General features: G+C 62.3%; 869 protein-coding genes, 13 tRNA genes and 3 pseudogenes (2 of these 885 running past the window's edge). 547 read left to right on the forward strand and 338 right to left on the reverse strand.

The window, feature by feature from the left end:
* The 3 genes in view from CLV85_RS01635 to CLV85_RS01645 are tightly spaced (each overlapping or abutting the next) and all read right to left on the reverse strand, a layout consistent with a single transcriptional unit that may run on beyond the window.
* Window positions 1-765, reverse strand: partial view of a hypothetical protein gene (locus CLV85_RS01635; RefSeq protein WP_205030307.1) — the 5' portion only. 162 nt of this gene lie to the left of the window's left edge; the window shows 765 of its 927 coding nt (coding positions 1-765); its start codon is at window positions 763-765; its stop codon lies beyond the left edge, outside the window.
* On the reverse strand, window positions 762-1865 hold the full coding sequence (locus CLV85_RS01640) for a Gfo/Idh/MocA family protein (RefSeq protein ID WP_100387869.1): 1104 nt from the start codon (window positions 1863-1865) through the stop codon (window positions 762-764). The genes CLV85_RS01635 and CLV85_RS01640 overlap by 4 nt, the downstream gene beginning before the upstream one ends.
* Window positions 1862-3079 (reverse strand): DUF1972 domain-containing protein, encoded by a 1218-nt coding sequence (locus CLV85_RS01645; protein ID WP_100387870.1) that lies wholly within the window; start codon window positions 3077-3079, stop codon window positions 1862-1864. The genes CLV85_RS01640 and CLV85_RS01645 overlap by 4 nt, the downstream gene beginning before the upstream one ends.
* Before the next feature lie 172 nt (window positions 3080-3251).
* Here CLV85_RS01645 and CLV85_RS01650 point away from each other — a divergent pair, with 172 nt between their 5' ends.
* The 3 genes from CLV85_RS01650 (at window position 3252) to CLV85_RS01660 (ending at window position 10610) form a co-directional block, all read left to right on the forward strand.
* Window positions 3252-3926, forward strand: coding sequence for a hypothetical protein (locus CLV85_RS01650; RefSeq protein WP_100387871.1), 675 nt, complete (start codon window positions 3252-3254; stop codon window positions 3924-3926).
* Between the two features lie 136 nt (window positions 3927-4062).
* Window positions 4063-9393, forward strand: a complete 5331-nt coding sequence (locus tag CLV85_RS01655) for a PKD domain-containing protein (protein WP_100387872.1) — start codon at window positions 4063-4065, stop codon at window positions 9391-9393.
* Between the two features lie 11 nt (window positions 9394-9404).
* Window positions 9405-10610, forward strand: a complete 1206-nt coding sequence (locus tag CLV85_RS01660; protein WP_147433330.1) for an MATE family efflux transporter — start codon at window positions 9405-9407, stop codon at window positions 10608-10610.
* A 54-nt stretch (window positions 10611-10664) separates the two neighbouring features.
* Here the strand turns inward: CLV85_RS01660 and CLV85_RS01665 are convergent, their stop codons facing one another.
* Window positions 10665-12461, reverse strand: a complete 1797-nt coding sequence (locus tag CLV85_RS01665) for a right-handed parallel beta-helix repeat-containing protein (protein WP_100387874.1) — start codon at window positions 12459-12461, stop codon at window positions 10665-10667.
* 169 nt (window positions 12462-12630) lie between these two features.
* Between CLV85_RS01665 and CLV85_RS01670 the strand changes: the two genes are divergently transcribed.
* The 6 genes from CLV85_RS01670 (at window position 12631) to CLV85_RS01695 (ending at window position 18350) form a co-directional block, all read left to right on the forward strand.
* On the forward strand, window positions 12631-14187 hold the full coding sequence (locus tag CLV85_RS01670) for a Wzz/FepE/Etk N-terminal domain-containing protein (RefSeq protein ID WP_157847463.1): 1557 nt from the start codon (window positions 12631-12633) through the stop codon (window positions 14185-14187).
* Window positions 14187-15458, forward strand: coding sequence for an O-antigen ligase family protein (locus CLV85_RS01675; RefSeq protein WP_100387876.1), 1272 nt, complete (start codon window positions 14187-14189; stop codon window positions 15456-15458). The genes CLV85_RS01670 and CLV85_RS01675 overlap by 1 nt, the downstream gene beginning before the upstream one ends.
* Before the next feature lie 4 nt (window positions 15459-15462).
* The gene (locus CLV85_RS01680) at window positions 15463-15906 is read left to right on the forward strand and encodes an FAD synthase family protein (RefSeq protein WP_100387877.1); all 444 of its coding nucleotides are present in this window, start codon (window positions 15463-15465) and stop codon (window positions 15904-15906) included.
* Window positions 15907-15990: 84 nt separating this feature from the next.
* The gene (locus CLV85_RS01685) at window positions 15991-16635 is read left to right on the forward strand and encodes a peroxiredoxin-like family protein (RefSeq protein ID WP_100387878.1); all 645 of its coding nucleotides are present in this window, start codon (window positions 15991-15993) and stop codon (window positions 16633-16635) included.
* A 59-nt stretch (window positions 16636-16694) separates the two neighbouring features.
* Window positions 16695-17459: an SGNH/GDSL hydrolase family protein gene (locus CLV85_RS01690; protein ID WP_100387879.1), complete on the forward strand. Its 765-nt coding sequence runs from the start codon at window positions 16695-16697 to the stop codon at window positions 17457-17459.
* 330 nt (window positions 17460-17789) lie between these two features.
* Window positions 17790-18350, forward strand: coding sequence for a hypothetical protein (locus CLV85_RS01695; protein WP_157847464.1), 561 nt, complete (start codon window positions 17790-17792; stop codon window positions 18348-18350).
* 14 nt (window positions 18351-18364) lie between these two features.
* Here the strand turns inward: CLV85_RS01695 and CLV85_RS01700 are convergent, their stop codons facing one another.
* Window positions 18365-18982, reverse strand: coding sequence for a bifunctional 4-hydroxy-2-oxoglutarate aldolase/2-dehydro-3-deoxy-phosphogluconate aldolase (locus CLV85_RS01700; protein WP_100387881.1), 618 nt, complete (start codon window positions 18980-18982; stop codon window positions 18365-18367).
* A 58-nt stretch (window positions 18983-19040) separates the two neighbouring features.
* The gene (locus CLV85_RS01705) at window positions 19041-19949 is read right to left on the reverse strand and encodes a sugar kinase (RefSeq protein ID WP_100387882.1); all 909 of its coding nucleotides are present in this window, start codon (window positions 19947-19949) and stop codon (window positions 19041-19043) included.
* An 89-nt stretch (window positions 19950-20038) separates the two neighbouring features.
* Between CLV85_RS01705 and CLV85_RS01710 the strand changes: the two genes are divergently transcribed.
* From CLV85_RS01710 to CLV85_RS01725, 4 genes are all read left to right on the forward strand, one after another.
* Window positions 20039-20776: an IclR family transcriptional regulator gene (locus tag CLV85_RS01710; protein ID WP_158592986.1), complete on the forward strand. Its 738-nt coding sequence runs from the start codon at window positions 20039-20041 to the stop codon at window positions 20774-20776.
* 159 nt (window positions 20777-20935) lie between these two features.
* A complete protein-coding gene (locus CLV85_RS01715) occupies window positions 20936-21577 on the forward strand; it encodes a nucleotidyltransferase domain-containing protein (protein WP_100387884.1) in 642 nt (213 codons plus the stop codon).
* A 19-nt stretch (window positions 21578-21596) separates the two neighbouring features.
* Window positions 21597-22013: a hypothetical protein gene (locus CLV85_RS01720; RefSeq protein ID WP_147433332.1), complete on the forward strand. Its 417-nt coding sequence runs from the start codon at window positions 21597-21599 to the stop codon at window positions 22011-22013.
* Window positions 22014-22065: 52 nt separating this feature from the next.
* Window positions 22066-22257: a hypothetical protein gene (locus CLV85_RS01725; RefSeq protein ID WP_100387886.1), complete on the forward strand. Its 192-nt coding sequence runs from the start codon at window positions 22066-22068 to the stop codon at window positions 22255-22257.
* Here the strand turns inward: CLV85_RS01725 and CLV85_RS01730 are convergent.
* The 3 genes from CLV85_RS01730 to mgrA all read right to left on the reverse strand — a co-directional run bounded on the left by CLV85_RS01730 (window position 22254) and on the right by mgrA (window position 25274).
* Window positions 22254-23021 carry a DNA alkylation repair protein gene (locus tag CLV85_RS01730; protein WP_157847465.1) on the reverse strand — a complete coding sequence of 256 codons (768 nt, stop codon included), beginning with the start codon at window positions 23019-23021 and terminating at the stop codon, window positions 22254-22256. The genes CLV85_RS01725 and CLV85_RS01730 overlap by 4 nt on opposite strands.
* Before the next feature lie 70 nt (window positions 23022-23091).
* On the reverse strand, window positions 23092-24117 hold the full coding sequence (locus tag CLV85_RS01735; RefSeq protein ID WP_100387888.1) for a DUF3179 domain-containing protein: 1026 nt from the start codon (window positions 24115-24117) through the stop codon (window positions 23092-23094).
* 128 nt (window positions 24118-24245) lie between these two features.
* Window positions 24246-25274 (reverse strand): L-glyceraldehyde 3-phosphate reductase, encoded by a 1029-nt coding sequence (gene mgrA, locus CLV85_RS01740; RefSeq protein ID WP_100387889.1) that lies wholly within the window; start codon window positions 25272-25274, stop codon window positions 24246-24248.
* A gap of 173 nt (window positions 25275-25447) precedes the next feature.
* Here mgrA and CLV85_RS01745 point away from each other — a divergent pair, with 173 nt between their 5' ends.
* A complete protein-coding gene (locus CLV85_RS01745) occupies window positions 25448-25972 on the forward strand; it encodes a hypothetical protein (RefSeq protein ID WP_100387890.1) in 525 nt (174 codons plus the stop codon).
* Window positions 25973-25976: 4 nt separating this feature from the next.
* Here the strand turns inward: CLV85_RS01745 and CLV85_RS01750 are convergent, their stop codons facing one another.
* The 5 genes from CLV85_RS01750 to CLV85_RS01770 form a co-directional block, all read right to left on the reverse strand.
* Entirely contained in the window at window positions 25977-26762 is a 786-nt protein-coding gene (locus tag CLV85_RS01750) for a lysophospholipid acyltransferase family protein (protein WP_100387891.1), read from the reverse strand.
* An 85-nt stretch (window positions 26763-26847) separates the two neighbouring features.
* Entirely contained in the window at window positions 26848-28026 is a 1179-nt protein-coding gene (locus CLV85_RS01755; protein ID WP_100387892.1) for an ABC transporter ATP-binding protein, read from the reverse strand.
* The gene (locus tag CLV85_RS01760; RefSeq protein WP_229820513.1) at window positions 28023-28910 is read right to left on the reverse strand and encodes an ABC transporter permease; all 888 of its coding nucleotides are present in this window, start codon (window positions 28908-28910) and stop codon (window positions 28023-28025) included. The genes CLV85_RS01755 and CLV85_RS01760 overlap by 4 nt, the downstream gene beginning before the upstream one ends.
* Window positions 28907-29776 (reverse strand): ABC transporter permease, encoded by an 870-nt coding sequence (locus CLV85_RS01765; RefSeq protein ID WP_229820404.1) that lies wholly within the window; start codon window positions 29774-29776, stop codon window positions 28907-28909. Before CLV85_RS01765 ends, CLV85_RS01760 begins: the two co-directional genes overlap by 4 nt.
* Window positions 29773-31053, reverse strand: a complete 1281-nt coding sequence (locus CLV85_RS01770) for an ABC transporter substrate-binding protein (RefSeq protein ID WP_100387894.1) — start codon at window positions 31051-31053, stop codon at window positions 29773-29775. The genes CLV85_RS01765 and CLV85_RS01770 overlap by 4 nt, the downstream gene beginning before the upstream one ends.
* A 142-nt stretch (window positions 31054-31195) precedes the next feature.
* Here CLV85_RS01770 and CLV85_RS01775 point away from each other — a divergent pair, with 142 nt between their 5' ends.
* Both CLV85_RS01775 and CLV85_RS01780 read left to right on the forward strand, forming a co-directional pair.
* Window positions 31196-31909, forward strand: coding sequence for a TVP38/TMEM64 family protein (locus CLV85_RS01775; RefSeq protein ID WP_100387895.1), 714 nt, complete (start codon window positions 31196-31198; stop codon window positions 31907-31909).
* Window positions 31910-31911: 2 nt separating this feature from the next.
* Window positions 31912-32556, forward strand: coding sequence for a CDP-alcohol phosphatidyltransferase family protein (locus CLV85_RS01780; protein WP_100387896.1), 645 nt, complete (start codon window positions 31912-31914; stop codon window positions 32554-32556).
* Between the two features lie 51 nt (window positions 32557-32607).
* Here the strand turns inward: CLV85_RS01780 and CLV85_RS01785 are convergent, their stop codons facing one another.
* Window positions 32608-34047 carry a dihydrolipoyl dehydrogenase family protein gene (locus CLV85_RS01785; RefSeq protein ID WP_100387897.1) on the reverse strand — a complete coding sequence of 480 codons (1440 nt, stop codon included), beginning with the start codon at window positions 34045-34047 and terminating at the stop codon, window positions 32608-32610.
* A gap of 113 nt (window positions 34048-34160) precedes the next feature.
* On the opposite strand from CLV85_RS01785, the gene CLV85_RS01790 reads away from it, so the two are divergent.
* From CLV85_RS01790 to CLV85_RS01830, 9 genes are all read left to right on the forward strand, one after another.
* Complete coding sequence (locus CLV85_RS01790; RefSeq protein ID WP_100387898.1) at window positions 34161-34910, forward strand: flavodoxin family protein; 750 nt, start codon at window positions 34161-34163, stop codon at window positions 34908-34910.
* A 110-nt stretch (window positions 34911-35020) separates the two neighbouring features.
* Window positions 35021-35716, forward strand: a complete 696-nt coding sequence (locus CLV85_RS01795) for a Crp/Fnr family transcriptional regulator (RefSeq protein WP_100387899.1) — start codon at window positions 35021-35023, stop codon at window positions 35714-35716.
* A 110-nt stretch (window positions 35717-35826) separates the two neighbouring features.
* Window positions 35827-36468, forward strand: coding sequence for a hypothetical protein (locus CLV85_RS01800; protein ID WP_169925788.1), 642 nt, complete (start codon window positions 35827-35829; stop codon window positions 36466-36468).
* A 74-nt stretch (window positions 36469-36542) separates the two neighbouring features.
* Window positions 36543-37175, forward strand: coding sequence for a hypothetical protein (locus tag CLV85_RS01805; protein ID WP_147433333.1), 633 nt, complete (start codon window positions 36543-36545; stop codon window positions 37173-37175).
* Window positions 37176-37191: 16 nt separating this feature from the next.
* On the forward strand, window positions 37192-37833 hold the full coding sequence (locus tag CLV85_RS01810; RefSeq protein WP_100387902.1) for a hypothetical protein: 642 nt from the start codon (window positions 37192-37194) through the stop codon (window positions 37831-37833).
* A gap of 213 nt (window positions 37834-38046) precedes the next feature.
* Window positions 38047-39150 (forward strand): ABC transporter substrate-binding protein, encoded by a 1104-nt coding sequence (locus CLV85_RS01815; RefSeq protein WP_100387903.1) that lies wholly within the window; start codon window positions 38047-38049, stop codon window positions 39148-39150.
* 73 nt (window positions 39151-39223) lie between these two features.
* A complete protein-coding gene (locus CLV85_RS01820; RefSeq protein ID WP_100387904.1) occupies window positions 39224-40024 on the forward strand; it encodes an ABC transporter ATP-binding protein in 801 nt (266 codons plus the stop codon).
* 22 nt (window positions 40025-40046) lie between these two features.
* Complete coding sequence (locus CLV85_RS01825; RefSeq protein ID WP_100387905.1) at window positions 40047-40904, forward strand: ABC transporter permease; 858 nt, start codon at window positions 40047-40049, stop codon at window positions 40902-40904.
* A gap of 83 nt (window positions 40905-40987) precedes the next feature.
* Window positions 40988-42367: an NtaA/DmoA family FMN-dependent monooxygenase gene (locus tag CLV85_RS01830; protein ID WP_100387906.1), complete on the forward strand. Its 1380-nt coding sequence runs from the start codon at window positions 40988-40990 to the stop codon at window positions 42365-42367.
* On the opposite strand, the gene CLV85_RS01835 is transcribed toward CLV85_RS01830, so the two are convergent.
* Window positions 42364-42963: a PadR family transcriptional regulator gene (locus CLV85_RS01835; RefSeq protein WP_100387907.1), complete on the reverse strand. Its 600-nt coding sequence runs from the start codon at window positions 42961-42963 to the stop codon at window positions 42364-42366. The genes CLV85_RS01830 and CLV85_RS01835 overlap by 4 nt on opposite strands.
* 141 nt (window positions 42964-43104) lie before the next feature.
* On the opposite strand from CLV85_RS01835, the gene CLV85_RS01840 reads away from it, so the two are divergent.
* From CLV85_RS01840 to dcd, 3 genes are all read left to right on the forward strand, one after another.
* On the forward strand, window positions 43105-43599 hold the full coding sequence (locus tag CLV85_RS01840) for a flavin reductase family protein (protein ID WP_100387908.1): 495 nt from the start codon (window positions 43105-43107) through the stop codon (window positions 43597-43599).
* Window positions 43600-43627: 28 nt separating this feature from the next.
* A complete protein-coding gene (locus tag CLV85_RS01845; protein WP_100387909.1) occupies window positions 43628-44035 on the forward strand; it encodes a riboflavin kinase in 408 nt (135 codons plus the stop codon).
* Window positions 44036-44101: 66 nt separating this feature from the next.
* Window positions 44102-44707 (forward strand): dCTP deaminase, encoded by a 606-nt coding sequence (dcd, locus tag CLV85_RS01850; RefSeq protein ID WP_100387910.1) that lies wholly within the window; start codon window positions 44102-44104, stop codon window positions 44705-44707.
* Between the two features lie 32 nt (window positions 44708-44739).
* Here the strand turns inward: dcd and idi are convergent, their stop codons facing one another.
* Window positions 44740-45264 carry an isopentenyl-diphosphate Delta-isomerase gene (gene idi / locus CLV85_RS01855; RefSeq protein ID WP_100387911.1) on the reverse strand — a complete coding sequence of 175 codons (525 nt, stop codon included), beginning with the start codon at window positions 45262-45264 and terminating at the stop codon, window positions 44740-44742.
* A 106-nt stretch (window positions 45265-45370) separates the two neighbouring features.
* Here idi and CLV85_RS01860 point away from each other — a divergent pair, with 106 nt between their 5' ends.
* The 5 genes from CLV85_RS01860 to CLV85_RS01880 are packed head-to-tail and all read left to right on the forward strand — an operon-like array spanning window position 45371 to window position 49349.
* Window positions 45371-46237 carry a phytoene/squalene synthase family protein gene (locus tag CLV85_RS01860; RefSeq protein ID WP_100387912.1) on the forward strand — a complete coding sequence of 289 codons (867 nt, stop codon included), beginning with the start codon at window positions 45371-45373 and terminating at the stop codon, window positions 46235-46237.
* A complete protein-coding gene (gene crtI, locus CLV85_RS01865; protein ID WP_100387913.1) occupies window positions 46234-47817 on the forward strand; it encodes a phytoene desaturase family protein in 1584 nt (527 codons plus the stop codon). Before CLV85_RS01860 ends, crtI begins: the two co-directional genes overlap by 4 nt.
* Complete coding sequence (locus tag CLV85_RS01870) at window positions 47814-48146, forward strand: lycopene cyclase domain-containing protein (RefSeq protein WP_100387914.1); 333 nt, start codon at window positions 47814-47816, stop codon at window positions 48144-48146. The genes crtI and CLV85_RS01870 overlap by 4 nt, the downstream gene beginning before the upstream one ends.
* The gene (locus CLV85_RS01875) at window positions 48143-48499 is read left to right on the forward strand and encodes a lycopene cyclase domain-containing protein (protein ID WP_100387915.1); all 357 of its coding nucleotides are present in this window, start codon (window positions 48143-48145) and stop codon (window positions 48497-48499) included. Before CLV85_RS01870 ends, CLV85_RS01875 begins: the two co-directional genes overlap by 4 nt.
* Window positions 48492-49349 (forward strand): prenyltransferase, encoded by an 858-nt coding sequence (locus CLV85_RS01880; protein WP_100387916.1) that lies wholly within the window; start codon window positions 48492-48494, stop codon window positions 49347-49349. Before CLV85_RS01875 ends, CLV85_RS01880 begins: the two co-directional genes overlap by 8 nt.
* A gap of 21 nt (window positions 49350-49370) precedes the next feature.
* On the opposite strand, the gene CLV85_RS01885 is transcribed toward CLV85_RS01880, so the two are convergent.
* The 3 genes from CLV85_RS01885 to CLV85_RS01895 form a co-directional block, all read right to left on the reverse strand.
* Window positions 49371-49841 (reverse strand): MarR family winged helix-turn-helix transcriptional regulator, encoded by a 471-nt coding sequence (locus tag CLV85_RS01885; protein WP_100387917.1) that lies wholly within the window; start codon window positions 49839-49841, stop codon window positions 49371-49373.
* 21 nt (window positions 49842-49862) lie between these two features.
* On the reverse strand, window positions 49863-50666 hold the full coding sequence (locus CLV85_RS01890; protein ID WP_100387918.1) for an isocitrate lyase/PEP mutase family protein: 804 nt from the start codon (window positions 50664-50666) through the stop codon (window positions 49863-49865).
* Window positions 50667-50758: 92 nt separating this feature from the next.
* Window positions 50759-52216 carry an MFS transporter gene (locus CLV85_RS01895; RefSeq protein WP_100387919.1) on the reverse strand — a complete coding sequence of 486 codons (1458 nt, stop codon included), beginning with the start codon at window positions 52214-52216 and terminating at the stop codon, window positions 50759-50761.
* A gap of 363 nt (window positions 52217-52579) precedes the next feature.
* Here CLV85_RS01895 and CLV85_RS01900 point away from each other — a divergent pair, with 363 nt between their 5' ends.
* The 15 genes from CLV85_RS01900 to CLV85_RS01970 all read left to right on the forward strand — a co-directional run bounded on the left by CLV85_RS01900 (window position 52580) and on the right by CLV85_RS01970 (window position 74504).
* Window positions 52580-59833, forward strand: a complete 7254-nt coding sequence (locus CLV85_RS01900) for an SdrD B-like domain-containing protein (RefSeq protein ID WP_100387920.1) — start codon at window positions 52580-52582, stop codon at window positions 59831-59833.
* A gap of 259 nt (window positions 59834-60092) precedes the next feature.
* Window positions 60093-61961: a molecular chaperone DnaK gene (dnaK, locus tag CLV85_RS01905; RefSeq protein ID WP_100387921.1), complete on the forward strand. Its 1869-nt coding sequence runs from the start codon at window positions 60093-60095 to the stop codon at window positions 61959-61961.
* Window positions 61962-62618, forward strand: coding sequence for a nucleotide exchange factor GrpE (locus tag CLV85_RS01910; protein ID WP_229820402.1), 657 nt, complete (start codon window positions 61962-61964; stop codon window positions 62616-62618).
* Between the two features lie 17 nt (window positions 62619-62635).
* Window positions 62636-63622 carry a DnaJ C-terminal domain-containing protein gene (locus tag CLV85_RS01915; protein WP_100387922.1) on the forward strand — a complete coding sequence of 329 codons (987 nt, stop codon included), beginning with the start codon at window positions 62636-62638 and terminating at the stop codon, window positions 63620-63622.
* Between the two features lie 5 nt (window positions 63623-63627).
* Entirely contained in the window at window positions 63628-64062 is a 435-nt protein-coding gene (locus CLV85_RS01920; protein WP_100387923.1) for a heat shock protein transcriptional repressor HspR, read from the forward strand.
* A 49-nt stretch (window positions 64063-64111) separates the two neighbouring features.
* The gene (locus tag CLV85_RS01925; RefSeq protein WP_100387924.1) at window positions 64112-64894 is read left to right on the forward strand and encodes a YqjF family protein; all 783 of its coding nucleotides are present in this window, start codon (window positions 64112-64114) and stop codon (window positions 64892-64894) included.
* Window positions 64895-65135: 241 nt separating this feature from the next.
* Entirely contained in the window at window positions 65136-65981 is an 846-nt protein-coding gene (locus CLV85_RS01930; RefSeq protein WP_100387925.1) for a nitrilase-related carbon-nitrogen hydrolase, read from the forward strand.
* A gap of 72 nt (window positions 65982-66053) precedes the next feature.
* The gene (hydA, locus tag CLV85_RS01935; RefSeq protein WP_100387926.1) at window positions 66054-67517 is read left to right on the forward strand and encodes a dihydropyrimidinase; all 1464 of its coding nucleotides are present in this window, start codon (window positions 66054-66056) and stop codon (window positions 67515-67517) included.
* An 82-nt stretch (window positions 67518-67599) separates the two neighbouring features.
* Complete coding sequence (locus tag CLV85_RS01940) at window positions 67600-68616, forward strand: TIGR03842 family LLM class F420-dependent oxidoreductase (RefSeq protein WP_100387927.1); 1017 nt, start codon at window positions 67600-67602, stop codon at window positions 68614-68616.
* Between the two features lie 4 nt (window positions 68617-68620).
* Window positions 68621-69574 carry an ABC transporter permease gene (locus CLV85_RS01945; RefSeq protein ID WP_100387928.1) on the forward strand — a complete coding sequence of 318 codons (954 nt, stop codon included), beginning with the start codon at window positions 68621-68623 and terminating at the stop codon, window positions 69572-69574.
* Window positions 69571-70464 (forward strand): ABC transporter ATP-binding protein, encoded by an 894-nt coding sequence (locus CLV85_RS01950; RefSeq protein WP_100387929.1) that lies wholly within the window; start codon window positions 69571-69573, stop codon window positions 70462-70464. The genes CLV85_RS01945 and CLV85_RS01950 overlap by 4 nt, the downstream gene beginning before the upstream one ends.
* A complete protein-coding gene (locus CLV85_RS01955) occupies window positions 70461-71312 on the forward strand; it encodes an ABC transporter permease (RefSeq protein WP_100387930.1) in 852 nt (283 codons plus the stop codon). Before CLV85_RS01950 ends, CLV85_RS01955 begins: the two co-directional genes overlap by 4 nt.
* A gap of 97 nt (window positions 71313-71409) precedes the next feature.
* Complete coding sequence (locus CLV85_RS01960) at window positions 71410-72561, forward strand: ABC transporter substrate-binding protein (RefSeq protein ID WP_100387931.1); 1152 nt, start codon at window positions 71410-71412, stop codon at window positions 72559-72561.
* 100 nt (window positions 72562-72661) lie between these two features.
* Complete coding sequence (locus CLV85_RS01965; RefSeq protein WP_100387932.1) at window positions 72662-73984, forward strand: aspartate aminotransferase family protein; 1323 nt, start codon at window positions 72662-72664, stop codon at window positions 73982-73984.
* An 88-nt stretch (window positions 73985-74072) separates the two neighbouring features.
* Window positions 74073-74504, forward strand: a complete 432-nt coding sequence (locus tag CLV85_RS01970) for a hypothetical protein (protein WP_147433334.1) — start codon at window positions 74073-74075, stop codon at window positions 74502-74504.
* A 9-nt stretch (window positions 74505-74513) separates the two neighbouring features.
* Here CLV85_RS01970 and CLV85_RS01975 read toward each other — a convergent pair whose 3' ends face one another.
* From CLV85_RS01975 to CLV85_RS01990, 4 genes are all read right to left on the reverse strand, one after another.
* The gene (locus CLV85_RS01975; RefSeq protein ID WP_157847466.1) at window positions 74514-76514 is read right to left on the reverse strand and encodes a YcaO-like family protein; all 2001 of its coding nucleotides are present in this window, start codon (window positions 76512-76514) and stop codon (window positions 74514-74516) included.
* Window positions 76515-76546: 32 nt separating this feature from the next.
* Window positions 76547-78838, reverse strand: a complete 2292-nt coding sequence (locus tag CLV85_RS01980) for a YcaO-like family protein (protein WP_100387935.1) — start codon at window positions 78836-78838, stop codon at window positions 76547-76549.
* A 255-nt stretch (window positions 78839-79093) separates the two neighbouring features.
* On the reverse strand, window positions 79094-80989 hold the full coding sequence (locus CLV85_RS01985; RefSeq protein WP_100387936.1) for an ABC transporter ATP-binding protein: 1896 nt from the start codon (window positions 80987-80989) through the stop codon (window positions 79094-79096).
* Entirely contained in the window at window positions 80986-82788 is a 1803-nt protein-coding gene (locus CLV85_RS01990; protein ID WP_100387937.1) for an ABC transporter ATP-binding protein/permease, read from the reverse strand. The genes CLV85_RS01985 and CLV85_RS01990 overlap by 4 nt, the downstream gene beginning before the upstream one ends.
* 77 nt (window positions 82789-82865) lie before the next feature.
* Here CLV85_RS01990 and CLV85_RS01995 point away from each other — a divergent pair, with 77 nt between their 5' ends.
* From CLV85_RS01995 to CLV85_RS02020, 6 genes are all read left to right on the forward strand, one after another.
* On the forward strand, window positions 82866-84020 hold the full coding sequence (locus CLV85_RS01995) for a FecCD family ABC transporter permease (RefSeq protein ID WP_229820400.1): 1155 nt from the start codon (window positions 82866-82868) through the stop codon (window positions 84018-84020).
* Between the two features lie 76 nt (window positions 84021-84096).
* A complete protein-coding gene (locus CLV85_RS02000; RefSeq protein WP_157847467.1) occupies window positions 84097-85113 on the forward strand; it encodes an ABC transporter substrate-binding protein in 1017 nt (338 codons plus the stop codon).
* On the forward strand, window positions 85110-85865 hold the full coding sequence (locus CLV85_RS02005) for an ABC transporter ATP-binding protein (protein WP_100387939.1): 756 nt from the start codon (window positions 85110-85112) through the stop codon (window positions 85863-85865). The genes CLV85_RS02000 and CLV85_RS02005 overlap by 4 nt, the downstream gene beginning before the upstream one ends.
* 82 nt (window positions 85866-85947) lie before the next feature.
* Window positions 85948-86433, forward strand: coding sequence for a DUF6153 family protein (locus tag CLV85_RS02010; RefSeq protein ID WP_100387940.1), 486 nt, complete (start codon window positions 85948-85950; stop codon window positions 86431-86433).
* 87 nt (window positions 86434-86520) lie between these two features.
* The gene (locus CLV85_RS02015; protein WP_100387941.1) at window positions 86521-87147 is read left to right on the forward strand and encodes a DUF305 domain-containing protein; all 627 of its coding nucleotides are present in this window, start codon (window positions 86521-86523) and stop codon (window positions 87145-87147) included.
* A gap of 83 nt (window positions 87148-87230) precedes the next feature.
* On the forward strand, window positions 87231-88514 hold the full coding sequence (locus CLV85_RS02020; RefSeq protein ID WP_100387942.1) for an APC family permease: 1284 nt from the start codon (window positions 87231-87233) through the stop codon (window positions 88512-88514).
* Between the two features lie 39 nt (window positions 88515-88553).
* Here the strand turns inward: CLV85_RS02020 and CLV85_RS02025 are convergent, their stop codons facing one another.
* The 4 genes from CLV85_RS02025 to CLV85_RS02040 form a co-directional block, all read right to left on the reverse strand.
* The gene (locus CLV85_RS02025) at window positions 88554-89366 is read right to left on the reverse strand and encodes an ABC transporter permease (protein WP_100387943.1); all 813 of its coding nucleotides are present in this window, start codon (window positions 89364-89366) and stop codon (window positions 88554-88556) included.
* Between the two features lie 7 nt (window positions 89367-89373).
* Window positions 89374-90201 carry an ABC transporter permease gene (locus CLV85_RS02030; RefSeq protein WP_100387944.1) on the reverse strand — a complete coding sequence of 276 codons (828 nt, stop codon included), beginning with the start codon at window positions 90199-90201 and terminating at the stop codon, window positions 89374-89376.
* 103 nt (window positions 90202-90304) lie between these two features.
* Window positions 90305-91489, reverse strand: coding sequence for an extracellular solute-binding protein (locus tag CLV85_RS02035; RefSeq protein WP_100387945.1), 1185 nt, complete (start codon window positions 91487-91489; stop codon window positions 90305-90307).
* Between the two features lie 113 nt (window positions 91490-91602).
* A complete protein-coding gene (locus tag CLV85_RS02040; RefSeq protein ID WP_100387946.1) occupies window positions 91603-92661 on the reverse strand; it encodes an ABC transporter ATP-binding protein in 1059 nt (352 codons plus the stop codon).
* A gap of 131 nt (window positions 92662-92792) precedes the next feature.
* On the opposite strand from CLV85_RS02040, the gene CLV85_RS02045 reads away from it, so the two are divergent.
* Together CLV85_RS02045 and CLV85_RS02050 are read left to right on the forward strand one after the other, a co-directional pair.
* Window positions 92793-93596 (forward strand): FadR/GntR family transcriptional regulator, encoded by an 804-nt coding sequence (locus tag CLV85_RS02045; RefSeq protein ID WP_100387947.1) that lies wholly within the window; start codon window positions 92793-92795, stop codon window positions 93594-93596.
* A gap of 97 nt (window positions 93597-93693) precedes the next feature.
* Window positions 93694-94398, forward strand: a complete 705-nt coding sequence (locus CLV85_RS02050; RefSeq protein WP_100387948.1) for a cache domain-containing protein — start codon at window positions 93694-93696, stop codon at window positions 94396-94398.
* Between the two features lie 206 nt (window positions 94399-94604).
* Here CLV85_RS02050 and CLV85_RS02055 read toward each other — a convergent pair whose 3' ends face one another.
* Window positions 94605-95186 (reverse strand): NADPH-dependent FMN reductase, encoded by a 582-nt coding sequence (locus CLV85_RS02055; RefSeq protein WP_100387949.1) that lies wholly within the window; start codon window positions 95184-95186, stop codon window positions 94605-94607.
* Between the two features lie 105 nt (window positions 95187-95291).
* On the opposite strand from CLV85_RS02055, the gene CLV85_RS02060 reads away from it, so the two are divergent.
* Window positions 95292-95783, forward strand: a complete 492-nt coding sequence (locus CLV85_RS02060) for a MarR family winged helix-turn-helix transcriptional regulator (protein ID WP_100387950.1) — start codon at window positions 95292-95294, stop codon at window positions 95781-95783.
* A gap of 27 nt (window positions 95784-95810) precedes the next feature.
* Here CLV85_RS02060 and CLV85_RS02065 read toward each other — a convergent pair whose 3' ends face one another.
* Entirely contained in the window at window positions 95811-96338 is a 528-nt protein-coding gene (locus CLV85_RS02065; protein ID WP_100387951.1) for a GNAT family N-acetyltransferase, read from the reverse strand.
* A 108-nt stretch (window positions 96339-96446) separates the two neighbouring features.
* On the opposite strand from CLV85_RS02065, the gene CLV85_RS02070 reads away from it, so the two are divergent.
* The 3 genes from CLV85_RS02070 (at window position 96447) to CLV85_RS02080 (ending at window position 97830) form a co-directional block, all read left to right on the forward strand.
* Entirely contained in the window at window positions 96447-97259 is an 813-nt protein-coding gene (locus CLV85_RS02070) for a shikimate 5-dehydrogenase (RefSeq protein ID WP_100387952.1), read from the forward strand.
* A 71-nt stretch (window positions 97260-97330) separates the two neighbouring features.
* Entirely contained in the window at window positions 97331-97594 is a 264-nt protein-coding gene (locus tag CLV85_RS02075; protein ID WP_100387953.1) for a ribbon-helix-helix domain-containing protein, read from the forward strand.
* Complete coding sequence (locus CLV85_RS02080; protein ID WP_100387954.1) at window positions 97591-97830, forward strand: toxin; 240 nt, start codon at window positions 97591-97593, stop codon at window positions 97828-97830. Before CLV85_RS02075 ends, CLV85_RS02080 begins: the two co-directional genes overlap by 4 nt.
* Before the next feature lie 18 nt (window positions 97831-97848).
* On the opposite strand, the gene CLV85_RS02085 is transcribed toward CLV85_RS02080, so the two are convergent.
* From CLV85_RS02085 to gabT, 4 genes are all read right to left on the reverse strand, one after another.
* Window positions 97849-98985, reverse strand: coding sequence for a class I SAM-dependent methyltransferase (locus tag CLV85_RS02085; protein WP_100387955.1), 1137 nt, complete (start codon window positions 98983-98985; stop codon window positions 97849-97851).
* Entirely contained in the window at window positions 98978-99106 is a 129-nt protein-coding gene (locus CLV85_RS13560) for a hypothetical protein (RefSeq protein WP_275669060.1), read from the reverse strand. The genes CLV85_RS02085 and CLV85_RS13560 overlap by 8 nt, the downstream gene beginning before the upstream one ends.
* A gap of 89 nt (window positions 99107-99195) precedes the next feature.
* On the reverse strand, window positions 99196-100662 hold the full coding sequence (locus CLV85_RS02090) for an NAD-dependent succinate-semialdehyde dehydrogenase (protein WP_100387956.1): 1467 nt from the start codon (window positions 100660-100662) through the stop codon (window positions 99196-99198).
* Window positions 100663-100781: 119 nt separating this feature from the next.
* The gene (gene gabT / locus CLV85_RS02095; protein WP_100387957.1) at window positions 100782-102143 is read right to left on the reverse strand and encodes a 4-aminobutyrate--2-oxoglutarate transaminase; all 1362 of its coding nucleotides are present in this window, start codon (window positions 102141-102143) and stop codon (window positions 100782-100784) included.
* 162 nt (window positions 102144-102305) lie between these two features.
* On the opposite strand from gabT, the gene CLV85_RS02100 reads away from it, so the two are divergent.
* Both CLV85_RS02100 and CLV85_RS02105 read left to right on the forward strand, forming a co-directional pair.
* Window positions 102306-103865, forward strand: coding sequence for a PucR family transcriptional regulator (locus CLV85_RS02100; RefSeq protein ID WP_100387958.1), 1560 nt, complete (start codon window positions 102306-102308; stop codon window positions 103863-103865).
* Between the two features lie 141 nt (window positions 103866-104006).
* The gene (locus tag CLV85_RS02105; RefSeq protein ID WP_100387959.1) at window positions 104007-105371 is read left to right on the forward strand and encodes an NAD-dependent succinate-semialdehyde dehydrogenase; all 1365 of its coding nucleotides are present in this window, start codon (window positions 104007-104009) and stop codon (window positions 105369-105371) included.
* A 67-nt stretch (window positions 105372-105438) separates the two neighbouring features.
* On the opposite strand, the gene CLV85_RS02110 is transcribed toward CLV85_RS02105, so the two are convergent.
* From CLV85_RS02110 to CLV85_RS02120, 3 genes are all read right to left on the reverse strand, one after another.
* On the reverse strand, window positions 105439-107106 hold the full coding sequence (locus CLV85_RS02110) for a hypothetical protein (RefSeq protein ID WP_100387960.1): 1668 nt from the start codon (window positions 107104-107106) through the stop codon (window positions 105439-105441).
* A gap of 72 nt (window positions 107107-107178) precedes the next feature.
* Window positions 107179-109983, reverse strand: a complete 2805-nt coding sequence (locus CLV85_RS02115; RefSeq protein WP_100387961.1) for a hypothetical protein — start codon at window positions 109981-109983, stop codon at window positions 107179-107181.
* Window positions 109980-111839, reverse strand: coding sequence for an HSP90 family protein (locus tag CLV85_RS02120; RefSeq protein ID WP_100387962.1), 1860 nt, complete (start codon window positions 111837-111839; stop codon window positions 109980-109982). Before CLV85_RS02120 ends, CLV85_RS02115 begins: the two co-directional genes overlap by 4 nt.
* A gap of 118 nt (window positions 111840-111957) precedes the next feature.
* Between CLV85_RS02120 and CLV85_RS02125 the strand changes: the two genes are divergently transcribed.
* Window positions 111958-114123 carry an ATP-dependent Clp protease ATP-binding subunit gene (locus CLV85_RS02125; protein ID WP_100387963.1) on the forward strand — a complete coding sequence of 722 codons (2166 nt, stop codon included), beginning with the start codon at window positions 111958-111960 and terminating at the stop codon, window positions 114121-114123.
* 64 nt (window positions 114124-114187) lie between these two features.
* Here CLV85_RS02125 and CLV85_RS02130 read toward each other — a convergent pair whose 3' ends face one another.
* Window positions 114188-115024: an exodeoxyribonuclease III gene (locus tag CLV85_RS02130; RefSeq protein ID WP_100387964.1), complete on the reverse strand. Its 837-nt coding sequence runs from the start codon at window positions 115022-115024 to the stop codon at window positions 114188-114190.
* Between the two features lie 71 nt (window positions 115025-115095).
* Here CLV85_RS02130 and CLV85_RS13310 point away from each other — a divergent pair, with 71 nt between their 5' ends.
* Genes CLV85_RS13310 through CLV85_RS13505 form a run of 3 tightly spaced genes read left to right on the forward strand, consistent with a single transcriptional unit; the run spans window position 115096 to window position 117350 of the window.
* A complete protein-coding gene (locus CLV85_RS13310) occupies window positions 115096-115260 on the forward strand; it encodes a hypothetical protein (protein ID WP_157847468.1) in 165 nt (54 codons plus the stop codon).
* Between the two features lie 30 nt (window positions 115261-115290).
* Window positions 115291-115842: an orotate phosphoribosyltransferase gene (gene pyrE / locus CLV85_RS02135; RefSeq protein WP_100387965.1), complete on the forward strand. Its 552-nt coding sequence runs from the start codon at window positions 115291-115293 to the stop codon at window positions 115840-115842.
* Window positions 115839-117350 (forward strand): septum formation family protein, encoded by a 1512-nt coding sequence (locus tag CLV85_RS13505; RefSeq protein WP_229820397.1) that lies wholly within the window; start codon window positions 115839-115841, stop codon window positions 117348-117350. Before pyrE ends, CLV85_RS13505 begins: the two co-directional genes overlap by 4 nt.
* On the opposite strand, the gene CLV85_RS02145 is transcribed toward CLV85_RS13505, so the two are convergent.
* Complete coding sequence (locus CLV85_RS02145) at window positions 117347-118120, reverse strand: HAD-IIA family hydrolase (protein WP_100387966.1); 774 nt, start codon at window positions 118118-118120, stop codon at window positions 117347-117349. The two genes, CLV85_RS13505 and CLV85_RS02145, sit on opposite strands and share 4 nt — an antisense overlap.
* A complete protein-coding gene (locus CLV85_RS02150) occupies window positions 118117-118977 on the reverse strand; it encodes a DNA-methyltransferase (protein ID WP_100387967.1) in 861 nt (286 codons plus the stop codon). The genes CLV85_RS02145 and CLV85_RS02150 overlap by 4 nt, the downstream gene beginning before the upstream one ends.
* Before the next feature lie 310 nt (window positions 118978-119287).
* Here CLV85_RS02150 and CLV85_RS02155 point away from each other — a divergent pair, with 310 nt between their 5' ends.
* The 4 genes from CLV85_RS02155 to CLV85_RS02170 all read left to right on the forward strand — a co-directional run bounded on the left by CLV85_RS02155 (window position 119288) and on the right by CLV85_RS02170 (window position 139890).
* Window positions 119288-137458 (forward strand): DUF7507 domain-containing protein, encoded by an 18171-nt coding sequence (locus CLV85_RS02155; RefSeq protein ID WP_211283031.1) that lies wholly within the window; start codon window positions 119288-119290, stop codon window positions 137456-137458.
* Complete coding sequence (locus tag CLV85_RS02160) at window positions 137455-137907, forward strand: hypothetical protein (RefSeq protein ID WP_100387968.1); 453 nt, start codon at window positions 137455-137457, stop codon at window positions 137905-137907. Before CLV85_RS02155 ends, CLV85_RS02160 begins: the two co-directional genes overlap by 4 nt.
* A gap of 90 nt (window positions 137908-137997) precedes the next feature.
* Window positions 137998-138636 (forward strand): TrmH family RNA methyltransferase, encoded by a 639-nt coding sequence (locus CLV85_RS02165; RefSeq protein WP_100387969.1) that lies wholly within the window; start codon window positions 137998-138000, stop codon window positions 138634-138636.
* 6 nt (window positions 138637-138642) lie between these two features.
* Window positions 138643-139890 (forward strand): NAD(P)/FAD-dependent oxidoreductase, encoded by a 1248-nt coding sequence (locus CLV85_RS02170; protein WP_100387970.1) that lies wholly within the window; start codon window positions 138643-138645, stop codon window positions 139888-139890.
* On the opposite strand, the gene CLV85_RS13465 is transcribed toward CLV85_RS02170, so the two are convergent.
* Window positions 139887-140330, reverse strand: coding sequence for a protealysin inhibitor emfourin (locus tag CLV85_RS13465; protein WP_205030309.1), 444 nt, complete (start codon window positions 140328-140330; stop codon window positions 139887-139889). The genes CLV85_RS02170 and CLV85_RS13465 overlap by 4 nt on opposite strands.
* Before the next feature lie 109 nt (window positions 140331-140439).
* Window positions 140440-141546 (reverse strand): M4 family metallopeptidase, encoded by a 1107-nt coding sequence (locus tag CLV85_RS02180; protein WP_100387971.1) that lies wholly within the window; start codon window positions 141544-141546, stop codon window positions 140440-140442.
* Window positions 141547-141715: 169 nt separating this feature from the next.
* Here CLV85_RS02180 and CLV85_RS02185 point away from each other — a divergent pair, with 169 nt between their 5' ends.
* The 3 genes from CLV85_RS02185 to CLV85_RS02195 all read left to right on the forward strand — a co-directional run bounded on the left by CLV85_RS02185 (window position 141716) and on the right by CLV85_RS02195 (window position 144891).
* Window positions 141716-143002, forward strand: a complete 1287-nt coding sequence (locus CLV85_RS02185; protein WP_100387972.1) for an adenylosuccinate synthase — start codon at window positions 141716-141718, stop codon at window positions 143000-143002.
* Between the two features lie 228 nt (window positions 143003-143230).
* On the forward strand, window positions 143231-143935 hold the full coding sequence (locus CLV85_RS02190) for a GNAT family N-acetyltransferase (RefSeq protein ID WP_100387973.1): 705 nt from the start codon (window positions 143231-143233) through the stop codon (window positions 143933-143935).
* The gene (locus tag CLV85_RS02195) at window positions 143932-144891 is read left to right on the forward strand and encodes a DMT family transporter (protein ID WP_100387974.1); all 960 of its coding nucleotides are present in this window, start codon (window positions 143932-143934) and stop codon (window positions 144889-144891) included. Before CLV85_RS02190 ends, CLV85_RS02195 begins: the two co-directional genes overlap by 4 nt.
* Here the strand turns inward: CLV85_RS02195 and pgm are convergent.
* On the reverse strand, window positions 144881-146524 hold the full coding sequence (gene pgm / locus CLV85_RS02200; protein ID WP_100387975.1) for a phosphoglucomutase (alpha-D-glucose-1,6-bisphosphate-dependent): 1644 nt from the start codon (window positions 146522-146524) through the stop codon (window positions 144881-144883). The genes CLV85_RS02195 and pgm overlap by 11 nt on opposite strands.
* 82 nt (window positions 146525-146606) lie before the next feature.
* Here pgm and CLV85_RS02205 point away from each other — a divergent pair, with 82 nt between their 5' ends.
* Window positions 146607-146951 (forward strand): chorismate mutase, encoded by a 345-nt coding sequence (locus tag CLV85_RS02205; protein ID WP_189621849.1) that lies wholly within the window; start codon window positions 146607-146609, stop codon window positions 146949-146951.
* 34 nt (window positions 146952-146985) lie between these two features.
* Here CLV85_RS02205 and CLV85_RS02210 read toward each other — a convergent pair whose 3' ends face one another.
* The 7 genes from CLV85_RS02210 to CLV85_RS02240 form a co-directional block, all read right to left on the reverse strand.
* Window positions 146986-147822: a peroxiredoxin family protein gene (locus tag CLV85_RS02210; RefSeq protein WP_100387976.1), complete on the reverse strand. Its 837-nt coding sequence runs from the start codon at window positions 147820-147822 to the stop codon at window positions 146986-146988.
* A gap of 1 nt (window position 147823) precedes the next feature.
* On the reverse strand, window positions 147824-150133 hold the full coding sequence (gene purL, locus CLV85_RS02215) for a phosphoribosylformylglycinamidine synthase subunit PurL (RefSeq protein WP_100389231.1): 2310 nt from the start codon (window positions 150131-150133) through the stop codon (window positions 147824-147826).
* Between the two features lie 89 nt (window positions 150134-150222).
* Window positions 150223-150618: a hypothetical protein gene (locus CLV85_RS02220; protein WP_169925789.1), complete on the reverse strand. Its 396-nt coding sequence runs from the start codon at window positions 150616-150618 to the stop codon at window positions 150223-150225.
* Window positions 150619-150768: 150 nt separating this feature from the next.
* Window positions 150769-151170, reverse strand: coding sequence for a hypothetical protein (locus tag CLV85_RS02225; protein ID WP_100387977.1), 402 nt, complete (start codon window positions 151168-151170; stop codon window positions 150769-150771).
* 16 nt (window positions 151171-151186) lie between these two features.
* Entirely contained in the window at window positions 151187-151705 is a 519-nt protein-coding gene (locus CLV85_RS02230) for a ClbS/DfsB family four-helix bundle protein (protein WP_100387978.1), read from the reverse strand.
* 82 nt (window positions 151706-151787) lie between these two features.
* Window positions 151788-152654, reverse strand: a complete 867-nt coding sequence (locus tag CLV85_RS02235) for an ABC transporter ATP-binding protein (protein WP_229820394.1) — start codon at window positions 152652-152654, stop codon at window positions 151788-151790.
* Window positions 152651-153322 (reverse strand): FadR/GntR family transcriptional regulator, encoded by a 672-nt coding sequence (locus CLV85_RS02240; protein WP_100387979.1) that lies wholly within the window; start codon window positions 153320-153322, stop codon window positions 152651-152653. Before CLV85_RS02240 ends, CLV85_RS02235 begins: the two co-directional genes overlap by 4 nt.
* A gap of 144 nt (window positions 153323-153466) precedes the next feature.
* Between CLV85_RS02240 and CLV85_RS02245 the strand changes: the two genes are divergently transcribed.
* Window positions 153467-153865: an SdpI family protein gene (locus tag CLV85_RS02245; protein ID WP_100387980.1), complete on the forward strand. Its 399-nt coding sequence runs from the start codon at window positions 153467-153469 to the stop codon at window positions 153863-153865.
* 139 nt (window positions 153866-154004) lie between these two features.
* Here CLV85_RS02245 and CLV85_RS02250 read toward each other — a convergent pair whose 3' ends face one another.
* Both CLV85_RS02250 and CLV85_RS02255 read right to left on the reverse strand, forming a co-directional pair.
* Window positions 154005-154406, reverse strand: a complete 402-nt coding sequence (locus tag CLV85_RS02250; RefSeq protein ID WP_229820392.1) for a hypothetical protein — start codon at window positions 154404-154406, stop codon at window positions 154005-154007.
* 138 nt (window positions 154407-154544) lie between these two features.
* Window positions 154545-155405, reverse strand: a complete 861-nt coding sequence (locus CLV85_RS02255; RefSeq protein ID WP_100387982.1) for an SDR family oxidoreductase — start codon at window positions 155403-155405, stop codon at window positions 154545-154547.
* A 170-nt stretch (window positions 155406-155575) separates the two neighbouring features.
* On the opposite strand from CLV85_RS02255, the gene CLV85_RS02260 reads away from it, so the two are divergent.
* Together CLV85_RS02260 and CLV85_RS02265 are read left to right on the forward strand one after the other, a co-directional pair.
* Window positions 155576-156025, forward strand: a complete 450-nt coding sequence (locus CLV85_RS02260; RefSeq protein WP_100387983.1) for a Fur family transcriptional regulator — start codon at window positions 155576-155578, stop codon at window positions 156023-156025.
* Between the two features lie 77 nt (window positions 156026-156102).
* Window positions 156103-157602, forward strand: coding sequence for a catalase (locus CLV85_RS02265; RefSeq protein WP_100387984.1), 1500 nt, complete (start codon window positions 156103-156105; stop codon window positions 157600-157602).
* A gap of 121 nt (window positions 157603-157723) precedes the next feature.
* Here CLV85_RS02265 and CLV85_RS02270 read toward each other — a convergent pair whose 3' ends face one another.
* The 3 genes from CLV85_RS02270 to CLV85_RS13565 all read right to left on the reverse strand — a co-directional run bounded on the left by CLV85_RS02270 (window position 157724) and on the right by CLV85_RS13565 (window position 159999).
* Complete coding sequence (locus CLV85_RS02270; RefSeq protein ID WP_100387985.1) at window positions 157724-158464, reverse strand: sulfite exporter TauE/SafE family protein; 741 nt, start codon at window positions 158462-158464, stop codon at window positions 157724-157726.
* A gap of 104 nt (window positions 158465-158568) precedes the next feature.
* A complete protein-coding gene (locus tag CLV85_RS02275) occupies window positions 158569-159033 on the reverse strand; it encodes a GNAT family N-acetyltransferase (protein ID WP_100387986.1) in 465 nt (154 codons plus the stop codon).
* A gap of 54 nt (window positions 159034-159087) precedes the next feature.
* Window positions 159088-159999, reverse strand: coding sequence for a tail fiber protein (locus CLV85_RS13565; protein WP_268249127.1), 912 nt, complete (start codon window positions 159997-159999; stop codon window positions 159088-159090).
* A gap of 171 nt (window positions 160000-160170) precedes the next feature.
* On the opposite strand from CLV85_RS13565, the gene CLV85_RS02285 reads away from it, so the two are divergent.
* Entirely contained in the window at window positions 160171-162399 is a 2229-nt protein-coding gene (locus tag CLV85_RS02285; protein ID WP_229820390.1) for a beta-glucosidase family protein, read from the forward strand.
* Here the strand turns inward: CLV85_RS02285 and CLV85_RS02290 are convergent.
* Together CLV85_RS02290 and CLV85_RS02295 are read right to left on the reverse strand one after the other, a co-directional pair.
* Window positions 162386-163849 carry an MGDG synthase family glycosyltransferase gene (locus tag CLV85_RS02290; protein ID WP_100387988.1) on the reverse strand — a complete coding sequence of 488 codons (1464 nt, stop codon included), beginning with the start codon at window positions 163847-163849 and terminating at the stop codon, window positions 162386-162388. The genes CLV85_RS02285 and CLV85_RS02290 overlap by 14 nt on opposite strands.
* Before the next feature lie 67 nt (window positions 163850-163916).
* Entirely contained in the window at window positions 163917-165239 is a 1323-nt protein-coding gene (locus CLV85_RS02295; protein WP_229820388.1) for a DUF2254 domain-containing protein, read from the reverse strand.
* Between the two features lie 185 nt (window positions 165240-165424).
* On the opposite strand from CLV85_RS02295, the gene CLV85_RS02300 reads away from it, so the two are divergent.
* Both CLV85_RS02300 and CLV85_RS02305 read left to right on the forward strand, forming a co-directional pair.
* The gene (locus tag CLV85_RS02300; RefSeq protein WP_100387990.1) at window positions 165425-166666 is read left to right on the forward strand and encodes a mechanosensitive ion channel family protein; all 1242 of its coding nucleotides are present in this window, start codon (window positions 165425-165427) and stop codon (window positions 166664-166666) included.
* A 6-nt stretch (window positions 166667-166672) separates the two neighbouring features.
* Window positions 166673-167515, forward strand: coding sequence for a CPBP family glutamic-type intramembrane protease (locus tag CLV85_RS02305; RefSeq protein ID WP_100387991.1), 843 nt, complete (start codon window positions 166673-166675; stop codon window positions 167513-167515).
* Window positions 167516-167522: 7 nt separating this feature from the next.
* Here CLV85_RS02305 and CLV85_RS02310 read toward each other — a convergent pair whose 3' ends face one another.
* From CLV85_RS02310 to CLV85_RS02345, 8 genes are all read right to left on the reverse strand, one after another.
* Window positions 167523-167987 carry a DUF3817 domain-containing protein gene (locus CLV85_RS02310; RefSeq protein ID WP_100387992.1) on the reverse strand — a complete coding sequence of 155 codons (465 nt, stop codon included), beginning with the start codon at window positions 167985-167987 and terminating at the stop codon, window positions 167523-167525.
* 18 nt (window positions 167988-168005) lie between these two features.
* Window positions 168006-168704, reverse strand: a complete 699-nt coding sequence (gene purQ / locus CLV85_RS02315; protein ID WP_100387993.1) for a phosphoribosylformylglycinamidine synthase subunit PurQ — start codon at window positions 168702-168704, stop codon at window positions 168006-168008.
* Window positions 168704-168976 (reverse strand): phosphoribosylformylglycinamidine synthase subunit PurS, encoded by a 273-nt coding sequence (purS, locus tag CLV85_RS02320; RefSeq protein ID WP_100387994.1) that lies wholly within the window; start codon window positions 168974-168976, stop codon window positions 168704-168706. The genes purQ and purS overlap by 1 nt, the downstream gene beginning before the upstream one ends.
* A 129-nt stretch (window positions 168977-169105) precedes the next feature.
* The gene (locus tag CLV85_RS02325) at window positions 169106-169660 is read right to left on the reverse strand and encodes a VOC family protein (RefSeq protein ID WP_100387995.1); all 555 of its coding nucleotides are present in this window, start codon (window positions 169658-169660) and stop codon (window positions 169106-169108) included.
* 23 nt (window positions 169661-169683) lie between these two features.
* Complete coding sequence (locus tag CLV85_RS02330) at window positions 169684-171411, reverse strand: dihydroxyacetone kinase family protein (protein WP_100387996.1); 1728 nt, start codon at window positions 171409-171411, stop codon at window positions 169684-169686.
* A 32-nt stretch (window positions 171412-171443) separates the two neighbouring features.
* Entirely contained in the window at window positions 171444-172232 is a 789-nt protein-coding gene (locus tag CLV85_RS02335) for an HAD-IA family hydrolase (protein WP_100387997.1), read from the reverse strand.
* A 4-nt stretch (window positions 172233-172236) separates the two neighbouring features.
* Entirely contained in the window at window positions 172237-173097 is an 861-nt protein-coding gene (locus CLV85_RS02340; RefSeq protein ID WP_100387998.1) for a class II fructose-bisphosphate aldolase, read from the reverse strand.
* 118 nt (window positions 173098-173215) lie between these two features.
* A complete protein-coding gene (locus CLV85_RS02345) occupies window positions 173216-174985 on the reverse strand; it encodes a hybrid sensor histidine kinase/response regulator transcription factor (protein WP_158592987.1) in 1770 nt (589 codons plus the stop codon).
* Between the two features lie 304 nt (window positions 174986-175289).
* On the opposite strand from CLV85_RS02345, the gene CLV85_RS02350 reads away from it, so the two are divergent.
* The 10 genes from CLV85_RS02350 (at window position 175290) to CLV85_RS02395 (ending at window position 187504) form a co-directional block, all read left to right on the forward strand.
* Window positions 175290-177494 (forward strand): alpha-ketoacid dehydrogenase subunit alpha/beta, encoded by a 2205-nt coding sequence (locus CLV85_RS02350; protein WP_100388000.1) that lies wholly within the window; start codon window positions 175290-175292, stop codon window positions 177492-177494.
* A complete protein-coding gene (locus tag CLV85_RS02355) occupies window positions 177494-178822 on the forward strand; it encodes a dihydrolipoamide acetyltransferase family protein (protein WP_100388001.1) in 1329 nt (442 codons plus the stop codon). The genes CLV85_RS02350 and CLV85_RS02355 overlap by 1 nt, the downstream gene beginning before the upstream one ends.
* Before the next feature lie 196 nt (window positions 178823-179018).
* Entirely contained in the window at window positions 179019-180074 is a 1056-nt protein-coding gene (locus tag CLV85_RS02360) for a substrate-binding domain-containing protein (protein ID WP_100388002.1), read from the forward strand.
* 88 nt (window positions 180075-180162) lie between these two features.
* The gene (locus CLV85_RS02365) at window positions 180163-181749 is read left to right on the forward strand and encodes a sugar ABC transporter ATP-binding protein (RefSeq protein WP_100388003.1); all 1587 of its coding nucleotides are present in this window, start codon (window positions 180163-180165) and stop codon (window positions 181747-181749) included.
* Between the two features lie 37 nt (window positions 181750-181786).
* Window positions 181787-182767, forward strand: coding sequence for an ABC transporter permease (locus CLV85_RS02370; RefSeq protein ID WP_158592988.1), 981 nt, complete (start codon window positions 181787-181789; stop codon window positions 182765-182767).
* A gap of 12 nt (window positions 182768-182779) precedes the next feature.
* Entirely contained in the window at window positions 182780-183826 is a 1047-nt protein-coding gene (locus CLV85_RS02375) for an ABC transporter permease (RefSeq protein WP_100388005.1), read from the forward strand.
* A 14-nt stretch (window positions 183827-183840) separates the two neighbouring features.
* Window positions 183841-184320 (forward strand): ribose-5-phosphate isomerase, encoded by a 480-nt coding sequence (locus CLV85_RS02380; protein WP_100388006.1) that lies wholly within the window; start codon window positions 183841-183843, stop codon window positions 184318-184320.
* Window positions 184313-185089, forward strand: coding sequence for a triose-phosphate isomerase family protein (locus tag CLV85_RS02385; protein ID WP_100388007.1), 777 nt, complete (start codon window positions 184313-184315; stop codon window positions 185087-185089). Before CLV85_RS02380 ends, CLV85_RS02385 begins: the two co-directional genes overlap by 8 nt.
* A 32-nt stretch (window positions 185090-185121) precedes the next feature.
* On the forward strand, window positions 185122-186375 hold the full coding sequence (locus CLV85_RS02390; RefSeq protein WP_229820385.1) for an MFS transporter: 1254 nt from the start codon (window positions 185122-185124) through the stop codon (window positions 186373-186375).
* Between the two features lie 118 nt (window positions 186376-186493).
* Complete coding sequence (locus tag CLV85_RS02395; RefSeq protein ID WP_100388008.1) at window positions 186494-187504, forward strand: serine hydrolase domain-containing protein; 1011 nt, start codon at window positions 186494-186496, stop codon at window positions 187502-187504.
* Between the two features lie 60 nt (window positions 187505-187564).
* Here the strand turns inward: CLV85_RS02395 and CLV85_RS02400 are convergent, their stop codons facing one another.
* The 5 genes from CLV85_RS02400 to CLV85_RS02420 all read right to left on the reverse strand — a co-directional run bounded on the left by CLV85_RS02400 (window position 187565) and on the right by CLV85_RS02420 (window position 192895).
* Window positions 187565-188425 (reverse strand): VOC family protein, encoded by an 861-nt coding sequence (locus tag CLV85_RS02400; RefSeq protein WP_100388009.1) that lies wholly within the window; start codon window positions 188423-188425, stop codon window positions 187565-187567.
* Window positions 188426-188537: 112 nt separating this feature from the next.
* Window positions 188538-189740, reverse strand: a complete 1203-nt coding sequence (locus tag CLV85_RS02405) for a pyridoxal phosphate-dependent aminotransferase (RefSeq protein ID WP_100388010.1) — start codon at window positions 189738-189740, stop codon at window positions 188538-188540.
* A gap of 23 nt (window positions 189741-189763) precedes the next feature.
* Entirely contained in the window at window positions 189764-190303 is a 540-nt protein-coding gene (locus CLV85_RS02410) for an Lrp/AsnC family transcriptional regulator (protein WP_100388011.1), read from the reverse strand.
* On the reverse strand, window positions 190296-191645 hold the full coding sequence (locus tag CLV85_RS02415; protein ID WP_100388012.1) for a M20/M25/M40 family metallo-hydrolase: 1350 nt from the start codon (window positions 191643-191645) through the stop codon (window positions 190296-190298). Before CLV85_RS02415 ends, CLV85_RS02410 begins: the two co-directional genes overlap by 8 nt.
* Window positions 191646-191647: 2 nt before the next feature.
* Window positions 191648-192895 (reverse strand): M24 family metallopeptidase, encoded by a 1248-nt coding sequence (locus CLV85_RS02420; RefSeq protein WP_100388013.1) that lies wholly within the window; start codon window positions 192893-192895, stop codon window positions 191648-191650.
* A gap of 167 nt (window positions 192896-193062) precedes the next feature.
* Here CLV85_RS02420 and CLV85_RS02425 point away from each other — a divergent pair, with 167 nt between their 5' ends.
* Window positions 193063-194676 (forward strand): peptide ABC transporter substrate-binding protein, encoded by a 1614-nt coding sequence (locus CLV85_RS02425; protein WP_100388014.1) that lies wholly within the window; start codon window positions 193063-193065, stop codon window positions 194674-194676.
* A gap of 167 nt (window positions 194677-194843) precedes the next feature.
* On the forward strand, window positions 194844-195827 hold the full coding sequence (locus tag CLV85_RS02430) for an oxidoreductase (protein WP_100388015.1): 984 nt from the start codon (window positions 194844-194846) through the stop codon (window positions 195825-195827).
* Between the two features lie 34 nt (window positions 195828-195861).
* Here CLV85_RS02430 and CLV85_RS02435 read toward each other — a convergent pair whose 3' ends face one another.
* Together CLV85_RS02435 and CLV85_RS02440 are read right to left on the reverse strand one after the other, a co-directional pair.
* A complete protein-coding gene (locus tag CLV85_RS02435) occupies window positions 195862-196938 on the reverse strand; it encodes an alkene reductase (protein ID WP_100389236.1) in 1077 nt (358 codons plus the stop codon).
* Between the two features lie 51 nt (window positions 196939-196989).
* The gene (locus CLV85_RS02440) at window positions 196990-197505 is read right to left on the reverse strand and encodes a GNAT family N-acetyltransferase (RefSeq protein WP_100388016.1); all 516 of its coding nucleotides are present in this window, start codon (window positions 197503-197505) and stop codon (window positions 196990-196992) included.
* 263 nt (window positions 197506-197768) lie between these two features.
* Here CLV85_RS02440 and CLV85_RS02445 point away from each other — a divergent pair, with 263 nt between their 5' ends.
* On the forward strand, window positions 197769-198740 hold the full coding sequence (locus tag CLV85_RS02445; protein WP_100388017.1) for a GlxA family transcriptional regulator: 972 nt from the start codon (window positions 197769-197771) through the stop codon (window positions 198738-198740).
* A 20-nt stretch (window positions 198741-198760) separates the two neighbouring features.
* Here CLV85_RS02445 and CLV85_RS02450 read toward each other — a convergent pair whose 3' ends face one another.
* Genes CLV85_RS02450 through CLV85_RS02465 form a run of 4 tightly spaced genes read right to left on the reverse strand, consistent with a single transcriptional unit; the run spans window position 198761 to window position 201087 of the window.
* Window positions 198761-199336, reverse strand: coding sequence for a hypothetical protein (locus tag CLV85_RS02450; protein WP_100388018.1), 576 nt, complete (start codon window positions 199334-199336; stop codon window positions 198761-198763).
* Entirely contained in the window at window positions 199333-199749 is a 417-nt protein-coding gene (locus CLV85_RS02455; protein WP_100388019.1) for a hypothetical protein, read from the reverse strand. The genes CLV85_RS02450 and CLV85_RS02455 overlap by 4 nt, the downstream gene beginning before the upstream one ends.
* A 46-nt stretch (window positions 199750-199795) precedes the next feature.
* Window positions 199796-200161 (reverse strand): GntR family transcriptional regulator, encoded by a 366-nt coding sequence (locus tag CLV85_RS02460; protein WP_229820384.1) that lies wholly within the window; start codon window positions 200159-200161, stop codon window positions 199796-199798.
* A complete protein-coding gene (locus CLV85_RS02465) occupies window positions 200158-201087 on the reverse strand; it encodes a hypothetical protein (RefSeq protein WP_100388021.1) in 930 nt (309 codons plus the stop codon). Before CLV85_RS02465 ends, CLV85_RS02460 begins: the two co-directional genes overlap by 4 nt.
* 389 nt (window positions 201088-201476) lie before the next feature.
* On the opposite strand from CLV85_RS02465, the gene CLV85_RS02470 reads away from it, so the two are divergent.
* The 3 genes from CLV85_RS02470 (at window position 201477) to CLV85_RS02480 (ending at window position 204175) form a co-directional block, all read left to right on the forward strand.
* A complete protein-coding gene (locus tag CLV85_RS02470) occupies window positions 201477-203129 on the forward strand; it encodes a molybdopterin-dependent oxidoreductase (protein ID WP_100388022.1) in 1653 nt (550 codons plus the stop codon).
* A 38-nt stretch (window positions 203130-203167) separates the two neighbouring features.
* Window positions 203168-203782, forward strand: coding sequence for a DUF4166 domain-containing protein (locus tag CLV85_RS02475; RefSeq protein ID WP_240033557.1), 615 nt, complete (start codon window positions 203168-203170; stop codon window positions 203780-203782).
* A 66-nt stretch (window positions 203783-203848) separates the two neighbouring features.
* Entirely contained in the window at window positions 203849-204175 is a 327-nt protein-coding gene (locus tag CLV85_RS02480; protein ID WP_100388023.1) for a hypothetical protein, read from the forward strand.
* 308 nt (window positions 204176-204483) lie between these two features.
* On the opposite strand, the gene CLV85_RS02485 is transcribed toward CLV85_RS02480, so the two are convergent.
* From CLV85_RS02485 to CLV85_RS02495, 3 genes are all read right to left on the reverse strand, one after another.
* Window positions 204484-205098 carry an Abi family protein gene (locus CLV85_RS02485; RefSeq protein WP_147433336.1) on the reverse strand — a complete coding sequence of 205 codons (615 nt, stop codon included), beginning with the start codon at window positions 205096-205098 and terminating at the stop codon, window positions 204484-204486.
* A 179-nt stretch (window positions 205099-205277) separates the two neighbouring features.
* Window positions 205278-205922, reverse strand: a complete 645-nt coding sequence (locus tag CLV85_RS02490) for a response regulator transcription factor (protein WP_100388025.1) — start codon at window positions 205920-205922, stop codon at window positions 205278-205280.
* A 44-nt stretch (window positions 205923-205966) separates the two neighbouring features.
* Window positions 205967-207199 carry a sensor histidine kinase gene (locus CLV85_RS02495; protein ID WP_229820376.1) on the reverse strand — a complete coding sequence of 411 codons (1233 nt, stop codon included), beginning with the start codon at window positions 207197-207199 and terminating at the stop codon, window positions 205967-205969.
* Window positions 207200-207377: 178 nt separating this feature from the next.
* On the opposite strand from CLV85_RS02495, the gene CLV85_RS02500 reads away from it, so the two are divergent.
* Window positions 207378-207851 carry a small multi-drug export protein gene (locus CLV85_RS02500; RefSeq protein WP_100388026.1) on the forward strand — a complete coding sequence of 158 codons (474 nt, stop codon included), beginning with the start codon at window positions 207378-207380 and terminating at the stop codon, window positions 207849-207851.
* Between the two features lie 100 nt (window positions 207852-207951).
* On the opposite strand, the gene CLV85_RS02505 is transcribed toward CLV85_RS02500, so the two are convergent.
* Entirely contained in the window at window positions 207952-208446 is a 495-nt protein-coding gene (locus tag CLV85_RS02505) for a GNAT family N-acetyltransferase (protein WP_100388027.1), read from the reverse strand.
* A 64-nt stretch (window positions 208447-208510) separates the two neighbouring features.
* On the opposite strand from CLV85_RS02505, the gene CLV85_RS02510 reads away from it, so the two are divergent.
* The 3 genes from CLV85_RS02510 to CLV85_RS02520 are packed head-to-tail and all read left to right on the forward strand — an operon-like array spanning window position 208511 to window position 210279.
* Complete coding sequence (locus CLV85_RS02510; RefSeq protein WP_147433337.1) at window positions 208511-208897, forward strand: PadR family transcriptional regulator; 387 nt, start codon at window positions 208511-208513, stop codon at window positions 208895-208897.
* Window positions 208894-209736 (forward strand): HAAS signaling domain-containing protein, encoded by an 843-nt coding sequence (locus tag CLV85_RS02515; protein WP_100388029.1) that lies wholly within the window; start codon window positions 208894-208896, stop codon window positions 209734-209736. Before CLV85_RS02510 ends, CLV85_RS02515 begins: the two co-directional genes overlap by 4 nt.
* Window positions 209737-209793: 57 nt before the next feature.
* Entirely contained in the window at window positions 209794-210279 is a 486-nt protein-coding gene (locus CLV85_RS02520; RefSeq protein WP_100388030.1) for a GNAT family N-acetyltransferase, read from the forward strand.
* Here CLV85_RS02520 and CLV85_RS02525 read toward each other — a convergent pair.
* On the reverse strand, window positions 210269-211156 hold the full coding sequence (locus CLV85_RS02525) for a phosphoribosylaminoimidazolesuccinocarboxamide synthase (RefSeq protein ID WP_244899821.1): 888 nt from the start codon (window positions 211154-211156) through the stop codon (window positions 210269-210271). The genes CLV85_RS02520 and CLV85_RS02525 overlap by 11 nt on opposite strands.
* An 8-nt stretch (window positions 211157-211164) precedes the next feature.
* The gene (purD, locus tag CLV85_RS02530) at window positions 211165-212415 is read right to left on the reverse strand and encodes a phosphoribosylamine--glycine ligase (protein ID WP_100388031.1); all 1251 of its coding nucleotides are present in this window, start codon (window positions 212413-212415) and stop codon (window positions 211165-211167) included.
* Between the two features lie 67 nt (window positions 212416-212482).
* On the opposite strand from purD, the gene CLV85_RS02535 reads away from it, so the two are divergent.
* Both CLV85_RS02535 and CLV85_RS02540 read left to right on the forward strand, forming a co-directional pair.
* The gene (locus CLV85_RS02535) at window positions 212483-212854 is read left to right on the forward strand and encodes a sterol carrier family protein (protein ID WP_100388032.1); all 372 of its coding nucleotides are present in this window, start codon (window positions 212483-212485) and stop codon (window positions 212852-212854) included.
* Complete coding sequence (locus CLV85_RS02540) at window positions 212851-213213, forward strand: hypothetical protein (RefSeq protein WP_100388033.1); 363 nt, start codon at window positions 212851-212853, stop codon at window positions 213211-213213. The genes CLV85_RS02535 and CLV85_RS02540 overlap by 4 nt, the downstream gene beginning before the upstream one ends.
* A 74-nt stretch (window positions 213214-213287) precedes the next feature.
* Here CLV85_RS02540 and purF read toward each other — a convergent pair whose 3' ends face one another.
* Window positions 213288-214745 carry an amidophosphoribosyltransferase gene (gene purF, locus CLV85_RS02545; RefSeq protein WP_100388034.1) on the reverse strand — a complete coding sequence of 486 codons (1458 nt, stop codon included), beginning with the start codon at window positions 214743-214745 and terminating at the stop codon, window positions 213288-213290.
* A 116-nt stretch (window positions 214746-214861) separates the two neighbouring features.
* On the opposite strand from purF, the gene purM reads away from it, so the two are divergent.
* Together purM and CLV85_RS02555 are read left to right on the forward strand one after the other, a co-directional pair.
* On the forward strand, window positions 214862-215968 hold the full coding sequence (gene purM, locus CLV85_RS02550) for a phosphoribosylformylglycinamidine cyclo-ligase (RefSeq protein ID WP_100388035.1): 1107 nt from the start codon (window positions 214862-214864) through the stop codon (window positions 215966-215968).
* Window positions 215958-217319, forward strand: coding sequence for an aminotransferase class V-fold PLP-dependent enzyme (locus tag CLV85_RS02555; protein ID WP_157847470.1), 1362 nt, complete (start codon window positions 215958-215960; stop codon window positions 217317-217319). Before purM ends, CLV85_RS02555 begins: the two co-directional genes overlap by 11 nt.
* Before the next feature lie 208 nt (window positions 217320-217527).
* On the opposite strand, the gene CLV85_RS02560 is transcribed toward CLV85_RS02555, so the two are convergent.
* A complete protein-coding gene (locus CLV85_RS02560) occupies window positions 217528-217758 on the reverse strand; it encodes a DUF3073 domain-containing protein (protein WP_100388037.1) in 231 nt (76 codons plus the stop codon).
* Window positions 217759-217913: 155 nt separating this feature from the next.
* Here CLV85_RS02560 and CLV85_RS02565 point away from each other — a divergent pair, with 155 nt between their 5' ends.
* Together CLV85_RS02565 and CLV85_RS02570 are read left to right on the forward strand one after the other, a co-directional pair.
* Window positions 217914-219035, forward strand: coding sequence for an NAD(P)-binding domain-containing protein (locus tag CLV85_RS02565; RefSeq protein ID WP_100388038.1), 1122 nt, complete (start codon window positions 217914-217916; stop codon window positions 219033-219035).
* 110 nt (window positions 219036-219145) lie between these two features.
* Window positions 219146-220306 carry an AAA family ATPase gene (locus CLV85_RS02570; protein WP_100388039.1) on the forward strand — a complete coding sequence of 387 codons (1161 nt, stop codon included), beginning with the start codon at window positions 219146-219148 and terminating at the stop codon, window positions 220304-220306.
* A 25-nt stretch (window positions 220307-220331) separates the two neighbouring features.
* Here CLV85_RS02570 and CLV85_RS02575 read toward each other — a convergent pair whose 3' ends face one another.
* The gene (locus CLV85_RS02575) at window positions 220332-221225 is read right to left on the reverse strand and encodes a LysR family transcriptional regulator (RefSeq protein ID WP_100388040.1); all 894 of its coding nucleotides are present in this window, start codon (window positions 221223-221225) and stop codon (window positions 220332-220334) included.
* A gap of 127 nt (window positions 221226-221352) precedes the next feature.
* Between CLV85_RS02575 and CLV85_RS02580 the strand changes: the two genes are divergently transcribed.
* Genes CLV85_RS02580 through CLV85_RS02590 form a run of 3 tightly spaced genes read left to right on the forward strand, consistent with a single transcriptional unit; the run spans window position 221353 to window position 223776 of the window.
* Window positions 221353-222264, forward strand: coding sequence for a pseudouridine-5'-phosphate glycosidase (locus CLV85_RS02580; protein ID WP_100388041.1), 912 nt, complete (start codon window positions 221353-221355; stop codon window positions 222262-222264).
* Complete coding sequence (locus CLV85_RS02585; RefSeq protein WP_229820374.1) at window positions 222233-223162, forward strand: carbohydrate kinase family protein; 930 nt, start codon at window positions 222233-222235, stop codon at window positions 223160-223162. Before CLV85_RS02580 ends, CLV85_RS02585 begins: the two co-directional genes overlap by 32 nt.
* Window positions 223159-223776, forward strand: coding sequence for a phosphoribosylanthranilate isomerase (locus CLV85_RS02590; RefSeq protein ID WP_100388042.1), 618 nt, complete (start codon window positions 223159-223161; stop codon window positions 223774-223776). The genes CLV85_RS02585 and CLV85_RS02590 overlap by 4 nt, the downstream gene beginning before the upstream one ends.
* Before the next feature lie 62 nt (window positions 223777-223838).
* Here CLV85_RS02590 and CLV85_RS02595 read toward each other — a convergent pair whose 3' ends face one another.
* Both CLV85_RS02595 and CLV85_RS02600 read right to left on the reverse strand, forming a co-directional pair.
* A complete protein-coding gene (locus CLV85_RS02595) occupies window positions 223839-224216 on the reverse strand; it encodes a fluoride efflux transporter FluC (RefSeq protein WP_100388043.1) in 378 nt (125 codons plus the stop codon).
* A complete protein-coding gene (locus CLV85_RS02600) occupies window positions 224213-224608 on the reverse strand; it encodes a fluoride efflux transporter FluC (protein ID WP_100388044.1) in 396 nt (131 codons plus the stop codon). The genes CLV85_RS02595 and CLV85_RS02600 overlap by 4 nt, the downstream gene beginning before the upstream one ends.
* 125 nt (window positions 224609-224733) lie before the next feature.
* Between CLV85_RS02600 and CLV85_RS02605 the strand changes: the two genes are divergently transcribed.
* Together CLV85_RS02605 and CLV85_RS02610 are read left to right on the forward strand one after the other, a co-directional pair.
* Window positions 224734-225375, forward strand: a complete 642-nt coding sequence (locus CLV85_RS02605) for a hypothetical protein (RefSeq protein ID WP_100388045.1) — start codon at window positions 224734-224736, stop codon at window positions 225373-225375.
* Window positions 225376-225477: 102 nt separating this feature from the next.
* The gene (locus CLV85_RS02610) at window positions 225478-226263 is read left to right on the forward strand and encodes a MerR family transcriptional regulator (RefSeq protein ID WP_100388046.1); all 786 of its coding nucleotides are present in this window, start codon (window positions 225478-225480) and stop codon (window positions 226261-226263) included.
* Between the two features lie 112 nt (window positions 226264-226375).
* On the opposite strand, the gene yczE is transcribed toward CLV85_RS02610, so the two are convergent.
* Window positions 226376-227026, reverse strand: a complete 651-nt coding sequence (gene yczE / locus CLV85_RS02615) for a membrane protein YczE (protein WP_100388047.1) — start codon at window positions 227024-227026, stop codon at window positions 226376-226378.
* 61 nt (window positions 227027-227087) lie between these two features.
* Here yczE and yczR point away from each other — a divergent pair, with 61 nt between their 5' ends.
* The 4 genes from yczR (at window position 227088) to CLV85_RS02635 (ending at window position 235743) form a co-directional block, all read left to right on the forward strand.
* Complete coding sequence (yczR, locus tag CLV85_RS02620; protein WP_100388048.1) at window positions 227088-228509, forward strand: MocR-like transcription factor YczR; 1422 nt, start codon at window positions 227088-227090, stop codon at window positions 228507-228509.
* A 169-nt stretch (window positions 228510-228678) separates the two neighbouring features.
* Window positions 228679-231834 carry an efflux RND transporter permease subunit gene (locus CLV85_RS02625; protein WP_100388049.1) on the forward strand — a complete coding sequence of 1052 codons (3156 nt, stop codon included), beginning with the start codon at window positions 228679-228681 and terminating at the stop codon, window positions 231832-231834.
* Between the two features lie 229 nt (window positions 231835-232063).
* Entirely contained in the window at window positions 232064-233080 is a 1017-nt protein-coding gene (locus tag CLV85_RS02630; RefSeq protein WP_229820503.1) for a hypothetical protein, read from the forward strand.
* A gap of 323 nt (window positions 233081-233403) precedes the next feature.
* Window positions 233404-235743, forward strand: coding sequence for a DEAD/DEAH box helicase (locus CLV85_RS02635; protein ID WP_100388051.1), 2340 nt, complete (start codon window positions 233404-233406; stop codon window positions 235741-235743).
* A 95-nt stretch (window positions 235744-235838) separates the two neighbouring features.
* On the opposite strand, the gene CLV85_RS02640 is transcribed toward CLV85_RS02635, so the two are convergent.
* Window positions 235839-236438, reverse strand: a complete 600-nt coding sequence (locus CLV85_RS02640; protein WP_229820372.1) for an NUDIX hydrolase — start codon at window positions 236436-236438, stop codon at window positions 235839-235841.
* On the opposite strand from CLV85_RS02640, the gene kynA reads away from it, so the two are divergent.
* The 10 genes from kynA to CLV85_RS02690 all read left to right on the forward strand — a co-directional run bounded on the left by kynA (window position 236437) and on the right by CLV85_RS02690 (window position 250509).
* Complete coding sequence (gene kynA / locus CLV85_RS02645) at window positions 236437-237294, forward strand: tryptophan 2,3-dioxygenase (protein WP_100388053.1); 858 nt, start codon at window positions 236437-236439, stop codon at window positions 237292-237294. The genes CLV85_RS02640 and kynA overlap by 2 nt on opposite strands.
* Window positions 237291-238493 carry an amidohydrolase family protein gene (locus CLV85_RS02650; RefSeq protein ID WP_205030311.1) on the forward strand — a complete coding sequence of 401 codons (1203 nt, stop codon included), beginning with the start codon at window positions 237291-237293 and terminating at the stop codon, window positions 238491-238493. Before kynA ends, CLV85_RS02650 begins: the two co-directional genes overlap by 4 nt.
* Entirely contained in the window at window positions 238490-239725 is a 1236-nt protein-coding gene (locus tag CLV85_RS02655) for a kynureninase (RefSeq protein ID WP_100388054.1), read from the forward strand. The genes CLV85_RS02650 and CLV85_RS02655 overlap by 4 nt, the downstream gene beginning before the upstream one ends.
* A gap of 6 nt (window positions 239726-239731) precedes the next feature.
* Window positions 239732-240550, forward strand: coding sequence for a PaaX family transcriptional regulator (locus CLV85_RS02660; protein WP_100388055.1), 819 nt, complete (start codon window positions 239732-239734; stop codon window positions 240548-240550).
* 224 nt (window positions 240551-240774) lie between these two features.
* Window positions 240775-244965: an ExeM/NucH family extracellular endonuclease gene (locus tag CLV85_RS02665; RefSeq protein ID WP_240033559.1), complete on the forward strand. Its 4191-nt coding sequence runs from the start codon at window positions 240775-240777 to the stop codon at window positions 244963-244965.
* Between the two features lie 179 nt (window positions 244966-245144).
* Window positions 245145-246083 carry a cysteine synthase A gene (cysK, locus tag CLV85_RS02670; RefSeq protein ID WP_100388057.1) on the forward strand — a complete coding sequence of 313 codons (939 nt, stop codon included), beginning with the start codon at window positions 245145-245147 and terminating at the stop codon, window positions 246081-246083.
* A 70-nt stretch (window positions 246084-246153) separates the two neighbouring features.
* Window positions 246154-246723, forward strand: a complete 570-nt coding sequence (cysE, locus tag CLV85_RS02675) for a serine O-acetyltransferase (RefSeq protein WP_100388058.1) — start codon at window positions 246154-246156, stop codon at window positions 246721-246723.
* A gap of 208 nt (window positions 246724-246931) precedes the next feature.
* Entirely contained in the window at window positions 246932-248263 is a 1332-nt protein-coding gene (locus CLV85_RS02680; RefSeq protein ID WP_100388059.1) for an ABC transporter substrate-binding protein, read from the forward strand.
* 147 nt (window positions 248264-248410) lie between these two features.
* Complete coding sequence (locus CLV85_RS02685) at window positions 248411-249544, forward strand: carbohydrate ABC transporter permease (RefSeq protein ID WP_100388060.1); 1134 nt, start codon at window positions 248411-248413, stop codon at window positions 249542-249544.
* Window positions 249541-250509 carry a carbohydrate ABC transporter permease gene (locus CLV85_RS02690; RefSeq protein ID WP_100388061.1) on the forward strand — a complete coding sequence of 323 codons (969 nt, stop codon included), beginning with the start codon at window positions 249541-249543 and terminating at the stop codon, window positions 250507-250509. The genes CLV85_RS02685 and CLV85_RS02690 overlap by 4 nt, the downstream gene beginning before the upstream one ends.
* A gap of 40 nt (window positions 250510-250549) precedes the next feature.
* Here the strand turns inward: CLV85_RS02690 and CLV85_RS02695 are convergent, their stop codons facing one another.
* Entirely contained in the window at window positions 250550-251428 is an 879-nt protein-coding gene (locus tag CLV85_RS02695; RefSeq protein WP_100388062.1) for a DMT family transporter, read from the reverse strand.
* A gap of 26 nt (window positions 251429-251454) precedes the next feature.
* On the opposite strand from CLV85_RS02695, the gene recQ reads away from it, so the two are divergent.
* From recQ to CLV85_RS02730, 7 genes are all read left to right on the forward strand, one after another.
* Window positions 251455-253554, forward strand: coding sequence for a DNA helicase RecQ (gene recQ, locus CLV85_RS02700; protein ID WP_373296756.1), 2100 nt, complete (start codon window positions 251455-251457; stop codon window positions 253552-253554).
* A 38-nt stretch (window positions 253555-253592) separates the two neighbouring features.
* Window positions 253593-254546, forward strand: coding sequence for a siderophore-interacting protein (locus tag CLV85_RS02705; RefSeq protein WP_100388064.1), 954 nt, complete (start codon window positions 253593-253595; stop codon window positions 254544-254546).
* A 21-nt stretch (window positions 254547-254567) separates the two neighbouring features.
* Window positions 254568-255605 (forward strand): FecCD family ABC transporter permease, encoded by a 1038-nt coding sequence (locus tag CLV85_RS02710; RefSeq protein ID WP_100388065.1) that lies wholly within the window; start codon window positions 254568-254570, stop codon window positions 255603-255605.
* Window positions 255602-256594: a FecCD family ABC transporter permease gene (locus CLV85_RS02715; protein WP_100388066.1), complete on the forward strand. Its 993-nt coding sequence runs from the start codon at window positions 255602-255604 to the stop codon at window positions 256592-256594. The genes CLV85_RS02710 and CLV85_RS02715 overlap by 4 nt, the downstream gene beginning before the upstream one ends.
* Before the next feature lie 44 nt (window positions 256595-256638).
* On the forward strand, window positions 256639-257424 hold the full coding sequence (locus tag CLV85_RS02720; RefSeq protein ID WP_100389241.1) for an ABC transporter ATP-binding protein: 786 nt from the start codon (window positions 256639-256641) through the stop codon (window positions 257422-257424).
* Between the two features lie 109 nt (window positions 257425-257533).
* Window positions 257534-258544 carry an iron-siderophore ABC transporter substrate-binding protein gene (locus CLV85_RS02725; RefSeq protein WP_100388067.1) on the forward strand — a complete coding sequence of 337 codons (1011 nt, stop codon included), beginning with the start codon at window positions 257534-257536 and terminating at the stop codon, window positions 258542-258544.
* Window positions 258545-258823: 279 nt separating this feature from the next.
* Window positions 258824-259891, forward strand: coding sequence for an ABC transporter substrate-binding protein (locus CLV85_RS02730; RefSeq protein WP_157847471.1), 1068 nt, complete (start codon window positions 258824-258826; stop codon window positions 259889-259891).
* Window positions 259892-259971: 80 nt separating this feature from the next.
* On the opposite strand, the gene trxA is transcribed toward CLV85_RS02730, so the two are convergent.
* On the reverse strand, window positions 259972-260373 hold the full coding sequence (trxA, locus tag CLV85_RS02735; RefSeq protein WP_100388069.1) for a thioredoxin: 402 nt from the start codon (window positions 260371-260373) through the stop codon (window positions 259972-259974).
* Between the two features lie 198 nt (window positions 260374-260571).
* Between trxA and CLV85_RS02740 the strand changes: the two genes are divergently transcribed.
* A complete protein-coding gene (locus tag CLV85_RS02740; protein ID WP_100388070.1) occupies window positions 260572-262686 on the forward strand; it encodes an acyl-CoA dehydrogenase family protein in 2115 nt (704 codons plus the stop codon).
* Between the two features lie 84 nt (window positions 262687-262770).
* On the opposite strand, the gene CLV85_RS02745 is transcribed toward CLV85_RS02740, so the two are convergent.
* The 4 genes from CLV85_RS02745 to CLV85_RS02755 form a co-directional block, all read right to left on the reverse strand.
* Complete coding sequence (locus CLV85_RS02745; RefSeq protein WP_229820369.1) at window positions 262771-264393, reverse strand: DHA2 family efflux MFS transporter permease subunit; 1623 nt, start codon at window positions 264391-264393, stop codon at window positions 262771-262773.
* Window positions 264393-265187, reverse strand: a complete 795-nt coding sequence (locus CLV85_RS02750; protein ID WP_100388071.1) for a tryptophan-rich sensory protein — start codon at window positions 265185-265187, stop codon at window positions 264393-264395. Before CLV85_RS02750 ends, CLV85_RS02745 begins: the two co-directional genes overlap by 1 nt.
* 157 nt (window positions 265188-265344) lie before the next feature.
* A complete protein-coding gene (locus CLV85_RS13570) occupies window positions 265345-265479 on the reverse strand; it encodes a hypothetical protein (protein WP_268249126.1) in 135 nt (44 codons plus the stop codon).
* Between the two features lie 28 nt (window positions 265480-265507).
* Window positions 265508-266542: a formylglycine-generating enzyme family protein gene (locus CLV85_RS02755; protein ID WP_268249125.1), complete on the reverse strand. Its 1035-nt coding sequence runs from the start codon at window positions 266540-266542 to the stop codon at window positions 265508-265510.
* A 94-nt stretch (window positions 266543-266636) separates the two neighbouring features.
* Here CLV85_RS02755 and ypfJ point away from each other — a divergent pair, with 94 nt between their 5' ends.
* The gene (ypfJ, locus tag CLV85_RS02760; RefSeq protein ID WP_100388073.1) at window positions 266637-267503 is read left to right on the forward strand and encodes a KPN_02809 family neutral zinc metallopeptidase; all 867 of its coding nucleotides are present in this window, start codon (window positions 266637-266639) and stop codon (window positions 267501-267503) included.
* 81 nt (window positions 267504-267584) lie between these two features.
* Here ypfJ and CLV85_RS02765 read toward each other — a convergent pair whose 3' ends face one another.
* The 5 genes from CLV85_RS02765 to CLV85_RS02785 all read right to left on the reverse strand — a co-directional run bounded on the left by CLV85_RS02765 (window position 267585) and on the right by CLV85_RS02785 (window position 269220).
* A complete protein-coding gene (locus CLV85_RS02765) occupies window positions 267585-267977 on the reverse strand; it encodes a hypothetical protein (protein WP_100388074.1) in 393 nt (130 codons plus the stop codon).
* Between the two features lie 117 nt (window positions 267978-268094).
* Window positions 268095-268535: a hypothetical protein gene (locus CLV85_RS02770; RefSeq protein ID WP_100388075.1), complete on the reverse strand. Its 441-nt coding sequence runs from the start codon at window positions 268533-268535 to the stop codon at window positions 268095-268097.
* 359 nt (window positions 268536-268894) lie between these two features.
* A tRNA-Phe gene (locus CLV85_RS02775) sits at window positions 268895-268967 on the reverse strand.
* Window positions 268968-269046: 79 nt separating this feature from the next.
* Window positions 269047-269120 (reverse strand) — tRNA-Asp (locus CLV85_RS02780).
* 24 nt (window positions 269121-269144) lie between these two features.
* Window positions 269145-269220 (reverse strand) — tRNA-Glu (locus CLV85_RS02785).
* Window positions 269221-269409: 189 nt separating this feature from the next.
* Here CLV85_RS02785 and CLV85_RS02790 point away from each other — a divergent pair.
* The 3 genes from CLV85_RS02790 (at window position 269410) to CLV85_RS02800 (ending at window position 273140) form a co-directional block, all read left to right on the forward strand.
* A complete protein-coding gene (locus CLV85_RS02790) occupies window positions 269410-270684 on the forward strand; it encodes a M23 family metallopeptidase (protein WP_100388076.1) in 1275 nt (424 codons plus the stop codon).
* Window positions 270685-270950: 266 nt separating this feature from the next.
* Window positions 270951-272270, forward strand: a complete 1320-nt coding sequence (locus CLV85_RS02795; protein WP_229820367.1) for a peptidoglycan DD-metalloendopeptidase family protein — start codon at window positions 270951-270953, stop codon at window positions 272268-272270.
* 51 nt (window positions 272271-272321) lie between these two features.
* On the forward strand, window positions 272322-273140 hold the full coding sequence (locus CLV85_RS02800; RefSeq protein ID WP_100388078.1) for an SDR family NAD(P)-dependent oxidoreductase: 819 nt from the start codon (window positions 272322-272324) through the stop codon (window positions 273138-273140).
* A gap of 115 nt (window positions 273141-273255) precedes the next feature.
* Here the strand turns inward: CLV85_RS02800 and CLV85_RS02805 are convergent, their stop codons facing one another.
* Complete coding sequence (locus tag CLV85_RS02805; protein ID WP_100388079.1) at window positions 273256-273747, reverse strand: inorganic diphosphatase; 492 nt, start codon at window positions 273745-273747, stop codon at window positions 273256-273258.
* 48 nt (window positions 273748-273795) lie between these two features.
* Here CLV85_RS02805 and tilS point away from each other — a divergent pair, with 48 nt between their 5' ends.
* From tilS to CLV85_RS13400, 16 genes are all read left to right on the forward strand, one after another.
* Window positions 273796-274839 carry a tRNA lysidine(34) synthetase TilS gene (tilS, locus tag CLV85_RS02810; protein WP_100388080.1) on the forward strand — a complete coding sequence of 348 codons (1044 nt, stop codon included), beginning with the start codon at window positions 273796-273798 and terminating at the stop codon, window positions 274837-274839.
* Window positions 274829-275380 (forward strand): hypoxanthine phosphoribosyltransferase, encoded by a 552-nt coding sequence (hpt, locus tag CLV85_RS02815; protein WP_100388081.1) that lies wholly within the window; start codon window positions 274829-274831, stop codon window positions 275378-275380. The genes tilS and hpt overlap by 11 nt, the downstream gene beginning before the upstream one ends.
* 10 nt (window positions 275381-275390) lie before the next feature.
* A complete protein-coding gene (locus CLV85_RS02820; protein ID WP_100388082.1) occupies window positions 275391-276824 on the forward strand; it encodes a serine hydrolase domain-containing protein in 1434 nt (477 codons plus the stop codon).
* Between the two features lie 172 nt (window positions 276825-276996).
* Window positions 276997-279003 carry an ATP-dependent zinc metalloprotease FtsH gene (gene ftsH / locus CLV85_RS02825; protein ID WP_100388083.1) on the forward strand — a complete coding sequence of 669 codons (2007 nt, stop codon included), beginning with the start codon at window positions 276997-276999 and terminating at the stop codon, window positions 279001-279003.
* Window positions 279004-279010: 7 nt separating this feature from the next.
* On the forward strand, window positions 279011-279595 hold the full coding sequence (gene folE, locus CLV85_RS02830) for a GTP cyclohydrolase I FolE (RefSeq protein WP_100388084.1): 585 nt from the start codon (window positions 279011-279013) through the stop codon (window positions 279593-279595).
* 28 nt (window positions 279596-279623) lie between these two features.
* Window positions 279624-280415 (forward strand): dihydropteroate synthase, encoded by a 792-nt coding sequence (gene folP / locus CLV85_RS02835; RefSeq protein WP_100389243.1) that lies wholly within the window; start codon window positions 279624-279626, stop codon window positions 280413-280415.
* Window positions 280412-280831, forward strand: coding sequence for a dihydroneopterin aldolase (gene folB, locus CLV85_RS02840; RefSeq protein WP_100388085.1), 420 nt, complete (start codon window positions 280412-280414; stop codon window positions 280829-280831). The genes folP and folB overlap by 4 nt, the downstream gene beginning before the upstream one ends.
* On the forward strand, window positions 280828-281358 hold the full coding sequence (gene folK / locus CLV85_RS02845) for a 2-amino-4-hydroxy-6-hydroxymethyldihydropteridine diphosphokinase (RefSeq protein WP_100388086.1): 531 nt from the start codon (window positions 280828-280830) through the stop codon (window positions 281356-281358). Before folB ends, folK begins: the two co-directional genes overlap by 4 nt.
* 23 nt (window positions 281359-281381) lie before the next feature.
* Window positions 281382-281840, forward strand: coding sequence for a DUF3180 domain-containing protein (locus CLV85_RS02850; RefSeq protein WP_244899822.1), 459 nt, complete (start codon window positions 281382-281384; stop codon window positions 281838-281840).
* Window positions 281837-282322 carry a PH domain-containing protein gene (locus tag CLV85_RS02855; RefSeq protein ID WP_100388088.1) on the forward strand — a complete coding sequence of 162 codons (486 nt, stop codon included), beginning with the start codon at window positions 281837-281839 and terminating at the stop codon, window positions 282320-282322. Before CLV85_RS02850 ends, CLV85_RS02855 begins: the two co-directional genes overlap by 4 nt.
* Window positions 282319-284142, forward strand: coding sequence for a PH domain-containing protein (locus CLV85_RS02860; protein WP_100388089.1), 1824 nt, complete (start codon window positions 282319-282321; stop codon window positions 284140-284142). Before CLV85_RS02855 ends, CLV85_RS02860 begins: the two co-directional genes overlap by 4 nt.
* Window positions 284142-284891: a Rossmann-like and DUF2520 domain-containing protein gene (locus CLV85_RS02865; protein ID WP_100388090.1), complete on the forward strand. Its 750-nt coding sequence runs from the start codon at window positions 284142-284144 to the stop codon at window positions 284889-284891. The genes CLV85_RS02860 and CLV85_RS02865 overlap by 1 nt, the downstream gene beginning before the upstream one ends.
* Complete coding sequence (gene panC / locus CLV85_RS02870; RefSeq protein WP_100388091.1) at window positions 284888-285751, forward strand: pantoate--beta-alanine ligase; 864 nt, start codon at window positions 284888-284890, stop codon at window positions 285749-285751. The genes CLV85_RS02865 and panC overlap by 4 nt, the downstream gene beginning before the upstream one ends.
* Window positions 285752-285809: 58 nt before the next feature.
* Window positions 285810-287309 carry a lysine--tRNA ligase gene (gene lysS / locus CLV85_RS02875; protein ID WP_100388092.1) on the forward strand — a complete coding sequence of 500 codons (1500 nt, stop codon included), beginning with the start codon at window positions 285810-285812 and terminating at the stop codon, window positions 287307-287309.
* An 8-nt stretch (window positions 287310-287317) separates the two neighbouring features.
* On the forward strand, window positions 287318-287494 hold the full coding sequence (locus CLV85_RS13315) for a hypothetical protein (RefSeq protein ID WP_157847472.1): 177 nt from the start codon (window positions 287318-287320) through the stop codon (window positions 287492-287494).
* Between the two features lie 98 nt (window positions 287495-287592).
* On the forward strand, window positions 287593-287769 hold the full coding sequence (locus tag CLV85_RS13400) for a hypothetical protein (RefSeq protein WP_169925791.1): 177 nt from the start codon (window positions 287593-287595) through the stop codon (window positions 287767-287769).
* Here the strand turns inward: CLV85_RS13400 and CLV85_RS02880 are convergent.
* A complete protein-coding gene (locus CLV85_RS02880; RefSeq protein ID WP_100388093.1) occupies window positions 287766-288788 on the reverse strand; it encodes a LacI family DNA-binding transcriptional regulator in 1023 nt (340 codons plus the stop codon). The genes CLV85_RS13400 and CLV85_RS02880 overlap by 4 nt on opposite strands.
* 233 nt (window positions 288789-289021) lie before the next feature.
* On the opposite strand from CLV85_RS02880, the gene CLV85_RS02885 reads away from it, so the two are divergent.
* From CLV85_RS02885 to CLV85_RS02905, 5 genes are all read left to right on the forward strand, one after another.
* The gene (locus CLV85_RS02885; RefSeq protein WP_100388094.1) at window positions 289022-291061 is read left to right on the forward strand and encodes a beta-galactosidase; all 2040 of its coding nucleotides are present in this window, start codon (window positions 289022-289024) and stop codon (window positions 291059-291061) included.
* Window positions 291058-291990 (forward strand): carbohydrate ABC transporter permease, encoded by a 933-nt coding sequence (locus CLV85_RS02890; protein ID WP_100388095.1) that lies wholly within the window; start codon window positions 291058-291060, stop codon window positions 291988-291990. The genes CLV85_RS02885 and CLV85_RS02890 overlap by 4 nt, the downstream gene beginning before the upstream one ends.
* Entirely contained in the window at window positions 291990-292868 is an 879-nt protein-coding gene (locus CLV85_RS02895) for a carbohydrate ABC transporter permease (RefSeq protein ID WP_205030312.1), read from the forward strand. The genes CLV85_RS02890 and CLV85_RS02895 overlap by 1 nt, the downstream gene beginning before the upstream one ends.
* 72 nt (window positions 292869-292940) lie before the next feature.
* A complete protein-coding gene (locus CLV85_RS02900) occupies window positions 292941-294275 on the forward strand; it encodes an ABC transporter substrate-binding protein (protein WP_100388096.1) in 1335 nt (444 codons plus the stop codon).
* Window positions 294259-296469 carry an alpha-galactosidase gene (locus tag CLV85_RS02905; RefSeq protein ID WP_100388097.1) on the forward strand — a complete coding sequence of 737 codons (2211 nt, stop codon included), beginning with the start codon at window positions 294259-294261 and terminating at the stop codon, window positions 296467-296469. Before CLV85_RS02900 ends, CLV85_RS02905 begins: the two co-directional genes overlap by 17 nt.
* A gap of 18 nt (window positions 296470-296487) precedes the next feature.
* Here CLV85_RS02905 and CLV85_RS02910 read toward each other — a convergent pair whose 3' ends face one another.
* From CLV85_RS02910 to CLV85_RS02935, 6 genes are read right to left on the reverse strand one after another with little or no spacing between them, the layout of a single operon-like run.
* The gene (locus CLV85_RS02910; RefSeq protein ID WP_100388098.1) at window positions 296488-297444 is read right to left on the reverse strand and encodes a pirin family protein; all 957 of its coding nucleotides are present in this window, start codon (window positions 297442-297444) and stop codon (window positions 296488-296490) included.
* Between the two features lie 34 nt (window positions 297445-297478).
* A complete protein-coding gene (locus CLV85_RS02915; RefSeq protein ID WP_229820365.1) occupies window positions 297479-298639 on the reverse strand; it encodes a peptidase C39 family protein in 1161 nt (386 codons plus the stop codon).
* 41 nt (window positions 298640-298680) lie between these two features.
* Window positions 298681-300318, reverse strand: a complete 1638-nt coding sequence (locus tag CLV85_RS02920; protein ID WP_229820364.1) for an ATP-binding cassette domain-containing protein — start codon at window positions 300316-300318, stop codon at window positions 298681-298683.
* Window positions 300315-301172 carry an ABC transporter permease gene (locus CLV85_RS02925; protein WP_100388099.1) on the reverse strand — a complete coding sequence of 286 codons (858 nt, stop codon included), beginning with the start codon at window positions 301170-301172 and terminating at the stop codon, window positions 300315-300317. The genes CLV85_RS02920 and CLV85_RS02925 overlap by 4 nt, the downstream gene beginning before the upstream one ends.
* A complete protein-coding gene (locus tag CLV85_RS02930) occupies window positions 301169-302158 on the reverse strand; it encodes an ABC transporter permease (RefSeq protein WP_100388100.1) in 990 nt (329 codons plus the stop codon). Before CLV85_RS02930 ends, CLV85_RS02925 begins: the two co-directional genes overlap by 4 nt.
* A 3-nt stretch (window positions 302159-302161) precedes the next feature.
* The gene (locus tag CLV85_RS02935; protein ID WP_100388101.1) at window positions 302162-304834 is read right to left on the reverse strand and encodes an ABC transporter substrate-binding protein; all 2673 of its coding nucleotides are present in this window, start codon (window positions 304832-304834) and stop codon (window positions 302162-302164) included.
* A gap of 123 nt (window positions 304835-304957) precedes the next feature.
* On the opposite strand from CLV85_RS02935, the gene CLV85_RS02940 reads away from it, so the two are divergent.
* Both CLV85_RS02940 and CLV85_RS02945 read left to right on the forward strand, forming a co-directional pair.
* A complete protein-coding gene (locus tag CLV85_RS02940; RefSeq protein ID WP_100388102.1) occupies window positions 304958-306034 on the forward strand; it encodes a hypothetical protein in 1077 nt (358 codons plus the stop codon).
* Window positions 306035-306087: 53 nt separating this feature from the next.
* Window positions 306088-307251 (forward strand): hypothetical protein, encoded by a 1164-nt coding sequence (locus CLV85_RS02945; protein WP_147433338.1) that lies wholly within the window; start codon window positions 306088-306090, stop codon window positions 307249-307251.
* 18 nt (window positions 307252-307269) lie between these two features.
* Here CLV85_RS02945 and CLV85_RS02950 read toward each other — a convergent pair whose 3' ends face one another.
* Together CLV85_RS02950 and CLV85_RS02955 are read right to left on the reverse strand one after the other, a co-directional pair.
* Window positions 307270-307503 (reverse strand): helix-turn-helix domain-containing protein, encoded by a 234-nt coding sequence (locus CLV85_RS02950; protein WP_100388104.1) that lies wholly within the window; start codon window positions 307501-307503, stop codon window positions 307270-307272.
* Window positions 307503-308153, reverse strand: coding sequence for a hypothetical protein (locus tag CLV85_RS02955; protein WP_100388105.1), 651 nt, complete (start codon window positions 308151-308153; stop codon window positions 307503-307505). The genes CLV85_RS02950 and CLV85_RS02955 overlap by 1 nt, the downstream gene beginning before the upstream one ends.
* A gap of 144 nt (window positions 308154-308297) precedes the next feature.
* Here CLV85_RS02955 and CLV85_RS02960 point away from each other — a divergent pair, with 144 nt between their 5' ends.
* The 6 genes from CLV85_RS02960 to CLV85_RS02985 all read left to right on the forward strand — a co-directional run bounded on the left by CLV85_RS02960 (window position 308298) and on the right by CLV85_RS02985 (window position 315078).
* Window positions 308298-309413 (forward strand): hypothetical protein, encoded by a 1116-nt coding sequence (locus tag CLV85_RS02960; protein ID WP_147433339.1) that lies wholly within the window; start codon window positions 308298-308300, stop codon window positions 309411-309413.
* A gap of 167 nt (window positions 309414-309580) precedes the next feature.
* Window positions 309581-312058: an ATP-dependent Clp protease ATP-binding subunit gene (locus tag CLV85_RS02965; protein WP_100388107.1), complete on the forward strand. Its 2478-nt coding sequence runs from the start codon at window positions 309581-309583 to the stop codon at window positions 312056-312058.
* Window positions 312059-312170: 112 nt separating this feature from the next.
* Entirely contained in the window at window positions 312171-312674 is a 504-nt protein-coding gene (locus CLV85_RS02970) for an amino-acid N-acetyltransferase (protein ID WP_100388108.1), read from the forward strand.
* A gap of 26 nt (window positions 312675-312700) precedes the next feature.
* On the forward strand, window positions 312701-313318 hold the full coding sequence (locus CLV85_RS02975; protein WP_100388109.1) for a lipase chaperone: 618 nt from the start codon (window positions 312701-312703) through the stop codon (window positions 313316-313318).
* A gap of 93 nt (window positions 313319-313411) precedes the next feature.
* Window positions 313412-313756, forward strand: coding sequence for an SseB family protein (locus CLV85_RS02980; protein ID WP_244899823.1), 345 nt, complete (start codon window positions 313412-313414; stop codon window positions 313754-313756).
* Between the two features lie 206 nt (window positions 313757-313962).
* Window positions 313963-315078, forward strand: a complete 1116-nt coding sequence (locus CLV85_RS02985; protein ID WP_205030313.1) for a DUF2510 domain-containing protein — start codon at window positions 313963-313965, stop codon at window positions 315076-315078.
* A 93-nt stretch (window positions 315079-315171) separates the two neighbouring features.
* Here CLV85_RS02985 and radA read toward each other — a convergent pair whose 3' ends face one another.
* The 4 genes from radA to CLV85_RS03005 all read right to left on the reverse strand — a co-directional run bounded on the left by radA (window position 315172) and on the right by CLV85_RS03005 (window position 318921).
* On the reverse strand, window positions 315172-316527 hold the full coding sequence (radA, locus tag CLV85_RS02990; RefSeq protein ID WP_100388112.1) for a DNA repair protein RadA: 1356 nt from the start codon (window positions 316525-316527) through the stop codon (window positions 315172-315174).
* Between the two features lie 31 nt (window positions 316528-316558).
* Window positions 316559-316891: a metal-sensitive transcriptional regulator gene (locus tag CLV85_RS02995; protein ID WP_100388113.1), complete on the reverse strand. Its 333-nt coding sequence runs from the start codon at window positions 316889-316891 to the stop codon at window positions 316559-316561.
* A 2-nt stretch (window positions 316892-316893) separates the two neighbouring features.
* The gene (locus tag CLV85_RS03000; protein ID WP_100388114.1) at window positions 316894-317196 is read right to left on the reverse strand and encodes a rhodanese-like domain-containing protein; all 303 of its coding nucleotides are present in this window, start codon (window positions 317194-317196) and stop codon (window positions 316894-316896) included.
* 69 nt (window positions 317197-317265) lie between these two features.
* Window positions 317266-318921, reverse strand: a complete 1656-nt coding sequence (locus tag CLV85_RS03005) for an FAD-dependent oxidoreductase (RefSeq protein ID WP_100388115.1) — start codon at window positions 318919-318921, stop codon at window positions 317266-317268.
* Between the two features lie 139 nt (window positions 318922-319060).
* Between CLV85_RS03005 and CLV85_RS03010 the strand changes: the two genes are divergently transcribed.
* Window positions 319061-319660: a hypothetical protein gene (locus CLV85_RS03010; protein ID WP_100388116.1), complete on the forward strand. Its 600-nt coding sequence runs from the start codon at window positions 319061-319063 to the stop codon at window positions 319658-319660.
* 36 nt (window positions 319661-319696) lie between these two features.
* Window positions 319697-319786: transfer RNA gene (locus tag CLV85_RS03015), tRNA-Ser, on the forward strand.
* 63 nt (window positions 319787-319849) lie between these two features.
* Here CLV85_RS03015 and CLV85_RS03020 read toward each other — a convergent pair.
* Both CLV85_RS03020 and CLV85_RS03025 read right to left on the reverse strand, forming a co-directional pair.
* Window positions 319850-320092 (reverse strand): hypothetical protein, encoded by a 243-nt coding sequence (locus CLV85_RS03020; protein ID WP_100388117.1) that lies wholly within the window; start codon window positions 320090-320092, stop codon window positions 319850-319852.
* Between the two features lie 39 nt (window positions 320093-320131).
* The gene (locus CLV85_RS03025; RefSeq protein WP_100388118.1) at window positions 320132-320737 is read right to left on the reverse strand and encodes a TetR/AcrR family transcriptional regulator; all 606 of its coding nucleotides are present in this window, start codon (window positions 320735-320737) and stop codon (window positions 320132-320134) included.
* A 56-nt stretch (window positions 320738-320793) separates the two neighbouring features.
* On the opposite strand from CLV85_RS03025, the gene CLV85_RS03030 reads away from it, so the two are divergent.
* From CLV85_RS03030 to CLV85_RS03040, 3 genes are read left to right on the forward strand one after another with little or no spacing between them, the layout of a single operon-like run.
* Window positions 320794-322155, forward strand: coding sequence for a flavin monoamine oxidase family protein (locus CLV85_RS03030; protein ID WP_100389247.1), 1362 nt, complete (start codon window positions 320794-320796; stop codon window positions 322153-322155).
* A gap of 2 nt (window positions 322156-322157) precedes the next feature.
* A complete protein-coding gene (locus CLV85_RS03035; protein WP_100388119.1) occupies window positions 322158-323237 on the forward strand; it encodes an agmatine deiminase family protein in 1080 nt (359 codons plus the stop codon).
* Window positions 323234-324946 (forward strand): amidase, encoded by a 1713-nt coding sequence (locus tag CLV85_RS03040; protein ID WP_100388120.1) that lies wholly within the window; start codon window positions 323234-323236, stop codon window positions 324944-324946. Before CLV85_RS03035 ends, CLV85_RS03040 begins: the two co-directional genes overlap by 4 nt.
* A 24-nt stretch (window positions 324947-324970) precedes the next feature.
* Here the strand turns inward: CLV85_RS03040 and CLV85_RS03045 are convergent, their stop codons facing one another.
* Window positions 324971-325480 (reverse strand): GNAT family N-acetyltransferase, encoded by a 510-nt coding sequence (locus CLV85_RS03045; RefSeq protein ID WP_100388121.1) that lies wholly within the window; start codon window positions 325478-325480, stop codon window positions 324971-324973.
* A 53-nt stretch (window positions 325481-325533) separates the two neighbouring features.
* Here CLV85_RS03045 and CLV85_RS03050 point away from each other — a divergent pair, with 53 nt between their 5' ends.
* Window positions 325534-326016, forward strand: a complete 483-nt coding sequence (locus tag CLV85_RS03050; protein WP_100388122.1) for a MogA/MoaB family molybdenum cofactor biosynthesis protein — start codon at window positions 325534-325536, stop codon at window positions 326014-326016.
* Between the two features lie 39 nt (window positions 326017-326055).
* Here the strand turns inward: CLV85_RS03050 and moaC are convergent, their stop codons facing one another.
* Window positions 326056-326535 (reverse strand): cyclic pyranopterin monophosphate synthase MoaC, encoded by a 480-nt coding sequence (gene moaC / locus CLV85_RS03055; RefSeq protein ID WP_100388123.1) that lies wholly within the window; start codon window positions 326533-326535, stop codon window positions 326056-326058.
* The gene (locus tag CLV85_RS03060; protein ID WP_100388124.1) at window positions 326532-327788 is read right to left on the reverse strand and encodes a molybdopterin molybdotransferase MoeA; all 1257 of its coding nucleotides are present in this window, start codon (window positions 327786-327788) and stop codon (window positions 326532-326534) included. Before CLV85_RS03060 ends, moaC begins: the two co-directional genes overlap by 4 nt.
* Before the next feature lie 97 nt (window positions 327789-327885).
* On the opposite strand from CLV85_RS03060, the gene CLV85_RS03065 reads away from it, so the two are divergent.
* The 7 genes from CLV85_RS03065 (at window position 327886) to CLV85_RS03095 (ending at window position 333445) form a co-directional block, all read left to right on the forward strand.
* Complete coding sequence (locus CLV85_RS03065; protein WP_100388125.1) at window positions 327886-328299, forward strand: TOBE domain-containing protein; 414 nt, start codon at window positions 327886-327888, stop codon at window positions 328297-328299.
* A gap of 104 nt (window positions 328300-328403) precedes the next feature.
* On the forward strand, window positions 328404-329180 hold the full coding sequence (modA, locus tag CLV85_RS03070) for a molybdate ABC transporter substrate-binding protein (protein ID WP_229820361.1): 777 nt from the start codon (window positions 328404-328406) through the stop codon (window positions 329178-329180).
* A 101-nt stretch (window positions 329181-329281) separates the two neighbouring features.
* Window positions 329282-330064 (forward strand): ABC transporter permease, encoded by a 783-nt coding sequence (locus CLV85_RS03075; RefSeq protein ID WP_100389248.1) that lies wholly within the window; start codon window positions 329282-329284, stop codon window positions 330062-330064.
* Between the two features lie 21 nt (window positions 330065-330085).
* Window positions 330086-331219 (forward strand): ABC transporter ATP-binding protein, encoded by a 1134-nt coding sequence (locus CLV85_RS03080; protein ID WP_169925792.1) that lies wholly within the window; start codon window positions 330086-330088, stop codon window positions 331217-331219.
* A 77-nt stretch (window positions 331220-331296) separates the two neighbouring features.
* On the forward strand, window positions 331297-332124 hold the full coding sequence (locus CLV85_RS03085) for an MOSC domain-containing protein (RefSeq protein ID WP_100388128.1): 828 nt from the start codon (window positions 331297-331299) through the stop codon (window positions 332122-332124).
* A gap of 9 nt (window positions 332125-332133) precedes the next feature.
* Window positions 332134-333198, forward strand: coding sequence for a GTP 3',8-cyclase MoaA (gene moaA, locus CLV85_RS03090; protein ID WP_100388129.1), 1065 nt, complete (start codon window positions 332134-332136; stop codon window positions 333196-333198).
* 1 nt (window position 333199) lies between these two features.
* Complete coding sequence (locus tag CLV85_RS03095; RefSeq protein ID WP_229820357.1) at window positions 333200-333445, forward strand: MoaD/ThiS family protein; 246 nt, start codon at window positions 333200-333202, stop codon at window positions 333443-333445.
* 4 nt (window positions 333446-333449) lie between these two features.
* Here CLV85_RS03095 and CLV85_RS03100 read toward each other — a convergent pair whose 3' ends face one another.
* On the reverse strand, window positions 333450-333875 hold the full coding sequence (locus tag CLV85_RS03100; protein WP_229820356.1) for a molybdenum cofactor biosynthesis protein MoaE: 426 nt from the start codon (window positions 333873-333875) through the stop codon (window positions 333450-333452).
* Window positions 333876-333877: 2 nt separating this feature from the next.
* Window positions 333878-335125, reverse strand: coding sequence for a ThiF family adenylyltransferase (locus CLV85_RS03105; RefSeq protein WP_100388131.1), 1248 nt, complete (start codon window positions 335123-335125; stop codon window positions 333878-333880).
* A 176-nt stretch (window positions 335126-335301) separates the two neighbouring features.
* On the opposite strand from CLV85_RS03105, the gene CLV85_RS03110 reads away from it, so the two are divergent.
* The 4 genes from CLV85_RS03110 to CLV85_RS03125 all read left to right on the forward strand — a co-directional run bounded on the left by CLV85_RS03110 (window position 335302) and on the right by CLV85_RS03125 (window position 337911).
* A complete protein-coding gene (locus CLV85_RS03110; protein ID WP_100388132.1) occupies window positions 335302-335673 on the forward strand; it encodes a PH domain-containing protein in 372 nt (123 codons plus the stop codon).
* Between the two features lie 30 nt (window positions 335674-335703).
* Window positions 335704-336330, forward strand: coding sequence for a GyrI-like domain-containing protein (locus CLV85_RS03115; RefSeq protein WP_100388133.1), 627 nt, complete (start codon window positions 335704-335706; stop codon window positions 336328-336330).
* A gap of 80 nt (window positions 336331-336410) precedes the next feature.
* On the forward strand, window positions 336411-336911 hold the full coding sequence (locus CLV85_RS03120) for a DUF6328 family protein (protein ID WP_100388134.1): 501 nt from the start codon (window positions 336411-336413) through the stop codon (window positions 336909-336911).
* Complete coding sequence (locus tag CLV85_RS03125) at window positions 336904-337911, forward strand: YihY/virulence factor BrkB family protein (protein WP_100388135.1); 1008 nt, start codon at window positions 336904-336906, stop codon at window positions 337909-337911. The genes CLV85_RS03120 and CLV85_RS03125 overlap by 8 nt, the downstream gene beginning before the upstream one ends.
* A gap of 64 nt (window positions 337912-337975) precedes the next feature.
* Here CLV85_RS03125 and CLV85_RS03130 read toward each other — a convergent pair whose 3' ends face one another.
* From CLV85_RS03130 to CLV85_RS03165, 8 genes are all read right to left on the reverse strand, one after another.
* Window positions 337976-340255 carry a heavy metal translocating P-type ATPase gene (locus CLV85_RS03130; RefSeq protein WP_100388136.1) on the reverse strand — a complete coding sequence of 760 codons (2280 nt, stop codon included), beginning with the start codon at window positions 340253-340255 and terminating at the stop codon, window positions 337976-337978.
* Window positions 340255-340479 carry a heavy-metal-associated domain-containing protein gene (locus tag CLV85_RS03135; protein ID WP_100388137.1) on the reverse strand — a complete coding sequence of 75 codons (225 nt, stop codon included), beginning with the start codon at window positions 340477-340479 and terminating at the stop codon, window positions 340255-340257. Before CLV85_RS03135 ends, CLV85_RS03130 begins: the two co-directional genes overlap by 1 nt.
* Before the next feature lie 74 nt (window positions 340480-340553).
* The gene (locus CLV85_RS03140; protein WP_100388138.1) at window positions 340554-340835 is read right to left on the reverse strand and encodes a metal-sensitive transcriptional regulator; all 282 of its coding nucleotides are present in this window, start codon (window positions 340833-340835) and stop codon (window positions 340554-340556) included.
* A gap of 118 nt (window positions 340836-340953) precedes the next feature.
* Window positions 340954-341328, reverse strand: a complete 375-nt coding sequence (locus CLV85_RS03145) for a hypothetical protein (protein ID WP_100388139.1) — start codon at window positions 341326-341328, stop codon at window positions 340954-340956.
* Window positions 341329-341464: 136 nt separating this feature from the next.
* Window positions 341465-342160 (reverse strand): hypothetical protein, encoded by a 696-nt coding sequence (locus CLV85_RS03150; RefSeq protein ID WP_100388140.1) that lies wholly within the window; start codon window positions 342158-342160, stop codon window positions 341465-341467.
* Window positions 342161-342222: 62 nt separating this feature from the next.
* Complete coding sequence (locus CLV85_RS03155) at window positions 342223-342798, reverse strand: hypothetical protein (protein WP_100388141.1); 576 nt, start codon at window positions 342796-342798, stop codon at window positions 342223-342225.
* A 156-nt stretch (window positions 342799-342954) separates the two neighbouring features.
* Window positions 342955-343785 carry a hypothetical protein gene (locus CLV85_RS03160; RefSeq protein WP_229820354.1) on the reverse strand — a complete coding sequence of 277 codons (831 nt, stop codon included), beginning with the start codon at window positions 343783-343785 and terminating at the stop codon, window positions 342955-342957.
* 174 nt (window positions 343786-343959) lie between these two features.
* On the reverse strand, window positions 343960-346140 hold the full coding sequence (locus CLV85_RS03165; RefSeq protein WP_100388142.1) for a RecQ family ATP-dependent DNA helicase: 2181 nt from the start codon (window positions 346138-346140) through the stop codon (window positions 343960-343962).
* Between the two features lie 245 nt (window positions 346141-346385).
* On the opposite strand from CLV85_RS03165, the gene CLV85_RS03170 reads away from it, so the two are divergent.
* A complete protein-coding gene (locus CLV85_RS03170) occupies window positions 346386-347363 on the forward strand; it encodes a DNA cytosine methyltransferase (protein WP_240033561.1) in 978 nt (325 codons plus the stop codon).
* On the opposite strand, the gene CLV85_RS03175 is transcribed toward CLV85_RS03170, so the two are convergent.
* From CLV85_RS03175 to CLV85_RS03205, 7 genes are all read right to left on the reverse strand, one after another.
* Entirely contained in the window at window positions 347348-348541 is a 1194-nt protein-coding gene (locus tag CLV85_RS03175; RefSeq protein WP_229820351.1) for an HNH endonuclease, read from the reverse strand. The two genes, CLV85_RS03170 and CLV85_RS03175, sit on opposite strands and share 16 nt — an antisense overlap.
* Window positions 348542-348749: 208 nt before the next feature.
* The gene (locus CLV85_RS03180) at window positions 348750-349148 is read right to left on the reverse strand and encodes a (deoxy)nucleoside triphosphate pyrophosphohydrolase (RefSeq protein ID WP_100388144.1); all 399 of its coding nucleotides are present in this window, start codon (window positions 349146-349148) and stop codon (window positions 348750-348752) included.
* The gene (locus CLV85_RS03185; protein ID WP_100388145.1) at window positions 349145-349792 is read right to left on the reverse strand and encodes a hypothetical protein; all 648 of its coding nucleotides are present in this window, start codon (window positions 349790-349792) and stop codon (window positions 349145-349147) included. The genes CLV85_RS03180 and CLV85_RS03185 overlap by 4 nt, the downstream gene beginning before the upstream one ends.
* Window positions 349793-349925: 133 nt before the next feature.
* The gene (locus CLV85_RS03190; protein WP_100388146.1) at window positions 349926-350783 is read right to left on the reverse strand and encodes a DNA-formamidopyrimidine glycosylase family protein; all 858 of its coding nucleotides are present in this window, start codon (window positions 350781-350783) and stop codon (window positions 349926-349928) included.
* Window positions 350776-355566: an Lhr family ATP-dependent helicase gene (locus CLV85_RS03195; RefSeq protein ID WP_100388147.1), complete on the reverse strand. Its 4791-nt coding sequence runs from the start codon at window positions 355564-355566 to the stop codon at window positions 350776-350778. The genes CLV85_RS03190 and CLV85_RS03195 overlap by 8 nt, the downstream gene beginning before the upstream one ends.
* A gap of 131 nt (window positions 355567-355697) precedes the next feature.
* On the reverse strand, window positions 355698-356321 hold the full coding sequence (locus CLV85_RS03200; protein WP_100388148.1) for an alpha/beta hydrolase: 624 nt from the start codon (window positions 356319-356321) through the stop codon (window positions 355698-355700).
* Window positions 356322-356344: 23 nt separating this feature from the next.
* On the reverse strand, window positions 356345-357205 hold the full coding sequence (locus CLV85_RS03205; protein ID WP_100388149.1) for a hypothetical protein: 861 nt from the start codon (window positions 357203-357205) through the stop codon (window positions 356345-356347).
* 206 nt (window positions 357206-357411) lie between these two features.
* Here CLV85_RS03205 and CLV85_RS03210 point away from each other — a divergent pair, with 206 nt between their 5' ends.
* Window positions 357412-357951 carry an NUDIX hydrolase family protein gene (locus CLV85_RS03210; RefSeq protein ID WP_100388150.1) on the forward strand — a complete coding sequence of 180 codons (540 nt, stop codon included), beginning with the start codon at window positions 357412-357414 and terminating at the stop codon, window positions 357949-357951.
* A gap of 764 nt (window positions 357952-358715) precedes the next feature.
* Here CLV85_RS03210 and CLV85_RS03215 read toward each other — a convergent pair.
* From CLV85_RS03215 to CLV85_RS03230, 4 genes are all read right to left on the reverse strand, one after another.
* Window positions 358716-360407 carry a DEAD/DEAH box helicase gene (locus CLV85_RS03215; RefSeq protein WP_100388151.1) on the reverse strand — a complete coding sequence of 564 codons (1692 nt, stop codon included), beginning with the start codon at window positions 360405-360407 and terminating at the stop codon, window positions 358716-358718.
* Window positions 360408-360702: 295 nt separating this feature from the next.
* Window positions 360703-361305, reverse strand: a complete 603-nt coding sequence (locus CLV85_RS03220) for a DUF1684 domain-containing protein (RefSeq protein ID WP_100388152.1) — start codon at window positions 361303-361305, stop codon at window positions 360703-360705.
* Between the two features lie 121 nt (window positions 361306-361426).
* Entirely contained in the window at window positions 361427-362422 is a 996-nt protein-coding gene (locus CLV85_RS03225; RefSeq protein ID WP_100388153.1) for a DNA topoisomerase IB, read from the reverse strand.
* Window positions 362423-362484: 62 nt separating this feature from the next.
* The gene (locus CLV85_RS03230; protein WP_100388154.1) at window positions 362485-362985 is read right to left on the reverse strand and encodes a hypothetical protein; all 501 of its coding nucleotides are present in this window, start codon (window positions 362983-362985) and stop codon (window positions 362485-362487) included.
* 107 nt (window positions 362986-363092) lie between these two features.
* Between CLV85_RS03230 and CLV85_RS03235 the strand changes: the two genes are divergently transcribed.
* From CLV85_RS03235 to CLV85_RS03245, 3 genes are all read left to right on the forward strand, one after another.
* Complete coding sequence (locus tag CLV85_RS03235) at window positions 363093-364169, forward strand: NAD(P)-dependent alcohol dehydrogenase (RefSeq protein WP_100388155.1); 1077 nt, start codon at window positions 363093-363095, stop codon at window positions 364167-364169.
* A 133-nt stretch (window positions 364170-364302) separates the two neighbouring features.
* Window positions 364303-364845: a 2-phosphosulfolactate phosphatase gene (locus CLV85_RS03240; protein WP_100388156.1), complete on the forward strand. Its 543-nt coding sequence runs from the start codon at window positions 364303-364305 to the stop codon at window positions 364843-364845.
* 85 nt (window positions 364846-364930) lie between these two features.
* Entirely contained in the window at window positions 364931-365233 is a 303-nt protein-coding gene (locus tag CLV85_RS03245; RefSeq protein ID WP_100388157.1) for a DUF427 domain-containing protein, read from the forward strand.
* Between the two features lie 93 nt (window positions 365234-365326).
* Here the strand turns inward: CLV85_RS03245 and CLV85_RS03250 are convergent, their stop codons facing one another.
* The 8 genes from CLV85_RS03250 to CLV85_RS03285 form a co-directional block, all read right to left on the reverse strand.
* Entirely contained in the window at window positions 365327-366001 is a 675-nt protein-coding gene (locus tag CLV85_RS03250) for a CGNR zinc finger domain-containing protein (RefSeq protein WP_100388158.1), read from the reverse strand.
* Window positions 366002-366112: 111 nt separating this feature from the next.
* Window positions 366113-366580 carry a SprT-like domain-containing protein gene (locus CLV85_RS03255; RefSeq protein WP_100388159.1) on the reverse strand — a complete coding sequence of 156 codons (468 nt, stop codon included), beginning with the start codon at window positions 366578-366580 and terminating at the stop codon, window positions 366113-366115.
* Window positions 366581-366604: 24 nt separating this feature from the next.
* The gene (locus CLV85_RS03260) at window positions 366605-367297 is read right to left on the reverse strand and encodes a signal peptidase I (protein WP_100388160.1); all 693 of its coding nucleotides are present in this window, start codon (window positions 367295-367297) and stop codon (window positions 366605-366607) included.
* On the reverse strand, window positions 367290-368147 hold the full coding sequence (locus CLV85_RS03265) for a hypothetical protein (RefSeq protein ID WP_100388161.1): 858 nt from the start codon (window positions 368145-368147) through the stop codon (window positions 367290-367292). Before CLV85_RS03265 ends, CLV85_RS03260 begins: the two co-directional genes overlap by 8 nt.
* Window positions 368138-369091, reverse strand: coding sequence for a hypothetical protein (locus CLV85_RS03270; RefSeq protein ID WP_205030314.1), 954 nt, complete (start codon window positions 369089-369091; stop codon window positions 368138-368140). Before CLV85_RS03270 ends, CLV85_RS03265 begins: the two co-directional genes overlap by 10 nt.
* On the reverse strand, window positions 369088-369669 hold the full coding sequence (locus tag CLV85_RS03275; protein ID WP_100388162.1) for a TasA family protein: 582 nt from the start codon (window positions 369667-369669) through the stop codon (window positions 369088-369090). Before CLV85_RS03275 ends, CLV85_RS03270 begins: the two co-directional genes overlap by 4 nt.
* 95 nt (window positions 369670-369764) lie before the next feature.
* Window positions 369765-370316 (reverse strand): alternate-type signal peptide domain-containing protein, encoded by a 552-nt coding sequence (locus CLV85_RS03280; protein WP_100388163.1) that lies wholly within the window; start codon window positions 370314-370316, stop codon window positions 369765-369767.
* A 346-nt stretch (window positions 370317-370662) separates the two neighbouring features.
* The gene (locus CLV85_RS03285; protein ID WP_100388164.1) at window positions 370663-371529 is read right to left on the reverse strand and encodes a spermidine synthase; all 867 of its coding nucleotides are present in this window, start codon (window positions 371527-371529) and stop codon (window positions 370663-370665) included.
* A 79-nt stretch (window positions 371530-371608) separates the two neighbouring features.
* Between CLV85_RS03285 and speB the strand changes: the two genes are divergently transcribed.
* From speB to CLV85_RS03300, 3 genes are all read left to right on the forward strand, one after another.
* On the forward strand, window positions 371609-372622 hold the full coding sequence (speB, locus tag CLV85_RS03290; RefSeq protein ID WP_100388165.1) for an agmatinase: 1014 nt from the start codon (window positions 371609-371611) through the stop codon (window positions 372620-372622).
* A gap of 211 nt (window positions 372623-372833) precedes the next feature.
* Window positions 372834-376358: a DNA-directed RNA polymerase subunit beta gene (rpoB, locus tag CLV85_RS03295; protein ID WP_100388166.1), complete on the forward strand. Its 3525-nt coding sequence runs from the start codon at window positions 372834-372836 to the stop codon at window positions 376356-376358.
* Between the two features lie 44 nt (window positions 376359-376402).
* Window positions 376403-380284, forward strand: coding sequence for a DNA-directed RNA polymerase subunit beta' (locus CLV85_RS03300; protein WP_100388167.1), 3882 nt, complete (start codon window positions 376403-376405; stop codon window positions 380282-380284).
* A 162-nt stretch (window positions 380285-380446) separates the two neighbouring features.
* Here CLV85_RS03300 and CLV85_RS03305 read toward each other — a convergent pair whose 3' ends face one another.
* The 3 genes from CLV85_RS03305 to CLV85_RS03315 are packed head-to-tail and all read right to left on the reverse strand — an operon-like array spanning window position 380447 to window position 383273.
* On the reverse strand, window positions 380447-381445 hold the full coding sequence (locus CLV85_RS03305; RefSeq protein ID WP_100388168.1) for a phospholipase D-like domain-containing protein: 999 nt from the start codon (window positions 381443-381445) through the stop codon (window positions 380447-380449).
* Window positions 381442-382659 carry a sensor histidine kinase gene (locus tag CLV85_RS03310; RefSeq protein WP_100388169.1) on the reverse strand — a complete coding sequence of 406 codons (1218 nt, stop codon included), beginning with the start codon at window positions 382657-382659 and terminating at the stop codon, window positions 381442-381444. The genes CLV85_RS03305 and CLV85_RS03310 overlap by 4 nt, the downstream gene beginning before the upstream one ends.
* On the reverse strand, window positions 382656-383273 hold the full coding sequence (locus CLV85_RS03315; protein ID WP_229820348.1) for a response regulator: 618 nt from the start codon (window positions 383271-383273) through the stop codon (window positions 382656-382658). Before CLV85_RS03315 ends, CLV85_RS03310 begins: the two co-directional genes overlap by 4 nt.
* 229 nt (window positions 383274-383502) lie before the next feature.
* Between CLV85_RS03315 and CLV85_RS13320 the strand changes: the two genes are divergently transcribed.
* The 17 genes from CLV85_RS13320 to tuf all read left to right on the forward strand — a co-directional run bounded on the left by CLV85_RS13320 (window position 383503) and on the right by tuf (window position 402850).
* Window positions 383503-383949: a hypothetical protein gene (locus tag CLV85_RS13320; protein ID WP_147433341.1), complete on the forward strand. Its 447-nt coding sequence runs from the start codon at window positions 383503-383505 to the stop codon at window positions 383947-383949.
* A 92-nt stretch (window positions 383950-384041) separates the two neighbouring features.
* Complete coding sequence (locus tag CLV85_RS03325; RefSeq protein ID WP_100388171.1) at window positions 384042-385715, forward strand: GspE/PulE family protein; 1674 nt, start codon at window positions 384042-384044, stop codon at window positions 385713-385715.
* 21 nt (window positions 385716-385736) lie between these two features.
* Window positions 385737-387809 carry a type IV pilus twitching motility protein PilT gene (locus CLV85_RS13575; protein WP_275669061.1) on the forward strand — a complete coding sequence of 691 codons (2073 nt, stop codon included), beginning with the start codon at window positions 385737-385739 and terminating at the stop codon, window positions 387807-387809.
* The gene (locus CLV85_RS03340; protein WP_100388172.1) at window positions 387809-389050 is read left to right on the forward strand and encodes a type II secretion system F family protein; all 1242 of its coding nucleotides are present in this window, start codon (window positions 387809-387811) and stop codon (window positions 389048-389050) included. Before CLV85_RS13575 ends, CLV85_RS03340 begins: the two co-directional genes overlap by 1 nt.
* Window positions 389051-389407: 357 nt before the next feature.
* On the forward strand, window positions 389408-389836 hold the full coding sequence (locus CLV85_RS13580) for a prepilin-type N-terminal cleavage/methylation domain-containing protein (RefSeq protein ID WP_100388173.1): 429 nt from the start codon (window positions 389408-389410) through the stop codon (window positions 389834-389836).
* Between the two features lie 140 nt (window positions 389837-389976).
* Window positions 389977-391356, forward strand: coding sequence for a type IV pilus modification PilV family protein (locus tag CLV85_RS03350; protein WP_100388174.1), 1380 nt, complete (start codon window positions 389977-389979; stop codon window positions 391354-391356).
* Window positions 391356-392063: a PilW family protein gene (locus CLV85_RS03355; protein WP_100388175.1), complete on the forward strand. Its 708-nt coding sequence runs from the start codon at window positions 391356-391358 to the stop codon at window positions 392061-392063. Before CLV85_RS03350 ends, CLV85_RS03355 begins: the two co-directional genes overlap by 1 nt.
* On the forward strand, window positions 392060-393811 hold the full coding sequence (locus tag CLV85_RS03360; RefSeq protein ID WP_100388176.1) for a hypothetical protein: 1752 nt from the start codon (window positions 392060-392062) through the stop codon (window positions 393809-393811). The genes CLV85_RS03355 and CLV85_RS03360 overlap by 4 nt, the downstream gene beginning before the upstream one ends.
* Window positions 393808-394611, forward strand: a complete 804-nt coding sequence (locus CLV85_RS03365; RefSeq protein ID WP_100388177.1) for a prepilin peptidase — start codon at window positions 393808-393810, stop codon at window positions 394609-394611. Before CLV85_RS03360 ends, CLV85_RS03365 begins: the two co-directional genes overlap by 4 nt.
* A gap of 19 nt (window positions 394612-394630) precedes the next feature.
* Window positions 394631-395671, forward strand: coding sequence for a type IV pilus assembly protein PilM (pilM, locus tag CLV85_RS03370; protein WP_100388178.1), 1041 nt, complete (start codon window positions 394631-394633; stop codon window positions 395669-395671).
* A complete protein-coding gene (locus CLV85_RS03375; RefSeq protein WP_100388179.1) occupies window positions 395668-396459 on the forward strand; it encodes a fimbrial assembly protein in 792 nt (263 codons plus the stop codon). The genes pilM and CLV85_RS03375 overlap by 4 nt, the downstream gene beginning before the upstream one ends.
* Window positions 396456-397166 carry a hypothetical protein gene (locus CLV85_RS03380; protein WP_147433342.1) on the forward strand — a complete coding sequence of 237 codons (711 nt, stop codon included), beginning with the start codon at window positions 396456-396458 and terminating at the stop codon, window positions 397164-397166. Before CLV85_RS03375 ends, CLV85_RS03380 begins: the two co-directional genes overlap by 4 nt.
* A gap of 117 nt (window positions 397167-397283) precedes the next feature.
* Window positions 397284-398147 (forward strand): ribonuclease E domain-containing protein, encoded by an 864-nt coding sequence (locus tag CLV85_RS03385; protein ID WP_100388181.1) that lies wholly within the window; start codon window positions 397284-397286, stop codon window positions 398145-398147.
* 351 nt (window positions 398148-398498) lie between these two features.
* Window positions 398499-398873 (forward strand): 30S ribosomal protein S12, encoded by a 375-nt coding sequence (rpsL, locus tag CLV85_RS03390; protein ID WP_097060154.1) that lies wholly within the window; start codon window positions 398499-398501, stop codon window positions 398871-398873.
* On the forward strand, window positions 398873-399343 hold the full coding sequence (rpsG, locus tag CLV85_RS03395; protein WP_100388182.1) for a 30S ribosomal protein S7: 471 nt from the start codon (window positions 398873-398875) through the stop codon (window positions 399341-399343). Before rpsL ends, rpsG begins: the two co-directional genes overlap by 1 nt.
* A gap of 89 nt (window positions 399344-399432) precedes the next feature.
* Window positions 399433-401547: an elongation factor G gene (gene fusA, locus CLV85_RS03400; RefSeq protein ID WP_100388183.1), complete on the forward strand. Its 2115-nt coding sequence runs from the start codon at window positions 399433-399435 to the stop codon at window positions 401545-401547.
* Between the two features lie 109 nt (window positions 401548-401656).
* A complete protein-coding gene (gene tuf, locus CLV85_RS03405) occupies window positions 401657-402850 on the forward strand; it encodes an elongation factor Tu (protein ID WP_100388184.1) in 1194 nt (397 codons plus the stop codon).
* Between the two features lie 110 nt (window positions 402851-402960).
* On the opposite strand, the gene CLV85_RS03410 is transcribed toward tuf, so the two are convergent.
* Complete coding sequence (locus CLV85_RS03410) at window positions 402961-403728, reverse strand: IclR family transcriptional regulator (protein WP_100388185.1); 768 nt, start codon at window positions 403726-403728, stop codon at window positions 402961-402963.
* Between the two features lie 79 nt (window positions 403729-403807).
* Here CLV85_RS03410 and hutH point away from each other — a divergent pair, with 79 nt between their 5' ends.
* From hutH to CLV85_RS03540, 26 genes and pseudogenes are all read left to right on the forward strand, one after another.
* Window positions 403808-405352 carry a histidine ammonia-lyase gene (gene hutH, locus CLV85_RS03415; RefSeq protein ID WP_100388186.1) on the forward strand — a complete coding sequence of 515 codons (1545 nt, stop codon included), beginning with the start codon at window positions 403808-403810 and terminating at the stop codon, window positions 405350-405352.
* 8 nt (window positions 405353-405360) lie between these two features.
* A complete protein-coding gene (gene hutU / locus CLV85_RS03420) occupies window positions 405361-407025 on the forward strand; it encodes a urocanate hydratase (RefSeq protein ID WP_100388187.1) in 1665 nt (554 codons plus the stop codon).
* The gene (locus CLV85_RS03425) at window positions 407012-407869 is read left to right on the forward strand and encodes an arginase family protein (RefSeq protein ID WP_100388188.1); all 858 of its coding nucleotides are present in this window, start codon (window positions 407012-407014) and stop codon (window positions 407867-407869) included. The genes hutU and CLV85_RS03425 overlap by 14 nt, the downstream gene beginning before the upstream one ends.
* Entirely contained in the window at window positions 407866-409080 is a 1215-nt protein-coding gene (gene hutI, locus CLV85_RS03430; RefSeq protein ID WP_100388189.1) for an imidazolonepropionase, read from the forward strand. The genes CLV85_RS03425 and hutI overlap by 4 nt, the downstream gene beginning before the upstream one ends.
* Window positions 409081-409594: 514 nt before the next feature.
* Window positions 409595-409903: a 30S ribosomal protein S10 gene (gene rpsJ / locus CLV85_RS03435; RefSeq protein WP_100388190.1), complete on the forward strand. Its 309-nt coding sequence runs from the start codon at window positions 409595-409597 to the stop codon at window positions 409901-409903.
* A gap of 40 nt (window positions 409904-409943) precedes the next feature.
* Window positions 409944-410594, forward strand: a complete 651-nt coding sequence (rplC, locus tag CLV85_RS03440) for a 50S ribosomal protein L3 (RefSeq protein WP_100388191.1) — start codon at window positions 409944-409946, stop codon at window positions 410592-410594.
* A 5-nt stretch (window positions 410595-410599) separates the two neighbouring features.
* Window positions 410600-411259 (forward strand): 50S ribosomal protein L4, encoded by a 660-nt coding sequence (gene rplD / locus CLV85_RS03445; protein WP_100388192.1) that lies wholly within the window; start codon window positions 410600-410602, stop codon window positions 411257-411259.
* Window positions 411256-411555 (forward strand): 50S ribosomal protein L23, encoded by a 300-nt coding sequence (gene rplW / locus CLV85_RS03450; protein WP_010203832.1) that lies wholly within the window; start codon window positions 411256-411258, stop codon window positions 411553-411555. Before rplD ends, rplW begins: the two co-directional genes overlap by 4 nt.
* A 17-nt stretch (window positions 411556-411572) precedes the next feature.
* Window positions 411573-412412, forward strand: a complete 840-nt coding sequence (gene rplB / locus CLV85_RS03455; protein WP_100388193.1) for a 50S ribosomal protein L2 — start codon at window positions 411573-411575, stop codon at window positions 412410-412412.
* Between the two features lie 15 nt (window positions 412413-412427).
* A complete protein-coding gene (rpsS, locus tag CLV85_RS03460) occupies window positions 412428-412709 on the forward strand; it encodes a 30S ribosomal protein S19 (RefSeq protein ID WP_009773127.1) in 282 nt (93 codons plus the stop codon).
* Between the two features lie 24 nt (window positions 412710-412733).
* Window positions 412734-413126: a 50S ribosomal protein L22 gene (gene rplV / locus CLV85_RS03465; protein ID WP_100388194.1), complete on the forward strand. Its 393-nt coding sequence runs from the start codon at window positions 412734-412736 to the stop codon at window positions 413124-413126.
* On the forward strand, window positions 413126-413938 hold the full coding sequence (gene rpsC, locus CLV85_RS03470; RefSeq protein ID WP_100388195.1) for a 30S ribosomal protein S3: 813 nt from the start codon (window positions 413126-413128) through the stop codon (window positions 413936-413938). The genes rplV and rpsC overlap by 1 nt, the downstream gene beginning before the upstream one ends.
* Before the next feature lie 2 nt (window positions 413939-413940).
* Window positions 413941-414360: a 50S ribosomal protein L16 gene (rplP, locus tag CLV85_RS03475; RefSeq protein ID WP_009773124.1), complete on the forward strand. Its 420-nt coding sequence runs from the start codon at window positions 413941-413943 to the stop codon at window positions 414358-414360.
* Complete coding sequence (rpmC, locus tag CLV85_RS13585) at window positions 414360-414692, forward strand: 50S ribosomal protein L29 (RefSeq protein ID WP_100388196.1); 333 nt, start codon at window positions 414360-414362, stop codon at window positions 414690-414692. The genes rplP and rpmC overlap by 1 nt, the downstream gene beginning before the upstream one ends.
* Window positions 414693-414694: 2 nt before the next feature.
* Window positions 414695-414991 (forward strand): 30S ribosomal protein S17, encoded by a 297-nt coding sequence (gene rpsQ, locus CLV85_RS03485; protein WP_100388197.1) that lies wholly within the window; start codon window positions 414695-414697, stop codon window positions 414989-414991.
* Window positions 414991-415362, forward strand: a complete 372-nt coding sequence (gene rplN / locus CLV85_RS03490) for a 50S ribosomal protein L14 (protein ID WP_100388198.1) — start codon at window positions 414991-414993, stop codon at window positions 415360-415362. Before rpsQ ends, rplN begins: the two co-directional genes overlap by 1 nt.
* A 2-nt stretch (window positions 415363-415364) precedes the next feature.
* Window positions 415365-415700, forward strand: a pseudogene (gene rplX, locus CLV85_RS03495) (50S ribosomal protein L24); the annotation flags it as partial.
* 95 nt (window positions 415701-415795) lie between these two features.
* The gene (rplE, locus tag CLV85_RS03500) at window positions 415796-416386 is read left to right on the forward strand and encodes a 50S ribosomal protein L5 (protein WP_100388200.1); all 591 of its coding nucleotides are present in this window, start codon (window positions 415796-415798) and stop codon (window positions 416384-416386) included.
* A gap of 73 nt (window positions 416387-416459) precedes the next feature.
* Window positions 416460-416858 (forward strand): 30S ribosomal protein S8, encoded by a 399-nt coding sequence (gene rpsH / locus CLV85_RS03505; RefSeq protein WP_100388201.1) that lies wholly within the window; start codon window positions 416460-416462, stop codon window positions 416856-416858.
* Window positions 416859-416864: 6 nt separating this feature from the next.
* The gene (rplF, locus tag CLV85_RS03510; RefSeq protein ID WP_100388202.1) at window positions 416865-417401 is read left to right on the forward strand and encodes a 50S ribosomal protein L6; all 537 of its coding nucleotides are present in this window, start codon (window positions 416865-416867) and stop codon (window positions 417399-417401) included.
* Window positions 417402-417403: 2 nt separating this feature from the next.
* On the forward strand, window positions 417404-417775 hold the full coding sequence (rplR, locus tag CLV85_RS03515; RefSeq protein ID WP_100388203.1) for a 50S ribosomal protein L18: 372 nt from the start codon (window positions 417404-417406) through the stop codon (window positions 417773-417775).
* On the forward strand, window positions 417772-418497 hold the full coding sequence (gene rpsE, locus CLV85_RS03520) for a 30S ribosomal protein S5 (RefSeq protein WP_100388204.1): 726 nt from the start codon (window positions 417772-417774) through the stop codon (window positions 418495-418497). Before rplR ends, rpsE begins: the two co-directional genes overlap by 4 nt.
* Complete coding sequence (rpmD, locus tag CLV85_RS03525) at window positions 418497-418682, forward strand: 50S ribosomal protein L30 (protein ID WP_009773114.1); 186 nt, start codon at window positions 418497-418499, stop codon at window positions 418680-418682. Before rpsE ends, rpmD begins: the two co-directional genes overlap by 1 nt.
* Window positions 418682-419329 carry a 50S ribosomal protein L15 gene (rplO, locus tag CLV85_RS03530; protein WP_100388205.1) on the forward strand — a complete coding sequence of 216 codons (648 nt, stop codon included), beginning with the start codon at window positions 418682-418684 and terminating at the stop codon, window positions 419327-419329. The genes rpmD and rplO overlap by 1 nt, the downstream gene beginning before the upstream one ends.
* 124 nt (window positions 419330-419453) lie before the next feature.
* Entirely contained in the window at window positions 419454-420776 is a 1323-nt protein-coding gene (secY, locus tag CLV85_RS03535; protein WP_100388206.1) for a preprotein translocase subunit SecY, read from the forward strand.
* The gene (locus tag CLV85_RS03540) at window positions 420773-421372 is read left to right on the forward strand and encodes an adenylate kinase (RefSeq protein ID WP_100388207.1); all 600 of its coding nucleotides are present in this window, start codon (window positions 420773-420775) and stop codon (window positions 421370-421372) included. Before secY ends, CLV85_RS03540 begins: the two co-directional genes overlap by 4 nt.
* Before the next feature lie 162 nt (window positions 421373-421534).
* Here CLV85_RS03540 and CLV85_RS03550 read toward each other — a convergent pair whose 3' ends face one another.
* Complete coding sequence (locus CLV85_RS03550) at window positions 421535-423454, reverse strand: BglG family transcription antiterminator (protein WP_100388208.1); 1920 nt, start codon at window positions 423452-423454, stop codon at window positions 421535-421537.
* Between the two features lie 128 nt (window positions 423455-423582).
* On the opposite strand from CLV85_RS03550, the gene CLV85_RS03555 reads away from it, so the two are divergent.
* The 12 genes from CLV85_RS03555 (at window position 423583) to CLV85_RS03610 (ending at window position 431614) form a co-directional block, all read left to right on the forward strand.
* Window positions 423583-423915, forward strand: a complete 333-nt coding sequence (locus CLV85_RS03555; RefSeq protein WP_100388209.1) for a PTS sugar transporter subunit IIB — start codon at window positions 423583-423585, stop codon at window positions 423913-423915.
* On the forward strand, window positions 423908-424174 hold the full coding sequence (locus tag CLV85_RS03560; protein WP_100388210.1) for an HPr family phosphocarrier protein: 267 nt from the start codon (window positions 423908-423910) through the stop codon (window positions 424172-424174). Before CLV85_RS03555 ends, CLV85_RS03560 begins: the two co-directional genes overlap by 8 nt.
* Window positions 424175-424231: 57 nt before the next feature.
* Window positions 424232-425761 (forward strand): PTS mannitol transporter subunit IIBC, encoded by a 1530-nt coding sequence (locus CLV85_RS03565; protein ID WP_100388211.1) that lies wholly within the window; start codon window positions 424232-424234, stop codon window positions 425759-425761.
* 11 nt (window positions 425762-425772) lie between these two features.
* Window positions 425773-426210, forward strand: a complete 438-nt coding sequence (locus CLV85_RS03570; protein WP_100388212.1) for a PTS mannitol transporter subunit IIA — start codon at window positions 425773-425775, stop codon at window positions 426208-426210.
* Window positions 426207-427340 carry a mannitol-1-phosphate 5-dehydrogenase gene (locus tag CLV85_RS03575; RefSeq protein ID WP_100388213.1) on the forward strand — a complete coding sequence of 378 codons (1134 nt, stop codon included), beginning with the start codon at window positions 426207-426209 and terminating at the stop codon, window positions 427338-427340. The genes CLV85_RS03570 and CLV85_RS03575 overlap by 4 nt, the downstream gene beginning before the upstream one ends.
* Before the next feature lie 144 nt (window positions 427341-427484).
* Window positions 427485-427706 carry a translation initiation factor IF-1 gene (infA, locus tag CLV85_RS03580; RefSeq protein WP_010203795.1) on the forward strand — a complete coding sequence of 74 codons (222 nt, stop codon included), beginning with the start codon at window positions 427485-427487 and terminating at the stop codon, window positions 427704-427706.
* A 75-nt stretch (window positions 427707-427781) separates the two neighbouring features.
* On the forward strand, window positions 427782-427898 hold the full coding sequence (gene rpmJ / locus CLV85_RS03585; protein ID WP_100388214.1) for a 50S ribosomal protein L36: 117 nt from the start codon (window positions 427782-427784) through the stop codon (window positions 427896-427898).
* 193 nt (window positions 427899-428091) lie between these two features.
* On the forward strand, window positions 428092-428466 hold the full coding sequence (rpsM, locus tag CLV85_RS03590; protein ID WP_100388215.1) for a 30S ribosomal protein S13: 375 nt from the start codon (window positions 428092-428094) through the stop codon (window positions 428464-428466).
* A gap of 51 nt (window positions 428467-428517) precedes the next feature.
* Window positions 428518-428916 carry a 30S ribosomal protein S11 gene (gene rpsK, locus CLV85_RS03595; protein ID WP_100388216.1) on the forward strand — a complete coding sequence of 133 codons (399 nt, stop codon included), beginning with the start codon at window positions 428518-428520 and terminating at the stop codon, window positions 428914-428916.
* Window positions 428917-429082: 166 nt separating this feature from the next.
* Complete coding sequence (locus CLV85_RS03600) at window positions 429083-430078, forward strand: DNA-directed RNA polymerase subunit alpha (RefSeq protein ID WP_100388217.1); 996 nt, start codon at window positions 429083-429085, stop codon at window positions 430076-430078.
* A 38-nt stretch (window positions 430079-430116) separates the two neighbouring features.
* Window positions 430117-430617 carry a 50S ribosomal protein L17 gene (gene rplQ / locus CLV85_RS03605; RefSeq protein WP_100388218.1) on the forward strand — a complete coding sequence of 167 codons (501 nt, stop codon included), beginning with the start codon at window positions 430117-430119 and terminating at the stop codon, window positions 430615-430617.
* A 73-nt stretch (window positions 430618-430690) separates the two neighbouring features.
* Entirely contained in the window at window positions 430691-431614 is a 924-nt protein-coding gene (locus CLV85_RS03610; protein ID WP_100388219.1) for a tRNA pseudouridine synthase A, read from the forward strand.
* Between the two features lie 10 nt (window positions 431615-431624).
* Here CLV85_RS03610 and CLV85_RS03615 read toward each other — a convergent pair whose 3' ends face one another.
* Window positions 431625-432674: a LacI family DNA-binding transcriptional regulator gene (locus CLV85_RS03615; RefSeq protein WP_100388220.1), complete on the reverse strand. Its 1050-nt coding sequence runs from the start codon at window positions 432672-432674 to the stop codon at window positions 431625-431627.
* A gap of 284 nt (window positions 432675-432958) precedes the next feature.
* Here CLV85_RS03615 and CLV85_RS03620 point away from each other — a divergent pair, with 284 nt between their 5' ends.
* The 11 genes from CLV85_RS03620 (at window position 432959) to glmM (ending at window position 443823) form a co-directional block, all read left to right on the forward strand.
* Entirely contained in the window at window positions 432959-433990 is a 1032-nt protein-coding gene (locus tag CLV85_RS03620) for an autoinducer 2 ABC transporter substrate-binding protein (RefSeq protein WP_100388221.1), read from the forward strand.
* 90 nt (window positions 433991-434080) lie between these two features.
* On the forward strand, window positions 434081-435595 hold the full coding sequence (locus tag CLV85_RS03625) for a sugar ABC transporter ATP-binding protein (protein WP_100388222.1): 1515 nt from the start codon (window positions 434081-434083) through the stop codon (window positions 435593-435595).
* 1 nt (window position 435596) lies between these two features.
* Window positions 435597-436613: an ABC transporter permease gene (locus CLV85_RS03630; protein WP_100388223.1), complete on the forward strand. Its 1017-nt coding sequence runs from the start codon at window positions 435597-435599 to the stop codon at window positions 436611-436613.
* 8 nt (window positions 436614-436621) lie between these two features.
* The gene (locus tag CLV85_RS03635) at window positions 436622-437665 is read left to right on the forward strand and encodes an ABC transporter permease (RefSeq protein WP_100388224.1); all 1044 of its coding nucleotides are present in this window, start codon (window positions 436622-436624) and stop codon (window positions 437663-437665) included.
* Complete coding sequence (locus CLV85_RS03640) at window positions 437662-438225, forward strand: RpiB/LacA/LacB family sugar-phosphate isomerase (protein ID WP_100388225.1); 564 nt, start codon at window positions 437662-437664, stop codon at window positions 438223-438225. Before CLV85_RS03635 ends, CLV85_RS03640 begins: the two co-directional genes overlap by 4 nt.
* 26 nt (window positions 438226-438251) lie before the next feature.
* Window positions 438252-439001, forward strand: coding sequence for a glutamine amidotransferase (locus CLV85_RS03645; RefSeq protein WP_100388226.1), 750 nt, complete (start codon window positions 438252-438254; stop codon window positions 438999-439001).
* Between the two features lie 20 nt (window positions 439002-439021).
* The gene (locus CLV85_RS03650; RefSeq protein WP_100388227.1) at window positions 439022-440437 is read left to right on the forward strand and encodes a rhamnulokinase; all 1416 of its coding nucleotides are present in this window, start codon (window positions 439022-439024) and stop codon (window positions 440435-440437) included.
* A gap of 72 nt (window positions 440438-440509) precedes the next feature.
* Window positions 440510-441286, forward strand: a complete 777-nt coding sequence (locus tag CLV85_RS03655) for a class II aldolase/adducin family protein (protein WP_100388228.1) — start codon at window positions 440510-440512, stop codon at window positions 441284-441286.
* Between the two features lie 171 nt (window positions 441287-441457).
* Window positions 441458-441904, forward strand: coding sequence for a 50S ribosomal protein L13 (gene rplM, locus CLV85_RS03660; RefSeq protein WP_100388229.1), 447 nt, complete (start codon window positions 441458-441460; stop codon window positions 441902-441904).
* A gap of 42 nt (window positions 441905-441946) precedes the next feature.
* Complete coding sequence (gene rpsI, locus CLV85_RS03665) at window positions 441947-442435, forward strand: 30S ribosomal protein S9 (protein ID WP_100388230.1); 489 nt, start codon at window positions 441947-441949, stop codon at window positions 442433-442435.
* Window positions 442436-442461: 26 nt separating this feature from the next.
* A complete protein-coding gene (gene glmM / locus CLV85_RS03670) occupies window positions 442462-443823 on the forward strand; it encodes a phosphoglucosamine mutase (protein WP_100388231.1) in 1362 nt (453 codons plus the stop codon).
* Window positions 443824-443926: 103 nt separating this feature from the next.
* On the opposite strand, the gene coaA is transcribed toward glmM, so the two are convergent.
* A complete protein-coding gene (gene coaA / locus CLV85_RS03675) occupies window positions 443927-444874 on the reverse strand; it encodes a type I pantothenate kinase (RefSeq protein ID WP_100388232.1) in 948 nt (315 codons plus the stop codon).
* A 55-nt stretch (window positions 444875-444929) separates the two neighbouring features.
* On the opposite strand from coaA, the gene glmS reads away from it, so the two are divergent.
* The 9 genes from glmS to CLV85_RS13325 all read left to right on the forward strand — a co-directional run bounded on the left by glmS (window position 444930) and on the right by CLV85_RS13325 (window position 452511).
* Entirely contained in the window at window positions 444930-446780 is a 1851-nt protein-coding gene (gene glmS, locus CLV85_RS03680; RefSeq protein ID WP_100388233.1) for a glutamine--fructose-6-phosphate transaminase (isomerizing), read from the forward strand.
* 8 nt (window positions 446781-446788) lie between these two features.
* Window positions 446789-447160 (forward strand): holo-ACP synthase, encoded by a 372-nt coding sequence (locus CLV85_RS03685; RefSeq protein WP_100388234.1) that lies wholly within the window; start codon window positions 446789-446791, stop codon window positions 447158-447160.
* Window positions 447157-448257, forward strand: a complete 1101-nt coding sequence (gene alr, locus CLV85_RS03690; RefSeq protein WP_100388235.1) for an alanine racemase — start codon at window positions 447157-447159, stop codon at window positions 448255-448257. Before CLV85_RS03685 ends, alr begins: the two co-directional genes overlap by 4 nt.
* Window positions 448254-448811, forward strand: a complete 558-nt coding sequence (gene tsaE, locus CLV85_RS03695) for a tRNA (adenosine(37)-N6)-threonylcarbamoyltransferase complex ATPase subunit type 1 TsaE (protein WP_229820341.1) — start codon at window positions 448254-448256, stop codon at window positions 448809-448811. The genes alr and tsaE overlap by 4 nt, the downstream gene beginning before the upstream one ends.
* Window positions 448795-449415 (forward strand): tRNA (adenosine(37)-N6)-threonylcarbamoyltransferase complex dimerization subunit type 1 TsaB, encoded by a 621-nt coding sequence (gene tsaB / locus CLV85_RS03700; protein WP_100388236.1) that lies wholly within the window; start codon window positions 448795-448797, stop codon window positions 449413-449415. The genes tsaE and tsaB overlap by 17 nt, the downstream gene beginning before the upstream one ends.
* Complete coding sequence (rimI, locus tag CLV85_RS03705; protein ID WP_100388237.1) at window positions 449412-449903, forward strand: ribosomal protein S18-alanine N-acetyltransferase; 492 nt, start codon at window positions 449412-449414, stop codon at window positions 449901-449903. The genes tsaB and rimI overlap by 4 nt, the downstream gene beginning before the upstream one ends.
* Window positions 449904-449986: 83 nt before the next feature.
* Window positions 449987-451060: a tRNA (adenosine(37)-N6)-threonylcarbamoyltransferase complex transferase subunit TsaD gene (gene tsaD, locus CLV85_RS03710; protein WP_100389256.1), complete on the forward strand. Its 1074-nt coding sequence runs from the start codon at window positions 449987-449989 to the stop codon at window positions 451058-451060.
* 100 nt (window positions 451061-451160) lie between these two features.
* The gene (locus CLV85_RS03715; protein WP_100388238.1) at window positions 451161-451442 is read left to right on the forward strand and encodes a DUF4190 domain-containing protein; all 282 of its coding nucleotides are present in this window, start codon (window positions 451161-451163) and stop codon (window positions 451440-451442) included.
* 76 nt (window positions 451443-451518) lie between these two features.
* The gene (locus CLV85_RS13325; RefSeq protein ID WP_147433343.1) at window positions 451519-452511 is read left to right on the forward strand and encodes a DUF4190 domain-containing protein; all 993 of its coding nucleotides are present in this window, start codon (window positions 451519-451521) and stop codon (window positions 452509-452511) included.
* Here the strand turns inward: CLV85_RS13325 and CLV85_RS03730 are convergent.
* Window positions 452508-453713, reverse strand: a complete 1206-nt coding sequence (locus tag CLV85_RS03730; RefSeq protein ID WP_100388241.1) for a class I SAM-dependent methyltransferase — start codon at window positions 453711-453713, stop codon at window positions 452508-452510. The genes CLV85_RS13325 and CLV85_RS03730 overlap by 4 nt on opposite strands.
* 123 nt (window positions 453714-453836) lie before the next feature.
* On the opposite strand from CLV85_RS03730, the gene groES reads away from it, so the two are divergent.
* The 5 genes from groES (at window position 453837) to CLV85_RS03755 (ending at window position 459419) form a co-directional block, all read left to right on the forward strand.
* Window positions 453837-454133, forward strand: a complete 297-nt coding sequence (gene groES, locus CLV85_RS03735) for a co-chaperone GroES (RefSeq protein ID WP_100388242.1) — start codon at window positions 453837-453839, stop codon at window positions 454131-454133.
* 157 nt (window positions 454134-454290) lie between these two features.
* Window positions 454291-455235 (forward strand): EamA family transporter RarD, encoded by a 945-nt coding sequence (gene rarD, locus CLV85_RS03740; RefSeq protein WP_100388243.1) that lies wholly within the window; start codon window positions 454291-454293, stop codon window positions 455233-455235.
* Window positions 455236-455291: 56 nt separating this feature from the next.
* Window positions 455292-456590: an ABC transporter substrate-binding protein gene (locus CLV85_RS03745; protein ID WP_100388244.1), complete on the forward strand. Its 1299-nt coding sequence runs from the start codon at window positions 455292-455294 to the stop codon at window positions 456588-456590.
* Window positions 456591-456720: 130 nt separating this feature from the next.
* Window positions 456721-457977 carry an ABC transporter substrate-binding protein gene (locus CLV85_RS03750; RefSeq protein ID WP_100388245.1) on the forward strand — a complete coding sequence of 419 codons (1257 nt, stop codon included), beginning with the start codon at window positions 456721-456723 and terminating at the stop codon, window positions 457975-457977.
* A gap of 170 nt (window positions 457978-458147) precedes the next feature.
* Window positions 458148-459419: an ABC transporter substrate-binding protein gene (locus tag CLV85_RS03755; protein ID WP_100388246.1), complete on the forward strand. Its 1272-nt coding sequence runs from the start codon at window positions 458148-458150 to the stop codon at window positions 459417-459419.
* A gap of 405 nt (window positions 459420-459824) precedes the next feature.
* On the opposite strand, the gene CLV85_RS03760 is transcribed toward CLV85_RS03755, so the two are convergent.
* The 4 genes from CLV85_RS03760 to CLV85_RS03775 are packed head-to-tail and all read right to left on the reverse strand — an operon-like array spanning window position 459825 to window position 463793.
* Complete coding sequence (locus CLV85_RS03760; protein ID WP_100388247.1) at window positions 459825-460562, reverse strand: ABC transporter ATP-binding protein; 738 nt, start codon at window positions 460560-460562, stop codon at window positions 459825-459827.
* Entirely contained in the window at window positions 460559-461533 is a 975-nt protein-coding gene (locus tag CLV85_RS03765; protein WP_100388248.1) for an ABC transporter ATP-binding protein, read from the reverse strand. The genes CLV85_RS03760 and CLV85_RS03765 overlap by 4 nt, the downstream gene beginning before the upstream one ends.
* Window positions 461523-462503: a branched-chain amino acid ABC transporter permease gene (locus CLV85_RS03770; protein ID WP_100388249.1), complete on the reverse strand. Its 981-nt coding sequence runs from the start codon at window positions 462501-462503 to the stop codon at window positions 461523-461525. Before CLV85_RS03770 ends, CLV85_RS03765 begins: the two co-directional genes overlap by 11 nt.
* A 9-nt stretch (window positions 462504-462512) precedes the next feature.
* Window positions 462513-463793: a branched-chain amino acid ABC transporter permease gene (locus CLV85_RS03775; RefSeq protein ID WP_100388250.1), complete on the reverse strand. Its 1281-nt coding sequence runs from the start codon at window positions 463791-463793 to the stop codon at window positions 462513-462515.
* A gap of 279 nt (window positions 463794-464072) precedes the next feature.
* Between CLV85_RS03775 and guaB the strand changes: the two genes are divergently transcribed.
* Window positions 464073-465575: an IMP dehydrogenase gene (gene guaB / locus CLV85_RS03780; RefSeq protein WP_100388251.1), complete on the forward strand. Its 1503-nt coding sequence runs from the start codon at window positions 464073-464075 to the stop codon at window positions 465573-465575.
* Between the two features lie 118 nt (window positions 465576-465693).
* Here the strand turns inward: guaB and CLV85_RS03785 are convergent, their stop codons facing one another.
* The 3 genes from CLV85_RS03785 to CLV85_RS03795 are packed head-to-tail and all read right to left on the reverse strand — an operon-like array spanning window position 465694 to window position 468178.
* Window positions 465694-466509, reverse strand: coding sequence for an ABC transporter permease subunit (locus CLV85_RS03785; protein ID WP_100388252.1), 816 nt, complete (start codon window positions 466507-466509; stop codon window positions 465694-465696).
* Window positions 466506-467420 (reverse strand): ABC transporter ATP-binding protein, encoded by a 915-nt coding sequence (locus tag CLV85_RS03790; protein WP_100388253.1) that lies wholly within the window; start codon window positions 467418-467420, stop codon window positions 466506-466508. The genes CLV85_RS03785 and CLV85_RS03790 overlap by 4 nt, the downstream gene beginning before the upstream one ends.
* Window positions 467421-467470: 50 nt before the next feature.
* Window positions 467471-468178: a TetR/AcrR family transcriptional regulator gene (locus tag CLV85_RS03795; RefSeq protein WP_100388254.1), complete on the reverse strand. Its 708-nt coding sequence runs from the start codon at window positions 468176-468178 to the stop codon at window positions 467471-467473.
* A gap of 81 nt (window positions 468179-468259) precedes the next feature.
* Here CLV85_RS03795 and CLV85_RS03800 point away from each other — a divergent pair, with 81 nt between their 5' ends.
* From CLV85_RS03800 to guaA, 5 genes are read left to right on the forward strand one after another with little or no spacing between them, the layout of a single operon-like run.
* Window positions 468260-469381, forward strand: a complete 1122-nt coding sequence (locus CLV85_RS03800) for a GuaB3 family IMP dehydrogenase-related protein (RefSeq protein ID WP_100388255.1) — start codon at window positions 468260-468262, stop codon at window positions 469379-469381.
* A gap of 52 nt (window positions 469382-469433) precedes the next feature.
* On the forward strand, window positions 469434-471161 hold the full coding sequence (locus tag CLV85_RS03805) for a glycerol-3-phosphate dehydrogenase/oxidase (RefSeq protein WP_100388256.1): 1728 nt from the start codon (window positions 469434-469436) through the stop codon (window positions 471159-471161).
* Window positions 471158-471970, forward strand: coding sequence for an SURF1 family cytochrome oxidase biogenesis protein (locus CLV85_RS03810; RefSeq protein WP_229820331.1), 813 nt, complete (start codon window positions 471158-471160; stop codon window positions 471968-471970). The genes CLV85_RS03805 and CLV85_RS03810 overlap by 4 nt, the downstream gene beginning before the upstream one ends.
* Window positions 471971-471974: 4 nt before the next feature.
* The gene (locus CLV85_RS03815) at window positions 471975-472433 is read left to right on the forward strand and encodes a DUF3817 domain-containing protein (protein WP_100388258.1); all 459 of its coding nucleotides are present in this window, start codon (window positions 471975-471977) and stop codon (window positions 472431-472433) included.
* A complete protein-coding gene (guaA, locus tag CLV85_RS03820) occupies window positions 472430-474025 on the forward strand; it encodes a glutamine-hydrolyzing GMP synthase (protein ID WP_100388259.1) in 1596 nt (531 codons plus the stop codon). The genes CLV85_RS03815 and guaA overlap by 4 nt, the downstream gene beginning before the upstream one ends.
* A gap of 75 nt (window positions 474026-474100) precedes the next feature.
* Here guaA and CLV85_RS03825 read toward each other — a convergent pair whose 3' ends face one another.
* The 3 genes from CLV85_RS03825 to CLV85_RS03835 all read right to left on the reverse strand — a co-directional run bounded on the left by CLV85_RS03825 (window position 474101) and on the right by CLV85_RS03835 (window position 475803).
* Window positions 474101-474904, reverse strand: a complete 804-nt coding sequence (locus CLV85_RS03825) for a Bax inhibitor-1/YccA family protein (protein WP_100388260.1) — start codon at window positions 474902-474904, stop codon at window positions 474101-474103.
* Window positions 474905-474983: 79 nt separating this feature from the next.
* Window positions 474984-475493, reverse strand: coding sequence for a hypothetical protein (locus CLV85_RS03830; RefSeq protein WP_100388261.1), 510 nt, complete (start codon window positions 475491-475493; stop codon window positions 474984-474986).
* Window positions 475483-475803, reverse strand: a complete 321-nt coding sequence (locus CLV85_RS03835; RefSeq protein ID WP_100388262.1) for a DUF4190 domain-containing protein — start codon at window positions 475801-475803, stop codon at window positions 475483-475485. The genes CLV85_RS03830 and CLV85_RS03835 overlap by 11 nt, the downstream gene beginning before the upstream one ends.
* A 45-nt stretch (window positions 475804-475848) precedes the next feature.
* Between CLV85_RS03835 and CLV85_RS03840 the strand changes: the two genes are divergently transcribed.
* Genes CLV85_RS03840 through CLV85_RS03850 form a run of 3 tightly spaced genes read left to right on the forward strand, consistent with a single transcriptional unit; the run spans window position 475849 to window position 480733 of the window.
* The gene (locus tag CLV85_RS03840; protein ID WP_100389257.1) at window positions 475849-476850 is read left to right on the forward strand and encodes a glycerophosphodiester phosphodiesterase family protein; all 1002 of its coding nucleotides are present in this window, start codon (window positions 475849-475851) and stop codon (window positions 476848-476850) included.
* A 12-nt stretch (window positions 476851-476862) separates the two neighbouring features.
* Entirely contained in the window at window positions 476863-479268 is a 2406-nt protein-coding gene (locus CLV85_RS03845) for an ATP-dependent helicase (RefSeq protein ID WP_100388263.1), read from the forward strand.
* Window positions 479269-479317: 49 nt separating this feature from the next.
* A complete protein-coding gene (locus tag CLV85_RS03850; RefSeq protein WP_169925804.1) occupies window positions 479318-480733 on the forward strand; it encodes an RNB domain-containing ribonuclease in 1416 nt (471 codons plus the stop codon).
* Window positions 480734-480748: 15 nt separating this feature from the next.
* Here the strand turns inward: CLV85_RS03850 and CLV85_RS03855 are convergent, their stop codons facing one another.
* From CLV85_RS03855 to CLV85_RS03865, 3 genes are all read right to left on the reverse strand, one after another.
* Window positions 480749-481513 (reverse strand): nuclear transport factor 2 family protein, encoded by a 765-nt coding sequence (locus CLV85_RS03855; protein WP_100388265.1) that lies wholly within the window; start codon window positions 481511-481513, stop codon window positions 480749-480751.
* 92 nt (window positions 481514-481605) lie between these two features.
* Window positions 481606-482460: a helix-turn-helix domain-containing protein gene (locus CLV85_RS03860; protein ID WP_229820493.1), complete on the reverse strand. Its 855-nt coding sequence runs from the start codon at window positions 482458-482460 to the stop codon at window positions 481606-481608.
* 18 nt (window positions 482461-482478) lie between these two features.
* Window positions 482479-483243 (reverse strand): oxygenase MpaB family protein, encoded by a 765-nt coding sequence (locus tag CLV85_RS03865; protein WP_100388267.1) that lies wholly within the window; start codon window positions 483241-483243, stop codon window positions 482479-482481.
* A 189-nt stretch (window positions 483244-483432) separates the two neighbouring features.
* Between CLV85_RS03865 and sucC the strand changes: the two genes are divergently transcribed.
* Together sucC and sucD are read left to right on the forward strand one after the other, a co-directional pair.
* Window positions 483433-484602, forward strand: coding sequence for an ADP-forming succinate--CoA ligase subunit beta (sucC, locus tag CLV85_RS03870; protein WP_100388268.1), 1170 nt, complete (start codon window positions 483433-483435; stop codon window positions 484600-484602).
* Window positions 484603-484612: 10 nt separating this feature from the next.
* Entirely contained in the window at window positions 484613-485500 is an 888-nt protein-coding gene (gene sucD, locus CLV85_RS03875) for a succinate--CoA ligase subunit alpha (protein WP_100388269.1), read from the forward strand.
* A gap of 75 nt (window positions 485501-485575) precedes the next feature.
* Here the strand turns inward: sucD and CLV85_RS03880 are convergent, their stop codons facing one another.
* The 3 genes from CLV85_RS03880 to CLV85_RS03890 are packed head-to-tail and all read right to left on the reverse strand — an operon-like array spanning window position 485576 to window position 487352.
* Window positions 485576-485830 carry a hypothetical protein gene (locus CLV85_RS03880; RefSeq protein WP_100388270.1) on the reverse strand — a complete coding sequence of 85 codons (255 nt, stop codon included), beginning with the start codon at window positions 485828-485830 and terminating at the stop codon, window positions 485576-485578.
* Window positions 485831-485875: 45 nt separating this feature from the next.
* A complete protein-coding gene (locus CLV85_RS03885; protein WP_100388271.1) occupies window positions 485876-486754 on the reverse strand; it encodes an EamA family transporter in 879 nt (292 codons plus the stop codon).
* Window positions 486747-487352, reverse strand: coding sequence for a helix-turn-helix domain-containing protein (locus CLV85_RS03890; protein WP_100388272.1), 606 nt, complete (start codon window positions 487350-487352; stop codon window positions 486747-486749). The genes CLV85_RS03885 and CLV85_RS03890 overlap by 8 nt, the downstream gene beginning before the upstream one ends.
* Before the next feature lie 260 nt (window positions 487353-487612).
* Between CLV85_RS03890 and CLV85_RS03895 the strand changes: the two genes are divergently transcribed.
* Window positions 487613-491212 carry a S8 family serine peptidase gene (locus tag CLV85_RS03895; RefSeq protein ID WP_229820330.1) on the forward strand — a complete coding sequence of 1200 codons (3600 nt, stop codon included), beginning with the start codon at window positions 487613-487615 and terminating at the stop codon, window positions 491210-491212.
* A 97-nt stretch (window positions 491213-491309) separates the two neighbouring features.
* Here the strand turns inward: CLV85_RS03895 and CLV85_RS03900 are convergent, their stop codons facing one another.
* Window positions 491310-492083 (reverse strand): IclR family transcriptional regulator, encoded by a 774-nt coding sequence (locus CLV85_RS03900; protein ID WP_100388274.1) that lies wholly within the window; start codon window positions 492081-492083, stop codon window positions 491310-491312.
* Between the two features lie 182 nt (window positions 492084-492265).
* Between CLV85_RS03900 and CLV85_RS03905 the strand changes: the two genes are divergently transcribed.
* The 10 genes from CLV85_RS03905 (at window position 492266) to CLV85_RS03950 (ending at window position 504115) form a co-directional block, all read left to right on the forward strand.
* Window positions 492266-493024 carry an MIP/aquaporin family protein gene (locus tag CLV85_RS03905; protein ID WP_100388275.1) on the forward strand — a complete coding sequence of 253 codons (759 nt, stop codon included), beginning with the start codon at window positions 492266-492268 and terminating at the stop codon, window positions 493022-493024.
* Window positions 493024-494022: a dihydroxyacetone kinase subunit DhaK gene (gene dhaK, locus CLV85_RS03910; RefSeq protein WP_100388276.1), complete on the forward strand. Its 999-nt coding sequence runs from the start codon at window positions 493024-493026 to the stop codon at window positions 494020-494022. Before CLV85_RS03905 ends, dhaK begins: the two co-directional genes overlap by 1 nt.
* A gap of 5 nt (window positions 494023-494027) precedes the next feature.
* Window positions 494028-494669 (forward strand): dihydroxyacetone kinase subunit DhaL, encoded by a 642-nt coding sequence (gene dhaL, locus CLV85_RS03915; protein WP_100388277.1) that lies wholly within the window; start codon window positions 494028-494030, stop codon window positions 494667-494669.
* 2 nt (window positions 494670-494671) lie between these two features.
* Window positions 494672-495448 (forward strand): dihydroxyacetone kinase phosphoryl donor subunit DhaM, encoded by a 777-nt coding sequence (dhaM, locus tag CLV85_RS03920; protein ID WP_100388278.1) that lies wholly within the window; start codon window positions 494672-494674, stop codon window positions 495446-495448.
* A gap of 147 nt (window positions 495449-495595) precedes the next feature.
* Entirely contained in the window at window positions 495596-496810 is a 1215-nt protein-coding gene (locus CLV85_RS03925; RefSeq protein ID WP_100388279.1) for a cell division protein PerM, read from the forward strand.
* A 9-nt stretch (window positions 496811-496819) separates the two neighbouring features.
* Complete coding sequence (gene purN, locus CLV85_RS03930) at window positions 496820-497404, forward strand: phosphoribosylglycinamide formyltransferase (protein ID WP_100388280.1); 585 nt, start codon at window positions 496820-496822, stop codon at window positions 497402-497404.
* A 5-nt stretch (window positions 497405-497409) separates the two neighbouring features.
* Complete coding sequence (gene purH, locus CLV85_RS03935; protein ID WP_100388281.1) at window positions 497410-499011, forward strand: bifunctional phosphoribosylaminoimidazolecarboxamide formyltransferase/IMP cyclohydrolase; 1602 nt, start codon at window positions 497410-497412, stop codon at window positions 499009-499011.
* 123 nt (window positions 499012-499134) lie between these two features.
* Window positions 499135-500334, forward strand: a complete 1200-nt coding sequence (gene ddaH, locus CLV85_RS13590; RefSeq protein ID WP_100388282.1) for a dimethylargininase — start codon at window positions 499135-499137, stop codon at window positions 500332-500334.
* Window positions 500335-500606: 272 nt separating this feature from the next.
* On the forward strand, window positions 500607-502313 hold the full coding sequence (locus CLV85_RS03945; protein ID WP_229820492.1) for an ABC transporter ATP-binding protein: 1707 nt from the start codon (window positions 500607-500609) through the stop codon (window positions 502311-502313).
* Entirely contained in the window at window positions 502310-504115 is a 1806-nt protein-coding gene (locus tag CLV85_RS03950) for an ABC transporter ATP-binding protein (RefSeq protein WP_100388284.1), read from the forward strand. Before CLV85_RS03945 ends, CLV85_RS03950 begins: the two co-directional genes overlap by 4 nt.
* On the opposite strand, the gene CLV85_RS03955 is transcribed toward CLV85_RS03950, so the two are convergent.
* Window positions 504112-504423 carry an MGMT family protein gene (locus CLV85_RS03955; protein ID WP_100388285.1) on the reverse strand — a complete coding sequence of 104 codons (312 nt, stop codon included), beginning with the start codon at window positions 504421-504423 and terminating at the stop codon, window positions 504112-504114. The genes CLV85_RS03950 and CLV85_RS03955 overlap by 4 nt on opposite strands.
* A 73-nt stretch (window positions 504424-504496) precedes the next feature.
* Complete coding sequence (locus tag CLV85_RS03960) at window positions 504497-504949, reverse strand: GNAT family N-acetyltransferase (RefSeq protein WP_100388286.1); 453 nt, start codon at window positions 504947-504949, stop codon at window positions 504497-504499.
* 105 nt (window positions 504950-505054) lie between these two features.
* Here CLV85_RS03960 and CLV85_RS03965 point away from each other — a divergent pair, with 105 nt between their 5' ends.
* The 4 genes from CLV85_RS03965 (at window position 505055) to CLV85_RS03980 (ending at window position 508863) form a co-directional block, all read left to right on the forward strand.
* A complete protein-coding gene (locus tag CLV85_RS03965; protein ID WP_100388287.1) occupies window positions 505055-506269 on the forward strand; it encodes an NADP-dependent isocitrate dehydrogenase in 1215 nt (404 codons plus the stop codon).
* Window positions 506270-506475: 206 nt separating this feature from the next.
* Complete coding sequence (locus CLV85_RS03970) at window positions 506476-507327, forward strand: NAD-dependent epimerase/dehydratase family protein (RefSeq protein WP_100388288.1); 852 nt, start codon at window positions 506476-506478, stop codon at window positions 507325-507327.
* A gap of 127 nt (window positions 507328-507454) precedes the next feature.
* On the forward strand, window positions 507455-507949 hold the full coding sequence (locus CLV85_RS03975; RefSeq protein WP_100388289.1) for a pyridoxamine 5'-phosphate oxidase family protein: 495 nt from the start codon (window positions 507455-507457) through the stop codon (window positions 507947-507949).
* Window positions 507950-507984: 35 nt separating this feature from the next.
* Entirely contained in the window at window positions 507985-508863 is an 879-nt protein-coding gene (locus CLV85_RS03980) for a Rieske (2Fe-2S) protein (RefSeq protein WP_100388290.1), read from the forward strand.
* Here the strand turns inward: CLV85_RS03980 and CLV85_RS03985 are convergent.
* Both CLV85_RS03985 and CLV85_RS03990 read right to left on the reverse strand, forming a co-directional pair.
* Window positions 508860-509372 carry a DUF805 domain-containing protein gene (locus tag CLV85_RS03985; RefSeq protein ID WP_100388291.1) on the reverse strand — a complete coding sequence of 171 codons (513 nt, stop codon included), beginning with the start codon at window positions 509370-509372 and terminating at the stop codon, window positions 508860-508862. The genes CLV85_RS03980 and CLV85_RS03985 overlap by 4 nt on opposite strands.
* A gap of 9 nt (window positions 509373-509381) precedes the next feature.
* Window positions 509382-510185 carry a potassium channel family protein gene (locus CLV85_RS03990; protein WP_100388292.1) on the reverse strand — a complete coding sequence of 268 codons (804 nt, stop codon included), beginning with the start codon at window positions 510183-510185 and terminating at the stop codon, window positions 509382-509384.
* A gap of 103 nt (window positions 510186-510288) precedes the next feature.
* Between CLV85_RS03990 and CLV85_RS03995 the strand changes: the two genes are divergently transcribed.
* Window positions 510289-512184, forward strand: coding sequence for a heavy metal translocating P-type ATPase (locus tag CLV85_RS03995; RefSeq protein WP_100388293.1), 1896 nt, complete (start codon window positions 510289-510291; stop codon window positions 512182-512184).
* Here the strand turns inward: CLV85_RS03995 and CLV85_RS04000 are convergent.
* From CLV85_RS04000 to CLV85_RS04040, 9 genes are all read right to left on the reverse strand, one after another.
* The gene (locus tag CLV85_RS04000) at window positions 512181-513689 is read right to left on the reverse strand and encodes an FAD-dependent oxidoreductase (protein WP_100388294.1); all 1509 of its coding nucleotides are present in this window, start codon (window positions 513687-513689) and stop codon (window positions 512181-512183) included. The two genes, CLV85_RS03995 and CLV85_RS04000, sit on opposite strands and share 4 nt — an antisense overlap.
* Window positions 513686-514546, reverse strand: coding sequence for an FAD:protein FMN transferase (locus CLV85_RS04005; RefSeq protein WP_100388295.1), 861 nt, complete (start codon window positions 514544-514546; stop codon window positions 513686-513688). Before CLV85_RS04005 ends, CLV85_RS04000 begins: the two co-directional genes overlap by 4 nt.
* Window positions 514530-514970, reverse strand: a complete 441-nt coding sequence (locus CLV85_RS04010; RefSeq protein ID WP_100388296.1) for an FMN-binding protein — start codon at window positions 514968-514970, stop codon at window positions 514530-514532. Before CLV85_RS04010 ends, CLV85_RS04005 begins: the two co-directional genes overlap by 17 nt.
* 101 nt (window positions 514971-515071) lie before the next feature.
* Window positions 515072-515623, reverse strand: coding sequence for a monovalent cation/H(+) antiporter subunit G (mnhG, locus tag CLV85_RS04015; protein WP_100388297.1), 552 nt, complete (start codon window positions 515621-515623; stop codon window positions 515072-515074).
* Window positions 515620-515886 (reverse strand): MrpF/PhaF family protein, encoded by a 267-nt coding sequence (locus CLV85_RS04020; protein WP_100388298.1) that lies wholly within the window; start codon window positions 515884-515886, stop codon window positions 515620-515622. The genes mnhG and CLV85_RS04020 overlap by 4 nt, the downstream gene beginning before the upstream one ends.
* The gene (locus CLV85_RS04025; RefSeq protein WP_100388299.1) at window positions 515883-516518 is read right to left on the reverse strand and encodes a Na+/H+ antiporter subunit E; all 636 of its coding nucleotides are present in this window, start codon (window positions 516516-516518) and stop codon (window positions 515883-515885) included. Before CLV85_RS04025 ends, CLV85_RS04020 begins: the two co-directional genes overlap by 4 nt.
* Window positions 516515-518071, reverse strand: coding sequence for a Na+/H+ antiporter subunit D (locus tag CLV85_RS04030; RefSeq protein WP_100388300.1), 1557 nt, complete (start codon window positions 518069-518071; stop codon window positions 516515-516517). The genes CLV85_RS04025 and CLV85_RS04030 overlap by 4 nt, the downstream gene beginning before the upstream one ends.
* Window positions 518068-518592 carry a Na(+)/H(+) antiporter subunit C gene (locus CLV85_RS04035; RefSeq protein ID WP_100388301.1) on the reverse strand — a complete coding sequence of 175 codons (525 nt, stop codon included), beginning with the start codon at window positions 518590-518592 and terminating at the stop codon, window positions 518068-518070. The genes CLV85_RS04030 and CLV85_RS04035 overlap by 4 nt, the downstream gene beginning before the upstream one ends.
* Window positions 518589-521501, reverse strand: a complete 2913-nt coding sequence (locus CLV85_RS04040) for a Na+/H+ antiporter subunit A (RefSeq protein WP_100388302.1) — start codon at window positions 521499-521501, stop codon at window positions 518589-518591. The genes CLV85_RS04035 and CLV85_RS04040 overlap by 4 nt, the downstream gene beginning before the upstream one ends.
* Before the next feature lie 270 nt (window positions 521502-521771).
* Between CLV85_RS04040 and CLV85_RS04045 the strand changes: the two genes are divergently transcribed.
* Complete coding sequence (locus CLV85_RS04045; protein ID WP_100388303.1) at window positions 521772-522545, forward strand: glucosamine-6-phosphate deaminase; 774 nt, start codon at window positions 521772-521774, stop codon at window positions 522543-522545.
* Between the two features lie 59 nt (window positions 522546-522604).
* A complete protein-coding gene (locus CLV85_RS04050) occupies window positions 522605-523156 on the forward strand; it encodes a DUF1697 domain-containing protein (protein ID WP_100388304.1) in 552 nt (183 codons plus the stop codon).
* Here CLV85_RS04050 and purU read toward each other — a convergent pair.
* Window positions 523143-523985: a formyltetrahydrofolate deformylase gene (gene purU / locus CLV85_RS04055; protein WP_189621887.1), complete on the reverse strand. Its 843-nt coding sequence runs from the start codon at window positions 523983-523985 to the stop codon at window positions 523143-523145. The genes CLV85_RS04050 and purU overlap by 14 nt on opposite strands.
* A 52-nt stretch (window positions 523986-524037) precedes the next feature.
* On the opposite strand from purU, the gene CLV85_RS04060 reads away from it, so the two are divergent.
* Window positions 524038-525291 carry an MFS transporter gene (locus CLV85_RS04060; RefSeq protein ID WP_100388306.1) on the forward strand — a complete coding sequence of 418 codons (1254 nt, stop codon included), beginning with the start codon at window positions 524038-524040 and terminating at the stop codon, window positions 525289-525291.
* On the opposite strand, the gene nagA is transcribed toward CLV85_RS04060, so the two are convergent.
* Complete coding sequence (gene nagA, locus CLV85_RS04065; protein ID WP_100388307.1) at window positions 525227-526399, reverse strand: N-acetylglucosamine-6-phosphate deacetylase; 1173 nt, start codon at window positions 526397-526399, stop codon at window positions 525227-525229. The two genes, CLV85_RS04060 and nagA, sit on opposite strands and share 65 nt — an antisense overlap.
* A gap of 223 nt (window positions 526400-526622) precedes the next feature.
* Between nagA and glyA the strand changes: the two genes are divergently transcribed.
* The 3 genes from glyA to CLV85_RS04080 all read left to right on the forward strand — a co-directional run bounded on the left by glyA (window position 526623) and on the right by CLV85_RS04080 (window position 529107).
* Entirely contained in the window at window positions 526623-527906 is a 1284-nt protein-coding gene (gene glyA, locus CLV85_RS04070) for a serine hydroxymethyltransferase (RefSeq protein ID WP_100388308.1), read from the forward strand.
* A 143-nt stretch (window positions 527907-528049) separates the two neighbouring features.
* On the forward strand, window positions 528050-528925 hold the full coding sequence (locus CLV85_RS04075; protein ID WP_100388309.1) for a bifunctional methylenetetrahydrofolate dehydrogenase/methenyltetrahydrofolate cyclohydrolase: 876 nt from the start codon (window positions 528050-528052) through the stop codon (window positions 528923-528925).
* Window positions 528926-528927: 2 nt separating this feature from the next.
* Complete coding sequence (locus CLV85_RS04080; RefSeq protein ID WP_100388310.1) at window positions 528928-529107, forward strand: hypothetical protein; 180 nt, start codon at window positions 528928-528930, stop codon at window positions 529105-529107.
* A gap of 41 nt (window positions 529108-529148) precedes the next feature.
* On the opposite strand, the gene CLV85_RS04085 is transcribed toward CLV85_RS04080, so the two are convergent.
* A complete protein-coding gene (locus CLV85_RS04085) occupies window positions 529149-530165 on the reverse strand; it encodes a galactokinase (protein ID WP_100388311.1) in 1017 nt (338 codons plus the stop codon).
* Window positions 530166-530209: 44 nt separating this feature from the next.
* Between CLV85_RS04085 and CLV85_RS04090 the strand changes: the two genes are divergently transcribed.
* The 3 genes from CLV85_RS04090 to CLV85_RS04100 are packed head-to-tail and all read left to right on the forward strand — an operon-like array spanning window position 530210 to window position 532793.
* Window positions 530210-531130: an aldose 1-epimerase family protein gene (locus CLV85_RS04090; RefSeq protein ID WP_189621841.1), complete on the forward strand. Its 921-nt coding sequence runs from the start codon at window positions 530210-530212 to the stop codon at window positions 531128-531130.
* A gap of 10 nt (window positions 531131-531140) precedes the next feature.
* A complete protein-coding gene (locus CLV85_RS04095; protein WP_100388312.1) occupies window positions 531141-532199 on the forward strand; it encodes a VIT1/CCC1 transporter family protein in 1059 nt (352 codons plus the stop codon).
* Window positions 532200-532214: 15 nt separating this feature from the next.
* Complete coding sequence (locus CLV85_RS04100; protein WP_100388313.1) at window positions 532215-532793, forward strand: cysteine hydrolase family protein; 579 nt, start codon at window positions 532215-532217, stop codon at window positions 532791-532793.
* On the opposite strand, the gene CLV85_RS04105 is transcribed toward CLV85_RS04100, so the two are convergent.
* Complete coding sequence (locus CLV85_RS04105; protein ID WP_229820325.1) at window positions 532790-533050, reverse strand: PLD nuclease N-terminal domain-containing protein; 261 nt, start codon at window positions 533048-533050, stop codon at window positions 532790-532792. The genes CLV85_RS04100 and CLV85_RS04105 overlap by 4 nt on opposite strands.
* 100 nt (window positions 533051-533150) lie before the next feature.
* Between CLV85_RS04105 and CLV85_RS04110 the strand changes: the two genes are divergently transcribed.
* Together CLV85_RS04110 and CLV85_RS04115 are read left to right on the forward strand one after the other, a co-directional pair.
* A complete protein-coding gene (locus CLV85_RS04110; protein WP_100388314.1) occupies window positions 533151-533441 on the forward strand; it encodes a YciI family protein in 291 nt (96 codons plus the stop codon).
* Window positions 533442-533611: 170 nt separating this feature from the next.
* On the forward strand, window positions 533612-535174 hold the full coding sequence (locus tag CLV85_RS04115; RefSeq protein WP_100388315.1) for a stealth family protein: 1563 nt from the start codon (window positions 533612-533614) through the stop codon (window positions 535172-535174).
* 59 nt (window positions 535175-535233) lie between these two features.
* Here CLV85_RS04115 and CLV85_RS04120 read toward each other — a convergent pair whose 3' ends face one another.
* Window positions 535234-536151 carry a phosphodiesterase gene (locus CLV85_RS04120; protein WP_100388316.1) on the reverse strand — a complete coding sequence of 306 codons (918 nt, stop codon included), beginning with the start codon at window positions 536149-536151 and terminating at the stop codon, window positions 535234-535236.
* A gap of 266 nt (window positions 536152-536417) precedes the next feature.
* Here CLV85_RS04120 and CLV85_RS04125 point away from each other — a divergent pair, with 266 nt between their 5' ends.
* Window positions 536418-537248 carry a nuclease-related domain-containing protein gene (locus CLV85_RS04125; protein WP_100388317.1) on the forward strand — a complete coding sequence of 277 codons (831 nt, stop codon included), beginning with the start codon at window positions 536418-536420 and terminating at the stop codon, window positions 537246-537248.
* 109 nt (window positions 537249-537357) lie between these two features.
* On the opposite strand, the gene CLV85_RS04130 is transcribed toward CLV85_RS04125, so the two are convergent.
* The 3 genes from CLV85_RS04130 to CLV85_RS04140 form a co-directional block, all read right to left on the reverse strand.
* Window positions 537358-540924 (reverse strand): DUF4132 domain-containing protein, encoded by a 3567-nt coding sequence (locus CLV85_RS04130; protein ID WP_100388318.1) that lies wholly within the window; start codon window positions 540922-540924, stop codon window positions 537358-537360.
* Window positions 540925-541065: 141 nt separating this feature from the next.
* Entirely contained in the window at window positions 541066-541542 is a 477-nt protein-coding gene (locus tag CLV85_RS04135) for a WapI family immunity protein (RefSeq protein WP_147433344.1), read from the reverse strand.
* 78 nt (window positions 541543-541620) lie between these two features.
* Window positions 541621-541693 (reverse strand) — tRNA-Lys (locus CLV85_RS04140).
* Between the two features lie 25 nt (window positions 541694-541718).
* On the opposite strand from CLV85_RS04140, the gene CLV85_RS04145 reads away from it, so the two are divergent.
* On the forward strand, window positions 541719-542348 hold the full coding sequence (locus tag CLV85_RS04145; protein WP_100388320.1) for a DNA-directed RNA polymerase subunit beta: 630 nt from the start codon (window positions 541719-541721) through the stop codon (window positions 542346-542348).
* 36 nt (window positions 542349-542384) lie between these two features.
* Here CLV85_RS04145 and CLV85_RS04150 read toward each other — a convergent pair whose 3' ends face one another.
* Window positions 542385-543599 (reverse strand): ABC transporter substrate-binding protein, encoded by a 1215-nt coding sequence (locus CLV85_RS04150; protein ID WP_100388321.1) that lies wholly within the window; start codon window positions 543597-543599, stop codon window positions 542385-542387.
* 460 nt (window positions 543600-544059) lie between these two features.
* Between CLV85_RS04150 and CLV85_RS04155 the strand changes: the two genes are divergently transcribed.
* Complete coding sequence (locus tag CLV85_RS04155; RefSeq protein WP_100388322.1) at window positions 544060-544656, forward strand: sigma-70 family RNA polymerase sigma factor; 597 nt, start codon at window positions 544060-544062, stop codon at window positions 544654-544656.
* The gene (locus CLV85_RS04160; RefSeq protein WP_100388323.1) at window positions 544653-545555 is read left to right on the forward strand and encodes an anti-sigma factor; all 903 of its coding nucleotides are present in this window, start codon (window positions 544653-544655) and stop codon (window positions 545553-545555) included. Before CLV85_RS04155 ends, CLV85_RS04160 begins: the two co-directional genes overlap by 4 nt.
* Before the next feature lie 95 nt (window positions 545556-545650).
* On the opposite strand, the gene pstB is transcribed toward CLV85_RS04160, so the two are convergent.
* From pstB to CLV85_RS04200, 8 genes are all read right to left on the reverse strand, one after another.
* Window positions 545651-546430, reverse strand: a complete 780-nt coding sequence (pstB, locus tag CLV85_RS04165; protein WP_100388324.1) for a phosphate ABC transporter ATP-binding protein PstB — start codon at window positions 546428-546430, stop codon at window positions 545651-545653.
* Window positions 546431-546447: 17 nt separating this feature from the next.
* The gene (gene pstA, locus CLV85_RS04170; RefSeq protein ID WP_100388325.1) at window positions 546448-547530 is read right to left on the reverse strand and encodes a phosphate ABC transporter permease PstA; all 1083 of its coding nucleotides are present in this window, start codon (window positions 547528-547530) and stop codon (window positions 546448-546450) included.
* Window positions 547530-548474, reverse strand: coding sequence for a phosphate ABC transporter permease subunit PstC (pstC, locus tag CLV85_RS04175; RefSeq protein ID WP_100388326.1), 945 nt, complete (start codon window positions 548472-548474; stop codon window positions 547530-547532). The genes pstA and pstC overlap by 1 nt, the downstream gene beginning before the upstream one ends.
* A gap of 146 nt (window positions 548475-548620) precedes the next feature.
* Window positions 548621-549715 (reverse strand): phosphate ABC transporter substrate-binding protein PstS, encoded by a 1095-nt coding sequence (locus CLV85_RS04180; RefSeq protein ID WP_100388327.1) that lies wholly within the window; start codon window positions 549713-549715, stop codon window positions 548621-548623.
* A gap of 159 nt (window positions 549716-549874) precedes the next feature.
* Window positions 549875-550954 (reverse strand): phosphate ABC transporter substrate-binding protein PstS, encoded by a 1080-nt coding sequence (locus tag CLV85_RS04185; RefSeq protein ID WP_100388328.1) that lies wholly within the window; start codon window positions 550952-550954, stop codon window positions 549875-549877.
* A gap of 103 nt (window positions 550955-551057) precedes the next feature.
* Entirely contained in the window at window positions 551058-551996 is a 939-nt protein-coding gene (locus tag CLV85_RS04190; RefSeq protein WP_100388329.1) for an NUDIX hydrolase, read from the reverse strand.
* Window positions 551993-554173 (reverse strand): RNA degradosome polyphosphate kinase, encoded by a 2181-nt coding sequence (locus CLV85_RS04195; protein WP_100389260.1) that lies wholly within the window; start codon window positions 554171-554173, stop codon window positions 551993-551995. The genes CLV85_RS04190 and CLV85_RS04195 overlap by 4 nt, the downstream gene beginning before the upstream one ends.
* A 77-nt stretch (window positions 554174-554250) precedes the next feature.
* A complete protein-coding gene (locus CLV85_RS04200) occupies window positions 554251-555000 on the reverse strand; it encodes a winged helix-turn-helix transcriptional regulator (RefSeq protein ID WP_100388330.1) in 750 nt (249 codons plus the stop codon).
* Window positions 555001-555093: 93 nt separating this feature from the next.
* Between CLV85_RS04200 and CLV85_RS04205 the strand changes: the two genes are divergently transcribed.
* The 4 genes from CLV85_RS04205 (at window position 555094) to CLV85_RS04220 (ending at window position 557943) form a co-directional block, all read left to right on the forward strand.
* A complete protein-coding gene (locus CLV85_RS04205) occupies window positions 555094-555348 on the forward strand; it encodes a hypothetical protein (RefSeq protein ID WP_100388331.1) in 255 nt (84 codons plus the stop codon).
* 153 nt (window positions 555349-555501) lie between these two features.
* Window positions 555502-556101, forward strand: a complete 600-nt coding sequence (locus tag CLV85_RS04210) for a nitrobindin family protein (RefSeq protein WP_100388332.1) — start codon at window positions 555502-555504, stop codon at window positions 556099-556101.
* Window positions 556091-557164, forward strand: coding sequence for a CAF17-like 4Fe-4S cluster assembly/insertion protein YgfZ (ygfZ, locus tag CLV85_RS04215; RefSeq protein WP_205030315.1), 1074 nt, complete (start codon window positions 556091-556093; stop codon window positions 557162-557164). Before CLV85_RS04210 ends, ygfZ begins: the two co-directional genes overlap by 11 nt.
* 35 nt (window positions 557165-557199) lie before the next feature.
* Window positions 557200-557943, forward strand: coding sequence for a phosphoglyceromutase (locus CLV85_RS04220; RefSeq protein WP_100388334.1), 744 nt, complete (start codon window positions 557200-557202; stop codon window positions 557941-557943).
* A gap of 80 nt (window positions 557944-558023) precedes the next feature.
* On the opposite strand, the gene phoU is transcribed toward CLV85_RS04220, so the two are convergent.
* Complete coding sequence (gene phoU / locus CLV85_RS04225; RefSeq protein ID WP_100388335.1) at window positions 558024-558677, reverse strand: phosphate signaling complex protein PhoU; 654 nt, start codon at window positions 558675-558677, stop codon at window positions 558024-558026.
* A 167-nt stretch (window positions 558678-558844) separates the two neighbouring features.
* Here phoU and CLV85_RS04230 point away from each other — a divergent pair, with 167 nt between their 5' ends.
* Together CLV85_RS04230 and CLV85_RS04235 are read left to right on the forward strand one after the other, a co-directional pair.
* Window positions 558845-559999, forward strand: a complete 1155-nt coding sequence (locus CLV85_RS04230; protein ID WP_100388336.1) for a sensor histidine kinase — start codon at window positions 558845-558847, stop codon at window positions 559997-559999.
* Entirely contained in the window at window positions 559996-560676 is a 681-nt protein-coding gene (locus tag CLV85_RS04235; protein ID WP_100388337.1) for a response regulator transcription factor, read from the forward strand. The genes CLV85_RS04230 and CLV85_RS04235 overlap by 4 nt, the downstream gene beginning before the upstream one ends.
* A 66-nt stretch (window positions 560677-560742) precedes the next feature.
* Here CLV85_RS04235 and CLV85_RS04240 read toward each other — a convergent pair whose 3' ends face one another.
* Entirely contained in the window at window positions 560743-561252 is a 510-nt protein-coding gene (locus CLV85_RS04240) for a hypothetical protein (RefSeq protein WP_100388338.1), read from the reverse strand.
* A 102-nt stretch (window positions 561253-561354) separates the two neighbouring features.
* On the opposite strand from CLV85_RS04240, the gene CLV85_RS04245 reads away from it, so the two are divergent.
* The 11 genes from CLV85_RS04245 to CLV85_RS04295 all read left to right on the forward strand — a co-directional run bounded on the left by CLV85_RS04245 (window position 561355) and on the right by CLV85_RS04295 (window position 571178).
* On the forward strand, window positions 561355-561837 hold the full coding sequence (locus tag CLV85_RS04245; protein ID WP_100388339.1) for a CarD family transcriptional regulator: 483 nt from the start codon (window positions 561355-561357) through the stop codon (window positions 561835-561837).
* Window positions 561838-561948: 111 nt separating this feature from the next.
* Window positions 561949-563154 (forward strand): 2-C-methyl-D-erythritol 4-phosphate cytidylyltransferase, encoded by a 1206-nt coding sequence (gene ispD / locus CLV85_RS04250; RefSeq protein ID WP_100388340.1) that lies wholly within the window; start codon window positions 561949-561951, stop codon window positions 563152-563154.
* A gap of 320 nt (window positions 563155-563474) precedes the next feature.
* Window positions 563475-564182 (forward strand): PTS glucitol/sorbitol transporter subunit IIC, encoded by a 708-nt coding sequence (srlA, locus tag CLV85_RS04255; RefSeq protein WP_100388341.1) that lies wholly within the window; start codon window positions 563475-563477, stop codon window positions 564180-564182.
* Between the two features lie 2 nt (window positions 564183-564184).
* Complete coding sequence (gene srlE / locus CLV85_RS04260; protein ID WP_100389261.1) at window positions 564185-565240, forward strand: PTS glucitol/sorbitol transporter subunit IIB; 1056 nt, start codon at window positions 564185-564187, stop codon at window positions 565238-565240.
* Between the two features lie 54 nt (window positions 565241-565294).
* Entirely contained in the window at window positions 565295-565669 is a 375-nt protein-coding gene (locus CLV85_RS04265) for a PTS glucitol/sorbitol transporter subunit IIA (protein ID WP_100388342.1), read from the forward strand.
* 1 nt (window position 565670) lies between these two features.
* Window positions 565671-566072, forward strand: coding sequence for a transcriptional regulator GutM (locus CLV85_RS04270; protein WP_100388343.1), 402 nt, complete (start codon window positions 565671-565673; stop codon window positions 566070-566072).
* A 127-nt stretch (window positions 566073-566199) separates the two neighbouring features.
* The gene (locus tag CLV85_RS04275; RefSeq protein WP_100388344.1) at window positions 566200-567525 is read left to right on the forward strand and encodes an NAD(P)H-dependent oxidoreductase; all 1326 of its coding nucleotides are present in this window, start codon (window positions 566200-566202) and stop codon (window positions 567523-567525) included.
* Between the two features lie 14 nt (window positions 567526-567539).
* A complete protein-coding gene (locus CLV85_RS04280) occupies window positions 567540-568514 on the forward strand; it encodes a thiamine pyrophosphate-dependent dehydrogenase E1 component subunit alpha (RefSeq protein WP_100388345.1) in 975 nt (324 codons plus the stop codon).
* 5 nt (window positions 568515-568519) lie between these two features.
* Window positions 568520-569554: an alpha-ketoacid dehydrogenase subunit beta gene (locus CLV85_RS04285; RefSeq protein ID WP_100388346.1), complete on the forward strand. Its 1035-nt coding sequence runs from the start codon at window positions 568520-568522 to the stop codon at window positions 569552-569554.
* Between the two features lies 1 nt (window position 569555).
* Window positions 569556-570842 carry a dihydrolipoamide acetyltransferase family protein gene (locus CLV85_RS04290; RefSeq protein ID WP_100388347.1) on the forward strand — a complete coding sequence of 429 codons (1287 nt, stop codon included), beginning with the start codon at window positions 569556-569558 and terminating at the stop codon, window positions 570840-570842.
* Window positions 570843-570920: 78 nt separating this feature from the next.
* Window positions 570921-571178, forward strand: a complete 258-nt coding sequence (locus tag CLV85_RS04295; RefSeq protein ID WP_100388348.1) for an HPr family phosphocarrier protein — start codon at window positions 570921-570923, stop codon at window positions 571176-571178.
* A 356-nt stretch (window positions 571179-571534) separates the two neighbouring features.
* On the opposite strand, the gene CLV85_RS04300 is transcribed toward CLV85_RS04295, so the two are convergent.
* Together CLV85_RS04300 and CLV85_RS04305 are read right to left on the reverse strand one after the other, a co-directional pair.
* Window positions 571535-572971 carry a PTS galactitol transporter subunit IIC gene (locus tag CLV85_RS04300; RefSeq protein ID WP_100388349.1) on the reverse strand — a complete coding sequence of 479 codons (1437 nt, stop codon included), beginning with the start codon at window positions 572969-572971 and terminating at the stop codon, window positions 571535-571537.
* A gap of 129 nt (window positions 572972-573100) precedes the next feature.
* Window positions 573101-573382: a PTS sugar transporter subunit IIB gene (locus CLV85_RS04305; RefSeq protein WP_100388350.1), complete on the reverse strand. Its 282-nt coding sequence runs from the start codon at window positions 573380-573382 to the stop codon at window positions 573101-573103.
* Between the two features lie 122 nt (window positions 573383-573504).
* Between CLV85_RS04305 and CLV85_RS04310 the strand changes: the two genes are divergently transcribed.
* Complete coding sequence (locus CLV85_RS04310; protein WP_100388351.1) at window positions 573505-573993, forward strand: PTS sugar transporter subunit IIA; 489 nt, start codon at window positions 573505-573507, stop codon at window positions 573991-573993.
* Window positions 573994-574057: 64 nt separating this feature from the next.
* Here the strand turns inward: CLV85_RS04310 and CLV85_RS04315 are convergent, their stop codons facing one another.
* Window positions 574058-574978, reverse strand: a complete 921-nt coding sequence (locus CLV85_RS04315) for a sugar-binding transcriptional regulator (RefSeq protein WP_205030317.1) — start codon at window positions 574976-574978, stop codon at window positions 574058-574060.
* A gap of 224 nt (window positions 574979-575202) precedes the next feature.
* Here CLV85_RS04315 and CLV85_RS04320 point away from each other — a divergent pair, with 224 nt between their 5' ends.
* From CLV85_RS04320 to rlmB, 3 genes are all read left to right on the forward strand, one after another.
* Window positions 575203-576063, forward strand: coding sequence for a 3-hydroxyacyl-CoA dehydrogenase (locus tag CLV85_RS04320; RefSeq protein ID WP_100388353.1), 861 nt, complete (start codon window positions 575203-575205; stop codon window positions 576061-576063).
* 80 nt (window positions 576064-576143) lie between these two features.
* Complete coding sequence (gene cysS, locus CLV85_RS04325) at window positions 576144-577574, forward strand: cysteine--tRNA ligase (RefSeq protein WP_100388354.1); 1431 nt, start codon at window positions 576144-576146, stop codon at window positions 577572-577574.
* 31 nt (window positions 577575-577605) lie between these two features.
* Window positions 577606-578643, forward strand: a complete 1038-nt coding sequence (rlmB, locus tag CLV85_RS04330) for a 23S rRNA (guanosine(2251)-2'-O)-methyltransferase RlmB (protein WP_100388355.1) — start codon at window positions 577606-577608, stop codon at window positions 578641-578643.
* A gap of 105 nt (window positions 578644-578748) precedes the next feature.
* Here rlmB and CLV85_RS04335 read toward each other — a convergent pair whose 3' ends face one another.
* Window positions 578749-579933 (reverse strand): trans-sulfuration enzyme family protein, encoded by a 1185-nt coding sequence (locus CLV85_RS04335; protein WP_100388356.1) that lies wholly within the window; start codon window positions 579931-579933, stop codon window positions 578749-578751.
* 100 nt (window positions 579934-580033) lie between these two features.
* Between CLV85_RS04335 and CLV85_RS04340 the strand changes: the two genes are divergently transcribed.
* Window positions 580034-580519 carry an Lrp/AsnC family transcriptional regulator gene (locus CLV85_RS04340; protein WP_100388357.1) on the forward strand — a complete coding sequence of 162 codons (486 nt, stop codon included), beginning with the start codon at window positions 580034-580036 and terminating at the stop codon, window positions 580517-580519.
* 33 nt (window positions 580520-580552) lie between these two features.
* Here the strand turns inward: CLV85_RS04340 and CLV85_RS04345 are convergent, their stop codons facing one another.
* Together CLV85_RS04345 and CLV85_RS04350 are read right to left on the reverse strand one after the other, a co-directional pair.
* Window positions 580553-581863: a DUF4032 domain-containing protein gene (locus CLV85_RS04345; protein ID WP_100388358.1), complete on the reverse strand. Its 1311-nt coding sequence runs from the start codon at window positions 581861-581863 to the stop codon at window positions 580553-580555.
* A gap of 82 nt (window positions 581864-581945) precedes the next feature.
* Window positions 581946-583046, reverse strand: a complete 1101-nt coding sequence (locus CLV85_RS04350) for an ABC transporter ATP-binding protein (RefSeq protein ID WP_100388359.1) — start codon at window positions 583044-583046, stop codon at window positions 581946-581948.
* 245 nt (window positions 583047-583291) lie between these two features.
* Here CLV85_RS04350 and CLV85_RS04355 point away from each other — a divergent pair, with 245 nt between their 5' ends.
* Window positions 583292-584212 carry a DsbA family protein gene (locus CLV85_RS04355; protein WP_229820323.1) on the forward strand — a complete coding sequence of 307 codons (921 nt, stop codon included), beginning with the start codon at window positions 583292-583294 and terminating at the stop codon, window positions 584210-584212.
* Between the two features lie 160 nt (window positions 584213-584372).
* Here the strand turns inward: CLV85_RS04355 and CLV85_RS04360 are convergent, their stop codons facing one another.
* Window positions 584373-586190 carry a cytochrome c biogenesis protein DipZ gene (locus CLV85_RS04360; protein WP_100388361.1) on the reverse strand — a complete coding sequence of 606 codons (1818 nt, stop codon included), beginning with the start codon at window positions 586188-586190 and terminating at the stop codon, window positions 584373-584375.
* A gap of 100 nt (window positions 586191-586290) precedes the next feature.
* On the reverse strand, window positions 586291-586575 hold the full coding sequence (locus CLV85_RS04365) for a hypothetical protein (protein WP_147433345.1): 285 nt from the start codon (window positions 586573-586575) through the stop codon (window positions 586291-586293).
* A 226-nt stretch (window positions 586576-586801) separates the two neighbouring features.
* On the opposite strand from CLV85_RS04365, the gene CLV85_RS04370 reads away from it, so the two are divergent.
* The 9 genes from CLV85_RS04370 to CLV85_RS04410 all read left to right on the forward strand — a co-directional run bounded on the left by CLV85_RS04370 (window position 586802) and on the right by CLV85_RS04410 (window position 595828).
* Window positions 586802-587449, forward strand: coding sequence for a fasciclin domain-containing protein (locus tag CLV85_RS04370; RefSeq protein ID WP_100388363.1), 648 nt, complete (start codon window positions 586802-586804; stop codon window positions 587447-587449).
* A gap of 187 nt (window positions 587450-587636) precedes the next feature.
* Window positions 587637-588806 (forward strand): ROK family transcriptional regulator, encoded by a 1170-nt coding sequence (locus CLV85_RS04375; RefSeq protein ID WP_100388364.1) that lies wholly within the window; start codon window positions 587637-587639, stop codon window positions 588804-588806.
* A gap of 59 nt (window positions 588807-588865) precedes the next feature.
* Window positions 588866-589690 carry an ABC transporter permease gene (locus CLV85_RS04380; RefSeq protein ID WP_229820321.1) on the forward strand — a complete coding sequence of 275 codons (825 nt, stop codon included), beginning with the start codon at window positions 588866-588868 and terminating at the stop codon, window positions 589688-589690.
* Window positions 589690-590448 (forward strand): ABC transporter ATP-binding protein, encoded by a 759-nt coding sequence (locus tag CLV85_RS04385; protein ID WP_100388366.1) that lies wholly within the window; start codon window positions 589690-589692, stop codon window positions 590446-590448. The genes CLV85_RS04380 and CLV85_RS04385 overlap by 1 nt, the downstream gene beginning before the upstream one ends.
* 38 nt (window positions 590449-590486) lie before the next feature.
* Complete coding sequence (locus CLV85_RS04390) at window positions 590487-591509, forward strand: ABC transporter substrate-binding protein (protein WP_157847473.1); 1023 nt, start codon at window positions 590487-590489, stop codon at window positions 591507-591509.
* Window positions 591506-592570 (forward strand): Gfo/Idh/MocA family protein, encoded by a 1065-nt coding sequence (locus tag CLV85_RS04395; protein WP_100388368.1) that lies wholly within the window; start codon window positions 591506-591508, stop codon window positions 592568-592570. The genes CLV85_RS04390 and CLV85_RS04395 overlap by 4 nt, the downstream gene beginning before the upstream one ends.
* A gap of 30 nt (window positions 592571-592600) precedes the next feature.
* The gene (locus tag CLV85_RS04400) at window positions 592601-594031 is read left to right on the forward strand and encodes a sulfatase family protein (protein WP_100388369.1); all 1431 of its coding nucleotides are present in this window, start codon (window positions 592601-592603) and stop codon (window positions 594029-594031) included.
* A 188-nt stretch (window positions 594032-594219) separates the two neighbouring features.
* Window positions 594220-594567: a YciI family protein gene (locus CLV85_RS04405; protein ID WP_100388370.1), complete on the forward strand. Its 348-nt coding sequence runs from the start codon at window positions 594220-594222 to the stop codon at window positions 594565-594567.
* A gap of 1 nt (window position 594568) precedes the next feature.
* Entirely contained in the window at window positions 594569-595828 is a 1260-nt protein-coding gene (locus CLV85_RS04410; protein ID WP_100388371.1) for an RNA polymerase sigma factor, read from the forward strand.
* A 28-nt stretch (window positions 595829-595856) separates the two neighbouring features.
* On the opposite strand, the gene CLV85_RS04415 is transcribed toward CLV85_RS04410, so the two are convergent.
* Complete coding sequence (locus tag CLV85_RS04415) at window positions 595857-596456, reverse strand: YdeI/OmpD-associated family protein (protein WP_100389262.1); 600 nt, start codon at window positions 596454-596456, stop codon at window positions 595857-595859.
* A 119-nt stretch (window positions 596457-596575) separates the two neighbouring features.
* Here CLV85_RS04415 and CLV85_RS04420 point away from each other — a divergent pair, with 119 nt between their 5' ends.
* Window positions 596576-597616 carry an alcohol dehydrogenase catalytic domain-containing protein gene (locus tag CLV85_RS04420; protein WP_100388372.1) on the forward strand — a complete coding sequence of 347 codons (1041 nt, stop codon included), beginning with the start codon at window positions 596576-596578 and terminating at the stop codon, window positions 597614-597616.
* A gap of 177 nt (window positions 597617-597793) precedes the next feature.
* On the forward strand, window positions 597794-598834 hold the full coding sequence (locus CLV85_RS04425; protein ID WP_100388373.1) for a zinc-binding dehydrogenase: 1041 nt from the start codon (window positions 597794-597796) through the stop codon (window positions 598832-598834).
* 19 nt (window positions 598835-598853) lie between these two features.
* On the opposite strand, the gene dapC is transcribed toward CLV85_RS04425, so the two are convergent.
* Together dapC and CLV85_RS04435 are read right to left on the reverse strand one after the other, a co-directional pair.
* The gene (gene dapC, locus CLV85_RS04430) at window positions 598854-599969 is read right to left on the reverse strand and encodes a succinyldiaminopimelate transaminase (RefSeq protein WP_100388374.1); all 1116 of its coding nucleotides are present in this window, start codon (window positions 599967-599969) and stop codon (window positions 598854-598856) included.
* A gap of 297 nt (window positions 599970-600266) precedes the next feature.
* A tRNA-Thr gene (locus CLV85_RS04435) sits at window positions 600267-600340 on the reverse strand.
* Between the two features lie 36 nt (window positions 600341-600376).
* Between CLV85_RS04435 and CLV85_RS04440 the strand changes: the two genes are divergently transcribed.
* Complete coding sequence (locus CLV85_RS04440) at window positions 600377-601348, forward strand: DMT family transporter (RefSeq protein WP_100389263.1); 972 nt, start codon at window positions 600377-600379, stop codon at window positions 601346-601348.
* Window positions 601349-601361: 13 nt separating this feature from the next.
* On the opposite strand, the gene msrB is transcribed toward CLV85_RS04440, so the two are convergent.
* Window positions 601362-601760, reverse strand: a complete 399-nt coding sequence (gene msrB, locus CLV85_RS04445; RefSeq protein WP_100388375.1) for a peptide-methionine (R)-S-oxide reductase MsrB — start codon at window positions 601758-601760, stop codon at window positions 601362-601364.
* Between the two features lie 54 nt (window positions 601761-601814).
* Here msrB and CLV85_RS04450 point away from each other — a divergent pair, with 54 nt between their 5' ends.
* On the forward strand, window positions 601815-602273 hold the full coding sequence (locus CLV85_RS04450; RefSeq protein ID WP_229820319.1) for a GNAT family N-acetyltransferase: 459 nt from the start codon (window positions 601815-601817) through the stop codon (window positions 602271-602273).
* Window positions 602273-603166 carry an HtaA domain-containing protein gene (locus CLV85_RS04455; protein ID WP_100388377.1) on the forward strand — a complete coding sequence of 298 codons (894 nt, stop codon included), beginning with the start codon at window positions 602273-602275 and terminating at the stop codon, window positions 603164-603166. Before CLV85_RS04450 ends, CLV85_RS04455 begins: the two co-directional genes overlap by 1 nt.
* A 7-nt stretch (window positions 603167-603173) precedes the next feature.
* Here CLV85_RS04455 and CLV85_RS04460 read toward each other — a convergent pair whose 3' ends face one another.
* Window positions 603174-604280 carry a heme/hemin ABC transporter substrate-binding protein gene (locus CLV85_RS04460; protein ID WP_100388378.1) on the reverse strand — a complete coding sequence of 369 codons (1107 nt, stop codon included), beginning with the start codon at window positions 604278-604280 and terminating at the stop codon, window positions 603174-603176.
* A 134-nt stretch (window positions 604281-604414) separates the two neighbouring features.
* Here CLV85_RS04460 and CLV85_RS04465 point away from each other — a divergent pair, with 134 nt between their 5' ends.
* The 3 genes from CLV85_RS04465 (at window position 604415) to groL (ending at window position 607350) form a co-directional block, all read left to right on the forward strand.
* A complete protein-coding gene (locus CLV85_RS04465; RefSeq protein WP_100388379.1) occupies window positions 604415-604711 on the forward strand; it encodes a DUF3263 domain-containing protein in 297 nt (98 codons plus the stop codon).
* A gap of 3 nt (window positions 604712-604714) precedes the next feature.
* Complete coding sequence (locus CLV85_RS04470) at window positions 604715-605311, forward strand: LytR C-terminal domain-containing protein (RefSeq protein WP_100388380.1); 597 nt, start codon at window positions 604715-604717, stop codon at window positions 605309-605311.
* A gap of 410 nt (window positions 605312-605721) precedes the next feature.
* The gene (gene groL, locus CLV85_RS04475; protein ID WP_100388381.1) at window positions 605722-607350 is read left to right on the forward strand and encodes a chaperonin GroEL; all 1629 of its coding nucleotides are present in this window, start codon (window positions 605722-605724) and stop codon (window positions 607348-607350) included.
* A gap of 146 nt (window positions 607351-607496) precedes the next feature.
* On the opposite strand, the gene CLV85_RS04480 is transcribed toward groL, so the two are convergent.
* The 3 genes from CLV85_RS04480 to CLV85_RS04490 form a co-directional block, all read right to left on the reverse strand.
* Window positions 607497-607787, reverse strand: coding sequence for a WXG100 family type VII secretion target (locus CLV85_RS04480; RefSeq protein WP_100388382.1), 291 nt, complete (start codon window positions 607785-607787; stop codon window positions 607497-607499).
* A 39-nt stretch (window positions 607788-607826) separates the two neighbouring features.
* Entirely contained in the window at window positions 607827-609548 is a 1722-nt protein-coding gene (locus CLV85_RS04485) for a sensor histidine kinase (protein WP_100388383.1), read from the reverse strand.
* A gap of 91 nt (window positions 609549-609639) precedes the next feature.
* Window positions 609640-610332, reverse strand: coding sequence for a response regulator transcription factor (locus CLV85_RS04490; RefSeq protein ID WP_100388384.1), 693 nt, complete (start codon window positions 610330-610332; stop codon window positions 609640-609642).
* Between the two features lie 141 nt (window positions 610333-610473).
* On the opposite strand from CLV85_RS04490, the gene CLV85_RS04495 reads away from it, so the two are divergent.
* Entirely contained in the window at window positions 610474-610737 is a 264-nt protein-coding gene (locus CLV85_RS04495) for a hypothetical protein (RefSeq protein ID WP_100388385.1), read from the forward strand.
* 32 nt (window positions 610738-610769) lie between these two features.
* Here the strand turns inward: CLV85_RS04495 and CLV85_RS04500 are convergent, their stop codons facing one another.
* The 3 genes from CLV85_RS04500 to CLV85_RS04510 are packed head-to-tail and all read right to left on the reverse strand — an operon-like array spanning window position 610770 to window position 614553.
* Window positions 610770-612419 (reverse strand): DNA repair helicase XPB, encoded by a 1650-nt coding sequence (locus tag CLV85_RS04500; RefSeq protein ID WP_100388386.1) that lies wholly within the window; start codon window positions 612417-612419, stop codon window positions 610770-610772.
* Between the two features lie 24 nt (window positions 612420-612443).
* Window positions 612444-614300 (reverse strand): helicase-associated domain-containing protein, encoded by a 1857-nt coding sequence (locus tag CLV85_RS04505; RefSeq protein ID WP_100388387.1) that lies wholly within the window; start codon window positions 614298-614300, stop codon window positions 612444-612446.
* The gene (locus CLV85_RS04510; protein WP_229820318.1) at window positions 614287-614553 is read right to left on the reverse strand and encodes a hypothetical protein; all 267 of its coding nucleotides are present in this window, start codon (window positions 614551-614553) and stop codon (window positions 614287-614289) included. The genes CLV85_RS04505 and CLV85_RS04510 overlap by 14 nt, the downstream gene beginning before the upstream one ends.
* Before the next feature lie 64 nt (window positions 614554-614617).
* Between CLV85_RS04510 and CLV85_RS04515 the strand changes: the two genes are divergently transcribed.
* A complete protein-coding gene (locus tag CLV85_RS04515; protein WP_100388389.1) occupies window positions 614618-615001 on the forward strand; it encodes a cold-shock protein in 384 nt (127 codons plus the stop codon).
* Entirely contained in the window at window positions 614994-615707 is a 714-nt protein-coding gene (locus CLV85_RS04520; protein WP_100388390.1) for a DUF3027 domain-containing protein, read from the forward strand. The genes CLV85_RS04515 and CLV85_RS04520 overlap by 8 nt, the downstream gene beginning before the upstream one ends.
* On the opposite strand, the gene CLV85_RS04525 is transcribed toward CLV85_RS04520, so the two are convergent.
* Window positions 615704-615949 (reverse strand): DUF2530 domain-containing protein, encoded by a 246-nt coding sequence (locus tag CLV85_RS04525; RefSeq protein WP_100388391.1) that lies wholly within the window; start codon window positions 615947-615949, stop codon window positions 615704-615706. The two genes, CLV85_RS04520 and CLV85_RS04525, sit on opposite strands and share 4 nt — an antisense overlap.
* Window positions 615950-615958: 9 nt before the next feature.
* Window positions 615959-617071, reverse strand: coding sequence for a phosphoserine transaminase (gene serC, locus CLV85_RS04530; RefSeq protein WP_100388392.1), 1113 nt, complete (start codon window positions 617069-617071; stop codon window positions 615959-615961).
* A 40-nt stretch (window positions 617072-617111) separates the two neighbouring features.
* On the opposite strand from serC, the gene CLV85_RS04535 reads away from it, so the two are divergent.
* The 14 genes from CLV85_RS04535 to CLV85_RS04600 all read left to right on the forward strand — a co-directional run bounded on the left by CLV85_RS04535 (window position 617112) and on the right by CLV85_RS04600 (window position 628554).
* Entirely contained in the window at window positions 617112-617813 is a 702-nt protein-coding gene (locus CLV85_RS04535; RefSeq protein ID WP_100388393.1) for an iron-dependent transcriptional repressor DtxR, read from the forward strand.
* A gap of 335 nt (window positions 617814-618148) precedes the next feature.
* The gene (locus tag CLV85_RS04540; protein WP_100389264.1) at window positions 618149-618646 is read left to right on the forward strand and encodes an HNH endonuclease; all 498 of its coding nucleotides are present in this window, start codon (window positions 618149-618151) and stop codon (window positions 618644-618646) included.
* 91 nt (window positions 618647-618737) lie between these two features.
* On the forward strand, window positions 618738-619754 hold the full coding sequence (locus tag CLV85_RS04545) for a CHAP domain-containing protein (RefSeq protein ID WP_100388394.1): 1017 nt from the start codon (window positions 618738-618740) through the stop codon (window positions 619752-619754).
* Between the two features lie 67 nt (window positions 619755-619821).
* Window positions 619822-620220 carry a hypothetical protein gene (locus tag CLV85_RS04550; protein WP_100388395.1) on the forward strand — a complete coding sequence of 133 codons (399 nt, stop codon included), beginning with the start codon at window positions 619822-619824 and terminating at the stop codon, window positions 620218-620220.
* 58 nt (window positions 620221-620278) lie between these two features.
* Window positions 620279-620353, forward strand: a tRNA-Arg gene (locus CLV85_RS04555).
* A 115-nt stretch (window positions 620354-620468) separates the two neighbouring features.
* Window positions 620469-620975 carry a DUF421 domain-containing protein gene (locus tag CLV85_RS04560; RefSeq protein WP_100388396.1) on the forward strand — a complete coding sequence of 169 codons (507 nt, stop codon included), beginning with the start codon at window positions 620469-620471 and terminating at the stop codon, window positions 620973-620975.
* Window positions 620976-621048: 73 nt separating this feature from the next.
* Complete coding sequence (locus tag CLV85_RS04565; protein ID WP_100389265.1) at window positions 621049-621651, forward strand: glycerol-3-phosphate responsive antiterminator; 603 nt, start codon at window positions 621049-621051, stop codon at window positions 621649-621651.
* A gap of 201 nt (window positions 621652-621852) precedes the next feature.
* The gene (locus tag CLV85_RS04570) at window positions 621853-622644 is read left to right on the forward strand and encodes a glycerophosphodiester phosphodiesterase (RefSeq protein WP_100388397.1); all 792 of its coding nucleotides are present in this window, start codon (window positions 621853-621855) and stop codon (window positions 622642-622644) included.
* Window positions 622641-623435, forward strand: coding sequence for a glycerophosphodiester phosphodiesterase (locus tag CLV85_RS04575; protein WP_100388398.1), 795 nt, complete (start codon window positions 622641-622643; stop codon window positions 623433-623435). Before CLV85_RS04570 ends, CLV85_RS04575 begins: the two co-directional genes overlap by 4 nt.
* Window positions 623432-624250: a glycerophosphodiester phosphodiesterase gene (locus CLV85_RS04580; protein WP_100388399.1), complete on the forward strand. Its 819-nt coding sequence runs from the start codon at window positions 623432-623434 to the stop codon at window positions 624248-624250. The genes CLV85_RS04575 and CLV85_RS04580 overlap by 4 nt, the downstream gene beginning before the upstream one ends.
* Entirely contained in the window at window positions 624247-625329 is a 1083-nt protein-coding gene (locus CLV85_RS04585) for an ABC transporter ATP-binding protein (protein ID WP_100388400.1), read from the forward strand. The genes CLV85_RS04580 and CLV85_RS04585 overlap by 4 nt, the downstream gene beginning before the upstream one ends.
* Complete coding sequence (locus tag CLV85_RS04590; protein ID WP_100388401.1) at window positions 625326-626207, forward strand: carbohydrate ABC transporter permease; 882 nt, start codon at window positions 625326-625328, stop codon at window positions 626205-626207. The genes CLV85_RS04585 and CLV85_RS04590 overlap by 4 nt, the downstream gene beginning before the upstream one ends.
* Entirely contained in the window at window positions 626204-627142 is a 939-nt protein-coding gene (locus CLV85_RS04595; RefSeq protein WP_100388402.1) for a carbohydrate ABC transporter permease, read from the forward strand. Before CLV85_RS04590 ends, CLV85_RS04595 begins: the two co-directional genes overlap by 4 nt.
* 86 nt (window positions 627143-627228) lie before the next feature.
* Window positions 627229-628554 carry an extracellular solute-binding protein gene (locus CLV85_RS04600; protein ID WP_157847474.1) on the forward strand — a complete coding sequence of 442 codons (1326 nt, stop codon included), beginning with the start codon at window positions 627229-627231 and terminating at the stop codon, window positions 628552-628554.
* A gap of 74 nt (window positions 628555-628628) precedes the next feature.
* On the opposite strand, the gene CLV85_RS04605 is transcribed toward CLV85_RS04600, so the two are convergent.
* Complete coding sequence (locus tag CLV85_RS04605; protein WP_100388404.1) at window positions 628629-629942, reverse strand: ABC transporter permease; 1314 nt, start codon at window positions 629940-629942, stop codon at window positions 628629-628631.
* Complete coding sequence (locus CLV85_RS04610) at window positions 629939-630637, reverse strand: ABC transporter ATP-binding protein (protein ID WP_100388405.1); 699 nt, start codon at window positions 630635-630637, stop codon at window positions 629939-629941. Before CLV85_RS04610 ends, CLV85_RS04605 begins: the two co-directional genes overlap by 4 nt.
* A gap of 132 nt (window positions 630638-630769) precedes the next feature.
* Between CLV85_RS04610 and CLV85_RS04615 the strand changes: the two genes are divergently transcribed.
* Together CLV85_RS04615 and CLV85_RS04620 are read left to right on the forward strand one after the other, a co-directional pair.
* The gene (locus CLV85_RS04615) at window positions 630770-631999 is read left to right on the forward strand and encodes a histidine kinase (protein ID WP_157847475.1); all 1230 of its coding nucleotides are present in this window, start codon (window positions 630770-630772) and stop codon (window positions 631997-631999) included.
* The gene (locus CLV85_RS04620; protein WP_100388407.1) at window positions 631996-632673 is read left to right on the forward strand and encodes a response regulator transcription factor; all 678 of its coding nucleotides are present in this window, start codon (window positions 631996-631998) and stop codon (window positions 632671-632673) included. Before CLV85_RS04615 ends, CLV85_RS04620 begins: the two co-directional genes overlap by 4 nt.
* Before the next feature lie 45 nt (window positions 632674-632718).
* Here CLV85_RS04620 and CLV85_RS04625 read toward each other — a convergent pair whose 3' ends face one another.
* Window positions 632719-633021: a hypothetical protein gene (locus tag CLV85_RS04625; RefSeq protein WP_100388408.1), complete on the reverse strand. Its 303-nt coding sequence runs from the start codon at window positions 633019-633021 to the stop codon at window positions 632719-632721.
* A 152-nt stretch (window positions 633022-633173) separates the two neighbouring features.
* Here CLV85_RS04625 and CLV85_RS04630 point away from each other — a divergent pair, with 152 nt between their 5' ends.
* Both CLV85_RS04630 and CLV85_RS04635 read left to right on the forward strand, forming a co-directional pair.
* Window positions 633174-634070 (forward strand): SDR family oxidoreductase, encoded by an 897-nt coding sequence (locus CLV85_RS04630; protein ID WP_100388409.1) that lies wholly within the window; start codon window positions 633174-633176, stop codon window positions 634068-634070.
* Between the two features lie 224 nt (window positions 634071-634294).
* A complete protein-coding gene (locus tag CLV85_RS04635; RefSeq protein WP_100388410.1) occupies window positions 634295-635512 on the forward strand; it encodes an ammonium transporter in 1218 nt (405 codons plus the stop codon).
* Between the two features lie 136 nt (window positions 635513-635648).
* Here CLV85_RS04635 and pdxH read toward each other — a convergent pair whose 3' ends face one another.
* Both pdxH and nhaA read right to left on the reverse strand, forming a co-directional pair.
* Window positions 635649-636290, reverse strand: a complete 642-nt coding sequence (gene pdxH / locus CLV85_RS04640; protein ID WP_100388411.1) for a pyridoxamine 5'-phosphate oxidase — start codon at window positions 636288-636290, stop codon at window positions 635649-635651.
* A gap of 35 nt (window positions 636291-636325) precedes the next feature.
* Window positions 636326-637630 carry a Na+/H+ antiporter NhaA gene (gene nhaA, locus CLV85_RS04645; protein WP_229820317.1) on the reverse strand — a complete coding sequence of 435 codons (1305 nt, stop codon included), beginning with the start codon at window positions 637628-637630 and terminating at the stop codon, window positions 636326-636328.
* Between the two features lie 214 nt (window positions 637631-637844).
* Here nhaA and CLV85_RS04650 point away from each other — a divergent pair, with 214 nt between their 5' ends.
* Window positions 637845-638126 carry an iron-sulfur cluster assembly accessory protein gene (locus CLV85_RS04650; RefSeq protein WP_100388412.1) on the forward strand — a complete coding sequence of 94 codons (282 nt, stop codon included), beginning with the start codon at window positions 637845-637847 and terminating at the stop codon, window positions 638124-638126.
* Window positions 638127-638177: 51 nt separating this feature from the next.
* On the opposite strand, the gene CLV85_RS04655 is transcribed toward CLV85_RS04650, so the two are convergent.
* Entirely contained in the window at window positions 638178-639476 is a 1299-nt protein-coding gene (locus CLV85_RS04655; RefSeq protein ID WP_100388413.1) for a coiled-coil domain-containing protein, read from the reverse strand.
* Window positions 639477-639591: 115 nt separating this feature from the next.
* Between CLV85_RS04655 and CLV85_RS04660 the strand changes: the two genes are divergently transcribed.
* Complete coding sequence (locus tag CLV85_RS04660) at window positions 639592-643389, forward strand: DEAD/DEAH box helicase (protein ID WP_100388414.1); 3798 nt, start codon at window positions 639592-639594, stop codon at window positions 643387-643389.
* 328 nt (window positions 643390-643717) lie between these two features.
* Here the strand turns inward: CLV85_RS04660 and mscL are convergent, their stop codons facing one another.
* Window positions 643718-644128: a large conductance mechanosensitive channel protein MscL gene (gene mscL, locus CLV85_RS04670; RefSeq protein ID WP_100388416.1), complete on the reverse strand. Its 411-nt coding sequence runs from the start codon at window positions 644126-644128 to the stop codon at window positions 643718-643720.
* Here mscL and CLV85_RS13620 point away from each other — a divergent pair.
* Window positions 644112-644375: a hypothetical protein gene (locus CLV85_RS13620; RefSeq protein WP_308430449.1), complete on the forward strand. Its 264-nt coding sequence runs from the start codon at window positions 644112-644114 to the stop codon at window positions 644373-644375. The genes mscL and CLV85_RS13620 overlap by 17 nt on opposite strands.
* 14 nt (window positions 644376-644389) lie before the next feature.
* Here the strand turns inward: CLV85_RS13620 and CLV85_RS13625 are convergent.
* Both CLV85_RS13625 and CLV85_RS04680 read right to left on the reverse strand, forming a co-directional pair.
* A pseudogene (locus tag CLV85_RS13625) lies at window positions 644390-644629 on the reverse strand (FmdB family zinc ribbon protein); the annotation flags it as partial.
* The gene (locus CLV85_RS04680; protein ID WP_100388418.1) at window positions 644538-645128 is read right to left on the reverse strand and encodes a 5-formyltetrahydrofolate cyclo-ligase; all 591 of its coding nucleotides are present in this window, start codon (window positions 645126-645128) and stop codon (window positions 644538-644540) included. The pseudogene CLV85_RS13625 and the gene CLV85_RS04680, both read right to left, overlap by 92 nt.
* Before the next feature lie 38 nt (window positions 645129-645166).
* Between CLV85_RS04680 and galU the strand changes: the two genes are divergently transcribed.
* The 3 genes from galU (at window position 645167) to CLV85_RS04695 (ending at window position 647739) form a co-directional block, all read left to right on the forward strand.
* The gene (gene galU / locus CLV85_RS04685) at window positions 645167-646057 is read left to right on the forward strand and encodes a UTP--glucose-1-phosphate uridylyltransferase GalU (protein ID WP_100388419.1); all 891 of its coding nucleotides are present in this window, start codon (window positions 645167-645169) and stop codon (window positions 646055-646057) included.
* Window positions 646058-646060: 3 nt separating this feature from the next.
* Window positions 646061-646720 (forward strand): GNAT family N-acetyltransferase, encoded by a 660-nt coding sequence (locus tag CLV85_RS04690; protein ID WP_100388420.1) that lies wholly within the window; start codon window positions 646061-646063, stop codon window positions 646718-646720.
* A gap of 80 nt (window positions 646721-646800) precedes the next feature.
* Window positions 646801-647739, forward strand: coding sequence for a hypothetical protein (locus CLV85_RS04695; protein WP_100388421.1), 939 nt, complete (start codon window positions 646801-646803; stop codon window positions 647737-647739).
* A 234-nt stretch (window positions 647740-647973) separates the two neighbouring features.
* On the opposite strand, the gene CLV85_RS04700 is transcribed toward CLV85_RS04695, so the two are convergent.
* The 3 genes from CLV85_RS04700 to CLV85_RS04710 form a co-directional block, all read right to left on the reverse strand.
* Window positions 647974-649605 carry a solute symporter family protein gene (locus CLV85_RS04700; protein WP_100388422.1) on the reverse strand — a complete coding sequence of 544 codons (1632 nt, stop codon included), beginning with the start codon at window positions 649603-649605 and terminating at the stop codon, window positions 647974-647976.
* Complete coding sequence (locus CLV85_RS04705; protein WP_100388423.1) at window positions 649602-649994, reverse strand: DUF485 domain-containing protein; 393 nt, start codon at window positions 649992-649994, stop codon at window positions 649602-649604. The genes CLV85_RS04700 and CLV85_RS04705 overlap by 4 nt, the downstream gene beginning before the upstream one ends.
* 76 nt (window positions 649995-650070) lie before the next feature.
* Window positions 650071-652077, reverse strand: a complete 2007-nt coding sequence (locus CLV85_RS04710) for an AMP-binding protein (protein WP_100388424.1) — start codon at window positions 652075-652077, stop codon at window positions 650071-650073.
* 128 nt (window positions 652078-652205) lie between these two features.
* Here CLV85_RS04710 and CLV85_RS04715 point away from each other — a divergent pair, with 128 nt between their 5' ends.
* Window positions 652206-653054 carry a LuxR C-terminal-related transcriptional regulator gene (locus CLV85_RS04715; protein ID WP_158592990.1) on the forward strand — a complete coding sequence of 283 codons (849 nt, stop codon included), beginning with the start codon at window positions 652206-652208 and terminating at the stop codon, window positions 653052-653054.
* Between the two features lie 79 nt (window positions 653055-653133).
* Window positions 653134-653209: transfer RNA gene (locus CLV85_RS04720), tRNA-Ala, on the forward strand.
* 78 nt (window positions 653210-653287) lie between these two features.
* Here CLV85_RS04720 and CLV85_RS04725 read toward each other — a convergent pair.
* The gene (locus CLV85_RS04725; protein WP_100388426.1) at window positions 653288-655042 is read right to left on the reverse strand and encodes an acetyl/propionyl/methylcrotonyl-CoA carboxylase subunit alpha; all 1755 of its coding nucleotides are present in this window, start codon (window positions 655040-655042) and stop codon (window positions 653288-653290) included.
* Between the two features lie 78 nt (window positions 655043-655120).
* Window positions 655121-655765 carry a Maf family protein gene (locus CLV85_RS04730; RefSeq protein ID WP_100388427.1) on the reverse strand — a complete coding sequence of 215 codons (645 nt, stop codon included), beginning with the start codon at window positions 655763-655765 and terminating at the stop codon, window positions 655121-655123.
* Between the two features lie 21 nt (window positions 655766-655786).
* Here CLV85_RS04730 and CLV85_RS04735 point away from each other — a divergent pair, with 21 nt between their 5' ends.
* From CLV85_RS04735 to CLV85_RS04750, 4 genes are all read left to right on the forward strand, one after another.
* The gene (locus CLV85_RS04735) at window positions 655787-657019 is read left to right on the forward strand and encodes a class I SAM-dependent RNA methyltransferase (RefSeq protein ID WP_100388428.1); all 1233 of its coding nucleotides are present in this window, start codon (window positions 655787-655789) and stop codon (window positions 657017-657019) included.
* Between the two features lie 82 nt (window positions 657020-657101).
* Entirely contained in the window at window positions 657102-657812 is a 711-nt protein-coding gene (locus CLV85_RS04740) for a response regulator transcription factor (protein WP_100388429.1), read from the forward strand.
* Window positions 657802-659136, forward strand: a complete 1335-nt coding sequence (locus CLV85_RS04745; RefSeq protein WP_205030319.1) for a sensor histidine kinase — start codon at window positions 657802-657804, stop codon at window positions 659134-659136. The genes CLV85_RS04740 and CLV85_RS04745 overlap by 11 nt, the downstream gene beginning before the upstream one ends.
* Window positions 659133-660182: a hypothetical protein gene (locus CLV85_RS04750; protein ID WP_189621835.1), complete on the forward strand. Its 1050-nt coding sequence runs from the start codon at window positions 659133-659135 to the stop codon at window positions 660180-660182. Before CLV85_RS04745 ends, CLV85_RS04750 begins: the two co-directional genes overlap by 4 nt.
* A gap of 466 nt (window positions 660183-660648) precedes the next feature.
* On the opposite strand, the gene CLV85_RS04755 is transcribed toward CLV85_RS04750, so the two are convergent.
* Entirely contained in the window at window positions 660649-660885 is a 237-nt protein-coding gene (locus CLV85_RS04755; protein ID WP_100388430.1) for an acyl-CoA carboxylase epsilon subunit, read from the reverse strand.
* The gene (locus CLV85_RS04760; protein ID WP_100389268.1) at window positions 660882-662453 is read right to left on the reverse strand and encodes an acyl-CoA carboxylase subunit beta; all 1572 of its coding nucleotides are present in this window, start codon (window positions 662451-662453) and stop codon (window positions 660882-660884) included. The genes CLV85_RS04755 and CLV85_RS04760 overlap by 4 nt, the downstream gene beginning before the upstream one ends.
* A 151-nt stretch (window positions 662454-662604) precedes the next feature.
* Here CLV85_RS04760 and CLV85_RS04765 point away from each other — a divergent pair, with 151 nt between their 5' ends.
* From CLV85_RS04765 to CLV85_RS04775, 3 genes are all read left to right on the forward strand, one after another.
* Window positions 662605-663381: a biotin--[acetyl-CoA-carboxylase] ligase gene (locus CLV85_RS04765; RefSeq protein ID WP_100388431.1), complete on the forward strand. Its 777-nt coding sequence runs from the start codon at window positions 662605-662607 to the stop codon at window positions 663379-663381.
* Between the two features lie 3 nt (window positions 663382-663384).
* On the forward strand, window positions 663385-663924 hold the full coding sequence (locus tag CLV85_RS04770) for a PH domain-containing protein (protein ID WP_100388432.1): 540 nt from the start codon (window positions 663385-663387) through the stop codon (window positions 663922-663924).
* Window positions 663925-664019: 95 nt separating this feature from the next.
* Window positions 664020-665321, forward strand: a complete 1302-nt coding sequence (locus CLV85_RS04775; RefSeq protein ID WP_100388433.1) for a UDP-glucose dehydrogenase family protein — start codon at window positions 664020-664022, stop codon at window positions 665319-665321.
* On the opposite strand, the gene CLV85_RS04780 is transcribed toward CLV85_RS04775, so the two are convergent.
* Window positions 665220-665837, reverse strand: a complete 618-nt coding sequence (locus CLV85_RS04780; protein ID WP_100388434.1) for a GtrA family protein — start codon at window positions 665835-665837, stop codon at window positions 665220-665222. The two genes, CLV85_RS04775 and CLV85_RS04780, sit on opposite strands and share 102 nt — an antisense overlap.
* Window positions 665838-665940: 103 nt before the next feature.
* Here CLV85_RS04780 and CLV85_RS04785 point away from each other — a divergent pair, with 103 nt between their 5' ends.
* The 3 genes from CLV85_RS04785 to CLV85_RS04795 are packed head-to-tail and all read left to right on the forward strand — an operon-like array spanning window position 665941 to window position 668926.
* Window positions 665941-667059 (forward strand): 5-(carboxyamino)imidazole ribonucleotide synthase, encoded by a 1119-nt coding sequence (locus CLV85_RS04785; RefSeq protein WP_100388435.1) that lies wholly within the window; start codon window positions 665941-665943, stop codon window positions 667057-667059.
* Window positions 667060-667067: 8 nt separating this feature from the next.
* Entirely contained in the window at window positions 667068-667571 is a 504-nt protein-coding gene (gene purE, locus CLV85_RS04790; RefSeq protein ID WP_100388436.1) for a 5-(carboxyamino)imidazole ribonucleotide mutase, read from the forward strand.
* Entirely contained in the window at window positions 667568-668926 is a 1359-nt protein-coding gene (locus tag CLV85_RS04795) for an LCP family protein (protein ID WP_229820316.1), read from the forward strand. The genes purE and CLV85_RS04795 overlap by 4 nt, the downstream gene beginning before the upstream one ends.
* A 48-nt stretch (window positions 668927-668974) precedes the next feature.
* Here CLV85_RS04795 and CLV85_RS04800 read toward each other — a convergent pair whose 3' ends face one another.
* From CLV85_RS04800 to CLV85_RS04820, 5 genes are read right to left on the reverse strand one after another with little or no spacing between them, the layout of a single operon-like run.
* A complete protein-coding gene (locus CLV85_RS04800; RefSeq protein ID WP_100388438.1) occupies window positions 668975-670105 on the reverse strand; it encodes a glycosyltransferase family 4 protein in 1131 nt (376 codons plus the stop codon).
* Entirely contained in the window at window positions 670102-670956 is an 855-nt protein-coding gene (gene rfbD / locus CLV85_RS04805; RefSeq protein WP_100388439.1) for a dTDP-4-dehydrorhamnose reductase, read from the reverse strand. The genes CLV85_RS04800 and rfbD overlap by 4 nt, the downstream gene beginning before the upstream one ends.
* A complete protein-coding gene (gene rfbB / locus CLV85_RS04810; protein WP_100388440.1) occupies window positions 670953-671936 on the reverse strand; it encodes a dTDP-glucose 4,6-dehydratase in 984 nt (327 codons plus the stop codon). Before rfbB ends, rfbD begins: the two co-directional genes overlap by 4 nt.
* Window positions 671933-672946: an NAD-dependent epimerase/dehydratase family protein gene (locus CLV85_RS04815; RefSeq protein ID WP_100388441.1), complete on the reverse strand. Its 1014-nt coding sequence runs from the start codon at window positions 672944-672946 to the stop codon at window positions 671933-671935. Before CLV85_RS04815 ends, rfbB begins: the two co-directional genes overlap by 4 nt.
* A gap of 35 nt (window positions 672947-672981) precedes the next feature.
* A complete protein-coding gene (locus tag CLV85_RS04820; RefSeq protein ID WP_100388442.1) occupies window positions 672982-673920 on the reverse strand; it encodes a glycosyltransferase family 2 protein in 939 nt (312 codons plus the stop codon).
* A 66-nt stretch (window positions 673921-673986) separates the two neighbouring features.
* Between CLV85_RS04820 and CLV85_RS04825 the strand changes: the two genes are divergently transcribed.
* The 8 genes from CLV85_RS04825 to CLV85_RS04860 all read left to right on the forward strand — a co-directional run bounded on the left by CLV85_RS04825 (window position 673987) and on the right by CLV85_RS04860 (window position 683650).
* Window positions 673987-674979 (forward strand): glycosyltransferase family 2 protein, encoded by a 993-nt coding sequence (locus tag CLV85_RS04825; protein WP_100388443.1) that lies wholly within the window; start codon window positions 673987-673989, stop codon window positions 674977-674979.
* A 53-nt stretch (window positions 674980-675032) separates the two neighbouring features.
* Entirely contained in the window at window positions 675033-675644 is a 612-nt protein-coding gene (locus tag CLV85_RS04830) for a dTDP-4-dehydrorhamnose 3,5-epimerase family protein (protein ID WP_100388444.1), read from the forward strand.
* On the forward strand, window positions 675644-676513 hold the full coding sequence (gene rfbA / locus CLV85_RS04835; protein ID WP_100388445.1) for a glucose-1-phosphate thymidylyltransferase RfbA: 870 nt from the start codon (window positions 675644-675646) through the stop codon (window positions 676511-676513). Before CLV85_RS04830 ends, rfbA begins: the two co-directional genes overlap by 1 nt.
* A complete protein-coding gene (locus CLV85_RS04840) occupies window positions 676510-677865 on the forward strand; it encodes a glycosyltransferase (RefSeq protein ID WP_100388446.1) in 1356 nt (451 codons plus the stop codon). The genes rfbA and CLV85_RS04840 overlap by 4 nt, the downstream gene beginning before the upstream one ends.
* Window positions 677866-677912: 47 nt before the next feature.
* Window positions 677913-679433 (forward strand): DUF2142 domain-containing protein, encoded by a 1521-nt coding sequence (locus tag CLV85_RS04845; RefSeq protein WP_100388447.1) that lies wholly within the window; start codon window positions 677913-677915, stop codon window positions 679431-679433.
* A gap of 14 nt (window positions 679434-679447) precedes the next feature.
* Window positions 679448-681106: a DUF2142 domain-containing protein gene (locus tag CLV85_RS04850; protein WP_100388448.1), complete on the forward strand. Its 1659-nt coding sequence runs from the start codon at window positions 679448-679450 to the stop codon at window positions 681104-681106.
* A gap of 11 nt (window positions 681107-681117) precedes the next feature.
* Entirely contained in the window at window positions 681118-682287 is a 1170-nt protein-coding gene (locus CLV85_RS04855) for a glycosyltransferase family 4 protein (protein ID WP_100388449.1), read from the forward strand.
* Window positions 682288-682381: 94 nt separating this feature from the next.
* Window positions 682382-683650, forward strand: a complete 1269-nt coding sequence (locus CLV85_RS04860) for a nucleotide sugar dehydrogenase (RefSeq protein WP_100388450.1) — start codon at window positions 682382-682384, stop codon at window positions 683648-683650.
* A gap of 30 nt (window positions 683651-683680) precedes the next feature.
* Here the strand turns inward: CLV85_RS04860 and CLV85_RS04865 are convergent, their stop codons facing one another.
* Complete coding sequence (locus tag CLV85_RS04865) at window positions 683681-685459, reverse strand: ABC transporter ATP-binding protein (RefSeq protein WP_100388451.1); 1779 nt, start codon at window positions 685457-685459, stop codon at window positions 683681-683683.
* A 209-nt stretch (window positions 685460-685668) separates the two neighbouring features.
* Here CLV85_RS04865 and CLV85_RS04870 point away from each other — a divergent pair, with 209 nt between their 5' ends.
* The 3 genes from CLV85_RS04870 to CLV85_RS04880 all read left to right on the forward strand — a co-directional run bounded on the left by CLV85_RS04870 (window position 685669) and on the right by CLV85_RS04880 (window position 689318).
* Entirely contained in the window at window positions 685669-686334 is a 666-nt protein-coding gene (locus CLV85_RS04870; protein WP_189621833.1) for a glycosyltransferase family 2 protein, read from the forward strand.
* Between the two features lie 4 nt (window positions 686335-686338).
* Complete coding sequence (locus CLV85_RS04875) at window positions 686339-686704, forward strand: DUF2304 domain-containing protein (RefSeq protein WP_100388453.1); 366 nt, start codon at window positions 686339-686341, stop codon at window positions 686702-686704.
* 391 nt (window positions 686705-687095) lie between these two features.
* Window positions 687096-689318 (forward strand): LGFP repeat-containing protein, encoded by a 2223-nt coding sequence (locus CLV85_RS04880; protein WP_157847476.1) that lies wholly within the window; start codon window positions 687096-687098, stop codon window positions 689316-689318.
* Window positions 689319-689398: 80 nt separating this feature from the next.
* On the opposite strand, the gene CLV85_RS04885 is transcribed toward CLV85_RS04880, so the two are convergent.
* Both CLV85_RS04885 and CLV85_RS04890 read right to left on the reverse strand, forming a co-directional pair.
* Complete coding sequence (locus CLV85_RS04885; RefSeq protein ID WP_100388455.1) at window positions 689399-690886, reverse strand: hypothetical protein; 1488 nt, start codon at window positions 690884-690886, stop codon at window positions 689399-689401.
* A complete protein-coding gene (locus CLV85_RS04890; RefSeq protein ID WP_147433347.1) occupies window positions 690883-691422 on the reverse strand; it encodes a hypothetical protein in 540 nt (179 codons plus the stop codon). The genes CLV85_RS04885 and CLV85_RS04890 overlap by 4 nt, the downstream gene beginning before the upstream one ends.
* Before the next feature lie 246 nt (window positions 691423-691668).
* On the opposite strand from CLV85_RS04890, the gene CLV85_RS04895 reads away from it, so the two are divergent.
* Complete coding sequence (locus tag CLV85_RS04895) at window positions 691669-692733, forward strand: glycosyltransferase family protein (RefSeq protein WP_229820314.1); 1065 nt, start codon at window positions 691669-691671, stop codon at window positions 692731-692733.
* A 7-nt stretch (window positions 692734-692740) separates the two neighbouring features.
* Here CLV85_RS04895 and CLV85_RS04900 read toward each other — a convergent pair whose 3' ends face one another.
* Complete coding sequence (locus CLV85_RS04900) at window positions 692741-693823, reverse strand: glycosyltransferase family A protein (protein ID WP_100388458.1); 1083 nt, start codon at window positions 693821-693823, stop codon at window positions 692741-692743.
* A 118-nt stretch (window positions 693824-693941) separates the two neighbouring features.
* Here CLV85_RS04900 and CLV85_RS04905 point away from each other — a divergent pair, with 118 nt between their 5' ends.
* The 3 genes from CLV85_RS04905 to CLV85_RS04915 all read left to right on the forward strand — a co-directional run bounded on the left by CLV85_RS04905 (window position 693942) and on the right by CLV85_RS04915 (window position 698371).
* Window positions 693942-695069 carry a glycosyltransferase gene (locus CLV85_RS04905; protein ID WP_100388459.1) on the forward strand — a complete coding sequence of 376 codons (1128 nt, stop codon included), beginning with the start codon at window positions 693942-693944 and terminating at the stop codon, window positions 695067-695069.
* A gap of 78 nt (window positions 695070-695147) precedes the next feature.
* A complete protein-coding gene (galE, locus tag CLV85_RS04910; RefSeq protein WP_100388460.1) occupies window positions 695148-696128 on the forward strand; it encodes a UDP-glucose 4-epimerase GalE in 981 nt (326 codons plus the stop codon).
* Window positions 696129-696340: 212 nt separating this feature from the next.
* A complete protein-coding gene (locus CLV85_RS04915; protein WP_100388461.1) occupies window positions 696341-698371 on the forward strand; it encodes an acyltransferase family protein in 2031 nt (676 codons plus the stop codon).
* Between the two features lie 44 nt (window positions 698372-698415).
* Here the strand turns inward: CLV85_RS04915 and CLV85_RS04920 are convergent, their stop codons facing one another.
* The 3 genes from CLV85_RS04920 to CLV85_RS04930 are packed head-to-tail and all read right to left on the reverse strand — an operon-like array spanning window position 698416 to window position 702257.
* Window positions 698416-699717 (reverse strand): O-antigen ligase family protein, encoded by a 1302-nt coding sequence (locus CLV85_RS04920; protein ID WP_100388462.1) that lies wholly within the window; start codon window positions 699715-699717, stop codon window positions 698416-698418.
* On the reverse strand, window positions 699714-701042 hold the full coding sequence (locus CLV85_RS04925; RefSeq protein WP_100388463.1) for an O-antigen ligase family protein: 1329 nt from the start codon (window positions 701040-701042) through the stop codon (window positions 699714-699716). The genes CLV85_RS04920 and CLV85_RS04925 overlap by 4 nt, the downstream gene beginning before the upstream one ends.
* A 30-nt stretch (window positions 701043-701072) precedes the next feature.
* Window positions 701073-702257: an acyl-CoA dehydrogenase family protein gene (locus CLV85_RS04930; protein ID WP_100388464.1), complete on the reverse strand. Its 1185-nt coding sequence runs from the start codon at window positions 702255-702257 to the stop codon at window positions 701073-701075.
* A 108-nt stretch (window positions 702258-702365) separates the two neighbouring features.
* Here CLV85_RS04930 and manA point away from each other — a divergent pair, with 108 nt between their 5' ends.
* From manA to CLV85_RS04965, 7 genes are all read left to right on the forward strand, one after another.
* Window positions 702366-703550 (forward strand): mannose-6-phosphate isomerase, class I, encoded by a 1185-nt coding sequence (gene manA, locus CLV85_RS04935; RefSeq protein WP_100388465.1) that lies wholly within the window; start codon window positions 702366-702368, stop codon window positions 703548-703550.
* Between the two features lie 10 nt (window positions 703551-703560).
* Complete coding sequence (locus tag CLV85_RS04940) at window positions 703561-704829, forward strand: oligosaccharide flippase family protein (RefSeq protein ID WP_100388466.1); 1269 nt, start codon at window positions 703561-703563, stop codon at window positions 704827-704829.
* A 114-nt stretch (window positions 704830-704943) separates the two neighbouring features.
* Window positions 704944-705930 carry a GDP-mannose 4,6-dehydratase gene (locus CLV85_RS04945; RefSeq protein WP_100388467.1) on the forward strand — a complete coding sequence of 329 codons (987 nt, stop codon included), beginning with the start codon at window positions 704944-704946 and terminating at the stop codon, window positions 705928-705930.
* A complete protein-coding gene (locus CLV85_RS04950; RefSeq protein WP_100388468.1) occupies window positions 705930-706877 on the forward strand; it encodes a GDP-mannose 4,6-dehydratase in 948 nt (315 codons plus the stop codon). The genes CLV85_RS04945 and CLV85_RS04950 overlap by 1 nt, the downstream gene beginning before the upstream one ends.
* A gap of 140 nt (window positions 706878-707017) precedes the next feature.
* Entirely contained in the window at window positions 707018-707344 is a 327-nt protein-coding gene (locus tag CLV85_RS04955; protein WP_100388469.1) for a WhiB family transcriptional regulator, read from the forward strand.
* Between the two features lie 137 nt (window positions 707345-707481).
* Window positions 707482-710292, forward strand: a complete 2811-nt coding sequence (locus tag CLV85_RS04960) for a glycosyltransferase family 2 protein (protein ID WP_100388470.1) — start codon at window positions 707482-707484, stop codon at window positions 710290-710292.
* Window positions 710289-711917: a DUF5719 family protein gene (locus CLV85_RS04965; RefSeq protein ID WP_100388471.1), complete on the forward strand. Its 1629-nt coding sequence runs from the start codon at window positions 710289-710291 to the stop codon at window positions 711915-711917. Before CLV85_RS04960 ends, CLV85_RS04965 begins: the two co-directional genes overlap by 4 nt.
* 19 nt (window positions 711918-711936) lie before the next feature.
* Here the strand turns inward: CLV85_RS04965 and CLV85_RS04970 are convergent, their stop codons facing one another.
* Window positions 711937-712380: a metallopeptidase family protein gene (locus CLV85_RS04970; protein WP_100388472.1), complete on the reverse strand. Its 444-nt coding sequence runs from the start codon at window positions 712378-712380 to the stop codon at window positions 711937-711939.
* Window positions 712381-712443: 63 nt separating this feature from the next.
* Between CLV85_RS04970 and CLV85_RS04975 the strand changes: the two genes are divergently transcribed.
* Entirely contained in the window at window positions 712444-712659 is a 216-nt protein-coding gene (locus CLV85_RS04975; protein ID WP_100388473.1) for a DUF3499 family protein, read from the forward strand.
* Complete coding sequence (locus CLV85_RS04980) at window positions 712646-714070, forward strand: phosphomannomutase/phosphoglucomutase (RefSeq protein WP_100388474.1); 1425 nt, start codon at window positions 712646-712648, stop codon at window positions 714068-714070. The genes CLV85_RS04975 and CLV85_RS04980 overlap by 14 nt, the downstream gene beginning before the upstream one ends.
* 109 nt (window positions 714071-714179) lie before the next feature.
* Here the strand turns inward: CLV85_RS04980 and CLV85_RS04985 are convergent, their stop codons facing one another.
* Window positions 714180-715040: an RDD family protein gene (locus CLV85_RS04985; protein WP_100388475.1), complete on the reverse strand. Its 861-nt coding sequence runs from the start codon at window positions 715038-715040 to the stop codon at window positions 714180-714182.
* A gap of 16 nt (window positions 715041-715056) precedes the next feature.
* On the opposite strand from CLV85_RS04985, the gene CLV85_RS04990 reads away from it, so the two are divergent.
* Complete coding sequence (locus CLV85_RS04990) at window positions 715057-716052, forward strand: stage II sporulation protein M (protein WP_100388476.1); 996 nt, start codon at window positions 715057-715059, stop codon at window positions 716050-716052.
* 33 nt (window positions 716053-716085) lie between these two features.
* Here CLV85_RS04990 and CLV85_RS04995 read toward each other — a convergent pair whose 3' ends face one another.
* The 5 genes from CLV85_RS04995 to CLV85_RS05015 are packed head-to-tail and all read right to left on the reverse strand — an operon-like array spanning window position 716086 to window position 721515.
* Complete coding sequence (locus CLV85_RS04995) at window positions 716086-717378, reverse strand: DUF58 domain-containing protein (RefSeq protein WP_100388477.1); 1293 nt, start codon at window positions 717376-717378, stop codon at window positions 716086-716088.
* Between the two features lie 2 nt (window positions 717379-717380).
* Entirely contained in the window at window positions 717381-718337 is a 957-nt protein-coding gene (locus tag CLV85_RS05000) for an AAA family ATPase (protein ID WP_100388478.1), read from the reverse strand.
* A 42-nt stretch (window positions 718338-718379) separates the two neighbouring features.
* Window positions 718380-719588 (reverse strand): DUF4350 domain-containing protein, encoded by a 1209-nt coding sequence (locus CLV85_RS05005; protein WP_100388479.1) that lies wholly within the window; start codon window positions 719586-719588, stop codon window positions 718380-718382.
* Window positions 719585-720283 (reverse strand): DUF4129 domain-containing protein, encoded by a 699-nt coding sequence (locus tag CLV85_RS05010; RefSeq protein ID WP_100388480.1) that lies wholly within the window; start codon window positions 720281-720283, stop codon window positions 719585-719587. Before CLV85_RS05010 ends, CLV85_RS05005 begins: the two co-directional genes overlap by 4 nt.
* Window positions 720280-721515, reverse strand: a complete 1236-nt coding sequence (locus CLV85_RS05015) for a DUF7847 domain-containing protein (RefSeq protein ID WP_229820312.1) — start codon at window positions 721513-721515, stop codon at window positions 720280-720282. The genes CLV85_RS05010 and CLV85_RS05015 overlap by 4 nt, the downstream gene beginning before the upstream one ends.
* A 120-nt stretch (window positions 721516-721635) precedes the next feature.
* On the opposite strand from CLV85_RS05015, the gene mtrA reads away from it, so the two are divergent.
* The 6 genes from mtrA (at window position 721636) to secA (ending at window position 730213) form a co-directional block, all read left to right on the forward strand.
* Window positions 721636-722316 carry an MtrAB system response regulator MtrA gene (gene mtrA / locus CLV85_RS05020; protein WP_100388481.1) on the forward strand — a complete coding sequence of 227 codons (681 nt, stop codon included), beginning with the start codon at window positions 721636-721638 and terminating at the stop codon, window positions 722314-722316.
* Window positions 722317-722321: 5 nt separating this feature from the next.
* Window positions 722322-723935: an MtrAB system histidine kinase MtrB gene (gene mtrB / locus CLV85_RS05025; protein ID WP_100388482.1), complete on the forward strand. Its 1614-nt coding sequence runs from the start codon at window positions 722322-722324 to the stop codon at window positions 723933-723935.
* Window positions 723928-725607: an LpqB family beta-propeller domain-containing protein gene (locus CLV85_RS05030; protein ID WP_100388483.1), complete on the forward strand. Its 1680-nt coding sequence runs from the start codon at window positions 723928-723930 to the stop codon at window positions 725605-725607. Before mtrB ends, CLV85_RS05030 begins: the two co-directional genes overlap by 8 nt.
* Window positions 725608-725669: 62 nt before the next feature.
* The gene (locus tag CLV85_RS05035; RefSeq protein ID WP_100388484.1) at window positions 725670-726500 is read left to right on the forward strand and encodes a ComF family protein; all 831 of its coding nucleotides are present in this window, start codon (window positions 725670-725672) and stop codon (window positions 726498-726500) included.
* Between the two features lie 45 nt (window positions 726501-726545).
* Window positions 726546-727244, forward strand: a complete 699-nt coding sequence (hpf, locus tag CLV85_RS05040) for a ribosome hibernation-promoting factor, HPF/YfiA family (RefSeq protein ID WP_100388485.1) — start codon at window positions 726546-726548, stop codon at window positions 727242-727244.
* A gap of 161 nt (window positions 727245-727405) precedes the next feature.
* Window positions 727406-730213, forward strand: a complete 2808-nt coding sequence (gene secA, locus CLV85_RS05045) for a preprotein translocase subunit SecA (RefSeq protein WP_100388486.1) — start codon at window positions 727406-727408, stop codon at window positions 730211-730213.
* Window positions 730214-730315: 102 nt separating this feature from the next.
* On the opposite strand, the gene CLV85_RS05050 is transcribed toward secA, so the two are convergent.
* On the reverse strand, window positions 730316-730804 hold the full coding sequence (locus CLV85_RS05050) for an Rv3235 family protein (RefSeq protein WP_100388487.1): 489 nt from the start codon (window positions 730802-730804) through the stop codon (window positions 730316-730318).
* A 150-nt stretch (window positions 730805-730954) separates the two neighbouring features.
* On the opposite strand from CLV85_RS05050, the gene CLV85_RS05055 reads away from it, so the two are divergent.
* Complete coding sequence (locus CLV85_RS05055) at window positions 730955-731554, forward strand: hypothetical protein (RefSeq protein ID WP_100388488.1); 600 nt, start codon at window positions 730955-730957, stop codon at window positions 731552-731554.
* A 14-nt stretch (window positions 731555-731568) separates the two neighbouring features.
* Here the strand turns inward: CLV85_RS05055 and CLV85_RS05060 are convergent, their stop codons facing one another.
* Window positions 731569-731850: a helix-turn-helix domain-containing protein gene (locus CLV85_RS05060; protein WP_100388489.1), complete on the reverse strand. Its 282-nt coding sequence runs from the start codon at window positions 731848-731850 to the stop codon at window positions 731569-731571.
* A gap of 119 nt (window positions 731851-731969) precedes the next feature.
* Between CLV85_RS05060 and CLV85_RS05065 the strand changes: the two genes are divergently transcribed.
* From CLV85_RS05065 to CLV85_RS05075, 3 genes are read left to right on the forward strand one after another with little or no spacing between them, the layout of a single operon-like run.
* On the forward strand, window positions 731970-732617 hold the full coding sequence (locus CLV85_RS05065; RefSeq protein WP_100388490.1) for a CpaB family protein: 648 nt from the start codon (window positions 731970-731972) through the stop codon (window positions 732615-732617).
* 1 nt (window position 732618) lies between these two features.
* The gene (locus CLV85_RS05070; protein ID WP_100388491.1) at window positions 732619-733851 is read left to right on the forward strand and encodes a CpaE/TadZ family protein; all 1233 of its coding nucleotides are present in this window, start codon (window positions 732619-732621) and stop codon (window positions 733849-733851) included.
* Between the two features lie 9 nt (window positions 733852-733860).
* Window positions 733861-735360: a sensor histidine kinase gene (locus CLV85_RS05075; protein WP_100388492.1), complete on the forward strand. Its 1500-nt coding sequence runs from the start codon at window positions 733861-733863 to the stop codon at window positions 735358-735360.
* Between the two features lie 154 nt (window positions 735361-735514).
* Here CLV85_RS05075 and CLV85_RS05080 read toward each other — a convergent pair whose 3' ends face one another.
* Complete coding sequence (locus CLV85_RS05080; protein WP_009772809.1) at window positions 735515-735763, reverse strand: WhiB family transcriptional regulator; 249 nt, start codon at window positions 735761-735763, stop codon at window positions 735515-735517.
* 184 nt (window positions 735764-735947) lie between these two features.
* Here CLV85_RS05080 and CLV85_RS05085 point away from each other — a divergent pair, with 184 nt between their 5' ends.
* A complete protein-coding gene (locus tag CLV85_RS05085; protein ID WP_100388493.1) occupies window positions 735948-736367 on the forward strand; it encodes a hypothetical protein in 420 nt (139 codons plus the stop codon).
* Here CLV85_RS05085 and bcp read toward each other — a convergent pair.
* A complete protein-coding gene (bcp, locus tag CLV85_RS05090) occupies window positions 736364-736843 on the reverse strand; it encodes a thioredoxin-dependent thiol peroxidase (RefSeq protein WP_100388494.1) in 480 nt (159 codons plus the stop codon). The genes CLV85_RS05085 and bcp overlap by 4 nt on opposite strands.
* 71 nt (window positions 736844-736914) lie before the next feature.
* On the opposite strand from bcp, the gene CLV85_RS05095 reads away from it, so the two are divergent.
* Window positions 736915-736987: transfer RNA gene (locus tag CLV85_RS05095), tRNA-Lys, on the forward strand.
* An 81-nt stretch (window positions 736988-737068) separates the two neighbouring features.
* On the opposite strand, the gene CLV85_RS05100 is transcribed toward CLV85_RS05095, so the two are convergent.
* Window positions 737069-737932: an SDR family NAD(P)-dependent oxidoreductase gene (locus tag CLV85_RS05100; protein ID WP_100388495.1), complete on the reverse strand. Its 864-nt coding sequence runs from the start codon at window positions 737930-737932 to the stop codon at window positions 737069-737071.
* A gap of 302 nt (window positions 737933-738234) precedes the next feature.
* On the opposite strand from CLV85_RS05100, the gene CLV85_RS05105 reads away from it, so the two are divergent.
* On the forward strand, window positions 738235-740061 hold the full coding sequence (locus tag CLV85_RS05105; protein WP_100388496.1) for a hypothetical protein: 1827 nt from the start codon (window positions 738235-738237) through the stop codon (window positions 740059-740061).
* Between the two features lie 117 nt (window positions 740062-740178).
* Here CLV85_RS05105 and CLV85_RS05110 read toward each other — a convergent pair whose 3' ends face one another.
* Window positions 740179-740835: a M23 family metallopeptidase gene (locus CLV85_RS05110; RefSeq protein ID WP_229820310.1), complete on the reverse strand. Its 657-nt coding sequence runs from the start codon at window positions 740833-740835 to the stop codon at window positions 740179-740181.
* Between the two features lie 279 nt (window positions 740836-741114).
* Between CLV85_RS05110 and CLV85_RS05115 the strand changes: the two genes are divergently transcribed.
* On the forward strand, window positions 741115-741870 hold the full coding sequence (locus CLV85_RS05115; RefSeq protein WP_100388498.1) for a gamma-glutamyl-gamma-aminobutyrate hydrolase family protein: 756 nt from the start codon (window positions 741115-741117) through the stop codon (window positions 741868-741870).
* Window positions 741871-741887: 17 nt separating this feature from the next.
* Here CLV85_RS05115 and CLV85_RS05120 read toward each other — a convergent pair whose 3' ends face one another.
* Entirely contained in the window at window positions 741888-742079 is a 192-nt protein-coding gene (locus tag CLV85_RS05120; RefSeq protein ID WP_100388499.1) for a hypothetical protein, read from the reverse strand.
* A gap of 149 nt (window positions 742080-742228) precedes the next feature.
* On the opposite strand from CLV85_RS05120, the gene CLV85_RS05125 reads away from it, so the two are divergent.
* The 3 genes from CLV85_RS05125 to CLV85_RS05135 all read left to right on the forward strand — a co-directional run bounded on the left by CLV85_RS05125 (window position 742229) and on the right by CLV85_RS05135 (window position 747552).
* Window positions 742229-742783 carry a TetR/AcrR family transcriptional regulator gene (locus CLV85_RS05125; protein ID WP_100388500.1) on the forward strand — a complete coding sequence of 185 codons (555 nt, stop codon included), beginning with the start codon at window positions 742229-742231 and terminating at the stop codon, window positions 742781-742783.
* A 129-nt stretch (window positions 742784-742912) separates the two neighbouring features.
* Complete coding sequence (locus CLV85_RS05130; RefSeq protein ID WP_100388501.1) at window positions 742913-745816, forward strand: MMPL family transporter; 2904 nt, start codon at window positions 742913-742915, stop codon at window positions 745814-745816.
* Window positions 745813-747552, forward strand: a complete 1740-nt coding sequence (locus CLV85_RS05135) for a YhgE/Pip family protein (protein ID WP_100388502.1) — start codon at window positions 745813-745815, stop codon at window positions 747550-747552. Before CLV85_RS05130 ends, CLV85_RS05135 begins: the two co-directional genes overlap by 4 nt.
* A 29-nt stretch (window positions 747553-747581) precedes the next feature.
* On the opposite strand, the gene CLV85_RS05140 is transcribed toward CLV85_RS05135, so the two are convergent.
* On the reverse strand, window positions 747582-748421 hold the full coding sequence (locus CLV85_RS05140; RefSeq protein ID WP_100388503.1) for a hypothetical protein: 840 nt from the start codon (window positions 748419-748421) through the stop codon (window positions 747582-747584).
* Window positions 748422-748620: 199 nt separating this feature from the next.
* Between CLV85_RS05140 and otsA the strand changes: the two genes are divergently transcribed.
* From otsA to ilvC, 6 genes are read left to right on the forward strand one after another with little or no spacing between them, the layout of a single operon-like run.
* Complete coding sequence (gene otsA / locus CLV85_RS05145; RefSeq protein ID WP_100388504.1) at window positions 748621-750135, forward strand: alpha,alpha-trehalose-phosphate synthase (UDP-forming); 1515 nt, start codon at window positions 748621-748623, stop codon at window positions 750133-750135.
* Entirely contained in the window at window positions 750132-750929 is a 798-nt protein-coding gene (gene otsB / locus CLV85_RS05150; protein ID WP_100388505.1) for a trehalose-phosphatase, read from the forward strand. Before otsA ends, otsB begins: the two co-directional genes overlap by 4 nt.
* Before the next feature lie 27 nt (window positions 750930-750956).
* Entirely contained in the window at window positions 750957-752660 is a 1704-nt protein-coding gene (ilvD, locus tag CLV85_RS05155) for a dihydroxy-acid dehydratase (RefSeq protein ID WP_100388506.1), read from the forward strand.
* Window positions 752661-752694: 34 nt separating this feature from the next.
* Window positions 752695-754479, forward strand: a complete 1785-nt coding sequence (locus CLV85_RS05160; RefSeq protein ID WP_100388507.1) for an acetolactate synthase large subunit — start codon at window positions 752695-752697, stop codon at window positions 754477-754479.
* A 4-nt stretch (window positions 754480-754483) separates the two neighbouring features.
* Window positions 754484-754990, forward strand: a complete 507-nt coding sequence (gene ilvN / locus CLV85_RS05165) for an acetolactate synthase small subunit (protein WP_009772779.1) — start codon at window positions 754484-754486, stop codon at window positions 754988-754990.
* Window positions 754991-755019: 29 nt separating this feature from the next.
* Complete coding sequence (gene ilvC / locus CLV85_RS05170; protein ID WP_100388508.1) at window positions 755020-756045, forward strand: ketol-acid reductoisomerase; 1026 nt, start codon at window positions 755020-755022, stop codon at window positions 756043-756045.
* A 116-nt stretch (window positions 756046-756161) separates the two neighbouring features.
* Here the strand turns inward: ilvC and CLV85_RS05175 are convergent, their stop codons facing one another.
* The gene (locus CLV85_RS05175; protein ID WP_100388509.1) at window positions 756162-756926 is read right to left on the reverse strand and encodes a DUF1353 domain-containing protein; all 765 of its coding nucleotides are present in this window, start codon (window positions 756924-756926) and stop codon (window positions 756162-756164) included.
* 161 nt (window positions 756927-757087) lie between these two features.
* Between CLV85_RS05175 and CLV85_RS05180 the strand changes: the two genes are divergently transcribed.
* Complete coding sequence (locus CLV85_RS05180; RefSeq protein ID WP_205030335.1) at window positions 757088-757696, forward strand: Pr6Pr family membrane protein; 609 nt, start codon at window positions 757088-757090, stop codon at window positions 757694-757696.
* 54 nt (window positions 757697-757750) lie between these two features.
* On the opposite strand, the gene CLV85_RS05185 is transcribed toward CLV85_RS05180, so the two are convergent.
* From CLV85_RS05185 to CLV85_RS05195, 3 genes are all read right to left on the reverse strand, one after another.
* The gene (locus CLV85_RS05185) at window positions 757751-758539 is read right to left on the reverse strand and encodes a HesA/MoeB/ThiF family protein (RefSeq protein WP_100388510.1); all 789 of its coding nucleotides are present in this window, start codon (window positions 758537-758539) and stop codon (window positions 757751-757753) included.
* A gap of 158 nt (window positions 758540-758697) precedes the next feature.
* Complete coding sequence (locus CLV85_RS05190; protein ID WP_100388511.1) at window positions 758698-759219, reverse strand: META domain-containing protein; 522 nt, start codon at window positions 759217-759219, stop codon at window positions 758698-758700.
* A 144-nt stretch (window positions 759220-759363) separates the two neighbouring features.
* Window positions 759364-759756, reverse strand: a complete 393-nt coding sequence (locus CLV85_RS05195) for a DoxX family protein (RefSeq protein WP_100388512.1) — start codon at window positions 759754-759756, stop codon at window positions 759364-759366.
* Between the two features lie 132 nt (window positions 759757-759888).
* On the opposite strand from CLV85_RS05195, the gene serA reads away from it, so the two are divergent.
* A complete protein-coding gene (serA, locus tag CLV85_RS05200; protein WP_100388513.1) occupies window positions 759889-761481 on the forward strand; it encodes a phosphoglycerate dehydrogenase in 1593 nt (530 codons plus the stop codon).
* Between the two features lie 108 nt (window positions 761482-761589).
* Here the strand turns inward: serA and CLV85_RS05205 are convergent, their stop codons facing one another.
* Window positions 761590-761847 carry a DUF6458 family protein gene (locus CLV85_RS05205; RefSeq protein WP_100388514.1) on the reverse strand — a complete coding sequence of 86 codons (258 nt, stop codon included), beginning with the start codon at window positions 761845-761847 and terminating at the stop codon, window positions 761590-761592.
* 133 nt (window positions 761848-761980) lie between these two features.
* Between CLV85_RS05205 and CLV85_RS05210 the strand changes: the two genes are divergently transcribed.
* Genes CLV85_RS05210 through CLV85_RS05230 form a run of 5 tightly spaced genes read left to right on the forward strand, consistent with a single transcriptional unit; the run spans window position 761981 to window position 767435 of the window.
* Window positions 761981-763027, forward strand: a complete 1047-nt coding sequence (locus CLV85_RS05210) for a 3-isopropylmalate dehydrogenase (RefSeq protein ID WP_100388515.1) — start codon at window positions 761981-761983, stop codon at window positions 763025-763027.
* Window positions 763028-763066: 39 nt separating this feature from the next.
* Window positions 763067-764173, forward strand: a complete 1107-nt coding sequence (locus tag CLV85_RS05215; RefSeq protein WP_100388516.1) for a branched-chain amino acid aminotransferase — start codon at window positions 763067-763069, stop codon at window positions 764171-764173.
* Window positions 764170-764940: a fumarylacetoacetate hydrolase family protein gene (locus CLV85_RS05220; protein WP_100388517.1), complete on the forward strand. Its 771-nt coding sequence runs from the start codon at window positions 764170-764172 to the stop codon at window positions 764938-764940. The genes CLV85_RS05215 and CLV85_RS05220 overlap by 4 nt, the downstream gene beginning before the upstream one ends.
* Window positions 764941-764994: 54 nt before the next feature.
* Window positions 764995-766485, forward strand: a complete 1491-nt coding sequence (gltX, locus tag CLV85_RS05225; RefSeq protein ID WP_373296755.1) for a glutamate--tRNA ligase — start codon at window positions 764995-764997, stop codon at window positions 766483-766485.
* Window positions 766482-767435 carry an NAD(P)/FAD-dependent oxidoreductase gene (locus tag CLV85_RS05230; protein ID WP_100388519.1) on the forward strand — a complete coding sequence of 318 codons (954 nt, stop codon included), beginning with the start codon at window positions 766482-766484 and terminating at the stop codon, window positions 767433-767435. Before gltX ends, CLV85_RS05230 begins: the two co-directional genes overlap by 4 nt.
* Before the next feature lie 3 nt (window positions 767436-767438).
* Here the strand turns inward: CLV85_RS05230 and CLV85_RS05235 are convergent, their stop codons facing one another.
* Both CLV85_RS05235 and CLV85_RS05240 read right to left on the reverse strand, forming a co-directional pair.
* Window positions 767439-767876, reverse strand: coding sequence for a hypothetical protein (locus CLV85_RS05235; protein ID WP_100388520.1), 438 nt, complete (start codon window positions 767874-767876; stop codon window positions 767439-767441).
* Window positions 767873-768415: a PadR family transcriptional regulator gene (locus tag CLV85_RS05240; RefSeq protein ID WP_100388521.1), complete on the reverse strand. Its 543-nt coding sequence runs from the start codon at window positions 768413-768415 to the stop codon at window positions 767873-767875. The genes CLV85_RS05235 and CLV85_RS05240 overlap by 4 nt, the downstream gene beginning before the upstream one ends.
* 102 nt (window positions 768416-768517) lie before the next feature.
* Here CLV85_RS05240 and CLV85_RS05245 point away from each other — a divergent pair.
* Window positions 768518-768589: transfer RNA gene (locus CLV85_RS05245), tRNA-Gln, on the forward strand.
* Between the two features lie 127 nt (window positions 768590-768716).
* Here CLV85_RS05245 and CLV85_RS05250 read toward each other — a convergent pair.
* From CLV85_RS05250 to CLV85_RS05260, 3 genes are read right to left on the reverse strand one after another with little or no spacing between them, the layout of a single operon-like run.
* Window positions 768717-769262 (reverse strand): SMI1/KNR4 family protein, encoded by a 546-nt coding sequence (locus CLV85_RS05250; RefSeq protein WP_157847478.1) that lies wholly within the window; start codon window positions 769260-769262, stop codon window positions 768717-768719.
* A 34-nt stretch (window positions 769263-769296) separates the two neighbouring features.
* On the reverse strand, window positions 769297-769758 hold the full coding sequence (locus CLV85_RS05255; protein ID WP_100388523.1) for an SRPBCC family protein: 462 nt from the start codon (window positions 769756-769758) through the stop codon (window positions 769297-769299).
* 16 nt (window positions 769759-769774) lie between these two features.
* Window positions 769775-770866 (reverse strand): LacI family DNA-binding transcriptional regulator, encoded by a 1092-nt coding sequence (locus tag CLV85_RS05260; RefSeq protein WP_100388524.1) that lies wholly within the window; start codon window positions 770864-770866, stop codon window positions 769775-769777.
* Window positions 770867-771147: 281 nt separating this feature from the next.
* On the opposite strand from CLV85_RS05260, the gene CLV85_RS05265 reads away from it, so the two are divergent.
* The 5 genes from CLV85_RS05265 (at window position 771148) to CLV85_RS05285 (ending at window position 775845) form a co-directional block, all read left to right on the forward strand.
* Window positions 771148-772005, forward strand: a complete 858-nt coding sequence (locus CLV85_RS05265) for an ABC transporter substrate-binding protein (protein ID WP_100388525.1) — start codon at window positions 771148-771150, stop codon at window positions 772003-772005.
* 82 nt (window positions 772006-772087) lie between these two features.
* Entirely contained in the window at window positions 772088-772876 is a 789-nt protein-coding gene (locus CLV85_RS05270) for an amino acid ABC transporter permease (RefSeq protein WP_100388526.1), read from the forward strand.
* The gene (locus CLV85_RS05275; protein WP_100388527.1) at window positions 772873-773646 is read left to right on the forward strand and encodes an amino acid ABC transporter ATP-binding protein; all 774 of its coding nucleotides are present in this window, start codon (window positions 772873-772875) and stop codon (window positions 773644-773646) included. The genes CLV85_RS05270 and CLV85_RS05275 overlap by 4 nt, the downstream gene beginning before the upstream one ends.
* Window positions 773647-773692: 46 nt before the next feature.
* Window positions 773693-774823 (forward strand): NAD(P)/FAD-dependent oxidoreductase, encoded by a 1131-nt coding sequence (locus tag CLV85_RS05280; protein WP_100388528.1) that lies wholly within the window; start codon window positions 773693-773695, stop codon window positions 774821-774823.
* The gene (locus CLV85_RS05285; RefSeq protein ID WP_100388529.1) at window positions 774820-775845 is read left to right on the forward strand and encodes a Gfo/Idh/MocA family protein; all 1026 of its coding nucleotides are present in this window, start codon (window positions 774820-774822) and stop codon (window positions 775843-775845) included. Before CLV85_RS05280 ends, CLV85_RS05285 begins: the two co-directional genes overlap by 4 nt.
* Window positions 775846-775976: 131 nt before the next feature.
* On the opposite strand, the gene CLV85_RS05290 is transcribed toward CLV85_RS05285, so the two are convergent.
* From CLV85_RS05290 to CLV85_RS05300, 3 genes are read right to left on the reverse strand one after another with little or no spacing between them, the layout of a single operon-like run.
* The gene (locus CLV85_RS05290; protein WP_100388530.1) at window positions 775977-777482 is read right to left on the reverse strand and encodes a tripartite tricarboxylate transporter permease; all 1506 of its coding nucleotides are present in this window, start codon (window positions 777480-777482) and stop codon (window positions 775977-775979) included.
* Between the two features lie 3 nt (window positions 777483-777485).
* On the reverse strand, window positions 777486-778046 hold the full coding sequence (locus CLV85_RS05295) for a tripartite tricarboxylate transporter TctB family protein (RefSeq protein WP_100388531.1): 561 nt from the start codon (window positions 778044-778046) through the stop codon (window positions 777486-777488).
* Window positions 778043-779116 (reverse strand): tripartite tricarboxylate transporter substrate binding protein, encoded by a 1074-nt coding sequence (locus CLV85_RS05300; RefSeq protein ID WP_100388532.1) that lies wholly within the window; start codon window positions 779114-779116, stop codon window positions 778043-778045. The genes CLV85_RS05295 and CLV85_RS05300 overlap by 4 nt, the downstream gene beginning before the upstream one ends.
* A gap of 158 nt (window positions 779117-779274) precedes the next feature.
* On the opposite strand from CLV85_RS05300, the gene CLV85_RS05305 reads away from it, so the two are divergent.
* Window positions 779275-780087, forward strand: coding sequence for an IclR family transcriptional regulator (locus CLV85_RS05305; protein WP_100388533.1), 813 nt, complete (start codon window positions 779275-779277; stop codon window positions 780085-780087).
* Window positions 780088-780175: 88 nt separating this feature from the next.
* Complete coding sequence (locus CLV85_RS05310) at window positions 780176-780937, forward strand: ribonuclease activity regulator RraA (protein ID WP_100388534.1); 762 nt, start codon at window positions 780176-780178, stop codon at window positions 780935-780937.
* Between the two features lie 11 nt (window positions 780938-780948).
* Here CLV85_RS05310 and CLV85_RS05315 read toward each other — a convergent pair whose 3' ends face one another.
* Window positions 780949-781635, reverse strand: coding sequence for a GntR family transcriptional regulator (locus CLV85_RS05315; protein WP_100388535.1), 687 nt, complete (start codon window positions 781633-781635; stop codon window positions 780949-780951).
* 98 nt (window positions 781636-781733) lie between these two features.
* On the opposite strand from CLV85_RS05315, the gene CLV85_RS05320 reads away from it, so the two are divergent.
* Entirely contained in the window at window positions 781734-783269 is a 1536-nt protein-coding gene (locus CLV85_RS05320; RefSeq protein WP_100388536.1) for an aldehyde dehydrogenase (NADP(+)), read from the forward strand.
* A gap of 81 nt (window positions 783270-783350) precedes the next feature.
* Window positions 783351-784115 (forward strand): SDR family NAD(P)-dependent oxidoreductase, encoded by a 765-nt coding sequence (locus tag CLV85_RS05325; protein ID WP_100388537.1) that lies wholly within the window; start codon window positions 783351-783353, stop codon window positions 784113-784115.
* Window positions 784116-784165: 50 nt separating this feature from the next.
* On the opposite strand, the gene CLV85_RS05330 is transcribed toward CLV85_RS05325, so the two are convergent.
* The 6 genes from CLV85_RS05330 to CLV85_RS05355 all read right to left on the reverse strand — a co-directional run bounded on the left by CLV85_RS05330 (window position 784166) and on the right by CLV85_RS05355 (window position 791292).
* Window positions 784166-785956, reverse strand: a complete 1791-nt coding sequence (locus tag CLV85_RS05330) for a cation:proton antiporter (RefSeq protein WP_100388538.1) — start codon at window positions 785954-785956, stop codon at window positions 784166-784168.
* Window positions 785957-786012: 56 nt separating this feature from the next.
* On the reverse strand, window positions 786013-787650 hold the full coding sequence (locus CLV85_RS05335) for a DUF5671 domain-containing protein (RefSeq protein ID WP_100388539.1): 1638 nt from the start codon (window positions 787648-787650) through the stop codon (window positions 786013-786015).
* A complete protein-coding gene (locus CLV85_RS05340; RefSeq protein WP_100388540.1) occupies window positions 787647-788105 on the reverse strand; it encodes an LpqB family beta-propeller domain-containing protein in 459 nt (152 codons plus the stop codon). Before CLV85_RS05340 ends, CLV85_RS05335 begins: the two co-directional genes overlap by 4 nt.
* 163 nt (window positions 788106-788268) lie before the next feature.
* The gene (locus tag CLV85_RS05345; RefSeq protein ID WP_100388541.1) at window positions 788269-789969 is read right to left on the reverse strand and encodes an MDR family MFS transporter; all 1701 of its coding nucleotides are present in this window, start codon (window positions 789967-789969) and stop codon (window positions 788269-788271) included.
* A complete protein-coding gene (locus CLV85_RS05350) occupies window positions 789966-790592 on the reverse strand; it encodes a TetR/AcrR family transcriptional regulator (RefSeq protein WP_100388542.1) in 627 nt (208 codons plus the stop codon). Before CLV85_RS05350 ends, CLV85_RS05345 begins: the two co-directional genes overlap by 4 nt.
* Before the next feature lie 64 nt (window positions 790593-790656).
* The gene (locus CLV85_RS05355) at window positions 790657-791292 is read right to left on the reverse strand and encodes an MBL fold metallo-hydrolase (RefSeq protein ID WP_100388543.1); all 636 of its coding nucleotides are present in this window, start codon (window positions 791290-791292) and stop codon (window positions 790657-790659) included.
* Between the two features lie 56 nt (window positions 791293-791348).
* Here CLV85_RS05355 and CLV85_RS05360 point away from each other — a divergent pair, with 56 nt between their 5' ends.
* The gene (locus tag CLV85_RS05360) at window positions 791349-792281 is read left to right on the forward strand and encodes a diacylglycerol kinase family protein (RefSeq protein WP_100388544.1); all 933 of its coding nucleotides are present in this window, start codon (window positions 791349-791351) and stop codon (window positions 792279-792281) included.
* 64 nt (window positions 792282-792345) lie between these two features.
* Here CLV85_RS05360 and CLV85_RS05365 read toward each other — a convergent pair whose 3' ends face one another.
* Window positions 792346-792810, reverse strand: a complete 465-nt coding sequence (locus CLV85_RS05365) for a hypothetical protein (RefSeq protein ID WP_100388545.1) — start codon at window positions 792808-792810, stop codon at window positions 792346-792348.
* 79 nt (window positions 792811-792889) lie between these two features.
* Here CLV85_RS05365 and CLV85_RS05370 point away from each other — a divergent pair.
* Window positions 792890-792962, forward strand: a tRNA-Glu gene (locus tag CLV85_RS05370).
* Window positions 792963-793218: 256 nt separating this feature from the next.
* Window positions 793219-794463 (forward strand): acyl-CoA dehydrogenase family protein, encoded by a 1245-nt coding sequence (locus CLV85_RS05375; protein WP_100388546.1) that lies wholly within the window; start codon window positions 793219-793221, stop codon window positions 794461-794463.
* On the opposite strand, the gene CLV85_RS05380 is transcribed toward CLV85_RS05375, so the two are convergent.
* From CLV85_RS05380 to cmtR, 3 genes are read right to left on the reverse strand one after another with little or no spacing between them, the layout of a single operon-like run.
* Complete coding sequence (locus CLV85_RS05380) at window positions 794460-795122, reverse strand: DsbA family protein (RefSeq protein WP_100388547.1); 663 nt, start codon at window positions 795120-795122, stop codon at window positions 794460-794462. The two genes, CLV85_RS05375 and CLV85_RS05380, sit on opposite strands and share 4 nt — an antisense overlap.
* A complete protein-coding gene (locus tag CLV85_RS05385) occupies window positions 795119-797137 on the reverse strand; it encodes a heavy metal translocating P-type ATPase (protein ID WP_373296754.1) in 2019 nt (672 codons plus the stop codon). Before CLV85_RS05385 ends, CLV85_RS05380 begins: the two co-directional genes overlap by 4 nt.
* A complete protein-coding gene (cmtR, locus tag CLV85_RS05390) occupies window positions 797134-797505 on the reverse strand; it encodes a Cd(II)/Pb(II)-sensing metalloregulatory transcriptional regulator CmtR (protein WP_100389270.1) in 372 nt (123 codons plus the stop codon). Before cmtR ends, CLV85_RS05385 begins: the two co-directional genes overlap by 4 nt.
* Before the next feature lie 238 nt (window positions 797506-797743).
* Here cmtR and CLV85_RS05395 point away from each other — a divergent pair, with 238 nt between their 5' ends.
* Window positions 797744-798745 (forward strand): TerC family protein, encoded by a 1002-nt coding sequence (locus CLV85_RS05395; RefSeq protein WP_373296753.1) that lies wholly within the window; start codon window positions 797744-797746, stop codon window positions 798743-798745.
* Between the two features lie 134 nt (window positions 798746-798879).
* On the opposite strand, the gene CLV85_RS05400 is transcribed toward CLV85_RS05395, so the two are convergent.
* On the reverse strand, window positions 798880-799968 hold the full coding sequence (locus tag CLV85_RS05400) for a Glu/Leu/Phe/Val dehydrogenase family protein (protein ID WP_100388550.1): 1089 nt from the start codon (window positions 799966-799968) through the stop codon (window positions 798880-798882).
* Window positions 799969-800179: 211 nt separating this feature from the next.
* On the opposite strand from CLV85_RS05400, the gene CLV85_RS05405 reads away from it, so the two are divergent.
* The 7 genes from CLV85_RS05405 to CLV85_RS05435 all read left to right on the forward strand — a co-directional run bounded on the left by CLV85_RS05405 (window position 800180) and on the right by CLV85_RS05435 (window position 807051).
* Window positions 800180-800587: a DUF3592 domain-containing protein gene (locus CLV85_RS05405; protein ID WP_100388551.1), complete on the forward strand. Its 408-nt coding sequence runs from the start codon at window positions 800180-800182 to the stop codon at window positions 800585-800587.
* A gap of 99 nt (window positions 800588-800686) precedes the next feature.
* The gene (gene leuC / locus CLV85_RS05410; RefSeq protein WP_100388552.1) at window positions 800687-802147 is read left to right on the forward strand and encodes a 3-isopropylmalate dehydratase large subunit; all 1461 of its coding nucleotides are present in this window, start codon (window positions 800687-800689) and stop codon (window positions 802145-802147) included.
* Window positions 802147-802743: a 3-isopropylmalate dehydratase small subunit gene (gene leuD, locus CLV85_RS05415; RefSeq protein ID WP_100388553.1), complete on the forward strand. Its 597-nt coding sequence runs from the start codon at window positions 802147-802149 to the stop codon at window positions 802741-802743. The genes leuC and leuD overlap by 1 nt, the downstream gene beginning before the upstream one ends.
* 8 nt (window positions 802744-802751) lie before the next feature.
* Window positions 802752-804119 (forward strand): UDP-N-acetylglucosamine 1-carboxyvinyltransferase, encoded by a 1368-nt coding sequence (murA, locus tag CLV85_RS05420; RefSeq protein ID WP_100389271.1) that lies wholly within the window; start codon window positions 802752-802754, stop codon window positions 804117-804119.
* 6 nt (window positions 804120-804125) lie between these two features.
* Window positions 804126-804896, forward strand: coding sequence for a lysophospholipid acyltransferase family protein (locus CLV85_RS05425; RefSeq protein ID WP_100388554.1), 771 nt, complete (start codon window positions 804126-804128; stop codon window positions 804894-804896).
* A gap of 1 nt (window position 804897) precedes the next feature.
* On the forward strand, window positions 804898-805929 hold the full coding sequence (locus CLV85_RS05430; protein ID WP_229820307.1) for an NAD(P)H-dependent glycerol-3-phosphate dehydrogenase: 1032 nt from the start codon (window positions 804898-804900) through the stop codon (window positions 805927-805929).
* Between the two features lie 3 nt (window positions 805930-805932).
* Window positions 805933-807051 carry a D-alanine--D-alanine ligase family protein gene (locus tag CLV85_RS05435; protein ID WP_100388555.1) on the forward strand — a complete coding sequence of 373 codons (1119 nt, stop codon included), beginning with the start codon at window positions 805933-805935 and terminating at the stop codon, window positions 807049-807051.
* A gap of 68 nt (window positions 807052-807119) precedes the next feature.
* Here CLV85_RS05435 and CLV85_RS05440 read toward each other — a convergent pair whose 3' ends face one another.
* Complete coding sequence (locus tag CLV85_RS05440; protein ID WP_100388556.1) at window positions 807120-807656, reverse strand: DUF3515 family protein; 537 nt, start codon at window positions 807654-807656, stop codon at window positions 807120-807122.
* 23 nt (window positions 807657-807679) lie between these two features.
* Between CLV85_RS05440 and thiL the strand changes: the two genes are divergently transcribed.
* Window positions 807680-808672 carry a thiamine-phosphate kinase gene (gene thiL, locus CLV85_RS05445; RefSeq protein ID WP_100388557.1) on the forward strand — a complete coding sequence of 331 codons (993 nt, stop codon included), beginning with the start codon at window positions 807680-807682 and terminating at the stop codon, window positions 808670-808672.
* 12 nt (window positions 808673-808684) lie between these two features.
* On the opposite strand, the gene rsmD is transcribed toward thiL, so the two are convergent.
* Window positions 808685-809257 carry a 16S rRNA (guanine(966)-N(2))-methyltransferase RsmD gene (gene rsmD, locus CLV85_RS05450; RefSeq protein ID WP_100388558.1) on the reverse strand — a complete coding sequence of 191 codons (573 nt, stop codon included), beginning with the start codon at window positions 809255-809257 and terminating at the stop codon, window positions 808685-808687.
* Window positions 809258-809373: 116 nt separating this feature from the next.
* On the opposite strand from rsmD, the gene CLV85_RS05455 reads away from it, so the two are divergent.
* The 3 genes from CLV85_RS05455 to fgd all read left to right on the forward strand — a co-directional run bounded on the left by CLV85_RS05455 (window position 809374) and on the right by fgd (window position 813099).
* Entirely contained in the window at window positions 809374-811488 is a 2115-nt protein-coding gene (locus CLV85_RS05455) for an ATP-dependent DNA helicase RecG (RefSeq protein WP_229820484.1), read from the forward strand.
* An 87-nt stretch (window positions 811489-811575) separates the two neighbouring features.
* Window positions 811576-812064 (forward strand): pantetheine-phosphate adenylyltransferase, encoded by a 489-nt coding sequence (gene coaD, locus CLV85_RS05460; protein ID WP_100388560.1) that lies wholly within the window; start codon window positions 811576-811578, stop codon window positions 812062-812064.
* Between the two features lie 18 nt (window positions 812065-812082).
* Complete coding sequence (gene fgd, locus CLV85_RS05465) at window positions 812083-813099, forward strand: glucose-6-phosphate dehydrogenase (coenzyme-F420) (RefSeq protein ID WP_100388561.1); 1017 nt, start codon at window positions 812083-812085, stop codon at window positions 813097-813099.
* 111 nt (window positions 813100-813210) lie between these two features.
* Here the strand turns inward: fgd and CLV85_RS05470 are convergent, their stop codons facing one another.
* The 4 genes from CLV85_RS05470 to CLV85_RS13595 form a co-directional block, all read right to left on the reverse strand.
* On the reverse strand, window positions 813211-813651 hold the full coding sequence (locus CLV85_RS05470; protein ID WP_100388562.1) for an Hsp20/alpha crystallin family protein: 441 nt from the start codon (window positions 813649-813651) through the stop codon (window positions 813211-813213).
* Between the two features lie 152 nt (window positions 813652-813803).
* Window positions 813804-814082, reverse strand: coding sequence for a hypothetical protein (locus CLV85_RS05475; RefSeq protein ID WP_147433349.1), 279 nt, complete (start codon window positions 814080-814082; stop codon window positions 813804-813806).
* Between the two features lie 380 nt (window positions 814083-814462).
* The gene (locus CLV85_RS05480) at window positions 814463-815215 is read right to left on the reverse strand and encodes an alpha/beta fold hydrolase (RefSeq protein ID WP_100388564.1); all 753 of its coding nucleotides are present in this window, start codon (window positions 815213-815215) and stop codon (window positions 814463-814465) included.
* 7 nt (window positions 815216-815222) lie between these two features.
* Entirely contained in the window at window positions 815223-815345 is a 123-nt protein-coding gene (locus CLV85_RS13595; protein ID WP_280522721.1) for a hypothetical protein, read from the reverse strand.
* Between the two features lie 109 nt (window positions 815346-815454).
* Here CLV85_RS13595 and CLV85_RS05485 point away from each other — a divergent pair, with 109 nt between their 5' ends.
* The 6 genes from CLV85_RS05485 to CLV85_RS05510 are packed head-to-tail and all read left to right on the forward strand — an operon-like array spanning window position 815455 to window position 822320.
* On the forward strand, window positions 815455-816468 hold the full coding sequence (locus CLV85_RS05485) for a TIGR03557 family F420-dependent LLM class oxidoreductase (RefSeq protein WP_100388565.1): 1014 nt from the start codon (window positions 815455-815457) through the stop codon (window positions 816466-816468).
* A gap of 39 nt (window positions 816469-816507) precedes the next feature.
* Complete coding sequence (cofE, locus tag CLV85_RS05490) at window positions 816508-817296, forward strand: coenzyme F420-0:L-glutamate ligase (protein ID WP_100388566.1); 789 nt, start codon at window positions 816508-816510, stop codon at window positions 817294-817296.
* Between the two features lie 38 nt (window positions 817297-817334).
* Window positions 817335-817694 carry a PLD nuclease N-terminal domain-containing protein gene (locus tag CLV85_RS05495; protein ID WP_100388567.1) on the forward strand — a complete coding sequence of 120 codons (360 nt, stop codon included), beginning with the start codon at window positions 817335-817337 and terminating at the stop codon, window positions 817692-817694.
* 26 nt (window positions 817695-817720) lie between these two features.
* Window positions 817721-818716: an AAA family ATPase gene (locus tag CLV85_RS05500; protein ID WP_169925794.1), complete on the forward strand. Its 996-nt coding sequence runs from the start codon at window positions 817721-817723 to the stop codon at window positions 818714-818716.
* 9 nt (window positions 818717-818725) lie between these two features.
* Window positions 818726-820096 carry a DUF58 domain-containing protein gene (locus CLV85_RS05505; RefSeq protein ID WP_100388568.1) on the forward strand — a complete coding sequence of 457 codons (1371 nt, stop codon included), beginning with the start codon at window positions 818726-818728 and terminating at the stop codon, window positions 820094-820096.
* Window positions 820083-822320 carry a transglutaminase TgpA family protein gene (locus CLV85_RS05510; protein WP_100388569.1) on the forward strand — a complete coding sequence of 746 codons (2238 nt, stop codon included), beginning with the start codon at window positions 820083-820085 and terminating at the stop codon, window positions 822318-822320. The genes CLV85_RS05505 and CLV85_RS05510 overlap by 14 nt, the downstream gene beginning before the upstream one ends.
* 7 nt (window positions 822321-822327) lie before the next feature.
* On the opposite strand, the gene CLV85_RS05515 is transcribed toward CLV85_RS05510, so the two are convergent.
* Genes CLV85_RS05515 through CLV85_RS05525 form a run of 3 tightly spaced genes read right to left on the reverse strand, consistent with a single transcriptional unit; the run spans window position 822328 to window position 825204 of the window.
* Entirely contained in the window at window positions 822328-823173 is an 846-nt protein-coding gene (locus CLV85_RS05515) for an ABC transporter ATP-binding protein (RefSeq protein WP_229820306.1), read from the reverse strand.
* On the reverse strand, window positions 823170-824180 hold the full coding sequence (locus tag CLV85_RS05520; RefSeq protein WP_100388570.1) for a putative F420-0 ABC transporter permease subunit: 1011 nt from the start codon (window positions 824178-824180) through the stop codon (window positions 823170-823172). Before CLV85_RS05520 ends, CLV85_RS05515 begins: the two co-directional genes overlap by 4 nt.
* Window positions 824173-825204, reverse strand: coding sequence for a putative F420-0 ABC transporter substrate-binding protein (locus tag CLV85_RS05525; protein WP_229820304.1), 1032 nt, complete (start codon window positions 825202-825204; stop codon window positions 824173-824175). Before CLV85_RS05525 ends, CLV85_RS05520 begins: the two co-directional genes overlap by 8 nt.
* A gap of 264 nt (window positions 825205-825468) precedes the next feature.
* Here CLV85_RS05525 and CLV85_RS05530 point away from each other — a divergent pair, with 264 nt between their 5' ends.
* The 4 genes from CLV85_RS05530 to mutM are packed head-to-tail and all read left to right on the forward strand — an operon-like array spanning window position 825469 to window position 827892.
* Window positions 825469-826056, forward strand: coding sequence for a YceD family protein (locus CLV85_RS05530; protein WP_229820302.1), 588 nt, complete (start codon window positions 825469-825471; stop codon window positions 826054-826056).
* 2 nt (window positions 826057-826058) lie between these two features.
* On the forward strand, window positions 826059-826262 hold the full coding sequence (gene rpmF, locus CLV85_RS05535; protein ID WP_100388572.1) for a 50S ribosomal protein L32: 204 nt from the start codon (window positions 826059-826061) through the stop codon (window positions 826260-826262).
* 32 nt (window positions 826263-826294) lie between these two features.
* Entirely contained in the window at window positions 826295-826990 is a 696-nt protein-coding gene (rnc, locus tag CLV85_RS05540) for a ribonuclease III (RefSeq protein WP_100388573.1), read from the forward strand.
* 5 nt (window positions 826991-826995) lie between these two features.
* Window positions 826996-827892 carry a bifunctional DNA-formamidopyrimidine glycosylase/DNA-(apurinic or apyrimidinic site) lyase gene (gene mutM / locus CLV85_RS05545; protein ID WP_100388574.1) on the forward strand — a complete coding sequence of 299 codons (897 nt, stop codon included), beginning with the start codon at window positions 826996-826998 and terminating at the stop codon, window positions 827890-827892.
* A 32-nt stretch (window positions 827893-827924) separates the two neighbouring features.
* On the opposite strand, the gene CLV85_RS05550 is transcribed toward mutM, so the two are convergent.
* The 7 genes from CLV85_RS05550 to CLV85_RS05580 form a co-directional block, all read right to left on the reverse strand.
* The gene (locus CLV85_RS05550) at window positions 827925-829499 is read right to left on the reverse strand and encodes a zinc-binding metallopeptidase family protein (protein ID WP_100388575.1); all 1575 of its coding nucleotides are present in this window, start codon (window positions 829497-829499) and stop codon (window positions 827925-827927) included.
* Between the two features lie 77 nt (window positions 829500-829576).
* Window positions 829577-831259, reverse strand: a complete 1683-nt coding sequence (locus CLV85_RS05555; RefSeq protein WP_100389276.1) for a thiamine pyrophosphate-binding protein — start codon at window positions 831257-831259, stop codon at window positions 829577-829579.
* 8 nt (window positions 831260-831267) lie between these two features.
* On the reverse strand, window positions 831268-832950 hold the full coding sequence (locus tag CLV85_RS05560) for an amidohydrolase (protein ID WP_100388576.1): 1683 nt from the start codon (window positions 832948-832950) through the stop codon (window positions 831268-831270).
* Window positions 832951-832969: 19 nt separating this feature from the next.
* Window positions 832970-833986, reverse strand: coding sequence for a C-terminal binding protein (locus tag CLV85_RS05565; RefSeq protein ID WP_100388577.1), 1017 nt, complete (start codon window positions 833984-833986; stop codon window positions 832970-832972).
* On the reverse strand, window positions 833976-834758 hold the full coding sequence (locus CLV85_RS05570) for an amino acid ABC transporter ATP-binding protein (RefSeq protein WP_100388578.1): 783 nt from the start codon (window positions 834756-834758) through the stop codon (window positions 833976-833978). Before CLV85_RS05570 ends, CLV85_RS05565 begins: the two co-directional genes overlap by 11 nt.
* Before the next feature lie 2 nt (window positions 834759-834760).
* A complete protein-coding gene (locus CLV85_RS05575) occupies window positions 834761-835510 on the reverse strand; it encodes an amino acid ABC transporter permease (RefSeq protein WP_100388579.1) in 750 nt (249 codons plus the stop codon).
* Between the two features lie 60 nt (window positions 835511-835570).
* Entirely contained in the window at window positions 835571-836425 is an 855-nt protein-coding gene (locus CLV85_RS05580) for a transporter substrate-binding domain-containing protein (protein WP_157847479.1), read from the reverse strand.
* A gap of 234 nt (window positions 836426-836659) precedes the next feature.
* Here CLV85_RS05580 and CLV85_RS05585 point away from each other — a divergent pair, with 234 nt between their 5' ends.
* Entirely contained in the window at window positions 836660-837604 is a 945-nt protein-coding gene (locus CLV85_RS05585; RefSeq protein ID WP_100388581.1) for an Lrp/AsnC family transcriptional regulator, read from the forward strand.
* Window positions 837605-837625: 21 nt separating this feature from the next.
* Here CLV85_RS05585 and CLV85_RS05590 read toward each other — a convergent pair whose 3' ends face one another.
* Complete coding sequence (locus CLV85_RS05590; RefSeq protein ID WP_100388582.1) at window positions 837626-838696, reverse strand: GNAT family N-acetyltransferase; 1071 nt, start codon at window positions 838694-838696, stop codon at window positions 837626-837628.
* A gap of 243 nt (window positions 838697-838939) precedes the next feature.
* Between CLV85_RS05590 and CLV85_RS05595 the strand changes: the two genes are divergently transcribed.
* On the forward strand, window positions 838940-842635 hold the full coding sequence (locus CLV85_RS05595) for an AAA family ATPase (RefSeq protein WP_100388583.1): 3696 nt from the start codon (window positions 838940-838942) through the stop codon (window positions 842633-842635).
* Here CLV85_RS05595 and CLV85_RS05600 read toward each other — a convergent pair.
* Window positions 842632-843195 (reverse strand): histidine phosphatase family protein, encoded by a 564-nt coding sequence (locus CLV85_RS05600; protein ID WP_100388584.1) that lies wholly within the window; start codon window positions 843193-843195, stop codon window positions 842632-842634. The genes CLV85_RS05595 and CLV85_RS05600 overlap by 4 nt on opposite strands.
* A 55-nt stretch (window positions 843196-843250) precedes the next feature.
* Here CLV85_RS05600 and ftsY point away from each other — a divergent pair, with 55 nt between their 5' ends.
* Entirely contained in the window at window positions 843251-844120 is an 870-nt protein-coding gene (gene ftsY, locus CLV85_RS05605) for a signal recognition particle-docking protein FtsY (RefSeq protein ID WP_100388585.1), read from the forward strand.
* Window positions 844121-844141: 21 nt separating this feature from the next.
* On the opposite strand, the gene CLV85_RS05610 is transcribed toward ftsY, so the two are convergent.
* Window positions 844142-844663 (reverse strand): gamma carbonic anhydrase family protein, encoded by a 522-nt coding sequence (locus CLV85_RS05610; RefSeq protein ID WP_100388586.1) that lies wholly within the window; start codon window positions 844661-844663, stop codon window positions 844142-844144.
* A gap of 4 nt (window positions 844664-844667) precedes the next feature.
* Window positions 844668-845552 carry an LLM class flavin-dependent oxidoreductase gene (locus CLV85_RS05615; protein ID WP_100388587.1) on the reverse strand — a complete coding sequence of 295 codons (885 nt, stop codon included), beginning with the start codon at window positions 845550-845552 and terminating at the stop codon, window positions 844668-844670.
* 77 nt (window positions 845553-845629) lie between these two features.
* Between CLV85_RS05615 and ffh the strand changes: the two genes are divergently transcribed.
* From ffh to CLV85_RS05650, 7 genes are all read left to right on the forward strand, one after another.
* A complete protein-coding gene (gene ffh, locus CLV85_RS05620; RefSeq protein ID WP_100388588.1) occupies window positions 845630-847192 on the forward strand; it encodes a signal recognition particle protein in 1563 nt (520 codons plus the stop codon).
* Window positions 847193-847282: 90 nt separating this feature from the next.
* Window positions 847283-848065 (forward strand): LLM class F420-dependent oxidoreductase, encoded by a 783-nt coding sequence (locus CLV85_RS05625; protein ID WP_100388589.1) that lies wholly within the window; start codon window positions 847283-847285, stop codon window positions 848063-848065.
* A 195-nt stretch (window positions 848066-848260) separates the two neighbouring features.
* A complete protein-coding gene (gene rpsP, locus CLV85_RS05630; protein WP_100388590.1) occupies window positions 848261-848710 on the forward strand; it encodes a 30S ribosomal protein S16 in 450 nt (149 codons plus the stop codon).
* Window positions 848711-848713: 3 nt separating this feature from the next.
* Window positions 848714-848950: an RNA-binding protein gene (locus tag CLV85_RS05635; protein ID WP_100388591.1), complete on the forward strand. Its 237-nt coding sequence runs from the start codon at window positions 848714-848716 to the stop codon at window positions 848948-848950.
* Window positions 848951-849049: 99 nt separating this feature from the next.
* Window positions 849050-849643, forward strand: coding sequence for a ribosome maturation factor RimM (gene rimM / locus CLV85_RS05640; RefSeq protein WP_373296758.1), 594 nt, complete (start codon window positions 849050-849052; stop codon window positions 849641-849643).
* A gap of 16 nt (window positions 849644-849659) precedes the next feature.
* Window positions 849660-850346: a tRNA (guanosine(37)-N1)-methyltransferase TrmD gene (gene trmD / locus CLV85_RS05645; RefSeq protein ID WP_100388592.1), complete on the forward strand. Its 687-nt coding sequence runs from the start codon at window positions 849660-849662 to the stop codon at window positions 850344-850346.
* 43 nt (window positions 850347-850389) lie between these two features.
* On the forward strand, window positions 850390-850998 hold the full coding sequence (locus CLV85_RS05650; RefSeq protein ID WP_100388593.1) for a hypothetical protein: 609 nt from the start codon (window positions 850390-850392) through the stop codon (window positions 850996-850998).
* Between the two features lie 76 nt (window positions 850999-851074).
* Here CLV85_RS05650 and map read toward each other — a convergent pair whose 3' ends face one another.
* Both map and CLV85_RS05660 read right to left on the reverse strand, forming a co-directional pair.
* On the reverse strand, window positions 851075-851842 hold the full coding sequence (gene map / locus CLV85_RS05655) for a type I methionyl aminopeptidase (protein WP_100388594.1): 768 nt from the start codon (window positions 851840-851842) through the stop codon (window positions 851075-851077).
* On the reverse strand, window positions 851839-852465 hold the full coding sequence (locus tag CLV85_RS05660; protein ID WP_100388595.1) for a TetR/AcrR family transcriptional regulator: 627 nt from the start codon (window positions 852463-852465) through the stop codon (window positions 851839-851841). Before CLV85_RS05660 ends, map begins: the two co-directional genes overlap by 4 nt.
* A 70-nt stretch (window positions 852466-852535) precedes the next feature.
* On the opposite strand from CLV85_RS05660, the gene CLV85_RS05665 reads away from it, so the two are divergent.
* The 5 genes from CLV85_RS05665 (at window position 852536) to CLV85_RS05685 (ending at window position 855305) form a co-directional block, all read left to right on the forward strand.
* Complete coding sequence (locus CLV85_RS05665; protein ID WP_205030336.1) at window positions 852536-853021, forward strand: MFS transporter; 486 nt, start codon at window positions 852536-852538, stop codon at window positions 853019-853021.
* Window positions 853022-853151: 130 nt separating this feature from the next.
* On the forward strand, window positions 853152-853499 hold the full coding sequence (rplS, locus tag CLV85_RS05670; protein WP_100388596.1) for a 50S ribosomal protein L19: 348 nt from the start codon (window positions 853152-853154) through the stop codon (window positions 853497-853499).
* Window positions 853500-853564: 65 nt separating this feature from the next.
* On the forward strand, window positions 853565-854320 hold the full coding sequence (gene lepB / locus CLV85_RS05675) for a signal peptidase I (protein ID WP_100388597.1): 756 nt from the start codon (window positions 853565-853567) through the stop codon (window positions 854318-854320).
* A gap of 3 nt (window positions 854321-854323) precedes the next feature.
* Complete coding sequence (locus CLV85_RS05680) at window positions 854324-854959, forward strand: ribonuclease HII (RefSeq protein ID WP_100388598.1); 636 nt, start codon at window positions 854324-854326, stop codon at window positions 854957-854959.
* 22 nt (window positions 854960-854981) lie between these two features.
* Window positions 854982-855305 (forward strand): DUF2469 domain-containing protein, encoded by a 324-nt coding sequence (locus CLV85_RS05685; protein WP_009772690.1) that lies wholly within the window; start codon window positions 854982-854984, stop codon window positions 855303-855305.
* A gap of 59 nt (window positions 855306-855364) precedes the next feature.
* Here CLV85_RS05685 and CLV85_RS05690 read toward each other — a convergent pair whose 3' ends face one another.
* On the reverse strand, window positions 855365-858346 hold the full coding sequence (locus tag CLV85_RS05690) for an FAD-binding and (Fe-S)-binding domain-containing protein (protein WP_100388599.1): 2982 nt from the start codon (window positions 858344-858346) through the stop codon (window positions 855365-855367).
* Window positions 858347-858374: 28 nt separating this feature from the next.
* On the opposite strand from CLV85_RS05690, the gene CLV85_RS05695 reads away from it, so the two are divergent.
* The gene (locus tag CLV85_RS05695) at window positions 858375-858995 is read left to right on the forward strand and encodes a LysE/ArgO family amino acid transporter (RefSeq protein WP_100388600.1); all 621 of its coding nucleotides are present in this window, start codon (window positions 858375-858377) and stop codon (window positions 858993-858995) included.
* 451 nt (window positions 858996-859446) lie between these two features.
* Here CLV85_RS05695 and CLV85_RS13330 read toward each other — a convergent pair whose 3' ends face one another.
* A complete protein-coding gene (locus CLV85_RS13330; RefSeq protein ID WP_147433350.1) occupies window positions 859447-860430 on the reverse strand; it encodes a hypothetical protein in 984 nt (327 codons plus the stop codon).
* Window positions 860431-860644: 214 nt separating this feature from the next.
* On the opposite strand from CLV85_RS13330, the pseudogene CLV85_RS05710 reads away from it, so the two are divergent.
* The 4 genes and pseudogenes from CLV85_RS05710 to dprA form a co-directional block, all read left to right on the forward strand.
* Window positions 860645-860989, forward strand: a pseudogene (locus tag CLV85_RS05710) (ATP-binding protein); the annotation flags it as partial.
* A gap of 183 nt (window positions 860990-861172) precedes the next feature.
* A complete protein-coding gene (locus CLV85_RS05715) occupies window positions 861173-861529 on the forward strand; it encodes a YraN family protein (RefSeq protein WP_100388603.1) in 357 nt (118 codons plus the stop codon).
* Window positions 861526-863058 (forward strand): YifB family Mg chelatase-like AAA ATPase, encoded by a 1533-nt coding sequence (locus tag CLV85_RS05720; RefSeq protein WP_100388604.1) that lies wholly within the window; start codon window positions 861526-861528, stop codon window positions 863056-863058. The genes CLV85_RS05715 and CLV85_RS05720 overlap by 4 nt, the downstream gene beginning before the upstream one ends.
* On the forward strand, window positions 863055-864347 hold the full coding sequence (gene dprA, locus CLV85_RS05725; protein WP_189621829.1) for a DNA-processing protein DprA: 1293 nt from the start codon (window positions 863055-863057) through the stop codon (window positions 864345-864347). Before CLV85_RS05720 ends, dprA begins: the two co-directional genes overlap by 4 nt.
* 13 nt (window positions 864348-864360) lie before the next feature.
* On the opposite strand, the gene CLV85_RS05730 is transcribed toward dprA, so the two are convergent.
* The gene (locus tag CLV85_RS05730; protein ID WP_229820297.1) at window positions 864361-865731 is read right to left on the reverse strand and encodes an MFS transporter; all 1371 of its coding nucleotides are present in this window, start codon (window positions 865729-865731) and stop codon (window positions 864361-864363) included.
* A gap of 283 nt (window positions 865732-866014) precedes the next feature.
* Complete coding sequence (locus tag CLV85_RS05735) at window positions 866015-866572, reverse strand: TetR/AcrR family transcriptional regulator (RefSeq protein WP_100388607.1); 558 nt, start codon at window positions 866570-866572, stop codon at window positions 866015-866017.
* Between the two features lie 298 nt (window positions 866573-866870).
* Between CLV85_RS05735 and putP the strand changes: the two genes are divergently transcribed.
* From putP to CLV85_RS05750, 3 genes are all read left to right on the forward strand, one after another.
* Entirely contained in the window at window positions 866871-868391 is a 1521-nt protein-coding gene (putP, locus tag CLV85_RS05740) for a sodium/proline symporter PutP (protein ID WP_100388608.1), read from the forward strand.
* A gap of 171 nt (window positions 868392-868562) precedes the next feature.
* Complete coding sequence (locus CLV85_RS05745) at window positions 868563-869492, forward strand: phosphodiesterase (RefSeq protein WP_100388609.1); 930 nt, start codon at window positions 868563-868565, stop codon at window positions 869490-869492.
* Window positions 869493-869573: 81 nt separating this feature from the next.
* The gene (locus CLV85_RS05750) at window positions 869574-870461 is read left to right on the forward strand and encodes an NADPH-dependent oxidoreductase (RefSeq protein WP_100388610.1); all 888 of its coding nucleotides are present in this window, start codon (window positions 869574-869576) and stop codon (window positions 870459-870461) included.
* On the opposite strand, the gene CLV85_RS05755 is transcribed toward CLV85_RS05750, so the two are convergent.
* On the reverse strand, window positions 870458-871267 hold the full coding sequence (locus CLV85_RS05755) for an SDR family NAD(P)-dependent oxidoreductase (RefSeq protein WP_100388611.1): 810 nt from the start codon (window positions 871265-871267) through the stop codon (window positions 870458-870460). The two genes, CLV85_RS05750 and CLV85_RS05755, sit on opposite strands and share 4 nt — an antisense overlap.
* A 56-nt stretch (window positions 871268-871323) precedes the next feature.
* Here CLV85_RS05755 and CLV85_RS05760 point away from each other — a divergent pair, with 56 nt between their 5' ends.
* Window positions 871324-872232 carry a tyrosine recombinase XerC gene (locus CLV85_RS05760; protein WP_244899824.1) on the forward strand — a complete coding sequence of 303 codons (909 nt, stop codon included), beginning with the start codon at window positions 871324-871326 and terminating at the stop codon, window positions 872230-872232.
* Between the two features lie 129 nt (window positions 872233-872361).
* On the opposite strand, the gene CLV85_RS05765 is transcribed toward CLV85_RS05760, so the two are convergent.
* Window positions 872362-872940 carry a MarR family winged helix-turn-helix transcriptional regulator gene (locus CLV85_RS05765; protein WP_100388613.1) on the reverse strand — a complete coding sequence of 193 codons (579 nt, stop codon included), beginning with the start codon at window positions 872938-872940 and terminating at the stop codon, window positions 872362-872364.
* Between the two features lie 77 nt (window positions 872941-873017).
* Between CLV85_RS05765 and CLV85_RS05770 the strand changes: the two genes are divergently transcribed.
* Window positions 873018-875186 carry an MMPL family transporter gene (locus tag CLV85_RS05770; RefSeq protein ID WP_229820295.1) on the forward strand — a complete coding sequence of 723 codons (2169 nt, stop codon included), beginning with the start codon at window positions 873018-873020 and terminating at the stop codon, window positions 875184-875186.
* Window positions 875187-875250: 64 nt separating this feature from the next.
* Here the strand turns inward: CLV85_RS05770 and CLV85_RS05775 are convergent, their stop codons facing one another.
* Window positions 875251-875742 (reverse strand): M23 family metallopeptidase, encoded by a 492-nt coding sequence (locus CLV85_RS05775; RefSeq protein ID WP_100388614.1) that lies wholly within the window; start codon window positions 875740-875742, stop codon window positions 875251-875253.
* 321 nt (window positions 875743-876063) lie between these two features.
* Between CLV85_RS05775 and rpsB the strand changes: the two genes are divergently transcribed.
* From rpsB to CLV85_RS05820, 9 genes are all read left to right on the forward strand, one after another.
* Window positions 876064-876987 (forward strand): 30S ribosomal protein S2, encoded by a 924-nt coding sequence (rpsB, locus tag CLV85_RS05780; protein WP_100388615.1) that lies wholly within the window; start codon window positions 876064-876066, stop codon window positions 876985-876987.
* A gap of 11 nt (window positions 876988-876998) precedes the next feature.
* Window positions 876999-877826: a translation elongation factor Ts gene (gene tsf / locus CLV85_RS05785; RefSeq protein WP_100388616.1), complete on the forward strand. Its 828-nt coding sequence runs from the start codon at window positions 876999-877001 to the stop codon at window positions 877824-877826.
* A gap of 164 nt (window positions 877827-877990) precedes the next feature.
* Window positions 877991-878704 (forward strand): UMP kinase, encoded by a 714-nt coding sequence (gene pyrH / locus CLV85_RS05790; RefSeq protein ID WP_100388617.1) that lies wholly within the window; start codon window positions 877991-877993, stop codon window positions 878702-878704.
* A gap of 108 nt (window positions 878705-878812) precedes the next feature.
* Entirely contained in the window at window positions 878813-879364 is a 552-nt protein-coding gene (gene frr / locus CLV85_RS05795; RefSeq protein ID WP_100388618.1) for a ribosome recycling factor, read from the forward strand.
* Window positions 879364-880242, forward strand: a complete 879-nt coding sequence (locus tag CLV85_RS05800; RefSeq protein ID WP_100388619.1) for a phosphatidate cytidylyltransferase — start codon at window positions 879364-879366, stop codon at window positions 880240-880242. Before frr ends, CLV85_RS05800 begins: the two co-directional genes overlap by 1 nt.
* Window positions 880243-880256: 14 nt before the next feature.
* Window positions 880257-880808, forward strand: coding sequence for a DivIVA domain-containing protein (locus tag CLV85_RS05805; RefSeq protein ID WP_100388620.1), 552 nt, complete (start codon window positions 880257-880259; stop codon window positions 880806-880808).
* Between the two features lie 44 nt (window positions 880809-880852).
* Window positions 880853-881500 (forward strand): aggregation-promoting factor C-terminal-like domain-containing protein, encoded by a 648-nt coding sequence (locus CLV85_RS05810; RefSeq protein ID WP_229820292.1) that lies wholly within the window; start codon window positions 880853-880855, stop codon window positions 881498-881500.
* A gap of 31 nt (window positions 881501-881531) precedes the next feature.
* Complete coding sequence (locus CLV85_RS05815; protein ID WP_100388621.1) at window positions 881532-881831, forward strand: hypothetical protein; 300 nt, start codon at window positions 881532-881534, stop codon at window positions 881829-881831.
* Between the two features lie 10 nt (window positions 881832-881841).
* Window positions 881842-882618, forward strand: a complete 777-nt coding sequence (locus CLV85_RS05820; RefSeq protein ID WP_100388622.1) for an alpha/beta hydrolase — start codon at window positions 881842-881844, stop codon at window positions 882616-882618.
* Here the strand turns inward: CLV85_RS05820 and CLV85_RS05825 are convergent.
* Both CLV85_RS05825 and CLV85_RS05830 read right to left on the reverse strand, forming a co-directional pair.
* Window positions 882615-883676, reverse strand: coding sequence for an AI-2E family transporter (locus tag CLV85_RS05825; protein ID WP_100388623.1), 1062 nt, complete (start codon window positions 883674-883676; stop codon window positions 882615-882617). The genes CLV85_RS05820 and CLV85_RS05825 overlap by 4 nt on opposite strands.
* Before the next feature lie 71 nt (window positions 883677-883747).
* Window positions 883748-886087 carry a hypothetical protein gene (locus CLV85_RS05830; protein ID WP_100388624.1) on the reverse strand — a complete coding sequence of 780 codons (2340 nt, stop codon included), beginning with the start codon at window positions 886085-886087 and terminating at the stop codon, window positions 883748-883750.
* A 282-nt stretch (window positions 886088-886369) separates the two neighbouring features.
* On the opposite strand from CLV85_RS05830, the gene CLV85_RS05835 reads away from it, so the two are divergent.
* The gene (locus CLV85_RS05835) at window positions 886370-888118 is read left to right on the forward strand and encodes a DUF8094 domain-containing protein (protein WP_229820290.1); all 1749 of its coding nucleotides are present in this window, start codon (window positions 886370-886372) and stop codon (window positions 888116-888118) included.
* Complete coding sequence (locus CLV85_RS05840) at window positions 888115-889068, forward strand: tetratricopeptide repeat protein (protein ID WP_100388625.1); 954 nt, start codon at window positions 888115-888117, stop codon at window positions 889066-889068. Before CLV85_RS05835 ends, CLV85_RS05840 begins: the two co-directional genes overlap by 4 nt.
* Here CLV85_RS05840 and ybaK read toward each other — a convergent pair.
* Window positions 889065-889541, reverse strand: coding sequence for a Cys-tRNA(Pro) deacylase (ybaK, locus tag CLV85_RS05845; protein WP_100388626.1), 477 nt, complete (start codon window positions 889539-889541; stop codon window positions 889065-889067). The genes CLV85_RS05840 and ybaK overlap by 4 nt on opposite strands.
* A 116-nt stretch (window positions 889542-889657) precedes the next feature.
* Here ybaK and CLV85_RS05850 point away from each other — a divergent pair, with 116 nt between their 5' ends.
* The 7 genes from CLV85_RS05850 (at window position 889658) to gatA (ending at window position 898899) form a co-directional block, all read left to right on the forward strand.
* Entirely contained in the window at window positions 889658-890839 is a 1182-nt protein-coding gene (locus CLV85_RS05850) for a cysteine desulfurase family protein (protein WP_100388627.1), read from the forward strand.
* Between the two features lie 90 nt (window positions 890840-890929).
* The gene (mnmA, locus tag CLV85_RS05855; protein ID WP_100388628.1) at window positions 890930-892093 is read left to right on the forward strand and encodes a tRNA 2-thiouridine(34) synthase MnmA; all 1164 of its coding nucleotides are present in this window, start codon (window positions 890930-890932) and stop codon (window positions 892091-892093) included.
* A 129-nt stretch (window positions 892094-892222) separates the two neighbouring features.
* Window positions 892223-894544 carry an NAD-dependent DNA ligase LigA gene (gene ligA / locus CLV85_RS05860; RefSeq protein WP_100388629.1) on the forward strand — a complete coding sequence of 774 codons (2322 nt, stop codon included), beginning with the start codon at window positions 892223-892225 and terminating at the stop codon, window positions 894542-894544.
* A 197-nt stretch (window positions 894545-894741) separates the two neighbouring features.
* Window positions 894742-896025, forward strand: a complete 1284-nt coding sequence (locus CLV85_RS05865) for an alpha/beta hydrolase (protein ID WP_205030337.1) — start codon at window positions 894742-894744, stop codon at window positions 896023-896025.
* Window positions 896025-897020: a serine hydrolase domain-containing protein gene (locus tag CLV85_RS05870; RefSeq protein WP_100388631.1), complete on the forward strand. Its 996-nt coding sequence runs from the start codon at window positions 896025-896027 to the stop codon at window positions 897018-897020. The genes CLV85_RS05865 and CLV85_RS05870 overlap by 1 nt, the downstream gene beginning before the upstream one ends.
* Before the next feature lie 50 nt (window positions 897021-897070).
* Window positions 897071-897385 carry an Asp-tRNA(Asn)/Glu-tRNA(Gln) amidotransferase subunit GatC gene (gene gatC, locus CLV85_RS05875; protein ID WP_100388632.1) on the forward strand — a complete coding sequence of 105 codons (315 nt, stop codon included), beginning with the start codon at window positions 897071-897073 and terminating at the stop codon, window positions 897383-897385.
* Window positions 897385-898899: an Asp-tRNA(Asn)/Glu-tRNA(Gln) amidotransferase subunit GatA gene (gene gatA / locus CLV85_RS05880; protein WP_373296751.1), complete on the forward strand. Its 1515-nt coding sequence runs from the start codon at window positions 897385-897387 to the stop codon at window positions 898897-898899. Before gatC ends, gatA begins: the two co-directional genes overlap by 1 nt.
* A gap of 84 nt (window positions 898900-898983) precedes the next feature.
* Here the strand turns inward: gatA and CLV85_RS05885 are convergent, their stop codons facing one another.
* A complete protein-coding gene (locus CLV85_RS05885) occupies window positions 898984-899541 on the reverse strand; it encodes a CGNR zinc finger domain-containing protein (RefSeq protein ID WP_100388633.1) in 558 nt (185 codons plus the stop codon).
* A 71-nt stretch (window positions 899542-899612) separates the two neighbouring features.
* Between CLV85_RS05885 and CLV85_RS05890 the strand changes: the two genes are divergently transcribed.
* From CLV85_RS05890 to CLV85_RS05920, 7 genes are all read left to right on the forward strand, one after another.
* Window positions 899613-900656: an EamA family transporter gene (locus CLV85_RS05890; RefSeq protein WP_100388634.1), complete on the forward strand. Its 1044-nt coding sequence runs from the start codon at window positions 899613-899615 to the stop codon at window positions 900654-900656.
* Window positions 900649-902166, forward strand: coding sequence for an Asp-tRNA(Asn)/Glu-tRNA(Gln) amidotransferase subunit GatB (gene gatB / locus CLV85_RS05895; RefSeq protein WP_100388635.1), 1518 nt, complete (start codon window positions 900649-900651; stop codon window positions 902164-902166). Before CLV85_RS05890 ends, gatB begins: the two co-directional genes overlap by 8 nt.
* 65 nt (window positions 902167-902231) lie before the next feature.
* On the forward strand, window positions 902232-902564 hold the full coding sequence (locus tag CLV85_RS05900) for a glutamyl-tRNA amidotransferase (RefSeq protein WP_100388636.1): 333 nt from the start codon (window positions 902232-902234) through the stop codon (window positions 902562-902564).
* Window positions 902565-902732: 168 nt separating this feature from the next.
* Window positions 902733-904121 carry an MFS transporter gene (locus CLV85_RS05905; protein ID WP_100388637.1) on the forward strand — a complete coding sequence of 463 codons (1389 nt, stop codon included), beginning with the start codon at window positions 902733-902735 and terminating at the stop codon, window positions 904119-904121.
* A gap of 157 nt (window positions 904122-904278) precedes the next feature.
* Entirely contained in the window at window positions 904279-904830 is a 552-nt protein-coding gene (locus CLV85_RS05910) for an OsmC family protein (protein WP_100388638.1), read from the forward strand.
* A 145-nt stretch (window positions 904831-904975) separates the two neighbouring features.
* Complete coding sequence (locus tag CLV85_RS05915) at window positions 904976-906004, forward strand: alpha/beta hydrolase (RefSeq protein WP_100388639.1); 1029 nt, start codon at window positions 904976-904978, stop codon at window positions 906002-906004.
* Window positions 906005-906014: 10 nt separating this feature from the next.
* Window positions 906015-906311, forward strand: coding sequence for a DUF1905 domain-containing protein (locus tag CLV85_RS05920; RefSeq protein WP_100388640.1), 297 nt, complete (start codon window positions 906015-906017; stop codon window positions 906309-906311).
* Window positions 906312-906371: 60 nt separating this feature from the next.
* On the opposite strand, the gene CLV85_RS05925 is transcribed toward CLV85_RS05920, so the two are convergent.
* From CLV85_RS05925 to CLV85_RS05940, 4 genes are read right to left on the reverse strand one after another with little or no spacing between them, the layout of a single operon-like run.
* The gene (locus CLV85_RS05925; protein WP_100388641.1) at window positions 906372-906791 is read right to left on the reverse strand and encodes a DUF1761 domain-containing protein; all 420 of its coding nucleotides are present in this window, start codon (window positions 906789-906791) and stop codon (window positions 906372-906374) included.
* Window positions 906792-906839: 48 nt separating this feature from the next.
* Window positions 906840-907589 (reverse strand): cytochrome c biogenesis CcdA family protein, encoded by a 750-nt coding sequence (locus CLV85_RS05930; RefSeq protein ID WP_100388642.1) that lies wholly within the window; start codon window positions 907587-907589, stop codon window positions 906840-906842.
* 6 nt (window positions 907590-907595) lie between these two features.
* A complete protein-coding gene (locus tag CLV85_RS05935; RefSeq protein ID WP_100388643.1) occupies window positions 907596-908108 on the reverse strand; it encodes a thioredoxin family protein in 513 nt (170 codons plus the stop codon).
* A 58-nt stretch (window positions 908109-908166) separates the two neighbouring features.
* On the reverse strand, window positions 908167-908607 hold the full coding sequence (locus CLV85_RS05940) for a hypothetical protein (RefSeq protein ID WP_100388644.1): 441 nt from the start codon (window positions 908605-908607) through the stop codon (window positions 908167-908169).
* Between the two features lie 145 nt (window positions 908608-908752).
* Here CLV85_RS05940 and CLV85_RS05945 point away from each other — a divergent pair, with 145 nt between their 5' ends.
* From CLV85_RS05945 to CLV85_RS05965, 5 genes are all read left to right on the forward strand, one after another.
* Entirely contained in the window at window positions 908753-909379 is a 627-nt protein-coding gene (locus CLV85_RS05945; RefSeq protein ID WP_100388645.1) for a hypothetical protein, read from the forward strand.
* A gap of 52 nt (window positions 909380-909431) precedes the next feature.
* The gene (locus CLV85_RS05950; protein WP_100389281.1) at window positions 909432-910796 is read left to right on the forward strand and encodes a glucose-6-phosphate dehydrogenase; all 1365 of its coding nucleotides are present in this window, start codon (window positions 909432-909434) and stop codon (window positions 910794-910796) included.
* Window positions 910793-911284: an SRPBCC family protein gene (locus CLV85_RS05955; RefSeq protein WP_100388646.1), complete on the forward strand. Its 492-nt coding sequence runs from the start codon at window positions 910793-910795 to the stop codon at window positions 911282-911284. Before CLV85_RS05950 ends, CLV85_RS05955 begins: the two co-directional genes overlap by 4 nt.
* Before the next feature lie 100 nt (window positions 911285-911384).
* Window positions 911385-911828 (forward strand): VanZ family protein, encoded by a 444-nt coding sequence (locus CLV85_RS05960; protein ID WP_100388647.1) that lies wholly within the window; start codon window positions 911385-911387, stop codon window positions 911826-911828.
* Window positions 911825-912676 carry a DUF3097 domain-containing protein gene (locus CLV85_RS05965; RefSeq protein ID WP_100388648.1) on the forward strand — a complete coding sequence of 284 codons (852 nt, stop codon included), beginning with the start codon at window positions 911825-911827 and terminating at the stop codon, window positions 912674-912676. Before CLV85_RS05960 ends, CLV85_RS05965 begins: the two co-directional genes overlap by 4 nt.
* Before the next feature lie 16 nt (window positions 912677-912692).
* Here CLV85_RS05965 and CLV85_RS05970 read toward each other — a convergent pair whose 3' ends face one another.
* Complete coding sequence (locus tag CLV85_RS05970) at window positions 912693-913619, reverse strand: LLM class F420-dependent oxidoreductase (protein ID WP_100388649.1); 927 nt, start codon at window positions 913617-913619, stop codon at window positions 912693-912695.
* A 168-nt stretch (window positions 913620-913787) separates the two neighbouring features.
* Between CLV85_RS05970 and CLV85_RS05975 the strand changes: the two genes are divergently transcribed.
* From CLV85_RS05975 to CLV85_RS05990, 4 genes are all read left to right on the forward strand, one after another.
* A complete protein-coding gene (locus tag CLV85_RS05975) occupies window positions 913788-914420 on the forward strand; it encodes an ECF transporter S component (RefSeq protein WP_100389282.1) in 633 nt (210 codons plus the stop codon).
* A gap of 71 nt (window positions 914421-914491) precedes the next feature.
* Window positions 914492-915856, forward strand: coding sequence for an ABC transporter ATP-binding protein (locus CLV85_RS05980; RefSeq protein WP_100388650.1), 1365 nt, complete (start codon window positions 914492-914494; stop codon window positions 915854-915856).
* Window positions 915853-916608: an energy-coupling factor transporter transmembrane component T family protein gene (locus CLV85_RS05985; protein ID WP_100388651.1), complete on the forward strand. Its 756-nt coding sequence runs from the start codon at window positions 915853-915855 to the stop codon at window positions 916606-916608. Before CLV85_RS05980 ends, CLV85_RS05985 begins: the two co-directional genes overlap by 4 nt.
* Window positions 916609-916615: 7 nt before the next feature.
* Entirely contained in the window at window positions 916616-917149 is a 534-nt protein-coding gene (locus CLV85_RS05990; protein ID WP_229820288.1) for a nucleoside/nucleotide kinase family protein, read from the forward strand.
* Between the two features lie 26 nt (window positions 917150-917175).
* Here CLV85_RS05990 and CLV85_RS05995 read toward each other — a convergent pair whose 3' ends face one another.
* Window positions 917176-917766: a hypothetical protein gene (locus CLV85_RS05995; RefSeq protein WP_100388652.1), complete on the reverse strand. Its 591-nt coding sequence runs from the start codon at window positions 917764-917766 to the stop codon at window positions 917176-917178.
* Between the two features lie 70 nt (window positions 917767-917836).
* Window positions 917837-918187: a metallopeptidase family protein gene (locus CLV85_RS06000; protein ID WP_100388653.1), complete on the reverse strand. Its 351-nt coding sequence runs from the start codon at window positions 918185-918187 to the stop codon at window positions 917837-917839.
* A gap of 108 nt (window positions 918188-918295) precedes the next feature.
* Between CLV85_RS06000 and CLV85_RS06005 the strand changes: the two genes are divergently transcribed.
* Window positions 918296-919801 (forward strand): CotH kinase family protein, encoded by a 1506-nt coding sequence (locus tag CLV85_RS06005; protein WP_100388654.1) that lies wholly within the window; start codon window positions 918296-918298, stop codon window positions 919799-919801.
* Window positions 919802-919902: 101 nt separating this feature from the next.
* Here the strand turns inward: CLV85_RS06005 and CLV85_RS06010 are convergent.
* Together CLV85_RS06010 and orn are read right to left on the reverse strand one after the other, a co-directional pair.
* Window positions 919903-919978 (reverse strand) — tRNA-His (locus CLV85_RS06010).
* A gap of 46 nt (window positions 919979-920024) precedes the next feature.
* Window positions 920025-920645 (reverse strand): oligoribonuclease, encoded by a 621-nt coding sequence (gene orn, locus CLV85_RS06015; protein WP_100388655.1) that lies wholly within the window; start codon window positions 920643-920645, stop codon window positions 920025-920027.
* 66 nt (window positions 920646-920711) lie between these two features.
* On the opposite strand from orn, the gene CLV85_RS06020 reads away from it, so the two are divergent.
* The 5 genes from CLV85_RS06020 (at window position 920712) to CLV85_RS06040 (ending at window position 922310) form a co-directional block, all read left to right on the forward strand.
* Window positions 920712-920990 (forward strand): oligoribonuclease, encoded by a 279-nt coding sequence (locus CLV85_RS06020; RefSeq protein ID WP_100388656.1) that lies wholly within the window; start codon window positions 920712-920714, stop codon window positions 920988-920990.
* Entirely contained in the window at window positions 920968-921270 is a 303-nt protein-coding gene (locus tag CLV85_RS06025; protein WP_205030338.1) for a thioredoxin family protein, read from the forward strand. The genes CLV85_RS06020 and CLV85_RS06025 overlap by 23 nt, the downstream gene beginning before the upstream one ends.
* Window positions 921271-921323: 53 nt before the next feature.
* A tRNA-Arg gene (locus tag CLV85_RS06030) sits at window positions 921324-921396 on the forward strand.
* 23 nt (window positions 921397-921419) lie between these two features.
* On the forward strand, window positions 921420-921860 hold the full coding sequence (locus CLV85_RS06035; protein WP_100388658.1) for a DUF1801 domain-containing protein: 441 nt from the start codon (window positions 921420-921422) through the stop codon (window positions 921858-921860).
* 51 nt (window positions 921861-921911) lie between these two features.
* Window positions 921912-922310: a BP74-related protein gene (locus CLV85_RS06040; RefSeq protein ID WP_100388659.1), complete on the forward strand. Its 399-nt coding sequence runs from the start codon at window positions 921912-921914 to the stop codon at window positions 922308-922310.
* Window positions 922311-922329: 19 nt separating this feature from the next.
* Here CLV85_RS06040 and CLV85_RS06045 read toward each other — a convergent pair whose 3' ends face one another.
* Window positions 922330-922746: the 3' portion of a hypothetical protein gene (locus CLV85_RS06045; protein WP_100388660.1), read on the reverse strand. 249 nt of this gene lie beyond the right edge of the window; the window shows 417 of its 666 coding nt (coding positions 250-666); its start codon lies off the right edge, out of view — the gene reads right to left on this strand; it ends in the stop codon at window positions 922330-922332.

Here is a 922746-nt window from a genome sequence, read left to right on the forward strand (position 1 = left end):
GAACGGCCGCTCGGCCAAGGCGGCCTGATAGGCCTCAACGCCGCCCGACATCCGAAAGCCAATCTTGTTGATGTTGGAGCACACGAGAGGGTTGTCGATACCGGCGCTGTCGAGGTGGTCGAGCAGCATGGGAAGGTTCATCGTGATGAAGCCGGGCTCGGCGTTGTAGCGCGACCGCACGTGGTTGGCGAAGATCGCGAAGGCGTCGGTGAAACCGAGCCCCAGCAGCAGATCGACCACGACATTCTGCAGCCAGACCACGGGCGTGCGCACGCCAGCGAAGCCAGCCATTTCGGCATCCACGAGCAGGGTGATGATGCCCTCGATGTCTTTCTTGGCGAGCGAGCGTCCGCCGCGCATCATCGCGTTGAGCATGCCTTCGTCGGGCATGAAGCGATTGAGAGCGCCCAGAATGCCACTTTCGGTCACGGCGTCGGCGTACTTATGCGCGTAGGGCATGCAGGGGAAGAACGAGAACCCGTCGTAGCGTTCCGGCTCAGCCCGCACTCGCTCCACCACGTCGGCGATGCGATCGTGCGTGGTGCACATGAGCGTGCGGATGCCGCTGGCGTACGCATCGTCGATGACAGCCATGATCGCATCCAGATCCTGAAAGCGCATGGCCTGCTCGCGCGCTTTCTCCTCGGAGCGATGGTTGATGCCAAAGAACTGGTTATCGCCGAACAGCACGCGATCGAGCTTCGCGGTCTCGGGCGTGGTGAGCGGGCCGCCGGAGTCGGAGGTGCGCGGAGTGGTTGTGCTCATGATCGTCTCCCCAGAAGGTTGCGACGACGAGGGGCCGGCGCGGAGGTGGTCGCCGGAACGCTCGACGGTGCGGTCGTGCTGGCGCCGGCCGCGGCATCCACCGTCAGCAGTTCGATGATGCGGTCGGTGATGGCGGCGCTTGCGAAGTCGTTGGTGGGCGCGACGGCGGGGTCGTGGATGCGCTGCACAAAGTGATCGAGCTGGGCGCTGTATTCCTCGCCCCGCAGGTAGAACCACACCTCGTCAGTGAGCTCGGTCGTCGACTTGATCGTCCAGCCCGGTGCGTAACCGTCGAGCTCGGGAGCAGTGCTGCGCAGGTACACCTGAATCTCTTGCCGGTCAGCGATGATCTTGCCCTGCGTGCCGAAGACGCTGACGCGCGTGGTCATTTTGCGGTACGACTCATCCGACCAGTTGACCGAGAGCTGGCCGCTCACGCCGTCAGCAAAGTAGATCGTGCTGTAGACCTCGTCTTCGGTATTCTCCGAGAAAACGCTGCCCAGAATCGTGCCTCCAACGCCGAGGGCATCGCCCACGAACCACGTCGCCAGATCGAGCGGATGCGCTGCGTAGTCATACAAACACCCACCGCCCTCGGTGCGCTTGCTGCGCCACGTCGTGCCCTTGGCTTTCAGAACGACCGGCCCATAGGACTCCGCCTGTACGTGCGTGATGCGGCCAATCGCGTCGGCCTCAAGGAGTCGCTTCGCCTCGCGAAAAGTGCCCACAAATCGGTTGTGATACCCGACCTGAGTGACCAAGCCGCGCACGGCAGCGATGCCCGAAAGCTCGGCCGATTCGGCTGCCGTGAGCGTGAGTGGCTTCTCACAGAACACATGCAGTCCGCGTTCGAGCGCCGTGCGCACCATTGCCGCATGAAAGCGCGTCGGGGTGGCGATCAGCACCGCATCGAGTTCAACGCTGTCGAGCATCTTCTCGAAATCGGTGAATGTCTTCAGTCCCGTGTACTTCGAGAGCACGCCCAGAATGTAGCCGGCCGAGTCGACGACCGCTTCAACCGAGACCTCCGGATGCGCGCGAATCATCGACAAGTGCGAGAGCCCCATTTTGCCCAGGCCAACGACACCCAGCCGGATCATGAGCTTGCTCCGGAGCGAGGCGAGGAGTTCTGGGGCGGCGGTGGTGGCGTGGGTCGCGGAGTTGCCGATGCCACGGGAGCCTGCCCGGCGGGGAGATACTCGGCCAGAAGATCCGCGTACTGCCCCGCAACGTGTTGCCACGTGAACTCGGCGGCATGCCTGGCGCGGCTGGCGGCCGCGAGCGAAGCCCGGCGATCGGGCGACTCGAGCAGGGTCGAAATGTGGGCGGCGGCGTCATCCACGCCCGAAAAATAGAGCGCTCCGTCGCCGGCAACCCAGCGGTTGTAGGCATTGTCGTGGGCGATCACCGGGTTGCCCGCGGCCATCGCTTCGACGAGGGATGGGTTGGTGCCGCCAACGGTGTGGCCGTGAAGGTAGCCAAGCGAATGGAATCTCAAAGAAGACACCTCATCGGGTTCGTAAATCGGGCCGACGAATTTCACTTCGTCGCTCGCGGCGTGCCGAACCGCTCGGGTGTAGGCGTCACTGTCGTCGTAGGTGCCGAAGATTGCCAGGTCGTGCCCACGACGCTCGCGCGAAAACGCGGTCACGAGTTCAAGAATTGAGTTCTCGGGAATCGGGCGACAAATCAACGTCAGGTATCGGCCGGGCGTGAGGCCGCGACTCGTCACCGGCAGAGTGTCGGCGGCTTCGACAGCGTGGGCGCCGTACGTGATCGTGACGATTTTCGAGCGGCGAGCTCGCGTGGCCAAGTACGTTTCGATCACCGGATGATCGGCAATAAGGCGATTGCCCACCCAGCACGCGATCCGCTCATTTATCCACAGGATTGCCTGTCGACCCTTGCCCCAGCGTGAACGAGACCACTCGATGCCGTCCATGTTGATGACATTCGGGATGCGCTTGAGGCGCTGCAGGATGTTGAACAGCGCCGTGTTGTACCCAAACGTGAGGCAGATATCCCGATGCCGCGACGCATGGCGGATCGAGGCAAAGTCGAAACTTGCGGTGCCCAGCCAGCCCTCGCGGTGCTCGGGGATGAGCACGCGGTCGATGCCGTGCCACTGGTCGGTCGTGGTGGGGCCGGTGCCCTCTACTTGGCAGTAAACAACTGGCCGCCAGCCGTTATCGCGCAAATAGAGGGCGACGTTCTCGGCGGCGGTCTCGAAGCCTCCGTAGGCGGCGGGGATGCCGTGGGTTCCGAGGAGGCGAACAGTTGGTCGGCGCTCGGCAGAGGGGGTCGGGTCGTTCAACTTTCCCTCCTCCGTTGACGGACTCAAGAACTTCGACCAGACTCCCCCGAGGTCTGGGTTCGGAAGTCTACGCCGCCGCGGTGCACCACTTTGTCCCCAGAACAGGGGGTACGTTTGCGAAGGGTACGGGTGTACCGTCCAGTACCGATCATCCCCGAGGCACGGAGCTGCCATGACTCAGTCGAAGCATCCCGCATCCGAAATCGAACTTGTCGCCGCGGCGGCCGAACCTTCGTGGCTGAGCACCAAACCGGGTCGTTGGTTGGCGGCAATCATCGTGCTCGCGATCGTGGCGGCGCTCGTCGTCGTGGCGTTCATCCAGTTCGCGCCCACCGGTGCCCCGAGCGCCGCGCCCGGGGCAACCCCCAGCGCGGGCGAGCCCAGTGAACCCTCGGGCGCGTCATCCGCGGTCCCGGCGCCGACGGCGGGCCCAGCGGTTCCCGATGTGCCCCCGGTTGCGATCGACGAACCGGCGGATGTCACTCCCGGGCTCGTCGCCACCGTCACGAAAGTCGAAGAGGTGGATGGCACCGCTCGCGGCCCCGGTGAAGTCGCCGGTCCGTCGTTGCGCGTTACGGTCACGATGACGAACTCCACCGCGTCAGTGGTCTCGTTGCGCACCACGGTCATCAGTTGTTACTTTGGCGCCGATCGCACGCCGGCCCCCGAACTTCGCGAGCCTGGCGGGGCACCGCTGCCGGCATCCCTCGCGGCGAATTCGGCGATTGACGGAGTGTACATTTTTACTGTTCCTGCTGATCAGCGCGGCAATGTGACGCTTCTGGTCGACTACTCGGTAGACGTGCAGCCCGTCGTTTTCCAGGGCGATATCGACGACCTGCTGTAACGGTCGGTCTACCCGTCTCGCGGGGCGGCCCCTGAATCGTGACCCCCTTTTGGGGGGCACCCAAACGGGGCAGGAGGGGAGTATGGTGACCCACCAAGTGGAACCTGAATAGCCACAAACCCCGAGAAGGCACATCATGCGCGTAACCCGCCAGATGCCACCGAACCCGCTGAGACTCGTTTCCGCCGCAGCGGCGATGACATTAATCGCGACCCTGCTCACCGTAACGCTGCCCACCGCAGCCGTTGCCGACACTGCGGCTGCCCCGCCAGTGCCGACCACTGTGTCCTCCGATCCCTTACCCACGCCCCAGATCAACGGTGTGGTCTGGGATCAGGTCATCGTGGGCAATACCGTCTACGCTTCGGGCGACTTCAGCTCGGCCCGGCCGTACGGTTCGCCCGCGGGCACGAACGAGCAGAGTCGCTCGTACGTGCTTGCGTACAACCTCACGACCGGCGCCCTGCTGCCGTGGGCTCCGACATTCAACGGGCAAGTGCGCGCGCTGGCGGCGTCGCCCGATGGCACCCGGCTGTATGCGGTCGGTGACTTCACCTCGGTGAATGGCGTCTCGAAGAACCGCATTGTCTCCTTCGACACCGCTACGGGGAACATCTACGGCGCCTTCGATGCGGGGGCCAACTATCGCGTCTACGCGGTCGTCGCCACGAACACTCAGGTCTTCTTCTCGGGGCCGTTCACGTCGGTGAGCGGCAACACTCGCCTCGGTGGTGCGGCCGCGCTCGCTACGAACGGCGCCGTCACCTCTTGGGCTCCCGAGCTCGCGGGTGGGCGCGCCTTCGGCATCGTGGTGTCTCCGGATGAGTCCAAAGTTGTGATCGGCGGAGACTTCACGACCGTCAATGGCTCGAGCGATCCCGGCTACGGCCTCGCCATGGTCGATGCGACTGCCGGAGCCCTGATCACCCCGTTCGCCACCAACAACCAGGTGCGCAATGCCGGTCTCAACGCGGCCATCTTCTCGCTCTCCTCCGATGCCGACAGCTTCTACGGCACCGGCTATGTCTATGGCTCCGGCGGCAACCTTGAGGGTGTCTTCCGGTCGAACTGGTCGGATGGCGAACTCGTCTGGGTGAACGACTGCCACGGTGATACCTACTCGGTTTCACCCGCGCCCAACGGAGCCATCTATGCCGCTGGACACTCGCACTACTGCGGCAACATCGATGCCTTCCCGCAGACCAACCCCTGGTCGTTCAACCGCGGAATCGCGTTCTCGAAAGATGCCACCGGCAGCATCTCGCGCGACCCGTACGGCTACCACGACTGGTCGGGCAACTCGAGCCCGTCGCTGCTGAACTTCTTTCCCGACATCAACCTCGGCACCTTCACCGGTCAGTACCAGGGACCGTGGGATGTCACATCGAACGCGGAGTACGCGGTCTTTGGTGGCGAGTTCACGCGCGTCAACGGGCAGAACCAGCAGGGTCTGTTGAGGTTCGCGATCCCGGCGATCGCTCCCAACCTTGATGGGCCTCGACTCACCGGCGCCAATCTTGCGCCGACGATGAGCTCGCCCGCTCCCGGCACGATTGCGCTCAGCTGGACCGCCGACTGGGATCGTGACAATGAGAACCTCACGTACCACCTCATCCGGGATGGCAAGAGCGGTTCGCCGATCTATGTGACCGAGCAGGCCTCGCGGTTCTATGACCGCCCGACGATGACGTATCTGGATACTGGCCTCACACCCGGCCAGACGTACACCTATCGACTGCGTGCCATCGACCCCTATGGCAACAACGGCTGGGGTTCGACCGTGTCGTTCACCGCCGGTGCCACCGGCCAGTTGAGCGATTACGCGGCGGCCGTGATGGAGGACCAACCCTCCAACTACTGGCGCCTCGGCGAGAGCGGAAACACCGTGGTGGATAGCGTCGCTCGCGACAACGCGACCGCGACCAACAACGTGGGCTTCGGAACATCCGGAGCGATCATCGGCGACAGCAACACCGCCGCGACCTTCACGGGAAGCTCGAACAGCTACGCCGGATCGAACACGCAAATCTGGCGCGACAACACCTTCTCGGTCGAAGCCTGGTTCAAGACCAGCACGACCTCCGGTGGCAAGATCGTCGGGTTCGGAAACCGTCAAACCGGTAACTCGAGCAACTACGACCGCCACATTTACATGGATAACGCGGGCCGACTGAACTTCGGTGTCTACACCGGCAGCACCCGCATTGTGCAGAGCGCAAAGTCGTACAACGACAACGAATGGCACCAGGTCGTCGGCAGCATGGGCGCCGACGGAATGGAACTCTTCGTTGACGGAGTGCGCGTAGGAGTGAATCCCGACGTGGTGTGGGGCCAGAACTACTGGGGCTACTGGCGTATTGGTGGAGACCGCAGTTGGAGTGGTTCCGACTACTTCAACGGTGCCATCGACGAAGTGGCCGTGTACCCGACCCCCCTCACCGCGACACAAATTCAGAACCACTTTGAGCTCTCGGGCCGGTCGCTCTCCGGACCGCCTGCGCCGACCGACGCCTACGGTGCTGCGGTCTACAACGCGAGCCCGCAGTTGTACTGGCGACTGGGCGAAGCCTCCGGTGCAGTCGTGAACGACTCCGGACTGCAGGGAATCAATGGAGCCCTCAGCGGCACCTACACGCGCAACGTACCCGGTGCTCTGGGGGGAACGACAGATTCGGCCACCCAGTTCACACAGGCGCTCGCGGCAACGACAACCTCGCTGCCCAACCCCTCGACGTATTCGAGCGAAGTGTGGTTCAGGACCACGAGCACCACGGGCGGAAAGCTTGTGGAGTTCGGATCCTCCGCCACCGGCACCGCCAACAACTACGGCGACCACGTGATCATGCGCAACGACGGAACACTCGTGTTCGGTACGGGCGGCAACACGGTCTCGAGCACGGCCTCCTACAACGATGGCCAGTGGCATCAGGCGGTAGCGACCCAGGGATCAGCAGGGCTGCAATTGTTCGTGGACGGCGCGGTCGTGGCATCCAGTGCGGCAACACCGACCCAAACGTTCTCGGGATACTGGCGACTTGGCCGCGGCAACACGGTCGGAGTGGCATCATCGAACTACTTCAACGGCGACCTCGATGAGTTCGCGGTGTACCAAACGGTGCTGACGCCGAGCGAAGTCAGCTCGCACTTCTTGATCGGAACCGCGAACGAAGCACCGCTTGCCGAGTTCACGCATTCGGAGAGCGACCTCGTGGCCAGCTTCGATGCGACCGGATCATCCGACCCCGACGGCACTATCGACGCTTATGAGTGGGACTTCGGTGACGGTGCCTCGAGCACGGACGCGGTAGTCGATCACACGTATGCCGCCGCGGGAATCTACGACGTGACCCTCACGGTGACCGACAACAAGGGAGCCTCCGCAATCGCCGCCGCCACAGTGACGGTGTTGGCTCCGAACGTGGCCCCGACCGCGGCCTTCACGAGCGAAACCACCGACAACGTGGTGAGCTTCGACGCGAGCGGTTCGGCCGATAGCGACGGCACGATCAGCTCGTTCGCGTGGGACTTCGGCGATGGAGCATCCGACAGTGGAGAGAGCACCTCGCACCTCTACGCTGCCGCGGGCGACTACACCGTGACCCTCACGGTGACCGACAACCAAGGGGCAACGGGAACGGTCAGTCATGTTGTGACCGCCCTCGATCCTCCCGTCGTCACCGTGCTGGCCCGCGACGAGTTCGCTCGCTCTGAAACCTCCGGCTGGGGCACTGCGCTCGTCGGCGGCGACTGGTCGACGAACAGCAGCGGCAACTTCTCGGTCGAAACCGATGCGGGCATCGTGAACCACAGCTCGTCGGGCACTACCCGGCACGCGTGGTTGCCGAGCGTCTCCACGGACGACGTAACGGTGAGCGCCAGCATCTCCATCGACAAGGCGATCACGGGTGGTGGTGCCTACACCGGCATCACGATGCGTGAAGTCGGCAATGGCTTCTACCAAGCTCGCGTGCGCTACTTCTCCAACGGCACCCTCGCCTTCCAGCTGCTGAGCGGAGGCTCCACCAACATTGCGTACACGGATGTTGCGGGCCTGACCTTCAGCGCCGGCGACGTGCTGCTCGTGAAAGCGCAAACCTTCGGAACCTCGCCGACGACCATTCGCGGCAAGGTCTGGAAGCAGGGAACAAGTGAACCCAGTGACTGGACCCTCACCGCCACCTCGTCGGTAGCGAACCTGCAAACCGCGGGTGCCGTCGGCCAGTACAGCTACCTGTCTGGATCGGCCACGAATGCTCCAGTGCACGTGAGCTACGACTCGTTCCTGGCGATTGCAGGCCATGCCGACGAGCCCGTGACGCCGACGAATTTGCTGCCCACGGCATCCTTCACGAGCGCGGCGAACCTGTTGACGGCGAGCTTCGATTCAAGTGCGTCGAGCGACCCCGATGGCAGCATCACCTCACGATTGTGGGACTTCGGTGATGGTCAGTCGAGCACGGCAACGAGCCCCGATCACACGTACGCGGCGGCGGGCACCTATCAAGTCACCTTGACGGTGACCGACAACCAGGGTGCAACGGATGCGGTCACTCAACCGGTAACGGTGAGCTCCACTCCGGCGAATCAGGCTCCCACCGCCGCGTTCACCTCCTCGGCGACGGAACTCGCCGTAGCGTTCGACGCGACAGGATCCACGGATGCCGATGGCAGTGTCGCCAGTTACGCCTGGGACTTCGGAGATGGTGCGAGCGACACCGGCGCCACGCCCTCGCACAGCTACGCGAGCTCGGGCACCTACACCGTTGTGCTCACCGTGACGGATGACGAAGGGGCGACGGGCGCGGTCAGTCACGATGTTGTTGTGACGGCACCGCCCGGCGCAGCCTTTGCTGAAGACACCTTCGAGCGCACAGTTGCCGCCGGCTGGGGCACCGCGAATGTGGGAGGCGCATGGTCGTCAAACACGAACTCGACCTACACCGTGGGTAGCGGCGCGGGAGCCTTCGTGCACACCGGCACGGGCACCACTCGCCGCGCGCTGCTTGAGGGCGTAAGCGAAACCTCGGTCGAAGCACAGGTGGAGATCACCGCCGACAAGGTTGCCGAATCCGGGCACATCGTCGTCGGCGTGATCGGTCGTCAAGTGGGCTCCGCGTTCTATCAAGCACGGCTGCGGCTGCAGACCGGCGGAGTCGTCGGGCTGCAAATCATGTCGGGTTCCACCGTGGTGCTGGCCAACATGAATGTGCCGGGCATGACCTACGCGGCCGGGGATACCTTCATCCTCAAGACCAGCGTCGAGGGCACGAGCCCGACCACGATCTCGGCCAAGCTCTGGAAGGCCGGAGATGCTGAGCCTGCCGCGTGGCAACTCGTCGCGACCGACTCGACGGCTGCCCTTCAGGCTGCCGGTGCGGTCGGGTTCGAGAGCTACCTCTCCGGTTCGGCACCGAACGCTCCCGTGACCGTGAGGTTCGACAACTTCAGCGCGCGGCCCGTGCAGTAGGCAGCCTGAGCGTGTCAGGCAAGCGATCGGCCCTGGGAGCAATCGGCTCTCAGGGAATGCAGGCTCTCGCGAGCTTCACGATTCAGGTGCTTGTTGCGCGCACGCTTGGCTTTGACGGGCTCGGTGCGTTCGCCATTGCGTATGGCGTGATGGTGCTCGTCGCCGGACTTGCGAGTGGGATGGTCGGCGACTCGCTCGTTGTGCTCGAGCGGCGTACTCCGGCGGTGCGGTCGGCGCTGCAGCAGTTCGCGCTGGGGATTGCCGTGGTGGCCGGAGTTCTTTCCGCAACGCTCGCGGGAGCATCCGGACTGTTGGATGCCTCCACCGCCGCGATGTTCGGAGCTGGCGTCGCCTTCTTCGCGCTCGAAGAACTCATGCGCCGCCTACTCATGGCCGGCATGGGCTTCTGGCGCGTCATGCTGATCGACTTCGCGTCGTTCGCGGTCGCGCTACTGGTGATTGCGTTCAGCGCGCTCGCCGGTGGTCTCAGCCTCTTCGTGTTTCTCGGCGCGGTCGCTGCCGGTCAGCTCGCCGCGATTGGGCTCGGCGCAGTGCTGCTTCCCCGGGAAGAACGTTTCGTCGTGGGCTTCGTGCGCGGGGGAGTCGGTACCGTCTTTCGCTACGGCATCTGGCGAGCTGGCCAGCAGTTTCTGCGACCGGCGCTTCTCACCGTGGTGCGCCTGCTCGTGACCGTGCTCGCGAGCCTTGCCGCCACCGGACTCCTCGAAGCCGGCCGAGTGTTCGTCGCGCCCGCAACGCTCGCGGTCAGCGGCCTCAGCTCGTACCTCTTCGTCTCCTTCGCCCGAGACAGCAGCAAGCTGCTGGCCGAGAAACTACGACGTGCGGATCGTGCGGTAACCACCCTGGTCGGTCTCACCGTGGTCGTCGGTGCGCTCCTTGTCGCGCTGCTGCCGTGGGGAGGTGCCCTGCTCTTCGGCACCGCGCCCGACCTGCTCGCCGTGATCGGCTGGATCGCCTACACCGCGTCTATTGCCGCCGTGACTCCGTATGGTGCGCTCGCGGCGGTCGGCGGAAAACAAGCAGCCGTGTTTGGGATCCGGGCGGCCGATACCGTTCTCGCTATCGGATTCGTGAGCGCCGTGTTGCTGGCCGGGGGAGACGTGCAGTGGGTTCCGGCGGCGTTGGCCGCGGCATCCATTTTGGGCGGTCTCGGTATTCGCTGGCTGATTCTGGTGCCGCTGGTAAAGACGGGCTAACGCTCGGGTTGAGCGCTGCGGTGCGGTTGGCCAGACGGCCGGCCCGAGACCGGGCTAGCGCTCTAGAACGCTGCCCCCGAGGTGCTCAAGCCCCGTCTGCTCTTGCCCGGTGCCGCGCGCGAAGTCGGCGAGCGAGCTGAACGGGGTGACCCCGATCGCGTTGGTCGGCCACGCGATAAGGGTTCGTGGGGCAGTGTCCGTCGCGCGCACGTAGAGGTTGTTGTCGACAGTGATGCCGAAGTCGCGGGCGCTGCGGGTGCGAGAGTAGTCCTCGACCCAGAGCAGTGCCTCGCTGCTGCCGACGAGAGTGTTGCCGATGATGCTCACGTCGGTGCCGACCCACGTCATTTCGGGGTCATCCAGATGCCGCTCGTCGTGGCCGGCCTCGTTCTCGTCGCTCTTGAGCCGTTCGTCTTGCAGCACCGCGATGGCGTTGCGGCTGCCCACCACGATATTGTCGCGAATCTCGACGCTGCTCGTGTCGTTGATCTTCATGCCGTAGATGCGGTTGTCGGCGAGGTAGTTGTCGGCCACGAGCGCGCGGGCCGAGATTTCGAGAAAGAGACCGTGACCCGCATTGCCGACGAAGGTGCTTCCCGTGATGGTCATGTCACGGCACGACTGATCGAACCAGAGCGCGGTCGCGTTGTTGGCGGAGAAGTCAGAGTTGCGAATCTCGACGGTGCGCGAGCGCGTGAGTTTGAGCCCGCCCGCGACGGGCGCGCGATTGAACCACTCCGTGTTGTTGCCGGAGGCCTTCAGCCCGTCGATCAGCAGATTGTCGGCATAGTTGGCGGCCACCCCGATCATGCCGCTCTCGGTAACCGTCACCTGGCGGATTGTCGTGTTCGCCGCCGTGATGAAGAGCCCCGACGTGGCCGACTCGGTGATCACCACGTTCTCGATCGTCACACCGGGGCGCTCCACTGTGACCGCCCCAAAGTCGGGAACCGAAGGCGCAAAACGACGAACGCCGATGCCGCGAATCGTTGACCCTTCTGCCCGGATGCTCAGGGCCCGCTGCAGCGTGCTTGCCCTCACTGTGTGGCCGCTGGGGTTCTCGCCGAGGTACAGCGCGCCCGCGCTCTCGTCGTGGAAGAAGCTCGACGCCGTCACCTCGTCTCGCGAGCCGACCTGGGTGAGCGGGGCGTCATCCAGCCACAGTTGGTCCGGATGCGCGGCCAGCGGATGCGCGGCGGTCACGAAGTTCCAGTACTGCTCGGTGTTGTCGGGGGCGCCCCGTTCGTAGGTGGGGCTCGAGTCGAAGACGGTGCCCCACGCCACCGACCACAGTTCGTCGCCAGTTTGCTCGCCGCCAGTTTGCTCGCCGTCGGCTTGCTCCCGGTCGGCTTGCTCGCCGTCGAGCTGCCAGCCCTTCACAATCTCGCTGCCATCGAGCCAGACGACCTCGCCCGGGTACGACTGCACCGTTACCGGGGTGCCCTCGGCGATCGTGAACGCCTCGTGATATTCGCCCGCCCGCAGCACGATCATGCCGCCCGCGGAGACCCGCGCCAGTGCTGCTTTGATCGTGCGGAGTGGTGACTCGAGGCTGCCGTCCGCGTCGTTGTCGCCCGAGGGCGACACGAAGAGAGCGCCGGCCGGGATCTCGTAGCTGGTGGTTCCGAGCTCAGCGGCTCCGGCATCCGCGGCGCTCGCCGCAACGCCATCGGGAGCACCGACGCCTTCGACAATGGGAACATCGGGACGCGTCGTCGTGGTGGCCCTGCCACCGAACGAGGAAACGACGAGGGCGGTGGCCGCCACGGCCAGAGCGAGCACGATTGCGACCGCAGCGAAGACCTGTCGGCGTCGAAAACGTCGATTCGTCGTGCCTCTCGCAACGCTCACAAGCGCTCCTTATGGCGTGAAAACCGCAGCAATCGGGGGTGCGCTGCGGAATCGATCCGGTATCTATTCTCCCAGAATCGCCCGGAAGCTACTAGGGTAAGGAAACCTGCAACGCTTGTTCAGCACACTGTCGTGCTGATTGTTACCCATCCCGATTGGGGTTCAACGCGTGGAAAGTTTGAGCTATCTCGAAATTTTCCGGCAGCGATGGCTTGCAATCCTGATTGCTGTCGTGGTCGGAGTGGGTTCCGCTGCGCTTATTGCGTTCAGCATCGCGCCAACCTACACATCGACCGCCACCCTCTTCCTGTCGGTGAAAGACGTCAACGCCACGCTCGCGGAGCGTTCGCAATTCTCGCTCGCCCGGGTCAACTCGTACACCGACCTCGTGCGCAGTTCTGAGGTTCTCGAGCCCGTCATTTCCTCGCTCGATCTCAACCTCACGGTGCAAGAGTTGCGCAGCCAGGTCTCGGCAACCAACCCGAACAGCACGGTGAACATCAACATCGCCGCCGAGGCCAGTAGTGCTCAGGATGCTGCGCTCATCGCCAACGCGGTCGCCGACAGCCTCTCGCGCTTGGTCTCTCGCGTCGAAAACTTCGGCACGTTCTCGGTGTCGCTCGAGCGCCTCATCCCAGCCCTGCCGCCGTCGGCTCCGAGCGCTCCGCAAAAGACGGTCATTCTCGGGCTCGGTCTGGTAGCGGGGCTCGCCGCTGGCGCGGTACTCGCTCTGCTCTTGGCTCGTTTCGATCACCGGATGCGCCAGCCCGCCGATGTGCGCCGTGTCACCGGATTGCCCGTGCTCGCGGCCGTTCCCCGCGGTCATCGTCGCGCCCGCGGTCAGGCTCCTGGCGCGGAATCGACGGTGGATGCCGCCTACGCGGAAGCGCTCGCCCGCATCACGCAGGCCAACGGCGGCACGGTGCCGCGCATCCTGTTGCTCGCGCCCGCGGGAGCGACCGCTCATCACGCCTCGGTGTCGCTCGGTGTTGTCGGTGCGGTTGCGGCCACGGGGCGCCAAGCGCTCTTCGTTGAAGCCGAAGCCTCCACGGTCGACGATGGCGCCCTCGCGCACTACGCCGGTGAGGCCGGGGTCGCGGAGTTGCTCAACGAAACGACGACACTGGCCGAAGTGGCCCGCCCTCTCGAGGACTCCGACGCCCTGTGCGTCACCGCAGGTGTCGCCGCAACGACCGAAGTCACTGCGGAGAAGACCCTACGCTCAGTGCTCACGCGGTTCATCTCGCGAGCGGATGTCGTAGTCACGCAAGCAACCTCCGAGAGTCGACCGCTGAGCATCCCACTCCTCGCCCCCTTCACCGAAGTAGCGATTGTCGTCGTTCGCTACAACCACTCCTCCGAAGCGGAACTCGCGCAGACGGTGAGCCAGTTGCGCATCGCCGGCGTGCGCCCGCTCGGTGTGCTGCTCACCGACGTGCCCAACGCCCGCCACATCGAACTCATGGCCACCTGGACGCCCGAAGACTTCGCCAATGCTCCGGCGAAAGCGCACGTGCATCTGCGTCGCAAGGCAGACAAGTCCGCCCCGAAACCAGCCGCAACACCCAAGCCCTCGCCCCCGAAGCCGGCCCCTCCCGCCCCGCGCTCAACCAGCGCGCTGACGAATGCTGACAACCGCCCCGCCACTGATGCCCCCGCCGATGACGGCGCCGACACCGCTGCCGCCGTGCGCTCGAGCGAGAATGAACGAGTGGTCGTGGACTGATGTTTACGACAGAACCGCGGGGGCGCAGTACCGTCTCACGTTCCTTGATCGGAACGTGGCTCCTCGTAGCTCTGAGCGTGGTGTCGTGGCGCCCCGATGCCCTCTTCGACGGCGGCTTCGACGTAGTCGTGATCGCCAAAGCGCTCGTGGCCTTCACCGCTTTTCTGTGCGCTCTACTGATCCATTCGCGTGCGCGAGTGCACGCTCGCGTCGGAGTGCGTTCGCTCATCCTGTTGTTCATCGTGGTCGGGCTTTCGTGCGTGGGGGCGCTCGCGACCGACAGTCCGATGCCTTCCCTTGTGCTGGCCGTACGCATCGTGCTGCTCGCCGCCACGGTCTACGTGCTGGCGAGTAGTGCTGCGCCACTTGAGGTGTTGACCTCGCTGTTCATCGCGATGGGCATCCTGACTCTTATTGGTGCCGCGAGCGGGCTGCCCGAGTTTCTGAGCGACGGCCGACTGCCGAGCGGCATCCCCGCCATGAAACCCAACGAGCTCGCCGGGCTAGCGGCACCGCCCCTGCTCGCGATCGCGATTGCTATTGCGCAGCGCGGGCTCACCCCGCGCAAAGCGGCATTGCTCGTGACGTTCGCCGCGATTCTGCTCGCCACCGGATCCCGCACCACCCTGATCGTTGTCGTCATTGCGATGGTGCTGGCTGTCGTGTTGGCTTGGCCGGTTCCGCACTCCACGGGCATCGCCCTCATCCTGCTCGCGCCAGTGTCGTATGCCGTCGTGGCATTCACGAATGTGGTTTCTGAGGTCGCAATTCGCGGTCAAGATGTGAGCGAACTCGCCACCCTCAGCTCGCGCACGATCGCGTGGCAGGCCGTGTTCAGCATCCCCATGGACACTTGGCACAAATGGATCGGCGTCGGCCTCGCGGCAAAGACCATCGAAGTGAATCAGCGCTGGTGGGACGTTCAGGTGCTCGATAGCAGCTGGATCTCGATCCTCTCGCAAGCGGGCATCCTCGGTCTAATCGCCGTCGGCATCTGGGTGCTCTTCACCGTGAGAGACAGTCTCAAGAACCGCGAGCTGCGCACCCTCACTCTTCCCCTTCTCGTCCTGCTTCTCGTGCGGAGCGCGCTCGAGAACGGGCTTATCGAGTCGAGCGTGACCTTCACGCTCTTCTTCCTCACCTCGCTCGTTCTCGAGCGAGGGCACCGGTACCCCTTCGAACACGACCGCTCTGCGCGATTCGCGCTCGCCGTGGCACCGGCACCCACCCCCATCACAGAACTCACACCTCCCCCGACCCGAACCCGGTGAGCATATGTCTCAAAGAATTGGATACGCCGCAGGAGCCTACGATCTCTTTCACGTTGGCCACTTGAACATTCTCAAACGCGCCAAAGAACAGTGCGACTACCTGATCGCCGGAGTTGTCTCCGACGAAATGCTGGAGCAGACCAAGAAGCTGCGGCCCACCGTGCCGCTCGACGAGCGCTTAGAAATCGTGCGCAGCATTTGTTACGTGGATGAGGCAGTAGCTGAAACGGTGCCCGACAAGTTGGAAATGTGGCGTCGTTTGCAGTTCACGACGTTCTTCAAGGGCGATGACTGGCGCGGCACCGAAAAGGGGCTGAATCTGGAGCGTGAGTTCGCCGCCGTGGGGGTGGAAGTTGTGTACTTTCCGTACACGGCCAACACCTCAAGCACCGGCCTACGGCATGCACTCGAACTGATCGAAGAGATGTCGGCGCGAGCCCGCGCCTAAGGCTCCCGTTCAGACAGCCGGAATAGCGTGGCGGCGCGGGCGGTTCACCCCTGCAACGACCTTTCCCCAATTATTTGGAGCGCCATGAATCTCACTCAGCAGCTCAAAGAACGTGCCGACAACAGCGCAGCAACCAAGTCCGCCGAAGACACCGCCACTCTCACTAACTCGGTGACCGAGGTCGAAAAGGCTGGCATCGTCAACAACGCGCTCAAAGTCGGCGACACTGCCCCCGACTTTGCTCTCGCGGATGCCGAAGGCAACACGGTGCGACTGAGCGAGCTGCTGGAAAAGGGTCCCGTTGCTCTCGCGTTCTACCGCGGCTCTTGGTGCCCGTATTGCAACATCGAACTCAAGGCGCTGCAGGACATGCTGCCCGAGTTCCGTGCTGCCGGAGCAACCCTCGTGGCGATCTCGCCGCAAACCCCCGACGAGTCACTCTCGCTCGAAGAGAAGCACAACCTCGAATTCCCGGTGTTGTCCGACGGTGAGCTCGAAGCGATCAACGGCTTCGGACTTCTTCACCCTGTGGATGACCGCACTAAGGCTTTCTACGAAAAGTCGGGCTACGACCTCGTGAAGTCCAACGGAGCGACCGGATGGCAGCTGCCGCTGCCCGCAACCTATGTGATTGCGCCCGACCGCAGCATCCGCTTCGCCTTCGTTAACGCCGACTACAAGCTGCGCGCCGAGCCCGCCGATGTCGTCGAGGCGATCAAGGCGATCTAAACCGTTCTTGGTCGTAGTCTGGGGAGGCCCCGCTTCACCGTTCGGAAAGTAGAAACCGCATGACTCACCAGTTCTCCAGTTACGTCGCCATCGGAGACAGCTTCACTGAGGGCGTCGGAGATGAACTGCCGGACGGTCGGGTGCGCGGCTGGGCCGACCAGGTGGCGCTCGGGCTCGCGCTCGCCTCGCCGAACCCGGTCGGGTACGCCAACCTCGCCATCCGTGGACGCCTCCTCGCACCCATCGCGGGGGAGCAGTTGCAGGCGGCGGTCGCCCTCCGGCCTCAGCTGATGAGCATCAACGGTGGCGGAAACGACATCATGCGCCCCAAGGTTTCGCTGGAATCGATCACCGACCAGCTGCTGGCCGCTGTTGACACGGCGACGGCTAGCGGCATCCACGTTCTTCTGCTCAGTGGGGGAAACCCGAGCAAGCATTTGCCGTTCGGATCGGTAATGTCCACGCGCGGTGACCGCTTGGCTCAAGAGGTTATGTCGCGGGCGTCGAAAGACCACGTGACCTTCGTGAACAACTGGGCCGATCAGGAGTTGACCAAACTCCAGTATTGGTCGGTCGACAAGCTGCACCTCAATGCGCGCGGGCACGCCCGGGTCGCGAGCAACGTGCTGTCGGCGCTCGAGATTCCGGTGCCCGACTTCGCTGCAGACGAGGGGCCAGCGGATGACGCCCGCCCCCGCACCGCCGCCTACTGGCGTGAATACGTGCTCCCGTGGATCGGTCGCCGTCTCACGGGCCGTTCCTCCGGCGACAACCGCGAACCGAAGAGTGCCACCCTGCAGCCCGTGGAGATCGCGGGGCGCTAGCTTTCGGCGGAGCGGCGGGGCTTTCATTGTGGATAGCGCCCGTTAAAAATGAAACCGTCGTGATCAAATGATCTACGACGGTTTCCGAAACCCGCTCGGCCTGTGCCGGGGGGAATATGTGTCAAGAATAGCTCTGATCTTTTGATTCCTCAACCCACACTGAGCGAGCAACGAGCCCTCATCGCGAGCTTGGCAAAGCAGAGATTGCGGCGCTTCCGTGAGGTTACAGACGGAGACCGGGACGCTATTTCTCTGTATCTCTTGGACTCTGAAATCGCTTCGCACTTGCACGCGGGGGTGCGTTTCGTTGAGGTCGGGTTGCGCGAAAAAATGCATCGATCATTAGCGGAGGTGTACGGCGAGCGTTGGTTCGACGATTCTGCGGGCATTCTTGACGAGGGCACGCTCCGCTCTATTTCTCGGGCGACGGCTCAGGTGGGCCCCCACGCCTCGGCGGGCAAGGTGGTCGCGCAACTGATGCTCGGCACATGGGTGGACTTGCTTGGCCGAGGCGAAGTGAAAGCTGACGGTTCTAAAGCGCGTTACGTGCGAGATGTGTGGGAACCTGCGTTCAAGCACTCATTCTCACTCCCCCGTTCGGAACTGCGCGCACTGGCGATGCGTATTAACTGGGCGCGCAACCGCATCAGTCATTGTGAGCCTGTTGTCTTCGGGCTCCCCATGCCGGGGCTCGGGGCACCTGGGCACAGGGTGCGCCGATCACCAGAGAGGTTGTTCGCGGATATCCAGATGCTCGTTGCGGTCACGGAACCCGGTCTCGCGCCGTGGATTGCCGGTTGGGGGCAGACGAAAGCGCTATTCCGTCACGAACTCGCCGTGCGAGCGTTAAGCCACGTCGCGGATGACTCTTCTGTGCGCCTTCAGCTCTAGCTCAGCGCTGCGCGCTAGTTGCGCGCGGCGAGCAGTTCCGCGAGGCGCGGCAGCTGGGTCTCATCGGCGAGTGCCGAACCGACCGCTACAACCTTGGCGCCTGCGTTGAGGTATTCGCCGGCGTTGCCCGCATCCATTCCGCCGGTCGCGACGAAACGCATCGCGGGGAACGGTCCGCGCATCGCGCCGAACCAACTCGTGCCGAGAAGGGATGCTGGGAAGGCCTTCACCCAGGTGAGGCCAGCGTTCTGGGCCGTCTGAACTTCAGTCGCAGTGGCGACGCCAGGAAGTGGTGGCATGCCCGCTTCGAACGAGGCGCGAACGACGTCGAGGTCGAAGCCGGGGCTCACGGTGAAAGCTGCTCCGGCATCCGCTGCTTGACGCACGTGCTCCAGAGTGACGACGGTTCCGGCGCCGACAGACTTGCCGAGGTCCTTGCCGGCGGCAACGACCGCGCGCAACGCTTCGACATCCTCGTCGCTCTGGATGGGCACCTCGACCGAGTCGATGCCGAGTTCCCAGGCGGTGCGTGCCAGAGCAACACTGCGCTCGACGCCGAAGCCGCGAAGGATTGCCATGAGGGGCTGACCGTCGAAGAGCTGGTCGAGCGATGCGTTAGAGATCTGAGCCATGAGAGAGCCTTTCAGAAGCGAGCGAGGGTGAGGAGTGAGGGGTTGATGGAGGAAAAAGTTAGAGGGTGGGGAGGTCGGTGGTGGACTTCAAGACCAGGGCAGCGCGATCGTGGCCGAGGCTTAGCCGCTGCTCGGGGGAGAGGCCGGTGAGGTAGCCGCTGAGGTAACCAGCCGCGAAAGCATCTCCCGCACCGACGGCTTCGACGACATCCACCTTGTGGGCGGGTACGAACACGTGGCCCTCCGCATTGAACTCAGTCGCGCCGACATCGCCGTCTTTGATCACGAGAAAGTCGGTGTTCTCGAGCAGCGCGCGCACTTCTTCGGGAGTCGTCGTGCCCCAGAGCACTTCGGCTTCATCGAGGCCGACGAGCACGATGTTCGCACGGCGGGCGAGGGCCAGCAGCGTGGGGCCGGCTTCGGCGACCGGCCAGAGCGCTGCACGGTAGTTCACGTCGAAACTCACGACGGTGTCGCTCTGCTGGGCGCGATCGAGCACTGACTCGATGAGCGCGGCGCACGTGGCCGAGAGCGACGGCGTGATCCCGGATATGTGGGTGATAGCAGCCTGCTCGAACGGAACCTGGGCGAGATCATCCGGTGTCATGGCCGATGCCGCAGAACCCGCGCGATAGTAGGTCACACCGTTGCCGGGATCTTTGAAGTAAAAGCCGGTGGGGGCATCCGGGGTAAATTTCACGAGACTCGTATCGACACCGCGCTCGCGCAATTGGCGTTCAACGCGACGACCGAAAGCATCGGTGCCGAGGTGGCTTGCCCACGCGGCGTGATGGCCGAGAGCCGAGAGGTGCACGGCAACGTTCGACTCGGCGCCACCCGTTTCAAGGTGGAACAGTTCGGCGGTTTCGATGGGCTCGGCGACCGTGGGCGCGATGAGCACCATGGTCTCGCCGATCGTAATGATCTCCGGCTGCGTCGTCGTCTGCACGGTTCCACTATCGACCATGTGCGCATCCTGTGCAACACTGTTGCATATAGTGCAACATGCGCGAGCGGGGCAAAGCTCCGCCAGTGCCGCAACGAGAGGGAGCCCGGATGTCGCAGAGCGTTCGTCGCGCAGCACGCATCGTCGATTCAATCGCCCGTCGCCCGGCGAGTGTCAGCGAGCTCGCCGAAGAGTTCGGAGTGCACCGCTCGACGATGTTCCGCGAAGTGCAGTCGCTCGAAGAGGTCGGCTACCTGCGCAAGCGAAAGAATGGCGAGTATGTGCTCGGGCTGCACCTCATCGCGCTCGCCCACCAGGCATCCGACAGTCTCGATCTGCGCGAGATTGCCCACGACCGCCTCCTGAAACTTCATCGCACGGTCGGCAACACCATTCACCTCGCCGCCCTCGTTGACCACAGCATTGTGTACGTCGACAAGGTTGAAGACACCAGCGGGGTGCGTATGTATTCGCGCATCGGCAGCCCGGCGCGCCCCTACTGCAGCGGCGTCGGCAAAACGATTCTGGCCGAACTGCCCACCACCGATCGGGATGCCGTGCTCGCCGGCGTCGTGTGGGAGAAGTTCACCGACAAAACCCTGACCTCGCGCTCCCAACTGGATGCCGAACTCACCACCGTTGCTGCCCGCGGGTGGGCGGTCGACGACGGCGAATTCGAAGACTTCGTGAACTGCATCGCCGTGCCGATCCACGGGCCGGCCTGCGTGGTGGGCGCGCTCTCGATCACCGCGATCCGGATGGCAGCCGATCTCAACGCTCTCAAAGCGCACCTACCGCTGCTGCAGTCAGTCGCCCGCGACATCTCGACGGAGCTCGGCGCAGTGTAGCTCGCTGGCGCGCCGCTAATCCTGTAGCGCTTTGCCAGTGCTTCGCTGGCGAGCCCCTGCCGGACTGATGGCAGCGGGTTATGAGTAGAAAACTAACGTCATGAGTAGTATTCTAATCAAGTCTCAACGTGTTCGGGAAGCGAAGCGATCGGGGAAGGTATGGATCTCAGTAATCCCATCGCGACCGTTTTTCCGTCGCTTGATGGCGACGTGCTCACGGTACTCGCTCGCACCACTCGGCCCCTGACGGGGCGCCAGGTTGCGGAGCTCGCGCACCGGGGATCTCAGTCAGGAGTCCGTCTGACGCTCATCCGGCTTGAAGAGCAAGGTCTCGTTCTCGCTGACAGTGCGGGTAGATCGATGCTGTACCGCGCGAATCGAGACCATCTACTGTGGGTCGTCATAGAGCCGCTACTTCGAGCGGCGGAGTCTGCCCTGCAGCTGCTGCAGGAGCGAATCGTTGACGTTGCTTCCTCGGTACTCGGAGCCCAAGCGATGTCTGCAACGACAATCGCGCTATTTGGTTCGGTCGCTCGAAGAGCCAGCACTCCGGCCAGCGATGTGGACCTTGTCGTTATCTTCCCTGACTTCGTCACCGATGAGGGCGGGCAGGGTGCAATTGATCTCATCTCCGAGGCTGTTCTGGGCTGGACCGGCAACGAATGCAATGTCTTTAGCGCGAAGCGTGAGCTTCTGCGGAACATGGTCACGAGCGGCGACCCAATGATCGAATCGTGGAGGGACGACGCCGTGACCTTCAACGGTCCAGAACTCCGAGAACTGATCAATACGTTGTCGTAGCCTCATGCGAAATTGAAGCATGACCAGAACTCAGCGGATGAACGCTACCGATGTTGCTCAGCGCGCGGGGGCTGCGCGTGCTTACGTCCAGATAGCAGAAGAAAGCTTCCTCCTGGCTCTGACGAGCTCCGGCCCTTCTGCCGATGCTCAGGCCTCGGCCGCAAACTCTGTTCTCGCTGGCATCGCAGCGTCCGACGCGATCTGCGGTAAAGCACTGGGCCAACGGGCTGCAGGGCAAGACCATGCTGTCGCGCCCAGAATGCTCGCCGACGTCGTTCCGGATGGATCGCGTATTGGCAGGAAGCTCGGTCGGCTGTTGAGCGATAAGACCCAAGCGCAGTACGGAAACTACTGCACGACAGCCAAAGCCGAAAGCATGCTCAAGCTTGCACGAGATCTGATCGAGTCGATGAGTTCCGTCCATCACATCCGTTGAGGGTTGCGTCGGGAACCCGGCGCGCACGGCGCTCAAGACTAGAGTTACACTCATGTCGAAATTCACCGTCCTCCTTTATCGCCTCGGCGCAACGGCAGCGAACATCGCGCAGAGCGTTGTGCAAGCAAATGGCGGTGGCAACGGCGACCCTCAGGTCTTCGACGAAACATCGAAGCGCAAGCGCAAGCGTGACGCGGCGGGCGATTCGAACCCTGAGGCAAGCTCCGAGGCAAACCCGAGCTAAGCGAGCGAGGCGCGCATGCGGTCGCGCTCTGGCTGCGGTAGGCGTTCCGTGGCGCGACGGATGGCGGGCCGCGGCATGCTCGTGGCGTGCGTCTCAAGAAACGCGAGTACGGCATCCGGATGCACGGCCAGCAGTTCGCGCAGCACCCACCCGAGCGCGTTCGAAACGGTCTCCCGCCGGTCGCCCGCGCAGTTGGCGAGCAAGCGCAGGGTGGGCTCGATCGGCAGGAAGACGGCGTTCTTGCCGCTGTAGTGGATGAGGCTCACCATTGCGATGCGGCGTTGCCATTCGTTGTCGGAGCGGCTCCACTCCTCGAGCGTCGGGAACACGAGTTCCGGTTGGTCGGCCAGCGCAAACGAATACAGCCGGGCGAGGTCGTCGGCGTGAGCCCAGTTGTCGATGCGCTCGATCCAGCCGACGGCGGTGCCCCAGAATTCGGCGCTGTCATGCGGGGTCCAGGAACGTGAGCTGATTCGCCGCCGATAGAAATCGAGCGCGGTGAACATCACGTCGCCGTTCTCGGCGAGGTTCCAGATCTCATCCCATGCAGCGAGTACGGATGCCGAGTCCTGGCCGGTGAACGAAAAGCCAGCCGCAACCCGGCGGCGTCGATCGGGCGTGCGCAGACCGAAGTAGTCGAACTCGGAGCGACGATCAGCCCGCACGAGTTCACCGCGTTCGGGCGAGATCCCCGTTTCGCGGGCGAGAGTGGCAAGCACGCCGAATACTTCGGCGAGGTGCTGCTGCGTGTCGGAAGAGCTCACGCCCAACCTTCCCACAGCAGACTCCGTGCGGCGAGGCGGATGCACGCCTCAGTGCGCACGCAGGTGAGCCCTACCGCGTGGGGTCGAAGACCTGACCGTCGTCGTTTTGCACAGCCCAGCTGAACCACATCTCAAAGTAGAACGGAATCTCAGCTCCGTCTGGCCCGATGATCTCCAGCTCGCCATCAGTTTTCGTGAGCGAAACCGTGCCCTCAGCGACCGTGGTTTCGTAACTGATGCCGTCGTCGAGCGTCAGCCAAGGGGCTGCCACGTGGGTGTCGCCCACCGTGAACGCCACGAAGATTTCTTTGGACGGGTAGCGGTCATCCACTCGGCTGGGCACGAAGTAGAAGCTGTCGCTGTCGTCATAGCCGGCGTAGGGATTGTTGGAGTAGTCGCGCGTATGGCCGGTAGCTTCGCTGAGCACCACGGCATCCGGGTGGCGCTGCTTGATCTTACCCAGACTGAGCAACTGGAAGCTGTGCAGCTGGAGTTCGCTCGGGTAGTGCGTGCCAGCCAAGGCGTTGCCGGTGCTCTGCTGCCAGAGCGTCTCAGTCTCGCGGTCGAACATAATCATGTTGCTCTCGAGAAGTCCGCCGCTCACTCCGAAAGTAGTGACGCTTCCGTCGGGCAGCACGCTGTCGTACACGGCTGCGCTGCCGCAGAGCGGGCAGAAGCTGACGGCGATCGGTGCACCGTCAATCGTGTCGTTCACAATTTCGTGCCAGACCAAGATGTTGTACGGGTACACCTTCGTTTCGGTGTCGCCCTGCACCACAATGGCGAGCACGTCATCCGGATGCTCGAAGTCGGCTACTGGCTCAAAGCGGGGCTCATCGATCGCCGGGATACCGTCTTTGGGCGGCCCGCCGCTGAGTGCCTGGCTGATTGCCGGGTCGGCCTGCGACCAGCCGGTGGCGGCAAAGCCTTGCTCAAGGAAAGGCGGGATATCAACCGCGCTGGATGACGAACCTGTCGTTCCCGCGGAACCGCTCGGCGAGGTGAGGTCACTGCCGCTCAATGCAATGCCCGCGACGATGGCTGTGATTCCCGCGACGGCGGCAGCAATCACGATTGCGGTTGTTCGCTTCTTCATGAGCTGGCTCCCGGTCGTGGCGCGTGGTGTTCGCTCAGACTAAGAGGAGCCTGCTATTCGTGTCTGTGACATGGCGCACAGAGCGGTCGATAGCGCGCTATCGACCGCTCTGCCGCTAAGAATTCGGTTTAGGAAACCGCACTCGATGCTGCCCACAGGTTGATGCCGGCATCCTTGGCGTGCTCGTCGATTGCAGCCAGTTCAGCCTCCTCGAAAGTAAGGTTCTGAACCGCGGCAAGGTTCTGCTCGAGCTGGGTCACACTTGAGGCGCCGATGAGGGCCGAGGTGACGCGGTCGTTGCGCAGCGCCCACGAGATGGCGAGCTGGGCGAGCGACTGGCCTCGCCCGGAAGCGATCTCGTTGAGCGCCTTCACACGGCCGAGGGTTTCGTCGTTGAGCATTCCCGACTTGAGCGAACCACCCTTGGCTGCGCGCGAGTCGGCAGGAACCTCGCCGAGGTAGCGGTCGGTGAGCAGACCCTGGGCGAGCGGCGAGAAAGCGATAACGCCCAAGCCGAGTTCGTCGACGGTGTCGAGAAGATCGGCTTCGATCCACCGGTTGAACATCGAATACGAGGGCTGGTGGATGACGAGGGGCGTTCCGAGGTCATTCATGATGCGCACGGCTTCGCGCGTGAGTTCGGGCGAGTAGCTCGAGATTCCCGCATACAGTGCTCGGCCCGAGGTGACGGCAGTGTGCAGGGCACCCATCGTCTCCTCCAGAGGAGTGTCGGGGTCGGCACGGTGAGAGTAGAAGATGTCCACGTAGTCGAGACCAAGGCGGTTGAGGGACTGGTCGAGGCTCGCGAGCAAGTACTTGCGCGATCCCATCACACCGTAGGGGCCTGGCCACATGTCGTAGCCAGCCTTGCTCGAGATGATCATCTCGTCGCGGTAGGGGCGGAAGTCTTCGCGCAGAATCTGGCCGAAGTTCGACTCCGCAGAACCCGCAGGAGGGCCATAGTTGTTGGCGAGGTCGAAGTGGGTGACGCCGAGATCGAAAGCGCGGCGCAGGATAGCGCGCTGGTTGGCGATCGGCTTGTCATCCCCAAAGTTCTGCCAGAGTCCCAGCGAGACGGCGGGCAGTTTCAGGCCACTACGCCCCACACGGCGGTAGGGCATCGGTTCGTAACGGGCATCATCAGCGACATAGACCATTCGCTAATGCTGCCACAACACCCTGCGCGGCGGAGCATTCCCGTTTAATCCTCAAGTTTTGCTAGATTCGGCGCACCGGTCGGGTTACCCTGAGCGAAGAAGCCACCGCAGTTCGCCTGCGGAGCTTGCCCTCGATTGTGTGACGTGCTGTGCGAACGGATGCGGTGCCCGCTATGAAGCCTCGACTATCAACCATCATTCCTCCGGCGCTCGCGGCCGTACTGGCTCTGGGGGTTTCGACGACAGTATTCACCACGACGGGGCACGTGGCCTTCGACAAACAAATGAACGTCGGTTTGTGCGCGGACACCGACCTTGCGGTCACGGCGTTGGGAACAACAATCGATTACACCGGAAACAAGACCATTGTTATTACGGCCGTCGAACTGATCAACCCGGTCGGAGTCGAGCTGCTCAGCGTGCACGCAATGCCGTACGGTGGCGATCCTGAGCAGTTCGGATTGGGGCCGTATCCGCCCGCTGATCGGTGGTCAGCTGCGTGGGAAAACCGCGAAAGCGGCATCGGGTTCACTTTCGACGGAACCGTGGATGCGTCTTTAGTCACAGAGCTGCGCTACACCGACCAACATGCCCGCGCGCGTCTTGACGGTCTCCTCATTCAGTACACGGCAAACGGCGCGGAATTCAGCGGCCGTTCAGGTGTTCAGTTGATTTGGGGCGAAACCTTCTGCGGGTAGTCGCTCAGCCGTCGGTGTTATTTTTTGTGCGCGCACCTTCCGCTCGGCGCAGATCGCGGGCGGCATCGGCCGCTGCCGCTTCTTCTGGAGTGGGCGCGGTGCCGCCCAGATGACGCGGGAACCACCATTGGCCTGCTCCCTCGACGGGATACGACTTCTGCGCGGTTTCGAGCAGACCTTCCATCGTGGTCTTGAGCTTCGCGGTCGCCTCGATGGCGTCATCCGTCGGGGCTACCGTGATTGGCTCACCCACGACCATCACAACAGGAACATTCGTGCGCTCACTCAGCGTGATCTTGCGGTTCTTCGTGAGAAGACGCTGGCCGCCCCACAGAACGAGGGGCACAAGAGGTACGCCCGCTTCGGCAGCAAGCCGTGCCGCTCCCGTCTTGAAATCGCGAATCGTGTACGACGCGCTCACGCCGGCTTCAGGAAAGACGCCGATGAGTTCGCCCGACTTCAACGCCTTCACCGCGGCAGCGTAGGCCGAGGCTCCCGCCTTCATGTCAACGGGGATGTGTTTCATGTTGCGCATAAACGAGCCAACGATGGGTTTGTCGAACACGCTCTTCTTCGCCATAAAGCGGATGCGGCGGTGATTGTGCAGCCACAAAGCCCATTCGACGAGCGCGAATTCGAGATACCCGAAGTGCGTCATCGCAATGACGGCGCCGCCCGAGTCCGGCAGATTCTCTGCGCCGATGACGGTGCGACGAACGCGGAGAGCACCGAACATGGCACGGCCCGCACCGATCGCTGCCGTGTAGATCGGCTCGTTTCGGTACTTCATGGTTCCATTTTAGGAGCTTCATATGGGAGTTTGCCGCCGAGGTCGACAGCGCTCGAACGCGAGCTGCCGCAATGGCCCCGAAGCCTTAGCTCGCGGGCACAGCCCAGAGCGCTTCACACGGCAGGCTCACGGTAACGAGATCGCCGACCGAGAGTGGATGCCCGGGGGCTGCCTCGGTGTACACCTCGGCATCCGCGACCTGCACGATGACCTCGCGGCGCGGGCCCCGCTGAACGGTGGACGTGACGACACCGTGCAGTTCGCGCGGGCCGAAACGTTGGCACGCGGCAGCGTCGGCGTGACGGGTGGCGAGAGCGTCAGCATCCGCCCCGCTCGTGGGTTGGCGCAGGGTGGAGGTGACGGCTTCGTGGCGAAAGACGAGCGTGGCGGGGCCGGATGCAACGTCGCCGTCGAGCGCGACGTCGCCGAGAGCAGAACGGTGCACGCCATTCTCGATCGTGCCCGCGAAGGCGTTCTTGCCGCCCAGCAACCGGGCGACCGCGAGGGAGGCGGGGCGATGAAAGACGTGATCAACAGAGTCGTGCTGCAGCAGCTGCCCGTTCTCAAGCACGACGATGCGCTCGGCCATGGCGCTGGCCTCATCGCGGTCGTGAGTGACGAACAAGATGGTGGGGTTCACGGCCTGGCGAATCTCGGCGATCATCGCGTGCATGTCATCTTTGAGCCCCGGATCGAGAGCGCTGAACGGTTCGTCGAGCAACAGCACCGAAGGCTTCGCGGCGAGCGCCCGGGCGACGGCAACCCGTTGCTGTTGGCCACCCGACAGCGAGTGCGGGGAGCGCCCGCCGAACTCCGCCATGTGTACGAGCTCGAGGTGTTCGCGCGCACGGTCGCGCGCTTGCGCTCGGCTGAGACCCGCGGCACGATCGGCAAACGCAACGTTGTCGAGCACCGTCAAATGCGGGAAGAGCAGCGGGCGTTGAAAGACCATCGCAATGCCGCGCTCTTCGGGAAGCAGCGCCGTGACATCGCGACCGGCCAAGCGAACCCGACCGCCATTGGCATCCTCGAGGCCCGCAATGATGCGCAAGATCGTGCTCTTACCTGAGCCACTCGGCCCGACGATGGCCGTGCTCGTGCCGGGCAGAATGTCGAGATTCACGCCCTGAAGCGCGGCCGGCAATGCTGCCGAGTAGGTCTTCGTGACGCCGGTAAGCGTGATCGCCGAGGGCGCGGCATCGGCGGCTACTGGCTCTGTGGCTGTGGCTGTGGCTGTGGCTGTGGCTGTCGGTGTGGGGGTCATGACTGCTTCCCTGGATTGAGGTTGCGGGCACGCGAAACGAACGCGAGAAGAATAAGCGGCGGGATCACCGCTGAGAGCGACAACACGGCCACGCTCGACTCATTGCCGATGCCGGATGCACTGGAAGCGATGATTAGCGGCAAGGTGACCAGTTGCCCGCCACCCACCACCAGAGTGACGAGGTAATCGCTCCAACCGACCAAAAACGCGAGGAACGCCGAGCGGGCCAACGCCGGCGCAATAAGCGGAAGGTGGATGCGCCACAGCGCGAACCGGGAGGTGGCACCGAGCGTGCGCGCGGCCTCATCGAAGCCGTCGTCGTAGGCGGCATACGCGACTCGCATCGAGAAAGTTGTGTACGGGATCGCCACGACCACGAGCACCAGAATCACCCCGAGCTCGGGCGGCACCCACGCCCGCAACAGCACCACGTTGATGCCGAGAACGGCGGCGAACGGGGGAAGCAGCACGGGGGAGAAGAGCAGCACACTCACGAGCCGACCGAACGGCAGGGTGCGGCGGGAGAGCGCGCGGGCCGCCATGGCTCCGAGGGGAGTGGCGATGGCCGCGACGATGAGCGAGAGCAGCAGCGAGTCACCAAAGGCAGCCACGGCACCGTTCGCGAGGGCCGCGGTGAGACCATCCACCCCCAGCGTCATGGGCAACAGATCGGGTGCCGACCACGAGTTCGCGAACGACCACAGTACGAGTGGCAAGAACGGCAGCGCGAACCACAGCGACATGAGCGCGGTCGAGCCGATGCGCGCGGTGCGCATCACTCCGCGGGACTGCGAGAGGGGGCGGCCAGCGTCGCCCGGCATCCGGCGTTCGTGCTGAATCCGCTGAGCGCGATCGACGTCAACGTTGCTGGTGGAGAGAGTCATCGCCACGCTCGCATTCGTCGCAGACCGAGCATCGCGGCGGCCACAACGACGGCCGTGAGCACGACGGTGATCACACCAATGGCTGCTGCTTCTGGCCGGGCGGTGAGGCTTGCGGAGTTGAAGAGGCGCAGCGCCATGACCGAGAGCGGTTCGGGGTATGTCTGGCCGAGCATCCACGCCACTTCATAGGAGCCAAGCGTGTACGCGAAGGCGATAGCGGATGCCACCAACAGTGACGGTGCCGCCAACGGAAAGAGCACGAGTCGCAATCGCGCGAAGCGGTGCGCGCCGAGAACGGCGGCGGTTTCGTCGTACGACGTGATGCGAGTGGCGAGGGTGCCGACGATGATGAGCGCGATGAAGGCCGACTCTTTCCACGCGTATTCGGCGATCACGGCGAACCAGGTGGGGCCGGCGACGAGCGCGGGCCATGCGTCGGGTGCGACGCCGAACAGTCGCGCGAGTACGCCGGAGTCGGAGAGCAGCAGCCCCACGGTCGCGGCGCCGACGAGGTGCGGAACCGTCACTGCTGCAGCGCCCAGCGCACCCACGATGCGACCACCCCAGTTGCCCGAAATGATCAGCACCGCCGTGAAGAAGCCGATGACTGCGGCGATGGCGGTGGAGACCACGGCGATAGAGAGGGAGAGTAAAGCTGAGGTGAGTAGCTCATCGCTGTCGTTGAAGGCTGCGGTGCTGAGCTCGGCGGAACCGACCAGCGGCATGAGGCCGAGGCTCTGCAGCAGAGTCGTGCCGACTCCACCAATGACCACGAAGGCGACCGGGATGACCGCGGGGAGAACGAGCAGTGCCGCGCGCAGGTGGCGTCGCCGCGGTCGCACTGGTCGCGTCAGGGCTGCTGTCATTGACCCGCAGCGATCCGGGTGCGCCAGGCGTCGTCGAGGGCGGGAACCCACTCGGCAGAAAGCTCCGGGTTGGCGTTGCGCGACAGTACGTCAAAGCTCGGCACGACGGGTGATTGCGGCAGCGCATCGAAGAGTTCGCGATCAGCGGCGGAGAGTGCATCCAGATCAAGAACAGTGAACTGGCCCCACACCGCAGGGTCAGCCTTCGCGACCTGCTGCGTAACCGACAGGGCTTCGTTGGCGACAACCATGGCACCCGCGATGTTGCCCGAATTGCTGGGGATGCCGAAGAAGCTGGCGTTGCCGAGCGTGCCGTCCTCCACGGTTAGCACTCGCGTCGTGTCGGGCAGGGTGCCGTTCTCGACGAGGGCCGTGAGGGTCGCGGGGCCGTACGTCATCATCATGTCGATCTCGCCGTCGGCAAAGAGCTTGGTGAGCTGTTCGGATGTCGTGGGGTACGTGCTGCCTTCACGCCACAGTGACGGGGCGAGGGCCTCCAGCCGGTCGAACAGGGCGGGCGACAGCTCGTCGAAAGCCTCATCGCTGAAGGTGGATGGCACGTTCTCGTAGCCACCAGACTCGCTGTAGAGCACCGACCGCAAGAAGGCCGAGCCGGTGAAGTCGGGAGCCGCCGGGTAGGTAAAGCGGCCGGGGTTAGCCTCGGCCCAATCGAGAATGCCCTCGATCGTCGTCGGCGGGTTTTCGACGTTTGCCGAGTTGTAGACAAAGGAGAACTGCGCCTTGTGCCAGGGGGCTTCGCAGCCGTCGACCGATGTTCCGAAGTCTTCGGTGAGCAGCGGGTCGGTGGCGGAGACCGCGGTCATGTTGGGCAGCAGGTCGGTCCACTCGCAGAACCAGGCATCTGCTTGCTTGCCGGTGCGAAAGTTGTCGCCATTGATCCACACGAGGTCGACAGCGCCATCCGTGTTTCGGCCAGCCTGCAGTTCAGTGAAGACGCGGTTGAGGGCATCCTTCGTGTCCGCGATCGGCACCCGTTCGAGCGTGACGCCCTGCGCCGCCGCGGCCGGAGCCAGTACGTCGTCAACATAGGCATTGCCCTGATCGTCGCCGCCCCACATCCACAACTTCACGGTCTGGCCGTCGGCAGCAACCTGCACGTCAGACCAGTCGAAGAACTCGGGGCCGCGCGGGGCGTTCGTGGGAGCCGAGCACGCGGTGAGAGCGAGTGCCGTGACGGCGGCGGTCGCGAGAACCGGAAGGATGCGACGACGAACGGTCGTGGCGGTCGGGCGGCGGAACAGATTACGAAGCGGCACGCTCGTGCTCCTTGCGGTCTCGGCGATCAAAAAGGGGCAGCACCCCCGGTGCGGCATGCCTCAACAGTAAGTGTGAATAACTTCATTGCTCAGTAACCCACATCACATACGCAGCGCAGGGCGCCCACATAACATTGGCCGCATGAACAAAAAGCGCGCCTCTGCCCTGTGGAAAGCTGGCGCGTTCGTCGTCTTCCTCATCGTGATCGTCATTGTGGCGTTCACGATCGACATTCCGTCTGTTGAAGAGATTCAGGCCTGGGCCGAGAGCACAGGGCTACTCGGGGCCGGCATTTTCGTCCTCGCCTACGCGATCCTCACGCTCACCCCGGCGCCCAAGGCCGTGATCAGTATTGCCGCGGGCCTCGCTTGGGGGCTCTGGATCGGCACCCTCCTCGTGCTCGTCGGAGCCGTTGCTGGAGCCGCCGCATCGTTCTGGATTGGCCGGATGCTCGGCCGCGACGCCGTGGAGCAGTACACCGGTGGCCGGGTGCGCGCCGTCGACAAGATGCTGCAGAAGCGTGGGCTGCTCTCGATGATCGTGCTGCGCCTCATTCCGCTCGTTCCCTTTACCGTCATCAATTACGCCGCGGGTCTCACCGCCGTGCGCGTGCGCGATTACATGATCGGTACCGCCATCGGCATCATTCCCGGCACGATGGCGTTCGTTGCCGTCGGTGCCTACGGGGCCGAACTCAACGGTGGTTTCTACATTGCCCTCGCCGCGCTCGCCTTGCTGACTATTGGCGGTGGCGTCGTCGCTAGCCGTATTCGCAAGAAGGACGCCGCTGCGGCTGCAGCCTCCGGTCAGGTAACAAACGACAGCGCGGGCGACGTCGCTGCGGAGAAAATCTAACCATGCTGGATGTCCAGCTGCGTCGAGCGGTCAGCAAGCCTCTGTACACAATGGCTTCCGCTCTCGACGTGCCTTGGATCACCCCCGACCGCCTCACCATGGCCGGGCTCGTTATTGGCCTGAGCAGTGCGGCACTCGCCGCCAGCCAGCTCTGGGCTCTGGCGGTAGTCGCATGGCTAGCCTCGCGAGTGCTCGACGGCCTCGACGGAACGCTGGCTCGGCGCCGGCTCGCTGCGGCATCCGCGCCTCGTTCGGCCACCGCAAGCGAAGCTGGCGGCTTTCTCGATATCGTCGCCGATTTTGTGGTTTACGGTGCGACTGTTCTTGGTGTCGCGGTGGGCGCGACGACCGCGTTCGGTGCGCCGTGGTGGCCGTTCTTGGTTGTCCTGTTCGCCTATTACATCAACGGGGCCGCGTTTCTGGCGTTCTCGTCGATCGCTGAACGCACAGGCCGCTCGCTCTCTGACGACGACAACCGCTCGCTATTCTTTCTCGGTCGCATCGCCGAGGGCGGCGAGACAGTATTCGTTCACACCCTGTGGCTTGTGTTGCCGTTCATCGCCTGGCAGATCGCGATCGTCTGGAGCATTGTCGTTCTTGTCAGTGCCGCCCAGCGCATGATCGTCGGCTACCGCCTGCTGCGCTAGCCGCTTCGTTGCTGCACGCTGCACGCTGCCACGACGGCACGCCTCACCACGCTAGGCGCGGGGCTTGCCCAAGATCGCCCGACGCACGCGAACCAGCAGCTGGATGCCCGACTTCACGACGCCGCTCTTCAAGCGATACTGCACATCGGCAATGGCGGCGTTCCAGAGCGCATCGGTGAACGTCGGGTAGGCATGGGTGGCACTGGCCAGAGTGCTCGTGGAGAGCTTGGCGCTCACGGCAACGGTCAGTTCGCCGAGGCTCTCGCCGGCACGGGGACCGACGATGGTTCCGCCGAGCACTCGGCCGCTTGAACTGACGACGATCTGCGCGAAGCCATCTTCGTCACCCTCGGCGACGGCGCGGTCGGTGGAGCCGTGCTCGCCAGTGAAGACGCGGTGCTTGCCTTCGATGGCATCTGCAGCGGTGAGGCCGACGGCGGCGATTTCGGGCGAAGTGAAAGTGACGCGGGGCACGACCGCCTCGTTGAACTTGCGACGCAATCCGAGGATGGCGTTGGTGCCGGCGGTGCTGCCGCTCACGCCAGCAACGTGGCTGAACTTCGGCAGCCCGGCGACGTCTCCCGCCGACCAAATGTGCTTGTTTGTGGTGCGCAGCGAAGCATCCACGTCAACGTAGCCCTGGTCGGTGACGGCAACGCCGGCGGCTTCGGGGGCAAGGGTGTCGAGATTGGGGGTGCGGCCGATCGCGGCGAGCAGACGATCGAAAGCAACGCGAGTGCCGTCATCAAGAACGAGTTCGCCACTAAGACCATCGCTCGAGACCACTTCAACGGCGCTGCGGCCGTTCAGCACGGTGATGCCGTCGCGGTCGAAAGTCGCTTGAAGCACGGCGCTGGCGCGTTCTTCTTCCGCGGGAAGGATGCGGTTGCTGCGGTTCACGATGGTCACGTCAGAACCGAGTCGCGCCATTGCCTGGCCGAGTTCACTGCCAATGGCGCCGCCGCCGAGCACGACGAGGCGCTGGGGGAGTTCATCGAGCTCCCAAATACTGTCGCTCGTGAGCATCTGGACGCTGTCGGTGCCAGTAAAGGTGGGAACGCGCGGCACGGTGCCGGTCGCGATGACCGCCTGCACGAAGGTGTGACGAGTGCCGTCGATCTCGAGAGAATGGCGGCCAGTGAAGCGCGCATCGCCGTGAGCGACCTCGATGCCGAACTCGGCGAAGGCTTCCACCGAATCGTGCGGTTCAATCGTGGCCACAGCATCCTGAACGTGGCCCATCGCGCGAGCGAAGTCGACCGTCACGTTCTCAGCGGTGACGCCGAAGCGTTCCGACGTGCGTGCAACGTGGGCGGCATGAGCGGCGGCGATCAGTGACTTGGAGGGAACGCATCCGGTCCACAAGCAGTCCCCACCGAGGCGGTGTCGTTCGACAAGCAGCACGCGCGCCCCAAAGCGGGCGGCGGTTTTGCTGGCGACGATTCCGGCGCTGCCGGAGCCGATGACGATGAGATCCCACTGAGCGGGCATGCGAGTTCCTTTCGAGAGGGCGTCTGCCCCCAGTCATGTTTAGCAGCGCATTGTTCAGCGAACCGTACGCTAGATCACAGTTCGCAGGGACGGCTCGCCCGTAGCATCGGGTCATGGCTACCGAAACTACTGAGAATTCCGTTCCCGCAGACGCTCCCCGCTACGACGGGCTCAAGGCTGTCTTCATCAACTGCACGCTCAAGAAGAGCCCTGAGATGAGCCACACGCAGGGCCTCATGGATTCGAGCATCCAACTCATGCGTAGCGCCGGCGTTCACGTCGACAGCCTGCGTTTCATCGACCACGACATCGCGATCGGCGTCTACCCGGACATGCGCGAGCACGGCTGGGAGAAGGATGCCTGGATGGACGAAGTCTGGCCCCTCATCGAAGCGGCCGACATCCTCGTCATCGGCGGACCGATCTGGCTCGGCGACAACTCCTCTGTCACCCGGATGCTCATCGAGCGTCTCTACGCGATGAGTGGCGAGTTCAACGACAAGGGCCAGTACGTCTTCTACGGCAAGGTCGGCGGCGCGCTCTTCACCGGCAACGAGGATGGCGTGAAGCACTCCGCCATGTCCGTTCTCTACAGCCTTCAGCACATTGGCTACGTCATCCCTCCCGCAGCGGATGCTGGCTGGCTCGGCGAGATCGGCCCCGGCCCCAGCTACCTCGACGAAGGCTCCGGCGGTCTCGAGAACGACTTCACGAACCGCAACACCACCTTCATGTCGTGGAACCTCATGCACCTGGCCTCAATTCTCAAGAACGCCGGCGGCATCCCCGCCTACGGAAACACGCGCAAGGCGTGGAACGACGGCGAGCACTTCGGCTTCGAAGCCAACCCCGAATACCGCTAGCTAGTAGAGGCGAGCGTGTCATGATGGATCCCTGTGGCGAGAGAGTGGCGTCAGCCCCTCTGGCGGGCGAACGCCCGTGGTCGCCGCAGCGAAGGGATCCTGAACCACTCATGCCGATCGACAATGGTTCATTTAGTTGCTTGAGCGAAGTTGACCTCTTCGCTGATCTCTCGCCTGCTGAGATCGAGCAGATGGACCGCATGGCTCCCTCGCGCTCGTACTCGCTCGGTGAAATGGTGTTCAGCCAAAGCCAGCCCGTCACCGCGCTCTTCATTTTGAAGAAGGGCCGCATCCGCATCTTCCGCGTCACTGAAGAAGGCAAAGCCCTCACCATGGCGATCCTCGAGCCTGGTGCAGTCTTCGGCGAGATGATGATGGTCGGCCAGCGCATGTACGACAACTATGCCGAAGCGATCGACGACGTAGAGATCTGTCTCATGAACACGGCGGATGTTGAGCGCTACCTCATCGCCGACCCACGCATCGCTATCCGCATCTCGCGCCATCTGGGAGAGCAGGTTGTGCGGCTCGAAGAGCGACTCACCGATCTCGCTCTGCGCCCGCTGCAGTCGCGCGTGTGCAGCACCCTGCTTCGTTTGGCGGAGGCTGCGCGCACGCCGCGGTTCACGCATCCGACCATCCGCCTCAGTCACGACCAACTCGCGGGCCTGCTCGGCGCAACTCGCGAATCGACGAGCAAGACCATGTCTGAACTGGCCAGCCGCGGCATCATTCGGCAAGGTCGGGCTCGCGTCGTCATTCTCGATGCGGATGCTCTGGGCCAGCTAGCTCGTCAGTCGAACTAGCGGCGCTCGCGGGCGCCGCGCGGGCAATGAAGTAACTATTACTCACGCGCAGGGTAGAGCGTTCGGTCTACTGTGCTGCTATGGATGCCCTTCACAACCCCACAACACAGGTGACCACTGCACGCGCTCGCGCATTGCTGGCCTCAGCCGGGGCGTTTCTCGTCGCGCTTTCACTGGTGGGATGCACGCCAGCAAGCCCCGAGGGCGGCGATACAACTCCGCCTGAGCCGGAGGTGACCTCGGAGCCAGAACCAGAAGCTGACCCCATCGTGGATCCGCTGGTCATCCCAGAGTGCGACGCGCTGCTCTCCATCAGTACCGCCCGCTTCCTTCTTACGGATAACACCGAGCTCATTGAGGAGGAGACTCCGGGTCAAGCCAAGAATTTCCAAGAGGTGCCGATCGCGGCCATCGACTCGATCCTCGCGAACGCGTCAGAATCTCGCCAGTGCCTGTGGGGCATCCCCAACTCTGGCTCTTTCTTCACGCTAGCGATCGCGGACATTTCTGAAGACGATGCGATCGCCTTAGAAACTGAGACGATGGCGGCGTCCTACTCGGCAGTGAGGGCAGGAGACTTCTCCATGTTCTCCCTTCAAGTGGATGGCCCGGTCGGCCCTGTTGGCAGCAATCATTTCGTCGTCGGTGACCTGTGGCTTTACTCGACCGCTTACGATCTCCCCACCACGAATACTGTCGTGGATAGCGCTCTGCTTCAGATTCGCAACGCCAATCCCAGCCGAGATTACTAATGAGTATTCGGGCTGTGCCGAGAAGCGGGAAGTGGTCTCTTCCTCCCGGCAGGTTGCGGGGTTACTCTTCACTCATGAACAGTGGGTGGGACAAAAAATTGATGGTGGCGGCGGCATCCGCGGTGCTTCTCAGCGGGGTGCTTGCCGGGTGCGTTCCCGCGGAGCCAGAGAGCTCAACGACAGCGAGCGCTCCGCCGGCCACGGCGTCGCCGAGTTCTAGTCCGATTCCGACCCCGGATCCGCTGATCCTCCCGGGCTGCGACACTTTGTTGCCGCTTAACGAAGCGAAGAGTCTGTTCTCTCCTTCGACCGTTGTCTTGGGGGCTGACGACACGATTCCGATTCGCGGCGACGAGCTGCCCGAGATCGACACCGCGGCGGGCAACGCCTCCATTGCTAAGAACTGTATTTGGGGAGTTCCGAATTCGGATGGCGGCTTCACCGTGGTGGTCGCCGACATTTCCGAGGCAGATGCCACCAATCTGCAAGATGCGCTGCTAGCAACGGGATTCACCGGTGCCAGCGCGGGAACGGTGACAACGCTGGAGAAGGAGTTCGAAACCGCCGTCGGGTGGAGCGCTCAGACTCACTACTTCGTGAGCGACCTCTGGATCTACGTCTACGGCACGAGCACAGAGCTCACCGTCGACGTTGCCGACGCAGTGCTCGACCAAGTGCGAACGGCGAACCCCACGCGCACCTACTGATTCGAAAGGGAGACCTATGAGTGAGCACCTCCGACCTGTCCGAGGTTCAATCGCTGCGGCATCCGCTGCCCTGATCGTGCTCACGCTTGCCGGCTGCGTGCAAGCGGAAACCCAGACCGCGACCGAGCCGTCAGCGGCTGCGCCAACCGCGTCAACTGAACCCAGCACTGACCCAACTCCCGTTGTCGAGCCCCTCGTTCTCCCCGAGTGCTCGACAATGGTGCCCCTCGACCTTGCCAGGAGTTGGTTATCTCGCGACACCATCCTCTCGATCGATGAAGATTTCTTCACGGCAAATGAGTGGTTTATGCCGGAAGAGGCTGCCGTGATTTCGAATGCATCGCTGGTAAAAAACTGTGTGTGGGCGGTGCCTCGCAGCGATGGCTTTCTGGTGCTCAAGGTTTTCGATGTTGACCCCGCTGAGGGCGCGACGTTGGCGGCGGCCCTCGTTGATGAGGGGGCAGTGGAGACAACGATGGGTGATGTGACTGTGCTGAAGCTGCTGACGCTGGGTGGGTTGAATGACCTCACCGACACTCACTATTTCATCGACGACATCTGGGTTCATGGCAACGCGAACAGCGACGAGGTCTCGACACGGATTGCGGATGCTGCCCTCGAGCAGATTCGCGTAGCGAATCCCACGCGCGCCTACTGACTCCGGCATCCCTCCGCTAACGTCAGTAGCAACCACTCATGCGCTCCCGGGCGCATGATCTGTCTGCCCGCAGCGAATTAGTCGCCGCGCATGGCCGATGGGGGATGGCAGCCAAAGCGATCGTAAATCAAGTTTGCACAGTCAATCTTGATCATGTACGTTTTGTCTAGCCATCCAATGACGGATACGGCCTAGGAAGGAACCTGGATCCAAGTGACTACACCTCTTGATTCCAAGAAATTGCGAGGCTTCGGCATCGCAGGACTCTTGGTAACAGCACTCACGCTCTCCGCCTGCACAGCCCCCGCAGAAGAATCCACGCCCGACGCCGGCGACCTCCTGATTTCTCAGGAAGCCTGCGACCGCAATGCCGCGGCGGGAACCATCACCTACATCTCCGGATACGGATACTCGGCCAGCGCCGGCCAGCTCGACGTATTCCTCGCCGAAGAGCTCGGCTACTTCAAGGACCTGTGCCTCGACCTAGAGATCAACGCCTCGGGAGCGAACGGGCAGCAGCTCGTTTCCTCAGGCCAGGCCGAATTTACCGCCCTCGGTTCGGCATCCGATGTCATGCTCGCCGCCGCCAACAGCCAGAACCTCACGGCAGTAGCGACTTACGGCAACACCCCGCCGTTCTCGATCTTCGCCAACGAGAAGATCAAGAGCCTCAAGGACCTCGAAGGTGGTTCGCTCGGTTACTTCATCAACCTCACTCCGATCGCCTCCGCCATGTTGGATGCCGCTGACGTCGATGTCAGCAAGGTCGAACTGATCAAGATGACCAACTACGATCCCACCGTGGTCACCCGCGGCCAGGTCGACGCCATTGTTGGCTACGCCTCGAACCAGCCCGAGAACCTTCGTGCTCAGGGCCTGCCGTTCAGCGAGTTCTTCCCCTCTGACGTTGGTGTTGAAGGCACCTACAACGTCATGGAGGTCAACTCCGAGTTCCTCGCCGAGAACCGCGAAGTCGCCGCTGACTTCATGCGCGCCTCACTGCACGCTCTGCAGTTCTGCCTCGATAGCGCCGACGAATGCCTCGACGTGATCGCGCAGTTGGCCGAAGACAACGGTCAGGGTTCTGCCTTCCCGCGCGAACAGCTCGAGCGCACGTGGAATGTGGAATCACAGTGGGTCAAGGACAGCAACAGCGGGCTCCCCGGAGCCCAGACTGCCGCTGACTGGGAAGCAGAGTACGAACTCGTCAAGCAGTTCGGCAACGTCGACAGCCTTCCTGCCATTACCGACATGATGGATGAAACCCTCGTCTCTGATCTCTATGCAGACGGCGAACTGATCTGGCCGGGAAACTAACCCGACCACCCCGCTCGGATGCCGCACCACCCCACCCGGTGCGGCATCCGGCATCACAACTCAGGGAGTAACTGTGGAAACCGCACAGCCACACGCCGGCGTTTATATTGAGGACGTCTCTAAGAGCTTCGGCCCCGAGGGGGCGCGCACGCTCGTGCTCAACCACGTGAGCCTCTCGATCAAGATGGGCGAGTTTGTCTCCGTTATCGGCCCGAGTGGCTGCGGAAAGTCGACTCTGCTCAAGACTGTTGCCGGCCTCATCGAGGCAGACAGCGGCACCGTCAAGGTCGACGGGATGACAGTGAAGGCCGCCACAAAGAACAAGATGATCGGTCTTGTTCCTCAGTCTCCCGCGCTGCTCCCGTGGCGCACGGTGCTCGACAATGTGCGCCTGCCGATGACGGTGAACCCGAAAGCGAACGCGAACCGCAACCTGCGCGATCCGCGCGAGATTCTGGAATCGTTCGGTTTGGGCGCCGCGCTCGACAAGTACCCGGGCCAGCTTTCCGGTGGAATGCAGCAGCGCGTCGCCATTGCCCGCGCCTTCGTGTTCGACCCGAGCGTGCTGCTCATGGACGAGCCCTTCTCCGCGCTCGACGAGATGAACCGCGACGCTCAGCGACTGGGCCTGCTCGATTTTTGGCAGTCGAACCGTAAGGCCGTCATGTTCGTGACTCACTCGGTGCCCGAGGCGATCATGCTCTCCGATCGCATTGTGGTGATGGGGGCGCATCCCGGCCACATCGCCGAGATCATCGATGTTCCCTTGCCGCGCCCGCGCACTATCGACGTCTACGCGACCGATGAATTCCGCGACCTTGAAGGTCGCGTGCGCGAAACGCTGCGCGAAGTGATGGGACAAAAGAGTGCCTAAGTCACGCAAGAACGAGGACACCATGTCAACAACCGAAACTTCCGCTCTGGCCGTTCAGGCAGCCACGAGCGCCACGGGCCGTCGCTTTTCGCCGCTGGCCTCCGCCAAGCTCAAGCAGAACCTGCGCTGGACTAGCTGGGCTCCCGCGGTGATCACCTTCGTGATCGCGGCCGCGCTCTGGCAGATCACCGCGATCGCGAATCCGTACGTGATTCCTACGATCGACCAGGTCTGGATGAGCCTGATCAAAGACGCGGACACCTACTGGGCCAACATGCTCGTGACGAGTCTTGAGGTTGTCGTGGGCGCGAGCTCGGGCATCCTCGCCGGCTTCATTCTGGCGATCATCATGGCCGAGTTCCAGATCATGGAGCGCGCCATCATGCCGCTCGTGGTCGTCGTGATGGTGACGCCGATTGTCGCGATCGCTCCCGCGCTCGTTGTTGCCTTCGGCTTTGGCATGACCCCCAAGTTCATCGTGACTGCGCTTGTCGTGTTCTTCCCCATGCTCGTCAACTCGCTCGCCGGGCTGCGAGATGTGGATGACCGTGCTCTCGATGTGATGAAGACACTGCATGCCAGCCGCTGGGAAATCTTCCGCGACCTGCGCTTCACCGGCTCGATGCCCTACGTCTTTGCGGGACTGCGCATTGCGCTTCCGCTCGCGATTGTCGGCGCGGCTGTTGCCGAGTTCGTTGCGGCCGGCCAGCAGGCAGGTCTCGGATCACTCGTCACGATCGCCGCTGCGCAAGCCAACTTGCCTGTTACGTGGGCCAGCATCGCGCTGCTCTGCCTCATGGGAGTGATCCTGATTTCTCTCCTCGCGCTCGTTCGCGAGCGAGTGCTCTGGTGGAGCGATGGAGCCGCCGTGGGCCGCTAACTCCCCACCTTCGGCACCTTTTCCCGCCACCACTCTGCCCTCGTCCACCCCCAGACTTTCTCCCCACCACGAAAGGTTTCACCATGAAGAAGCTCCGCTTCGGTCTATTCGAGAACCCCCAGGCCAACGACTCGGGAACGTCCACGTGGCGTCACCCCGACAACAAGCGCGACATGTTCGATCGCCTCGACTACTGGCGTGAAATCACGACCATCTGCGAAGAGGCCGGCTTTGATTTCATGTTCTTGGCGGATGCCTGGGGCTGGGCCGACGTCAATGGCGAGCGTCCCGAGATCTGCTCGGTCGAGGGCCTCGACCTGCCGCGCCTCGACCCCGCGATTCTGGCTGCTGCCCTGATCTCGACGACCACGAACCTCGGACTCGTGCTCACGGGATCCACTCTTCTTGAACAGCCCTACGCTTTTGCGCGCCGCATTGCGAGCCTCGACCACCTCTCGGGTGGGCGCATCGGCTGGAACGTTGTCACGACTGGTACCGCTGAGACGGCATCGCAGGCTTTCGGTGTTCCGATGGTGGCGCACGATGAGCGTTATGACATGGCGGATGACTTCATGGAGGTTGTCTACAAGTTGTGGGAGGGCGCCTGGGAGCGTGACGCGCTTGAGCGCGACAAAAACGGTCACTTCGCTGACCCGGCCAAGGTGCACCGCATCGAGCACGATGGTCCGTACTTCAAGTCGCACGGTTACGGAAACTCGTCGTACTCACCGCAGGGCACCCCGGTGCTCTTCCAAGCGGGAACCTCCCCGCGCGGTCGCGAGTTCGGCGGCAAGCACGGCGAGGCCGTCTTCCTCGGAGGGGGTTCGGTCGAGAAGGTGGCCGAGCAGGTCGCGTCGATTCGTGAAGAGGCTGTCAAGAACGGTCGCGCCGCCGACTCGGTCAAGATCATGTCGGCCTTCACGTGCGTGATCGGCGACTCCGCCGACGAGGCCAAGGCCAAGCTGCAAGCGGTGTTGGATGCCGAGAGCCCCGACGTTGCTGTTGCCTCCTACGCGTGGTTCACGGGCCTCGACCTTTCCTCCTTCGACCCGGCAACGCCGATGAAGGAGCTGCACACTGAGCTTTCACAGACCCAAATCACGCGCTTCGGCGATCAGACGGTCGGCGACGTTCTGGCGCAGTGGCACGGCAATGGTGTGCGCAGCAAGCCTTTCGTGGGCACTGCTGAGCAGATCGCTGATGAGATGATCGCTCTCGCTGAGGGCGCTGACCTCGACGGCTTCTTGCTCACGCCCATGATTCAGCCCAGCTCGACGGTGGAGTTCATCGAGAAGGTGCTGCCGATTCTGCGCGAGCGTGGAGTTGCGGGCGAAGGCTACGACGCTCCGACCCTGCGCGAGCGTTTGCTCGGCACCGATGACTCGATCTTGCGCGACGACCACCCGGGAGCGGCGTACCGCGCCACCGCGGGTGGCTCAGCTGCAGCCGAGTCGGCTCACTAGTCGGTAGTGGCTCGAGCGGGGCGGTCGCCATCTTCACCGGCAAAGACGTAGTCGCCGGCACTGATGCGCTCGCTCACGTCTCGGGCCCACTGCTGTTCTCCGCGCAGGCGCGAGGTGGCAAGTTCAAAGATTTCACGCACGTAGGCGGGCGTCGAGGTCGAGGCTGCGACATCGCCGATGTGGTACGTATTGCTCGCGATGCGGGCATCGATTTCGGTGACGCGGTGGGCGAGCCCGGCGAGCACTTCTTCGCGCTGCAGGGCGTACATGAACGAGGTGAGGACCATGACGGGTTTGGTGTCGAAAACCTCGACTGTCCAGAGCGTGTCGCGCAGCATCCGGAGCAGTTCAACTTCGCCGGCTTCGGTCATGCGGTAGGTCGTGCGCTCGGGGCGGTTGCCGGCAGATTCGGTGCCGTTCTCGGCGAGGTAGCCGTCGTTCTTGAGCGAACGCAGCGCGTTGTAGATCGATCCGGGCTGAATGTTGGCCCACTCGTCGATGTGCCAGGTCATCAGTTCGCGGCGCAGGAAGTAGCCGTGAACTGGTTGGAACTGGTTCACAGCTCCCAGTACGACGAGGCGAGTTGTAGTCGACATGCCCCCAATCGTAGGGCAAGCACCCCCGCTACAGGGGGAAAAGTCGCTTGTTTACATGATCAAAAATGACTAACATATAGTCCATTGTTCAAACTTGACTAGCAGTCGCTGGTTGAACATCCTAAGCAAAGGAGTCCGCTCATGTCCCCCAAGGCCACTGCGGAAGAAGTTTCCCCCCAAGTCGCTCTTCGTCGAGCGCTCTCCCTCTTTCCCACCGGCGTCGTTGCCTTGGCCGCCGTTGTTGATGGCCAGCCCACCGGTATTGCCGTGAACTCCTTTATCTCCGTTTCGCTCGAGCCGCCGCTGGTAGCCGTGTGCCCCGCGCGCACGTCGACCACCTGGCCTGTACTGGCTCGCGCGACACGCATCGGACTCAGTGTTCTGGGCGCCGATCAGGAACAAACGGCACGCAGTCTTGCCTCCCGCACCGGCGATCGTTTCGCCAACATCGACTGGCGTGCGACCGAGGGTGGGGCTATCCACATGGATGGCGCGGCGCTGTGGTTGGAGTGCGAGATCCGTCACAGCTTCGATGGCGGCGACCACGAGATCGTGACCCTCGAAGTGATCAGCTCCGAGGCTTTTCCAGAGGTGACGCCGCTTGTCTTCCACCTCAGCCAGTTCCGCGGGCTCTAGGCGCGCTCCCGCGGCTAGGGTTGGCCTCATGGGGCATCCGTCGACGCTGAGTTTTCGCGGCACTGTTGTTCACGGTGATAAGCGTGGCCGCGAACTGGGCTTCCCCACGGCCAACATTTCGATCGCTGACCACGCGGCGCTTCCCATCGATGGCGTGTATGCCTGCTGGGTCACGTTCCCGCCGGCGACCGAGCAACACGGTGCCACGATCAGTATTGGCGACAACCCCACCTTCGACGACGTCACCGATCGCCGCGTCGAAGCCTTCATTCACGATTTCGATGGCGACCTGTACGACGCCGAGGTTGAGTTCACGGTGCACGCCTGGCTGCGCGGAATGTTCCGTTACGAGAGCCTCGTCGAACTAATCGAGAAGACGGCGGCGGATGTCGCGGCCTCCCGCATCGCTCTTGCTCTTCCGCCGCAACTCCCGTAACAATCGCGGCTCCTCAGATTTGCTCATCTGAGCACCTTGCGGCCGTGATTTCGTTAGTCTTAGGCCATGCTTCTCAGTGATCGCGACATCCGGGCCGAACTCGACTCTGGCCGTATCGGCCTCGACCCGCTTGATCTCGATATGGTGCAGCCTTCGAGCGTTGACGTGCGGCTCGACCGCTTCTTCCGACTCTTCGATAACCACAAGTACCCCTTCATCGATCCGTCGGTTGATCAGCCTGACCTCACTCACCTCATGGAGGTGGATGCGGACCAGCCGTTCATCCTTCACCCCGGTGAATTCGTGCTTGGCTCCACCTTCGAGCTCGTCACGCTGCCCGACGATGTGGCGGCTCGGCTGGAGGGCAAGAGCTCGCTCGGGCGCCTCGGCCTGCTCACGCACTCGACGGCCGGCTTCGTTGACCCCGGCTTCTCAGGTCACGTCACCCTCGAACTCAGCAACGTCGCGACGCTGCCGATCAAGCTCTGGCCCGGCATGAAGATCGGGCAGCTCTGCTTCATTAAGACGAGCTCGCCGGTGGAGTCGCCCTACGGTTCGGGCCAATACGGCTCGCGCTACCAGGGCCAACGTGGTCCCACGGCGAGCCGCAGTTTTCAGAACTTCCACCGCACCGACGTGCGGGCTAATGACGCGGGTTCGCTCGGCGGCTAAGCCTCGCGCTGGGCGTCGAGCTGCTCCAGTCGCTAAAGCTGTTCGAGCTGCTCCAACTGCCAGCCGAGCCACGGGCTAAACGCGAACGGCGTACCGGCCACGGCGGCGTGCAGCGATTGGGGATCAGCCCACTCGAATTCGTCGACTTCGGCGGGGTTCGGGGCTACGGCATCGGTCGTCACTGCACGGTAGACGGGGCAGATCTCGTTCTCGACGATGCCGGAGGAATCGACGGCGCGGTAGCGAAAGTCGGGCAGCACGAGCTGAACATCGCTGACGGTGATTCCGAGTTCATGCTGAGCGCGACGGATGATGGCCGCCGCCATGTCTTCACCGGGAGCCGGATGCCCGCAGAACGAGTTCGTCCAGACGCCCGGCCAGGTGAGCTTGGAGAGGGCGCGACGCGTGACGAGCACTTTGCCGTCGGCGTTGTAGACGTGGCACGAGAAGGCTAGGTGCAGTGCCGTCTCCGTCGTGTGCACGAGGGCTTTATCGGCCACGCCAATGTGCTCACCGGCGTCGGAGAGAAGAACGACCTGCTCAGGGATTTCACTCATGTTCGCGATAGTCTGCCTAGGTGGAACGAAACGAAATGCCGCACCTCATGTGTCGGCCTGCACTCAGCCTAACTAATGTGACTGAGCACGCTGAGAGTGGGCGCGCGTGAGCTCACGCCTCAAGCTCTACGACCGTGTCGCTGAAGACGCGGCCAGCATCGTCATCCGCAGCTATTCCACGTCTTTTTCTGCTGCTTCTCGCCTGCTCGGTGTAGATGTTCGGCAACACGTTGAGAACATTTACGCCCTCGTTCGCGTGGCCGATGAGATCGTCGACGGCGGTGCCGAAGAAGCCGGTCTCGACCTGCTCGAAACATCGCGCCAACTGAATGAACTCGAGCGCGAAACGGAACTCGCGATCGAGCAGGGCTTCAGCTCGAACCTCATCGTGCACGCCTTCGCACTCACCGCCCGCGAAGTGTCGTTCGGGGCAGAACTCACCGCGCCATTCTTTGAGTCGATGCGGATGGATCTCAGCGAGAAAGAGCACGACCAAGAAAGCTTCGACCGCTACGTTTATGGCTCCGCCGAGGTTGTCGGGCTCATGTGCCTGTGCGCTTTCTTGCACGGTCATGAGGTCAGCGACGAGCAGCGGGCCAAGTTTGTTCACGGAGCGCGAGCGCTGGGTGCAGCCTTTCAGAAGGTCAACTTCTTGCGCGACCTGGCCGACGACTTTGAAACTCTCGGCCGCAGTTACTTTCCCGGTGTCGACGTCGCGTCGTTCACCGAAGACGAGAAGCTTCGGCTGCTCGATGACCTCGATGCCGATCTGCGGGATGCCGCTATCGGCGCCGAGTTGCCAGCGAGTAGCAAGAAAGCTGTTGCGCTCGCACACTCCCTTTTTGCCCAGCTCTCCAAGCGCATCCGGGCAACCCCGGCCAGCGAATTGGTGAAGACTCGGGTGCGCGTTCCGAATGTTGTTAAGGTGCGGTTGGCTGCGGTTGCCGCGATGGGAGTGACCCCTCGACCATGAGTGACGTTGTTGTAATTGGTGGCGGTATTGCCGGGTTGGCGAGTGCGGCATTGCTCGCGAAAGAGGGTCACTCGGTCACGCTGCTTGAGGGGCGCCCCGAGGTGGGTGGCCGTGCTGGTTCGTGGGAACACGAGGGTTTCCGTTTCGACACGGGCCCGTCGTGGTACTTGATGCCCGAGGTCTTTGACCACTTCTACAAGCTCATGGGCACGAGCGCCGCCGAGCAGCTCTCGCTCGTCACGCTTGACCCCGGTTACCGGGTGTACTTCGAGGGCGAGAAAGAGGCCCTCGATATCTCGACGGATCTCGAAGAGAACCTGGCGCTGTTCGAAAGCATTGAGCGCGGTTCGGGCGCCCGCATGCGCAAGTACTTGGCCTCGGCCGAAGACACGTACGAGCTCGCCAAGAAGTACTTTTTGTACACGAGCTTTGCCGACCTGCGCACGAGTGCAACGAAGGAGGTGCTCGCGAAAGCGGCACGCTTCATCCGGTTGCTCATTGAGCCGCTCTCCAAGCTCGTGGCCCGCACGGTGAAAGACGATCGCCTGCGCAAAGTGCTCGGTTACCCGGCTGTGTTCCTCGGATCATCGCCGTACCTCACGCCGAGCATGTACCACCTCATGAGCCACCTCGATCTATCGGATGGCGTGCTCTATCCCATGGGCGGCTTCACCCGGGTGATCGAAAGCATCGCCGACATTGCGCGCACGGCGGGCGTCGACATCCGCACCGACTCGAAGGTCACGCGCATCGTGACGGTCGATGGTGTCGCCACCGGCGTTGAATACACGGATGCCGCGGGCAAGTCCCACACGCTGCTGGCCGACACGGTCGTCTCGGCCGCCGATCTCCACCACACCGAAACCACCATGCTCGAGTCAAACGAGCAGACGTACCCTGCCGAGTACTGGGCCAAGAAAACTCCTGGCCCCAGTGCACTGCTGTTGTACTTGGGCGTCAAGGGCGAACTGCCTGAACTCGAGCACCACACGCTGCTGTTCATGAAGGACTGGCAAGAGGGTTTCGAGGCCATCTTCGGCCACGAGCCCAGCGTGCCCGAGCCGGCATCGCTCTACATTTGCAAGCCGAGTGGTGTTGACCCCAATGTGGCGCCCGAAGGCTACGAGAACGTGTTCGTGCTCGTGCCGATCCCGGCCGACCCCAGCATTGGTCACGGCGAGATCGATGGTGACGGTGATCCGCGAATCGAACAGCTCGCCGACAAGGTGATTGCTCAGATCAGTGACTGGACCGGCATCCCCGATCTCGCCGAGCGTGTGACTGTGCGTCGCACGATGGGCCCAGGCGACTTTGCCGATGACCTCAACGCGTGGCGCGGGACCGCCCTCGGGCCAGCTCACACGCTCAAGCAGAGCGCGTTCTTCCGCGCCGGCAATGTGAGCAAGAAGGTCAAGGGGCTCTACTACGTGGGTGGTTCGACCATCCCCGGCATCGGTCTGCCGATGTGTCTGATCAGTGCTGAAGTTCTCGTGAAGCGCCTGCGCGGCGACACTTCTGCCGGCCCGCTTGCCGAGCCGCTCATGCCCGTGGTTGCACCCCAGCCGAGGCCCTGGCCGTGATCGTTCTCTACCTGCTCGCGCTTCTCATTTCGCTCACCGGCATGGTCGTTCTCGACCGTCGGTTCCGGTTGTTCTTTTGGCGAGACGCTCGTCGTGCCCGCATCGTATTACCCGTCGGGGTGCTCTTCTTTCTCGTCTGGGACCTGTTCGGTGTCGGCCTCGGAATCTTCTTCCGTGGCGAAACCGAGTTCATGACCGGGCTGCTGGTCGCCCCCGAGGTGCCGATCGAAGAAGTCTTCTTCCTCACCCTGCTCTGCTACCTCACGATGAACGTCTACGGGGCACTCACGCGCGAACGCTCGGCGGCTACCGAGGGGAGCGCAGCATGACGTACTGGCTTCTCAACGCTGTGTTCTTGGCTCTCGTCGCGGCGCTCGTGATTGCCGCTGTGGCGCGGCGGCGCTCGCCGCAGTGGCGCGCCATCGCGATCACCATGGGCATCCTGCTCGTGATGACGGCCGTCTTCGACAACGTGATGATCTCCGTCGGCCTCGTCGGCTACAGCGCGGATGCCATCAGCGGCGCCTTCATCGGAGTCGCCCCGCTCGAAGACTTCGCCTACGCGGTCGCGGCCGTCGTGGCGCTGCCGTGCCTGTGGACGCTTCTGGGCTCGCGCACGCCGGCCGTTAGCTCTGCGGCCAGCCCCGACATCCGCCCCGCTTCGGAGGATCGCCATGCTTAAGGATCTGTTTCTCTCGTCGCGCCCGCTGAGCTGGGTCAACACCGCGTTCCCTTTCGCCGCGGCGTACTACTTGACCACGGGCGCGATCGATCTCACGTTCGTGCTCGGCACGATCTTCTTCCTCGTGCCCTACAACCTGGCGATGTACGGCATCAACGACGTGTTCGACTACGAGTCCGACCTGCGCAACCCGCGCAAGGGTGGAGTTGAGGGCGCGCTTCTTGACCCGCGGATGCACCGGCCGACGCTCATCGCTGCCGCCGTCACGACCATCCCGTTCCTGATCTATCTCGTGATCGTCGGCAATCCACTCTCGTGGCTCGTGTTGCTGATCAGCATGTTTGCCGTCGTTGCCTACTCAGCCAAGGGTTTGCGCTTCAAGGAGCGCCCGTTTCTCGACTCGCTCACCTCGAGCACCCACTTTGTTTCCCCCGCGATCTATGCGCTCGCTCTCACCGGGGCGGCGTTCACGCCTCAACTCTGGGCTGTTCTCGCCGCTTTCTTCCTCTGGGGCATCGCCTCGCACGCCTTCGGCGCCGTGCAAGACGTGGTGGCCGATCGTGCCGCAGACATCTCGTCCATCGCCACCGTGATTGGGGCGCGAGCCACCACCCGCTTCGCTGTTATTGCGTATCTTGCCGGCGGCATCCTGCTGCTGTTCTCGGCGTGGCCGGGCCCGCTCGCTGCCATTCTCGTGCTGCCCTACGCGGCGATGTGCGCGCCATTCTGGAACATCACGGATGCCACTGCCGAGTCAGCAAACCGTGGCTGGAAGAACTTCCTGGCCCTCAATTTCGTCACCGGATTCTTCGTGACGATGCTGCTCATCTGGTGGGCGTTCATCCGCTAGGCGGCGCCGTCGCCGGCAGCCCTACGGCCTCGGCGGCACGGCTCCATCGCGCTGGGCGCTCAGGTTCTTCGCCATCGTTTCGAGAACGGTGACCGTGGTCTGGTACTGCTCGTCCGTGACTCCGGCGATTGCCTTGGTGCGTTCGCCCGCGATCACCGCGGCGAGACGTTCCACTACGCCACGACCGCGTTCGGTGAGTTCGTAGAGCGAACCATCGGTCGCGAGCCAGTCGCTTTCGACGAGTTCCTCCAGCGACTCCCGAGACGTCGTGTGCGCCTCAATGGAGGGTGGCGCCGTGCTGTTTTTAGGCATCAGGAAGGGCGCGATTTCGATGTCAAGGCGATCGATACCCGCGGGCCCCTTCATGAGGACGACGAGCAGCTGCCACTGGCGGCGGGTGATGCCGTGTTCTTCGAGGGTGATGGCGAAGAGGTCATCGATGATCCGATCGACTACCTTGACCCAGTAACTGATGGGTTGTTGCGTGTCCATAAACCGACATTACTCCTGTTTTTAGTACACGAAGCCGAGTTCCTCGGGGTAGTCGCCCAGCGCCGTCAGCTGCGTTGCGGCCTGCTGCAAGTGGGCCAGAGCAAGGCCGAGAGTGCGAGGACCAAAGCTGACCCGAGCAACACCCAACTCGGCCAGCCGCGTCAGCGGAATATAGCCAGCCCCACCGATCACTGAGATGGGCCCGTCAATCTGCCCGATCGCCTGAGCAACCATCTGCTCGTCAGCAAGCCCGAGTACAAAGATGCAGTCGGCGCCCGCTGCGAGGTAGGAGTTCGCGCGGGTGACCATGTCATCCCACTCGCCACCGCCGGCGAGAACGTCGACGCGCGCGTTGATCGCGATGGGCACACCCGTCGCCTGCGCGGCCGCCCGAGCTGCGACGACCCGAGCGGTGGCATGGCTGAGGTCGAAGAGTGGAGCTTTGGCCGGGCCTGAGCTGTCTTCGATGTTCAGTCCGGATGCTCCTGCCGCGATCAATCGTTCGACATTGGCTTGCACGCCGGCGGCATCCAAGGCGTAGCCCTTCTCGAAGTCGACGGAGACAGGAATCTCCACGGCGTTGCAGATGATGGATGCGGCGTCGAGGGCTTGCTCCACCGTGAGGCCTTCGCCGTCGGCCACGCCGTGCGCGAAGCTCACCGCGTGGCTCGCGGTGGCGAGGGCGCGCACTCCGGGGGCTTCGGCAACGATGCGGGCAGTGATGGCATCCCACACGTTGGAAACAATGAGCGGCGTTCCCGGCACGTGAAGTGAGCGCAGCAGTTCGGCGCGAGTGGCGGGGGAGGCGGGGGTGGTTTCGGTCATGAGCCCAGCATCCTCCGCGTGAGCGCTGGGCACCAGTGATTTTCAGACGCGACCAGCAAACTCTCGGAAAAGCGAGCGGTCGCCGACGTGAACTAGTCGATCACCGACTGCTTGGCCTTCACCGGCAGCATGAGCACGAGGCCCGCGAGCAGCACGATCACGATGCCGATGATGCCGAAGCGGGTATCGCCCGTCATCGCCACGAAGAGCGTGAAAAGTCCGGGAGCCAAGAAGCTCACGGCGCGACCCGTGGTGGCGTAGAGGCCGAAGATCTCGCCTTCGCGGCCGACGGGCGTGATGCGCGCCAAGAAGCTGCGGCTTGCGGCCTGCACCGGACCAACAAAGAGGGTCAAGAAGAGTCCGGCGATCCAGAACCCGGTCTTGGCGTCGCCGACCAAGAGCACAGCGAGGCCGGCGAGCACGAGACCGATGAGGGAGCCGATGATCACGTTCTTGGCTCCGAGCTTGTCGTCGAGCCATCCGCCAATAAAGGTTCCGATGCCGGCGACGAGGTTAGCGGCTACCGCGAAGTAGATGACCTCGCTGGGGCTGAAGCCGAAGACCTGCGCGGCGATGATCGCACCGAAAGTGAAGACGGCAGCGAGGCCATCGCGGAACACCGCGCTCGCGAGCAAGAACATGAGCACCTGCGGGCTCTTCTTAGCAAGAGTCTTGATGGTGCCGAAAAGTTTGGCGTAGCTGGCGAAGAAGCTCACGCGGTTCTCACGGGCGCCGGCGGGGATCTCGGGAACCGCGATCAGAACCGGGATCGCGAAGATGGCGAACCACGCTGCCGAAGCAAGAACGGCGTAGCGGATGTCGAGCGCTCCGCCTTCAGTGCCGGAGGGTGCGTTCAGCAGGCCGCTGCCGGTTTCGCTTCCAAAGTCTTGGATAAACAGCACGAGCAGGATGATCAGCAGAACGATGCCGCCGATGTAGCCCATGCCCCAGCCGAAGCCCGAGACGCGGCCGACGGTCTTGGGCGTGGAGACCTGCACGAGCATTGCGTTGTAGTTGACGCTCGCAAACTCGAAGAAGATGTTGCCAGCGGCGAGGAGTGCAGCACCGAGGTAGATGTAGGACGGCACCGGCGCGACGAAGAACATGGCGCCCATGGCGACCACGACGAGCCCGGTGTTGATCGCGAGCCACAGCTTGCGGCGACCGGAGCCGTCAGAGCGCTGGCCCAAAATTGGCGCCAGGATGGCGACGAGGATGCCCGCAATCGTGAGTGCACCGGAGATGACAGTCGTGTTGTTGGCTTTAGCAAGAACCAGTGCCGGGTTCTTCTCATCATCGCCCGCCGCGGCGACGATCTCGGGGTCAATAAAGAGCCCGCTCGCGAGGTACGTGCTGAAGACAAAAGTGGTAACGACGGCGTTGAAGGCGGCCGAGCCCCAGTCCCACAGTGCCCAGGCGCGAACGCGGCTCTTAGGAATGGTGGCATCTGCAATGAGCCCCTGGCCCACGGTGCCGATTGCGCGCGTGTTTGAGACGCGCGGAACGGCGGGAGTTCTGGGGGCGTCGTTGTCGCCAGTGTTGTCCGTCATGCGAACAGGCTAGTGGTGTGCGGTAAACAATGGGGGCTGATGGCGCAGCAATCTGCGAGTGAGAAAAAGTTCTTTCGAATTCCACGACCCTGCTCGCGCACTCACACAGACCCACATCCGCACGTTTCCGGGGCTGTCAGCGCTTGGGGGGACAAAATGGGGGACATAGACAGAACGTTTCACCCGCCTACTAGGGCTACAGGCGGTTGTAGGACCTGACGTACCGTGGTGCACGGTGTTACAAATCTGTCCTCCCTATGGAGGACTACCCGGTAACACCACAATCCCGACAACACCCGAATTATCTACGGCCTACACCCGAATCTAGGTAGGCCCTAGGTCAATCTTTAAGGCTCTTACCCCGTGAAGTTTTTGCTGCGCTCTTTGCTCATTGCTGCCCTCTTGGCCGCTGGAATTACGGTTCCCGCCACGGTAGCTACCGCCGCCGGTACGCCGGATGTCGAACTCACTCGACAGGTGAGCGCCTCGACGCTCTACGGCAGCGACGTTTCGGTGACGCTCTCCGCGCAGCAGACCTCGGGAAGCAACGCCTATAACTTGACCTTCACCGATGTGTTGCCTGCGGGGGCAACCCTCGAAGACTCCACCTACCCGGTGAGTGAAACCATCGCGCTGGCGGGCGGCGCGACCAAGCTCATCTGGAACAACGTGGCAGACCTCTCGTCGGGAGTCGTCGTGCCACTGACCTACTCGTTCTCCTACAACACAACCACCTACGACGTCGGCGATAGCTTCACGAGCGAAGCCGAGGCGTTCGTCAACTCGAACCCTCGCGTACTCGTCAAGTTCAACCCGACCACGGGCAACGTCATCACGAGCAGCCGCACGGGTTGGGATGCCGCGGAGTCGACGACTCTTCTCGTTCCCTTCGTTCTCGACAAGGCAGAGCCCAGCACTGAGGCTGAACTGCAGCGCGGTGTGCACGACAACAAGACCGTTTACACGCTGACGATCACGAACAACAGTGTCAACGACTCCACCAACTTCTCGATCACTGACTACTTGCCTGCTGGCCTCGAGTTCCTCGGCTGCAGCAACCAGGACAATAGCGCTGCAGCAACCGAGGAGTACCCGGGTTCGGGCCGCATCGATGACACCCCGCTTCCCGCGACCGTGGACTGCGCCGGATTCGTCCCGACCTCCGAAACCGTCACGGTTGACCCCGACGGCAGCGGCCCACTGCCCAACGACGTGTACACCAAGGTCGACTGGACGTCGCTCGGCACGATCGCTGCTGGTGACACCCTGACGATCAAGTACGCCGCCGCTATCCCGCTGCGCGAGAACGTTGACATCGACGGCGAAGCCACCGCAAACCTCGACAACAACACCGGCGACCTCACCGAAGATGAGCAGTCGCTCACCAACTACGCGGTTGCGACCGGCACGTACGGCGGCACCGTCTACACGGATGACGCCTCGGCGACGATCACCGCTGAAGACGTTGCTATCCAGAAGAGTGCTGACGAGACATCCATCTCGCAGGGCGCGACGACCGTGTGGACGCTCTCGTTCCAGTCGTCTGAATATGCTCTGTCGACGAGCATCATCACCGTGACCGACACGATTCCGGATGGCCTCGACTACGTCTCGAGCTCGCTCGCCCCGGAGTCCGTTGTCACCAGCCAGGCGGATGGCACGATCACCGTCACGTGGGATGCCGACGCATTCGCCGCAGCATCCGACTCGGGCGAGATTACTGTGACGACCCAGACGCGCGAAAACTACCGCAATGGCGGCGGTCCGGTCAGCTCGAACGACTCGTGGACCAACAGCGTCGACCTCAGCGCCACCGCGACAATTATCACCGCGAACGACGGGAGCACTTCTGAGCTGCCCGTTGTTGATGACTCGAGCGCCGGCCAAACTGCCCGCGGCATTGAGATCGACAAGAAGGTCGCCGAGCCCGCCTCGATCGCGACCACTTGTGCCGACGCGACTGGCCTGAGCTTCAGCGACACCGTCACGGGCCCCTTCCACCCCGGCGACCGCGTTTGCTACGAACTGACCGTGACCTTCCCGGGCAGCCTCGACACCCTTGACAATCAGGTCAATGACTTCCTGCCCGCAGGTTTCACGTATGAAAGCTTCGAATACACCGCGGTCAGCACGGTTACTGACACCGACGGCGTCACGTTCACCAACATCGCTGGTGACCCGCTCCTCACCTGGAACATCGGCGACGTGGATGCGGCAACGGTCTTCCAAGTTCTCGTCACGGCCAAGATCACTGATCCGGCCGCGATCGCCGACGGTGACATCACCGCCAACATCATGAAGATGACGTACGAGAACACGGCAGGAAATGTGTTCCAGCTGCGGGACCAGGCCGACACTCTTGTTGAGAAGCCGATCGTCACGCTCAGCAAGGGCATCACGCACCTCAACACGGACGCAGTCAACAACGGCCCGCTCGACACCCTCACGGTGCAAGCAACGGATCGCGTGACCTATGCGGTGGTTGTGACCAACAGCGGAAGCCAAGACGCCGATGATGTTTCGGTACGCGACAACCTTCCCACGCTCTTGGAGTGCTCGGATCTTCAGAACATCAGCGACTCCGGCGTCTGTGGCGCCAACCCGTCACTGCCGCGTTCGATCGAATGGACGATTCCTTCGTTGGATGCTGGAGACTCTTACACGGTCACCTATGACGTCATTACTCCCGCAGACTCTTCCGCTGGAGACACCTTCCTCAACACCGCCGGTGTTCGCACCTACGACGCCGTAACGAACACGGGTGACCCGCAGGTTTACGTTCCGGTCAACAACATCGATCCCACGCTTGAAGATGACGCGAACAGCGTCGAGGCGAAGGACACCGCGAGCACAAACCTGCGCCGCCCCACCCTCGTGAAGACGGCAACGACGTCGATCACCGAGTCGGGCAACAACGCGGCCGGACAGGCCACCGTCGGTGAGACAGTCACCTACTCCGTAACGACCACGATTCCTCAGGGCTCGACGGTGTACGTAAACCCGACCGTTACTGACGTAGTCAACAGTCGTTACGAGATCATCGGAACGCCCACGTTCACGGTCAACGGTGGAGCGTCGCAAAACGCAACCGTCACCGGCCAGACCGTGCGCGCACTCATCGGTGCTAACTACATCAACCCTGCTAACAGTGGGGATGACGATGTCATCCTTTCTATTACCGTTCGCGTTCTCGACGCTGCCAATGTCACCCGCGGCACCGGAATCACGAACACCGCGACGCTCACATGGGAGCGTGTCAACGGAACCGCTGACTCGGAGCAAAGTAACAGGACGACCACGCGTGTCGTCGAGCCCGACATCAACATCACCAAGAAGAGCAACGCCGTTTCGGGTCAGGTCGAAGCCGGCCAGATCGTGACGTACACGCTCGAGCTGCGTAACGCTAGCGGCGCTAACGTATCGACGGCGCACGACACGACTGTTGTCGACCAGGTGCCCACGACCATCCAGCCGGTGGATGCAAGCAATACCCCGGTCACCTCGAGCCAGACTTTGCCTGGTGGCGGCTACTGGGACAACGCTGCCCGCACCATCACGTTCTCGGTGGCGACGATCGTGCCTGGTGCTGGCCCCGACCTCACCTACTCTGCTCGCGTTGTTGACCCGCTGCTCAGCGGCGCAACGATCGTGAACACTGTTGGCGCCATCACGACCTCGATCGCTGGCGGCAACTCCAACGAGCGCACGGCCGTATCGCCGCTCGGAACCGAAGCTAACGGCTACCAGGCCAACGACGACCTCACGCTGCGCGCCCCCGAGTTGGGCGTCAGCAAGTCGGCATCGCCCGGCACCCGCACGATCGGTGAAGTCATCACCTACACCGTCGACGTAACCATCCCGAAGGATGTCGTTGCCTACGACGCCACGATCATCGACACGATGCCCACCAACGTGCGCTTCGGCCAATTCCTCGACTCGACCTGCGACCAGAACGGTAGCCCGTGTGCTGCCGAGGCTTCGTTGATCGGATCACCAACCGCGACCGACCGCACCGTTGGTTACTTCATCGGCGACATCGACCCCGCCGAGGCTGAAGTTCGCACCGTCACGATCACTTACACGGGCATCGTGACGACTGCTGCAGCATCCGGAAACACGCTCGTCAACACGGTTCGCCCGTACTGGAACAACACCGACACCATCACGGGAACCCCCACGACGGTGCCGGCACCTGGCGACTTCGACAAGGTGGGAACGCCGTCGACCGCCAACGTCTCGGTCATTGAGCCGCGACTGACGATCGATAAGGATGTTGCTGGCCAGGTTGGCGACAGCGACACTCGCCGCGCTAAGCCCGGTGAGGCCCTCGAGTACACGATCGTCGTGCGCAACGCAGGTAACGCGCCCGCCTACGACGTCGAGGTCACCGACACCCCCGACGCTCGCGTGACCGACTACACCTCTGCCGGAGTTGTGGGCGTGACCCCGACCGACATCGACCCCTCTGACGGAACACTCGGCTGGACCATTGCTGGCCCGATTGCCGCTGGTGCGTCTGTGACGATCACGTACACGGTCACGATGCCCGTCGTTGACGAAACGAGTGAACTCGTTACGGCACGCGAAGTCATCAACACCGCCGATGTTCCTCACTACTTCGGTGTTGCTCCGGGCGACCAGGTCTCCGGCATCGACTACAAGGACTACGACAACGTGACTCCGGATGTCGTCAGCGTCGAACTCGACCTCGCGTCGATCGGTGACTTCATCTGGTTCGACGTCAACAACGACGGTGTGCAAGATGCCACCGAGCCCGCTCTCGAGGGAGTCGGCGTCACGGTTCTCTACGCGGGAGCAGACGGAGTTTTCGGTAACGCCGACGACGAAACCTTCACTCGCACGACTGACAGCAATGGCGAGTACCTCGTCACCCAGCTGCCCGGTGGCACGTACCGAGTGACCGTGGACGCATCCACGCTCCCCGCCGGTATGGCGCCGAGCTATGACCTCGACGGCACCACCGCCACGCCTAACGGCATCTGGCAGGGCACCCTCGCCGAGAATGACAAGAAGCGCGACGTCGACTTCGGCTACACGGGAACCGGCTCGATCGGTGACTTCATCTGGTTCGACCAGAACAAAGACGGCGTCCAAGACGCGAACGAGCCTGGCCTGCCCGGCGCGACCGTCACGGTAGTCTCCGGTGGCCTCGACGGCGACCTCTCGACGACCGCTGACAACATCACGTACACAACGTCGACGGATGCCGATGGCAAGTACACGGTTGGCCTGCTTCCTGCTGGCCCGTACACCGTCTCGGTGAGCGACCTGCCCGCAGGCTACGCCGTTGTCTCCGACCCCAATGGCGGAACGAGTGCGACCTCCACGACGTCATTGACGGCCGGCCAGAACCGTGTCGACCAGGACTTCGGTTACGCGGGCACCGCATCCATCGGTGACTACGTGTGGATCGACCGCAACGGCGATGGCGTTCAAGACGCCGACGAGCCCGGAATCTTCGGCGCAGAGGTCGAGCTGACCTGGTTCGGCGAAGACGGCGTGCTGGGCGGCGGTGACGACGGAGTCTTCACCACGACCACCGACGGCGACGGGCTTTACAGCTTCCCGAACCTGCTCCCGGGCAACTTCTCGGTAGCGGTGACCGGCGGCCTGCCCGCTGGCGCAACGAACAGCTACGACCGCGACGGCGACAGCGACTCCGAAGCTCCCGTATCGCTCACGGTTGGTCAGGCAGTCACCGACGTTGACTTCGGTTATGACGTGACCTCCGTTATCGGAGACCGCGTCTGGTGGGACCGCAACAAGGATGGCGTGCAAGACAGCAACGAGCCCGGATTGGCTGGCGTAAAGATTCTCGTCACCTACCTCGGCACTGATGGTGTTCTTGGTGGAACCGGCGCGGCTGGCGACCTCGAGTTCGAGGCGACGACGGACAGCAACGGTAACTGGACTGTCACCGAGATCCCCGATGGTAACTACATCGTCGAGGTTGTCAGTGGTGTCCCGGCTGGCTTTAGCCCGACCTTCGACAACGACAGTGGAACAACGTCGCCCGACGAAGAGTCTGCGGTCACGTTGGTCGGCTCTGACCTCATGCAGGACTTCGGTTACGCCGGAAACTCCAGCATCTCTGACACTGTCTGGCTCGACCTGAACAAGGATGGCGTCAAGGATGCTGGCGAGCCCGGCTTGCCCGGCGCCGAGGTTACTCTCGTCTGGTTCGGTCCGGATGGCGTAGCGGGTGGCGGCGATGACGTCACGTTCGTTGAAACCACCGACTCCAACGGTGAGTACCTCTTCGATGGTCTGCCCGAGGGCAACTACACGGTGACGGTAGACACCGACACGCTTCCGAGCGGCCTTGAAGCGACCTTCGATGCTGACGCTGGCCCCAACCAGCCGACTGCTCGTACCGCTGCGTCGAACGTTGGCCCTAACTCGACCACCGCAGTCGGCCTGCCGGCAGCGACCGATCTCGACAACATCGACTTCGGCTACGTCGGCACGGGCAAGATTGGCGACACCGTCTGGCTCGACCAGAACGGTGACGGAGTTGTTGACGCGACTGAGCCCGGCATCGCCGAGGTAGACGTCACGCTCACCTGGGCTGGCCTCGATGGCATCCTGGGCAACGCCGACGACGTGGTCTCGACCACGAAGACGGATAACGCCGGAAACTACCTGTTCGAAGACCTGCCGTCAGGGCTCTTCACGGTCGAGCTTTCGGGACTGCCTGCAGGGCTGACCTCCACGGTTGACCCCGACGGTGGAGCTGATGACCAGTCCGAGCTCACGCTCGCTGGTGCTGAGGAGAACCTCGATCAGGACTTCGGTTACCGCGGTGACGCGGGAGTCGGCGACCTGCTGTGGCTCGACGTCGACAACGACGGAGTGCAGGGCACGAACGAGCCTGGTCTTCCCGGCATCGTGATTACCGTCACCAGCCCCGGCTTCGATGGAATCTTCGGCAACGAAGACGACATCATCGTGACTACCACGACGGATGAGAACGGTAACTACCTCGTAGAGGGACTGCCGGCTGGCGAAGTGAAGGTCTCGTACGACCCCACAACGTTGACCGAGGGTTACGTGCCAAGCTCTGACCTCGACGGCGACGTGTTGTTCGAGACCACGGCAACGCTCGTCTCGGGCGAGACTCTCCTCGACGTCGACTTCATCGTGGTCGGTAGCGCAACGCTCAACGGCATTGTGTTCGACGACCCGAACGGTAACGGCGTTCGCGACAGCGGCGACCGCGGCATCCCCAACGCTGAGTTGGATGTCGTCTGGGACGGCCCGAACGGCCCCGTCACCGTGCGCGTCACCACCGACGCGAATGGCGCCTGGGAACTCACGAACCTTCCTGCCGGAACGTACACCGCAACGGTCGACCTCGCGTCGGTCGATGCCGAGTACCGCCCGTCAACGGGTACTTCTTCAACGGTCGAGCTGCCCGCCTTTGGCGAGCGCTCGGTCATCCAGGGACTCACGACTCTGATGCTCGCCTTTACTGGTTCGAACATCGCATTCGGAGGCCTGCTCGCTGGGCTGCTCTTGCTGAGCGGATTGCTGCTCCTCCTGCCTGCACGTCGGGTGCGTGGCGGAGGCAAGCGCGTCTTGGCTATCACTGAGTAGCCACAGCTAGCGAAAGGCGCGATGAGCGTGCCGGGCGTCGGGCTCGGTGTGCTCATCGCGCCTTACTTCGTTTAACGAGGTGCCCGCGCAGTGCCCCGCAGCACCCGAACTCGCGCGAAATGCGGGGCGCTCGGCGAAACCTTGAGTCATACACACTCAACTTTCAGCTACGCAGCTTGACTCTCGACTCGAGCAGGAGCAAACTTGATACAGCGCGACTCAAGTTCGCAAACCCAAACGCTTAAAGGAGTAAGAGCACATGGCTCGAGCAGTAGGTATTGACCTCGGAACCACGAACTCCGTAGTTTCCGTTCTCGAAGGTGGAGAACCCACCGTCATCGCAAACGCCGAAGGAATGCGCACGACGCCTTCCGTCGTCGCATTCACCAAGGATGGCGAAGTCCTCGTTGGTGAAACCGCCAAGCGTCAGGCTGTCACTAACGTCGACCGCACCATTGCTTCCGTCAAGCGCCACATCGGTACTGACTGGACCGTCGCAATCGACGACAAGAAGTACACCCCGCAGGAAATCTCCGCTCGTACGCTTGCCAAGCTCAAGCGCGATGCCGAGCAGTACCTGGGTGAAGACGTCACCGACGCAGTAATCACCGTTCCCGCGTACTTCAACGACGCTGAGCGTCAGGCAACGAAGGAAGCTGGTGAGATCGCGGGCCTCAACGTTCTGCGCATCATCAACGAGCCCACCGCTGCTGCACTCGCGTACGGTCTCGACAAGGGCAAGGAAGACGAGCTCATCCTGGTCTTCGACCTCGGTGGTGGAACGTTCGACGTTTCGCTGCTCGAAGTGGGCAAGGACGACGACTTCTCGACCATTCAGGTCAAGTCCACCTCGGGTGACAACCGCCTCGGTGGAGACGACTGGGATGCCCGTGTCGTTGACTACCTGATCCAGCGCTTCAAGGACTCGACCGGTGTTGACGTTTCTGGCGACAAGATCGCTAAGCAGCGCCTCAAGGAAGCTGCTGAGCAGGCGAAGAAGGAACTCTCCTCGCAGATGTCGGCAAGCATCCAGCTTCCGTACCTCTCGCTCACCGAGAACGGTCCAGCCAACCTCGACGAGACGCTCTCGCGCGCCAAGTTCGAAGAGCTGACCGCCGACCTTCTCGACCGTGTTCAGAAGCCCTTCAACGACGTCATCAAGGAGGCAGGCGTCAAGCTTGCCGACGTATCGCACGTTGTTCTCGTGGGTGGATCGACTCGTATGCCCGCCGTCGTTGAGCTCGTCAAGAAGCTCACGGGCGGCAAGGAGCCCAACAAGGGCGTCAACCCCGACGAGGTCGTAGCTGTTGGTGCTGCACTGCAGGCTGGTGTCTTGAAGGGTGAGCGCAAGGACGTTCTCCTCATCGACGTCACCCCGTTGAGCCTCGGTATCGAGACCAAGGGCGGAATGATGACCAAGCTCATCGACCGCAACACGGCTATCCCGACCAAGCGCAGTGAGACCTTCACCACGGCGGATGACAACCAGCCTTCCGTGTCGATTCAGGTCTTCCAGGGTGAGCGTGAGTTCACTCGCGACAACAAGAACCTCGGAACCTTCGAGCTCACCGGCATCGCGCCGGCGCCTCGCGGCATCCCGCAGGTTGAGGTCACCTTCGACATCGACGCCAACGGCATCGTGCACGTGTCCGCTAAGGACAAGGGCACCGGCAAGGAGCAGTCGATGACGATCACGGGTGGCTCAAGCCTCTCGAAGGAAGACATCGAACGCATGGTTCGCGAGGGCGAAGAGCACGCTGCAGAAGACAAGGCTCGCCGCGAGGCAGCCGAGGTTCGCAACAACGCAGAACAGCTCGCGTACTCGACCGGAAAGCTCATCACCGACAACGCTGAGAAGCTGCCAGAAGACGTGAAGACCGAGGTTCAGGCCGACGTTGACGCGCTCAACACGGCGCTTGCCGGCGACGACGAAGCCGAAGTAAAGACGGCCTTCGACAAGCTCACCGAAAGCCAGCAGAAGCTCGGCGAAGCAATCTACAAGCACCAGGAAGAAAACCCTGAGGCCGCTGCAGAGGGCGACGACGCACCCGCTGGCGAGAGCTCGGACGAGGACATCGTTGACGCTGAAGTTGTTGACGAAGACGAAGCTGACTCGGACAAGAAGTAAATGTCTGACAACAACCACGACCACGACGAAAACCAGGAGCCGGTGATCAACGACGAAAGTCAGAGTGATCCGGAAACCGGCGACGTCAGTGCGTCTGACTCGGCTGCCGCAGAGGAATCTGCGGCAGCCGAGGGGCAGCCCGCTGCAGAAGATGCTGCGGATGCTGCTTCGGACGCCGAGAAGGCTCCCGACGAGCTGAGCGAAGAAGACCAGCGTCTTCTCGAAGAAGCTAGCCGGGACCTCGTTGCCGAGATGCGTGAGCAGATGTTGCGTGCGCAGGCCGAACTGGTGAACTTCCGTACTCGCGTAGAACGCGACCGTGTTGCTAACCGTGAAGCCGTGATCGCCGACGTCGTTCGTTCGATGTTGCCTGCGCTCGATGACCTCGACCGTGCTGACAAGCACGGCGATATCCTCGAGGGAACGCCGATCGCGCTTGTAGCGCAGAAGATCAACTCGAGTTTCGAGCGGTTCGGCTTGCGCAAGATCGGCGAGAAGGGCGAGCCCTTCGATCCCGCTTTCCACGAGGCCGTTGTTCACTTGAACGACCCCGAGGCAACCGAGAACACGATCGCTGACGTCATTGAGCCTGGCTACATTCTTGGTGAGCGCGTTGTGCGTGCCGCGAAGGTTGCTGTCTCCGGCCCCACCGATTAGGGCGGGGGTGGCGTGTAGTGGCTAGCCAAGATTGGTTTGATAAGGACTTCTATAAGGTGCTCGGGGTATCGAAAGATGTCTCCGAGGCCGACCTGAAGAAGACCTATCGCAAACTCGCGCGCCAGTTTCACCCGGACTCCAATCCGGGGGATCCCAAGGCGGAGGCTCGTTTCAAGGAGATCAGCGAAGCCCACTCGGTTCTCTCTGACCCTGAAATGCGCCGCGAATACGATCAGGTTCGCGCTATGGGCTCCGGCGCTCGCTTTCAAGCGGGCGGTCAAGCTGGCGGCTTCGAAGATGTCTTTGGTGGCATGTTCGGTGGCGGTGGCCAGAGTTATGGTGGCCAGAGCTACGGCGGAGGGCAGTCGGGCGCAAGCTTCGAGGACCTCCTCGGTGGTATGTTCGGCGGTCAGGCCGGCCCCGGTGGCGGCCCCGGTTTTCGGGGCGGCCCCGCCAAGGGTCGCGACCTAGCCGCGAACACCACGCTCGACTTCGCTACGGCGATCAACGGCGAAACGATCAAGCTCCAGCCTGCTGGCGGCCGCCCGATGAACGTCAAGGTTCCTGCGGGAGTCAGCGACGGTCAGAAGATCCGCCTCAAGGGCAAAGGCGAGCCGAGCCCGAATGGCGGCCCGGCTGGCGACCTCGTGTTGACGGTGACGGTGCGCAAGCATCCGGTGTTCGAGCGGGAAGGCAACAACATTCGTGTGGTTGTTCCCGTCACGTTCGCGGAAGCAGTGCTCGGCGCCACCATCGAGGTCCCCACTCTCGGCGGTGCTCCGGTGAAACTGAAGGTTGCACCGGGAACCCCGAGCGGGCGAGTATTGCGAGTGAAGGGTCGCGGCGTCGCGACAGCGAAAGCAACCGGAGACCTGCTTGCCGAAGTGCAAGTGGCGGTGCCTAACCGCATCCCGGAAGCTGCGTTGGCGCACCTTGAGGCCTTTGCAGAAGCGATGCCCGCAGAGAACCCGCGGGACGACCTGATTGCCCGAGCCAGGAGCTAATAGCTATGGATGAGCTAACCCCCGCGTTTGCTATCGCCGTTGCGGCGGAGCTTGCGGGAATGCATCCGCAGACGTTGCGACAGTACGACCGTCTGGGTCTCGTGTCTCCCACGAGAACCAGCGGTCGGTCGCGGCGTTACTCTATGCGCGACGTGATGCAGTTGCGCGAGATCGCGGCGCTCAGCGCCGAGGGTCTCAACCTCGAAGGCATCAAGAGAATTCTTGACCTCGAAAATCAGGTCACTGAACTCACCTCCCGGGTTCGCGAACTCGAAACGGCGCTGGCCGATGAGATGCTCTCCAAGCCGGGTCGTCGCGTGTTCGCTGCGGGTCAGGCCGGCGAAGTGATCTCACTGCGCGCCGGAACGCGAGCCGAACGCACCGACCAAGTCGTGCTGTGGCGCCCCTTCGTGCGCCGCGATAACCAGCTTCCCCGCTGATGATGCGCGCGGCGTCGAACATCCACACGTCCTTGCGGCGGGTGCCCTAATGTTTCGCGAAGCGCCGCCCCTCGGTGGCCCCGCAATCTTGCGCCAGCGCTGGAGCGAAGTTTCCTTTCTGCACTGGCGCGTAGACCCCGCCGTCGTCGCCCCGTTCATGCCGGAGGGGTGTCGCCCGGACACCCTCAACGGCAGCTCCTGGGTGGGGCTCATCGCGTTCCAGATGTCGCAGAGTTCGTTCTTTGGTGGGCCCCGCATCCCGTGGCTCGGCGATTTTCCGGAAGTAAATGTGCGGCTCTATTCGGTCGACGAGAAGGGCAGGCGCGGCGTCGTCTTTCTCTCGCTCGAAGCCTCGCACCTGATTCCCGTTCTCACCGCGCGGGCAGCTTTTGGCTTGCCGTACCAGTGGGCCTCGATGAAGATCGGGCAGCGCGACGGGCAGATTGCCTACAAAACGAAACGGCATGGCCGACCGGATGCGGCATCCCACATCATTGTGCGACCGATCGACGACCCGGCGGCCAGCGTTTCACTCGCGGCTGACCCCGAGGCGACGTTCTTGACAGCTCGGTGGGCGTTTCACGAAACTCACCGTGGACGAACGATCTACTGTCGCAACCAGCACGAGCCGTGGCCGCTGCAGCCGGCCGAAGTGGTCTACCTCGACGATGGTTTACTCGCGGCAGCTGGGTTTGAGGGTCTTGCCGACCGCGCTCCCGACTCAGTTCTCTATGCCAGCGACGTGACGACGGTGTTTGCGGCACCCCAACAACCGTTCCAGATTCGTGCGCCTCAGTCGCGACCAGTGTGGACGTCTGCGCGCTCTTCGTAGCTTCCGCGAGCAATATGCCTAAGTTGCATAGACAATTTTGGGCAATATGGTCTCACCAGCACAAATGAGCATTGCCTCTCGCGTCAGTCGGGGCCATGATGAGTAACCACAACGTCATATAGGCACAACACGATTGAAACGATGAACCCGGAGAATGAACGCACGGGGATAGTTCCCGTTCGCGCGTCACTTTCCCGGTTTATCACCGAAGGCAATGACGCCGAATAACGCAGGAGGCACCATGACGACAGTTCGCGCAGCAATCACACAGACCACTTGGACGGGCGACAAAGAGTCGATGCTCGACAAGCACGAGCAGTTCGCTCGGGATGCCAAAGAGCAGGGTGCTCAAATCATCTGCTTCCAAGAGCTCTTCTACGGCCCGTACTTCGGGATCACTCAAGACAAGAAGTACTACCGCTACGCCGAGCCTGTTGATGGCCCGATCGTTACGCGCTTTCAAGCCCTGGCTAAAGAGCTCAACATGGTCATGATTCTGCCGATCTATGAAGAGGCGATGACGGGCGTGTATTACAACACCGCCGTCGTTGTCGACGCTGACGGCACGAACCTCGGTTCGTACCGCAAGCACCACATCCCTCACCTCGACAAGTTCTGGGAGAAGTTCTACTTCACGCCCGGCAACCTCGGCTTCCCCATGTTCAACACCGCCGTCGGCAAGGTCGGCGTTCACATTTGTTACGACCGCCACTTCCCCGAGGGATGGCGCGAACTCGGGCTCAACGGCGCAGAAATCGTCTTCAACCCGAACGCCACGAAGCCCGGACTCTCCAACCGCCTCTGGGAGGTTGAAGGCCCCGCAGCAGCAGTGGCTAACGGCTACTTCGTACTTCAGCCCAACCGTGTCGGCCTCGAAGACAACGAGTACGGCGACGAAGCCGTTGACTTCTACGGCACCAGCCAGGTCATCGACCCCCGCGGAAACTTCGTGGGCGAACGTGGCTCAGGCGCCGACGAAGAGATCATGATTCGCGATCTCGACATGGACCTCGTGCAGGAGATGCGCGACGACTGGCAGTTCTACCGCGACCGTCGCCCCGACGCTTACCTGTCGATCCCCAAGTAAGCCCAACGTCAGCCCCGGGCTGTCTTGGCGCCCGGGGAACAGTAGGCATTCGACATCGCAGAGGAGCGAATCATGGCCACCACTCTCATTTCTGGCGGAACAGTCGTCAGCTCAACGGGGCGCGCCCCCGCAGACGTCTTGATCGACGGCGAAGTAATCAAAGCCGTGCTGTCACCCGGCAGCACGCTGTTTGGAACGGATGTTGCGGCATCCGTCGACACCGTCATTGATGCCACGGGAAAGTACGTCATTCCCGGCGGTATCGATGCGCACACGCACATGGAGCTGCCCTTCGGCGGCACCGCGGCAATCGACACGTTCGAGACGGGCACTCGCGCTGCGGCGTGGGGCGGCACGACCGCGATCATCGACTTCGCGGTTCAGACCTTTGGCGAGCGCATCGAGGATTCTCTCGCAGCGTGGCACGGCAAGGCATCCGGCAACTGTGCGATCGACTACGGCTTTCACCAGATCGTTGGTGACGTTACGCCTGATTCGCTGAAGGCCATGGCGAAGCTGCCCGACGAGGGCATCACGAGCTTCAAGATGTTCATGGCGTACCCGGGCGTTTTCTATTCGGATGACGCTCAGATTCTGAAGGCCATGCAGGTGTCCCGCGACACCGGCCTCATGACGATGATGCACGCCGAGAACGGCCCGGTTATCGACGTTCTCGCCGAGCAGCTTGTGGAGCAGGGCAAGACCGACCCGTACTATCACGGTGTCGCTCGCGCCTGGGAGATGGAAGAGGAAGCGACGCATCGCGCGATCATGCTCGCGAAACTCACCGGTGCTCCGCTCTACATTGTTCACGTCAGTGCGAAGCAAGCGGTCGAACAGATCGCCGGCGCTCGCGACCGCGGCCAGAACGTGTTTGCTGAGACCTGCCCGCAGTACCTGTACTTGAGCCTCGAAGAACAGCTGGGTGCTCAGAGCGAGCAGTACGGCCACTTCGAAGGTGCCAAGTGGGTGTGCTCGACTCCGTTGCGTTCGCGCGAAGAGGGTCATCAGGATGCCATGTGGCAGTCGCTGCGTACGAACGATGTGCAAATGGTCTCCACCGACCACTGCCCGTTCTGCATGAAAGACCAAAAAGAGTTGGGCCTCGCGGACTTCCGCAAGATCCCCAACGGCATGGGAACCGTCGAGCACCGTATGGACCTCATGTACCAAGGCGTTGTCACGGGAGAAATCACTCTCGAACGCTGGGTTGAACTAACGAGCACCACCCCCGCTCGAATGTTCGGAATCTATGGCCGTAAGGGCGTCATCCAGCCCGGTGCCGACGCCGACATCGTCGTCTACGACCCCAACGGTCACACCTCGATCGGTATGCCGGTCGACGAAAACGGCAAGCCAACGGGCAAGAAGCACCACATGAACATGGACCACGCTGCCTGGGAAGGCTTCGAGATCGACGGCCACGTCGACACCGTTCTCTCCCGTGGCAAGGTCATTGTGGACAACGATCAGTACCTCGGTTCGAAGGGTGATGGCCGCTTCATGAAGCGTGGCCTCACCCAGTACCTCACCTAAAACAGGTTCTCGTGCAGCATCCGTGTGGCTGAGGCCAGCGGATGCTGCCTTGGCCTACCTTCCACCACGAACGAGGAGCACCATGGATTTCGGAGCAGTACTTCAAACTAACCCGCCCGCAGCACGAACCGTTCAACTAGCGAAGCTCGCAGAGGCGCACGGCTTCAACTACGTCTGGACCTTCGACTCACACATCCTGTGGCAAGAGCCCTACGTGATTTACAGCCAGATTCTGGCCGAGACGCGCAAGGTTATCGTCGGCCCGATGGTCACGAACCCGGCCACCCGCGACTGGACCGTCACGGCATCCACCTACGCCACGCTCAACGAGATGTACGGCAACCGCACCGTCTGTGGCATTGGCCGGGGCGACTCGGCTGTGCGCGTGACCAACGGCAAGCCCACCACACTGAAGGATCTTCGCGAGTCGATTCACGTCATCCGTGAACTCGCCAACTCGCGTTCGGTCGAATACGGCGGCGCCCAGTTGCAGCTGCCGTGGAGCAAGGGCTCAGAGCTCGAAATGTGGGTTGCCGCCTATGGCCCCCTCGCCCTCAAGCTCACCGGTGAAGTCGGAGACGGCTTCATTCTGCAACTTGCCGACTTGGACATCGCTGCCTGGATGATCAAGAAGGTGCGCGACGCCGCTGAGGCTGTCGGTCGCGACCCCATGTCGATCAAGTTCTGTGTTGCCGCTCCGATGTACATCGGTGATGACTGGGAGCACATGCGCGACCAGTGCCGCTGGTTCGGTGGCATGGTGGGAAACCACGTCGCTGACATCGTCAAGAAGTACGGCACTGACGGTGACGTACCCAAGGCCCTCACCGACTACATCGAGAAGCGTGAAGGCTACGACTACAACCAGCACGGTCAGGCGGGCAACACCCACGCGGCGTTTGTTCCGGATGAGATCGTTGACCGGTTCTGCCTCATGGGCACCGCCGAGCAGCACATCGAGAAACTCGAGAAGCTGCGCGAGCTGGGGGTCGACCAGTTCGCTGGCTACCTGCAGCACGACAACAAAGAGGAAACGCTGCGCGTCTACGGCGAGACCGTGATTCCGGCTCTCACCGAAACAGTGACGGCGAAGGCCTAACCCGATGACGGCAACCCAAAACGATAAGCGTGGGGAGGTTGCCGTCCGCCCCGCGAGTTCGCCGGGTGCGCTGGCTAACCCCGCGCGCGCTCGGCTGCTCGGTGGCTTCGGCTGGGGCATCGCCGGCGTTCTCTTCATCGCGCTGATCTGGGAGGGCTACAAGTTCTTCGGTCCAGACAACGGTGTGCTGATTGGTGAACTCCGCGTGCTCCCGCGCACGACCGACCTGGCCATGCCGCACCTCTGGGACATGATGGTGCGGTTGGCTGAGCCGGTTACGCGCGCCGACGGTGCACTTCCTCTCTGGGCCGTCGTTGCGCTCGCCGCTCTCACTACGCTCGGCATCGCCGCCGCGGGCTGGGCGGTAGGAGTGATCGTGGGCATCGCCTTCGCGCTCCTCATGCAGCGCTGGCGCCTGGCCGAATTCGGACTGCTGCCGTGGATCGTCATCAGCCAGACCGTGCCGCTCATCGCCTTCGCCCCCGTGGTGAAGAGCTGGGGCTCACGCGTCGAGATCGGCTCGTTCGAGTGGCAAGACTGGATGTCGGTCGCACTCATTGCGAGCTACCTTGCGTTCTTCCCGATTACGGTCGGCGCGCTCAAGGGGCTGCAGTCTCCCGACCGCATCCACGTTGAGCTGTTCGAAACCTACGCTTCGGGCTACTGGCCGACTCTGCTGCGCTTGCGACTGCCGGCATCCGTTCCGTATCTTCTTCCGGCACTTCGCCTCGGTGCGGCTAACGCCGTAATCGGTGCGGTTGTTGCCGAAGTCTCAACGGGGCTTCAAGGCGGCATCGGTCGCCTACTTATTCAGTTCGCCGGTCAAGCATCGGGTGACCCCTCTAAGGCGTGGGGCCCCATCTTCGGCGCGATCGTTCTCGGGCTCGTTGCGGCCGGTTCGGTCGCCCTGCTCGGCGTGATTCTCAAGGACTACAGACGAACCGAGGAGGCCGCATGAGCGACCAGATCCCGACCACTACTTCCGCCATCAACCTCGGTGCCAGCGTGACAGCGGATGCCGCTGCCGTGCAGGTGCGCGGAGTCAACAAGCAGTTTCAGACCGCGACCGGCATCGTGCATGCGCTCGAGAACATCGACCTTACGGTTCAGGCCGGCGAGTTCGTTTCGCTCATTGGGCCGTCGGGCTGTGGCAAGTCGACGCTCATGCGCTTGATCGCCGACCTCGACGACCCGACCTCGGGGGAGCTGACGGTGTTTGGCAAGACCGCCACCCAGGCTCGCCTCGATCAGGATTACGGCATCGCGTTCCAGCAGGCGGGACTGTTGCCGTGGCGCTCGGTGGCCGCGAACGTTGCGCTTCCGCTCGAACTGCACGGCGTCGCATCCGCTACCCGTCGCACTCGCGTTGCGGAACTTCTCGACATGGTGGGCCTCACCGAGTTTGCCGACCGCTTTCCCGATCAGCTCTCGGGCGGAATGCAGCAGCGCGTTGCCATTGCGCGGTCGCTGGCGGAACAGCCGCGCCTGCTGTTGATGGATGAGCCCTTCGGAGCCCTCGACGAGATGACCCGCGAGAAGATGCAGACCGACCTCGTGCGCATTGCCGCCGATACCGGTGCTGCCGTCGTCTTCGTGACGCACTCGATTCCCGAAGCCGTGTTCCTCTCTGACCGCGTCGTCGTCATGTCGCCGCGACCGGGCCGCATCAGCCAAATCGTTCCCATGCGATTGGATGCCGCTGACGGCCGCGAAGAACGCGACGACGACCTGCGCGAAGCATCCTCCTTCTTCGAAATGGTTACCGAAGTGCGGGAAGCTCTGCACGGCGGAGCCGACCATTCGACCAGTGATGGTGTGGCCACAGCGCGGGGAGTGGACACTCGATGAGCGCGAGCACCAGTACTTCCGCGAACGCGATTGTGGGTCGCGGAGTAGGAGCGCGCCGGTCGAAAGGCTGGAGCCCACGCACGGAAGCGACGCTGCGCATCGTGGCCCCGATCAGCTTCGGGCTGATCGTGCTCGTGATCTGGCAACTGCTCGTGACCGTCGGTGGTGTCTCGGACTACCTGCTGCCCAGCCCAATCTCGATCGTGACGGAACTCGTTGAGTTCTGGCCCTCGGTGGTGTCGGCAACGGCCCTCACCGGGACCAACAGTCTGCTCGGCCTCGTGGTCGGCTCGCTCGTGGGAATTGTCGGGGCAGCGCTCGCGGCCCGCTCGCGCATCGTCGACCAAATGAGTGCCCCGATCGTGGCGGCCCTCGCAGTGGTGCCGATCGTGGCTCTCGCCCCCGTGCTCAACTCGATGTTCGGTGCCGACAGCCAGTTCGGCCGTCAAGCGATTGCCGCCATTGCCTCATTCGTGCCGATCTTCATCAACACGCTGCGGGGGTTTCGCCAGACGAAGCCCGTACACCGCGACCTGATGAAGGCCTACGCCACGAACTCCGGGCAGATGCTGATGAAGCTCACGCTGCCGACGGCACGTCCCTTCATCTTGACCGGCATCCGCATCGCCTCCTCGCTCGCCGTGATCTCCGCCCTCGTAGCGGAATACTTCGGCGGACCGCGCGGAGGGCTCGGCAGCCTGATTGCAACCTCGGCAGCCTCTAGCGCGTATGGCCGCGCATGGGCGTATGTCGTGGCATCCATTGCTCTCGGCCTGCTCTTCTACCTAGCGACGCTCGCCCTCGAACGACTGGTGCTGCGTCGCGTACCGACCGGGGGTTCCCGATGAGAACAGCCCGCGCAGCACAAGGAAGGAGATAACCGCTCCACCCGCAGTACAGCAGTACCGCAGTATCCACTTGCACCGTGAATCTGGAAGGTCTGACATGAAGTTCACCAAACGCCGCTCACTAGCGGCCGGAGCGTTTGCCGTAACGGCAGCGGTCCTCCTCGCAGCATGCTCCACCGGCGACGGAAGCGACAGCGGTTCGTCCGAGAACGCTGACGGCCTCACCGAAGTGAAGCTCCAACTCCAATGGCTCCCTCAGGGACAGTTCGCCGGCTACTTTGCCGCCGCCGATCAGGGCTTCTTTGAAGAAGAGGGCCTTGACGTCGAAATCATCCCGTCGGGCGGCGACATCGTTCCGCAAGACGCTCTCGCTAACGGCGACGTTGACTACGCCGTAGCCTGGGTTCCCAAGGTTCTTGGCTCCATCGAACAGGGTGCCAACCTCACCAACATTGCCCAGATCTTCCAGAAGTCGGGCACGCTTCAGGTCTCGTGGGCCGACTCGGGAATTGACTCGGTCGCCGACTTCGAGGGCAAGAAGATTGGTTCGTGGGGCTTCGGAAACGAGTGGGAAATCTTCGCAGCAATGGCTGCTGAGGGACTCGACTCCTCCACCGTGCAGATCATCACGCAGGACTTCAACATGAACGCCTTCCTGCAGGGTGACATCGACGCCGCACAGGCCATGACGTACAACGAGTACGCCCAGCTGCTCGAGTCGACCGACCCCGACACCGGAGAGCTTTACCAGCCCTCTGACTTCAACGTCATCAGCTACGAAGACACCGTTGGTGCCATGCTCCAGGATGCGATCTGGGCTGACACCGAGCGTCTCGACAGCGACGAGGACTACCAAGACACCACGGTCGCCTTCCTCAAGGCCGTCGTCAAGGGTTGGATCTACGCTGCTGAGAACCCCGAGTCTGCTGCCGAAGGCACCGTTGCTGCCGGTTCCGGTTGGGGCCCCAGCCACGAACTGTGGATGGTCAACGAAACCAACAAGCTGATCTGGCCGGCCGCTAACGGCATCGGCGTCATCGACGAAGCTGCGTGGGACCGCACCGTAGAGGGTGCCATCAGCGCCGTCAACGAGTCGGGCGCGAGCCCCATCACCACGGCCCCGCCGGCAACGGCATGGTCGAACGACTGGATCATGAAGGCACTTGAAGAGCTCGAAGCCGATGGTGTCGACACCACCGGTTCCAGCTTCGCGCCGATCGACGTCACCCTCCTCGAGGGCGGCAACTAGTCGCACTGAATAACCGCTAATCGGATGCCGCCCTTACGCTCGTGAGGGCGGCATTCGTTTCGCAGAAGCACTGTTCCAATGCTCAGAAAGGCCTCGCGCCATGACCGAACCCCACGACGACCTCGACGCCTACGCGCTCGAACTCGATCAGGCGCACATCTTCCATTCGTGGTCGGCGCAGGCTCCCGCCCATGCTGCGGCCGTGAGCATCAAGAGTGGGCTCGGCACCCGCGTGTGGGATTACGCCGGAAATGAATATCTCGACTTTTCTAGCCAGCACGTTAATGTGAATTTGGGGCACCAGCATCCGGCCCTGCTCGAAGCGATCCGGGTGCAGTCTCAGTTGCTCGCGACGATCTCACCGCCCACCGCGAACATCACGCGGGGCGAGGCAGCGAAGCGTTTGGCGGCGATCGCCCCCGAGGGATTCAACCGCGTGTTCTTTACTAACGGCGGCTCTGACGCCAACGAGAATGCGATGCGGATGGCGCGGCTCTACACCGGACGCGACAAGATTCTCTCGGCGTACCGCTCGTACCACGGCAACACCGGCAGCAGCATTGTGGCCACGGGTGACCCGCGCCGCATCCCGAACGAGTTCGCGCGCGGCCACGTGCACTTCTTCGGCCCCTACCTGTACCGCAGCGAGTTCTGGGCGACGACGCCCGAGCAAGAGAGCGAACGTGCACTGCAGCACTTGCGGCGCGTGATCGAAGCCGAAGGTGCGCAGACGATTGCCGCGGTGCTGCTCGAGCCCGTGCCGGGAACTCCAGGCATCATGCTGCCGCCGCCCGGCTACCTCGCGGGCGTGCGCGAACTGTGTGACGAGCAGGGCATCCTGCTGATCTTCGACGAGGTGATGTGTGGCTTCGGGCGCACCGGCGAGTGGTTCGCGTTCGACGCCTTCGATGCGCGCCCCGACCTCGTGACCTTCGCCAAGGGAGTGAACTCGGGCTACGTTCCTATCGGCGGTGTGATCATCGATGACCCGATCGCGGCACACTTCAACGACCGGGTGTTCCCCGGCGGGTTGACGTACTCGGGCCACCCCCTGGCGGCGGCCACCGTCGTGGCGTCGCTCGACACCATCGCTTCCGAAGGCGTGCTCGAGCACGTGCGCGACATCTCGGAGAACCACTTGGGGCCAGCGCTGCACGCGCTCGCCGAGCGTCATCCATCAATCGGCGAAGTGCGTGGCCGCGGAGTGTTCTGGGCCCTCGAACTCGTGACCGATCGGGCGACCCGTGAACCTGTGCCGGCCGCAACGATGGGACGCATTCGGGCGGGACTTGTGGAGCGCGGGCTGCTGCCCTTTGTCTCAGAGAACCGCATCCACGTTCTGCCCCCGTGTATTGTCACGCCCGCCGAAATTGCTGAGGCGATGGAGATTTACGATGCGGTGCTGACGCTCGAATTGGGGTAACGAGGGAACTGCGACGCAGGGGTCAATCGCGCCGCCGATTCATATACTTGGGTGAAACTCAATTTATGGGTTCGGTGAGGGGATGACCATGGTCGGAATGAGCGGCACGCCTGAGGGGTCCGATGAGTTGACCAAGGAGTACGCGGAGCTCGAAGAGTCAGAATTCATGCTCGCCCCACGACGGTACGACCCCGACAACCTTGCCGCGGGAAAGAAACTCAACGCCGCGAAACTGCACAAAGCGCTCCTCGCAATGGATGAATCCCTCGGTGGTGGTGGCACGATCACGGACCCCGCCGAGTGGGTCACTCAAGAGACCACGGATCTGGCGCTCAGTGATTTCGCCGGCGTGACGATCTTTGCGGAGGATGGCGCGGTGCGGGCCGTCGGGATTGAACTGGGCTCGCCGACTAAGCAGCAGTGGCGCACTCTTTACCCGCAATTGCGCCGTCTCGGGAGAACTCTCTGGGTGCACTTTGCGCATGCTGAGTCTGAAACCTGGGCTTCGAACCGCGAGTAGCAGTCTTCGTCACCAGCCCGGGTAGGGGCCCGGGTTGGGGGCGGCATCCCAACCAAGGGTTTCGCGAGCCTCAGCTAGGCGGCCGAACGGATCGAGCGGAAAAGCTGCGGGTTGTAAGCGTGCGAACCCGGGGATGATGGCTCGCACAGCGTGAAAGCCTGCCGTCTTCACTCGGTCGGTTGCGACATCCACGGTGATAAGGGTGCTTGCGACGGCGGCGGTGACCGAGGTCGGTGCGGCCGGTGGTGTCGTGGAGCTGGCGGAATCGGGGGCAGCGCTGCCGGCAGTTGGCGACAAGCCCTGATGCGGTTGCGGACGGGGTTGCCTGCGCGGTTGAGTGCGTTGACGGGCGTGCTCGATGACAGCGGGATCGAGGCCGTACTGCACGTGCGCCATCGGATCGATGAGGCCGCGATGTTTCGGGCCAAAAGCGTGAGCGTAGCGACGCTGGGGGTCCCACGAAACAAGGCCAGCAATCGCTCCGTTGCCGAGCGCGGCGGAGTCGCGAATGAGGCTGTTCTCCTGCGCAAGATCCTGTGCGGAAGCGTGCTGAATGAGCGCTTCCACGATGGCGAGTTCGCTCGCGGTGTCGTCGTCGGTGTGTGCCGCGAACCCGAGCGAGAGGATGGTGTTGTTCACGTCATCCACCACGGCGAGACGCACGGGAATGCCCGTGGTCGACGGGATGGCGAGGATGCGAACCTTCAGTTCGGACTCCGCGAAAACGGTCGCGACCGATTGCGGTAGTGGAACCGCGCTCGCGGCTGCGGTCGATGACCACCACACCGCCACGGCATCGTGGGCTACGGCATGGGCGGCGGCTCGTTCGACGGCATCGGCCAGAGTGCGCCCGGCCTGTTGCCCCACCAGGTTGTTGGCGTTCGTGGCGAGCGCTGAGGTGCGACTGCCGCGCAAGTAGTCGGCGAACACGAGACTCTGCGGCACCCAGATGTCACCTGCCGCATCCTGGCCCCGAACCCAATCGATGCGCGTATCGGCGCGCAGTTCGACGAAAGGGAATCCGGCCAACGCGTGCAAGGCCGGATCGTGGGGCTGCCACGCCGCGAGCTCGAAAGCTCGCTCATCGGTCTGCTGCAGTTCAGTGAGCGAAGCGCGCGTGCGGACGCCCTGCTCAAGGTCGGCCCCGCAATAGTGGGCGATACCCGAGAGCAACGCGGGCTCGAGCAACTGTGGCTCAGAGCGCGAGCCATCGTCGAGAGCTCCGGCGGGAGCCAGAGCATCCGGAGTGAACGTGGCCTTGACGCTCCGCAAGTGCGGCAACTCGGCGTGCAGATGAACGAATCCGGTCGGCAGTGGTGCGAGATTGGTGCGTCGTCGTACCCGATGCAGGATGCCGGTCACCGGGTCAACGAGGGGCGACGGGGTGAGCGCGTGGCTGGCCCAGCGGCCGTTGCTCCAGCGCTCGAGTATCCCGTGGCGGGGCGCGAGGGTGGAGTCGTCGTTGAGGTCACCAGCGGCAACGTGGGTGGCGGGGGAAGTCGTGACTGCCGGCTGCATCAAGGCGGATGCCGTGGCTGGGTCAGCGATAGTCGCCGCGAGGCAGTCCGTCGCAAACTGGGCAGTGCCGACGGCGCTCCCCGCTTCGAGCAGCAGTCGATGCCAGTGCCCCGCGAAGGGGAAGAGAACGCCGAGCGACATCGTGGGCTCATCACTGTCGCCGTCATCGGCGCCGCAGTCACAGGGGCAGCCGCCGGCACTGTTGTCGAGAAGCCGAGCGAGGCCGAGCATTTCCTGCGCCGAATCGAACCGAACGTCGTGAGGCGATACTCGTGGAAGCGGCGTCGGCTGCACGGTGGCACGAAGTCGCTCCCGAATGTCGGCGGTCACCGCGCTCGCCGCCACCGCAAGGTGCCACAACTGGCCATCGCTCCCCACCGCAATGCACGATTCTGCAGCGAGAGGCACGAGCGCGACTCGCTGCTCGGTCGCCGGCCCGGCGGCAGCGACCGTCGTCGCCACCGCTGCGTCCACTGTGTTCGCAGCGTTCACGAAGTCGTCCGTACCCTGCGTCGCCTCCGTCATTACGCGTGCGGCAGCGGGAAGTAGTTGAGGTCTGCCTCGGCGAGTGGAGTGTCACGCCATCCGAGTTCCACCGCGAGATCTTGCACGCGACGCTTGCCCAAGAACGGGAAGGCGGCGGGCGCGTTACCCACGGTGCCGGGAACGATGACGCGCACTGCCGCCATGCCGGTGCTCGCGACATCCGCCGACGTAATGTCGACGATGATCACTTCGTGACCCTGTGCTTCGATAGCGGCCTGATATCCGGCAACCGAACGATCGGGCAGCGCGGGGATGTCACCGATGGGGCGGCGAGCGGGGCGGTCGACGAGCGGTGCCACGTGGTCGACCGCACGGGGGTCCAGCAAGACTTGCTGCTGCACCATGAGGTCGTCGCAGTCGCGCATGTCGTCACGGTAGGAGTCGAGGTACGCGCGGTCGGCACGCCACGGCTTGAAGGAACGGCTGTTGAGCTCGCCGCGCGCCATCGCATCCCAGTGGGCGCCATCGGTGCGCAGCAGATCGCGGCTGCCCTCTTGCAGGGTGCACGCTTCGGTCCACGCCTTGAGCGCGGCAGCCTCAGCCGTGTTTCGGCAGGCGAAACCGACGTTCACGAGAGTGTCGACATCGTTGTGCAGGATGCCCGCCGCCACCGGAACGCCGAACTCGTTGTCGAGCATGACAACCGAGGGGCGCTGGCCGTAGGAGTCCGGAACGCCAGCCCAGAGAGCATCCATTTCGGGCGTCGGAACAATGGCGTCGTGCTGCTGTTCGTTGAGCCACCACACCATCGTGACGTGGCGTTCGATGATCTCCTCAAGCGCCGAGGCGACCGCGTACTCCATGTTCGGCCCGGCTGCGATGCCAGCGAAGGGGCAGAAGTTGGTGACTGGGGCCGCCGAATATCCAGCCGTGAACCAGTTCACGTAAACCATGCTCGCGGGCACCAGAATGTCTTCGTTGGTCGTGAGCGAGCGACCGGGAACCCAGTGGATGGGCAGATCGGCCGTCATGCGCACGAACGGAAAACCAGGGGTGTCGTACTGCTCGTCGGAGTACAACACGAGTGAGTCAGGGTCGAGCATCCGCACCGCTGACTTTGCCGAGAGTTCGCGGTAGCTGCCGAAGGTGACCGGCAAAGTGTCGAGCAAATTACCGCAATAACGTTCGACCGCTTCGCCCACAGCACTGGCGGCAGCTTGCCCAGGATCGTTGAATGCCGAGCCCTGGCACGAGGTGTTGTTGGCCCAGCGCGAGACGCGGCGCATGTTGCAGACATCGCTCTGCGCGGTGGCGAGTGAGGCCGGGATGCTCGGGTGGTGAGTCACAGCGCGAGTGCGTTGCACGAGGCCAGTGACCGGATCGACGAGGTCGCTCACCGAGTGGGGCAACGAGTGTGAGATCACGCTCGCAGGTAGCGGGAGAACGGGGTGTTCCGTTGCGCCTGTGGTTGCGACTTCCCACACGAGGTCGCCGCGCCGTTCCGTGGCGTCGGCCACAGTGCGCGCGACTGTGGCGAATACCGCTGACAAGAGCTGAGGGTGTGCGCCGCTGTCACCGCCAACAGCGGGGGTGCGCAGAGCGCGGTGAGCAACTGGGTCGAAGGCGGCCGCAAGACGACGAGCGGCGAAGTCCTCATAGTTGGCTCCCGTGCCGGGGCTCACGAACGGCCCAAGCCAGGCAACCGAGCGGGTGAGTTCGAGAGCGACCCACGGCGTGCGGGCATCAGAGCACAGGCGATCAAACGCAATGAGGGTCGCATCATCGCCACCCCGCAGGCAGTGCACGAGCAGTTCGCCCGTGCGGAACGCGCGGTGGATGACGCGCTGCCAGTCGTCGGCCGGAACAACACGAACTGCAGGTACCGAATCTGCGTCGGCAGCGCCGGCGGCAGTGCCGCGGAGATCGTCCATTGCAGCGACCAGGGCGGAGGCAACGGCGCGATCGCCCATGACGAGCAGGTCACCGGGCTGCGCGGTTGTGCCGTCGCTGTCGTCGAAAGCCACCTGATCGAACTGCGGGGCTGCGGCATCCGCACCTTCGTCGCTGCTGCTGTCGGAGCTATCGCCGTGGGCACTCGCGAAGACATCCTCCGCGGTGAGCAGTTCGCGCAGTGCGGTCGCATTCGTCTCCCACTCGGCGGGCAACTTCGGCGAAATGGTGCCACTCGAGAGGGCCTCCACTAGGACGACAACGGTGTCTGCGGGGAGGTCGAGAGCGAAAGAGTTGCCACGCGGAGTCGTGAGGAGGGTGCGATCGCTGGGGAGCGCACGAATCTCGAGGTGAGGCGTGGTGGTGACGGTGCTGGGCATGATGCCTTCCTGCGGGCGGGAGCGAGAACGAGAACGAGGGGAAGAAAGCTGAAGAGCAACCCCTGTGGAGGAGAAGAGGGGAGCATTTTCGGGTGCCCCGCCGCCGAGCAGCGGGGCACCCTCTGTTAAACGCGGGGGCTTAGGCCCAAGCGAATGCGGTGGACACGTGTCCGTGGTTGTTCGCGTTCGGAGCGAGGATCTGGTCCTCGTTGCGCTCGGTGGCGATCGGCGTAATGGCGATGGTCTGCATAGTTGTCACCTCCTCTCTGCGGTTGCGGCGGAACTCGACAGAACCGTCGAGTGGTCGGGGGATGCTGCGGCCGGGTGGCCGAGCAGCGATCGGTACTCTGGGCTCGACGCCAGCAACTCGCGGTGGCTGCCGTCGGCGACGATGCGCCCGTTCGCGAGCAGGACCACGCGCGGAGTGCGAGCGATCGTGGCGATGCGGTGGGCAATGACGACGGTGGTTGTGCCGGTGCGGCGACGAGCGATGGCGTCACCCACGGCGGCTTCGCTTACGGCATCCAAATGCGCAGAGGTTTCGTCGAGCACGAGCACGGCGGGGTCACGCAAGAAAGCCTGGGCGAGAGCAAGTCGTTGCCGCTGGCCTCCGGAGAGCGTCGCACCAGCCTCACCGATCGTGTGATCGAGACCTTCAGGCCACGAGCGAATGGTGGAGCCGAGTGCCGCATCGTCGAGAGCCGTCCACAATTGGTGCTCAGTGGCATCCGGATTCGCCAGCAGCAAGTTCGAGCGCACGCTGCCACGAAAGAGATACGGATGCTGGCCAACGATAAGGACGTCGTTGCGCACGTGTTCGCCGACGCGCGCTCGCAGCGGCACCCCATCGAGCAGGACGTCACCCTGAGTGGGATCCCAGAACCGTACGAGTAGCGCGCCCATGGTCGACTTTCCTGAACCGGAGGCGCCCACGATGGCCACGGTTTCGCCCGCGGTGATCTGAAGATCGATGCCGCTGAGTACAGGCTCGGTCGGGGTGTAGCCGAAGTGCACGTCGGCGAAAGTGATCGCGCCGGCAGCGCGCGAGCCATCAGCCGCGTGGGGGTCGTGGGCGCTGTCTGCTGCGGCACTGCCACTGGCAGCCGTATCGCCGCCGGCGCTGAATCCAGTCGGATCCGCGACAACGCTCGGCGCCCTAATAACCTCCATAACACGTTCGGCCGCCGCCGACACATCGCCCAGCTTCTGAGCGACCGCGAAGATCGCAACGGCCGGCGCGAAGGTGGCGGCAGTCAGCACCAGCACCACGGGGAACAGTCCCGCAGCGAGCTCGCCCCCGGCGACGCGGTCGGCCTGCACGACCAAGGTGGTGATGGTCGTGACGGCGACAACGGCATCCGCCAACGCGGTTTCGATGCCCGAGCGCAGCGCAAAGGACCGCTTGCGGCGCTGCAATCGACGAGTGGCGGTGCGCACTTCGTCTACGTGGCGAGCGCTCAGCCCGAGGGCGAGAATCTCGCGAAGGCTCTCGGCGCCCTCGAACGAGATGGCAGTGAGGCGACCCAATTCGGAGCGAACGGCCCGGCCTTGGCGAGCCTGAAGCGAAGCAAAGAGCCAGGGGATCGAGACGAGCGCGAGCGCGCCGGCGAGCGCGATGAACCCCGTGGGCCCCACAAGAACAACGAGCGTCGTGGTGACAACGAGCGGCCCCACCACGGCATTCGCGGCAGAGCCGAGCGTGTGTGCGTAAAACCATTCGAGGGCTTCCACGTCGGCCATTGCGGAGCCCGCGACCTCGCCTGCCCGGCGTCGTTTCATGCCTGCGGGAGTGATGCGTTCGATGGCGTCGTGCACTTTCAGCCGCAGCGTTTCGATCACCCGGTACGCGAGCACGTGACTCAACCACGACTCAACCCAGGTGAAGAGGCCGTTCGCGATTACCGCGATCACGAGGCCGATCGCGAGCACCGCGACGATTCCGGAACCGAGGTCAACGTCGGTTGATTGCGTCGTCACGGCGGCGGCAAGTCCGACGCTAAGTGCGCCCGTGGCGGCGGCGAACAACTGAAACGCCGTCATGCTCAGGGTCGACCGCAGCAAGAGCATCCGCTGTGATTCCAATACCGAGAGCAGTTGGATAATCGGGCCGAGCAACCGCACCGGCGTCGAGTTCAGCAACACAAGTTTCATGCCAGAACCCCCGAGGTTTGCGCGGCGTGCAACCGCGTGAGCACGCCGTCGCGGGCGATCAGGTCGTCATATGTTCCCGATTCGGCGAGGCATCCGTTCTCGAAAACGAGCACGAGGTCGGCGCTGCGGATGGGGGCAAGCCGGTGAGCAATAACGATCACGGTGCGAGCGGAACCGTCTGCCCGGCGGGTCTCACGCAGTCGCTCAAGAATCGCGTTTTCGCGGCGAGCATCGAGTGCGCTGGAGGCTTCGTCGAGCAACAGGATGGGGCTGTCGCGCAGGAGCGCGCGAGTGATCGCGAGGCGTTGGCGTTGACCGCCCGAGAGCAGCCCGCCGTTGTCACCGACCGGTGCATCAAGCCCACTACGGCTGGGGTCGAGCAGCTCTTCGGCACCCGCATCGAAGAGCGCGCGGGAGAGATCGCTATCGCTCGCCCCGGGGGCGACGAGCTGCAGGTTGTGGCGGATGCTGCCCGTGAAGAGAACCGGATCTTGCGCGACGAGCGACACGAGCGGCGAGCATCCTTCGTGCCCGAGGAGTGCTGTGGATGCTCCTGCGATGACGAGCTCACCCGTCGTGGGTTGCGCAAAACCGAGCATCGCTGAGGCGAAGGTCGACTTGCCCGAGCCGGACTCTCCGACGATCGCGACCGTGGACCCTGTAGGGATAGTGAAGTTGAGGTTGTGCAGCGCATCGCTGTCGGCGCCAGGGTAGCGAAAGCTGAGACTGTCAGCGCGTACGGCAATGTCGGAGTGGTGAGCTGCCGGATGTGGTGAGGTGAGGCCGTGAGGTGCGGCTGCTGTCACGCCGGTCGCAGTCGCAGCCCCGCCGGCCGCACCGCTACCGGCATGCTCGGCATTCGTGAGCAGCGCGGAAATCCGGTTGCCCGCCGAGACTCCGGCGTAGCCCGCGTGCCAGTACTGCGAGAGGTCGCGGAACGGCCGGAACACCTCGAACGACAGCATCGTCACGAGAAAGAGGCTGGTGGGGGCGAGCTCACCACTGCTGACGCGGGCGGCGCCCACGAGCAGGGCGACGGCCGGGCCGGCAACGAGAAAGAAGCTTGTAAGGCCCGATTCAACCAGAGAGAGCTTCAACTGCGAGAGCGTCGCGGTGAGCAGCGAGTCTCCGGCTGCCGAGAGCTGCTGGCGGCGAAGGTGCACAGCGCCGAGCGCTTTGAGAGTGGGCATCCCGCGGATTGAATCCACGACATCCGCGTGCAACGACGAGTAGGCGGCCCAGTGCTGTTCGCCGCGTCCGGCGAGGGCGGCATCCCAGAAGCGCGGGATGAAGGGCACGGCCAGCGCTATGGCGCCGACCACGATTCCGACTACAGGGTCGATCATGATCAGCGCCGCGACGAGTGACCCTCCGGTGACGAAGGTCACCACGAGCTGCGGGAGGTAGCGGCCAAAGTAAGGTTCCAAGTTTTCAACCGCGTCGACGAGAAGCGATTGCCGTTCTCCGCTGCGAGAAGTGCTGCTCGCGAGCGGGCCCGCGGTAATTTCAGCGGTGAGGATGCGGCTGCGTAATTGCACTTTGATGCGGCCGGCGACAGCGTGCACGGTGAGTTCGCGTGCCATCGAGAGCACCGGGCGTACGAGTAGCGCGCCCGTAAAAACGATGGTCGCGACAGTGAGGCTTTCCAGCGCTGCGCCGGTGACGATGCCCGTAAAAAGCGCAGCGGTAGCGATGGCTTGAGCGATGGCGACAGCACTGAGGGCGATGCCAGCGAGCACGATGGCGCTCAGCAGTGCGGTGGCTGTTCCGGCGAGCCGGAGTAGGCGGAAGTGGATCACGGGACCTCGGTCTAATTTGACTTAATAATGAGAATCGTTATCAATTAAGTATCACAGTCCCCCAACGAAACGAAACCGTGACAGCAATAGTGCGAACCCCGCGTGGCGCCTCCACCGCTCCGGCTGCCCCGGAAACAGCGGGCATCTCGACGCCGGTCGGCGTTCCTCTATCGCCTCAAGAAAAATCCGACCCGGGCCGATCGCCACGCCGGGTCCTTCGTCGCGGAGGCGCGTGGATCGCTGCATTGAGCGTCATCCTTCTGGCCTCAGCGATCGTGACCGTCGGCATCGGGCCCGTTGCGATCAGCCCCGACATCGTCACCCGCGTGATCGCCTTTCACGCTTTTGGCATCGGTGAGCAAACTCCCGGATCCGACGACAACATCGTCTGGCTCATCCGCGTTCCCCGCGTTGTACTGGGAATCCTCGTCGGCGCCGCCCTCGCGATGACGGGCGTCGCGGTGCAATCGCTCGTGCGGAACCCGCTCGCCGACCCGTACCTCTTGGGAATCTCATCCGGCGCATCCACGGGCGCAGCCGCCAGCATTCTGTTCGGATTCGGTGCGGGTGCCGGCGCTCTCGCCTTGACCGGCAGCGCGTTCCTCGGTGCTGCGGCCGCCATCGTTCTCGTGTTCTCGATCGCCCGTCTCGGCGGTCGCCTCATCCCGACCCGACTCGTGTTCGCCGGCATCGCAGTGAGTTTCGCCCTCGCAGCCCTCACCAATTTCTTGGTGTTCGCGAGCGACTCCCGCGACGGCACGCGAGCGGTGCTGTTCTGGATGCTCGGCTCGCTCGGTCAGGCCCGCTGGCAGTCACTGCCGATCGCCCTGGCCGGAGTCGCGATCGCCGCGTTTTTCTTGATGCTGTGGTCGCGAAAGCTCGACGCGATCGCCATCGGCGACGACACAGCGCGCGCCCTTGGCACCAACCCCACCCGCTTTCGAGCGGTCGCGGCGTTGATCGTCAGCGTCGCGATAGCTGCCGCTGTGTCGGTATCGGGAGCAATCGGTTTCGTCGGACTGGTGGTCCCTCACCTCGCACGACGCCTCGTTGGCTCGACCCATCGAGTGTCGTTGCCTGTCGCCGGTCTGCTCGGCGGAATCCTGCTGATTTGGGCTGACGCTCTCGCTCGCACCGCTTTTGCTCCGCGAGAGCTCCCGCTCGGGGTGCTCACCGCTCTCATCGGCACACCGCTCTTGATCGCTCTCGTTCGTCGGCTCAATGCCCGCTAACTCGGTGTCGAGAAACCGCTTTATCCACCTTGGTCATCCGACCGAAGAACCACCCCAACAAGAAAGAAAACCCCTGATGGATCACACAATAACCCGACGTAATGTGGCGCGACTGCCGCTGATTTCTCTTGCAACCGCAGCACTCCTCTTGGGGGTTGCCGGTTGCGCAACCTCCAGCGCCAGCGAGACGGATGACGAGTCCGCGACCAGCGCGGGCTACCCAGTTTCCATCGACAACTGTGGCGCTGACCTCAGCATTGAGAGCGAACCGCAGAGCGTCCTGACCATCGGCACATCAGCACTCTCTCTGCTTGACGCTGCCGGGGCAGCCGACCGCATTGTTGCCCGCTCGGGCGAGTTTGGCGCAGCGCTTCCTGAGGGAATGTCGGTCGACCTCTCTGGCGTCGAGATCGTTGACCCGTCTGACCCGACCACCGAAAAAATCGTCGGAGCGAACGCCGATGTCGTCGTCGGTTACGGACTCTTCAACTCCACGGATGAAGACCTTGCCGCCTCCGGAATCACCAACATCGTGATCGACGGCGAATGCAGCCATGACGCTGCCCTCACCGACTCGACCGACTTTGAGGCCATCTTTGCCGACATCGAACGCTTTGGCACTGTCTTCGACACGAGCGATGTTGCGGCCGAAAACGTTGCCGCGCTGCAGGCCGAACTTGATGAGCTCGAAGCGGATGCCAGTGCAGCAGCAGACAAGTCTGCGGCTGTTATCTACTACTTCTCGCCCGCATCCAGCCTGTCTGCACGCGGTGGTCAAGGCATCGCGAACGACATTCTGGCGCGCGCGGGAATGAGCAACGTGTACGCGGCCGAGCCTTCGGTGTACCTCGAAACGAACATCGAAACGCTGCTGGATGCTGACCCCGAGGTCATCGTGATTGCCTACGGCCTCTACGGCGAAGACTTCGACACCGCGAAGGCACTGTTCTCTGCGGAGCCAGGAACCAGCGACCTCACCGCCGTCAAGAATGGCGCCATCATCGGCGTTCTGGCCTCAGATCTGGCTCCTGATCCCGATGCCATTCGCGGGCTGCGCACCGTCATCGACAGCGCCGCAACTCTCTCCGAATGATCACTGTCGGCGACCTGTCCGTGAAGTACGGGCAGGTCGCCGCCGTGGCGGGAGTCTCCCTCTCGGCGCTGGACGGTGGAACCCTGGGGCTCATTGGCCCCAACGGTTCCGGCAAGTCCACGGTGCTGCGTGCAATTTTGGGGGCTCTCGATTCTGCGGCGGGAACGATCATGATCGATGAGGATGACGCCCGCGCCCTGACCGCTCGCGAGCGGTCACGACGGTTGGCGATCGTCGCTCAGGAGGAACCTTCGGGGCTACCGCTCACGGCGTGGGACTCGGTGATCCTCGGGCGATCGGTGCATGTCTCGGGGTGGCAGAGCTACCGCGATGAAGACGAGCGTGCCGCCGAACAAGCAATGGTCGACACGGGCACGCTGCACTTGCGCGACCGCTCCATGGACGAGCTCTCGGGTGGTGAACGTCAACGCGTTCTCATCGCGCGTGCGCTCGCTCAGGCGGCCTCTCACCTGCTGCTCGACGAGCCCACCAATCACCTCGATGTGCGGTACCAACACGAACTGCTCACGGTCGTAGCGGGGCTTCCCCTCTGCACCGTCGTGGTGCTGCACGACCTCAACCTGGCGGCGCGTTACTGTGATCAACTCGTGCTGCTCGATGGCGGCACTGTCGTTGCCGCGGGTGACCCGGCGTCCGTCTTGACGCCCGAAAACCTTGAGCCGGTCTACGGCATCGACGTCACCCGCACTGACCTCGACGGGGTACCCCAGCTGCTGTTCACCCCGCGCTAGTGTTTTCGGCAAGCGCACAGGGGAATGGATCACACTCAGGGGAGCACAGCCGCAGCTTCACCCTCTGAGATAAGTTTGAGCCATGATCCCCCGCAGCGCAGAACGACCTCATCATCGGGTCGACGCTGCGCCCGCACAGCGCGTGAGCAACTCCTTTTCGCGCGTACTGCGAGCGTCGTGGCAGCTCGTTGCGATGACGTTCCTCGCGCTGGCGCTCATCACTGGCATCGTGGCGATGCATTCGCTCGTGTCGTCCGGCTCGCATTCCGAAATGACGATGGCGGCCACGATGTCTATGGGCGACGGCGCCGCAACGGAAGCAGCGCCGGCTGGCGCCACTCTTAATGCGCTCGATTGTTCCGGATGCGGGGGCGAGGCATCCATGGTTCTCATGTGGTGTGTGCTCGCGCTCTTCACCGTTGCGCTCCTTCTGGCGGCGCCCGCCCTGATTCGAGGCTGGGGCCGCTTCCTTGAGCAGCGGTCGTGTGTCACTGCATCCGTCACCCGGTGGGCCCGCGCTGTCGCCCCGCGCCCCGATCTCAGCACTCTCTGCATTAGTCGCACCTAGGAAGAGCTCTGTCGACTCAGCGTCGACGCGCCCTTGCGTGACCGTTCTGGCCACGCTCCTACTGACGACTTATTGGAGAACCTCAAGATGAATACTCGTGCGACGGCTACGGCCGCAATCGCCCTGACGGCGCTATTGACGCTGTCAGGATGTGTCAACGGAATGACCGACGTGGGGCACCGCTCCGACTCGTCATCCACCAACGCGGCCGCCGCCGCTGACGCCAACATGACCGATGTGATGTTCACGGCGATGATGATTCCCCATCACGAGCAGGCTGTAGAGATGGCAGACATGGTGCTCGCTAAGGAAGGAATCGACGATCGCGTCGTTACGCTCGCCGAAGATATCAAGGCCGCGCAAGGCCCCGAGATTGACCTCATGAGTGGCTGGCTCGATGACTGGGGCATCGACATGGGCGACGGCATGGGCGAGATGAGCGGCCTAGATGGCATGGACGGCGTAGATGGCATGGGCCATGGCGACGGGATGATGAGCGAATCCGACATGGATGAGCTCAACGAGGCCAGCGGGGATGAGGCCTCTCGCTTGTTCCTCGAGCAGATGATCGTGCACCACGAGGGTGCGATCGACATGGCAGAACGCGAGTTGGATTCCGGCCAGAACGCGGACGTTCTTGAGCTCGCTCAAGCAATCATGGACGCGCAGACGATCGAGATCGCGCTCATGCGCGACATTCTTAGTTCCCTGTAGCGGAGAGGGGTCCGTCGCTCCAGAGTGGCGGGCCCCACGCCTCGTGTTAAGCACAGCTGGGTTTGGAATAGGAAGGTATTCGCATGGCTTCACGAACAGACAAGATCTCACTCATCGGCTCCGTGTCACTCGGCACGGGGGTGATGATCGGCGCGGGAATCTTTGCCCTGGTGGGGCAGGTGGCGGAGTTCGCTGGAGACTTCTTCCCGCTAGCTTTCTTGCTCGGCGCGATCGTCGCCGCCGTTAGCTCGTACTCCTATATACGTTATTCCAGCGTGAATCCCTCAGCAGGGGGAATAGCGATGTTGTTGAAGGATGCCTACGGGCCGGGAGTGGTCGCCGGCTCGTTCTCGCTGTTTATGTACGTGTCGATGGTGGTGGCAGAGAGTCTGTTGGCTCGAACCTTCGGCACCTACCTCTTGCGTCCGTTCGGTTTACAAGACTCGGTGATCTTGGTGCCGATACTCGGTGTGGCCGCGATTGCAACCGCTGCGATTGTGAACTTCGTCGGCAACACCCTGGTGGAGCGCTCAGCAACTATCACGGCCGTCGCCAAGATCCTCGGCATAGCCGTGCTCGCGATTGCGGGCTTGATCGGCGTCGCGGTGGGCGGCGACGGATTCTTGGCACAGTCATCCGGAGACTCGATCAGCATCGTCGGGGTGCTGGCCGGCACAACACTGTGCGTTCTCGCCTATAAAGGCTTCACCACAATCACTAATCAGGGCGATGATCTTCGCGATCCGAAGCGAAACATTGCTCGCTCGATCCTTATCTCGCTTGCGATCTGCACTGTGCTGTATCTGCTGATCACGGTGTCCGTGAGTTCGAGCATCGGTGCGAGTGGAGCGGTGGATGCTCGCAACTACGCTTTGGCACAAGCAGCGGAGCCCTTCTTCGGGGCTTGGGGTGTCGGAATTACTGTTGCAATTGCCGTCGTGGCGACACTCTCGGGGCTGCTCGCGAGTTTGTACTCAGTGTCGCGGCTCTACGGGATGCTGCAGGAGATGAAGCAGGCTCCGTCGTTGCCGAAGTCGGTTCCGCATCAGCCCATGATCATCACGGCGGGCCTCGCCATTCTCGTCACCGTTTTTCTCGATCTCAGCCAGATCGCATCGATGGGTGTCTTTCTCTATCTGACGATGGATATGGCGGTGCAGTGGGGAGTCATCCGTCGGCTGAGAGACAAGATTGAAGCCCGAATGTGGCTTCCGGTGCTGACAATTGTGCTCGACCTCGTCATCCTGATTCCGTTTGCGGTGCTCAAGATTCAGAGCGATCTCTTTACGGTGATCGTTGCCGCTGTGGTGGCGGCTGCCATTGTTGTGGCTCAGGTGGTGACGGTTCGCATGCGCTCGCAGAACTGACCGGCAGGCTCGGGCTACGCCCGCTCGCGCCCGACCTCGCTATTCGCGCTCGTCGGCTCCGCGGGCGAGGCGTTGCGAGACCCACACGGGAATGAACGACGCGAGAATCACGACGGTCGCGACGACGTTGACGAGGGATGCCTCGTTGGGTCGTGCCATCTGGTTCATGATCCAGAGTGGCAGGGTGTCGACGCCGGGCGGGGCCGTGAAGATCGTGACAACGACCTCGTCGAAGCTCAGCGCGAACGCGAGAATCGCTCCGGCGACGAAGGCGCTGCGGAACTGCGGGAACGTCACGAGCCGGAAGGTTTGAAGCGGCGTCGCGCCGAGGTCGCGGGAGGCTTCTTCGATGCTGGGGTTGATGCGGCGCAATCGGGCGAGCACGTTGTTGAAGACCATGACGATGCAGAAGGTGCCGTGGGCAATGATCATGCCGAAGTATCCGACCTCAATGCCGATCGGCTCGAGCACCTGGTTGTAGGTGTTGTTCAGGGCCACACCGGTCACGATGCCGGGCAGAGCAATCGGCAGCACGACGAGCAGGTTCACGGTCTGCTTGCCGAAGAACGTGTAGCGCTGCAGGGCGAAGGCCACGAGCGTGCCAAGGATGAGCGCGATCACCGTGGCGCCAAGGCCGACGATCACCGAGTTCAGCAGCGCAGCCCGGATGGGTTCGCTCACGAACGCCTTCTCCCACCAGATGGTGGAGAACTCCGCGATCGGCCAGCTCGACAGGCGCGCGGCGCTGAACGAGTTGATGACCACCAAAAACAGCGGGATGTACATGAACGCCAGGGCAATCGCGACGATAGTGCCGAGGGTGAACTTGGCGCCGAGGGAGAGTCTCAACATAGCGGCATCACATCCGTTCCAGTGCGCCGGTGCGCTGCACGCTGACGAGGTAGATGACAACAAAGGCGATCGGCACGAGCGAGAAAGCGGCGGCGATCGGAGGGTTCAGGTTGATGTTCGAGGCGATGATGCTGCCGATCATCTGGGTCGAGCCACCCACAAACTTGGCGGCGATGTAGTCACCGAGGCTGAGGGAGAACGTGAAGATGGAGCCGGCAATGATCGCGGGCCTAATAAGAGGAAGAACCACGGTGCGGATCGTGAACCCGGCACCGGCGCCGAGGTCAGACGAAGCGTCGAACAGGTTCGGCGGCAGCTGGCGGATCGCGGTGTACACCGGCACGGCCATGTACGGCAGCCATAGATAGGTGAGCGTCAGCACGACGGTGACGATGCTGAAGCCGGGGCCGCTGATACCGAGCGGGCCGAGCATCGAGTTGAAGAAACCCTCTTCGGTGAAGGTAATGCGCATGGCGAGAATCTTCACGAGGTAGCCGGCCCAGAGCGGCAAAGTGATCGCGACGGCCAGAATGGCGCGCAGCTTGGGCGAAGCGACCTTCGCCATGAAGATGCCGAGCGGAACCGAGATCAGGATGCTCAATACCGTGACCGCGAGGGCGATGCCGAGAGTGCGCAGCGAGGTTGACGCATACGCGGGGTTCGCGATGATCTGCTCAAAGTTGCGGAGGGTGAAGCCCGGCTTCACCTTGGAAGTAAAGGGGTCGGTCACCCAGAACGCCGTCACGAGAAGCATAACGAGCGAGAAGATGTAGATGCCGATGAGCCACAGCATGGGCAGCGCCAGCAGTGCCGAGAGTTGCGCGCGGCGATTCATGGGAGTCCGATCGATTGGTGCGTGTGGGGAGTGCAGCTCGTGAGCTGCTGGTCGAGCGAGGGATGAGGGGTGAGCGAGCGAGGCCGCCCACCCCTCGGGCTAGCTAGCTCTTGACGGAGAGCCAGGCATCCGTCCACTGCTGGAAGTTCGTGCAGGTGACGTCAGTGCGACCATCGATGCACTGCTCGATGGGGGTGGTCCAGAACCAGACGTTGCTGAAGTACTCTTCGTCGGTCGCGTTGAAGTACTCGCAGTGTGCTGCGGCTTCGTCGCTCGTGTCGCAGAACGCAGCGTTGGCGGGAGCCATGCCGAAGTTGGTGGCGATAGCACCGTTCACATCAGCAGCGCTGGTGTAGTCGACCCAGGCGTAGGCACAGTTGGGCGACTCAGACTCGGCGGCGATCATCCACGCGTCCGACCAGCCGGTCGAACCCTCTTCAGGAAGAACGCTCTTGAACTTGTCGTCGTCGGTGAGCTTGCGCAGGATCTCCCACGAGGTGCCGAGCGAAGTGGTTCCGCCAGCGAACGAGGTGATCTGAGCGGCAGGGTCAGCCCAGTACTCGGAGACGATCTTGTTCTGCTGCTTGAGCAGGTCGATCGCAGCGTCGAGCTGGTCCTGGTCGAGGGCGTACGGGTTGGTGATGCCGAGGTCAGGCTCGTGAGCCATCAGGTACACGGCGGCGTCAGCGATGTAGATCGGTGCGTCATACGCGATGATCTCGCCGGCGTAGGGGCTGTCAGCTTCCCACGCAACATCCCAGCTCGTGGGCTCTTCGGTCACAACATCGCTGTTGTACTGCAGGATGTTGGCGCCGCGGCCAATCGGAACACCATACGACTGGCCGTTGATGGTGTCATAAATCTGACCCTTCATGCCCTCAACGATGTCGTCACCGAAATTGGGAACCAGGTCGAGGTTGATCGGCTGAACGTCGCCACCGGCGATGAGGCGAAGGCTCGCGTCACCCGAAGCGGAGACGAGGTCATAGTCGCCGGTGCGCATGAGCTGAACCATCTCGTCACTCGTGCCAGCAACGCGACGGTTGACCGTGCATCCGGTTTCTTCAGTGAACTCGTCGGACCAGGCAGGCTCAACAAAACCGCTCCACGCGACGATGTTGACTTCGCTTTCCATCTCGCCCAGTTCTTCGATCATGGGGATGTCAGGAACGTCGATGCTGAGGCCGCCGGCAGCGGTGCTGGTGCCGTCGGTGTCAGCGGAACAGCCGGTGAGGGCGAGAGCGGCAACGGCGATGAACGCTGCGCCGGTCATGATTTTGGATCTCATGATTACTCCTTGGTGTGATTGATGAGTGCTGAATTGCGTGTGTGCTGCGTGTGCTGTTGTGGATGTGGCTGGCCCGGTTGTGCCGGATTCGCCGGTGTTGCAGGGGTGATCTGTTAGCCGATCTGCGAGGCGTGATCGGTGGTCCATTCGACGCGCACCCGGTCGCCGCGCCCGAAGGCTGATTCGGCAGAGGGGTGATGGTCGTTGGCTCGTTCGGCAATCACGCGAACACCCGATTCGGTGTCGACGAGAAAGCGCGTGGTTGGTCCGGTGTAGACGGTTTCTGAGACCGTGCCGAGCAGGGAGACGGTTCCGGCGCTCGCCGCGGTGTCGGCGGTGAGCAGGCGCACACGCTCGGGGCGCACGCTCGATTGCACGCCATCCGCAGAGAGTTCGGCGGGGATGAGGTTGGAGAGTCCAAGGAACTTGGCGACGAATTCGGTGGCCGGGAATTCGTACACTTCGCGGGCGGTGCCGACCTGCTCGACGCGGCCGTTGTTGAAGACGGCAACGCGGTCGCTCAGGGTGAGGGCTTCTTCTTGGTCGTGGGTGACGAAGATGAACGTGATGCCGACTTCGCGCTGAATTTGCTTGAGCTCGATCTGCATTTCTTCGCGCAGTTGCTTGTCGAGCGCACCGAGTGGCTCGTCGAGCAGCAACACTTGCGGGCGCAGGATGAGCGCGCGAGCCAGGGCGATGCGCTGACGTTGGCCACCTGAAAGTTGGTGGGGCAGGCGGTCGGCCACGGCCGAGAGGCGAACTTGCTCGAGCGCGACGCCGACCTGGGTTGCCCGTTCGGCGCGGCTGACGCCGGCAACGCGCAGGCCGTAGCCCACGTTCTCGGCGATCGTGAAGTGCGGGAACAGCGCGTAATCCTGAAAGACCGTGTTGACCTGGCGGGCGTGGGGCGGAACCTGGGTGACGTCGACTCCGCTGAGGTGGATGCTGCCGCTCGTGACGTTCTCGAAGCCTGCGATCATCCGCAGCACGGTGGTCTTGCCCGAGCCGGAGGGGCCGAGCATCGAGAGGAACTCCCCGGGCTTCACGTCGAGGTCGAGTGCTTCGACGGCGGTGAAGTCACCGAAGGTCTTGGAGACGCCGGCGAGGCTGACGGCACCGGGCGCGGGAGTGGAATCCGTTTCGGACGGGGCTTGCTGAGCGGACGCGTGCACGAAGGACTCCTTGGAACGACGGTGATCTCTGAGTGAGAGTAAACCTATAGAACCAGAGTTCATATTTCAAGCGTGTGTCCAAATCGTCACAAAAGGGCAACGGCTCAGGTGATCGGTGCGAGAATTGAGCAATGCACTCGACCGACTCGGCAGACGCGCCGCGAAAAAGTGCGGTGGTCGCCGACGACACCGCACGCTCTCGCGATGCCTCGAGGCCTGGCCGCTTGCAGGGTGCGCTCTTTCAGTCGATCGGCGATGCCGGTCGAGCCGAGCTCGTTGAACGCCGTCTCGCCAGTGCAATTACGGGCGGCCATCTGCGGGCAGGGGAGCGTCTTCCCTCTGAAAACGACCTCGCTCGAAGCTTCGGCGTAGCGCCGACAACCGTGCGCGAATCGCTGCTGGCCCTGCGCAGCCAGGGCCTCGTGGTGACTCGTCGCGGTCGCAATGGCGGCAGCTTCGTGGCGGACTCAGCCGACCCCGTAGCTCACGCGCGCACCGCCTTGGCGGCAACATCCCGCGTCGCCCTTCGTGATTTGGGCGCCCACTACGCCGCCATCACGGCTGCGTGCGTTCGCTTGGCTGCGCGCCGAGCGGTGCCCTCTGAAGTGCAGCAAGTGCGCTCGCGCCTGAGTCGTCTCGACGAGTCGGATCTCGAACAGTGGCGCAGCACCCTCGACGATGCGCAGATCGAACTCGTCGCGCTCAGCCAATCGGCCCGCCTCACCCGTGAACAGATGCGATTGCAGGCCGAAATGTCGCCGATGCTTCGCCTGATCGACGTGGATGAGACATCCCGTCGGGCTCAACCAGTGCTGCTGGCCAGCGTGGTGGATGCCGTTGAAGCCGGCGATGACCACGAAGCCGTTGCGGCCACCGAACGCATGGTCGATGCCGTGATCAACGCCCTCATCGATCTGCAGTCCCAATCGCGGTGAACTAGCGGTGCGGGGCATCTGGTGCATAGGATGCCACGAACAGGATCAGTCAGAGTAGGCGGCACCCGATGATTACCAGCCAGAGCGCGGCGCAGCGATGACGACAGCAACGAGCACGAGCACAGCAGCTCGCGCGGCGGCCATCGTCTCGCAGTATTTCAGCGCCCCGATTGCCAGCCTCGAAGCCACCGCAACCCAACTCGGCACTGAGCTCGCGGCATACGGAAACCTCGGCCCGCTCTCGTCTCAGCAGCTTGATGCGCTGGTCGAACCGCACGCTCTTGCGACGGTGTCGCTGCCCGATGTTCACATCTACGGCGCCGGGTTTATCGCCGCCGTTGGACTGCTGACGGATGAGCGAAATCACCTTTCGTGGTGGCAGGGCGATGACCCCAAACGCCTGCTTTTGGCCGCGCAATCGGTGAACAAAGAGCACATCGATTACAGCGAACTTGAGTGGTTCCGCGTGCCAATGGAGACCGGTCGCGGCCACGTTGCCGGGCCCTACGTCGACTACCTCTGCAGTGATGAATACACGATCACGATCGCCGCTCCCGTGCACATTGATGGCACGTTCGTCGGCGTCGCTGGCCTCGATTTACTGATCGATTCGGTCGAGCGACAACTGCTGCCGAAGCTCGCCGAACTCGGCGACAAAGTCACTCTCGTCAACAGCGTCGGTCGCGTTGTGATCTCGACGGATGCGCGTCACGCCACCGGCGATGCCGTGCGTGCCGGAGCACTCGCCGAACTCGCGCGCACAGCCTGTGAGGGCGTCGCGTTGGAGATTATCGCGGAGTAGTTCGACGCAGCGATAGCCGGCGGCGGTCGTCGACGGCTATGGCCGGTCGCGATGGTTGGCAGCCATGAGCGGCTGCGACGGCCGACCGCGATGCTCGGTCACGATGCCCGACAGCGATGGCCGACCGCAAGCTCCGGCCACGACCCCGAACGCACAAACGGCCTCCCGGTTATCCCGGAAAGCCGTTTGAGGGGGTGTGCGTGAGCTTAGGCGGCGGCGGTGGCCAGCTGCTCGGTGCGAACGAATGCCATTCCGCGCGTCCATGCGGTGAGCTGGTCAACCATCGGCGCGAGCGTGCCGGCGTTCTGCTCGGTCGGTGCGAAGACGCTGAAGCTTTCGAAGTCGGTGAACAGCGAGAACATGACGGAGCGCTGCACGTGAGCGACCTGAAGTTCGGAGAGCACTCCGCGCAGGTGTTCGACGGCGCGAACGCCACCCATCGAACCGTAGGAGACGAAGCCGGCGGCCTTGTTGTTGAACTCGGCGTTCAGGTACGACAGGGCGTTCACGAGAACGGGCCCTGCGCTGTGGTTGTACTCGTGGGCTACGAAGATGAAGCCGTCGAACTCGCTGATCTTGGCTGACCACGCCTTGGTGTGGTCGTTTTGGTAGTTCTGGTACGCCGCGGGGTAAGGCTCGTCGAGCATCGGAAGGTCGAAGTCGGCGATGTTGACGAGTTCGAACTCAGCATCGTCGCGGGTCGAAACCTGGGCGAGAACCCATTCTGCTACGGACTGGTTGACGCTGCCGGGGCGGCTGGCGCCCGTGATGATCGCAATCTTGGTCATGCTGTATCCCCTTAGGACGAGTTTTGTTGACGTGTCACTAAAGATGTTGTCATATCAACAATAAAGTGTCAAACTAAATCTTGCGAGTGATGAAAAGAGGCTGTCGTGACGAACGCACGAGAAATGGATGACCGCGAAAACGCCGTGTGGCGCGGTTTTGTGAGCGCAACGCAGCAGTTGGTTTCGTCTCTCGACAAGCAGCTGGTGCAGGATGCACAGCTCTCCGGCCCGGAACACGCGGTGCTCACCGCCCTCGCCGAGCACGCCGAACAATCGGACACTCTCGTTCGCGCCCGCGACCTCGGATTGTCCCTGGGCTGGGATCGCAGCCGGCTCTCTCACCTGCTCAAGCGGATGGAAGCTCGCGGCCTCCTTGAGCGCACAAGCTGCCCCTCGGATGCGCGCGGCCTAGACGTGCAAATCACCGCCGCGGGTCTCGAAGCTGTGCAGCAGGCCTCATCCGGCTATGCCGAGTTTGTGCGCACGCACTTCTTTGACGTGCTGACCCCCCAGGAGCAGGATGCTCTGGCCTCGGTCAGTCGCAAGATCAAGTCCACCCTCGAGCCGCAGTGCGACTCGGAGGCGGGCGCCGCGTAGTTGCCGCGCTAGTGACGCAGAGTCAGGTCAGTCGAGCGTCTTCGTGAGAACTTCAAACTGCAGGTCGTCGCGCCGCGGGGTGCCGACGCGCTCATCGCCATACGGGAACGGCTTCGTTATTCCGGTGCGCACGTAGCCGCGGCGTTCGTAAAACGCGATGAGTTCTTCCCGAACATCGATCACGGTCATCTGCATCACAGCGACGGCCCACTCGCGAGCCGCATAGTTCTCGGCCTCGGCGAGCACCACGGATCCGAGACCGCTGCCCTGCTGAGCGGGATCGACCGCGAACATCCCGAAGTAGCCCTCGCCGTCGACATCCGCCACGTGCGCGCACGCCACAAGCTGGTCGCCGCGCTCCGCCAGCAGGATGATCGAACGATCCCGCGACAGATCCGCTTCCAACGCTGCAGCGTCGATGCGCTCGCCATCGATCAAGTCGGCTTCGCTCGTCCATCCGGCGCGGCTAGCGTCGCCCCGATAGGCCGACGTAACCAGCACAACCAGGGCGGGGATGTCGTCGGTCGTTGCTGCGCGGAACGTCAGGGTCGTCATGGCAGCAGCTTAGGCGCGATCGGAGGGTGGGGCGAAGCCTCCGCAAGCCAGGCCGGCCGTGTAGCCGTCGGCGGACTGCCGGGAAGTCAACGCGGCGATAATGGGTCAATGCCGATCCTCAATAAAGACATGACGCTGTGCATTTCGTTGGCCGCGCGCCCCTCCAATCTCGGCACGCGGTTTCACAACTATCTGTACGAAGAACTCGGTATGAACTTCATCTACAAGGCCTTCACGACCAGCAACATTGAGGATGCCATCGCCGGAGTACGCGGCCTGGGCATCCGGGGTTGTTCCGTTTCGATGCCGTTCAAAGAGGCAGTGCTTGAGCTTGTGGATGTCGTCGAGCACTCCGCCGCTGCGATCGAGTCGGTGAACACGATCGTGAACAATGACGGCGTGCTCACGGCATCCAACACTGACTATGAGGCTGTCGCCGACCTGATCGCCCGCTACCAGCTCGACCCGTCTTTGCCGGTGCTGGTTCGCGGATCGGGTGGCATGGCCAAAGCGGTCGTAGCCGCCTTCCACGGTGCCGGCTTTGCTGATGTGACCGTGCTCGCCCGCAATAGCGAGGCGGGCGAAGCGCTCGCCACGAAGTATGGCTACCGCGCCGTGAGCGTCGACCCGCAGCCCGGCCACGCGGTGATCGTCAACGTCACCCCACTCGGGATGGCAGGCGACGCCGCCGACGAACTCGCATTCACGCCCGACCACATCCGCGCCGCGCAAACGGTGTTCGATGTGGTGGCGTTCCCAGCCGAGACCCCGCTCATTCGGGCCGCTCGGGATGCCGGAAAACTGGTCATCACGGGTGCCGAAGTCATCGCACTCCAGGCCGCGGCGCAGTTCGTTCGCTACACCGGCGTCACGCTGACGCCCGACCAGATCGCGCGCGCTTCGGCGTTCTCGCGGGAGTAGTGGCTCGTTCTGAGGCTGGCCCGCTACAGGCCTCCCTTGTCGATGGTCGATTTTCGTATTACATTAAATATATGAGTACAGGTGAATCGGTAAACGGAGTGCCCGTCACGGAAGAGCAGATCGCCGCATGGGCTGCTGAGGCAGAGGCTGGGTGCGACGTCGCCAAGTTGAAAGAGCGCGGACGGGGCCGCCCCGGGCGAGGCGCCGAGCCTTCGCAGGTCGTAGCGCTTCGGCTCACCCCAGATGAACTTGCCGCGATCGATGCCCGCGCGGCACGCGAGCACAAGACGCGGTCGGAGGCGATCCGCGACGCACTCACTTCATACGTCGCGTGAGGGTTCACGATTCGGCTCTCAAACACGGCGTTCGGTCAGAAGACTCAATCCAAGCTGCGACATGGGCGCTCTGGATTGAAGACCTTGATGATGACTCGCCCGCGCGCCAACTTCGCCTGGGGTTCGACACGCAGGGTCGTCTCCTTGAGACGGTTGTTCTCGTTTTCGACAGCGGAAACGAACTAATCATCCACGCTATGAAAGCTCGGCCGCAGATGCTGGATCTGCTGCCCTAGAAATTACTTGGAAAGCACCTACGCCCGCACCGAAACCGTCACGGTGAACTTGCTGTTGCGTCCGGCCTGGCGGGTGGGGCCGACGGTGCGGTTCAAGTAGTCGCGATACCCGAGGTGCGTGTTGAAGACGACCCACAGTTCGCCGCCGGGTTTGAGCACGCGGCGGGCGTCAGCCAGCATCCGCAAAGCAACGCCGGCGTGCACGGTGGCGCCGGTGTGGAAGGGCGGATTGCACACGATCAGATCAGCACTGGCTGTCGGTCGTTCGGTGAGGGCGTCTTCGCGCGCGGCCTCAACGCGCGCTCCGACACCGTTTGCGTCGGCCGTTTCGCGGGTCGATGCCACGGCGGCGGCAGACTGGTCAATCGCCACAATGGCGAGATCGGGGCGGGCGAGAGCGAGCGAGACAGCGAGCACTCCGGTGCCGCTGCCGAGGTCGATCGCGGTGGCGGCATCCGGCTTCATCTCGGGCAGGAAGGTCAGCAGAAAACGGGTGCCGATGTCGAGAGCTGCACCGGCGAAGGCGCCACCGTGGGCGCTGACCGTGAGTTCGTCAACGGGAAGCTCAGGCTCCCGCAAGACCGACGTCGTGGGAAAACGCAGCTCGGTGTCGTCGTGCCCAATGCCGAACGCGGTCAGGGTGCGCGACTTCTGCCGTGCGCGCCCCGCGTTCACCTCGTTAAAGGAACGGCCCAACACCTCGTTCATTGCGAGCGTCATGTGTTTGATGCGGCCACCCGCAATCACCGTCACGTCGGGGGCAGCGTGCCGGGCAATCGCCTGGGCCCACTCGTCGAGCTCAGCCAGGCTGCGCGGCAATTGCATCAGCACCACGCGCGCACCCGACAGTAGCGAGGCATCGAGCGGGTGCGATTCGTAGTGAATAGAGAGGTCGCCCGCATTGGCGGCCAGCGCCAGCTCTGACACGAGAGAATCCTGAAAGACGCGGATGCCGCGGCACCCCGCCAGCGTCGCAGCTCCGAGAGTGAGCGCCCCATAGTTGTCGCCCATCACCACGAGTTCGCCGGCCTGCAAGCCTTCGAGCTGGGTCGCGGCTTCATCAAGGATGAGGCGATCGCTCGCATCCACCGCAAAAAGGTTGGGGGCTTCGAGGTCGGGCCAACGTCGCAGAGAGGCGAAAAGGTGGTCAGACATAGAGGAAGCTCTTTCGGTGGCGCGGCACCGCAGCAAGGCTGAGCGGCTGAGCCCAATCGTAGTCGAGGCCGTTAACCCAAAAAGCGAGCAGCCCCGGCACTAGGCGGGGCCACTCGCTCACGGGAATCTAGTTGTAGCCGCGCGTGATGTTCGGCTCGTCAACGCACAGAGGACATTCCTCGAGATGCGCCGACGGGATACAGTTGCACATTAGCTGTTGGGAACGAGCGTGTACTTAGTAGAGAGGTACTCGTGGATGCCTTCCGAGCCGCCTTCGCGACCGATGCCGGACTGCTTCACTCCGCCGAAGGGGGCGGCTGCGTTGGAGAGCACGCCCACGTTGAGGCCCATCATGCCGGTGTCGAGAGCATCGATCATCCGGTTTCCCCGGGCAAGGCTTTCGGTGAACACATACGAGACAAGACCATATTCGGTGTCGTTCGCGAGGCGTACACCTTCGGCTTCGTCGGTGAACTCCACGATCGAGACAACCGGTCCGAAGATTTCTTCGCGCAGGATGTCGCTGTCGGTGGGTACGCTCGACACGATCGTGGGCTCATAGAAGCTTCCATCGCCCTCGACGCGCTTGCCGCCGGAGACGAGGGTAGCGCCGCGCTTCACGGCATCCTGAACCAACTCGTCGGCCTTGTCGACGGCCTTGTCGTTGATGAGCGGGCCGATGTTGACGCCGTCTTCGGTGCCGCGACCGATTTTCATGTCGGCGACGCGAGCGGCAATCTTCTCGGCGAACTCGGCAGCAACTGAGCTGTGAACGATGAAGCGGTTGGCGGCGGTGCAGGCTTGGCCGATGTTGCGGAACTTAGCCGCAATCGCACCATCTACAGCCTTGTCGAGGTCAGCATCGTCGAAGACGACAAACGGGGCGTTGCCGCCGAGTTCCATCGACGTGCGCAGAACGTTTTCGGAGGCCTGCTTGATGAGGGCCTTGCCCACCGGAGTGGAGCCAGTGAACGAAAGTTTGCGCAGGCGAGAGTCCGCGATGATCGGCTCCGACACTTCGGAGGAGCTCGACGTCGTGACAACGTTGAGCACGCCAGCGGGGAGGCCGGCCTCTTCGAAGAGCTTCGCCAAGAACAGTGTGGTGAGCGGGGTGAGCGCGGCGGGCTTCACGACAACCGTGCAGCCGGCGGCCAGCGCTGGCGCGATCTTGCGGGTCGCCATTGCGAGCGGGAAGTTCCACGGCGTGATCAAGAAGCACGGACCGACCGGACGCTGCGACACAATCATGCGACCGGTGCCCTCAGGGGTGTTGCCGAAGCGACCCGAGATGCGCACAGCCTCTTCGCTGAACCAGCGCAAGAACTCGCCACCGTAGGTGACTTCACCGTTGGCTTCGGCAAGCGGCTTGCCCATCTCGAGCGTCATGAGCAGCGCGAGGTCGTCGCGGTGCTCCTGCACGAGGTCGAAGGTGCGACGCAGAATCTCGCCACGTTCCCGAGCAGGTGTCGCTGCCCAGGAATCCTGAGCGGCAACCGCAGCGTCGAGCGCTCGCATGCCGTCCTCTGCCGAAGCATCCGAAATGGTGCGGATGACCTTGCCGGTAGCGGGGTCGGTCACGTCGAGCGACTTGTCGCCCGAGGCGGCAATCCACTCACCGCCGATGAAGAGCTGATTCGGCACGGCTTCGAGAAGCTGGGTTTCGGTGGAGTTCGTCATACGGTGTGCACCTTTCGTGGTGGGAAATCTGCGAGTCAGTCAAACAGCGCAAGCTGAACTTCGGCTTGGCGCCGCGTGGGCGGGCACTGAACGCGCGCTCAGTGCCCGCTGGCCGCGAGTTAGGCCTTGGCGAGAGCGTCGCGAACGACGTCGAGGCCGTCAGCGATGAGCTCGTCAGAGATCGAGAGCGGCGGGAGGAAGCGGATGACGTTGCCATAAGTTCCACAGGTCAGCACGACAACACCGGCGGCGTGCGCTGCAGCCGCGATCTTCGATGTGAGGGCCGCGTCGGGCTCTTTCGTGGTGGGGTCGACGAGTTCCATGGCGATCATGGCGCCGCGGCCACGAACGTCTCCGATGCGGGGGTCGCCGGCGCGGAGTCCGTTGAGGCGGCCACGGAAGGTAGTTCCGATTTCGCGGGCACGCTCGATGGCGCCCGACTCTTCGAAGGTGCGGATGGTGGCGAGCGCTGCGGCACAGGCGATGGGGTTTCCACCGTAGGTTCCGCCGAGTCCGCCGACGTGAGCGGCATCCATGACATCGGCGCGACCGGTGACGGCCGAGAGCGGAAGGCCGCCGGCGATGCCCTTGGCGGTCACCATGATGTCGGGAACGAGGTTCTCGTGGTTGGAAGCGAAGAGGTCTCCGGTGCGAGCGAAGCCGGTCTGCACTTCGTCAGCGATGAAGATCACGTTGTTGGCGGTGGCCCACTCGGCGAGTGCCGGGAGGAATCCGGGGGCGGGCTCAATGAAGCCACCCTCGCCCTGGATGGGCTCGATGATGATCGCGGCGAGGTTGCTGGCGCCGACCTGCTTCTCGATCTGCAGGATGGCGCGGGCTGCGGCATCCTCACCACTGATTCCGCCATCGCGGAACGGGTACGACATGGGGGCGCGGTAGATCTCCGAGGCGAACGGACCGAAGCCGCTCTTGTAGGGCATCGACTTGGCGGTGAGGCCCATCGTGAGGTTGGTGCGGCCGTGGTAAGCGTGGTCGAAGGCCACAACGGCCTGCTTGCCGGTGAAGTAGCGGGCGATCTTGATCGCGTTCTCGACAGCTTCGGCGCCCGAGTTGAAGAGCGCGGTGCGCTTCTCGTGCGTACCGGGGGTGATCTCGTTGAGCTTCTCGGCGACCTCGATGTAGCTTTCGTAGCCATTGATCATGAAGCAGGTGTGCGTGAACTGGGCGACCTGAGCGGTGACGGCTTCGACAACGGCGGGTGCCGAGTTGCCGACGCCGGTTACGGCAATGCCGGAACCGAAGTCGATGAGGGTGTTGCCGTCGACGTCACGAAGAACGCCACCGCCGGCAGCTTCGACGAAGACGGGAAGGGTGATGCCGATAGCGGCGGCGACGGACTGCTTCTTGCGCTCGAGCAGTTCGAGCGAGCGCGGTCCGGGAATCGCGGTGACGAGTTCGCGCTTCTGCGGAAGCGAGGGGCCGCCGACCGGGGCCGTGGTGCTGGAAGAAGAAGTAGACATGGCCACCGGAATCCAATCTGTGTAGACGACCCGCGACCGCTGACGGCGGGCGGTGTCGTGCAAAACGTTTGGTTCAACCTAGTTCGCGGATGCCCGGCGCAACAGTCACAAAATGGCAGTATCGGCGGCGATTGCTGACAGAATGGCAGCAGGAGGATTGCCATGCCCACACCCCTCAGCGAAATCATCGCGACCGAGCGCCTGGCGCTGCGCCCGCTCACCGATTCGAGCACCTTCGACCGCTCGGTCACGTGGGTGCACAACTCCGACCTCAACGACCCGACGCCGTTCGTTTCTGAGGGCCAGTTGCTGCTCACGACCGGCCGCCAATTCGTCGATACCGCCGACCCGACCGCAGAACCAGTCGCTGAGCCTGCGGCAGAGGCAGACTTCGTCGGCTACGTCGCTCGGCTCGTCAGCGCCGGGGTCGCCGCAATCGGTTTCGGCACCGAAGTGATCACCCACGGAGTGCCCGCCGGCCTCGTCGCCGCGTGCGCCACGGCCGGCCTGCCGCTCTTCGAAGTGCCGTACCGCATCCCGTTCATCGCCATCAGCCGTCTCGTCGCCGACAACGAAGCCGAACAAGCGCGTGCCGGATTCGACCGCGCCCTCGCCGCCCAAAACGACATCGCTCGCGCCGCCGTCGGCAAGGGGCGCTTGAGCTCCGCCGCGATCAGCGCTGCCGAGCACCTCGACTGCCGAGTGTGGATCTTCGACGCCGACGGCGAGCTCGTGAATGAACCCCACCGCGACAGCCACACCCGACGATCGCTGGATGCCGCCCCCGACATCCGCCGATCGGTCACGGACCTGCTGGGGCGGGCTCGTCGCGCGCGCGTCGCCGATGACGCAGCGGACGAGCATCGCGTCGTGCAGACTCTCGGCTCTACCGGGAGGCTGTGCGGCGCCATCGCGTGGGCCCGCGACACCGAATTCGGGGCGCTCGATCGTTCGGTGATGACCGTGTTGGCGGCGCTCGCCGAGGTGTCGCTCGAGCAGACGGAGAATTTGCGGGTGGGGCATCGGGCGATTCTGGAGCAGTTGTTTCAGCTGCTCAAGGATGGCCGGGTCGACAGCGTGCGGCGTGCGGTGCGGGTGGCGGGCATCGAGTTACCGGCCGACCGGTTTGCGGTGGCGGCGCTCGACCTCAGCGAGACGAGCGCGAGCGTGCGGGACGTGCTCGAGCGGCGAGCTGCGCGGTCGGACAGTCGCATCTTCGCCGTGGCGGATGGCCGCCACTTGCTCGTGCTGATCGATGCCAAGCAGCTCGCCGCCGAACGTCGGTTCTTTGCCGCGAGCGATCTCACCGTCGGTCTTTCGGCCGAGGTCGGCTGGCCTGAGCTCACGGTCGCGATCACTCAGGCCGTGCGCTCACTCGAAGCATCGCCACCCGCGACGGTCACCGAATTCGCGAGTCTCGTGGGCGAAAGTTTCTTCGGCCTGCTGGCGTCGAGTTCGGTCGCCGATATTGCTCACGCCAGGCTCGCGAGCGTGATCGAATCTGCCGAGGGAATCGGGCTGCTGCGGTTCGCGCAAGTGTGGCTTCGGCACAACGGTCAGTGGGATCCCGCGGCGCGTGAGCTGGGCATCCATCGGCACGGTTTGAAGTCGCGGATGCAGCGGCTCTCCGAGCTCACCAATCTGAGCCTCGACACCTTCCAGGGCCGCGCCGAATTGTGGGCGATGTTGGCCGCGATCGACCTCGGCGAAACCGGCTCCTAGCCGCACCACTTGTGCGAGCCGCGACCGCCCCTCACAGCGCCCCGCAAAAACCCTGACTTCCAATTTTTAGGATTTCGCATGTAGCCTACGAACAATTCTCGGCGGCGTCGCCGGTCCTTTTCGAGCAGCGAGGAACCTCTCATGAAGACTTTTCAAGTGATCAATCCCTACACCGGCGAAGAGGGCCCAGCGCACCCCGCCGCGAGTGACGAAGTCATCGAGCAGATTGTCGCTGCAGCGCACTCTGAGTACAACGGCGGAATGAACCGTGATCAGGTAAAAGACCGCGCAGCGATCGTCACTCGCATTGCCGATCTCCTCATGGAACGCTCGGCCGAATTTGGCGAAATCATCGTGCGCGAAATGGGCAAGCCCTTGGCCCAAGCGGTGGGTGAAGTGGAGTTCTCCGCTGACATTTTCCGCTACTTCGCCGACAACGCTGAGGAGTTCCTCGCCGACGAGCAAATTCCCGCCGGAGCCGGCACCGCGTGGATTCGTAAGAGCCCCATCGGTCCCGTTTTGGGCATCATGCCGTGGAACTTTCCCATCTACCAGATCGCTCGTTTCGCCGGGCCCAGCATCATCCTCGGCAACCCCGTTTTGATCAAGCCAGCGCAGCAGTGCCCCGAGTCTTCGGCGGCTCTTGAAGCGCTCATTCACGAGGCCGGTTTGCCGATCGGTGGCTACCAGAATGTGCTCGCCGACAACGACCAAATCGCCGCGATGATCGACGACCCGCGCATCCAAGGAATCTCTCTCACGGGTTCCGAGCGTGCCGGTGCAATCGTGGGCGCCGCCGCGGGCGCCAACCTCAAGAAGAGCGTGCTCGAATTGGGCGGCTCGGACCCGTTCATCCTCATGTCGACGGACGACATGGAGGCCACGGTCGAGGCCGCGGTCGCCGCTCGCATCGACAACAATGGTCAGGCCTGCAACGGCGCCAAGCGCTTCGTTATCATCGACTCGCTCTACGAAGAGTTCGCCGAGAAGTTCAGCGCCGCGATGGGTGCCATCACGGTCGGCGACCCCATGGATGAGAGCACCGAGCTCGGCCCGATGTGTTCGGTAGCCGCGGCCAAGGGTCTCGAAGAGCAGGTCGCTGAAGCGGTTGCTGCTGGCGCCACCTTGCGCGTCGGAACCGGCAAGCGCGATGGCACCAAGTTTGCTCCCGCAGTACTCGAGAACATCAGCCCCGAGAACCCCGCGTACGTCACCGAGTTCTTCGGGCCGGTTGCTCAATTGCACCGCGTGAGCAGCGAAGAAGAAGCGATCGTTCTCGCCAACGCAACGCCGTTCGGTCTCGGTTCGTACGTCTTCACGACGGATGCCGAGCAGGCCGACCGCATCGCTGACGGCATCGACGCTGGCATGGTCTACATCAACGAGGTCGGCGCGGATGCTCCCGAGCTGCCCTTCGGTGGAGTCAAGAACTCCGGCACCGGTCGTGAGCTTGGTCCTTACGGCGTCGACGAGTTCGTGAACCGCAAGCTGGTCAAGCGCCCGTAACGGGGGCGCACGCTCGGCGGCGGGTCAGCTGCCGCTGAGCGTCAGCATCCGTGTGTCACTAGACGAGTTACGGCTGCGCTTTTTCCGCCAGGGAACGCGTGCCCGTAGCTCGTCTTTTCTTTCCTAGCGCGTCGTAGCAGTCGGCCAATTCGCGGTTCGCTCCGGCGAGCATCTCGGCATCACCGCGGGCGTTCTTCACGACTGTTTTGAGCAGTTTGATGGCGTCTTTGGTTCGCCCCTGCTCGGCAAGTAGCTCCGCAGCGAAGCGCTCGATAGTGAGGGCTTCGCGGGGGTCACCGGCTGAGCGAAGGGCCGCAGCAGCCTTCGCCGCGTGCTCGATGGCATCCGGGGTTTCTCCCAAAATATGGAGAGCGCGAGCCTTGCCATCGAGCGCTGTCGCCCAGAGTCGCATCGCGTTGTTTCGCGAGGTTTCCGTGGCTATTTCGTCGAACGTTGCGAGGGCGGTGCGATCGCCCACTCGTGCCTGGGTCATGCCGAGCGAGTGCAATACGCCCACGTAGAGTGCGCCGTCACCCTCTGATTCTCGTACTGCAGCGGCCGCGACCATCAAGAGTTCCCGGGCAGCTTCGTGGTTATCCCGTTGTGTCTGAAGAGCCGCAGCGTTGTAGTTGGCGCGCGCGAGGTCGTCGAGAGCGCGGGCCTCGGTATAGAGGTTCGAGGCCATGGCCCACACTTCGATGGCGGCGTCCGGTTGCTCGGTTGCGGCGAGTGAGTGCGCCATGAAATCGAGGCTTTCGGCCCGCACCTCTGGGGGTGCTCCCGTGGCGGTCTCGTGGTTATATACCTCGGTGAGCATGCCGATGGCTTCGGTGTGGTTGTCTGTTGCCACAAGAGTGTTGGCGACAGCCTTCCGGGCTTCGCTATTGTCGATGTCTAGCTGATCGGCGAGCGTCACTGCGTCGCGGAAACGACCCAGGGCGACAGCACGCTCGCGAGCGTCCACCGCCAGGCGCCCTCCCAGAAGCGTGGTGTTGTAGAGCCGTTCGGGCAGGTCGATGGCGGCATAGAGGTCGATGGCGAGATTGACCGCATGAAGGGCTTCAGTCGGTTGGTGCACGCCGCTCAGAGCCAGTGCGTGAAACGTGTGTGCTTCCGCGCGTGCAGTTCGGTTGCGTGCTGAGGCGAGGAGAAGATCGCAGAACTCCAGCATCCGTGGTGCGTCGCCTGCGTCGTAGGCAATCTGCACGAGATAGCGAAGAGCGCGGAACTGGGTCGACCCTTTGTCCTCTGCGACGTCAGCCTGCAAATAGGCCAACCCTGCTGAGGAATGGATGTTCTCGAGGTCACGAAAACTCTGGCGCCACATCGCATCAGCGTGCGCGAGTAGGGCGATGGCGTGGAGTCGCGGAGGGAGATCGGCCGCTGCTCTAGCCTCACGTTCGAGGGCGGCGAGGTCGTAGGGCTCCGCCCGCCCGAAGCGCGCCAAGCCCATTTTTGCTTGGCTGGCGGCTTCGAGGGGACGGTCGAGTTCGATCAGGAGGTCGTGGCGCTGCTGAGCAACGATGTCGGCAGTCTCGAACTGGCCGAGTTGCACGCAGCATGCCGTCACTACTTCGAGAGCGTTGACCCGGGCCACGCCACTCGTGAGTAGCACGGCTTGGTTGCCTGCGCTGAGTGCTGGCGCAAATTCTTCTCCGGTGAAGAGCTCTTCGGCGCGAAGCAACCATTGCTCGCCCTCGGTGGGGGCGTCGATGTCAGAAAGAGCGAAGACCATGCTCAAATTATCCCTGCCACCGCGCGAACTGCACTCCCCGCCTTCGTGGGGCAGAACAGCGTTTCTCGCGGGTTAGCTAGCGCCCTCCGCGATCGCCCGGGCGGCAGCAGCATCAGCCGTGCGCCCGAGGGCGTCGAAGCTTTCGGCAAGTTCGAACGCGGCCAGGGTGCGCAATTGCTCGTGGTTGGCGGCCTGCTCGATGACCGACTGCAGCACGGTTACTGCTTCGTCGTGGCGCCCCTCTTCGGCCAGCACGCCTCCCACGAAACGTTCGGTGTTGGCGGCCGAGAGCGGGTCACCCGCGGCGCGATAAGCATCAGCGGCGGTCAAGGCAAGCGCGACGGCTTCCTTCGCGCGACCCAAACTGGCCAGCGAGCGCGCTTTTGAGTCGGTGACGTCGGCGTGCAGCCAATCGGCGTCGTGCTCGGTGGCGAGGGCGAGAACCTCATCCAGCGTCGTCAGGCCTTCGGCGTTGCCGACGTCAGCTTGGGCGCGACCCTGCTGGTGCAGCACGCGCACGAGCAGGTTGAGGTTGTCTGGCGTGGCCCGGGCATGGGTCGCTGCGGCTTCGAGCAAGGTCGCTGCTTCTTCGGGGCTGCCATTGGCGCTGTGCAGGCTCGCGTTTTCGGCGAGGGTGCGGGCAGCGCTCTGGGTGTCTCCCGATTCGAGGTAGAGCTCGGTTGCCGTCTCCCACGTGCCGACGGCGGATGCCGGTTCTCCGGCAGCAACGAAGCCATGGCCGAGCCAGTACAGGGTTTCACCACGGCTGCCGGGAGCAGCTTCGGCGGCAGTCTCTTCTTCGTAGAGAGCAATGAGCAGGTCGATGGCTTCGGAGGTTTCACCGCTGCGCACGAGCGCGCGACCGAGGGCGTACCGAGCGCCGACCGTATCGATCTCCAGTCGCTCGGCGTAACGCACCGCGAGACGGAAACGGCTGCCCGAGTCAGCGAACATCTCGGCCTCGTCGTAGAGGCGGCCAGCAAGAACGGTGGTGTCGTGCAGCGGCCCGAGAGCGTCGGTCGCATGGGCGCATTCGCTCGCGGCATCCGCACTGCGGGCACCCTCTTCGAACTGGCCGGTGCTGCCCATGATGCGGGCGCGGAGTGCGTGGGCATGAGCCGCAACACCGCGGTTCTCCGTTGCCGCAAGAATCGCGTCGACGTACTCGAGCGACTTCTCGATCTCGCCCATCGAAGCCGAAAGGTCAGACAGGTAGCGCAACGCATTGGTGCGAGCGAACACAGCGTCGCCCTCCTCGGCGTGGCCGAGAGCGCGCACGGCAAGAGCGTGAGCGGCCGCCACATCGGGCTCTTCAGCGCGCAGGGTCAGCCCCAACAGCGACAGCTCGAGATCGGCGACCTGCGTCGGTGCGAGATCGCCCGACACCTCCACGGCCACGCGCAAGGCATCGAAGTCAGCCTCTTCGCCGCGGCCGAACAGCGCCAAGCCGAGCAGTTCCTCGAGCGAGGCCTGAGCATCGTCGCCGTGCTCGCGCAGAGCCGGGATGCGTTCCTCCAGTGCCGATTGTGCCGCCGCGAGGTCGCCGGTAGCCACTAGCCCGGCAATCAACGCTCCGAGGGCGGTCGTGCGATCCTTGCCGGTCGTCAACTCCGCAGCCTTGCGAGCTGCGGGGATCGCGGCTGGAAGCCAACCAATTGCGGTCAGTTCTTGCGCACGCAGCAGCCAGCCGGCGGCATCCGTCGGCGTAGCGTCTGCGGGAGCAACGAGGCCGAGCGTCTCGCTCGACAGCTTCAGCGGGTAGCGCTCGTTGGCCAGCTCTTTAGCCTTCTGGATGCGGTTAGCCCGGTAGTCGTTGCCGGCCCGCTGGTCGAACTGGTCGCCGATGCGGCGCGCAGCAGCCCACACGGCGGTGGCGAGTTCTTCGGCGGTCCAGGCGCCGTCGTGTTCTCCGAAGAGCACCTGCAGTTCGCGGCTCTCGGCGCCCCGAACGGTCTGCTCGCCGAAGCCGGCAGCGGTCACCGCGTCGAGCAGAACGCCCGCGGCGAGGAGGCCGGCGAACTGGCCGTCGGCGTTGAGCTGATCGTGCACGAACCACGAGAGGTGGCGTTCGAGCATCGAGAGGCCGCGTGCTTCGTTGCCGGTGACAGCGCAGAAGATGAAGTGGTTGGCGATGATGCTGAGGTTGTCGGCATTGTCGCGGGCGAGGTTGTAGCTGCGAAAGTGGGCGGCGCGAGCGTCGTCGAGGCGGCCAGCGCGCAAGTAGGGGAGCAGGGCACGCGAGAGGGCGGCTTCGGGCTCATCGCCACAGCTATAGCCGCCTTCGATGAGTTCGTCGAAGAGCACAATTGCCTCGGCGTCGCGGCCCATTTCGGTGAGGAACCCGCTGGCATCGCTGCGCACGCAGGCATCGCAGTGGCTGTAGTGGTCGCGCGGGGTCACCACGAGCTGGGCCCGCAATTCTTCGGCGCGCTCGAGTTCGCCCAAACGCCAGGCGGTAGCGAATTGCGAGGTCAGTACGCCGCTCTGGCCGATGCCGGCCTTGCGGTAGTGGCTCTCCATGTCGGCGAGGGCGCTAGAGATGTCATCCGTACCGAAGATGGGCGAGCTCGCCAGCGTGGTGGCAATCCATTTGAACTGCCACATGAGGCCGGCACCTTGGTGACCAACCTCATCCGGAAAACGCACGGGGTCTTCGTCGTGCTTGGCCAAGCACCAGGCGAATGACGAGAGCAAAGTCTCGGTGTCACCGAGCATGTTGGCGGATGCCGTCTGCCGAATCCGTGCCCGATATTCGAGCTCTTCGTCACCGATCTCAATCGCGAGCGCGATCGCTTCGTCGACGCGAGAACGCTCCTCGGGGCCGTAAGCCATGCCATCGATCTCAGCGAACAGTTCTTGGATGCGGGCCACGCTCATAGGGAGTTTCCTTCGGGGAGGTCGTCGCCGAGCTTCACGCTCATCGCGATCAGGTCGGACATGGAGTTGGTCATCATGGCGCGGTCGCGCACGCTGAGCGGACGCTGGCTGGTGAGGAGGGCCTGCACGTAGAGCAGCTGGATCGTGCGGGAGAACACCGCGTCGTCGCTCAGCGTTGAGAGAGTGACGACAACGGGATTGTTCCAGTTGAGGCAGAGGCGAGCGAGGCTCTTGCTGATGCCGTCGCTCGCGAGGCGTTCGTCAGCGAAGGCATCCACTTTGCCGAGCACGTTTTGCCACAGGCCGGGCTTGCTCACTTCGCGCGCCGAACGGCGGTCGATCGAGCGGAGCACTTCGGGGTCGGCCAAGTAGAGCCCGGTCACGTCGGCGCTCGGCACGCTGCGCACGATCACCGAGCAGTTGGCGTCGGCGAGCACGGCGCTGGCACGGTCTTCGAGTCGCGCAACAGCGGTACGGGCATCCAGCGGCGGTACTTCTAAGAAGTCGAGTTCGTCGAGCACGCTCACGCGGTCAACGGTGAGGCCATCAACAATCGTGGGCAGCAGGCGGGCGATTTCAGTGTCGTACACATAGCCGCCGTTGATCACGGGGCGGTCGGCGCTCGCGATGCTCGCGATCTGGCGGAACTCATCCACTGACTCGGCGTACCGCAGCGCCTTGTGGTCGCGAGTGAGGGTCTCGATGGTCATGCGCCCCAGCGTCGTTTCGACACTGAGCCAGGGCGTGATGAAGGTCGCCAACTCTTCGTCGTGAATCACGAGCGACTTGAGGGCGAGCGAGTGCAGGTTCACAAAGTCGCTGAGTTGGCCCGGATTGCGGGCGGCAAGCTCCAACACCCACTGGCGAAGCGTCGTGCCGATCGCGGAGCGCGTGTGCTCGAGCAGGTCATCATCCACGAGCGATTCCCGGCTCGCGGTGGGGGTGAGGGCGGTGCTGTTCAGCACGACGCGCACGAAGAAAGCCCAGTCGGGCAGTAGCGCGTCAACGTTTTCACTGAGCAGCATGCGGCCGAGGTAGACGCGGTTGGCTTGGCGAGCACCGGGAGGCGGCGAGCTGGGAAGCACGTACGCCACACCGGTGGTGCTCGTGCCCGGCACGCTCAGCGGGATTGCGGCAAAAGGATCGGCCCCCAGCAGCTCTCGGCCGTACGCCAGCAGCTCGACCGGGTCGGTGGTGTGCGGCTCGATGAACGGTGCCGCGTGTGTGACTGTCTCGCTGCCGCCGTGGGGGAGGTCAACCCGCACAGTCACGGGCAAGAACTCGGCGAAGGTCTTCGCGAGTGCCATTACGGTCGTTGTGCTCAACAGGTCGTGCTGATCGAAGCGCGGCTTGAGCGACACGGTGGTGCCGATGGGCAGGTCGCCCTCCAACTCGCGCACGCTGAACGTGCCGTCGCTATTGCCGATCCATTCGACCGGGGCTGAGCCGCGAGCGGAGCGTGACTGAATCACAATCTGGTCGGCCACCATGAAGCAGCTGAGCAATCCGATGCCGAACTGGCCCAGGTAGTCGCTGCGGGGCAGGTCAAAGATGTCGCGCTTGGATGATCGGCCCACGGTCGACAACAGCTCGGTCATCTCGGCGGCGGTCAACCCGATGCCATCATCCTGAAAGCGGAACGTGTCGTTCGAGTCGCTCAACGGAGTGATGCGGATGCCGCGGCTCGCGTCGTCGCCGTCGAGCTCAACCCGTGCGGCCAGAGCGTCGCGCCCGTTCTGCAGCAGTTCGCGCAAATACACGCGCGGACTCGAGTAAATGTGCTTGCTCAGGAGGTCGACAACCCCCGTGAGGTTCACTTGAAAGGATTGGAGATCGTCGTCGGGAGTCGCGGTCACCGTGAAATTGTCTCATCCGAGGGTGGTTCTCTGCGAGCGCACAGGAATCACCTAGCCACGAGCGTGGTCGCAGGTATAAACTTGAGTCGTCTTAACTCAAGTTTGTGGAGGGTTTGTAATGGCGAACATGCAGGGTGCCCCAAGTACCGATGAAGAGCAAAAGAGTGCTCTCGAAAAGTACGGGGTAAATCTCACCGAGATTGCCCGCAGCGGCAAGCTCGACCCTGTAATCGGGCGAGACGCCGAAATTCGTCGAGTGAGCCAAGTGCTGACCCGCCGCACGAAGAACAACCCGGTATTGATCGGTGAGCCCGGCGTCGGAAAGACTGCCGTGGTGGAGGGCCTCGCTCAGCGCATCATCGCGGGCGACGTTGCTGACTCGCTCAAAGACAAGCAGCTCATCTCGCTCGACCTGGCAGCGCTCGTCGCCGGCGCCAAGTACCGCGGTGAATTTGAAGAGCGTCTCAAGGCCGTACTCAAGGAGATCAAAGACTCCGACGGCGAGATCATCACTTTCATTGACGAACTTCACACCCTCATGGGCGCTGGCGGTGGCGACGGCTCGGTAGCGGCATCCAACATGCTCAAGCCCATGCTGGCCCGCGGTGAACTACGCCTCATTGGTGCGACAACCCTCGACGAATATCGCCAATACATCGAGAAGGATGCCGCCCTCGAGCGACGCTTTCAGCAGGTGTTCGTTGGCGAACCGTCGGTTGAAGACACCGTCGCGATTCTGCGTGGACTCAAGGAGCGCTACGAAGCGCACCACAAAGTTGCGATCGCTGACTCTGCTCTCGTCTCAGCAGCGACGCTCAGCAACCGCTACATCTCCGGCCGGAAGCTTCCCGACAAGGCAATCGACCTGATCGACGAGGCCGCTAGCCGCCTCAAGATGGAGATCGACTCTTCGCCGGTTGAGATCGACCAGTTGAAGCGTGCCGTCGATCGACTCCGCATTGAAGAACTCGCGCTGAAGAAAGAAAAAGACGACGCCTCGAAGGCTCGTTTGACCAAGTTGCGCGAAGACCTCGCGGTGCAGAGCAAACACTTGAGCGAACTCGAAGCGCGCTGGAAGCTCGAAAAGTCGAGCCTCACGGGTGTCGGTGACCTCAAGACTCGCCTCAACGATGCTCGCATCGAGCTTGACCGTGCGATGCGCGATGGCGAATACCAGAAGGCTTCCAAGCTCAACTACGAGACGATTCCTGCGATCGAAGAAGCGATTGCCACGGCCGAAAGCAACGAGCCCACGGGCCCGCGCATGGTCAATGACCAGGTGACCGAGGAAGACATCGCTGCCGTCGTCGCGGCGTGGACGGGCATCCCCGTCGACCGTCTCACCGAGGGCGAGACCGAGAAGCTGCTTCACCTTGAAGCAGAACTCGGCAAGCGCCTCATCGGCCAGAAGGATGCCGTGCAGGCCGTTTCTGAAGCTGTGCGCCGTACCCGCGCCGGTATCTCCGATCCCGACCGCCCCACGGGTTCGTTCCTGTTCCTCGGCCCCACCGGTGTCGGAAAGACCGAGCTCGCCAAGGCCCTGGCCCAGTACCTCTTCAACGACGAGAAAGCTCTCGTACGCATCGACATGAGCGAGTACGGCGAGAAGTTCTCCGTCTCGCGACTCGTCGGTGCCCCTCCCGGTTACATCGGTTACGAACAGGGTGGTCAGTTGACCGAGGCTGTTCGCCGGCGCCCTTACTCGGTCATCCTGCTCGACGAGGTTGAGAAGGCGCACCCCGAAGTCTTCGACGTTCTCCTGCAGGTGCTCGACGACGGTCGTCTGACCGACGGTCAGGGCCGCACTGTCGACTTCCGCAACGTGATTCTGATTCTGACCAGCAACTTGGGCAGCCAGTTCATCACCGACCAGGAGTTGCCGTGGGATGCCCGCAAGGCCGCCGTTGACGACCTCGTGCGCAAGTCGTTCAAGCCCGAGTTCATCAACCGTCTTGACGACATCGTGGTCTTCCAGCCGCTGTCGACCGACGATCTCAGCCAGATCGTTGAGCTCGATATCGACCGTCTCAGCAAGCGTCTCACCGATCGCCGTCTGCAACTGGCGGTGACTCCGGATGCTCGCAGCTGGCTCGCCGAGCGCGGCTACGACCCAATCTACGGTGCGCGTCCGCTGCGCCGCCTCATGCAGCGCGAAATCGACGACAAGCTCGCCAAGGCGTTGCTCGCCGGTCACATTCGCGATGGAGATACCGTGCTCGTGGGGCTCGCCAGCAGTGGCGATGGCCTGCAGGTCACGCGCGGCCCCGGCACTGCTCCGGCCTAGCGGACTTTCGGTTTAGCGGACAACTGCCGACCGCTGATCGCTAAGCCAGCCTCCGGCCTAACGGTTAGAGGAACATCGGCCGATCGTCGTCGTTCTCGGTATCGATCGCGAGATCGACGACGACGGGGACGTGGTCGCTCGGGCCATCGCCCTTGCGCTCTTCACGGTCGATGGATGCTTCGGTAACGAGTTCATCGAACGCGGGTGAGCCCATCACAAAGTCGATGCGCATGCCCTCGTTGCGGGGAAAGCGCAGGCGCTGGTAATCCCAGTAGGTGTAGCCCTCGATGTTGCGGCTGCGGAGAGCATCGATCATCCCGGCCTCTTCGAAGGCGCGGAAGGCGGCGCGCTCGGCGTCGCTCACGTGAGTCTTGCCCTCGAACGCCGCGATGTCCCAGACGTCGTGGTCGAAGGGGGCGATATTGAAGTCGCCCATCAGCGCGAGCGGCTGCTCGGGGTTCTCACTCATCCACTGGGCGGCCTGCGTCTTGAGGTTCGCGAGCCATTCGAGCTTGTAGGGGTAGTGGGGGTTGTCGAGCTCGCGACCATTGGGCACGTACAGGCTCCAGAGGCGTGCGCCTTCAACCGTGACGCCAATGGCGCGGGCTTCGATGGGCACCGTGCCGTCATCGAGGGGCTTGCCGAAACCGGGCTGGGTATCGAAACCGACTGTCACGTCATCCATCGGGAGACGGCTCGCGAACGCGACGCCGTTCCACTGATTGAGCCCGTGGAGTTCTACCTCGTAGCCAGCCTCGGTGAAGGCGTCCATCGGAAACTGTTCGGGCTTGCACTTGATTTCTTGCATCGCGAGAACGTCAATATCTTCGCGAAGAAGCCAGTCGACGACGCGACCAACTCGGGTTCTGATGGAGTTCACGTTCCAGGTGGCAATACGCATGGTTCAACGGTAATAGGTCTACCCCTGTATTGGGCGACGACAGTGTCAGAGCCGCACCGTAGAGTCGAAACATGCAGCCGCTCACCCTCGTAGACGACGAAGCGGAGCAGTGCCTCAAAGCGGCAGAACAGGCTGATCGTCTCGACCGTCGCAACGCCACCATCGTGGCCGTATTGGGCTTTATCGGCGTCGTTCTCTCGGGCGCTTTGCTGATTCTGGGCCAGAGCAGCCTCTAAAGCCTTGCCCACAATGGGTATTCTGTACTCGTGACCGACGCCAAGCAGCAGCTCATTGAGCACATTTCCGCCGATGCCGTGTTCCACGGCGACTTCACTTTGACGAGCGGAAAGAAGGCTACTTACTACGTCGACATGCGTCGCGTGAGCCTCGACCACCGTGTTGCGCCCCTCATCGGTCAGGTCATGATTGACCTCATCGCTGACATCCCCGACATCTTTGCTGTCGGGGGGATGACGATGGGCGCCGACCCGATCGCCTCGGCCATGCTTCACCAAGGTGCCGCTCGCGGCCTCAGCTATCACGCCTTCGTTGTTCGCAAGGAGCCCAAGGATCACGGCCGCGGCCGCCAAGTTGAGGGCCCTGAGCTCGAAGGCAAGCGCGTCATTGTTCTCGAAGACACCTCTACCACGGGTGGTTCGCCGCTCGCTGCGATCGAAGCGCTCGAAAAGGTTGGCGCGATCATCGCCGGCGTTGCCGTCGTCGTCGATCGCGACACGGGTGCCAAGGAACGCATCGAAGCTGCCGGCTACCCCTACTACTCCGCGATTGGGCTGGGTGAACTGGGGCTGACTCCGTGACATCCGGAGATAACTCCTCGGGAGCCGGCAACGGCAACGAGCCTCGGCAGTCCTCATTCAACTGGGGACTGACTCCGAGCGACCCCGAGGTGCCTCCGGCCACACCGCCGAAGAAACCTCTCGAGCCGACCGAGCCCGAGGAACCCACCCGCGTACTGCCTCGCCAGCCCGACGAGGCGGCAGCACCCGCCGCTCCGACGGTTCCGCTATCTCCCGCTTCGCCGCCCGTGATGCCTCCGGCCGCGGCAGTACCGCCGGTTCCGCCTGCTGCGTCAGCTCCTCCGGTTCCGCCTGCCGCGGCAGCACCGCCGGTTGCGCCTGCTGCGCCGCCCGCACCTGTTGTTCCGGGCGCGACCGCGCTCGAGGTTCCGCTGCCGCCACTGACTCCTGCTCCTGCGACTCCACCCGCCGCACCCCCTTCGGCGAGCCCAGAGATTCCCGGGCTGCTCAAGCTCCCGCCTGTCGCGGGTGAGGTGACGCCCGCGTCGCAGCCGGCTTCGCCCCCGGCACCGCTCGTCGAGCCGCCCGCGACCGAAGCGATGAACGTCGCCGAGCTGCCCACGAGCGCCATGAACCTGAGCGACCTCCCGACCGGTGCGATGGACGTCGCCGACCTACCAACCGGCGCGATGGACATCAGCGATCTCCCCACGGGAGCGATGGATGTGGCCGACCTTCCCACTGCGGCAATGGCGGCGCCCACTCGTCGTCAGAGTCACGTGCCTCCGGCCGTGGATCCTGCGCTCGATGGTGCAACCGAAGTCATGAACGCACAGTCGCTCGCGGGCATCTCAGCGGAAGCGGAATCCGTCGAGCATGACGCGGTCGGTGACCTTTTTGGCGAGGACAAATTCGTTGAGTACGACGACCAGGTTCTTGCCGCACCCTCGTCGGCTGTTGTGGTGCGCCAGCAGCGGGTTCCCCCACCCCCGCGCCCGCCGATTCCGCGCGGCCAGATGATCGCGCTCGCGGTCGGCGGCGGGCTCGTTGCAGCGCTCGCATTGGTCGCCCTGTTCTTGCTGGGCACGCGCATCGGCGACAGCATGGAACCTGCCGTGGCCGTCTCGGCAACCCCCACGGCCGTCCCCACCGAGACCGTCCCGGTAGTGGGGCCCGTCGCGCCCGGAACCTACCAGTGGGATGAGCTTGCCGGCGGCGAATGCCTCGAGCCTTTCGCCTCCGCATGGGAGCAGGAATACACCGTCATCGAGTGCGCTCAACCGCACGCCGCCCAACTGCTCACGATCGGTCAGTTCGACGACGCGGCATCCGATCCGTATCCGGACGCCGAACAGCTGGCCTCGCGCACAGCGCAAGCTTGCTCAACCGACTCCGTTATCGACTTCGCGGCCGCTAAATCATTTGCCGATCTCGAGATTGTCGCCAGCTTCGCCGCGACCGCCGACGACTGGGATGCCGGAAACCGCGACTACTACTGCTTCGCCACGCGAGCGGGAGACGATGCCCTCACGGCATCCGTCTCCCAGCCACAAACGCCTGAGAACTAGTTCAGTAGGTCGGCGACGCTGTCGAGAACTTCGTTCGGGCGGAACGGGTAGCGGTCGATTTCTTTCTGATCACTAATGCCCGTGAGCACCAAAACGGTGTGAAGCCCTGCCTCGATGCCGGCGACGATGTCGGTGTCCATGCGGTCACCGATCATGCCGGTCGTCTCGCTGTGCGCGCCAATCTTGTTGAGTGCTGAGCGGAACATCATGGGGTTGGGCTTACCGACGATGTACGGCTCGCGTCCCGTGGCCTTGGTGATGAGAGCGGCGACCGCGCCCGTGGCGGGCAGGGGGCCGTCGGCGCTCGGACCCGTGGCATCCGGGTTGGTCACAATGAAGCGGCTGCCGTTGCCAATGAGGCGGATGGCCTTAGTGATGGCTTCGAAGGAGTAGTTGCGGGTCTCACCGATCACGACGTAGTCGGGGTTGGTCTCAGTCATGATGAAACCGGCCTCGTGGAGGGCCGTTGTGATGCCGGCCTCACCGATGACGAAGGCGCTGCCGCCGGGGATCTGTTCCTTCAGGAAGTCTGCTGTAGCAAGAGCCGAGGTCCAGATCGCTGACTCCGGTACGTCGAGGCCAGAAGCCTTGAGGCGGGCGCTGAGATCGCGCGGGGTGAAGATCGAATTGTTGGTGAGAACCAAGTAGGGCTTCTCTTCGTCACGCCACTTCTGTAGAAGTTCGGCGGCGCCGGGCACCGGGTGGTTCTCGTGTACGAGCACACCGTCCATGTCGGTGAGCCAGCACTCGATTTCGTCGCGATTTCTCATGCGCTCACTTTAGCGAACGCGGTCTCATTTGAGAGGCGACTCGTGATGATTTCAATCGCGGCGGCGTTTTGTTCTACGAGCACAACGCGACGCTTGAGCGCTTGAGCAACGGCGCCGGTGGTTCCGCTGCCGGCAAAGAAGTCGAGTACCCAGTCGCCAGGTTGGCTGGATGCCTGAACAATGCGCCGCAGAATGCCCTCGGGTTTCTGGGTGGCATAGCCCGTCTTCTCTTTGCCGGTGGGCGAGACGATGGTGTGCCACCACACATCCGTGGGCAGTTTTCCACGGGCGGCCTTCTCCGCGGTTACGAGGCCGGGAGCCATGTAGGGCTCGCGGTCGACTTCTTCGTTGTTGAAGTAGTAGTTCTTGGGGTTCTTCACGTAGACAAGAATCGTGTCGTGTTTCGACGGCCACTTTTTGGTGGCCCGAGCGCCATAGTCGTAGGCCCAAATGATTTCGTTGAGAAAGCTGTCGCGGCCGAAGAGGGCATCGAGAGCGACCTTGGCGTAATGGACCTCGCGGTAGTCGAGGTGCAGGTAAAGGGTGCCGCGGTCGTCGAGCAACCGCCATGCTTCCTGCAGTCTCGGCTCCAAGAATTCCCAATAGTCGGCGAACGTATCGTCGTAGGAGTAAAGCACTCCCTTAATCGTGTCGTAATTGTTGCCTCCGAAGCCCACGCGCGTTCCTTCGGTCGATCGCTGCGTGGTCAGCGCCTGACGACGCTGCGTTCGGCCCGTGTTGAACGGGGGGTCGATATAGATCAGGCGAAAGCTTTCGTCAGGCAAAGTGCTGATCACAGGCAGGTTATCGCCGTGCACAACAAGGTCGGGTCCATCGGGAGTCCAAGGCGGCTGCATCCCTTGAGATTAACAGTCAGTGACGCGCGCGGGAGCGTTCGTGACCGAGATGCCTGAATTGAACTCCGAGAACCAACGTTCTAGCCCCAGTGCAGGGCAGATTCGGGTGGACTGCGGGTGGTTAGGCTGTCCAAAACTTCGACCTGCGGTTTATGGTTGAGGGAGATGCGCTCACCCGAAGGGCAAATCATTGACGATGCGATGACCCGCAAAGTCAGGGATTTAAACCCGGGGGAGAGAGAAATTGCGGCACAACAGCATCAACGTGGAGCGCACGCAGCGTAGCGCTCGAAGCGCGTTCATGCGGGGCGTGGCGTCAATCGTCGCCTTCGGTCTTCTGCTGGCCGGTCTCACCGTGATGCCCGCCACTCCGGCCGAAGCTGCCGTTGTGCAGTGGGGTACCAACGCAGGTACATCGCCCAGCTACCAAACCACCGTCAACGGTGACTTCCTTATGGCCGGTAACGGCGTTCTTTCCTGTAACCGGCCGCTCTACACGGCTGCCCAAATTGGTACCTGTACCGATCTGCACTCTGCCTCCGGCGGCAACGGCAACACGGCAAACGACAACTTCTTCCTTGAGAACTCGAACACGGTAGCCGGTTTCACCACCAACTCGAGCTCGGCGAACATCACGATCCCCGCTGGCGCCTCAGTCAAGAAGGCTTTCCTGAGTTGGAGCGCCAACACCGGTGCCTACACCGGCATTAGCGACTACGCCTGTGCAACTCCCAACGCGACTCGCGGAGTCGCCACCATGCCCGCCGGTTCTCCCACGGGCTATCGCACTGCCCCCGCCAAGTTGAAGGTGGGGCTTGGTCCCGTCACCACTGTGGCACCGACAACGATGCTCGAAGACCCGGTCGGCACACCCTCATCGATTTACTACAGTGCGAGTGCCGACGTCACAACAGCATTCGCTGGAGCAACCACGGGAACGCCGCTCACGGTATCCGCCGGTGACCTCTGGGCTCCTCAGGGTGCTGGTTGCTACGCGGGCTGGACGCTCACGGTCGTTTATGACTACGGCATCTACATCCCGAGTCAGCCGCTCTCGCAGCCCCACCGCATCATTTTCTACGAAGGTCACGTTCGCATGACCGCCGCCGAGGCGCCGCTGACGGTTGCCTTCAACGGCTTCAGCGCAATCGCGACGGGAACCCGCGCAGGCTTCTCGCTCTACGAGGGCGACCGCATCATTCAGGGCGACATTGCCGAGTACTCGCGCGGAAACGGCGGCTACACCCAGATAGCCAACAGTGCCGGTAGTACGGGCAACATCGGAATTGGTCGTGGAGAGGGCTCTGTCCGCTACACAGCACTGACCGACATTGGGCCGTTCACTAACCAGAGTGTGGATGTCGCCACCGTCGATCTGGCGAATGTGCAGTCTGGCGACACCTCGGTGAACCTCCGCATGAGCACGAGTGGTGACTCGTACCTGCTGCAAAACGCGATCCTTTCGGTGCCCAGCGCCGGAATCAATATCTCCAAGACGTACGACGGAACGCTCGACCAGCAGTCACGTACCGCAACAGAAGCGGCGACCTTCACGATCACGGTGACGAACTCGGGCGTCGGTATTCTGCAGAACATCGTTGTTGCCGACGATCAAACAGATTGTGCGCGCACTCTCACGGGGGTAACGCTCGCTCCGCTTCAGTCATATACCTACACGTGTGTCGCCAATGGGCTAACCACAGCCAGTTATGACTCAACCGCCTCGGCGACGGCAAGCACTGTCGTGGGCAATAGTCCCGCATCAGGCTCCGACTCCACGCGTGTACTGCTGTCCTCCCTCTCGCTCGCCAAGACGAGCGCGCTCGCCGGTGGAGCTACGGGCCGCGCAGGTGACACCCTCAACTACACCTTCACGATCAAGAACAACGGCGACTCGCCCCTCACCGGCGTAGCCGTCACCGACCCGCTTCCCGGTCTCTCGGCGATCACCTACACCTGGCCAACGGGCACCGCTGGTGCACTCGCTGCGGGAGCCTCGGCGACCGGAACGGCGACGTACACCCTGACTCAGGCCGACGTGGACGCGGGTTCCATCGCGAACACCGCAACCGCAACCGGTACAGATGCTGACGGCGGCATCAAGCCCGTAGCGACAGCCAACCGCACCACCCCCATCCCGGTGAATGCTGTTCTCGAAACCAAGAAGACTGCCGCGTACGCCGGCGCTGGAGTCGGTAACGTCGGCGACACCGTGAACTACTCGTTCTCGGTCAAGAACACTGGAAACGTCACCCTTACCTCGGTGACGCTGACCGACCCCCTCACCGGGTTGTCTGCCATTGCAGTCACGTGGCCAGGAACCGCCGGTCGTCTTGCCCCAGGCCAAACCGCCACGGGAACCGCGACCTACACGGTGAAGCAGGACGACGTTAACGCGGGCAAGATCGTGAACCAGGCCACGTCGAGTGGCCGCACCCCCAAGAACGTTGCCGTCACGGGCCTCAGCAACGAAGTGACCTTGGCCACAGCGCCAGCAGCTCCCGGGCTCACCACGACGAAGTCGGGCACCGTTGCTGAGCCCAAGGGCGTCGGCAGTGTTGTCACCTACAACTTCAGCGCCAAGAACACCGGAAACGTCACCCTCACCGGCGTGACGATCGCTGACCCGCTCGTCGGTCTCTCCGCACTGACGTACTCGTGGCCGGCAACCGCCGGAACTCTCGCTCCGGGCCAGACCGTGACCGCCACCGCGACCTACACCGTGAAACAGTCCGACGTGGATGCCGGACTGGTGCGCAACACGGCCACCAGCTCGGGAACATCTCCCAGCGGCACTGCCGTTACTGCGGCATCCCCTCGCGTGGATGTCCCGCTGCAAACGCGCGCCCCTGCGGTATCGCTGACCAAGTCGGGAGCGCTCGCGGGCGGCTCGACCGCGGGCAGTACCGTGAACTACTCGTTCGTTCTGACCAACTCAGGCAACGTGACCCTCACGAATGCGGGCATCACCGACCCGCTCTCGGGACTCTCGGCCATCACGTACGGCACGTGGCCCGGCACCGTCGGCACCCTTGCTCCCGGCCAGTCCGTTACCGCCACGGCAACGTACACAGTGAAGCAATCGGATGTCGACGCCGGTGCTGTTGTGAACAGCGCGACCGCAAAGGGCACCCCTCCGACCGGAGCTGACGTGACGCGCACGACGCCCGCGACCGTTCCGATCACGGCCGATGCCAAGATGATCGTCACCAAAACGGGTGCTTACACCACGGGATCCGGCGCTGTCGGGTCGGTCGTCACGTACACCTTCAGCGTGAAGAACGACGGAAACGTCACCCTCAGCCAGGTCGTTCTGGCTGACCCGCTCTCGGGCCTGAGCCCCATCTCGGTAACGTGGCCCGGTGCATCCGGAGTTCTCACACCAGGGCAGACGGCCACCGGAACCGCGACGTACACGGTCAAGCAGTCTGATGTGGATGCCGGCTCGGTCAAGAACACGGCAACCGCTACGGCAAAGACTCCGACCGGCGCCACGGTGACCCAGCCTTCAGCCGAGTCTGTTGTGCCCACGGTCACACCGACCCGGGTGATCACCACCACAAAGTCGGCCGTCATCGCCGGCGGTGCGACCGGCAAGGTCGGCGACGTCATCACCTACTCGTTCAGCGCGAAGAACGACGGAAACGTCACGCTCTCGGGTGTGACCATCGCTGACCCGCTGACTGGACTCTCGGCGCTCACCTACACGTGGCCGGGCGCCACGGGCGTGCTCGCGCCAGGCCAGGCCGTCACCGCCGTAGCGAACTACACGATCAAGCAGTCTGATGTGAATGCCGGCTCGGTCAAGAACACGGCAACCGGTAGCGGAACCCACGGCGGCACTACCGTGACTGACCCCTCGGACGAGGTCACCGTTCCGACAGTGGCCGCGAACCCCGTCATCACCACGCTCAAATCGGGTGCGCTCGCTGCCGGTTCGACCGGCCGCGCTGGCGACACCGTGAACTTCTCGATCAAGCTCACTAACTCGGGCAACGTCACCCTGACCTCGGTGTCGGCAACCGACACGCTTCCTGATCTCTCGGCACTCACCTACGGCACGTGGCCCTCCGGCGCCGCCGGAACGCTCGCGCCCGGCCAGTCGGTTACCGCTACCGCCACTTACACGCTCAAGCAGAGTGACGTGGATGCCGGCTCGGTATCGAACACGGCAACCGGTTCAGGCACCCCGCCCACCGGTGCCGCCGTCACCAGCGTCAGCCCCGCCACGGTTCCGATCACGGCGGGCCCCGCGCTCACCGTCTCCAAGTCGGGGGCGATCACGACCGGTAACGGCTCTGTCGGAGACACCATCACGTTCTCCTTCGTCGTGCGCAACACCGGTAACATCACCGCCACGAGCGTCGGCATCACCGACAGCCTTGTGGGCCTCTCCGCCGTCACCTTCGGAACCTGGCCAAGCGGCACGGCAGGCACGCTTGCCCCCAACACTCAGGTCACCGCAACCGCGACCTACGAGATCAAGCAGGCAGACGTTAACGCTGGTTCTGTTAAGAACACGGCTACGGCATCCGGCAGCACGCCCTCGGGCGGAACCGTCTCGGCGACGTCGCCGCAGGCAGTCGTTCCGACAGTGGCCTCGGCTCCCGCGATCGACACGCAAAAGTCCGCAAGCGTTGCAGGAACCGGCGCTGTGGGCGACGTCATCACGTACACGTTCATCGCCAAGAACACCGGTAACGTCACGCTCACGGGCGTCTCGATCGCTGATCCGCTCACCGGGCTTTCGGCTCTGACCTACGGCACGTGGCCTGGCGGAGTCGCAGGAACGCTGGCGCCCAACGCGCAGGTCACCGCCACGGCGACCTACACAATCGTGCAGTCCGATGTCGATGCTGGCTCGGTCAAAAACACGGCAACCTCCACGGGCACCTTCGGTGGAACCGCTGTGACTGACCCCTCGCCGCAGGTGACGACCCCCACGATCGCCGCCGTGCGCACGATCTCTCTCGCTAAGGATGGCGCTCTCGCCGCCGGTGCCACGGGAATCGCGGGCGACACCGTTAACTACACCTTCGTCGTGCGCAACACGGGTAACGTCACGCTCACGAGCGTCGGCATCACCGACCCGCTGCCCGGCCTCTCCGCTGTCACGTTCGGTACGTGGCCCAGCGGAACCGCAGGCCGCCTGCTGCCGAACACGCAGGTCACTGCCACGGCAACCTATATTTTGAAGCAGTCGGATGTTGATGCTGGCTCGGTAGCCAACACGGCAACGACGCGCGGTACACCTCCCACCGGAGCTGCTGTCTCGGCCACTGACCCGGCCACCGTTGCTGTCGCCGCGAACGGCGCTCTCGCCGTGGCGAAGACGGGTGCCGTTACTTCGGGCACCGGCGGAGTCGGCAGCACGATGACCTTCTCGTTCACGATCACGAACCCCGGAAACGTCACGATGACGGGGGTCGCCATTGCGGACTCGCTCGTGGGGCTTTCGGCACCCGTCTACACCTGGCCCACCGCGACTGCCGGGCGCATTGCTCCGGGCGAGACAGCGACAGCAACGGCCACCTATACGGTGAAGCAGGCTGACGTCAACGCTGGTTCGGTATCGAACACGGCGACCGTCTCGGGTAAGACTCCGACAAACGCAACCGCGACCTCTGCGCCGTCGACCGCCAACGTGCCCACGATCACTGGTGCGCCTCAGCTCACCACCACGAAGTCGGCCAACGTGACTTCGGGTGCCAAAGTTGGCGACTCGATCACGTACTCGATCGCGATCGCGAACACGGGAAACCAGACCATTACCGGCGTCACCCTGACCGACTCGCTCGCGGGTCTTGCAACACCGGTCATCACGTGGCCCGGCGTTGCGGGCACGCTCGCTCCCGGCCAGACGGCAACCGCTCTTGCGAGTTACACCGTGAGGCAGTCGGATGTTGATGCGGGCTCGATCGCCAACACCGCATCGGCAGCGGGAACAGCTCCGGGCGCGACTCCCGTTGACGATGACTCCAACCCCGTGGTCACGACTACGGTCGCACCGGCCCCCACTCTGTCGCTCGTGAAGTCGGGCACGCTGCCGGCTGGTTCCACGTCGGTTGCTGGCGAGGTCGTCACGTACAGCTTCGTCATCCGCAACACCGGCAACGTCACGATCACGGGTGCTGCGGTCACCGACCCGCTCTCGGGTCTTTCTGCGATTACCTACGGCACCTGGCCGTCGGGCACCACCGGAACCTTGGCACCGAACAGCCAAGTGACGGCCACCGCTACCTACACGGTGAAGCAGACGGATGTCGACGCGGGTTCGATCGCGAACACCGCGACCGCAACGGGAACGGGTGTGAGCGGCGGCGCCGCAACTCCGAAGACCAGTAGCGCCACGGTTCCGCTCGTCTCGACCGCCAAGCTCACCGTCTCTAAGACCGGTGCAGTCGCTGCGGGCGCGAACAAGGTCGGCGACACCGTCACCTTCTCGTTCGTCGTCAAGAACACCGGTAACGTCACGCTCTCGAGCGTCGGCATCACTGACTCTCTCGCGGACCTCTCGGCTGTCACCTTCGGCACCTGGCCGGGTGGCACGACCGGAGTTCTCGCTCCCAACGCGCAGGTAACCGCGACGGCGACGTACACAATCAAGCAGTCCGACGTGAACGCTGGCTCTGTGAAGAACACGGCTACGGCATCCGGAACCCCGCCGTCGGGCCCCGTTGCTACTGCCACGTCGCCGGAGGCCGTAGTGCCGACGGTCGCGGCCTCGCCCGCGCTCGTCACCACCAAGAGCGCTGTGGTGGGTGGCACCGGAACCGGTGTAATCGGCGACACGATCACGTACACGTTCACCGCCAAAAACACCGGTAACGTCACGCTCACGAGCGTCACTCTCGCCGACCCGCTTTCCGGACTCTCCACGCCCACTTACGTGTGGTCGGGTGGCGTGAGCGGCCAGCTCAACCCCAACGGCACCGTCACCGGAACCGCCACGTACACAATCACGCAGGCGGATGTCGACGCCGGTTCCGTCAAGAACATTGCGACGGCCACGGGAACGCCTCCGACCGGTGCTGTCGTCACTGCTCCGTCGCCGCAGCTCGTCACGCCGACGATCGCGTCTGCACCGAAGATCGGTGTGACCAAGTCGGGCGCTCTCGCGCCGGGCGCGCAGGGTGTTGCTGGCGACGTTGTGACGTGGAGCCTGACGCTCACGAACTCGGGCAATGTGACGCTCACCTCGGTGTCGGTCACTGATTCCCTTCCCGGCGTCTCCGCCGTCACCTACGGCACGTGGCCCTCGACGGCAGGAACCTTGGCTCCAGGCCAGAGCGTTTCCGCTACCGCAACGTACGTTTTGACGCAGGCCGATATTGACGCTGGTGCTGTCTCGAACACCGCCAATGGTTCGGGTACACCGCCGCGTGGTTCACCCGCAACGGCCACTGCTCCGGCAACCCTTCCCCTTGCATCGAACTCCACCATCACGCTCGACAAGACCGCGGCCATCGTTTCTCCCGGCACTGGCGTTGTGGGCGACACCATCCGCTACACCTTCACGGCCCAGAACACCGGTAACGTCACGCTGACCAACGTGATCATCGCCGACCCGCGCCCCGGTCTCAGCGCACTCACCTACGGCACCTGGGCCAGCGGCACTGTAGGCCGTCTCGCCCCGGGCCAGACCATCACGGCAACGGCTGACTATGTGATCCGTCAGGCCGACCAGAACGCTGGCGTTGTCAACAACACGGCGTCTGTTTCGGGCAAGCCGCCCGCTGGCCCGAACACCACGGCATCGTCTGCTGCGGTAGCTACTCCGACCGCAACGCGCGTTCCGGGCATCCTCACCACTAAGACTTCCAGCGTTGCCGGAACCGGCGCCGTTGGCGATGTCATCACGTACACGATCACCGTGCGCAACACGGGAAACACAACCCTCACGTCGGTGTCGGCAAGTGACCCGCTCTCTGGCCTCAGCACGCTCACCTACGGTGCGTGGCCCGGTGGAGTCACCGGAACGCTACAGCCCAACACGCAGGTGGTCGCCACCGCGAAGTACACGATCAAGCAATCCGACGTGAATACGGGTTCCGTCGCGAACACAGCAACAGGTCAGGGCACGTCGCCCTCCGCCGGCGTCATCACCGACCCCTCGGATGACGTCATCACTCCGACGGTTGCCGCCAACCCTGTGGCCACCTTCGCGAAGTCTGGGGCGCTTGCTCCCGGTTCTGTTGGAGCCGCGGGCGACGTGATTACCTACACCTTCACGACGAAGAACACCGGAAACGTCACGCTCACGGGAGTTGTTGTCAGCGACCCCCTGGCCGACCTTGGTGCGATCACGTACACGTGGCCGGGCGCCACGGGCGTGCTCACCCCGGGTCAAACCGTCACGGCAACCGCCAACTACACGGTGAAGCAGTCCGATGTGGATGCTGGCTCTGTCAGCAATGCCGCAACCCTCACGGCCACGCCGCCGTCGGGTACGCCGTTCACCGAAACGGACTCGGAGACGGTCTCGATCGCTCCTGCCCCCGGCATCACGGTGAGCAAGGTAGCGTCCGTCGGCGGAACGGGTGAAGAGGGCGACGTCATCACGTACACGATGACGATTCGCAACACGGGTAACCAGACGCTCACCGTCGTTACGCTCATCGACAACCTGCCCGGGCTGAGCGCTCCAACGTTCGTGTGGCCGGGTACTCCCAACGAGCTCGCGCCGGGTCAAACGGCGACGGCGACGGCGACGTACTCGATCGATCTCGACGACCTCAACGCCGGTGAAGTAACGAACACCGCCAGCGTGACCGCCCAGACTCCTGGTGGTGGCCCCGAGGTGAATGCAAGCTCCGGCCCCGTCGTGGTGAAGACCGGTGATCAGCGTCCCGAGCTCAGGACAACGAAGACTGCCAGCGTTGTGCCGAGCCCGGCCGCTGAAGGCACCACCATTACGTACTCCTTCCTTGTGGAGAACACCGGAAACGTGACGATTGAGAACCTCGTTCTCAACGACCCGCTACTGGGCGCTGCAACGCCAACGTTGTCGGCTACATCGCTTGATCCCGGTGAGTCCGCGACGGCAACGGCGAACTACACGATCACCCAGGCGGATGTTGACGCCGGTTCGGTGACGAACACCGCGAAGGCTGTCGGCGACACCACCGGGGGCACTCCCGCAACGGTCGAAAGCCCGGTCTCTTCGGTGACAACTCCGACCGAGCCTGCTGCCCCTGGTATCTCGGTCACGAAGACAGGTACCGCCGCGCAAGATGCTGGCGACCTGATCGACTGGAGCTTCACGGTTACCAACACCGGAAACGTCACGCTCAGTGGCGTGACCCTCAACGATGCCCTTGCTGGAGTCACGCCCGTCTTCGGTGCCTTCCCCAGCGGTGTCTCGGGTCAGCTCGACCCCGGCGATAGCGTGCTCGCAACCGCCGACGACTATGTCGTAACGCAGGCGGATGTCGACGCGGGTTCCGTCGTGAACACCGTGACCGCATCCGGTACTCCGTCTCGTGGTGCGGTCGCAAACGCGACCACCGCGGCGACCGTGCCTTTGGCTCCCGACGCTGGAATCACCATCGTCAAGTCTGAAGACGCCTCGCCCGCAGACCGCGGGCTCGGCGACACCGTGAGCTTCACGTTCACCGTCACTAACACCGGTAACGTCACGCTGAGCTCGATCAGCATCATTGATCCCCTCGATGGTGTTTCGGCGATCAGCTACGACGACTGGGACGGCAACGCCGCCGGCTCGCTCGGCCCGAACGATGTGCTGACCGCAACTGCCACGTACGTGCTCACGCAAGCCGACATCGACCGCGGTTTCGTCGACAACGACTCAAGCGTGCTCGCTTCGACGCCCGCGGGAGTGATCCTCGACGAAGACTCCAACATCGTCACCGTCACGACCGATGCAACGGCTCCCGTTCTCGTCACAACTAAGGCCGCAGTGCTCAACGGCACCGGCGTTGTCGGCGACACGATCAGCTACACGATCACCCTGCTGAATGACGGAAACGTCACGCTGACGGATGCTGCGATCACCGACTCGCTCGCGGGGCTCAGCGCTCTCGTGTACGGCGAATGGGTCTCTGGCGTCGATGGCGAACTTGCTCCTGGCGAGTCTGTATCGGCCACGGCGAACTACACAATCACTCAGGCGGATGTCGATGCTGGGTCGGTCAGCAACATCGCGACCGGTGACGCCGAGTCCGCTCGCGACGGCGCTGCCGTTACGGATGACTCGCCCGCCGCAGTCACCCCTCTCGTCACTCAGGCCGCTGCTATTTCGGCGACCAAGACCGGCGCGCTGGAATCCGGCTCTGAGGGTGAAGCGGGAGACCTCATCGAGTTCTCCTTCACGATCACAAACGACGGAAACGTCACACTCACTGGCGTGACGTTGGCTGACCCGCTCACCGATCTCTCGGCCATCACGTACACCTGGCCCACCGCGACCGACGGCGTCTTGGCTCCGGGCGAGACCGCAACGGCGGTAGCGACCTACGAGCTCAAGCAGAGCGACGTGGACTCCGGCTCTGTCGTGAACTTGGCCACACCATCCGGTGTCGACCCCAACGCCGTTGACGTTGATGGCACCGAAGTCGCCGCGACAGTGGTTGTTGAACCCGACGCAAGCCTGAGCGCGATCAAGACGGGCGAACTGCGTGCGGGGGGAATCGGCGAAGTCGGCGACATCATCGACTACTCCGTTACCGCCACCAACACCGGTAACGTCACGGTGCACGACGGCCAGCTTCTTGATCCACTTCCCGGCATTAGTGACCCCAACATCGTCTGGCCAGACCCGGCTCAGCCCGGCGTTCTCGGCGTCGGCGAGTCCGTCACCGGAACCGCGGAGTACACGCTCACCCAGGCCGACGTCGACCTCGGGTACATCGAGAACACGGCAGAAGTTCAGGCCCTCACACCGAACGATGCCGTTGTTCCGGCGACCACCAACACCGTCGTCATCCCGACGGTACGGCCCGCTCCGATCCTGACCGTCGACAAGACTGCCGTTGTCGCTGATGACGGCGAGCTCGGTGACGAAATCGCGTACTCCTTCACGATTACGAATGATGGAAATGTCACGATCGACGCCATCACCCTTGCGGACCCACTGCCCGGTCTCACCGGCCTCACGGTCAACTGGGATGTCGCGAACACCACCCAGACGCTCGCCCCCGGTGACAGCGTCACCGCCACGGCAACGTACGAAATCACTCAGGATGACGTGAACGCGGGAGAGGTCGTCAACACGGCGAACGCCAGCGGAACCGGTGCGCAAAGCACTCCGGTTACTGGCTCCTCACCCGAGGTCGTCACCGAGATCGTCGAGGCTGATCCCTCGCTCAGCGCGACAAAGAGCGCGGCACTCGCGACCGGCGCTACGGGCGTCGCGGGCGACACCGTGGAATTCAGCTTCACCGTGACCAACGACGGAAACGTTTCGCTGACATCGGTCGATCTGATCGACCAGTTGCCGGGTCTCACCGGAGTAACCTTCGGTGCCTGGCCTACCGCGACCGAGGGGCTTCTGAACCCGGGTGATGACGTTACGGCAACCGCAACCTACACGCTGCTTCAGAGCGACATCGATGCTGGTTCGCTCGCGAACAGCGTCAACGCCATGGGCGTTCCGCCGACGGGATCTGCTGTTACCCAGCCGGCCTCCGCGACTCTTCCTCTGACGGCAACACCGAACTTCACCATCACGAAGTCGGGCGACTTGGGAGCCCAGTTAGGCGAAGTTGGCGACGTCGTTGACTACAGCTTCAGCATCACCAACTCCGGAAACGTCACCCTCACCGGTGTCGTTCTCATCGACTCGATGCCCGGTGTTAGCTCGCCGGTCATCACTTGGCCCGGCGTCGACCGCGTGCTTGCTCCGGGCGAGACGGCGACGGCTACAGCGAATTACACGATTACTCAGGAAGATGTCGACGCGGGTTCAGTAACGAACACTGCTGAAGCCGTGGGATCACTGCCCGATGGCACCGAGTACCTCGAGTTCTCTGACCCTGCGGTGAACCCCACGATCGCACGCACGGCTTCGGCCACGATCGACAAGGTCGGAACTACGCCGGATGGCGCGGCTCTGGGCGATCTCGTGCAGTACGAGTTCACGCTAGAAAACACCGGCAACACGACCCTCACGGGTGTCGCGATCGACGACCCGCTGGTGGGACTGTCGACCATTGTGTACTCGTGGCCCGGTGCTGACGGCGAGCTTGCTCCCGCTGAGGTGGCCACGGCTACCGCGTGGTACGCGATCACGCAGGACGACATTGACCTCGGATACGTGAGCAACTCGGCGGATGTCGACGCCACGTCACCACTCGGTGCCGTCGATGATTCGGTTGGCCCCATTGATGTGCCAACTGTCACTGCTGCTGCCGCGATCGAGACCACTAAGGACGGTGAACTCGAGGCGGGTGCTACCGGCTTCGCCGGCGACATCGTCGAGTACTCGTTCACTGTGCGCAACACCGGTAACGTCACGCTCACCGATGTCGAACTCTCCGACCCGCTCACGGGTCTCAGCGCTCTAACCTACTCGTGGCCGACCGCTACTGATGGAACGCTCGCCCCGGGCGAAAGCGCGACCGCGGTTGCGACCTACGAGCTCACGCAGGCTGACGTGGATGCCGGCAAGGTCGACAACATAGTGACGGCCGAGGGAACCACTCCTACGGCGACCACGGTGGATGACACCGCTGCTGAAACGGTGACCATCACTCCTGCTCCGGTACTCACTCCGTTCAAGGAGGGCGTCATCCTCAACGGCGGCGTCGGCGCTGTCGGAGACACGATTGAGTACACCCTCACCGTGACCAACGACGGAAACGTCACGCTCTACGACGGCCAGTTGCTCGACCCGCTGCCTGGATTGTCTGTTCCGGTCATTACGTGGCCAGACCCCGCCAAGCCTGGCGAGATCCCGGTCGGCCAGTCGGTCGTCGGCGTCGCAACCTACGAGCTGACGCAGGAAGACGTTGACCGCGGCTTCATCTCGAACATTGCAGATATGTCTGCCGAGACTCCAAAGGGCGTTCTCGTGGTCGAGACCTCCAACGAGGTCATCGTTCCGACCGTTCTGCCTGCTCCGAACATCACCGTGACCAAGTCGGGCGCGCCTCAGGGCACGGCCGACCTCGGCGACACGATCGACTACTCGTTCGAGATTCTCAACTCGGGTAACGTCACGCTGGACTCAGTCACGCTGACGGATCCGCTTCCGAACCTCTCGGCGATCACGATCACGTGGCCCACCCCGGCGACCCCCGGTGTGCTCGCTCCCGGTGAGATCGCCACGGCGACGGCCGACTACGAAATCACACAGGACGACGTGGATGCTGGCGCCGTTCTGAACATCGCGACCGCTGATGGCGTTGACCCCAACGGCACCGATGTCACGGATGACTCTGAAGCGAACACTGTTCCGACCGAAACGATTCGTGCCGAGGTGGAACTCACTAAGAGCGGTGTACTCGCCGACCCGGCTCGCGCCGATGAGGGCGACACCGTCAACTGGTCGTTTGAGCTGAGCAACACCGGCAACGTCACGCTCACGGGTGTAGAGATCGTTGATTCCCTCGCGGACATCTCGGCTCTGACCTACACGTGGCCCGGCGCCGACGGCACGCTCGAGGTGGGCGAATCGGTCACCGCAACGGCAACATCCACATTGACGCAGGCGCAGATCGATGCGGGAACCGTAGAGAACGATGCTGTTGGTTCGGGAACGCCTCCGCGCGGCGACGCCGTCAGCGACCCCGCAACAGCCGCGGTCGTGCTCGCCTCGCAGGCCAGCATGGATGTCACCAAGGCCGGCACCGTCGACGGTGCCGGCAACGCGGGCGACACGATCGATTACGACTTCGGCATCACGAACTCCGGAAACGTCACCTTGACTCTCGTGGATCTGGTTGATGCGCTCGTCGGCGTCAGCAGCCCAGTCTTCTCATGGCCGGGAACGCCCGGAGAGCTGCAACCAGGTGAGACGGTTACGGCTACGGCCAACTACACGATCACTCAGGATGACGTCGACCGCGGCACTGTATCGAACGTGGCGACGGCCAGCGGAAAGCCGCCCATCGGAGACACGATCACGGTGAGCACGACAGTTACCGAGACGACTGTTGCTCCGGCCGCTGCTTCGCTGCTGTTGACGAAGTCATCGAGCACGGGCGCGAGCGCTGGTGTGAACGACATCGTCACCTACACATTCGAGGTGGAGAACACCGGAAACGTCACGGTCGACGAGATCGTGATTGCCGACCCCCTGCCCGGCCTCAGTTCTCCTGTGGTCAACTGGCCAGGCGCCAACGGTGTTCTCGCCCCCGGCGAGACGGCAACGGCAACGGCGACCTACGCGATCACTCAGGCCGATGTTGACGCGGGCAAGGTTGACAACACTGCCGTGGCCAATGGCACCTCTCCGACCGACGCTGCCGTTGCGAGCAACACGGCTCTTGAATCGACGCCGACGGATGCGGCTGCGCCCGACATCCTCGTCACCAAGAGCGGTGCCCTCACACCCGGTGCTGCCGGCTTCGAGGGTGACCTCGTGGAGTACGAGTTCTCGCTCACGAACAACGGTAACCAGACACTGACAGCAGTCTCGCTGGCTGACCCGCTTCCTGGCCTGTCTGCACTCGTCTACTCGTGGCCCACCGCTACAGCCGGAACGCTTACACCCGGTGCCGTCGTCACCGCCACGGCTACCTACGAGTTGACTCAGGATGACATTGACTCCGGCTCCGTCGCGAACATCGTCACCGGTAGCGCGACGCCGCCATCAGGCACCGCGTTCACCGAGACTGCGCCCGCCGCTGTCCCAATCGCCGCAAACGGCGAACTCGAAGCCACAAAGTGGGGCGAACTGCGTGCCGGTGGAATCGGGCAGGTTGGCGACTGGGTCGACTACCGTCTCGAAGCAACCAACACGGGCAACGTCACGCTCATCGACGGCGAACTGCGCGATCCGCTTCCTGGACTGAGCGTTCCCGTCATCACGTGGCCGAACCCCGCGCAGCCCGGCGTTCTGTTGCCCGGCGAAACCGTCATCGGTGAAGCATCGGTCCAGCTCACGCAGGCCGACGTTGACCTTGGCTACATCTCGAACATTGCGGATGTTGGTGCTACCGATCCGAACAGTGATGACGTTCCGGCGACCACCAACGAGGTCATCGTGTACACGGTTCAGCCGCAGCCGAGCATGACGATTGTGAAGTCGGGCGAGATCGCTCTGACGGGCGAGAACGGCGTTGGCGACACCGTGGACTTCGAATTCGAGGTTCGCAACACCGGTAACGTCACGATCGGTTCGATCGTTGTCACCGATCCGCTGCCCGGAATGAGCACGCCTGACGTGCAGTGGCCGACCGCAGTAGAAACTCTCGCTCCGAACGAGACGGTAACCGCAACGGCTACCTACGACATCCGTCAGTCGGATGTTGACCGTGGTTTCGTCGAGAACACGGCGAGTACCACAGCGGTTCCGGTGCGCGGCGACGCCATCGCAGCCACCTCGAACACGGTTGAGGTGCCCACTGAGGCTCCGAGCGTTGTCGTTTCGGTGACCAACGTTGGTGCCTTGACGAACCCGGGCCCGGCTGTGGAAGGCGACACCGTCACCTGGAACTACAGCTTCACGAGCACGAGTAACGTGACGCTCTCCGGCGTTGAGCTGAGCGACTTCCTCGGTTCGCTGCCGGCGGGAGACTACACCTGGCCTAACCCTGCAGCTCCGGGCGTTCTCGCTCCTGGCGACACCGTCACGGCAGTGCGCGTGCAAACGCTGACGCAGGCCGATATCGACTCGGGTGCTGTGTCGAGCGTTGTCACCGGTGAGGGAACTCCTCCGGTGGGCGCTGCGGCAACCGCCACTGCTCCGGCGACCGTCACTCTTGCGGCTGACGGCCTGCTGCAGGCGACGAAGTCGAGCGAGCTGGCTGTTGCGGGCGAGAACGGTCCTGGCGACACCATCGATTACACGATCGTGGTTACCAACATCGGAAACGTCACGCTGCGCACGGTGACCATCACCGACAGCATCGACAACGTCTCGATCAACTCGATCGCGTGGCCCGCCAACAGTGGCGTGCTGGCTCCGGGTGAGTCGGCGACGGCGAGCGCGACCTACGTTCTCGAACAGGATGACGTCGACCGCGGTTACGTCGACAACACCGCATCCGTTCGTGGCGTCACGCCCGGCGGCGACCCTGTCACGGCGACGTCGAACGTTGACCGCGAGCTCACAGCGGTGGCTGACCCCAGCATTACCGCTGAGAAGTCAGGCGTGATGACTTCGGGTTCGGGTGAAGTCGGTTCTGAAATCACCTACAGCTTCATCGTGAAGAACACCGGAAACGTGACCCTGCGCCTCGTAGGAGTTATTGACCCGCTGATCGACGTCGTTCCCTCTGACCTCACGTTCCCCTCGGCCACCGGTATTCTCGGCCCGAACGAGCAGGCCGTCGGTTCCGTCGTGTACACCGTGACGCAAGCCGATGTCGATAGCGGCACCGTGGAGAACACGGCGACGGCGATCGGAACGGCGCCAGACGGTACCGAAGTGACCGGTGTCTCGAACACTGTGCTCAACCCGACCGTGGAGGCCGCGCCATCCATCGTCACTTCCCACACCGCGGCTCTCGCTGCGGGAGCAACGGGTGTGCTCGGCGACGGCATGGACTACACGTTCACGATCACGAATGACGGAAACGTCACGCTCGATGGTGTGACGCTCTCGAACACGATCCCCGGCCTCACCGGCTTCGTCTACACCTGGCCAGACCCGGCCGCTCCGGGCGTTCTCGCCCCGGGCGAAAGTGTCACGGTCACGGCGACCCGTCTTGTTGATCAGGCGGATGTCGACGCTGGTGAAGTACGCAACGTCGCGACCGGCGAGGGTAACTCTCCCGCCGCAACCGCCGTTGATGCTGATTCTGCGGTCACCGTGGTTCCGCTCATCGAGGCGCTGTCGAGCATTGACATCGCTAAGGCGGGCGAACCGCGCGACGCCGTGAACCCCGTCGTCGTGGGTTCGTGGATCGATTACACCTTCACCGTCGAGAATACGGGCGAAACCACACTGAGCGGTGTCACTGTTGCTGACCCCAAGGTCGGAACGACAGCAGTCGTGTACGGCGCTTGGCCCGCAGCAGTCGGCGTATTGGCTCCGGGGGAGTCGGTTACGGCAACCGCGAGCTACCAGGTCACGCAGGCTGAGTTCGATGCCGGTTCGGCGTCCAATACTGCAAACGTGACTTCGACGAATCCGGCGGGCGACGACATCCTCAACACGTCGAACACCGTCGTTGTTCCGACCGCGGCAGGCTCGCCTGACATTGAGATCACGAAGACTCAGGTGCTCGCCGCTGGCGCGACCGGCAACGCGGGAGACACCGTGGAGTACAGCTTCGAGGTCACCAACACCGGTGATGTCACGCTGAACGGTGTCACGATCGCCGACGACCAGATCGATCTCAGCACGCTGACGATCACCTGGCCGGGCACTCCGGGCGTTCTCGCTCCGGGCCAGTCGGCCACGGCAACCGCAACGTACGTGCTCACTCAGGATGACGTGGATGCTGGTTCGATCAGCTCCGATGCTTCCACGGCGGGAACGCCGGTCGTGGGCGCTGTGGTGACGGACACGGCCACCGGCTCAACGCCGATTGTCGAAAACCCGTCGATGACCATCACGAAGACGAGTTCGTTCGCGACCTTCGCCCAGCAGGGTGCAACCGTGAACTACGTCATCGAGGTCGTCAACACCGGTAACGTCACGCTCACCGGCGTCGTAATCACCGACCCCAAGCCGGGCGTATCCGCGCTCACCTACAACTGGCCGGGTACTCCTGGCGAGTTGGCTCCGGGTGAGTCAGTCACGGCAACGGCGACCTACGTGATCACTCAGGGTGACGTGGATGTCGAACAGACCACGAACGTGGCCACGGTCGACGCGAACGCGCCCTCGGGCCCCATCGCGCCGGAAGAGGCAACCGACGTTCTCCCGATTCCGAATGTGCCGAACATTGCGCTGACGATCTCGGGTGTGCTCGGTGCGGGCCAGCAGGGCTTCCCCGGCGATGTCGTGATCTTCACGTATGTGGCAACCAACACGGGAACGCTGCCGTTGACGAACGTCTCGATTGCCGATCCGCGCTCCGGTCTCTCGCCCATGAACTACGGTGCGTGGCCCGGCGCGGTCGGCGTTCTCGCTCCTGGTGAGTCGATTACGGCAACGGCGACCTACGTCATCCGTGAAAGCGACGCGGGAACGACGCTGTACGAAACGGCAACGGTCACCAGCACCGAAATCAACTCGGGAGACCCCGTGGTGGCAGCTGCACAGACAACTTTGCAGCTACCTACCAAGGCTCTCTCTTACACTGGGTCGGATCCCCGAGGAACACTCGCAACCGGGTTGGGCACACTGCTCGCCGGCCTCGCTCTGATCCTGCTCGCACGCAGAAGACAACGACAGGAAGAATCATGAAGCTCCGCACACGACTGACCGCTACCGCAGTACCTTTTGCGATCCTCGCGCTGACGCTTGCGGGTTGCACGAATGATGGCACCGACGGTCAGCCCGACCCCGAAGAGACGTCGAGCTCGGCTGAGCAGACTCCGGGCGTGACCGACATTACGGATGCTCCCGGCACCGGTGAGAACCTGCAGGGTGCTCTCGCTGACTCCACCGTCAACGAGTGCGAGCGCACGGGCGACGAATGGACCGTGTCGGGTGTCGTGACGAACTCGACCGATGCCAGCGCCACGTACCGCATCTACGTCTCACTGCTCAACGGCGCCAACGACACTCGCGCTCTTACTCAGGTGGATGTCGCTGCGACCGAGCCGGGAGACACCACCGACTGGGAGACCGTTATTCCTGTCGCTGAAGACGAGCTCACCTGCGTGCTGCGCGTCGAGCGCTACGAAGGCTAGTCGCGCGGGGTCGCCCCGAATGGCAGTGCTCCAGCCTGTGGTGCCGCTCCGAGGCGGTACTCAGGCGGGGCCGCCGACGACTATCGTGGAATGGTGACTGAACCGAACCCCAGCGTCGAGCTGTCGACCAACGGGGTGGGGCCGTGGCAGGGCGAATGGCCCACCGAACCCCACTACGATCCCGTGCTGCTCGAACGCGGCGATACCCGCAATGTTATTGACCGGTATCGCTACTGGAACATGGAAGCGATCGTTGCCGATCTCGACGTGACGCGGCATCCATTCCACGTGGCCATCGAGAACTGGCAGCACGACATGAACATCGGTTCCATCGTGCGCAGCGCCAACGCCTTCGGTGCCGACACCGTGCACATCATTGGGCGTCGGCGCTGGAACAAACGCGGCGCCATGGTCACTGACCGTTACCAGCACGTGCTGCATCATCCGGATGTCGCGGCCTTCGTCGAGTGGACTGAAGCCAACGACCTGCCGATCATTGCGATCGACAACGTGCCCGGCAGCGTCATCATCGAAACTTTTGACATCCCCCAGCGCTGCGTGCTGCTGTTCGGCCAAGAGGGCCCCGGGCTCTCTCCCGAAGCAATCGACGCTGCCACGGATGTCGTGGAGATCAGCCAGTTCGGTTCAACCCGATCCATCAATGCGTCAGCCGCGGCTGCCGTAGCGATGCATAACTGGATTACCCAGCACGTCAGCTTCACGAAGTAGGGAACCATGACACAGCCCGCGAAAGTCACCATTATTGGCGCCGGAATCGTAGGGCTGTGCACAGCCTGGTTTTTGCAGGAGCGTGGCGTAGAAGTCACGGTTCTCGACCGCTCGGGTGTTGCTGCCGGTGCTTCGCTCGGTAACGCTGGCTGGGTTGCTCCCGCACTGACGCTTCCGCTGCCCGAGCCCTCGATCTTCAAGGTCGGCATCAAAGCCGTCATCGACCCCACCTCGCCGGTGTACGTGCCCGTCGCCGCCAACTCGACGCTGCTGCGCTTCCTCGCCGGTTTCGCGCGTCACTCGACGCCCAAGATGTGGCGCCGCAACATGGTCACCTTTGCCGAGATCAACAAGTGGAGCCTCGAATCCTTCGACCGCATGGAAGACGGGGGAGTCTCCGCCGCGCTCAAGCACGCCGAGCCCTTCCTGGCCGCCTTCACGAGCGACGCCGACCGCCAGATCATCACCCACGAATTCGATGAGGTTGCTGCCGGTGGCGGACACGTGAGCTTCGAGAAGATCACCGGCGACGAGCTGCGAGAGTTCGAGCCGAGCGTCTCGAAGATCGTGACGCATGGGCTGCGCGTGGATGGCCAGCGCTTCATCAACCCGCCCTCGTTCATGCAAGTGCTGGCGGCATCCGTGCGCGCTCGCGGCGCCACGATCGTGGAGGGTGCGAAAGCGACCGGCATCCGTGACCTCGGTGCTGCCGGCGTAGCCGTTGATGTCGAAGGCCAGAGCGCCGTGCTCAGCAACGAAGTTGTTATTGCTACCGGAACCTGGCTCGGCGACCTCGCCCGCCAGTTCGGTGTGCGCCAGGTCGTGCAGTCGGGCCGAGGTTACAGCTTCAGTGTGAAGCCGCCCGTGATTCCGACGCACCCGATCTACCTGCCCGCTCAGCGCGTAGCCTGCACGCCCCTCGGGGATCGCCTGCGCGTGGGAGGCATGATGGAATTTCGGTCGGCCGATGCGCCCGCCGACTCTCGTCGCATCCAAACCATCGTCAACGCGGCCAGCCCCATGTTCGACGGGGTCGACTGGGATGCCCGCGAAGAAGAGTGGGTCGGCTCGCGCCCCTGCACTCCCGACGGCTTGCCACTCGTCGGTGGCACGCGCTCGCCGCGCGTTCACGTTGCTGGCGGTCACGGCATGTGGGGAGTCACCCTTGGTCCGCTCACGGGGCGGATCCTTGCCGACTCGATCACCGGTGGCGAAAAGCACCCACTGCTCGAGGCGTTCGACCCGCTGCGCTAGCGTTCGCCGTCGGGCTCGTCCGCACCGCCGAGCGGGTCGGGCTCGTGCGGCTCGTCCGTGCCGCCGAGCGGGTCGGTCTCATGCTGCGCGTCAGAACTGTCTTCGGTCTCTGTCGCGGGTGAAGCTTCAGCGTCGCATTCCGGTGCGGGCTGCGACTCGGGCTGCGGGCGTCGCGGGCTCGAATCTGCTTCCCGCACGCGATCAACCAGCTCTCGCCACGGTCCCACGAGCTGCTGCTCGGGAACGACGGCTTCGTGCGGTTCGCAGTGGATTTCGTAGGTGTAGCGGTCGGGCATCGTGCTTTCGGCCGGATGCTCGTTCCACGGGATCTCGGCAATGAGCACGTACCACTGGTCGGGGTCGGGCTGCTCGTCAACAACGACAGCCCACTCCACGCGTCGACCGAGGAGGCCACCGCTTCGCCACACCTGTACCTTCACACGTGCATGCTATCCCGTTGCCGTGAGGGCGAACAGGGCGCGAGCCACCGGATGCGAAAGGCGGGGGAGCTAACAGCGCTGAACCCGCGGGCGCTTAGTGCGCAGCGGTTCAGTTGGTGGTCGGCACTACTCCGACGAGTGCCCAGCCCGCCTCGACCGCGCGCTGTTCTTCCGACCCGTCGCCGAAGCGCGCCACCGCCGCCGCGATGGTGGCCGCAGCGAATTCCGAGAAATCGCTGCGGGGCGTGAGCGAGCCATTGGTGAGGGTGTCGAACCAGATCTGACCGGCACGCTCCCATGCAAAGCCGCCGAGGGTATCGGCAGCGCTCCAGAAGGCGCGGTTGGGGATGCCCGAGTTGAGGTGCACGCCACCGTTGTCTTCTTGCGTCACGATGAAGTCATCCCAGTGCGCCGGCTGCGGGTCTTTGCCGAGCACGTCGTCGTCATAGGCGGTACCCGGAGCGCGCAGGGAGCGCAGCGCATTGCCTTCGACCTCGTCGGTGAAAATGCCCTCGCCCACGAGCCACGATGCTTCGCCTGCGGTCTGGCCCCAGGCGTACTGCTCGACGAGAGCGCCGAAAACGTCGGAGACGTGCTCGTTGAGCGCGCCGCTCTGCCCGCGGTACACAAGCCCGGCGGTGAACTCAGTAACTCCGTGCGCAAGCTCGTGCCCGATAACGCTGAGCGAGCGAGTGAAGCCGGTGAAGATCTCACCGTCACCGTCGCCGAAGACCATGCGGCTGCCATCCCAAAAGGCGTTGTCGTAATCCCGGCCAAAGTGCACGGTTGCCTCGAGCGGCGAGGAGCGATCGTCGATCGAGTCGCGCTCGAACACTTCCCAGAACAGCGCGAAGGTATGGCCGAGGCCGTCGTACGCCTCCGAGACTGAGACGTCGCCCGTCTCGGGCTCGCCCTCTGACCGCACCAGAACGCCGGGAAGGATCTCGCCGGTCTGAGCATCCGAGATGGCCCGGCTGATGGTGCCGCGTGCGACGGCCGTCTGATCCGGGCGCAGCGACCGCGGCGGGAGCGTGTGCTCGTGGCGGCCATGATCGAGGTGATCGTGGCCGATATCGGTCAACGAGCGTCGCGCGGCATGAGCGGCTCGCTCAAAACGAGGGTCGTCAAGCGTCGCGATTCGCGACAGCAAAAACGGGGGCACAATCGCGCACAGGGCGCGGGGCGATTTGGTGGGGGAAACGGGGGAGTTCGGCATCCGGAACATGCTTCATGCTGACACGGACCACTGACCTTGGCGACGATGGCTCACGATTCTCACGGAGTCCCCAGCAACGCGCGCCACGCAAGAAATCGCTACGACAAGCAAAACTCCGCTCTCGGGTAGACTGAGGTGTAATCCCCCCACTTCTTCGAAGGGATCCACCATGCCAGCAATCGTCATCATCGGCGCCCAATGGGGCGACGAGGGCAAGGGAAAAGCAACCGACCTCCTCGGTAGCCGCATCGACTATGTCGTCAAGTTCAACGGTGGCAACAACGCCGGTCACACGGTCGTGATCGGTGATGAAAAGTACGCTCTTCACCTTCTGCCGTCGGGCATCCTCACTGAAGGTGTCACCCCGATCATCTCCAACGGTGTCGTTATCGACGTCGAAGTTCTCTTTGAAGAACTGGATGCTCTGATCGCCCGTGGCGTCGACGTCTCCAAGCTGCTGATCAGCGCCAACGCGCACATCATCACCAACTACCACCGCACCCTCGACAAGGTGACGGAACGCTTCCTCGGCAAGCGCCAGATTGGTACGACCGGTCGTGGAATTGGTCCGGCGTATGCCGACAAGATCAACCGCGTTGGCATCCGAGTTCAAGACCTCTTTGACGAGAACATTCTTCGTCAAAAGGTCGAGGGCGCTCTTGACCAGAAGAACCACCTGCTCGTGAAGGTCTACAACCGTCGCGCAATCGAGGTTGAAGAGATCGTCACCGAGCTGCTCAGCTACGCCGACCGTCTGCGCCCCATGGTCGCCGACACCGGGCTGCTGCTGAACCAGGCACTCGACAAGGGCGAAGTTGTGCTCTTCGAGGGTGGCCAGGCCACGATGCTGGATGTCGACCACGGTACGTACCCGTTCGTCACGTCCTCCAACTCCACCTCCGGTGGCGCGGCGACCGGTTCGGGCGTTGCCCCTAACCGCCTCGAGCGCATCATCGGAATCGTCAAGGCCTACACAACGCGTGTGGGTGCTGGCCCGTTCCCGACCGAACTGCACGATGAGTCGGGCGAGTTCTTGCGCTCCAACGGTTTCGAGTTCGGAACCACCACCGGGCGCCCGCGTCGCTGTGGTTGGTACGACGCCCCCATCGCTCGCTACACGGCGCGCGTCAACGGTGTCACCGACTTCGTGCTCACCAAGCTCGACGTGCTCACCGGCCTCAAGACCATCCCCGTCTGCGTCGCCTACGACGTTGACGGCGTGCGTTTCGACGAAATGCCGGTATCGCAGTCCGACTTCCACCACGCGGTGCCGATCTACGAAGAGTTCCCCGGCTGGGATGAAGACATCACCGGCGCTCGCACCTTCGACGACCTGCCCAAAAATGCGCAAGACTACGTGCTCGCCATCGAAAAGATGAGCGGCGCCCGCATGTCGGCAATCGGTGTCGGCCCCGGCCGCGACGAAATCATCGTTCGTCACGACCTCGTCGACTAAGCACTTCAGCAGTTAGCTCGCAGCCAAGCGGCACGCACCGGAAAGATCTGGGGCGTGCCGCTTCTGCGTTGGCGGGCTTTGTGAGACGTGCCGCGGGGTGCCGTGCCGTGCCGTGCGGCGCTGGGCGGGGTAGCCAATTGGGGATTGCTGGACTGAACGGCCGAAATCGGTGGGTGAACGTCCGAAAACCGCGGGTGTGCGCCGCTCGCGAGGTGGGAAGATTTGTGAGTGACCGTAACGCGCCCGCAGCCCCGCATCCTTCAGGGAACCTTCGTCTCCGTTGAGCCCCTGACCGAAGCGCACCTTGCCGACCTCTGGCCTGCCCTCGGTGTGCCCGAAGTGTTCGCCGGTGGCTACGGCGGCGGCCCTGCCGGGTTGCCCGCCGACGAAGCATCCTTCATCGACTGGATGCGCGCCGGCTACCTCGGTTACGCCGACCGGATGCCGTTCGCCATCCGCCTGAGCTCCGGCCTCGACGCCGGCCGTCTCGTAGGGGTCAGCACCCTAGGAGACCTCGACGAGGCCCACGCCAACGCGCACATCGGCTGGACCGCGTACGCGCCGAAGGTTTGGGGTACCGCAGTGAACCCTGAAACGAAACTCCTGCTCCTCGGCTTCGCCTTCGACAGCGGCTACAACCGCGTGCGGCTCCAAGCGGATGCCATCAATGTCCGTTCGCGTGCTGCCATTCTCAAGCTCGGTGCCACCTTCGAGGGCATCCAGCGTCAACACCTGCTGCGGGCCGACGGCTCGTGGCGAGACACTGCCGTGTACTCCGTGATCGACACAGACTGGCCAGATGTGAAGGCCGGGCTACTCGCCCGCCTCGACGGGACTGCTGCGCCCAGCGTTGTTGCTGCGTCCAGCGCGAGCACTGCGACCGGCGCTGGCGCGACCTCCCGTGACGCTGCCGAGCAGGAGCCGCGCGCGTGAGCGCTCCCGTTGCTCCCGTTGGCCGGGTCGAGAAGCATGACACGGCATCCACTTTGGGCACGACGCTGCGCTTTGCCGCAGCCGGTCTCGTGTGGGGTTCAAGTTTTCTCTTCATCAAGGTGGCGTTGGATGGCGTGAGCTTTGGCCAGGTCGCGTGGAGCAGAGCGGTGCTTGGCGCTCTTGCGCTCGTCGTGGTGTTTGCGGTCAGCCGCCGTAAGCTCCCGCGCCAACCGATCGTGTGGGCGCACTTCACCGTGCTGGCGTTTCTCTTCGCGGTGTTCCCGTATCTACTGTTTGCGTGGGCAGAACAGTACGTGAGCTCGGGGCTCGCCAGTATTTACAACGCGACGACGCCCATCATGACGGCGATCTTCGCGACACTCGTCTTCCGGGTCGAAAAGCTGACGCGCTCGCAGATTGCGGGCGTCACGCTCGGCATCTTTGGCGTACTGGTGATCATCGCGCCCTGGCAGGCCGGCGACATCAGCGGCAGCCTGCTGGGTCAACTCGCGTGCCTCGGTGCCGCGCTCTGCTACGGCGCCGCCATGAGTTACCAACGCAAGTTCGTGGCGCCCTACAAAGTGCCCGGCGTCACCTCCGCCACCATGAACATCGGAATCGCGGCCGTCATCTACCTTCTGCTCACCCCGATCATCGCGACCGGACCGGTGAACCTCACCCTCCCGGTCGTGGCCAGTCTGCTCGCCCTGGGCATCCTTGGCACCGGAATGGCGTACGTCTGGAACTACCGAGTGCTCGCCGAATGGGGCCCCACCCGCACCTCGACCGTCACGTACATTACGCCAGTGATCGGCGTGATCCTCGGCTTCGTCATCCTCAAAGAAACAATGTCGTGGCATGAGCCTGTCGGCGCCGTGATCGTGCTGGTGGGAGTATTGCTCGCGCAGGGGCGGCTCAAGCTGCCCGGGCAGGGTTTCCGGAACGCTACCCGTTGAGGGCAGCGTCGACAATCGCCTTCGCTTCGGCCTGCACGAGGCGCAAGTGCTCGGCGCCCTTGAATGACTCGGCGTAGATCTTGTAGACGTCTTCAGTGCCGCTGGGGCGCGCAGCGAACCACGCAAACTCCGTGGTCACCTTCACGCCGCCAATCGCGGCGCCATTGCCCGGAGCCTCCGAGAGCTTGGCCGTGATGGGGTCACCCGCGAGTTCGGTGGCCGCGATCGCAGCCCCACTCAACTTGCCCAGCTTGGCCTTCTGCTCTTTGCTAGCCACGGCATCCACTCGTTCGTAGGCCGGGTCGCCGAACTCTTCGACCAGCTCGGCGTAGAGAATGGATGGCGTCTTGCCGGTGACCGCCAGAATCTCGGCGGCCAGCAGGGCGAGCAGAATGCCGTCTTTGTCGGTCGTCCAGACAGAGCCGTCTTTGCGCAAGAAGCTCGCGCCAGCGCTCTCCTCGCCGCCGAACGCGACCGAGCCATCAACGAGTCCGGGCACGAACCACTTGAAGCCGACGGGCACCTCGATGAGGTCGCGGCCCATGGCGGCAGCAACCCGGTCAATCATGGAACTGGAGACGAGCGTCTTGCCGACAGCGGCATCCGGGTTCCAGCCCTCGCGGTGCGTGTAGAGATACTGGATGGCGACAGCCAGGTAGTGGTTGGGGTTCATAAGGCCGGCGTCGGGGGTGACGATGCCGTGGCGGTCGGCGTCAGCGTCGTTGCCCGTGAGGATGTCGAACTCCTCGCGGCGGGCGACGACCGAGGCCATGGCCGACTTCGATGACGGATCCATGCGAATCTTGCCATCCCAGTCGAGCGTCATAAACGCCCACGTGGGATCAACGTCGGGGTTCACGACCGTGAGGTTCAGGTCGTACTTCTCCGCGATCAACTTCCAATAATTGACGCTCGCGCCACCCAGCGGGTCTGCTCCGATGTGGATGCCGGCAGTGCGGATCGCATCGATATCGATGATGTTCTCAAGGTCGTCAACGTAGTGCCCGCGGAAGTCGTAGCTGCCCGCTGCCGTGTTCTCGGCGTCGGCTGCATCGGCCGAGCCTGTGCGCTTCACGGCCGTGTTCCCGTCGGCGATGATCGCGTTCGCGCGGTCGGCGATCCAGCCGGTCGCATCGCTATCGGCGGGGCCGCCGTGCGGCGGGTTGTACTTGAAACCACCATCGCGGGGCGGGTTGTGGCTCGGGGTGATGATGATGCCATCGGCCTGGTCAGCGTTGCCCGCCGCGTTGTAGGCAATGATCGCGTGGCTCAGTGCGGGAGTGGGCACGAAGTCGTCGAATTCGTCTTTCAGCGCGAGCACACCGTTGGCGGCAAGCACATCGAGCGCAGTGGTTTCGGCGGGCTGGGAGAGCGCGTGGGTGTCACGACCGATGAACAGCGGGCCCGTGATGCCCTGGCTGGCGCGGTATTCCACGATCGCCTGCGTGATGGCAGCGATGTGCACTTCATTGAAAGCAGTGTCGAGCGAAGAGCCACGGTGGCCGCTCGTGCCGAACACCACGCGCTGCTCGGGGATCGACACATCCGGAACCAGCGCGTAATACGCCGCCACCAACTCGGTGACGTCAATGAGGTCGGATGCCTGGGCTGTCGTGCCTGCGCGATCGTTCATGCAAACCAGTCTTCCACCTTCACTCGGCGGTGCGCGCGTCATGTGGCAAACACGCAGCCTTCAGAACCCCTAAAGTCGTTGTATGGCAGCAGGAGATCAGGCCCACAACGACAACGTCGACCCCGAAGTGCGCGAGCAGCTTCTGGGCGCCCGCCGCAGCATCGACAACATTGATGCGGCCCTCATTCATTTGCTTGCCGAGCGCTTCAAGTACACGCAGCAGGTTGGTCATCTCAAGGCCACTAAGGGTCTGCCCGCGTCAGACCCCAACCGTGAGCGCGATCAGATCGCGCGTCTCAAGTCGCTCGCCGAAGAGTCCCACCTCGACCCGGCCTTCGCCGAGAAGTGGTTCAACTTCGTCGTTGCCGAGGTTATTCACCACCACGAGCAGATTGCGTCGGGCAGCGAGCCTGACTCCGCCAACTAGGCACGCAGGAGGCTAGCGCGCGGCACGCAGCAGGCTAGACCGCGCGGATGCCGTGCTGGTCGAGCACGTCGAGGAACGTCGTCGGCTCTGGCCGCACCCGGTGATTGTCGGTGTGCTCGGCCCAGAGCACGGTTCCGGTGGCGTCGGTGATGATCACGGTCGGTACGACGGTGTCGCCATTGGCTGGGGCTCCCGCGCTGAAGATGACGGGCGTGCCGCCGGACTGCACGATGTCGAGCGCGGCGGCGGCCGAGGCATCCGCATCGATGTAATAGGTGACCGGGATGTCGAAGCGCTGCGAGAGCTCGACGGTGTCTTCGGGCTTTTGTGGGCTGATGATCGCGACAGCGACGCCGCGGCGGTTGAGCTCGCGGTATTGATCGGCGATCTGGGCGACCTGGGCCATGCAGAACGGGCACCAGTTGCCGCGAATGAACATGATCACGTGCGGTTGCTGGGTGAGCACGCTGCTGTCGACGACAGCGCCATCCAGGGTGGTGAGCGGGAACGAGGGCAGCGGCTGCCCGACCGTGACCGGCCCGCTGGAGACGTGCTGCACGGAGTACCAGTAGTTGTAGCCGAGAATCACGGCTAGGCCGAGGGTGGCCACGAGCACGGCAAGCGGCCCGGCGAGGATGGCGGCAAATATTGCTACCCCGGCGGCAGCAAGCTGAACCCACGGATGCCGGCGCTGTACGACGACGAGGCGCGTCATCAGCAACCCCAAATAGAGCGCGTACGCCACCCACGGCAGGGCAGCAGCGAGCCACCACGGCTGTGATTCCGTGATGGCGCGCACGACGACGAGTGCGATCACCCCGAGGGCGAGCGCGGCCGTTACCTCGCCGTAAACCCTCTTGATGAACTGCACGTTAGGCGCCGAAAGCCTCCGCGAGCGTTCCGCGGTGAGCCGTGAGCAGCTCTTCGAGGGTCAGTGTGAACTGGTCCTGGATTTCGAGGGCGGGAGCGGCAGCATCCGTAACTCCGATGCGCACGGCCGGGTAGCCGCGGCCTTCGCAGAGTCCGCGGAACTTCACGTCGTCTTCGCGAGGGATCGACACGATCATGCGACCGGTCGATTCGCTGAAGAGGGCCGTGGCGGCATCGATCTCGTCACGCTCAAGTAGGTCGCCCAACCAGATGCGAGCGCCAACGCCGAAGCGCATGACGGACTCGGCGAGGGTCTGAGCGAGCCCACCATCGGCGAGGTCGTGCGCGCTGGCGATGATGTTGAGCTCGTTGCCAGCCTTGATCAGGTCGGCAAGCTGGCGCTCGGCGGCGAGATCAACCTTGGGCGGCAGGCCACCGAGGTGGTCGTGAATGGTGCCAGCCCAGGCTGAACCGTCAAGCTCGAGTGAGGTGGTGCCGAGCAGGTAGATGTTGTTGCCTTCGTCTTGCCATCCACTCGGGATGCGCTCAGCAACGTCACGGATCAGGCCGAGCACCGCGACCACGGGGGTTGGGTGGATGGGCACATCGCCGGTCTGGTTGTAGAACGAGACGTTTCCGCCGGTGACAGGGATTTCCATCTCGAGGCAACCGTCGGCGAGACCTTCAACGGCGCGGCTGAACTGCCACATCACTTCGGGGTTCTCGGGGCTACCGAAGTTGAGGCAGTCACTGACGGCGACCGGGTTCGCGCCGGTGGCGGCAACGTTGCGGAATGCTTCAGCAAGAGCAAGCTGGGCTCCGGCGTAGGGGTCGAGCTGGCAGAAGCGGCCATTGGCGTCGGTCGCGACAGAGAAGCCGAGGCCACTCTCTTCGTCGATGCGCACCATGCCGGCGTCATCCGGGAAGCTCAACGCGGTGTTGCCGAGCACGTAGCGGTCGTACTGGTTGGTGATCCAGCTCTTGTCGGCGAGGTTGGGGCTCGCGAGAAGCTGAAGCATTTGGTCGCGGAGTTCGGCGCCATCCTTGGGGCGGGCGAGGCCTGAAGCGCTGTCGGCCTGAAGCTTGTCAATCCACTTGGGGTACGCAACGGGGCGGTCGTAGACGGGGCCATCGATCGCGACGGTGCGCGGCTCGACGTTCACGATTTCTTCGCCGTGCCAGTTGATGATGAGGCGGCCGGTGTCGGTGACTTCACCCAGCACGCTGGTTTCGACATCCCACTTCTCAACAACCTTGAGGAAGCCTTCGAGCTTCTCGGGCTTCACGATAGCCATCATGCGTTCTTGGCTCTCGGACATCAGAATTTCTTCTGCCGTGAGGGTGGGGTCGCGCAGCAGTACCTTCTCGAGTTCGATGAACATTCCACCGTCACCGTTGGAGGCGAGCTCGCTCGTTGCACAGCTAATGCCGGCCGCGCCGAGATCTTGGATGCCCTCAACGAGGTCACCCTGGAAGAGTTCGAGGCAGCACTCGATGAGTACCTTCTCGGCAAAGGGGTCGCCGACCTGAACGGCTGGACGCTTGGTGGGGCCGCCCTCTGAGAAGGAATCCGAAGCGAGGATGGATGCTCCGCCGATACCATCGCCACCGGTGCGGGCACCGAACAGCACAACCTTGTTGCCCACGCCGCGAGCGTTAGCCAGGTGCAGGTCTTCGTGGCGCAGCACTCCAACGGCGAGTGCGTTGACGAGCGGGTTGGCCTGGTAGACGGAGTCGAAGTAGGTTTCGCCGCCGATGTTGGGCAGGCCGAGGCAGTTGCCGTAGAAGCTGATGCCCGAGACCACGCCTTGAGCAACGCGCGCGGTGTCGGGGTTGTCGATGGCGCCGAAGCGGAGCGCATCCATGACAGCAACGGGGCGAGCGCCCATGGAGATGATGTCGCGGACGATTCCGCCCACACCGGTCGCCGCACCCTGGAAGGGCTCGATGTAGCTGGGGTGGTTGTGGCTTTCGATCTTGAAGGTCACAGCCCAGCCCTGACCGACGTCGATGACGCCAGCGTTTTCGCCCATGCCGACCATGAGGTTCTTCGACATGTTGTCGTTGACCTTCTTGCCGAACTGGCGCAGGTAGTTCTTGGAGGACTTGTAGGAGCAGTGCTCGCTCCACATCACGGAGTACATGGCAAGCTCGCCGCTCGTGGGGCGGCGGCCGAGAATTTCGCGAATCTTCGCGTACTCGTCGTCTTTCAACCCAAGTGCGCCATAGGGCTGCACTTTCTCGGGAGTTGCGGCGGCGTTCGACACCGTGTCGGCAACATGCTGGCGGGAATTGGTTGAGACGTCAGTCACGAGGGGCTTCTCCCAGAAGATGGTGGATGCCGGGGTGCTCACGCCGGCCGCCTCCAGTCTACCTAGGTGTGCCGGCGCATTTCAGCGCGTCAGAACGCCATCAGCGCGAAGCCCGCAACGACGCTCAGAAGGCCGATTCCGGTGAGTATCGAGCCGATGATGATGGCGGCGTTCGTGCGGCGGGGCCGCGCGAGACTCCACCGAGAGGGATGGCACTGGTCGTAGTACAGAGTGACGTGTGTGCCGACATCCATGATGGGAGCTTCTGACGGCTCGTGAAGGATGGAGTGCTGCCTGCCATCGCTATCGGACCAGCGGAAGCCCTGAAAGCCTCCGGCTTCGAATACCTCGGCAGTGGCCGCGATCCACTTGCATGCCCGCAGAGCGAGAATCCAGCCGAAAAGCAGCAGCGGGATGCCGGGAACGAGGCCGACCCACGACATCGTTTCGAGCACCACTCCTAAAGCGCCCTCAGGTCCGGTCATCCTGCAATATTATCCGTTGTGCTGCCGACAGATCGCGAGCCCTGAGATGGCTTCACTGCGGGTTATTCCAACGTGCTTTCGACCACTTTGCTGACTTTCGGTGCATCGCGAAGAGTGGCTTCGCTGGGAGTCCGATCGCGCACCCATCGCTCACCACCTGACGTCCGTTACGCACAGACCGTCTGCGCGCTCGCGGTAGAAGACGAAACTTGGGCTGACGTCGCTAGTCTCGCTCGATCCTTCGAGGTTGATGCTCCAGGAGGCATCGAGCGACGGTCGATCGATAGAGGTGTCGGCATCAAACTGTTCGGGTTCTCCGGCACGCAATCCGTTCCAGGCTTGCGCGTCGCCAAAGTCCGCTGAAAAGTCGTCGCACGCGAGCGCGTCTTGACCACCTGAGGATGCAGCGCGGATGAGCTGCCTCGTCGTGTCGATGACACGAGCACCGTCGGCGCCCCAGATGGCGGTGTCGATCCAACGCCCCGAAAGGATCGCTAAGGCGATGATCGCAATGATCACGCCAGCGATCGGCAGTAGCCTTCGCGTCTTCATGGGGCCACCATAATCGTCACGCGTTGCGGTCGGCTGTCGGCGTGGTCTGGGCGCGCAGTCGCGCACGAATGTACTTCGCTGCAGACCTGAAATGACTGGGGCCTGCTGCTTCGGCCCAACGCCCTGGCGTCCAGTCGTTGTTCGCACCTTCCATCGGTCCGCCATAGAGGTCGGCGTCAGACTTACCGGTGATGAAATCGACAAGGTCATCGTGCGCTGTCTGCAGCGCTGACCGCGCATCGGACCACCCGAGGTCGGATTGTTGCGCGCGAATAGTGGCGTTGTATTGCTTCAGGTCGTTCCACTTGTAGCCCTTCGCGGGGAAAAACACTTCCTTGCCGGCGCGGCCATCCTCGTACCAACCGAGGAACAGGTGGATCCAATTCGTGCGGTGCCCGACGATGTCTTTGATCGATGTGTCGTCGGCGTCTTTCGCCACAGCGAAGTCGGCTTCCACCTTCTCGAGAGCTTGCTGCAGCTTCTCAAATTCCTTGTGGGTCACGGCCAAGAGTTCGTCCTTGGATGTCGCGGCCATGATCGCCCCTGCTCCCTAGTGTGCTTGTGCTGGTAGCCAATCACAGAACGTCGACGGTGAGGTAGTGCTCCGTCAGCTCAAGTCAGCCACCGGCCGAAACCGCGGCGAGATCGAGCGACCGCTTGCGGCCCGGGAGCGCGAACCAGCGGCCATCGTGTTGGCCGACGCGAATTGGATGCGCGAAGGCGGTCGTGACGTTCTCGGTGGTCAGGACTTGTTCGGCTGGCCCGGCCTGGGAGATCCGCCCGTTCGCGATGAGCGCGGCATGGGATGTCGTGGAGGGAAGCTCTTCGAGGTGATGCGTCACGAGAATCGAGGCCAGGTGCGGAAAGCTGTGGGTGAGCGCGTCGACAGTTTCGAGGAGTTGCTCGCGCGCCGCGACATCCAACCCGGTGCTGGGTTCGTCGAGAAGCAGCAGGTCGGGTTCGGCGATCAGTGCGCGCGCGATGAGTGCTCTGCCGCGTTCTCCTTGCGACAGGGTCGGCCAGCGGTGGGCGTCCTTGCCTGCCAGCCCCATCTGTTCGATGAGCTCTGTCGCGCGGTGCGTCTGCTGCGTGGTGGGTTCCCAGCGCGGGGGAGTCTCGAGGGATCCGGTGAGGCCGGTGAGCACGACATCCCGAATCGTGAGGGGTGCGTGAAGCGGATGACGCGGGTTGACGTGCCCGATCGAGCGACGCAGTGCCTGCAGTTCGACTCGGCCGAGGCGTTGCCCCAGGATGTGCACGGTTCCGGAGGTCGGGTGTGCTGAGGCGCCGACGAAACCGAGGATGGTGCTTTTGCCGGCACCGTTGGGCCCGAGGAGTGCCCAGTGTTCGCCCGCGCGCACGGTGAGGTCGACCTCGTTCAGGATGGTGCGCTCGCCGCGGCGGAAGGTGACGCCGCGCAGCTCGACGACGGTGGGGGTGCTGTTCACGGAGGCGCTTTCGCTCGTGGTGGTGCTGTCGCTCACGAGAGGGCTCGGTGCACGCCGGTGAGGTGCGCCCGGCTGCACTCGGAAGCGGCGGCCGGGTCTCGTTCGGCGATCGCTTCGACCAGAGCGCTGTGGGCGGCTTGGTCGGCCTCGTAGTCGTGGATGGGGCGCAGCTTCAGCATCTCGATCATCGCAACCCGCACTCGCGGCACGAATCCGTCGAATAGTTCGAGCAGCACTTCATTGTGGGATGCCGCGACGACTTCCCGATGAAGAGCCATGTCAACGTCAGCGAACTCTTCGGCAGAGTGGTGCGAGCCCGAGCGGCGGGCGAGCGCTCGGCGCATCGCGCGCAGGTCTGACGGTGTACGTCGATGTGCTGCGAGGGCGGCAGCCTCGGCCTCGATGGCGACCCGCGCCTCGATGACGGATGCAACGGAGACTCGACGTAGCACGACATCCCAGTCCTCGGCGATGTCGGTCGAGATCACGAAAACGCCCGAGCCTTGACGGCTTTCGAGCACGCCTTGGCCGGCGAGTTCACGGATGGCCTCCCGCAGCGTTGAGCGCCCGACCCCGATCTCGGCGGCCAGTGTCGTCTCGCCCGGTAGCTTGTGCCCCAGGGGCCACTCGCCGGCACGGATGCACCCGAGCAGGACTTCGGCCGCTTGCGCTGCGAGCCGACCTTGTTGCACTGCTGGTGCCATACAGGCGCTCCGATCCCGGTGTTTGTCTGCCTCGCAACTCTACACCTCAGACAAGTTGGGTTCGCCGTGCGCGCTTGGCCGGTGGGTGTAGCCGGGTCTGTCTGACGCATCGCTTCGTTGCTGGGGCCTCGGTGGGATCGAACGATGTCAGATGCATTCTTATTCTCGCTCGCCTCATTCCTCACGGGCAGCTTTCTGATGCTGGCGGGATGGTTGTTTCTGTGGCTCGCCCGGCGAAGTGGGCAAGGGTTGCTGAAGCGCAATCCGATCGCTGGAGTGCGTACCGCGCTCACGTTGTCGTCTGATGCTGCGTGGTATCCGGCTCAGCGTGCCGCAGCGCCCAAAACCAGGGTCGCCGCCTGGGGCCCATTGGCTGGCGGTGCAGCGCTAGTCGCGCTCGGCCTGTTGAGCGTGCTGTTTGGCGCCAGCATGGTTGTCTACGTGGTTCTCACCTTCGGCAGCGCAGGCTGGCTACTCGGTTGGGTTCTCGCCGGGGCCGGAGATGCGCAGCGCGCCGCTCGCGATGCCGTCGCTCACGGCTAAGGTGCGGCTGGGCGAGATAGATTCCGCACAGCTCCCCGAATGTGAATGGCAACCTAAGCGATAGAAGTGATTGGCCTCTCCATGATCATTGAGGCGACATCAATGTGCGTCTGGCATTGCCGGCTGCTGCCACCACAGGTCACCACATAACGTCCGCTACACAAAGACCGTCGGCGCGCTCGCGATAGAACACAAAACTGGGGCTCACGTCGTTGGTCTCGCTCCATCCTTCGAGGTTGATGCTCCAGGAAGCGTCGAGCGACGGTCGATCGACGGATGTGTCGGCATCGAACTGTTCGGGCTCTCCGGCGTTCAATCCATTCCACGCTTGCGGGTCGCCAAAGTCCGCTGTGAAATCTTCGCACGCGAACGCGTCTTGATCGCCAGCCGGCGCAGCGGCGATCAGCTGCCTCGTCGTATCGATGACACGAGCGCCGTCAGCACCCCACACGGCGGTGTCGATCCAACACCCCGAAAGTATCGCCAAGGATGCTCCCGCAGCAAGCACGCCAGCGATTCGGGTTCGAGTTCGCATATTCATGGGGCCACCATAAGTGTCGTGTGTGGAAGTCGGTTAGCAGCTCGGCCCGACTTGCTGGTGCCCCTAGCTCGGTGGTGCGGTGGACGATCGATCCGCCGCGTTTCTCTCGGTGAGTTTGTTGTTCTGAGGGGGCCGAGGCTAGTCGCTAGTCGCGGATAGTTTCACGCCAGCGAAGTAGTCGTCCCAGGATTGGTGGGGGCGGCCGACTACGGCGCCGAAATCGCTCTCGGTGTCGTACGCGCCTTCGCGGATGCCCTGATAGATGCCCGCGATGATTGGCCCGAAGAAGTCGCCGAGCGCGGCGGACCTATCGGCGACGTACTCTGCATCGTTGATCGGGCGGTAGGTAATCTCTGTACCCACAGCCTCACCGATGCGCTCTGCTAATTCGTACTGGCTGAGTGTTGAGCCGCTGAGGTTAACGGTGCGTCCGTCGTGTCGGTCGGTGGTGAGCAGCGCAGCGTAAGCCTCGGCCAGTTCGGGGCGTGTGGTGTACGCGCAGCGTCCGTCTCCGGCGCTGTTGACTATTTCGCCTTCTAGCGCATAGGTCGCGGCATACTCGACGTCAGGTTCGATGTAGATTCCGTTGCGGCCGATGGACCACTGCAGTCCACTGGCCTTGATCAAATCTTCGGTTTCGATGCTCACCTGCACGACAGGGGAGAAGGGCGTGCCGGTTTCTGGACCTTGGATGCCCGTGAAAACGATCTTGCGCACGCCGCTCGCGACAGCCGCCTCGATGACGTTTCGGTGCTGCTCGATTCGCTCGGAGGGGGCGCTGATACCGGAGACGAGAAGCACAGTATCGACGCCTCGAAGAGACTCTGTCAGTTCATCGCGGTTGTCGTAGTCGCCGGGACGTACCTCGACCCCCAAGTGTTCGGCTTTCTCTGGCGTCCGAGCGAGGGCAACGATATCGTTCGGTCCGATTTTCGCGATGAGAGCTGAGGTGACAGCAGACCCGAGCTGGCCGCTCGCTGTGGTGATTGCAATGGTCAAGGCGACTCCCCGGTGGTGAACGCTGGGTCGTCCGACCCAGACCTAGATATTTTACCGCCGGAGCACCCGCTGCGTAGCGGCAGCGCTCTCTCGCGCGATGCCGCCCAACACTCGACGCCTTCACAACAAGTTGTCTTGAATTATTCAAAACAACTGGTACCGTCGTAGGTATGGAAACAGTGACGGATGCGGCGCTCGCCGACACTCTGCGAGAGGCCGGTCTGAAAGTGACTGAGCCCCGCGTCGCTGTACTCAGCGCCCTCACCGACATCCCTCACTCTGACGCCGACACGATCTTCGGGGCTGTGTTGCCGAGCTTGCCCGGCACCTCCCTCCAAGCCGTGTACGGAGTACTGGCGGCGCTGACGACGGCAGGCTTGCTGCGCAAGATCGAACCGGCAGGGTCATCCGCTCTCTATGAACGCCGCATTGGCGACAACCACCACCACCTCGTGTGCACCGAATGCGGTGCCGTTCGAGACGTGGACTGTGTTGTCGGTCAGGCGCCCTGCCTCACGCCATCCGAAGCCGGTGGCTTCACCGTGCACACCGCCGAAGTGAACTTTTGGGGAGTATGCCCCGATTGCCAGAGCGCTCTCAAGCAAAAGAGCGCAGACTGAACAACAGAGACAGAGCTGTCTACGCTGTCGCCCAATCTTCAATTCGCCAATAATCCCACCCACACAAAGGAGACATCGTGACCAAACCCACGACTACCCAGGCCGGCGCACCCATTGCGAGCGACGAACATTCGCTCACCACGGGTCCTGATGGCGTAACCGCACTCCACGACCGTTTTCTGGTCGAGAAGCTCGCCTCGTTCAACCGTGAGCGTGTGCCGGAGCGCAACCCTCACGCCAAGGGTGGTGGAGCATTCGGAGAGTTCGTCGTCACTGAAGACGTATCACAGTTCACGAAGGCAGCCGTCTTCCAAAAGGGTGCCAAGAGCGAAACGATTCTGCGCTTCTCGTCCGTAGCCGGTGAACAGGGTTCCCCCGACACCTGGCGCGACGTTCGTGGATTCGCACTGCGCTTCTACACGACCGAGGGCAACTACGACATCGTCGGAAACAACACCCCCGTGTTCTTCCTCCGCGACGCCATGAAGTTCCCCGACTTCATCCACTCGCAGAAGCGCATGGGCGACTCCGGCCTGCGCAACGGCGACATGCAGTGGGACTTCTGGACCCTCTCGCCCGAAAGCGCCCACCAGGTCACGTACCTCATGGGTGACCGCGGCCTCAGCAAGTCTTGGCGTCACCTCAACGGCTACGGATCGCACACCTACCAGTGGATCAACGCTGCCGGTGAGCGCTTCTGGGTTCAGTACCACTTCCACTCCCGCCAGGGCGTAGAGCTGATGGAAGCCGCCGAAGCTGAGCGCATCGCCGGAGAAGACGCCGACTACTACCGTCGCGACCTCTTCGAAGCCATTGCCAAGGGCGACTACCCCAGCTGGGATGTCTCGGTGCAGATCATGCCCTACGACGACGCCAAGACGTACCGCTTCAACCCCTTCGACATGACCAAGGTCTGGTCGCACAAGGACTACCCGCTGATTCCGGTTGGCCACTTCACGCTCAACCGCAACCCGGAGAGCTTCTTCGCGCAGATCGAGCAGTCAGCGTTCTCGCCGTCGAACATGGTTCCCGGCACCGACATCAGCCCCGACAAGATGCTGATGGCGCGTGTGTTCTCCTACCCGGATGCCCAGCGCAACCGAATCGGAGCCAACTACAACCAGCTCCCCGTCAACCAGCCTCACGCCTCCGAAGCGCGCAACTACCAGCACGAAGGCGCCATGAACTACAAGATCGGCGACGCAGCTGACCGCGTCTACACGCCGAACTCGTTCGGTGGACCGGCAGCTCAGCCCGAGCTTGCTGGCGAAGGCGGTTGGGCAAGCGACGGCGAACTCATGCGCAGCGCCCAGACCCTGCACTCAGAAGACGACGACTTCGGCCAGGCCGGAACGCTCTACCGCGACGTCTTCTCCGACGAATCGAAGGCACGCTTCATCGAAACCCTCACCGGACAGGGCCGTGGCATCACGATCCCCGAAATCCTCGAGCGTTTCTACTGGTACTGGGGCAGCGTGGATGCCGAACTCGGCGCCACCCTGCGCAAGACCGTTCCCGGCAATGGCGACACCGCCAACGAGGAAGCTGACCCCGTAGGAGTCGGCCCCGCCGAGTAATACTGAGTTGAATCGCCTGCGCTAACGCAGAGTCGAACACCGGATGCCCGGTCCCGAACGTTGGGGGCCGGGCATCCGTGCGTTAAGGAGCGAGGCTGGCCAAGCCGCAAGCGCCCGCGCGTTAAGGAGCGAGCGCGAGAGCACCGTCGATGATCGCGACGGTTCCTCCGAGGTAGGCCACGATGATCACCGCAATGCGAGCCGCTCGATGGCTGATGTGACGAGTGAGCACTTCACCCAACGCGAGCCCGACTAGCAGTGAGCCGATGATGAGGACCCAGCTCGCGACATCCAGATCAGGGAGGACGCCGCCCGAGAAGAACGCCTTCGTGGCGAGGGATGCTGTGCCGACGATCACAAAGTAGGGCTGCAGGGTGGCCGCGAAATTCACTTGCGGCCAGCGCATCAGCACTGCATAAATGCTGAGGGCTGGGCCGCCGACGCCCGCAGCCGTATTCATGAAACCGGATGCTGCCCCTGCGACGATCGCTGCCGGGCGAGCCGGAACGATGTGTTCCGCGCGCGTGATGAGTAGCGTCGCGGTGAGGGCAACGATCACAAGCACGCCAATGCCGAGCTGCATGACAGCGCCCGGGAGGCGGGTGACGAGGAGTGAGCCCGGGATGATGGCCGCCACCGCGGGGATCGCCAGCCACGCGAGCGTGCGCCACTCAATGTGTCGCCAGACGCGGGGGATGATGAGCAGCGACGAGACGACGCCGCACAGGTTCACGACCAGCACGCCGTCGAAGGGGCCGAGCAGAATCACGATCAGCGGAGACGCGACGAGCGCAAAACCCATGCCGGTGATGCGTTGAGAGAGTGCTCCTATAACAACGGCGAGAGCGACAAGAGCGAGCACCGCCCTAGCCTAAGCGGATGCCGCAGGGGCGCGAGACCGTCACGAACGTTGGTGGCGTGCAGGTTTCGCCGCCGCTGCCACGCTGCCGCACGCGCTGGTGCTGGCTAGAGAGCCTTGGAGTAGCAGACGCTGAGCGGTTCGCCCACGTAGGCGCCGAAGTTCTCGATGCGCGTGTAGCCCTCGCGCTCGTAGAAACGCATCGCATCAGGCTGGGCCGTTCCCGTTTCGAGAACGAGTTCGGTGGCCGACTGAGCGCGAGCCCACTCTTCGAGCCCCTTGAGCACCGCGATGGCGATGCCGGTGCCGCGCTGCGCGGGCGTGACGTACATACGCTTCACTTCAAAATTGCCATTGTCGAGCTCGCGGAGCCCGCCACAACCAGCAGGAACGCCGTCGACATAGGCGATCAAGAAGACGACAACCGAGTCAGCATTGGGCTTGACGCCGGGTTCGCTGTCTTCGGTTCCGTACCGCGCGGTGAGCTCGGCGCGCTGCGCTGAACGCAGCATTACCGAGTCGGCGTGCTCAAAGGGAACGCTACGGAGTTCGAGTTCGTAAGTGTCTTCCACGTCAGAATCCTAGTCTGCGTGTTGCCGAGAACCTGCCGAGAGTGTTCCAGAACGCTAGAGCGGGCTGGGGAAGGTGCCCTGATGGCAGATCATCCAGGTCATGTTGTTGGGCGTGATGTCGCTCATATCGGGGAGCCCAAACGTCACGCGACCATCGCCGCCGTAGGTGGTTCCGATGAGTGAGAAGAGCGCTTCGTTGGAGGAAATATTGAGAAGGCGACCATTTGCGACGAGGCCATTGCCGGCGTATGGCGATGCCGTCAGGGACAGAGTGCCGAGAGTGCACGAATTACCGAGACTGTCTCGTGCTCCGCCCGTACGGGTGCCAAACTCTGCGGCAAGGAGCGAGTTGCCGGCAGGTCCTTGAGCGCCCGTTGCGCCGGTGAGGCCCTGGATGCCTTGTGCTCCGACTGCGCCGGTCTCGCCCACCGGGCCTCGCGGTCCCATAGGGCCGACTGCACCATCAGCGCCGGGTAGGCCTAGGGGGCCGGTGTCGCCCCGGTCGCCGGTGTCTCCCATGGGCCCCTGTGCTCCGTTTGCTCCGGTGAGGCCAGTAGCACCGTCCGCGCCGGTGGCGCCGTCGGCACCATCAAGTCCGTCGGCACCATCAAGTCCATTAGCGCCGTCGGCACCGTTGAGCCCGTTAGCACCAGCCGCGCCGTCACTCCCGTTGGTGCCGTTCGTGCCATCTTGTCCATCGACGCCATCGACGCCATCGACGCCATCGACGCCGGCGGTCCCGCTTGACGCAGCTTCCGTCGTGAAGACTGCCTCAACGAAACCGGCACCGCACGAGTCGGCGGCATCAATGAGCTTGATCGCCGAAGCGGTTGTGTCAACGCAGGCCTTCTGCAGAGCATCCGCTGAACCACTCTGACTCGTGCAGCCAGCAAGCAAGAGAGCCGCTACGGCCGCTCCCGCAAACAGTCGAAAAGAACGCGAAGAAGTCAGAGGTGCTGAAGGCAAAGGGGTCCAGACGTTCGGGAGAGCGCAACGGTGCGTCACGGGTTGCTACAAACGTAACGAAGTCGACCAAGTGGGCTACGAGTGGTCTCTGCCCCAGTGTGGGGGTGCGGCAGACGGTCTACCTGCCTGCCGTTGTGGGCCAATACAGCTACAGGGTGCAGAATTCGAATCATGGAAAATGCGACCGGCGGCGTGCAGAGCGCGGGCAGAGTGTCGATGAGCGATGCAGCTCTGCCAGTCGCATGGGCAGCCTCGGTTCACGCCTTCGATGACGCAGTTCGCGCAGTTCGCGCCGGCACAGTCGATGCCGACACAGCCTCCGCGCAGCTCGTCAGCCTGCTGACCGAGAAGGAACTCTTGGGACTACTTGACGGCGATTCTCCGCGGCGGCTCTTGCCGTTCATCCCTGCCCTCCTCGGGCGGCGACCATTCGTGGCGGGTGCGGTAGCGCGGCTCGGCATCCCCGGCATCCGGTTCAGCGACGGAGCTCGCGGTGTCGTTATCGGTGCCGCGACAGCGTTCCCCGTGACGATGGCGCGGGCGGCAACCTGGGATCCGGAGCTTGAGCAACGCGTCGGGGTAGCAATTGGTGCCGAGACGCGCGCGCGGGGTGCCAACTACTCTGCTTCGGTGTGCGTGAACTTGCTGCGGCATCCCGCCTGGGGGCGTGCGCAGGAATGTTACGGCGAAGACCCGGTTCTCGTCGGTCAGATGGGGGCCGCCCTTACCCGCGGTGTTCGAGTGCACACGATGGCATGCGTGAAGCATTTTGCTCTCAACTCAATGGAGAACGAACGCTTCGAGGTTGACGTCTCTGTCGACGACCACGCCCTGCACGAAGTGTATTTGCCGCACTTCAAAGCGGTAGTGGATGCCGGAGCCGACTCGGTCATGAGCGCCTACAACCGGGTGCGCGGCGAGTACATGGATGTTAATCGCGCCCTTCTTACCGATGTGCTGCGGGATGAGTGGGGCTTTACCGGTTTCGTCACGAGCGACTGGGTGTTCGGCACTCACGATGCGGTGGCCAGCCTGCAAGCGGGAATGGATGTCGAGATGCCGTTGCGAATGCTGCGGGCGCGCGCCCTGCCTGCCGCACTGCGCAACGGTCAGCTCGATCGCGAGACCGTGCTGCGATCCGCCCACCGCATTTTGCGGACCAGCATTCAGCACGCGGCAACCCGCGAACAGCAAGAGCCAGCGGCGGCTGACATTGCCTCTGCCCCGCACCGCGCTCTTGCGCTCCAAGCCGCTGCCGAGTCGATCGTGCTGCTCAAGAACGATATGGTTGACCACGCGCCGCTGCTGCCGTTGGCTCCTGACACGCGTCGACTCGCGGTTATTGGGCGACTCGCTGACGAGGCGAACCTCGGCGATCATGGCTCCTCGCGCGTTCGGCCACCATCCACCGTCTCCCCGCTGCAGGGCTTGCGTGAAGCGTTCCCCGCGGCATTGATCACGACCGCCACAGGCAAGGACGAAGACGCCGCCGCGGCGCTCGCAGCTCAGGCCGAGATCGCCGTCGTCGTTGTCGGGCTTGACCAACACGATGAAGGCGAGTCGGTGGTCACCGGCGGAGTCGATGTGGGAATCCTCGGCCGCGCTTTCAACTCTGGCCTGTCTCGCCGTCTCTTCATCGGGCTCGCGCACCTCGCAGCACGCTTCGTTCGCGGTGGCGATCGCAGCTCGCTCGAACTTCGTCCCTCCGACGCAAGCCTCATCCGCGCCGTCAGCGCCGCCAACCCGCGCACCGTCGTGGTGCTGATTGGCGGCAGCGCGATCGTGACCGACGCGTGGCGGGATCGCGTTCCAGCGCTTGTTCTCGCCTGGTACGGCGGCATGGAAGGTGGGCATGCGCTCGCGAGCATGCTCACGGGAGACACTGAACCCGGAGGTCGGCTGCCATTTGTCATCCCGCGCGACGCAGCGCAGCTGCCCCCGTTCGATAGCGCCGCTAAGGCGGTCGTCTATGACGACAAGTGGGGTCAGCGGCACCTCGATGGTCAGGGCATTGCTCCCGCATTCCCGTTCGGATTCGGCCTGGGCTACACGACGATGACCCACGAGCTACTCGACCACACCTTCGCCGACACTGGCGGCAGCGCTCGCGTGCTCGTGACCAATACGGGCGACCGCGACGGATCGATCGTCGTGCAGCTGTACGCGGCCGATCTGGCAGCCGAGCATCCGGTCGCTCAGCTTCTGGGCTTTCAGAAAGTGACAGTGCAGCGCGGGGCGAGCGCGACCGTGCAGATCGCGCTGGATGCGGGGCCGACGCTGCAGCGGGATCCGATCACCCGGCAGTGGCACCCGCGATCAGGTGAATGGGCGCTGCTCGCCGCTCAGCACAGCCCGTCGAACTGGACTGACGCGGTGCCGTTGCGCCCTACCTCTGACTAGCGCCGGTAGCCGCGTGCGGAAGCGGGTCGATGCGAACACGCAGCGAATCGTCGTGGCGCAGAACGGCCCGGATCAAGCGGCGGCCCTCCCAACGAAGCGACGCGAGCGTTTGATCGGGGCGGAGCACTAACTCGCCCTCGGCCGAAGCGTAACGCTTCTGCAGGTCTTTCAGCTCGTCTGCTTTCAGCAGTGCCACCGTGCTGTTATCGGTGGGGTCGGTCAGTCGAACCAGAGCGGAATCTCCGCGCAGATCGCTCGCCACCAGCCGCCTTTCGCTGGCGGCAAGAATGGCTTTTTGAGCGTCGCGGGTCACGACGATCGGGCGGCGCGGGCCGTCGAGCAGGCCGGTGAGAACGTCCGCTGCGGCATCTGGCCGGCCAGTTTTCTTCGCGGCTGCTTGCATCCGTTCGAGGCGGCCTGGCTCGCGCAAGATTTGGTCGATCTTCCAGCCCAGCGTCGTGACGTCGTTGCACCGAACGGCAGCCCCCTGTTCCATCAGGTAGTCACCGTTACGCACTTCTTGCCCCGGGATGGGGTTCACCAGCACCATGGGCAAGCCCGCTGCCATGCACTCGGAGGCGGAGAGCCCACCCGGTTTACCCACAAAGAGGTCGGCGCTTCTCAGCAGTGCGGGCATCTCGGTCGTGAACCCCACAATGTGGAAGCGATCGTCAGTGCCAACAAGTTTCTCGATGTCGGCGCGAGTCTCCTCGTTGTGTCCACACACGACGGTGGCTGTGAACGCCGAGCGCATATGCAGTGTCTGCCGCACAGCAGCGACGGCGTAGTCCCCGCCCGCTGCGCCTGCAGAAATCAGAATGTGGGGAACGTCATGGACGACGCGGTCGGATTCGGCATCCGGATACGAACTGATCGGGATGCCGGTAGCGGCCACCCGGTCGGCGGGCAGGCCGAGCGCCATCAGTTCGACCCTGCCTTCCTCGCGCGCCACGTTAAACGAGTGGAATGCGCTGGTCAGCCAGAGGCCCTGAGGGTCGTAGTCGGTGGTGACAACCGCTGTTTTGGCGTCGATGGATCCGCGCATGAGGAGTGTGGCCATGAGCTGGGCGGGAAGAAAGTGTGTGCTGACGATTGCGGTCGGCTGGAAGCGTTTGATCGCGCGGATCACGGGAAGCGAGTTGGCTTGGGTCCACGGGTCGATCGGTCCCCTTCGCCAAAATGGTGCATCGCTGACGTCATAGGCCCAGTCGAGCAGCCACGGCAGACCCTTCGCGAGCACGAAATAGCCTTTGCCCACCACGTCACGGTAGAGAGCGCTGCTGACCTGCAAGACGTCGAGCACTTGCACTTCAGCGATCTCGGTGCGGGTCGCGCAGGCTTGGTGCACTGCCGCAGCGGCGCTGTTATGGCCCGAGCCGACGCCGGCGGACAGGATCAGTACCCGCTCTCCTCCGGTCACGGGAGGCTGAGGGCGGCGCTTCACGGGCATGGGGGAATGATAGCCGAACCGGGTGCGGGCGGGCCGGTTGTGCGTGCGTGAATCCCGCGGTAGTTATTTACACCCAATGGTGATCGTTGGTCGCCGCGCGGGCCGCTTTCGCGAATCCCTCAAACCGTTCGCGCTCCACGACGTCATACATTTCAGCCGCAACGGATGCCTCGAGCCGGTCGATCTGCTCAGACACCGCCGCGGACTGCTCGGGGCGTTGCGCGCGGTATCCCACCTCTTGCAGCAGTTGGAACAAGCGCTCAACCACCCCGGGGTCGCTCGCGCCGTAGCGGCGCGGCTGCGTCATGGCGATATCGAGCAGGCTCACAAAGTCGTGGGTCTTGATGATCACTCGCACCAGATCGTCGTCGTCGCTGAGCCCTGTCGATTGCACGGGCATGTCGGCGATCGAGCAGAGGGTCGCCGAAATATGGCCGAGCGTGTGCACGGCAGTCGTCGGGTCGTTCACTCCCGGTGAGAGCGCCCGTGACGCGATATCGACGAGTTGCCGAATGCCAAAACCAATATCTTGGCTAGCGGTGCGCTCGTAGGCGAGGCCGATAGCGCTCGCTAGGGGGCCGTTGATTTCGGCGCGTTCGTCGTCATCCACGTGGCGGAGGGGATCGCGTGGCCACCAGCGCGCAATGGGGGTTCCGCTGACCACATGGTGCCCGACCGGGTGCTCTTCTCGCACCACAATGTCGTGCTTGATGGCGAGCGTGAGAAGTCGCGAGCGGTCGATCGAACGAATGAACCCTGAGCGTGTTGCGAGGCTCAGCTCGAGTCGCTCGGCTGGCGGCCACTCGGGTAGGTCGACTTCGCCGGTAGCCATAGTGGATGACACGAGCTCAATGGTCTTGCTGGTCTCGACGTACACCTGACGCATGGTGGTCTCGATGCGCAACTGCCGCGCGAGGTGTGCCAAGAAGAGCGTCAGCATGACAACGCTCGCCAAAGTCAGGAGCGAAGCTAAGGTCACTGCCAGTCGCGGCACGAGGGGGTCAATGGTGTCTGAGCCATCTTGAACGGTGCGCAGAACGGTGAGGGCGTAAGCGAAGGTGCCGACGAAGACCGCGAGGGTCCAGTGCACGGTGCGGTCTTTCAGGAAGGTGCGCAGTACGCGCGGCGATGCTTGGCTGCTCGCGAGCTGCAGTGCAACAACGGTGAGGGAGAAAGTCAACGACGTTGCCGTGATGAGGGAGCCCGAGATTGCGGAGAGCACTGAACGGGCACTCTCTGGGCCGCCCGCAAAGAGCAACCGTTCGAGAGTCACGGGCAATGATGAGTCGATTGCGCGGTCGATGAGCGGGATGACAATTCCCAAAGCCACCGCGAGTGCGATTGAAATGGTGGGGAGGGGCCACAGTTCGGCGGCGACTCCTTCGCGCACTGTGGCAGCCCAGCGACGCAAAGAGTTTCGTCGTGCACTGTGAGTTGCTTGATCGCCCACGCTGTCCCTCTCGTGTTGTCGCCCACGTTGATCACGTCAGTAAACCACGTCACGCCATTACGTCAGGCAATGCCCCAGCGCCTGCCTCTAGGGTGGAACAACGCGAATGAAAGGAAATCACTCGAGTGTTCGAATGGAAATCGTGGCTGGGCCTTGCCCTCGCTGTGGTGATTGCGCTGGTTGCTGTTGTCGTCGTGGTGGGAGTGATCTCGCTCATTGTGCGCGGAATCGCCCGATTGCGACCAGGGGTTTATGAAACGCTTGCACCCTTGCGTCGACGCTTGAGGGTGCTGCTCGCGCTTCTCGCTATCTGGGTCGCGATCTCTATTACGCTGCCTGTTCAGGATCTCCGCGACGTCACTAACGGTGTCTTCCGCGTCTTAGTGATTGCTGCAAGTGGCTGGGTGCTCATTGCGGTCATCAACCTGCTGCTCAATCGTGCTCTGCACCGCTACCCGATTGATGTTCCCGACAATCGTGCCGCTCGCCGCATCCGCACTCAGGTTCAACTCATTCGGCGCGTCTTGGCTGCCGTCATCGTCATCGTTACTGTTGGCGCAATTCTCTTGACCCTCCCCGGAGCACAGGCTCTGGGGGCTAGCGTGCTGGCTTCCGCCGGCCTCGTCAGCGTCGTCGCCGGTATCGCCGCCCAATCCGCTCTCGCCAACGTTTTTGCGGGAATGCAGCTCGCCTTCAGCGACGCCATCCGAGTGGATGATGTTGTGATCGCCGACGGCGAATGGGGTCGTATCGAAGAGATCACTCTCACCTACATCGTCGTGAGCATTTGGGATCAGCGCCGCCTCGTGCTGCCTTCCACCTACTTCACGACAACGCCATTCCAGAACTGGACCCGCAACGCCACCGAGCTGCTCGGCGAGGTCAACTTCGACCTCGACTGGCGAGTCAGCATCGACCAGATGCGCACGCAACTGAAGAAGATCGTTGCGGAATCCGACCTGTGGGATGGCCGCACCGCCAACATCCAAGTCGTCGACACCACCGGTGGTTTCGTTCGGGTTCGGGTTCTTATCAGTGCCGCAGATTCGGGCGCCCAATGGGATCTCCGCACGCACGTGCGTGAAGAGATGGTCGAGTGGTTGCAGTCGAAGAACCCCGCAGCGCTGCCTCGCACCCGCGTGCTCATGGTCGAAAACGAGGCGCGTGCGCGCAGCAAGGGCTCCTCTGAACCTCAAGACCGCGGGCTCTTTAGCGGTAGTGCCGAAGCAGATGCCCGTCGCCAAGAGTTTACGGGTGCCATCCCCGTGCAAGAGAATGGTCGGGACAACATTCTTGATGTTGCCGAGTCGGATCCGGAAGACCCGCACGACCCCCTCGACAAGCGCAGTACCCACGATAAGGACTAGTACCGCATGCCCGCAGTCGACAGTGCTGTCAGCTCCTCTCCACTGAGTTCACGCAGTTGGGGGCTTGTGCCCGCAGCGCTGTTGAGCGGATCAGCGGTGCTGATGTTCTCGCTCAGGCTCACGCTTCTTGGCTACCTCGTGGTCGCTATCGCGCTCGCTGCAGCGTGGTTCACCGATCGCAACAAGCACACTGAGGGCTTGGCGAAGGACCTGTTTCTGATTGCGGTCGGAATGGTCATCGTCTCCACGGTGTCGGTCGCCGCCGACATCAGCTGGGGCAACTTCTTTCTTCTCGGGTTTGTGCTGGCGGCAGCCGTAGCTGTGCCCTACGCTCTGTCACGGTTTGTATTCAAAGACCGACTTATTCGCTTTCCGTGGCGGGGCGGATGGCCGTGGAACCGTGTTCAGTGGGGCTACTTGTTTCTCGTGCTCTTTCTTGGCTGGCTCATTTTGCCGTTCTACTTCATCACGAGCGGGGTCTACCTCAACTGGCCCATTGTCACGACGCCCGACGAGATCGGCCGCCTCTTTGTTGGAGTGAACGCGGTCGGCACCTGGGATGAGTTGTTCTTCATCCTCACCGTATTCGTGCTCTTCCGCAGGCACTTCCCGGTATGGCAGGCCAACCTGCTGCAGATGGTGATCTTTGTGTCGTTCCTGTGGGAACTCGGCTACCAGTCGTGGGGCCCGCTGCTCACTATCCCGTTCGCCCTCCTGCAGGGCTGGATCTTCTCCACCACAAAGTCGCTCGTCTATGTACTGAGCGTGCACCTACTCTTCGATGCTGTCGTGTTCCTCGTCATTGTGCACGCCAGAAACCCCGGAGTGATTCCGTTCTTCTTGCTCTAGAACGACGCTAGTCTTTGCCGCCGGGAGGCCCCACAGTGATCAGCACGACATAGAGCACGACAACGGCGACAATGATGACGCTCGCGAGCAGCACCGGGTGGTTGAGCGCCCAGCGCATCGTGCGGTCAATCCAGCCAGCATCACGCGGATGCTCAGAAGCTTCTTTGCGCCAGTCACCGTTCAGGCGACCCGAACGTGCAAGCCACAGCTCAACCGGAATCGTGGCGTAGGGGATCACCGCGCTACCGATAGTGAGAACGGCGGTGCCGACGCTCCAACGCTGGTTCACCGTCAACAACACGGCAGTGGCACCGTACGCGAGGAAGACGAAACCGTGGATGGCCCCACCGATCGACACCGCGACATCCAGCCCCGCCGTAGCGCGCAAGATGAGGCCGGTGATCAGGAGGGTCCAGGTGACCGCTTCAGCGAATGCCAGTACGCGAAACAGTGACTTCGGTGTTGCAAACATCAGGCTGAACTTTCGGAGTTAGGCGTTGGCCATCAACGAGCTAATCGCGCTCGTGAAGAACGTGAGACCGTCGGTGCCCGAACGCATTGCGACACGAGTATCTGGACCAAAGCCAGGCTCGGTGGCGTGCTCCGGATGCGGCATCAAGCCAACAACATTGCCGCGAGCATTCGAAATGCCGGCAATGTCATTCGCTGAACCGTTGGGGTTGACCTCGAGGTAGCGGAACACAACCTGGCCTTCACCCTCAAGGCGATCAAGAGTGGCCTGGTCGGCAATGTAGCCGCCCTCACCGTTCTTCAACGGGATGATGATCTCTTCGTCTTCTTTGAAGCCGTTGCTCCAAGCGGTGTCAACATTCTCGACACGCAGTTTCTGGTCGCGGCACACAAAGTCACCGTGGTCGTTGCGCACGAGACCACCGGGAAGAAGGTGCGACTCCACCAAAATCTGAAAACCGTTGCAAATGCCGAGCACCGGCATTCCGCCGTTCGCAGCCGCGATGACCTCGCTCATGATGGGCGAGTGGGCTGCGATTGCGCCGGCACGAAGGTAGTCGCCGTAGCTGAACCCGCCCGGCAGAACAATGGCATCCACATTTTTGAGGTCGTGGTCGCCGTGCCACAGGGCTACCGGCTCGCCGCCACCCAGCTTGACCGCACGCTGAGCGTCACGGTCGTCGAGCGAACCCGGGAAGGTGATGACTCCGATGCGCACTATGCGCCCTGAGCGTCGTCGGCGGAACGAGCCTCGCCGACATAAATCACATCTTCGATCACCGTGTTGGCCAGAAGATCGTTGGCGATCTCCCGGGCCTCAGCCAGCAGCTCATCAGTGATCGGACCCTCAACGGTGAGCTCAAATCGCTTACCGATGCGCACCGAAGTGAACTCGTTCTTGTCGAGACGGACGAGGGCGCCGGCTACAGCCTTGCCCTGAGGATCGAGGATTTCAGCCTTGGGCATTACCTCGACGACGATTGTTGGCACCGAATCACTCCATGATTTCGCGCGGTTGGATGCCCACAGTCTAGCGGAGGGGGCAGGCCGCTCGAGCCGGGCATGAGAACTCGCCGCCAGTCTCGCACTGAAGCGAAACTGACGGCGAGTGATTACCGGTTAGACCTTGGTTTCGTCTACCAGCGCAGGGTGGAAGAGACGCGGGCCACCACTAGCCTTTGCCGAGTCGTCGTACACCGTTCCATTCGGTGAGGAGACGATCTCCAACTGCATTCCCCACGGCGCCATGAAGTAGCACCACGTGAGTCCCAAGTTCGGGCCGTCGGTGTAGCTGGTGGGCTCACCGAGCACTTCAACATTGTTCGACTTGAGGTAGGCGATTGCCGCATCCATGTCGTCAACGTAGAAGGCCAAGTGGTGCCCGCCGATGTCGCTGTTCTTCGGTGGCACGGTCGCCTGATCGGGCGACTCGTATTCGAAGACCTCGAGGTTGCTTCCGTTGCCCAAGCGAAGGTAACGGAACTCCTTAATTACGGAGCGTGGATGCACGCGTAGGTGCTCATCCATCCAGTCGGTGTCGTCATTGCGAAAGTCGGTGGCGGCCACGAACAGTGTGGTCGCCCCCAAGATCTCCTCAAAGAACGTGCACGCTTCGTTGATGTCGGGCACGGTGAAGCCAATGTGCTCCATACCGCGCATTCCGGGAATAGGCATGTGATTCTCCTCGTACTTCGTCGTTACTTAGCGGATGTGGGTTCGAACAGGGCGGCCATGGTGCTCACGATCATGCCGAAAGACACGGCGCCAGGGTCGGGGTAGCCGAGCGAGCGCTGAGCAAGCACACGAGCGCGACCGATCTTCGGCTCGAGCTGGGCGGTCTCGGCTGCTGCGGTCGTCGCAACCGTGGCTGCGATCGCCCACGCTTCAGCGGCAGACTTGCCGTCGGCGGCAGCCGCTTCGAAGGCATCTGCGAAGGGAACCTGCGCGCACACCATCGTCTTGTCGCCAACCTGCGCTCCACCCAAACGGAGGATCGAGTCGATGAAGGCCCGGATGGCGCGGGCCTGAGCTGCGGCGTCGACAATGTCAGTGTCGCCCAGCGCGTTGCCCGCTGCGGCCAGTGCTGCACCCCAGAGTGCTCCGGATGCTCCACCCGCGTTTTCGGACCAGCGCGAGCCGGCACCGACCAACGTGGACTGCGCGCCAGCACCTTCGGCGGCAAGCCATTCGGCGGCTTCGGCTGCAGCGCGTGATCCGCGTTCCATGCCGACTCCGTGGTCACCATCGCCGGCGATCGCGTCGAGGTCGCCGAGCTCTTCCATCTTCTCAGCGAGAAGAGTCTTGACCTGGGCGAGGCCGCGAGCGATGTGCTGAGCGGCAGCCTGAGATTCGCTGCTGCCGGGGGCTCGAACAACGAGACCTTCTGGTTCCGTGTTGAAGACGGTGCCTTCCGGAAGTAGCGGGTCGAGAAGCGGTCCGCGCTTGTACGCGGGGGTGTCACAGGGAGCGAAGTAGTAGGGCTCGATCGTGTCGTCGAGCCAGATCAGCGTGAGGGAGACCCCACCCATGTCCAGCGACGTCATGAACTCGCCGACTTCGCCATCCACGATCTCGATTCCCGCAGCGTTGAGGTGCTTCGTCACCGAGGTGTACGTGACGAACAGCTCTTCGTACTTTGCCGAGCCGAGCCCATTGAGCAGAACAGCGACTCGCTTGCCGGGGTTCTCGGGCACATCTTCAAGGAGTCGTTCAACGAGAAGCTGAGCAACCTCGTCGGCGGTGCCCAGGTCAGTTTCGTAGATACCGGGTTCACCGTGAACGCCGAGCCCGACGCCGATCGTGCCGTCGGCAACCTCAAAGAGCGGGTGACTAGCACCCGGAAGCGTGCATCCCGAGAAGGCAACGCCAAAGGTGCGCACGCGCTCGTTGGCACGGTTGAACACTTCGAGAACCTCATCGATGGAGAGGCCAGCCTCAGCCGCGGCGGATGCCATTTTGAAGACCGGGAGGCCGCCAGTGATGCCGCGGCGCTTGTGGCGTTCGGTGATCGGAGCCGAAGCCACGTCATCCGTGACAACCGCTTCGCGAGCGTCGATACCGTCGGCGCGAAGCTGCTCGGCAGCCTGCCCGAAGTGCAGAACGTCGCCCGCGTAGTTGAGGAACGCGATGATGACTCCGGAGCCTTGATCTACCGCTTTGGCCACGCTGTACGCCTGTGACCCCGAGGGGGAGGAGAAGATGTTGCCGGTCACGGCGCCATCCACGAGTCCTGATCCCACCCACCCCATGAAGCCGGGGTAGTGGCCAGTGCCGCCGCCGGTGACGATGGCCACCTTGCCCGGTTTCGACTGGGTTGAACGCACGACGCCGCCGAATACTTCACGGACATAGCGCGAGTTGGCCTGGATGAATCCCTGCACTAACTCTTTGGGAAAGTCGGCCGGGTCATTTACGAGACTGGTCATGGAAAAACCTCCTGCTGGTGTGACGTCGTTGTCTAAGCTCCGCGATGAAGGAGCGGTTGTTCGAGTACTTTCTGGATATCGGTGAGACGGACTTCTGCGTGTGGTGCGATTTCAAGTGGGTCTGAGGCGACCTGAAGCGAAACTCCGGTAGCGGTGGAGCCGAGGCAATCAACGACAAGCGAAGCTCCCTCGAAGTTCTCGTCGTGGGTGAGAGTGCTTGTCGTGACGATCGTGCGTAGGCCCGCCGCATGCGCCGCCCGCATCCCGTTTTCGCTGTCCTCCACGACAACCGCAGCGTTGGCGTCGATGCCAAGCTGGTCGAGCGCGAGGAGGTAGATGTCGGGGGCGGGCTTTTTGTTCTTCACGGCATCGCCGGCAAAGATGCGGAACGCTGCCGCTTGCTGCGGCCCCACGGAGTGCTCAAGAACAGCACGCACCGAGGCTTCGGCTGAGGTGGATGCCATGGCTAGCGCCCAGCCAGCAGCGTGCGCTTCGGCGATGATTCGCGCGATTCCCGGGCGGGCCGGCATGAGGCCATCGGCTACCAAGCGCGTGTAAATCTCTGTCTTGGTGCGGTGCCAGAGGGCGACCGTCTCTGCGCGATCTTCTTCGGCAACACCGAGCTGATCGGCGACGGGGTCGGAGAAAAGGCTCGCGAGGCGTTCTTTGCCGCCGCCAATTCTGACCTTCTGCGCGTAGTCCTCAAGACTCCACTGAACGGGGACTCCAAGCTGCGCGAACATCTCGTTGAATGCGCGCAGGTGGCCATCAACTTCGGTGTCGGCCAGCACTCCGTCGCAGTCAAAAATGAGGGCAGGCATGGGGTTACCAGGCCTTTCCGGCAGAGCCGAACTGGGTCGTCAGGTCGAGCACCATGTCAACGACATCGGCTGACGTGCTGGTGAACAACGACGGCGGATCCCACTTGTTCGCGGCGGCTGCCGTCTCGAGAAACGCGAGACTCGACTTCATATAGGTCTCTTTGAGGGCGGTCGAGATGTTCACCTTGGCGCACCCGCGAGCGATCAGTTCAGTGAACTGCTCGGGGGAGAGGCCGCTACCGCCGTGGAGGGCGATGGGGATCGGGTGTCGGGTGACGATTTCGGTCACTCGGTTGAAGTCGATCACGGGCTCGGAAAGGTACGTGCCGTGGGCGTTGCCGATCGAGGGCGCGAACACGTCGACCCCGGTGGCTTCGATGAAGTCCAGCGAAGCTTGCAACGGATGCTGAGACGAGATCTCGTCGGAACCGTGCCCGTCTTCGACGCCGGTGATGGCTTCAATCTCACCTTCGACACTGGCGCCGTAGATGCGGGCTTCGCGAACAACCTCGATGGTTTGCCGCTGGTTTTCGGCAACCGGCATGGCCGAAGCGTCGAAGTGAACGGAGTTCCATCCAAGCTTCAAGCAGGTGGTGAGAAGCTCGCGGTCGGGGCAGTGGTCAAGGTGAAGAGAAACCGGAACGCTGATTCCCGCGGTCATCGACTTCCACATGCTGGCGAGAATCTCAGGGCCGATGCTGCGCACCGTCTTGACCGATGTTTGCACGATGAGCGGTGAGGATGCTTGAACTGCACCCGCGAGAACGCTTTCCATCGTCAGGTCGTTGAAGACGTTGATTGCGGGAACCCCGAAGCGCTCCTCGAAGGCTCGATCCACAATTTCTGAAACTGGTACAACGCTCACTGCAACTCCCTTGTTTTAGCTGGCTTCACGCTATTCCCGCCGGAGGTGCTGAGGATATGAGGATTCTCCCTCCCTCCCGGTAGGGGAATCTCCTATGCGTCAGCGAGCGAGGGCGTGATCAGCGCGTGGGATCGATGCTGACGAGCATTGTGCGGTTGCGAGAGCCTGTCTTTCTGAGCAGGGAGCCAACATGCTTCTCGACTGTTTTGGCCGAGATGCCGAGCGACGTTGCGATCTGTTTGTCGGCCATACCGAGGGCCACCATCTCGCGCACCTCACGCTCGCGCGCGGTGAGGTGTTCGGCGTTGACGTCGCTCTCGAACGTCTCCGTTAGATGATCGAACATGTCGCTTTCCATGAGCGTCTGCCCCTGGCTGGCAGCAACCAGAATGCGGATGATCGTGTCGGCGCTCGACTTGCTGTTGATGTAGCCACGCGCGCCGGCAGCCTTCGCTGCCCGAATCTGTTCGACGGTGGGGTTGTCGGTGAGAACCACAATCGCGATCTCTGGGGCGAGTGCGCGAATGGCCGCTAGTGAACCAGTTTTGTCACTGTGAACCAGCTCGAGATCGACCAGCAGAACATCGGGGCGGAACAGCTCGTAGGCATCCAGAAGCTGCGGCGTTGAGTTCACTACGGCAGCCACCTGGATCGCGGGCTCGTTCGTGTTGATCACCCTCACCAGCCCGGCATTGATGAGCGTTTGATCGTTGGCGATCACGATCTTCCATTGCGGCCGATCGAGACGGTCGGGCAGGGTGCTGCGATCGGGGATGACCGCGTGCACCTTGGTTCCCCAGCCCACGATCGGCTCGAGCGTGAGTTCGCCCGACAGGTGGAGGGCGCGGGAGGTCATGCCGTGCAGACCCAGGCAGCCGGAGGGTAGGGATGAGTGATCTCCGTGTGCTTCGGCGAGATCGAAACCACGCCCGTTGTCTTCGATGAGAACCTCAGTGCGGCCCTCGCTGTAGACCAAGCCAACGCGCACGCTTGACGCGCGAGCGTGCGAGACAACGTTGCTTAGCGCTTCTTGTGCAATCTTGAACAGCTGATGCGCCACCTCGGGGCCGGTATCGCGTTCGGTGCCGATCACGGTCAGTTGGGTTTGAGCGGCGGTCATCGATTCGACCCAGCCCAACTCGGCCTGCAGGGCAGACTGCAGACTGCGGCCTTCGAGGGACGCCGGCCCGAGCCCCTGCGCGGTGCGGCGCGTCTCGGCCAGGGTGTCGTGCGCGAGGGTGCGCACGGCGTGGATGTGCGGAGTCGCGGGGCTGTCGACTTCGAGGCAGGAGCTCACATCGTCGAGTCGCTGCAAGAGTTCGCCGAGCGAGCGCCCGATCGTTTCGTGCACTTCGCGCACCGCACGTTCGCGTTCAGCTGCGATGGCACTTTCGCGCTCCCGCTCCGAGGCTTTGGCGTGAAGTTCGGCATTCGCTAGAGCAATGGCGGCGTGGTTAGCAAAGACCTCGGCGAGCTTGGCATCCTCGTCCGTGAAGACACGGGCACGGTCGGCAGCGAAGATGACACAAGTGCCCACGATTTTCTGTTCCCAGAAGATCGGGACGCCGATGACGGCACAATCCCAGCGGGGATCGTCGGTTGAAATGTGGCTCGATCCGACGGTGGAGTAGGTCGCAAACATGACGGTTTGGCGAGCGCGAACGACGCGGCCGGTCACGCCCTCGGTGAGCGAGAAGGTTTCCCCCTCCTGGCAGCCGACACCGAAATCCACCTTCTTCGTGTACGTGCCTCTGGCCTCGTCGACGAGAGAAATCGATCCGGATTCGCATCCAAGAAGCGAGGTCGCGTGCCCCAGAATTCGCTCGAGAAGCGGGCCCAATTCGAACCGGCCGGCGAGGTCGCGCGCCAGCGTTGAAACCGTAGACATGGGGGTGTCTGGGGGTGTCGCGCTCTGGTGTTCGAGAACAGTAGAGGGAATTCCGGGTTCACTTCGCATAACGAGCAGTCCTCCTTGACTGCACCAAATACTAGGTCATTTGCATATATGTGCGCATACCTGATGGATCCTTAGCTGCATCACGTAGGGTCATCCCTACCCGCGGCCTAGGGGAAGTCCTTATTTTGAGCCTCGATATTGGTGGGTAGCGTTGCAGCACAGACACTCTGACTCAGCGTCGAGAACTCACAGTTGAGTTCTCGATTGCCACAGGACGAAACCGAACGAGGGATCGATGCCTAGCTCCAAAAACCTATTGCCAGCCTCACCGTGGGTCGAATTCAAAGCCACCCGCAAGGACTGGGATGAAGCCAACCCGGCACTACTGGGAAACATGATTGCGCAAGCGCATCTGATCCGCGCCTTCGAAGAAACCGTGCTCGACCTGGCCGGGCAAAAGCTCGTTAACGGCCCGGCTCACTCCAGCATCGGCCAAGAGGGTGGCGCCGTCGGCTCGATCATCCCACTGCAGCAAGCAGACCAGATCAACGGTTCGCACCGTGGGCATCACCAATTTCTTGCGAAGGCGTTCGGTTACGTAGCCCCCGACGGGCTCGACCCGCAGGCTGAGATCTCCGGCGACGTGCAAACAGTCTTGGAACGCGCGCTCGCCGAAATCTGTGGTCTCGCCTCGGGCTACTGCGGTGGTCGCGGTGGTTCGATGCACCTCCAGTGGAAGGAAGCGGGCGCACTCGGCACCAACGCCATCGTAGGTGGCGCTGTTCCCTTCGCCGCCGGATTCGCCTGGGCCGGTAAGCACTCCGGTACGGATGCTGTTTCCGTCACCTACTTCGGCGACGGTGCCATGAACATTGGCTCCGTTCTCGAAACCCTCAACCTTGCCTCGGCGTGGGATCTCCCGGTCTGCTTCTTCGTGGAGAACAACCAGTACGCAGTGTCGACCACGGTAGAAGAATCAACCGGCGAACCCCGTCTTTCGGCTCGCGCCCTGGGCTTCAACATCCCCAGCTGGCAGGTCGACGGTATGGACCCATTGGCCGTTCACCTCGCTATGGAGCAAGCCGTGGCTCACATGCGAGCCGGCGGTGGCCCGACGATGATCGAAGCTAATGTGTACCGGTACTTCCACCAGAACGGTCCCATCGCGGGCAGCGCCTTCGGGTACCGCGAGAAGAGCGAAGAGCAGGAATGGCGCGAACGCGACCCGCTCAAGATGCTCGAAGCCAACCTCATCCGTCGCAAGATCATGACCGAGGATGAGATCAGCCAGTTGCGCGCTCGCGCCAAGAAAGCGATGAACGTTGCTTCTTCTGCGCTGCTTGAGCCGAACCCGGCCGGTGGCGGAACGCAGCGCATCCGCCCCGAACTGTGGCCCGACGAGAGCACGATTGACGACGGTATTCGTAGCGACCTTTCTGAACTCGCGTCGAGCGACTACAAAGAAGCTGCCGACTTCGAAGGCAAGACCGAATCGCGCAAATTCGTCGATGTCATTGCCGACGTGATGGCACGACGCATGGACCAGAACCCCGCGATCGTGGTGTTGGGTGAAGACGTTCACAAGCTCAACGGTGGCCCCCGCGGTGCCACTCGCGGGCTCAAAGAACTCCACCCCGATCGAGTGCTCGGCACGCCGATTAGCGAGGCAGCGTTCACCGGATTCGCCGGAGGATTGGCCCTCGACGGCCGCTACGTTCCTGTCGTTGAACTCATGTACGCCGACTTCCTCTGGGTGGCGGCCGACCAGCTGTTCAACCAGATCGGAAAAGCGCGCCACATGTTCGGCGGTAAGCACGACATGAACCTCGTCATGCGCATCAAGGTAGGCACTCGAACCGGCTACGGATCACAGCACTCCATGGATCCGGCGGGCGCGATGGCATCGTCGGTGGGCTGGCGAATTGCCGCACCATCCACCCCTATCGATTACATCGGGATGATGAACACGGCCCTGGCCTGCAACGACCCGGTAGCGATGCTCGAACACGACGCCGACCTCTACAAGACCTTCGGCGATACCCCGGTCGATGACATGGACTTCCGTATTCCGATCGGCTCGGCAGCGATCCGCCGCGAGGGCGCCGAAGTCACCGTGTTGACGTACCTCTCGATGGTTCAAGAGTCTTTGGATGCCGCCGAAAAGTCCGGCGTTGACGCTGAAGTTGTCGACCTGCGCTGGCTCGACCCCGCGAGCATCGATTGGGCGACGATCGGCGAGAGCATCAAGAAAACCAACCGCGTCATGATCGTGGAACAGGGTTCGCGAGGCACATCATACGGGGCTTGGCTCAGCGACGAGATTCAGCGCCGGTTCTTTGACTGGCTGGATGCTCCGATCGAGCGAGTTACTGGCTCAGAATCGTCACCCAGCATCAGTCGCATTCTCGAAGCCGCAGCGCTCGCCAACGTCGATGATGTTGCCTCGAGCATGCGTGCGATCGTTGGCCTTCCGAACGGTGATGCAGAGGGGTCGCTCTAATGGCAAGCATCTTTAGAATGCCGGGCATCTCGGCTGACGCTGAGGAGGCGACCCTTCTCGAATGGAGCATCGTCGCCGGTGCCACCGTCAAGCAAGGCGATGTATTGGCAACGGTCGAAACTGAAAAAGCGAACGTCGACATCGAGGCAGACTCCGATGGCGTCGTCATGCAGCTCATGGCCGAAGCGGGCGACTCTGTCACGATCGGTGCGCCCATCGCGATTCTTCTCGACCAGGGCGAAGACGGCAGTGATCCGGCAGCGATCTTGAGCGGGCTGGGGCTCGCCCCTGCCGTTGCTGCAGCTGCGGAACCGGCTGCGCCCGCTGGGGCTGTCGACGCTGCCCCCGCGGGAGCACCAGCATCCACGCCTGCACCAGCATCGAGCGGCGCTACCGAGGATGCGGTGGCTCACGGCACCCGCCTCTTCGCCTCGCCACTAGCTCGGCGCCTCGCGCTCGAGAACGGCGTTGAGCTCTCGGCTCTCTCGGGTAGTGGGCCCGGAGGCCGCATCGTGCGTGCCGACGTTGAACGACTCATCGCGGACGGCCCGGCTACGGCATCCGCTGCTCCGGTGCCAGCCGCAGTTCAGGCCGCGCCACCGGCTGCGGCAGCACCGGCAGCGACCAAGCCGCCCCAACCGGCAGCGGCTGGCGATGTCGAGGTGCCGCACACGGCAATGCGGCGGGCAATCGCCTCGGCGCTCAGCGCAAGCAAGCAAACCGTGCCGCATTTCTACCTCACGTCTACCTTGCGCGTAGATGCCCTGCTCGACCTGCGCGAGCGCATCAATACGAGCTCACCGGTGCGGGTTTCGATCAACGACTTCTTCGTGAAGGCCACGGCATTGACGCTGCGTGCCGTGCCTGAGATGAACGTCAACTGGACCCCCACTGCAGTTCGCCATCTGGGCTCAGTGGATGTCGCGGTAGCGATCCAGGGTGAGCGAGGGCTGTTCACACCCCTCATTCGTGACGCAGATGCCAAGTCGCTCACCGAGATCTCTACGAGTGTTCGAGACCTGGCCCAGCGTGCCAACGACGGAACCCTCAAACAGCACGAACTCGTCGGCGGATCCTTCGCCGTATCGAATCTCGGCAAGTACGGCGTCGAGAGCTTCTCAGCGATTCTCAACCCGCCGCAGGTGGGCATCGTTGCGGTCGCCGGGGTAGTGAGAGCCCCCATCGTCGAGGGTGATGAGATCGTCATCGGCAACACCGTCACCGTGACCGTTTCGGTCGATCACCGACCCGTGGATGGCGTGCTGGCGGCTCAATGGCTGGCTCGCTTCAAGGAGTACATCGAGAACCCTCTTTCGATGCTGGTCTAAGCACTCACACACTCAGCACCCCGAGCTCGGCGAGACATCGTCGCGCTCGGGGTGCTTCTGTGCGCCTACCCGTAGCGCTACGTAGGGGGTTCCCTACCGGCCAATAGGGAAAGCCCCAATATTCCCCGTTCGCCCACTCTCATAGCTTGGAAACAACCAGCAGTCGGTTCAGCAATTCGTTCAAAGGAGAACACGCATGAAGCTCGCACGCAGCAGGTTTATCGGAGCCAGCGTTACCGCGCTCGCCGTTTCAGCACTTGTCGCCGGATGTGGCACCGTCGACGCAGGCGGCGGAAGCGCCGGCGGCGAAGACGGAGACAAGTTCCGCATCGTCACCGTGTCGAAGGTGGAAGGAATCACTTGGTTCCAACGCATGAGTGAAGGCGTTGACATGTTCAACGACGCTTACGGCGATGAAGTTGAGGCATACCAGACGGGCCCCGCCGAGGGAGACCCGGCGCTTCAGGTTCAGATCGTTGAAGACCTCATCGCTCAGAACGTTGATGCCATCATCGTCGTTCCGAATGACCCCATCGGTATCGGTCCCGTACTCGAGCGGGCCCGCGAAGCCGGAATCGTAGTCGGTGTCACTGAAGCAACTCAGCTCGTCGGTACGGAATCCATCGACTTCGACATCGAGTCGTTCGACAACGCCGACTTCGGCGTCGGCTTTGCCAAGGGCCTCGCCGAGGCAATGGGTGGCGAGGGAGAGTACGTCACGAGCGTCGGAAACCTCACGAGTGAGTCGCACTTGCTCTGGCTCGAAGCAGCAAACAACTACATCGCAGAGAACCACCCCGACATGGTGTTGGTTGAGCCGACACCGTACGAGAACAACAACGATGACCAGCAGGGTCGCGAACTCGCCGACGAACTGCTGAGCACCTACCCGAACCTCAAGGGTTACCTCACCACCACACCGTCAGGTGGATCGGGAATGGCTTCGGCTCTTCGCGATAAGGGACGTACAGACGTTGCCAACGTCTCCCTCACCTTGCCTTCGGTTGCCGGTCCTGACCTCGAAGACGGCTACATGGACTTCGGCCAGGGCTGGGACCCGGCCGGCTGGGGTTGGGCACTCAACTCGGTAGCACTCTCGATCCTCAAGGGCGAGACCGTTGCCACAGGCGATGACCTCGCATGGGAACTCGGTGGCTACGAGTCGATCGTCGTTGACGGTCAGCTCATCTTGGGCAATGACATCCAGCCCTACATCCCGGGTCAGTTCTCCGACGGAAACTACCCCTTCTAGGTCTACGGACTAGCGGTTGGGGGAAGCGATCACGCTTCCCCCAACCTCACCGAACCGTGGCACGACCGTAAGTAAACGGAGACCTTCAATGACTGAATCACCCATTCTCTCCGCGCGAGGCTTAGCGAAGTCTTTTGGGGGAGTTCAAGCCCTCCATGGCATTGACTTCGAAGTCGGTGTGGGAGAGATCCGCTGCTTGGCAGGCGAGAACGGCTCCGGCAAGTCCACGTTCGTCAAGATCATCTCGGGCGTCAACACCGCCGACCACGGCACGATTACTATCGCCGGCGAAGAGATGACCAGCATGAATCCGCGCGAAGCTAGCGCCGCCGGCATTCAGGTTATCTACCAAGACCTTTCACTTTTCGGCCACCTCTCGGTCGCCGAAAACATCGCGATTAATCGCATGATGCACGACGGCTCACGCTTCGTGAACCGCACCACCATGCGCGAGATCGCCCAGCAGCAGCTCACTCGAGTCGGTGTCGATCTCCCGCTCGATGCGCCGGTCTCCTCGCTCTCTGTAGCGAATAAACAGATTGTGGCAATTTGCCGGGCCCTGTCGATGGATGCCCGCATTCTGTTCATGGATGAGCCAACCACCGCGCTCACCGGCCGCGAAGTGCAGCGACTGCTCTCGATCATCATTGACCTGAAAGATCGCGGCCTTTCGACCGTCTTCATCAGCCACAAACTCGATGAAGTGTTTGAAGTCGCCGACAGCATCACCATCTTCCGGGATGGCGCCAAGGTCGGTGATTTTGCGGCCAGCGACCTGGATGAGCTGAGCTTGAGCCGCCACATGACCGGTCGCGATGTGACCTACAACCGCTACGTTCGCGAACAGACCGATGACGCCCCCATTCTTGAAGTTGCGGGGCTCAGCCGCAAAGGCAACTACGAGAACGTTGACTTCAGCATTCGTCCCGGCGATATCGTGGGGCTCACTGGTCTCCTCGGTTCGGGTCGCACCGAACTCGCTCTTTCACTGTTTGGGTTGAACAAGCCAGACTCCGGCACCATTGCGATGCGCGGCAAGCAGGTCGACGTTTCGGCGCCCTGGGTTGCTATGAAGCACGGCATCGCGCTGCTGCCCGAAGACCGCTTGAGTCAGGGGCTGTTCCCGGCCCAGTCGGTGGCGGTCAACGCTTCAGCAACCATGCTCGATCGCATCGTCAACAAAATTGGAATGCTTAGCAGGCCACTCGAAAAGGCCCTTGCTGACACGATCGTGCGCGAGCTGCAGGTTAACAATCGCGATACGTCAACTCCGGTCATCCATCTCTCCGGTGGAAACCAGCAAAAGGTTGCCATTGGTAAGTGGATCAAACGTAACCCCTCGATTTTCATTCTGGATAGCCCGACCGTAGGTATCGACATCGGGTCGAAATCGGAGATCTACGAACAGATTCACCGACTGGCCGAAAGTGGCATGGGCGTGCTGTTCATCTCTGACGAGCCAGAAGAGATCGTGGCCAACTGCAACCGTGTTGTCGTGATGCACGCCGGTGCAGTTGACGCGCGATTTACCGAAGACGATGTTGCGGCTGCCGGTTTCAAAGAGCAGCTGATTCATGCGATTAGTGCACCGCGCCATGGCGGTGATGTCGTCATTGCTGACGCCACCGCCATCGACGCCGAATCCCAGAGCAAGGGGCTCAACAATGATGCGTAACGTGACCACCCGGGTTCTCAACCGGAAGATGACCCCGATGGAGAAGTTCCTCCTCGCGATCATGGCGATCTACATTGTGATTGTCGCTTCGCAGAGCCCCAAGTTCTTCTCGCTCGAGACCGCCTTCGACCTGGCGCGTAACGGTTCCGGTGCCATGATTTTGGCCTTGGGGTGCCTCATCGTTCTGATTTCAGGCGGGCTGGATGTCTCGTTCACCGCCATCGCGATCGTGGGTGGATATTCCTCCGTACTACTGTCGCGGGCACTCGGCGTCGATAACCTCTTGTTCATCGTTGCTGGCGCGGTAATCATCGGAGCCCTTTTGGGGTCGATCAACGCGGTGATCATCCACTTCTTCCAGTTATCGACGCTGATAGCGACGCTCGGTACTGCCAGCGTCTTTCACGGCGCGATGGTCATCCTGCTCGGCTCGAAGACCTTCACGCGCGCGGATGTGCCCCAGTCGATGCTCGACTTCGGAGCGTTCTCGATCTTCACCATCAAGGAGGAGAACTCGCAGTACGGTCTCACGATCTTCTTCCCGATCGTGATCGCGGTGGGAGTGCTCACCTGGTTCTTGCTCTACCGCACGATGATCGGTCGCTCGGTCTTCGCCGTGGGTAGCGACCCGGAGTCGGCATCCCGCATCGGTATCAACATTCTGCGTACGCGACTTTTCGTCTACATGTACGTGGGTGCGCTATCCGGGCTCATGGGCATCATTTACTTCAGCGGGTTGGCCTACATCAACCCGGCGGCGTTGGTCGGTACTGAACTCGGCGTTATTGCCGCCGTCGTTATCGGTGGGGCCAAACTCACCGGTGGTGAGGGCACCATCCTTGGCACCGTTCTGGGAGTCGTGCTGTGGCAGCTCTTCCAAAACACGCTCGTGCACCTCGGATTGAGCTCGTCGTTCAACGACCTGTTCTTCGGGGCAGTGCTCGTCTTCATGCTCGGTTTCATCTACCTCAGACAGCGCCAAGCCAACAAGCGCGCGCTCGTCTTCACCTCGAACTAGGGAGCGGCTCTCATGAACAAGGTATTCAAGTTCCTCGGTCGAGACCGAGACCTGTCGATTCTGGGGTTCGTCACCACCGCGGTCATCGTGGTGCTCTATCTGATGCTCGGATCACGGCTGTTCTCGATCGGTGGCCTGCAGTCGATGTCGATCCAGGTCAGCGAATTCGGCTTTCTCGCCTTGGCGATGGGGCTGGCCATGCTGGTTGCGGGAATCGACCTCTCGGTTGTTGCCGCAGCGGGCCTCTCCGGCGTAATGGCAGCGCTCACGATGAGCGGGGAGTTCATTCCGATCACGCCAGAGAACGAGACCCAAATAATCATTCTGGGTGTGGTTGTTGCTCTCACCACGGGTTTGCTCACCGGGCTGCTCAACGGCTTCATCATCGCCAAGCTGTCGGTTCCCCCGATTCTGGCGACGCTCGGAACCATGATTCTCTACACCGGAATCGGCACCGCCATTACCTCGGGCTCCAGCATTTCGCTCAAGGTCCCTAGCTTCGCGAAACTCGCGACCTCCACGGTGGGCCCACTGCCGATGGTGTTCGTGATGCTCCTGGCAACCTTCATCATCGTGAGCCTGATCCTCACGCGAACCCGCTTCGGGCGCAAGGTCTACCTCTTCGGCGAGAACGAAGTGGCCGTGCGCTTCTCGGGCATCAAATCGGAACGCGTGATCTTGATGACGTATGCCATCATCGGCATCCTCGTGGGGCTCGCCGCCATCGTGATCATCGCCCGTGCCAACTCGATGCGCGTCGGCTTCGGGGAGTCCTATCTTTTGCAGGCCATTCTCGTGGTGGTACTTGCAGGCTTCAACCCGCTGGGAGGAAAGGGTCGAGTGCTCAACCTCGGCATCGCTCTCGTGCTCTTGCAGGTCATCTCTACATCGATGACGGCCTTTGCCTTCTCGCCGTACGCCAAGAACATCGTGTGGGGCGGCATCCTGATCGCCGTCATGGGAATGAACCACTACCTGCGAGCGGGAGCTCCACGTGCACGACGTCAAGAGCCGCCAAGTGAAACCGTCGCGATCGCGTTAGAACAATCGCGGCGCTAGACAGGGAGAAGAGAATGCAAGGTTTGAGAATTGTGATTGGCTGCGACGAAGCAGGCTATGACTACAAAGAACAATTGCGGGCCGACCTTCTGGCCAATCCCGCAGTGGCCACCGTTACCGATGTGGGCGTGAGCGAGGGGCAGGTCGCGGCCTACCCCAGCATTGCGGTCGCTGCCGGAGAACTTGTGGCCTCGGGAGAAGCCGACCGTGCCCTGCTCGTGTGCGGCACGGGCCTAGGGATGGCGATTGCCGCCAATAAGGTTGCCGGAATTCGGGCCGTGACAGCGCACGACAGCTACTCCGTAGAGCGCGCCGTGCTCAGCAACAATGCCCAGGTGCTCACGCTGGGCCAGCGGGTAGTTGGCCTTGAGCTTGCCCGCCGCCTAGCGCGCGAGTGGCTCGGGTACACCTTCGACGTATCCAGCGCTTCGGCGGAGAAGGTCAAAGTGATCAACGACTACGAATCGAGAGAGCGGGCGCAGAGCCATGGATGACCAGCACTCAGTGATCGTGGGAGTCGGGCTCAAGATGTATATGAGTCACAAAGACACCATGGAGTGGATCAACCTCGTTCGCGGAATCGCTAAAAGTCATCCGGCGGTCACCGCCGGGGTCGTCGAGCTTTTTGTCCTACCGTCGTTCACCGCCGTTATCCCGTCGGTCTTTGCTCTGCGGGATGCCCGAGTGGCCGTCGGTGCCCAAGACCTTTTTTGGGAAGACCGCGGAGCTTTCACTGGTGAAGTGAGTGGACGCGATCTGGCCGAGATCGGCTGCACCTTCGTTGAGGTCGGGCATGCCGAGCGGCGTCGAGTGCTGGGGGAGAGTGAAAGCATCGTGAGTCAAAAGATGCTCGCCGCCTTTCGCAACTCGCTCACGCCCGTGCTCTGCATTGGCGAGCCCGAGCGGGTATCGGCAGTCGATGCCGCCGCTGAGTGCTCTCGGCAACTGTGGTCAGCGCTCGAGGCGAGCAAGGCGCAGGGCAAAGCCACCAAGCTCATCGTTGCTTATGAGCCTCAGTGGGCGATCGGTGCTCCCGAGCCCGCCTCTGCGGAATTCATCCGCGAAGTTGTCGGTATTCTCCGCATCGAAATCGACAGCGATCCCGTATTACGCGGCACCCGCGTCATTTACGGCGGCAGCGCCGGCCCGAAGCAGCTTGAAGCGCTGAGCGGCGCAGTCGACGGTCTCTTTCTGGGGCGCAGTGCCCACGACGCTGGTGCGTTGAAACACGTACTCGATGAGGCGTGGCACCTGATCGGCTAATACTTGGGGCGACGCTGCGCCAGACTGTACTCATGGACATCGACCGCGCAGTGCAATCCCGCATCGTCCGCACTCTCGTCGCGGGCCAAGTGCTCGCCGGGTTGGGTCTCGGTGCGACAGTGGCGGTGGGCGCGATTCTGGCTGCCGATCTGGGCGGCGAGACGCTTTCGGGCGCGGCTGCGACATCCAGCACCCTGGGTGCAGCTCTTGTGTCGATTCCGCTTGCTCGACTTGCCGCTCGCTGGGGCCGTCGACCCGCGCTGGCGCTGGGAGCTGGCGTTGCCGCAGGTGGCTCGCTCATCACCGTGGTCGCGGTGGGCGTCGCATTCTTCCCGCTGCTCATTCTTGGATTCGCGATGCTCGGAGTCGGCACCGCCGTGGGCTTGCAGGCGCGCTTTGCAGCGACGGATGTAGCTGCTCCCCAGCACCGCGGTCGTGACCTCTCTCTCGTGGTCTGGTCGACCACGATCGGCGCGGTGGCCGGCCCGAACCTTGTCGGCCCGGGTGAGGCCATTGCTCAGTGGCTGTCGCTGCCCACCAATACGGGTTCCTTCGTGTTCGCGATCGTGGCCCAGCTCGCCGCGATGATGCTGTACCTCGTGGCGTTGCGCCCCGATCCGCTCACTCTCGCTCGCAATCGCCCGGTCGACGCCGCGGTGGCAGCGGATGCCGGAATCGTGCGCGGCAAGGGCCCGTTGGTCTTCGCCGTTGCTGCTATCGCGATTAGCCACGCGGTGATGGTCTCGATCATGGCAATGACGCCCGTGCACTTGAGTCACCACGGAGCGAGTCTCACGATCATCGGCTTCACGATCAGCCTGCACATCGCCGGCATGTACGCACTCTCGCCGGTGTTCGGCTGGGCGAGTGACCGGTTCGGTCGCATCCCGACGATTCTGATTGGGCAGGGATTCTTTGCGGCATCCGTGGTTGTCGTCGCTCTGGGCGAGCTCAGTAATACGGCTGTCACCGTGGGGCTCGTTTTGCTGGGTCTCGGTTGGAGCGCATCGACCGTTGCAGGGTCGGCGCTCGTTGCTGATCTGGCCACTGGTAAAACGAAGTTGCGCATTCAGGGTCGAAGCGACACCATCATGAGCCTCGCGGGTGCGCTCGGTGGCGGTTTTGCCGGGCCGATCTTGGCGATGGTCGGGTACGCCGGGCTCGCGTGGGGCGCCGGGGTTCTCGTGCTCATCATCGTCGTGGCCGCGCTCGTCGTGTGGCGAAGCGCCTCTGTGGCTGCCGCCGAAGAGCTGCTGCTGGCGGAGAGTGCTGACGCGGCGTCGTAACCGGATGACTGCAGCTCGCTACTTCACGGGTGAGCGCCGGGAGCGCACTCAGCAATCATCGAGGCCACCCACAGCATCCGCTGCCCAATTGACGAGCGACAGTAGGTAGGCTCGCACTATGGACACCACGGGACTCGACGAATTTCTTGAGCAGAACGACTTCTCTGGCACGGTCCTGATTAAGCGGGGCAACGCCACTATTTACGAGGCTGTCGCCGGCAAGGCCAGCCAGCGTTGGGATGTGCCGAACACGGCAGAGACCCGCTTCGATTCCAGCTCCATCACCAAGCTCTTCACGAGTGTGGCGGCACTGCAGCAAGTGTCGAAGAATGATCTCGACCTTGAGACATCCATTCATCACTATGTCGACCTCGCCGATACCGAGATCGACCCCGCCGTCACGCTGTTGCACGTGCTCACGCACACGAGCGGCATTGCGGATGACGTGGATGAAGAAGAGGGCGAAAGCTACGCCGACCTGTGGGCAGAGTTCCCCACCTACACAATTCTTGAGCCCGCCGACCAGCTCCCCACCTTTGTTAACAAGGAGCCACTGGCCGAGCCCGGCGTCGAGTGCGTTTACACAAACGCGGGGTATGTGCTCGCCGGTTTGGCACTTGAGAAGGTCACCAAGACCGACTACCGCCAGTACATTTTCGACGAGGTGTTCACGCCAGCAGGCATGATCGATTCGGGTTTCTATGACCGTCGGGATGCCGCACCGCGTGTTGCCGAGGGCTGGGACTACATCGACGGCCGTTGGGTTTCCAACATCTACAGTGCCCCGCCCATTGGTCTGCCCGACGGCGGAGCGCACGTTACCGCTGCCGACCTCGTGCGTTTCATCCAGGCCGTGCGCAACGGTGAGCTTCTCGACACCGAGTTCACGGAAGAGTTTCTCACCCCGCAGGTTCAGTACGACGACGAGACCTGGTACGGCTTCGGCCTTGAGTTCGACATGAACGAAGACGGAAGCGTGCGCAGCTACTTCGCCGACGGTGTGAGCCCCGGCGCCTCCGGAATCGTTCGCCACTACCTCGAGAACGGTCTCGACGTTGTGGTGCTCTCGAACTCCGAAGAGGGCGCCTGGCCGGTCATCCGCGAGATCGACGAACGCCTCGGCGGGTAACGTGGCGGTTCGCTACCTAGCTCGCTAGTTTTTCCGGCGGCTAGCGCGCGCTAGTGCACGCTACGGCGCGGTGCTCACGCGAATCTGGTTGGCCCACGGGTCATCGAAGCTGAGCGTCTGGCCGTCGTGACGCAGCGGGATGCCGTGGTGCGTCATCCGTTCACCGAGCGCTCCGAGGTCGTCGGCGCTCGGCACCGCAATGTCGATTTGGGCGAGCCCGAGTGCTGGCAGGCGCGGACCAGCGCCGCTCGAGTTCCACGTGTTCATGGCCATGTGGTGGTGGTAGCCGCCGGCGCTCACGAACACGGCGCTGCCGGGAATCTCGGTGGTCGCTTCGAAGCCGAGCTGGTTCACATAGAACTCGCGCGCGGTGGCGACGTCTCCAACTTGCAGGTGCACATGGCCGACGCGGGCGCCACCGATCACGGGCTGCTCCACAGCGGCCTCGGTGAGGTGCTCTTGCAAGAAGCCGTTGGGGTCGAGAAACAGGGTGCCCATTTCGATCGCCCCGTGGGTCCAGCTCCACTGGGTGCGGTCGCGATCCCAGTACAGTTCGACGCCATTGCCCTCGGGGTCGGTGAAGTAGAAGGCCTTGCTGACAAGGTGGTCGGCGCTGCCGGTGAACGTCTTCGGGTAGCGGGTGGCAACCGAATAGACGGATGCCGCCAGCGCTTCTTCCGTGTCGAACAGGATGGCCGTGTGGAACAGCCCGGCATCGCGAGGGCTCGCGTGCTTGAGCGCGGGTGAATGCTTGAGGATCACGACGGGCGTGGTGCCGCGACCGAGAACGACCGTGTCAGAAGACTCGCTGAGCACCGTGAGGGCCACGGCATCCCGGTAGTACGCGGTGAGCGCGTCGAGGTTTGCAACGCTGAGCGTGACAGCGCCCATGGCGGTGTCGGCGGCAAGGAGGTCGGTCATGATGCCTACAACCTTGCCGCCACCAGCGGTATTCCGAAAGCCCCTTCGAGCGGAACAGTCGAACGGGACTGTCGAACGGGACTGTCGAACGGGGTGCGGAGAGCGCGCGAATCTAAGCGGCGGCGCTGACGCCTTTGAGCTCCGCGAATTCGCGCAGGCCAGCGGCCAGGCGCGAGACGCCTTCCTGGAAGACTTCGTCGCGGCCGTTCGAGCCGTACATCACACGGATGTAGCCTTCGCCGGCCGACCCGAACCAGTTGCCGGGCGAGACTCCGAGCTGCTGGGTTTCGACGAGGTGCTTGACCACTTCGAGCGAGGTGCCGAGCTCGGAGATGTTTACCCAGTGGTAGAAACCACCGGCGGGCATGGACGCGCCAACACCGGGGATGCCCTGGAGTGCATCGTAGATGTCATGGCGACGCTTGTTGTAGATCGTGAACCACTCGTCGGTGTAGGCGGGGTTCTCGTAGGCCGCAGCAACACCGTACTGAGCGAAGGTGTTGGTAGGGCCCACGTAGTTGAAGGTCGCAATCTTGAGCATCGGCATGATCTCGGCCGGAGCAACGAGGTAGCCCACACGGAAGCCGGTGAGGCCGAGGTCTTTCGAGGTTCCGAAAACGGTGAGGGTGCGCTCACGCATGCCCGGCAGAGTGGCGAAGTTCACGTACTCTGCGCCGTCGTAAATCTGGCGCTCGAAGTCTTGGTCGACGATCACGCCGAGGTCGAACTCTTCAGCAAGAGCGGCAAGCTCCAGCAGGTTTTCGCGCGTGTAGACGGTGCCGGTGGGGTTGTTGGGGTTGGTGATCACGATGGCGCGCGTGCGCTCCGTGATGCGCGAGCGGAATTCATCCATCCGCAGAGCGAATCCGTCTTCTTCGTAGGTCGGAACCTCAACGCAGACCGCGCCCATCTGGTGAACATCGTTGATGTTCTCGGCGAACCCGGGGTTCGTCACGAGAACTTCATCGCCCTGGCCGGGGCGGATGCAAATGCGAATCGAGAGAAAGAGGGTGAAGGCCGAGCTGGGGCCCACCATCAGTTCGGTTTCGGGGTCGATCTCCATGCCGTTGAAGTCGCGTAGCTTGTTCACGAGCGCGGTCTTCAGGCGAGGTTCGGCGTAGCCGTTGTCGAGCGAGTAGTGAGTCTTGCCCTCGTCGAGCGCCTGCTTGGTGGCGTCGATGACGTGGTCGGGGAGGCACTTGTCTGGCGCGAACGGGTCGGCGCCCATCATCATGATCCGACGCTCAGGATCGAGCCCTGCGTAGAGGGAAAAGTCGGGGGCGGCGAGGTCTCGCCACGAATCATCGATGCGCAAGGGGCTACTTTCTGTTGGGGTGGTTAGGCGTCTATGTCGAGGATGTGGGTGAGCGGTGATGTGTCATCGACGCGGCCCAGACTGATCATGGCTTCCACGCGCTGGAGGCCGGCGACGGCTCCGAGTTTCTCCAGCAGGAGCGTCTGCAGCTCGGCGTGATCCTTCAGCCGGAAGCGCGCCATCATGTCGTAGGTGCCGCTCAGAATCAGAATCTCGGTGAGCGAGGGAATCGCCTGCAGAGCCTCGATGACGGTCAGCATTTTGGCATCCGAAGTGATCTTGATGGGGATCACAACGAGCATGGGGCGACCCATGGCCGACCAGTCCATCTCGATGCTGCGGCGGCGAATGACACCCGTGCGTTCGAGGCGCGCAACGCGCTCGCCCACGCTGGGCGCCGACATCCCGACGAGTGCACCGAGGCTGCGCAGAGAGACGCTGGCATCTTCGTGCAAGTGGCGAATCAGTTGAAGGTCGACCGGGTCGAGCTCCACCTTGGGGGTACTCGGCTCGAGCAGATCAATGATCTTGGACGCTTCGGTGGCCGCTACCGGATCAGTCATTGTCCGCGAACCCGTTGGCCTCAAGGTTGTTGAGCAGGTCGAGAGTGAACTGGATGTGGGTGAGGTAGTCCTCGAGGTAGCCGTGTTCGTTGTAGCCGTGCATGTTTCCCTCCGGGCGCAATGTTCCGGTGGGCGAAATCAGGGGAGCCCCAAGATGCTCAAGGAAGAATGCTCCGGGACCGGAACCAGTCATCACATCGTAGATGACGGGTTCTGCCTCGAAAGCTTTCGTTGCAGCTTCGAGAACGGAGACCGCGAACGGAGTGTCTACCGGCGAGAACGCTGGCTGCATGGTGCGGATGAGGTCGACCTGAATGTCGGGAGCGGTATCAGCGAGGAACGTCTTCACGGTCTCGAAGCAGGCGTGCGGGTCCATGCCGGGAACGAGCCCGAAGCGAACCTTCGCGGTGCCCTTTGCCGGAACGCTGTGACTGACGCTGGGGTCGATGTCGAAGCCCGAGAGGCTCATCGACGGGGTGAAGATGAAGCGTTCCTTCAGCTCCGCCTCGGGTAGATCCTTGAGGGGGCTGATGCCGGGCACGCTGATGGCGTCGCCGGGAAGCGAAAGCTCTTGCGTGCGAGCCTTCGCCGCGGCATCCGGGCGCAATGCAGAATCCGTGAAACCGGGAACGGCGATGAGGCCGTCCTCGGTGACGAGAGACGTGATCGCTCGCATCAACTCGAGCGGTGCGGAACGCAGAATCTGCGAGTACGAGGGGTGCTGATTGGAGGCCAGGATGTTCAGGTTCAGGCTGATCTCCATGCCGCCACGGCATCCGAAGCCGACTGCGGGGCGACCATCGTCTTCACGAAGGTAGCTTTCCCACAGCACGGCGTCGGCGCTGAGGCGTTCGGCATTCTCGGCCAATACTGTTTCGAGGCCGGGGCTGCCAATCTCTTCACAGGGGTCGGCGAGGTAGATCATGCTGTATGGCAAGCCGTTCGGGTGATCCTCAATGAACAGTTCGAGCGCGCGCAGGCGGCTCGTGACATCGGCCTTGTCGTCACAGGCACCGCGGGCCCACATGGCGCCGTCGCGGATTTCTGAGTCGAAGGGGCCCGAGATCCACTGGTCGAGGTCGCCGACAGGCTGCACGTCGTAGTGGTTGTAGAGCATGAGCGTTTTGTCGCTCGCTCCGGGGAAGTAGGCGACGACGACCGGCCCGTATTCGGGAATTTCGATGCGCTCGACGCGCTCGCTGAGCCGGCGAAGCTTCTGCTCCAGCCAGTCAGCGGCAGCTTCGATTGCAACACGATCGCTCGCCACGGAGGGGAAGCGACAGAATTCCTGCCATTCGCGAATGCTCTGCTCGCGAGCGGCATCAATACGGGGGTCGCGCACGATTAGACTCCTCGGGAAATCGCGACGGGGGTGAGCTCGTACGGGTAGTCCGTGATGAGCTCTGCACCGTCTTCGGTGACGAGAACGATGTCTTCGAGGCGTACACCGCCGAAGCCCTGGCGGTAGCAGCCTGGCTCGATGGCGATCACGTCACCGGCAACCAGCACGGCGTCGTTCTGGCCGAGACCGGGAGCTTCGTGAACTTCGAGGCCGATTCCGTGGCCGAGGCTGTGGAAGTAGCCCTCGTTGAGAACCTCGCCCGGCTTCTTGGTGAGCTGCGTGGGGTACCCAGCGTTGCTGATCGGCTCGCACGAGATGCGGTGCAGTTCGGCAACGGGAAGACCGGGGCGGATGGCCGCGAGCGTGTTGTCGAATGCTTCCTTCACGATGCGCCAGTACGTCTCGAGCTCTTCGTTGATCTCGCCCTTGACGAAGGTGCGCGTCATGTCTGAGTTTCCACCGGACTCGGTGTCGCGGGGGCAGATGTCGACCGTGACGGGCTCGCCCTCGAAGATCTGGCCCGAGCCAGCGTGGTGGCCGATGCAGGTCTGCTCGCCGTGGGCCACGATGAGGCCGGCGTCTTCGCAGCCGTTGCGCAAGAAGGCGGCGCGGATGCCCGTCTTCAGGTCTTCACACGTGAGGGGCTTGCCGTCGATGAGTAGTCCGCCATCGGCGCCGACCGTTGCGGCTTCCATTTGGGTGGCGACGTGGGCGACGCCTGCTTCGGCAGCGATCTGAGCGCGGCGCATGCCAGCGAGTTCGGCGGGCGATTTTACGCGGCGACGCATCTCGAAGAGGTCGTTGTCGACGTTGAGCTCGATGCCAGCGGCACGGAGGTGGTCGGCAACGCCGAGCGGGAAGGTGGAGGGAACGCTCGCGCTCTTTACTCCGGTACGGACGCATGCCTCAACCAAGCAGTTGAGTTCGGCGAGGTCGGGGCCCTGTCCGGAGGCGCGGAAGTCATCGAAGCCGAGCTCTTCAAGGGGGAAGACAGTCATGTTGTCGACATCGCGCATCCGGGCTGCTTCAAGCGACTTGATCGCGGTGTACCGCTTACCGTCTACCTCGATGTAGAGGAACGGGTCGTGCACCTCGTGGGTGATTACGTGTCGCATATCTGCGGACATCGTGCTCGAAAACATGAGGATTGGCGCGCTCGTCATCGTCTCTACTTCTTTCTCTGCTCGGTGCGGCTCGATGCCGTCATGGCGAAACCCTACGGCATCCACCTGCAAGCAATGATAGGTCATGTGTCGATTTTGTAAATTGTTTGTAAGGCAGCTAGTGCTTAGAACCTAACAACGGGGTAACATTGTGGCACTTTACTTGGGGTTGCAGAATTTGCGCCCTAATGTAAATCCAACGCCCGGGGCAGCTCACCGATTGCACCGTAGGCGCTCATTGCACAGGAGGAAGCATGAAGACAGCACGTTTCGGGGTAGGCGCAGTAGCGCTCGTCTCTGTTGTCTCGCTCACTCTCGCTGGCTGCGCAAGCAGTGACAACGGCGGAGAATCGGGCGACATCAACAAGGTCATCACGACAAACGGAAGCGAGCCCCTGGGCCCGCTCATCACCACGGGAACCACCGAAGTGGGTGGCGGCAAGATTCTGACCTCCATCTACGCGGGTCTGGTTACCTACGCGGCTGACGGAAGCATCCAGAACGACGTCGCTGACTCGATCGAGTCAGAAGACGGCCAGAACTGGACTGTCACGCTCAAGGATGGTTGGACCTTCACGAACGGTGAAGCTGTGACGTCGCAGTCGTTCATCGACGCGTGGACTTACGGCGCCACGTACAGCAACGCGCAGGCATCCTCCTACTTCTTCGACAACATCGAAGGCTTCAACTACGAAGAAGACGCAGAACTCACCGGCCTCACCGCCGTTGACGACCTGACGTTCGAAGTAGCTCTCACCTCGCCCGAAGCTGACTGGCCCCTGCGCCTCGGCTACACGGCGTTCATGCCGCTGCCGACCGTCGCTTTCGAGGACATGGAAGCCTACGGCGAGAACCCCATCGGTAACGGTCCGTACATGATGGACGGCGAAGACGCGTGGCAGCACGACGTTCAGATCGACCTCGTGACGAACCCTGACTATGACGGTGTTCGCACCCCCGCCAACGGTGGAGTGACCTTCAAGTTCTACACGTCGCAGGATGCTGCTTACGCAGACGTTCTGGGTGGAAACCTTGACATCCTCGACGCTGTTCCCGACAGTGCGTTCAGCATCTTCGAGGACGAGTTCGGCGACCGCGCCATCAACCAGCCCGCAGCCATCTTCCAGGGCTTCAACATCCCCTTCTACCTTGAGCACTTCAGCGGGGAAGAGGGAGAGCTGCGTCGCGCCGCCATCTCGATGTCGATCGACCGTGACGAGATCACCGACGTGATCTTCCAGGGAACTCGCACGCCGGCCACCGACTTCACGTCGCCCGTCGTCGACGGCTACTCGAGCTCGCTCGAGGGTTCCGAAGTACTCGCCTACAACCCCGAAGAAGCTCAGAAGCTGTGGGCCGAAGCTGACGCCATCGCACCGTACGGTGACACCGTGTTCGACATCGCGTACAACGCCGATGGCGGACACCAGGCATGGGCCGAAGCTGTAGCTAACAGCATCAAGAACACGCTCGGCATCGAAGCAATCGGCAAGTCGTACCCCGACTTCAAGTCCTCACTCGAGGACCGTGTTGCTGGCACGCTGACCGGTGGAACGCGCGCCGGATGGCAGGCCGACTACCCGTCGCTGTACAACTTCCTTGCACCCCTGTACCAGACCGGTGCCGGCTCGAACTTCGAGGGCTACAAGAGTGCAGAATTCGACTCGATCCTGAAGGAGGGTGCAGCCGCTGAGTCCGTCGACGAGGCAACCGCGCTCTACCAGCAGGCTCAGGAAGTTCTGCTCAAGGACCTGCCCAGCATCCCGCTGTGGTACTCCAACGCCACTGGCGTCTCGGCTGACACAGTCGAGAATGTTGAGTTCGGTTGGGATTCAGTTCCGCTGTACTTCCAGGTCACCAAGGGCTAATAACTCTCACGTGAACTAGTACCAGGGATCAAGCCCGGGTCGACTTCGGTCGGCCCGGGCTTTTCTCTGTCCGAGCGAAATAGATCTCTGCCCGAGAGGAGCAGATTGTCTGGGAGTGTGCTGTCGGCCTTGACCTAGAGTGCGCTCCAACTCTTAGAGTCGCAAGCATGATCTCCTCCGCAGAAATGACATCCCGCCAACAGCCCCTCGAATCAAGCTTCGGCTACCGCAGCACGGCATCCGAAGTAATTGCCGGCTTCCACCTCGCAGGCAAGACCGCTGTCGTCACCGGTGGCTACTCGGGGCTCGGCTTTGAAACCGTAAAGGCGCTCGCTGAAGCGGAGATGACCGTTATTGTTCCGGCCCGCCGCCCCGATAAGGCAGCCGAGGTGCTCGCCGGTGTTACTGGCGTTCAGATCGAAACGATGGACCTCGGCGACCTCGACTCTGTCGCCGCCTTCACCGCCGGGATGCGCGATGCTGGCACCCCCGTTGACCTCATGATCAACGCCGCCGCCGTCATGGCAACGCCCGAACTGCGCACGGCCCAAGGGTGGGACCTGCAGTTCGGCACCAACCTGCTCGGCCACTTCGCGCTCGTCGCCGGCCTCGAGCCGCTGTTGCAGGATGGCGCGCGAATCGTTTCGTACTCGTCCGTTGGCCACTGGCGTTCACCCGTGAACTTCGATGACATCAACTTCGACTTGACCGACTACGAGCCGTGGGTTGCCTACGGCCAGTCGAAGACAGCGGATGCCCTTTTCGCTGTTGCTCTGGATGCTCGCCTGGCCGGCCGTGGCATCCACGCGTTCTCGGTGCACCCCGGTGGCATCATGACTGATCTGCAGCGCAACATGCCCCGCGAAGAACTGCTTGCTCGTCAGTGGATCGACGAAGACGGCAACCCGAACCCGCTGTTCAAGACACCAGCCGAAGGCGCATCGACGGGGCTGTGGGCGGCAACCGCTCCTGAACTCGCCGACCGTGGTGGCGCGTACTGCGAAGACTGCTCCATCAAGGGCGTTGTGGCAGATGACCACACTGACATGATGACCGGCGGCGCTAAGGCGTGGGCGATCGACCCCGAAGCCGCCGAAAAGCTCTGGGCTGTTGCGGTCGAGGCGACCGGCTTGGATCCGTTCACTAGCTAGGCCAGTGGGGCGAGCCGGCCGCCGTCGCGTCGCGCTAGCTCGGCTCGAAAGTCGGGTAGTCCGTGTAGCCCTCGGGGCCGGCACCGTAGAAGGTGGCGGCGTCGGGGGTGTTCAGCGGCAGGTTTTCTTGCCAGCGATAGACCAGGTCGGGGTTGGCGAGGGCCGGGCGGCCGACGACAACACCCTCGGCGTGACCGTCGCGCACGAGCTCGAGTGCTTCGTCGCGAGTCGTCATCTGCTGGAAGCCGCTGTTAAGCAGCACCGGTCCGCCAAAGCGGGCGCGCAGCTCTTGCACGAAGGTACCGGTGGGGTCGGCGTTGAGCACGCTGAGGTACGCAAGCCCTAGTGGGGCAAGGCCGTCGACCAGCGCGCCGTAGGTCGCGAGGGCATCCGCATCGTCTGTTTCTAGGGCGTCTTGGATGTTGTGTTGTGGTGAAATGCGCAGGCCAACGCGGCCAGCACCGATCGTCTCGGCGACCGCGGTAGCGACTTCGATTACGAAGCGAGCGCGGTTTTCGGGGGAGCCGCCGTACTGGCCCTCGCGCTGGTTGGAGGCGGGGGAGAGAAACTCGTGCAGCAAGTAGCCGTTGGCGGAATGAAGCTCGACGCCGTCGAAGCCCGCCTCGACGGCGTTGCGAGAGGCCGTCACGAACTCCTCAATCACGCCGGTGAGCTCGTCATCGGTGAGCGCATGCGGAACCGGGTAGGGCTGCTTGCCGTCGTAGGTGCGAGTTTCGCCGTCGATCGCGATCGCGCTCGGGCCGACCACGGGGTATCCGCCGTTGGTGGCTTCGTGGGTTACTCGCCCGGCGTGCATCACTTGCGCGACGATCTGGCCGCCCGCCGCGTGCACTGCGTCGGTGACGTGCTGCCATCCCGCGAGCTGCTCGGGCTCGACCAGTCCGGGCTGGCCAGGGAAGCCCTGCCCGGCGTGGCTCGGGTAGGTGCCCTCGGACACGATCAGGCCGATCGAGGCGCGCTGGGCATAGTGCTCGACGACCATCGGGCCGGGAACGCCGGTCTTCCCTGAGCGGGTGCGAGTGAGCGGCGCCATCACCAAGCGGTTGGTCAGGTTCAGCTCGCCGAGGGTCGTGGGGGAAAACAAGTTCACAGCGGATCTCTTTCTGTCGGTCGTATCAACGTCAACACCGACCGGCACCCACTATTCCTCCCTGTGAAGATGCTCCGATTCGCGGCTCGGGCTGAGCGTCTTGCGCATTTGCTGCGTGGTGACGGAGTAGCCCGAAGAGTCGTACAGCGAGACTGCGGGCGTATTGTGCCCGAACACGTTTAGCTCGAGAGCGGGCACCCCAGCATCCACGACAGCAGCTTCGACTGCGGCGAGAAGTGCGCGACCGAAGCCCATGCCTCGGCGCTCTTCTGCCACTTGGATGTCGAACAAAAACGCCAAGTCGGGTGACCCTTGCGGGTGGTCGAGACTGACCCACGCGTGCCCGACCGTTGCCCCGTCGGCATCCGTTCCCTGCAGGAACAGCATGCGCGGAGTGTTCATGCCCTGCGGCAGGCGTGAGGTGTTGTCGGCGATAGCCCGCTCGACCGAACCTTCGAGCGGCCAGCGCCCGATCGCGACTTGCTCCGCGGCGAACTCTGCGGTTGTTGCGTGCTCCCACGCGTCAAACTCGCTCGCGGTCATGGGGCGGACGTTCACTGTGCTCATGGAGCAATGATCGCAGAGCAGTGATGGCTGAGGCCTAAGGTAGGCGGCTCCAATCGGTGGGAACTCGGCGGCTGCCTCCTTGGGGCAGTTCGCGGATGGTGCCCACGATGGCGAGGGCTGAGACGGTGACGATAATGATTGCGATGAACATGGCACCAACGCTACGATCGTATAAATAGTGCCAACAGTGGCAGCTATGCCATCTATCGAACGAATGCTGCCAATTTTGTGAGTGGCGTATTCGACGAAGAGTTGAGGTTCCCATGGAGCGCGTCGCAGTCATCGTGCAGGACGGATTCACGCCATTCGAGTTCGGGCTCGCCTGCGAAGCCTTCGGACTCGATCGCACGGATGACGGCATCCAGTCATTCGATTTTCGGGTGCTCACTGCAGACCCGGGCGCGATCCGCAGCAGTATCGGCTACACGATGAACGTCGACAACGACCTGTCGTTCGCCGATGAGGCAGACGTGATTGTGCTCACCCCGATTCCTCGTGCCATGTGGGGAACCGTGGATGCCCGAGTCTCCGCGGTGCTCGAGCGGGCGGCCACGCGCGGAGCTTGGGTGCTGGCCATCTGCAGCGGCTCGTTCACTTTGGCGGCATCCGGATTGCTGGATGGACGCCGTGCAACAACGCACTGGATGTACGCGCAGACCTTCGCCGAGATGTATCCCCAGATCGACGTCGACCCCGACGTTCTCTATGTGCAGGATGACCGCATCATCACGAGTGCGGGAACGGCGGCGGGTATCGACGCGTGCCTGCACCTCTTTCGGCAAGAACTCGGGGCAGAAATCACGAATCGCATCGCGCGCCGCATGGTGATCGCGCCGCAGCGTGACGGCGGCCAAGCGCAGTTCATCAACAAGCCCTTGCCGGTCGTGAAATCCGAATCGTTTGCCGCGGTGACCGATTGGATGCTGCAGAACCTTCGCGAGGAGTTGCCGGTCGAGGAGCTTGCTCACCGCGCGCAAATGTCATCGCGCACCTTCGCCCGACGCTTCAAAACGGATCTCGGCACCACCCCCGCCGCCTGGCTCGGGAGGCAACGACTGCTGCACGCGCAACGACTTCTTGAGGAGACCGAGCTGGGGCTCGAGCAAGTGGCGTGGGAGAGCGGCTTCGGTTCCGCTGCTGTTCTTCGCCAGAACTTTGCGCGGAAACTTGGCCTCACGCCCAGCGCCTACCGCAGTCGTTTCAGCTGCGGCACGCACGAGCCCGTCTCGGCCTAGCGGATGGGTGTCGCTGTGCGTCAGGCGGGCATGAAGGTCACGAACGGCCGCGCGGCGACAACGTAGCTGACCCACAGCGCCACGATGAGAGCCGCGCTTGTGATCGCTCGCAATCGGGAGACGGGCCGCGAGCGAGGTGTGGCTATCGTGAGCACGACGATGGACAGGACGGGAAGGTGGAGCGACATCCCGTGAACAAACGCGATCCACTCACTAATGCCGCACGCTTCGCGGAACGACTGTACTGACTCGTCCCACGAGGCTGCACCGAAGAGCTGGAGTAGAGCAACCACGATGAGAAGAATCGCGACGATCGCCGCCGACGCCAAGCCCAGTAGCTCGGGACGAGTCGTCGGGATTGAATGCCGCAGCCAGAACCACGCGACGATTGCGGCGGCGGCGAGCATCGGTGAGGCCGCGGCAGCAAGGTCGAACTCTGACGCTTCGCGGCCACAATCGTTCCAGCGGTCAAGGGCGGGGAGGATCGCGATGCTCGACCCGATGCTCAATGCGGCACACGCGAGAAGGGCAACCCAGATCACCGCGATTCTGCGCAGTGGGGTCAGGTGGGGGCGGGAGTCCGTGTGGTTGGTCACGGCTTAGTGTCGGCGTCGTCGGTCGAATACTCCGGCTTCACGGGGTACTGCACGAAGCACACGTAGTGCGCCACTTCACGCTCCTCGATGGAGAACTCCGAAGCTGAGGTCTCGTTGAGGCAGCCGCGCAACTCTTCAGAGCCGCCGAGCGCCGGAGCAGTGCTCCAGTCAATGAACTCTGCTTCGGGCCTTGCGACGTCCGGAAACTGTCGTTCGACCGTGTTCCACAGCTCATCGGCCTTCTCCTGCAGTTGCTCCTGCTGCCAGGCTAAGTCGTCTGTCGGAGTGCTGGATGGCACATCGCCGGCGGGGGCGGCATCTGGTGCAGTGGTGCTGCACGCAGAAAGCCCGAGTAGGGCCATGCCCAAAGCCACAATCGCGACGAATACGCGAGAATGCCGAGCCTTATCCATAAATCGAATGTAGCTCAACTTGATGGGCTTGTCGCTCAGTTATCGCCTAATTGCCGTTGTGGCGGGATGCCCAAATTGCGCGCAGCACGCGGGTAGCCTCTTCGAGGTCGATCCCCGAGCGAATGCTTGTGTCGGCGAGAGCGCGAGCAGCTTCTGCAACGGGTTTCGGTGTTGCGGATGCGGTGGTGCTGACCCGGGTTCCCCCGCCGGTGTGAGTGCGCAGGTGTCCCTCAGATTCCAACACTTTGTAGGCTCTGGCGACGGTGCCGGGGGAGACGCCCAAATCCTTCGCGAGTTGTCGTACAGAGGGGATGCGTTCGCCAGCCGCGAGGCTCCCTGCTGCGATCAGCCCCCGGATCTGATCCCGGATTTGATCAGCGGCGGGGGCGGATCCGGCTAGCGAGATCATCATGATCGAACTGACGGTGCGCTAGCGCGCCGCGGCAGGATTGCGGGGAGAAGGATGCCGAACCACAGGGCGAACCCCAGTGACATGGCGACGAGGCCCAAGAATGTTAGCGCCGGTTGCATCGCCTCGAACGGAGTTCCCCACGAAGCCCAGCCGGTGCTACCCACGGTTTCTCCGCCCCGCAACGTTGCGGTGGACGCAAGAGAGTTAAAGATCATGCCCAAGTGGAGCAAGAGTCCGCCGGATGTGAGGCCGAGCACGTTGCGGGTTCTGAGTTGCCGCATCCACACATCGCTGGAGTGGTCGGCGCTGATCGGCGGGCGGGCGATGAGCCACAGAGCGGTCAGCGTCACAACGATGAGTGCTGCGAGCAGTGCTAAGGCGGGCAATGAGTAGTACCAGCCATAAATGGTGGTTCCGAAGGTCGATCCGTTCGCGCCCTCAACGGTGAAGCTGCGCCAGAGGCCCTCAGAGTCAGGTTCGGAAGCGAGCCCGGCTAGAACAGTAACCGTGACTATTGCGCCGATGATGCTGGCGGTGCCACCGAACCACCACCGGTGGCCAAAGCTGAAAAGCGTGCGATGAGTGAGGGTTGCTTGCCCGCGTGCGAAGCGAGCGTGGACGGGCACAATCAGGACGGCGATCGCAGCGATGCCTAGTGCTAGCGACCATGAGATACGTCTCTCGAACACCCAGTACCAAATCTGTTCGACCAGCAGGGGCCGCGGGCCGAAAAACTCTACACTTGTCGCCAGCAAGTAGATCATTGGTGTCAACGCCAAACACGCGGCCACAAGCGTGGCGGTGGCGGTGGTACCTCTCGGCAGACGGTCGTTGCGGCCGCGAGCAATCCACCAGACCACCGCGATCGCAAGGCCAATGATCGCGGTGCGCAAACCGAACCAGAGGACGAAGGTGAGAGTGGACATTGCGCTCCTCCGGCTGTTAATGTACTAGCGTATAAGTACATTGAATGTAGCAGACAATCGATACATTGAGCTAGGGGCCTCCGCTGCATCGGGCTCTCGGCGGTCGAGCAGCGCGAGCAACCCGGTTGCGGGGTTGGTGGCGCGGAACTGATCCGCCAGATTCACTGATTACATAGTGTCAGTTTCGTTTGCCGCCCTGACGGCGTACGGCCAACCTGGCAATTCTTACGTGTTTGACTCATTTGAGGTCGTGCCGCCGTCCACACAGCAGCCGCGTCTAGGGTTGGTTGTGACTCCTGTTTCGGCGGTTCTGGAAGAGGATGTTCAAAGTCCAGCCCGGCGTCTAGACCCCCGGTCTCTCGTCTTACTTAGGAAGAAGCGATTCGCCTGTGACCTCCGCGACGAAGACTGCCCCGTCCGCCGAACTGAGCGTGAAGCGCATCCGCACCTGGTCGGCACTTCTGGGCGTGCTCAGTGCCGCCATCGTGCTCGCCGTCGCTGAGTTCTTCGCCGTGTTCATCTCGCCCGCCAGCAGCCCCGTGCTTGCTGTCGGCTCCCTCGTCATTGACCTCGCGCCGTCATGGTTGAAAGATCTCACGATCGCGCTGTTCGGAACCAACGACAAGATCGTGCTGCTGCTGTGCGTCGGGCTACTCGTGCTGGTTCTCGCTGTGGCCATAGGTCTCGTTGAGTACGCGCGGCCCAGTTGGGGTGTCATCCTGCTCGTGTTTGTCGGCGTGATCGCCACGATCGCCGTCACGACCCGCGCCCAAGCGACCGCAAGCTGGCCGATGCCCACCGTTCTCGGCGTTGTCGCCGGCGTGCTGGTGTTGCGGATCACGATGATTCGGTTGCGCCGCTGGGTGAACTCTGCCCCGGTTGCTCCGGCCACGACGCCCGCCGGAACCGCAGCGGCGGCGCGTGCCGCTAGCGCTCAACGGTCATCTGCCACTCCCAACCGGGTGCCGGCCGCGTCGCGCCGCGACTTTCTTCGCATCGTGGGTGTGGCATCCGTTGGGGCGGTTCTCGTGGGAGTCGGTGCTCGCGTCGTCAATGCCAGTGCTTCCGTTGTGGATGCGGTGCGTACCGCCCTCAAACTGCCTGCGCCGGCCATTGCCGCTCCTGCAATTCCGGCCAGCGCGAGTCTCGATGTGCCCGGCATCTCGACGCTCATCACCCCGAACTCAAACTTCTACCGCATCGATACCGCCCTCGTTGTTCCTAACGTCGACGCGGATGAGTGGCGACTGCGCATCACGGGAATGGTCGAAAACGAGATCGAGATTTCGTTCGCCGAACTGCTCGAGCTACCCCTGGTCGAGACCGCCGCGACGCTCTCGTGCGTCTCGAACGTGGTGGGCGGCGATCTCGTAGGCAACGCGATGTGGCTGGGGTACCCCATCCGGGATCTGCTCGCGAAGGCAAAGCCGCTGGCGGGTGCCGATATGGTGCTCTCCCGCAGTATCGACGGGTTCACGGCAAGCACGCCGCTCGAGGCGCTGCAAGACGACAACCGCGAAAGCATTCTTGCGGTTGGCATGAACGGCGAACCCTTGCCCCAACAGCACGGTTTTCCGGTGCGGATGGTCGTGCCTGGGTTGTATGGCTATGTCTCGGCCACGAAGTGGGTTGTCGAAATGCAGGTGACTCGTTTCGCCGACGCCACCGCGTATTGGACCGAGCGCGGCTGGTCGGCGATCGGACCAGTCAAGACTCAGTCCCGCATTGATGTGCCGTCAAGGGGCTCTTCCGTGCAGGCGGGAACTGTCGCAGTAGCGGGCGTCGCGTGGGCTCCGAACACAGGGATCACCGGCGTCGAGGTGCGCATCGATGGCGGCTCTTGGGCCGCAGCCGAGCTGGCCACCGCGATCTCGGCCGACACGTGGGTGCAGTGGGTTTACCCGTGGGAAGCCACGAGCGGCGAACACTCCATCGAAGTTCGGGCAACGGATGCCGGCGGCACCACTCAGTCGGGCGTGCCGATTCCGGTCGTGCCCGATGGCGCCGAGGGCTGGCACGGCATCACTGTGCAGGTCTCCTAGCTGCTGCTGAATCCCATGACCCGTGTAATGATGAGCGGGTGGTCGAACCCCAGCCGTCAGGCGGCGCAGTAGTGAGTGAGTCGGTCTACCGCCGTGTGCTCGGTGCCGAGCTCGACACGCTCGCTCCCGAACTTCGCCCCTACTTCGACGGCGGTCAGCGCGTTGGCGTCGGCAGCGGAGTCTTCGACGTAGCGGGATCGCCGCTGCGCATCCTGAAACCGGTGCTGGCTTTTATGGCGTGGCAGCGCATCCTCTTCCCGGAGTACGCGCGCAACGTACCCTTCGATGTCATCAACACCCCCACCACGGATGGTGCGCTCGGCGCCGTGCGCACCTTCCACTTCGCCGGCCGCGACCGCGTCTTGCAGGATGAGATGCGCGTCGTCGACGGTCACCTGCACGACTTCTTGGGGCGACGCGGTGGCTTCGAGGTGCGCATGAGTCTCACCGTTGTTCATGGCCGCATGCAACTGCGCTCCGATCGCCAATGGCTGCATCTGGCAGGACTGCGGGTCCGAATCCCCGCTTTCGCCACGGTCACGGTCGACGAATCGTGGGCTGACGGACGCCAGCAGGTGGATGTTCGGCTCCGCACTCCGCTGCTGGGCGACTGGTTCCGCTACGCCGGGCACTTCACCTACGACTACAACTAGCTCTGCCGCAGGGTTCCCTCGCCAGGCCCGTTTACAACGGCGCACTTCAGGCGCAGTATGGGACGCATGAACGCACAACGCGAGTTGCTCCGTATCGAAATCGAAGACGTCGAAATTTCGAAACTGGCGAGATTGCTTACCTCGTACACAACAGGAGTGTTCAACCAAACGCTGCGCTTTGTTGCCAAGGTGGGCGGTGACACTCGCTATGAAAGCGGAACCTTCTCGTCGAATCACATGTTCGATCCGATGAACCCGGATGAAGCGTACGCGCCGCGCATGGTCGAGAATCTCGCAAAGCTCCGCGAAGAGATCGAAGCGGATGGCTGGGTCGTGACCGAACAGGGAGCCCAGTCGTGGGCGCTCACTTTCGCTCGGCCCGAAAGCACTTAGCTGAAGCCGCGTTGTGGCCGGCGTAGCTTATTTCCAGAGGTGGAAAGTTCGCCAGTCTTCGGTCGTACCGAGAGCACCAAAGTTGAGTCCGGTGTCGGGCGGGAATGAGGATACGGCAGCGGGAAGCAACCTCTGATTGTGCCCTTGAGTTTGTGAGCCAAGGTGCTGGATAAGGGACAGCATCCCAAAGGTGCTCTGCTTCGATACGGCGATCTCGTCGAGAGCAACGTTTTCACCACGTCTCGTGAGCTTCGGCGATACGGCGTAGTGGCGATTGAAAAAACGGGAGTGGTGAGCGCAAACGTTTCTTACGGTGTTGAGGGGCGAAGCCAGGAAAGGAGCTGAGCCGCGCTGAGCTCGAAGTGCCCGGCCACGGCTTCGCGTTCGCGAATGGGCATAAAACTGTAGAGGTACGAAAGTCCGCCCCAGTCGAGAACATCAACGGCAACCCACACGGGAATCACATTCTCGCGATTGTCGCGATGGTGGATCACAAAGTCTTCGCGTGAGTCTTCTACTTTTCTTGCCAGCTTTGCGGACCACAAGCGGTACTCATGCATCTTCGAGATCGATAGCAGCTCGGGCTTCACGTGGATGAGCGGATCCACCGCTCCCAACGAGTATCCGATGAGGGCTCTCAGATGGGTTTCAACTGTCTGTACTGAGGCGAAAGTAGCGGCTCGAAGGCGATTGTCGAACGACCAAAGAGCATGGATGCTCTCGAAGGCGGTGCCTTCGCGGAAGCGTTCAGTCCGATCGCCCTCTGTGGTCTTGAGCCTGAACGTATGCGAGTAGCCGCTTAGCGTGTAGTAGCCAGCCCTTTGGAGCAGCGCCAGAGCGGCAGCATCATCGTCAACCGACATCCCGCGACGTTTCAGCACCGCCAACTGCTCGGCGTACGTCTTGTGCGGCTTTGGTTCCACGGGCTAAAACCTGTCTGGGCAAAGTAAAGACCGGCCCTGGACCCCCAGAGGGGCGGAACCGGTCGTGTTGTTACTAATTTAGCAGATCCCGCCGAGACCATCAGAGTTGTCCACATAGTTGAACTGGACATTGGGGGAAATGTCCATGCGCTGACGCGAGTGCGATCGAGAGGCGTTTGTTAGATCCACCCCTGCTGCCACGCCTTATCGGCGGCATCGTGCCGCGAGCGAGCGTCGAGCTTCGTCATCGCGGAGGACAGGTAGTTGCGCACGGTTCCGGGCGCGAGGTGCAGAGCGTCAGCGATTTCTTGCACGCTCATCGTGGAGCGGCTGAACCGCAGCGCGTCGAGCTCGCGGTCGGTGAGAGGGCAGCGGTCGGCGGTGAGAGCCGTCGCCGCAATTTCGGGATCAATGTAGCGTTTGCCGGCCACGACATCCCGAATCACAGCGGCCAAGTCTTCGGCGGGCGTCGACTTGGGCACGAAGCCTGAAACGCGGGCGGCAAGGGCCCGGCGCAGCACGCCGGGTCGAGCGTGGCGGGTCACGATAACGACCTTCGTCGCGACGGTCGAGAGGATGCGCGTGGCCGCCTCGATGCCATCGGCCTGCGGCATTTCGAGGTCGAGTAGGCAGACATCCGGTTGAAGCGCGAGCGCTTGCTCTGCCGCAGCAACACCGTTGTCGACGCTCGCGACGACCTCAATGTCGGCTTCCAAGTTGAGCAGCGCACTCAGCGCACCGCGAATGAGATGCTCATCGTCAGCAATGAGCAGGCGGATGACGCGGGGCGCTTCGCTGGCCGCACTCGCGCCCGCTGCGCCCACGCCACTCGCACTCGCCGCACTGGCCCCGCTCACGCCAGTCCCGCTCACGTTGTCACCCGCGACCGCGCCGGAATCCGCACGCTCAACTCAAAGCGATCTCCGTTGTCATCAACCTCAGTGGCGAGCTCACCCCCGAGGGCAGCGACTCGGCTGTGGAGCCCGACAAGCCCGCTACCGGGAGTCTCTCCCGCCGAGGCCGAGCTTCGCAGCTCGTTATTGCTGATCACGAGAGTGCTTTCGGTGTCGCTGCTAGTGAGCTGAATCGACACGTGGCTGGCTTCGCTGTGGCGCAAGATGTTCGTGGTCGCTTCGCGCACGGCGAGCCCCAAGGCGCGCCGCACGTCGGCATCGTCCGGCATCCGGCCAATCACCAGATCGCACTGGGCGCCTGCGGCCGCGAGCACTTCGCGCGCATTCTCGAGCTCGTTGTCCAGCTCGACTTCGCGATAGCCGGCCACGAGGGAGCGGGTCTCTTCGAGGGCTTGTTTGGCGATCATCCGAGTTTCGTGAATATGTTCGCGGGCTGCTTCGGGATCGATGGCCAGCATCCGCTCGGCCAGCTCAGATTTGAGGGCGATCACTTGCAGGTGGTGCCCCTGAATATCGTGCAGGTCAGAGGCGAAACGCAGTCGTTCCTCGGTGACAGCGAGTTCGGCGGCGCTCGAACGAAGGCGGTCGAGGGTGACGACGATGTCCCACCACCACAAACCAGTGAGCACCATCACCGGCAAGAGCAGGCCGTAGAAGAGCACGAGCCAGAAATCGCCAGTCACCCCGGCACTGACGGGGTTGCCGAAAACGGTGGTCGAGAGCACGGGATGGGCAATCGAGAGGGCAAGCCCACCGCCCAACACACTCCAGAGGTGGCGTCGCGGCAGGAGCGGTGCGATAACGCAGACGGCCATCCACAGGGGAAGCGCCGCCAAGAATCCGATCTCGGGCCTGAACAGACCGAGCACCCACACGGTGATGGCGGGCGCGAGAAGAGCTACGAGCCACACGCTGCTCGGGATGCCGCGCCCGCGCTCCGTGCGAAGAAACCAGCATCCGCGAACCTGGGCTGCAGCCGCTGCCACCGCCAGCGCAATGAGGGCCGCGTCGATCGGGGAGCGTGAGGCGGCGAATGCCACGAGCATGTTGAGGATCACGATTGCGTTCAGCACGATGTAGAAGAACACGATCGAGCCGAGCGTGTAATTCCAGGTGACGCGTACTCCGCGAACACCGCGGGCATGTTCGCCGTCGCGGGGCATCACGGGCGTAGTGGTTTCGAGCATGGCCCCCAGCGTAGAGCAGTGACATTTGTCACGGTCGCAGGTGCGAAAGTGCACCGGATGCCGTGACGCCGCGGCACTGCCCAGCGCGGTCGGCCGCGGCGAGGATTGATTCATCGCCGGCACTCCCGGCCACCGTCAAGTCCGACGATTCACGTCATCCCTTCACGAAAGGCACACCATGTACGACACCCTCAGCTCCTTCACCGCTGGACTCCCCGAACTGCTGCAGTGGGTAGGCGTGATTCTGATCGCCGCGATTCCGTATGTGGAATCGTATGGCGGCTCGGTGATCGGAATCGTCACCGGCATTAATCCGGTGGTCGCGATCATCGCCGCGATCATCGGCAACGTGATCTCGATGCTGATCTTCGTGTTCGTAGCGCACCGGGTTCGTGCCAAGGTGGCAGCGGGCCGCGAGCCCAAGCCTGAGACGCCCCGTCGCCAGAAGCTGCGCGAACGCTTCGATCGCTATGGAGTCGCGGGAGTCAGCCTGCTCGGCCAAACCCTCCTGCCCAGCCAGATCACTTCGGCCGCAATGGTGTCTTTCGGCGCTTCGCGCAATGCCGTCATTGTCTGGCAGATCATCTCGATCATCATCTGGGGCGTGCTGTTCGGTGTGCTCGCCACCTTCGGGGTCACTGCTCTGCGCTAAGTCGGATGCTCGGTAGGGCCGGGTGTCTTCCCGCCGAAGTTGCGCACTACGTCAGTGCGTAGCTTCGGTAGCGGCGGCAGGTCACTGGCCGCACGGACTGTCAGCGCACCATCCGCGCGTCAATGAGTTGGGGAGTCGCGGGGTCGATGTCTTCGGTGCCGTCGAACTCGAAGCCATTGCGGCGGTAGAAGGCCACAGCCCGGGGATTGTCCTTGGCGACCCACAGCGCGGCAGGCGAGTCGCCCAGGGTCGCGTCGAGCAATGCCTGACCGATGCCGGTGCCATGGTGCGCTGCCACAACATAAATCGCTTCGACTTGGGCTTGCGCAGCCACGGTAGTTTCTTTGACGGCGGACTCTCGCCCAACCGAAGCAAACCCAACGATTGTGCCGGCGAGGTCAGCCACTTGGATGCACCGCTCCGCTCGCGGATGGCTAAGGATGTGATTCCACATCTTCTGACGTCCGGCCAGATAATCGGCCGTGAAGAAGCCATCGGGGACGAGGTGGGAATAGGTCTCCCGCCAGCTCGCGACATGCAATTGAGCGAGAGCGTCGGCATCGGCCGGCACCGGGTCGCGAAGAATTGTCGTCATGTGATTATCGTGGCAGTCCTCCCGGCTTGAGGGAAGACCTGATCGTTCCTCTTGTTTAACTCTTGTGAGACAAGGTATCGTCGACGGCATGGTCGAAAGCGCAGCAAGTACCCAACTCCGCCGCGGAGTTGTTGGCCCGTGCATCCTCGCGCTGCTCTCGACCGGCCCGCGCTTCGGACTACAAATCGTTCGCGAACTGAACGACGTCGGTCAGTTGCTCACGAGCCAGGGCACCGTGTACCCGCTGCTGAGTCGCCTACAGGAAGCGGGTCAAGTCAGCAGCCACTGGGAAGTGAGCGATACCGAGCGACCGCGACGCTATTACAGCCTCACGGATGTCGGCCGTCGCGACCTTGAACTCTTCCGTGAAGATTGGCGCCAGTTCTCCGGCTCCGTTGGAACACTTTTGCAGACCATCCCTTCCTCATCTAGTGAGAGTGAGCAGTCATGAGTACCGCTGCCGAGCATCCGACCGTCACCGCCTATCTTCGCGAGTTCGATGCGGCGTCTGGCTCACTCACTGCAACTCGTCGTGAGGAGCTCCGCGAAGAAATCGCGAGCCACTTGCGCGAGGCGATCCCTCCCCTGTCATCGCAGGCCGACGCGACTGCGGTCATCGCGGCCTTCGGCTCGCCAGCCGAGATTGTGGGGCAGGAAGGCACCCTAGATCAGAGCGCCTCTTCGGTCGCCCCTGCCGATGAGTCACGCCGAGGGCTGCGCATAGCCCTCGGCGCAATCGTGATTGCGGCTGCAGCGATCTCTGCGGTGTTCTTCTTGTGGCCAGGCAACCCTGCGAATACTGGTGCCGGGTCTGGCACCACGCAACCGGATGCTGCCCCTTCCTCGGTCGTGAACGAAGTCCCCGAGGGGCCCGCCCGAGTGGCCGAAGGCACCGCGTATTTCGAGTATCTCGCCGCGATCGAAACGATGCCTGAGCCGCTGCCCAGCGGGGCGGCCTATCCCACCGGAGTGCCTGAGGGGTTGGACCTCGGAGCCACGGATGACGGAATACAGCAGTCTGGTGCGGGAGCCACCGTCGCGCACTTCACCTGGCTGTGCGCGTGGGAAGCCGAGTATCTAACCGCAGCTGACGACGAGGACGCCGAACGCCAAGTCGCCGCTGAGGCGATGCTCACCCAGTGGCCAAGCTACGGCTTCGTCTCCGACCCCGATGGCGGGTGGGCGGCGAATGTTCTTGAGCCACTGAGTTTCGGCGACACCGCAGGTCTGCAGAAAGACTTTCCGCAGACCTGCGCTCAAGCCGGCATCCTCAACGTCACGGCCCCGTAGGAGCCCGGCGAGCAGGAGCTTCGAGCGTTGGGGATAGGTCAGCAATACACTGGGCAAATGCCGACTCGCTTGCTCACCGCATCTGATCGGCCCCTTCTCAGGCAGGCAACGTTGGCCAACATGAACTGGTGCGGGCCTCGTTTCACTTTCGACGATCTCGATCAGTCCAAGGAACTCGCCCACTACTATTCCGATTTCCCTCGTGGCGATGACTTCGGGATGCTAGACGAAGCCGCCGGAGACGTCCGCGCAGTAGCGTGGCTGGTCTTCTTTCCGGCAGAGCACCCCGGCTACGGATTCGTTGATGACACGATTCCTGAACTGAGCATCACAACGTTCGACGGATTTCGCGGTCAAGGGATCGGTGAACATTTGCTGCGGGAAGTAATCGCGGCGGCGGCCGAGCGAGGGATGCCCGGCATCAGTCTGAGCGTCGAGGACGGAAACCGTGCCCGTTCGCTGTACTCGCGGCTCGGCTTTCAGCCGGTGGGTCGCTCCGGAGACTCCGACACCATGTTGTTGCGGCTCTCGACTACGCGGTAAGCCGCTGAATCAACTCGCGATAGCGCGCCGCAGTCTGCTCCACGATGTCGGCGGGAAGTTCGGGCGGAACACCCTGCTTGTCCCAGTTCGCCGAAAGCCAGTTGCGCACGATCTGCTTGTCGAAGCTTGCCAGGCGACCAGGGCCGCCGGCGGCATAAAGTTCAGCATCCCAGTAGCGGCTCGAGTCGCTCGTCAGCACCTCGTCGGCCAGCACAAGAGCACCGGTCTCCGGGTCGGCGCCGAATTCGAACTTGGTATCAGCGAGGATCACGCCACGGGTCTCCGCGATGGCGGAGGCTCGGGCGAAGATGTCGAGCGAAGCATCCCGAAGCGCAGTCGCAACCTCGGCACCGACGAGTTCGACGGTGCGCTCAAAGCTGATGTTCTCGTCGTGCTCACCCATCGGGGCTTTCCACGCCGGAGTGTAGATCGGTTCGGGCAGGCGGTCGCCATCGCTCAAACCAGCTGGCAGCGCAATGCCGCACACGCTCTGCGACTCCTGATACTCCAGCCAACCACTGCCCGATAGGTAGCCGCGAACGACACACTCCACCGGATACATCTCCAGGCGCTTCACGATCATCGAGCGGTCAGCAAGCTCAGCAGGCGCATCAACGTCAGCGGCATCCGCCAAATGATTCGGCATGTCAGCCAGCTGCGCGAACCACCATTTGCTCAGTTGCGTCAGCAGCGCGCCCTTGCTCGGGATGCCTGGCTCCAGCACGTGGTCAAACGCACTGACCCGATCACTGGCAACCATGAGCACAAGCTGTGGCTCGTCGGCGCGCACATACAGGTCACGGACCTTGCCGGAATACGTCAGCGTCCACGCGCTCGCAGCATCGTTCACGCCAGCATCTGCTCCAGCATCGTTCACGGCGTTACTCACTGGGCGACGCGAAGAGCGATATCGGTGCGGTAGTGCCCGCCCTCGAGGGTGATGTGGCCGAGCGCTTCGTAGGCACGCTCGCGGGCGACCGCGAAGGTTGCGCCGGTCGCGACAACGCTCAGCACGCGTCCGCCGGTGGCGACAAACTCGTCACCCTTTCTGGCGGTGGCGGCGTGGGCGATGGTGATTCCGGGAACGGCGAGTGCCGCATCCAACCCTGTAATCGGACGACCGATCTTGGGGTTCTCGGGGTAGCCCTCGCTGGCGAGCACAACGGTGACGGCCACGTCGTCGGTGAACACGGGAGTCGCGTGGTCGGGCAGGCCGCCGGTCGCCGCTGCGTAGAGCAGCGAGCTCAATGGCGTAACGAGGCGGGGGAGTACAACCTGCGTCTCGGGGTCACCGAAACGAGCGTTGAACTCGATAACGCGGATGCCGTCCTTCGTGACAATGAGGCCACAGTAGAGCAGACCAATAAACGGCGTTTGCTCATCGGCGAGCTGGCGGATCGTGGGGATCGCGATCGTGTCGATGACTTCTTGAACGAAGTTCTCGGGGAGCCAGTTGAGCGGCGAGTAGGCACCCATTCCGCCGGTGTTGGGGCCATTGTCGCCGTCGTAGGCGAGCTTGTAGTCCTGGGCGGGCGAAAGCGGAACAACGTTGTGGCCGTCGCTGAGCAAGAAGAGGGAGACCTCTTCGCCGGCGAGGTACTCCTCGATGAGAACGCTGCCCTGGCCGAGCCAGAACGTTGCGTGGTCAACGGCGGCGTTGCGGTCGCCCGTCACGAGAACGCCCTTGCCGGCAGCGAGGCCATCAGCCTTCACTACGTAGGGGGCGCCGAACTCGTCGAGAGCCTCGATGGCTTCGTCTAGGGAACCGGCCCGGTGGGCGCGACCGGTGGGAACGTTGGCGGCATCCATGATGCGCTTGGCGAAAGTCTTGCTGCCTTCAAGAGCAGCGGCAGCCTTGCCCGGGCCGAACACGGCGATGCCGCGGCGACGCAGATCGTCGGCGACACCGGCCACGAGAGGAGCCTCGGGCCCGATAACAACCAACTCAATGTTGTTGTCGAGGGCGTACTCGGTGACAACGTCACCACGCGTGGGATCGAGCGCCACCGTCTCAACCACCGAAGCGATACCGGCATTGCCGGGCGCAGCGGTGATTTCGTGCGCCTCTTCCTCGCTGAGGAGAGACGTAACGATGGCGTGCTCGCGGGCACCGGAACCTAGAACAAGAATTCGCACAACGACAGCCTAACCAAGCCCACAGCCTCAGTTGTTAGCGTTCAGCCCAACTTGCTAGCGTTCAGGCATGGCAAAGCTGAAAATAGCCCCCATTGCAGGCGAGGCAAGCATCCGATTGGTGCGCGACGGTCGGGCAGACCGCGACGCTATCGCGACTGCTGTGCGCTACCTCCTGCAGGTGCTCGCCAACACCGCGGAGGGCAACTCAGTTGAAGTTCGAGTGCCACCGCACGGCGCCGTTCAAGCTATCGAAGGCCCTAACCACACGCGCGGCACCCCGCCCAATGTTGTTGAGATGGATGCCGAGACCTGGATTGCCCTCGCCACGGGAACACGCGAGTGGGCCGAGGCCCTCGACTCCGGCGACATCAGCGCCTCGGGGTCGCGTGCCGACCTCAGCGAATACCTCCCAGTTGTGTGGGAGAGAATAGCTCCGTGAGTATTACGCCAGAACACGAGCCCGCGGCATCCGCCCCGCAGCAGCCTGCGATGAAGACCACGGTCGAATCGACGGGCGTGAGCATTCGCCGTGCGCCCAAGTACGGCGCGTTCATGATTGTCGGTGGCGGGCTTGGTGCCATCGCCACGTTTATTCTCACGATGTCGTTCCCCGTTGATCCGTCAGTCGGATTCGGTGCCCTCTTCGGCTACTTCAGCCTCTTTGGTATTCCTGCCGGTGTTGCCGTCGGTGCTCTCGTTGCGCTGATCGCCGACCGTTCATCGCGTCGTCGTGCCAAGACCGGCACGGCCGAGCACGAGATCTCAGAACCAGAAGCGTACGAGGGCACCCTCGAATAACGAGCGCTAGCCCAGATCTCGAGCGCTAACACCGCGGTCGACCGCACGCGGCGACGTGAACGAAACTGCGAGCGCTAGCTCAGCTGCGTCTTCTCGAGCCAGTCGAGGTAGTCGGGTGTGATGTTGCCCGAAACGTATTCGCCCGTGAAGCAGCTCATTTCGAGCGAGCTCACGTTCGAGCCTTCGGTGATGGCAGCCTGCATGTCTTCGACCTCTTGGTAGATGAGGGCGTCGGCGCCGAGCTCCATGGCGATTTCGGGGATCTTGCGACCGTGACCGATGAGTTCCGCCCGAGTCGGCATATTGATTCCGTAGACGTGGGGAAAGCGCACAGGCGGTGCCGCTGAGGTGAAGGTGACCTTGTTGGCGCCAGCTTCGCGCGCCATCTGCACGATCTCTTTCGAGGTTGTTCCGCGCACGATCGAGTCATCGACGATCAGGATGTTCTTGCCCTTGAACTCGGTACCCATCGCGTTCAGCTTCTGCTTCACGCTCTTCTTGCGCTCGGCCTGGCCGGGCATGATGAAGGTGCGGCCCACGTAGCGGTTCTTGTAGAAACCTTCGCGGTATTCAACGCCGAGCTTTTGGGCGACCTGCATGGCGGCGGGGCGTGACGAATCGGGAATCGGCATGACCACGTCGATGTCACCCATCGGCGTGTACTTGGAGATGGTGTCGGCGAGCTTGTCACCCAATCGCAGGCGAGCTTCGTAAACGGAGATGCCGTTCATGATCGAGTCCGGGCGAGCCAAGTACACGTATTCGAACGAACACGGAATGAGCACCGGTGCTTTGGCGCACTGCTTGGAGAACATTTCACCATCGGGCGTAATGAAGATCGCTTCGCCGGGCTCAACATCCCGCACCAGTTCGTAGCCGGCGCTTTCGAGCACGAGAGATTCGGATGCCACGATCCACTCGTTGCCGACCAAGCCAGTCTGGCGGCGCCCCAATACGAGCGGGCGGATGCCGTAGGGGTCGCGGAACGCGAGCAGACCGTGCCCGGCGATCAGCGCGATCGCGGCGTAGGAGCCCTCAACGCGGTCGTGCACGCGCGAGATGGCGGTGAAAACCTGCTCGGGGTCGAGGTCGAGACCCGACACCTGCTCTTGAAGTTCATTGGCCAGCACGTTGACGAGCAGTTCGGTGTCGCTCGTAGTGTTGAGATGGCGGCGGTCGATGCGGAACAGCTCGTCAGTGAGCTGCTGCGTGTTCGTGAGGTTGCCGTTGTGAACAAGGATGATGCCGTAGGGCGCGTTCACATAGAACGGCTGCGCTTCGTTCTCGTTGAAGGCGTTGCCCTTGGTGGCGTAACGCACGTGGCCGAGGCCCGAGGTGCCGACGAGGTTGCGCATGTCGCGAGTGCGGTACGCCTCGCGAACTTGGCCGTTGGCCTTCTGCAAGTGCAGGGTGCTGCCATCAGAAGTGGCGATACCCGTGGAGTCTTGACCGCGGTGCTGCAGAAGCAGCAGGGCGTCATAAACCTGCTGGTTGACGGGCTGAGAAGAGACGATACCGACAATGCCGCACATGCTTTCGCGTGGCTCCCTGAGGTCGTAGAGCGCGTACCCGGTGTGAGTACGGTCTAGCTTCTCACATTCGGCGCTGTGGCTGCGTGCCTATTGGTGCTGCGCGGTACGCTGGAGCCGTGACCGAGAACTCTTCCTCCAGTTATGCCGCAGCCGGTGTTGACACCGCCGCTGGTGACCGTGCCGTCGAACTCATGAAAGCGGCCGTCAGCGCCACTCATGGGCCCAACGTGGTCGGAGGGTTCGGCGGCTTCGCTGGCCTCTATGACGCCTCGTTCTTCAAGGACTACAAGCACCCGCTCATGGCGACATCGACGGATGGCGTTGGCACGAAGGTTGCGATCGCTCAGGCGCTCGACAAGCACGACACCATCGGTCAAGACCTCGTCGGCATGGTTGTTGACGACATCATCGTCGTGGGCGCCAAGCCCCTCTTTATGACCGACTACATCGCGTGCGGCAAGGTCGTTCCCTCACGTATCGCCGACATCGTTGCCGGTATTGCTCGTGGATGCTCGGCTACCGGCACTGCGCTGGTCGGCGGCGAAACGGCAGAACACCCCGGTCTTCTCGGCCCCGACGACTACGACGTTGCTGGTGCAGCAACCGGCGTGGTTGAAGCCGGATCTCAGCTAGGCCCGCACCTCGTGGCCGATGGCGATGTTGTAATCGCGATGGAGTCCTCGGGCATCCACTCAAACGGTTTCTCGCTCGTTCGCCACATTCTGGCCAACAACAAGGTTGGTTACAGCGACCATCTCAACGAACTCGGCGGAGTCGTCGGCGAAGTGCTCCTCGAGCCGACCCGCCTCTACACAATGCCGCTGCTCAACCTGCTCGACGCTCAGCCCGGGGCAGTGCACTCGCTCAGTCACGTCACCGGTGGTGGCATCGCCGCCAACCTCGCGCGCGTGCTGCCCGTTGGCTCGTGGGTCGAAGTTGAGCGCTCGACGTGGTCGCCGCCCGCCGTATTCCGTGTGCTCTCGGACATGGCTGGTTCCAGCCTCGAAAGTGCCGAAGGAACCTGGAACCTTGGCATCGGCATGATCGCGATTGTGGCGGCGGATGCTGCCGACGCGACCATCGCCGCCCTCACTGCCGATGGCATCCCCTCGTGGGAAGTTGGTCGTGTTTCGATGGCCGCCCACGATCTTTCTGGCTTCGAACAGGGTGCCAAGGGTGTGAATGGTGGTGCCGTGCGCTTGAATGGGCGCTATGGCAACTAAGCAGCCCGACAACTCGGTTGACGTCGACAACGACGTGCAATCAGCAGAACCCGAAGACGTGTCCACCGTGGTGGACGAGAACCAGGACGACAGTGCGGCTAGCGACGTAGACGTCGACGCGGAAGCTGCCGAAGCTGATGCCGACGCAACGCAGCGCCCCGAACCCCTTCTCGCGCGCGACGGGTCACCCGCCGCCGCGCTCTGGAGCCTCAACTCGCGCTGGCGCCACATCAATCACGGCTCCTACGGTGCCGTTCCGGTCTTCGCCCAGCTGCGCCGCCTCGCCTACTTGCAAGAAGCCGAAGGTGCGCCGCAGCGCTGGTTCGGTGCTGCGCCCGAACGCGTTGCGCAGGCTCGTGCTGACCTTGCCGATTTCATCGGAGTGGATGCCGACCGCTTCGCTTTCGTGCCGAACGCTAGCGCTGGCATGACGGCATCCATTCGCGCGTTGCAGCTCAAGCCCGGCGACGAGGTTGTCATCACCGACCACGCGTACGGTGCCGTCGCCTTCTCAGCCAAGCGTGAAGCCCGCCAGCGCGGAGCCAAAGTGCGTACCGTGCCGATCGAGTTGGATGCTTCTCCGCAGCAGATCGTAACCGTGCTCGGCAAGGCGCTCGCCAAGAAGCCTGCCGGCCTCATCATCGACGCGTCGAGCTCGTCAACGGCGCGCGAGTTTCCCATTGCCGAACTCGCCACGCTTGCTGCCAAGCATGGCGTGCCCCTGCTCGTGGATGCAGCGCACGCGCCTGGCGTGCAGCACCGGCCTGCAGAGGGCGTCGCAGCATCCGCCTGGGTTGGAAACCTGCACAAGTTCGCGTGCGGTTTTCGCGGAACAGCCGTGCTTGTGGCCGAGAAGAAGTTCGCGAAAGAGCTGTACCCGGTGATCGACTCGTGGGGAATGGACGAGCCCTTCCCCGCGCGCTTCGACCAGCAGGGCACGATGGACTACACGCCCTATCTCGCCACAGTGGACGCCATCACAGGTCTTGAAGATCGCATCGGCTGGGATGCCATCCGCAGCTATATCGAGTCGCTGCTCGACTACTCCACCGATGTTGTCGCGGATGCTCTCGACGCTGCCTCAGGCGAAGAGTCGCGGGTGGATGTCGCAGCTCCCGCCCCCGGAATGCGCCTTCTGCGCTTGCCCGGCACTCTCGCGGCAACGGGCCCGGAGGCTCAAGCTCTGCGCCAGCGCATCACCGACGAGCTCGGTTTCGAAACGCAGATCACCAACTGGCGCGACGCCGGCTACCTGCGTCTTGCCGCTCACGCCTACAACACCGCTGAGGACTACGAGCGATTTGCTGAGGATGCCGTGCCGACGCTCGTGGGCTGGAGCCGCGAAAGCTAGTCGCCGAGGCGGCCAGCTACTCCAAGCAGGCCAGCTACTCCAAGCAGGCCAGCTGCTCCAAGCAGGCCAGCTACTCCAAGCAGGCCAGCTGCTCCAAGCCGGCCAGATCCTCTAGCGAGAAGTCGTGCTTAACGAGAAAGGCGAGCATCCGGCCCCGAGGGGCTAGATGCTCGCCTTTTTCATAAAACGTTGCGGTGAAGATGGCTTATTAGGCGCTACGAGTTTCTTCGTCGTCTTCATCGTCTTCGATGTCGTACTTGTCGCTGTACGAGTCACCAGCGGAGTACTCCGGCCACTTCTCACTGTCTTCGGAAACCGGGACAGTGCTTTCTGAACCGCTCAATTCTCGAGCGAGCGCGCCATAGTTGGTGTCTGGGCTGAAGTACTTCAAATCCCGAGCAACCTTGGTGTGCTTTGCCTTTTGACGGCCGCGTCCCATGCGAGACCCCCTCATACGTCTGTCCCGGTGCACTGACGGTGGCCAGCGAACGAGCGAACAGGGATGGATGAAAACTAACCTGAAGTTTAGCACGCGAGACAGAAAGGTCTTGGTTGGCGATGCACAGGTGGGGTTAGGGCGGGTAACGTTAGCGCGTGACATCCACTACCGAAACCGACACCTCCGTTGTCGTTATTGGTGCTGGCCAAGCAGGCCTCTCTGTTGCCTACTATCTGCGGCGACTCGGTCTCGACCCCGGTAACGACTTTGTGCTCCTCGATCGCGGCCCCGGAACGGGCGGCGCCTGGCAGCATCGGTGGGAAGCGTTGCGCATCGGATCGGCGCACCGCATCAACGATCTGCCGGGTCTCGACGAGCTCGGGCTGAGTTTCGAAACCGCCGACCGTCATATGCCGGCCAAGAAAGTCGTGGCCGACTACTACCGTGCCTACGAAGATCACTATGACTTCCAAGTTGTTCGCAACGCGGATGTCGTGGCCGTCGATAATTTCGGCGAGCATTTGAATGTGACCTTCTCGCTCGATGGTGAAGAGATGAAAACCGTCAGCACAATGCTGGTGATCAATGCCACAGGCACCTGGGGTGCACCGTTCATTCCCTGGTACCCGGGCCTCAAATCGTTCGAGGGCCGCCACCTGCACACGAGTGAGTACCGCAGTGCCCGCGAATTCACCGACCAGAGCGTTGTTGTTGTGGGCGGCGGAACCTCCGCCATCGGCTTCTTGCTCGAACTCGAAAACCTTGCCTCGAACCTCACGTGGGTCAGCCGCCGGCCGATCGACTTTCTTGAAGACGGCCCCCTCAACCTCGAAGCGCGCAAAGAAGCGGTGCTCATCCAAGACGAAGCGGCGCGTGCCGGGCGAGTGCTGCCCAGCATCGTCAGCGGCACGGGCGTACCGCGCACCCGCCGCATCCAAGCCGGAATCGAACGGGGCGTTCTGACGCCGCGCCCCATGTTCTCGAGCATCGAGCCGAACGGAGTGCGCTGGAAAGACGGCGCCTTCCAGCAGGCGGATGCCATCATCTGGTCCACAGGCTTTAGGCCAGAACTGCGCCACCTCGCTCCGCTGAAACTGCGCGAGAAAGAGGGCGGCGTAGCTGTGGGACAGGGCGTGGCGTGGCGGGACCCGCGCGTCTTCTTCGCTGGCTACGGCCCGCAGGCATCCACCATCGGTGCCAACCGAGCGGGGCGGATGATCGCCCGTCAAGCCATTGCCACCCTCAGCAAGATTCAAGCCATGAAAAACGGTCGCTAGCCAGCGCTGTTCGTGCGAGCTCTGTTGGGCTGGCGCTGTCGCACGGGATTCGGGAGAGTGGACAGGGCCTGCGGCGTGGCAATGACGGCTGTTGAGCTTAGGCTCGCGGCATGATCACGACGCTGGCGATTGACGGTTTCCGCTCTTTGCGGCACATAGTGCTGCCCATCACCGGGCTCACGGTGATCTCGGGAGCTAACGGCGTTGGAAAGTCGAGTGTCTACCGCAGCTTGCGCCTGCTTGCCGAGGTTGCCCAGTCCGGTGCCATTGCGGCGCTCGCGAGGGAAGGCGGCGTGCAGTCCCTGTTGTGGGCGGGGCCCGAGGCAGGGGCCTCTGCGGCACGTCGTTTCGGGCATCCGGTCGAGGGAACGATGCGTCGCGATGTCGTCGCACTCAAGCTCGGTTACGCCAGCAGCGACTTCGGCTATGCCGTCGATTTCGGGCTGCCTACTAACCAGCAGACCATGTTTGCTCGTGACCCGGAGATCAAGGCAGAAGCCGTCTTCAGCGGCTCGGTGTTGCGCCCGGCCACCGCGCTGACCGAACGGCGCAACGGGGCAGTGCGCGTACGGGGTGATTCGGGCGAATGGGTGCCGCACGACTACCGGCTGCGGCCCACCGAGAGCATGGTGGCCGCGTTCGCGGACCCGTCGACAACCCCTGAACTGCTGACGGTGCGCGAAAACCTTGGTTCATGGCGCTTCTACGATCACTTTCGCACCGACCCGCACGCGCCAGTGCGGCAGCCGCAGCTGGGCACTCGTGCTCCGGTGCTGAGCCACAGCGGCACCAACCTGGCTGCTGCACTCCAGACGATTCGCGAGTTCGGCAATGCCGCTTTGCTTGACCGAACGATTGCGCGAGCCTTCGATGGGGCTTCGGTGAAGGTGCAATCCAGCGACGGGTTGTTCTCGCTCGCCATGGTGCAACCAGGGCTCTTGCGGCCGCTCGATACCCTCGAGCTCTCGGATGGCACCCTGCGGTTCTTGCTGCTGGTTGCGGCACTGTTGTCGCCCAACCCGCCCGCACTGCTCGTGTTAAACGAGCCCGAGACGAGTCTGCATCCCCGGTTGCTCGCACCCCTGGCGGAGCTCATCCAGGCGGCAGCCGAGCAGACTCAGATCGTGGTGGTGTCGCACTCCTCTGCGCTCGTTGACGAACTCGACGAATCAGGAGCGAGCCGCATCCATCTCGTCAAAGTCGACGGTGAAACCGCGGTAGACGGGCAAGGGATGCTGGATGAACCCGCGTGGAGTTGGCCGAAGCGCTAGTGAAGTGCGGCGGCGGCGGCGCTCGCTAGCCAGCGGATGCCACCTCGCGAATGAGGTCGCGCAGGGCAGTCAGTTGGGGGCGGTTGTCGCTCGAGCGCCACTGCATCTCGAGCGCTAGGGTCGCGGGTTGCGCGAGCGGGATCGCGATGAGGTCTTCGGGCAGATGACCGATTAGCGCGGCAGAAACTAGCGAGAAGGCGCGGGACTCGGAGAGGAGGTAGAGCCGCGATCCCACGATGCGCGGTGGGCTCACGAGCAGCAGCGGGCTGAGCCCGCGCGAGGTGCAGATCTCGAGCAGGTAGTCGAAGTAGGCGGGGTTTTGTTCGCGAGGCCACAGCAGTAGCGGCAGGTCACCGAGTTCGGGGAGTTCAAGGTGGGCGGCGTTCGCCAGCGGATGCTTGCGGCTGATCGCGACGAAGACCTGTTCGCGCACGATCACTTCGCTTTCGTAGCCCTCGGTGGCATCCAAGAAGCGGCCAAGGCCGATATCGGCGTGCTCGCTTACAAGGCGCGCAGTGACGCCGCCTGTGTCGACGAGAACGTCTTCGATGCGCACCGACGAAAGGCTTTGCTCGGCCCGACTGATCACGGCGGGGAGGAGGCGGTTGACCACGCTGGGGGAGGCCACGATGCGGGCGGTGCGGATACGGCTCGGCTCATAGAGTTGCACTTCTCGGACCACCTGATTGGCGTGGGTGAGCAATTGGCGGCCCTCGGTCGCCATCGCCTCTCCCGCTTGCGTGAGCTTTGCCGAACGGCCGGAGCGGTCGAGCAGGGCCACCCCGAGGGCGCGTTCGAGGCGACTCACTTCTTGGCTCACGGTCGGTTGCGAGATCTCCAGTGCCTCAGCGGCTCGCCCGAAGTGCCCGGCATCGGCCACGGCAACGAAAATCTCCACCTGACGAAGCGTAATTTTCATAGGCTAAGGCTATCTAAACTGCATCCACTCTTTCTGGATTCTCTGCAATCGACTAGTTACGGTTGAAGCAGCGGCACGCCTCCGGCGAACCTTCAGCGACGAGCACCAGCGAAGAAAGAGATTGACCATGTCTACACCCGTCATTCACGTCTCCCAGGAAGTCCAAGACGCAGTTCGCGAGAACCGCCCCGTGGTCGCCCTTGAATCGACCATCTTTACTCACGGGCTTCCTCGCCCGCGCAACCTCGATGTTGCCCTCGAAGCGGAAGCCGGGCTGCGCGCGCAGGGCGTCACGCCCGCCACGATCGGTGTGTTCAACGGTGTGCCGACCGTCGGCCTCAGCACTGAGCAGATCACTGAGCTTTCCAACACCGACAAGATCGCCAAGGCAAGCCTGCGCGACCTTCCCGTCGTGCGCGCCCTCGGCATCCACGGTGGCACCACGGTCGCGGCAACCGCGTTCCTTGCCCACCACGCGGGCGTCAAGGTCTTCTCGACCGGCGGCCTCGGCGGCGTGCACCACGGAGCCTCCGAAACCTTCGACGAGTCGGCCGACATGACCACGCTCGCTCAGATCCCGATTCTTGTGATCAGCGCCGGAGTGAAGTCGATTCTCGACATCCCCGCCACCCTCGAGCGCTTCGAGACCCTCAACATCCCCGTCATCGGTTACGGCACCACCAAGTACCCGGGCTTCTACGTCACCGACTCCGGCTTCAGCATTGGCTACTCGGTCGACACTCCCGAAGAAGCAGCCGCGGTCGTGAACGCGCGCGACGAGCTCGGTCTGCCGCAGTCCGTATTGCTGGCCAACCCCGTTGCCGCCGACAAGCAGCTTCCTCCGGAGCAGCTCGACGACATCCTCACCCGCGCCTGGGCTGAAGCCGACAAGCAGGGCATCAGCGGCAACGCCTCGACCCCGTTCTTGCTCGACTTCATCCAGAAGGACACCAAGGGGCTCAGCCTCGACGTCAACGTTGAGGTCTACCGCGGCAATGTTGCGCTCGGTGGACTCGTCGCCACGGCGCTCACCCGCTAGCGGCCAGCCGCTCATGCTCGGAATCATCGGCGACCTCGTTGAAGACGTTGTCGTCTGGCTGGCTGAACCGCTGAGGCATGGCACCGATACCGCTGCGGAAATCTTTCACACCCGCGGCGGTAGCGGTGCGAACGTCGCGAGCTTTGCCGGGCGACTCGGCCCCACGCGTTTCATCGGTTGCGTGGGCAATGACCATCTCGGCACCCTGCTCGTTGAGGGTCTCGAGGCTGAAGGTGTTGATGTGCGCGTGCAGCGCAAACACGTCACGGGCACCGTCATCATCCTGATCGACCAAGACGGTGAACGCAGCATGGTGCCTAACCGCGCGGCAGCGACGATGCTCGATGAGGTTCCGGATGCGTGGCTCGACGGTCTCGAGCTGCTGCACGTTTCGGCCTATTCGTTCAATGGAGCGCCCGTCGGGGAAACCGTGATCGACGTCATCCGTCGCGCCAAAAAACGGGGCATTCTTGTCTCGATCGACGTCTCCTCCACGGGGATGCTCGCCCAGTACGGCATCGATCGCTTCCTTGATCTCATGGCTGACCTCAGCCCCGACTTCTTGATCGGCAACGCGAGCGAGATGGAATGTCTCGGAGTCGTCGTCGACGGCCTACCCGGCGCTGTTGCTGCTCGGCTCGCGAAGACCATCATCGTGACGAAGGCGGGAGCGGATCCCACCCTCGTTCACGAACCTGGTCAGGCGCCGCTGACGGTGGCGGTACCCCCGGTTCCCGAAGTGCGCGACCTCACCGGCGCTGGCGATGCTTTCGCCGCAGGGTTCTTGACGTCATACCTCGCCAGTCGCGACCTGCAGAAGGCGTGCGTGGGCGGTCACGCCTCCGCGGCCCTTGTGCTGGCATCGCCGGGAGCATCCTCCGGAGCAGCGTCGAAGTGACTCGCCTCTTTGTGAAAATTTGCGGCATCAGTACGCCGGATGCCGCCCTGGCGGTAGCGGAGGCGGGTGCCGATGCGATCGGGTTCGTCTTCGCCCCCGGCAGCCCGCGTCTCGTCCTTGACGATCAGGCACTTTCGCTCACGCAGGGGCTGCCTTCGGAGATCGAGACCGTTGGAGTTTTTCGCAACCAGCCGATCGACGAGGTGCTCGCCATCGCTCGCCGTGCCGGCGTCGCGACCGTGCAGTTGCACGGCGATGAGAGCGACGCCGACTTCGACCGGCTGCGCGCCGAAGGTTTCGGCACCATCCGTGCTATTTCGGTGGAGGACTACCGCCGCCGCAGCCTCGCCGGTCAATTGCGAGCGGATGACCGGCTCCTGATTGACGCCGTCGAGCCCGGTGCTGGCGCTACCTTCGATCCCGCGCTTCTGGAGGGCACCGCGCTGCCGGAGTCGTGGATTCTCGCCGGTGGGCTCACGCCCGACAACGTCGCCGAACTCGTGCGCACGCTGCAGCCCGGTGGGGTGGATGTCTCGAGTGGCGTCGAAGCGAGTCGCGGCGTGAAAGACGTGACGCGCATCCGCGACTTTATCGCCGCTGCTCGCTCGGTCTAAGCATCGCTCGCGCGAGACCGTCGCGACTCAGCATGAACGGGCCAGCTGCTTAGCCGCGCAGTCTAGGAAGCGAGCGCGATCAACCCGAAGTAGGTGGCGGCTGCGACGCCAATGCCGACGACGAGGTTGGCGAGCACGCTGATCACCGCAACGCGCATCCGCTTCAGGGTGACGTTCTGCATCGTCTCCACGCTCAGGGTGCTGAATGTGGTGAGACCGCCGCACAGCCCGGTGAGCAGAATGATTTCGAGGTTCGCGTCAATGGTGCCCACGTGGGCTAGCCCGGCGAGCGTGCCACCGAGCGCCGATCCGACAACGTTCACCACGAGCACTGCCCAGGGGAAGCCGGGATACGACGAGAACGCGCGCGCTGTCAGGTAACGCAGTACTGCCCCGGCGGCTCCGGCCCCGAGGATCGCAAAGACAACGCCGGCGGTCATTCGTTCACCAGATCTGGTTGGCTCCGACGGGCAAGCCCGGCGCGCAGTCCGAGAGCGGCGGCAGCGAGCCCGAGAACGAGGGTGGCGGCGACGTAGATAAGGGCGGGGAGCCACTGATCAACGCCAATGAGATGCACGGCGGCCACCGCGAGAGCGGAGAATGTGGTGAACGAGCCGAGGAGTCCGGCCCCCAAACCAGCACGTGCCCACGCGGGGGATGGCGCCCACAGTTCGGCGACGACAAGCGCGAGAACGAAGCTGCCCAGAATATTGGCGATCAGGGTGGAGATGGGGAAGAGCCCGTCATCCGTGGTGAAGGCAAGGTCGAGAGCAAAACGCATTCCGGTGCCGAGTGCGCCGCCGACCGCGACAGCAGCTATTTCACGAATCATGTGCTGCCTTTCGTGTGCCAATGCTCAAGCGGGTGCTGCCTACACGATCACCCTAGGGCAAGCGGCAGCCGCGCTGTGTCATCCACCCCGTTCGGCGGCACCCCGTGCAGTCCTAGACTGAGGCCATGACCCGAATTGCTGCGCGCCGCCGTCGTTGGCCGTGGATTGTGCTCATTGTTGTTGTGGTGTTGCTCGTGCCGATCGCCATCATCGTCGTGCCGATCCTCACCCACGAGAGTTCGGGTCAGTCGAGCCAGCAGCTCGTCGACGGAGAATGGCCGCTCTCGGTCACCGCCGAAGGGGATGACGGTCGCACCCGCACGTTGACTCTCGCCGGAGAAAATGGCGAACCGATCGACACCGAGGCGCTCGTTCGTGGCGAACGGGTAGTCGTGACGGGAACCGGCTATGACGGAACTCAAGGCGTTTATGTTGCCGTGTGCGTCATCCCTGAGACGTCGGCTGACAAGCCGGGGCCGTGCATCGGTGGCGTGCCGAGCCAGCAGCAAGAGAACGTGGCCGAGGGCACTGTGCAGTGGGCTCCCAGCAACTGGATCAATGCCGACTGGGCTTGGCGACTCTTCGGCGCTCGCAGCTATGACGACACCGCTACGGGCACCTTCACCGCATATCTCGAACTGGGTGACCCGCTCGGCGAAGACGCCGATTGCATCACCAACGAGTGTGGCATCTTCACGCGCAACGACCACACGGCGCTCAATGACCGGGTTCAGGATGTCTACGTTCCGGTGCGGTTCACCGAATAAAGCATCGCCGGATCGCCGGATCGCCCGCGCCCAGCAGTCGCGCTAGTGCTGAAACAGGCATTCGCTTGACATTGACGTAACGTCAACCTTTACCGTCGAGGTATGGCCCACGACAGCACCGCACCCACCGAGCGTTCCATCAACGACGTCGCCCGCATCACGGGCACCACGTCGCGCACGCTGCGGCACTACGACAACATTGGGCTCCTCAGCCCGAGCCGCATCGGGACCAACGGCTACCGCTATTACAACGCGGATGCCCTCGCCCGCCTTCAGCGCATTCTGCTGTTGCGCGAACTCGGGCTCGGCCTAGCGGCTATTGCCGAGATTCTCGCCGGTCAGCGCGATGACCTGAAAGCGCTGAGTGACCACGTGCGCCTGCTGGAAAGCGAGAAGCAGCGCATCGATCGCCTCATTGCGTCGGTGACCAGCACCATCCACAAGATTAAAGAAGGAGAGCCCCTCATGGCTGAAGAAATGTTTGACGGATTCGACCACACCGCGCACAAAGACGAAGTGGAGCAGCGCTGGGGTTCCGACTCCTACGCGGCGAGCGACATCTGGTGGAAGGCGATGAGCGCCGCCGACCGCGCAACGTTCGTGGCGGCGCAGAAACAACTCGCGGCCGACTGGGCCACCGCTGCCCAGCGCGGTGATGACCCCGAAAGCGACGAGGCTCAGGCGCTCGCGCAGCGACAGTTCGACGGCCTCGTCGGAATCCCCGGCACCCCGAGCGAAGGCAAGGCGGGGCCGCCGCGCGAGTACTACCTCGGCCTGGCCGACATGTATGTCGCCGACCCGCGCTTCGCTCGCAACTACGGCGGGCAGGCCGGCGCCGAGTTCGTACGCGCGGCCATGGTCGCGTTCGCGGCCAAGCGCTGGGGCTAAAGCGCGGGGCTCAAGCACTGGGGCTAAAGCTGGGGCCAGGGCGCTGGCATCACGGCGCCGAAGTTCACGCGGCTGCGTTGCTCGTGCAGTGCAGCCGCGTTTCCTAGCGTCGTTAGTTGACGGTGACGTCGGGGCTCGGCTCCGGCGTCACTACGGTGCCGGCCGTGATGGCGGCGGGCACCATGAGGCGCGGCATCGTGAAGTGCACGATGGGTCCGATGAGCAGCGCGAACGCCAGCGTGCCCCAGCCAAGGTTCCCGCCCAGAATCGCGCCGATCGTCAGCACGACGAGTTCGATGCTGCTGCGCACGATCCAAATCTTGCCGCCGTAGCGGTGGTGGATGCCCGTCATCAGGCCATCGCGTGGTCCGGGCCCAAAGCGTGCCCCGAGGTAGAGCCCGGTGGCGATTCCGAGTAACAGCAGGCCGGCGACGAAAACAAGAATGCGCAGGCCGAGCCCCTCAATCTCGGGCAAGATCCAGAGCCCTACTTGAGCGCTAGGCCCCACGAGGGCCACGTTGAACACGGTGCCGATTCCAGGCTTCTGCCGAATCGGGATCCACAGCAGCAGCACGATCAGGCCAACGATGTTGGTAACAAGGCCAAAGGGGAGGCCGGTGCTGAGCGAGACGCCCTGGCCGAGCACGTCCCACGGGGCCACACCAATCTCCGCGCGAATCATGAGCGCAATGGCAAAGCCGTAGAAGAACAGGCCGAAGCCGAGCTGCGCGATGCGTCGGGTCATGGTGAGGCGGGGAGTCATAAAAGCATCCAATTACGAAATTGGCCTCCTAACAAGAGGCCAATCGGGCTATGGTGGCCTGATGAATAGCCTTTCGGCCCGCGCATTGGTCGTCATGATGGGTGAGTGGCGGGCTGCAGGATCCAATGCGGCGTATCTAGCCGTCTCCGACCGCATCCGCCTTCTCATCATGGATGGCCGCATCCTGACCTCGACGCGCCTGCCGGCCGAACGTGAGTTGGCGCTCGCTCTCGGCATCAGTCGCACCACGGTATCGGCGGCCTACTCGGCGCTGCGCGAAGGCGGCTATGTGGAGAGCACCCGCGGTTCGGGCAGCGTTGCCCAGTTGCCGCATCGAGCGAGTCTGATTCCTGATCCCGCTGCCCCGCAAATGCTCGACTTCAGTAAGTCAACAATCGCGGCCGCCCCCGAAGTTATTGAAGCCTCTCGCCGAGCAGCCGAACAGCTGCCGGCCTATCTGGGGGAATCGGGCTTCGATCCCGTGGGTATCCCCGTGCTGCGTGAGGCCATCGCTCAGCGTTACGCCGACCGCGGTCTGCCCACGAGCCCCGACCAGATCATGGTGACGCTCGGCGCTCAGCACGCCATCGCGCTCATCTCGCGCACGCTCATGTCGCGCGGAGACCGTGCCCTCATGGAAAACCCGAGTTACCCGCACGCGCTCGATGCGCTCCGGGCGGCCGGGGCTCGCCTCGTGCCGGTCGGGGTCTCGACCGAGACTGGCTGGGATGCCATTGCCGTGGAGCAGGCTATCCAGCGCACGAGCCCCTCGCTCGCCTATCTCATGCCCGACTTTCACAATCCGACGGGCCAATCGATGCCCGACGAGCTGCGTGCAAAGGTGCTGTCGCTCGCGGCTCGCCAGGGCACCGCTGTGATCGCTGACGAGACGATGGCCGAACTGGATCTCGATGGCACCGGCAGTCGGCTGCCCTTCGCCGCGCACGGCAACGCCATCTCCGTGGGTTCAGTTGGTAAAACGGTCTGGGGTGGTCTGCGCACCGGTTGGATCCGCGCCGATCACGCCACTATCCGCCAACTCGTGCGTGCTCGCTCCGCCGGTGACCTCGGAACCCCGCTGCTCGAACAGCTCGTCGTCACCAACATTCTCGAGACTTTCCCCTCGATTCTGGATGCTCGGCGCACGTCTCTGCGGGCCGGCCGCGAGCACCTCTCCTCCCTCCTCGCCGAGCAACTGCCGTCGTGGCAAGTGCCGCACACTCCGGGCGGAATGACCGCGTGGATCGGCCTCGGCCAACCCGTGAGCTCGCAGCTCGTACTCGCCGCCCGCAACGAAGGCCTCGTCATTGCGGCAGGACCGCGCTTCGGGATGGATGGCGCGTTCGAACGCTTCCTGCGTATTCCGTTCAGTGTGGGCTCTGCCGAATTGGAACAGGGCGTCTCGGCGCTCGCCGCAGCCTGGTCGACCGTGATGCGGCATCCGTTCTCACCGGCCAGCAGTGAGTTCGCGAACGTGGTCTAACGCTCAGCGCGCGTTACGGGGCGATAGTTCGCGAGCGACGGCATCGGCAGGATTAACGCAGATGTAATCTCGCGAGAGTACGCGGAATGCTGAGGGTGCTGAGAGAATTGATCTAACCAAGAAGTGGTTTTGCGACCGCGCCCGCGTTTAACAGCAACGAAAGTTCCCCGTGCATCTGCTCTCCGTTTTCTCTTTGCGCAACCGAGCCCTCATCGCGCTTGTCACCATCGTCATCGGAATTTTCGGTGGCGTGGCGCTCACGTCGCTCAAGCAAGAGCTCATTCCGTCACTGTCGTTGCCGCAGATTTTCATCGTCTCGACCTACCCGGGTGCATCGCCCGAGGTCGTCGATAAGGACCTCGCGGGGCCGCTCGAAGCAGCCATCCAGGGCGTTGAAGGGCTCGAGTCCACTACCGCAACGTCGAACTCGAACTTCGCCAACATCTCGGCATCATTCGAGTACGGCACCAACATCGCTACCGCCGAGCAGAAGATTCAGCTCGCTATCAACCGCATCTCGGGCCAGCTCCCTGACTCGGCAGATACTCAAGTCTTCACCTTCAACTTCACCGACCTCCCGGTTGTGCAGATCGCCGTCTCGAGCGACCTCGACCCGCTCGAACTTTCGAACAAGCTCGAAGCTTCCACTCTGGTTGAGCTCAATAAGTTGGAGGGCGTCAGCGATGCGAGCCTGCTCGGAACCGCCACGCAGCGACTGGTCATCACTCCCGACCAAGACGAACTCTTCATCAATGGTCTGAGCAACCAAGACATTCTGTCGGCGCTCGATGACAACGGTGTGCTGCTGCCCGCCGGTGAAATTACCGAAGATGGTCAGACGCTCACGGTGCAGGCTGGCCAGCGCATCACGACGGCCGATGGAATCGCGGAACTGCCCCTGCTGGGCGGCTCGAACACCGATGTCGTCACGATCTCTGACGTGGCCACCGTCGAGGTCATCGACGATCCCGCGACGGGCATTTCGCGCGTCAACGGCGAACCCGCACTGACGATCGCGATCACCAAGAGCCCTGCCGGCAACACGGTTTCCGTCTCCGAAGCCGTTCTCGAAGCAATCCCCGAGCTCGAAAGCGCGCTCGGCAGCAACACCCAGTTCACCGTCGTCTTCGACCAGGCTCCCTTCATTCAGGAGTCCATCGATAGCCTCACGACCGAAGGTCTGCTTGGCCTCGTCTTCGCCGTGATCGTGATTCTGGTGTTCCTGCTGTCGATTCGTTCGACGCTGGTCACCGCGATCTCGATCCCGGCATCCGTACTCATCACCTTCATTGGTATGCAGGTCTCGGGTTACACGCTCAACATCATCACCCTCGGAGCGCTCACGATCTCGATTGGTCGAGTGGTGGATGACTCGATCGTGGTTATTGAGAACATCAAGCGTCATGTCTCCATGGGGGAACCGAAGCTGCAGGCGATCCAGACTGCGGTGAAGGAAGTTGCGGGAGCCATCACGGCATCCACGGTGACGACCATCGCGGTGTTCTTGCCGCTCGCCCTCGTCGGCGACATCACGGGAGAGCTGTTCCGCCCGTTCGCGCTGACGACCGCCATCGCGCTTGCCGCGTCGCTGTTTGTGTCCCTGACGATCGTGCCGGTATTGGCGTACTGGTTCCTCGGCAACAAGGTCGCACCGCGTCACACGGAGGCTGCCGTCGAGCACGCTCACGCTGCCGGCCTCCCGCAGGAAGAGAAGACCAACGCTCTGCAGCGCGGCTACCTGCCCGTGATCAAGTGGACGCTCAAGCGCCCTCTGGCCACGCTGCTCGCTGCCGTTCTGCTGCTCGGCGGCACCGTGGCGCTTGTCCCGTTCATGAAGACGAACTTCATCGGCGACAGCGGCCAGAACACGTTGACGGTCAACCAAAGCTTGCCTCTCGGCGCCAGCTTGGAAGCTCGTGACGAGGCCGCCATGAAGGTTGAAGAGGTTCTGATGAATCTCGACGGCATCGAAACTGTGCAGCTCTCCATCGGATCCAGCGGTGGCTCATTGAGGGCCGCATTCTCCGGCAGCGGAGCCAATGCGTTCTCGCTCACGACCGATCCCGATCTCGATCAGACCCAGTTGCAAGAAGATGTGCGCGACGCTGTCGCTGACATCGAGGATGCGGGCGAGATCACCCTTGCCGCAGCGTCAAGTGGCTTCGCGTCGAGCGACATCGAGATCAACATCACGGCCACGAGCGATTCCGAACTGCGCGAAGCGTCGGATGCTCTGCTGGAGCAGGTGCGTGACCTCGACGTCGTAGCCGAAGCCACCAGCAACCTCTCGGAACAGCAGCCCTTTATCTCGATCGTGGTTGACCGCGACAAGGCCGCCAAGCTCGGTCTCAGCGAAATCGCGGTGGGCGGAATCGTCACGGGCGCAATGAACCCGAACGCGGTCGGTAGCGCCGTTATCAACGAAACTACGCTCTCGATTTACATCCTCAATGACCTCGCCCCCACCACGATCGAGGAGTTGAAAGACTTCAAGATCCCCGGCGCCACGGGACTCGTTCCGCTGACGGACGTGGCCGCTGTCTCGGTGGAAGATGGCCCCGCGAGCATCACCTCGGTCAAGGGTGTGCGAAGCGCCACTCTGAGTGTGACGCCGGGTAGCGATGACGTGGGTACGGCATCCGCTCTGGTTGCTGCTGCTGTGGACGAAGCAGAATTGCCTGCTGGAGCCTCAGCCGAACTCGGTGGTGTTGCCACTGAACAGACCGATGCATTCCAGCAACTCGGACTTGCCCTGCTTGTCGCAATTTTGATCGTGTACGTCGTCATGGTCGCGACCTTCAAGAGCCTGCGCCAGCCGTTGCTCTTGCTCGTTTCGGTGCCGTTCGCGGCCACGGGAGCGATTGCGCTTCAGGTGATCTCCGGCATCCCGCTCGGTGTTGCTTCGCTCATCGGTGTGCTCATGCTCATCGGTATCGTCGTGACAAACGCGATCGTGCTTGTCGACCTCATCAACCAGTACCGGGTCAGGGGCATGCGTGCGCACGACGCCATCATCGAGGGTGCGTCACGTCGACTCCGCCCGATTCTGATGACGGCCGCCGCCACGATCTTCGCGCTTCTTCCGCTCGGCATCGGTGTCACCGGTCAGGGCGGCTTCATTTCGCAGCCGCTCGCCATCATCGTGATCGGCGGACTCCTCTCCTCAACCGTTCTGACGCTCGTGGTTCTTCCGGTTCTTTACTACGTCGTTGAAGGCGCCAAGGAGCGCCGCGAAGACCGCAAGGCTTCCGGCACCGATCGCAAGAGTCGGCGAGCCGCCAAGAAGGCCGGTCGCGAGACTCCGGTAGTCGCTCCGGCCGAGTAGCTGACTGCCGCGCTAACGAGCAGTCGCGCATCCTCATCGTTCGACTCCATTTCCCTCAGATGCCTTAAGCTGTTCTGGGGGAAATGGAGATTATTTCATGAACAATGCTGGGGGAAACAGCGCGCTGGGACAACGAATTCCAGTGCCAGCGGTGCGCGCCGAGACGTTCGGCTGGGCGCAGAAACTGTGGGCATCGAGTCCCGCTGTCTGGCCGAAGACGCCCCCGAAGGTGGCGCCCTTGACTCTCGCAACCCACCTACTTTTCGCACTGTTTCTCATTGCGGCGCTGGTCGGTGCCACCGTCTACTTTCTTGAGTACTTGGCGACGAGTGCAACCGAGATGAATCGTCAACTCATCGTCGGCGTTATTGCCGCCGAACTCGTGATCGCTGTCGTCGCGGTGACGCTCGCCCGGTTCAACCTCGCTGTGGGAGCCGCACGTTTCTTCTTCCTCTTCTTTGTTGTCTCGGCAGCATTGGCAGTACTCGGTACAGTGCTCGCCATCGTGTTTGATCAGGAACTGGCGTTTGCCTATTCGACGATTCCGCAGCTCGCCAACGTGCCGTCTCTTGCCGTCGCTGCGGTGTTCGTTGCCCTCTCCATCGTGGTCTGGGTCAAAATAACCACTCAGGTCAGCAGCTTCGCGCACTGGCGCTCGAACGTGCTTACCGCGATGCGAACCGTTTTTCCGAACGGTCAGCGCGAGCGTCACTTTGCCGGGGAGCCCGTCATGATTGACGAGAACTCGGGGGAACTCGAGCGCCGACTCGCTGTCGCCGAGCGGTTGACGGCTCCACTGCTCGAGCAGCTCATCCGTATGCCGGGGGTCTCGATCGTTCAGGGCCTTGAAGTTCCGGGGTCGCGAACGGCCCACGTCGGGCACGCGGTTGTCGCGGGCAACCAGATCGCGTTCATCGATTCCTTGCTCTGGGCGCCGGGCGACTATGTTCTGGATGCCTGGGGCCGCGTAGTGCGCGATGGCAAGATCGACGAACACATCAACGTCACCACCGCGATCGCTGCGCAGCGTCTGGCTGCCGATCGACCTCAGTTGGTGACCAAGTCGTGGGCTGTCGTGCATCGACTGGCGGATGCTCCGCTCACGATCGCCAGTGACCCGAACAATGCGGTGCGGCTCGTGATTCCAGAGGAGTTGCTCCGGGAGGTCGGTGACTGGCTTGCGCCCGTAGGGGAGCAGCTCGATGTCTTCGCGCTGCAGTTCGCAGTGAATTCTCGCCTCAAGTAGGAGGCGGGCATCCGGTGCGCTCTCGCTATTGTGCGCCCGATGACGTAAAGTTGATAAGTCGGCTCAAGACAGCGCGAAATCTCGCGTATGGGTTTGTAAGTCTTGCGGGCCGGTTTGCCAGTCCATCCAACTGGTGACAATCACACGAATGTATGTGACGGCCTCGGTCAAAGACTGCCCGGGTTCAGTAGTACAGCGTACGAAAACTCACGCTAATGAGTACGTAGCTAGTCAGTGACTAGTTACTAAATTGGCGAATGTTGTCGTGCGCCCGTGCTCCACGCACTAGATGTGTTCCATCTAAGAACAACCCGGAAAGAACAATGCCTAAATTCAATAAGCCTGCCACCGGACGTGGCACAAGCGACTTCAACTCTGGTGCTCCCAAGCGCGGCGGTTCACGCAGCGAAGGTCACCGCGGATTCCGCCCCGACCAGGGCGAAGCCCCCAAGCGTCGATGGAGTGCGGATGACCGTGCCGCTCGCACCGGCGACAACCGCTCCGGCGCAGCTCGCGGCGGACGCGGCGACAGCCGTCCCGATTGGACTCCTCGTGAGAAGCCTGCCCGCGGCGGACGCCCCGAGTACGGCGACCGCAACGAGCGCCCCTCGTACGGCGACCGTCCCCAGCGCAACGAACGTGGCGCCTACGGTGACCGCAGCCAGCGCGACTCGCGCCCCGAGCGTGGTGGCCGTCCTTCGTACGGTGACCGTCCCGACCGCAACGATCGCAACGACCGCGGTGCATCCGCTGGTCGCGGTGAGCGTCCTTCGTATGGTGACCGTCCTGACCGTGGTGGTCGTCCTGAGCGTGGCGGTTACGCCGGTCGTTCAGAGCGTCCGTCGTACAACGACCGTAATGACCGTGGTGCTTCCGCTGGTCGTGGCGAGCGTCCTTCGTATGGTGACCGTCCTGACCGTGGTGGTCGTCCTGAGCGTGGCGGTTACGCCGGTCGTTCAGAGCGTCCGTCGTACAACGACCGCAACAACCGTGGTGCATCCGCTGGTCGTAGCGAGCGTCCCTCGTACGGTGACCGCCCCGAGCGTGGTGGCCGTCCTTCGTACGGTGACCGCAACGAGCGCCCGCAGCGCACCGAGCGTCCCTCCTACGGTGACCGCAACGACCGTGGCGCACGCCCCGAGCGCTCAGAGCGCCCGTCGTACAACGATCGCGCCCAGCGCACCGAGCGTCCTTCGTATGGTGACCGTGGTGCATCCGCTGGTCGCACCGAGCGCCCCTCGTACAACGACCGTGCCCAGCGCACCGAGCGCCCTGCCTACAACGACCGTGCTCAGCGTTCAGAGCGTCCCTCGTACGGTGACCGCCCCGAGCGTGGTGGCCGTCCCTCATACGCTGACCGCAACGAGCGCCCGCAGCGCACCGAACGTCGCGAAAGCTCCTACTACCCCAACCGTGACGAGAAGTCGTCACACGAGCTGCAAGAAGATGTCGTTCTCGAGCGTCTCGAAGCCAAGGTAGTCACCGCCAGAGAGGTAGAAGGCAAGTCCTTCATCGATCTCGGTATCGGTTCAAACATCTCGCGTCAGCTCGCATCCATGGGTGCAGAGTCGCCGTTCCCCATCCAGGCAGCAACCATCCCCGACGTTCTCGCCGGTAAGGATGTTCTTGGCCGTGGAAAGACCGGATCGGGCAAGACCATCGCTTTCGGTGCCCCTCTCGTTGAGCGCCTGATGGAAAACAATGGTGGCAAGGACCGTCAGATGGGCCGCAAGCCGCGCGCCCTCATTTTGGCTCCGACCCGCGAGCTTGCTCAGCAGATCGACCGCACCGTTCAGCCCATCGCTCGCAGCGTTGGCCTGTTCACGACGACTATCGTCGGCGGCGTTCCCCAGTACAAGCAGGTTGCTGCGCTTCAGCGCGGTGTCGATGTCATCATTGCGACTCCCGGTCGTGTCGAAGACCTCGTACAGCAGGGTCGCCTCGACCTCAGCCAGGTGAAGGTCACTGTTCTCGACGAGGCAGACCACATGTGCGATCTCGGGTTCCTTGAGCCCGTTCAGCGCATCCTGCGCGAGACCAGCGATGGCGGCCAGAAGCTGCTGTTCTCTGCGACTCTCGACAAGGGCGTTGCCACGCTCGTCAACGAGTTCCTTGTTGACCCGGCCGTGCACGAGGTTGCTGGCGAAGACCAGGCTTCCTCCACGATCGACCACAAGGTTCTGCTCATCGAGCAGCGCGAGAAGCGTGCCATCATCCGCCAGCTTGCTGGTGGCGACGGCAAGACTCTCGTCTTCACTCGTACGCGTGCGTTCGCGGAAGAAATGGCTGACTACCTGGAGGATGCCGGAATTCCGGCCACGAGCCTCCACGGTGACCTCAACCAGTCGCGTCGTACCCGCAACCTGCAGCAGCTCACGAGCGGACGAGTCAACGTGCTCGTTGCCACTGACGTTGCAGCCCGCGGCATCCACGTGGATGACATCAGCCTCGTTATTCAGGCTGACGCTCCCGAGGAGTACAAGACGTACCTGCACCGCGCCGGCCGCACCGGTCGTGCAGGCAAGGTCGGAACCGTGGTCACGCTCATCAACCGCAACCGTCGTCGCAAGATGGACGAACTGCTCGGCCGCGCCGAGATCGATGCTGAGTCGATCGACGTAGCGCCCGGCGATGCTGTAATCGACAAGCTCGCAGCGCTCTAGCTAGCGCGCAGCTCACTCGAGCATAGGAAAGCCCCGGATGCCCCACTCACGTGGTCGGCATCCGGGGCTTTCTGCGTTCACTGTGGCAAAGATCGCTAGCGCGGAGCGACGGCTGCCAGCGAAGCGGCCAGTCGGGCGGCGAAGTTGTCTGGCAACTCGGCGGGCAGTGCGGTGGTGGGGAACCAGCGAACGTCTTCGCTCTCGTCGCTGACTGCGACGTCGATATCCGCTGCGGCGAGGGCGACGAAGCCAACGTCCCAGTGAGCGGCGCACGAGAAGCCGCCGTGCAACTCGTGACGATCGAGATCGACAATGGCCTCGGAGCGCAGAGTGAGGTTCCCGATGCCGGACTCTTCCCGCGCTTCGCGCAGGGCGGCATCCGCGACTGAGGCATCGTGGGGTTCGAGGTGGCCGCCGAACTGCACCCAGAATTGTCCCTTGCGGTGGAAGCACAACAGCACGTGCTCAAAGTCGGGGGAGAACACGAAGCAGGAGGCGGTGACGTGTTCGGGGCCGCCGTCACGCTGCAGGGCGGCCGCACCGCCAGCGGCGACAAAAGCCAGGTAGCGCTCGCGGGTGGGAGACGCGGGCAGAGCGGTAAGGCTGGTCAGAAAGTCTTCGGCGATCACTCGGTAATTATCCAACAGGAACACAAGTGTGGCGGTCGTCGCGAAAGTGCAATAGGGTGTCGGCATGTCTGATAACCACAGCGAGCGTGCCCTGGAAGACGAGATTGTCACCGACTTTAGTAAGCGGATGTCGTACGGCTCGTATCTGGAACTCGACACGCTGCTGAGCGCGCAGACTCCGCAAAGCAAACCCGAGCATCACGATGAGATGTTGTTCATCATCCAGCATCAGACCACCGAGCTGTGGCTCAAGCTCGTGATTCACGAACTCCTCTCGGCCCGTGCCCTCATCGCAAGCGACAACCTCTCGATGGCGCTCAAGCACATCGCGCGCGTTAAGCACATTCAGCGCACTCTCACCGAGCAGTGGTCGGTGCTCGCGACGCTGACCCCGAGTGAGTACTCGCAGTTCCGCGACTACTTGGGTAGCTCATCCGGATTCCAGTCGTATCAGTACCGTGCGGTGGAGTTTTTGCTCGGCAACAAGAACGCGGGCATGCTCAAGGTGTTCGAAGCGCATCCCGAAGCTCACACCCTGTTGAGCAGGCTGCTCGCCGAGCCGAGCGTGTACGACGAGTTCTTGCGCTACCTCAGCCGCCATGGCTACGAGGTTCCCGAGGCAGTTCTCAACCGCGATGTCACGCGCGGTTACGAGCAAAACGACGACCTCATCGAGACGTTCCGCCACATTTACGACAACGAGAGCGAACACTGGCTCGCCTACGAAGCCTGCGAAGAATTCGTGGATCTCGAGGACAACTTCCAACTCTGGCGCTTCCGTCACATGAAGACCGTGATGCGCATCATTGGCATGAAGCGTGGCACCGGCGGCTCCAGCGGCGTTGGATTCTTGCAGAAAGCGCTCGACCTCACCTTCTTTCCCGAGCTGTTCTCCGTGCGCACCGAGATTGGCCGCTCGTGACCGCAGAACCGACTCCACAATCAGCGCCACAGTCGGCATCGCACCGAGCGACGGCGACCGACTCGACCTCCGATCCTGCCCTCAGCGTCGACTACGCCGTCGACGGCTATTGGCTGCGGGGGTGGCATGGCCCCGCCACCGTGCGGGTGAGCCCCCACGGCATCCGGCCGATTGCGGATGCCGCAAGCCCCACCGCAGTGCGTCTTCCGGGAGTTCTGCTTCCGGGCTTTCGCGACGCGCACGTGCACCTCGGATTGACTGAGCCGCGCGCTCTCGTGGCTGGCGGTCTCGCCGCTGTTGACGACTTGGGCGGGCATCCCGATCGGCTGCGTGAGTGGGCTCACGACGATGCGGTGGCAGCGGTGCAGTACGCCGGGGCGTTCATCGCGGCGCCCGGCGGTTACCCCAGCAAGCGGGCTTGGGCTGCGACGCTCGCGGTCGCCGAAGTCTCCACGGGCGAGGAAGCGATGGCGGCCGTCGCACAGCAGCTCACTGGTGGCGCCACCTTCATCAAGGTCGCTCTCAACGCCGAGGATGGCCCCGTTCTCGATGACGATACGCTGAGCGCTCTCGTCGAGTACGCCCACAGTCGCGGCGCTGAAGTGGTGGTGCACGTGCAGGGCGCAGGCCAAGCGCAACGTGCCTTTGCTGCCGGAGCCGATCGCCTCGCGCACACGCCGTGGACCGAGAAGCTCAGTGACGCCCTGATCGAGGAGATGGCGCAACCGAACTCCCGTTTTCTTGCCGGGCGGCACTCGTGGATCAGCACCCTCGACATCCACGGTTATGGCCAGCGTGGTCGCGATTTCGCGACCGCGAGCGACAACCTGCGCCGCTTCCATGCCGCCGGTGGCACTGTTCGCTACGGCACCGACATGGGCAACGGCGACCTTCCGCCCGGGCTGAACGAGCGCGAATTGACGGCGCTGCAGGATGCCGGCGTGCGCTACGACGCTCTCTTGCGAGCGCTGTGCTTGCCCGGTTTCGGCAGCACCGTCAGTTACCTGCCGACCGTGCCGAGCGCGGATGCGAACCTTGCGGCGTGGCTCATGACCGCCACCGTGGTGACCGCCCGCGAACTGCTTCACCCCGAATTTGCCGCCAGCGCAGTGCGCGTGGCCGCAGACAACCACGGAGGCGACGAAGCCGTTTCCGCCGCAACAGCCCCCATCCCGACCACATGGAGGATCGACCGATGACCGACACGCACGCACCCCTCGACACGAGCGCCGCAGCTGCCGCAGCCTTGGATGCCGCTGACCCACTCCAGCAATACCCGGCCAAGTTCGTGCGCTCGGCGGAAGTGCGCGCCTACCTCGACGGCAACTCGCTCGGACGCCCCACGACCGCGAGTGCGGCCCGCTTGGCCGAGTTCGTTGACGAGCAGTGGGGTGGCCGCCTCATCCGTGGTTGGGATGAAGCGTGGTACGAACTTCCTCTCACTCTGGGCGATCGTCTCGGCGCTGCAACGCTCGGGGCTGCACCCGGCCAAACGTTCATCGGTGACTCGACCACGGTGGTGCTCTACAAGCTGATTCGCGCTGGCCTCAGTGCCCGCCCGGACCGCAGCGAGATCGTCATCGACACCGGCAACTTCCCGACCGACCGCTACCTGGTTGAGGGTATCGCCGCCGAACTCGGCAAGACGCTGCGCTGGATCGATCCCGCGAGCGACGGGGGAGTCACTGCCGACGAAATGAAGGCCGCGCTCAACGAGAACACGGCTCTCGTCGTGATCAGTCACGTCGCCTACCGCTCGGGTCACCTCGCCGATATGCCCGGCATCACCGCCCTCGCCCACGAGGCCGGAGCGCTCGTGCTCTGGGATCTCTGCCACTCCGCCGGCGTTGTCGAAACCGAACTCGACGCGTGGGGTGTCGACCTTGCCGCCGGCTGCACCTACAAGTACCTCAACGGCGGCCCCGGTTCTCCGGCCTTCGGCTACGTGCGCGCCGAGCACATCGAGGCAATGACTCAGCCGATCCAGGGCTGGATGGGTAGCAACAACCCCTTCGAAATGGGCCCCGGCTATGCGCCGCATCAGGGAATCCGACGCTTCATCAGTGGTACGCCCTCGGTGGTGGGTTCGCTCGCGATGCAAGACATGCTCGGGCTCATCGAAGAGGCAGGCATCCCCGCGATCCGCGCCAAGTCGGTCGCCCTCACCGAGTACGCCCTCGCGCTCGTTGATGAACTGCTCGTGCCGCTCGGCGTCACCGTCAGTTCGCCGCGGGATGCCGCCGAACGGGGCAGTCACGTCACGATCGACCACGAGAGCTTCGCCGCTGTGAATGCCGAACTGTGGAAGCAGGGGATCATTCCTGACTTCCGTCGGCCCCACGGCATCCGTCTCGGGTTGTCGCCGCTCAGCACGACCTTCGCCGAAGTGCAGCTGGGCATTGAGGCCATTCACGAGCAGCTCACCAAGTAGCCGCGCGTGATTCTGGATGACTTCGACTCCCGCCCGGGGAGTGCGACCTCACTGCTGCGCACGTTTGTGGGCTCGCAGCTGCGTCAGCTTGGCGGCTGGATCTCGTCGGCGCATCTCGTGCGCATCTTGGAGGCGCTGGGAGTGCCCGCCAATGGTGCTCGCAGTGCGATTGCGCGCGTGAAATCCAAGGGCCTTCTGCTGCCCGAAATGGTCAATGGCCAACAGGGCTACCGCGTCAACCTCGAGGCCGTGCCGATGCTCGAGAGCGGAGATCGCCGCATCTTCAGCTTCCGCCAGCAGCGCGAAGACGACCTGTGGTGCCTGATCTCATTCTCGATCCCGGAGTCGCGCCGTGATGCCCGCCACCAATTGCGGCGACGTCTCGGCTGGATCGGCTGCGGCACCGTTGCTACGGGGCTCTGGATTTGCCCGGCCCATCTCAAGGCAGAGGTGTTGGGCATCCTCGACGATCTTGATCTCAGCGACTGCGCGACTCTCTTCATCGCGGGCCGCCCCGAAGCGAATCGACCGTTTGCGGATGCCGCAGCTCAGTGGTGGGACCTAGACCGCTTGCGTGAATTACACGAACGCTTTCTGGCGCAGCACTCTGCTCTGGTCGGGCCCGCGTCGAGCGACGCCGAAGCTTTCGCGTGCTATATCCACGCTCTCGACCAGTGGAGGGTCATCCCGTACCTCGACCCTGGGCTGCCGAATTCGGCTCTGCCGGCGGACTGGCCGGGGCAAGCGAGCCTTGATCTCTTCGGTCGCATCTCGCGTTCCTTGGCGGCGCGAGCGCACGCTTTTGCGCGCGCCAGCAGCAGGTAAAGCTGCTGATCACGCGCGCACGATAACAACGGGTTACGCGCAGATGAGCAATCCGTTTAAAACCTTGGAATGAGCTGTGGGCAGGGCTATCGTCTCAGATACCCCTGTTATGGGGTAGACCGTAGATTTCACAATTCATAAGGGGACTGCCCGCTATGTATCCACGAAGCAGCAGGCCAACGCGGCTGACGATCGGGGCTCTTGCCACGTCGTGCGCCATTGCGTTGACTACGATTACCGCTCCGGCCGCCCTAGCCGCCGAAGCCACCGCAACAATCGCCGACGTTCAAGGCACTTCTGCCGCGAGCACCATGATCGGCGACACCGTCACCGTCGAGGGTGTTGTCACCGCTGACTACCGGGGTGCCTCTGGCTACCGCGGCATTGTCATCCAGACTCCCGGATCGGGTGGAGCAGACGACGCTACGCCCGGCGCCTCCGACGGAATCTTCATCTTCTTGGGCAGTGCGAACCCCGCAGTGTCGATCGGAGACAAGGTCACCGCAACCGGCCCGGTCGCTGAATACTTCGGACTGACCCAGCTCGGCTCGGGCACTGCTGTCGAACTCGTCACAGCCGCCGCCGACCTCGATCCGGCCGACGCCGTAGAGCCAACCGCTCTCGATGCGAGCGTCGTTGGTGCCGACCGCGAATCCCTCGAGTCGATGCTCGTCACCCCCACCGGCGACTACCTTGTCAGCTCGAGCCACCAGCTCTACAACTTCGGCACCCTCTGGCTCAGCCCAGAAGAGCTCGCCGTCAAGAGCACCGAGACTACGGATGCCGGAGCCGACGCCGACGCGATCGCCGCCGCTAACCGTGCCAGCCGCATCCTTCTCGATGACGGCTACAGCATCCAGATTTCCAACGGTTCTCACCCCGGTGAGCAGCCCTACTTCTCGGCCGACACCGTTGTGCGCAACGGCGACACCGTCGAGTTCCCGGCCAACCCTTACGTTCTGAGCTACGGCTTCGACGACTGGCGTTTGCAACCGACCGTCGCGATCAACGACGCGAGCCCGGCGGAGTACCTGCCCACGTTTGAGTCCACGAACCCGCGTGAAGAGTCGGCTCCCGTTGTGGGCGGAGACTTCAAGGTTTCGGCCTTCAACGTCTATAACTACTTCACGACCCTGAAGAGTGAGGATTCGGATGCTCGTGGCGCGGCCACGGCAGAAGAGTTCGCTATCCAGCAGTCGAAGATTGTTGCGGCGATCAACTCGCTCGATGCGGATGTTGTCGGTCTCATGGAGATCGAGAACTCCATCAAGCTGGGTGGAGACCTCGACGAAGCGCTCATGGATCTCGTCGGTGCGCTCAATGCCGCCGCCGGCGCTGGAACGTGGGACTACGTCCGCACGCCAGCAGCGCTCAACGATGCAGCCATCACCGACTTCATCACGAACGCGATCATCTTCAAGCCGGCCGCTGTGACGCCCGTGGGCGACAGCTTCACGCAGGTTGACGAGACGGTCTGGGACATCGCACGTGAGCCGATTGCTCAGACGTTCGAGTCGAACGGCGAGCTCATCACGGTGATCGCTAACCACTTCAAGTCAAAGGGTGGATCGGGAACCGAGCCGACCGACGGTCAGGGCTTCTTCAACACGGAGCGTGTTGAGCAGGCCAACGCCGTCAAGGATCTCGTTGACTCGATCGCCGCTGATGACGCCAAGAGCGACCAGGTCGTTCTCGTTGGAGACTTCAACGCCTACTCCGAAGAAGACCCCATTCAGGTCTTCACCGAGGCGGGCTACGTCGACACTCTCGCCGCCGAAGGTGACAACGAGTACACCTACACCTTCGATGGTGAACTCGGATCGCTCGACCACATCATCGTCTCGCCGTCGCTCGCTGAGCACGTGACCGATGCTGCCGTCTGGAACATCAACTCGCCCGAGTGGTCGGACCGTGGCTACGCCTACGGTGCGGCGGAAGCGGGAACGGTCTTCCGTTCGAGCGACCACGACCCGATCAGCGTCGGTCTCAGCACTGAGGCTGCGCCCGTCGAGATCGAGATTCTCACCACGAACGACTTCCACGGTCGTATCGAAGTCGACCGCGGCATCCCGGGGGCAGCAATGCTCGCCGGAATGGTGCGCTCGTGGGAATCGCAGAACCCCAACACCACGTTCGTTGGTGCCGGTGACTTCGTCGGAGCCACGACGTTCACCTCGTTTATCCAGAACGATCAGCCCACGATCGACGTGCTCAACGAAATCGGACTCGACACGAGCTCCTTCGGTAACCACGAATTCGATCAGGGTCGTGCCGACGTTGACGACCGCATCTTGGATGCCGCCGACTGGCCCTACCTCGCAGCGAACCTCTACGACCGCGACACCAACATGCCTGCGTACGACGAGTACTTCCTGCAGGAGTTTGAGGGCGTCAAGGTTGGTTTCATCGGTGCTATCACCGAAGACCTCAACGAGTTGGTCAGCCCCGAGGGAATCGCTTCGCTCGAAGTTCGTGGAGTGGTCGAAGAAGTGAACCGCGTTGCGGATTACCTCACTGACGGAGACGACGCCAACGGCGAAGCAGACGTTCTCGTTCTGCTTATCCACGAAGGCGCGGCATCCACGGATATCGCGGCTTCCATGGATGACTCGGCATTCGGTCAGATCGTCATGAACGTGAGCCCGGAAATTCAGGCCATCGTTTCGGGTCACACCCACCTCGCCTACGACCACGAGATTGCGGTTGATGGCATGGATGACCCGCGACTGGTGATTTCCGCTGGCCAGTACGGTTCGTACTACGGTCACTTCGACCTCAACGTCGACCCGGCAACGAAGGAGATCATCGACTTCGAGGCTGAGGTTCTGCCGATTGAGGGCTTCGAGCCGGATGCTGCAGTGCAGGCGATTGTCGACGAGGCTACGGCCGCGGCGGCTGAGCTGGGCAACGCCAAGGTCGGAGAGATTTCTGACAGCATGTTCCGCGCAGTGCAGACCCCGGTTGACGGAACTCCGTTCCCCGAGAACCGTGGTGGCGAGTCGACCATCGGTAACTTTGTCGCCGATGTTCAACTGTGGGCCGCATCCGATTCGGGTGCAGAGATCGCGTTCATGAACCCGGGTGGTTTGCGTACCGACCTCGTCTACGAAGCATCGGGTGCAGGCGACGCCGACGGCGAAGTCACATACCGTGAGGCTGCGAACGTGCAGCCCTTCGGCAACACGCTCACGACAATGTCGCTGACCGGTGCTCAGATCAAGTCAGTGCTCGAAGAGCAGTGGCAGCCCGAGGGTGCCCAGCGTCCGTTCCTCAAGCTCGGTGTCTCGGAGGGGCTCACGTACTCGTACGACCCCACCGCAGCCCAGGGCGAGCGAGTGACCGCGATGTACCTCAACGGTGTTCCGGTGGATGTCGCAGCCAGCTACACAGTGGTCGCCAACTCCTTCCTCGCGGCCGGTGGCGACAACTTCGCTACTCTCGCCGAGGGAACCGACCGTGCCGACAGCGGCCGCGTTGACCTGCAGTCCATGGTCGAGTGGTTCGAAGAGAACACGATTGCTGACCCGCCGCTCGAACAGCGCGCCATCGGTGCTGTTGTTTCGGCTCCGGATGCTGACGGCTACAACCCCGGAGACGACGTCACGCTCGACCTCTCGTCGCTCACCTTCAGCCGCGGCGGCTCAGGCGCCACCACGGTTGAGGTCTCGGTTGATGGGGACGTGCTCGGTTCGGCAACGATCGACCGCACCATCGTCGACACCACGGATGAACAGGGTCGCGCAAGCGTGACCGTCACGATCCCCGCTGGCGTACCTTCGGGCACGCTCGCGCTGACCGTCATGGTTCCGGGAACGGATACCGCTGTTGTGGTTCCGATCGAGGTTGCGACGACTGCTGAGGCCATCGAGAACACGAAGGCGCCGGGCATCCGGGGCAACGTGCAGGTGGGTAAGACAGTCAAGGCCACCCACGGCAACTGGAGCGTGAAGTCACCTGACTACAGCTACCAGTGGCTGCGCGACGGCGCACCGATCGCTGACGCGACCGACAGCCGCTACCGCATCACGACCGACGACATCGGAACCGAACTGAGCGTGCAGGTCACTGCAAGCAAGGACGGTTACTCGGATGGCGTGGCTGAGTCCGACGCCCAATCGGTGGAGAAGATCTCCTCGAGTGTTCGTTCGAGCCTCTCCTCCTGGTTCGTGTGGGGCAACCGCTCCGTCACGGCGGATGCCAGCGTCAAGGTCGGCAAGGATGGCACGACCGCCGGCGAGGTGACCTTCTATGACGGTCGCGATGCTGTCGGCACGAGCACGGTAGACAAGCGCGGCAATGCCTCGCTGAAGCTGCCCAAGCTCAGCCGCGGCATCCACTTCATCTGGGTCGAATACTCCGGTAACGACACGGTGGAGTCGAGCTCCAGCTTCCCGCGACTGGTGTTCGTCTTCTAGAGAACACCGGGCAGCTAGCCCACTAATGCGAAGAGGGTCCCGCGCTGCGGGGCCCTCTTTCGCGTGTTAACCGTTACAGATTTATCCAGCTTGATGAAATAAATTTGGCGCGCTGATTGCTACTAACTATGGTGAGCAAGCTCCCATCGATCTCCGACCCACGAAGGAACCTCTGAATCATGGCTAGTCGTATCTATAAGAACATCACCGAACTTGTCGGTAACACTCCTCTCGTTCAGCTAAACGCAGTAACAGAGGGCGCTGGCGCGACGGTGCTTGCGAAGCTTGAATTCCAGAACCCTTCGGCGAGTGTGAAGGACCGCATCGGTGTTGCGATCATCGACGCCGCTGAGAAGGCCGGTGCGTTGAAGCCCGGTGGAACCATCGTGGAGGGAACCAGTGGAAACACCGGTATCGCGCTCGCCATGGTCGGTGCTGCTCGCGGTTACCGCGTTGTTCTCACGATGCCCGAGAGCATGAGCAAGGAGCGCCGCATGTTGCTTCGCGCCTTCGGCGCCGAGCTTGTGCTTACGCCTGCTGGCGAAGGTATGCGCGGCGCAGTCGAGAAGGCTGCCGAGATCGTTGCTAACACTGAGGGCGCTGTCGCCGCTCAGCAGTTCGCTAACGCTGCCAACCCCGCGATTCACCGCGCCACCACGGGCCCCGAGATCTGGAACGACACCGATGGAACGGTCGACATCTTCGTTGCCGGCATCGGAACCGGTGGAACCATCACTGGTGCTGGTGGCTTCCTCAAGGAGCAGAACCCCGAGATCAAGGTTGTTGCGGTTGAGCCCGAAGAGTCCGCCATCCTCAACGGTGGAGCTCCTGGCCCCCACAAGATTCAGGGAATCGGCGCTAACTTCGTGCCCGAGATTCTTGACCGCGATGTCTACGACGAGGTTCTCGACGTCAACATCACGCAGTCCGTCACCATGGCTCGCCGCCTTGCTGCCGAAGAGGGCATCCTCGCCGGTATCTCCTCGGGAGCTACCGTGCACGCCGCTCTCGAACTGGCCAAGCGCCCCGAGAACGCCGGCAAGACCATCGTAGTTATCGTTGCGAGCTTCGGTGAGCGCTACCTGTCGACTCTTCTGTACGAAGACCTCGTCGACTAAGGGCTCGTCCACTACGACCGAGTTACCCCAACTCAGCGCCGCTAACCACCACTAACGACGGATCTCCCTATTGTTTGCTCGAACTCGTGAAGACATTGCTGCTGTGCGCCGGCGCGACCCGGCTGCCCGCGGCTCCTTCGAGATCTGGCTCACCTATTCGGGAATGCACGCCGTGTGGGGTTACCGGTTTGCGCACTGGTTGTGGACCGCGCGGGCATACTTTCTTGCCCGCGTGGTCTCCCAGTACGTTCGTTTCTTGACGGGCGTAGAGATCCACCCCGCGGCCCAAATCGGTCGTCGCGTCATCATTGATCACGGTTCGGGCGTCGTCATCGGCGAGACCGCCATCGTGGGCGACGACGTTCTTATCTATCACGGCGTCACTCTCGGCGGCACGAGTTCTGAGGGCGGCAAGCGCCATCCCACGCTCGGCAGCGACATTGTTGTGGGCGCGGGTGCCGCCGTTCTGGGCGACATCACCGTCGGTTCTGGCTCCGTTGTGGGCGCCGGTGCGGTTGTAGTCGCGGATGCTCCCGCCGATTCTCTTCTCGTCGGAGCCCCCGCCGTCGCGCGACCCAAGCGCGGCACGAAGGCCCCTCTCGACGACTTCGGTTACACCGATCCCGCGATCTACATCTAACTTTCTCTTCACCACGGGACCGCAATGTCTCATTCGTGTTGCGGTAGACAACTCTGTAGCGCAAGCGCTTGCATAACCTTGCGGTCGTCGCTTAGCGTAAGTCGTGAACACGCTCTCTCGCGCCGCACGCGGTGAGCACGTTCAGAGCTGCAGTTGTTCCCCCGCACGCTGCTCGGCCTGCGGGCAAACCTCGACGAGGAGGATTTGTATGATTTCCCACAACTTTCGACGGGCCATGCTGCCCATCGCCACCCTTGGCGTCGCAAGCATGGTTCTCTCGGGCTGCGCCTCCGGAACCAGTGGAACCGGCGGCCCCGGTGATGCTGGTGAAGCGGATGGCGTAGTCACCATTTACGGCACCATCGCCGACACTGAAGCCGAACTTCTCGAAGAATCCTGGGCTGACTGGGAAGAAGCGAATGACATCGACATTCAGTACGAATCGAGCAAAGAGTTCGAAGCGCAGATCAGCATCCGCGCTCAGGGCGGAAACGCTCCGGACATCGCAATCTTCCCGCAGCCTGGACTTCTCGCTGACCTAGCGTCGCGGGACTACATTCAACCGGCGCCTGAAGGCGTCGCATCCAACGTCGCAGAGTATTGGTCAGAAGACTGGGCTGCCTATGGCACGACCGGTGACACTCTCTACGGTGCACCGCTCATGGCCAGCGTCAAGGGCTTTGTCTGGTACTCGCCTTCGCAGTTCGCCGAGTGGGGTGTCGAAGTCCCCGAGACTTGGGACGAACTGCTCGCACTCACCCAAACGATCGCTGACGAGACCGGAACCGCACCGTGGTGTGCTGGCTTCGGTTCGGATGCCGCAACCGGTTGGCCCGGAACCGACTGGGTAGAAGACCTGGTGCTTCGCGAAGCTGGTCCCGACGTCTACGATCAGTGGGTCTCTCACGAGATTCCGTTCTCCGACCCCGCGATTGTCTCTGCGTTCGATTCCGTGGGCGAGATTCTCTTGAACCCGGACTATGTGAACGCCGGATTCGGTGACGTGAAGTCGATCAACTCCACGCCATTCGGTGACCCGGCTCGCGCTCTCGGCGACGGTTCGTGCGCACTCCACCACCAGGCATCCTTCTTTGACGGGTTCATTCAGGACCCCAAGAACGGAAACGCTACGGTCGGACCGGATGCTGACATCTGGGCCTTCGTAACGCCGTCCGTTGAAGCCGGTGGCAACGCTGTTACCGGTGGTGGCGAGATCGTCGGAGCCTTCTCCAACGACGAAGACACCATCGCAGTGCAGGAATTCCTGTCGAGCCCCGAATGGGCCAACGCTCGCGTGAAGCTGGGCGGTGTCATTAGCGCTAACAATGGCCTTGACCCCGAAAGCGCTAGCAGCCCCATTCTGCAGCAGGCCATCACGATTCTGCAGGACCCTGACACGACGTTCCGCTTCGACGCCTCGGACCTTATGCCGGGCGTTGTCGGTGCCGGATCGTTCTGGACCGGAATGGTCGACTGGATCAACGGCAAGTCAACAGAAGAAGTGCTCTCGACCATCGACGCGTCATGGCCATCTGAGTAACACCGTCCAACGGTGAGCGTGGGCGGGATGGTATTGCCTCCCGCCCACGCTTTCTTTTCTCCCCCTCGTGACGATTCCTCGGTAGAGTCGACACAGCAGAACTGCCAGTGAAGTGAAGAGTCCAGAGATGCACTCGAAAGGTCGCTAATGTCAGCTTTTCTCGCGTGGATAGCCACGCTCCCCGCGCTCGCTCAGATTCCACTGGTGCTGCTGGCGTTCTTCGCAGTCATCGCGCTGCTGATCTTCTTCATTGAGATTGCGCCTCGCAGCGGTCGCAAGTACACGATCATCCGCGCCGTGGCCTGTGTGCTCATTCCCACCCTCATCTTCTTGGCTCTCGGCTCGGTCTACTGGGCCGCTGGCGCAGCAGCCGTGTTTGGCGGGCTCTTCTTTCTCTTGGACTACCGCTCCAAGCAGGGGGCCGGCTACCTCTTCCAGCTCGTGGGATTCATGAGCCCGGCGATCTTCTTGCTCGCCATCGGACTCATCTACCCGACGATCCAAACCACGATTCAAGCCTTCATGAACAGCCGCGGAACACGATTCGTGGGCCTCGAAAACTTCATCTGGATTTTCACTCAAGACACCGGCATCCGCACCGTTCTCAACACTGTTGTGTGGGTGCTGATCGTGCCAACGGTCTCCACCATCTTCGGCCTCGCCTATGCCGTCTTCATCGATAAGTCGCGCGGCGAGAAGATCTTCAAGATTCTCGTGTTCATGCCGATGGCGATCTCGTTCGTGGGAGCGAGCATCATCTGGCGCTTCGTCTACGCGGTGCGCCCCGCCGATCAAGAGCAGATCGGTCTCCTCAATCAGATTGTGGTCTGGATGGGTGGGCAACCGGTGGACTGGATCTCCAATTCACCATGGAACACTTTCTTTCTCATCGTCGTGCTCATCTGGATTCAGACCGGTTTCGCCATGGTGATCCTTTCGGCCGCCATCAAGGGCGTTCCCGCCGAACAGCTTGAGGCTGCGGAGCTCGACGGAACCAACGCCTGGCAGCGCTTCATCAATGTCACCGTGCCGGGCATCCGGAGCTCGCTCGTCGTGGTGCTGACGACCATCTCCATTGCCTCGCTGAAGGTCTTCGACATTGTGCGCACCATGACGGCCGGCGCCAACGAGACCAGCGTTATCGCCAACGAGATGTATTCACAGTGGCAAGGGTTTGAAGTGGGTAGGTCTGCGGCCTTCGCGGTCGTGCTGTTCATCATGGTGCTGCCGATTGTTATCTACAACGCGAGACAGATTGCTAAGCAGAGGGAGATCCGATGACCGCGACAGTGCCCGCGAAGCTTCCGCTGAACAAGAAGACCAAGAAGCAACTGGCCCGCGGCGAAAAGCAGGGCGCCGCCACCCGCACCAAGAAGCGGCTAACTAGTCGAGGAGCAACAATTGCTGCGCTCGTGATTGCCGTGCTGTGGACCACGCCGACCTTTGGTCTCTTCGTGTCGTCCCTTCGTCCGCCGGAGGAGATTCTCCGTAACGGCTGGTGGACGATCTTCCAAAACCCCGGCTTCACACTCAACAACTACACCGAGGTATTGGCGGCGGGAAACAGCACGCTGAACCTCGCGGGCGCTTTCATCAACTCGATTGCCATCACGTTGCCGGCCACGATCTTCCCGCTCGTGATCGCCAGCCTCGCGGCCTACGCTTTTGCGTGGATCAAGTTCCCCGGTCGCAACTGGATCTTCATTGGCGTTTTCGCGCTACAGATCGTGCCGCTGCAAATGGCGCTCGTTCCGCTGCTCAGCCTGTTCTCTCGTGGGCTGTCGATAGGTGACATCGAAATTTTCTCGAGCCTCAACGCCTCCAACTCGTATTCGCAGGTCTGGATTGCGCACACGATCTTTGCGCTGCCGCTGGCAATCTTCTTGCTCCACAATTTCGTTTCGGAGATCCCTTCCGAGCTTATTGAGGCAGCACGCGTGGATGGCGCTGGCCACGGCCAGGTCTTCTTCCGCATCGTGCTTCCGCTCACGATGCCGGCCATCGCGTCGTTCGCGATCTTCCAGTTCCTGTGGGTCTGGAACGACCTCCTGGTGGCGTTGGTCTTCGCCGACGGGCGGGTCGCGCCGATGACGAAACTGTTGGCGGAGATCACCGGTAGCCGTGGTCAGGATTGGAACCTGCTCACCGCCGGAGCCTTCATCTCGATCCTCGTGCCGCTCATCGTGTTCTTCGCACTGCAGCGCTACTTCGTGCGCGGACTGCTTGCGGGCTCGACGAAGGGGTAGCCGGTCGAAGGGCCGAGCGGGCCAATGTCTTGGTGAGGCGCTAGCCGCCCACCACGAGCAGCACGCTCGCGGCGATGCCGAGCGCAATACCCACGTATTGCACGGGAGCAATGCGCTCGCGCAAAACGATGGCCGCCAGCAGCACCGTGCCGGCGGGGTAGAGCGCAGTGAGCACTGCAATGACTGAGAGGTCGCCGATGCGCACGCCCGTGATGATCGCCATGTTGGCCATCACATCGAGGGTGCCGCCGATCATGGCGAAGTAGAGTCCGCGACGCCAGAGGGATGAGCGGGCGGGAGCGGGCGCTCCGGCTCGTTTGCGCTTAGCCAGCGCGGCCAGAGCAAAGAACAAGCCGAACATGAGCAGCGCATTGACGACGCGGTTTCCGACAACGGGGATGATGCCGGAGTCGTCGGGAGCGGCATCCAGAATCACAAAGAACAGACCGATCGACGCACCCGCACCGACCGCCATGATCAGTGCTTTGGCGCTCGGGCGCACGGCGTCTTTCTCGGGCACGAAGCCGACGAGCACCACCGCGATGAGCGCGATCGGAATCGCAACGAGACCGAAGGCGCCGAGCGACTCTCCACGTAGTAAGCCGACGGTCACTGGCACGATCGCCGACATCACCGCGGTCACGGGGGAGAGGATGCTCATGGGCCCAATTGCGAGGCAGGCGTAGAGCAGGCCGATCGCAAACGCGCTATTGACGCCTGCGATCGCGCCGTAAAGAACAGCTTCGGTCGACCACACGGCGGGAACGAACGGAAAGATCAGCACCAGTGCGGCGAGGCCAGCAACGGCTCCGACAGCGGTGGCCAAAATGGGGCTAATTCGCTTAGCAGCAATACCGCCGAAGAAGTCAGCGGCGCCGAAAGTGAGCGCGCTCGAGAGCCCAAGAAATACGGTGAACATGGCGCCTGTCGCTATGGGGACTAATCATGCCAATGGTAGTGGCTGCGCCTAGACTTCTCGGCATGGTGTCTGCCCAGTCTGTTCTTGAGTCCACGTTCGGTTACGACTCGTTCCGGGGGCAGCAGGGCGAGATTATCAACACCATTGTCGGTGGCGGCGATGCGCTGGTTCTCATGCCTACCGGTGGCGGCAAGTCGCTGTGTTACCAAATTCCCGCACTTGTTCGTGAGGGCACCGGCGTTGTTATCTCCCCGCTGATCGCTTTGATGCAAGATCAAGTGGATGCCCTGGCCGCCGTGGGCGCCCGTGCTGAGTTCCTCAACTCCACCCAGTCCGCCGACGAGCGCAGTCGCGTCGAAAACGCGTATCGGGCTGGTGAACTGGATCTTCTCTACCTCGCGCCCGAGCGCCTCCGCGTCTCGTCCACCGTCGACCTTCTCAAGCAGGGTCAGATCGGGCTCTTCGCCATCGACGAAGCGCACTGTGTGTCGCAGTGGGGCCATGATTTTCGCCCCGACTACCTGCAGCTCGATGTGTTGCATGACCTGTGGCCAAGCGTCCCGCGCATCGCGCTCACCGCGACCGCGACGGAAGCCACGCGCAAGGAGATCGCGCAGCGACTGAAGCTCACCGACGCTACGCAGTTCGTTTCTAGTTTTGACCGGCCCAACATCCAGTACCGCATTGAAGCGAAGGCGCAGCCGCTGCAGCAATTGCTCACGCTGCTCAACACCGAGCACTCGGGTGACGCGGGAATTGTGTATTGCCTGTCACGGGCGTCGGTCGAGAAGACCGCGCAGTTCCTGGTCGAGAACGGCATCCCCGCGCTGCCGTATCACGCGGGTCTCGACTCCAGAATTCGGGCCAGCAACCAGAGTCGTTTCTTGCGCGAAGAGGGCATGGTCATGGTGGCCACGATCGCCTTCGGCATGGGAATCGACAAGCCTGACGTGCGTTTCGTGGCTCACCTCGACCTGCCCAAGAGCGTTGAGGGCTACTACCAAGAAACGGGTCGTGCCGGTCGTGATGGTCTGCCTGCGACGGCATGGCTCGCCTACGGCCTGCAGGATGTCATGCAGCAGCGCCGCATGATCGATCAGTCCGGTGGCGACCTAGCTCACCGTCGCAACCTGAGCGCGCACCTCGACGCGATGCTCGCGCTGTGCGAAACCGTGGAGTGCCGCCGCGTGCAGTTGCTCGGCTACTTCGGTCAAGAGTCCACGGCGTGCGGTAACTGCGACACGTGTTTGTCTCCGCCCGAGTCGTGGGACGGTACGGTCGCGGCCCAGAAGCTGATGTCCACCATTGTGCGGTTGGAGCGCGAGCGCAACCAGAAGTTTGGGGCTGGGCATCTGGTCGACATCCTCATCGGCAAGACCACGCCGCGGGTTACGCAGCAACGCCACGATGATCTGGCGACCTTCGGCATCGGTTCGGATGTCTCCGAGCAAGACTGGCGCTCGGTCGTTCGCCAGTTGCTCGCGCAGTCATTGCTCACGGTGCAGGGGGAGTACGGCACGCTCGCGATTACGCCCGAGAGCGCATCGGTGTTGAGCGGCGGGCGCACGGTGAAGCTGCGCAAGGAAGCGCCGCGCAAGGCTCGCGGTTCGGGTGCCAGCGGTGGTGCAGCCAAGCGCAAGGTCATGACCGACCTGCCGGCCTCAGCGACCGACCTGTTTGAGAACCTTCGGTCGTGGCGTGCTGGTGTTGCGCGCGACAATGGCGTGCCCGCCTACGTGGTGTTCGCGGATGCCACGCTGCGCGGCATTGCCGTCACCAAACCAGAGTCGTTGGCTGAGCTCTCGGAGATTAGCGGTGTCGGCCAGAAGAAGCTCGACACGTATGGCGCTGCGGTGCTTGCGGTCGTCGCGGGCGGATCGGGTGAGCTCGAAGCCGGAAGTGGTGCGGCTGCCGGTGCCGTACCCGCGTTCGCGGCGGCGGCTCCCACCGCGCTGGCGCGTCAGTCGCGTCCGGCGACTGCACGCCCTGCGGCTTCGCGGCCTGCCTCGCGCCCGGCCGCGTCGCGCCCGGCTCCGGCCACAGCAACCCCGGTTCCCGGCGACGAAGACGACATCCCGTTCTACTCGGATGACGACGCCCCCTACGACGGGCCGCCTGAGTTCTAGACCTTTTCGCTTCAGGTTAGGTATGCCATACTTAGGCAATGCTTACCTTAGAGCGCGAGATCGCGAAGGATGCCCGCCCGGGCTATCGACCATTCGCCGCCCGCGTCGAAAGCATCCGCGAACTTTCGCCTCACTTCAGGCGCGTCACCTTTACGGGCGCTGAGTTCGCGACCTTCGGCACTGACGGCTTCGACCAGCGCATCAAGATCGTTCTTCCGCTGCCGGGCATCGGTCTCAGCGACATCGGCGCTACCGATCCGCAGACGATTGCTGACGGTACCTGGTACGCCCGCTGGCGGGCACTGCCCGACGAGGCGCGCAACCCGTTCCGCACCTACACGATTCGTGCCGTGCGACCCGAGCTCCGCGAGATCGACGTCGACATGGTCTTCCACGGCGCCAACGGGCCCGCGGGTCAGTGGCTGGCGAACGCAGCAGTCGGTGACGAGGTCATCATCGTCGGGCCCGACGCCGCGAGCATCCACTCGGGCATCGGCATCGACTGGCACCCCGGCCCCGCCCGCACCGTTCTTCTCGCCGGCGACGAAACTTCTGCGCCCGCCATTTGCAGCATCCTTGAGCGCCTCGACCCCAGCGTGCAAGCTCACGCTTTCATCGAGATTCCGGATGCCGCAGACCAGCCGCCACTGAACCTCCCGAGCAATTGCCACGTCACGTGGCTACCGCGGGGAACGCAGCCCGCAGGCTCCGCGCTCGACCCCGCCGTTCGGGCGTGGACGAAAGCCAACGCCTCGCTCGTGTTGCCCGCACTCTCTTCAGCCGCGCAACCACTCGGTGATATCGACGTGGATACCGAGCTTCTCTGGGATTCGCCGGGCGAAGCATCCGGAACACACTTCTACGCGTGGCTTGCTGCCGAGGCCTGCGTCATCAAGATGCTGCGCCGTTTTCTCGTGAGCGAGACGGGCGTTGACCGCAAGCAGGTTGCGTTTATGGGGTACTGGCGTCTCGGCAAGTCCGAAGCGCAGTAACTCGCACCACCACCCCCGACCATGACCCAGACCGCCTCGGCTTCGCGCGCACGACTGAGCCTGCGCACCCAACGCTGGATCACTCTCGGCGCTGCCCTCGGTGTGCTCGCGATTGTGCTCGTGCTGAGCCTCGCGCTCGGCGCGCGAGGCGTCGAGTTTTCACAAATTTGGCAGGCGCTCTTCGATCCCGAGGCGGGTAACAACGATCAGCTCGTGATTCGCGAACTGCGGTTGCCGCGCACGATCGTCGGCTTGCTCGCTGGCCTCTCACTCGGTGTCGCCGGGGCTGTTATGCAGGGCGTCACCCGCAACCCGCTCGCCGACCCGGGGCTGCTCGGCGTCAACGCCGGGGCCTCGCTCGCGGTTGTCTTCGCGATCAGCGTGCTCTCGATCACCAACCCCACCGGCTACATCTGGTTCGCCTTCGCCGGAGCCGCGGGCGCTGCCGCCATCGTCTACGCGATCGGTTCCCTCGGCCGAGAAGGCGCTACGCCGGTGAAGCTCGTGCTTGCAGGCACAGCGGTCACCGCCGGCATCACCTCCGTGATTTCCCTGGTTTTGATCTCCGACACCGACACCCTTAACACCTTCCGCTTCTGGTCGGTCGGATCGCTCGCGAGCCGTGACCTCGAAGCCGTGCGCCTCACAATTGGGTTCGTTGTGGCGGGTGCGCTCCTCGCGATCATTTCGGGGCGGATGCTCAACCTCGTCGCCCTCGGAGACGACCTCGCTCGCGGCCTCGGCCAGCGGGTCTACATTGCACGCGCGGTCGCCGCCGGAGCCGTCGTTCTGCTCTGCGGCTCCGCCACCGCGCTCGCCGGCCCCATCGTGTTTGTGGGCCTCGTGGTGCCGCACATCGTGCGCCCCTTCACGGGCCCCGACTACCGCTGGATCATCGCGGTCTCCGCGATCGTCGGCCCCAGCCTGCTGCTCATCGCCGACATTGTGGGGCGTCTAGTCGTCTCGCCGTCCGAACTCGAGGCTGGCCTTGTGGTGGCCATCATCGGTGCTCCCGTGATGATCGCGCTTGTGCGCCGAGTGAAGTTGGCCGGGCTGTGACCCGCACGCGGCGCATCTCAGGCGTCCTCATCCTTGTCGCCGTGGCGCTTGCTCTCGCCAGTATTGCGGTCGGGGCATATACGCTCACGCTTCCTGACCTGCTCGTGACACTTTTCGGTGGCGGCACCTCTTCTGACCAGTTCATCGTGTTCAAGCTGCGCCTGCCGCGGGTGCTGCTCGCGATTCTGGTGGCGGTCGCATTCGGGCTCGCCGGCGCTCTCTTCCAAAGCCTGTTGCGCAATGCCCTCGCGAGCCCCGACATCATCGGAATCAGTGGGGGAGCCAGCGTCGCGGCCGTACTTAGCCTGCTCGTATTCGGCGCGACTGGCCTGATCGTCTCGCTCTCCGCCCTCGTCGGCGCTCTGCTCGTGGCGTTCACGATCTACCTGCTGTCATGGCGCTCGGGAATGAACGGCATGCGATTCGTACTCATCGGGGTCGGCATCGCGTTCATGGCGCAATCCGTGATCGGCTATCTCATCACCCGCGGCGATGTGCGCGACGCGCAGCAAGCCCTCGTCTGGATGGTGGGCGGGCTCGGCGGTGCGAGTTGGGACGACATCCTCATCATGGCCGTCAGTCTTGCCATTTTGCTCCCCGCGGTGGCCGTTCTTGCCTCCAAGCTCCGGATGCTGCAGCTCGGCGACGATCTTGCTGCAGGTCTGGGGGTCTCCGTGCAACGCTCGCGGCTCGCCCTCATCGTCGTGGCCGTCGCCCTCGTCGCTATCGCGACAGCACTCGTCGGGCCGCTCGCCTTCGTCGCCTTCGTCTCGGCGCCGATCGCGCGCCGGATGGTGCGCGGGGGAGGCCTCGCTCTCGTGCCGAGTGCGCTCGTGGCGATCGTGCTCGTGCTCGGCGCCGACTTTGTTGCTCAACACTTGCTCACTGCGGGAACCCAAGTGCCGACGGGAATCGTCACCGGCATCGTGGGCGCCCCGTATCTGCTGTGGCTCATCTCCACCACTAACCGCGAAGGACGTGCATCGTGACCCAGACTGACGCACCCCAGACTGACGCACCCCAGAACCGCCCGATCCACGCGCTGTGTGCCGAGAAGGTCACGCTCAACTACGGTGGCCGCGACATTGTGTCGAACTTGAGTGTCGAGATTCCCGACGGCAAGGTCACCGTGATTGTGGGCGCCAATGCCTGTGGCAAGTCGACACTGCTGCGCGGACTGTCGCGGTTGCTGCGACCGGCATCGGGCCACGTGACGCTTGATGGCCGCGACATCCATTCGGTGCCATCGAAGGAGATCGCGCAAGTGGTGGGTATCTTGCCGCAGTCGCCGATTGCACCGGAGGGCATCACGGTCCGAGACCTCGTGGCTCGCGGGCGCTACCCGCATCAGGGTTGGTTTCAGCAGTGGTCAGCAGCGGATGAGGCAGCTGTCGAGCACGCGCTCGAAGCGACCGACACCGCCCAGCTGGCAGCGCGACGCATCGAAGAGCTTTCGGGAGGCCAGCGCCAGCGGGTGTGGATCGCGATGGCTCTGAGCCAGGATCCCGACATTCTGCTGCTCGACGAGCCCACCACGTTCTTGGATGTGCGTCATCAGCTCGACGCCCTCGATGTGCTCGCCGACCTCAATCGCGAACGCGGCACGACGATTGTCATGGTGTTGCACGAGCTCAGCTTGGCTGCCCGCTACGCCGACCACATGATCCTTATGTGCGAGGGCCGCATCATCGCGCAGGGCACACCAGCTGAGGTGGTTACTGCCGAACGGATGCTCGAAGCCTTCGGGCTCGAAGCCCGCATCATCGACGACCCGGTGTCTGGTTCACCCATGGTGATTCCGCTGGGTAGGCGCTCGTAAGCGCCACTCGTCGGCGCCACTCGCCAACACCGCTTGCCAGCGCCGCTTGCGCAATTCGGTTAGGCAAGCCTATCCTTACTATGCACCTACCGTCCGATCGAGGAGATCAATGTCACGCCGACCCCGCCTTGCCGCACTCGCTGCTGCAACCGCCGCCCTTATCGTGCTGAGCGGTTGCGCCGCCTCAACGCCCGAAGGCGAAACGGACGCTCCCGCGGCATCCGACGCGTTCCCCGTCACGATCGAGCATGCTTTCGGCGAGACCGTAATTGAGAGCGAACCGCAGCGCGTGCTCACCCTGGGTTGGGGTAGCGGCGACGCCGTGCTGGCCCTCGGCGTCGTGCCTGTCGGCATGGAAGCTCAAAACTACGGTGGCGACGAGAACGGCGTTCTTCCTTGGGCAGCGGATGCTCTCACCGAGCTGGGCGCAGAGACCCCGCTCATCTTCCCCGCCACCACGGATGCTCCCGCCTACGAGCAGATCGCGGAAGCCGCTCCCGACCTGATCCTCGCAACCTACTCGGGAATCACCGAGGAGCAGTACGAGCTGCTCAGCGAGATCGCGCCCGTTGTTGCTTACCCCGAACTGCCCTGGTCGACTCCGTGGCGCGATGTCATCAGCATCACCGGTACCGCCCTCGGCCAGTCAGCTGCAGCGGATGAAGTGCTGGCAGACATCGACGCTCTCGTCGCTGAGAAGGCGGCCGAGCATCCAGAATTCGAAGGCAAGACCGTCGCGGCCACCTTCGATGTGGGTGGAACTTTCTACGTCTACAAGCCCGCCGACCCCCGCGTGGAGTTCTTGCTCGACCTCGGTCTCGAGAACGCGCCCGCCGTTGACGCCCTCTCGAACGGTGACTCCACCTTCTTCTACACGCTCAGCTACGAGAAGCTCGATGAGCTCGACAGCGATCTGCTGATCGCTTACGCCGAGACCGAAGAAGTCGGCGACATTTTCGCCGCGCAGCCTTACGCGCAGAGCATCCCGGCCGTCGCCAATGGCGGCCTCGTCGCCGTCAATGGCGCATCGCTCGTCGCCTCGGTATCGCCTCCCACGGCGCTCTCGCTGCCCTGGGGAATCGACAGCTTCGTGGATGCGATTGCTGGCGCTCTGAAGTAGCCCCCCCGCGAATCATCGCTCGAAAGCGGCCACCGATGTCAACGTCGGTGGCCGCTTTTTGTGTCGCTCGGGGTGCTCAACTACGTGCGCTTTCGGAGGCGGTGGGTTCAGCGCCCCCCACGTGCAGAACCTAGCCAATGGCGTGAACTGATAGCTAGCTAGGCAATTCGACCACCCCTGGATAACGATCAGGCCAACCTTTGGGACCAGAAGGGTAGGTAGGCGCCTCGCTCGTTACCGTGAAGTGAGAATTCGCTCACTTTTCGTTAGGGGATGCAGATGTCTACAGTGTTGAGAAGAACGGTGTCCATCGCTGCGGTAGGGGTAACGGCGCTCGTAGTGCTCGGCGCTTGCAGCCCGCCCGCGGAGCCCGAACCTACGGCCGCACCAGCGGGTGGGCCCGCTCCCACTGAGACAGCTGCACCCCCGTTTCCCACAACAGTCGTGCACTCGGGTGGGGAGACCACGCTCGAAGTAGCGCCGGAACGCATCTTCACTTTCGGCGCTCAGCAGACGCATTCGCTTCTAGCGCTGGGTATCGCGCCGGTCGCCTCCGGCGGCGGATCGCTTGGTCCTTGGCGGGAGGAAGCGATCGGCTCGCTCGGCGCCGGCGTGGTGCCGACCATCGATCCTCTCGACGGTGACACTCTTGCCGATGTTGAAGCAGTCTCGCCAGACGTAATCGTCACGGCGCTGCCTTTTCAACCGTTCGACATGGATCCGACGTCATGGCTTGCCTTTTATAATGATCTGCCTGAGGTGGCCCCGACGATCCGTCCACCTCTTTCAGCCCTTGACTCTCCAGAGTTCAGTTCTTCGGACTCGTGGCGCGAAACCCTCCTCCAGATGGGGCAGATTGTTGGTCACGTGCCTGAGGCTGAGGCTCACCTAGCGTCTATCGACGATTCGTTGGCGGCGCATGCTGCGGCGCATCCTGAGTTCGCAGGAAAGACCATCGCGGTCATCTCGCCGCAAGGAGGTTCTGTTGCCTACAGTAAATCCAACACTGCGGTCGCGGCTCTCCTCGAGCAACTCGGTTTCACTTACGCCGATGACTCAACTGTCGCCTACAACTCAGAATCGGACAGCGGCAAGGTGTACTACTTGTGGGCCGACGATGTCGAACAGCTTGACACCGATGTGCTGATTTATATCGGGGACCCGGTCGGTGCGCCCTATTGGGTAACGTTCGTTGAAGCGAGTGCTACGGGGGCTGACGGGGTCATTCACTATCCGGGCTTCCTCGATGAGCCGACTCTGGGCATGTTCGCACCCACTGCGCTCTCCGTGCCGTGGGCAGTTGATGCTTTCGTCGCAGACCTGGCTGCGTCGATTGGTGCTCCGTAGGCGGCCTTAGTTCGCGCACAGAAAAGGCCCCGCCGACATGGTGTCGACGGGGCCTTTGTGGTCTGCGGTGGCGCTACCGGCTAGTGCGAGTGCTCGGTGGGAGCTTCGCCAGCTTCGGCGGCAGCCTGCTGAGCAGCAACCTGCTTGTGAACCTCGACCATGTCTAGGTTCTTAGCGCCTTCGATGACCTGCTCGAGAGCGGGTGCGGGAAGAGCGCCAGGCTGAGAGAAGACGAGCACGCCTTCGCGGAAAACCATGAGCGTTGGAATCGAGGTGATTCCGGCAGCGCCCGCGAGCTCCTGCTGGTCTTCGGTGTCTACCTTGCCGAACGTGATGTCCGGGTGGGCTTCGCTTGCGGCTTCAAAGATGGGCCCGAACTGCTTACAGGGACCGCACCATTCAGCCCAGAAATCTACAAGCGTGATTCCGTCTTTAGTGACCGCCTGGCCAAAGTCTTCTGAGGTGAGAGTGATTGTCGACATAGTTACATCCTTTCACGGAGCCCAACAACGGCAACTGAATAATGATTCCCACAACGCTATGGCGGCTGTTTTGCGTTTATGCACAAAGTGATGCGGTGGGTCTGGCGTCCACTTGGTTGACCGTGAACGAGACACTTTGCGGCCGCGGGCAACGCTCGTAACGTGACAATTACCGAACTTTCACGAATCGAGATAGCCATGACCCAGGTTCACGACCACACGGCGACCGACGAGGCGCCGCAGTCATCCACCGCAGCCCCTGACGCCGCAACTTCCCCCGCCGCAACGACAGACGCCGCCCCCGCCATCAACGTTGAGTGGTTGGGCGAATACCTGCTGGGCAAGTGGGCGAAAGAGCGCAAAGAGTCGCGCACCCTGATGTCGAACCCCGAGTTCCACCGCGTTGACGGTCTCTCCATGGAAGACCATCGCGAGCGTGTGCTGCACCAGCTCTCGCTTCTCGTGGAGAACAAAGCCGTTCACCGCGCGTTCCCGATTGGGCTCGGCGGCGACGACAACCACGGTGGAAACATTGCCGCATTCGAAGAAACCGTTCTGGCCGACCCGTCGCTGCAGATCAAGTCGGGCGTGCAGTGGGGCCTCTTTGGTTCTGCCGTCGTGCACCTCGGCACGAAAGAGCATCACGACAAGTGGCTGCCCGACATCATGAGCCTCAAGACTCCTGGCGCCTTCGCGATGACCGAGATCGGTCACGGTTCGGATGTCGCGAGCATCGCCACAACCGCGACCTACGACGCCGACACCGATGAGTTCGTCATCAACACCCCGTTCCGCGCAGCGTGGAAGGAATACCTCGGCAACGCAGCGCTCCACGGCAAGGCAGCAACGGTCTTCGCTCAGCTCATCACCAAAGACGTCAACCACGGCGTTCACGCGTTCTACGTTCCGCTGCGCGACGACAGCGGCCCGCTCCCCGGAATCTCGACCGAAGACGATGGCCTCAAGGGCGGTCTGAATGGTATCGACAACGGCCGCCTTCACTTCGACCACGTTCGCGTTCCTCGCACCAACCTTCTCAACCGCTACGGCAACGTCGACGAGAACGGTAACTACACCTCCGACATCGACAGCCCCGGTCGTCGCTTCTTCACGATGCTCGGCACGCTCGTCCAGGGCCGCGTTTCGCTCGATGGCGCCGCGGTGCTCGCGAGCAAGCTGGCCTTGAACATCGCCATCAAGTACGGCTCGGAACGCCGCCAGTTCACGGCATCCAGCAACACCAACGAAGAAGTGATTCTGGACTACCAGCGTCACCAACGTCGACTTCTGCCGCGCTTGGCTCAGACCTACGCGATGTCGTTCGCGCACGAGGAGTTCCTTGAGAAGTTCGACGGAGTTTTCTCGGGCCGCACCGACACCGATGCTGACCGTCAAGACCTCGAAACGATCGCCGCTGCGCTCAAGCCGCTCAGCACGTGGGCCGCGCTCGACACCCTGCAAGAGGCTCGCGAGGCCTGTGGTGGCTCCGGCTTCATGGCCGAAAACCGCCTCACGCAGATGCGCGCCGACCTCGACATCTACGCCACCTTCGAGGGCGACAACAACGTGCTGCTCCAGCTCGTCGCCAAGCGACTGCTCACCGACTACTCGCGCAAGTTTGCGGGGGCGGATGCTGGCGCCATGGCTCACTACGTCGCCGACCAGGTCAACGAGGCTGCCGTCAACCGCACGGGTCTTCGCCGCTTCGCCCAGAACGTGGTGGATTTCGGTTCCACTGCCCGTTCGATCGGTTACGTGCGGGACACTGATTCCCAGCGCCAGCTGCTCACCGATCGCGTCGAAACGATGGTGGCGGATGTCGCCGGCAAGTTGCGATCAGCCAGCAAGCTTCCGCAGGCTGAGGCTGCCGCTCTCTTCAATAGTCACCAGAATCAGCTCATCATGACGGCCCAGGCGCATGCCGAGCTGCTGCAGTGGGAGGCGTTCACTCGCGCCCTCGAGAAGATCGAAGACAAAGACACTGCTCAGGTCATGACCTGGTTGCGCGACCTCTTCGGTTTCAGCCTGATCGAGAAGAACCTCGCGTGGTACCTCATGCACGGTCGCATCTCCACGAACCGCGCGCAGGCCATCACCGACTACATCGACGACCGCCTGCTGCCGCGCTTGCGTCCGCAGGCTCTGGATCTCGTGGCCGCGTTCGGTCTGACCGACGAGCTGGTGCGCGCACCGATTGCCTCGGGTATCGAAGCGAAGCGCCAGAACGAGGCTCGCGACTACTGCGCCGCGCGCCGTGCTTCGGGTGAAGAGCCCGTGCACGAGAAAGACCTGAAACAGAAGAAGCGCCGCTAAACGCGTCGAACAAAAAGGCTGGTGCTCCGCGTTGTGCGGGGCACCAGCCTTTTCTGCGTCGACAGCTCGGGGCTGAGCGGTTGGTTACGTTTCGCTCGTGGTCGCTGAGCTCTCGCCTGCTGCGGTGCCTTCGGCGTCATCGTCGCCGCGACGTCCCGCGTCAAGACGCAGGCTGGCGAGGAATCCAAACGCAAGGAAACCGGCAGCCGCGAGTGCGGAATACCGTGTCGAGTCGGTGAATGCTTGACGGGCGTCGGCTGCGGCATCCGGTGACTGAGCATCGAGCGCGCTGATGCCGGTGCCCGCGGAGTCGACGACGAGATCGACAATCTGGGTGCGGGCTTCAGTGGGAATGTCGGCGCGGTCGGCGAGCTTGGCATCGAGCCCGGTACCGAGACTCGCGAAGAGTACGGTGCCGAGAATGGCGATTCCGAGCGCGGAGCCGACCTGGCGGGCCGTGCTCTGCGTTCCGGATCCCTGGCCCGACTGGCTGAGCGGCACGTCCTTGAGCACCACGCTCGTGAGCTGGGCGGTAGCGAGGCCGACTCCGAAGCCGTAGATGAAGAGGCCGGGCGCGATGTGCCACCACTGCGCATCCGGGCTCAACGCGAACGCCACGATCAGTACGCCAACGATCTCGGCGCCGATTCCGACCCGCACGATCGTGACGGGCGTGACCTTGTTGCCGAATGCACCCGCGAAGCCGCTCGCGACGAACGAACCGATCGCGAGAGCGAGGATGACGAAACCGGTCTGCAGAGCGTCATAGCCCAGCACGTTTTGCAACCACAACGGCAGGGACAGAATGATGCCGAACTCACCGAGCGAGACGATCATCGCGGCAATGTTGCCGTTACGGAACGATGGAATCTTCAGCAGCCCGAACGCGAGCATCGTTGACTTGCCGGCGCGCTCGCGAGCGAAGCCCCAGCGCACAAACACGATGCCGCTCACCAGCGCCAGAGCAAACGCGAACGGGATCGGGGAGACGTCCCACGTCCAGAACGCGGGAGGGGTGTCGCTGAAGAACCAGCCGTAGCTGCGGCCCTCAATGAGAGCGAAGACCAGCGACGCGAACAGCACTACGGAGAGAGCGGCGCCCACGATATCCACTCGTCGTTGGGCGGAGGGCTCTTTCGATTCAATCGTGAAGATCAGGATGCCGATAACGATGATGACGCCCAGTGGCACGTTGATGCCGAAGGCCCAGCGCCACGAGTAGTACGTCGTGAGCCAGCCGCCGAGGAGCGGGCCCACCGCCGCCATTCCGCCGATGGTGGAACCCCAGACAGCGAACGCGATGGCGCGCTCGCGGCCGCGGAAGGTGGCGTTGATCGTGGAGAGCGAGGAGGGGAGAATCATTGCTCCACCGATGCCCTGCACGAGGCGGGAGGCGATGAGTAGCTCTCCGCTTGCTGCGGTCGCCGCGAGGATCGACGAAAGCGCGAAGACGACGACACCGATAAGGAGAACGCGGCGTCGGCCGTAGCGATCAGCCAGTGTGCCGAACACGAGCAGCAGTGCGGCGAAAACAAGCGTGTAGCTCTCTTGCACCCACTGCACCTGCGTGGAGTTGAGATCGAGATCTTCGACGACCGAGGGGATCGCCACGTTGACGATCGTCGAGTCGACGATGATCAACGCCACGGCGATGCTGATGAAGAGAAGCCCCCACCACCGTCGCCGTGACGGTGCGATGTCGTTCACTAGGCCTTCTGTTCGGCTCGCAATTGAGCGATGGCGAACACGGCCGTGCTCGTCAGAACCGCAGCGACAGCGATGATGGCAGCGATCGCGGTAGGTTGCGAAATAAGGTCACCGGTGAGGCGGGCGACCGCAAGCCACGCGAGTCCCCAGCTCAGCGAGAGCGCCGGAGCGAAGTGGGTGCGGCCGCGGGCGGCGAGCGCGATTCCGGCAGCGCCGGCTACCGCGACAACGACGATGCCCCAGACATCTTGCGAGATTCCGAAGCCGTCAAAGCCGATGGCGTTCAACCACGCTGCGATGTTCGCGGCGGTGGCAACGCATACCCAACCGAGGTAGAGGCCGATGGTGCCGTCGGTGATGATGGCATCCACCGCACCCGCTGCAGGCAGCTTCACGGTAATGAGGTAAGCCCGAATGAGCACGAGCAGCAGAAGGATGATGACGGGCACGCTGAGCGCGAGCATGTCGAACTGGATGGAGAGGATCCACGCGGCGTTCAGCACGAGCGAGGCGGCCACCCAGTAGCCGACGCGGCGGTGCAGTTCGGTGTTGGTCTGCTTGGGGAGCATCTGCCAGACGGCGTAGGCCACAAGCCCAAAGTAGATGACGCTCCAGATAGTGAAAGCAGAGCCGGCCGGTGCGATCACGGTGGCATCAGCACTGAGTGCTCCGCCGGCGACCTCTTGAACTGGGGTTCCGCCGTACGCTCCGGAACCGACGAAGGCTCCGATGAGGGCGAAGGTCGCGCTCGCCGCAACCGTGATCTGCCGGACTACATCTCTGGATTCGCGCATTACGTTCTCCTTAGGTTGAGTGCCAGCCTAGAACTCCCTGAGTGGAGTTAACCTAAGAATCGCTGAGATGTGGGTGTCGCTCAGGTACAGAAGTCAACGCGCGACGGCGCCGAGGGCGCGAGCGATGCGAACTCGACCGCGAAACGCTTCGACGCGATTAGTGCGTGAGGCCGCCGAGCAGACTGGGCACCGCGAGGTTCACGAGCAGGATGACGCCGGTGAGGGCAACGATGACGCCCATAACAACGAGTACGGCCTTGCCCAGAACGGTGACGAGGGAGATGAAGTTCATGCCTCAAGGTTACCGCAGTGCGCTCTCGCTAGAGCGAAACGGTGCGGAATCCCGCGTTGCCCATCGATGAGTCTGGCGTGTTCTGCGAGCGGGCCGAGTTGCGGTACCGGTTGCAGTACGAGATGTGGCACAGGTAGCTGCCGCCGCGCAGCACGCGAACGGTTCCGTCGAGCGGGCCGCCGGGGTTCGCAGTAGGGGAGTCGGCCGAAAGCGTCGCGTAGTAGTTGGCGTCGTACCAGTCGGAGCACCACTCCCACACATTGCCCACGGTTTGGAAGAGTCCGTAGTCGTTGGGCTCGAAGCTTCGCACGGGCGCGGTGGTGAGATAGCCGTCGTCGAGAGTGTTGGTGCGGGGAAACTCACCCTGGAAGATGTTGGTGCGCCAGCCGCCAGCATCCATCTCTTCGTTGCCCCATGGATACTTGGCCTGGTCGAGGCCGCCGCGCGAGGCGTACTCCCATTCGGCTTCGGTGGGCAGGCGTCGGCCCGCCCACGCGCAATAGGCTTGCGCGTCGTTGAAGCTGATGTGCACGACTGGATGATCGCCCAGCCCGTCAATCGAAGAGTCACGACCACCGGGGTACTTCCAATCGGCGCCGTTCACCCCGAGCCACCACGGAGCGCCTGCAGCACGACCCATAATGTCCTCTTCGGGAGCGGCGACGGCGAGATGGAAAACTGCCGAATTTCCGAACGTTTCTGCCTCGGTGAGGTAGCCCGTGGCATCCACGAACCGGGCGAAGTCGTCGTTCGTCACGCTCGTGACGTCGATGGAGAATGCGGCCAAGGAAACCGGATGCTGCGGGACTTCGCCATCGGCGGCGTTGCGGTCGCCCGACGAGTCGCCCATCACGAAGGTGCCGGCGGCAAGGTGCGCTTGCTCGATGAGGTGCTCGCCTGAACCGGGCGTTACTGAGCCTGCAGCGGATGCGGATGCCGATGCATCGAGCGCGGCAGGTGCTGCCGGTGCCGCGGAGAGCGGCATGCCAAGGGGTGCCGCCGCGCTGCGTTGTGGGGTGCAGGTGCAGGCGTCTCCGCAACTCGAACGTGGGGCGTCATCCATCGCCCCAGTCTATTTGTGGAGGGCGGCACCGCGAGCGCCGAGCGTCTCGGGAGGACTCTGCGCGATCGTCAGATCTCGGTAGTAAAGTCAGCCTGTGACGTTCAACGACAATGCTCGAATCAATCCCAACAAGGTCTCTCGCCGCGGCCCCAGCACCGGAGTCGCGGTTGGTGGTGGCAGTGTGCTGCTGGTTATTGGGCTCTTCGTTGCTTCCCAATTTCTTGGTATCGACCTGACGGGGCTTGCCGGTGGCGGCACCTCGGGCACCGAGCAGCAACAGGGCGAATCGTTGTCGCAGTGCACTACTGCCGAAGCGGCCAACAGCGACATTGATTGCCGGATCGCTGGCGCCGCCGATTCGCTGGACACGTACTGGGCCACTCAGATAGACGGCTATCGCACAACCAACGTTGTGCTCTTCACCGATCAAACGAACACCGGCTGCGGCGGCGCTACGAGTGCGAGCGGCCCCTTCTATTGCCCGCCAGACGAGACGATTTACGTCGACACTGCGTTCTATGACGACCTGCGCACTCGCTTCGGTTCCACCGGCGGTCCCCTCGCCGAAATGTACGTGATTGCTCACGAGTGGGCTCATCACATTCAGAATTCCACCGGCATCATGGAGGGTCTTGACCGTCAAACGTCAGGACCGTCGTCTGATTCGGTGCGGCTCGAATTGCAGGCCGACTGCTTTGCTGGTGCTTGGGTGGGCGCGGCATCCACCATCACTACCGATGACGGTGTTACTTTTCTCGATCCGGTGACGGATGCCCAAATCGCGGATGCTCTCAGCGCAGCCTCTGCGGTCGGCGACGATCGCATCCAGGAGTCAACGCAGGGTCAAGTAACTCCCGAGACGTGGACGCACGGCTCGAGCGATAAGCGTCAGCAGTGGTTCACGACCGGGCTCGAGGGTGGGCCCAACGCCTGCAACCTGTTCGAGGTCGCGACTCCGTAAGGGTCTCGGCGAGCTCTGCTCTCGTGACGGCAACCTCACGGGCTTCCTGACGCGGGGCCGCGAATTATCCCTGCGGGGTGCCTAGGGGCGCGCTTCGGTAGCGCGCGAAGGGGGCGTGAGCTGAAACACGGCGTACGCCGCGATGGCGGTGAGAAGGATGTTGGCCCAATCAGCGTTGAACGAATCGTTGGGCAGGTACTGCTCTAGAAACGCGGACAAGCTGCGGATGGCGATGCTCCAGATGCTGAGGGTGAGAAACGCTCTGCGCGCCCAGCCTTGGCCACGCTTGAGCAAAATCAGCAGGCCGAAGTTGAAGATGCCAGCCATGACGAGCGAGACACTTGCGTCGGACGCGGGGAACAAGCTCCACACCACCGCAATGGATTGCGCGACGATCGCAACGGTGAGCCACGGAAAGTCTGGCTGGTCGTCAATAACCGGTTCAGCGCTCGCCTCGGGGATCTGTTCAGTCACTCTCAAATCTTTCCATGAGAACTCGCGATCGCTAGCTCGCGAAGATGCCCCAAGTCGAGGGTCGGCGCGGCAGCGGTAGCCGCAGCCGCTTTTGCGAGCTGGTGAAATTTCGCTGGCTCAGTGCTGTGGTGGGGTGTTGTCGGGAGTGCGCTGCGGCTCAGGAAAAAGCAACGCGAAGACCTCGCTGGTGAGGTACTTAGGAAAAGCCAGCGCTAAATCGCCGGCACCCGTCGAAACTGCGAAGTGCGCCGAGTCTGCCCACGCTGGGGTGGTGCCGAAGCGGGGATCCCCGTCAATCGGCTTCACAGAGAGCACGGGAACCGTGCGATTGCCAACAATTCCCGTGGTTGGCGAGAACTTCAACTGGCGATCGGCGATCTCACCGACGCCAAAGCTCCACTCGGTTCCGATGTTAAGAACGCGGCCATCCATCGCTCGAATCGCGCACTTCACTTTCTGGGCCTCAAGAAGACGGCGATCACGCGCTCGGTGGTTCATCGGGTTCACCGGTAGCCACGCGGCGAAGAGTAGAACCAGAAACTCGAGGAGTGCGCTCACTGCGTAGGGGCTCCTCACGCTGGTCTCTGCGGCGAGCGTTTTCGCTTCCGTGGGAACAGAGCGTACTCAGATTTCGCCTCTATGGATACGTTGCTCGGGCCTGCCTTCGAAAACTCAGGAGATTTGCGAACGCCCGTATGCAGGTCTCAGAGGAAACCTGGGCTTGTCGGGCGCTCGTTCCGGAATCTCCTGAATTTCCGTAGAGGTCAAACGAAAAGTAGAAGGCTAGCCAGGGAGCGCGGAGCTGGGTGCAAGGAGCGCGGCAGGATGAAAGCAAAAGCTGAGTCCGAGCCGGGCGCGGAAGCCCTCGAGGGCAAAAAAATGACCCTCGCCCGGTAGAAGCCCGGGAAAGGGTCAAGTGGCTCCGACGGGCGTCGATCCCGTGACCTCACGATTTTCAGTCGTGCGCTCTACCAACTGAGCTACAGAGCCGTAAGAGTTTCCTCCTACGCGCAAAGGTTTCCCCTTGCTACAGAAAAAGCCCCTCCTTGCGAAGAGGCTTTCTGTTTTGCGACCCTGACCGGACTTGAACCGGCGACCTCCGCCGTGACAGGGCGGCGCGCTAACCAACTGCGCTACAGGGCCAAGCTATTAAATTCTGTGTGTGTCTGGTGACCCCAACGGGATTCGAACCCGTGCTGCCGCCGTGAAAGGGCGGTGTCCTAGGCCACTAAACGATGGGGCCTCGAAGTCACAGAACTTCTTAGCTACCGAGGGAAAAGCATACGGTGCGTTTCGTGATTTACCAAACTGAGAAGCAAACTGCCTGATATTTCTCGAAGCGCTTTTTCCAACAGGCTTAAATGTACCCGACTTTTGAGGCGCCTGATACTACGTTCAGTAAGTGGTTGAGACTTTTGCGCCGAGGGGAATAATGAAGGTCATGCATTCGAGTAGCGGAACCACGGCAACCCGAGCCCGCCGCCCCCTAACTTTTCGCGTGATTGGCTTCGCCGCAGCCCTCAGCCTCGTGGTCGGAGTGAGCGTTGTGGCCGGCACCAGCCAAGCCGCCTTCGCCGACGACTACCCCACGTGGAGCGACGTCACTGAAGCCCGCAACGACGAAGCCGCGACCAAAAAGGTTGTCGAGCGCATCAAGGCTGCCCTTGTTCAGCTCGAAGCTGACGCCGCGGCCGCCCAGAAGAACGCGGAAGAAAAAGGCAACATCTGGCAAGAGGCCGATACCAAGTACCAGGCCAAGGCCACCCAGACTGAAACTTTGCAAGAGCAAGCGGATGCCGCAAGCGCCGAAGCTGACGAAGCCGAGACGCGCATCGGTGAGCTTGCGTCGCGGCTCGTGCGTGCCGGCGGTGGCGACGTAACTACCAGTCTTCTGGCCAACTCGCAGGACGCCGACGCGTTGCTCTACAACCTTGGTATGTCGTCGAAGATTTCGCAGCAGACATCCGCCCTATTCGAGCGCGCCGTTCAGGCTCGCAATACGGCGCAGTCGCTGACCGATGCTGCTGAAGTTGCTCGCGCTGAGCTGGAGATCCTCAAGATCGCCGCTGAAGAAGCGTTCGCTGAGGCTCAGGCGGCGGCTCAAGCCGCCGAAGAAGCTCTCGCTGAGCAGCAAGAGCGCAAGATCGAGTTCGACGCTCAGCTTGCCGCCCTGACTTCTGCTCGTAAGGCAACTGAGGCGAGCTACTTGGAGGGTGTGCGCGAGCGCGAGGCCGCCCGTGCGGCTGCGGAGGCAGCGGCTCAGGTTCCGAATTTGGATGCTGGTGAGATCAGCCTGAGCGGCTGGGCTCGCCCCGCCGGTGGTTACATCACGTCGGTCTATGGCTACAGCTCGAACTACGGCTCCAGCTTCCATAAGGGAACCGATATCGGTGCGAGTTGTGGTGCTGGCATTTACGCGGCGTCGAGCGGAACCGTCGTCTACGCCGGTTACGGCTGGAATGGCGGTTACGGAAACTACATCATCCTCGAGCACGCTGGCGGATTGCGCACCGCGTACGGTCACATCGTCGACGGCGGTATTCACGTTTCGTACGGCCAGAGTGTGGCTGTCGGAACGAAGATCGCCAGCGTGGGTACAACCGGAAACTCCACCGGATGCCACCTTCACTTCGAAGTGCGCCCCAACGGGTGGGATACGACCGACCCCGTTTCGTTCATGGCGGGCCAAGGCATCCAGCTCGGCTAACCCCTCAGCGCGTGCGCGCGCTTCCGCTCACGGCGACGTTCTCGTAACTCTGCAGCGCCCATTTTCCGCAGCATCCTGATGGTCGAGCGCGGGCCGAGAAGTTGCTCTTCAGCATCCGCGCCGACAAGGGCCCCTCCACGTCGCAATTGCATTCAACAAAAGGTTGAGACTTTTGGGTCGCATGTTGTTAGTGTGGTCAATGTTATTCGTGTGACTAATGGCCATTAGTCGGCGCTCAACGATGTTTAGGGGAACAATTGAAGGTCATGCATGCGAGTCGGGGGACCGCAGCAAAGTCTAGGCTTCGCTCACAATCTTTTCGCGTCATCAGCTTCGCTGCGGCGCTCAGCCTTGTCGTCGGCGTCAGCGTTGTCGCTGGAACCAGTCAGGCTGCGTTCGCCGATGACTACCCCACGTGGAGTGAAGTCACCGAGGCCCGCAACAACGAAGCGGCGACTCAAAAAGTAGTCGACCGCATTAGAGCCGCCCTGGTTGAGCTTGAAGCTCAGGCCGTTGCCGCTCAAAAGGATGCCGAAGAAAAGGGAAACGTGTGGCAAGAGGCCGACACGAAGTACCAGGCCAAATCCGCGCAGACGGAAACTTTGCAAGAGCAGGCGGATGACGCCAGCGCCGAAGCAGATGACGCCGAACAGCGCATCGGTGAGCTTGCTTCGCGCCTCGTGCGCGCCGGCGGCGGCGACGTCACCACCAATCTTCTTGCCAACTCTCAAGACGCCGACGCTCTGCTGTACAACTTGGGCATGTCGTCGAAGATCTCTCAGCAGACTTCAGCTCTCTTCGATCGCGCAGTCCAAGCCCGCAACACCGCTCAGTCGCTGTCAGATGCCGCAGAAGTGGCCCGCGCTGAGCTCGAAGTATTGAAGATCGCCGCCGAAAAAGCGTTTGAGGAAGCTCAAGCAGCAGCAGCGGCCGCAGAAACGGCTGTAGCGGAACAGCAGGAGCGCAAGGTCGAGTTCGAGGCACAGCTTGCGGCCCTTACCGCTGAGCGCGTCATAACAGAAGCCGACTATCAGGCGGGCGTCAAGCAGCGCGAAGCGGAGCGCATCGCACGCGAGAAGCGCGCTGCAGCGGCTGCAGCCGCGGCAGCAGCAGCTGCGGCCGAGGCCGCCGCGGGATCCGGCGGTTCCAGTGGCGGTTCAGGTTCCTCGAGCGCCAACGGCTGGACGAAGCCCGCTTATGGCTACATCACCTCGGTCTACGGTTACAGCTCGAACTACGGTTCCAGCTTCCACAAGGGCACCGATATTGGTGCGGGCTGCTACTCCAACATTTATGCGGCATCCAGCGGAACCGTCGTCTACGCGGGCTACGGCTGGAATGGCGGCTACGGAAACTACATCATCCTCGAGCACGCTGGCGGCGTTCGCACCGCCTACGGTCACATCGCGCCCGGCGGCATCAAGGTGTCGTACGGCCAGAGTGTGTCTGTCGGAGCAAAAATCGCCGAGGTCGGAACCACCGGAAACTCCACTGGTTGCCACTTGCACTTCGAGGTGCGCCCCAACGGGTGGGACACCACGAACCCTGTGTCATTCATGTCGGGTAAGGGCGTTGGCCTCGGCTAAAGTCTGAGCACACGCTTGAGGCAACGGAGTCTCGGGCAGAGGGAGCACGCCGTGGACTCAGTAGCCGGACTTATCGTTGTGATTACGGGTGCTGCCCGCGGCATGGGCGAGATCTATGCTCAGCGAGCAGTCGCTGAGGGCGCAGCCCACGTGGTGTTGCTCGATGTCGATGCCACGGCTCTGGATGTCGCGGCCGCCGCTCTGAGCGCTGCGGGCGGTTCCGTCAGCAGTTACGTTGTCGATCTCTCGTCACGCACGGCGATCGAGTCAGTCGCCGAGCGCATCCGTACCGAAGTCGGAACCCCACACGTGCTCATCAACAACGCGGGCATCGTGCGTAGCGGCTACTTCTGGGATCACGACGCGGCGCGCGACATCGAAGCGACAATGCAGATCAACACGCTTGCGGCCATGTATCTTTCGCGCGAACTGCTGCCCGCGATGATCGAGGGCGGAGCGCCCAGCCGCATCCTGAATATCGCGTCAGCGGCAGGCACGCTATCGAATCCGAACATGAGTGTCTACGCGGCATCCAAGTGGGCCATGATCGGCTGGAGCGATTCGCTGCGGCTCGAACTGACCAAGGCGGGCCACGCGCAGATCGCCGTAACGACATTCGCGCCCAGCTACATCAGCACCGGAATGTTTGCCGGAGCTCGGGGCCCGCTGTGGACCCCGATCATGACGCCCGAGAAAGCCACCGCGGCAGCGTGGTCGGCGATGCTGCGCGGGAAGCCCCTGCTGATGAAGCCGTGGACGGTGGGACTCGCTCGCGGGCTCAAAGGACTGCTGCCCACGCGGGCCTGGGATTTTGTGGCCGGGCGCGTGTTCAAGGTCTACAACTCAATGGATGAGTTCACCGGGCGCTGAGCCCACCAGACGCTGAGGCGCTGAGCCGCTGAGCCGTTGTGACCTGTTAAACGCCAATGGCGAATGCCGAAGCATCCGCCATTGATCGTGGAGCGCGGTGTGCGCTGAGAACTGCCTAGTGGCCTTCGGCCTTGAGCTTCTCGAAGCCAGCCTGAACGATTGCTTCCGCTTCAGCAGCGTCGCCCCAACCGTCGATCTTGACCCACTTGCCGGGCTCGAGGTCTTTGTAGTGCTCGAAGAAGTGCTCGATTTCCTTGCGCGTGAACTCAGGAACGTCATTCAAGTCCTGAATGTGCGACCAGCGCGGGTCCTTGGCCTGAACGCAAATGACCTTGGAGTCGATGCCGCCATCGTCGCTCATGTTGAGCACGGCAACCGGGCGAACCGAGATGCCAACGCCGGGGAAGGTGGGGGCGTCGAGCAGAATCAGCGCGTCAACGGGGTCACCGTCGAGGCCGAGAGTGTTCTCGAAGAAGCCGTAGTCGGTGGGGTAGGCGAAGGTGGTGAAGAGAAAACGGTCGAGAAATACGCGACCGGTTTCGTGGTCAACTTCGTACTTGTTCCGGCTTCCGCGCGGAATCTCAACGACAACGTCGTATGCGGCCATGTAGCTGCTCCTAAGAAAAATGTGGGGTTGCTGCAATAACGTTACTGGATGCACTCCGAACGGCGCCCCCGTCTTACGCCCGCAATCGCTGACGTTCGGCGTGCAGTGCGCACCGCACTGAGTTCGTTGCCGGTGCCCGCAGGCTTGTCGGCGGGCACTGCCGGCTCAGAACCGCTCGTTCTTGTCGCCCTCAGTGGCGGCCCTGACTCGCTCGCGCTGGCGGCCGCGACGGCCTTCGAAGCGTCCAAGGCCGGGGTGCGAGCTGGTGCCGTAATCGTGAATCACAACCTTCAAGAGGGGTCAGCGGATGTCGCTGCCGCCGCCGCGCAGCAAGCACGCGACCTCGGGCTTGACCCCGTCGACATCCGCTCGGTTCTCGTTGGTGACGCCGGAGGCCCCGAGTCTGCCGCCCGTGACGCGCGCTACGCGGCGCTCGCCGAAGCCGCCGCCGAGCACGGCGCCATCCGTGTGCTGCTCGGCCACACCCTCGACGATCAGGCTGAAACCGTGTTGCTCGGCCTCGCCCGTGGCAGCGGAGCGGGCAGCCTCAAAGGGATGGCAGCCGACACCGGCCAGTACCTGCGGCCGTTACTTGCCATCGCGCGAACCACGACCGTTCAGTGCTGCGAAGACTCCGGAATCGTGGCGTGGAATGACCCGCACAACCTCGACACCTCGTACACGCGAGTGCGGGTGCGGCAGACCGTATTGCCGCTGCTGGAAAGCGAACTGGGGCCCGGCATCCGCGACGCACTAGTGCGAACCGCAGACCAAGCACGCGAAGATGCCGACGCTCTCGATCATTTTGCCGAAGAAATGGCCGAAGATTTGGCCGAGATTTCAGAGGCCGGAATCTCGTTACCAGTGCGCGCGCTCGCTGCGAATCCCGCCGCTCTTCGCCAGCGTTTAATTAGGTTGGCGGTGGCAAGCGAGTTCCATGTGTCGCTCAGTCGCACCCACACTCTGGAGATCGCGAGGCTTGTCACCGACTGGAGGGGGCAGGGACCGATCGACGTTCCCGGCGTTAGGGTTGAACGACGAGAGAACCTACTCCACTTTTCGGCCCACAGTGAGGAACGCGATGCAGTTTAGCGATGTCGAAGGAGACCTCAGCGAGGTCCTTCTGACCCAGGAAGAAATCCACGAGAAGATCGCCGTGATGGCGCGTCAGATCGAGGCAGACTACGCCGGCGAGAAGCTGCTGCTGGTCGGTGTGCTGCGCGGAGCCGTCATGGTGATGGCCGACCTGGCTCGCGAACTCAGCCTGCCGCTCGAGATGGACTGGATGGCCGTCTCCTCGTATGGAGCCGGCACGCAGTCCTCGGGTGTCGTTCGCATCCTCAAAGACCTCGACAGCGACCTTGAGGGCCGCAAGGTGCTCATCGTTGAAGACATCATCGACTCTGGCCTCACGCTCTCGTGGTTGCTCGGCAACCTGCGCAGCCGCGGTGCTGCCTCGGTCGAGATTTGCACCCTGCTGCGCAAGCCGGATGCCGCCAAGGTCGAAGTGGATGTCAAGTACGTCGGCTTCGACATCCCCAACGCTTTCGTCGTGGGCTACGGCCTCGACTACGCCGAGAAGTACCGCAACCTGCGCGGCGTCGCAGTGCTCGCACCCCACGTTTACGCGTAGGGCCGACTGAATGCGGGCGAAGGCAGCAATTGATCAGGCGACCGACGAGATTGTTGGTCTTTTTGAAAATCGGGTAGCCGAGCAGAAGGCCCCAGCATCGTTCTTCGCGGTCTTCGGGCCCGATGGCATTGTGCTGGAGGGCGGCTACGGCGAGAAGGTTCTTGGCGAGGGCAACGCTCCCGATCGCGACACGGTGTTTCGCATCGCGTCGTGCACGAAGAGCTTCACGTGCACAATGCTGCTGATGCTGCGCGATCGTGGCCAGCTGAATCTCGATGCTCCGATCACTGACTTCGTTCCCGCCTTCACCGCTCTCGAGCCAGCTGCTGCTCCCGTCACTCCGAGTGTGCGTCAGCTCATGACGATGTCGGCGGGCTTCCCGACCGATAACCCGTGGGGCGACCGCGTAGAAGAAATGACGCGGGCCGAGCTCGACGAGTTCATGGCGGCGGGCATCCGCTATTCCAGCATGCCAGGCACTCGTTTCGAGTACTCGAACCTGGGCTATGCCCTGCTCGGCGAAGTCATTGCCGAGATCACGGGCCGCCCTTACATCGAGGCGATTGCCGCCGAAATTCTCGAACCGCTCGGCCTTACCTCGACCCGCTTCGAAGAAGACCCGGATGCCGATGTCGCCCTCGGCTACCGGCTCGCGAATGGGCAGTGGCAGGTTCAGCCGTTCACCGGGCCCGGAGTCTTCTCGGCCATGGGGGGCTTGTTCTCTAGCGCGACCGACCTCGTGCGTTGGTCGCTGTGGCTCGCTGGTGCCCTCGATCCGGAGGACACCTCAGACGGACCGCTGTCTGCCGCCAGCCGCCGCGAACTTCAGCAGATTCAGCGCGCCGTGCCCGAGGGCATGTCGAAGACCGCCGAGTTCTCCGAGCCGACCGCGCATGGTTATGGCTACGGCCTGTTCATCGATGAGGGCACGACGAAGATCGTGTCGCACTCGGGCGGTTACCCCGGCGTGAGTGCCCACATGCGCTGGCACGCGCCGACCGGGCTCGGCATCGTGGCATTTGAGAATGGCACCTTTGCCGCATCCTCGATTCCCGCTACTCAGGCTCTGCAGGCTGCACTCAACGCCTATGGCGAGCTGACGACGCCGGCTCCGGCGTGGCCCGAAACTCTTGCAGCGCGCGACGTGTTCGACGGGCTTGTTCGCCAGTGGGATACCCCCACCGCCGACGAGCTCGCGGCGGTGAACCTGGCGCTCGATGTTCCGTGGACAGAGCGCATCGCCGGGATTGCGAAAGCCATCGCCGAAGTGGGGCCGCTCACGAGCGCTCCGCTGGCCGAAGTGCCGCGCACCCTCAGCGATACTCCGGCCGCCACGAACTGGACGATCGAGGGAGAGCGCGGGCGACTCAAGTGCCACATCTTGATGAGCCCGGAGCTTCCGCCGCGCGTTCAGACCTTCACCGTTACAGCCGAAAGCGAGTAGCGCAGCAGACATCAGCGCTCGCCGCGACCATGGCTGCGTGCTGAGCAACCACAGCGGGGCCCGGCAGGCATTACGCCGAGGGAAAACACGCAGTCCGCTTGCAGCGCGATAACGGTAACCTTGCAGCACGTTTCTTCAGAGAGAGGTACTGGGTCACCCGACTCGGAACATCATGGATTTTAAGCGCATTTTTCGCGGCCCGGTCCCGTACATCATCATCGGTATCGCCGCCGTCTCGATCGCCGCGAGCCTGCTCCTGGGCGAGGGCTACAAAGAGGTCACCACTCAAGAGGGCCTCGACCTTCTTCAGGGATCGACGGTGTCCTCAGCCACCATCATTGACGGTGAGCAGCGCGTTGACCTCGAGCTCTCCAAAGCTGACGGCGACAACGGCACGAAGGTGCAGTTCTACTACGTGGCACCGCGTGGCACCGAGATCGTTTCTGCGGTCAACGGCGCCGACGTGAAGGAGTTCAACGACAAGGTTCCTCAGGAGAACTTCTTTGTTTCGTTCCTCTCGATCATGCTGCCGTTCCTGATCATCGGCATCATCTTCTTCTTCATCTTCAGCCGCATGCAGGGTGGCGGCGGCAAGGTCATGCAGTTCGGCAAGTCGAAGGCCAAGCTCGTGGGTAAAGACACCCCGCAAGCAACGTTCGCGGATGTCGCTGGTGCTGACGAAGCCATCGAAGAGCTCGAAGAAATCAAAGACTTCCTGAAGGAGCCGGCCAAGTTCTTGGCTGTTGGCGCCCGCATCCCGAAGGGCGTACTGCTGTACGGCCCTCCCGGAACCGGTAAGACTCTGTTGGCCAAGGCCACCGCGGGTGAAGCTGGCGTGCCCTTCTACACAATCTCCGGTTCTGACTTCGTCGAAATGTTCGTGGGTGTCGGTGCAAGCCGTGTTCGTGACCTCTTCGAGCAGGCCAAGCAGAACTCGCCCGCGATCATCTTCATCGACGAGATCGATGCTGTTGGTCGCCACCGTGGTGCCGGAATCGGTGGCGGTAACGATGAGCGCGAGCAGACCCTCAACCAGCTGCTGGTTGAAATGGACGGCTTCGACGCCACCGCCAACGTGATCTTGATCGCTGCAACCAACCGCCCTGACGTTCTCGACCCCGCGCTGCTGCGCCCGGGTCGCTTCGATCGCCAGATTGGTGTGGATGCTCCCGACAAGGGCGGCCGCAAGCAGATTCTCGAAGTGCACGCCAAGGGCAAGCCCATGGCCGAAGGTGTCGACCTGGAAGTTCTTGCTCGCAAGACACCCGGATTCACCGGTGCAGACCTCGCCAACGTGCTCAACGAAGCAGCCCTGTTGACCGCTCGCTCCAACGCGCAGCTCATCGACAACCGTGCTCTCGACGAGGCCGTCGACCGCGTTATGGCCGGGCCGCAGCGACGTTCGCGCCTCATGAACGAGAAAGAAAAGCTCGTTACGGCCTACCACGAGGGTGGTCACGCCGTGGCCGCCGCTTCGATGCGCAATAGCGACCCTGTCACCAAGATCACGATCCTTCCTCGCGGTCGTGCGCTTGGATACACGATGGTCATGCCGCTCGAAGACAAGTACTCCGTATCGCGTAACGAACTGCTCGATCAGCTCGCCTACGCGATGGGTGGCCGCGTCGCGGAAGAAATCGTGTTCCACGACCCCACTACCGGCGCATCCAACGACATCGAAAAGGCAACCTCGATTGCCCGTCGCATGGTCACTGAGTACGGCATGAGTGCCAAGGTCGGTTCCGTGAAGCTGGGCAGCGCCTCGAGCGAACCCTTCATGGGCCGGGATATGAGCTCGAGCCGGGAATACTCCGACGACATGGCCAAGCTCATCGACGACGAAGTTCGGTTGCTCATCGAGCAGGCCCACGACGAGGCATGGCAGATGCTCAACGAGAACCGCAAGGTGCTCGACAAGCTTGCCCGCGAACTCATGGAGAAAGAGACGCTCGACCACGTTGAGCTCGACAAGATCTTCAAGGGAATGGCCAAGTTGCCCGAGCGCCCGCAGTGGCTTTCGAGCGACGCCCGCCCCGTTTCGCAACTACCTCCCATCAAGGTTCCCAAGAAGAAGGTTGTTGAAGCGGACGCTGAAGCGAGCGACGGCGACGACACCACGCCATCGAAGCCGGCACGCACCTCACGGCCACGCAAGTCGCCGGGTGTAGCAACGGCCTAGGGGCAGCATGTCGATCGACCTCGCACGCATCGAAGCTGCGGTAGCCGAGATTCTGGCTGCCGTAGGAGAAGACCCGAACCGGGCTGGCCTCACCGCCACCCCGCGCCGGGTTGCTTCGGCGTACGCAGAGTTTTTTGCGGGCAACGAGATCGACCCGCTCACGCATCTGTCAGACAGCATCGAGTTCACCGCCAAGGCAGACCAAACCGGCGAACTCGTGTTGCTGCGCGACATCGAGTTCCGTTCCATGTGCGAGCATCACTTGCTGCCATTTTTGGGCGTTGCCCACGTGGCCTACATTCCGGATGAGCGCATCATCGGGCTCGGCAACATCGCCCGGGTGGTCGAAACGATTGCCGCTCGTGCGCAACTGCAGGAGCGATTAACCGAAGAGATTGCCGACGCCTTCGATGAAGGACTTTCGCCTCGCGGAGTGCTCGTGGTCGTGGATGCCATGCACGGTTGTGTGTCGGCCCGCGGCCCACGCCAAACGGCAAGCTCCACCGTGACCCTCGCCTCACGCGGTGCACTGAGCGACCCCGTCGAGCGCGCCGAAGTGATGGCGCTCATCGGTCGAGGGCGCGATGCGTAGAGCACCACGCGTGACCGTTCCCCAGATCATGGGCATCCTCAACGTCACGCCCGATTCCTTTAGCGACGGCGGACAGTTCGAGCACGTTGACGCCGCCATCGCGCGCGGTATCGAGCTGCGCAACAACGGCGCGGATGTCGTGGATGTCGGCGGAGAATCGACTCGCCCCGGCGCCGAACGGGTGTCGCCCGCGCTCGAGCAGCAGCGGGTAATCCCGGTGATCGAAGCGCTCACGGCCGAGGGCGTAACCGTGAGCATCGACACGATGAATGCCGAGACTGCACTCGCCGCGGCGAAGGCGGGAGCATCCATCATCAACGATGTCTCAGGCGGGTTGGCCGACCCCGAGATGTATCGGGTCGTCGCCGAAACAGACTTAATTTACATTGCTATGCACTGGCGTGGGCACAGCACCGAGATGGACCAGCTTTCGCAGTACGACGACGTTGTTGCCGACGTGCGCAGTGAGCTGAAGGCGCGATTGGCCGAGATGATGGTGTGGGGAGTGAAGCCCAACCGGGTGGTGCTCGACCCTGGTCTTGGTTTCGCGAAGAAGTCGCGTCACAACTGGGCGCTGTTGGGGCGGATCGACGAGCTGACGTCTCTGGGGCATCCGGTACTCATCGGGGCTTCGCGCAAAAGATTTCTCGCGTCGATGTTGCCGGCCGATGCGCCGCCCGCTGACCGAGATTTGGCCACCGCAGTTATTAGCAATGTCGCCGCCGAAGCCGGGGTGTGGGCCGTTCGTGTGCACGACGTTCCCTCGACCCAGATCGCACTCTCCGTGTATCGCGCCATGCAGAAGGGCAAGAAACGATGAATCCCGCACTGGACGAAATCACCCTCACCGGTCTGCGCGCCACCGCCTTCCACGGCGTCTTCGATCACGAACGTCGCGACGGTCAAACCTTCGTGATTGACGCGACCGTGTACCTCGACTTTGCCGCCGCAGCCAGCACCGATGACCTGGCCCGCACCATCCACTACGGCGAACTGGCCGAAGAGATCGTTGCCGCCGTCGAAAGCAATCCGGTTGACCTCATCGAGACCGTGGTCGAGCGCATCGCCGCCGTCGTACTCGCGCACGAGGCCGCGGTGAGCACCAAGATCACGCTGCACAAGCCCGAAGCGCCCATCACCGTTCCATTCGCCGACGTGTCGGTCACGATCACGCGCCACCGTGCAGCTCGCGCGCAGACCGCGGGCTTCAGCGCAGCGCCGCAGCCGCTCTCATGATTCGCCAACAACGACTGCGCGTCGAACTGCCCGTAATGCTCGCCCTCGGCAGCAACCTCGGCGACCGCGAAACAACCCTGCGCGACGCCGTTCACGCGATTAACGCCATCGACGGTGTGACCGTGGATGCCGCCTCGAGCATCGTGCAAACGCCGGCGTTGAAACTTTCCGGCATCGACCACTCGGCCCCGGCCTATCTCAACGCGGTCGTGTCTGCCCGCAGCGCGCTGGAGCCCCACGCCCTGCTCACTGAACTGCAGCGCATCGAAGCCGAGAACGGTCGCGTGCGCGACGAGCGCTGGGGCGACCGCACCCTCGACATCGACATCATCTCGTTCGCTCACCTGCAGGTGGATGACGAACTCCTGACGATCCCGCATCCGCGTGCCGCTGAGCGCGCCTTCGTTCTCGTGCCGCTGCTGCAACTCGACCCGCACGCGAACCTCGCCGGAGTCGGAGCTGCCGCCGAATGCTTGAGCGCGATCGAGAACGACGCCACTGAGTTTGAGGCGGCACCCCTGTGGTAGCCCGTACCTCCGCGTTGCATCTGGTGACGATTGCGGCCGCGGGCGGGGCCGTCGGCTGGTTGCTTGAAGTGCTGCTCACGGCATCCGGAAACCCGATCGTGCTGCCGTCGATTGCGCTGGCCGTTTCGCTCTTTCTCATTGCCGTGATTGTCGTGGTGTTGGCGGTGCCGATTTATCGTTCGTCGCGCGGTCTGCGCAAAGAACGCGTCAATCCGTTCTTCGCGCTGCGCGTCGTGGTGCTCGCGAAAGCGTCGAGCTTCGCGGGCGCGCTCTTGGGCGGCGCCACTCTCGCGATCGCGTTCTACCTGCTGAGCCGCACTATTACCCCGAGCAGCGGAACCGTGGCCACAAGCTTCGTAGTTTCGGGCGGCGCGGTAGTCTTGCTGATCGCAGGACTGGTCGCTGAACGTTTGTGCACCATCCCGCCTGATGACGACGACCCGTCGTCGCAGCGTCCGATGGACCCCCAAGGAGCAGCGTGACTGAGCGACTCGATCTTCCCGACGCCGAGTGGCGCGGAGTCTCCCGCAAGTACGCCGTCGTTGAAGTAGGCGGACTGCTGATTGTGGGGATCATCATGGCGATCGCTACGTCGATTCCCGCCTTTGTCAGCGGCATCATCTGGTTCGCCGCCATCCCTGCCTCGCTCGGCATCATCTTTCTCATCAACATTCTGCTCACCCCTCGTCGCGTTCGCGCCATCGGCTACATGCTGCGCGAGGATGACCTCGTCTTTCGGCGCGGCCTGATGTTCCGCCGCGTGGTTGCGGTGCCTTACGGGCGCATGCAGCTCGTAGACATCAACCGTGGGCCCCTCGATCGCGCCGTCGGCCTCAGCGAACTCAAGTTTGTGACGGCAGCGGCATCCACCGGAGTCGTGATTCCTGGCCTGCCCGAGCAGGATGCTGAGGAGTTGAGAGACACGCTCGTCGCCCTGGCGGAAAGCCGTAGGGCCGGACTGTGAGCGATCCGCGCGAACCCGGCGAGGCCGCTGACGCCGAGCCCGTCCTCCCGCCAGAGCCCGCCGCCCCCGCCGTGGCGCTGACCGTTCCCGAGAGCGCTCGTCGCCTTGCCGATGGCGAGTGGCACCGGCTGCACCCGGCGACGCCGTTCTTGCGCGGCGGTATCGCGTTCGTGGCGATCATCGGTGTCATCGTCGTGAACGCCCGCGACTTCTTCCTTGATCGCGTTTTCGGGGGCGGCCGAGAGTTCGAGTTCCTGGAACGCTTCGCGGACTCAAGCCTCATTCTTCTCGCGATTCTTGCCGTCCTGGTCGTCTTGCTGCTGAGCGTCGGCGGCTTCTACCTGTCGTGGCGGATGCACACCTTCCGCATCACCGATGAACTCGTTGAGGTGCGCAGCGGCATCGTCTTCCGCACCAACCGGCGGGGACGTCTCGACCGTATTCAGGGCATCAACATCTCGCGCCCGTTCCTGGCTCGACTCTTCGGCGCCGCCAAGCTCGAAGTGAATGTGGCCGGTCAAGACGCGAACGTCGAGCTCGCCTATCTCGGCTCAGCCGGCGCGGATGACCTGCGCCTTGCCATCCTGCAGCTTGCCTCGGGAACGCGTGCCGCGGAGGCAGCGGCAGCGACCGCCGCCGCTCCGGCCGGAGTCGGAGGGCTCGTCGAGTCCCGCGTGAACGAGTTGCTGGCACCGGAGCTCGACCCCAACGCGGCTCCGCCCGAGTCGATCGTGCGGATCAGCATCCCGCGGCTCATCGGATCTCTCGTGCTCAGTGAAGCAACCGTGATCGCCATTCTCGCGGCCATCGGAATCATCACGACGGTGATTGCCACCGGCAAGTATGGCTGGATCTTCGCGCTGCTGCCTGGCCTTCTCGGTCTCTTTGGTTATTTGGCATCGCGACTGACGCGCTCGTTGCGTTACTCGATCGCCTCTACGGATGACGGCATCCGAGTCGGTTATGGCTTGCTGTCGACGACCAACGAGACGCTGCCGCCCGGCCGTATTCACGCGGTCGAGGTATCGCAACCGCTGTTGTGGCGCGCTGCCGGCTGGTGGGAAATCAAGATCAACACCGCGTCGCAGGCGGCGAGTTCGAGCGGTGCGACCGCGAAGACAACGCTGCTGCCCGTCGGCGACATGAACGATGTGCACCGCGTGCTGCAGCTTGTGCTGCCGAGCCTCGCCGACGAGAAATCGCGCGAGCTGCTCGAATGCGGCCTTGCCGCCGGAGCCCACGACGACGCCTACGTCACCTCGCCCAAACGGGCAGCGATCTTGCGTTGGTTCTCGTGGCGCCGCAACGGCTTCGTGCTGATTTCGGATGCCGTAGCACTGCGCAAGGGAGCCATCTGGCGTTCGCTCGTGCTGGTGCCGCAAGCGCGCATGCAGAGCGTCAGCATGAACGAGGGTCCGTTGTTGCGCCGCATGGGCCTCGCAGAACTGCGTATTCACACTGTCGCTGGCCCGATCTCGGCCACGATCGGTGCGCTAGATCGCGGCGATGTTGTGCGCTTCTTCGACGAGGTCGCGCACGCCGCGGTGCACGCTGCCGGCGTTGACACCAGCCATCGCTGGCGCAGTGCTGCCGTGGCGCCTGAAATTGCTTTAGCTCCGGAAGCTGCCGCTCCCGCAGCACCCGCAACTGCCGCAGCCCCCGAAGTTCCTGCAGTTCTGGAAGCGGCTGCACCCGCGGCAATCCCCGAAACCCCGGCAACCCCCGAAACCCCGGCAATCCCCGAAACCCCCGAAACCCCCGAAACCCCGGCAACCCCCGAAACCCCGGCAACCCCCGAAACCCCGGAGGACCACGCGTAATGGCTCAGGCAGCAGGCCGGCTCGGAATCGGCATCATCGGCGCGGGCAAAGTGGGCCCGATTCTGGGCGCAGCGCTCGCGGGCGCAGGCCATGCCATCGTCGGAATCGCGGCATCCTCCGAGCGCAACTTGGAACGCGCAAGCGCGATTCTTCCTGAGGTGCCGGTGCTCGACATCCCGACTCTGGTGGAGCGTAGCGAGCTCGTGATTCTGGCGATTCCCGAGGGCGAGATTGAGTCATTTGCTCAGGGCCTTGCCGATGCTGGAGTCTGGCAGCCGGGGCAACTCGTGTTGCACACGGCGCCCGGGCTCGGCTACCAGGCCTTGGCGCCTGCGCTCGCGTCCGGGGCGATTCCGCTCGCGGTGCATCCGGCCATGGTGTTTACGGGAACGAGCCTCGACCTCACCCGCCTGCACGAAACCTATTGCGCCGTCAGCGCGCCCACCCCGGTGCTGCCGATCGCCCAAGCGCTTGTCGTCGAGATGGGCGCCGAGCCGATCGTCATCGCCGAAAGCGAGCGTGCTGCGTGGGCCGAAGCGGTGAGCACAGCGACGAGTTTCTCGGCCGCCATCGTCGGTCAATCCTTAGATTTGCTTGCTAGCGTCGGGGTGGATGCCCCTTCTCGCGTCTTAGGACCGCTGCTGCGCTCCTCGGTTGAGAGTGCGCTCGCGCGTGCCACAGCGACTAGCATCGATGTTTCCTTGCTCGACCCCGAGCCTAGGCCCCATTCACAGGAGGACCCCTCGTGAGTTCACACCCCCGCCCGCAAGTTATTGAGACCGTCGCGGGTATGCGCGATGTGGTTGCGCACGAGCGCGCCGCTGGCCGCACCATCGCTTTGACGCCCACGCTGGGCGCTCTTCACCAGGGTCACCTCGCTCACGTTGAGCGCGCCGCCGAGCTCGCCGATGTGCGCATCGTTTCGATCTTCGTGAACCCCACACAATTCGGTGCCAACGAAGATCTCGACAAGTATCCGCGCACGATGGATGAAGATCTCGACATGCTCGGCGAGATGGGTGTCCCGTATGTCTTCGCGCCCAGTGTGGAGGAGATGTACCCGAAGGGGCCGACCTCCACCACGATCTCGGCCGGCCAGATCGGCACGATGTTCGAGGGCAAGACCCGCCCCGGCCACTTCGACGGCGTACTCACGGTTGTCGCGAAGCTGCTCGCCATTACGAGCCCACAGTTCGTCACGTTTGGCCAGAAGGATGCGCAGCAGCTCTTTCTCGTTCGCCGCATGATCACCGACCTCAACATCCCGGTGCAGCTCGAGATCATCGAAACCGTGCGCGAAGAAGACGGCCTCGCCCTCTCGAGCCGCAACCAGTTCTTGGATGCCCACCAGCGCGAAGCGGCATCCATTCTGTCGACCGCATTGAACGCGGCGACCTCTGCCGCCGACAGTGGCCTTGACGCCGTAATCGCCGCCGCGCAGGGGGCGCTCATGGGGGAGTCGGGCGTCGAGCTCGACTACTTCACCGTCGTCGATACCGATACCTTCATGCCGGTACCCGATGGCTACCGTGGGCCGGCTGTTGCCCTCGTCGCTGCTCGCGTGGGGGAGACCCGTCTGATCGACAACGCGACCCTCTACGTCGGCTAGTTTTCGCCCGTAGTTCGGGGCGCGACAGCGCGTCGCTATCCCGGCTACGATTGAGGGCGTGAATGACGCTGCTAACGCCCCCGAGCCCACTGAGGCCGAAGTTTCTGAGCAAAAAGCCGTTCGGTTAGAGAAGCGTCAGCGACTCATCGATTCGGGCGCTGAGGCGTACCCGGTTGGCGTCGCTATCACCACGAGCATTCCGGCCGTGCGCGAGAAGTACCCGTCGCTTGAAGCGGATGAGACCACCGGCGATGTCGTCGGTCTCGCGGGTCGTATCGTGCACCTCCGCAACACGGGCAAGCTGTGCTTCGCCTCGGTGCAGTCCGGCGACGGCCAGCGCATCCAGGTCATGGTTTCTCTCGGCGAAGTGGGCGACGAGTCGCTCGCGCTCTGGAAAGAACTCGTTGACCTCGGCGACCACCTCTTCGTGAGCGGTGAAGTTATCTCCAGCCGCCGCGGTGAGCTTTCTGTCATGGTCAAGGAATGGAAGATTGCCGCCAAGGCCGTTCTTCCCCTGCCCAACCTGCACTCCGAGTTGAGCGACGAACAGCGCGTTCGTAGCCGCTACCTCGACCTCATCGTTCGCGACCAGGCCCGCTTCACGGTGCGTGCTCGCGCCAAGGTCAACGCCAGCCTGCGCGCCACGTTCGCCGCGCACGACTACCTCGAAGTCGAAACGCCGATGCTGCAGACGATGCACGGTGGAGCATCCGCTCGCCCCTTCGTCACGCACTCCAACGCCTTCGACACCGAGTTGTACCTGCGCATTGCTCCTGAACTGTTCTTGAAGCGTGCCGTTGTCGGTGGCATCGAGCGCGCCTTCGAGATCAACCGCAACTTCCGCAACGAGGGTGCTGACTCCACGCACTCGCCCGAGTTCGCAATGGTCGAGGCGTACCAGGCCTACGGCGATTACAACCAGATGGCCGACCTCACGCAGGAGCTCGTACAGAACTCCGCCGTGGCTGTCACCGGCTCGACGCTCGTCACACTCTCGGACGGCACCGAGTACGACCTCGGCGGCGAGTGGGCGCGTATCTCGATGTACGACTCCCTCAACGAGGCAGCTGGCCTGAGCGTCACGCCGCAGACGTCCGCTGACGAGCTGAAGGTGCTGGCGGATGCCGTCGGCATCGAGGTCACTCAGCCCACCCACGGCAAGTACGTCGAAGAGCTGTGGGAGCACTACGTCAAGCCGGGTCTCGACCGCCCGACGTTCGTCATGGACTTCCCCGTCGACACGAGTCCGCTCGTGCGTGACCACCGCACCATCGAAGGTGTCGTTGAAAAGTGGGACCTCTACGTTCGCGGCTTCGAATTGGCTACCGGCTACTCCGAGCTCGTTGACCCCGTTATTCAGCGCGAACGCTTCGTGGAGCAGGCTCTTCTCGCCAGCCAGGGCGACGTCGAAGCCATGCGCCTCGACGAAGACTTCATCCGCGCTCTCGAGCACGGTATGCCCCCTACCGGTGGAATCGGTGTCGGTGTCGACCGTTTGTTGATGGCCATCACGGGCCTCGGCATCCGCGAAACCATCCTCTTCCCGCTGGTTAAGTAAGCACGACAATGACTGACCCAGTGCCCAACGAGACTCCGGCTGCGGCTGAGACGCCGGATACGGCTGAGTCTCCGAAGAAGTCGACGATCACCCCCATGCGCATTGCGCTCTGGGTGCTCGTGGCGGGCGCTGGACTCTTCATGGTGCTTACCGGCCTCGTTGGCGTATTAGTAAAGGCTCAGTAGTGGATCGCAAATCATCGCGTCTCATCATGACTGTGACTCTCGTGGGACTTGTCGTACTCATCGCCATAGTCACCCTGGTCAACGGTTAGGCTAGAAGCGTGCCTCAAGAATTCTGGTCGAACGCGATCTTCTCCGTCATCCCGACGATCGCTGTTGGCGTGATTTTCTGGTTCGTCATGGCAGCGATCATTCGCTCTGACCGTACCGAGCGCAGCAGCTACGCCAAGATCGAGGCCGAAGAGCGCGCCAAGATGGCCGCAAAGTCAGAACTTTAGGCTGAGCCCCGAAGCTTGATCTCGGTCGGCAGGAGGCGGCCGCGAGTCTCTGGCGTCACGCCATTCACGAGCTCGAGCACCATCGAAGCCGCTTCGCGCCCCAAGAGATCAGCCGGTTGACGCACGGTTGATAACTGCGGCTGGCAACGCAGCGCCCAATCGCTATCGTCAAAGCCCACGATGCCGACGTCGCCGGGAACGGAACGCCCGTGCTCACGCAGCACGTCCATAGCGCCGGCAGCCAAAGCATCGGATGCCGCGAAAACTCCATCAATATCGCCAGCGCGTTCGAGAAGGGCCTTCATGCCCTGAACGCCGCTGTCGCGCGAGTAAAGCGGAAAGTCGACGACCAGGTTCTCGTCGAACTGGTCGCCTAGGGCATCCCGAAAGCCGGCAAGACGTTCACTGCCGGAGTCGCGGTCGAGCGCGGCGGCGATCATGCCGATCTTCTTGCGGCCGGTGGCGAGAAGTTCGCGAGTGATGTCGCGGGCGGCCCCGCGGTTGTCGATGCCGACGTAGGGCATATCGGGGGCGCTCATGGGGTGGCCGACAAAGACGGCGGGGAGCCCGATGTGAGTGATCGCATCGGCGATGGGGTCGTGCTCGCGGGCGGAGACGATGACGGCGCCGTCAACGAAGCCGCCGCGGAGGTAGTCAGCAATGCGCGCACTGTCGCGGTCAGAGCCAATAATCAAGCACACCAGTTGGTAGTCGGCCTCGGAGAGGCGCTCGTTGGTGCCGAGCAAAATCGCGCCGATGTTGGGGTCTTCGAGAAAGACGGAGTGGGGCTCGTGCACGATGAGCGCGATGGCCTTGGAGCGCTGTGTTGCGAGGTTGCGGGCGGCCATGTTGCGCACGTACCCGACCTTGGCGATGGCCTTCTCGATGGCTTCGCGGGCGGAGTCGGAAACATATGGTTCGCCGTTGAGCATGCGCGAGACGGTGCCGCGGGAGACATTGGCTTCGGCGGCGACATCGAAAATTGTCGCGCGGCGCGGTCGTGCCCCAGAGGTTGCCATGACCCCATGTTAGCGCTCCCACGGGCTTCGCACTTCCCCATGTTCGCGGGACTGTTCACGTTCACAGACACGCCGAATGCTTGACACGTGGAACGATGCTCGCTTAGTGTGTGAACGCTCCCAGAAAACCACTCAAGTTTTCGTCGAACGAAATCTGTGCACGCTCACAGAAATCGAACACAGGTGAGCGGAACTGCTGCTCGTCAGCCCATCCATTGCCAAAGGAGGCACGCGTGACCACACCCCGCGCAGATCGCGTCGCGAGCTGGTCACCCGATTCCCTCGTGCTGGGTTGTGACTACAACCCCGAGCAGTGGTCCGAAGAAGTGTGGCAGCAGGATGTCGCCCTCATGCGTGAGGCCGGGGTCACCCTCGTGGCCATCAACATCTTCGGCTGGGCAGAAATCGAGCCGCGAGCGGGGCAGTACGCCTTCGATCGCCTCGACGCCATCATGGATCTGCTGCACTCTGCCGGCATCCGTGTGAACCTCGGCACCGGCACGTCATCGCCGCCCGCGTGGCTCACCACCGCCCATCCCGACATTCTGCCTACCGCAGCCGACGGCACCCGCCGCTGGCAAGGTGGCCGCCAAGCATGGTGCCCGAGCTCTCCCGAGTTCCGCACTGCTGCCCTCGGTCTCGTCGCAAAGGTTGCCGAACGCTACAGCGGCCACCCTGCCCTCGCGATGTGGCACGTTTCGAACGAACTCGGATGCCACAACGCGCACTGCTACTGCGACACCTCTGCTGCCGCCTTCCGCGACTGGCTCGAAGCGCGCTACGGCACGGTCGACGCTCTCAACGCCGCGTGGGGCACCACGTTCTGGAGCCAGCGCTACAGCGAGTGGAACGAAATTCTGCCTCCCCGCGCCACGCTCTCCTCGGCCAACCCGGCACAGCGCCTCGACTTCAACCGGTTCAGCTCTGACGAGTTGCTCGACTACTACCGCGCCGAAGCAGCCCTGCTGCGCGAAGTGAGCCCGATCCCGGTCACGACGAACTTCATGGTCACCGCCCACATTCGCAGCCAGAACTATTGGCAGTGGGCGAGCGATATGGATGTCATTGCCAACGATCACTACCTCGATCACAGGCTGCCGCATCCGAGCAAAGAACTGTCATTCGCAGCCGACTTCACGCGCGGTCTCGCGCAGGGTTCACCGTGGATGCTCATGGAGCAGGCCAGCAGCGCAGTGAGCTGGCAGCCCCACAACCTGGCCAAGCAGCCGGGCGAAATGCTTCGCAACACGTTGACCCACGTGGCTCGGGGAGCGGACACAATCTGCTTCTTCCAGTGGCGTGCGTCGCGACAGGGTGCCGAGAAGTTCCATTCGGCCCTGCTTCCTCACGCCGGTACTGACACTGCTGTGTGGCGAGAGACCCTCGACCTGGGTGTGAAACTCCACTCCCTCGAGCCTCTCGCGGGCACCCGGGTCGAGGCGTCCGTCGCTCTCGTCTTCAGCTGGGAATCGTGGTGGGCTGCCGAAGGCGACTCACAGCCGTCTTCAGCCGTGCGCTACCTCGAACAGGTGCACGCCGCCTACAACGCCGCCAGCGCGAATGGTGTGACGGTCGACATTGTCGCTCCCGGTGCTGCACTCGACGACTACAAACTCGTCATCGTTCCTAGCCTCTACCTCGTGGACGATGCGAGCGCCGCCGTCATTGCCGACTACGTTGCAGGCGGTGGCAACGCGGTTGTCACCTTCTTCTCCGGCATTGTCGACGAGACAGACGGCATCCGCCTCGACTCAACCGGCGAGACCCCTCCCGGTGCGTTCAGCGACATGCTCGGCGTCTGGACCGAACAGTTCCTGCCCGTGAAGCCTGATGCCCGCATTATGCTCAACGACGGTGGCCAGGCCAGCATCTGGGCCGAGCACGTCCGCCCCACCACAGCGGATGTCGTAGCCGAGTTCGCAACCGGCCCCATGCCTGGTGGCCCGGCCGTCACCCGCAACCGCTTCGGTTCGGGAACGGCGTGGTACGTGGCTACCGCGCTCGACTCCCCGAGTTTTGCCGACCTGATGGGCCGCGCGCTCAACGAGGCTGGCGTCGAAGCGATCGAGCTGCCCGAGGGCGTCGAGGTCGTCACGCGATCGAACGACACGGATCGCTTCCGCTTTGTGATCAACCACAGCGCGCATGAAATTTCTTTCCCCGCCGACGGCGCAGAATTGTTGACGGAAACTACGGTCACAGGTTCGGTGACTGTTCCCGCTGGTGGCGTTCGCGTCATCCGCCTGACTGTCGAAGAAGGAGCAACGCGATGACTACAGACATTGCCAAGCCCGGTACCCCCACCAAGGCGGTGACGAAGAAGGTTCGCCGTGCGACTAAGGCCACGAAGAACCGTGGAGCGGTGCTGTTCTTTATCGCCCCGTTCTCGATACTGTTCGCCCTGTTCTACATCGTGCCGATTCTGGTGGCGATCTATCAGTCGATGCTGACGGTCGAACGCGAAGGAACTTTCGGTAAGCCCACGGAGGTGTTTGGTGGCTTCGTGCAGTACGCGCGAGTGTTCCAAGACGACGCTTTCTGGTCATCCATTCTTCGCGTTTTGAGCTTCGGTGTTGTGCAGGTGCCGATCATGCTCGGCCTCGCTTTGCTGTTGGCGCTGCTGTTGGATTCGCCGCTCGTCAAGGGCAAGCGTTTCTTCCGCCTCGCGTTCTTCGCACCGTATGCGGTTCCCGGTGTTATCGCGGCGGTCATGTGGGGCTTCCTCTACTCGCCCAAGCTCTCACCGTTCACCGCGATCACGAGCGAGATCAACTTCCTCGGTGCCGACCTCGTGCTGTGGGCCATCGCCAACGTCGTGACGTGGGTGTTCGTGGGCTACAACATGATCATCATCTACTCGGCGCTGCTCGCGATCCCCAGTGAAATCTACGAAGCCGCTCGCCTCGATGGTGCGTCGCAGGCTCGCATCGCCTGGTCGATCAAGATTCCGTTGATCACCCCCGCGATCACGCTCACCGCCATCTTCTCGATCATCGGAACGCTGCAGCTGCTCGCCGAACCTCAAGTCTTCAAGAGCTTCACCTCGGCCGTAACCAGCACGTTCACCCCGAACTTGCTCATCTACTCGACAGCGTCGGTGCCCAACGTGAACCTTGCCGCAGCCTTCTCGGTCGTGCTCGCGCTCTTCACCTTCGCGCTCTCGTTCACCGTGCTCAAGTTCACCCAGCGAAAGGCTGACTGATGAGTGCCACGACAACTCGCGTCAAGAAAAACCACGGCCCTCGCGAAAGCCTGTTCTCCCGCGCGGGCGCCATGCTCGTCATGGCCATCTGCACCTTCTACTTCTTGGTGCCGATCTGGTGGCTCTTCGTCGCCGCAACGAAAGATCGCGCCGACTTCACCACGAGCGCACCGCTCTGGTTCGCCGATTTCAACCTCGTCGAAAACATCGTCAACCTGGCGAACTACCGCGATGGTCTGTTCTTTCAGTGGATGCTCAACAGCATTCTCTATGCGGGCGCCGGTGCCGCAGTCGCAACGCTGTTCGCCACGATGATGGGATACGCACTAGCGAAGTACGACTTCCGCGGTCGTGAAACTCTCTTCAACGTTGTGCTCGGTGGCGTGCTGGTGCCGGCAACAGCTCTCGCTCTTCCGCTCTTCTTGGTCTTCAGCCAAGTAGGGGCAACGAACACTTTCTGGTCGGTGTTCCTGCCGAGCATCGTGAGCCCGTTCGGTGTCTACCTCGCCCGCATTTACGCGACCTCGAGTGTGCCGGACGAGCTTGTTGAAGCTGCCCGCATCGATGGCTCAGGCGAGGTGCGTACCTTCTTCACGGTTGCCACTCGACTCATGACGCCAGCGATGGTCACGATTTTCCTGTTCCAGTTCGTCACGATCTGGAACAACTTCTTCCTCCCGCTCATCATGCTGCGCGACGAAAAGCTGTTCCCCGTGACCCTCGGTCTGTACATCTGGAATAGCCAGGTCAACCAGATCCCCGAGATTCGGGCCTACGTGATCATCGGCGCACTGCTCTCGATCATCCCGCTCATCATCGCTTTCCTCAGCTTGCAGCGCTTCTGGCGCAGCGGGCTGGGAACGGGCGCACTCAAATAGTCGCCCCCTCGACCACTCGGCTTGCCCCGAGGGAAACCCCGCACCACAATCACAATCAAGGAAGGTAATCGCATGGCTAATCGCATAGCTCGCGCTGGAGGAGCATTGGTGCTCGTCTCCGCGCTCGCACTCTCAGCATGCTCAACCGGAGCCGGCACAGATGGCGGCACCGATGCCGCTGACGCGTGCACCCCGTCAGAAGGTCCCGTAACGCTCGACTTCACGACCTGGTTGCCCGGCATGGAAGACGCCGCCGCAATCTGGAACGAAAAGAACCCCGACATCCAGGTCAAGGTTCAGACCGGTCCTAATGGTCTTGGTGGAACGTACAAGAACTTCTTCAACCAGATCGAAGCCGGCAACGCGCCCGACCTCGGCCACATTGAATACGACGCCCTACCCAACTTCCGCGTTCAGGACGGCGTTGTAAACATCGCTGACTGTGCCGGAGTAATGGACGCTCAGGACCAGTTCATTGACTGGACCTGGAGCCAGGTTACGTTCGGTGAAGAAGACGCTGTTTACGCGATCCCTCAGGACACCGGCCCCGAAGCACTGTTCTACCGTGCTGACCTGTTCGAAAAGGCTGGCATCCCCATCCCGACGACGTGGGACGAATACGCTGAGGCAGCGAAGACGATTCGCGAAGAGGGTGGCTACATCACCAACTTCTCGCAGAGCGACATCAACGCCTTCGCCGGCCTCGTATGGCAGGCAGACGGCCAGTGGTTCGAAAACGACGGAGAAGCGTGGAACGTCACGCTCGACTCGCCCGAATCGATCATGGTCGCTGACTACTGGCAGGGACTCCTCGACGATGACCTCGTCGCGACCCTCCCGGCCTGGACCGACGAGTGGAACAACGGCTACAACTCGGGCGACGTCTGGACCTGGGTCTCCGCAGTATGGGGTGCAAACTCGATCATGAGTGGCGCACCCGACACCGCTGGCAACTGGGCTGTAGCTCCGATGCCGCAGTGGAACGAAGGCGACTCCGCAGCAGGTAACTGGGGCGGATCAGGAACGGCAGTTCTCAAGGGAAGCGAACACCCCTACGAAGCTGCACAGTTCGCACTCTGGTTGAACACTGACCCGGAGGCACTCGCCAGCATGAACAAGACGGCGAACATCTACCCCGCAACGAAGACCGGTGGCGACCTGCCGGCCTTCTCCGAAGGACTCGACTTCTTCGGCGGGCAGAACATCTACGACGTGTTCGCTGCTGCCGGCGCTGAAGTTAACCCTGACTTCACGTGGGGCCCGACCATGACGCAGGTGTACACCGACGTTGCGGATGGATTCTCCGGCGCGATCTCCGGTTCAGGCACCCTCACGGATGCTTTGACCGACGGTCAGCAGAAGACAATCGACGCCATGAAGGCTGCCGCGATTGCCGTCAACGAATAACACGAACGATATCGTTCACCTCCGTGCCGCGGGCACCAGCTTCGTGCTGGATGCTCGCGGCACGGGCGTGCCGTCGATCACGCACTGGGGTGCAGACCTCGGAGAACTGAACTCTGGCCAACTCGCGGCGCTCGCGGATTCGCGCCAGCGAGCCCTCGGGCCGAGTTCCATCGACGAACCCTTCCGGCTGAGCATCGTTCCCTTGCTCGCCGAGGGCTGGACCGGCCTGCCCGGGCTAGAGGGGCGCCACGATCAGCGAGCGGCTGCTAGCGGTGCGGATGCAGGCGGTGGCCGAGTGCGCCGCCCCGCACTGCGCACCGAGAGCATCGAGCATCCGGAGCCTCGCGTCGTTCGCGTCGTGCTTGTCGACGCTACGGGCCCGTCTGGCGCCGCCGTTGCAGACGCGGATGCCGCTGTCGTGTTGCGCCTCACGATCACTTTCGAGCTGACTGCTGCCGGAGTATTGCGCAGTCGTTCCCAGCTCACCAACACCGCCACCGAGACCTTCGAGCTCTCGTCGCTGGCCACCATTCTTCCGCTTGCGCCCGTCGCGCGTGAGCGACTCGACTTCAGCGGAATCTGGGCAGCCGAACGGCAGCCCCAACGCTCCGCCATCGACTACGGAACCTGGCTGCGCGAGTCGCGTCACGGTCGCCGCGGTCATGACGACTCCTACCTCACCGTGGCGGGCACACCCGGCTTTGGCTTTCGCCACGGTGAGGTCTGGGCGATGCACCTCGGCACCAGCGGCGACACCCGCGTCTGGCTTGACCGTTCGGCCTTGGGCGTCACAACCGTCGGAGCCGCTGAGCTTCTTGCGCCCGGCGAGATTCGTCTTGCCACGGGCGATTCGTACGAAACCCCGTGGGCCTTCGCTGCGTGGTCGGATGCCGGCCTCGACGGCCTGAGCGACCGTTTCCATGCCTGGTTCCGTGGCCTGCCCGCGCACCCGTCGACACCGCGACCGCTCACCCTCAACACGTGGGAAGCCGTCTATTTCGACCACAACTTCGAGCAACTGGCCGCACTGGCTGACGCCGCCGCCGATGCCGGCGTCGAACGCTTCGTGCTCGATGACGGCTGGATGAAAAACCGCACCGACGACAAGCGGGCTCTCGGCGACTGGACCGTCGACGAGCCGTCGTGGCCCGAGGGGCTGACTCCACTCGTGGATCGCGTGACCGCCAGCGGGATGCAGTTTGGGCTGTGGGTCGAGCCCGAGATGGTGTCTCTCGACTCGGATCTCGCGCGCGAGCATCCGGAGTGGATTCTTCGTGACGATGACCGCCCGTTACCGAAGTCGTGGCGCAACCAGTTTGTGCTCGACCTCGACAACCCTGCTGCTTTCGCGCACGTGCTCGACGCGATCAGTGCGCTGCTCGACTCGTATGCGATCAGCTACCTGAAGTGGGACATGAATCGCGACCTGCTTGGTGGCTCGGTTCACCGGCACGTCGCGGCCACCTATCGCCTGATGGATGAGCTGCGCGAGCGGTACCCGCACGTGGAGATTGAGTCGTGTGCCTCGGGCGGTGCCAGGGTGGATGCCGGAGTGCTCGAGCGAGTGCAGCGAGTGTGGCCATCCGACACCAACGATGCTCACGACCGTTTCTCGATCATGCGCTGGACCAACCTGCTCGTGCCCTTTGAATACTTGGGCTCCCACGTTGGCTCTTCGCCTGCGCACACGTCGGGGCGTTCGCTGTCTCTCGGCTTCCGGCTCGCGACCGCCCTCATGGGCCATTCCGGTATCGAGTGGGATCTCACGGCAACGACCGCTGACGAGCGTGCTGCCCTGCCCGTCTGGGCGGCGGCGTACCGTTCGCTGCGCGGCCTCATCCACTCGGGTCGCGTCGTGCGCGGCGAGCTCGAAGTCACTCAACCCATCGTCACGGGCATTGTGGCGGATGATGCTTCCGGCGTTGCCGACGCGGTCTTCTGGGTGACGTGCCTCGATACTCCCTCCGATGCTGTTCCGACGTCCCGGCGTTTGCCCGGGCTTGACCCGCACCGCGAATACCGCATCAGCCCCGTAGATGTGGGTGCGGCAGCGGCAACCTACCCGGGCACTGCGCCAGCTTGGTGGCTCGACGGCACTGTTGTGTTGTCGGGTGCGGTGCTCGGGTCGGTCGGGCTTCAGCTGCCCATTCTTCATCCCGACGAAGCGCTCGTGCTGCGAGTGACGGCGGTCTAGCGGCGGTCTAGCGGCGGTTCACAACCGCGGCTTCAGCCTGATCGTCGGTAATTCTGGGGCGGGCAACGGATGCCCGTCAAAGTTGGCCACGGTGCCGAAGCGTCCAACGGGGTTGCCGCCCTCAATCACGTCGGCCTGCCATTGCGCGCGGAACTTCACGATCTCGTCGTGACTGCGCCCGATGAAGTTCCACCACATGACGATGGCTTCGCCGAGCGGTTCGCCGCCGAGGAGCAGGAGCCGGGCATCCGTCGTCGCCGTGATAGTCAGTTCGGTGAGGCCGGGAGCGAGATACGCCAGGTGATCGGTGGGGGTCGCGACGTTCGCGATGGTTACGTCGCCGGCATCCACGAGTACGCCGTGTTCGAAGCTGGCTTTGAGAGCGAGCGTGATGCTGGTGCCGGCGGGCACGTCAAGCTGCGCGCCAAGGAGAGGTGAGAACACTCGCGCTGGCGACGAGACGCCGGCGAGTTCACCGATGAAGACGCTCACCGTCGCGCCCTGATGCTCGAACGGCGTCGGAACATAGTTCTCAAACGCGGGAGTCGTATCGCGGTGGGCGTTCGGCAGGGCGACCCACAGTTGCGCGCCGTGCAGCATCGTCGGCTCGGCGGGGGAGACCTCCGAGTGCGAGATTCCGCGACCGGCCGTCATGAGATTCAACTCTCCGGGCCGCACGGTCGCGAGACTGCCGACGCTATCGCGGTGCTCGATGTCGCCAGCGAAGAGCCAACTGACGGTTTGCAGACCGGTATGCGGATGCGGGGGCACGTGCATCCGCGTCGTCTCCGGTCCGTAGTGGTCGACGAAACACCACCCGCCGATGAGCGAGCGGGAACGCTGCGGCAGAGTACGCCGCACGTTCATCGCACGGGGACCACCGAGCGGAACCTCGCGCGGAGTAAGTAACTGCACACCAGCGCCCTGCTGCGTTTCGCACAGCACTTCGGCGGGGTTCTTCTCAGTGTTACTCACGGCGGCTCCTCACCTCATGTCGTGACGCTGAGTGCTAGCGTGCCACAAAAATGACCCCGCGATAAGTGGGATCACCGAACGCCACCATCCGGTCGAGCACCGCGATCGAGACGGGTAGATCGTGGGAGTCGACCCACGTCTCGCCTTGCTCGGCCGTGATCCACGGATCGTTGAGCAGAACGGTGTCGCCCTTCACCGAGTGCGCCACGACCCAGTGCGGCGTCGAGGCATCGTGCATGGGTTCTTCTTCGATCAAGAGGATCGCGAGTTCGCCACCGGCCACGCGTTCGGTGATCTGCTGAATCGACAGCGGGGCCGTGTGCTGCTGGATGCCGCGGCTCGCCGCTTCGGCCCGAGACTGCTCCTGCAGCTGCTCGCGGAACGCGCGCTCTTCGCCCTCGTAGGTTTCGAGGAGCGTCGGCTCGGTCGTGTCGAGATGCAGTTCAAGACTGATGGCGGAGGCCGACTGCGCGATCACGTCGTGAACAGCGACGGCGAGACCGAGGGGCTCGCAGGCGGGGAAGTTGGTGGCGGAGCGCCAGAAAGCGAGTTCGCGCTCGCGGGCATCCTCATCTTCGGTGTCGGCGAAAGGCTCTAGGCCAAGGTGGCTGAGAGCCGTCATGGCGGCAACCGCACCACACGTGAAGAGCGTGGTCTGGCCGTAGTAGCGCAACTGCTCGTGCGGCCAGCCTCCGTGCCACAGCACGAAGCCGCGAACGCCCTGAGTGCCATCCGCCGAAGAGATGGGGGTGCGCAGCTCGGTGAAGCCGAGGTCGGCGGCGAAGGCGGGGAGCTCAGCGTCGAGCGGAAGCTGCCACTTGAGGGCGGCCTCGCCACGCTCCGCGGAAGCCGCGATCAGTTCGCCGAGAAGACTCTGGGCGGCAGCATCGCTGTCGGCCCAGAGATCAACAAGCTTCGTGTAGCGCGTATTCGGGCGACCCGAGGTGAGGGCAGCGGCGTTGCCGGTGGGGGAGTCGAGCATCCACACCCGAGGGTTATACGGCTCGCGATCGCGCTGCCATTGAGCGGCACGCTCGGTGCCGAGAGCCTCGATGAGGTGCGCGGGAAGCTCGGCGGGCGAGAGCTGAACGGGAGCAGTGCCGACGGTTGCGCCAACGAGAGCATCAACGACAGTACTCACGGCAGCGTCGGTCGTGTTCGGGGCGGCAGAGTCAGCAGGAGTGGAGGTGTCCACGGGGTCCTTTCGGGGCGAGTCGGGCGCTTGTGGCGCCGAGCTCAGTGAGTGGGTGCTTCGTGAATCGACGCCGCAACGAGCGCCTGAGTGTAGGGATGAGTCGGGGCGGTGAGTACGTCGTGGCACAGGCCAGACTCGACAACGTCGCCGTGACGCAGCACGTAGACGCGGTCGGCGAGCTGGCGCACCACGGCAAGGTCGTGCGAGATGAAGAGGATCGAGAGTCCGAGTTCGACGCGCAGCTTGGCGAGCAGATCGAGAATCTGCTTCTGCACCGACACATCGAGCGCCGATACCGATTCGTCGCAGATCAGCAGCTCGGGCTGCACGGCGAGAGCGCGCGCGATGGCCACGCGCTGACGCTGACCACCCGAGAGCTCAGCCGGTCGTTTGCGGGCAAACTCGAGCGGCAACTCCACGAGTTGCAACAGGCCGTTCAAGTCGGATGCCGGACGGCCCGCGACCCGCAGCGCTAACTTCAGCGACCGCCCGACGCTGATCATCGGGTTGAGCGAGGAGTACGGATCTTGGAACACGATTTGCATCTGCTTGGGCGTGCGCGAAGCTCGCCCGGGAGCAAGCGCAACGCCGTGGAAAGCGATAACACCACTTGACTCGTGCTCGAGCCCGGCGATGCAGCGCGCGATCGTGGTCTTGCCCGAGCCGCTCTCGCCGACGATGCCGACGGTTTCGCCGCGGCCTACCGTGACGCTCACGCCGTGCAATACGGTCTTGTCGCCGAAGCTCTTCGTGACGTCGGTCGCGACAACAAGGTCGCCAACGCCGGTCGCCGCGTCGCCGCCCGCACCAGCCCCGGATGCCGCACGCACGACCCCGGCGGAGCGGTCAGTGAGCGAGGGGTCGGCTTCGATCAGCGCCCGAGTGTAGGGGTGGCTTGGCGCATTGAGCACGGAGCTCGTGACACCGCGCTCCACGATCTCGCCGTGGCGCATCACGAGCACGTGTTCGGCTCGCCCGCGCACCATGCCGAGGTCGTGCGAGATGAGCAGGGCCGCCATGCCGCGCTTCTCTTGCAGGCCCCGAAGGAGGTCGAGAATCTCGCCCTGGTTGCTCGCATCGAGAGCCGTAGTCGGCTCGTCAGCAATGAGCAGTTCGGGGTCCGTGGCGAGGGCCGCCGCGATAGCAACCCGTTGACGCATTCCGCCGGAGAGTTCGTGCGGGTAGGCGCGCGCGACTTCCGCGGGCAGGTTCACTTCGGCCAGACGCTGAGTCACCAGTTCGGTGCACTCGGCCTTGCTGAGGCGGGTGGCGCTCGCGGCCTGAATTGTCATCGCGATTTGGGTTCCGCAGCGGTGCACGGGACTCAAGCTCGTGAAGGGGTCTTGCAGCAGCAACGAGATGCGGCGACCGCGGGTGGCCCGCCAGACAGCATCCGTAGCGGGCAGTTCGATCGTTGCGCTCGCAAGCTCGATGGTGCCGCGCGCGGTGAAGCCGGCCGGCAACAGCCCGGCGATGGCTTTGGCTGAGAGCGTCTTACCGGAGCCCGATTCGCCGATGAGCGCGAGGGTTTCGCCCGGCGCGATGGAGAAATCGAATGGCTTGACGACAACGCCGGCGGGGCCATCGACGGTGAGGCCGGTAACCGTCACTTGCGCGGCCGCCGGGGTGTCCGGGTGGGCGCCCGCGGCGGGAGTATTCGCGGCGTTGAGCTGGGTCATGAGCGTCCCGTTCGGGTCAAGATTTGGCCGAGCCAGTCACCGACGAGGTTCGCCGCGGAGGCGACGCCGATGATGAGCAGAGCCGGAATGAGAACAGCAGCGGGGTTGTCGATCATGATCGCGCGACCGTCGGTGAGTTGGCGTCCCCAATCGGCCGTGCCCGGGGCAACGCCGACGCCCAAGAACGACAGCGACGAGAACGCCACGAGGGCGAAGGCCACATTGAGCATCGAGTTGGTGATGATGAGCGACGAGACGTTCGGCAACACCTGCGTGAACATGATGCGGGTCTTGGAGAGCGACAGCATTTGGGCTGCCTCCACGAACGGCCGCGCGGCCTGCTCCATAACCCCGGCGCGCACAATGCGGATGTCCGAGGGCGAGAACAGCAAGATCAACAGCAGTACGGTCATCCAGTAGCCAGCTCCGAAAACGCCCGCGACCACGATCGCGGCCAGCAGCAGCGGCAGCGAGAACAGCAGGTCGGTCCAGCGGCCAATGATGAAGTCGATAGGCCCACGAAGGTAGCCCGACACCGTGCCGAGCAGAATGCCGAGCAGCATCGACCCGAGAGCAACACACACCGGGCCCACGAGGGCGGATGATGCTCCCGCGATCGTCAGCGCGAGCACGTCACGGCCGAGTTCGTCGGTGCCGAGAAGGTGACCGGGGCTGCCCGGAGGCAGCAAGGAATCGAGAATCGACTGGGCGGTGGCATCCGGAGCGATGAGGTTGCCGAAGATGGCCAAGAACGTCACGAGACCCAGCAGGGCGATGGAGACCCAGACGGCGACCGGGTGACGGCGACGCGACCGGGGTGTTTTAGCTAAGACGATAGCTTCGGTGCTGCTCACTGTGCACCCTCCTTAGCGCGGATGCGGGGGTCGAGGAAAATGTAGGCGAGGTCGGCCAACAGTGCGATGGTTGCGATCGTCACGGCCACCAGCAGGGTGAGCGCTTGCACGACGGCGATGTCTTTGAACAGCACGGAACCTTGCAGCAGGGTGCCGAGTCCGGGCAGCGCGAACGTGGTTTCGGCGAGCACGGTGCCGCCGACCAAGAAGGTCAGTACGAGGCTGGCGCCAGTAACGATCGGGATGGCGGCGTTGCGCAGGGCGATCATATGCACTTGGCGGTCGGGCAGGCCCCGCGCGCGACCAAAGGTCACATAGTCACTGTCGAGTTCACGCAGCATGGCGGTGCGGGTGAGCTTGAGAATGATCGCGCCAAGCCCCAAGGCCAGAGTGATGGCCGGCAGCACGAGGTGCCAGAGGGTGTCGAGGCCACCGTCGCCCGATCCATAGACAGGAAAGATCGGCAGGTAGAACGCGAAGACATAGAGCAGGAGGAGGCCGACGGCGAAGGTGGGGGCGCTGAGGCCGACGATTCCGACACCGGTTGCGAAGCGGTCGATCCAGCTTCCCGAACGAACGGCGCTCTGCACGCCGAGGGGGATCGCGACGACGAGCGCGAGCACGAAGGCGAGTCCGCTGAGAGCAGCGGTGATTCCGAGACGTGCGCCGATCACGTTGGAGACCGAGTCTTGCAGTCGAATGGACTGCCCGAAGTCTCCCGTGAGGGCGTTACCCAACCAGATCAGGTACTGCATGTAGAGCGGCTGATCGAGGTTGTATTGAGCCCGGATGGCGGCCACCGCTTCAGGAGAGGATGGCCGGTTGCCGAGCAGGTTCTTGACGATATCGCCGGGGGCGAGATGCAGCATCGAGAACACGATGATGGAGAGCACCAACAGAATTCCGAGGGTGCCGAGCACGCGCACCACGAGCATGCGGCCCAGGGGCCGAGCTCGTGATGCGCGTGCAATCGGGGAAGTGGTCACTGATTATCCAGCAGGAGTAAGCAGGGTCGGCCACGACGAGATGAACGCGAATGAGCTGTAGCTGCTCATGTCGATGTTGTTCGAGAACGCGGTGGCGGACTGTCCCCACCAGAGCGGGACGCTGATGACGTCTTCGGCCTGCAGCGTCTCGGCCTCGATGAGGAGGTCGATGCGGGCAGCGGAGTCGGTTTCAGCGCCGATACGTTCGAACAGCGAGAGAACTTCGGGGTTCTCGTAGTTCGAGATGTTGTAGTCGCCGAGCATGTACGTCGACACCTCCGCTGGGTCGCCCAGCGTGGAGAAGTACCACATGAGGCCAACGCCGTAGCTGCTGTCTTGTTCGAGGCTTGCGAGCCATTCCTCGATCGGAACTTCGCGCACGTTCAGCGTGATGCCGATCTTGGAGAGGTTCTCGGCGAGCGACTGAGCTGCGGTGCCGAGCTGCGGTCCCGTGGAGGGGAACAGCATGTCAGTTTCGAAACCATCCGGGTAGGCGGAGGCGGCAAGGGCTTCAGCAGCGGCGTCGAGGTCGAACGGATACTGCGGAATCGTTGAGAGCAGGTCGCGAGCGTCGTCGGCGCTGTAGACGCTGCCGAGGGACTCGGGAGTGGCGATCGCGGTGGCAACTTCGCCGTGGCCGCGCAGCAGCTTGTCGACGATGGTGGTGCGGTCAACGCTGTGCGCGAAGGCTTCGCGCACCTTCGGGTCATTGAACGGCTCGAGGGCGGTGTTGAAGTACATTCCAACGTACGAGAGGTCGTTCACGTAGTCGACGCGCATGCTGTCGAGGTCTTCCCACTGGCTGGATTGTGCCAGCGGAACGTTGAACGCGATATCGATGTCGCCAGACTGAGCAGCAAGCAAACGCGTGCCCTCATCCGGAATGAACTTCACGTTGATGTTCTTCACTTCGGGAAGGTCGCCCCACCAGCTGTCAACGCGCTCGAAGTTCACGTGTGAGTCGGGAACAAAATCGGTGACCTTGTACGGGCCCGAGCCGAGAAGCAGGCTGCTGCTTGTGCCCACTTCGCCGTTGTTTTCTTCCCAGAACTTTTGCGACGTGATGAAGGCGGCGCCACCCGTACTCATGTTGGCGGCGAAGGCCGAGTCGGGAGCGGAGAGGGTGATGGTGACCTCAAGGTCGCCCGTCTTCTCGACGGTGTCAACGCCGCCCAAGTAGTAGGAGAGGCCGGGCGAGCTGGTTTCGTCGCGTGCCTGCTCCAAGCTGAAGACGACGTCGTCGGCGGTGACCGGGGTGCCGTCTTGGAACATGGCATCGTCGCGCAGTTCGTAAACGTAGGTCACGTCATCCGGCTGGTCCCATGATTCGGCGAGGCCCGGCTGCAGGGCACCGTCGGCGTCGATCGAGACGAGACCTTCTTGAGTGATGGAGGCGATGTAGTAGTTCAGGATGCCGCTCTCGGCGCCGACGTACAGGCTCGAGAGTGATCCGGGCAGCGCCACCGTGATGGTGTCGATGTTGCCGTCGCCGGTCGGGGTGCTCGACGTGGCGCAGCCAGCGAGCAGCAGGGCGGAGGCGGCCACGGCGACGGTGGACGCCCGAGCCCCCTTAGCCAGGGTGGAGTTAGTCGATCTCATGCGAAGTTCGTGCCTTTCGGTGAGCGTTACAGGAGGTGTAAAAGGAGAGGATGCAAATTTCGCGCGTTGGAGGTGCGAGTGCTGTGACAGTGCCGCGCGATCACTGCTGGTTTTCCGGGCCACCTCGCGCATGGCCAGCAGCCGGAGGGCCACTGCGATGCTTGGAGTGTCGGCGGAGTCGTCGAGCGTTGTCGCATAGATGCGTCGACGAAGTTTGGGCTGTAACTCGAGGGCAACGACGCCGTCGGGCAGAGTAGTGGTGGCAATGGCGAGTTCTGACAGGAACGTCACGCCGATTCCGGATGCCACGAGCGCGAGTGCCGCGTCGGTCTTGGTCACATCGTGCCGCAGCGTGGGCTTCTCGCCGAGGGCGGTCGCGACGGCAACAAGCTGCTCGGTGCAGGTAGCCGGGCCGCCGATCCATGTAAAGGGAAGAAGCCCCGCGACGCTCGCGGTGGTGCCGAGCTGGTCGGCAATCGCGCGCGGAACAATCGCGAGCACATTTTCGGAGAGTAAGAAGCGCGAGCGAAGACCATCGGCGCTCGTGTGCGAGCTCGATGCCACCGAGTGGTCGCTCGTGTAGCGATAGTCAAGGGCGATGTCGGCACGGCCATCGGCGACCGCGGTGAGGGCGGCATCCGGTTCGGCTTCGCTGAATTCAACGTGGATGCCCGGAAACTCACGATCGAGGCGCGACAGCAGTGGCGCGATGATGCTGGCAACGGCGGCCGGGAACGCGGCGAGACGAACGGAACCGCGGTCGAGGCCGAGGTGAGCGGTGAGGTCGCTGGCTGCAGCCGTGATGGCGGCATCGATGCGCGGAGCGTGGCTGGCGAGCAGAGCGCCCGCTTCGGTGAGTTCCATGCCGCGCGGTGTGCGCGCAACGAGAGCGATGTTCAGGCGAGCTTCGCTGCGCTTGAGGTGCTGCGTGATGGCGGGCTGGCTGAAGCCGAGGCGCCGAGCGGCGGCGGAAACACTGCCGGTGTCGTGGATGGCGACGAGGATGCGCAGCATGTGAAGGTCGAGCGCGCGCGTGAGTTCGTCGAGGTTGGCGGATTCGTGCGGTGTGCCCTGCATAACGACACCTTATGGCCAAACGCCACCGGCATAACGTTACAGAATGATTAACTTTGGCTAGGGGGCGTGACGCAACCCTTTCGGGGGCAGGTCGAATAGCGCCCGGAAACGTACTCTTAAATCATGACAAGTTCTCGACGCCTGCCCGCACTCATCTCGGGCGCCGTAGCTCTTTCCCTCGTTCTGGGAGGCTGTTCGCTCGTCGAGCAGGCAATGACCTCGGCGGGGGAAGGTGTTCTGGCTCATGCGGCACTCGCTGCGGCAGTGGCCGACATCGAAGCTCTGGATGCAGTGGAGGACGCCTCGTACGAGATCCGAGAAGATGCTTCTCTGGGTGACATTGGCGCAATCAGTGTGACTGCCGATCCGACTCTTGACAGTGTCCAGCTGGCACAGTTCGCCGAGCAGTTTCGCCACAGCTTCGTCGCCCTTGAGCAGGTGACGCTTCGGCCCCAATTTAGTCTGAAGCTTGCGGGCGAGACTGTCGGAAAGTTTGATCTCTGGGTAATCCCTCCAACAAACGATGGTTTTGTCGAAAATTTTGAGTTCTGGCGGGCTACCTCCGCAGCCGTCGAGACTGAACTGTGGCTCGAAATCTTCCCCTCATCCTCCTCTCTGGGGATCAGGTCTATTGCGATCCCGTTCGAGGCCGACCTCGATGCGGCAACGGATCGCGTGGTTGAGAACTATGAAGCTCTCGAAGCGTTCGTGGCTGTCGACTCCTTGCTGTTTCACGAGGCCGACTACCTTGACTATTGGCAAATTGCGGGCGTTCAATCTATCGATGAGCTTGCTCCGTTCGAGTTCGTAGAGCTGGTGCGAGACCTTCGTGAGATTGTGCCGTTGTTCTCGTTCTCTGAGGGGTCAGATGCTTTCCCCGGCGATGCTGATTATCCCGAGGGCTTGAGCGCGCAATGGGGAGGTCCCCTAAGCTTCAGCGGTCGGCCGGAGATTGCCGTGCTGAGTAACGAATACTCCGACGAAGCGTGGAGCACGGCGGTTCAAGCCGCCGTGCGCACCATCCAGATGGCCAACGTGAACTTCAAATACAGCGCCGGCGACCGGACATTTTCGCTGCACACTTCTGCGTGCAGCGGTTCCGTGGATGCAACCGCGGACGATGTGCTCTTGTTCGAAACTCTGGTCGATTATGGTGTGACACTTCCATTCGGTGGAGGACCGGGCGCTTGCATCCCGTAGTGCCGCTAGCGACCCAGGGTGGCTTCGCGGACGGTAGAAGAAGAGGATGAGCATTGAGATTTCAGCGGCGGATTGTGAGTGCGCTGGCGGCGCTGTCGTTACTTGTTCCCGCGCTGGCGGGGTGCTCGTTCATGAGAGATGACGTGGCGGGTATCAACGTCGACGGACTCAGCGAATCGCAACAGCAATTCCTGGTCGAGAGCGTCGCGCAGCTACGGCTGATCGGGGGCATCGGCGAGGTTTCGGTAGCGCCGATCTCCGGTGCCGCCTGGGACAGTCCCGCCATGATCGAGGTCGAGGTGGGCGAAGTATCCGCTGAGAATCAAGCGCGCGCCGTTGTCGAAACACTGCGCCGAGTGTCCGGAAAGTACCCTTTTTTCGAGGTCCCGGCAGCGTTCACCATTCGGGTGGCGGGAGAAACTGCCGGTCGTTTTCGGGTAGCGGGCCTCGGGCTCTATCCCGACTTTGTCATGGGAAACTTCGATTATTGGCGAGCACTCGAGAAAGCCCTCGACACCGAGCTGACGATGGTGGTCTTTGCTGACGATTACGACCAGGTTTCGCATTCGCGATATATCGCTCCCGGCTACGGTGCCGCGGCACGAGAAACTATCACTCACGTCATGGCGAACTACGAAACGCTCTCGACGCTTTCCTTGAGTCAGCGTACTGGCGGCCTCGACTTGGCTGCAGTACGGGATAGCAGTCACGAGTATTGGGCGCTCCCCGGGCTCTTTGCCTCTGGCCAACTTCCGCCGCGGGAAGTTTTCGAACTGGTGGATGCTCTCAGTCGCTCTTTTCCGTTGCAAGAGAATGCGTGGCTCGGCCTCGACTACTACTTCGACTATCCAGCCGCTCTCGCCGCGGCTGGCGCGCTGGTGCGGTGGACGGACAACGAAGCTGCACTGCACGGCCGAGAGGTGGCAATCAACAGCGCTGAGTACCGCGATGACGAGTGGCCGGCAATCCTGTCCGCTGCCGCAGACACTGCCCACGTCACCGGCCTCGACTTCGGCTATGCCTCGCCCGAGCGCGAGTTTCGTTTTCACACTTCCCCTTGCGAGGGCACGATCGAGCAGACCCCAGACGACGAACTGCTCTTCGCTGCGTTGCGCGAGGGCGGCGCCGTATCCCTCGAAAGGCTAGCGCCGGGGCGCTGTGTCCCCGACTATCCGCAGTCGCGGGGTGGCGGTTCTGCGTCTGGCGACCGGTCGTAGAGTGCTCGACTGCTTCGGCTAGCGTTCAGCAGCCACGAGAAGCTCGCCAACTTCACATTCGAGCGCTGCGCACACCGCAAACAGCGTCGAGAAGCGGATGGCGCGAGCTCGGTCGTTCTTCAGAATCGACAGGTTCACGACGCTCACGCCCACAATTTCGCTCAACCGTGTGAGCGTCATCCCTCGCTGCTCGAGCAGTTCATCAAGCCGACAGTGGATGCCGGTGGCATCGTTCTCATCCGCAGGCGCCATCAGACGAGGCCGTCGGTGTCGCGCTGCAGGCGCTGACCGAATTCGAAGGCCCCGGCGACCATTCCGAGAGCGAGTCCCCAGGCGAGGGGAGAGAAATCGAGGATTATCTCGAATATCACGAGGCCCTCACCGGTGCCATTTGTTGCGAGCACTCCGTCGCCAAGAAACTTCACGAGTTCGGCGTTCAGGATGGCCTGAATTAGCGGTGTGAACATGCCGACGGCGATGACGAGTATTGCGGCCGCGAGCGTTGCCCAGGTCGCCGAGCGAGCGAAGGGTCGCTGCTTGAGCAGCCGCGTGCCGAGAAAGTACACGATCACGCTGAGGCCGATGGTGAGTAGGGCGCTGAGTGCTGTTTCGGAGACTATGATCCAGCGCACAACGGTGGGCGGAGCGTCGATGGCGAGGGTGACGGAGTCGTAGGTTGCACTGCTGATCGGGCTGACTCCGTCGGCGAGCTCCGGAGAGCTCGAGTTCTCGATCGGCAGCCCCGCGACGGTGAGAGTGTGCGCGGTCAGGATGAAGAACGTCCGAACGGCAACGAAAATGAGGCTCACGACGCCCACGACAAGAGCTCCGATGGTGATGACACGAAGTCCTCGACGGTCGAGAACTTCAAGACGCTTGATCGTGCGCGGTGATATTTTCATGGTGATTGCCCCAACGTTTACCGATACTAACGATAATCGTTAACATAATGCTTATCGATATGGCGCGCAAGAGCCAATTGTGCGTCTCATGACGGGCTCTCCCGACTGCGCTCATTACCTGCAGGTGAAACGTAAGGTTGAGTCATGAATTTTCGGCGGCGAGTCATGGGCGCCCTTATCGCGACCGCTTTGCTTGCGCCGGCGCTGGGGGGCTGCGCGCCTTTCGGCGACGGAGAGAGCAATCTCCCCATCGATGAACTCACTCCTTCGCAACAGCAGCTTCTCGTGGAGAGCATCGCGAGCGTGCGGCAGATTGCGGGCATTGGCGAAGTGTCTGCCACCGCGATATCGAGCGAGCTGTGGGAGAGCGCCGTGATGGTCCAGGTCGATGTGAGCGAAGGCTTCGCATCCGAACAGACCCGAGCCATTGCCGCAACGATGAATCGTGCATCCGGCGATCTCCGAGAACCCGCGCTGCCTGCGGCCTTCACGATTCGAGTAGCGGGGGATGCCACTGGCAGTTTTCGGGTGGCAAGCCTCGGGCTTGATCCGGACGTGGTTGCCGACAACTTCGCCTACTGGCAAGCGCTTGAGGAGGCGGCCGGTATCGAGCTCAACATGATCCTCTTTCCCAGCGGTTACGACGACGGTTTCTATTCGCGAATAGTTTCAGCGCCCGGCGGGGCGCCTTCGCAAGACACGATCTCCCACTTTATTGACAACTACGACGCTCTTGCTGCGGTTGTTCCGATTCAGGCGAGCGACGGCAACTTGTTCTCCGCTGTCGGCAACAGCGGCTACGAAGCGTGGTCACTGCCTGGGCTAAATGTCAACGGTCCACTTCCGCCGAAGGAAGTTATTGATCTCGTCGAGGAGATCCGCCAGGTTTATCCGCTGCAGCAGAACTCCTGGTACGACCTCGGTGTAGACCTCCCGGAGTATTCGCCGGAGGGTGCGACGGTGCGCTGGACGGATGACGACACGGTATTGCAGGGCCGGGATGTCTCGATCTTCTCTGCTGAATATCGAAAGGAGGACTGGCCAGCGATCGTGGCTGCTGCAGCCGGCGCCACCACTCTGACCGGGTTTGATTTTCGGTACTTCTCTTTCAAACGCGAATTTCAATTTCATGTCTCTCCCTGCGACGGAACAATCGAGCAGACCGCAGACGACCAACTACTCTTCGATGCCCTGTCCGTGAGCGGCGTTGCGTCGGTGGAAGACATCGCTCCGGGGTTCTGTGCCCCCGACTACTACTAGCCGCTAGCCCACGCCTTCGCACTCAACGTCGGAAGCTGGTCTTCGCGTTTCTTAGCGCTAGCCGTGCACAGTCACGCCTAGGGCGAACAGCGGACTATTTCGCGATTTCTCTGGTTAGTCTCTTTACATCGGTACCGAATCTGTAGCGGTATCTAAGGAGTGAAGAGATGTTTGAGAGATTTACCGACCGCGCCCGTCGTGTAGTCGTTTTGGCCCAAGAAGAGGCCAAGATGCTCAACCACAACTACATCGGCACCGAGCACATTTTGCTTGGCCTCATCCACGAGGGTGAAGGTGTTGCCGCTAAGGCGCTTGAGTCGCTGGGTATTTCACTCGACTCCGTGCGCGAGCAAGTGCAAGACATTATTGGCCAGGGTCAGCAGCAGCCGACCGGGCACATTCCCTTTACGCCGCGTGCCAAGAAGGTACTCGAACTGAGCCTGCGCGAAGCGCTGCAGCTCGGCCACAACTACATCGGCACCGAGCACATCCTGTTGGGCCTCATCCGCGAGGGTGAAGGTGTTGCCGCTCAGGTGCTCGTGAAGCTCGGCGCTGACCTCAACAAGGTTCGCCAGCAGGTCATCCAGCTGCTCGGCAGCTTCCAAGGCAAGGAAGCCGTTGCGGTTGGTGGCAACGAGTCTGCGCCCGACAAGGGATCGCAGGTTCTTGACCAGTTCGGCCGCAACCTCACTCAGGCGGCTCGCGATGGCAAGCTCGACCCCGTTATCGGTCGCGAGAAGGAGATGGAACGCGTTATGCAGATCCTCTCCCGCCGCACCAAGAACAACCCTGTACTCATCGGTGAACCCGGTGTCGGTAAGACTGCCGTTGTTGAGGGCCTCGCCAACGCGATCGTTGCTGGCGACGTTCCCGAGACGCTGAAAGACAAGCAGCTCTACTCGCTCGACCTCGGAAGCCTCATCGCTGGTAGCCGCTACCGCGGTGACTTCGAAGAGCGCCTCAAGAAGGTCACCAAGGAGATCCGCACCCGCGGCGACATCATCGTCTTCATCGACGAGATCCACAGCCTCGTCGGTGCCGGCGCTGCTGAAGGTGCCATCGACGCCGCCTCCATCCTCAAGCCACTGCTGGCTCGTGGCGAGCTCCAGACCATTGGTGCAACGACCCTCGACGAATACCGAAAGCACTTTGAGAAGGATGCCGCGCTTGAGCGCCGCTTCCAGTCCGTGCAGGTGCACGAACCTAACCTGCCGCACACCATCAACATCCTTAAGGGACTGCGCGACAAGTACGAGTCGTTCCACAAGGTATCCATCACTGACGGTGCCATTGTTGCCGCAGCGAACCTCGCCGACCGTTACGTCGCCGACCGTTTCCTGCCCGACAAGGCCATCGACCTGCTCGACGAAGCTGGCGCACGCCTGCGTCTGTCGATCCTGTCGGCACCTCCCGAGCTGCGTGAATTCGACGACAAGATCGCCGACGTTCGTTCGCGCAAGGAAGGCGCCATCGAAGACCAAGACTTCGAGAAGGCTGCAAGTCTGCGCGACGAAGAGAAGAAACTTCTCGGAGAGCGCCTGCGCCTTGAGAAGCAGTGGAAGTCGGGCGACGTCGGCGCGAGCGGAATCGTGGATGAAGGTCTGATTGCCGAAGTTTTGGCAGCAGCAACCGGCATCCCGGTCTTCAAGCTCACCGAAGAAGAGTCCAGCCGCCTTATCTTCATGGAGAAGGCACTCCACATGCGCGTCATTGGTCAAGAGGAAGCCATCTCGGTTCTCTCCAAGACCATCCGCCGCACGCGTGCTGGCCTCAAGGACCCCAACCGTCCGAGTGGTTCGTTCATCTTCGCCGGTCCGACCGGTGTGGGGAAGACCGAGCTCGCGAAGGCTCTTGCCGAGTTCCTGTTCGACGACGAGTCGGCCATGATCTCGCTCGACATGAGTGAGTACGGCGAGAAGCACACCGTTTCGCGACTGTTTGGTGCCCCTCCCGGATTCGTAGGATTCGAAGAGGGTGGCCAGCTCACCGAGAAGGTGCGCCGCAAGCCGTTCAGCGTTGTGCTCTTCGACGAGATCGAGAAGGCTCACCCCGACATCTTCAACTCGCTCCTGCAGATCCTCGAAGAGGGTCGCTTGACCGATGGCCAGGGTCGCGTGGTGGACTTCAAGAACACCGTCATCATCATGACCACCAACCTCGGTACCAAGGACATCACCGCTGGCCCCATGGGCTTCCAGGTGGAAGGCGACTCAGCAACGACCTACGACCGCATGCGCGGCAAGGTTGTTGAGGAGCTGAAGAAGCACTTCAAGCCTGAGTTCCTCAACCGTGTTGACGAGACCATCGTCTTCCCGCAGTTGAGCAAGCCTGAATTGCTGCAGATCGTTGACCTCTTCATCAAGCGTCTCTCCGAGCGCATGATGGATCGCGACCTCACCGTCGAGATCACTGTTCCTGCCAAGGAGCGTCTCATCGAAGTCGGGTTCGACCCCGCCCTCGGTGCCCGACCGCTTCGCCGCGCAGTGCAGCACGAGGTGGAAGACGCGCTTAGCGAGAAGATTCTCCACGGTGAGCTCAACGCCGGTGACCACGTGCACGTTGACTTCGTTGACAACAAGTTCGTGTTCGTCACGAGCCGCCAGCCCGGTCTCCCCGAAAAGGAGCCGGCCGAGGTCGAGGCCTAAGCCTCCGACCTTGCCACCACGGCATTAGCCACACGACAGCGGCTGCCCGACACCTTCGAGTGTCGGGCAGCCGCTTTGTCGTTAACGGCCCCCTGAGCGGTACCGTTATGGCGTGACCACCTTCAGCATCCGCCCGGCACGAACGCACGACGTGCGGGCCATTCAGGGCCTTATCGAGCCGCTGGTGAACGAGCGCATCCTGCTCGGCAAAGACCTTGTGGTGTTTTACGAGGCCGTGCAAGAGTTTCGCGTCGCCGTTGCCCCCGATGGTTCGGTCATTGGATGTGGTGCCCTGCACGTGATGTGGCAAGACTTGGCCGAAGTGCGCACGCTTGCTGTCGCCTCCGAGTGGCTCGGCACGGGTGTCGGCCACGCGCTGCTCGATCAGATCGAAGCGGATGCGCGTGCGCTGGGCCTTGAGCGACTGTTCTGCCTCACGTTTGAGACCGCATTCTTTGCTCGGCACGGCTTTGAACCGGTCGAGGACGAAATCGTTGATCCGACGGTATTTGCCCAGTTGGCGCTCTCTCCTGACGAGGGCGTGGCCGAATTTCTTGATCTTTCCCGTGTAAAACCCAACACCCTCGGCAACACGCGCATGCTGAAGCACCTTTAGCGGCCTCAGACGTTTAGCCTTGCGGTATGTCGACGTTTAGGAATCCGGTCGGCCCGCAGTCAAGCAGCGTCTACTGGCGCCGGCGCTTGATCGTCGGGCTAGGGCTCCTTGCTGTGATCGCGATCATTCTGCTGATTATCTTCGGCCCGAAGGCATCAACAGACCCCGCTGCCACTTCTGCGAGTACGGAGCCATCGGCAGCGGCATCCAGCTCTCCAGCGGCTACGGATGCCTCCGGATCAGCAATCTGTGACCCGGCCAAGCTCAGCCTCGAAGCGGTCACCGACTCCTCGAGCTACGACGAGGGCCAGAACCCTCAACTGTCGTTCTCGCTCAAGAGCACCATGACGGAACCCTGCGTAGTTGAGGCAGGCAGCGACATCCAAGAGTTCGTAATCACCAGCGGTGACGACGAGATCTGGAACTCCAAGCACTGCCAGACCGCCGGCGAACCGACCACCGTCGTGCTCCAGCCCGGTGTGCCCGTGCAATCAAGCTCCATCGAGTGGGATCGCACCCGCTCGGCAACAGACACGTGTGAGTCAGACCGCCCCGTCGTGACGGCCGGTGGTGCCAGTTACCACCTCGAAGTTTCGGTCGGCGACATCGGCTCTGAGAGCACCAAACAGTTCTTGTTGAACTAACCCGGATAGGTCATGGCTTCTTCAACCTCCGCGGCGCAGAGCGCCGAATTCAGTTCCCCTATGCTCGCGCAGGCTCTTGAAGCTGGTGACCCTATGTCGGTCGCCCTCGCGCTGCGCAACGACCGCGTTATGGTGCCGATGCTCGTCGACGTCAGTAGTGGCGAGGATGCGGCGGAGGGCGCTGAGCCTCAAGTGCGCGTGTTCCGACGGGGCGAGGCTGACAAGTACATGCTTCTGCTGTTCTCGTCGGTCGATACCTATGTCGCGATGCTTCCCGAGGAAACCGACCACCAGGTCGTGGCGTACCGGGCGGATGATTTGCGTGCCTTTTTGGAGACCAATAAGGGCGTTTTGGAGTCGGTGTGGTTCGACGTCGCGGGCCCGCACGCGATGCAGGCGTCCCCCGATGACATCGTGGATGCCCTCACGCTTTCGTGACGAGCGTCGCCAGAGCATCGCTGTGGCGCAAATTGCACGATGCTCGTTTGGTGGGGTCGTTGACCCAGTTCAGGGGACAAAGAGCCCAAAATAGACCATTTTGGGCCTTTTTCGGCACTCTTTAGGGTTACATCCAGACTCACGCCAACATCAATGTTATAAACAGGCCTTTCTATCCCCCGTCTGTGCCAGTTACTCTGTTCCACGTGGAAGACAACAGTTTCGGTGTGCCAGCGGGATGGTACCCAGACCCTCTTGGGTTGCCCCAGTTGCGCTGGTGGGATGCCCAAGCCTGGACTGAGCACACCTCAGATGCCCGTGCCCCTATCGTTGTGCAGCCGTCAGCGACCAAGCTGGCCTTCGCGGATGACGACGATGAAGACGACTTCAACGATGACATCGGCGGGTACCCTTCCCGACGTGCGCAGCGCGATAGTGAGCGCGACAGTTCCGCTGACTTCTTGGTCACAGAGACTCGTAGCGAGCCGGAGCCGGAGACCGCACCCGTTCACGACGAGCTAAGCGCACAGCCGCTGCTCGCGATGACACTGCGCGAGCTCGAAGCTCCCGTTGATGAGACTCGTGAGGCCGAAGAGCCTCAACTGCTTCCCAAGTCGGCCACCGCTCACGCGAACACGATGCCTGGCGCATCCACGCTGAGCGCCTACGCCGAAGAAGAAGAAGCTCCCGAGCGCGAGATTCGCCAACACCGTACCTACAACGCGGCTGTCTGGCTTATCGCCATCCTGCCCCTCGTGCAGTTGTTGAGCGCCATGTTCCTCATTGCAGGCGCGGGCCTGGGTAACAACCTGCCGTTGCTCCTCGTGGTGTGGGTCGCGCCGTACATCGTGGTTCTTGGTCTTGCCGCCTACGACAACCTCTTGCTTCAGGTGTGGGGCCACGAACGCCCCGCGAATGCAGCTTGGGCGTTCTTGACGGCACCGGTCTACCTCGTGATGCGCGGTATCCGCACAATGCGCGAGACCGGTAAGGGCATCGCCCCGATCGCTACGTGGTCGGCAACTCTCGTCTCGCTGGTGATCGGAATGCTGATCCTTCCGGGTCTTATCATTTCGCTCATCCCGCAGACCTTCAGCACTCAGATCGAGGATTCGATTCAGGCTCAGGCGGCAACGCTCGGCGCCAACATCGAACTCGACTGCCCGGCAACTCCGCCGGTTCTTATCGGTGACACCTTCACGTGTCGCGCAGTGAAGCCAGACAATGGTCAGCGCGACTCGATCCTGGTGAGCTTGCAGCGCGAAAACGGCTGGATCAGCTGGCGCGTAGAGGACTGGGGTCTCTGGACCTTGTTCGGCTAGCCACTCGGCTTCCACAGTTTCAGTCGCAACGGCGGCTCGTCTTCGGATGAGTCGCCGTTGCTTCGTTAAGTGCGGCTGGTGGTGCCGTGCGCTCTAGAACTCGGGGATCTGCACGCGCTCGTCGGTGGCGCCAGCGAAAGCGAGTCGCAATGCTTCACGCACGTGAGCGGCATCCGAATCAATCACGGTGCTGAAGCCCAGACGGGTGGCCTCTGCGCGGCGCTGTTTAGACGACGACGCGGGGCGAATCTCGCCAGCGAGGCTGATCTCGCCGACGACAGCCATCGTGGCTGAGTACGCTTTGTCTTTGTACGCGCTGGCGATGGCGAGAGCAATGGCGAGGTCGGCGCCAGGCTCAGTGACCCGGATGCCGCCCACCGTCGAGACGTAAACGTCGAACGTGGAGAGCGGGATTCCCGCTCGCCGCTCGAGTACCGCCAGCAGCATGGCCACGCGCGAGGCGTCAACGCCGTTCACGACGCGTCGTGGTTGCGGGGCTTGGGATTTCACGATGAGTGCCTGAACCTCCACGGGGAGGGCACGTCTGCCTTCCAGCGCGATCGTGACGCACGTGCCGCTGACGGGCTGACGTGCGTGCGAGAGGAACAGGCCACTGGGGTCAGAGACTTCGGCGATTCCTTCGCCGGTCATCTCAAAGCATCCGACTTCTTCGGTGGAGCCAAAACGATTCTTGTGCGCGCGCACGAAGCGCAGCGCGGTCTGGCGGTCGCCTTCGAACTGCAGCACGACATCCACGAGATGTTCGAGCAATCGGGGGCCGGCGATGTTGCCATCTTTGGTGACGTGGCCAACGAGCAAGATGGGCAAGTTCTGGTCTTTGCTAACGCGGATGAGCGTGGAGGCCACTTCGCGCACTTGCGAGGGACCGCCGGCAATGCCCTCGGTCGCGGCGGAGGCTACGGTCTGCACCGAGTCCACGATCACGAGCTGGGGTTTGACGTGGTCGATCTGGCCGAGGATGGTGCCGAGATCAGTTTCGGCCGCGAGAAAGAGCGAGGGGTGCAGGGCGTTGGTGCGCTCGGCGCGCAGCCGCACTTGGCTCACGGACTCCTCGGCGGTCACATAAAGCACGCGCTGGCCGGATGCTGCTGCGCGCGACGCGACCTCAAGAAGCAGGGTGGACTTACCCACGCCGGGCTCGCCGCTCAACAGAATGGCGGCTCCGGGAACAACCCCGCCGCCGAGCACTCGGTCAAACTCGGCGATGCCGCTTGGCCAGTGTGCGACGGACTCGGCGCCGATCTCGGTAATGGAGCGCGCGCCGCTGGCCTCAGAGACCGCGACGGTCGAGACCCGCTTGGTGATGCCGGTAGCTGCCCCAGCGTCGGTCACGGTGCCCCACTGCTGACATTCGCCACAGCGGCCTACCCATTTGATGGAGGTCCAGCCGCACTCAGTGCAGCGAAAATTACTTACAGCTCGGGCCATAGTTCAAGACTAGGCGGCACGACTGACACCGCTACGCGAGCGTCAGGAAGAGCTTCTCGATGTCGTCTTTCGTCATGCCGTCGTGGCTGCCCTGGCCATCGGCGTCTTCGGTTGAGCACGACTGCAGTGCATTGGCGATGATCATGAAGCCGGCGCGGTCGAGAGCCTTGCTCACCGCCGAGAGTTGCGTCACGACATCTTTGCAATTCGAGTCGGCGCCCATCGATTCAATGAGGGCGCGAAGTTGTCCCTCGGCACGCTTGAGGCGATTCATGATCTTGCGCATGGCCTCGGGATCGTGGCCAGCATCGGCAACGACTGCCGTGGCGTCCGCGGTGCCGGTGGCTGCAGCATCCGTTGTCATGATCAATTGCCCTTCGTGACGGGCAGGCCAGCGTTACGCCACGCTGACGTTCCGCCCTCAACGTTGACGGCGTCGAAGCCCTGAGTGTTGAGCCATTCGACGGCTTGTGCACTGCGGCCGCCGCTTTCGCAGATGACGTACACGGTGTCGTCGCGGTCGAGTTCTTCGACCCGGGCAACGAGTTCTCCGAGCGGAATGCTCGCGGCAGCGGGTGCATGCCCCGACACGTATTCAGCGGGTTCGCGCACGTCGATGACGACGGGGTTGGTGAGTTCAGAGAGCGTGTGCGTGGTGATGGTGTTCATGAAATTCCTTGCGAGTGATGAGGTGAGTGAGGTGGGTGAGAGAGAAAGTGGGGGAGCGAGCGCCGACGGTTACGCGGTAGCCGCGCTCCACGTGCGGTAGCCGCCGTCGAGGTTCACGGCGTCGAAACCATTCTGGGCGAGGATGCGCACGGCGGTGTGGCCGCGCTGTCCGACCTGGCAGTGCACGATGACGCGGCGGTCACCGAGTTCATCGAGACGCTCGCGCAGCTCGTCGAGCGGAATGTTGACGGCGTGCGGGATGGCGCCGCGTTCGAATTCGGCGACGGTGCGAACATCCACCAACAGGGTTCCTGCTGCGAGTTCGGCGTCGATCTCGTGCCACTGAATCGAGGCGCTGAGGTTGTCGCGCAGGTTCTTCGCGACGTAACCGAGGTGGTTGATCGGGTCTTTAGCCGAGCCGTACTGCGGGGCGTAGGCAAGCTCAAGGTCGGCGAGAGCGCTCGCGGTGATGCCGAAGCTCGTGGCAGTGGCCAGCACATCCATGCGCTTGTCGACACCTTCTTTACCCACCGCCTGAGCACCCAGAATGAGATCTGTCTCGGCATCGACAATGAGCTTGAGGGAGAGCGACTGAGCACCGGGGTAGTAGCCGGCGTGCGACACGGGGTGGGTGTGGATAACGCGGATGTCGCGCCCCGCAGCCCGTAGCGCCCTTTCGGTGGAGCCGAGGCTCGCGACGGTCAGATCGAAGACGCCGACGATCGCGGTGCCGAGGGCCGGCTTCGATGCCACCTCGTCGCCGGCGAGAGTGTCAGCGAGGTAGCGGCCATCGCGGTTGGCGGGGCCTGCCAGAGCAACGAGCTCGTGTTCACCACTGATAGCGCCGACCTTTTCAGCGACGTCACCGACGGCATAGATGCGAGGTTCGCTGGTCTGGTAGCCAGCGCTGACCCGGATGCCGCCAGCGGCTCCGGTTGCCAGTCCAGCGTGCACGGCGAGGGCATTGTCGGGGCGCACGCCGATTGCCGCGACGACAACGTCTGCCGCGACGCTCGAGCCGTCGCTGAGCTGGACGGCGGAGTCATCCACCGCAACCGCCTCGGTGCCGAGGCGAAGATCAACGCCGTTGGCGCGCAAGTGGGCTTCGACGGGCGTGACCATTTCGGCGTCGAGCGTGCCGAGGATGTGAGCGGGGCGCTGCACGAGGGTGACGTTGAGGCCGCGCTTGGCGAGGTTCTCGGCCATCTCGACGCCGATGTAGCCGGCACCGAGTACGACGACGTTCGCGGTCGTGGCGTCGAGGTCGCCGAGGGAAGTGTGGAGGGCGTCGACGTCTTCGATGTTGCGGAGTACGAGCATCCGCTCGCTGCCGGGGATGGCCGGGATGGCGGCGCTCGCGCCGGTCGCAATTACGAGCTCGTCGAAGTGCTCGGTGTTTGTCGAGTCGTCGCTGCGGTTGTGCACCGTGATGCTGTGGCCGGCGGGGTCAATCGCGGTGACTTCGTGGTTGACACGAACGTCGAGGCCGAAGCGGCGGCCGAGGCTCGCGGGAGTCTGGAGCAGTAGTTCGTCGCGCTCGGTGATGACGCCGCCGAGGTAGTAGGCGAGGCCGCAGTTGGCGAAGGAGACATGGCCGCTGCGCTCGAAGACCACGATCTCGGCGCGCTCATCGCGACGGCGCATGCGGGTGGCGAAGGACATTCCGGCGGCTACTCCACCGATAACGAGGATGCGGCGGGGGCGTGGTGTGGTGGCGGTGCTCATTGTTCGAGCATACCCCTAGGGGTATGCCGCGAGCCAGTTGTTCTCGCCGAGCGAAACCCACTCGACGGCAATTGCTGAGGAATGCGCGATTTTAGTGCGATCGTGTTTACGATGGGGTACCGAACAAGGGAGCATCGCTGTGGCCGACAAGACTTTCGATCCGCGGTTCGACCCCGCCTTTCAACGGGGATACGCGGCAGAGGAGCGCGGCGAACGAGCAGGCGCCGTTCAGGCTGCAGGAGCTGTTGACTCGTATCGTGCGGAGACTGCCGGCGCGAGCACACAGCAGCGCCCGCTTGGCACGAGCGGTGGGGCTGAGCAGCGTGCTGAGGCATCCGCGCCGCCGCCCTTTGTTTCACCCGCGAGTACTTTGGCACCCGCTCTCGGGACGTCGACAGAGTCGGGTGCTCCTGACCCGCAGTCGCAGTACGTGGACGACACGGGAGCGACAGCAGGAGCGGTAGCCGGCGACGTCGCGACCGCTGCGCCCGCAAGTCTCGCGCGCAACCCCTGGCTCTATGTGTTGTGGGCACTGGGAGTGATGTCGATCGTCGCGACGACGGCAACGCTCTGGTGGGCAAATTCGATTCTCTACGGCAATTCGAATGGAGCGCTGGAGAGCTACGCGATGGTCGCCAGCGTGCAGTCGTTGGCTCCCGGCGGGTTCATTCTGGGCTCTGTTTCTCTGGTGGGAGCCCTGCTTCTCCACGGCCTGAGTTGGATGCGTAAAAACCAGTGAACGCGCGTCGCCAATATCTGTACTAAACTCTCTCCCGGTACCGTGTCCGAGCGGCCGAAGGTGCAACTCTCGAAAAGTTGTGTGTGTGAAAGCGCACCGTGGGTTCAAATCCCACCGGTACCGCCAAAGAAAAGCCCCGCATTCCTAGTGAATGCGGGGCTTTTTTGTGTGCGTAACGTGTTGCCGGTTTTAGAGTCGTGACTTATTACTGGGTCGATCAGGATCATCCTCGCGAAATGGCAGCGCGGCAACGACGAGCGCGGGGATAAGAAATCCCATAGCGAACGACAGCCAGAAGAATGAGCCGAAAGCACGGTCCTTGCGTTTTGCCGCCATCGCGACGAGGAGCGAAACGAGCACGTTGACAAGGACGAGTCCGCCCAACACCAACGAGTACGCAAGGTCATAAGTTGCCGGAAGTAATGGGTTCACGAGGCCACCCTATCGACTCGACGCATGCCGAGCATTGGCTCAAGTTCCCAAGGAGACGTCGAGCATGTCCTCGAGGGTTTCGCGCACGAGCGATTCGCGAGTCTCGCGACTGCGAAAGTTGACGAGTTGGTAGGCCGAGGTGGCATCCACGAGTGCGAAGAGCACGAGCGCTGCCCGCTCGGGGCTCACCGGGGCGAATTGGCCGGCATCCTGACCTGCGCGGATGATGCCGATGGCGAGAGCATGCCAGGAATCCATTGATTGGCGGGCGGCTTCGGCCAGCGGCTCGTTGCGTCGGCCGAGGCTCCACGCGTCGGTCCAGACTTCGCCGACGTTGTCTCGCGCGGGATCGGCGATGGCCTCAATGAGCGCGCGAATCTGATCGAGGGGCTTGTTCGGCGCGAGAGCGAAACGCTCGACTTCGGCAATTTCCTTCTCGGCAATGTCAGAGAACGTGGTCGCCACGAGGGTTTCCATGCTGGGCTCGTAGTGCGTGATGAGGGGTGCGGTGACTCCGCAGTGGGCGGCGAGAGCGCGCAGCGAGATTGCGGCGAGGCCACGAGTCAGTGCGATCTGCTGAGCCGCGTCGCGGATTTCGGATGCTCGCTCGGTAGCGTTTCGTCGTCGAGTTGTGCCTGCTGCCATCCTCGCAGTGTAGCCGTTCTTGACTCTTATTGAACAGGTGGTAAATAATGGTGAGCATGAACACCATTGATCGCGACGTCGTCATCGTCGGAGCCGGCGCCACAGGCCTCACCGCAGCGAGAGCTCTCGTTCGCGAAGGCCACAGCGTGATCGTGCTCGAAGCGCGCGACCGCATTGGTGGTCGCCTCTGGACCGATTCGATCGACGGCCAAATGTTTGAGATCGGTGGTCAGTGGGTATCTCCTGACCAGACCGCACTCATCGACACCCTTGCCGAGCTCGGCCTCGAAACGTACTCGCGCTACCGCGAAGGCGAGAGCGTTTACGTCTCGAAGGATGGCGTGGCTCGCCGCTTTACGGGAGACATCTTTCCGGCGGGGGCTGCGACTGAGGCGGAGATCACTCGGCTCATTGCCGTGCTCGACGAGCTCGTCGCTGAGCTTGACCTTGAGGCTCCGTGGGAGCATCCGCGGGCCACAGAATTCGACCGCATCTCGTACCGCGCGTGGCTAGAAAGCCAGAGCGCGGATGCCGAAGCAATCGACAACATTGCCCTGTTCGTTGCCGAGGCGATGCTGACCAAGCCCGCCCACTCGTTCTCGCTGTTGCAGGCGTTGCTCATGGCAGCAAGCGCTGGCAGTTTCAGCAATCTCGTTGACTCCGACTTCATTCTCGACAAGCGTGTGGTGGGTGGTCTGCAGCAGGTTCCGCTCGTGATGGCTGAGGCGTTGGGCGACGACGTCGTTCGACTCTCGCAGCCGGTTCGCCGCATTGAGTGGAACGCCGCTGGCGCGACCGTCACGAGTGATGAACTCACGGTCACCGCGAAGCACGTCATCGTCGCTGTGCCGCCGAACCTCTACGACCGCATCGACTACGTTCCGGCTCTGCCGCGCCTGCGCCAGCAGATGCAGCAGCATTCCTCGCTCGGTCTCGTGATCAAGGTTCACGCTACTTACGCGACCCCGTTCTGGCGGACGGCTGGCCTCTCCGGCACCGCGTTCAGCCCGTACCAAATCGTGCACGAGGCATACGACAACACGAACCACGGCGAAGAGCGCGGCACTCTCGTGGGCTTCGTGTCGGGGGAGCGGGCCGACGAACTGTTCGCGCTTGATCCCGCCGACCGCAAGCGGCGCATCCTCGAATCACTCGCCACCTATTACGGCGATGAAGCCTTGACCCCGGCCGTGTACTACGAAAGCGACTGGGCTTCCGAAGAGTGGACTCGTGGCGCATACGCGGCGAGCTTCGATCTCGGCGGCCTGACTCGCTACGGCGCTCTGCAGCTCGAGCCGGTCGGGCCGATCCAGTTCGGCTCGAGCGACCTCGCGGCGGCCGGCTATCAGCACGTTGACGGTGCTATTCGGGTGGGACAGCGGTTGGCATCCACCATTATTGAAGCGACGAAAGGCTAGCCATGAGCTGGAGAATGCCATCGGAAACAGCCGCCCACGAGCGCACCTGGATGGCGTTCCCGCGCGTCGGGGAAACGCTCGGCGCGACTGACTCCGAACGTGAACTCGGCTACGCCGCTTGGGCTGATGTAGCCAACGTCGTCGCCCAGTTCGAGCCCGTCTCGATGGTCGTTGACCCGACCGAAATGTTCCGTGCTCGGCGGATGCTCGACAGCAGCATTGAGCTGCTCGAAGCGCCGCTCGACGAGTTCTGGATGCGCGACATCGGGCCCACCTTCGTGCTCGACGATGAACGACCCGGTGTTCTCGGTGCCGTCGACTGGATCTTCAACGGCTGGGGTGCTCCGGCCTGGGCTGAGTGGGAACAGTCGGCGAAGATCGGGCGCGTTGTCGCTGAGGCTGCCGGGGCGGAGATCGTGAGCTCGCTCCTCGTCGCTGAGGGTGGCGGACTTCATGTCGATGGCGAAGGAACCGTTCTACTCACCGACACCGTTCAGCTCGACCCGCGCCGTAATCCGCTCGCTGATCGCACCCGCGTTGAGCAGGAAATGCTGCGCACGATTGGTGCCACTCACGCGGTCTGGCTGCCGCGCGGCCTCACCCGCGACTACGACGATTTCGGCACCAACGGTCACGTCGACATTGTCGCGACGATCGCGTCGCCGGGACGCGTGCTGCTTCACGCTCAACCCAACCCTGAGCATCCGGACCACCAGGTGATGGCCGAGATTCGGGCCAGCCTCGAGAGCCAGCGGGATGCCGCCGGCCGTGCCTTCGAGATCGTCGAGCTGCCCGCGCCCGCCCTGCTGCGCGACGACCACGGCTTCGTCGATTACAGCTACGTCAATCACCTTGTCGTCAACGGGGGAGTCATCGGCTGTGGCTTCAACGACGAGATGGCGGATGCCCGAGCCGCCGCCATTCTGGCCGACGCGTATCCCGGCCGCGAGGTGCGCATGGTCGACTCTCGCGAGATCTTCGCCCGCGGTGGCGGCATCCACTGCATCACCCAACAGCAGCCTCAACTTCCCGGCCTCAGCGACGATGTTGCTGCCGCACAAGAACCGGGAGCCATCGTATGAGCACCTTCGATGTCGTCGAAGCGTCGATAGCCGAACTGCAAGAAGCACTCGCAGCTGGCACCCTTACGAGTGAGGCGCTCGTCACCGCGTACCTTGTGCGCATCGATCGCTACGATCGCAGCGGACCGAAGCTCAATGCCGTCGTCGTGCCCAACGCCGAGGCGCTCGCCGAAGCGCGCGAATCTGATGCACGCCGGGCTGCCGGTCAACTGCGGGGGCCGCTCGACGGCATCCCGTACACGGCCAAAGACAGCTACCTGCACCGAGGGCTAACCGCAGCAGCCGGCAGCCCCGCCTTCGCCGACCTGATGGCGATGCGGGATGCCGCCACCATTGGGGCCCTGCGCGATGCGGGAGCTATCTGCTTGGGCCTCACCAACATGCCCCCGATGGCCAACGGCGGAATGCAGCCCGGCGTCTACGGCCGCGCCGAAAGCCCGTACAACGCCGAGTACCTGACCGCCGCCTATGGCTCGGGATCGTCGAACGGATCGGGCACCGCAACGGCCGCGAGTTTTGCCGCCTTCGGGCTCGCCGAAGAGACCTGGTCGAGTGGCCGGGCACCGGCCTCGAACAACGCCCTCTGCGCCTACACGCCCTCGCGCGGCGTAATCTCGGTGCGCGGCAACTGGCCCCTTGTGCCCACGATGGATGTCGTCGTGCCGCACACTCGCACCATGGCCGACCTGCTCGCCGTGCTCGACGTGATCGTGTTCGACGACGAAGATGCCCGTGGTGACTTCTGGCGCTCGCAGCCGTGGGTGGAGATTCCGGCGGCGTCTAGTGTGCGGCCGGAGACGTACTTGTCTCTCGTGACTGACTCTGCGGAACTGCCGCTGGCGGGCAAGCGCTTCGGCGTTCCCCGGATGTACATAAACCGCGATACCGAGGCGGGCTCGGGCACGCGAGGAGTCGGCGGTCCGACAGGAACCGCGATTGACACCCGTCCGAGCATCCTGACTCTGTTCGACCAGGCACGTCGTGACCTCGAAGCAGCCGGCGCCACCGTGGTGGAGGTCGACTTTCCGGTCGTTTCGAACTACGAAGCCGACCGGGCCGGTGCCCCCACGATCGCAACCCGCGGTCTCGTCAGTCCCGAGTTTTTGAAGCGCGAAATCGTCGATCTCTCGGCGTGGGCGTGGGAAGACTTTCTGAAGGCCAACGGCGACCCGAACTTTGACACGATCGTCGGCGTCGACGGCAGCACGATTTTTCCTAGCGTGCCCGGCGCCCCGCACGATCGCTACGACGGCTTCGAAGACGACATCGCCGTGTACCCGACCCAGGTGCGCGACCACCCCTACGATCACTTCACCGACATTCCCGAGCTTGAAGGGGGCGTGCGCGGCCTCGAAGAAACCCGCCGCGTCGACCTTGAAGAATGGATGCGGGCCAACGAGCTCGACGCCGTAGCCTTCCCCGCGGTCGCCGACGTGGGCGCTGCCGATATGGGTACGAACCCCGCCACGGCAGAAGCAGGATGGCGAAACGGTGTCTGGGTCGCCAACGGCAACCTCGCGATTCGGCACCTGGGCATCCCGACCGTCACTGTTCCCATGGGGCTCATGGACGACATCCGGATGCCCGTGGGAATCACGTTCGCCGGTGCCGCGTATTCCGACCTCGACCTGCTGCGCATCGGCATCGCCTACGAGGCGGTGTCGCAGCGCCGGGTAGCGCCGCCGCGCACTCCGCCGCTGACGGACTAGCGGCGCGCGACCGGCCCGTGTTGCTTAGAGCTGCTTGATCATCTCGAGTTCGCGCCGGGATTTATCGAGAACGTACGGCACCGAGTGCCGCGTGAGTGCGTACCCCCGACGCTCGTACGCGGCGCGCGCTCGGGCGTTGTCTTCGTGCACACCGAGGGTCAGGGTGCTGCCGTAGGTGGCCGCCCACTCTTCGATGGTGGTGAGCAGGGAATCCGTTACCCCAGTCTTTCGGCCACGAAAATCGGGGGTGACATAAACGCCAACCAGCAGCGGTCCTGTCGTGGCATCGGGAACGTAGCCGCCCATGGTGCCAACCCAGCGACCGTCCGTCGTAATGGCGGCGACTGAGATGCCGCGCGGATTCTGACCGCGCACGGCCCGCGAACGCCAATCTGCTTCCGTGGCGGTGCGGGCACTATCGAGTCGCTCCGCAAAACCGATCGGGGTATTGGCCAGCATCTCAAGCCGCAGTGTGCGCACCTCACGCCAATCGTCGACAGTTGTTCGACGGATCGTAAACTCGGGCGCGCGCATGATCTGGAGTTTAGTTGTGCGCTGGGGGTTTGGGCTGCCGTACCGTAGCGGGTATGGATCATGCCCCCATCCCCGCCGCCGTCATCACCGTGTCTGACCGCAGTTTTCGGGGGGAGCGCGCCGATACCTCGGGGCCGCGAGCGGTCGAACTGCTTGAGCAGCAGGGCTACGCGGTGTCGTTGACAGTGATTCCGGATGGCGCGGAATCAGTCACTGCTGGCATCCGGGCCGCGCTCGCCGCCGGTGCCCGCATCGTCATCACGAGTGGCGGAACCGGAGTGGCACCGCGGGATCTCACGCCCGAAGGAACCCGGCCCCTGCTCACGCGGGAGATTCCCGGCATTGCCGAAGAGTTACGCCGCGAAGGCGCACTCCACACGAAGATGGCGGTGCTGAGTCGCGGGTTGGTGGGTATCGCGGGCACTGCGCTCGTGGTCAACCTGCCCGGTTCAACGAAAGCTGTCGAAGAGGGGCTTGCCGTGGTTGCGCCGCTGATCGGCCACATTCTGGAGCAGCTTGACGGCGGAGACCACTAGCTAGCGAAAGCTACGCGGGGCCGCTTCGAGCCGACCTCTTTAGGCCGGCCGACGCCAATCGCCCGAACGACCACCGGACTTCGCGAGCAGTCGCACGTTCTCAATTTGCACCGTCTTATCCATACCCTTGACCATGTCCACGATTGCGAGAGCTGCAACGGACACTGCGGTCATCGCTTCCATCTCCACCCCCGTGCGGTCTGCGGTACGCACGGTCGCGGTCACCGCGACTCCGTCATCCGTCACTTCAAGATCAACCGTCGCGCCGTGCACACCGATGATGTGAGCAAGCGGCAAGAGCTCAGCCGTGCGCTTCGCCGCCTGGATGCCGGCGATGCGAGCGACCGCTAGAACGTCGCCCTTCGGGGCATTGCCCGAGCGCAGTGCGTCAATGATCACCGGGGAGCAGCGAACGAAACCCTCCGCCGTTGCTTCGCGCACGGTCGGGGTCTTGGCGGTGACATCCACCATCCGGGCTTGGCCAGCGGAATTGAGGTGGGTAAAAGGCTGATCGCTCATGACACCAGTGTGACAGTCAGGGTGTCACCTTCGCGCACCTCGGTCACGTCTTCGGGTATGAAAGCCAGAGCGTTGGCGCTGGCGAGGCTCGCGACGAGATACGAACCGGCACCACCGGCGCTCGCGGGGCGAACGGATGCCGCACCCTGTTCATCCCGTTCGACAACCGCGGGCATGTATTGGGCGCGCCCCGCGGGGCTGCGCCAGCCCGTCGTGACGGTGGCGGAGAGAGTTGGGCGCTGAATGGTGGAGTGGCCCGTCATCGTGAGTAGCGCGGGGCGAACGAAGGTTTCGAACGAGACGAAGACGCTCACGGGGTTGCCGGGGAGGGCGAAGAGGAGGGGGCCGCCGGCGTCGCCGACCGGGAAGCGTCCGAAGCCCTGCGGCTTGCCGGGTTGCATGCGCACGGGACCGAACCACACTCCGAGCGGGGCGAGCACAGCCTTCACGACATCGTAAGCGCCGACGCTCACTCCGCCCGAGGTGATGACGGCATCCAGTTCGGGCGCATGCTCGTCGAGGATCGCGCGCAGGGCAGCGTCATCGTCGGGCACAGAACCCAGCTGCACCGGGATGCCGCCGCACTCGGTAATCAGTGCTTCGAGCAACAGCGAATTCGAGTCATGAATCTGGCCGCGTGCGAGTGTGTCGCCGGGCTCGCGCAGTTCACTGCCCGTCGAGAGCACGCCGACGCGCGGCGCGGGATGCACGGCCAGAGTGCTGACTCCGGATGCCGCGGCGGCCGCCAGATCGCGTGCACCGAGTACACGGCCAGCGGGCAACACCGCGTCACCTGCCTGCACGTCGGTACCGCGCGGACGGATGAAGGCCGCCTCGGCAGGAGCTCGATAGATGAGCACGGTCGCGGTGCCCTCGTCGGTGTCTTCGATGGGCACGATGCAGTCGGCGTCGTCCGGAACGGGGGCGCCAGTCATGATGCGCGCGGCCTCGCCGGGCTGGAGCCGAGGGTTCTCGGCGGAGCCCGCCGGCAGGTCAGCGACGACAGTCAGCGTTACGGGACTGTCGACGGTAGCGGCCATGGCATCCGCGCGGCGAAGGGCATAGCCATCCATTGCGGAATTGTCGAAGCCGGGAACGTCGGCGGTGGCGTGCACGTCGACGGCGAGCGTGCGGTGCAGCGCCTCGGCGATCGGCACGGTGATGGCGGGCAGCGCAGTGACGCTCTCGAGAACGCGAGCGAGATGCTGTTCGATGCTGATCGACGCGGGCGCTGCAGAAGAGTCGTGAGCCATGCACTCACCCTAGCTAAGGTGGTTCCTCCCTAACTGAGGGGCGGATGCGGTGAATACGACTAATTGTCTCCGTATTTGCGGTGATAGACTCCGAAACATGGCGCACTATCGGATCAGCGAAGCTGCAGGGCTCCTCGGAGTCAGCGACGACACCGTGCGACGGTGGATCGCAGCCGACGGTTTGCCGGTGACGCTCGATGATGCCGGGCGCCAAGTCATCGACGGCGCGGACCTCGCCCAGCGTGCTCAGGAACGGGCGCAGCAAGCCCAACAATTGGAAGCGGCATCCGAGACAACGAGCAGTGCTCGCAATCGAATGGTCGGGCTCGTCACGGGCATCCTGAGCGACACCGTCATGTCGCAGGTCGAGCTGCAGTGCGGCCCGCATCGCATCGTGTCGCTCATGTCGACCGAAGCCGTGCGCGACTTGAAGCTCGAAATCGGGTCGCTCGCCGTCGCCGTCGTGAAAGCGACGATGGTGGTTGTTGAGGCTCCGAAAGACAACTCCTAGTGATGGGTGCGGTGGGGCCTGCGCGGTATGCAAAGGCTGCGCGGCAGTCGCGCTGGCAGGGGCAGCCGCGACAGCGGGGCGGTCACGGGCGACGACGGGTTCGCGTGCTGACGACGGTCGCTGCCATCGCGATGGCAGGTCTGGTGGGGCTTTCCGGATGCTCGGCAGCAGAGCCGACACCGGCATCCACGTCTGCTGACGGTTCGCTGCAGGGTGAGCTCACGATTTTCGCTGCGGCCTCGCTGACGGCCTCGTTCACCGAGTTGGCTGACACCTTCAGCGCCGAGAACCCTGGCGTCACAATCGCCCCGATCTCCTTCGACGGCTCCTCTACTCTCGCCACGCAGATCAGCGAGGGTGCCCCGGTCGATATCTTTGCTGCCGCGGATGACGCCACGATGCAGCAGGTCAGCGCCGAGTTGGCGACTGCTCCCGTTTCTTTCGCGAGCAACGAATTGCAGATCGCTGTGCAGCCCGGCAACCCGCTGGACATCACGGCACTGAGCGATCTGGCGGAGCCCGGCGTGCAGGTTGCCCTGTGCGCGCCCGCGGTTCCGTGCGGTGCAGCCTCCCGCCTCCTGCTCGCCGCGGCAGACGTTGAGCTCACGCCCGTGACGGAAGAGCAGAACGTGACGGCCGTGCTGACCAAGGTTGAGCTGGGCGAAGTGGATGCCGGGCTCGTCTATGTCACCGACGTGCTGAATGCCGCGGGAGCGGTCGACGGAGTCGAGATCGCCGACGCTGCGAGTGCTCGCAATAACTACCCGATCGCCGTGCTGAACGAGGCTGCACAACCGGCCATCGCGGCCGCGTTCGTGGACTTAGTGTTGTCGCCGCCGGGGCAGGCCATTCTCGCGCGCTACGGATTCTCGAAGCCGTGAGTACCTCCTCGCGCAGTGCGCAGACCACCGACGACGCAGCCACCCGAAGCGCAGCCACCCGAAGCGCAGCCTCCCGCACCACGGCAGCAGCCGGCTCCGGCATCCCGCGCCTGCTCTACCTGCCCGCTGCCCTCGGTTTCGCGCTGCTGATCTTGCCCCTCGTCGGGCTGTTTCTCCGGGCCGACTGGCCGAGTGTTCCGGCCGCGATTGTCTCGGCGGAGGCGCAGTCGGCGCTGTGGTTGTCGCTGCAGACGGCCTTCGCCGCGACGGTGCTGTGCCTCATCGTCGGCATTCCGCTCGCGCTCGTGATTGCGCGCTCGGGCAACCGGCTGGCCGGTCTGCTGCGTGCGCTCACGACGCTCCCACTCGTGATGCCGCCATTGGTCGGAGGCATCGCGCTGCTCTACCTCCTCGGACGCAACGGGCTCGTCGGCAGCGTGCTCGAACTCTGGTTCGGCATCCGTATTCCGTTCACGACGGGCGCGGTCGTGATCGCCCAATCGTTCGTGGCACTGCCCTTCCTCGTGATCTCGGTCGAGGGCGCACTGCGCACTGCGGGCACCCGTTACGAGGCGGTCGCGGCAACCCTCGGCGCGGGGCGCTGGACAGTCTTCCGCCGCGTCACCCTGCCGCTCATCATGCCGGGCGTCATTGCCGGCACCGTGCTCTGCTTCGCCCGCGCGCTCGGCGAATTCGGGGCCACCGCCCTCTTCGCCGGCAATGCCGCGGGCACCACCCGCACCATGCCCCTCGCGATCTACACCGCGTTCAACGGCGCCGGCGTGAGCCAAGATTCGGCCATCGCCCTGTCGCTGCTGCTCGTGGTTGTCGGTATCGTCATCTTGCTTCTGCTGCGCAGCTGGCGCCCGACCGCGGAGCGCTGACCCATGACACTGGATGCCGCCATGCAGGTGAACCGAGGCTCGTTCACCCTCGACGCGAGCGTCTCAGTCGCGCCCGGAGAAACTCTCGCGCTACTGGGCCCGAACGGCTCGGGCAAGTCGACGCTGCTCGCGGTGATCGCCGGTCTGCTCGCTCCGGAGCGCGGCACGGTGTCGGTCGACGGTCGAGTGCTCACCGAGGTTCCGCAGCTCGGTGGTGCGCCGTCGGGTGGCGGGCGGCCGGGCGGCGGGCGGATGACCGTGGTGCCCGCCCATCGTCGTCGCATCGGTTTGCTCGGGCAAGACCCCCTGCTGTTCCCGCACCTCAGCGCTCTCGAGAACGTTGCCTTTGGGCTGCGCTCGCACGGAATGAAGGCGGCGGAGGCCCGCGACCGTGCCTCCGAATGGCTGGCGGCCGTTGGCATGAGCGAATTCGCCGCCCGCAAACCTGCCGAACTCTCGGGAGGCCAGCAGCAGCGTGTGGCGATCGCCCGGGTGCTGGCCACCGAACCCGACGTGCTGCTCTTCGACGAACCGATGGCCGCCCTCGACGTGCAGAACGCCTCGCTCGTGCGCACCCTGTTGCGCGAGTGCCTGGCCTCCCGGATCTCCGCCACCCACACCGGGATCGATGGCCGCCCACCGACCGTGCCTGCCACGATCGTCGTCACTCACGATGTGGTGGATGCCATGGTGCTGGCCGACCGCGTCGCCATCATGGAGGCGGGCCGCATCATCGACAGCGGCGCCGTCGCCCGGGTGCTCGGCGAGCCGGTCAACCAGTTCGCCGCCACGCTCGTCGGCCTCAACGTGCTGCACGGAATCGTCGAATCAAACCAGCTCGTGCGGCTCGCGGATGGGCGTGGTCTCGCCGTCGGCGGCGGCGTATCGGCGGTCGGGGCAGAGGTATCGATCGCGTTCCCGCCGTCCGCGGTGACGCTGCGCCGGGAGGCATCCGCTCCCTCGCACCCCAACGAATGGCACGCCACCGTCGATCTTCTCGAGCCCGGCCTCAGAGGAATCCGCGTCACGCTGCTCGGCGATACCGTCGTGGCCGAAGCCTCGCCCGCCGATTTGCTCGCGCGCGACATTGCGTCGGGGGACCGCGTCGTGGCCTCCGTCGATCCAGCTCAGCTCACGGTGTATCCGCGACGCTAATCAACGCCGCAGTTTCACGCCGCTAATCCTCGGGATAATCCCGTCGTTCTTGGGGCGCACGTTGCTAGGATTCGCCCATGCGCGTGACACGACTCAGAGTGTATCCAGTGAAGTCTTTTGCCGGCGAAGACGTTGATTCGGCGGCCGTCAATCCGTGGGGCCTTGACCAGGATCGGCGTTGGGCCATCGTCGACAGCGACGGCAAGAGCCTTACCGCGCGCCAGCACAATCACCTGCTGGGTCTTTCGGCGCACGCCCTCAGCGACACCGCGGTGCAACTCTCCGACCGCGACGGCTCCAGCGTGACCGTCGATATGGCGGAGGGCGGAGACACGATCGAAGTGAGCCACAGCGGGCAGGGCACCGCCCTTGCCGCTCGCGGCGAAGTCAACGATTGGCTGAGTGAACGCGTCGGCCTCGACGCGCGCCTCGTCTGGCAGTCCGACCCGACCGTGCGCCCGATCGACCCCGAGGATGGCGGCCAGCCGGGCGAAGTTGTTTCTCTCGCCGACGGCGGTCCGCTGCTGCTCGCGAGCGAAGCGTCGCTGCGTCAGCTTGACGAGTGGGCCGAGGCGGATGCCGCACCGCTCGACATGATCCGGTTCCGTCCCAACGTGATCATCGACGATCTCGAACCGTTCGTCGAAGAAAGCTGGTCGCAGGTCACCATCGGTGACGTGCGCTTTCGCGTCACCATGATCTGCGACCGTTGCGTCATGACCACGATCGAACCCACCACGCTCGAGCGCGGCAAGGAACCGATTCGAACCCTGGCGCAGCACCGCCAGCGTGACCACAAAACGTGGTTCGGCATCCGGCTCACTCCGCTTGATGGTGGACGCATTCACGTGGGCGATGCGATCGACGCGACCGCCTCGGTGGTTTCGCAGCCTGCCGCGGGTTAGTCTGACGCTATGAGTTCCTCCGCGATCGGCAGCCCCGTCGCGGACACCCTGGGCAGGCCGCTGCACGACATCCGTTTCTCGGTCACCGACCGCTGCAACTTTCGCTGCGTTTACTGCATGCCCAAGGAAGTATTTGGCGCTGATTACGCGTTCATGCCGCGCGACGAACTTCTGAGCTTCGAAGAGATCACCCGGCTGGCGCGCATTGCCGTGCTTCACGGCGTCGAGAAGATTCGCCTGACCGGTGGTGAACCGCTGCTGCGTAAAGGCCTCCCTGAGTTGGTCGGGATGCTGTCGAAGCTGACAACTCCGGCGGGCGCGCCCCTCGACCTCGCGGTCACGACGAACGGCTCAGCGCTCGCCCACCTTGCCCCGGCGCTGAAGGAGGCCGGGCTGAAGCGCGTCACGGTGTCGCTCGATTCGCTCGACGACGCGACCTTCCAAGCCATGAACGACGTGAAGTTTCCGGTGAAGAAGATTTTGGACGGTCTCGACGCCGCCCACGCTGCAGGCCTGGGACCGATCAAGATCAACATGGTCGTCAAGAAGGGGCACAACGACCAAGACATTGTCGCGATGGCCCGCCACTTCAAAGACACCCCGTTCATCCTGCGCTTCATCGAATACATGGATGTCGGCACCACCAACGGTTGGCAGCTCGGCGAAGTCGTGCCCTCGGCCGAGGTCGTGGCTCGAATCAACGCCGAACTCCCGCTCGAAGAAATCGCCCCCAACTACAGCGGCGAAACCTCGCAGCGCTGGCGCTATCGCGATGGCAGCGGAGAGATCGGCGTGATTTCCAGCGTCACTCAGTCGTTCTGCCACACCTGCTCACGCGCCCGCATCTCGGTCGACGGCAAGCTCTACACGTGCCTCTTCGCCAGCTCGGGTCACGACCTGCGAGCCCTCATGCGTGACGGCTGCACCGACGACGAACTGTCGGATGCCATGGCGAGCCTGTGGCGCAACCGCACCGACCGCTATTCAGAGTTGCGCTCGCTCAACACCGCCCGACCGGCGACCACACCAGGACCGGGCGCTAAGAAGATCGAGATGTCGTACATTGGTGGCTGACATGACCACTCACATTCGTTACTTCGCCGCTGCCGCCGAGGCCGCTGGACGCGATGAAGAGCACCTCGAAATTGAGTCGGGGGCAACTCTGGCAACGCTCAAGGACGTGCTCATCGAGCGCTACGGTTCGCTCATGCAGCGAGTCGTCGAGTCGGGATCATTCCTGATCGACGGCGTCGTTCGGCGTGATCCCGCGTACGCCGTGGGCGCTCGCGTCGACGTGCTGCCGCCGTTCGCTGGCGGCTAGGTCTTTACAGCCCCACCCATTCGGTCGCGCCGCCCGCGAGCTGCTGACGCTTCCAGATCGGCACCGTTTGCTTGATGCGTTCGACGAGTAGTTCGCACGCCTCGAACGCTTCACGTCGGTGCGCTGCGGAGACGGCTGCCGACAGGGCAACATCCCCAATCTGGAGCAGCCCAACCCGGTGCGCTGCCGCAATGGCGAGGCCCGTTTCGGCTGCAACTTCGGCGCAGCACTGAGCCAGCAGCGCTTCGGCTTCGGGATGCGCCTGATATTCCAGCGACCACACTTCGTTGCCGGCGTCGTGATTACGCACCACGCCCGAGAACACGACGACCGCGCCGGAAGCGGGGGACTCCACCGCGCGCCGGATTGCAGCTTCATCGATCACGGCATCCGTAATGGTGGCGAAGCTTGCGGGGATCTGATCGTTCACGTTTAGTACCTCGCGAGCGCAGGATCAATGACCTGCGAGTAGTCGTCGATGCCGCCAACCAAGTGGCGGATATTGGTGAAGCCGGCGCTCTGCAGCATTCGCAGGGCACGCTCGCTGCGGATGCCGTGGTGACAGTACACAACCACAGGAATGTCGGTGCGGATGTCGGCAAGCCGGTCTCCGAGACCACCCAGCGGAATCAGCTCAGCAGTCTCAATCGCGGCAATCGCGTACTCGAAGGGTTCGCGAATATCGACGAGTTGCAGGGGCGCACCACTGCGGAGCATGGCCGCAAGTTCACGCGAATCGACTTCGTCGCTTGCGCCGGCCGCGTTTCCGGCAGCGTTCGCTTCGCCTGCGCTACTCGCACCGCCCGCACCATCGCTATCGGCACCAGCGCCACCGGCGGTCGCGGATCCCGGCTGCACGCCACAGAAGGCCTCGTAGTCGATGAGTTCGGTGATGGCATCCGTGTCGTCGTCTGCGGCGTACTCAAGTTCTCGAAAGCGGCCGGTGAGCGCGTCGTAGGTGGTCACCCGGCCGAGAAGCGGGTCTCCGATGCCGGTGATGAGCTTCACGGTTTCGGAGCACATGATGGCGCCGATCATGGCGCACACGGTCGGCAGAACCCCGCCCTCAGTGCACGAGGGAACGGTGCCGGGTGCCGGCGGCACCGGGAAGAGGTCGCGATAGGTCGGTCCGTGACCAGCCCACGCCACTCCGGCTTGACCGCCATAGCGCAGGATCGCTCCCCAGGCGACGGGAATGCCGGTCAGCGCGGCTGCGTCATTGACGAGATAGCGGGTGGCGAAGTTGTCGCTGCCGTCGAGTACGAGGTCATATCCCGCAAAGAGTGCGAGCGCGTTGCTGGAATCGAGCCACACATCGTGAAGGACAACCGCGATCTCCGGATCGATCCGACCGAGTGTCTCGGCCATCGAAGCGAGTTTGCTTCGCCCGATGTCGGCGACCCCGTGAGCGAGTTGGCGGTGCAGATTCGAGAGTTCAACGGCATCCGTATCGATCACGCCGATGGTGCCAACGCCCATCGCGGCGAGGGCGGGGATGGTGGCGCTACCGAGGCCGCCCGCGCCGACAACGAGCACGTGGGCGTTCGCGAGGCGGCGCTGCGCGAGCTCGCCGAAATCAGGATTAGCGAGTTGGCGCGAATAACGAATCAGCGACTGCGGGCCGAGCGGCGCACCCGGCTCGACGAGCGGCTTGCGGTCATGCTGAGCAGGCGATGTCACAGGGCAATCCTTACCGCGCCGGAAGCGGCACAGCAACGATTCTACTGTTTCGGATGCTGTCGAATCTGGGCGCGTTCGGGTGCGGCAGTGCTGTCACAGCAGGGGCGTCGGCGGTGGCCGATAGGGTGTGTGCGGGTCGGAGATCTCGGCCCATTACCCGATTCAAGGAGTACCCGATGGAAGCCGCCGTAATCGCAGCCTGGACGTTCGTTTCTGAAGCCCCGATCCCCGAAGACGTCATGCCGATGTTGCTTCCCGGCGAGCAGCCCATCGCGGCCTACAAAACCTTCCGTGACAGCGCCGTCTTCACCAACAAGCGCCTCATCGTGCGTGATGCTCAAGGCATCACCGGCAAGAAGGTAGAGCTGTACTCGCTGCCCTATTCGAGCGTTCTCATGTGGTCATCCGAGAATGCGGGCACCCTCGATTTCAACGCTGAGCTCGAACTGTGGACCCGCGCCGGCCACATCAAGATCAAGGTCGGCAAGGCCATCGACGTGCGCAAGCTCGATATGCTCATCGCCAACGTCGTCATCGGCGCCAGCTAGCAACGCGACTTATGGAAGGCGGATGGGGCAATGAAAACAGACTTCAAGAAGACGCTCGACGCCTATAAGGCGCGCCACAACGAGTTCAGAATTCTGGATGTCCCGCCCCAGCAGTACCTCATGGTCGACGGCCATGGTGCGCCCGGGGAAGGCAGCGAGTATACGGCCGCGATCGGCGCGCTCTATCCGGTGGCGTACACGCTGAAGTTCGCGAGCAAAGCGCTCGACCGCGACTATGTCGTACCGCCGCTCGAAGCGCTGTGGTGGGCCGAAGATATGGCCGCGTTCACGACCGGCCGCGACAAATCGCAGTGGGACTGGACTGCGATGATCCTCACGCCCGAGTGGATCACCGACGCGATGTTTCAGGACGCCGTGGCCGCGGTCACCGCCAAAAGCAAGACCCCCGAGACTCTGCCCGCTAGCCTCGGCAAGGTACGCCTCGAGATTCTCGAGGAGGGGCTGTGCGTGCAAACACTCCACCTCGGGCCTTATGACGATGAGGCCGAGATTCTGGCGCAGATGCATGACGACTACATTCCCGAACAGGGGCTGCGGATGACCGGCAAGCACCACGAGATCTACTTCAACGACTTTCGCAAAGTCGAGTCATCCAAGCTCCGCACCCTGCTGCGGCAACCTGTCGAGCGGGTCTAATGGGCGGCCGGAACCCGGGGTGCTGCGGCGCATCGGATGCGATGGCAATGACACTGCGCCGAACTGCTTAGGATGTGGGGATGAGCACGAGTGTGAGTAGCGCCGACGCGCAGGAAGACGGTCGTAACGAGACCTCAACGGAACGGGGAGATCGCAACTGGACCGAGATCCTCCAAGAGCTGCGCGTCATCCAAACCGGTACTCAGATTCTCACCGGATTTTTGTTGACGCTCGCGTTCCAGCAACGCTTTTCCGAGCTGGATGACTACCAAGTGCGGATCTACCTCGCCCTGGTGTCAGCTGCAGTTCTCGCGACCGCGCTCGCCGTCTCTCCCGTGAGTCTTCACCGTGCCCTCTTTGGAAAGAAAGCGAAGCCCGAACTCGTGACGGCATCCGATCGTCTCCTCAAAGTGACGCTGTTCGTGGTGTCGCTTACTATCGCTGGCACGGCAATGCTGATCTTCGATGTGGTCGCTGGTCGCACAGCGGGAGCGGTTGCCGGCGGAACTGCGGCCTTCTTGGCTATTGCGCTGTGGTTGGTTATGCCCACCATCGTGCGCCGAAAACTCTCCAATGAGTAGAGAGCGAGATACTTTCGTAGAGCCGCGCCGAGAGTGGCGTTACGCCTTTCGCCGCGCGTATCACGGCTTCATGCTGCACCGCGGAATCGACTCCGCTGCCACGCTCGCCTTCTTCTCGGCGCTCGCCACTCTGCCGGCCGCGCTGAGCGTCGTCTCTGTATTGGCGATCGCCGAAGGCAAAGATCAGGCCGCCGATACCGTGATCGATCTGGCGACCGAAGTGCTCAAGCCGAGCACCGTCGAGGTGCTCAAGGAACCGCTTACCCAACTCTTCTCTATCGGCAGCCCCGGAGTCGCGCTCGCCGTCGGGCTCTTGCTGAGTGTGTGGTCGCTGTCGAGCTATGCCACCGCTTTCGGTCGTGCCGCCAACAGCGTGTACGAAATTCAAGAGGGTCGACGGTTCGTGAAGTTCCGCGGGCTCATGCTCGTGCTCTCCACGTTCCTGCTCGCCGCCTTCGCCGCCGTCGTGGTGTTGCTGCTCACCACCCGCAACGTTGCAACCGCCGTGGGCGAAGCGCTCGGTATAGGCGAACCCTGGATCACCGTGTGGTCGATCGGGCGCTGGCCGGTGCTCGCCGTCATCCTCACCATGATCATCGCGGTGCTCTACTACTACACGCCCAACGTGCGTCACGAACGGATGCGGTGGGTCAGCACCGGCGCAATCTTCGCGATCGTCACGTGGGGCCTTGCCACCGCGGGCTTCGGATTCTACGCCTCCAACTTCGCCAGCTACGACCGTGTGTACGGCTGGCTCGGCGGAGCGCTCGCCATGCTCATCTGGCTCTACATCAGCAACCTCGCGTTTGTTGCCGGCCTCGAAGTGGATGCCGAATTCACGCGCCTACGTCAGCTACTGGCGGGCGTCCCTGCCGAGAACATGGTTCAGTTGCCCCTGCGCGACACCTTCCGTAACCACGTGCTCGCCCGCCGTCAGGCGGAGGACGAGGCGCGGGGAATTGCAATTCGTAGCCGCGATCAGCAGCCCAGCGGCGACTAGCGCGGAGGTCGCAAGGGGTGAAGCGCTCGCGAGCGATGCATCCGAAGCTAGTGACGCTTACCGGCTAGCGCTCTGACCGCACGCTCGACTTGAACCCGCGCAAGCGCAGGCTGTTCGTGACGACGAAGACCGACGAGAAGGCCATGGCTGCGCCCGCGATGAGCGGGTTGAGCAGACCGAGCATCGCGATGGGCAGGGCCGCCACGTTGTAGGCGAAAGCCCAGAACAGGTTGCCGCGGATGATCCCGAGGGTGCGCTTGGCGAGGCGAACCGCGTCGGCGACGACCATGAGGTCCCCGCTCACGACGGTGATGTCGCTCGCGGCGATCGCGGCATCCGTTCCGCCACCCATGGCAATACCGAGGTCGGCGGCAGCGAGGGCGGCAGAGTCGTTCACTCCATCACCGACCATCGCGACAACCCGACCTTCGGCCTGTAGCTGGCGGATGACGTCGAGCTTTCCCTGCGGAGTAATCCCGGCGTGTACGTCAGTGATTCCCACCGCGCTCGCGACGGATGCTGCAGCGCCGGCGTTGTCGCCGGTGAGGAGCACGGGGCGCAAGCCGAGCCGCGTGAACTCGGCGATGGCGTCCGCACTGCTTGCCTTGATGGTGTCGCCGACAACCAGCACGCCTCGCGCTTGACCTTCCCACGCGATGACCATCGCGGTCGACCCGGCAGCTTCGGCTTTCTCGACCAGGGTGAGGGCGGCATCCGACACCAGCTGCTGGTGATCAGCGGTGAGCCACGACGGCTTGCCGACGAACACGACGGTGCCATCGATGGTGGCCTGAACGCCGGTGCCAGCATGGGCGGCGAAGTCGGTGACGGCGGGGAGCGTGAGGCCGCGGTCCTCAGCTGCGGTTACAACGGCACGGCCGACCGGATGCTCGGAGCCAGCCTCAACGGCGGCGGCGCGAGCCAGCACGAGCTCCTCGTTTTCGCCTTCGAGCACGTCGATGCTGCTGAGGCGCATCTCGCCGGTCGTGACGGTGCCGGTCTTGTCGAGCACGATGGTGTCGACCGAGCGGGTCTGTTCCAAGACCTGGGGTCCGCTGATCAGGATGCCGAGCTGCGATCCGCGACCGGTGCCCACAAGCAGGGCGGTCGGCGTTGCCAAGCCGAGGGCGCAGGGGCACGCGATGACGAGTGTGGTGACGGCGGCCGTGAAGGCGAGCTCGATGGGGCCGCCGGCGATCATCCAGCCGACGAAAGCAACGACGGCAAGGCCGAGAACGACCGGAACGAAGATGGCCGAAACGCGATCGGCGAGACGCTGGATGTCGGCTTTGCCGGTCTGTGCTTCTTCGACCATGCGACCGAGGCGGGCCAGTTCGGTGTCGCGGCCGACGCGAGTGATTTCGATGACGAGTCGTCCGCCGACGTTGAGGGTGGCGCCGGTGACGCGATCGTCGGGGCCAACTTCGACGGGTACGGATTCGCCCGTGAGCATGCTCGCGTCGACGGCGGAATTGCCTTCGATGACGAGGCCGTCACTGGCGATCTTCTCGCCGGGGCGCACCACGACGTGGTCACCGACGACGAGCGAGGAGACAGCAACACGCTGTTCCACGCCGCCGCGGAGAACGGCGGCATCCTTCGCGCCGAGTTCCAGCAGGGCCCGAAGAGCAGCACCCGACTCGCGGCTAGCGCGGGCCTCGATGTATTTGCCGAGCAGGATAAAGACGGTGACGGCGGCGGCGACTTCGAGATAGATCTCGCTTGAGCCACCGTGGGGAGTTCCGAAGAACGTCATCGTCATGTGCATGCCAGCTTCGCCAGCGCCACCGAAGAAGAGGGCGTAGAGCGACCAGCCGAACGCGGCGATCACGCCGAGGCTGATGAGGGTGTCCATGGTGGCGGCACCGTGGCGGAGGTTCACGGCCGCAGCGCGGTGGAACGGCCACGCACCCCACACGACAACCGGGGCCGTGAGGGTCAGAGCTAGCCATTGCCAGTAGGTGAACTGCAGCGCCGGGATCATCGACATCAGCACGACTGGCACGGCCAGCGCGGTCGAGACGAGCAGACGGTGCAGCAACTGCGAAGCCCAATCGTCATCGCTGCTCTTGGGGCTCGCGTTGTCGTTCTCGTCGCGTTCCTGAATGGGCGCCGGGATGACGGCGCTATACCCGGCAGCCTTCACGGTTTCGAGAAACTGCTCGGGATCCATGCCCTCGGGCGCGCGAACGCGAGCCTTCTCGGTGGCGTAGTTCACGCTCGCCTCGACGCCGGGGAGCTTGTTGAGCTTGCGCTCGATGCGGCCAGCGCAGGAGGCGCAGGTCATTCCGGTGATGTCGAGTTCGACATCCAGAAGGTTGACGGTGCTGGGATCGGAGGCCATCAGAGGCTCTTCACGAGCGTGTAGCCTGCCTCCTCGATTGCGGCGCTGACGGTGGCGTCGTCGAGAGGGGTCTCAGACGTAACAGAAACGGTGGAGGGCAAGCCCGAGGCGAGGTCAACCGAAACTTCGGTGACGCCAGCCACTTCGGAGAGCTCCTCGGTGACGCTGGAGACGCAGTGGCTGCAGGTCATTCCTTCGACCAGGTAATCGGCGGTGTGGGTCATGATTCTCCTTCGATTGCCGCAGGCGCGAGGCGCGGGCGGAAGTTGTTGTGCAGAACAGCGGGGGCTAGCGGAGGCTACGAACGAACGAGGCGCGCGATTGCCGCACTCGCCTCGCGAATCTTCTCGTCGGCCACAGCACCACCTTCGCGGCTCGCTTCGGCCACGCAGTGGCTGAGGTGGTCATCGAGCAGTGCGAGCGCGACAGACTCGAGGGCCTTAGTCGCGGCCGACACTTGAGTGAGCACGTCAATGCAGTACGTGTCTTCTTCGATCATGCGATGGATGCCACGCACTTGGCCTTCAGCGCGACGCAGCCGCTTGAGCAGCTGCTCTTTGTTGTCGTCATAACCAGGCATCGTGATCCTCTCAACCGGATACCCCTCAGGGGTATTCCCATTAGACGCCTCTAGAGCGGAGAAGTCAACCGCCGAAGTTGACCGCTTGGGTCGACCGCAGTAGCCGACCGCAGTCGCACTAGGCCTTCGCGAGTGCAGGCCTAGTCAACGCCAACTCGAACGCTACTACCGAGCCGCTCACGGCATCCAATTGAGCGCTGCGCAGCACGGTGCTTATGCGGCCATCGTCGTGATGGGCGAGAACGACCGGCAATCCCGTCGCCGCAACATGGGCAGTCTCAGCGGGCGTGATCTCGTTGCGGTGGAGCACTTTGAAAGGCACGGGCAGTCGGGCAACCATGGCATCCCATTGAGGTTTGCGACGGATCGGCGAGTGCGTGATGTCGCACAGCGAGCACGCTGCGGTGCCGAGCATGTGGCCGATCACGTACCGGGTTTCGCCCCACACGCCGCCATCCGCGTTGTAGATGCCGGTGTAACGGATGATCGCCATGATGCCTACCCTGCCTCGACTCGCCCGGCACGGTGCCGGAACTCCTGCGTGCAGAGTTATTCGGAGACGCCGGGCGCCGCGGATGGGTCAGTGGCGTGTGGTTGCTCCGCAGGTGCCTGGTGTGGGCGCGCTGACGCTACTGCCAGAAGCGCTTCTTGGGCTCCGGTCCGCCGAGAGGCTTGCCGTTGAGCAGGATTCCGGATGACGGGGCATTGATCGTCGTGGCCGCGGCATCCGGCAGCTCTGGAGTCGCGGTGGCGACGGTTTCGGAGGGTGCAGGTGTCGCAGGAATTGCAGGCGTCGTGGATGTTGTAGGTGCTGCCGCTGGTTCGTTGCCAACAGCGTCGGCGGGCGTTCCGTGTACGGCAATCGCGGTCTTCATGTATTTGACGAGCAACATGATTGCGAGGAATGCGGCGATGGCGGCGGGAATGAAGAAGTCTTCGGGGCGTTCAGTGAGGCGGTAGACGATGCGTCCGATGAAGACGTCGCCGAGCAGGCCGCCTTTGCCGCCTACGGCGTTGAACGAGTAGTAGACGGAGGAGACGAAGCCGGCGATGACTCCGAGGCTGGTGGCGACGAGGCCGACGAGGAGAGCGAAGGCGAAGCCAAAGCCTCGAACGATGCGGCGGCGCGAGGCGCTGCCGAAGAAGGTGAAAGCGAAGACCATGCCGAGGCCACCGAAGGTTGCGGAGTACTCGAAGCCAACCTGGCCGATGATGATCGTGACGATCGCCGTCAGAGGGATCGCGAGTACGGACGCGAGCGCGCCAAGCACGAAGTTATACGGCTTGTGGATCTGCGCGTCAGGGGTGGTCGAGCTGTCGGTCATCGCTGGGCTTCCGGGTAGTCCGCAGATGGGCATCCTGCAGGCGGCTAATTCCCGGACGGCGACTACCGCTGGGCGGTGGTGTGGGCTCGGGCTGCTCGTGCTTTCCTCCACACGATCACCACAGAGACTACTGTCACGACGGCAATCGAGGCGAGTATCAACATCACGTTCGCGTCGACCCAGGTTGAGAAGAAGCGTGCAAACCCTGAGCTGAGGATGCCGCCGGTGCCTCCGTCGTAGAGGTAGGTGAGAAACAGGCTGTAGGGGTAGCTGATCGCGGCAGCTATGGCCATTGTTACGAGGCCGATGCCAGCTGCGGCCGTGAACCCTCGCCCGGTGACAGGGGAGCGCCCAGAACCGCGAGCGAAGAACCCGAACGCGATGATAATCGCGAATGGGGCGGTGGCGGCGCCTGCGGTTGGAGAGTTGAGTCCGAAGACGGCGGCAAGGATGGCAGCGATCGGAATGGTGAGCAGAGCCATGAGTAGGCCGCGCTGAAAATGGTCGGCGTGTTCGGGCTCCGGGAGAATGTTGCCGTCGCGGTACTGGTTCGCGGCGATCTGCGCTTCGACGTCAGCTATGCGGCCGCTTGCACCGGAGAAGCTTCCGTGGGCGGAACTGGGTTGCATTTCTTGCATTGGTGCCACCTCCGTAGTCGCGGCGGGAATCTCTCACCGAGCGACTTCGTCCTTTCTAGGGTACCTAAGTATTCCTCCGGTGTGGGCTTTCGCGGCGAGGATCTTGATGCCGCACCGGTTGCGTGGCCGTGTCCTGTGGCTGTTCCCCGCGGCTGGTCATCTTTCCGTTCGAAGACCTGACCATGCCCTGATCGCTTTGTGGGCGAGATCGCTCAGCTTCGACGAGAACCCCTTCGTGATTTCCTGTTCGTCGAGTGGTTTTCCATTGAGGATGATGCCGGGGGATGACGCGTTGATTGTCATGACGTGATTGGCGAACTTGTTAGCTGCATTCGCTGAATTCGTGGCGGATGACGACAATGCTTGTCGCGACGTCTCTAAGCGGGTAGTCGCTGATGTGGCTGCAGCATTGGCTTTCGCGATGATGCTTTCGCGGTGCGCAGCGAGTGCTTTCGCGCCGTTCATCACGATCACGAGGATGGCAAGAACGGCAGCCACGATGAGCGGAACGGCGATGTACTCTGCCTGAATCGGGAAAGGGAACTCCGCGCGCCCCATGAGGATGTCCTCGATGATGCCGGTCGTGCCTCCGCGAGCGACGAAGGTGCTGAAGAGGTCGGAGAGGAGGCCGGCGAGGGCTCCGAGAACGGTAGCGATGGTGCCAACGACAAGGGCGAACATGAAGTCACGGCCGCGGGTGATGGTCTGGCGAGAACCTAGAGCAAAGAGTTGAAAGGCCGTGAGCATCCCGAAGGCCCCGAGGATGCCTCCGATTCCGAAGCCCAGCAGGCCGACAAGGACTGCGGCGGCGATAGCGAGGGGGATCGCGAACAGCGAGAGAAAGGCTCCGAGCCCGAAGTTGTAGGGCGTGGTGTCGGAGGGAAGAGCGCGCCCGTTGGTGTTCGCGGCGGCGATCATGGCGTCGGAGTGGCGTTCGAGCGAGCGCGCGTACCTGGCGGGGCTCTGTTGTGAGAAGAGACCTGACATTGTGGCGACCTCCGATCGCACCGCAACGGCTCCGTTGCTTGAGCTATCAGAATAGCTTTCTTGCCGGTGAAGCGGCAGGGAGCGTGCGCAATGCCCGTGGGGCGCGGATGCCCGGTGGTGGGTTCGCTTCACACGGTCAACGGTGGCGAGACCCCGAGGGGTTTGCCGCTGCGGTTATCCGCGCAGGGCGAGCGCGAACGGGAGTACGGCATCCGCCCCGGCTTCGCGGAGTGCTTTCGCGGCGATGGTGAGCGTCCAGCGCGAGTCGACGAGGTCATCGACGAGCAGGATGGAGCCGTGGGGTAGTTCGCTCCCTGCTTCGCCGCGGCCAGCTGCGCCACCAGCCCACTCGAATTGCCCCCACACGCTCGCGAGTCGGTAGGCACTGTTGCCGCCGGGTTCGCCGGTGGGCCCATCGCCGGTGGGCGAGAGCGCACCGAGGTAGGGCAGCTTGCCGGCGCTGGCGAGGGCTTCGGCGACGGATGCCACGAGTTGTGGTTTGCTGCGTGACGGCATCGAGACGACGGCGACGGGTCGCTCATCCCAGCCCCAGTCGGCGAGCACGCGGACGCAGGCTGCGACGAGCGCGGGGCTCGCTGGTGCGTCGGGGGTGCCGGGGGCGAAGAGGGTGCGCAGGGTGCCGCCCCAGCCGAGGTCGGTGAGGCGGGCGAGGGCGCGACCTTCGCTGGCGCGCAGTTCGGGGTTGATGCGTCCGCGCACGGGGACGCCGAGCTTGTCGGCTCCGGTGGGCCATTGCGCGCGGGGCTCGACGGGTACTCCGACTTTGTCGAGGGTGGCGGTGGCGCGGGTGGTGGCATCCGTGCTGATGTCGGTGGGGTACCAGACGCCGGCGCAGTTGTCGCAGCGGCCGCAGGGGGTGGCGGTGTCGTCGTCGAGGGCGCGTTGCAGGTATTCCATGCGGCAGCCTTCGGTGCCGGCGGGCAGTCGTTCGTAGTCGAGCATGTGTTGTTGTTCGGCTCGGCGGGCGGCGGTGACTCCGGCGTAGCGTTCGGCGTCGTAGCTCCAGGGGTGGCCGGTGGCGGTCCAGCCGCCTTGCACGCGGGCGACAGCGCCATCCACGTCGAGCACTTTCAGTAGCAGCTCGAGGGGAGTGCGGCGCAGGTTTACGCGGGCTTCGAGCGCGGGCGTGGAGACGGGCCCGGCGCCGGAGTTGGCGGCGGCGGTGAGTTCGGCAATCACGAGTTCGGCGTTGGCTTGGTCGGGCATGGACGCGGTGGCGAAGTATTCCCAGATGTCTTCGTCTTCGCGGCCGGGCATCAGCAGCACGTCGGCGTTGTCGGTGGCGCGACCGGCGCGGCCGACTTGTTGGTAGTAGGCGACGGGGGAGGAGGGGGCGCCGAGGTGCACGACGAAGCCGAGGTCGGGTTTGTCGAAGCCCATGCCGAGCGCGCTGGTGGCGACGAGCGCTTTCACGGTGTTGTTCTTGAGTGCCTGTTCGGACTCTTCGCGCTCTTGCGGGTCGGTTTTGCCGGTGTAGGCGCGCACATCCATGCCGCTGTCGCGCAGCAGCCGCGCGGTGTCTTCTGCGGCCGAAACGGTGAGCGTGTAGATGATGCCGCTGCCGGGCAGTTCGGCGAGGTGGCTCAGCAGCCAGCCGAGGCGAGCTCGGGCATCCGCGAGTTTAAGGACACCCAGGCGCAGGGATGCTCGCGCGAGGGGGCCGCGGATGGTGACGACTTCGGTGCCGCCCGTGGCTGTGTTTTCGGTGCTGCCTGTGGGGCTCGCGGTTTCGAGTTGCGCGGCGATGTCGGCGACGACGCGGGAGTTGGCGGTGGCGGTGGTGGCGAGCACGGGGACGCCGTCGGGCATGGTGGCGATGAGTTCGCGCAGACGGCGGTAGTCGGGGCGAAAGTCGTGGCCCCAGTCGCTGATGCAGTGCGCTTCGTCGACGACGAGCATCCCGATGCGGTTGATCAGTGCGGGTAGTTGGTTGTCGCGAAAGCTGGGGTTGTTGAGGCGTTCGGGGGAGACGAGCAGCACGTCGACTTCATCGTTGGCGAGCTGCTGCTGAACTTCGGCCCATTCGTGCGGGTTGGTGGAGTTGATGGCGACGGCACGAACTCCGGCGCGGGATGCCGCGGCAATCTGATCCCGCATGAGCGCCAGCAGTGGCGACACGAGCACGGTGGGGCCCGCACCTCGTCGGCGCATGAGCAGCGTGGAAACGAAGTAGACGGCGGACTTTCCCCACCCAGTGCGCTGCACTACGAGCGCGCGGCGGCGCCCATCGACGAGCGTCTCGATCGCCTCAAACTGTCCCTCATGAAAGTCGGCAGTCTCATTGCCGACAAGCGTGCGGAGAACGGCCAGGGCATCGGTGCGGGTATCTGTCACGTGGCTAGTGTGGCAGGGGGTGCTGACTTTTCATTGCCTGTTGTGAGGATCTTGGCTCTCGTGGGTCGTATTCATTTGTGGAGCGGGGGATTGAGCGATACCGCATTTTCAGCCGCGACTCAAGTGTGGCTATTCGGCAGCTGTTCGTATTCAGCAGTTTGGGGTGCCGCAAGAGCCATTGTCACCGCGGATACCTATAGTTGTTGTATCGAACTTGAATGCGTCAGAACGCGGAAGGGCATAGCGTGACGACTTTACAAAACCCGAGGGTTGCATCTTTTTTCGCTGGTATCGGTGGCTTCGACTTGGGCTTTGAGCGTGCGGGTATGAAATCGGTGTGGCAGTGCGAGATCAAGCCATTTTGTCTTGACGTGTTGCAGCGACACTGGCCCGACGTGCCCAAGCAGACCGATATTCGAGACGTTCAACCTAGCGATATTCCCGATGCTGAAGTATGGGCAGGCGGATTCCCGTGTCAAGACATCTCTCTAGCAAGAATGGGGCAACGAAGTGGGCTCAACGGAAAACAATCAGGGCTCTTCTTCGAGTTTGCTCGGCTTCTTGAAGAGGGTCGCCCCAAAGCTGTCGTTATCGAAAACGTTGCGGGTCTCCTCTCTTCCAACCAAGGAAGAGATTTCGCTCTCGTCATTCGAACGTTGGCCGAGCTCGGGTATGGCGTGGCGTGGCGAGTTCTTGACAGTCGACACTTCGGGGTCCCCCAAAGCCGCAGTCGAGTCTTCATCGTCGGATATCTTGGAGACCCGTCGGCCGCCGCAGCGGTACTTTTTGAGCCCGAACGCGGCGACAGGAATTCTGAGAAGAGCAGACCGAATGGGGAGAAACCTATTTCCCCCTTTGCGATCAGCGTTGGAGATCCTAAGCGCGGATTCGTCAAAAAACTTGCCCATTGCCTCTACGCCGAATCAGCCCGTCATACCGGAACAGATTGGTCACGAAACTACGTCTCATACCCTGAGGGCAAAGTTAGAAGACTGACTCCGCTCGAAGCTGAGCGTCTACAAGGGTTTCCTGATGGCTGGACGGATTTGCCTAGTTCAATCGGCAATATCGAAAAGTTAGATTCTGCTCGATACCATGCTTGCGGCAATGCGGTCACAGTGAACGTCATCGAATGGTTGGGGGGGCGTCTAGCTTCGGTTCTCTTGTCCCATAAGGGGTCTACGACTTCGCGAGCTTCTCTTGCCGACTACGAAGTTGCGTAGAGTTTCTCGATAAATAGAGGATTGGGTCTTAGCGCCTTTCGAGGTAGTCGCGACTCATCTATCAACCCGGTAGCCCTTCGGAGGATCGCAAGGGTTTCAGCGTCGTTGCTGAAAGCTTTGTCAGCTGTGTCGTTAAGGGTGACGTAGTAATTGCCATCGTCAAAACTCAGAAGTAGTACGTGACTATCGAACGCCCAGTGGTGTTGCTTGCACAGCATGATTCCGTTGGTTGCGATATCTAATTCGAAATCTCCGTAGGGCAAGATGTGGGCGGCATCCACACCGGGACTCTGCCCTCGCAAAAACTGTGGCGCTCGCAGTCCGCAGAAAGCACATCTGAAATCGTAGTTTCGCTGGACTTCGCGCTTGAATGCGGTTGCTGCCGCGGAGCGAATCCGACGGCTTCTGTAAATGTGCTCGGATCTGAGCCGAATCTCGGTGTCGTCCGAAGGGGTTTCAACTGGCGAGGGAATTACTAACTCGGTCGCGGAGATCCCCGCTAATCGTTTTAGCAAGGGAAGAGGGTCACTCCCTGGCAGATACTCATAGTCCGAATAGCTCAGTGCCGCTAAGATTTCCTTAACTTTTGTCTCAACGTCCAAGCTGATGTGCTCGGCGCCGTACAACGTCGAGAAGTGTTGTGTGACGAGCTCGTTCAGCGGGGCGGGGAGAAACGCGGCTCGTGTATAAAGGAGCGCCAAGTCTGATGCGCGCTTCTGGTAATCAAGCCTAGTTTTTGCTAATTCATCATTAATGTCTCCAGATCGTGCCACCACAACTGTGGGCTCGATCACCGCGAGAGCACCATCTGTGTTGAGAAGAGTAAATTCGATGTCCATGATGTAGCGCTTGGCTAGAAGGATCGGGAGAGCCGAGGATACCGAGGCTTCGGACCTAGTGCTAGTCGGAAGCATCAGGAGTGACGCGATCTGGCGCTGAATTTGTGGATGGACTGAACTATCTTCAGACCGCAGGCGCCTCTTGCCTCCTTGGCTGCTGAGATGCAGGTGGGTGTTCAAATCGCCAAAGGAAGTCCGCAACACGAAAACGAGGCTGTCGAGGTCCGCCGCCCCATGACCATTCTGCTTTCCGACGACCTCGTATTCACCGCGTCCGCCACTGGGCATCTTATGAAAACTCAGCGTGAATTCTTCCAAGCTCGGTACGTTAGTCGTCATGACTGCAAGGCTAGCGAACTGGAGCGCTCCTGAAGCGTACCTGGTCGCTAAAACGTCGAGAGCAGAGCCTTGCCAACCATCCGCGCGGTGGAGCGCAGCTTGCACCGGTCGAAAAGCTATTGGAGAGGAGCTTGTCCAGCCGTGCGCGTTCTTGCGAAGTCGAGCTCAGCTGGAGCCAGCGATTGAGCTCAGGCGCTCTTGGGATGCGTCATTCGAGCACTGCCGACTCAATCAGCTCGACGGCGGGGATATCCGCGGGCGCCCATTCAAGCGAGCTCAGCTCTGCGGGCGAGAGCCAAACAACTTCCGCGTGTTCGGTCAGCACCGGGATTCCGGACAGCAGCTCGCAGTAGAACGTGGTCAGTACGACGACCCCGAAGTCGTACTCGTGAGTCGTGGTGGTGATCATCTCGCCCACGGCAACCTCGCACTCCAACTCTTCGGTGATCTCGCGTGCGAGTGCATCGCGGGGAGTCTCGCCGGTCTCGATCTTGCCGCCGGGGAACTCCCACATCCCGGGCAAAGCCCCGCCGGGTCCACGCTGAGCGCACAGGATGAGACCGTCGCGAACGATGACCGCGCCGACGACGTTGATCTGCTTCTTCATGGCTGGTCCTTCTGGGGTGCTGATCGATTCCAGAGGTTCTTCTTTTCTGGCTGGGTCGCCAGCGGCTCACCATTCAGCAGAATACCTGGGCTGCTGTGCGGAGCGGCGGAGGCCGGAGGGCTTCCCAAGTCGGAGGCGTGAGCATCCGAAGCGTCAGCAGAGTGAACGTCGGTAGCTGCACGACGAGCGGCGGCGGCACTTCTGGCCGCGCTCACGATCAGGATTACAGAAAACGCAATCGCGAGGAGTGCTGGGATCAGCACCTCGAGAAGGCTATTGCTGAGCTGGAGTTCGACACGGCGTGCGAAGACGCTTCCGAACAGCCCACCCTTGTCGCCGACCGAAATGAATGAGCGGTAGACGTCTGCCAGATACCCGCTGATGAAGCCCAGGATCACTGCGATAGTGCCGATCTGAGCACTCAGGGCGAAGCCGGCGCCACTGATGGCTTTGCGGCGGGAACCGAATGTGAAAAGTCCGAAGACGACCAGCATCCCGACCGCGGCGAAAGCGGAGGCGAAGCCGAAGCCGAGCGACGCCAGCACCGTCGTCACCATGACTGCTAGCGGGATCGCGAGCAACGCGAACGCGACACCGCGCCCGAAACTGTGGGGACGCGGGGCGGGGTCAAGAACCTCAGTCACAGCAGGGCCTCCATCGGTGGTCACTCGAGCCAGTGTGCGGCAGCGGCTGTTGGGCAGCGATTGCCGCGCGTGCACGGGCAGGGTGCGTTCCCTGCGATCATCACCGAGACTACTGTTCGGATGCAGCCGCAAGCTACTTCTGGCAGCTCGGACACCACCACATGTAGCGAGTATCGGTGGGGCCGGTGCCGAGCTGGTCTGACTCGATGCGGGTGCCGCACCGCAGGCACGCTTCCCCGCGCCGCCCGTGCACCCAGTAGCGGGGTTTTCCACGCGGCAGGCCCGTGAGATTGCGGATGGGGCGATCCTTGTTCACCATGATCGCCTTGAACGCGAGCGCGACGAGGCGCTTCGGGTCGGCGATCTCGCCGATGGGGGTTTGCGGGCGAACACCGCGCAGAAAGCTCAACTCGTTCGCGAAAACGTTGCCGAGACCGGCGAGGTTCCGCTGATCGAGTAGCGCGAGCGCAACCGGGCGCGCTGGGTCTGACAGCAGGTTCGCCAACGCGAGGTCGGCATCCCAATCAGGCCCGAGAAGGTCAGGGCCCAGGTGACCCACAATGCTGTCTTCGGATGCCGTGGGCACCACTTCAAGCAGCCCCAGTTCGAAACCTACCGCGGTCTTCGATGCCGTGCTGAGCACTCCGCGAGCCAGGTAGGACGGCTTGCGCCACCGCTCGCCGGCGCCGTAAATCTGCCAGACGCCCTCCATCTTGAGGTGGCTGTGAATGGTAAGGCCCGAGCCGGGGTCACCCGCGGGTGTGGGTGCAGGTGCGGGTGCGGCGGCGGCGTCGACCGCGGCGGTGTCGGTGCCCTCGGCAACGCGAATCAGCAGGTGCTTGCCGCGCGGCACCACGCTTGTGACGGTCTGGCCGCTGAGGTCGAGCGTCGCAAAGGCGGGCACTCGAAAGTCGGTGCGGGTGAGCACTTGCTGGTCGAGCGCGGCCCGTAGTTTCGCCGCCGCCTTATAGACGGAATCACCCTCAGGCACGAAGCCTCAACCCCTGCGGTGTCGCGACGAACCCAGCCTCCACGAGTGCCTTGCCCACCGGAGTGCCGACCGCGAAGTTGCCGTTTACCTTCTCGATGCGCAGCTTCGGCAGCGTTCCGCGCAGGGTGCTCGTCAGGGACCGCGTCGCGGCGTCCACGACGGCTGGTTCCAGATCGAAGGCCAGCAGCGACTTGCCACCACGCTCTAGGTAGAGCGCAAGGTGCCCATCGACCATCACGACGATCGCACCAGCCTTGCGGCCGGGGCGATGCTTCTTGGGGGAGTCAGCGGCAGGCTTAGCTGGAGCAGGATCAAGATTCTCGTCAGACGGGTCGGCAGCGTCTGCGCCGTCACCCCCAGCATCCTCGCCACCCAGCCCCGGCCACGCAAGAGCAGCCCCGTAGGGGTTGGCGGGGTCGGTCGCGGCGAGGGTGATCGCCAAAAGTTGGGGCGCAGCATCCGGATCCTGAGTGAAACCACGAAGGCGGTCAACGGTGGCTCCGGTCGCGAATTGGGCCGCACCGAGCCCCTCGATGAAATAACCGCGACGGGCGCGACCGGTCTCTTCGAAGCCGCTCAGCACACGGTACGTCAGGGCGAAGCCGCCGCGGATGCCCTCGCTCACGACCGCGCCGCGCGTGACGACAGCGTGCCGTTCGAGCATCAACTCGGCGGTCGACTTGGCGCGCACCGTTGTCTCACCCTCGGCGGTCTCGAGCAGTGCCCACCGGCCGGACGCACTCGGCGGCCCCGCCTGCGCCACCGTCGAAACGCGTCCGCGATAGGCACGAGCCCGTGCCGGACGCGGTGCCCGAGTGGCCCGCACGGTTCCGCCAAGGTGCGCGCGCAGGGGCGCAAAACTGTCGTTCGTGATGAGCGACCGCCACACCAGATCCCACAGTTCCTTCAGCAGCACCTTGTCGTCAGTGCTGCCCACCTGATTCGACAGCTGCCTAAAGAAGAATGCACCGCCACCGGCCAGCGCCTCCAGAATGCTCTGCTGCAGCTCGCTCAACCCATCGCGATCCGGCTCGGGCAGCGTCAGCGCTGCGGTCGCCGCGGGGTGCAAACTGATCCAGCCATCGCTACCCGCCAGCGCGCCCTGCCCAGCCCACACCACTTCGCCCGACGTTGTCAGCTCGTCGAGCCAGGCGGGCGAATAGTCGCGCACGCGCGAACCCAGAATGAAGTTCTCCCACGCGGATGCCGGGGCTGAGTATCCAGCCAGCTGGTCGATCACTTGTGCCAGGCCATCAATTCCGCGCAGTGAGTCACCGGCAGCGGAAACGTGTTGCCAGGCGGGCAGGAACCGACCGAGCGTCGCGTGGGACACCGGCTCGACCTCTTGCCGCAGTGCCGCAAGTGAGCGACTGCGCAGTCGACGCAGCACATCCACCGAGCACCACTCGGTGCCACTCGCTCCGGGGCGAAACTCGCCATCGACAACGCGGCGGTCGGCCGCGAGACGACGCAGGGTGTCCTGCACGACGGCGGTTCCGAGATCAAAGCGGGCAGCGGCATCCGCCAGTGTGAACGGTCCGTGGGTGCGGGCGTAGCGACTCACGAGGTCGCCGACCGGATCGTCAACGGGTTCGATGAACGCGGCGGGCACCCCAATGGGCAGCGGAACCCCGAGGGCATCCCGCAGTCGCGCCGAGTCTTCGATGCCGGCCCAGCGACGTTCGCCCGCAATGGTCACTTCGAGCACGCGGTTCGCTTTCGCGAGCCCGGCCAAGTCGGTGGCGAGAGCGGCGCCGGTCACGAGCGAGCGGGCCTCGATCTCGGCAGCGGTCTGCGGACCAAGCACGCGCAGCAGATCAACGATGCCCTCGGCATCCCGAGCGTGCCGCTCTGGCACCAGCCGCTGCAACTCGTTCTCGGTCTGGGCGATCACGTCGGGGTCGAGCAGTTCGCGTAGTTCGGCACGGCCCAGAAGCTCGGCGAGCAGCGCCGGGTCGAGCGAGAGCGCGGCGGCACGACGCTCGGCCAGCGGCGAATCACCCTCGTATACGAAAGCGGCCATATAGCCGAACAGCAGGCTGCGCGCGAACGGCGACGGCACATCCGTCTCGGTCTCCATGACGCGGATGCCGCGGCTGGCGATGCGCTTCGTCAGTGCCGTGAGCGCCGGCAGGTCGTACACGTCTTGCAGCACTTCGCGCACCGTCTCAAGAACGATGGGGAAGCTCGGGTACTTGCGCGCCACATCCAGCAGCTGCGAGGCACGCTGGCGTTGCTGCCACAGGGGCGAACGCTTGCCGGGATCGCGGCGCGGTAACAGTAGTGCGCGAGCGGCGCACTCCCTAAAGCGTGCGGCGAACAGCGCCGAACCGCCCACTTCTTCCGTGACAATCTGTTCGAGCTCGTCAGCGTCGAACACAAAGAGGTCGGCACCGGGCGGCGCGGCATCGGTGTCGGGGATGCGCACGACGATGCCATCGTCACCGGCCATGGCCGCACCATCCACCCCCAGCTGTTCGCGGATGCGCGCCGTAATCGCCAACGCCCAGGGCGCGTGCACGGGCATGCCGTACGGGGAATGCAAGATCACGCGCCAGTCGCCCAGCTCATCGCGGAAGCGTTCGACCACGAGCGTGGTGTCGCTCGGCACGTGACCGGTGGATGCCTTCTGCTCAGTCACGAGAGCAATCAAGTTGGTGACGGCGTGCTCATCGAGCCCGATCGACTCCGCCCGAGCGCGAGCATCATCAGCGGATGCCGTAGCAATTTCCTTCGTGAACGCCCCGATGGCTTCGCCCAGTTCCGCCGGGCGACCGAGGCCATCGCCCTTCCAGAACGGAACGCGGCCGGGCTGGCCGAACGCGGGGGAGACGAGCACTTGATCGTGGGTGATGTCTTCGATACGCCAGCTCGTGGTGCCGAGCGCGAAGATGTCGCCAACGCGGGATTCGTAGACCATCTCTTCGTCGAGTTCACCGACGCGACGGCCGGGAGCACCGGCTTCGCCGCCGATCATGAAGACGCCGAACAGGCCGCGGTCGGGGATGGTGCCGCCGGAGGTGACGGCGAGGCGTTGGGAGCCGGGCCGACCGCTGAGCGTGCCGGCGATGCGATCCCACACCACGCGGGGTCTTAGCTCGGAGAATTCGTCGCTGGGGTAGAGCCCGCTCAGCAGATCGAGCGTTGCGTCGAAGGCACTGCGCGGCAAAGTCGAGAACGGGGCGCTGCGGCGTACGGTGTCGAACCACTCCTCGATGTCGATCTCGTCGAGCGCGACGGCCGCGACGGTCTGCTGCGCGAGCACGTCGAGCGGGTTTGTCGGCACGGCCAACGCTTCGATCTGCCCGCTGCGCATCCGCTCAACGGCGACAGACGTGTGGATGAGGTCGGTGCGGTGCTTCGGGAACAACACACCTTTGGAGATTTCCCCGACCTGATGCCCGGCTCGCCCAATGCGCTGAAGCCCACTCGCCACCGATGGCGGCGACTCGACCTGGATGACAAGATCGACGGCACCCATATCGATACCGAGCTCGAGAGAACTCGTCGCAACGACGCAGCGCAGCACTCCCGTTTTGAGATCGTCTTCGATAATCGCGCGCTGGTCCTTGCTGACCGAACCGTGATGCGCACGCGCGAGCAGCGGGGCAGCGCCCATCGTGGATCCGCCCTGCGCCATCATCTGGGCGGGCGGCTTCCACGGTTGCTGCGGGGCGGCGTAGGCGGCGGCATCCTCGCTGGCTTGGGAGCGTTCGAGGGCGGCTGCGGCGTTACCGGGCGCGTTGCCTGCACCGTCACCAGTTCCATCTGCGCCGTCACCGCCACCACCGCCGGCGTCACCGCCACCGCCGTCGACACTGCCCTCGCTCAGTCGCTCGTCGTAGATCTCGTTGAGACGGGCGGTGAGGCGCTCGGCCAACCGCCGCGAGTTGGCAAACACGATCGTCGAACGGTGCTCGAGAATCGCATCGACAATGCGTTCTTCGACGTGCGGCCACAGGGATGCCGCTGATTCAGGAGTCGCCTCGTCGTCGCTGCCGTCGCCGCCGCTGGCTTTGCCGCGCGCGGAGGCCACGGTGCCGGGAATAGTCATGTCGGGAACGGGAACAACAACGCTCAGCTCGAAGGTTTTCGCCGAGGGCGGGTGCACGATCGTGACCGGGGCGCGTCCGCCCAAGAATCGCGCTACTTCTTCGATCGGTCGCACGGTGGCGGAGAGGCCGATGCGCTGTACGGGCTTCGCGAGCAGAGCATCCAGCCGCTCCAACGACAGGGCAAGGTGGGCGCCGCGCTTGGTGGCGGCAACGGCGTGCACCTCATCGATGATGACGGTGTCGACGTTCTTGAGGGTCTCGCGGGCTGCCGAGGTGAGCATCAAATACAGCGACTCAGGGGTCGTGATGAGGATGTCGGGAGGGAGCCGGGCGAGCAGCCGCCGGTCTTGCGCGGTGGTGTCTCCCGAGCGCACGCCCACGGTGATGTCGGTCTCGCCGAGCCCGAGCCGCCGAGCGGTTTGGGTGACGCCGACGAGCGGAGCGCGCAGGTTGCGCTCGACGTCAACGCCGAGCGCTTTCAGCGGCGAGATGTAGAGAACACGAGTGCGCTGTTTGGGATTGGCCGGGGGAGGGCTCGAGGCGAGTTGGTCGATAGCCCACAGGAAAGCCGCAAGTGTCTTACCGGAACCGGTGGGGGCAACGACGAGCGCATTGGCTCCGGAGGAGACAGCATCCCACGCACCGAGTTGCGCCGGGGTGGCAGCATCGAACGCGCCCTGGAACCACTCTCGGGTGGCGGGCGAAAATTTGCCGAGCACGTCGCTCATGTCTCTATCTTCGTCGCAACCCCTGACAGTGCCCTACGGATTTCGCCGAAGGCGTGCAGCGGGTGCTCCGACCCGCTACGCGTGCGTGCTCACCAAGACCGCACCACACGCTCGGTCTTGGCTTCAACACGCTACGCGTGCGTGTGCAGAAAGCTCACAAAGTCGTTGAGTTCGTCGGTCGAGATCGCGTGCGCGAGCCCCTCATAAATGCGGGTCTCGGCGCGCGTGTGATCGACTAGCCACTCTTCGGTGCGCTCGATCGCCGCCGTCGGAATAACCGGGTCATCAGTGCCCCGGCCCCAAAACACGGGCGGGCGGATGCTCGTAAGCGCCGCATCTCCCGGGTGCTCAGCACTGGCCACGAATCCGGAGAGTGCGACGGCGCTCGCGAAGCGTTCCGGGGCGAGCCGCAATAGCTGGAGCGACATCGCAGCCCCCTGCGAGAAACCGAGGAGGCTCACACTCGTGTACTGCTGCGAGTCGAGCCATTCGAGCACAGCGTTGGCCGCGTCATCCACGCCAGAAACCTGAGGGAGCCCTCCACCACTGAGATCGATCGGGAACCACGAGAACCCGCCGCTCTCGGGGATCGGCGCTCGCAGCGATGCGATCACCGGACCGAGCGGCAGTGCGGGGGCCAGCGCAAACAGATCTCCCTCGTGAGAGCCGTAGCCGTGCAACAGCACGATGAGTGGACGACCAGCCCGTTCGCGTTCGGGGGCCGACCAGAGCACTGCGGAGGAATCGATCTGCATGGCACAAAGCCTACGCGGCGCGGCTAGGGGGTTGTTGTGACCGAAAGAACCTCGGAAAAAACCTCGAACTGTGCAGCGAAAGCGTTGTGCACTGGGGCGTCGCAGGTGAGCCTAGCGACCAATTCGCTCTCCGAACCGAGCATCGATCGGGCTGCCAGTTCAGTGATCTGGGCAACTCCGTCGGGATTGATGTGACTGATGGTGACCGAGGCGAACTCAATCGTCGAGTCGCTACCAACCTCCGCGATAGCGATGTCGAGCAGGCCCGGATCGTGGAGTTGTGCGTGGGGATCCTCCTCAAGAAAAGCACTGAATTCCCGCACTAATACGGCATAAGAACCGTCGAAATCGTCCGAAACGTCGGGATCAGGCAAAGCCAGACGTTGGGTGGTGGCGAGCTGACAGCCAGTGGCCTCATCCTGAAGCACCTTGATGCCAGGGCGATCAAACGTTGTTGGTTGCCATGTAGCCCCGGGAGCGATCGACCACACCGGCTGGCCGTCAAATACTGCGCTTCGATCGAGCGGAACGTGCACGTCGACCGCAGGTCGATCGCTCCCGGAACTCGTCGGTTCGGGTCGCGCCTTGGTCGCGTCGCTGCCGGAACACTCACCGAACTCGTCACACTCATACGAGCCGGCGGAGGCGAGCGCCGAGGTCACGATGATCGTGGTCGTAGCGGCGGACGCGAGAAACACGACGACCGCGACCGCGATTAGCGCCCACGCCCACCCAGGCAGCGGAACGCGGGCAGGCGTGGGCGCAGCCTCGGCCTCAGCCGATGCCGATGCCGGTGCCGATGCCGGTATTGCCGTTATCGGCGCCGCGCGTTCCCCGTCGCTTTCATGCGACGGCTCAGAAGAGGAGGGGCTGTTCTCGGTCATGGGTTCCCTTTCGCGTGACAGGCGAGTGCCTGAGATAGGAACGCTAATTCGGGGGCTGTTGCCTCCGGCTTGGGACTGCGCGAGCTGTGCACTGCGCGAGTGAAAGCGGGATTGTGTACGACTAGTGGCCGCCTCGGTCGGCCCGCCGCGGCATCCGATCGGCGACATCGTGCACGCCAAGCCCGCGCGATAGGTGACAATGGAGCATGAGCTCCGTCGGCACACCAGACCCCAACTCGTCTTGGCTATCAGATGAAGAGCTTGCGGAGACCCGCAGGCGACTGCCGCTGCTCTACGTCGAGGCTGTTCCCGTGCGCGTGGATGGGCTGGGTCGCGTCATTGAGGTCGGCACTCTGGTGCGCGGCAACAGCGGTGAGATCACCCGCACGCTCGTCTCGGGCCGTGTCATGTATGGCGAGACGTTGCGCGATGCTCTGTTCCGTCATTTGGAAAAGGATCTGGGCCCCATGGCCTTCCCGCTCCTGCCAGCAAGCCCGACCCCGTTCATGGTCGCCGAATACTTCCCGTGGCCCGGAGACAGCCAGTTCACGGATCCCCGCCAGCACGCCGTCTCGATGGCCTACGTCGTTCCGGTCACCGGTACGTGCGAACCGCGTCAGGATGCGCTCGAGCTCACCTGGCTGAGCCCCGCCGCCGCGGTATCCGACGACGTCACCGCAGACATGGAAGGTGGCCGCGGAGCGCTACTGCGCGCGGCCCTCGCTTCCGTCGGAGTGCTGCCGTAACTGCGAGCTAGCTCCTGCCCGTCAGTCTGCTGCGGGCAACCTTTGGAAATTCAGGAGATCCGTTCGCGGGTTCGCGCGCGGGCGCGGAAAAAGCCCAGAACTCTGCGGGAGCGATGCCGTGAACACTGATGGTTCAACAGAGTTTCCTGAATTTCCGAAGGGCAGCGTGACCGCGCTCGTGCAGCGTGACCGCGCTCGCGGTCGGCGAGTCGTTGTGCGCCGCGTGTGGTGCGCTGTGCCTGAGCTCGTGCCTGTGCCTGTGCCTGTGCCTGTGCCTGTGTGCCTAAGCCCCAGCCCCGTGCGTAGGCCGTTGCTGCTGCGGCGCATTGCGCGTCTGCGGGTGGGACTGGAGCTGCACAACGTTGGAAATTCAGGAAATCTGATGTGCGCACGTGGGTTGCCAGACTGGATGCCCCGAAATCCGGGCACGCTGGGGCCGGTTCACGCTGGTCGAAACTGAATTTCCTGAATTTCCAAATGGTGATCAGGCGGGCTGTTTGGCCGGCGGGTTACCCGAATAGCGAGCTAGCCGCGCAGCCACAAGCCATCCAGCGACCCAGCGACCCAACCGCTCAATCAGCGAGCGCGTCCTTAAACGCCGAAGGGCGACGAACCCCACCCCAGCAGTGCTGGGGGTGATTCGCCGCCCTCGACGGTAAAACTGTGGCACGCCTACGCGTGCTCGCCGGCACGCCTACGCGTGCTCGCCGGCACGCCTACGCGCGCTCGCCGACACGCTCACGCGCACCCGAAAGAGCTAAGGCTTAGCGCCCGCTGCTCGATGCGCGACGGTTAGGTCGAACGACCTGGCCGACGCGAACCGGTCCGCCGTTGCCGGCCTGTGCGCGACCCTTGCCACCGCGCGGACGCGAGGGGGCTTCGGACTGCTGCTGGCGAGGCTGGTGAGTTGAACGCTGTTCGCTTGCACCGGAACCGGCTACAACGGCGCCACGGCCGGAGCCTTGACGGTCGTTGCGCTGCTGGCCACCGCGAGCGCCGCCGCGGGGCTGGCCATCGCGAGCGCCTTCACGAGCACCGTCACGGGCGCCATCGCGTGCTGCACCGTTACGGCCGCCACGAGCGCCACCGCCACCGTTGCCGCCACGACCTCCGGCGCCACCACGGCCACCCTCACGGGCACCATCGCGTTCGCCTTCGTAGAATCCGGCACCTTCGCCACCGCGACGCGAGCGCTTGCGTTGGGCGTTTGCGCCCTGCGAACGTCCACCCTGCGACTGGCCACGGGCGGGAGCTGCTGCACGAGGAGCAGGCTTCACGTATTCGGCTACCTCGCCGGTCAGGGCCACGACGGCTTCTGACTTGGCGTTGACGTGCTGCGGGGTCACCGTGATGGCGGCCTTACGCAGCAGCGCTGCGGTGTCTTTGCGCTGGGCGGGAAGAACGATCGTGACGACGTCGCCCTCTTCACCAGCACGAGCGGTACGGCCACTGCGGTGCAGGTATGCCTTGTGCTCGGCGGGCGGGTCAACGTGGATGACCAGCTCAATGTTGTCGACGTGCACGCCGCGCGCGGCAACGTCAGTAGCGACAAGCACCTTCACGTCGCCAGCGGAGAACGCGGCGAGGTTACGGTCACGGGCAACCTGCGAGAGGTTTCCGTGCAGGTCAACGGCGGGGATTCCGGCATCCGTCAACTGGCGTGCCAGCTTCTTGGCGTGGTGCTTGGTGCGCATGAAGAGGATGCGGCGGCCGGTGCCCGAAGCGAGCTTCTCGATGAGAACGCGCTTGGATTCGACGCTTTCGGTCTCGAACACGTGGTGAGTCATGGCGGAGACGTGCGAGGTCGCTTCGTCAACCGAGTGCAGTACCTCGTTGTGGAGGAAGCGGCGAACCAGCTTGTCTACACCGTTGTCGAGGGTGGCGCTGAACAGCATGCGTTGTCCGTTGCTGGGGGTCTTGTCGAGGATGCGGGTCACGACGGGCAAGAAGCCAAGGTCGGCCATGTGGTCGGCCTCGTCAAGCACGGTGATCTCGATCGCGTCGAGGCTCACGAAGCCCTGCTTCATGAGGTCTTCGAGGCGACCGGGGCAAGCAACGACGATGTCGACGCCGGCCTTGAGGGCAGCAACCTGGCGGTTCTGGCTGACGCCACCGAAGATCGTGGTGGTGTTGAGGCCATAGGCCGCAGCGAGAGGTTCGATCACAGCAGAGATCTGCGTGGCGAGCTCACGGGTCGGTGCGAGTACGAGACCCAGGGGGCGACCCGAGCGGCGCTTGCCACCCGAGAGCTTGCCGCCGAGGCGAGCAACCATGGGCAGTGAGAAGGCGAGGGTCTTGCCCGAGCCCGTCTTTCCGCGGCCGAGTACGTCGCGGCCATTGAGGGTGTCGGGAAGGGTGTCGAGTTGGATGGGGAACGGCGTGGTCTTGCCATCGGCTGCAAGAGCAGCAACGAGAGGGGCGGGTACGCCAAGCGAGCTAAAAGTTTGTTCAGTCAAAACGGTGGTGCCTTTCGGGCATAAGTAACAGATGGGCGTTACACCGGAGGCGCACACACCGTTCAAATTGAACGTGGCAGTGCTGATCTACACCGACCCAATCAGGCGTTTCGCACGGATGCGGCACACAGGTCAGATCTCGAACTTTCGTTCGGCGCGGATTACTCCAGTTCGCCGGAGAAAGTTATCTACGAGCCTCACGTTTCTGATTGACGTGGGCGAGAAGAGGGAAGCGTTCTACGACGCAGGGAAACATAATTGTTTCGCAAGTTCCCCCAGCGTAGCAGTTATGCGCCTAGTAGCGCTCGCCTACCGGCACTTGCACAGTCAGAGTGTTCCCGGCCTGCGCGAGCGGGCAGGCCCAGGCGGGGTCGTAGGCGCACGACGGGTTGTACGCAAAGTTGAAGTCGAGCACGAGCGACTCGGGCGTGCTGCCCGGCCCAAGGTCGGCACCCTTGACGGTGTCGAGAAGGTAGCGGCCACCACCGTAGGTTCCGCCCTTAACTCGAGAGAGAGCATCCTTCACGGGGATGAAAATTCCGCCGCCATACGACGCCAGGCGCCACACATCGAGCGAGCCAACTGACTCAATCTCGACCGTGCCGAGCAGGTCGAACGGCACAACGCCATCCGTTCCTGTCTCCACGTTCATGCGGCGACCGTCGCCAGGAACAATGGATGCTTCGAAGCGCCAGTCGGGATTGTACGACTCAAACGGCAGCCCCTTGAAGCCGCGCAGGTCCTCCGGCAATAGCGGCGAAGCTGGATGCGTGGCGAACATCTCATCTCGTCCCGCACGCCAGTCGGCGTGGGCGCTCGCGGCATCCGGATTCTCGCGGATAGCGGCGTAGAGAGCAAAGTTGCGGCGGCGCCAGTCGGCTACTTCAAGAGCGGTCATGAGTTCAGGCTAACCCGCGCAGCCGACAGCGAGCTTGGTGGGGCGCTTGCCTTCAGCAACCGCCAGCGCGAAACGCGCCAGCGCAAACCCCGCCCCCTTGAAACGCGCAGCCAACAGGCCGCTACTTGTCGCGCGAGAGCAGCGCCCGCACTTCACTCTCGGCCGAGGTGAGCCGCTGCGGGTTGATTGTCTCGCCGGCAGAGAACAGGTCGACGATGCGCGGGTCAACGTAGCTTTTCTTGGCGATGGCGGGGGTGTTGCCAAGTACCTCGGCTGCCGCTTCCATCGCCTCGCGAATAGCGCGCGATCGTGCCCGCTGGCTCAGTTTCTTCACCGCTACGTCGGCTGCGGCTGCGCTCACCGCCAGACTCGATGCCGCCGCGATCGTGCCGCGCAGGGTGCGAAAGTCCTTGGCCGTGAAGTCACCACCTGTGCGTTCGCGAACGTAGTCGTTGATATCCGCTGCGGTGAGGGAGCGGCGCTCGCGGCCTTCCCGCCAGGAGAGAACCGAAGCATCGGGAGCACTGCGCAGGCGGCGTCGAATGAACTCGGCGAGGTCGGCATCCACAATTTCGCTCTCCCACTGTTGACCGCTCTTGGCGGGAAAGCAGAGCTGCACGCGATCGCCGACAACGGTGACGTGATCGCACAGGAGAGTGGAGAGGCCGTGACTGCCGTGTTCTTCGGCATAGCGCTCGCTGCCAACGCGCAAGGAGCCGGTGTCGAGCATCCGAAAGGCTGCGGCAAGAGTGCGCTCACGAGGGTCTTCGCTCGAACGCAAGGTGCGGGTGACGACGCCGCGAGCGCCCGGCAACACGGCGGCAAGTTCAAGAGCGCGGTCGAACTTCACGCGGTCTTGCCGTTCGCGCCAGGCTGGGTGGTAAATGTACTGGCGGCGGCCCGCCTCATCGAACCCGGTCGCGAGAACGTGACCGTTCTCGTAGGGGCAGATCCAGACTTCGGTCCAGGCGGGTGGAATGCCGAGCGCCGCAAACCGCGACTTGAGGTCGGCGTCGGTGACCGTCGCGCCGGCAGGGTCACTGTAGCTGAAGCCCTTGCCTGATCGCTTGCGCGAGTAACCACGCCCTGATGTGTTGCTCCGCCGCAGTCGAGGCACCGCGTGTTCCTTTCGCCCCTGCGATTCGGCTCACGCCGACGGCTGAAGCCAGAACGGTCAACCTAAAGGTTGAGATTACTTCTTCTTGTTGTGCCCCAACTCCACGACGGGGCCAGGCGGCGCAGAGCCGCACCGCGCCACTGCCAAAACGCCCAGTAGAGCGGCCACAGAAGGGGAGTAAGAAGTCCCGAGCTGAAGATGAGTTGGTCGCGGTAGAGGGTTTTGCCTCCGGGCGCGGCACTGATCGCCATGGAGTGTTCCCACTGCGTGACGAGAGCGAGGGGACCACTGAGCCCGCGGCCGCTGTCACGCATGATGCGCACGCCGTCAGGGGCATCCGGGAATGACACATCGATCACTTGTTGGCCCACCGGGAACAGCCCCGCAGCAGCCATGCGCACCGGATGCTCGCCCGCTTGCCACAGCTCAGGAAAGCCGCCAACTTCCAACGAGGTGAAAGTCGAGAGCGGTGCCGAGACCTCTTGAAAAACGTGCGGGCTGCGGATGGCGCGCCAAGCGTCGTCGGGGGCACAATCGAGTTCGAACTTCAGCAGCACGCGCATGCCTCTAGTGTCCTCCTGTCTGATTCAGGAATCCAGAGTGGAACCCGAAGCACCCCAAAAATCGTCCCGAACCCTACACTGGATGCACCGATTCGGCAGGAGCCCCGATGTCTATTCCTCCGCACACCAGCCCGAGCCCCGCACCGGCCATTCCCGAGACGATGACCGCGGTAACGTCGCGGCGCTATGGCGACACCGACGTTCTCGCGATCGAGACGCTCCCGACGCCCACGGCGGGCCCCGGCATGCTGCTCGTGCAGGTTTTGGGCTCCTCGGCCAATGCGCTCGACTGGCGTTTGCTCAGTGGCACCCCGCTGTTTGTGCGACTCGTTATGGGGTTGCGTAAGCCGAAGCGGCTGACTCCGGGGGCGGATGTCGCGGGGCGCGTGGTTGCCGTCGGTGACGGGGTTACCGGCTTTGCGATCGGAGACGCTGTGTTTGGTGAGGCAAACGGCGGAGCCTTCGCCGAGTACGCCACCGTCACGGCCAAGCATTTTGTCACCCTGCCGCCCGGCATCGATTTCGTGGCAGCGGGAGCAACTCCGGTCGCAGCTCTCACCGCGCTTCAGGGGCTGCGGACCAAGGGCGCGGTTCAACCCGGCGATCGGGTGCTCATCAACGGGGCCGCGGGTGGGGTCGGCACTTTCGCCGTTCAGCTCGCGCGCATCCTCGGTGCTACCGAAATCACCGCCGTCTGCAGTGGCCGCAACGCCGAACAGTCGCTCGCTCTCGGCGCGACCCGCGTCGTTGATTACGAAACCGAGGACTACATCACGGTCGGCGGCCAGTACGACGTCGTCTTCGACCTCATGGGCAACCGAACCGCGGACGACATGCGCACCATTTTGGCTCCCGGCGCGCGCTTCGTGGGCGTTAGCGGTCCCATGAGCAACCGGTGGGTCGGCCCCGTCTTCCACCTCATGCGCATGGCCCGCGCCTTCAAGAAGTCAGATGTCACGTTCCACCAGTTCACCGCCGCGCCGACTCCCGACGACCTCAGCTACCTCGCCGAGCTACTCGCTTCCGGCGAGCTTGTACCCGCCATCGAACGCGTCGTCGGGCTCGACGGAGTCGTGGACGCCATCGACCAGATCGCCTCCAGCCACGGACGGGGCAAGGTTGCGATCGTGCCGGGCGGAGGCGGCAGCGAAGCTGCGGACGGGGCTCCCGGCGGAGCCTCCTAGCGCCGCTGTGCGGCCGAACTGCGGAACGCAATCTCCCGCGCCACGGCTGACTTCTCGTGGCCCCGGCGGGCAGCCGCTGTCACATTTGGTAACCGAAGATGACGCCCGCGCGCCCGCGCTTTAGCCTCAAGAAGTGAACGATCCCCGCACCCAACCCCAGTACCAGGTCCGCTTTGGCTTCGGTCGCGCTCAAGCGCACGAGTTGAGCGACGGCGCCGACGTCGTCGTGTGGGCGGATGCTCTGGCCGACGGTTCCACGCCCGCCCCCGAGCTGCCCGGAGAACTCTCGGTGCTCAGCGCCGGCACCGGGGCAGCCACGGCCGTCGCCGGGTGGGTTATCGCGCAACAAGAACTCAAAGGTGACCGCTTCACCGTCGCCGTCATCGCTGCCGGAAACGCGGACGGCGGGTTCGCCGTCGACGACCTCCTCGCGGCGGGTGCGATCGTGGATGCTCTCGCCGATGCCGGCATTGACTATATTTCTCCGGAAGCGGCATCCGCTGTTGCTGCTTTCACGGGCCTCAAGTCTGCTCACAACCACTTGTTGTCGGCGAGTACCGCGGGCCAGCAGCTGATTCAGGATGCCGGACGCGGCGCCCTCGATGCCGCCATTGCCAGCAATTCCGCAGCCAGTTTTGCCATCGTTCAGCACAGTCGGCAACTCGTTCGGGAATGACCCTCGCGCTGTGAGCGTTGAACCGAATAGTCACTGACTGAGCTACCTGTCATTGACTCACGACATCGACTCAACGGAGGACAGTATGAAGGCAGTAATCGGCGACACCGTCATCGCAGAAGCACCCCAGGAAGATCTCCTCAAGATTGAGGGTAACTGGTACTTCCCGCCGGCCAGCGTGAACCACGAACTGCTCGAGAAGAGCCCCACCCCGTACCACTGCCCGTGGAAGGGTGACTGCCAGTACTTCGTTGTCAGCGCCAACGGCCAGAAGTACCAGGACCGTGCGTTCAGCTACCCGAACATCCTCCCGGGTGCAGCAGAGCGCGTCGGCAAGGACTTCTCCAACTACGTCACCTTCTGGAAAGAGGTTCAGTTCGTCGACTAATCGACGACTGATGGTGCCCCGCTAGAGAGCGCCGCGTGAACCAACACGGTTCACGCGCACACTCTCGCCCGCGGGCACCTCTTGAGTGCGCAGTTAGCGTGCCGCATTGCGAGCACGGTGGCTGCGCACTTTTGCGCGGTTGCCGCAGCGCTGCATCGAGCACCAGCGGCGGTTGTTTGAACGTGACTCGTCGTAGAAGACAAGCGCGCAGTCATCCGCAGCACATTCACGGATGCGCTCGTGCTGCTCTTCGCCAAAGAGGAAGACGGCTTCGCGCGCCACGGTTGCGAGCGCCTGACCGGTGCGAACGCGGGTGCGACCGGCCTGCAGGCTTCCGCCGGCGAGCCGGGGCGGAACATCCGGAGTCGCAGCAAAGAGGTTGATGATGTCGACCTGGCGGGAATCGGGAGTACCGTTCACGCTGAGCGCGGTGGCAATGCTCGCAATAGCTTCGCGCAAGCCCTTGGCGTCGGTGAGATCGCGATCGGTGACCGTGCCATCGCACGCGTCGAAGCGGCCCTCGAGCCACGTCGCCAAATCGGCGGGAGTGTTCAGTCGCTCCCACGCGGGGTTGTCGCCCATAGCGCCCGTGTACGCGAAGTCGAGCGCACGCGCACCCGAATCGAACCACCACTGACGTGAAGAGCGAGACGTGAACCACTGGCCAGTTGCGCCACCGGCGTTGTCCGTCGGGGGCGTGCTGGTGGGCGTGGCGGCGGGCAGAGTTGCGGGCGTGCCAATAGGGGTAGCGGTTTCGGGATGATGCACCTAACCATTATCGCCGGTTACGAGACACCCCGGTGACCGGCTGCGCTCGCGGCCCGACTCGAGGGCGTGCGACGTGTGCGCTCTGCGACGAAGCGCGATGCGCGGGACAACCTAGCCGCGCGGCCGCGACACGACCCGATGCACCCAGTCGATGCGATTGGTCGTGCTGAACTTGCGCGAGCACAGCCCGCACGCGAGCACGCGCGTTGGCTTGCGATAGCGATAGTGCTTGTGGCCGGCGGGGCACGTGCCTACCCAGGGTGCGTACTCATCGGCGATCGCGCCGCCGTGCAGCCGCTTGCCTTCATAGCCGAGCTCTTTCGCTACGGCCTTCCACTGCGCTCCGTGCCCAGCACCGGGGCCCGCCATCGCATGGGCGATCTCATGCAGCAAGATTTGGTGAATCTCGTCATCCTCATATCGCGCAGCCAAATACCGCGACACCGAAATGCGCTTGTGAGTGTAATTGCAGAGCCCGGCACGGGTTTTGGCGTTGTCGAAGGTGAACTGCCAACTGTCATCCAAGTGCAATCGGATGAGGGCATCAGCCCACACGCGCACTCGGGAAAGTTCAGCCACCTGTCGAGGCTAATCGATGAAGGGCTAGCCCAACCGCACGCGGTTGTCGGCCGGTTCGACGGCATCCCCGGCAGTAGCTGCTTCGATGGATGCTGCACGCTCGGCTTCGCGCTGAGCGCGCGCCCGACGACGCTTGCGCTTGCGGGCGCCCGAGATGATTCCGCTGGTGATCATGAAGCCGGCGTAAACGAACAGCGCGACGGCGATGATGGGAACAAGCCACGCTTTGGCGCTGCCGTTGACGAAGTTACTCACATAACCGATCCACGGAACGCTGTACCAGAGCTTGCCCTGCACCTGAACGGGCAGCACTTGCAGTTCGTCGGCGACGTCGTTGTTGTCGCCCTTTAACGTGAAGGTGCGGCTGCCGTCGCTGGAGTTTGTGATGCCGGTGACGCGGTGAGTGATCACGCCGGCCTTACCGGATTCGATTTGGTACGTAATGACGTCGCCCACGGCGATCTCGTCGGTATCGATGGGCTTGACGACGATGAGCGTTCCGGGAGGCAGCCCGGGCTCCATCGAACTGGTCAGCACAGTAAGGGGAAGTGCGCCTGCAAGGTTGGGAACGATGATGACGAGCGCACCCACAAGCAGAACGAGAGCAAAGAGACCGCCGCTGATCCCCATGCCGAGGTAGTAGAGAATTCCGTGGGACTTTTCTTCGTCCGTGTTGGCGGAGTCGCGAGCGGCTGCACGAGTAGTCAGGTTAGACATTGTCGGCGTCCTTTCGTGTGCGGCGGCCAGCGATCCACGAGATTCCAGCGCCGACCAGCGCGGCCAAGAACAGAATGAGTACAAGGTACTCCTGGTAAAGCCGCCAGGAGTTGGGGTCGAGGGCGAATCCCGTGGGGAAAGTAGGAGTGAGGCCAGCGGCCGTATCGGTGCTGTCGTCAGTCATCGCGGGGCTCGGGCTCGGTGTGGGAACCGGCAGCGCCGACGTGTTTCCGACTCCGTTGGCGGTGGTGTCTGTCGTCGTCGCCGTGGAGCCCGGAACGCTAGGCACAAGCGGAACCGTCGACCCGCTGTTGCCACAGTGTGTTGCGGGCAAGCTACCGGGGGTGGTGTCCGAGAGCGTAAAGCGAAGCGAAATGGATGCCGTAGCCCCTTGACCTTGAGTGCCGGTCAAGTTGCCGAGAGTCAGGTTTGCCGTCACGGGCACGGTCTGGCCGGCAGCGACGAGCACTCCTTCGGTGGTGACGAGGCAGGGCGAGGCGCCGCTGATCGCCTGAGTCGCGCCGGCGTTGCTCGGAGTGCTGGTCGTCACGGTGAGGGCATCGGCGTAGTGAGCGTCCGAGAACGACACATCGCGCATGGTGATGCGGAGGTAGCCCGCAGCAGTGCCGGTGTTGCGCACGTAGATGGTTTCGGTCTGGCTGTCGCCAGGGCTCAGCAGCGCGATGCTGTCGAAGACTGCGCCAGGGTAGGTGCGGGCGAAGCTCACGCCGTCATCGCTCAGTTCAACGACGCCAACGCCGGTTGCAGCGCTTGCGGGCGTTGCGCCGAGTACGAGGCTGAGCACTGCAGCGGTGGCGATGCCGGATGCCCGGCGAAGTCCTAGCCGCATGCGAGACCCGATCCTTGACCCCACCAGGTGTACGAGCGCGGTTCGAGCGGAATTCCGGGGGAGTCGGCTGATTCGGTGCCGTCCAAGGCAACGGCGCGGATGGTGACCGTTCCGCTGACGCCGCTTCCGGTGAGTCCGACGGTGGTGTCGGCGATGTTGCCGATGAGCGAGCCGTTGTAGTAAATGTTGTAGCCGCCGTTGGGGGCTACAAAGCCGGATGGCGTCGACCATGCAATGGTCACGCTCGAGCTGTTGGAACCGTTGGTGCACTGCATGTTGGTTGGTGCGTTCGGTGCCGTGCTGATGAAGATGGACTGGGTGAAGGAGCGGCCCGCTGCTGCGACAGCATCCGTGGCGTTCCAGTTCGTTCCCGCACTTGAGTTGAGGGCGAACGTCACATCAGTCGTGCGGCCTGCCTGAGCGGTCATCGAGCCGGTAAAAGTCGTTGAGGCACACAGGATCGCACTGCCCGTAGACGCGAGGGTGATGTTGAGCGTGCTTAGTGACACGGTGCCACCGGCAAGTGTCGAGGAGACCACCGGGGTCGTAGCGGCGCAAGCGGAGCTCGTGCCCACCCAGAACTTCACGGCGACTTGGTTGCCCGCAAGAGTGCCGGTACGAGAAATCGTGACGCTGGAAACTGAGGCATCAACGGTGCCGGTGTTGCGCACGGTGATGGGCTTCGTCACGGTCTGGTTGGTGGCCGTGTAGGTGTGAGGACCGAGGGCGCTGATGGTGGAGGCGCCACTGGTGGTCGCCGTCGTCAATGCCACCGCGCCGGTGGCGGCGGTGGCGGTCTTGGTGGATGACGCGGTCCAGGCGGCGAAGCTCACGCCAGAAACGAGCGTGAGGAATACGGCTACGCCCGCGATGATCGAGACGCGCGTGGAGCGCTTCATGCCGCGGTAGCCCTGAGCGGTCGTGCGCTCTGCGATGCGGCTCACGGCTGTACTCCAGAGATTGTGGCGGTGATGGCGACGTTTGTCGACTGGGCGTTTGACGGCGCGTTGGCCGGAAGAGTGACGACGAGGCAGGCGCTCGTGGAGGCGCCAGCGGCGAGCGTGCTGTTCAGGGTTCCCGTGGGAACTCCCGAGCTGGGGCATGCGCTGTTGGTGACAGAGATGGTGAACGGGTTCGTGGTTGATGAGCCGGTTGCCGTCGCAGCGATCGCTGCGGAAAGTATGAGGGGCACGTCACCGGTGTTGGTGATAGTGAACGTGCCGGTGACTGACTTGCCTGGGGCAAGTGCGGTCCAATTGAGCGACTGGTTTCCGACGGTCAGAGCGGCGGTGCCGGCGCTGATGGTAGAACCGGGCGTCGCGGTAGCGGAGGAGTTCAAGAAGGCGTAGGTTCCGCCGGTACCCACGAGGCCGAGCGAGACGGCGATGGCGAGAACGGCCATTGCTTTGACTACGCCGAGGGTTCCTCCGCCGAAAGCGGTGAGAAACGATGCTGAGCGGCGCTGGTGACGGCCGTTAACCATGTCAAGGCGGTGCGATCCGCGAACTGTCGAGGAGTTCATGGTGCACCGCCTTTCTATGAGAGAAAACTACTACGAAACGTGAAGAGGATTGCCGGGTGTGCGTCCCCCCAGACCGCACACCCAGCGGGGTAAAACTAGTTTTGCGTGAGCGTGATGGTGAAGTCGCTCAGCGATACGGCACCCAGCTTGGAACCGTTCTCGGCTCCGGCGGTGGTGCTCTTCGGGTACGTGATGGTGACGCTGACAACAACGGGCTGCGTTCCAGCGGCGGGGCTCACCGTCGAGGTCGATGCACCGTTGACGGTGAACGTTGCCGACTTGGTGAGTGCTGCTGCGAGTGCGGTGTCGGCGCTGCTCGAGCTAGCTGCCGTGATGGCGAGCGTGCCGAGAGCTGCTGTTGCGGTCAGGTTGTCGCCGGTTGCGGTGACGTTGAAGGTCTTCGTGTAGGTGACGGTGTCGCCGGGAACGATCTTGAAGCCTGTAGGCGACGCGACGGTCGCTGCGTTGCCGAGCTTCCAGCCGTCGGTGCTGCCGGTCGCGGCGGCGATGCTCAGCGTTCCTGCCGAGATGGTTCCCGGTGCGCTGACGGTTGCTACGGAGTTCCAGGTAGCGAGGGTTCCTGCGCCACCGAGGAGGAGAGCGATTCCTGCTGCACCTGCGATGGAGCCTTTAACGAGCTTGTTCATGATTTCCTTTCGCGGCGCAGCAAAACAGGCCGGAATGTGTGTGGTTCGGGTTATCGGGATCAGAAGCTGTCTGCTGGTTTCGGGTTCCTGCATCTCGGGATGAGTAGTCGCGAGGTTCGGGCCTCGCGCTCAACTTCCTAAAAACGAATCTACTTGTCCGCACAATGGAGGACAGTCCCCAGTAGTGGGGGGCAGGCTATGTCCGCACCATGGGGGACTAGAAGGGCCCGTTTGGGGGACGAAATACCCCGATTTTACGCGGATGTCGCCGGAAACGCGCGAAAGGGGTACGTCGTTTGTACCCCGAAAGTCTCAGAAAAACCGGGGTACAAGGGGACAGATCTGTCTATCCTCTACCCGGTTTGACCTGAAAAATATTTTTGGATGGGGGTGGAGATTTCACCGCAGTGGCGTCTGTGACCACCGGAGAGCTGCCAATAAAGTCCAAAAGTTCAACACCGGCGACCACTTTTGAGGGGTGCGGACCGCCCGCAAGCAGCCGCGGCATCCAGTGCAGGGGAAGTGCGGAGGGTGATCCGACGAGCACAATGTTGCCAAAACGGCGACCTTTGAGAATCTGAGTCTCGGCGAGAGCGGCTACATGGCCAACCGTGTGCTTGAGAGTCGCGGCCTGGCTGCGTGCAAAAGCGAGCCCGGGGCCGTCCGCAACGTTCACGACGACAACGCCCTCGGGCGCAAGGAGCGTCATTGCTTCCTCGTAGAACTCGACACTCGTGACGTGAGCGGGAGTGCGGGCGCCGCTGAAGACATCGACGACGAGAAGATCGACGGCTCCGCGCATCCCGGCCGGGAACTTTGCCAGCACCTCGCGAGCATCACCGTGGCGAACGCGGATGGAGGCCCGCTTCGACCACGGAAGCTCAGCGCGAACAAAGTCCACGAGATCCGACTCCAGCTCGACGACCTGTTGGCGTGAGCCGGGGCGCGTGGCCTCAACGTAGCGGGGAAGGGTCAGGGCGCCACCGCCGAGGTGAATGGCGGTGATGGGCGCGCCGGGCTCCGAGAGCTGGTCAATGACATGGCCCATGCGCTGTACGTACTCGAAGAACAACTGGCTCGGATCGTCCATGTTCACGTGCGATTGAGGTGTGCCGTCCACGGTGAGGGTGAAGGCGCCATCCTGCCAACGGTCAGGGGCGATCTCGGCAAAGTGGCCGCTCAATTTCAGGGTGGTGCTGGGATGCTCGGCCATGGCATTGACTTTGCCACACTCCGTGCAGACATGCAGCCGCGCTCGCGGGCGCCCGAGCCGTCGAGCGGTACGGTGAAGCATGGCTGATGCGAACCGCGAACTTCCTCCCCACCTCAAGGCGCAATTGAACGCCCAGTCCTATGTGGGGCCGGCAACCTTCGGAATGCGACCGATGCTGAGCGAGCCGGAGCAGCTTGATTCGTGGCAGCCGGATGTCGCGGTCGTTGGTGCTCCCTGGGACGACAGCACCACCAACCGCCCGGGCGCTCGCTTCGGCCCGCGTGCTTTGCGTGCCAGCGCCTACGACCCCGGCACGTATCACCTCGACCTCGGCGTCGAGATCTTCGACCACCTCGACGTCGTCGATTACGGGGATGCCGTCACGAGTCACGGAATGTGGGAGCTGTCGAAGGCCGCGATTCACGAGCGCGTCTCGCAGGTCGCCAGCCGCGGCATCGTTCCGTTCATCATTGGTGGCGATCACTCGATCACGTGGCCGGCCGCAACAGCGGTAGCTGAGCACCACGGTTTCGGCAACGTGGTCATGATCCATTTCGATGCGCACGCCGACACCGCGAACATTCTCGAGGGCAACCTGGCTAGCCACGGAACGCCGATGCGTCGCCTCATCGAGTCGGGCGCCATCCCGGGCCCGAACTTCTTGCAGGTTGGCTTGCGCGGTTACTGGCCGGGAGAAGAAGACCAGAAGTGGATGCGCGATAACGGTCTCAAGCACTTCATGATGCAGGAGTTTTGGGAGCGCGGCGTCAAGGAGATGATCCCCGAGATTATCGCGGCGGCGAAGGCGCGAGCATCCAAGGTTTACATCTCGATCGACATCGATGTGCTCGACCCCGGTTTCGCGCCGGCAACGGGAACACCCGAGCCCGGCGGCTTCGCGCCCATTGATTTACTGCGCATTGTTCGCCAAATTGTGCTTGAAACGGATGTCGTGGGCTTCGATGTCATGGAGGTTGCGCCGGCCTATGACCACGCCGACATCACTGTAAACAACGCCCATCGGCTCATCTGGGAGGCCTTCGGAGCCATGGCCGCCAAGAAGCGGGCGGCGGGACTCACAGCAAACCCCTAGTCGAATTCTCGATTTAGGTCAAGAATCGGGTGGACACGGCGCGGCATAGCGGCTTATAGTAGATCCTTGCGCTCCCAGACAAATTAAGCAGTCATATTGCGGACAGCTGGGTGCCCCGAGTATAGCGGCGGGGTGATTCTGGTGAGCATTTCATTACCGACCGTCAATCATCTTGACAGACGAACCCGACGGGGTTCACGGAGGTTGTTCCTTGGCTGCTGCGCGCGATGCGTCCACCAATAAGTCCCCAAAGAATGGCCGCGCAGCTTCGCGGCTTTCTTTCGCTAAAATTACTGACACACTCACGGTTCCCGATCTGCTTGCATTGCAGACCGAGAGCTTTGACTGGCTCGTCGGCAACGACAGCTGGAAAACGCGTGTAACGGATGGTGTTGCCGCTGGCCGCACCGATCTGCCTACACGCAGTGGTCTTGACGAAATCTTTGAAGAGATCTCGCCGATCGAAGACCTCGGTGAGACGATGCAACTGTCGTTCACCGATCCTGAGCTCGAAGAGCCGAAGTACTCCATCGACGAGTGCAAGGAGCGCGGCAAGACTTTCGCTGCGCCTCTGTACGTCAACGCTGAGTTCATGAACCACCTCACCGGTGAGATCAAGACTCAGACCGTCTTCATGGGTGACTTCCCGCTCATGACGGCTCGCGGTACCTTCATCATCAACGGAACCGAGCGTGTTGTTGTTTCTCAGCTCGTTCGTTCGCCTGGTGTGTACTTCGACCGCCAGCCCGAGAAGCTCTCCGACAAGGACATCTACTCGGCTCGCATCATCCCGAGCCGTGGTGCTTGGCTTGAGTTCGAGATCGACAAGCGCGATCAGGTCGGCGTTCGCATCGACCGTAAGCGCAAGCAGTCGGTCACGGTCTTCCTGAAGGCCCTCGGCCTGTCCAGCGAAGAGATCCTCGAGGAGTTCAAGGGCTTCCCGTCGATCGAGGCCACCTTGGAGAAGGACAACATCCTCACCAAGGAAGAGGCGCTCAAGGACATCTACCGCAAGCTGCGTCCGGGCGAGCAGGTAGCTGCAGAAGCCGCACGCGCGCTTCTCGACAACTTCTACTTCAACTCGAAGCGTTACGACCTCGCGAAGGTTGGTCGCTACAAGATCAACCGCAAGCTTGGTCTCGACACCGACATTAAAGAGTCGGTCCTCACCGTTGAAGACATCATTGCCACCATCAAGTACATGGTGTCGCTCCACGACACCACTGCTCCCAACGTTGCGGTTAGCGACAGCGGTGCAGCCAGCATCAAGGGTGTTCGCGACGGCAAGAAGGTTGACATCCGTCTCGACGTAGACGACATCGACCACTTCGGTAACCGTCGTATCCGCGCCGTGGGTGAGCTCATCCAGAACCAGGTTCGTACCGGCCTCAGCCGTATGGAACGTGTTGTTCGCGAGCGCATGACCACGCAGGACATCGAAGCCATCACCCCGCAGACCCTGATCAACGTGCGCCCCGTCGTCGCTGCGATCAAGGAGTTCTTCGGTACGTCGCAGCTCTCGCAGTTCATGGACCAGAACAACCCGCTCGCGGGTCTGACCCACAAGCGTCGCCTTTCGGCGCTGGGCCCTGGTGGTCTGAGCCGTGAGCGCGCTGGCGTTGAGGTTCGAGACGTTCACCCCTCTCACTACGGCCGTATGTGCCCGATTGAGACTCCTGAAGGCCCCAACATTGGTCTGATCGGTTCGCTCGCATCGTTCGCACGCATCAACGCATTCGGTTTCATCGAGACCCCGTACCGTCGTTTGATCGACGGCGTTGTTTCGACGACCATCGACTACCTGACTGCAAGCGATGAAGACGACTTCATCGTTGCGCAGGCAAACGCGCCTCTTACCAAGGACATGCGGTTCGCTGAGCCCCGCGTTCTTGCTCGTAAGAAGGGTGGCGAGGTTGACCTCGTTCCCGTTGAAGACATTGCCTACATGGATGTCTCGCCGCGCCAGATGGTGTCGGTAGCGACCTCGATCATCCCCTTCCTTGAGCACGACGATGCAAACCGCGCACTCATGGGTGCCAACATGCAGCGTCAAGCTGTCCCGCTGCTGCGCAGCGAGAGCCCGCTCGTGGGAACCGGTATGGAAGCCTTCGCCGCTATTGACTCTGGTGACGTTGTCACCACGCTCAAGGCTGGTGTTGTCTCTGAGGTTTCTGCAGACGTCGTTGTTGTTCAGCTCGATGAGGGCGGAACGCAGGAATACTTCCTGCGCAAGTTCGACCGCTCCAACCAGGGCACGAGCTACAACCACCGCGTTATCGTCAGCGCCGGAGAGCGCGTCGAAGTTGGTCAGGTCATCGCTGATGGTCCCGCAACGGAGAACGGCGAGCTCGCCCTCGGAAAGAACCTCCTCGTGGCATTCATGCCGTGGGAGGGTCACAACTTCGAGGACGCGATCATCCTGAGCCAGAACCTGGTCAAGGATGACGTACTGTCGTCGATCCACATCGAAGAATACGAAGTGGATGCTCGCGACACCAAGCTCGGTAAGGAAGAGATCACGCGCGATCTGCCGAACGTTAGCCCAGAACTCTTGGCTGACCTCGACGAGCGTGGAATCATCCGCATCGGTGCAGAGGTTCGCCCCGGCGACATCCTCGTCGGCAAGGTCACGCCTAAGGGTGAGACTGAGCTTTCGGCTGAAGAGCGCTTGCTCCGTGCCATCTTCAACGAGAAGAGCCGCGAAGTTCGCGACACCTCGCTGAAGGTTCCCCACGGTGAGCAGGGCACGATCATTGCTGTCAAGGAATTCTCCGCAGACAACGATGACGAGCTTGGCTCGGGCGTCAACCAGCGTGTTGTTGTGTACATCGCCCAGAAGCGCAAGATCACCGAAGGTGACAAGCTCGCTGGTCGTCACGGCAACAAGGGTGTTATCTCCAAGATTCTGCCTGTCGAAGACATGCCGTTCTTGGCCGATGGAACCCCGGTTGACATCATCCTGAACCCCCTCGGTATCCCCGGTCGAATGAACTTCGGTCAGGTCCTCGAAACCCACCTCGGTTGGGTTGCAAAGCAGGGCTGGGAAGTTGAAGGCAAGCCGGAGTGGGCAAAGAACCTCCCGGAGGAAGCGTTCAGCGCTGCCCCCGGAACCAAGGTTGCTACCCCTGTATTCGACGGTGCGTACGAAGAGGAAATCGCGGGTCTTCTCGACTCCACGACTCCTACTCGTGACGGCGACCGCCTCATCGACCACACGGGTAAGACCCGTCTGTTCGATGGTCGTTCGGGAGAGCCGTTCCCGGCGCCCGTTTCGGTCGGTTACATGTACATCCTCAAGCTGCACCACCTCGTTGACGACAAGATCCACGCTCGTTCAACCGGTCCGTACTCCATGATTACTCAGCAGCCACTCGGTGGTAAGGCTCAGTTCGGTGGACAGCGCTTCGGTGAGATGGAAGTGTGGGCGCTCGAGGCATATGGTGCCGCATACGCACTGCAGGAGCTTCTGACGATCAAGTCGGACGACATCCTCGGTCGCGTCAAGGTATACGAAGCCATCGTTAAGGGCGAGAACATCCAGGAGCCGGGTATTCCCGAAAGCTTCAAGGTGCTCATCAAGGAAATGCAGTCGCTGTGCCTCAACGTCGAAGTTCTTTCGGCAGACGGTTCAACGGTCAACCTGCGCGACTCGGACGATGAAGCGTTCCGTGCCGCTGAAGAGTTGGGCATCAACATTTCTGCGCGGTTCGAATCCTCGTCTGTTGACGAGATCTAACCCGACCGATTACGACTGCAGAACTTTCGAAGAGAGAAGATAAATTGCTCGACGTTCACGCGTTTGATGAAATCAAAATCGGTCTCGCTACCGCCGACGACATTCGTCGCTGGTCGCACGGTGAGGTAAAAAAGCCAGAGACCATTAACTACCGCACACTCAAGCCGGAGAAAGACGGTCTGTTCGGCGAACAGATCTTCGGACCTTCGCGCGACTGGGAGTGCTCTTGTGGCAAGTACAAGCGAGTCCGCTTTAAGGGCATCGTTTGTGAGCGCTGTGGTGTTGAAGTAACCAAGTCGGCTGTGCGCCGTGAGCGCATGGGCCACATCGAGCTCGCCGCTCCGGTTACTCACATCTGGTACTTCAAGGGTGTTCCGAGCCGTCTCGGTTACCTGCTTGACATGGCACCGAAGGACCTCGAAAAGGTCATCTACTTCGCTGCGTACATGATCATTTCGGTTGACGAAGAAGGCCGTCACGCTGACCTCCCCGCGCTTGAGAACGAGATCCGTCTCGAAATCAAGACGCTCGAGGGCCAGCGCGATTCCCGCATCGCCGACCGCTTGACCAAGTTCGAGGAAGACCTCGCCGCTCTTGAAGAAGAGGGTGCGAAGGCCGACCAGAAGCGCCGCGTCAAGGATGCTGCTGAGAAGGAAATGTCTCAGCTCCGTAAGTCGATCGATGAGCAGATTGCTCAGCTTGAGCGCGTGTGGGAAGACTTCCGCACCCTCAAGATTGGTGACCTGAAGCCTGAAGACTCTGTCTTCCAGGAACTGCAGGACCGTTTCGGTAGCTACTTCGAAGCATTCATGGGTGCCGAAGCGATCAAGAAGCGTCTTGAGTCCTTCGACCTCGCGCTCGAGAGCGTTGAACTGCACGACCAGATCGCTAACGGCAAGGGTCAGAAGAAGATCCGCGCCATCAAGCGCCTGCGTGTAGTCAACTCGTTCCTGCAGACCGGCAACTCGCCGGCCGCTATGGTTCTCGATGTTGTTCCGGTTATTCCTCCGGCGCTTCGCCCGATGGTTCAGTTGGATGGTGGCCGCTTCGCGACCTCCGACCTCAACGACCTCTACCGTCGTGTGATCAACCGCAACAACCGTCTGCGTCGTCTCCTTGACCTCGGTGCTCCCGAGATCATCGTCAACAACGAGAAGCGCATGCTTCAGGAAGCCGTTGACGCACTGTTCGACAACGGTCGTCGTGGCCGTCCCGTCACCGGTACTGGTAACCGTGCCCTCAAGTCCTTGAGCGACATGCTCAAGGGTAAGCAGGGTCGTTTCCGCCAGAACCTGCTCGGAAAGCGCGTTGACTACTCCGGTCGTTCGGTGATCATCGTTGGACCGCAGCTCAAGCTGCACCAGTGTGGTCTTCCCAAGCAGATGGCTCTCGAGCTGTTCAAGCCGTTTGTTATCAAGCGCTTGATCGACTTGAGCCACGCGCAGAACATCAAGAGCGCCAAGCGCATGGTTGAGCGTGCACGTCCGCAGGTGTGGGACGTACTCGAAGAGATCATTCGTGAGCGCCCCGTGCTGTTGAACCGTGCACCAACCCTGCACCGTTTGGGCATCCAGGCATTCGAACCTCAGCTCGTTGAGGGTAAGGCTATTCAGCTTCACCCCCTCGTCTGTGCTGCATTCAACGCTGACTTCGATGGTGACCAGATGGCTGTTCACCTTCCGTTGTCGGTAGAGGCACAGGCTGAAGCTCGTGTTCTTATGCTCGCCAGCAACAACATCCTCAAGCCGTCTGACGGTCGCCCGGTGACTCTGCCCACACAGGACATGATCATCGGTCTGCACCACCTGACCACGCTCACGGAGGGTGCTGTCGGCGAAGGCCGTGCGTTCTCGTCGGTCGCTGAAGCGATCTTCGCGTTCGACCAGCACTCGCTCGACCTCAACGCGAAGGTACGACTGCGTCTCGACAACGTCTACCTCGCTGAGGAAGACGCTCCCGAGGGCTTCGTTCAGGGACAGTCCAAGCTCATGGAAACGACCCTTGGTCGCGCGCTCTTCAACGAGGCGCTTCCGAAGGACTACCCGTACATCGAGGCACTCGCAGACAAGGGCCAGATCTCGGCCATCGTCAACGACCTCGCTGAGCGGTACGTGAAGGTGGATGTTGCCTCGGCACTGGACGCGATCAAGGACGCTGGATTCCACTGGGCTACTCGCTCGGGTGTAACCGTTGCGCTGTCTGACATCGTGACCCCGCCGACCAAGCCGGAGATCATCGGTCGCTACGAGAAGATTGCCGCCAAGGTTCAGGGCCAGTATGAGAAGGGACTCACGACCGACGCCGAGCGTCGTCAGGAGCTCATCGAGATCTGGAACAAGGCAACCGCAGAAGTAGCGACTGCCATGCAGTCCAACTTCCGCACTGACAACAACATCAACCGCATGGTGTCGTCGGGTGCTCGTGGTAACTGGATGCAGGTTCGTCAGATCGCCGGTATGCGTGGTCTGGTATCGAACCCGAAGGGTGAGATTATCCCTCGCCCGATCGTTCACTCCTACAAGGAAGGCCTGACCGTAGCCGAGTACTTCATCTCGACTCACGGTGCTCGTAAGGGACTGGCCGACACCGCACTGCGTACGGCAGACTCCGGATACCTCACGCGTCGACTCGTTGACGTGTCGCAGGATGTCATCATTCGTGAGAACGACTGTGGCACCCGCAAGGGACTGGACATGCCCATCGCAGCGCAGAACGCTGATGGCAAGTGGATCCTCGACGACAACGTTGAGAACTCGGTCTACGCTCGCAGCCTCGCTGCCGATGCCACCAACGACAAGGGCGATGTAGTCGCTGCTGCTGGTGCAGACGTCGGAGACGTTCTGCTCGAGAAGCTCGTTGCAGCCGGTGTTCACAGCATCAAGGTTCGTTCGGTGCTCACGTGTGAGTCCGCTGTTGGTGTGTGTGCAGTCTGCTACGGCCGCTCGCTCGCAACCGGTCTTCTCGTTGACATCGGTGAGGCTGTCGGAATTATCGCCGCACAGTCGATCGGTGAGCCCGGTACCCAGCTGACCATGCGTACCTTCCACACCGGTGGTGTTGCTTCGGCAGACGACATTACGCAGGGTCTTCCCCGCGTTACGGAACTCTTCGAAGCTCGTACCCCTAAGGGTGCAAGCCCCATCGCAGAAGCCGCTGGTCGCGTCACGATCGAAGACACCGACCGCAGCCGCAAGCTGATCCTCACGCCAGACAATGGCGACGAGCCCATCGCTTACCCGGTACTGCGTCGTGCAACCCTCCTCATTGAGGATGGCGAGCACGTTGAGCTCGGACAGCAGCTTCACGTCGGAAACGTTGACCCGAAGGAAGTTCTTCGTGTTCGCGGTGTCCGTGCCGTGCAGCAGCACCTCGTTGATGGTGTCCAGGGCGTTTACCGCTCGCAGGGTGTACCGATTCACGATAAGCACATTGAGGTCATCGTTCGTCAGATGCTCCGCAAGGTGACTGTTGTTGATCACGGTGACACTGGGCTCCTCCCGGGTGAGCTGGTCGACCGTTCGAAGTACAACGAGCTCAACCGCGGTGTTCTCACCGAGGGCAAGGCAACGGCATCCGCTCGTCAGGAGATCTTGGGTATCACCAAGGCTTCGCTGGCGACCGAGTCGTGGCTGTCGGCTGCGTCGTTCCAGGAGACCACCCGCGTTCTTACGCAGGCGGCCATGGAAGGCAAGTCCGACCCGCTCATGGGACTCAAGGAGAACGTCATCATCGGTAAGCTCATCCCGGCTGGTACGGGATTGGCTCGCTACCGCGATGTATCGGTCGAGGCAACGGAAGAGGCGAAAGCCGAACGTTACCCCAACCGCATCTTCGCTGATGATGCAAGCCTCACTGAGAGCGACTTGAGCTTCGTCGACTTCGACAGCTTCAGCTCGAATGACTCCACGCCGGGAACCTACAACTAAGTAGTCTCGGCATCACCTCCGGGTGATACCACGAAGGGCCCTCGTCACTGCGACGGGGGTCCTTCGTCGTTAAGCGGAAGCGCGGCAAGGGCGGAGCGCGGTAACGGGGAGCGCGGCAAGGCGGAGCGCGGCAGCGCGGCAGGGCGCAGCGCGGTACGGCGGCTACGGAGCCGGGATCTCGATACGCGAGTACTCTTCGTCATCCGTGACCATCGTGGCCAGCAGCGCGCGCCCAGCGGGCAGCAAGCGGATGGTGACGGAGCCGTCAGCGGTCTCGTCGAGAATGCGCACGGCAGCTTCGGTGACGGTGGAGAGAGCGCCGATGGGCAGCGGTAGCGGGTAGCGGTCGTCAAGCAGCACGACGGTGACGCCGCGGCGTCGAGCGCGTTGCACCGCCGCCACAATCTCGGGGAGGTCGAGCTGGCGCGCGCGAAGGCTATCGCGCAGGCGCGCTTCAGCAATCAAGAGTTCCGCGCGGTCGTCATCCGTGAGTTCGTCGCCATCAGCGATGCGCTGAAGTTGCACGCCAACGGCGGCATCGAGGCCTGCAAGTCGCCGCGAGCGTTCCGCCGTTCGTGCGAGGGCAGCAGCTTCGGCCGCGGCGCGAGCGGTCTCCACGCTGTGGATGCCGTCCAGTCGTTGGCGAGTGCGTCTCATGCCGAGAGAGAAAAGGGAGCCGACAAGCACGAACGGCGCCTGACGTGCCACGAGAAGGATTGCCTCGAGAAGCCGATCCTCGGTGGAGAGTCCCCACAGAATTACGACTCCACCGATCGCAGCGAAGCCGAGCCACGCTAAGAGGTTTCGCCGGCGAAGGCTGAGGTAAAACATGGCGAGCGCGCCCGCGCCCACGTACCACTGAGAGAATCCACCGACCATGGCATTGTGTGACGAGATGGCGGCTGCCACGATGCTCGCGACGATGACGTAGATGCTCGCGCCCACTCCGACGCGGGGTCGGGTGTCGTGAGTGAGCACGAACCAGATGCTGGCAAACAGTGCGATCGAGATGTAGACGGGAGTGGCGGACTCAACGTCATCGAGCGAGAGCAGGGCGAGAGCCGAAATCGTCACAAAGTAGATCCAAATTAATGCGTGCGCTCCGCGGCCCGTGATCTGAGGCAGGTCCAACCGTGTTCGCGGTGTTAGCTCATGAATCATTCGGACCACCCCACCGTCACTCGAGTGCCCCGATTCGGTTCGGACCACACCGTTGCGCGGGCGCACGGGAATGCGTTCACGCGACCCAGAATGCTCACCACGATGCCCAGACGGTTGGCCGGAACCGATGCGGGGTCGAAGCCTTGGCCGTCGTCGCTGATGGTGATCTCCACACCATCGCGCGAGAGAAGAAGGCGAACCTCCCGCGATACTGCGGCGGCGTCACTTCCGGCATGCACCACGCTATTACGCAGCGCCTCGACGGTCGCTTCGATGAGCGCGCTTGCAATCGACGAAGGCAAGGGGGCTTCACGCGAGCCTTCCACAGTGAGTTCAGCGGCATCCGTTGTTTCTGTAATGGATGACGCAAGCCCCTGCACAAAGTAGTCAACGTGGACGAGCTCAGGAACGCTTGCTGTCGCGCCGCTGAGTTCGCTGAGCCGTGCGATTGTGCGCGCGGCTTGCGCTCGGGTCGATGCCGAGTCACTGCGCCCGGCGCCGGCAGCCGCGAAGATCGTCGCGATGACCTCGTCGTGCACGAGAGCATCGAGGTGGGCCTGCTCTTCGCCGCGGGCGGTGAGCGCTGCTGCGCGCATTGACGAGCTGCGTGCGGCAGCCGCAGCGGCATCCACTTCACGACCAGCGGCCATTGCGACGGTGGCGACGGCAGTGAAAGCGGCACACACGGTGATCGTGAAGAAGGCGAACTGCACGGCCAGGGACACATCTGCGCCTCCGTCGGCGATGATGCGGATGGGGGCGATCACGAATGATGCTGCCAGTAGATACGCCCACGCAACCACCGGACGCCAGGCGATCGCGGCAGGGGTCGTGCCCAGCGCCGTGAGACCGACGACCCAGGGCGCGGTTTCGGGAGGCATCGGGCCATTGGCGAATGCAGGCACCCAACTCAGCACGGCGACGGCGAAAATGACCGCATATGCCCCGTGCAGAATGCGAAGCTGCCGCAGTGAACTCCACGGAGACGCTGCGGCAATAATCAGTGGCGTACCGAACACGGCGATGCCGGCCACCAATTCCCAATGCGGCAGTACGTAGGCGGCTTCGTCAAAGAATGACCCGACCGAGAGCCCCAAAAACATCATCGAGGCGGCAGCGAACACGAACGTCATCGTGCGCACGACTCCGAGCTCGGCGCCCCCTTCCACGCGAGGAGGAACGGCTGTACTGCCCACAATCGCGCCGATGCTCATGAGTGCGGGGGAGGAAGTATGCCGTCTTCAACTGCACGCTTGTACAGATCAACTTTCGTGGCGGCTGGCCGTCCCGCCATCGCGTACTTGTGACGGATGCGACGAACATACTCAGCGACGGTGCTCGCAGAGAGACCAGCTCGGTGAGCCACCGCGACCGACTTATCGCCCGAGGCGTAGTGGGCGAGCACCTCTTGCTCCTTGGGGCTGAGCCCCGCCGCTGCAAGTTCCGGGTCGGAGTCCAACGCGGCGGCCCAGTCGGTAGTCACCACCGGGTTGCCGAGCGCTGCTTCGCGAACCGCATCAACAATCACCTCGCGTGACTCTGACTTGCGCACGATCCCGAGTACGCCCGCTCGAGATGCCGCACGCACTTCGGAGGCGTTGTCCGCTGCGGTAAACACCAAGACGTTAAGACCGCGCTCCCGCAACCAGGCGACATTCTCGTCAACCGTGCTGCCGTCCGAGAGGCGCACATCGAGAACAACAAGGTCGAGGTCGTCGGCGACGGCTTCAAGTTCATGCACGCTCGCGACCGAGGCCTGAAGAGAAATGTCAGCGCAGTGCCCCAGGAGCGATGCAAAACCGAGCTGCACAGTTTCGTGATCGTCCACGTGCCCTATGCGATAGGTGCGTGGCAGTTCGTCGTGCGGTGTCAATCGTGTCCCCGTTCGGATCAGGGTAAGCGTATGGCCCGCATGGTTTGCAGTCACCTACGACAAATGTACCGGAACTTTCTGTCTGTCCCCCAAACGGGTGTCATTGATTGTGACGACTGCCGCGAACTCTGCCGCGGTGCGACCATCAGTAGGTCAGATGATCATCTTTCGGGGGAGAGGGCTTATGAATCGTCACGCGGTTAACGATCTCATCGACTGCTCTCTCCAGCGCTGGTATCGCCTCGTTTCGGAATGGCGACAGCCCGCTGCCGGAACCGAGGCCGGCTGCGTGGTCTGCCGTGATTCCGATTTCTCTGCCTTCGACCGCGCCGGGCACTGGCCGCACGATCTCTTCCATGCTTTTGTGGAGACTCTGGAGCTCGTAACTTTTCAGCTCGCCGTCGCGCTCCACGAAGAGCGGCACTGCCGTGGTGAAGATGCGCGATCAACTCGACCGTGTTCACCTTGCCTCTCGGCCGCGCGATCCACAGTGCAAGCCTGTGCTTACCGTCACGCCCAAGATATTTCTGATGTCATCACCGAATGTGCGTTGCCTCGATTGGCCGTATACGTCGAAAAGAACATCAATTTGGCACTCAATGCTGCGACTCGCGGCGAATGGGCTTCCTGAAACGTCCTGACTACCCCTCACAAGTGGGGCTAGTGGTGCAGATGTGAGTCGATTAGCGTTGGACTCCGCTAGGACCTTGGGGGGAGGCACGCGTGACCACACTTGCTGAAGTACTGATTCTTCGCGGAATGATGCCGATTGAGAGCATCGATTCTGTAGGAACTTCTCACACCGACGAGGAAGCACTCGTCCGAAACTTACTCGACAGCGGAACCATTTCGCCGGCACAGCTCGCTTCTGCGCGCGCCGCCCAGGCCGGAGTCCCGTTTGTTGAGCTCGTCGACTTCGCCGTCGACCACCAGGCCGTTGCTCTTGCACCGGCTGCGATTTGCCGCCGTCACGAGGTTTTGCCGATCGCGTTCAGCGAGGGATACCTCGTGTTGGCCATGGTCGATCCCGGCAACATCTTTGCCCTCGATGACATTCGTTCGGCAACGGGTCGCCAGATCCGTGTAGTCGTTGCTGAGCGCAGCGACCTCCAGACCGCACTCGACCGCTTCCACCGCGCAGACGGTGAGCTTTCCAGCCTGAGCAGCGAGCTCGAGCAAGAAGCAACAACCACGGACGTCGCTCTCGCGGCGAACAACAACGAGCCGACCGAAGACGATGCACCTATCGTTCGCTTCGTGAACCTGCTCATCAGCCAGGGCATCCAAGACAAGGCCTCGGATATTCACATCGAGCCCGGCGAGCACGACCTCGGCGTTCGATACCGCATCGACGGTGTTCTCCATGAGATGCAGCGCGCTCCTCGCCAGATTCAGAACGGTGTCATCTCGCGCCTCAAGATCATGGCTGAAATGGATATCGCTGAGCGTCGTAAGCCTCAGGATGGCCGTATCTCCGTCATCCACGGTCAGAAGAAAATCGACCTTCGTGTTGCCACGTTGCCGACCGTATACGGCGAAAAAGTCGTTATGCGTATTCTCGACAACTCGAACACGACGCTCGACTTGAGCCAGCTGTACCTGCTCGAGCACAACGCCAAGATTTACAAAGAGGCGTACACCAAGCCTTACGGCATGATCCTCGTCACCGGGCCTACGGGTTCTGGTAAGTCGACCACGCTCTACACAACCCTGAACGCCGTTGCTCGCCCGGAGATCAACGTCATCACGGTTGAAGACCCGGTGGAGTACCGCATGGCGGGAATCAACCAGGTTCAAGTCAACCCGAAGGCCGGACTCACGTTCGCGAGCGCGCTGCGTTCAATTCTGCGATCTGACCCGGATGTCGTGCTGATTGGTGAGATCCGAGACCAGGAAACGGCGCAGATTGCGATCGAAGCCGCGCTTACTGGCCACCTCGTGTTGAGCACCCTTCACACCAACGACGCTCCTGCCGCAATCACGCGACTCATCGAGATGGACATCGAGCCCTTCTTGGTTGGTTCGGCTATTGACTGCGTTGTGGCTCAACGACTTGCGCGTCGCCTCTGCGACCGCTGCAAGCAGCCTGCGACTCACAACCCGCAGGATCTCGTGAACTTGAAGGTTGGCTTCAACCCAGAAGGTCCGATGCCGCCTCTCTACGCACCCGTCGGGTGCACCGTGTGTTCCAAGACGGGATACCGCGGTCGAATTGCACTGCACGAAGTTATGGCAGTGACTGAAGAGATTGAACGTCTCGCTGTTGCACGCTCCTCGAGCGCGGAAATCAGCCGAGTCGCCGTTGAGCAGGGAATGCGCACGCTGCGCATGGACGGTTGGGCGAAAGCTCAACTCGGCTTGACGTCAGTCGAAGAGATTTTGCGCGTCGTCGCATAAGACGAAGTATCTGGGGGAATTATGGCTAAGCGGATTTACGACATCCCGTCGCAATCGGTAGACGAGAGTTTGTTCACGCCGAAGGGACAGAGCGCGCCCTCGGGGCAAAGCGTTCCGACGGATGCGCCACCGCCCACCCCGGGAACAAGCGTTCCTGGCGTTGGCACGCCGCAGGCAGCATCCGCCTCGGCGTTCCCCGAGTGGGCACAGACGGGCGCCGCGCCTTCGGCATCGGCCGCTACTGTGCCGGCCTCGCCGCTACCGACGATTCCGCCGCCCTCTGGCTCGATTAAGAGCACGGATACCTCTGGCGTTACGCCCCCGGCCACGCCTCCTGCGCCACCAGCTCCGGCTGCACCTGCCGCTCAGGCTGAGCCCGCTGCCGCGCCTCAGGCTGAAGCGCCGCAGGGCGAAGCCGCCGCTGAGGGCGGGCGTCGCGCTCGCCGCATGGCAACAGAACCGGTCACCTCGATCGATTCTCTCGATGAGCTTTTCCGTCAAGCTGCCGCCGGCGCTATGTCTCAGACCTCGGCCGCAACGTCGGCCGCAGGAGCGTCGCTTCCCGTTCCGGAAGCCGCCGCGCCTGAGGTTCCTGCACCAGTGTCTGCTGCAGCCGCCGCACCTGCTGCGCCCGTCGCTGACGCAGCTCCGGCTCCGTCGCCGACTGCAGCCGAAGTGCCGTACTTCACCGAAGACGCTGCAAGTGCTCCCGCCGATGCCCCCACCCAGATCATGGATGAGGTCGCGGCAGACGCGCCGACAATCAAGTTCCCGTCGCAGCCCGCTGCCGACGGTGGACTCCTTGACCTACCTGACATCGCCCCCGCTGCCGAGGGCGAACTGAACTTCCCGCCGCCCGGAGTCGACGAGGGGCTCTTGAGCTTCACGAGCGGGTTCGGTGCTGCCGATCCTCAGCCGACGCGAGAGTCTCAGCTGCTTTCCGTACCGGAGATCGTCGAGGAGGAGCGCGAAGCTCGTCCCGAGATGCAACTCACGGCCCGCGAGGGGTCAAACCCTGAGCTGCTGGATGCTCTGAAAGAGGTCGTTTACACCGGCGCCTCGGACCTTCACATCGCTTCCGGCGCTGTGCCCATGATCCGCATCGACGGTGGACTTCAGCCGCTCAAGGGTGTTGCTATCTGGGACAAAGACCGCACGCGCGACGCGCTGTTCAGCATCCTCGACCAGAAGCAAGAAGAGCAGTTCTTGGAAGTCCTCGAACTCGACTTCGCATTCGAGCTTTCCGAAGCTGCTCGTTTCCGCGTGAACTTCTACATGGACCGCGGCAACTTGGGTGCTGCCTTCCGAATCATCCCGACCGAGATCAAGCAGTTGAAAGACCTCGGTATCCAGGAGTCGGTATCGCAGTTTGCTACTCTGCCGCGTGGGCTCGTGCTCGTGACCGGGCCAACTGGTTCCGGTAAGTCCACCACCTTGGCCGCGCTCATTGACCTGGTCAACCGCACCCGTGCCGACCACATCGTGACCGTCGAAGACCCGATCGAGTTCTTGCACGGCAACCAGAAGTCGCTGGTCAACCAGCGCGAGGTCGGTCGCGATACTCACTCGTTCACCGCGGCGCTTAAGCATGTTCTGCGTCAAGACCCTGACGTCATTCTGATCGGTGAGCTTCGAGACCTCGAAACCATCTCGATCGCTCTGACAGCTGCAGAAACTGGTCACCTTGTGTTCGCCACCCTGCACACTCAGGATGCTGCGCAAACCGTTGACCGCATCATCGACGTTTTCCCGCCGCACCAGCAGGGTCAGGTTCGTACCCAGCTCGCTGCCGTGCTGCAGGGCATCATCTGTCAGACACTTGTTCGCCGGTCATCCGGAAAGGGCCGCGTCGTGGCAACAGAAGTCCTCACGATGAACCCAGCTATCGGAAACCTCATCCGTGAAGGAAAGATTTACCAGATTCCTTCCGCCATGCAGGCCGGCCGTGGCGCTGGTATGCACACCATGGATCAGCACCTTGCTGGTCTCGCTAAGTCTGGTGCGATTACCGAAGAGGCAGCCATGGCCAAGGCCCATGACCCCGAGGGTATGCACCGGCTGATGGGCGATAGCTCAACAGGAGTACCGAAATAATGGCCGCGACTACCTCAACCACGAAGTCCTTCGAGTACAAGGCCCGCGATCAGTCGGGCAAGGTTGTCAAGGGACGCATCGATGCATCGAGCGAGAATGCGGTTCTCGCGCGCCTCCGTGCCATGGAGATCAGCCCGATCTCGGTTACCGAAGCGGGTTCCGGCACCGGCCTCAACAAAGAGATCAACATCTCCTTCTTGCAGAAGGGCGTTGGCCTGGATGACCTCGCGGTAATGAGCCGCCAGATGTCGACCATGATCTCGTCGGGACTGTCTCTCATCCGTGCGCTGGTCATCCTCTCAGAGCAGACGGAAAACCCCACGCTCGCGAAGGCTCTTGGGGAGATTCGTCAAGACGTCGAGACCGGTGGAACGCTGTCTGATGCGTTCGCTAAGCACGGTACCGTCTTCCCTCCGATCATGATCCACTTGGTTCGTGCGGGTGAGACGGGCGGATTCCTCGACAACGCGCTCGAGTCGATCGCGAACAACTTTGAGGGCGAAGTGAAGCTTCGCGGAACGATTAAGTCCGCGCTCACCTACCCTGTCGTCGTTCTCATTATGGCGATCGCCGCCGTGGTCGGAATGCTGCTCTTTATCGTGCCGGTGTTCGAGGAAATGTTCTCCGATCTCGGAGGCGAACTGCCGCTGCTCACCCAGATGCTGGTGTGGATGTCTGATGGGATGACCATCATTGCGCCGATCCTGGTCGTCGGCGGCATTATCTTCAGCGTGTGGTGGGGCAAGAACAAGCACACGGAGAAGGTCCGTAAGGCCGTTGACCCGTGGAAGCTGCGGGCGCCGGTCTTTGGCCCTCTCTTCCGTAAGGTATCGATCTCGCGCTTCACTCGTAACTTTGGAACCATGCTCGGCGCTGGTGTGCCGATTCTTCACGCGCTTTCGATTGTGGGAGAGACGTCGGGAAACTTCGTGATCGAGGAAGCCCTGCGCCGTGTGGCTGATTCGGTTCGTTCGGGGCAGTCGGTTTCGGTTCCTTTGGCCAAAGAGCCGGTCTTCCCGTCGATGGTGACCCAGATGGTTGCCGTCGGTGAAGACGCCGGTTCTATGGAGGTCATGCTTTCGAAGATCGCTGACTTCTACGACGACGAGGTGCAGAAGACTACTGAGCAGCTCACGGCACTTATCGAGCCGCTCATGATTGGTGTCATTGGCGCGATCGTTGGCGTGATGGTTATCGCGCTCTACATGCCGATCTTTGCCATCTTCGACCAGATCAAATAGTACAGAGGCACCTAGCAGCCCCAGGCGGGGGCATCGCGACCCGAGTCGTGATGCCCCCGTTTGGCCGTTAAGGTGCATCTCGGCCGAGGGAGCAGCGCAGCGGAGTGCGCGCTTGCCGGCAGTCGCGGGCGGGTCCCTTGGAGTTGTGCCGGCGAAATTTACCCCTGAACTAGGCGCAAAAACCGCCACGACTCGCACCTCGCCCCTCAGACTGGGGGCGTGATTCGGGCGGTTCACCCCCGTTTGTGGGATTCTCAGCTAGCCCACATGTTGAGAGTATTTTTTGTGGGGGGCTGAGAAGCTGATTTTTTCTGGGGGCCCCTGTCCAAGATCCGAACCACAGACAGGAAATCCAAAATGATCGCACGTTTGAATGAAGCACTGCGCAGCAAGCGCTCCGACCTCGAGAACGACCAGAAGGGCTTCACTCTCGTTGAGCTCCTCGTTGTTGTTCTGATCATCGGCATCCTTGCCGCGATCGCTATCCCCTTCTTCCTCAACCAGCGCCAGGGCGCTTGGGAATCGCAGGTCAAGTCGGACATCGCTAACGCTGTTATCGCAGCGGAGACCTTCGCCGTAGGCAACAACGGTTCGTTCACCGGTCTTTCTGACACCGGCCTCTCGGACAACGGTTACAAGGCAACGCCTTCCGTAACGCTCGCCGTTACTCCTGCTGCTGACGGAAACAGCTACACGTTCGCTGTAACTCACTCCGAGTACACGACCAAGGCGTGGGCTTACGACAGCAACACCGGAATCACCACCGACACGGCAGTCACGCCGTAGTAGGTAAGTAGTACGAGAACGGGGCGTCGCCAAGCGGCGGCGCCCCGTTTTCACACTTCGAGAGTGATCGCTCTCGCAGGGGAGAACCCATCTCCGCCGCACGACTTGCACACCCTTACACCCGCACGAAAGGGCTCATCATGTATAAGGTTCTACAGCGTCTTCGTAGCTCCGATTCAGGATTGAGCCTTCTTGAGGTTCTCGTCGCGATGATGATCTTCGCAATTGTCTCCCTCGGCGTACTCCAATCACTGGCCACTGTTCTGGCTATCACTCGCGACAATCGCGCTCGCGTAGTGGCAGCAAACCTTGCCGCTCAAGAAATCGACCTCGCTCGCGACGCCAGCGACGTCTTCACACTTTTCGACGACACCTACACCAAGACGCTCAATGGCGACGTCTTCACGGTGACGCGTTCAACCGCGTGGGTGCCATCGAGTAACACCGCAGCGTCCTGTGGTTCCGGTGGTGGAACCCTGCAGTACAAGCGCATCAATATCGAAGTTTCTTGGCCCAATATGCGTACGGGCACCGAGCCGGTGCGCTTTGACAGCCTGTTGGCTCCGGATGATCGCATCAACGACCCCGCACTCGGCACGATCTTGGTTTCCGTGATTGGCGGCTCCGGTGAAGGATCCGAAGGCGTGAGCGTCGGCGCAAGCCCCGCTTCTCCCTCCGAGGGAGCTCAGAGTTTGTCTACTTCGCCCGCAGCAACGGACACTGACGGATGTTCCTTCATCCTCAAGGTCGCGCCCGGCAACTACAACGTCAGCGTTTCGCGCTCCGGTTACATCACAGATGATGGCCAGTCCAGCTCACCCAGCCAGCTCACGCAGGTCGTAGCGGGAACCGCGAGCTCGGTCTCGTTCAACTATGACCAGGCCGCACGCTTCGACGTCAAGTACGTAGCGAACCCGGCGCCGGCGAACGTCGAAATCCCGAAGAACATGGATACCGCTTTTATTAGCACCTACGGAGTCCATACCGAGTCGAGCAGCTCGTCGAGTCTGTCGCGCAGCATCAACCTTTTCCCGTGGCGTTCGGGGTATGTCGGGGTAGCGGGAACGTACATTCCGAAGCCCGAAGACCCGGCCAGTACCGCTGACTATTGCGCCTCACCCAACCCTGCGCTGTGGCCAGAAGAAGACATCGCCGGGGTAACGTACCGTTCTCCGGATGCGGTAGCCGTCGCCGCTAACCCGGGCGGAAGCGTCGATATGACGGTTCCTATGGGACTCGTTGACGTAACGGCGCTTGCAGGCGACCGAATTCGTGTGAAGTCGACCGCGCCCGTCGCGGGTAGTGCCGACCCCGGCTGCACCGAGTCGGTGACCCTGACCTTCGACCGCTTAGACTCTGCAACTCAGTTCATCGCTTTGCCTTATGGAACCTGGGAGATCGAACGTCGCACAGCTGGTCTTTGGCTTCCTGTTGGGTTGGGCAGCATCCTTGCCCCGATCGTTGGTGGAACTGCAACAGTTCCCGGCGTGGTCACCGTCGATCCTCGGGTGGCTTCCTAATGACTACGTTGCGAAGCGTTCTTTTTTCTCGCGTCTCACGACTGCAGCGCGATGAAGCCGGTGTCACCCTGAGCGAGCTGATCGTAACAATGGCACTCATGGGAATGTTGCTCGCAATGGTCATGACGATCTTCGTCACCTTTACGCGCACCTTTGCTGACGAGCGCTCCGCGAGCGCCAACACGTCCGCGGCCACAATCGCGATGAACGAGTTGACCCGCGTAATCCGCTCCGGAACCGAGAATCCTGTCGCGAGCGTTGCGCTCAACGAGCCAGTGTTCAGCGTTGCGAGCCCCGAGAACGTCGTCTTGCAGGCATACCTCGACACCGATGCGCTCGATCCCGAGCCGGTGAAAGTGCAGTTCGAGATAACGAGCGACCGCACGCTGGTTGAAACCCGCTGGGATGCCCGGGCACTCTCGTCGGGATACTTCACTTTCTATAACACCGCTGCATCGCAGCGCACCGTCGTACGCCAGATCGCGACCGGGGGTTCGCCCGTATTTCAGTTCTACACGAAGGACAACGTCGAATTGACGATGCCCTCAGGTGGCTCTCTTTCTGAGACTGATCGACGCCTCATCGCTGCGGTGAAAGTGACTATGACGGTACAAACAGACCCTTCGGGAGATGCAAAGACTGCGACTCTCGAAAACACCGTAGGTATCCCGAACCTAGGGTTTTCCCGGATTGGAATTGACCGATGATCCGTTTTCTTCGCGCCCGAATTGGCGGCGAGCAAGGGGCAGCCTTGCCCATGGTGATTGGCATCACTGTGGTGCTCGGGCTTCTCGTGACGACGGCAGTGGCTTACGCCACTGGTGGGTTCCGGCAGGCTGCCGCGACTCAAGAGTGGTCGGCGTCACTGGCGGCGGCTTATGCCGGCGTCGAGGATTACCAGAGTCGACTCTCAGAAGACACGTCGTACGTGCAGTACGGAAACCCCGCAGCCGATTTCTCATCGACGAGCGATGTTCGTCTGCCGACGGGCACCAACGTGAATGCTGCCTTCAACACCTTGGCATCAGAGCCGTGGGTCAAAGTTCCGGGCAGCGACGACAACTCTTTTTTCCGCTATGAGGTCGACAACTCCAACTACCAGAGCAGCGGAACCATTCGCGTGCGCGCGACAGGGAAAGTTGGCAGTGAAACCCGTACCATCGTGGCGGACCTTCGCCAGTCTGGCTTCATCGACTTCCTTTACTTCACTGACTACGAGATCATGGACCCCTCGTTCAGCAGCGCGAGCAACAGCTGCGTGAAGTACTGGTGGGATGGTCGCAGCAGCATCTCTGGCAACTGCGGTGAGATTGCATTCTCGGGCGGCGACACCATTGACGGTCCCGTGCACTCGAACGACACGATCCGCATCTGCAGCGCTAGCTTCCTCGGAGCGGTCACAACGAGTTACCGCCCCTCGAGCGGAATCAAGTACAACCCTCGCGATTCCAACGGCAATTACTGCAACGGCCAGAGCTTCGCCATTCCCGGCTCGCCGAGTTTCAGCCCGGTTATTGGAATGCCGGCGACGAACTCGCAGCACCTGCGCGAAACCCGTTCAGACCTCGTGACTGACGGTGTCCCGCGTCCCGGCTGCCTCTATACGGGGCCGACCGAAATCACGTTGAACTCGAATGGCACCATCACGGTATATTCGCCCTGGACCAAGAAGACTCAGATCACGGGATCTCCCGCCACCGGCGGAAGCACTCCGGCGATGTGCGGAAGTCTCTCTCAGCTGCGCAGCACTTCCGGGGCAACTTTCACCATGCCACCCAGCAACGTGATCTACGTGCAAAACGTGCCTAGCGTCGCCAGCGACCCGAACTACTGGTCGAGCTCTAGTCGGCCTTCAGGGCTGAGCTGTGTCGGTGTGAATGGTCGCACCGATGAGAACGGCAACGGCAACGGCATCGGCTACCCGGTCCGCTACGAGAATGCCCCCAGCGGAAGCTACGGCTGCCGCAACGGTGATCTCTTCGTCAAGGGCACGGTCAACGGCCAGGCAACTCTGTCGGCTGAACACTACGTTTACGTGACCGGTGACATTGTTTACCGAGACGATCAGGAAGACGTTCTCGGACTCGTCGGCAACGATGCTATTTGGGTGTGGAACCCGACGACCGGATCCAACCGTTATTACGACAACACGCTTCTTGGCGGCTACAACCGCCGCATCGACGCTGCGATCTTGTCGGTGGGCCACACCTTTGCGGTACAAAACCCGAGCATCGGCAGCGGCCGAGGCACTCTCACTGTCAACGGCGCCATTGCGCAAAAGTTCCGCGGAATCGTGCGAAGTGGTAGCGGAGGCTACGTAAAGAACTACGTTTATGACGTGCGCCTCAAATATGTTGCTCCTCCCAAGTTCCTTTCTCCCGTAACGACTACGTACGGCGTGAACGTCTGGATTGAGGTCGAGCCCGCGTTCGAAGCTTCGGGTGCCGCTCGATGACAGCAACTGCTCTTCTTGTCGTCTTTGCTGTAATTCTCGGACTTGCTGTCGGTTCGTTCTTGAATGTGGTGGTGTGGCGGTTGCCGCGCGGCGAGAACCTCACGTCACCGCCGAGCGCGTGCCCCAAGTGTGAGCACCGCATCCGCTGGTACGACAATGTCCCTGTTGTGGGTTGGCTAGTCCTTCGTGGCCGTTGCCGCGATTGCTCCGAGCCGATCTCGGCACGTTATCCGCTGGTCGAAGCAGCGACTGCTGTCGCGTTCGGGCTCACTGCCGCCTTCATCGGAGCTGAGACCAGTCTCATCTGGGCGCTGCCTGCTTTCTTGTACCTGGCGGCGATCTCGATCGCTCTCACGTTGATCGACCTCGATACGCAAACTTTGCCGAACCGCATCGTGCTGCCATCGATCGTGGTGGGTGCGGCGTTGCTTGCTGTAGCCAGCGCCGGCACGGGAAACTGGGGCGCTCTTCTCGGCGCTCTCGCCGGTGGCGCGGCGCTCTTCGTCTTCTACTTCATCATCGCAATTGTCCAGCCGCGTGGCATGGGCATGGGCGACGTCAAACTCGCGGCCGTCCTTGGCCTCTATCTGGGGTGGCTCGGATGGGGGGTCGTCGCAGTGGGTGCATTTGCGGCATTCTTGCTCGGGGGCGTATTTGCAATCGCATTGCTCATCATTCGGCGGGCAGGCCGGCGCACAGCTATCCCATTCGGACCGTGGATGATCGCGGGCGCGTGGGTTGGCATCGCTTTCGGTTCACAACTGTGGAATGGATATATGGTGGCCGCCGGTCTCGTCTGACCGCGGCCCGGGGGGAACTATGGGAAAGAAATTAGTGGGGCTGGATATCGGCTCAACAGCAATTCGTGCTGTTGAAGTTGAGAACCCGCACCTTCAGAAGCCAACGGTGCTTCGCTTCGGCGAAGTGCCCTTGCCCGAGGGTGCTGTGCGCGCGGGCGAAGTCATCGACTCCGCCACCGTCACGGCATCCATCAAAAAGCTGTGGTCGGCCAACGGCTTCCGCACGCGCGATGTCGTTATCGGCTTTGGTAACTCCAAAGTCGTTGCCCGCGATGTGACGGTTCCGCGTCTGCCGTTGAACCAGGTTCGCGAATCGCTTCCTTTTCAGGTGCAAGACCTGCTGCCTGTTCCGGCTTCGGATGCACTGCTCGACTTCTACCCGGCCGCCGAGGCTGAGGGGGAGACCGGACCCATGCTTCAGGGCATGCTGGTTGCCGCGATTAAGGCTCCCGTGCTCGTGAACGTTAACGCGGCATCCGCTGGTGGCGTCACGCCCGTCAACGTCGATCTGTCGCCGTTTGCTCTGACGCGACTGTTCTCGACTCCCGAGCTCGGTTCCACGACCACGCTGCTGGTCGATATCGGTGCGTCGACAACGACTCTTGTTGCGCTCGAGGGTCACGTTCCTCACTTCATTCGATTCCTCCCGACCGGAGGTGGTGACATCACCAAGGGAATCTCGCAGCGACTCGATATCTCCTCGCGCGATGCTGAAGCTATCAAGCGTTCCGTCGGCGTCATTGCGGCACGGGCGACCGCGGAGCAACGCCCCGCCCTCGAGGTTTCTTTCGAGCTCGTCAATGAAACGCTGATGGCCATCCGTGCCACGATTCAGTACTTCCAGAATGCCCGCAACAACCGTGCGATTGATCGCATCGTGATGACGGGTGGAGGCTCGCAGTTGCTGGGCCTCGTAGAAACAGTGTCAGAGTTCACCAAGACACCGGCATCCTTGCCCGATCCGTTCACGATGACTGCCGTTTCTCGTCAGCTCAAGGGAACAGGTTCTCCGTTTGATATGTCGGTAGCTCTCGGACTGGTAACGGGGGTCTCCGCATGAGCGACAACAAGAGCAAAGCTCCTAAAGCCCGTAAGGAACTGAAAGTTCCTACCGCGTACCCGCCGTATGTAAATCTTCTTCCACCAGAGGTTGGCCAGAAGAAGCAGGCGGCCCGAGCGCGTGGCCGTGCAATCTTCGTTGCGATTGTCGCAATCGGAGTCGTCATTCTGGCATCGGTGGGTATGAACCTGTACGCGCTCCAGCGCTACTTGGCGCTCGAGAACGCTCGTGCACTTACACAGACCCTCATCACGCAACAGGGCGAATACAACGACGTGCGTGTTGCCGGGCAGATGGTGCAATCTGCCACAAGTGCTCGTATTTTCGCGACCTCGACTGAGGTTTCAGTGCGGGATATGTTCAACGCGCTTGGTAAGAAGCTCCCCTCCGGGGCTGTCGTGGTTTCTTACAGCTTCGAAACGGCAACCCCGCTTCTGGAATTCGGCGCCGCGACATCAACCGTGGAACCACAGCGGAACGCGCAGTTTGCGATGGAAATCAACTTCGCCAACATCGCGGCCTCTGATAAGTGGCTTCGATCGGTCCCCAGCATCGACGGTGTGAGCGATGCAACCTTGGTCGCTGCAAACTATCAAGACGACGGGACCTACACGGTGGATGTCGTTGTCTACTTGGACGAGAACGCTCTCGTTCACCGATTCGACGGTGTCGAAACTGAGCCCGTGGCCGAAGAGCCCGAGGCTGAGCCAACGCCGACACCCACAGTGACTGAGACGCCGAGTCCAAGTGACACTCCTGAGGCGACTGAAGAAGGGAGCGGATCATGACCTTGACACGCTTATGGACACTAATTGGTGTGGTTGCTGTAATCATCATTCTCGCTGCCGGCTGGGCGGTGGGAGTCGGGCCAGCGCTCAGCGCCGCGAATGAATCCGACACCCAGCTCGCTGATGTCGAGATTCAGAATCAGGTGAAGGCTGCAGAACTTGCTCGCCTCAAGGCTCTCGATGAAGATTCTGCAGCGCTGTTCGCGGAGCTGGAAGACCTTCAGCGAGCTATCCCTGCTGTGCACAACACGTCAGTCTTCGCAGCCCAGATCGAAGCGCTCGCGTCGAAAGCTGGCGTCCTTCTAGTTAGCACGGGATACCTGAGTGTCGAAGAAGCTCTGCCGCCCGAAACTGATGCACCGGTCGCTGCTCCCGTGGAGGGTGAAGAAGGCGACGCTGCTGAGGCGCCGGTAGCGGAGGCCGACGCTAGCTCACCAACCGACGTGCAAGCGGTCCCCTCGGTGCCAGGCCTAGTTGCCGTCGCCGTCACGATTCGTGTGGCGGGCGAGCCTGCCGCGTTGCACTCGTTCTTGGAGACCGCTCAAACCGGCGTCCGTGTGTTGAGCATGTCCTCGATCATTTACGATCCCGCAACTGATGGCGGCGAGTTCGAGATGAAGATCGATGGCTACGTTTACGTGCTTCCGGGTACCGATGTCTCAACGCTTAACGTGGATGCTGGTGCTGACGGAACAACGGTCAACTAGCAAAATCACAGCATGAAGAAGAACGCCACGACCTCTTGGTCGTGGCGTTCTTCTCGTTTCTGAGAGTTGCTTCAGTACACTGAGAGCATCAGTCGCTGGCACGAGGAGGCAACAGTCATGACCGATCCATCTGTAGAGCGTGGTTTTTCACCGAAGAACGACGACAACATTGAGGATGCTGTAGTGGTCGACGAGACGGTTGCAGCTGCAGACGAGTCGCCCGCTGCCACACCCCTCGTGGAGCCCATCGCTGAGCCCGCTACTCCCGCAGATACCGCGGTGTACGACGATTCCACGCTGGAGGCAGAAGTCGAGCCCATGGCGGAGCCTGCTGTAGCAGCCGAGCCAGAGATCGTCGCTGAGCCAGAGCCCGAAGTCGTTGCCGACCCGGAGCCTGCCGTCACCTCCGCAGCAGCGGGAGCGGCATCCGCCGAGCCGCGCGTTGTGTACGTCACCGCGCCGACTCCTCCCAAGGTCGCGGGAAACCGTGGCTTCGGGGTGTTTATCGCACTCGCTTCCACTCTGGTCTTTGCTCTGGTGTTCGCACTCGCGGTCGCAATCATCAGCGCAGCCGCGACGGGTCGCGTTGCGCTCGCTTTCGTCCAGGCGCCCTCGTTCTACGTGCCCGTCGCATTCTTCGCACTGGGAGCGATCGTCATCGCGCTCATCGTGAACCGTGCCGGCTGGGCTGCGCACGTGTTCTCGAGCATCATTGTCGGTCTCGTGGTGTACTTCGGCACGATCGGTGCGCTGTTGCTGATCAATGGCGTCATCCAGAACACGCCGGAACAGGCCCAGGCCATGTTCGCTGCAGCTTTGGTCGATCCGCTCATCATCGCAGCCGGCCTTATTGGTCGTGAGGTGTCGCTCTGGACGGGTGCGCTCGTGGCAAAGCGCGGCCGCAAGGTCACTCAGCGCAACAGCGAATCCCGGGCGAAATGGGAAGCTGAGCTCGCAGAGAAAACTGCTGCTCAACGCTAAGCGTGCGTGCGCCATCGCGTGCCCTGTTCTGGAGCCTGCGTGTGCGCTGTGATCATTTGACCCCGGTACGCCCGGGGGGCTATTCTTTCTGAGGTGTGCGCTTTGCCGTGCGCTTGAACTATGCCTCTTGTAGGTCACCGCACTAGCGGGGTTCGGGTGCAAGCAACTCCACATCACAGGGTTCAACCTTCTGGTTGACCCCCACGGCATATCCATAAACCATCCGCATAGTTCGTTCATTCGACTTGTGCGGCGGGGCGTGGGTCCAGATGAACTCGGTGTTCTGCAAAGAACAGCGAATGCTAACCATCATGACGCTGTCACCGTGCAGCAAAATCAAGGAGTAATTTAGTGCCCACCATTCAGCAGTTGGTGCGTAAGGGACGCTCGCCGAAGGTCGTCAAGACCAAGGCTCCCGCCCTTAAGTCCAACCCGCAGCAGCGCGGCGTTTGCACGCGCGTCTACACAACAACTCCGAAGAAGCCGAACTCGGCTCTTCGCAAGGTTGCTCGTGTCAAGCTTTCAAACGGTACCGAGGTCACGGCCTACATTCCCGGAGAAGGTCACAACCTTCAAGAGCACTCGATGGTGCTCATCCGCGGTGGTCGTGTAAAGGACCTCCCCGGTGTCCGCTACAAGATCGTTCGCGGAGCGCTCGACACCCAGGCCGTTAAGAACCGTAAGCAGGCTCGTAGCCTCTACGGCGCGAAGAAGGACAAGAAGTAATGCCTCGTAAAGGACCAGCACCAAAGCGTCCCGTAGTCGCGGATCCCGTTTACGGCGCACCCATCGTCAGCCAGCTCGTCAACAAGATTCTTCTTGATGGCAAGAAGGGCCTCGCTGAGCGCATCGTTTACGGAGCACTCGCAGGCGTGGCAGAGAAGACCGGCCAAGACGCCGTAGTCACTCTCAAGAAGGCTCTCGACAACGTACGCCCGACCCTTGAGGTCAAGTCGCGTCGTGTCGGTGGATCGACTTACCAGGTTCCCGTTGAAGTTAAGTCGCACCGAGCAAACACGCTCGCACTGCGCTGGCTCACGAGCTACGCAAAGGGTCGTCGTGAAAAGACGATGACTGAGCGTCTCACCAACGAGATCTTGGACGCATCGAATGGACTTGGCGCCGCTGTAAAGCGTCGTGAAGACACCCACAAGATGGCCGAGTCGAACAAGGCATTCGCTCACTACCGCTGGTAGTCAGCACCTCGCAGTGAGGCGAGTCAGGCGCTGTCTGACTCGCTTCACTATTGAGATTCTCGCTTCACCAACATACTTCGGAGGAACCTGTGGCACAGGACGTGCTCACCGACCTGACTAAGGTCCGCAACATTGGCATCATGGCTCACATCGATGCCGGCAAGACCACTACGACTGAGCGCATCCTGTTCTACACGGGTGTTAACCACAAAATTGGTGAAACTCACGATGGTGCGTCGACTACTGACTGGATGGAGCAGGAGCAAGAACGTGGCATCACGATCACGTCCGCTGCTGTTACGTGTTACTGGAACAAAAACCAGATCAACATCATCGACACCCCCGGCCACGTTGACTTCACGGTTGAGGTGGAGCGTTCGCTCCGCGTTCTCGACGGTGCTGTCGCTGTGTTCGACGGTAAAGAGGGTGTGGAGCCGCAGTCGGAGACTGTATGGCGCCAGGCCGACAAGTACGACGTACCCCGCATCTGCTTCGTCAACAAGATGGACAAGATGGGCGCGGACTTCTACTACACGGTAGACACCATCGTTAACCGCCTCGGCGCTCGCCCGTTGGTTCTTCAGCTCCCGATCGGACTCGAGTCCGAGTTCGAGGGTGTTGTCGACCTCGTCGAGATGCGTGCACTCACGTGGCGTGGAGACGCCAAGGGTGACGTTCAGATGGGCTCGAAGTACGCTATCGAAGAGATCCCCGAAGACCTCAAGGAAAAGGCTGCGGAATACCGCACCGCTCTCCTCGAAGTTGTTGCTGAGACTGACGACGCCATCATGGAGCGTTACTTCGGCGGCGAAGAGATCACGGTTGCAGAGATCAAGGCTGCAATTCGTAAGCTCACCGTCAACAGCGAGATCTACCCCGTTCTCTGTGGTTCTGCTTTCAAGAACCGTGGCGTTCAGCCGATGCTCGACGCTGTTATCGATTACCTTCCCTCGCCGGTTGACGTGCCTCCCATGGAAGCAACCGACCCGCGCGATGAAGAGAAGATCATCATCCGCAAGCCTGATTCCGCTGAGCCGTTCTCGGCTCTCGCGTTCAAGGTTGCTGTGCACCCCTTCTTCGGTCGCCTTACGTACATTCGCGTGTACTCGGGACACCTTGACTCTGGTGGAGCTGTTGCTAACTCCACTAAGGGCAAGAAGGAGCGCATCGGAAAGATCTTCCAAATGGCTGCCAACAAGGAGATCCCTGTCGACAGCGTCACCGCTGGACACATCTACGCCGTTATCGGCCTCAAGGACACCACGACTGGTGACACGCTGTGTGACCCGAACGACCAGGTCGTTCTCGAGTCGATGACGTTCCCTGAGCCCGTTATTGAGGTAGCGATCGAGCCGAAGACGAAGGCTGACCAAGAAAAGCTTGGTGTTGCCATCCAGAAGCTCGCTGAAGAAGACCCCACGTTCCGTACCGAACAGAACCAGGAAACTGGCCAGACGGTTATCAAGGGAATGGGTGAACTTCACCTCGACATCCTCGTCGACCGCATGAAGCGCGAATTCAACGTTGAAGCCAACGTTGGTAAGCCGCAGGTTGCGTACCGCGAGACCATCCGACGCGTTGTGGACAAGCACGACTACACCCACAAGAAGCAGACCGGTGGTTCGGGACAGTTCGCTAAGGTCCAGATCTCGCTTGAGCCCATGGAGGTTGAAGGCGACAACATTTACGAATTCGTAAATAAGGTCACCGGTGGCCGTATTCCTCGCGAATACATTGGCTCGATCGATCAGGGTTTCCAGGCCTCGATGAACGTCGGAATCCTCGCAGGATTCCCGATGGTCGGCGTCCGAGGAATCATCCTCGATGGTGCTGCTCACGATGTTGACTCGTCAGAAATGGCGTTCAAGATCGCGGGCACCATGGCATTCAAGGAAGCAGCTCGCAAGGCTGACCCAGTTCTCCTCGAGCCGCTCATGGCGGTCGAGGTTCGTACTCCCGAGGAGTACATGGGAGATGTCATCGGTGACCTTAACAGTCGCCGCGGACAGATCCAGTCCATGGAGGACGCGACCGGCGTAAAGGTCGTTCGCGCCCACGTACCGCTGTCGGAAATGTTCGGCTATGTCGGTGACTTGAGGTCCAAGACTTCGGGTCGCGCGGTGTACTCGATGACGTTCGACAGTTACTCTGAGGTTCCCCGCGCGGTAGCTGACGAGATTGTTGCAAAGAACAAGGGCGAGTAATCGCCGCACTACCAGCGCGCAACTAACATAGATACACACCAACTTGCAGAACATTCGGCAGTGATAAGTCGTCGGATGCGAAGCAACCGAGTCCTGAGGAGGACCCACAGTGGCTAAGGCCAAGTTCGAGCGGACCAAGCCGCACGTAAACATCGGAACCATCGGTCACGTTGACCACGGAAAGACCACGCTCACGGCAGCGATCTCGAAGGTACTTGCAGACAAGTTCCCTTCGGCAACCAACGTCCAGCGTGACTTCTCGTCGATTGACTCGGCTCCGGAAGAGCGTCAGCGCGGAATTACCATCAACATCTCGCACGTTGAGTACGAGACGACCAAGCGCCACTACGCACACGTAGACGCTCCCGGTCACGCTGACTACATCAAGAACATGATCACCGGTGCTGCTCAGATGGACGGTGCAATCCTCGTGGTTGCAGCGACCGACGGCCCGATGGCTCAGACTCGCGAGCACGTTCTGCTCGCGAAGCAGGTTGGTGTTCCTTACCTGCTCGTAGCACTCAACAAGTCCGACATGGTTGACGACGAAGAGATCCTTGAGCTCGTTGAGCTCGAGGTTCGCGAACTCCTGGGTAGCCAGGGCTTCGACGGCGACAACGCACCTGTCGTTCGCGTTTCGGGCCTCAAGGCTCTCGAAGGCGACGAGAAGTGGGTTCAGTCGATTCTGGACCTCATGGATGCAGTTGACGAGAACGTTCCTGACCCCGTACGCGACAAGGACAAGCCGTTCTTGATGCCCGTTGAGGACGTCTTCACGATCACTGGTCGTGGAACCGTTGTTACCGGCCGCGCCGAGCGTGGAACGCTCACGATCAACTCTGACGTTGAGATTGTTGGAATCCGTCCGACCCAGAAGACCACGGTCACTGGTATCGAGATGTTCCACAAGCAGCTCGACGAAGCATGGGCTGGCGAGAACTGTGGTCTGCTTCTTCGTGGAACCAAGCGTGAAGATGTAGAGCGTGGACAGGTTGTTGTTAAGCCTGGTTCCGTTACTCCTCACACGAACTTCGAGGGAACCGCATACATCCTTTCCAAGGATGAGGGTGGGCGTCACAACCCGTTCTACGCGAACTACCGTCCGCAGTTCTACTTCCGTACCACCGACGTCACCGGCGTCATCACGTTGCCTGAGGGCACCGAGATGGTTATGCCTGGCGACACCACTGACATGACCGTTGAGCTTATTCAGCCCATCGCCATGGAAGAGGGCCTCGGCTTCGCCATCCGTGAGGGTGGACGTACCGTAGGTGCCGGTAAGGTAACCAAGGTTCTGGCGTAAGCTCAGTAACTAATTACGACGAGGGTCGGGCCGAAAGGCTCGGCCCTTTGTCGTTTAACGATCACTTTCGCTCCCGCTCTGCAGTCGCTGTCTGCGGTTTAGCAGTCAGGTCAGCTCGACCGTCCGGTGAGCCTGCCGGTGAGGGCGCGCGCAGCAGCCACCGTCGCGGCGCCGAGCTCATCCCAGTGCTCGCCCACGGCATCCGTGCGGAAGGTTAGCCCGATCGCGGCTGTGGGGTAGTTGTTGCGGTCAAGCGCCGCGGCACCCACCGACGAGTAGTCGGCGGTAACGTCGCCAATCTCGCTCGCCCAGCCCCGTTTGCGAGCGGAATCCAGCATCCGGTCAAGTTCGGCCAGCGTTTGGGGCCCAGCGGTTTGCCGGCGCGTCAGAGACGCCCGAGTCGGATACAGAGCGCGGACTTGAGGTGCGGTGAGCCGCGCGAGCATGGCACGGCCGGTGGCAGTGAGATGGGCGGGCAGGCGCACACCGACCGCAGAGACGGTCGTGGGAGCGCGGGTTCCTTGCACGCGTGCCGCGTAGCTGACATCCGCGCCGCTCAATACCGCTAGGTGAGCGACGACCGGGATGGGAGCTTCACGAGCGAGACTGCGCATCAGCGGTGAGGCAAGAGCAGAGAGCCGTTCGCTGCGCAGCGCCGAAGTGCCAATCTCAGAGACGAGGGCACTGAGCCCGTAGGTGCGATCCTCGGGATAGTGCACAACGAAGCCCTCATCGACCATGACTGCGAGCAGTTGGTAGACGGACGATCGGGGCAGTCCGAGCTCGCGGGCCAATGCCGAGGCGGGCACCGGTCCTTTGCGAGACGCGAGATGGCGCAGCACCGCCATAGTGTTGCGCGCTGCCGGAATGCTGGGCACGTTTCCCCTGTCTGATATTTCAGACACCATATCGCGAATCACTATCGCTGCAGAAGGGTGATCAGCGTTCACTGGGATCATGAATCCCGAAACTCCGCAGACTGTTTCTCTTGGCGTTGGCCCCGTCAGCATCGCCGAGGTCGTGGCTGTGGCGCGCCACCATGCGCGCGTGTCGATCACGCCCGAAGCTATCGCCGAGATCGAGGCGTCGCGCGCCGTCATTGAGGCTCTCGCGAACGACGTTCGGCCTCACTACGGGGTGTCGACAGGTTTCGGTGCCCTCGCCACGAAACACATCGCTCTCGAGCAGCGGGTGCAATTGCAGCGATCTCTGGTGCGCAGCCATGCCGCCAGCTCTGGTGCCGAGATCGATGCTGAGGTGGTGCGGGCGACCATGCTCTTACGGCTCTCCACGATGACAACCGGCCGTACCGGAGTGCGCCCAGTTGTCGCCGAGACCTATGCCGCGCTGCTTAACGCTGACATCACTCCGATCGTGGGAGAGTACGGCAGCCTCGGGTGCTCGGGCGACCTTGCTCCGCTGGCGCATTGCGCGTTGGCGGTCATGGGCGAAGGCGACGTGCGCGTCGCCGGGGAGTTGATGCCCGCCTCCGCTGCTCTCAAAGCTGCCGGTATTGAGCCGGTCGTGCTGCACGAAAAGGAGGGGCTGGCGCTTATCAATGGCACGGATGGGATGCTTGGCATGCTGTCGATGGCCATCACCGATCTGAGCGCGTTGCTCACCACCGCCGACCTGTCCGCGGCTCTCAGCGTCGAGGGTCTCGCCGGAACAGATCGCGTCTTCGCCGAAGATCTTCACGCCCTCCGCCCCCACCCCGGCCAGCAGGTGTCCGCCGGTAATATGCGCGCAGTGTTGCGCGATTCGGGAACGATCGCCGCCCACGCCACCAATGGTTTCACCCGAGTGCAGGATGCCTATTCCTTGCGTTGTGCTCCGCAGGTGCACGGTGCGGCTCGCGACACGGTCGATCACACGAGACGTGTTGCCGAGCGCGAGTTGCAGAGCGCAATCGATAATCCTGTCGTTACCCTCGATGGTCGCTTGGAGTCGAACGGAAACTTCCACGGGGCGCCCGTGGGCTATGCGCTCGACTTCCTGGCGATTGTGGCGGCCGACGTCGCAAGCATGAGCGAACGTCGCACCGACCGCTTCCTCGACAGCAACCGCAATGGTGGGCTGAACGCGTTCCTTGCTGCGGATCCCGGGGTCGACTCGGGTCACATGATCGCGCAGTACACCCAGGCGGGCATCGTCAGTGAGATGAAGCGGCTCGCGGCGCCGGCATCCGTCGACTCGATTCCGACCAGCGCCATGCAAGAGGATCACGTTTCGATGGGCTGGAGTGCCGGCCTCAAGCTTCGTCGCAGCATCGACGGTCTCTCGCGCGTTCTCGCCATTGAACTGTTGACCTCCGCACGCGGCATTGAGATGCGCGGCGAAAAGCCGTCCCCGGTATCGGCCGCCGTAATCGACACCCTGCGCGAGCGAGTGCCCGGCGCAGGCCCCGACCGTTACCTTGCCCCCGACATTGCCGCGAGCGTTGAACTCGTGCAGTCGGGTGCCCTTGTTGCAGCAGCACGTTCCGTCACCGAACTTCACTAGGAGCAGTCATGATTCAGGCACAGCGTGGTTCCACCCTCACTACTCTCGGCTGGCAGCAGGAAGGCGCTCTGCGCATGCTGCAGAACAACCTCGACCCGGAGGTCGCCGAGCATCCCGAAGATCTCGTCGTCTATGGCGGCACGGGCAAGGCTGCCCGCGACTGGCCCAGCTACCATGCGATCGTGCGTTCGCTCACGACGCTCAAGGGCGACGAGACGCTGCTCGTGCAGTCGGGCAAGCCCGTCGGTGTGATGCAGACGCACGAGTGGGCGCCCCGCGTGCTGCTCGCCAACTCCAATCTCGTGGGTGACTGGGCGAACTGGGATGAGTTCCGTCGGCTCGAGCAGTTGGGCCTCACAATGTACGGCCAAATGACGGCCGGATCGTGGATCTACATTGGTACGCAGGGCATTCTGCAAGGCACGTACGAAACTTTCTCTGCGGTCGCGGCGAAACGATTCGGTGGCACTCTAGCGGGCACCATCACCCTCACAGCCGGCCTCGGAGGCATGGGCGGGGCTCAGCCCCTCGCCGTAACCATGAACGACGGTGTTGCGATCTGCATCGATGTTGATCAGAGCCGCATCACTCGTCGTATCGATCACGGTTACCTCGACGTCGAGGCGAAGTCGCTGGCGCACGCCGTCGAGCTCGCCGTTGCGGCACGTGACGCGAAGAAGGCGCTGTCGATCGGCGTCCTTGCCAACGCAGCTGCAGCCGTGCCTGAGTTGCTGGCGATGGGCGCCCCGATCGATATCGTCACCGACCAGACCAGCGCGCACGACCCCCTGGCGTACTTGCCGCTCGGCGTTGACTTCCACGATTGGGAGAGCGCCCGTAGCCACCCCGACTTCGCCCAGCGCGCTCGCGAGTCAATGGCGATCCACGTCGAAGCGATGGTGGGCTTCCAACGCCAGGGTGCCGAGGTCTTCGACTACGGCAACAACATCCGCACCGAAGCGCGCGCAGCAGGATACGCGGATGCGTTTGCGTTTCCGGGGTTCGTGCCGGCCTACATCCGTCCGCTGTTTGCGGAGGGTAAGGGGCCGTTCCGGTGGGCCGCCCTCAGTGGCGAGGCCAGCGACATCCACAAGACAGACAAGGCAATTCTCGAGCTGTTCCCCGAGAACGAATCGCTCGCGCGCTGGATCAAGCTGGCAGGGGAGCGGGTGCACTTCCAGGGTCTGCCCGCCCGCATCTGCTGGCTCGGCTATGGCGAACGCGACAAGGCTGGCCTCAAGTTCAACGAGATGGTCGCCTCGGGCGAGTTGGCTGCCCCGCTGGCGATTGGCCGCGACCACCTCGATAGCGGCTCGGTGGCGTCACCGTACCGCGAGACCGAAGCGATGAAAGATGGTTCGGATGCGATTGCCGACTGGCCGTTGCTCAACGCGCTGGTCAACACTTCGTCGGGGGCAACGTGGGTCTCTATTCACCACGGTGGCGGCGTTGGCATTGGCCGGTCGATCCACGCCGGCCAGGTGACGGTCGCTGACGGAACCGAGTTGGCGGCCCAGAAGCTTGAGCGCGTTCTCACGAACGATCCCGGGATGGGAGTGATCCGTCACGTCGATGCTGGCTACGATGAAGCCATCGAGGTCGCTGATGATCTCGGCGTTCGCATCCCTATGAACGAGGCTCCACTCACGAAGGGCGACAATGCTGAGCGCTGATCCGCTGTGGCCACGGGCGGGAGACTGGCCCGCGCCGGTTGCTGATGAATGGGCGGATGTCGCGCTCCTCGGTATGCCGACTTCGCGTACGTCGCTCTCGCCGACTCAAGCGCACACCACGCCTCAGGCGGTGCGGGAGGCTCTGCGGCGTTATGCTGCGCTGTCCGATCTGCGGATCGTCGACGCCGGCAATGTGCGCGAGCCTGACTTGAATGAAGCGGATGCGATCGAGGCGGTCGCTGAGCTGCGAACCGAGCTTGTTATCGCGTTGGGTGGCGATAACGCCGCAACGGTACCCACCGCCCTCGGACGCTGGGGATCACAGATCGCCACCGCTGGCCTCATCACGCTCGATGCCCACTACGACCTACGCGACGGAACGAGTAATGGTTCGCCCGTCCGTCGACTTCTCGAGGCAGGCCTCGACGGCAACCGCGTGGTGCAGATCGGTATCGAGCCGCTGGCGAACTCGCTGGCCTACGCCGAGCGCGCCCGTGAGGCCGGAATCACCGTCATCACTCGCGACGAACTGCGCTCGCGGTCGATGGACGATGTCATGGCGCAGGCTCTGAAGATTGCGGGTGCCGCTGGTGGCCCCATCCACGTCGATCTCGACGTCGATGTCTGCGACCGCGCGGTTACTCCCGCTTGCCCCGCGTCAGTACCGGGTGGCATTGCGGCGATTGACCTGCGCGCTGCCGCACGGATTGCTGCCGCGCATCCAGCCGTCTGCTCGATTGACCTTGTCGAAGTGGATGCCGCTGCAGACTCTGCCGACGAACGCACGGTGCGCCTCGTGGCCCTCTGCGTTCTCGAAGCGATCTCCGGAGTGGCCCTGCGATGACGAATGCCGCAAACACGTGCACCGTGAACACGAGCACCGCGAACGCCAGCACCGTGATCACGAACATCGGGCTCCTTCTGACTCACGACAACGAGCAGCCCGAAATCGAGAATGCTGCCATTGTTTTCGACGGCGGCCGCGTGGCGTGGTGGGGCTCGACGGAGCAAGCCCCTGCTGCCGACGATCACATGGATGCCGCAGGTCGCTGCGTGCTGCCAGGTTTTGTCGATAGCCACAGCCACCTTCTCTTCGCGGGCGACCGCTCGGAGGAGTTCGAAGCGCGCATGGCGGGTCGGCGCTATGAGGCGGGCGGCATCCGGCGCACCGTTGCGCTTTCGCGGGAGGCAACCGACGACGAACTGCTCGCAAACGCTACGGCGCTCGTGGCAGAGATGCGCCGCCAAGGAACAACCACGATCGAGATCAAGAGCGGCTACGGCCTCAGCGTTCATGATGAGGCGCGGATGCTGCGCCTTGCCTCCACGCTCACCGGCGAGACAACCTTCCTCGGCGCCCACGTCGTGCCCGCCGAATACGCCGAGGATCGCGCCGCCTACGTCTCGCTCGTCAGGGGAGAGATGCTCGAAGCCTGCGCCCCGTTCTCGCGTTGGATCGATGTGTTCTGCGACAACGGTGCCTTTACCGAAGACGAAACGCGCTCCATCATCAGGGCAGGCCAGGCCCGCGGCTTGGGTGCTCGTCTTCACGGAGCGCAATTGGGGGAGTCGGGTGCTGTGCAGCTCGCGGTTGAGCTCGGCGCTGCGAGCGTCGACCACTGCACCTATCTCTCCGACGACGATGTCGACGCGCTCGCCGCCAGCACTACGAGCGTCGGCCTCTTGCCCGGCGTCGAGTTCTCGACCAAACATCCGTTCGTGGATGCCCGGCGCCTGCTCGACGCGGGAGTCGCCGTTGCGCTCGCCAGCGACTGCAATCCCGGCTCCAGCTTCACGTCCTCCCTTCCGTTCTGCATCGCACTGGCGGTGCGCGAGATGGGAATGACGTCCGCCGAAGCGGTGACGGCAGCGACCCTCGGGGGAGCACGCTCGCTGCAGCGCGATGATGTAGGCCATTTGCGGGTCGGCGCGCGAGCACATGCCCAGATTCTGGATGCCCCGCACTACCGTCATCTCGCGTACCGGCCAGGGGTTCCGCTGGTCTCCAGCGTCTTTCTGGATGGCGTTCATGAGCGTGTGCGGCCGCTGGGCTGAGAGCCGGCTAAACCCCGTCATATCGGCACCCAGGAGTACTGAAATAGACTGATCTGGATGCCGTACTTTCGGTATCGAGAAGTAGCCTGAAAATCCGACACGCCCGGGTTGCAGCAAATGCCCGGATGTGACAGACTCTTCTAGTTCAACATTTCGCCGCCATGTGCGCGCGGATCACTCCCAGTCAGTGCATAGTTCCACAACGTGTGGGTCACGCAGAGCGTGAATCACACAGTGTGTAGCAGCTAGGCCGCGGGGAGAAGAACCAAGCTTAACCAACTCCCCAAATGATCACTCGAAAGAGTTATTGCTGCGGGAGACGCGTGTGCGGGCTCGCCAGCATGTGCTCCTCGCGGCCTCGCGGGTTGGTATCACAAGCAGTGACAGCAAGAACTTGACAGATAAATAGTGGTGCGAAAGCAGAAGTGCTGAGCGTCTTCGGGTGGCAACATTCGGCGTCGAACAGCCCAGGTGCACGCAGTGCCTCAACAGTACTAAGGGAAGAGAGCCAGTCATGGCGGGACAGAAGATCCGCATCCGACTCAAGTCGTACGACCACGAGGTCATCGACTCATCGGCACGCAAGATCGTTGACACGGTTACCCGCGCGGGTGCCACGGTAGTAGGCCCAGTGCCGCTGCCCACTGAGAAGAACGTGGTTGCGGTTATCCGCTCACCTCACAAGTACAAGGACAGCCGCGAGCACTTCGAAAAGCGCACCCACAAGCGGCTCATCGACATCATCGACCCGACGCCCAAGGCTGTGGATTCGCTTATGCGTCTCGACCTGCCGGCCGACGTCAACATCGAGATCAAGCTTTAGCTCGCGCAGTTATTGAGCGACTGAGCCGATAAGGAAAATAATGTCTACAACTAAGACGACCAAGGGTCTGCTGGGCAAGAAGCTCGGCATGACGCAGGTTTGGGACGAGAACAACAAGCTCGTTCCCGTGACCGTTGTCGAAATCACCCCGAATGTTGTTACGCAGCTGCGTAGCCCCGAGGTTGATGGATACAGCGCTGTCCAGATCGCGTACGGCCAGATTGACCCTCGTAAGGTCAACAAGCCGCTTACCGGTCACTTCGACAAGGCAGGTGTAACGCCTCGCCGTCACCTCACCGAGATTCGCACCCCCGACGCCGCGGAGTACACCGTTGGCCAGGAGCTGGCAGTCGACATCTTCACCCCCGGCTCGAAGGTCGACGTCGTCGGCACGAGCAAGGGTAAGGGTTTCGCCGGTGTTATGAAGCGTCACAACTTCAAGGGTGTATCTGCAAGCCACGGTGCACACCGTAACCACCGCAAGCCTGGTTCCATTGGTGCCTCGTCGACCCCCAGCCGTGTCTTCAAGGGCATGCGCATGGCCGGTCGTATGGGTGGTGACCGTGTAACGGTCATGAACCTCGCCGTCCACTCGATCGACCTCGAGAAGGGACTCGTGCTCATCAAGGGCGCTGTTCCCGGTGCTCGCGGCCGTATCGTCTTCGTCCGCAACGCAGTGAAGGGGGCGTAGTACACATGGCTACCTCCATCGACGTCATCGACGCCAAGGGTAAGAAGGTTGACTCTGTCGAACTTCCCGCCGAGATCTTCGACGTGCAGACCAACGTTCCCCTCATCCACCAGGTTGTAGTTGCACAGCGTGCAGCTGCACGTCAGGGTACGCACAACACCCTGCGCCGCGGTGAAGTTTCGGGTGCTGGTCGCAAGCCGTTCAAGCAGAAGGGAACCGGTCGCGCTCGTCAGGGCTCGATCCGTGCTCCTCAGATGAAGGGTGGTGGAATCGTTCACGGTCCACACCCGCGTGACTACTCACAGCGCACCCCCAAGAAGATGATTGCTGCTGCACTGCGCGGCACGTTGTCTGACCGGGCTCGCGGCGAGCGTATTCACGTCATCGACGCTCTGGCCGTTGACAACAAGCCTTCGACGAAGACTGTCTCCGCGTTGCTCACGAGCATCGCACCAAGCAAGAACGTTCTCGTCGTGCTTCAGCGCGAAGATGCGATCAGCTTGAAGAGCATTCGTAACCTCGACGGCGTTCACGTTCTGTCATACGACCAGCTCAACGCCTACGACGTCGTCGTCAGCGACGACATCGTGTTCAGCAAGGGCGCCTTCGACGCGTTCGTTGCCTTCAACACCAAGTCTTCGAACAAGGAAGAGGTCAGCGCATGACCGTCACGTACAAGGACCCACGCGACATCATCATCGCTCCCGTGGTTTCCGAGAAGAGCTACAACCTGATCGACATGGGAAAGTACACCTTCGAGGTTGACCCCCGTGCGAACAAGACCGAGATCAAGCTCGCTATTGAGAAGATCTTCAGCGTCAAGGTCGACTCGGTCAACACGTTGAACCGCACGGGCAAGACCCGTCGCACTCGTTTCGGTATGGGTAAGCGCAAGGACACCAAGCGCGCCATCGTCACGCTCAAGTCCGGTTCTATCGACATCTTCACCGCTGTCGGTTAAGGACCAAGGAGAAACTAATGGCTATTCGCAAGTACAAGCCCACGACGCCTGGTCGCCGTGGTTCCTCGGTTGCAGACTTTGCTGAGATCACCCGCTCGACGCCAGAGAAGTCGCTTCTGCGCCCTCTGCCCAAGACTGGTGGCCGCAACAACGCAGGTCGCATCACGAGCCGTCACGTTGGTGGTGGCCACAAGCGCCAGTACCGCGTAATCGACTTCAAGCGCAGCGACAAAGACGGCGTAAACGCCCGCGTTGCCGAGATCGAGTACGACCCCAACCGCACCGCACGTATCGCTCTCCTTCACTTCGTTGATGGAACCAAGCGCTACATCGTTGCTCCCAACAAGCTCAAGCAGGGCGACATTGTTGAGTCGGGTGCCGGCGCTGACATCAAGCCCGGTAACAACCTCCCGATGAAGAACATCCCCGTCGGTACGGTTATCCACATGATTGAGCTTCGCCCCGGTGGCGGCGCCAAGATGGCCCGTTCCGCTGGAGCTTCGGTTCGACTCGTTGCCAAGGAAGGCCCTTACGCCCAGCTGCGTTTGCCCTCCGGAGAAATCCGCAACGTTGACGTTCGTTGCCGTGCAACGATCGGCGAGGTCGGCAACGCCGAGCAGTCGAACATCAACTGGGGTAAGGCCGGCCGTATGCGCTGGAAGGGCGTTCGCCCGACCGTCCGTGGTGTTGCCATGAACCCTGTCGACCACCCTCACGGTGGTGGAGAAGGTAAGACGTCCGGTGGACGTCACCCCGTTTCCCCTTGGGGCCAGGCAGAAGGCCGCACTCGTAAGCGCAAACTGCCCAGTGACCAGCTCATCGTTCGCCGCCGCAATGTCGGCAAGAAGCGCAAGTAGTAGGAGAGTCAGAAGATGCCACGCAGTCTGAAGAAGGGCCCCTTCGTCGACGACCACCTCCTACAAAAGGTTGTCAAGGCGAATGAGGCCAAGAGCAAGAACGTAATCAAGACCTGGTCGCGCCGCTCAATGATCGTTCCAGCAATGCTGGGTCACACGATCGCGGTGCACGATGGTCGCAAGCACATTCCGGTGTTCATCACCGAAACCATGGTTGGGCACAAGCTCGGCGAGTTCTCGCCCACCCGTACCTTCCGTGGACACGTGAAGGATGACAAGAAGGGTCGCCGCCGCTAACGCGGTGGTGTAGGAGGTAGAGAAATGGTGGAGTCGATCGCACGCGTGCGTCACATCCGCGTGACCCCCATGAAGGCTCGTCGCGTCATCAACATGATCCGCGGCAAGCAAGCACAGGAAGCACTGGCAATTTTGAAGTTCGCACCTCAGGGCGCGAGCGAGCCGGTCTACAAGTTGGTTGCATCTGCAATCGCCAATGCGCGAGTCAAGGCAGACGCTTCGAACACGTTCCTGGACGAACAGGATCTGATCATCTCGAAGGCTTATGTCGACGACGGTGCAACGCTCAAGCGTTTCCAGCCGCGTGCCCAGGGCCGCGCGTTCCAGATCCTGAAGCGCACAAGCCACATCACGGTCGTGCTGGCCACGCCAGACCACGTCGTTGAAGCCGAGGCCGACAAGGCAGGGAAGAAGTAATGGGACAGAAGGTAAACCCCTACGGTTTCCGTCTGGGAATCACCACCGACCACGTGTCGCGTTGGTTCTCTGACAGCACCAAGCCGGGTCAGCGTTACAGCGACTACGTTGCAGAGGATGTAAAAATCCGCAACCTGCTCAAGTCGAACCTCGACCGTGCAGGCGTTGCTCGCATTGAGATCGAGCGCACCCGTGACCGCGTTCGCGTAGACATTCACACTGCCCGTCCGGGTATCGTGATTGGTCGCCGCGGCGCCGAAGCAGAGCGCATTCGTGGAGAGCTCGAAAAGCTCTCCGGCAAGCAGATTCAGCTCAACATCCTCGAGGTCAAGAACCCCGAGGCTGAAGCTCAGCTCGTTGCTCAGGGAATCGCAGAGCAGCTCGCTGCTCGTGTCGCTTTCCGTCGTGCAATGCGTAAGGGCCTTCAGGGTGCTCAGCGCGCCGGCGCCAAGGGTGTTCGCATCCAGGTTTCGGGTCGTTTGGGTGGCGCAGAAATGAGCCGCTCGGAGTACTACCGTGAGGGTCGCGTTCCGCTGCACACGCTGCGCGCAAACATCGACTACGGCTTCTACGAGGCCAAGACCACGTTCGGTCGTATCGGTGTCAAGGTGTGGGTCTACAAGGGCGACATCACCAACAAGGAGCTCGCTCGCGAGCAGGCTAACCAGAAGTCGTCGCGCCCTGAGCGTCGCGATGGTGGAGACCGTGGCCGCCGCACCGGCGGTGGACCGTCGTCCGCACCGAAATCTGACGCACCCAAGGCTGAAGCCCCCAAGGCAGAAGCTAAGGCTGCAGCAGGAGTTGAGGCATAACAATGTTGATTCCCCGTAAGGTCAAGTACCGCAAGCAGCACCACCCCTCCCGTAGCGGCCACGCTACCGGTGGAACCACGGTGTCGTTTGGCGAGTACGGTATTCAGGCTCTGACGCCCGCATACGTTACGAACCGCCAGATTGAGGCAGCTCGTATCGCCATGACGCGTCACATCAAGCGTGGCGGAAAGGTGTGGATCAACATCTACCCCGACCGTCCGCTCACCAAAAAGCCCGCCGAAACCCGCATGGGTTCCGGTAAGGGTTCGCCCGAGTGGTGGGTCGCCAACGTCAAGCCAGGTCGCGTGCTCTTCGAGCTCAGCGGTGTGGACGAGACGACTGCGCGCGAAGCACTCACTCGTGCTATTCACAAGCTGCCCCTCAAGGCACGCATCATCAAGCGCGAGGAGGGCGACGCATAATGGCGATCGGATCCAAGGAGCTAGCCCCTGTCGAGCTAGACACTTTTGAAGACGAACGACTCGTTGACGAGCTGAAGAAGGCGAAGGAAGAACTCTTCAACCTTCGTTTCCAGGCCGCAACCGGTCAACTGGAAAGCCACGGACGTATTCGCGCTGTCAAGCGCGACATCGCTCGCATCTACACGGTTATCCGTGAGCGCGAGCTGGGCATCCGTGCAACCCCTGCTGCTGTCGAGGCTCCTGCAAAGGAAACCAAGAAGCGCAGCACCAAGAAGGCAGACGCAGCGGCAGAGCCCGCAGCAGACGCCACTGACGAGACGAAGGAGGCGTAGTCATGGCCAAGGTTGAAGACAAGAAGACCGCGGAGACCGCCGAGGTCGCTCGTGGGTACCGCAAGACCCGCCGTGGTCTGGTAACGAGCGACAAGATGGATAAGACCATCGTTGTCATCGTTGAAGACCGCGTGAAGCACCCGTTGTACGGCAAGGTTGTTCGCCGTAACTCCAAGGTGAAGGTTCACGACGAGGCCAACACGGCCGGCGTCGGTGACTCCGTTCTAATCAGCGAGACCCGTCCGCTCAGCGCCACGAAGCGCTGGCGTCTGGTCGAGATCCTCGAAAAGGCTAAGTAATGCTTCAGCAGGAATCCCGAGTAAAGGTTGCCGATAACACCGGCGCCAAGGAGCTCCTCACGATTCGCGTTCTCGGTGGCTCAGGCCGTCGTTACGCAGGTCTCGGCGATGTCATTGTGGCAACCGTCAAAGACGCGATTCCTGGCGGAAACGTCAAGAAGGGTGAGGTCGTCAAGGCCGTCATCGTTCGCGTAATCAAGCAGACTCGTCGTCCAGACGGCTCATACATCAAGTTCGATGAGAACGCGGCTGTAATCCTCAAGTCCGATGGCGGAGACCCCCGTGGTACCCGCATCTTCGGGCCGGTTGGCCGCGAGCTTCGTGACAAGAAGTTCATGAAGATCATCTCGCTCGCACCGGAGGTGCTGTAGTTATGGCAAAGATTCGCAAGGGTGACCTCGTACAGGTCATCAGCGGCCCGACCCAGGAGCGTGGCGGAAGCCGCGGCAAGCAGGGTCGCGTCATCAGTGTTATCGCTGGCAAAGACCGCGTTGTCGTGGAGGGTGTCAACTTCGTCACCAAGCACGTCAAGGTTGGCCAGACTCAGCGTGGAACCAAGACCGGTGGCATCGAGACGATGGAGGCACCGATTCACGTGTCCAACCTCGCTCTCGTTGACCCCGAGACCAAGCTCCCGGCTCGTGTTGGCTTCACCGTCACCACCGATGACCGTGGCAAGACCACGCGCGAGCGCTTCTTCAAGAAGTCGCGCCGCGTAGAGACCAAGAAGTCGGCGGCCGCTAAGGCTGAGCCGAAGGCTTCGAAGAAGGATGCCGAGAAGGCAACCGAGAAGGACGCAGACTAATGACGACGACTGCACCTGCTGCTGGCAAAATCCAGCCGCGCCTCAAGCAGAAGTACCGCACTGAACTCGCGGAACAGCTCAAGAAGGACCTCGGTCTCTCCAACGTCAACCAGATTCCCGGCATCGTCAAGGTCGTCGTGAACACTGGTGTTGGTGAAGCTGCTCGCGACGGAAAGATCATCGATGGGGCCGTCAAGGACCTCACCGCGATCACCGGTCAGAAGCCCTACGTAACGAGCGCTCGCAAGTCGATCGCTCAGTTCAAGCTCCGTGAAGGACAGCCCATTGGCGCACACGTCACCCTCCGTGGTGACCGCGCTTGGGAGTTCCTTGACCGCTTGATCACGTTGGCGCTTCCTCGTATCCGCGACTTCCGCGGCCTCTCGGACAAGCAGTTCGACGGCAACGGTAACTACACCTTCGGCCTCACGGAACAGTCCATGTTCCACGAGATCGATCAGGACAAGATTGACCGCGTTCGTGGTTTTGACATCACGATTGTTACGACCGGCAAGAACAACGAAGAAGGTCGCGCACTGCTGAAGGCACTGGGCTTCCCCTTCCGTTCCGCTGAGAACGCATCTAACTAACCAAGTAACACCGATCGACCAGGTCGGCCTTCGTGTAACGGATGCCGAAACCAGTTGAGACAGGAAACACATAATGACAATGACAGATCCGGTCGCTGACATGCTGACCAGACTGCGCAACGCCAACTCGGCGCACCACGACAGCGTTTCAATGCCTTCGAGCAAGCTGAAGTCGCGCCTGGCAGAAATGCTCAAGGCTGAGGGATACATCCTCGGCTGGAGCAACGAAGACGCTCGTGTGGGCCAGACCCTCACGATCGAACTTAAGTACGGACCCGCCCGCGAGCGTTCCATCAAGGGAATCAAGCGTGTTTCGAAGCCTGGTCTTCGTGTATACGCTCGCTCGACCGAAATCCCCAAGGTTCTTGGCGGACTCGGTGTGGCGATTTTGTCCACCTCCTCTGGTCTGCTGACCGACAAAGAGGCGACTCAGAAGGGCGTAGGTGGGGAAGTCCTCGCCTACGTGTGGTAACCAAAAATGTCACGTATCGGAAGACTTCCTATTGATGTCCCCGCTGGTGTCACCATCACCATCAACGGCCAAGACGTCACCGTAAAGGGCCCGAAGGGTGAGCTTGCGCTCACCGTAAAGGCTCCTATCGCTGTAGCACTCGAAGAGGGTCAGGTTCTTGTAACCCGTCCCGACGACGAGCGCGAATCGCGTTCGCTTCACGGCTTGACTCGTACGCTCATCGCTAACCAAATCGTCGGTGTTACCGACGGTTACACCAAGGGCCTTGAGGTCGTTGGTACCGGTTACCGTGTCACTGCAAAGGGCAGCTCAGTTGAGTTTGCTCTCGGGTACTCGCACTCGATCACCGTTGACCCGCCCGCAGGCATTAGCTTCGCGGTCGAGGGAAACAACAAACTAGTTGTCAGCGGCATCGACAAGCAGGCGGTTGGCGAAGTAGCAGCCAACATTCGTAAATTGCGCAAGCCAGAGCCCTACAAGGGCAAGGGTGTGCGCTACGCCGGCGAAGTTGTTCGTCGCAAGGCCGGAAAGAGTGGTAAGTAGACATGGCTCTCGGAACCAGAGGTAAGAGCAAGTCGGCCGCTAAGGGCCGTCGTCACGCACGTCTCCGCAAGAAGGTTGTGGGCACCGAGGTGCGCCCCCGTCTCGTGGTTACGCGCTCAGCGCGTCACGTATTCGTCCAGGTTGTCGATGACTCGAAGGGCGTAACCGTCGCTTCAGCATCGACCATGGAGTCGGACATGCGTACGTTCGATGGAGACAAGACCGCCAAGGCACGCAAGATCGGCGAAATGGTTGCCGAACGCGCGAAGCAGGCCGGTGTTGAGGCCGTCGTATTTGATCGTGGTGGAAGCCGTTACGCAGGTCGCGTCGCAGCTATCGCCGACGGAGCGCGAGAGGGTGGATTGAACCTGTGAGCGACAACGTGGACAACAAGACAACAAACAAGGAGCAGGCCGTGGCCGCTGAGGCGACTAGCGCCATCTCCGTCCCTGAGGTCGTCGTAGACGCCCCAGCAACCGACGTTACGAGCGAGCCCCGCGAGGCTCGTCGTGGCGGCCGTGAGCGTGGACCAGACCGTGGTGGACGTGGCGGAAACAACAGCCGCGACAACGACAAGAACCAGTTCCTGGAGCGCGTCGTCACCATCAACCGTGTATCGAAGGTAGTCAAGGGTGGTCGTCGCTTTAGCTTCACCGCTCTCGTCGTCGTCGGTGACGGTAACGGCATGGTCGGTGTTGGATACGGCAAGGCTCGCGAAGTTCCTCTCGCGATCTCCAAGGGTGTCGAAGAGGCGAAGAAGAACTTCTTCCGCGTTCCTCGCGTCGGCGCTACGATCCCTCACTCGGTCCAGGGCGAGGCAGCTGCAGGTGTAGTCCTGCTGCGTCCCGCATCCGCTGGTACCGGTGTTATCGCTGGTGGCCCCGTTCGCGCCGTGCTCGAGTGCGCCGGTATCCACGATGTACTGAGCAAGTCGCTCGGTTCCTCGAACACGATCAACATCGTTCACGCGACGGTTGAAGCACTCAAGCAGCTCGAAGAGCCGCGCGCGGTTGCTGCTCGTCGTGGTCTCGATGCAGAACACGTAATCCCGGCTCGCTTGCTGCGCGCTGAGGCTGAAGCTAAGGCAGGTGTCTGATGGCTGGTCGCCTGAAGGTAACCCAGATCAAGTCCAAAATTAGTGAGAAGCAGAACCAACGCGACACGCTGCGCAGCCTCGGGCTCAAGCGCATCGGCTCCGTGGTTGTGCGCGAGGACAACTCGCAGAACCGTGGGTACGTCAACACGGTCGCTCACCTTGTCAAGGTCGAGGAGATTGACTAATGGCTGACGAGAAAGAAACTCCAAAGAAGGCTGCAGCCCCCAAGGCTGCTGCCGCTAAGGCACCTGCTGCCAAGAAGGCTGCGCCTGCAAAGGCCGCTGCTGACAAGGCTCCCGCTGCGAAGGCATCCACCACGAAGGCTCCTGCGAAGTCGACTGCTGCTAAGGCGTCTGCTGCAAAGAAGTCCTCGAGCGACGATGTTGCAAGCCGCCCGCAGGTTCTGAAAATGCACCACCTCCGTCCCGCTGCCGGTGCCAAGAAGGACCGTATGCGTGTTGGTCGTGGTGAGGGATCCAAGGGTAAGACTGCGGGTCGTGGAACCAAGGGAACCAAGGCGCGTTACAACATGCGTCTCGGCTTCGAAGGTGGAAACATCAACTTCGTAATGCGTGCACCTAAGTTGCGCGGATTCAAGAACCCGTTCCGTGTTGAGTACCAGGTTGTAAACCTTGAGAAGCTCGCGGAACTTTACCCCAAGGGTGGCGACGTAACCGTCGCAGATCTCGTGTCGAAGGGCGCCGTTCGCAAGAACGAAAAGGTCAAGGTTCTTGGTCAGGGTGATATTACGGTTAAGCTGAACGTTGTAGTTGACAAGGTCTCCGGCTCTGCCGAGCAGAAGATCGTTGCAGCCGGCGGTTCGGTTCAGTAACTGTCACTACGACAAACGTTAGTGTCGCGTACGTCACACCGGTGACATACGCAGGCAGGTTGAGTGGGGAATCCCGCAAGGGGTTCCCCACTCGCCCGTAGTACATAGATAAATCGGAGGCCTTGTGTTTAAAGCTGTCGCGCGGATTGTCCGCACGCCTGACCTTCGCAGGAAGATCGGGTTCACGCTAGGCATCATTGCGCTGTTTAGACTTGGCTCCTTCATCCCCGCGCCGTTCGTTGACTTCGGCAACGTTCAGGCCTGTCTCGCAGCTAACGCTTCGAGTGGCGGGCTGTATGACCTCATCAACCTCTTCAGTGGTGGGGCGCTCCTTCAACTTTCCGTATTTGCGCTCGGAATCATGCCGTACATCACGGCATCGATCATCGTGCAACTACTTCGCGTGGTCATTCCGCACTTCGAAACACTTCACAAAGAGGGCCAGTCCGGCCAGGCAACGCTGACTCAGTACACGCGTTACCTCACCATCGCTCTCGCGATCCTCCAGTCCACGACTCTGATTACGGTTGCCCGAAGCGGTGCACTGTTCCAGTCGGCTGGTGTTGCTGAATGTAGCCAACTCATCACCAACGATGCGTGGTACGCAATCCTGCTGATGGTCATCACAATGACCGCCGGTACCGGCCTCATCATGTGGATGGGTGAGCTCGTCACGGAGCGCGGCATCGGTAACGGAATGTCGTTGCTGATCTTCACCTCGATCGCCGCGACTTTCCCCAGCGCACTCTGGGGCATCTACCTCAGCAACGGTGTAGAGACGTTTGTTCTCGTGCTCATCATGGGTGTTCTCATCATGGGAGCCGTCGTGTTCGTGGAGCAATCCCAACGACGCATCCCCGTTCAGTACGCCAAGCGCATGGTGGGTCGCCGAACCTATGGCGGCAACAACACGTACATCCCCATCAAGGTCAACATGGCCGGCGTGATCCCCGTGATCTTCGCTTCGTCGCTGTTGTACCTCCCCGCTTTGATCGCGCAGTTCAACCAGCCACAAGCTGGCGAGACTTCCGCAGCATGGGTCGTCTGGGTCCAGAACAACCTGGTCTCTGGCGATAGCCCGATCTACATGATCGGTTACTTCCTGCTCATCGTCGGCTTCACTTACTTCTACGTGGCAATCACGTTCAACCCTGAAGAAGTAGCCGACAACATGAAGAAGTACGGTGGCTTCATTCCGGGTATCCGCGCTGGTCGACCGACCGCCGAGTACCTTGACTACGTATTGACTCGTGTTACCTTGCCCGGCTCGTTGTACCTCGGCCTTGTGGCAATGATCCCGCTGATCGCGTTTGTGGTCATCGGGGCCAACCAAAATTTCCCATTCGGTGGAGCTAGCATCCTGATTATCGTTGGTGTCGGTCTTGAGACCGTCAAGCAAATCGATTCGCAGCTGCAGCAACGCCACTACGAAGGTTTGTTGCGTTGACACGACTTCTCTTGATTGGTCCTCCTGGTGCTGGAAAAGGCACCCAGGCCGCTCGTCTCGCCGAGATTTATGGCGTTCCAGCTATCTCTACCGGTGACATTTTCCGCAGCAATGTGAAGAATGGCACCGAGCTGGGCACCAAGGCGAAAGCATTTATGGATGCTGGCGACAACGTTCCTGACTCCCTCACGAACGCGCTCATCCGCGACCGCCTCGAAGAAGACGACGCCAAGAATGGCTTTCTTCTCGACGGCTATCCCCGCACGACCGACCAGGTGCGCGAACTCGACGAGTTTCTCGCGAGCCACGGCTCAGCGCTCGATGTAGTCGTCGAACTGGAAGCCGACACTGAAGTTGTCGTCGGTCGTTTGCGGAAGCGTGCACTCGAGCAGGGTCGCAGCGATGACACTGAAGAGGTTGTTCGTCATCGCCTCGAGGTATACAGCGAGCAGACCGCTCCGCTGATCAAGACCTACGCGGGTCGCGATGTACTCGTAACGATCGACGCTCTTGGTGAAGTGGACGCTGTCACGGCTCGAATCACCGAAGCACTCTTCGATCGCGGAATCTCCGCGACGGACGCTGGTTCGCGCTAGTTCTCGTTCTCGAGTAATCCCCGTTGCCTCTAGGCAGCGGGGATTTCTTGTTGTGGGCTTTTGTCGCCAGAGCCAGAGCCAGAGCCAGAGCCAGAGCCCGAGCCGGAGCCGGAGCCGTGGCCGGTACTGGAGCTTTGGCCCGCGTCTGGCGAATTCAGCTAGTTAGTCTTCGATGCCGCGAACGAGTTCGTCGATGAAAGTCGGGAAGTCCACGGCCTTCTTGACGAGCTGTTGCACGTAGTCGCGATCTGAGAAGACTGTGACGAACTGGTCGAACACCGTTTGGAATGTGTTGCGGCCTGCAGCGCTGAACGCGATTAGTGCGATCACATTGACGCGGTTCTCGCCCCAGGGCATCGGCGTCTCGTTGATCACAATGCTGATTGCGGTGCGGTGGGCGTTCATCGTCATGGCATGGGGGACCGCGAGCGTGTCAGTGAAGGCGGTGGATGACATGCGCTCGCGCTCGATCGCGCCAGTAATGTACCCGTGGTCGATCACGCCGGCTTCGATCATCCGGTGTCCGAGTGCGGCGATCATGGCCTCTTCACTAGGGGCGCTGAAATTGCGCAAGAAGAGGGCCGGGTCGAAGAATCGAAGCAGCTCGTCGGTGAGTTGACGGCGCCGGCGCAGACGACGCACGCGGCCGATGGCGCGGCGGATGGCATCCACATCAGTTTCGGTAAGGAACGGTTGGATGAGCACCACGTTGTCGGCAAACGATCTCAGGTCGATTGTCGTGAGTACGAGGTCTGTAGAGAGCTCGGCCAGATCGACATCGGTTCGTGTTATGACAATGCGCAAGTGGAGTTCATCGCCGAGCACCGCTTCGATACGTTCGCGCAGGATGACGTGGAGGTCGTGATAGTTGGGGCACACGAGGGCAGCGGTGAGTCGTACTTCTTGTTTTGCCTGACGTTCGAGGTGCGAGCCTACGTGGAGCGCAATATAGGAGATCTCGTCATCGTGGATGATGATGCCCTCATCCCGCTGCACTTCGGCAGCGATGAAGACCGCGAGCTCATAGATCATGGGGTAGGTGGTCTTGATCGACCTCGTCATGGGGTTCCGAGAGTACGAGAGGTCTTGAGCGCGAAGAATGAGATTGCGCACGTGCAACGACAATCTCATGATGAAGTCGTCGTCGTCGAGGTCAATGAGGTATTCCTCGCCGACGTGCTGCACAGTGCGGCGCACGCGAGTGATGAGTTCCTCAAGATCTACGTCGGCCGGCGAACTGGACCCGGCAGAGCGAGTGATAACTCGCGTGGTGAGCAGCAACTCGATCTCGTTGACGTCATCCTGCCGCAGGTTCGCACCGAAGTGAGTTGTGATGAGCGCAGCAAGATCTTTCGAGAACGCTGCAGACGCCGACGGGGTCTCAACGGAGCTGATCGACGGTTCGTCAGCACCCGCGGAATCCAATGGTCCGGTGCGGTCCGCTGCGATTGCGACGTGCAGGAGCACGTGATTGATTCCGTACTCGTTGACGAAGTACCCGTGTGAATCAAGTAGGTCGAGTAACGCGGTCTTGAACGAGCGAAGGTCGGAAGATTCGAACTCGCGTTGGATGCTCTCGAGTTCAAGGAATCCCTGAGACTCTTCGTGGCGAAACATTTTGCTGAGCAAGCGGCGCAGGTTTGGCTCGGTTCCGGACAGGATCACGAGTGGTCCGCGGCGTGAAAGCGTGAGGCCTGACTCTTCAACCACGGACTTGACCTTGCGGAGGTCTGCCTCGATCGTGGACTCGCTGACAAAGAAACTCTCGGCGAGAGCGTGGATGTCCGTGCCCTCAGGCGCATCTCCCAGTCGTCGAACGAGATGGTACTGCCGGTCACGCGGGCGCTCGGACTCGCGGTTGTTCGCTCCTTTGAGGAACTCGGCGTAGTTGTCGCGATTAAGGCGGTAACCCGAGGTGGAGGACTCGATCACTTCGAGGGGGAGGGCCGACGACTTCACTGCCGTGACGTAACTGCGCACGCTGCGGGTGGTGACACCGAGCTTGTCTGCGAGCTCGGCAGCGGTCACCCATGCCTCGGACTGGGCTAGGTGTTCTATGAGTCGCGCGTGGTTATCGAGCATGAGATAACCATTCTTGCGTATGAACCTTTCCGCAGGGGCGGAATCTTCTCTACTGGAACTCGAAGGCACTTCCCAGCGACCATAGACACTGAAGGAAGTTCGATTGATTTTCGCGAGGAGGCGATCAGGTGTCTAGTGTGCTGGTTCTATGCGGTGCAGGTGCCTCGAGCACCTTCTTGGCACACGCTCTGCGCCGCCAGGCAACCGTTCGTGGGCTCCCACACACCTTTACCCCGGCGAGTGTTGCCGCACTCAGCATGCCTCTCACTTCTGTGGATGTCGTGCTTGTGAGCTCTCACGTCTCAGACTTCTTTGACCAGGCCGAAACAGCGGCTGCAGTAATTGGCGCCCGCGCGGTACAGCTTCCGGTGATCAATTTCAACGCCGCTGGAGCAGACATTGCTCTCGACCTTCTCAATGCCCTCCCTCAGGCAAAAACAGAAAGCAGCAACAATGGCTGAACAAACTATTCGAGTGGCGTCATCGCACGGCCTTCATGCGCGTCCCGCGTCCCTCTTCACTCAGGCGGCAGCCGCTTCTGGTCTCGACGTCACGATTGCTAAGGGTGACAAGTCCGTCAATGCGTCGAGCATCCTCAGTGTTATTTCACTGGGCGTCAGCCACGGCGACGAGGTGACGATCTCCGCAGAAGGAGACGGCGCCGACGCTGTAATCGCCGAACTGACCGAAATTCTCAGTACCGATCACGACGAAAACTAGTCGAGATCGCTCGCTTCCCTCGCAGTATCCCAACATCACAGATATCGGAGTAAAACAATGACAACGTCGTCTACGACCGCCAAATCAGGCGGTGCGCGCGTAGGGGTCCAGAAATTTGGAACCTTCGTCAGCGGAATGGTGATGCCGAATATTGCGGCATTCATCGCCTGGGGCTTTATTACCGCCCTCTTCATCCAGACCGGTTGGTTGCCGCTGCTCGGCATCGACCCGGTGTGGGTACAGCAGCTCGGTGGCTGGAGCCTTGATCCTGAGGTAACGAACACGGGCCTCGTTGGTCCGATGATCGTGTACCTGCTCCCGTTGCTCATCGCTAACACCGGTGGCCGCATGGTCTACGGAACTCGCGGTGGAGTTATTGGAACCATCGCGACGATGGGTGTCATCATCGGCGCCGGAATCCCGATGTTCCTCGGTGCCATGATCGTAGGTCCCGGTGCTGCATGGGTCATGAAGAAGATTGACGCTCTCTGGGCGGGCAAGATTCGGGCCGGCTTCGAGATGCTCGTCGACAACTTCTCCGGCGGAATCGTCGGAATGTTGCTCGCCGTTGCCTCGTTCTTCCTCATCGCTCCGATCGTTACCGCGATCAGCAATGGCCTCGAATCGGTTATCGCGTTCCTCGTTGACAACGGCCTGCTCCCGCTCGCCAGCGTTTTCGTTGAGCCGGGCAAGATCCTCTTCCTCAACAACGCCATCAACCACGGTGTCTTCACGCCGCTGGGTACGGCCGAGTCGCTCGAAAAGGGTCAGTCGATCCTCTTCCTCATCGAAGCAAACCCTGGCCCCGGCCTCGGCATCCTGCTCGCCTTCTTGGTATTCGGTGTTGGCCTGCTGCGCGCAAGCGCTCCCGGCGCCATCCTGATTCACTTCGTCGGTGGTATTCACGAGATCTACTTCCCCTACGTATTGGCTAAGCCGCTTCTCGTTGTCGCTGCAATCGCTGGTGGAGCAACTGGTGTTCTCACGAACGTCATCTTCCAGTCAGGTCTGCGCGCTCCGGCATCGCCCGGATCGATCATCGCGGTCCTCGCCCAGACCCCTCCCGGAAGCATCGTCGGCGTATTGCTGTCGGTAGTGTTCTCGGCTGCTGTGTCGTTCGCTGTCGCTGCGGTCATCATCCGCGCCGGCCGTAAGCGTGACCTTGAGGCAATGGCTAACGGCGACGACGCACTTGCTGCTGCTGTTGCTAAGAACGCCGCTAACAAGGGCAAGGACAGCTCGGTAGGCGACCTGCTCGGAACCGGTGCTGCTGCAACCGGAGCCGCTGCTGCAACCTCAACCGCGACCAAGATCCAGAACGTCGTGTTTGCTTGCGACGCTGGTATGGGGTCGAGCGCGATGGGCGCAACCGTTCTGCGCAATAAGTTCGCGAAAGCTGGCATCGAAGGTGTCAACGTCACGAACAAGGCGATCGCCAACCTGGATGGTTCAGAAGACCTGATCATCACCCAGGACAAGCTCACCGAACGCGCTGAGCAGAAAGTTCCCGGCGCAATTCATGTTTCGGTTGATAACTTCATGAACAGTCCGAAATACGATGAAGTCGTAAACATGGTTGGCAAGTAACAGGAGACATCATGAGCAAGGTACTCGAGCTAGACCAAATCAAGGCCGCTGGCACCGCCCGCACCAAAGAGGATGCCATCGCTGAGGCAGCGGAAATCCTTGTGGCTGCTGGTGCAGTAACGCCCGAGTACCTTGGCTTCATGAAGGCCCGCGAAGAGTTGACGTCAACCTTCATGGGTAACTTCCTGGCCATTCCGCACGGCACGAACGAGGGCAAGGACACGATCCTGTCGTCTGCGCTCTCGTTCGTGCGGTACGCGGATCCCATCGATTGGGATGGCAACGAGGTTCGCTTCGTTGTCGGCATCGCAGGTAAAGACGGTGGCCACATGGACACCCTCGCTGCGGTCGCCACAATCTTTAGCGATAACGACGAAGTGCAGAAGCTGGTCGACGCCTCGAGCGAAGACGAGCTGCTCGCCCTTCTGTCTGAATTGAACAACGCATGAAAGCCGTACACTTCGGCGCCGGCAACATCGGCCGCGGTTTCGTCGGCCTGATTCTGCACAAGGCTGGGTACGAGATCGTCTTCGCGGATGTCGCGGCAGAGCTCATCGATACCTTGGCCGCTGCCGATAACTACAAGGTTCACGAAGTCGGGGCCGAGCCCCGCACGTGGACGGTCGATAACTTCCGCGCTCTCAACAGCGCGACAAACGAAGCCGGCGTGATCGATGAGATCGCGACCGCCGACATGGTGACGACGGCCGTCGGCCCGAACATCCTCAAGTTTGTTGCACCGCTGATTGCTCAGGCGATCAAGAAGCGCTCAGACGAACTGCCCCCGCTTCAGGTGCTCGCATGCGAAAACGCGCTCTACGCCACCAACAATCTTCGCGCCGAAGTTGCTGTCGCGGTCGATGCTGAAACGCTCGCCGCCAAGGCCATCTTCGCGAACACCGCTGTCGACCGCATTGTGCCGGCCCAAGACCCCGCTGCAGGACTCGACGTCACCGTCGAGGACTTCTTTGAGTGGGCCATTGAGAGCGGTCCGTTCGGAGACAGCGTTCCCGAGATCGCTGACGTCCACTTCGTCTCAGATCTCGAGCCATACATCGAGCGCAAGCTCTTCACCGTTAACACCGGCCACGCAACACTGGCCTATCACGGCCGCGCCCAGGGCGCAGAGACGCTCGCAGCCGCGATGGACATCGATGCTGTCGCGTCTGAGGTCGCCGCGGTGCTTGCTGAGACCAGCGCGATGTTGATTGCTAAGCACGGATTCGATGCCAGCGAGCACGCCGAGTACGTCGCTACCTGCACGCGTCGCTTCAGCAACGCCCACCTGCCAGATACTCCTGAGCGCGTAGGGCGCAGCCCGTTGCGCAAGCTCTCGCGCAATGAACGCTTTGTGAGCCCGGCTAGCGAGCTTGCGGCATCCGGAACCACCCCCAGCGCGCTTCTGCGTGCCATGGGCGCAGCGTTGCACTTTGCGGTGCCGGAAGACCCGGAGAGTGTGCGGATGCTCGAGCTGTTGTCATCACTATCGGCAGCCGATTTCGTCACCGAGGTTATGGGACTTCGCGAGGGCGATGCGCTCTACGCTGACGCAGTCGAAACTGTCAGCGCGCAATCTTAGACCCAACTTGGCGAAACGCCCGGGATTAGCGTAGGCTTGCTCTTTGGTGTTTCAGGCCGATTTTTTCGCGCCTTGGCTTTTCCCAAAGTCACTCACCACAATCCACGCAGACCAGCGAACCACACTTATAGCGACGAAGAGGCTATGGCCAAAAAAGACGGTGTCATTGAGATCGAAGGAGCAGTTGTCGAGGCTCTCCCCAACGCGATGTTTCGTGTTGAGTTGACGAACGGCCACGTTGTGCTCGCGCACATCTCCGGCAAAATGCGACAGAACTACATTCGAATCCTTCCGGAGGACCGTGTAGTTGTAGAGCTGAGCCCGTATGACCTGACTCGCGGCCGTATCACCTACCGCTACAAGTAAAGCGCGCTGGAAAGTAACGTCCACGCTGCCCTTGCGGGCTAGTGGAACGACGACAGCGATTCACAAGGAAAAATAATGAAGGTTAACCCCAGCGTTAAGCCCATCTGCGACCACTGCCGCGTAATTCGCCGCAACGGTCGCGTCATGATTATCTGCAAGTCGAACCCGCGTCACAAGCAACGCCAGGGCTAAGGTTCCGCGAGCAGATCGCATGGTTGCGCGCGTGCGGCGAGTAATCGCCACACACCGCAGCACACAACTCAATACAAAGAACTAGCAACACCAGATCCGACGCCTGCGAAAGTGGGCATAGGGGACACCATCGGTTGGAGGCCGGTGCACAGGTGCTGCTACAGACCTCCACTCATCAACAGGAGAAGCCACTATGGCACGTCTAGCCGGCGTCGACATCCCACGCGACAAGCGTGTAGAGGTCGCACTGACTTACATTTACGGTGTTGGCCGCACGAGAGCTCTCAAAGCTCTCGCCGACACCCAGATCAGCGGAGAGATCCGCGTTCAGGATCTCACCGATGACCAGCTCATCGCGCTGCGCGACTACATCGAAGGAAACTTCCAGGTAGAAGGTGACCTCCGTCGTGAGGTTGCAGCAGACATCCGCCGCAAGGTTGAAATCGGCAGCTACCAGGGTATCCGTCACCGCAAGGGACTGCCCGTTCATGGACAGCGCACGAAGACCAACGCTCGTACCCGCAAGGGCCCGAAGCGCACCGTAGCCGGCAAGAAGAAGGCCCGATAGACCCTGGGTTCAACCCCAGCGTCGTCGCCATCAACGTTTTAGGAGAAAACAATGGCAGCACCAAAATCGGCCGCTCGTAAGCCGCGTCGTAAAGAGAAGAAGAATGTTGCTGTGGGCCAGGCTCACATCAAGTCAACGTTCAACAACACCATCGTCACCATCACCGACCCGACCGGCGCAGTACTGAGCTGGTCCTCGTCAGGCGTTGTCGGCTTCAAGGGATCGCGTAAGTCGACCCCTTACGCCGCACAGATGTCTGCTGAGTCGGCTGCACGCCAGGCTCAAGAGCACGGCGTCAAGAAGGTAGACGTTTTCGTCAAGGGACCGGGTTCAGGTCGCGAAACTGCGATCCGTTCGCTGCAGGCCGCTGGCCTCGAAGTGGGTTCGATCAACGACGTAACACCGCAGACGCACAACGGTTGCCGTCCGCCCAAGCGTCGTCGCGTTTAGTTTCACGCCGTACTAACGAGGCAACTCGCTAGTGCTGGCGTCGTGTGGCGAGGGCCCAAGTGGCCCTCGCTCACAGTTCCAGCGCACAACTCAATACAACGTCGGGCCCAGCCACCCGTCGCCCACAAGTGTCATATAGCGGACACTTTGCCGAAAGGAATTACCAGTGCTCATTGCACAGCGTCCCACCCTTGCTGAGGAGAACATCTCCGAATTCCGTTCACGGTTCGTCATCGAGCCGCTTGAGCCCGGTTTCGGTTACACCCTCGGAAACTCACTTCGTCGCACCCTTCTTTCGTCGATCCCCGGAGCAGCTGTAACCAGCATCCGTATCGATGGAGTTCTTCACGAATTCAGCACCGTCGCCGGTGTCAAGGAAGACGTGACCGAGGTCATCCTGAACATCAAGAACCTCGTAGTCTCCAGCGAACACGACGAGCCCATCACCGCTTACCTGCGCAAGCAGGGTTCGGGTGAAGTTACCGCGGCTGACATTTCTGCACCTGCCGGTGTAGAGATCCACAACCCGGAACTCGTCATTGCAACGCTCAACGACAAGGCCAAGTTTGAACTTGAGCTGACGATCGAGCGTGGCCGTGGCTACGTCACCGCAACGCAGAACCGCAGCGAGTTCAGCGAAGCCGGCCAAATTCCGGTCGACTCGATCTACTCGCCCGTACTCAAGGTCACCTACCGTGTCGAGGCAACTCGTGCCGGTGAGCGCACTGACTTTGACCGTCTCGTTGTTGACGTAGAAACCAAGTCCGCAATCACTCCTCGCGATGCAGTGGCCTCGGCCGGTCGCACGCTGACCGAACTGTTTGGACTCGCCCGCGAGCTCAACACGGCAGCAGAGGGTATCGAGATTGGTCCTGCACCGGTTGACGCCGTGCTCTCGACCGAGCTCAGCATGCCGATCGAAGACCTTGATCTTTCGGTGCGCAGCTACAACTGCCTCAAGCGCGAAGGCATCAACACCGTGAGTGAACTGGTTGCTCTTTCTGAGACCCAGCTCATGAACATCCGTAACTTCGGTCAGAAGTCGGTTGATGAAGTGCGCGACAAGCTTGTTGAGATGGGACTGTCGTTGAAGGACAGCGTTCCCGGATTCGACGGAGCACACTTCTACGGCGGATACGCCGACGACGAGACCAACGCTTGAGCCACTGGCTCGAACCTTTGACACTGGAGAACTAGAAAATGCCTACACCTACTAAGGGCCCGCGTCTCGGCGGTGGACCGGCGCACGAGCGCCACATGCTCGCCAACTTGGCCGCAGCCCTGTTCACTCACAAGAGCATCAAGACAACGGAAATGCGTGCCAAGCGCCTGCGTCCCGTTGCTGAGCGCCTGATCACGTTCGCGAAGAAGGGTGACCTGCACAACCGTCGCCGCGCGCTCGGAATCATCGGCGACAAGACCGTCATCCACGAACTCTTCACGGTCATTGCACCGCAGGTCGAGAACCGCGATGGTGGTTACACCCGCATCACGAAGCTTGGTTACCGTAAGGGTGACAACGCTTCGATGGTTCAGATGGAGCTCGTTCTCGAGCCCGTTACACCTAAGAAGAAGGCCCCGAAGGCTGCCGCTAAGGCTGAGCCCAAGGCTGCTGCAGAAGAGCCCGCCGTAGAGGAAGCTCCTGCTGAAGAAGTTGTCGCCGACGAGGTTGCAACCGAAGAGACTGCAGAAGAGAAGTAACTTTCTTCGCTTGAGAAGACCCCGGCTCCGCTTCGTGCGGGCCGGGGTTTTCTTGTTGAAATAGGGTTGAACTATGAATGAAGCGGCACCCGCCATCCCGGCGCCCGAGTCGGATGCCACCCCTTACACGCGGCTGCGCCTCGACATCGCCTACGACGGCACGAACTTCTTTGGGTGGGGAAAACAGCCGCCGCCCCTGCGCACGGTGCAGGGCACTATCGAAGACGCGTTAGCAATCGTGTTTCGACGCTTCGGCGTCATCCCGCAGCTTGTCGTCGCCGGGCGAACGGATGCGGGAGTGCACGCCACCGGCCAGGTTGCGCACCTCGACCTCACCGACACCCAACTGCGCAGTCTCGACCGCCCGCGCCGCGGCAATATGGGCGGACGACGGTACGACGGACCGGCATCCTTGGCGCGCAGAATCAACGGAATCACGGGCCTCGAGTCCGACATCTTTGTGAAGCAGTCGGTAATCGCTGCGGACGGTTTTGACGCCCGCTTCTCGCCGCTGTGGAGGCGCTACGAATACCGCATTGCCGACAACCTGTCGCCGCGTGATCCTCGCCAACGCAATCACACGCTCTGGTACCCGGCCACCCTGGATGTCGACGCCATGAACGTGGCCGCAAACGAGCTGCTCGGCCTCCATGACTGGGCTGCGTACTGCAAGCCCCGCGAGGGGGCGACGACCGTGCGCACCCTCGAGCGTTTCAGCTTCCGCCGTACCGAAGAGGGCATCGTGTTGGCTGAGGTTCGTGCCGACGCCTTCTGCCACAGCATGGTGCGGTCGCTCGTGGGTGCTGGTGTTTACGTGGGACAGGGTAAGATCGACTCTTCGCGGCCAGCCGACATTCGCGACGAACGCTCCAAGGGGAGCGAGTTCAAGGTCATGCCGGCGAAAGGCTTGTCTCTCGTTGAAGTGGGCTATCCGCCGGATGACGAACTGGGGGCACGCGCGGAACTCACCCGCTCGCGCCGCGAACTGTTCGACTAGCGAGCGCTCGTTACTCTGACGCGCGAAGGTCAGACGACCGACGAACAACAAGTTCTGGTGGCAGGACCACTTGCTGGTGCGTGTGAGCGTCATCCCGAGCTGAATGCTCGATCAGCAAGCGGGCGGCACCCTTTCCTAGAGCCTCGATGGGCTGGCGCACAGAGGTAAGCGGAACAACCCAGTCGCGCGCGAAGTCGATGTCGTCGTAGCCAACGAGCGCAATATCGTCGGGCACGACGTAGCCTGCGTCAACCAGACCGCGGTAGACGCCGAACGCGAGCATGTCGTTTCCGCAGAAGACAGCATCCGGTACATCATCCTCAAGAAGAAGCTCGACCGCGCGTCGACCGTCTTGGATGCCGATGCCGGAGACGCTCACTTCGATGAGCGATTCCTCAGGGTCGAGCCCTGCCGCGGTGATTGCTTCGCGGGCACCTTTCGCGCGATCGGCGAATTGGCGGAGACCGGTGGGCCCGCCGACAACGGCGATGCGGCGATGGCCGAGCTCTACGAGGTGCTCGACAGCGAGTCGCCCACCTTTGACGTTGTCGACCGAGATGGAGCAGTGCTCTGGGCCGCCGTTGTAGTCGAGCAGCACTACGGGCAGGTCTCCGGGGAGTTCCTTGTACCGATCCTCGCCATCGTCGTCGGCGCTGGCGGGAGCGAGCAGGGCGCCGCGCACGCGCTGGGCCGCGAGCATGCCGAGCAGTCCGGCCTCGCGTGCGGTGTCGCCTTCGGAATTGCACAGCATGACGACGTGGCCTGATTCGCGAACGGCGCGTTCGATGACGTGCGCGGCTTCCATGTAGAAGGGGCTCTCGACATCCAGAACAACAAGACCAATAACGTTGCTGGAGGCACCCGTGAGTACTCGTGCCTGCTGGTTGGGAACAAAGCCGAGTTCGGCGATCGCCTTTTCCACGGCAGCGCGGGTGCGGGGATGAACCGTGTCAGGACGGTTGATGGTGTTGGAGACGGTTCCTGTGGAGACTTGCGCCAGTGCGGCGACGTCACGGATCCCGGCGGGCGACTTCGATGTCGCAGTGTCGGGGGTGCTCATGGATTGCTCAATTCTTGACTGTGCGCTTGGTAGCGCAGGCTTATCACTTTAGGGCTATCGGGCGCCTCAGGCGGTTTGTAGCGGTCTAACTGCGCCGTTATCTCATCGAGACACGGCAGTTGCCGTCATGCGGTTGCAGTTCGTCTTGCTCCCAGTGTACGTTTGAACCGCTTTAAAAAATGAACCGGTTCAAATATTCTCGACCGGGCGCAATGACGCGAAAGTGCTGAGGCTTTGGGCGCTGCGTCCGCGCAACACTGCATTCACACCAAAAGGAGAAACACATGAAGCAACGTCGCTTTGCAGGCCTCGCGATCGGTCTCGTAGCCGTCGTCGGACTCGGCCTCGCCGGATGTTCCGCTGACGCCGACACATCCACCGCATCGGGAGAAGACGCTTACACAATCGTCATTGTTCCCAAGGACTCGACTAACCCCTGGTTCGTTCGCATGGAAGAGGGCGTCAACAAGTTCGCCGCTGACTCCGGCAACGACGTCTACCAGAAGGGCCCCGCTGAGACGGATGCCACTCTGCAGGTTCAGGTCATCCAAGACCTCATCGCTCAGGGCGTAGACGCTATCGGCGTCGTTCCGGTTGACCCGGGCGCACTCGAGACCGTTCTGAAGCAGGCCATGGACGCCGGCATCGTTGTTGTCACCCACGAAGGTGCCAGCCAGGAAAACACGATGTACGACATCGAAGCGTTCAACAACACTCAGTACGGCGCATTCATCATGGACAACCTCGCTGAGGCAATGGGCGAAGAGGGCACCTACGCCACGATGGTTGGCCACGTAACGAACGCATCGCACAACGAATGGGCTGACGGTGCTGTTGCTCGTCAGGCTGAGGCGTACCCCAACATGACGCTGCTTGCTGCCGAGCCACGCGTTGAGTCGCAGGATGACGGAGAGGTTGCCTACCAGGCTGCCAAGGAGCTCCTCAAGAAGTACCCCGAAGTAACCGGCATCGTCGGAACCTCGTCGTTCGACGCTCCTGGTGTCGCTCGTGCGATCGAAGAACTCGGCCTCACCGGCAAGGTCTTCGTCAGCGGAACCGGTATGCCGGCCGCAAACAAGTCGATCCTCGAAAAGGGCCTCGTCAAGACGCTGACCCTCTGGGACCCGGCCGACGCTGGTTACGCTCTCGCCTCGCTCGCTGAGCAGATCCTCGATGGTGAAGACATCTCTGACGGCGTGAACCTCGGCGTCACCGGTTACGAAAACATGACCTTCGCTGAAGGTAGCGACAAGGTACTCGAAGGTAACGGCTGGGTCGTTATCGACAAGGACAACGTAGACAGCTTCGGCTTCTAAGCAGTCCCGTTTCGCGATCAGGGCAGAGCGAACATCCGTTCTGCCCTGGTCGCACCCCACGATTTACTCACGCGCGGAAAGGACCGGACGATGGTAGATAACGTCATCGCGGTACGCGATATCGGTAAGGCCTTCGCTGGCGTTCAAGCGCTTGACGGCATCACCCTAGAGATCGCTCCCGGAGAGATTCACTGTCTCGCCGGCGAGAACGGCAGTGGCAAGTCCACGCTGATCAAGGTCATCTCCGGAGTGCACGCCCCCGATACCGGAACAATTGAACTGAACGGCAAGACGTTCTCGAAGCTGTCGCCCATCGAGGCGATCTCGAACGGCGTTCAGGTCATCTATCAAGACTTCTCGGTTTTCCCCAACCTCACGGTGATGGAGAACCTGGCGCTCAATGCTGAGCTCGCTGCCCACCGCACGTTCGTGAGTTGGAAGCGGATGCGGGCAGTCGCCGAAGAGGCGATCGCCAAGATCAACTTCACGATTGACCTCGACGAAAAGGTCGGGCAGCTCTCGGTCGCCCAGAAGCAGCTTGTTGCTATCTCGCGGGCGCTCATGAGCGACGCCAAGCTCATCATCATGGATGAACCGACCACGGCTCTGACGAAGCGCGAGGTTGACGCACTCTTTGCCATCATTCTCGACCTCAAAGCGCGGGGGATCGCGACGCTGTTCGTGAGCCACAAGCTCGACGAGGTCTTCGAGATCAGTGAGCGCTTCACGATCATCCGTAACGGTAAGTCAGTCATTACCTGCTTGCCGGAAGAGCTCGATCACGCCACGTTCTCGCACCACATGACCGGCCGCGAATTCGATGATGACCACTTCGTTCCCGAGCACGTCTCCGAAGAGCCGATTCTCGAGACGCGCGGCCTTGGTGTCGACGGCGCCTTCGCCGACGTCGACCTCACGCTCCGCAAGGGTGAGATCCTGGGCATCACGGGTCTGCTGGGCTCCGGCCGCACGGAACTCGCGCTCTCCCTCTTTGGCTCCAAGCCCGCTGACTCGGGCGAGATCCTGATCAACGGTGAAGTCGTCGAAGTCGGCAGTGTGCGCGACGCGATCGCTCACGGCATTGGCTATGTTCCCGAAGACCGCCTCACCGAAGGTCTCTTCTTGGAGCGCTCGATTAGCTCGAACATCGTGATCTCCGAGATCGACTCGTTCGTGTCCAAGTTCGGGGCACTCGATCAGCGCAAGGCGGATGCAGAAGGCCAGCGCTGGGTAGACGAACTCAAAATTGCGACGCCGAACGCTTCTAACGCGGTGAACACCCTCTCGGGCGGAAACCAGCAGCGCATCGTGCTCGCCAAATGGCTCGCCACGCATCCGAAGATTCTGATTCTTAACGGGCCGACGGTGGGCGTTGATATCGGATCGAAGCACGACATCCACCGCATTCTCCGCTCGCTCGCCAGCGAAGGTCTCGGCGTCATCATCATTTCCGATGACATCCCCGAGGTCATCCAGAACTGCAACCGAGTGATGGCAATGAATGCGGGGCGAATCGTGGCAGAGATCGACCCGCGCACGACGACCGAATCCGAACTCGCAGAGCTCATGTCGAAAGACCCGAGCACTATTGACGGGAAGGGCTGAGATGGCCAAGTTAGTGCGAAAGATCACTAAATCAAACGAGTTCTACCTGCTGCTCGTCATCATCGCGGTGAGCGTTGTCATCCAGTTGCGAAGCGGACAGTTCTTCTCCGCCAACAACCTGGTTGACCTGGCCAACGCCATGGTCGTTCCCGGCATCTTCGCGGTGGGCGCTTTCATGGTGCTGGTCGCCGGCGGAATCGATGTCTCGTTTCCGGCGCTCGCTTCGCTCTCGGTCTACGCGACCACACGAGTACTCGTGGATGCGGGCTACTCCGGGGGAGTGTGGCTACCGTTCCTGATGGTCATTGTGGTCGGCGCCATCCTCGGTGCCTTCAACGGACTCTTCACCTCGAGGTTCGTGGTTCCGGTGCTCATCATTACCCTCGGTACCGCGAGCGTGTTCTCGGGAGTCATGCAGGGTGTCTTCAAGTCGGTGCAGATTCCGAACCTCCCTGCCGGGATGAGCGAGTTTGGCCGGTCGACGCTGTTCGTGGCTAAGAACCCCGAATCTGGTCTCACCTCCAACATGCCGATGGCGTTCCTCATCTTGGTCGCCGTCGTTGCGGTTGCATTCGTCGTGATGAGATACACAACCTTTGGCCGTGGACTCTATGCGATTGGCGGTGATGAAAGTGCTGCTGCTCGTGCCGGCTTCAAGGTGCGCAAGATTAAGTTTTGGCTCTTCGTCATCGTCGGCATCATTGCCAGCCTCGCCGGTCTCGTGCGAACGAGCATGATGGACCAAATGCATCCGACCAACCTGCTCGGCATGGAACTCATGGTTATCGCAGCAGTCGTTCTCGGTGGCGCTTCCATTACGGGCGGCACCGGAACCCTGACCGGCACGATGCTGGGAACACTGCTGATCGTGATCGTGCAGAACAGCATGATCTTGGTCGGCATCCCCACCTTCTGGCAGGGCTTCGCACTCGGCACCTTGATCCTCGTCGGTACCGGTATCTCCGCAGTGCAACTCACCCGTTCACGCAAACGCGCACCCGCGCTGATTCAAGGATAGGGACGGCCATGTTTGCTTCTACGACTCTTACGCCGCTTCGGGATCGCCTGACTCGCGACCCTCACGTGACACGCCTCGCCGTGATTCTCGTTCTGCTCCTGACGTTCTTCATGCTCGTCAAGACCAAGAACTTCTTCGGCATTGCCACCTGGCAGTCGATGGCAGTGCAGTTCCCCGAGTTCGGTCTGATGGCCCTCGGTGTGATGCTCACCATGATTATTGGAGGTATCGACCTTTCTGTGGTTGGCGTCGCCAATATGACGGCCATCGGCAGTGCGACCCTCATGATGTCAATCGCGCCCACCGGCGCCGACAGCCCCCAGGGCTACCTCGCTGTTGCTGCGGCAATCGCGTTCTCGCTCATTGTGGGAGCGATAGCCGGCGCCTTCAACGGGTTCTTGATAGCCAAAGTGAAGATTCCCGCCATTCTGGTGACGCTCGGAACCTTCGAGCTCTTCACCGGCATCGCCGTCATCATCACCGGTGGAAAGCCCGCCAGCGGACTTCCCGCTCAGTACGGCGAGATCATGGCACAGCGCGTCTTCGGGATCATCCCGATGCCGCTCATCATCTTCATTCTCGCCACCGTCGTGATCGCGCTGATCATGTACAAGACGGCATTCGGCACCAAGCTCTACATGCTCGGCTCGAATGAAACTGCGGCACGCTTCAGCGGGCTCAAGACCGACAACCTCATCATCCGTACCTACATGACCTCGGGCATTTACGCCGCGGCCGCCGGTCTTGTGATGCTCGCCAATTACAACTCGGCGAAGGCTGACTACGGCTCCACCTACACACTGCTCGCAGTGCTGATTGTGGTGCTCGGTGGCGTGAACCCGAACGGTGGATCGGGCCGACTGTCGGGAGTGATCCTCGCGGTGGTTGTGCTGCAGGTTCTCTCCTCGTTGCTCAACACGTTCCCGAACATCAGCAACTTCTACCGCCCGCTGATCTGGGGTGGAGTACTGCTTCTCGTCATCGTGGTGAATCAATGGACTAAAAAGAACGGGCTCTCTCGTCTGTTCGGTGTGAAAGGAAACAAATCATGAAGCTGACCAAGGATCGCCACGTTGTTGTGGGCGCAGACTTTGCAGGATTTCCGCTGAAGGAGGCAGTCAAGCGCCACTTGGAAGCACGCGACTGGACCGTCACTGACCTGACGCCGACTCTCGACGACATTCCGATGTACCACCGTGCCGGCTTCATGCTCGGCGCCAAGCTTGCCGAGGGTGAGTTCGAGAAGGCTCTTGCTTTCTGTGGCACAGGGATGGGCATCCACGTCGCTGCCAGCAAGGTGCCTCACGTTCACGCCGCCGTGTGCGAAAGCGCGCCTTCGGCTCTGCGTGCCGCGACCGCCAACAACTGCAACCTCATGGCCATGGGCGCTTTCTACATTGGCCCGCGCCTCGGAATGGCTATGGCGGATGCGTTCCTCGAGAACAACTTCGGTGACGGCTACGAAAACTGGGAAGGCTTCGCTGATTACCACATGGTCGGATACGAGGAGTGCGAAAACTTCGACTACCAGGCCTACAAAGACAACGGTTTTCAAGTCGTCGGTGAGCGGAACGTCGAAATGGGCCCTGAGCCCCGCGGCCTCGCTTACTAACCGAACGAACAGCTACAGGGAGAGACATGGCGAAAGTATTACTCGCAGGAGAGTCATGGTCGACGACGTCGATCCACACGAAGGGCTTTGACTCGTTTGTCACTTCCGCCTACGCCGAGGGAGCAGATGACTTCATCGCTGCTCTGAAGTCAGCAGGCAACAGTGTCGAGTTCCAGCCCAACCACGTTGCGGCTGAGCGATTCCCCACGACCGCCGAAGAGCTCAGCCAGTACGACGTTGTCGTGCTCAGCGACATCGGGGCGAACACTCTGCTGCTACCCAACGGCGTCTTCGCTAAGGGGGAGCGGATTCCGCACCGCCTCGAAGTGCTGGCCCAGTGGGTTCGCGATGGCGGTTCGCTGCTCATGGTCGGTGGCTACCTCAGCTTCCAAGGTATTGAAGCGAAGGCGAACTACCGCAACACCGCCCTAGCGAGCGTTCTTCCGGTCGAAATGGAAATTGGCGACGACCGCGAAGAGACTCCGCAGGGCGTCGAAGCCACCTCCCTCGACAACCACGCGGCGACCGCCGGTCTGCCGACCTCGTGGCCCGAAGTGCTCGGTCATCACCGTTTGGTCGCCCGCGACGGCGCCCAGACGCTCGCGACCGTCGGAGCATTCCCGCTTCTTGTTGTGGATGCCGAAGGTGCCGGCCGCGTTGCCGCATTTGCGAGCGACATGGGCCCGCACTGGCTGCCGACCGAGTTCTTGGAATGGGACGGCTTTGCTCCCATGTGGAACCAACTGATCTCGTGGCTCGCTCGCGAGTCCGACTAAGCACGGGCAAGTAGGACTGAATGGTGGGCCACGTTGTTGCTCTCGACTTTGGTGCGACTAGCGGCCGCGTAATTCTGGGCGAAGTCGGCCCCGACCAACTGCGCACGGCAACGCACGCTCGCTTCACTAATCGTGCGGTGAGCGTGCGCGGCTGCCTGCACTGGGATGTTCTCTCCCTGTGGCAGGGTGCGCTCGACGGGCTGACTTCGGCGATTCGCGAAGTGCCCACGGTCTCGTCTGTTGCGACCGACACCTGGGGCGTCGACTACGGACTGCTGCGCGACGGGCAACTGCTCGGCAATCCGCGGCACTATCGCGATGAACGAACCGACGCCGCGATGGAACGAGTGCAGTCGCTGAGCACGCAGGCTGAGCAATATGCGGCAACCGGCATCCAGTTCATGCCGATCAATACGATCTACCAACTCGCGACGGATGCTGCGGAAAAACGGCTCGCGCTCGCCGACACCGTTTTGCTCATGCCCGATCTCTTCACCTACTGGTTGAGCGGTGCGCGCGTTGCGGAAACAACGATGGCGTCGACGACCGGGCTCCTCGACGTGCACTCGCGGCAGTGGAGCGACACCTTGCTCGACGTCGCCGGAGTGCAGCGCGAACTGCTGCCTGACCTTGTGGTGCCAGGCACTCGCGTTGGCGAGCTTGATCCGGATGTCGCGAAGCAGGTTCGCGCCGAGTCACCCATCGAAGTCGTCGCTGTTGGCTCGCACGATACGGCTTCGGCCGTGACAGCGATCCCCATGCAGCCGGAGAACGCGGCGTTTATCTCGTGCGGCACGTGGGGCCTTGCCGGGGTGGAGCTGGAGACCCCCGTTGTCACCGAGGCAGCACGCACGGACGGCTTCACGAACGAAGCTGGCGTCGACGGCCGCATCCTATTGATGCGCAACGTCATGGGTTTGTGGATCTTGAGTGAAGCCGTTCGCCAGTGGGAACGTGATGGAGACACGATCAGCCTGCCCGAGCTCATCGCGGCTGCCTCCGCAGTGACCGAAACCATGCCCGTGGTGGATGTCGACGACCCCAGATTCTTGGCGCCCGGAAATATGCCGCGCCGCATCGCTGAATGGTGCACCGAGCACGGCCTTCGCGTGCCAGCGAATCGCGCCGAAATGGCGCGCTGCATTATCGAATCGCTTGCGCAAGCGTTCGCGGATGCTGTGCTGAGTGCGAGTTCGCTCGGCGATGTGCCGGTTCAGAAAATTCACATCGTGGGCGGTGGATCGCTCAATCGCCTCCTCTGCCAGCGCACAGCCGACCGCTCCGGCATCCCCGTTCTCGCGGGTCCGGTTGAGGCGACAGCGCTCGGCAGCGTTCTCGTGCAAGCCCGGGCCATGGGACACATCTCGGGAAGCCTCGATTCGCTGCGCGACCTCGTTCAGCGCACCCATCATCCAGTGACGTACACGCCTCAATAGCGCCACAGCATCCCGGAATTCGCCTCACCCTCGAATTCACTCCACCCGCTCTCGCAGAACAAAGGACCGAAAATGACCGCACGAATTGCCCCCGACCTCGTTAGTGACGAACTGCTGGGCCTCACCACCCGTCTCGGCCTGCCGGAACGCGACCTCGTCATCTTGGCAGAGGGGAACACCAGCGAACTCATCGCCGATGGCACGATCATCGTCAAGACCTCGGGTTCTTCGATGCAGACGGCAACCGCCGAAAATTTCGTGAGCGTTGAGATCGAGCCGCTGCTGGCAGTGCTGCGCGACCCGAACGCCGACCAAGACCAATTGACGGCCGAGTTGGATGCCGGTGAGGTCGACGGCAAGCGCGTACGGGCATCCATCGAGACCCTCATTCACGTTGCGGTGCGCGCCTATGCGCCGGCACGGTACGTCGCCCACACTCACCCGACGGCTGTGGTCTCGCTGCTGGCAAGTGTTCACGCCGAAACGTCGTTCGCCGACGCGGTGTACTCAGACGAGCTCATGGTGCTGGGTCGCAGCCTATACATTCCTTACGCTCAGCCCGGGGTCGAACTGGGGCAACTCTTTCTCGAGAAGCTCGGCGCTCACGTCGACGAGTTCGGCGAAGTGCCGTCGCTGATCCTGCTGGGAAACCACGGCATCGTCGCCATCGCTGACACGGCCGAAGGCGCGGAAGCAATCTCCCTCATGGCCGTGAAGAGCGCGCGAGTTCGCCTCGGAGCTCTCCAAGCAGGCGGCATCGCGAGCTTGAGCGCCGAAGTGACCGCCCACTACTTCGATCGCCCCGACTTTCGCGAGCGTCGCGCTGCGCTGACGGGTACCGTCAAGTAGCAGCATTGGCGTTTGCTGCGGGCGCAGAGTTCCGCTATTGTTGACCCTTGGTGTCTGCACTATAGGGTGCGACATCCGATCATGAGCCCTCCACCGGAATTGTTTCAGTAGAAACAACCATCGGAGCGGGATTCACGAACACCTCACTCGATCAATGAAAGCAGCACTATTGTGACGCGCACATATTCGCCCAAGCCCGACGACATCTCGCGGGAATGGGTCATCATCGACGCAGCCGACATCGTTCTCGGCCGTCTCGCCAGCCACGCAGCCATCTTGCTCCGCGGAAAGCACAAGGCCACCTTTGCTCCGCACATGGACATGGGTGACTTCGTCATCATCATCAACGCTGAGAAGGTGGCCCTCACCGGTTCCAAGCTCAAGCAGAAGAAGGCTTACCGCCACTCCGGTTACCCGGGTGGGCTCACGGCCACCACGTACTCCGAGCTGTTGGAGAAGCACCCCACGCGCGCCGTTGAAAAGGCAATCCGCGGAATGCTCCCCAAGAACTCGCTCGGTCGCGCTCAGCTTTCGAAGCTGAAGGTATACGCAGGTGCTGAGCACCCGCACGCTGCCCAGCAGCCCACGCCGTACACCCTCGACCAGGTCGCTCAGTAGCGCCCGCGCTTCACGAAGCAAAGAATTAAAGGACTTATTACAGTGGCTAAGATCGAAGATTCAATCACCGAGGGTGCACCCGAGTCGTACACGACCGAGTCGGCAGCAGTTGAGGCGCCCAGCGCACCTCGCCCCGTTCTCACCGTTCCCGGCGCAGCCGTAGGACGTCGCAAGCAGGCAATCGCCCGCGTGCGTCTCGTTCCCGGTTCGGGCACCATCACGGTCAACGGCCGTGAGCTCGCCGAGTACTTCCCCAACAAGCTTCACCAGCAGCTCATCAACGATCCGTTCAAGATCCTTGACCTGCTCGGCGGCTACGACGTCATTGCACGCATCACCGGTGGTGGCCCCTCGGGTCAGGCCGGCGCACTGCGTCTCGGCATCGCTCGTTCGCTCAACCAGATTGACGAAGAGAACAACCGCGCTGCCCTCAAGAAGGCCGGCTTCCTCACTCGTGACGCTCGCGTCAAGGAGCGTAAGAAGGCTGGACTCAAGAAGGCGCGTAAGGCTCCGCAGTTCTCGAAGCGCTAACCCGCTTCGCCTGCTAGCGGCAACGTATGGCACGTCTTTTTGGTACAGATGGCGTTCGCGGACTCGCGAACAGTGATCTTACTGTCGAGCTTGCACTCGGCTTGGCTCAGTCGGCAGCAGTCGTACTGGGCCAAGGCCGAGTTGCTGATGGTCGGCGCGCTTCAGGCCGCCGACCGGTTGCAGTTGTCGCACGCGACCCCCGCGTATCCGGCGAATTTATTTCCGCCGCAGTATCCGCGGGGCTCGCGAGCTCGGGCGTCGATGTTTTCGACGCCGGAGTAATCCCCACCCCGGCAGCAGCGTTCCTCGTTGCCGACTTTAAAGCCGACCTCGGAGTCATGATCTCCGCGTCGCACAATCCCGCCCCTGACAACGGAATCAAATTCTTCGGTCAGGGCGGCACCAAACTTCCCGATGAGGTCGAAGACCGCATCGAAGCCGCTCTCTCCGCTCCGAGCCTCGCTCCGACCGGTGTTGAGGTTGGTCGCATCCGCCGGTTCTCCGATGCTGAAGATCGCTACGTCGTGCATCTCTTGTCGACGTTGCCGAACCAGCTTGCCGGCATCCACGTCGTTCTCGACTGCGCCCATGGTGCAGCGGCAGGCGTCTCGCCCCAGGTGTTCACGGATGCCGGAGCTAAGGTCACCGTTATCGGTGCGGATCCCGACGGAATCAACATTAACGACGGTGTCGGATCAACGCATCTCGACAACCTCGCTTCCGCCGTTCTCGCGCACGGTGCCGATGTTGGAATCGCCCACGATGGCGACGCCGACCGCTGCCTTGCTGTCGACAAAGAGGGCAACGTCGTCGATGGCGACCAAATCATGGCGATCCTCGCGGTGTCCATGGCCGAACGCGGCGTGCTTCACGATCGCACTCTCGTGGCAACCGTGATGAGCAACTTGGGGCTGCGCCGCGCCATGGCAGAGCACAACATCAAGATGCTCGAGACCAAGGTGGGCGACCGTTACGTTCTCGAAGCGCTGGGTGCCCACGGGCTCTCCCTCGGTGGCGAGCAGTCGGGTCACGTGATCATGACCAAGTTCGCCACTACCGGAGACGGCATCCTCACCGGACTGCACCTGGTGGCAGAAATGGCTCGTACCGGAAAGACGCTCGCGCAGCTCGCCGAGGTCATGACGGTGTACCCACAGGTTCTCGTGAATGTGCGCGGAATCGACCACCACTCGCTCGGCTCCGACACGGTAATCGCTGACGCGGTTGCGGAAGTGGAAGCAGAGCTGGGTGACACCGGGCGCGTGCTGTTGCGAGCATCCGGAACCGAACCGATGGTTCGCGTGATGGTCGAAGCCGAACACCAAGAAATTGCTCAGCAGATGGCAGACCGCCTCGCTGAGGTCGTTCGCACTCAGCTCAGCCACTAAGACAGCCTTAGCTCGTCGACGTAACCGGCGATCGCGCTACCGCCATTGAGCGCTTCAGTTTGTGTCGCGCCTGACCACAACTCACGGGCGTGTTCGCAATCCTCTACGTCTTGCGCAGCAGAACCTTTGAGACGGCGTGATCGGCATCTTTGCGCAGGATGAGCGACGCCCGTGGACGCGTGGGGCGCACGTTCTGCGTGAGGTTGGGCTCGTTAGTGCGCTTCCACACCTCGCGGGCCCGGGCGCGGGCAGCATCCTCGTCGAGGTCGGCGAAGCGGTGAAAGTAGGAGCGCGGGTTACTGAAGGCGCCGCGCTGCAAGCGCAAAAAGCGCTCCTCGTACCAGTGCGCGATATCGCTTGTGCGGGCATCCACATAGATGGTGAAGTCGAAGAGGTCGCTAACCGCGAGGCTCTTGCCCGCCATCGGGGGCTGGAGCACGTTGAGGCCCTCGACGATAAGAACGTCGGGTTTGCGCACGGTTACCGCGGCATCCGGAATGATGTCGTACGCCAAATGCGAGTAGAACGGCGCGCGCACTTCGGGTTCGCCGGCCTTGATCTTGCTCACGAAGCGCAGCAGGGCCCGTCGGTCGTAGCTCTCGGGAAAGCCTTTGCGCTCGAGAATTCCGCGACGCTCGAGTTCGGCGTTGGGGTGCAGAAAGCCATCGGTCGTTATGAGCTCGACCCGGGGCGTGCCCTCCCAGCGGGAGAGCAGTTCGCGCAGCAGGCGCGCAATCGTCGACTTGCCGACGGCGACAGACCCGGCGACACCGATCACGAATGGCGTGCTTGAGGTGGTCGCGCCCAAAAACTGCGTGGTGGCGGCGTGCAACCGCTGGGCGTTCTCGGCGTAGAGGTTGAGTAACCGGCTGAGGGGTAAATAGACCTCGGCGACCTCGGTGAGATCGAGCTCATCGCCCAATCCGCGCAGCTCAATAAGCTCCGCCTGGGTGAGGGGAACTTTCATTTTGGGAGCAAGTTCAGCCCAATCGCTCCGATCGATTTCAAAAAAGGGAGAGATGTGACCGTGTCCGGAGCCATGTTCGTGCATCACGTTCATCCTAACTGCGCACAGATACCCAGCTTGGGGAACTAAACTCGTCTCCATGTGTGGAATTGTCGGTTACGTCGGTAACAACAAAAGCCTTGAGGTTCTCCTCGGCGGTCTCAAGCGTCTCGAATACCGGGGTTACGACTCCGCAGGTATTGCGATCATTGACGAGGATGGTGAGCTCGGAACGCGTAAGCGTGCCGGCAAGCTCCAGATGCTCGTCGATGACCTCGAAGCCACCCCGCTCCACAACGGAGCCACCGGTATTGGACACACGCGGTGGGCAACTCACGGTGGCCCCACCGACGTCAACGCGCACCCTCACCTGGGTCGCGACTCCAAGCTCGCCCTGATTCACAACGGAATCATCGAGAACTTCTCCGAGCTCAAGAACGAGCTGCTTGCTGAAGGTGCGACCTTCGCTAGCGAGACCGACACCGAGGTTGCTGCACTCCTCGTTGGACGCGAGTACGAAAAGAGCGGCGACCTCACCGACGCGCTGCGCGCTGTCGTTGCTCGTCTCGAAGGTGCCTTCACACTTCTCGCCGTTCACCAGGATCAGCCCGGCGTCGTTGTCGGCGCTCGCCGCAACTCGCCCCTCGTTATTGGCTTGGGTGATGGCGAGAACTTCCTCGGCTCCGACGTTGCTGCATTCGTAGAGTTCACGCGCCGCGCGGTTGCCATCGGTCAGGACCAGATTGTTACGATCCGCCCCGACTCTGTCGACGTCATCGACTTCGATGGCAATGCCGTTGAGGTCGAAGAGTTTGACATCGCTTGGGATGCTTCGGCATCCGAAAAGGGCGGCTGGTCGAGCTTCATGGCCAAGGAAATCAGCGAAGAGCCGGATGCCGTGGCCAACACCATTCTTGGTCGCGTTCAGAACGGTCTGGTCAAGCTCACCGAATTCGAGCCTCTCGGTGACGAGATCATCGCCAACATCGACCGCATCGTCGTTATCGCGTGTGGAACTGCCGCGTACGCGGGCATGCTCGGCAAGTACGCCATTGAGGCGTGGGCTCGCGTTCCCGTTGACGTGGAGCTTGCTCACGAGTTCCGCTACCGCAACCCGATTCTGACCGAGCGCACGCTCGTTATCTCGATCAGCCAGTCCGGCGAAACGATGGACACGCTCATGGCGGTCAAGTTCGCGATGGAGTCGGGCGCGAAGGTTGTGTCGGTGTGCAACACGCACGGCGCAACGATTCCGCGCGAATCGCACGCAGTTGTTTACACGCACGCGGGCCCCGAGGTTGCTGTGGCATCCACGAAGGCTTTCGTGGCTCAGGTCACTGCCCTCTACCTCATCGGCCTTCACATCGCGGGCGTGCGCGGCACGCTGAGCGATGACGCCATTCGCGAAAACGTCGCAGAGCTGCAGGCGGTGCCGGAGAAGATTTCTGAGGTTCTCGTTACCTCGCAGTCGATCAAGCAGCTTGCTCACTGGATGACGGACACTCAGTCGGTGCTCTTCCTCGGTCGCCACGTCGGCTACCCGGTCGCGCTCGAAGGTGCGCTCAAGCTCAAGGAGCTCGCGTACATTCACGCTGAGGGCTTTGCCGCTGGCGAGCTCAAGCACGGTCCGATCGCGCTCATCGAGCCTGGCCAGGTTGTTTTCGTCATCGTTCCGAGTCCGCGCGACCCGAACTCGCTTCACAAGAAGGTCGTCTCCAACATTCAGGAGATCCGTGCTCGGGGCGCTCGCGTTATTGCGATTGCCGAGAAGGGTGACGCCGCCGTGCTTCCCTTCGCTGATGAGGTCATCCCGATTCCGCTGGCTGGTTCGTTCTTCGAGCCGCTGCTTGCTGTCATCCCGCTGCACATCTTCGGTATGGAGCTTTCTGCTGCGAAGGGACTCGACGTCGACCAGCCTCGCAACCTCGCGAAGTCTGTCACCGTCGAATAGGTTTCACCGTGATTGTGGGGATCGGTGTGGATGTCGTCGACATCGCCCGCTTCGAGCGTGCGTTGCAGCGCACACCGACCCTCACATCGCGCCTGTTCTCTGAGAGCGAACAGCTCAAGGGGGGCAAGCCTCGCCCGCTTCGCTCGCTCGCCGGAAGGTTCGCCGCGAAAGAGGCGCTCATCAAGGCCCTCGGAGATTCGAGTGGCGTCACTTGGCACGACATGCGGGTGGTGTCGGATGCGCTGGGAAACCCCTCGCTCGAACTTCACAACTCGACGAAAGATATTGCGGATCGTCGGGGCATCACTTCGGTTCATCTCTCGATGAGCCACGACGCGGGAATCGCTATTGCCTATGTCATTGCCGAGGCCACCCCATGAGTGACCTTCGAGTTGCCACGGTCAGCACCGCAGCCATTAGCCACAACGTTGAGACCCTGCGGGCGCTCGTCGCACCGGTGCAGGTTATGGCCGTCGTGAAAGCGAATGGCTATGGCCACGGCGCGGTGGAAAGTGCGCGTGCCGCTCTCGCTGGCGGTGCCAACTGGCTGGGCGTCGCTGACCTCAACGAAGCATTCGCGTTGCGCGCGGCAGGAATCGACGCTCCACTCTTGGCGTGGTTGCACCAGCCGGGGGCAGCATTCGGCGAAGCGGTGCGCGCGAAGATCGACCTTGGCGTGAGCAGCCTCGCTCAGCTGAATGAAGTTGCCGCGACATCCGACACCGCCTACGTTCACCTGAAGGTCGACACTGGACTGCACCGCAACGGTGCTTTTCTGGATGAGTGGCACCAATTTTTCGAAGCCGCTGTTGCCCATGAGCTAGCGGGCCGCATTCGCGTTCGAGGGCTCTGGAGCCACCTGGCCAATGCCGGCGCCGAGCATGATCTCGAACAGATCGAGCAGTTTTCCGCCGCGATTGCGATGGCCGAGTCGGTCGGCTTGCGCCCGGAACTTCGCCATCTCGCAGCATCTGAAGGTGCAATCAAGCATCCAGCGGCTCGCTTTGACCTCGTGCGCGTCGGAATCTCGAGCTACGGTCTCGCTCCTTCCGCTGATGTGGATGTCGCGGCTCTCGGCCTTGTGCCAGCGATGACGCTGAGCGCTCCCGTGGTCTCGGTGAAGCGGGTCACGGCAGGTTCGGGAGTCTCGTACGGCTACGCGTACCGTTGCGAGCGAGATACCACGTTGGCGCTCGTGCCGGTGGGCTACGCCGATGGAATTCCGCGTCACGCGTCGAATCGCGGCCCCGTGTCGATCAATGGCGTTCTCGGCCGGGTCGCTGGCCGCGTAGCAATGGACCAGATTGTGGTCGACATGGGCGACGCGACAGTGGCGATTGGTGATCAAGCGGTGCTGTTCGGCAATCCTGCGACAGCGGTGCCGAGCGCCGACGACTGGGCTGAAGCGGCCGACACTATCAATTACGAAATCGTGACCCGCATCGGGCCGCGAGTGACCCGTAGGTACGAATCGTGACCACTTTTACTATTGCTACGCCCGAGCGCATGGCCGAGCTGGGCGCGGTTATTGCTGCGCAACTGGGTGCGGGGGATTTGGTTCTCCTCAACGGCGAGCTTGGCGCTGGCAAGACAACCCTCACGCGGGCGATCGGCGAGACTCTCGGCATCCGTGGCACGGTCACGAGCCCGACGTTCGTGCTGGCGCGCACGCACCCTCGGCTGGATGGCGCGGGAGTTGAATTGTCGACTGACGCTGCTGCGCCGCTCGTCCACGTCGACGCGTACCGCCTCAGTAGCGCTGTTGAACTCGACGACCTCGATATCGACTTCGAAGCATCCATCGTGATCGTGGAGTGGGGTGCCGGCTTGCTTGACGGAGTAAGCGACAGCTGGCTGACCGTGGACATCGCCCGCCCTATCGGCGGGGGCTCCCGCGAGAACAGCGCTGACGACCTCAACGAATCACACGACGACTTCGCCGACGAGGCCATTGAGCTGCGCACGGTGACCGTGACGGGCACTGGCCCCCGATGGGCAGACATGGAGTGGCTCAATGCTGTTAGCGATTGATACGTCAGCGGGAACGACCGTCGCGGTCGTGGCGGCCGATGGTTCGGTGCGCGCGGAACGCAATTCTCTCGACACCCGTAAGCATGCCGAGGTGGTTGGCGATTTCATCCACGGTGCCCTCGCCGATGCGGGAGTCGCTGTAACCGACCTGACCGGTGTCGTCGCCGGTATGGGCCCGGGACCCTTTACTGGCCTGCGGGTCGGCATCGTGGCGGCTCGAGCGTTCGCCTTCGGTGCCGGTCTTCCATTGCTGCCCGTCGTCACTCACGATGCTCTCGCGCTCGGCGAGACGGAGCCCGTTGTGGTGGCTACCGACGCCCGTCGCAAAGAGCTGTACTGGTCAACGTACGAGGGGTCGGATGCTGCGGGCTTGCCGATTCTCGTCGAGGGTCCCGCATTGGCTCCGGCCGCTGAGCTCGCCACGAGCGTCCCCAACTTCGAGCACTTTGCACTGCGCGACACCGAGCCGGTGCAAGCCACACGCCTGGCACGTCTCGCGCACTTGCTCCGCGAAAACGACCGTCCGTTTGCGGGCGAAGAGGCGCTCTATTTGCGCTCGCCCGACGTCACCCCCTCCGCAGGACCGAAACGAGTCACCGCATGAGCTGGCAATTACGCCGCGCCACGATCAAAGACCTCGACGCCATCATGGCGATCGAGGCGAGCGAGTTCGCCAACGACGCCTGGTCGAGCGACATGATGCGGGGCGAGCTCGGCGACAACCACGGCTACTACCTTGTGGCGACAACGCTTGAGGAGCCCGGCGTGGTGCAGGCCTATGCCGGCTTGCGTGCGCCGTACCGCTCGGGGCAGGCAGACATCCAAACGATTGCGGTTGCTCCGGATGCTCGCCGCCACGGAATCGGTCGTGCATTGATGCACGCGCTCATGGTCGAGGCTCGCGATCGCGGTGCCAGCGAACTGTTTCTCGAAGTGCGTGACGATAATCCTTCGGCGCAAAAACTCTACGACTCGCTCGGATTCGAGCGCATCGCTGTGCGCCCCAACTATTACCAACCGGATGGGGTTGACGCCATCGTGATGCAACTGACGATTCCCGAGCCCAAGCTTGCTCCGGCGGTCGGCCAGTGAGCGCGTCGACGGCGGCCGCGGCATCCGCGGCGACCGCGGTGCCGACCTCGGCGGCAGCGAGCGAAGCGGCCGCGGCATCCGCGCTGTCGGGTGTTGCGCCCCACAACACAACCGATCCTCTCGTTCTCGGAATCGAGACGAGCTGCGACGAAACCGGCATCGGCATCGTTCGTGGCAACCACTTGCTGGCGAATGTCATTTCGTCATCGATGGAGGAGCACGCGCGCTACGGGGGAGTGGTTCCCGAGGTTGCGGCCCGCGCGCACCTCGAAGCGATCCAACCGGCGCTGGAGCAGGCGCTCGCCGAAGCCGGAGTCGACCTGGCAGATCTCGACGCGATCGCCGTCACAAGCGGGCCAGGACTTGCCGGCGCCCTGATGGTCGGTGTCGCTGCGGCGAAGGCACTGTCTGTGGCGACGGGAAAGCCGCTTTACGCGGTCAATCACCTTGTTGGTCACGTCGGTGCTGATGTTCTTCGGGACGACGGAACCGAGATCGACCTCCCTACCATCGCCCTACTCGTGTCGGGCGGGCACACCTCGCTACTGCACGTGCGAGATTTGGTTTCGGATGTCGAGCTGCTGGGCGAGACGATTGACGACGCCGCAGGCGAAGCCTTCGATAAGGTCGCGCGCTTGCTCGGGTTGCCGTATCCGGGTGGCCCGCACATCGACCGCATTGCCGCAACGGGCGATCCCCAAGCGATCCGTTTTCCTCGCGGCTTGAGCCGGCCGAAGGATCTCGAGCGACACCGCTACGATTTCTCGTTCTCAGGGCTGAAGACCGCGGTGGCCCGCTGGGTCGAACGCGAGCAGGATGCAGAAACGGACTACTCGAAGGCGGATGTTGCCGCCAGCTTCCGCGAGGCGGTGGTCGACATTCTTCTTACCAAGGCTGTCGCAGCCTGCGTTGATCGCGACGTTCCTCGTTTGCTCCTCGGTGGCGGAGTCGTTGCGAATGCTCGGGTGCGCGAGCTCGCTGCCGAGCGTTGCGCCGCTGCGGGCATCGAGTTGCGCATCCCTCCGCTGTCGCTCTGCACCGACAACGGAGCGATGATCGCGGCACTGGGCGCCCAATTGGTCATGGCGGGTAAAAATCCCTCAACTCTGGGCTTTAGCGCTGATTCCACGCTGCCGGTGACCCAAATTCAGGCGTAACGCCGCCGTAAACTCTGAGCAACCTGCGTTGACAGGCTTCTTTCAGGCTGAGAATATAGGTGCGCCGCAATCGGCCCCATTATCTAAGGAGCACTTCGCTATGTCCGAACCCACCCCTTACGCTGCAGCACCTGCAGGCGCACCGGCTGCTAAGTGGAATGTTCTCTCGATCATCTCGCTGGTTACTTCCATCATCGGCTTGAGCCTCGTCGGCATCATCACTGGTCACATCGGCCTCAGCCAGATCAAGAAGACCGGTGAGCAGGGCAACGTTCTCGCCATCATCGGCCTCATCCTTGGTTACCTGGGCTTCGTCATCGGCCTCATCGTCGCGATCACCATCATCGGTGCTGCAACGATCGGCGGCGTTAGCTCCTACTAACACGTGAAGTAACAAAAGAGGCTCGCACGGTTGTGCGGGCCTCTTTTGTTTGAGCCGCGCTTGCTAAAGTGTGCGCATGGCTACCAATAACTCAGACGGCTCCATCCCGCCGATCGCTTCGCCCGGCGGATCCTCCACGTCAGACGCTCCGCTGGCAAAGGCGACCCCTTCGGCCAAGAAGCCCGCCGCCAAGAAGTCGCCCGCTGCGAAGAAGCCGGCTGCGAAGGCTGCTCCTTCCGCGAGTGCCGCGAAGTCGACCGCAGCAAAGCCCGCAGCGACGGGCGCTCCTTCCAAGACCGCAGCAGCGAAGACACCCGCTGCCAAGTCGACAGCAGCTAAGCCTGCAGCAGCGAAGCCGGCGACGACAAAGGCCGCAACCACAAAATCCACAACGACGAAGGCGGCTGCCACGAAAGCGGCTGCCGCTAAAACGTCGGCTGCGAAGACGGCTGCCGCTAAGGCTGCTGCTGCCAACGACACGAGCGCAGCGGCTCCCACCGCCGTTCCCGCTGAGACCGCGGATGCTGCGACGACTCCGGCAGACGCTCCGGCCGCGCCGAGTGCGGCGACGAGCATTCCTCCTGTGCCCCCGGCACCGTCCGTTCCGCCCGCGACTGCACCTTCTGCCGATAACACCGCTGCCGAAGACGCGACAGCAGCGCCGGTTGCTCCCGAAGCAGCGCCAGCCGCAGCACCTTCCAACCCCTACGCTTCGACCAACGGAACTCCCGTTCCCGGCTATGCGAGCGGCCCTACTCCCGGCCAGGCGGCGTACAGTCCCGTGCCGGCAGGCCCGCCCAAGGGTTTGTCGATCGCTTCGATGGCAACGGGTATTTCGAGCGTCGTTCTCACGTTCATGGCGCTCGGCTTCTTGCCCGGTATCGCTGCAGTTGTCTTGGGTCACATGGCGCAGAAGAAGCAGCCCTACGCTCGTCCGCTCTGGCTCACCGGCCTCATCACCGGCTACATTGCCACCGCGCTTGGCTTGCTCACGATCGTTGGCTGGATCGTATTCTTCATCTTCTTGGCGAACGCTAGCTACGATGCGCCGTACTACGGGGGCTACTAAGCAGTAGCTGCTGAGGTCTCAGCAAACGTCGTGCGCTGTGCGAGCAGCGCGCGACGTTTGCCGCCCACCCGCGTAAGAATAAGCGTGGCGCTGTTCTCGCCCTTGAGTGAGAGAGACGTTCTGAAAGTCGCGGGGTCGATATCGACTCCGCGCTTTTTGATTTCTAGGGTCCCGATTTTGCGGCTAGCCAGTTCCTTTTTGAGCGAGCGCTTGTCGAGAGCGAAGTCGGCCACAATCTCAAAGCACGTGGCGAACGGGGTCGCGACTGCGGCATCCGCACTGAAATAGGCGATCGATGTGTCGAGCATGCGAGCGTTCAACTGACGAGCCAGATCACCGATGAGTCGCGCCCGGATGACAGAGCCGTCGGGTTCATAAAGATACTGTCCGAGTTCTCCCGCGGCTTCGTCTTCGCTGTCGGCAGCTGCCGTGAGCTCGGCGGTGCCGTGATCGCCGATTACGAGGGCGGCACGGCGGATGCCGGGGCGGGCTACCGTTCCGAACCAGAGTCCGAGCTCAACGACTTCGCGCCCGACCGATACCCACTGGGCTTCAGCATTGTCGGGGATGAGGTCGCGGTCGATGCCCGGACCGAGTTTGATGCCGGTGGGGTAGCGCTCAGCGAGGCCGAAGGCGAAGTCGAGCGAGGGGGTCCAGTCGGCGGGGTTGGTGAGGCGCACGCGGGCGTCGCGGCGAGCGGGGTCGAGGTAGATGCCGTCGATGCCGGCCAGATCGGCAGATTCGGCGTCGCCGTGCACGACTTGGGCGTTGTGCCACGGCGCGAGGTTGAACGCTGCAATGGCGGCGGTCGTCTCGTCGCGTTCGACGGCGGTGACGTTGAGGTCAAGGGCGGCGATGGCGAGCGCATCCGCTCCGATGCCGCAGCCGAGGTCGGCTACCCACTTCACTCCGGCCTTCGAGAAGCGGCCGGCGTGCTGGGCGGCGACGGAGAGTCGAGTTGCCTGTTCGAGCCCGGCCTCGGTGAAGAGCATCCGCTCGGCGAAGGGGCCGAACTTGCTCGCGGCTTTTGCGCGCAGTTTCGACTGGCTGAGAACAGCGGCGACGAGGCCGGGGCTGTGGCCGGCCTTGCGCAGCTCGGCGATGGTGCGCACGATCTCGTCGCTCGAATGCCAGGCTGGCAGCGAGTCCAAGAGGCGAAGCCCTTCGGTTGAAAGTAGCTCGCGCAATTCGCTCTGATTCATTCTCTAACCGTATCCGCATCCGAATTGGCACTCACGTTGATCGAGTGCCAACCAAGCCGTATAGTTGATCTGGCACTCCTACAGGGAGTGTGCCAGCCCAAGCACTTTAGAAAGAGGTCAAACGTGTCGGTGTCCATTAAGCCGCTCGAGGATCGCATTGTTATCAAGCAGGTTGACGCAGAACAGACCACCGCGTCTGGGCTCGTTATTCCTGACACTGCGAAAGAGAAGCCCCAGGAGGGCGAAGTAGTCGCCGTAGGTCCCGGTCGCATCGATGACAACGGAAACCGCGTGCCGCTCGACATCGCAGTCGGTGACAAGGTCATCTACTCCAAGTACGGCGGAACCGAGGTGAAGTACGGCGGAGAAGACCTTCTCGTACTCTCGGCTCGCGACGTTCTCGCAGTAGTCGTTCGCTAACGCGATACTCATTTCTCGTCCGCCGTTTACGGCAGGACAGTTCGAAAGCCCAGGGCCTCGGCTCTGGGCTTTCGTCGTATCCGGAGGCGTCGGGCGGCACGGCTCGTCAGCATTGCGGATGGCGCTGAGCGTTCGTCGTCAGCCCTAGGATTTAGAAGTGACTTCTCCTTCGCCCGCCACCGACCGTGTTTCTCCGAGCGGTCTGGGCTTTGCTGTCTCCGCGTATGTGCTGTGGGGCGCAATGCCGATCGTGTTCTTCTCCCTCAAGGAGTCGGGCGCGATTGAAATTGTGGCCTGGCGAATCGTGCTCTCGCTGGTGTTCTGCGCAATCTTGCTGGTGTTCACTCGCGGTTACCGTCGGGTTCTCGCCATCATCCGCGATCGTAAGACGTTCTGGACGCTCGGCTTGGGTGGCGCCTTCGTCGTTGTCAACTGGCTGATCTATGTGTACGCAAGCCTCAACGGTCACATTGTCGAGGCGTCACTGGGGTACTTCACGAACCCGATCGTCACGGTACTGCTTGGTGTCGTCATCCTGCGCGAACGCTTGCGTCCGCTGCAGTGGGTGGCGCTCGGCATCAGTGCGCTCGCAGTGCTGGTGCTATCGATTGGCTACGGCAGCTTCCCGTGGATTGCCCTCGGCCTCGCGTTCAGCTTCGGTTTCTACGGTCTCGTCAAGAAGAACGTCGGCCCTAAAGCGGATGCCATCGGCGGCTTGGCCGTCGAGACGGCATTCCTTGCGCCCATCGCGGTTGTTGTTCTGCTCGTGCTCTCGGCCGATGGGCAACTCGCTGCGGGCACCGCGGGAGCCGGCCACCTAACGTTGACGCTCTTTTTGGGTGCCATTACCGCGATCCCGCTGATTCTGTTCGCCGCCGCTGCTCGGCGACTGCCACTTACCTACATGGGGTTGGCCCAGTACTTGGCGCCGATTCTGCAGTTGATCGTCGCTGTCTTTATCTTTCATGAGGCCATGCCGCCCGAGCGTTGGTTGGGCTTTGCCATCGTGTGGCTGGCGCTGGCAATTCTCACGTTCGATCTCTTCCGTCACTCTTCGCGTACGCGGCTTGGTTCTGCCGCGGAGGCTCCTGGCGCCCCGTAGTATTCCTCTGACGGTGTGTGGTCGCCCGAGACCTGCACACTAAGAAAGGCGAGACAATGGCGAGGATTCAGCCGGCGAGACGTGTCATGGTCGCAGCGCTGGTAGTTGCCGCGCTCACAGCGTGCAGCGCCCCAGTCCCTCCTGCCGCTCCAACCGCGGCCGCCGATGCGGGGTCGACCCCGTCGGCAACGCCCACTCCCGCGGTGACGCCCACAGGCGATGGCATCCTGCGCATCGGCACTATCTTTCCGACATCGGGAACTTTCTCGTTCCTCGCGGCGGCCCAGAAAGCCGGGGTGGCCGCGGCAGTAAAAGAGATTAACGCTGCCGGTGGCGTCAACGATGAGCCTGTCGAAATCGTGGCGGTTGATTCCGGCGAAGCCAAAAAGACCACGCTGGAGTCGAACTTTAAGAAACTTGTCGCAGAAGACGTGGATGTCGTTATCGGCCCCTCATCGTCTGCTCTCGCGCAGCGGGCAATTCCTCTCGCGATGGATGCCAAGATTCCCTTGATTTCTCCCGCCGCCACGCTCTCGAGCCTCGACGATGTTTTCGACGACGGCTACTTCTTCCGTACGATTCCGGCCTACGATCAGCAGGGTTATGCACTGGCGTATACGCTCGCCGGCGGCGAGACGGCGCAGAAGATTGCCTTTGTCTATATCGCGGATGAGCAGGGCACTGCGCTGCACGACACTTTCGTTGCGGCGCTCGCCGAATATGACACGGAACTTGTCGCTGACGAAGTCTTCACGGCATCGACGACCAAGTTCGACCCGATCATTGCCAGTCTGAAAGAGGCTGCACCCGATGTCGTTGTCGTGGGTTCCACCTACGACTCAGAAAAGGCCACCAAGGCAGCCATCGAGAAGATTGTCGCTGCGGGGTTCACGAGTTCAGAGCTTTGGCTCACCTCGCTCAATACTGGCGATTATTCTCAAACGTTCAAGAACGGCACGCTTAAAGGAGTGCGCGGAGTGATCGAAGGCCACCAGCCTTCCAAGGCCTTCATCGCCACGCTCAAGTCCACCAACTCCAAGCTGACCAGTTACCGCTATGCGGCCGAAGCGTACGACGCCACGATGCTCGCGGTTCTTGCGGCAATTGTCGCTCAGGATGACGCGGGGGAGGCGATCGCAGGTTCGCTGTACGACGTCTCGAAGAGCGGCGTTAAGTGCCTGAGCTTTGCTGAGTGCCTTGAGGTTCTCAAGACCACCAACGACATTGACTACGACGGCGTCTCTGGCCCCGTGAACTTCACGCCTGGTGGCAACGTCGAGCCCGCTTTCTGGGGTTTTTACACGTACGACGGCGAGAATAAGTTCGTCTACAAGAGCGGTGCAATCTTCGGCTAATTCGAGTGCCGCCCGGATTGGGGTCACTCTTTTGGCTGCGGATTAGCTCTTCGGAGTTCGCTTTTTCAGGATTGGCCATTACCGTAACTATGCCGCTCTCTGTGTTGAGCGGTAGATAGGAGCGACTGTGATGACTTCCCTTCCCGTTGGAATTCCCGTGTCGCGCCGAGCCCGTCGTGGGTTCGCGACAGTTGCCGGCGTGCTCGCCGCCGTTCTCGTCATGAGCGGATGCTCGGTTGAAGAACCCGTTGAAGAGCGCCCTGCGCCCAAAGATTTGACCCTCACGATTGGTGCCCTCGTGCCCGAGTCGGGAGCCCTCGAGAAGTTCGGCCCGGCGGTGTCGGCAGCGATCGCGTTGGCTGCTCAAGACGTCAACGATGCCAACGCAAACCTCACTGTCAACGTGGAAACGCGTGACTCCGGAGACTCCAGTGACTCGACGGCAGAGGAAGCAGCAACGGAGCTGCTCGCTGCCCGCGCCACGGTGATCATTGGTGGTCTGTCGAATGGAATCTCTAAGAAAGTGATCGACACGATCACCGAGGCGGGAGTCGTCGAGATTTCCCCGGCCAACGATTCGCCCGACTTCTCGAACTATGACGACAACCAGCTGTACTGGCGCACGTCCCCGTCCTGTGCTCTGGAGGGTTCTGCCCTGGGTGCCGAGATGGCCGACCGCGTTGATGGGTCAATCGCCATCCTCTCTGAAGATGCACTCTGCGGCCCGCTTCTTCCCCGTGCAGTGAGCGAAACGTTCCTCCGCGGCGGTGGCGAGGTTATCTACCAAGAGAGCATCGACGAGAAAGCAACCGATCTCAACGACAAGATTGCCGCGGCCGTCGAAGCGAAGCCGGATGCCGTAGCCATTGTCGGGTCGAAGCAGGCGGAGAAGATTGCCAAGGCTTTCATCGCCGCCGGATACTCGGGCGACCAACTGTTCTTCACCGGGCTCTCGCTCGGCAAGCGCGGCTCAGGGTTTGCGGCCGACAGCCTCACGGGCTCCATCGTGACGCATCCGGGTCTCGATATAGAAACTATTTCGGACTTCACCGACCGGCTTTTGGAGATCAACCCGAGCCTCAAGGACTTTAGCTACGCCGCCGAGAGCTATGACGCGGTCATCCTCGCCAGTCTTGCTGCCTTGGCGTCCCAAAAGATCTCTGGCGAGGGCATCGCAAGCAAAATGCAAGAGGTCTCGGGTGGCAGTGGTGATGGTGAGGTTGCTCTCAACTTTGCGGATGCCGCGAAGATTGTGCTCGATGGCCGCACCGTAGATTACGACGGTGTTTCGGGGCCAATAACCCTCAGTGACAATGGTGACCCTCAGGGCGCCATCATTGGGATTTACCAGTACGGTAGCGACAACGTGTACACCCGTATTGGCTAAGTAAGACCTGCGTTTTCGAAAAGTCTACGAATGGTAACGATTCGAACAGTGTTACAAGGCTGTAGTACAGACGTATTGTGCAGACGTCACGGGTGGGCATAGCTTGACTGTGTGGTGACAACGCAGTGCCACATTTGATTCCTGAACACATTCGAAACGCAAGGAGCAACATGAGCGTATTCGCGAAGGCTACGGCCTCCCCATCACGGTCCAAGCGGACCCTGTTGAGCGGTCTCGCAATCGTCGGTGCAAGCGCACTGGTACTAGCTGGCTGTGCAACTGACGGCGGAGACACCTCCACCGGTTCCGAGGGCGGTGAGCTCTCCCTGAAGTTGGGAACGGCCCTTCCTGTCACCGGTAACCTCGCATTCCTCGGCCCGCCCGAGATCGCAGGAACCGAGTACGCCGCGTCAGAAATCAACGCTGCAGACGCCGGAATTCAGATCGAACTGATTCAGGGTGACTCGGGCGACACCGACAACAAGGCATACGAGACTGAGATCCCTCGCCTGCTTGGTGAAGACGTTTCCGCAATTCTTGGTGCAGCATCCTCGGGTGTTTCACTTCAGTTCATTGACCAGGTTGTTGGCGCTGGAGTTATCCAGTTCTCGCCGGCAAACACTTCGGCCGCATTCACGGAGTACGACGACAAGGGACTGTACTTCCGTACCGCTCCTTCCGACGTGCTTCAGGGTGAGGTTCTCGGTAACCTGATCGCTGCCGATGGTCACGAGACCCTCGGCATGATCGTTCTCAATGACTCCTACGGAACCGGTCTTGCCGGCTACACGCAGGAAGCATTCGAAGCAGCCGGTGGCGAAGTTGTTGCACAGCCCACCTACAACACCGGTGACACCACGTTCGATGCTCAGATCTCCGAAGTTCTTGCTGCGGACCCTGACGCCATCGCGCTGATCACCTTCGAAGAAGTGTCGACCATGCTCCCGAGCATCGTCAGCAGCTTCTCCGCAGAGAACCTCTACTTCGTAGACGGTAACCTCGCGAACTTCGGTGACGAATTCGCAGCTGGCACCCTCACCGGTGCCAAGGGAACCCTCCCCGGCCTGAGCGTAGACACGATTGCTGACTTCACGTCGGCACTCAACGAGTTCTACGTTGGTTCGGGACAGCCTGAGCTCGAAGAGTTCAGCTACGCAGCAGAGTCCTTCGACTCCGTAATCCTCCTTGCTCTCGCATCGCTCGCAGCCGGTTCCACCGACTCCGCAGCAATCGCTGAGAAGCTTCAGGAAGTATCGGGTGGTTCGGGCAACGGCGAGAAGTGCACCACTTTCGCTGACTGTGCAGAAATCATCAACGGTGGAGGCACCGCTGACTACGACGGCATCTCTGGTCCGATCACCTTCGATGAGCTCGGTGACCCCACCGAAGCAACGATCGGCGTCTACCAGTACGGTGAAGACAACACCTACAGCGCTTACTAAGCCTCACTGAGACTTAGCTTTCGCTAAGAGAAGGCCCCAACCCTCCCGGGTTGGGGCCTTTTTCGTGCGCTCACTTCCCGGCGCTACCCGGTTCTACGCGGCGCGTCCTTTGCGTGCCAGTTGGCGTGCGCGCAGCCCCGGCCCGCAATCGCAAGCTCGCGGCATGGAAGCGTGCAGTCCGCCGATCTATTGCGCGATCCGGTGCTGAAAGAGTTTCAGCGTCGTCAGCTGCTGCCTAAGGAACATGAAACGGCATCAAATAGCCCTGTAGGCGCCGCAGGCGTGCTCGGCGGGTTCGGGGACGATCCGGCGAGAACCGCCGCTCAGAACGGCGCTGAGCGCCTCGAGCACGCAAAAGACCCCACCCGGACGAATCCGGATGGGGTCTTTAGCGAAGCGAGTTGGCTAGGTGCCGAGGGTTCCGAGGTAGAGCCCGATGACCTTGGGGTCATTCAGCAACTCACGCCCGGTGCCTTCGTAGGCATCGTGGCCCTGGTCGAGAACATAACCGCGGTCACAGATTTGCAGGCAACGACGTGCGTTCTGCTCCACCATGATCGTGGTCACTCCCGCCTTGTTGATCTCCGATACCCGAATGAACGCCTCATCCTGCTTCACGGGCGAGAGTCCAGCAGACGGCTCGTCGAGAAGAAGAACGTGGGGGTCCATCATGAGTGCTCGAGACATCGCGACCATTTGGCGCTCACCGCCCGAGAGTGAACCCGCGCGCTGCTTGAGGCGCGACTTCAGCTCGGAGAAGATGCCGGTGACGAACTCAAGGCGCTCGTCGTAGATCTTCGGGTTCTGGTAAAGCCCCATCTGAAGGTTCTCTTCAATGGTCAGGCTCGGGAACACGTTGTTGTTTTGCGGAACAAAACCAACTCCGCGCGACACGAGCTTGTTTGCCTTGAGCCCAGTGATGTCGTCGCCGTTGAGGCTGATCGAACCGCCACGCACCTGAACCTGGCCGAAAATTGCCTTCAGCAGGGTCGACTTGCCAGCGCCGTTCGGTCCGATGATTCCGATGAGCTCACCGGGGTTGGCGACCAAGTTGCAGTCGTTCAGAATGTTCACGCCCGGGAGGTATCCCGCGGTGAGGTCCTTGACGTGGACTACCGCGTTCTCGGTGGGGATAGCGTTCACTTGCCAGTCTCCTTGCGCTTAGCGATGTTCGCGTCGAGTTCTTTTACCTCTTCAGCGAGATCAATCGCAGCCGTGTTGAGTTCGCCTTCGATGCGGCCAGTGACCACGCCGAGGTCGACATCCTGATGCGAACCGAGGTACGCATCGATGACGGCTTGATTTTTCATCACCTGATCCGGCGGACCTTCTGCCACGACCTGGCCCTCGGCCATCACGATCACCCAGTCGGCGATGTGACGCACCATGTGCATGTCGTGCTCAACGAAGAGCACTGTCATGCCCTCGTCTTTAAGGTCGAGGATGTGGTCGAGCAGCGACTGAGTCAACGCGGGGTTAACGCCGGCCATGGGCTCATCCAGCATCACCAGAGTGGGCTGGCTCATGAGGGCGCGAGCCATTTCGAGCAGCTTTCGCTGACCACCGGAAAGGCTGGCCGCGAAGTCAGACGACTTGGCATCGAGCTTGAACTTCTTGAGCAGAACGATCGCGCGCTCTTCGATCTCGGCTTCTTGCTTACGCCAGAGGCTCGGGATCATGCCGCGGAAAATGTTCTCCCCGATTTGATCCTTCGCGCCGAGTTTCATGTTCTCGAGCACCGTTAAGAGCCCGAGAGCCTTCGTGAGCTGGAACGTGCGCACCTGGCCAAGTCGTGCAACCTTGTGGGCACCCATTCCGGCGAGAGAGTGTCCGTCAAACGTCCACTTTCCGGCGTCGGGCTTGTCGAAGCCGGTCAACAGGTTGAACAGCGTCGTCTTTCCGGCACCGTTTGGACCAATCAACGCGGTGATCGCATTGCGAGGGATTTCGACGTGATCAACATTCACGGCGGTCAGACCGCCGAAGGTGCGACGGATGCCGTCGGCAATGATGATCGGATCGACCTTGGCAACTCCAGGAACGATGTCGCCCTTGTGGAGCCCCGTTGTTTTTTCGCGTTCCACCGGCGCAGCCGGTGAGTCTTTACTTGACAAAGGTCAGCTCCTTCTTGTTGCCGAGGATGCCCTGTGGTCGATAGATCACGAGCAACATCAGCGCCACACCCACAAGGATGAAACGCACCGTCTGCGACTGCGTCGTGGTCATGAACGGCAGTACACCGATGTTGACCAAGGCGGGAAGCAGGTTGCTCAGGAGGGTTTGAACGCCCCAGAAGATCACGGAACCGATGATCGGTCCGAAGATCGTGGCGGCTCCACCGAGCAGAAGTGCGGTGTAAACGAAGAACGTCAGCGACGTCACATACACACCGGGGTTTACCGAGGCGGGGAGGGCGTAAATGATTCCACCCATCGCTCCGAAGACACCACCGAGCATCAGCGACTGCAGCTTGTAGGAGAACACGTTCTTGCCGAGGGCGCGCACGGCGTCTTCGTCTTCACGGATTCCCTTGATGACGCGACCCCACGGGCTGCGCATGACAGCCCAGAGGATGAACGCTGCCAGAGCCAGCACGGCGATTCCGAAGATACGAACCCACCAGCCGTTGGCGTTGTACTCCCACGGACCGAAGCCGTAGGTGCCATCCGGAATGGGGTTGAACGAGCGGAAGCTCGCGTGGTAACCGCTAAGTCCATCGGCCGAGCCGGTGTACTTGTCAAAGGTTGTGGTCAGGAACAACAGACGCACAACTTCTGCAGCTGCAATGGTCACGATCGCCAGATAGTCGCCGCGCAAGCGCAAGGTAGGAATACCGAGGATGAGCGCGAAGACCAGCGAACCGCCGATTCCGACGAGCATGCCACCCCACCACGGGAAACCGAAGGTGAGGATCGAGATCGCGTAGCCATAGGCGCCGATTGCCATGAAGGCGGCCATACCCATGTTGAGCAAACCGGTGAAGCCGAAGTGCATGGCAAGACCGAGTGCCGCGAGGGCGTATCCGATCGTTGCCGGTGCAATCAGCGATGACCCGGTGTTGGAGAGAATTTGCAGAATATCCATGTGCGGCCCCTAACCTATTCTCTCTTTGCGACCCAGGATGCCCTGAGGTCTAAACAGCAGGATGACGATGAGTACGACGAGCGCGCCCACATACTTCAGGTCTGACGGAATGAAGAGACTCGAGGTCTCAACGAGCACGCCGACGATGATCGAGCCGACCAGTGCGCCGAATGCAGTTCCGAGTCCACCGAGGGTGACCGCGGCGAAGACGAGCAGCAGAATCTGCGCACCCATATCCCAGCGGATGCCCGGGCGGAAGTAGGCCCAGAGAACACCGGCGAGGCCGGCCATTGCTGCGGCGAGAATCCAGACAACGCGTACGACCTGGTCGACGTCGATGCCGGATGCTGCTGCGAGCGACGGGTTGTCGGAGACAGCTCGTGTGGCCTTGCCGATCTTGGTCTTGACCAACCACCACGCGAAGATCACGATGACGACGATGCTGACGACCATGCTGATCATGTTGGTCTGGCTGAGCGACACCGATCCGAAGAGCGGAATGTCGGGGGAGTCAGAGCCGGGCAGTTGCTCGGTTCCGCCACCGCGGAAGTATTGGAACGTGTAGCGCAGCGCCAGCGAAAGACCGATCGACACGATCATGAGCTGAACAATGCCGACGCCCTTCTTTCTCAGCGGTTTCCAGAGTCCGGCATCGAGTGTCCACCCGAAGCCGGCACTGAGGAGTACGGCAAGCGGTATCGCAATCCAGACGGGCCAACCGAGGTCGACCGACACTATGAGCGCCATCACCGCACCGAACGTCACCATTTCTGCGTGCGCAAAGTTGGAGAGCCCAGTGGTTCCGTAGACGAGGGAGATGCCGATGGCCGCAAGGCCGAGCATCAGTCCGAAGTTGACGCCGTTGACGATGCGCTCGACGAACTGGTCGAAGAAGCTCGTGACGTTGCGTTCACCGCGGCCGATAAAGAAGTTCATGACGGTCGAGCCACTCGGGCCGATCATCGCCTCTTTGACGTTCGGGGTATCATCCTCGCCGGTCTCATCAATCACCGCGATGCCGTCGGGCAGTGTTGATTCGTCGAGGGTGACGCTGAACTCGTCGCCGTCGGGCACGCCGACTTTCCAGCGACCGTCAGCATCAGTAGCAACTTCAACCTCGTAGCCGCCACCAGAGACGGTGAGTAGTACACCCTCTAGCGGCTCACTGTTGAGCTTGACGTTACCGATGATGCTGTTGTCGTATTCGTCGACATTTACTTCGTCAGCCATTGCAGGCATGGCCATCAGAGAGAAAGCAGCGGAAAGGGCAACTATGAGTGCTACAAGCACTCCTCGTCTATTTTTCCGTCGCGTGCGGCGATAATCCGCTGTGTTCACAGGACCTCCAGGAAGGGACCCAGCCGGACTCGAGAATCCCGCGGGTTCTGATGTGTCGACGGCATTGACGACACCGGCCGATTGCGGTCCGACACACAAATGCTTGTCGGGTACAAAGCGGTGAAGCCATTATGCGGGGGAATGTTCTGGCATGAAACCCGTTAATATTGATTGGCCGGAGATTTAACACAAGATCGCCGGTTTCGCACTCCGCCGTAAGGAAGATTTAACATGGAACAGCCAGACCCCTTCGGCTTCGTCGGCCTCACCTATGACGACGTAATGCTTTTGCCCGGGCACACCGACGTAATTCCAAGCGATGCTGACACCAGTTCACGTCTTACCCGCAGGATTCGGGTGTCTTCGCCACTAATTTCGTCTGCAATGGACACGGTGACCGAGGCTCGAATGGCGATCGCGATGGCCCGTAATGGTGGCCTTGGGGTGCTTCACCGCAACCTCTCAATCGACGATCAAGCCGCTTACGTCGACAAGGTCAAGCGCAGCGAATCCGGCATGATTACCAATCCGGTAACAACTACGCAACAAGCGACCGTTGCAGAGGTGGATGCCCTCTGTGGCCAGTTCCGCGTCTCCGGTTTGCCGGTCGTAGAAGAAGATGGCACGCTCGTCGGAATCATCACGAACCGCGACATGCGCTTCATCGAGCCGGAGGACATGGACTCGGTACTCGTGCGCGACGTCATGACCACGACCCCGCTCGTCACCGCTCCGGTCGGCATTGACCGCGAGGGTGCGATTGCCATCCTCAACAAGCACAAGATCGAGAAGCTCCCTCTCGTTGACGACGCTGGCAAGCTCAGTGGTCTCATCACGGTCAAAGACTTCGAGAAGACTGACCAGTACCCCAACGCCACCAAGGACGAAGAGGGCCGCCTGCGTGTAGGCGCTGCAATCGGATTCTTCGGCGACGCGTGGGAGCGCGCTGAGCGCTTGCGCGATGCGGGCGTTGACCTCATCGTTGTCGACACCGCCAACGGCGAATCCGCCGGCGTTATTGACATCGTTCGCCGTCTCAAGGCTGACTCCTCGTTTGACGCCATCGACATCATCGGCGGAAACGTCGCCACCCGCGCGGGAGCCCAGGCTCTAATCGACGCCGGTGTGGATGCCGTGAAGGTGGGCGTCGGCCCCGGCTCGATCTGCACGACCCGCGTCGTTGCCGGTGTCGGAGTACCGCAGGTGACCGCCGTGTACGAAGCGTCGCTCGCCGCACGCGAGGCCGGCATCCCGGTCATCGCTGACGGTGGACTCCAGTACTCCGGTGACATCGCCAAGGCCCTCGTTGCCGGCGCGGAGACTGTCATGCTCGGTTCGTTGCTTGCGGGAACCGATGAGAGCCCCGGCGACCTCATCTTCCTCAACGGCAAGCAGTTCAAGAGCTACCGCGGCATGGGTTCGCTTGGCGCAATGCAGACGCGCGGCAAGAAGACCTCGTACTCGCGCGACCGTTACTTCCAGGCCGACGTCCCCTCGGACGACCAGTTGATCCCCGAGGGCATCGAAGGTCAGGTTCCATACCGTGGCCCCGTTTCCACCGTCATGTACCAACTGCTCGGCGGCCTGCGCCAGTCGATGTTCTACACCGGCGCTCGCACGATCCAGGAGCTGCAGCAGAAGGGCAAGTTTGTGCGCATCACCGCCGCAGGCTTGAAAGAATCGCACCCCCACGACATCCAAATGGTTGTTGAGGCACCGAACTACCGTCGCTAATAACGGCACACTCGCTGGCGTTTATGCCCGCGAGTGAGCGGTTGAGACACGCAGAAGGCCTGCGGAGAGCACTAGCTTTCCGCAGGCCTTTGCTGTTTGTGCAGGGGGTGTGTGCTGCCTACGCGGAGACGTCGCGGCGGGTGAACACGAACCCGCCGATTACGAGTGCGAGGGCCGAGATGCCGAACAGGAGCCCGAGAGCGCCCGCGTCGGCGCCGTTGCTGAGCGGTGAGTTTCCGAAGGCCCAGTGGTAGGGCGACAGGGTGTGCAGCCACTCGACGTCAGCGCTCTGATTGCCGAGCGAATTGAGCACATAGCCGAGCAGCGAGATTCCGGCTGCTGCCGCGGAGGCGTAAGCGCGGCGACCCGTGGTGGCGCCGACGGCGAGGCCGAAGCTGGCCGCGAGTACTCCGAGTGCCAGGAGTGTGAGACATCCGCCAATCACGTTGATCGGTTCAAGCTCGATTCCCGACGAGTCGTTGAGCGCGAGAATCAGCAACGCAGAAACCGTCGCGAGCCAGACGAGACGAAGGATTACCCCGAGACTGCGCTCGACCATCACCTGCACTCGCGAGACTCCATGCGCGAGCGTGAGTTCGAGCGAGCCTGACTCTTCATCGCCAGCAATCGCTGCCGAGCTCCAGAGCGTCGCGGCGATCGTGAAGAGCACGAATCCGATCAAACCCAAGTAGGTAGCCTGCACATAACCGGCGCCGCTCGAGAGGTCTTCGAACCCGAGCGTGCTCGCGAGCCCCTCGGGCAGTGAGGCGATGATGTCGTCGAAGCCCGCGTTCTCACCCGAGAACGATGAGTAGAGCGGCACATAGAGGAAGATCGCGCCGGTGACTCCGGCGGTCCACCCCAGAAGCCCACGCCACGAGTCAGCAAGGTTGCGGCGGGTGAGCGGAAGGATGGTGCGGGGCGACTGGCTCATTTGTTTGCCTCTTTCGAGTAGAGGTCGATGACCGAGGATTCAAGGTCCTGCTCTTCGACCCGCAGATCGACTACGTGGAAGGGAGCAATCGCCTTGACGAGCGCATCGATGTGGCCCTCGACGGTGCCCGTGACCTGCACGACAGCGCCATCGGTCACGGTGAGGTGGTCAAGGTTCGGCAGTGCAGCCAGTGTTGATTGGATGCTCGCGGCCGAGGCATCCGCAAAGTCGACGAAGACGCGGCGCACAGCGCTGGCCCGCAGGCTCGCCACATCGCCGACCTTCACGATCACGCCGTTGCGTAGAACGGCGACCTTGTCGGCCGCATTCTGGATTTCGCTCAGCACGTGGGAGCTAAGGAACACGGTTTGGCCATTGTGTTGGGCTTCGCGCACCATGCTCAAGAACTCTTGCTGCACGAGGGGATCGAGCCCGCTGGTGGGTTCGTCGAGCACGAGAAGCTTCGGTTCGTGCATGAACGCTTGAACGAGGCCGAGCTTTTGTTTGTTGCCCTTGGAGAGTTTGCGCACGTGGCGACTGAGGTCGAGCCCCAGCCGTTCGGCGAGCTCATCGATGCGACCAGGAGCAACGGGGCCACTGATTTCGGCGTAGTGCTTGAGCAACGAGCGACCGGTCACGCGGCCTTCGAGAAGGAGTTCTCCGGGGAGAAAGCCGATCTCGCGGCGCAGCGCAGCACCGCCGCTGATGGGGGAGCGACCGAGAACGGTAGCGTCGCCCGAGGTGGGGCGGATGATGTCGAGCAGTAGCCGCATTGCGGTCGTCTTGCCGGCGCCGTTGGGGCCGATCATGCCGAACACGCTGCCCGTCTCGACGGCGAGATCCATGCCGTCGAGCGCAGTATGGCGGCCGTAGCGCTTCGTAAGCGCTCGGGTTTCTATAGCAAGAGTCATGAGGGAGGCTGGGGCCTCGTCCTTTCGTGGGGCAAATCAGAGGGAAGTGACTAGGGGGTGGGGATGTCGGCGGCCATCGCAGGCGGATCGGGATCTTGCACGTGCTGGCGCATGTCTGCGGCTTCGCGAGTGGCTTCGGCGACGGCTTCGCGAGTGGCGTCGAGGGTCGAGCTGTCGGTGTAAACACCGTGCGTGTAAATCTCGACAGCAGCGTTGCCCATACGACTCAGGCTGTCGAGGCTGAGTCGTGCGCTGTTCAGGCTGCGAGCGATGTGGCTCTGCAGGGTGAGCATCGACAGGCTGTGGGTCACGAGGAGCACCGCTCGCGCGTGTTCGTCGTTGCTGGGATGCACGGCTCCGCTTGCGACGCCCTGCTCGAGCATCTCGCGGGAGAGTTCGACGAAGCGATCGAAGAGGTGGGCTCCGGCATCCGAATCATCGGTGAAGAGGCGACCCAGGTAGCTAAGCCAGGGTTCGTAGGTGTCGAGGTCGGCGTACCACTCGCTCACGGCGGCGCTCACATCGCCTTCGCCCATGCCCGCTTTGCGGTGGGTGACTTCGTTGATGATGAAGTCGTCGCACGCTGTCTTGAGGTCTCGCATGCTGCCGAAGTGGTGGATGACGAGGCCGGCACTGACTCCGGCCTCGGCCGCGACGGCACGGGCGCTCGTCGCGGCGAAACCGTTGCGGCCGATAAGGCGAATCGCGGCATCGCGAATACGGGCTTTGGTGGTGGAGTCATCCGCACTTGAACGCATGTTTAACAAGCTAAACAGTTGTTCAGCAAATGTCAATGACGCACTGGTTCCGCCCCATCCCATGCGCGGTAGGCTGGAGTAGTGAATGATTTCGAGATTGGCCGTGCCAAGCGCGCTCGCCGCGTCTACTCCTTTGATGACATCGCTATTGTGCCCTCGCGCCGTACGCGTGACCCGCGCGATGTTTCTGTGAACTGGACGATTGACGCTTACACCTTCGACATCCCCGTTATCGCGGCTCCCATGGACTCCGTGGTCTCGCCCGCAACCGCAATTGCGATGGGTAAGCTCGGCGGTCTCGGCGTGCTCGACCTCGAAGGTCTCTGGACCCGCTACGAGAACCCCGAGCCCGTGCTCGAGGAGATCCGCTCGCTTCCCGCCGACCAGGCGACTGCGCGTATGCAAGAGCTGTACGCCGAGCCGATCAAGCCGGCGCTCGTCACGCAGCGTCTCGCTGAGATTCGCGAAGCCGGAGTACCCGTTGCCGGAGCGCTCAGTCCGCAGCGCACGAAAGAACTCCACCAGACCGTTGTGGATGCCGGAGTCGACCTGTTCGTCATCCGCGGCACGACCGTCAGCGCTGAGCACGTCTCCAAGACGAGCGAACCCCTCAACCTCAAGGAGTTCATCTACGAACTCGATGTTCCCGTGATCGTGGGAGGCGCCGCAACGTACACCGCGGCGCTGCACCTCATGCGCACTGGAGCAGCCGGTGTGCTCGTAGGCTTCGGCGGCGGTGCCTCGAGCACTACTCGCACTGCCCTCGGCATCCACGCTCCCATGGCAACAGCAGTGGCGGATGTCGCCGGCGCTCGCCGTGACTACATGGACGAGTCGGGCGGCCGTTACGTTCACGTCATCGCTGATGGCGGACTCGGAACGAGCGGTGACATCGTCAAGGCCATCGCGGTCGGTGCTGACGCCGTCATGCTGGGTAGCGCGCTTGCCCGCGCTACGGATGCTCCTGGTGGCGGTTACCACTGGGGTCAAGAAGCTCACCACTCCGAGTTGCCTCGCGGCAACCGGGTTGAGGTCGGGCAGCTTGCTCCTCTCGCCGAGATTCTCAACGGACCGTCATCTCACCCCAACGGTCAGTCGAACCTCGTCGGTGCACTTCGCCGCTCGATGGCGACGACCGGATACTCCGATCTCAAAGAATTCCAACGGGTCGACGTGGTTGTCGCTCCGTACAACACGCTGTAGCTGATACCGCGCGCTGAGCACACGCTCACCGCCAGACGCTGGAGGAAAAACAATGGTCAAGTCCCGATCGATTGCCCCGACAGCACCGCTGAGTGCCGAACAGCGCGCGGCCGCAATTGCTGCGCTGCGCGAAACAGAGCTTGACGTTCTGGTGATCGGTGGCGGCATTGTTGGTACCGGAAGCGCTCTGGATGCCGCGACGCGCGGCCTGAGCGTCGGCATGGTTGAGGCGCGTGACTGGGCCTCGGGTACGTCGAGCCGTTCCTCGAAGCTCGTGCACGGCGGCATCCGCTATCTGGAACAGCTCGATTTTCGGCTTGTGCGAGAAGCGCTGAAAGAGCGCGGCTTGCTGCTGCAGCGCCTGGCGCCGCATCTTGTGCGCCCCGTGCGGTTCCTCTATCCGGTGACCAAGCCAGTGTTCGAACGCCTATATATCGGCGCGGGAATGTTGCTCTATGACCTCTTGAGCTACACGGGCGGACGACCTCCCGGAGTGCCTCACCACCGTCATTTGACGCGCACGCAAATGCTGCGTGCAGCGCCGAGCCTTCGGGGCGACGCGTTCCGCGGTGGCCTCACCTACTACGACGCTCAAGTGGATGACGCTCGTTACGTGTCGACGCTCGCACGCACGGCGAGCCACTATGGGGCTCACGTGGCATCGCGCGTTCAGGTCGAAGACTTCATCAAAGTGGGGGAGCGCGTTGTCGGCGTGATGGCCCATGACCGGGAGACCGGCGAGCGTTTTGAGATTCGCGCCAAGCAGGTCGTGAACGCGACCGGAGTGTGGACCGACGACACTCAAGCGATGGTGGGCGAGCGCGGCCAGTTCAAGGTTCGTGCCTCCAAAGGCGTTCACCTCGTGGTGCCGCGCGACCGTTTCCAGTCGAAGCTCGGGCTCTTGTTGCGCACCGAGAAGAGCGTGCTGTTTGTGATTCCGTGGGGCCGGCACTGGCTGATCGGCACGACCGATACTGACTGGGATCTCGACAAAGCGCATCCCGCAGCCACAGCGGCGGACATCGACTATTTGCTCGAACACGTCAATAAAGTGCTGGCGGTGCCGCTGACGCGCGACGACGTCGAAGGCGTCTATGCCGGGCTTCGGCCGCTACTGGCGGGGGAGTCTGACCTCACCTCTAAGCTCAGTCGCGAACACATCGTAGCCCACACCGTTCCCGGCCTCGTGGTCGTCGCTGGCGGCAAGTGGACGACGTACCGCATCATGGCGAAGGATGCCGTGGATGCCGCCGTCGATGCGCTCGACGGCAAAATTTCTGCGAGCATCACCGAGGACGTCGCGCTGCTCGGCGCGGAAGGGTACAAGGCCGCGTGGAACAAGCGCTCGGCGCTCGCCCGTACCTATGGCGTGCACAAGTCGCGCGTCGAACACCTTCTGAACCGCTACGGAGTGCTTGCGACCGAGGTGCTCGATCTCGTGCGCGAGAAGCCCGCGCTAGCGGAAACGCTGCCCGGTGCCGATGACTACATTGCGGCCGAAGTCGTCTACGGGGCCACTGCCGAGGGGGCACTTCATCTCGATGATGTACTGGCCCGCCGCACTCGTATATCGATTGAGGCATGGGATCGAGGCGTCTCTGCCGCGCCCGTCGCCGCGAAGCTGATGGCGGATGTTTTGGGTTGGGATGCCGCCCGTACCACCACCGAAGTCGAACGCTACCTGCAGCGTGTTGATGCCGAACTCGCGAGCCAACTGGAGCCTGACGATGAGTCGGCTGACAGGGTTCGCCTCGCAGCACCAGATATCGTTAGCGAGTGAGTACGAGCCCTTCCCCCCTGACTGACCCGGCTTCTGACACCGCACCGGCCACGATGTGGCAGATTGCCCGTCGGCCGCGCTGGATCGGCGCGCTCATCCTGGCTCTCGCCATCGCAGCGAGCTTTGCGGCTCTCGGGCAGTGGCAGCTCAGCCGCAGCCTCGAAGGTGGCGAGATCACCGAGCAGCAGAGCGAGACAATCGTGGCGCTCGATTCCGTCGCCACGGCTCAGGCTCCGCTCTCGTATCTGACGACCGGTCAAGCGGTGACATTTGAGGCCGAGCTGATTGCCGGTGACTACATCGTGCTCTCCGACCGCAACAACGATGTTGAAGGGCGCGGCTACTGGGTCGTGGGCCACGCCGTTGAGCCGAGCGGTGCCAGTGTGGCGGTTGCGCTCGGCTGGGCTGCGACATCGGATGCCGCGGCATCCGCTATTTCACAGCTTCAGGCTTCGCCACTCGCCGCCACCATCACGGGTCGCCTGCTGCCGACGGAGTCGCCGCAACAGTCCGACTTCGAGCAGGGGCAGCGCAGCGCTCTTGCCGTCTCCGAACTCGTGAACCTGTGGTCCGAGGTGCCCGCCGGAACCTACGGCGGCTACGTGGTTAGTTTCGAAGCCCCGGCTGGGCTCGAAGCAATCGATTCCCCGCCGCCGTCGACCGAAGTCTCACTCAACTTGCTCAACGTGTTCTACGCCGTGGAGTGGGTCGTGTTCGCCGGCTTTGCCGTCTTCCTCTGGTGCCGCCTCGTGCGGGATGTGTGGGAAGAAGAGCGCGAAGTTTCGACCCCTGACCCGGCCGTAGACTAGAACCATGGCTCTCGGTCCCCGGCTTTCAGATATCCCCAACATTCGTCGCACCCTCACGTTCTACAAGGTGTCGTCGATCATCACCGGTACCTTCCTGCTCGTGCTGTGCCTCATGATGGTGTTCCGCTACGGACTGGGCGGCGACATCGAGCTGAACGGCCCCTCCGCTTTCTTGACGCTCACACCGAAAGAGCTCGTGCAGGGCATCAACGTCTCGACAATCATCCTGATCGTTCACGGCTGGCTTTACGTGTTCTACGTCGCGGCCGACTTCATCCTCTGGCGCCTGACGCGATTCTCCTTCTTGCGCTTCCTCTACATCGCCCTCGGCGGTGTCATCCCCTTCCTGTCGTTCTTCCTCGAACGTCAGGTGCCTCGACTCGTTGAGGCGAAGATCGCGACACTCGAATCCGCTGCAGCTGCGAAAGCGGCCGGCGCTGACTCCGCAAAGGCAACTGCATGACCGACTCCACGGCCACATCCGCAGACACGAACGCTCGCCCCGTTCTCGTCGTCGACTTTGGCGCTCAGTATGCGCAATTGATCGCACGCCGTGTGCGCGAAGCCAACGTGTACAGCGAGATTGTTCCTCACACCATCACCGCTGAAGAGATTGCGGCCAAGAACCCGGCCGGCATCGTTCTGAGCGGTGGCCCGTCGAGTGTCTACGAGCCTGGCTCGCCCGACCTCGACCCCGGCATCCTCAAGCTCGGCGTTCCGGTCTTTGGTATTTGCTACGGCTTCCAGGTGATGGCCCGCCAGCTCGGCGGCACCGTTGCTAAGACCGGATTGCGTGAATACGGCGCTACCGACATGACGGTTCAGGGTGGCGGCGGCTCGCTGCTCGCCGACCAGCCGAGTGAGCAGACGGTGTGGATGAGCCACGGCGATGCTGTGACCGAAGCCCCGGAGGGCTTCGAGGTTCTCGCCAGCAGCGATGCGACTCCGGTTGCCGCCTTCGCGAGCAAGGAACGCGGTCTCTACGGAGTGCAGTGGCACCCCGAGGTGAAGCACTCCACTCACGGTCAAGATTTGCTCGAGAACTTCTTGCACGATGCTGCGGGCATCCCCGCCGACTGGAACAGCGGCAACGTGATCGCTGAGCAGGTCGAGCGTATCCGCGAGCAGGTTGGTTCAGCCCGCGTGATCTGTGGTCTTTCTGGTGGAGTTGACTCCGCTGTTGCTGCCGCCATCGTGCACAAGGCCGTCGGCGACCAGCTCGTCTGCATCTTTGTCGACCACGGTCTGCTGCGTCAGGATGAGCGTCGCCAGGTTGAAGAAGACTACGTCGCTTCCACGGGTGTGCGTCTCGTCACCGTCGACGCCGTTGATCAGTTCATGGATGCCCTCGCCGGAGTCACTGACCCCGAGACGAAGCGCAAGATCATCGGCCGCGAATTCATCCGCAGCTTTGAGAACGCCGCTGAGGCGCTCGTGCTCGAAGCTCAGGGTGGCGAAGAGCCCGTCAAGTTCTTGGTGCAGGGAACCCTGTATCCGGATGTCGTGGAAAGTGGCGGCGGAACCGGCACGGCCAACATCAAGAGCCACCACAACGTGGGCGGCCTGCCCGAAGACTTGCAGTTCGAGCTCGTTGAACCGCTGCGCACCCTATTCAAGGATGAGGTTCGTGCGATCGGTCGCGAGCTCGGATTGCCGGAGGTCATTGTTGGCCGCCAGCCGTTCCCTGGCCCCGGCCTCGGCATCCGCATCATCGGTGAAGTCACTCACGACCGTCTCGAACTGCTGCGCAAGGCTGACGCGATCGCTCGCGCCGAGCTCACCGCCGCGGGTCTCGACGACTCGATCTGGCAGTGCCCCGTTGTTCTGCTCGCCGACGTTCGTTCGGTGGGCGTTCAGGGCGACGGCCGCACCTACGGTCACCCGATCGTGTTGCGCCCGGTGTCGTCGGAAGATGCGATGACCGCCGACTGGACTCGCTTGCCCTACGACGTTCTTGCCAAGATTTCTAACCGCATCACCAATGAGGTAGATGGGGTGAACCGCGTGGTTCTCGACGTCACGTCGAAGCCGCCAGGAACCATCGAGTGGGAATAAGGGTTTAACAACAAAGCCCCCGTCACCCGGCTAATGCCGAGGTGACGGGGGCTTTGTTGTTACGAGACGGTGGCGCTAGTCGCGAAGGATCGCGAAGAAGCGCAGCATTTCGAGGTACAGCCACACGACGGTGACCATGATGCCGAAGGTGCCCTTCCAACCGAACGCGCGGGGTGCACCGTTGGCAGCGCCCCGTTGAATGAAGTCAAAGTCGAGTACGAGCGAGTACGCGGCCATGATCACGACGAGCACACCAAGTACGGCACCGAACGGGAGTCCGATGAACGGAATCTCAGCGCTGCGGAGACCAAACGCATCATCGGTCGCTCCGGTGAGCATCATGACCATGTTCACGAGGGCGAAGACCATGTAACCGACCATGGCAATGAGGAAGACCTTGGTGGCCTTCTTCGACGCACGAATCTTGCCGCTGGCGAAGAGAGCGAGCGTGACGCCGACGACAACAAGCGTTGCAATGACGGCCTGAGTAACGACGCCATTGAACTGGGTCTCATAGAAACGCGAGATGCCGCCAACGAAGACACCTTCGACCGCCGAGTAGGCGAGAACAAGGGCGCCGGAGGGCTGCTTCTTGAAGATGTTGACGAGCGCGAGGACGAAACCGACAAGGCCGGCTCCGATCCAGAGCAGCGGCATGTCGGCGATCCAGCCGATGGCGGCGCCGACGAGCAGGAGCGCGAAGGCTCCGGCAGTCTTAGCAATGGTGTCTTCGACGGTCATGACATCACCGGAGTCGGGAGCCGACTCGCGGTTGTACATGTCGTTAAGTTTTTGGGTGGATACCTGGTTCGCTACGGCGATTCCGCCGCGCGAGCTAAACGCAGCATCGCGGGAGAAAGCGGGGTTATTGAGTGCCATGATTCCTCTGCTTGGGGTGGTGTCACACTTTTGTGACGCACCCCAAAACTACCGGAGTTCGCTGAGAAATGCCGGACTTTCAGCGCCGCATGGCTGCGCTCTGAGCGATCAGCTGGGCAACCCACGCTGCGGCCACGAGAGCGACCGCCGAAATCGCGAGTGCTTGAGGCATCGAGGAGTACTCCTGATAGAAGCGCGTCAGCACAATCCCGTTCGCGACTGGGATGGTGAGCGCGAGGTAGGAGATCAGCGGTCGGTGTCGCACGATAAGCCAACAGAGCAGCGGAATGGCGAGAGTCCACATCGACATGGGGCCGGTGAGCATGATCCAGATCTGGCTGACCGCGGGCAGGGCCACGATCATCCGGCGCCAGCCCTTCGCGGGCATGATCGACCAACCGACGACCGTTGCAGTGGTGCCGATCAGCAAAATTATGAGGGTGTAGTTATTGGCACCCTGCAAATGCACGGCGCCCGCAATGATGAGCACGAGCCCCGCAAAATAGCGGTCGGCGTAGTGACCCCACTTGAGCGGGAGCCGCCGGGTGGGTTCCCAGTCGCGGGCGAGCGAGAACCGGTTAGCTGACATTGGTCAGCAGCGAGTACAGCAGGATGCCCCACACGACCAACCACACATAACCGAGCGCCGTAGCGATGCGGGCCATGATCATGCCGCGTTCGCCATTCTCTTTGATCTGTCGCATCGCGAGATGACCGAAGATCAGCGCGGGCGCTCCGCCGAAAGCGGCGAGAATGAGCGCGAGAATCGCGATGGGGTTCGTTCGCGGCGCTGCTAACGGCGCCGGGCGCGCTGCATCCGCCGAGGTGGGTTCTCCGCAATAGATGCAGAATTTCCACTCCGGTTGCACTTGGGCAGCGCATGACGAACATTCGGGCATGTCCCAATATTAGTGGGAGCCGATGAAACGCATATTCTTGACTCAATGAGCACCACCATTCGCCCGCTTGTGATCGGGCACCGCGGGGCAAGCGGCTATCGCCCAGAGCACACTAGAGCCGCCTACGAACTTGCGTTCACGCTGGGGGCGGATGCCGTCGAACCCGACATCGTGGCGACTCGGGATGGCGTGCTGGTGCTGCGCCACGAGAACGAGATCTCGGGCACAACGAACGTGGCCGAGCATCCGGAATTTGCGGATCGGCGTACCTCCAAGACGATCGATGGCGACGCGATCACAGGATGGTTCACCGAGGACTTCACGTGGGACGAACTCTCGACGTTGCGGGCCCGCGAGCGGCTGCCCGAAGTTCGGCAAGCGAGCACGACCCACAACGACGGATCGCCGATTCTGCGCTTGAGCGACCTGCTGGAGATTGTTGACCAGCACCCGGAGGCGGCGCGTCGCCCGCTGAAGATCGTTGCCGAGATCAAGCACGCGAGTTACTTTGCGTCGATCGGGTTGCCGCTCGACGAACTCTTTGCGCGCGACGTGCGGGAGTGGGCCACGGCCGACAACTTGATCATCGAATCATTCGAGCAGAGCGTGCTGCACCGCATCCGGGATCGAGGGATTCCGGGGCAGTTGGTGTTCTTGCTCGAGTCGAGCGGTGCACCTTCTGATCTGATCGCCCAACACGGTTCGAAGGCGCGCAGCTATGCCGATCACCTCAGTGACGAGGGGCTCGCTCAGCTCGCGCGCGAAGTCGACGGCATCAGCGTGGACAAGAAAATGCTCATGCTCAAGGATCTGGCCGGCAACCTCACGGGGACGAACGACCTGGTTGACCGTGCTCACGCCGCCGGTCTCCTCGTTTTCTGCTGGACCCTGCGCGCCGAGAATCGGTTCTTGCCGAAGAACCTGCGCTCGAGCAAGCAGCCTGAACAACACGGAGACTGGCTCGCAGAGTTTCGCACCCTCATGGATTCCGGTCTCGATGGTGTCTTTGCCGACCAACCCGACCTCGCGGTCACTGCGCGCGGGTAGAGTCGAGGGGCGATGACGACAGCTCTTGACTCTCACGACCCTGGCCGTTCTGACGACGGCAATCCCGTTGGCGACCCTCTGCTCGATGGGCTGAATCCGCGCCAACGCGAAGCCGTTGAGTACCGCGGCCCCTCGCTGCTGATCGTGGCGGGTGCCGGTTCGGGCAAAACGAGCGTGCTCACGCGTCGTATCGCCGGGTTGTTGCGCTCGCGCGAAGCGTGGCCGAGCCAGATTCTGGCCATCACCTTCACCAATAAGGCTGCCGCCGAAATGCGCGAGCGCGTCGGGGCGATCGTCGGCGACTCGGCTGAGGGCATGTGGATCTCCACCTTCCACTCCGCGTGTGTGCGCATCTTGCGGCGCGAAGCGGAAGCCTTCGGGTTCTCCAAGAACTTCACCATTTACGACTCGGCCGACAGCAAAGCGCTACTCAAGCGAATTCTCAAAGAGCTCGACGCCGATATGTTTGGCCTCACCGTCAGCAAGGCCGCTAATCGCATCTCGCAGCTCAAGAACGAGCTAACCGACGTCGAAGGTTTCGCGCGGGATGCCAACCTGAACGACCCGACAGAGAAGAAGTTTCTTGAGGTCTTCCGCCGCTACACGCGCGGTCTCAGCGATGCCAACGCTTTCGACTTTGACGACCTCATCGGTCAGACGGTCTACTTGTTCCGGGCGTTCCCGCACATTGCGGCAACGTACCAGCGCCGCTTCAAGCACATCCTTGTCGACGAGTACCAAGACACGAACCACGCGCAGTACTCGCTGATTCGTGAGCTGACCAAGCCGCCGACTCCCGAGCAATTCGAGACCTCGCCTGGCGTACTCGTGCAGGGGCAGTCCAACGAACTCGAGGCCGCGTCGCTCACGGTGGTCGGCGACAGCGATCAGTCGATCTATGCGTTCCGCGGGGCCGACATCCGCAACATCGTGGAATTTGAGCGCGACTTTCCCCGCTCGACAGTGATTCTGCTTGAGCAGAACTACCGTTCGACCCAGACGATTCTGGATGCCGCTAACGCGGTGATCTCTCACAACTTTGACCGCAAAGACAAAAAGCTCTTCACGACGGTCGGTGCTGGCGACAAGATCGTCGGATTCACCGGGTACTCGGGGCACGACGAAGCGCAGTTTGTGGCGGATGAAATCCAGAAGCTGCACGATGAAGGCGTCGCTTACAAAGACATTGCCGTCTTCTATCGCACTAACTCGCAGACACGTGCGCTGGAAGAGATCTTCATTCGTGCGGCTCTGCCGTACCGAGTTCTCGGGGGCACGAAGTTCTACGAGCGCGCCGAAATCAAGGATGCCTTCGGTTACCTGATTGCGGTTGCTAACCCGGCGGATCCGCTGGCGCTGCGTCGCATCATGAACACCCCGAAACGTGGCATTGGTCCGGCGACCGAAGCGGCGCTTCAGGCGTGGGCGGATGACCGGGGAATGACCCTGCGCGATGCGATGCGCAACGCCTCCGAACTCGGCCTCGGCCCCAAAGTGACGAAAGCGATCGTCGGTTTGGCTGAGGTGCTCGACGAGGTAATGGCGAAGGTAGAAACATCCAAGCCCGCAGACATCTTGACCGAACTGCTCGAACGCTCGGGCTACCTTGCTGCGCTGCGCGCCTCGCAAGACCCACAGGATGAAGCTCGCGCCGAGAACGTGGATGAGCTCGTGGCCGTGACCAAGGAGTTCGGTAAGAACAACCCCGATGGCACCCTGCTCGACTTCCTCACCGAGGTGTCGCTCGTGGCCGCGGCGGATGACCTTGATGACTCGAGCGGAACTGTGTCGCTCATGACACTGCACACCGCGAAGGGCCTCGAGTACGACTCCGTGTTCCTTACCGGTGTCGAAGAAGACCTGCTGCCTCACCGTATGTCGGCCAACGAGCCCGGTGGCCCCGCCGAAGAGCGGCGCCTGTTCTATGTAGGCATCACGCGTGCCCGCAAGCGACTGTTCCTCTCGCTCGCGATGACTCGCGCGCAGTTCGGTGAGGTCAACGTGGCAATGCCGAGCCGCTACCTGCAAGAGATTCCGACCGAACTCATCGAGTGGAAGCAGTCGCCGGGAATGGCGAACTCGCGCGGCGGTACTCAATCGAGGGCGCTCAACGCTCGCCGCGATGGCAACAGCGGTGGCGGCTCGTGGTCCGGTTCGCTCCGGGCGGCGGCAGCGGGCGGACTGCCGCCGGCACCTCCACGCGCTAAGACCGAATGGGCTAACCCCGTCACGGCAACCGTGCGCGACAATGGCGACCTCACTCTGGCGGCGGGCGACCGCATCCGTCACACTGACTTTGGTGACGGAACCGTGAATCAGGTCACGGGCGCTGGCCCGAAGAGCATTGCTGACGTTCAATTCGACACCGCAGGGCGCAAGCGCCTGCTGATCAAGATTGCTCCCATTGAGAAACTTTGATTCCGAAGGAACACCGCAGTCGGGTACGCCGCGTCATTGGGAGCCCCGGCTGGTTGTTCCGCGCGTTCGACCGCTCGATACCGACGATGAGCTCGCGAAGGCGCTCGCAGCAGTGCGCGTGGAGCTCAAGCTGCCCACCGAGTTCAGTGCTGAAGTCGAAGAAGCGGCTGCGGCTGCTGTAGCTGCATTCGAGCCGCCTGAGCTCGACCTCACCGCCATTCCCTTCGTCACGATCGACCCCGAGGGCGCCACAGATCTCGATCAGGCGCTCTACCTCGAACGCACCGGCGAAACGCTGCGCGTGATGTACGCGATCGCTGAAGTGCCCGCCTTCGTGCTGCCCGGTTCCGTCGTTGATGCGGAAGCCCGCAAGCGCGGCCAAACCTTGTACGGTCCCGATGACCGGGTGCCGTTGCATCCGACGATCATCAGTGAAGATGCCGCATCGCTGCTGGCTGGTGCGACGCGACCCGCTTTCGTGTGGACCTTCGACTTGGATGCCACGGGCGAGGTCATCGCGACAACTCTCGTGCGTGCGCAAGTGCGTAACCGTCGCCAGTTCAACTATGTCGAAGTGCAGGAGTTGCTCGACAACGACCGCGCGGACGAATCGCTCTCGCTACTGCCGGAGTTTGGGCGCCTGCGTACCGAGCTCGAACGCCAGCGCGGGGGAGCGAGCCTCAACCGTCCCGACGAAGAAGTGGCTGTCGTTGATGGCCAGTATGTGATCGAGCGCCGAGCTTCGCTACCCGTCGAGGACTACAACGCCCACGTCTCGCTCATGACCGGCATGGAGGCCGCGCGCATCATGCTCGAGGGCAAGGTGGGCATTCTGCGCACGATGCCCGCGCCCGATGACGAGACGCTTGAGCAGTTCCGCCGTCAGGTAGCGAGCCTCGGATGCCCGTGGCCCGAGAACCAAGACTATGGCGAGTACTTGCGCACCCTCGACCACTCCGACCCTCGCGCCCTCGCGGCGACCCACGCCGCCACGTCTCTCTTTCGCGGAGCCGGTTACACGCCCTTCGACGGCGAACTGCCCGAAGACACCATCCAGGCCGCCGTTGCAGCGCCCTACGCCCACGCCACAGCGCCGCTGCGTCGACTCGTCGACCGCTTCGTGCTTGTCGCGTGTGAAGCGATTGTCGCGGGGCGCGAAGTACCGAAATGGGTGCGCGAAGCTCTTCCGCAACTGCCCAAGATCATGGGCCGCACGAGTCAGCTGGCGTCGCAGTTCGACCGCTCGTCGGTTGACGTGATCGAAGCGGCACTGTTGCGGCCGCGAGTGGGCGAGGAGTTCGAGGCAACAGTGGTTTCGGAGCGCGCCGAGGGTGGCGTCATCCAGATCGCTGAACCGGTAATCACGGCCCGCATCTCCGGCACGGTTTCGGCCGGAGACACGGTGCGTGTGCGACTCGTTTCTGCCGAGATTGCGACAGGAACGATCGAGTTCGAACTCGCGTAGTTCGCTTCAGTAGGTCTAGAACTTGCCGGAGTTGACCCAGGTGCTCGGGTCGGTGATCTCTTCGGAGACAACCCAGTGCTCAGCGATGAGGCCATTCTCGACGCGGTAGAGGTCGATCAGGGCGGTAGCAGTGCCCGCGATCTCGGCTTCGGCGAGCACAGCCACAAAGTTGCCCGAGCCGATGACTTTGTGAATCTGCTTGTAGACGAGACCATTCGCGGTGGCGTAGCTCACGAAGGCGTCGAGGCCGTCGGCAATGCGAGCGTCGTGCTGAGCAAGGTCAGCGTGAACGTAGGTGGAGGTAAGGGCGAGGTCTGCACCGACGAGAACCTTCGCGGCGAACTCCGACACGAGGTGCTTGTTGACCTCAGTCTTGTCGAGATCGGTGACCTCGGTTGGGCCATCGATCGGCGTGCGGCCGCTCACGCTCGTGGGCTCCACTTCGGCGATCATGTCCCAGTGCTCGACGATCTTGGCGTCATCGTCGGTGTCGAAGATGTCGGCGGTCACATAGGCGAACTCACCATTGTTGAGCTTCTGGTGCGCCTGGACGAAGACGAAATGGCCGTCTTCAAAACCGCGGATGATTTCGATGTCGCGAATCGGGTTGCGATCGATGAAGTCGGCGAAGAACTCGATGAAGCCATCCTTGCCATCGCGCACCGGGGTGGAGTGCTGGGTGTACCGCTGGCCGACGTACTTGTTCACGGCGACTTCGTAGTCACCGTCGCGGATGCCCTCAAGGTAGATGGCCTTGGCGTTGTCGAGTCGTTGTCCCATGGGATGCTCCTAGAAGTGTGGTGAGGGGGTGCGATTGAGTACTTCAAGCATCCCGCGCAGCGAGAAGCGAGCACAGGTGCGACCGCGACCGCTTATGGTGCAAAGTGGACAAGGCTGCGACGAAACTCCGCCGGAGAGGTGCCGACCACTCGCTCGAAGAACTTCGCAAAGTTGGAGGGCTCGCTGAATCCGAGTGCCGTCGAGATGGATGCCACGGTGCCGTCGGTGTGCGCCAGCAGCCGTTGTGCTTCGAGCATGAGCCGCTCATCCAGCAGCGCTTTGGCGGTGAGGCCTGTGACGGTTTGGCAGGCGCGACTGACGGTGCGCTCGGAATAGCCGAGGCCGGTGACGTAGTCGCGAACATTGCGGCTGCGAGTGAGGTCGCGTTCGAGGGCCGCGCGGAAGGCGAGGTAGGCGTGGGGGAGAGCGCCGCGGCCGGGCTCGCTACTCGCGCGCTGATAGAGAGCGACGAGTGCGGCGAACAGCGCGGTGAGCAGGGTGACGGAGTGTTCGTCAGCCGTGAATCGCTGTTGTTCCCGCTCAATCGCGGTGACGAGATCGAGTGCGGTCGCAAGCGAGTGCTCGCCCAGGTCGGCGTGAGTCGGATCGCCGGGAAGCCAGGGCGCTGTTCTTGTGGCGGTGGGCGATGCCACGACCACACTGGCGCTGAGGTCGTTTTCGACGTGCCACTGCTGCACTTGCCCGGGTCGCACGAACAGCACGCGGCCGGGGTGCAGAGCGATCGTCTGAAAGTCGACGGTGTGCGAGCCGCTGCCACTGCGGATGACAATCATGAGTTCGAAGGAGGGCCGCTGCGCGCGTTCGAAATAGGTCGGGCCCATTCGCTCGACGAGCGCCGCGTAGTCGAGCACCTCCGCGGGAAGCGCCAGTCCGTGCTCGCTCGCGAAGTCGACCGGCAGCACGGTCCCGTCGCGTTCGTCGTCCATAGTGGTCACACGCCGATGCTAGCGCTGCCGCTTTCGAAAGGCAGCCAGATACCGGCGCTGCGCCGCGAAGCGCACCCAGCGGGGAAGGTGCGGGTACACCGCGCGCGTGACCCGCATGATCCGGTCGAAGCGTTTCTGGTGGTGGGGTAGCGCATAGGCCTCGCGCAAGTCAGGGCTCAGTAACCCGGCGGTCAGCACGCGCACGAGCGGCATTGAGGCGCGTAACCACCACGGTCCGCCGGTCGGATGTAGCAACTGCTGGGCAACGTGTTGGCTCGCGTCCGTGACGCGCAACGAAGCCACGCTCTCGTTCCAGTAGGCAGCGAACGCCGCGCGGTCGGTCGGCCACAGCGCGCGGGGAACGCCCAGCGCGGTCGCAATCACGGCGTAGTCGGCGAGCAGGGTTTCGGCATCCACTTCGCGCAGCGGCCCGAAAACCAGCTCGCGCACCCGCATCGCCGTGTCGTACAGCGTGGCAGCTACCCACAACTGCAGCTGCGGGTCGCGGGCGTCGTAGCTGTCGGCCCGCACCGGTCGGTGAGCCGCGCCCACTCGCCGCGCGACCTCGGCAGCCTCAGCCGGCGTGCCATAGACGGTGACGTAGAGATACGTGAGGGTGCCGTTGAGGCGATCCAAGGGGCGCCGCGCAAAGTCACTGTGCTCGGCGACCGCCTGCCCCACAGCAGGGTGCGCGATTTGCAACAGGATCGCCGCCCCACCGCCGGCCAACAGAGCGACGTCGGCAGAGACATCCGCAATTCTGAGAGGGGCGGATGCGGGCATGAAGCCAGTTTAGGAGCGTGTAAACACAAGATTTACTGATCTTTCGCCCTGTACAGCCCGCTATCGGAAAACCCACAACGTTAGGCACGGTAAGGTTTTCTATTGGCGCGCGACTCTTGGAGCCGACCAACTTGGCACCGTTTCGCCGCCTTCCCCACTCACCATTACGCGCGGATTGGAATGAGCAGCGTGGATCTATATGAGTACCAGGCCAGAGATGTATTTGAGTCTTATGGCGTACCAGTACTTGCCGGCCTAATTGCCGACACCCCAGAAGAAGCCAAAGCAGCAGCCGAGAAAATCGGTGGAACCGTTGTAGTCAAGGCTCAGGTCAAGACCGGCGGTCGCGGCAAGGCGGGTGGTGTCAAGGTCGTTCACAACGCCGACGACGCTTACGCCGCAGCCGAGCAGATCCTTGGTCTCGACATCAACGGCCACACGGTCAAGCGAGTAATGATTGCTGCCGGTGCTCGCATCGCGCAGGAGTTCTACTTCTCCGTGCTGCTCGACCGAGCAAACCGCTCCTACCTTTCGCTCTGCAGCGTTGAGGGTGGAGTGGAGATCGAGGTGCTTGCTGTTGAGCGCCCCGAGGCTCTCGCCAAGATCGAGATCAACCCGATGCAGGGTATTGACCTCGCCAAGGCCACCGAAATCGCCAAGGCTGCGAACTTCCCGGCCGAGCTCGTTGACAAGGTGGCCCCTGTCTTCGTGAAGCTCTACGACGTGTACAAGGGCGAAGACGCAACTCTCGTTGAGGTCAACCCCCTCGTGCTCACCGAAGACGGCCAGATCCTGGCTCTCGACGGCAAGGTATCGCTCGACGAGAACGCTGAGTTCCGTCACCCCAAGCACGCCGCTCTCGAAGATGCTGCAGCGGCTGACCCGCTTGAGGCGAAGGCTAAGGCCAACGACCTCAACTACGTCAAGCTCGACGGTGAAGTAGGTGTCATCGGTAACGGTGCCGGCCTCGTCATGTCGACGCTGGATGTTGTTGCCTACGCTGGCGAAAACCACGGCAACGTGAAGCCCGCCAACTTCCTCGACATCGGTGGTGGAGCCTCCGCTGAGGTCATGGCCGCCGGGCTCGACGTTATTCTCAACGACCCTCAGGTCAAGAGCGTATTCGTCAACGTCTTCGGTGGAATCACCGCGTGTGACGCTGTTGCTAAGGGAATTGTGGGTGCGCTCGCAGAACTCGGCAGCTCAGCCAACAAGCCTCTCGTTGTCCGCCTCGACGGCAACAAGGTCGAGGAGGGTCGCGCGATTCTCGCCGAAGCGAACCACCCCCTCGTGACGCTAGCCGCATCTATGGACGAGGGCGCCGACAAGGCTGCCGAACTCGCCAACGCCGCGAAGTAAGGAACCGAGCATGTCAATTTTCCTCAACAAGGATTCCAAGGTCATCGTTCAGGGCATCACCGGCGGTGAGGGCACCAAGCACACCGCTCTCATGCTCGCTGCTGGCACCCAGGTCGTTGGCGGCGTCAACGCACGCAAGGCCGGCACGACGGTAGTTCACGGCGACGTTGAACTGCCCGTGTTTGGCACTGTTGCTGAAGCAATGGAGAAGACGGGAGCGGATGTTTCGATCGCTTTTGTTCCTCCGGCCTTCACCAAGGATGCCGTTGTCGAAGCTATCGACGCTGAGATCCCGCTGCTCGTCATCATCACCGAGGGTGTTCCCGTCGGTGACTCGGCTGAGTTCTGGGCTTACGCACAGGAGAAGGGCAACAAGACCCGCATCATCGGTCCGAACTGCCCCGGAATCATCACGCCCGGTGAAGCACTCGTCGGCATCACGCCCGCGAACATCACCGGCAAGGGCCCGATCGGTCTCGTATCTAAGTCGGGAACGCTTACGTACCAGATGATGTACGAACTCCGTGACCTCGGATTCTCGACCGCAATCGGTATCGGTGGCGACCCCATCATCGGCACGACGCACATCGACGCTCTTGAAGCGTTCGAAGCTGACCCCGAGACCAAGGCAATCGTGATGATTGGTGAGATCGGTGGAGACGCTGAAGAGCGCGCCGCTGACTACATCAAGGCTCACGTCACGAAGCCTGTTGTGGGCTACGTTGCTGGCTTCACGGCGCCCGAGGGTAAGACCATGGGTCACGCCGGTGCGATCGTTTCTGGCTCTGCCGGAACCGCTCAGGCCAAGAAGGAAGCGCTTGAAGCTGCTGGTGTGAAGGTCGGCAAGACGCCGTCTGAAGCTGCCAAGCTCATGCGCGAAATTCTCGAAACTCTGTAGCACGCAGAGGCCCTAACGGGCACTTCTCGCTACTCCAAGCGCCGCTCGTCTTCGTGACGAGCGGCGCTTGTTTCGTTATTGAGAGTTTTCGGATGATGATGCCGATGCAGCTCTTCTGGTCGCGTAGCTGGCTGACAGCGCGACGCTCTGCACGAAACTCAAGGTCAAGACGGTGACGCCCGAGTATGCCGCTATGTAGTAGCTCGGTGGGGTAACGATCGCGCCAAGTAATGGCTCTTCATAGAACCAGATGGTTTGTCCGGCAAACACGCCCAGCACCGCGATCAAGGCTGTCACTAGCCACGATGAAATCAAAAAATAGACTCTCATGCGATGCAGGCTATGTTCCTTTGACTCTTTAGTCGATGCCTCGCGCTAGGCGTGCGGCGCAGGGTCGAGTTCGGGCGCGGGCGTGCGAGTTCCGCTGCGTTGGGCCGCGGCTCCTGCGAGCACGACGAGGCCGATGCCGATCCACTGTACGAATGACGGAATCTGGTGCAGCACGATGAGTCCGACGAGCACTCCGAAAGCTGGTTCGAGCGCCATGAGCGTGCCGAACGCGGTGTGGGTCATCCGGCGCAGCGCCAGCATCTCAAGCCCGAATGGCAGCACGGGGGAGAGCAGTGCAAGGCCGAGCGCGATCGGCAATACGCGCCAGTCGAAGTCGGGAATGACCTGGGGTGCTCCGACGAAGGTCGCCATGAGCGCAGCAATCGGGATAGTCATTGACAGCGAGCTGATGCCCGTGAAGCGATCGCCGACCTTTTGCGTGAGCAAGATGTAGGTGCCCCAGCCCGCTCCGGCCAGCAGTGCGAAGCCGACGCCGATGAGGTTCGTTTCGCCCTCCCACGGCTCGGTGAGCAGCACAACGCCGACCAGCGCCAGAGCGGGCCAGGCGAGCATCCGCGCGCTACCGCTTCGAATGGCGGCGACGGCGAGCGGTCCCAAGAATTCGATGGCCACAGCGGTGCCGAGCGGGATGTGTTCGAGCGCCGAGAGGAAGGCGACCGACATGACTGCGGTGGCGACACCCAGCCCGAGAATCGGCGCAACGTCTTGCCGACGGATGCGACGAAACTGCGGGCGCGCGATCATCAAGAAGATGACGCCGCCAAACACCAACCGCAGCCACGCGGTTCCGCCGGCGCCAACTTGCTCGATGAGCCCCACTGAGAACGCCGAGCTCAGTTGGATCATCATCATGGCGGCGACCGCCATTGACCAAGCGGGCAGCGGCTCGCGCGTCTCACGCATGAGAAGTTTCCGTTCGGTGTGATGCGCCGACGCCCGGTTCGAGCACGGTCAAGACGAATCGTGTGGGCGCGGGGCTTTGGTTGTTGTAGGTGTGGTCTTCGTCGCCGGGGAACGCCAGCGAATCTCCGGTGCCGAGAACGAAGGTCTCACTGGCGACGGTCATCGTGAGCTCGCCCTCGAGCACGTGCAGTAATTCTTGAGTGCCCGCGCTGTGCGCTTCGCTCGAATGTGAGTCGCCGGGCATGAACGTCCATTCCCACAGCTCAAGGGCTTCGGGGGTATTGCTGGAGGCCATCAGGATGCCGCGACCGCCGTGCTCTCCCGTCCAGAGTGCTGCGCCAGCACCGGCGCGCGTGACCTTCGCCTTCTGGGCTCTTGGTGGCTCCACGAGGGCGGGCAGGCTCACGCCGAGGGCTTCGCTGAGGCGCAGCAGGGTTCCCACGCTGGGGTTCGCCATGCCCTGCTCGACGTTGACGACCATCCGGCGGCTGACTCCCGCATTCTCGGCGAGTTGGTCGAGGGTCAACTTGCGTGCTTGGCGCTCGTTCTTGACGCGGGCGCCGATCGTACGTGCAAGGAGCTCGGTGGGTTCATCCATGAGTGCAGCATAGTGCACTTATAGTGCACCCCGTCAACGACGGTGCGTCGACGCCGGGATGCCACCAGGCCGCGTCCCCCAAAGAGCGGACAATATGTCACGTTAAGGTAACGCTGATAGGGAGAGACCCCCTGTAAAGGGGTAGAACGCACATATAGTGGCTCGTGGTGAGTGCCCGACCACCGGCTTCGCAAACACGCTCTGATCAGCGTGTGCACGTCAATAAAGCAAGTCCCATTCACAGAAGAATAGGAACATTCGTGAGCATTCGAAGAGTCATATCGGTGGTGGCAACGACAACTCTTGTCGCCACTTCCTTGGTTACCGGCGCCGCACTCGGCGCCACAGCTGCACCAGCATCCATTGGTGGCGGCGGCCAAACTGAATTTACCCCGGGGCGTTACATCGTCACGATGGTGGATCAGGCTGCCGCAACCTACGACGGTGGTGTGCGCGGTTTTGACGCAACAACCCCACCCGATGGCGAGCAACTCGACACTCGCCGCCAAGTAGTGCAGGACTACACCGAGTATCTGGAAGAGAAGCAAGAGGACGCTGCGGCATCCGTCGGCGCTGACATCGACTACTCCTACACGCTTGCGACAAACGGCTTCTCGGCCGATCTGACCGCAGCTCAAGCGGCGGAGCTTTCGGCGAACAAACTTGTTGCCTCCATCGTTCCGGATGAGCTGAAGAAGATCACCGCAGCGCAGCGGTCAACTGAATTCCTCGGCCTCGAAGGCGCAGACGGACTCTGGGCCTCCATCGGTGGCGCAGAAACCGCCGGTGAGGGAATCGTTGTCGGCGTGCTCGACACCGGATTCGCTCCCGAAAACCCGGCCTTCGCCGGTGACGCTCTCGGTAGCACGCCGGGTGTAGATCCCTACCGCGATGGTGACTCCATCGTCTTCGAGAAGTCAGACGGCCAAACCTTCACGGGTGTCTGCACCGAAGGCGAACAGTTCACCGCCGATGACTGCACGACCAAGGTCATCAGCGCTCGCTACTTCGTTGACGGCTTCGGCGCCGGCAACCTCGGCGACGCCAGCGTCGGCGAATACGTTTCGCCGCGTGACGGTGATGGCCACGGCTCGCACACCGCGAGCACCGCAGCCGGCAACCTCGAAGTTGACGCCAACGTGGGCGGCAACGCTCTCGGTTACTTCTCCGGTGTTGCCCCCGCCGCCAAGATCGCTGCCTACAAGGTGTGCTGGAGCGGACCAGACCCGGTCGCTACGACCGACGACGGCTGTGCATCCACTGACCTTCTCGCTGCTATCGACCAGGCTGTCGCTGACGGCGTTGACGTGATCAACTACTCGATCGGTGGAGGCGCTGCCACCAGCACCGTTTCGCCCACCGACCAGGCCTTCCTGGGTGCGGCTGCTGCCGGCGTCTTCGTCGCTGCCTCTGCCGGAAACGATGGCCCGGGCGCAACAACGCTCGACAACGCTGCACCGTGGATCACCACAGTTGCCGCCAGCACCATCCCGAACTACGAAGCTACGGTCACCCTCGGTGACGGCCAGGAGTTCGCCGGTGCGTCGATCACGGTTGACCTCGACCCGGCCGCGGAACCGCTGACCGGCGAGCTCGTTTACGCTGCGGATGTCGCCCTCGAGGGCGCCGTTGACCCCGACCTGTGCCTCGCAGACACTCTCGACCCCGCTCTCGTTGAGGGCAAGATCGTGGTCTGTGACCGCGGAGTCATCGCTCGCGTCGACAAGTCGGCCGAGGTTGCTCGCGCCGGTGGTATCGGCTCGATTCTCGTGAACGTCACACCGAGTTCGACTGACCTCGACACTCACGTGATTCCGGCCATCCACTTGGATGCTCAGTACCGCGATGCCGTTGTTGCGTACGCCTCGACCGAAGGCGCCACGGCGACCTTCACGCCGGGCAACGAAACCGCGTACCAGCCGCCGACACCTCAGGTCGCTGGCTTCTCGTCGCGTGGTCCCGTTGAAGCTGACGGTAGCGACATCATCAAGCCCGACGTGTCGGCCCCCGGCGTAGGAATTCTTGCCGCTGCGGCAAACGCGCAGGGTGCAGAACCGACGTTCAAGCTGCTCTCCGGCACCTCGATGTCGTCGCCGCACGTTGCCGGTCTCGCCGCGCTATACCTCGGGGAGCGCCCCAACGCGACTCCTGCCGAGATCAAGTCGGCGTTCATGACAACCGCCTACGACACCGTGGATGGCGACGGAAACCCCGTCACCGATCCCTTCACGCAGGGCTCCGGCCACGTTGACCCCACCAAGTTCTTTGAACCTGGACTGCTTTACCTGAACGACATCAACGACTGGCTGTCCTACATTGAGGGCGCTGGCTACGACGTGCTCGACCCCGCGGTCGAAGCGATCGATCCCAGCAACCTCAACCTGGCATCCATCGGTATCGGTTCGCTGACGGCGCCCGAAACGATTACTCGTACCGTGACCTCCACTCAGGCGGGCACATTCGAGGCATCCATCTCGGTTCCCGGCATCGACGCCACGGTATCGCCCTCCACGCTGACCTTCGGTGCGGCAGGCGAAACTCAGAGCTACGAAGTGACGATTAGCCGAACGGATGCTCCGCTCGACCAGTTCACGACCGGTGCTCTCACGTGGACCAGCGGCGACACTGTCGTGCACAGCCCCATCGCAGTACGCCCCGTCACGATCCTGGCGCCGGACACAGCTAGCGGAACCGGCACTTACGGCGCCGTCGAAGTGACGGTCACGCCCGGCGGAACCGGCGACATCCCGCTGACCTCGACCGGGCTCACCGCTGGTGTCTTCTATGAAGACCCCACGGGCACCGAAACCGATCACTCGGGTTCTGGCGTCGCTGGTGACGAGTTCGAGTACGCAGCAACAGTGCCCGAGGGCACGACCTACGCGCGCTTCGATCTCGACTCGATCGACGACACGGCAGACCTCGACCTCGTCGTGTACCTGCTTGATGACGCGGGAACGCCTATTGCCGGGTGGCAGTCAGCCACGGGTGCTGCGGATGAGCGAGTGAACCTTGCTGATCCGACTCCGGGTAACTACCTCGTGCTCGCCTCGGTCTACGCGGCCAACCCCGCTACCGCATTCGACGTGCGAACCTTCGCCGTTGTTCCGGGTGCCGGAGAGCCGCTGGGTCTCGACCCTGCGGTGTTGTCGGGTGTTCAGGGCGAAGCCGTGAGCTACACCGCATCGTGGGAGGGCCTCGCCCCGTTCACGAACTACCTCGGTCTCGTGAGCTATGGCGACACGGGTGCGACCACCGCAATTGAGGTTGTGACGCAGGAGGACGTTCTGCCGGGAACTCCGGTAAACACCGTTCTGCCCACGATCTCGGGCAACCCCCTGGTCGGTAAGAAGCTCACGGCTAACCCCGGCGAGTGGGATGTTGACGGGCTGAAGTTCAGCTACCAGTGGCAGGCGAACGGCGAGAACATCGCCGGCGCCGACAAGCGCAAGTACACGGTCACGAAGGCTGACGAGGGCAAGGCGATTACCGTCGTTGTCACCGCCAGCAAGAAGGACCTGCCGAGCGCGAGCGCAACCTCCGAGGCCGTGATGATCAACTACAGCTCGAGCGTGAGCCTGTCGGTGAGCAAGCACATCGCGTTCTCATGGAACACCGTGAGCGCCACCATCCGCGTCGCTACTGGCGAGGATGCTGCCGCGACCGGAACGGTCAAGGTAACCGTCGACGGCAAGAAGGTCGACACGATCACGCTCGACGAGTCGGACAACGGAAAGGTGACGGTGAAGCTGCCGAAGCTTGATCGTGGCCTGCACCAGGTTCGCGCGGAGTTCACGCCGGCCGGCGACAACGTCACGGGCTCAAAGAGCAGTAACGACTGGGTTTGGATCGTCTTCTAGGCGGCACTCACTCAGTAGCTAACCCACGACAACAACGGCTGGTCACCTCCCCACGGGTGGCCAGTCGTTGTTGTGTTAAGCGCGCTGTGGTGGGGTGTTAGTCGTCGAGCGGGCGGCGCACGACGGGCGGCGGCCACGCGGTGTAGCCGAGCTCGCGAGAGATGTTGCGCGCGGTCTCGCGGAGTACGTTCAGTACGTTGTCTTCTGGCGGCCATTCGCTCGACGGCATCACGACCGCGACGGCGGCGATGACGCTGCCATTGCGGTCGGCGATCGGTGCCGCGATAGACGATTCGCCGAGAACGGCCTCGTCTTCCTCCGTGGCAATGCCGCGCTCGGCGATCTGCGCAAACTGCAGAATGAGTTTGGAGGGGTCGGTGATGGTGTCGCCGGTGAGGCTACGCAGGGGGTTCTCGAAAAGCTGGTCCGCGGCATCCGCGTTGTAGGTCAGCAAGATTTTGCCGAGGGCTGAGGCGTGCACGGGAATTGACAGCCCGGTTTCGGGCATTTGCTCGCTGCCATCCGGCCGGCTGTTGTGGTGGATGACGATGACTTCGTCGAACAGCTCAGCACCCAGGCGAACAGCGAGCCCCGTGCGCCGCGAAAGTTCTTGGGTCCAGCGCATGGCTCGCGCCCGTACGTCGAGGGTGTCGAGGTACACGTTCGAGAGTTTGAGTAGAGCCGGGCCGAGCATGTAGCGGTTGCCGTTGGGCTCTTTAGCGACCAGGCCGTGGGCCTGCAGCGACTTGACGATGCCGTGAACGGTCGACGGCGGGAGTCCAAGATGGCCAGCGAGCTCGGTGATTCCGAGATGGCGCGCGCCCTGAAGCGATGAGAGCACTTGTGCTGCTCGATCAATCGATTGGATCAACGCTGTTCCCCGTCGGTAGGCCGGTATTCATTATGTCTGCAGTCGGCGTTTACTTTCGCCGCATCCCCGCTTGACAAGATGATAGTGAACGTAGCATATTCGACATTATCGAATAACGTTCCGATATTACGGAATGCGGCGACACCCGGTCGCGCGAATAAATCGAGTTCAAAGGAGAACTAATGGATGAGAACAAGCAGTGGCAGAAGCTAGCTGCAGAGTTTCTAGGAACCGCTTTTCTTGTATTCGTCGGTGTCGGCTCCGTGCCTGCGACCTTCATCCTGAATGGTGACGAGCCCTTCACGATGGCGAGCCTCGGAATCATTTCCTTCGCCTTCGGACTCATCGTCGTCGTCACGGTGTACGTGTTCGGTTACATCTCCGGCAACCACATCAACCCGGCCGTCACCCTGGGGCTCGCCGTCTCCGGCAAGTTCCCCTGGCGTGAAGTTCCCGGCTACCTCGTGGCTCAGCTTCTCGGTGCTATCGCCGGTGCCTTCGCAATCGTCGGTGTTCTCGGCCAAGCCGCGGTAGACGCCGGCTTGGGCGTTGCCGCCTTCAACCCGGACACGATCCCCGTGGGTCAGGCATTCTTCGCTGAGTTCATCGGAACGTTCATCCTCGTCTTCACCGTCTTCGGTGTTATCCACCGCAAGGCAGCCCCCGGCTTCGCCGGACTCGCCATCGGTTTCGTCGTCTTCGCCGCCATCATTCCTGTTGGCCCGATCACCGGCGCCTCCATCAACCCGGCGCGCACCACCGGCCCGATGCTCGTTCAGCAGATCATGGGCGGCCAAGTCGCATGGGAGCAGCTGTGGGTTTACCTCGCCGCTGAACTGCTCGCCGGCGTACTCGCAGCCCTCGCGTTCGGCTTCATCTCGAAGACCGCCGCAGACAACACCACCCTCACCGAGGCACTCACGGAAGAGAAGGCCAAGTAATGAAGAAACTGATCAACACCCCCGAGTCGGTACTCGCCGACGCGCTCGCCGGAATCGACGCCGCGCATCCCGAGCTCAAGGTCGACCACGTCAACCGCGTGATCTACCGTGCAGAACCCACCCGCGCTGGCAAGGTCGCTCTGATCTCCGGTGGCGGCTCGGGCCACGAACCGCTCCACGGCGGCTTCGTAGGCCTCGGGATGCTCGACGCCGCGTGTGCTGGCGAAGTCTTCACCTCGCCCACCCCCGACCAGATGCAGGAAGCTACCAAGGTCGCTGACTCTGGTGCTGGCGTACTGCACATCGTCAAGAACTACACCGGCGACGTCATGAACTTCGAGATGGCCGCCGAAATGGCTGAAGCCGAAACAGGAGTGAAGGTGGCCTCGATCGTCGTCAACGACGACGTTGCCGTTCAGGACTCGCTCTACACGGCAGGCCGCCGAGGCGTTGGCCTCACCGTTCTGCTCGAGAAGATCGTCGGCGCAGCAGCTGAAGAGGGGCAAGACCTCGCCGCGGTCACCGCACTGGCACACCGCGTCAACGACTCCGGCCGCTCCATGGGAATGGCTCTCACGAGCTGCACCGTTCCCGCGGCAGGAAAGCCAACCTTCGACCTGCCCGACGACATGATGGAAATCGGCGTCGGCATCCACGGAGAACCCGGTCGCCACCGCGAAAAGCTGGCGGATGCCGCCTCCATCGCCAAGCAACTGGTCGACCCGATCCTTGCCGACATGGACTTCACAGGCTCACCCGCCATCGTGATGATGAACGGTATGGGTGGAACCCCGCAGATCGAGCTGTACATCATGTACAACGAGGTCGCGAAGCTGCTGAAGGCCGCCGGCGTTGAGGTTGTGCGCAACCTCGTCGGTGACTACATCACGAGCCTCGACATGGCTGGCTGCTCGGTCACCATCCTCAAGGCTGACGAAGAAATGTTGAAACTATGGGATGCCCCGGTGAACACCGCCGGGCTCCGCTGGGGAGTCTAAGAACTATGTCTACAAGCACCATCACTCTCGACCAACTGATCGCCTGGCTTTCGCGTTTTCGCGATCTCGTGACCGAGAAGCAGAGCTACCTGACCGAACTTGATTCGGCCATCGGCGACGCTGACCACGGATCGAACATGACCCGCGGAATGAGCGCAGTAATCGAGAAGGTTGGTGCTGCACCCGCGACCGCCGCCGACGAACTGCTCAAGTCAGTAGGAATGACTTTGGTTACCTCCGTCGGCGGCGCGAGCGGCCCCCTCTACGGCACGCTCTTCTTGCGCATGGGCGTCAACGCTGGTCCCGTCACCGAACTCGACGGAGCAGCCTTCGGCGCCGCTCTGCGGGCCGGTCTCGACGGCGTCGTAGCGCGCGGCAAGGCCGAAGCGGGCGACAAGACCATGTTCGACGCGCTCTCTCCGGCACTGGATGCGTGGGATGCTGCCGTCGCTGGCGGCGCCGACATCAGTGCTGCGGCGTCCGCGGCTTTCGCTGCCGCCGAAAAGGGTCGCGACGCGACCGAGCCTCTCGTCGCCCGCAAGGGTCGCGCGAGCTACCTCGGAGAACGCAGCGCCGGACACCTTGACCCCGGCGCCACCTCGAGCACGCTGTTGCTTCAGGCGCTCGCCGAAACCGTAGCGAGCTGACCATGATCGGCATTGTGGTGGTGAGCCACAGCCCTGCGCTCGCGCGGGCTGCTGTGGATCTTGCCTTAGAAATGGTGGGGGAGACCCCGCCGCCGATCGCCATTGCGGCCGGTGCCGGCGACGGCATCATCGGTACGGATGCCGTGAAGGTTGCCGAGGCAATCGACGAGGTTGCCAGCGGAGAAGGCGTTCTCGTTTTCATGGATCTCGGGTCTGCGGTGCTGAGCGGCACCATGGCCACCGAGTTCATGACCACGAGCGACGAAGTTCGACTGACGGATGCTCCCTTCGTGGAGGGCCTCATCGCCGCGATTGTGCTGGCTAACGCTGGTGCTTCGCTCGACGAGGTCGACCGCGAAGCCCGGGGCGCTATGGGCCCGAAGCAGAGCCAGCTCGCCGATCAGGGCGGGGCTGTGCCTGCGGCAGAAAGCGAAGATTCTGCCTCGGATGCTGCGCCTGCGGTAGCCGCTGCGGCATCCGCTGCTGATGGCCCAGCGGCGCTGACCGCGGAAGCCACTCTTGTGAATCCCGACGGGCTGCACTCTCGCCCGGCCGCCGCGATCGTTCAGACGCTCGCAGGCATCGATGCGAAAGTGACGATCCGCGACGTGACGACGGGTAAAGGCCCAGTTGGCGCGAACAGTTTGATTGGAATCATGTCGCTCGGCGCCAAAAAGGATGAGGTTGTCGCATTCTCGGCAACCGGCGCTGCAGCCCAGCAGGCAATCGACACGCTGCTGGAGATGACGCGCGACGGCTTCGGCGAACTCGCGAGCTAATAGCGTTCACGCGCTCACTCACGAAAAGCCCGCCGAGATTCGTTCTCGGCGGGCTTTCTGCGTGCGGGCAATCTCCGCCGTGAGATCGCCGCTTTGCGGTAGGCCGCAGCGCGCTTGTGGGTGCCGCGGGGTACTCTCGGCAACGACATGAATCGCCAGCTCACCCTCCTCTTCGCCGCCTTCGAGGCGCTGCTCGTTGTCGCTATCGGGATTGCGATTCCGCTGGTTCCGCTGACGCTGCTGTGGGGCATCCACTACGGTCTGGCGATTGACTGGACGGTGTTCTGGCGCACGGCGGTCGACATTTGGCTCGTCGGTCATGGCGCCGACATCACCGTCGTCCTTGATCCGGCAGTGGCGAGTTCGGTCGGCCTTGCCGCCGCGAGCACTCCCGTCACGATCACGATGGCGCTCTTGGGCTTTGCCCTGCTCACTCTTCTCTTGGGGGTGCGCGCTGGTCGCCGCGTCGCCGAGACTTCGCATGTGCTGTTGGGCACGCTCGCGTCCCTTGCGACGTTCGGGTTGGCGTCGCTCGTACTGACGCTGTCGGCGCTGCACCCGGTGGCGCGTCCGTCGCTGTGGCAGGGCACTCTGTTGCCGACCCTCGTCTTTGCGCTCGGCCTGCTGATCGGCAGCCAGATCGTGTCGGCAAGCAATCCCGTATCTGGGGGCATCCGTCGCTGGATTTCTGGATGGCCGGCTCACGTGCGCACGATCGTCTCGACCTCTCTGCGCGGTGGCGCCATCGCGGCTGCCGGGTTGTTCGCAGTCGCTTCGCTCATCACGACGGCGGCGATTGTCACGTCGTTCGCCGACATCATCACGCTCTACGAAGGGCTTCACACCGAGGTGCTGGGTGGCGTCGCGGTCACGATCGGCCAACTCGCTCTTCTCCCCAACGTCGTCATCTGGGCGGCCTCGTGGCTCGTCGGCCCCGGCTTTGCGATCGGCACCGGCTCGGCGGTCTCACCGCTGGCGACCACGCTCGGGCCCGTTCCCGCGATCCCGCTGTTGGGCGCGCTACCCGGGGGAGATTTCGCTTTCGGTTTCGTAGGGCTACTTGCTCCGATCGTGGTGGGCTTCTTGGTCGCTGCCGTTCTTGGCCCGCGCATCGCCGGCGAACTTCGTCGCCGCGAGCTGGCGATAGTGGCGCTGGGAATAGGTGTCACGGCCGCGGTGATTGTGGGCGGGCTGGCCTGGGCATCCGCTGGTTCAGCTGGTCCTGGCCGTTTGGTGGATGTCGGCCCCCAGCCCTGGATCGTTGCCGCGTGGGCTGCGCTTGAGTTCTCGGTCGCGGCGGGGCTCGGCCTCTTGGCGGCTGCTCGCCCGGAACGCGCTGACGACGGGTTCACTGAGCGCTAGGCTGGGTGGGTGCTCACACTCGTTGTCTTGATCTCTGGGGGCGGGTCTAACCTCGCTGCCCTGCTCGAAGCGGCCGAGAGTGCCGACTTTCCCGCTCGTGTCATCGCCGTCGGCGCCGACCGGGCTGCGGACGGTTTTGATCATGCCGAGCACTACGGCATCCCGACCTTCTCGGTGGCGATGTCAAACTTCGAGAACCGCGACGAGTGGGGCGATGAACTGCTCGAGCAGATTCAGTTCTGGAACGCCGACCTTGTGGTGCTGAGCGGCTTCATGAAGCTGTTGCCGCCGCGTGTTGTTGAAGCGCTCTCGCCCAACATCATCAACACGCATCCGGCGTACCTTCCCGAGTTTCCGGGAGCGCACGCGGTTCGCGATGCTCTTACGGCGGGGGCAACCCAGACCGGTGCCAGTGTTATCAAGGTCGACAACGGTGTCGATAGCGGTCCGATCATCGTGCAAGAGCGCGTTGCGATCGAGCCGGGGGATACCGAAGAACACCTGCATGCTCGCATCAAGCCGGTGGAACGGCGCTTGCTCGTGCAGACGATCGAAGACATTGCCACCAATCGCATCAACCTAAAGGAACTCTGAATCCCATGAGCGGCCCCCGTCACAATCCTGCCGATTTCCGCGAACGCAATGTCGTTCCGATCCGCCGCGCGCTTATCTCCGTGAGTGACAAGTCGCGACTTCTCGACCTTGCCGGCGCGCTTGCCGACGCGGGCGTCGAACTCGTCTCGACCGGTTCGACCGCGAAGACGATTGCTGAAGCGGGCTACGACGTCACCGAGGTATCGAGCGTCACTGGTTTCCCCGAGTCGCTCGACGGTCGCGTCAAGACACTGCACCCCGCCGTGCATGCCGGCATTCTGGCCGACCTCCGCCTCGAATCGCACGAAGCTCAGCTCGCTGACCTCGGTATCAAGGCCTTCGACCTCGTCGTTGTCAACCTTTACCCCTTCGTCGAGACCGTAGCTTCGGGTGCCGCTCCCGCCGACATCGTGGAGCAGATCGACATCGGCGGCCCCGCCATGGTGCGCGCTTCTGCCAAGAACCACGCCAACGTCGCCATCGTCACAAGCCCCGACAGCTACGACGAGATCATCGCAGCCGCCGCGGGCGAGGGCACAACCTTCGCGCAGCGCTACGCGCTCGCTTCGCAAGCCTTTGCGCACACCGCCGCCTACGACACCGCGGTGTCGCAGTGGTTCATGACCGGCGCTCTGCTGGGCGACGACGCTGCCGCGGCATCCGTTCCCACCACGCCGGCCCACCTCGACGTTGCTGCCGACCAGCTCGCCGTACTCCGCTATGGCGAGAACGCTCACCAAGAAGCAGCCCTCTACGGTGTTGCCGCTCAGCCCGGAATCGCTCAGGCCACGCAGCTCGGTGGCAAAGAGATGTCGTACAACAATTACGTGGATGCCGACGCCGCTTTGCGCGCCGCTTTCGACCACGAGACTCCCGCTGTTGCGGTCATCAAGCACGCTAACCCGTGCGGAATCGCCACGGCGGCCAGCATCGCAGAAGCCCACGTGTTGGCGCACGCCTGCGACCCCATCTCGGCCTACGGCGGAGTTATCGCGGCCAACGGAATCATCACGAAGGCTGCAGCAGAGTCGATCGCCCCGATCTTTACCGAGGTTGTCGTTGCTCCCGGCTTCGAGCCCGAAGCACTTGAGATCTTGAAGGCTAAAAAGAACCTGCGCTTGCTGCAGCTGCCCGAGGGCTACGCCCGCGACAGCCGCGAACTGCGCCAGATCTCGGGCGGCATGCTTGTGCAAGAACTCGACGCGCACTTCTCGCCGGCATCGGCGTGGACGCTCGCTGCGGGCGACGCCGCCGATGCCGAGACCCTCGCTGACCTTGAGTTCGCGTGGCGTGCAGTGCGCGCAGTGAAGTCGAACGCTATCTTGCTTGCCGACGGCGGAGCATCCGTGGGTGTCGGTATGGGGCAGGTGAACCGTGTTGACTCGTGCCAGCTCGCAATTTCGCGTGCGGGTGACCGGGCCAAGGGTTCGGTTGCGGCCAGCGACGCGTTCTTCCCCTTTGCTGACGGACTGCAGTTGCTGCTCGATGCCGGTGTTCGTGCGGTCGTTCAGCCCGGTGGTTCCATTCGTGATGAAGAGGTCATTGCGGCAGCGATCGAAGCTGGCGTGACGATGTACTTCACCGGAGAGCGCCACTTCTTCCACTAAGCGCGACACTCAGCGCGACCGCAGCGCGGCACTCGCTCGCGTTACGGGCGCTGACGCGCGGTTGAGAAGCGCTCGGGTGCGCTCAAGGCAAAAACATAGATTGATACAGATAGGTTTGGGCGCATGATTAGTGTGGGAACGCGTTTCGGCGCAGCTTTTATTTCAGGACTTGCCGTTGCCGGCACCGTGTACCTCGCAACTGGGTTGGCGTTCTTCACGGCGAACGGTGCCGCGGCCGAGAACCTTCCGGCGATTGCCGAGTACTTCTTGCCGATGGCGCTCGTGCTGTTCGTGTTGTACTCCCTGGCGGCAGCGCTGGAAATCAACCGGTTCTGGTACACCGCCGCGGTCACGGGCCTCGTGCTGGGTATTGCTGCGGCATTCTTCGGAACCGCACTGGGGATCATCGCGTCAGGCGCCGAGTGGAACCCCGAGGCAATGACCTTCATCTTGGCCAGTCTGCTGGGTACCAACCTCATCTTTGTCGTTGCCACCATCATCGCGGCTGTCACCGTTGGTCGTCGTGTCTGGGCAGCAATTGCCCGGCCGGTTCACCAGCCGACCACCCTCACCGCTCTGGTTCGTGCGCCGTCGTCACGTATGGCCGACGGCGAGCTCACGCACCTTGACCGTGTTCCCGTCGACGCCGAACTCGCGGATGCTCAGTGGGAAGGCTATGTCGCAGCGCTCCAGGCCAACGGCTTCGAGACCATCGAGGTACCCGCTGCCGATGAGCTTGCTGACTCGGTCTTCATCGAAGACACCGTCGTGATGTTCGGCGAGGTTGCCGTGCTCACGAGCCCCGGCGCCGAAAGCCGCCAGCCCGAGATCGATGCAGTTCGCGCCAGTATCACTGACATGGGCCTCGAGCTTCGCGAGATCACTCAGCCCGGAACGCTCGACGGCGGCGACGTTCTCAAGGTCGGCTCCACGGTCTATGTGGGCCGCGGTGGTCGCACTAATGCTGAAGGCATCCGCCAGCTGCGCGCGATCGTAACGCCCCTGGGCTACACCCTCATTGCCGTGCCGGTCGAGAAAGTGCTGCACCTCAAGAGCGGTGTCACGGCACTTCCCGACGGCACGATCATTGGGTACCCCGATCTCGTCGACAATGTCGACCTCTATGACCGTTTCTTGGCCGTGCCCGAGGCCGAAGGTGCCGCTGTTGTGGTGCTGTCGGATGACGCGGTGCTGATGTCATCGTCGGCCCCGAAAACCGCGGCTCTCATCGAGAACCTCGGGTATCGCGTCGTGACTGTTGACGTGTCAGAGTTTGAGAAGATGGAGGGCTGCGTCACATGCCTCTCCGTCCGCATCCGCTGAGTTGAGACTCTGTCAAAAAATTTAGCTTCTAACGATTGTGGTTAGGTCGGAGCAGGCATATTCTAAAAAGCTGTCTGCTCCGCGTCTGGCTGACGAATTGCAGCGGTTCACGGTCGCGCCGTAGCGACCCGCAGTAATCACGATCACCGTTCGCGGTGATCCCTTTTCGTCAAGGAACCACGTTGTCTCACGAGTCTGTCCAGCCCCCGCGCGCTAAAGCCGTGGGCACCTTTGCGGCCATCCGCCGTGTATACCCGTACGCCAAACCGGCGATGCCTCACATCTATCTCGGCATGGCGGCTGCGCTCGCGGCCGGCATTGTTGCGCTGCTGATCCCGCAAGTGTTGCGTTCGCTCGTGGATGGCCCGCTGCAGTCGGGTGACTCCGGCGAAATCTGGCCCGCTTTCTTTATCGTCCTCGGGCTCGGCATTGTCGAAGCGATCATGATCGCACTGCGCCGCTACTTCGTGCTCACGCCCGGAACCCACGTTGAAGCGCGCATGCGCAACACGCTCTACATGACCTTGCAGCACTTGCCGGTGAGCTTCCACGATCGCTGGCCGAGTGGGCAGTTGCTGTCGCGCGCCGTGAGTGACCTGAGCCTCATCCGCCGGTGGCTGTCATTCGGGCTCGTGCTGCTCGTGGTCAACGTGCTTACGATCATCGTGGGGTTGATCTTTCTCGTCAACATCTCCTGGATTCTCGGCGTGATCTTCATCGTCACCTCGATTCCGCTCTGGATCTACGGCTACGTGTTCGAAAAGAAGTACTCGATTGTGGCTCGCCGCAGTCAAGACCAGACCGGTGACTTGGCGACGGCCGTTGAAGAGTCGGTTCACGGCATCCGTGTTCTCAAGGCATTCGGTCGCGGCAAGCACGCGCTCGTTGGATTCTCGGCTCAGGCCGAGAGCTTGCGCGGCACCGAGATTGAGAAAGCTCGCGCCATTGCAGGCATCTGGTTGTGGCTGTTGCTCGTACCCGATGTCATGTTCGCCCTCGGCCTGCTGGGCGGCGTCTGGCTCGTTGTCGAAGGAAACATCTCGGCCGGCGACCTCGTCGCTTTCTTCGCGACCGCGACCGTATTGCGCTTCCCCGTGGAATCGATCGGTTTCTTGCTCTCGATGACGTTCGACGCGCGCACCGCGGCCGACCGCTTCTTCGAAGTCATGGACTCCGACAACCCGATCACGGATCCCGAGAACCCGGAGACGATCACGGAGAGCAAGGGGCACCTGCAGTTCACGAACGTGCACTTCCGCTACCCGGATTCGCCCGCGAACGTTCCCGACCTCGTCAATGGTGTCGACCTCAGCATCGAGCCGGGGGAGACGATGGCTCTTGTCGGTCTCACCGGTTCGGGCAAGTCCACGATCACGGCGCTCACAACACGGTTGTACGACGTGACAGAAGGCTCGATCAGTATCGACGGCGTCGACATCCGCAGCCTCACTCTGTTGGAGCTGCGTCGTCACCTGGCAATGGCGTTCGAGGATGCCACGCTGTTCTCGTCGAGCGTGCGCGAGAACGTGCTCATGGGGCGCCCCGACTCGAGCGAAGAGCAATTGCGCGAAGCGCTCAGCATCGCGCAGGCCGACTTTGTTTACGACCTGCCGAACGGCCTCGACACCCTCGTGGGCGAGGAGGGTTTGAGCCTCTCGGGTGGTCAACGCCAGCGACTTGCGCTCGCTCGTGCCGTTGCGGCGAAGCCCGCGGTACTCGTGCTCGACGACCCGCTCTCCGCGCTCGACGTGGACACTGAAGCGCTCGTCGAGGCAGCGTTGCGCAAAGTGCTGAGCTCCACCACGGCACTCATCGTTGCTCACCGGCCATCGACCGTGATGCTCGCCGACCGGGTTGCTCTTCTCGAAGATGGCAAGGTAACCGCAGTCGGAAAGCACTCCGAGCTGCTCGCCACGAGCGACCATTACCGGTACGTCATATCCAGTCTCGAAGAGGAAGAACAGGAGGTCAGCTCATGAGCGTGATGGGAACCTCCGGCGAAGAGCGTAACGACTACACCAAGGATGAGAGCCGCCAGATTCGTCAGCGTTCGCTGCGACTGCTTGGTTCGCTGATTGCGCCGCTGCGCGCCCGCGTGATCCTCACGATGGTCGTCGTTGTCGTCAGTACCGCCGCTCAAGTTGCGGGCCCCGCACTGATCGCCTTCGGCATCGACCGAGCCCTGCCCGCCCTCATCGACGGCGATGCGCTGCCCCTCGGACTCACCGTGGGCGCCTACCTGCTCACGGGCATCGTCGGCGCCTCGATGATCGCCTGGTACACCGTGCTCAGCGCACGCGTGAGCCAAGCGATTCTGTTCGACCTGCGCAAGCGCGTGTTCTTGCACACCCAGCGCTTGAGTCTCGAATTCCACGAGAGCTACACCTCGGGCCGCATTATCGCGCGCCAGACGAGCGACCTCGATGCGATTCGTGAACTGCTAGACTCGGGCATCAACCAGCTCGTTCAGGGCGCGCTCTACATGGGGTTCATCGCGATCGCGATGTTCTCGCTCGACTGGGTGAGTGGCGTGATTCTGTTCTGCGCCCTCGTTCCGCTTGGCTTCCTCACGCGCTGGTTCCAGTTGCGGTCGCAATTGCACTTCCGCGAGACGCGCACCACCTCGGCCAAACTGATCGTGCACTTCGTTGAGACCATGACCGGCATCCGTGCGGTCAAAGCATTCCGCAAGGAAGAGCGCAACCGCGAACAGTTCGGTGGGCTCGTCGAGAACTACCGGGATGCCAACGCCCGCGTCATCCAACTGTTCGGAATCTTCGACCCGGGTCTCGTTCTCATCGGAAACGTCGCCCTCGCAATGATTCTGCTCGTGGGCGGACTGCGGGTTTCGACCGGCGACCTCGCGATCGGTGCCCTGCTCGGTGCGCTGTTGTACGCGCGTCAGTTCTTCGCTCCGGCGCAAGAGATGGCGATGTTCTACAACTCGTACCAGTCGGCTGCAGCGGCACTCGAAAAGATTTCGGGAGTGCTCGAAGAGCGCCCGACGGTTGCCGACCCCACGACGCCTATCAATCTGCGCAAGGCCAAGGGCACCGTGAAGTTCGACGGCGTGGAGTTCGCGTACAACTCGGAGAAAGTGATTCTGCCGAAGTTCGATCTCGAGCTGCCGGCCGGTCAAACTGTCGCGATGGTGGGAACAACGGGCGCGGGTAAATCCACGCTCGCGAAGCTCATCTCGCGGTTCTACGACCCGAGCCAAGGCACGGTCTCGCTCGACGGCGTTGACCTGCGCAAACTGCACCCGAAAGACCTGCGTCGTGCGATCGTCATGGTCACGCAAGAGGCGTACCTGTTCTCGGGCAACGTGGCCGACAACATCGCCCTCGGCAAGCCCGATGCCACGCGCGATGAGATCATCGCGGCCGCGAAGGCGGTTGGCGCGCACGAGTTCATCGAAGCGCTACCCAACGGCTACGACACCGACGTGAACAAACGAGGTGGTCGCGTGAGTGCGGGGCAGCGACAACTGCTGTCGTTCGCGCGCGCGTTTATTGCCGACCCCGTTGTATTGATTCTGGATGAGGCTACTGCGTCGCTCGACATTCCGAGCGAGCGACTCGTGCAGGCCGGTCTTCAAACGCTGCTCGCCGATCGCACTGCTGTCATCATTGCGCACCGTCTCTCGACGGTCGCGATTGCTGACCGCGTGCTCGTGATGGAACACGGTCGCGTGATCGAAGACGGCACCCCGCAAGAACTCATTTCGGGCTCCGGCAAGTTTGCGCAATTGCACGCGGCTTGGCGTAACTCGCTCGTTTAGGGGTGGTGCCGCGCTAACCGCAGGTTGACGCGGTACTCGCCGTCGGGCATCCATTTCAGTGGCGTTGATTCGGCTTCGTAGTGCACGAGCGCTCGATCTTCGTGACTTAGGGGTGGATGCCCGCCCGAACGGATGACGCGCCACCACGCCACCTCGGAGCCGTAGCGAGCCATTACGGTGCCGACAGCGCGCGCGGCTCGCGAGCCGATCGTGGCAGCCACTTCGCCGTAGGTCATCACGCGCCCGGGTGGGATCGATTCAACGACCTCGAGAACGCGGCTCACGAAATCGTCGCTGGGAGCGGGCATCGTGAGCGTTTAGTCAGCGAGCGTTGGGTTGGCGAGCGAGAGTGCGGGAAAGGAGCAGGGGAGAGGTCACGCTCTAGAGCGTGTACTCGCCCAGCTTCTCGCCATATTGGGTTTCGCCGACAATCTGGAAGCCCACTTTGAGGAAGAACTGCTCGGGGCCGTCGTCGCCCTCTTCCCAAATGGCCGTGATGCGGTCGAAGCCGCGACTGCGAGCTTCTTCGGCGAGAGCCTTGACCGCGAAGCGGCCGATTCCCTGACCCTGCTCATCACCGGCAACATTGACGCGCCAGATGCAGCTGCGGAACTCTTCTTGGGAAGCGTTGGGGTCGAAGTTGCCGCGGACGAATCCCACGACCTTGTCGCCGTCAAGGACAACGCGCGGCCAGGAGGTTAGCGGATCGATATACGCATCTGCGATCGCGTAGGAGGGCGGTGTGACGAATTGCTCCTGCCCGCGACGCAGCGAGAGGTTGTTGGCAGCCACGATGGTGCTTGCCGATAATTCTTCAAGTCTTAGCTCACCCATGAATACAGGCTAACCCGCGGTAGACAGATGCGCCAAGGTATCTCGATGTCGAGATACTTAGGAAAAAGAGTAAGCTGGTAGAGGCCACTAACTAAGGAGCAAAGCTTGTCCAAGATCAAGGTAGAAGGCACCGTCGTCGAACTCGACGGCGACGAAATGACGCGAATCATTTGGCAGCGGATCAAGGACACCCTGATCCACCCGTACATCGACGTTAACCTCGAGTACTACGACCTCGGCATCGAAAGCCGTGACGCAACTGACGACCAGATCACCATCGATGCGGCTCACGCCATCCAAAAGCATGGTGTTGGCGTCAAGTGCGCAACCATCACCCCCGACGAAGCCCGTGTTGAAGAATTCGGCCTCAAGAAGATGTGGCGCAGCCCTAACGGCACCATCCGCAACATTCTTGGTGGCGTCATCTTCCGCGAGCCGATCATCATCTCGAACATCCCGCGTCTGGTTCCGGGCTGGAACAAGCCGATCATCATCGGCCGTCACGCCTTCGGCGACCAGTACCGCGCCACCGACTTCCTCTTCAAGGGCAAGGGAAAGCTGACCGTGGAGTTCGCTCCCGAAGACGGCTCCGAGCCCATGAAGTTTGAGGTCTACGACGCCCCCGGCGACGGAATCGCCCAGGTTCAGTACAACCTCGACGACTCGATCGTTGACTTCGCTCGCGCGAGCCTCAACTACGGTCTCTCGCGTAACTACCCCGTGTACCTCTCGACGAAGAACACGATCCTCAAGGCCTACGACGGTCGCTTCAAGGACATCTTTGAAGAGATCTTCCAGACCGAGTTCAAGGACAAGTTCGAAGCTGCCGGCCTCACCTACGAGCACCGGCTCATCGACGACATGGTCGCATCGGCCATGAAGTGGGAGGGCGGCTACGTCTGGGCGTGCAAGAACTATGACGGCGACGTTCAGTCTGACACCGTAGCTCAGGGCTTCGGCTCGCTCGGCCTCATGACCTCCGTTCTGGCCACGCCAGACGGAAAGGTTGTTGAAGCAGAGGCTGCTCACGGCACCGTGACGCGTCACTACCGCCAGCACCAGCAGGGCAAGCCCACCTCCACGAACCCGATCGCCTCGATCTACGCGTGGACCCGTGGACTCGCTCACCGTGGACTGCTCGACAACAACCAGGAGCTCATCGAGTTCGCCTCGACCCTGGAAGATGTCGTCATCAAGTCGGTGGAGGGCGGTCACATGACCAAGGACCTCGCGCTGCTCGTCGGACCGGACCAGAAGTGGGAAACCACCGAAGAGTTCCTCGACACGCTCGACAAGAACCTCGCCGCACGCCTCGCATAATCTGCGTCTCACGCGGTAACTGACTGGCGTACGCCACGACGTTCACGAAGGGCCCGAAAGCTTCGGCTTTCGGGCCCTTCTGCGTGGGCGCACACGCGGGAAAACACCCAGCTCGCTCTGGCTATTCTTGAGCGGCGGGTGCTGTGCGGTGCTCGCTTGTGCAGAACGCGACAGCGTGCCGCGCGGTGCATAGTGAGGAGACAACAGTGACGGTCGTCATAGCCGGATGCGGTGACCTGGGTATCGAAACTGGGCTCCGCTTTGCGGCGCTGGGGCATTCTGTAGTGGGCCTACGTCGCTCGATCGAAAAGTTGCCGCCCGAAATCGCTGGGCAAGCGGTCGACTTGTCAGCGCGGATGCCAGTTCTTCCCCCAGACACCAGCATCGTAGTGATTGCTGTCAGCCCCGACGAGCGCACGCGCGAGGGCTATCGCGCGACCTACGTCGACAGTGTGCGGAATATCGCCGCGGCTATCGAGCGAGACTGCGCCACCGCACCGAGAGTCATCTATGTCTCATCGACCGCCGTCTATGGCGTCAGCGACGGCTCGTGGGTCGACGAATCTACACCGGCGACGCCAACGACGGAGACAGCGTCCGTATTGCGAGAAGCCGAAGAGTTGTTGCTCGAGAGCGTCGCCAATTCGACGGTTCTTCGCTTGGCAGGCATCTACGGGCCGGGCCGCACCCGTCAGATCGACCGCATCCGTGCCGGCGACGAAACGGTGGCATCCACCCCTTACTTCACCAATCTGATCCATCGGGATGACGCCGCAGCGGCCATCGTGCACCTCGCGACGATGGCCTCCTCGCCCGCCAGCATCTATGTCGGTGTCGATGATGAACCGGCCGATCAGCGCGAGGTCATCGAGTTCCTCGCTCGCGGTATCGGGCGACCCGTTCCGTTCGAACGTGCAGGTGGTGTCACCGGTGGCAGGGGCCGCGGTAAGCGCTGTCGCAATGCGCTACTAAAAAGCACAGGCTTCTCGTTTACCTATCCGAGCTACCGCGAAGGGTATGCGGCGGTGCTCGGGGGGGAAGGCGCTCGTCATCGCTGACGCCGTTCACAGAGTGAGCGTCTTGGCTCTCACCTAACGTTCGGCTAGCACTCGGCCAGTGTTGAGGATCGCTCCCTAGCGTCGAAGCGCAGCACAACTGCGCAACCGTCGACGAATTGGAGACACAATGTCATCTCACAGCCACGCAACAGCAGACCAGCTCGACACCATCCGCTCCATCATGAAGAGCACCCGAATTGCGATGCTGACCACGGTCGCCGCGAGCGGTGCTCTGCACAGCCACCCCATGACGGTTCAGCAGGCTGAGTTCGACGGCGACTGCTGGTTCCTTGCCTCCGACACCGCGGATGCCGTGCAGCAGCTTCAGGCCCACCCTCACGTGAACGTCTCCTACTCGGGCTCCTCGCAGTGGCTGTCGCTCGCCGGCACCGCCGAAGTCGTGCGCGACCAGGCGAAGAAGTCGGAGCTATGGGGTTCGTTCACCGATGTGTGGTTTGAGGGTGGCGAAACCGACCCCTCGGTCGTCTTGATTCACGTCAAGGGCGAATCGGCCCAGTATTGGGAGAGCCCAGGCAAGGTCGCGACTCTCGTCGGCGTCGTTGCCGCGAAGGTGACCGGAGACCAGCCTCAGACCGGATCCTCTGAGTCGGTCACGGTCTAACTCTTTCAAACGCACTTGCCAGGGACGAGGAACTGATGAAACGACTGCCCGTATTACGAAACGTTGATCGCCTCGAGGAGGCGACATCGCTTGATCCCGCCGTCGAAAAGACGCGGGGCGTCGTCGATGCAGTACTTCGCCCTCGGTGGTTGCGAGATGTACTTCATGGCGTGCCGATGGGGCACCCCGTGCATCCGCTCGGCGTGCATGTTCCGCTGGGAGCGTGGATCTCAGCCGGAGTGCTCGACGCCGTGCCAGGCACCGAACAAGCATCGCGTGCCCTGGTCGGAGTCGGAGTGCTGGGCGCGAGCGGCACGGCAGTCGCTGGCTTTGCCGATTGGTCGCAGCTCGACGAGAAGCAGCAGCGCGTGGGCATCGTGCATGCCGCGGTCAATATCGTGGCCACGGGTTTCTTCGCGGCATCCTTCGTGCAGCGCTCCCGCGGAAAGCACACGAGCGGCAAAGTGCTGAGCTATGCCGGGCTTGCGATTGCCTCGGGTGGCGGCTACCTCGGTGGGCACCTGACCTATCGGCAGGCCGCGGGCGTCAGTCACGCGCCGGATGTCGAAGCCACCTTCCCCAGCGGCTGGCAGCAGCTAGCGCCACTCACTGACTTGCCGGAAGGCGCTCTCGAGAAGCGCGTCGTTGCAGACACTGAAGTAGTGGTCTTCCGGCGGGGTGAGCGGGTCTCGGTGCTCTCCAACACGTGCAGCCATCTCGGGGCCGAGCTTCACGATGGCTACGTCGTCGAGGATGATTCCGCTCCGGGCGGCGCGTGTGTGGAATGCCCCTGGCATCAGAGTGCGTTCTCGCTCGATACAGGCGAGGTCATCCACGGACCGGCGACGAGTCCGCAGCCGCGCTTTGAGAGCCGCGTCGTCGACGGCACGGTCGAGATTCGGTTGCCGCGCTAGTCGAAGCGCAGGCCCTCCGGGCGCGAACTGCGCAGAGCGAGTCCCAGCACTATGAAGGCTCCGAGTGGGAACACCGCGAGGAATGCCCATCCGCCCGAGAGGTTTGAGTCGTGCAGGCGGCGTACGGCAATCGCGATCCCGGGGATTGCGGTGAGCAGTACCCAGCCTCCGACGATGAAGGAGAGAGAGACGAGCACCGTGGAGTCCGCCGTCATCTCTCCATTCCAACTCGCAATGCTCACCGTGGGATAGACAAAAGAGCCGAACGGGCCGAATGTGAGTTGATCACCCATCGGGCGACCCGCGACCAGAAGAGGCGCGACCACCTGAAGTGCGGTCACGATGATGATGTTCACGAGCATCCACCACCAGTATTCGCTGCGACTGGCGCGACCGCGCATCCGGAACGATCGATCGAAGAACCGGCGCATCGCCACGCGCATCGACGCTCCGGGCAGCGGGGCGCTCTTGGGGTCTAGGGTGAGCGCTGCCGCGGCGGTGGAGGTCATGCCCACAGCTTAGGTGAGCGGTTGTCGCTTTGAAAGGGGATCGGATGCCCCGGATGCCGAGGTCGGCGACGAGGGCGCGGGCGTCCCTGACGATGCGGCCATCTGAGTCGCGTGCTCAAGCAGCACATGCTTGAGCTGGTTCACCTGGTCGGTGAGTTCGGTCACTTCGCGACGAGTGGCAACGTGCGAGAGTTCATCTTGAGCCGCAACTCGTTCCACGATCCACGAGGCGAGCGTTGCCGTGACGACACCGAGTAGGGCGATACCGGCCACCATGACGCCGGCGGCGATGACGCGGCCGAGAGCGGTGGCGGGATAGATATCTCCATAGCCGACCGTGGTAATCGTGACGAAAGCCCACCAGATGCCGTCGCCCAGGTTGGTGATTTGGCTGCCCGTGATGCTGCGCTCGGTATCCAGAATCGCGAGCCCGGCCACAAACACGAGCAACAACGAGGAGCCAACCGCGTAGGTGAGCACCCCACCGCGCACCGCCGTTCCCGCCCGCCGTTGCAGCACATTCAGCAGGGTGACTAGACGCAGAAGACGCAGCGGGCGCAGCATCGGCAGCACAACGACAAAGAGATCGAAGATGTGCTTGCGGAACCAGAACCACCGGTGTTCAGCGAGAACAAGATTCACGGCGTAGTCGAACACGAAAACGACCCACGTCACGGCGATGATGATCTCAGCAATCAGCATCGGAACACCGTTGAGATTTGCGATCACTTCCCACGCATACGCAATCAAGAAAATCACTGCGGCAACGGTGAGGGGAATGTCCATGATCTGTTGCCAGCGCCGTTGAGTCATGCTGTCGAGCCTAGCGACCCGGCCCCGAACATTGCCCCGAGCCACTGCTAAGGGGAGCCTGTGCTGGCTGGCCGGATGCCGCGAACGAGAGTAGAACGAAGGTATGGCTACTTCTCGCTCCATCACGCTGGGCTCGGCGGTGCGCCGCTATCCGCTCGTTGCGCTCACGGTTGTGGCTGGCGTCGTGGGGCTGGCATTGAACTGGACTGCGGCATCCGCCGTTGTGCCCTGGCTGCTCTCGCTCTACGCGCTCGCGGTGGCGGCGCGCGAAGCGGTGTCGATGGTGGGCAAACTTCTGAAACGCGAGTTCGGGCTCGATGTACTGGCGGTCACCGCCATCGTCGCGACCGTTGTGGTGGGCGAGTACTGGGCAAGCATCGTGATCGTGCTGATGCTGACCGGTGGAGAAGCTCTCGAAGATTTCGCGGCGGGGCGGGCCAAGCGCGAGCTGAATGCGCTGCTGGGTCGCGTTCCGCAAACTGCGCATCAGGTGACGGCGTCCGGCGACATCGCTGACGTTCCCGCCACCGAGGTCGCCGTGGGGGATCGCCTCGTGGTGCGTCCCTCGGAGATCGTGCCGGTGGATGCCGTGCTGGTCTCTGCCGCGACATCCGTCGATGAATCGTCGCTCACGGGCGAGAGCATGCCCGTGGAAAAAGTGACCGGAGACCTCCTCTTGAGTGGGTCGGTGAATGGGCCAGAAGCTGTCACGGTGCAGGCGAGCGCCCGCGCATCCGACAGCCAATACCAACGCATCGTGCAGCTCGTCACCGAGGCGGCGGCGAGCAAGGCGCCCATCGTGCGGTTGGCCGATCGCTACGCCGTGCCCTTCACGTTCGTGTCGATTGGGCTCGCCGCAATCGCCTGGTGGATCTCGGGTGACCCCGTGCGCTTCGCCGAAGTTCTCGTGGTGGCGACGCCGTGTCCGCTGCTGATTGCGGCCCCGGTGGCGTTCATGGCGGGAATGTCGAGCGCCTCGACCTACGGCGTCGTCGTCAAGAACGCGGGCACTCTTGAGGTTCTTGCCCGCGCGAAAACTGTCGTGTTCGACAAGACCGGAACCCTCACGAGCGGGCGACCCGTGGTCGTCGAGGTGCGGCCCGAGGGCGCGCTCAGCGCCGACGAACTGCTGGCCTTGGTCGCTGCTGCCGAGCAGTATTCGTCTCACGTGCTCGCGGCATCCCTCGTTGAGGCGGCGAAGCAACGCTCGCTCGATCTGCCCGAGGTGGCGGATGCCCGCGAAGTCGCCACGCACGGCGTGCAGGCCCGCGTCGGGGCTCGGCTTGTGACGGTGGGCAAGCCCGCCTTCGTGGCGCAGCAGGCGCCCGCGCTGACTCGCATCGACCTCGCGAGCGGCGAGGCTGCGGTGTACGTGAGCGTCGATGATCAGTACGCCGGCGCTATTGTGCTGCGCGATGCGGTGCGGCCCGAAGCAGCGCGCACGCTCACGGAGTTGGGCGAGCTGGGCATCCAGAACACTCTGATGCTGACAGGCGATGTGGAAGAGACGGCGCGCAAGGTGGCCGACGAACTCCACATCAGCGAAGTGCACGCCGAGTGTCTTCCCGAAGACAAGGTGCGGCTCGTGCACGCGACCTCGCCGCATCCGGTGGTGATGGTCGGCGATGGCGTGAACGATGCGCCAGTGCTGGGAGCCGCCGACGTCGGCATCGCGATGGGCGCGAAAGGCTCAACGGCGGCGAGCGAATCGGCCGATGTCGTGATCCTGGTCGACGATCTGCACCGGGTCGTTTCCGCGGTGCAGGTCAGTCAGCGCACCGTGCAGATCGCGTTGCAGAGCATCTGGATCGGAATCGCCATCAGCATCGGGCTCATGCTCTTTGCCATGACGGGCGCGCTGCCCGCCGTGGTGGGCGCTGCGCTGCAAGAAGTGGTTGACCTCGTGACGATTCTCAACGCGTTGCGGGCGTTGAGCCTTAAGCGTCGTTTGCGCGGCTCACCACGTTCGACCGCGGAGCGCGTGCAGGCGCCGAGCTAGTAGCCCGAGAAATAGTCGGTGTGGATGCGGCGGGTGCCGTTTGCTCGCAACGTCGCCTTCAGGTCGTTGACGAGCGCGGGCGGGCCCGAAAGGTAAGCCCGGCGGTCGGCTAGATCGGGCACGAGTGCGGAGAGGGCGTCGCCGTTCAGGCGCCCCTCGCTGCCGAGAACCCAGCCTGCCGGAAGGGCGTCGGCGGGCTGCGGCCCGAACACGATGACGCGTACACCGGCCGCGGTGAGAACATCGGTGAAGGGCAGCGGTGCCGAGCTCGAGGTGGCGTAGATGACCACGATGTCACGCTCTTCGTCGTGACGGTGAGCGTGCGCGATCTGGCTCGCAAAGGGCGTCATGCCGATGCCGCCGGCGACGAGCAAGAGCGGCTCGCTCGTTTTGCGGGGGAGTACAAAGTCGCCCCAGATTCCCGTCGCGTTCACTTGAGAACCGCGCGGCAACGCCAAGAGGGCAGCCTTGAAGCTGCTGGAGTTTTCGGCGACCGTGAACGTCACCGTCAGGGTGGCCCCGGCATCCGGTGCTGACGAGATCGTGAAGTAGCGCCGCACTCCGCGGAAGTCCGGGGAGGAATGTGGGAGTGACAGCTCGATGTACTGGCCCGCCCGAAAGAGGATCGGGCGGTGCGGGGCAAAAGTGAGTTGCCACGTTCCGGGAGCGATCTCGTCGGTCTCGGTGAGCGACATCCGAATGGTGCGGCGCTGGGTGAACGCGAAGGCGACGAGGTTACCGATGAGCAGCGCCAGCAACGGGTCGCTGTAGAAGTTGCCGATCGAGAACGGGATGGCGAAGAGCAGGGCGACGAGCACCGCGAGGCTGAGGCGTTGCCAGCGTCGCGGCGGCAAAGTGAGTGGTTCGCTCAGCATGAAGCCGGCGAAGAAGATCATCTGAGATGACAAGAACGTGAAGCTGAGTGCCTCGGTCAGGTCGCCACCGTTAGCGAGCGTAAGCGCAATGCGGATGCCGGCCGCGAATACCACGAACGTGAGCCCGAGATCGAGGCGTTGCGTGCGGTACAGGATGAGGAATGCAGCGATCAGAACGAGCGGCTGCAGCCACGGGGTTCCGACCCACCACGTCGGAAAACCGAGTGGCACAAAGATGAACACGTACGCGCCCAGTGCCGCCGGGTTGAAGATATGGCGCCCACGGAATGCAAGGAGAAACTTGGATGCCGCGGCGATAGTCGAGGCCAGCGCAATGGCGAGGAGCCCAGTCAGTTGCAGGCTCGGCGCCATGATGAAGAACACGAGCAGACCCGTGATGAGCGACGATTCGAGGTGTGCTCGCTGACCAACGATGCGGGCTCCGAGCCAACTGGCGCCGTAGCTAAACGCGACCGCGACCGGCAAACTGGCAAGCAGCGCGAAGGGGTCAGGCGAGACGAGGCCGACGAACGCGAGCGCTATCGACACGACAGCGAGTGCGGCGAGACTGCCGAGCACCAGCTTGTACATGGCGACGGCGCCGAGGGTTCGATCGAGCCAACGTTTCATAGAAATACTTCTCCGGTGAGGTGTGCCGAGTGCTCCACTCGGCCGGTGGCGTGCATCCGCACCCACTGAAAGTCGAACTCGGCTTCGAGCTCCGCAGGTTCGGCAAAGAACAGTGCGGTGGCGAGGCCGTCGGCCTCGAGGGCAGTGCGGGCGATGGCCCACGTCGCGATGATGCGGTCGGTGGGCAGTCCGGTGCGAGCATCCAGAATATGGTGCAGCCCGGCCCACGCTCGGCGGTTGGGGGCAGAGGCGCAGATCGCTTCGTTGCTCACCTTCACCACGCCGATCGCTTTGCTGGTGTCGAGCGGATGCTCCAGCGCGACCCGTAGTTCGCCAGCGCCGCGGTGCAGAATGTCTCCGCTCGCATCCACCGTGCTGGTTGTGACTCCGTGCTCGGCGAGCACCTCCGCCACGAGATCGACGAGGTAGCCCTTGCCCGCGGCGCCCACGTCGAGCACTGCCGGGGTGAGTGCGGTGAGCGCACTGCCGTTCCAGCTGATGGCTTCGCTCCAGTCGGGAACGCGCGTGCGGCTGGCAGCGGGCTGCAGCGAGTAGGTGCGGTCGTAGCCGAGCTCTTCCAGAGCGCGGCCCACGAGCGGACTGAGCGCTCCGTTCGTCGCGTCGTAAAGTCGGCGGTAAAGGTCAAACAGCGGGGGAGCATCCGCCGGAAAAGTGTAGGTGCCGGGCGTGCGTGCGATCGCGGTGACGAGGGAGTCGTCGCGAAACCGCGAGTAGGTACGGTCGAACAGCTCGATTCGGTGCGCTACGGCAGCCTCTACGTCAGAGCCGAGGGGCTCCGCAGTGTCGATCTGCCAGGGCGCACCGATGGCATCAAACTGTTTACTCGGCGAGGGCATCAGCCTTGATCGCGTCGACAGCCTTGTTGAAGCCACCGCTCGTGAGCGAGGAACCGGCTACCTTGTCGACGGAAAGCTCGTCGATGTTCTTACCCACGACTTCGTCGGCAATTCCGTCGATGAACTCGCCCTGAAACTGGATCGAGTTGGGGTTCTCGCCGTAGCCGACGACCGTGACGTCGGTGACGGTGTTGCTCTCGAGGGTGAGCGTGACATCCACCTTCTCGGCGCCGTTGGGAGAGGTGTAGTCGCCCGACTCCGTGTAGGTGCCATCGGTGTAGTCGGCGCCGGCGTCGGGGGCATTCACATCGGCGGTTCCGCTGTCCGTGCCGGTGCTGGGCGACGAGCAGGCGGAAAGTGCACCCACGAGGGTGACACCGGCAAAGAGGGCTACGGCAGTCTTGTTGTCGGTGAGGTTACGCATGGGGCTCCCAGAGGTTGGCGAGTGTTCAGTATGCCCGAGCAACCCTGACGAGAAGCTGGAATCTCAGGGCTTTCAGTGCTCTCAGCGACGATTGCCAGACGCTAGTCGTTGCGCGAGCTGGTGTCGTCGGTGTCGAGAGGATCGCGGGTCGTCGGAACGCTCGTGGGCTGCGCGGTGTCGTCTGCGTCAGCAGCGGAACCGTCGGAGGCGGGGTCGTCCGAACTCTCTTCGGTGGCATCCGCAGTTGCAGAGGGATCGTCGGCCCCTTCTGTCTCAGCCCCTTCTGTCTCAGAGTCGTCGAATTCGGGCGCCGCATCAATGGCCTGCTCCAGTTCGTCGACGAGCAGCGAATTGGGTGCGATGATTCCGCCTCGGTAGCCGGCGCGAGCGATCATGTGAGCGGAAACGGGCGCGGTGATCATCTGGAAGATCAGGAGAAAGAGCAACAGCAGAATCGTCGAGAGCTGACGGTTCTGCAGGGCGATGGCTAAGAGCACGAACGTGAGGCCCAGAATCTGGGGTTTGGTGGTGGCGTGCAGTCGCGCGATCGCATCGGGAAAGCGTAAGAGCCCCACCCCGGCCGCGGCCGAGAGGAAGCCGCCGAGCAGAAGGAAAATGCCAGTGAGAACGTCGAGGATCGTGTCGAGGGTCATGAGTTGGTCCTCCGCGACACGTAGCGCGCGACCACGACAGAACCGAGAAATGCGGTGGTGGCAAGCACGAGCATCGCCGGCAGGCTGCGGGTGTGACCGTTATAAACCATCTCCGCGCCGAGCGCACAAATGATTGTCGTGAGCAGCATGTCTGAGGCGATCATGCGGTCAAGAATCGAGGGGCCGCGGATGATGCGGTAGAGCGCCAGAAGGGCCGCGAAGAGCAGCATCAGCCCGACGGCGATGAAGACCCATTCGTTCATCGGGTGGCCTCCGTCTCGTGAATGCGGGCAAGGTCATCTTTCGACCCGATGGCGCGAACGATGCGCGCTTCAACGACGAGCACCTTGGTGCGCATCGCTTCAACATCGGCGGCGGTAGTCGTATCGAAAGTGTGGAAGTACAGGATGGCGCGCTCGCGGTCGACTTCAACGACGATCGATCCGGGAACCAATGACATCGCAATCGCGTCCAACGTCATGACGAAGTCAGAACGCGTGCGTAGTTGAACGGCGATAACGGATGATGTGGGAATCGGTCGCGGGTTGAGCGCTTGGAAGGCGACCGTGAACGATGCCACCGTGACATCCACAATGAAGTGCGCAAGAAAGACGAGCGAGTACCAGACGTTCAGTCGCCCCGAGATATCGGCCGGGGGCAGGTAGAGCACGCGAGTGACCAGAATCGCGACGATGAAACCGGTCAGGATGTTCAGCCAGGAGAACTGCCCCCAGAGAACGGCCCACAGCACCACGAGACCGAGCAGCAGTGGTAGTTGCTGCCAGACTCGGCCGCGTACTTCGGAGCGCGATGCTCGGTGTTCGGTCACGGGTTGGTTCACGGCGGACGTAGTGGACGCTGCCGCGGAAGTGGGCTGGCTGTCGTGGGCGCTCATTCGAGACCTCCCGGGAAGACAGTGTTCACGTAGTACGCCGGGCCGTCAATGTTCTCGCCGGCATTCGCGCTCAGGTCGAAGAGCGGAGTCGCGAACACGGTGAGCGCAACGCTCACGGCAACCATCGCTACCGTCGCGCCGACCATGATGCGCGGCGTCGTGCGTACGGACTCGACCGTGGCAGAGCTGCTGTTTTCGGAGGACATCGCGAGCGGGTTTTCGTAGTCGGCGACCTCTTCGGCGTCACGCCAGAAGATCATGCTCCAGGCGCGAGCGAGGGCATACAGCGTGAGTAGCGATACGGCTGCACCACAGCCGATGAGCACCCACGCGAGCGTGGAGCCGTTGTTGGCGCCTGCCTCGAACAGGGCGAGCTTGCCGAGGAATCCGGAGAACGGAGGGATGCCACCGAGGTTCAGCAGAGGGATGAAGAACAGCACCGCTATGAGGGGACTGGCCTTGAGCATCCCACCCAGTTTGTTGATGCCGGTCGTGCCGCCCTGGCGTTCCACGAGCCCGGTGGCCAAGAACAGGGTCGTCTGCACGGTGATGTGGTGGACGATGTAATACGTTGCTGCCGCGAGCCCCGCCGCGGTATCGATGCCGATGCCGAACAGCATGTAGCCAATGTGGCTGATGAGCGTGAACGACAGCAGTCGCTTGATGTCGGACTGCGCTACCGCTCCCAGGATTCCGACCACCATAGTGAGCGCGGCCACAATCAGCAGCACAGTGTTGAGTTCGCCATCCGGGAAGATGATCATTTCGGTGCGGATGATCGCGTAGACACCAACTTTGGTGAGCAACCCGGCGAAGACGGCCGTGACGGGTGCTGGCGCCATCGGGTAGGAGTCAGGTAGCCAGAAGGAGAGCGGGAAGACGGCAGCCTTGATGCCGAATCCGATGAGCAACATGACGTGCAGCGTGAGTTGAACGTCGGCGGGAAGCTCGGCGAGGCGCACCGTGAGCTGAGCAATGTTGACGGTGCCGGTTGCGCCATAGATCATGGCGATCGCCGCGAGGAAAATGGCGGATGACACCAAACTGACGACGATGTACACCGTGCCCGCGCGGATGCGGGGTTCGGTGCCGCCCAGCGTGATCAGCACGTAGCTGGCCACGAGAAGAATCTCGAAGCTGACATAGAGGTTGAACAGGTCACCCGCGACGAAAGCGTTGAACACACCGGTCGCCAAGATCAAGTAGGTCGGGTAGTAGATCGAGACGGGGGTTTCTCGGTCGCCATCGGCGAGGCCTTGGCCCACCGAGAATACGAGAACGGCCAACAGTACGGCTGCGGACACCACGATCATGAGCGCCGAGAGTCGATCGACTACGAGCACGATGCCATAGGGCGCGGGCCAGCCGCCGACCTCGACCGCAATCGCACCGTTGGTATCGACAGCGACGAGCAGCGCGGCACCAATCGCGAGAACAGCGGTGAGCACGCCCACGGTGATGAGCGTTTGCACCCGGGGGCGCTTGGCTTGAGTCAGCGCTGCTGCTGCACCGAGCAAGGGCAGGAGAACTACGAGAGTGGTGAGGGCGCTCATGCGTCTCCCTCCTTCTTGTCGAGTTCCTGTTGTCGGCGTTCGGCAGCGAGGCTCTCTTGCTCTTCGCGTTCCTCTTGTTTTTCGAGGTCGACTGCGGTGGAGATAGCGGCGGCCGCGCGAGTACCGAATTCGGTGTCATCCCCATCAACCGGGCGGTCGGTCGTGACCGAGGTGCGGCGCCGGCCCATTGCGAGGTCTTCCGTATCGTCATAGACCACGTCGGCATTGGCCAAGCGCCACGAGCGGTAGATCAGGGCAAGCAAGAACGCGGAGACGCCGAACGTGATCACGATCGCTGTCAGGATGAACGCCTGCGGCAAGGGATCGGCGGTAGCGGCATCCTCACCATAGAACGCAGCGGCGCCGGAGGGGCCCGACACGATGAGGATTAGAAGGTTCGTCGCGTTGCCCACGAGCAAGAAGCCCAACAGCACGCGGGTCATGCTGCGCTCAAGGAGCAGGTAGACGCCGACTGAGTAGAGCACGACCATGATGATCACGAGGGTAAGAGAGGCGTTCATATGGTGCTTCCGCTCTCGAGAGATTCAGAGGACTCTTCGCGCTGACGATCGATCTCGGCGCCCAAGCTGCGGAGGACATCGAGCACCATTCCGATGACCACGAGGTACACCCCGATGTCGAAAATGGTGGAGGTGGAGAACTCAACGTGGCCGAGGAGGGGGATGGTCGTTTCGAAGAACGTGGAGGTGAGAGCATCCGCCCCCAGCAGCAGCGGTACGGTCGCAGTGCCGGCGGCGAGCACGAGACCGACACCCAGGATGCGCCCGGCGTCGAAGGGAGCGGCGGCGCCGAGTTCGTAGCGTCCGCCAGCAAGGTAGCGACCGGCCAGAGCGAGACCCGCAACGAGCCCCGCAGCGAAACCGCCGCCGGGGAGGTTGTGGCCGGCGAACAAGAGATAGAGCGAAAGCACGATCAGCGGGTGGAAGAGCAAGCGAATGACAACTTCGAGCAAGATCGACCGGTTTTCGGGAGCCAGCTTGCGCCCCGCGAGCAACCACGCGTTGCGAGTGGAGGGGTCTTGAACGCCCGGCACGTACTCGGACGAGACGATCTCGCGCGACGGCTTGAGGCGCGCGCGGATCGTTCCGCGGGCACGGGCCTCTGAGACGCGCGGCAGGTTGTCGGTGCGGCTGCGCAAGAACACGAGGCTCGCAACACCGGTTGCGGCGGCGACGATCACGGAGAGCTCACCGAGAGTGTCCCAGCCGCGGATGTCGACGAGCACAACGTTCACGACGTTGCGACCGTGACCAATCTCGTACGCGAGGTCGGGCAGCGACGCCGAGATGGGGTCGGCGCTTCGGGCGCCGAGCGCGACGATGGCGACGATGCCCATGAGCAGCCCCACCGAGAGGCCAACGGCAGCACGCAGCACGCGGCGTGAACTGCCGTGGGCCTTGCCGAGGCGAGCGGGCAGACGACGAAGCACCAACACGAAGGCGATGAGGGTGACGGTCTCGACCAGAACTTGAGTGAGGGCGATATCGGGCGCACCGTGGAACGCGAAGAGCGCCGCCATTCCGTAGCCAACGACGCCGACGAGAACCGCCGCTTGGAAGCGCTTCTTGGCCGCTACAAGTGCGAGCGCGGCCACGATCATGACGGCACCGATCGCGAGTTGGCCGGCACTATCGAAGAGTCGGATGGAGTCGGGCCAGCTGCGATTGAGCGCGAGCGTGCTGCCTACCGAACCCACCATCACGAGCAGGATCACGGTGAGGTAGAAGGGCAGCGAACCACGCTGCGTGGTCGCCGTCACCCGCAACGCGACGCGGTCGAGCGTGCGCAACGTGGAGCGATACAACTTGTTCGAATCGACGATCGCCGGCACGAGCGACTGCAGCGCGAAGACCTGCGTGCGAGCCCAGAACAGCGCCAGACCGATGAGCAGCGTGGCGGCAGAGATGAAGAACGCGGCATCAAACCCGTGCCAGAGCTTGAGCGAGTAGTCGTATCCCTCGGAGACGAATTGCGTTGAATAGCCCTCGAGCACGGTTCCAACAGTGCCAAAGAATGGTGCGAGAACCAGGCTGCTGGCGGCGAGAATGGCGGGTGACGACAGGAACCACACGTTCTCATGTAGCGGCCGCACGGTTTCAACACCGTTCTTGCTCGCAAACGCGCCCCAGACGAAGCGGGCGCTGTAGACGACCGTGAGGGTGGAGCCGACGGCGACGCCGACGATGGCGATCCAGCCGAGCGCTGAGCCCGCGCTCGCGCTCTCGATGAAGCTCGCGAGCACCGACTCTTTGGCCACGAAGCCGGCGGTGAACGGGATGCCTGCCATGGATGCCGTGGCAATTACCGCAATAGTCGTGAGGAAGGGAGCTTCCCGGCCAAGCCCACTGAGCTTGGTGAGGTCACGGGTTCCGACGCGGTGGTCGATGAGGCCAACGACCAAGAACAACGCCGCCTTGAAGAGGGCGTGGGCAAGAAGCAACGCGACTCCGGCAAGAGCCGCGGTACGCGTGCCAAAACTCACGACCGTGAGCAAGAACCCGAGCTGACTGACGGTGCCATAGGCAAGCAGAAGTTTGAGGTCGACCTGCGTGAGCGCGCGCCATCCGCCCACCAGCATCGTGAACACACCCAAGCCGAGCAGCAACGGTTGCCAGCCCGGGGTCTGGGCAAAGCCGGGCGCGAGCCTGGCGATGAGGTAGATGCCGGCCTGCACCATCGCGGCCGCGTGCAGGTAGGCGCTCACGGGAGTGGGGGCGGCCATGGCGGAAGGCAGCCAGAACTGGAACGGAACGATCGCCGACTTGCTGAGCGCGCCGACGAGAATCAGCATGATCGCGATCGTGACTGCGGTGCCCTCGGGGGCGAGGTCGATGAGCCGCGCCAAGCTGGCAGTGCCGGTGCGCTCGGCGAGCATCACAAGACCGACCAGCATCACGAGGCCACCGGCGGTCGTGACGATCAGAGCCTGCATCGCAGCAATGCGACTCGCGAGTCGACCGGTGTTGTGGCCGATGAGCAGGAAGGAGAACACCGTCGTGGCTTCCCACAGGATGAAGAGCAAGTAGACGTTGTCGGCAATCACGAGGCCGTACATCGTGCCGGTGAAGGCGAGGAAGACCGCAGCGAAGCGACCAAGGCCCTCTTCGGAAGCGGCGAAGTACTTAATGCAGTAGAGCATCACGAGCGTGCCGACGCCGGTGACGACGAGAGCAAGCAGCCACGAAAGGGTGTCTACACGGAAGCTGAGATCGAGGTTCAGCTGCGAGATCCAGGGGATGCTCTCGGTCGGTGGGGTATCCGCGAGAACAGCGGGAGTCTGCAGCAGGGTGTAGATAAATGCCGCAGCAGGAATGAGAGCCGTGACAAAGAAGACACGAGTGTGCAGGCGACGCGTGAGCGCAGGGATCACCAAGGACACGAGCGCAAACGCTGCGAGCAGCACTATCACGGGGCTCTCCGCTTCGAGCTGGGGCTGGAACCTTGCGGATTCAGTGCAGTTCTCCCTTAGGGGTGCTCGATCTGGTGGTCGAGTGCTGCAGCACAGCCAAGGCGAATGGCGTTGCGACAGAATGGCGAGATGGTCGGTGTCTTCGTCACGAACATTCTACCGGACGGATATCTGGACAGCTCGTGAAGATTCGGCCCCGAATGTGTGGAGCGCTAAGACCACTTCGGCAATCTTCCCTCGATCGCGCCGGAGCGCTCTACAGTCGATGGCATGGCAGAAGTAGTTATCGTCGATTCACCAGAGGCGGCGGGCGAAGTCGCTGCCGACTTCATCGAAGCGCTCGTGCGTCAGACCCCGGATGCCGTACTCGGCCTAGCGACCGGGTCAACGCCCTTATCAACGTGGGCTGCGCTCGCGGCTCGAGACCTCGACCTCTCTGCTGTGCGGGGATTCGCTCTCGATGAATATATCGGATTGCCTGCCGGGCATCCCGAAAGCTACCGCTCGGTGATCACGCGCGAAGTTGTTGAACCGCTCGGGTTGACGCCCGAGCTGGTGCAGGTGCCGGCCGAGAGTGGGCCCATCGAAACGGCGGGGGATGACTATGAGCGCGCGATTGTCGCGGCCGGTGGCGTTGACCTGCAGATTCTCGGGATCGGCTCGACGGGGCACATCGGCTTCAACGAGCCCGGATCCTCGTTCGCCTCACTCACCCGCGTAAAGACCCTGACCCAGCAGACCCGGCTCGACAATGCGCGCTTCTTTGATTCGCCCGCCGACGTGCCCAAGCACTGCATCACGCAGGGACTCGGCACCATCCAACGTGCGGGGCACCTTGTCTTGCTCGCGTTCGGCGAAGCGAAGGCAGCCGCGCTCGCGGGCGCTGTCGAGGGGCCGGTCACGGCGAGCCTGCCGGGATCGGCAATTCAGTTGCACTCAACCGTCACGGTGATTGTGGACGAAGCTGCGGCATCCGAGCTGAAGTACGCCGACTACTACCGCTACTCCTGGGAGAACCGGCTTGACTGGGAACGGCTGCGCTGAGGCTCCCGGCTTGGCCAGCGGCGATGCCTTGTGTCGGTCCTCCGTGCCATCGTTAGCTCATGGCGAACTACGTAGCGCTGCTTCGAGGCATCAATGTGGGCGGTTCGAATGTGATCAGCATGGCGGCGCTGAAGGAGTGCTTCGCCGCTGCCGGCTTCGGAGACGTGTGCACCTACATCCAGAGCGGCAACGTGGTGTTCGCCTCAGAGGCGACGACTAGCGCCGAGCTCGAGGTCACGATCGAGCGGATGCTGCGCGAGCGCTTGGGTGCAGACATTCTCACTGTCGTGAGATCCCGCGACGAGTTCGCGGCGACGGTCGCGGCCGCTCCGAGCGATCACGGTTCCGCCGAGCTGCTGAGCGATGTGCTCTTTCTCAAGCGCCCTCTCACTGCAGCGGAAGCGCTCACTCTCGTGCCCGAACTCAACGAACAGGTTGACTCTGTCTCAGCAGGCCCAGACGCGCTCTACTTTTCGCGCACGGTCATCGACTCAGCGAAATCGCGCATCGACCGCCTGCGCGCTAATCGCCTCTCGAAGCGAATGACGGTGCGCAACTGGCGCACGACGCTGAAGCTGCGCGACTTGCTTGACGGGCCTAGCGGAAGATAATCGTGCGGGCCCCATCGAGCAGCACGCGATCTTCGGCGAACCACTTCACGGCCTGCGTGAGGGTGCGGCTTTCTTCGTCCTGACCGATCGACCTGAGTTCACTTGAGGTGCTCGCGTGATCCACGCGCACGACGTTCTGTTCGATGATCGGGCCCTCGTCGAGGTCACTCGTCACGAAGTGCGCGGTAGCCCCGATGAGCTTCACGCCACGCGCGTGAGCCTGCTTGTAGGGGTTCGCGCCCTTGAAGCCGGGCAAGAAGGAGTGGTGGATGTTGATGATCTTGCCGCTCAACTGTTCGCACAGTTCGGGGGAGAGAATCTGCATGTAGCGGGCAAGCACAACGAGCTCGATATCGTGCTCTTCGACAACTTCGAGGATGCGCTCTTCGAAAGCTAACTTTTGGCCGGGCGTCGTGACCGCGTGCGACTCGAACGGCACCTCATAAAACTCGGCAAGCGAGCCCAAATCGGGGTGGTTGCTCATGATGAGCGGCATCTCGATTGGTAGCTGGCCAGCACGCTGGCGGTAGAGAAGGTCGTTGACGCAGTGTCCGGCCTTGGATGCCAACACGAGGGTGCGCAGCGGGCGCCCCACAACGTCGAGTTGCCATTCCATTGCGTACCGCTCGGTCACGGGAGCGAGGGCTTGCTCGAAGACTTCGCGCGGAGCATCCGACTCCACTTGAAGGCGCATGAAGAAGCGCCCCGTGTCGTCGCTGGAGAACTGTTGCGACTCGGTGATGTTGCCGCCGGCCTCAACGATGGCGCCACTGATGGCGTGAACGATGCCGGGCTTGTCATCACACGTGAGGGTTACGATCCAGTGCATTGAGGTGGTCACTGATTTAGCGTACCGGTGCTGACGGTAGAGTTAGTCAAACATGAGCACGCCACACACTTCTGCGCCCACCTCCTCTCAGGCTTTTCCGTGGGCGGGCCTCTTCACTCTTTCCGCGCTGATCTTCACCTCGGTCACGAGCGAATGGTTGCCCACCGGGTTGCTGCCGGAGATCGCCGCTGAGCTTTCCGTCTCGGAGTCGCAGGTGGGGTTGCTCATCACGATCTTCGCCGCGACTGTCGTTATCTCTACGGCTCCGCTCGCCGCGCTCACGCGTAACCAGCCCCGCAAGAAGCTCGTCATCATCGTGCTCGTCGTCTTTGTGATCGGCAACCTGCTTGCTGCCGTGGCGCCCAACTATGCGGTGCTCGTGATTGCCCGCATCATCGGTGGGCTGTCACACGGACTGTTCTGGGCCGTGGTCGGTGCCTACTCGGCTCACCTCGTTCCCCCTCACCAGGTTGGCCGCGCCGTTGCCGTCACGAGTGCGGGCGCGACTGCCGCCTTCGTACTCGGAGTGCCCGTGGGTACCGCTCTCGGTCACGCCCTCGGCTGGCGCCTGGCCTTCGTGGTTATCGCGATCATCATCGCGGCCCTCACGATCATGGTCGTGCGGATTCTGCCGCCGGTTGATCACCAGCAGCCCCTCGCCACCGGCGAGATCTCGATCCCGCTGCGCAAAGACCGGTCCGTTCCCGGCGTCATTTACGTGTGCATCTTGGTTGCTCTCGTGATGCTCGGCCACAACCTCTTCTATACCTACATCGTTCCGTACCTGATCGGCCCGGCCGGAATCGACACCGGTGCCGTCGCCGGCGTACTGCTGATCTTCGGTGCCGCTGGTGCACTCGGTCTCGCGCTCGCGGGCCTCTTGGTCGACCGCTTCCCGCGCAGCATCATCCCCGTCACCGTCGCCCTCGTCGCTATCTGCGCCGTGCTGCTCGCCCTGTTCCCCGCCGAGCCCGCCATCATGTTCACCGTCATCGTCGTCTGGGGAACCGCCTTTGGTGGCGTTCCCGCGATGATGCAAACACGACTCTTGCAGCTGGCCTCCCCGCGTATGCGCGACGTCGGCTCGGCTTACCTCACGACCTCGTTCAACATCGGTATCGGTGGCGGTGCGCTCGTGGGTGGCATCCTGCTCGACAACTACGGGGTCATCTCGTTGCCCTACGTTGACGCCGCCATTCTGGGCGTTGCCGTGGTCTTCGCGATCATCGGCGGCGAACTGCTCAGGCGTCGAGCTGCTCGGACTGCGGCAATTCGCGACCAGCAGCCCACACCGCCCGCACCCTAAAGTCGGCGTCGAGCAACACGGCATCAGCGGCGAATCCGGGAGCAAGCGAGCCCAGGTCGCTCTCGCGCCCAATGGCCCGGGCAGGAACAACGGTGGCCGCGGCAACGGCCTGCGGCACGCTCAAGCCCACTTCGGTGATGGCACGGCGCGCCGCGGCATCCATTGTGAGGGTCGACCCAGCGATCGAGCCGTTGTCGCTGAGGCGGGCGACGCCGTCGGTCACGGTGACGTCGAGCGACCCTAGCTCGTAGTGGCCATCGCCAGCGCAGGCTGCAGCCATGGCATCGGTTACGAGCGCGATGCGGCCGGGCGCCGAAGCGAACAGCATTTTGACGACATCCGGATGCACGTGAACGCCGTCGTTGATGACTTCGAGCGTGACGCCGGGGGAGTGGAACGCGGCTGCTACCGGGCCAGGGGCGCGGTGGTGGATCTCGCGCATCGCGTTGAAAGCATGCGTCAGAATGCTCGCGCCGGCGTCGAACGCCGCCCGGGTCTCGGCGTAGGTGGCGGCGGTGTGCCCTACGGCCACGCGAACTCCAGCAGCCACGAAGGTGGTGATGGCCTCGGTGCCACCGGGTAGTTCCGGCGCAAGGGTGATCTGGCGCAGCGTGCCGTTGGCGGCCGCGAGGAGGTGGTCGATTTCGGCAGCGGACGGCGATCGCAGAATGGCGGGGTCATGAGCGCCGCGGAACTCCTGATCGATGAAGGGTCCCTCAAGGTGGCTGCCCAGAATTAGGGGATCGTGCTGAGCCAGTTCTGCCACCGTTGCAAGATTCGTCAGTAGCTTCTCGGGTGAGGCGCTGATGAGAGAGATGACGGAGCGCGTCGTGCCATGGCGGCGGTGCGCATCAAGCGCCTGAGCGATAGCAGCGGGGCCATCGTCGAAGGCCGCTCCTGCCGCTCCATGCGAGTGGATGTCGATGAAACCCGGAGCGAGATAGTCGCCGCCAGCGTCGACAACGTCAGTCGCGGCATCCGCTCGCGAACGCCACGAGTCGCCCGTGCCGGTGGCTGCCACCGTTGCTCCGTCGAAGCCAACCCACGCATCCTGCTGTGAAACACCATCGCTCACGAGGTTCGCGGAGTGAATCAGGCGGGTAAACATGGGGTCCGTTCGAGGGGATGGGAGCGCTCTACCGCGCACGTCTCGCGCCGCTGGTGTAGTCCAAAGTCTGACAGAAACAGCGGGATTTTCAAGGGTGCTTTAGACCACTTAGGGTGCAGACCTTCTTCCGCCCCGGCGGAAAGTTGTAGGGCATCCACTGCGCGACTCCAGCCTTCAGGCGGTATCTTGGGAGTATCCACCACCTGTCGCAAGGAGATCATCTGTGTCCTCGTTCCTTTCGCCTCTTTCTGAGGTAGACCCCGAGATCGCTGCGGTGCTCGCTCAAGAGCTCGACCGCCAGCGCAATACGCTTGAGATGATCGCGAGTGAGAACTTTGTTCCGCGCGCTGTTCTCGAGGCGCAGGGCTCGGTTCTCACCAACAAGTACGCCGAGGGTTACCCGGGGCGTCGCTACTACGGTGGATGCGAATTCGTTGACGTTGCAGAGAAGCTCGCTATCGAGCGCGCCAAGAGCCTGTTCGGCTCGGCGTACGCCAACGTTCAGCCTCACTCGGGAGCCTCGGCTAACGCTGCAGTGCTGTCGGCTATCGCTCAGCCCGGCGACCGCATCCTCGGCCTCTCGCTCGACCACGGTGGACACCTCACGCACGGCATGCGTTTGAACTTCTCGGGCAAGCTCTACGAAGCTCACGCGTACGGGGTGAACGAAGAGACCGGCGTTCTTGACATGGCGGATGTTCGTGCCAAGGCCCTCGAGGTCAAGCCTCACGTCATCATCGCTGGCTGGTCGGCGTACACCCGCCAGCTCGACTTCGCCGAGTTCCGCTCGATCGCTGACGAGGTCGGAGCCGTGCTCTGGGTTGACATGGCGCACTTCGCCGGACTCGTTGCCGCAGGCCTGCACCCCAACCCCGTTCCCTTTGCGGATGTCGTGTCGTCGACCGTTCACAAGACCATCGGTGGTCCTCGCTCGGGCTTCATCCTCACCAACAACGTTGACATCGCTAAGAAGATCAACTCCAACGTGTTCCCCGGTCAACAGGGTGGACCACTCATGCACGTGATCGCCGCCAAGGCGACCGCGTTCATGCTCGCGGCATCCGACGACTTCAAGGACCGCCAGGAGCGCACCCTTCGTGGCGCCAAGCTTCTCGCTGAGCGTCTTGTTCAAGACGACATGACCTCGCTCGGCGTAGACGTTCTCACGGGTGGCACCGACGTGCACCTCGTGCTCGTTGACCTGCGCAAGTCGGAGATCAACGGTCAAGAGGGTGAAGATCTGCTGCACTCTGTGGGTATCACTGTGAACCGCAACTCGGTTCCCGCTGACCCGCGCCCGCCCATGACCACCTCGGGGCTCCGCATCGGTACGCCGGCGCTCGCCACTCGTGGTTTCGGCGATGTTGAATTCACCGAGGTTGCCGACATCATCGCCGAGGCCCTCAAGCCCGGTGCCGACACGGCCGCGCTCAGCGCCCGCGTTCGCGCGCTCGCCGACGCCTTCCCGCTCTACGAAGGTCTCGAAAGCCCCGGTAGCTGGGCCTAAAGAACCCAGAACCGGGCTGAAACAGCCTGAAGCTCAAGAGCCCATCACCGTGTGAACACGGAGGTGGGCTCTTTAGCGTTTAATGGAGATGGCAGTTGTGTAGGTGGCCGATCAGCGCATGGGCCCGATTCGAACGGAAAACGATGACCGCAGTAAAGCTTGATGGTGTCGCTACGGCCACCGCCGTAAAGAACGAACTGCGCGAGCGCGTGGATGCCCTGAAGGCTCGCGGCATCACTCCGGGGCTCGGCACCCTTCTCGTGGGCGATGACCCCGGAAGTCGTTCCTACGTAGCAGGCAAGCACCGTGACTGCGCCGAAGTGGGCATTGAATCTATTCGGGTCGATCTGCCAGCCACGGCATCCGCAGACGATGTTCGGGATGCCATTGTGGCGTTGAACGAGAACCCTGCCGTTACCGGCTACATCATTCAGCTGCCGCTGCCGGCCGGTCTCGATGAGAACGCGATGCTCGAACTCATGGACCCCGCTAAAGATGCGGATGGCTTGCACCCCACCAACCTCGGCCGCCTCGTGCTGGGCGTGGGCACGAAGCTCGATTCGCCGCTGCCCTGCACCCCGGCCGGAATCGTCGAGATGCTGGAACGCTATGACGTTCCCATCGCAGGTAAGCACGTTGTTGTTGTCGGTCGCGGCCTGACGGTCGGTCGCCCGATCGGGCTGCTCCTCACGAATAAGGGACTGGATGCCACAGTCACCCTCACCCATTCCCGCACCACCCAGCTAGAGACTCACGTTCGCCAGGCAGACATCGTGGTTGCCGCTGTCGGCTCCGCCGCGCTGATTCGCCCCGAGTGGATCAAGCCGGGCGCTGCCGTGCTCGATGTCGGAATCACTCGCGTGATCGACGAGGCAACTGGCAAGGGCCGTCTCGTCGGAGACGTCGACCCCGCGGTTGCCGAGATTGCCGGTTACCTCTCGCCGATGCCCGGTGGCGTTGGCCCCATGACGCGCGCGATGCTCGTGAAGAACGTCGTCGACGCGGCCGAGCGGCTCTAAGAGTGGCCGAGGAGTCGGCGCAGAAGCCTTCCGCGCCCAAGCTGCAGCACGTTTCGCGACCGCAGGGTGTGCAGCGCAAACCGCGCAAGCGTCGCTTTCCGTGGCCCCGCGTGTGGGTCTGGGCAGGCGTGATCGTTGGTGCTGCGTTTGCCGTTGCGCTCGTTCTGAAGCTGGCCGGATAGCTGCTGACTGAAGCTTGCCGCTTGCCGCTTGCCGCTAGCCGCTAGCGGTCGCGCAGAGCGCCCATCGACGGAGACACTGCAGTGACGGTGGGCTGGCCCCACGCGTGCTCGGCGAAGGCTCCATCGAGAGCTACCCGCACTCGGGATGCCGTGTCGGTGTCGACGAGAGCGACGGCCACTCCGCTGAAGGGGCGGCCGAGCATCCGCGCGCCTAAAGCACCGGCGGCCAGAGCTGTTTCGACGGCGAGGTCAATCTCCGTGGTCGAGATTCCGTAGTCGTCGCGCAGGCTCGCGTGTGAGGCATCGAGCAGGGCGCCGAGCAGTCGAGGGGTTTCGTCGCGAATAGCGAGAGCCGCGTCGCGCACCCGCTGGTTTTCGGTGACGGTGTGGAGTGTGCGGCGCACTTCGTCATCCGCGATCGCAGTGTCGAGCGCATCGGCGGTGGGGGCGTCGGTGTCAATCACAAGAAGTTCGAGGCCGGCGGTCTGCCAGTCGAGGGGGAGTGGCTCGGGGCGCGTTTCACCCTCCAAGCGCACGAGGGCGTGGTCGTCGAGAGCGAAGACGCTCGCGGCAACGTCAGGGTGCTCGGCAAGGTGAGCGGTGTGCTCGCCGAGGTTCCAGAGATCGCTGAGAGCGAGTGCCAAGGCCGCCTCGAGTGCGGCCGATGAGCCGAGACCAGATCCGACTGGCACGGTGGTGTCGATGAACACGTCGACGCCGGTGAGCGACGCCGCCGTGTCGGATGCCTCCAGCACCTCCTGCACGATACCGAGCGCGATGCGACTCCAGCCCTGCACCTCGGTGGACGCCAGCTCGTCGAGCTCGATCGTGACGAGTTCATCCACGAGGGCACTCGCGATGCGCACGGTGCGGTCGGAGCGAGTGGATGCCGCCAACACCGTACGGCGGTTGATGGCCACGGCCAGTTCGGCATCCGTCTCGGGGCTATCGGCAGTGCCGAGCAGAGTGAGGCGGCCGGGAGCCGACCAGACCCCGGCGGCGGGGTGACCGAACACGGCCTCGAAGTCGTAAAGAACGTCATCGCGAATATCTGACATGGGTGCTTCCTTGGTTGTGGCTGGTGCGCCGGTAGGCTGTTGCGGTGAGCACGCCTACAGGAACCCAGTACATCATCACTCGAGCCACTGAGCAGGGTGAAGCGCGAGCGACCATCACCGAACTTGCCGCCTCGTTGCGAGAGTTCAGCATCGGCGGGGTCGATCTCGTGGAGTCCTACGCTGAATCGGCGATGCCGCCTTTCGCTGATGGCATCGTGTTGGTGCCCTGGCCGAACCGCATCGAAGACGGAACGTGGATGCTCGATGGCGAGCCGCAGACTCTCGACATCACGGAGCGCGACCGCAACAACTCCATTCACGGACTGCTGCGCAATACCGGCTACTCCCTGATCGAACGCACGGAAGGCTCGGTCACCCTCGGCGCGACGATCTTCCCGCAGCACGGTTACCCCTTCCACGTGCACACCACCGTGCGCTACGAACTCGTAGAGGCTGGACTGAGCGTCAGCCACACCGCCACCAACCTCTCGGATGCTGCAGCCCCGTATGCGCTCGGAACCCACCCGTTCTTCAAGATCGGTGACACTCCCATCGCGGAACTAACTCTCACGATGACCGCCGCCACTCGCTTCGAATCGAATGAGCGCCTCATCCCGACGGCCGAAGTTGCTGTGCCCGAAACGGACTTTGACTTGAGCGCTGGCCGCCCGGTCGGCGAACTCGACCTCGACATGGCTTTCGCCGGCGTGGAGGTTATCGATGGTGTTGCTGCTCGACTGACCGCGCCTGATGGCCGCGAAGTGCGCGTGACCGTTGACGAGAATTTCGACTTCGTTCAGTTGTTCACGCCGCGCAACTTTCCGACCCTCACCGGCATCGGCCAGGTCGTCGCGATCGAGCCTATGACGGCCGCCCCCAACGCGTTCAACACGGGCCGCGGTCTTTTGTGGCTTGAGCCCGGTGTCGAGTTCGCTGCAACCTGGGGCGTCGAGTTCTCGGCCTAAGGAGTCTGTCGTGAGTTCAGCACCCCGAGCCCGCGATGTGCGGCGGTGGCGACGCTACCTTGCCGCCGAACGCGCCGAAGCGGCCGTCTATCGGGATCTGGCATCCCGCCGCACCGGCGAAGAGCGCGAGATCCTTTTGGCGCTTGCCGCCGCCGAAAAACGCCACGAAGATCACTGGTTGACGTTGCTGGGGGAGCAGGCCGGTCGCCCGCTGCCCACCGACCCGCGAACTCGGATGCTCGGCTTCCTGGCCCGACGCTTTGGCTCAGTTTTCGTGCTCGCCCTTGCCCAGCGCGCCGAGTCACGGTCGCCTTATCTGGATGACGACGATGCGACCGACACGATGGCCGCTGACGAAGCCGTGCACGAGGAGGTCGTTCGCGCGCTCGCTACTCGCGGGCGTCAACGTCTCTCGGGAACGTTCCGCGCCGCCGTGTTCGGAGCGAACGACGGGCTCGTCTCCAACCTCGCCCTCGTGCTCGGCATGAGTGCTGCCGGGCTCCCTAACGCTGTCGTTCTACTTTCCGGTGTAGCTGGGCTCCTCGCCGGAGCCCTCTCGATGGCCGCCGGCGAATACGTGTCGGTGCGCTCGCAGCTTGAGCTGGAGAACGCGGCAGCACACGGCCCGGTGGCGGTGGACTCGGTCACCCACCTCGACGTCGACGAAAACGAGCTGGCGCTCGTCTACCGCGCTCGCGGCATGAGCACACACGAAGCCGAGCTGCACGCCGCCGAAGTGCTCGCCGGACGCACCACGGAAGCCGCGACGGCGACACCGGAACACAACCCGATCGGTTCGGCTCTGGGGGCTGCGGCATCCAGTTTCTGCTTCTTTGCGTCAGGCGCGGTTATTCCAGTTCTGCCGTACCTGTTCGGAGCCGAGGGGCTCACTGCGGTAGTGATCGCCTCGGTTCTTGTCGGCATCGCCCTGATCATCACAGGCTCAATTGTTGGCCTGCTTTCCGGAGCCTCGCCCCTCAAGCGGGCCCTGCGCCAACTCGCGATTGGCTACGGAGCTGCTGCGGCAACGTACCTACTAGGGCTACTATTCGGGGTAAGTCTCGGCTAAACCCCGGAGGTCGCAATGGCTGCAGCACTCATCGTTGTCGATGTACAGCAAGGTTTTGATGATGCTGCCTACTGGGGGCCTCGCAATAACCCCGACTGCGAATCCAACATTGGAATGCTCATCGGGCATTGGCGCCGCGAAGGCTGGCCCATCGTCTATGTGCGGCACGATTCCGACGACGAGACCTCACCGCTGCATCCAAGTTCTGCGGGCAACGCCTTCAAAGAGCTGCTGTCGGGCACTCCCGATTTGCTCGTAACCAAGAGTGTGAACTCGAGTTTTCATGGCAGCCCCGACCTCGACGAGTGGCTGAAAGCATCCGCGATCGAGTCGATTGTCATCTGCGGAATCACCACCAACCACTGCTGCGAAACCACGGCGCGCGTGGGCGGTAACCTCGGCTATGACGTGACATTTGTGATCGATGCGACGCACACCTTCGACCGGGATGGCCCCTTCGGTGAAGAAGTGGCCGCCGATGAACTCTCGCGCATCACCGGAGTGAACGTGCACGATGAGTTCGGCAGGGTCGCATTGACCCGCGACTTGGTCGGCCCCGGATCGAGTGCCGGCTACGGCGGAGTGGTGATCTAGAGCAGCGCGCTATTGCGCCCCACGGCGAACCAAATGAGGGATCCGATGAAGGGCGCGATGAGAATCACGATGAGCCAGAGCAGCTTGGTGTTCGCAGGCATCGTGGAGCGAAAGACCTGCGACAGCGCAACGACGATTAGCGCGAAGTAACCGACCATGGCAACGATCGCGATGACGGTCCAGAGAATCGGTTCTGGCATGACAACCTCTCGCTTAGGCGCCACGAGCGTGGCGGCGAGACCAATTCTATCGAGCATCGCTCAATATTTCACGGGGGATCGCGCGTAGGCTGAGCCCGCCAGCCTGCAGCGGGTGCGCGTCGACACCGAAGTCGCCGCTTGGCGGAGAGTGAACCCCATGGCCAAGTTTCTCTTTCTCTACAAAGGTTTCGAACAGCCCACGCCCGAGATCGGTGCCGCGTGGATGTCGTGGTTCGGCGAAGTTGGGTCAGCAATGGTCGATCCCGGCAATCCCCTCAACCCCGGAACAGAGGTCACTCGCGAGGGTGCGACCGACCTTGAGTTTGGGCTCGACGCGCTTACCGGCTACTCAGTGATTGAGGCCGAGAATAAGGATGCCGCCGTCGCGCTGGCCGCGACGAACCCCATGATCACGAGTGTGCTGGTCTACGAACTCGGCAGCATGTAGCGCTTCGCGAGAAGTTGCGGCGCGCGTGCGGGCGCCGATGCGACACATCGGTTCCACTTGGCGCGCGCGAAGCGACCGATTCTCAGTGGTTCGGGCTATTCTCGAAGGAGCTAACGGCATCCGGTTTCGGATGTTGGGCATTTCAGCCAGGCTCGAACATTGGGGCCACCATGATTGACCATGTTTCTTCTCCCGCCGTAGTCGGTCGCGACGATGTCGTCTTGCACGATGGACTGCTTGCTCTGAGCAACAGCACCCTCACGCCGCGTGAAGCCGTGCGCGAAGATCTGCTGTTTGTGCGCCGCGTGCTCGACGCCGCTGAGATCCCCTTTTTGATGGTGCGCGGTGAAGACGAGACTCCCGTTCTTGCGATTGATACCAAGGACCGCAAGGGGCTGCGCCTCGCGCTCATCGCTGCCTGCCAGAACGAGCCCTTCTATGTGAAGCCGGCGCGCATCAAGTCGAACGGCAAGCGCGTTCCGTCCGATGAGCGAGACACCCCGGTGCTGGTCGCGGATGGCGTGCTCGCGCCAGTGATCAAAGCGAAAGCGTTCGTGATTTTCCGACCCCGTGTCGAGCCTGCCGGCCGCCTGCGCTTTGACGAGCCTTTTGGTGTGCGTATCGAGTTGTGGGAGTACATGCGCAACGAGGTTGTTGCTCCGAACCCGAACGCGCTTATGCGCCGCTGGCTGCCGAGTAACGAAGCCATCAACGACACCGTTGAGTTGCACGGTGAAAGCTGGCCGACGCTTCGGGGAATGTTTGACCAGCTTGCCCACGACATCCCCTTCGAAATAGACCTCGTGTTCTCGTGGGTCGATGGCGCTGAAGTGGAATGGCAGAAGGCGCGTGCTGCCCGTATGGCCAATTTCGTGGTCGGCGAGGGTGATGATTCCGAGGCGCGCTTTAGGCAGCTCGACGAGCTCAAGTACGCCCTGCGCTCGGTGCACCAGTACGCGCCTTGGATTCGCAACATCTACATCGCGACTGACTCGCCGCGACCCAAGTGGCTGGCCGAGCACCCGCGCGTCACGCTCATGCGCAGCGAAGACTTCTTTGAGCGCCCCGAAGACCTGCCCACGCACAACTCGCACGCGGTCGAAAGCCAGTTGCACAACATCCCCGGAATCAGCGAGCACTTTCTGTATTCCAACGACGACATGTTCTTTGGTCGTCACGTGAGCCCCTCGATGTTTTACTCGCCGGGCGGCATCTCCAAGTTCATCGAGGCACGCACGCGCATCGGTCTTGGCGAGAGCAGCCTGCAACGCTCTGGTTTCGAGAATGCGGCGCGTGTCAACCGTCGCCTGCTGCAGCAGAAGTTTGGTGCGACCATCACGCGTCACCTCGAGCACGCGGCAACCCCGCTACGCGTGTCGGTGATGCGAGAGCTCGAGGCAGAGTTCCCCGACGACTTCGCACGCACGAGTGCCAGCGCGTTCCGCCAGGCGACCGACATCTCGGTCACCAACTCGCTGTACCACTACTACGCACTGCTGAGCGGAAAAGCGATCGTGCAAACGGATGCCAAAGTGAAGTACGTCGACACGACATCCATTGAAGGGCTGCGCAAGATGCGGTCGCTGCTGCGCAAGCGCTCGAGCGACTTCTTCTGCCTGAACGATGGCAGCTTCCCCGAAATCTCGGCGGAAGACCGTGCTGCTGCGGTGCGCTCGTTCCTCGATGAGTACTACCCGATTCCGGCGCCGTGGGAGTTGCCCGAAGCCGAGTAGGGCAGCGCGGAGCCGCGATTGCTGGTGAGCAGTCGCGGCCGTCGGTGCGGTGAGTGAAGTTACGCGACCTGCGCGCTGGGAACGACGTGGGGATTCACGGGTGGTGGAATCGTAATTCCGTCGCGATCGAGAATCGCCGCCGTTTCTTCTGGTGTGACATAGGAGAGGCTCCCGTAGTCGCCGAGAGGAACGACCGAGTGCATCACTGTTTCGTCGTAGACGTGCACCAGGTTGAACGACTGGGCGCCATCCCGACCACGGGTGCCGCCGACGGGCACGTTGAGGTCCTGCGTGTAGCAGGTGGCTGAGGCGACCGACACGGGGATCCCCGCGAAGAGCGCGGTCGTTGAGTAGTGCAGATGACCGGCGATGATGCTGCGGATGTCGCTGCCGCGGATCACCGCGGCGAGCTCCTTTTGAGAGCGAAGTTCGACGGTCACGGCAAGATCGAGAACCGTGGGCACCGGCGGGTGGTGCATCGCGAGGATGGTGCCGTGGGGTGCCGGGGTAGCGAGTTCGTTCTGCAACCACAGCAGTTGGGCATCCGAAATATCGCCATGATGTTCGCCGGGAACGGTCGAGTCGAGCGCAATAATGCGCAACCCGTTGACGTCGATTACGCGGTCGATGGGCGCGGTGGTGGCGGGTTCATCGAGAAGAGTGGTGGTGAAGGTGCTGCGGTCGTCGTGGTTGCCCATGACCCACACCACTTGCGCTCCGAGGCGATCGGCTACAGGTTCGACGATCTCGCGGAGCGCACGGTAGGCCTCAGCTTCGCCCTTATCAGCGAGGTCGCCGGTGATGATGATTGCTTCGGGGCGAGAACCGGATGCTTCCAGTTCAGCGAACAATTGCCGCAGCTTGGTCTCGCTGTCGAGGCTGTCGTAGAGGCGCCGCCCATCGGCCAGAAGGTGCACGTCGCTGAGATGTAACACGTAATGGTCGGGTCGAGGATACTGCGACACGTAGCCGGTCATAGGCGTAGTCCAGCACTCGAACATGGACGCGCGGTGAACATCCTGCGGCAAGTTGCGCGCCGTCCCCCGGTTTCTGCGGATCGGGGTCGCCCAGCGTGACCCGGTTTGGGGGCGTGCTTGGCGTTCGAATGCTCCCTGTGTGCGCCACTCGTCATTTCGTCCGCGGGCGTATCGTGCTCCGTCGCCCGTCTTGGGGGCCGCGGTGCGCTTCGCAAACGAGATAGCCTCGGTTTGATGGCGCTCGGGGGAGTGCTCATGGGGGAAGAATGACTAACGAAGTTCACGCTGTGCAGCCCGAATCTCCGACGAGGATAGCGAGCGATCTGATCGAGCGGCCCGCGGCGTACTCGGTCATCGAAGAGTTGTTCCGGGTTCAAGAAACGATGGAGCCGCAAAACGTTCTTCACCAGTTGTTTGGATTTCGTCCCGTGCATCCGCACGCTCAAAGCTGGTTTTCGGGGGCGATTGGCGAACGCAAAGTTGGCGATCTCCTTCTGCAGCTCGGCCCGGAGTGGGCTGTTCTCCATGCAGTTCCAGTCGGCAAGGGCGACAGCGACATCGATCACGTGGTTATTGGCCCAGCCGGTGTCTTCACTATCAACACCAAACGACACCCGGGAAAGAAGATCTGGGTCGGTGAGCGAATGCTTATGGTTGCTGGCCAGAAAACAGACCACCTTCGTAACTCTCGTCACGAGGCCAAGCGCGCAGCCAAATTGCTGACGAAGGCCACAGGTTTCCCTGTCGACGTGCACCCGGTCTTGGCGATTGTCGAGCCGGCATCGTTCACTTTTCGGCAGCGACCACAGGACGTGAGCGTTATGGATGCTCGCCGGCTGCCCCGTTGGTTGAAACGGCGCAGGGCAGTGTTGGCCCCTGATGAGCTCGCGGCGATTATTGATGCCGCGACTGAGGTGCGTACTTGGCATCCGACCGCAGATCTCTCGATCGATCCGAGCCATCTCTCGAGATTCCGTGAACTCGAGCGCAAGGATGGGCGGGCTTACTTGGTTCGGCTCGCATGGGCGCTCGCTTTTGCCGTCGCAGCCGGGCTGGGCTCCATTTCTGTTCTAATGTCATTCACCGCAGGTCTCTAGGCTCGACGAGCCCTATGGCAAGCGTCTTATGTCGGTAGTAGCCGAGAGATCATGCTCTCGCGCCTCCTGACTATTCGCGCACGACTCCGAGCCCTGGCGTCATAGCGATCTATTCCGTTCCAAAGAACTCGTAGTCGGCCACCAGTTCGGCAAGTAGTGCGGGTGGCAGCTCCGAGAATTGTGCTGCGCCACCGCTGCCGCGCGGAGTGATCCGGCGAACAGTGAGCGCCCCGAGTTCGATAGGGATGTTCGTTTCCGGCAAGCTGCTTCCCGAAAATGACAGCACGCCTTCCAACCCGACGGTATCGAACCGCTTCACGTATTCGAAGAAGGTCACGTCGTCGCCCGTCTCCCCGCGGCTCCACTCCCGCACTTTCGCTCGCGAGCGCAGCCGGAAGGATTCACTCTCCGTGCCTTCAAGGTTGTCGCGCCGTGACTCCGTTCCTGTGATCGCAATCGGGGTTGCTCCAAATTGGTCAAAGCCGAGCCCGTAGGAGGCTTCACTCGCCCGCCAGGCCTCAATCGCGGAGGCGTCGAGCGTAGTCGGGTGCGCTATGCTCACACGCGCATCCGGGGTCAGTTCAACAGGCAGACCATCGACGGTTCGTAGGGTGCCGTCGAGATCAGGGCGAACTGTGATGCCGTCGACGTGCCAGACCAACGCCGCAACGAGAACGCCCATGATCGGATGCTCGAGCAGCCGCTCGCGCCACTCAGCACCAGTCCACTCTCGTCGCAGGCACATCGCGTCGTAGAGCCGACGGCGTTGCGTGGCGACGACCGCCGTCAGTTCCTTCTTGTTTGCCGTCCATTGCGTTTTTGCGGCCGCGGCAGCGTCGTCAGCCTTGCGTGGGGCGGGTAGCGCTTTGATTGGCTCTCCCTCGGCGGTTTCGAGGCTCAGCTTAAGGGAGGTGTCGAATCGAGCTACGAATGAACGAGGGCCATAGTCGAGCACGAACGAACGTGAGCTGTCGAGACCGGCAGTCGGGATCATCCGATCGGCAAGTTCGTCTGTCGACCACCCTCGCGCTTCGGCGATAGCGTCAACAAGCTCACCAGCTCGTTTCTGGATGCCGGCGGTGCGATACCGCCGTGCCGTCGCTACCAAGAGCTGGGTCGGTTCTGGATCGCCCGATAGCGACAAGACCACGAGGAGGGCGTCGATCTGCGCCCGCTTCAGATGCTTACGTCTCATGTACTGCCGCACGATTTCGGCGAGCTCGGCACCGGGAACCAAACTGCAGAGGGAGAGGATGCCGCGGTGTGCTGTCGCGGTGGGCACTTTGCCATATTCCCGCAATCGTTCCCTCTCGAAATAGTCCAACTCTCTTGAGTTCGCGAGAGAAAACTCCGGTGGCAAATCTGCATCTACGATGTCGAAGAACAGCAGAGTTTCACGGGTAATTTCCGGATCATCCAAGGCGAGCGCCTTCACGATTCCTGAATAGCGGCTAGCCGCTGCGAATGCTTTCTCCATGGAGACGGCGTCGTCTTTTGTCGCGTCGCGCGCGATCCACGTCGTCAGCACGAAGCGGCCGAGTTCGCTGGCGCTCTCGGCACTGAGGGTACGAAGGTATAGCGGCAGCAGGCCAGCACCTGCGGGGTCTTTCAGCGTGAAGCCGAGAACAATCCACCACCGCAGAACGTCGGAGGGCACCTCAGTGCCATCCGCGTAGGCGGCCGTCGGCAGGTCGGCGAAGGGAAACCACTCCATCTCCTTGGGCAGGCCCTTAGCGAGTCCCTTGGCTGCCTCGGACGCAAGAGCAGATGGCTGCAGATAAACACCGATGTTTCGCCCTAGTCGCTCAAGCGCGGCGATGATCGTTGCGCGAACTGTCGGGACTGTTTCTTGTTCGAGTTGTTGAGCGAGTGCATCAACCGCCCAGTCGCCGCCGAGCGATCCCACCCAGACCACCGCTGCAGTGCGAATTTCAGTGTTGCCGACTCGCAGAGATTCCTCGGCGATGCGCTCCGCTAGACCGTGCTTCTGCAGCACCCGCTGAGCTGCTGCGCGATTCGACTTTGCAGTGCCGATCGCGAGGTCAGTGACCAGGGGTAAGTAGCGCGCAGCGAGACGGGGAGATGCTTCCAGAATCGGAAGCACATCGGCGCGCAAATCATTGCCGGACCAGTGGCCTTCGATCTCGCCGAACTCAAGGCCTAGGACAACATCAAATAGGTGGGGGTTCTCCGCCATGAAGCCCACAAGTTGGGAAGGCAACAGCGATGGTCCGCTGAAATAGTCGGTGAGCGCTGATCCGAAGACGTGGATGTTGGCACTGTTGACCGTCGACCCCGATTGGATGAGCGCGTGTGCGATCGAACGAGCGTCGATCTCCCGATGGCTATCGCTGGCTCCACGTCCCCAGTAGGAGGTTCCCGATTGTCGTACCCAGTTGATAGGGGCGAAGCCCACGAGGCGATGGCTCACGTGATTCAGCGGGTACAACAAAGTGCGATCGGGTGCCTCGCCGCCGTGGGAAAGGTAGTCGACGATTTGGGGTAGCGCTTTCAGCGTCGCGTCTGCCTCAACGACGTGCTGCTCATAGGACTCAACTAAGTTGCCTGTGGCGTTGCCCGGGTATTTCTTGAGAAAATCCTCTCGTTCTTTCTTCGCCGATTCGACCAGGCGGCTCTGTCGTGCGCGGTAGTCAGTGACAGCCGTGCGTATCGATTCGACAGCGGCGTCGTCGAGCACATTCTCGGCGAGTGGCACCATCGCGGGTACCTCGATGTGCTCCGGGGCTCCGTACAGCTCGTAAATGGCGAGGCGTTGAATCGCCCGATCGATCTCTACCGTGCCCTTCTTGCCGCGTGCAAGGGCGCGCTCGAGTACACCCATGGCAGCCGGGATATCTGGCACGTTCTCCAGCGCATAGATGACCCTTTCGCGATGGGCTGCAGACCCCGTTTCGAGAAGAGTTTCGAGAACGGCGAGTTGGCGGGCAGGGGTGACTCCGCGAAGAACAGCTAGTGAGGGCACCCGCAGCGTCTTGTCGCCGTGAATGGCGAGGGCCGCGATGAGCTCTACGTGCATCTCTGCGAGCGGGGGATGGGTGGCGGCGATTCTGACTAATTCGAAGAGCGCTCCGTACGTGAAGTCGGGGAGCAAGTCTTCAAGCGCGTCGGCGTTCGTGACCAGAAACTCGGCCATGCCGGGGATCGCTCGAAGTCCGGTGGCTCGATAGCGAGCGTAACTGTCTGCACTGCCGATTAGTTCGGCGATCAACTTTCGGGGGAGATCATTCTCGTTCACCTGCTCGAGTCGCATGAGAGCAGCGATTCTCTCAATCGTTATCGACGTGAACGGAATGTCGGCAGACCTCCGCCGTCCGTTGCGGCTGAATGCAGACAGTGCATCCATGAGGAGCGCCCACACAGAGCTCGGCATCGTGCCAGGAATATAGAGAGGCTCGACTCGTGCCGCCGAGAGAAAACGCCCCCACCGCACGAGGGTCTCATCGTCGGCACGCTCAATGGACTCCAGTTGAAGGTAGAAGTCCGTGCGTGTGAGGGTATCGATGCTGGAAAACACAGCGCGGTCGTTCTGGCTGAGCCGTGACGGATAGTCGTGATCGCTGCCGTCGAAGACGTAGTCGAGAATGTCGTGACGTAAGACAGCATCCAATTCCGCCAAAGAATCTGCGAGCAGAATGCGGGGGCCGCTGGATGTCATGTGGATCCTCACCGGGACGCGAACACGGGGTGAGTGAACCTCACAATGAAATGTTACGGGGCTGGATGCCGGGCCGCTGTCCCCACATAGGGGTGGGTTGAATGGGCAACCGGCGCCTCCGGCAAATGCGTAGCGGGATAACTAGCCGCGCAGAGGGAACTCCGCGAGCTCCTGCTCCCACGCTGCAACCGCGCGCGTGAGATCACTCGGCGAGATCGTGAGATCCAGGAAGAATTCCCTCTCACTCGTCACGCTCGGAGGCTGTGACTCGAGCCAAAGGAACACACGGATGACTATCGCAGACGGCTCGAAGCTCACGAGACTGAATCCGAGGTTTGGTTCGACGAAGTTCAGCGTGGGAAGTAACTCGCTTTGGCCGCTTAGCTCCATCGGCTCAACAAGCCCGCGGGCGGCCCGCAGAAGCCACGTGCCGAGGTTGCGTGCCTCGTCCACGAGCAGGCAGGGTTCGAGAAAGTTCCACTCTTCGGCGCCCCAACGGGCTCGCCCATCGATCAGGAGCCAGTTGGCGTCGTAAGGATCGACCCGTACATCCTCAAACTGGTAAGCCATGGGCTCGATGCTGAGATAGTTCGTTCCGCCGGCATCCCATAACTCCATGGTCAGGAGCCTAATCGCGGCGCGCTTCGGAGAACGCACAAGAACCACATGAAAACGCCTCGAAGGCGAAGAAAAATGTGGGCCCGGCGGGGCTCGAACCCGCGACCCGCGGATTAAAAGTCCGATGCTCTACCAGCTGAGCTACAGGCCCTACATGTTAAGCGTACCGTGATCTCATGGCAGAAAATTTCCATAAGCCCACGCAGTACTCGACAGATAAGTTTGACACATTCGAAGGGGGAGAAGATCCCGCCCAAATAATGCGCGCAGCCCACGATACAGCCCACGCGCTGCTTGAGGGTGCACGCAACTCGGATGACCCTGCCGTGATCGACAGAATCATCGCTTACACGGATAAAAACGGTATCGATTCGCTCGCCGAGCTCTGGTCGCGATCGAGTGCCGCCAGCCTGCCTGGCGCACTCTGGCGTATCTATTTGCTGCGTGCCGTCATCCAACAGGATGCGGTGGGTACGAGCCTTCTCTTTCAGCGTGGCATCGAGACGCTGCCCACAATCGACGCCGCAGTGACCGGCGCGATCAATCCCACGGGGCCCGAGGAAATCAAGGGTTTGGCCGACCAGATTTTGCGAGGGCTGTTTCGGGGTGACTTCGGTGTTGCTCTGGATCGTGCTGCATCGTTCAGCCGCATTCTGGCGTCGGGCGCGGGCAGCATCGCCGACGACCAAGAGTTGCTTGATCCCGAGCGGGCTACAGAGCTCACCACACGCGCCTCCCGCTACTCCCTCATGGCAGAGGAGCTCACAGGGTGTGCGAAGCGCTATCGCGCCGGGGCTCTTGATTGAGTCGCGGATCGAGAACTGCGAGGTAGCGGATGCTCGTTAGGGAGCGTTCTGCAGAATCCGCTGGAACGCGGTGTTGAAGGTTTGTTCTTCTGAGCTGTCGAGCCCGCGAAACACATACGACCGAGCGAGCATGTCGTCATCCGGAAAAATGAGATTGTTGCTGGCCAGCTCCGGGTCGATGGCGGCGGCCGCTTCCTTGGCGCCCGCTACTGGAGTGATGTAGTTCACGTACGCGGCAACCTCGGCGGCAACAGCAGGGTCGTAGTAATAGTTGATGAGCTCTTCGACGTTCGATTTCGCGGGGCTACCGATGGGCACCATAAAGTTGTCGTTCCAAATCGGGCCGCCGGCCTCAGGAACAGCGAAACCCCACTTGTCGCCGTGCTCTGCGTTGAGTTGAACGATGTCGCCCGACCACACAATTGCAGCGAGCGTATCCCCGCTCACTAAGTCTTCTAAGTAAGAGTTGCCGGTGATGTTGAGAATCTGGCCGCTAGAGACGTGCTTAGTCAGCTCCTCTATCCCCGCATTGAATTGGTCGACGCCCCAGCCGCCCGAGATGTCGACGCCCTGGTCGAGCATGATGAGCCCCATCGTGTCGCGCATCTCTGAGAGCACCCCAACGCGACCCTTGAGATCGGGATTCCACAGATCTTGCACTGACCGCAGCCCGGCGGGAAGCATCTCTTTGTTCCAGGCAATCCCGGCAAATCCACCCTGATACGGGATGCTCATTTCGCGTCCGGGGTCGAAGTCAACGTCTCGAAGTTCCGGCAGCAAATTCGCAATGTTTGGGATGTTGGCGTGGTCGAGTTTCTGAATGTAGCCAAACCGGATTAGCCGGGCCACGATCCAGTCGGTGAGGCACACCACATCGGCCCCGATGTCTTGACCGAGCGAGAGTTGGTCGTTGACCGTCGCGTAATAACTGTTGTTGTCTTCTACGGCCTCTGTGTAGGCCACGTTGATGCCGGTCTGAGCCTCGAAAGCGTCGATCGTGGGGTAGTTGCCCTCATCGTCGACATCCACATAGAGGGCCCAGTTATCCCACCGCACCGTGTTGTTCGTCTCGCTCGTGTCTTCCGCGGCGGTGACCCCAATGTTGCTCCCGGTGGAACACGCCGCGAGGGCTAAGCCTGTCGCGCCCGCGGCTGCACCGCTCAGAAGGGTACGGCGGCTCAGCGACGATTGCTGCGCGCGTTGAATCAGCGCACGAATGAGTGGATCGGCGGGCAGTGGTTTCGGGTGCATCGCGCTCTCCTAGCGACTTCCGCGCTCACGCGCTCAGTCCTGAGTTAGTGTCGAGATTCTCGATAGTTGCACAAATGGGTAGCCAAATCGAGAGCAGACTTCACGAAAGTTTTCAGAGCGAGCACTCAGGTGAGGTTTTGCTACACTTTTCTTCGCCGGGCCACAGTAACCCCGGGCTCCAATATTAGCCGCTTCGAGCGGCCCTGCGTCGTGAGGCGTTCTCTGTGGTCCGGCTTTTTAGCGCCCGCTCGCGGCTTTTCAGCCCCTCGCCGCATGCCGGCGACTCCGCCGATTTCCGGGCAGCTTTCGACCAAACCCTTCTCGCTAGGGCGCCGAATTACTAACCAGTGAAAGCAACTGACGAAAACCATCGTCGGCCTCGCATCCACTGACTGAAGATTCGCTGCTGAACCACACGAACTGCGATGAAGGAGCACGGGAACCTGTCATGCTTGTCCTTATGTCTCGTGAAGCTGATGTCGGCGCAACGCCCGAAGAACCGGGTGTGCCTGCCACGAGCCCGCAAGACCTATTAGAGCGTGTCGCCACTGGCGATCAGGCCGCATTTAGCGAGCTGTACGACCAACTGGCCCCTCGAGTTTTTGGACTCGTCAAGAGGCTCCTTCGCGACCATTCACAGTCCGAAGAAGTGACGCAAGAGATCTTCTTGGAGATCTGGCAAACCGCAACCCGATTCGATTCGAATAAGGGTGCAGCGGTGAGTTGGATTCTCACCATGGCTCACCGCCGAACTGTTGACCGTGTACGTGCATCGCAGTCGTCCCGCGACCGCGACGTTCGTATCGGCATCCGTGATCACAACCCGGACTACGATCACGTCTCAGAAACCATTGAAGTCCGACTCGAACACGAAAGGGTAGAGAAGGCCATGTCCCGACTGACTGAACTCCAGCGCCAAGCTGTCTCCCTTGCGTATTACGGCGGCTATAGCCACAGTGAGGTGGCGACCATGCTTAAGGTTCCTGTCGGCACTGTCAAAACCCGACTACGTGATGGAATGATCCGCTTACGCGACGAAATGGGGGTGGCATCATGAACGACCGCAACGACGACCTCGCGGCACAGTCTGGCGCCTACGCTCTCAACGCATTAAGCCCCGAAGAGCGCGAGGCTTTCGAGAAGCACTTGGCTGCTTCTGATGAGACCCGCACCGAGACCACCGAACTCTCCGACACGGCAGTGGCACTCGGAATGGCCATTGACCCGGTCACTCCGCCTCCTGCCCTCAAGGCCAACCTCATGGCGATGATTGCGCAAACACCGCAGTTGCCGCGTGAAGCAAATGTCACTGTTACGGCTGACGATGCTTCGAGCAGTGTGGATGCCGCATCCGCGCCGCTCTCGAACGTCACGCCGCTTGCTGCCTCGGTTGCGCCCGCTGCTGATGCCTCGGCCGAGCAGTCAAGCACTTCGTTGCCTGCCCCGGCGACTCCCGCGGAGACCAAGGCTCAAGCCCGCTGGTTCACGCGTCCGGCTACTGCTTTGGCGGCTGTCGCCGCAGCAGTGGCGCTCATCGTTGCCGGTGGCGTGGTTGCCGATTCCATCGGTCGCACGTCTATCGAGCAGTCGACGTTTGCGGCTCAGCAGGCTGACCAGCTTGCGGCGATCAATGCTGCCAGCGATTCGCAGCGTCTTGTCTCGACGGTCGCAGGGGGAGCCACGGCTACCTTCGTGTGGTCGGGAGAGCTCGCGTCATCCGCTGTAATTGTGGACGGTCTTGAGCCGCTTCCTGCCGACCAGGTTTACGAACTCTGGTACATCGATGAGGCGGGTGCTCGCCCGGCTGGACTCATGAGCGCTGCCGAGGACGGCCCAACGTGGCGCGTGCTCGATGGCGAAATGGGCGCCGGCGACATCGTGGGAGTCACGATCGAACCCAAGGGCGGCTCGGATGCTCCCACCACCGACCCGATTGTGGTCTTCGAGAGCGCGTAGCGCCGCCTGACGTAACTAATGAGAAAGCCCCCGGCCGATAAGGCGCGGGGGCTTTTTCGTGCCGCAGGATAGCGACAGCGTGCTCGAGCGGTTCGTTACCCGAACTTGCCCGAGACGTAGTCTTCGGTTGCCTGAACGCTGGGGTTCGAGAAGATCGTGGTGGTGTCGTCGTATTCGATGAGCTTGCCGGGAGCACCGGTTCCGGCGATGTTGAAGAAGGCGGTGCGGTCGGAGACGCGCGAGGCCTGCTGCATGTTGTGGGTCACGATCACAATCGTGTACTCCTGCTTGAGTTCCTCGATGAGGTCTTCAATGGCGAGGGTGGAGATGGGGTCGAGGGCCGAGCAGGGCTCATCCATCAGCACGACGTCAGGCTTCACGGCGATGGCGCGGGCGATGCAGAGTCGCTGTTGCTGCCCACCCGAGAGACCGGAGCCGGGCTTGTCGAGGCGGTCCTTGACCTCTTGCCACAGGTTGGCACCCACGAGCGATGACTCAACGAGGTCGTCAGCGTCGTTCTTGGTGATGCGGCTGTTGTTGAGCTTCACTCCGGCCAGCACGTTGTCGCGAATCGACATCGTGGGGAAGGGGTTGGGGCGTTGGAACACCATGCCCACCTGGCGACGCACGTTCACGGGGTCGACGCCGGGGCCGTACAGGTTGTTGCCGTCGATGAGAACTTCGCCTTCGACGTAGGCGCCCGGGATGACCTCGTGCATGCGGTTGAGCGTGCGGAGGAAGGTCGACTTGCCACAACCGGAGGGGCCGATGAAGGCGGTAACCGTACGGGGCTCAATCGTGAGCGAGACACCTTCTACAGCGCGAAACTTGCTGTAGTAGACGTTGAGATCATTGACTTCGATGCGCTTAGACACGAATTAGGTTCCTTCGGTTATCGACCGGTTTTGGGGGCGAAGATTTTGGCGATGATGCGGGCCAGCAGGTTGAGCGCCATCACGATCAGGATGAGGGTGAGCGCTCCGGCCCACGCCCGATCGATGTAGGCCTGAGCATCGGTGCCTTGGGAGATGTACGAGCTGTAGACGAATACCGGCAGGCTTTGCATCCGGTCGCTGAACAGCGAGTAGTTGAAGTTGTTGGTGAAGCCAGCAGCCACAAGAAGCGGTGCGGTCTCGCCAATGACGCGGGCGATGGAGAGCATCACACCGGTAGTGATTCCGGCGATGGATGTCGGCAGCACAACCTTCAGAATGGTTAGCCACTTGGGCACGCCGAGTGCAAACGCGGCCTCACGCAGTTCGTTGGGTACAAGTCGCAGCATTTCTTCGCTCGAGCGCACGACGACGGGGATCATCAGCACCGACAGGGCGAGGGCTCCGGCGATTCCGACGCGTACGCCGGGGCCGAAGAACAGCACGATGAGGGAGTAGGCGAAGAGGCCGGCGACGATCGAGGGGATGCCGGTCATGACATCCACGAAGAAGGTGATGGCCTGGGCGAGACGGCCGCGACCGTATTCGACGAGGTAGATCGAGGTCATGAGCCCGATGGGCACCGAAATCACGGTGGCCGCCAACGTCATCTGCAACGTACCGATGATGGCGTGAGCCGCACCGCCACCCTCGCCGACGACGTTGCGCAGCGAGAGCGTGAAGAAGTCGAGGTCGAAGCGAGCCGCACCGTTGATCGCCACGGTGTAGAGAAGCGAGATGAGCGGCAGGAGCGCCACAACGAAGGCGAGGGTCACCAGGGTCGTCACGAGGCGGTCTACGGCGCGACGGTGGCCTTCAACGAGCCGTGAGACGGTCACGAGCACAACGCCGTAGAGAACGACTCCGAAGAGAATCGCTGCGACGATGTTGAATTCGCCGTCGACCTGGCCGGCCTGAATGAACAGGAAGATCAGGATGAACGTGACGAGGCTGCTGATCAGGATGAGCAGGGGAGCCCAGCGAGGTAGCTGGCCGGCGGCGTACGCGTTCTGGATGGGGCGCGCTGGTGTGGTGGTAGTCATCAGTTCGCTCCCGAGAATTCCTTGCGGCGGTTGACGATGTAGCGCGCAATCGTGTTGACGACCAGCGTGATGGCGAAGAGGATGAGGCCGGTCGCGATGAGCACGTTCACGTTGAGGCCGTAAGCCTCAGGGAAGCTCAGCGCGATGTTGGCGGCGATGGTTGACGGGTTCGTCGAGCTGACCACGTTGAACGTGATGACGTTCGAGGCCGAGAGCACCATCGCAACGGCCATGGTTTCGCCGAGCGCGCGGCCGAGGCCGAGCATGGCGCCGGAGACGATGCCGGCGCGGCCGAAGGGAAGCACAGCAGTCTTGATCATTTCCCAGCGGGTAGCGCCGAGAGCGAGAGCAGCTTCTTCGTGGAGTACCGGAGTCTGGAGGAAGACTTCGCGGCAGATGGCGGTGATGATCGGCAGGATCATCACGGCGAGCACGATCGAAGCGGTGAGAATGGTGCGGCCCGTTCCCGAGGCTGGGCCGGCAAAGAGCGGGATCCAGCCAAAGTTGTCAACGAGCCAGGTGTAGAACGGCTGCACTCCCACGGCGAGTACGTTTCCGCCCCAGAGGCCGAAGACTACGGAAGGCACGGCGGCCAGCAAGTCGATGATGTATCCGAGCGTTGCGGCGAGAGGTCGCGGTGCGTAGTGCGAGATGAAGAGGGCGATACCGATGGCGATCGGCACGGCCATGAGGAGGGCCAATCCGGCCGACCAGAGGGTACCGAACACGAGCGGGCCAACGTAGGCCCAGAAGTTCGTGCCTTCAAGAAGAGTGGTTTTCTCGGGGTCCGCGGTGATGCCGGGAACACCCTGCAACACGAGGAAGGCCGCGACGGCGGCGAGGATCGCGAGGATCAGCGCACCAGCGGTGAGGGCTGTACCTGAGAAGAGGCGGTCTCCTGGGCGCTGCTTCGCGCGGATACGGGGGGCCGCAGTCGAGGTCATGTGTCGAGTATCCCTTATCCCTGGCGTGGCTTAGTGCGTCGTGTGGTTGTCATGCTGGTTTCTGGGCGAACGAGTTCACGTGACCCAGAGGAAAGTCTGCCCGACCCCGCTGCCAGTAGCAACGGGGTCGAAGCAGACTCAAGGTGTTACTTGATGGCGTCTACAGCAGCCTGAGCCTTCTCGAACAGAGCCGAGGAGATCGGTGCTGAACCAGCGGACTCAGCCGCGGTGGCCTGTCCCTCGTCGCTGATGATGTAGCTGAGGTAGCCCTTGACCAGGTCAACGTTGTCGCTCGAGGCGTACTCGTTGCACGCGATCAAGTAGCTGATCAGAACGACCGGGTAGACACCCGAGGCGTCGGATGCGCGGTCGAGCTCTACAGCGAAGTCGGTCTCGCCGCGGCCTTCTGCGAAGGGCGATGCGTCAACGATTGCTGCTGCAGCTTCGGGGGAGTACGGAACGTACTCGTCGCCGACCTTGACGGCGACGGTTCCGAGGTCTCCGGCACGCGATGCGTCGGCGTAACCGATGGTTCCGGTTCCGTTGGTGACGGCGTCAACGAGACCCGAGGTCTGAGGAGCACCCTCGCCACCGAACTCGGTGGGCCAGGTTTCGATCGATCCGACGGTCCAGACCGAGGGAGCAGCAGCCGACAGGTAGTCGGTGAAGTTCGCGGTCGTTCCCGAGTCGTCTGCACGGTGTACGGCGGTGATGCCGAGGTCGGGCAGGTCTACGCCGTCGTTCTGCGAAGCGATAGCGTCGTCGCTCCAGTTGGTGATCTCGCCAGTGAAGATTCCGGCGATCGTGTCGGCGTCGAGGTTGAGCGAGTCAACACCGTCGAGGTTGAAGATGATCGCGATCGGCGAGATGTAGGCAGGGATCTCGAGGATGCCGGTGCCGGGAACGCACGATGCGAAGTTGTCTTCGTCAATTTCTTCGCTCTTGAACGCGCGGTCCGATCCAGCGAACTGGCTTCCGCCACCGATGAACGTGTCGCGTCCACCACCGGAACCGATGGGGTCGTACTCGACCGTGACGTTCTCGTTCGCGGTCTGGAATCCAGCAACCCACGCCTCTTGAGCTGACTGCTGCGACGATGCGCCGGCGCCAACGAGCGTTCCGGTGAGGTCTGAAGCGGATCCTTCATCGCTGCCGTTGTCGGCTGCTGCTGCGCACGATGAGAGGAGGATGGTGCCTGCGATAGCAATGGCACCGATGGTGCCAAGACGCTTGAAGTTCACAGTTTTCCCTTCGGGATGTTGATTTCAGGTTTCAGGCCGGTGCGACCCAAATAGAAAACCTAGGCAGCGCAGGTAGCCACCTTTACCCGGTTAGGTAAACGGGAGGTAAACGACCCGTCAACACCACGAAGAGCAGTCCCGGAATCCCGGGGATGTGAGCTATTTGATCGCTGCGACGGCAGCGCGAGCTTTCTCATAGAGGGAGTCAGAGATCGGCGCCGAGCCGGCAGAAGCAGCCGCGGCTTGTTGGCCCTCGGGGCTAATCACGTAGTCGAGGTAGCCACGGATGACATCCACCCGGTCGTTCGACACGTACTCGTTGCAGGCGATGAGGTAGCTGATGAGCACGACCGGGTACACGCCGCTGGCGGTGGATGCTCGGTCGATTTCTACCGCGAAGTCGGTCTCACCGCGTCCTTCGCCGAAGGGCGAGACATCAACGATGGCGGCTGCTGCTTCGGGGGAGTACTCGACGTAGTCGTCGCCGACCTTGACGGCGACGGTGCCGAGGTCGCCAGCGCGGGAGGCGTCGGCGTAACCGATTGTGCCGGTTCCGTTGGTGACGGCGTCGACGACACCGGAGGTTTGGGGCGCCGCTTCGCCGCCGAATTCCAGCGGCCACTTCTCGATGGATCCGACGGTCCAGGCCGAGGGCGCTGCCGCGGCGAGGTAATCGGTGAAGTTGGCGGTCGTTCCGGAGTCATCCGCGCGGTGCACCGCGGTGATGTTGCGGCTGGGTAGATCGACGGAGGGATTCTGGTCGACGATGGCCGCGTCATCCCACTGATCAATCTCGCCGGTGAAGATGCCGGCGATCGTGTCGGCGTCGAGGTTGAGCGAGGTGATGCCATCGAGGTTGAAGATGATCGCGATCGGTGAAATATAGGCAGGAATCTCGAGGATGCCGGTGTCGGGAACGCACGAGACGAAGTCGGCTTCAGCGATTTCCTCGACCTTGTAGGCGCGGTCCGAGGCGGCAAACGCGGCACCGCCACCGATGAAGGTGTCGCGCCCTCCGCCAGACCCGATGGGGTCGTATTCGACCGTCGCGGCCACGTTCGCTAGCTGGAAGCCGCGAACCCACGCCTCTTGAGCGGCCTGCTGGGAGGACGCACCGGCACCGATAATCGTGCCGGAGGGGCCCGAGACGTCACCGACGGGAGCAGGAACGCATCCGGTGAGAGCGAGTGCGCTTGCCATCGCGAGTGCGGTGGCGGTGCCGAGGCGGGTGAACTTCACAGGGATCCCTTCGAGAAACTGACGTGCACGTCATTCTCTCGCGAATTCGGCAGGATTTCACCGCCCGGCAACCTTCGCCGGTCTCAGCGCTCCGGATCCGGCATCAGGATTGGTGTGTTTCCACCGCCACTAGGCGCACTTTCTTGGTGTCGCGCGCAAAATGCAGCACCGAAAAATCTCCTGTGCTGAGCATTGCCGCAGCTCGCAAATTGGCATCCGGTGTTGTGTGCGAAGCTTCGGCGAGAGCGCCCACAATCTGCGGGAGTACTGGCCCGTGGCTGCACATCACTATTGACTGCTGCTTCTTGAGGCGCTTAGTGACGAGAGCGGTCACGGCGGCACCGTTGCTGCGGTACGCGTCTTGGCTCAGGTCATCGGTTGCTTTGATCTCAAGCTCGGTGCGTTGCGACAGCGGCGTGATCGTGGCGAGGCAGCGGGCAGCGGTGCTGCTCAGGATGCGGTCGGGGGCGAACGCGGCGATGCTGCCGGCGATCGTGGCGGCCTGGTCTGTTCCGCGGTGCATGAGCGGTCGCGTGGCATCCGGCCCGTCCCAGGTTTCTCCGGGAACGGCTTTACCGTGACGCACGGCAATCATCGCGAAGGTGCGGGCGTTGCCAGCCTCGTAGATGGCGGCAAAGCGATCGAGAATGTCGATGTCGTGCTCGTAGCTGACCTTTTTGCGGGCCTTGGAGAGTGACAACCATTCGAGCGATGAGATCTCGTCGTTGGGCGTGAACTTGGCGCGCTCCAGAATGTGGTCGTTCACTTCGGCAGCCCAGTAGTGCACGTACTTGTCGCGGCCGTTACCGAGTGTGTAGTGAACCTTGCCGAGCGGAACTCCGAGTTCGACGCTTAGGCCGGTCTCTTCGAAAATTTCGCGTACGGCGGTCTCGGGCAGCATTTCACCGGGATCGAGTTTGCCTTTGGGCAGCGAGACGTCTTTGTGCACGGTGCGGTGCACCAGCAGCACACGCGGCTTGCCATCGACTACACGCCAGCAGACGATGCCTGCGGCAAGGACCGGTGTGGTCGCCGCGGTCACCGGCGAGCTCCGCCTCGTTTGCGCTGCGTAATTCTCTTCATAAGAACATTCTGTAGGTCTTCAAGCGGTTCGCCGTCCTCTGAGCGGCCGTGGCGTACCCAATCGCCTTCAGAATCGAGCCACCACGAGGCGGTGGTGTCGGCAACAGCGAGGTCAAACATGTAGTCGAGTTCCTCGATGTGTTCGGGTTCCACGATGCGCACGAGGGCCTCGACGCGGCGGTCGAGATTGCGGTGCATCATGTCGGAGCTGCCGATGAAAACCTGAGGGTCGCCGTTGTTGTGGAACGAGAAAACGCGCGAGTGCTCGAGGTAGCGACCGAGCACCGAACGCACCCGAATGTTCTCGCTGAGCCCCGGAACGCCGGCGCGCAAAGAGCAAATTCCGCGCACCACGATGTCGATCGGAACACCCGCATTGTTGGCGCGGTAGAGAGCGTCGATGATCGCTTCATCCACCATGGAGTTCAGTTTGATCCGGATGCCCGAGGGCAAGCCAGCGCGAGCGTTCTTGGCTTCGTTCGCAATCTGCTTCACGAGGCCCTTGCGCAAATGACGCGGAGCCACGAGAAGTCGCTTGAACTTTTTCTCGATGGCATAGCCAGAAAGTTCATTAAAGAGTCGGGTGAGGTCTTTTCCGACCTGGTCGTCGGCAGTCAGCAGCCCGAGGTCTTCGTACAGGCGGCTGGTCTTGGGGTTGTAGTTTCCCGTGCCGATGTGCGCGTAGTGGCGCAGCTTGCCCTCTTCTTGGCGCACCACGAGCGCGAGCTTGCAGTGCGTCTTGAGCCCGACGAGGCCATAGACCACGTGCACGCCGGCCTTTTCGAGCTTGCGGGCCCACGAGATGTTCGCAGTCTCATCGAAGCGTGCCTTGATTTCCACGAGCGCGAGCACGGCTTTACCGGCCTCGGCAGCGTCAATCAGAGCCTCGACAATGGGGCTGTCACCGCTTGTGCGGTACAGCGTCTGCTTGATCGCCAACACATCGGGGTCGGCGGCAGCCTGTTCCAAGAACGCCTGAACGCTCGTCGAGAACGACTCGTAGGGGTGGTGCAGCAGGATGTCTTTGCGAGCGATCGCCCGGAAGATGTCCGCCCGCTCGTTGCCCTCGGTGGGCATGAGGCTCGGGCTCGTGATGGGCACGTGGCGCGGGTACTTGAGCGCCGGGCGATCAATGCGGGTGAGCTGAAAAAGTCCGCCGAGGTTAAGCGGGGCAGGCAAGCGGTACACCTCTTGCTCGGTGATCTTGAGCTCGCGCACGAGAAGGCCGAGCGTCACCTCATCCATGTCGTCGGTGATTTCGAGGCGGATGGGCGGCCCGAAGCGGCGGTTCAGAATCTGCTTTTCAAGTGACTTGATCAGGTTTTCCGACTCGTCTTCGTCGACGTTCACATCTTCGTTGCGAGTAACGCGGAACTCGTGGTGCGCCAGAATCTCCATGCCGGGGAAGAGCGCATCGAGGTGGTTGGAGATCAGATCTTCGAGCGGGATGTAGCGCAGTTGATCGCTACCGTCATCCGGCAATTGAATGAACCGCGGCAACACACTCGGCACCTTCAGGCGCGCGAACTCTTCCTTCTGCGTCTTCGGGTTGCGCACCCGAATCGACAGGTTGAGCGAGAGCCCCGAAATGTACGGGAACGGATGCGCGGGGTCGACCGCCAGCGGCATGAGCACAGGAAAAATCTGGCTCGAGAAGATTTCGTCGACGCGCTCGCGGTCTTCCGGGCCGAGGTCAGACCACGACTCAATGTGGATGCCCTCAGCATCGAGCGCAGGCTTGACGCTGTTGCGGAACTCGGCCGCGTGACGCTCTTGCAGTGCGTGCGCGGCGGCGCTCAACTCTTCGAGAACTTCGGCGGGAGCGCGCCCCGTGTTCGTCGGTACGGCAAGGCCAGTGTCGATGCGACGCTTGAGGCCGGCAACGCGCACCATAAAAAACTCGTCGAGGTTACTGGCAAAGATGGCCAAGAAGTTGGCGCGTTCCAGCAGCGGCAGCGACTCATCCTCGGCGAGTTCGAGCACGCGCTGGTTGAACGCGAGCCAGCTCAGCTCGCGGTCGAGGTAGCGGTCATAAATCAACGTGCCGTCGTCAACGCTCGACGACTCATCGATGTCATATTCATCGAGAGAATCTGTAGCGGAGCTGGGATCGGCGATCGCGCTGTCGTTGTCCATCTGATCATCCTGCCACTCAGTGATGAACAACTGATTAACTCGGCCCATGATGGGGAGAAAACCGGTGAGAGTGTGCCTTAGACGGCGATGCTCTCGGGCATGGCGTCGGCAGCGGCATCCGATGCGCTCGCGGCGGGGGCAACAGCTTCAGGCTTGGGGGCCTTCTCCGCCTCTTCGGCGATGTTGAAGCAGTAGCCCACGTTGCGTACGGTGCCGATGAGCGATTCGAGGTCGCCGAGCTTGGCGCGCAGACGACGAACGTGAACGTCGACGGTGCGGGTGCCTCCGAAGTAGTCGTAGCCCCACACTTCGCTCAGTAGCTGTTCGCGAGTGAACACGTGCCCGGGGTGCGACGCCAAGAAGCGCAGCAACTCGAACTCTTTGAAGGTGAGGTCGAGCGAACGGTCACGAGCCTTCGCTGAATAGCTTGCTTCGTCGATCACGATTCCGGATGCGCGAATCTTCGATGCCGAACTCTCACCTTCGCGGCGCGCCAGGGCCAAGCGGATGCGGGCATCCACTTCGGCGGGGCCCGCGCCAGCAACGAGGAGGTCGTCGATGTGCCACTGGTGATTGACGGCAGCGAGCCCGCCGTCGGTGACGATCACGAAGAGCGGAACCGAAATGCCGCCGGAATGAAGAACGCCGCACAGCCCTTTGGCTGCGGCAAGATTGGTGGTCGCGTCGACGACGATGAGGTCGGTAGTTGGCGCGGCAACGAGGGTTGCGGGCGCGGCGACGACTACCTCCACCGTGTGACTGAGCAAACCCAGGGCGGGTAATGGATCAGCGTCGGGCGCAGAGCTAAGCATCAAGATGTGTGCCATATGGCCTCCCCACTGCGTAAAAGTGATTCTACCGTGCGACGCCGCGCGCTCGTGACGGCCCCCGAATCGTGCTCTTCTCGATACGATGGGGCAATGACTTGGCAAAAGTGGAGCGTCGCGCCCGTGTGGGCCTTGAGCCTCGTAGGCACGGTCATTATCGGCGCGGTAGCTGCGCCCGAGTCACGGGTCACGTGGTTGGCGATTGTCCTCGCGGCCTGCGTCATCTTTACGTTCGTTGTTCAACTGCTCATTCATCGCAAAGAGGGCTTCGTGGCGCGCGCAACCGCCAGCATGGTTGGCGCCCTTGTGGTTGTGGCTGCGGCCACAGCGATTTTCGCTTTCATTTAGTGCTGCTGGGCTGCACAGGGATAGGATTAGTACATGCTTCTCGCACTTGAGCTCTTCTTTGTTGGCCTTTTGGGTCTCGCGACGCTGTCGATCGGCTACGTCTCTGTCGTCGTCGTCTACAACCTCTTTCGCGGCCAGCGCTAACCGCGCGCCATGGTTATTGAGCTCGACGCCTCCGGCCCTGCTGAACTAGCGCCACTTTCCTGGCTCGTTGGCCTTTGGGAGGGCACGGGCATTGTCGACTACAAGATCGGCGACGAAACGCGCAGTGTTGAGTTCGGCCAGCGCATTAGCTTCACCCACGATGGGCTTCCGCACCTCAACTACAACTCGTACACGTGGTTGCTCGATGATGAGCAAACTCCCCATGTAACCGAGACCGGCTACTGGCGCCTTCGCCGAGCCGCCACTGACGGCGACCCGGGCCCCGGATTGCTACCGGCACTGGGGGAGCGCCCCTTCGGGTCCGCCGAAGAGGTTGAGAAACTGCGCACCCCGAACGGTGGCTTCGAGATCGAAGCGTCCATCGTGCATCCGGGTGGCATCAACGAGTTTTACATCGGCGAAGTGACGGGCCCCCGCATCGACCTCGCGACCGACGCCGTCATGCGCACGCAAGGCGCCAAGGAGTACACCGCGGCAACGCGCATGTACGGCCTCGTCGAAAACCACTTGCTCTGGGCGTGGGATATCGCCGCTCTCGGCCAAGATTTGCGCACGCACGCATCGGGACGGCTCGCTCGTGTCGAATAGTGTGTTCGCTGCACGCCCCGGTGCCATTGGCGAACCGCCCGAGCACTATGGCAACCCCTTTGGGGAACAGCGCACGCTCACCGAGGGTCGTTCGGTGGTGGAACTCGCCGACCGTGCCGTTCTCACCATCACTGGTCCCGACCGATTGACCTGGCTCGACTCGCTCACCACGCAGTCCCTCAAGGGGCTGACTCCCGGCGAGAGCGCCGAAACGCTGCTGCTCAACCCCAATGGCCGCGTCGAGCACGCTATGCGGCTTATTGACGATGGCGAGTCCCTCTGGTTGCTCATCGATGGCACCCAGCGCGAACCGCTCGCGGCCTGGCTCAACCGCATGAAGTTCATGCTGCGCGTAGAGATCGCCGACCGCAGCGATGACTTTGTGACGATCGGCAGCTTTGGCGACGCGCTCGAGGTTCCCGCCGCCACGTCTCAGGATGTACCGCTCGTCTGGGTCGATCCGTGGTCGTCCGTTGTGCGCGGCGGCCATCAGTACGCCACTTCAGCGACGCACCCCGCCGCGACGTGGAATTACAGCGAAACCCTCGTCGCCGTCGATGCCGATCTGTCGGCCTTCGACGCTGCCGGCTCGCTCGCGTTCGACGCCCTGCGCATCGCTGCGTGGCGTCCCCGCTTCAGCTCCGAAGTCGATGACCGCACGATTCCGCACGAACTCGACTGGATGCGCTCCGCCGTGCACCTCAACAAGGGCTGTTACCGCGGGCAAGAGACCGTAGCGAAAGTGCACAATCTCGGGCATCCGCCGCGTCGCCTCGTGATGCTGCACCTCGATGGCTCCGAGGGCGCACTGCCCGAGGTCGGTGCCGAAGTTCGTCTCGGCGAAAAAACCGTCGGCACCGTCACCGCATCCGCGCGCCACTTCGAACTTGGCCCAATTGCGCTCGCCGTGATTAAGCGGGGAGTGGATGCCGCAGAAACGTTGGCCGTCACCTCCGACATCGGGGAGATTGCCGCCGCGCAAGAAGTCATCGTTCCCACCGACGCCGGAGCCGAGGCAAACGTGCCCCGCTTGCCCCGCCTCGGAGCCGTTACTCGCGGCTAGCAGCGGCATCCAATCATTCTCGGTACTCTTGAGTTATGACTCACACCCTGATTTTGTTGCGCCACGGCAACTCCGAATGGAACCAAAAGAATCTCTTCACCGGATGGGTGGATGTCGGGCTCACCGAGCAAGGTCGCGGCGAGGCCGCCCGTGCCGGCGAGATGATCGCTGCCTTCGACAAGCAGCCTGACGTTCTTTACACGTCGCTGCTCAAGCGCGCGATCCACACCGCCAACATCGCCCTCGAGGTCGCCGACCTCGACTGGCTGCCGGTCAAGCGCTCCTGGCGACTCAACGAGCGCCACTACGGTGCGCTGCAGGGCAAAGACAAGGCCCAGACCCTCGAAGAGTTCGGCGAAGAGAAGTTCATGACCTGGCGTCGTAGCTTCGACGTGCCGCCGCCCGAGCTCGCTGATGACGCTGAATACAGCCAGGTACACGAGCGTCGCTACGTCGGTATCGACGGTGAAGTTCCTCGCACCGAGAGCCTCAAGATCGTTATCGATCGCATGCTGCCCTACTGGGAATCCGACATCACGAAGGATCTCGCCGCAGGCAAGACCGTGCTCGTCACCGCCCACGGCAACTCGCTGCGCGCGCTCGTGAAGCACCTCGATGGTATTTCTGACGACGACATCGCGAGCCTCAACATCCCCACGGGTATCCCGCTGGTGTACGAGCTCGACGACAACTTCATGCCGATCAAGCCCGCGTACTACCTCGACCCCGAAGCTGCCGCTGCCGGCGCTGCTGCGGTCGCATCACAGGGCAAGAAGTAGCCTTCAGCCCACGCTCGCTTAACGCACAAAGCCCCGACGAGATCGAATCTCGTCGGGGCTTTGTTACGTGGTGACGGCTATTAGTCGTCGGCGGGAACCCAGTCGCCCGTAGCAAGGTACTGAACCTTCTTGGCGATGGAGACCGCATGGTCTGCGAAACGCTCGTGGTAGCGCGACGCGAGAGTGGCATCCACAGTATCGACCGCAGCGCCCTTCCAGGTCTCACCGAGCACCTTGTCGAACACGCTGAGGTGCAGCGCATCGATCTTGTCGTCGTCGTTGCGAATCTCTTCGGCAACGCGCACATCTTCATGCTTGAGCAACTCAACAAGCTTGTTGGCGACCGCGACATCGAGTGCCCCGAGTTCTGCGAAAGTTGCTCGCAAAGACTTGGGCACGACCTTGTCGGGGAAGCGGTAACGAGCGAGCTGAGCGATGTGCTCAGCCATGTCACCCATGCGCTCGAGTGATGCACTGATGCGCAGCGCGCTCACTACAATTCTCAAGTCGCGGGCGACGGGTTGCTGACGAGCGAGGATGTTAATCGCGAGCTCGTCGAGTTCGGCTGCAGCCGCATCAATCTGGTCATCGTCTGCGATCACTGTTTCGGCCAGTGACACATCGGATTCATTGAATGCTTTTGTGGCGTTGTCTATTGAGACAGCCACCAGGCTGGCAATTTCCACGAGGCGATCTTGCACCTCGCGCAGTTCTTGTTGAAATACTTCGCGCACGCTATCTACGTCCCTTCGATACGGGCATGACGAAGCCCGCACGGCTTAGGCCACCCTGCCCGCGTTAGGTTAACAACAGGTGTTGGCGGCCTGAACTTTATCTGAAGTGAGCACTCGTCGCGAACTTGCGGCAAGCGGACGCTTCAGATGTAACTAATCTAGTCGGTATGGACTCTGCGTGGCTCGTGCCTGCCGCCCTCGCTTTTGGCGTATTTCTCGGCGGTGGCATGTCCTTCATCATTTACGCAGCCGCTAAGCGGGGTCAAAGAGCCGCCCACGTGGTCTCTTCTGCCGTGCCGGATGGCGTAGATCAGGTCATCGATGCGCTGGAATCCGCGGGTATCGTGCTCGATCCCTCGAATAACATCATGAAGGCATCGACGGGGGCGCTCACCTACGGTCTCGTGTGGAACCACGCGCTCGTGCATCCGGAACTCGTCGAATTTGTTGACCAAGTTCGTCGCACCGGCGAGCCAATTGCCCAAGAAGTGCACTTATCTCGTGGCCCTTTCGGTGATGCCAACATTTATCTTTTTGTTCGTGTTGCTCGCCTCGGCACGCGATACGTTTTGCTGTTGGCCGAAGATCGCACCGAGTCGTACCGCCTCGATGAGGTGCGTCGTGACTTCGTCGCCAACATCAGCCACGAGCTCAAAACCCCGATCGGCGCCGTTGGCTTGCTTGCCGAAGCCCTCGTGAGTGCTTCGGACGAACCGGATCAGGTGAAGCGGTTCGCTAAGCGCCTCACTAAAGAGTCACACCGTCTCGCTCGCATCACGCAGGAGATCATCGAACTCTCGCGATTGCAGTCCGCTGACGGCCTTGCGGAGGCTGCTCTGGTCGACATCGACAATGTCGTGTCTATCGCGATTGACCAGAACCGTGCCGTCGCTGAGTTCAACAAGGTCACTCTGGCCAGCGGCGGTCTCACGGGCTTCGAGGTGTTCGGCGACGAAACCCTTCTCGTGCTCGCCCTCGACAACCTCATCTCGAACGCCGTGCAGTACTCGCCCGAGAACACGCGCGTGGGAATCGGAGTCCGTCACCGTGACGGCGCCATCGAGGTCTCGGTCACCGACCAGGGCGTCGGAATCCCCGACGACGAACTCGACCGCGTGTTCGAACGCTTCTACCGCAGCGACCCCGCGCGCAGCCGTCACACCGGCGGCAGTGGGCTCGGCCTCAGTATCGCCAAGCACGTGGTGCAGAACCACGGCGGCGACATCCGCGTGTGGTCGCAACTCGGCCACGGCTCCACCTTCACGATTCGACTGCCCGAGATCGATCCCGACGTAACCAACGCAACAGGAGACAAGCAATGACCCGCATTTTGATCGTCGAAGACGAGGCGTCGTTGAGCGAGCCTCTCGCGTTCCTGCTGGAGCGCGAAGGCTACGAAACGACTATCGCCGAAGACGGCCTCGCGGGGCTTGCTGAGTTCGACCGCAATGGCGCCGACCTTATCCTGCTGGATCTCATGCTGCCCGGCCTTGCCGGCACTGAAGTATGCCGCGAGGTTCGCACCCGCTCGAACGTGCCCATCATTATGCTCACGGCCAAAGACAGCGAAGTGGATATCGTGGTCGGCCTTGAGCTGGGAGCGGATGACTACGTAACGAAGCCCTATTCCACTCGTGAGCTCTTGGCCCGCATCCGCGCAGTTATGCGCCGCCGGGCGGAGGACGTCGACGAGACCGACTCGGTGCTTGAGGCTGGGGGAGTGCGGATGGATGTTGAGCGCCACACGGTCACGGTTGATGGTGTCGATGTTGGCATGCCGCTGAAGGAATTTGAACTGCTCGAGCTTCTCTTGCGCAACGGCGGTCGCGTGCTGACGCGCGGTCAGCTGATCGATCGAGTGTGGGGCGCCGACTACTTTGGCGACACCAAGACTCTCGACGTTCACATCAAGCGCATCCGCACCAAGATCGAAAAGACTCCATCGCAACCGAAGCTTCTCGTGACCGTGCGCGGGCTCGGGTATCGCTTCGAAGACTAAAACGCCGCGGGTGCACGCGGGCTAGCTCGGGTGCACCTGGCTTCGGCGCACCAGTGGGAAGTGAGGCTATTCGCTGAGAGCGCTAGCCGGAGCGAGGTCGGCGTAAATAACGTCGTCGCTCGCCATTACGGGAACCAGCAACTCTTGGCCGCTGTCGTTGCCGAACTGGAAGTAGATGGGGAACAACTGCCCGGCACGGATGCCTGCATCCGCGATCACGATCATGTCGCCATCGACCTCGGTGCCGTAGCTCTTGACTTCACCAGAGGTGACCGGCTTGGAGATGTCGATGCGTTCGCCCTCGGCCGACTCGTACTGCATGCGCAGGCTGCCGCTCGAGGAGCTGGTGTTGATGATGGTGACCATCAAGCTGACGGCGGACTCGTCATCGTTGCTGATGGCGAGAACGTTGCGTACCTTGACGTCGCCGACTTCGGCGCCGATACCGTCGCTGGGGTCGTAGTGGTTCAACGTCGCGGTAGGCGTAATGAACGAACAACCGGCGGTGCCCACGAGGAGGGCTCCGGCGATGAGGGCGGAGGCTGCGGCGCGTGTTGCGCGAGTGCGTACTGTCACAAATCCATCCTAATAGATAGCTGCGCCGAGTGCTTTACTTAGGCAACCCTTACCATGTGTTTACTGTGATAAACTGGGTTTTCTTCGAGAGGACCACTATTCATGTTGTTTGAGGTCGGCGAGACTGTCGTTTATCCCCATCACGGTGCTGCAACCATCACCGAGGTTAAGAAGCGCACCATCAAGGGTGAAGAGAAAATCTATCTCAAGCTCAATGTAACTCAGGGTGATCTCACCATCGAAGTGCCCGCAGAGAACGTTGATCTCGTGGGCGTTCGCGACGTTATCGGTCGCGAGGGGCTCGACGCTGTGTTCGAGGTGCTTCGCGCGCCGTTCACTGAAGAGCCCACTAACTGGTCGCGCCGGTACAAGGCCAACCTGGAGAAGCTTGCTTCGGGAGACGTCATCAAGGTTTCTGAGGTCGTTCGTGACCTCTGGCGCCGTGACCAGGATCGCGGCCTTTCGGCTGGCGAAAAGCGCATGCTTGCGAAGGCACGTCAAATTCTTATCTCTGAGCTTGCGCTCGCTGAGAAGACTGACGAAGACAAGGCATCTCTGGTTCTCGACGAGGTTCTCGCTTCATAACCCATTAGCTCTGACTGTGTATTCACAGGAGAGCATGGGTAGGCTGATTCGCTACGTCTTTTTGGCGGAGGAGTATTTCCTCGCCCATCGATTTGGAGATACCCGCCTCATATGAATCCACAGATTAATCCCCGCGTCGCCGTGATCCTTCTCGGCGCCGGGAATGGCACCCGCCTCGGTCGCAACGAGCCAAAAGCTTTCGTTCACTTGGCGGGTCGTCCTACTCTCAGTCGCGCCCTCGAATCCGTTTTCGGAATGGCGGAGCCGACTCAGGTAATCATCACTGTTCCGAAGTCGTATGGCCCCATCGCCAAGCAGCTCGCGCGCTCGGTCCCCGGCGGCCGTGATCGGGAGCCCGTGATTATCGTGGGCGGTTCCACGCGCCAGGAGTCTGTTGCTGAGGCCCTCAAATTTCTCGAATCGAGCATTGACGTAGTTCTCGTGCACGACGCGGCACGTCCGCTCACGCCGAGCCTCGTCTTTGACTCGGTTGCCGCAGAAGTGCGCAGCTCGAACGCTGGTGTCGTGCCGGGCCTTCCGGTTGCCGACACGATTAAGCGTACGGATGACAACAGTCAGATCGTCGAGACCGTCGACCGTTCCGTGCTCATGGCGGTGCAAACCCCGCAGGGTTTCCCGCGTGACCAGCTCGTAGCTGCCCACGAGGCCGCTCAAGAAGAGCACACCGACGATTCAGCTTTGGTCGCGGCTGCGGGTTTCCCGGTCTCCATCATCGCGGGCGACCCCATGGCCTTCAAGATCACTACCGCGTGGGAGCTGCGTCGCGCCGAGCAGCTCTTTACCGAGTCTGCAGCCACCAGCATCCGAGTCGGTACTGGTACGGATGTGCACGCCTACGACGACACTAAGCCTCTGTGGCTTGCTGGGCTGCACTGGCCGGACGAAGTCGGCCTCCGCGGTCACAGCGATGGCGATGTTGTCGCTCACGCGATTTGCGATGCCATGCTCTCGGCCGCGAAGCTGGGCGATTTGGGCAGCGTATTCGGCACGAGCGACCCCAAGTTTGAAGATGCCCATGGTGATGTCTTCTTGCGCGAAACCCTCTTTCTCATGCGGGAAGCCGGCTTCGAAGTGGGCAACGTCTCCGTTCAGCTCATTGGAAACCACCCGATGGTCTCGCGCCGTCGCGTAGAGGCTGAAGAGTTCTTGAGCGGGATTCTTGGAGCTTCGGTGAGCATCGCGGGCACGACCTCCGATGCGCTCGGCTTCACAGGCCGCGGCGAGGGCATGGCGGCAATCGCTACGGCACTCGTACATGCGCGCACGGTCGCCGAGGCCACTCACAACCGCGAGTAGTCGCGTCGGGCGGTGCCGCGCGATCGCGCGGTTGCCCGGCGATCGACTTTTGCGCACGCCGCTGTGCCTGTTGACGCGCGGTGATTCCGCGTAGCTAATCTCCGCGTTCGAAACCAGAGCGAACCTGAGCAGTAATTTCTTTCGCTCGTGCCTTGGTCGATTGCTTGCGAGCCTGATATACCTGTTACTACACGACTGTGAGTCCGATGCTCACAATTGTGCAAATGTAGTACCAGGGTCGATGGGGACACACACCTCACGTCACGCCACCGGCCCTGACAGGCGCCGACAACGAAGTTGCGGCTGGAGAAAGGTGTGAGATGCAATCTGTTCTGGACACGATAATTTGGGCGGCTGATTCGCCGCCAGTACCGGCCAGCGACAACCCGATCATTCAGGCCCTCACCTGGGGTGCTACGCACTTCATTGGCCTGTTCAACGCATCGGGTGAAGCTCTCGTTGGTCTCGCAACCGGCATCCTGCCGACGCTGATCGTGCTGCTTACGTTTATGTACGCGATCACCACCTGGGTGGGCGAAGCACGCATGACCCGCGCAGTACAGTGGTCAGCTCGTTGGGCCATTACTCGCTACACCCTCATGCCCATCATCGCGGTCATCGTCTTGACCAACCCGATGGCGTACTCCTTCGGCATCTATCTACCCGAACGACAGAAGCCGGCGTTCTACGACTCTGCAGTGTCATTCGTGCACCCTGTCACCGCCTTCTTCCCGCACGCTAACGCCGGCGAGATCTTTGTCTGGGCTGGTGTCTCGGCTGGAGTGCTCTCCATCGCTCCCGAAAAGTACCCGCTGCTCGCGCTGCTGTACTTCGGTACCGGCATCGTCGTTATCTTTATTCGCGGAATCGTCACCGAGTGGATCACCAAGCTGCTCATCCGTCGCCAGGGTCTCACGGCCGTATTCGACGAGTACGACCGCGAGTTCGCGCGTGCAAGCGAGCGTTTCATCGAGGCAAAGTCGACCAAGAAAACCGGATCCTCGGTTTCCACTGAAGGGGCGGTGTGATCATGAGCGAGAACACCTACAGAAACGTATTCGTCAAGCCCGGTAACGGCGGTTGGGGCAAGGGTCTCCTCCTCGAGCCGAGCGCAGAAAAGAACGTCGTTCTCTCGGTAACCGGTGGCGGAATCCACCCGGTCGCTGCGCGGATCGCCGAGCTCACTGGTGCAGAAGCTGTTGACGGCTTCACCAACAGCATTCCCGAAGAGCGCGTTGTCGCTGTCGTGATCAACTGTGGTGGAACTGCCCGCATCGGCGTCTACCCCAAGAAGCGCATGATGACCGTCGACGTCTTCCCCGGAGAGCCCTCGGGCCCCCTCGCGAAGTACATCACCGACGACGTCTTCGTTTCCGCTGTCGGCACTGACAACGTTGAGCTCGTTGATGGTGAGCACGCCTTCGCGACTCACGCCGCTGAGGCATCCGCTGCATCCGAAGCTGCTATCGGCAGCCCGGCCCCCTCGGGAGCCTTCGGTACGAGCAACGTTCAGCACTTCACCGCTGAGACGACAACCGGTGGCGGCTTCATCGGCTTCTTCTCGAATACGGCAACGCGCTTCGGTTCGGTTATCGGAAACATCATCAACACACTGCTCTCGTCTGGTCGCCAGACGGTTCAGCTCGTGCTGCAGACGATCCTGCCGTTCATGGCCTATGTGAGCCTCTTGATCGGTTTCGTCACCTACTCGGGACTCTCGGATCTCATTGCGCAAGCAGTGACTCCGTTGGCCTCGAACCCGATCGGACTGATCCTGCTTGGTGTGATCACGGGACTACCGTTCCTGTCGCCCATTCTGGGACCGGGCGCGGCTATCGCTCAGGTCGTCGGTGTACTCATGGGTACACAGATCGCCGCTGGCGCACTGCCGGTGCAGTACGCACTGCCGACGCTGTTCGCCATCAACGGTCAGGTTGGTTGTGACTTCGTTCCCGTGGGCCTCGCCCTGGGAGAAGCCAAGCCGGAGACGGTTGCAGTGGGTGTACCCGCTGTGCTCTTCTCTCGCCTGATCACGTCACCGCTGGCAGTCTTGATCGCGTGGGGCGCAAGCTTCGCGCTGATCTAAGCACCACCGCCAGTACAACCACCACACGCAACAGCAGAGAAAAGCGAGACAGCAATGACTACCTATTACCGCAGCGAGGTCACGTCCATCGGAACGGACGCCACCGAAATGTTCGACGGAGGAGTGGTGATCTTCTTCGGAGAACCCTGCCCCGCCGAACTGGCTGAGGTAAGTGTCGTTCACACTGTCACGCACCACCACCCGCAGCGCGATCCCCAGCCGGGAGACGTGCTGCGGGTGGGGGACTCTGAAGTCACCATTACGGAGGTCGGCGAGATTGCGGCCAACAACCTCCGCACGCTCGGCCACTTCGTGGTCTACAGCGACCCAGAAGACAGCCAGAAGATTCTCCCCGGCGCCATTCACGCGAAGGGCACGCTATCGCTGCCCGACGCCGGCGTCACCATTGAGCTCATCGAAGGTAGTTGACATGGATACCGGCTTCGCACTACTGCTGATCGCAGCGCTCGTTCTGAGCGTTGTGTTTAGCCTCCTCCAACAGCGCACGTACTCGCGTGCCACCAAGCGACTCGGAACAAGCTTCATCGGCGCGAAAGACCATTTCTTGGTCTCGGGCCGCGGCAAGCACTTCCTCCGCGGCGCCATCGTTCTCCTGGTCGTTGATGCCTCAACGAGCCGCATAGTGGCCGCCGAGGCCATGGTCGGCAGCACCGTTCTCGCGCGCTTCAAGCCGCGCCCCGAGCTAATCGGTGATCTCGACACCGCAACGCTGCGCACCAAAGAGAAGATGATGACCGCAGCCGTGGACTACGCCACCAAGCAGTACTGGGTGACGTACAAGCGCAACGTCGCAGCGGCAGCCCGCAAGTAGCGACATCACTCGTTCGGGTGTTTCGGCATTCGACATTGCATCGTCGTTCCCGGCGGGGCATACTAAATACACATACTTGATTAACAAGCGCACATAAGTGCATCAACGTGGTTTCAAAGGGGTAGTCATGGGTTACACAAACAAACTGCTTGCGCGTCAGCGTGAGGTCGGTCGTCCCGTTCGTATCGGTCTCGTCGGCGCAGGCCAGATGGGCTCCGGCTTCATCGCCCAGATCGCTCGCCAAAAGGGCGTCGACATCACCGCCGTCGCCGACATTGCAATTGACCGTGCCGTAGGTGCTCTCGCTAACGCCGGCATCACCGACGTCGACCAGTCAGCAGACCTCGAGACGCTCGCCGCCACGATCGAAGCCGGCGGCCACGTTGTCGTCAACGACGCTCTCGCCCTTCCGAAGCTCCCCATCGACATGGTCATCGAGTGCTCGGGTGTTCCCGAGATCGCCGCCAAGGTTGCCCTCGCGTCGCTGCTCGGTGGCAAGGATGTCGCCCTCATGACCGTAGAAGCTGACGTTACCGTCGGTCTCCTCCTGGCTCGCATCGCCGCTCAGACCGGCAACATCTACACGGTCTGCCGTGGCGATGAGCCCGTTGAGTGCCTCAAGCTCGTCGAGTACGTCGAAGACATCGGTCTCGACGTTGTTCTCGCCGGTAAGGGCAAGAACAACCCCCTCAACGAGACGGCTACCCCCAGCAGCCTCGAAGAAGAAGCAAAGACCAAGGGCATGAACCCGCGGATGCTGTGCAGCTTCGTCGACGGAACCAAGACCATGATTGAGATGGCTGCCCTCGCTAACGCGGCCGACCTCGAGCTCACGAAGCGTTCGATGCACGGACCGGCCGCAACGGTGCCGACGCTGCAGGACATCTTCAAGCCCATCGAAGACGGTGGAATCCTCGACCGCAGCGGTGTTGTCGACTACGCCACTGGCCCGGTTGCGCCCGGTGTGTTCGTTGTTGCTAAGGCAACCGACCCCGTTGTGCACGAGGAGCTCAGCTACCTCAAGCTCGGTGAAGGCCCCTACTTCGCGTTCTACCGTCCGTACCACCTCGCGAGCGTCGAGGCAGTGCTCTCGATCGGTGAGGTCATGATCGACCGCCAGCCGTCGCTTGCTCCGATCGCCTGGAACGCAGACGTTTCTGCCATGGCTAAGCGCGACCTCAAGGTCGGCGAAAAGATTGACGGCATCGGTGGCGAGCACGTCTACGGTGACGCCGTTCCGGCAGCCGAGGCCAAGGCTGGTCGCGAACTGCCCATCGGTCTGGCATCGGCCGGCACGCTCATCCGCGATGTCGCCAAGGGAACTGCCGTCACGTACGACGACGTGCAGCTCGACGAAACCAAGACCATCGTGATTTTGCGCAAGCTGCAGGATGCCCTTCTGGCCGATGGCCAGTTGCAGGTTCCCGCTCTCGCTTCGCTGCTCTCCGCCTAAGAAAGGTGACAACTATGAATACGCAGATCGTTGCGAACCGCGAACTCGCGGCAGCCAGCCTCGCCACCATGTGGAAGATCCGCCGCTTCGAAGAAGCAGTGGAAGACCTCTACGGCCGTGGATTGATGCACGGCACGATGCACCTCTCGATCGGTCAAGAGGCCGTACCGACCGGTGCATGCCTCGCCCTCAACAAGGACGACTACATCACCTCGACGCACCGTGGCCACGGCCACTGCATCGCCAAGGGCGCCGACATGGAGCGCATGATGGCCGAGCTTCTCGCGAAAGAGACTGGCTACTGCCGCGGTCGCGGTGGTTCGATGCACATTGCGGATACCGCAACCGGAAACCTCGGTGCCAACGGCATCGTGGCTGGTGGCGTTCCGATCGCTACCGGCGCAGCGCTGTCGGCGAAGATGCGCGGCACCAAGCAGGTTGCTGTCAGCTTCCACGGCGACGGTGCGATGGGTGAGGGTGCCTGGCACGAGGGCGTTGTGCTCGCGGCAATGTGGCAGCTTCCCGTGGTGTTCCTGTGCGAAAACAACCTCTACGGCATGTCAATGTCGTCAGAGAAGGCCTTCAATCTCGACCAGCTTTCTGACCGTGCGAAGGGCTACGGCATCCCCGGAGTGACCGTTGACGGTAACGATGTTCAGGCTGTCTACGACGCCACGAAGGAAGCGGTTGACCGCGCTCGTGCCGGTGGCGGACCGACCTTCATCGAAGCGAAGACGTACCGCTGGCGCGGTCACTCGAAGTCGGACAAGAACCTGTACCGCACTCGCGACGAGATCGATGAGTGGCGCGGCAAGGACCCGATTCCGCTGTTCGAAGCTCAGGCTCTCGCCGCCGGTGGCCTCACGCAGGCTGACATCGATGCCGTTCGCGACAACGTGCGCACCGAACTGCGCAGTGCCGTTCAGCGCGCCAACGCTGCGCCGGACGCCACCGCTGACGACCTTCTTTCCGCCGTCTACGCAAGGTAACGACTATGACTATTGAGACGACCGCGGCACAGACCGCAGCGCCCGCGACGGGCGAAACCGTAACCATGACCTACTCCGAGGCTGTTCGCGACGCTATGCGTATCGCGATGGCCAAGGACCCTGCCGTCTTCATCATGGGTGAAGACGTCGGAACGTACGGCGGCGCCTTCGGTGTCACCGGCGAGCTCATCAACGAGATCGGCCCCGACCGCGTTCGCGACACCACCATCAGCGAGCTCGGCATCATGGGCGCCGGTGTCGGTGCCGCGATGACGGGCATGCGCCCGATCGTCGAGATTCAGTTCTCTGACTTCACGGCTCAGGCCATGGACCAGATCGCTAACCAGGCAGCGAAGATTCACTTCATGCTCGGTGGCGCAGTGAACGTTCCGATGGTTATCCGCGCGCCGGGTGGTTCGGGAACGGGTGCTGCCGCGCAGCACTCCCAGAGCCTCGAAGCCTGGTTTGTTCACATCCCCGGTCTCAAGGTTGTTATGCCGGCAACGGCGGATGACGCCAAGGGCTTGCTGCTCTCGGCCATCGACGATCCCAACCCCGTCATGGTCATCGAGCACAAGCTGCTCTACAAGACCTCGGGCGAGGTTCGCACGGGCGACATCCGCACGCCGCTTGGCGTCGCTGCGGTTCCCCGCGAAGGCAAGGACCTCACGATCATCGCCACGGGTGTTGAAGTGAGCCGCGCGCTCGAAGCAGCTGAGATTCTTGCGGCCGACGGCATCGAAGCGACCGTGGTCGACCCGCGCACGCTCAAGCCGCTCGACAGCGACACCATCCTGCGCACCGTCAAGGCCACGGGCCGCGTTCTGCTCGTGCAGGAAGCGGTGCGTACACTCGGCTTCATGTCTGAAGTGTCTGCCATCATTTCCGAATCGGATGCCTTCGGCTACCTTCGCGCGCCGATCAAGCGTCTTGCTGGCCTCGACATCCCGATCCCGTACGCTCCCAAGCTCGAGCGCGCTTCGGTGCCGCAGGTCGAAGACATCGTTGCGGCGGCCACTGATCTCGTTCGGAAGTGGTGACATGTCTGAGCTGCCTCTGACAATGCCCAAGATGTCCATGACCATGGAAGAGGGCACCATGGTCGCGTGGCTCAAGCAGGAGGGTGACTCGGTTCGTTCCGGGGAACCAATCTGTGAGGTCGCGACCGACAAGGTTGACATGGAAGTGGAGTCGCCCTTCGACGGCGTACTCGCTCGCATCATCGCCCAGCCCGATGAGGTGTACGCGGTGGGAGACACCATCGCTTTCATCACGACAGAGGCCGATGACCTGCTCGGTGGACTCTTTGACGAGCCCGCCGCTGACGCTCCCGCTGCTGCTCCGGCCGCTGCGGAAGTAGCTCCGGCTGCCGTTCCTGCCCCCATCGAGACCGGGTGGATCCCCGCTGTTCCGGCCGCTCGCGGTGCCGCCGCCGAACACGGCGTTGACCTCTCGTCGGTCACGCCGACCGGGCCGGACAACACCGTTCGTTTGTCGGATGTTGAAGCAGCTGCTGCAGGAACCTCCGCAGCGTCTGCTGCTGTTCCGGTCGCGGCTCCTGCTGCACCGGCCGCGCCTGCTGCTCCTGCTGCGGTAGCGCCTGCTGCTCCTGCAGCTGCCGCTGCCGCTCCTGCTCCCGCTGCCGCTGCACCGGCCAAGGCAGTTGACCCGGTAGAAGCTCGCCGCCTGCGCACCCGCAAGCAAGTTGCCAAGGTGATGACGGCATCCGCTCTCGTTCCGCAGTTCACTGCCTATGTTGACCTTGACCTGTCAGCCTTGGCTGCCGTGCGCAAAACCACACTCGGTGGCGCTAGCTGGACCGCACTCTTTGTGCGGGCTCAAGCGATCGCTCTGGCCGAGAACGCTGCGCTCAATGGCACCTGGACTGATGAGGGAGTCGTCGCCAACGAGCACATCGGGATCGCCCTCGCGATCGATTCGCCATCGGGGCTGCTCGCGCCGGTGCTGAAGAACTCGCACGAGGGAACACTTGCTGAGCTGGTCGCTGAGATCGCCGGTGTCGTAGACGAGACGCGCAAGGGCACTCTGCCGCCCGCGCGACTCGGCGGCGGAACAAGCGTATTCTCGAACCTGGGCGGATTCGGCGTGGAATCGTTCAACGCACTATTGACCCCACCGCAGTCGACGGCTCTGTCGTCGGGCGCCGTCAAGCCACGCATGCGCGTGTTCGACGACGAGACCTTCGGTGTGCGGTTGAGCTGCACGATCGGTCTCACCGTCGATCACCGTGTAGCGGATGGTGCTGATGCCGCACGCATGCTCGCGACCATCACGAACCTCGTCGCGAATCCGGAGCGTTTGCTCTAGAGCCGCAACCCGCCCGCGGGTTCTCCTAGCCGCGTTCCTCAAGGGGCGCAGTCCACCACGTTTCGAAACAGGTACACAATGTCAGAACGCACAGCCACAATCGTTTCCCCCTCGGGCCTTCACGCTCGCCCCGCTGCACTCTTCACGCAGGCGGTCAGCAAGAGCGGCTTGAAGATCACCGTTGCTAAGGATGGCAAGGCTGTTAACGCCGCCAGCATCCTCGCCGTGATTTCGCTCGGAGTCTCTCAGGGCGAAACCGTCACGCTGGCTTCCGACGATGAGGGCGCTGACACTGTGCTCGACGAGCTCGCAGAACTGCTCGCTACCGTCGAATAGTAATCACCGCAGAAGGCCCGCACCGATTGGTGCGGGCCTTCTGTGCGTTAACTTGCGGGATGCTGCGGGCGGGATGCTGCGGGCGGGATGCGGGTGGCGTTGCAGTTGCAGTCGCCGCCCTAACTTCAGCAGCCCCAACGTCAGCCCCAACGTCAGCCGCTGCCGCAGCCCTACCCCCAGCCCCAGCCGTGTGGTGCAGCGGCTCGCTGACGAGCCCTGTGCGCTGTTCTGAGCGCCGAATGTAGCCGTCACTAGCCCGATGGCGGTCTAGGGGTTCGTTCGCGCGTCTTCGACGCGCACAAAAGCCCCGCTCCTTCCTGGGGGAGCGGGGCTTTCGGCGGCGAAGCTAGACCTGGTTAGGCCTTAGCTGCTTCTTCGTCGGATGCTGCTGCGGCATCCGCTTCGACCTGAGCACGCACGATGTCGCGCTTCTTTTCGAGGCGGCTCACCCAGTAGGCGAATCCGAGGGAGAGCACGGCGAGGACCGCGATGGTCCAGCCGCCGAGGTTTGCTACTCCGAAGAACAGACCGGTGAGGGGGTTTGCTCCGTCAACGAGCGACGAGATGAGCTGCGAACCCTGCGTGTCGCTGAAGCCCGAGGCTTCGGCGATGGCCGTGAACTGCGGTGCGGTTGCGGTGGCGATGAAGAGGCCGATCGCAATAACTATGGCGCCACCGATGACGGAGCGCACGATGTTTCCGCGGAAGATTGGAACCATCATGGCCACGATGAACGGCAGCGTGGCGAGGTCAACGAGCGGCAGCACCTGGTTGCCGAGCGGAGCAAGGGCAATAGCGATCAGCACGGTAACCGGAACCAGTACGAGCGACGTCGCGAGCACAGCGGGCTGTCCTACTGCGATCGCGGTGTCGAGACCGATGTAGAACTTGCGACCGGGGAAACGCTTCTGAACGAACTCGCGAGCGGAGTCGGAGACCGGGATGAGGCCTTCCATGAGGATCGAGACCATGCGCGGCAGAAGCAGCAGTACGGCAGCGAGGCTGATGGCGAGGACGAGGATCGCGATGGAGTCTTCGCGCGGGTTGTCGAAACCGAAGCCGGCGAGACCGATGATGATTCCGAGTACGAGACCCAAGATCATCGATTCACCGAAGACACCGAAGCGCTTCTCGATGGTCTGCGGGTCTGCCTTCAGGTTGCGGAAGCCGGGGATGCGGTCGAAGACCCAGTTGAAGGGGATCGCGAACAGAATGTACGGCGCGCTGGTTCCGTGGGGGAACGAGATGTCGGGGAAGTTGAAGTACTTCTGAATCATCGGTGCCGAGAGGTCGGCGAGAGCCAGAACGATCACCATGTGCACGGCGGCCGCGGCGATACCGATCCAGAAGTTATCGGTGACGGCTCCGACAAGAGCGCCAACGAGGGCGAAGTGCCAGAAGTTCCACAGGTCAATGTTGAACGTGCGGGTGAGGCCCGACCACAGCAGCAACATGTTGACGAGGATGCCGACAGGAATAATCACCGCCCCGATGGTGGATCCAAAGGCGATGGCCGCGCTCGCGGGCCAGCCCACATCGAGAACCGTGAGGTTCACGCCGAGGTTCACGGCGAGGGCCTGAGCGGCGGGACCAACGGTGCCGGCCATGAGCCCGATCACGAGGTTGATACCGATGAAGCCAATACCGATCAGCACACCAGCACGCAGTGCCTGGCTGAACTTTTGGCCAAGGATCATGCCGAAGATCGTGATGAGGATCGGCAGGGTAACGGAGGCTCCGAGAGCCGTGAGGTAGCTGGTGATATTTGTCAAAATATCTTCAATAATGTTCAACGCTGAACGTCCAATTCTCTGAGGTTTGTCGAGGCTGGGGCATGAGCGCGCGGCAGTACTGCGCGCGTGCTCGTCAAGCTGATGATGCGGCGGGCCACGTGCGGTGCGCGGGCCACTCAGTGTCGCGGGTTAGGCGAACTGCTGCTCGATTTCGGCGAATACCTTGTCGAGGCCCATTCCGGTGAGGAAGGGGAGCCCGGCGATGACCGGGATGCCGACGGAATCGGGCACTTGGGTGGTGGCCACGATGAAGTCTGCGTCGAGGTTGCCGCGCAGAGTGTCGGCTACTTTGCCCTGAGTGATCTTGGCGTCGAGTCCTTTGGATTCGCAGAAAGTGCGAATCTTAGTGACGACCACAGTGGATGTTGCGACTCCAGTGCCGCAGATCACGAGGATGCGTTTTGTGGCCATTTTCAATACTCCAATGTATTCGCGGGGCGATAGCTTCGTGACAATTATGCACCTTTGATATACAAATGTGTACACGGCAACATTTTTTTGACTAACACCTGCGCCCAGAAGGACGAGAAACCATGAGTGAGACCCCCACAGCAGCACCCGTCGTGCCCCGCGCCGACCTCAGCATTGTGGGGCTTGTGGCAGGCAACAGCACCGAAGTGCTCTCCGCTTTCGCACAGCAGGCTCTCGCGGTTGGTGCCGTGCACCCCAGTTACGAGGCAGCGCTTCTTGAGCGCGAACTCGCCTTCCCCACTGGTCTACCCACGGTCATCCCGGTGGCAATTCCCCATGCTGATGTCGAGCACGCCATCGAATCAGGGCTCGGAATCGCCACCCTCGCGCAGCCCGTCGAATTCGGTGAAATGGGCGGAGCGGACTCGACCGTGGCTGCTCGCGTGGCCGTTCTCATCCTCGTGACTGAACCGCATGCGCAAGCAGAAATGCTGTCGCAACTCATCGGGGTCTTCCAGCTCGACGGCTGGCACGACACTCTAAGCGCCGCGACAACGCCAGAAGAGCTCGCGGCAACCTTCGCCGACCTTCTCGCTTCCGCCGCCGAGTAGTTAGCTCGGCGTCAGCTCAAGCCGTAGTCACTCAAAACGCGACATCTGCGCGACGCCCGGTGGGCTAGCGCTGGTCGAGCAGGGCTAGTGCGAGATCAGAGTCAACGACGAGCACGTCAAAGAGCCCGCCGGTGAGCGCCGCGTGTGTACCTTCAAGCTTGTGCGCTCCCGCAGCAACGCCCACCACGGTGGGAATGCTTCCGAGTTCGTCAAGGTCGATCGCGATCACACGGTCATTGACGACAGACTCCACAAGTTTTCCCTCGTGGTCGAAGAAGCGCGTGCAGCAGTCACCCACTGCTCCGGATGCTGCGAACTCGCTGCGTTCGGTGCGGCTGAGGTTCATCGACTCGATGATGGCGCTTGACGCGCCCTTGCCCACGTTTCCGACTCCGACGATCGCAATCTTCGCGCGCCGAGAAGCATTGAGCACGCCCGTAATCGAGGGCTCCCGCAGGAACGCCTCGCGGGATTCGAGCGATTCGACAACTGCGGGCGCGTACAGACGGCGGTGTTGGGCTCCGAGCTTGGTGGCCAAAAGGCGCACCAAAACGTTGCCGTCGCGAGCGGAGTCCACGATGGAAAGCCCGCCCACGAGGGGGAGTACTTCGATGTTCTCGTGGGAGGCGTCATCCGGAATCTCGTCGACGACAGCCTGAACGCTGGAGCCCCAGGAGAGAGCCACGCCACCATCGCGGGGCAAGTTGTCGATGAGCCACTGCGCGCCGAGCGCGCCGACGCGGGAAAGCTGGTTGTCAGATCCGGTGCTGGGGGCAACGCGGCATTCGCGCAGTCCGTAGCGAGCAACGAGCTGTGCTTCGAGGTCTTGAGCGCGACCGAAGGGGTCGTTGATGCGGATTTCAACAATGCCGTTCTTGCGGGCATCAGCGAGAACGCGAGACACGTTCGATCGCGAGACGCCGATCTCTTGAGCGACTTCGGCTTGTGATTTGCCCTCGAGGTAATAGAGAGTGGCTGCTTTCACAAGCATGGCTTGGTTGCGTGGACTGGGTATGGGTCCATCCCTCTCTCATGCTTCGTTGCTGATTTGCACTCATTCTACGGCCGTCTACACACTCGTGCGTGTAACTTCCAGCGTTTACAAGGATTCAGCGTTTCGCGCTGCGCGGAAAACCCAGTCAAGACACAGTTCGCAGGCGTATGTTCAGAGGAGCGGTCGATCACCGCACCTGAGAGAAAGAAGGCGCAATGACAAACATTCAGCGTGTAACAGTTTTGGGCACAGGCGTGCTCGGATCACAGATTGCTTTCCAAACGGCGTACAGCGGTTTCGACGTTGTCGCCTACGACATTAACGATGACGCTCTCGATAAGGCTCGCGAGCGTTTCAACGGACTTGTCGACACCTACATTGCCGACGGAGTAGACGGCGCAGCCGATGGCAAAGCGAAGGACGCACTCACTCGCGTGCGCTTCTCGGCTGACCTCGGCGATGCTGTTGCCGAAGCAGACCTCGTGATCGAGGCGATCCCCGAAATTCTCGACCTCAAGAAGTCCACCTACGCCGAGCTGGGAAAGCTCGCCCCCGAACACACGATTTTCGCCACGAACTCCTCCACTCTGTTGCCGAGCGACATGAAGGAATCGACCGGTCGCGTCGATAAGTTCCTGGCGCTTCACTTCGCTAACCAGATCTGGAAGTTCAACACTGCCGAGATCATGGGTACGAGTGACACCGACCCCGCCGTCTTTGATGCGGTCGTGGAATTCTCGAAGGCCATTGGCATGGTGGCGATCCCGATTCACAAGGAGAAGGCCGGCTACGTTCTCAATTCGCTGCTCGTGCCGTTCCTTAACGCGGCAGCCGAGCTCGGTGCCGAGGGCTACGCAGAACCTGCTGACGTGGACAACACCTGGCGCATTGCGACTGGCGCTCCCATGGGGCCGTTCCAGATCTTCGACGTGATCGGTCTCACGACCCCGTACAACATCATGTCTCACGGTGACGAGAAGACGCAGAAGTTTGCCGAATGGCTCAAGACCGAATACATCGACAAGGGCTACCTCGGAGTCGCATCCGGGCGTGGTTTCTACACCTACACGAAGTAATCGTCTGCAGCGCGGGGCTCTCAAGCCCCGTGCTTGCCGTCAACCGTGTAATACCCAGCGGCGGTCGCTAAACTTGCTTAGTGACTATTCGCCTGTATGACACCCGTAGCGCCAGCCTCGTCGACCTTGAACCCCGCGAACCGGGCAAGGTGGGAATGTACGTGTGCGGCCCCACGGTGCAGTCGGCCCCGCACATTGGTCACTTGCGTTCAGCGCTCGTCTACGACATTTGGCGCCGCTGGCTCACCTACCGCGGTCTCGATGTCACTCTCGTGCGCAACGTCACCGACATTGACGACAAGATTCTGAGCAAGGCAGCGGATGCCGCAGCCGAGGGCTCGACGGAACAGTGGTGGGCTCTGGCCTACCGAATCGAACTCGACTTCACTGCGGGCTACAACGAGCTGGGCATCCTCCCGCCGAGCTATGAGCCGCGCGCGACAGCCAACATCTCCGAAATGCGCGACCTGATTGCGCTGCTCATCGAGCGCGGTCACGCCTATGCCGCCACCGATGGCTCGGGCGATGTCTACTTCGACACCCAGTCGTGGCCCTCCTACGGTGAGCTCACCCGTCAGAAGCTCGACGATATGGTTGCTGCCGCGGATGCCGATCCGCGCGCCAAGCGCGATGCTCGCGATTTTGCGCTCTGGAAGGGCAGCAAGCCCACCGAGCCCGCTTCGGCATCCTGGTCATCGCCGTGGGGCGATGGTCGCCCCGGCTGGCACATTGAGTGCTCCGCCATGTCGCGCCGCTATTTGGGCGGTGCGTTCGACATCCACGGTGGGGGGCTCGACCTGCGGTTCCCGCACCATGAGAACGAGCTTGCCCAGTCAACAGCGCTCGGCGATGAGTTTGCACGGCACTGGGTGCACAACGGAATGGTCAACGTCAACGGCCAGAAGATGTCAAAATCACTCGGCAATTCGGTGTTTGCCCGCGACCTTTTGGATGCGGCTCGACCCATAGTGGTGCGCTATTTGCTCGGTGCTGCACATTACCGCTCCACAATCGACTACACTGACACGTCGCTTGCAGAAGCTGAGGCCGCCTTTGAGCGCCTTGAGGTGTTCATCGAGCGGGCGTCGCGCCGACTGCGTGACACTCGCTTTGATACTGCGAACACCAACGAGGTGCCCGAGGCATTTGGCGAAGCGATGGATGACGACCTTGCGGTGCCGCAAGCGCTCGCGGTAGTGCACGAAACGATTCGTTCGGGCAATGCCGCCCTCGACGATGGGGATCTTGCAACGGTCGCTACGGCGCGTTCGCAAGTGATCGCTATGGCACAGGTTTTGGGTATCAACCCACTTGATCCACGATGGGGTTCTGATCGTTCAGAACCGGCTGTTGCTGCATTATCAGCACTGGTTGACACGCTCATTGAGGATCGTAATACGGCCCGCGCGGCGAAAGACTTCGCTGTTGCAGACCGAATCCGTGATGAACTATCAGCGGCGGGCATCACTCTAGAAGATGACTCGACCGGATCGCATTGGAGCTTGCCGTGACTGATCGGCGCTTCCGACAGGAGCAACACTCGTGAAAAACCCAGGTAACACACCCCGCGCAGGAGCGGTACGCAAGGGCCGCAAGGGCCCCCAGGTCGGCTCGGGAGGCCAGGGACGTCAGGCTCTCGAAGGCCGCAAGCCCACCCCTAAAGCAGAAGATCGTCCGTACCACCCCGCGGGCAAGCGCAAGGCTGCCGCCGAGCGCTACGAAGCTGCCGGCGGAACGCGTCGCTCGGGCGGAAAGCCGTCGGGCGCTCCGCAGCAGCCCTCAAACCGTGGTGGACAGTCGCGCGTAGCGAAGTCGGCGGACGAGTCGGAGATGGTCACCGGCCGTAACTCCGTGCTCGAGGCCCTGCGTGCCAAGATTCCTGCTCACACTCTCTACATGGCAGCGCGCATCGAGTTCGATGACCGCGTCAAGGAGATCTTGAAGCTCGCTACCGCGCGCGGCATTGCTGTGCTCGAAGTGATGCGTCCAGAACTCGACCGCCTCGCCGGATTCGACTCCGTGCACCAGGGCGTTGCTCTCAAGGTGCCGCCGTACGAGTATGCGCACCCGATGGAACTTCTCGACAAGGTCGAGTCGCGCGGCCAAGTTCCGCTGCTCGTCGCTCTCGACGGCATCACTGACCCCCGCAACCTCGGCGCCATCGTGCGTTCGGTTGCCGCGTTTGGCGGCCAGGGTGTCATCGTTCCGCAGCGTCGCTCGGTCGGTATGACGGCATCCGCGTGGAAGACCTCGGCCGGTGCTGCTGCTCGTACGCCCGTTGCGATGGCGAACAACCTCACGCAAATGATCAAGGAATACAAGAAGCGCGGCGTCTTCGTGCTCGGTCTCGATGGAGACGGCGACCTGTCGCTTCCATCGTTGCCGCTGGCGAAAGAGCCCGTGCTGATCGTCGTGGGTAGCGAAGGTAAGGGCCTTTCGCGGCTCGTTACCGAGAACTGCGACGCCATTGTCTCGATCCCGATCAGCGCCTCCACCGAGTCGCTGAATGCCGGTATCGCAGCCAGTGTCACGCTCTACGAAATCTCGAAGCTGCGTGCTGCTGCTCGCAAAAAGAAGTAGCACCGTCTCAAGAAGTAGCACCGTCTCAGGCCCAGCCTGAGCTACACAGCCGAAGAGCCGCTGCCCCCTCGGGGACAGCGGCTCTTCGCGTTACAGCGAGTGACGCTAGTTGCTGGTGACGGCGTCGAGGGCTGCCGTGATGTCGTTCATCAGGTCATCAACGTGCTCAAGGCCGACCGAGAGCCGAACAATGCCAGCGCCGGGCTTCGCCTCGGAGGCGACGGGGCGGTGTGTGAGCGATGCCGGATGCTGCACGAGCGTGTCGATGCCGCCCAGTGAGACAGCGTGGGTGATGAGCTTCACTGCCTCGGTGAACTTCGCCGCCGCGTCGTAGCCGCCGGCAAGGTCGAGCGCGATGAGCGAGCCAGCGCCAGCGGACTGCGTGCCGATGAGGCCAGCGGGGTCTTGGCCGGGCAGACCGGGGTAGAGAACGCGTGCGAGTGCGGGGTGGCCGTCGAGGCGGCGAGCGAGTTCGCCGGCCGTCTCTTGCTGGGCGCGGACGCGCAGGGGCAGAGTGCGCAGGCCACGGTGCAGCAGGTACGCCGCGAAGGGGTGAAGGACTCCGCCGGTGAGTGCGCGAACGTTACGCAGGGCCTTGGCGTGCTCTTCGCTCGTGGCGATGACGCCGCCCATGACATCCCCGTGACCGCCGAGGTACTTGGTGGCGCTGTGCAGCACCATTGCAGCGCCGAGTTCAATCGGGCGCTGCAGCACGGGAGTCGCGAAGGTGTTGTCGACAAGAACGGGCACGGCACCTGCGGCGGCAACGACCTTCTTGATGTCGACGAGTTCGAGGGTGGGGTTAGCGGGGGACTCGATGATGATGAGGCCGGTGTTGGGCTGAATGGCGTTGACGATCGAGTCGGCATCGGCCCACGTCACGGTCGTACCGAGAAGTCCGTTGTCGAGTACGTGGTCGGTTCCGCCGTAGAGCGGGCGAACGCCCACAACGTGCGGTCGACCGGCCGAGGCGATGGCAATCAGCACGGCAGAGAGCGCTGCCATTCCGCTGGCGTACGCCACGGCTGCTTCTGCGCCTTCAAGAGCGGCGAGGCCGTCTTCGAAGCGAGCAACGCCGGGCTGCCAGAGTCGCTGGTACACCGCGGAGTGACCGTCGATGATGGGGTTTCCCGTGGCGAGGTTCTCGTAGGAGTCACCGCCGACTTCAACGCTGGGTAGCGGGTTTGTCGTCGAGAGGTCGATAGAGGGAACGTGGGCACCAGATTCCTGCACGCCCTCCATTCCCGCGTGAACAGCAAGGGTTTCGAGATGGATGTCGTGAGGCAGCATGACTAGATAACAACAGAAAGTGCGCCTCTAATCAACTCCCGTTGCAGGTTCTTCACGAAATGTGACATTTTTCGCATAAGCTGCGACGAAGGAGGCTCCCGTGACCGAACCCAACAGCTTGCCCATTGACTCTGTTGACCGCGCGATTCTGGCCAGTTTGGCCACCAACGCGCGCCGCTCAGGTTCGGCGCTCGCCGCCGACGCCGGCGTCTCGGAATCTACTGTCTCCCAGCGACTGCGCCGCCTTCACGACGAAGGCTACTTGCGCGGTTTTCACGCCGATATCGATGTCGCCAAGCTCGGTATGAGCGTGCAAGCGCTCATCTCGATCAAGCTCGTTAAGCACGTGCGGGAAGACGTGGATGCGTTCCGCAGTGCCGCGCCCCGCTGGCCCGGCGTCCTTGCCTTCTTCCACACCGGCGGCGGAGACGATTACCTGTTGCACGTCGCGGCGCGCAGTGCGGCAGAGCTCAGAGACTTCATGTTGACCTACTTGGCCAGTCATCCGGCTGTCGCCCACACCGAGACCAATCTCGTGTTTGAACACGTGACCGGTCGCGGGCTGGAACAACTGCTGTCCGACTAACAGTCGCCGCGGCGGTCGCCCGCTGGAGGCTAGCTAGACCTTGAGTCGCCAGTCTTCGCCGTCGTCGTCGCCGTCGAGTTCGCTCTCGCCATCGCCGGGCAGCGTAATCGGCATCGTGAATGCACCCGTGGGCGGGTTGATCATGGTGGCTTCGTCGCGACGGAACTGCAGAACGTTCTCGACGTAGCTGCTCACTGCCTCGGCAAGCGGGATGTCGTGGCCGGAATCCTGTGCCAGTTGACGACGGTGGTCGAGCAGCTGGTGGAAGGCTTCGGCGGGCTCGAGCTTGCCGCGCAGTTCTTTGGGGATAGCCCGGATGACCGGCTCAAAAACGCGCGCCGCCCACTCGTGAGCCAGCATCTCTTCGTCCATGTCTTGCTTGTCGAACGCGGCGCGGTACGAATCCATGTCGTTGAGCAAACGGCGGGCCTGGTTCTCCTGGGCATCGAGCCCGGTGAGGCGCAGCAGGCGGCGAGAGTGGTGTCCGGCATCCACAACCTTGGGCTGGATGCGCACGCGTGTGCCCGAATCTTCGGTCTTGATCGCGAGTTCTTCGATGTCGAACCCGAGCGCATTGAGGCGTTCAACGCGCTGGTTGATGCGCCAGCGTTCGGAGTGATCGAAGCGCTCGGAACCCGTGAGTTCTTTCCAGAGCGTGCGGTATTGAGCGACGATTCCGTTGCTGATTTCGACGGGATCGATGTCTTCTTCGAGACGCCCGCCCGCCTGCAGGTCGAGGAGTTCACCGGCGATATTGACACGACCGATCTCGAGGTCGTTCTCACGCTGGCCGTTGGAGAGACGGTCGTAGAGCTGACCGGTTTCGGCATCCACCAGATAGGCGGCAAAGGCGCCAGCATCGCGGCGGAAGAGAGTGTTGGAGAGCGACACATCGCCCCAGAAGAAGCCAACGATGTGCAGGCGCACGAGCAACACCGCGAGGGCGTCGACAAGGCGGCGCGCGGTCTCGGGGCGCAGGCTCTGTGAGTACACAGCCCGGTAGGGGAGGGAGAATTTGAGGTGGCGAGTAACGAGCACAGACTTGAGCTCTTCACCGTCGGCCGCGGTGCGGTTCGTCACAATCGCGAGCGGATCGACGCAGGGCACATCGAGCTTCTGCAGCGTGCGCAGCATCTCGTACTCGCGCTTAGCGAGCTCGCTGGAGGTCTCCTTAATCGCAACGACGAAGCCGCTGAGATTGGCGAAGCGCACGAGGTGGCGCGAAATGCCCTTGGGAAGAGTGGCGATTGCATCGTCGGGCCACAGCTCAAGCGGCAACGACCAGGGCAGGTCGAGGAGGGCCGGATCAGCGGTCGCAGCGGTGATGTTGACGGAACCAGTCATTCACGTGTCCTTGAAAAAAGAAGGAGCCCGCCGAACATCCGAACTGGGTTCGACGTCGACGGGCTCGATCGTAAAGCGGAAGTTAGCTTGCGACTACAGGCTTCTTGGTGAGGCGAAGACCCGACTCGGTGTCAAACACGTGAACGTGGTTGGGCTCCGGCGTGAGGAAGACCTTCTCGCCAGCGCTCGGGTGCGAGCGACCATCAACGCGAGCAACGATGTCGACGCGCTCTCCGTTGATCTCTGCGTGACCGTAGAGGTAACCGTCAGCACCGAGCTCTTCAACGAGGTCGACGTCGACCGGAAGGCCGCTGCCCGAGGTCGAAACAATAACGTCTTCGGGGCGGATGCCGATGGTAACGGTCTTGGCGTCAGTGCCACCCAGCGTCTCAGCGTCTACCGCAACAACGGCGTCACCGAACTGGAGGCCGCCATCAACGATGTCAACACTGAAGAGGTTCATGGCAGGGCTGCCGATGAAGCCAGCAACGAACACGTTCTGAGGCGATTCGTAAAGGTCGCGAGGAGTACCAACCTGCTGGAGGAGGCCATCCTTGAGAACTGCAATGCGGTCACCCATGGTGAGTGCCTCGGTCTGGTCGTGAGTCACGTAAACCGTGGTGACTCCGAGGCGACGCTGCAGGCTAGCGATCTGCGTACGCGTCTGCACTCGCAGCTTGGCGTCCAAGTTCGAGAGCGGCTCATCCATGAGGAAGACCTGAGGCTGGCGAACAATAGCGCGACCCATGGCAACACGCTGGCGCTGACCACCCGAGAGAGCCTTGGGCTTGCGGTTGAGGTACGGCTCGAGGTCGAGCAACTTTGCTGCCTCAAGTACGCGCTCAGCACGCTCTTCTTTGTTGACGCCCGCGATCTTGAGCGCGAAGCCCATGTTCTCGGCAACCGTCATGTGCGGGTACAGCGCGTAGTTCTGGAAGACCATGGCGATGTCGCGGTCTTTCGGCGGTACATCGGTGACGTCGCGGTCGCCGATGAGGATGCTGCCATCGTTGACCTCTTCGAGGCCAGCAAGCATGCGGAGGCTGGTGGACTTACCGCAACCCGAGGGGCCGACAAGTACGAGGAATTCGCCGTCTTCTACGTGAAGATTCAGCTTGTCTACAGCCGGGACCGTTGATCCCGGGTAGAGGCGGGTTGCATTGTCAAAAGTTACAGACGCCATTGTTCTATTTTTCTCCTTCACCGGCAGGTACGTGCCGGACGATCCGTTGTGATGGACAGCGGTCGAAACCGCGTTGCGTCATTATTGCACCTTTTGGGGGTCAGCCGACCGAGTGGTCCACCCCAGAACAGTGGCGAACTTGGTATTCAGTTGGGCAATTCCCAGAGATTCCTCCTAGAATTCGACGGGTGCGCCGTCGTTTCTGGGCGCCCAACACAGCGATTCATACGGCAAAAGAGGTTCGATTGAGCAACGGCAACTCCGGCGACAGCCGACTCACTAAGAATGAGCGTCGCGAAGCGGCGCGGGAAAAAGCTCGCATTCAGCGTGACGAACAGAAGAAGAAGGACCGCCGTACCAAGTGGATTCTTCAGGGCAGCGTCGGCCTCGCACTCGTTGCGATTGTTGCCGTCATCGCTCTCGTTTTGGTGAACTCGAACCAGCCCGCCGGCCCCGGCCCGCGCAACTTCGCTAGTGACGGCATCCAGCTCAATCAGGGATTCATTGCAACTCCCGCCGAAGCTCATGCCTCCGACGCAGAGCCGACACCGAACGTTCGTGACGAAGAGTCCGGCGTTCTCGACATCCAGATGTACGTCGACTACCTCTGCCCCATCTGTGGTGCCTTCGAGCAGACCAACGCTGAATACATTGAGAGCCTCGTCGAGAACGGCGCGGCAACTCTTGAGATTCACCCCATCACGATTCTCGACCGTCTCGCTCAGGGCCAGCGCTACTCATCGCGTGCCGCTAACGCTGTTGCGTGCGTCGCTGACACCTCGCCCAACGACTTCTACAGCTACCACAACCTGCTGCTGTCCGAAGGTATCCAGCCAGAAGAAAACACCACTGGCCTCAGCAACGTTGATCTGATCGAACTTCTCGATATCGCCGGAGTCGAAAACACCGACGCCATCGCCGAGTGCATCGACGACGAGACCTTCAAGACCTGGGTCAAGAACTCCACCGCACGCGCTCTGACCGAAGACATCCCCAACTCTGATGTTGGCCCGGTTACCGGAACCCCCACGGTTCTCGTGAACGGTGTGAAGTACGAGGGTGCAGTCAACGACCTCGCTAGCTTCCAGGCTTTCGTTATTCAGGTCGCCGGAGACAACTTCAACGAGAACTCAACGCCGACACCGACTCCCACCCCGGAGCCGTAAAGCGCCTTAGTTCTTCACGAGCATCGCCTCGTAGCGAGATACACCTCATAGCGAGACACGCCTCATAACGGGATTCCCCTCGCAACGAGGTTCCTCTCGTAACGAAAGGGCCCCGATCCAATTGGATCGGGGCCCTTTGTGTTGTGCAGAGGAGTGCTGGTTAGCCGAAGGTGTACGAGTACGCTTCAACGCCCTCGCTCACGGTCACCTCCAGCGTGCCGGTCTCGATCGTGTCGCCCTTGGGGATGATCGAGTAGGAGTTCGGCGTACCCGAGACCTTGATGGTCTCCGTCTTGCCATCGCGCTTCACGGTGATCGTGCCTTCTCCACCGAGAACCATGCGAACTTCACTGGCGGTGTAGTTCAGCTTGATCGAGCCCTCGCCATTGCGGGGAGTCGCGTTCTGGAAGGTGAGCTCCCAGTCGCCTTTGAGAGCGAAGCTGTTGTCGGCAAGCTTCGACGGGAAGCTGTAGGTGTTGGTGCTCGATGAGTACTTCTCGTCGCCGCCATAGTTCACTACCTTGCCGAGGCTGAGGTACGTCTCGGGGGTGGTGGTTCCAGCTTCGGGAGTGTCATCGCTGACCTCGGTTGCTGGCGGCAACTGAACGTCAGGGTTGGCATCCACGAGCAGTTCACGGATGAGCTTCTCGGTGGTCTGGTAGCTACCTTCACCGAACTTGATGTGACGAACAACGCCCTCAGCGTCGACGAGGTAATGTGCCGGCCAGAAGCGGTTGCGGTAGTTGGTCCAGGTGCTGAGGTTGTTATCGAGAGCAACCGGGTATTCGATCGCGTAGTTCTCGGCGCCAGCCTTGACGTTGGCGGGAACCTTCTCAAAGGCGTACTCGGGGGAGTGGACGCCGATGACGTTCAAACCGAGATCCTTGTAAGCGTCGTACCAGCTGTTGATGTGCGGAACTGCGCGCTGGCAGTTGATGCAGGAGTACGCCCAGAAGTCGATCAAAACGACTTCGCCGCGGAGCTCATCCAGAGTGATTTCTTCGTTGTTCTCGGTGTTGAACCACTCTTGGATGCCCTGAATATCAGGAGCGATACCGCAGCTCTCGAGCTCGGTGCCGCCGTTGCTGCACTGGTCGAGATCCTTGTTCTGCTCGTTGACGAGGCCACCAAGGTTGAGCTGTTCTGCGATCTGTTCTGAGTTGCTGAACTGGTCTTGCAATGCGCTCGTGTAGTCAGGAACGAGACGCTGAAGTGCCTGCGGCAGGTTGAACACGAGGCCGATAGCGAGAGCGATCATCAGAACGCCACCCGTGACGCGAATCTTCTGCTGGTGCTTGCGGAAAGTCTTGACGCGCTCGGCGACGCGGCGGCCGGCGAGAGCGAAGATCAGCAGCGGAAGAGCGGCACCGATAGCGAAGGTGATCGTGAGCACGATGGTTTCCGGCCCGATGCGTCCGGTTGAGCCAGCGACCGTGATAGCCGCCAAAACTGGTCCTGCACAGGGCACGTAGACGGCACCGAGAGCCAGGCCGAGCACGAAGCCGCCCTTGTCTGTTCCGACATTCTTCTGCGGGATCCACGAGAAAGGCTTCTCCAGAATGTGCTGGAACGCGGGAATGATGAGGCCAAGGCCGATCAAGACGAGAACGACGATGCCGGCCCAGCGCAGGAAGTCCTGGGGGAGGTTGAGCAGCGCGAGAATGAGCGAACCGATGAGCGTGAAGACGCTGAACGCGACAACGAGGCCGGCGATAACGAAGTAGGGGCGCCACGGTGAAACCTTGGGGGCGGCATCCTTCTCAGCGGTTGCTGTTGCGGTAGCGCTGTCGCTGATGGCGGCGGCATCGGATGCGGTGGGCATCGTGCGGCGAGCGAAGCGACGCTTCTTGGTTTCCCCTTCGCCACGGGCGCTCATGGCACCACCAGACAAGAAGATGACCGGCAGAACCGGCAAGATACACGGGGATATACCCGTGATGATGCCTCCTAGGAAGCCGATAAGGGCGAGACTGAGCATGAGGTTCCTCCACAGAACTGTGTGACGCCCGGGAGCCCGGGCGGCTGCACTGAAGTTCGGAACCGTGGCCCGTAAGGGTTGGTCTGAGGTTGCTGCGTCTTTACTGGCGGTCGTCTGCTGCGGGCTTCGGATGCCGTCTGAAGCGCCGCCCGAAGCGCCACGCCAGAACGCTTCCGCCGACGGCGATGGCCAGCGCCAGAAGCGCGACGCCAAGGTATCGCCACTCTGAAGCGGGGGAGTAGGGGAACGTATCTGACCAGTCGAGCCCGAGCCGCACGACGACGGCGCCCAGCATCCAACTCAGGATCACGCCGCCGAGGGTGGTGAAGACGGAGGCGGGCGTTGGTCGAGGTCGTGTCGAGCCTCGAGTCGCACGTCGGGTCATGAGGGTGCTGCTTTCGGATCGGTGAGGTAGTCGGCGAGGGGAGAACGATCGCTGCGAGCCTACGCGGCAGAAATCTTTACCTCCCTATAGGCAAAAGCCGTTTCAAAAAACTTCGAAAAACTTCCAAACCCTTTTCGGGGGTGCCCCGAATAGTCCTGTGTAAGCCGGCAGCGAGTCGGTAAACAGGGTCCATCGGGGGCCACACACTTTCACCAAGGAGATTCACATGCGATCCATTAAGCGCAACACCATCGCCGCCCTCACGTTCGCTGCAGTAGCAATGGTCGGCCTCGCCGGTTGTTCCACTGGCGCAGCAGACGACACCGCAGCACCGGCTCCTGAAGAGAGCTCGCCGTCGATGGAGATGGACTACACGACAGACCTCGTCGGCGCCGGCTGCGCTGCTTACGCCGAGACCGTTCCGGATGGAAGCGGCTCGATCGTCGGAATGGCTCAGGACCCGGTAGCAGTAGCTGCGTCGAACAACCCGCTGCTCACCACCCTCACCGCAGCAGTTTCGGGTGGCCTGAACCCAGACGTCAACCTCGTTGACACGCTCAACGGTTCAGAATTCACCGTCTTCGCTCCGGTTGACGACGCTTTCGCAGCGCTTCCTGCCGAGACCGTAGAGGCTCTCATGCAGCCCGAGAACGCTGAACTGCTCACGAGCATCCTCACGTACCACGTTGTTCCTGGCCAGATCCTCCCGGATGACATTGCTGGCGAGCTCACCACTGTCAACGGTGAAATGGTCACCGTTGCTGGTAGCGGCGACAGCATCACCGTCAACGGCGCCAACGTCATCTGTGGTGGCGTTCACACGGCCAACGCAACCGTTTACCTCATTGATGGTGTACTCACCCCCGGTGCGTAATTTGTAGCAAAACTCACGGGGATCCGCGCCTAGCGCGGGTCCCCGTTTTTGCGTTTCCCGGCCCGTGATTCCGGGGTTGTTGGCGCGGAATTGCGGGGTAGACGAAGGCCTCTAGAGCGTCGCTTGCGATGCGCTTTCGTTACTTCATGGCTTGACTTTCTTCCCTTGGCAGAGTTATTTTCTCTAAGTGAGCAATGAAGCCCTAAGCCGATTCGACGAAGCCACCTCCGTGCGTGCACAGGTGCTGACGATGCTGCGCGACCACGGTCCGCTGCCCCGCATCGAACTCGCTCGGCGTGCTCATCTCAGCCCCACCACCATCACCCGCGCCGTAGCCCAACTGGCTGACGAAGGCGTGATCGTCGAGGGCAACTCGATCTCGCCGACCAAACTCGGCCGGCCCGCAACCGAGATCTCGATCGTGCGCGACGCTTTCGTTGTCGTGGGTGTGCAGGTCGGTGTCGGCTTCGTGCAGCTCGGCCTCATCGATCTTCTCGGAGGCACGGTGGCCTCGAGCTCGCTCAGCTACGACATCGCTACTCCCGCCGCCGACGTCATGGTCGACGCCGCTGCGGCAATCAACGAACTTATTGCGGCTTCGGAATATGACCAGTCAATGGTTATCGGAGTGGGCGTCGCTGTGCCCGGCCCCGTCGACGTCGCCGGCCGCAGCATCCTTCTCCCCATCAACCTCGACTGGCGCGACGTTCCCGTCGCCGACATTCTTGAACCACTGACCGGGCTGCCCGTCACGGTCGAGCACAACGTGCGCTCGATGGCCCTAGCCGAATCTCGCTTTGGCGCCGCGAAAGACCTCGGCAGTGTCGCCTTCATCTACCTGCGCACTGGCCTCGGTGCCGGCCTCGTCGTCGAGGGCCAGCCCTTTGCCGGCGGTGTTCGCGGAGCAATTGAACTTGGCCACCTGCATGTCATCGACAACGGCATCGCCTGCGTCTGCGGCGGAAACGGATGCCTCGAAACCCTCGTGAGTGAAGGCGCCCTGCAGCGCCAGCTCGCCGAAGCCGGCCTCTCGTCCAACGGCGGGGGAGCGCTCACCGCGCTCTACGCCGCCGCCGACACGAACGACGTGGCCCGGGCATCCATCGACGCCATCATCACGCAGCTCGCCACCGCCATGTCGGCGATCGTGAACCTGCTGAACCCCGACGTGATTCTGCTCGGCGGCGCGCTCGCCGAGGTGCCCGAAGCGTTCTTCGAGCGCCTGACGGAGCAGACCCGCCAACAAGTCTTTCCGCTCATCCGCCCCCTCGTTCGTATCGAGCCATCGTCGCTTGGCATGTACGCGGGAGTGCTGGGTGGCGGAACCGCAGCCCTCGAACGCTACTTCTACATCTAAGCCATCACTTACCTACCCAACGAAGAGGATCAGACAATGACGTCGAACAGGAACGCGACATGAGTGAACGACAGGTCGAACCAGAGGCCCTAACCATGGCAACACCGACAGCCGTCGCAGAGGACACCGAAAAGGGCGAGCGTTCTCTCAAGGGACTGTATGTGATCACGTTCTTCCTCGGGATCGGGATCTGGACGCTGAGCGCGGTACTCTCGCGCAATGCGTTGATCCCGACCCCGATCGACGTCATCGCGAGCTTCGGTGAACTCATCGCCAACGGCACCCTCTGGGGCCACACGGTAACGAGTCTCACCCGAGTCACGACTGGCTTCCTGCTCGGAGTTGCGTTGGCCATTCCGGCCGGCTTCCTCATGGGCTGGTACTGGCTTGCTCGCGGCTTGCTCGAGCCGTGGATTCAGTTCTTCCGCACGATCCCGCCGCTGGCGCTCATCCCGCTGGTCATCGTGATTCTCGGAATCGGTGAGACCGCCAAGATCTTCGTGATCTTCCTCGCTGCGTTCCTCTCCTGCGTACTCGCTACCTTCCAGGGTGTGAGAAACGTGGATGTCACGCTCATCAACGCCGCGCGAGTGCTGGGTGCTAAAGACCTCACGATCTTCACTCGCGTCGTTATTCCCGCATCCACCCCGTTCATCTTCGTGGGTATGCGCGTCGCTCTCGGAGCATCGTGGGCCACCCTCGTGGCCTCGGAGTTGATCGCAGCCCCCACCGGCCTTGGTCGAATGATGCAGCAGGCTGCGCAGTTCCTCCAAACCGACCGCATCGTTGTCGGCATCATCATGATCGGTGCTCTCGGATTCATCATGGACCGTTTGCTTCTTCTCGCCGAACGGCGACTTACTCGCTGGCAGGAGACTCGCTAATGGCTCTCATCTCGATCAAAGACGTCACCAAGATCTACAATACGGAGCGTGGCCGCACGGTCAGCCTCGACAACGTCAGCCTTGACGTTGAACAGGGCGAGTTCATCACTCTTGTCGGCCCCAGCGGTTGCGGCAAGTCCACGATGCTGAACCTGGTGGGTGGCTTGCTTATGCCGACCTCGGGCCAGGTGCTCGTGAACGATGAGCCCGTCAAGGGCCCCGGTCCCGACCGCGGCGTGATCTTTCAGCAGTACGCCCTGTTCCCGTGGCTGACCGCTCAAGAGAACGTTGAGTTCGGGCTTCGGTTGCAGAACGTTCCCAAGAAGGAGCGCGCCGAACGGGCCATGCATTACTTGAGCCTCGTTGGTCTACAGGACTTCGCCAACGCTCTACCCAAGGAGCTCTCGGGCGGTATGAAGCAGCGTGCGGCAATCGCGCGGGCGTATGCCGTGCATCCGTCGGTATTGCTGATGGATGAGCCCTTCGGCGCCCTCGATGCGCTCACCCGGGTGCAGATGCAGGATGACCTGCTCGAGACCTGGGAAAAGGAAAAGCGCACCGTCGTCTTCATCACCCACGACGTGGACGAGGCCGTGTACCTCGCCAGCCGCGTTGTTGTGATGAGCCCCCGCCCCGGTCGCATCAGCGAAATTATCGACGTTCCCCTCGCGTACCCCCGCGGGGAGGAGATTCGGCTCTCTCCCGAGTTTGCCGAGATCCGTGCCAGAGTCTGGCGCGGAGTGCACCACCACGAATGAACCAACCACTCATTACCAATCACAGGCAAGGACGCCCCATGAAGAAGAAAATGCTCGGCGCGGCAGCAGTCGCCGCAACATTTGCTCTCGCATTGACCGGTTGCACGACAGACTCCGGCAGCACTGACAGCAGCGGCGAGGACCTCATCGCCATCAACGTTGGCTACATCGACACCAGCATCAACGGCGTAGGCATTATTGCCGTCGCCAACGATCAAGACCTCTGGACCGAAGCTGGCCTCGACGTCAACCTCGTTCCGTTCACCAATGGCCCCACGCAGATTCAGGCCATGGCCAGTGGATCGCTTGATGTCGGTTACATCGGTGGTGGCGCCATGTGGATGCCCGCTTCCGGTCAGGGCACAGTTATCACTCCCAACGAGAGCACCTTTGGTGACTACCTCATCGCTTCTCCCGAGTCGGGCGCTACCGATATGGCTGACCTCAAGGGACTCAAGATTGGTGTTCCAGATGGTGGATCGGGCGAAATGATTCTCGCCCTCGCCCTTGAAGAAGCTGGTCTCACCGAGGCTGACATTGAGCGCATCCCGCTGGACCCGCCGAGCGTTGTTTCGGCATTCGTCGCTGGCCAGATCGACGTTGCTGCCATCTTCTCGCCGCTGAGCGACCAGATCTTCGAGTCGGTTCCCGACGCAGAGATCATCGCCAACAACCGCGACTTCCCCGAGACCGAGTTCCTCGGAGCCTGGGTTGCCTCGAACGATGCCGCTGCTGACAAGAGTGAAGCCCTCACGCGCTTCCTCGAGGTCTGGATTCAGGCCAACGACTACCGCATCTCTGACACCGAAGACACGGTTGCTCTCTCCGCTGCGCTCTCGGGTGCTCCCGCAGACCAGCTGCAGAGCCAGGCCGATGGCCTCGAGTGGTGGACGTCTGACCAGATTCTGGCCGACAACGCCGACGGTTCCACGTTTGAGCGCTTCGGTGCTTTCACGCAGCTCTTCGTTGAGGTTGGTCGCCTGACCACCGACGAAGCTTCCGCACCGGAAGACTTCATCAACGTCGACCTCTTCGCCGCCGCCAAGGACAACCTCAAGTGACCGGTCGGCTAGGGACCGGTGCTCCGGTCCGCTTAGGGATCGTGGGCGCCGGGTTCGTAGCCGACTTCTACCTTCGAGCACTCGGCAGCATCCGCGGGCATGACGTAACGGTTGTTGCGGCACGCTCGGCGGAGTCGGGGGCAGCATTTGCGGAACGCTTCGGCATTCCGGTTGTTGTCTCCACCGTCGCTGAACTCGTGGAGCGCGACGATGTCGACATCGTCATCGTCGCGCTCCCTCAAGACCAACACGTTGCGGTTGTTACCGCAGCAGCGGCCGCCGGCAAGGGCATCATTTGCACCAAGCCGCTCGGCCGCAACTCAGCGGAAGCTGCCGAATGCCTGCGCCTCGTTCGCGAAGCCGGCGTCTGGCACGCCTACGCCGAAACCGAAGTATTTGCTCCGGGCCTCGTGAAAGCGAAAGAACTCGTGGATGCCGGCGCTGTTGGCCGAGTGACCTCGGTTCGAGCGCGGGAATCCCACGGACATCCGCACAAGCATGCTCGCGATGTTTCGCGTTCTGGCGGCGGACCACTGCGCGCTCTCGGCTGCCACTGTGTAGCCATCGGCCGCTGGTTCATCGGCTACGACACCGCTCCCAAAGAAGTCTTCGCGTGGGGTGCACGACTCTCGCGCGACGACGTCGAGACCGAAGACACCGCTGTGGCGCTCATCCGCTTCGAGGATGACCGCATGGCTCAGGTCGAAGTGAGCTGGGGCCACATCGCCGGGCTGGATGTGCGCAACGAGATTCACGGCACCGCGGGCTGGATCGGCACCGACGAGACCGGTGAGACGGGCATCCGTGCCTTCGCTGGAAAGCCCGCCGACTACGTCGTCGAAAAGGCCGGAGCCGCGACAGGCTGGATCACCCCGGTGCCCGACGAGCCCTGGGTGTACGGCTACCACGGAGAACTCACCCACTTCGTGGAGTGCTATCGCGCGGGCGTCGAGCCCCGCCAAACCTTTGTTGATGGCTACATAGACAACGCAATCATTGATGCCGCCTACCGCTCCATGGAGTCCGGAACCTGGGTTCCGATCGACATGTCCGCGGTCTAAAGCGGCACCCTGAACGACGAAAGAACAACTATGACTGAGAACGCTAAGCGCCGCCCCAACATTGTGATGATCCTCACCGATGATCACGCCTCGCACGCCATCGGTGCGTATGGGTCGGTAGTGAACCAGACTCCGCGCATCGACGAGATCGCGCAGTTGGGCTGGAAGCTCGACAACTGCTTCGCGACCAACTCGCTCTGTTCGCCGAGTCGGGCATCCATTCTCACGGGGACATATAGTCACATCAACGGTGTCAGTACGCTCGTGACGCCGATCGATGCCAGCCAGCCGACCTTCGTGTCTCAGCTGAAAGACGCGGGCTACCGCACCGCCATAGTCGGCAAGTGGCATATGGGTGATGGTGGAGAAGCTGACCCCCAGAACTTCGACTATTGGGATGTGCTCATTGAGCAGGGCGAATACTTCGACCCGAAATTCTTGAACCCGGATGGGCTGCGCACCGTTCCCGGCTACGCCACCGACGTGATCACCGACCTTTCGCTCAAATGGGTTGACGAGCTTGAAGGCGACGACCCGTGGTGCGTGCTGATTTACCACAAGGCGCCGCACCGCCCATGGGAGCCCGACGAGAAGCACGCCGGCATGTACTCCGACCCGATCCCGGTGCCCGCGACCTTCACCGACGACTACGAGACGCGCACATCGTCCGCTCGTCGGGCCGCGATGCGCATCGCCGAGAATCTCAACGAAGACGACCTCAAGCAGACACCGCCCGAGGGACTCAGCTACGACGAACTCGCTCTGTGGAAGTACCAGCGCTTCATGGAGGACTACCTCGCGTGTGTCGCCTCGGTCGACGACAACGTTGGCCGCGTCACCGACTGGCTCAAAGAGCGCGGCGACTTCGACGACACCCTGCTGATGTACAGCTCAGATCAGGGCTTCTTCTTGGGCGACCACGGCTGGTTCGACAAGCGCTTCATGTACGAAGAATCGCTGCGGATGCCGTTCGTGCTCAGCTATCCAGCGCAGTTGGCTGCCGGCAAGTCCTACGAGGGCATCGTGACCAACGTTGACCTCGCGCAGACCATCCTCGATGCGGCGGGCGTGGAGCACCACCCGCGCATGCAGGGCCGCAGCCTCTGGCCCGACCTCATTGAAACCCCGGATGTCGAACCCGCCGAGGGAATGTACTACCGCTACTGGGAGAACGACGATGTCTTCCATCGCGCGCCCGCCCATTACGGCTACCGCACCGACCGCTACAAGCTGATCTTCTTCTACAACGACGGACTAGGAGTGCCCGGAACCGGGCCATTCTCCTACCCCTCCGAGTGGGAGCTCTACGACCTCGAAACCGACCCCGACGAACTCAACAACGTCTACGGAACACCGGAATACGCCGAAGTTGAAGCCGACATGAAGGTCAAAATGTGGAAGGCGCAAGCATCGTTCAAAGACGAACCGCACCCCAGCCAGCCGAAGCCCGTCGGGGTCTAAAACTTTTCTGAAGTTTTTTGCAGCGCACGTGTCGATTCGGCACGTGCGCTGCGTCATGTCAGTGAAGGGCAGGGAAATCCCCGGCCCCGAAAGGACATGATTATCGTGGAGTACTCGCAGTTCTCATCGTCATGTCCGTTGTCATCGGCCTCTTCGGCCACACTTCACAGATCGGCTAGGGAAACAACATGCAGTACATGATCCTGATTCATTCTGAACCTTTCGATGGCCCAGAACCGGGCACGGACGCCTTCGACGAGATGATGGCGCCGTGGATGGCCTACAACCAGAAGCTCATCGATGGCGGCCACTATGTTGCTGCCGATCAGCTCCAGGGCGTCGAGACCGCGACCACGATTCGTCGGGCGTATGGCGCCGGCGACACGATCGTCGATGGACCGTTCGCTGAAACCAAAGAGCACTTCGGCGGCTTCTACATTGTGGAAGCCAAAGATCTGGATGAGGCACTTGCGCTTGCTGCGGAGGTTCCGATTCCGGCCGGCTCGCTCGAGGTTCGCCCGGTGGTGCCCTCGTAGCGTGCCGGATAACTCAGAGGCGGTCACCCGCCTGGCGCGTGAGGAGAGTGGGCATGTGCTCGCTCTTCTCACGCACCGCTTTGGCCTCGACGTTGCCGATGATGCGGTGCAGGATGCGCTGGTTGAGGCTCTGAACTGGGCCGTAGTGCCTGACAACCCCGCAGCCTGGCTCTATACGGTGGCGCGCAATCGCGCGGTCGACCGGGTGCGGCGCGATGCTGCGGCCGCGCGACGTCTCGCGCGCTCAGCCCCTGATCTTCTGTCGGTCGCCGAGCACAACAGCGATGGCTATGGCCCCGGCGGCAACGATGAGGAGGTGCCCGAATTGATTGACGATGCTCACTATTCGGGCGACGAACACCTGCGGCTGCTGCTGCTCTGTTGTCACCCGGCACTGAATCGAGACACCCAAGTGGCGCTGACCCTCCGGCTCGTCGGCGGCCTCACCACAGCGGAGATTGCGGCCGCATTTTTGCTGCCCGAACAGACGCTTGCGCAGCGGATCGTGCGGGCCAAGCGCAAGATTCGTGATGCGGGCATCCCGCTCAGCATCCCGGAAGACCTCACGTTGCGAGTGGATGCCCTGCTCACCGTGGTGTACCTCATTTTCAACGAAGGCTATCTCTCAAGGGGGAGCGCGACCGGCGCCCGCATCGACCTCGTTGAGGAAGCGATTCGCCTCACGATCACCGCGCGCGAGCTGCTCCCCGGCAACGCTGAAGTCGAAGGCCTATTAGCGCTGGAGCTCTACGCTCGCGCCCGCCACGGCACGCGTTTTCGCGGCGACGAACTGGTTCTTCTCGAGCACCAAGATCGCACCCGTTGGGACGGCGAGCTCATCGAGCAAACGAACGGGCTCCTGCACAGTGCGCTCGCGCGCCGACAGCCGGGGCCGTTCCAGACCCAAGCGGTCATTGCGCGCCACCATGCCACCGCGCGCACTGCTGCTGACACCGACTGGCCGGCCATCGCATCCGCCTATGCCGTGCTGCTGGCCATGACGGGTGGATCGCCCGTGGTGGCACTCAATCGTGCCGTCGCGGTGTCAATGGCCGACGGCCCTGACGCGGGGCTGCGCTTGCTTGCCGAAATCACCGGCCTCGAGAACTATCACCTGTATTGGGCTACTCGTGCCGAGCTGTTGTTACGTGCGGGCGATGCGGATGCCGCGGCGAAAGCCTTCGCCCGAGCGCGCGAACTGGCCACGAATGCCGCCGAGCAGCAGCATCTCGATCGGCGTATCGCGCAGCTGCGCGAGTAATTCCGCCGGAGTCCCACTCGCCCTGCTGCTACGGCCGTTTCGCCGGAGGCTTGGGCTGCGCGTAGTGGTGCTCGCCGATCGCACCCTTCTCGACGATGTCCCGGATGCGGGCGGCGCGCACTGTTGGTGTTTTGATCCCGGTGAGCCGCGCATAGATCTGAAAGCGCTCACTCTTGGTGAGGCTGGCGTGAAACTCTGCCGAGACCGGGTCCGCGTCGAGGGCGGCCTGCAGGTCTGGGGGAGTCGTCATGTTCTTCTGGCTGTACGCGGCATCCCAGCGACCGTCGGCCTTGGCGCGCTCGACCTCGGCGAGGCCGCCTGGCCGCATCTGGCCCTCCTCGATGAGCCGCGCAACATGGTCGCGATTCACTTGAGACCACGGGCTGTTTTTGCGGCGCGGGGTGAACGCTTGCAGCGTGTAGTCGTCGTCGAGGCGTGCCATCTGGCCGTCGATCCATCCGAAGCACAGGGCAACGTCGAGCGCCTCGCTCCAGGTGATGCCGGGGGCCTTCGATAGTTTCTTGCGGAGCTTGAGGCGCACGCCGTCGGGCGACGGCTCGTTCTCGAGGTAGTCCGTCCACTCGGCGATGTTGACGTCGAGGATGGGTTTGTCGGCGAAGCTGGCCACGGTGAAGTCCTCCCTGAGTGTGTCGCCCTCAAGCATCGCACCATCCACTGACGACTACCCCTGCTCGCTGAACGAAGACTGATTCGTCACTCGGGGTCGCGCAGGCGTTGAATAGGGTCATGCGAGCTACTTACATTTACGGCGCCGGCGATGTCCGCGTCATCACTGCCCCTGACCCGAAGCTCATCGAGAGCACTGACGCGGTCGTTCGCATTACCCGCGCCTGCGTGTGTGGCAGCGATCTGCACCCCTTCCATTCCATGCCGGCGGATGCGGATGCTCGCCCCATCGGTCACGAATTCATCGGCGTCGTCGAGGAGCTCGGCAAGGATGTTGCCACACTCAAAGTCGGCGACTTCGTCATCGCACCCTTCGCGTACTCCGACGGCACTTGCGAGTTCTGCCTCGAAGGGCTCCAGACCTCGTGCATCCACGGTGGGTACTGGGGCAATGGTGGAATCACCGGCGGCCAGGCTGAAGCTGTGCGCGTGCCCTTCGCCGACGGCACCCTCGTGAAGGTTCCCGGCACCGTCGACGAGTCGCAGTACGCCGGCCTCCTCACGCTTTCTGATGTCTACGCCACCGGTTGGCACGCGGCTTACAAGGCTCGCATTGCTCCCGGCCAGACCGTTACCGTCATCGGTGATGGCGCTGTCGGCCTCCTCGCTGTGCTCTCCGCCAAACAGATGGGTGCCGAGCGCATCATTCTCATGGGCCGCCACAAGGCGCGTACCGACCTTGGCATCCACTTTGGAGCCACGGATGTCGTCGCCGAGCGAGGCGAAGAAGGCATCGCCCTGGTGCGCGAACTCACCGGCGGCTCCGGAAGCCACGCGGTTCTCGAAGCGGTCGGCTTCATGCCCGCCTACGAGCAGGCCCTCGGCGTTGTTCGTGCTGGCGGAGTGATCAGCCGCGTTGGCGTTCCGCAGTACGAGAATGCCCCGGTCGGCCGCGGCAGTCTCTTCGGAAAGAACGTCGGCCTCGTCGGCGGTGTGGCTCCCGCTCGCGCGTACATCGAGCAACTACTGCCCGCCGTGCTCGACGGAACCGTAAACCCCGGCCTCGTCTTCGACCAGACCGTGAAACTCGAGCAGACCCCCGACGGCTACACCGCGATGGACGAGCGCACCGCTCTCAAGGTGATGGTCGACCCGACGTAGCCGTCGCGCGGCATCCCACTGGTTCGGGGAGGGCTAAATTCCGCCAACCGACGACGCGGATGCCCTGCCATAAATCAAGTATTGCCCCGTGTAATGTGGTGTCGTCAGCTGGTCGCGCGTTCACGGATCCCAGTGAAGAGCGACCTCAGCCGCAGGCTCATATTGCGAGGTAACCCTATGAAGGCAACATTTCTCTACGGCGCGGGCGACGTGCGAGTGGAAACGGTAGCGGACCCGGTTATCCAGCAGAAAACGGATGCCATTGTTCGAGTAGTTCGCGCCTGTGTGTGCGGCTCAGACCTGCACCCGTTTCACACGCGTAAGCCAGGGCCGGTCGGTGCTCCGATGGGCCACGAGATGGTCGGCGTAGTCGAAGAAATCGGCTCCGAGGTTTCTACCGTGAAGCGAGGGGACCTCGTCGTCGCCACGTTCACGTACCAAGACAACACCTGCGTCTTTTGCCAAGAGGGATTCCACACCTCCTGCCTCCATGGCGGCTTTTACAACAAGCCCGAAGTCGGCGGCTTCCAAGCCGAATACGCCCGAGTGCCGCAGGCTGACGGAAGCCTCGTAGCGGTACCGGGCGTCGACGAGAACAGTGAATTGCTCCCGTCGCTCCTCGCCCTCTCCGATGTCTACCTCACGGGCTATCACGCCGCGCACATGGGACGAGTTGGTGCGGGCAAGACCGTGACAGTCATCGGCGACGGCGCGGTAGGCCTGTCGGCCGTGCTGGCGTCAAAGCGGCTCGGTGCCGAGCGGGTCATCCTCATGGGGCGGCATCAGTCGCGCACCGATCTCGGTCGTGAGTTTGGGGCAGACGAGGTCGTCGCTGAGCGCGGAGAAGAGGGAGTCGCGCGGGTGCGCGAACTCACCCGCGGCGAGGGTAGTCACGTTGTCGTCGAAGCGGTTGGTCATTTCCCGGCGTACCAGCAAGCACTGGGGGCGGTCCGAGTGGGCGGCACCATTTCGCGCGTTGGTGTTCCGCAGTATTCGGAGGCTCCCATCGGCTGGGGTTCACTCTTCAGCCGCAACATCACTCTTACCGGCGGGCCCGCGCCCGTGCGCGCCTATATCGAATCCGCGCTCAAGGATGTGCTCGACGGCTCGATCGCGCCGGGTCGCGTCTTTGATCGCGTCATCGGCATCGACGAAGCAGCTCAGGGCTACAGCGCCATGGACTCCCGCGAAAGCCTTAAGGTGATGATCGCCTTCTAAGGCCCGAGAAGGTTTCTCCCTAGCGAGACCACGACCGTAGCGAGCTAATCGCCTGGTCGAGGTACTCGTCGCGAACCGTCACGGCAAACCGCACGAATTGGGTGCCGCTCGGACCATAAAACTCACCGGGGGAGACGAGAACGCCGATGTCGGCGAGCTCCATGGCGGTGTCTACGCCATTTTCACCGAGTGTGGCCCACAGATAGAGGCCGCTCTCCGACCCGTGAATCGTGAAGCCGGCAGCCTCGACGGCGGAGCGGAGACGCTCGAGTCGGGCCGTGTAGAGGGCGCGCTGTTCGACCACATGCTCGTCGTCGGAAAGGACTGCGCTGAGCACCAACTGAACGGGTGCCGGAACAATGAGTCCCAAGTCGCGGCGACGGGCGGCGATTTTTGCGATCAGCTGCTCATCTCCGGCCACCATGCCGGCACGGTATCCGGCCATGTTCGACTGCTTGCTGACTGAATAGGAGGCGAGGACGTTACTCGTGTCGTCGCCGATCACTCGCGAGTCCAAGATGGAGGGGATCAACTGCCCGTCGACCTCATTCAACACGGCGTAGCATTCGTCGCCGACGATCACAGCGCCCAGTTCACGAGCTCGTTCGACGGCGCGACGCAACTCCTCAACGGTCAAAGTCTGGCCGTCGGGGTTGCGAGGAGAGTTCAGCCAAATGAGCTTGGTTGCCTCAGGCCACTTGGCGGGATCGTCCTCAGCTACGACGTCGGCGCCCACAGCCAGCGCCCCGGCTTCGTAGGCAGGATAGGCCAGCGCGGGCCGGACCACGACGTCGCCGGCGCTCAGTCCGAGCAGGAATGGCAGCAAACCCAAGAGCTCTTTAGACCCGATTGTGGGAAGCACTCCGCCCCGAGTGAGGGTGACGCCGCGCACGCGATCGAACCAGTTCACCATCGCGTCACGCAGTTCGACGACTCCAATGGTCAAGGGATACCCGGGAGCGCCGCCCGCTGCTGCTAGCGCATCGATGAAGACTTGCGGAGTCGGATCAACGGGGGATGCAGTGGCGAGGTCGGCAAAGCCACCCGGATGGGCGAGGGCGCGACGGCGGAGTTCCGCCGAAATGTCCTTCGCCGAAGGAGCCGCAGGAGTCGGAGACGACACGGAGGCGCTCATGCGACAACTCCGGAGCGTCGAATCGAGAGAATCGATACCGCCCGGGGAAGGGGCGATCGGGCTCCGGCGTGGTGAGAGAAGGCATCCATAGCACCAATGGAATCAACGATTTCTATGAATCTTATGAACGTGGGCACTCCTGAGTGTCGTGAGCACTGCAGTGAGCGTGATCATTGACCAGCCGTAGCCGACGCGCGGCGCCCCGCGCGGCGCCCCGCCGACGCCCTCTGGTTAAACAGCGATGTCGAAGGCCGCTAGGGTTAAAACAACCCCGACGGCCTTCGACATTCTTTGCTGGGCCTCCTGTCGGATTCGAACCGACGACCCCCGCTTTACAAGAGCGGTGCTCTAGCCAGCTGAGCTAAGGAGGCTTGGGCCAACGCCCTATTTTAGACATGACTAGCCCTATGCTCCCAACCAGTCCTCGAAGTCGCCGTCGCGCGCTCGCCGGAATCTTCGCCGCAATCGTCGCTGGCGGTCTCGTCGCAGCCCAAAGTCGCATCAACGGCGAGCTCGCTGTTGAGCTTCACGACTCCACACTCGCGGCGTTCATTTCTTTTGGCTCGGGCCTCGTCATCCTCACGCTCATCGTGCCGTTTGTGCCCACCGCGCGTGCTGGATTTCGAACGCTCCGCACCGAAGTGGCCAGTAAACGACTGCCCTGGTGGTACCTCAGCGGGGGAGCCTTCGGTGCATTCTTCGTTCTGACCCAGGGCCTGGCAGCTACCGCTCTCGGCGTCGCTCTCTTCACCGTGGCGGTCGTCGCGAGCCAAACCATCAGCTCCGCCGTGATCGACCGGGTGGGTATCGGCAGCCTCCAGAAGCGACCGGTCACGGTATTGCGGGTGGCGGCATCCGCCCTCGCAGTGGGGGCCGTAATTTTTTCTGGCCTGGCTGATTTGCGCCTCGACGGACCGTTCTTGCTCGTGTTCTTGCCTCTCACCGCCGGATTCGGGATCGGGTGGCAGCAGGCCATCAACGGTCACGTACGCCACGTGACGCGTTCGCCCCTCACGGCCACCTACGTCAATTTCGTCGTCGGCACGACGGTGCTGGCAATCGCGGCGATCTCCTACGGTTTCGCCGGTGGCTGGCAACACGACTTCCCCACCGACCCGACGCTGTACGTCGGGGGAGCGATCGGTGTCATCTTTATCGCGGTCGCCGCCGTTCTCGTGCCGATCACGGGAGTGCTGTTTTTTGCGCTCGGATCGATTGCGGGTCAGCTGATCGGTGCGCTCGCACTCGAGATTTTCTTGCCCACAGACAGCGATGGGGTGGCACCGACCACCGTGATCGGTGTGGTGCTCACCCTCATCGCCGTGGCGATCGCGTCACTTTCGAGTCAGCGACCGCCTAAGACTCTGCAGCCGAAATAGCGCTGCCGTCGAACTAGTCCTGCTCGTCGAATTCCAACGACGAAGAGTTTAAGCAGAAACGGTCTCCGGTCGGAGTCTGGTGGGCGTCATCGAAGAGGTGCCCGAGGTGCGAACCACAGGTGGCGCACACCACTTCGGTGCGAACCATGCCGAGTGAACGGTCTTCGCGCAGCTCAACAGCATCCGGGTTGATGGCTTCGTAGAAGCTGGGCCATCCCGAACCAGAATCGAATTTGGTGTCGCTCTTGAAGAGCTCAGCGCTGCAGGCGCCACAGCGGTAAGTGCCGGCACGCTTCTCGTCGAGAAGAGCGCCAGACCACGGGCGGTCGGTGCCAGCCTCGCGGAGCACCGAATACTTGATTCCGAGCTCTTCGCGCCACTGCTCTTCGGTCTTAGTCACCTTGTACGTCATAGTGGTCTCCTTAAGTTGCCAGCTCTCGCTGCTCAGTACATTAAACTCGTGGTTGTGTCTAATGATTCCGTGATCGCCAAGTCTTGGGGCGAATTAACAACAACCGAGCTCTACTCGATCATGAAACTGCGCACAGACGTATTTTTTGTTGAGCAAAAAGTCGACGAGACTGAACTCGACGACCGCGATCAAGAAGACACCACGCGGCATTACTGGATTACCGACGACCTCGGAGTCGCCGCCTACATCCGCGTTCTACACAACGAAACCGCCGAATACCGTGATGGCCACTGCGTGATCGGTCGCGTGGTGGTTCGCGAAGATCGCCGCGGAGAAGGTCTTGCGCAGATCATCATGAAACGCATCATCAACGATTACAGCGATCAGGCGATGTTGCTCCACGCGCAGGAATACATTGTGCCGCTGTACGCCAAGTTCGGTTTCGAAGCCTTCGGTGAGCTCTACGAAGAGGCCACCATCATGCACCAGTCGATGTACCGCCCCGTACAGTAATGCGTCGACTTAACGTCTGTTTGCTCGGCCCCGCCGCGCTCATTATCACCGCGGTTGCCATCGCGCTCACTCCGATGACAAGCAATGCTGCAGTTCCGGATGCCGCGGGCGCGAGCCTCCTGCAAGCTGACGCTGCCCCCGCGAACGTAACCGTCGCTGCCGATTCCGACGTCTGCGACGTGACGGATGCCGCGATCACGTGGGGCGTCAAAGAGTCGCTTCGGTCGTACATCAGCGGCACGATCGCCAATGGTGAATGGGCGGTGAGCGACGGTGCCACCTACGACACCCCCAACTTCGGCTGGACGGCAGGCTCCGGCCAGCTCGACGCGGGTGAAGGCACCATCGCGTTCGACGGAACGCTGCGCTTCATGGGGCACGACGGCATCCTCGATACCACCCTCAGCGGCCTCGAGATCGTTTTCGACGCCAGCAAGACAGCAACCCTCGTCTTTGACGTGTCGGGAACCACTCAAGAAGGTGTTCCTGTGGATGCCCAGAACGTCGACTTTGCGACCATTGATGTCTCAGGCATCACTGTCGAAGACGGCACCGCGCTGCTCGCAGACGCCCCCGTCACTCTCACCGAGGCCGGGTCGGAAGCTTTCGGAACGTACCCGCCCGATTCCCAGTTTGACCCCATCATGGTGAGCTTCAGTGCGACGCCCGAGTGCATGCCCGAACCTCGCCTGCGCGACCCTGTGCTGGCCCGCAACCTCGTTGTGATGGCCTCGGTTATCGCGCTGGTCTGGGGCATCGGAGTCGTGTTCTACGTCAGCCGACGTCGCGGAACCGCACGCGCACGGGGCGCTAAGGCTGGCAACGCCGCAGACTCGCCCGACAGCTCAACGAAGCCTGACAGTGCAGCGCAGCCCGACAGCAGCGATAGCTAGGCGAGGCCTAGGAACCCGAGGTTGGCGCGTAGATTGCACGCGCGAGTGCATCCAGCACCGTGACGGTGCGGGGGCCGAAGCTCAATATTTCGCCGTCATCCATCTCGACAAAACGTTGATTGATGCCGGCTTCGGTGAGAGCCACGGCGGGGCGAGCTTCGAGCAAGCCGCTCACGCCACCGACGCTATCGAGACCGCCGGTCATCACCAGAATGAGGTCGGGGTTCGCCGCGACCATGGCCTCGTCCGTCATGGGCCGCATTCCTTCGAGGCCAATTTCGGCCGCGACATCCACGCCACCCAGCGCGTTGATCAGCACATCAGAGCCCGACTCCTGCCCGAAGAGGTAGTACACGCCCGAGGTGCCTCTCAAGTAGAGGAACATCATCCGCAAGCGATCGCCGGCAGGAACGATCTCGGCGATTTCGGCGATCTTCGCTTCGATCTCCGCACTCAACTGCGCGCCCAGCTCTTCGCCGGCGGCGGGAGTGCCGAGCGCGGCCGCTGTTTGGCGAGCCAGCTCAGCGACACCCTCGACTGATGGTTCGGTCTCCACAAAAACCACGGGGATCCCCGCATCACGCAACTGCACGACCACATCAATCGGGCCGATCGAGCCATCGGTCAGTACCAGGTCGGGCCGCAGAGCCAGGATCGCCTCGCTGTTTACCGTGTGCGCATTCGACGTAATCACCGGCAACTCGGATGCCTCATCAAACGTCGTCGAAATATCCCGCGCCACGAGCGAATCAACCAGGCCAAGCCCCGCGATCGTTGCCGCAATCGACCCCGAGATGTCCATCGCGATAACGCGATCCGTCGACGACACCGTCACAGGAACATCGCCGCTCAAATCGTGCGAGGTAACCGTTACCGGTAACGACTGTGGGGGAGCGGTCTCCGGAGCAGAAATGCCGGATGTCGGCAGCGCCGCCTGCACCAACCCGCTGTAGTCCTTCGCGTCGCCCAACACCGACAACGCAGTAAGGGGAGAGGTCAGGTCGGCGGTAACCGTGACCGCTGGAGCCTCCGCAACCGTAGTTGCCGAGCATCCACTAGCTCCAAAAGCAACGCCAGACAACACCACAACAGCAGTGAGGAGTCGGATGCGCATAGAAACCAATCGGAGAAAACGGGTACTAAGGCAATCCTAACCTCGACCAGCCCCAAATGGGCTCTCAAGCCGAGTCGCTCGGCAAAGCCACCGGGCCCACGCCCTAGGCTTACCTGCACAGGGGAGGTTCAGCCGTGTCAGAAAACGAAAGCGCATCGCACCCCGCTACTGGTCTGTCCGAACGCGACAAGACCATCCTCGACTTTGAACGCGAATGGACCCGCCACGTCGGCGCAAAAGAAGAGGCCATTAGCTCCCAGTTTCGAGTCTCCAGTGCGCGCTATTATCAAATGCTCAACGCGGTAATCGACACCCCTGCAGCCGTCCGCTATGACCCCATGCTGGTCTCGCGACTGCGCCGCACCCGTGACAACCGCACCCGAACCGTGCGAACCACCACCAGCCTCCATGACGAAGAATTGACAGACTAAGCAATGGCGAGTTACCCGAAAGATCGATTCGACGAACTGCCCGACGACGTCGAGCGCATCGGAGCCCACCGCGGCCCCAAGCGCCGTGGTCGTGGCTGGATCGGCTTCGCCTGGGCACTGCTCGCTACCGGCGTTCTCGTCTTCGGGGGTCTCTTCGCCCTGAGCCAATACCTCGATGACGACCTCGGCCTGCCATTCTTCGCCAGCCCAGAAGAACCCGTCGTCACACCCGAGCCGACGGCAACCGTCGAGCCTCTCACCGACCCGTCAACCCTCGATGCCGCCCGCGGCATCACCATTGACGTGCTCAATGGAACCCCCGAAAGTGGACTCCAAACCACCATCTTCGACGACCTCACCGCCGCAGGCTGGCCCACCGGCAGCGCCGCCCCCGCCTCCGCCCGGGACATCGAAGACACCTACATTTACTACAGCAACGAAGCCGACGAAGACGTAGCGGCGGGGCTCGCCATCGCCCTCGGTCGCGGAGAAATCCGCCTCGTCGAAGCTGATGTCTTCCCCGGCGCCGAAATCACCATCGTCATCGGCACCGACTACCTCGCACCGGCAGCCGAAGCCACAGAAGAGCCCACGGAATAACGCCCGCTCGCTCCGGACCGCGCCGGACCGCTCCGGACCGCGCCGGTCCTGCTGTGCAAAACCGGGGCTGTTTTCGGAACCCTGCACCGCGCTGAAAGCCGCTACCCGCGCCCTGTGATTGAGCGCACGCACTTCGCCGGTACCCGCGCAGATCGCGGCCGAGGGGCCCCCGAGCGCCCGCCCCGAATCACCGCACCACACCACCGCAAGCGTGGCCCCCGTGAGTGTGCTGTGCTGTCTTGCACTCGCCCCTGTCGAGTGCGCTGTGCTGTCTTGCACTCGCCCCTGTCGAGTGCGCTGGGCTGTCTTGCACTCGCCCCTGTCGAGTGCTAATTTTGACCTTGGCACTCGCACAGTTCGAGTGCCAACTTATTCGCTTGTACGACGTCCGGGAGGGACGAGAAACACACATGGCAAAGATCATTGCTTTCAACGAAGAGGCCCGTCGCGGCCTCGAGCGCGGCCTGAACACTCTCGCCGACGCCGTAAAGGTCACCCTCGGCCCACGTGGCCGCAACGTAGTTCTTGAAAAGAAGTGGGGCGCCCCCACCATCACGAACGACGGTGTGTCCATCGCCAAGGAGATCGAACTCGACGACCCGTTCGAGAAGATCGGTGCAGAACTCGTCAAAGAGGTAGCAAAGAAGACGGATGACGTAGCCGGAGACGGTACGACCACTTCTGTTGTTCTCGCTCAGGCTCTCGTTCGCGAAGGTCTTCGCAACGTTGCTGCCGGTGCAGACCCCATCAGCCTCAAGCGCGGTATCGAAAAGGCAACCAACTCGGTCATCGAGGCACTGGTTGCTAGCGCGAAGGAAATCGAGACCAAGGAAGAGATCGCGGCCACCGCATCCATCTCTGCTGGTGACCCCGAGATCGGCGCACTGATTGCCGAAGCTATCGACAAGGTCGGCAAGGAAGGTGTTGTCACCGTTGAGGAGTCGAACACGTTCGGCACCGAGCTGGAGCTCACCGAAGGTATGCGCTTCGACAAGGGCTTCCTGTCGGCATACTTCGTAACCGACCAGGAGCGTCAAGAAGCGGTCTTCGAAGACCCTTACGTTCTGATCGTCAACGGCAAGATCTCGAACATCAAGGATCTTCTCCCCATCGTCGACAAGGTAATCCAGAGCGGCAAGCAGCTCCTCATCATTGCCGAAGACGTTGACGGCGAAGCACTCGCAACTCTCGTTGTGAACAAGATCCGTGGCATCTTCAAGTCGGTAGCCGTCAAGGCTCCTGGCTTCGGAGACCGTCGCAAGGCTCAGCTCGCTGACATCGCCATCCTCACCGGTGGACAGGTCATCTCTGAAGAGGTCGGCCTCAAGCTCGAAAACGCAACTCTCGAACTCCTCGGTCGCGCCCGCAAGGTCGTTATCACCAAGGACGAGACCACGATCATCGAAGGTGCTGGTGAAGAAGAGGCGATCGCAGGTCGCGTCAAGCAGATCCGTGCCGAGATCGACAACACCGACAGCGACTACGACCGCGAGAAGCTCCAGGAGCGCCTCGCGAAGCTCGCCGGTGGAGTTGCAGTCATCAAGGCTGGAGCGGCAACCGAGGTTGAGCTCAAGGAGCGCAAGCACCGCATTGAGGACGCAGTCCGCAACGCAAAGGCTGCTGTTGAAGAAGGAATCGTCGCCGGTGGTGGCGTGGCCCTGATTCAGGCCGGCAAGATCGCTTTCGACAGCCAGGCAATGGCTGACCTCGTTGGTGACGAAGCAACCGGAGCGAACATCGTTCGTGTTGCTATCGACGCACCGCTCAAGCAGATCGCGCTCAACGCCGGTCTCGAGCCTGGTGTTGTTGCTGACAAGGTTCGCAACCTCACGGTTGGTCACGGCCTCAACGCAGCTACCGGCGAATACGTCGACATGCTCGCTGCAGGAATCAACGACCCGGTCAAGGTAACCCGCTCGGCGCTGCTCAACGCATCGTCGATCGCAGGTCTCTTCCTCACGACCGAAGCCGTTGTTGCTGACAAGCCTGAGAAGAACCCTGCACCGATGGGTGACCCGTCGGGTGGAATGGACTTCTAAGTCTCACCGCTTCACACAGCTGCATAGCTGAACACAGAATGGGCGTCTCCTTCGGGAGGCGCCCATTCTGGCGTTAACGTCGCGCTTCGCTGTCGGCTCGGTCGCCGAGACGCACCGGTACGGGCACCAGCGGTGAAGCTCTCGCGCTAGCGGGAGAAGAGGCGGGCGTTGGCCGCTTCAATTTCCGCGTACTGCTGCCCGGCCTGGCTGAGCGCCGTGTTGATCGCAGCGAGGTTCTCTTCAACCCGCTGCTGAGTGGCCTTCCAGTCGGTCACGACCGTGGAAAACGCGGTGGCCGCTTGGCCCGTCCACGACCCCTGCAGGTTCGTGAGCTGCCCATGAAGGCCCGCTACTTCGGCTTGGATGCGGCTGATGGAGTTCTGAACCGCTCCGGTGGCGCTGAGAACGGCTTCACTATCTACTTGGTATCGAGTCATAACTCGACGGTAGATTCTGGCGAGAGCCTCGCCCGGTTGCTACTTCGCTTCGGTGGCTTCTGCCTCGGCAGGCTTGCTGGGGAGGAGGGGAAGTTCAACCCGGAAGGTGGCGCCGCCACCGGGCGTCTCAAGGGCCTGCACGGTGCCCTTGTGGGCGCTGACGATGGCCGACACGATAGCGAGTCCCAGTCCACTGCCGCCGGTATCGCGGTTGCGTGAGCTGTCGGCACGCCAGAAGCGCTCGAAGACCTTGCTGCGAATCTGCTCCGGGATGCCCTCGCCGTGGTCGATGACCGAGAGCACAGCCATCTGGCGCTCATGGTCGACGCCCACGCCGATCTCAACAGGCGTGTCGGTGGTGAAACGAAGTGCGTTCGTCACGAGGTTGGTGAGCACCTGGCGAATCTTGTTTTCCTCGGCCATGACGACGGCGTTGAGGTCTTTTGGCACGGGAGCGATCGCTTGCGTGATGCGAGCGGCGGCCTTGGCGACGGCAGCAGACTTCTTGCGCGAGGCCAGTCGTGAGAGACGAGCTCCGGCAGCGGCGATGGGGCCAGTGGCGAGAGCGGCGACGCCACGCGACGGCGTGCTGGGGGCTGGATCTGAGCTCTCGGGGAGCGTGATGACCTTAGTGTCGGTGTCTTCATCGTCGTTCAGGTGTGGCTTGACCACAGCATCCGAGTCGATACGGGGGTTCGTGTTGATGACCGTGACGACGCGACCAGTGGAGGCCCGAGCATCCATCGCGGCATCGTTAGCGAGGGGCAGAAGATCAACTTCGGTCAACTGCAGAGGCTTAGTTTCGTCAATGCGAGCCAGCTCGAGGAGGTCTTCAACCAAACCACCCATGCGGATGGCTTCCTTCTCGATGCGTTCCATGGCCTGAGCGACGTCATCAGACTTCGTGATCGCGCCCATGCGGTAGAGCTCGGCGTAACCGCGCACGGTCACAAGGGGAGTGCGCAGTTCGTGGCTCGCGTCACCGACAAAGCGGCGCATCTGGTCGATCGTGCGGGCACGATCGGCAAAAGCTCGATCGATTCGACCCAGCATGGAGTTGAGGGAGCGGTTGAGGCGCCCCACTTCGGTATTGGGCGTTGCCACAGAAAGTCGTTGGTCGAAGTCACCCTCGGCGAAACGTGCCGCGGTGGCTTCCACTTCGCGCAGCGGTGCAAAGGTCGAAGTCACCAAAAGCCGGGTGAGCGCGCCGCCGACAATGACCACGGTCAAGCCGAAGAACAGGAAGATGGCGGCATAGCGAGCAACGATCGCGTTGGAATCGCCGAGGTCGCGCGCGATCACGATCGTGACGAAGTCAGGGCCGATCGTGCTAATCGCGGGGTAAGCAATGACGCGCCATTGGCCTCCGATGGAGGTGCTGGGCAGCGTGAACTCGCTTGTTTGGGAGCTGGCGACGGCAATCGTGATGCCATCAAGAACGGGGCGTGCGGCATCCTCTTCACGGCTGTTGCAGCGCATGCTGCCATCGTGGTTGAGAACGGCGAAGTACAGGTCGTTGGGCAGTCGAGAAACACTGCACTGCGGGTCTTTAGTGGTGCCCGTGTACTGGATGCGGCCGTCGAGATCGTCGGCGGCAGCACTGATCTTTTCGTCAGTTTGCTGCAGCAGGTAGTCCCGCAGCACGGCAGCGGTGCCCACGCCTGCGACGAGGAGCCCCATGGTCAGCAGAAGCACCGTGACTCCGGTGACCTTCGTGCGAAGCGAGATGCGGCTCCACGCGTCGGGGATGTTCTCCTGCATGATCTGAACGGTACCTTGCGTGGCTGGGAATCGGGAACAAATATGGCCAGCCCGACGCCCTAGTTGGTGTCGAGCTGGCCATCAGAGATGGTTACGGCTTAGCGGCCTTGAGCATGTAGCCGAAGCCACGCTTGGTCTGGATGATCGGCTCTTCGGTGTGCTGATCCAGCTTGCGGCGCAGGTAGGAGATGTAGCTCTCTACGATGCCGGCATCGCCGTTGAAGTCGTACTCCCAGACGTGGTCGAGGATCTGAGCCTTCGAGAGCACGCGGTTGGGGTTGAGCATGAGGTAGCGCAGCAGCTTGAACTCGGTGGGGCTGAGCTCGATCTGTTCGCTGCCGATCGACACTTCGTGAGTGTCCTGGTCCATGGTGAGGTCGCCGGCGCGGATGATCGTCTCTTCGTCATCCTGCATGGTGCGGCGCAGAATCGCCTTGATGCGCGCCACGATCTCGTCGAGGCTAAACGGCTTGGTGACGTAGTCATCGCCGCCGACGGTGAGACCCATGATCTTGTCTTCGGTGTCGTCCTTAGCCGTCAAGAACAGGATGGGGGAGGTGTAGCCCGAAGCGCGAAGGCGCTTGGTCACTCCGAAACCGTTCATGTCGGGCAACATCACGTCGAGGATGATCAGGTCGGGTTCTTCTTCAAGAACTGCCGAGATGGTCTGTGCCCCGCTTCCTACCGCACGCACTGCGAAACCTGCGAAGCGCAGGCTCGTGGTGAGAAGGTCGCGAATGTTGGGTTCGTCGTCAACAATCAGAATCTTTGGTCCGTCAGCCATGAACCAAGTATCTGCATGTTTCCTGTACGCTGGCTGATAAGCGTAGGCGTGTCGGCGAGTTGTTCACCTATTCGTTCATTGAGTTTTTATTAATTTTAGACGTAGGGTGGATGAACCGAGATCAGGAACAGGGGACTGCTGATGAAACGACTTTTCTTCGGAGCGCTGAGTGCTTTCGGTCTGGGAGCGCTCGGTTTCGGCGCGATGGCGCTGCTCGGTACGCTTTCCCGCACCTACGACGTTCCCTGGCTCAACGGCGACGGCCTGACTCCAATGTGGCCGATGACGGTCGGCTTCAGCTCGATGTGGCTGATGGCGTTGAGCCTTGCGGTACTCATTCTGGTCTCTGTGATCGGTCTTATTCGCGACGTGATCATCAAGCGACGCACCCGGATTCAGGCGTAGAGCCGGACGGGTGCTGAGGATTCGGCTCGCTGCTAGGCGGTCAGATCTGCGGCATCCAGAATCGTGTAGCTGTAGCCCTGCTCGGCCAAGAACCGCTGGCGGTTTTGTGCGAAGTCTTGATCGACGGTGTCGCGCGCGACGAGCGTGTAGAAGTTGGCGGGCAAGCCGCTTTCTTTCGGGCGCAGCAGGCGACCAAGGCGCTGAGCTTCTTCTTGGCGCGAGCCAAACGAGCCGCTGACTTGGATGGCAACGGTCGCCTCGGGCAGGTCGATGGAGAAGTTGGCAACCTTGGAGACCACCAACACCTTCGTGATGCCTTCGCGGAATTCTTGGTACAGGCGTTCGCGCTCGACAACGGGCGTGGAACCGGTGAGCTGGGGCGCGTTCAACTGAGTAGCGAGGGTGTCGATCTGATCAAGGTATTGGCCGATCACGAGAATACGTTCGCCCTCGTGCTTCTTCACGAGCGCGCGCACCACATCGATCTTGGCGGGCGCGGCAGCCGCGAGCCGGAACCGTTCGTCGTCAGCCGAGGCTGCGTATTCGAGACGGTCGCTTTCAGGCAGGTCGACGCGAACTTCGTAGCAGCTCGCGGGGGAGATAAAGCCTTGAGCCTCAATCTCTTTCCACGGCGCATCGAAGCGCTTCGGGCCGATGAGGGAGAACACGTCACCCTCGCGACCGTCTTCGCGTACAAGAGTCGCGGTCAAGCCGAGGCGGCGACGCGCTTGCAAATCGGCGGTGAGTTTGAAGACAGGGGCGGGCAGCAAGTGAACCTCGTCGTACACGACAAGACCCCAGTCGAGAGCATCCAGCAAAGCGAGGTGAGCGTATTCGCCCTTTCGCTTGGCCGTAAGAATTTGGTAGGTCGCGATCGTGACCGGCAAGATCTCCTTGGTCTGCCCCGAATACTCACCGACCTCTTCTTCAGTGAGGGTGGTGCGCTTCAGGATCTCGGCACGCCACTGGCGAGCCGACACCGTGTTCGTGACCAAAATCAGCGTCGTGGTCTTGCTTTGAGCCATAGCGCCCAGACCCACAAGGGTCTTTCCAGCACCACAGGGCAGAACGACTACGCCAGAACCGTGCTCGAAAAAGTTGTCGATGGCGTGCTGTTGGTATTCGCGCAGGCCCCAGCCCGCGGCATCCAGAGCAATCTCATGGGGCGTGCCGGGGGTGTAGCCGGCGTTGTCTTCAGCGGGCCAGCCGAGCTTGAGCAGCTCTTGCTTCAACTGGCCACGGGCCCACGCCTGCACAACGAAAGTGTGATCGCCGCGGCGTTCGAACAAGAGGCTCGCGACCTTCTTGGCGCGCGTAATCTCACGCAGCACGGCCGGGTCGGTTGCGGTCAGAGTGAGGGCACCATCGTCGTCGCGGTCGATGACGAGGCGACCATAGCGGCCAACCGTCTCGGCGATGTCGACGCTAACGCTCTGCGGAATCGGAAACTTCGAGTACTTTTCGAGCGTCTCCAGCATCGCCGGAGCATCGTGGCCAGCCGCGCGCGCATTCCACAGCCCTAGGCGCGTGATGCGGTAGGTGTGAATGTGCTCGGGCGCGCGCTCGAGCTCAGCGAACACCGCCAAGTCATGGCGAGCGTCTTCCGCCAAAGGGTGGGCGACCTCCAGCAGAACCGTGCGGTCAGACTGCACGATCAGGGGTCCGTCGGGTGCTGCGTTCATCCGACCAACCTTACGCGCGGTTGCTTAGCGTTCGGTGGTCGCTTCCACCGAAACGATGCTCGTGAGCGGCAGCGTTCGCTCGATGTCGGCCGCACGGTCGAGCCCGCGCATCCGGCCAGCAGCAACACTCGACGGTTCGAGCGTGTATTCGACCTCGCGGTCATCCGGCATTCTGACGGTCACTCGAAGCAATAGCTTGTTGCGGATGGCGACCTCAATTTGCCGCGACAGCCAGGCTTGGTCTTCGTCGCCGGTTGCCCCGCCTTGGCCGTTGCGCAGTTTGGCGAGCAACTTTTCGGGGGCGGAGTCGTGTGCCTCGTCGGGCGTGGCGGTGCTCACTTGATCGCGGCGCAGCGACAGAATCTGCCCGTCAGCGTCTTCGGCCGCTACCGGGTAGCGGGCATCGCTGAGCGCCCAAAATAGCTGCTCGACGCCGAAGCGCGAGACGAGCTGGGCGCCTTCTTTGCGCAAACCAAAGGGCCCGAAATTGGGGTCAACGGCGATTGACTGCAGAGTGACGGGGTCGGGCGAAGACACATAGCTTCCGCTGGCGCCGTGCAGACCGACGCGCACCAGACCGTGGCGAGCTGCGGCTTCGCTGAGCAAATACTCCACCGGCTGCGGAACACCCGTTAGCGAAATCTCGGCCAAGAAGCTGCGCATGCCCTCGAGCGTTTCGCCGAGCGTCATCGCGTGATGCAGGCTCGAGCGGGAGATGCGATAGGTGGATGCCAGAGCGCGCGTCTCCACATCGGCGATCACGCGCAGCCGGGCATCCAGTTGCGGGGCCAACGGACCGGGCGAGATCACGGTGAGGTCGGGCTGAACGTAGACCTGATGTACTTCGCGCGGAAAGAGTTCCGCCATCACCGCTGCAGCCTCGGCGGGCGTGCGGGTGAGTAGTGCGATTCCCGCGCTGCTCGGCAACTGCTCGGCAGTGACTCCCAAGAGGTGGGCGTCACGGGCGTAGCGGCGAAGCCGTTCGAGCATCGCGTCGACTCCGGCGGGGAACAGCCAGCGTACGTAGTCTTCGACTCCGCTGCCCCAGAAGCTCTGCACGCGGTCAGCGAGGATCATGCGGATGTTGTCGGGCACGCCCTGGTGCCAAGCCTCGGCCAGGTACACCCAGCGTTCGGCCGCGCCGAGGGACATCCACTCGGTGGCGTCGGCGGTGGGCATCCATTGCGCATTTGTGGTGGCGATGAGGCCAGCACGTTCGGCAATGTCGACCAGGCCGGCGATCTTCTCGAGAGGAACGGACATGGCTACTGCCAGGCGCTTGGAATCAGGAAGCGAGACGCCGCCGCGGGCCAAATCGCGCACAGGACTCGACCGAAGCTGGTTGATGAGCTCGGTCACCTCGTTGGTGGTGGCGAAAGCGTTCTCCGCCGCAATGCTGTCGGTGCTGTCGCGCTGAGAGGGTTCAACCGAGGTCAGCGTTGATGGCGGTGGGGTCTCTAGCAATTCGCCCGTGGTGGGAAGGTCATCGAAGGGCCAGCCTGCAAGATGGTCAGTAACGCCATCAGGGGCGCTGTACCGGCCACCGCGGTGGATAAGCAGCGCGAGGCTCACGAGGCGGTCTAAGCGTCGCTGAACGGCGACCTCATCTGCACCGAAGTGTCCGAGGGCGGCGGCGACCTCAGAAGCGGAGAGCGACGTCGTGTCGGCAACAACCGCGAGCGTGGCCAGGGTGGGACGGTCGAGCTTGCTCAAGACCCGTTCGACCGACGTGGGCTGCTGCAGGGCATCCGCGAGGTCAAAGAAGTCGCTGACAGAGTTGGCACGCACAACGCGCGAGCGCAACAACTCAAGAAGGTGGCTGTCGTCTAGTGCGCGCAATTGTGCGGCGAGCAGCAGAGCGGCATCGCTAATTGTGGCCATTCCTGTACTCACGTTGGCGGCGGCGCCCGTTCAGCACCACAAGGGTGATGATGAACACCACGCCCAAAGGCAAGGCAAATTGAGGCATAGTTATCACAGCGGGCCATACACCGTTATCGAATTCGGTTTGGCCCAGTGCAGTAGCTACGACTACGGCAACAAAGCTAAGCACGGCGAGTGCGATCGAGAAGGCGACGAGGTAGGCGAGCACACGCTCGATACGAAGGTCGCGTTCAGTTGAGTGATTTGTCACGTAGACAAGGATACGCGCCCGTTTACGTTCTAAGCTTGAGTCACGATTACAAAGGAGCATGCCCATGCCTACCGGCAAGGTTAAGTTTTACGACGACGAGAAGGGTTTTGGCTTCATCATGAGTGATGAAGGCCAAGAGGTCTTCTTGCACGCCTCAGCGCTGCCCGCGGGCACGACTGGGGTCAAGGCGGGTACTCGCCTTGAGTTCGGTATCGCTGACGGAAAGAAGGGTGCTCAGGCGCTCTCTGTTCGAGTCATGGATGCTCCTGCGAGCATGACAAAGATCAACCGCAAGCCCGCCGATGACATGGCCGTGATCATTGAAGATCTCGTCAAGCTCATGGACGGCATTGGTTCCGGCCTCAAGCGGGGGCGTTACCCCGACAAGGCGCACGGCGCCAAAATTGCCTCAATGCTGCGAAAGGTAGCGGACGAACTCGATGCCTAATAGCCAGTACGAAAAGCTCGCTCGGGGAGCACTCCTCGAGATCACCACCGACGCATCGATTGGCGCGCTCGTTGGTGAGCAGGTCGAGAGCGACGGCATCGTTTCGGTGCTGTTCGCATCGGCTTTGCCGGGCTACCCGGGCTGGAATTGGACAGTGAGCGTCGCCCACGTCGAAGGCGAAGAGCCGACGGTTCTCGAAGCGGAACTCATGCCGGCCGAAGGCGCACTGCTGTCGCCCGACTGGGTGCCGTGGTCAGAACGTCTCGCCGAATACAAGGCTGCCCAGGCAGCGAGTGAAGCTGCGGATGCCGAAAAGGCCGCCGCCGACGAAGCTTCAGACGGCGACGAAGACGACGACCTCGAAGACGACGACGATGAGGATGACGATGCGTTCGGCTCTGCCGTTCTGCACGGCGGAGATCTCGACGGCGTAGACATCGACGCATCCGACGATGAGTCTGACGACGACGACGACGACGAAGAAGACGAAGACGACGACGACATCGATGAAGACGAAGATGACGACGACGACATCGATGAAGACGAAGATGACGACGAAGATGACGACGACGATGATGACGACCTCGACGGCGACTCCGACGACGACGATGAATCAGACGACGACTACGACACCGGCGCCTTCCGTGGTGGCGACCACGAAGGCGTCAGCGTCGACGACCTCGACGAGTCAGACGAAGACGACTAGCGAGACTGCTTTCCGCGCCTCACGTGCGTGTACAGCAGCCCGATAAGACCGAGAACCAGCCCGGCAACAGCAGTCCACAGCCACCAGAGGTTGCCGGCCTCGTTGAGCGGCTCGATAAAGAGCAGCAACAGAGCGAGGCCGAGCACCCACAACGCCATTCCGACGAGCATCGCCTTGCGGTCGTCGGTCTGCACCGGCTCAGGGTCGGGCCGGCGCTCTGAGTCTTTCAACCAGATACGCACGGTTTCAGATTAGTGGCTGTTGGCGATCACGTAGTCGATCGATGAGGCCAACTTGCGTACGTCATCCGGTTCGATCGCAACGAAGGTTGCCACGCGCAGCTGGTTGCGACCGAGCTTGCGGTACGGGTCGGTGTCGACGACTCCGTTGGCCCGCAACGTCTTAGCGATTGCGGAGGCATCGATGGCGTCGTCGAAGTCGACCGTGACAACAACCTGCGAGCGGTGCTCCGGGTTGCTGACGAACGGTGTCGCGACGTCGCTGGCGGCAGCCCAGTCGTAGAGCACCGACGACGATTCGCGTGTGCGAGCATCCGCCCAAGCGAGCCCGCCATTGCCGTTGATCCAGTCGATCTGGTTCTCGAGCAGCAGCAGCGTGCTGAGCGCGGGAGTGTTGAGGGTCTGGTTGAGGCGCGAGTTATCGATTGCGTTCTTGAGCGACAGGAACTCGGGAATGTAGCGGCCCGACGCGGCGATGCGCTCGACGCGCTCGATGGCGGCGGGGGAGAAGAGGGCGAACCAGAGGCCACCGTCTGACGCGAAGTTCTTTTGCGGGGCGAAGTAGTAGACGTCGGCCTGGTTGGCATCGAACTGGATGCCGCCGGCTGCGCTCGTCGCGTCAACAACCGTCAGAACGTTCGAGTCGTCGAAGCGGCGAACCGGAGCCATCACGCCGGTGGAGGTCTCGTTGTGTGGGTACGCAAACACGTCGGCACCGTTGATGTCATCGAGTTCAGCGAACGACCCGCCCGGGGCGGAAACTACGTGAGGCGATTCGAGGTGAGGTGCTGCGGCCGCTTTCGCGAACTTGGAACCGAACTCTCCGAAGGAAAGGTGGGCGCTGCGGCGCTCGATCAGGGCGAAGGCTGCGGCATCCCAGAACGCCGTTGAACCGCCATTGCCCATGACAACTTCATAGCCTTCGGGAATCTGGAAAAGCTCGCCGAGGCCTGTACGTACGCGGCCTACGAGGTCGCGAATGGGTGCCTGACGGTGAGACGTGCCGAGGATGGTGCGCGAGGCGGACACCAAGTGTTCGACCTGTTCGGGGCGCACTTTGGAAGGTCCGCATCCGAATCGTCCGTCGGCGGGAAGGAGGTCGCTGGGAATCGTCAGGCTAGCCATACGTCCGATTCTATTGGCCAGTACGGGCTAGTCTTGTTTCATGACCGATCTCGTTGACACCACCGAGATGTACCTGCGCACGATTCTTGACCTCGAAGAAGAGAACATCGTGCCCCTGCGGGCTCGCATCTCCGAACGTCTCGGCCACTCTGGGCCGACCGTTTCGCAAACTATCGGCCGCATGGAACGTGACGGCCTTGTCGTCGTTGAAGGCGACCGCCACCTCGAATTTACTGAGGAGGGTCGCCGCCGTGCCACGCAAGTGATGCGCAAGCACCGCCTCGCCGAGCGACTGCTCGCTGACGTTATTGGCCTCGACTGGGCGCTCGTTCACGACGAAGCCTGCCGCTGGGAACACGTCATGAGCGAGCAGGTAGAGCGCAAGCTCATCGAAATGCTCGATCACCCCACCGAGTCGCCCTACGGCAACCCGATCCCGGGACTCGAAGAGTTGGGTGGCACCGCTGCTCCCTCGTTCAGCGCGGGAATGGTGAACATTGTCGACCTCGTGGCGAATACCTCGGCTCCCGTAGTTGGCCTCATCCGCCGATTGGGCGAGCCCGTACAGTTCGAACCCGAACTGTTGCAGCAGCTCTTCAGCGCTGGTGTAATGCCAGGCAAAACGGCAACGTTCGCTGCCGCGGACTCCTATGTAGCCGTTACCGTTGAAGGTTTCGGCGAAGGTCTCGAACTGCCCAACGAGGTAGCCGTGCACATTTTCGTCGAGAAGCCCACGGCGTAGTTCTCTGAATTCTCTGTTTACCGAGGCGTAACCGTCTCGTCATTCGATTCGGCGCGCCCGCGCGCGGTCTGCCCCAAAAATTGGGTTAGCCTGTAGCCCTTGGAGTTCACGAATGAACCGGAGAATCGCATGTTAGGTAGGTGCAGCATCCAAACCGTGGATGCGCGTGCCCACTTCGACATACGACACAGCAGTACTGTGCGCGGCAGTTTTCGCGCGCTGAATCACTAGGCATCGTCTTACGACGGTGCCTTTTTGTTTTTTGCCTCCCATTCGCTGAGCCTCAGGGAAGTCGATTGCCTGCAAGCCGTGCAGGCGCTTTCGAGAGGATGACAATGCGCACTTTGGTCCTGAACGCCGGCTATGAGCCGCTAGCGGTCGTGTCTTTCAAGCGAGCGATTGTGCTCGTAATGAATCAGAAAGCGACGATTGTCGCGGCCGATTCGGAACATCCCGTCTGGGGTTCCACCGGATCGTGGGAGAGACCGTCGGTCATCATCCTGCGAAATTACGTGCGCATTCCGTCGACGAGACGGTTGCCGGTTTCCCGCCGTGGAGTTCTTCGGCGCGATGGTCACCGCTGCGGGTATTGCGGTGGTTCCGCGAACACGATCGACCACGTCATGCCGCGTTCGCGCGGGGGCGAGGATTCGTGGGAAAACCTGGTGGCGTGCTGCCTTCGCTGCAACAACATCAAGAGCAATCGCACCCCCGCCGAGATGAAGTGGCGACTGCTGATTAAGCCCCGCCCGCCGCACACGAGCGCGTGGCTTGTGAGGGGTATTGAAAGGGCGCTCCCAGATTGGGAAGAATATTTGGCTCCGGCCGCGTAACTGTTATGCTGTTGTGATTATTCCCGTCGTTCGAGGTTTACCCTAGTTCTGCTTCGAATGAGCCCCGTTTTAAGGTTCCCGATTGTCACGTATGTCGTCTGGTAGCACGGATGATTTTGGTGCGCCCTCGGTAGAGCCCGCCACGGACGCTCCGGTTTACCTCTCGCGCCGCGAAGCGCGCGCTGCCCGCGAGGCTGCCGCTGTGGGCAAGACCGTTACTGCGGCCGCTCCCGCTGTGGTGCCCGAAGTTGTTGTGACCTCCGAGATCGCTGTTCCGCAGATTCCGACTGCGCCGGTGGCCGTCGCTCACGAGGCTGCCCCTGTTTTGTACGCGCCCACGGCATCCGCGAGTAGTGCGTCGCCGCGCGCTCGCACAGCTCCGAAAGTCAAGGCCAAGCGTGTTCGCAAGAGCCCGCTGCGTGCTGTTGCCTCGATGGCTGTCATCGGCGGCCTTTTCGCCGTCGCTGGCCTGCCGGCGTATAGCGCGACGGGGCTGGTTTCCGATGAAGGGATGATGGTCTCCGCGGCTTCGGTAGCGGATGCCGCACCGGCAAGCGTGCAGTCCGTGACAGTGAGTTCAGAGCTCGCCCTTCCTGAGCTCGAGCGCGATCAGTTCTCCGCAACGTCTCCCGAAGATTTGGAGCAAATCCGCCAGCAGGCAGCAGTTGCTTCGGCAAACGCGCTGTATGCCGCATCGGGTGCACAGGCTTTGGGCGATGACTACCCGTGGCCGACTGCCGGCGACACGCTGTCGCCCCTCAACTATTACTACCGCCAGTGCACCGACTTCGTGGCATGGCGTCTGAACCGCGATGTCGGTTCGTTTTCAGCACCTTTCCGTTGGGCTTGGGCTGACCTCACTCCTAACGGCGGCGACGCCTACCAGTGGAAGTCGGCTTGGGAGGCACACGGTTGGACCGTGAGCGCCACTCCCGTAGTCGGTTCGGTTGCATGGTTCGGTTGGGACAACCACGTGTCGTACGTGAAGCAAGTCAATGCCGACGGCTCGGTACTGATCGAGGAATACAACTACGTTTATCGCGCGTACGGTCAGCGCACGCTGCAAGCTAGCGAAGTTGAAGCGTTCCTTTACCCGCCAGGACAGTAGCTGTTTGGTTCGACAGCGCGCCTGCGGGTGTGACATCAGCGAGATCAACTTCGTGGAGTAATCCAGCATGACCGACGACGAACTCATCACTACCTTCGAAGACGACACGATTGCGCCTGCCGCGTTCTCCCATGAACGACACGTACGTGTGGCGTGGCTGCTGGCACGCAAATACGGTGAAGCCGATGGCTTCGCGCGTCTCGTCGTCGGCATCACAAGTATGGCGGTGCGCGCCGGCAAGCCGGATGCTTTCCACCTCACGATGACCCGCGCGTGGTTTGATCTCATTGCGCTCGTTGACGATGTGGATGCCGCGCCAGAGCTGCTCGATAAGTCGATCATCAAGCGCTTCTACTCGCCCGAGCGCATCGCTGCGGGCCGCGCGCAATGGCTCGAGCCTGATCTGAACCCCCTGCAGTTTCCGCTTCCGGCGGCTGCTGAGGTTGCGGCTGCGCCGACCTCTTAGCATGCCGGCGATCGGCTGAGGATGCTCAGCGTGGGTCTCGACTACACTCGAACCGCTGGCCTCTGTAGCTCAACGGAAGAGCAACTCCGTCCTAAGGAGCAGGTTGGGGGTTCGAATCCCTCCAGGGGCACCAAGACGATTGAGCGCCTTCGCATTCAGGTCACGCTCACGAACGACCAGCACCATAGAAGACTCGGGCGAATCGGAGAGCACTGTTTCGCCGTCCCTGAATCGAGAGGATGAGTTGCATGTGGTTCGATTCGTGGCCTGACTTGGTGCGCATTGCGGTGGTCGGCGCAGCCGGTTACGCAACGCTCCTTATCGTGTTGCGAATATCTGGCAAGCGCACGCTGGCGCAACTGAATGTCTTTGACTTCGTCGTGACCGTTGCGCTCGGATCGATTTTCGCCACTCTGTTGCTCAATACCGATGTTTCTTGGTCGGAAGGTCTTGTAGCGTTCGCGGTGATCGCAGCGCTGCAATTCATCGTGGCCGGGGTGACCGCTCGCTGGCCTGCCGCTCGAAAGATCGTGACATCCAGTCCGATCCTGCTCTTGAGTGACGGCGTAATGCGGCACGATGCGCTGAAGCGCAGCCGCCTGACTAAGTCTGAGGTTCGCCAAGCAATCCGTGGGAGTGGGGCAGGGGGAGTCGCGGATATCAAATGCGTCGTTCTCGAAACCAACGGAAAGCTCAGCGTCATTCCGGTCGACAAGTACGGTGATGGTTCCGCGCTCGTCGACATCGAACTGTGACCGGTACTCAGCGTTTGCCGTTTACCTGAGCGTTACCGCTGCGCCAACTGCGGTGGTTAACGTAAACATCAACATGAGCGAGTTGAGATGGCGTGGCACAGCGACGGGGGAGTTTCCTCTCATCGCCTCTGTGCAAGAACACGGCATGCTCAACGATGCACTCGAGAGCGACGTTGCGCGTATCAACTTGCTGGTCGGAGACATCAACTCTCTCGCCGGCATGGTGGCGCGCATCCACGACGCGGGTAAGACAGCGCATGTGCACCTCGAACTCGTTGGAGGCATCAGCCGCGACGGTGCCGCGGTGCAATTTCTCGCAGAACACGTCGGCGTCGACGGAGTGATCACCACCAAGAGCGCAGCGGTTGCTGCCGCTCGAAAACTCGGCATCGCGTCGGTGCAGCGCTTCTTCGCGGTCGACACCCACGCTGTCGAGAATGCGATGCGTCAAGTGCACGCCAGCCGCCCCACCGAGGTCGAAGTGATGCCTGGGCTGATGCCGCGAGTGATCCGTGACCTCCGAGCCAGCATCCAGCAGCCCCTCATCGTTGGCGGGCTCATCCGTAATCCTGACGAAATCGATGCCGTGCTCGATTGCGGCGCCGACTACGTATCTACCGGAAACCCCGCACTGTGGCGGCGTCGACGGTCACGAATTCATACCCGCGTCGCCTAACCTCGACGCTTCGCGAGGCAGCACACCGCCTCACCAGAACGACCCGCAGCATCCATAACTGAACACATCCCCCAGGGCAGAGTCACTAGAGAGCACCCGGAGGGTCAGCACTATCAACGCGCACGGCACCGCCGTGTGGTGCGTTGGCGGTGCTGACTCCCCGGGTTTTTTTATGCCCCGAACCACACGAAAGAAGCACCCATGACCGCGTCACCCCTCATCCTCGGCCACCGAGGAGCCATGGCTTACGCCCCAGAGAACACCCTCGAAGCCTTCGAACTGGGTGCCGATCAGGGCGCGGACGGCATGGAGATCGACATTCACGCCACGAAGGACGGCGTGATCGTTGCCATTCACGATGACACCATCGACCGCACGTCGAACGGCACCGGCCGCGTCTCGGAACTCACCTTCGCTGAACTGCGCCGCTTGGATTTCGGAACCGGTAACGCGGGCGACTACGCGGGGGCTCTCATCCCGACCCTTGATGAGATCTTCGATCTCGTCGAACGCCGAAGCCTCGTGCTGAACATCGAAGTCAAAGACATCTACCGCCACGATGCCACGTACGGCGAGCTCGCTCGTCGGGCCGCTGACGAGGTCCTGCGTCGCGGCCTTAACGAGCAAGTTTTCTTTTCATCGTTCAACCACACATCGATGGCCCAGCTCAAGATCAGCCACCCCGACGTGCGCACCGGGCTACTGCACATGATGTCGTTGCACGAAATTGGCCACTATGCCGCGACGACCCAGGCGGATGCCATCCACCCGGCCCAGCTCGCGGTCACGCCAGAAACGATGGAGCAAGCGCGCGCGGCGAATCTTCGCGTGAATGCGTGGACGATGCCAGCCCCGTTCTCGAGCCTGAGCGAAACGGAACAGATCGAGCAACTGATTGCTGCGGGCGTCGACTCGATCATCACCAACATCCCCGATGTTGCGGTGGCCCAGCGTGCGGCAGCGGCCGCCCTGAGCGCGGGGGTGCTCGTATGACGCTCGTTTTTGCTCGACGCGGGGCGGCCGACGTCGCTCCGGAGAATTCACTGGTCGCGATTGAGCATGCGCTGCGCGACGGAGTGGATGGAATCGAGGTCGAGGCGCGGCTATCGCGCGACGCTGAGCTAGTCGTCATTCGTGACGCGAGCGTTTCCGTCTCATCTGTAGCCCATGATGGCGCTGCGAAAGCTAACGACGGGGCCGTCGAACAGCGTGTGCTCGTTGAGCAACTCACCCTCGCCGAGCTCAAAACCGTCGACATCGGCGGCCGCCACGACGGGTGCGGCGGTACACGCATTCCCACTCTGGCAGAGGTGTTCGATCTGCTCGCTGGCTCCGACGCGCACCTTGTCGTCGATATCAAGGAAGACCCGCAGCACCGGGAGGGCGCGAGTCCTGCAGCAATCGCGGTTGCCGAGCTAGTACGAAAACGGGACCTGCACGATCGTGTGACTCTGACATCCACCAATCACATTTCGATGGCCGCGATTTCTGTGGCGCATCCGAAACTGCAGGTGGGGCTTCGTCACTTGGTGGTGATGGAGGAGTCCGCACAGTACGCGGCGGAGTTGGGCGCCGGCTCGCTTCACCCGGTGTCGGTCGGTGCTGCCGTCGGTGATGTGAACGATGAGGAGCGCTCTGTCATGGTGTGCGCGTCCACTCTGGTCGCTGCATTCTGGCCCGTCTCCGAAGAAGATCAGCTCGACCAACTCTTCGAGCTGGGCGTTGACGCGGTAGTGACCGACTCCTACCAGAGTGCCCTCACACGCCGGGGAGCATCCGCATGAGTTCCACAGCATCCACGAACGGCGAGCAAGCGACTATCGACAGTCGCATCATTGCCCACCGAGGTGCGAGCCACTACGCACCAGAGAACACCCTTGCTGCCTTCGAACTCGCGGTCGACATGGGGGCAACAAAAATTGAACTGGATGTCGACGTCACTCGTGATGGTCAGCTGATAGTGATGCACGACTCTCGTGTCGATCGCACCACCAACGGCATGGGTCGAGTGCGCGATTACACCCTGGCCGAGCTTCGCGAACTCACCGCGGACCGGGGTTGGGAGGGGCAGTTCGCCCGTTCGGAGATTCGAGTACCTACTCTCGCCGAAGTACTTGAATTCGCCGGCGCACGAGACCTGTGGGTGAATATCGAAACTAAAGATTTCACCAACTCGTGGGGCACGGTCAATGACCTCGTTGCCGCGGAAGTCGCGGCATGTGATCGTGTTGAGTCGACTCTTGTCTCGTCGATCAATCACCGCGCCGTGGCAGGGTTCGCCCGCTCCTACCCGCAGTTCAGCACCGCGATTGCGTTCATCGAAACATTCGCTGACCTGCCCGGCTATGCCCGCCGGTGCGGAGCGAACGTGCTGCATCCGCACTTCTCACTGATCAACGAGCAATTCGTCGCCGAAGCACGCGAGCACGGCTTGGGCATCAACGCCTGGACCATCGACGATGACGCCGCGGCCGACCACATTCTTGAGTTCGACATCGACGGGCTGATGTCGAACCGCCCCGACGTCGGCACCGCACTGAACCGCACCAACCAGCATCCATCCCACCGCTCATCTCACGTCACGGAGGCACACGCATGAGTCAGATCGAACTGCGAAACATTGGCAAGTCGTATGGCGACAAAGAGATCATCCCGAGCCTTGATCTCACGATCGAAGCCGGCAGCTTCTCGGTACTCGTCGGCCCCTCGGGCTGCGGAAAATCGACAACCCTTCGCATGATTGCCGGGCTCGAAAAGCCCACGACCGGCACTATCTCGATCGGCGGAAAAACCGTCGACGACGTGACCCCCGGTCGGCGGGGCGTGGCCATGGTGTTCCAGAACTACGCGATCTATCCGACGATGACGGTCGAAGAGAACATCGAGTTTGGCCTGCGCAACAACAAGGTTCCGAAAGCTGAACGTCGCGAACTTGTGCACGAAATCGCCGAGACTGTGGGGCTCACTGCCCATCTGCGCAAGAACCCCGACGCACTTTCTGGCGGAGAACGTCAACGCGTCGCCCTCGCTCGCGCCATGGTGAAGAAGCCTGCGGTCTTTCTGATGGATGAACCGCTCTCGAACCTCGACGCCAAGCTTCGTCAACACATGCGCATTGAGCTCATTGAACTCCACGAACGTCTCGGTGCCACTTTCGTCTACGTCACTCACGATCAGGTCGAAGCGATGAGCATGGGCACGTCGATTGTTCTGATGGATGGGGGCCGCATCCAGCAGCAAGCCGCGCCCACCGAGCTGTACGCGAAGCCGCACAACGTGTTTACGAGCCGTTTCATCGGTACGCCGCCGATGAACGTGTTGCGTGTTGGCTCTTTCGGGGCAGATGTCGCATCGGATGCCCCCGCCGGTGCCGAGTGGCTCGGCGTGCGTCCCGAACGAATTACCTTCGCTGACACCAGCCGCCCCGCAGTTCCGGGCGAAACCGAGCTCGCCGTCACGATCCTTGCGCTCGAGAATCTGGGGGCGGAGCTCGTGTATCGCGTCGAGCTGCCCGACGGATCGCGGCTCGCCATTAAGCGCTTCGATGAGATTGCGCGCCCGCTCGGTCACGCCGTAGTGCGTGTCGAGAGCACCGACATCCACTGGTTCGATGCGAACGAGGAACGCATCGCTGAGCCCGCTATCCCCGGCGCCGTTCGCGAGGTCGTCTCCGCATGAAGAATGCCCTGTTGAGAGATCGGCGATTGCTGCCGTACGCCTTGATTGCGCCGGCGCTGGTAATTCTCGCCGTCTTCTATCTGTATCCGATCGGCTACAACGCCGTGCTCAGCGTCTTCTCCTGGGACCTTCGCGGCCCCATGAAGTTCGTGGGTTTCGGAAACTTCGCCGAGCTCTTCACCGACCCGGACTTCGGCAAGGTCATCCAGAACACACTCGTTTACATGGGCATGGAAGTGTCCCTCGTGATGATCTTCGGCCTCATCTTGGCGCTGTTTCTCAACCGCCAAGGCTGGCTGAGCGAGTTCTTGCAGGGCGTCAGTTTCGCGCCCAACGTGATTGCCCTCGTTTCTGTCTCGCTCATTTTTGTGTGGTTGATGGATGACGACATCGGGCTGTTCAACCAGATCTTGAGCGCGGTCGGGCTGGAGCCCGTTGGCTGGCTTTCCGACCCGCAAGTTGCCCTGTTCTCCTTGGTGCTGGTTTCGGTGTGGAAGTCGGTCGGGCTCAACGCGCTGATCATCCTGTCGGCACTGCAGTCGATTCCGCGGTATCTATTTGAAGCTGCTGACCTCGACAACGCTTCCGCCTGGACCCGCTTTCGCCGGATCACGATCCCGATGATTTCGCCGACCCTGTTCTTTCTCGTTCTCGTGAACGTCATTGGCTCCTTCCAGGCCTTCGACACGATCAACGTCATGACCCAGGGCGGTCCCCAGAGCTCGACCAACACGCTCATCTTCAGCGTTTATCGCGAGGGCTTCGAGTACTACCGGGTCGGCTACGCCGCGGCAATCGCCGTCGTGCTGATGGTTCTCGTGGGGCTCATCACTGTTCTGTACTTCCGCGCCTTCCAGAAAAGAGTGCACTACCGATGACAACGACGATCGCTCCTCCCGCGCCGCCAACGGCATCCGGTTCTCCCCACGGAGCCGCTGCGAGTCCTGTACCGCCAACGACACCGTCCACAGCCGCGCCGAAGATTGCTGCGTTGCTCGGGAAAGTCGTTCGAATTTTCGCGCGCATCATCGTCTCGATCCTGCTCGTGCTGGTGTTCGCTGGGCCGTTCTACTGGATGGTGCTCACGGCCTTCCAGACGGCATCCGAAGCGCTGTCGATCCCTCCGCAGTTCTGGGTCGATGCCGTGCGCTGGGACAACTTCATCGCAGCGTTCGACCGGGTGAACTTTGGCCACTTCGCGTTGAACTCGGTGATCGTCACTGGCGGAACTCTCCTCGGGCAGTTTCTGATCATCGTGCCGGCGGCCTATGCCTTCGCGCGCTTTCAGTTCAAGGGTCGCGATGTTCTCTTTGGCGTCGTGCTTGCGACCATGATGATCCCCGGCCAGTTGATCTTCCTTCCCGTCTTCGCGATGTACGCCAAAATGGGGCTGCTCAACACGCACCTCTCGCTGATCCTTCCGTTTATTGCGAGTGGCTTCGGCATCTTCCTGCTGCGTCAAACCTTCATGCGGGTTCCCGACAGCCTTATCGAAGCAGCGCGACTCGATCACGCGAGCGAGTTCACGATTATTCGACGAATCATGCTCCCCTTGGCGAAACCGACGATCGTCACGATTGGGCTCATTACGTTCATCGGCACCTGGAATAACTACTTCTTCCCGCTGGTGTGGACGACGACGGATGCCGCCCGCACGCTGCCCGTCGCTGTGCCGCGCCTCGAAGCGCTTGACGAGATTGCGCCCACGATCGTGATGGCAGGAAACATGCTCCTCGTCGTGCCGATCCTCATCGTCTTCCTCCTCGCACGCCGGCACATCATCTCGGCGTTCACCTATACCGGCGTCAAGTGATGCCCCTCAGTTTCCCTGTCCGCACCAACTCACAACGCACCACCGCATCACGCACCACCACAACCCCCTCAAAGAAAGGCACCACCATGTCCTCCACCCGTTCTTCGCGAGGTCGGGCACGCGCCGGCGTACTCGCTTCGATTGCCCTCGGCTCGGTTCTGCTCTCCGGCTGCACGGCAGCCAACGCGGATGCCGCGACCTACACCTATGAGCCCGGCGAAGAGACTGTCGAACTCGAGTTCTGGACCGCCGCAGTAGAAGACGTGAACCAGGAACTCGTTGACATGTTCAACGAGACCCGTGGTGAAGAGCTGAACATTCACGTCACCGCCAACTACCAGGGCGACTACGTCGAGACCGAACAGAAGGTCAATGCGGCAGCGCTCGCCGACACTCTCCCCAACATGTTTGTGGATGAGGTCGGGATGACCGAGCGTTTCGCTCGCGCTACGACGACGCTCAACCTTGAGCCCTACATGGCTGCGGCCGGCATGGATGACGCGGACTTCCAGATGGGGGAGACCGACAACCTCTACGTTGACGACGAGATGTACGCGTTCCCGCACATGCGCAGCGTGCCTGTCATGTACGTCAACCAGGACATGATGCGGGAACTGGGCCTCAAAGAGACCGGCCCGGAGACCTTCGACGAGTTCGAGGATTACCTCGAGGCAGCTCACGACTATGTCGGCGGTCCGGCCATGATCTTCTGCGACTACGACTTCTGGGTCATGGAAGCACTCTTCTACTCGTATGGCGGAACCGCTGTGCTCAACGACGATGAAACTGCGTCGATGTATGACACCGAGGGCGCAATCAAGACCGTCGAGTGGATCGCCGACCTCGAAGACCGTGACCTCATCAAGGTCACCGGCGCAGCAGACGTGAGTGCATTCTTCGCTGCGGCGGGTAGTGCAGACACCGCCTTCACGTTCCTCAGCTCGGGTGGCATCCAGTCGATCCTTGGTCTCGCTGCCGGTAACGGAGTGGATGTCGGAGTCTCGCTGATTCCCGCCGGCGAGAACGGCCAGCGCGGCGTCTCGGTCGGAGGATCGAACATTTACCTCGCCAACACGGGAACCGACCAGGAAAAGGCTGCTGCTTTCGAGTTCATGAAGTGGACGAGCGACACTGAGCAGGCTGCGTACTCGTCGTCGCGCACCGGTTACCTTCCCGTTCGCCTCTCGGCATTGGAAACTGACCTGATCAAGGACCTCATGGAGACGACGCCCGGCTACGCGGTAGCTGCCGAGCAGATCACCTTCGGTAAGCCCCGCCCGATGACGAAGGCCTACAGCGAGCTCGAAGACCTCATGACGGAGCGCATCCACGCGATCTACTTCGATGACCTCGACGCTTCAGAAGCGATGTCGGCGCTCGCCGAAGAAGTTAACGCAGTGCTGAAACGCTAACCACGGCCCACGCACGCAAAGGCCGCAAGCAGGAACACCTGCTTGCGGCCTTTGTCATTTACCGAGCTGCGTGGCTATTCGTACCGCAGCGACTCCACCGGGTCAGCCTTGGCTGCACGGGCCGCGGGCAGCGTGCCCGCGAGGAACGCGATTGCCATGACGACGAGGATGATGACGGTGATCGAGAGCGGATCGAACGCGATCAGGGTCAGTCCGGGGAGATCAGCGAGCACCGCTCCGGAGAGCACCGAACTGATGGCGGTTCCGGCGAGCATTCCGATGCCGGCACCGATGGCGCTACCGAGGAAGCCGATGAAGACGGCTTCGAGGCTGAAGAGTCCGAAGATCTTGCCCCCGCCCATTCCCATGGCTTTCATCAGTCCGATTTCGCGGGTGCGTTCCTGCACCGACATGAACAGGGTGTTCACGATGCCGAAGCTGGCGGCGAGAAGGGCGATGATGGCGAAGGCGTTCAGTACGAGCACGATCGCGTCGATAACGGTCTTGATGGTGCCGAGTTGGTCAGCGACGGTCGTTCCCGTGAAGCCCGCATCGGCGAGATTGTCTTTCAGCGCCGTGATGTCTGCATCGGTAGCGTTGGCATCAAAACGGATGCTGGCCGTGGCGTACCGCTCCAGCTGGTCGTCAGGTAGGCCAATATTTTGGGTGTCGTAGAGGCTGTCGGTCAGCGCCGCGTTCACAACGAGACCGCCGGCACCGGGAGCGGCGACGCTCTCTTCGGCGACACCAACCACGGTGGCGTCGACGAGATGCTGGGTGCGCTCGGCGTCAGTGATGGCGATCGTGATGGTCTCGCCAACTGCCGCATCGGCGTCGGAGAAGCCCAAAGGCTCGACATAGGAAATGGGGAGGTCGAGCTCGAAGGCGTCAGAGGTGGCATCCGGTTCTTCGCCGGCAGCAAGCTGCACGCTTTGACCGGCCACGAGGCCGCCAACCGAGGTGACGTACTGAGTGCCATCGCCGTACTGAATCCAGTCGGGAGTGATTGACTTGGTGGCTTCAACGCTCAAAACACCATCGACATCGGCGAGGTCATCGAGCAGTTCGGGCGTGAGCGCGACTACGGTTCCGCCCTCATTCGGGCCAAACCCGCCGCTTGAAACAGCTTCGGGGTCGTATTCGGTGGGGCCTGAGGTGGCGCCGCCGAAGCCGCTATCGGCATCCGGAGTCACTGTCACCGTCATGACATCTTCGGCACCGATTGAGGTGACAGTGTCGTCAATGTACTGGTTAATGCCGGTGCCCAAGCCGTTGGTGATCGTGAGGGTAAAGGCTCCGACGAAGATCGCGAGGATGGTTAGAATCGTGCGGGTTTTTGAGCGGAAGGTATTGGCTACCGCAGTGGTGAAGAGGTCGAGAGTTTTCATGCGGCCACCTCCGTGGTGTCGTTAACGAGAAGGCCATCGCGAATGTAGAGGCGGCGATCGCAGCGAGCAGCCAACTCCTCATCGTGGGTGACGACGATGAGGGTGATGCCGTGTTCGCGGTTCAAATTGAAAAGGATGTCTTCGACGACAGCGCCGGTGGCGGTGTCGAGGTTTCCGGTTGGCTCATCAGCGAAGATGATGCGCGGGTTGTTGACGAGAGCACGCGCGATTACTGAACGTTGCTTCTGGCCACCCGACAGGTTCACCGCCTTGTTGCCGGCCTTGTCTGCCATTTCCAGCTGCTCGAGGGCGGCGAGGGCGCGCTGTTTGCGTTCGCTGCGCTTCACTCCGGCAATCTTCATGGGCAACATCACGTTCTCGAGCACCGACGAGTTGGCGGTGAGGAAGAACTGTTGGAACACGAACCCGAAAGTCTTGTTGCGTGCCTGGTTGAGGCTCTTGCCATGGAGAGTGCTTGTCTCGACTCCCTCTAGCTCGAGGCTCCCTGAGGTAGGAGCATCGAGCAGTGCGAGTACGTGCATGAGGGTCGATTTGCCAGAACCACTCTTGCCGATGATGGCAATGCTTTCGCCCTCGTTGATGTCGAAGGTCACGCCCTTGAGGGCATCGAAACGGTTAGGGCCTCGGCCGTAGGACTTGTGGACATCCTTGACTCGGATGATTGGCGTTTTCATGGTTACCAGCATCGTCGGTGGCCGTCGCTGGCGAATCAGCCTGCGGGAGACACCTAACTACTGCAAGCGCAGTACATGCGTCTGCTGCGTGGGGAGGACGCCCCTAACGAGCAGAACCGCGACAATAGGGGAATGAGCTCAGCTGCCGAACGTCTCGCTGCACCTCAGCCTGCGCGACCGCGCATTCCGGCGTGGGCGATCAATGGTGTTCTCGCCATCCTGATTATCGGTTCAGCATTCCTTCCGTTCTCCGAGACAGGATTTCGCTCCACCACCCTCTTCACGCTCATCATCACTTTGCTGCCGGCGGCAATCCTCCCGTTCCGGCACCGCTGGCCGATCCCTGTGCTCGCTGGTTTCATCGCGTTTTACGGAGTGGGCGCGCTCGCAGGCACTCTCGCTCCAGGGCTCGTGCTCGCTATTGCGGTTGCGATGTTCAGCCTCGCGAACCGCACAAACCGACGCACCACCGTAATCGCGGGCGTCTCTGCGATGCTCGCTATTGGAGTGCTCAGCCTCCTAGCGGCTCTGGGTAGTGTCTTCGACCCCCGAGTCGTGCAATTTCTCTTCACTGTCGCCTTTGCGGCAGCGGCCGGCGACGGCGCTCGTTCTCGCCGAGAGTTTATTGCCGCTATCACTGACCGTGCCGTGCGCGCCGAGGAAACGAAAGAGGCCGAAGCCAAGCGTCGCGTCACCGAGGAGAGGCTGCGCATCGCTCGTGACCTCCACGATGTTGTTGCTCACCAAATCGCTGTCATCAGTTTGAATGCGGGCGTTGCTTCGGCATCCCTAGAGTCCCGGCCGGAGAAAGCCAAGGAGTCTCTCGGCACAATCCGCAGTGCTGCCCGAGTCGTGCTCGGCGAGATTGGCGACCTGCTAGAAATTCTGCGTTCTGACTCGGATGATCCCGCAGACGCTGCGCTCCCACAGCCGGGCCTTGACGGGCTCGACGAACTTGTTGAAACATTCGCGAGCAGTGGCCTCACAGTGCAATTGCGAATCGAGGGCGAGCTGGACAGAGTTTCTGCGGCGACCGCACTGGTTGCGTACCGTGTCATTCAAGAAGCCCTCACCAACGCCCACAAGTACGGGGCGGAAGGCCGGGCGCATGTGTTGGTCGAAGTGGTTGATGACAGCATGCGCGTTGTCGTGACCAATCCGAGTCGGGTTGCTGACTTCGGCGAGGGTGGTTCCGCCGCAGCAACCGCTGGTGCAGCCGCTTCCGGCACCGGCACCGGCTTGGGGCTCGTCGGACTGCGCGAGCGAGTCGCCTCGGTGCGAGGAACAGTCGAAACAGGATTTGTGGGTGGCAGCTACCGCGTGGTGGCGACCTTGCCGGTTATTCAGGGAGAAACCAGATGACCACCGTTCTTGTAGCCGATGATCAGGCGCTTATCCGCCAAGCTGTCTCCGACATTCTCACGGGCGCAGACGGTATCGAGGTCGTTGGTGACGCGGTTAACGGCCGTCACGCGGTCGAACAATCCCTGGTGCTGCAGCCTGACGTAGTCGTTATGGACATTCGGATGCCCGAGCTCGACGGTATCGCGGCCACGGCGGCGATCTGCGCTGACCCGGCGCTGGCATCAACGAAGGTGCTCATTCTCACGACGTTTGAAGAAGACGAAAATCTTGTTGCGGCCCTCCGAGCGGGAGCAAGCGGATTCATCGGCAAAGGCTCAGAGCCTGACGAGATCATTCGCGCGGTGCGAGCAGTTCACGAGGGAGAGTCGTTGCTCTCCGCCGCAGCCACTCGCAGCCTCATCCAAAAATATGTGTTGCCGCCCTCCGCCGTAGCAGGCGCACCGGCCACTATCCCTCCTGAACTGCTGCAACTGACTGAGCGGGAGCGCGAGGTGCTTCTTCTTGTCGCTCGTGGCTATTCGAATCAAGAAATTGCTGACGAACTCTTCATCTCGCCACACACGGCCAAGACCCACGTGAATCGCATCATGACGAAGCTCAATGCCCACGATCGTGCGCAGCTCGTGATCCTTGCTTACGAAAGCGGCTTGCTCGCCCCGGGCGCGCGCTAACAGTTCTGTGCCACGCTATTAGGGAGCGGTTGGAACCCCGGGGGCCTAGATCTGCTTTCTGAGGTCTGCCTGGCGCTTCTGCTCGGCCGCGCGTTCGAGTCGCTCAATGCGCAAGAGGTCGAGCAGCAGCAACGCAATGGGCACAACGGAGACGATGCCCCACCATTCCTGAGTTCCGCCGGTCGTGACGTACACGATGTTGAACACGACGGCCCACGCGAGACCGCCGATGAGCCAAAGAAGGCGCCACCACGGTGTCGTGAGTTGGCGGATGCGCGTACGCAGCAGGGACGTCTTCGCTGGGGGAGTAGCGCCATCGGGGGTGCCTGCCGAAGCTGTATCGTCCATGCGCCAACTCTACGTTCTTCGTGCGGCCCCGGAAACTCTCTGTGCTCGCTGGGAAAAGCTGCACGGTTTCATGAGTTTTCCACTCCTTATCGAGATGGCTTTCTAGGGTGAAACTGGCGTTATCCCGCCTCATCACGAACGAAAGGGACACCATGGCACACGACCAGTACACCTTCCTTGATCCCGTTACGCGCTTCGACAAGGTGGAACCGCCGAAGCAACACCAGCCCGAGCCGGGCCTCGATTCCGAACTTGACCCTCGCGCCGATCTTGGCGAAGACAGTTACCGCGGTAGCGGGCGGCTTGCTGGCCGCAAAGCGCTCATCACCGGAGCCGATTCGGGAATTGGGGCTGCGGTCGCGATTGCTTTTGCTCGAGAAGGGGCGGATGTTGCCCTGTCCTACCTGCCTAGTGAACAGAGCGATGCCGAGCGCATCGCCGCACTCGTGCGCGATGCAGGACGAGAAGCGCACCTGTTGCCGGGTGATATCTCTACCGCAGAGGCAAGCCGCACGCTGGTCGCCGACGCCGTCGAGAAGCTGGGCGGCCTCGACACTCTCGTCAATAACGCTGGCAAGCAAGTATTCTGCGAAAAGCTCGAAGACCTGACGGATGAGGCTTTCGACCAGACCATGAAGACAAACGTCTATGCGATGTTCTGGATTACCAAGGCGGCGCTTCCACATCTCCCCGCCGGGTCGAGCATCATCAACACGACGTCTGTTCAGGCCTATAAGCCTTCGCCCGTTTTGGTGGATTACGCCACGACGAAGGCGGCAATCAACACCTTCACTAAGGCGACGGCGGCTCAGCTGGCGGAGCGAGGCATCCGCGTTAACGCGGTCGCTCCTGGCCCGGTGTGGACGGTACTTCAGGTCACGGATGGTCAGCCGCAAGAGAAGATCACGAGCTTCGGCCACGACACCCCGCTGGGTCGCGCCGGGCAGCCAGCAGAGATGGCACCCGCGTATGTGTTCCTTGCCTCCGCCGAATCCAGTTATGTGGTGGGTGAAACGCTCAACGCCAATGGTGGGATTCCGACTCCGTAGCCACAACTGACAGTCGATTCACCGAATACCTCGGGGTTCTCGAAACTTTTCCGTAACACCCGCGCTGCACGTTTAACGTGCGCGAAACATAACTGAGGGGTTACCGAAACGCTAAGCCGCGATGCTTTGTCGTGCGGGTCGGTGGGAGTGGAATAACCCGACACTCACCGAAATCCGCCACAGCGACACGTGTGCACCAGGCACACAAAGCGAAAGAGGTTGAGATGGATACAGTGGTTTGGGTACTCATTAGCACTGCACTTGTGCTGCTTATGACCCCCGGTTTGGCATTCTTTTACGGTGGACTCGTCAAAGAGAAGTCCGTAGTCAGCATGATGATGATGAGCTTCGGATCTCTCGGCCTTGTCGCCGTTCTCTGGATCCTCATCGGCGCAAACATGAGCTCGATCGACGGTTCCGTCTGGTCATTCTCTGGTAACCCGTTCAGCAACTTCGGTCAAGAAGGCGTAGCCGGTTCTGACCTCCTCTTCGTTGCTTTCGGTGGAACTTTCGCCATCATCACGACCGCACTGATCTCGGGTGCCATCGCTGACCGTGCTCGCTTCGGTCCGTGGATGATCTACACCGGTGTCTGGGCAACTCTCGTTTACTTCCCCGTTGCAGCTTGGGTCTGGGGCGGCGGCTGGATTCAGAACCTCGGTGACATCCTCGGTGGTCTTCCCGCCGTAATCGACTACGCCGGTGGTACTGCAGTTCACATCAACGCTGGTGCAGCTGCACTTGGTCTCGCTCTGGTTCTCGGAAAGCGCGTTGGCTTCAACAAGGACATCACGCAGCCTCACAATGTGCCCCTGGTTCTTATCGGTGCTGCACTGCTCTGGTTCGGTTGGTTCGGATTCAACGCCGGTGCCGCTAGCGACCCCGACGAAGCCGGCCTGATCGTGTTCAACACGCTCGCCGCTCCTGCAGCAGCAATCCTCGGTTGGATCGTTGTCGAGAAGCTCCGCACCGGTAAGGCCACCGCGGTCGGCGCCGTTTCGGGTGTTGTCGCTGGTCTCGTTGCCATCACTCCCGCTTGTGCAAACCTGACGCCCGGTTGGGCACTCATCCTCGGTCTGATCGCCGGTGCTGTTTGTGCTCTCGCCATCGAGCTCAAGTTCAACCTCGGCTTCGATGACTCGCTCGACGTAGTGGGCCTCCACCTCGTTGCCGGCATCATCGGAACGATCTACCTCGGCTTCTTCGCCACCGACACTGGTCTCTTCACCGGTGGAGATGCAGGCCAGCTGGTTGTTCAGACCATCAGTGTTCTCGCCGTAGCTATCTTCTCCTTCGCAGCCTCCTGGTTGATCGGAACCGCGATTCAGAAGACCATCGGATTCCGCGTTACTTCGGAAGAAGAAATCGCCGGTATCGACCTCGCCGTCCACGGCGAGTCGGGCTACGCACTGTCGTCACAGGAGACTGTGTCGGCTAAGTAGAGCCCACAACCTCGGGAGGGGCACAACTGTTATCGCGGTTGTGTCCCTCTTTTGGTGTTAAACGAAGAACCCCGCACCGGGCGGTTTCGCCGGGGGAGCGGGGTTTCGTGGCGTTTGAGGAACAGTTAGCCGCGCGTTACGGCTGCAGCCGCAGCCGGTCCCATTCGCCTGAGCCCGTGCGCACGAATCGCACCCGGTCGTGAAGGCGTGAGCTGCGACCCTGCCAGAACTCGATCGTGTGGGGTGCGACAACAAAGCCGCCCCAGTCAGCAGGGCGCGGTACATCGCGCCCCTCAAACTCGACTTCGAGCTCTGTCACCCGCTGCTCCAAGAGTGCTCGGGATGCGATGGGTTGCGATTGTTCGCTGGCGTGCGCCGCGATTTGACTGCCTCGCGGTCGCGTGGCGAAGTAGGCGTCAGAAAGAGCTGCGGCAACGGGGCGAGCGGTTCCCTGCACGAGTACCTGCCGGTGGATTGAGTACCACGGGAAGGTCAGTGCGGTCGCGGGGTTCGCCAACAGAGCGCGCCCCTTGATCGAGCTGTAGTTCGTGAAGAATTCGAAGCCAGCGCTGTCAATGGCGCGCAAGAGTACGGTGCGAGCGCTGGGGTAGCCCTCAGCATCCACCGTCGAAAGAACCATTGCGTTGGGTTCGTAAACAGCCGCCTCGCTGGCGTTGGCCAACCACAAGCGGAACTGCTCGATCGGGTCAGCGAGCACATCCGAATCATTGAGCGGTAGTTGGCCGTAGTCGGTGTGCTGGCTCAGAGGGTCGGACACGGTGCATCCTTTCGGCAGTGCCTAGGTGCCGCGGCTTAGTCCTCGTCTTCGATGAGGGCCTTGTCGCGGTCGGGGATTCCATCCTCGTTCATGTCGCGCTTGCGGGCGAGACGTGAGTCCCAGCGCAGGCTGATGGCGGCGAGAACGGCAGCTAGGGCGGTGCCGATGAGAATCGCGAGCTTGGCTCCGGTGGTGTGCTCGCTATCGGGGAATGAGAGTTCCGAGATGAGCAGTGACACGGTGAAGCCGATACCCGTGAGGAAGCCGATGGGCAGCAAGTCTCGAAGCCCGATTGAGTCGGCGAGACGGAACTTGGTGACCTTGGTGATGAGCGCGGTGGTCCCGAGTACACCGATGATCTTTCCCAGCACCAGACCGAGGATGATGGCGGCCACAACCGGCTGAACCAGCACGTCGTTGACGCTCTCATCGCCACCGAGCGAAACGCCCGCGGCGAAGAAGGCGAAGACAGGCAGGGCAATTCCGGATGACGTGGGGCGAACAGCGTCATCGAACGCGTGGGTGCGGGTCTCTTTCTCGCCGTGCACGAGCTTGGCGGGAACGGTGAAGCCGAGAACAACGCCGGCGATCGTCGCGTGCACACCGGAGTCATGCATGAACGCCCAGGCCACAAGAGCGAGGGGGATCAGCAGCCACCAACGAGGCTTGCGCGAGCGAACGACGAGACCGAAGAGCACGATCGCAACGAGCGAGAACAGCAGCGACAGCAGGTCGATGCTCTCGGTGTAAAACAGGGCGATGATGACGATCGCGAGCAGGTCATCCACTACGGCCATCGTGAGAAGGAAGGTGCGCAGCGCGCGCGGAAGACCGCGGCCGAAGATAGCGAGCACTGCGAGAGCGAACGCAATATCGGTGGCGGTGGGGATCGCCCAGCCGCCAAGGGCGGTCGAATCGCCCGAGATGAGAATGATCAGCGTAAAGAGCAGCGCGGGAAAGAGCATTCCGCCGATGGCGGCGAAAACGGGAACAGCGGCTTCGCGCGGCTTGCGCAGGCTGCCGGCAACGAGCTCTTGCTTGAGTTCGACACCAACAACAAAGAAGAAGATCGCGAGCAGGCCGTCGGCCGCCCACGTGGCGAGAGTGAGGTTCAAGTGCAGTGACTCGGGGCCGATGGTGGTTTCGGCAAGCGCGGCATAGCCTTCACGCCACGGGGAGTTGGCCCAAATCAGCGCGATCGCTGCCGCGACCATCAGCAGAATGCCGCTGGTGGTCTCCATGGTTACCCACCGGCGTACTCGCTTACGGGGGCTCAGCTTTTTAGTGGGTGAGGTCACAAAATTCCAGACGTTGAGGTTCGTCAGCGGGGTCGCCGACACAATCGCCGACCAGACTTCCCGGCACTCCAGCCTCAATTCTACCGGTCGGGTGCCTGAGCGCATGCACCATGACGCGGGCAAATTCGCCACGCACCCTGACCGTCGCATCCCCTCTCTATGAGAGTTGCCTCATAATCACCGCTCAGGCTTGCTGACTGCTGCTCACTAAGGAATCGTGGGGGTTTCATCTCGCTGAACCTGGAAGGACGAACATATGCTCACCCTCACCGAAACAGCCACCACGGTCGTCAAAACGATCGTCGAGCAAGACCCCAACGCGGATGCCTCGGGGCTCCGCATTAACGGAGAGCCTGGCGCTCCCAACTTGACCGTCGCCGTTGTTGCGGCTCCGGAGGCTGGCGACTCTGTCGTTGAAGCCGATGGTGCGCGCGTCTTCCTCGAAGAAAACGCGTCGGTCGCTCTGAGCGACAAGACGCTCGATGCCAACGTGGGCGAGAACGGCGCAGTGAACTTCGCCGTGATCGACCAGGCCTAACGGGCCACAAGCTTCAGGGACGGTGGCGATGTATTCGTCACTGTTCCGCCGCTAGTAGCGGGCGAGAGCGTCAGCATCTCGAGCATGAGTAACCGATCGGCGGATGGCGTCAAGGGCCTCCACCGGATCTGTCTCAGCTTCAGCGATCATCAGCTGACGCTCCGCCTCTGCTAGCCGGGTGCGGGCGCGAGCACTGGCTCCGCCCCGCCCCACTAGCTCTCGAACGACTGAGATCTGACTTCGTGCCGCCACCAGGGTTCCTTGGTAAGCGGCGCGGGCGTGTTCGAACCGCTGTTGCTGGTTCCGCGCCGTCGCGAGAGCACTATCGAGTTCTGCCCCCGCATCATTCAGCAATTCCAGCTGTTCGAGCGGGCTGTGGCGAGTGTCGGATTCCGCTGCCGTGAGCTCCAGTGCCCGCTCGTTGGCCGAGATCGCCGTAAGAATACGTGCACCGCTCTGCGGGTCGGGGGCCGACTCCGCCGCAAATCGAGCTTCGTGCAAATCGGTGCGGGTTGCGTCGCGCAGCTGCAGCACGGCAGCATCCGCTTCGGCGAGTTCCGCAAGAGCTTGGTCAGTGGCCGCCGCCGCGCGCTGTGCTCGATGGAGCGAGTTTGCTGCGGTGCGCAGGGTGTCGGTGACTGCGTTGACGCCGGTGGGGCTAATGCTCGGCGCCGCAGCATCCAGAGCAGTCGCAGCTGCCGCAAGCTCTGTCTGGCCTGCCGCTAGCTCTCGGCGGGCGACCGTCAGTGCTTCGTCCGCATAGTCGTGTTCCGCTGTTTCCAGTTGACGCGCTGCCGTAGCCAATCGCTCACGAAGTGACTCGACCTCCGAGCGCAATTGCTGTTCGGTCGCTGCTGCTGCAGCCTCATTGTGGCGTCGCGCGGCGAATGAGGCGTCGAAATTGTCGAGACTAGCGAGCGCCTTCTCGCAGAGGGCAGTCATCTGCAGCGTCAGGCTGCGGCGGCGCTGATCGGCGGTGCTCGGGGCCTCGTCCCGTTGCTGGCCGAGCCGGAACGCCTCCGTCAACTGGTCGCGCGCTTCGGCAAGGGCGTTCGCAAAATCGCGGGCCGTCTCTGCCCCGAATTGGGCAACGGCAAACCCCAGCTCTAAATCAGCTTCGCGAACCCGGTCATCGAGAGCAACGAGGAGACCAGCCGCACGCGACTCCAGAGTCGATTGCGATGCCGTTCCGCGGATGCCGCGGTCCCCACCGCGACGAAACAGCGCCACAAAGGCAACGGCTCCCACTGCCAACACGAGCACAACGACGGTGACTACCGCGATCGTGGTGCCGCGCACGACATCCGCGGCATCGGTCGCGACGAGAAGGGGCAGCCCGAGGGAGAACATGCACCGTATTCTACGGTCGCGTGCCGCATGAACTGGGGGTGCCGCCTGCCAGTGAGTCTTGCGAAACCCGCGGCGGTTACAGGCTTTATTGCGCTGGGCAGCTTAAGGTGGCGGTGTGTGGCGTGCAGATAAAGTTTCGGATGATTTCACGGGGGACCCAGAAACGGGCGGCCCCGACGTTGACGATGCCGAAAACGAGCACGCTCACGCCCACATTCAAGTGACAGCGCCTCACACGCTGAGTTTTGGTGAGCCAAACATTATGGCCGGAAACGTTGCAGAGCCCACGTGGACGCAGTGGCGTACACAGTTGTCTGAACTGGGTGGGCGTTCGCCGCTCATCCACTTCGTTGATTCGCCTCGTACGAGAGTGGATCTCTCAACCACGCATCCCGGTGGCCTTGCGCAGTTCATCACGGGCAAGCGCACGCTGCTCTCGAGCCTCATTCGTGACGATGTCGCACTGCGCTCGGCAAAGACCGCTGCGGGCGCTGTTGCGGCCAAGGGCCTTGAACTGGCAACGGCCCGTGGCATCGATTCGGTGCACTTGGGAATCGGCATTGCGCGCTGGACCCATAACGATGTCGAGTTCTGTGCTCCCGTCTTGTTGCGCCCGCTCGCCATCCGTCGTCACGGTCGAGACTTCGAGCTCAAGCTTCGCGGTAGCGCCTTCTTGAACCCCGCTCTTGCTCGCGCTCTCGACGAGCAGTTCAATCTGCGCCTCGATGCCGAGTCGTTTGTGGCTCTGACTGACGCCGACGGCACGTTCAAGCCGAATCCCGTTATTGACCGACTTCGCGGCCTCACTTCGCACCTCGACGCGTTCGGGGTCAGCCCGCGCCTCGTCGTGTCATCGTTCGCGGATGTCGCCCACGGCCTGGCCGATGACGCCGCCGATCTCAAGCACCCGATCCTTGACGCGCTCGCCGGCAACACCGCCGCAGCGTGGACCATCAAGGAGGGTTACGCTCCCGTCCCCGCTCTTTCGGCCGACGAGCGCTCGCCGCAGACTGACAACCTTCTTCTCGACGCGGATGCTGAACAAGAGAACGTCATCGCGCAGATCGAAGCGGGCAACTCGCTCGTGGTTCGCACTCTGCCCGGTACCGGCGGCACCCAAACGATCGTGAATGCGGTCGGAGCCCTCGTTGCCCAGAACAAGCGCGTTCTCGTCGTGAGCCCGCGTCGAGCCTCCCTGCAGTCGATCGCCGATCGCTTCGCCGATATCGGGCTTCCGGGTCTCTCGGTATCCCCGCGCACACTTCGTCGCGACATCATCCGTTCCATTTCTCGCAGTGAGAAAGCCAGCAAGCCTCAGATCGAAGACGTGGATGACGCGCTACTTCGCCTGCGCAAGATCATGCTCGACTACCGGGAGTCCATGTCGGTCACCGACGGTGTGCTTGGCGTCTCGGTTCTCGATTGCGTCTCGGAGCTCAGCCGTCTCGCACTGCTGCCCACTCCGCCTTCCACGACGGCACGCCTGTCGCGCGAAGCGGTAGAGAAGCTCGCCAAGGACCGCAGTGCCGCTACCGGCGTGATCATCGCTGCCGCCAAGCTCGGCGAGTTCAAGTACGGCCCCGGCGATTCTCCGTGGTACGGCGCACAGTTCGCTAACGGTGGCGAGGCGCTCAAGGCTCATCAGGTCGCCCAGCGGGTCAATGGCCAACTCTCTGAACTGTTGGATGTCGCCAACCGTCTCGTGTCGAACACGCGCATGCGCCCGTTCCAGAGCATCGATGAGCTCGGGGTGTACCTGCGACTGCTCGTGGATCTCCGCGAAACCCTCGACCGCTTCGTGCCTACCGTGTTCGACCGCGCGATCACCGAACTTATTGCGGCCACGGCTCCGCGCCGCGATTTCCCGGAGATGACGAGTGCTAACCGCCGTCGCCTCAAGAAGCTCGCGCTCGAATACGTGCGCCCCGGCGTTCGCGTTCCTGACATGCACGGCGCTCTCAAGCGCATCCAGAAGCAGCGTGTGCTCTGGCACCGTTTTGTCGCCGAGGGTGCGAGCCCGGCAGTGCCCGTGGGTATTGGCGAAGTGCAGCGCTCGTACCAGCAGGTGTCGGAAGATCTCGCTCTCCTCGATATTCCCTTGGGAATCGCGGACTCGCACGTGAACCTCTCGGCGCTTCCGATCCCGTTCCTCATTGAGAAGGTCGCGTCGCTCGCAGCCGAGTCTGATGTGCTCAACAACCTGCAGGAGCGCACGGCGCTCATGGGCAGCTTGCGCGACTTGAAGCTCAACCCGCTCATCGAAGACCTGGCCGAGCGCCACGTTCCCGAAGATCAGGTTGCCGCGGAACTTGAACTGTCGTGGTGGAAGTCGGCGCTCGACTCCATGCTCGAAGTGGATCGCGCTCTGTTGAACGCCAACACGTCCGTTGTTGACCGTCTCGAAGCGGATTTCCGTCTCGTGGACGAAGCGCACGCCTCGGCCAACGCCAAGCAGCTGTCGTGGCAGATCGCCGAAAACTGGAAGATCGGTCTGGTCGACTGGCCCGACGAAGCGAGCGCCCTCAAGCGCGCGCTTGCCAAAGACCGTCTCACGTCCTTTGACGTACAAACCTCGGCACCGCACTTGTCGCGAACGATCGCGCCGGTGTGGCTTGCTTCGCCCTACGAGATCGATTCCGTTGTCGACACTATGCCGTTCGACACCGTCGTGCTCGTGGATGCCGGCGCCGTCACTGTTGCCGAAGCGGCCGGAGCCATTCGCCGCTCGAAGCAGGTTGTCGTTATTGGTGACCCCGTCATCCAGTCTCCGACACCGTTCGAGACCGCCGTGCGCGACGCTACCGGCGACCTGCCGCAGCCCATCGATGACGAAACTCGCGAAGCCCTTGTGGCGGACTCGGCGTTTGCCAAACTCAGCGGCCTGCTGCCGACCTTGACTCTCACGCGCAGCTACCGCCCCGGTGGGGAAGAGCTTGCCGAACTCGTGAACCGTCGTTTCTACGACGGCCAGATCGAGTCGTTGCCGTGGGCCGGAAGCTTCCTCGGGCACGGCAGCCTTGCGGTCAGTTACGTTGCTGACGGTGTGGGAATGCCCGACCCTGACTCGGGAGCGGTCGAAAGCCCCGACGCTGAGGTTGCGCGCGTTGTCGAGCTCGTTCTCGATCACGCCACCAAGCGCCCTCAAGAGTCGCTCATGGTTATCACGGCAAGCCCCGTGCACTCCGTTCGCGTTATGCAGGCGGTATTGGATGCTGTCAGCCGCCGTCGCCCGGAATTGCTCGACGTCATCATCGGCGATCGTGCAGAACCGTTCACCGTCACGACGATCGATCAGGCCGTGGCCCAAAGCCGCGACCGGGTTATCTTCTCCATCGGATACGGCCGCACGCCGCACGGTCGCGTCCTCTCCGACTTCGGTTCGCTCGGCGAGCCCGGGGGAGAGCGACTGCTTGCGGTGGCGATGACGCGCGCGCGTCGTTCGCTCGAGATCGTTACGTCGTTCCGCTCAGAAGACCTCGACGATGGTCGTATGAAGCACGGTGCGGTGGCGCTGGCTGAAGTGCTCGACGAAGTGGATGCCCGCTACGCCGAAGTTCCTGTGCCCGACGACAGCGATCCCATGCTCGTCGATCTCGCTCGTCGCCTCGAAGCTCGCGGATTGCGCGTTGCTCTCGGCCACCGCGGCAAGCTTGGCCTCGTTGCTTCGCGCGGTGGACGCTGCGGCACGATTGAGACCGATGCCATGGTTCACGAGTCGAGCCTGCGCGAGTCACTGCGTTTGCGCCCGGAGCTGCTGCGCCGCCTCGGCTGGCACTACCTGCGCGTGCACGCTTTCGAACTTTTCAGCGATCCTGACCAGGTAGCCGACAAGGTGGCCCGGATGCTCGGAGCAGAACCTGCTCCCACCACCGAGCCCATCACGATCATCCCCGCCAAGCGCCCCGAGCAGTAATGGCGGAGCGCAGCAACGACGCGGACGCCGGTACGAACGTGAAGTCATCCGCCGACGCGATGTCGAGCGCCGCGGCAGATTCGGGCGTCGAACCGGATCCAGCCGCGGAGGCAACGTCGCGGGCGAAGCGATCCAAGAGCCGACGGGTGACGACGCCGCCGCCGGCAGGGTCAGATCCGCACCCCACGGGCGAGCCAGAACGGCACCAGAACAACGAAAACGACGAGCGACTCAAGGGCGATAAACCTCCGCATTGGGGGTAAGTTCCTTGGCCGCTCGCCGTGAGTGCTCGAGCTTCGGGAGTAGCTCGAGTGAGAGCTCAGTTTCGCTAGCTGTTTTGCTTAGCGAGCAAGTCGCGAATCTGGAGAAGCAGTTCTGCTTCGGTCGGGCCGGCTTCGGGCTCAACGACCTTGGGCTTGCGGGCATCCGCGAGCTTGTTGGCGTAGTTCATGGGAGCCACGATCGCGAAGTACACGACGACAGCAACGAGCAGGAACTGGATGATCGCTGCGATGACCGCACCGAAGTAGATGGTGGCTTCTGCTTCACCGGCCGTGGGGATGACCAGGGGGAGTGCCGTGGCGAGCGACTCTGCGTTGAAGAGCGCACCGATCAGAGGGTTGAAAACTGCCTCAACGATCGTGTTGACGACTGCGGTGAAGGCAGCGCCAATAACGACCGCAACGGCCAGATCGATGACATTTCCGCGCAAAATGAACGCTTTGAATCCGCTTAACATTGGTGCTCCTTGTAGTGGGGGATACGTCAACTATGACGCTTTAGCAGCCGATGGTGAAGAGGAAGACGAAGAAGATCCCGAAGAAGTTGATGATCCTGACGTCGATGACGAACTCGACGACGACGAGCTCGACGAGCCGGAATCGCCCGAACCTGAGCCAGATGTCTTGGTCGTCGACGACTTCGAACTCGACGAGCCGGAGCTCGGATCTGTGGAGCTCGTGGTGGAGCGCGAGTCATTGCGGTAGAAGCCCGAGCCATTGAACGTGACGCCGACGGCGGAGAAAATCTTGCGCAGCTTGCCCTGGCAGGCGGGGCAGACCGTGAGCGAGTCATCGGTGAACGACTGCTGAATGTCGAAAGCGTTGTCGCACTCGGTGCAGCGGTAAGAGTAGGTAGGCACGAGATCCTTAGTTGTGCTCGGTGATGGTGACAATCCCCGAGGGGGTAACAATGCCATCCACTGGTTGGTCATGAATTTCGGTGGGCACTTCTGCCACATATTCGTTATCGAAGATCACGGCGTAGACGGGAGGCTTGGTCTCCATCGAGCCGAGCGTCTTGTCGAAGTAGCCGCGGCCCCAGCCCATGCGCATTCCGGAATGATCGACGGATGCCGCCGGCACAATAATGAGGTCAACGTCGTTGATAGCGATCGGGCCCAGTACCTCGCTCGTCGGAGCGGGCATACCGATGAGGTCTTTGTCTTCTTCTTCGCCGTCGTAGGGAGCCCAGTCGAGCAGACCGTCGGCGCGAGAAATCGGCAAGAGCACGGTGATGTCGTGGTCGCACGCCCAGCGCAAAAAACCACGCGTTTCGGGTTCGTCGGTGGTCGACAGATAGGCGGCTATCGAGGTGGAACCGAGGCGCTGAGCAAGTTCGATGAGGTTCGCTGTTACGCCTGTGTTAAATTCTTCCCGCTCTTTAGCGGTGCAGATGCGTCGGCGTTCGCGTAATTCGGCCCTTAGTGCACGTTTGTCGTGACTGACGTCGTCGGTCATATAGGCATTCTACGAGACTGGCCGACTACCATGTACCCATGGCTACGAAGATTACTAAAGCGGTTATCCCTGCTGCAGGTCTGGGCACTCGATTCTTGCCGGCAACAAAGGCAATGCCGAAAGAAATGTTGCCGGTGGTCGACAAGCCGGCCATCCAATACGTTGTTGAAGAGGCGGTGAACGCTGGCCTTACCGACGTGCTGATGATTACGGGGCGAAACAAGAACGCCCTCGAGAATCACTTCGATCGCATGACGGAGCTCGAGGCCACTCTCGAGCAAAAGGGCGACACGGATCGCCTGCACAAAGTGGAGTACTCCAACGACCTCGCTGACATGCACTACGTGCGCCAGGGCGACCCTCGCGGTCTCGGCCACGCGGTACTGCGCGCCAAGATGCACGTGGGGCAAGAACCCTTCGCTGTACTGCTCGGCGACGACCTCATTGACGAGCGCGACGTTTTGCTATCGCGCATGCTCGAGGAGCAGATTTCGCGCAATGCGACCGTTATCGCCCTCATGGAGGTCGACCCCGCCCAGAGCCACATGTACGGCATCGCCACGGTCGAAGCGACAGACGATGACGACGTCGTGCGCATCACGGGCCTCGTAGAGAAGCCCGCTCAGGGCACTGCTCCTTCTAACCTCGCCATCATCGGCCGTTACGTGTTGCGCCCCGAAATTTTCGAAATCCTTGAGCGCACCGATCCCGGCAAGGGTGGCGAAATCCAGTTGACGGATGCTCTGCTCGAGATGGCCGAAAGCGACATCGCCGGTGGTGTCTACGGTGTCGTCTTCCGCGGCCGCCGTTACGACACGGGTGACCGCCTCGACTACATCAAGGCCATCGTGCAGCTTGCCGTAGAGCGCGACGACTTGGGCCCCGAGCTGCGCCCGTGGCTGCAGCAGTTCAGCGCAACTCTGGACTAGTCAGTGGCGTACGGCATTCCGACGCTCGGCGAAGGAAGCATCACGATTCGCGCGATCCGGGTTCGTGATGCTCGGGCGTTGGAACAAGAACTCCGCGATAACCGGGGGTGGCTCCGCAAGTGGGAAGCCACGAGCCCGGTCGGCCCCGCGTCCTTTGACGTGAAGTCGAGCATCCGGGGTCTGCTGCAACAGTCCCGTGCTGGCACCGGGCTGCCCTTCGTTATTGAGTACGACGGCGAGGTTGCGGGCCAACTTAACGTGTCGTCGATCACCTACGGGTCGCTGGCGTCGGCATCCATTGGTTATTGGGTGTCGGAGCGGTTCGCGGGCAAAGGCCTCACGCCCACGGCCGTAGCGCTGGCCACCGACTACTGCTTCTTTCAGCTCGGGCTCCACCGCATGGAGATCTGCATTCGTCCGGAGAACGAGCCGAGCCTGCGCGTGGTCGAGAAGCTCGGCTTTCGGTACGAGCAACTCCGCCGCCGCTACATCCACATCGATGGGGACTGGCGCGACCACTTTTGCTTCGCGCTCACCGTGGAGGAAATTCCGCAGGGCGTTTACCGTCGCTGGCAATCCGGGCAGGCTCCCGAGCAGGATGCCCACATTCCGCCCGCGGACCGCCTCAAGGCATCCCAACCGATGAACCTTCCCCGCCGGTAGAAGGCACACTCTCAGCAAGTTTTGAGATCACTGCCGCGTGCCGACGGCCTGTCACGCGCGGATGCTCGTACCGTATAGCCATGGAACTCACCAGCATCGGCGGCGGCGTCATGATCGCGCTCGCCGCGGCGCTGTGGTTGGTGTACCTGGTTCCCAACTGGTTCAAGAATCGCGAATACTTGGCCACCGAGCGCAATGCCGTTCGACTGCAGCAGACGATCCGCGTACTGGCGCAGACATCGGAAGTGCCCGACGAGGTTCGCGCCGAAGCAGTGGCGCGTCAGGCCGCCGAACTCGCCAAAGCGCAAGTAAATCAAGGACCCGTTGCCGTGGGTCGCGCCGTGACCCCGCCGACACGAGAAGAAGCGCTCGCACTTTCGGCCCGTCGCCTTCGCCGTACCCGCGCCTTCACCGCCCTCGTCTTGCTCGCCAGCATCGCAGTCGTCACGGTCAACGTCGTCATGATCTTCACCGCTGGAGCAGCTCTTGCCTCCGGAACCTGGTTGATTCTCGCCGCAGCGACCATGGCCGGCATCAGTGCCACCGCAATGCTGTCGCGCCTCGCTGAGCGTTCGCGAGCCCGCCGCGACGAGAGCGCTCCCGCAACGCGTACCGCAGCGCCCCGTCGTCGCGTCGTACTGTCGTCAGACGCTCCCGTCGACGACGTCACCTCGAAAGTCAGCTGGACGCCCGTGCCGGTGCCCAAGCCGATGTACCTCACTCGCAGTAACGCTCCCGAAGCAGCAGTCGCTGCTGCCCGTCACGCTGGGCAAATCGACAGCGAGCTGCGGGCTGCGGCGGAATCCGCCGAACAAGCCTTGCGCGCTAACACCGCCGCCATGGCCTCAGCAACGCGAGAAGCAGAGCTTGCGCGCGAAGCTAAGAACACGCCGGCTGCACCTGCCGAAACACCTGCCGCGGCATCCCCGCCCAGCCGCTTTGCTGGAATGGGCATTGTCGAGGTTGACGGCCGCGCGCCCGACCTCGACGCAGCGCTCGCTCGTCGCCGCGCTAGCTAGCCGCCAGCCGCCAGCACTAACAGTCAGCACTAACAGCCAGCACCGGCGCGAGCGCGGGCGCCAGCACCGTGTGTCAGTGTCGGCTGTCGATGACGGCCGCCCGCGCCAGCCTTCGCGTCAAGCGGCGCCCGCACCACCGCATCGAGCACAGTCGACTTGTGGCCAGACAGAACACTGGGGCGTAGCGCACGGTGGTTAGTCCGTGAGCTACGCCCCAGCGTGCTGTGGTTCTCCCTAGTGTTCGGTGGCTGCTTCCGCCCCGTGACCAGTGAGAGAACGTACGTCCATCTCGGCAGCAAGATCGGGGTCTTCCGTGCGCGATGAAGTCACGGTGCCCAACCAGCCGAGAGCAAACCCGAGAGGAATCGAAACGATTCCGGGGTTCTGCAGCGGGAAGAGCGCGAAGTCCACACCCTCGCCCAGCATCGAAGTGGGGGTGCCACTCATCACGGGCGAGAACACGATCAACAGGATCGCTGCGGAGAGCCCGCCCACCATGCTCCACACCGCACCGCGGGTGTTGAACCGCTTCCAGTAGAGGGAGTACAGAATCGTGGGCAGGTTCGCACTCGCCGCGACGGCGAAAGCGAGAGCCACGAGGAACGCGATGTTTTGGCCCTGAACGCCGATGCCTCCCGCGACCGCAAGAACTCCGATTACGACGACGGTGCGTCGCGCAATCTTGACCTCGGCATCCGGGTCGCCCTTGCCCTTCTTGATCACGTTGGAATAGATGTCGTGAGCGAAGGATGCCGCTGCCGTGATCGTGAGCCCCGCCACCACCGCGAGGATGGTCGCAAAGGCGATCGCAGAAACGAACCCGAGCAACAGGGGGCCTCCGAGCTCGAGCGCCAAAAGCGGCGCCGCCGAGTTCACTCCGCCCGGTGCATCCAGAATCGTTGCAGAACCGACCAGGGCTGCCGCTCCGTATCCCAAGACGAGGGTGAGGATGTAGAAGCCACCGATGAGCCAAATCGCCCAGACGACCGAGCGCCGAGCCTCTTTAGCCGTGGGCACCGTGTAGAAACGCATGAGCACGTGAGGCAGGCCCGCCGTGCCCAGCACAAGAGCGAGCGACAACGAGATGAAGTCGAGCGGGTTCGTGCCGTACTTGAGCCCCGGCGCCAAGATCGCCTCGGCGGGGGTCGCCACCGAGTTGTCTACGGCACTCTGCAGCACGCGCGACAGATCGAAGCCGTTCAGGATGAGTACCCAAATCGCCATCGCGATGGCGGCGCCCACCAAGAGGAACGCTTTCACAATCTGTACCCACGTGGTGCCCTTCATGCCACCGATGAGCACGTAGAGGATCATCAAACCACCCACGATGGCGACAACGATCGACTGCCCGACCTTGTCGTCGATGCCGAGGAGAAGTGAGACAAGTCCACCCGCTCCGGCCATCTGCGCCAAGAGGTAGAAGAAGCAGACCGCGAGCGTGGTGAGCGCTGCCGCCATTCTTACCGGACGCTGCTTCAGGCGGAAGGATAGGACATCCGCCATCGTGAACTTACCGGTGTTGCGCATGAGCTCGGCGACCAAGAGCAGAGCGACGAGCCAGGCCACCAAGAAGCCGATGGAGTACAAGAACCCGTCATAGCCGTTGATCGCGATTGCTCCCACGATGCCCAAGAAGGATGCCGCTGAAAGGTAATCGCCCGTGATGGCGAAACCGTTCTGGGGGCCCGTGAACGACCGGCCGCCGGCGTAGTAATCCGCGGCCGAAGCGTTGTTGCGACTGGCCCGGATGACAATGAAGAGCGTGATGCCGACAAACGCGATGAAGATCGAGATGTTGAGAATCGGATTGCTCTGAGACTCGGCATCAACCGCCGCCGCGAGCATGCTCACCGTGAAGAGATTCATGCTGCGGACTCCTTTGCTTCGAGGTCGGCTCGCAGTTCGGCGGCGAGAGGATCAAGCCGGCGGTTCGCGAAGGAGACGTAGGTCATGGTGATGATGAACGTCGTAATGAATTGGCCAAAGCCGAGCAACAGTCCGACATTGATTACGCCAAAGACGGGCGTCGCCATGAAGTCGTGCGCGTATGCCGCGAGGATCACATACGCGAAATACCAGACCAGAAAGAAGACCGTGAGCGGGAACACGAACGAGCGGTGCCGCCGTTTGAGCTCAATAAAGGTCGGATTCTTCTCTTCGGCTTGATAGTCGAGCCCAGTGCGCGTCGGCGGCGCAGTAGCGGTCTCGCCGGGCGGGGAACTGACTTTCTTGGTGGGGAAACTTTCATCAGACATTTGGGGCCTCCTTGCCACAAACAATTGATACGGGGGATGGATGAAGCGGGTGCGTGTTCGTGTGCGTGTGCGTGTTCTAGAGTGCGCGAGTGCGGCCGGCAGCGGTATAGATGGCGTCCAAAACCGTAACGTCTTCGATGGTCGGCGGAATGCGGACGTCTTCGCCGTCGAAGATCTGGCGAATTGTCTTGCGCAAAATTTTGCCTGAGCGGGTCTTGGGCAGTCGCTCGACCACCATCACGTCACGGAAAGCGGCGACGGGCCCGATCACTTCACGCACGAGCGCTACGAGCTCGATGGCGAGATCGCTCTCGACGCGGTTGCGGCCATGTTTCATCGTGATGAAAGCCGCGGCCCGCTGACCTTTCAGCTCGTCGTGAAGTCCGAGCACGGCGCATTCCGCGACATCCGGATGCTGGGAGATCACTTCTTCGAATGACCCCGTCGAGAGGCGGTGCCCGGCAACGTTGATGACGTCATCGGTGCGCCCCATCACGAAGAGATAGCCGTCATCGTCGAAGTAACCGGCATCACCGGTGGCGTAGTAGCCGGGGAACTCGGTGAGGTAGGAATTGGCAAATCTCTCCGCGCTACCCCAAAGACCGATCAGGCCTCCGGGCGGCAGCGGTAGCTGAATCGCGATGTTTCCCTCGGTGCCCGGCTGCGTAACGTCGTTACCTTCGCGGTCGAGAATGCGAGGGATGAATCCCGGCATCGGCACGCCGGTTGACCCTGCCTTCGACTCAAGCTGCTGGAGTCCACGAGGGTTGGCGCAAATGGGCCAGCCCGTCTCGGTCTGCCACCAGTGGTCAACGATGGGAACGCGGATGCCGTCGTTGGCCCAGTGCCACGTTTCGGTATCGAGGCGCTCGCCGGCGAGGTAGATCGCTTGCAGGCTCGAAGTGTCGTATTTCTCCAGCTCATCGAGCGTGGGATCTTCGCGGCGGATCGCACGCAGCGCGGTGGGTGCTGTGTAGAGCACGTCGACGCTGTGCTCCTGGATGATGCGCCAGAACGCTCCCGCGTCAGGCGTACCAATCGGCTTTCCCTCGTAGAGCACCGTCGCCGCGCCGGCGAGTAAAGGGCCGTAAACAATGAAGGAATGACCAACGACCCAGCCGACATCCGACGCTGTGAAAATGGTGCTGTCGTGGCCTACAGCGTAGATATTGGTCATGGCCCACTGCAGCGCTACGGCGTAACCGCCCGTGTCGCGCACGACGCCCTTCGGGCTGCCGGTGGTTCCGGAGGTATAGAGAATGTAGAGCGGGTCTTGAGAGCGCATCTCCACGGGGGCAGCGGCACGAGCTCCGGTTTCTAGCTCGTCCCAGTCCAACCACGCGACATCGAGAGACCCGCCGCTGGCAGTTCCCGTGGCGTACTCGGTGATGTCGCCGGGGATCTGAGGGCGGTCCTTGACGATGACATGGCGCACGCTTCCGCTGCTGAGCCCAATCGCCTGATGGACGATGGGCAGGTATTCCACTTGGCGAGTGGGCTCGAGGCCTCCGGTGGCGGTCACGATGACCGAGGGGGTGGCGTCATTGATGCGCACGGCGAGTTCGTTGGCGGCGAAGCCTCCGAATACAACCGAATGAACGGCGCCGATGCGCGCGCACGCCAGCATGGCGACCACTGCTTCGGAGATCATGGGCAGGTAGATCAAGACACGGTCTCCGGCGCTGACCCCCAGTTCTTGTAGGCCGCCGGCAAACGTGCTGACTCGTTCGAGGAGCTCGGCGTAGGTGAGCACGTTCTGCTCGCCCGTCATAGCGGAGTCGGTGATGAGTGCGGGGTTGCTGCCCCGACCCGCGGCGACGTGACGGTCGAGAACGTTGGCGCTCATGTTCATGGTGCCGTCGGCAAACCAGCACCCCTGATCGGTGCCGGGCTGGTCAGCTTGGCTGGGGGAGGACAGGGTTGGTGGGGTGATCCAGTCAACGCGGTCGGCCTGCTGAAGCCAAAATTCGTCGGGAGCACTTCTGGAATGCTCGTAGGTTTCAGCGTAAGAACCGCTCTGCTGCCGCAAGCGAGCTGCCGCTGTCTGAGCCGAAACTCGTTCTAGCGAAGGGGCATCTGGCATCAATTTCTCCTTTGAAATGTGAGCTGTGGATTCCCTGCGGGGGCTAAAGAATCCCGTGCTAGCCTCAGATTACGGAGGGGCGTACAGGTCGTAATACCCCCGAAAGTTGGGAATCCGCAATGGCGCAGATGTCTGAACCGAGTGACTTTGATCTGATCCAGCAAGCCACTCGAGAGATTGCCTCGAGCACAGGCTTTAGCCTGTCTTTTGGTGGGCTCACCTCCGGTATTGAGCTCACCGTAAACGCCTTCAGCGGCGCACGAACAAGCAATCTCGACGGCCTCAAGGTGCGAAAAGAGCGTGGGCTCGGCGGTTTGGCAATGGCTCACCGAAGCCCACGTTTTACGCGCGACTACGAGCGTGCCAGCGACATTACGCACGACTACGACAGCGCAGTTTTGGGCGAAGGTGTCGTGTCTCTGCTGGCTATCCCCATCATTGCCGGGGGCACGTTGCGCGGGCTGATCTATGCCGGATCACACTCTCTCGTCGAGCCTGATGCGGCGGCGGCCAGGCCCGCAGTGGCCATCGCTGCAGCGCTGGGCAACGAGCTCGCGATTCGGGATGAAGTAACGCGGCGCATGGTGGCGTTGCGCGCGAATCCCGGTGGGGGATTGTCACCCGTGGCGGAGGAACATCTGCGGGAGCAGTTCGCGCAGCTGCGCCAGTTGGCGGCGACAGTCTCAGATCGCGACGTCAAGAAGAAGCTGCACGACATCGGCCGAGGGCTCACGGACGCTCTTAGCGTCGGCGACCCCAACCTGCTGTCGCGCGATCAAAGCGTGCAGCTTTCGCCCCGTGAGACTGACGTGCTCTCGTGCGTCGCTCTCGGTTACAGCAACTCGCGCACGGCGGCGCTGCTCTCTCTCACCGAGCAAACGGTCAAGGGGTACCTCGGCAGCGCAATGAAGAAACTCGATGCGTCGTCGCGCTTCACGGCAGTCTCCTCGGCCCGAAAGCTAGGGCTCTTGCCCTAAGGCAGCATCCGACGCCCGGAGCGCGGCCGAATTCGTCGTTGCCGACATTTGGCGAGTGATATTGTTGCTTCAGCAGTACGGGCCCTTGGCGCAGTTGGTAGCGCGCCTCGTTCGCATCGAGGAGGTCAGGAGTTCAAATCTCCTAGGGTCCACCAACTGCAAAGGCCGCACAGCCCGTCGCGAGACGGAATGTGCGGCCTTTCTTATGCTGTCAGGGCGTGGAGCTGCGCGCCCTAGTCAGCGATGTTCATGAGCAGGTGGCCAGACGAGACCGTCAGGCCGACCGATGCGTTGATCGATGCAACGACGCCGTCCTTGTGCGCGACGAGCGGCTGTTCCATCTTCATCGCTTCGAGAACGAGGATGAGGTCGCCCTTGACGACCTTGTCGCCCTCGGCAACTGCAACCTTCACGATCGTCGCTTGCATCGGTGCCTTGACCGAGTCGCCGGTGATCGTGTTGACGCTGGATGCTGCCCGACGCTTAGGAGCGGCCGAGAGCGTTGCGCCGGTCGACGTGCTCGGTACGAGCTTGGAGGGCAGATTCACTTCGACGCGCTTGCCGTTGACCTCGACGACCACGTTGTGGCGAGCGACAACGGGAGTCTCATCGGCGAGAGATCCGGTCCAGGGCTCGATGTCGTTCTCGAACTCGGTTTCGATCCAGCGCGTGTACACGCTGAAGGGGTTGCTCGTGAAAGCAGGATCGCGCACGATCTTGCGGTGGAACGGGAGCACGGTGGGGAGACCAGCAACCTCGAACTCGTCGAGGGCGCGGCGCGAACGCTCAAGAGCATCCTCGCGGCTGGAACCGGTAACGATGAGCTTGGCGAGCAGCGAGTCGAAGGCGCCGCTGATCTCGTCGCCCGTCGTGACACCACTGTCGACACGGATGCCGGGGCCACCGGGGACGCGCAGAACGTGCACGGGACCGGGAGAGGGCATGAAGTTCAGGCCGGCGTCTTCACCGTTGATGCGGAACTCAAAGGAGTGGCCGCGCGGGGTGGGGTCGTCGTAGTCGAGCACTCCACCTTCCGCGATGCGGAACTGTTCGCGAACGAGGTCGATGCCCGTCACTTCTTCAGAGACCGGGTGCTCGACCTGGAGGCGAGTGTTCACTTCGAGGAACGAAATCGTGCCGTCCTTGGCTACGAGGAACTCACAGGTGCCAGCGCCGAGGTAGCCCACTTCGCGCAGGATGGCCTTGGAGGACTCGTACAGAGCCTTGTTCTGCTCATCGCTGAGGAACGGGGCCGGTGCTTCTTCAACAAGCTTCTGGTGGCGACGCTGCAGCGAGCAGTCGCGGGTGGAAATCACGACAACATTGCCGTGAGCATCCGCGAGGCACTGGGTTTCGACGTGACGAGGCTGGTCGAGGTACTTCTCCACGAAGCACTCGCCGCGGCCGAAGGCGGCAACAGCCTCGCGGGTAGCGGAGTCGAACAGCTCAGGAATTTCTTCGCGAGTGCGCGCAACCTTGAGGCCGCGTCCGCCGCCGCCGAATGCTGCCTTGATGGCGACGGGGAGACCGTGAAGATCAACGAAGTCGAGAACTTCCTCCGCGCCCGAGACGGGGTTAAGGGTTCCGGGGGCGAGCGGTGCGCCCACCTTCTCGGCGATGTGGCGAGCCGAAACCTTGTCGCCCAGCTTTTCAATCGCTTCGGGAGACGGGCCAATCCAGATGATGCCAGCCTCGATCACGGCACGAGCGAAGTCGGCGTTCTCGGCGAGGAAGCCGTAGCCCGGGTGAATGGCGTCAGCGCCGGAGCGGCGAGCGATCGACAGAATCTTGTCGATCACGAGATACGTCTCAGCGCTCGTGGAGCCCTCGAGGGCATATGCCTCATCGGCGAGCTTCACGTGCCGAGCATCCCGATCCTGGTCGGCATAAACCGCCACTGAACCGATGCCACTGTCTTTAGCCGCGCGGATAACGCGAACGGCGATCTCTCCGCGGTTGGCGATGAGTACCTTCGTAATACGAGCCATAGTGACCTAGCTTATGGGGATGATGGCCGAAGCCTTGGGCGGAAGCGCACAAAAATCTAAGACAAGCACTGTGAATGCCTACAGAGACGGGCGATCGATGTTCCAGAGATCGGTCCACTCGGCGTCGAACTCGCGCATGAGTTGGCGCACCAACGAGACCGAGAGGCCCACTACAGCGTGCGGGTCGCCTTGGATGCTCTCGATGAACGCAGCGCCGAGGCTATCAATCGTGAAGGAACCGGCGACCTTCAGCGGCTCACCGGTGGCGACATAGGCGTCGATTTCGGCATCCGAAATATTGGCGGCGAAGCTCACACTGGCACTTGAGACAGCACCGGTGGCGCCACGAACCTTGCCCCCGCGGTGGTCGATGAGCCAGTGGCCGGAGTGCAACACGCCCGTGCGACCGCGCTGCGCGTGCCACCGCTGCCGCGCAATTTCTGGTTCATGCGGTTTTCCAAATAATTCGCCATCTAATTCAAAAGCGGAATCGCCGCCGAGAATGAAACCGTCAATGGGGGCGCCATTCACCAATGCGCCCACAACGGCTTCGGCCTTGGCTCGGGCCAACAAGTCAACAAGGGCGGGGCCATCGAGGGGGCCGGGCGCTGCGGCAGCAACAGCGTCTTCGTCAACGCCAGAAGCCAAAAGTACGGGGTCGACGCCGGCCGCACGCAGCGTTGCGAGGCGCGCGGGAGAGGTCGAAGCAAGATAAAGGCGCACAAAGGCTCCTATGCTCAAGGGATGGGTGAATTGCTTGGCCAGATGATCGAAGTAGACGTTACCAACATTGCGCACGGGGGTGTCAGTGTGGCGCGGCACGACGGCCGTGTCGTGTTCGTCTCCGACGCGATCCCGGGAGAACGGGTGCTCGCGCGCATTACCGACGACAAAAAGAAGTCGTTCTGGCGTGCGGAGACAGTAAAAGTTGTGACGCCGAGTGAACACCGCCAAGAGCACGTCTGGTCGGCCGCGAGCGTTGATCGCGACCCCGACAACCGTGCCGGGGGAGCCGAATTCGGCCACATTGAGCTCAGCCACCAACGCGAACTCAAAACTCAAATCCTCAGCGAGTCTCTCGAGCGCATGGCCAAGGTCACGCTCGCACCGGTCGTCGAAGCCGTTCCCGGCGACGACGAACGCAAGGGACTCGGATGGCGCACCCGCGTCAGCCTGCACGTTGACGAACACGGAAACGTGGGTCCGTTCGCGGCCCGATCGCACCGAGTCATCCCGGTTGCCGACCTGCCGCTCGCCACCCCTGAACTTTCGGCTGGCGCACCGCTCGATCAAAACTTCACTGGTTTTGACCGCGTTGACGTTCTCAACCCCAGCACGGGGGGCGTGCGCCTGATCATCGGTAAGCAGAAGCCTCAGGTCATCACCGAAACGGTAGGGGAGCGTGAGTTCACGCTGCTCGATTCCGGGTTCTGGCAGGTTCACCATGGCGCCGCCCAAGTGCTGACCTCGGCAGTGCAAGACGCTATTGATCCCGAACTGTTTGACCCCGCGGCATCCAACTTGGATCTCTATGGTGGCGTTGGCCTCTTCGCTGCGGCAGTGGGCGACAAGTTTGGCCCCGCGACCAAGATCACCTCGGTCGAAGCCGAGTCGGCCGCTACGGACCACGCCGCGCAGAACCTGTCGGAGTGGCTCGGTGCTCATGCCGAGACCGGTCGTGTCGACCACTGGCTCCGTCAGCACTTGAAAGAAGCGACCGCCACCGAGCGGGCGCGTCTTGATAAGGCCACCATCATTCTCGACCCGCCGCGTTCGGGCGCTGGCCGTGAGGTAGTTGATCTCGTTTCTCGGGCGCATCCGGCCCAGGTAGTTTACGTTGCGTGCGATCCGGTGGCGTTCGCGCGCGATGTTGCCTTCTTCGCTGAGCGCGGGTATGAGCTCTCGAGCGTGCGCGCTTTCGATCTCTTCCCGCACACTCATCACGTCGAAGCTGTGGGAACGTTCACGCGAAAGTGAGCACGTGTGTTGGACTAGCCAACATGCATGATCGCGCTCTATCGCGGCTACGATAGGGCACAGAAACTCAGGAGGACGCCACATGGCCCAGACAGAATCATCCGGGACCGAGACGCCCAATGAGAGCGCTCAGCGGAACATCACCGTTGCAGTCGTAGACGATCACGAATCGGTGCGGCTAGGCCTCAAGGCCGCCTTCATCGATGAGGGTTACGACTTCGTGCTCGCCGCGGCCACAGTCAAAGAACTCGTCGAAGGCCTCAACGGCCGCGAAGTCGACGTTGTTGTTCTCGACCTTTCGCTCGGTGACGGTTCGACCGTCACCGACAACGTGAAGAACGTGCAAGCTACGGGATCTGCCGTGCTCGTCCACAGCATCGCCGACCGCGTTGCTAGCGTACGAGAGGCCCTTGCCGCGGGTGCCGCGGGGGTTATTCCTAAGTCGTCCGCGACGAAGACCGTGCTGGCCGCTGCCGCAACGGTCGCGCGCGGAGAGGTACTCAACAATCTGGAGTGGGCAACGGCAATCGACGCCGACCGCGACTTCTCCAAGGCTCAGCTGGGCCGCCGGGAACGCGAAATCTTGCACCTCTACGCTTCGGGGCTGCCGCTTAAGCTGGCTGCTCAGCAGCTGGGTATCGGCTACTCGACCGCACGCGAATACCTTGACCGTATTCGCGTGAAGTACGTCGAGGTGGGGCGTCCCGCTCCCACCAAGGTTGACCTGTTGCGTCGCGCCGTTGAAGACGGAATCCTCCCTGGCTTGGATTCTGAAGGCGGCGATGGCCACTAGCCTCACGACGGCGCGACCGGCGCCCACGGCAAAGCAGCCGCGAAATCCGATCAGCCGCAAACAGGTTGAGCGGGTTATTTCGCGCTCTGTCGCGGTAATTGGTCTCGTTTTCGGTGCTCAGACTCTGCCGTGGCTGCTTGGCCAAACTGGTGAGGCGCAGCCGTGGTGGCTGCTGACGTTCGTGCCAGCCCTCTTCGGGCTGCTGATCGTGGTTGTTGTGGCGTCGTTCGCCAACCGTGCTGTCCGAGCCATGCACGGAACCTTCGCGGTCGTCTGCTTCATGGCGCTCGTGAGCTGGCCGTTCACGGTTCTTCCTGATGTCGAAGTGTTCAGCGGCATCCACTGGCTGAACTACCTCATCACGGTCGCGACGGCGATGGCGGCCATCGCCTTCAGTCGTGTCATTGCGACGATTTATCTCTTCGCCGCACCGCTGGTCTATCTCGTGGTGCGGAGCCTGCCGGTTGGCGGCGATGCGCCGTGGCAGCTCGCTGTGCTCGAAGCTTTCTACGCTCTGATTCTGGGCAGCGCCATCATGATCATCGTGACAATGCTGCGCCAAGCAGCAACGAACGTGGATGACGCGCAGGCCACAGCACTGCGTCGTTACGGCAATGCCGTACGCCAGCACGCGACCGAGGTCGAGCGCGTGCAAGTCGACTCGATTGTTCACGACAGTGTGCTGACGACCTTCATCTCGGCTGCGCGCGCGTATTCACCGGATGCGCAACGCCTTGCTGCCGTCATGGCCGGGAACGCGATCGGTCACTTGCGCGAAGCTGCCGCAACGTCGCCGGATGACATTTCCACCATCCAAGCGACCGATCTGGCCCAGCGGGTTGTCACGTCGGCTGAATTGCTCGCCTCTAACTTCACGTGTGCTGTGCGCAGCGTTGGCGCGCGTTCGCTGCCGGCGGCCGCTGCCGAAGCCGTGCACTCCGCTGCCGTGCAGGCGATGATGAACAGCCTTCAGCACGCGGGAGGTCTTGACGTCGAGCGCAGTGTTGAAGTGCGCGGGCTCGAAGGCAACGGCATCGAGGTGCTGATTACCGACACCGGCACGGGCTTTGATCTGGATCACGTTCCACAAGAGCGACTGGGAGTGCGCGTGTCAATCGTGGAACGCGTCGCCAACGCGGGCGGACGCACGGCTATCGCGTCCGTGCCGGGCGCGGGCACCCAAATTTGTATTCAGTGGCCGCATAACAACTTGAGCGATGAAATCTCCACGTTGATCGACCCTGCTGCGACGGATCCTGAACTCGTCGACGGCGACGATGTAGGCGCTGCCACCGTTACGGATGAAGCGGAGGGTGAACAGTGAACATCGGAGTTCCCCGCTATCTAATCGTGGGCATGGCCGCGCTCTTCTCGGCGTATCACATCGTCTTAGCGAACTACACGATCGATATCCCGAACCGACCTGGACCGATCTACATCGCGATGGCGCTCTATGGCATCGCGACGATCGTCAGTTTGTTGCCCTGGGGCCCCGTTCGTATGCCTGTGTGGATGGCGACCTTCAACTTCGCCACGGTTGTGGCTATCTCGCTGCTTGTCGCTAACGAGCTCGACTTCACCCGCGAAGGAGGAACGGGCTACGCCACGTGGTACGTCGCGGCCAGCGGCACCCTGCTCACGATCACGTCGACGCGGGGGCGTCATACCTTCGCGTGGCTCGGCATCGGATTCCTTGTCGCGCATACGTTCAGTCTGGGCCCGGTGGGACCGGCAGGGTTGTTCAGCCTCGGAATCGTCGGCAGCGCATCCTGGGTCGCCGTTTCGCACGTGCTGAGCAGCGGCTTGGCGAAGGCATCCAAAGACGCACAGCGCTTTATCTTGGCGGAGCAAGAAGCGACCGACTGGCAAGCTGCTCAAGATGCGCACGTTCACGAACGTCAGTTCCGACTCGACCAGACCAGCTCGATGGCGCTCGAGATGCTCGAACGCATTCGTGAAACAGAGGGTGACCTCTCGGATGCCGAACGACGCGAGTGTCTCAACCTCGAAGGCGCTATCCGCGACGAGATTCGCGGACGCAAGCTCCTCAATGACGCGGTCCGTGATCAGGTCATGATCGCGCGACGCCGCGGCGCAACCGTCACTCTTCTCGATGAAGGCGGTATCGATGACCTCTCTGACGAGGACCTCGACCGAGTGCTTAACCGCCTTGCTCAGGCGATCCAGTCGACCAGCGCAGACAAGGTGATCGCTCGGACGGTGCCTGAGGGCTCGGATGTCGCGATCACCGTCGTGGGCTTGCATAGCGCGGGCGACGGCGAATCGAGCGCGCTCGGCCAAGACTCACTTGAAGAGGATGTCGTTGATATCTGGCTTGAGATCCCTCGAGTGGATGCCGTCAGCGTCTAAAGCAGCTCACCGGCTCTGCGCGCGCCTGTAAGGGCTCTGCACGCGCCTATAAACGAGCACGGGTTCATTGGCGACAGGAAAGGCGCGTTCTGCAGCGTAGGGCGCGTTAACGGCGGAAGGGCCGGAGTGGCTATAAGAAGCACTTCTCCGACCCTTCGCTAGAACCCGGATCAGGACGATAACCCGAATATCGTCCTGATCCGCCCCCAAAGAATTGGCCCGCTTACCCTAGTCGGCCAACCTTTGGCGGTGTAACTCCTATGGAGATCCACCTAGCACTTAATATTCTGCACTACGCAAACAACTAACAAAGTCGGTTCTTTGGGGGACTCTCGGGGGACAATTTTTGCCTTTAGCCGTGGAGTTCCGTGGGTTTTTGCGGTTTTCGACGAATTCCGTTGCTCGTAATTGGGGTACGACTACGAAACCACAGGTTTTACGCAATGCACGGGGCAAAAGTTCCGTTTTAGCGTCGAGCGCTCGCGTTCCATGCCCCGGGGCCCGGGGTGAGCGGTTCACGAATTGGGCGCTGACTGCGAGCCCATGCCGAGACCGGAGCCACTTCATCCGCACCAGCAAGCTCTGCCGATTCCAGTAGAGCGGCGCGCACGACAGCCGTAACGGCCGCCGTTTCTTCAGGCGTGACGTTGCGTGAGACGATCCGAATGTCGGCCGGCTCCTCGGAAGCATGTTTGCCGGTCACAGCGGAATGTTTCCGTGCTTCTTGGGCGGCATGCTCGCGCGCTTCGTGCGCAGTGCACGCAGGGCCTTGACGACCTGCACGCGAGTGGCAGCGGGTTCGATAACGCCGTCGAGCTCGCCACGCTCCGCGGCGAGGAACGGGCTGGCAACGTTGTAGGTGTATTCGTTGGCGAGTCGCGTGCGCACGGCAGCGACATCCTCACCAGCGGCCTCGGCGGCTTTGATCTCACCGCGGTACAGGATGTTGACGGCGCCCTGGCCACCCATGACGGCGATCTCCGCGGTCGGCCACGCGTAGTTGAGGTCAGCACCCAGCTGCTTGGATCCCATGACGATGTAAGCCCCGCCGTAGGCCTTGCGCGTGATGACAGTCACCAGCGGCACGGTCGCTTCAGCGTAGGCGTAGAGCAGCTTGGCGCCACGGCGAATAACGCCGGTCCACTCCTGGTCGGTGCCGGGCAGGTAGCCGGGAACGTCGACGAGAGTGAGGATGGGGATGCTGAACGAATCGCAGAAACGAACGAAGCGGGCGGCCTTCTCGCCGGCCTCGATGTTGAGGGTTCCGGCCATGGCCTGAGGCTGGTTGGCGATGATGCCCACCGAGCGACCTTCAACGCGGCCGAAGCCGACCACGATGTTGGGGGCGAAGAGAGGCTGGGTTTCAAGGAAGTCGCCGTTGTCGACGATGTGCTCGATGATCGTCTTCACGTCATAGGGCTGGTTGGGGCTGTCGGGAATGATCGTGTTGAGCTTGCGATCCTCATCCGTGATTTCCAACTCAACTTCACTCTCGTAGATGGGGGCATCCGAGAGGTTGTTGTCGGGCAAGAAACCGACGAGGGTGCGGGCGTAGTCGAGAGCATCCTCTTCATCGCTGGCGAGGTAGTGGGCAACGCCCGACACCTTGTTGTGGGTGAGAGCGCCACCGAGCTCTTCCATGCCGACGTCTTCGCCGGTAACGGTCTTGATGACGTCGGGGCCGGTCACGAACATCTGGCTGGTCTTGTCGACCATGATCACGAAGTCGGTGAGCGCGGGGGAGTAGACGGCGCCACCGGCAGCCGGGCCCATAATGATGGAGATCTGGGGGATAACGCCCGACGCTTGAGTGTTGCGACGGAAGATCTCGCCGTACTTGCCGAGAGCAACAACGCCCTCCTGAATGCGGGCTCCACCGGAGTCGAGCATTCCGATGATCGGAACGCCCGTCTTCATGGCGTGATCCATGACCTTGATGATCTTCTCGCCGGCGACCTCACCGAGCGAACCACCGAAGATGGTGAAGTCCTGCGCGTAGACAGCAACCTGGCGACCGTGGATGGTGCCGACACCGGTAACAACAGCGTCACCGTAAGGGCGCTTCTTTTCCATGCCGAAGGCGTGGGTGCGGTGACGAACGAACTCGTCGAGCTCCACGAACGAGCCGTGGTCGAGCAACTGCTCAATGCGCTCGCGGGCGGTCATCTTGCCCTTGGCGTGCTGCTTTTCAATGGCCGCGTCACCGCTGGCGGTCACGGCTTCGTGATAGCGGTTCTTGAGATCGGCGATCCGGCCGGCGGTCGTGAACATGTCTGGAGTCGAGTTGTCTTCGGTCACTGTGTCACTTTACCCACCCATCCCGTGCTTGTGTGGTTGGCGGAACCCACAAGTTTCACGGCCGATTCATTGAGGAAAGACCAAAAGCACGTTGCCACCCTGCGTGCGGCCCTACGCTAAAGCGATGGACTTGCCACTGAGTACTGCCGTTGCACCACTACTTGAGCACCTCGAGGAGGTCGGCTCGACTAATCACGAGCTGCTTGCCCGTGCAGCGCGAGGCGAAGCCCAGCACTTGTCTACTCTCGTCACCGCCAACCAGACGGCGGGGCGCGGGCGGCTCGGGCGCGAATGGGTAGCGCCTGCGGGCAAAACTTTCGCGGTGTCGGTGCTGGTTGCGCCGGACGACGCCTCAATCGAAGCTCTGTCGTGGATGCCGCTGATTGGTGGCTTAGCGATGGCCCGCGCCGTGCGAACTCTCGTGAACGATCGCGTGGTCACCCTCAAGTGGCCCAATGATGTTCAGATCGAGGGATTGAAAGTGTCAGGGCTGCTTTCAGAGCTCGTAGCGGGCGGCACCGGGGTGATTGTGGGTGCAGGGCTGAACCTCACGATTGAGCGTGACGAACTGCCGACATCCGTATCGACCTCGTTGTTGTTGGAGGGAGCTCAGCCCGACTTCGATGATGCCGTGAGCCGCTACCTGAAAGAACTGCTCGCTCTTGTAGAACAATTCGTCGCCGGCGGCCTCGACCCGGTGCGCAGCGGTATCGCTGCCGCGGTGCGCGCCGAGTGCGGAACCATTGGTCGCCGCGTGAGGGTTGAGCTGCCTGGCGGCGATCGAATTTTTGGCACGGCCGAGACTGTCGACGATCAGGGGCAACTCGTCGTTAAGGACGATGCGAACGGTCAGTTGCAGCACGTCGCGGCAGGCGACGTCACTCACCTGCGGTATGAATGATCTATGCCCCATGAGATGAGCGTTCAGCGCGAAGCCATTGTTGCTCGCGTGCGCTCCCACGCCCGGGCACTGATCTTTCCCGGCATCGTATTTATTGCGACAGCCGGTGCCCTCGGCTACTTCTTCGGCAGTTTCGCCGAGAGCTGGCAGAACCTCGCCCTGCTCACCGCAGGACTGTTGCTTATCGTCGTCGCCTGGTTCTTGCCCTTCTTTGCCTGGTTAGCGCGAAACTACACGATCACCACGCGCCGTGTGGTGCTCTCTAGCGGAGTCTTCGTGCGCGTGCGTCAAGAACTCCTGCATAGCCGCGGCTACGACGTCACGGTTCGCCAGTCGTGGGTTCAGCGGATGTTCGGCAGCGGTGATCTTCTGATCAATGCGGGCCACGATCACCCGGTTGTGCTGCGCGACATCCCCTCTGTGGCACTCACTCAAGCGGCACTGCACGACCTCATGGAGAACAACCAAAACGTGGTCTCGATGCGTCGCCAACGCGATGAATCGCATCCGTCTGACGAGACCACCGTGTGGGGAACCCGCTAAGCGCTGACTTCGTTGCCTGGCCAGGCTGGGCATCCACGGGACATTCATCTCGGCACGCTACTTTCCGTCAGCCTTCATCAGATAGGCTGCCACGCGTGAAGATCTCAGTAATCGGTTGTGGATATTTGGGTGCTGTTCATGCAGCATCAATGGCAAAGCTTGGGCATGACGTTGTGGGAATCGACGTCGATGCCGCGAAGGTTGAGGCACTCTCTCAGGGTCACGCCCCCTTCTATGAGCCCGGCTTGCCGGAGCTATTGAGCGAGACTGTCGATAACGGATCGCTTCGCTTCTCGGCGGACATCTCGCAGGCGAGCGGCGCGACCGTTCACTTCATCGCCGTCGGCACGCCTCAGCAAGCGGACTCCAATGCCGCCGATTTGCGTTTCGTCGATGCCGCTTTTGAGGCACTGCTTCCCTTCATCGGCCCCGGCCACCTCGTTGTGGGCAAGTCCACGGTTCCCGTGGGCACGGCGCAGCGCCTCGCCGAGATCATCGAAGCGACTGGCGCAAGCCTGGCGTGGAACCCCGAGTTCCTTCGCGAGGGATTCGCTGTGCAAGACACGATCTCGCCCGATCGCCTCGTCTACGGCGTTCGCCCGGGTGACGACAGCGCCTCGGCCATCCTTGACGACGTGTACAGCTCAATTTTGGCGCAAGAGACCCCGCGCATCATCACTGACTTTGCGACCGCAGAGCTCGTGAAGGTTGCGGCCAATGCGTTCCTCGCCACCAAGATTTCTTTCATCAACGCTATGGCCGAAGTCGCTGAGGTCGTCGGTGCCGATGTGACCCAGTTGGCGGATGCCATCGGTCACGATCAGCGCATCGGTCGTCGTTTCTTGAATGCGGGCCTCGGTTTCGGTGGCGGATGCCTCCCGAAGGACATCCGTGCTTTCATGGCACGCGCTTCAGAGCTCGGTGCTGGCGAGGCTCTCAGCTTCTTGGGCGAGGTCGACGCGATCAACCTCCGTCGTCGCGAGCGCATGGTTGATCTGTGTCGCGAGGTTCTCGGCGGAACCATCGAGGGCGCAAAGATTGCCGTTCTCGGTCTGGCCTTCAAGCCCGAATCGGATGACGTGCGTGACTCGCCAGCGCTCGATGTCGCCGCGCGACTATCAGAGCTGGGCGGCATTGTTCGTGCCACCGACCCTCACGCGATCGAAACGTCGCGTCGGGTTCGCCCCGGTCTCGATTACGTCGAGACCGTTGCCGAAGCAGCGAAAGACGCCGACGTCGTTCTCGTGCTCACCGAATGGCGCGAATACCGCGCCATCGACCCGGCCGAGCTGGAGTCAATCGTTTCGGTGCGCGCGATCCTCGATGGGCGAAACTGCCTGGACCCGGTGCAATGGCGTGAGGCCGGCTGGACGTACCGCGCGCTCGGTCGTCCCTAGCGCGGCGTCGGCTGCGGCATCCACTGCTCCCTGGGCGGCGTGACTCGCGGCCCGTGCTGACTGCGCTGCGGCCTGTTCGGCAGCCAGAACGCTACGACTGGGGCTAAAGACCCACCAGCGGTAGAGGGCAAAGCGAAAGATCGCGCCGAGCCCGAGGCCAACGACGTTGGTCGCGATGTTGTCGGCGAGCAGCGAAGTGAAGCCAAGAACGTAGTGGGAGACCCACAAGCACAGGAGGCCGATGCCCATTCCGGCGACGCTGACGATCGCAAACTCGACGCCCTCGCGCGTGGCACCGGTGCGACCGGTGGTAGCGAAAGTCCAGCGACGATTGCCGATCCAGTTGGCACCGATCGCAAGCGTGGTCGAGATCACCTTGGCGATGACCGGGCCTTCGTGAAGCACATCAGGTGAGAGAATTGTGAGCCGCAACAGGTTGAATACTGCGACGTCGATCACAAGCCCACCGAGCCCTACTACGCCGAAACGTAGAAACTGGCCGAGCAGCTTTCGCATGTGATCTCTCCAGTAGACAAGAATGGGGCAGGGCGGTTGGAAGTCTAGCCCGCGAACCTAAGCCCGAAACTGGGCATCATCTTAGATAGTGCAGGAGTGACGGATGCGACCGATCATCGGGGTAATTGGCGGAGGCCAGCTGGCCAGAATGATGATCCCGCGCGCAATCGAGCTCGGTTTTGAGCTGCGAGTGCTCGCCGAGACCGAGGGAATGTCTGCCTCCTTGGCGGCAACCGCGGTCGGCGATTACACGAATGTTGCCACCGTTCTCGAGTTCGCTCGCGACGTTGATGTCATTACTTTCGACCACGAGCACGTGCCTCAGCACGTGCTGGCGGCTCTCGTGGAGGCCGACGTTTCGGTGCATCCGGGCCCCGCTCCGCTCGCGGTTGCTCAAGACAAGATTCTGATGCGCCAGGAGCTCACGCGGCTCGGCTTGCCCGTTCCGGTCTGGGCGAGCGTCTCGACCGCTGCCGAGCTTGATGCGTTCATTGCCGATAACGGCGGCCGCGTGATCGTCAAGACACCGCGGGGCGGCTATGACGGTAAGGGCGTTCGCATCGTTACCGCGGCATCCGATGTCGCGGACTGGTTTGAGGCCGGCGACCCCTTGCTCGCCGAAGAACTCGTCTCCTTTACGCGCGAACTCGCACAATTGGCCGCGCGGCGCCCAAGCGGCGAAATCGCGCTCTGGCCGCTCGTCGAGTCGATTCAACAAGACGGTGTGTGTGCCGAAGTCATTGCCCCGGCCCCCAGCCTGCCGGCACCGCTCGCTCAGGCTGCAGCGGATATCGCGAGCACCGTCGCAGAGAAGCTCGGTGTTACGGGCGTGCTAGCCGTCGAACTGTTCGAAACGACCGACGGCACTCTGCTCATCAACGAACTGGCCATGCGCCCGCACAACAGCGGACACTGGACGATGGATGGCGCGGTCACGAGCCAGTTCGAGCAACACTTGCGTGCTGTGCTCGACTTGCCTCTCGGCGCTACCGCTGCGCGCTCGCCGTGGACGGTCATGATCAACGTTCTTGGCGGCCCGGCTTCGGGCACGATCGCCGAGCGTTACCCCCTCGCGCTCGCTAGCCAGCCGGCAGCAAAGTTCCACGAGTACGGTAAAGCTCCGCGCCCCGGCCGCAAGGTAGGGCACGTGAATGTCAGCGGTGATGACCTCGACGACGTGATGTACCGGGCGCGTGCCGCAGCAGCAATTCTGAAGGATTGAGACCTAGCATGGGTTCCGTGACTCAACCGCAAGTAGCTGTCGTAATGGGATCAGACTCCGACTGGAAGGTCATGGTCGACGCTTCGGCGGCGCTCAAAGACTTCGGGATCGAGCACGAGGTCAGCGTGGTTTCTGCGCACCGCAGTGCCGAGAAAATGATCGCGTTCGGCAAGGAAGCAGCTGGCCGCGGCATCCGCGTCATCATTGCTGGTGCCGGTGGCGCCGCTCACTTGCCGGGCATGCTCGCCTCGGTCACCACTCTTCCTGTGATTGGCGTTCCCGTTCCGCTCTCGCGTCTCGATGGCATGGATTCCCTGCTGTCGATCGTGCAGATGCCCGCCGGCATCCCGGTCGCTACCGTTTCTATCGGGGGAGCACGCAACGCGGGAATCCTCGCTGCTCGCATCCTCGGTTCGGGCGATCCCGAGCTCACTCAGAAGCTTGCCGACTATGCGGCAAGCCTCGAAGCGATGGTGGATGACAAAAACGCCGCTCTGAACGCGAGCCTGTGAGCGCAACAAGCTCCCTTCGTCAGCCCGCGGATCGCTCAGCGGCGACCATGACGAAGCGCGCGTGGTGGTTGCTCGGGCTCAACATTCTGATTCCTGGGTCTGCTCAGCTGCTTGCGGGCAATCGCAAGCTGGGCCGCTTCGGCGTCGTCGCGAGCTTCATCTTCGTGGTTCTCGTAGTGATTGCCCTAGTGCTCTCCGTTGCAGCGCCAGCGGTGCTGCTGACGATCGGCAGCAGCACGATCGGTCTGTGGGCGATCGCCCTAGGGCTGGCGTTCTACGCCGTGCTCTGGATCGTGCTCACCCTCAACGCCTGGAGCATCTCCGGGCTTGGTCGCGCCACCCCCAGCGGCCGGGCAGTGGTGGCCGCCTTCAGCGCCATCGTGCTCGTCGTCGTAGCCGGTACCGCGGGCTACGGAGCATACGTCGCGACGACCGCCAACTCTTTCTTGAGCGACGTCTTCATCGCGGCCCCCACGAAAGAGCCCATCGATGGGCGCTACAACATTCTCTTGCTCGGAGGCGACGCTGGCGCGGATCGCGACGGACTGCGACCCGACAGCATCACGCTGGCCAGTATCGATGCCGAAACCGGAGAGGCCGTTCTGATCGGCCTTCCCCGCAATATGGAACTCACGCCCTTTGTGGCCGGTTCCCCGCTCGCCGATAAGTATCCCGATGGTTACGGCGCGTACGGCTGCGATGTAGACGTATGCCTGCTCAACTCCATCTACACCGAGGTTGAGCTCAACACCCCCGAGCTGTACCCAGATGCTGTAGCGAACGGCAGCACTCCCGGCATCGAGGCCATGCGTGACGCCGTTGAAGGCATCACCGGGCTCGGCATCCAGTACTACGCCCTCATCGATATGCAGGGCTTTAGCGATTTGATCGACTCGCTCGGCGGCGTCACTATCAACGTCGAAGAGGCAGTACCGATCCACGCGGATGCCGAATTCACGATCGTTGCCGAGTGGATCCCCGCTGGTGTACAGGTCATGGATGGTTACCACGCGCTCTGGTACGCCCGCTCACGGCACGACACCACCGACTACGACCGCATGGAGCGCCAGCGCCAACTGCAGCAGGCTGTCGTGGAACAGTTCACTCCGGCGAACGTGCTCACGAAGTTCCAAGCGATCGCGTCAGCGAGCTCCAAGGTCGTCACTACCGACGTGCCTCAGGGCAGCTTGGGCTACTTCGTGAATCTCGCATCCAAAACGCGAACGATGCCGATCGGATCGCTCGAACTCGTGCCCGCCAACGATATCGATCCCGAGTTCCCCGACTTCGAGTACATCCGCGAGCTTGTCGCTGGCGTCACGGTATCCAGCGTCGCGGACGACAGTAGCGAATAGCTGTTTAGTGATGTTTCGATTGGCGCCGCGAAGCGCCTTGACGGCCCCTTAGAGGTCGGCGTGCAGCTGCCAGACCTTTTCGGCCGACATGCGCCAGCTGAACGCGCGAGCACGGTCCTGGCCCGCGTAGAACAGTCGCTCGGCGAAGGGGGCGTCGTTGAGCACGCGGCTAATGCCTTCGGCGAGTGCTTCGGAGTAGCCTTCGCCGGGTTCACGCTCGACGACAACTCCGGCGTCCGCCGCAAGCTCGAGCAGCGCGGGAGCATCGGAGTGAACAACCGGGATGCCGAACGAGAGCGCTTCAAGCACGGGCATCCCGAATCCCACATCGAGGTTGGGATACACGAACGCTGAGGCGTGATCGAAAACGACGGACAAATCGTCGTTGGTGATCGTTCCCATGCAGCGCACACGATCTGCGCTGATGTTCTCCGCGTCAAGAAACTCTGCAATCGCGGCATCGCCGGGCTCCGGACCGACCAACAGCAATACAACGTCGTCATCGAGTTCGCGCAGGGCCCGGATGAGGTGGTCGATTCCGCGATGCGGGTCGAGGCCACCGATAGCCAGCAAAAATCGCTGCGGCAGGTCGAGTTCGTTGGCGCGTTCGTCGATGTTCTCGGGGATGCGCAGGCTTGCACTGGCTGCGCCGCTAATGACACGAACACGGTCGCCGAAATTAGCGATACCTTCCAGCTGCTGAGCGACGGTGTGGCTGGGAACGACAATGGCATCCGCGTACTTCTCAGCGCGCTTGAGCATCGCTCGCGCCCAGCTTGCCTGACGGCTACCGAGCGACTCGGGGCGCGTCCACGCGACGACATCGTGCACGGTGACGGCAATCTGTTCACCCCGGTTGAGACGATCGTGGCGACGCAGGGGCGCCATGAGGCTCGTGGCGTGAAGCATGCCTTGCCCGGGAACCTTCGTGAAGCCGTGCTGCCATGATGCCCGCAGTTCGCGGCGGCTCAGCGCACTCTTGTGGAGTTTGGCGAGGTTGGGAAGTCGATCAGCGATGAGGTCGTATTCAGCCTCGGTGGATGCCGACACGAAAGCCTCGACATAACAATTGGTGGGAGCAGCATTGATGAGCTCTCGCGTCAACTCTTCGGAGTACCGAGCAATACTGCCCGGGGTAGGCGAAAGCATCTCATCGATAATGACGCGGAGAGTGGTCATTCGGCTGTCAACGCTCCTGATTCAAAGGCGGCCTGAAGGGCTTGCTTCCACTCACGCATTGGCTCGATCCCCGCATCGCTCCACGCATGGTGACCCAAAACAGAGTAGCTCGGTCGCGGCGCAGGCCGCTGAAAAGCTGTACTGTCGGTCGGCTTGACCCTATCAGGATCAAGACCGGCCACTACGAACACTGCTTGGGCAAGATCGAACCAGGTCGCTTCGCCCGAGTTGGTGCCGTGAAAGATTCCGGCGGGAGTTCCAGCGTCAACGAGTGCGACCAGTTGCGCGGCAAGGTCGCCTGTCCACGTCGGCTGCCCGCGCTGGTCATTGACAACGTCAAGAGTGTCGCGGTTCGCCGCGAGCGTCAGCATCGTGCGGGGAAAGTTGCCGCCGTTTTTGCCGTACAACCAGGCGGTACGCACAATCGCGGTGCGACCGGGATTGTGCTCGAGAGCCAACACTTCGCCGGCGGCTTTCGTGCGGCCGTACGCGGAGACCGGATGCCGTGGCGCGTCTTCGGCGTACGGTGCTGTGGCCGTTCCGTCGAAGACGTAATCGGTCGAGAGCTGCACAAGTCGTGACTCGTGCCGAGCCGCAGCGAGAGCGAGGTTGTGCGGGCCAACGGCGTTGACGAGGTGAGCGTTCTCTTCGTCCGTTTCGGCGTCATCCACTCGCGTGTAGGCGGAGGCGTTGATGATGACGTCGAAGCCAGTAAGTACGTCTACCGCGGCTGCGCCATCGGTGATGTCAAGCTCAGCGCGCGTGAAGCCGGTAGCGTCGTGGCTGCTGAGCGCGTGCATGAGGTCGGTGCCGAGCATTCCGCCGGCACCAACAACTGCAATTCGGGTCACAGCGCAGCCTTGTCCTTGAGGGGCTCCCACCACTGGCGGTTGTCGCGGTACCACTGCACCACGTCGGCGAGGCCTGCTTCGAAGGGAACCTGCGGTTCGTAGCCCAGCTCTGACTGGATCTTGGAAATGTCGACGCTGTAGCGAAGGTCGTGACCAAGACGGTCTTCGACGCGATCAACGAACGACCAGTCGGTGCCCGTGTGGTCGAGTAGCAGTTGCGTGAGCTCTTTGTTGGTGAGCTCGGTGCCGCCACCGATGTTGTAAATCTCGCCAGCGCGACCGCCGCTGAGCACGAGAGCGATGCCACGGCAGTGGTCGTCAACGTGCAGCCAGTCGCGCACGTTGTTGCCTTCGCCGTACAGCGGAACATGCTTGCCGTCGATGAGGTTTGTCACAAACAGCGGGATAAGCTTTTCAGGGAAGTGGTAGCGACCGTAGTTGTTGGAGCAGCGCGTGATCGACACGTTCATGCCGTGGGTGCGGTAGTAACTGCGGGCAAGAAGGTCGCTGCCCGCTTTCGACGCCGAGTAGGGCGAGTTGGGTTCGAGGGGGCGCTGTTCATCCCACGAGCCCTCTTCAATCGAACCGTAAACCTCGTCGGTGGAGACGTGGACGAAGCGAGGCGTTTTGGCGCGCAGCGCGGCGTCGAGCAAGCGCTGGGTGCCGAGAACGTTAGTTTCCACAAACGCGCTGGCGTCGCGGACCGAACGGTCGACATGCGATTCCGCTGCGAAGTGCACAATGGCATCCACATCACCCAGAAGGCTGTCGAGAAGCTCGGCATCGCGGATGTCGCCCTCTACGAAGGTATAGCGCGGGGAGTCGGCCACGGGGGCCAAGTTCTCCAGATTGCCCGAGTACGTCAGCGCATCGAGCACGACAACGTCAGCACCGGCCAGGTCGGGGTAGGTGTCTTCGAGCGTGCGGCGAACAAAGTTGGAGCCAATAAAGCCGGCACCGCCGGTCACGAGAATCTTCATGAGGGGTTCCTGTCGGTTGTGGGCGTCGAAGCGGCGGCAGATGCCGCTGCGCCGGTGGCGGGAAACTCTGATGCGAGGGTTCGCTTGAGTGCTTCGTGCAGGCTGAACGTGGCGGTATAGCCAGAATCGCGAAGTCGATCGGTGTTCACCGTGGTGTCGGCCGCAAACTTGCGAATACGAACCGCACTGATCGGGAAAGTGCGTCGTGTGATTTTAGCGGCAGCGTCGAAAACGTAGCCCGCAACTATCCCCAGTGCCAGCGGAAGGCGGATGCCGCTCGCCGCGTGCACGTTCATTTCGTCGCGCAGAATGGCGATGAGCTCTTTGGTCGAAAGATCGGGCTTGTCCGCAAAGTTGCGGATCTCAATGCCGGTGGGAGCCTCGAGGCGGCTCGCGATGTACCCCACGATGTTGCCCACATAGGCCATCGACTTTCGGTTCTCACCCTTGCCGACCATGATGAAGCGGCCAGAGGAAACCTGTTTGGCCAAGTTGTAGACGTTGCCGCGGTTGCCCTCACCGAACACGACTGAGGGGCGAACGATCGCGAGCGAGCGGGCGGCATCCGCGTTCGCCCACGTGCTGAAGACGCCTTCAGCGGCTAGCTTGGTGCGGCCGTACTCGTTGAAGGGCTCGGGCACCGAGTCTTCGGCGGCGTTGTTCTTGTCGAGACCGTAGATCGCGACGGTGCTCGTAAAGATAATGCGTTGGATGCCGTTGGCCTCGGCCGCCGCGACGACAGCGTGTGCTCCGCCCACGTTGACCTCGGTGTACAGGCTCAGGGGGGTCACGTCGTCGCGGTGCTCGGCGGCGAGATTGATGATCGCGTCGTGGCCGACAGCGGCTGCGGAAAGTTCTTCGGCCGAACGGACATCGCCGGTGACCGACTGTTCGGGAAAACGCGCCGAGACATGACGATCAAAGTTGGTGAACTCGTCCCCCTGCTCGTTCAGGGTTTCAAGCAGGCGAGTGCCAATAAAGCCACTACCGCCGACGACGAGAATCTTCATAACGTTGCTTTCTCTCTTTGCGACAGATTGTTTGTTCACCACACACCAGTGCTAATCAACAGCGCAATTATCCACTGATCTCTTGGGCGTCGCCTGAGTTGTTTCGCGCGGCCAGCGAGTACGAAGCGAGAACGCAGGTTTCTCTTCTCTACGAGCTCGCGCATCCGTTCAAGTTCGGCGCGGTGGTCGTCATCGGCCACGCTCAGGGCCACGCGGGCGAGGAGTCGTGCTTGACCCCGATGCCATTGCTCACGAACGAGAGAGAGGCGGGAGAACGCCGAACGGGCGCCCACGTTCGCGCCCATGACGTTGGCGTCGTGCTGGCGGTACTCCACAGTGGGCACGGCGTCGATGTGCCAGGTCCAGCCATGAGCTCGCGCCAAGACGTAGAGCAACCAGTCGTGGTACTGCGGCAGGGGATTGGCCGCTGCTGAATCGAGATACTCGCGAGCGAGCGCCACCAAGCGGTTAGACATGAGGAAGGTCGACCCGGGGCCGGGGCTTTCGAGCAAGTAATCGAACCGGCGCTGTGGGAAGTCTTTTTTGACGAGGCTGCGCTCGCCGGTGGCCGTAAACGAGGTGACGTTAGAAGAGACGCCATCGGCGGCGAGCTTCGTGCTGAGGCTCACGTGCGACGCCAGCTTTGTGGGTACCCAGATGTCGTCTTGGTCGCAAAACGCGTAGTACTCGCGATCGGCGGGTGCCAGCTGGATCAAGCGGTAAAAGTTCGCGGCGGCGCTGCCGGAAGCTCCATCGCTCGCGATCACGGTCAGTCGAGGTTCGACCGCTGCTTGTTCGGCGAGCCACTCTGCGGTGCCGTCGGTTGACGCATCGTCACGTGCGAAAACTTCAACCTCAACGCCCTCTTGAGCGAGCACGCTATCAAGCTGTTCGGGAAGCCACCGTCGGCCGTTGTGGGTCGCCAAGAGAACGGCAACATGGGGTAGGACCCCTGGGGTGTGATCGGTAGGCATAACTCCCCAATGATAGTTGGCTTGGCGGTGCGCGCCACCGCAGGCGGGGCAGCTTAAGCTGGAACCATGAGCGAGCCCGCGTCCACCCCTGAAATCTCGGTGGCTCTGTGTACGCACAATGGTGCCGCGTACATCGAAGAGCAACTGCTCAGCATCCTCGAACAGCAGCCCGCCCCTACACAATTAGTGGTGTCGGATGACGCGTCCCGCGACGACACGATCGACCGCGTTCGCGCGGTCGCGGCCCGCTATCCTTCGGTGCAGCTGACCGTTTTCGAAAACACCCCACCCCTCGGCGTCACCAAGAACTTTGAACAGGCGATCCGAGCGTGCACGGGCGACCTCATTGCCCTGAGCGATCAGGATGACGTCTGGCACCCGGGGCGGCTTGCGCTGTTTGCTGCCCAGTTTGCCGCGCAGCCGACCGTCTCGCTGATTCACTCGGATGCGCGACTCGTCGATGGCGCGGGTGCGCCGCTCGGTCACACTCTGTCGGGGGCCCTCGGCGTTGGCGCGGGCGAAGTGGCGAGCATCCACGCCGGCGACGCATTTTCGGTGATGCTGCGACGCAACTTGGTGACAGGAGCCTGCACTGTGTTCCGTCGAAGCCTCGTGGAGTTTGCGGCTCCCTTTCCGCCGTCGTGGGTGCACGACGAATGGCTCGGCGTCATCGCAGCGGCAGTGGCGTCCACAGACTTTGTCGAGCAGCCCACGATCGACTATCGCCAGCACGGTTCGAACCAGATCGGCGCTACCAAGCTGTCGCTCGCCGGAAAATTCGGGCGCATGATGGAGCCCCGGCGTGATCGCAACGCCCGCCTGGAAAAGAACATGACGGTGCTGGTCGATCGCCTGCAGCGGCTCGGGGCTCGCGTTAGCGACGAGAAAGTCAACCGCGCTTTGGCCAAACTTGAGCATGAGCGCATGCGCAACGCGCTGCCCGAGGCCCGATTTCGACGGATTCCGACCGTCACACGTGCTTTCGCTGCGGGGCACTACGGCCGCTACTCGCGCGGCCCGCTCGACGCGGTGCGTGACGTTCTTCAACCCGTCGACTAACACTCTGTGCATCCTGAACCGTCCGCCAAGCCTCGCCGGGTAGGATTCTTGGTGTGCAAATACGTGAACTCTCGGTGCCTGATTCCTACGAAATCACCCCCAAACAATTCGCCGATGAACGCGGCGTTTTCTTGGAGTGGTACCGCTTCGACAAACTCGAAGAGGTAGTAGGGCACCCGCTCGACCTTCGACAGGCCAATACTTCGGTATCCAAGCGCGGCGTCGTTCGCGGCATCCACTATGCGGATGTCCCTCCCGGGCAGGGCAAATACGTCACGGTCACGCACGGCCGCGGCATCGACTTCGTGGTCGACATCCGCGAGGGTTCGCCGACCTTTGGTCAGTGGGACTCGGTCATTCTCGACACCGTCGATCGTCGCGCGGTCTATGTGGCGGAGGGGCTTGGCCACGCGTTCATTGCTCTCACCGACGACGCCACCCTCACTTACCTCGTGAGCGATGTCTACAAGCCGGGCGCCGAGCACGACATCAATGTGCTCGACCCCGAAATTGGCTTGGTCTTCCCGCCCGAGCTCGACGAGCTCGTTCTCTCGCCCAAAGACAAGATTGCGCCCACCCTTGCCGAACGCCTCGCCGATGGCTCGCTGCCGTCGTACGCTGCCGTTAAGGAGTACTACGAGGCGAACCGAAAGGAACGCAACTAATGCGCGGAATTATTCTGGCCGGCGGCAGCGGAACGCGCCTCTGGCCCATCACCAAGGGCATCTCCAAGCAGCTCATGCCCATTTACGACAAGCCGATGGTCTACTACCCCTTGTCGACGTTGATGAGTGCGGGCATCCGCGAAATTTTGATCATCACGACTCCGGATGACCAAGCCCAGTTCCAGCGCCTCTTGGGTGATGGCAGCGAACTCGGCATCGAGCTCACGTACGCCGTGCAGCCCTCGCCCGATGGCCTCGCTCAGGCGTTCATCATTGGCGAAGAGTTCATCGGTGACGAGAAGGTCGCGCTCGTTTTGGGCGACAACATCTTCCACGGCATGGGGCTCGGTTCGAACCTGCGCCAGCACAACGACATCGACGGTTCCCTGATCTTTGCGTACCACGTGCGTAACCCGCGGGCCTACGGCGTCGTCGAGTTCGACGAGAACTTCATCGCTCAGTCGATTGAAGAGAAGCCCCTTGAGCCGAAGAGCAACTACGCCGTTCCCGGCCTCTACTTCTACGACAACTCGGTTATCGAGATCGCCAAGTCGATCACGCCGAGCGCTCGCGGTGAACTTGAAATCTCCACCATCAACGAGCACTACCTCAACCGGGGTCAGCTGCAGGTCAACGTGCTCGACCGCGGTACCGCCTGGCTCGACACCGGAACCTTCGAGTCGATGGTTCAAGCCACCGAGTTCGTGCGCGTGATTGAAGACCGTCAGGGTTACAAGATTGGCTGCATCGAAGAGATTGCCTGGCGCGCTGGCTGGATTTCGGATGACCAGCTCGCTGCCCTCGCCGCCCCTCTTGTCAAGAGCGGCTACGGCGTCTACCTCGAAGGACTGTTGGCGGCAACCAAGTGACTCGCGTACTGATCATCACGGGCGACCCCATTGGTCCCCGGATGGCCGGCCCCGCGATTCGCTCGTGGAACATGGCTCTCGCGCTCGCTGAAGCGGGCAACGAGGTCACGCTCATGACGACGACCAAGCTTCAGCCGGTGGATGCTCCCTTCGAGCTCACGCTCGTCACGCCGGGGGAGAACGACGCCTTCGCGAAACTCGAACAGTGGTGCGACGTCGTGGTCTTCCAAGGCCATGCCATGCGCCAGTTCGAAGTGTTGCGCACGACAGACAAGATCACCGTCGTCGACATTTACGACCCGATGCACCTCGAAATGCTCGAGCAGGGCCGCGAACTTGCGCGTGCCACGTGGGAGCTTCGCGTTACGACCGCAACCGAGGTGCTCAACGAGCAACTCGCACTCGGCGACTTCTTCATGTGCGCTTCCGAACGCCAGCGCCTCTTCTACTTCGGCCAGATGGCCGCCCTCGGGCGCCTCAGCCCCACGACCTACGAAAACGACCCGCATCTTGAGGGCCTTCTCAGCGTGGTGCCGTTCGGGCTCGAAGGCACCCCTCCCGCCCACGAGCGCGACACCCTCAAGGGCGTTTTGCCGGGCATCAACGCCGACGACAAGCTCATGATCTGGGGCGGCGGCGTCTACAGCTGGTTCGACCCCAAGACTCTGATCCGCGCGGTTGCGAAGCTGGCTGAAACCCGCGACACGGCCAAGCTCTACTTTCTCGGCACCCGGCATCCGGGCGTTGACCAGATGGGGATCGTGCGCGAGTCGCATGATCTCGCCACCGAGCTCGGGGCCCTTGACTCGTCGGTCTTCTTTAACGAAGAGTGGGTCGACTACGCCGATCGCCAGAACTACCTGACCGAAGCGGATGCCGGCGTCAGCACCCACATGTCGCATATCGAGACAACGTTCTCGTTCCGCACGCGCATCCTCGACTATCTCTGGGCGGGTTTGCCCATGGTGGTTACCGAGGGCGACAGCTTTGCTGACCTCATCGAAACCGAGGGTCTCGGCCTCACGGTGCCTGCCCAAGACGCGGATGCTCTCGCCGCCGCCCTCGATCGGGTGCTGTACGACGACGCCTTCATCGCCGAGTGCAAGCGCAACGTCGCGCGCGTTCGTGAAGACTTCTACTGGAAGCGCACTCTGGCGCCATTGGTGAACTTTGTAGCGAATCCGCAGCACGCCGCTGACCACGCTGAAACGCGTCGTCGTGGGGTGGCACTCGGGGGCAAGGTGCCTAAGCCCTACGGCCTGCGGCACGACCTGAGGATGGCGTGGCACCACTTGCGTCACACCGGCGTCACAGCGACGGTAGACAAGGCTGTCGCACGATTGCGACGCTAATTGCCGTTCACAGCAGACTCCGGGTTTTCACGCGTTAGCTTTGTGCCATGTTGACTGGTCTGCGTTCCGTGTTCTCGCGCCCAGGCCGTCGTCTCGGGATGATCATTGCGCCGCTATTGGTGTTCGCCGCACTCGCGGCATGGGCGTTGTCATCGCCGGTCGGCGCAAGCCCCGACGACGATTTTCATCTGACGAGCATCTGGTGCGCAACCGGAGATTCGCAGTATTGCGCGGAGACTGATGACGCTGGCACGCGACTAGTGCCGCCCGCTGTCGCGAGGCCCGCTTGCTTCGCGTATGACCCCGAGAAGAGTGCTGGCTGCCAGAACAGCATTGACTTCACGGAGGGGCCGACCACCGAGACTGTCCGCGGAAATTTTGCCGGTGGATATCCAGTTGTCTACTACGGCGCCATGAGCATGTTCGTCGGGCCTGATGTGCACGTCTCTGTATTCATGATGCGAGTCGTCAACATCGCGCTGTTCGTCGGGATTGGCGTGATGCTCTATTTGGCGTTGCCAACCAACCGTCGGCAGATTCTTGTTTGGCAGTGGGCGCTCACCACCGTTCCTCTTGGACTCTTTGTGCTCTCGTCTAATAACCCGAGTTCATGGGCGCTCATGGGTGTGGGCTATGGGTGGTTAGCGCTGCTCGGTTTCTACGAGTCGTCAGGGGTCAAGCGGATTGTGCTCGGCGCGCTGTTCCTGCTTGGTGCGGTGATGGCGTCCGGCTCACGCAGCGATGCCACTGTTCTTTTCTGCCTCGCGGTTTTTGCAGCAGTGCTTCTCGCAATGAATAAGACACGACGATTCTTGTGGTCTTCTTTTCTCCCTGTCGTGGGTTTCATCATTTGTGCGCTGTTGTTCCGGGCATCTCGGTCGTCCGAAGCGGTGACCAGCGGTGTGCAAGATCAGCTCAGTTTTGGCGTCATCCTGCGCCGCGTCGCTCTGAATCTCACGGAAGTCCCTTCCATCTGGACAGGCATTTATGGCCAGTCATGGGGGCTCGGATGGCTAGACACCTCAATGCCCGCCGTGGTGTGGGTTAGTTCTCTCGCTGCGGTCATCGGTGTCGGCTTCGTCGCGGCCCGCGCTAATTCAATGCGAAAGAGCTTCGTTCTTGTGGTTGGCGCTGCAGCCCTCGCGATGATCCCGGTTACTTTGCTCGTTCTTGCGGGTAAAGATGTGGGCGACGACTACCAGCCTCGCTATTTGCTACCGCTTGTCGTAGTTTTTGTCGGCGCGCTCTTTTTCACCTCTGGCGCCCAACGAGTGCGCCTATCGCGAGCACAGATGTGGATCGTTGTGGTTGCTCTTTCTGGAGCGCAATTCGTTTCGTTGTACCTCAATACCCGCCGCTACGTGACCGGTATCGATGCACTCAGCGCTGACCTCGATGCAGGACGAGAATGGTGGTGGAACCTCCTCATCACTCCCAACGCCGTGTGGATCGTGGGATCGCTGTGCTTTGCAGCGGCGCTCGCGATTCTCCTCCCGGCGCATCGCGCCACCGCAGAGGTGGAGGAGCGAGACCTCTCGCCTGAACCCACCACTGCTCGCGCACTCTGAGATAGCCTGTACAGATGGCACCCGGACGCTTCGAACCTATTGTCGCGTCCGCGCGTACGAATCCGCTGCGGCGGTTCAGGCTCATTGCCTTAGCTCCCGTGTTGGCTCTCCTCGCGCTTTCGGCGTGGGCTTTCGCATCGCCGATGGGCGCAGCTCCCGATGATGATTACCATCTGGTCAGCATTTGGTGTTCAACGGACAACCCGGCGTACTGCCAGTCGGGCGCGACTGATTCAACCCGACTCGTGCCACAAGCGCTCCTGAGCTCGCCATGCTACGCCTTCGTTAGTGAGGAAAGTGCCGCCTGTCAGGACCGGATCGATTTCGGCTCAACCTCATTAGTGGAGACGGACCGCGGAAACTTTGAGGGCGAATATCCGCCGCTTTACTATTCCGTCATGAGCGTGTTCGTGGGCGACGACACCATGTTCTCGGTTATGGCGATGCGCCTTTTCAATGTTCTCTTATTCGTTGCCTTGACTGCGGCGCTTTATATGCTGCTCCCTGTCAGTCGTCGGCCTGCGTTGGTGTGGGGCTGGCTCGTGACGACGATGCCGCTCGGAGTCTTTCTGCTCGCATCCAATAACCCAAGCGGTTGGGCTGTCACCGGCGTCGGATCAGCGTGGCTGGCATTGCTCAGCTATTACGAGGCAGAGACCCGCGTTGCGCGCGCCGCTTCTGCGGTGCTCGTAGTCATCTCGGTCCTCATGGCAGCGGGCTCCCGCGGTGATTCTGCTTTGTACGTGGTCGGTGCGCTCGGCGTTGCGATCATCCTGGTATTTGAGAACACTCGTCGTTTTTGGTTGCTCTCGCTACTTCCCGTGGCGATGGGTGTTGTCGCTGGAGTGTTTTTCTTGACTGCCAGGCAGACTTCTGCCGGAATCAACGGTTTTGCGGGAGCAGAAGCGGGGCCAGCGGCGGCACAAGCGGCAACGGCGGCGGATAGCTTGGCGGGTTTTGGGTTGCTTGCGTACAACCTTCTCAACGTGCCTTCTTTATGGATTGGCGCTTTCGGCGGGTGGGATCTCGGTTGGCTGGATACTCCGATTCCCGCTTCGGTCGTGTTTTTTGGGATTGCTGCCTTCGTAGCGTTGGGCTTTGCCGGCCTCGGGGTGCTGAACTGGCGTAAAGCATTCGTGGTTGCGAGCGTCGGTTTCGTGCTCTGGATTCTTCCGACGTACGTACTCACACAGGGCGGGGACAAAGTGGGGGAGCAGGTGCAGCCTCGCTACATCCTGCCGCTCATCGTCTTGATGGGAGGTCTTCTCGTGGTGCAAGCTGGCCGAAAGCGCGTCGCCCTCGGGCGGGTGCAGACCGTCGCAATCGTCGTTGTGCTAAGTGCCGCTAACCTCGTTGCGCTTCACATGAACATGCGGCGCTACGTCACGGGTAACGACGTTCCCGGATGGAACCTCAACGCGGGTGCCGAGTGGTTCTGGTCAGGCGCTCCCGCGCCTATGGTGGTGTGGGCTGTGGGGTCCACCGCGTTTGCGGGCATGGTCGCCATCTTGGCAAGGGAAATTCATATCGCACCGGTGGTGGCAACGAACAATGCAACCGCTGCGACTACAGCCACAGGCGCAAGTCCAGATGCCGCTTCCGGTGCGCCTAACGATGCAGACGCGAGCGCAGCCCTGCTCGCTCCTTCCGGCATTACTCGCGTACCCGCGTGAGCCCTGAGACAATGGACGCTCTAGCAGGCAAGCGCGTCGCAGTCGTCAGCCGGATTTACGTTCCTGAACCGGCCGCGGCCTCGTACCGTTTACGCGCGCTGGTTGCTGAATTGGCGGCCAATGGTGCTGCCGTTGATGTGCTGACATCGAACCCTCCCGCGGGGTTCGATGATGTTGATTCGCCAGCACGGGGTGCGCGAGTGCGACGCATGTGGGTGTTAAGAGACCGGGCAGGGTACGTGCGTGGCTACCTGCAGTATTTGAGCTTTGACCTCCCCGTGTTCTTTCGTTTGCTGTTTATGAGGAAGCCGCACCTTGTCATCGTTGAACCGCCGCCGACTACTGGATGGTTCACCCGAATCGCGTGCGGAATCCGAGGCATTCCCTATCTGTACTACGCGGCAGACATTTGGTCAGACGCCGTGGGAAGCGCAGGCTATCCGCGACACATTGCAGTGATCCTTCGTGGCGTCGAGCGTTGGGCGATGAGCGGGGCTGCAGCGGTCGTTTCTGTTTCGGCTGAATTCACAGAGCGCATCAGAGAACAATTTCCGCGGGCGATGGTGACCACGGTCGGTAATGGCGTAGACACAACGATGTTCAGCCCGGTAGGGGAGAAGATCGCCCTCGGTGTTCCCTATCTTTTGTACGCGGGTACGGCGTCCGAAGTCCATGGTGCGCAGATCTTCCTTGATGCCTTCGAAGAGGTTCTTAAAACACGTCCGGATTCGAAGCTCGTCTTTATTGGTCAAGGGTCAGATTTCGCAACGCTTGCTGAGCGCAGTAAGTCTTTACCCGTGGGGGCTGTGGAACTCCGACCCCGGATGAGCCCTGAAGAAGTCGCATCGTGGATCAGAGGCGCTGTAGTGACCCTCGCGAGCGTGCATCCAGATGGTTACGCTCGCGCTTTTGCCACCAAAATGTATGCCTCAGTGGCGTGCGGTGTGCCGGTAATCTACGCGGGAACTGGCCCTGGTGCCGACTTCGCGGCACGTGAGGGAATTGGGCATGCGGTCGCCTATGAGAAAGAGGCGATCGCAGCAGTAATGCTCTCGGTGCTCAGCGACGAGGAGCCATATGCAAATCGTGCTGCGCGCTCGGAGTGGGCCGCCAACAACATCTCTCTGCGCGCGGTTGCTTCGCGGATCATCGGAGAAGCCCGGCGAATCCTGACTCGATAAGTGCGGCTCCGGGTGAACTCGAAACCGGCACAAGGGGAGGTAGTGTTGTAGGGATTCAGATGAGTCACCTGATTGAAAAGAGAGTTGCGCGCGGATGCCAGACATCGTCAAAACAGTCGCAGTAGTCGGTCAAGGCTATGTTGGTCTACCAGTCGCGATGCGGGCCGTCGAGCAGGGCTATCGCGTTATTGGAATTGACCTTGACGAACGTCGGGTCGAAGGCTTGCGTTCCGGCATATCCTTCGTCGAAGACGTCTCTGACGCTGAGCTAGCCCGAGCGATCGCTTCTGGCAGTTACACGCCGACGACGGACTACGCCGACGTTAACGGGTTCGACTTCGCTGTCATTGCAGTGCCGACTCCGCTGCGCGAAAGTGTGCCGGACTTGAGCTTCATTGAGAGCTCGGGTGTTGCGTTGGCAGAGCGCATGAAGCCCGGAGCGACAGTCATTCTCGAGTCGACAACCTACCCGGGAACCACTGAAGAGCTTCTCGTGCCGATCTTGGAGTCCGGTTCGGGCCTCACCGCTGGCAGCGATTTCTACGTGGGGTACAGCCCTGAACGCATTGACCCGGGAAACCAGCAGTGGGGCTTCGTCACCACTCCCAAGATTGTGTCGGGAATCAACCCCGAGTCACTCGAGAAGGTTCAAGCGTTTTACGATTCGCTCGTCGACACGACTGTTCCTGTCCCCACGCCCAAAGAGGCAGAGCTTGCGAAGCTTTTGGAGAACACTTTCCGGCACGTAAATATCGCGTTGGTCAACGAACTCGCGATCTTTGCCCATCAGCTCGGCGTCAATGTGTGGGAATCGATTGATGCGGCGAACACTAAGCCTTTCGGATTTATGAAGTTCACGCCGGGTCCAGGCGTTGGCGGACACTGCCTCCCCGTTGACCCGAGCTACCTATCGTGGCAGGTCAGAAGGAAGCTTGGTCAGAACTTCCGTTTCGTTGAGTTGGCCAACGACGTCAACGACAACATGCCGCAGTATGTAACGCAGCGTGTCATGCACCTCCTCAACGCGTCGAGCCGTGCGTTGCGAGGCTCCAAAATCTTGCTTGTCGGGATGGCTTACAAGAAGAACTCCGGTGACATTCGGGAGTCGCCGTCGCTACGGCTACTTGAGCTCCTCCACGACGAGGGCGCCGAAGTCTTTGCTGTTGACGATCACGTCGAGGCTCACCGCTGGCCTGCGAACGTCACGAAGGTATCGCTCACGGAAGACACAATCGCCGGGATGGACATCGCGGTCTTGTTGACCGACCACGACACTCTGGAGCTCGAGCTCTTGAATACCGCAGATGTCCCGGTGTTGGACACCCGTAATCGACTCAACGGACCGAAGATCGAGATCCTCTAGTTTTTCTCTATCAGTACGGCGGGCAGGCAGCTAAGCGAGACCAGCTAGGCCTGCTTGCCGTGCGAACTCGGGCACTTTAGCGACGAGTTCGGAGAAGGTCCCCTGGGCGACAACTCTGCCATTCGACATGAAGAGGATCTGGTCTGCATGTTGGATCGTGGACAGTCTGTGCGCGACGGTGATGACGGTTTTCTCGCCGTGGAGGGCTTTGATCGCGTCGGTCACGGCGGCTTCCGTGGCAGTGTCGAGGGCGCTTGTCGCTTCATCGAGAACCAAAACGCGGGGATCTGCGTAGAGCGCGCGAGCAATTCCTAGGCGTTGCCGCTGTCCGCCAGAAAGAGCGAGGCCCCGCTCGCCGATAACGCCATGAATGCCGTCCTCGCGCTTGTCCACGATGTCTAGAAGTTGTGCTTGTGCGAGTGCGGAGCGCACGCGTTCCTCGTCGATGTCATTGCCCCAGGTGAGTGCGACGTTCTGCGCAATGCTGGAATCGAAGAGGGCGACCTCCTGCGGCACATAGCTAACTTGCTGTCGCCACGACTGCGTCAGTTTGGTCAAGTCCAACTGATCGATGGCCAGCCGTCCGCCCGTAGGTTCGATGAGGCCCAAGATCAGGTCGACGACCGTTGATTTTCCGGCTCCTGACGAACCGACCAACGCAACTGTGCTGCCAAAAGGAATGGTAAATGACACGTCACTTATTGCATCGCCCTGATCGGCGGCATACCTAAAGCTCACGTTCTCGAAGCTCAACGCACTCGCTGACTCGGGAATCGTTAAAGTCTCGCGCCCGACGCGGTATTTGACGGAACTTTCAGCGCTCCGAATTTCGGCGAGCACGGCGCTTGCGTGGGGCATGTTAGCTGTGACTTGGGATACGACCGCTTGGAACCTGACAACCGAAGGCGCCATACGGAAGCCAGCGAGTCCGAAAAGGGCTACCGCGGTTATTGCTTCTGTGACTCCGCCTGTGGCATATCCCGCAGTTCCCACGAGCACGAAACCACCCACGATCCCGGATTCGAGTACATAGCGAGGCACCTGGCCGAGGAACTGAATGTTGGAACGCGCGCGCGTCGAATGCACTCGATTGGAGCGGACGACGTCTGCAACTTCGTGTGATTTCCCGCGAAGCGTGACCTCCTTGAGCGCGCCGATCATCTCGGTAATGAGCCGAGAGCTTCGGAGCGTGTATTTAAGGTTGACGCGGCCAGCCTCACGCGCACGTTTCGCGACCCAGAAGTACAGGATCGCTCCTAGGAGACCGAGGTATCCCAGTGCGATGGCAGCGACCAGCGGCTGCACCACGGCAAGCACCACGACGATAGTGAGGAAGCTGAGAGCCTCGCCAAAAAGTGTGGAAAAGGGGAGCAGGAAGCCCGACACTGTCACGCCAACGCTGCCGTCCGTCAGTCGGACCACGTCTGCGGAGTTTCGCTTGAGCCGCTCAACCCACGGGGCGTCGATGTAGCTCGCGAAGAGCCGCGAACCAATGTCGAGTTCGTATTTTGCGAACCGCCGAGTGGCGCCCCATAAAAGCGCGACAGCAAGAATGCCCTTCGCGACGATCATGAGACACACAAGCCCGAGCATGAGCAGAAGGCCCAGCTCGCCGACCTCGCCAATCACAGGAAGCGAAAGGGTGGTTCCCGAAAGAATGGGGGAGATGACGAGAGCGAGCAATCCGAGTGCCAACGCATCCAGAATCGAGAGCAAACCTAAAGTTACCGAATACACAATGAGGTAGCGCCGTGCCCCGGCGGGCAAAATGGAGAGAACCTCGTTGACGAGGGCAATTGCAGACTTCATCTATTTCTCCAGGTCGAGGCCGAATCCTACCGAAGTCTACGTGGTCTTGGATGGGTGCCCCGCGAGCGAGAACAACGACGGAAGCTTTCGGGGATCGGGGCATCCAGCGCCTGCCGCTATCCGCACACCAGTGTCGGAGCGCGTTCCTCGGACCTTTGTATCAACGCGATTGAACGTCGGAAAGTTCGTGCGTATGGGAGACTGAGCATATGGGAAGAACTTGGGTCATTATCCCTATGTATAACGAGGGTGCTGTCATAGGCGAGGTTGTCGCCGAAGTGCGGCGAACCTTTCCGTATGTTGTATGCGTAGACGATGGGTCGAGCGATCGCTCTGCGGAATTCGCACGCGCTGCCGGGGCGGTTGTCGTCGAGCATCCGATCAATCTCGGTCAGGGTGCCTCGTTGCAAACTGGCTTTGATTACGCACTCTCTGACCCGGCCATGACCGAGGTTGTTACGTTTGACGCAGACGGGCAACATCAAGTGGCGGATGCTGCGGGCATGGTGGAGAAGCTCCACGCGAACAATTTGGATGCCGTCATCGGTTCACGATTTCTTGATGACCGCACAAAGGTCAACCGCTCTAAGCGCATCGTGTTGCGCACCGCGGCGTGGTACACGCGGGTGACGACGAATATGGCCCTTACGGATGCCCACAATGGGCTCCGGGTGCTTAGCCGCCCTGTGTTGGAGAATATCCACATCACTCAGAACCGGATGGCCCACGCGTCTGAGCTTGTAGACCTCATTGGTGGCCTCAAAATTCAGTGGTCCGAGTATCCCACCCATATTGTCTACACCGACTACTCAAAAGCCAAAGGCCAGTCCCTTCTCAACTCTGTCAACATTCTTGTTGAACTGATTTTTAGGTGAGCTTATGACCGTTATTTTTCAGACCATCGTCGTTTCGATCGTCATAGTCATCGCGATAGTGATGATGCGCAATGGCGGAGCGCGGCATCAAGCCGTTCGTCGCATCCTCATGATGCTCTTCGTTGTCGCTGCAGCATCGTCGGTATTCTTCCCTCAAATTTGGACGACGATGGCGAGGCTGGTCGGTATCGGCCGCGGTGCTGACCTGTTGCTTTACCTCACGGTTCTTTTCTTCTTGGGGCTTGTGATGAGTACCTACCGGCGTTTTCGCCAGATGGACACTCAGATCACTGAGCTCGCCCGACAGCTGGCATTGAGCCAACAGCCAAAACCCGAAGAACTGGATTCCGGAACTAGTCGCCCCGCTTAGAGTCTCTTGGGGTTCAGAAATGCACTCCTTCTGGGGGTGAGCCATCGCGCATTTAACAGGGTGGACTGCTGCGGATTGTGGGGCGAGTGAATTACTGTTGGTGCAGTACGTGCAAATTTAGGGGGCTCGAATGCGCTACAGGAGCATAAGAACGACGTTTTCCGTCTTTCGCGGATTGGCCGTCGCGGTCTTGGCGTCGCTGCTGTTCACCGTCGGAGCTACGAACGCAGCATCTGCATCAGCCCAAGTTTCCATCGAGTCAGCGAACTCCTCACTGTCGCAGCTAGCTGATCCTTCAGCGGCGCAATCGAGTCTTTTTCAAGCTAATTCTGGAAGCAACTTTGACCCGGGTTACATCATTAGCGACGCCTATTTCTATAAATCGGGCGACATGTCTCAGTCTCAGATTCAGGCATTCCTCGATTCGATGCTGGACTCGTGTGACAATTCGAACTGCCTCACGATTAAGCGCACCACCACTTTCTCGCGCGATGCCGACCGCACGGTGTGCGGCCCCTACACGGGCGCGAGCAACGAGCTCACCTCGGCCATTATTTACAAGGTGCAACAAGCCTGTGGCATTAGTGCCAAAGTTCTGCTCGTAATGTTGCAGAAAGAGCAGGGCCTGCTCACGAACGATGAACCGAGTGATTCGCGCCTGGCTCGTGCCATGGGTTACGGCTGCCCCGACAACGTCGGTGGTGTGTGTGACGCGGAATACTACGGATTGTACAACCAGCTGTACAACGCGGCATGGCAGCTCAAGCGCTACAGCACTCCTACCGCGTGGGGCTACTACCAGCCCGGAGTGAAGTCGATTTTGTATCATCCCAACACCTCGTGTGGTTCGAAGTCAGTCAACATTCAGAACAACGCAACTGCGGCGTTGTACAACTACACTCCGTACGTTCCTAACGCGGCCGCTCTGGCTAATCTTGGCGGCTATGGCGACTCGTGCTCGTCCTATGGAAATCGCAATTTCTGGGATTACTTCACGGCATGGTTCGGCTCGACCACTGGGGCTCCCGTCTACACGGTCGACGACCCAGACATCGCTGCGTACTACGAGACCCGAACCACCGCGTTGGGATCGCCCACCTCGGCAACCAGCACGTACGAAACGGTGAATGGCGATGGCGCTGTTCAGCACTTCGCTAAGGCCCACGTCTATTCCAGTGACGCCGGTGTATTTACGGTTAGCTTCGCGTTCCGAGATGAATCTGTCGCACAGGGTGGCATTAGAGGAATTCTTGGCTGGCCGATCGGTGAACAATCCTGTGTTTCCGGTAGCTGTTCGCAGCAATTCCAAAACGGCGCGCTGTATCAGGCATCGTCAAACACAGCCGTCTACTCGATTTTGGACTCAGCGATCGTCGATTACTACGATGCGAAGCCCACTGCGCTCGGGTGGCCGGCCGCGGATACTGTGTTCTATGACACCGTTAATGGCAGTGGTCTTGTGCAGCGGTTCAACTACGCCCAGGTTTACTCGAGTGATGCGGGGGTATTCGCGCTGAGTAAGGCCTTCCGTGATGCTTCGGTGGCTCAGGGCGGCATCAACGGAGTCATGGGCTGGCCCGCGGCCGAGATGGTCTGCGTTTCGGATAGCTGTTCACAACAGTTCCAACACGGTGCGTTGTACCAAGCCTCATCGAGTTCGGCTGTCTACGCGATCACGGATTCCGCAATCTCGGCGTACTACAGCACACGTATCGCCACTTTGGGTAAACCCACTCTCGATACCCGCTCATACGCGACGGTGAACGGTAAGGGAACTGTCCAGCGATTCGAAAAAGCTCAGGTTTACTCGACTGATGCAGGGGTGTTCTCGCTGAGCAAGGCTTTCCGCGATGGATCGGTTGCTCAGGGCGGCATTAACGGTGTTCTTGGGTGGCCTGTCGCTGAGATGATCTGCGAATCAGGTAGCTGCTCGCAGGAGTTCCAGCACGGGGCCCTTTATCAAGCCTCGTCGAATTCGGCTGTCTATGCGATTACAGATTCGGCGATCGCTGACTACTACGGTGCTCGCATTTCGGAGCTGGGGCTGCCGACGCTCGATACTCGCTTCTATGAGACGGTCAATGGCAGTGGAGCTGTTCAGCGTTTTGAGGATGCTCAGGTGTACTCGAGTTCCGCTGGAGTATTTACGCTCAACTGGGATTTCCGCGGGGGATCGGTGGCTCAGGGCGGCATCAACGGTGCTCTTGGGTGGCCTGTCGCTGAGATGATCTGCGAATCAGGTAGCTGCTCGCAGGAGTTCCAGCACGGGGCCCTTTATCAAGCCTCGTCGAATTCGGCTGTCTATGCGATTACAGATTCGGCGATCGCTGACTACTACGGTGCTCGCATTTCGGAGCTGGGGCTGCCGACGCTCGATACTCGCTTCTATGAGACGGTCAATGGCAGTGGAGCTGTTCAGCGTTTTGAGGATGCTCAGGTGTACTCGAGTTCCGCTGGAGTATTTACGCTCAACTGGGATTTCCGAGCGGAGTCGGTGGCTCAGGGCGGCATCAACGGTGCTCTTGGGTGGCCTGTCGCTGAGATGATTTGTGAATCGGGTACCTGCTCGCAGGCATTCCAACACGGCACGATCTCACTACCCGCGGCGCCGTAATCGATTTTTGCTGAAGCCTCAGTCGGAGAACCCGGCCGCAATAGCTGTCGCGAATATTGTGCGATTTCCGTGACGAAGTATTAAATGACCGGCCGGTTTGTCTGCGCGGAAACCTCGGGGGCGATGCGGCGCTCATCGAGTGAATCGCTCGCCACCGAGCGTCGACGCCCCATTCCGATTGCGATGATCAGGTAGAAAACTGCGAGTGGAAGCAACTGGATCCACATTCGGTTGAGCGAATCTCCCGCGCCCACGCGATATGCAGCCTCGCGCAAGTACGCGAGGAGGAACGCCACGGGAATGAAAGTGACGATCGGGAATCGCACCATCTCGCCCTCGGGCAGTTTCGCGAAGAGAAAAATCGCGACGGCGATCCCGAGCAGAAATAGGGAGTACCCCCACGAGCCAGCTCCGAGCACCGCATTATCCATAGTCGCACGCAGGCTGTCGATCAGTACATCGGGCTGCCTAATCGCGAGGACGGCGAGCGCAATCCAGAGCAGAGTCTGGGCGGAGACGAGGACGATGCTGCGCTTGCGGGTGAGGAGCTTCAACCGTAAAAGTGGAACTCCGCCAAGCGCTGCGATGCCTAAAGCGAGGAGCCCGAAAACAGACACCGGCACTCGCGAGTCTCCGGTCACGTACATTGTCGCTACGAATGATTGCCAAGCAATCGTCGAGAGCCCGAATAAGCCCAACAGTAGCGAGCGTTCACGCACGGAGAACTCTTGATTCAGAAGCACCGGGAGAAGGGCGAGCGCAACCGCTATCGGCGCTTCAGCACGAATCACCGATAGTGCGACTATTGAAAGCGCCATGAGCGTAATGAGAGCAGTGCGGTTTACCTCATTCTTCGTCGCGATGAGCCATCCGCAGCCGACTAGGACCACTATTAGCATCCCGAACAAGAGATGTCCGTTGACATAGAACGCGTTGAACACGTAGCGGTTCACCGTCACGAGCGCCAACAAGCACGACACGATGACGGCCGCGGCGATGCGGTGATCGATTCGCGGTGCGAGCGCCACCCAGGCCAACCACGCGATAACCGCAATAGTGAGGCCAGCGATCAACGGCGTGATGGCGGGGAAGTAGTGTTCGCCGCCGAGGTTCGCAGCGGCATGCAACAGGGGAACCCCAATAAGTCTCTTGGGGAGTAGGTCAATGGAGGCGGCATCCAGATGATTGTTTGCAATGAGCGATGCATTCACCAGATACTCAAAGCTGTCTTTTGACCACGCGACGAGTCTGGCCTGACGAAAGAGAGCGACTGCCGCAACGAGGCCGAGAACTGCTGCCACGCTTGGGATGATCCGCAGGCCAACATCCGCGCCGCGAAGCGCTTGCCACGCCAACGCTGCGAGGGGAACCCCAGCGGTAAGCGAGATCGTCACTATGGGGCTTGTCGTAATGGGAGTAAACACTTGCAGCATTCCGACAATGAGATACAGCGAGATTCCGGCCACTGACCCCACAACGGGCAGTGCCCAACCGCGGATTCCAGTGATGCGCATGAGAGCGCTGCCCCCCACCACCATGGAGAGTACTGTCGCAACCTCGATAATCATCCGAGATCCTCCATAGATGGCAGTGTGCAGGTTTCAGTCGCCGAGAGGAGCGGCGTGAACGCTTCCTGCTCGAAGGCCACCACAAATACGCGAGGCGCGTCGGGATCTCTAGGCTCATCGCACTCCCGGGTAATGATTTGCCACGGGATGTTGTAGGTATCTCCAAAGCTTCCGTTGCCGTTTGCCGCGACAAGAGTGCTTTCGACTGTTTCGTCGGCGGACGGGTTCGAATTGCTCAGCTCTGCAGCTTCCACGAGGGAGGCCTCTCCGAGGCTCAAGGCATAGGTGCGGATCTCTGGAAGTGTGAAACCGTTCGACTCCTCCAGTAAGAGATGAGCCCCCGGTGCGATTTCTGACAGCTCGAGATAGAACTGGTATTCCCGCGCAATTTCTCCAGTACCCACCCCGAGCTGCATGATGTCGGAGGTGGACTTCCGGTCGAGGGCACGGTAGCGCCCTGACGTATCACTGTCGATCGCGGAAAACTGGATAATGTTCACCACAGCGATGATCAGAACGATGCTGATGAGCGCCAAGCGCGACTTGTGAACCACTCGAACAGTGTAGACGCAACGGTGTCGGTGAGAAGGGCGAGCGACGGGCGGATGCGTTTACCTCTTGAGGGCGGCGCTGAGACGTCATCGACAACCCCGCCCGTATACTGGCCTCGGAAACCACTCGGCTGCCGTACATGCAGCCACGGCCCGTAACGAAGAGAGCACATGAGTTCGCGTCCCAGCCTTTTGATCATCTCGTTTTCCACGCTAATTTCAGATCCGCGGGTGACTAAGCAGATCGAAATCTTCAAGGACCGCTACGATCTCTACACCTGCGGCATGGGTCCGGCACCAGAAGGTGTCGTCGAGCACTTCGAAATTCCGTTCGGAATTCGTGCCTGGGTTAACGATCGATTCGCCATGATCACACGAAGTTACAAGCGAGCGTACTGGAATCTGCCTGCCGTGCGGCTCGTTAGCGAAATCCTGCCCGTTGGTAAGTTCGACGCTGTCTTTGCCAATGACATTGAGGCAGTCCCAGTCGCCCTCTCGCTCGGAGCGAAGAAGGGCGTGCACGCCGATCTCCACGAGTATTTCCCTGAACTCAAGACCAACAACTGGCAATGGCGAATCTTTGTGGCCCCGTACATGATGTGGCTGTGCAAGACCTACGTGCCCCAGACCACCTCTCGAACGGCGGCGTCGTCAGGTTTTGCGCGCCGCTACCAAGAGGATCTCGGAATCGACTTCGGCACGGTAACCAATGCCGCTCCCTTTGCTGACCTGCAGCCCACCCCGGTTGGAGACGTCATCCGCATCATCTGCACGACTGCCGGTGCTCGTGCACGCCGCATTGAGCTCATCGTCGAAGCGATGCGTGACGCGCCGCCGCATATCGAGTTGGACCTGATTGTCATGCCCAATGAGCCTGACTACGTTGCGAGCTTGAAAAAACTTGGCGCAGACATTCCGCAGTTGAAATTCCGTGAACCGGTCGCGTACACCGAGCTCGTCAACACCGTGGCCGAGTACGACGTTGCGCTGTCCTTCATTCCTCCCACGAATGCTAGCAAGGCCCTCGCTCTTCCCAATAAGTTCTTTGAGGCGATTCAAGCTCGCGTGGGTGTCATCATCGGCCCCGGCCCCGAAATGACACCTCTTATCGAGCGCTACGGCGTAGGCGAAAGCACTGATGACTATTCAGTGGAGTCGCTGCGGAAGACGCTTCATGGGCTCGACAAGCAGCGAGTTGAAGCATGGAAACAAGCGGCGCACCGCGCGGCTCCTGCACTGTCCTCAGAAGAACAAGTGAAAATCTGGTTCGACGCCGTTCACGACATTCTGGGCTGAACGCGCGTCAGTGGAGCACTGTTGCGATCATGTAGCGCAACGGTGCGTCGGGCGCGAAGAAGCTCCGCAAGTCGTGAGTCAGCACCGTCGCAGGGCGTCCGAAAGCTCTTCTTTTTGCCATGAGAGTTGATAGTTCGGGAGCATCGGACGACGTGCTAACGATGGACCGACAAAGGTTAATATCGGCAATGGATAGCGACTTTTCGTATCCCGGGGCCGCGTTCTGGACTAGGCGGATAAATTCTGCTGCAGCTTCCTTCGACTCTGCAGACCACCAGCGAGTATCGAGCCGTCGTTCGACGCCGCCGAAGAGTTGCAGGCGAACGAACTTAACTGCAATTGCGCGACGTGAAGGTACAGGAAGCGCTGCAAACCACGGCGAGGCTAGGAGGTCGCGGGTAGCTTTAAGCTCGCCGGCGAGTGGTTGCATTTGTGTGGTGACGCGTGTTTCGGCGTCGCCTCCCACGATGTAGCCGGGGCCTCCTCGGGCGAAACGTACCGCGTTGCTTCCAAACCAGAGCATGAGCGCAAAAATTTGATCCGACCCGTTTCGCACGCCGCTTCCAAACTGGATGCCTAGCCGTTCGATAGCCGCTCGGCGAATGAGGCCAAGCGGTGCCGTGCGATAGCTCACGCGATCACGAACAGGATGGAGATTGCCGTTCCGGAATCGTCGAACGGGAGGTGTGCGAATGGCCTTTCCCGTGTCGTGGCGTTCTGGGGGGATCACGGCGTCAAGAACATGTTTGTCTGCCAGGGCTACCCAAGACGCTAGCGCGTGGGGGTCCAGCGTGTCATCCGAGTCAACGAACGAGATGTATCGGGCTGTGGATTGCGATAGTGCAAGCGCTCGAGGGCCGGCGGGGCTGGGGAGGTTGTCGTGGCACTCAATCAGGCGCACAATCTCGCGCAATTCTGGAGTTAGATTGGCGGCAATATCAGCTGCGGAGATGTTGTGGCACACAACCGTGATCTGAAGTTCCGTCCGGGGTGAAAGTCCCGATGCCAGCAGTGATTCGAGAGTGCGCTCAAGCGGCCGTTTCGAATCGTGGATGGGAATAATGACATCGACGATCGGGGCAGAATTCACTTCGTCACTTTAGCAGCAGGCTCGCGTGACTCTAAGAAGCACGTGCTGCGGGACTGGTCCGAATGACCCGGCTACTATGTGGAAGGTTGAGTACTGACAGGGAGGGGAGGTCGGCCGAATGAGAGTTGCACTGACTACAAACGTCTTAGCCGTCCCGCCGACGTACTTTGTCGTCAGCCATGCTCAGCTGCTTGCTGATCACCATCACTTCGAATCGTTTTCATTGCTGGCGGATGTGCGTGACCCGTCCGTCACTCTGCCCGTTCACGATTTTGCCCCGTTTGCGCAGCTGGATCCTGCACGACGCCTATACCTCGCACCGTTCGCAGGGTTTGCGATGGCGAAAGGGCTCATTCAGTACCGGCCTGACCTCATCCATCAGCATTTTGCTACGTGGTCTGGGCCCGCAATCCGTGCAGCGGGCACGCTTGATGTGCCATTGCTCACGACGCTCCACGGGTACGACGTGAGGGCCTTAGCTGGTCCGACGCGGGGTGCGATGAATGTGTGGCATCGCAGAAATGTGCGCGCGATTCAGAAGGTGAGTGATCGCGTGCTGAGCGTGAGCAAGTACCTCGCGGATGAAGCCATCGCGGTCGGCTTCGCTCCTGAACGCCTTGAAGTTCACTACCAGGGCATCGATACCGCGTTTTTCACGCCCGCTAGCGACGCCGCTCCCGTGATCGAGGCGCCGCTGATTAGCTTTGTAGGGGCACTGAATTCGCACAAAGGTCCGCTCGATCTCGTCAGGGCGTCGATATCCCTCGTCGCTACGCATGATCACCGATTGCGCGTGATCGGGGCAGGGCCGCAGGAAGGCATCCTGCGAGATTTAGCCGACCAGCATCCGCACATAGAACTTCTAGGGCGAGTGCCCAAGGCTGTGGTTCGTGACACTCTGCGGGCTTCTCGGGCAATGGTGCTGCCGTCGCAAGAATCTCAGGGGGGACGCGAAGCCGCCGGCCTTGTACTTTTAGAAGCGCAAGCGTGCGGCACGCCCGTCATCGCCTACAACAGCGGCGGAATCTCCGAGATGATGGATGCAGGAACGACGGGAATCCTAGTGCCGGAACGCGACGTTGAGGGACTCGCCATCGCGATACGCGAAATGCTGCAGATGAGCAACGGTGAGCGCGCTCGACTGGGGGCGGCTGCGCGGGACTTCGTCGTAAAAGAACGCAGCCTGACCAATAGTGCGGCCGAGCTCGAGCAGCACTATTCAGAGGTGCTGCGATCCCGATTGTGACGTGACAACGCTGTCATGCAGTCTCCGCGGGTCAAAGCACACGACTGCGATAGCGAAGCGCTCTCCTAGACTGTCACTATGAGAGTTTTGGTCACCGGCGGTGCAGGCTACATTGGGGCACACACGTCCCGACTTCTGGCGCAGCGGGGTGACTTTGTGATCGTGATCGACGATCTCGTTACCGGTAACCGAGAGCGAATCCGTGGGCTTCCCGTGATTCAGTTCGACATCGCCAACGGTTCTGCGTCGCAGCTCGCGGAACTCATGCGTGAGCACCGTATCGAAGCCGTTATTCATTTCGCTGGGCAAAAGCAGGTTGCTGAATCTGTGGCGAAACCGGCGTGGTATTACGAACAGAATGTCGGAAGCGTTGCGCAACTGCTATTGGCGATGGAGTCTGCCGGCGTCGCGAAACTCGTGTTCTCTTCGTCTGCGGCCGTCTATGGAGATGCATCGGGGGCAATAAGCGAAAGCGCTCCCACGACGCCCATTAACCCGTATGGGGCCACGAAACTTGTCGGTGAGCAAATGATTACCGCTTCGTCACAGGCGTGGCCCCTGCGGGCTGCAAGCCTGCGGTATTTCAACGTCGGCGGGGCAGGGGCGCCGGAGTTGGGCGACACCCAAGCTCTCAACCTCATTCCGATCTGTTTTGAGCAGATAGCTGCGGGAAAGCCGCCGCTTATATTCGGCGATGATTACGACACTGCGGACGGCACGTGCGTCCGAGATTACGTGCATGTGAGTGATGTGGCAGATGCACACCTCGCGGTGCTTGACGCGCTGCCGCAGGCCCCCGGGAATACTGTGCTCAATATCGGTACCGGAGTTGGCACATCCGTGCGCGAAATGGTCGACTCGATTCTCGCTGTGAGCGGCAGCGATTTGCCTGTCGAGGTTCTTGATCGTCGTGCCGGCGACCCCGCCGCAGTTGTTGGAATTGTCGACGGCATTCACCAGCTCACTGGATGGCGCGCACGCTACGGGGTAGCTGACATTGTGGAATCAGCGTGGCTGTCACGACAGTTCTTTTCCGCGCAGTCTCACGAGGAAAGCTAAGCCGCTCGGCCCGCATGCAGTGAATCTGTCTTCCTCGAAAGCGGCATGCAGAATCCAAAGTGCGCTAATGACTACAATCTAGGTGCGGGCTCGGCCCCTATCGGCGACGAAGTAACGTGGCGTGTGGGCTGTCGTTTCGCGCGACCTGAGGCACGGCCTCATTCCCACGAGGGCCGCTGTCTTGAGTCCCCACGTGTTAACCGGAGGCGAATGTGGCACGAACGGATTCAGTCAAGCTGGCGACGCCTCCGTTTGTGCGAGCGGGGTTCCGAGCGGATATTCACGGTTTGCGCGCTCTCGCGGTGCTTGTGGTTCTGGTCTATCACGCAGGTTTACCGCTCTCAGGCGGGTTCGTCGGAGTCGACGTCTTCTTCGTCATTTCCGGATTTTTGATTACGAATCATTTATTGAGCGAGCTCGCTAGGTCGTCGAGTGTGCGCTTTGCTGACTTTTACCTGCGTCGAGCCCGGAGAATCCTTCCGGCCTCGCTAACGGTCGCAGCGGCAACCGTTGTTCTAGCTTTCATCATCCTCCCTTCGGAACTCGTCAAGTCCGCCGCAAAAGACGCAGTTGCAACGGTCTTCTATGTGCCGAACTTTCTGTTTGCAATCCGGGGGACCGATTACTTGGCCGAGACTGCGGCGTCGCCTTTTCAGCATTACTGGTCGCTCGGCGTCGAGGAACAGTTTTATTTGCTGTGGCCCCTTGTCTTGCTCGGTTTATGGAAGCTCGCCAAGTCAGCCTCGGCGAGAGTCGCGCTTGTGGCCGTCATCGTTGTCGCATCATTGTTGACCAGCGCCTTTTTAGTCGAAACGAGTGGCCCCTGGGCGTATTTTTCACCGGCATCGCGCGCCTGGGAACTGGGGGCGGGTGCGCTAGTCGCGCTCGCGTTCAGTCGCATCACGGTTCTTCCCCGCGCTATCGCTGCAGTCATCGCGTGGCTCGGCGTTGTAGCGATCGTTCTTGCCGCGATTCTCTACGGGGATACGACGCCGTTTCCGGGCTTCGCCGCGTTATTGCCTGTGCTCGGCGCCGCTGGAGTGATCGCTTTCGGTGGTAAGGCTGGCAATGCCGGACCGCTTCGGCTTTTGCGGTTGAAACCGTTCCAGTTCCTCGGAACCATCTCGTATTCGCTTTATCTGGTGCACTGGCCACTCATCGTTTTTGTCGATTACTTAGGCTGGGTGCCTTCCGAGGCGAACGCCTTGGGTAAAGTGTTTGTTGCTTTCGTGTCCGTCCCGATCGCGTGGCTGATTTATCGCTTTGTAGAACAGCCATTTATTCGCTCGGACTCGCGACGAGCGCGAACACCGCAGCGCACGGTTGTGTGGGGTATCGCGGCGTCAACCACCGTTGCGGTCATGGCGCTTTCTGTTTTCGTGCTCGTCGATTCACGGCCAACGGATGCCGGTCGTGAAGCAGCCGCGATAGTGGAACCTAGCGTGTATCCAAGTTTCACTAACTACGTGCCGTCAAACCTCCAACCCTCGCTGGCTAACGCGAGTGAGAGCATTCCGGTGCTCTATGTGGACGGCTGTCACCTCAGGTCAGCGGAGCAGACTGAGAATCCTGAATGCAAGTTCGGAGATTCATCAGCGACCCGCACAATTGCGCTCTTTGGCGACTCTCATGCTGCCCAGTGGTTTCCAGCACTAGAGCAAGAGGCGAGCCAGCAGTCATTCGCTTTATTTTCCTTCACCAAGTCGTCGTGCCCCTCCGTTGCGGTGAAAGTGACACGCTACAACGTGCGAGATGACGCATGCGAGCAGTGGCGCACGAACATGATCGACAGGCTCAATGAAATCACGCCAGAACTTGTCGTGATCTCAAACCTCTCTAACTACACTGCGTTGGACGGCAACCCGGTAACTACCGCCGCGTGGAAAGAGGGTTATTCAGAGCTACGTGCCGCGCTGGATCCATCGATCGAACTCGCGGTGATTGCGGACACGCCCCATTTTGACGAAACGCCGACGCTGTGTCTCGAGGTCAATCTCGAGAGTGCAGAGGAATGTGCCTCCCCCCGGACTCAGGCAATTTACGGATCCTTTGCCACGGCAGACTCGGAGGCGAGCGCCGCATTGGGCGCTAGATTCGTCGACCTGACGGACTACTTCTGCGATGCTGACTCGTGTGGAGTCATTATCGGTTCGACTCTCGTCTACCGCGATTCACACCACGTCACCGTCGAATACTCGACCACGCTGTCAGCAGCATTGTGGGAGGCGCTTTCCCTGTCGTAATTGCGCAACGAGAGCGCCAGCGCACAAGCGCTCGCGCAGCGTTCCTAACTCAGTGCTTGCGGCTTCGTGTCGAGGGCGTTTCGCCAGCTGAGCTCGCGAGCGGCCTTGACGCAGCACACGACGAAGGTGAGCCAGCCGAACTCGATCAGTAGCGAGCTCTCGGCGAAAGCACTGACGATGAGCGCGAGCAGCACCAGGGCGGGCCACGCGAACACGATGCTGCGACGGCGTGAAGCGAGCAGCCACGAGCGCATGAAAGCCAAGCCCAGGAGACCGACGAAGATCAGGAAGCCGACGAGGCCGAGTTGGAACCAGACGTCGAGGTAGGCGTTGTGCGCTGAGTCGGGAACGCGACCGCCGAAGTTTCCGAAGGCGGTGAACGGTGCCACTTCGTCGTTCCACGGACCGATCCAGCCCCAGCCTTCGAGACGGTGAACCTCCCCGAGATCCCACAGTTGCCGCCAGACGCGGAGTCGATAGGTGAGATCGCCACTCGCGTCGAACCACGCGACAATCGCGACGCGCGACAGCCAGCTGATCACGGCAACTGTTGCCACAAATCCGATGAGAACGAACTGCCAATAGCGTCGGCGCCCCGATGGCACCCGACGGAGGGCATAGAGAGCCGCACTGGCGGCGAGGATCACGAGCGCGGTGCCGAAGGCCAAGGGGGACTGCGAGAGCACCAGCACGAGGCTGCCGAGCACGATCGAACCGATCGAGAGGCCGCGCTCGACTGATCGGGTGCGCAGTTCAGTGGCGAAGGTAATGAGCGCGATAACAGCGATGATGCCGAGCTGGTTTCGTGCGCCGAAGATTCCTTGAATGGGATCGGTCGTTCCCAAATTGCCGGCGATGGAGAGCGCTTTGAGCGACGTGTCGAAAACCAGCCCGGTCAAGATCTCAAGACCGATCGAAATCACGAGCACGAACCTCATGACGTCGCCGAAGGCTCGAACGATTTGGATGGTGTCGCGAACGAGCGCGATATAGATTCCGAGAACCGTGAACACTAGGAGGTAGTTCACGGCGGCGAAGGACTCGAGGGTGTACTGGCTCCACACCACGGAGAGCCACGTCCATAGCGTGAACGCCATCAGCGAGATCGGCACGAGGGCGCGCCAGCCAATGTTGGCCCACTGCGCGGCGAGGGAGCCCGCGACGAGAACGACAAGACTCAACAGAATCGCCAGCAATCCCGCCTCGCCGATGATCTGGCGAAGGGCAAACGAGCACAGCGCTACCGCAACGGTGGCGGTCGCGAGAACGGAAGAGAAACGCGGAGAGCCGAGAATGGCAGCGCCAATGTCGATCGCCACGCGGTAGCGCGGGGGTGGCTGGATCATGATGAGCGCACCATCCAATCAGGCCGTTTGGTTTTCACCGCGATAATAACGAGCAGTGCAAGACCATACTCGCCCAAAAGTCGGCTTTCGGGGATGCTCTGCACCACCAGTGCCACCATCAGTGCGATGGGCAGCAGCGAGAGCGCCGAATAGGGTTCACGCTCGCGAGAGTGAGTCTGGGGCTGGTCGGTGGCGGCAAACCAGGCACGAAGCAGGGTTGAGAGTACGAACGCGGCGAAGACAAAGACCCCGACGAGGCCGAGCTGTAGCCAGACGTCGAGCCACGCGTCGTGGGCCTGCACTTGCACAACACCGTTGCGGATGACGCGATCTTTGAACGGTTCGACCCACGGCATCCAGAAACTAATCCAGCCCCAGCCAAAGACCGGACGCTGCTCGGCGAGCCCGATAACGATCTGCCAGATCTCGGCACGCCCCGTGAGGTCGCCGCTTTTTCCGAGCAGGCCGAAGATGGTGTCGCGCAGTACGAAAGCGGTACCGCCAGCGACAGCAGCGGCGGCAACCACTCCGATAGCCGTGACTCGGCGAGCCCGTTCGGTGCGACGGCTCCGGACGAGAAGCAGACCGACGATCGTGACAGCCACGGCGACCAGAGCTACGGTAACCGTCGCGGAGCGCGTGAAGAACAGGGTGAGGGCGGCCAGCGTGATCCAGATAATGGACCAGCGTTTTCCCGCTGCGCCGGTAGCCCACTGAATCGAAAACGCGATGAGCCCCAGCAGTGCCAGAAAGCCCAAGTGATTGGCGTTGCCGACAATGCCTTGGATGCGGCCGTCATCGAAGGTCTCGAAGAGCTCGTTGCGCGACCAGTAGAGCATCTTGGGCACCGTGTCGTAGCCGGGAACCGCCACGGCCGGTTGCGCGGTCCACGGCAGGATCGGGCCGCGCACAATCGTCGCAACGACCAGTTCGAACACGAGCGACGCGGCGATCAGGATGCGGACCACTCGCGCCAGCCCGTTGAGCAACTCAGCCCAACTGAAGCTGATCGCCAGCGTCAACGCACCAAGCACGGTCATCCATGTGGTGACTAGCCCGAGCGCGCTCGCTGCTGGATACTGCGACCACGCGAGAGACACGGTCGCGAGCACCATGAACACGACGAAGGGATACGGAAGCCCGCCGATACTCCAGCGGTGTCGAGACTGAATCAGAATCAACACGGAGGCCGCGACGATAGCCGCGGCAACGACGCCCCACACCACCCAACCTACGGAGTAGCGCCACGCATCCCCGCCAAAAAGTACGAGAAGCGACAGAACGAGAAACCAGGTACGCGCCCGGGGGTGCTCAATCAGTCGCATTACGCAAGGTTAGACGAATGCAGTGCACGATTAGACGAATGCAGCCTTGCCTGTGATGGCACGACCCACGATGAGCGTGTTCATCTCGCGAGTTCCTTCGTAGGAGTAGATCGCTTCCGCGTCGGCGAAGTGCCGCATAACGCCGTAGTCGAGAACGATGCCGTTGCCGCCCATGAGCTCGCGGCACCACGCCACGGTCTCGCGCATGCGGCTCGTCGTGTACTCCTTGGCGAGTGCTGCGTGCTCATCTTTTTGCACACCCTCGTCGAGCATTTCGGAAACACGGGTCACCATGCCGATGGAGGCCGTGATGTTTCCGAGGCTCTTCGCGAGGTGCTCTTGGACGAGCTGGTGGCTGCCGATGGGCTTGCCGAACTGGATGCGGTCATTGGCGTACTGAACAGCGGCTTCGTAGGCGCCGATGGAGTTTCCCACCGCGGCCCAGGCAACCTCTGCGCGCGTGAGGCGCAGCACAGCAGCAGTCTCGCGGAACGACTGCGACTTCTGCAGGCGGTTGGCTTCGGGAACAACAACGTTCTCGAGAACGATGTCCGCGTTCTGCACGATGCGCAGCGCCATCTTGTTCTCGATGCGAGTGGCGGAGTAACCGGGGGTGCTGGTCGGAACGATGAAGCCCTTGACCTGGTTGTCTTCTTCGTCTCGCGCCCAAATAATCGTGACGTCGCTGATGGAACCGTTACCGATCCAACGCTTGGCGCCGTTGATGATCCAGTTGTCACCATCGCGCTTGGCAACAGTCTGCAGGCCTTGAGCGGTGTCGGAGCCCGAGAGGGGTTCGGTGAGACCAAAAGCACCCAGCAGCTCGCCGGAGGCAAACTTAGGCAGCCACTCGTCGCGCTGCTCTTGCGAGCCTGCGACGCCGATCGAACCCATGACGAGTCCGTTCTGCATGCCGACGAGCGTGGCGGCGCTGGCATCCACGCGGGCGAGTTCGAGAGCAACCCAACCGCGGAACACGGCCGAGTTCTTAAAGTGCTGGGTCTCGGCCCAGGGGAGTCCGAAGAGCCCGAGGTCGGCCAGTCCCTTTACGACGACGTCGCGGTTGAAGAATTCTGCTTTGGCCCAGAGGTCGTTGGCTATCGGGCGGACCTCTTTGTCGAGGAACGCACGCAGCTTCACGATCGTTTCTTTTTCCTGATCGGTGAGGGCGTTCTCGTAGCCGTAGAAGTCGCTGCTGAGGGTCTCAAATGACATAGTCGTCGCTCCATTGCTTGTCGAAATCATTGTGAGCCTAAAGCGTGAGTACACGTCGCTTCTAGACGATTGGTACTTTGGTCTAACGCTGAGAGAAGAGTTGACTGAATGTTTGTAGGCATCACTAATACCCCACGGGATTACGCGTGGGGCTCCGCTGGCGAAATCTCGACTCTGTTGGGCACACCTCCCACGGGAAAGCCCGAGGCTGAGCTGTGGCTGGGCGCGCACCCGGGCAGCCCGAGCGTCATCCTCGACCCCTCCGGCACCGCGGGAGCGAGCGACCTGCACGAGTGGATTCAGCGCGACAGCGAGCAAGTTCTTGGGGCGGGAGTCGATCGGCTTCCCTTCCTGCTCAAGGTGCTGGCCGCTGGAGCGCCGCTGTCGCTTCAAGCCCACCCCACGCCCGAGCAGGCCGCCGCGGGGTTTGCGCGCGAGAACGCTGCGGGTGTCCCGCTCACGGCCAGTAACCGCAACTACAAAGACGCCTCCGCCAAGCCAGAACTCATTCTCGCGGTCAGCGACACCTTTGAGGCGCTGTGCGGTTTTCGGGCCATGGCCCAGACCCGGGCATCCATCGAACAACTAGCTGAACTGGATGCCGCGAGCAGCACCCCCACGCCGGCCCTGTTCGCCGAGTGGTTGGCTTTCGCTCGCGCTGATTCCGATCTGCGCGCGATGTTCGAGTGGCTCATTTCTGCCGCGCAGCCGGTGCCGGAGCTCGTGGAGCGCGTCACGGCGCTCGCCGAGGCCGACAGCGCGAGCGAGGAGTTCGCGCTTGTTCGGACGCTTGCCGGCTACTACGCCGGTGATCCTGGAGTGCTGATTTCGCTCATGCTCAACCACGTCACGCTGGCGAAGGGCGAGGCTCTGTTCTTGCCGGCGGGAAACATCCACGCTTACTTGCGGGGTCTTGGTATTGAACTCATGGCGTCATCCGACAACGTGATGCGGGGCGGGCTCACGCCCAAGCACGTGGATGTGCCTGAGCTGTTGAGTGTGCTCGACTTCTCAGCGAGTCCGGTTCCGTACCTTTCGGCGGAGCCTCTCAACGAGAGCACCCGGGCCTTCCGGCCGCCAGTGCGCGACTTTCAGTTGGTGGAGGTGCACGAGGCCGCGAACGTTGAGCTTCGTAGCGCGGCCATCGTGTTGTGCACGGTGGGGGAGTTCACCGTGCAGAACGGAGAGCGCTCGGCAACGCTGTCGCGCGGCGAGTCGATTTTTGTCACGAGTGATGAGGGTGCGTTGAGCATCCGGGGCGCCGGTCAGTTGTTTGTGGCGGCAACGCAATAGTGTTGCTTTCATGACCGAACGGGGAGGCTTCGCGAAACGCATTCTCGGCTTTGCGGGCTTGCCATTTTTGTCGCTGATTACACCGTTCCTTTTCTTGCCGATTCTGGCGAGAGTGGCGGGTGCCGATGCCTGGCTCGCGATCGCAGTGGGGCAGTCCAGCGGTGGGTTCTTTGCGTTGATTGTTGCGCTCGGCTTCAACACTGTTGGTCCTCCGCTGATTGCTCTCGCGCAGCCGAGCATCCGTCCACGATTGCTCGTGACGAGTTTGCACGCCCGCCTGCTGGTCTGGTTGCCGAGTGCGCTGCTCGCCGCGGTGATTGCTGCCCTCGTGTCGCCGGGCGACTATCGGGTGGATGCCGCGGTCATGGCTATTGCGATGACGCTGACGGGCCTCTCGAGTGCGTGGTTCATGATCGGCCTCGGGCGAGCGAGCCTGATCGCTATTTACGAGATTTCTCCGCGCATCGTGGCGACGGTTATTGCCGCGGTCGTGGTGCTGAATGCGGGCGACGTGCTGTGGTACCCGGTGTTGCTCGTGCTGGCCTCGCTGGTGAGCGTCGGTCTCTTCGCGGTGCGCACGGCAGGGGTTGCTGAGCTGACGCGTCGCGATGCTCGGGCGGTTCGCGAAGTGTTCCGTTCGAACCGTTCCGCGGTCACCACCGAGGTCGCCGGGGGTGCCTACAATTCCCTGGCCGTCACGTTCGTGGGATCCACCGCGGCGAGCGCGCAAGCCGCCGCTTATGTGTCTGGCGACAAGCTGTACCGCATCGGTCAATACTCCGTATCGGCGCTCGGCAATGCGCTTCAGGGCTGGGTGGTCGAAGCGGGCGATGCGGAGTTCGGTGCCCGCATCCGCAAGTCGTTGCTCGTTCACGCAAGCCTCGGCCTCATGGGCCTTGCCGCGTTTGCTCTGCTGGGTCCCTGGCTTTCTGAAGTGCTCTTCGGCGCAGAAGTCGCCATCAATGAGGCCACTGCGCTGGGGCTCGGTGTCGCCACTTTGGGCATCGCTCTCGGTACCTCCCTCGGTCGCATCACTCTGGTGGGAATGGGCGCGCGGCGCCAGTTCATGCTGAGTGTCTTGCTCGCCGCTGCCGTCGGCGTTCCCGCGATCTTGCTGTTGAGCTCGACGTTTGGCGCTGCGGGCGGCGCGTGGGGCTTGGCGATCGGCGAGACTGTGTCGGTCTGCACCCAGGCGCTCTTCGTGTGGCGATTGCGCGTACGGGCCGGCGGCTTCTTTGTGGCAACGACGCGACCGGATGCGGCGCCCACCGAGCAGTAGCCTCGTGCAGTGGTTCGCGGCTCAGCGAGCCTGAACAAGTTCCAGTAGCGTTACTTCGGCCGACGTGTTGGTTCGGAACCTAGGCAGAACCGACCGCAAGCAAGAGAGACAACTATGAAGCGCGCATTCATTACAGGAATCACCGGTCAAGACGGGCTCTACCTTGCTGAGCTTTTGCTCTCGAAGGGCTACACCGTCTTCGGCCTCATGCGAGGCCAGAACAATCCCAAGCGCGAGCTGCTGGAACGCGTCATCCCGGATGTCCACATCCTGACCGGCGATCTCACTGACCTCTCGAGCCTTATGCGGGCCTTGAGCGTGGCGAAGCCCGACGAGTTCTACAACCTCGGTGCTATCTCGTTCGTCGCGTACTCGTGGGAGAACGCTCACCTCACGAGCGAGGTTACGGGTATGGGAGTGCTTAACGCGCTCGAAGCCGTGCGCTTGCACACGGCGGCCACTGGCCAGCAGGTGCGGTTCTACCAAGCATCCAGTTCGGAGATGTTCGGCAAGGTGCAGACCGTTCCACAGAACGAAGACACTCTGCTGTGGCCGCGCTCGCCGTATGGCGTTGCCAAGGTGTACGGCCACTACATGACGATCAACTACCGCGAGTCGTATGGGATGCACGCTTCGTCTGGTGTGCTCTTCAACCATGAGTCGCCTCGCCGCGGCCCAGAGTTTGTGACGCGTAAGGTCACGCGTGCCGTCGCCCGCATCTCCCTCGGACTGCAAAACAAGCTCACGCTCGGCAACATTGATGCTCAACGGGACTGGGGCTTCGCCGGCGACTACGTCGAGGCAATGTGGCTCATGCTGCAGCAGGATGAGCCTGACGACTATGTCATCTCCACGGGCGAGACCCAGAGCATCCGGGTTCTGCTTGATCATGCGTTCGCTGCCGTCGGAATCGATGATTGGACTCCGTACGTCGACTTTGATGAGCAATTCATGCGCCCCGCCGAGGTCGATCTGCTCGTGGGCGACGCCTCGAAAGCGAAAGAGAAGCTGGGGTGGGAGCCTCGCGTGAAGTTCCCCGAACTTGTCACAATGATGGTCGACGCCGACCTCCGTGAACAGAAAGAGCTTGCCGGCCTGTAATGACGCGCGCACTGATCACCGGAGTCACCGGTCAAGACGGTTCCTACCTCGCTGAGCTTCTGCTCGCGCAGGGCTACGAAGTGCACGGTGTCACGCGCGACGCCGGCGAAGTTGTGACGCCGGGGGTTATCGCTCACGAACTCGATTTGAGCACCGACAGCGCAATCGGCGGGCTGATCACCGAACTGCAGCCGCGAGAGATTTACAACCTGGCGGCGCTGAGTTCCGTGTTCCAGTCGTGGCAAAATCCGACGCTGACCGCGCGACTCAATGGCGCCGTGGTGGCGGAGATGTTGGCGGCGGTCAAGACCATCCACGATCAGGGTGACGTCGACATCCGCTTTGTTCAAGCGTCGAGTGCCGAAATCTTTGGCACGCCCACCGACTCACCGCAGCATGAGGGCACTCCAGTGCGCCCTACGAGCCCGTACGGGGCTGCGAAGGCCTACGCGCACGGTCTCGTCGGTGCGTACCGCACAGCGGGCGTGGCAGCCTCATCATTGATTTTGTACAACCACGAGTCTCCGCGTCGCCCGGAGACTTTCGTCACGCGAAAGATCACAGCGGCAGCCGCACGGATCTCTCGCGGTCTTCAAGACACACTCGAACTCGGAAACATGGATGCGCGCCGCGATTGGGGCTGGGCCCCGGACTACGCCGATGCGCTCGTTCGAGCAGCGCAGCATCCGGATGCCGACGATTTTGTGATCGCAACAGGAATCTCGCATTCTGTCCGTGACTTTGTGGCCGCGGCTTTCGAGCGCGCGGGCGTCGAGGATTGGGCAGACCGTGTCACGGTGGCGGATTCTCTGCTGCGAACAGGGGATGCTGCCCTACAACGGGGGGATGCGAGCAAGGCTCAGCAGATCCTAGGTTGGACACCGACGGTGGAATTTGATGAAATCGTGGCGGCAATGGTCGATCACGATCTTGCTTTGCTGACTTAATTTAAGTCACGGCGCGCCATAACCCTTAAGTCTTAGTCGAGGCAATTATGATCTGCGACTTGACTCTCGGGAACTACACCGGTGTAATTATGTAACGCGATTTGATGCAACGCATTGAAAGCGGAGGGGAGATAGACCAGATGGGCAACAGCGGTTACCGCGCGGGAGTTCCCGACGACTGGTTTGTTGACCCCGTCCGACTCGGGGTTCCCGGAGTTCGCCAACCTCTCGCTGATGAGGATGACAACGCACTCTCCTGGCAAACAGACTCGCTCTGTGCTCAGACCGACCCCGAAGCCTTCTTCCCTGAAAAGGGCGGCTCCACTCGCGATGCCAAGAAGATTTGCTCCTCGTGTGAAGTACGCAGCCAGTGCCTCGAATACGCTCTCGAAAACGATGAGCGTTTCGGAATCTGGGGCGGTCTCTCCGAGCGCGAACGTCGCAAACTTCGCAAGCGCGCGGGTTAATTCTTCTTCCCGTTTCACCGTGCGCTCAGGGAGTGCCCGCATGAAGCCTCTGACCCCGTATTGGGGCGGCTCTCAGACTCGCCGCTCTGCAGCGCGTCGGATGCAGAAGAACACTCACGGCGCATAGTCTCAAACAAATGCAGCCGAGAGTCACCGCAGTACTAGTCGCCCGCAACGGTGCGAAGTATTTGCCACGCACCCTTGCCGCTATCGCGGCGCAAACTCGGCGACCCGATTCGGTGATCGCGGTCGACGCTGATTCGAGTGACAATTCACTCGCGATCATGGCAGAGTCCGCTCCCGCTCAGATCGCGGATGCTCACGGGCAGCGAACTTTTGGTGGCGCGATTTCGTCTGCGCTGCAGACGGCCGCACCACAGGCATCCGAAAACGAATGGTTGTGGCTGCTTGCTCACGACAGTGCGCCAGACCCTCACGCGTTAAGCGCTCTGCTTGGCGCGGTTGAGATCGCGCCGTCGGTGGCGGTTGCTGGCCCCAAGCTGGTGCGCTGGGACAACCCGTCTGTTATCTCGAATTTTGGTGAGACGCTCACCCCGCTCGGCCGCTCCGTTGGACTCGTCAATGATGAGCTCGACCAGGCCCAGCACGATGTGCAGACCGACACTCTCGGCGTTGCCGGCGCAGGCATGCTTGTTCGTCGACAGGTGTGGGCGGCGCTGGGGGGTTTCGACCCCAAGCTGACCTCGGTCGATGCCGCTCTCGATTTCTGTGTTCGTGCTCGCTTGGCTGGCCACCGCGTCGTTGCTGTCGCGGATGCTCGGGTCGCCAGTTCTGGTGGCCCCGAACTCTTCGGTAAGCGCTCGGTCTCGGCCGCAGCGCACAATCGTGTGCAGCGCTTCGCCCAGTTGCACCGTCGTCTCGTCTACGCTCCCGGGTTTACCGTTCCGCTGCACTGGCTCACGCTGCTGCCGCTCGCGATCCTGCGGTCGCTGGGCCACCTCGTTGCCAAGCGACCGACAGCCGTTGCTGGTGAGTTTGCTGCCGCCTTCGCCGCCATCTTTGATGGGGGAGTGGTCGCCGCCCGGCGAAACCTCCGACGCAATAAGCGACTGGGTTTTGCCGCTGTCGATCCATTGCGGATGTCGTGGGCTGAGCTGCGCGAAATGCGTGCGCACGAGCGCCACGGTGACTCGCCCGATGCGGCGTTCGAGGTGGCGAGGCCCAAGTTCTTCAGTAACGGCGGAGCGTGGACGGTGCTGCTGGCCGGCATCCTCGGAATGCTCGCGTTCTCTCGCTTTGTGGATGCCGCTGCACTGAGCGGTGGCGCACTGCTCCCGCTCTCCACCACGGTTTCTGAGCTGTGGCAGCACGTTGGGTATGGCTGGAATGACCTTGCTCAGCAGGTTGTCGCCGCCGATCCCTTCGCGGTTGTGCTCGCCGTGCTCGGCTCGCTGACGTTCTGGAATCCGTCGTTCAGCATTGTGTTGCTCTATCTCGTCGCGTTGCCGTTAGCGGCGCTGGCGGCCTGGTTGTGTGCGGCATCCATTTCTGAACGTACCTGGGCGCCCACGATCGCGGCTGCCGCGTGGACCGTCGCGCCCAGTTTCTTGGTCTCCCTCGGCGAAGGTCAACTGGGAGCCGTGCTCGCCCATATTCTTTTGCCGTGGCTTGTGCTCACGGTGCTCCGAGCCGCCCACAACTGGGCGATGGCGGCACTGGCCGCTCTTCTCTTCGCGGCGATCGCAGCGTCTGCGCCGAGCCTGATTCCTGCTCTTGTGATTGCGATGGTCGCGTGGATTGTCGTGCGCCCCAAGGCAACTCACCGCCTGCTGTGGATCGTGATTCCGGCGGCCGCGCTCTTTACCCCGCTGGTGATTCAGCAATGGGCTCGCGGCAACTTCTGGGCGATCTTTGCGGATCCCGGAGTTCCTGTTGCACGCGAGGCCTCGGCCGGCTGGCAGCTCGCAATCGGCAGCGTGGTGCCCGGTTCTAACGGCTGGAGCTCCCTGCTCGCAGCCCTCGGTCTCAACGATCGCTACGGCCCGCTTCTCGTGGCGCTCATGCTCGCTCCGTTCGCGGCGCTCGCACTCATGAGCCTTTTCGTTCCCGGTACCCGTCGCGCGGTTCCCTCGCTCGCCCTCGCGTTGTTGGGATTCGTGACGGCGGTAGCGGCAACGCACGTCGCGGTCAGCGCCTCGGGTGAATCAGTAGTCGGCATCTGGGCGGCCCCCGGCCTCAGCCTGTACTGGCTCGGCCTGAGCGGAGCAGTGACGGTCGCAATTGACAGTCTCGACCGCCACGCCACCTTGCCCGCAGTCGTGGCTCTACTCGGCATCTTGGGCCTCTCCGCCGCGCCTCTGTGGTCGCTTGCGTCGGGCATGACCGCCGTGGAGGCAAGCAACGGCCGGCTCTTGCCCGCGTTCGTCGCCGCAGAATCAACCCAGCGCGATGGCCTCGGCACGCTGCAGCTCACCGTCACATCTGACTCCACGATCTCCGTCGATCTGCATCGCGGCCGGGGCTCTGGACTCGACGAGCAGTCGACGCTCGCTGCCACCAACACCGAACTTTCCGACGCTGAGGTTCGCAACGCCACGCTCGCGGGAAACATTGCCTCGCGCAGCGGCTACGAAATTGCTCGCGAGTTGAACGACCTGCAGGTCGCCTTCGTCGTGCTCACTCCGGCGACGAACGCAGACGCCTCCGAGACACGTCAACGCATCATCGAAGCTCTCGATGGCAACAGTCTCCTCAACCCCATCGGTGACACTGCTCAGGGCTACCTGTGGCACTATCCCGACCTGCGAGAAAAAGAAATTCCCGTCGGCGCGAGCAATACCGAAACGCGTTGGGGCCAGATCGTGCTTGCCGGGCAGGGACTCATTTTCGGTCTCACCCTCTTGCTGGCCATACCGACTACTCGCCGTCGTCGCCTGAAGGCGGCCAAAGCCGAGAGCGCCGTCACCGTGATTGAGGCGAACGAATGAGCGACAACGAACTTACTCCCGACGAGGCCGCCGCGTTGCCAGTCGAGCCCACCGGCGCCGAATTCGACGACGACCACGAACTCACCGGAGCCCCAGAACCCGAGTCGAGCACGCGTCGCCCGGTGTCCGCCAAAGCTGCCGCCGCCATCGGTGCCCGCGTTGTTGGTGGAGTACTCGGCATCGGTATCGCTGCCGCAGCTGTTCTTGGTTCGACCTTCGTCGAGCTGCCGTCGTCCACCGCGACGCCGCCGAGCGAGCTCGTGGTCCCCGTACCCACCGCCCAGCAATTGACCTGCCCAGGGCCGCTCTTGAGGCTCTCTGATGAATCGGGCGCTGCGGCATCCACCGTCTTCACGCTCGGCCAGGCCGTTACTCGTTTCTCGTCGAGTACCGGAGCGGTCGAACAGTCTCGCATCAGTGCCTCCGATGCTCAGCCGGGGGAGTCGGTGGCCGAGCCTCTCGTGCTGAGTGCGGCTCCGGATGCGCAATCTCCTGACCTTGACGTACTGCTCAGCGGTGCCCAATCCCAATCTGTCGCGGTTGGCGACTACGTCGGTTTCGCCTCGGCAGCCTGCCGGGCGGTCGGCGGCGATAGCTGGCTCGTGGGCGGAGCAACGACAACGGGCCGCACGACGCTCATCTCGTTGACGAACCCCACCGAGGTTGCCTCGACGGTGGATCTCGAAATCTTCGACGAACGCGGCGTCGTCTCTGCGGCAGGCACCGGCGGAATCGTCGTGCCGCCGAACGGGCAGCGCGTGCTGTCGTTGGCTGGATTCGCCCCCGGTATTAGTTCGCCCGTGGTTCACGTGACGAGCAGTGGTGGCCAGATCACCGCCGAGCTGCAGCAGTCGATCGTGCGTGGGCTCGACGCGGGTGGTGTCGAGATTATCGGTGCCACTCAGCCGCCAGCGCGCTCAGTATTCCTCCCCGGCATGGTCGTGACGAACCTCGAGGCGATTCAGGCTTTGCGCGGAACGGCGACTCAGACCGATGACGTGATCGCGGCCATTCGTGTTTTCCTTCCTGGCGAAGAATCGACCACCCTTTCTTTCACTCTCACCCCCGCCGATACCGAGCGAGACCCGATCAGATTCACTCGCGATGTGAGCGCGGGAGTTGTCACCGACATCCCGATCGAAGAGCTCGAAACGGGCGCGTACTCTGTGCAGATCGAATCGGACGAACCCGTCGTGGCGGCAGCTCGCACAACGTCGGCTGTGATCGCTTCTGGTGGGGGAATCTCTGCCACTGACTTCGCGTGGTTCACGGCGAGCCCCGCGCTCACGGAAGACACCCAATTCACGGTTGCGTCAGGGTTGGATGCCGTACTCAACGTCGTGAACCCGGGTGACACCGACGTCGTCGTGAGCCTTGTTGCCGCCGGCGATACCGTCGCCGATGGCTCTGCCAACGACGAGGCCGCGGACGATCAGGCTGCCAACGAGTACACGATCGAGGCGGGCGCGACATTGCGGGTTCCGGTGCCGAACGGCGAGACGCTCACGCTGGTGCACAGCAGCCGCGTGTTTGTCAGCGTGACGCAGGCGGGGGACGGTTTCCTGTCGGCCTATTCGATCGACCCGCAAACGCCGGGTTCGTCGCCGTTGACGGTCTTTCCGTAGCGAGCACCGGGGTCAGGCCCTAGAAGTGTCGGAACCGATCGGGCGCTAGCTCCCACGGGTCTTTGCCGATGTATTCGGCAACGGCACGAAAGACGCAACTCTCAATGAGCATCCGCTTGTGCAGTTCGTCGTCGCGATGCAACCGCGCCATCCGCTCGATCGGCAAGCGGTAGAGAATGATGCGCTTCTCGGCGGGCACCACATGCCAGCGTTCAACCTTGGAACCTTCGGGGCTGCTGGCCGGCATCAGGCCGATCTCAAAGCGTGCCTCTGCGAGTTCATCCGGCCACATTTCTTTGAGAAACTGGGCGGCTGAGGCCACAGTCATCTCGAAGTTTCCGTTGCGGCTGCTGAGCAATGGCAAGTGCGGTCCAGTGACGGCAGCACGGATGCCGCGCCCGTGTCGGTCGCGCCAGTTTCCCCGCACAGAGCGCGTCGACTCCCGCTTCGATGATCTAGCCACGGGCTCATTCTACGGCCGCTGGTTGCCCAACTGTGGGCGCACAGTCGTAGGCTAGGGCTCACAATGAATCAGCGCCCGTGCAGCAAGGTCGCCTGCAACTCCGAAGCAGTCGCCACCTTGACCTATGTTTACGCCGACTCAATGGCTGTTTTAGGGCCGCTGAGCTACAGCGCTGAACCGCACACCTACGACCTGTGCGCTCGCCATGCCGAACGACTCTCCGTGCCTCAGGGGTGGCAGGTCGTTCGCCATGTAGTTTTGGGGCATGAGCAAAGCTAACCCCATCGATCTCGCCCCTTTCATCAAGGCATATGACGTTCGTGGCCTTGTGGGAACCCAGCTCACTGACGAGGTAGTCGAAGCGCTCGGTGCTGCTTTTGTTGACGAAGTGGATGCCGCGGGCCACGAGGTCATCGTCGGCCACGACATGCGCGACTCTTCACCCCGTTTCGCCGCCGCATTCTCGGCCGGTGCGCGCGCTCGCGGGGGCAACGTCGTTCTCATTGGACTCTGCTCAACTGACGAAACCTATTTCGCCTCCGGATCCCTCACTGCACCCGCCGCCATGTTCACGGCGAGCCACAACCCGGCCACCTACAACGGCATCAAGTTCAGCCGGGCGGGAGCGCAGGGCATCAGCTTCGCGACCGGGCTTAAGGCGATTCGCGACCGGGCTCAGAATTATTTGGCGGAGGGCATCCCTGCCGTCGACGCCGTCGGGGCCCAGCGCGAACTCGACGTGCTCAGTGACTACGCCGGGTACTTGCGTGAACTCGTTGACCTCAGCACCATTCGCCCGATCCGCGTCGTCGTAGATGCCGGTAACGGCATGGGCGGCATGACAGTGCCCGCCGTGCTCTCCACAGCGGCGGGGCTCCCCGAACTGCCCATCGAGATCATCCCCATGTATTTCGAACTCGACGGTACGTTCCCCAACCACGAAGCGAACCCACTCGACCCCGCCAACATTGTCGATCTTCAGAAGGCTGTGCTCGACCACGGCGCTGACCTCGGACTGGCCTTCGACGGCGATGCTGACCGCTGCTTCGTAGTTGACGAGCAGGGTAATCCGATGAGTCCCAGTGCGGTCGCTGCGGTCGTGGCGCTGCGGGAAATTCAGCGCGTGCGGGCTTCGCAGCCGGAGGGCGACATCCACGTCATCCACAACCTGATCACGTCGCGCATCGTTGCCGAAACGATCGAGGCCGCGGGAGCGATCCCGGTGCGCACCCACGTCGGGCATTCACTCATCAAAGACCAGATGGCGGCTACGGGCGCGATCTTTGGCGGTGAACACTCGGCGCACTACTACTTCCGCGATTTCTGGGGTGCCGACAACGGGATGCTCGCCGCCATGCATTTGCTTGCCGAATTCGGTTCGCAGCCAGAGCCCCTCTCGGTGCTCTCGGCTCGCTTCTCGCCCTACGTAGCCAGCGGCGAGATCAATTCGGTGGTGGACGACGTTCCCGCCGCCACCGCTCGCATTCGTGCAGCCTTCGAAGCGGAAGCCGACTTTGACGACTTGGATGGCCTTACGGTTACCGGTCGTACTGCCGAAGGCGAATCATTTTGGTGGTTCAACGTTCGTCCCTCGAACACGGAGCCGCTTCTGCGTCTCAACGCCGAGGCGGGGTCACAAGAAGTGCTCGACGCAGTGCGCGACCGGGCTCTCGCGATTATTCGAGCGTAGGGACGGCGCCGTCACGCGTGACGCGTGTCAGCCGCACACGAGACACCCGACGGCTGGAGCCAACAGGTGACCGCCGACCGGTAACTGCTGACCGCCAACTGCTTCCGGCCTAGGCGCGGTTGCGGGGGAACCCGCGCGGCACGCTCGTGAGAGCGGGCTCGAGTACGTCGAGCCGCGCCTTCTCGCTCGCCAGCGCTGCATTCTCGCGCTCACGACGCACGGCGCTCACGGCCGACAACAGCACCTCGGGTTCCACGTGCGGCAGCGGCGAAACGTAGGCGGCTGCTTCGTTGGCCAACGACAGAGCGTGCTGTTGGCGCGTCAGCGGGGTGTAGCCGGGGGCGGCAACTAGAAAGTGTGAAATGCGGCGCGCGAGAGCATCCGGCATCTTGGCAACGTCGGCGGTGCGCGCCCATTCGGTCAATTGACCGGGAAGTTGCACCACGGGGTTCGCGAACTTGGTGACGCGCTCGTACTGGCTGTAGGTACCGGCCACGAGGTCGCCCAGGCGTTGGGCGCGAGTGTTGAGCAGCGCGACCACAGCGGCTAAGCCTCCCGCGGTCATGAAGATTTCCATTACCCCGAGCAGGGCGCGGATGAACGCATGCCGAAAGCCGATCGCGCCGCCATCGTTGCGAACAATGCGGGCTCCGATCGCAAGCTTGCCGAGCGACTTGCCGTGGCTCAAGGTTTCGACGGCGGTGGGGATCACCACTAAGCAGATCACGGTAGCGGCCACGGTCAGGGCGGTGCCGATTGCCTGGTCGAGCCCGGCCGCGGTGGCGAAGGAAAACGCACCGATGAGAAGCCCGATGAGGGCCGCGCCGTAGACGAGAAAGTCAATGATCGATCCGGCGGCACGAAGCACAAAACTGGCCGAGCGCAGCTCTAGAGCAACGGCTTCTCCGGTGATGAGTTCATCGGGTTCGTCCCCATACGCGAAGGTGTTGGTCGTTTGTGGGCTCGGCATGACATCATTTAAGCAGATGGATCTCGACTCTTACTCAGCCGCGCATCGCGAAGACTGGGATCGCCTTGCCCAATTGGGGTCTCAGCGCCGACTTTCCGGGGCAGAATCCGATGAATTGATTGATCTCTATCAGTCGGGGGCAACTCATCTCTCAGCCATGAAGACGAGCATGGGGCAGTCGGTCCAAGCCGATCGTCTGTCGTTGACGCTCAGCCGCGCTCGGCTCCGCTTCACGGGCGCCGCCGCCAATCTCTTCAGCCAGTTGCCGCAATTCTTCATCGCGCAGTTACCGGCCGCGCTCTACCGCGTGCGGTGGATGTCGCTGGTGCTCGCCGGGGCAACCTTCTTTATCGGGTTCCTCTTTGCCTGGTGGGCAATTTCGAACCCGCAGCTGCTGGCTAATTTCGGCACTCCGGCGGAACGCGAAGCTCTGGCTCAAGACGACTTCGTGGGCTACTACTCGGAGTACTCGGGTGGTTCCTTCACTGGCTTCGTCTGGACTAACAATGCGTGGATCGCGGCTCAAGAGATTGCCTTCGGCATCGTCGGCGTCTACGTGCCCTATCTGCTCTTCAACACTGCTCAACAGCTGGGCTTCACCGCCGCGATCATGAACGAGTTCGATCGCCTCGACGTCTTCTTTCTCTACATCGCCCCGCATGGCCAGCTTGAGCTCTACGCGATCTTCGTTGCTGGCGCGGCCGGAATGATGATCTTCTGGTCCTGGGTCGCTCCGGGGGCGCGTACGCGCGCTCAGGCCCTGGCCGAGAACGGTCGGGCGCTCTTCACTATTGTCATCGGCATCATCCTCGCGCTCTTAGTCTCAGGCGTTATCGAGGGATACGTCACGCGCCAAGACTGGCCCTGGGTAATCAAGATCGGTATCGGCACGGTCGCGCTCGGTGGCTTCTTGGCTTACCAGTGGATTCTCGGTGGGCGCAGCGTTCGTGCCGGCAACTCTGGCGACCTGAGCGAGTTCGACGCGGGCGCGACCCATATCGTCGCCCACTAGCGATACGGTTCTCGCGACGCACCCAGGGCGCGTCTAGAGCTTTCCAGCTGCCTTCAACGCGATGTAGTGGTCGGCAAGGGCGAGCGGCAGATCTGCAGGGCGTCGAGAGACCACGGAGGCTCCGAGTTGGTTGATCGCATTAGCCACTCGTGACTGATCGAGCAGGGCGCGCTCGGCAGCTCCAGCGAGATAAACGGCGTCGCGTGAGGAACGATCGAGCGTGGCATCCACAATCGACGGGTCGGTGACAGAGGCCACAACGACAGTGTGCTTTGCCGTGAGTTGCGGCAGCATTGCGAGCAAGCCGTGGGTGGCCCCGGGGGATTCCGCGGTGGTGGCAATCACGACGAGCGCGCGCTGGGTCGTGGCCTGCCGTACAAGGTTCGGCACAGCGTTCCAGTCCATTTCGATGAGTTCGGGCTGAACGGGCGCCATGCTGTTGACCATCTTCGACAGCAGGTCGGGGCCAGTGGCGCCCTGAACGCGGGCGCGAACGCGGCGGTCGTAGATCATGAAATCCACGTGGTCGCCGGCACTCGAGGCTAGAGCCGCCAGCAGCAGCGCAGACTCGAAGGCGGTGTCGATGCGGGGTTCGTCTTCGATCCGTGCCGCAGAAGTGCGGCCGCTGTCAACGACGATGACGACGCGGCGGTCACGCTCGGGCCGCCACGTGCGAACAACAAGTTCGGAACGGCGAGCGGTGGCGCGCCAGTCGATCGAGCGCACGTCGTCGCCGCGCACGTAGTCCCGCAGGCTGTCGAATTCGGTACCTTGGCCGCGGATCATGACACTCGTCGCGCCATCGAGTTCACGAAGTCGGGCGAGTCGGGAGGGGAGGTGTTTGCGCGAGTTGAACGGAGGGAGCACCGTGAAGCTGCTCGGAACGCTCACCGTGGTCTGTCGGGCGATCAGTCGCAGCGGGCCATAAGAACGCAGTGTGACGTGTGCGGCTTCTCTGGTTCCACGACGCAGGGGAGTGAGCACCGTGGTCAGTTCGCGGCGCTCGCCAGCGGGGACCGAGAGCGGCACGCGGTTAGCGTGAGCGCCGGCGGATGGTTGCCAGCCGTCTCGCACGATCGCGCGCAGTCGGCGGCGGGTGGGGTTCGTTACTCGTAACGCCGAGCTGGTGGTCTCGCCAAGGCGCACGCGATCGGGCGAGGTGCGCTCGAAGCGCAGAGCACGCACCGACACAGCCAAGATCAAGTCCAACGTGCCCAGCAGCACCACAAAAAACACCCAATAGACGAACACGATGGGCGCACCCGTGATGACGATCGGCACGATGCCGAGCGCCACGAGAGCAACGAACCATCCAGAAATTGCCATTGTTAGATCGGAACCTGCACTTGCTGCACGATCGATCGCAGAATGACGTCGGCCGACACTCCTTCGAGTTCAGCTTCGGGGCGCAACTGAATACGGTGGCGAAGTACCGGCAGCACCATGCTCTGGATGTGGTCGGGCGTGATGGAGTCCGCACCGGTCAGCCAGGCCCACGCCTTCGCTGCACCGATAAGGGCGATCGCACCACGCGGGCTCACGCCGAGCTTGACGGACGGGCTTTGGCGGGTAGCGCGCGCAAGGTCAACGGCGTAAGCAACCACATCGGGGCTTGCTCCCACCTTCGCGACAGCAGCCTGAGCGGCCGCCAGCATTGACGCATCGAGAACGGGCGTAACCCCGGCTGCGGCGAGATCACGCGGGTTGAAGCCAGCGGCGTGACGCGTGAGTACTTCGATCTCGGTGTCGCGCTCGGGCAGGTCGAGCACGAGCTTGAGGAGGAAGCGGTCGAGCTGAGCCTCGGGAAGCGTGTACGTTCCTTCGTATTCGATAGGGTTCATCGTCGCGGCAACCATGAACGGCACCGGCAGTTTCAACGACTGGCCGTCAACGGAAACCTGACGCTCCTCCATCGCTTCGAGCAGCGAAGACTGAGTCTTTGGTGGGGTGCGGTTGATTTCATCCGCGAGCAAAATGTTTGTGAAGACGGGGCCTTCGCGAAACTCGAACTCGCCCGACTTGGAGTCGTAGACGAGCGAACCGGTCACGTCGCCAGGCATAAGGTCTGGCGTGAACTGCACGCGCTTGGTGTCGAGCTGAAGCGCCCGGCTCAGCGTGCGAACCAACAGTGTCTTCGCAACACCCGGAACGCCCTCGAGCAGCACATGGCCACCCGTCAGCAGCGCAATCGTGAGGCCGGTGACAGCCGCATCTTGGCCCACCACGGCCTTGCCTACTTCTGTGCGCAGCCCGGTGAATGCGTGCCGCAGTTGCTCGTCAGTCATATCTCGATTCTTCTCTATCTCTGGCTTGGTGGGGCTAAGCGGTTAGGCGGGGCGGATGATCGTGCGCACGCGATCTTCGAGTGCGAGCAGTTCATCCGACAGGGTGATGAGCTCGTTGTCCGAGGCAGGCTCGGCGTCGACTAGCAAGTGTCGGAGCGAGGCGAGGGGCTGCCCGACGAGCGGGGAGATGCGGTTGATCACATCGTCGACGGATGCCGTGCTCGGCAATCCGCACAGTCCAGCGATCCTGCCGATGGTTCCGATGCGCAACGAATCCAGCGTATGGAGTCGCGCTGTGGACTGAGCGTAAAGTCGCGCGCGCCCCTGCATCGTTTCGCTGGATCGCACCGTCACCGGGAGCTTCTCGATCACGAGCGGGCCGAAACGACGGCCACGCCAGAGCGCACCGACGAGAAGAGTGAGAACGAACAACCACGTAGCGGGCAGTACCCAACCGGGGGCGAGTTCGTCGAGGGTGGCGGTACCGCCATCGCCTTGGATGTCGAGAAAGCTCGGCGTGTACCAGACAAGAGTGTCGTTCTCCCCGAGCAGGCGCAAAGCGAAGGCAGCGTTGTCGGCGGCCGTGATTCCGCCATTGGAAAGCGCATCTGTCGCTCCGAGGATGCGTAGTTCGCTGTCGCCGCGGTCAAGGACGATGAGGCCGTAACCATCATCGTCATTTCCGTAACACGCCGTGATGGCGGAGCTTGGCTCGATCACGCGATAGCTACTGGGGCCAGCCGTGATCTGAGGAGCAGTCGACGACGAGGGGGCAGAGCATCCGGCACTCACCGAATCTGAAGAAGCGCCTGCTTGGGCGACTTCGGGAGCGATCTCAAGAAGTTCGTTGAGCACGGGTTCAGCGACAATGACGGTGCTGGCTAGCCCTGCAGCATCCGCCACTTGGCTCTCGGTCAGATAGCCCTCGAAATTAGTGAAGATGAGGGTGCTGTCGTCGGGGGACACTAGTGCGGCGCGAGTCTCGTCGAGGGTGGTCGTGACGATCACGTCGACACCCTGATCGCGCAGTACCTCTGCAACGGCTTGAGAACCCGCTTCGTAAGGGCTTGTGGGGTCGAGCGGCGGACCTTCGACGGCGTTGCCAGCGAGGTTGAGAGTAACGACAGCCACAACCACCAGTACGATCGCGGCGGCAACCCAAAATAGAGCTCGTCGCGTGGTGGTGCCCAGGCGGGGAGTGAGCACCGTTACTTCTGAACTGGCCTCTTGTGCGGTTCGGGTCTCGCTCACAGCGTTGCCTCGGCGAGATCGGGCTTAGCCGCACGTACGCGTGATTCCAGCGCACGCAGTTGTTCGTATTCTTCGCGAGTGGCGGGCTTACGCATGTAGCGCACGCGGTCGAAAGTGTCGGCGCTCGCAACAAGCTCGGTCGCAAGCTCGGGCAAAACTCGTGAAGCTCGCGTTGCAAAGCCGTGACCCGTTGTGCCGGGAGTCATGTTCACCAGGGTGCGTTCTGAGAGGCCGCGGGCGATCGAACGGAACATATCCGCAATGGCGGCGGCGTAATCCTCGCGGGTGGCCGCCTGCTCCGCAGCTTCTCGCAATTGAGCGGCGGTTCGGTAGTCGGCTTCGCCAAACAGGATGTCGTGATGCTGGCTCTTACGGTTGAGGCGCGGCACTCCGTAAACGATGATCGCCGCGATAATTGCGACGGCAACGAGGGCGAGAAGGACGATAGAGACGATGGTGGGGATTCCGTTACCGTCGCCGATGGTGAGACTGGCGAGCCAATCACTGAACGCTTTCGATGCTCGGTCAAAGAGGGTGGGCTTGGCGGCTTGGTAGGGAGCTTTGGAGAGCTCCTCGATGAGTAAGCGGGTCGCTTCTTCCGAATCAGGATCTACCGGCACTTCGCTAAATATCGCGGGGGCAGCACGGGGCGTGAGTGCTGCAGCCACGGAGGCTGCGACAAGCGTTAGCGTCATGAAGCGGCGTTCGGCACAGCGGGCTGTGCACGGCTCGGCGTGCTGTTGAGGGTGAGGTAGGGGTCGGGAACCGAGTGGTCGCCGGCGTTACGTGCCTCGACGAAGCGAGCAAGTTCGAGGTCGAAACCTTCTTTGCGCATTCGCATATCGATGTACAGCAGCGCGGGGGCGGCCGACTGAATAACAATCGTGACGGCGCCGATGACGACCGACAACACAATGGTCACGATGTAGATCACGAGGAACGCGACAAAGCCCGCTTCTTCGTTGCCCGTGGGGTTGAGTAGCCCCGCTCCGAGCCCACCGAGCACGCTCAGGGGGGTCGTGACGACGCTCGACACGACGTTCACAATCACGAGGATGAGAAGCAGGATTCCGAAGGTGCGCCAGAAATTGCCGCGAACCAGCGACCACGAGCGGCTAATAGCGAGCCTGAGGGGCAAGCGCTCGATCATGAGCGCGCTCGGAACGAAGGCGAAGAAAGTCCCGAGCCATGCGGCGAGGAAGAGTGCAACGAGAAAGCCAGCGATCATCGTGAGCACACCAAAGACGATTCCGGCGGTGTCTCCCAGGGCGAACAGCAGCACGGAGACTCCGGCAACGACCGCAATTCCCACAATCACGGCAATCATGACGAGCGCTGACCACCCGATGAGGGCTCCAAGCCGGCCCTTCGCGGCATTCCAGAGACCGCGAACGCGAAGGCGTTCTCCCACAGTTCCGCGCGCGACTTCGAGCGAGATGATTCCTTGGAGAATCGCTCCGCCAACGAGAGAGAGGGCCACGGCAAAGAGGGCCGAGAGGATAAGACCGGCGGTAGTGCCGGCCTCGATGGTGGCGGCATCCGCTTCGGTCGCGCTCAAGGCGCGTTCGGCAGACGCAAAGCTAACGATTCCGACGAGCACCAAGGAGCCAACGGTGACCAAGCTCATGATGAGAAGAGAAAGACCGAAGGTGGGGCGCGGATTACGGCGCAATACCATCAGCGATGCCCCGAGGATCGTGCCCAGACCGAGCGGGTGCAGCGGAATGAGGCCCGGCTTGGGCGGCGGGGTCCAGCCAGGGGTGGGCGTAGTGTACTGCGAGGGAGCGCCCGGAGTTCCCGGCGCTACAGGGGCGATAGCGGGTGCGGCGCCGGTGCCATACGCTGACGAGGCGCTGGGCGGAGCGAGCGGCTGGGCACCATCGGCACTACTGCTGTCGGGTGACTGCCAGGGGCTGTTATCGCTCACGTTTCATCCTTGATTAGGCAACTGCGAAAATTCAATCGCCCTCATGTTTTCACACTCGACTACTCTTGTGCGAAAGCTTCTCACTCTGTTAGCCCGAGAGCTAGAAAGTATCGAGGACCAGTGAACCCGCGAATTCTTGTAGTCGATGACGATACTGCCCTGGCAGAAATGATCGGAATCGTTCTACGCACTGAAGGTTACGAACCATTTTTCTGCCAAGACGGCGCCCTAGCGTACGACGCCTTCAAGTCGGCCGCGCCCGATTTGGTGCTGCTCGACCTCATGCTGCCCGGCATGGATGGAATCGAGATTTGCTCCCGCATTCGCGAGGAGTCCGGTGTGCCGATCATCATGCTCACGGCTAAGAGCGACACGGCGGATGTCGTGAAGGGTCTCGAGAGCGGGGCTGACGACTACGTGGTCAAGCCCTTCAATCCCAAGGAGCTCGTGGCGCGTGTACGCACCCGACTGCGCCCCGCGAGCGATGCTGCCACCGGCACGCTCACCGTCGGCGACCTTGAATTGGATGTCACGGGCCATGAGGTGCGCCGTGGCGATACCAAAATCAATCTGACTCCGCTCGAGTTCGAGCTCTTGCTGGCGCTCGCGATGAAGCCCGAACAGGTATTCACGCGTGAAATGCTGCTGGAGCAGGTCTGGGGCTACCACTACAAGGCAGACACTCGTCTGGTGAACGTTCACGTTCAGCGTTTGCGCGCCAAGGTTGAAGAAGATCCCGACAACCCGAAGATCGTGATGACGGTTCGCGGTGTTGGTTACCGCGCTGGCGCCACCGCGTAGGTTCTATGCGCGATTTTGACTGGCGCGGCTGGGTGCGGCGAGGCGCCGCAGTATGGCGCTCGTCACTTCAACTGCGCACTGTGGCGATCACGGTGCTGTTGTCATCCGTTGCGGTGATGGTTATTGCGGGCTACATGTCGCTGAGTGTGGGCGCGAACCTGTTTGATGCGAGCCGCGATCAGCTCACGCGTACGTCGGTGAACGCAACCCTTGCTGGTCAACAAGTGTTCGATGCTGCTGACGAAGGCCTTGGCCTCGAAGACCTCGACGTCATGATGGGCGAGGCCGCAAAGGTCATCGAGAGTGTTGCCTCCAGCACCGGTGGCACGAGTTACGCGATTTTGCGAACGCCCGGTCAGGAAGGGTCACGGGTTCCTTCCGATGTTCAAACTCAGGGTCTCGGTTCCGAATCCCTGATTTCGCAAGAGCTTCGCGATGTGGTCGCCGCGTCGACCGAGCAACGTACCTACTGGCAGTCGGTGGCCCTGAGGCAAGATGCCGACACCGCCGATCATCCCGGTCTTGTTGTCGGCTCGACACTCGATATTCGTGGCGCGCAATATGAGCTGTATTTGGTCTACGACATCCAAGACACTCAAGACACCCTTGTTCTCGTGCAGCAGACGCTCGGTCTCGGTGGCTTTGCGCTGCTCGCGCTGATCGGCGTTGTCACGTTCGTCGTGGTGCGTCTCGTCGTGGGGCCTGTTCGTCTTGCGGCTGAGACTAGTCAGCGTTTGGCGGCCGGCGAACTCGAGGTGCGCATTCCGGTTCAGGGTGACGACGTCATTGCCACTCTCGCCCGCTCGTTCAACGGTATGGCCACGAGCATGCAGCAGCAGATCACCCGCCTCGCCGCGCTCTCGCAGGTTCAGCAACGTTTCGTTTCGGATGTCTCGCACGAGCTTCGTACGCCGCTCACGACCATCAGGCTCGCCGGCGATGTTCTGTACGACCAGCGCGACACTTTTCCGCCCGCCACGGCACGCACTGCCGAGTTGCTGCACACCCAGGTTGAACGGTTTGAGCTGTTGCTCGCCGACTTGCTTGAGATGAGCCGCTACGACGCTGGAGCTGTTGACATGGAGACGGAGCCCACAAACCTCGTGCGGCTCGTCGAAGACGCCATCGAGAGCCTCACGTCGCTTGCGGAGAGCAAGGGCTCCGAACTGCGGCTCGTTGCCCCCGGTGGCCATTTCGAAGCGGACGTCGACCCCCGCCGCATCCGCCGCATTCTGCAAAACCTAGTGAGCAATGCCATCGACCACGGCGACGGGCTACCGATCGTCGTGTGGATCGACAGCGACCAGGATGCCGTTGCTATCGCCGTGCGTGATTACGGCGTTGGCATGAGCCAGGCGGCCCTCGAGCGCGTCTTCGATCGCTTCTGGCGGGCTGATCCGTCGCGCCAACGCACCACGGGTGGCACTGGCCTCGGGCTGGCAATTGCGCTCGAGGATGCTGCGCTTCACGGCGGCTGGCTCGAAGTGTGGTCGGATGGAGACCACGGTTCGTGCTTCCGGCTCACGATTCCCCGCGAGCGCGGCGCAGAATTGCGCTCATCGCCGCTTGAATTGCCGCCGAATGATGACATCCCGAGCTTGGAGGCGCCCCATGCCTAAGTTCTCCAAGATTGCGTTCTTCTCCTTGGTCACCGCAGTTTCTGTTGCGCTTACGGGTTGCGTTGGAGTGCCGACGTCGAGCGAGGTGCAAACCGGGCCGCTCATCAATGAACAAGACGGCGCCCAATACGAGATCGTCGCTTCAGGGCCCGTCGCTGGCTCAACGCAGGAACAAATTCTTACTGACTTCATGAATGCCGTGCGCTCTCCCGCGCGAGACTATTCCGTGGCCCGCGAGTTCCTCACCGGCGCGATGAGCGAGGCATGGAATCCCGCTGCGAGCGCCACCGTTCTCGAACGCGACAAGCTGCCGACTATTGCGCCAGCGCTCGACGAAAACGCACTCACCTACTCGTTCTCGGCGCAAGCTGTTATCGACGCGCGAGGGGTGTACTCCGAGCTGCCGTCGCCGGTGTCTCAGACTCTCGCATTCGCGTTTGAGCAGGTCAATGGGGAGTGGCGAATTTCCACAGCGCCCCCGGGGGTAGTTCTGACGCTTCGTGGTTTCGAAGTGAGTTTCGAAGAGCAAGTGCTGTATTACTTTGACCCTAGCTTCGCCTACCTGATCCCTGACACCCGCTGGTTTGCTGCGCGGGAGTCGTCGCAGGCGCGGGCGCTTCAAGCATTATTGGCTGCCGATTCGGCGTGGGTGCAGCAGGGCGTTGTGCTCACCGCATTCCCGCCATCTACGACGCTCGGGACCACAAGCAGTCTTACCTCTGGCCGTGCAGTCGTTGACCTGAGTTCTGAGGCGCTCGCCGCCAATAACGTGGCGCGCGACCGCATGCGTCAGCAACTATCGGCGACACTTCACACGCCGATCGTGGTGCTGACGGTTGAAGGGCGCGAGCTTCAAGACTCCAGCTCCGGTCAAAACGCGGCTGTGATCGAACCGGGGTCCGCCGGCCCGCTCGTTGTGGGCACGGGAGACCAATTTGGCTTCAGCACGAGCGATGGGCTGAGCGCGATCACTGAGCTCAGTGACATTGTGACTTCGGCTGGGGCCACCACGGCAGCGCTGTCTGCCGACCGGCTCTCGGCTGTGTATCGCGCCGCAGACGGCGCGGCCTATTTTGCGTCGGTGGGTGTCGCTCCGCGCCTGATCGATGCGCGGTCCGGGCTCGTGGCGCCATCGCTCGACCCTTTCCGGTTCGTCTGGTCTGCGCAGCGCTCCAGCGCCACGTCGCTGACGACTTTCGCGGTCGACGGCACCGAGCATCCGCTGCAGACCTCGTTGCCCGCTGACTCTCAGATTGTGTCGCTGGATGTCTCCCGCGACGGTGCGCGATTGCTCGTGTATCTCTCCACTCCGTCAGGTCCTCAACTGCTCGTGTACGGAATCGTGCGCCAACAGGGCAACGTTCCCGTTCAGCTCGTGGAACCGGTGTCTCTGCCGGTGCGCTCCGGAACCGCAATCGACGCGGCGTGGGTTGGCTCAAGCAGTGTCGCAACGTTGACCGGTGACGACGGTTCTGTCGAGGTCACCGCGTACAACCTCGGTGGTCCCTCTCAAGACTTGGGTGACGTCGATGGCGCAACGCAACTCGTAACAACGGGCTCGAACACCGATGGGCTCCGTGTGCTGGCTGACGGCGAAGTGTGGCGGCCGCAGGGCAGTCAAGCGTGGGTGCAGACCGGGCTCGACGCCTCCTTCCTAGCGGTGCAGCAGTAATCGTTCTCCACTGATCGGCAGCACGACGCGGCCTAGCTCCGAGAACTCGGCACGATCGGGGGATGACACCCCCACAGCAGCCTCCAGACCGCCACCAGCGCGCGTGGTGGCGCAAAGCCCTCCGCGAGGCTCTGCGCGACGCCTGGGCCCTCCTGATGCCCGTGGAGTGCGCCGGATGCCAGAGGGCCGATCGAGCGCTGTGCGACGAGTGCGCACCCAGCATGGTCGCGCAGCCGAGCGTCCAGTCCACGCCGCAGCATCTTGCTGTGCATTACGCACTGCGGTACGAGGGCAGAGTGCGTCGGGTTTTGCTCGCCTTCAAGAACCATCACCGCACCGATCTCTCGCGACCGCTGGCACGGGCGTTCGTGCCGGCGCTACTGCGCGCAGTAGAAGCTGCTGAGCAGACTGAGGCTTCCACACGGTCCGAGGCCGCCAAACGGTTCGAGGATGCCGGGCCATCGGAGGTTGCCGCGCCAACGGATGCTTCGGCGCGGCCGCTTCAGATCGTGGCGGTGCCGAGCAGCCGGCGCGCATTCCGCACCCGGGGGTATCACCCGATGGCGCTCGTGCTGCGCGCGGCGGGGGTGCGCCACGCCCGGGTGTTGCGCGTAGCCCAAGAAACTCGAAGTCAGAAATTGTTGAGCGCCGAGCAGCGAGCCCGCAACGTTCTCGGAGCGTTCATTGCGACGCGTTCCTTGGCTGGCATCCGCGTAATCATTGTGGACGACGTGCTGACAACCGGCGCCACGATCGACGAAGCGGCGAGGGCAATTTTCGCTGCGGGCGGAACGGTAGTGGGGGCTGCAACCATCGGGTTCACTCCAAGAACGCTGACGGTTCGTGACATTGCCAGCGGTGAGGGCTACGGTATGGAAAAGGGCGCGAAATAGAAGCTGCCTCACGGGGCAGCCGCGCATTATGGCTAGGAGGTCGCCGTGGAAATCACCGTCAACGGACGAAATGTAGGAGTCACGGATCGTTTCCGTGAGTACGCGATCGAAAAGTCTGAAAAGGTCTCTCACTTGGCCGAGAAGGCAATCGCCTTCGAGATCAAGGTAAGCCGACACCACGAAACCAAAGGTTCCAGTGGAGACGACCGCGTTGAGTTGACGTTGATTGGACCAGGTCCGCTTGTTCGAGCGGAATCTGCTGGTTCAGATAAGTATGTTGCTTTCGATCTGGCAATGGCCAAGCTCATTGAGCGCATCCGCCAGTCGAAGGATCGCAAGAAAGTTCACCGCGGAAACCACCGCCCCACGTCACTGCGTGAGGCGAGCGCTGGCGGATTTGCTGTTGTCGATATCACCCCCGCTAGCCCCGACGTGATCGAAAAGGTCGCGACCGGAGCAGTGCCGATTCAGGATGAAGCGCCGGAGCCCGGCGACGAGGACTACTCGCCCGTCGTCATCCGCCGCAAGGTATTCCCCTCGAGTCACATGACTGTTGAGGAGGCTCTCGATCACATGGAACTAGTTGGCCACGACTTCTTCTTGTTCGTCGATAGCCAAACCGATCGTCCGAGCGTCGTGTACCGCCGCAAGGGGTGGGATTACGGCGTGATTGGTCTCGAAGAAGAGGCCGATGACGCTGTTCAGGGCGGCCGCTCGCGCAAGCGTAAGGTCGCCAACGGCTAAGCACACCAAGTTTTTGGCTTGGAGTTGATACGATTACGAACCGGTAACGCGGCTGTGCGCTGATTGCACGCACCGCGTTACCGTGACGTAAGCGTCTAAAAGACTGCGCTTCGTCGAGCAGTGCCAGCGTCGGACCCGTCCGACAAGAATGGGAGTATTCGGTGGCGAATGTTTTAGAACGCGCTCTTCGCGTAGGTGAGGGCCGACTTCTTCGGCGCTTGAAAGGCTATGCGCAGGCGGTCAACCATCTCGAGGACGACTTCAAGACCCTCACTGATGACGAGCTGAAGAACGAGACTGTAGAACTGCGTGAGCGCTACGCCGCGGGGGAGTCGCTCGACGACCTGCTGCCAGAGGCCTTCGCTGCTGTGCGTGAAGCGGCTAGCCGTACCCTCGGCATGCGTCACTTCGACGTTCAACTCATGGGTGGTGCTGCGCTTCACTTGGGCAACATCGCTGAGATGAAGACCGGTGAGGGTAAGACTCTCGTCGCCACGCTTGCCGCGTACCTCAACGCTCTCGCCGCTCAGGGCGTACACGTCATTACGGTGAACGACTACCTGGCGAGCTACCAATCTGAACTTATGGGTCGCGTTTTCCGCGCCCTCGGCATGACTACTGGCTGCATCGTCTCCGGCCAGACTCCGCTCGAACGTCGCGAACAGTACGCGGCAGACATCACCTACGGCACCAACAATGAGTTTGGTTTCGACTACCTGCGCGACAACATGGCGTGGCAGGCAAGCGACATGGTCCAACGCGGCCATTACTTCGCTGTAGTCGACGAGGTCGACTCGATCTTGATCGACGAGGCTCGTACGCCACTGATCATTTCTGGTCCCTCGTCAGGCGAGGCCAACCGCTGGTTCACCGAGTTCGCCAATCTCGCGAAGAAGCTCGACCCGGAGACCGACTTCGAGGTCGACGAGAAGAAGCGCACCGTCGGTGTTCTCGAGCCAGGTATTGAGAAGGTCGAGGACTACCTCGGCATCGACAACCTCTACGAATCAGCGAACACTCCGCTGATCTCGTTCTTGAACAACTCGATCAAGGCTCGCGCCCTGTTCAAGAAAGACAAGGATTACGTCGTCATGAACGGCGAAGTGCTCATTGTCGATGAGCACACCGGCCGTATCTTGCAGGGTCGTCGGTACAACGAAGGTATTCACCAAGCGATTGAGGCCAAGGAAGGCGTCGCGGTCAAGGCCGAGAACCAGACGCTGGCTACCGTCACACTGCAGAACTACTTCCGCCTGTACAACAAGCTTTCGGGAATGACCGGTACCGCTGAGACTGAAGCGGCCGAGTTCATGTCCACCTACAAGCTCGGTGTTGTTGCCATCCCCACGAACCGTCCGATGCAGCGCATCGACCAGTCCGACCTCATCTACAAGAATGAGCAGTCGAAGTTCGAGCAGGTTGTTGCTGACATTGCCAAGCGCCACGAGCTGGGTCAGCCGGTTCTGGTCGGTACGACAAGCGTTGAGAAGAGCGAATTGCTTTCTCGAATGTTGGCCAAGAAGGGCGTCAAGCACGAGGTTCTGAACGCTAAGAACCACGCTCGCGAAGCGGCCATCGTTGCTCAGGCTGGTCGCCTCGGCGCCGTCACTGTCGCCACCAACATGGCCGGCCGTGGAACTGACGTCATGCTCGGCGGAAACGCCGAGTTCTTGGCTGTTGCCGAAATGAACAGCCGTGGATTGAACCCCTCCGAGACTCCGGATGAGTACGAAGCTGCTTGGGATGACGTCTTCGCCGGCGTCAAGGCCGAGGTAGATACCGAAGCGAAGAAGGTTATCGACGTCGGTGGGCTTTACGTGCTCGGAACCGAGCGCCACGAGTCGCGCCGGATTGACAACCAGCTGCGTGGTCGTTCCGGTCGACAGGGTGACCCCGGTGAGAGCCGTTTCTACCTGTCGCTTCAGGATGACCTCATGCGACTCTTCAACAGCGGTGCTGCTGAAGCCCTGATGGGGCGTTCGTCGGTTCCCGATGACCTCGCGATCGAGTCGAAGGTTGTCAGCCGCGCCATCCGCAGTGCTCAGGCACAGGTGGAATCGCGTAACGCTGAGATCCGCAAGAACGTTCTCAAGTACGACGATGTTCTCAACCGCCAGCGTGAAGCTATTTACAGTGACCGCCGTCACATCCTCGAAGGAGATGACCTTAAGGATCGCGTACAGCGCTTCCTCAAGGACGTCGTTACCGAGGTTGTTGATGTACACACCGCGGAGGGTCACTCAGAAGAGTGGGACTTCGAGGGGCTGTGGGCCGAGCTTAAGACGATGTATCCCGTGGGCATCACTGTCGACGAGGTGCTCACCGAGGCTGGCTCGCGCGGCAAGATGACGAGCGCGTTCATTGCCAAGGAAATCCACTCGGATGCCGTGATCGCTTACGAACGTCGCGAACAGCAACTGGGGGAGCCCGCCATGCGCGAGCTCGAGCGTCGTGTTGTACTGAGTGTGATCGACCGCCGCTGGCGCGACCACCTTTACGAGATGGACTACCTCAAAGACGGAATTGGTCTGCGAGCAATGGCTCAGCGCGATCCGCTCATCGAATACCAGCGCGAAGGTTACGCGCTGTTCCAGACGATGATGGGGCAAATCCGCGAAGAGACTGTTGGCTTCCTCTTCAACCTCGATGTTGAGGTGAATGGCGGCGGTGAAGCAACGACCGTGCAGGCCCGTGGACTCGACGGTTCGAGTGCGCCGTCAGCTCAGCTCAGCTACTCGGCGCCCAGCGCTGACGCTTCGGGCGAGGTTGAAGTTCGCAACGATCGCGGTCAAGTTGAGCGTGCCGCTACAGCGCAAGCGCAGCAGCGCCAGGCTCCTCAGCAGGCACAGCCTGCCGCTCAGCCGCAGTCGAACGACCGTGGTGCTTTCGGGCAGCGCGCCGAGGGTGCCGCTCCTGAAGCTCCCCTCAACCGTTCGCAGCGCCGCGCGCAGGAGAAGCGCAAGAAGTAGCAAGAACGTGAGCTAGCGCAGTGCGCTGGAGTTAACCAACGGATGCCCCACTCGACAATCGAGTGGGGCATCCGTTGTTGTGCGCTCTGCAGGGGTGTGAGGCTACAGAACGTTGATGGCCGTGGCGCGCCAGCGCTTGTCGAGGCCCTCGAGGCGCACGGCAACAGCGCGCGTGCGGGCGCGGCCACGAACGATGACCACTGCTTCGACTGCGCCGTCGCGCGGTTCGCAGAGGCGGATGGAACCCATCGTGAAGCTGGGGCGGGTGACCGGTTGTCCCTTAGCGCGTCGGGCACGCGCTGAGAGCACCACTCGCTTGAGCAGGTGGCGGTAGACGTCGTCGGTGACCCACCGCGACATCTGCTCAAGGTCACGAGCACCGGCGAGCACCTCGATCACACAGCGAGTGAGGTTCTCGACGAGGGGCGCGGGGTCGGGTAGCTCCGCGCTAGGGGTCGGCTGGTGGCCAAAGAACTCGTCAGGAACGAATCGAGGCCGAATGACCTTGGAGGGCAGCGTGCCAGCGCGCGGGCGCAACTGTCGGGGTAATTCCACACTCGGTAAGGAGGTGCGAAGTGGCTCGGTACTCATGATCTCCCGGGTAAAAGGTCAAGACGGCGATGTTCACCCCCATAAGGGGGTAGACCACACTTAATCAGTAACGAGACCAATTGTCTATGACTAATTTTCAATTGTGGATAACATTCCGGACTCAGAGACCCGCCTCAGTACCGTCAATCCATGCGCTGGGACAAACTCTTTGACGACCTCGAAAGCCAGCTCGAGCGCGAAATGACCGCGGATGACCTCGAGGTCGATGCGGAAGAGGAGCGGCTGCGACTGGGGCGGTTGAGCATCCGGGACCGCATCGTCGCCCTTCACGGGCGCAGCAGCGCAGAGGCACCTCTCACACTCGCTGTTCTGTTGATCACCGGCACGCGCGTCACCGTGCGCCCCGTGATCATCGGCCGCGATTGGATGTCAGCTGACATCGTCGATGACAGCGGTCGCCCGGCACAGTGCATCATCCCGTTCGCCGCATTGGCCGGAATCTCTCTCGGAGCGGCCCACATCACGCCGAGCCTGGCTACCGCGCCGTCGAACGGGCACCCGAGTCTCTCACAGCGGTTGAGCCTGAGCTACGTGTTGCGCGACCTCTGCCGGCGCCGGCGCGCAGTCTCACTGCTCCTGGTGGCGGGGGAGGTGCACGGCACCATCGATCGCGTCGGGCGTGACCATGTGGATGTCGCGGTTCACGAGCGCGGAGCCGTGCGTCGCGAGACAGCTGTCTCGGAATATCGCTTGGTGCCGTTTACAAGTCTCGTGCTGGTGAAGCCTTAGGGCTGCTTTCGCCGCTAGCGCGTGCGCTGTTCGCCGAAGTTAACTTCGGTCACCGTGGCGATGTCGGACTGGTTCCAGAGGCTCATGCGACGAGTCTCTTCGTAGAGCGCTTCGATGTATGACTCGAGAACAGAGTTCTCGATGCGCCACTGGCCCTTGCTACCTACTTTGATGGCGGGCAGTTCGCCCGAACGCACAAGCTCAAGAACCTCGTGCGGAGAGACGCTGAGCACTTCGGCAGTATCGGCCAAGGTGAGAAATCTCCCGAGGCCTTCTGCTGGGTTGATCGCGTTCATGCATCGATTATGCGCGTATGAAGCTGGGAATGGGGCTGATGTGGATAACTATCGAGCCACTTCCCAGCCGTGACGAACGATGGTGCCATGATCAACACCCGACTTGCGGAGCGCGCGCTATGAGCCGCCGTTCCGGCCGCACCCTGTCCCAAGCTCGCGCCCGAGCGTTCGCCCTCGACCCGCGACTCGCCATCGGTGTGGTGCTCGTCGTGGCGTCGGTCGTTGGCGTGGTTTCCATCGTCGCGGCAACGGATGAATCGACCGAGGTTTATGCTGCGGCATCCACTCTCGCGCCCGGCGATCGTGTGCTGAGCTCTGACCTCGTGATTCGAAGCGTGAAGCTGAACGAGGCGACTGATCGCTACATCGCGCGAGGCGAATTGCCCGACGAGGGCTTCATCGCGACTCGACCAATTGAGGCTGGGGAACTCGTACCGTCGTCGTCGCTGGGAAGCCACGACGGGCTCTCACTGACCTCGGTTGTAGTCTCGCCTCAAGGTGGGCTCTCGGGCACTGTCGCCACCGGTGCTTCGGTGGATGTGTGGGCCAGCGCTGAAGCTGAAGACGGGAGTTACGCGGCTCCTGGCGTGATTATCTCTGGGGCGGTCGTCGTGCGGCTGCTGGAGGATGACTCCTTGGTCTCTGCCGCTCACGGCAACGCCATTGAGCTGCTCGTTCCGCGCTCTCGGGTCGCTCGTCTTCTCGAAGCGATGGCGAACGGTGATGTGCTCTCCGTGATCCCCGCCAACCTGCCGGCGAAGGGCTAACATGACCGCTTTTGCTCTCGCGATGCCCGTCACTCTGGAAGACCAATTCGCGTTCGACGCGGCTCAGCACGGCCACGAGATCGTATTACGCACCGTCAGCGCACCGGAGTTAGCCTCCCGCATTGCTGGCGCCCATGCTGATGTCGCTTTGGTAGCGGCAGAAGCGCGCTATTTGACCGACCGCCTCATCGCATCGTGTGATCAAGCCGGGGTGCGCCTCATCGCCGTCGCCAGCAGTGAGCGGGAGCAGCGTTATGCCAGCGACCTCGGGCTCTTCGACATTGTGGATGCCGCGGCCGGCTGGCGCGCGCTGGATGCGCTGCTCGCTCAATCGCCGTGGGACGCTCAGCCTCCCGTACGCGAACGTGCGGCGCTCGGCCAAGTGATTGCGGTGTGGGGTCCGGGCGGGGCGCCGGGGCGAACATCCATCGCCATCTCGATTGCTGCGGAGCTCGCCGCGCTGGGGTACCGCGTGGCGCTCGCGGACGTGGACACTCACGGAGCCTCGGTGGCGCCGGCTCTGGGAATGCTCGACGAGGCACCCGGCTTTGCTGCCGCCTGCCGCCTCGCAGGAACCGAGACACTCACGACCGAGGAACTCGATCGCATCGGGCAACGCTACGAGTCGCCCGTTGGCTCGTTCTGGGTGCTCACCGGCATCGGTCGCCCTAGTCGATGGCCCGAACTGTCGTCTGAACGTGTCGGAACGACAATCGCGCAGTGTCGACAGTGGGTTGATTACACCGTGCTCGACACGAGCTCGAGCTTGGAGAACGACGAAGAAATCACGAGTGATCTCTTTGCGCCGCGACGGAATGCGGCAGCAGTTACAGCCGTGCGCGCCGCCGATCACGTGATCGCCGTCGGCTCGGCGGATCCGGTCGGGCTGTCGCGGTTCTTGCGGGCTCATGTCGACCTGCTCGAAACCGTCACGACCCGCAGCGTGAGCGTTGTCATGAACAAGATTCGGGTGAGTGCCAGCGGCATGAACCCGCACGGCCAAGTAACTCAAACGCTCTCGAGGTTCGGCGGCATCGAGCATCCGATTCTCGTGCCCCACGACCTCTCCGGATTCGACGGCGCCGTACTCAGCGGCAAGACTCTGGTGGATGCCGCACCACGCTCCAGCGCGCGGGCCGCCATCCGCGATCTCGTGATGTCACGCCTGGTGCCCGAGGAACACGAACCAGCGCCTCAGAAGTCATTGTTCGGCAGGATGTTGGCGCGCGGGTAACCTGTAAGGGTGTCGACACTTAGTGATCTAGTCCAAGAACAAGGCCGCTCTAGTGAGGCGGACATCGAATGGCTGCACATGCTCGTCGGCGACTGGCAGCTTCTCGCGGACCTTGCCTTTGCGGATATCGTGCTGTGGGTTCCCAGCGACGACAACCAGTTTGTCGCTGTCGCGCACGCCCGCCCCAGCAGCTCGGCCACGCTCTTCTACCGTGACTTTGTTGGCCAGCAGATCAAGCCCGAGTGGCTTGCCCAGGTTACCGAGGCCTACGAAACGTCGCGCATCGTCGACACCGCAGCACCCGCGTGGTACGAAGAGACGCCTACTCGCGTGCGGGCGGTCCCCGTGCTGCGTCGGCTCAATGCCACGGGTAACGCGACGACCGAAACTCCGATCGCGGTCATTACGCGCCACACCAACCTCGGTGATGCTCGTACTCCGTCGCGTCAAGAACTCACCTTCAACGGGTGTGCGAACGACCTCTTCGCGATGATCGCTGCGGGAGACTTCCCCGACATGGGAGCCCCCGCCGCACCGCGCCGGGGTGCGCCCCGCGCCTCCGATGGTCTGATCCGTCTGGATGTCGATGGTCTCGTCACCTTCGCAAGCCCGAACGCTCTGTCAGCGTTCAACCGCATCGGCTTCTCTGGCGAGCTCGAAGCAGAGTCGCTCGCCGATGTCACTACGACTCTTATCGCGGGCCAGCCCGAAGTGGATGAGTCCCTTCCCTTGGTCGTCACCGGTCGCGCACCGTGGCGAACCGACATCGAAGCGCGTGGCGTCACGGTCTCGCTGCGCGCCATCCCCATCCGGGATCGTGGCGAGCGAGTCGGAGCCATCGTGCTGTGCCGCGACGTCACCGAGGTGCGGCATCAGGAACGTGAGCTGATCACGAAGGATGCCACGATTCGTGAGATTCATCACCGCGTTAAGAACAACCTGCAGACCGTAGCGTCGCTGCTGCGTATTCAAGCTCGCCGTACACACAGCGAAGTCGCTCGTGAGGCGCTCGGCCAAGCTATGCGCCGTGTCGCTGCCATCGCGGTTGTGCACGACACGCTCTCAGAAGGTCTCAACCAGAACGTGGACTTCGATGTGGTGTTCCACCGCGTCTTGAAGCTGATCGCAGAGGTTGCTTCGAGTCACAACACGACCGTGCATCCGACATCCGTGGGCAGCTTTGGTGCATTGCCCAGTGAGTATGCCACCCCGTTGGCGTTGGCTCTCACCGAGCTGGTGACGAATGCAGTCGAGCACGGCCTCGCGGGCAAGACGGACGGCACGGTTGAGATCGATGCCCGACGTACCGCCGATAAGTTGACGGTTCAGGTGCGCGACAACGGCGTTGGTCTTGGTGAAGGCAAGGTGGGCGAGGGGCTCGGTACGCAGATTGTGCGCACCCTGATTCAGGGCGAACTGAGCGGAACGATCGACTGGCACACCCTGATGGGCAGCGGCACTGAAGTGACGATCGATATTCCACTGACCTGGCTCACTCGCGCCAAGTAGGCCAAGTAGGCCAAGAAATTCGGTCCGGAGACAAAGCAAGGCCGACCGGAGCGATTCCCGTTACCCAGAAATTGTCTGGATGGTGCGAGTTATCGCGGCCGATCGGCCTGCTCTGAAGAGCTCTGGAATGCAGCTCTGAAGAAAGTGTGGCTTCTTAGGAAGCGCGGCGTGCGCGAGCAGCGCGACGCTTGAGAGCGCGACGCTCATCTTCGCTGAGCCCGCCCCAGACGCCGGAGTCTTGGTTGGTCTCGAGAGCGTACTGAAGGCACATCTCGGTTACCGAGCAGCGACCGCAGACGGCCTTTGCCTTTTCAATCTGGTCAACTGCCGGACCGGTGTTTCCGACCGGGAAGAAAAGCTCCGGGTCAGCGGTGAGGCATGCAGCGTTATCGCGCCAGTCCATTTGTTGCTCCTTACGGTGTGTTGCGATGCTCGAGCGCGCAAAAAAATTACGCCCTGATCGGCGTCGAGCTTGAGAAATTGTGTGGGTCTCGCTCGCAACACTGGGAGCCAGAAATCAACCTCAACTAGAATCGCATATCGTCAAAGCCAAAGCAATGGTTTTTCAGCGATTTAACGGGGAGCGAATGGTAGACGAACTTGTCCCAGAAGAGAAAACGGGACGTCATCATCCGTATTTGATTGCTCTTGCGGTGGTTATCTTTTTAGAGAGTGCCCTGCTTTTTGCTGCTCTCGCATACTTGATCTTCGAGCTGGGCGCGGAGACCCCGCAGTCGTATCCCAGTGCGATCGCGCTCTCGGTGTTGACCGCCATCGCTGCCGTCTGGGTCGCGGTAATTGGTATCAACACGCTGCGTAAGCAGGCGTGGATTCGCGGTGCCGCCGTGGTGTGGCAGGTTCTGCAAATCTCAGTTGCGATTGGCAGTTTTCAGGGCGTCTTTGCGCGCCCCGATGTCGGGTGGTTGCTGCTGACGCCGGCCATCGTGGTGTTGGTATTGCTGTTCACGAAACCGGTGCTTGAAGCAACCACCCGTCGCGAGGGTTAGTCGAGCCCGAGCTTTTTGCGCAACGAAGCGACGTGGCCGGTTGCCTTCACGGCGTACAGGGGGAGTGAAATTGCGCCCTGCTCGTCGATGACGAAAGTGGAGCGGATGACGCCCACAACTTGCTTGCCGTAGAGGTTCTTTTCGCCCCAGGCTGCATACGCTTCATGCACTTCGTGCTCGGGGTCACTGAGCAGTGGGAACGTGAGCGCTTCCTGCTCACGGAACTTGGTGAGCTTCTCGGGGGTATCGCGAGAAACGCCGAGTACGACGTACCCCTCCGACTGCAGCGAGCCGAGCTGGTCGCGGAAGTCGCAGGCCTGCTTCGTGCATCCCGGAGTCATGGCGGCAGGATAAAAATAAAGAATCACTTTCTTGCCCGAAAAGTCGCTCAGTGACACCAAATTGCCGTCCTGATCAGGCAGTGTGAAGCCCGGTGCTGGGGTGCCGATGGCAAGTCGAGAAGATTCAGTGGTCATTGTGCTCCTTAGTCGCTTTAACTCATGGTAACGTTGTTCCTCGGTTGCCCCGAGAGGGAAAACCAAGCCAAGCACCTCTAGCTCAATTGGCAGAGCAACTGACTCTTAATCAGTGGGTTCCCGGTTCAAGTCCGGGGGGGTGCACTTCAAGAAAACCCCCGCGATCATTGTGATTGCGGGGGTTTTTCGCTTAAGCGATCGCTGAATGCTGCGGATCGGCGATGCTCACCATGCCCACTCGATATCGCCGGTTGCGGCGGCGCTCAGGGCCCACAGGCGTTCGCGTGCGTCACCGTCGCGGGCGGAGCGCGGAATCGGCACGGCGGCGTCGTTTTCGTCGATGTAGACGGCATCTAGCGGCGTTGCGCGGGTCGCAGCGCGCGCGTAGGTGGCGCCAAGAGTGTCAGGGAGTGCCGCAGCCGCATTTTTGGGCGCGTACAGCGCTCGAAGCACCGCGGGTTGTGACGAGAGTCGTGCGGCATCGAGTCGCACGGCCGGCACCCGGATGCAGCTGACGTCGACCGTGGGCGGCACGCGTTCGGCCAGCGTGACGGCGGTCATTACTTGAGCGAGTTTGGAGTGGTAATACGCCTTGGTGGGGCTGTACCAGTTCGCAGAGTCGAGCTCGTCGAAGCGGATCTGCAGCCAGGGCATTGTGATGAGTCCCTTGCTCGCGACGAAAACGATGCGAGGCTGCGGGGCGGCGGCTAAGAGCGGGCTGAGGCGCGCGGTGAGGGCGAACGGCCCGAGGTGATTGGTGGCCCAGAACAACTCATGGCCTTCGGGGGTGAAGCTGGCTGACTTCTGAGCGAGATCGAACACGGCGGCATTGTTGATGAGGGAATCCAGACGACCGTGCGCGGAGATCTCGGCGGCGGCATCCTGAATCGAAGTAGCGCTCGACAGGTCGGTCTGGATCATCCGTACGTTAGGGGCACCGTTCGTTGCCTCGCTGATCGCTGCGCGGGAACGCTCAGGGTCGCGCACGAGAGCGAGCACGCTATGGCCAGCGGCGGCGAGTTGGGCGGTCGCGCGCAGACCGATTCCCGAATTGGCGCCGGTGATCGCGATGATGCGGGGAGAGGCCATGGTTGCTCCATTCGGTTTCTTTAGCCTAGCCAAAGCCTGTCTCGCTCGACCGAGTGGAATGGTCAAAAAAATCTTATTGTCCTCCTTATGGGGGACATGGTACTTTGTGGGCATTGCCAGACCGGCCCGCTCCGGTCAACCCGATGGCGAAGAAGAAGGTGATGCCCGAATCACTCCCCAGCGGCGCAGTTCACCCCCGTGAATGCGCTCGCACTCCCTGTCGTGAGCCAATGGCGGCCCCGATTCTGCAGTTGCGTGCGGATGCGTCGAAATGCATTCCCCCTTGCAGAAAGCTGCCCCTCATGTCCCTGAAAAAACTGCTGGCCGCTGTTGCCAGTGTCACCCTCACGGCAGGTGCTCTCTTTGGTGTCTCAGCGCCCGCTTTTGCTGACGACGCCCTCCCTGCCCATGACCCTGCAGTAACTCAAACCACTACTGCGCCCTCGAGTTCCGAATCCCCGAGCGCTGCTCCCGTACCTGCCGCACCCCAGCCGGTTGTCGCAGCGCCCGTCGAACCCGTTCCGGAGCCGGAGCCGGAGCCGGCGCCCGCGTCAGCCGCGAGCCCAGCACCGGTCGCGCCCACCCCGGCGGTCTCGCCCGCGCCAGACGCTGCCAAGCAACCGGCGGCGCAAGCCATCGCGGTTGAGCCATCCGTTGCCCGTTCAGCTCAGCCCGAGCAACAAGCTCGCCCCGATAACGACAAGAAAGTGTGGGTGTGCAAGTTCGTCTCGAGCGATAACTCTCCCTCGGGCTACCAGCTCAAATCAGGCAAACAACCCATTCATGTGAGTGTCAACGCTCTCGGAGACGACGTCAACGACACCGGTAGCTTCAACGACCGGCAGCCGTCGTTCGTGGTCGCGAGCGACGACGCGAGCCTCTGCTCGTACACCGAGGTAATCGTTGACGAAGAAGTCACGTGCCCGACCTATCAGTACGGCGGAATCGTCAACATCACGACAACGACGAAGTTGTTCTACGGCACCACTCAAGTGAGTTTCGAGCAGACACAGAGCACACGTCAGCTGACCGCTGACGAGCTTCGTGCGTGCAACCCGCCTCCCGTCACGGTTTATGTCTGTCAGTTTGTGCCCAGCGACAGCCATCCGAGTGGATGGGTAGTGAAGGCAGGGGCACAGCCTGTACTGATGCTGGAGAGCGAGCTCGGTGACGATGTCAATGACACTGGTGATTTTGATGCGACGACGCCGTCGTTCATCGTCGCCAGCGACGACAGCGTTCTCTGCGCCTCGAACACCGAGGAGCGCTCGACTGAAGTGAGGTGCCCGTCGGCTAGTAACCGAGGCTTCGCCACGATCACGATCGTGCACTCGTACTTCTACGGTTCGACCAAGGTCGACGAAAGTACAGCTGTGACCGTTCGAGACCTCACCGCCGAGGAGATTGCGAACTGCCCCGAGGTGGGCGGTGACAGAGTCGCAACAGCCGTAGTGAGCTTCGAACAAGCAACGTGTAACGCACCGCAGCGTCTCATTCTCGGCCCGGTCGTGAACGCCGTGTGGGGTGAGATCACCGACCCAGAAGGTCCCGCTGACTACAGCGTCACGGCAACGGCAACAAATGGAGCCCAGTTTCCCGCAGTGGCTCCCGGGCTGAGAATCGCCCTGGGGTCACAGACGCTGACCTTCAGTGGCGTGCTCAACCCGCAACTCGATCCGACTGACCCTGAATGTGATCTCGTAACCCTGGGGCTCGTCATGCCTGCGGTTTCGTTCGCGCAGGCTAGCTGTAGCGTCGGGGGCACCTACACGCTGGGCGTTGCCGCTGGCTACGACCCCGCACTCGTCACGTTTACGGTGAACGGGGTGCCCGGCATCAGCGCAGGAACATACCCGGTAACGGCATCCGGTTCAGTGCTCGTCACTACTCAGGTGGTTGAGCCGAACGGGCTTGAGCTCGAGTGGAGTGACCCGCCCGCATTCGCCTTCGCTGTTCCCAGCGATGACGACTGCATCTCTCCTGAGGTCATCACCGCCGAGTTGCCGACCCTGGCGTACACCGGCTCCGGCGGAGTCTCGGTCGTCTGGTGGCTGTTGCCCGCGAGCATGATTGTGCTCGGTGGCGCCGCAGTCTTCGTGCGACGCCGGATGGAGGCTGACGCCCGCTAATCCGCAGCAAACGAGCTGTGGCCCCGACGCTCATTCGCGTCGGGGCCACACTGGCGTATGCCCGTCGCTGAATGCCAGCGTGCGGGCCCGCCCATCGTTAGGGGTGAAGTTGCGGGGTTACGGCAACCACGGCATCGGGTCGACACGAGTGTCGAACACGTACACCTCGAAGTGGAGGTGCGGGAAGGTGGAGTAGCCGGTGTTTCCGACAGAACCGAGGAACGTGCCTGCGGCCACCCACTGGCCGGCAACGACCGCGTCGGAGCCTGTGATCATATGGGCGTAGAGCGTCTTGATTCCGTTTCCATGGTCAATGATGACGTGGCGACCCCAGCCGCCGCCGTCGGAGACGCTTTCGACGGTGCCGGGGGAGGCGGCGATGATCGCCGACCCTTCCGGAGCCATGATGTCGATGCCGCCGTGGAATTCATTTCCGTCGCGGTAGCCGAAGCCGTCGTTGACGTCGCCATTGGCGGGGAAGAGTTCGAGGGTGCCGGTGAGGCCGGATGCGGTCACGACGACCTGCTGCTGCACTTGTTCGACGTCAAAGCTGTCGCGCACGACCGGCGCGGCTTCTCCCGTGGCGGGGGAGGCGAAGGTTTGCACTTCGTCTTCCGCTGAAGTGCCGGCGCCAGCACCAGTGGTGGGTGCCTGAGCGAGGGCCGAGGCATCCGCGATGAATACTTCGTCGTCTTGCGTGGGGAGGATGGCTGCGGGTACCGTGCCGCCAATGAGGATCGCCCCAATGGCGAGCATGGTAATAGTTCGTTTCAACAGCGTTCCTTGGTTTGGGTCAGAGAGATGCGGCCGAGTCGGGGAAAGGCACCATCTGGTTGTGGCTTTGCGCTTACGGGGGTTAGGCGGCGCAAAAGCCGGATGAGTGCGAACTGCAGCACACTGGCCGAAACCGCTTCGATGCGGTTAGACAGGCCAGTAAGTCAGCAAAAATAACGGAGAAACCTGAGAACGGTACTCAGGAACCAACAATTCGCTGGCCTCGCCCTATATCCTTTGGATGCAAACGTTCTAATTCTTCGATGGGGAGGGGTCCGCATGGGCACCAGTTCGCGTCCGATAATCGGCCTCACGTCCTACTTGGAGCAGGCCCAAACTGGCGTGTGGGATCTTCCGGCGTCGTTTCTGCCCAAGATCTACTTTGAAGCAGTGACGGATGCCGGCGGAATCGCCGTCTTGCTGCCGCCTCAGCCCGTAGATGCTGAGATCGCGAGCTCGCTCATCCATGGTCTCGACGGTCTGATTCTCACTGGTGGCAAAGACGTGGACCCGGCTCGCTACGGCCAGGAGCCCCACCCGACGACGGATGTTCCGCGTAAGGACCGCGACGCGTTCGAAGATGCCCTGCTGCGCGCGGCCATCGACGAGAATCTGCCTTTTCTGGGGATTTGCCGTGGAGCCCAGATGTTAAACGTTGCGCTGGGCGGCACGATCATCCAGCACCTGCCCGATGTGATCGGTTCAAGCCGCTACGGCGCAGGCGGCGGCACCTTCCTTGTCAATGATGTTGCTGTCGAACCCGGCAGCGAACTCTCGTCATTGTTAGGGGGCGACAGCAGCGTTGCCGTGAAGTCGTACCACCATCAGGCAATTGGCGATCTGGCTGAGGGGCTTGTGGTTTCCGGCCGCGGTGACGACGGTGTTATCCAGGCTGTCGAACTGCCCAGCGTTGACTTTGGGGTCGCCGTTCAATGGCATCCCGAAGAGGATGCCAAAGAAGACGCCCGGCTGTTCCGTGGCGTTGTTGAGGCAGCGGCTCGCTATCGCGCTCAGCGTTCAGGCGCTAGCGAGTAGTAGTACCCGCGACGGGGTTAGCGCTCGAGCTCGTAGGGGTCTTGGGCCTCTTTGGCGATCGTGCCGACAGCGATGGCGACCGTCAGGCCCCAGCTGATCCACATGAGAATGAGGCGCCAGTCACGCGGGCCCTGCTTGGTGGTCTGAAAGATGCTCCAGCCGCCAGCGACCGCGCTGAGGAGACTGCCGTTGAACAAGTATTTGCGCATTTTTCCTCCGGGGTTGGGTGGGTTAACGCTAGCGTGAGATGCTGGGCGCGACCAGCGGGTGGCCCGCCGAAGTGGCTCGATCCCTGCAACTGGGCTGAGAAATTGGTCGTGATGCGGTAACTGACCGATCGGTCAGTTAGTCTCGAGTGGTGTCTAGTCAACAAGAGCTACAGCGCATCGCGCTCGCCGAGTTCGCCATCGCCGGCTACACCGGCACCTCTATTCAGCGAATTGCCGAGCTCGCGGGTCTCTCGAAATCCAGCGTTCTCTACCATTTCACCTCGAAAGAGGCGCTACTCGAGGCCGCAGTGAGTCCCGCGATTGATCGCCTGGACGAGTTGCTCAGCGACCTGGAAGCCGGCGGCCTCGGGGCCGACTATCGGGCCACATTCATTGGGCAATTCGTCGACTTTATTTTCGATTGCCGCCAAGAAGTTCACCTCTTCATCAACCAGGGACCCTCACTCGTCGGGCTCGCCGTGATCGACCGTGCCAACGGCACTGTGCGCAGACTCGCGCACTATTTCGCCGACAGCACCTCGAACCCGCACGACAAAATGCGCTTCGGCATCGCGCTCGGCGGCTCGGCCTACATGCTCTGCACGGCAGACAACTTCGAGATGCCCCTCGAATCGGATGACGAAACCCGCCAAGCCTTGGTCGCGATCATGAGCGAACTTCTTGCGCCCGTTCGCGCCGACTAGCCTCCGCCACCGCGCGATCAGCAGAACCTACACAACTTCAGCACCAGCACCAGCACCAGCAGAACTGTACGACCGCAGCACCGCACCGCAGCACCTCACCAACGCACAGCACCCAGAACCGGAGCACCCGTGGCAACTCTTCTCTACCGACTCGGTCGATTCTCGTACCGTCATCCGTGGCGCGTTCTTGTGGTCTGGCTGCTGCTCGTGGGCGGAACCCTCGGCGGAGGCATCGCGCTGGGCGGCCAAACTCAAGAGTCGTTCGAGATTCCCGGCACCGAGTCGCAAGCAGCCCTCGACCGGCTCGAGGCGGTGTTCCCCTCGGTGGCGGGAGCATCCGCAACAGCCGTCATTGTTGACGAAGACGGTTCACGCATCGAGAGTTCCGAAGCAGTGATCGAGCGGATCACGGCCGCTATCGATCGCATTGACGGTATCGATTCGGCAGTGAGCCCTTTCGATGAGTATGCGGGCAAGGCCATTTCTGACGACCACAGCATGGCGATCATCCGAGTGCAGTTTGACGGCGTCGCGACCGATGTCACCGTGGCGACCCTGGAAGAACTAGTCGATACCGCCACCATCGGTGAGGATGCCGGACTGCGCGTTGAGTTCGGCGGCCAGGTCTTTCAAGACACGTCATTCGGTCTCACCGTCACCGAAGTGATTGGTGTTGTATTCGCTGGCCTCGTGTTGGTCATCACGTTCGGATCCCTGCTTGCCGCCGGGATGCCGCTGCTGAGTGCCCTCATCGGCGTCGGAATTGTGATGGGGCTGATCACGACCCTCTCTGCCTTCACGACCGTGTCGAGTTCGGCGCCGCTGCTCGCGCTCATGATCGGGTTAGCGGTCGGAATTGACTACGCCCTGTTCATCGTGTCGAGGCATCGGGCGCAGCTCGCGCACGGCGAAGAGCCCGAAGAATCGGCCGCGATGGCGGTCGGAACGGCCGGGAGCGCCGTGATCTTTGCGGGCGTCACCGTCATCATCGCGCTGCTCGGATTGCTCGTAGTCGGCATCCCATTCTTGAGCGTGATGGGCATCGGCGCCGCCGTTGCCGTCTTCATCGCGATGGGAGTTGCCACGACCTTGTTGCCCGCCCTGTTGGGGCTGGCGGGAGCGCGAATGATCCCCAAGACCGGCTCGCGGGCGCAGCGACGCTTCACGGCATCCGCCGACGAAAGCCGCAGCATGGGCGCACGCTGGGTGCGCGGTGTCACGAAGCACCCGTGGCTGGCGACGATCGCCGTCGTAGCGATTCTCGGCACGGTGGCGATTCCGGCCGCGAGCCTCACGCTGAGCTTGCCCGATGGCGGTTCGGAGCCCGAAGGCTCTACCCAACGCGAAGCGTTTGACCTGGTGACCGAAGGCTTTGGCCCTGGCTACAACGGCCCGCTCGTTGTCGCCCTCGACATCACTCAGACGATCGACATTCAGGATGACCTCGAAGCGATCGCGGCCGATCTTGAGAAGCTCGATGACGTCGACTTCGTCTCGCAGGGCTTCCCCGATGACGGACTCGACACGGCGATCATCCAGGTCACTCCGTCCAGCTCGCCGGACTCGGAAGAAACCAAAGCGCTCGTGCAAACGATTCGCGATCTCGCTCCTGAAATGGAGCGCACGTACGACATCCCGATCTTCGTGACGGGTACCACCGCTATCGGTATCGACATTTCTAACCGGCTCAGCAACGCGCTGGTGCCTTTTGGCCTGATCGTGGTGGGGTTGTCGATCCTGCTGCTGATGATGGTGTTCCGCTCGGTGCTGGTGCCGATCAAGGCGGCGGTGGGCTTCTTGCTCTCCGTCGTCGCGTCGTTCGGCGTTGTGGTGGCGGTCTTCCAATGGGGATGGCTCGGCGACCTCATCGGCGTCGACAACCCCGGCCCCATCCTGAGTTTCATGCCCATTCTTTTGATGGCGGTGCTCTTCGGCTTGGCGATGGACTACGAAGTGTTCTTGGTCTCGGGAATGCGGGAAGAGTTCGTGAAGACCGGAAAGGCGCTCTCCTCGGTGCGCCACGGCTTCGCGAGTAGCGCCCGGGTCGTTACCGCCGCCGCGCTCATCATGTTCTTCGTCTTTTTTGCCTTCGTGCCCGAAGGCAGCGGAACGATCAAACCCATCGCCCTCGGCCTTGCCGTTGGTATCGCCTTCGATGCCTTCCTCGTGCGGATGACGCTCGTTCCCGCCCTCATGGCGCTCTTCGGTAACGCCGCCTGGTGGCTGCCGGCATGGCTCGACAAACTACTTCCCAACGTGGACATCGAGGGCGAGCAATTACGCGAGCACCGTCACGAATTGGAGTGGGCATCCACCCAGTCCGCGCTCTCGATGAGCGCTGAATACCTTGTCGCGGGCACAGCCCAGCGTGGCCTTGGTCCGATCTCACTGGCGGTGCCCCGCGGCGCCGTCGTGATTGCATCGGGAGACCGCCACGACCGCCGCATCATGGGAGCGACGCTCTCGGGCATCCTTCCTCCCGTCTCGGGAATGGTGCAAGTGCTCGGGTACCCGTTGCCTTCGCACTCCGATCAAGTGAACAAACGAGTTGCCCTCTCCGAAATCGGGGGAACGCCGTACAGCGAAGATGCCACGTCGATGGATGCCATGCTGCGTGAACGCATCGAAATGACCCAGCACTGGAAGCGCACTCCGCGCACTTCGGCTACCGTTGCGAGCTGGATTTCGCGCGTCAACGACGTGCTCGCCGACGTCACCGCTCGCCGCACAATCCCTATCGCGGCTGATACCAACGTCAACGCCCTGCGTCAGTTGGAGCGGTCGATTGCGCTCGCGGCGATTGGTCTTGCCGAAGGCACCGATGTCGTGTTCTTCGATCGCTTCGATCAGTTTGCCGAAGCGGAGGATGAGGCCGTGTTCCTCACTGCGGTCACACGACTGGCTGACCCCAGCGTGACCATCCTGTTTGGCACCGGAAGACCGGTGACCGCTGCCAGTGAAATCGATCGCGGAGACCGTGCCGTGATTGTCGTCGATCTCTACCTGCTTGCCCCGGAAGGACTCCTTCGATGAGCACCTCATACCCCACCGCGATTCCGCGTCGACGCTGGCTAACCTTCATTGGTTTCGTTGCGGTCGCAGTTCTCCCGCTTGCCTTCACCGGACTCTTCGTTGCCGCCGCAGGCGACGGCGAGAGTGCGATCGACAACATCCCGGTTGCTCTCGTGAACAACGACGAATTGCAGACCACGACCACGCCAGAGGGCGAAGAGCAAATTGTTTTCGCTGGTCGCCAGCTCGTCACAGAGCTCACCGGAGCCGACGGCTTCGAATGGACGATTACCAACTCAAGCGATGCCGAAGACGCGCTCGCTCGCGGTGACGTCTACGCGATCCTCACCGTGCCCACCGAGTTCTCGGAGTCGATCCTGTCGCTCTCGACCGACGCCCCTTCGCAGGCCCAGATTTCAATTCGCACTGACGATTCGCACAGCTACTTCACCGGCTCGGTGGCTCAGGTCGTCGGTCAATCAATGACCGATACCTTTGGGCGTGCGATCACCTCTCAGTACATCGACGGAATCTACGCGAGCGTGGGTGAACTCGGGGGAGCGCTCTCCGATGCCGCCGACGGCGCTACCCAGCTAGCGGACGGCGCGACAGACCTCTCGACCGGACTCACCAGCTACACCGAGGGTGTCGACTCTCTGTCATCCGGTCTCGCTGATCTCAACTACGGCGCTTCAAACTTGTCGGGGCTCACGACCGGAGTCAGTGAGTACACCGCCGGTGTTTCGCAGCTTGCCTCCACTCTTGCGGCGATCAACCCCGCCATCCAGGCGCAAATTACTGATCCGCAACTGAAGGGCACGCTTCAGGCTGTCGTCGATGGCCTCAATCAGGCCTCCACGGGCGGTGGAACGCTGAAGACTCAAACGGCGGATGCCGTTGGCGGCATTCAATACGGAATCTCCCAGAGCGCGTCGGGGGCTTCGCAACTCGCTGAGGGATCTGGGCCGCTCACCACAGGAGCGAAAGAGCTAACCTCGGGGGCCAAGGAACTCTCCACTGGCTTGAGCGAGGGCGCTGCTCTCGTGCCGACCGCCGATGACGCTACCGACAGCACTACGAACGCCGAGATCGTCGCTGAGCCGATTACGTTGTCGGTCACGACCGATAACGAGGTGTCGGAGCCGGCGCAGGCGATCGCGACCTTCTTCATTCCGCTCGGGTTGTGGCTGGGAGCGCTGGCCGTGTTCTTGGTGCTGACGCTTCCCTCGTACCGCTCGCTGTCATCCACGGCTCGCAATGGGCGCATCGTCGCCGCGACGTTGATCCGAGCATCCGTGGTCACCGTCGTGCAAGCGGTGCTGCTCGTGCTGTTGTTGCACGTGGTGGTGGGAGTCGATTGGGCGCTCGCTCCCGCGACGGCCGGTTTCGCATTGCTGATGGCGCTGGCGTTCGCGGCGTTCCACTACTTCTTGATCGCAGCGCTGGGGCGCGGAGGGCTCGTGATTTCGCTCTTCTTGCTCGCTATTCAGCTGACCTCTACGGGCGGCGTGTATCCGATCGAGGCTTTGGCGGCACCGTTCCAAGCGGTGAGCCCGTTCTTGCCGCTGACTTATGCCGTTGAGGGGATGTACACGATTCTGTCGGGCGGTAGCCCGCAATCCGCGATCACCGCAGCGTTCGCCCTGCTGGCGCTCGGAGTGGTGAGCGTCGCCCTGTCGGTGTTCGCGGTGAAGCGCATACGAAAATCGGCCGCGACGGGAGCGATCCTGTCGGCGGCCGATTCTCGAGCGCTCTAAGCGAGCGACGGGTGATGCGGGGAAAGTGACTAGCTGAAGAGTCCTTCGCGAATGGTGTCGCGCAGCTCTACGAGCTCCGGGTAGTCCTCGAAGAAGCGCAGCTTCTCGTCGACGATGCTGTCGCCGGTCGGCAGTTCGTCGGCGAGTACCCACTCAGCGAAAACTTCAGCAGCGTCTTCGGTCGGGATGGTTGCCGCGTAGTCGGTGACGAACTCGTCGGGCGTGTAGCGCTCTTCCTTATCCTCTTCAGTTTCGGCGTCGAAGTCATCGATCGTGTAGTCGGGCCAGAACTCCATGAAGTACGCGTAGAGGTACGAGTCGTCGGCCGGGCAGCCATCGACTTCTGCATAAACGGGGCAGCTCGCGACGCTGGATTCGTCCTTGGGGATCTGTTCGTCGCGCAGCGTGATCAGGTGAGCGAATTCGTGGATCATTGTGCGGTCGAGCACATCGGGGGAGACTGACCCGCTCGTGTCGAGGGCGAGATACGTCTCGTCGGGGCTGAGGCCATTGCGCTGCATCGCGCCGTCGGTGCCGCCGGACTGGTCCGCGTCGATCGCGACGAACATCGTGATCTCGGGGTGGAGATCGGCGGGGAAGAGCTCGTTGAAGCGTTCCCACACGGCGAGCTGATCATCCGGAGCATCGCCGATGAGTTCGTCGCCGTCAACCGGGTAGCTCGCGAGAACGAACAACGAATCGTCGTCAATCGCGGCGTAGTCGATCTCGGTCGATTCGCTTTCGCCCACAGCGGCGTCATCGGTGGTGGGCTCGGCGGCAGCGCAACCGCTCAGCGTGAGGGCAAGGAGTGCGGCTGCGCTCACGAGCACCGCAGCAGGCGTGGAGCGGACAGAAGATAGCAAGGTCACGAAGATCTCTTTCGGGTCTGGTGGTTCGCGCCGCAGCTTTACTAGCGGGGCGCACCCGCGTCGCCGTGGGCAAAAGTGAGCATATCGGGAGACCGCGTCGCGGACGGCCTAGCGGATGTCTCGGTTCCGTCACAGGAAAGAAATGGTCTAGTAACGCAATCCCCAGCCGTATTGCAGGCCTCGCTGGTAACTTAGCTACATGACGGAATCACAGAAGACTTCCTCACCCGCTGAATACGACTTTGTGGTGGTTTCGAACCGACTTCCCGTGGATTGCACGGTTGAAGACGATGGATCTCTCACGTGGAAGCGCTCGCCAGGTGGTCTCGTTACTGCTCTCGAGCCGATCATGAAGAAAGCCGATGGCGCGTGGGTTGGGTGGGCCGGCAAACCTGATCTCGAGGTCGAGCCGTTCCAAAACGAGGGCATTCAGATCATCCCCGTTCCGCTCAGCACTCAAGACATTGAGGAGTACTACGAGGGGTTCAGCAATGACACCCTCTGGCCGCTCTATCACGACGTGATTGCGCCGCCCGCCTACCACCGTGAGTGGTGGGATGACTATGTGGCCGTCAACCAGCGGTTCGCGGATGCCACTGCCGCCATTAGCGCCGACGGTGCAGTCGTGTGGGTTCAGGACTACCAACTTCAGCTCGTGCCGCGCATGTTGCGTGAACAGCGCCCCGACCTCACCATTGGTTTCTTCAACCACATTCCCTTCCCGCCCTACGGAATTTTCGCGCAGCTGCCGTGGCGCACGCAGATCATCGAAGGCATGCTCGGGGCCGACGTCGTTGGCTTCCAGCGCTCATCGGATGCGTCGAACTTCTCGTCTGCTGTTCGTCGACTGACGAACCATCCGACCAAGAACCCCGCCATTGAGGTCACCATTGAGGGCCAGCCGACTCGACGCGTTGTCGCGAAGGCTTTCCCGATCTCGATCGACGCCCGCAGCTTCGAAGAGCTTGCTCGCGATCCTGCAATTCAGCAGCGCGCACGCGACATTCGTAAGGGTCTCGGTAACCCGAAGACCGTCATGTTCGGCGTCGACCGTCTCGACTACACGAAGGGCATCCGCCACCGCTTGAAGGCCTACGGCGAACTCTTGCGCGATGGTTCGATCGAGGTGGGCGATGTTGCGCTCATTCAGGTCGCGAGCCCCAGCCGTGAACGCGTTGAGGCGTACATGCACTTGCGTGACGAGATCGAGCTCACTGTTGGTCGCATTAATGGTGAGTTCAGCACGCTGAGCCACGCGCCGATCAACTACCTGCATCAGGGCTTTCCTCGCGAAGAGATGGTGGCGCTGTACCTTGCTGCCGACGTCTTGCTCGTAACCGCACTGCGAGATGGCATGAACCTGGTGGCGAAAGAGTATGTGGCCGCCCGCTTCGACAACGATGGCGTTCTCATCCTGAGCGAGTTCGCGGGAGCCTCCGAAGAGCTGCGCAAGGCACTACTTATTAACCCGCACGACATCGACGGTTTGAAAGATGCGATGCTTCGCGCCGTCAACATGCCTAAGGCTGATCGTGCGACTCGGATGCGTTCGATGCGTAAGCGCGTGCTCGATCACGACGTCGAGCGCTGGTCGAACGCGTTCCTCAAAAATTTGGCGGCAACGCGTTCCGACCGCCACCGCCGCATCGCTCCGCTCGAAATGGCCGAAGAGGTCGAGTGGACTATTGAACGAAAGCGAGTCAAGAAGCCGTGACCTATTCAACTGCCTCCGAGATCGAGGCGGCTATTGAGCAGCTCGTCACAGCCCGCACTCTGCTGATCGCTCTCGACTTCGACGGCACGTTGGCGCCTGAGGTCGACGACCCGCTTGAGGCCCGCGCCATTCCGGCAGCTCAAGAACAATTGCTGCGGATGCTCGACTTCGCCGACACGCGTCTTGCTCTGGTTTCGGGGCGCGCAATCGACAGCCTCGAACACGTAGCTCACCTCGGTGACCGCGTGCTCTTCGGCGGATCGCACGGGCTCGAGTATCGCCTCGACGAGGGCGACTCCCCGTTGCCGATGAGCGCCGAGAACACGGCGGCCCTCGAACGCCTCGATGCCCTCATGCATGAGCTCGCCGATAGCGCCGAGGGCGCGTGGGTGGAGCTGAAGCCTGCCGGTCGTGCGCTGCACGTGCGCATGACGAGCGCCGAGGATGCCGAGCGACTGACAAACGAGGCGGTCACGCGAGTCGAGACTGACATTCCCGGTCTCACGACGCGCTTTGGCAAGAACATCGTTGAGTTCGCCATCCACGACGCCGACAAGGGCGATGCGATCAAACGACTGCGTGACTACACCGGTGCGGATGCCGTTTTCTTCGCCGGCGACGACACCACTGATGAAGATGCGATTCTCGTTCTCGGCCCCAACGACCTCGGAGTGCGAGTGGGCGATGCCCCCTCGGCAGCGCAATTGAGGGTCGCCGGAACAGCCGAAATTGCACAAGTTTTGGCGATTCTGGCCGATCGTCGAGAAGCCGTGGTATCCGCGCGGACAAACTGAGGTTTCGCGAAGCCCTAAACTCGAAGCATGTCTGAGAGCAATTCGATCGATATCAAGCCACGTTCACGCACTGTCACTGACGGAATTGAAGCGACAACGTCGCGCGGAATGCTCCGCGCGGTGGGCATGGGAGACGCGGACTGGGAAAAGCCGCAGATCGGTATTGCGAGCTCGTGGAACGAGATTACGCCGTGCAACCTCTCGCTTGACCGCCTCGCGCAGGCAGCGAAAGAGGGCGTGCACGCCGGCGGGGGATACCCTCTGCAGTTCGGCACGATCAGCGTCTCCGACGGCATCTCGATGGGCCACGAGGGAATGCACTTTTCGCTCGTCAGCCGTGAAGTCATCGCTGACTCGGTTGAGGTGGTCATGGAGGCCGAGCGTCTCGATGGTTCTGTCACGCTCGCCGGTTGCGACAAGTCGCTCCCCGGCATGCTGATGGCGGCAGCCCGCCTCAACCTCTCCTCGGTGTTCCTTTACGCCGGTTCGATCGCTCCGGGCTGGGTCAAGCTCAGCGATGGCACCGAAAAAGACATCACGATCATTGACTCCTTCGAGGCTGTCGGCGCGGTCAAGGCTGGCCGGATGACCGAAGCCGATGCCAAGCGCATCGAGTGTGCTTTCGCTCCGGGCGAGGGCGCCTGTGGCGGTATGTACACCGCCAACACCATGGCGAGCGTCGCGGAAGCCCTCGGAATGAGCCTTCCCGGCTCGGCGAGCCCCGCATCCGCCGACCGTCGTCGCGACTACTTCGCGCACCGTTCGGGCGAAGCTGTCGTAAACCTGCTGCGCCTGGGTATCACCTCGCGCGACATCATGACCAAGAAGGCCTTCGAGAACGCCATCACCGTCGCCATGGCGCTCGGTGGTTCGACCAACGTTGTGCTGCACATTCTTGCGATCGCCAGCGAAGCTGAAGTTGAGCTCACGCTCGACGACTTCAACCGCATCGGCGACAAGGTTCCGCACTTGGGCGACCTCAAGCCTTTCGGTAAGTACGTCATGAACGACGTTGACCGCCACGGTGGACTTCCCGTGCTCATGAAGGCGCTCCTCGAAGAGGGTCTGCTGCACGGCGACGCGCTTACGGTTACGGGAAAGACTGTTGCCGAGAACCTCGCCGAGATGGATATCGATCCTCTCGATGGCGAAGTTCTGCGCACCTTCGATAACCCCATCCACCCCACCGGTGGCCTCACGATCCTCAAGGGTTCGCTGGCTCCCGAGGGCGCCGTGGTGAAGACCGCTGGCTTCGACCTTTCGGAGTTCGAGGGCCCTGCGCGCGTCTTCGAACGCGAGCGTGAAGCTCTGGATGCTCTCACCGCGGGCACCATCAAGGCCGGCTCGGTTGTCGTCATCCGCTACGAAGGCCCCAAGGGTGGCCCCGGTATGCGTGAGATGCTGGCGATCACGGCGGCCATTAAGGGCGCTGGACTCGGAAAAGATGTACTACTCTTGACGGACGGACGATTCTCAGGCGGCACAACCGGGCTGTGCATCGGCCACATAGCTCCCGAAGCAGTAGACGCAGGTCCTATTGCCTTCGTGCGCGATGGTGATCTGATACGGGTCAATATCGCAGCTCGCTCGCTCGACTTACTTGTCGACTCCGCTGAGCTCGAAGCCCGCCGAAAAGGCTGGGCCCCCCTCCCTCCGCGTTACACGCGAGGCGTTCTTGCCAAGTATTCGAAGCTTGTGCAGTCCGCCGCTCGCGGCGCGGTCACCAGTTAGCGCCAGCTCACCATTCGACTTAAAGGATTTACACATGTCCTCTGAACCCGCACCGCGGCCGAAGAGCACTACGCCGGAGATTTTGACCGGCTCAGGTGCAATTCTGCGCAGTCTGGAAAAGTTGGGCGTGAAAGACGTCTTCGGCTTGCCCGGCGGCGCCATCATGCCCTTCTACGACGAACTCATGGCATCCACTGCTATTCGTCACATTTTGGTTCGCCACGAGCAGGGTGCTGGTCACGCTGCGGAGGGCTACGCCTCGTCATCCGGAAAGCTCGGTGTCTGCATTGCGACATCGGGTCCGGGAGCAACGAACCTTGTAACGGCAATTGCGGATGCCCACATGGACTCCGTGCCGCTGCTCGCGATCACCGGTCAGGTCTTCTCGACCTCGATGGGAACCGACGCTTTTCAAGAGGTTGACATCTCGGGCATCACGATGCCGATCACGAAGCACTCGTTCCTCGTCACGAAGCCGGAAGACATCCCGGCCACTCTGGCTGCGGCGTACCACATCGCAACAACGGGCCGTCCTGGTCCGGTGCTCGTTGACGTGACCAAGGACTGCCAGCAGGCATCCGCGCCGTTCATTTGGCCGCCCAAGGTCGACCTGCCCGGCTACCGCCCCGTCATGAAGGCGCACGGCAAGCAGGTTCAGGCCGCAGCGCAGATGCTGGCCGAGGCCGAGCGCCCCGTGTTCTACGTCGGTGGCGGCGTTGTTCGCTCCGGTGCGTCCGCCGAACTTCTCGAACTGGCTACCCTCGTCGGCGCGCCCATCGTAACCACGCTGATGGCTCGCGGTGCGTTCCCCGACTCCAACGAATTGAACCTCGGGATGCCGGGAATGCACGGCTCTGTGCCGGCTGTTCTCGCGATCCAAGAGTCCGATCTCCTCATCTCGCTCGGCGCCCGTTTCGACGACCGCGTTACGGGCAAGCCGAGTGAGTTTGCGCCTCTCGCGAAGGTTGTTCATGTCGACATCGACCCCGCTGAGATCGGCAAGATCCGGGCGGCTGAAGTGCCGATCGTGGGTGACGCGAAAGACGTCATCATCGACCTGACGGCGGCGTACACCGACACGATCACCACGACGAAGCCCGACTACACCGAGTGGTGGGAGCGCCTTAACTCGCTTCGCAACCAGTTCCCGCTCGGTTTCACGGAGCCGGATGACGGACTGCTGTCACCGCAATACGTGATCCAGCGCATCGGCGAAATCACGGGCCCCGAGGGCATCTTCGCCGCCGGTGTCGGTCAGCACCAAATGTGGTCTGCCCAGTTCATCAAGCACGAACGCCCCAACTCCTGGCTCAACTCGGGTGGCGCCGGAACCATGGGTTACGGCGTGCCTGCCGCCATGGGCGCCAAGGTTGCGAACCCCGATCGCCCCGTGTGGGCCATCGACGGTGACGGTTGCTTCCAGATGACCAACCAAGAGTTGGCCACCTGCACGATCAACAAGATTCCGATCAAGGTTGCTGTCATCAACAACTCCAGCCTCGGCATGGTTCGCCAGTGGCAGACGCTGTTCTACGACGGACGCCACTCGTTTACCGACCTCAACACCGGTCACGACACCGTCATGATCCCCGACTTCGTGAAGCTGGCTGACGCCTACGGATGCCTCGCCATCCGCGTCACGAAGAAAGAGGAAATCGACCCCGCCATCAAGCTGGCGCTCGAGACCAACGATCGCCCCGTTGTCATTGACTTCGTGGTGAGCCGCGACTCGATGGTGTGGCCGATGGTGCCCCAGGGTGTCGGAAACTCAAGCGTGCAGTATGCCCGCGACCATGCCCCCGAGTGGGAAGAGGAATAAAGCGATGAGTCACGTACTTTCTCTACTCGTAGAAGACAAGCCGGGTCTGCTGACCCGCGTTGCCGGGCTGTTCGCTCGTCGCGGGTTCAACATCCAGTCGCTGGCTGTGGGCTCGAGCGAAATTGAAGGCCTCTCGCGCATCACCGTTGTGGTGGATGTCGAGGAGCTTCCTCTGGAGCAGGTCACGAAGCAGCTCAACAAGCTCATCAACGTGATCAAGATCGTGGAACTCGACCCTGACCAGTCAGTAACCCGCGAGCACCTGCTCATCAAGGTGCGCGTCGACAACACGACGCGCTCACAAATTCTCGAAGCGGTAAACCTGTTCCGTGCCCGTGTTGTTGATGTCGCATCCGATGCGCTCATCATCGAAACCACGGGTGACTCGGGCAAGATTCAAGCATTCTTGCGAGTGCTCGAGCCCTACGGGATCAAAGAAATTGCTCAGAGTGGATTGCTGGCCATGGGCCGCGGTTCTAAGAGCATTACCGACCGCGTTTTCAAGAACTAACAGAACAACAACTAAGGAGAATCACAACTGTGACTGAGATCTTTTACGACAAAGACGCTGACCTCGCGCTCATCCAGGGCAAGAAGGTTGCCGTTATCGGCTATGGCTCACAGGGCCACGCTCACGCACTGAACCTGCGCGACTCCGGTGTTGAGGTCAAGATCGGCCTCAAGGAGGGCTCGAAGAGCATCGCCAAGGCAACCGACGCTGGCTTCGAGGTGCTCACGAGCGCCGAGGCAGCCAAGTGGGCTGACGTTGTTGTGATCCTTGCTCCCGACCAGCACCAGCGTGGCCTCTACGCCGCCGACATCAAGGACAACCTTGAAGCCGGAAACGTTCTGGTCTTCGGACACGGCTTCAACATCCGTTTCGGTTACATCGACGCTCCTGCAGACGTTGACGTCATCCTCGTAGCTCCCAAGGGACCGGGGCACACCGTTCGCCGCGAGTACGAAGCTGGCCGTGGCGTTCCCGTCATCGTTGCTGTGGAGAACGACGCCACCGGTACCGCTTGGGACATGGCATGGTCGTACTCCAAGGCAATCGGTGGACTTCGCGCCGGTGGCATCAAGACCACGTTCACCGAAGAGACTGAGACCGACCTGTTCGGTGAGCAGGCTGTTCTCTGTGGTGGAACCTCGCAGCTCGTTCAGTACGGCTTCGAAACCCTCATCGAGGCTGGCTACCAGCCGCAGATCGCTTACTTCGAGGTACTTCACGAGCTCAAGCTCATCGTTGACCTCATGTGGGAGGGCGGCATCGCTAAGCAGCGTTGGAGCGTTTCTGACACCGCTGAGTACGGTGACTACGTTTCGGGCCCCCGCGTCATCGACGAGTCGGTCAAGGAGAACATGAAGGCTGTTCTCGCAGACATCCAGTCGGGTGCCTTCGCAGACCGCTTCATCAAGGACCAGGATGCTGGCGGAGCCGAGTTCCTCGCCCTGCGTGAAAAGGGCCAGAACCACCCCATCGAAGCAACCGGCAAGGAGCTGCGCGCTCTCTTCGCTTGGAAGCAGCAAGACAACGACTACACCGACGGTTCAGCAGCACGCTAACTTTCGCTCGTCACGCCACCGGCCGTTCCGCATCTGCGGGGCGGCCGTTGGTCGTTAACGGCGGGTCACACGTTGACCGGGGAGCGCGCACGCCGGGCTCTAGCTGTGCTGCGTAATTACAGCGGCGGCAGCGTCGTGCCGTGGTCAGGCCAGCGCAGGGTTGGCTCGGCCTTGGGGATGGGGCCGGGGGTTCCCGAGGCAACCCAGATGATGAACGCGAGGAGTTGTTCGAGCCGTGAGCCGATGAAGGCGGCGGCGACTAGGGGAGCGTAGAGCGCACCAAGATAGGTCGACGCGAGCATGAGATTGGCGTCCTTGCCCCAGACCACTGCGAGTACGGCGGGGGCTGCGGCGAGCAGGAACCAGAGCGGATGCACGGCAACGCCCAGCGCGACGGCTGCCACGAGTGCCGCGATTCCCAGCGCTAGTTGCGCGATGATGAGCCAGCCGAGAACCCCACCGTGGTGGGCATAGCGTTCGATACCGACGGCGGTCCACATCACGCGGGCACGCAACTGGTGAACGCCGCTATCAACGAGGGCGACACGGAACGTCTCATCGGCCACGCGGCGCAGCGCCAGGCGCTCGTCAGCGGGGGCAAGCCGAGTCTGGTGAGTCAGGTGGTCATGCAGAATCGCGGCGAGAGTTTGCTTGCCGTAGCTGGCGATAAGCCCCCACAGAAAGGGCGGAACCGAGGCGAAGTCTGTGCTGTTGCCCTCGGTAGGCGGCAGCGAAGCATCGTGCGCCGGAACCTCGATCGCCGTGCCGCCAGGGCGCGGGTCGCGCCAGCAGAACGCCTCGGCGACCTGAAAGTCGCGGTCCAATCGGTAGACCAATGGCAGGCTACGCAGCTCATTCCCGTCGTGATCCGTGAATGGCATACCGAACTCCTCCGTTGATCGAGTCTCTGCAGACTAGTCTGTCGGAGTGACGACGAACGTGCAGCGTAAATCCCCCCCAATCCCGCGACTTTGCTTTCGTAGGCACGCCACCGAAAGCCCTTCGATTCGTCGGTGTCCTGCGGCTCGTTGCTTCGGCGCTCGTGCTGGCGAGCATCGCCACCCAGGTGATCGACGAGTCGATTCACAACGACTTTGTGGCGGTGGAGTACTACAGCTACTTCACGATCCAGTCGAGCCTGATCAACGTCGTGATTCTTGCGCTGAGCGGGCTGGTGGCCGTGCGCCTGCGGGCCGAGTCGAGCCTATTGGGCGTGCTGCGAGCATCCGTCGTCTCGTACGCGGTCGTGACCGCCGTGGTCTACAACGTGCTGCTGCGCGGGCTACCCGACGAGGGCTACGTGGGGGTTCAGTGGCCTAACGAAGTCATTCACGTGTGGGTGCCGCTGTTCTTGCTGCTCGACTGGCTGTTCTCTCCGGCACGACCGGTGTTGCGGATGCGCGACGTGCGCATTGTCGTCATCTACCCGGTTGCGTGGTTGGCCTTCACGATCGTGCGTGGGTTGCTCGACGGCTGGTTTCCGTACCCCTTCTTGGAACCCAATGGCCCCGACGGGTGGGGTGGCGTGCTCGTCTACGTGCTCGGCATCGCGGCGTTCATCATCGCGATTGCGATCGGCCTGATCGCGATTAGCCGAGCTCAGTGGGCTCGCTGGACCATCAAGGATCGTCTGACGGCGTCGGAGCGGTAGCTTCTGCGGCACTCACGCGAGGCGACACGACGCCTCGCTAGTTGCAGCGAAGCGCTAGCTCGTGGGCCACTCGTCGAGAGGCGAGTAGGCGAAGAGGTGACGATAGTCGGCGAGCTCGGTGATGGGCGTTGCGTCGGCTGCGCGCTCGAACGGCTCAGTGGAAAATTCGCCGGCAAGAGCGTCATAGTTCGTGGCCCGGTTGAGCAGTGTTGTGCCGATCTGAGCTGCGATCTTGATCGCCTCGCTCGTCACGATGGAGGCCACGACGCTCACGGCGCCCGGGAAGATACCGTGCATCACGTTGGTGTCCACGGTCGCGGTCTCGGGCGGCAGCGGGTACAGGTCGCGGAAGCCCGCGCCGCGAGCAGGCCACGACACTCCGGCCTGAGCCCAGAACTCGCAAGCGACACCCCACACGAGCGGGATGCCGGTAATCTCTGCGGCATCCGCGGCCAGGTAATGGGTGGCGTAGTTGTCGCTGCCATCCACGATGAGGTCGTACTCCGCAAAAAGCTCAAGAGCGTTGTGCGGAGTGAGCTTGGCATCGATCGCAATGATCGTGGTCGCGGGGCTGAGATCAGCGACGCGTTCGACGGCCGACACGACCTTCTTGTGGCCGACATCCAATAGACGATGGATGTGCTGGCGGTGCAAGTTGCTGAGCTCAACACGGTCATCGTCGATGACACCAACGGTGCCGACACCGGCCGCGGCGAGCGACGGAATGACCGTGCTGCCGACGCCACCCGCGCCGATAACGAGCACGCGAGAGCGCGCCAAATTCTTTTGCGCCGCCTCGCCGAAGTTGGTTAGAGCGAGTTGGCGGCTAAACCGCTGATCCATGAATTGATTGTTCCACTGGGAGTGTGAGATTCGGTTGGGAACCCGGCTCAGGAGCCCTGTTTAGCCGCGAACTGGGGGTTCTGGGAGCGTGCACCGAGCCCCGTTTGGGGTGAGTGCACGCCCCGTGTGTGTGCCTTTGGCCATAGCGCTTCGCAGCGCTAGCCGAGCGGCAGCGAACTTGACGGCAAGAAGTTGAGGTTCACGCCGTTGCCCTGCAGCACGAGACTGCCACCGGTGGGAATGGCGGTGGTCGTGGCGGCGAGAGCGGCAAGGTATCGCGTCTCGAACTCGGTGAGGGCTGCGTCAGTGCACGCTCGTTTAGTAGAAATGACCGGGCCAACAGTGAGCTCGTCTGGGGCTCCGGTCAGCGTCGCAGAGTAGTTGTTGCAAGTCGATTCGCCGGCTAGGCCGTCGCCAGTGATCGTGAGCGTGACGGTGATCGCGTCGTCAAGCGTGAGCGCGCCAGAAGGGTCGGTGCCGTCGGCAAAGACCCACGTGCCCTCGATGCCTTCGATGGGCATCGCTTCGCCGGGCGTCTCTTCAACGCTCTGACCGGGACCGGGCCCGTTATCGATCAATGGCTCGTCTGAACTATCTGCCGGACCGGCACAGGCTGCCAGCGCCAGCAGGCTGACAGCGAGCAGTGGGGTGAACTTTGCGAACATCGATTTTGTGATCATTGTTTCCTCCTACCTAGGTAGACGAAGGTGCGCCCGGTTTCGTTGGGCGTTGCGAGAGATCTTTTTTCGCCAGCACTCGTGCGGGCGGCCGACACTCGTGCAGGCGGCAGGCCTAGAGGGCAGCGAGTCTAGAGGGCGGCCGGCCTAGAGGGCCGCGAGAACAATCAAGAGGATCAGCGCCAGCTGCCCAAAGTAGCGAGGCCAGAATGGCAGCGCCGCTTTGCCGAAGCGATCCGGATGCTCGGCCGCATAGGCATTGGCCGGGAACACGGCAATCAGAAATACGATGAGCGCGATCGCGGTAATAAAGCGGGTCGGCTCCCACAACAGGCCCAGACCGCCAGCGATCTCACAGAGTCCCGTAATCGTGACAAGAGCAGCGGGGGAGGGAATCCACGGCTGCCGCAAAACGGGTGGGATCATGGCCCGCATCGTGCGGGCAGGAGCGGCCACAAAGTGGCTAACGCCCATCGCGATAAACGCGAGCGCGAGGGCGATACGCAACACCCACTGGGCGATCTGTACGGCATCCATCATGGGTCTATCGTCGCACTGAGTTGTCACATGGCAACGGGGCCGTCCCGTCGCCGCTAAAGTTGCAGTAGTTGTCTACTCAAGCAGCCTTCGTTGTGTTAGCGCGAAGTCCCCGCGAATTGAAGGATCAGATCTGTGGCTAAGCCGATCGTTGTGATCGCCGAAGAACTTTCCCCCGCAACAGTTGACGCCCTCGGGCCCGACTTTGAGATTCGAAACGTTGACGGCACTGACCGTGACGCGTTGAAGTCTGCGCTCTCTGACGCGCAGGCCGTTCTCATCCGTTCAGCAACCCAAATGGATGCCGATGCTCTTGCTGCCGCGCCTGGCCTGAAGGTCATCGCGCGCGCCGGTGTTGGCCTCGACAACGTGGACATCAAGGCGGCTACTGCTGCCGGTGTCATGGTTGTGAACGCTCCTACCTCCAACATCATCTCGGCCGCCGAGCTGACCGTCGGGCACATCTTGAGCCTCGCGCGTCACATTCCGGCTGCCTCCAGTGCTCTCGCGCAGGGGCAGTGGAAGCGCTCGCAGTACTCGGGCACCGAACTCTTTGAGAAGACGATCGGCATCATCGGCCTCGGCCGTATCGGTGGTCTCATTACTGAGCGGATGCAGGCCTTCGGCACGAGCATCATCGCGTACGACCCCTACGTCACGGCCGCTCGCGCGCAGCAGATGGGCGTCACGCTCGTCTCGCTCGACGAACTGCTCGAGCGTTCGGACTTCATCACGATCCACATGCCCAAGACTCCTGAGACCACGGGCATGATCTCGACCGAGCAGTTTGCTCGCATGAAGTCGAGCGCCTACATCGTCAACGTGGCCCGTGGTGGCCTCATCGATGAAGACGCCCTCTACACGGCCCTCAAGTCGCGTCGCATTGCCGGCGCCGGCCTCGACGTTTTCGTGAGCGAGCCGCCCACAGGGTCGCCGCTTCTCGATCTCGAGAACACCATCGTCACGCCGCACCTCGGTGCTTCGACTGCTGAAGCCCAAGAGAAGGCTGGCGTTTCGGTAGCCAAGTCTGTTCGACTCGCCCTCGGTGGCGAGCTCGTGCCTGACGCCGTCAACGTTGCTGGTGGCATCATCCACCAGACTGTGCGCCCCGGCATCCCGCTCATGGAAAAGCTCGGCCAGGTCTTCTCGGGTCTCTCCGGCAGCCCCGTCACCAACGTCGACATCGAGGTTCGCGGCGAGATCGTCGAACACGATGTCAACGTGCTCAAGCTTGCTGCGCTCAAGGGCATCTTCACGAACGTGGTGTCAGAGACGGTTAGCTACGTCAACGCACCGCTGCTCGCTGACCAGCGTGGCCTCACCGTCCGCTTGATTACGGATGCTGTGAGCCCCGAATACCGCAACCTGCTGACCATCCGTGGTTCGCTTGCTGACGGCTCGCAGGTTTCTGTTTCGGGAACCCTGGTCGGAAACAAGCAGCTCGAAAAGATCGTTGAAATCAACGGTTACGACATTGAGGTTCCGCTCGCGGATCACCTCATCGTCATGATGTACGAAGACCGCACCGGAATCGTTGCCGTCTTCGGTAAAGAGTTCGGCGACGCCAACATCAACATCGCCGGCATGCAGATCGCGCGCGAAAGCGAAGGCGGCAACGCTCTCTCCGTGCTCACGGTCGACTCGCAGGCATCCGCTGATGTTCTCGCGACGGTAGGGGAGCGCATTGACGCTCGCTACGTGCACGCAATCGACATCGTCGACGCCTAGTCACTTCGTTCGCACCCTCGTGGTGTGAGCACAACAAAAGGCGCGCCCCGACTTTCGGGACGCGCCTTTTGTGCGTTGAACGTTGTGGCCATCGGCCAAGGGCGGTCGTTAGATGGTTTCGTCGGGGGTTGTGGTGGTGCGGCGCTCACTGATCGAGCCATTCGCACCGTCGGTACCGTTGTGCACGGTGGTGACTGAGGTGCGCTTACGCATCATTAGTACAAGCCCGATGATGAAAGTCACAGCTCCCGCTGCCATCAGGATGTAGCCGATGAGGTCAATATTGACTCCTTCGACTTGGAAATCGAGCGCGAAAGTAAGAATCGCGCCGATAACGACAAGGACAATTCCGGTTCCAATACTCATGAGCCCAATTTTAGCCCACCTAATTCAGCGCGCAATCAGGCAACGTTCAGGAAAGTCATAAAGGCCGCGCATTCAGGGCCCCAAGGCTGCCGCCCCGACGCCGCGAGTAGCCCCGCAGCGGTACTGTATTTACATGCCTTCTCAGATAAACCTTGCAGTCATTCCCGGTGATGGTATTGGGCCCGAAGTTGTGGCCGAGGCCCTCAAAGTTTTGAAGGCAACCGGGGTGGATGTTTCCACCACCGAGTTCCCCTTCGGAGCCAGCCACTACCTCGAGTCGGGCACCATTCTCGAAGACTCCGACATCGCAGAGCTCGCGAAGCATGACGCGATCCTGCTCGGTGCTGTCGGGGGAGACCCGCGCGACCCTCGCCTCAAAGGCGGCATCATCGAGCGAGGCCTGCTGCTCAAGCTGCGGTTTGCGCTCGATCACCACGTGAACCTGCGCCCCACCACGATCTTCCCCGGTGTCACGTCGCCGCTGGCCGAGCCCGGCGCTGTCGACTTTGTTGTCGTGCGCGAAGGTACTGAAGGTCCCTACGTGGGCAACGGTGGCAGCATCCGCACCGGCACGCCTCACGAGATCGCGACCGAGGTTTCGCTCAACACGGCGTACGGCGTCGAGCGCGTTGTTCGCTTCGCTTTCGAGCACGCCATGTCTCGCCCGCGCAAGAAGCTCACGCTCGTGCACAAGACCAACGTTCTCACCTATGCGGGTGGCCTCTGGCAGTCCACGGTTGACCGTATTTCTGCCGAGTACCCGGATGTCGCGGTCGATTACCTGCACGTTGATGCGGCGACTATCTTCCTCGTGACGAAACCGAGTACATTTGACGTCATCGTCACTGACAACCTTTTCGGTGACATCCTTACAGACCTCGCAGCAGCCATCAGCGGCGGCATTGGTTTGGCCGCCTCCGGCAACTTGAACCCGAGCGGGGAATTCCCCTCCATGTTCGAGCCGGTTCATGGCTCAGCGCCCGACATTGCGGGCAAACAACTCGCTGATCCTACGGCGGCAATCCTGTCGATTGCATTGCTGCTCTCACAGTCCGGTCACACGGATGCCGCGGCGAAGGTCACGGCGGCCGTGGAAGCCGATCTCAGCACTCGCGGCACCGCCGCACGCTCGACGTCTGAGATTGGCAGTGCAATTGCCGACGCTGTAGCGCAGAATTAACCCACCGCCATTATGGCTGTACGTCATTAAGGACATTTGATGAAGAATCTGCTGGCTGATCGCCCCCTCACCTTCATGGTGAAGAAGAACCAAGAACCCCGCTCGGTCGAAGAGCGTGACGCGATTCTGGCTAACCCTGGCTTCGGTGTGAACTTCACCGACCACATGGTCGACATCTGTTGGTCAGAGATGGGCGGCTGGCACCGACCGCGCGTGCAGCCGTATGGTCCGATTCAGCTCGACCCGGCGGCATCCGTTCTGCACTATGCGCAGGAGATCTTCGAGGGACTCAAGGCTTTCCGTCACCAAGACGGATCGATCTGGTCCTTCCGCCCCGAGGCGAACGGTGCACGGTTGCAGCGTTCCGCTCGTCGCATGGCGCTGCCTGAACTTCCGGTTCCGGCGTTCATCGATTCGCTCAAGCAGCTCATCGCGGTTGACGGCGACTGGGTGCCGAGCGCTCCCGAGACGAGCCTCTACTTGCGCCCCTTCATGTTCGCAAAAGAGGCATTCCTCGGAGTGCGCGCGGCAAAGAAGGTCAACTATTACGTGATCGCAAGCCCGGCTGGCGCTTACTTCACCGGTGGCGTTGCTCCCGTTTCGATCTGGATCTCCACGAACTTCACGCGCGCAGGCAAGGGTGGAACGGGTGCGGCCAAGACCGGCGGCAATTACGCCTCATCGCTTATCGCGCAGCAAGAAGCGGCAGAGCAGGGGTGCGCCCAGGTTCTGTTCTTGGATGCCGAAGAGGGCAAGTACATCGAAGAACTTGGCGGCATGAACGTGGTTCTCGTCAAGAAAGACGGAACGCTCATCACGCCGCAGTCCGAGTCGATTCTTGAGGGCATCACTCGCGACTCTGTTTTGCAGCTCGCTGAAGACCGCGGCCACACGGTCGAGCGTCGCCGGGTCACTCTTGAAGAGTGGCGTGAGGGCGTTGAGTCGGGCGAGATCACCGAAATGTTCGCGTGCGGTACCGCCGCGGTCATCACGCCCATTGCCATGCTCAAGGGTGACGGTGTGGAATTTGGGTCGGCGGATGCTCCCGCCGGCGAACTGACGATGTCGCTGCGCGAAGAGCTCACCGACATCCAATATGGCCGTCGCGATGACAAGCACGGCTGGATGATGAGGCTCGACGCATGAAGGTAGCTCGTTTCAGCGCTGGCGCAGGCGCCCGCTACGGAATCATTGATGGCGACGAGATTGTCGTTCTGACCGGTGACCCGATGTTCAACGGCTTTGAGACCACTGACGAGCGCTTGCCGCTCTCGGACATCAAGCTGCTGGCGCCGGTCATCCCTCGTTCGAAGGTCGTGGCGTTCGGTCGCAACTATGCCGAGCACGCTAAGGAGCTTGGCAACGAGGTTCCGGATGCTCCCATGATGTTCATCAAGCCGAACACGTCTGTCGTGGGCCCCGGCGACGCCATCATGCTGCCGACGCAGTCCGAAGAAGTGGCGTTCGAGGGTGAGCTTGCCGTGATCATCGGCAGCATCGCTAAGAACGTGGCCGAGGCCGACTTTGAGAGCGTCATCTTTGGCTACACGATTGCCAACGATGTCACCGCTCGCGACCTTCAGAAGAAGGATGGCCAGTGGTCCCGCGCCAAGGGCTTCGACACGTTCTGCCCGCTCGGGCCCGTGATCGAGACCGAATTCGTGGTGGGTTCGCAGAGCATCCGCACCACGGTGAACGGTGACCTCAAGCAAGACGGCACCGTTGACCAGATGATCCATTCGGTGGCAGCGCAAGTGGCGTACGCCTCCGCGGCGTTCACGTTGCTGCCCGGCGACATTATCCTCACGGGTACGCCGGCTGGCGTTGGCCCGATCGTGAACGGCGACACCGTCGACATCACGATCGAGGGCATCGGCACGCTGAGCAACCCGGTTCGTTCTATCGCCAAGTAGGCGCAGTCGCAGAACCGCCCGCAGAGGGCGGTTCTGCGGCTTAGAATGGTGGCAATGTCTGCGCCATTTTCTACTGCAACCGCTTCCGACGTTCGCGTTCGGTTTTGTCCGTCACCTACGGGTACGCCCCACGTCGGGCTGATTCGTACTGCCCTGTTCAACTGGGCTTACGCACGCCACATGGGTGGCAAGTTGGTGTTCCGTATTGAAGATACGGATGCCGCTCGCGACAGCGAAGAGAGCTACTTGCAGCTTCTCGACGCGATGCGTTGGTTGGGCCTCGACTGGGACGAGGGTGTGGAGAACGGTGGGCCGCACGAGCCTTACCGTCAGTCGCAGCGCTCTGACATCTATCTTGAGGTCATCGAGAAGCTGAAGGCTTCCGGTCACCTCTACGAATCTTTTGCGACCGGTGAAGAGATCGAGGCCCGCAATGTGGCCAACGGTCGCGACCCCAAGCAGGGCTACGACAACTTCGAGCGCGACCTCACCGCTGAGCAGATCGCCGCCTTCAAAGAAGAGGGCCGTAAGCCGGCTTTGCGTTTGCGCGTACCCGACTCCGACTTGAGCTTCGACGACCTGGTTCGTGGCGACATCACATTCCCCGCCGGTTCGTTCTCTGACTTTGTTGTGGTGCGCCCGAACGGTGCGCCGCTGTACACGTTCGTGAACCCGGTGGATGACGCGCTCATGGGCATCACGCACGTGCTGCGCGGTGAGGACCTGCTCTCGAGCACTCCGCGCCAGATCGCCCTCTACACGGCTCTTATCGAGATCGGCCTAACGGATGCGATCCCGCGCTTCGGCCACCTTCCTTACGTGATGGGTGAGGGCAACAAGAAGCTTTCCAAGCGCGACCCCGAGTCGAACCTGTTTCACCACCGCGACCGCGGGTTCATCCCCGAGGGTCTCATCAACTACCTCTCGCTGTTGGGCTGGTCGCTTGCGCCTGACCGCGACGTGTTCTCAATTGAAGAAATGATTGCCGCGTTCGACGTGGTGAACGTGAACCCGAACCCGGCCCGTTTCGACGTGAAGAAGGCGGAGTCGCTGAATGGCGACCACATCCGTCTGCTCTCGGCGGAGGAGTTCGCTGGTCGTCTCGTGCCGTACCTCGTTGCTGCTGACGTCATTTCGGCTGAGCCGACCGAGGCTGAGCTGGCGACGCTGGCTGCTGCCGCACCTCTCGTGCAGGAGCGCATGCAGTTGCTGGGTGACGCTCCCGCACTGTTGCAGTTCTTGTTCACGGCGGATGCCGATCTCACCGTCGACGCCGATGCGATGCCGAAGGCCGAAGGCCCCGAAGTTCTGGATGCCGCGATCGCCGTGCTGACTGATCTTGATACGTGGACGCACGATGCCATCGAGGCCGCCCTGCGCGCCGAACTCATCGAGGTGAAAGAGATGAAGCCGCGCCTGGCCTTCGGACCCTTGCGTAGTGCGATCGCTGGTCGCCGCATCAGCCCGCCGCTCTTCGAGTCGATGGAACTGTTGGGCAAGGAATCGTCACTGGTTCGGCTGAAGGCGTTGCGCGCCCAGCTATGAGTGAGCAGTTCGACTGGGATGTTGTCATTGTCGGCGGCGGACCGGCCGGACTGAGTGCTGCCCTGAATCTGGCGCGGGCACGTCGTCGCACTCTCGTGCTCGACAGCAATCGCCCCCGCAATTCGGCGACGTTCCACTCTCACGGCTTTTTGAGCCGCGATGGTATATCTCCTCTCGAGCTTCGCAAGATGGGCCGTGAGGAGCTTGAGCAGTATCCGAATGTGTCGTTTGAGCGCACGATTGTGGAAGGTATTGAGCCTCTGGTCGCTGCTGATGTTGCGGATGCCGCTAGCGCTCTTGAAGGCGCCTCAGCGACCGTTGGCGCCGGCTTCACCGTCACACATCGCGGGAGAGCGGTTACTACCCGCACCGTGCTGATCGCGACCGGGTTGCGCGAGGTTCTGCCGAAGTTGCCAATGCTGCGCGCGTTCTATGGCACGAGCATCCACTCGTGCATGGAGTGTGACGGCTACGAGTATGCGGATAAGCCGATTGCGCTGATTGGGCACACGGATGACTTGGCTGAGCGGGCGCTGCTGCTTTCGCAGTGGAGCCGCGACCTAATTGTCTTCACGCAGGGCATTGGCCATGTGAGCGACGCTGATGAGGCGATGCTCGCGGAGCGTGGTGTTCGCGTGGATCGCCGTGAAGTGGCGGATGTCGCGGGCGACCGTGATGGCCTGAACGGCGTGGTGCTTGTCGACGGCGAGACAGTCGCGCGCGAGGCCGCGTTTGTGCGCCCCGATTATGAGACGGCGCTCGACTTTGCGGCGGGCTTGCAGCTCGCACTCGACGCGGAGGGGCTGATTGTCGTGGACGCTGCCGGCCGCACCAGCACGGCGGGAGCGTATGCGATTGGTGATGCCACCCCGCCCGGCCCCCAGCAACTCATCGTTGCCGCGGGTGACGGCGCTGAGGTTGCCGCGGTCATCAACCGCGACTTGCTCTAGAACTCACTTTTCGGCGCGGCCTCGCGTCTTCATTATGGTGACGAGGCATGCGGCGAACATCACCGCTGTAACGGGGGCCCAGACGGCTCGTTCGACGGCGCTTGGCGTGATGAGGTTCAGGATGACGCCCACGCCCGCATAGGCGGTGGTTATCCAGGCGAGCACGGCGATGAGTCGGCGTGGGGCAGATCGCAGGGGGCCGCGTTCGGTGCGCGCAAGCATTGCTGCTGCCATGACGAGAACGAGGACGGCAGAGACGCCCGCAAAGATGCGGCCCTGAGTGGGGAGCGTTCCTTTATTCGCTCCGCCTTGGGTGTATTCGCCGAGGGGTGCTCCGAGCACGACGGCGAGTTGGAAGAGTGCGACGAGGGTGAAGAGCACGGCCGCGATGGTGGCGCCGATGCGTGCAGCACGGTGGATGGGGGTGGTGATTCTATTCATCGGGCGGACTCCTTGTGGTTGGCGAGTTGGGCACGAAGTTCATCGAGCCACGTAATCTCAGCGCGCGCGTGAGCTCGTCCGGATTCGAGCGTTGCGTATTGCAACTGGATGGCGAGAGAGGTTTTGCGGGGTGCGCTCGAGGCGAGAGCGTCAAGGGTGGTGAGGAGTTCTACGGCGGCGGAGCGACGTTGGTCGAGCAGTTCGATAACGCCTGAGGTGCCGAGCGACGCGGCGAAGAACAGCCGCAAGAGAAAAGGTTCGCGGGAGTTATCTGGCTCAAGGGGCGAGGCCAGCCACGCCTCCAATGCTTCGCGGCCTGGTTCGAGGAGCGTGTACAAGCGTCGGTCGGGTCGTGTTGCCTGCTCGACGGTGGTGCTTTCGACCAAGCCGTCGGCTTCGGCGCGATGGAGGGTGCGGTAGAGCTGCGACTGATCGGCGGGCCAGAAGTGTGCGGCGGTTGTCGAGAACGCTTTGCCGAGTTCATAGCCGGTCATGGGCTGAATCGCGACGAAACCGAGCACGGCGTGAAGGAGAGACATGCTCCGAATATAGGACAAGTCCTATATGGCGTCAAGGAGTGAACCACAACCCGCTCAGGATGCGCTAAAGTAGTAAATCGGTTCGGCTGCGGTTGAATCCTGTGGGGTATGGTGTAATTGGCAACACGGAAGATTCTGATTCTTTTGTTCTTGGTTCGAGTCCAGGTACCCCAGCAAAACAACTAGGGAGCAACTCCCGCCCAGCCCGGCTCACGCCGGGCTTTTTCTTTGCCGGTGCCGTGCGGAGCCTCTTGCGCTCTTAGCCGCACAAGACGTGCAGCTAGCTCGCTCACGTTGGGCGCTAGTTTAGGCCCATCGCGCTGCGGAAATCGGGGTCGAGTTCGACCCAAGGTGGCGCGAACTCGACGAACTGCGTTTCGCTGTTCCACGACACGTGATGAGCGACGTAGTCGCCCCATTTATTGAGTAGACCTGCGAGCGAATCGGCGATGGCGATTTTCTCTAAGCCCCAGAAGTAATAGAGAAGAGCATTCCCTTCGATGAGATCGACCATCATCAGGTCACCGGCGCCTGAGCGACTGAGGATCGGGAAGTGAGGGTTGTGTTCCCCGCTCGACCCCCTGGCGCCGAGCATTGGTCTATAGGAGAAGGTTGTGATTGCTTCATCGAGCGAGATGGGGTCGTAGTTAAGGAAGAAGCCGGAACAAATCCTTCCGGCATCTTTCACTCCGTGGTGCCACGAAAACCAATCGACCAGCGCCTCCGGCGCGCTCCCCGTCGCCGCGAGTAGGCGTTCTCTGATCTGTGCCTTTGTGTAGATCGGTGGTTCAACTGCTTCTTCAAAGGGAACGCCCCGAATTTTGAGTATTTCGCGGTAGGCAGCCACGGGTGAATGGTCGTTGTGGGGCATGTGATGCACGTTACCGCTGCTCTGGGCGCAGGGAGCTGATCAGCGCAGCGTTGCGCTCCTCGAGCAGCGTCTGTATGTAGCGCCGCAGGAACAGCTTCTCGGCGAGGCGCCCGAGTGGCCCGAAGGGGGCTGCGATGGTGAGGCGATCCTGCATGTGGGTGCGGCCGTCGATCTCGGTGAAGAGATGCTCGTGGTGGTAGGCGGCGAAAGGGCCGCGGACTTGTTCATCCGCAAACCGGTGCGGAGCATCCACATCAAAAATTCGGATCGTCAGCCGCAGCGGCAGGCCGAAGTGTCGAGCCGACCACGTCACCACGTCGCCCTCGACGAAGTGGCCAGTCGTGCGGCCGGCGATGACCTTTTCGCGGTGGTGCGTCATCGAATCAAGGTGCAGGTTCACACTCAGCGACAGCGCGCATACCTCGGCGATAGGGGCGTCGAACACCGTGTCGAGCACGATCAGCTGCGTCATGATCAGAGCCTACGGTTCAGGCGTCGTCCCGGCCAACGACACGGGGCGGAGCAACCGACTTGCGGTGGACCAGAGCCGCGGGAAATACCTGAATCGGCTCACCAGTTACGCGCCCTTCAATCCGGGCGATGAGTCTCGTGGCCGCAGCGACACCTACTTCGTAGACGGGCTGGGCGATCACCGTGAGCGCTGGAGAAATCAGGGTTGCCCATTCGAAGTCGTCAAACATGATGAAAGAGACGTCGTCGGGAACCGTGAGGCCGAGCTCGCGCAGCTCGCCCAGCACTCCCATGGCGATCAAACTGTCCGACGCGATAATGGCCGTGGGTGGCTCCTCGAGCTGCATGAGTTCGCGGGTCACTCCCTTGACGCCAGAACCGCTGTTTGCGCCAAATCGCAGATAGCGTTCCGAGTTGTCGACACCGGCGGTGTTCATCGCCGCCAGGATGCCATTGACGCGCGCCGAAACAGAAGAAACGCCGAGTTCGTCGCCGGCTTGATACGGGTTGGATCCGAGTTCGAGAGTCGTAATGAAGGCGATACGCTCATGACCGCGGTCGATGAGATGTTGCGCGGCCGCGTGAGCTACTTTCTCGTTGTCGACCTCGATGACATCGACGTCATCGAGGTTGGCAACGTGGCGGTCGAGTAGAACGAGTGGTCGCCCCGAGTGCATGATGTCGCTGAGGTGATCGGTGAGGGTGAATGATGCCGGCGCAACGATGAAGCCATCTACGCGTTTTTCCACGAACACTCGGGCTGCATCAATTTCGGCGTCAAGTTGCTCACCAGTGTTGGCAAGAATTACGTCGTAGCCTGCGGCCTTAGCGGTGTCAGTGATCCCTCTCATCGCCAAGCCAAAGTAGGGGTTCTCGATGTCGCCGACGATGACGCCGATGGTGTTTGACCGCCCGGTGTTCATGCTTCGTGCGAGTCCATTGGCGTGATACCCCAAAGCCTCTGCCGCAGCTTGAACGCGCTGACGCACGTCGTCGCTGACGGCACCGTAACCGCCGAGTGAGCGAGCAGCAGTTGCTTTTGCCACCTTAGCCTCGCGCGCGACGTCAGCGACGGTGACGTCTCGTCGACGAGCGGTCGGTTCGTTCATGCTGTCCTTCGTTTGTTAACAATCTGCTGCGGGTGTTGACGCGTCTCTACAGATACCGTAACGTCTCTACTCAATTGAGTGAGTCCGGTCTCACTCTACCAATTGAGACCGGACTCAACAATGCATATGTAAGAAACGATCAACGGTGATCTGCAAGGGGTCACCGTCTGTATCGTTGCCGGAATAACAAATCTGGCAGGCAACAAGGATCATCGGGATTGCCCAACCGGGACTGTTCCGCCAACCAAATGGCTTTCCGCCATCAAGATTGGATTCACGCAATGACACTCAGCACACACAGCCGGCGTGCGGGCCTAGTAGCCCTCGCAGCCACCGCAGCCCTCGCCCTCGCAGCCTGCAGCGCAGGCTCAACCCCCGCCGCGAGCGAAGCAGACGACAACGGCTTCGATTTGATCACACCCGGAGAAATCCGAGTAGCGAGCGTTGGCGATGCCAAGCCCTATACCTTCACCGATGAGAATGGCGAATTCTCGGGGTTCGACGTTGAACTCTTCACCGATGTCGCAGACCGCATGGGCTACGACGTCGTCTTCACTGGGCAAGACTTCTCCGGCCTTTTGGCTTCAGTGGCAAACGGACAATATGACGTGGGAGCCGCGGCGATTGGCACTACTGATGAGCGCAAAGAAACCGTCGATTTCTCCGACGGCTACCTTGCTGGCTTCCTCACGGTGCTCACTGCCGACGAGGCGATCCAAGATGAATCGGATCTCGCAGGTGAGCGAATCGGAGTCGTTCAGGGGACCCTGCAGGAGGCGTATGCCGTCGCCAACTTCACGGATAGCGAACTCGTAAGGTTTCCCGACAATAACGCCGGTGTCTCCGCTGTGAACAGCGGCACCATCGCCGGTCATTTTCTCGACTATGAAAGCGCCAAGACCTACGGCGAACAGTTCGACAATCTGAACTTGGCCATCAATATTCCCTCGTTCGATGCCCCTGCTGGTTTCGTTGTAGCAAAGGGGAACGATGAGCTCCTCGCCGCGATCAACGTGGCACTAGCCGCCGCAATGGAAGACGGAACGTGGATGGAACTCCACGAAAAGTGGTTCCCGGGTTCCCCGATGCAAGATATGTACCTTCCTGAGTCCGAGCGCACCGGAACAGACGAAGGCTAACTAGTTCATCGCGTGGGGGTGGCGAGCGTTTCGCGCGCTGCCCCTGCGTCCCCTTTCACCACGACACGTCTGAGAGACCGTAATGGACTGGTTTGACACCATCAGCCGCACGTTCCTTGATTTCGACGCCATGCTGCAGGTTCTCCCGCAGCTGCTCGGAACAGGGCTCAAGAACACCCTCATCATCAGCTTCGCCGCCACCGTCATCGGTGTGATTGTCGGCATGATCGTCGCAGTCATGGGCGTATCAACGTCTAAATGGCTTCGGGTCCCCGCTCGTATTTACACCGACATCTTCCGCGGTTTGCCCGCAATCCTGACCATCCTGCTTATTGGTCAAGGTTTCGCCCGTATCAGCCAAGAGATCTTTGGGCCGTCGCCCTATCCTTTGGGAATCTTGGCAGTCAGCCTGATCTCCTCGGCGTACATCGGTGAAATATTCCGTTCGGGTATTCAGAGCGTCGATCGAGGTCAACTCGAAGCCTGCCGCGCTCTCGGGATGAGCTACGGCAAGGCGATGCGGCTGGTCGTGATTCCTCAAGGAATCCGCCGAGTGCTGCCCGCCCTTGTCAATCAGTTCATCTCGAACGTCAAGGACTCGAGCCTCGTCTACTTCCTCGGCCTTCTAGTCTCAGAGCGCGAACTCTTCCGCGTCGGCCAAGACGCAGCGGTTCTCAGCGGCAACCTGTCACCGCTTGTGGCGGCCGGCATCTGCTACCTCATCATCACCGTTCCGCTGACGCACTTGGTCAACTACTTCGACAACCGTTTCCGCACCGGAAGGCGCAAGCCCACTCCGCCACGAAGCGGGCTTGACGAAGTTGACGAACTTGACCCCACGATCATCCATCCCCAGGAGGCAACACGATGAGCGCAACGAATGCCACCAGCACCCCACTGGACGTTCAACAGTTTCGGGGGTCCAGGCTTGAACTTCTCGACCTGACGCTCGCGTACGGTCCCATTGATGTGGTGAAGAACGTCGACTTCACTGTTGCGCCCGGCACAACCACGTGTGTGATCGGCCCATCGGGATCGGGAAAGTCAACTCTCCTTCGCGGCCTCAACCGGCTGCATGAACCTAAAAGTGGCGACGTCCTTTTGGAGACCGAGAGCACGCTGACGGTCAAGCCTGACGAACTGCGTCGCCGTATTGGTCTCGTGTTTCAACACTTCAATCTGTTTCCAGATCACACTGCGTTGGAGAACGTTGCTCTTTCTCTTCGTCACGTAAAGAAGATGTCATCGGCTCAGGCAAAAGAGCTTGCTCATCGCCGTCTTGCAGAAGTGGGCCTCGCGGAACGCAGCGACCACCGTCCACGCGACCTTTCGGGCGGCCAGCAGCAGCGCGTAGCTATCGCCCGAGCGCTGGCTATGGAGCCGGAAGTCATGCTCTTTGACGAAGTAACAAGTGCTCTCGATCCGGAGCTCGTCAAGGGTGTTCTTAACCTCATGGCAGATCTCGGCAAGCGGGGGATGACCATGGTCGTCGTCACCCACGAGATGAACTTTGCACGTCGCGTCGCTGACCAGGTCGTTTTCATGGATGAGGGCCGGGTAGTCGAAGCCGGGCCTCCGGCAGAGTTGTTCGACAACCCGCAAAGTCCACGACTGCAGCGCTTCCTTTCCGAAGTGCTCTAACCGATTCTTTCAACTTTTGTATCCGCCTCAGAAAGGCAACATCACTATGAATCTCTCCTCAACCGCCAAACGTGTTGGAATCATCGGAGGAGGCATCTTCGGCGTTTCGACCGCCCTGCAGCTCGCGAAGCTCGGAGTCGAAGTCACGCTTATCAACGATGGTCCGCTCTCGAATGGTGCATCCGGTCGCTCGCTCGCGTGGCTCAATTCAGCGAACTTTCGCTCGCGGGAGTATCACGAGCTTCGTGTCATGGGTATCGACCGCTGGCGGACTTTCTTGGCTCAGCGCCCTGACACAGCAGAGTTTCTGAAGTTCGATGGCGGTCTGACCTGGGAGATCGACGGTGCCGGCGACAAGCTACGATCCGTTCTCGATTATGAGCACTCCATTGGTTACGACGGGCAGTGGCTCTCGGCCGACGAGGTCGCCACCGTTGCGCCCGGCGTCGATCTTTCCGCCGTCTCCGCGGAGGGCGCCGTGTTCAACCCGGGGGAGGGATGGGTAGACCTTCCTCGCGTGATTACCCTTCTCGTCAAAGACTTCGTGGCGTTGGGCGGCACGGTCATCGAGAACGCCGGAGAATCACGCATTGTCGTGGCCGATAACAAGGTCACCGGAGTCGCGACCGCCGACGGGCACGTCATCGACGTGGATGCCGCACTCTTGGCAACGGGGCCGTCAGTGCCGTACGCGATGCGCGACCTCGGAGTGCCGATGGGGGACGAAAGCCCGGTGGCCCTTCTGCTGTTCACCAAGCCCGTCGACACGAAACTCAAGGCCGTGCTGAACACGCCGCGGATCGCAGTGCGCCCCACACCAGAAGGCGGGCTTGCGCTCGATTCTGGATGGTCGGAGGAAGAAATCACCGTGCACGAAGATGGCGCGTTCGAGTATCTGGAATCCACCGTGCAGGGCTTGCTCGTAGAAGCCAGCAGAGTGTTGGAAGGTAACCCCACTCTCGAAGTCGAGTCGATCGGAGCCGGGCGTAAGCCGATCCCCGGCGGCGGCGAGCCGGTGTTCGGAGAGCTCACGCAAATCTCCGGATACTTCGTTGCCTTCAGCCACAGCGGTGCCACCCAAGGGCTTTTCGTCCCTGAACTGCTCGCGCGTGAAATCGCCTTCGGTATCGAGAGCCCGTTGCTCAAGAACTTCCGCCCAGGGCGGTACTCCGCATGACCGTTATTCGCACCGGAGTAATCGGGTTCGGGACGTCGGGGCGCGTATTTCATGCTCCCTTTATCGAAGCGAACCCTGACTTCTCGCTCGATGTCATTGTGACCGCGGACGCTGAGCGGGCCGCCGTCGCGACTTCTCTTTACCCAAACGCGCGAATTGTCAGCTCTTCTGAGGAACTGTTCGCCGCTGAACTCGACCTCGTGATCATCGGTTCCCCGTCGGGAACCCACGTCTCCTTGGCGCACGCGGCCCTCGAGGCCGGGCTCGCGGTTGTCGTCGACAAGCCGTTCTCGGTCACGGCGGCAGAGGGGCTTGGCCTCATTCGTCGGGCTGAAGAGCTGGGGCTCCCGATCACCGTCTTTCAAAACAGGCGATGGGACGGTGACTTTCTCACCCTTCGCTCGCTCATCGACTCCGGAGAACTGGGCGACGTCCGACGTTTTGAATCACGTTTCGAATGGTGGAAGCCCACCGTCACGAAGTCGTGGAAGGCAGAGGCGACGACGGCCGAAGGCGGCGGCATTCTCTATGACCTGGGCGCGCACTTAATCGACCAAGCGATCCAACTATTTGGTGGGGTGAGCGACATTTACGCAGAGGTGGCGACGCAGCGCTCCGGAGGTGCAGCCGATGACGATGTCTTCGTGTCTATGCTTCACGAGAACGGCGTGCGCTCGCAGCTCTGGATGAACGGGCTCGCCGGCCAAGTCGGCCCCCGGTTCCATGTGCTCGGTTCCCAGTCGGCCTACACAAAGTGGGGGCTAGACGGGCAAGAACCAGCACTCATCGCTGGCGCCCTGCCGAGTGATGACACCTACGGTGTTGAACCGCCAGACGCATGGGGCGTCGCGGGAGTCGGGGACGACCTTTCGGCCGTTCCCACGATTCGGGGCCAGTACGACACGTACTACTCCCTACTCGCTGACGCGCTGCTGCGCGGACAACCGCTCCCGGTCGACCCGCGCGACTCCGTCGAGGTTATTCGAATCATCGAAGAAATTCATCAGCACCACGCGAACTGAGCAACCTGCTCGGCCGCGAGCAAAAAATGAAAAGCCGCCTCCCGCCAGTAACCAGCTGGCAGGGAGGCGGCTTCTTTCGCTCGCGAGTGTGTCGGCGACTGTTCGGGTCTAGCGTCGCCGACTACTCGGGTCTATAGCTGGCGTCGGCGCAAGAGCTTGCCGACCACCTTTTGCAACAGCGGGTACAGCAGCACGATGATCGTCAGAATCATCAGCGCGGCGCTCATCGGCCGGGTGAGGAATTGCGTGAGATCCCACTCAGTCTTGATGACGCTCTGCATGAAGTTCTTCTCTACGATCGGGCCAAGCACGAGCCCCAACACCACCGGGGCGAGCGGGAACTTCGCCTGCTCGAGCAAGTACCCCAAGATGCCGAAGATCAGCATGATGAGCACTTCGAGCAGACCGTTGTTGATCGAGAACGAACCCACAACACAGAACGCCACGATGATGGGCATCAGCACCGAGCCGGGCACGCGCAGCAGCATGCCGCTACTGCGAATGGCCAAATACCCCAGGGGGAGCATCAGGATGTTCGCTGCAATGAAGACGATGAAGATCGAGTATAGCAACGGCGCCTGCGAGTCGAACAGCGACGGTCCCGGTTGGATGCCCTTCACGAGCAGCACTCCCAGCAGGATCGCCGTGATGGTGTCACCGGGGATGCCGAATACCAACGTCGGAATATACGCCGAGCCAACCCCGGCGTTGTTGGCCGAACTCGCACCAACAATGGGTTGGATGTGGCCCTTACCGCTACCGAACTGCTTACCTTCTTTAGCGCCATTCTTGGTGACCGCGTAGGCGACCCACGCTGCGATGTCGCCGCCGGCGCCCGGGAGGGTGCCGATCGCGCTACCAATCACGTTGCCGCCGACCGCGGTCTTCTTGTACTGGAACAGCGTGCTGAATGCGTTGCGCAGCAATCCTTTCGACTCGATGCGAATCGGCAACGCTTTCTCGGGCGGGTGGATCACATTGCGCAGCACTTGCGACAGCCCGAACAGGCCGATCATCGCAGGGATGAAGTTGATGCCACCCAGCAGGTCGGTGCTGCCGAACGTGAAGCGGGGGAAGCCGACCGAGATGTCGAGACCGATCGTCGACACGAACAGACCGATCAGCAGCGCGACCGTTCCCTTGACTTGAGAGCCGCGAGAGATGATGACAGCGGCGGTCAAGCCAAGGATCGCCACCCAGAAGTACTCGTACGAGGTGAAGAGCAGCGCCACTTTCGCTAACTGCGGAGCGGCAACGATAAGCACCAGGCCGCCGAAGATGCCACCGCTGGCCGACGCCACCAGTCCGACGCCGAGAGCCAGGGCTCCGCGGCCGTTCTGGGTGAGGCGGTAGGAATCTTCCACGTAGGCAGCGCTGGCAGGCGTGCCCGGCATCCGCACTAAGGCAGACGGAATGTCGCCCGCGAAGATGGCCATGACCGACATCGTGATGATCGAGGCAATTGCGGGTAACGGGTCGAGGAAGAAGGCGAAGGGTACGAGCAGAGCGGCAGCCAGGGTGGCGGTGAGGCCAGGAATGGAGCCGATGAAGATGCCGTAGACGCCGGCGGCCAGCACTACGAGCAGTAGTTCCCAGCTCGCCACCATGCTGAGGGCTTGAGTCAGATTATCGATCATCGTCTACCCCCAAAATCCGAGTGGGAGCGGCACGAGGAGCACCTTGTTGAAGATCAGCCAGACGCCAACGGTCGAGAGAACCCCGGCGAGCACAGCGACCCACCACTTAGCCCCGAGGCGCAGGATGAGCCCCACGGTCATGATGATCACGGTCGTGAGAAAACCGAGAAAGTCGACGGCCAGCAGGTAAAAGATGACCGAGCCAACGACGAGACCGGCGTTGATCCAACCACGCCAGTAGACAGGGGTCGGCGCGGTGTCGTTCGCAGGGGCGGATGCCGCAGCAGCAGCAGTGCCTGAGGCCTCGGCGGAGTTCGTGCGAGCAGCCTTGCGGCCCTTGAGCCACCGCCCCAGAAGCAACAAGCCCATGAGAACCATGAGCCCGCCGATGATGCCGGGGAAGAGGGACGGGCCCAGCTCTCCGCTGGGCAACGTGGGGTAGTCGCGAACGGTGAAAAGTATGGCAGAGCCGAAAAGAACTACGACCACGCCACTGGCGAGATCGTAGCTCTTCTCGGAATTCTCCACCGTCTCCTCTACCTCCGGAGCGGTGTCGAAGGTCATCCGGTCAGTCCTGCTGCTTCCATGATCGTTCCCTTAGCTTCATCCTCGTTGACGATGAACTCAGTAAACGCGGCTGTGTCCTTGCCGTCAACGCCGAAGCCGGCGGTGGTCATGAATTCGACGTACTCGTCGCTCGCGACGATGTCAGCAACCTGGCATTCGAGCTCGGCAACGATGTCTTCATCCATTCCGGCGGGGCCGGAGACTCCGCGCCATGAACCCATGGAGAAGTCGATACCGACTTCCTTGAGGGTCGGAACGTCGGGGTAGTTCGGGTCGCGCTCTTCGCCCATGATCGCGAGCGGACGAGCTTCACCTGCCTCGATCATCGTGGCGTTCTCGGCGAGGCTGGCGAAGGTTACATCGATTCCACCGGCGGCGAGTTCTTGAAGCGCGGGAGCAGAACCGGCGCTCGGTACCCAGCGGATGTCGTTGACATCCATGCCAGCTTCAAGCAGCATTCCGGCGCGAGCGAGATCCCAGATTCCACCAATGGCGGTACCGGAGCCGACGATGTCACCGGGGTTAGCGCGAGCGTCATCGAGAAGATCCTCGATTGTCTCCCAGGGAGCATCCGCGGCAACGGTGATTCCCGAAGGGTCGGAGTTGACCTGAGCGATGGGGGTGATGTCTTCGTAGGCGAGGTCAGTGAGACCCTGCCAGTGCATCATGGTGATTTCCACGGTGGTCATACCGATAACGGAGCCATCAGCCTTGCCGTTCGCAATCGCGGTGTGACCGATAACGCCGCCACCACCATCACGGTTGACGACGTTGACCTGAGTTTCGAGGCGATCAGCGAGCTGAAGACCTACGAAACGAGAAACGCTGTCGGTGCCTCCACCGGCAGCCCACGGCACGATGAATTCGATCGCACCGCTCGGGTACGTCGAGGAGAAGTCACAGGAGTCACCCGAACTGCCACCGGCAGAGTCGGTAGATGAATCGGATCCGGAAGCGCAACCGCTCAGAACGAGGCCCGCAGAAAGCGCAAGGGCGAGTCCGGAAATCCTCGCGCGACGGGAAGGCTTGAGGGAAAGCCCGCTAGCGGCGATTTTTGACATCGACATTGATATCCAACCAATCATTGTTGTTAATTCACGTTCATGCTTGTGAACGCCGAAGATATCACAACATCTGGGGCGCTGTCTTTAGAGACCGAAAAACTTCCCGACTCGGATGCCGCACAAAGGTGCCTCAGTGAGTTCACATCTGTAAACTCCGAGACATGCAACACCAGACAACGGCGTCACCAGCCCCCTCCGTCAAGTCCGCCGACCGCGCACTGGCGATCGTCGACTTAGTCGCCGCGCGGGGCTATGTGAGTTTTACCGAGATCGTCACCGCGCTCTCGTTGCCGCGGTCGAGCGCCCATGGCTTGCTCAACACCCTGCACTCTGCGGGCTGGCTCGAACATGATCCGGCGACGCGCCAGTACTCGCTCGGGCTGCGGGCCTGGCATGTCGGCCAGTTGTACACCGGACACAATCACATCGCTAATGCCGCCAGCCCTGTCCTTGAGGCCCTAGCGGCGCGTCTGGGCGAGAGCGTTCAGCTTGCTCGTCTCGACGGTTCAGAGAACGCGTACTTCACGATCAGCCAGCATTCCACTGAGGGAATGCGGTTTGGAACCTCGGTGGGGATGCGCTTGGCTGCTCATGCCACGGCCACCGGCGCTGCGCTGCTGAGCAACCTTGAACCTGCCGAGGCGAAGCGTCGTCTTGCCGCCGCCCCGGCCCCACTGCTGGTGAACAAAACTGCCGTTGAGATCGCAGTCGTTCTCGAGCGAGTCGCGGAAGCCAAGCAGCGGGGTTACGCGCTGGATGACCAGACCTACCTCGCCGGATCTCGAAGTGTGGCGGTTCCGCTCACGAGCGCGACCGGCGGCATCAACACCGCCATCTCGGTCACGATGTCCGCTTCTCGCACGGGGGAGTTGTGGCCCACGGATGTGCTGGGTGCCGTGACGGCGGCCGCTCACGAGATTCGGGTACGGCTCGGGGCGCGCGAGCCGCAGATCGTCCTGCCGGCTCTGGGGTAAACGCCACACGCTCACCTTCGTGGTGACTTGATATCTTGGTATACCAGTATGGTTAACCGGGATGTCGGCCTAATGGAGGGTTTTGAGAATGCACACCAATTCAGCGAATCGCAGTGAAATCGATGAGCAACCGGCGGCGCACCTCGCCCCGCTCAGCCCCGAAGCCACCCTCGCGCTCAGTCGCGTCAGCACCGCAACGATCACGACCCAGCTCATGTCTCGGGGGCTACGCAACACCTACCTCGAGGGCCTCGAGTTCTCGAACCCTGCGCGCCAGCGTCTGCTCGGCGAAGCCTTCACCATGCGTTGCATCCCGGCGCGCGAAGACATCGACGTGCCCTCCATCTTTCAGGACTACGACCACCCGCAGCGCATCGGCGTCGAGTCGGTTGAACCCGGGCAAGTGCTCGTCATCGACGCGCGCGGCAAGAAGCGTGCGGCATCCATTGGGCACATTCTCGCTACTCGGCTCAAGATGCGCGGCGCCAGCGGCATCGTGAGCGACGGCTCCTTCCGCGACATGGTCGGTTTCGAAGAGCTCGACCTGCCCACATTCTCTGCGGGAGCCTCGCCCACCACGAACCTGGCCCAGCACCACGTCGTGGACTTTCAGATTCCCATTGCGTGCGCCGAAGTGGCGGTCTACCCCGGCGACATCATGGTGGGCGATCGCGACGGAGTGGTCTGCATCCCGCGTCACCTCGCCGAATCCGTGGCGCGCGACGCTCTCGAGCAAGAAGAACTCGAGGAGTTCATTCTTTCGAAGGTCGAAGAGGGCAGCCCCCTACGCGGAACGTATCCGCCCAACGAAGAACTACTGAAGACCTACAGCGAACTACTGCCCAACTAATCGTGAGCCGACTACAGCCCGAGTTCGCGCTTCGTCACTCGCTCGATGGACGCCCCAATGTGCTCCTCCATCAGGCGCGCGGCAGTCGTGGCATCGCCCGTGCTTGCCGCGGCATAGATCGCCTCGTGCTCGCTCGCTTCAATCTCGCGTCGCGGCCAGTTCTCCCACAGCACTCCGGCCACAGCCAGCGCGGTGAGATCTTGCAAACGGTCGAGCGAATTCACGATGAACTCGTTCTCGCTATTGGCATACATCCCACGGTGAAAACGGCGGTTTGCCAGAGCAGTAGCGGCGTTGTCGTTCGCGGCGGCGAAGATGCGAGCGTCGGCCAGCGCCTGGCCAGCGACAGTGAATTCACGACCGCTACGCGCAGCATCCATGATGGCCCACGGCTCGAGCAGAACACGCTCTTCATAGATGTGGCGGATGTCAGTGAACCCCAGTCGGCGAACCGAAATGCGGCGAGCCTGAACATCCAACAGCCCCGATCGCTCGAGAACAATCAGCGCTTCACGCACGGGAGTTTTCGAGACGCCCAACTGCTCAGCGATCTTGCGCTCGACGAGAACCTGCCCCGGTTCCAACGCACCAGAAACGATGGCCGAACGCAGAGCATCGATGATCTGATCCGTGCGCGTGGGAGTATCCGCCTGCGGCGGCAGCGGGGACGGAAAAGTAGCGTCGAGCGACTGGGTCATGGAGGTCAGCCTAAACGACCACAGGCACCGCAGAGCAAATGTGAGACCAGACCGGCCGCGTCATCCGCAACCCACTGCCCCTCAATTTTCGGAGAATCATGCTGACAACAACTAACCCCGCGACCGGGGTCACGAACGAAACTGACATCGCTCTCACGACTCCGGCAGAGACCGCCGAGCGGGCAGTATCCGCCCTGTCGGCGTTCGAGCAGTTGCGGGGGAGTAGTCGCGAATGGCGGGCCGGTCTGCTCGAGGCGCTGGCCGACGGTCTTGAGGTGCAGCGCGCCGAGCTTGTGGCCACGGCCAATAATGAAACGGGCCTCGGCGAGGGGCGACTCAACGGCGAACTCAGCCGCTCCCAGTTTCAATTTCGACTCTTTGCTGAAGCGCTTCGCGAAGGCAGCTATCTCGAAGCCACGATCGATCATGCGGGCGAGACTCCGCTCGGGGTGGCGCCGGAACTGCGTCGGATGCTGCTGCCGATCGGGCCAATAGCGGTCTTCGGATCGAGCAACTTTCCGTTCGCATTCTCAGTTGTCGGCGGTGACACCGCCTCGGCTCTCGCGGCGGGAAACAGCGTTGTGATCAAGGCGCACAGCTCGCATCCACTTACCTCGCGGTTGTCGTTCAGCGCCTTGGCTGACGCGGCCGCGGCGTACGGTGCGCCTACAGGAATCCTTGGCATTGTCTACGGCACCGAGTCAGGGCGAGTGCTGGTGGCTGACCCGCACATTGCGGCCGTCGGTTTCACTGGATCGCTCGGCGCCGGCGAAGCACTGCTCGGAATTATCAGCACGCGATCGAACCCGATCCCGTTCTACGGCGAACTCAGCAGCCTGAACCCGTTGATCGTGACGGCGGCCGCGGCGGTCGAACGCCCGACGCAGATCGGCGAGGGGCTCTTCGGATCGTTCACGCTCGGAGCTGGCCAGTTCTGTACCAAGCCCGGGGTGGCGTTCGTGCCGCGTGGAGCGAGCGGCGACGCCATCCTCGACGACCTTCGAGCACGCACCGAAGCGGCAGGGGGAATGGTCCTGCTCAACTCGCGCATCTCGGCGTCGCTCGGTGACATCGTCGGGCGCATCACGGCTGAAGGCGGAGCGCGCGTGCTCGCGGTTGGCTCGCAGGCGGGCCCCGGCATCCTTGCGGCACCGACGCTGCTCGAAATCGACGCTGCCGACTTCACTGAGGCCACCGCCGAGGAAGCCTTCGGGCCGGTGCTGGTCGTCGCACGGTACGACTCGCTGCACGAAATCTTTCACGCCGTCGACGCAATGCCGGGTTCGCTTACGGCCACGATTCATCACGGCGATCACGAGCCGGATGTCGTGCGCGAGCTAGCGGACAAGCTCGCGCCGACGGTCGGCCGCCTGGTCTTCAACGGCTTTCCGACCGGAGTGCGAGTGTCGTGGGCGCAGCACCACGGCGGAAACTGGCCATCAACAAACTCGCAGCACACCTCGGTGGGCGTGAGCGCCATCCGTCGCTTCCTGCGGCCCATCGCGTTTCAGGATGCTCCCGAGGCCGTGCTGCCTGAAGAATTGCGGGAGGATTTCAGCGCCATTCCACGCAGGATTGATGGAGTGATTGTTCTTCCCGCTCGCTCCGTGACCAGCGAAAACGTGATCGTGTAGCCTCGACTCGTTGGTATACCAAGAGCTAGCAATCCCGATTTTTAGCACCTGATTTTCAGCGCTCAACCAGAAAGAGGCACCATGCAGATCAACCTCACCGGCCGCAAAGCCCTCGTCACCGGCGCAGGGCAAGGAATCGGCGCGGCCATCGCGCTCGGCCTCGCACAGTCCGGCGCCGACGTCGTCGTTCATTACGCCAGCAGCAAGGATGCCGCAGAAGCGCTCGTGGAACAGATCGTTGCGCTCGGTCGCACCTCTGTCGCGGTGCAGGGCGACCTGACTGACTCGGCCCAGGCCACCGCGGTAGTGGATGCCGCAGCCGCCGCTCTCGGCGGACTCGACATTGTCGTGAACAACGCCGGCAACCTCGTGGGGCGTCACACCATCGCCGAGATGACGGATGACCACTGGCACAAAGTCATCGACGTCAACGTCACGAGCGGGTTCTCCGTCGTGCGCGCGGCCATCCCGTACCTCTCTGAGTCGCCAGCGGGTCGCATCGTGATGATGTCATCCCTCGCTTCAGAAAACGGTGGCGGTGCTGGCGCGGTTGCCTACGCTACGGCGAAGGCAGCAGTCGTGGGATTCACCCGCGGACTCTCGAAGGAACTCGCTTCGGCGAACGTCACCGTCAACGCGCTTGCTCCGGGCTTTATCGGAGACACCCCGTTCCACAACCAGTTCACACCGAGCAGTGCACAGCCGGGGATCATCGCCGGTATTCCGCTGGGCCGAGCCGGCACCGTCGAAGACGTGGCTGGAGCGACAGTGTTCTTGGCTTCGGAACTCTCCTCGTACATCACTGGTCAGGTGCTCGACATCAACGGTGGTCTGAACTTCCGCTAGTCACGGTGCGGGCTGGTAGTCACTGCAATGGCTGCCAGCTTCGCTCGCTCCTACGCGCTTGGCTTGCCCCGCATTTCGAGCGTGATCTGAGTCGCGTCGAGATTGTCGAGCGCATTTTCGAGCAGGTCGGCGTCGAAGATTCCGTTATCGCGCGCATCGAGAAGAGCCGTACGTTGAGCCCGGATGACGGCGATGCGGTGGTTCTTATCCGCCTCGAATTGCACGCGGCGCGACTCAAAATCGTCCCCTTCGGGAGCAGTAGTGTCGCCAGCCAACGGCTCGGTATTCGCGGTGGCATCCTCGGCGCCAGGCATCGCCGTAACAGCAGCCGTCGCAGTAGCGGCAGGCGTCGCGCTGGCGGTGGGGGTCGCACCAGCCACCGCATCCGCACTCTCTTTCAGTAGAGCGAAGAGTCGGGTGCGCTCCGCGACCGTACGTTCGTGCTCTGCTGCCTGATCAGAAGCGGGGGAGATGCGCCGCACCAGGGCGCCGATCGTGCCACCCTGCACTAGTAAGGAAAGCGCGGCCACCACGAAGGCGATCAGCACGAGCGTGGAGCGCAGCGGGGTGTCTGACGGCAGCGACTGGGCAGCCGCGACAGTAATGGCGCCGCGCATTCCGGCCCACACCACCGTCGTACCCTCGCGCCATCCGAGAGGCTCGCGGGCAAAATAATCGATGTCGGCAAGTGAGCGCGTGACCAGAGATGTGACCCGGCGCACATAGCGCGCCGACTTGGTCGGGCTGAGGCCGCTCGGATGCTCGGGAGCTTCCAGAATCTCGTTCGGTGAGCCCAACCGTTCCTGAATGACCTCCATGCGCGGCTTCATCTTGGCGTGCCGGTGAGAACGCCGTGCCAAGAACCACAACAGGGGAGCCACAAAGGCAGCGCGTACAAGAACGGTGATGATCAGTGCCCCGATGGCGATCACGACCGCGGTGGGAATACCCGCGTCATCGTTTTCGACATCGGTGAGGATGCCCGAAATTTGCAGCCCCATCATCAAGAAGATGGCGCCCTCCAGTACCAACTCGATCATGCGCCAGTTTTGGGCATCCGACAGCCGGTTCTGGGGCGACAGCACGCGAGCCGCGCGGATGCCGGTGACGAGCCCGGCGACAACAGCGGCGACCAGCCCCGAAGCCCCCAGAAGCTCGGCCGGAATCGCGGCCACGAACGGCACTGTGAACGACATGACCGTATTCACCGTGGGATCGGTGACGCGTTTGCGGATCACCAAATTGAGCCAGCCGACGAAACCACCGATCAGCAGTGCGACGACCACGGAATAGGAGAAAGAAGCGGCAAAGTTTCCGAAACTGAAGGTGGCCGCCGTAGCGACGATCGCTCCGCGCAGCAGGGTGAGGGCGGTGGCATCGTTCAACAGGCTCTCGCCATCGAGCATGGCGATCACGCGTTTCGAGACCGGGGTCTGCTTGATGATCGACACGGCCACGGCATCCGTCGGGCTGATCACGGCGCCGAGAGCAAGGCCCCAGGCAAAGCCGAGGCCCGGAATAACGAGCATGAAGAAGAAGCCGAGGATAACGGCGGTGCCGATCACGAGAACCACAGAGAGTCCGCTAATCGCGCCGAATTCGCGGCGAAAGTTCATCGTGGGCAGCGAGACCGCGGCCGAGTACAGCAGCGGTGGCAAAATGCCCTGCAGGATCAACTCTGGGTCGATCTGGATGTCGCTGAAGGCCGGAACCACCAGACTCGCCACGACACCAATGGCGACCAGCACGAGCGGCGACGCGACTCCCAAACGCGGACCGAGGAGGGTGGCAGTTGCGATCACCACAAGCGTGGCCACCATCACGATCAGCAGTTCAGTCATGCGTCTAATCTCTCAGCACAATTTATCGAAACCCTGACAGCGCTGTGCTGCGACCCTTACGACACCAGCGGGATTACCGCGACCTTGCCCTTCGCTCCGGCTACGACCAGCACGTGAGCGGCTTCGACCCCGTCGAGGGCAGCGACGACAGCCGCAACATCCGGCTCTCTCGTCACAGGCTCGGCTCGCTGCAGCACCGTCACTCGCGCGCCCGTGGCCGCGCGAACGGCCTCGAGTAGCTCAACGTTGGTGCCCGAGGACACGAGCGTGACGCGACCAATGCGGTGCACCGGCTCGATATCGACATCGGATGCTCGATCCTTGCGCCAAATCATGAAGTGATACGTAGCGACGAGTCCGGTTGCCGTAAGCAAGCCGAGCGCCTGTCGTGATCGCTCGATGAAGCTCTCGCCGCTGCCGCCGTCGAGCAAGAAGGCGAACAACTGGAAGCCGATCACGAGCAACGTGATGAGCGCTACGAGAGCACTCAATCCGAAGATGATGACGAGGAAGACACGACGGCCGGGAGTGGCAACGCGCTCCGGCAGAGAGGCCTCACGGGGACGCCACGTCAACCACCAGAGCACTCCGCCAACGACGAGTGCGCTGAGACCCGCGAGCAGCAGACTGCGGATGTTGCCCGCAAGCAGCGGATCGCTCGATGTCGCGAGCAAGGCGTTGATCGTGACCCCGAAGCCGGATGCCGCGAAAGCCAGTGAGACACCCGCGGTCGAGAGCGAAGTTGCTGCACGCACGCCAGCGGACCGCTCGGCGACGATACGCGAGTGGTACGTGAAGACCAGCGCGCCGACTACGGCTCCCGCGATTGCTGTTCCCAGCGGGTCGAGCAGGCTGGCGATCGGCTGCTGCAGTCCGGTAGCGAGCTCGAGAAGGATCGACAGCAGAATGATGAGGCCAAACGCAAACACGGCGAGCGAAGCGATTCCCGTGATGAACACGAGAAGCACCGTGCTGAAGCCAAAGGTCTGGTTTCGCACGCCCAAGCGCACCCAGTGCCACCGCCACAACAGGGCGCCGCCGATGGCCCAGACGAGAGACTGCGCGACGATTTGCCACAGCGGATCGCTCACCACGACCGAGCGCGAGCCGGCGTCCGCGGCGGCATCGATGAGCTGGGCGAGCGCGGAGATGAGGCCTCCGGCGCCGTAGGTCAGCCCAATCAGGGAGGCGAGGGCGGGTGCTGCGCCCTGAAGGCGCGTCGGGCCCTTGGCAGGGTGCTGCCACATCCAGTAATGCCACCCCCACACGAGCGCCCACACAATGCCGACCGCGAGCCCCGCAGGGTTCCAGCCGTAGCGAATGGTGTCGGCAAGCCAGGAGAGCAGAGCAATGGTGAAAACGAGCAAAGCAGCCGTCGACATGACCACGAGATAGACGGGCCAGAGAATGGATGCTCGGTCTCGCGCCATCGTGCCGTCACGCCAAATTAGCCACCAGAGCAGGGCAGCGAGGGGGCCGGCGACCAGCGCGGAGGCGAGAGAAGTCGCGAGCCCGTAATTGTCGTAGCTGACCTCGATGCGATTGAGGGTGAAGAGACGATCGAGCAGCCCGCTAAGGCCGCTCGCCGCAATAATCACCGTCGCGGCGAGGAGCGCATAGGTGATGAAGCGGCGGACGGTTTGCACGCCGCCCACTGCGGGAGGTGCTGCCGGAGAACTAGTTGTAGAGGTCATCCGCGGAATCCTTGGTCGTAGCAGTACGTGAGCTCCCAGGGGGTGGTCGAGATTTTCCAGTCGCCACCTTCCTCGACAAGAGTGAAGAGATCGTCGTAGCTGTAACTAGAGCCGCCGAAACTGCCGCTGCCCTGTTCGAGAGAGACCTTCACTACAGCGGTGGCGCCGTCGATAGTGGTGGAGATGACGGTCATCCGCAGTCCTTGGAGCGGGCTTCGGTCGGCTTCTTCGCATTCGTCGAGAACGCCTGCGGAAACGAAGCTGCGTGCCGTTTCGAAGTCGCTGGCGACCATGGCACGCGAGTACGACTGAACGACGCCCTCGGGCGTGGAGGGATCGATATCGGTGGGCCCGCCGCGGGTGAACACCACCACGATGGCAATAACCACGATGGTGGCGATTACCGAGAGGATTACCGCCAACGTTCGATCGGGTCGAGCAGCTTCCTGAGTCATGGGCTAAGCATCTCTCAGAAATGACCACAAATCTATTCGGTGGAACCTCTAATTTCCGGGTCGTTAATAGGGCGAAGCCCGCAACTCACTCGTCCGTTGTGGAACGAGAGCGCTGCGGGCTTCCCTGCCGGTGGGGTGATCGAGGCGATCACCTCACCAACCGCTAAGGCTGACTGCGAATAATCGAGATCGGACCAGAGTGCTCGGTCACGTTCGTGAGTTCGTGAGATTCAGCATCCGGAGCCTCAGTAGCGACAGCATCTTCGTCACCGAGCACGTTGAGTGTCTCGGTAGCTTCGGCGCGGTCGATGGTTGTGGCCAGCGGAACTTCCTTGATGAACATCAAGAGCACGGCAGAGACAAGCACGAGCGGCACCATGTAGAGGAACACGGGAGCGAGCGAGTCGTTGTACGCGCCGACGATGATTTCGCGAACGGCATCAGGAAGGTCGCGAACGGCAGCGGGCGTCAAGGAGTTGGTGTCTCCCGTCGCGCCCGCGGCTGCAGCCGGAAGGCGAGTATCGAGCAGTTCGGTGAGGCGAGCGACGAAGAGGCTGCCGACCACCGCAGTACCGATGGAAGCACCGATCTGGCGGAAGTAGTTGTTCGACGAGGTCGCCGTTCCCACTTGAGCGTTCGGGAAGGTGTTCTGAACGATGAGCACGAGCATCTGCATGCTCATACCGAGGCCGAGTCCCATCACCGCAAGGTAGCTGCAGAGAATCCAGATCGGCAGATCCGGCGTCATCGTGGAAAGCAGTGCCAAGCCTGTTGCGATCACGAATGAACCCGTGAGCGGAAGCCACTTGTAGCGACCCGTGCGGCTTACGAGCTGGCCAGCGACAATCGAAGTGACGAGCATCGCGCCCATCATCGGGATCATCAAGAAGCCGGCCTGAGTGGCATTCACTCCCGTGACCATCTGCAGGTAAGTCGGCATGTAGGCGAGAGCGCCGAACATGGCGATACCCGTGATGAGTCCGGATGCCGTGGTGAGAACGAAGTTACGTTCCTTGAACATGTGCAGCGGCATGATCGGCTCGGCAGCGGCGCGCTCGACCATCACGAACGAGAAGCCAGCGACGATTGCCAGAGCGATGAGGCCGATGATGATGAGCGAGTCCCAGTCGTACTGAGTTCCGCCCCAGGTGGTGACGAGAACGATCGCCGTCGAGGCAATGGCGAGAAGCACCATGCCAGCGACATCAATCGTGGGCTTACCGCGAGTGTTCTTGGGCAGCTTGAGCAGCATCACGGCAGCGAAGATGGCGAGCGCACCCAGCGGAAGGTTCATCCAGAACGCCCAGCGCCATCCGATGGATTCGGTGAACCAGCCACCGAGCAGGGGACCGGCGACGCTCGCGAGAGCGAAGACGCCACCGATCGCACCCATGTAGCGACCACGTTCACGAGCGGGAACCACGTCGGCGATGATCGCCTGCGAGAGGATCATGAGGCCACCGCCGCCGAGGCCCTGAACGGCACGGCCGACGATGAGCCAAGTCATGTCGGGGGCGAGGCCTCCGATGATCGAGCCAGCCATGAAGATGGAGATCGCGCCGATAAAGAGACCCTTGCGACCGATGAGGTCACCGAGCTTGCCGTACACCGGCATCATGATGGTGGCGGCCAGGATGTAGGCGGTCGTCACCCACAGCATGTGGTTCACGCCGTCGAGTTCACCCACGATCGTGGGCAAAGCGGTACTGAAAATGGTCTGATCGAGCGCCGAGAGCAGCATGGTGACCATGAGGCCGGCGAACAAGAGCAGAATGCTGCGCTTTGTTGCCGGGTCGCTCGTCGTGGTGCCGTCAACGGCGCCGCCGTCAGTCGCGGTTGCGGGAGGTTCGTTCGTGGTTGTCATTGAAGTGTGTTCAGTGTTTCTCGTGTAAGTCCGATCGAGCGAAGGTACATAGAGTCGATGTCGGCGGTAGCGCCGTCAGCGATCCACTCCTTGACTGCGATTCGAACGGATGCGACGCAAGTGGCTACGGCAATTTCGGCGACGTGTTCGGGGTCGCGGGGGAGCGTAGTTTCTCGCTTGTTGAGGAATTCGACAACGGCAGCAGCCATCGTGCTGTTCAGTTGCGTGAATTGGTGAATCTGTCGGCTCAATAGACGTGGGTGCTCCTGCACGAGCGCCATCCGTTGAGCTTTGAGCTGGGTGCGGGCGGCCATCGGGCCAAAGATTTGGAACATGGTGGAGACGATCGCAGCGACTAGATCATCGGTTTCTGCGGAGGCGACTCCGGCGGCAATTGCGCGCTGAACTTCGCCCATGTCTTGAGTGCCGAGGATCGCGTCCTCTTTGCTCTCGAAATAGTTGAAGAAGGTGCGCGGCGAGATGCCGGCGCGGTCGCTGATCATGTCGACCGTGGCGCCGTCGAGACCCTCGGCCGTGACGATGTCGACCGCAGCGGTTTCGATGCGCAGGCGCGTTTCGATTCGTTTACGGTCGCGAAGACCAAGGGCAGGAGTATCAGGCACTCAGCAATAATTGCAGAGACTGCAAAAATGCACAACTGCAAAAAGCTGTGAAAATGCTTAGGGGTTAGAGCGCGATCGATTCGCCCGGCTGCAGAACGGTGAACTCGCCGCCGTAGCCCGCCATGACATCCGAAATTCGTGCGGCTGACAGGGCGAGTCCCTTGTCGGAGAGCACAGCATCGTGCGTCTGAATCGCGCGCTTCGGGGCCAGCTCAGCCACGTAATCCATGACCTCACTGATCTTGAGCCACGGAGCGCCCGCGGGGATCGCTGCGTGCTGCACGGGCTTGGGCGGAACCGTGAAAGAGTCGCCGCCGTACCAGAAAGTGCCATTAACGAGAACGCCAACGTTATCGATCAGCGGTATCGACTTGTGGATGACAGCGTGCTCGCTGCCGAAGAATTCCAGCGTCCACACGCCAACCGTTTCGCTCGCGCCGTCTGCCACGGTCGTGACGTTCCAGTTCGAGGCAGCGGCCGCGACTCCGGCCGGACCGAAGATGGGCGCATCGGGATTGTCCTGGCGAATGCGCGCCAGCTGATCGTCGGACCAGTGGTCGGGATGCTGGTGAGTGATCACGATTGCGGTCACGTTCTCGAGTGAGGGGAGCGGGCTCGTGAAGTTGCCGGGGTCGATCACGAGGCGCTCGCCGTCCTGTTCAAGAACGAGGCACGCATGCTCATGCTTGGTCACATTCATGTCCTGAGCCTATGCCCGTGGTGCGCCGGATGCGAGGCCGTGCGACATACTGAAGTGTGGAGTCGATCAAACCCCTGCGTCTTGTTGTCGCGATCAATCCCACAGCATCGTTTGGGCGTGGCAGAAATGTCGGCCCGCGGGCTGTTGAAGCGTTGCGCGCCCTCGGGCATGAAGTCACTGCCCTCGAACAACCCAACTTTGCGTTGCTTCTTAAGCGCGGACGTAAGGCGGTAGCGAAGAAGCCGGATGCTCTGCTCGTGGTTGGCGGCGACGGCATGGTCAATCTGGGTACCAATCTCGTCGCGAAAACGAAGGTGCCGCTGGGAATCATCCCCTCGGGCACCGGTAATGACATGGCCCGCGGCCTGGGCATCCCTTACTCAGATACGGATGCCGCTGTCGCCAGTGTCGTGCGCGGCTTGGCTCGACCGACACGGGCGATCGATGCCGGTAGCGTCACCTATGTCGATGAAGCCACAGGGGCGGCGGCTACGCGGTGGTTTGCGTGCGTACTCTCGGCGGGTTTCGATGCGATCGTCAACGAGCGCGCCAATCTCATGTCGTGGCCTCGGGGTGCCAGCCGTTACACAGTCGCTCTCATCATCGAGCTGCTGCGCTTGCGCCCCATCAAGTACAAACTCACTCTCGACGGCACGGTGATCGAGACGACCGGCGCCCTCGTCAGCGTTGGTAACAACGTGTCGCTCGGCGGCGGCATGAAAGTGACCCCGGATGCTCTCCTGGATGATGGTTTCGCCGATGTTCTTATCGTCGAAGCTCTCTCGCGCTTCGCTTTCTTGCGGGTCTTTCCGCGCGTCTTCAAGGGGACCCATCTCACTGATCCGCGCGTCACGGTGCATCGGGCCAAGAAGATTCGGATCGAATCTGAGGGCATCATGGCCTACGCCGATGGTGAACGGTTCGCGGCCTTGCCCATCGATATCAAGATGGTTCCGGGCGTGCTGAATATTCTCGACCAGCGACCGTAGTCGCGGGTCAGCGGCTCACTGGGGCGAGGGTCAGCAGGTCAAAGAGGCAGCGGCTCAGCGGCGTTTAAGCTTCGGGCGTCGCGCCGTCGGTCGCGATGCAGGCGTAGTCGGTCATGAGCGCGCCATCGTCGGTCGTGCGCTCGGAAATAATGAACTCCTGATCAGGGCGCTCGCCGTCAGCGACAGTTTCCTTGAAGGCGCTGAAGGTTTCTGAGCAGGCTGACGAGACTGCGTTCTGCAATCCGCCGGCCTCAGTAATGGCGCTCTTGGCAAGTTCGCCCTTGCCGATCACGATGTGCGTGTGCTCCGCCGTGCACGGGGTAACTTCGGCTTCGCTGAGGTTAGATCCCTCCACAAACGTGAAGCAGTCATCCACGAGCAATTGCGTGGAGCCAATGACGGTCGGTTCGAGTACCTGGCCAGCAGCATCCCGAGGAATTTCTGGAGAAAGTAGAGAGCACCCGGCGAGCGCAACTATGGCTGCAATGCTGAGAAACGTGGCGGTGGTGGCGCGCGTGAAGGCAGTCAAGAAAAATCCAGAGGTTCGAAATTGGCAGATGTGGAAAAAGTTGCCCAAAAGATGTGGCATACTTTTCTAGTTGTTGTGAGGCCCCATCGTATAGAGGCCTAGTACGCCGCCCTCTCACGGCGGTAACGCGGGTTCGAATCCCGCTGGGGTCACAGTAGCAAAATCCCGGTCACGTTCGTTTGAACATGGCCGGGATTTCATCGTTAACGGGACACCCAGTTCAGGGGGTTAACGGTGGCGTTCTGGAAGGCCGTTGGGCGCTCGCGGGAGTGTCATTTCCATTCACTCGGCGTAACAACGAGTAGCCGTACGAAAAAAGGCGACACAAACTCCATATCGTGTTGAATCAGGCACAGGATGTAGTCCACCCATTCAGAAAACGGGGTCGACAACTCAAGGAGTATTGCTATGTCTGATGTCACCATTGCCCGTCCCGCAATCGAGAACCGGTGGGCTGAAGTCGCCCGCCCCACCACGCCAGAAGGGTGGCTCGCACGCGCTCAAGAAGTCTCCGACATCCTCGCGGCCGACGCTGTCGAGCGGGATGCCGCGAACCAGCCTCCGCACGCCGAGGTTGCGCTTCTCAAAGACTCGGGGCTCGTTACGCTTCTCGGCCCGGTCGAGCATGGCGGTGGTGGGCAGACGTGGGACACCACCTACAAAGTGATCCGCACCATTGCCCGGGGCGATGGCTCCATCGGGCAATTGCTCGGGTACCACTATCTGTGGGCGTGGGCGGCGCGCCTCGTCGCGACCGAGGAGCAAGTTATTGCCGTAGAGAAGCACTACACGGAGAACAACTTCCTCTTCGGCGGCGCCGTGAACCCCCGCGACTCTGACCTAGTGGTCACGGATGAAGGCGACGAGATCGTCTTCACCGGCAACAAGTCCTTCTCTACGGGAGGCGTCGTGTCTGACCTCACCGTGCTCGAGGGCATCCTCGAAGGAACCGACACTCACGTCTTCGCTATCGTGCCCACAGCTCAGCCTGCAATCGTGTTCAACGGGGACTGGGACAACCTCGGCCAGCGCCTGACCGAATCTGGCTCGGTGCAAATCAACGGCGTACGCACCGGATGGTCGTCAGCCCTCGGCTTCGTGAACAAAGAGTTCCAGTCACTCACCTACGGCACGCTCAATGTGCCCGCCATCCAACTGGTGTTCGCGAACTTCTATCTCGGCATCGCGCAGGGAGCGATCGAAGCAGCATCCTCGTACACTCGCACCAAGAGCCGCGCCTGGCCCTACGGCGGCGATAACAAAGCTCACGCGAGCGAGGAGTGGTACATCCTGGCTGGCTATGGCGAGCTGCAGTCGAAACTCTGGGCGGATGAGGCCCTGCTCGATGCGGTCGGCAGCGAGATCAGTGCCGTGCTTCACGCGCCGCGCGCCGAGCTCACCGAACGCCGTCGTGGCGAAATCGCGGTGCGGATTGCAGCAGGAAAACTGCGCATCAGTGACGACGGTTTGGACGTCGCGACGAAGGTGTTCGAGCTGACGGGTGCTCGGGCATCCGCCAACTCAGTGGGGCTCGATATCTACTGGCGCAACCTGCGCACCCACAGCCTGCACGACCCTGCGCCGTACAAGAAGCGCGAAGTTGGTCAATACGTGCTGCTCAACGAAGTGCCCGAGCCGAGCTGGTACACCTAGCCCTTGACTGCGGCGTCAACAGCCTCTGGCAGATTCTCGAGACGGCTCGTCTCGATGTATTCGTCATTCACGAAGAAGGTGGGAGTGCTGTTGACGCCCAGCTCAACACCGGCGTCGAAGTCGGCCTCGACGCGCGCCTGAGTGGCGGGGTCGGCAACGGCGGCATCATAGGCATCCATATCGAGGCCGATCTCTTCTGCCAGCGCGCGGAAGGCATCCGTCTGCGGAGGAGTGCCGCCGGCCCAGTCGCCCTGAGTTTCGAAGAGTCGCTGGTACATGGCCTCGAACTCACCCTGCTGGGCAGCAGCCTCGGCGGCGATAGCGGCATCCATCGAGTTGAGGTGGCTGGGCAGCGGAAAGTAGCGAACGACGTAGTTGATGTCGCCCTCGTAGACCTCGCGCATCGCCTCGACATACGGGTAGAACTGGCCACATGCGCCACACTCGAAGTCGAGGAACTCGACGATCGTCACGGCGTCCGTCCCGACGTTATCGACGTAGTTCGAGTCGCTGGCCACAGTGGAAGCGAGCTCCTGGGAACCGGTGCTGCTGGCGGTCTCGGAGTCCGCGTTCTTGGCCGTGACGTACACGAACACGAAGGCGGCAACGAGCGCGAGAATCCCCAGCGCGGCAAAAGTGGGCAGGAGGGCTTTCTTCACACGAGACTCCGAACGTGCTGGGGTTGACGGCGATCGCCCAGTACTGAGCGTGAATCAAGGCTACGGGAAAGCCTCGCCGCGCGGAGGCCGTTCAGGATAACGACCAGCTCCGCGAGCTCGTGCACGAGCACCACTCCCGCCAACCCAAGAACACCTGTGAGCGCCAGCGGAAAAAGACCAATAATGATCGCGAGCGACAGCACGATATTGCCCGTCATGATGCGACGCCCGCGCCGCGCATGAAGCAACGCCACCGGAATGAGGCGCAGGTCGCTGCCGGTGAAAGCGACATCCGCCGACTCGACTGCAGCAGCGGATCCGGTAGCGCCCATTGCGATGCCGACATCGGCCGTCGCGAGAGCGGGGGCGTCGTTGATGCCGTCGCCGATCATCGCCGTGGGGGAGTCGTTCGTCAGGGTGGAGATGGCACTCGCTTTATCGGCGGGCAGCAGCTCGGCGCGCACATCACTGATGCCCGCCTCGCGCGCGATCGTGGCTGCCGTGCGTGCGTTGTCCCCCGTGAGCATGAGAGTGCGGATGCCCGCGCTCGCCAACTGTTCAACAGCTTCCGCAGCCTCGGGCCGCAGTTCGTCGCGGATGCCGAGGAGTCCGATCACGATGCCCTCGCGCTCGATCGCCATCACCGTCATGCCGTCGTCGGCCAGGCGCAGGGCGGCAGGCGACAGTTCGCCCGCATCCATCCACCGGGTGCTTCCGGCGCGCACGGAAATACCGTTGAGCGTGCCCGATATTCCGCGACCGGCATCTTCGCGAACGTTCTCGGCTTCGGCGTGCACAGGCCGCTCGGCGAGTACTGCATGGGCGAGCGGGTGCGTGCTGTGAGTTTCGAGCGCGGCGGCGATACTGAGCACCTCGTCACGGGTCACGGTAGCCAGCGTTTCGACCGCAACAACGCTGGGGCGATTCTGGGTGAGCGTGCCGGTCTTGTCGAAAGCAACCGTGCGGATGCTGCCCATCCGTTCAAAGGGGGCGCCCGACTTCACGATGATGCCGAGCTTGCTTGCCGACCCAATGGCCGAAATGACGGTCACGGGAACGGCGATCGCGAGAGCGCACGGAGACGCGGCGACGAGCACGACGAGCGCACGTTCGGTCCAGAGCTCAGGATCACCGACGAGGAAGCCGAAGCCGACTATCGCAGCAGCTACCCCCAGCACGATCGGTACGAGGGGGCGCGCGATTCGGTCGGCCAGGCGGGCACGATCGCCCTTACGCGCGTTCGCTTCCTCAACCAGGCGCACGATCGTCGTGAGCGAATTGTCGGTGCCGTTCGCCGTGGTGCGGATGCGGAGGGCACCGTCTCCATTGATGGAGCCGGCAAGAACGGTGCCGCCGGTATCGACCGCGGCGGGGAGTGATTCGCCCGTTACCGCGGAGGTGTCGACGCTGCCGCGACCGCTCGTAACCACGCCATCCGTCGCTACGCGTTCGCCCGCGCGCACGACGAGCAGATCGCCGACCACAATGTCGCGAGCCGGCAGGGTGAGCAGTTTCCCGTCTCGTTCGATCAGCGCCGTGTCGGGGATGAGGGAGAGAAGAGCGCGCAAGCCAGAGCGCGCACGATCCATTGCGCGATCTTCGAGCGCCTCGGCGATCGAGAACAGAAAAGCGAGGGCGGCCGCTTCGCCAACGTGACCCAGGAGCACTGCCCCCACGGCCGCAATCGTCATGAGCAAGCCGACGCCCAGCGAGCCGCGCAGGAGACGGCGTACGGCGCCGGGCACAAACGTTGCCGCGCCCGCGAGCAAACTCACACCTTGCAGCCCGGTAACGATCCATTCTGCTGCGCCCGACCACAGTGCAACGACGGATGCCGCGAGCAGAACACCCGAGGCCGCCGGCAGAGCGAGTCCTCGGTCGTGCCACCACGGGGCGAGATCGTCGTGCACCGCGACAGCGGGGCTAGTGCTGGCTCCGTCGGCGGGAGCGGCCGCAGAGGAATCGGCGCCGCGGGGCGTGCGTGGGGCATCCACTCCGCAGCATTCTTCGCTCACGCGGTCACCTCCGTTGCCGTTGCCGGGGTGCAGCAGAACGGATCATTGCAGTTATCGCCAGCGCACGGTGTGCCGTCATCAACGGCGAGCACAACGTTCACGACGTCGTTGAGAGCATGGGCAAGATGGGGGTCCGAAATCTCGTAGCGAGTCGACCGCCCTTCAGGCGTCGCCACTACAAGTCCGCAGCCGCGCAGGCACGTGAGGTGGTTAGAGACGTTGCTGCGCGTGAGCTCAAGGTCGTGGGCCAGCTGTACGGGATAGCCGGGCTTGTCGAGCAGGGAGAGCAGGATGCGCGCCCGAGTGGGGTCAGCCATGGCGCGACCTAAACGGTTCATGACGTCGACGCGAGAAGCAATGGTCAGCATGTGCTGACTATACAGCGAGTACTGACCGAACATCGACGTCTGAAACTGTGAGTTCTCCCGCGTTGCCCGCGCGCACGTCGGCTATCATGGGGCACGCGAAGGGGAGTATCCCACCTCGTTGTCCTCGTCAATACGAACCACTCAGTAGTGGTTCCGGGGCAGCGGCATCCACTCGGTTTCTGGATGCGGGAGAGACTTTCGAGACCTGCTACGCCTCGAAACCCTCGAATGGATTCTCTTGACCACTCTGCCTATCTGGTTCGAAGTCACGTCGCTGACTGTGCTGCTGATCATCCTCGCAGCCGACCTCATCATGGCGTACAAGCGCCCGCACATCCCGAGCACTAAAGAATCCGCGCTGTGGGTTGGCTTCTACGTCACGCTCGCGCTGATCTTTGCGCTCATGATGTTCTTACTGGGCGACGTGGAGCAGGCCGGACAATTCATTGCCGGTTGGGTCACGGAGTACAGCCTCTCGATTGACAACCTCTTTGTGTTCGTCATCATCATGGGGCGCTTCTCGGTGCCGCGAAAGTACCAGCAAGAGGTGCTGATGGTGGGCATCCTGATTGCTCTCGTATTGCGCGGAATCTTCATTCTTCTCGGCGCTCAGCTCATCGAGAACTTCAGCTTCATCTTCTACATCTTCGGTGCGTTCTTGCTCTACACGGCGATCCGCCAAGTGTTCGAAGACCACGACAGCATGGAAGAAACCGAGAGCGGAATCATCCGTTTCCTGCGCAAGCGCATCAACATTTCGCCGACGTTCGACGGCGGCAAGGTGCGCACGGTCATCGATGGCAAGAAGGTCTTCACGCCGATCCTTGTCGTGTTCGTTGCACTCGGCATCACCGACCTTGTCTTTGCGATCGACTCGATCCCGGCGATCTTCGGAATCACGACCGACCCCTTCATCGTCTTCACGGCCAACATCTTCGCGCTTATGGGGCTTCGCCAGCTGTACTTCCTGCTCGGCGACCTCATCGACAAGCTCGAGTACCTGCACTACGGCATCGCCTTCGTGCTCGGCTTCATCGGGGTGAAGTTGTTCTTCCACGCGATGCACGTCAACGAGTTGCCCTTCATCAACGGGGGAGAGCCGCTGCTGTGGGCGCCCGAAATTGGCACGTGGACCTCGCTCGTCGTGATTCTTGTAGCCATGGCTGTTGCCGTGATCGCGAGCCTTCTCAAGATGAGCCGCGACAAGAAGCGTGAAGCTATCTCGGTCGACAGTGAGTAAAGGCAGCTCGCCGGTAGCGCTCGTCGCCTAACGGCTCAGTCCTCACAACAAACGCGCGGTGTCTGCACCCTGAGCTAAAGCTCGTGGGCGCAGCCACCGCGCGTTTCTGTTGTTGCGAAAGAGTGCGCGAAAGGCTAGATCGTGGTGACGAGGCGAGACTGCGCGAGGCGCTCCGCCGCGTCCAAGGTGGTGATGCCCTGGGCTGAGGCGTCGCGGAAGATGGTCGTGACCGTGTCACCGATAGCTTCCACGCGCTTCGCGATCGCGTCAGCATCCGCATCGGGTTCTGAAGCCATGTCGAGGTAGATCACGCCTCCGCCGTTGACCACGAAGTCGGGAGCCCAGAGGATGCCGCGCTCGGCCAGTGCTTCTGCGCCGTCGTGCTGCGCGAGCTGGTTGTTGGCCGCGCCCACGACACCGCTGACGTTGAGTTCGCGGATGACGCGGGGGCTCAGCACGCCACCCAGACCACAGGGAACAAAGATGTCGGCCACCACGCTGTGGGCCTCTTCGACGTCAACCCAGTTGGCATCGAGCTCGGCGGCGAGCAGTTTGCGGTCGAGGTTCACGTCGGTGACGGTGAGCACGGCGCCGGCGGCGGTGAGTGAACGCGCGAGGCGGCCACCGACCTGGCCGAGGCCCGAGATGATGAGGTGGCGACCAGCAAGGTCGCGCGTACCGAAGAGGGCTTCGCAGGTGGCGAGGATGCTCGCGTGAACGCCAGCGGCAGTCGCGTCCGCGGGTTCACCGGCTCCACCCTGATCGGCGGGGAGACCACAGACGTGTTCGGTGCGCTCCGCAACAACCGACATGAGTTCGGCGCTCGTGCCGACATCCTCTGCCGTCATGTACGCGCCGTTGAGGCTTTCGATGGCGTCGCCCAGATCGAGCATCGCATCGCGCTTCTGTTCGGTCGTCAGCGTGACACCCATCGGAATATGGATGACCGACTTTCCGCCACCGCGGTTGAGGCCGGCGGCCGAGTTCTTGAGCGTCATCGCGGCAGAGAGTCGCAGGGAGTCTGCAACGGCATCCGTCCAGTGTGGGTAGTTCCACATTCGGGCGCCGCCGAGGGCCTGACCGAGAACGGTCGAGTGGACTGCGACGCTGATGATCAGGCCGGAGCGCTTGCCCGTTGAAACGAGAACTCTCTCGTGACTGAATTCGGCGTTTTCGAGAGCGGAGACCGGGGCCTCGAGCGTCGTGGATGCTTGCGTAATCATGTACTTCTCCTGCGTGTGGGCCTTGTGGGCAAAACAACAAAATGGCAAGTGGTGGTAGCACGAGGGTGGTGCGCTCTGGTCAGCATACCGCTGGGCTTCGGTGCTGTCGCCTGTTCCCCAGTGGCTTATGATCTGACCATTGCTTAGACCGTCAGGAACGGTCGTCGCCGCCCCGCTCTGCGGTGTACGCCGATGACAGAGAGTGCAGTTGATGAGTGACATTTCGGCGGCACCCCAGCCGCCCCGCCGCACCCCCGTGTGGAACCTCGTGAAGTTTCTGGTCGTCCCGTTGATCGTCATCGCGGGCATCGGTTTCGCGACGCTCGGTAACCAGGATGACCGGGCCACGATTCTCGACAAGGGCGTCGTTGCCGAAGCGGTGCCCACGGGCAATACGGTGGCGGAATCGCACCGCGATGGCCGCCACACCGTTCAAGTCGTGCGGCTCGAATTCAGCTTCGATGTTGACGGCGAAACGTACACGGCGTTGGGCGACCACACCTTCGACGAGGAGTCCTTTGACAAAGCCGCGGCCCTCGCGGCGAATGCCGCGGCCGAAGTGCACTATCTCGACGACGATCCTGCAGCGGCAGTCGTGCTCGACAACGACTATCGCTAGCCGACTTCGAAGTCGCAAAAGCGCCTTGCGCGCGGCGTAGACTAGAGAGATTGAGCCGCGCTCTTTGCGGTGCGATCGTTGATTCGAAAGAGGTGCGCTATGGGCAAGACCCTGGCAGAGAAAGTGTGGGATGACCATCTGGTCGTCAAGGGTGCCGATGGCACGCCCGACCTTATCTACATTGACCTTCACCTTGTGCACGAAGTCACGAGCCCTCAAGCCTTCGACGGACTGCGGATGGCCGGCCGCCCGGTTCGCCGCCCCGATCTGACGATCGCGACCGAAGACCACAACACCCCCACTCTCGCCATCCACAAGCCAATTGCCGACCTCACGAGCCGTACCCAAATTCAGACGCTGCGCAACAATGCAGAAGAATTCGGCGTTCGCCTGCACTCGCTCGGCGACATCGAGCAGGGCATCGTTCACGTAGTCGGGCCGCAGCTCGGGCTGACCATGCCCGGCATCACCGTGGTCTGTGGCGACTCACACACCAGCACCCACGGCGCTTTCGGCGCTATGGCCTTCGGAATCGGCACGAGTGAAGTCGAGCACGTTCTCGCCACTCAAACTCTGCCGCTCAAGGCCTTCAAGACGATGGCGATCACCGTCGAGGGCGAACTGCGCCCCGGCGTCACCGCGAAAGACATCATCCTTGCGGTCATCGCGCAGATCGGAACCGGCGGAGGCCAAGGGTACGTTCTCGAATTCCGCGGCAGCGCCATCCGCTCCCTCTCTATGGAGGGTCGCATGACGATCTGCAACATGTCGATCGAAGCAGGCGCCCGCGCCGGCATGATCGCGCCCGACCAGGTCACCTACGACTACCTCAAAGGCCGCCCGCACGCCCCCGAGGGTGCTGACTGGGATGCCGCCGTCGAGTACTGGAACACCCTCGCGACCGACGATGACGCCGTCTTCGATGCCGAAGTCTTCCTCGACGCCAACACTCTCGAGCCTTTCGTGACCTGGGGTACCAACCCCGGCCAGGGCGTTTCGCTCAACGACAACGTTCCCGTTCCCGCCGAGATTGCTGATCCCACCGAGCGCGCCTCCGCGGAGCGAGCGCTGGAGTACATGGCACTCGATGCCGGAATGCCAATGAAGGACATCCAAGTGGATGCCGTCTTCATGGGATCGTGCACCAACAGCCGTATCGAAGACCTGCGGGCCTTCACCTCCATCATCCAGGGCCGTAAGAAGGCCGAGAACGTGCGCGTCATGGTCGTTCCCGGCTCCGCTCGCGTTCGCCTTGAGGCTGAAGCCGAAGGCCTCGACAAAATCGTCGAAGAGTTCGGTGCCGAATGGCGATTCGCGGGTTGCTCGATGTGCCTCGGCATGAACCCCGACCAACTGGCTCCGGGGGAGCGTTGCGCCTCCACCAGTAACCGCAACTTCGAAGGTCGCCAAGGCAAGGGAGGGCGCACCCATCTGGTGTCGCCGCTCGTTGCCGCAGCCACCGCCATCCGCGGAACGCTCTCAAGCCCGTGGGATCTCGAAAACAGCCCACTGCCCGAGCAGATGGCGCTCGCCGCTACGACCGCTGAGGAGTCACGCTAATGGACAAGATCACGACCATCAGCGGAATCGCTGTTCCGCTCAAGCGCAGCAACGTCGACACCGACCAGATCATCCCCGCCGAGTTTCTCAAGCGAGTCACGAAGACCGGATTCGACGACGCGCTCTTCTTCGGTTGGCGTCAAGACCCCGACTTCATTCTGAACCGCGAGCCCTACAGCCACGGCAAGATCCTGATCGCCGGCTCTGACTTCGGCACGGGCTCCAGCCGTGAGCACGCCGTCTGGGCGCTTCGCGACTTTGGCTTCCAAGCCGTGCTGAGTTCACGCTTCGGCGACATCTTCCGCGGCAACTCGGGAAAGCAAGGGCTGTTGGCCGCGCAGCTTTCTGAGGCAGACATCGAGTCGCTCTGGGCCCTCGTCGAGGCTGACCCTGAACTTGAAGTGAGCGTTGACCTTGAATCCCGCACCGTAACAGCGGGGTCCGCACAGTTCACATTCGAGATTGATGATTACACTAGGTGGCGTTTGCTCGAAGGCCTCGATGACATCGGCCTCACCCTGAGAAACGAAACAGACATCACGGAGTTTGAAAGCCGCCGCGAATCATGGCGACCCAAGACTTTGCCAGCGAAGTAGAGGTAACGATGAATCCATTGGCTCAAGACGCAACAGCGGCGGCCAAGCGATCCGGTCTGCATTCCAACCAAATCGTCATTAATGGTGGAAAGCCTCTTCGTGGACGCATCAACGTTCGCGGTGCAAAGAACCTTGCTACTAAAGCAATGGTGGCGGCGCTTCTCGCTGACACCCCCAGCGTTCTGCGGGATGTTCCGGCCATTAGCGACGTCGGCGTCGTTACCGGGATGCTTGAGGCCTACGGCGTTACGGTCACCGAGACCGGTGACGGCGAACTCACCCTCGACCCCAAGAACGTACTCAAGGCGCACTTCGCCAAGATTGATGCCCTTGCCGGCTCGAGCCGCATCCCGATCCTTTTCTGCGGACCGCTGTTGCACCGCCTCGGCGAAGCGCTGATCCCCGACCTCGGTGGTTGCCGCATCGGCGACCGCCCCATCGACTTCCACTTGGATGCTTTGCGTGCCTTCGGCGCTGTCGTCGACAAGAGCTATGAGGGCATTCGCCTCACTGCCCCCGATGGCCTCCATGGTGCGAACATCGACCTGCCCTACCCGAGCGTGGGCGCGACTGAGCAAGTGCTGCTCACGGCAGTTCTCGCCCAGGGCGTTACTGAGCTCAAGGGCGCGGCAATCGAGCCCGAGATCATGGATCTCATCGCGATCTTGCAAAAAATGGGTGCGATCATCAACGTCGAGCCCAACCGTGTCATCTTCATCGAGGGCGTCGAGAAGCTCAGCGGTTACAACCACCGCGCACTCTTCGACCGCAACGAGGCCGCGAGCTGGGCATCCGCTGCTCTGGCCACCGGCGGAGACATCTTCGTTGAGGGCGCCATGCAGCAAGAGCTCATGACCTTCTTGAACATCTTCCGCAAGGTGGGTGGCGCGTTCGATATCGCTGAAGACGGCATCCGCTTCTGGCACCCCGGTGGAGCGCTCAAGCCCGTCGTTATTGAGACCGACGTACATCCCGGCTTCATGACGGACTGGCAGCAGCCGCTTATCGTTGCGCTCACTCAGGCTGAAGGGCGTTCCGTCGTACACGAGACGGTGTACGAGAACCGTTTGGGCTTCACGTCGGCGCTCGTCGAGATGGGCGCGAATATCGAGGTTTTCGAAGAGGGAATCGAGTCGGTTAGCCGCCGCGTTCCTCGCCGTCCCCTTGAGCAGGCAGCTGTCATCATCGGCCCGACAGCACTGCACGGTGCGGATGTTGAGATCCCCGACCTGCGAGGTGGTTTCAGCCATCTCATTGCAGCGTTGACCGCTGATGGTCAGTCGACAGTCAGCAACATCGGGATCATTGCGCGCGGCTACGAACACTTCATAGACAAGCTCGAATCGCTGGGCGCTGACTTCGTCTACGAGGGATAGCCGCCGGTGACATCCAGCTCACCGCAGCCGAAGCGTGTGAAGTCGGAGAAAACGGCAGCCTTCCGGGTGCTCGCTTTTCTCTTGCTCCCCACGATGACCGCGTTAGCGAAGTTCACACTGCACGACGCTCACCACGTTCCGGCTGAGGGCGCCTTCGTCATGTCGCCCAATCACTACAGCAACATCGATCCCGTCGTTATCGGGGTCGGTATGTGGAAGATCGGGCGCATGCCGCGCTACATGGCCAAAGCGTCGCTGTTCAAGGTTCCCGTTGTGGGGTGGCTGCTCAAGAAGTCTGGTCAGGTGCCGGTCGAGCGTGTACCGCGCGGGCGCCAGAGCGGCGATCCGATGAAGGCCGCTCGTCAGATTGCCGACCAAGGCCTTGCCGTAGTGATTTATCCGGAAGGTTCGCTGACCCGCGAACCCGACATGTGGCCGATGCGAGGCAAGTACGGTGCCGTGCGCACCGCACTTGAAGCGGGCATCCCGCTCATCCCCACCGCCAGCTGGGGCGCGCAAGAAATCCTGCCGCGGTACTCAAAACGTATTAGTGTTTTTCCCCGTAAGACAATTCACATTCGTTTTGGTGAACCCATCGATCTCTCGGAGTACGAGGGCAAGCATGTGGATTCGCGTGTGCTCGCTGAGGCAACGGAGAAACTCATGACTGCCATCACGTCGCTGCTCGAAGAATTGCGACAAGAGAGCGCCCCCGCCGTGCGCTACAACCCCGCCGAGCATGGTCAAAGCGAGACCGGCCGATTCGAGAGTAAGTAACGTGATCAACGACAACGCCGAAACGCCCGAAACTCCCCGCCGCGTCGCCGTTCTCGGCGCCGGCTCCTGGGGAACAACGTTCTCCAAGATTCTCGCTGACGGCGGCAACGACGTAGCGCTGTGGGCACGTCGCCCCGAGTTGGCTCGCGAAATTTCGCAGTCCAAACGCAACAGCGACTACCTCCCCGGCATCAACCTGCCACGCTCGCTCTGGGCCAGTGACAAGCTGCATGAAGTTTTGGATGGTGCCGAGCAGGTTTACCTCTCTGTGCCGGCTCAGTCGCTCCGCGAGAACCTGCGCATCGTTCGCGAGCTCATTCCAGAAGACGCGATTATCGTCTCGCTCATGAAGGGTGTCGAAAAGGGCACCGGAGCGCGAATGAGTGAAGTGATTCTGCAGGAGTTGGGTGTTGATCCCAACCGGGTTGCCGTGGCATCCGGCCCCAACTTGGCTCTCGAGATTGCCAAGGAGCAGCCGACCGCTGCGGTCATGAGCAGCGCGAGCCTCGAAACGGCAACCGCCGTTGCCGTAACCGCACGCAACCGTTACTTCCGTTCCTTCGTGAACACCGATGTCATCGGTACCGAGTTTGGCGGGGTGCTCAAGAACCTCATCGCTGTTGCCATCGGAATTGTGGATGGCGTGGGTTACGGCGAGAACACCAAGGCCTCGATCATTACGCGCGGTCTCGCCGAAATGACCGACTTCTCGGTCGCTTTTGGCGCCCGTGCCGAGACTCTGGCTGGCTTGGCCGGACTCGGCGACCTCATTGCGACGTGCGAGTCATCGCTCTCGCGTAACAACACCGCCGGCCGCCTGCTGGGTCAGGGCTACAGCTTCTCTGAAGTCATCAAGCAGATGAACCAGACAGCGGAAGGCCTCTCGTCGGTAGCGCCGATTCTCGAACTCGCGCTCTCGAAGGGCGTAGACATGCCGATCGCTAGCCAGGTGGCCGAAGTCTTGGCAGGCACGCTCGCCCCGCGGGATATCGCGCCACACCTCACCACTGACGACCTTCCTCAAGGGGAGTAAACGATGACGAGTCAGCCCACACCAACCGCGAGTGGTCCTGTGGCGGTAGTGCTGCTTTTCGGCGGTCGTTCTTCGGAACACAGCATCAGCTGCGCGACCGCCGGGGGAGTGCTCTCCGCGATTGATCGTGACAAGTACACCGTCATCCCCGTCGGCATCACTCGGGACGGCGCATTTACGCTGCAGCCCGATCACGCCGAGACTTTCATGCTCAACCCCGAGGCGATGCCCGAGGTCGTCGACAACGGCACACGCGTACGCTGGCCTGACTCGGCTGCCTCCCGCGAAATGACCGTGGTGGAGGCCGACGGCAGCGTTCGCAGCCTCGGTGACGTCGACATCGTGTTCCCCATCTTGCACGGCCCCTTCGGCGAAGACGGCACCGTTCAGGGCCTCATCGAGCTTTCGGGATTGCCCTACGTCGGCAACGGCGTACTCGCCTCTGCCATGGGCATGAACAAGCACTTCACGAAGCTCGCGCTCGAGGCCGCCGGTGTTGCCGTTGCACCGTGGGTGACCGTGTCGGCGCTCGACTGGCAGCGAACTCCGGATGTCTGGCGCAAGCGCGCATCCAGCCTCGGGTTCCCTGTCTTCGTGAAGCCCGCGCGCGCAGGATCCTCAGTGGGCGTGACTAAGGTTTCCAGCCCCGAAGAACTCGATGCTGCCTTCGCTACCGCCTTTGCGGAAGACTCCACCGCTCTCGTCGAACAGGCGATGACCGGTCGCGAGATCGAGTGCGGAGTGCTTTCGGGCCGCGATGGTGGCGAGACGCGGGTGAGCCTCGCGGGTGAGATTGTGGTCACCGGCCGCGACTTCTATGACTTTGAAGCGAAGTATCTCGATGTGGCCGCCGCAGAACTTATCTGCCCCGCGCCGTTGCGCGATGGCGAACTCTGGCAGATGCAGCGCACCGCTGCCCGCGCTTTCGAATCGATCGGCGGGGCAGGGCTTGCCCGCGTTGATTTCTTCTTCGACGGCACTGAGTTCGTGGTGAACGAGATCAACACCCTGCCAGGCTTCACGCCGATTTCGATGTTCCCCAAGTGTTGGGCAGCGAGCGGAATGAGTTACCCCGAGCTAATCAACGAACTCATAGAACTTGGGCTCGAAACCGTTCGCTAACTCGCGTTAGCGGAGACGTTCGACCTCTGCAGGCTGTGCGCCACGTCGCGGCTGTCGTGTCTAACGAGCTATTCGGGCGACTCTGTCTCGCTCGGCGCAGGAGTGTCTGAGAGGGCGACGCAGAACCGGTCGGCGGGAATCTGGCTTACCGCTCCCGCGACATCACTGAGCGCCTCGAAACCAGAGACCTCGTCGCCGTCAATATCGGGGTCGCCGTCGCTGTCGACGATCACTTGAACCGCGGGATCGCGACCGTACGACGTGAAGACATAGTTGGGGGCGTCGCTATCGTCGCGCAGCCAATCAATGCCATCTTCGGGGGCGGTGACGCACGCGAGCTCGGCTGTAGGGTCGGGCACCGCAACGCCGCAGCGCAGCAGGATGGTGGCCGGCTCGCCCCACGCGCCGGTGCCCTGAGCGTTGGTCTCGCGCTTGTCGAGCCCCGCGACAGTATCGGGCAACCGCACAATGACGTCGGCGCACGACGGGTTACCCGCGTCATCGCCGGGCTCGAGCGGCACGATCGCCGCGCATCCGCCCATCGTCGCCAGCAAAGGAACCATCGCGAGCAGGGCGATCAGGGGAGTGCGGGTCGTCGTTCTCATCGCCTTCAGGCTACCGTGAGTTCATGACGATTGACCGCGAGAGCGAGACCCCTGACACTCTCGGTGGCGTTGGCGAACTTGCTGCCCTGAAGCGCATTTTTCCCCGCCTGCCTTCTGCCGCAGCCGAGCTCATTGGCCCCGGCGACGATTCTGCCGTGTTGGCGACGCCTGACAAGCGCGTCGTGATTACCACGGACATGATGATCCACGGCCCCGATTTTCGGATGGCATGGTCGAGCCCGTATGACCTCGGCTGGAAAGCCGCGGCCACGAACCTGTCGGATGTCGCCGCAATGGGTGCCGTGCCCACCGGCCTCGTCGTTGCTATCGCTGCCCCGAACGACACTCCCGTCTCGTCGCTTGAAGCGATTGCCGACGGACTGCGTGAAGGCTGCGAGTCGCTCGCGCCCGGCAGTGGTGTGATCGGTGGCGACCTTTCGGTGTCGACCGTTCTCACAATTGTCATCACCGCTTTTGGAGATCTCGAAGGCCGCGCTCCCGTCTTGCGGTCAGGGGCCCGCGTCGGCGATGTGATTGCGGTTTCCGGCACGTTGGGTCTCGCGGCTGAAGGTCTGCGATTGCTGTTCACCGAGGGTGTCGTTGACGGGGAACCGGATGCTGCGGCCGCCGCTACTCTCGCAACCCAGCATCCCGACGCCATCGCCGCCCAACTCCGGCCAGCGCCGCCCATCGCGGACGGCAAAGCCGCCGCGCTCGGGGGAGCCACTTCGATGCTCGACCTCAGTGATGGGCTCGCGATTGATGCGCGCCGCATTGCGACGGCTAGCGGAGTGGGTCTCGACCTGTCATCCGAAGCGGTGGGTGGTCGAGTGCAACTCGATGGTGGCGAAGATCACTCGCTGTTGGCGACGTTCCCCGAGGGGGCAACGTTGCCGGCAGGTTTTCGGGCGATCGGCCGCGTGGTCGAGGGGGAAGGGCTTCTCGTCGATGGTGTTGCGTACACCGAGCGTGGTGGCTGGGACCCGTATGCCGGGTGGGATGGCGCGGCGGGGTAGCGCTCGTTCGAATTAGGCCTCGCTGGGCTGAACCCAGTACAGCGTGGTGTCGCCGTAGTCTTTGCGGCGGTCGAGTTCGAGACCGGCGGGCCACTCTGGCTCGGGGTCGCGTGAACTGCGTTCCACGATCACGAGGGCGTCAGGGCTCAGTTGCGGTGCGAGCAATGCGAGAGCAACGTCGAGTTCGGCATTGCCGAGTTCGTACGGCGGGTCGATAAAGACGAGATCCCACTGATCGCCGGATGTTTCCAAAAAGGTGTGCACGGCGCGGGCGGCGGTAAGAATGATTGGCTTCGAACCGCGCGGAGCCTTCGCGGCGATGAGCGTGGCGTTCTTGCGGCACGTGTCGGCGGCGCGCGGATTCTTCTCCACCAGGGTTACGTGCGGTGCTCCGCGGGAGGCGGATTCGAGACCCAGGGCTCCCGAACCGGCATAGAGGTCGAGCACGCGGGCGCCGTCGATGGCGTCGCGAGCCTCAAGCGCGGAGAAGATCGCTTCGCGCAGGCGGTCGCTCGTGGGGCGCGTGCCCGCGCTGGGAACGGCAATCGTCAGGGAGCCGGCGTATCCGGCGATTATGCGTGTCATGGCCTTTCGAGCCTAGCCGTCTGAAGAACGCCAGTGGTCGCGGGTACTCTTCTAGAGTGACCTCGCCCCTTGACCAAAAGCTCAGCGCTGTGCTGGGTGGGCGCACTGCTACTTCCATGCAGCGCGGCCTTGGTTTGCTCACGGTGGGCGACCTCATGACGCACTATCCGCGACGGTATGCGCGGCGCGGTGAGCTCACCGCTCTGGCCGAATTGCCACTGGATGAGGCGGTCACGATCGTGGCAGAAGTGCGCGAGGTGCGTAATCGCCCCATGCGCAACAAGCGCGGTTCGATTCTTGAGGTGTCGATCAGCGACGGCACGGGCATCCTGACCCTCACGTTCTTCAATCAGGCGTGGCGGGCCAACGAGCTCCTTCCGGGCGTTCGCGGAATCTTTGCTGGCAAGGTCGGCCAATACCGTGGCACGCGTCAACTGGCGCATCCCGATTACGAACTTTTCGACCGCGATGCTCTTGAGCTGAAGAAGCCCGAGCAGGCTAAGGGGTGGGCAGAGCAGCCGATCCCGATTTACCCCGCGACTTCCACTGTCGCGAGTTGGCAGATTCAGAAAGCGGTCGAGGTTGTGCTCGATACGCTTGGCCCGCTCGAAGACCCGGTTCCGGATGCCGTGCGCCGCGAACGCGAACTACTGCGATATTCGCAGGCGCTTGAGCTCGTGCACCGCCCCAAGGTCGACTCCGATTGGCGCAGCGCTCGCGATGCCTTGCGCTTTCAAGAAGCTTTTGTGCTGCAGTCCGCTCTCTTGCAGCAGCGCCAGAAGCAGCGTGAGTCTGAGGCGATTGCGCGCACGGCTGGCTCCCTGCTCGAGGGTTTCGATGCTGCGTTGCCGTTTACGCTCACGGGCGACCAGCAGTCCGTCGGCGAGCAGATCTTCCATGACCTTGCCGAGCCTGTGCCGATGAATCGCCTGGTGCAGGGTGAAGTGGGTTCCGGTAAGACGCTCGTCGCGCTGCGGGCGATGTTGGCTGTTGCGCAATCCGGTGGCCAGTCGGCGTTGCTGGCGCCCACCGAAGTGCTCGCTCATCAACACTTTCGGTCGATCGTGCGAACGCTGGGTCCCGATCTCGCGGCCGAATTGCGCCCGACCCTCATCACCGGCCAATTGCCCACGGTAGAGCGCAAGAAGGCCCTGCTGGCGACCGTCTCGGGTGCTTCGCGCATCGTCATCGGTACGCACGCACTCTTGGGCGATGCGGTCAGCTTCGTCGATCTCGGTCTCGTCGTCGTCGATGAGCAGCACCGCTTTGGCGTCGACCAGCGCGAGGCTCTGCGGCTCAAAGGCGCCAAGCCGCCCCACGTTCTCGTCCTCACCGCAACGCCGATTCCGCGCACCGTCGCAATGACGGTCTTCGGCGACCTCGACATTTCATCCATCGCCGAGTTGCCAGCCGGTCGCCAACCGATCAGCAGTCACGTTGTGCCGCTGGCCGAGAAGCCCGGCTGGGTGTCACGCGTCTGGCAACGGCTGGCCGAAGAACTGGCTATCGGCCGGCAAGGCTTCGTCGTGTGCCCCGCGATCGATGCCAAGACAGAAGAACCCGGCAGTGAGCCCGCCCCGAAAACAACCGACGATCCGGATGCCGGACCGCCGCGACCCATAGCCAACGTCACCGAGGTGCTGGCGTCGCTGCGCAGCAACGAGGTTCTCGCAGGTAAGCGAATCGAGGCGCTGCACGGCAAGCTCTCGAGCGACGAGAAAGACGAGCTCATGCGCTCGTTTGCCGCGGGCGACATCGATGTGCTCGTCGCGACGACCGTGATCGAGGTGGGAGTCGACGTGCCCAACGCTTCCGTGATGGTGGTTCTCGATGCGGACCGCTTCGGGGTTTCCCAACTGCACCAGCTGCGCGGTCGTGTCGGCCGTGGTGGCGTCCCCGGCCTGTGCCTGTTTGTGACAGCAGCCGAGGGGGAGTCGTTGGCTCGCGAGCGGGTCGAGGCTGTGTCATCCACTCTCGATGGTTTCGAACTCGCGAACAAAGACTTGGAACTGCGTCGTGAAGGCGATGTGCTCGGCGGAGTGCAGTCGGGCGGGCGTTCGAGCCTCAAGCTGCTGCGCGTGGCCAACGACGGGCAACTCATCACGGAGGCTCGCGAGGCGGCGCAGAGTGTTCTCGTTGCCGACCCGAATCTTGCTGAGCATCCGGCGCTCGCCGATGCATTGAAGCGTCGCCTTGATGAGAGTGCCGAAGCCTTCTTGGGTAAGAACTAGCTCACCGAAAGCGAACTTCGGTAAAACAAGTTCCCCGCACAGCGAACTCCCACGTAGGGGAACGGGCTCAGCCACTATCGTTGAAGCATGAGTCGGATCGCTGTCGTTCCCGGGTCCTTTGACCCTGTCACCCTGGGCCACCTGGACGTGATTGAGCGGGCAGCAAAAACCTTTGACGAAGTGCACGTTCTTGTCGTGCACAACCCCGGCAAGACGGCGCTTTTGCCGATTGCCCAGCGCGTTTCGCTGCTGGAGCAGGCCGTGGCGGATGCTCGGTTCGCCGGCAACATCCGTGTCACAAGCTGGAGTATGGGGTTGCTCGTGGACTACTGCACCGAGGTTGGTGCAAGCGTCATCGTGAAGGGCATCCGGTCTCAAGTGGATGTCGCCTACGAAACACCTATGGCGATCGTCAACCGAGACCTCGCTGCGGTCGAGACCATCTTCATGCTGCCGAATCCTGCGCACGCGCACGTCTCCAGCTCGCTCGTTCGCCAGGTTGCGGCGCTCGGCGGAGATGTTGCGCCGTATGTTCCTCGGGTGGTTTCTGAGTTTTTGCAAGCGCCGCGCGACTAACACCGGCACAATGGGTCTATGACTCTCACTCTCGGATACAAAGCGTCAGCCGAACAATTTGCCCCGCGTGAACTCGTAGAGATTGCGGTGGCGGCCGAAGCTCACGGCATGGAGAGTGTTGCGGTCAGCGACCACTTCCAGCCGTGGCGTCACGAGGGTGGTCATGCGCCGTTCTCGCTGAGCTGGATGGCAGCGGTCGGTGAGCGCACGAGCACGATCCGTATCGGCACGAGCGTGATGACTCCGACTTTCCGTTACAACCCTGCCGTGCTCGCTCAGGCCTTCGCCACGATGGGTTGCCTGTACCCGGGGCGCATCATGCTTGGCGTGGGAACCGGCGAGGCGCTCAACGAGATCGCCACCGGATTCCGTGGTGCCGGCGAGCAAGACTGGCCCGAATTCAAGGAGCGCTTCGCTCGCTTGCGTGAATCGGTTCGCCTCATGCGCGAACTGTGGACCTCAGACCGCGTGTCGTTCGAGGGGGAGTACTACTCCACTCACGGTGCGAGCATTTATGACCGCCCCGACCAGCCCATCCCGATCTACATCGCCGCCGGTGGCCCCATGGTGGCTCGCTACGCCGGCCGTGCCGGTGACGGTTTCATCTGCACGTCGGGCAAGGGCATGGAACTCTACAACGATGCACTGATCCCCGGCGTGAAGGAGGGCGCAGCCAAGGTCGACCGTAAGTTCGAAGACATCGACCGGATGATCGAGATCAAGCTCTCGTACGACACCGATGCTGAGCTCGCGCTCGAAAACACCCGTTTCTGGGCTCCGCTTGCGCTCTCCAAAGAGCAGAAGCACGACATCACCGACCCGATCGAGATGGAGCGCGCCGCTGACGCTCTACCGATCGAACAGATCGCGTCGCGGTGGATCGTGGGTAACGACCCCGACAAGATCGTCGAAGGAATTCGACCGTACGTGGATGCCGGCCTCAATCACCTCGTATTCCACGCGCCCGGTGGCGACCAGCGTCGCTTCCTCGAACTCTTCGAGCGCGACATCGCTCCGCGACTGCGGGCGCTGTAGGGCCTAAAGCGCGAGACGCGCACACGGTTTAACTGACGATGGGCGGATGCGTGAAGCATCCGCCCATCGTTGTTGTGCCGGCAATCAACGCCGCCGGCGACTGCATGCCGTCTAGCTCGTGACAGCGACCTTCTCGGTCGATCGAGCCTGGTTCACGGAGTTGGTGCTGACCTCAATTTTGCGAGGTTTTGCCTTCTCCGAAACCGGGATGATCACGCTGAGTACACCGTTGTCGTAGCTGGCGCTGATGTTGTCGCGGTCGATGCCCGCACCGATGCTGAACTGGCGGAGGTAGGAACCGTAGCGGCGCTCCTGCGAGAGCCATTTGGCTCCTTCGCGTTCGCCAGCGGTGCGCTCGGCGCGAATCGTGAGGAGCTGACCGTCAACGTCAACGTCAACGGAGCCGGGATCGACGCCCGGAAGGTCGGCGGTGAGAACGTACTCGTCAGCCTGGCGGTAGAGATCCACGGGCATGGGCTGGGTGCCGACGCGGGACTGGGCAGCTGCGGAGAGCCTGTCGAGTTCGGCAAAAGGATCAAATGACAGTGTCATGGGAAACCCCTTTCTCAAAGTTGAGTCACCGTGACTCAACAATCAAAAATTAGCACTCTCACCCCGAGAGTGCCAAGTCATTTTCCTCAAAGTTCGCTGACAACGAAACGACCGCCGCCGGAGAGCGCCGGCGGCGGTCGAGTGCGTAGTTCTCATCGGATGATGAGCCGTGGATAGTTCTGTTCGGTGCGAGCACGGGCCAGAGCCACACGCTCGCGGCGGAGCTGGTGTTGAGCCCGTAGTTCAGCCGGCGCGAGCAGTCGAGCGCGGTGCGGCCGGCGGCTCCACGTGATGAGAGCGACGCCGAGATGCAGAGCAAGACGGTCGATGACTCCCACACGACGTGCTGCCGCGCGGCGCGGCTCGTCGTCGGGGCTGGGTCCGGGCGGATGGTCACGGCGGTCTTTCGGGGCCGCCAGAGTTGCGTTCATGAGGTGTCTTTCGTGAGAAAAGTGGATGCGGAAGGCGCGCAAAAATGCGCTGTTTCAGGTGGCGACCCAACGGCATCCCACAGTGATCGCGAGTCGCTGAAGAAGGGAAGATCATCGAGAGGCGAACGCACCCGCGAAAGGGGTGCAGACTCGTCAGTCGTCGCAGTCTCGCGATGATCGAGTTGGGTCGTGTGCTCCGTGAGCGCCGCCACCGTCAGAACCGGTGAGCGGAGAACGCTAACCGGTTAGGCGGTGAGGGTGCCGACGGAGCCGGCGGTCGTGGGGTTCTTCGTAAAAGTGAAAATAAACACGCGAGGCTCCTTTCAATAGTTGGCGTTTGCTCAGTGTAGGGCGGGCAGTCGCTGGCGACAAGACCTAATTTAGGTGCGATGCAAAGCCGTGATGATGGCGTTCGAGAGCTCAGTCGGTTTCGTGAACTGCGGCCAGTGCCCGGTGGGGAGGTCCACGAGTTCGAGGTCGGTGAGCTGAGCGAGCTCGGTTGCGAAGGGTGCACCCTCGCTCATCCACTCTCGCACTTGGTCGGCGGGAAACTCGCAACAGATCACGGTGGCGGGCACGCTGAAGCGCGCCGGGGTAGAGAGCGATTGCGGGGTGGTTGCGATCAGTGCGGGCTGGGGGATAGCAATTTCTTGAAACCAGCTGCGCAGTTCGGCCGTCATATCAACGAGGTCTTCATCGTCGAAGGCGCTCCAGTCAGGCAGTGGGATCTCACCGTCAGTGGTCGGCAGTTCGGCGTTGATTGGCATGCCGTTCGGCAGCGGCACGGTGTCTACGTGCACGATTCTGGCCAAGCACGTGGGCCGGGCATCCGCTACCGCGTGGGCGATCGGCCCACCGCCGCTGTGGGCAACGAGGGCAATGCGGGGCGTCGGTCGTTCGTCTTCGTCTCCGTTCTCGCTGCCGTCAGCCTCGACATGAGTGAGGGCGTCAACCACCGCGACCACCGCCGCGATGTGGTCGGCCAGCGTTACCGTCGCGCGGTTGGTGTCACGGCGTCGCAAGCCAGGGAGGGTGAGCGGATGCGCGGTGTGGCCAGCATCTCGTAGTGCGCGGGTTACCGGAGCCCAGGAGTCGCCGTCGAGCCAAAATCCGGGGATGAGGATGACGTGCATCGGCGGGCTAGCGTAGCTGGTCGATCAGGACGTGGTCGATCGGTCGCTCGAGGCTTCGTCGCTTGTGGAGCTCGAAAGACGCAGCACGGTATTTCACGGTGAGACTGACAGAAAACGCGCCGAGCTTCATGCTGACTCCTCATTGAGTAGACCGCCATTATCCGCCCGCGAGCGTGCCAACTCAACGGTTGCGCGAATGGTGGGCCCACTTGGGGCACCATAACCGCCACAATAGACGGATGCCCGTGACTGTTGCTGCACCCCATATCGGCTATGCCGCCATGCTCGAACGGTTTCACCCGCGCGAGGTGATGGGCTTTGCGCAGCACGCAGAAACGCGCGGCTTTCGCGGGGTCATGGCCGCCGATCACTATCAGCCGTGGGTGCCGCAGCAGGGGCAAGCATCGTTCGTGTGGAATGTGCTGAGTGGTCTCGGCGAAACCACGACCGGAGATCTGGGTACGGGAGTCACGGCGCCGACGTTCCGCTGGCATCCCGCGATGGTCGCCCAGGCCTCCGCTACTCTTGCCGCCATGAACCCGGGCCGTCACTGGTTGGGGCTCGGCAGTGGCGAAGCGATCAATGAACACATCGTCGGTCAGTATTGGCCCGAAGCCCCAGAACGCATCAACCGGATGTTCGAAGCAGTCGAGATCATCAAAAAGCTCTTCGCCTCGGGGCTCGCGAACAAAGACGTTCGCCACGAAGGCCAGTTCTACCGCCTCGAATCGACGCGACTCTGGACAATGCCCGAAGTCGCCCCCGAAATCTTGGTCGCAACAGCCGGCCCGGTCGCTGCAAAGCGCGCCGGAAAGACCGTCGACGGCCTCATCACCGAAGCGGCACCGCTTGAGAAGATCGACATGCTGCTTGGGCGCTTCGCCGAAGGTGCCCGCGAGGCAGGACGCAGCAGGGAAAGCCAGAGTCGCGTGCTGCGGTTGCACTTGAGCTGGGCCGAAACAGATGAGCAGGCCATGCGCAACGCGCTCACCGAATGGCCGAACGGTGGACTGCGGTTCGCTAAGAACGACATCCGCTCGCCGTTCGAGCTTGAACAGCTTGCCCGCATGGTGCGACCAGAGGACTTCGAGGGGCGGATGCCCGTGAGCGCCGATCCCGACGTGCACCGTGCCTACATCCAGGGCTACCTCGACGCCGGGTTCGATCGCATCTACCTGCACAACGTGGGTCGCAATCAGCGGGAATTCTTGGATGTCTTTGGCCGCGACGTGCTTCCCGCACTGCGCAAGTAGGAGCGCGCGCGAATAATGCCCCAGACTAGAAGCGTGAGAATGAGCGCATGGGCCGTGCCCGGCATCCCCGAAATTGTGTCCGGAGACGATCTCGTCGAGGTGATCGCGGGCGCTCTAGTGGCAGAGTCTGGCGATGTTAATGCGGGCGGACTGCTCGATGGTGACATCCTCACCGTGACCTCCAAGATCGTGAGCAAGGCCGAGGGTCGCTCGGTCGAAGCGGCAGATCGCGAACAGGCGATCACCGACGAAACCGTGCGCATCGTCGCGTCGCGCGAGCACCCCAATGGTGTGACGCGCATCGTCGAGAACCGACTCGGTCTCGTGATGGCAGCCGCCGGTGTTGATTCCAGCAATACTCCCGACGGCATTGTTCTGCTCTTGCCGCTCGACCCCGACGCGACCGCACGCACGCTGTGTGCTGGTCTGCGGCAGCGGTTCGGCGTGACTATCGGCCTCGTGATTACCGACACCGTGGGGCGGCCGTGGCGCAAGGGGCAGGCCGACATCGCAATCGGCGCCGCCGGCATCCACGTGCTTGACGACCTGCGAGGAACCGCGGATGCTTCGGGCCGCCCGCTCGCGGTGAGCGTCACGGCACTCGCCGACGAGGTTGCCGCCGCGACGGATTTGGTCAAGGGCAAGGCCGGGGGATTACCCGTTGCAGTGCTGCGCGGACTCGGCAGCCACGTCGCTGACCTCGATGCTCCCGGCGCCCGGTCCCTTGTGCGCAGCGGCCCCGAAGACATGTTCAGCTTGGGCACGAAAGAGGCGTGGATGGCAGGCTTCGATGAAGCTCATGACGAGAGTGCGCTCAAAGAGGAATAATGCTCGACTGTCGCTGAATTTACGCTTACGATATTCGGATGGGGCTCCTCGTTTCGTTCGCGTATTTCGCGCTACTGATTTCTGTTCTGATCGACGTCATCCTGATCGATGAGTCCCGGATCAAGAATCTGGGCAAGATCACGTGGTTGTTTATCGTGATCATCATGCCGTTCATCGGCAGCATTTTGTGGTTCGCGGTTGGTCGCGAATACAACTCGGCTGCACCGACTTTCTCGTCGTTTGGCGCACCCGAGCGCCGTGCAGACCTCGCGACGAACAACATCAGCTCGACAGAAGCCGAGATCGCCAAGCTCGACGCCGAGATCGAATATTTTGAGCGCCAACAGAAGATCCGGGCTCTCGAAGAACGCCTCCGCGACCGCAAACAATTGCCGTAGTGCAAGACGGGTGTAAGACTCACTCCATGGATGTCCCTAGCTCCGGGTCTCTGCCCGATGATGTGTTCCACGACCGCTGTGATGCGATTATTCGCAGTGTTTCAACGGTGATCGACGGCAAAACCGAGGCAGTGCGACTGGCGCTCACGGTGCTTCTTGCCGAGGGGCATTTGCTCATCGAAGACGTCCCGGGCGTCGGCAAGACGATGCTGGCGCGTGCACTGGCCCGCACGGTCGACTGCACGGTCTCTCGCGTGCAATTCACTCCCGATTTGCTGCCCGCCGACATCACCGGTGTCTCGGTCTACAACCAGAACACCCGCGAGTTCGAGTTCAAGAAGGGCCCCGTTTTCGCGAACATCCTCATCGGCGATGAGATCAACCGCGCGAGCCCCAAGACCCAATCCGCATTGCTTGAGTGCATGGCCGAGTCAAGTGTGACCGTCGACGGCACCACCTACGAGCTCGAGACACCGTTCATCGTGGTCGCGACGCAGAACCCCATCGAGATGGAGGGCACCTACCCGCTGCCCGAAGCCCAGCGCGACCGATTTATGGCCCGTATTTCGATGGGCTACCCGGATGCCGCCGCCGAGCTCGAGATGCTGCGTTCGCGTGAGCTGTCGAGTCCGCTCGATGCGCTCACTCCCGTCGTCTCCGTTGACCAGTTGCGCGAGCTCATCGCGACGGTGCGCCGCGTCTTCGTGAGCACGGCGGTTGAGGAGTATGCGGTGGCGATTGCGCAGGCGACGCGGCGTGACCCCGAAGTGCGGTTGGGAGCGAGTCCGCGAGCCACGCTGCACCTGGTCCGGGCAGCGAAGGCACGCGCCGCGATCGATGGCCGAGACTTCGTCTTGCCCGATGACATCGACGCGCTTGCCGTGACGGTGCTGGCACACCGGATGATTCCGGCGCGGCATTCGGCTCAGGCATCCACTGTTCTCACGGGGCATTCGATCGCTGATGTGATCGAGCGCATCGTCGCGGAAACACCGGTTCCGGTCACCGCTGCGGCGTCGTAGTCGGCCCTGATGCCTCGCCTTCGTCCGTTCCGAGCTCTCTCCGTTGCGCTGCGCGTGGTGCGGCTCACCGACCGCGGCAGCGCCTTCGTGGTGCTCGGCGGGCTAGGGCTTGTGGCGGGCTATGCGGCCGGTATGCCGATTCTGTTATATGCCGGATGCTTCGCCCTGGCCTTGCCGCTGATGGCGGGGGTGCTCGTGCGTTCTCGAGAGTCCTCGCTGGCCGTCGCGCGTCAATTCGCGTTCCCTGTCGTGGAGGCAGGCACCACTAGCCGGGTCACGCTGCGAGTCGATAATTATGCGCGCACGGGTCTTCGCGGGGTGCACTGGGCTGATGGTTTGCCCTGGCAGCCGTGGGCGACAGCAAGTGGCTGGTTGCCGCCGCTGTCAGCTCGAGTGGGCGGGCTCAACCAGCGCAGTGCCGCACAACTCACATACTCTCTTACCCCGCGCGATCGTGGCATCTTTGAGATCGGCCCGCTCTTGCTGCAGAGCATTGACCCGCTGGCGTTGGCTAATGGCACCTGGAGCGTCGGCGGTGTCACCGAACTAACCGTCACGCCGCGAGTCGTCGCTTTGGCCCAGTCAGCATTGCTCGCTCAGTCGGGCGACGGTGATGCTCGGGTGCTTCAGCGACGGTCGGCCGGTGACGACGACGACGCGATGACGCGGGAGTACCGCCGCGGCGATGCGATGCGCCGGGTGCACTGGCGAGCATCCGCCCGCCACGGCAGCCTCATGGTGCGCCAAGAGGAGCAGCACAGTTACCCCGAGGCCCGCATCATCGTGGATACCCGCCTGGCGGGATACCCGGATGCTGGCCGCAACGAATCCGTGCGCCTCTCGAGCGGTGCGATCACCGCAGCCGCTCGCAGCCCGCGTTTCGAGTGGATCGTCAGCATGCTCGCTTCTGCCGCCGTTCAGCTCAAGCGCGAAGGCTTTCTCGTCGAGGTCATCGAAACGGGGCCCTCCCAGCTGGCGGAGGCGTCGATCGTGCACCGGAGGGCTGCTGAGGAACAAGAGTTCCTGACCCGCCTTGCTACGTTCGGGCCCGTCGAAAGTGCGCCGGGTTGGTGGGGTGAACCGGTGCCGAGCACGAGTGCGGGAGGCCCCGTGCTGGCGCTCGTCGCGCATCCTGAGCCTGAAACGGTGGCGTACTTGCGACGACAGGCGCTTGCCGGCGTCCTTGCTGTTGCGTTTGTGGTGGAGTCGTCGTCGAGCTTCGGAGATTTCGCGCGCACGGGTGACCCGGCGCGGCAGCCTGTTGCTGATGAACTGCGCGATGCCGGGTGGAAGGTCATTGCGGTGCAGTCGTTCGATGATGTCGCCGAGGCATGGACGTTGTTCGTTGCGGAGTCGAGGGCACACCGTGACAACAACTGAGGCGAGCCGCGCTCGTAGTTTGCGCGCTCACGAACGGCGCGTGCGCATCTGGTCGCTGAGCGGCACGCTCGCTCTGGCGCTTGGGGTTGCGGCGAGCAGTCTGGGCGAAGTGCTCACCGAGGGAGCGTGGTGGTTCCCGTACATCGGCGTCGTAATCGTGGTGCTTGCCGTCGCTGCCGTGGCTCACACGCTCATTGCGCGCGCCTGGATCGGATCGCTGGTGGGGGCCGCGGTTGGCCTCGCGACCCTGACCCTGTTCTTTGCGCCCACTACCGCAATCGTGGGCATCATCCCCACCCTCGACACCTTCGATCGTTTTGGCGCGCTGATTGCGCAAGGCCAGTCGTCAATGGAAAGTCAGCGGTTTCCTGCGGATGCCGACACCGGCATTGTCTTTCTGATTTGCCTCGGTGCGGTGGGGCTCTCTGTCGCGATGGATGCCATTGCCTTCGTGCTGCGGAGACCGGCGCTGACGGCGCTTCCCCTGCTCATCATGCTCGCCGTTCCCGCTTTTGTGCGCAGCGAGCTGCACGACGCGTTCGGCTTCGCGGTGACGGCTCTCGCCTATGTCGGCATCCTGCTCGTCGCAGGGGAGCGAACGACGGTGCGTGCCGCATGGCCGGTAGTGGCAAGCGCGCTCGTGCTGGCGCTGATTGTTCCCGTGCTCTTGCCGAGCGTTGATCCGGGGGAGTCATCGACGAGTGCGACGGGCCTGATCTCTACCGGTGTGAACCCGATCCTCAACCTGAGTAACGATCTGCGGCGTGACTCTGCGCTGCTCGCGCTGACCTACTTCTCTGACGAGGGTGACGAGTACCTCAGAGTGGCTGCGCTCGATGAGTTCAGCGACGAAACGTGGAGTCCCTCCGAACGTGAGCTCGACGACGCAAACACCGTCGACGAGTTCGCTCCCGCCCAGGGGCTCTCTGATGAGGTGCCTCGAACCGAAAACGTCATGCAGATTCAGATTCAGCGGTTGCGGGGCAAGCTGCTGCCGGTACCGTACGCCGCCACCAGCATTACGGATGCCGGGCGCGGGTGGGTGTGGGAGCCCGAGGGCCTAACGGTGGCCAGTTCGTTCGCGAACTCCAAAGACGCGAACTACGAAGTGTCGTACATCACGCCAGCGCCTACGATCGAGCAGTTGGAAGCGGCACCGACCGAATTGCCGGCGGGATTCGAAAAGTATCTGGCGCTGCCGGAGTCGTTGCCGGCTGTCGTGGCCGAAACTGCTCAACAAGTGGCGGGGGCCGAAGCGACGCGCTTCGACCAAGCCTTAGCCCTTCAAAAATTCTTCCGCAACGGCGATTTCACGTACTCCGAAGAGGCACCCGTCGCCGAGGATTACGACGGTTCGGGCGCCGAAGTACTCGGCGAATTCCTCTCCGCCCAGAGCGGCTACTGCGTGCACTTCGCCTCGGCGATGGCGGCCATGGCTCGCAGCCTCGACATCCCTGCCCGCGTGGTCGTCGGCTTTACCCCGGGTCAGCGTCAGGTGAACTCAGAGACGGATGAGGTGCGCTACGCCGTCACGACCGACAACCTGCATTCGTGGCCGGAGCTTTATTTCCCGACCGTCGGTTGGGTGCGTTTCGAGCCGACAACCTCCGTCGGCAGTACACCGCGCTTCGCGCAAAGCGTGAACGACGATCCGAGCACTCCGGATGTCGACGAGTCGAAGCCTGAACCCACCGCCACTCCCACCGCGAGCGCAACACCGGGAGCTCGCCCCGACGCGCCGCGTGATGACATCCCCGACAACTCGACCCCGGGTGAGACTCAGATTTCACCGTGGTGGTTGCTGCTGCTGGCCATTCCGTTCTTGTTGGCGATTCCCGCCCTCGTGCGGGCCGTCCGTCGCGGTCTGCGACTGCGGGCAGTGGGTCGCGGAAACGTGGCTCTGGCGTGGAGAGAGATTTGCGACAGTGCCGCCGACCTCGGGGTGGCAGTCTCCCGCAACGCCACTCCGCGCCAACAGTACGAGCAGCTCGCGGCTCAGCTCGGCCTCGTCACCTCGGGCGCCGATGCGGCGAGCTCGTCGAGCTCGGCGTCTTCTGCTCTGGCCGCCGTGCTTGCCGCTGTGGAAGCATCCGCGTTCAGTCCGCGCCCGCACCCCGTGCGCCGCGAAGCCGTGACCAGCGTGCTGGCTTCGCTGCGGTCATCCGCCGGCTGGAAGGCCCGGGTCGCGGCGACTCTCGCGCCCCGCACGGCATTCGACCGCTAGTCAGCGACTACGCCGGGCTGAAGCCGATCACAGGCTTGCCCGTAACGGGATTGCGCAGGATGGATGCCGTAACGCCATACACATCAGCGATGAGCTGTTCGGTCAGCACGGTTTCGGTCGCGCCCGCCGCCACTACGCGACCGTGGGACAGCACGATGATGTGGTCGCAGTAGCTCGCCGCGAGGGAAAGATCGTGGAGGGCAGCCAGCACGGTCACGCCGGTGCTGCGCAGGCTCGACAGCAGTTCGAGCACCGCCAGCTGGGCGGCGATGTCGAGGTGGTTGGTGGGTTCGTCAAGGGTGAGGAGTTGCGGCTGTTGGGCGAGCGCCCGCGCCAGCATCACGCGCTGCTTTTCACCGCCGGAGAGGCTCTGAAACTCGCGCTCGCGGAACGCAGTCATCTCAACCGTCTCGAGGCTCGCTGCGATGATGGCGGCAGATTCGGGGGAGTCGGCCTCCCACAGTGACTGGTGCGGCAGGCGGCCGAGCGCGACGACCATTCCCACGGTGAGGGAGGTGTCGGTGGTGGCGTCTTGTTCCACGAACGCGGCGAGGCGAGCGCGTTGGCGGCGCGGCATCCCGAGCAGATCGTTGCTGCCGAACGTGACGCTACCCGCGGCGGGAGTCTGCACGGCGGTGAGAGCACGAAGCAACGTCGATTTGCCGGCACCGTTCGGCCCAACGAGCGCACTGAGGGAGCCGCGAGCGACCGTGCAGTCGACGTCGTCGATGAGCAGCGTGCCGTCGGTGGTGACGCGGATGCGCTCGGCGACAAGGCCGCTGTCGTCGCCGAGGTTGCTGTGGTTATGGAGGCTGGCGGCGCCCATGCTGTCGCCCACGTTGTCGTCGCTCATGTTGAGCTCTTTCGCCGCGTGAGGAGGAACGCAAAGATGGGGGCGCCGATCATCGCGGTGACGATGCCCACGGGAATCTCGCGAGGATCAAAGAGGGTGCGGGCAAGAGTGTCTGCCCAGACGAGAAAGACAGCACCGAGGAGGGCGCTGAGGGGGAGTAGAGCGCGATGGCCTGGCCCCACGAGCAGCCGCACGGCATGCGGCAGTATCAGCCCCACAAAGCCGATCGAGCCGCTCACCGACACCATGGCACCCGTGACGAGAGCGGATGCCGCCAGCAGTCCCCAGCGGGTGGCGCTAACGTTCACGCCGAGCGACGCTGCCTGCACGTCGCCAAAGGCAAAGGAGTCGAGCAGACGGCCCGTGAGCATCACGGGGATGCCGATCACGATGATGGCGACCATCGTGATGCCGACGGCGGGCCAGCGCGCTCCGCTGAGCGAACCCAGCAGCCACGAGAGCACTTCGCGATACGAGTCGCCCGTGACGCTCCAGAAGATGACAAAGCTCGTGATGGCCGAGGCGAGTGCCGAGACGGCGATACCCGCCAAGACGGTGCGCGACGGCGTGATGGCCCCCAGCGACCCCGCGAGCAGCAGCGTCAGGGTGAGAGCGAGCAACGCTCCCACAAAGGCCGCGAGCGGCAGCAGCACGGCGGCGCCCAAAAGCAACACCGAGACGGCGCCGAGCGCAGCGCCCGACGACAGCCCCAAGAGGTACGGATCGGCGAGCGGGTTACGCGTAATCGCCTGCATCACGGCACCGCTCAACGCGAGTCCCGCGCCCACCGCAGCAGCGGTCAGCACTCGCGGCAGTCGCAACTGCCACACAATGCCATCCCGAAGCTCGCTCAACGGGCTCACCCCGATCCCGAGATGACTCCCGATCGACCGCCACACTTCATCGAAGCGGATGTCGGCAGGGCCGATCGTCACCGCCACCGTGATCGACACCAGCAGTGCGATCGCGAGGGCGGTGCCGAGAGCGAACGGAGAAACTTTAGCCATCAAGCTCCGCAATCTGGGCCGACAAACTGGCGGCAGCTTCAACACTGCGCACGCCAGCCTCGCTCGCCGCGAACGGCACCACGAGGTAACGGCCAGCTTTCACAGCACTGAGGTTAGCGGTTGCAGGGTTGGTCTCGAGAACTTCGATCTTCTTGTCTGCAGAGTTCCAGTCGGCATCCACGAGCACAATGAAGTCGGGGTCGGCGTCGACGACGGCTTCCCAGTTGAAGGGAGCCCACGTGGAGTCGATGTCGGCAGCGATGTTAGTCAGCCCGACGGTGTCGAGCAACAACTGCGGTGCTCCGATGCCGGCGCCCACATACGGGGTGTCGGAACCTGACGAGAACCACAGCGCGGTGCGGGAGTCGCCATTCGCGTCGACGGCAGCAAGCTGAGCGGCCTGTTCGGCGAGAAGAACGCTGGCATCCACACGGAAGATCGACGCCACTGTTTCGATGTCGCTGAAGACATCGTCGAAGCTCAGCTGAGCGGGCTGCTCGGCACTCTGGCACGCCGAGGGCGCTACGAAGGTGTTGATGCCCAGAGCGGTCAGATCGGCGCGCTCGCCGGCGCCGTCTGCGCTGAAGGTTGATTCCCACCCGGCAAAGACGAGGTCGGGTTCGAGATCGAGCACGGCTTCTTCGCTCGGTACGCGCTCGGCGATCGAGGTGAGGCCGGCAGCGTCGGATGCCCACTGCTCGGGCACGGGACCGTCCTGAAACGCGGTGCCGATGATGCGATCGCCCAAACCGAGCGCCAGCAGCATTTCGGTGGTCGATGACTTGATCGTGATGACGCGCTCGGGGGCTGCATCGAAACTCACGTCAAAGCCGCAGTTGCTGAGGTCGACGCTCTGCGCGCTGGCATCGGGGGAAGCGGTGGTTTCGGGCGTTGCGGTGGCACAGCCGCTCAGGGCAAGAGCTGACACTGCGAGAAGTGCAGCGCTGCGAACAACGGTGCGACGGGTACTCGTGCGGTGAACGTCGGGGCGAGCAGCGAAAAGGGAACGGGTAAGAGCAGACATGGGGCCTTTCGAGAAACGGCGAAGTGGGCGCGAGAATGCGCCACGAAAACGAAAAAGTGTTTCAAGAAGACCGGAAGCCCAATCCTGGGCAAACCAACCACGCCATACCAAGCGCACGGGTCTGTCGCACCAGTCTAGAGAGGCGCGGATGCTCGTGCCTACACCGACCCGCACACCCGTGGCCGCTCATCCGTGGGTCGGGAGACTGAGCGATCGCTGACCGGGGGCGACAGCAGGGCCTTCCCGGGGGTAGAATTGCCGATCGTGTCTAGAATCAACGAGAACCCGTACGCCGTGATGGTGCGCGAGCTCATTCACCGTCCCGGTGAGATGAGAGAGCACTCCATCAATGTCGTCGTACCCGAAGCCTTTGGCAACGCCGTTATTGCGGTGCCGGCGGGGTCTCAGCTGACGATCAATGGCCGTTTCGAATCGCTTCATGACGGAGTTTTAGTCGACGCTGTTGTCTCGGGACAAGCTCAAGCAGAATGCGTTCGATGCCTCATTGACGTCACGATGACTGTCCGGGTCGAGTTTCAGGAACTTTTCGCGTATTCTGAGGACGAAGCTTTCGACTACACGGTTATTGACGAGCATGTCGATTTAGAACCTGTAGTGCGGGATTCGGTAGTGTTGTCACTTCCGTTCCAACCGGTCTGTCAAAAAGATTGTCTCGGCCTGTGCCCTGAGTGTGGGGTTCGGTTGCTCGATAATCCAGGACACGAACACGAAGCGCCCATCGATGCCCGCTGGGCAGCGTTGGCCGGCCTCCAAGACTTCACGCAAGACTCGCACGACCACGACTTGAACGACACGAACGATTTCCCTGAGACCCAAGAAGAAAAGAGTTAGTCATGGCAGTACCGAAGCGCAAAATGTCGCGGGCCAGCACCCGCATGCGCCGCGCCCAGTGGAAGGCAACCCCTACCGCTCTCGTTAAGACCGTTGAGAACGGCAAGACCGTTTACAGCCTCCCGCACCGCGCCAAGGTAGTCGAAGACTCCGCCGGCACCCCCCTGTACATGGAGTACAAGGGCCGCAAGGTCGCTGACGTTTAACTAGTCTCCACTTACTCGGGTCGAAAATAGCGATGACGGGCTCCAGCTCACCTGCTGAGCTCTCCGCTGTGCTCGGGGTCAACATTGATCCCGATTTGCTCACGCTTGCGTTGACGCACCGTTCTTTTGCGTACGAAAACGGCGGCATCGCGCATAACGAGCGACTCGAATTTCTTGGTGACTCAATTCTTGGCCAGGCAGTAACGGTCAAGCTGTATCGCGATAACCCGGAGCTTGACGAGGGAGACCTTGCCAAGCGCCGGGCTAGTCTCGTTTCTTCTGTAGCTCTTGCCGAAATCGCGCGCCTCATTGGTCTTGGCGCGTTCATTCGCCTCGGCAAGGGAGAAGAGCAAACGGGCGGCCGTGAAAAGCCGTCCATTTTGGCAGACACCGTTGAGGCGATCATCGGTGCCGCCTATCTCGACCTCGGCGGGGACGAAGCCACAGCGCTCGTCCTCCGCCTCGTCGCCCCTCTGCTGGCCGATCCTGCACGGTTCGGCGCGGCGATGGATCCCAAGACGAGCCTTCAAGAGCTCGCCGCCCAGATCGGGCGTGGGGCTCCCGACTATCGCATCGAAGATAGCGGCCCCGATCACTCCAAGCGTTTTCACGCGAGTGTCTGCCTAGACGACGAAGTAATTGCGACAGGTGTCGGCTCCAGCAAGAAGCAAGCCGAAATGGCCGCAGCGCTCGAAGCCTGGACCATCCTCCAAGCCGCAGCGAAGTAACCGGCGTGCCCGAACTTCCCGAGGTTGAGGTTGTGCGCGCAGGGCTCGAACCGGCCGTTACCGGCGCGACTGCGGCATCCGTCACCGTTTTTGATGAGCGCTCTCTGCGTCGCCATGAGGGGCCAAGCGAAGACTTTGTCGACCGTCTGACCGGCCGCACCTTTCTGACGCCTCAGCGCAGGGGCAAGTTCATGTGGCTTCCGCTCGCTGATAGCGCTGAGGGTCGCGGCGAAGCGCTCGTCACGCATCTCGGCATGAGCGGGCAGGTGCTTCTTCGCGATCGGAGTACGGATGACCGGCTCACGCGCATCCGCATCGAACTTGATCATCCTGACCATGGCGCACTGCGCCTCAACTTTGTCGACCAACGTATTTTCGGCTCGATGGCGATCGATAGCATGCTGCCCACCGTTGATCAGCCCGCTTTCGCGGTGCCGAGCCAAGTGGCGCACATCGCGCGTGATCCGCTCGACCCCTTCTTCGACGATGCCAAGTTCTTACGGTCGCTGAAGGCCAAGCGCACGACGGTGAAGCGGGCGCTGCTCGATCAAACCCTGATCAGCGGGGTCGGCAATATCTACGCCGACGAAGCGCTCTGGGCCGCGCGGGTGCACTACAACCAGCCCACCGACACCCTCAGCCGAGCGAAAGCCGTGCTGTTGCTCGCGGAAGTGCGGGCGGTGTTCTCCAAGGCTCTAGCCGAGGGCGGCACGAGCTTCGATACGCAGTACCTCAACGTGAACGGTGAGTCGGGATACTTCGCGCACTCGCTTAACGTCTACGGCCAGCAGGGGCGGGCGTGCCCGCGCTGCGGTCGCGAAGTCGTGCGTGAGAGCTTCATGAACCGCGGCTCGCACTTCTGTAAGTTCTGCCAGCGCATTCGTGTGACTGCAGCTCGCTAGATCGCCAATGCCGGCAATCTAGCGAGCGCGTTTTAGCCCCAGGTGCGTGCGTCACCGTTGGTGCGGTAGTCAGGCCAGGGGAGATCGATCGGCGGCTGGAAGTCCACCGGGAGCAGGGCGGGCATCGGTTCGTCAGCGACGCGCTTGTCGAACTCGTTCTTCGCCTCGGCGAGGAGTGAGGGGTCAACCAACAGGTCGATGAACGTGCCAGCGACGGTCTTTCCCGCAGTCTCGATGGTGGGATCGATCGTCTCGGGGATACCGCCGAGAGCATTCATGACCCACCCCGGGTAGGCGCCCTTGCCTGGCGCAGGCTTGAGCGCGGGGCGTGAGACATAAAAGCGAACCGTCGGCGCGTAGTGCGTCATTTCGACGTAGTCGTCGCTTGTCCAGTTCTGTTGCCACGGTGCGAGGTGTTCGCGCAGAGCTTTTTCGGCGTCCTGCGGGGTGATGAGCTGTTCGCACTCGTCGAGGAACGGCTTCTCCATGGCGTCGAGGCCGAGGTTGCGCTGAATCTCTTGCGCAACAGCGATCGCGTCAGCGCCGTAGCTCGGAGCGCCCACCGCTTCGAGGTTGTTGTACAGAACGGTCGACATGGCGTGGTTGGTGCGACCGGGGCGGCTGCGTGCCACCCACGTGGTCTCAACATCGCAGTGCGCCATCGCGCCGGCGTGCTCGGCGTTACGGTCGAGCACCGCGAGCACGTGCTCTGCCATCTCGATGTTCGGGGTGCGCCACGAATACTGGATGCGGGCGACGCGCGCCGGCAGATTGTCGGCAGTCGCTTGGCCGTCAAGCAAGATCGCGTCGCTGAGACTCCACCCTCCAAAGCTCGGGAGCATGGCATCCTGCATGATGCGCGACGAGGTGTACATCGACATCAGCGCAACGTTGGCACCGGGAGCACGCGCTGCGGAGTGCGAGGCTGGGATGGGGGAGTTGGGGTTGGCGTTGAGCTGCCACGACTCCGGCTCATCGCAAATGAAGGTATAAACCTTGCTGTAATACGCACCGCACTGGGTGTCCCAGCGAGCGGTGTTGCACAGCGGCAGCATGTAGAAGGGGTGGAAGCTCACGATGGCATCCACGTTGTCGTAGTAGCCGCGCAGGCCGTGAACGACCTTCGAGCCGTGCATCTTTTCGGCTGGCTCGCCCGTGTACTTGAGGGTGCCGGGGATGCTGTGCTCCTCCATGGCGTGCTTGGTGGCGAGCAGCCCGGCAAGAGTAGAAATGCCGAGCGCGGAGTGCGGGTCGGTGTGACCGGGCGCGAAGCGACTCATGCCCTCGCGGCTGTCTTCGGTGACGGATGCCGACTGGTTGTTGCCGGGGACCGCGTCGTATTCGGCGTAGCTCAACATCGTGGGGCCACCGGTGCCGTTGGTCCACTCCGCGCTGAAGGCGGTCGGCATCCCGGCCGAACCTTCTTCAACGGTGAAGCCCTCGGTGCGCAGCAACTCGACGTACCACTGAGCTGAACGGAACTCGCGCCAGGCCGGCTCGGCGAGCTGCCAAATGTGGCTGTGCCACTCTGAGAGGCGAGGCATGTTGTCATCCACCCACGTGCGGGCGGTGGCTTTGGCGTCGGCGGCGAGAGCGAGTTCTGTCATGTCGTGATCCTTGAACTGAAGAGAAGAGGTGAAGTGGTGAGGTGCGTTGCTGCCCGGCTGGCCCGCGGGCCGCAGTGCTAGCTGTCGGAGGCTTCGAAGATGCTGAGCGGCACGTGAACGAGCGCAAATCCTGGCGTAGCAATCGCTTGAGCGACGGTCTCCGTGAGTTGCTCTGGTTGAGTGACGGAGAAACCGTGACCGCCAAAGGCCGCTGAGAGCACCGACCAGTTCGGTTGCGCCAGCACAACTCCGACGGGAGTTATGCCGCGGTCGCGTTCGTTCTGGTTGATTTCGGCATAACCGCCGTTGTCAACGCACACGATCGTGACATCGAGGCCCTGCTCGATGGCAGTGATGAACTCTTGAACGGCGAACATCAGCGCACCATCGCCCAGAACGCAGACCACGGGACGATCGGGCGACGCTACCTTGGCGCCCAGCGTTGCCGGGAGACCGTAGCCGAGGGTCGCGTAGGCAGGCGTGTAGAGGAACGAGTGCGAGGTCACCTGGCGAACGACGCTCGCCATCCCGAAGTAGGTGATCTGCGAGGAGTCACCCGCGACGATCGCGTTCTCGGGGATCGCCTCGTTGATCATGGTCGCCACTCGGTGCAGGGTTGGCGAGACCTCTTGAGCCTCACGAACTGCGGTAGCGCGCACCGTGTCGAGCTCTGCAGCTGTTGTCGCGTTGCCCGTGATGGTGCGCGTAGCCAGAGCGTCGCGCAGCTGGCCAACGATGACCGCGCTGTCTCCAATCAGACCGAGATCGCTCGCGACGTTCTTGTTGAGTTGCGATTCCAAGACATCGATGCGGATGACCGTGCCGGCCGGCTCGATGACGCCGCCCCACAGCTCCGCTTCGCCCAGCTTCGAACCGATGATGAGTACGGCATCCGACTGGTTAATCAGTTCGTGGATGACCGGCAAACGAATCTCGGAGGCCAGCGACAGCGGGTGCGTCTCAGGGATCGACGCCTTGCCGTTGAGCGTTGTCACGACGGGCGCATTCAGCGATTCGGCCAGAGCGGTGAGCTCGCTGCCGATACGGCTCGCACCGCCACCCGCGATGATGACGGGATGCGCGGCAGCGGCCAAGATCTCGGCGGCGCGTTCGACGGCACCGGCATCAGCGGCGGCGCGGGCACGCTCGGGGCGGGCCCGCAGCAGTTCTTCCGGGCAGTCGCTCGCCGACTCGAGCACGTTGAGAGGAATCTCGATGTGCACGGGGCGCGGGCGACCGTAGCGGAACAGCTCGAAGGCGTCGTGAACGGCGGTGACGGCATCCGTCGCGCTCGTGACTCGACGGCTCCACTCCACGATGGCGCCAGCGGCACCCGTGGAATCTTTCGTTTCGTGGAGGGCGCCGTTGTCGGCAAACTCACTGCCCTCGGCGACGCCGGGGGAGATGAGGATCATCGGGCGGGATTCGCAGTACGCGGTGCCCGCGCCCGACAGAGCGTTGAGCAGGCCGGGGCCGGAGGTGGTGATGACGACACCGGGCAGGCCGGTCTGCTGCGACCAGCCATCCGATCCGTAGCTCGCTCCCTGCTCGTGACGAGTGGTCACGGGGTGGATGCCGAGCGCGCTGAGGGAGCGGTACAGCTCAAGGTTGTGGGTGCCGGGGATGCCAAAGATGGTGTCGATGCCGTAGTTGCGCAACACGGTCATCAGCGCCAGGCCCGCGTTGTTCACGTCCACTCCCACGGCGGAGGCGGTTGCGGCAGCGTCAGCGCTGTAGTTGTCGTTGCTGGTCGTAGTCATTGCCGTGCTCACTTCTCGTCGGTGCTGTACTGGCGAACGCCATCGACCCACGTCTCGGCGACGGTGATCGCACCGATCTGAGCGCATTCGGTTTCAAAAATGTCAGCGGTCAGCACGGCAAAGTCAGCGCGCTTGCCGACCTCGAGGCTTCCCAAGTCATCTTCACGCCCCAGCGAGTGGGCCGCGTTGATGGTGTGTGCCCGCAGCGCTTGCTCGCGGGTGATCGCGAGGGAATCGGGGCCGAGCTGAGTGCCGCGGCGCGTGATGCGCGTGGTCGCCGCCTGAATGGCTTCCAGCGGACGCGGGTCTGCAACCGGGGCATCCGAGCTGATCGTGATCGGAACGCCAGCCGCAGCGAATTCGCCGAGAGGGTTGAAGCGCTCGCCGGGAGTCCCGATGGCCTGTTCGACGCCTTCACCCCAGTTGAAGTGGTGCTGCGGTTGATTGACGGGCCGGATGCCGGCTGCCGCCATCCGCTTAATCTGGCCGGCGGTGGGCAGGCCGCAGTGTTCGATGCGGTGCCGGGCGTCACTCGTGGGGTTTTCTGCCTGCGCCGCTTCAATCGCGTCAACGACCATTTCGATGGCGGTGGGGGACTGGGCGTGGGTTGCGGTCTGGAGACCGACGGCATGAGCGCGGCTGATGAGCGCCTTGTAGTCGGCGGGGTCGTGGTAGAGCTGGCCGGTGCGGCACGGGTCTCCGACGTAACCGTCAGGGAAGTACGCGGTCCAGCCGCCGAGAGTGCCGTCGGCATAGAACTTGATGCCCGAGAAGCTCAAGTGGGCGTTGCCGAAGGCGCCGTGCATCCCGGTTTCGATTGCTTCGTCGAGCAAGTGCGAAAGCAGGTACATCGAGATGCGGGTCTTGAGCTGGTTTTGTTCGGCGAGACGCAGGTAGGTGTCGAACTCGCGACGGGAAACCTGAGCGTCACCAATAGTCGTCACGCCGCCCTCGAGGAAGGCGTTCTGTGCCACGGCGAGCTGGCGCACGTGCTCGGCGGGGGTGTCGGCGAGGTGGAAATTGGGGCCGTGGTGGCCGACCTTCACTCCACCGAGGCCGGTAAGAATGTTGCAGGCGGCATCCGAAAGCTCACCCGTGAGGTCGCCATCGGCGTCGCGGAAGAACTCGCCGCCCTGCGGGTTTTCAGTCTCGCGAGTGATGCCAAAGAGTCCGAAGGTGTAGCTGTTGACGACCCCGCCGTGGCCGGAGGCGTTCATGAGGTACACCTCGCGGTCGAGGGCGACTTCGTCGAGTTCAGTGCGGTGCGGATGGCGCTGTTCGGCAAGATTGCGCTGCTCGTAGCCATAGCCACGAATCGGTTGTCCCTCGGGAACGGTGTCGGCCGCGGCCTTCAACAGCGCCACAATCTCCGGGATGCTCGAGGCTTTGTCGGGCCCGCAGTCGACCCAGCTCATCATCTGACCGAGCATGAGCGGATGAGCGTGCGCATCGATGAAGCCGGGCACAATCACCTGGGTTCCAAAGTCAACACGTGCAGGCGCCGCTGGTGACAGTGTCGCGGCTGCGGCGAGGCACTCGTCAACGGTTCCGGCGGCGGCGACCGTGCCGGCGAACATAAGAATGGCGCTCACGACAGTGTTCTCGGCATCCAGAGTGTGGATGGCTCGGGCGGTCACCACCGTGGGGGTGAAATCGGAAAGTGGCACGTCAAAGGCCGAAAGCTTGCGCATGAGTACTCCGGTGAGGTTCTTAGTGAGTGGAGGTTGAGGGTGCCGGTAGCGACACGAGAGGAGTGTCGGGGGTGCCGGTTGAGGCCCACGAAACAACGTTCTGGGCCTGCAGGCGCACATACTCTGCTTCGCTGCGGCCAGAGAAGTAGGCGATGTGCGGCGTGATCAGAGCCCGGGGATGACCGAGGAGCGGATGCTCGGCGGTCGGCGGTTCGACATCCAGCACGTCGAGGCCAGCGCCGGCGAGGTGACCGCTGTCGAGGGAGGCGCGGAGGGCGGCGCTGTCGACAAGTCCGCCACGGCTCACGTTGATGAGGTACGAGAGCGGCTTCATCGAGCTGAGGAAGTCGGCATCGACCATGTTCGCGGTGTCGTTCGTGAGCGGCAGGTGCAGCGACAGAACGTCGGACTGCGAACGGACAGCGTCAGCATCAACGCGGCGAACTCCCGCTGCGGCGAAGCGCTCGCGAGTCTCCTCGGTGTCGGGAATAAACGGGTCGTAGCCGATTATCTCGCCGAACAGTGGACGCGCGAGTTCGGCGAACTTCATGCCGATCCGGCCCAGGCCCATGAGGCCGAGCGTGAGCTCGCTCAGACGCGGTTGCACGAGAGTGTCCCGCTCGTTCCAGCGATCGAAAACGACCGCCTGTTGCGAGAACGTGATGCCACGAGTCAGGTGGAGTGCCATCGCCAAGGCGTGCGTTGCGACCTCTTCGGTCGCGGCGCCGACGATTGTCGTCACCCAGATTCCGTGTTCGGTAGCGGCATCCACATCGACGTTGTCGAAGCCCATCGACATGAGAGCGATGACCTTGACCGAGGGCATCCGCTCCATCATTGAGCGAGTGATCTGGGCGTAACCAACGAGCAGTGCGCTCGCGCCTGCTGCGCCAGCGACGATTGCTTCAGCATCCAGAGAATCGAGGTAGCTGACCTCGAAACCGGCAGCGCTGAGAAGATCGCGGCCGGCCGAGAAGTCGGTGCCATCAAGGTCGGTGTAGACGGCGCGAAGCTCGTCGCCGCTGTTAGTGGACATGGCTCAAGAACTGCTTCGTGCGCTCGTGCTGCGGGTTCTCGAAGAACTCGGCCGGCTCGGCCTGCTCCACGATCACTCCGCCATCGAACAGTGTGACCTCGTCAGCGGCCCGACGGGCAAAGCGCACCTCGTGGGTGACAACGATCATCGTCATTCCGGCGGCAGCCAGGTTCTCCATTACCTCGAGAACTTCGCCGACCAGTTCGGGGTCGAGGGCGGATGTCGGCTCATCGAAGAGCATGACGTGCGGGTTGAGAACGAGAGCGCGAGCAATCGCGACGCGTTGCTGCTGGCCACCGGAGAGCTCGGAGGGAAAGTGTCCGTCGCGCTCGGCGAGCCCGACCTTGTCGAGAATCTCGAAGGCACGCTCGCGAGCTTCGACCTTGCCGACTCCCTGCACATCAGTGAGGCCGAGAGCCACATTGTCGAGTGCGGTGAGGTGGGGAAAGAGGTTGAACTTTTGGAAAACCATGCCGATATCGCGGCGCTGCACGGCGAGCTTGCGCTCGGAGTGGTGCGCGATGCGACCGTTGGCGTCGGAGGCACCGATGCGTTTTCCGTCGAGCAAGATCTCACCAGCATCGGCGGGCTCGAGCAGCGCCATCAGGCGAAGCATCGTAGATTTACCCGAACCCGACGGCCCGAGAACCGCTTTGACTTGGCCCTTGTTCACGGCGAACTCGACACCCTTGAGTACTTCGTTGCCGTTATAGGCCTTGTGGAGGTTGGACACCTGGAGGGTAGGCACGGTGGCCGGAGTCTCGTTGCTCATGCTTACTTCTCCTTGGGAACGGTGGCGAGGGCGCGGGTGTTGAGCGAGAGAGGCGACGTGCTCTTCTTGAGACCTCGCGAGGTCCAGAGGAATCGTCTCTCGATGCGGCTCTGAATGATCGTGATGATCGAGACGATGACGAGGTAGTAGATGATTGCGACGGCGTAGTACTCGGCGTAGCGGAAGGTGATGTTGACACCGACTTGCGCGGTCGTGAGCAGCTCTTTCAGCGAGATCACGGATGCCAGCGAGGAGTACTTGATGAGGCCGATGAACTCGTTACCGGTCGGCGGCAGCGCCGTACGGATCGCTTGCGGCAAGATCACCTTGCGCATAACGGAGCCGGGCTTCATGCCGAGGGCGCGGCCGGCAAGTTCCTGGCCGTCATCCACGCTGCTGAGGGCTGAGCGGATGATCTCGGCCATGAATGCCGCTTCAACGAGGCCAAGACCGATGGAGGCTGCGATGAACGGGGTGTACCAGTCCGAGCGCAGGGCTGGAATGATCTGGGGCAGGGCGTTCCACATGATGAGCAGAACGAGCAGTGCGGGCAGAGCACGGAAGAACCACACGTACAGGTGGGAGGGACCTCTCAAGTAAGACTTTTTGGAGGTGCGACCGACGGCGAGAAAGAAGCCGAGAACGGTGGCGATGACGAGCGAGAATGCTGCGACGCCGATCGAGGTCAGTGCGCCCCAGAAATAGGCCGGGTTGACGAGCTGCTCGAAGAAGATTGTTGGATCGAAGATCATGTGGTGTGACTCCCTGGTTGTGGGTGGTCACGCGAGGTGACCACCCACAGTCGAGTGTTCTTAGTAAACGTCGACGATCGACGCGTCGAGGTTGTAGTCGGCGGCGATCTTCGCGAGAGTTCCGTCGTCGTAGAGCGCACGGAGCGCTTCAGCGATGGCGGGGCTCAGCTCGCCGTCCTTGGGGGTGAAGACTCCGAACGTGGTGTCGGGGTCGAACACGCCGTTAGCTACGGCGAGAAGGCCGTCGTTCTGGGTCGCCATGTAGGCGGCTGCAACGTTGGTTTCAACGAGAACGTCGGACTTGCCGTTGATAACGGCGAGTACGGTTTCGGCCGTCTTGGGGTACTCGGTGTTCGTGATCGGTTCCTTGCCGGCATCAACGCAGTCGTCGCTGAGCTTCTGAACACTCACGGAGTTGCTAGATGCCGACTGGGTAGCAACCTTGAGCCCGCAGAGGTCGTCGCCCTCTTTCAACTTCGCTGCGAGGTCGGGTGCTGCCAGTGCGGCGGGGCCAGCGTTCATGACGGCGGCGGCGTCGGCAATTTGCAGACGTTCCTCGCTCATGTAAAGCCCGCCGAAGATGACGTCGCACTTGCCGGACTGGAGCCCGGGCATGAGGCCGTCGAACGAGGTCACTTCAAACTTGGTTTCAACACCCCAGTAGTCCGCTACAGCGCGGATGCCGTCGGCGTCGAAGCCGATGATGTCTCCGCCGGTGGAGTCGGCGTAGTACTCAAGGGGAGCGTATTCCGGGTCAATGCACGCGGTGAAGGTGTTCGCGTTAACGAGGCCTTCGGGTGCGTTGGACGAAACGGCGGCGTCGGTGTCTGTTGCAGAGTCTGTGCCGGCGGCACAGCCCGTCAACAAGGCTGCTACCGAGATGCCGGCGGCGATGCCGATGATCGATTTCTTCATTGTTTCTCCTGTGGCTGCAGAGCGATTCACCCGGTGGAGGTGCTGGGAGGGTGACTTGGTTCTGACCATTGTGTTCATACCCGGGGGTGTTGTCAATGCATATTTGCACTCAGGCAACCAATAGGACGCAAACTTGTAACAAACGAGTGTGAATAATGCGATGAATCTGGGTTTATTGCCCAATATTGTGACAAAACGCTACGGTTCGGGGCGGTGCTGGGATAGTCTGGCCGCGTGGACCAGTTAACCGAGCAATCTTTCGCAATCTTGCGCCACGACGGCAGAACGTCGTTTAGCGATATCGCCCGCCAGCTCGACACCAACCGGGCCAGTATCGCTAAGCGCATCAACCCGTTGTTGCAGTCCGGCGACATCCGCATTATTGCTGCCGTGCATCCGCGTCTCTTGGGGCTTCACGTGCTCGCGCACCTGTCGATTCAGACCGAGGGGGATGCCGGGCAGCTGGCCGAACGCATCTGTCAGTTGAACTCGCCGGTGTTCGTTTCTGAGCGCACGGGAAAGTATCAACTGATCTCGGAGCTCCACACCACAACCATGGCGGAGCTCCACGATGAGATTCGGGCGATCCGTGCTTGCGAGGGAGTCGTTGACGTTCAAGTGCTCGTCTACGAACGCACGCTCAAGAGCTTCTTCTTGGGCGAAGAGCCAGCCTTGGCTGACCTGCCGATCGACTCGACCGACCTCAAGCTCATGGAATTACTCCAGCAAGACGGCCGTATGGGCTACGCCGAACTGGCCGAGGCCGTCGACTTGTCAATCAGCGGATGCCGCACCCGCATCAACCGTCTGACCGAGACAGGGGCGATGCGCATTGGACTCATGCGCCAGCGCACCGACATGACATCGCACCTCACCTTCGGCTTCGGCTTTATCACCCAGGGGGACTTGGAGCCTCTAGTGCGGCTCATCGACGAGCAGGCCGGGGTCGAGTTCATGGCACGCACGATCGGTCGCTTCGATTTCGTCTCCACCATCTCGTTCCCCACGCTGGGTGAGTTCAACGACTTCGTGGCAGCGCTGCGTGGACTCGCTGGAGTGACGTCGCTAGAAACCTGGCTGCACGCCCGCATCCACAAGGAGCGTTACCAGCACAGCCTGCACCGCATCCGCGAAGGCGCCGCAGTGCTTGCCGATCGCGCTGCAGTCGCAGCCCCCTAAGTTCGAGGGCGCTGCCGCGCGCTAGCGCAACTCTTTCTTCCACGCGCCTTCGTACCCGATAGGAACGAACCCGACGGCTTCGTTCACCGAGAGCATGGGGCGATTCTCTTCGGCGTTGTAGGTGATGACCGAGGGATGCCCCGGCGCGACGCGTTCGAGGTGGGCCAGATTCAACACCTTGAGAAGGTTGCCGAGGCGGTGACCGCGATGTTCGCCGAGCACGATGGTGTTGTCTTGGAGCACCGCGAGTTCGAGCTGTTGCGGCACCATCAGCGAGGTGTAAGCCACGAGTTCGCCCGAGGCAATGTGCTCGATGGCCGCGTAGACCGCTGTCGCCGTGCCTTCGAGCAGCCGCTGATCTTGTTCGTTCACGCGCTCCGCGGTCCATACATCCTCGGGTGGTTCGAGGCCCGCGCTTGGTTCATCCGTGCTCATGCGGGTGTAGAGCAGTGCAAGGTCATCGCGCCACTTCTCCGGGCATGGTCCGGCCCACTCATGCACGGCGTAGTCGCGACTGCACCGCTTGATCGCGTCATCCACCAAAGAGTGCAACCCCGGAACGGGGAGGGGGAGTCGGCTTACCCGCTCAACCTGCTCAAAGCTGTAGCGATGCGTCCCGAGAAACTGAGTTCCCGCGGCGTCGCGCGGAACCGCACCAAAGCCGGTCGGGGCGGCGAGCAGCGCACCCTCGCTCGGGAGGCTCGACACATATACATGAACTTTGCGTTTGCCCGCATCCGCCGCGACCTTCTCGAGCTCGGTAAGTAGCCGGCTGCCGATACCGCGGCGCCGATAGTCGGGATGCACGTAGGCGTTGATCCACGCGGTATCCGCTTCGTCTCCCACCTGTGTGGCGTAGTCGCCGCGGCCGACGATGCGGCCCTTGTCGCGGGCGACGAGCATCCTGCGCTCTTCGAACGTACTGGGCTGCCAGATAGCAATCTCGACAACCGGGTCATACGCCAGTTCGGGATACGCCTGCACCGTCTCGTCGGTTTGATTACGCAGGGTGTTGGCGGCGGTGAAGTCATCCGAGCCGTCAGCGGCAAGGGCACGGGGAATCTCGAGGGGTGAGATCTTGATCTCTGACATGAGCGCACCAATCTGCGGGGGTAAGCGCTACGGAGGTAGCCGACCAGAATACGCTGCGACTCCGCCGCGCGCTAGAGGTGCGGCCCGTGTGCCGCCGAGTGTCACCGGCGGCCGGGCGCGGCGCGACACCTGCGCGGCAGAACGGCCGGGCCCCGCGCATCCGGTACCGTATAGCAAGGTTCTGACCAGCAACTTGGTCAGAGATTTGACCAACGCTGAGACCAGCAACGACCGGGCGGTGACGTGTACCTCAAGAGTTTGACCCTCAAAGGGTTCAAGTCGTTCGCTCAACCGACCACTTTTGCGTTCGAACAGGGCGTGACGTGTGTCGTCGGCCCCAACGGTTCGGGCAAGTCGAATGTGGTGGATGCTCTCGCCTGGGTCATGGGTGAGCAGGGTGCCAAAACTTTGCGCGGCGGCAAGATGGAAGACGTCATCTTTGCCGGAACCGCCACCAAGGGTCCGCTGGGTCGCGCCGAGGTCATTCTCACGATCGATAACGCGGATGGCGCGCTGCCGATTGAGTACAGCGAAGTCACCATCAGCCGCACCCTGTTCCGCAACGGCGGCAGCGAATACGCGATCAACGGCACCTCATGCCGCCTGCTCGACGTTCAAGAACTCCTGAGCGACTCCGGTCTGGGTCGCGAAATGCACGTCATCGTTGGCCAAGGCCAGCTGGATGCGGTGTTGCACGCCAGCCCTGAAGACCGTCGCGGTTTCATCGAAGAAGCCGCCGGCATCCTCAAGCACCGTCGTCGCAAAGAAAAGACGCTGCGCAAGCTCGACGCGATGCAGGCGAACCTCACGCGTCTTTCCGACTTGGCGGGGGAGATCCGTCGCCAGCTCAAGCCCCTAGGCCAGCAGGCCGAGATCGCCAAAGAGGCAGCCTCGATTGCTTCGATCGTTCGGGATGCGCGCGCTCGCCTCCTTGCCGACGAAGTCGTTGAACTGCGCTCCAGCATCAACGACTTCAGCCGCAGCGAGAGCGAACGCAAAACGCAGCGCATCGTGTTGCAAGAGCAGCTCGACCAGAACAAGTTGCGCGAAGCCCGCCTCGAACAGGCGCAGGTCGGTGACGACGTTGATGAGGCGCGTCGCGTGGCCTTCGGCCTCGAATCGGTGCAAGAGCGCCTGCGCAGTCTGTACACGCTCGCCAACCAGCGCCTCTCGCTACTCGGGCAGCAGAGCGATGCGCCCGTCTCCAACAACAGCGTCAGCCAAACCCTCGTCGACGAGGTCAATGCTGAAGCCGATCTTCTTGCCGCCGGTGTCGCGGATGCCGAGAAGGCCGTCGCCGCTGCTGCTGCCGCAACCGCCACAGCGAAGGCTGCGCTCGACTCGCTCGACGAAGAAATCGCCGCGCAGAGTGCGCTCGTGTCGCGTCACGAGTTGGAGAGCGCCGGGCTCACCGCTCGCGTTGAAGTCGCCACCTCCACTCTGACCGCAGCCCAGGGTGAACTCGTGCGTCAGCAGCAGGCGCTCGCCGAAGCGCAGGCTCGCCGCGAGGCCGCTCAGGCTGAGTTCGAAGCGCTCGAAGCCGAGGCCGGCAACTCCACGATCGAAACCGATGGCTCGCTCGACACCGCGTACGAAGCCGCCGAAGCGAAAGTATCGAGCGTTCAGGCAGAGATCGAAGCCCTGCGCGAAGCACTCCACACCTCCGAGCGTGAGCGTGATGCGCTCGCCGCCCGCAACTCAGCGCTGTCGCTTGCGGTTGATCAGAAAGATGGCTCCAGCGCTCTCGTCGCGGCTCAGCTCTCGGGCATCCGCGGTCTCGTTGCTGAGCACGTCAAAATCACGCCCGGCTACGAAGCGGCGATCGCTGCCGCTCTCGGCACGCTTGCGGATGCCGTACTCGCCGATGACCGCGATTCGGCCATTGATGCGCTGGCCGAGTCTGCCTCGCGCGATTTCGGTCGCGTTGAAGTGGTTGTGGCCAACGCCGCGAAGCAGAGCGTATCGCTCGGAACGGCGGCCGGCACCGTGCCCGCCACCGACGTCGTCACCGCGCCTGATGGCGTTCACGGTCTCCTCACTCACGTGCTCATCGCCGACGATCTCGAGGCTGCTCGCGCCGCCTACGGATCGCTGTCGAACGCCGCCGACCTGACCTTCGTCACTCGCGACGGCGACGTACTCACTCAGTTCGTGCTGCGCGGAGGCTCTGGCGCCAAGCGTTCGCGCCTCGAACTCGTCGCCGAGCGGGATGCCGCCGCCGACAAACTCGGTGTCGTCACGACCCAGATTGAGCGCACGAGTTTCGAGCTCGACGAGAAGCGCCGTGAACTCACCTCCGCCAAGGCCGATGCCGAAGCCGCTCTGGTTGCCCTGCGCGAGTATGACGCCCAGCTTGCCGCGCAATCCGAATTGCTTGGCCGCCACCGCATCCAGGCCGAAGCAGCCCAGGCCGAGTGTGACCGCCTAGCCCGCGCGGTCGACGTTGCCGAAGAAGCGGTAGCCGACGCGACCACCGAAGTGGCTCGCGCGCAAACCGCGGCAGACAAGTACCAGGCTGCTCCGCGCCCCATGCTCGACGTCTCCGAACGCGAACCCATGCTGGCCGAAGTGGATGCCGCCCGGGCTCGCGAAGTCGAGCTGCGCATTCAGATGGAGACCATCCGCGAGCGGGTGCGCGCTGAGCGTGCGCGCGCCGAACAACTCGCAGCCCAGCTCGTGCGCGAGCGCGAAGCAGCGCAAGAGCAGGCCCGGCTGGCCGTTATTCGTCAACGACAGATGGCATCCGCCACCAAGGTCGTCGAGATGTTGCCCGCGGTGCTCGATTCTGTTGATCGTTCCCTATCGGAGGCACGCGTTTCGCTCGCCTCGAAAGAAGCAGAGCGCTCAGCGCAGAACGAAGAGCTTTCGGCATTGCGCCGTGAAGAGTCTGCGCTGCGTGAGCGTCTCTCGGCCGTCAGCGAAAGCGTGCACGGCCTCGAAATGCAGATCTACGAGAAGAAGCTGCATCTCTCGAGCCTGCTCGAACGATCGGGCGAAGAACTCGGTCTCGTCGAAGATGTACTCGTGGCGGAATATGGCCCCGAGGTGCCGGTTCCCGACGATCGCGTGAGCGACCCGAGCGTCGAGCCTAAGACGGCTGCTGGCGGCTCCAGTAGCGAAGAGCCCAGCGCCAGCGCCAGCGCCAACGACAACGACAGAGACAGCAACGTCCGCAGTGACGACAACATCGCTGACCGCAACGACAGCGCCACCGATGGTGACTCGGATGAGACTGCCGAGCCCGTGGCATCCGGTCGCCCCTTTGTGCGTGCAGAGCAGGAAGCTCGACTGCAGAAAGCCGAGCGCAAACTTGCTCGCTTGGGCCGGGTGAACCCGCTCGCGCTCGAAGAGTTCGACGCTCTCGAACAGCGTCACAAGTTCTTGACCGAGCAGCTCACCGACCTCACGAACACCCGCAAGGACCTGCTGACAATCATCGACGAACTCGATGACAAGATGCAGTCGATCTTCGCGAGCGCTTTCGAAGACACCAAGAACGCCTTCAACGACGTGTTCCCTGTGCTGTTCCCTGGTGGCACCGGCAGCATCTTCTTGACTAACCCGGATGACCTTCTGACGACAGGTATCGAGGTCACTGTGAAGCCCGCCGGTAAGAAGATCGAACGACTGTCTCTGCTGAGCGGTGGTGAGCGTTCGCTCGCTGCCGTCGCGCTCCTGATCGCGATCTTCAAGGCGCGCCCCAGCCCGTTCTACATCATGGACGAGGTCGAGGCCGCGCTCGATGACGCCAACCTGGGTCGCCTGCTCGCAATCTTCGAAGACCTACGCCAGACGAGCCAACTCATCGTCATCACGCACCAAAAGCGCACGATGGAAATTGCGGATGCTCTCTACGGCGTCAGCATGCGCGCCGACGGTATCAGCGCCGTTGTCGGCCAGCGCGTCGCCAAAGAGACCGCCTCAGCGGACGCGAGCTAGTCGATTCGCTTGAGCGGTTCGCCGTTCACGGTGTGCACGCACCAGCCGCTGTGCAGCTTCTCGACGGTGGAGACGGAACCGTTGATGATCTGGTCGAAGTCGCGGCCAGCCAGTTCCGACAGGGTGTAGCGAATGATCGTGCCGTGGCACACGATGATCACTTTCTTGCCGGGGTAATCGTGCGTGATTTCGTTGAGGGCAGCGATGCCGCGTTCCACAACGTTGTGCAGAGATTCGAGCCCCGGGTAAACGGTGCTGTTCGGCCAGCGCTCATCGATTTCGACCTTGGTGAGGCCTTCGCCTTCGCCGTAGTGGCGCTCGATGAGTAGGTCGTAGCTGCGGCCAAGCTCGAGGCCCAAGCCGTCGGCGATGATCTGGGCAGTTTCGCGCGCACGCTGCAGGGGAGAGCTGACAATGATGTCCCACTCGGAATCGCGCAGAACTTCAACGGCCTCCCGCGCCTGCTGGCGACCGGTGTCGTTGAGCGGGATGTCGCTGGAACCTTGCATGCGTCCGGCAGCGTTCCAGTCAGTTTGGCCATGGCGAATCAATGAGAGCATCCAAAAACCCTAGCGCGGTTAGGGAAGCGGCATGCACCTGCCTTAACCTGTAGTCATGGCAGCATCCTGGTCGCTCTCGGGCGCACTCAAATCTATGTTCGCGCGCGACACGATCGACGCTGATACGTGGAACGATCTCGAAGACGCGATGATCTCGGCCGACTTCGGCCCCGACATCACCGAGTCGGTCATCGATGAGTTGCGAGCAAGCGTGGCGAAGTTCCGCACCGACGACCCCGCAGACTTGAAGCGGATGCTGCGCGAAACTCTCGAGGAGCGTCTCGCTCGTCTCGACCCGACCCTCACTCTCAGCGCCCGCCCTGCGGTCGTACTGGTTGTGGGCGTCAATGGCGTCGGAAAGACCACCACGATCGGCAAGTTCACGAAGTTCCTCGTCGGCCACGGCCGCTCGGTGGTCGTGGGTGCAGCAGACACGTTCCGCGCCGCTGCCGTTGAGCAGCTGGCGACGTGGGCCGAGCGCGGGGGAGCATCGATTGTGCGCCCGCAGCAGCAGGGCCAGGATCCGGCATCCGTTGCTTTCCAAACCGTGGAGCGCGCTCAACGCGACGGCATCGACATCGCCATCATCGACACCGCTGGTCGTTTGCAGACCAAGAGCGGTCTCATGGATGAGCTCGGCAAGATTCGTCGCGTCGTCGAGAAGCAGACGGAGATCGCCGAGGTGTTGCTCGTGCTCGACGCGACGACAGGCCAGAACGGTGTGGCTCAGGCTGAAGCGTTCATTCAGCACGCGGGAGTGACCGGATTGGTCATCACGAAGCTCGATGGTTCAGCGAAGGGCGGTTTCGTCCTCGCCGTTCAGGAGCGCACAGGCATCCCGATCAAACTCGTTGGGCAGGGTGAGGGCATTAACGATCTCACCGGTTTCACCCCGCACGTCTACGTGCAGGGTCTCATCGGCTAGTTCGGGGCAAATGCCCGCTGGCTAGTTGCCGACTGCTTTGTGCGCGGCAGACAGCTCGAGGTAGTGCGCGGCATTCTCGCGAACGCCAGCCTTCTCTTCGTCGCTGAGTTCGCGGCGAACCTTAGCGGGCACTCCGGCCACGAGCGATCCGGGCGGGATGATGGTGCCTTCGAGAACGACGGCGCCCGCCGCCACGAGCGAGCCGGTTCCGATAACGGCACCGTTGAGCACGGTGGCGCTCATGCCGATGAGGCAGTCGTCTTCGACGGTGCAGCCGTGCAGCACAGCGCCGTGGCCCACGCTCACGCCGGATCCGACGGAGGTGGGGATGCCCTCGTCGCAGTGCACCGTGACGTTGTCTTGCAGGTTCGAGCCTTCGCCGATCGTGATGGAGTCGGTGTCGCCGCGCAGCACGGCGCCGTAGAAGATGCTCGCGCGCTCAGCGAGCGTGACCTGCCCGATAAGGGTGGCGTTGGGTGCGACGAAAGCGCTGTCGGCAACCTGGGGTGTGTGTCCGGCGAGAGTCACGATAAGAGCAGTCATGTCTCTAAGCTAGCGCGAAGCGCGAGGCGATCTCGGTCAGCACGCTTTCTTTGCCGGCGTAGATGCCGTCGGCGCGGGGCCAGTGCCCGATCACGTCGGTGAAGCCGAGGGCGTCGGCGCGACCGACGGCGTCTTCCCACGTGTCGACGCTTTCGAGGCTGAATTGGGGTGCGCCATCCAGATTGAGGTAGCGATCGAGGCTCGCGGATGCTCGGCCGGCCTTCTCGAGCGCGTCATCCATGCGCGCGGCGGTGTCGGCGACAATCTGCCACCACTCGTCGAGGGTGTCGGCGGTGCGGCCGAGAGTGAGCCAGCCATCGGCCAGTTCGGCGGTCAAGCGCAGGCCGCGGGGGCCTTCGGCGGCGACCACGAAGGGCATGCGTGGTCGTTGGGCAGGCGCCCCGACCATCCGAGCGTTGACGGCAGTAAACCAGTCGCCGCTGAAGCTGATGCCGCCGCTGCCGGGGTCTTCGAAGCGCAGTAGCTCGTCGAGTCCGCGCACAAACTCGTCGAAACGGGCATGACGTTGGCGCGGAGTGAGCTCATCTTGGCCGAGCACCGTCGCGTCGAAACCTGTGCCGCCCGAGCCGACGCCGAGCAGAAAGCGGCCAGCGCTCACATCGTCGAGGGTCGCGAGTTCTTTGGCAAAGGGAACCGGATGCCGGTAGTTGGGCGAGGCGACAAAAGTGCCAAGCCCGATGCGGCTCGTCACGCTCGCGGCTGCCGTGAGCGTGGGAATGGTGGCGTACCACTGCTCATCGGCGAGAGATCGCCACGACAGGTGGTCGTAAATCCACGCGTGATCGAAGCCCATTTCTTCGGCCTGAATCCAGCGATGTTGGGCTTCAGCCCACGGCTGTTGGGGCAGTATGACGATTCCGTGTCTCACGTTCTCACCCTACTCCGAGCCTCTGTCGGCGTTGTGGAGTCGCAGCACAGCAAAAGACACCTTAAACTGGTGGCATCATGGCCACTTTTGGAAATCTCACCGACCGCCTCGCGGATACCTTCAAGAACCTGCGCGGCAAGGGCAAGCTCAGCGAAGCGGATGTCGATGGCACCGTTCGCGAGATTCGCCGCGCCCTGCTCGAAGCTGACGTTGCGCTCGAGGTTGTTAAGCAGTTCACGGGTCGCGTTCGCGAACGTGCTCTCGGCCACGAAGTTTCTGCTGCGCTGAACCCCGCGCAGCAGGTGGTGCAGATCGTCAACGACGAGCTCGTCACGATTCTCGGTGGCGAAGCCCGCCGCATCCAGTTCGCTAAGAACCCGCCGACCGTCATCATGCTCGCGGGCCTGCAGGGTGCCGGTAAGACGACGCTCGCCGGAAAGCTCTCCAAGTGGCTTGCGGCTGACGGCCACACGCCGCTGCTGGTCGCTGCCGACCTTCAGCGCCCCAACGCCGTCACGCAGCTGCAGGTAGTTGCTGAGCAGGCGGGCGTAGCCGTCTTCGCGCCTGAGCCGGGTAACGGCAAGGGTGACCCGGTCAAGGTTTCGAAGCAGGCCATGAAGTTTGCCAAAGACAAGCAGCACGATGTCGTGATCATTGACACCGCTGGTCGTTTGGGTGTGGATGCCGAGCTGATGAAGCAAGCCGCCAACATTCGCAAGGCTGTTGACCCTGACGAAGTACTTTTCGTTATTGACGCGATGATCGGTCAAGACGCCGTCACCACTGCTCGCGCCTTCCAAGAGGGCGTTGACTTCACGGGTGTCGTGCTGTCGAAGCTTGATGGTGATGCTCGCGGTGGTGCAGCGCTGTCCGTTGCCTCCATCACCGGGCGCCCGATCATGTTCGCCTCGACGGGTGAAGGTCTTGACGACTTCGAGCCGTTCCACCCCGACCGCATGGCGAGCCGCATCCTCGACCTGGGTGACATCCTCACCCTCATCGAGACGGCGCAGAAAACGTTTGACGAAGAAGAGTCGCGCAAGGTCGCCGAGAAGTTCGCGACTGACACCTTCACGCTTGATGACTTTCTGCAGCAGATGCAGCAGCTCAAGAACATGGGCTCGATCAAGGGCATGCTCGGCATGCTTCCCGGCGCCAAGGGTATGCGCGAGCAGCTCGACAACTTCGATGAGTCGGAAATCACGCGCACCGAGGCCATCATCCAGTCGATGACCAAGCAAGAGCGCACCACCCCGAAGCTCCTCAACGGCTCTCGTCGCGTGCGTATTGCGCGCGGTTCGGGAACGACCGTTACCGAGGTGAACGCTCTCGTCAATCGCTTCGAGCAGGCGGCCAAGATGATGAAGACCGTTGCGAAGGGTGGCGTGCCGCAGATTCCGGGCATGGGCCCGATCCCCGGTGGCCACGGTGGTAAGTCGTCGAAGAAGAACCAGAAGAAGAAGGGCTCGAAGTCGGGTAACCCCGCCAAGCGCGCAGCGGAAGATGCTGCTCGCGCTCAGGGCGCGGTCGCCCCCTCGGCTCCCTCCGGCTCAGGCTTCGGTCTCGGCGGCGCCAAGGCTCCTGCAGGAGGTCCGTCGCCGGAAGAACTCGAGAGCCTGCAGAAGTTCCTCGGCCGCTAATACGCACGAGAGCGTGTGCACGTTTGTGCTACCCGCGGAGCACGTGGATTTGCTCTTCGTTGTGTCGCTCGCTCGGGATACTGTGGAGCTATGACACAGAGCCGTCCCGTTCGTATTGCCGTTCAACTTCAACCCCAGCACGCCGAATACTCGGTCATTCGTGACCGCGTAAAAGAGCTTGAACAGCTCGGAGTTGACGTTCTCTTCAACTGGGATCACTTCTTCCCGCTTTATGGCGAACCAGACGGCCTCCACTTTGAAGCGTGGACCGAGCTCGCATCGTGGGCTGAGATGACGAGCCGGGTCGAGTTCGGCACGCTCGTGAACTGCAACAGCTACCGCAACCCCGACCTGCAGGCCGATATGGCTCGTACGCTTGACCACATCAGCGGCGGCCGCTTCATCTTCGGCACGGGCTCGGGCTGGTTCGAGCGCGACTACCAGGAGTACGGCTACGAGTTCGGCACTGCCGGTTCGCGGTTGGATGCTCTCGCTGAAGCCTTGCCGCGCATCGAGTCGCGCTGGGGCAAATTGAACCCGGCGCCGACGCGCAAGATCCCCGTGCTCATCGGTGGTGGGGGAGAGAAGAAGACTCTCAAGCTCGTAGCCAAGCACGCCGACATCTGGCACAGCTTCGCAACTGGTGACGAGCTCGTTCACAAGCTGAGCGTTCTCGCCGGCCACTGCGAGACCGTCGGCCGCGATATCAACGAAATTGAAATCTCGAACGAGCTGCGCGACAAGAGCGTTGAAGACGCCGACAGCATGCGCGAGCAGGGCATCACGCTCTTCACGTTGGGCATTACTGGCCCCGAGTACGACCTCACGGCGGCCAAGCAGTGGCTCGCGTGGCGTGACTCTCAGAACGGTTAACGGCACCTCTTTGGGGCTTTATTGGCGATCGGTTCCCGAAGCGCGCAAAACTCTGGCAGAATAGGCGGTTGAGTCCTCCGTAGCCCGACCCTCTAATCAGGCCCGGATGGAATCCACTAGAGCTTTTCTGCCGAGTGTGCCCCCACGCTCACGGCTAGCGGTTCGCCACCAATAAACATTTAAATCAGGAGAATTGTGGCTGTAAAGATTCGTTTGAAGCGCATGGGCAAGATCCGTGCACCGTTCTACCGCATCGTCGTTGCCGACTCGCGCAAGAAGCGCGATGGTCGTGTCATCGAAGAAATCGGAAAGTACCACCCCACCGAGGAGCCCTCGTTCATCGAGGTCGAGTCCGAGCGTGCGCAGTACTGGTTGAGCGTTGGCGCCCAGCCCAGCCCGCAGGTTGAGGCTATCCTCAAGCTGACCGGCGACTGGGGCAAGTTCAAGGGTGACAAGAACGCTGTCAGCACCGTCAAGGTCAAGGAAGCTAAGGCTGAGTTCCAGGCTGACGAGAAGAAGAAGCCTGTTCTCAAGCCCAAGACTGAAAAGGCTGAGCCTAAGGCTGAAGAGGCACCTGCTGCAGAGGCTCCCGTCGCTGACGAGGCTCCCGCTGAAGCTCCTGCCGCTGACGCAGACAAGGCTTAGCAATTGCTCGCTCCCGCTTTAGAACATCTCGTCAAGGGAATCGTTGACCACCCCGACGAGGTCCAAGTCGTTGCGAAAAACACGCAGCGCGGTGACCTCCTCGAGGTTCGCGTGCACCCAGAGGATCTCGGCCGTGTCATCGGTCGCTCTGGTCGCACCGCGAAAGCTCTGCGCACGCTGATCACGGCTCTGGCCGATGGTCGCAAGGTGCGTGTCGACGTTGTCGACACTGACTTCTAGCCAGTGAGCGAAACAAAGATTCCCCGCGAAGGTCGCACACAGTTGCGAGTGGGGCGCTTGACGAAAGCTCACGGGCTTAAGGGAGCGATCAAAGTTGAGATGTACACGGATGCCCCGGAACGTCGTTTCGTTCCGGGCGCCGTGTTTTCTCTCCAAGTGCCCACGAGTTCTCCGTGGCACGGAAAGACACTAGAGCTCGTAGAGCTCAAGTGGTTCAACGCACAGCCGGTCGCGTTCTTCAAGGGCGTTCCTGACCGCAGTGCTGCAGAAAAGCTTGTAAAAGCTATTCTCTGGATCGATCACGATCCCAACGAGGCGCCAGAAGAGGATGCGTGGTTCAACCACCAGCTCATCGGCCTCAAGGTCATCCGTGACGGCAAACAGGTCGGTACTCTCGCGCAGGTTGATCATTTCCCCGCGCAAGATCTGCTGACTGTGACGACGGATAACGGCGATGTGCTGGTTCCGTTTGTGAAATCGATCGTGGCGAGCGTCGACATCGAAGCGGGCGAGATGGTTGTTACGCCTCCGCCAGGACTCTTCGAAGAGATCGCTGACGAGGCTGCGGCTGCTGAAGCAGATGTTGCTGAGGCAGGCGTCACTGAGACAGAAGCCACTCAGACAGACGCCACTCAGACAGACGCCACTGAGACGGCTGCCGACGACGCAGGCAACTCCACCGAATCCGACTAACAGTAAGGGTCGACGAGTGCGCATCGACATTCTGACGATCTTCCCGGATTTCTTCGGGGTGCTAGACATTTCTCTGCTTGGTAAAGCGCGCGAGCGCGGAATCATCGAGTTGGGCGTGCACGATCTGCGTGACTACACGCATGATCGTCACCGCACTGTCGACGACACTCCCTACGGTGGTGGCGCTGGAATGGTCATGCGCCCCGAGCCGTGGGGTGAAGCGCTGGATGCCACGCTCACGCCCGAAACGGTAGTCATCGTTCCGAGCCCTGCCGGTGTTCCTTTCACGCAGGCAGCAGCCCGCGAGTTGGCCCAAGAGAAGCATCTCGTCTTCACGTGCGGCCGCTACGAGGGCATCGACCAGCGCGTTATCGACTACGCCGCGGATACGGTTCGTGTTCGCGAGATCAGCTTGGGCGATTATGTGCTCAACGGTGGCGAAGTCGCCACGATGGCCATGATCGAAGCGATTGGCCGTCTGGTGCCGGGCGTGGTGGGAAACCCCGAAAGCCTCACCGAGGAAAGCCACGAGAACGGCCTGCTTGAGTACCCCAGCTACACGAAACCGTCGACGTGGCGTGAACGCTCCGTGCCGCCGGTGCTGCTGAGCGGAAACCACAAGGCGATCGCCGATTGGCGTTACGAGCAGCAGCTCGAACGCACGCGTCGAGTGCGCCCCGATCTTCTGCCTGACGGCGAGTAGTACAACTCTCACCGCATTTCGGCCCGTGTGAAAACATGGACGCATGACTTTCCGATCGACCCACAGTTCTTTCTTCGCCGCGATTGCCGCCATTGCCCTGCTGGCCGGATGCACCGCGACGGCGACCGAGAAAGTCGACTCGTCGGCTGGCTCTGCGACGCCAGGGCCCGCATCCACCTCGAGTACTGAAGGCGGGGCGGGGGAGTCGAGCGATTCAACCCTCACGACGCGGCGGATGACCGTTGACGACGTCACCTTCGCGGATCTCGCTGCGCACCCGCTGCCGAGCGGTTACACGCAGTCTGCGGTGTCGGTGGACGCCTGGCCCGCGGTCGAGGTGCTGGTGGATGCCGACGACGACGAGGTGGTGCAGGCGCGCGGCGACCTCGCGGCGACTCTTGGCGGTGCCGACATGGTCATCACGACCGAGGTGCAGTCGTGCGAACTCATTGCCGTCTGGGTGCTTCCACAACCCGACAGTGTTCGTGTGGGTCACGAAACCCACCCCGATTCGGCGGGTTGCACCGACACCACCACGTACGACGTGCTGTTCGCGATCCCGCAGGCGGGTACCAACAGCGAGGGCGCTTGGGATTACACGACGACGGTGCCGCCGATTCAGCTTGAGGTTCGCGCCGGCGCTCAGAACTAGCGTGGGCGGCGCACGTCCGTTGCCGCTCGGTGGCTAGTCGCGTGCCGGTTCGCGCAGTTCGCTGACTTGCGGGCGCTTACTTGCGCGCAGTGAGAACGAGCGGGCCATCGGGGGTAACCGCAACCGTGTGCTCGAAGTGGGCGGCGCGAGAGCCGTCGATGCTCCGCAGTGTCCAGCCGTCGTCATCCGTGTAGATGTCGTCGGTGCCGATCATGAGCCATGGCTCGATCGCAAATACGAGGCCGGGCTTCAGCGGCATGCCGCGGCGTGCCTTGCCGTCGTTGGGGATGTGCGGGTCGCCGTGCATTTCGCGGCCAACGCCGTGACCACCGAAGTCGAGGTTCACTTCGTAGCCTGCGCCGTAGGCGACGTCTCCGATGGCGGCCGAGATGGCGCCGATGCGGTTGCCAACGATGGCGGCGGCGATGCCGGCGTCCAGGGCGCGCGAGGTGGCATCCATCAGCTTGAGGTCTTCGTCGCGGGGAGTGCCCACGGCGAAGGTGATCGCAGAGTCGGCAACCCAGCCATCGACCGCAACAGCGAAGTCGAGGCTCAAGAGGTCGCCATCTTTTAGCGTGTAGTCGTGGGGGAGTCCGTGCAGGGCGGCGTCGTTGACAGACGTGCAAATAACCTTGCCGAAGGGCGAAGCGCCGAACGAGGGGTGGTAGTCGATGTAGCAACTCTCGGCACCACGTTCGCGGATCATGCTGTGCGCGAGGGCATCAATCTCGAGCAGGTTGGTGCCCACCTTGGAGGCCGCTTCCGTTGCGGTCAGAACGCTGGCCACAAACTCGCCGGCTGCCTTCATCTCATTGATTTCGGCGGGGGTTCTCAACTCGATCATGCGGTAGCTGCCTCTTTCGTGTGCGGTGCCAAGAGTTGCGCAATGAACTCTCGGAGCTTGTCGATAAACGGTTCTTCACCGCGCGGGTCATACAAGAATGCACGCTCGAGGAGTGAATCGGCGATTTCTACCGTCACTTCGATATCGAAAGCGAGGGCATCCGAGGCCGGAACTTCGTAGGTGGTTACCAGAAGGTCGGTCAAAATCTCGGCCAGCGCCGTGTTGTTGCTCTTGCGATCGACGTTGAAACGGCGGTCGATGATGTTGCCGAACGACAGCACTCGAAAACCCGGCTCGGTGCGGCAGAGTTCAATGTAAACGTCGATCGCAACGTTGAGGGCGTCAAGAGCGTTGGTTGCGCGTTTATTGAGAGTTGCCGAGAGCCCGGCGCGGTACTTGTCGAAGTTGCGCGACGCCAAACCCCGAAGCAGCGACTGGATGTTGGGGAAGTAGCGGTAGATAACGCCAACAGAGGACTGCGCTCGCTTCGATACATCGCTCGTGGTGAGCGCGTCGATTCCGACTTCATCGAGCAGTACCGCGGCCGCATCGAGGAGCACGTTGATTCGTTCTGCACTCCGCTGCTGCACTGGTTCGGTGCGAACGTTCGCGGGGTTGGGCACGGGGGATACCTGGTCTTTCGGTCTGATGCTTCTCAGCATTCCTGATCACAACGAAGATACCCTGAGAACCATGATGATTAGGCGCGCGTTCTACTACTGGCAGTTCATCGCTGTAATCGTGTTGCCGCTGTGGGTATTGATCGCCCGCGGCATCTACGGTTCGAGCGTGGGCTGGGATTTCGTACTGTTCCTTATCCTGTGCCCGATTCTGGCTTTTGCCCTGCTGGCCATCGCGGGGCTCACGGTCGCCCGTAAGAGTGTGCGCGATTCGAAGCAGGTGTCGTGGATTGATGCCGGGGTTCTTGCCGCCTGGCACGCGGCGATCATCATCTATGGCTTTGTGGATGCTCCGTTCCCGGCCGCGCTCATCGTGATTGTTGCCATCGCGGCGTTCTGGATCGCGCTCTGGCAGCTCGTCACCGAGACCCGCAATCGCTTTACGAGCCTCGTCGAGGGCTTCGAGCGCGACGCGCAAAGGCCCTCACGGCCGGGGGAGAACCTCGACAACGGTCGCGTCATCATCCTCGAAGCCGAAGAGAATCGCACTTTCGACTGAATGTGTGGCAGAATTATCGATTGTGCTCGCGCACGACTCTGCCATGAGGGCGTCGTAACCGCTTGAAGCACAAATTTTCTTATCTAACTAAGTGCGTTCGACTCATGGCGGGCGCAGAGAGCGATTACTAATGCATATCCTCGATGGCGTCGACAAGGCGTCTCTCAAAGACAACATTCCTGACTTCCGTGCCGGCGATAACGTCAAGGTTCACGTAAACATCATCGAAGGTACGCGCTCGCGTATTCAGGTGTTCCAGGGCGTTGTAATCGGTCGTTCAGGCCACGGCGTTCGCGAGACCTTCACTGTTCGTAAGATCAGCTTCCAGGTCGGCGTAGAGCGTACCTTCCCGGTTCACTCGCCCGTAATCGACCACATTGAGGTCGTTTCGCGTGGACTCGTTCGCCGCGCCAAGCTGTACTACCTGCGCGACCTGCGCGGTAAGAAGGCGAAGATCAAAGAGAAGCGCGACAACTAACACTCGCGTAATTCACAAACCAATGGCTCCCAGCGGCATATGCTTGCTGGGAGCTTTGGGGTTTAATGACAAACAATACTGTTGACGACGCGCTGCCCAGCAGCAACAGCGAGCGCCACCGTGCCGCCAAGAAGACGGGCGGCTGGAAGCTGTTTCTTCGTGATCTTCTGATCATCTTCGTGGCCGCGATCGTGATTTCTTTCTTGATCAAGACGTACCTCGTGCGGTCGTTCTACATTCCGTCGTCGTCGATGGAAAACACGCTGCAAATTGACGACCGCATTCTGGTCAACCAGCTTGAGCCCGCTCTCTTCCCGGTCGAGCATGGCGACGTCGTTGTCTTCACCGATCCGGGTGGTTGGCTTCCCGCAGTTTCGAGTGAGCCTGAGAACTGGTTCGTCGGCGCTGTCGACGGTGTTCTCGCGTTCGTGGGTCTCAGCGCCCCTGACAGCAGCAATCACCTCATCAAGCGAGTCATCGGGCTGCCCGGCGACACCGTGGAATGCTGCAACGAATTCGGCCAGATAATCGTCAACGGCATCCCGCTTGAGGAGCCCTACATTCTGCTGCCGGATGCTGTTACCAAAGCGACTCAAGTAGACTTCTCGGTCACGGTGCCCGACGACTCCATCTGGGTCATGGGTGACAACCGCTACAACTCTGCTGACTCCGCGTTTCATAAAGATGACCCCACGGGCGGTTTTGTGAAGATTGACTCTGTCGTGGGGCGTGCCTTCTTGATCAGCTGGCCCACCGAGCGGTGGACCATGCTCGACAACTACTCCACGACGTTCCAGCGGGTCACGCAGAACGCCGAGTAGATTGTGGCAGTGTCAGACCCGCACAGCGAGGTCGAGAGTGAACTCTTTAATGCAGGTGCGCGAGCGGTAATCGGTTGCGACGAGGTCGGTCGTGGCGCGATCGCCGGCCCTGTTGGCGTTGGCATGACGGCGATGACCCCTGCCCATGGCGTCTGGCCGGTGGGACTGCGTGACTCCAAGATGCTCAGCCAGAAACGGCGCGAACTTCTTGAGCCGCTCACGCTCGAGTGGGCACCACTTTCTGCCGTTGGCTACGCGGATGCCACAGAGATCGATGCGATCGGCATCACGGCCGCTTTGGGGCTGGCCGGCAAGCGCGCGCTCATCCAATTGCATGAAGCAGGCCTCGACGTCATGTCGAGCGTGGTGCTGCTGGACGGCAGCACCGACTGGCTCAGTGGCGCCCTGACCGTTGCGCCGCGAGTGCAGACCAGGGTGAAGGCCGACCGTGACTGTGTCTCGGTTGCTGCGGCATCCGTGGTGGCCAAGGTGCACCGGGATCGCCTCATGATTGAGGCCGACGGGGAGTACCCCGGCTATGGCTGGCCGAGCAACAAAGGCTACGGTTCGGCAGCGCATTTCGAGGCCGTGCGCAGTCTTGGTGCCACCGAACTTCATCGGCACACATGGTTGCGCTAGCGCGGCCTACAATAAGGGCAGCATGGATGAAGACGAGTTTGAAGACTACGACCGCGAGGTCGAGCTTGCGCTGTACCGCGAATACCGCGATGTAGTGAGCCAGTTCCGTTTTGTGATTGAGACGGAACGGCGGTTTTACCTGGCCAACGAGGTCGATTTGGTGCGCCGCGATACCGAGCACGACTTCTACTTTGAGCTCTCGATGACCGACGTGTGGGTATGGGATGTTTACCGTTCCGACCGCTTCGTGAAGAGCGTTCGCGTGCTCACGTTCAAGGACGTCAACATCGAAGAGCTCAGTGCCAAGGACCTCGAACTGCCGAAGGAACTCGCGCTCGACGAATAGCGCGTGTCGCTGGTTGGCGTACTGACACGTTGCGCGAGTGGCTGGCGTTCGCTGAGCCTTTAGCGCTCGGGAAGCGCAGCGGCGAGAACTTCCGCGAGGTGCTTGCCCTCGGCGTTCGCGAGTTGTGATGCTTGCGTGCGGCACGAGAAGCCGTCGGCCACCAGCGTGCTGTCGGATGCCGCAGCGCGCAGAGCAGGCAGGATGCCGTTCTCGGCGACCGCGACCGACACGTCGTAGTGCCCTTTCTCCATGCCGAAGTTTCCGGCGAGCCCGCAGCATCCGCTGATCTCGGTGACGGTTGCTCCCGTGGCGGCGAGCAGCGCGCGATCGGCGTCGAAGCCCATGACCGCGTGCTGGTGGCAGTGCGGTTGAACGACAAAGGTCTGATCGCTGAGGCCGGGCGGTTGCCAGTTGGCTGGCCCCAGTGGTACCGGCGCGGTGAGCAGCTCGGAGAGTGTGAAGGTGGAGCGCGCGACTGCTGCCGCCGCGGGGCTGTCGGGCAGAACCTCGGTCAGGTCGGAGCGGAGCACCGCCGTGCACGAGGGCTCCATGCCGACGATCGGGATGCCGCGGTCGGTGTAACGAGAGAACTCGCCCACCAGGTCGGTGAGTTTCTGGCGCGCGCCCGCCAACTGCCCGGTGGTGATCCAGGTGAGGCCGCAACACACATCGCGTTCCGGAAGCAGGATCTCATAGCCGGCCGCATCCAGCACGCGGATCGTGGCGCGGGCGATCTCCGGCGAGAAGTTGTCGGTGAAGGAGTCGGCCCAGAGGAGGACTTGGGGGCGTGGGGTTGCGGATGAGTTGCTGACGGTGGTCGCGGCGGTCGCAGTGGAGTCGGCGAGAGCGGAGTCGGCGAGAGCGGGGGCGGCGAGAGTGGGGGCGGCGGTTGCGGTGGCGGGGGTTGCCCGTCCTGCGGTGGCTGTCTCGGTCGGTGGCGCAGCGCGCAGGGCGCGAGCCTCGGAGCTCGAGCGGAAGGGGTGACGGGCGAAGGCGGGGAAGGTGCGCCGAGCATCCATTCCACCGGCCCAGAGGGCGATGCTTCGCACGAGTGGCACGCGCAGTAGGGCATTCGCGAGCGGGGCGATCGGCGAGATTAGGCGTGCCCAGCGCGGCAGCTGGCCGAGGAGGTAGTGGCTGCGGGGGCGCAGTTTTCCCTCGTAGCGGCGGTGCAACACTTCGGCTTTGAGGGTGGCCATGTCGACGCCAGCGGGGCAGTCGCTTGCGCAGGCTTTGCAGGAGAGGCAGAGGTCGAGGGCGTCGTGCACTTCGGGCGAGTTCACTCCGCCCGTCACGAGAGTGCCGTTGGCCATTTCTTGCAGCACGCGGGCGCGGCCGCGAGTGGAATCCTTCTCGTCGCCGGTCGCTAAGAACGAGGGGCACATGACGCCGTGGCTGGCCGAGTTGTCGGCGCGACACTTGCCAACTCCGACGCAGCGGTGGCTCGCGATGGTGAGATCGCCATCGTCGTCGCTAAACGCGAAACCATTGATCTTGATGAGCGGCAGCGCTGCCGGGCGACGCAGAGCGGCATCGACCGGAGCCGGGTCGACAACAATGCCCGGGTTCATCAGATTGTTCGGATCGAAGAGTCGCTTGAACTGCCCGAACAGGTCGATTGCGGCCGGCGAATACATGCGCGGCAGCAGTTCGCTGCGTGCGCGACCGTCGCCGTGTTCGCCCGACAACGAGCCGCCATGGGACGCGACAAGGGTGGCGGCGTCATCCACGAAGGCGCGCAAGACTGCGCCATCGGTCGCGAGAGGAATATCGAGTCGCACATGAACGCAACCATCACCGAAATGGCCGTACGGCATCCCCTCGATGTTGTAGTCGGCCAGCAGGGCGTCGAATTCACGCAAGTAGGCGCCGAGGCGTTCCGGAGGTACGGCGGCGTCTTCGAAGCCGGGCCACGCTTGCGTTCCGGAGGCCGTGCGCCCGGCGAGTCCGGCCCCATCTTCGCGGATGCGCCACAGTTGCTTCGCAGCTGCCGCATCGGTGATGACGCGGGCTTCGATCGCCGCAGCATCGGCGGCGAGGAGGTTCGCGCGCTGGAGGGTCTCCGCGGGGTCGTCTCCCGTGACCTCGACGAGCAACCAGCCGGCGCCAGCGGGCAGGGCGGCGACGGCGCGGGCTCCGCGGGCGCGGCTCACGGCATCCACGATTCGGGCATCGAGGCCCTCGATGGCGCTCGGGTGGTGGGCGAGCAAGGCGGGCACTGCGTCGGCGGCGGTCGCCATGTCGGGGTAGCCGAGGGCGACGAGCAGCGGATGCTGGGGCTGAGCCACCAGATCAACGGTCGCCTCGAGAAGCGTCACGAGGCTGCCCTCGGTGCCGACGAGACTGCGCGCGAGATTATTGCCGTGCTCGGGCAGGAGGTGTTCGAGGCTGTAGCCCGACACTTGGCGGCCGAAGCGGCCGAGCTCGGTGCGGATGATCGCGAGGTTACTGCTGACAAGGTCAGGGAGACCATCAACGATGGTCGGGTCATTAGCCGCGGTGAAGCGTCGCCCGAGGCCATCGATCACGTCAAGGCTCTTCACGTTGTCGGCCGTTTTGCCGAACTGCAGAGAATGAGCGCCGCAGGCGTTGTTGCCGATCATGCCTCCGACGGTGCAGCGCGACCACGTCGAGGGGTGAGGGCCGAAGCGCAGACCATGAGGCTGCGCGGCGGATTGGAGAGTGGCCAACACGGTGCCCGGCTGCACGCGGGCGGTGCGGGCATCCGCATCGATCTCAAGAATCTGGTTGAGGTGGCGAGAAAAGTCGACCACGATGCCGGTTCCGATGGCATTGCCGGCGACTGACGTTCCAGCGCCGCGCGAGGTAAGGGGAGTGCCACTGTCGCGAGAAACCGAGAGCGCTGCGAGCACGTCGTCGGTGTCACGCGGAAACACAACGACTTGCGGCACAACCCGGTAGTTCGAGGCATCGCTCGAGTATTCGGCGCGGCGGCGCGTAGAGTCATCGACCTCGCCGCGCACCGCAGAACTCAGCGCGTGAACGAGGTCACGGTGCTCCGGCGATGGCGTGGTCGGCATGCACCCATTCTGCCCCTAGAGTCATCTCATGCTTCCGATCTTTGCCGTCGTCGTCGCCGGGCTCGGCTTTGGGCTCTCGCTGATTATTGCGATCGGCGCCCAAAACGCGTTCGTGCTGCGGCAAGGGCTGCGGCGGGAACACGTCACCGCAGTGGTGCTCGTGTGCATGCTCTCCGACATTGTGTTGATCACCGCCGGTGTCGCAGGCCTCGGAGCGCTCATCGAGCAAGCGACGTGGCTGCTCGTGATCGCCCGCGTCGGTGGAGCGATCTTCCTCCTCGTGTATGCGTTCCTGTCGCTTCGCCGGGCGGCCCGACCGCAAGCCCTCACCGCAACAGCATCCGGAACCGGGATGACGCTCGCCGCCGCCCTCTCGACAGCGCTCGCGCTCACCTGGCTCAACCCGCACGTGTACATCGACACCGTGCTGTTGCTCGGCTCCATCGGCGGAACCTACGGCGACAACCGCTGGTGGTTCGCGCTCGGGGCCTGCCTCGGCAGCGTGATCTGGTTCACAGCGATTGGTTATGGCAGTCGCTATCTGCGACCACTGTTCGCCAAGCCGATGGCGTGGCGGGTGCTCGACATCCTGATCGCGGTAGTCATGGTCGTGCTGGCGGGTAGCTTGATTGCCGGGTTGTTCGCGTAGTCAGTTTTCGCTATTTGAACGCTCTTTCCTGACAATTTTAGATTCTCTAGACGGATGTCGAAAGGAGTGCTAAAAATCAACCTTGCGTAGTGCTGGAGTCGCTCTTGTTGGCGTTGCAATCGTTCTCGGGCTCACCGGCTGTATGACGACTTCGCCACAGGCATCCGAAGGGTCGGCGCCTCTTCATGGAGTACTTCAAGCCGGAGGAAGTGCTGCGAACAAGTTGAGCGCTCAGGCGGTTGCCGAGCGCGAGTGGCTTTAGCGGAATCTGAATCTGCACGATCGGGATTCGCTCGCTGATCAGCCCCGTTTTGACCAGGCTGGCGGCTAGAATGGGAGCACCCAACTGAGGTGTTCGTTCCAGTTCTCGCTTAGGCACGCACGATCACTATTGCACCTGGTAGTTGCAACCCTTGCTGGCTCGCACTGAAGATTTCTTGGCGGCACCCATCTACGAAGTTGCCTGTTCTAGGGCAGCGCGGAGGTTGTCATCATCATTCGGCGATGTCCAGACAGATGCTGTGATCGAGCCCTCAGATTGACTGACTGGGTCTAGCTGAAGCTCGATTGGTGCGATAACGATCGCCGCTTCCGCGCCCGAAGTTTCTACAAGCGAACGAATCTGTGCTGTCGCGCTCGGGCTCAACCGTTGCTGTCTCCTGTAGGACTTCACTTCCACAATGATTCGTTTTCCCTTATGGATCACAACAGCATCTGGGCGAATAAGCCGGGCACCCGACGCGCCCCTAAACGTTTCGGTGCTAACGCTGTGGGGAGGTAAAACCCTTTTCAAAGCTTGGATAACGAGAAGCTCATATAGCTGTCCCTCGATGGCAGTTGAACGGGCAGGTGTATCGCCAGCGACGTCTGCATACTTTTGAAGAAGACTTATCCTTGACTCTTCCATTGCACGGCTCGGGTCTGCGGGCAAGTCATCAGCCCCGTGTGTGTCATCTTGTTGTGCTGCCGCAACTTGGCTGATCGCGCCAACTGCTCCTCGTTGAACATCATCGGTAGCGGACTCGGTAAGACCCGTGAGTGTACTGAGAACGGCGTTATATGGCAAAGGTGTTTCATCTTTTGAAACGGGTACAGCACGTGTAGCGGCCCATTCGAAACGTGCCCACCATGCATGGCTATCGTTAGCCTCACGTTGATGTTCCAAATTTCGTTTTGCGACTGTGACTTGATTAAGAATGCCCCACAACGCCAGGCTTGCGGCGATCAAGGCACAAATTCCCGCAAAACCCGGACTTTTGATAAATTCCGACGCCCATGCGCCAATCGGTGCACGCAGGGGACGATCAATTGCTGCAACAATCATCCCGGTCATGACTGCGGATCCGAGGCCGGCGAGAACGCAGGCCCAGATGGCTACCGAGCGACGGATCTTCGGCGGCAGTCCACTTCCATTTGCATTTTGTTTCTCACTCACGTGAAGTATTCTCGCAGATCTCTTAGGTCATGCCTCCCGTTCTCGGGGGCATTGGTGATCACACATGTCGACGCGTATAAAGATGATCCGACTAAACCAGATACGCAATTGGGCACTACGGAGATCCAACGCGGCAAATGGTTCGCAGGAGACTTGAGTGAAAGTAGTCCACTACGGTGTGCTTTCCAATGGATGCTGAAGCGCCGAGTTCGCGTCGGCAGCACTGGACGCACTTCGGCAACCTCTCGAGTCAAGGATCATCAGCATCCATAGCGCCAACGCGATTGCTCACTTCCCCGGCCGGTTTCAGCTCGTGATGGCGGCGAACCCCTGCCCCTGCGGTCAGTGGGGTGCGCGCGACAGCGAATGCACGTGCCCGCCGAACAACCATCGACATCACCTCGCACGTTCGTCGGGGCCACTGCTCGACCGCATCGACATCCGGTTTCGGGTCGAGCGCATCACGAGCGCGCAATTGCGCTTAGCGGGGGAGCGACCACTGTGCGAGCGAGCGCGGGACTGCGGCAATGACGAGTATTACGGAGCCGTTCGACGCTGACCCGTCCACCTTGAAGCTCAGGGTTACCGTCGACGACGGTGTGTGGTTCAGCGTCTCGGTGTTTGAAGCGGGCAGCGCGGCCGAGTAGCCCACTAGTCCTCCCCATCGGGGCGCGTGGGTGAGTCTTCTCCCACATTGTGCCCAGCCTCGTTCACTGCTGTGCTGCGACGCGACGCTTGAGTCATGGCAGCAAAAGATGAACTCGGCGCCCGTGGCGAACAGCTCGCGACCGACCACCTGACTAGTGCAGGGCTTGAGATCCTCGACCGCAATTGGCGGTGTTCGCAGGGGGAACTCGACATTGTGGCGCGCGAGCGCGACGAGCTAGTTTTCGTCGAGGTCAAAACTCGCTCGAGTGTGATGTTTGGGCATCCCTTCGAGTCAATCACTGCCACCAAACTCGCGCGGCTGCGGCGACTCGCTGCGGCCTGGTGTGATGATCATCCGGGATCTGGTGCTTCCGTGCGCATTGATGCCATTGCGGTAATCGTGCCGTCTCGTGGCGTCGTTGAGATCGAACAGTTGAAGCGCATCTCGTGATCGGTAGAACGTACGCCGTTTCCCTGCTCGGGCTCGAAGGTGCGATCGTGGAGATCGAAGCAGACCTCTCCAACAACCTTCCCGGGTTCGTCCTTATTGGGTTACCCGACACCGCGCTGGGCGAGGCAAAAGATCGCGTGCGGGCAGCCGCAACGAACTCCGGATGCGGGCTGCCGAATCGCAAAATCACCGTCAACCTGTCGCCGGCTGCGCTTCCCAAACACGGTTCCGGCTTCGACCTCGGAATCGCGCTCGCGGCGCTCGCCGCCTCGGGAACAATCCCGGCAGAATCGATCGACCGAGTGCTCCACATCGGAGAGCTCGGCCTCGACGGGCGCTTGCGGCCAGTGAACGGTGTCTTGCCCGCGGTGCTTGCCGCGTCGCGGGCAGGATTCACGACGGTCATGGTTCCGAGCGGCAACGCCGATGAGGCATCCCTCGTTCCCGACATGCGCGTGATCGCGGTGCCCTCGCTGCGGGATGCCGCCATCTGGCATGGCGGAGAGTTCGAGCCCGAACCGGTCGAGGTAATCACCCGGCCCGCGCCCGAAGCGGCACCCGAGACTTCGGGCGATCTCGCTGACATGATCGGCGGCAGCGACGCGATCGACGCGATGCTCGTTGCTGCCGCCGGAGGCCACCACGTGTTCTTGCTTGGCCCTCCCGGCGCCGGGAAGACCATGCTCGCTGCGCGACTGCCCGGGCTCTTGCCCGATCTCGATCCGCAGGCGGCCCTCGAAGTTTCCTCCATTCGTTCGCTCGCCGGACTCCCGGTCGGCAGTAGCCTCACGACTCGACCACCGCTCGAAGCGCCCCATCACACGGCGACGGCCGCGGCGCTCGTGGGAGGCGGCAGCTCGCAGATACGTCCGGGTGCTGCCGCCCGAGCCTCCGACGGAGTGCTCTTTCTCGACGAAGCGCCCGAGTTTGCACCGGCAGCGCTGGACGCATTGCGGCAACCTCTCGAATCGGGGGTTATCAGCATCCACCGAGCGAATGCGATTGCCCACTTCCCGGGCCGCTTTCAACTCGTGATGGCGGCCAACCCCTGCCCTTGCGGGCAGTGGGGTGCGCGCGACAGCGAGTGCACGTGTCCGCCCAACAGTCGGCGGCGGTATCTCGCACGTCTTTCGGGGCCGCTGCTTGATCGCATCGACATTCAGTTTCGAGTCGAGCGCATCACGAGCGCTCAACTGCGCTTGGCCGGGGAGCGACCCTCGCTCTCTACAGCGGATGCCCGAGCCAAGGTCACCGCTGCTCGCGAGCGTGCCGCGGCTCGCCTCGAAGCTACGCCGTGGCGGCTCAACTCCCACGTGCCGGGTTCCTACTTGCGTGGCCGCGAGTTACGGCTGACACCCAAAGTCACCGCGGGTCTCGACCGCGCTCTCGAGCGCGGAGGCATCACTATGCGCGGGTACGACCGCGTACTCCGTGTCGCGTGGTCGCTTGCCGACCTCGCCGACGATTCCCGACCCGACGACACCCACGTTGGGCAAGCGCTCTACCTCAGAAAGGCTATGTCCCAGTGACCATGTTTGGACTCAAAGAATCAGAAGTAGCCACTCTCGTCAGGGCAGTCAGCGTCGGTGGCGGTGAAGACTTCGACCGCGATGCGATCGAAGAACGTTTCGCCCGCGCCACGTGGAGCGGCTTGGCCGAGCCCGGCGACCGCTTGGCCGGTCGCGCCATCCAACAGCTCGGAGCTGTGCGCGCGCTCACCGCCGTTGTCGAGCACTGGGATCCCGAGCGGTTCGCTGCAACGCTCTCGGCTGACGGCGATGCGGTTGGCGACGACGATATGGCCCAAGCAATCGACCGGTGGATGCCACGGCTCAAGTCGAACACCGCGCTCATCGCTCTGCGTCAGGCCGCCCGTTTCGGCGCTCGGCTACTCACGCCCGACGACACGCTGTGGCCGTCGCGGCTCAACGATCTCGACTGGCACGCCCCCTCGGCGCTGTGGGTTCGTGGAACCGATGAAGCCCTTGCCGGAATCGAACGCGGCATCGCCCTCGTCGGAGCCCGCGCTGCCACCGGCTATGGCGAACACATCACGATGGAGGCTTCCGCCGGGCTCGTGGATCGTGGCTACACGATCGTGTCCGGTGCCGCCTACGGAATCGACGGCATGGCCCACCGCGCTGCTCTAGCCAGTCACGGGCTCACCGTCGCTTTCCTCGCCGGGGGAGTAGACCGTTTCTACCCCAGCGGCCACGACGCGCTTCTCGGCCGCATTGTCGAGAACGGCGTCGTCATTTCGGAGCTCCCGTGCGGCTCACCACCCACCAAGTGGAGGTTTTTGCAGCGCAACAGATTAATAGCTGCGGCGAGCATGGCGACGGTAGTTCTCGAAGCGGGCTGGCGATCCGGTTCTCTCAATACCGCTGGCCACGCGGCCACCTTGGGCCGACCGCTGGGAGCGGTGCCCGGCCCGGTTACCAGCGCCGCCTCCGCGGGCTGTCACCGTCTCATCCGTGACTACGACGCCGTGTGCGTCACCAACCCGGACCAGATGGCGGAACTGGCGCCGCTTGAGCACGCGCTGCTCACCATTGATGAGGTGGCGGGCGCGGAGCAGTCCGCAGCCTCTTCAAGCGCGGGCTCGGATTCCAGCAGCCCGCGTGACACTGACGCGGTCCGTCTTCTCGACGCCCTCAGCGCTCGCAGCGCCCGTTCCGCCGACGATGTAGCCGCGCGCAGCGGGCTCGCAATCTCCACGGTTCGCGCCCAGCTCGGCCTGCTCGAACTCGACGGCCGCGTCACGGAGACCGAGCGCGGTTGGAAGCGTGTGGCATCCGAACGCAGCCGCCGAGCGTGAGCGCAAACTGGTGTCACCGACGGGCGTTTTCGGGCGACTCGAGGCGGATCACGCCTACGATGACCGCCCCCAACATCGCCAGCACCCCCGCTCCCAAGAACAACCACGAGAAGCCGCTTGAGAGTGCGACGGGAGTCGAAGCCCCAGTTTCGAGCAGGGCATCCGTCCGCATCGCGGCCAGGCTTGCCAACACGGCAAGCCCCAACGCCCCACCGATCTGCTGACTCGTGTTCACCAAACCACCAGCGAGACCGGCCTCGCCGCCATCGACACCAGCGACAGCGAGCTGAGTAGCAGTGACGAAGGCGGCCCCCAAACCCACCCCAATCACGAGAGTCGGCCCGAGCAGATTCGAAGCGAAACCGGCATCCGCAGGAGCGAACGACAACCACACCAATCCACTGGCCAGTACAACGAAGGAAACACTGAGTGTGCGTCGCAGCCCCCAGCGGTTCACCGCAACAGGGGCGACCCCTGCGACCACCACCAACGCACCCGCGAGAGGCAGCTGAGTGAGCCCCGCCGTCAGAGCGTCAAAGCCCAGCACAGCTTGCATGAACACCGACAGCGCAAAGAACAACGCGACCATCGTCGCTCCCAACAGCAACATCGCTACGTTGCCGACCGCCACACTTCGGTTCGAGAAAATTGCCAACGGAACCAGCGGTTCGACAGCGCGACGCTCCACCACAATGAACACGGCGGTCAGCGCGACGGCCAGCCCGGCAAGCATCAGCGTGACCGGGTGCAGCACGCCAAGCTGTTCCGTCGCACTGAACATGCCCACCGTCGCCACGAGCGCACCCGTCACCGACACCGCACCGGGAAGATCCAAGACACCGGATGCCGTGCGCTCGTCTCGAGAAATGAGAAACGGAATGGTCGCTAACACCAGCACTCCCACCGGCACGTTCACAAAGAACACCCACTGCCAACCCCACGATGACGTGAGTACACCACCGAGTAGAACACCTGCCGCAGACCCGATGCCCGCGACGCCTCCCCACACGCCCAAAGCGCGGGCCCGGTCACCAGGCTTGGGAAACAGGTGGGTCAGCAAGGCCAGCGCAGCAGGAGCTAGCAATGCTGCTCCTGCGCCCTGCACGGCACGAGCTGCCAGCAACATTCCGCTGGAAGCTGCAAAGCCTGCGGCTGCAGAAGCGAGCACAAATATGATGACGCCCGCCAAGAACACTCGCCGATGGCCCCACCGATCTGCCAGACGACCGCCCAACAAAAGCAGCCCGCCGAACGCGAGCACGTAAGCAGTGATCACCCACGCAAGAGCGGCCGTCGACATCTGCAACTCGACGCCCACGACCGGTAACGCAATATTCACGATCGATGCATCGAGAACTACCAAGAACTGAGCGAGCGCCAGCACACTAAGCGCCCACCAGCGTCTACCGCTGCGAGGCAATCGAGAGGCGCCATCGCTTGCAGATGCAGCACGGCGCGCAGTCCGAGGAGGGAGAGAAGGAACAGTAGACACGAGAACTCCTTGAGGTTGAGATAACGAACGAACAGACAAAAGAACAGACGAGCAGATTGATGAGTGATTGATCACTCACTCTTGGAGAAAGCTAGGCGAACGGCTCCTTGGGGTAAACAAAGAACGGAGGATGAGTGGGAAGAAGGGCGGCGACGCACCCCTCAGCGCGCTGCGCTCAGGGGTGCCGGATGCCGTGGGTCAAGATCTCAGCCCAAGGCTGGGTTTCGCCCTCGACGCCTGCTGTCACGATCAGGTGGCAGAGCTGCCCGTACGCCATGAAGCGCTGCACATCAGCATTGCTGCCGTTCGAGCGTTCCTTTGCAAACGACGTGACGCGAGCCAGGCCTTCCCGCAGCCCGGCCCCGACCTCGGGAATGTGGGTGATCGACTGCGCGTGCACTTGAATACTCAAGAGTCGACGATCCCCAATGAGTTCGGCGTAGGCGTCGGCCATCGCATCGAGGATGCCGGTAGGGGACTGGTCGGATGCGGCATCCGCCCCGCTGCTGAGCGCGGCGATCACTTCGTCGAAGCAGGCTTCGAGTGCGGCAACGAAAAGCGCCTCTTTGCCGGGGAACAATTTGAAGACGTAGGCGGGGGAGATGCGTGCTTCGCGCGCAACGTCGGCGATCGTGGTGCCGTGAAAGCCGCCGCGGGCGAACTCGCTGAGGGCGGCAGCGGCGACGATAGGGCGGCGAAGCTCGGCGGTAGAGAGAGTGGTCGAAGCAGGCATATGAGTGAATGTACACTCACTCATGGCTGGGTGCAATCTTTGTTGCCTGCACAGGGAAGTCGTCGCCGCAAATCGAACCTCAAAGCACTCTGACCGCATGCTGTTGAAAGTTGCACGCCACCGTCGACGGGCGCAAAACTCCTGTGTCTACGCCAAAATCTTGCGAAATCGCCGCACTCTGCGCGGTAACCATTAGAAACTCTTACCTTTTATGTGCGTCGATTGAGATTGTTACTAATCCTTATCTCTGCAAAGGTAGACAGCCAAGCCCACCGCCGCGCAGACGAAAGGCAACACTGTGAACGATCTAACCTTCCAAATTATTGCGATGGTCATTTATATGGCCGCAATGCTCGGTATCGGGTGGTGGGCGTACAAGAGGACAACCGACCTCGATGACTACATGCTCGCAGGCCGCAAGCTCAGCCCCGGCGTTGCTGCGCTCAGCGCTGGCGCATCTGACATGTCCGGCTGGCTGCTCCTCGGACTCCCCGGTGCCTTCTACGTAGGAGGCCTCGTAGAGGGCTGGATCGCAATCGGTCTGACCATCGGTGCCTGGCTCAACTGGAAGTTCGTAGCCCCGCGACTGCGTGCCTACACCGAAGTATCGAAGAACTCGATCACGGTACCGAGCCTCTTCGAGAACCGCCTGCGCGATAAGACGCACATTTTGCGCATCACCGCCGGCATCATCATCCTCGTCTTCTTCACGTTCTATGTCTCCTCCGGAATGGTCGCCGGCGGAAAGTTCTTCGAGAGCGCATTCAACTCTGAGTACCTTCTCGGAATGCTCCTTGTCGGCGGCGTCACCGTTCTCTACACCCTCTTCGGTGGCTTCATCGGTGCGACCTACACGGATGTCGTTCAGGGCATCATGATCTTCCTCGCCCTCATCGCTGTACCGATCATCGGTATCACTCAGGTTGGTGGCGTCGACGGCGCAATTGAGTCAATCCGCGCAGTGAGCACTGAAGAAGTCGACATGCTCAACCTCTTCGGCGGGTCCGCGATTGCCGCAATCTCCGCTGCAGCGTGGGGCCTTGGCTACTTCGGTCAGCCGCACATCCTGGTTCGCTTCATGGCGCTGCGTTCACCCGGGGATGCCGTAGCCGGTCGCCGCATCGGCATCAGCTGGATGATCGTTTCGGTCTTGGGCGCGCTCGCTTCGGCCCTCATCGGTATCGCGTACTTCCAGCAGAACCCCGAGCTCACGCTGGACGACCCCGAGAAGGTCTTCCTTGAGCTTTCGCAGATCTTCTTCCACCCGCTCATCGCCGGTTTCGTTCTCGCTGCAGTGCTCGCCGCTGTGATGAGCACGATTTCCTCGCAGTTGATCGTGTCGTCGTCGGCTCTCGTCGAGGACCTCTTCAAGATCATCGCGAAGAAGGAAGCAACTCCGAAGGCACAGGTTGTTCTTGGTCGCATTGGTGTTCTCGTCGTCTCGGTTGTCGCGATCATCATCGCGCTTGACCCGAAGGCGTCTGTGCTCGACCTTGTCGGTTACGCCTGGGCTGGCTTCGGTGCCGCGTTCGGACCGATCGTCTTGCTGTCACTCTTCTGGCGCAAGCTCACCGCGCCCGGCGCTATCGCCGGAATGATCGCCGGTGCCGTCACCGTCGTCATCTGGGGCAACAGCGATGCGCTCTCCGGTGTCATGTACGAAATCGTGCCCGGCTTCATCCTCAACATCGTTGTCGCGATCGTCGTGAGCTTGTTCACCTTCAAGCACAGCGACAACATCGTCACAGAGTTTGACTCCGCCGTCGAAGGTGTTCGCACCGGAACGGTCACGTTGCCGGTCTTCGACAAGAAGGACTAGTTCTGCGCGATCGACTAGCGCCCCACCGGGCGTAGTAAGTACAGGATGCCCGTCGACCACAGCTGTGGCGGCGGGCATCCTGCGTTAACTGGCACGATTTGAGCACGCGGGCATTCGCACCGCCTCGCGAATGCCCTATTGAATGACACCAGGCAGGCCTAGGCTGGGCGTGTGATTCAACTAGGTCAGTACCCTGCCCCCAGCCACGTCATCGCTCACGTGAGTGACACCCATTTGCTTGCGGGCGGCCGACCGCTCTACGGGGCGGTCAACACGATCGAGCACCTCGAGCAAGCTCTTGCCCAACTCGAGCGATCGACTGCCAACCCGCAAGCGATCGTCTTCACCGGGGACCTCGCCGATCTGGGGGAGCCCGACGCCTACGTACGTCTTCGCGAAATTGTGGAGCCCGCCGCAAAGCGCATGAACGCGGAAATCATCTGGGTCATGGGCAATCACGACGAGCGCGACCAGTACTCCAAGCTCCTTTTCGATGACGAATCGGATGCTCCGCAAGACCGGGTCTACATGATCGACGGGCTGCGCATCATCTCCTTCGACACCACGGTGCCGGGTTACCACCACGGCGACATTAGCGACGAGCAGTTGGAGTGGCTGCGGGCCGAACTGGCAACCCCCGCACCGCACGGCACGCTGCTCGCTGTGCATCATCCACCGATCCCCACCCCCATGCTCGAAGCAATGGGCATGCTCGAATTGCAGCGCCAAGAGCGCCTGGCGGAGGTGCTGCAGGGCAGCGACGTACGCGCGATTCTGGCAGGGCATTTGCACTACTCCACCCACTCGACCTTCGCGGGCATTCCCGTCTCGGTCGCTTCGGCGACGTGTTACACGCTCGACTTGAGCGCCGAAGATCGGCTGCTTTCGGGCGTCGACTATGGCCAGGCCGTGAACGTGGTGCACGTGTACGAGAAGCAAACCGTCCACTCGATCATCCCGGTGGGCGACACCGCGGAGATCACGGGTCACTCAGCAGAAGCGTGGGCACAGATCGAGGCGATGACTCCCGAGCAGCGGCTCGAAACATTCTCGGCCAAGAACTCCACCTTCAATGCTGCTGAAGTTGCTGCCTCCGACTAAAGCGCCGACGAGTGCGCGGTAGCTGTCGTCGTGAGGCACCTCGTGCATTACGTACCCAGTTGAGCGTGAAATCATTGCGGTATGACTTTGGGCTCGACACACACTGCACCGACACACACTGCACCGACCACACGCATCGAACAAGAGCAGCGCGAGATTTCGCCCGAGTTTGTCACCGACACCATTAAGGTGCTCACGAGTCACGAGTCGATTCGTAGCTTCGAAGAGACGCCGCTTGCGGCGGAAGTTCTCGAGGCCATTCTGGTCTCGGCTCGCAGCGCGCCGACATCGTCAAATCTTCAAGCCTTCAGCATCATTGTCGTTGAGGATGCCGAACGTCGTGCCCGCCTGGCCCACCTTGTCGGCGACCAGCGCTACGTCGCCGAGGCTCCCGTCATGCTCATCTTCTGTGCAGACGTGTCGCGGTTCCACTACCTGGCCGAGCGTCAGGGGCGCGCTTTCGGGGCAGACAATCTCGAGATGTTCTTGACGGCATCCGTCGATGCCACGCTTGCGCTTCAGAACGCGCTCGTCGCCGCCGAATCCTTGGGGCTCGGCACCGTGCCCATCGGATCGGTGCGCAATAGCCCGAGCGCGATCGCCGAAGAGCTGGGGCTGCCGCAGGGCGTCTTTGCCGTGGCGGGGCTCACGATCGGGTATCCGAAAGAGGGCGTTCGGCGGGGCACAAAGCCGCGCCTGTCCAGCGAGGCCGTCGTGCACCGCGAGCAATACTCCAGTGCGGATGTCGAAAAGCACGTGCGGGAGTACGACGACGTCATGATCGCCAACGGCCTCTATGCGGGGCGCCAGGTTGGCGGCGGTGCTGCTGACATTCCGGATGCCGAATACGGCTGGGCTGAGCACACTGCTCGCCGCACGAGCAAGCCCGATGGGGTGACCGGGCCGTCCGCTGCCCTGCGCGATCATCTCAAGGCCGAAGTTGAGGCGCGCGGCTTTCCGATTCGCTAGCCGGCAACCTTCGCGGACTCGGCGCGGCTAGATCGCGCCACCGCAACAAGAATGAGCGGCTGAGCCACCTTCATGAGTGCCCAAACCAATTTGTAGCGGATGCTCGGAACCGAGAGTCCGCGACCGCGGGCTGCCGCGCGCAGAGCCGAGCGAACCACGAAGTCCGCGTTGAGCCACATCCACTTCGGTGCCATGTCGGAGCGTTCGATGCCGAGGCGGGCATGAAATTCGGTGCGAACGAAACCGGGCGCGACCGCACTGAAAGTCACACCGCGGTGGCGGTAGTGCGCATTAGCCCAGCGGCTGAAGCTCAGCGGCCACGTCTTAGCGGCTGCATACATTCCGAGCGGCGCCCCTCCTGCGATACTCGCGACCGTCAGGATGGTGCCTGAGCCTCGGGCGAGCATGCCCCCGAGCGCAGCGTGGCTGAGGCGCATGGGCACCGTGGCCAAGATCTCGAGCATCCGCTCTTCGTCATCGACGGAGTTCTTTTCGAACTCCTGCGCAAGGCCGTAGCCCGCGTTATTCACGAGATAGCTCACCGGATGCTCCGTGGAAGCGAGCCGCTCTTCAACCGTTGCCCGCTGCTCCGGGTTAGTGAGGTCGGCGCCGAGCACCTCAACGTGCACGCCGAAAGCCGAGCGCAGCGACTCCGCCACACTCTCGAGGCGAGCGCGGTCGCGCGCCACCAGAATCAGGTTGTGGCCGGCTGAGGCGAGCTGGCGGGCGAACTCTGCGCCCAGCCCTGAGGTCGCTCCCGTCACGAGAGCGGTGCCGACGTGCTGCGCTGAAGATGGAGTGGTCATCCCGAAACGCTATCGCGTCGTACACGAATGTCTGCAGCATGCCGCACGATAGACACGTGAACCTGCACCGGCTCGTGGATGTGTTTGTCGAGTACCTCTCGGCAGACCGCGGCTTTAGCGTGCATACGATCCGCTCGTATCGTTCCGATCTCACCACGCTTGTCGATTTTGCTGCTGAGCGCGCTGCGACGATACCTGCCGATCTCGATCTCGAGTTGCTGCGCGAGTGGCTCTGGCAGTCGTCGCAAGACGGCCTCGCTAAGGCGACGCTCGCTCGCCGCGCAGCAGCCGCCCGAGCTTTCAGCGCCTGGCTGACTGCTAACCACCACACCGAAGTGGATGCCGCGGCGCGGCTCAAAGCGCCCAAGGCCGAGCGTCATTTGCCCCGGGTTCTCAACCGCGACCAAATGGCCGAGATGTTGCAGAGTGTTGAGGCGCGCGCCTCTTCGTCCGACCCGATTGCGCTGCGGGACAGAGCTATTGTCGAGCTCTTGTACGCTTCGGCACTGCGGGTGAGCGAACTCGTGGGTTTAAGCGCCAACGATGTCGACGATTCGCGACTCACCGTGCGAGTGATGGGTAAGGGCTCGAAGGAACGTGTTGTTCCGTTCGGCATCCCGGCCCAGCGGGCACTCAGTGACTATCTCGAGCGCGGCCGGAGTCAACTGACGACGGAAAGCGGGGGAGCAGCTCCGCTGTTCGTTGGAGCCCGGGGAAAGCGGCTCAGTGCGCGAACGGTGTACGAAGTGATTGCGCACTTGCTGGCCGATGTTCCGGGGTCGGGCGGATCAGGGCCGCACACCTTGCGGCACACGGCGGCCACTCATTTGCTCGATGGCGGCGCCGACTTGCGCGCCGTGCAAGAACTCCTCGGGCACGCGAGTTTGGGCACGACTCAGCTGTACACGCACGTTTCCACCGAGCGCTTGCGTGAAAGCTACCGAACCGCGCATCCACGAGCGTGACAGCGCACCCACGAGCGTGACCGCGCATCCGCGAGCGTGATTGCGCACCCGCGAGCGTGACCGGGCTGGGTAGCGAGACCTCGGGGGCCGAGCTCGCCGGCAGTGCGTGATGTGTGCGGCTAACGCGATCTAGCTGCCGAAAATTGTCGGCCCGACCTGGGTCTCAGGCTTCCACGACGAGCGCCGCGGTCCGGGCGGATCAATCTTGGGCGGGGCGACGGCCGGCTTCGGCGCCGGAATGTCGGCGGGGTCGGGAAGTTGCTCACGATAAATCGTGACGACCTGGTTGAGGTATCGCTCGATGACCTCTTTCTCGGTGTCATCGAAGTTGTCGAGTACGCGGTCGATGCCCATAATCATCGGCATCAAAGTTGCCATAGCGGTTTCAACAGAACGCGGATTGGGTACGACGACGACGCTGCGGCGGTCGGTCGGGTGCTGTTCGCGAGTGACGTGACCGACGCCTATCAGGCGGTCAATCGAGGCGGTAACCGCCGGAGTTGAAATATTGAGGCGGCGCGAAAGTTCAGTCGGGGGCAGCGGCCCACTCATGATCAGGTGTTCCATCGCTTCGAGGTCAGTGGCATTGACGGAGAGCGTGCGGCCGACGTGCTCCTCGAACTCTTCGCTGATGTCGAGGATGTCCCGCAGCAGTTGGGTGGGGCGGCGTGCTTGGGGGCGCTCCATGGCGGGTTCGGTGTGTTGCATGGTGAATACTTTACCTGTATGTTTCTAACTTGTCTAATATCTAGTTAATCGAAGTACTTTGCTTCAGAAGGAGAGCGATGTCTCGCCTCAGGACGTTCATCACCGCCCGAAAGACTTCGTGGATCGTGTTGGTCACCGCATTCCTCGCCGCTGGCGCGATCTTTGCTGCCGGTTCCGGCAATGAAGAGGGCGCACTTCCCGGCGTTGGTCTTCCCGATTCCGCCGAATCAGCCCAGGCCGCTGCTGCGGCAGAAGACCTGCCGGGCGCCGATTCCACAGTCGCGCTGCTCGTCTACACCCGTGAAAGCGGCGATCTCACCGACGACGACATTGCCGCGATCACTGACGCGACGGGTTCGCTGAGCGAACTCTCCGCCGAGGGATTCGTTCCGCCGCCGTCGTTCTCTGACGATGGCACGACAGCCCTCGTCACGGTTCCGCTCGACAAGCTCACTGAAGCGGGCGAACAGGCGGAGCGTGCTGACGAGATTCGCACCGAAGCAAACGCAGACCTCCCCGATGGTCTCTCCGCTCTATTGAGTGGCCCGGAAGGGTTCGCTGTCGACATCGCTGCCGTCTTCGAGGGCGCTGACTTCACTCTTCTCCTCACGACCGTCATCGTGGTCGCTGTGCTGCTGCTCGTCACTTACCGCAGCCCGTGGTTGTGGCTCGTGCCGCTCATCGTGGTGGGTACTGCTGACGGTCTCGCGGGCATCGTTGCCGCTCGCGTTGCCACTCTTGCCGGCATCCAGTTGGATGCTTCCGTCACTGGCATCCTCTCCGTACTCGTTTTCGGTGCTGGTACTAACTACGCGCTCCTGTTGATTGCGCGATACCGCGACGAATTGCGCCTGGTCGAGGATCGCCGTGAAGCCATGTCTCGTGCCCTGCGTGGTGCGGGCCCCGCCATCATCGCCAGCGGTAGCACCGTGGTACTCGCCCTCCTAACGCTCGTGTTTGCCGAGCTTCAGGGCAACCGTGCCCTCGGCATCGCGTGTGCCACGGGTGTAGTTATTGCCATGATCTTTGCACTCGTTGTTCTGCCTGCCGCTCTCGTGCTCTTCGGTCGTGGCCTCTTCTGGCCCTACATTCCCAAGTTCGGCACTGAGGGCAGCGCTGAGCGCGGCGTCTGGCACAAGCTCGGTGTTCTCGTTTCCAAGAAGCCCGTGGTTGTCGCCGTCCTTGGTGCCATTGTGCTCGGAGCGCTCTCCTTGGGCGTGCCGCAGATCAAAATCGGCCTCTCGCAGACTGAGAGCTTCACGCAGGTTCCCGAAGCAGTGCAGGGCCAAGAGCTCATTGCGGATGCCTTCCCCGCCGGCAGCGGTTCGCCGGCGTCGGTCATCGTGAACTCTGACTACGCCGAAGAAGCAGCCCAGGCTGCCGAAGGTGTCGACGGCGTTGATGCTGTTCGAATCGGCGAAAGCACCTCCACGATCACGCAGATCAGTGTGGTGTTGGATGACGCGGCCGAGACTGAAGGGTCGTTCGCCGCTATTGAGGCGCTCCGTGCTGAACTCTCCACAATCGACGGTGCTGACGCGCTCGTCGGTGGGCTGGATGCGCAGGCTCTCGACGTCGAGCGGGCTCAGCAGTCCGACCAAGACTTGGTCATCCCGCTCATCCTCGGCCTCGTATTCATCGTGTTGGTGTTGTTGCTCCGTTCGCTGGTTGCTCCGATCCTGCTGCTGCTCACGGTTGTTGCGTCGTTCTTCGCGAGCCTCGGTGCTAGCTGGTTGCTCTTCCAGACGGTGTTCGACTTCCCGGCGATCGATACGAACGTTGTGCTGTTTAGCTTCCTGTTCTTGGTGGCGCTGGGTGTCGATTACAACATCTTCTTGGTCACTCGCGCTCGAGAAGAAGCTGTCGAATACGGCACTCGCCAGGGCATGATTCGGGCACTCTCGTCGACTGGCGGTGTGATCACGAGTGCCGGTATTCTGCTCGCCGCGGTCTTCGCGGTGCTCGGAGTGCTGCCGCTCATAACGCTCACACAAATCGGAATCATCGTCTGTATCGGTGTACTGCTCGACACCCTCCTCGTGCGAACCGTGATTGTTCCTTCGCTCGCGTTCATGCTGGGGGAGAAGTTCTGGTGGCCGACTCGGGTGATCTCGGTGGGCGCTGAAGTGCGCACTCCGAAGGGATCGGGCAATCACGTTCGTACCCACGCTCCGGCGCACTCGACCGAGCACACTCCGAAGCACGCCGAGGGCGACGCTGCTCCCAAGCACAAAATCGACCACTAAGTCTCCGTTCGGATCACGGAAAACTGGCCCTAGTCGGGTTCCTGCGCTTCGCGCTCGAACCCGGCTAGGGCTTTCTTGTGGGCAAGAGGATCGCGCGCGGAATCGCTCCGAGGTAGTTCAGCGGCGACACGTACTCGCCATTGAGGCGCACGCCAAAATGGAGGCACGAGACGGAGCAGTGCCCTGGCTGCAGTTCGCCCACAATCTCACCCTGCGCCACGGGGTCGCCTCGAGCCAGCGCGCTCGTTACAGGCTCGTAGCTCGTGATGAGTCCGCCCGAATGCCGAATCGACAACACCGGGCGATCGACAACGGTGCCGGCGAAGTGCACCACGCCCGCGGCTGGAGCCCGCACCTCGATTGACGCACCGGCACCGATGTCGATCCCGCGATGTCCAGCAGAGTAGGGGGTTTCGGGCGCGATATAGGGCCGGATGATCGGATGCGGTGCCTCCACCGGCCAACTCCACCCGGCTTCAGCGCTCACGGGGGCGCTCGCGCCGGTCACCACGGCGATGAGAATGGCAAGAATCATGCACAACGGGGCTCGAATCATCCACCCAGTGTCGAGAATTCACGCGGGGCTCGTCGCGAGAAAACCGCTTCCGGGGAAAACGGAAATCAGTGACGTTGTTGTGGGGGAGCGATGGTATGATTTTGGCAGCACCGCGTGTATTCGCGGTGACTACGCGTGCCCCGTTGCAGTACAACTACTTCAACACACGGCCGCTATCTCCACTCAGTCCCCTTTCGTGCAGCACTGCGATCGGGGCGGAGGTATGCCCGGGCACTAGGATTCGCGCCAACCGGTAGCGAGTATTAACTGAGAAGGCCATTGCCGCCATGCGCGCCAGTGAGCCAGAAAAGGAGAACGGCCATGGCCGTCGTAACCATCCGCGAGCTGCTCGACAGCGGCGTACACTTCGGACACCAGACTCGTCGTTGGAACCCGAAAATGAAGCGCTTTATTCTGACCGAGCGCTCGGGCAGCCACATCATTGACCTTCAGCAGTCGCTGGGTCACATCGACGCAGTTTACGACTACGTCAAGGAGACCGTCGCACACGGCGGAACCATCCTCTTCGTTGGTACCAAGAAGCAGGCACAGGGTTCCATCGCGGAGCAGGCACTGCGCGTAGGCCAGCCCTACGTCAACCAGCGCTGGCTCGGTGGACTCCTCACCAACTTCCAGACGGTTTCCAAGCGTCTTGCGCGCATGAAGGAACTCGAAGAGGTCGACTTCGACGACACCACTCGTGGTTTCACCAAGAAGGAACTCCTCATTCAGAAGCGCGAGCTTGTGAAGCTGCAGAAGAGCCTCGGTGGTATCCGTAACCTCACGAAGACCCCTTCGGCCATCTGGATCGTCGACACCAAGAAGGAGCACCTCGCCATTGACGAGGCTCACAAGCTTGGTATCCCGGTTATCGCCATCCTCGACACCAACTGCGACCCCGACGACGTTGCGTACCCGATCCCGGGTAACGACGACGCCATCCGCTCGGTTGGTCTCCTCACTCGCATCGTCGCTGACGCTGCTGCTGAGGGCCTCATCCAGCGTCACCAGAAGCCAGAAGAGGGCAAAGAAGTAGAGCCCATGGCTGCATGGGAAGCTGAACTTCTTGGCCAGGCTGACGCAGATGCTGCTGCAGCAAAGACCGAAGAGCCCAAGGCTGACGAAGCAAAGGCTGAAGAGCCCAAGGCTGACAAGGACGAGGCAAAGGCTGATGACGCTGCTGCTAAGCCCGCAGCAAAGAAGACCCCCGCGAAGGCTGCAGATGCAGCTGACGACAAGAAGTAAGGATTCGAACAATGGCAGACTTTAGCCTCGAAGACCTCAAGACCCTGCGCGAGCGCCTCGGCACCGGCATGGTCGAAACGAAGAACGCTCTCGTTGAGGCAGGCGGTGACCTCGAGAAGGCCACTGAGCTTCTTCGTCTGCGCGGTGCCAAGAGCAACGCCAAGCGTTCCGACCGTTCCACCAGCGAAGGCCTCATCGCCGCACAGTCCGCTGGATCAGCAACGACCATCATCGAGCTCGCCTGCGAGACCGACTTCGTAGCAAAGGGCGACAAGTTTGTTGCTCTCGGCGAAGCCGTTGTTGCAGCCGTTTCGGCCGCTGGTGCTTCGACTGTTGAAGAGGGCCTCGCAGCAACTGCGGGCTCGGCTACGGTTGCAGACCTGATCAGCGACGAAGCAGCAATCCTCGGTGAGAAGATCGAGCTGCGCCGCTTGGCCAAGCTCGAGGGCGACTCGTTCGAGATCTACATGCACCGCACCAACAAGGACCTGCCTCCGCAGGTTGGCGTTGTTGTCGCGTACACGGGTGACGATGCAGAGACCGCTCGCGGAATCGCTCAGCACATCTCGTTCGCTGCTCCTTCCTACCTCTCGCGCGACGACGTTCCGGCAGAAGATGTCGAGAACGAGCGTCGCATCGTTGAGGAAATCAGCCGCGGAGAGGGCAAGCCTGACGCTGCTCTTCCCAAGATCGTAGAAGGCCGTCTCGGCGCATTCTTCAAGCAGGTTTCGCTGCTTGACCAGGATTACGCTCGTGACAACAAGCTCTCGATCGCTAAGGTCGCCGAAGCTGCAGGCATCACCGTTACCGGTTTTGCTCGCTTCAAGGTAGGCGCCTAACACTCAGTGTGATGAAGGCCCGAGGCTCTATTGCCTCGGGCCTTTATTGTGCGCGCACCACCGGTGGCGGCCCAGCGCGGCTTGCGGCGAATCTGCTGTGCGCTCGTGCTGAAGGCACCACAACGCAATAGCCTGTATATGAACATCAACACGGAAAGAAGACGATGACAACTCAACGCAAACGCCGAGTGCTACTGAAACTATCGGGAGAAGCGTTCGGTGGTGGTCAGCTGGGTGTGAACCCGGATGTTGTCTCGGCACTCGCCAAGGAAATCGCTGCGGCATCCGCCCAGGTAGAAATCGCGATTGTCGTTGGTGGAGGTAACTTCTTCCGTGGAGCCGAACTGAGCCAGCGCGGTATGGACCGTGGCCGTGCTGACTACATGGGCATGTTGGGCACCGTCATGAACGCCCTCGCCCTTCAAGACTTCTTGGAGCAGGCCGGCGTAGCAACGCGCGTGCAGTCTGCCATTGCCATGACTCAGGTCGCTGAACCGTACATTCCGTTGCGTGCAGAGCGTCACCTCGAAAAGGGTCGCGTTGTTATCTTCGGTGCGGGCGCTGGCCTGCCTTACTTCTCGACCGACACAGTGGCCGCCCAGCGTGCCCTCGAAATCGGTGCCGAAGAAGTGCTCGTTGCTAAAAATGGTGTGGATGGCGTCTACGACGCTGACCCCCGCAACAACCCCGATGCCCGCAAGCTCGAGTCAATCAGCTTCCAAGACGCTCTCGTTCAGGGCTTGAAGGTTGTTGACTCGACTGCGTTCAGCCTGTGCATGGATAACTCGATGCCGATGCTCGTGTTCGGCATGGAGCCGGCCGGAAACCTCACGCGCGCCATTGTCGGTGAACAGATCGGCACTCGCGTGCACGGATAGCGCTCTGCTATTCGAAAACCCACCAAGCTAAACGATTTCCGAGTGCCGCGCAACGGTTGTAGTAACGACCTCACGCTAAACTCGGGTAAGACCTAGAGGAGTGCCCCCGTGATCAGTGATGTTCTAGCCGAGGCTAGCGAAAAGATGAACAAGGCAGTGGATGCTGCCAAAGAAGACTTCAGCACGGTGCGTACCGGCCGCGCTAACCCGGCGCTGTTCCAGAAGGTCCTCGTGGACTATTACGGAACACCGACCCCGTTGCAGCAGTTGGCTTCGATGGTAAACCAAGAGGCTCGTACTCTGATCATCACGCCGTTCGACAAATCAGCTCTCAAAGACATTGAGAAGGCGATTGCTGCAGCCCACCACATTGGTGCCAGCGTCGGCAACGACGGAAACGTCATCCGTGCCACGCTGCCGGAACTCACCGAAGAGCGTCGCAAGGACTTCGTCAAGGTTGTTCGCGAGAAGGCTGAGCAGGCTCGTGTCTCGCTCCGCAACGTGCGCCGCAAGGCAAAAGACGACCTCGACGCGCTGACCGAGGTCGGCGAAGACGAGATTGCTCGCGCAGAAAAAGAACTCGAAGCGAGCACGAAGGCTCACGTTGACGCGATCGACGACGCACTCAAGCGCAAAGAAGCTGAGTTGCTCGAGGTCTAATGGTTTCTGAATTCGAAGCTCAGGTTCGAGCAACAAACGACAAGATCAACGCCCGCACTGGGCGTCCTTTGGCGATGGCAATCATCGTTGGATTGGCTTTGGGTCTGTCGTTGTTGTTCAGCCTGATCTTCGTCAAAGAGCTCTTCATGCTCTTTGCCGGAGTGCTCGTCGCGTTCACCGCGTTCGAGCTGGCGAGTGCGCTTCGTTTCTCCGGACTCAAGATTCCCCGTGTCGGAGCGGTAATCGCTGCCGTCGCGGTGGTGCCCGCATCGTTCTACTGGCATGCGGAAGGTCAGTGGTACATCACGCTGGCCGGCATCGCCTTCATGTGGGTCTGGCGACTGGTCGAAGTGGCCATTCTGCCGAGCCATCGAGGTTCAGTGCGTTCGATTATGCGAGACCTCGGCGCCGGCGTCTTCGTGATGCTGTACGTGGCGTTCCTGGCGAGTTTCACTGTGATACTCACGTCGGAAGACGGCGGCCAGTGGTGGACTCTCGCCATGTTGATCGTCGTGGTGGTCAGCGATATTGGTGCGTACGCCAGCGGATTGTCGTTCGGTAAGCATCCGATGGCTCCCACCATCAGCCCGAACAAGACGTGGGAGGGATTCGCTGGTGCAGCTGCTGCTGCCGTTACTGCCGGTGTGCTACTCGCGCTCTTTATGATCGACCAGCCGTGGTGGGTGGGGCTCATCTTCGGCCTCGTTATTCTCGGCACCGCAACGATGGGTGATCTCGCTGAATCGCTCATCAAACGAGACCTCGGCATCAAGGACATCAGCACGTGGCTGCCCGGCCACGGAGGCTTCCTCGACCGCGTAGATTCGTCACTTTTGTCGGCCGCAGCCGGCTACGCGCTGTTTCTCATCTTTGCGTAAGGCAGAATAGAACCGTGAGCACCACATTTCCCCGCAGCCGTAAGTCAAAGTTGGGGTACAACGTCGACCAGGTCGAGGACTTCCTCGAAGAGGCGCGTCGTGCCTACACCGCCGATCGAAGCGACTCTTCTGTAGTGTCGTCGCGCAGCATTCGCAAGCTGGCGTTTGCCATGCAAAAGGGCGGCTATTCGCCCCTTCACGTCGACTCAGCGCTGGAACGCCTCGAGGATGCCTTTGCCGCTCGCGAACGCGACCGTGCGATTGCGGAGCTCGGCGAGACCGCGTGGTACGCCAATGCCCGTGCGGAAGCGCAGGAGATTCTGAACCGCCTCGCCCGTCACGACGGCAAAAAATTCTCTAAGGTGAGCTCGTTCACGATGGGGTACTCGGTCAAGGACGTGGATGCCTTCGCTCAAGAGCTAGCCAACTACTTTCAGCACGGTGCGCCACTCACGATTGACCGCGTTCGTACCGTTGCTTTCCGCAGCGCCAAGGGCGGTTACCGCGAGGCCCAAGTTGACTACCTGCTCGACTCGGTAATCGACGTCATGCTGGCTGTTCGCTAGTTCTCTCTGTTTTTTCAGGTCTGTCGACTAACATCGCTCATACTTTGTTTATTAATTCGCGAACGGCAATCATCCGCGCTCAGGCTAAAAGCCAGGGTGCGGATCTTTCTGGGCGCCACAAACGTGTGTCGTGGAGCCTCCCGGTCTTCGCTTCCGTCGTGAGCTTGGGCTTCGTTGCCACCCTCATGATGGCTGCTCCCACACCCGCGAGCGTCGTTTCTGCGGCTCCTGCACCGGTCAGCTCGATCGAGCGCGCTGAAGTGCAATCGCTCACCGTGGCCGAGGGATTCGTCAACGAAGTATCGCGCGACAAGCTTGCCATCAAAGAAATTGTCGTTGAACCGGTTCTCCCGGCTGCACCTGTTGCTCCGGCAGCAGGAACCCCTGACCCGGGCACTGCGCAGGCGATCGCTCAGTCCATGCTCACTGCTCGCGGGCTCGGCGCCGGGGAATACAGTTGCCTCGTGAGCCTGTGGAACCGCGAATCGGGCTGGAACGTCTACGCACAAAACCCGTCGAGTGGTGCTTACGGCATCCCGCAGTCCTTGCCGGGCAGCAAGATGGCCACGGCTGGCGCCGACTGGGCCACCAACCCTGCCACTCAGATCTCGTGGGGCCTCAGCTACATTGAAGGCCGCTACGGCACTCCCTGCGGCGCGTGGGCTCACTCAGAGTCCAACGGCTGGTACTAGACCGCTTCGCGTCACCGCATAAGCTTGAGTTATGCCTCGTTCCAATCGTCCCCGCGGGCGACGTCGCCCCGATGATGATGAGAGCAATGACCTGAGCCATGTGCTCTTTGGTTCGCGCCGCACTGAGGTCAAACGAGACGGCGCGTGGAACGTTCAACCGGTTTCACCCACGAACGCCGTCAAGAACTACACGTGTCCCGGATGCTCGCAGACCATCTCTCAGGGCACTGCCCACACGGTGACGTGGCGAGCTGACGGCATCATGGGCGAAGCCGACGACTTGGCAGCGCGCCGCCATTGGCACCAGCACTGCTGGAAGATCAGATTGTGAGTGACACCCGATGAGCGAGATTTCCCCCAACGACGAGACAGCCACGCCGCCGGAAGCCGAGCCCATTCGTGGCGCTACAGAGTTGCCCGCGGTTCGGGAGAACATCGAACTGCACACGGATGACGGTCTCACCCTGGTGGGGGAGCTATCGCTTCCCGAATCTGGCCACATTGCCGCGACGTTGGTCACGCTGCACCCGCTGCCGACCGCTGGCGGCTTTATGGACTCCCACATCATTCGCAAGGCTGCAGCACGACTGCCGGCGCTAGCGGATGTTGCTGTACTCCGGTTCAACTTTCGCGGAGTCACCTCACCACGCGGTACCTCTGAAGGCTCATTCGGCGAGGGCACACTCGAGGAGCTCGACCTCGCAGCCGCCATGGATTTCGTGCGCGAGCGCGAGTTGCCCCACGTGTGGCTTTTGGGATGGTCGTTCGGCACGGAGGTCACCCTCAAGTACGGTCTGCAGCATCCGATCACGGGGGCAATTTTGCTGTCACCGCCGCTGCATCGTGCAACGGCGGATGATGTTGCTGCCTGGGCTGGCAATGATCGCCGGCTCGTTGCGGTAATCCCCGAACTCGATGACTACCTGCGCCCTGCCGAAGCCGCCGAAAGATTCTCTTCGGTGCCTGAACTCGAGTTTGTGGCTGTTGAGGGCGGAAAGCACTTGTGGGTGGGGGAGACCCAGACCTATCGGGTGCTCACTGAAGTCGTGGAGCGACTTAACCCTGTTGTGCTGCCGTTGCCCCGCACGTGGCCACCGGAGTCGCCCTCAGTCGTTTAGAGGTCCGCCTGTCGCGGAATGATCACCTGTTGTACGACGATGAGAATCGCGGCGGCAACAGGGATAGCGATGAGTGCGCCCAGAATGCCGAGCAGCGTTCCGCCGGCGAGTGCCGCGATCACAACGAGGGCGCCGGGAATCTTGACGGCCTTGTTCATGATTCGCGGGTTGAGAACGTACGCCTCGAGCTGCATGTAGACGAGGTAGTAGATTCCCACGGCTATAACGCTCGGTGAACCGTTGAAGAGAAGCACGAGCAGCGTGATCACGATGGAACCGCTGAGGGTTCCGACGAGCGGAATCAGCGATCCCATGAAGGCGATGAAGGCCAGTAGTGCGGAGTACTTCACGGGTAAGCCGAAGGCCGGGAAAATCAGGGTGAGAACAATAAACGAGAGCACGCCGTTCACCAGGGCCAGCGAGCCCTGACCAATGACATAGCGGCCGACAGCAGCGCTGACTTGTTCAGCAAGATCTATGAACTTGGCCCGCTTCGTGGCGGGCACGAGCTGGTAGATGCCCGACTTGATCCCGTTGAGTGATGACACAAAGTAGATCGTGAGAATCAGCACGATGATCGCGCCGGTGATCCCGGTGGCGATTCCAATGCCCACGGCGAATACTCCGCCACCGATGGTCGTGACGTCGAGATCGGCGGCCCACTCGTTGAAGCCATCGAGCAGGTCTTGAACTCCAAGCCACGGTAGTGCGGTCTCGACGTTTTCGCGCACGGTGCCGTCAAAGAACGCCGTGACGAGTCGAGGCGTGGCTTGAACGGCGTTTCGTACTTGTTCAGCGATGACGGGAACGATAGCAAAGATCAAGCCCGTAAAGACCCCGAGAACGCCCGCGAGTACCGTAAGGATTGCTGTCCACCGGGGAAACTTCTTGGTTTCGAGCCACGTGACCACGGGATCCAGTCCGAGAGCAAGGAACAGCGCTGCTCCCACATACGTGAGAATCGTGGCGAGCGAAATGACGGTCTGACCGATTCCGACCGCGACGAGAACCCCCAGGCCGCCGAGCAAACCAAGGCGGAACGGATTGAGGATCTTCATTGCGTGGCTCCATTCAGCCTGACCAACAAGTGTCAGGCTGAGCGCAATTCTAGAGGTCGCGCAGGCAGTTGCTAGTTAACTTCCTCGGCTTGGTTGAGAACTCCACGAAGGTTTTCGAAGTATCCAGCAACGGTTTCGCGCTCAGCCTTGATCTTCGTGAGACGGTCTTCCGCGTCGCTGACCAGTTCGCGCGAGCGCTTCTCGGCCTCGTCGACAGTAGCCTTGGCACGCTGTTCGGCATCGGAGAGTTCTTCGGCAGCACGAGCGGACGCATCCGCGAGTACTGCTTTCGCCTCGGCCTGCGACGACTTGGTGAGCTCTTCGGCTTCGTGGCGCTTCGCATTTGCCTCGCGCACGGCTTCGGCCAGCTGGGCCTGAGCTTCCTCGAGGTAGTTGTGCGTTTGAGCGGTCGCCTCTTTGTGCTGCGCCAAGAATTCCTTCTCGGCATCATCGCGACGCACGGCGAGCTCTTGCTCGAGGGAAATGCGAGCTTCTTCTGCTTCACGCTCAATCGTGGTGCGGGTTTCTTCAAGCTGGTGCTTGATCGTTGCCCTCGTTGATTCAACTTCGTTCGCCAGTTCAGCACGCTGACGCGCAATGTCGCGCTCGAGATCAGCGGTTTGCTTTTCCACATCGTGGGCGAGCGTCGCGCGAGTCTCGCTAACGTAGCTATCGAGTTCGGTGCGCTTGCTGTCGATATCGGCATCCAGATCGGCGTGACGGCGTGCCATCTCTTCTTCGAGCGCGGCTGTGGCGGATGCAATCTCGGCCTCGAGCTCGTTGCGACGCGTGCTCATTTCGGCTTCGAACTCGGCACGGGCTGTCGTGCTCTCGTGCTCGAATGCGGCGCGGGCGGTGTTGATCTCCTCTTCGAGGCCGGCCTGAGTCGTCTCCACGTCACTCTCGAGCGCTGCGCGCGTGCTTGAGACCTCTTTCGCCAACGCCTTCTTGGTGGAACTGACCTCGCGGTCAAGCGCCTTCTTCTGCGCGGCAACATCTGCCGCGAGTTCGCTTCGCGTGGCCTTGACGTGCGCTTCGAGCTCGGCACGAGTGGTCGTTACTTCGTCATTGAGCGCGGCCTTGGCCGTGGCAACCTCATTCTCAAGCTCGGAGCGTGTGGTCGTAACCTCTTGCTCCAGCGAAGCCTTCGTGACCTTGACCTCTTGTTCTAGGGCCGTCTTGGTCGTAGAGACTTCTTGCTCGAGGGCAGCCTGGGTGCTCGTGACTTCGTGTTCGAGAGCAGCCTTCGTCGTGGCAACTTCATCCTCGAGCTCAGCGCGCGTGCTCGTCACGTCATGTTCGAGCGCCTGACGCGCTTCACGTTCTTCGGCCTCCCAGATTTCGCGAGCTTCAGAAAGCTCGGCATCGAGGGCGGCCCGGGCTGTCGTGACGGTCTTTTCGAGTTCAGCGAGAGTGTTTGCGGCTTCTGTCGCGGCAGCGTTGCGGGTGGCCTCGGCTTCCGCTTCGAGCGCGGCGTAGCCGGCATCCAGATCTGCCTTGAGCTTGGCCTGAGCAGCTTTGGTCTCGTTGGCGAGCTTCGCGTGACCGGCTGCGGTCTCGTTGGCGAGCTTTGTGTGCGCTGCCTTCGTCTCGTTGGCGAGCTTCTCCCGAGCCGTCGTTGTCTCGGCTTCGAGTTCAGCGCGCGCAGTCTCAATCTCGCGAGCGAGATCGGTGCGGGCCTGCTCGATGTCGCGCTCAAGGTCTTCGCGCTGCTTGGTGTTCTCTGCCTCGAACGTGGCGCGACCGAGCTCGGCGTCCCGAGCGAGGGATTCTGCTGCCTCGCGTGCTTCGGCTACTTCGGCTGCGGTGCTGGCGCGCAGCTCGGCCATTGCTCGTTCGGTTTCGGCACGCAGGGCTGCGGCTTCTCGCTTAGCGGAGGTGCGGGCATCCGCAGCTTCGGTGGCGACGGCGCCACGGATGGTTGCTGCTTCTCGTGAGGCATCGCCGACGAGCTGTGACGCCTCGTCCTTGGCGCGTGCGACCAGTGCGTCTGCTTCGGCGCGCGACGACTTGGCGAGTGCTGCGGCGTCGCTCTGGGCATCGTTGAGAATGCGTTCGGCTTCACTCGCGGTCTCGTTGCGCAGCGCGGTGGTCTCGGCCTGAACCGCCTTGCGCATCTTCTCAGCGTCGATGTCTGCTTGGCTGATGAGCTGAGTCGAGTGCTCTTCGGCAACGCGAAGCATGCTCTCGAGCTTGGAGCCGAGCCCGCTGTACGTGGGGCTGCCTGATTCATCAAGCTCAGCCTGAAGATCTTCGTTAACGGCGAGGAGTCGCCTGACTTCCTTCGTGGAAGCGGTGCGGTCTGCTTTGGCGGCAACAAGTTCACGACGAAGCTCGCCGATAAGCTTGTCGACTTCGTCCTTCTTGTAACCGCGCATCTCTGTGCCGAAATCGGTATCGTTCGCGGCCAAGATTTCTCCTCGATGTCAGCGGAATGAACCCTCTGAGTTTAGTGGGGCAAAGAGGCCTCCTGTCATTTTGGTCTCATCCCCAAAAGTGGGCATTCAACGTTCTCCCAGAAAGTTCCCAGAAGAGTAACTAGGTGGCGCCAAGGCGATCGGCTATTCTTGAACGTCTTTGTTGTTGCCTACCCGAATGGATGGGGCCCTTACCTCCAGACCAGCGGAGGTTTTGCCAGCGTGGCAAGGGTTGTCTTTCCGTGAGTCATCTTGGGCAACACGAAAGGAGAGATAGTGAGATTCGTTCTCGCCATAGTGAGCTTCATGCTCGCAGCCGTCATGATCGGCTACGGCATTGCACAGCAAACAATACTCGCGACCCCGGATGAGGTTTCAGTCTCAACGGAGACTGACGGCACTGCGCCCCTCACCGTGATCAGCGGCGAGGCGTTTAACACGTACTCGGGCAACCAGACCATCCGTATCGAGGGCCCGCGCCGGATCGTGGCCGCCTACGGCCGCTCGACCGACGTGATCGCCTGGGTTGGCGACGCCAGCTACAACATGGTCACGGTCGACCCGGAAACGGGCGATCTCGTCTCCGAGACCATCACGGGCACCGAACAAGAGGTTCCCGACCCCTATAACTCCGACCTCTGGCTTGAGAACTACGAAGCCGAAGACGAACTTGCTCTCACTGTGAAGATTCCAAGTGATGTGTCGTTCATCTTGGCATCGGATGGAGTCGACCCGGCACCCAACGCCGTCTCACTGTCGTGGCCACTCGATAACAGCACGCCGTGGGCCGGAACGCTCATTCTTGGTGGTGCTGCCGTGCTGCTGATCGGGCTCATCTTCTTGATGTGGGCTGTGCACCACATGCGTCGTGCCGGCGGACCTCGCCGCAAGCCGCAAAAGATGCCCAAGGTTCCTAAGAAGCCTCGCTACAAGCCTTCGAAGCGCGGCGCTAAGGCAAGCGACGCACCCTCGCTCCGCACGAGCGTTCGCGTTGCTGTGCCGACCGTGCTGGTCAGCGCGCTTATTTTGAGCGGCTGCACCGCATCCACCGCTCCGAACTCCGCCGCAGATCAGAGCGATCCCACGCCGACCCCCACCTCAACGTCAGAGGGCAGCACTGTCACAGCCCCCGCGGTCGCGGTTCGCCAGATCGAGAAGATCGTCGCTCAGATCAGTGCCGTTTCTCAAGAAGCTGATGAGGAGCGCGACTCAGATTTGCTTGAGACTCGGTTCTCCGACGCGGCGCTCGAGTACCGTCTCGCGAACTACAAGATGCGCAAGGCCGACGACTCGATCGCTCTGCCGGTTGCGATCCCCGATGGACCGGTGCAACTGACGTTGCCGCAGCAGACCGAGACCTGGCCGCGAACGGTGTTCACGATCATCCTCGACGAGACCGACTCCACCGTCGCGCCGATCGCTCTGTTCCTTGAGCAAGCGACCCCGCGCGATAACTACAAGGTCAGCTATGCCATGAACTTGGAGCCCTCCGTGGTGTTCCCGGATGTCGCAGCAGCGAGCGTCGGAACCTCGCGTCTGCCCGCCGACAGCGGACTTCTGCGTTCGTCGCCGACCGAGGTTGCCCTCGACTACGCCGAAATCCTCGAACAGGATGTCGACAGCGACTCCTACCTCGACTTCGAAGCGGAAGGCGACAGCTTGCGCGTGAGCGTTGGCCTAGCCGTCAAGAACAAAGAGAAAGCGGCGCTCTCCAGCACCGCCACTCTGACTTACGGTCACGAACTCGGGTCTGCCGACCCCATCGCGATGGCCACGATTGACGCTGGCGCGATTGTGGCGGTGCATCTCTATGAGACCAAGGTTGCAGCGCCGAAGGAAGAGGGCTCTGCCGTCACCTTCAGCGGGCAGACAAAGGCTCTGTCGGGAATCTCGATTACCGAAGAGGGCATTAAATCCACCTACGGCGATCAGCTACTCTTTTATGTCCCCGCAGCGGGCAGCGGCGAGAAAATCGTTCTGCTCGGCTACACCCAAGGACTCGTTGCAGCATCGGAGTTGAAATGACAAACGCCCCCCTGAACGCCGCTAGTCTTCGCGGAGCGGTCGACCTTTCATCGCTCGTTCGACAGCACAACACGCCCGCTCCCGCGGCTGGCGCTCCTGGCGCGGCTGGTGCCCCGCCTGCGGGTGAGGCGCCTGCGCCGAGCGGATACGCCACGAGTGCGAATGATGCCTCGTTCGCTCAAGTGCTTGAGCTCTCTAACACGGTGCCGGTCATCGTTGAGTTCTTCGGCCAGGGGATCGAAGCGTCGCTTGAGCCGACAATTGCCCAGTACAGAGGGCGCTTCGCTCTGGTTGTCGTGGATGCAACGAGCAACCCCCAGCTCGTGCAGGCGTTCCAAGTGCAAGAGGTTCCGACCGTCGCTGCCGTTATTGGCGGGCGCCCCGTGCAGTTGTTCAGCGGCATCATGCCCGAGAACGACCTCAAGGAAGTTCTTGAACAGGTGTTGCAGCTCGCTGCCGAAAACAAGGTGACGGGCACGCTGCCGGCTCCTGATGAGGCGGCCGAGGGCGAGGCCGCGGAACCGGTTGAAGAGCCGCTTCCGCCCCTGCACCAGGAAGCTTTCGATGCAATTTCTGCGGGCGACTTCGCGAAAGCGATCGAGGCCTACAAGACCGCGATTACTCAGAACCCTCGCGACCAGCAAGCCGTCGCCGGTCTTGCTCAGGTCTCGCTGTTGGCTCGGCTTGAAGGCCACACCGCTGACTCGGTACGCAGTGCTGCAGCGCAGGCGCCGACTGATGTTGAAGCGCAGCTTGCTGTTGCTGACCTTGATGTTTCCGGTGGTCACCTCGGTGACGCTTTCGATCGTCTTCTCGAACTCTTCCCGACGGCAGACTCCGATGGCAAGAGCGCGATTCGCACTCGCTTGCTCGACTACTTCGAGATCGCAGGAGCCGAAGACCCGCGCGTGGCCGATGCTCGTCGCCGACTGACGCTGCTGCTCTACTAGTCGCGCGCAATCGCGCCGACGTGAGCGTCGGTAGCGCGAAGAAGATCTGCGGGTGAAAGCTCGACGTCGAAACCGCGTTTGCCGCCGCTAACGAACACGGTGTCGAAGAGTTCGACGGTCTCATCGATCACGGTTTTGTGGGCAAGTTTTTGTCCGATCGGACTGATGCCGCCCAGCACATAGCCGGTGCGGCGCTGGGCGAGCGCAGGGTCAGCCATTGTCGCTTTCTTGCCGCCGAGGGCGGACGCCAGTGCTTTGAGGTCGAGCTTTCCTGACACGGGAACGACGGCGACGACCATGTCGTCATCCACCATCGTCATCAGAGTCTTGAAGACCTGTTCTGGAGCAATCCCGAGCACCGTTGCGGCCTCGACGCCGTAATCCTGGTTGCTGGCGTCGTGCTCGTAAGGGTGCGCGGTGAATGTGATGCCCAGCGAATCGAGTGCGACGGTCGCGGGGGTTCCGAGCGCCATCAGCGGTAGTCCGTGCGGGAGCGAGTGGGGGCCGGGTCGAAGCAGCAGTGCATGCGATCTAGAGTAATGACACACAGTCATCCATGCGGATGTTGTGGGGGAGTAGCGGAGTTACGGTGACCATTTATCTCGATCATGCGGCAACAACGCCGATGCGCCCTGCCGTCGTGCAGGCCTTCGCGGCGGCGCTGCCGGTTGTCGGTAACCCCTCGTCGATTCACTCTCAGGGTCAAGCGGCCAAGCGAATGCTCGAGGAAGCCCGCGAGATTGTCGCTGCGAGTGTGGGTGCAGACTCCGTCGAAGTCACTTTTACCTCGGGTGGCACCGAGGCCATCAACCTTGCGCTCAAGGGGCTGTACTGGGCGCGAAACTCGGGCTCGGTCGAACGCCGGCGAGTGCTTGTGGCGCAGGCGGAACACCACGCCACGATTGACGCAGTCGACTGGATGCAGGCCCACGAAGGCGCCGAACTCGACTGGATTCCTGTCGATGCTTTCGGTCGCATCGATGCCGACTATGTGCGCACTGCGCTCGCCGACGATGTTGCGCTGGTCTCGATGCTCTGGGCCAATAACGAAGTCGGCACCCTGCAGCCGGTGACCGAAATTGCGGCCCTCGCGGCCGCTCACGGAGTACCGGTTCACGTGGATGCCGTGTCTGCCCTCGGCTACGTTCCCATTGATTTTCATGCGGCCGGTGTCGCCGCGCTCAGCGTTTCGGCACACAAAATCGGAGGGCCTGTCGGCGTTGGCGCTCTCGTGATCGCGCGTTCCGCATCCGTCACTCCGCTGATTCACGGCGGTAGCCAGCAGCGTGCCCGCTCGGGAACCATGGATGCGCCCGGCGCGGTTGCCTTCGCGGCGGCCGCCAGTGAAGCCACTGCCGACTTGGCTGAGCAAGCGGCACGACTCACTATCTTGCGCGATTCGCTCATTGCGGGGGTGCAGGCTGCTGTTCCCGAGGCTGTCTTGCGCGGAGACCCGAACGATCGTTTGCCGGGAAATGCCCACTTCACATTCCCTGGTTGTGAAGGTGACTCGCTGCTCTTCTTGTTGGATGTTGCGGGCTTCAGCGTTTCGACCGGCTCGGCTTGCCAGGCGGGCGTACCCGAAGCGAGCCACGTTTTGCTGGCGATGGGTCTCGACGAACCTACGGCGCGCGGAGCGCTGCGCATCTCGCTGGGGGAGTCCACCACCACCGACGAGGTGGAGCAGTTCGTTGCGGCGCTTCCCCGCGCTGTCGAGCAGGCGCGCAGCGCTGGCTACTCCGACCGGATGACGGTGCTGGGGCGCGGCTAACCGGACTGCAGCCATGCGGTGGAAGGGCGGTTCGCCACTTGCCCGGCTCACCCGGAACTTGCCCAGCATCGTGTCTCGTACACTGGTCTGATGAAGGTTTTAGCGGCAATGAGTGGCGGAGTGGACTCCGCCGTAGCTGCCGCGCGCGCCGTAGAGGCTGGGCACGAGGTTGTTGGGGTGCATTTGGCGCTGAGCCGGCAACCCGGAACCCTGCGCACGGGCGCTCGCGGTTGCTGCACGATTGAAGATTCGATGGATGCCCAGCGGGCCGCCAACATCATCGGGATCCCGTATTACGTGTGGGACTTTTCCGAGCGCTTCAAGCTCGATGTCGTCGATGATTTCATCGCCGAGTATTCCGCCGGCCGCACCCCGAACCCCTGCATGCGCTGCAACGAGCGCATCAAGTTCGCTGCCCTTCTCGAGAAGGCCGTGGCGCTCGGATTCGATGCGGTGGCAACCGGCCACTACGCCAACATCATCGAAGATGAGAACGGCAACCGCGAGCTGCACCGCGCTGCGGCCTGGGCCAAGGATCAGTCCTACGTTCTCGGTGTACTCACTACCGAACAGCTGGCGCACAGCATGTTCCCGCTCGGCGCTACGCCGTCCAAGGCAGAAATTCGCGCGGAAGCGGCCGAGCGCGGCTTCTCGGTAGCGAACAAGCCTGACTCCCACGACATTTGCTTCATCCCCGACGGCAACACCCGCGGCTGGCTCGCCGACAAGGTTGGCGCGGAGCAGGGCGAAATCCTCGACCGCAACGGCGATGTTCTCGGTAAGCACGAGGGCGCTTTGGCCTTCACGATCGGCCAGCGCAAGGGCCTCAACGTCGGCTACCCCACGGATGACGGCAAGCCCCGTTTCGTACTCGAGATCCGCCCCAAGACCAATCAGGTTGTAGTCGGACCGCGCGAAGCTCTCGCGCTCTCGCAGGTCGCTGGCACTAAGTTCTCCTGGGCGGGGCTCGACCCGCAAGCATCCGGTCTCATCTCCGAACCGGGGGAGAGCTTCGAATGCCACGTGCAGGTTCGCGCTCACTCTGACCCAATGCCTGCGGTTGCGCGCATCGCCCCGTCGACCGAGGGCACTGACAACGTCGGCGACGCCACCGGGCCTGAGCTGATCATCACACCCCACGAACCGCTCAACGGTGTCTCGCCCGGCCAGACCGCCGTGGTTTACGTCGGAACTCGCGTTTTGGGGCAGTGCACAATCGCGCGCACCGTCTCTGCGGTTCCTGCTGGCGTCTAGCCCGTCGCAGGCAGGCACGAACCCACGAACGCACGAACGCACGTACGCTCTCTCGCACTAGCGTGAGCCACGCTCGACGGCGCTGTCGTTTCACACGGAGAAGTCAGTGCCGCTGTTTACACTTGTGCTGTGGCCAATAGCACTGTGAATTCGGGTTCTTCTCGCTCCTCAGACGAGCACGTTCCCGAGACTGTCGATCCCGAACTCGCTGAAGCACGGGATGAGGCGCAAGCACTCACGACGCGCATTCTTGAACTCCGCGACGCCTACTACGTTCGCGACGAAACGCTCGTCGACGATGCCGAGTACGACGGCCTGATCCGCAGACTTGAAGAGCTGGAAAAAGCGCATCCCGAGCTCCAAGGACAAGACAGCCCAACCTTGCGCGTCGGTGGCCGCGTAGCGACCCTGTTCGATCCCGTCGAACATGCCGAACGCATGTTGAGCCTCGACAACGTCTTCTCGCTCGAAGAGTTCGGCGAATGGGCCGCCAAGGTTCAGCGCGACTCCGCTCGCCACATTGATTTCCTGTGTGAGCTCAAGATTGATGGGCTCGCTATCAACCTCCGCTACATCGACGGCGTTCTCGTCAGTGCAGCAACACGGGGCGACGGTCGCGTCGGCGAAGACGTGACCGAGAACATTCTGCGGGTTGAAGGCATCCCTCAGCGCTTGGCTGGCTCGGGGCATCCGCCCATTGTTGAAGTGCGCGGGGAAGTCTTTATTCCTTTGGAACTCTTCCGCGAGCTCAACGCAGAACAGGCACGCATCGGCGAGAAGGTCTTTGCCAACCCACGCAATGCTGCAGCCGGCTCGCTGCGCCAAAAATCTGAGGGTAAGAACGACGAAAAGTTGGCGGCCATGCGTCGACGTTTGTCGTCGCTGCGGATGCTCGTGCACGGCATCGGGGCCTGGAACGGTGAACGCGAAGGCAGCGAACCGATCCGCACCCAGAGTGAGGTGTACGGCGTTCTGGCGGAGTGGGGTTTGCCGACGAGCAGCTATTACAAGGTTGTGCCCACGGCGACCGAGGTCGACGAGTTCATTCGGTACTACGGCGAGCACCGCGACAGTGTCGTGCACGAGATCGACGGCATCGTTATCAAGGTCGATGAGCTCGCGCTGCACGAAGAACTCGGCGCAACGTCCCGTGCTCCGCGCTGGGCAATCGCGTACAAGTATCCTCCCGAGCAAGTGAATACGAAGCTGCTCGACATCGTGGTGGGGGTCGGGCGCACAGGTCGCGCAACCCCGTACGCCGTCATGGAGCCAGCGCTGGTTGCTGGTTCGGTCGTGCGCCAGGCCACGCTTCACAATCAGGATGTCGTCAAACGCAAGGGCGTGCTGATTGGCGACACCGTTGTGCTGCGCAAAGCGGGAGACGTTATTCCCGAGATCCTTGGCCCAGTTGAAGAGCTGCGTGATGGCACGGAGTACGCCTTCGTCATGCCCACGAACTGCCCGGAATGTGGCACACCCTTGCGCGCCATGAAAGAGGGCGACATCGATTTACGGTGCCCGAACGCTCGCAGTTGCCCGGCGCAGGTTCGAGGCCGCATCGAGCACACCGGCAGCCGGGGTGGGCTCGATATCGAGGTGCTCGGCGAGGTTATCGCGCGGGCGCTTGCTCAACCGCGAGAGCCCGAAGTGCCCCCGCTCATCAACGAAGCGGGACTATTCGATCTCACGGTCAAAGATATTTTCCCGATTGTGGTCGCGGTACGGGATTCCGAGACCGGCGAAGTACTCACCAACGACGACGGCACCGAGCGGCTCGTCACTCCGTTTCGGCGTGCGCGTAAATCAACGGGCAAGGACGCCGACCCCGAATTCGACGCCAACGCCGCAGAATTTGCCGGTACTCCCGATTGGGTTCCCTCGAGCAATGCGATCAAGCTCATCGCCAACTTGCAGGAAGCCAAGACGAAGCCGCTCTGGCGACTGCTCGTGAGCTTGAGCATCCGCCACGTCGGCCCTGTCGCGGCTCGTGCACTGGCTGACTACTTCGGTTCGCTCACGGCCATCCGTGAAGCTACGCGTGAAGAGCTGGCTGCTGTTGATGGTGTTGGCCAGATCATCGCTGACTCGGTAGCCGATTGGTTCGAGGTCGACTGGCATCAAGAGATTGTTCAACGTTGGACGGATGCGGGAGTGCAATGGTCCACTCCCGGCCATCCGGGCCCCGGGGCAGCGCAGTCTAACGACGGCCCTCTCGCGGGTCTCACGATTGTCGCGACCGGCAGCCTGGAAGGATTCACGCGCGAAGGTGCCCAAGAAGCGATCATTGCCGCCGGGGCAAAAGCGGCGTCGAGCGTGAGCAAAAAGACCGACTTCGTGGCCGCTGGACCGGGCGCGGGGTCAAAGTTGACGAAAGCGGAGCAGCTGGGAATCCCAGTTATTGACGCTGCACAGTTCGCTCGACTGCTCAAAGAGGGGCCCGACTCCCTCTAAAACCTAGTAAAACGTTGGTAATGCCTTCGGTTCACCCCCGAATGGGGTTGTTTCCCCTTAGGATTAGCTGAACGTGATCGTGCGCGGGGATGGCGCACAGTTCACGGTCCTGAGGGGATCACCCGACGTTGCTGATAGAAATTGCACTCGCTTTGGCTACCTCGGTTGTAGGCTTACCCGCCGCCGAGGCCTCTGGCGTGCCCTCAATCGAATTCCACTCCATCGTCACGAGTGATGCACCGGCTCCCTTTGTCGGCCCCGTCGTCGATACCACCGGTTCTCTCGGCACCGCAACGTTCAGTGCTCGTACCCTCACCTCACTCGCGAGTATCCCCGCCGACAACATTCCCGAATTCTTCGCAGCACGACCGGGCGCGATCGAACAGATTCTCGCCTCGCAACCTCCCGCCCAAGAAGTCGCGCTCTGGTGGGGCGACTTGGCGACTGACAGCCAGGCAGCTCTAGAGATCGCTAGCCCACAACTGTTGGGCAACCTCGAAGGCGTTCCCTACACAATTCGCGACGTCAGTAACCGCACAGTTCTCGAGGAAACCATCGTTGACCTCACCGCGGTCGTTAACTCGGATGCGGGTCGTGCTGTGCAGCAGAGCGCGCGCCAACAACTCAACATGCTCTCGTCAATCTCGGAGTCTCTCGCGTTCGATCGGGCGGCTCCCGAGCGAACCCTCATCACCCTCGACGTCACCGGCCAGGGCAAGGCCGCCATCGTGCTCGGCGACTTGAGCGAAGCCGACTACGTCAGCTTCTTGGTGCCGGGCATGTTCTTCACCATCGAAGGCCAAATGTCGTACTGGGCGGATGCCGCCTACACGCTGTACTGCGAGCAGCAGCAGTGGCTTGACCATTTCGACTCCCAATCGGTGTTCACGCGCAACGAGACCGTCGCGACGGTCGCGTGGATCGGCTACGACACCCCCAACCTCACCAACGTGGGCGCGATCGATAATGCGAACCAGGGCCGCGACACGCTCGCTGATGCGATTCTCGGATTGCAGGCCCTGCGCGAGGCCGACCAGCCCTACATCTCGGTCGTTGCCCACTCCTATGGAACCACCGCGGCCATGATGGCGCTATCGGAATACGACTTCGAAATCGACGCCCTCGCCATGGTTGGGTCGCCCGGCAGCCCAGCACGATCCGTGGACGACCTCCATGTTCGTGGCGGCAACGTTTTCGTGGGAGAAGCTGCGTGGGATCCCATTCCCAATAGTTCATACTTTGGCGCCGACCCCGGTACTGATGCTTTCGGAGCAAAGTCGCTTGGCGTCGGCGGTGCGTTCGATGTTGTGATGAAGCAGCCGCTCGCCGGTTCCGTCGGTCACAACGACTACTTCACTCCGGGCACTGAATCGATGCGCAATTTTGCGCTGCTGTGCATCGGGCGCAGTGACCTCGTCATCCCCGAGGATGCACCCACCGTTCAACGCGCGGTCGCCTCCGTGGATAACACGCAGAGCTAATGGCTCCTCGCCCCACACGACGACTGCATCTCGCTGAGCCCTCGGCCGGCGACGAATCCCTAATCGCCCAGATACAGAATGCGGTGCGGGCGCGTCGTCACGACCGATTGAGTGTTGCGACCTTTGCTGAGGGCCAGTGGCAGACCGCACACTTCGGGGCATCGGATGCTCTGGACTACGAAATCGGCTCGGTCACGAAAACCTTCACTGCATCGCTGCTGGCGCTCGCGATCGCGCGCGGCGAGGTTGCTGCCCAGACACCAGTGGGGGAGTTGCTAGAGCTCGGATCAAGCCCTGCCGCGGCACTCGCGCTTGGCGACATTGCCACTCAGACCAGTGGGCTGCCGCGGCTCCCCGTGAGCTTTGCGGAGCTTCGGCGGGGCGCCCGTGCGGCGCGCACCGGGCTCGACCCGTACATAGCGACGGTGCCCGAATTAGTCGCGCAGGCCGCCGCCACTCCGCTCGGGCGTGCCGGCACGTTCAACTACTCCAATCTGGGCTTCGCGGTGTTGGGGCAAGCACTCGCTGCCGCCGCCGGCACCAGTTACTCCGCACTTGTAGAGGAACGGATTGCGGTGCCACTCGGGCTGAGCGCTACCCGTTCCGCCGCGACCGTGGCCGAGCTGCCCGCCGACGCCGCCACAGGCTTCGACGCGCGGGGCAGAGTTGTCGCGCCGTGGGCTATGAACGCCTATGGGCCGGCGGGCAACATCCGTTCGACCCTGCCAGACATGATGCGCTACACGCAGGCTCAGCTCGACGGCAGTGCGCCAGGACAGGATGCCACTACGCCGCGAGTGAGCGTTCCGAAAATGGGCAGAATCGGCTATGCCTGGCTCACAAGCCCCGTGGGGGTGACGTGGCACAACGGAATGACGGGTGGCTTCGCGAGTTTCGTGGGTTTCGACCGCCAGCGTTCTCGGGCCGTCGTCGTGCTCAGCAATACGGCCGTGAGTGTTGACGCTCTCGCCCTGTCGCTCATCGCCGACCGCTAAGCCGAATACACTGGAAGGGTTCCCTGTCTGTTTCCCATCTTCGGAGCTCCATGACTGACACCAATCCGGGTGCGATCACTACTGAGGTCGTTACACACCTCGCATCGCTTGCCCGCATCGCCCTTACCCACGACGAAATCGAGAAGCTCACTGGTGAGCTTGGTGCGATTGTTGATTCCGTGGCCAAGGTCAGCGAGGTCGCAACCGATGAGGTTCCGGCAACGAGCCACCCGATTCCTCTGAGCAACGTTTTCCGCGCGGATGTTCCCGGCGTCACCCTCACCACCGAACAGGCGCTCGCCGGCGCCCCTGAGCACGACGGTTCACGCTTTGCCGTGAGCGCGATTCTGGGAGAAGAACAGTAATGGCAGCTTTGAACGACCTCACCACGATGTCGGCAGCAGATTTGGCCGGCAAGCTGAGCTCGGGCGAAGTCTCGTCTGTCGAAGCAACCCAGGCACACCTCGACCGCATCGCTGCCGTCGACGACCGGGTTCACGCGTTCTTGCACGTGTCGGCGGATGCTCTGGCCAACGCCAAGCGCATCGATGAGCGTCGCGCGGCAGGGGAGTCGCTCGGCGAGCTCGCCGGTGTGCCCGTCGCCGTCAAAGACGTGCTCTGCACGATCGACATGCCCACAACCGCGGGCTCCAAGATTCTTGAAGGCTGGGTTCCGCCCTACGACGCAACGCCCGTGGCGAAGTTGCGTGCCGCTGGCCTGATCCCGCTCGGTAAGACCAACATGGACGAATTCGCCATGGGGTCGTCAACCGAGCACTCGGCGTACGGTCCGACGCGTAACCCGTGGGATCTCGATCGCATCCCCGGCGGTTCCGGTGGTGGCTCTGCTGCGGCCGTCTCCGCGTTTGAAGCTCCGCTTGCTCTCGGTTCTGACACCGGCGGATCGATCCGCCAGCCGGCATCCGTCACGGGTTCTGTTGGTGTCAAGCCCACTTATGGCGGCGTCTCGCGCTACGGCGCGATCGCTCTTGCGTCGTCGCTCGACCAGGTTGGCCCCGTCTCGCGTACCGTTCTTGACTCCGCATTGCTGCACGATGTGATCGGCGGGCACGACCCGCGCGACTCCACTTCGCTCAACGAGCAGTGGCCGTCGTTTGCCGCCGCAGCTCGTGCCGGTGCCGCCGCCGAAAGCCTCAAGGGCCTTCGCGTGGGTGTCATCAAGCAGCTCGACAGCCCCGGATTCCAGGCCGGTGTCTCGCAGCGTTTTCACGAAGCTCTGCAGTTGCTCACCGATTTCGGTGCCGAAATTGTTGAAGTGGATGCTCCGCACCTCGAGTACGCGGTTGAGGCGTACTACCTCATCCTCCCCGCCGAGGCATCGAGCAACCTCGCCAAGTTCGATTCGGTGCGTTTCGGCCTCCGCGTCACGCCCGAAGGCGGCGGAACCGTTGAAGACGTGATGGCCGCGACCCGTGAGGCTGGTTTCGGTGACGAGGTCAAGCGCCGCATCATCCTCGGTACCTACGCCTTGAGCGCCGGCTATTACGACGCGTACTACGGCAGCGCGCAGAAGGTGCGCACGCTCATTCAGCGCGACTTCGCTGCAGCGTTCGAGAAGGCTGACGTTCTTGTCTCGCCCTCGGCGCCCACCACCGCGTTCAAGCTCGGCGAGAAGCTCGAAGATCCGATGGCGATGTACCTCAACGACGTCACGACGATTCCGGCCAACCTTGCGGGCATCCCCGGCATGGGTCTTCCGATGGGGCTCGCTCCTGAAGATGGACTGCCGACTGGTTTCCAGATTATGGCTCCGGCTCGCGGCGACGCTCGCCTGTACGAGGTCGGCGCCACGCTCGAGCGTTTGCTCGAAGCTCAGTGGGGTCACACCCTGCCGAGCCAGATTCCGGCCCTCGGCTAGCTAGTTCCGTTTCTGTCAGTCGACCCGTGTTCATCATGAGCGCGGGTCGACTGCGTTAACGCGATCGTGGTGGCGGAGGGCAGGCTACGCGTTGTCACTCGTTTGTCGTTCGCGGTAGGCGATTTGGTTCATCCGGTTTCCACAGCGGATGCTGCAAAAGCGGCGTGAGCCGTTGCGCGAGAGGTCGGCCATGAGGCCTTCGCAGTCGGGAGCTTCGCAGCGCCGCAACCGCCACATCGCGTCGGACCGTACAACGTCGACGAGTGCCAACCCCACTTCGGCCTGAATGCGCTCGGCGAGCGGTGCTTCGGGGTCGTTGGCGTGCAGGTGCCAGTCGAAGTCGCCGTGGCGCGCCAAGAATGGCAAGGCTTTCGCCTCAGCGAGCATTGCGTTGATCTCGATCGCGGCGTCGTCGCGCGTGAGCTTCCAAACCCCGCGGATGCGGTCTCGCACGGCCCGCACTTCGGCCACTTCAGCGTCGTTGCGGTCGATGCGGCCGCTGAATCGAAACTGCATGACGAGCTCGTGCACTTGCGCGACCGTCATGAGTTCGTCGACGCCTGATCTGCTTGCGAGTTCATGCGTGTTTCCGAGTAAAACGGCGAACTCGAGACTCTCCACTGTGTCAGGGGCAAATTGCAATTTGACTCCTTATTTGTTTCGAGACTAGCGTCAGCAGAAATACTCGTCAATCTCGTTCAAAGTAGTTGCCCATGAATCGCTCGTCCACCACCCTCGGCCTGCTCATTGCTGTGATCGCTGCGGCCAGCTTCGGGTTATCGGGCGCGCTGATTAAACCGGTACTGGAAGCCGGGTGGAGCCCGGCGGCGGCGGTGACCGTTCGCGTTCTCATCGGTGGCACCGTGCTCGCGCCGTTCGCGATTCTGGCTCTCAAGGGCCGCTGGATCGCGCTCTGGTACGCGCGTAGCCGCATCCTGCTCATGGCCATCATTGGCGTCGCCGGTACACAACTTGTCTACTTCGCGGCCGTAGAACGCATCCCCGTGGGCATCGCCATTCTGCTCGAGTACATGGCGCCGCTCCTCCTCGTCGGTTTCGCGTGGGCGACGACTCGCCGCATGCCGAAAGCGGTCGTGTTGATCGGCTCGGTGGTGGCGCTCGGGGGCCTTATCCTCGTCGTCTCTCCTGAAGGTTCAGGCGCCCTTGACCCCATCGGCATCATCTTCGGCGCCTGCGCGGCAGTCGGGGCGGCGGTTTACTACGTGGTTGCTGCGCGCTCGAGCGAGGGCTTGCCGGCCGTCGCCCTAGCCGCAGCAGGTCTGCTTATCGGTGGCATCATCCTGGGGCTTATCGGTCTCGTGGGTATTGTGCCGTTCGATATGCCGATGGTGGATGTCTCGGTGCTGGGTTTTGTCGCGCCGTGGTGGGTTCCGCTGCTCATCGTGGGTATCGTCGCGACCGGTATCGCGTACTCCACGAGCATCATGGCGAGCGAAATGCTCGGTTCCCGACTCGCGTCGTTCGTCGGATTGCTCGAGGTTGTCACGGCAGCGATTTACGCCTGGCTCTTGATCGGCGAAAACTTGTCGATCACGCAGTTCATCGGGGGAGCGCTGATTCTGGCGGGGATCGCCTTCGTTCGTTCCGAGAAGTCGGAGCATATTGGTGACTTCACGATCGAGGCCGAGGCCTTCCCGAGCGACGAAGATGAACCAATTTTGGCCCCGGCATCCGCGCCGCTCGAACCGGGTACCGATACGGTGCCGCTGCGCCACGTACAATCGTCTGGTGGCTAAAGCTGAATTGATGGACTACGACAAAGCACTCGAACTATTTGAGCCGACGCTCGGTTTCGAGGTGCACGTCGAGTTGAATACCCAGACCAAGATGTTCTCGGATGCTCCGAACCCTGCCGCGGCGGGTGCTGAGCATGGCGAACCGAACACCATGATCACTCCGGTTGATCTCGGTTTGCCCGGCAGCTTGCCTGTCGTCAACGAAGAGGCGATCAAGTATTCGATCTCTTTGGGGCTCGCGCTCGGGTGCGAGATCGCGCCGAGTTCACGCTTCGCCCGCAAGAACTACTTCTACCCTGACCTCGCGAAGAACTACCAGATCAGCCAGTTCGATGAGCCGATCGCGTTTGAGGGCTCGGTCGAGATTGAGCTCGAGAGCGGCCGCACCATCACCGTGCCGATCGAGCGCGCGCACATGGAAGAAGATGCCGGCAAGCTGACCCACGTGGGTGGCTCGACTGGTCGCATCCAGGGTGCCGAGTATTCGCTGGTTGACTACAACCGCGCGGGTGTTCCTCTCGTGGAGATCGTCACGCACATGATCACGGGTGCTGAAGCGGATGCTCCCGAGGTCGGCAAGGCGTACGTCTCGGCTATTCGCGACATCGTTCGCTCGCTGGGCATCTCTGAAGCACGCATGGAGCGCGGCAACCTGCGCTGCGACGCCAACATATCGCTGAGCCCGCGTGGTTCGGGCAAGTTGGGTACGCGCACCGAAACGAAGAACGTGAACTCGATGCGCAGCGTTGAGCGTGCGGTTCGTTACGAGATTCAGCGCCAGGCGGCCATTCTTCAGAAGGGTGGCACGATCACCCAGGAGACCCGTCACTGGCACGAAGACACCGGTGTCACGAGCGCTGGTCGCCCCAAGAGCGACGCCGATGACTACCGTTACTTCCCCGAGCCCGACCTGCTTCCTGTCGAGCCTTCGGCTGAACTGATTGCCGAATTGCGTGCGGCTCTTCCCGAGCCTCCCGCGCAGCGCCGTAAGCGCCTTCAGGCGGCATGGGGCTTCACTGACCTTGAATTCCGTGACGTCAACAACGCCGGACTCTTCAGCGAGATCGAAGCCACCGTTGAGGCCGGAACGACGCCAGCTCAAGCGCGCAAGTGGTGGACGGGCGAAATTGCTCGCCTCGCCAACATGCAGGGTGCTGACGCCAGTTCGTTGATTAGCCCCGCGGATGTTGCGGCTCTCGTTGCTCTTATGAACGACGGTGTACTCAACGACAGTCTGGCCCGCCAGGTTCTCGAGGGTGTTATCGCCGGCGAAGGAACTCCCGCCGAGGTTGTTGATGGCCGCGGGCTCAAGCTCGTGTCTGACGACGGCCCGCTGATTGCTGCTATCGATGAGGCCCTTGCTGCCCAGCCCGATGTTCTGGCGAAGATTCGTGAGGGCAAGGTGCAGGCTGCTGGTGCTGTTATCGGTGCTGTGATGAAGGCGATGAAGGGTCAGGCTGACGCTGCTCGCGTTCGTGAACTGGTCTTGGAGCGCGCCGCCGCCGAATAGGGTGCCCGAGGTGGTGTGGGCTTGGCGTAGCTCGAACGTCAGTTGTAGGCAGTACCGTTGAGGTCATGTCTGAAACTGCCGATCTTGTCGTCGAAATCCATGTTCCCCTCACTCCCGACACCGAGGTAGCCGAGGGCGAGAGCCGCTTCCCGTGGATTGAGTCGCTCGTGGAGTTCACGAGCGAGCTCGACGAAGGTGGCGAAATTTTCGTCGTCGAAGAGGGCGACGTCTTCAACGAGGCCTACGTGATTGTGATCACGGGCGCCGACGAGTCGACGCTCATGGGTGTCGCCAACCGCGTAGCGAACCTGCCCGGCATTCCGACAGGCGTTTTCGCCGTACAAACGGATGCCGATGCTGACGAACTCGGTCAGGGTACCGTCGTCGAGATCTCCTAGCGAGAAGCGCGGTCAAACTTAGTCAAATTTGTTTGTTTTGCGTCGGCTGCGGCGTACACTGAGAAAGCACCGCAGCCGCCAGTACACGCGCGTGATTGAGTCACCGCCCTGACGAGGGACGATCCGCCCCGTCTGCAGTAGCTTCGTACTACTGAAGAGCACAACACCATGACAAGCAGCACCCCGGTGGGTACGCCCACGAGCCCCATTCCGATTCCCTCCACCATCTTTTCGCCGCAGGTGATGTGGACCACGATCGGCGCTTTCTCGCTGATCTTCTTGGGAGCGTTCGAGACCCTCGCGGTCACGACGATCATGCCCACGATTAGTCGCGACCTTGATGGTGAATCGCTTTACTCCGTAGCCTTCTCGAGCACCCTTGCTGCGAGCGTGATCGGTATGGTCCTAGCCGGGCAGTGGTCCGACCGCACGGGGCCAGCCAAACCCCTGATCGCCGCCATGGCGGTCTTCACGGTTGGGCTCCTCGTGGCGGGTTTTGCGGGCACGATGGGAGTCTTCATCATTGGGCGCTTCCTGCAGGGGCTCGGTTCCGGCGCACTTATCGTGGCGCTCTATGTGGTCGTGGCCCGGCTGTACCCGGCGGTGCTGCATCCGAAGATCTTTGGATTGTTTGCTTCGGCCTGGGTGTTGCCCTCACTGATTGGCCCGCCGCTTGCCGGTGTCGTGGCCGAGCAGATTAGTTGGCACTGGGTCTTTTTCGGTGTGGTCTTTCTCGTGATCGCGGCCGGTGCTGCGATTTTGCCTGCGGTGCGCGTGTTGCTCGACCAGCCGGTCACCGTGGGGGAGAAGTCGTCCGGTAAGCGAGCCGTCGTGTGGGCAGTCTTGGCTGCCGTGGCGATCGTCGCGATCAGCCTCGGCGGCGAGAGCGAGGGAGCCTTCGCGTGGCCGCTCGCGATTGCAGCCCTCGTGATTGCCATCATCGCTCTGCGCCCGTTGCTGCCAGCGGGCTCTCTCACTCTGCGTCGTGGCCTGCCCACCACGATCGTGTTGCGTGGTGTCTTCGCCGCTGCGTTCTTCTCGACCGAGGTGTATCTGCCGTATCTCCTGAACGAGCGCTACGGTTTGCCCGCCTGGGCCGCGGGCCTCATCCTCACCGTCGGTGCGGTGTCGTGGGCCACCGGTTCTGCGCTGCAAGGGCGACTGCCGGAGTCTGTCTCGCACAGCCACGTCGTGGTCGTCGGATCCTTGCTGCTGAGCGTGGGCATCGCGACCCAGTTCGTGACGGCCTACTTCATGCTCTCGCTGTGGATCGCTGCCGCGGGTTGGCTTATCGCTGGCGCGGGCATGGGAATCACATTCCCTCGACTTTCGACTCTCGTGCTCAGCCATTCGAGCTCGCGCGACCAGGGCTTCAACAGCGCTGCGCTTTCCATTTCGGATGCCGCGGGCGGCGCCGTAGCGATTGCTTTCGGCGGTCTCGTCTTCGCTGCCGTCGGCGGGCTCGTGAACGGTGCGGGATTCGTGGCGGCTCTCGGCCTTGCGGCGGTGCTGGCTGTGGCATCCATTCCTGTGGCCCTGCGCGTGCGCACGCGCTAACCCAGCGGGGCACAGTCGGGCTGTCGTGGCTCGTAGCGCGCACGCCACCGCCGAGAAAGCGGCAACACAGCGGCCAGCGTTGCACTGTGTTAAGCAGTGTTTCGGGGTGTTACGACTCTGCCGCGCAGTCGCGGGCAATTGCGATTACCGTCGCCGCATGACACTTCTCACTAACGAATCAACGTCCACCGATCTCGCCGCCGACCGCGCCGCACGCCTCACCGCTGCGGGCGCTGCGTGGAACTCACGCATCGCCGCGAAACCCGCCGCTGCCGAACTCACTTACGCCGTTACCGGCAAGGGCGAAGGGTCTGTCGGAACGGTGCTCAAGGCCGGAAAGCACGTGTTCCACATCGACGAGCCTGAGGGGCTCGCCGGGGATGACCTCGCAGCGAGCCCGGTGGAAATTGCCCTCGGCGCGCTCATCGCGTGCCAGGTTGTTGTTTTCCGCCTGTACGCTCAAGCGCTCAGCATCCCGTTCGATGACATCTCGGTCAAAGCCGAGGGAGACCTCGATGTGCGCGGCCTCTTCGGAATCGACGACACCGTACGCAACGGTTTTGGCGCGATCCGCCTCAACATCACCATCACGGGTCCGGAGTCGCAAGAGCGCTACGACGAGCTTCGCGAAGCCGTCGACGCCCACTGCCCCGTTCTCGACCTCTTCGCGAATCCCACACCGATCACGACGCACCTCGTCTCGGCTTAACTCCCGCACATCCCTCCTCGAAGTGTCAGGGGTGCAGCGTTGCTGCCGGTCACGAGGCCGGCAGCAACGGCACCCGAACACTTCAGCCCCCAACGGGGGTAGCTCAACCGTTCAGCGCGACCCGCGCCGTCGTTAGGCTGGAAATATGAGCCGTACTGCTGAACGTCGACCATGGATTCGCCGACGTTCGAGCACGATCGGCCTCAGCGCTCTCGCGCTCGGCCTCATCGCCACGCTCGTGTGGACGCTCAGTCCGTGGCCAGCCACGCTTCTCATTCGTGCACTCTTCGATAAGGACGCCGTCTCGACGATTGAGGAGATGGAGCGGCACGCCACTGACGTGCCGCTGACTGAATCGCTCGACGAGCAGTACGGCGACTCTGCAACCACTAACTCGCTCGACGTGTACTCTCCGGCGGGGTCATCCGGCCCGCTCACCACCGTCGTCTGGACGCACGGGGGAGCATGGATCTCCGGCGACAAATCGAACGTCACGCCCTATGCGCGCAACCTTGCTGCCGAGGGCTTCACCGTCGTCGCGCTCAACTACACCGTTTCGCCGGAAGCGACCTATCCCACGGCGCTCAACGAAATCAACGATGCGCTCGCCTATCTCATCGAGCACGCCGACCGTCTGCGCATCGATCCCGACAACATCGTGTTCGCGGGCGACTCCGCCGGCGCTCAACTCAGCGCTCAACTGGCAACGGTCGTCACCAACCCCGCGTACGCCGCAACTGTCGGCATCACGCCCGCACTCTCGACCGATCAACTCAAGGGCGTCATCCTCAACTGCGGAATCTACGACGTGAGTGGCATTCCCAACGCCCCCGGCCTCGGCGGCTGGGGCTTCCGTGTGGCGCTCTGGGGCTACATCGGAGTCAAGGACTGGTCGAACACTCCCGGCGGCGAGCAGATGTCGGTGCTCGATGACGTGACAGCAGCCTTCCCGCGCACGTGGATTTCGGGCGGCAACGCCGACCCGCTCACGGCATCCCAGTCGGAGCCCTTCGCTGCACAGCTCGCCGAGCTCGGCGTTGACACGACACCGCTGTTCTATCCCGAAGACCACACGGAGCAGCTCCCACACGAGTACCAGTTCCACCTCGACTTCGAGGATGCTCGAGCGGCCTTCGACTCAACCGTTACGTTCCTCAACAGCATCGACGAGTAGCCTCGAGGCTATGAAGCCCGCCTTCGAATTCACGTCAGAGCTCACGCCGTGGGCGTCGAAGCCGAGTGTGCATTTTCTTCACGTGCCGCCGGATGTTGGGGTCGATATCAAGGAGATTCCGTCGCCGCCGCGGGGCTTCGGCGCCATCGCGGTCGAAGTCACGATCGGTGTCACCACGTGGACGACGTCGATCTTTCCCGACAGCAGCGTTGAAGATAGCTACTTCTTACCCGTCAAGATCGCTGTGCGGCGCGCTGAAGGCTTAGAGGCCGGCGACACGGCCGAGGTTACGATCCAACTGATCTGAGGCCCCGCGCGGGCCGCTGGGGCGCCAGCGCGCAACGGCGACGGCCGGGTATCGCGGCGTTTAGGCGGGCCAGACTCCGATGATCAGCGCCATCACAACGATCGTGACGAACTCATGGCTCACGTTGAGCACCGTGAGGCCGTTGGGGCGCCCATCAAACTGGTCATGGGTGATGAAACGAGCGGCCGTGAATCCGCCCCACAGCACGATGCTCGTCAGCAGTGTGTTCACAAAGAAACTGCCGCCGTAGAAGTCGAAGGCGATGAACGCTGCTCCCGCGAGTACCCAGGCCGTGATGAAGCTCACGATGACCGTGACGACGATCGGGCGGATGGCATCCGCTGAGTTGCCGCTGGGCGTCACTCCTGCCGCTTTCATCCAATAATTGCCGAAGACGCGAGGGGAGTACCAGATGGTGCCCACGATCATGCTGGAGAGAGTCGCGAGTATTACGGCGATGTAGTTAATTTCGGGAACCATGACAACCTCCGGTTGATATTCGGTGCCCGAATCCTACTCTCGCCGCCGTTAGCCGGTGATGCTTTCTTCGAAACGCTGAATGGGGTCGTACCAGCCTTGTTCCAGAACGTAGCTCTGGAATTGCTTGTCGAGTCCCAGGATCACGGCGAGACCGACGATCAACAGGATGATGCCGACCACGCGCTTGAACACCCCGTTGGGGTTGGCAAGCCAGCCCAGTTTGCGAGCGAATGCTTGCCCGAGGAATGCGATCATCAGCAGCGCAATGGCGAGGCCGAGGGCGTAGACAACGATGTAGAGCAGGCCTTCGCCAAACGACACGGGAAGTACCGTCGCCAAAATCAGCGCGTAGGTGGGGGAGCAGCTGCTGAACGTGGGGCCGAGCGCGGCGCCCAGCATGACATCGCCGCCAAGGCCACCGCGCGAATACGAGCGGTTCATCACGGCGTTAGTGCGGTTCTGGATGCCCGTGGCCATCATGAAGCGTTCCCAGAGTGCGGGGAACACGAGGGTGAGGCCGAAGATGATGAGGATGCCGCCGGCGATGACTTGCCACACGAACTGTGGAATGCCCAGCAACGCTGTCGTTGCCTTGAGCAGCAGCGTGAAGAGGATGACCGAGCCGGCGAGGCTGACCGCGATCACGACCGGGCGGAACCACTGGCGTTCGGCGACCTTCGCGTCACTGCTCGTGCGCACGATGGAACCGCCCACGATCACGGGCAGCAACGGCAAAACGCAGGGTGCCGCGACAGTGAGAATTCCCGCAACAAACGAGAGCAGGATAAGACTGAGCATCGCGGCTTAGTTGAGCGCGGTGAGAACGGCGTTCAGCGTGGGGTCGGCGTAGGCGACGAAGTTGTCTTGAACCTTTGCACCGCTGGAATCAACCTCAACAAACGTCGTTTGTTGCGTCACGCCGTACTCGGCTCGCAGATCTTGGTTGGTGTCGTAGTCGACCTTCACGATCGTGATTCCCGAAGGAACGCCCGAGGCCTTGATGTCTCCGTCTGCAGAAACGCACTGCGGGCACCAGGTGGCGTGGAAGAACAGGATGACTCGGCCATCGGCATCCGCAATGGCACTTGGGCTGTAGTCGACGTAGTCGCCGCCGCCATCGTTAGCGATTGCAGCGCTCTCGTCGGCGTCGGGCTCAACGTTCGAGTCGGCATCACTCGATTTTTCGGAGACTTGAGAGCCCCCGGTGGATGCCGCGGTGTCAGCGGGGTCGTTCGAGTTTTGGACTGCGACGATCGAAACTGCTGCAATAACAATGACGGCAAGAGCGACAATGACCGCGAGAATTCGCTTGTTCATGCCATCTAGTAACGCACGCGGCCGACGAAAACTTCCGCGTCGCGAGAAATTTCTGGGACTATACCCAGACTTCAGCAGTGTGCGAATACAGCTTGAGATCGCCGAAAGTTAGCGCACCTGTGAATCTGGCTCGCGTATACGGGAGCAAAACCATCAATGCTGCGCCCGCTTTGTGCTCGATACGCACCTCGATTGCGTCCGACTTGAGCGACGCGATTCGCGTGTTCGAGACGATAGCGCTGCAGCGCGAGATCGCAGCCATTTGGCGCAATTGCGTCACGGTCTGCGCGATCAACGCTTTGGCATCGAGATGCTTCTTCTTCAACGCGTCGTCTGCCGACATTTCCAGCACTCGGCCTGTGGCATCGGTCATCAACGCGAACGTCATGAACTCGCTGGCATGGCTCAAATGATTGCGCGCCACGTTAAGTGACGAGTCGAGAATTCGATCAACGTCAGCCTGCTGCTCGGCGTTGAGCGCGTCCCTCCACGATTTCATATCCAAACCGTAGCGAGTCAAATGGCTCCTTGTCCTGCGAAGCGCCCAAATCACCCGCGTTTTGGTGTCAAGACTCTTTCTCACGTGTTGGGGTCGATTCCCGCGTTTTTCGCCGACTGTCGCCGTGCTGCGCTAACGTCGAAGCATGCAAAAAGCGCAGCTCAGCAGTGCCCAACGTGGCCATTCCCTCGTCGCCGGCGCGGTCGCACACGCTCTCTTTTCGGTCGGCTGGCTCATGCTTGGGTTCGTTGCTCTCGGCGGAGGCATCACGCTGCTTCTCGGCGGCACGGCAAACGGCGTCAGTGGGCTTTTCGGTGATGTTCCGGTTGTGGCCGACTTCATCGGCAGCGCAGGCAGCGTCATCGGCACCGTCATCATCGTGGTCGCAGTGGTAGCCCTGTTGCTTGTGGCTCTGGCAGCCTTTGCGAGTGTTTTTCTTCTCAAGCGGGGTGCCGTGCGCAAGCCCTGGCAGGTGACATTCCAGTCGCTCGGTATCGTCGCCCTGCTCGACATTCCGCTCTTCGTGGCGTACCTGACGATCGCGGCGAACGCTACTGATTCCGCCGTGGGTGGCACTGTGCTGCTCGGCCCTGTCGTCGGTATCATCGGTTCCGCCGTCGTGGGAGCACTCGTGTGGTGGTGGATGGCGTGGTCGCGCCGTGGATCAGCCTCGAAGTTTGCCGGAGTCACCGCCACCGCATCCGCAACCGCCGTTGCTCCTCAGCAATCGTCGAGCGCCGCTGGAGATACTGGCACCACCACGTCGAAGTAATACGCCAGCGAGCGACACCCCGCAGCGGGCGAAACCGAGCAGAGAGCGCATGATGACGGCACGCATTGACACCCTGATCATCTTGGGAGCGGGCGGCGACCTCACGTCGCGACTTCTGCTGCCCGGTCTGGCATCGTTTTTGGCGAGCGACCAGAGCCAGCCGCTGACGCTTATCGGGGCAGACCGCCAAGAAATGGATGACGCAGCCTGGCGCAACCGAGTGACGCAGTCATTCGACGCCATCGCTTCGCCCGCAGCCACCGCCGTGGCCAACGCAGCGCACTACGTTCAGGCCGACGTCACCGATGCCGAGCAACTGCGTGAATTGATCGCGTCGGGCTCCGGCCGGGTGGCGCTGTATTTCGCTCTGCCTCCCGCGATTGCTCAGAAAGTTGTGGCGGTGCTGGCGACGCTCGAGCTCCCCGAGGGCATCGTGCTCGCGCTCGAGAAGCCATTCGGCACTGACGAAACCAGCGCTCGCGACCTCAACCGCATCCTGCAGACGATCGTGCCTGAAGAACAAGTTTTTCGAGTGGATCATTTTCTCGGCAAGTCAACGGTGCTGAACCTGTTGGGGTTGCGCTTCGCAAACCGAATCTTCGAGCCGCTGCTGGCGGCCCCTAACGTGGCGAAGGTCGAGTTAATCTTCGACGAGGCGCTCGCTCTTGAAGGGCGTGCGGGGTACTACGACCGTGCTGGCGCGGTCGTTGACATGATTCAGAGCCACTTGTTGCTCGTGATGGCGCTGACGGCGATGGAGCCGCCGGCGAGTGTGAGTTCCGAGGATCTCCGTGGCTCGATGGCCCAAGTGTTGCGCGCCACTCGGGTGCAGTCGGTGGATGGCACGTGCGCCCGCCGCGCCCGTTATACGGCGGGAACAATCGGCGATCGCAGCCTTCCGGCCTATGCGGATGAAGACGGCGTTGATTCCGAGCGAGGTACCGAAACTCTGGCCGAAGTCACGTTCGAGATCGACAACTGGCGGTGGGCTGGAGTTCCCTTCGTGTTGCGTTCGGGCAAGGCCCTGGGCGATTCGCGGCAAGACATCGTGATCACTTTTGCGCCCGTGCCTCACCTGCCCCGTGGGTTAACGGGCAGCGCTGACCCCGCTCAACTCACTATCTCGATCAAACCGGCGACGCTCTCCCTCGACCTCATCGTCAACGGCGAGGGAGATCCCTTCACCCTCGATCGAACTCAGCTGAACACCACCCTCGGCGACGCCGCGATGAGCGCGTACGGCGAGGTAATCGCATCGTTGATCGATGGCGATCCCGTGCTCTCGGTTCGGGGCGATGTTGCCGAACAATGCTGGCGCATCGTGGCTCCAGTGCTTGAGGCCTTTCGTACCGCTCAGGTTCCGTTGGAAGAGTACCCGGCAGGCTCCAATGGCCCCGGAAGCTGGGACTCCGTGTGAGTGCCACTGTTCGCGGCGTAACCGCCCGGGCCACGGCGCGTACTCGAGCGAGCGCCAGGCAAGCGTACGAGCTTTCTGGTCCGCTCGATCCGACAGAGTTTTACCCGCGGTTCGGGCCGCTGCCCGCCGTCGTGGCGGTGCTGGATCAATCGGGAGAGTGGGACACGATTGGCCGCACCCGTCGCCTCGTTCTCTCCGACAGCGGTCATGTGATCGAGACGATCACCGACGCTGAAGTTCCGGGGCTTTTCGCCTACGAACTCACTGATTTTCAACGACTGTTCGGGATGCTCGTCTCGGGTGCTCGTGCGGAATGGCGTTTCGATGACAGCACCAACGGTGCGCGCATCTCGTGGAGCTACACCTTCTTTGCTAAGCCGGCTCGACGCGGAATCGTGTGGCTCATCGTGCGGCTGTGGTGGGGGCGCTACATGCGCCGTGTGTTGCCGCCCATCGCTCGCGAAATCGAACGGCTAGCAGCACAGTAGCGACGTCAGTTATCGAATCGTTGCGATAAAACGAGCCGTTCACACCCTGCACGCACCATTCTCACAACTTGCACGAAGATGCGCTTGTGACAATATTCGTATGTTCCGATCGAGATTCGCAGTGGCTGCCGCAGCAGCGCTGTACTTCGCCGCTCTGGCGAGTCTCGCATTCGTCATCGCGCCGGGCAGCGACGGTCGTTTCTGGCTCTGGACCACCGTGGCATTCATCCCGGTCGGAGTCTTTCTCGTGGGCATGTTCGGTCGCCGTCGGTGGTGGGCCGCTCTCGCTTTCAGCATTGTTGCCGCAGCGTGGCTCGAAGCAGCACAGACGGTGTGGATGCCCGCGGGCTACGCCGCCGTCGTCGACATCCTTCTGGCGAGCATCGGTGCCGCCATCGGAGTTTCTGTTGCTGTTGCGGTGGCTGTGTGGCGTGAGCACTCGGAGCGGCCAGCAGCGCGCACCGCGCACGCCGCTCCCAACCTCGCGACCTCTCGTCGCGCCTCCGCCAGCAACTCGGCGGCACCGCTTAACCTCGATCGGTGACTGACGACCGCTATTCCCACGACGTTCTCGCCGACTTTAGTATTCAACGCGGCCCGAAGGTTCTCCCGAAGGTCCCGATCGAACGCGACATGGTCGTTGAGGTTATTGCCGACGGCTACGTGGGAGCGCTCGTCCGTTTCACCGATGGCCTGATGGAACTTGAAGACCGCAGCGGCCGTTCCCGCGCCTTTCCACTGGGGAGCGGCTATCTGATCGATGGCGTACCTGTCGAGCTGGTGAAGCCCCTGCCGAAGGCCGGTGCCGCTGCCGTTCGCAAGACCGCATCGGGCTCGTTTGCGGCGCCAGAGCAACGCGCTCGCACGGCTCTCGCGAGCCGCATCTACGTGGAAGGCCGCCACGACGCCGAACTCGTCGAAAAAGTGTGGGGCGATGACCTGCGCGCCGAGGGCGTCGTCGTCGAGTTCCTCGGTGGCATTGATGACCTCGAGAAGATCGTCGCAGACTTCGCGCCCACCTCCGAACGCAAGCTGGGGATCTTGGTCGATCACCTTGTTCCGGGGTCGAAGGAGAGCCGCATTGCGGAGGCGGTGGGGCGCGGCAAGTACGGCAAGTACGCGCTTGTGGTCGGCCATCCATTCGTGGATGTCTGGCAAGCGGTCAAACCGCACAGCCTCGGTATCGCGGCGTGGCCCACCGTGCCCCGCACAATCGAGTGGAAGCACGGCATTTGTGAAGCGTTCGGCTGGCCGCACGAGGACCAGGCGGATATTGCGCGCGCTTGGCAGTTCATCCTCTCGAAAGTGAAGAACTTTGGCGATCTCGAACCGGAACTATTGGGTCGAGTCGAGCACTTGATCGACTTCGTGACGGTCGACCAAGAGGCTTAGCTAGCGCGCAGCGGCTCTAGTCGAGCTGCGGAATCACTTCGCGCGCGAGGAAGTCGAGCTGGTCGAGGTCGTGGAAGTCCATGACTTGGAAGTAGACGCGGGTAAAGCCGAGGGCTTTCAGTTCGGAGATCTTGTCGACGACTTCGCTTGCTGTTCCGGCAAAGCCACCGTGGCGTAACGCGTCGGGGGTGCTGTTGGCGGCGGTAGCGCGAGTGTCGATCTGAGCTTCGGTAGCGCCGACGGCTGTCGTTCCGGCGATCGAGAGCACAAGGGTCGCGGGGTCGCGGTCGAAGTGTTCGCACGCGGCGCGAACGCGGTCGATGCGTTCTTTGAGTGGTGCGATGGTGGCGAAGCCAGCGTTGTACTCGGCCGCAAACTTGGCGGTGAGCGCCGGCGTGCGGCTCGGTCCACTGCCGCCGATGATGATCGGCAGCGGATTCTGCACCGGCTTCGGCAGCGCGGGGGACTGGCTCAGCTGGTAGTGCTTGCCCTCGTACGAGAAGGTTTTTCCGGGGTTGGTGCCCCAAATGCCCGTAATTACGTCGAGCTGCTCTTCGAGCATCCCGAACCTCTTCGCCGGAAACGGGATGCCGTAGGCGGTGTGCTCTTTTTCGAACCACCCGGTGCCGAGACCGAGTTCGATGCGCCCGCCCGACATGTCGTCGACCTGAGCCACTTGAATGGCCAGAATGCCCGGATGCCGGAAGGTTGCCGACGACACGAGGGTGCCGAGGCGAATGGTCGAGGTTTCACGCGCGAGACCGGCGAGCGTGGTCCAGGAGTCGGTCGGACCGGGCATCCCGCCATTGCGGTCATCCATCGTCAGGTAGTGGTCAGAACGGAAGTAGCCCTCGAAGCCGAGCTTCTCCGCGGCTTGGGCCAACTCAAGCTGATCGGTGTAGCTGGCGCCATTCTGAGGTTCGGTGAAGATGCGGAAGTCCATACCCCGAGCCTATTGATGATTAGACTGGGTGGCGAACACGGGAGTCCGGTGAGCCGGGCTGAGAGGGAGCTTCTCCAAGCTTCGACCGTCGAACCTGATCTGGATCATGCCAGCGCAGGGAGCAGACACTCTTGAAACCCGTGCCATTCACTAGTGAAAGGCACGAAAGTGACCACAACAGCACCATCTTCGTCCACTTCCTCCACGTCGACGCTCGGATCGCGTTTTCAGTGGCGCGTCATCGACATCGTCGTGGCCAGCGTCATCGGTGTCGCGAGCGGATTGATCTTCGTCGTCTGGAACGTCGCATCCTCTCCCGCAATGGCTCCGTTTGCGGCGCTGCTGCCGGGACTGCAAGCCATCGGGGGTGGCTTCTGGCTGTTCGCCGGTGTGCTCACGGCCCTCGTCATCCGTAAGCCCGGTGCCGCCATCTACGGTGAAGTCGTCGCGGCGTCAGTCTCGGCCCTTATCGGCAACCAGTGGGGCATCCTGACTCTCGTCAGCGGTATCACTCAGGGTGTGGGCGCCGAGATCGTCTTCGCCGCCTTCCTCTACGCCAACTGGCGCGCGAGCGGTGCGATTCTCGCGGGAGCCGGCGCTGGCCTCGCGATGGCCATCACTGACCTGCTGCTCTGGTACCCCGGATCAGCGCTGCCGTTCATCATCATCTACACGGTCGCTGCCGTCGTCGGCGGAATGATCATCGCCGGGCTGCTCTCGTGGCTCGCCACTCGCGGTCTTGCTGCTACCGGAGCGCTCAACCGCTTCGGTGCCGGTCGCGAGATTGCGAAGCGGGTCTGACCCCCACTACGCCTGCTGGCGTCACCGTCGAAGGATGGGGGTGGCGCCACTCCAGCAGGCTCGCGTGGGCGGTGCGTGGGCTCGACCTGCGCATCGAACCGGGCGAACGCGTACTTCTCCTCGGCGAATCCGGTGCCGGAAAATCAACGTTCCTGCACGCCCTCGCCGGGGTAGTCGGTGACGACGAAGGGGAATCCGAAGGCTCACTGCTCGTGGACGGCCAGCATCCGGCCGCCATGCGCGGTCGTACCGGGCTCGTCATTCAAGATCCGGATAGCCAAGTAATTCTGGAACGCGTCGGAGACGACGTCGCGTTCGGTTGCGAAAACCTCGGCGTGCCGCGTGACGAGATTTGGCAGCGGGTGCGTCACAGCCTCGACCAGATTGGGCTCGACGTTGCCCTTGATCGCTCGACGAGTGCGCTATCGGGCGGGCAAAAGCAGCGACTGGCACTCGCCGGTGTGCTCGCGATGCAACCGGGGCTCATCGTGCTCGACGAACCCACCGCTAACCTCGACCCTGCCGGTGTTACCGAGGTTCGGGATGCTGTGATCCGAGTTGCTGAAGCGACCGGCGCCACGATTGTGGTCGTCGAGCATCGCGTGTCGGTGTGGAGCGATGTCGTCGACCGCGTCGTTGTACTCGCGGCGGGCGGGGGAGTCATCGCTGATGGAGCACCCGCCGACGTCCTGTCACGCCAGGGTAAAGAACTGGCCGCTCGCGGAGTGTGGATACCGGAGTTTCCGCCGCCGCACCCCGAACGGCGCACCCGCGGCGAGCAGCACACCCTGCTGACTGCAGAACGCCTCGCCTTCGGGCGGGCGAAGACGGCGCTCGGAGCGCCGTTTGATCGCGAAATTCTGAGCAGTCAGGCGCTCGCAATCACCGGGCCCAACGGGGCAGGCAAGTCCACGCTCGCGCTGACACTCGGCGGGTTACTCGCGCCGGTGGACGGTGCTGTGGTCGCGAGCCCTGCACTCGCGGCCGGCGCGGGCGAGCATCCGATTCGCTGGAAATCCCGTGAGCTACTCACCCGCATCGGCACCGTGTTTCAAGACCCCGAGCATCAGTTCTTAACGAGCACGGTGCGCGCAGAACTCGAAGTCGGCCCGCGGGCGCTCAAGCTTTCGACCGCCGAGATGAGCGACCGAGTGGATGAACTGCTCACGCGATTGCGCCTCGACAAGCTTGCCGAAGCCAACCCCTTCACACTCTCGGGCGGTGAGAAACGTCGCCTCAGCGTCGCCACAGCGCTCGCTACGCGCCCCCAAGTGCTCGTGCTCGACGAACCCACGTTCGGCCAAGACTCGCGCACGTGGAGCGAACTGCTGGCGCTGCTGGCCCGCCTCGTGGATGACGGCAGCAGCGTCATCGCGGTCAGTCACGACCTTGAGTTCGTCGATGCGCTCGCAGACTCTACGGTGGTGCTCGAATGATCCCCATCGCGGCCGTGAATCCCGTGGCCAAGCTCGGAGCGGGGCTCATTGTGAGCCTCTTCCTCATCGTCACGATCGACTGGGTCTCTGCGACGACGGCTCTCGTGCTCGAGCTCGTGATTATCGCGTTCATGGGCATCGAACCGAAGCGCTTTTGGCTGCGAACGCTGCCGGTCTGGATCGCGGCGCCCCTGACGGCGCTCACGATCCTGCTCTACGGGCGTTACGAGGGCGAGGTGTACTTCGAGTTCCTGCTGATCAGCATTAGCGACGGTTCGATCGAGCTCGCTCTCGCGACGTTCCTGCGGGTGCTCGCGATCGGTCTACCCGCGGTGGTGCTCTTCATCTCGATTGACCCCACCGACTTCGCCGACGGTCTTGCTCAGCGGTTGCGCTTTCCCGATCGTTTCGTTCTCGGCGCGCTCGCAGCGGTGCGGATGGTCGGCCTCTTCCTTGAGGACTGGCGCTCCCTCGAGCTGGCCCGTCGCGCTCGCGGCGTCGCCGATCGCGGAAGGCTCCGCCGGCTCGCGGGACAGGCCTTCGCCCTGCTCGTGCTGTCGATTCGGCGCGGCAGCAAGCTCTCGATTGCGATGGAAGCTCGAGGCTTCGGCGGCTCTCAGCAGCGCACTTGGGCGCGGGAATCACGCTGGGGGGCGGCGGAGTGGCTCACGCTGCTCGTCGGGCTTCTGGTGGGCATCACCGCTACCGTGGTTGCTGTGCTCACGGGAAGTTGGAACCTCATTGTCAACTAAGCCGTCAGTGCCTAAGCTCTCACCAGCTCTGCCATCGCCTCTGCCGTCGCCGCGGTGGCGCTGTCTGATCGACGGCCGCTCCGGCTCGGGCAAGACCGAGTTGGGCCGAGCGATGGCGGCCGAGTGGCCAGAGATTCAGCTCATCAAGCTCGATGACTTTTACCCGGGTTGGGATGGTCTGGATGCCGCTAGCGCCCTTGTTCCCCGCATCCTCACGCAATTGCGGTGGCAAGAATGGAACTGGGCTACCGATTCGCCCGGAGGCTGGCACGAGCTCGACGGCAATCGTCCCATCGTGATCGAAGGGATCGGATCGCTCAGCCGCGCCTCCCAGCCGTTGGTCGATCACAGCATCTGGGTCGATCTCGACGACTCCTCCCGCAAGAAGCGAGCCCTCGATCGCGACGGTGACACCTACGCCCCACACTGGGAGCGGTGGGCTCGCCAAGAAGAGCGCTTCATGGCGCGCGAGAACCCGCGAGAATTAGCCGCCGAAATCGTCGATGGAACCGACATCTCGCGCTGGTTCGAGCTGAGCTAGTTCGAGTTGAACTAGCTCGAGCTGAGCTAGCTGGTTTTGGCCCAGACCTGGACGAGGTCTGTTCCGCGAGGGTTGACCGTCATCACGTCAGCCTCACACGTGATGATGAGGCCAACGACATCATCGAAGTCGCTGCGCGGGATCGTGTACGCGAGTTCTTCGACGGGCTCGTCGGCGATCGTGGCTGACGTCTCAACGGTGTAGTCCGAGACATCCCAATCGCGGGGGATCGCGACATCCACATTGATCAGAGCCTTGCCCTTTACCGTGCCGGTGTAGGACTGCGTGATCGTCATGACCTGGTCCTTTTTGGGCTCTGCGGTAATCGTGAACACGAGGTCGGAGTCAATCGTGACGGCGCCGTCGCTGCCCCACGTGAGGGTCTGGCCGCCGCTGGGCTCAACGGCCTTAGCGGGAACGTCTTCGGAGGGGAGTTCTGCAAGCAGCTTCTCAGAGAGATCGGCGGTGTCGAGCGACCACGTGTGACCCATCGCGCACAATTCCATAGCCGTTGGCGGCTCGCTGGTATCGGCGGGTTCGATCAGTGCGCAACCAGACAGCACCAGCAGTGCGGCGGGGGCCATCAACAACGCACTCGCGCGCTTGCTCGAAATCATCAATCCTCCTGAGGTTCGTGACACTCACGAAATCCTACGCGGTTGCGGCCGCAAGACTGCTCAACGACAGCTACGCCCAGCCGAGTTCGTGCAATTGCTCGTCGTCGATGCCGTAATAGTGGGCGATTTCGTGCACGAGAGTGATGTGAATCTGCTCTTTTAGTTCGTCGAGCGACTCACTCACGGCAAGGAGCGGTTCGCGAAAGAGGATGATGCGGTCGGGTAGTTCGCCGAAGCCGTACTGCCCGCGCTCGGTGAGAGCGACGCCGTCATAGAGCCCAAGCACCGAAAGCGAGCCGTCTTCGGGGCGATCTTCGGTCACGAAAACTACGTTGTCGAGGCCGTCAACAATCTCGTCAGAAAGCGCATCCAAGCCTTCGACCACGAGCGCTTCGAACTGTTGCTCGTCCAGATTCTCCATGAGTCCATCCTGTCAGTCGCCGCGCATCCTCGCGCTCCCACACTTCTCCGATCAAACTCCCGCTCGCGTCTTAGCAAACCGATAGAAAGTGCCTTTAGCGTCGCCGTCATGCAAAGAAAAAAGTTCTGGGGCGCAGTCAGCGCTACCGCCGTCCTCACCCTGACCCTCGCGAGCTGCTCCGTGGGCGCGACCGACGCCGTCAGCGGCGGTACTGGCACCACCGACTTTGTGAACGTGAGCCTCACGAGCGATTCGGGTTCGTTCTTCGACGCTGCGGTTGTGCACTCCATCGAAATTGATGTCGATAGCGCCGCAGTTGACGCAATGCTGCAGACCTACCTCGATTCTGGCGACAAAGAGTGGGTGGAAGCCACGGTGGTCATCGACGGCACAACGTACGAGCAGGTCGGCATCAAGCTCAAAGGAAACTCGAGCCTGCGTGGTATCACGGCGGACACTCCCATTGAAGAACTGCCCTGGCGAATTCGTCTCGATAAGTTCGTCGATGGCCAGAGCATCGAGGGCGTCACGGATGTCGTGGTTCGCTCGAACGTGACAGAGACGTCGATTAACGAGGCTGTTGCCCTCGAGACGCTGAGCGCGGCTGGGCTGGCCACTGAAGAGTCAATCGCTACCCGATTCTCCGTCAACGGCAGCGATGAAGACTTGCGGCTGACCGTCGCCGTGCCCAACGAATCGTGGCTAGAGCGAAATTTTGACGCCGGTTTGCTTCCCTCAGAAGACGGCATCCTCTGGAAAGCAGAGAGCGAGGGAGATTACTCCTGGCTGGGCGACGACCCCGACCTCTACACGGAGGTATTCGATCGTGAGGTCGGAGACGACGACTACCAGCCGTTGGTCGACTTTCTCGACGTCGTGAACAACACCACAGACGAAGAACTTGTCGCGCAGCTTCCCGAAGTTCTTGATGTGGATGCCTTCGCCCGCTATCTCGCGATTGAAGATCTCATCGATAACTTCGATGACATCGACGGCCCCGGCAACAACTCGTACCTCTATTACGACCCCGCTTCCGGGCTCATGACCGTGGTGGCCTGGGACCATAACTTGGCATTCGGCACGGTCAACGAGGCCGGTGGTGCAGCACCTGCTGGCGCGCTTCCGGGGGAGGAACTGCCGGAGGGCGCTCTGCCCGACGGTGCTCTGCCGGAGGGTGGAGCCCTCGACGGAGCTTCCGAAGGCGCGGCACCCGGCGTGCCGGGTGCTGGGGAGCGTCCGGAGGGTGCCGCCGACGGTGTCGCTCCGGGAGGGCAACCTGCCGATGGCGAGGCGGGTGCCGGTGCCGGCGCTGGCGGAAACGCTCAGCAAGGCAACAACATTCTGACGACGCGTTTCCTCGAGATTCCGGAGTTCGCGGCGTTGTACGAGGCTGCACTCAGCGATCTGCAGGAAGAGATCTTCGAGAGCGGGCAGTTTGAAAGCATCCTCGAGTCGCGTTCTGACACGCTCTCTGAAGAGGCAGCCGACCTTGTAGAGAGCGCTGTGCTGCAGACCGAGACCGAGGTGGTTCTTGCCTACGCTGCCGGGGAAGTGCAAGAAACCACAATTGGTGGTCGCGACGCTCAAGAGGCCACGCGTCCGGGCGGCCGATGATGCGGTGCTCGCTCTCGGCAGTGCTCTAGCGGGCAACAAAAATGAGGCCCAAACCCTCGCGAGACGCAATGCTCGTTTCGAGGGTTTGGGCCTCATTATCTTGGGGTGAACGACGGGGCTCGAACCCGCGACATCCGGCTCCACAAGCCAGCGCTCTACCAACTGAGCTACGCCCACCAAGGTCGTTTTTCGCCTTGCGGCGATAAGCAACTCTATAAGTGTATTACAGTCGCGAGGCGAATCCGTCCACTACGTCAGCAGAAATTGCTTGAACCTGCTCTGTAGTGGGCCCTGGCTCGCCGACAAACACTGCTTTTCGGTAGTAATCGAGCTCGCGGATCGATTCCAAAATATCTGCCAGAGCGCGGTGACCACCGTTTTTGTCGGGGGCGTTGAAGTACACGCGGGGGAACCAGCGCTTAGAAAGTTCTTTGATCGACGAGACATCAACGCTGCGGTAATGCAGGTGAGTGTCGACGCTCGGCATGTATTTCGCCAAGAACGTGCGGTCGGTGCCGATAGTGTTGCCGGCCATCGGAGCGGTGCGCGCGTTCGGCACGTACTGCAGGATGTAGTCGCTCACGGCGGTCTCGGCTTCAGCAAGCGAGACACCAAGCGGCATCTCTTCGATGAGGCCGCTCGAGGTGTGCATCGCGGTAACAAACTCGCCCATGTTGGCGAGAGCTGCCTCGCTGGGCTTGATGACGATGGTCATGCCTTCGTCAACGGGAACGAGGTCGTAGTCGGTGATCACCACCGCAACTTCGACGAGTTCGTCGATTTCGACATCCAACCCCGTCATCTCGCAGTCGATCCAAACCAGATAATCAGCGTGTGATGCCATGAGTCGATTCTACCGTCGAACAAAAGTCGCCAGCGTTCGCTCATTCTGGTCTGCTAAACCTGAGGTATGAGCGAAACAACTCCCACACTCGCGCACGGCGACGAGTACATCGTGTTTTTTGTCGGAGGTCCGTACAACGGCCAGAACGATACGCGTATTGCAACCGAAGCAGGATGGGATGATTATGTGACCCTGATCGCTGCAGATGCTGTCGGTTCCGAGACGCAATTGCGTTACGAATCTCCAGTAGCGAAGCAGGTCGGTGACAAAGTCCACGTGACGTACACGTGGGATCAAGCCGATAGCGAACCTCTGGAAGACCTTGACGAACGAAACGACCTCTAACAGCACTCCTACTGAACAGCCCACTGTGCTGTTCTTTTCGTCTGCTTTTTGTGACCCGTGTGCCGCGGCGCGCCGCACTCTCGATGAGGTGGCGCGCCTCGTGCCCGCGGTGACATATGCCGAGCTGGATGTCGCGCGCGAATCTGATCGTGCCGAACAAGCCGGAATTACCTCTACGCCCACGATCGTCATCGTGTCTTCGGCGGGAGAAGAAGTTTTTCGCGCCCAAGGCGCTCCCACGGTGAATCAGATGCTCGTGGCGCTCGCGAAAGCCGTTTAGAGGCTGAGACATTCCAGTGCGGCTGACACGCTATCGTTTAAGCCGTATACCCCGCCCTCGTAGCTCAGGGGATAGAGCAGGAGCCTTCTAATCTCTTGGTCGCAGGTTCGAATCCTGCCGAGGGCACCCGCAATGAAGGGGACGGTCACGTGTCGAGCAAGCCGAATAAGACTACCGAGACAGCAGCGAGTGTCGAGCAGTTCATCGCTGAGGTTCCCACTGACCGTCGCCGTACTGAAGCAGAGACTCTTCTCGAGATCTTCTCTCGAGCATCGGGCCAACCCGCAGCGATGTGGGGGCCAACGATCATCGGCTTCGGCTCAACGCACTATCGCTACGCGACCGGTCGCGAAGGTGACACCGCCACGATCGGGTTCTCTCCTCGTAAGCCTAAGATTTCGCTTTACACCGCACGCAACTTTCGCGAGTTTCCCGAACTATTGGAGCGCCTGGGCAAGCACGAGCTTGCGGTGGGGTGTCTCTACATTAAGAAGCTCGAGGATGTCGATCTTGCGGTTCTCGAAGAACTGCTGACGCGCAGCTACGAAGTGGCTCGTTTCGATTACGACGCGCGAGCAGAGGGTAACTAGCCTGTGGCGGTGGCTCCGCGGTGGGGGCGAACTCTGCCAATATCCCGAACTGTGCGGACATCCCGATCGCTGGCAATTCTCGCGGTGACGGCGCTCACGCTGACTGCGGCGGGGTGTACCGGCCCGAAGCCGACGGTCGCGGTCTTCGAAGTCTCGGGTGGCGAGCAATTCACGATCGAACTGGCCACGCCGGAGCTGGTGGAACACGCTCAGGGGTTGCTGGCAGGCGAAAACCTCGCAACGGTACCCAGCGGCGAAGTGGTGCCGGGAAAGTCCAGCGTCAATGAGCCCTGGTCGTGGCACATCGATCCGGCAACGTTAGAGTTCACCAACGTGACGGTCGAATCGTGCGACGGCAGTCCTCAACATGTCGAAGACGACATCTCGGCGTTCGAACGCTTTTGCCCGTGGTCAGCCCGCGTGGTTGCCGTCGAAGGCCCTGACGCCTAAGCGGTGAGCCTTCCCTCCGCTAGTTGCGGTCGGGAGTGACGACGACCGTGGGCGTGGCTTCTGACGTGGAACTCGACGTGGTCGACGTTCCCGCAGTGGTCGACGGCGTTGTAGTCGATCCTTCAGCGGCCTGACGTGACGCCCACTCCTGCTGCTTGACGACGAGTTCGTCTTCAGCTTCGCCGGTCTCGTACTTCCAGCTCGCGAGGTCTTGTGCGAAAAGCTTCTTAGCGCGGCCGGGACGGGCCTGCCAGTCAATGAGGCCGTCTTGCAGCTCAGCCAAGTCCTGTTCGGCTTGGAAGCTGTAGTTGACCGAGTTCTTCTTCATGGCGGCCAGCTTGTGGGCTGCCCAGTCGGCGGCGATATTCGCACCCTTGAGGGGGAGTAGGCGTACGCGCACCTCGGCCTCGCTGGCCTGGTGGTCGACGTGTTCCTT

Source organism: Salinibacterium amurskyense (genome assembly GCF_002797685.1).
GTDB classification, from domain to species: Bacteria; Actinomycetota; Actinomycetes; order Actinomycetales; family Microbacteriaceae; genus Rhodoglobus; species Rhodoglobus amurskyensis.

Coding starts and splice junctions, on each gene's coding strand:
- rplE (WP_100388200.1), top strand. CDS start 415,796: ATGACGACGACTGCACCTGCTGCTGGCAAAATCCAGCCGCGCCTCAAG.
- hutH (WP_100388186.1), top strand. CDS start 403,808: ATGAATCCCGAAACTCCGCAGACTGTTTCTCTTGGCGTTGGCCCCGTC.
- CLV85_RS04025 (WP_100388299.1), bottom strand. CDS start 516,518: ATGAGCGCCCACGACAGCCAGCCCACTTCCGCGGCAGCGTCCACTACG.
- CLV85_RS03825 (WP_100388260.1), bottom strand. CDS start 474,904: ATGGCACTCAATAACCCCGCTTTCTCCCGCGATGCTGCGTTTAGCTCG.
- CLV85_RS03030 (WP_100389247.1), top strand. CDS start 320,794: ATGAACACCATTGATCGCGACGTCGTCATCGTCGGAGCCGGCGCCACA.
- trxA (WP_100388069.1), bottom strand. CDS start 260,373: ATGTCGACAATCACTCTCACCTCAGAAGACTTTGGCCAGGCGGTCACT.
- CLV85_RS03260 (WP_100388160.1), bottom strand. CDS start 367,297: ATGTCTAACCTGACTACTCGTGCAGCCGCTCGCGACTCCGCCAACACG.
- CLV85_RS05915 (WP_100388639.1), top strand. CDS start 904,976: ATGAGCCGTACTGCTGAACGTCGACCATGGATTCGCCGACGTTCGAGC.
- CLV85_RS03035 (WP_100388119.1), top strand. CDS start 322,158: ATGAGCTGGAGAATGCCATCGGAAACAGCCGCCCACGAGCGCACCTGG.
- CLV85_RS04485 (WP_100388383.1), bottom strand. CDS start 609,548: ATGCAGGAGAACATCCCCGACGCGTGGAGCCGCATCTCGCTTCGCACG.
- CLV85_RS05100 (WP_100388495.1), bottom strand. CDS start 737,932: ATGGCCTCTCCCCGCATCATCGCGATCACCGGCGCCAATTCGGGAATC.
- CLV85_RS04020 (WP_100388298.1), bottom strand. CDS start 515,886: ATGAACGAATGGGTCTTCATCGCCGTCGGGCTGATGCTGCTCTTCGCG.
- bcp (WP_100388494.1), bottom strand. CDS start 736,843: ATGACCACTGAATCTTCTCGACTTGCCATCGGCACCCCAGCACCGGGC.
- CLV85_RS04760 (WP_100389268.1), bottom strand. CDS start 662,453: ATGTTCACGACCGCCGGCCGGATCGCCGATCTCAAGAACCGCTATCAC.
- CLV85_RS04820 (WP_100388442.1), bottom strand. CDS start 673,920: ATGCCTACCGATCACACCCCAGGGGTCCTACCCCATGTTGCCGTTCTC.
- cofE (WP_100388566.1), top strand. CDS start 816,508: ATGAGCGCATGGGCCGTGCCCGGCATCCCCGAAATTGTGTCCGGAGAC.
- CLV85_RS05120 (WP_100388499.1), bottom strand. CDS start 742,079: ATGCGCAAATACTTGTTCAACGGCAGTCTCCTCAGCGCGGTCGCTGGC.
- dapC (WP_100388374.1), bottom strand. CDS start 599,969: ATGAGCGCCTCCGTGTCGTCTCCGACTCCTGCGGCTCCTTCGGCGAAG.
- CLV85_RS03750 (WP_100388245.1), top strand. CDS start 456,721: ATGACTTCCCTTCCCGTTGGAATTCCCGTGTCGCGCCGAGCCCGTCGT.
- CLV85_RS01970 (WP_147433334.1), top strand. CDS start 74,073: ATGGTCGGAATGAGCGGCACGCCTGAGGGGTCCGATGAGTTGACCAAG.
- murA (WP_100389271.1), top strand. CDS start 802,752: ATGAATCCATTGGCTCAAGACGCAACAGCGGCGGCCAAGCGATCCGGT.
- purH (WP_100388281.1), top strand. CDS start 497,410: ATGAGCGGCCCCCGTCACAATCCTGCCGATTTCCGCGAACGCAATGTC.
- CLV85_RS03755 (WP_100388246.1), top strand. CDS start 458,148: ATGAGCGTATTCGCGAAGGCTACGGCCTCCCCATCACGGTCCAAGCGG.
- CLV85_RS01890 (WP_100387918.1), bottom strand. CDS start 50,666: ATGACCGAAACCACCCCCGCCTCCCCCGCCACTCGCGCCGAACTGCTG.
- CLV85_RS02390 (WP_229820385.1), top strand. CDS start 185,122: ATGGACATCGACCGCGCAGTGCAATCCCGCATCGTCCGCACTCTCGTC.
- CLV85_RS04855 (WP_100388449.1), top strand. CDS start 681,118: ATGGACGCTCTAGCAGGCAAGCGCGTCGCAGTCGTCAGCCGGATTTAC.
- rpmC (WP_100388196.1), top strand. CDS start 414,360: ATGGCGATCGGATCCAAGGAGCTAGCCCCTGTCGAGCTAGACACTTTT.
- CLV85_RS04655 (WP_100388413.1), bottom strand. CDS start 639,476: ATGTTCTCCCTCGGGCTGCCCCTTCTCGTCGCGACCGATGCCGCGGAT.
- rpmD (WP_009773114.1), top strand. CDS start 418,497: ATGGCTGGTCGCCTGAAGGTAACCCAGATCAAGTCCAAAATTAGTGAG.
- CLV85_RS02325 (WP_100387995.1), bottom strand. CDS start 169,660: ATGCCTATTCCCGGAATGCGCGGTATGGAGCACATTGGCTTCACCGTG.
- CLV85_RS04680 (WP_100388418.1), bottom strand. CDS start 645,128: ATGACCGACGACGTCAGTCACGACAAACGTGCACTAAGGGCCGAATTA.
- CLV85_RS03365 (WP_100388177.1), top strand. CDS start 393,808: ATGACAGCAACTGCTCTTCTTGTCGTCTTTGCTGTAATTCTCGGACTT.
- CLV85_RS01710 (WP_158592986.1), top strand. CDS start 20,039: ATGTCGCAGAGCGTTCGTCGCGCAGCACGCATCGTCGATTCAATCGCC.
- dnaK (WP_100387921.1), top strand. CDS start 60,093: ATGGCTCGAGCAGTAGGTATTGACCTCGGAACCACGAACTCCGTAGTT.
- CLV85_RS04825 (WP_100388443.1), top strand. CDS start 673,987: ATGAGCGAGCCCGCGTCCACCCCTGAAATCTCGGTGGCTCTGTGTACG.
- CLV85_RS05565 (WP_100388577.1), bottom strand. CDS start 833,986: ATGTCCACTAACAGCGGCGACGAGCTTCGCGCCGTCTACACCGACCTT.
- CLV85_RS05735 (WP_100388607.1), bottom strand. CDS start 866,572: ATGCCTGCTTCGACCACTCTCTCTACCGCCGAGCTTCGCCGCCCTATC.
- CLV85_RS05220 (WP_100388517.1), top strand. CDS start 764,170: ATGAAGGTAGCTCGTTTCAGCGCTGGCGCAGGCGCCCGCTACGGAATC.
- CLV85_RS05160 (WP_100388507.1), top strand. CDS start 752,695: ATGTCCTCTGAACCCGCACCGCGGCCGAAGAGCACTACGCCGGAGATT.
- CLV85_RS04885 (WP_100388455.1), bottom strand. CDS start 690,886: ATGATTATCGAGGTTGCGACAGTACTCTCCATGGTGGTGGGGGGCAGC.
- kynA (WP_100388053.1), top strand. CDS start 236,437: ATGTCTGATAACCACAGCGAGCGTGCCCTGGAAGACGAGATTGTCACC.
- rnc (WP_100388573.1), top strand. CDS start 826,295: ATGACGGGCTCCAGCTCACCTGCTGAGCTCTCCGCTGTGCTCGGGGTC.
- CLV85_RS02425 (WP_100388014.1), top strand. CDS start 193,063: ATGAAGACAGCACGTTTCGGGGTAGGCGCAGTAGCGCTCGTCTCTGTT.
- CLV85_RS03880 (WP_100388270.1), bottom strand. CDS start 485,830: ATGAGAGTCTATTTTTTGATTTCATCGTGGCTAGTGACAGCCTTGATC.
- CLV85_RS01805 (WP_147433333.1), top strand. CDS start 36,543: ATGAACAGTGGGTGGGACAAAAAATTGATGGTGGCGGCGGCATCCGCG.
- CLV85_RS01775 (WP_100387895.1), top strand. CDS start 31,196: ATGAACAAAAAGCGCGCCTCTGCCCTGTGGAAAGCTGGCGCGTTCGTC.
- rplC (WP_100388191.1), top strand. CDS start 409,944: ATGTCTACAACTAAGACGACCAAGGGTCTGCTGGGCAAGAAGCTCGGC.
- CLV85_RS04100 (WP_100388313.1), top strand. CDS start 532,215: ATGGCTGCAGCACTCATCGTTGTCGATGTACAGCAAGGTTTTGATGAT.
- CLV85_RS01755 (WP_100387892.1), bottom strand. CDS start 28,026: ATGACCCCCACACCGACAGCCACAGCCACAGCCACAGCCACAGCCACA.
- CLV85_RS04595 (WP_100388402.1), top strand. CDS start 626,204: ATGACAACGACGATCGCTCCTCCCGCGCCGCCAACGGCATCCGGTTCT.
- CLV85_RS05320 (WP_100388536.1), top strand. CDS start 781,734: ATGCTGACAACAACTAACCCCGCGACCGGGGTCACGAACGAAACTGAC.
- CLV85_RS03975 (WP_100388289.1), top strand. CDS start 507,455: ATGTCATCTCACAGCCACGCAACAGCAGACCAGCTCGACACCATCCGC.
- CLV85_RS02900 (WP_100388096.1), top strand. CDS start 292,941: ATGGCTAATCGCATAGCTCGCGCTGGAGGAGCATTGGTGCTCGTCTCC.
- CLV85_RS04870 (WP_189621833.1), top strand. CDS start 685,669: ATGGGAAGAACTTGGGTCATTATCCCTATGTATAACGAGGGTGCTGTC.
- CLV85_RS05345 (WP_100388541.1), bottom strand. CDS start 789,969: ATGACAACCACGAACGAACCTCCCGCAACCGCGACTGACGGCGGCGCC.
- tsaB (WP_100388236.1), top strand. CDS start 448,795: ATGCTGTTAGCGATTGATACGTCAGCGGGAACGACCGTCGCGGTCGTG.
- CLV85_RS05000 (WP_100388478.1), bottom strand. CDS start 718,337: ATGACTGACGAGCAACTGCGGCACGCATTCACCGGGCTGCGCACAGAA.
- CLV85_RS03355 (WP_100388175.1), top strand. CDS start 391,356: ATGACTACGTTGCGAAGCGTTCTTTTTTCTCGCGTCTCACGACTGCAG.
- fgd (WP_100388561.1), top strand. CDS start 812,083: ATGACTCTCACTCTCGGATACAAAGCGTCAGCCGAACAATTTGCCCCG.
- CLV85_RS04310 (WP_100388351.1), top strand. CDS start 573,505: ATGAGTGAGACCCCCACAGCAGCACCCGTCGTGCCCCGCGCCGACCTC.
- CLV85_RS03085 (WP_100388128.1), top strand. CDS start 331,297: ATGCGCGTGACACGACTCAGAGTGTATCCAGTGAAGTCTTTTGCCGGC.
- CLV85_RS02555 (WP_157847470.1), top strand. CDS start 215,958: ATGGCAACTAAGCAGCCCGACAACTCGGTTGACGTCGACAACGACGTG.
- purU (WP_189621887.1), bottom strand. CDS start 523,985: ATGCACTGGATCGTAACCCTCACGTGTGATGACAAGCCCGGCATCGTT.
- CLV85_RS05625 (WP_100388589.1), top strand. CDS start 847,283: ATGACACAGAGCCGTCCCGTTCGTATTGCCGTTCAACTTCAACCCCAG.
- CLV85_RS04390 (WP_157847473.1), top strand. CDS start 590,487: ATGAAGAAGAAAATGCTCGGCGCGGCAGCAGTCGCCGCAACATTTGCT.
- CLV85_RS05960 (WP_100388647.1), top strand. CDS start 911,385: ATGTTCCGATCGAGATTCGCAGTGGCTGCCGCAGCAGCGCTGTACTTC.
- CLV85_RS05190 (WP_100388511.1), bottom strand. CDS start 759,219: ATGATCACAAAATCGATGTTCGCAAAGTTCACCCCACTGCTCGCTGTC.
- CLV85_RS05355 (WP_100388543.1), bottom strand. CDS start 791,292: ATGAATGTGACCAAGCATGAGCATGCGTGCCTCGTTCTTGAACAGGAC.
- rpmF (WP_100388572.1), top strand. CDS start 826,059: ATGGCAGTACCGAAGCGCAAAATGTCGCGGGCCAGCACCCGCATGCGC.
- CLV85_RS01880 (WP_100387916.1), top strand. CDS start 48,492: ATGCTTAAGGATCTGTTTCTCTCGTCGCGCCCGCTGAGCTGGGTCAAC.
- CLV85_RS05695 (WP_100388600.1), top strand. CDS start 858,375: ATGCTTCCGATCTTTGCCGTCGTCGTCGCCGGGCTCGGCTTTGGGCTC.
- CLV85_RS05755 (WP_100388611.1), bottom strand. CDS start 871,267: ATGACCACTCCATCTTCAGCGCAGCACGTCGGCACCGCTCTCGTGACG.
- CLV85_RS01875 (WP_100387915.1), top strand. CDS start 48,143: ATGACGTACTGGCTTCTCAACGCTGTGTTCTTGGCTCTCGTCGCGGCG.
- CLV85_RS05050 (WP_100388487.1), bottom strand. CDS start 730,804: ATGAGTACCGAGCCACTTCGCACCTCCTTACCGAGTGTGGAATTACCC.
- CLV85_RS03790 (WP_100388253.1), bottom strand. CDS start 467,420: ATGACTCTTGCTATAGAAACCCGAGCGCTTACGAAGCGCTACGGCCGC.
- pilM (WP_100388178.1), top strand. CDS start 394,631: ATGGGAAAGAAATTAGTGGGGCTGGATATCGGCTCAACAGCAATTCGT.
- CLV85_RS04470 (WP_100388380.1), top strand. CDS start 604,715: ATGGCGAGTTACCCGAAAGATCGATTCGACGAACTGCCCGACGACGTC.
- rpmJ (WP_100388214.1), top strand. CDS start 427,782: ATGAAGGTTAACCCCAGCGTTAAGCCCATCTGCGACCACTGCCGCGTA.
- CLV85_RS04110 (WP_100388314.1), top strand. CDS start 533,151: ATGGCCAAGTTTCTCTTTCTCTACAAAGGTTTCGAACAGCCCACGCCC.
- CLV85_RS13580 (WP_100388173.1), top strand. CDS start 389,408: ATGATCGCACGTTTGAATGAAGCACTGCGCAGCAAGCGCTCCGACCTC.
- CLV85_RS02385 (WP_100388007.1), top strand. CDS start 184,313: ATGGATGACCAGCACTCAGTGATCGTGGGAGTCGGGCTCAAGATGTAT.
- CLV85_RS03565 (WP_100388211.1), top strand. CDS start 424,232: ATGACAACGTCGTCTACGACCGCCAAATCAGGCGGTGCGCGCGTAGGG.
- CLV85_RS04280 (WP_100388345.1), top strand. CDS start 567,540: ATGAATACGCAGATCGTTGCGAACCGCGAACTCGCGGCAGCCAGCCTC.
- CLV85_RS03200 (WP_100388148.1), bottom strand. CDS start 356,321: ATGCAGATCGATTCCTCCGCAGTGCTCTGGTCGGCCCCCGAACGCGAA.
- CLV85_RS04615 (WP_157847475.1), top strand. CDS start 630,770: ATGAGCTCAGCTGCCGAACGTCTCGCTGCACCTCAGCCTGCGCGACCG.
- rpsJ (WP_100388190.1), top strand. CDS start 409,595: ATGGCGGGACAGAAGATCCGCATCCGACTCAAGTCGTACGACCACGAG.
- CLV85_RS04700 (WP_100388422.1), bottom strand. CDS start 649,605: ATGAATCTCTTCACGGTGAGCATGCTCGCGGCGGCGGTTGATGCCGAG.
- CLV85_RS02610 (WP_100388046.1), top strand. CDS start 225,478: ATGGCCCACGACAGCACCGCACCCACCGAGCGTTCCATCAACGACGTC.
- CLV85_RS03745 (WP_100388244.1), top strand. CDS start 455,292: ATGGCGAGGATTCAGCCGGCGAGACGTGTCATGGTCGCAGCGCTGGTA.
- CLV85_RS01675 (WP_100387876.1), top strand. CDS start 14,187: ATGTTTACGACAGAACCGCGGGGGCGCAGTACCGTCTCACGTTCCTTG.
- CLV85_RS02920 (WP_229820364.1), bottom strand. CDS start 300,318: ATGACCCAGCTCAACGCCGCGAATACTCCCGCCGCGGGCGCCCACCCG.
- CLV85_RS01725 (WP_100387886.1), top strand. CDS start 22,066: ATGTCGAAATTCACCGTCCTCCTTTATCGCCTCGGCGCAACGGCAGCG.
- CLV85_RS02130 (WP_100387964.1), bottom strand. CDS start 115,024: ATGCGTATTGCCACCTGGAACGTGAACTCCATCAGAACCCGAGTTGGT.
- CLV85_RS04975 (WP_100388473.1), top strand. CDS start 712,444: ATGAATCAGCGCCCGTGCAGCAAGGTCGCCTGCAACTCCGAAGCAGTC.
- CLV85_RS03155 (WP_100388141.1), bottom strand. CDS start 342,798: ATGCAAGAAATGCAACCCAGTTCCGCCCACGGAAGCTTCTCCGGTGCA.
- CLV85_RS05950 (WP_100389281.1), top strand. CDS start 909,432: ATGACGGCACGCATTGACACCCTGATCATCTTGGGAGCGGGCGGCGAC.
- CLV85_RS04150 (WP_100388321.1), bottom strand. CDS start 543,599: ATGCACCCGAAACCACTGCCCGCCGATCCACTCATTCGTGCGCTGATT.
- CLV85_RS02520 (WP_100388030.1), top strand. CDS start 209,794: ATGCCGACTCGCTTGCTCACCGCATCTGATCGGCCCCTTCTCAGGCAG.
- mtrB (WP_100388482.1), top strand. CDS start 722,322: ATGCGCGATTTTGACTGGCGCGGCTGGGTGCGGCGAGGCGCCGCAGTA.
- CLV85_RS04940 (WP_100388466.1), top strand. CDS start 703,561: ATGACCGAACGGGGAGGCTTCGCGAAACGCATTCTCGGCTTTGCGGGC.
- CLV85_RS05290 (WP_100388530.1), bottom strand. CDS start 777,482: ATGATCGATAATCTGACTCAAGCCCTCAGCATGGTGGCGAGCTGGGAA.
- CLV85_RS02595 (WP_100388043.1), bottom strand. CDS start 224,216: ATGACCGCCGGCGTTGTCTTTGCGATCCTCGGGGCCGGAGCCGCCGGG.
- CLV85_RS04550 (WP_100388395.1), top strand. CDS start 619,822: ATGACCGACGACGAACTCATCACTACCTTCGAAGACGACACGATTGCG.
- CLV85_RS05325 (WP_100388537.1), top strand. CDS start 783,351: ATGCAGATCAACCTCACCGGCCGCAAAGCCCTCGTCACCGGCGCAGGG.
- radA (WP_100388112.1), bottom strand. CDS start 316,527: ATGGCCCGAGCTGTAAGTAATTTTCGCTGCACTGAGTGCGGCTGGACC.
- CLV85_RS05030 (WP_100388483.1), top strand. CDS start 723,928: ATGCCTAAGTTCTCCAAGATTGCGTTCTTCTCCTTGGTCACCGCAGTT.
- CLV85_RS05890 (WP_100388634.1), top strand. CDS start 899,613: ATGAATCGCTCGTCCACCACCCTCGGCCTGCTCATTGCTGTGATCGCT.
- rplP (WP_009773124.1), top strand. CDS start 413,941: ATGTTGATTCCCCGTAAGGTCAAGTACCGCAAGCAGCACCACCCCTCC.
- CLV85_RS04520 (WP_100388390.1), top strand. CDS start 614,994: ATGCCTAATAGCCAGTACGAAAAGCTCGCTCGGGGAGCACTCCTCGAG.
- CLV85_RS03110 (WP_100388132.1), top strand. CDS start 335,302: ATGGAAGCCGCCGTAATCGCAGCCTGGACGTTCGTTTCTGAAGCCCCG.
- CLV85_RS02395 (WP_100388008.1), top strand. CDS start 186,494: ATGGACACCACGGGACTCGACGAATTTCTTGAGCAGAACGACTTCTCT.
- speB (WP_100388165.1), top strand. CDS start 371,609: ATGGCTGATGCGAACCGCGAACTTCCTCCCCACCTCAAGGCGCAATTG.
- rimI (WP_100388237.1), top strand. CDS start 449,412: ATGAGCTGGCAATTACGCCGCGCCACGATCAAAGACCTCGACGCCATC.
- CLV85_RS05340 (WP_100388540.1), bottom strand. CDS start 788,105: ATGACTCAGGAAGCTGCTCGACCCGATCGAACGTTGGCGGTAATCCTC.
- CLV85_RS03560 (WP_100388210.1), top strand. CDS start 423,908: ATGGCTGAACAAACTATTCGAGTGGCGTCATCGCACGGCCTTCATGCG.
- CLV85_RS02640 (WP_229820372.1), bottom strand. CDS start 236,438: ATGCCGACACCCTATTGCACTTTCGCGACGACCGCCACACTTGTGTTC.
- CLV85_RS04695 (WP_100388421.1), top strand. CDS start 646,801: ATGGAACTCACCAGCATCGGCGGCGGCGTCATGATCGCGCTCGCCGCG.
- CLV85_RS03620 (WP_100388221.1), top strand. CDS start 432,959: ATGAAGCAACGTCGCTTTGCAGGCCTCGCGATCGGTCTCGTAGCCGTC.
- CLV85_RS01765 (WP_229820404.1), bottom strand. CDS start 29,776: ATGACAGCAGCCCTGACGCGACCAGTGCGACCGCGGCGACGCCACCTG.
- CLV85_RS04075 (WP_100388309.1), top strand. CDS start 528,050: ATGACCGCAGTAAAGCTTGATGGTGTCGCTACGGCCACCGCCGTAAAG.
- CLV85_RS04295 (WP_100388348.1), top strand. CDS start 570,921: ATGTCAGAACGCACAGCCACAATCGTTTCCCCCTCGGGCCTTCACGCT.
- CLV85_RS05765 (WP_100388613.1), bottom strand. CDS start 872,940: ATGCAACACACCGAACCCGCCATGGAGCGCCCCCAAGCACGCCGCCCC.
- lepB (WP_100388597.1), top strand. CDS start 853,565: ATGACAAACAATACTGTTGACGACGCGCTGCCCAGCAGCAACAGCGAG.
- CLV85_RS02115 (WP_100387961.1), bottom strand. CDS start 109,983: ATGAGCGTGGCCCGCATCCAAGAACTGTTCGCTGAGATCGATGGCATG.
- rfbA (WP_100388445.1), top strand. CDS start 675,644: ATGCGCGGAATTATTCTGGCCGGCGGCAGCGGAACGCGCCTCTGGCCC.
- guaA (WP_100388259.1), top strand. CDS start 472,430: ATGACCGACTCCACGGCCACATCCGCAGACACGAACGCTCGCCCCGTT.
- ilvN (WP_009772779.1), top strand. CDS start 754,484: ATGAGTCACGTACTTTCTCTACTCGTAGAAGACAAGCCGGGTCTGCTG.
- coaA (WP_100388232.1), bottom strand. CDS start 444,874: ATGCACGAACATGGCTCCGGACACGGTCACATCTCTCCCTTTTTTGAA.
- CLV85_RS05750 (WP_100388610.1), top strand. CDS start 869,574: ATGACTTTGGGCTCGACACACACTGCACCGACACACACTGCACCGACC.
- CLV85_RS05505 (WP_100388568.1), top strand. CDS start 818,726: ATGCCTCGCCTTCGTCCGTTCCGAGCTCTCTCCGTTGCGCTGCGCGTG.
- infA (WP_010203795.1), top strand. CDS start 427,485: ATGGCCAAAAAAGACGGTGTCATTGAGATCGAAGGAGCAGTTGTCGAG.
- sucD (WP_100388269.1), top strand. CDS start 484,613: ATGTCAATTTTCCTCAACAAGGATTCCAAGGTCATCGTTCAGGGCATC.
- CLV85_RS04960 (WP_100388470.1), top strand. CDS start 707,482: ATGCAGCCGAGAGTCACCGCAGTACTAGTCGCCCGCAACGGTGCGAAG.
- CLV85_RS03625 (WP_100388222.1), top strand. CDS start 434,081: ATGGTAGATAACGTCATCGCGGTACGCGATATCGGTAAGGCCTTCGCT.
- CLV85_RS03310 (WP_100388169.1), bottom strand. CDS start 382,659: ATGAGCATCGGCGCGATTGTGGGCAGTACAGCCGTTCCTCCTCGCGTG.
- CLV85_RS04850 (WP_100388448.1), top strand. CDS start 679,448: ATGGCACCCGGACGCTTCGAACCTATTGTCGCGTCCGCGCGTACGAAT.
- ybaK (WP_100388626.1), bottom strand. CDS start 889,541: ATGGCGCTCGGAACCCCCGCGACCGTCGCACTCGATTCGCTGGGCATC.
- CLV85_RS01985 (WP_100387936.1), bottom strand. CDS start 80,989: ATGAAACTTGTGTTGCTGAACTCGACGCCGGTGCGGTTGCTCGGCCCG.
- CLV85_RS05550 (WP_100388575.1), bottom strand. CDS start 829,499: ATGACAGAACTCGCTCTCGCCGCCGACGCCAAAGCCACCGCCCGCACG.
- CLV85_RS04320 (WP_100388353.1), top strand. CDS start 575,203: ATGACAAACATTCAGCGTGTAACAGTTTTGGGCACAGGCGTGCTCGGA.
- CLV85_RS02935 (WP_100388101.1), bottom strand. CDS start 304,834: ATGCAGGGCACACCGCACGAATCCGCCAACCTCGACGAACTCACGCGC.
- CLV85_RS03655 (WP_100388228.1), top strand. CDS start 440,510: ATGACCGCACGAATTGCCCCCGACCTCGTTAGTGACGAACTGCTGGGC.
- CLV85_RS03890 (WP_100388272.1), bottom strand. CDS start 487,352: ATGGATGAACCCACCGAGCTCCTTGCACGTACGATCGGCGCCCGCGTC.
- CLV85_RS05280 (WP_100388528.1), top strand. CDS start 773,693: ATGAATCTCTCCTCAACCGCCAAACGTGTTGGAATCATCGGAGGAGGC.
- CLV85_RS03575 (WP_100388213.1), top strand. CDS start 426,207: ATGAAAGCCGTACACTTCGGCGCCGGCAACATCGGCCGCGGTTTCGTC.
- CLV85_RS04585 (WP_100388400.1), top strand. CDS start 624,247: ATGAGTCAGATCGAACTGCGAAACATTGGCAAGTCGTATGGCGACAAA.
- CLV85_RS05825 (WP_100388623.1), bottom strand. CDS start 883,676: ATGAAGATCCTCAATCCGTTCCGCCTTGGTTTGCTCGGCGGCCTGGGG.
- CLV85_RS02685 (WP_100388060.1), top strand. CDS start 248,411: ATGTCAGCTTTTCTCGCGTGGATAGCCACGCTCCCCGCGCTCGCTCAG.
- rplV (WP_100388194.1), top strand. CDS start 412,734: ATGGTGGAGTCGATCGCACGCGTGCGTCACATCCGCGTGACCCCCATG.
- CLV85_RS04420 (WP_100388372.1), top strand. CDS start 596,576: ATGCGAGCTACTTACATTTACGGCGCCGGCGATGTCCGCGTCATCACT.
- CLV85_RS04705 (WP_100388423.1), bottom strand. CDS start 649,994: ATGTCTGATGAAAGTTTCCCCACCAAGAAAGTCAGTTCCCCGCCCGGC.
- CLV85_RS05070 (WP_100388491.1), top strand. CDS start 732,619: ATGACCGCTTTTGCTCTCGCGATGCCCGTCACTCTGGAAGACCAATTC.
- CLV85_RS02515 (WP_100388029.1), top strand. CDS start 208,894: ATGAGTACCGCTGCCGAGCATCCGACCGTCACCGCCTATCTTCGCGAG.
- tsf (WP_100388616.1), top strand. CDS start 876,999: ATGGCAGACTTTAGCCTCGAAGACCTCAAGACCCTGCGCGAGCGCCTC.
- purF (WP_100388034.1), bottom strand. CDS start 214,745: ATGTGCGGCATTGTCGGTATCGTCTCTTCTCAGCCCGTCAACCAGCAG.
- CLV85_RS13575 (WP_275669061.1), top strand. CDS start 385,737: ATGGCTAAGCGGATTTACGACATCCCGTCGCAATCGGTAGACGAGAGT.
- ilvD (WP_100388506.1), top strand. CDS start 750,957: ATGTCTGAGAGCAATTCGATCGATATCAAGCCACGTTCACGCACTGTC.
- CLV85_RS13320 (WP_147433341.1), top strand. CDS start 383,503: ATGAATCGTCACGCGGTTAACGATCTCATCGACTGCTCTCTCCAGCGC.
- CLV85_RS04155 (WP_100388322.1), top strand. CDS start 544,060: ATGTCTCGTGAAGCTGATGTCGGCGCAACGCCCGAAGAACCGGGTGTG.
- CLV85_RS05240 (WP_100388521.1), bottom strand. CDS start 768,415: ATGTCTCTCCTTCACGCCGTGCTCGGTTTCGTCGCGATTCAGCCCATG.
- CLV85_RS04035 (WP_100388301.1), bottom strand. CDS start 518,592: ATGAACGCCTCTCTTACCCTCGTGATCATCATGGTCGTGCTCTACTCA.
- CLV85_RS05185 (WP_100388510.1), bottom strand. CDS start 758,539: ATGGATCAGCGGTTTAGCCGCCAACTCGCTCTAACCAACTTCGGCGAG.
- CLV85_RS05650 (WP_100388593.1), top strand. CDS start 850,390: ATGACTTTCCGATCGACCCACAGTTCTTTCTTCGCCGCGATTGCCGCC.
- CLV85_RS02465 (WP_100388021.1), bottom strand. CDS start 201,087: ATGTCCACTCTCACCTTCGTCCTCTGGTTCGGTTTGCGCACCGCGATC.
- CLV85_RS03040 (WP_100388120.1), top strand. CDS start 323,234: ATGAGCACCTTCGATGTCGTCGAAGCGTCGATAGCCGAACTGCAAGAA.
- CLV85_RS05205 (WP_100388514.1), bottom strand. CDS start 761,847: ATGAGTATTGGAACCGGAATTGTCCTTGTCGTTATCGGCGCGATTCTT.
- CLV85_RS02360 (WP_100388002.1), top strand. CDS start 179,019: ATGAAGCTCGCACGCAGCAGGTTTATCGGAGCCAGCGTTACCGCGCTC.
- dhaL (WP_100388277.1), top strand. CDS start 494,028: ATGTCTACAAGCACCATCACTCTCGACCAACTGATCGCCTGGCTTTCG.
- glmM (WP_100388231.1), top strand. CDS start 442,462: ATGGCACGTCTTTTTGGTACAGATGGCGTTCGCGGACTCGCGAACAGT.
- CLV85_RS03045 (WP_100388121.1), bottom strand. CDS start 325,480: ATGCGCGCGCCCGAGTTTACGATCCGTCGAACAACTGTCGACGATTGG.
- CLV85_RS02030 (WP_100387944.1), bottom strand. CDS start 90,201: ATGAATCGCCGCGCGCAACTCTCGGCACTGCTGGCGCTGCCCATGCTG.
- CLV85_RS04440 (WP_100389263.1), top strand. CDS start 600,377: ATGCTCCCAACCAGTCCTCGAAGTCGCCGTCGCGCGCTCGCCGGAATC.
- CLV85_RS03990 (WP_100388292.1), bottom strand. CDS start 510,185: ATGACTCAACGGCGCTGGCAACAGATCATGGACATTCCCCTCACCGTT.
- CLV85_RS13570 (WP_268249126.1), bottom strand. CDS start 265,479: ATGAACTTCATCTCCCTCGTCACCGTTCTGGGCAAGGCCGTACTCGTT.
- CLV85_RS03245 (WP_100388157.1), top strand. CDS start 364,931: ATGAAGGCAGTAATCGGCGACACCGTCATCGCAGAAGCACCCCAGGAA.
- gabT (WP_100387957.1), bottom strand. CDS start 102,143: ATGTCTACTTCTTCTTCCAGCACCACGGCCCCGGTCGGCGGCCCCTCG.
- CLV85_RS04270 (WP_100388343.1), top strand. CDS start 565,671: ATGGATACCGGCTTCGCACTACTGCTGATCGCAGCGCTCGTTCTGAGC.
- CLV85_RS01690 (WP_100387879.1), top strand. CDS start 16,695: ATGACTCACCAGTTCTCCAGTTACGTCGCCATCGGAGACAGCTTCACT.
- CLV85_RS03160 (WP_229820354.1), bottom strand. CDS start 343,785: ATGTCAGGTCTCTTCTCACAACAGAGCCCCGCCAGGTACGCGCGCTCG.
- CLV85_RS01830 (WP_100387906.1), top strand. CDS start 40,988: ATGAAGAAGCTCCGCTTCGGTCTATTCGAGAACCCCCAGGCCAACGAC.
- CLV85_RS02820 (WP_100388082.1), top strand. CDS start 275,391: ATGCGGGCGAAGGCAGCAATTGATCAGGCGACCGACGAGATTGTTGGT.
- CLV85_RS01785 (WP_100387897.1), bottom strand. CDS start 34,047: ATGCCCGCTCAGTGGGATCTCATCGTCATCGGCTCCGGCAGCGCCGGA.
- rplB (WP_100388193.1), top strand. CDS start 411,573: ATGGCTATTCGCAAGTACAAGCCCACGACGCCTGGTCGCCGTGGTTCC.
- rfbB (WP_100388440.1), bottom strand. CDS start 671,936: ATGAAGATTCTCGTGACCGGCGGTGCCGGCTTTATTGGCTCCAACTTT.
- rpsM (WP_100388215.1), top strand. CDS start 428,092: ATGGCACGTCTAGCCGGCGTCGACATCCCACGCGACAAGCGTGTAGAG.
- CLV85_RS05715 (WP_100388603.1), top strand. CDS start 861,173: ATGGCAGCAAAAGATGAACTCGGCGCCCGTGGCGAACAGCTCGCGACC.
- rplF (WP_100388202.1), top strand. CDS start 416,865: ATGTCACGTATCGGAAGACTTCCTATTGATGTCCCCGCTGGTGTCACC.
- CLV85_RS04545 (WP_100388394.1), top strand. CDS start 618,738: ATGTCGTCTGGTAGCACGGATGATTTTGGTGCGCCCTCGGTAGAGCCC.
- CLV85_RS05570 (WP_100388578.1), bottom strand. CDS start 834,758: ATGAGCAACGAGACTCCGGCCACCGTGCCTACCCTCCAGGTGTCCAAC.
- CLV85_RS02015 (WP_100387941.1), top strand. CDS start 86,521: ATGAATACTCGTGCGACGGCTACGGCCGCAATCGCCCTGACGGCGCTA.
- idi (WP_100387911.1), bottom strand. CDS start 45,264: ATGAGTGAAATCCCTGAGCAGGTCGTTCTTCTCTCCGACGCCGGTGAG.
- srlE (WP_100389261.1), top strand. CDS start 564,185: ATGAGCGAGAACACCTACAGAAACGTATTCGTCAAGCCCGGTAACGGC.
- CLV85_RS03125 (WP_100388135.1), top strand. CDS start 336,904: ATGAGTAGAGAGCGAGATACTTTCGTAGAGCCGCGCCGAGAGTGGCGT.
- CLV85_RS02680 (WP_100388059.1), top strand. CDS start 246,932: ATGATTTCCCACAACTTTCGACGGGCCATGCTGCCCATCGCCACCCTT.
- CLV85_RS01680 (WP_100387877.1), top strand. CDS start 15,463: ATGTCTCAAAGAATTGGATACGCCGCAGGAGCCTACGATCTCTTTCAC.
- CLV85_RS04600 (WP_157847474.1), top strand. CDS start 627,229: ATGTCCTCCACCCGTTCTTCGCGAGGTCGGGCACGCGCCGGCGTACTC.
- CLV85_RS01980 (WP_100387935.1), bottom strand. CDS start 78,838: ATGCCCAGCACCGTCACCACCACGCCTCACCTCGAGATTCGTGCGCTC.
- CLV85_RS02445 (WP_100388017.1), top strand. CDS start 197,769: ATGGAGCGCGTCGCAGTCATCGTGCAGGACGGATTCACGCCATTCGAG.
- CLV85_RS05300 (WP_100388532.1), bottom strand. CDS start 779,116: ATGTCGATGTCAAAAATCGCCGCTAGCGGGCTTTCCCTCAAGCCTTCC.
- CLV85_RS02205 (WP_189621849.1), top strand. CDS start 146,607: ATGGCAGCAGGAGATCAGGCCCACAACGACAACGTCGACCCCGAAGTG.
- CLV85_RS02805 (WP_100388079.1), bottom strand. CDS start 273,747: ATGGCCGCATACGACGTTGTCGTTGAGATTCCGCGCGGAAGCCGGAAC.
- CLV85_RS04480 (WP_100388382.1), bottom strand. CDS start 607,787: ATGACTCGATACCAAGTAGATAGTGAAGCCGTTCTCAGCGCCACCGGA.
- rplO (WP_100388205.1), top strand. CDS start 418,682: ATGGCTGACGAGAAAGAAACTCCAAAGAAGGCTGCAGCCCCCAAGGCT.
- CLV85_RS02605 (WP_100388045.1), top strand. CDS start 224,734: ATGACCCGAATTGCTGCGCGCCGCCGTCGTTGGCCGTGGATTGTGCTC.
- CLV85_RS02580 (WP_100388041.1), top strand. CDS start 221,353: ATGTCTACACCCGTCATTCACGTCTCCCAGGAAGTCCAAGACGCAGTT.
- rplD (WP_100388192.1), top strand. CDS start 410,600: ATGGCTACCTCCATCGACGTCATCGACGCCAAGGGTAAGAAGGTTGAC.
- CLV85_RS03140 (WP_100388138.1), bottom strand. CDS start 340,835: ATGCCTGGTTATGACGACAACAAAGAGCAGCTGCTCAAGCGGCTGCGT.
- CLV85_RS03650 (WP_100388227.1), top strand. CDS start 439,022: ATGGTGGGCCACGTTGTTGCTCTCGACTTTGGTGCGACTAGCGGCCGC.
- CLV85_RS03080 (WP_169925792.1), top strand. CDS start 330,086: ATGCAGGTGAACCGAGGCTCGTTCACCCTCGACGCGAGCGTCTCAGTC.
- CLV85_RS04265 (WP_100388342.1), top strand. CDS start 565,295: ATGACTACCTATTACCGCAGCGAGGTCACGTCCATCGGAACGGACGCC.
- CLV85_RS04565 (WP_100389265.1), top strand. CDS start 621,049: ATGAGCGAGTTGAGATGGCGTGGCACAGCGACGGGGGAGTTTCCTCTC.
- CLV85_RS05515 (WP_229820306.1), bottom strand. CDS start 823,173: ATGAGCGACGACAACGTGGGCGACAGCATGGGCGCCGCCAGCCTCCAT.
- CLV85_RS02240 (WP_100387979.1), bottom strand. CDS start 153,322: ATGGCACCAGCAGTGCAACAAGGTCGGCTCGCAGCGCAAGCGGCCGAA.
- CLV85_RS02000 (WP_157847467.1), top strand. CDS start 84,097: ATGGATCACACAATAACCCGACGTAATGTGGCGCGACTGCCGCTGATT.
- serC (WP_100388392.1), bottom strand. CDS start 617,071: ATGGCTAGCCTGACGATTCCCAGCGACCTCCTTCCCGCCGACGGACGA.
- gatC (WP_100388632.1), top strand. CDS start 897,071: ATGACTGACACCAATCCGGGTGCGATCACTACTGAGGTCGTTACACAC.
- CLV85_RS04635 (WP_100388410.1), top strand. CDS start 634,295: ATGGATACAGTGGTTTGGGTACTCATTAGCACTGCACTTGTGCTGCTT.
- CLV85_RS04405 (WP_100388370.1), top strand. CDS start 594,220: ATGCAGTACATGATCCTGATTCATTCTGAACCTTTCGATGGCCCAGAA.
- manA (WP_100388465.1), top strand. CDS start 702,366: ATGTTTGTAGGCATCACTAATACCCCACGGGATTACGCGTGGGGCTCC.
- CLV85_RS03730 (WP_100388241.1), bottom strand. CDS start 453,713: ATGAATCAGAGCGAATTGCGCGAGCTACTTTCAACCGAAGGGCTTCGC.
- CLV85_RS05400 (WP_100388550.1), bottom strand. CDS start 799,968: ATGATTACGCAAGCATCCACGACGCTCGAGGCCCCGGTCTCCGCTCTC.
- CLV85_RS03960 (WP_100388286.1), bottom strand. CDS start 504,949: ATGGGTGAGCTAAGACTTGAAGAATTATCGGCAAGCACCATCGTGGCT.
- CLV85_RS13315 (WP_157847472.1), top strand. CDS start 287,318: ATGACTGACCCAGTGCCCAACGAGACTCCGGCTGCGGCTGAGACGCCG.
- CLV85_RS01930 (WP_100387925.1), top strand. CDS start 65,136: ATGACGACAGTTCGCGCAGCAATCACACAGACCACTTGGACGGGCGAC.
- CLV85_RS04745 (WP_205030319.1), top strand. CDS start 657,802: ATGGCCACTAGCCTCACGACGGCGCGACCGGCGCCCACGGCAAAGCAG.
- CLV85_RS02455 (WP_100388019.1), bottom strand. CDS start 199,749: ATGGATAAGGCTCGGCATTCTCGCGTATTCGTCGCGATTGTGGCTTTG.
- gatA (WP_373296751.1), top strand. CDS start 897,385: ATGGCAGCTTTGAACGACCTCACCACGATGTCGGCAGCAGATTTGGCC.
- ddaH (WP_100388282.1), top strand. CDS start 499,135: ATGATTAGTGTGGGAACGCGTTTCGGCGCAGCTTTTATTTCAGGACTT.
- CLV85_RS02185 (WP_100387972.1), top strand. CDS start 141,716: ATGCCAGCAATCGTCATCATCGGCGCCCAATGGGGCGACGAGGGCAAG.
- CLV85_RS02305 (WP_100387991.1), top strand. CDS start 166,673: ATGCCCGCAGTCGACAGTGCTGTCAGCTCCTCTCCACTGAGTTCACGC.
- CLV85_RS02980 (WP_244899823.1), top strand. CDS start 313,412: ATGTCGGTCGCCCTCGCGCTGCGCAACGACCGCGTTATGGTGCCGATG.
- CLV85_RS01825 (WP_100387905.1), top strand. CDS start 40,047: ATGTCAACAACCGAAACTTCCGCTCTGGCCGTTCAGGCAGCCACGAGC.
- CLV85_RS04275 (WP_100388344.1), top strand. CDS start 566,200: ATGGGTTACACAAACAAACTGCTTGCGCGTCAGCGTGAGGTCGGTCGT.
- CLV85_RS02600 (WP_100388044.1), bottom strand. CDS start 224,608: ATGATTCGTGAAATAGCTGCTGTCGCGGTCGGCGGCGCACTCGGCACC.
- CLV85_RS02690 (WP_100388061.1), top strand. CDS start 249,541: ATGACCGCGACAGTGCCCGCGAAGCTTCCGCTGAACAAGAAGACCAAG.
- CLV85_RS05035 (WP_100388484.1), top strand. CDS start 725,670: ATGACACCCCCACAGCAGCCTCCAGACCGCCACCAGCGCGCGTGGTGG.
- CLV85_RS04045 (WP_100388303.1), top strand. CDS start 521,772: ATGGCAGAAGTAGTTATCGTCGATTCACCAGAGGCGGCGGGCGAAGTC.
- CLV85_RS03120 (WP_100388134.1), top strand. CDS start 336,411: ATGAGCACGAGTGTGAGTAGCGCCGACGCGCAGGAAGACGGTCGTAAC.
- CLV85_RS04605 (WP_100388404.1), bottom strand. CDS start 629,942: ATGAAAACTCTCGACCTCTTCACCACTGCGGTAGCCAATACCTTCCGC.
- CLV85_RS05685 (WP_009772690.1), top strand. CDS start 854,982: ATGGATGAAGACGAGTTTGAAGACTACGACCGCGAGGTCGAGCTTGCG.
- CLV85_RS04770 (WP_100388432.1), top strand. CDS start 663,385: ATGCCCCATGAGATGAGCGTTCAGCGCGAAGCCATTGTTGCTCGCGTG.
- CLV85_RS05115 (WP_100388498.1), top strand. CDS start 741,115: ATGGGCACCAGTTCGCGTCCGATAATCGGCCTCACGTCCTACTTGGAG.
- CLV85_RS02695 (WP_100388062.1), bottom strand. CDS start 251,428: ATGTTCACCGTATTTCTTGGGCTCTCGAGCGCGCTCACTTTCGGCGCC.
- CLV85_RS04575 (WP_100388398.1), top strand. CDS start 622,641: ATGACGCTCGTTTTTGCTCGACGCGGGGCGGCCGACGTCGCTCCGGAG.
- CLV85_RS02005 (WP_100387939.1), top strand. CDS start 85,110: ATGATCACTGTCGGCGACCTGTCCGTGAAGTACGGGCAGGTCGCCGCC.
- mscL (WP_100388416.1), bottom strand. CDS start 644,128: ATGTTAAGCGGATTCAAAGCGTTCATTTTGCGCGGAAATGTCATCGAT.
- CLV85_RS13310 (WP_157847468.1), top strand. CDS start 115,096: ATGCAGCCGCTCACCCTCGTAGACGACGAAGCGGAGCAGTGCCTCAAA.
- CLV85_RS05440 (WP_100388556.1), bottom strand. CDS start 807,656: ATGAGAACGACGACCCGCACTCCCCTGATCGCCCTGCTCGCGATGGTT.
- mnmA (WP_100388628.1), top strand. CDS start 890,930: ATGAAGGTTTTAGCGGCAATGAGTGGCGGAGTGGACTCCGCCGTAGCT.
- map (WP_100388594.1), bottom strand. CDS start 851,842: ATGATCGAGTTGAGAACCCCCGCCGAAATCAATGAGATGAAGGCAGCC.
- CLV85_RS02570 (WP_100388039.1), top strand. CDS start 219,146: ATGATCACGACGCTGGCGATTGACGGTTTCCGCTCTTTGCGGCACATA.
- CLV85_RS05870 (WP_100388631.1), top strand. CDS start 896,025: ATGGCTCCTCGCCCCACACGACGACTGCATCTCGCTGAGCCCTCGGCC.
- CLV85_RS05330 (WP_100388538.1), bottom strand. CDS start 785,956: ATGACTGAACTGCTGATCGTGATGGTGGCCACGCTTGTGGTGATCGCA.
- yczR (WP_100388048.1), top strand. CDS start 227,088: ATGAATAGCCTTTCGGCCCGCGCATTGGTCGTCATGATGGGTGAGTGG.
- CLV85_RS04800 (WP_100388438.1), bottom strand. CDS start 670,105: ATGACCACTCTCCGCGTCATTATCGATGAGATGCTTTCGCCTACCCCG.
- CLV85_RS04905 (WP_100388459.1), top strand. CDS start 693,942: ATGAGAGTTGCACTGACTACAAACGTCTTAGCCGTCCCGCCGACGTAC.
- dhaK (WP_100388276.1), top strand. CDS start 493,024: ATGAAGAAACTGATCAACACCCCCGAGTCGGTACTCGCCGACGCGCTC.
- CLV85_RS02170 (WP_100387970.1), top strand. CDS start 138,643: ATGACACAGCCCGCGAAAGTCACCATTATTGGCGCCGGAATCGTAGGG.
- CLV85_RS03145 (WP_100388139.1), bottom strand. CDS start 341,328: ATGGCGATCATCCGTTACACCGGCATCTACAACGCGGATGGCGGCGTG.
- CLV85_RS02655 (WP_100388054.1), top strand. CDS start 238,490: ATGACCGACACGCACGCACCCCTCGACACGAGCGCCGCAGCTGCCGCA.
- CLV85_RS04245 (WP_100388339.1), top strand. CDS start 561,355: ATGTTGTTTGAGGTCGGCGAGACTGTCGTTTATCCCCATCACGGTGCT.
- CLV85_RS04875 (WP_100388453.1), top strand. CDS start 686,339: ATGACCGTTATTTTTCAGACCATCGTCGTTTCGATCGTCATAGTCATC.
- CLV85_RS03180 (WP_100388144.1), bottom strand. CDS start 349,148: ATGAAGAAGCAGATCAACGTCGTCGGCGCGGTCATCGTTCGCGACGGT.
- CLV85_RS04455 (WP_100388377.1), top strand. CDS start 602,273: ATGCGTCGACTTAACGTCTGTTTGCTCGGCCCCGCCGCGCTCATTATC.
- CLV85_RS01795 (WP_100387899.1), top strand. CDS start 35,021: ATGCCGATCGACAATGGTTCATTTAGTTGCTTGAGCGAAGTTGACCTC.
- CLV85_RS04285 (WP_100388346.1), top strand. CDS start 568,520: ATGACTATTGAGACGACCGCGGCACAGACCGCAGCGCCCGCGACGGGC.
- CLV85_RS04880 (WP_157847476.1), top strand. CDS start 687,096: ATGTCTCAGTCTCAGATTCAGGCATTCCTCGATTCGATGCTGGACTCG.
- CLV85_RS01750 (WP_100387891.1), bottom strand. CDS start 26,762: ATGAAGTACCGAAACGAGCCGATCTACACGGCAGCGATCGGTGCGGGC.
- CLV85_RS04350 (WP_100388359.1), bottom strand. CDS start 583,046: ATGGCGTCTGTAACTTTTGACAATGCAACCCGCCTCTACCCGGGATCA.
- CLV85_RS05215 (WP_100388516.1), top strand. CDS start 763,067: ATGAAGAATCTGCTGGCTGATCGCCCCCTCACCTTCATGGTGAAGAAG.
- CLV85_RS03195 (WP_100388147.1), bottom strand. CDS start 355,566: ATGAGCGACGTGCTCGGCAAATTTTCGCCCGCCACCCGAGAGTGGTTC.
- CLV85_RS05665 (WP_205030336.1), top strand. CDS start 852,536: ATGATGATTAGGCGCGCGTTCTACTACTGGCAGTTCATCGCTGTAATC.
- glmS (WP_100388233.1), top strand. CDS start 444,930: ATGTGTGGAATTGTCGGTTACGTCGGTAACAACAAAAGCCTTGAGGTT.
- CLV85_RS05255 (WP_100388523.1), bottom strand. CDS start 769,758: ATGACGCAGCTGATCGTGCTCGACACGGTGTTCGACGCCCCTATCGCC.
- CLV85_RS04060 (WP_100388306.1), top strand. CDS start 524,038: ATGAGCACGCCACACACTTCTGCGCCCACCTCCTCTCAGGCTTTTCCG.
- CLV85_RS02410 (WP_100388011.1), bottom strand. CDS start 190,303: ATGACTGATCCGGTAGCGGCCACCGAAGCGTCCAAGATCATTGATCTG.
- CLV85_RS02245 (WP_100387980.1), top strand. CDS start 153,467: ATGTCAGATGCATTCTTATTCTCGCTCGCCTCATTCCTCACGGGCAGC.
- CLV85_RS04515 (WP_100388389.1), top strand. CDS start 614,618: ATGCCTACCGGCAAGGTTAAGTTTTACGACGACGAGAAGGGTTTTGGC.
- CLV85_RS03025 (WP_100388118.1), bottom strand. CDS start 320,737: ATGGCAGCAGGCACAACTCGACGACGAAACGCTACCGAGCGAGCATCC.
- CLV85_RS03805 (WP_100388256.1), top strand. CDS start 469,434: ATGGTCAAGTCCCGATCGATTGCCCCGACAGCACCGCTGAGTGCCGAA.
- CLV85_RS03350 (WP_100388174.1), top strand. CDS start 389,977: ATGTATAAGGTTCTACAGCGTCTTCGTAGCTCCGATTCAGGATTGAGC.
- rsmD (WP_100388558.1), bottom strand. CDS start 809,257: ATGACACGCATAATCGCCGGATACGCCGGCTCCCTGACGATTGCCGTT.
- CLV85_RS01885 (WP_100387917.1), bottom strand. CDS start 49,841: ATGGACACGCAACAACCCATCAGTTACTGGGTCAAGGTAGTCGATCGG.
- CLV85_RS04925 (WP_100388463.1), bottom strand. CDS start 701,042: ATGCGACTGATTGAGCACCCCCGGGCGCGTACCTGGTTTCTCGTTCTG.
- CLV85_RS04980 (WP_100388474.1), top strand. CDS start 712,646: ATGAGCAAAGCTAACCCCATCGATCTCGCCCCTTTCATCAAGGCATAT.
- CLV85_RS04135 (WP_147433344.1), bottom strand. CDS start 541,542: ATGGAGTTATGGGATGCCGGCGGAACGAACTATCTCAGCATCGAGCCC.
- CLV85_RS04710 (WP_100388424.1), bottom strand. CDS start 652,077: ATGCCAGATGCCCCTTCGCTAGAACGAGTTTCGGCTCAGACAGCGGCA.
- CLV85_RS05310 (WP_100388534.1), top strand. CDS start 780,176: ATGCACACCAATTCAGCGAATCGCAGTGAAATCGATGAGCAACCGGCG.
- CLV85_RS04920 (WP_100388462.1), bottom strand. CDS start 699,717: ATGATCCAGCCACCCCCGCGCTACCGCGTGGCGATCGACATTGGCGCT.
- CLV85_RS02890 (WP_100388095.1), top strand. CDS start 291,058: ATGACTACAGACATTGCCAAGCCCGGTACCCCCACCAAGGCGGTGACG.
- CLV85_RS02950 (WP_100388104.1), bottom strand. CDS start 307,503: ATGGCGCCTGCGGATGAGAACGATGCCACCGGCATCCACTGTCGGCTT.
- CLV85_RS03635 (WP_100388224.1), top strand. CDS start 436,622: ATGTTTGCTTCTACGACTCTTACGCCGCTTCGGGATCGCCTGACTCGC.
- CLV85_RS01655 (WP_100387872.1), top strand. CDS start 4,063: ATGCGCGTAACCCGCCAGATGCCACCGAACCCGCTGAGACTCGTTTCC.
- otsA (WP_100388504.1), top strand. CDS start 748,621: ATGACGGAATCACAGAAGACTTCCTCACCCGCTGAATACGACTTTGTG.
- galE (WP_100388460.1), top strand. CDS start 695,148: ATGAGAGTTTTGGTCACCGGCGGTGCAGGCTACATTGGGGCACACACG.
- CLV85_RS02150 (WP_100387967.1), bottom strand. CDS start 118,977: ATGCAGCCGCCTTGGACTCCCGATGGACCCGACCTTGTTGTGCACGGC.
- CLV85_RS03220 (WP_100388152.1), bottom strand. CDS start 361,305: ATGACCGCTCTTGAAGTAGCCGACTGGCGCCGCCGCAACTTTGCTCTC.
- CLV85_RS02145 (WP_100387966.1), bottom strand. CDS start 118,120: ATGAGAAATCGCGACGAAATCGAGTGCTGGCTCACCGACATGGACGGT.
- CLV85_RS03770 (WP_100388249.1), bottom strand. CDS start 462,503: ATGGATATTCTGCAAATTCTCTCCAACACCGGGTCATCGCTGATTGCA.
- CLV85_RS03815 (WP_100388258.1), top strand. CDS start 471,975: ATGGCTCTCGGTCCCCGGCTTTCAGATATCCCCAACATTCGTCGCACC.
- guaB (WP_100388251.1), top strand. CDS start 464,073: ATGGAACAGCCAGACCCCTTCGGCTTCGTCGGCCTCACCTATGACGAC.
- CLV85_RS02285 (WP_229820390.1), top strand. CDS start 160,171: ATGGAAAATGCGACCGGCGGCGTGCAGAGCGCGGGCAGAGTGTCGATG.
- CLV85_RS02355 (WP_100388001.1), top strand. CDS start 177,494: ATGGCAAGCATCTTTAGAATGCCGGGCATCTCGGCTGACGCTGAGGAG.
- CLV85_RS04345 (WP_100388358.1), bottom strand. CDS start 581,863: ATGACTGGTTCCGTCAACATCACCGCTGCGACCGCTGATCCGGCCCTC.
- CLV85_RS02725 (WP_100388067.1), top strand. CDS start 257,534: ATGTCACGCCGACCCCGCCTTGCCGCACTCGCTGCTGCAACCGCCGCC.
- gltX (WP_373296755.1), top strand. CDS start 764,995: ATGTCTGCGCCATTTTCTACTGCAACCGCTTCCGACGTTCGCGTTCGG.
- CLV85_RS05900 (WP_100388636.1), top strand. CDS start 902,232: ATGTCTGAAACTGCCGATCTTGTCGTCGAAATCCATGTTCCCCTCACT.
- CLV85_RS04590 (WP_100388401.1), top strand. CDS start 625,326: ATGAAGAATGCCCTGTTGAGAGATCGGCGATTGCTGCCGTACGCCTTG.
- CLV85_RS05230 (WP_100388519.1), top strand. CDS start 766,482: ATGAGTGAGCAGTTCGACTGGGATGTTGTCATTGTCGGCGGCGGACCG.
- CLV85_RS04535 (WP_100388393.1), top strand. CDS start 617,112: ATGACCGATCTCGTTGACACCACCGAGATGTACCTGCGCACGATTCTT.
- rplS (WP_100388596.1), top strand. CDS start 853,152: ATGCATATCCTCGATGGCGTCGACAAGGCGTCTCTCAAAGACAACATT.
- CLV85_RS02740 (WP_100388070.1), top strand. CDS start 260,572: ATGACCCAGGTTCACGACCACACGGCGACCGACGAGGCGCCGCAGTCA.
- CLV85_RS05600 (WP_100388584.1), bottom strand. CDS start 843,195: ATGCTCTCATTGATTCGCCATGGCCAAACTGACTGGAACGCTGCCGGA.
- CLV85_RS03845 (WP_100388263.1), top strand. CDS start 476,863: ATGACGACAGCTCTTGACTCTCACGACCCTGGCCGTTCTGACGACGGC.
- CLV85_RS03835 (WP_100388262.1), bottom strand. CDS start 475,803: ATGCCCGAATGTTCGTCATGCGCTGCCCAAGTGCAACCGGAGTGGAAA.
- hpt (WP_100388081.1), top strand. CDS start 274,829: ATGCAGTTTAGCGATGTCGAAGGAGACCTCAGCGAGGTCCTTCTGACC.
- CLV85_RS01845 (WP_100387909.1), top strand. CDS start 43,628: ATGGGGCATCCGTCGACGCTGAGTTTTCGCGGCACTGTTGTTCACGGT.
- CLV85_RS02100 (WP_100387958.1), top strand. CDS start 102,306: ATGCCCACACCCCTCAGCGAAATCATCGCGACCGAGCGCCTGGCGCTG.
- CLV85_RS02025 (WP_100387943.1), bottom strand. CDS start 89,366: ATGTTGAGACTCTCCCTCGGCGCCAAGTTCACCCTCGGCACTATCGTC.
- CLV85_RS04865 (WP_100388451.1), bottom strand. CDS start 685,459: ATGAAGTCTGCAATTGCCCTCGTCAACGAGGTTCTCTCCATTTTGCCC.
- CLV85_RS05270 (WP_100388526.1), top strand. CDS start 772,088: ATGGACTGGTTTGACACCATCAGCCGCACGTTCCTTGATTTCGACGCC.
- orn (WP_100388655.1), bottom strand. CDS start 920,645: ATGGCATCACACGCTGATTATCTGGTTTGGATCGACTGCGAGATGACG.
- CLV85_RS04990 (WP_100388476.1), top strand. CDS start 715,057: ATGGATCTCGACTCTTACTCAGCCGCGCATCGCGAAGACTGGGATCGC.
- CLV85_RS05800 (WP_100388619.1), top strand. CDS start 879,364: ATGGTTTCTGAATTCGAAGCTCAGGTTCGAGCAACAAACGACAAGATC.
- CLV85_RS02790 (WP_100388076.1), top strand. CDS start 269,410: ATGAAGGTCATGCATTCGAGTAGCGGAACCACGGCAACCCGAGCCCGC.
- CLV85_RS05590 (WP_100388582.1), bottom strand. CDS start 838,696: ATGTCAGAGATCAAGATCTCACCCCTCGAGATTCCCCGTGCCCTTGCC.
- CLV85_RS03150 (WP_100388140.1), bottom strand. CDS start 342,160: ATGACCGACAGCTCGACCACCCCTGACGCGCAGATCCACAAGCCGTAT.
- CLV85_RS05560 (WP_100388576.1), bottom strand. CDS start 832,950: ATGCGCAAGCTTTCGGCCTTTGACGTGCCACTTTCCGATTTCACCCCC.
- CLV85_RS05305 (WP_100388533.1), top strand. CDS start 779,275: ATGCAACACCAGACAACGGCGTCACCAGCCCCCTCCGTCAAGTCCGCC.
- dhaM (WP_100388278.1), top strand. CDS start 494,672: ATGATCGGCATTGTGGTGGTGAGCCACAGCCCTGCGCTCGCGCGGGCT.
- CLV85_RS05995 (WP_100388652.1), bottom strand. CDS start 917,766: ATGATTTCGAGCAAGCGCGCGAGTGCGTTGTTGATGGCCCCCGCCGCA.
- CLV85_RS03785 (WP_100388252.1), bottom strand. CDS start 466,509: ATGAGCCAGTCGCCCCGCACCATCCTTCCGCTCACCCGCCGCAACCTT.
- CLV85_RS03235 (WP_100388155.1), top strand. CDS start 363,093: ATGTCTATTCCTCCGCACACCAGCCCGAGCCCCGCACCGGCCATTCCC.
- CLV85_RS05930 (WP_100388642.1), bottom strand. CDS start 907,589: ATGCTCAGTCTTATCCTGCTCTCGTTTGTTGCGGGAATTCTCACTGTC.
- CLV85_RS01835 (WP_100387907.1), bottom strand. CDS start 42,963: ATGTCGACTACAACTCGCCTCGTCGTACTGGGAGCTGTGAACCAGTTC.
- CLV85_RS04955 (WP_100388469.1), top strand. CDS start 707,018: ATGGGCAACAGCGGTTACCGCGCGGGAGTTCCCGACGACTGGTTTGTT.
- CLV85_RS03550 (WP_100388208.1), bottom strand. CDS start 423,454: ATGCTCGATAACCACGCGCGACTCATAGAACACCTAGCCCAGTCCGAG.
- CLV85_RS03610 (WP_100388219.1), top strand. CDS start 430,691: ATGAATGAAGCGGCACCCGCCATCCCGGCGCCCGAGTCGGATGCCACC.
- CLV85_RS05010 (WP_100388480.1), bottom strand. CDS start 720,283: ATGACGCTAACGCTTGTCGCAGCCTCCGTGGCTGCAGCACTCACGCCC.
- CLV85_RS04400 (WP_100388369.1), top strand. CDS start 592,601: ATGACTGAGAACGCTAAGCGCCGCCCCAACATTGTGATGATCCTCACC.
- CLV85_RS04195 (WP_100389260.1), bottom strand. CDS start 554,173: ATGGACAACGACAGCGCGATCGCCGATCCCAGCTCCGCTACAGATTCT.
- CLV85_RS02160 (WP_100387968.1), top strand. CDS start 137,455: ATGAAGCTCCGCACACGACTGACCGCTACCGCAGTACCTTTTGCGATC.
- CLV85_RS04030 (WP_100388300.1), bottom strand. CDS start 518,071: ATGAGCGCCCTCACCACTCTCGTAGTTCTCCTGCCCTTGCTCGGTGCA.
- mgrA (WP_100387889.1), bottom strand. CDS start 25,274: ATGGTCTATGTCGCTGATGATGCCCGTTACGAACCGATGCCCTACCGC.
- CLV85_RS03130 (WP_100388136.1), bottom strand. CDS start 340,255: ATGGCCTCCGATCCCAGCACCGTCAACCTTCTGGATGTCGAACTCGAC.
- CLV85_RS01695 (WP_157847464.1), top strand. CDS start 17,790: ATGCATCGATCATTAGCGGAGGTGTACGGCGAGCGTTGGTTCGACGAT.
- CLV85_RS02440 (WP_100388016.1), bottom strand. CDS start 197,505: ATGAGCACAGTGAACGTCCGCCCCATGACCGCGAGCGAGTTTGACGCG.
- CLV85_RS04050 (WP_100388304.1), top strand. CDS start 522,605: ATGGCGAACTACGTAGCGCTGCTTCGAGGCATCAATGTGGGCGGTTCG.
- CLV85_RS03840 (WP_100389257.1), top strand. CDS start 475,849: ATGAGCACCACCATTCGCCCGCTTGTGATCGGGCACCGCGGGGCAAGC.
- CLV85_RS03715 (WP_100388238.1), top strand. CDS start 451,161: ATGTCCGAACCCACCCCTTACGCTGCAGCACCTGCAGGCGCACCGGCT.
- CLV85_RS03375 (WP_100388179.1), top strand. CDS start 395,668: ATGAGCGACAACAAGAGCAAAGCTCCTAAAGCCCGTAAGGAACTGAAA.
- CLV85_RS03305 (WP_100388168.1), bottom strand. CDS start 381,445: ATGATTCATGAGCTAACACCGCGAACACGGTTGGACCTGCCTCAGATC.
- CLV85_RS05475 (WP_147433349.1), bottom strand. CDS start 814,082: ATGAACGCAACTCTGGCGGCCCCGAAAGACCGCCGTGACCATCCGCCC.
- CLV85_RS03905 (WP_100388275.1), top strand. CDS start 492,266: ATGGATGAGAACAAGCAGTGGCAGAAGCTAGCTGCAGAGTTTCTAGGA.
- leuC (WP_100388552.1), top strand. CDS start 800,687: ATGGGCAAGACCCTGGCAGAGAAAGTGTGGGATGACCATCTGGTCGTC.
- CLV85_RS04205 (WP_100388331.1), top strand. CDS start 555,094: ATGACTTGGCAAAAGTGGAGCGTCGCGCCCGTGTGGGCCTTGAGCCTC.
- CLV85_RS05485 (WP_100388565.1), top strand. CDS start 815,455: ATGCCCGTGACTGTTGCTGCACCCCATATCGGCTATGCCGCCATGCTC.
- rimM (WP_373296758.1), top strand. CDS start 849,050: ATGTACACGGATGCCCCGGAACGTCGTTTCGTTCCGGGCGCCGTGTTT.
- CLV85_RS02225 (WP_100387977.1), bottom strand. CDS start 151,170: ATGAAGACGCGAAGGCTACTGCCGATCGCTGGCGTGATCATTGCGATC.
- CLV85_RS03795 (WP_100388254.1), bottom strand. CDS start 468,178: ATGCGTTCAAGTGCGGATGACTCCACCACCAAAGCCCGTATTCGCGAT.
- CLV85_RS05920 (WP_100388640.1), top strand. CDS start 906,015: ATGAAGCCCGCCTTCGAATTCACGTCAGAGCTCACGCCGTGGGCGTCG.
- CLV85_RS02165 (WP_100387969.1), top strand. CDS start 137,998: ATGGTGACTGAACCGAACCCCAGCGTCGAGCTGTCGACCAACGGGGTG.
- CLV85_RS04490 (WP_100388384.1), bottom strand. CDS start 610,332: ATGGCTGACGGACCAAAGATTCTGATTGTTGACGACGAACCCAACATT.
- CLV85_RS04995 (WP_100388477.1), bottom strand. CDS start 717,378: ATGGCAATTTCTGGATGGTTCGTTGCTCTCGTGGCGCTCGGCATCGTG.
- CLV85_RS05945 (WP_100388645.1), top strand. CDS start 908,753: ATGCAAAAAGCGCAGCTCAGCAGTGCCCAACGTGGCCATTCCCTCGTC.
- tilS (WP_100388080.1), top strand. CDS start 273,796: ATGCACTCCGAACGGCGCCCCCGTCTTACGCCCGCAATCGCTGACGTT.
- CLV85_RS05580 (WP_157847479.1), bottom strand. CDS start 836,425: ATGAAGAAATCGATCATCGGCATCGCCGCCGGCATCTCGGTAGCAGCC.
- CLV85_RS04380 (WP_229820321.1), top strand. CDS start 588,866: ATGAGTGAACGACAGGTCGAACCAGAGGCCCTAACCATGGCAACACCG.
- CLV85_RS05405 (WP_100388551.1), top strand. CDS start 800,180: ATGAGTGACATTTCGGCGGCACCCCAGCCGCCCCGCCGCACCCCCGTG.
- CLV85_RS03830 (WP_100388261.1), bottom strand. CDS start 475,493: ATGTCAGCTAACCGGTTCTCGCTCGCCCGCGACTGGGAACCCACCCGG.
- CLV85_RS13325 (WP_147433343.1), top strand. CDS start 451,519: ATGGCTACCAATAACTCAGACGGCTCCATCCCGCCGATCGCTTCGCCC.
- msrB (WP_100388375.1), bottom strand. CDS start 601,760: ATGACGTACAAGGTGACTAAGACCGAAGAGCAGTGGCGCGAAGAGCTC.
- CLV85_RS03985 (WP_100388291.1), bottom strand. CDS start 509,372: ATGACCTCCACCGCCGCGGCAGCGCTCACCCTAGACCCCAAGAGCGCC.
- CLV85_RS01950 (WP_100387929.1), top strand. CDS start 69,571: ATGAGCGACCAGATCCCGACCACTACTTCCGCCATCAACCTCGGTGCC.
- CLV85_RS02750 (WP_100388071.1), bottom strand. CDS start 265,187: ATGCGCGAATCCAGAGATGTAGTCCGGCAGATCACGGTTGCGGCGAGC.
- CLV85_RS03050 (WP_100388122.1), top strand. CDS start 325,534: ATGGATCATGCCCCCATCCCCGCCGCCGTCATCACCGTGTCTGACCGC.
- CLV85_RS13595 (WP_280522721.1), bottom strand. CDS start 815,345: ATGAAGCTCGGCGCGTTTTCTGTCAGTCTCACCGTGAAATACCGTGCT.
- rplQ (WP_100388218.1), top strand. CDS start 430,117: ATGCCTACACCTACTAAGGGCCCGCGTCTCGGCGGTGGACCGGCGCAC.
- crtI (WP_100387913.1), top strand. CDS start 46,234: ATGAGTGACGTTGTTGTAATTGGTGGCGGTATTGCCGGGTTGGCGAGT.
- CLV85_RS01640 (WP_100387869.1), bottom strand. CDS start 1,865: ATGATCCGGCTGGGTGTCGTTGGCCTGGGCAAAATGGGGCTCTCGCAC.
- CLV85_RS02495 (WP_229820376.1), bottom strand. CDS start 207,199: ATGCTCGAAACCACTACGCCCGTGATGCCCCGCGACGGCGAACATGCC.
- CLV85_RS04220 (WP_100388334.1), top strand. CDS start 557,200: ATGACTCACACCCTGATTTTGTTGCGCCACGGCAACTCCGAATGGAAC.
- yczE (WP_100388047.1), bottom strand. CDS start 227,026: ATGACTCCCCGCCTCACCATGACCCGACGCATCGCGCAGCTCGGCTTC.
- CLV85_RS05985 (WP_100388651.1), top strand. CDS start 915,853: ATGATCCCCATCGCGGCCGTGAATCCCGTGGCCAAGCTCGGAGCGGGG.
- ispD (WP_100388340.1), top strand. CDS start 561,949: ATGAATCCACAGATTAATCCCCGCGTCGCCGTGATCCTTCTCGGCGCC.
- CLV85_RS04845 (WP_100388447.1), top strand. CDS start 677,913: ATGTTGACTGGTCTGCGTTCCGTGTTCTCGCGCCCAGGCCGTCGTCTC.
- CLV85_RS01895 (WP_100387919.1), bottom strand. CDS start 52,216: ATGACGGACAACACTGGCGACAACGACGCCCCCAGAACTCCCGCCGTT.
- CLV85_RS04460 (WP_100388378.1), bottom strand. CDS start 604,280: ATGCGCATCCGACTCCTCACTGCTGTTGTGGTGTTGTCTGGCGTTGCT.
- CLV85_RS05575 (WP_100388579.1), bottom strand. CDS start 835,510: ATGATCTTCGATCCAACAATCTTCTTCGAGCAGCTCGTCAACCCGGCC.
- CLV85_RS02110 (WP_100387960.1), bottom strand. CDS start 107,106: ATGGTCTTCGCTCTTTCTGACATCGACGCCCCCACCGAGGGCGAGCAA.
- CLV85_RS04505 (WP_100388387.1), bottom strand. CDS start 614,300: ATGGCCACAATTAGCGATGCCGCTCTGCTGCTCGCCGCACAATTGCGC.
- nagA (WP_100388307.1), bottom strand. CDS start 526,399: ATGTTTACCCGCCTGATTCACTCCGCGAACCTCGTGAGCGATGGTGTT.
- CLV85_RS02370 (WP_158592988.1), top strand. CDS start 181,787: ATGGAGAAGTTCCTCCTCGCGATCATGGCGATCTACATTGTGATTGTC.
- CLV85_RS04725 (WP_100388426.1), bottom strand. CDS start 655,042: ATGGCTCGTATTACGAAGGTACTCATCGCCAACCGCGGAGAGATCGCC.
- CLV85_RS04120 (WP_100388316.1), bottom strand. CDS start 536,151: ATGACCGGCTACGTGTCGCAGTATCCTCGACCCGACCATTACGTGTTA.
- CLV85_RS03005 (WP_100388115.1), bottom strand. CDS start 318,921: ATGAGCACCGCCACCACACCACGCCCCCGCCGCATCCTCGTTATCGGT.
- CLV85_RS05260 (WP_100388524.1), bottom strand. CDS start 770,866: ATGAACGAACCGACCGCTCGTCGACGAGACGTCACCGTCGCTGACGTC.
- CLV85_RS04235 (WP_100388337.1), top strand. CDS start 559,996: ATGACCCGCATTTTGATCGTCGAAGACGAGGCGTCGTTGAGCGAGCCT.
- CLV85_RS01780 (WP_100387896.1), top strand. CDS start 31,912: ATGCTGGATGTCCAGCTGCGTCGAGCGGTCAGCAAGCCTCTGTACACA.
- CLV85_RS01745 (WP_100387890.1), top strand. CDS start 25,448: ATGAAGCCTCGACTATCAACCATCATTCCTCCGGCGCTCGCGGCCGTA.
- ftsY (WP_100388585.1), top strand. CDS start 843,251: ATGGCAGCATCCTGGTCGCTCTCGGGCGCACTCAAATCTATGTTCGCG.
- cmtR (WP_100389270.1), bottom strand. CDS start 797,505: ATGCTGACCATTGCTTCTCGCGTCGACGTCATGAACCGTTTAGGTCGC.
- CLV85_RS02075 (WP_100387953.1), top strand. CDS start 97,331: ATGAGTACAGGTGAATCGGTAAACGGAGTGCCCGTCACGGAAGAGCAG.
- CLV85_RS04500 (WP_100388386.1), bottom strand. CDS start 612,419: ATGAACGCAGCACCCGACGGACCCCTGATCGTGCAGTCTGACCGCACG.
- folP (WP_100389243.1), top strand. CDS start 279,624: ATGGGCATCCTCAACGTCACGCCCGATTCCTTTAGCGACGGCGGACAG.
- CLV85_RS04385 (WP_100388366.1), top strand. CDS start 589,690: ATGGCTCTCATCTCGATCAAAGACGTCACCAAGATCTACAATACGGAG.
- CLV85_RS01790 (WP_100387898.1), top strand. CDS start 34,161: ATGGCTACCGAAACTACTGAGAATTCCGTTCCCGCAGACGCTCCCCGC.
- CLV85_RS04200 (WP_100388330.1), bottom strand. CDS start 555,000: ATGGCACACATCTTGATGCTTAGCTCTGCGCCCGACGCTGATCCATTA.
- CLV85_RS03645 (WP_100388226.1), top strand. CDS start 438,252: ATGGCGAAAGTATTACTCGCAGGAGAGTCATGGTCGACGACGTCGATC.
- CLV85_RS03060 (WP_100388124.1), bottom strand. CDS start 327,788: ATGGCTCACGACTCTTCTGCAGCGCCCGCGTCGATCAGCATCGAACAG.
- CLV85_RS02350 (WP_100388000.1), top strand. CDS start 175,290: ATGCCTAGCTCCAAAAACCTATTGCCAGCCTCACCGTGGGTCGAATTC.
- CLV85_RS02230 (WP_100387978.1), bottom strand. CDS start 151,705: ATGGCCGCGACATCCAAGGACGAACTCTTGGCCGTGACCCACAAGGAA.
- CLV85_RS04125 (WP_100388317.1), top strand. CDS start 536,418: ATGACTAACGAAGTTCACGCTGTGCAGCCCGAATCTCCGACGAGGATA.
- CLV85_RS02065 (WP_100387951.1), bottom strand. CDS start 96,338: ATGACGACCCTGACGTTCCGCGCAGCAACGACCGACGACATCCCCGCC.
- rpsH (WP_100388201.1), top strand. CDS start 416,460: ATGACAATGACAGATCCGGTCGCTGACATGCTGACCAGACTGCGCAAC.
- CLV85_RS05840 (WP_100388625.1), top strand. CDS start 888,115: ATGACAAACGCCCCCCTGAACGCCGCTAGTCTTCGCGGAGCGGTCGAC.
- CLV85_RS05210 (WP_100388515.1), top strand. CDS start 761,981: ATGCCTTCTCAGATAAACCTTGCAGTCATTCCCGGTGATGGTATTGGG.
- CLV85_RS05815 (WP_100388621.1), top strand. CDS start 881,532: ATGCCTCGTTCCAATCGTCCCCGCGGGCGACGTCGCCCCGATGATGAT.
- CLV85_RS02290 (WP_100387988.1), bottom strand. CDS start 163,849: ATGCCCGTGAAGCGCCGCCCTCAGCCTCCCGTGACCGGAGGAGAGCGG.
- CLV85_RS02365 (WP_100388003.1), top strand. CDS start 180,163: ATGACTGAATCACCCATTCTCTCCGCGCGAGGCTTAGCGAAGTCTTTT.
- rpsQ (WP_100388197.1), top strand. CDS start 414,695: ATGGCCAAGGTTGAAGACAAGAAGACCGCGGAGACCGCCGAGGTCGCT.
- CLV85_RS03095 (WP_229820357.1), top strand. CDS start 333,200: ATGACCACTCACATTCGTTACTTCGCCGCTGCCGCCGAGGCCGCTGGA.
- CLV85_RS02705 (WP_100388064.1), top strand. CDS start 253,593: ATGCTTACCTTAGAGCGCGAGATCGCGAAGGATGCCCGCCCGGGCTAT.
- CLV85_RS03885 (WP_100388271.1), bottom strand. CDS start 486,754: ATGCGTGAGACGCGCGAGCCGCTGCCCGCTTGGTCAATGGCGGTCGCC.
- CLV85_RS05970 (WP_100388649.1), bottom strand. CDS start 913,619: ATGGACTTCCGCATCTTCACCGAACCTCAGAATGGCGCCAGCTACACC.
- CLV85_RS05820 (WP_100388622.1), top strand. CDS start 881,842: ATGAGCGAGATTTCCCCCAACGACGAGACAGCCACGCCGCCGGAAGCC.
- CLV85_RS03275 (WP_100388162.1), bottom strand. CDS start 369,669: ATGAACTCCTCGACAGTTCGCGGATCGCACCGCCTTGACATGGTTAAC.
- CLV85_RS01840 (WP_100387908.1), top strand. CDS start 43,105: ATGTCCCCCAAGGCCACTGCGGAAGAAGTTTCCCCCCAAGTCGCTCTT.
- mnhG (WP_100388297.1), bottom strand. CDS start 515,623: ATGACCCTCGACACGATCCTCGACGTTCTCACTGGCATTTTCCTTCTG.
- CLV85_RS03955 (WP_100388285.1), bottom strand. CDS start 504,423: ATGCCCGCTCCCAGCGACGATTTCGTGAGCCGCGTTCTCGAGGTCGTT.
- CLV85_RS04425 (WP_100388373.1), top strand. CDS start 597,794: ATGAAGGCAACATTTCTCTACGGCGCGGGCGACGTGCGAGTGGAAACG.
- CLV85_RS04010 (WP_100388296.1), bottom strand. CDS start 514,970: ATGCGTAACCTCACCGACAACAAGACTGCCGTAGCCCTCTTTGCCGGT.
- CLV85_RS03000 (WP_100388114.1), bottom strand. CDS start 317,196: ATGAACACCATCACCACGCACACGCTCTCTGAACTCACCAACCCCGTC.
- CLV85_RS04290 (WP_100388347.1), top strand. CDS start 569,556: ATGTCTGAGCTGCCTCTGACAATGCCCAAGATGTCCATGACCATGGAA.
- CLV85_RS04305 (WP_100388350.1), bottom strand. CDS start 573,382: ATGGCCACAAAACGCATCCTCGTGATCTGCGGCACTGGAGTCGCAACA.
- CLV85_RS04985 (WP_100388475.1), bottom strand. CDS start 715,040: ATGCCGAGCCCACAAACGACCAACACCTTCGCGTATGGGGACGAACCC.
- CLV85_RS06000 (WP_100388653.1), bottom strand. CDS start 918,187: ATGGAGAATCTGGACGAGCAACAGTTCGAAGCGCTCGTGGTCGAAGGC.
- CLV85_RS01955 (WP_100387930.1), top strand. CDS start 70,461: ATGAGCGCGAGCACCAGTACTTCCGCGAACGCGATTGTGGGTCGCGGA.
- folB (WP_100388085.1), top strand. CDS start 280,412: ATGAATCCCGCACTGGACGAAATCACCCTCACCGGTCTGCGCGCCACC.
- CLV85_RS02105 (WP_100387959.1), top strand. CDS start 104,007: ATGAAGACTTTTCAAGTGATCAATCCCTACACCGGCGAAGAGGGCCCA.
- CLV85_RS05065 (WP_100388490.1), top strand. CDS start 731,970: ATGAGCCGCCGTTCCGGCCGCACCCTGTCCCAAGCTCGCGCCCGAGCG.
- CLV85_RS05175 (WP_100388509.1), bottom strand. CDS start 756,926: ATGCCATTCACGGATCACGACGGGAATGAGCTGCGTAGCCTGCCATTG.
- CLV85_RS01940 (WP_100387927.1), top strand. CDS start 67,600: ATGGATTTCGGAGCAGTACTTCAAACTAACCCGCCCGCAGCACGAACC.
- CLV85_RS05555 (WP_100389276.1), bottom strand. CDS start 831,259: ATGACTACGACCAGCAACGACAACTACAGCGCTGACGCTGCCGCAACC.
- CLV85_RS02940 (WP_100388102.1), top strand. CDS start 304,958: ATGACAAGTTCTCGACGCCTGCCCGCACTCATCTCGGGCGCCGTAGCT.
- CLV85_RS03210 (WP_100388150.1), top strand. CDS start 357,412: ATGAGCTCCGTCGGCACACCAGACCCCAACTCGTCTTGGCTATCAGAT.
- CLV85_RS01810 (WP_100387902.1), top strand. CDS start 37,192: ATGAGTGAGCACCTCCGACCTGTCCGAGGTTCAATCGCTGCGGCATCC.
- CLV85_RS04620 (WP_100388407.1), top strand. CDS start 631,996: ATGACCACCGTTCTTGTAGCCGATGATCAGGCGCTTATCCGCCAAGCT.
- CLV85_RS02125 (WP_100387963.1), top strand. CDS start 111,958: ATGGCGAACATGCAGGGTGCCCCAAGTACCGATGAAGAGCAAAAGAGT.
- CLV85_RS02260 (WP_100387983.1), top strand. CDS start 155,576: ATGGAAACAGTGACGGATGCGGCGCTCGCCGACACTCTGCGAGAGGCC.
- CLV85_RS06020 (WP_100388656.1), top strand. CDS start 920,712: ATGAGCGAAACAACTCCCACACTCGCGCACGGCGACGAGTACATCGTG.
- CLV85_RS03385 (WP_100388181.1), top strand. CDS start 397,284: ATGACCGATCCATCTGTAGAGCGTGGTTTTTCACCGAAGAACGACGAC.
- CLV85_RS04570 (WP_100388397.1), top strand. CDS start 621,853: ATGACCGCGTCACCCCTCATCCTCGGCCACCGAGGAGCCATGGCTTAC.
- CLV85_RS04580 (WP_100388399.1), top strand. CDS start 623,432: ATGAGTTCCACAGCATCCACGAACGGCGAGCAAGCGACTATCGACAGT.
- galU (WP_100388419.1), top strand. CDS start 645,167: ATGGCTACGAAGATTACTAAAGCGGTTATCCCTGCTGCAGGTCTGGGC.
- CLV85_RS04715 (WP_158592990.1), top strand. CDS start 652,206: ATGTCTGAACCGAGTGACTTTGATCTGATCCAGCAAGCCACTCGAGAG.
- CLV85_RS03135 (WP_100388137.1), bottom strand. CDS start 340,479: ATGACCCACACCGCCGATTACCTGGTCGAAGGAATGACCTGCAGCCAC.
- CLV85_RS03630 (WP_100388223.1), top strand. CDS start 435,597: ATGGCCAAGTTAGTGCGAAAGATCACTAAATCAAACGAGTTCTACCTG.
- CLV85_RS02430 (WP_100388015.1), top strand. CDS start 194,844: ATGATCTCCTCCGCAGAAATGACATCCCGCCAACAGCCCCTCGAATCA.
- CLV85_RS02070 (WP_100387952.1), top strand. CDS start 96,447: ATGCCGATCCTCAATAAAGACATGACGCTGTGCATTTCGTTGGCCGCG.
- CLV85_RS03360 (WP_100388176.1), top strand. CDS start 392,060: ATGATCCGTTTTCTTCGCGCCCGAATTGGCGGCGAGCAAGGGGCAGCC.
- coaD (WP_100388560.1), top strand. CDS start 811,576: ATGAGTCGGATCGCTGTCGTTCCCGGGTCCTTTGACCCTGTCACCCTG.
- CLV85_RS02505 (WP_100388027.1), bottom strand. CDS start 208,446: ATGACGACAATTCTTCGCGACCCGGTGCCGGCCGATGCCGACGCTCTC.
- CLV85_RS05480 (WP_100388564.1), bottom strand. CDS start 815,215: ATGCACGTCATCCTCATCCCCGGATTTTGGCTCGACGGCGACTCCTGG.
- CLV85_RS03425 (WP_100388188.1), top strand. CDS start 407,012: ATGCTGAGCGCTGATCCGCTGTGGCCACGGGCGGGAGACTGGCCCGCG.
- CLV85_RS05375 (WP_100388546.1), top strand. CDS start 793,219: ATGTCTGATGTCACCATTGCCCGTCCCGCAATCGAGAACCGGTGGGCT.
- CLV85_RS04005 (WP_100388295.1), bottom strand. CDS start 514,546: ATGCCCTCGCCGAGTAAACAGTTTGATGCCATCGGTGCGCCCTGGCAG.
- CLV85_RS02865 (WP_100388090.1), top strand. CDS start 284,142: ATGGCTCAGGCAGCAGGCCGGCTCGGAATCGGCATCATCGGCGCGGGC.
- CLV85_RS05105 (WP_100388496.1), top strand. CDS start 738,235: ATGTCCCTGAAAAAACTGCTGGCCGCTGTTGCCAGTGTCACCCTCACG.
- alr (WP_100388235.1), top strand. CDS start 447,157: ATGAGTGACCTTCGAGTTGCCACGGTCAGCACCGCAGCCATTAGCCAC.
- rpsB (WP_100388615.1), top strand. CDS start 876,064: ATGGCCGTCGTAACCATCCGCGAGCTGCTCGACAGCGGCGTACACTTC.
- CLV85_RS01650 (WP_100387871.1), top strand. CDS start 3,252: ATGACTCAGTCGAAGCATCCCGCATCCGAAATCGAACTTGTCGCCGCG.
- CLV85_RS04965 (WP_100388471.1), top strand. CDS start 710,289: ATGAGCGACAACGAACTTACTCCCGACGAGGCCGCCGCGTTGCCAGTC.
- CLV85_RS03925 (WP_100388279.1), top strand. CDS start 495,596: ATGAATCGCCAGCTCACCCTCCTCTTCGCCGCCTTCGAGGCGCTGCTC.
- CLV85_RS01735 (WP_100387888.1), bottom strand. CDS start 24,117: ATGAAGAAGCGAACAACCGCAATCGTGATTGCTGCCGCCGTCGCGGGA.
- CLV85_RS02220 (WP_169925789.1), bottom strand. CDS start 150,618: ATGACCGGACCTGAGGGCGCTTTAGGAGTGGTGCTCGAAACGATGTCG.
- CLV85_RS02050 (WP_100387948.1), top strand. CDS start 93,694: ATGACGACAGCAACGAGCACGAGCACAGCAGCTCGCGCGGCGGCCATC.
- CLV85_RS03065 (WP_100388125.1), top strand. CDS start 327,886: ATGGCGCACTATCGGATCAGCGAAGCTGCAGGGCTCCTCGGAGTCAGC.
- leuD (WP_100388553.1), top strand. CDS start 802,147: ATGGACAAGATCACGACCATCAGCGGAATCGCTGTTCCGCTCAAGCGC.
- CLV85_RS05690 (WP_100388599.1), bottom strand. CDS start 858,346: ATGCCGACCACGCCATCGCCGGAGCACCGTGACCTCGTTCACGCGCTG.
- CLV85_RS05295 (WP_100388531.1), bottom strand. CDS start 778,046: ATGACCTTCGACACCGCTCCGGAGGTAGAGGAGACGGTGGAGAATTCC.
- CLV85_RS03380 (WP_147433342.1), top strand. CDS start 396,456: ATGACCTTGACACGCTTATGGACACTAATTGGTGTGGTTGCTGTAATC.
- CLV85_RS03860 (WP_229820493.1), bottom strand. CDS start 482,460: ATGGACGACGAACGCGACGGGACCGTGCTGCCGGTCGACTTCGCGAGC.
- CLV85_RS05335 (WP_100388539.1), bottom strand. CDS start 787,650: ATGACCTCTACAACTAGTTCTCCGGCAGCACCTCCCGCAGTGGGCGGC.
- CLV85_RS03855 (WP_100388265.1), bottom strand. CDS start 481,513: ATGGGACAACGACTCGACAACGCCAAGGCCATCTACCTTGAGGGCATC.
- CLV85_RS04365 (WP_147433345.1), bottom strand. CDS start 586,575: ATGACCCGACGTGCGACTCGAGGCTCGACACGACCTCGACCAACGCCC.
- CLV85_RS05925 (WP_100388641.1), bottom strand. CDS start 906,791: ATGGTTCCCGAAATTAACTACATCGCCGTAATACTCGCGACTCTCTCC.
- CLV85_RS05275 (WP_100388527.1), top strand. CDS start 772,873: ATGAGCGCAACGAATGCCACCAGCACCCCACTGGACGTTCAACAGTTT.
- CLV85_RS05055 (WP_100388488.1), top strand. CDS start 730,955: ATGCGCTGGGACAAACTCTTTGACGACCTCGAAAGCCAGCTCGAGCGC.
- CLV85_RS03950 (WP_100388284.1), top strand. CDS start 502,310: ATGAGCGTGATGGGAACCTCCGGCGAAGAGCGTAACGACTACACCAAG.
- CLV85_RS02795 (WP_229820367.1), top strand. CDS start 270,951: ATGCATGCGAGTCGGGGGACCGCAGCAAAGTCTAGGCTTCGCTCACAA.
- pyrH (WP_100388617.1), top strand. CDS start 877,991: ATGACAACTCAACGCAAACGCCGAGTGCTACTGAAACTATCGGGAGAA.
- CLV85_RS02020 (WP_100387942.1), top strand. CDS start 87,231: ATGGCTTCACGAACAGACAAGATCTCACTCATCGGCTCCGTGTCACTC.
- CLV85_RS02375 (WP_100388005.1), top strand. CDS start 182,780: ATGAACAAGGTATTCAAGTTCCTCGGTCGAGACCGAGACCTGTCGATT.
- rplR (WP_100388203.1), top strand. CDS start 417,404: ATGGCTCTCGGAACCAGAGGTAAGAGCAAGTCGGCCGCTAAGGGCCGT.
- CLV85_RS04735 (WP_100388428.1), top strand. CDS start 655,787: ATGGGTGAATTGCTTGGCCAGATGATCGAAGTAGACGTTACCAACATT.
- CLV85_RS01960 (WP_100387931.1), top strand. CDS start 71,410: ATGAAGTTCACCAAACGCCGCTCACTAGCGGCCGGAGCGTTTGCCGTA.
- CLV85_RS01945 (WP_100387928.1), top strand. CDS start 68,621: ATGACGGCAACCCAAAACGATAAGCGTGGGGAGGTTGCCGTCCGCCCC.
- CLV85_RS02055 (WP_100387949.1), bottom strand. CDS start 95,186: ATGACCAAGATTGCGATCATCACGGGCGCCAGCCGCCCCGGCAGCGTC.
- CLV85_RS03570 (WP_100388212.1), top strand. CDS start 425,773: ATGAGCAAGGTACTCGAGCTAGACCAAATCAAGGCCGCTGGCACCGCC.
- CLV85_RS02380 (WP_100388006.1), top strand. CDS start 183,841: ATGCAAGGTTTGAGAATTGTGATTGGCTGCGACGAAGCAGGCTATGAC.
- CLV85_RS06005 (WP_100388654.1), top strand. CDS start 918,296: ATGCAAAGAAAAAAGTTCTGGGGCGCAGTCAGCGCTACCGCCGTCCTC.
- CLV85_RS04650 (WP_100388412.1), top strand. CDS start 637,845: ATGCTCACCCTCACCGAAACAGCCACCACGGTCGTCAAAACGATCGTC.
- folE (WP_100388084.1), top strand. CDS start 279,011: ATGTCGATCGACCTCGCACGCATCGAAGCTGCGGTAGCCGAGATTCTG.
- CLV85_RS05610 (WP_100388586.1), bottom strand. CDS start 844,663: ATGACTGCTCTTATCGTGACTCTCGCCGGACACACACCCCAGGTTGCC.
- CLV85_RS04210 (WP_100388332.1), top strand. CDS start 555,502: ATGGTTATTGAGCTCGACGCCTCCGGCCCTGCTGAACTAGCGCCACTT.
- CLV85_RS01965 (WP_100387932.1), top strand. CDS start 72,662: ATGACCGAACCCCACGACGACCTCGACGCCTACGCGCTCGAACTCGAT.
- CLV85_RS03285 (WP_100388164.1), bottom strand. CDS start 371,529: ATGGCCGAGCATCCCAGCACCACCCTGAAATTGAGCGGCCACTTTGCC.
- CLV85_RS02250 (WP_229820392.1), bottom strand. CDS start 154,406: ATGAATATGCGAACTCGAACCCGAATCGCTGGCGTGCTTGCTGCGGGA.
- CLV85_RS02575 (WP_100388040.1), bottom strand. CDS start 221,225: ATGAAAATTACGCTTCGTCAGGTGGAGATTTTCGTTGCCGTGGCCGAT.
- rpsK (WP_100388216.1), top strand. CDS start 428,518: ATGGCAGCACCAAAATCGGCCGCTCGTAAGCCGCGTCGTAAAGAGAAG.
- CLV85_RS03280 (WP_100388163.1), bottom strand. CDS start 370,316: ATGAACAAGCTCGTTAAAGGCTCCATCGCAGGTGCAGCAGGAATCGCT.
- moaC (WP_100388123.1), bottom strand. CDS start 326,535: ATGAGCGATCAGCCTTTTACCCACCTCAATTCCGCTGGCCAAGCCCGG.
- groL (WP_100388381.1), top strand. CDS start 605,722: ATGGCAAAGATCATTGCTTTCAACGAAGAGGCCCGTCGCGGCCTCGAG.
- CLV85_RS02500 (WP_100388026.1), top strand. CDS start 207,378: ATGTACGACACCCTCAGCTCCTTCACCGCTGGACTCCCCGAACTGCTG.
- CLV85_RS03175 (WP_229820351.1), bottom strand. CDS start 348,541: ATGACGACTAACGTACCGAGCTTGGAAGAATTCACGCTGAGTTTTCAT.
- CLV85_RS05080 (WP_009772809.1), bottom strand. CDS start 735,763: ATGGACTGGCGCGATAACGCTGCATGCCTCACCGCTGACCCGGAGCTT.
- CLV85_RS03995 (WP_100388293.1), top strand. CDS start 510,289: ATGGCTACTTCTCGCTCCATCACGCTGGGCTCGGCGGTGCGCCGCTAT.
- CLV85_RS01685 (WP_100387878.1), top strand. CDS start 15,991: ATGAATCTCACTCAGCAGCTCAAAGAACGTGCCGACAACAGCGCAGCA.
- CLV85_RS02535 (WP_100388032.1), top strand. CDS start 212,483: ATGGCAAAGCTGAAAATAGCCCCCATTGCAGGCGAGGCAAGCATCCGA.
- recQ (WP_373296756.1), top strand. CDS start 251,455: ATGCCAATGGTAGTGGCTGCGCCTAGACTTCTCGGCATGGTGTCTGCC.
- CLV85_RS01700 (WP_100387881.1), bottom strand. CDS start 18,982: ATGGCTCAGATCTCTAACGCATCGCTCGACCAGCTCTTCGACGGTCAG.
- CLV85_RS02995 (WP_100388113.1), bottom strand. CDS start 316,891: ATGACAACGGATGCTGCAGCCACCGGCACCGCGGACGCCACGGCAGTC.
- CLV85_RS05910 (WP_100388638.1), top strand. CDS start 904,279: ATGACACTTCTCACTAACGAATCAACGTCCACCGATCTCGCCGCCGAC.
- CLV85_RS03115 (WP_100388133.1), top strand. CDS start 335,704: ATGAAAACAGACTTCAAGAAGACGCTCGACGCCTATAAGGCGCGCCAC.
- CLV85_RS02480 (WP_100388023.1), top strand. CDS start 203,849: ATGAACGCACAACGCGAGTTGCTCCGTATCGAAATCGAAGACGTCGAA.
- CLV85_RS01705 (WP_100387882.1), bottom strand. CDS start 19,949: ATGGTCGATAGTGGAACCGTGCAGACGACGACGCAGCCGGAGATCATT.
- CLV85_RS01925 (WP_100387924.1), top strand. CDS start 64,112: ATGTTTCGCGAAGCGCCGCCCCTCGGTGGCCCCGCAATCTTGCGCCAG.
- CLV85_RS01715 (WP_100387884.1), top strand. CDS start 20,936: ATGGATCTCAGTAATCCCATCGCGACCGTTTTTCCGTCGCTTGATGGC.
- CLV85_RS04000 (WP_100388294.1), bottom strand. CDS start 513,689: ATGAAACGTTGGCTCGATCGAACCCTCGGCGCCGTCGCCATGTACAAG.
- CLV85_RS05525 (WP_229820304.1), bottom strand. CDS start 825,204: ATGTCTGCTCTTACCCGTTCCCTTTTCGCTGCTCGCCCCGACGTTCAC.
- CLV85_RS03980 (WP_100388290.1), top strand. CDS start 507,985: ATGAAACGACTGCCCGTATTACGAAACGTTGATCGCCTCGAGGAGGCG.
- srlA (WP_100388341.1), top strand. CDS start 563,475: ATGCAATCTGTTCTGGACACGATAATTTGGGCGGCTGATTCGCCGCCA.
- CLV85_RS04560 (WP_100388396.1), top strand. CDS start 620,469: ATGTGGTTCGATTCGTGGCCTGACTTGGTGCGCATTGCGGTGGTCGGC.
- CLV85_RS05500 (WP_169925794.1), top strand. CDS start 817,721: ATGGATGTCCCTAGCTCCGGGTCTCTGCCCGATGATGTGTTCCACGAC.
- CLV85_RS05235 (WP_100388520.1), bottom strand. CDS start 767,876: ATGAATAGAATCACCACCCCCATCCACCGTGCTGCACGCATCGGCGCC.
- hutU (WP_100388187.1), top strand. CDS start 405,361: ATGATTCAGGCACAGCGTGGTTCCACCCTCACTACTCTCGGCTGGCAG.
- rpsG (WP_100388182.1), top strand. CDS start 398,873: ATGCCTCGTAAAGGACCAGCACCAAAGCGTCCCGTAGTCGCGGATCCC.
- CLV85_RS01910 (WP_229820402.1), top strand. CDS start 61,962: ATGTCTGACAACAACCACGACCACGACGAAAACCAGGAGCCGGTGATC.
- CLV85_RS04740 (WP_100388429.1), top strand. CDS start 657,102: ATGGCCCAGACAGAATCATCCGGGACCGAGACGCCCAATGAGAGCGCT.
- CLV85_RS04145 (WP_100388320.1), top strand. CDS start 541,719: ATGGCAGAAAATTTCCATAAGCCCACGCAGTACTCGACAGATAAGTTT.
- purE (WP_100388436.1), top strand. CDS start 667,068: ATGGGTTCCGTGACTCAACCGCAAGTAGCTGTCGTAATGGGATCAGAC.
- CLV85_RS01720 (WP_147433332.1), top strand. CDS start 21,597: ATGACCAGAACTCAGCGGATGAACGCTACCGATGTTGCTCAGCGCGCG.
- CLV85_RS05940 (WP_100388644.1), bottom strand. CDS start 908,607: ATGAAATCGTGGAGGGACGCGCTCAACGCCGAGCAGCAGGCTGACGTT.
- CLV85_RS05085 (WP_100388493.1), top strand. CDS start 735,948: ATGGTAGACGAACTTGTCCCAGAAGAGAAAACGGGACGTCATCATCCG.
- CLV85_RS04610 (WP_100388405.1), bottom strand. CDS start 630,637: ATGAAAACGCCAATCATCCGAGTCAAGGATGTCCACAAGTCCTACGGC.
- CLV85_RS04160 (WP_100388323.1), top strand. CDS start 544,653: ATGAACGACCGCAACGACGACCTCGCGGCACAGTCTGGCGCCTACGCT.
- CLV85_RS04765 (WP_100388431.1), top strand. CDS start 662,605: ATGGACTTGCCACTGAGTACTGCCGTTGCACCACTACTTGAGCACCTC.
- CLV85_RS04085 (WP_100388311.1), bottom strand. CDS start 530,165: ATGTCAGATATTCGCGATGACGTTCTTTACGACTTCGAGGCCGTGTTC.
- CLV85_RS02755 (WP_268249125.1), bottom strand. CDS start 266,542: ATGGATGACGCCCCACGTTCGAGTTGCGGAGACGCCTGCACCTGCACC.
- dcd (WP_100387910.1), top strand. CDS start 44,102: ATGCTTCTCAGTGATCGCGACATCCGGGCCGAACTCGACTCTGGCCGT.
- CLV85_RS02895 (WP_205030312.1), top strand. CDS start 291,990: ATGAGTGCCACGACAACTCGCGTCAAGAAAAACCACGGCCCTCGCGAA.
- ffh (WP_100388588.1), top strand. CDS start 845,630: ATGGCCACTTTTGGAAATCTCACCGACCGCCTCGCGGATACCTTCAAG.
- rplW (WP_010203832.1), top strand. CDS start 411,256: ATGACCGTCACGTACAAGGACCCACGCGACATCATCATCGCTCCCGTG.
- CLV85_RS05195 (WP_100388512.1), bottom strand. CDS start 759,756: ATGATGGATGCCGTACAGATCGCCCAGTGGGTGTTGCGTATCGCCCTC.
- CLV85_RS02400 (WP_100388009.1), bottom strand. CDS start 188,425: ATGACCGACCTCCTTGCCGCCGACACCGCCATGGGCGCTGTCACGCTC.
- CLV85_RS02035 (WP_100387945.1), bottom strand. CDS start 91,489: ATGAGATCCAAAATCATGACCGGCGCAGCGTTCATCGCCGTTGCCGCT.
- CLV85_RS02045 (WP_100387947.1), top strand. CDS start 92,793: ATGCACTCGACCGACTCGGCAGACGCGCCGCGAAAAAGTGCGGTGGTC.
- CLV85_RS04130 (WP_100388318.1), bottom strand. CDS start 540,924: ATGACATCCAGCGGCCCCCGCATTCTGCTCGCAGATTCTTTGGCGGAA.
- thiL (WP_100388557.1), top strand. CDS start 807,680: ATGACGATTGACCGCGAGAGCGAGACCCCTGACACTCTCGGTGGCGTT.
- CLV85_RS01920 (WP_100387923.1), top strand. CDS start 63,628: ATGGATGAGCTAACCCCCGCGTTTGCTATCGCCGTTGCGGCGGAGCTT.
- CLV85_RS03640 (WP_100388225.1), top strand. CDS start 437,662: ATGAAGCTGACCAAGGATCGCCACGTTGTTGTGGGCGCAGACTTTGCA.
- CLV85_RS01760 (WP_229820513.1), bottom strand. CDS start 28,910: ATGACTCTCTCCACCAGCAACGTTGACGTCGATCGCGCTCAGCGGATT.
- pstA (WP_100388325.1), bottom strand. CDS start 547,530: ATGACTACCACCACACCAGCGCGCCCCATCCAGAACGCGTACGCCGCC.
- CLV85_RS03230 (WP_100388154.1), bottom strand. CDS start 362,985: ATGCGCGTGCTGCTGAAGTTCGAACTCGATTGTGCCCCCGACGACGCT.
- CLV85_RS02460 (WP_229820384.1), bottom strand. CDS start 200,161: ATGATGATCTCGCTAGCCGGATCCGCCCCCGCCGCTGATCAAATCCGG.
- CLV85_RS02710 (WP_100388065.1), top strand. CDS start 254,568: ATGACCCAGACCGCCTCGGCTTCGCGCGCACGACTGAGCCTGCGCACC.
- CLV85_RS04625 (WP_100388408.1), bottom strand. CDS start 633,021: ATGGACGATACAGCTTCGGCAGGCACCCCCGATGGCGCTACTCCCCCA.
- hutI (WP_100388189.1), top strand. CDS start 407,866: ATGACGAATGCCGCAAACACGTGCACCGTGAACACGAGCACCGCGAAC.
- CLV85_RS02330 (WP_100387996.1), bottom strand. CDS start 171,411: ATGACCAGTCTCGTAAATGACCCGGCCGACTTTCCCAAAGAGTTAGTG.
- CLV85_RS04815 (WP_100388441.1), bottom strand. CDS start 672,946: ATGAAGATTCTCGTCGTCGGCGGTAGTGGCTTTATTGGCACTCGCCTG.
- CLV85_RS03340 (WP_100388172.1), top strand. CDS start 387,809: ATGGCCGCGACTACCTCAACCACGAAGTCCTTCGAGTACAAGGCCCGC.
- CLV85_RS02965 (WP_100388107.1), top strand. CDS start 309,581: ATGTTTGAGAGATTTACCGACCGCGCCCGTCGTGTAGTCGTTTTGGCC.
- rpsS (WP_009773127.1), top strand. CDS start 412,428: ATGCCACGCAGTCTGAAGAAGGGCCCCTTCGTCGACGACCACCTCCTA.
- CLV85_RS03945 (WP_229820492.1), top strand. CDS start 500,607: ATGCCTCACATCTATCTCGGCATGGCGGCTGCGCTCGCGGCCGGCATT.
- CLV85_RS02975 (WP_100388109.1), top strand. CDS start 312,701: ATGTCGACGTTTAGGAATCCGGTCGGCCCGCAGTCAAGCAGCGTCTAC.
- CLV85_RS02010 (WP_100387940.1), top strand. CDS start 85,948: ATGATCCCCCGCAGCGCAGAACGACCTCATCATCGGGTCGACGCTGCG.
- CLV85_RS04785 (WP_100388435.1), top strand. CDS start 665,941: ATGCGACCGATCATCGGGGTAATTGGCGGAGGCCAGCTGGCCAGAATG.
- CLV85_RS04370 (WP_100388363.1), top strand. CDS start 586,802: ATGCGATCCATTAAGCGCAACACCATCGCCGCCCTCACGTTCGCTGCA.
- CLV85_RS02180 (WP_100387971.1), bottom strand. CDS start 141,546: ATGCCGAACTCCCCCGTTTCCCCCACCAAATCGCCCCGCGCCCTGTGC.
- CLV85_RS05265 (WP_100388525.1), top strand. CDS start 771,148: ATGACACTCAGCACACACAGCCGGCGTGCGGGCCTAGTAGCCCTCGCA.
- CLV85_RS04630 (WP_100388409.1), top strand. CDS start 633,174: ATGGCACACGACCAGTACACCTTCCTTGATCCCGTTACGCGCTTCGAC.
- CLV85_RS05060 (WP_100388489.1), bottom strand. CDS start 731,850: ATGAACGCGATCAACCCAGCAGAAGGCCTCGGGAGATTTCTCACCTTG.
- CLV85_RS05435 (WP_100388555.1), top strand. CDS start 805,933: ATGACGAGTCAGCCCACACCAACCGCGAGTGGTCCTGTGGCGGTAGTG.
- CLV85_RS05455 (WP_229820484.1), top strand. CDS start 809,374: ATGCAGCGCGGCCTTGGTTTGCTCACGGTGGGCGACCTCATGACGCAC.
- CLV85_RS04115 (WP_100388315.1), top strand. CDS start 533,612: ATGATTGACCATGTTTCTTCTCCCGCCGTAGTCGGTCGCGACGATGTC.
- CLV85_RS02560 (WP_100388037.1), bottom strand. CDS start 217,758: ATGGGACGCGGCCGTCAAAAGGCAAAGCACACCAAGGTTGCTCGGGAT.
- CLV85_RS04230 (WP_100388336.1), top strand. CDS start 558,845: ATGGACTCTGCGTGGCTCGTGCCTGCCGCCCTCGCTTTTGGCGTATTT.
- CLV85_RS04540 (WP_100389264.1), top strand. CDS start 618,149: ATGCGCACTTTGGTCCTGAACGCCGGCTATGAGCCGCTAGCGGTCGTG.
- pgm (WP_100387975.1), bottom strand. CDS start 146,524: ATGAACGATCGCGCAGGCACGACAGCCCAGGCATCCGACCTCATTGAC.
- moaA (WP_100388129.1), top strand. CDS start 332,134: ATGAGTTCCTCCGCGATCGGCAGCCCCGTCGCGGACACCCTGGGCAGG.
- CLV85_RS03615 (WP_100388220.1), bottom strand. CDS start 432,674: ATGAGCACCCCCGACACTGCGACATCGAAGTCGCCCGCCGGGATCCGT.
- CLV85_RS05285 (WP_100388529.1), top strand. CDS start 774,820: ATGACCGTTATTCGCACCGGAGTAATCGGGTTCGGGACGTCGGGGCGC.
- CLV85_RS04335 (WP_100388356.1), bottom strand. CDS start 579,933: ATGCTGCCTCACGACATCCATCTCGAAACCCTTGCTGTTCACGCGGGA.
- rplN (WP_100388198.1), top strand. CDS start 414,991: ATGCTTCAGCAGGAATCCCGAGTAAAGGTTGCCGATAACACCGGCGCC.
- CLV85_RS02310 (WP_100387992.1), bottom strand. CDS start 167,987: ATGTTTGCAACACCGAAGTCACTGTTTCGCGTACTGGCATTCGCTGAA.
- CLV85_RS05520 (WP_100388570.1), bottom strand. CDS start 824,180: ATGGCTAAAGTTTCTCCGTTCGCTCTCGGCACCGCCCTCGCGATCGCA.
- pstC (WP_100388326.1), bottom strand. CDS start 548,474: ATGACCTCGACTGCGGCCCCCCGTATCCGCGCGAAGCAGCGCCCAGGA.
- CLV85_RS05495 (WP_100388567.1), top strand. CDS start 817,335: ATGGGGCTCCTCGTTTCGTTCGCGTATTTCGCGCTACTGATTTCTGTT.
- CLV85_RS05775 (WP_100388614.1), bottom strand. CDS start 875,742: ATGATTCGAGCCCCGTTGTGCATGATTCTTGCCATTCTCATCGCCGTG.
- CLV85_RS02635 (WP_100388051.1), top strand. CDS start 233,404: ATGCCTAAATTCAATAAGCCTGCCACCGGACGTGGCACAAGCGACTTC.
- CLV85_RS05470 (WP_100388562.1), bottom strand. CDS start 813,651: ATGACACTGTCATTTGATCCTTTTGCCGAACTCGACAGGCTCTCCGCA.
- CLV85_RS04495 (WP_100388385.1), top strand. CDS start 610,474: ATGAAACGACTTTTCTTCGGAGCGCTGAGTGCTTTCGGTCTGGGAGCG.
- CLV85_RS05905 (WP_100388637.1), top strand. CDS start 902,733: ATGACAAGCAGCACCCCGGTGGGTACGCCCACGAGCCCCATTCCGATT.
- CLV85_RS03865 (WP_100388267.1), bottom strand. CDS start 483,243: ATGCCCGCATCCGCCCCTCTCAGAATTGCGGATGTCTCTGCCGACGTC.
- CLV85_RS04105 (WP_229820325.1), bottom strand. CDS start 533,050: ATGCTCGATAGAATTGGTCTCGCCGCCACGCTCGTGGCGCCTAAGCGA.
- CLV85_RS05135 (WP_100388502.1), top strand. CDS start 745,813: ATGAGCACCTCATACCCCACCGCGATTCCGCGTCGACGCTGGCTAACC.
- CLV85_RS04950 (WP_100388468.1), top strand. CDS start 705,930: ATGACGCGCGCACTGATCACCGGAGTCACCGGTCAAGACGGTTCCTAC.
- CLV85_RS02880 (WP_100388093.1), bottom strand. CDS start 288,788: ATGGCAACCTCTGGGGCACGACCGCGCCGCGCGACAATTTTCGATGTC.
- CLV85_RS02730 (WP_157847471.1), top strand. CDS start 258,824: ATGTCTACAGTGTTGAGAAGAACGGTGTCCATCGCTGCGGTAGGGGTA.
- rpsC (WP_100388195.1), top strand. CDS start 413,126: ATGGGACAGAAGGTAAACCCCTACGGTTTCCGTCTGGGAATCACCACC.
- CLV85_RS02955 (WP_100388105.1), bottom strand. CDS start 308,153: ATGAAAATATCACCGCGCACGATCAAGCGTCTTGAAGTTCTCGACCGT.
- CLV85_RS04360 (WP_100388361.1), bottom strand. CDS start 586,190: ATGCTCAGTCTCGCCCTTATCGGCTTCCTAGGAGGCATCATCACGGGT.
- CLV85_RS03265 (WP_100388161.1), bottom strand. CDS start 368,147: ATGCGGCTAGGACTTCGCCGGGCATCCGGCATCGCCACCGCTGCAGTG.
- CLV85_RS05315 (WP_100388535.1), bottom strand. CDS start 781,635: ATGACCCAGTCGCTCGACGCTACTTTTCCGTCCCCGCTGCCGCCGCAG.
- CLV85_RS04860 (WP_100388450.1), top strand. CDS start 682,382: ATGCCAGACATCGTCAAAACAGTCGCAGTAGTCGGTCAAGGCTATGTT.
- cysK (WP_100388057.1), top strand. CDS start 245,145: ATGGCTAGTCGTATCTATAAGAACATCACCGAACTTGTCGGTAACACT.
- CLV85_RS05770 (WP_229820295.1), top strand. CDS start 873,018: ATGTCTCGCCTCAGGACGTTCATCACCGCCCGAAAGACTTCGTGGATC.
- CLV85_RS02420 (WP_100388013.1), bottom strand. CDS start 192,895: ATGACCTATCATTGCTTGCAGGTGGATGCCGTAGGGTTTCGCCATGAC.
- CLV85_RS02090 (WP_100387956.1), bottom strand. CDS start 100,662: ATGACGAACTCCACCGAAACCCAGCTTCTCGAAGCCGTGCCGAATCAG.
- CLV85_RS03205 (WP_100388149.1), bottom strand. CDS start 357,205: ATGACCGAGAACAGCCCCTCCTCTTCTGAGCCGTCGCATGAAAGCGAC.
- CLV85_RS04930 (WP_100388464.1), bottom strand. CDS start 702,257: ATGTCATTTGAGACCCTCAGCAGCGACTTCTACGGCTACGAGAACGCC.
- CLV85_RS02960 (WP_147433339.1), top strand. CDS start 308,298: ATGAATTTTCGGCGGCGAGTCATGGGCGCCCTTATCGCGACCGCTTTG.
- CLV85_RS02085 (WP_100387955.1), bottom strand. CDS start 98,985: ATGTCTGACCACCTTTTCGCCTCTCTGCGACGTTGGCCCGACCTCGAA.
- CLV85_RS02335 (WP_100387997.1), bottom strand. CDS start 172,232: ATGCCTGCCCTCATTTTTGACTGCGACGGAGTGCTGGCCGACACCGAA.
- hydA (WP_100387926.1), top strand. CDS start 66,054: ATGGCCACCACTCTCATTTCTGGCGGAACAGTCGTCAGCTCAACGGGG.
- CLV85_RS02345 (WP_158592987.1), bottom strand. CDS start 174,985: ATGTCTACGGTTTCAACGCTGGCGCGCGACCTCGCCGGCCGGTTCGAA.
- CLV85_RS04945 (WP_100388467.1), top strand. CDS start 704,944: ATGAAGCGCGCATTCATTACAGGAATCACCGGTCAAGACGGGCTCTAC.
- folK (WP_100388086.1), top strand. CDS start 280,828: ATGATTCGCCAACAACGACTGCGCGTCGAACTGCCCGTAATGCTCGCC.
- CLV85_RS05935 (WP_100388643.1), bottom strand. CDS start 908,108: ATGAACAAGCGAATTCTCGCGGTCATTGTCGCTCTTGCCGTCATTGTT.
- ftsH (WP_100388083.1), top strand. CDS start 276,997: ATGGATTTTAAGCGCATTTTTCGCGGCCCGGTCCCGTACATCATCATC.
- CLV85_RS04780 (WP_100388434.1), bottom strand. CDS start 665,837: ATGCGAAAGCTGCTCGGCCAGTTTCTACGTTTCGGCGTAGTAGGGCTC.